We start from the raw sequence: 922,746 nt of genomic DNA on the forward strand, positions 1-922,746 counted from the left end.
TGTTTTTACTGTGTCAACAATAAAAACTTCTTTTGAGAAATATTTTTATGCTGTATCGCAATACTAAAGTCGCAATTTACTCAGCAGGTGGCACGTAGCCTTGAGCCATATCGGCACCACCTTCAAAGAAGTATTTCTCAACTTGTTTTAAGAGATATTGGCGTGCGCGGGGATCGGCCATATTTAGGCGGTTTTCATTAATCAGCATAGTTTGTTGTTTCAGCCAAGCAGCCCAAGCTTCCTTGGAGACTTGATTCCAAATACGTTTGCCTAGCTCGCCGGGTAATGGGGCAAAATCCATGCCCTCAGCTTCTTTGTTTAATTTGATGCATTGAACCATGCGTGCCATCTGTAATGCCTTTCTTATAGATCTTTCGTTAAAACCATGGACTTGCGATCCCAGTTATAAATTTGCTTTCTTTCTTCTGGCAGATCATCAACCGTAGCGCGTTTGAAGCCACGCTTGAGGAACCAGTGTTCTGTTCTGGTTGTCAGAACAAATAATTTTTTGATGCCCTCTTGTTTGGCTCTCATTTCAATACGTTTGAGTAATCTTTCACCGTCACCAGAGCCTTGAACGTCAGGATCGACAGCTAGGCAGGCAAGTTCGCCCACTCCATTAGGGAATGGGAAGAGGGCGGCGCAGCCAAAGAGTACACGGTCATGCTCAATGACGGAGAATCGATGAATATCGCGCTCGATGACATCTTGACCGCGGGCAGCAAGAATACCTTCCTCTTCAAGCGGCATGGTGAGTTGCAAGATGCCACCCACGTCATCTTGATTGGCCTCACGCAAGTTTTCGATGTCGGATGAAGCCAACATCATGCCGATACCGTCATGGGTAAATAACTCTTCGAGCAATGCGCCATCTTGATTGCAAGGCAGAAAGTGAACGCGGCTCACACCAGCGCGAATTGCTTTACCAGAGATATTGAGAAGACTCTTCATGCCAGGATCTAAGTCTTTATTCTGCGCAACATAATCATGAAGTTGTGGCATTGAGAGTTCTGTGATGAGGTCGCCTTCTGCATCACGCAAACCATCGTAAGGACTTAAGAAAATCAATTTATCTGCTTTGAGTGCAGCAGCAGTAGAAGCCGCTACATCCTCATATGCAAGATTAAACGCTTGTCCAGTTGGCGAAAAACCAAGAGGTGAAAGCAGCACAATTTTGTTGCTATCCAAAGAGAGCTTGATAGAGGTTGAGTCAACTTTGCGAACCAAGCCGGTATGAATGTAATCAACGCCCTCAACAACCCCAACTGGCATTGCGGTAATAAAGTTACCAGAGATCACAGAAATACGTGAGCCTGCCATTGGTGTATTTGGCAGACCGCGACTAAAGGCTGCTTCAATATCAAGGCGTAATTCACCAGCAGCTTCTTTGACGCACTCTAATGCAGCGGCATCGGTAATCCGATAGCTATGCATAGCGCTCTTGCCAAACTTGCTCTTAATCTTGCGCAGCATGAACTGCTCTTCAATTTGTGGTCGAATACCATGAACCAACACAATCCTCATACCCATGGCATGCAGCATGGCGATATCTTCAATGAGATTTTCCAGGCCGATTTCTTGAACCAGTTCGCCAGCAAAGGCAATTACAAAGGTCTTCTCTCGGAAGCTGTGGATGTAGGGCGCAACATCGCGCAACCATCCCACAAAAGGGAAATTAGAAGTGGATTCTTCGGCGCCTGGCGCCTGGTTTGGTGGATTTGTCGGCATAGTGAGAAAATTATAGGGTGCAAGAGTCTATAAACCAACAAAAACCCCAAGCTAACTCTCAGCGTGTGCTCGCTTCCAACACCGGGCGTCGGCTAGAAATTCGCTTTCCCGAGGAATTACCTGTCTCTGGTCAGCGTCAGCTCATCAAGGATGCGCTCTTCAATCATCAGGTGGTCATTGTTTGTGGTGAGACGGGTTCAGGCAAGACTACGCAGCTCCCCAAGATCTGTTTGGATCTTGGCCGAGGGACGATCAATGGAGGCAAGTTGATTGGGCATACCCAGCCACGGCGTATTGCTGCCACTGCCACGGCTAAGCGCATTGCACAGGAGCTCGGCTCTCCCATTGGTCAAGATGTAGGCTACCAGGTTCGCTTTGCTGATAAAACTAGTAACACCGCTTCGATTAAGTTGATGACCGATGGCATTTTGCTGGCCGAGACTCAAAGAGATCCTCAGCTGCGGGCTTATGACACGCTAATCATTGACGAAGCACACGAGCGTAGTCTCAATATTGATTTTTTATTGGGTTATCTACGACAGTTATTGCCGAAAAGGCCCGATCTCAAGCTCATCATCACCTCTGCCACGATTGATGCCCAGCGCTTTGCAGAACATTTTGCGCTCAATGGCAAAGTTGCTCCTGTGATTGAGGTAAGCGGCAGATTATTTCCGGTTCAGCAGAGGTACTCGCCATTAGAGCTAGATGCTAAGTCTGATGGCAAAAAAGAATCTAAGCTTGCCAAAGAGATTCCAGAGGCTGTTGCAGAAGAGATTGCCAAGTTGTGGCGAGAGGGGGCAGCTGGCGCTGGGGATGTTTTAGTGTTTTTACCGGGTGAGCGTGAGATTCGGGATTGCGCTGAAGCGCTTAGAAAAGATCATGTCTTACAACAACGTTTTCATCCAGAAGTGTTGAGCCTATTTGCTCGTCAATCTGTTGCCGAGCAAGAGAGGGTGTTTAGTCCTGGGAACGGTCGCCGCATTATATTGACTACTAACGTTGCTGAAACATCCTTAACCGTTCCGAACATTCGTTACGTTATTGATAGTGGCCTGGCAAGAGTGAAGCGCTATTCTTATCGGAACAAGGTAGAGCAGCTACAGATCGAGCCCATCTCTCAGGCGGCAGCTAATCAGCGAGCGGGTCGCTGTGGTCGTGTTTCAGATGGTATATGCGTGCGCCTCTATAGCGAACAAGACTATCAAGCTCGTCCAAAATTTACCGACCCAGAAATTTTACGTAGCTCACTTGCAGCAGTGTTGTTACGGATGAGTTCATTGCGTTTATCGAAGATTCAGCATTTCCCATTTATTGATAAGCCCCTAGGAAGAGCAATTGCCGATGGCGTGCAATTATTGGATGAGCTCGACGCTATTGAGTTTGATGAATCTGTTCCTAGGGATGGAAAAGAGCTAAATAATAGCTTTAAGCTGACTCGAATTGGCAAGCAATTGGCTGATCTCCCGCTTGACCCTCGTATAGGTAGGATGCTCTTAGCGGCCAAAGAGCAGAATGCTCTTAAAGAGGTCACCATTATTGCCTCGGCATTAGCAACACAAGACCCACGCGAGCGACCCATGGATCAGGGCGCAGCTGCTGATCAAGCGCATTTGCAGTTTGCTGATGAGCGTTCCGAGTTCTTGAGTTTTGTAAAGCTGTGGAATTGGTATCAAGATGCCTTGCAGCATAAACACAGCAATCGCCAGTTAGAAACGCTCTGTCGTAGTAAATTTTTATCACCAAGACGTTTGCGCGAGTGGCGTGATGTGCATGGTCAATTGCACACCATGCTGGGGGAGAAGGGCTGGAAAGAAAATGACAGCCCAGCAACGTATGAGCAAGTGCATTTATCTCTGCTGACGGGCTTATTAGGATATGTTGCCAAAAAAGAAGAGGATGAAAAGTCTTCTGATCGCAACAGCAAGACTGGTGGCTATGTGGGTGCTAGAGGTATTCGACCTTTTATCTGGCCAGGCTCAACCATCGGCAAAAAAGCGGGCGCTTGGGTTTTGGCGGGTGAGTTACAAGAAACCAGTCGTATGTATGCTCGTACCATTGCGAAGATCGAGCCGCAGTGGGTAGAAAAAGTGGCTGCCCATCGCCTGATTAAATCCTTGAGCGATCCATTTTGGGATAACCGCCAAGGTGAGGTATTGGCTTTTGAGCGGGGCACCTTATATGGCTTACCCATTTATCACGGACGCCGAGTACGTTACGAGCCGCACAATCTTGAGGAAGCGCGTGAACTCTTTATCAGACAGGCCTTAGTACAAGAGGAACTGTTTGGGCGCATGGATACGCCCGCGTTACAGCGTGAGACGGAGTCCGATGCCAAGAAAAAATATCCAGGCATGTTTGGTTTCTTTTGGCATAACCGCCGCCTCATTAAGGAAATCGAAGCTCTAGAGCATCGCTCACGACGCCCTGATGTATTGGTCGATGACGAACTACTCTTTGCTTTTTATGATTCCCGCATACCCAAGGGAGTCTGTAATCGTGAAGACCTTAAAGCAGCGCTCAAGAATTCTGCTGACTTAGATAGCCAGCTCCGCCTTGAAAAGGCGGATCTGATGCGCCATGAGGCTGCTGGTATTACAGTAGATCGTTATCCCAAGACGATGAAGCTAGGAGGCGCGCAGCTGAATCTGACTTATCACTTTGAACCCAGTAGCCCCAAGGATGGCGTCACTCTCGTAGTGCCTTTGGCACAACTTAATCAAATCGATGGTCGTCGTTGCGAGTGGCTGGTTCCTGGCATGTGTGAAGAAAAAATATTGCTGCTGCTCAAAACCTTGCCACAAAAACTGAGACATCATTGTGTGCCACTGCCTGATTATGCGAAGTCTTATTTAGAACGAAAATTAGAATCCGACCAGTTTGGGGCCGGTGATTTTTTAGATAGCTTGATTGAAGACATTCGCAAAGAGCGTGGTTTAGAAATCAAACGCACTGACTTTAGACCCGAAGCATTGCCGTTACACTCCTCCATGAACTTTCGATTGATTGATGAGCATGGAAGGCAGATCGAGGTCGAGCGCAATTTAGCACGCCTGCGTTCTGAGTACGGACAAACGGCTCGCAGCGCTTTTCAGGCTGCCGCCCAAGAAGTCGCCCAAGCTGAATTGGGTGTGGAAATTACATCCAGAGCAGTTCCAAGCCAGATTAAGACTAGTGCTAATGATCAGGCCCGCAAAGTAGAACAGGGCGGTTACAAGACTTGGGAGTTTGGAGAGCTTCCTGAGACCTTGGAAATTCAAAAAGGCAATAAAACCTTGTTTGGTTATCCAGCGTTGATCGATCGCACGGATTACTGTGATCTTGAGGTCTTTGATGATTTGTTAGAAGCTCGTAAGCAACATCAACAAGGATTGTGCAGACTCTTTGCTTTAGGTAATAAAGACACACTCAAAGCATTACAAAAACAATTGCCTGGCATTCGGGAGTTGGGATTGTTGTTTATTAATGTCGGCTCTGCTGAAAATTTAGTTGAGCAGATTTTGAATCTATCCATTGAGCGCGCTTTTATGGCGGAGCCGCTGCCAAATAACGCAGAGCAATTTGCTGAGCGTCTGCAATCGGGTAAGCCACGTTTGGCATTAATTGCTCAAGAGATATCTCGGCATGCTTTGAGTGCACTGCAGGCCTATGCTGATCTGCAGAAGAAAATGCCTCAAGCAAAGGCGGTATTAGCTAGTGCCTATACAGATATCCAGTCGCAAGTGCAAGGACTCATTTTTCCTAAATTTATAGCCGAGATTCCCTATGCCCAATTAGTTCACTTGCCACGTTACTTAAAAGGGGTTGCTATGCGAATCGAAAAAATGCGCGCTAATCCCGCAAGAGACGCGCAGTGCCAAAAGGACTGGGAATCAGTGGCCCGTCCATGGCAAAAGAAAATGCAGGGCAGTAAGGGTTCGGCTTCCTATGCTCTGGCTGATGATCAGGCTCTGGTTGATTTCCGATGGCAGCTCGAGGAATTGAGGGTGGCTCTGTATGCTCAGGAGCTCAAAACCCCAACCCCCATGTCTCTCAAGCGCCTAGAAAAAGTTTTGGCCAGTTTGCGCTAGGTCAAATCCATCAATGACTAGGGGTCATTTGAGGCTCAATTGGCTTCTGCGCATTGCTTACAATGTAGGAATGCATATAAATATCAAGACTAAAAAATATCAAGACTAAAGTTTTCCAAGCGATTGCCTTTTTGGCTTTTGTTGCCAGTTCATCTCTCGCAATTTCGCAAACCAATTCAACAGCTCCAGCCGCCAGCGTCAATCAACCAAAGCTCGCCATCATTCTCAATTCGGGTGCGGCCTCGGTGAGCTTGATTGATATGGCAACGCATCAGGTAACCAAAACCATCCCGGTAGGAAAAGAGCCTCATCACCTCATGATGACCCCCGACCAAAAAACCTTATTGGTTGCTAATGCTGCCGGCAATGATGTAGTGCTCATGAATCCAGTCAGTGGAGAAATTACTGGCAAGTTACCTAACATCATCGATCCCTACCAAATTGGATATTCACCAAATCACAAGTGGTTTGTTGTCAATGGCAATCGTTTGGATCGGGTGGATATTTACTCGGCTAATGGTGCAGATCTCAAACTGGCTAAGACAGTGAAGTTGGCAAAAACGCCAAGTCATATCGCATTTACATCGGATAGCAAAATCGCATTTATTACTTTGCAAGACTCTAGTGAGCTAGCTGCCATTGATCTTGAAACTCAAAATGTACTTTGGGTAATGCCTACAGGAAAGGTTCCTGCTGGCTTGTGGATGACTCCAGGCGATCAATATCTGCTAGTGGGTATTACTGGTGAAGACAATGTCCAGGTGATTGATTGGAAAAATCGCAAAGAGGTCAAACGCATCTACACCGGTAAGGGCGCGCACAACTTCCGCCCATTGGGCGATAAGAAGCATGTATTTGTTAGCAATCGTATTGCCTCAAGCATTAGCCTAATCAATATGCAGACTCTAGAAAAAGTGGGTGATATCACTGCCTTGCTTTCAGGACCGGATGATATGGAAATCACTCCCGATGGAAAAACGATGTGGGTCACATTCCGCTTTGCTAAAAAGGTAGGTGTGATTGATATTCCATCTATGAAGTTAGTCGATGTCATTCCCGTTGGCAAATCTCCTCATGGCGTCTTTTTCTACCCAAGGGCAGCTTGGGAATAGACTCATGAATAGTAGACGTTTTGTTCAGATTACAGCCGCGCTGATGTTCGGCTGTTTTTCATTGGGTAGCTTTGCACAAACAGCTAGTTGTAATAAAACGGTTTATCTTACTTTTGATACTGGCAATATGTCAGTCGCTAAGCAGGTAGATCAAATTCTCAAGCGTCAAAATGTCAAAGCTACTTTTTTTCTGGCCAATGAAAAAACCTATCGCGGAGATTACGCGCTAGAAGATTCTTGGAAGCCCTTTTGGCAGCAATTAGCCAAAGAAGGCCATCACTTTGGCAGTCATACCTACGATCACGATTACTTTGTTAAAGATGGTCCCAAAGGGCAGGTCTTTGAAAAGTCTCAGTTCGGACCTAAGGCAGGTCAGACCGTTTTGTATAACGAAGCAACCATGTGTAAACAGATTCGCAGGGTAGATCAGCGCTTTCAAGAGATGACAGATCAGCCTTTGCAAAAAATCTGGCGCGCCCCAGGCGGCAAAGTATCTCCCACTCTTGTTCGGATAGGGGATATGTGTGGTTACCAACATATTGCCTGGGCATCCGCAGGCTTTTTAGGTGATGAGCTCAATTCTGATAAGTATCCCAATAGCGTGCTCTTAGAAAAAGCTAGTCGAGAACTCAAAGATGGTGATATCACCATGGCCCATCTGGGTATTTGGTCCAGAAAGGATCCCTGGGCTCCTGCGGTCTTAGAGCAACTCATTGTCAATTTAAAGCAGCGTAGCTTTTGTTTTGGACTTTTGCCCAAATAATTGCTAGATCAGTCAAAATACAGCATGAACTTGAGCGACATCACCCCCATAATTTCCAATGCCTACGGGCTTGCGCAGGAGTGGGTGTTCTCAAGCATTGTGGGGCCTCTCCTCTATCAACTCGATTTAATGTCTTGGGCCGAAGATGCATTCGATGGGATTGATTGGTTTTTATTTGGCTGTATTCAGGTTTTCCTCATCATCGTGGTTTTGAGGGTCTGGGAGCGTTTTGATCCAGCAGAAAAACAAGAGCGTTTCGCCAAAGCAAGTAGGGCAGATGTTTTATACACCTTGTTTCACCGCCTAGGTATTTTTCATGGGCTGATCTTCGTGACTTTGTCAGGATTCTTTTTCCAGATTGATTCAGTTCTGCATGATTTTCGATTTGATCGCTTGAATGTTGAAAATTGGTGGCCTGGGGTGACATCAATACCAGTCGTCAGTTTCTTGCTCTATTTGATCTTGCTCGATTTTGTTGATTATCTATATCACCGTGCATCACATGCATTCAATTGGTGGTGGCAATTGCATGCCTTACACCACAGTCAAACGGTGATGACCGCATGGTCTGATAACCGCAATCATGTACTAGATGATGTAATACGTGCTAGTGTGATGGCATTTTTTGCATTACTCTTCGGTGTATCTCCTGGACAATTTATTGCGCTAGTTGCCTTGAGTCAGTTCATCCAAAGTTGGCAACATGCCAATATCAATGTGCATTTAGGCCCAGCTAAATACGTATTAATTTCACCCTTGTATCACCGCATGCATCACGCAGTGGGTTATGGTCATGAGGCGCAAGGCAAACCAGGAGTGCTGGGAGGATGTAACTTTGGCATCCTATTTCCTTGGTGGGATATGGCTTTTAAGACAGCCATCTTTCCTAAAGTCGCCTATCCAACAGGCGTGCGAAACTTAACTGTTTCACACAATATTCTTACGCAGCAATGGCAGGGCTTGGTTCAGGCTTTCAGAGAGTTGTTGCCAAAGTAAACATGCCAAGCGGCATGCAATAGGAGTGTTATGGTCGGATTGCAACAAGTATTTAGATCGTTTGGGCTCGCACTCGTGGGCACCATGCATCCCCGTATTCTGTGGCTCAGTTTGCGCCCCTTTTTGATTGTGTCAATTTTATGGGGCTGCTTAATTTGGTTGACCTGGACTCCAGCTCTGGACGCTTTGAGTACTTTCCTAACAACGTCAGTTTTTACTAATTGGATTCAGGAGGGTCTGATTTGGGCGGGTTTTGAAAATGCCAGAGCATGGATTGCCCCACTATTCTTTGTGATGCTTATCATTCCATTAATCACCATTAGCTTATTGGTGTTGATTGCATTTTCAACCATTCCGACTATTGTCAATATCGTTGCAAGGCAAGCTAGTTACCAAGGATTGGAGCGCAAGCAAGGTGGTGGCTTGATCGGTAGCTTGTTGTATACCTTTTGGTCTGCACTCATTTGCTTGGCATTGGTGATGCTGACCTTGCCAGTGTGGTGGATTCCACCGCTGGTGGCGGTATTGCCACCATTGTTATGGGGCTGGTTAACCATGCGATTGATGTCTTACGACGTATTGGCAAAACACGCTAGCAGCCAAGAGCGTGATCTCTTATTGGAAAAATATCGCTGGCCATTGCTCACTATGGGTATTGCTTCTGGTATGTTAGGCGCCGTTCCCACTTTCTTTTGGGCTACCTCTGCGCTGGCCTTGATTCTCTTTCCAATTGTGAGCTTTGTTGCTTTATGGATTTACTCACTTATTTTTGTATTTGCTGGTCTATGGTTTTCTCATTTCTTATTGGATGCTTTAAAAACACTGAGAGAAGAAGAGCTAGAAAAATCATTGACTGTTGAAACTCGAGTTGTTGATTTGGAGCTGCCCTATCATGGCCAATGAGATGGTTGATGCATTAAAAAAAGTAGAAGTGGAGGGGCCTTCAAAACAAGCAAGGTGTCTTGGTTTGATTGTGATTGGTGATGAGATTCTGTCGGGGCGTCGTCAAGATAAGCACATGAGCAAACTCATTGAGCTATTAAATGAACGGGGCTTAAGTCTGGCGTGGGCGAAGTATGTTGCTGACGATCCAGAACAAATTACTGCCTCCTTGAAAGATAATTTTGCCAGTGGCGATGTGGTTTTCAGTACCGGCGGTATTGGTGCCACGCCGGACGATCACACCCGACAATGTGCCGCACTGGCATTGGGAAGCAAAGCAGAGTTGCATCCTACTGCGCGAGAGTTGATCGCGGGGCGCATTCAATCGATGGCAGAGGGTGATCCGATTAAGGCCGATCTCAGCACTCCTGAAAATCAGCATCGTTTCAAGATGTGGGGGAGTTTCCGATTGGTAGCGAAATCATTCCTAATCCCTATAACCAAATTCCGGGTTTTCGAATCAAAGAGCATCACTTTGTGCCAGGCTTTCCGGTGATGGCGGCACCAATGATGGCTTGGTGTTTGGATACCCATTACAAAGATTTATTCCATCAAGAGAATTGGGCTGAGCAAAGTTTCATCGTCCCTAAGGGAATTGAGTCAACCTTAACTCCCTTAATGGAGAGGATAGAAGCCAATTTCCCGGGTGTGAAGGTCTTTAGCTTGCCCTCGGTAGGAGATGCCAGTAAAGGCGGCGTATACGCCCAGCGTCATATTGAATTAGGCATTAAAGGCAATGCAAATCTCCTCGAAAGTGCCTGGATTGCCCTAAGAACGGGCACACAAGAGCTTGGCTATGAGATCCATGACATCGGCTGATAGCCTATTGCACTAAAAAAGTGCATATCATCTATTTTTAGGTGAAATAAGGGGTAAATTAGCACTCAAACAGTGCAATAATGACCATTCCCCCATTGTTTGCTTCAGTAAATTACATACATCTATTAGGCATGTTGGATGCCTGGAATAAACAAGGGTGTATGCCTTAAGTTTGAATTCCGAGTTTAGTTAATAGAGGAGATTTGCATGACGAAGACCGTCGCTGATGTGATGAAGTTGGTTAAAGAGAAAGAGTGTACTTTTGTTGATTTCCGCTTTGTTGATACAAAGGGTAAAGAGCAACACACAACAGTTCCTATTTCTGCTTTTGACGAAGACAAATTTGAGAGCGGTCATGCGTTTGACGGTTCATCTATTGCAGGTTGGAAGGGTATTGAAGCTTCTGACATGTTGCTCAAACCAGATCCAACAGCCGCTTACATCGATCCATTCTATGAAGAGCCAACATTGGTTCTCACTTGTGACGTTATTGAGCCATCAGATGGCAAAGGTTACGATCGCGATCCACGCTCTATTGCTAAGCGCGCTGAAGCGTATTTGAAGAGCACCGGCTTAGGCGATGCAGCTTACTTTGGTCCAGAGCCAGAATTCTTTATTTTTGATGGTGTTCGTTGGGGCGCCGACATGCAGGGTTGCTTCGTGAGTATTGATTCTGAAGAAGCTCCATGGTCATCTAGCAAAGAAATCGAAGGTGGTAATACTGGTCATCGTCCAGGCAAAAAGGGCGGTTATTTCCCAGTTGCTCCAGTCGATACATTCCAAGATATGCGTTCTGAAATGTGCTTGATTCTCGAATCTTTAGGCATTCCAGTTGAGGTTCATCACCATGAAGTTGCTGGTCAAGGCCAAAACGAATTGGGTACTAAGTTCAGCACATTGGTACAACGCGCTGACTGGACTATTTGGCAGAAATACGTTGTGCAAAACGTTGCTCACGCTTACGGCAAAACAGCAACATTCATGCCTAAGCCAGTAGTGGGTGATAACGGTTCTGGTATGCACGTTCACCAATCTGTTTGGAAGAACGGCGAGAATTTGTTTGCTGGTAATGGTTACGCAGGTTTATCAGAGTTTGCCCTCTACTATATCGGCGGTATCATCAAACACGCTAAAGCATTGAATGCGATTACTAACCCAGGTACCAACTCATACAAGCGATTGGTTCCAGGGTTTGAAGCTCCTGTGAAGTTGGCTTACTCAGCGCGCAACCGTTCTGCTTCTATCCGTATTCCACACGTTGCTAATCCTAAGGGTCGTCGTATTGAAACTCGCTTCCCAGATCCATTGGCAAACCCATACTTAGCATTCTCTGCCTTGTTGATGGCTGGTTTGGACGGTGTTCAGAACAAGATCCATCCTGGCGATGCTGCGGATAAGAACTTGTATGACTTGCCACCAGAAGAAGATGCAAAGATCCCTACCGTTTGTGCAAGCCTGGATGAGGCGCTAGATGCATTGAAGAAAGATCACGAGTTCTTGACTCGCGGTGGAGTATTTACTGAGTCTATGCTCGAAGCCTATATCAATTTGAAGATGGAAGATGTCACACGTTTCCGTATGACTACTCATCCAGTCGAATTTGATATGTACTACTCCCTGTAAGCGAAGGAGAGAACTTGAGCGTAGGTTTGTTGCGCAATTCGTTTAAGGGAGCAGCTTCGGCTCCTCCTTTTTTTCCGACATTGCTTGATCAGATGCCCAATGCCATCGTGGTTTTTGAGGCTGAGAACCAACAATTGGTTTATGTGAATCCTGCTGCTGAGTCAGCGTTAGATCTTTCGCGTAAATCTCTTGAGGGTCAATCTGTGCGAGATTTATTTGGTGACAATGAAGCATTCAATTCCATGATCAGAGAAGTAAAACAGGGTCATATCATGGCGCAACGCCAAGAAATGGTTCTACATTTTCATTACCCGGTAGTATTCATCAGGACTCCATCCCGGCCCACGTCGTGGTAGCCTCTTTGGAAGACCCGGCTTTGATCATGATGGAATGGTTTCCAATTGATCAGCAGCTTCGTAGTGAGCGTGATGAGCGCGTCACACAACAAGTAGAGGCGAATAAGCAGTTAATGCGTAATCTCGCGCACGAGATTAAAAATCCATTGGGTGGGATTCGCGGGGCAGCGCAGTTATTAGAATTTGAGTTGCCTGAAAAAGGCTTGCGTGAATACACGCAAGTCATTATTAAAGAGTCAGATCGCTTACAAACCTTAGTTGACCGTTTATTAGCTCCGCACCGTAAAGCCCATGTGATTGAGGCATTTAATGTTCACGAGGCATTGGAGCGAGTGCGTAGCTTGGTATTGGCGGAGTTTCCAAAAGGCTTACGTATTATTCGTAACTATGACACCAGCTTGCCGGACGTCTTGGGCGATCGCGAGCAGTTGATTTAGGCGGTACTGAATATTGTTCATAACGCAGCCCAAGCGCTTTCTGAGGAGATTGCTCAGGGTATTGCATAAATCGAATTAAAGACCCGTGTGGCACGTTCAGTCACGATTGCTAAGCAGCGCTACAAGTTAGCGATGGACTTGCATGTAATTGATAACGGCCTTGGTATTCCAAAAGAAATTATCGAACGCATCTTCTTTCCCTTAGTCTCGGGTAGGGAAGGGGGTAGTGGTTTAGGTCTTACTTTGGCACAAACTTTTGTGCAGCAACATCAGGGCTTTATTGCTTGCGATAGTCACCCTGGTCGTACTGATTTTCACATTCAAATTCCATATCGTAGGCAGGAGAAAACATCGTGAAACCAATTTGGATCGTTGACGATGATCAATCAATTCGTTGGGTTTTAGAAAAAGCCTTAGCGCGGGAAAATATCCCCCATAAGAGCTTCTCTAATCCGAATGATGTCCTAAATGCTTTGGACAAAGAGACTCCCCAAGTATTGATCTCTGATATCCGCATGCCTAGAGGTAATGGTTTGGATTTGCTGCAGCATGTCAAAGCAAGTCATCCAAACCTGCCGGTCATCATTATGACTGCATTCTCTGACTTGGATTCGGCGGTATCTTCCTTTCAGGGCGGTGCATTTGAATATCTTACGAAACCTTTCGATGTTGAAAAAGCGGTTGAGTTAATTCATCGAGCTGTAGAGCAGGGTATTCGCAGTGAAACTGGATCAAAAGAACTCACTAATTGGAGACAAGATGCCACTGAGATTATTGGCCAAGCTCCTGCCATGCAAGAAATCTTTCGAGCAATTGGTCGCTTGGCGCAATCACATGCTACGGTACTCATTACTGGTGAATCTGGCGTAGGCAAGGAATTAGTTGCGCTTGCCTTGCATCGTCATAGCCCCCGCGCAAAGGGTCCGTTCATCTCTCTGAGCACCTCTGCTGTTCCTAAGGATCTCTTGGAGTCTGAATTGTTTGGTCATGAGCGTGGTGCTTTTCCTGGTGCGCAGACTTTGCGTCGTGGCCGCTTTGAGCAGGCTGAAGGAGGAACATTATTCTTAGGCGAAATCGGTGACCTTCCGTTTGATTTGCAGACTAGACTCTTGCGCGTTCTCACCGATGGCCATTTTTATCGCATTGGTGGACAAGACCCAATTAAGGCCAATGTCCGCATCATTGCCTCTACTCATCACAATCTAGAACAGCGAGTTGTCGCAGGTTTATTTCGTGAGGATCTCATGCATCGCTTAAATGTGATCCGCTTGAGAATGCCTTCGTTGCGTGAAAGAAGTGAAGATATTCCAATTCTGGCAAGACACTTCATGCTTTCTTGCGCAAAGTCCTTAGGCGTAGAGCCTAAAAAATTGTCTGATGAAGTTCTCAAGGAAATGAGTGCTATGCCGTTTCCGGGTAATGTGCGTCAACTTGAAAACCTTTGTCATTGGTTAACTGTCATGACTCCTGCCAATATTATTGGTGTGGGTGATCTGCCAGCAGATATTGTGGCGCAGGCTACTGAGCAACCAGTGATCTTGCAAGGTGAATCCTCGTCAACAGGCTCTACATCCGTTAAGGCTACCTCAACTGATTGGGAGGGCGGCTTGAGTCGCCTAGCTGTCAAAATGTTGCAAGATGGTGAAACTGAGGTTTACGATGCACTATGCTCACGTTTTGAGAAGGCGGTATTGTAAGCGGCGCTTGAAGTAATGCGCGGTCGCCGAGTTGAGGCAGCCCAGCGCCTAGGAATTGGGCGCAACACGATTACTAGAAAACTGCAGGAATTGGGGATAGATGACTGATTCAATACGAATTGCGGCGTGGAATGTGAATTCCTTAAAGGTTCGCCTTCCACACGTACTTCGTTGGCTGCAAGATCAAGAAAAAAAACAGCAAGCGATAGATGCGCTGTGCTTACAAGAACTCAAACTCACGGATGATAAATACCCCCATCAAGAGCTCGAAGCAGCAGGTTACCTCAGTCTAGCCGCAGGTCAAAAGACGTATAACGGCGTAGCGATTATTGTTCGCAAAGCCGCTTTAGCCCCAATTGCTTCAGATATCACAACCACTTTTTTAAAGTCCACCCGAAATATTCCAGATTATCAGGATGAGCAGCAGCGTGTCTTGGCGGCCACTATTCCTTTTGCAGGAACGCAGCCTATTCGTTTGGTATCTGCTTACTTTCCAAATGGTCAATCACCAGATAGTGATAAGTTTGTCTATAAGTTAGATTGGTTAAGCAAACTACAAAAATGGTTAGCGCAAGAGCTTGAGCAAAACAAACGTCTAGCCCTCCTAGGAGACTTTAATATTGCGCCGGCCGATGAAGATGTCCATGACCCTAAAGCATGGGAAGGGCAGAACTTAGTGTCGCCACCAGAGAGAAATGCTTTCCAAGAATTATTAAGCTTGGGTATGCACGATTCCTTCAGGATGTTTAAGCAAGCTCCCAAAACCTATAGCTGGTGGGACTACCGTATGATGGGTTTTAGAAGAAATGCTGGTATGCGCATCGATCACATCTTGCTCAGCGAGGCGCTCAAAGAAAAATGCAGCGCTAGTGTTGTTGATAAAGAACCTAGAACTTGGGAGCAACCATCTGATCACGCTCCCGTTATCGCGCAAATTAAAAAGACTTAAACAATAGTCTGTAGCAATACCTTATGAAGCCCATTCTGTACAGCTATCGCAGATGTCCTTATGCCATGAGAGCGCGCATGGCCTTGAAATATGCAGGCATCGAAGTTGAGCATCGAGAAATTGAACTCAGAAACAAGCCCAGTTCAATGCTTTAAGCCTCACCCAAAGGAACTGTTCCAGTACTCATCACACAAGAGAAGGTGATTGATCAAAGTTTAGACATCATGCAATGGGCTCTAGATCAAAATGATCCAGACCAATGGCAAGTAGTCAATGAATCGCTTGCTAAGGCATGGATTGATAAAAATGATGGCCCCTTCCAAAAAGCTATTAGATCAATATAAGTATCCCAATAGGCATCCAGAGTTAAAACAAGCAGAAGTTCTCAACAGCGCAATCGAGCTAATGCTTGAACCCATGGAGCAAGCACTCAATACGAGTCAATACTTAATGAGCAATCGGTTGTCATGGGTTGATATTGCTATTTTCCCATTTATCAGGCAATTTTCGATGGTTGATCAAATCAGATTTGATGCCCTTCCTTATCAGGCGACTCAGCGATGGTTGCATCAACAACTAGAGTCGCCTCTATTTATCTCTGTAATGGATAAATATCCCATCTGGAAAGATTAAGCCAACCCACCGTGTCTCAGTAAGGCATCAACACTGGGTTCTCGTCCACGAAATGCCTTGAAGGATTCAGCGGCGGGGCGACTTCCTCCCACTTCCAGAATTTCTTCGCGATAGCGTGAACCTGTCTTTGGATCTAAGATTGAGCCGGTTAACTTGGCTGCCTCCTCAAAGGCTGAGTAGGCATCGGCTGAGAGCACTTCCGCCCACTTATAGCTGTAATAGCCTGCCGCATAACCACCAGCAAATATATGACTAAAGGTATTAATCCAGCGAGAGATCTCGGGTTGGGGAATGACATTAAAGTCATCAGCAATCTTTCTGGAGAGATCTAATACCGCATGTCCTTTAGCTTGCTTGACATCAAAGCGAGAGTGCAGGCGCCAATCAGTTAGTGACATCACAACTTGACGTAGCGTCATCAAACCATTTTGAAAATTCTTGGCCGCAAGAATCTTGTCAAATAATTCACGGGGAAGTGGCTTACCGGTATCCACATGAGCCGTCATTTTCTCGAGAACTTCCCACTCCCAGCAAAAGTTCTCCATAAACTGACTTGGTAATTCCACGGCATCCCACTCAACGCCATTGATACCTGAAACACCTAAGGCACTGACTTGCGTCAAAAGATGATGCAAGCCGTGACCACTCTCGTGGAAAAGGGTAATTACATCATCGTGAGTGATCGTTGGTTGACGCAGAACCCCATCGACTTTTACTGGTGGTGCGAAGTTACAAACTAGGTAAGCCACTGGAACTTGGATTTCACCATTGGGCAGTTCTCTGCGACCGCGAGCATCATCCATCCAAGCCCCGCCACGTTTACTTGGGCGGGCATAAGGGTCTAAATAGAAATAAGCAACGATATTGCCTTTGGCATCACTAACTGAGAATGATTGAACGTCAGCATGCCAAGTTGGCAAATCAGCTGCTTGGATCTTGACGCCAAACAGCGTCTGAATCAGGCCAAACAAACCATCCAACACTTTAGATAGGGGGAAGTATTGCTTGAGTTCATTTTCAGAAAAAGAGTAGCGCTCTTGTTTTAAGCGCTCTGCAGCAAATGCGCTATCCCATGGCTGCACGCCATCAGTCAAGCCGAGTTCATTTTTAGAAAACTCACAAAGCTCATCCCAATCACGCTGCGCATAGGGTTTGGCTTTGAAAGCAAACTCGGTCAGAAATTGATCGACCTCATCTACCGTATTGGCCATTTTGGGTGCCAAGCTGAGCGCTGCAAAATTGGCAAAGCCCAGCATGCGCGCTTCTTCATCACGAAGACGCAATTGATCGAGCATGTTTTGAGTGTTATCCCACTCCAGCTTGCCCTTGGCGAACTGGGGGGCTAATTCAGAGGAACGAGTGACATAGGCCTCATACATCAGGCGACGCAGTGGTCGATTCTCGCAGTACTGCATTACCGGGTAATAGGATGGAAAGTGCAGGGTAAAAGCCCAGCCAGTAAGACCCTTTTGCTGAGCGGTATCAGCTGCAGCAGCCTTCACATCCTCTGGCAGTCCAATAAGATCAGCCTCATTAGTCACTACATGTACAAAGCTATCAGTTGCATCTAAGACATGATCAGAAAAGGCTTTTCCCAATATTGCCTGTTCATCTTGAATCTGCGCAAAGCGAGGTTTATCGGTGTCGCTGAGTTCAGCGCCACCCAAACGGAAGTCCCGCAGTGAGTTCTCAATGACTTTCTTCTGTGCACGATTGAGTTTTGCAAAATCATTACTTTTACTAAGCTCTTTAAATTTTTGATAGAGCGCTAAGTTTTGCCCCAAGCTTGAAAAGAATGCCGTGACCTGAGGCAGCATTGCCCCATACGCCGCTCGCAACTCTGGAGTATCAGCAACACTATTTAAATGCGACACCACCCCCCATGATCTGCCTAATGCTTCTGTGGCATCTTCCAATGGTTCAACCAATGTATTCCAAGTCGATGGAGTCTTTGAATCCGCGGCCCGATCGACGGCTTCTTGAGCGTGCTTGAGTAAGAACTCAATGGCTGGAGTGACGTCCTCTGGCCTAACTTGGTCATATGCAGCAATGCCGCGACCAAAGCTTAGTAAGGGATTGTTTTCTAATGCGGGGGGTAAAGTAAGTAGGGGTGATAAGAGAGATGTTTTCATCCCTCTAGCTTAATGGATCTAGTGCTTGGCTGCTTTTTCGGCGGCTTCAAGGGTGTTCATGAGCAGCATAGTGATAGTCATTGGCCCAACACCGCCAGGAACTGGGGTGATCCAACCAGCCACATATTTGGCAGCATCAAAATCCACGTCACCGCAGAGCTTTCCGTCTGACAGGCGGTTGATGCCCACATCAATAACGACGGCACCATTTTTCACCATATCGCCAGAAATCATTTTTGGTTTGCCGGTAGCTACTACTAGGATGTCAGCATCTTTAGTGTGATGCGCTAGGTCACGTGTTTTGCTATTGCAAATTGTGACGGTTGCCCCCGCCTGGAGAAGCAACATGGCCATGGGTTTGCCCACAATATTGGATGCTCCCACAATGACAGCACGTGCACCCCGGGTTGGGTAATCAATGCTTTCTAAAATCTTCATGCAACCATAAGGTGTGCAAGGCTTAAATTCTGGTTGACCCACCATCAAGGCACCAGCATTGGCAACATGAAAACCATCGACGTCCTTTTCTGGGGCAATCGCTTCAAGCACGCGCTCCGAAGCAATATGTTCAGGTAAAGGAAGTTGAACCAAGATGCCATGAATGGCAGGATCAACATTTAAAGTAGCAATACGAGCTAACAATTCTTGTTCGCCTAATTCAGCAGAGTAGCGCTCAAGTACCGAATGAAAGCCCACATCTTCACAAGCTTTGACCTTATTGCGAACATACACTTGGCTGGCGGGGTTATCACCCACTACGATGACTGCTAAACCAGGGCGTACCCCTTTGGCAGTCACAATGGCACCACGCGCAGCAATCTCTGTACGTAGTTTTTTGGAGAGGGCGTTTCCGTCGAGTAATTGAGCAGGCATCGCAGCGATGGTTTGATTAAGGATTAATTCGGTTGCGGACCAGATAGCGCAAGGCGGAGTAGGTCTGCAACAGTATTCACGTTGAGCTTTTCCATGATATTGGCGCGGTGCGCTTCCACCGTCTTGATAGAGATGCCTAAATCATCGGCGATTTGTTTATTTAAGCGACCTGCAACAATACGCTCGAGCACTTGACGCTCACGACCAGTAAGTTTGCTGAGCAAACTCTGCGTAATCTTGCGTTGACTTGCTTGCGAATAATCTACGCGCGCTTTGGCAAGCATGCGATCAACTAAACCGCAGAGATCATTCTCTTTAAATGGCTTTTCAATGAAATCTACTGCGCCGCGTTTCATCGTAGAAACGGCCATTGATACATCGCCGTGACCGGTGATAAAAGCTACTGGCATTGGTAGATTTTCGCTGATTAAGCGCTCTTGTAATTCAAGGCCAGACATTCCAGGCATGCGTACGTCAAGAATCGCGCAAGAGATGGTAGATTTATCGGTGCTTTGCAAGGACTGCAAAAAGCGTTCGGCACTTGCGTGACAGCGCACTACATAGCCATTGCTTTCTAAAAGCCAGGTGAGTGAGTCACGAACCGCTTCATCATCATCAACGACATAGACAACTTCGGCTTGGTTTGGTTTGGAGCTAGCACTTAAGTTCATATGGGTCTCGCAAGGTAGATCTACAGATATCACTATTCAATATTGCCCTTACTTTCTGGGGACTCTAAGGGTAGAAGTATTGTAAAGGTGCAGCCGGTCAGCCTGGTATGTTCTGCGTCCATGGTGTTGGTTGCCCAGAGACGCCCCTGGTGGGACTCGATAATCGAGCGGCAAATATTGAGTCCCATGCCCATACCATCGGATTTTGTGCTGAAAAATGGCTCAAACATGCGCTGGGAGACGGATTCGGCGATTCCGGCGCCACCATCGCTCACTTGGATGCGCAGCATGGCGGGGATGGTATTGGTATCCAAATCTGCACTGATCTTGACGGGGGGTGCTGTCCAGCGTGAGGAGAGGGGGTAGGCCTCTCGGGTGCTATCCAGGCCATTTTTCAGGAGATTGACTAGGACTTGAAGAATTAAGACTGGGTCAATATCTACCTCAGGCAAGTTTTCAGCCACCTCAGATGCAATAATCAGCCGATGGCGATTCGCCTCAATTTCTACTAAGCCCACCGCATCGTTAATGATGTCAACAATGGCAGTCGCTTTTCTTTGTGGTTCACTGCGTTTCACAAATCCCCGAATGCGCTGAATGATAGTTCCAGCCCGATGCGCTTGTTCTGAGGCTTTCTCGAGGGCAGGCAAGATTTCTTTTGCTAAGGTGGGGTTCAAATGGCCTTCTAGGCGTTTAGCGACACCCATGCAATAGTTTGAAATTGCAGACAAGGGTTGGTTGAGTTCGTGCGCCAAGGAGGAAGCCATTTCTCCCATGGTGGTTAAGCGGCTGGTAAATTGCATGCGCTCTTCTTGTTGGCGGGCAAGATCATCAGCTTCTTTTCGCATCGTAATGTCAGTAGCAATCATCAGTTGTGCAAGATGTCCATCAACCCACGGAATAAAGCGACGACGTACTTCAAACCACTTATTACTGCCATCGCTCAGTTGCACTTCTTCTGATTCAGATTCCTGGTAAAGAAATGAAGTTGGTATGCCATCACGAATGTAGTCTTGTAGATCTTGTGCAATATTGTGCAAAGTCTCAATACGGTTTTCTTGATGTGCTAGCCGAAAGTGACCCTTGGAATCATCGCCAAAATTCTCACGATAAAAGCGATTAGCGAACAGTAACTCATCCGTTTCTAAAGAAACTACTGATACCGCAGCATCTAAGCCCTCTAAAACGGTAGTAAAGCGCTCTTGTGATGCAGCCAATTCTTCCCGAATCTTTTTTGGCTCAGAAATATCAATCAGAGAAGTAACCCAACCAGTTTGCTTACCTCTTTCATTAATGAGTGGAGCAATAAAGGTGCGGGTTTGAATAAGCGTGCCATCGCGACGCAAAATAGCACCTTCAATCCCTTTTTTCATGCCAGTGCTGATATTTGCATTGAGTGCCCGATTCATTTTGTCGATCAATTCATCGCGCCTGCTTTCTGGCCAAAAAGGGAATGGTGGTTTTAAACCAAGCAATTCTTGTGCACTCCACCCTGACATTTCACAAAAAGCTCGATTCACATAGGTAATTTTCTTTTCCAAGTCGTGCGCACGAATACCCACTGGGGTAGAGTTCTCCATCGCATTACGAAAACTAGTCTCGGTTCGTAAATTTGCTTCTGCTTCTTGACGAACTTGCATCTGTTTAAGAACTGACCATAAGCTCCAAATCACAAATGCCGAGAGACCAATCACCACCCCAATCAACATTCTGAATGTGAGATTGGTGGGTGGTGGGTAAGTATCAATCCTCAGAGTCATATTGGGGCTTAGCACACCAATATCTAAACTGGTCTGGTTGCTAAATGCTCTTGTGGGGGTGTTGCGATCGGAAGAAATAGAGAGAATGCGGCCATTGTCTGTTAATAGTGTGAAACGGTATGCGGCCTTGAGTTCGCTTGGAATCACTTCCAGAATGCCTTGGGTAGTATAGAGGGCAGCCAAATAGCCGATCACTTCACCGCCAACAACATTGGGCGCTACTTGCCAGAAGACCGTTTTGCGCTCTTTTGCTAAGGGTTCTTCACCTGGAATGTTTAATGAAATAAATTCGCTAAAAGCAGTTCTACTGGTGGCATTACTTAATTCAATTGCCTTTTTAAGACCTGCATTAACAGTTTGCTCGTTTTGGCTCTTGCTAATCCAGTCTGATCTTGCGTTTGTTGCTGGTACTGACCAGAAGCGTTTATTTTGATCGTTAATCCAAATGATTTTGACGATCTCATGATTATTCAGAACTAGATCATCTGCTTGCTCTCGAACTAATTGCTTTAGTTTGACATCGTCATTGCTCGCGGCAATCTCACGATTGATGGTGTTTAAGGATTCGGCATTGTTCGCAAAACGCAATTGGATGCGCTGTTTAGCAAAAGAGAGCTCTCTATATAGTGCAGCTTCTTGCTGATTTTTTTCCTGCAAGTGCAGCGTACCTAAAATGACACCCATTACAGCAGTAAAGAGCACGATTGCTAATAAAGGGGTGTATACGAGTCTAAATCCTCGAATTCGGAGGAACCAGTGATAGGGCTTGAGGAATAGGCGAGATAAAGCTCTAGATTTCATAGGAACTGGTTCATTTTGCCTGAATGGCGCCCTATCAATCACATTTGGGAAATCTTCCACCTCTATTTGCGCTGCAATAAAATATCACATTATGAAAAATATTATCATTATGTGGAAAATTGCTTGTTTACACCCATATACCTTCCTAGAATGTTGACTATAGAGTAAGTGAGTTTGATTGAACTATCGTCGGTAAAGAACAAGCAACAGTACAAGTAATGAATGGAGACAAGTTATGGCTGCAGTTCCAGATCAGGTTTTAGGTAAACAAAATGTGCAGGACGCAGATCCAGGCGAAACCCAAGAGTGGTTACAAGCCTTAGATGGCGTGATTCGCGCTGAAGGTGCGGAGCGTGCAGCTTACTTAATTGACCAACAAATTTCCCACGCACGTGTCAATGGGGTGGATCAACCCTTTCATGCAGAGACGCCTTACATCAATACGATTCCGGTAGAGAACCAAGCGCGTCTACCAGGCGATCAAAACGTTGAGCATCGGATTCGTTCTTACACACGTTGGAATGCAATGGCAATGGTCTTGCGCGCCAATAAAGATACCAACGTTGGTGGACACATCTCATCATTCCAATCTGCGGCCACTTTGTATGACGTAGGCTTTAATCACTTCTGGCATGCACCATCAAATGAACATGGTGGTGACCTGATTTTTGTTCAGGGACACTCTGCACCAGGCGTCTATGCCCGGGCTTACATGTTGGGCCGTTTAGCAGATGAGCAACTGAATAACTTTCGTCAAGAAGTAGGCGGCAAAGGAATCTCCTCTTATCCGCATCCATGGTTGATGCCAGATTTTTGGCAGTTCCCAACCGTATCAATGGGCCTTGGCCCAATTATGGCAATTTACCAAGCCCGCTTTATGAAGTACCTACGAGATCGTGGTTTTATTCAAGAGCAGGGTCGTAAGGTTTGGGCTTTCTTGGGTGATGGTGAAACCGATGAACCAGAATCATTGGGTGCGATTGGTATGGCTGGACGTGAGAAGTTGGATAACTTGATTTTTGTTATCAACTGCAACTTGCAGCGTCTTGATGGCCCAGTACGCGGCAATGGAAAAATTATTCAAGAACTTGAGAGCGAGTTCCGTGGAGCTGGATGGAACGTCATTAAGGTAGTGTGGGGTGGTCAATGGGACGCATTGTTTGCCCGTGACAAAAAAGGCATCTTGATGCAGCGTCTTGGCGAAATCGTTGACGGCCAGTATCAGACTATGAAGGCTAAAAATGGTGCCTATGTTCGTGAGACCGTTTTCAATACACCAGAGTTAAAAGCATTGGTAAGCGATTGGAGTGACGAAGAGATTTGGCAGCTCAATCGCGGTGGACATGATTCCCATAAGGTCTATGCAGCATTTCATGCGGCGGTAAATCATAAAGATCAGCCTACAGTAATTCTGGCTCATACGATTAAAGGTTATGGTATGGGTGGCTCTGGTGAGGCAATGAACATTGCTCACCAAGCGAAGAAGATGAATGCGGACGATGTACGTCGTTTCCGTGATCGCTTTGAGATTCCAGTTAAGGATGAGCAACTCGATGAAATGCCCTTAGTGAAATTTGCCGAAGGTAGCCCTGAGCTCGAGTATATGAAGGCGCGTCGTAATGAGTTGGGTGGATATTTGCCACAACGCCGCCAAAAGGCAGAAAGCTTGCCGGTACCAGGCTTAGATGCATTTGCACCATTGTTAGAAGCAACGACTGAAGGCCGTGAAATTTCTACGACTATGGCGTTTGTGCGCATGCTCAATACCGTAGTGCGCGACAAGACTATCGGCAAACGAGTAGTTCCAATCGTTCCAGATGAATCTCGTACCTTTGGTATGGAGGGTATGTTCCGTCAACTTGGTATTTGGAATCAACTCGGTCAGCTTTACACGCCAGAAGATCATGATCAATTAATGTTCTATAAAGAGGATAAGACCGGTCAAATTTTGCAAGAAGGTATTAATGAAGCAGGCGGTATGTGCGATTGGATTGCAGCCGCTACTTCCTACTCCACCCACGGCGTGCCCATGTTGCCGTTCTATATTTTCTATTCCATGTTTGGTTTCCAACGTATTGGCGACTTAGCTTGGGCTGCAGGAGATATGCGTAGCCGTGGATTCTTGCTCGGCGGCACTGCCGGTAGAACCACATTGAATGGTGAAGGTCTGCAACACGAAGATGGTCATAGCCATCTATGGAGTGGTGCAGTTCCAAACTGCATTAGTTATGACCCCACTTTTGCATTTGAATTGGCGGTAGTAATTCAAGATGGCATGCGTCGCATGTTGGAAGTGCAAGAAGACGTCTATTACTACGTCACTTTAATGAATGAGAACTATGCCCATCCAGCAATGCCAAAGGGCGCGGAAAAAGACATTATCAAAGGGATGTACAAGCTCAAGTCAGTTGGTGACGACAATGCCAAGTTGCGTGTACAACTCTTAGGTTCAGGTACGATCTTCCGCGAAGTGATTGAAGCTGCCGAGATGTTGCAAAAAGATTGGGGCATTGCATCTGACTTGTGGGGCTGCCCCAGCTTCACTGAGTTAGGTCGTGATTGGAATGCTGTACACCGCGCGAATTTGCTCAACCCAACTGCAGTTCCCGTGCTTTCTCATGTTGAGATATGTCTCAAAGACACTGCCGGCCCAGTAATTGCTGCAACTGACTATGCCCGTTTATTTGCCGAGCAAATTCGTCCAGCTATTCAGAACTTGGGTCGTCGCTATGAGGTGCTCGGTACCGATGGCTTTGGTCGATCTGATACTCGAGAGAAATTGCGTGACTTCTTTGAAGTGGATCGTCGCTGGGTAGTGATCACTGCGCTCAGATCGCTGGTCGATGCAGGACAACTGGATCGTCAAAAATTGGCCGAAGCCATTCAGAAGTACGGCATCGATACTACTAAACCAAACCCAATGACGGTTTAATACGGGATGAATTCATGAGTCAAATAATTGATATAAAAGTTCCGGGCATTGGTGACTACAAGGATGTGCCAGTCATTGAGGTATTGGTCAAAGCTGGCGATAAAGTAGAAAAAGAGCAATCTATTGTTGTTCTTGAATCCGATAAAGCCACCATGGATGTTCCCTCATCCCATGCTGGCATCGTCAAAGAAGTGAAGGTCAAAGTCGGCGATAACCTTTCCGAAGGGTCGGTAGTGATCACTTTGGAAGAGGGCGGATCTGCGGCTGTGCCAGCGTCTGCCCCTGCAGCAAGTGCTCCAGCAGTGTCTGCTCCAGCAAGTGCTGGTGGCGCTGCTATTGAAGTGAAAGTTCCAGATATAGGCGACTACAAAGATGTACCAGTCATTGAAGTATTGGTCAAAGCTGGCGACAGGGTAGAAAAAGAACAGTCGATCGTCGTGTTGGAATCCGACAAAGCCACGATGGATGTTCCCTCATCCCATGCTGGGATCGTCAAAGAAGTGAAGGTCAAAGTCGGCGACAACCTTTCCGAAGGTTCTGTCGTGGTGATTTTGGAAGGTGGTTCTGGATCTGTGGATTCTGTAGTGGCCCCTGTTGCTAGTGCTCTAGCAGCTTTGCAACCAGCCATTAAAGCGGTTGAGCCTCCCATCCCAAGAGCTCCAGCGCCTCCTCCTATTGGCGATACCAGCAACACTCCTGCACCAGTCGATGCTGCAGCAAGTCATGCAAGCCCTTCAGTGCGCAAGTTTGCGCGTGAACTCGGGGTGACTATTGGTCAAGTAAAAGGTTCTGGCCCCAAAGGCCGTATCACTCAAGAAGACGTACAAGCGTTTGTAAAAGCAGCTATGAGTGGTGGCGCTGGTAGCACTGGCGCAGCCGTATCTAGTGGCGGAAGTCTGGGTGGTCTCAATCTGATTCCTTGGCCAAAAGTCGATTTCACGAAGTTTGGAGAAATCGAGCGTCAGCCACTCAATCGCATTAAGAAGTTAACTGCAGCCAACCTTGGTCGTAACTGGGTGATGATTCCTGCGGTAACTTACCATGAGGATGCTGACATTACAGACCTGGAAGCCTTCCGTGTTCTCACCAACAAAGAGAACGAGAAGAAGGGCATCAAAATAACGATGCTTGCTTTCTTAATGAAAGCAGCGGTTGCCGCTCTGAAAAAATACCCCGAGTTCAATAGCTCACTCGATGGTGATGATCTCATTCTCAAGAAGTATTTTAATATCGGTTTTGCTGCCGATACGCCAACGGGTTTAGTGGTGCCGGTTATTAAAGATGCCGATAAGAAGGGTATCTTTGAGTTGGCGAAAGAAACTTCAGAATTAGCAGCGCTTGCTCGTGATGGCAAATTAAAGCCAGATCAAATGCAAGGTGCAAGCTTTACGATTTCATCTCTGGGTGGCATCGGCGGAACTTATTTCTCACCGATTGTGAACGCCCCAGAGGTTGCTATTTTGGGTGTCAGCAAAGCAGCGATGAAGCCAGTGTGGGATGGTAAGCAGTTCGTGCCACGTTTGATTTGCCCATTATCACTTTCTGCTGACCACCGTTTGATCGATGGTGCACTAGCTACGCGCTTTAATGTGTATATCTCTCAACTTCTGGCCGACTTCCGTCGCGCTAGCTTGTAAGGGGGACGCATGGCTAAGCAAACCATCCTCGTTCCAGATATTGGCGATTACTCCGATGTGCCAGTTATTGAAGTTTTAGTCAAAGTAGGTGATGTCATTGAAAAAGAGCAGCCCCTCTTGGTGCTTGAGTCTGATAAAACCACTATGGAAGTGCCAGCAGATGCTGCGGGCATAGTAACCAGTATTTCTGTAAAACTAGGCGACAAAGTCAGCAAAGGTTCTGTAATCGCGAAAATCGATGCAAGCGCTGCTGCTCCAGTTGCCAAATCTTCAACTCCCACACCTACAGCTGCACCAGCACCAGCACAACCAGTAGCAATGGCTCCTGCTCCTGTAACAGGGCACTACAGCGGTAAGGTCGATCATGAGTGTGAAGTCTTAGTTCTTGGCGCTGGCCCTGGTGGTTACAGTGCAGCGTTCCGCAGTGCCGACCTGGGAATGAATACTGTCTTAGTTGAGCGTTATTCAACTTTAGGTGGTGTTTGCTTAAACGTAGGGTGTATTCCCTCTAAGGCATTGCTACACACTACTGCAGTCATGGATGAAGTCAAAACTATGGCCAAGCATGGCATTACTTTTGGTGAACCTAAAATTGAAATTGATCAATTGCGTGGCTATAAAGAGTCTGTGATTGCGAAGCTCACTGGTGGACTTGCGGGTATGGCTAAAGCTCGCAAAGTCAAAGTGGTTCGTGGCTTAGGTAAGTTCTTAGACGCAAACCATGTTGAAGTGGAGTTAACTAACGGTAGCGGTCAAGACCTCACTGGTCAAAAAGAAGTCGTGCGCTTTCAGAAAGCCATTATTGCTGCCGGCAGTCAGCCGGTGAAGCTACCGTTCTTGCCTGAAGATACTCGTATTGTCGACAGCACTGGAGCCTTATTACTCAAGAGCATTCCAAAACGAATGCTCGTGATTGGTGGCGGCATTATTGGTCTAGAGATGGCAACGGTCTATAGCACTCTTGGTTCACGAATTGATATTGCTGAGATGATGGATGGCCTGATGGCGGGAGCAGATCGCGACTTAGAAAAGGTTTGGGGAAAATTTAACGCCGGTCGCTTTGAAAACATCATGCTGAAGACTCGTGCAGCCAAGGCAGAAGTCAAGCCCGATGGTATTGAAGTGACTTTTGAAGGCGAGAATGCGCCAGCCCAAGCTCAAACCTATGACTTAGTCTTGGTTGCGGTAGGTCGTTCACCAAACGGTAAGAAAATTGATGCTGGTAAAGCAGGTGTTCAAGTAGATGAGCGCGGTTTTATTCCGGTAGACAAGCAGATGCGCACCAATGTCCCTAATATTTTTGCGATTGGCGACTTAGTGGGTCAGCCGATGTTGGCACATAAAGCAGTTCATGAAGGACATGTTGCAGCAGAAGCGGCAGCGGGGCAGAAGTCCTACTTTGATGCTAAGCAAATTCCTTCGGTTGCCTACACCGATCCTGAAGTGGCTTGGGCTGGTTTAACTGAAGAGCGGTGTAAGGCGCAAGGTATTGCCTATGAAAAAGGTTTATTCCCGTGGGGAGCTAGCGGTCGCGCAATTGCAAACGGTCGTGACGAAGGGTTTACCAAGTTAATTTTTGATGCCAATACCCATCGTATTATTGGTGGTGGTATTGTCGGGACACACGCTGGCGATTTGATTGGTGAAGTATGCCTTGCTATTGAGATGGGTGCCGATGCAGTTGATATTGGTAAAACGATTCATCCGCATCCAACTTTAGGGGAGTCAGTGGGCCTTGCTGCAGAGGCGGCTCATGGTCACTGCACCGATTTACCGCCTGTAAAGAAAAAGTAAGTAACTGCAGTTAGCAGCAAAAGAGAAAGCCTCGAGTGATCGGGGCTTTTGCATTACCAGCGAGGATTCTGGATTATCTTTTCTTAGTTGCTTTGCTGGCCGTCTTAGCAACTGCATCAGCGGCAGTGTTCATATTGGTTTGAGCAACCTCAACAGCATGCTTGACAGCCTTTTGACTGGTCTCAAAAACGTTGTTAGCAGATGCGATGGCTTGCTTGAGTGCCTGGACAGCAGCATCAGAGCCGGCGGGTGCACCTTTAGTCCATTCCTCAACCAAGGCATTCATTTTCTTTTGGCCCTCAGCAAATTCTTTTTCTGCAGACTTCGTAAAACTATCTTGAGTCTCATGAGCTAACTCATAAAGATGGCGGCTGTAAGAAATAATTTTTTCTGCAATCGGTTGAACTGTTTCAGCTTGGTGAGCTAACAATTGTTGAATATCTTTTACTTCTAAAGCTTTTTTAGCATTGTTAACACTCTCACTCAAACTTTGCTTAGCGATTGCCAAGTTCAGTTCAACGAGTTTTTCAATACTATGAAGTGCTTGATTGGTTAAGCCGCTCAAGGTCTCTAAATTCGCTTTTTGCGCTGCTGTGATTTGTTCTGGCGTTAAGTTCATTTCAATCCCTTTCCTGGATTTGGTGCTACTTTCTACTATGAGCCTCTGTAAACCTGAGGTCAACTAAAGATTTACTGCAATTATATTGCGTTGCAATATCCCTAGAAGTTCTTGAGCACTAGTGAAAGAAGGAGGCTATTAAAAAGCGCCTAAAATCGAGGTTTGCTTTAAAAACCCTTCTACTTTCAGTTAGTTACTCATGAAGCTTGGCTTAGACAATGTAATCTGTAATCGCCCCAATATTTGTATTGATTTGGAGCACTGGATTTGTGATTGCACGTCTGGCAATGCCCTATGTAGAGCCGGCTACATTCTTATTTTGGCGTTTTGCCGGAGTCATTGCGGCAATGGCTGCCTTAAGCTTAATTTGGCGTATCAATTGGCCTAGCTGGTCTCAGATGAAGCATATTGCCGTTGCGGGAGCGTTATTGCAATTTGATTATTTGTTAGGTGTCTGGTTTGCGGTGCGCCTAGGAATGACTGCGGGATTAGTGGCCATTATTGTTGGTCTCCAACCCATTTTGACTGCTTGGTTTGCAGCATGGATCTCCGAGGCAGTGTCACCGCGCCAATGGATAGGATTGTGTTTCGGGTTTGCAGGTGTCGCCCTAGTGGTCGCTGAAAAAAATTGGTTTTGCCCATATTCCCGTTGTCAGTTACTTACTTGCTTTTGGCGCATTACTCTCGATTACCTTTGGCACTCTTTATCAAAAAAATATTGCCCGGTATTTGATTTGCGTGCCGGCTCTTCAATTCAGTTTGGCGTGTCAGCAGTACTTTGCTTTTTTTGTATGTACTTCTTTGAGTCGGGCGTCATGGTCTGGAATGCTTCTGTGATTGGCGCTTTGCTCTGGGCTATTTTTCCATTATCGATTGGGTCGATTAGCTTACTCTTTATGATGATTCGTAAGGGGGCCGCAACCAAAGTGACTAGTTTGCTATATTTGACTCCCCCCACTACTGCTGCGATGGCATGGTTGCTGTTTGGGGAGCCATTTACTTTAATAATGGCTTTAGGACTTTGCTTGACGATGACTGGAGTGGTGTTGGTTAATGCTCGCCAGACTAATACCGTTGCAACCATAGCAGAATAGCGTCCATTGGCTGGTTGGATTAACCAAGATGGGGCGAATAAATCCGCACCCCCACTGGAAATTAATTATCATTTCGTATGTAAAAAGTTTTGGAAGGTATTTAGGATGCGTTTGAACCGTTTTTGGCTCTTTGTCGTTGCTGTAGCGTTTGCATGTAGTGCGCTTAATATTGCACCAGCATTTGCCGCTAGCAAAGATAAAGATAAGCAAACGAAATCTTCTAAAGTAGTCGTTAAATCACCTAAAAAACCAAAAACAGTTCGCGTTACTGTAACTAGGTCAAATGCACCTGTCGTTGCTGCGCTACCTTCATTGGCAACCGCGCTTGGTTTGCGTGGACAGCATGACGATCTGAGCTTGAAGTCTAGTGTTGCGATGGTTGTTAACCAAGACACTAAAGAAGTGTACTTTGAGAAGAACCCCTCTATTAGTCTGCCCATAGCATCCATTACTAAATTGATGACGGCAATGGTTGTGCTCGATTCAAAACTACCACTCAATGAAACAATCGTCATTAACGAGGAAGATGTCCATATTTACAAACGCTCACGTTTGGCTGGCGGCACCGTCCTGAGTCGTGAAGATGCATTGCATTTAGCGTTGATGTCTTCAGAAAACCGTGCTGCTTATACTTTAGGTAGAAATTACCCAGGGGGCGTACCCGCCTTTGTTGATGCAATGAATCGCAAAGCGAAAGAGTTGGGTATGGATCACTCCCATTTTGCTGATCCCACTGGCTTGCTCAGCGAGAACGTTGCTACTGCAGAAGATTTAACTCGGATGCTCAATGCCGCTTATCAATATAAGTTGGTTCGTGAGTTTTCAACCTGGCCAGATCTCACCATGGTCATTGCAAATAGGCCTCAAAAATTCTTGAACACGAATCGCCTAGTCCGTTCAGGAGATATGGATATCGGATTGCAAAAGACTGGCTTCATCAATGCTGCGGGTAAATGCCTGGTGATGCAAGCTCGCGTCAACAACACCCCCTTGCTATTAGTATTTTTGGATTCAGTAGGCACACAATCCCGCTTTGCGGATGCTGTCAGAGTGCGGGATTGGTATGAGCGCATGCCATCTGGCGTACAGCCCATTCGACGCTTGATGTAAAAAAAGAAAGGTTGGAAAAGGTTGGGGAGCTTAGGTCTGAGTATCTGGCTCAGCGCTTTTGGGCTTGTAGCCCATGCCTTTAGATATTTGCAAAGCAGTTTCTTGTAAAGAGCGCAGCCAATCAGCCTGAATGCGATCTGTTGGGGCGCTCAGTGAGAGGCCGGCTACGAGCTTGCCAGTGTCATCTAAAATTGCAGCAGCAAGACAGCTTACGCCCAACTCTAATTCTTCATCGTCACGAGCGCTGCCTACTCTTCTGACGTGATTGAGTTCAGTTTCTAGTTTGGCTAAATCGGTGATGCTATTTCGAGTATGGCCCGATAGACCGGTGCGGGTAACGTAAGCACGCACCTGATTGGGATCATCGCTCGCTAAAAAAAGTTTTCCAACAGAAGTGAGATGAAGAGGCGCGCGGCCACCAATTGCGCGAACCACTTGCATGCCTGAGCGCTCGCTATAGGCGCGATCAACGTAAACAATCTCATCGCCTTGGCGTACCGATAGGTTGGCTGTTTCACCGGTGAGCTTATGTAGGGTGCGCATTGGCACTTGAGCCGCTTCACGAATAGATAGTCGAGCTTTCACTAAATTACCCAACTCCAAGAGCTTGAGGCCCAGTCGGTAGGTGCCACCATCGCCACGCTCAACCAGTCTGCAAGCAACCATGTCATTCAAAATGCGGTGTGCGGTAGAGGGATGAAGTCCAGTTTGCTCAGCCAGGGTTTTTAAGCTGCTAGATTCCTCCTGTTCAGCTAGGGCATCGAGCAAATTCATCATGCGCTCGACCACCTGAATTGCTGTTTTAGCAACTTCACCAGTGGTTTTGGAGGTTTTGACGGTTTTGCTATTCATGGTGACTATTGTAGCGATTTCAGGCCACATTGCATATTATGAAATCGCATTTTATGAATGTAGATGCACAAAATCTTCGCCGAAACCCATTTAGAGGGCGAAGAAAGGGTCGATATTAGTTTTTAAGGGGGCTAGCGTAGAGCTTTAGCGCATTTGGCTATGAGATCGGGTCCACGATAAATGAGGCCGCTATAAAGTTGTACTAAGCTGGCTCCGGCCATGATCTTCTCGCGGGCATCCGCTCCCGACAAAATCCCACCCACACCAATAATGGGAAGTTGATTGTCTAGTCTGGCTTTTAAGGCCTTGATCACCACATTGGAAGCATTGCGAACTGGGGCGCCAGATAGGCCTCCAGTCTCTTGGCCATATTCCATTCCTTGAACGGCATCACGTGAAATGGTGGTATTGGTAGCAATGACTGCATCAATAGCAAATTCGAGCAAGAGGTCAGCGATTAAATTGATGTCATCCAGATCTAAATCAGGTGCGATTTTCAGAAAGAGTGGTTTACGAACACCGTAGCGATCACTTAAGCGTTTGCGTGCCTCATCTAAGTTAGTCAATAAAGCGCGCAGCATTTCTTCGCCTTGTAGGGCACGCAGATTTTGCGTATTCGGTGATGAGATATTGACGGTGATGTAAGTGGCAATCTCATAGACGGCCTCCATCGCCAATACATAGTCGCTGGCAGCATTCTCAATCGGGGTACTGGCATTTTTGCCAATGTTTAAACCGAGCACTCCACCCTTGTTCCAAAAATCAGAGCGGCGTACGCGGGCAACACAGGCATCTACCCCATCATTGTTAAAGCCCATGCGATTAATGATCGCCTCGGCCTGCGGAAGACGGAACATCCGTGGCTTGGGGTTGCCTGGTTGAGGTTTGGGGGTCACCGTGCCGATTTCTAAAAAACCAAAACCTAAAGCAGCGAGGGCATCAATGTGTTTGCCATCTTTATCTAGTCCTGCAGCTAAGCCCACTGGATTTGGAAATTGAATACCGCAAAGTGTGTGTGGATCGGCAATGGGTTTGCTAACAAGCTTCTCTAATAAACCCCAGCGTTGCGCACGATCTAAATTGCTCAAAGTGATGTTGTGCGCTTTTTCTGGGTCAAGGCAAAAGAGCCAAGGGCGCAATAATGAGTAAGAATCGACCATGGGTTGATATTATGAACCAGTCAAGGGTTGCCAGCGATCGTCAATTAGACCTTCCATAGGCTGATACTTTATTTTGTAAGACATCTTCGCACTCTCGCGGATGTAATAGCCAAGATAGAGGTAGGGCAGTTGTAGTGTTTTAGCTTGTTCTATTTGCCACAGAATGCTGTAAGAGCCAAAGCTAGCAGAATGATCTGAGGCGTCGTAGAAGGTATATACCGATGAGATGCCTTGTTCCAGAATATCGATCATGCTGACCATGCGTAATCGACCTGGATGGGGGTCGTGAGGCCCATCTCTAAATTCAACAATGCGTGAGTTCACTCTGCTTTGTAGCAAGAACTGCATATATTGATCTTGGTCTTCATTATCCATATCGCCGCCTGAGTGTCTCTCGTCTTGGTAGCGCTCATCTTGGTATCCCAAGTTCTAAACGGAGGCTTCTAATCCAGCATGACGTTTCCAAGCACGACGCTGACTAAGAGTGGGTGCGAACTGATCAACTAATATGCGCGTGGCGATACATGCTTTGCATTCATCACAGTAAGGGCGATAGGTGTATAAACCGCTTCTACGAAAGCCCGCATTTAAAAGTTCACTATAGATATCCGCATGAATTAAGTGCGAGGGCGTAGCAACTTGCGAACGCGCTATTTTATTCGGTAGATAACTACACGAATAAGGGGCAGTTGCATAAAACTGCAGCGCGGTTAAGGGAAGTTCTTTGAGCCGAGTCATAAATAATGCACTAAGATATTTTTATTAAAGTTCCAAGATTTCTCAATATTAGATTGATTTAAGGATACTCGCAGTTGCTCCAAAAAGTCTTGCCTGGGGATAGGGGCTGCACCTAAGGATTTCAGGTGGACAGTTTCTTGCTGGCAGTCGATCATGACGACTCCCTGTTGTAAGGCCCAAGCGCTTAGAGCGGCTAGCGCCAATTTAGAGGCGTTGGGTTTGCGGCTAAACATCGACTCACCAAAAATCATATTGCCTATCGCCACGCAATACAGTCCGCCAATGAGTTGATTGTGCTCCATGATGGCAAGGCTATGGGCATAGCCTTGCTGATGTATGGCTCCATAAGCATCCATGATTTCATGGGTAATCCAGGTTCCATCTTGATCTTTACGTGAGCTAGTAGCACAAGATCGGATGACAGCAGCAAAATCAGCATCGACCAAAATTTCAGAATGAGGGTCTTCTAAAAATTGACGAATATTCTTTTTTAAAGAGTGGCTACATCTAAAGTTCTCAGGTTTGAGAATCATTCGGGGATCGGGGGACCACCACAACACAGGTTGGTGATCACAATACCAAGGAAAAATGCCTAACTGGTAGGCTTGCAACAACTGATTGGGATAAATCCGCTCACTCACTGCAATTAGACCCGGAACGCTGGGGTCGGGATCGGCGACGAACAAAGGATTTGGAAAGGTATCTTGTGGACCTAGCCAAGAAATATGACCCATAGCGAATGATTAAATTTTCTCAGACGGCAACACGTCACGACTGCGTACAGGGAACTCTCCATCCAAAATGCCAGCGGCACGATCAGCAAAAAACCACTCCAAGGTTTGCTTAACCGTGGGGAATGCTAATTCATCCCAGGGAATACTCGCTTCATCAAAGAGCGCCACCTCAAGACTTTCTTGCCCAGCAGAAAATTCGGGTGAGTGCATTTTGGCCAAATAGAATAGGTGCACTTGCTCTGCATGGGGAACATTGAGTAGTGAGTAAAGTGGCCCAATGTCAACATGAGCACCAGCTTCTTCTAATGTTTCTCTAGCGGCGCCATCACTCGTACTCTCTCCGAGCTCCATAAAGCCAGCAGGAAGCGTCCAGTAACCATGGCGCGGCTCAATAGCCCGACGACAAAGTAATACTTGATTGTCGTAAATTGGAATACTACCGACGACATTGCGAGGATTTTGATAATGAATACTGCCGCAAGATTCGCATACATGACGCTCGCGAGAGTCATCATCTGGAATCTTGATAGTTAGGAGTGAGGCGCAATTAGGGCAGTACTTCATGCAAACTTTCTAGAAATGGGCTTTGATGGCGCCTCGCAAGGCATTGCATAGGATAATCTCATTGGCCGTAGTGACATCGCCAATAGTCAGGTTGGCTTCACGGGCATTCATTGTGGGGTCGCTTAATAATGCAGCGCGCATGACTCCGGGCAACAAGCCTGCAGATACTGGGGGTGTTAGCCAACCCGTACTGCCTGAGGGCTTGATAAAGATACTCGTTCTACCACCCTCGGTCACAAAACCTTGCTCATTCGTAAAGAGTGCATCAAATCCGCCCAGCTTTACCGCAGCTTGCCAAGCTTGGTCGTAGAGATCGCGATGACTCACTTTATGTTGCAAAAGGGGGTCTCCAGAAAAGAGGGTGCAATCCGACTGCAAAATATCTCTCGCCCAAAAAATTTTGACCGACTCCTCTAAGGGGTCTAATTTCCCGGTGCTGGTGCTCAATTGACCTTGCACGTTTAAATCCAGCCTTAACCTACTGTTATCGCTAGTAGCTATTTCAGTGCAGGCAGCAAGTACACAGTCCTTTGCAACCGCTCTATCAAAGGAAATCCCCAAGGCGTGAGCCGAAGACTGAAGGCGATTGAGATGCTCTTCTAATCTGAGCGGTGCTCGATCCTTGACGGCAATTGTTTCAAATAAGCCCGTAGCACTTGGTAAATTCATCAAAAATGCTGATTTGATCTGACACTCTTGCCATTCTTGCGCAGCATCTGAATCCATAGTGATACCAGCATCGACCCCCATGCTAAAAGTAGAGGCGTGAGATTTCGCATCTTTCTCTATTTTCACTGTTCTGATAGGGACACTAAAGGCAAAGTCTCCATGAGGATCGAGCCAGCCAATAGCGCCGCAATAATATCCGCGTTCAATGGGTTCTAGTTCCTGAATAATTTGCATACTCCTGCGCTTTGGAGCTCCCGTAACCGATCCGCACGGAAAGACGGCATCCAATATATTGCCCAAAGTAATTTCTGGTTTTACTTCGCCTTCAATGGTAGAGGTCATTTGCAAGACATCGCCGTGCCTTTCATGGGCATGGCTTTAAGTGTATTGCCTTTGCGTTCAATTAATAATTCGGGAGACTGCGACAGTAGGTAACGTGAATCTTGATGAAGATATGCACCAAATCGACCAGGCTGACGCTCACGCAAGCGACTATATAAGGCTAATGGAGATCCATAAGTCTTCCCAGTAATACGATAGGTGTGATTAATCTGATAGCTATCGCCACTACGGATATATTCAGATATTTTGGCAAGGTCGGCAATAAATTGTTTCTCATCGATCGATTCGCTAACTTCCATAACCCCGGCAATTTTTTGCATCGAGTCTAATTGATTGAGTTCTTTGGCAATGTATTGATCTACATCTTCCTTAGAAAGCTTCTCGAAACCCTCAAAAGACCACGCCTCAAGCAGCGGGTGGCTGACAGAACCAGTCTGACGCTGAGCTAATTCATGAATGTGCCTGCCTAGTTCATACGCCAAGGCGATGACAATAAATTTACCTTGAGCTTGGGCTTGCGATATTTGATTGAGGCATGCAGCAAGCGCTTGCTGGTCATGGGAGTAATTTTCGCTGGGCAGAACGCTCCAGTATTGCAGTGGGTTTTGATATAGACGACTACTGGGATTAGCCGCCGTGCTTTGCGCATCATCGAGCAAAATCATGGCGGCTATCTTGATCGATATTTCAGTGCTTATTTCAATAGAGTGGCAGATTCAATAATGACTGTCTTAGAGGGTACGTCTGCCATTCTGCCAATGCGCGGAGCTGGAGCAACCATGGTTGGCACTTTGCGAATCGCATCAATAGTTTGAGTGCCCGAGATGACTCTTCCGAATACGGTGTAGCCATTACCCATTGCATTAGGATAGTCAAGATTCTGATTGTTATTCACGTTGATAAAGAATTGTGATGTTGCCGAATCAGGGTCGGAGGTGCGTGCCATTGCAATGGTATACACGTTATTTTTCAAACCATTTTGTGCTTCAGATGCAACAGGAGCGTCTGTTGGCTTTTGCGTTAAGTCTGGAGTAAAGCCGCCCCCTTGGATCATGAAACCATCGATGACACGATGAAAAATGGTGCCGTTATAAAAACCACTGTTGACGTACTTTAAAAAGTTTGCGGTAGTTTTGGGAGCCTTCACATCGTCAAGTTCAACGACAAAATTACCCAAGGTCGTTTTAAATTCAACCTTTGGTCCTGCGATAGCGACTTGACTTAAAAAACAGCTGGTGATGAGAACAAGACTGGCAAAAAGTTTACGCATAAATACTCCCAAAATGATTGAACGGTGTTTTGCTTGATAGGTTGGTATTAGCCACTACTGATTGTATTGCTCAATAGGATGAAGCGACTAAAGCGCTTTAGGACTGAGTCCATTAGGGAGCTTGCCTGCGCGAGCATAAGAGGGCTCATCAAACATGTCTGGTCTAGCAAGGTAATCTAAAACCCAGTCAATAGTGTCTAGCCCCCAAAAACAGCGTTGCCGAACGATTAAAGCTGGCACGCCAAAAGCGCCAGCTGCTTTCGCTTGCTCAGTATTGCTCACTAGCTTTGCTTTGACATTTGGGTTATCGGGTTTAGCAGTGTCTGCGGGTAAGCCAAGATAAGTGCAAAATTCAGGCCATGAGAGATTTGGATCTTTGCCTTCCATCCAGATATAGTCAAAAGCCCGCTCGACCATGGACCAATCTGCCTGTTCTTGAATCAAAAGACGCTGCGGTGCAACTGTCATAAACGGATGATGTTCAGGGAAACGAAAAGGGATGCCTAATTTCTCGGTTTGCCATACACAAAATTGATAAGTGTGAGGACGCTTTGCCGCCACTTCCCCCGGGCCTTTATTGTCAGTTGCTCTGAGAAGTCCACCCAGTAAAACGGGTACTGGTGTTATCAGTAATTGTTCCTCAAGACGATGTCTTTGCTTGATGTACAGGTACGCAAACGGCGAAACGATGTCGTAATAAAAAGTAGCAGCGATTTTGGGACTCATATTAGATCTCTCCCAGACTTATTTTTTCTGGTGCTTGGCATCGAGCTGGCGCAAAAAAGCCATCTTTTCTTTGATCTGACTCTCTAGACCTCGCTCAACCGGTTCGTACCAATGTGGCGGGTTCATCCCCTCGGGGAGGTATGACTCACCAGCAGCATATCCATGCGGCTCATCATGGGCATAGCGATATTCCTTACCATGCCCAAGCTCTTTCATGAGTTTGGTGGGTGCATTGCGTAGATGATTTGGTACGGGCTTAGATTGATCGTTTGCAACATAGGCGCGCGCAGCATTAAATGCTTTGTAGCTGGCATTGCTTTTCGAGGCAACTGCCAAATAAACCACCGCTTGACCCAAGGCGAGTTCGCCTTCGGGTGACCCTAATCTTTCATAGGTGAGGGCTGCATCATTAGCTAGTTGCATTGCGCGTGGGTCAGCTAGACCAATATCTTCCCAAGCCATACGAATAATGCGGCGCGCTAGGTAGCGTGGATCAGCGCCACCATCAAGCATGCGACAGAACCAGTAAAGAGCAGCATCCGGATCAGATCCGCGAACGGATTTGTGCAGGGCTGAGATTTGATCGTAGAACTGGTCTCCACCTTTATCAAAGCGGCGCGCCTGAACGGTTAAGGCATTCTCAATAAACGCTTGATCCACTGAAGATATTTTGGCGTTGGGTGTGAGAACGGCATTGCGAACTTGCTCGATTAAATTCAGTAGGCGGCGCGCATCTCCATCGGCAGAATTTATCAAGGCATCAATGGCGGTCGGTTCAAATTGCACCTCGGGCATAGCGTATTGATGTGCGCGATCGAAGAGTTGTTTTAGTTCAGCAACATTCAAAGACTGGAGAACATATACCTGTGCGCGAGACAGTAGTGCTGAGTTCACCTCAAATGAGGGGTTCTCGGTGGTGGCGCCAATAAAGGTAAACAAGCCAGATTCTACGTGGGGCAATAATGCATCTTGCTGACTTTTATTAAAGCGATGAATCTCATCAACAAACAAAATAGTTTGCTTGCCGTATTGAGCCATGTTTTGCTGAGCTTGCTCAATCGCTTCGCGGATTTCTTTAACGCCCGCTAGCACTGCAGAGATGGCAATCAATTCTCGATCAAAGGCTTTGGCAGATAAACGAGCCAGCGTGGTTTTCCCCACCCCTGGAGGACCCCATAAAATCATGGAGTGAGGTCTGCCAGAAGCAAATGCCAGATTCAGTGGTTTACCTGGGGCTAATAAATGAGTTTGCCCAATGACTTCATCGATCGATTTGGGGCGCAACGCTTCCGCTAGGGGTGGCGGAGGAGTGCTCTCAAAAAGACCGCTCATTGAATCATGCTTGGACAAAAAGGATGACTAGAGCAGCCCAAGCAAGGCAGGCTGCAGCAATATAAGTGAGGCGATTACGCATTTCCATAAAAGCACTTCGCGTTGCCTCATCAGAGAAATAGTATTGGTAAGTATCTTGATCAATACTGCGCTGAATGAGTAAGGTGGATGCCAAAATTAATAAACCTACAGGGATGTAAATGTGAAGCGCTACCCAAGCAACTAAGGCGGGAATAACGCCCCAAATCCACGCATTGTGATCTATCCAACGAATACCACTAGGCGCTTTGCCTAAAGTGTGCAGGCTAGCGCCCCAGTGCAGGGCCCCCATAAAGGAGGTGATGACTGCCCCATACCCCGCGAGCGATTCAGCGCTCAAATAATTTAAAGGGGTAGGCGCTAACTGCACCATCATGCACCATCAAAGCAAGCCCAATAAATGGAATAAGTCCTGCGTATCCCAGTTTTAGTACTAAAGGTGGAATGGGGTTAGTGGTATTCACAAGCGGTTTATTAGTAAAGGTTAAATTAAATTATTGATCGTAGGTATATACACCACGGCCAGTTTTGCGTCCGAGATATCCAGCTGCAACCATTTCACGAAGCAGTGGGCAAGGACGGTATTTCGAATCGCTGAAGTTTTCAAAATACACTTCCATGACTGCTAGGCAGGTATCTAAACCAATCAAATCAGCCAAGGCCAATGGACCAATCGGTTGATTGCAACCGAGTTTCATGCCTGCATCAATATCTTCAGGGCTAGCTAAACCTTCAGATAGTACAAAGAATGCTTCGTTAATCATTGGGAGCAAGATGCGGTTGACGACAAACCCCGGTGAGTTCTTGACGGTAATGGGTTCTTTGCCGATATGCTTAGCCATTTCAATAATGGCGGCGTGTGTAGCATCGCTGGTTTGTAGGCCACGAATCACTTCCACCAAAGCCATTAGTGGAGGTGGATTGAAAAAGTGCATTCCAATAAAACGACCAGGATTGGAATCGAGCGCAGCAAGTTTTGTAATCGACAGGGATGAAGTGTTGGTAGCGATGATGGTCTCTTTGCTCACAATCTCGTCAACCTGCTTGAGAATTTTTTCTTTGATCGCTTGATTCTCTGTGGCTGCTTCAATTACCAAATCAAGACCTTTAAAGTCAGCATACGATGTGCTGCCTTTGATGCGCTTGAGTGCAGCTTCCTTGCCATCAGCAGTTAAAGTTTCTTTTTTAACAAGGCGATCAAGGCTTTTGCTGATTTGATCTAAGCCGCGCTGTACAGCTGCATCATTGATATCAACCATCACCACCTTAAGGCCAGCAACAGCGCAAACTTGTGCAATGCCATTACCCATAGTGCCTGCACCAATTACGCCAACAGATTCAATCTTCATCTTATTTCCTTCTTTGATACTGGGTTGATCCAAATAACTGCTCTCTAGCCTTATCGTCATGCAGTGGCTTACGCAATGCAGTTAATACTTCGCAGCCACGTATCACCGCTGGGCGCTTACCAACCAACTCAAACCAACGTTTGAAGTGAGGGTAGTCAGTAATCTCAATCCCTTGATTCTTCCAATTTCGGGTCCATGGATAAATCGCCATGTCAGCAATCGAATAAGACTTGCCTACGATATAGAGATTATCTTTCAGTTGAGTGTCGAGTACTCCATAGAGGCGCTTCGCTTCATTGGTGTAGCGGTTGATCGCGTACTCAATTTTCTCAGGGGCATAGAGGCGAAAGTGGTGGTTTTGCCCAAGCATGGGGCCTAGGCCACCCATTTGGAACATCAACCACTGTAAAACTTCATATTTGGCGCGAGTGGTTTTAGGTAAAAATTTACCTGTTTTAGCTGCCAAGTAAAGCAAGATGGCGCCGGACTCAAAAATATGGATAGGTTTGCCGTCTGGACCATTCGGGTCGGTAATGGCTGGAATCTTATTGTTTGGACTGATACTCAAAAACTCGGGTTTAAATTGATCGCCCGCACCAATATCAATGGGGTGAGCAATCCAATCTTTGCCTAAGCGATAGCCACACTCTTCTAACATGATGTGAACTTTGTGACCATTGGGTGTGGGCCAGCTATAAACATCAATAATCCCTATATTTTTTTCGATGCCATTTTTAGTTCCTATAAAGACTGCAAGCGTTGTAATGCGGTGGATAAGGTGTGCTCTTGTTTAGCAAAGCAAAAGCGAATGACGCCAGACTCGGTAGGTTTGTCATAAAACGCAGATACTGGAATAGCAGCAACCCCTTTTTCAGTGGTAAGCCATTGACAAAAATCTATCTCACTCAATTTGGCCTCTGGAATATTGAGTGCCGTGTAATCAACGCACTGAAAGTAGGTGCCTGGTGTGGGTAATAATTTGAACCTCGTTTTGCTGAGACCATCTCTAAAAAAATCCTGCTTGGCTTGATAAAAGGCGGGGAGATTTAAATAATGCGATGCATCCGACAGGTAAGAGGCTAAGCCATATTGCATCGGAGTGTTGACGGTAAATACATTGAACTGATGCACCTTGCGAAACTCAGCAGTCAGTGGGGCGGGGGCGGCAACGTAACCCACCTTCCACCCCGTGACGTGATAGGTTTTGCCAAAGCTAGAAATGACAAAACTGCGAGCTGCTAGCTCGGGGTGGGATGCAATACTCTGGTGCTTAGCACCGTCATAGACCATGTGTTCATAGACCTCATCGCCCAAAATAAGGGTAGAGGTATTATGAAGAAGCTGAGCCAAGCGATCTAAATCTGCCTTTTGCCAAACCATGCCAGTGGGATTGTGTGGTGTATTGATGATGAGCAAGCGTGTTTTAGGGTTGATGGCATTACTTAAGGCTTCCCATGGAATGCTGTATGAAGCAACTTGACCTTGCGCATCGCGGTTAGCCTGTAGAGATACTGCTATCGTTTTGCCACCGGCTAATTCAATAGATGGTCGGTAGCTATCGTATGCCGGTTCAATAATTACTACTTCATCACCAGGGCTTACGCAAGAAAGGATCGTTGTCAGAATTCCTTGGGCACCGCCGGCCGTAATGGTGATCTCCGCTTCTGGATCATATTGGTGGCCATATAAATCTTCAATCTTCTGCGCAATGCCATTGCGTAGATGGGCAACTCCAATCATGGGGGGATATTGATTGCGATCTGCCAACATGGCTTGATTTACAGCAGAAATTAATTGGCGATCACAAGGAAAATCTGGAAAGCCCTGACCTAAATTAATGGCTTAATGTTTTGTCGCGAGCGCTGACATCAGCGTAAAAATCGTCGTACCAACATTGGGAAGGCGACTCGGAAAAGATGGGCTGGCGATTTGAGGGCTCATAAACGATTAGAAAGCCTGCATTAGGCTTTTGGGCAAATCAGTCAGGTAGTCGCTAGAATGGTAAAAATACATTTACAAATTGTGCCATGCTGATCATTCTTTCTCCCGCTAAATCCTTGGATTACAAGACCGCTGTACAAGTAAAGGGCTCAACCTTGCCAGAGTTCGTCTCCGAATCGGCCAAATTGATTGCCGATCTCAAGCAACTAGCGCCTCAGGATGTCGCCAAGTTGATGGGGTCTGTCTGATCAATTGGCCACTTTGAATGTGGGGCGATATCGTGATTGGTCGAAAAAATTCACCCCGGAAAATAGCAAACCGTCCATATACGCTTTTAATGGGGATGTGTATGACGGCTTTGACGTTCAAAGCCTGAACGCCAAAGATATAGCCTTTGCACAAGATCATATCCGTATTTTGTCTGGCCTTTATGGCGCTCTCAGACCCTTAGATCTTATGCAAGCCTATCGTTTGGAAATGGGTACCCCATTGAAGAATGCTAGGGGCAAGGATTTATATGCTTTTTGGGGTAGTAGAGTGACAAACTCCTTGAAGCAAATTTTATACAAACAAAAAAAGCCAGTTTTGCTCAACCTAGCCTCTGAGGAATACTTCAAGGTGTTGCAGTCGAAAGACTTGGATTGTCCAGTGGTGGCGCCTATTTTTCAGGATGCCAAAGATGGCAAGTACAAGATCATTTCTTTTTACGCCAAGCGGGCTCGGGGTTTGATGGCTCGCTTTGTGGTACAAAATCGGATTATCGATCCAGAGGACCTCAAGGGATTTAATTTGGATGGTTATCGGTACTATGCTGCAGAATCTAAACCAGGTAAACCGGTATTCAGACGGGCTGAGAAAAAAAATGGCCGTACATCGCACCAAACCTTCGCAACGCAACTCTCCTGAAGTTGAAAAACTCGTAGCAGATGCAATTTCTTTAGCCGCCTCTGGCAGTCAAGTCGAAGACCGCTTCTGGGAAGATCGTCTCAATACGCGCTTGATGCGATTACTGAAAAGCCAAAATCAAAACGTGATAGATGCCGCCTTAGATCAAACGTTTCGCATTAACACCGTTGCGTTTGAAGTCTTGGCTGACGTTGCTGAAACGCTCGCAGAATCTTTAAAGCTTGAGCACGAAGGTCAGTTATGGGACGTAGTGTTGATAGCTATGCCGATCGTTACGCATACGCGTTATCAAATTCCATCAGGTCCATTGCCTAAGAAGATTGTTGAAGCCACTGCAGCTGGTCTGAACGGTGCCATCGCGGCGACGGATACTCGCTTAGCGATTGTTCCTTGGCTCTACAGTATTGATCAGATGCCGCATTCGCATTGTCAAATACGTCTTCTAACCGAGGCTTTGGCTACTGCTGCCATATCATCTGCTGATGTCAAATTAGAGCTGCGCGATATGTCGGAAACGATTGCGGTTTTGGCGGATCCTCGCTTCATCATTGCAGCTATTAGCGCGCCTAGTGGCACACCATTATTTAAATGGCAAGAAGAGTCTCCTGCGCGACAAGAGCGGGGCGTGAGTTTAACTGGTTGGCAAAATGCGATGCAAGAGCCGATTGCATCCATCTTGCCTGGCTGTGAATTTGAGCTCTTACTCCCCGAAGCGTATTTCACGAACTGCCGCTTAGCAGATAAGCACGTGCGCCCATTGAGTATTCGTGCCGCGGTCAATTTCTTGGAAAGTACTCTGGGTATTTTGCCTGCTGGCCTATCTTGTGTCGTTGGTGCTTTTGGTGAAGAACAAGCTGATGAGTATCGCATTGCCTTTAGTGTCAAAGGCTCGCCTGATGTGATGTATGGCGTGATATGGCCTCTATATGATCGCGAGAGCGTTGCCAGTGATGCACTCAATGATTTATCAGATGATGAGAGTTCAATTAAAAAGATTTGCGATGCGCTGCATGACGCAGGAGTAGAGGATGTATTTCGTCATGCAATGCTCTTTGATCCTGAGTTGTGTGATGACTGTGGCGCACCTTTATTTCCCGACCGATCGGGTGAAGCAGTGCATGCAGAAATGCCAGAAGACACGCCGATGCAGCAGCCCTTATTTCATTGAGCGTTGCTTAATTGGGTGTGCAACTCAGTAAGTAGACAATAAGTACAAAAAAGCCGAGAAGTTCTCGGCTTTTTTGTTAATACTTGACAAACTAGTTTGATACAAACGGCTCAGCATCAGCGAATAAGTGAGGCAGCTTGCCTGCTCTCATTTCCGCTGTCTGGCAGAAATCAGCAAGGCGAGTGCCTGACTTAATGTTAAACAGCATCGCTTTGTTTTGCAGAACAACCAAGTCATGACCTGAGTTGACATTCTTATACCGCAAGCTGCCTGGCAAGGAAGTCTGGCGATCAAGAACGAATGTTTGCGATTCCCAAGTCAAACGAACTTTTTCAGTAATACCACTGGTTTTGAACTGTTTGCTGTCGCTGCAAGTCCAAGTAAATACTTCTTCATTAGCGGCGTACACATTGGCTGCCCCAGAGAGGCAAGCCAATGCGATGCTAATGGAGAGAAGGTTTTTATTCATATGAATATTTTCCTGGAGGGATTAAGAGAGTAAATGCTTAACGCCAGCCTGCTCTTCAAGTAACTCGTTGAGTGTATGAGTCATACGCTCACGGGAGAACTCGTCAATTTCCAAGCCTTCAACCATTTTGTACTCACCGTTTTCGCAAGTGACTGGGAAGCCATAAATTACTTCAGCTGGAATACCATACTCACCCTTGGAAGGGATACCCATCGTTACCCACTTGCCGTTAGTGCCAAGAACCCAATCATGAATGTGATCGATTGCTGCGTTCGCTGCAGAAGCTGCAGATGAGAGGCCGCGAGCATCAATAATCGCTGCACCACGTTTGCCTACTGTAGGAATGAATACATCTTTATTCCAAGCTGCATCACTGATGGAATCTTTTACAGATTGTCCGTCTACTGTTGCAAAGCGATAGTCGGGGTACATTGTGGGGCTGTGGTTACCCCATACAACCAATTTCTCGATGCCAGCAACTGGTTTGTTCAGTTTGGTTGCCAATTGTGAGAGCGCGCGGTTGTGGTCAAGACGTAACATTGCTGTAAAGTTTTTCGCAGGAATGTCTGGAGCAGATTTCATAGCGATGTAAGCGTTTGTGTTTGCTGGGTTACCAACTACCAATACTTTGACGGTCTTCTTAGCAACCGCATTCAATGCTTTACCTTGTGCTGTAAAGATTTGTGCGTTAGCGGAAAGCAAATCCTTACGCTCCATGCCTGGGCCACGTGGACGTGCGCCAACTAAGAGGGCAACATCAATATCTTTAAATGCAGTTAATGGATCAGAGTGGGCTGTAACACCTGCAAGTAATGGGAATGCACAGTCTTCGAGCTCCATGATCACGCCAGCAAGGGCTTTTTGAGCTTTTTCATCTGGAATTTCAAGCAATTGCAGAATCACGGGCTGATCTTTGCCCAACAGGTCGCCATTGGCGATGCGGAATAGAAGGGAATATCCGATTTGACCGGCTGCACCGGTTACGGCGACACGCATTGGGGCTTTTGCCATTGCTGATAACTCCAGAGGAAGGTTAAGTGGGTTGATTAATAAAAACTTTTTTATTATCCATCCAAGTGTATGGACTTTCGCTTTACACTGTCAATGATGTCTTATATAAGACCTAGAAAATAGAATTTTATCCAATTGATGACCTCATGGAGTGGAATTGTCCGAAGTAAATTTGTCTGTACCTGCATTTAGCCCTCTGTACGAACAGATTAAGGCGATGATTTTGGCTAGCCTGCAAGCTTCAGAATGGCTGCCGGGAGAGGCTATTCCTAGCGAAATGGAGCTGGCGGCGCGCTATGCAGTCAGTCAAGGGACTGTTCGTAAGGCGATTGATGAGCTAGCCGCGCAAAATCTCCTGGTTAGAAGACAGGGAAAGGGCACTTTTGTGGCCACCCATCAGGAAGATGACTGGCAATACCGTTTTTTACGGCTAGAGCCAGATTCGGGTGAAAAGGTACATCTGACCAGTCAGTTTTTAGTGTGCGTGAATACTGAAGCTACTCCTTATGTCGCCAACTTGCTGAAATTAAAGGCAGGTGACCCTATTATTCATATTGATCGTATTCAGAGTTTTGCCGGCCAACCGATTGTTTTTGAAGAGATTTGGCTTCCTGGAGCGCGATTTAAGGGCTTGGATCTCAATACTTTGAATGAATGGCATGGCCCTGTGTATGCTTTGTATGAGAGTCAGTACGCTACGCACATGGTTCGGGCGGAGGAAAAAATCAAGGCTATCGCCGCTGACCAGACTCTGTCTAAGCATCTTCATATTCAGCTGGGTGCGCCGCTCTTATCGGTTGAAAGGGTGGCATTTACCTACGGGAATAAACCAGTAGAAATTCGACACGCAAGATACGACACTTCTGAGCAGCATTATGAAAACAAGTTGATCTGATTTATCCGTTAAAACCCCTATTTAACCCCTATAAACACCTAAAAATCCCCACCACCCCCTAAGGTTTCCAATAGAATATGTTGCGATACAACAAAGTCATACTGAACCTCCACCTAACGATAGAGATTGCCCATGGTTGATGCACAGCAAAACGTAAAAAAAGATAGACCGGTTTACCGAAATATTGGTCTTGCCCAGTTGGTCAAATACCGACTTCCTTGGGCCGGTAAAGTTTCCATTCTTCACCGTATCAGCGGAGCAGTACTGTTTCTCTTATTGCCATTCATTTTGTATCTCTTTGATCAAAGCATTGCTTCTGAAGTGAGTTACCAAAAATTCCAGGCATTCACCAGTGGCGTCCTAGTAAAAGTGGTTTGCCTAGGCTTGATCTGGTGTTTCTTGCACCATTTCTGTGCTGGTATCCGCTACCTCTTGCTCGATTTAGAAATCGGAGTAGAGAAGTCAGAGTCCAATCGTTCAGCCATCATTGTGTTGGTTGTTGGAATTGCCCTGACTGCAGTAGTAGGTCTTAAATTATTCGGCTTGTACTAAGCGCTTCACACTTAAGGAACTCTCATGCCTATTTATCAAATCGGACCAAAGCGCTTAGTGGTAGGCGCTCATTACGGTCTCAAAGAGTGGATTATTCAGCGTATTACCGCGATTGTGATGGTGGTATTTACTGTTGTTCTTTTGGTTGACTATTGTATTACTGGTAGCGCCACCTATGAAGGTTGGTCTGGCTTGTTTAGTAACCAGTTCATGAAGCTGTTAACCCTTCTGACCTTATTTAGTTTGTTTTATCACGCCTGGATTGGTGTGCGTGACATCTGGATGGATTACATCAAGCCCGTCAGCATTCGTTTGACACTGCAGGTGTTAACAGTTCTGTATCTCGTAGCCTGTGTGGCCTATGCCGTGCAAATTTTGTGGAAAGTGTAATTCGATGACTGCAATTCAAAAATCATTGCCACGCCGCCGTTTTGATGCGGTGATTGTTGGTGCGGGTGGTTCAGGTATGTGTGCTTCATTGCAGTTGGCTGAAGCCGGCTTGAATGTTGCTGTATTAACCAAAGTATTTCCAACACGTTCACATACAGTTGCAGCGCAAGGTGGTATCGGTGCGTCACTGGGCAACATGAGTGAAGACAACTGGCACTATCATTTTTACGACACCATCAAAGGATCTGACTGGTTGGGCGACCAAGATGTGATCGAGTTTATGTGTCGTGAAGCTCCAAAAGTGGTTTATGAGTTAGAGCACTTCGGTATGCCGTTTGACCGTAACCCAGATGGCACGATTTATCAGCGCCCATTCGGTGGGCACACAGCAAACTATGGCGAGAAGCCCGTGCAACGTGCTTGTGCTGCGGCTGACCGTACCGGTCACGCAATGTTACACACCTTATACCAACGGAACGTACGCGCAAAAACCAACTTCTTTGTTGAGTGGTTGGCCTTAGATTTGATTCGTGATGATGAGGGCGATGTCGTTGGTGTAACCGCTCTTGAAATGGAGACTGGTCAGGTTTACATCTTGGAAGCCAAGATTGTGATGTTGGCTACTGGTGGTGCTGGCCGTATTTGGGATGCATCTACTAACGCGTTTATTAATACTGGTGACGGTATGGGCTTGGCTGCACGCGCGGGTATTCCTTTGGAAGATATGGAGTTCTGGCAATTCCACCCAACTGGCGTAGCTGGTGCGGGTGTATTGCTGACAGAAGGTTGCCGTGGTGAAGGCGGCATTCTCCGTAACAAAGATGGTGAGCGTTTCATGGAACGTTATGCGCCAACACTGAAAGATTTGGCTCCACGTGACTTCGTTTCACGCTCTATGGACCAAGAGATCAAAGAAGGACGTGGTTGTGGTCCTAACGGCGACTATGTGGTGCTCGATTTGACCCACATTGGCGCTGACACCATTATGAAGCGTCTGCCTTCTGTATATGAGATTGGTATCAACTTTGCTAACGTTGACGTAACTAAAGAGCCAATTCCAGTTGTGCCAACGATTCATTATCAGATGGGCGGTATTCCCACTAACATCAATGGTCAAGTAGTGGTGCCAGGTAATGGCAAGCACAATGAAGTGATCAACAGCTTATACGCAATTGGCGAGTGCTCTTGTGTGTCAGTACACGGTGCAAACCGCTTGGGTACAAACTCGTTGCTCGACCTCTTGGTGTTCGGTCGTGCTGCAGGTAACCATATCGTTGGTTTGAACCTCAAGAATCGCGAATTCAAACCATTGCCTAAGAATGCTGGTCAGCAAACTCTGGAGCGTATTGCGAAGTTGGATAACTCCACTTCAGGTGAGTACGCACAAGACGTGGCGAACGACATTCGTAAGTGCATGCAGAAATACGCTGGTGTATTCCGCAATCAAGAGTTGATGGACGAAGGCGTTCGTCAAATGGCGAAATTGACTGAGCGTGCAAAACACTTGTGGGTTAAAGATAAATCTGAAATTTTCAATACAGCACGTATTGAAGCTTTGGAAGTGGCTAACTTGGTTGAGACTGCAAATGCAACAATGACTTCTGCCGCAGCTCGTAAAGAAAGTCGCGGCGCTCACTCCCACGATGATCACCCACATCGTGACGATGACAACTGGATGAAGCATACGCTTTGGTACAGCGAAGGCAATCGTTTGGACTACAAGCCAGTCCAATTGAAGCCATTAACTGTTGATTCAGTTCCTCCTAAAGAACGTACTTTCTAAGTAAGAGAGATAGAAGATGAGTGATATCCGTATATTCGAAATTTACCGCTACGATCCAGATGTCGATGCAGCTCCACGCATGCAGCGTTATGAGTTAGAACTCACTGGCGAGCGTATGTTGTTGGACGCCTTGATTTCTTTGAAGAAACAAGACGAGAGTATTTCTTATCGTCGTTCATGCCGTGAAGGTGTGTGTGGTTCAGATGCCATGAACATCAACGGTAAAAACGGTTTGGCCTGTTTGACTAATATGTTGACTTTGCCTAAGGTCATCACCTTGCGTCCATTGCCTGGATTGCCAGTGGTGCGTGATTTAATTGTTGACATGACTTTGTTCTTTAAACAGTACCTGTCAATCAAGCCTTACTTAGTAAACGACAATCCACCTCCAGAAAAAGAGCGCTTACAGAGCCCTGAAGAGCGTGAAGAGTTGAATGGTTTGTATGAGTGCATCTTGTGTGCTTCCTGCTCAACTTCGTGCCCATCTTTCTGGTGGAATCCAGATAAGTTCGTAGGCCCTGCCGGTTTGTTGCAAGCCTATCGTTTTATTGCAGACAGCCGTGATGAAGAAACTGCTCAGCGTTTAGACAACCTAGAGGATCCATATCGCTTGTTCCGTTGCCACACCATCATGAATTGCGTGGATGTATGTCCTAAGCATCTTAATCCAACCAAGGCAATCGGCAAGATTAAGGAATTGATGGTTCGTAGGGCAGTATGACCCTCGGTAATTCAGAGTTATATCGTTTAAAAAGCGATGCCCGTAGAGGATTGCTAGAGAACGATTTAATTCTGCAACGCTTTTTTGGGCGATATGGTGCTCAACTAAGCGTAGAAGAGGGAAAAGTATTAAGTCAACTGTTAGCGCTTGATGACAATGATTTAATGGATTTGTTAATTGGGCGAAAAGAGGTGGTAGCTGGGCAAGAGAAGGAGATGCAGTCTGACTTCTTCAAAGCGGTATTACAAAAGCTGAGAGAGAAGTAAGTAGAAATTCAGCATTTTGGTGCAGTAGTTGCAACAGCGTGTGATCGAATAGTGTATTAATCATAATTTTGAATGACTAAGGATTAGAAATGATTGAATCGGACATCAAAGCAAAACTCTCGTTTTCGGATGGCACCCCAGATATTGATTTGCCAATTTACAAAGGGACAGTAGGCCCTGACGTAATCGACATTCGTAAGCTCTATGGTCAGACGGGTAAGTTCACTTACGATTCCGGCTTCCTTTCTACTGCCTCATGCAACAGCAAAATCACTTATATCGATGGCGATAAAGGTGAGTTGCTCTATCGTGGTTACCCAATCGAAGATTTGGCTGCGAACTGTGACTTCTTAGAAGTTTGCTACCTTCTCATCAATGGTGAATTGCCAAATGCAACCGAGAAAAAAGCATTTGATGAGATGGTCATGCACCACACTATGGTGCATGACCAAATGCAATTTTTCTTGCGTGGCTTCCGCCGTGATGCGCACCCAATGGCGGTGTTGACTGGTCTGGTTGGTGGTATGGCCGCTTTCTATCATGATGAGATTGATTACAGCGATCCTCGTGCGCGTGAAGTTGCGCAAATTCGCTTAATTGCAAAAATGCCTACTTTGGTAGCGATGGCTTATAAATATTCTGTAGGACAACCATTTATCTACCCAGATAACTCTTTGTCATACACCGCAAACTTTATGCGCATGATGTTTGCAACACCATGTGAAGAATACAAAGTCAATCCAGTATTGGTACGCGCTTTGGATCGCATCTTCATTTTGCATGCTGACCATGAGCAAAACGCCTCTACATCCACAGTTCGTTTGTGTGGATCTTCAGGCACAAATCCATTTGCAGCGATTTCTGCTGGTATCGCTTGCCTCTGGGGTCCGGCCCACGGTGGCGCAAACGAAGCCTGCTTGCAGATGTTGAATGAGATTCAGGCCCAGGGCGGCGTAGACAAGATTCATGAATTCATTGCCCAAGTAAAAGACAAGAACTCAAGCGTTCGCTTGATGGGCTTTGGTCACCGTGTATATAAGAACTTTGACCCACGCGCGAAATTGATGCGTGAAACTTGCTATGAAGTATTGAATGAGCTTGGCTTGCAAGATGATCCATTGTTTAAATTGGCGATGACTCTTGAGAAGATTGCTTTGGAAGACGATTACTTTGTAAGTCGTAAGCTCTATCCAAACGTTGACTTCTACTCTGGTATCGTTCAGCGCGCCCTTGGCATCCCAACAGAAATGTTCACATGTATTTTTGCCTTGGCAAGAACAGTGGGTTGGATTGCACAGTGGGAAGAAATGATTACTGATCCTGAGTACAAAATTGGACGTCCACGCCAGTTGTACGTTGGTGAAACTTCACGCAAGGTTCCTAACATCACTGTTCGTAAATAAGGTTTTAAAGGTCTCTCATGTCTCGTACGCTTTATGACAAATTGTGGGATGACCACGTTGTTTACTCAGAAGAGGATGGCACAGCCACGATCTATATTGACCGTCAGTTGCTCCATGAGGTAACCAGCCCTCAAGCATTTGAGGGTTTAAATCTGGCCGGCCGTCCCGTCTGGCGTATTTCTGCCAACTTGGCAGTGTCTGATCACAATGTGCCAACGACTGATCGCTCACATGGCATTACTGATCCGATTTCTAAGTTGCAAGTAGACACCTTGGATCAAAACTGTGATGCCTTTGGTATTACGCAATACAAAATGAACGATACCCGACAAGGGATTGTTCATGTCATTGGACCAGAGCAGGGCGCAACCTTGCCAGGGATGGCTGTCGTTTGCGGTGATTCTCATACTAGTACCCATGGCGCTTTTGGTGCTTTGGCTTTTGGAATTGGCACCTCTGAGGTTGAGCACGTTCTTGCGACCCAAACTTTGCTCATGAAAAAGAGCAAAAATATGTTGGTACGAGTCGACGGGCGTTTGCAGCCTGGAACAACTGCAAAAGATATTGTTTTAGCAGTGATCGGTAAGATTGGCACTGCTGGCGGAACAGGTTACACCATTGAGTTTGCGGGCGAAACTATGCGCAACTTGTCAATGGAAGGTCGCATGACCATTTGCAATATGGCGATTGAAGCCGGCGCTCGTTCAGGCTTGGTTGCTGTCGATGAAACCACTATTGAATACATTCAGGGTCGTCCATATGCACCTCAGGGTCCAGCACTCTTACAGGCTTTGCAATATTGGAGAACCTTGCATTCAGATCCAGATGCTAAATTTGATGCGGTTGTCGAATTACGTGCGGAAGAAATCGCACCACAAGTGACCTGGGGAACATCACCAGAAATGGTTCTCTCCATTAGTGACCGGGTTCCTGATCCTGAAAAAGAACGTGATCCAAATAAGCGCGCCGCTATGGAGCGTGCTCTAGAGTATATGAACCTGAATCCCAATACGCCACTCAGCAGTATTGCGGTGGATAAGGTATTTATTGGCTCATGCACGAACAGTCGTATAGAAGATATTCGCGCTGCCGCTAAGGTGGTTGATCGGATTGGTAAAAAAGTAGCCTCGAGTGTGAAATTGGCGATGGTAGTTCCTGGTTCTGGTTTGGTGAAAGCCCAGGCAGAGCGCGAAGGTTTAGATCGCATCTTTAAGGCTGCTGGTTTTGAATGGCGCGAACCGGGATGTTCAATGTGCTTGGCTATGAATGCTGATCGTTTAGAGCCGGGTGAGCGTTGTGCTTCTACTTCTAATCGTAATTTTGAGGGTCGTCAGGGTAATGGCGGTCGTACTCACTTGGTTAGTCCAGTGATGGCGGCTGCTGCTGCAATCGAAGGCCACTTTGTTGATGTTCGTAAGATTTCATAAGGTTAGAGCTAATGAAACTTTCTTTTGTATCTCTCATTCGTAAATTAGTGATGCTTGGTTTTGTGGGCATCCTGATTTCTGCTTGCACTAACACCATGGAAGGCATGGGCAAAGATTTGCAGACCATGGGTGGCGCAATAGGTGGATCAGGCGCAAGCACGAAACAACAAAATCAATCACAAACTCAGGGTAAGGATGTTGTGGTTACTCCGGTGAAGTAAATAACGCAGTATATTTAGAGTCAAAGTCAGAATTATGGAAAAATTTACGGTATACAAAGGTTTAGTTGCTCCGCTTAATCGCGAGAACGTAGATACCGACGCCATTATTCCGAAGCAGTTTTTAAAGTCCATTAAGAAATCCGGTTTCGGTCAGAATTTGTTTGATGAGTGGCGCTATTTGGATCATGGTGAGCCTGGACAAGACTGCAGCACTCGACCACTCAACCCTGACTTTGTATTAAATCAGCCGCGCTACCAAGGAGCAGGCATTTTGTTGGCACGCAAGAACTTTGGTTGCGGCAGCTCCCGCGAACACGCTCCATGGGCTTTGGATCAGTTTGGCTTTAGAGCTGTGATTGCCCCTAGTTTTGCTGATATCTTTTATAACAATTGCTTCAAAAATGGCGTTTTGCCAATTGTTTTGACAGAAGTTCAGGTGGATCATCTTTTTAATGAAACCAATGCGTTTAATGGCTATCAGTTAACCATTGACCTAGATGCCCAGCAAGTTATTGCCCCTGATGGGACTGCCTATAGCTTCGATGTAGCTCCTTTTAGGAAGTATTGCCTCCTCAATGGCCTAGACGATATTGGGCTAACTTTGCGTCATGCAGATAAAATTAAGGCTTATGAAGCCGAGCGCATCCTCAAAATGCCTTGGCTTGCGACACAGTTGCCGTAATTTTATTGACTTAAAGGCCTTTCATGAAAATTGCAGTTCTCCCGGGCGATGGGATCGGCCCGGAAATCGTTGCTCAAGCCGTTCGCGTACTCAATGCGCTTGGCCCTCAGTTTGATTTAGAGGAGGCACCCGTTGGCGGGGCTGCTTTTGATGTCGCGGGACATCCATTGCCGCCGGCTACATTAGAGCTTGCTAAAAATGCGGATGCCATTTTATTTGGCGCAGTAGGGGATTGGAAATACGATACGCTTGCGCGTGAGCTGCGTCCAGAACAAGCAATTTTGGGATTGCGCAAACACTTAGAGTTGTTTGCTAACTTTAGACCAGCGATTTGCTATCCAGAACTCACTGCAGCATCGAGCTTAAAGCCAGAAATTATTGGTGGCTTGGATATTCTCATTGTGCGTGAGCTCAATGGTGATATTTATTTTGGTCAACCACGTGGTATTCGAACATCTGAGTTGCTTTTATTCAAAGGTGCGCGTGAAGGCTTTGACACCATGCACTATAGCGAGCCCGAAGTAGAACGCATTGGTCGAGTGGCATTTGAGGCGGCACGCAAGCGTGGCAAGAAAGTATGCAGCGTTGATAAGGCCAATGTTCTCGAGACTTCACAGTTGTGGCGTGAAGTCATGATTCGTGTTTCTAAAGATTACCCAGATGTTGAGTTATCCCATATGTATGTCGATAATGCTGCCATGCAACTAGTCAAGGCGCCTAAGGCATTTGATGTCGTGGTAACTGGTAACTTGTTCGGCGATATTTTGTCTGATGAAGCGGCGATGCTTACGGGGTCAATCGGAATGTTGCCTTCAGCATCTTTAGATAAGAACAATAAAGGCTTGTATGAGCCAAGTCATGGTTCTGCTCCTGACATCGCTGGCCAGGGCATCGCAAATCCTTTGGCAACTATTTTATCGGCCGCAATGATGCTGCGTTATTCCTTAGGAATGCCTAATGAAGCAGATCGAATTGAGAAAGCGGTTCAAAAAGTATTGGCGCAAGGATTACGTACTGCCGATATCTACACCGAAGGCACTAAAAAAGTGTCTACAGTAGAGATGGGTGATGCGGTAGTAACGGCATTGCAATAAATAAACGAAACACAGCAAGATAGAACAAACACATTCACGAGATAGTTGATCATCATGGCAAATACAAAAACACCTTTAGTAGGTTTAGTTGGCTGGCGCGGTATGGTTGGTAGCGTTCTGATGGAACGGATGCTCGCTGAGAAAGACTTCAACCTGATCGAGCCAGTATTTTTTAGCACTAGCCAGACCGGCGGTGAGGTGCCTTTGCTTAATGGTCAAAAAGTGACTAAGAGCGAGAGCACTTTGCAAGATGCAAATGACATCAAAGCGCTGTCACGTTGCGACATTATTTTGACTTGCCAAGGCGGCGACTACACCAATGAGATTTTTCCAAAGCTGCGAGCCGCGCGATGGAATGGTCATTGGATTGATGCAGCAAGTGCCTTGCGCATGAAAGAGGATGCTGTATTGGTTCTTGACCCGGTCAACCGCTCTGTGATTGATAAAGCTTTGGCATCTGGTGGTAAAAATTGGATTGGTGCCAATTGCACTGTGAGCTTGATGATGATGGCGATGGGTGGTTTGGTGAAGGCCGATATGGTGGAGTGGATTAGTGCCATGACATACCAAGCGGCTTCTGGTGCTGGCGCACAAAATATGCGTGAGCTGCTTTTGCAGATGGGTGCATTGCGTGACAGCGTTGCTACTGAGTTGGCTGATCCATCTTCTTGGATCTTGGATATTGATCGCAAGGTCACTGAAACTTTGCGCTCAGCTGATTTCCCTAAAATCAATTTCCGTAATACCGCTTTGGTTGGTAGCCTGATTCCATGGATTGATGTTCCTGTTGAGAATGGTCAAACCAAAGAAGAGTGGAAGGGTGGCGCCGAGTTCAATAAGATTTTGGGTCGTCCTGCATTCCGCACGCCTGGCAGTATTCCAATTGATGGGTTGTGCGTGCGTGTTGGCGCCATGCGTTGCCACTCACAAGGTTTAACAGTAAAGCTAAAGAAAGACATTCCGCTTGAGGAAATCGAAACTATTTTGGCTAATGACAACCAATGGGTCAAAGTTGTACCAAATGATCGCGAAACAACTGAGCGTGATTTATCACCTGCAGCAATCAGTGGCACTTTGACGGTACCGATTGGACGTTTGCATAAATTGGCGATGGGTCCTGAGTATCTTGGTGCCTTTACTGTCGGCGATCAGTTGTTATGGGGTGCTGCAGAGCCATTGCGTCGCATGCTCCGTATCTTGCTCGAGCACTAATTCATTTCATGTTGCGATCTACCCAACTTCGCTTTTCCAAAGCGCTTTTCCTGTTTTGCTGCGGTTGGGTATGTTCTGCTTGGGCAGTTTCTTTAGGTTCTCCCCAATTACAGTCACGTCCAGGTGAGCCACTGCGGGTTGAGATTCCGATTCGGGTTGCACTAGAAGAACAAAGTGCTCTTGAGTCCTTAAAAGTCACCTTGCCTGGTAAGGGTGTCTATGAGCGTGCTGGTGCCTCACAAAAAATCATCGACCTCAATCCACAAGCGATGGTGTATCGCAATCGCCAAGAGCAATTGATGGTTTTGGTGGAGACTGTAAATTCAGTGCCAATGACAGATGATCCATTTTTGGATGTGCTGGTCAATCTCACTTGGTCAAGTGGAAGTATTACCAAAACCTTTACTTTATTAATTGGTGATGCTCAAAAAGTATTGGTTAAACCTGGTCAAACATTGTCTGAGATTGCTGCGTTGATGGCTCCGCAATTCGAGGGGGCAAGCTTAGATCAAACGATCATGGCTTTATACAAAGCCAACCCAGATGCTTTTGCTAGCGGCAGCATCAATCGTCTGGCTGCTGGTGCTGAGTTAACTAAACCTAGTCAAGCATTGTTGCGATCGATCAGTCCTGCAGAAGCCAATCAGTTTGTTGCTCAGGCAAATGAAGAGTGGCGAACAGAGCAAAACAGTAAAGATGGTGAAAGTGCTAGCAAAGCTAGTAATCCAAAGTCTGCCAAAGCCACACCTACGGATCGCTTAAAGATTGGCTCGAGCGCAGAAGGAAATGAGCAGGAGCGTCGTTACACTGAAGACTTGGTAGCGCAAGAAAAAGAGCTTGAACAAGCCAAGGCGCGAGTTGCGCAATTGGAAAAGAATATTGCCGACTTACAGCACTTGCTAGATCAATCTAAAGAGAAAAAATCGCTGGATCAAAATTTTGGATTGGGTGGATTTGGTCCAGCAGTATTGGCGATCGGTTTAATTGCACTAACAGGCCTACTTTTGTGGGGCTTAGCTCGCAATGCAAGGCGTTCTGAATTGCCAACATTCTCAAAAGAGTCTGCCGCTGTACCAAGTCACCCTCCGATAACTGCTGCATCTGGGCAGTTTGCTATGCCAGAGCGCGCCAAAGCACTCTTCGCAGGAATTGATCTCGATTTAAGTAAGCCTGCCAAGGAAGTGCCATCAAATCTTGCGCCATTGATGCCTCCCGCAAAAGTGGTGTCTGATCCTCTGGCCGATACCTTACGTGTGAAACTCAATTTAGCCCGTGCCTATATCACCATAGAAGATTTTGTAGCTGCTAAGAGATCTTTAGAAGAAGTATTGCGAGTCAGCAACACAGTGGATCCGACAATTACCATCGAAGCTCAGGGCTTGTTGTCAGAGATCTCACATCGTCAGGTTTAGGATTGCCCGATGCGTATAGCGCTCGGACTGCAATATGACGGTAGCCCATATGCCGGCTGGCAAGTCCAACATAATCAAATCACCGTTCAGGGAGAGTTGGAAAAGGCGCTTAGCTCATTTATTGGTGAAGATAATTGTAAAAATCATACAGTACAAACCATTACCGCCGGTAGAACAGACGCAGGCGTTCATGCCTTAGGACAGGTGGTGCATTTTGATACCCCGGTAGAACGTGAAGAGTTTTCATGGGTAAGGGGGGTTAATTCATTTCTACCTAAATCTATTGTGGTCAATTGGGCAAAAATAGTTCCTGAAGACTTTAGTGCTCGTTTCACTGCTTTTGAGCGCACCTATATCTACGCATTGCATGCAGGGCCCTGTCGTTCGCCCATGATGAATGCTCGCGCTGGTTACGTGGTATTACCCCCCAATACTTGGTTTGATGTGGAGGCCATGAGAGCAGCCGCGCAATACCTCATTGGCGAACACGATTTCACTTCCTTCAGATCTTCTGAGTGCCAAAGTAAAACGCCAATTAAAACGATGTATTCCATCGATATTATTTCGGATGCACCGTGGTTGTATTTTCGGATTTGCGGCAATGCATTTTTGCATCATATGGTTCGTAATTTAGTCGGCAGCTTTTTGCTGATCGGTAAAGGCAAAAGAAACCCACAATGGATAGGGGAGGTTTTGGCAGCTAAGGATCGCCACCTAGCAGCGCCGACCTTTATGCCAGATGGCCTGTATTTATCTAAAATTGCTTACCCAGGTCAATATGCGATCCCAGGGCCTTGGCTTGATAACTCCTGGCTGCCTAGAGCGTTGGTTGCCCTCTAAGGCGATATCATTCGTTTATGGGCCTACTTACCTATTCTCCGGGGCGCACCCGGGTCAAAATCTGCGGTTTAAAGACCTCTGCTGATATTGATGCAGCGGTTGCGGCCGGGGTTGATGCCGTCGGCTTTGTCTTTTATCCCCCCAGTATCAGGTCTGTGAGCCCCAATATCGCAGCTCAGCTGATTGCAAGGCTTCCAGCAGGCATAGATGCGGTTGGCTTGTTGGTAAACGCCACAGATGAGCAATTTGCTGCTATTCGGGCGGCCGCTTCCATTACTTTGTGGCAGTTTCATGGGGATGAGACTCCACAACGTTGCGCCCAATTAGCTCAAGGGGAGCCTTGGATGAAAGCTGCTCGTGTGGGTGCCCAGTTCGCCTTTGATGATTTTTCCCTACAATATAGGGACGCAAACGCCTTTTTGCTTGATGCCCTAGTTGAGGGCTATGGCGGGGGAGGCGTTCCTTTTGATTGGCAAGGAATTCCACAGACATGGGTAAGCGAAAACGCGCCTCGGGTCGTTTTGAGTGGTGGATTGAACACGCACAACGTGGGCGAGGCGATTGCTCGTCTGCACCCTTGCGCGGTTGACGTCTCTAGCGGCGTTGAAAGTAGCAGGGGCGTTAAAGATCCTGCGCTCATAGCTCAATTTGTTCAAGCGGTGCGTGCAGCCGATGCAAATGCATCATCCAATAATGTGCTGTAACTAAATCAAAAGAGGTAGCTATGTACGACAAGCCAGATGCACGAGGACACTTTGGTCCATACGGTGGTGTGTTTGTTTCTGAGACATTGATGTACGCACTAGAGGAACTTAAAGAAGCCTATGCAAAATATCAACACGATCCAGAATTCATTGAAGAGTTTCATTACGAGCTCAAACACTTTGTAGGTAGACCATCTCCGGTCTATCACGCCAAGCGCTGGAGTGAGATGCTCGGTGGCGCGCAAATTTATCTCAAGCGTGAGGATCTGAATCACACTGGGGCGCACAAAATTAATAACGTCATTGGTCAAGCAATGCTTGCTAAGCGTATGGGTAAGCCTCGCATCATCGCTGAAACTGGAGCTGGACAGCATGGCGTTGCTACTGCAACCATTTGCGCCCGTTTCGGCTTGGACTGCACGGTCTATCAGGGCTCAGTTGACGTTGCTCGTCAAGCACAAAACGTATTTCGGATGAAGTTGCTGGGTGCCAAGGTAGTTCCAGTTGAATCTGGTACCAAAACACTAAAAGATGCTCTCAATGAAGCAATGCGCGATTGGGTGACCAATGTAGATAATACTTTCTACATCATTGGTACGGTTGCAGGACCACATCCTTATCCAATGATGGTACGCGATTTTCAAAGTGTGATTGGTGAAGAGTGTAAAGTGCAGATGCCAGAAATGACTGGTCGCCAACCAGACTTTGTTTTAGCTTGCGTTGGCGGCGGCTCAAATGCCATGGGCATTTTCTATCCCTATATTGATTTGCCTGTAGTGAAATTAGTCGGTGTAGAAGCAGCAGGCCACGGCTTAGGTAGTGGTTTGCATTCGGCTGCACTGTGCGTTGGTAAGCCTGGCGTATTGCATGGTAATCGCACGTACCTACTACAAGATGAGAATGGTCAGATTTCTGAAACCCATTCCGTCTCGGCTGGTATGGACTATCCAGGTGTTGGGCCTGAGCATGCTTGGTTAAAGGATTCTGGTCGCGCTGAGTATGTGGCCATTACAGACGAAGAAGCGCTGCAAGCATTCCATGATTGCTGCCGTATTGAAGGCATCATCCCCGCATTGGAGTCTTCGCACGCAATAGCTTATGCCAGCAAGCTGGCCAAGACTCTGCCTAAGGATAAGACTATCTTGGTAAGTCTTTCTGGCCGCGGCGATAAAGATATGCACACGGTTGCTCAAGCAACAGGATCCGAAGGCTAGAAGTTAGAAAAGTTTATGTCAAAAATTACCGCATTATTTCAAGAGCTCAAAGCCGCTGGCAAAAAAGGATTAATTCCTTTTATTACTGCTGGAGATCCAGATCCTCAATTGACTGTAGAGCTGATGCATGCATTAGTGCGTGGTGGTTCTAGCGTTATTGAATTAGGTGTACCGTTTTCCGATCCAATGGCTGATGGTCCAGTGATTCAACGCTCTTCTGAGCGTGCATTAAGTCAAAGCGTGACTTTGCATGCATGCTTGGAGATGGTTAAAGAGTTTCGTCAGAAGGATTCAACTACTCCAGTTGTGCTGATGGGTTATGCAAACCCTGTGGAGCAAATGGGCGCCGAACGTTTTGCAACAGAAGCTAAAGCAGCTGGTGTGGATGGTGTATTGGTAGTGGATTACCCACCAGAAGAATGTGTTGATTTTGCTGCACGGATGCGGGTTGCTGGAATTGATCCAATCTTTTTATTGGCACCGACTTCATCACATGATCGTATTAAAGAGGCCGCCAAAATAGCGTCTGGTTATATCTATTATGTGTCGATGCGCGGGGTGACTGGCGCCTCTCACCTAAATACCCAAGATGTCGCCAGCATTATTCCCAAAATTCGTGAAGAGACCGATATTCCGATCGCAGTGGGCTTTGGAATTAGCGATGCGGCCAGCGCAAAGGCGGTATCGGCTAGCGCCGACGCGGTGGTGATTGGTAGTCGCATTATTCGCCTTTTAGAGGACGCACCCCCAGGGCAGGCGGTACAATCACTAGAAACCTTCATTCGTGAGATTCGAGAAGCATTGGATAGCTAAAACTAATGAGCTGGATAGATAAATTACTCCCCCCCCAAATTCAACATACTGATCCTGCGAATCGTAAATCAGTCCCTGAGGGATTGTGGGTAAAGTGCCCCAGTTGCGAGACAGTACTCTACAGCACCGACATTGAAGCAAACCTTTCTGTTTGTCCAAAATGTAGTCACCATATGTGTATTGGAGCGCGCCAGCGTTTAGACAATTTGCTCGATGCAAAAGGTCGTTATGAAATCGGTGCCGATATTTACCCAACCGATCCCTTGAAGTTCAAGGATTCAAAAAAATATCCTGATCGCATTAAAGAGGCCAACGATGCTTCTGGAGAGTCTGAAGCACTCATTGTGATGGGTGGAAAAATTGAAACCATTCTAGTAGTTGTCGCTTGTTTTGAATTTCAATACATGGGCGGCTCGATGGGTTCGGTTGTCGGTGAGCGTTTTGCTCGCGGTGTTCAAGAAGCAATTGATAAAAAATGCGCATTCATTTGCGTGACTGCTACGGGCGGTGCTCGCATGCAAGAGAGTTTGCTGTCCCTGTTCCAGATGGCCAAGACCAATTCGATGTTGACCCTCTTATCAAAAAAGGGCTTGCCTTATATCAGCGTGCTTACTGATCCAACCATGGGTGGTATTTCAGCAAGCTTTGCATTTATGGGTGATGTAGTGATGGCTGAGCCAAAAGCCTTAATTGGTTTTGCTGGTCCACGCGTGATTGAGCAAACTGTTCGTGAAAAATTGCCAGAAGGCTTTCAGCGTTCCGAGTTCCTAATGCAAAAGGGTGGTATCGACATGATCGTTGATCGTCGTCAGATGCGTGGTGAAATAGCCCGCTTACTAGCTTTGTTGCAAAAACTGCCAGAGCCTGCGATAGCGGGTAGCGCAGCCGTTTAAGCGCTTGACTACTGCACATCAAGCCCCCCATCTTATTTTCTAGCCTAGAGGCTTGGCTTAGCCACCTTGAAACTGCTCACCCTGTGGGCATTGATATGGGCTTAGAGCGTATCAATCGCGTTAAGGCTGCTTTAGACCTTCATTTTGATTGCCCGGTAATCACTGTTGCCGGCACCAATGGTAAAGGCTCTACCTGCGCTTATTTAGAGAGTATTCTGCTCGCTTCAGGCTATCGCGTTGGTTGTCATACTTCGCCACACTTATTGACATTTAATGAGCGTGCGCGCCTTAATGGTGAAGAGGTTAGAGACAATATTTTGCTAGAGCACTTTGCTGCTGTAGAAAAAACACGCGTCAGTTTGGTGGACGCTCCCACGCTCACCTATTTCGAGTTCACCACCTTAGCGATCATGCATTTATTTGTTAAAGCCAACTTAGATGCAGTGATATTAGAGGTCGGTATGGGCGGTCGTTTAGATGCTGTCAATATTATTGATGCAGATTGCGCCATCGTAACTAGTATAGATATTGATCATGCAGATTTTTTAGGCGGTACCCGTGAAGCCATTGGCCTGGAGAAAGCGGGAATCTTTCGACCCGGTCACATTGCAGTTTGTGGAGATCCAGTGCCGCCACAATCCTTAATTGATTACGCTGAAAAGCTGGGATGCGATCTTTGGTTGCAGGGTCGAGACTACAACTTTCAAGGTGATAAACAGCAGTGGGGTTGGGCTGGCCGTGGTAAACGCTTTAGTGGTCTTGGTTACCCAGCACTTCGGGGAGCCAATCAGATTCTGAATGCATCAGCAGTAATTGCTGCTCTGATGGCGCTGCATCAACGACTGCCGGTGAGTGCCCAAGACATTCGCAACGGCTTTGCGTTGGTAGAGTTACCCGGACGCTTTCAGGTGTTACCAGGACAGCCAACAATGGTGTTAGATGTAGCCCATAATCCCCATGCCGCAGCCACCTTGGCCCAAGGCTTGGACAAAATGGGCTACCACCCTTATACGTATGCGATTTTTGGGGCGATGGCTGACAAGGATATTGAGGGCGTGATTAAACCCCTCCTGAGCGTAGTTGATTTTTGGTTCTGCACTGATCTGCCGACCGCCAGGGCAGCCACCGCAAAGCTATTGGCTCAAAAGCTCGAATCTTTGGGCGTGAAGCAAAAAAATGGGGCGGATGGTGGCATTGAAATCTTCGAAAATCCTGCTGCAGCGTATCAAAAAGCGCTATCTCAGGCAGGTGAGGGTGATAGAATTGTCACCTTCGGATCCTTCTATACCGTTGCCAGCGTAATGGCTTATCGAAACAACCAGGCGCATTGATCCATGATTCGTTTACCGAGCTTTTTTAAGCGAAAAACACAGGCTGATGACCTTGAATTAGGTTCAGTCGGGGCGCGCCGCACCACCAAAAAGTTAGCTCCCCGTAGTTATCAGCGCGCAATTGAGGCTGAAGAGCTTGCTTTAACAGAAGATCCAGAACAACAAAGAGCACGCCATCGTTTGATTGGCGCCACCGTATTGGTGCTGATTGCTGTAGTGGGTTTGCCCCGCATTTTGGATAGTAAGCCAAAACCAGCCCCCAATGACATTGCCGTCAATATTGTTACCAGCTTGCCTATGCCGGGTAACGTAGCCAAGCCTGAAAGCAAACCAGAAGACAAACCAAAAGTAGAAACCCCCGTAGAGGCTCCTAAAGTTGTCGTTCCCGCGCCTGAAGTTAAAGCAGAAGTTAAGCCAGAACCCAAGGTAGATGCTAAAACTACAACCCCAGCTCCAAGCAAAGCACCTGCTTTAGGTCTTGCCGCTGGAGAAGAGGTTGTGGCTGCCGCCAGTACAAAAACCAAAACCGATGCAAAACCAAGGGCAGAAGATGCAAGTCCAAAGGTAGACGCTAAACCCGCCGCTGGTAGCGGGAAGATTGTAGTTCAGATTGGCGCTTTTGAATCCGAGGCTAACGTAAAAGCTTTAGTTGCAAAGCTTAAGGCGCAAAAGATTCCTAGCTTTGTCTTGAATAAAACCGGTGCCGATAATGGCAAGATTTATTTAGTACGTGCCGGTCCATACCCAGACAAAGAAGCTGCAGAAGCAGCTGAAAAGAAAATCAAGGCGATGGGTTTGACGCCAAGAATCGTCGAAACTGGTAAGCAGTAATGGAATACTTATCCACCTTAAAGCTAACAACGGTGGATTACTTCACTTTGGTTGTGCTATTGGTTTCTGCGCTAGTGGGTATTTCTCGTGGCTTATTTAAGGAACTGCTTGCGCTGGCCTCTTGGTTTATCGCATCTTGGGTTGCTTATCACTACAGTAATTACCTTGCCACCGAGTGGCTCTCCTCGTTTCACTTAGAGGAGTTACTTACTCTTGGATTAAGTTTTCTCATTCTGTTTGCTGTTTGTGTTGACGCTCATCATCTGTGGATTGTTTGGTGGAGTAGTGCAAAAAATTATTTTGTCTGCAGGGCTAAGTCTTACAGATCGCTTCTTAGGTTTAGTGTTTGGTTTGGCGCGGGGCGCTTTGATTGTGGTCGTGCTTGCTACATTGGCAGCACTAACCCCAATTCCTCAAAGTATGGCCTGGAAGAATGCAATCACCAGACCTGCTATTGATATGGCTACTGGATTCATTAAGGGTTGGCTGCCTGCTGACTGGGCTAAACAATTGAGTGATGCAATGCCTAAAGTAACACCTACCATTACTCCTCAATTAACAATAGGAATCTAGAGATATGTGCGGCGTCGTCGGAACCGTTTCCCACTCCCCAGTAAATCAACTTCTCTATGATGCTTTGTTGCTCTTGCAACATCGCGGTCAGGATGCAGCTGGTATTGCAACAATGAATGGTAATTCGTTCACCATGCATAAAGCCAATGGCCTGGTGCGGGATGTATTTAGAACGCGCAATATGCGTAGTCTTCTTGGTAATGCTGGCATTGGTCAGGCACGTTACCCAACAGCGGGTTCAGCAAGTAGCGAAGAAGAAGCGCAACCGTTTTATGTCAGCGCCCCTTACGGAATTATTTTGGCGCACAACGGTAATCTGACAAATGCACCTAGCCTGCGTGTCGAAATGGCTTATCGAGATCGCCGTCATATCAACACCAGCTCAGATACAGAGGTTTTGTTAAACGTCTTGGCTGATGAGTTGCAAAAAGAAACTAATAGCGCTGCTTTGGATGAGGGCGCCATGTTTAATGCAGTGACTGGTGTTGCTAGCCGTGTTAAAGGCTCTTACGCAGTTGTTTCCTTGATCGCTGGTTATGGCTTGCTAGCTTTCCGTGATCCATTTGGTATACGTCCTCTATGTATTGGGCGGATTGATACACCACAGGGCCCAGAATGGATGGTGGCCTCAGAGTCGGTGGCTCTAGAAGGTCTCGGCTTTACTTTTGTGCGGGATGTGAATCCTGGCGAAGCAATTTACATTGATTTAGATGGCAATTTTTATGCCCGTCAGTGTGTGCCTAATGCAGTATTAACTCCCTGTATTTTTGAGTACGTTTATATGGCAAGGCCTGACTCCACGATTGATGGCGTGACTGTCTATAACGTCCGTATGCGTATGGGTGACTACTTGGCTGAGAAGATTCGCAAAGAAACCAATGTCGATGAAATCGATGTAGTGATGCCGATCCCAGATTCAAGCCGTCCTGCTGCTATGCAAGTAGCTAAAAATTTAGGCGTTGATTATCGCGAAGGCTTCTTTAAGAACCGCTACATTGGTCGTACCTTCATCATGCCTGGCCAAGCGGTGCGTAAAAAATCTGTACGCCAGAAACTCAATGCAATGCGTATTGAATTTAAAGACAAGACCGTTTTGATTGTGGACGACTCTATCGTTCGCGGTACGACTTCATTTGAGATCGTGCAAATGGCTCGGGAGTCTGGTGCAAAGAAAGTGATCTTTGCCTCTGCAGCGCCACCGGTACGTTTTCCAAATGTGTACGGAATTGATATGCCAACTCGTAGCGAATTGGTTGCTTATGGCCGTACTGATGAAGAGATCAATAAGATGATTGGTGCTGATCAATTGATCTATCAAAGCGTTGAAGATATGAAGCAAGCGGTGAGGGATATTAATCCCAATATCCAAAACTTCGAGGCCTCCTGCTTTGATGGCAATTACATCACTGGCGATATCAACGAGTCCTATTTAGATGCTTTGGAAGCGCAAAGAAACTCTTCTGCAGCAAAGGCGGGTCGTCAGCGTCAGCGTGATTCCAGTGACTTTGCACGCTCTCAGCTCCATTTGCATTTGGCGACCGAAGACTAAAAAGCGACAAGAAATTGCCTCTGATGAGGTAATTTTGCAATTCGGTGTCAAAATAGCAGCATGAAGAGTAAAACCACACGCAAAAAGCCCGATTTTTCTAAGCTTGCGCTAGAGACCTTAGCGGTTCGCGCCGGCACTCGTCGTACCGCTGAATATCAAGAACATTCAGAGGCAATGTTTCTTACTTCCAGTTTTTGCTTTGATAGCGCAGAGTTAGCGGCCGATGGTTTTGCCCACGCTGACCAAGGCTTTATCTACTCTCGTTTTACCAATCCTACGGTAAGTATGTTCCAAGATCGCTTAGCTGCATTAGAGGGTGGCGAGGCATGTATTGCAACTGCATCTGGCATGTCTGCGATTCTTACGATGGCAATGGCTCATCTTCAAGCGGGCGATCATGTTGTTTGTTCGCGTTCTGTATTTGGCGCCACGATTCAGTTGTTTACGAACATTCTGGGCCGCTTTGGTATTACCACTACCTATGTCGACTTGGCTGATACCAAGTCATGGCAGGCCGCTGTTCAGCCTAATACCAAATTGTTCTATTTAGAAACCCCTTCTAATCCTTTAACTGAAATTGCTGATATCAAGGCAATTTCTAAAATTGCCAAGAAGGCGGGTGCCTTGTTTGCAGTAGACAACTGCTTTTGCACACCAGCGCTTCAAAAGCCGCTCTCATTAGGTGCGGATGTCGTGATTCACTCAGCCACAAAATATTTAGATGGCCAAGGTAGAGTGGTTGGCGGCGCTATTGTTGGTAGCAATGATTTTGTGATGGGCAAAGTATTTCCTTATGTGCGCACTGCAGGGCCAACACTATCGGCCTTTAATGCTTGGGTATTTTTAAAAGGCCTTGAGACTTTAGAGCTTCGCATGAAGCAGCAGAGTCAGAACGCACTTGCGCTAGCGCAATGGTTGGAAAAACAACCTGGCGTTGAGCGCGTTTACCATCCTGGTCTTAAATCGCATCCTCAACATGCCTTGGCAATGCGCCAGCAAAAAGAGGGTGGCGCGATTTTGTCTTTCACTTTGAAGGGTGGCAAGAAGGCTGCATTTAAGCTCATCAATCAAACCAAGCTTTGCTCTATCACAGCAAACTTGGGTGATACCCGTACGACGATTACGCATCCAGCGACGACCACGCACTGCCGTGTTAGCCCAGAAGTACGTAAAGCAGCCGGAATCTCTGATGGATTGGTGCGCATCGCTGTTGGTCTAGAAAACATCAACGACCTCAAGGCAGACCTCGTTGGCGGACTCAATAAATAATCAAGTCCATCAAGACAAGCCCATGGGTTTTTCGGATGCTACTGCGTTTTGGAACGAGCGCTTTGATAAGGCAGAGTTTATCTTTGGCAAAGAGCCTAATGAATACCTCGTTGAAAAAACTACCCAATACTTAAAGCCAGGCAATCAAGTGCTCTGCATAGCTGATGGCGAGGGCCGCAATGGCGTTTGGTTGGCTAAACAGGGTATGCAAGTAGTCGGCTTTGATGCTTCTGATATTGCGCTGACAAAAGCAAATCAATTTGCAAAAGATAACCAGGTCAAAGTTGACTATTCATTTTCGGATACTGACAGTTACGCATGGCCTGCCAAAACTTATGATGCAGTAGTCGGTATTTTTATTCAGTTTGCTGACCCAGCAATGCGTGAGCGCATCTTTCAAAAGACTTATGAAACGCTCAAGCCTGGAGGTCTATTCATCCTTCAGGGTTACACGCCAAAGCAACTGGAGTACAAAACGGGCGGACCATCATTAATTGAGCATCTCTATACAGAGGAGCTCATACGCGATTTAGCATGCGACTTTAATATTTTGGAGCTTTGCTCTTACGAGAAAGAGCTTTCAGAAGGACCAAGACATACTGGTATGTCAGCTTTATTGGGCTTGGTAGCGCAAAAGCCAGTTTAATCGCTAAAGCGCCTTGGATCGTTGATGGGGCGTAGAGGCATGATATGAATCTTGCTGCCATCTATTTCTACAAAAGTATTTTTCCCTACTTCTAGCGAGAGTCGCTTTACCTCAGCAGCAGACGCTTCCCAGGTAATGGTGTGATTGCCCTCAGCAGTTCTCAATTGAATCACAGCTATTTGACCCAATGTACTGATTTGCTCAACCTGTGCGCAGATCCTGGTATTGCTGGGATCTGAGTGCAGGCTTAATCCATCTCCAGGAATCACCCATGCAACCGGAGTATTCGGAGGAATCTTTCCCTTATCAATCACTTCAAAGATGCGATCACATTCAGACCAGCTGAGTTTGCCGGCGGTAAAAATACCTTCAAATTTATTGCTAATACCAATCAGTTCTGCAACCCGAGAGTTTCTGGGTCTTTCAAACAAAATTTGTGGAGGCGCCGTTTGTAATCCCACGCCTTGATCGATAACGGTGATGCGGTCAGCTAATAGATCGGCTTCACGCAAGTCGTGAGTCACGAGCAGAATGGGAATATTCAAATCCTTGCGAAGCTCGGCAAGTGTTTTATAAAGACCTTGGCGGGTAGGTGCATCAATTGCAGAGAAGGGCTCATCTAGCAATAGTATTTTGGGCGATCTTGCCAGGGCTCTTGCTAGAGCGACTCGTTGCTGTTGTCCGCCAGAGAGTTGGTTAGGCATACGCTGAGCTAATTCACCAATACCCATGCGATCGAGCCATTGTTGCGCTAGGACTCTCCGATCACTCAATCTATCGATAGTGTTGTGCAGCGGAATACAAACATTGTCTACAGCAGATAGATGGGGGAAGGAGGGCGTATTGCTGAAATAAAAATCCACAAGAGCGTTGTGCAGGAGACAAAGCTTTGATGATTCCCTGAATATCATTGGCCTCAAACCATGGTTGACCGTCGCATTCAATTTTGCCGATTTGAGCATTATTCAGGCCCGCAATGGTACGAAGTGCAGTGGTCTTGCCGCTACCTGAGGGGCCCACTAATGCGTGAAGTTCGCCAGCTACACACTCAATATTGAGTTGCAGTGGATTGGGAGTGGTTTGGGAGAGTTGAATTTTGAGCATTAGCTTCTTCTCACCGCTTTGTGTGATGGGCTAAAGAGGCCATACGATAGTGCGATTGCAAACAGTGAGGTGCCTAGCAATAATAACGAGAGCGAACCTGCGCCAGCAGTATCAAAACTTTGTACTTTGTCGTAGATGGCAATCGATACGGTTTTGGTTTCTCCGGGGATGGCGCCACCAACCATCAGAATGACTCCGAACTCTCCGAGGGTGTGAGCGAAAGTAAGAACTGCGGCGCTAGTAATACCGCGCCAAGCCAAAGGCAGCTCGATTAAGCGAAATATTTACCATTTCGATAAACCGCTGACTTGAGCAGCTTCGCGAATCTCCGGTTGAATTGCTTCGAATGCGCGTTGTATCGGTTGAATAGCAAAAGGAAGATTAACGATCAGAGAAGCAATCAGAATTCCTGTAAATGAAAACACAAGCGGGACGCCAAAAATACCTTTTCCACCAAGGCCTACTAATAAGTAGTAACCCAACACCGTTGGTGGCAGAACCAACGGGAGGGCTAAGCCAGCCTCTATCCATGACCGCATTCTCCCCATGCCTTGGAGAGTATGGGCGACCCAGACCCCAAAAGGCAGAATAAGAGTCAAAGTCCATAAAGCCAGCTTTAGCGAGAGGAGCAGGGCCTCTAGGTCAAACATGGGGTGGTCACGATGGAAAAAGACATCCCACTATTTTCACCCATCTTAGGGTAATGGGGGTCACCTACCTGGGCGATTGATGCTAGATTCCCTAATCCCCTTTAAAGTATAGGATTGGGGCAATAATGAAAACCCTAATTAAGGGAGTTTGATGGGAATGAATATGAATTTGCAGCGTCGCGATTTAATGAAATATACGGCAGTATTCGGGCTGATGGCATCTGCTGGATTAATTACCACCGCACAGGCTGAGGAGTGGAACAAAGCCGTCTTTGATGGCAAAAGCCTGGATGAGGTATTCAAAGCCCTTGGTACTGGCACTCCAGAGAAATCTGCAGCAGTGACGATTAATGCACCTGATATTGCAGAAAATGGCGCAGTTGTACCGGTTGGCATTACGACTAATCTAAAAGGAAATCAATTAGCTATCTTGGTTGAAAAAAATCCGAGCCCTATGGCTGTGCAATTTTTTATTCCAGCAGGCACCGAGCCGATGGTAACTACTCGTATCAAAATGGCTCAGACCTCCAATGTCTATGCTTTGGTGAAGGCCGATGGTAAGTGGACTATGGCTGTTAAAGAAATTAAGGTGACTTTAGGTGGTTGCGGCGGTTAATTACCCTCATAACAAACCTCAATACATCAATCAGATAAAGAATAGATAAAGGAAATACGATGGGTGATCCAATGCGCATTCGGGCAGCCGAATCAAATGGTGTTGTCGATGTCAAAATTCTCATGAAGCATGATATGGAGTCAGGTCAGCGTAAAGATTCTGCCGGAAAATTGATTCCTGCTTGGTTTATTTCAACGGTTACTGTCAAAGCCCAGGGTAAAGAAGTATTTGCTGCAGAGTTTGGCTCAGCCGTCTCCAAGGATCCTTTCTTGAGCTTTAAGTACAAGGGTTCAAAGGGAGATAAGCTAACGGTAAGCTGGATTGATACCAAGGGCGATAAGCGGACTGATGAAGCAACCGTCTCCTAAAGTCGCTATGCAAAAACATCACCGTCTTTTATTGAAGGTTGCACTCGCAAGCACTGTGGCGATTGCGAGTGCAAGTTCTTTTGCGCAATCTACTGCTGACGAAATCGCCAAGTACCGTCAAATGATTGCCGATGGAAACCCATCAGAGTTATATGAAGATGCTGGAGCGGAGTTATGGAAAAAGCCAGCAGGACCTAAAAATGCCACTCTTGAAAAATGTAATCTAGGTCTTGGCTCTGGAGTCATTAAAGGGGCGGCAGCGCAGTTGCCAAGATATTTTGCTGATACCAATAAAGTGCAGGACTTAGAGTCACGCTTGATTACTTGCATGTCTACTTTGCAAGGTATTTCTGCTCAGGAAATTATTGATGCGCCATTCCAAAAGGGTCTTAAGAAGGACATGGATGCTTTGGTGGCTTATGTAGTGACCGCATCCAAAGATCAGAAAATTAAGGTAAGCGTTCAGCATCCAAAAGAAAAAGAGGCTTATGAATTAGGTAAGCGTGCTTTTTATTACCAGGGCGGCCCCATGGATTTCTCGTGCGCCACTTGTCATGGTTCTGATGGCAAGCGTATTCGTTTGCAGGATCTGCCTAATTTAACTTCTCAGGCTGGCGCTGCTGCAGGATGGGGTTCGTGGCCAGCTTACCGCGTATCAAGCGGTCAGTTTTGGACCATGGGTCTGCGCTTAAATGATTGCTATCGCCAGCAACGCTTCCCATTCCCAATTTATGGCTCAGAGTTATTAACAGCGGTTTCCATGTATATGGCTGTTAACGCTAATGGTGGCACGATGCAAACACCAGGCTTGAAGCGCTAGGATTAATCATATGAAAACAAAATTATTCCTATCTATTACCACCCTCACAATTTTTTCTTGTGCAGTACACGCTCAATCTAATTTTGATTCTAAGTTTCAGAAAATGATGTCAGAGGGCTTTAGGGCTGAAGGCATAGCAGGCTTGGATCGTATCAAGCAGGACGAAACACAGCGTTTTTGTTCAAACCCAAAACAAATAAATACAAAGCAGGGGGCTGCTAAAGCGATTGAAATTCAAAAAATGAATATGGCTTCGATTGCTCAACCGACGGATGGAAAATATATTGGTAATTGGAAGAGTGGTGAAGCAATTGCTCAGAGTGGTCGTGGCGCTACCTGGACTGATAAGCCTGATACCGTGAATGGTGGTGGCTGCTATAACTGCCATGAGATCGATAAAAAAGAGATCTCTTACGGCAATATTGGCCCAAGCTTGTGGAATTACGGAAAAAACCGCGGGTATTCACAAGAAGTATTGGTTTATACCTGGAATCGGATAAACAATTCAAAAGCCTATAACGCCTGCAGTAATATGCCGCGTTTTGGGCACTTCAAATTGTTAACCCAAGAGCAAATGCAAGATGTCATGGCTTTGTTACTAGATCCGCAGTCACCTGTTAATCAGTAATCTATCAGCATGTCACTCAATCGTAGGGATTTTCTTCAGGCATTAGCCTTTGCTTCGATGGGTGGCATGAGTTTGCAGTCTGAATTTTCTGCTGCACAAAGCCATGCTCAGTCTTTTTATGAATTGCCGAGATTTGGTAATGTGCATCTACTGCACTTTACCGATTGCCATGCGCAACTTCTGCCGATTTATTTCCGTGAGCCCAATGTCAATATTGGAGTGGGGTCGCAAGCCGGCAAGACACCGCATCTTGTTGGCGAATATTTCCTGAAGGCAAATAAGATTGCTTCGCATACTCGGGATGCGCATGCTTTTACGTACTTAGATTTTACTGCTGCTGCTAAGCGGTATGGAAAGATGGGCGGCTTTGCGCACTTATCAACTCTGGTTAAGCAGTTAAAGGCATCAAGACCTGGAGCCTTATTGCTTGATGGTGGGGATACTTGGCAGGGATCGGGGACTGCCTTGTGGACCCAAGGTCAGGATATGGTTACTGCAGCCTTAGCCTTAGGTGTTGATGTCATGACTGCCCACTGGGAAATGACACTTGGTGAGCAGCGCGTGATGGAGATTGTGCAAAAGGATTTCCAGAACAAGATCTCTTTTATTGCCCAAAATATCACTACAACGGATTTTGGTGATGAGGTATTTGCGCCATACGTCATGCGTGAGATGAATGGTGTACCGGTTGCCATTATTGGCCAAGCATTTCCATACACGCCTGTAGCCAATCCAAGATATTTCACGCCAAACTGGACCTTTGGTATCCAAGAGCAAAATCTGCAAAAGACGATTGATCAGGTAAGGCAGAAGGGTGCCAAAGCTGTAGTGTTGCTCTCCCACAATGGCATGGATGTTGACTTAAAGCTTGCGTCCAGAGTCCGAGGCTTGGATGCGATATTGGGTGGTCATACCCATGATGGTGTTCCCATTCCAGTCAAGGTAAAGAATGCCGGCGGTATTACTCTGGTGACCAATGCTGGATCTAATGGAAAATTTTTAGGTGTTTTGGATTTTGATGTGAAAGGTGGTCGAGTAGTGGATTTCCGCTACAAGCTATTGCCAGTATTTTCAAGGCTCATTCCGGCTGACCCCAAAATGAGCGAGCTCATCACACAAATTCGCAAACCTTTTGAAAATCGTTTGAATGAGCAACTGGCTAAAACGGATGATCTGTTGTATCGACGCGGTAATTTCAATGGCAGTTTTGATCAAGTCATTTTGGATGGTTTAATGGCCCAAAAGAATGCCGAGATTGCATTCTCTCCCGGGTTTAGGTGGGGCACCTCTTTGTTGCCAGGTCAATCCATCACGATGGAAAATTTGATGGATCAAACAGCCATCACTTACCCCTACACAACCGTCTCTAATATGACGGGTGAAAACATTAAGACTATCCTTGAGGATGTGGCTGACAATTTATTTAATCCAGATCCGTATTATCAGCAGGGCGGTGATATGGTGAGGGTGGGTGGCCTGCAGTACACCATCGATCCCAATGCCTCCATGGGTAAACGTATTTCAGAGATGCGCCTGAATGGCAAGCTCATTGAGGCTCATAAACAATACCGAGTTGCTGGGTGGGCGCCGGTGAGTGAAGAGGCTAGATCTCAAGGCTCTGAGCCAATTTGGAATTTGATGTCTAGGCATCTTAAAGAGAGCAAGTTCATTAAGCCCCAGAAATTAAATGAGCCCATCATTAAAGGCGTTGCCAATAATCCGGGCATTGCACCCATTCGTTCATAAACTAAAACACTGATCAATGACTATTTCAAATGCACCCTTTTCGTTTCTAAAGCGTTTTCTTCTATTGAGCGCCTTTATTTTTACTGCGCTACTCACTTGTGAGTCTGCTTTTGCGCAAACTAAAGTCGTGTATCACATTGATGATGCGCAAGCGCAAGGCCTCAAGGGCTTGCGCAATATTCGCAATCATTTAGATACCGCCCCGCAAACCAAAATTATTGTCGTTACTCATGCTGCTGGCGTTGACCTGTTGATGGAAGGTGCAAAAGATCAGAAAAACAATATTGAATATGGTCCTTTAGTATCCGCACTCAAATCAAGAGGGGTGGTATTTGAGGTTTGTGAAATTACCCTCAAAAATCGCAATCTCAATAAGAATCAATTTGTGCTTGATGCTGACTTCACTCCATCAGGCGTAGTCAAGATAGCCGATCTCCAATATCTAGATCATTACGCCTATATCAAGCCTTAGACCCTTTGCTTTAATGGCTAAAATAGACAGATGAATACCGTAGACATTACATCGATTGGGCACCAAGCCTTATGGGAGACATTTATTGTTGCTGCATTGCTGGGCGCAATCATGCAGCGTACGAACTTTTGCACCATGGGTGCGATTGCCGATCTTTTTGTGATGTCTGATTTATCCAGGTTGCGTCAATGGGCTTTAGCGATCGGCATTGCTATCTTGGGCGTCATGTTTTTCTCATCTGCCGGATTGATAGATACCTCTAAAACAATTTATACCTCTAGTAAGTTGATGTATTTATCTATCTTGGTGGGAAGTACCTTGTTTGGTTTTGGTATGGTTTTGGCTTCTGGTTGCGGTAGTAAAACCTTGGTACGCATCGGAGGCGGTAATTTAAAGGCATTGATCGTTTTCTTGGTGCTGGGCTTGATAGCCTATATGACTTTACGGGGATTCTTGGCCGTCATTCGCATCAATTTTTTAGATAGCTTTTTTATTACTTTGGGCTCTAACCAAGATCTTCCTAGTATTGTGGGTTCTCAGTTTGCTTTGAGTCGTGCTAGCGCGCATTTGCATTTAATGCTTGGCTTGTTAGTTGGTGGCGCATTTATTCTATTTGCGCTGTTGCAAAAATCATTTTGGACTACTAGAAATATGTTAGCCGGCTTTGGCGTTGGTTTAGCAATTTGCGCTGTCTGGTGGATTTCAGGTTATCTGGCATTCGTTGCCGAAGATCCAAATACTCTCGAGGAAGTGTTCTTGGTCACCAACTCTGGAAAAATGGAGAGCCTTTCGTTTGTTGCTCCTTATGCCTACTTTTTGGATTGGCTCATGTTTTACAGCGATACCTCTAAAGTCTTGACCATTGGGGTGGTTGCTGTTGTGGGGATGGTTTGTGGATCTGCTGCCGTGGCCATCGCTAGTAAGACCTTTCGCTGGGAGTCATTTGTGAATGCTGAAGATACAGTCAATCATATGATTGGCGGGGCCTTAATGGGTTTTGGTGGCATCACTGCTTTGGGCTGCACCATTGGCCAAGGCCTCAGTGGACTCTCCACTCTTTCTTTGGGCTCATTCTTAGCGCTTCCAGGATTTTTCTTGGGCGCGTATTTAGGCTTGCGTTATTTGCAAATGCGCTTAGCCCCAAATCCCTGTGCCTAATTGACGAATCGGAAAACAAATGCAAATTGATTGGCTCAACTTTACTCCTATACCCTCATTGTTCGGCGGCATCATGCTTGGTATTGCGGCCGCATTATATGTTTTCTTGCACGGAAGAATTTTAGGAATTAGTGGGATCGTGTCTGGTTTATTACATGCAGTAAATGGAGATCGTGCTTGGCGAGTTGTCTTCATTCTTGGGCTATTAACGGCACCATTTTTAGGCGCTGTATTTTTTGATGTGCAACCCATTATTGAGGTGGATGCAGATTGGTTTGCAGTAATGCTAGCGGGAGGTTTAGTTGGCTTTGGCGCTCAGTATGGTTCGGGATGCGCTAGCGGCCATGGTATTTGCGGATTATCCCGCCTATCCCCTCGATCATTGGTGGCAACACTGTCATTTATGGCCGCAGGTTTTTTGACAGTCTTTGTTCTGCGTCATTTGATTGGAGTCTGATATGAAAAAACATTTCAGTCTTTACAGTCAATATGCCATTGGTGTTCTCTTTGGATGGGGTCTCATTATTTCCGGTATGAGTAATCCACACAAGATCTTGGGGTTCTTAGATTTAGCTGGCTCATGGGATCCCTCATTATTGTTTGTGATGATTGGCGCAATCATCGTGGGTCTTGGGGGCTTTTATATTGTTAGCAAAAGAACTGAGGCCTTTTTTGGTGGCGCCTTACATATCCCAAAGAGACGGGACATTTCCAAGCCTCTCATAATTGGAAGCCTGATATTTGGAGCCGGATGGGGTATTGCTGGCTTTTGTCCTGGCCCCGCGATCGCCGCCTTGGGGGCTGGGCATCTGAAGGCTTTGCTTTTCCTGGTCGCCATGTTGGCGGGTATGGAAATTTGCGATCGCTTCTTTAGCGCGCATAAGAACGCCCCCTAAAAGCTGATTTAGGACAGTCTGATTTAGAATCAATCCTATTATTAGTGATTATTTCTGAATGAAGAGGGTGCAATGAGTCTTCCCATTACTTGTCATAATGACCAATTTGGTACATTAGGTCAGATCGATCCAAGCCATTTGGCTGAGATTGCTCAACAAGGTTACAAGAGCGTGATTAATAATCGCCCCGATGGCGAAGGTGGTCCAGATCAGCCCAAAAATGCAGATATTCAGGCTGAAGCTGAGAGGTTGGGTTTGCATTACGCTTATCTACCAGTGGTTCCTAGTGCAATGACTGTAGAGCAGGTGAGAGAGATGGCGCGCTTGTTAAAGACTTTGCCTGGCCCTGTACTTGCATTTTGTCGCTCTGGTGCACGCTCAACCAATTTGTATCAACTTGCCTTGCAAGTGCAATAAGGCCTCACTGCGAAGCATGCGTATTGCCATACCCGAAGAGCGCAAGCTGGTTCACGAAATGATCATGCCTATTCGTTGGGGTGATATGGATGCCTATGGTCATGTCAACAATACGGTCTACTTTCGTTATATGGAACAAGCTCGCGTTGAGTGAATCACCTCTTTGGGGTATCAAGTAGCCCCAGGCCGTGAGTCCATGTTGATGATGAATGGCTTTTGTAATTTCTATCAGCAACTCTCATATCCAGGTGATTTAATTCTCAAGACCTCGATTGGAGCTATTGGTAGAACGAGTATGGATGTCTACACCAGTATGGCGTTAACGACTGCGCCTGATGAGGAGGTGGCTTTAGGGGGTGCAACCATGGTTTGGGTGGATCTCTCAACCAATAAATCAGCTCCTTGGCCTGAACATGTTCTGCAAAAGATTGGCTAACGCCACAGTATGCAAACAAGCAATCCCCATATTCTAAAAACAGAACAATTTTTATCCGAGTTAGATCAGTTTGATCTAGTGATTGATGTCAGATCTCCTGCTGAATTTGCACTGGATCATATTCCAGGCGCCGTGAATTATCCCGTCTTGGATAATGATGAGCGCGCAACTATTGGCACCTTGTACAAACAAGAGTCTCCGTTTGCCGCTAAGAAATTAGGCGCTGCTTTAGTGTCTCGTAATATTGCCAACCACCTGGAGAAACATTTCCTAGATCTTCCGCGCGAATGGCGACCATTAATTTATTGCTGGCGTGGTGGAGAGCGTAGCGGTGCATTTACCCATATTCTCAATCGTATCGGCTGGAAGGCAATGCAATTGCAGGGTGGCTACCAAGGTTTTCGGCGAACGGTGATTGATGGTCTTGAGGAGGTTGCTGGAAAATTTTCCTTTCAAGTGATATGCGGCATGACTGGAAGTGGCAAGACCAGAGTGCTGCAAGAAGCGAAAGGATACGGCGCTCAAATCTTAGATTTAGAGGCCTTGGCCATACACCGTGGCTCTGTGTTGGGCAATGAGCCTAATATTGAACAGCCATCTCAAAAAGGCTTTGAGACTGCATTGTGGAATGCATTGCGCACTTTGGACCCTTCAAGACCTGTCATGGTCGAGTCTGAGAGTAAGAAGGTTGGGGGCGTACATATTCCCGATGCCTTGATGGAAAAAATTCGCAGTGGCACCTGCATTGAGCTGAGATCTAGTTCGCAGACGCGGGTTTCTTGGTTGATTCGTGAGTATCACCATTTTTTAAGTGATACCGAAAATTTCAAAGCTAAGTTAGCACTATTGACTGCTCACTATGGCAAAGTGCAAATTGCCAAATGGAACGAGGCAATTGATGCTGGACAGTTCCCAGAATTGGTTGAGGAGTTATTGGTAAAGCACTATGACCCATCCTATCAATCTTCTATTGTGCGCAACTTTTCGCAGTACAAGATTGAAAACTTTGTGCAACTAGAGAACGATAGTGACGAGGCCTTTGCTAAAGCGGCAAAGGCCATCGTACAAAAGCTAGGCCATCAGGTTTAACTAAAGGCTTGGATCCCAGTTTGCGCGCGACCCAAAATCAGGGCGTGAATATCGTGAGTACCTTCGTAGGTATTGACGACCTCTAGGTTCATCATATGACGCGCTACGCCATACTCATCAGAGATGCCGTTGCCGCCATGCATATCGCGTGCCAGCCTTGCAATCTCTAAAGATTTGCCGCAAGAGTTACGCTTCATGATCGAGGTGATTTCTGGTGCAGCGATGCCTTCATCTTTCATGCGACCCAGGCGCAGACAGCCTTGTAAACCTAGTGCAATATCGGTTTGCATGTCAGCCAATTTCTTCTGAATTAATTGATTTGCCGCCAAAGGCTTACCAAATTGTTTGCGATCTAAAGTGTATTGACGCGCTGCATGCCAACACCACTCGGCAGCACCTAAGGCGCCCCAGGAGATGCCATAGCGAGCAGAGTTCAAGCAGGTAAATGGTCCTTTGAGGCCAGTGACTTCCGGGAATTCATTTTCGGCTGGCACAAAAACTTCATCCATCACGATTTCACCAGTGATAGAGGCGCGCAGACCTAACTTGCCACTGATCTTGGGTGCGCTTAGGCCTTTCATGCCTTTTTCTAGAATGTAGCCACGAATGACGCCCTCATCATTTTTTGCCCATACAACAAATACGTCTGCAATCGGCGCATTGGAGATCCACATCTTGGAGCCCGTTAGAGAAAATCCACCAGGAACTTTCTTGGCGCGCGTGATCATGCCGCCAGCATCAGAACCATAATTAGGTTCAGTTAATCCAAAGCAACCAATCCATTTACCCGTTGCTAATTTGGGCAAATATTTTTGTTTTTGGGCTTCACTACCAAAATCATTAATAGGTACCATCACGAGAGAGGACTGCACACTCATCATGGAGCGATAGCCAGAGTCAACGCGTTCGATTTCTCGTGCAATTAATCCATAGGAAACATAATTTAAATTGGAGCCACCATATTGCTCTGGGATGGTAACGCCCAGAAGTCCAAGCTCACCCATTTCGCGAAAGATAGCAGGATCAGTTGTTTCATTTCGATAGGCTTCTTGAATGCGGGGCATGAGGCGGCCTTGCGCATACTCTGCGGCAGCATCACGAATCATGCGCTCTTCCTCGGTTAATTGGGTATCCAAGAGAAGGGGGTCTGCCCAATTAAAGCTGGCTTTACTCATAGTGCTAGTCGTCCTATTGTTGGTTTTTAGCCTGCAGCCTGCGTAATTTCAGGAATGCAGATATTCTTCTTTCTATTATCCATTTTTCTAGCCTTATGGACTCACCTAGACGACACCATCGCTATTACGACCTGATTCTGGCTGCATTTGTGGTTGTTCTTCTGTGCTCTAACTTTATCGGGGCGGGCAAGGCCGCCCAAGTTACCTTGCCATACTTTGGGGTAGTCCAATTTGGGGGCGGGATTTTGTTTTTCCCGATCTCTTATTTCTTTGGGGACATACTCACTGAGGTCTATGGTTATGCCTATGACCGTAGAGCGGTATGGGCAGGATTTGCAGCGCTACTGTTTGCTGCCATCATGGCGCAAATTGTGATTGCCTTACCCGTTGCCCCTGGAGAGTACATGGCAAATTATCAGCACGGCCTAGAAACGGTGTTTGGAAACTCTTGGCGTATTGCTTTGGCTTCAATGTTTTCATTTTGGTGCGGCAGCTTTGCCAACAGTTTTGTATTGGCCAAGATGAAAATTTGGAGCCAAGGGCGATTTTTATGGATGCGCACCATTGGGTCGACGGCAGTGGGCGAGTTAGTTGATTCCTCATTTTTCTATATGTTGGCGTTTTACGGCATTTGGCCAACCCACGAGATCATTGCCGTTGCTTTGGCGCAATACGCCTTGAAAACCTCCTGGGAGGTTCTTGCAACACCTTTGACCTATTGGGTTGTGAATTTCCTCAAGCATCAAGAAAACCAAGATTTTTACGATATTCACACCAATTTCACGCCATTTCGGGTCAAAGTCTGAGCACTGGCTGATTTACGGCTTCATTCATCTTGAGCCGTTAAAATAATCTTCTTTGCCCCCATTGGGGCGCCTGTCGAATTGGAATTGAATTTCAGAAAGCTAGAAAACATCCGTGCTGTCCGCATCTAATATCACCATGCAGTTTGGGGCAAAGCCTCTGTTTGAAAATATTTCCGTCAAGTTTGGTGGGGGTAACCGTTATGGCTTGATTGGCGCAAATGGTTGCGGTAAATCTACCTTCATGAAAATCCTGGGCGGCGAGTTGGAGCCTACCAGTGGTAACGTCAGCTTGGATCCCGGTATTCGTTTAGGTAAATTGCGCCAAGATCAATTTGCGTATGAAGATGTGCGTGTGCTTGATGTGGTGATGATGGGCCACGAAGAGATGTGGAAAGCTGCAGCTGAGCGTGATGCCATTTACGCCAACCCTGAAGCTAGTGATGAAGACTATATGAAGGCTGCTGAGCTCGAGGGCAAGTACGCTGAGTACGGCGGTTACACGGCCGAAGCAAAAGCAGGTGAGTTGTTGCTAGGTATTGGTATTCCGATCGAGCAACACAATGGTCCGATGAGTAACGTTGCCCCTGGTTGGAAATTGCGCGTCTTATTGGCTCAAGCTTTGTTCTCAGATCCAGATGTCTTGTTACTAGATGAGCCAACCAATAACTTGGATATTCACTCCATTCATTGGCTTGAAGATATTCTGAATCAAATTAAGAGCACCATCGTTATCATTTCCCACGATCGTCACTTCCTCAATGAGGTATGTACGCACATGGCCGATATGGACTACGGTACTTTGAAGGTCTATCCAGGTAATTACGATTCCTATATGCTGGCTTCTGTCCAAGCCCGTACACAGCAATTAAGCTCTAACGCTAAAGCGAAAGAAAAAATTGCTGAATTGCAGGTTTTCGTAGCTCGATTCTCTGCGAATGCTTCTAAGGCAAAACAAGCTACCTCACGTCAACGTCAGCTAGAGAAGATTGAGGTCGTAGAAGTAAAACCTTCTTCACGTCAAAACCCATTCATTCGTTTTGAATATGAGAAAAAATTACACAATATGGCGGTTGAGTGCAATGCACTAACCAAAGCATATGACCGTGTGATCTTCAAAAACTTTAAGCTTAGTGTACGTGCGGGTGAAAAGATTGCCATCATTGGTCAAAACGGTGCAGGTAAAACAACGCTTCTTAAAACCATCCTCAGTAAGCGCTTTGAGGGCATTGCCGCTGATAGCGGTGATGTGAAGTGGGCCGAGAACGCCAATGTTGGTGTGATGCCTCAGGATAATACTGAGATGTTCGCTAAAGACGAACTACTCATGGATTGGATGAATAACTGGCGCAACACAGGGGACGATGATCAAGTTATCCGCGGCACTTTGGGCCGTCTATTGTTCTCTGGTGATGACATCGGCAAGTCAGTCAAAGTTCTGTCTGGTGGTGAAAAGGGCAGAATGATTTGGGGCAAACTAATGCTCCAAAAATACAACGTGCTAGCAATGGACGAGCCTACCAACCACATGGATATGGAGTCTATTGAGAGCTTACAAATCGCTCTAGAGAAATTTGATGGCACGCTCATCTTTGTTTCGCATGACCGCGAGTTTGTTTCTGCGCTGGCCAACCGCATCTTAGAAGTGAAGATGGATGGCACAGTGGTTGATTATTCTGGAACTTACGAAGAGTATTTGCGCAGCCAAGAGTTAACTGGCTAAAACTTTGTAGTAATCATCTAGCAATTAAAAAATAAGCCCACTAGTTGGGCTTATTTTCTTTGGCTTGTCTTTGAAACCGCGTTGCAGTTCCATCTGCGCGTATCCGCGTCCAGACTGAGGCTTTTTCTTCATCGGAGAAAAATACCCAATTACTCACTTCGCTTAGAGTGCGGCCACAGCCTTGGCAAATTTCGTCATAGAGGGTTGTACAAACGCCAATGCAAGGAGAGTCTGACTCATCATCTCCTGTAGAGAGTGAGTGCGAGCCGTCTTGCTGAGATTGGGGTTTATCGCTTCCTGAATTCATGGCTGTACTTTAGTCGATTTCAAAGGACTGTGCTCAGCAAGCTCATCGACATAGGCGCCGACCCCTTGTCGTTCACGCTCTAAGAAATGACCAATTGCCTTTGCAAATCTAGGGTCTTTAATCCAATGGGCTGATTGAATCGTAGTAGGCAGGAAACCGCGAGCCATTTTGTGCTGCCCTTGAGCGCCACCTTCAAAGGTTTGAACACCTTCTCTAATGCAATATTCAATAGCTTGGTAATACGCGGTTTCAAAGTGTAGACAGGAAATGCATTCTCGCGCGCCCCAGTATCTACCAAAGGCTTTAGACGATTGGCGATCAATTGCTAAGAGGGATGCGGCAATCGGGGCGTCATCCCTCTGCGCGATGATGAGGTGAATATTATCTGGCGCACGCTCCGCCCACAACTTAAAAAATGTCTCACTCAAATAGGGCGACGAGTGATGTTCTAGATAGGTATTTTGATAACAGTCGTAAAAGAACTGCCAGTCAATATCAGTTGCCACTTGGCCAGGCACATGCCTAAAGGAGATGTTTTCTCTTGCAACTTGTTCGCGTTCGCGACGAATGTTCTTGCGACGCTTCATCGTGAGCGCTGCTAAAAACTGCTCAAAGTTCTGAAAATCTTGGTTATGCCAGTGAAACTGCACAGAGTCCCGGAGCATAAAACCGGCGGATTCAAAAATTTTTGCTTCAGATGTAAGGGGAAAGAGGATGTGCGCAGAAGATAAATCGTTATCGTGCAGTAAAGACTTGAGTCCACCAATTAAAGTGCTTTGTATTTCGGATGCATTGGTGCCTGAGGTGATCAGCATCCTAGGCCCTTGAACTGGAGTGAATGGTATGGCGCCAAGTACTTTTGGGTAGTAGTGCATTCCTTGTTGCTCATAGGCTTGCGCCCAAGACCAATCAAAAACGAATTCCCCATAGGAATGCTGCTTGAGGTACAAAGGCATTGCACCTACCAGTCGTTCATCTTGCTTAATGATGAGATGAGCTATTTGCCATCCGGTATTACCGCCAACGCAGCCAGTTTCTTCAAGCGAGTTTAAAAATGCATGCTGAAGAAAAGGGTCGCTATCAGCAGGTAGTAGGGCATTCCAGTCCGCTACTGATACATCAGAGAGACGATCCAGAATTTCTAAATGAAATTTGGCTGGGCCTGACACTGTTAACGCTGAATTAATTCAATTTTGTAACCGTCAGGATCGGTCACAAAGGCAATAACGGTATCTCCACCAGCAACAGGCCCAGCTTCGCGCGTGACATTGCCGCCAGCCGCCTTGATCTTGTCACAAGCCGCATAAGCATCAGGTACTCCAATGGCGATATGACCATAGGCAGTGCCTAAGTCATAAGAGTGAACACCATGGTTATAAGTCAACTCAATTTCTGCTTGGCCATCTGCATTGCCTCTACCGTAACCAACAAACACTAAGGAATACTTCTGCTCTGGGCGTTCAGTGGTGCGCAATACATTCATGCCCAAGACCTTGGTATAAAAATTAACTGAGCGCTGTAAATCGCCTACGCGCAACATGGTGTGCAAAATCATCATGGCTTACATTGCTCCGTAATTTGGGCCACCACCGCCTTCGGGTGTTACCCAGACAATGTTTTGACTAGGATCTTTGATGTCACAAGTTTTGCAATGCACGCAGTTTTGAGAATTGATTTGTAACTTTGTTTGCCCATCCGCTTCAACATACTCATAAACCCCAGCAGGGCAGTAGCGTTGCTCTGGGCCTGCATAAGTTTTTAAATTGAAGTTCACTGGGATAGCCGCATCCTTTAATGTCAGGTGAATTGGTTGATTTTCTGCATGATTGGTATTGGAGATAAATACCGAAGATAGGCGATCAAAGCTAATCTTGCCATCAGGTTTGGGGTAGCTGATTGGCTTGTGCTGAGCAGCCGGTTCAAGACATTCGTGATCAGCATGCTTCAGATGAATGGTCCACGGCATATTGCCACCTAGTACTTTTTGTTCCAGACCAACCATGAGCGTGCCCAAATACAAACCCTTTGACATCCATGGCTTGAAATTGCGTGCTTGATTGAGTTCTGTGTGTAACCAGCTATTTTGGAAAGCAGTTGGGTAGCCTGCCAAGATATCGGCAGAACGGTTATCGCTAAGTGCGGCCACAGCTGCCTCAGCTGCAAGCATGCCAGTCTTGATTGCAGCGTGACTACCTTTAATGCGAGATGCATTTAAAAATCCTGCGTCGCAACCAATCAAAGCACCACCTGGAAATACCGTTTTAGGAAGGCTGTTTAAGCCGCCAGCAGTAAGTGCTCGTGCGCCATAAGCAATGCGTTTGCCACCTTCAAAAGTTTCACGAATTTTAGGGTGTAATTTGTATCGCTGGAATTCTTCAAAAGGAGAGAGGTAAGGGTTCTTATAAGAGAGGCCTACAACCAACCCAACGGCTACTTTGTTATCCCCTAGGTGGTACAAGAAAGAGCCACCATAGTTGTCACTCTCTAATGGCCAGCCAGCCGTATGCACTACCAGCCCAGGCTTGCTTTTGCATGGTTCCACTTCCCAGAGTTCTTTAATGCCGATGCCATAGCTTTGTGGATCTGAATCTTTATCGAGAGCAAATTTGGCGATCAGTTGCTTTCCGAGATGACCGCGAGCCCCTTCGGCAAATAGAGTGTATTTGCCCCGAAGTTCCATGCCCAGCTGAAATTGATCAGTAGGGTTACCTTCTTTATCAAGCCCCATTGAGCCAGTGATCACACCGCTGACTGCACCTTGTTCGTTGTACAAAATTTCTGCTGCTGGAAAGCCTGGGAAAATTTCAACACCTAATGATTCAGCTTGTTCACCTAACCAGCGAGTTACATTCGCTAAGCTCACAATATAGTTGCCCTCATTTTTAAAGCAATCGGGCAAGATCCAGTTGGGTACTTGGAATGACTTGTCTTGAGTTAAGAAAAGAAATTGATCTGCAGTCACTTCGGTATGAAGTGGCGCACCTAATTCTTTCCAGTTTGGAAACAGCTCAGTCAGCGCTTTTGGATCCATGACTGCCCCAGAGAGAATATGGGCACCAATTTCAGAACCCTTCTCTAGAACGCAGACGCTGATGTCTTTGCCACTAGCATTAGCAATTTGCTTGGCTTTGATAGCTGCGGATAGGCCAGCAGGTCCACCGCCAACAACGACCAGGTCATAGTCCATCGATTCCCTTGGCCCAAATTGTTCTAGCAGTTGCGCAGGATTCATGCAATGTCTCCGAGATTTCTTAAAAATAGGCTTTTCAGCCTAGATAGTTTAGTTCTAACTGCAAAAACCCAATCTAGTGCCCGTTCGATCAGGGTTCGGAGGTCTGAAGCGTTATGATTAGTTTTTTTTACCCTTTTTTGGCAATATTAGGACAAAAGTTATGAATAAAACTTACCCATCGAAAACTTACCCATCGGCAGTAGATGCCCTGCGGGATATCTTAAAAGAAAGACGGACAAAAGCTAGCAGTTGGCGGTTTTGGGCTATGTGGCATACCTGAGGCGCTGATCGCCGCAGTGAAAGATCTCGGTGTGCAAAACCTGACGGCGATTGCGAATAACGCAGGTGTAGATGGTTTTGGATTGGGTTTGTTATTGAATTCACGCCAAGTCAAAAAGATGGTTGCCTCTTATGTGGGTGAGAACAAAGAATTTGAGTGTCAATATTTAGCAGGTGAATTAGAGCTGGAATTTACACCTCAAGGCACCTTAGCTGAAAAATTACGTGCTGGTGGTTGCGGTATCCCTGCTTTCTATACCAAAACTGGTGTTGGCACTTTAGTTGCCGAGGGTAAGGAAGAAAAAGAATTTGATGGCGAGAAGTACATCATGGAGCGTTCAATCGTTTCTGATATCTCTTTGGTAAAAGCCTGGAAGGCAGATAAGTCCGGAAACTTGGTGTATCGCTATACCGCTCGCAACTTCAACCCCGTAGTTGCGATGGCTGGCAAGATCACTGTAGCCGAAGTGGAAGAGATCGTAGAGAACGGGCAATTACATCCAGATGAAATCCATACCCCGGGCATTTATGTCCACCGCTTGGTACTCCATACAACACCAGAGAAGCGCATCGAGCAGCGCACTCTGACTGCAAAAGCTTAATTTTAGGAAGATCGATATGCCTTGGACTAGAGATGAAATGGCAGCACGTGCTGCTAAAGAATTAAAAGATGGTTACTACGTGAACTTGGGTATTGGTATGCCAACACTGGTTGCAAACCATGTGCCAAAAGATATGGAAGTTTGGTTGCAATCAGAAAACGGTTTGCTGGGTATCGGACCATTTCCAACTGAAGAAACCATAGATGCCGACTTAATTAATGCTGGTAAGCAAACGGTCACGACTTTGCCAGGATCCTCTATTTTTTCATCTGCTGATTCCTTTGGCATGATTCGCGGGGGAAAAATTAATATCGCTATTTTGGGTGCGATGCAGGTAAGTGAGCATGGTGACTTAGCCAACTGGATGATTTCCGGAAAAATGGTGAAGGGCATGGGCGGCGCAATGGATTTGGTGGCAGGCGTCAAGCATGTTGTGGTGCTCATGGAGCACGTTGCCAAGAAAAAAGATGGCACTGAAGAGCTGAAGATTTTGCCTAAGTGCACCTTGCCGCTCACTGGTGTAGGTGTGATTAGCCAGATCATTACCGACCTTTGCGTCTTGGATATCACCCCTAAGGGCTTGAAGTTGACTGAATTGGCTCCGGGCGTGACTAAAGAGGAGGTGATTGCCAAAACAGGTGCCCCTGTTGATACAACGGGTTTCTGATCGGCGTCATCATTTAATGGAATAATGGGTTCACCATGTCGGGCGCCCATCATCACCATTCAAAGCCAGTAAAACCCCGGAATCATTCTGGGGTTGACCCTTCCTTGCATGCTCATAAAAAGGGCGATGCGAAGCATTCTCATAGCAAGGAAGTTTCTAATCAAAATCTCCTACTGATCGCTTTAGTCCTGACCTTAGGTTTTTCGGGGGTTGAGGGTGCTGCGGCGTATTTTGCAAATTCTCTTGCATTGATCTCCGATGCCGGTCATATGGTGACCGATGCAGCAGCCCTTGGCTTAGCCTTACTTGCGCAAATGATTTCTCGTCGTCCACCATCGCCAAAACATTCTTTTGGGTTTGGTAGAGCGGAAGCGCTCGCAGCATTCGTTAACAGCATTGCTATGCTGGGATTGGTTGTATGGATCATCGTTGAGGCGATCAGCCGTTTTTACGATCCACACAAAGTAGACGGATTCACAGTAACGGTAGTAGCCGCGATTGGCTTACTCATGAACATTGTGGTGGCATGGGTTCTCTCGCGCGATCAAAAGAGTGTCAATACGCGCGCTGCCTTAGTACATGTGATGGGTGATCTACTAGGCTCAGTTGCCGCATTAATTGCTGGTGTGGTGATTCAGTTCACTGGTTGGATGCCGATTGATGCGATCCTCTCCATCCTAGTCTCATTGCTTATTCTGAAGTCCACTATTTCAATTCTCCATGAGTCATATCACTTTCTCATGGAAGGTGTGCCATTACATATTGACTATTTGCAGGTTGGCAAAGATCTCAAGAGTGTTCCTGGTGTGCTAGCGGTGCATGACTTACATGTTTGGGAGATGACCCCTAGCTTCCCAGCTCTGATTGGCCACATTGAGATTGCCAATATTCAAGAGTGGCCAGCCATCATGGAAAGAATCAATCAAATGTTATTGGATAAACATGGGATTGATCACGTGACCTTGCAGCCCGAGGAGGTGCGTGTTGTCATTGACTGCATTGAAGATGTGCATGAGCATGAACACCAAGATGATCATGAGTCGGTGATTCATCAGGGCGACACTTTTTATGTAGAGTGTTCAAGCGGTGAGCAAGCTCATCGTATGGCCTATCACGCCTGGGGTGATCCGCATAATTCCAAGGTATTGCTTTGTGTACATGGATTAACACGTCGTGGTGCTGACTTTTAAACCCTTGCTCAAGCGATGTGCAAAGACTACTACGTTGTTTGCCCTGATGTGGTTGGGAGGGGAGACTCAGATCGCCTTAGTAATCCAATGTTGTATGCCGTTCCGCAATACGTATCTGATATTGCCCAGCTTGTGAAAAAGCTTGGCGTATCTCAGGTGGATTGGTTTGGAACTTCGATGGGTGGATTGATTGGCATGGTCTATGCGTCTATGCCAAATTCTCCAATCCGTAGAATGTTAATTAACGATGTTGGTCCTCGGATTGAGCCAGAGGCAATTAAGCGTTTAGGCTCTTATGTAGGGCAGCCTTTTGCATTTGCTAATCGCGCTGATGCACTCGAGCGCTTAAACCAAATTTGCGCTTCTTTTGGCGAGCATACGCCGCAAGAGTGGGAAATCTATAACGGCCCAATGTTAGTAGAAAAAAATGGCCAGTGGATCATGCACTATGACCCGAACATCTCCGTACCGTTTGCAGCCATCAATCCGGTGATGGCTAAAGCTGGTGAGATGGCGATGTGGCATGCTTTCAAGCAAATTCATATCCCGATGCTGATTGTGCGTGGTGCTCAATCAGATTTACTCTCGGCTCAAACTGTTGCGCAGATGTGCAAAGTAAACCCCTACGCTAGAAGTATTGAAATTCCGAATGTGGGTCATGCCCCGGCATTTGTGAAACCAGAACAAATTGCTTTGACAAAAGAATTCTTTAGTTAATCTCCATTGAAGTGAATTTTGCCTATGGCAAATGCACCAAGTAAATCAGACGCACAGTTAGATAAGCCGGCACTCTTTGCTGATGCCTGGTATGGTGAGCCCTCCGAGTCTCATGCACTAGGCGTCACCAGTATTTTGCAGTCCCTCAATTTAGATGAAGCTACTTTGATTGCGGCTAGTAATATTGCCCGTACTCACGGCAAAGAAGCTCTCATCAAATTGATTGGTGAAGAGCCTGCGAAGTTATTAATTGGTTACCGAGGATTGCGTCAAGCTCAAGCCAAACTCGTTCGCGAAGATGGCGGTCTGAGTGTTGCCGGGCAAGAAGAAATGCTGCGTAAGATGCTTCTAGCATTTGGTGATGACTTGCGGGTTGTTTTGATCTATCTCGCTTCTCGTTTGCAGACTCTGCGCTGGGTAACTCAAGAAAAAATCGAAATGCCCAATGCTTGGGCGCAAGAAATATTAAATATCGACGCTTCTTTGGCCAATCGTCTTGGTATTTGGCAAATGAAGTGGGAGATGGAAGACCTGGCATTCCGAGTTTTATCGCCTTTGATATACCGCGACATTGCCAAGATGCTCGATGCTAAGCGTATTGAACGCCAAGCTTTTATTGAGCGCATTGTGCGTGAGCTCAAAGAGGAGTTAAAGGCAGCTCGGATTGACGGTGAAGTTTTGGGTAGACCAAAACACATCTATAGCATCTGGAAAAAGATGCAGGGCAAGTCTTTGGATTTTGCCAACCTCTATGATGTAAGAGCGTTTCGCGTTTTGGTCGATGATGTGAAGACTTGTTATGCGGTATTGGGGATAGTGCATAACGTGTGGCAACCCGTGCCACGAGAGTTTGACGATTACATCGCTAGACCCAAACCTAATGGCTACCATTCATTACATACAGTTGTCATGAATGAAGAAGGCACTGCCTTTGAAATCCAAGTGCGAATTCATGAAATGCATCAACAAGCGGAGTATGGTTTGGCTGCCCATTGGCGCTATAAAGAGGGTGCTTATATTGGCATGGCTACGCCAGCCAACCCAGCCAAAGCGGGTAAATCAAACCCGCCTCATCAGCAAGGCACTCATAGCGCTGAGGTTGCCTATGAGCGCCAAATTGCCTGGGCTCGTCAGCTGATCTCTTGGAAAGAGGATGCCTGGGATCAACTGAAGCATCACGAGATTGATGACCACATCTATGTATTAACACCATTGGGAAAAGTCATTTCTCTGGAGAAGGGTTCAACCCCGATTGATTTTGCTTATGCAGTACATACCAATTTAGGTCATCGCTGTCGTGGTGCACGAGTCGATGGCGCAATGGTTCCGCTAGAGACTGCATTACAAAATGGGCAAACCGTAGAAATCATTGCTGTGAAGCATGGTGGTCCATCACGGGATTGGATCAGTCTCGATAAACATTACGTACGCTCACAGCGGGCACGCCAACGAGTTCGCGCTTGGTTTAACGCGCTGGATGATGAGGAAGCTGGCCAAGCTACTAAACCTACCGAGCTGAAGTCGGATGTTGAAGAAGTCAAGCCAACTGCTGCACCAGACATTATTATGCGAAGCAGTAGTCGCAAAGCAGGACAAGGTGGCGATGTATTGGTAGTCGGGGTCGATTCCTTATTGACGCAATTGGCTTGTTGTTGCAGACCCGTTCCGCCTGACGCCATTGCTGGCTTTGTCACGCAAGGTAGAGGGGTATCGATTCATCGTCGCTCATGCAAGACATTTAGAGGCTTGCTTGAGCGAGCCCCAGAGCGGGTAATTCAAACTGCTTGGACTGCTTCTGCTGCTGATCCGCAAGCGCATTCCGAGCAAAAGCGTGTCTTTCCAGCGGACTTAGTGGTGTCAGGTCTAGATCGCCCAGAGCTTATGCGGGAGCTCTTTGAGATTTTGACCAGACAGGGTGTGCATGTCACTGATTTACGAAAATCGACCAAAAAAGGTCTGGCACAGATCCTTTTAACGCTAGAAGTGAAGGATTCTGAGGTCTTGCGTTTTGTTCAAAATAGCTTGGAAGAGGTCAAAGGGGTCACCCAAGTGCGTCGCCGGTGATAAACTCTAGGGCTGTATAGGCTCGTAGCTCAGCTGGTTAGAGCACCACCTTGACATGGTGGGGGTCGTTGGTTCGAGTCCAATCGAGCCTACCAACGAATAATGACCCAAGATGCGCGGTTGGCCACAAGCTACCGCGCTTTCTTTTTAGGTCGATGAAGTAAAACAAAGTTCAGTCCAATAAATGGAGTTGTTATGCCAGTAGTTACTCTGCCCGATGGATCAAAACGTGAGTTTGATGCTCCCGTTCGCGTAGCGGATGTTGCCCAAAGCATCGGCAGTGGTCTTGCTAAGGCTGCCTTAGGTGGCATCGTTGATGGCAAGATGGTAGACACCAGCTTTCTTATCGATAGGGATAGTCAGCTTGCCATCATTACAGATAAAAGTCCTGAGGCTTTAGATATTGTGCGCCACTCAACAGCGCACTTATTGGCATACGCTGTTAAAGAATTGTTTCCAGAGGCGCAAGTGACCATTGGGCCAGTAGTTGAGAACGGGTTTTACTATGATTTTTCTTACCATCGACCATTTACACCAGATGACTTAGTCGCGCTGGAAAAGAAGATGACAGAGCTTGCTAAAAAAGATGAGCCTGTTATTCGTAGTGTTCTTCCACGTGACGAAGCAGTGAAGTTTTTTAAAGATCAAAGCGAACATTACAAAGCAGAAATCATTGCTAGCATTCCTCAGAATGAAGATGTATCGCTCTATGCCGAAGGTAAGTTCACTGACTTATGTCGTGGTCCTCATGTGCCATCGACTGGCAAATTAAAAGTCTTTAAGCTCATGAAGCTGGCTGGCGCCTACTGGCGTGGTGATAGCAAGAATGAGATGTTGCAGCGTATCTACGGTACTGCTTGGTTGCGCAAAGAAGATCAAGATGCTTACTTGCATATGCTTGAGGAGTCTGAAAAACGTGATCACCGTCGCCTTGGCAAGCAACTCGATTTATTCCATTTCCAAGAAGAAGCGCCGGGTCTGATTTTCTGGCATCCAAAAGGCTGGTCAATTTGGCAAGAGGTTGAGCAATACATGCGTCGCGTGTATCAACAAGAGGGCTACCAAGAGGTGAAGGCGCCACAAATTTTGGATCGCGCACTCTGGGAAAAATCAGGGCACTGGGAAAATTACAAAGAAATCATGTTTACCACTGAGTCAGAAAATCGTGCCTATGCCTTAAAGCCGATGAACTGCCCAGGCCATGTTCAGATTTACAACTCTGGTTTACACAGTTATCGCGAATTGCCATTGCGTTTTGGAGAGTTCGGTCAATGTCACCGCAATGAGCCATCTGGTGCATTACATGGTTTGATGCGTGTACGTGGCTTTACTCAGGATGATGGACATATTTTCTGTACCGAAGATCAAATCCAATCCGAGGTGGCTGATTTTGATAAAGCGGTTCGCGCTGTTTATCAAGATTTTGGTTTTACTGAGGTTGCCGTCAAATTGGCTCTTCGCCCAGCAAAGCGGGTCGGTGATGATGCGATTTGGGATAAAGCCGAAGAGGCCTTGCGGGGAGCTCTAAAAGCTTCCGGTCAAGAATGGGAAGAATTGCCTGGGGAAGGCGCCTTTTATGGCCCTAAGATCGAATATCACCTCAAGGACTTCATTGGGCGCACTTGGCAGTGCGGCACCATTCAGGTCGATTTCTCCATGCCAGCCCGTTTGGGAGCAGAATATGTGGCTGAAGATAATAGCCGCAAGACCCCCGTCATGCTCCACAGGGCAATTGTGGGCTCTTTGGAGCGATTTATCGGCATCTTGATCGAAAATCACGCCGGAAACATGCCGGTTTGGCTTGCTCCGACCCAGGCAGTAGTTCTCAATATCTCTGGAAATTCTGCTGCATATGCACAACAAGTCCAGCAAATCCTGAAAAAACAAGGGTTTAGAGTCGAGGCGGATTTGCGGAACGAGAAAATTACGTATAAAATACGTGAGCACGCATTACAGAAGATTCCGTTTTTGCTCGTGGTTGGCGATAAAGAGTCTGAAACTAATACGGTGGCCGTTCGTGCCCGTGGCGGAGTGGATTTAGGTGTGATGCCTATTGATGCCTTCGTTGCCCGACTCCAGCAGGATATATCCCAGAAAGTCGGACCCGAGCCTAGCTAGGGTTAGAACGGTTTTTATTGTTTTTTTAAAGGAATTAAGAAGATCGCTACTGAAAAATTGCAACGCATTAACCGGGAAATTACTGCTCCTGAAGTGCGTTTGATTGGAATCGATGGGGAGCCTATCGGTGTAGTTAAGTTGAGTGAAGCCCTGGCGGCAGCGGAAGAGAAAGAGACCGATCTGGTTGAAATTGCTCCAACAGCTGTACCTCCTGTAGTTCGGATCATGGACTTTGGCAAATTCAAGTACCAAGAAGCCAAGCGGATGCATGAAGCAAAGCTGAAGCAAAAGGTGATTCAGGTGAAGGAAGTGAAATTCCGTCCCGGCACTGATGATGGTGACTATGGTGTAAAGCTACGTAATCTAATCCGATTTTTAGAGGATGGCGATAAGACAAAGATTACGTTGCGGTTTCGGGGTCGTGAGATGGCCCACCAAGAAATCGGAGCAAGAATGTTGGAGCGTTTGAAGTTGGACTTACAAGAGTACGGCCAAGTTGAACAGTTTCCAAAGATGGAAGGGCGTCAGATGGTGATGGTTTTAGCCCCCATCCGTAAGGCTAAGTAACTGGGCTTTAGTAATACCTAGTTCTTATGTAGGGAGGCACCTGAAGTAAATAACGAAGGGTGCTGGCAGTGTGGTGTGCTTCTGGGTACAGGAAGAGTAACCGTCGGTTACCACCTATGTTGCACAAGTAGAAGAAGGGTGCTTTATGCCCAAGATGAAGAGCAAGAGTAGCGCGAAAAAGCGCTTCACGGTTCGCGCAGGCGGATCGATTAAACGAGGTCAGGCTTTCAAACGCCACATCCTCACCAAGAAGACCACAAAGAACAAGCGTCAGTTGCGTGGTTCAGCCGAAGTTGCGAAATCTGACATCAAGTCAATTCGTTCAATGCTTCCTTACGCTTAACCTCAGACTAAATAGGAGAATCCAATGCCAAGAGTCAAACGCGGGGTTACAGCAAGAGCCCGTCACAAGAAAATTACCGATGCTGCAACAGGTTACCGCGGTCGTCGTAAAAACGTATTCCGTATTGCTAAGCAAGCGGTTATGCGTGCTGGTCAATATGCATATCGTGACCGTCGCAATAAGAAACGTGTATTCCGCGCTTTGTGGATTGCTCGTATCAATGCGGCTGTGCGTGAGCATGATATGACCTATAGCGTATTCATGAATGGTATGAAGAGGGCTGCGATCGAACTCGACCGCAAAGTGCTTTCTGATATGGCCATTGCTGACAAAGCGGCTTTCGCTGCTTTGGTTACTCGGATCAAATCCGTAGTAAACGCTGCAGCTTAATTCTTAGTTTCTAAGCAAACTAAGCTGCGATGGTTTCTCTCGACCAAATTGTCGAGGATGCCAAACGTGATTTCTTGGGGGCTGCCGATCCGGCGGCTCTTGAGGACGCGAAAGCCAGGCATCTCGGTAAATCAGGTGTTCTCACTGAGCGTTTAAAAGCGCTTGGTGGAATGTCGCCTGAAGAGCGCAAGAGTGCTGGCGCCCAAATTAATCAAATCAAAACTCAAGTTGAAACTGCATTACAAGAGCGTCGCCAAGCGATGGCTGATGCCGTATTGCAACAGCGCTTGGCTGCCGAAGCAATTGATGTGTCCTTGCCGGGGCGCGGTCAGGCAGTTGGCAGTTTGCATCCAGTGATGCGCACTTGGGGGCGTGTTGAAGAAATCTTCCGCTCCATTGGTTTTGATGTGGTTGATGGCCCTGAAATTGAAACCGATTGGTTTAACTTCACAGCCTTAAATAGTCCGGAGAATCATCCTGCACGCTCTATGCAGGATACTTTTTATATCGATGGCAAAGACTCTAAAGAGAAGCCCTTACTTTTACGTACGCATACCAGTCCTATTCAGGTGCGCTATGCGAGTGAGCATGTCAAAAAATATGCGAACGCGGATGTGATGCCGCCAATCAAAGTGATTGCGCCAGGTCGCACCTATCGCGTGGATAGCGATGCAACCCATTCGCCTATGTTCCACCAAGTTGAAGGTTTGTGGATCGCAGAGAGTGTTTCTTTTGCCGATCTCAAAGGCGTATATACCGATTTCTTGCGCACCTTCTTTGAAACCAATAAGCTGCAAGTGCGTTTCCGCCCCTCCTATTTCCCATTTACAGAGCCATCTGCCGAGATTGATATGGCCTTTGCAAGTGGTAAGTTAGCTGGCCGCTGGTTAGAAATTTCTGGAGCGGGGCAGGTGCATCCAAACGTGCTCCGTAATATGGGAATCGATCCAGAACGTTACACTGGTTTTGCATTTGGCTCGGGATTAGAGCGTCTTACCATGTTGCGCTATGGCGTAGATGATTTGCGCCTGTTCTTTGAAAACGATTTGCGTTTCCTGGCGCAGTTTCCTGCATAACCAATCTTACTAATTTATATAGAGCGCTATGCAATTTTCTGAATCTTGGCTTCGTCAGTATGTAAACCCATCACTCGATAGTGATGCATTGGGTCATGCAATGACAATGGCTGGGTTGGAGGTTGAGGAGCAGCGTTCTGTTGCGCCTGCTTTTACGAAGATTGTGGTTGCGCAGATTCTCTCTGCCGAGCAACACCCGGATGCGGACCGTTTGCGGGTTTGCAAAGTAGATGCCGGTACCGGACATGAGTTGCAAATCGTTTGCGGCGCTCCAAATGCTCGTCCTGGTATCAAGATTCCTTGTGCACTTGTTGGCGCTCAATTACCTCCTGCTGAAGCTGGCGGTAAGCCATTTGCGATCAAGCTTGGTAAATTACGTGGTGTTGAAAGCCAGGGCATGTTGTGTTCTGGTCGCGAGCTAGGCCTGGGTGATGATCACGAGGGCATTCTGGAGTTGCCTGCAGATACGCCAGTTGGTGGCGATATCCGCGAGTACCTCGATTTGGATGATCAAGTATTTGTTATTAAGTTAACGCCTAATAAAGCAGATTGCCTATCCTTAATGGGAATGGCAAGAGAAGTATCTGCAATTACTGGTGCTTCACTATGTCCTCCACAATGGAATGCGCCAGTAGTCTCTATCGATGACAAGCGCAAAGTAATCATTGAGAGCAAAGAGCTTTGCGGGCGTTTTGCTGGACGGGTTATTCGTGGCGTAAATCCCCAAGCCAAGACTCCAGATTGGATAGTGAAGCGTCTAAATCGTGCAGGCCAAAGAAGCATTTCCGCTTTGGTTGACCTCTCAAACTATGTCATGCTGGAGATGGGGCAGCCTACCCATGTATTTGATATTGATCGCTTACAGGGTGACATTACGGTTCGCTGGGCAAAAGCGGGCGAGACGATTGAGTTACTCAATGGTCAGACAGTAACTTTGCAAGGCCTAGATTCATCAGGAAAACTGCAAGATGCAGGTGTAGTGGCAGATCAAGAGGGTCCAGTAGCTTTGGCTGGCATCATGGGTGGTAATCATTGTGCTGTAAGCGATGACACTAAGAATATTTATGTAGAGGCGGCTTATTGGCTGCCTTCTGCAATTCAGGGTCGTGCACGACGTTTTAACTTCAGTACCGATGCTGCCCATCGTTTTGAACGGGGTGTTGATCCACAAAACACGGTCAATTGTTTGGAATACCTGTCTTCCTTAATTTTGGAAGTGTGTGGTGGGCAGGCTGGTCCAATCGATGATCAAGTCTTGAATATTCCAGGGCGCAAACCTGTCAAAATGCGCCTGGCTCGTGCTCAAAAAGTCATTGGCATTCCTTTGACATCCCAAATCGTGGCTGATGTATTTTCCAGCCTCGGTTTTGCATTTCAGCAAGAGGGCGATGCATTTATTGTTACGCCACCGAGCTACCGATTTGATATTGAAATCGAAGAAGACTTAATTGAAGAAGTCGCACGCATGTACGGCTTTGAAAATATCCCCGATCAACCTCCAATTGCCTCACTCAAAATGAGCGCTAAGGCTGAAGCGAAGCGCGGTGTTCATTTATTGCGCCAACGCCTTGCTTTGCAGGGTTACCATGAGGCTGTTAACTTTGGTTTTACTGATCTTGAGAGTGAACAGCGCTTAACGGGCGCCACTGATAAAGACGTGATTGCGGTATTAAATCCCATTGCCAATCAATATGGCGTAATGCGTAGCACGCTTTGGGGTGGCTTATTGATCAATCTGAAATCCAATCTCAATCGCGGAGCAGGGCGTGTTCGCCTCTTTGAAGTTGGCCGTGTGTTCAAGCGTGATGACAAGGTGCAAGAGCAAGCTGGACAAGTAGCAGGCTTTCATCAGCCACAGAAAGTAGGCGGCTTAGCCTATGGATCATTTGTTCCAGAGCAGTGGGCAAATGCCAATAGGGCGGTAGATTTCTTTGATGTGAAGGGTGATCTAGAGCGGGTCTTAGACCCCTTGCATTTTGTTACTGAGTCAGCACAGCATCCTGCCTTACATCCTGGCCGTTGTGCAAAAGTATTGTTGCTTGTAGATAAAAATCGCATTGAAGTTGGTTGGATTGGTGAATTACATCCTGCCTTGCAACAGGCTTATGAGTATGCTCAAGCGCCGATACTCTTTGAATTAGATTTGGAGCCTATTTTGGTATTGGGTTTGCCAGTTCCGGAAGAACTTAGTAAATTTCCTGCAGTACAGCGTGACTTAGCGGTGGTGGTAAAACAAAGTGTGTCAGCACAGTCATTGCTTGATGCAATGCTTTCTACTAAGCAGAATTTTGTCCGTGCAATTGAGTTGTTTGATGAATTCAAGCCCAAAGCTGCTTCAAGCAGCATGGCTGATGATGAGAAGAGTTTGGCTTTTCGTATTACTTTACTCAATTCACAAGAAACGCTGCAAGATCCGCAAATTGATGCAGTGATGAGTGCATTGTTGAATGCGCTAGAAAAAAAATGTGCAGCTCGTCTGCGCTAGGTTTAGTATTAAGACATTAGCATCAATAATTAAACATAATTTCGAGACATTTCAGAATAGAACTAAACAATGAGCGAAACCATTAATAACGATACCGTTACCAAAAATGAGCTTTCTGAAGCGCTCTTTGATCAAGTTGGTCTGAATAAGCGCGAAGCGAAAGATATGATCGATGCTTTCTTTGATCGTATTGGCCAATCCCTAGAGTCTGGCACTGAAGTGAAGATCTCTGGCTTTGGTAATTTCCAGTTGCGCAATAAATCGGCTCGTCCTGGCCGAAACCCAAAGACAGGTCAAATGATTCCGATAGCAGCCAGACGCGTAGTCACTTTTCACGCTAGTCAAAAGCTTAAAGATGTAGTGGAGTCACATGCTCGAGAAAACCGAGTTTGATGCTAGCTCGGCACTTCCGAGCTCTCAACTTCCCCCCATTCCCTCTAAGCGCTACTTCACTATCGGCGAGGTAGCCGATCTTTGTGGCGTACGCTCTCATGTACTACGCTACTGGGAGCAAGAATTTACTCAGCTAAGTCCTCAGAAGCGTCGTGGCAATCGTCGCTATTATCAGCATCATGAAGTGGTATTGATTCGCAAAATTCGAGCCTTGCTATATGAAGAAGGCTTTACGATCAGTGGCGCTAGAAATCGTCTTGATGAAGCGCGCGGTGAATTACGTCTACGTGATGAGTTGCAAGCAGTTCTGCAAATTCTGTCCAAATAGATACTGATACAATTTCTTCTCTCGTCGGGGCGTAGCGCAGCCTGGTAGCGTACATGTATGGGGTGCATGTGGTCGGAGGTTCAAATCCTCTCGCCCCGACCACGAATTTAATGCTTTAATTCATTTCAATATGAATACATCGAACCCCAACCATCCGAGTCGCCAAAGAACCATTTATTTTGGTTTGGATATTCCCTTTTTAGATCATCTGGGTGTCGTCCCTGAGTATGCGGAAGGGGGGAAAGTGCGCATCAGCTACATTGTTCAACCTGAGCACACCAACAGTTTTGGCGTGGCACAAGGAGGCGTGCTAATGACCTTGCTCGATTTCGCTATGGGGGCAGCTGCCAGAACTGCCTCAAATCATCCGTTGGGAGCAATCACAATCGATATGTCTACCAGCTTCTTACGTCCCAGTTTGGGAAAAATTGTGGTTGAGGGCACTTTATTAAAGGCTGGTAAAACTATTAATTACTGCGAGACAATTGCTTTGAATGAAACTGGGGAAATTACTGCAAAGGCTAGTGGCACATTTACCCTGAGAAGGTAATGATTACTATAATTATCAATGGTATTTATAATAATTAGGCTTAATGATTGTCCATTATCACCATAAACCCTTGATGAATAAAGCCTTAAGATTAAATTAAGTAATATTAAAATTAATATAGTTTATCTATATAATAGATAATAGAAATACAAAATGAATTCACTATTTCTTATAACTAATTATTCGGAGAACTATAAATGTCGTCCTATTCAGAATTACTTGCTCAGCGCGAGCAGTTAGATAAGCAAATTAAGGAAGCCATTGCCCGCGAGAAGGCTGATGGTATTGCTAAGGCTAAAGTCATTATTGAGCAATACAAGCTGACCGCGTCAGATTTATTTGCTCGTAGGGCAGGCGCTAAATCTACTGGTGGCAAAGTAGCCCCAAAATATCGCAATCCAGCAACCGGTGAAACTTGGACTGGACGTGGCAAAGCGCCAAAATGGATTGAAGGCAGGGATCGTAGCAGCTACATGATCTAAAGATTGAATTTAAAGAAATATAAGTTAAGGCCGCTTTAGCGGCCTTAACTTATTGGATCTGCAACTAGGCGCACTTGCGTGCTAAGGCCTTCAAAAAGAGAGGTTCCAGTAACTCATGACGGCTATCCTGATTCAGTGATGAATCTAACTCAGGATTAGTGGCCGGATAGCCAATAATGAATGGATTAAGGTCAATAAGACCATTTTCTAACTCTTTTTTAATGCTCTTAGTCAGGTGCGGCTTATTGCCGTTATTCTCATCAGCGAGGGCAACTACCCCCGGATGCAGCTTAATAAATCCCTCATCTACTAGTATAGGTATACGCTGTGTATCCTTGTTTTTACTCAGATAATGGATTAAATGAACCTGTTCAACAGGGGGTATGAGGGCATCTAAAAAGATCAAGTCTGGTGCTATAGATACAGCCTTCATCAGTCCCTCAAGGCTATCGATAGCAACTTCCATTTCTACCTTAAGTTGCCAGTCAGCAATCGATTGAAGCAGTTCCTGGCTATTCTCAGTCCTGCGGAATATGCCCATTGCGACACAATGTTGTGTACTTTTTTGCCGCATTGCCCTTTTTCTTCTTTGTAATTGCTGCTCTAGCGAGCTTGCTAAGATTCTGCGGTGACCTCCTCGCGTTTTCCAGGCGATTAATTCTCCTAATTCCACCATTTTCTGCACGGTTCCAAGAGAAACTTGCAAAACCTTGGCGCTTTGTCGAGTACTAAGATATTCCATATCTGGGGTAATTGATTTCATATTTCCCTTAATTTCATTAATTCACTTGAAGATTTAGAGAATAAAAACCAAACATCATTCAATCTGTCCGTAAATATAGAAAGCAAAGTAGGAAAGTTCTTATTTCGGACTTTCTAGGGAAATACCCCCAAAGCTAGCAAAATCAGGGAAAGCCCCTTTCTATGGCCAATCGTGTTAAATTACTGCAGTAGTACCAGTAATTGCACAGAGCAATTCGTGAAACGGTACAGCCGTGTAACGGATGGTTATAACCACAGTTTTTATTCGGGAAACCCGATGAAAGGTGAGCATCATGATGCAGGACCGAAGAGATAATTCCTATCTCTTCGGCGGAAACGCCCCATATGTAGAAGAACTCTACGAATCCTACTTGCACGATCCAGCTTCGGTAGCGGATCATTGGCGAGATTATTTTGACAACGTGAAACAAGTTCCGGCTGTTGATGGTTCTTCTAGAACTGATATCGCACACGGCCCGATAGTTGCGTCTTTTGCTGAGCGCGCTAAGCAAGGCCCCATCAGAACGATTTCTGATTCAGCCGACTCAGAAATGGGTCGCAAGCGCGTTGCTGTTCAGCAGTTAATTGCCGCGTATCGCAACGTTGGCAATCGCTGGGCTAATTTAGATCCATTAAAGCGCACGGAGCGCCAGGATATTCCTGAGCTAGATCCTGCTTTCTATGGCTTTACTGACGGCGATATGGATATCGTCTTCAACACCAGCAATACCTTCTTTGGTAAAAACGAAATGACCCTGCGCGACTTGCTGCAGGCGTTGCGTGAAACATACTGCGGCACCATTGGTGTGGAGTTCATGTTTATTGCCGATCAGAAGATTAAAAAATGGTGGCAAGAGAAATTAGAGTCCATTCGCTCAACACCTCAATTCAATGTAGAAGAGAAGCGCCAAATTCTCGATCGCTTAACTGCGGCTGAAGGCTTAGAGCGTTACCTCCAGGCGAAGTACGTAGGCCAAAAGCGCTTCTCTCTTGAAGGGGGTGAAAGCTTTATTGCCTGTATGAACGAATTAATTCGTGATGCCGGCAATAAGGGTGTTCAAGAGATTGTGATTGGTATGGCTCACCGGGGTCGTCTAAATGTCTTGGTGAACACTTTAGGCAAGATGCCTAAAGATTTGTTTGCTGAGTTTGAACATAAAGGTCCTGAGACATTACCAGCAGGTGACGTGAAGTATCACCAAGGTTTCTCAAGCGATATTTCCACCCCGGGTGGTCCTGTTCACTTGTCTTTAGCGTTTAACCCATCACATTTAGAAATCGTTAACCCAGTGGTTGAGGGTTCTGCACGTGCTCGTATGGAGCGTCGCGGCGATATGTTGGGTGAGCAAGTCATGCCTATTTTGGTTCACGGCGACGCTGCGATTGCTGGTCAAGGTGTGATGCAAGAAACCCTAGCTATGTCAGAAGTCCGTGGATATTCGACGGGCGGTACTGTGCATGTGGTGATTAATAACCAAATTGGTTTTACTACATCTGATCCACGCGATTTGCGCTCTAGCTTGTACTGTACTGACATCATGAAGGTGGTTGATGCACCGGTATTGCACGTCAATGGCGATGATCCTGAAGCAGTGGTATTGGCAACGAAGTTGGCCGTTGAGTTCCGCATGAAGTTCCACAAAGATGTCGCAGTTGACATCATTTGCTTCCGTAAACTTGGCCACAATGAGCAAGATACGCCTGCAATGACTCAGCCATTGATGTACAAAATTATTGCTGCGCATCCTGGCACTCGTAAACTTTATGCAGACAAATTAGAAGCTCAAGGGGTATTGCCAGCTGGTACTGGTGATCTCATGGTGAAAGAGTATCGTGCTGCAATGGATGAGGGTAAACAAACCTCTGATCCAGTATTGAGCAACTTCAAAGGCAAGTTTGCGGTAGATTGGTCACCTTTCTTGAATAAGAAATGGACTGACGAAGCGGATACTGCTATTCCACTTACTGAGTGGAAGCGTTTAGCTGAGAAGATTTCCACCATTCCTGAAGGCTTTAAAGCCCACCCATTGGTTGAGAAGGTATACAAAGATCGCGCTGCGATGGGTCGTGGCGAAATTAATGTTGACTGGGGTATGGGTGAGCATATGGCTTTCGCCTCCTTGGTTGCGAGCGGTTACCCAGTGCGCTTGTCTGGTGAAGATAGCGGCCGTGGTACTTTTACTCACCGTCACGCGGTATTGCATGAGCAAAATCGTGAGAAGTGGGATACCGGTACTTATATCGCCCTCCAGCACGTGACTAAAGATCAAGCTCCATTTGTGGTGATTGACTCTATTCTTTCTGAAGAAGCAGTGCTCGGCTTTGAATACGGCTATGCTGCTGCCGAGCCCAATACGCTCACAATCTGGGAAGCGCAGTTTGGTGACTTTGCCAACGGCGCCCAGGTGGTGATCGACCAGTTCATTGCTTCTGGTGAGGTGAAGTGGGGTCGTGCTAATGGCTTGGTCATGATGTTGCCTCATGGTTATGAAGGTCAAGGTCCTGAGCACTCATCCGCACGTCTTGAGCGCTTTATGCAATTGTGCGCTGATACCAATATGCAGGTGATTCAGCCAACGACTGCTTCACAGATTTTCCATGTGTTGCGTCGTCAAATGATTCGTCAGTTCCGCAAGCCACTGATCTTGATGACTCCTAAATCACTGCTGCGTAATAAAGATGCTGCATCACCTTTGTCAGAATTTACAAAAGGTGGTTTCCAGACGGTTATTGGTGAGCGTGATGATCAGATTGATTCAAAGCAGGTTACCCGTTTGGTGGTGTGCTCAGGCAAGGTCTATTACGACTTGGTAAAACAGCGTACAGAGAAGAAGATTGGCGATGTTGCCATTATTCGTCTTGAGCAGCTCTATCCGTTCCCCCACAAAGCGCTGACTGCAGAGTTGAAGAAATATCCTAAGTTAGAAGAGGTTGTTTGGTGTCAGGATGAGCCACAGAACCAAGGCGCTTGGTTCTTTGTTCAGCACAACATCTTAGAAAACATGTCTGACGGAATGAAGTTGGCTTATGCAGGTCGCCCTGCATCCGCTTCGCCAGCATGTGGATATGCGCATCTGCACCAAGAACAGCAGAAATCTCTTCTCAATGCGGCATTTGCCAAATTAAAAGGTTACGTGATCACGAAATAATCGTTTTCATTACTCAACATACATATAGATAAACAGGATTAATCATGGCTATTTTCGAAGTTAAAGTTCCCCAACTCTCTGAGTCAGTTGCTGTGGCAACTTTATTGCAGTGGAAAAAGAAGGTCGGCGATGCTGTCGGCCAAGACGAGATTTTGATTGAAATTGAGACCGATAAAGTCGTTCTCGAAGTACCAGCACCTTCCGCTGGTGTTTTAACCGAAATCGTGGTTGCTGATGGTGATACCGTTGTAGCGGATCAATTAATGGCAAAGATTGATAGCACTGCTGTAGCGGCTGCAGCACCTGCAGCCGCTACGCCAGCTCCAGCTGCGGCACCAGCACCAGCCCCTGCTAAAGCAGCTGCTCCTGCCGCTGCCTCGAGTACAGCCGCATCACCTTCAGCCTCGAAGATTCTTGCTGAGAAAGGCGTTGATGTCAGTCAAGTTGCTGGTTCTGGTCGCGATGGTCGTATCACCAAAGGTGATGCTCTAAATGCTTCTGCAGGTGGCGCGAAGTCTGCCGCATTGCTAAGCGCGCCAATCCCAACTGGCGATCGTCCAGAAGAGCGCGTTCCAATGAGCCGCTTGCGTGCTCGTATTGCTGAGCGTTTGCTTGAGTCGCAAGCGAACAATGCAATCTTGACTACATTTAATGAAGTCAATATGGGTCCAGTGATCGCCTTGCGCAACAAATACAAAGACCAATTTGAGAAAACTCATGGCGTAAAACTCGGTTTCATGTCTTTCTTTGTTAAGGCGGCAACCCATGCTTTGAAGAAATTCCCATTACTCAATGCATCTGTAGATGGCAACGATATTGTTTACCACGGCTACTTTGATATTGGTATCGCAGTGAGCTCACCACGTGGCTTGGTAGTACCAATTTTGCGTGATGTTGACCAAATGAACTTGGCCGATATTGAGAAGAAGATTGCAGAATTCGGTGTCAAGGCACGTGAAGGTAAGTTGTCAATTGAAGAGTTGACTGGGGGTACATTCTCCATCTCTAACGGCGGTGTGTTCGGTTCCATGCTCTCTACACCAATTATTAATCCTCCACAATCAGCGATTTTGGGTATTCATGCTACGAAAGACCGCGCAGTAGTTGAAAACGGTCAAGTAGTGGTTCGCCCAATTAACTATCTCGCCTTGTCATATGATCACCGCATCATCGACGGTCGCGAGGCTGTGCTTGGTTTGGTTGCCACGAAAGATGCGTTGGAAGATCCTTCACGTCTTCTCCTTGATTTGTAAGAAGGGAAGATCATGAGCCAAGCTTTTGATGTACTCGTAATTGGTGGTGGCCCTGGTGGCTACATCGCCGCAATCCGTGCAGCGCAACTCGGTTTCAAGGTTGCCTGTGCAGAGTCTAATAGTTATGACGATCCCAAAGGTGAGCCACGCTTAGGGGGAACTTGCTTAAACGTAGGTTGTATTCCTTCTAAAGCTTTGTTGGCATCTTCCGAGGAGTTTGAGAAGATTGGTCATCATGCTGCTGATCATGGCATCAAGGTTGGCTCAGTCAGCATTGATTCCAAGAAAATGATTCAGCGTAAAGATGACATTGTTACTAAGATGACTGGCGGTATTCAGTATCTATTCCGCAAGAACAAGGTTACTTTATTAAAGGGCCATGCTTCTTTTGAAGGCAAAGGTGCTGATGGTTATCAAGTTAAAATTGACGGCAAAGATCAAGAGACCGTTACGGCAAAGAATGTGATTATTGCCACCGGCTCTAAAGCCCGTCATTTGCCAGGACTGTCGTCTGTTGATAATGTTCTCATCTGTGATAACGAAGGTGCTTTGAAGTTTGATTCCGTGCCTAAAAAGCTTGGCGTCATTGGTGCTGGCGTCATTGGCTTAGAACTTGGTTCTGTATGGCGTCGCTTGGGTTCTGAAGTCACTGTTCTTGAGGCATTGCCTTCATTCTTAGCTGCTTGTGATGTGAGTATTGCCAAAGAAGCGCAAAAGCTCTTCACTAAGCAAGGCTTGAATATCAATATGGGTGTCAAGATCGGCGATGTGAAAGTCGACAAGAAGGGTGTTGTGGTTAACTACACCGATAGCACTGGTAAAACAGCCAAATTGGAATGTGATCGCTTGATCGTTTCTGTTGGCCGCGTACCCAATACTGATAAATTGGGCTTAGACAAAATTGGCCTGAAGGTTGACGAGCGTGGTTTCATTCCAATTGACGACCATACTTGTGCAACTGCCGCTCCTGGTATTTACGCAGTAGGCGACGTAGTGCGTGGCCCGATGTTGGCTCATAAAGCTGAAGATGAAGGCGTATTGGTTGCTGAAGTCATCGCTGGTCAAAAACCACATATCGATTACAACTGCATTCCTTGGGTGATCTACACCGATCCTGAAATTGCTTGGGTTGGCAAAACAGAGCAAGCACTGAAAGAGGCTGGCGTCGCATACAAGGCCGGTCAGTTCCCATTCGCAGCCAATGGCCGCGCTTTGGGAATGGGTCGTGCAGATGGTTTCGTGAAGGTATTGGCTGATGCGAAAACCGATGAGATTCTTGGTGTTCACATCATCGGGCCAAATGCTTCAGATCTGATTGCCGAAGCCGCTGTAGCCATGGAATTTAAAGCAGCAGCAGAAGATATTGCACGTATCTGTCATCCACATCCAAGTTTGTCGGAAGTGGTCCGCGAAGCAGCATTGGCGACAGATCAACGCGCACTCAATATGTAATTGAAAACCATTGAGTATTACCAGCAGGAGTTAAAGGCGCGCGGGTATCAAAGTGATCCCGCGCAGCTTCGTGCTGTAGAGCGCTTGCAACAATGTGAAGACGAGTGGATTGCCTATAAGGTAATACGCAGTAACAATCTCAAGAAAAAAATCTTTAAGCCCAATCTTCCTAGAGGGCTCTATCTCTGGGGAGGAGTAGGTCGCGGCAAGTCTTTCTTGATGGACTGCTTTTATGCAGCTTCTCTCCTAGAAAAAAAGATTCGAATTCATTTTCATGAATTCATGCGTGAAGTGCATCGAGAATTGCATGAGCTCTCAGGCCTATCTGATCCGCTAGATGAGTTAGCCAAGCGAATTTCTAATCGCTATCGCTTAATCTGTTTTGATGAGTTTCATATCAATGATATTGCCGATGCGATGATTTTGTATCGTCTACTCGATGCATTGTTTGCTGATCGTGTGCAGTTTGTGATGACATCAAACTATCGTCCAGATCAGCTATACCCAAATGGCTTGCATCGCGATCGCCTGTTACCTGCGATTAAGTTGTTAGAGGAAAAGTTGGATGTGTTGAACGTGGACGCTGGCAATGACTATCGTCGAGTGCAAATGGCGCAGGTGGAGGCCTACTTAACACCAGCGAACGCAGAAACTCAGGCAATGCTAGGCGTAATGTTTCAAACCCTGATTGGGAATCAACAGGAGACGCGTAATCCTGTTCTTAATATAGAGTCACGCGAGCTACGGCCTCTACATATGGCTGATGGAGTAGTTTGGTTTGACTTTCAGACCCTGTGTTGTGGACCCCGGTCTCAAAATGACTATTTAGAAATTGCTAATCAGTTTCATACGGTGATTTTGTCCGGCGTGCCCTATATGCCACCAAGAATGACTAATGAAGCCCGTCGTTTTATCTGGCTCATTGATGTGCTTTATGACCATAAGATCAAATTAATCATCTCTGCAGACGTCCCAGCTCCGGATTTGTATACCGAAGGCCAAATTACGGCTGAATTCTCCAGAACGGTGTCCCGCTTGATTGAGATGCAGTCCCGAGACTACCTTGATGCACCTCGCCGGGTAATTGACACCAGCTTGACCTAAAATAGGGTCATGAGCAGCTTTTCTCCTATTAACGCCGATTTGCACTGTCACTCAGTAGTTTCTGATGGCACTTTAACGCCTGAAGCTTTAGCGGAGCGAGCGAAAGCAAACGGTGTCAATTTATGGTCTCTAACTGACCACGATGAGTTAGGTGGGCAACAACGTGCACGCGCTGCTGCCGATGCACTCAAAATCGATTATTTGGCTGGCGTAGAGATATCAGTGACCTGGATGGGACAAACGATTCATATTGTAGGCTTGGGCATTGATGCAGATCACCTTGGAATTATTGAGGGTTTACGCCGTACTCGAGAGGGTCGCGGTAATCGCGCCAAGTTGATTGCCGATCAATTAGATAAAGTTGGCATTCCTGGTGCTTATGAAGGCGCCCTCCATTTTGCAGGCAATCATCAGTTGATTTCAAGAACCCACTTCGCTCGCTTCTTAGTGGAGCAAGGGGTATGCCGTAATACTGAAGAGGTCTTTAAAAAGTATTTGGTAGAAGATAAACCAGGTTATGTGCCTCACCAATGGGCTACGTTAGACGATGCAGTTGCCTGGATTAAAGCGGCTGGTGGGGTGGCGGTGATTGCACACCCAGGGCGTTATCAATTTACCCCCTTACAGATGAATGAGCTTTATGAGCACTTCAAGGATATTGGCGGACTTGGTATTGAAGTGATTACCGGTAGCCACACGCCCGATCAATACAAGACTTATGGCAAGATTGCGCAGCAATATGGGTTCTTGGCTTCACGTGGATCTGATTTTCATGATCCGCAGGAGAGTCACATTGACCTGGGCACCTTGCCGCACCTGCCGGAGCACTTGACTCCAGTTTGGACAGCATTTCACTAATTCATTCACTATAAAGATAAATAAAAAAGATGTTTGCTGAACGTGTTCTCTCAGGTATGCGGCCTACGGGCAATTTGCATCTTGGCCATTACCACGGCGTATTAAAAAATTGGGTTCGCCTGCAATCGGAATATCCATGCTTCTTTTTCGTGGCTGATTGGCACGCCTTAACAACTCATTACGAAACACCTGATGTGATTGAGCAATCCGTCTGGGATATGGTCATTGATTGGTTAGCGGCTGGCGTAGATCCAAACCAAGCAACTTTATTTATTCAGAGCAAAGTACCCGAGCACGCTGAATTATTTTTACTGCTGTCTATGGGAACTCCATTAGGCTGGCTCGAGCGCGTGCCTACCTATAAAGATCAAATTGAAAAGCTAAAAGAAAAAGATTTACAGACCTATGGATTTTTAGGTTACCCCTTATTGCAAGCTGCTGATATCTTGATTTATCGCGCACAACATGTGCCAGTTGGTGAGGATCAAGTCCCTCATGTGGAGATGACGCGTGAGGTTGCACGCCGTTTTAACTATCTGTATGGTCGCGAGCCTGGCTTCGAAGAAAAGGCATTGGAGGCAGTCAAAAAATTAGGCAGTAAACGCGCCAAAATGTATTTAGAGTTACGCGTGGCTTTTCAAGAGCGCGGTGATGAGGAGGCGCTAGAGCAGGCCAAGGCATTGTTGCAGGAGGCGCAAAGTCTTTCGATGGCTGACCGTGAGCGCTTATTTGGCTTTTTAGAAGGTGCGCGCAAAATTATTCTTCCGGAGCCTCAGGCCTTGTTAACCAGCGCTTCGAGAATGCCAGGCATAGATGGTCAAAAAATGTCGAAGTCCTATGGCAATACGATTAGCATTCGTGAACAGCCCGAGGATGTCATCAAGAAGATTAGAACAATGCCAACAGATCCTGCCCGCGTGCGTAGAACAGATGCAGGTGATCCCACGCGTTGCCCAGTTTGGCAATTGCATACCGTCTATTCAAACGAAGAGACAAAACAATGGGTTGATAATGGTTGTAAGTCAGCTGGAATTGGTTGTTTGGAATGTAAGCAACCTGTGATCGATGCCATTTTGGCTGAACAACAGCCCATGTTTGAGCGTGCTCAAAAATACTTAGATGATCCTAGTTTGTTACGCTCCATCATTGCGGATGGTTGCGATAAAGCGCGTAAGATTGCTCAAGAAACGATGCGCGAGGTCCGTGAAGCAATGGGCTTGGCATACGATTAAACTTATTTTGACTGTGAGTGCACACGACCAGCTGACAAACGCTTCACCTTGGGTGGAGCGTTTTGTTTCTCAGATTCCTAAAGAAGGCTTGGTGCTCGATCTTGCATGTGGTGGTGGTCGGCATGCGGTATTTTTAGCTCAGTTGGGATATTCTGTTTTGGGTGTTGATCTAAATATTGACCAGCTAGCCTCACTGGGACATCCCACAATCAAAACAAAAGTGCTGGATTTAGAGCGAGAGGAATGGCCGCTAGAAGGTGCTCAATTTGCCGGGATTGTGGTGACCAATTACCTCTATCGACCCCATTTAGATCGCTTGCCCCAAATGCTGGCTCCTGGGGGTGTGTTGATTTACGAAACCTTCCCCAAGGTAATGCCCAGTTTGGAAAGCCCTCAAACCCGAATTTCCTTCTAAATGAAGGGGAATTACTGGCTTTGGCCGCTCGTCATCACCTGAAAATTCTGGCTTATGAGGATATTTATACCGATGAGCCCAAACCAGCCATGGTTCAGCGGCTTTGCGCCGTAAAAGAAGGGTGAAAAGGGCGTATTCCGTTACAATTTCAAGGTTAAGACAGCTCAAAACGGTATACGTTCGGTGACAAATACAGCCCATTCCAAAGGTAGTACTAAGACCATTTCTGGCAGCATGCCAGCCATCGTGACGCCAATGTTTGAAGATGGCAGTTTAGATTACGGCAGTTTGCGTTCTTTGCTCGATTGGCATGTCGCTGAAGGTAGTGATGGAATTGTGATTGTGGGTACTAGCGGTGAATCCCCAACCGTTTCTGTAGAAGAGCATTGTGAATTAATTCGTGTGACCGTTGAGCATATTGCAGGGCGTATACCGGTTATCGCTGGCACTGGCGGAAACTCTACCGCTGAAGCAATTGAACTAACTGAGTTTGCTAAAAAAGTGGGCGCCGATGCTAGCTTGCAGGTGGTGCCCTACTACAACAAGCCTACTCAAGAGGGTATGTATGCGCATTTTAAAAAAATTGCCGAGTCTGTAGATTTGCCAGTTATTTTGTATAACGTTCCAGGGCGCACTGTTGCGGATTTAGCCGGTGAAACTGTGGTTCGCTTGGCTGGAGTGCCAGGGGTGATTGGCATTAAGGATGCAACTGGTAGCTTAGAGCGTGGCACACTGTTGAATGCTGAGCTCAAGCGTGCTGGCTTTGCTGATTTTTCCGTATTCTCAGGTGATGACCTTACTGCTGCGATGTTGATGCTCATGGGTGGTAAGGGCAATATATCGGTTACCGCGAATGTGGCACCTCGCCTGATGCATGAACTTTGTGTTGCAGCGATGTCAGATGATGTTAAGAGAACACGCGAAATTCAGTATCAATTAATTGCAGTTCATAAAGCCATGTTCACCGAGGCTAATCCAATTCCAGTGAAATGGGCCCTACATGAAATGGGTAAGATCTCTGCCGGCATTCGTTTGCCATTAACCCCTTTAAGCACCTCATTGAGAGAGCCTTTGAAGGCAGCACTAAAACAGGCCAACCTACTATGATGAATTTGTTTTTTATCTCTCGCCGATTTTTATCGTTCTCTGTTTTACTGTTAGCGCTGGGCGCCTTGAGCGCTTGTAAATCCGTCACCAGCAATGATACTGTCGACTATAAAAGCTCAGGTGCTGTACGCGGACCGAACCTGTCCTATCCGCCAGACTTAATTACCGCTCAAGCTGATCGTCGTTATATCGTTCAAGACGGTACTGCAACCATGTCTGAATACAATGCAGCGCTCAAAAAATCAACCCAGATGAGAAGCAATGTCATGATTGGTATTCCTGGTATGCGTATTGCTCGTGATGGTGACAAGCGTTGGTTGGTTGTGGAAAAACCCGCAGCTGAGCTGTATCCGCAGGTTAAAGATTTCTGGCAAGAAAATGGTTTCTTATTGTTAGTGGACTCACCATCAACCGGAATTATGGAAACTGACTGGGCTGAAAATCGCGCAAAAATTCCGCAGGATTTCATCAGATCTACGCTTGGCAGCGTTCTTGATTCTGCTTACGATACTGGCGAGCGGGACAAGTACAAAACTCGCTTAGAGGTGAGCAAACCTGGTGAAACTGAAATTTACATCACCCAAAAAGGTGCACTAGAGAAGTGCGTTACTGATAATACTGGTGGATGTATTTCCACTGTATGGACTAGTCGCCCGAATGATCCTGAGTTAGAGGCTGTATTTTTAGCCCGTTTAATGGAGCGTTTGGGTATGACTCAAGAGCAAGCTAAGGCAATGGTAGCTGCGCCATTAGGACCAAAAACACCCAAAGCTAAGTTCGTACAGGAAGGCGCAAATAAGGGCTATATTCAGTTGAGCTCCGGCTTTGATCGCTCATGGCGTGATGTTGGTCTTGCCCTTGATCGCTCTAACTTCACTGTTGAGGATCGCAATCGTAGTGAAGGCGTGTACTTTGTGCGTTACGTCAATGCCAAAGATGTTGGCGATTCAAAGGGCTTCTTCTCAAACCTCTTTAGCAGTAAGGATGACTCAGTCTTAAAGGCCAAGAAGTATCAGGTGATTGTGAAATCTACTGGTGAAAATTCAGCGAATGTTTATGTACAAGATGCAGATGGTAAGCCTGAAAATACACCGGCTGGCTTCCAGCTCTTAACCCTGCTTACAGAGCAGTTGACTAGATAATGATGGTGAGTTTTGGGTAATAAAAAAGCCGCTAATCAGCGGCTTTTTTTCTTCAAGAAGAAGATTACTACTTCTTAGCAGCGTCAGCAGCAGGAGCAGCAGGAGCGGCTGGAGCAGCTGGAGCAGCAGCAGGAACCTCAGCAGGTTTTGCTTCTTCTTTCTTACCGCAAGCGGCCAAAGCGATAGCTAACATTGCAGCGAAAACGAGTGACTTCTTCATTTGTAATTTCCTCTTAAAAAAATTAAACACCAATTATCGATAATTGTTGTGGGGAATACCGAGGGCAAATCAAATCCCTAGGTAGTAGTTTCCTGTAATGATTATAGCCATCCTCTCAATCACTCTTAATCACTCTTCAAAAATCAACCAAGCTGCAAGGTATGCCTCAAATAGGCTAGATTGATCGATTTTGCCCAGCTTTTGGGGAGTGAGCATTTTTTTTGCCGAGAGACTTTGCCAAGCCTTGATCACTTCAGAGGATTGCCCCTGAGTCATGTTTTCTCCATTGCAAAAAACCTGCTTTCCAAGGCTCAAAATGCGGGTTTGGGGGTGTGCCAGTAAGGCCTTCTTGGATAATTTTTTACTAAAGCCGTTAACAGTTAGTAGCTTGGGAGACACATCAAAAAGGGCCTGTGGCTTGGGTTCGGACAAATAAGCGCAGACCCCTGGCAAAAAGCGCTCAATTTGATCTAAGCCCAGTTCTTTTAACTGTTCTGAAAGCTGAATAATGAGCTCTTGCGGAAGCTGCTCTGCATGCGCTGTAGCCTCTTGCTTGGGGTCGGCAAATTTACGCTCAAGCTCGGGAATATTTTCCAAGGATTCAGCAAGCCTCCACAATCCCTCTTGGAGTAACTCTTTGATGCTTGGAGAGCGAAAACCCACGGACCAAGTTTGGCATCCAGCATCTAACGCAATGCCGTCATGCGCAATATGAGGTGGCAAGTAGAGCATGTCTCCAGGCTCTAAAACCCACTCTTGTTCGCATTGAAAATGGTTCAAAATCTTCAAGGGTAGATTGGGGTTTAAAGAGAGATCTGTTTGGCTGGAGATGCGCCACTGTCGGCGCCCAGACATTTGAATCAAAAAGACATCATAGGAGTCAAAGTGGGGTCCTACACCACCGCCGATACCGGCAATGCTGACCATTAAGTCATCTAGGCGCGCATCTGGAATAAAGCGAAACCAAGAGAGTATTTTTGCTGCGGCAGGATGGTGCGCCTCCATGCCTTGAAGCAAGAGCGTCCAGTTCAACTGATTTATTTGAGGAATCGATTTTTTGGCAAACGGCCCATGATCAAAGCTCCAAGGCTTTGATTTGATGAGGCGCGATTCAACGGCATCTTGACTGGCCAGCTGGACCAGCTCTTTATAGGAAATCGGGCTGTCTAAACGCTCTCGATCATTCGATAAGAGCTCAAAGGCTGGAATAGCGCCACGCACTAGCAGGGGTTTTTTATGCCAATAGCGTGTCATGAACTGATTGGGGCTTAACCCCCCTAATAGGGCCCACGGCTCATTCAAAGGCAGATTTTGGGGTGCCTGTGGCGGCTGATAGGGTTTGCTCAAGTAAAATGAGGTCATAAATAAAAGGCTGTTGTGAGATGGTCAAAAAAACGGGTGTTAGCCAGTCATTAAAAACGAATGTTCGATAAATTACGCATGAAGATTGAAAAAAATACCATCGTATCTCTCCGATACAAGTTAACCGATGCTCAAAATAATGTCATCGAGGAACCGGATTCCCCGATGGTATACCTGCACGGTGGTTATGAAGGTACTTTTCCAAAAATTGAATCTTTACTGGATGGTCAAGATATTGGCTATGAGACTACGATTCAGCTAGAGCCTAATGAAGCATTTGGTGAGTATGACCCAGAGTTACTCAAGATTGAGCCGCGCGCACGCTTTTCAGAGCCATTGGAGGGGGGTATGCAATTTGAAGGTGTTCCAGATTCTGATGCAGAAGATGCTAATGCTGTTGCAGAAGATAGCGATGCAGATGAGGAGCCTTTAATTTACACCGTGACTGACGTTGCTGATAATCAGGTAGTGTTGGATGGCAATCATCCATTGGCTGGTATGGCTTTGCGTTTTTGGGTCCAGGTAGAAGATGTGTGTGCTGCGACTGAGGATGAAATTGAAAATCGCCATCCCAAAGGTGGTGAGAACTTTATCTTCGGAATGCCCAATGACGAATCTGATGAATCAGATGATGCCGATGACGAAGATTTTTTAGAGCGCGCCTTAGGTTTGCAAAACCCAGCCACAAGAACGCTACATTAATCTCGCTTTATTCCTTCAGCCATTCTTTCATGGCGCCCAGATCACGCTTGGTATCGCTGCTAGAGCTAGACTCTGTTGGCAAGTTGCTTAATTTGGCTAGCGCATTTTCTAGTTGAGTAATTTTGGCTTCTTGCTCAATTGTGGCATCAATTAAGCCTTTGAGAGCCATGGATACCGGGTCATCCACATTGGGCGTGACGCCATAAGCAGAAAAATATTCTTTGGTTTTGCTATCGCCGCTTTGCGGAAGATCTGGATGTAAGACACGCGCAGGAATGCCGACCGCAGTAGCACCAGCAGGAATCTCCTTTAACACCACCGCGTTCGAACTAATGCGAGCCCCATCTCCAACAGTAAAGCTGCCAAGTACTTTTGCGCCAGCACTCACCACAACACCTTTGCCTAGAGTGGGGTGACGCTTTACGCCTTTATACAAAGAAGTACCGCCTAAAGTGACGCCTTGATAGATAGTGCAGTCATCACCAATTTCTGTCGTCTCACCAATGACGATGCCAAGGCCGTGATCTAAAAACACTCTACGCCCGATTTTTGCGCCTGGATGAATTTCAATACCCGTAATAAAGCGAGAAATCATCGAGAGCACGCGCGCAATCCATTTGAGACCTAGGTTCCATAAAAAATGCGCGATGCGATGGAACCACACAGCATGCAAGCCTTGATAGCAGGTAATGACCTCAAGACGGTTTCTGGCTGCTGGGTCTCGAACGATGATGGAGTCGACTTGGTCGAAAAGGGAATTAAACATAAGGGGATTTTAACGGTGCTGGCTTATTTTCTCAGGAGCATCTGTTTGGCGATGCCTCGCAGCAGATCAATCTCTTCTTTTTGAAGCCGCGAGCGGGCAAATAGCGCTTGTAAGCGGGGCATGAGTTTTTTCGGGTTGTTTGGATCTAAATAGTCAATCGCTATCAGGCCTTCACGCCAATGTTCGAGCATGGCGGCTATTGCCGCTGGATCGGCTAAATCAGCCGCGGGCTCGCTTGTGGTACCTGCACCAGTAAATTGCTGGCCCTGTAGGGCCTCTCTGAGCGTATACGCGCACACCATGAGGGCTTGAGCAAGGTTAAGAGAAGGATAATCGGGGTTGGCTTCTAACCAGACACGATGAGTACACAACGATAGGTGATGGTTTTCAAGACCAGTTCTCTCTGGCCCGAAAACTATCGCCACCTGAGCTTGAGTTTGGGTGGTTTGAGTAATGAGCTTTTGTGCAGAAGGCCAGTCTAGAGCGGGCGGCCCGAATTCACGATCGCGACTGGTAAGTCCAATGACCAAAGAGCATCCAGCAACTGCCTGCTCAAGAGAGTCAAATTCCTCGGAGGCTTCCAGCACATCTTGAGCACCACTTGCTAGAGCAATCGCTTCGGCCTCTTGCGCGATTGCTTGGGTCTTGGGTTTGACTAAGCGCAAGTCACCAAATCCCATGGTTTTGAGGGCTCTTGCAGCAGAGCCCACATTGCCGGGATGGCTAGTTTCTACAAGGGTCCAGCGGATTAAATCGGATTGCTTAAGATCCATGGCTTTCTGGATGATACGTAAATCGTTTAGAATCAGGGTTTTAGCTACATATTGTCGTTGTCGTGCTATTTAGGCAATATTTAGGCAATATAACAGGCTCGTTCTTATTTAGTTTGTCCGCCAATACTATGCATCCCATGTTAAATGTGGCCATCAAGGCCGCCCGTCGCGCTGGAACCGTTATCAATCGCGCTTCTCTGAATTTAGAGCGACTCCAGATAGATCGCAAACAGCACAATGATTTTGTGACTGAGGTGGACAAAGCCGCAGAAGCGGCGATCATTGAAACACTTAGCGAGGCTTATCCAACCCATGGATTTTTGGCTGAAGAGACTGGCGAACACAATACTGACGCTGAAAATGTTTGGATCATCGATCCGCTCGATGGCACTACCAACTTTATTCATGGCTTTCCGCAATATGCAGTATCTATTGCACTAGCGGTAAACGGAGTAACGCAACAGGCCGTTGTTTACGACCCCACGCGCGATGAGCTCTTTACTGCCACTCGTGGTGCGGGTGCCTATTTAGATCGTCGACGTTTACGTGTTGGCACACAAGATCGTTTGGCTAATTCCTTAATTGGCACTGGCTTTCCCTATCGCGAAGATCAGGATTTAGAAAAGTACCTCAAGATATTTGCGCTCATGTCACGACAATGTGCTGGCTTGCGTCGTCCTGGTGCCGCTTCTTTGGATCTCGCTTATGTCGCTGCTGGCCGCTACGATGGATTCTTTGAGAGTGATCTCAAGCCATGGGATATGGCAGCAGGTGCTTTATTGATTACTGAGGCAGGCGGCTTGGTTGGTAACTACCGTGGAGAAGAGGGCTTTCTTCAAAGTGGTGAAGTGATGGCAGCTAACCCCCGAATTTATGCACAGATGGTGCAGTGCCTCTCTCAATATTCTGCTTCGTAAATCAGTGCAAGGAGCAATCCCTGCACTTTGACTCAGTTTACGATTTCAGCAAGTCCACTGCGTATACGCCTTGTGCGTTAATCAGCAAAGCATTCGCTCTGGCGCGAGCGCCTGGGGTGTGGTCTAAATCCCAATCAGACAAGACCCAGCGTTGCCAGCTTTGTTCGCCCAATTGCTCTTGGTGATGGCCTGGTAAGTGGGTGTGCCCATGTATTAGTTTATCTACGCTCTGGGCACGCAATACTGCCGCACAGGCCGTCTTTGTGACATCAGTTTTGATTTGCTGATGTCTTGCTGATGAATTTACGCTTCGTTGATATTGCGCATGGCTATTACTGCGAAGTTGATTCGCAATAGAGCGACGCCATGTCAGCGGTAGGCTTAAAAATAACTTCTGTACCCAGGGCTTTCTGACCCAAGTACGAAACAATTGATAGCCTACGTCGGCAGTACACAAGGAATCACCGTGGGAGAGTAGGTATTGGGTGCCAGCAATCTCAGCCACACAAGGGTCTGGCAATAAGCTCATACCAGTCCTTTTCAGGTAGTTGGAACCAATTAAAAAATCTCGATTGCCATGCAGGTAATACGTTTTGGTTTTGCTAGCAAGCTTGGCAAGCGCGTTTTTGACTTCTTGCTGAAATGGGGATTGAGATGAAGCATCATCACCAACCCAGTATTCAAATAAGTCACCTAGAATAAAAACAGCCTCTACTTGAGGCGCATCCTTTTCACAAAAGTCAAAAAAACGTTGCGCCGTCAATGGCATTGACGGCGTCAAGTGTAAATCTGAGATGAGCAAGGCGCTCGCGTGTTTCGGGATCATTCCTCGAGAACAGTCGCTTTCTCAATCACAACATCTTCAGTCGGTACATCTTGGTGAAAGCCAGTATTGCCAGTTTTAACTTTGCGAATGATATCGACCACATCCATGCCATCACTTACTTTGCCAAATACGGCATAGCCCCAACCCTGAGCGTTTGGCGCAGTGTGATTTAAAAAATCATTGTCATTGACGTTGATAAAGAATTGCGCGGTTGCAGAGTGGGGATCACTCGTCCGGGCCATCGCAATCGTGCCACGCTCATTTTTGAGACCATTATTTGCTTCATTTTCAATTTCAGCACCAGTGGGCTTTTGTTTCATACCAGCAGTCATGCCGCCACCTTGAATCATGAAGTTATTAATCACACGATGAAAAATGGTGTCGTCGTAATAGCCACTTTTGACGTATTGCAAGAAGTTCGCAACACTCTTAGGTGCTTTAGCAGCATCTAGCGTGGGAGTGATGTCGCCTTTATTGGTTTTTAGAAGTACTTTCGCCATTGTTTGATTTGCTTTCTGTAGGGTTGGTAGATGGAATAGTCATTGGAGATGCCTCATCCGTATTGCTCGCTGAAGTGCGGACAAAAGGGCGTTTAGCTTGAGGCTTTAAAAGCTCTAATAGGGCTTTTGCTCGCTGAGTGTACTGACGCTGGTTCAGTTGAGCGCTGCTGGCGGCATCCTCATAGGCTTTTGCGCCAAGACGGATATAGACTTCGCCCAAGTTAGCGGCAGCAGTGGTGTAACTGGGCCTGAGTTTTAAGGCTAGCTCTAGGTAATCTCTTGCCTCAATCCAGTTACCTTGATTAGCAGAGATGGCGGCAAGATTGTTATAGGGTTCTGGTAGCTCTGGAAATTGTTGGGTAATTTCAATTAAGGATTTCTTGGCTTGATCTAATTGACGCATTTCTAATTGCAGACGGGCTTTAACAAAACGCAATTGAACATTACGAGGGGTCTTTTTGAGTTGGGCATTAATCAAGTCAATCGCTTCAGGATATTTGCGTGCTTTTACTAAGCGCTCAACATCGGATGGCACAGCGTTTTTGGTAACAGGATCTGGCTCAATAATTAAGAAGGATAAAAATGGCACCCCAACAGTTTCAGAAAGCTGTGGGTTTAAGGGGTCATATGGTTCATTGTTGGAGAGTCGCGGAGGGTCCCCCGGGGTGTAAGAACCCAGATAGGCCTGACTTTTTGCTCCAGGTGCAAGGGCTTCTTGCTTTTCTACTGCTGCAACTTCAGCACTGGCTTGTTGCTGGGCGGTCGTACTGCAGCCTGCTAGTAGCCAAAGGCTGGTCAACAGCGTAAAAGCATTTAAAAAGGTGGGGGTTGGTACTTTGAGGGTGACAAACATAAGGGCGGGGGTGAAAAACGGACTCATTCGATATACTCAGCGCTCAGTCTAACAAATTGGCGCTACTTGCCTCACCTTTATAGCCCTATGCTGCAAATCTATAACACTCTGAGCCGTTCAAAACAGGTTTTTAAGCCCATCGTGCCTGGCAAGGTGAAGATGTATGTCTGCGGGATGACGGTTTATGACTTTTGTCATATTGGTCATGCCAGGGTCATGATTGTCTTTGATATGGTGGTTCGCTGGCTTCGCGCAAGCGGTTATGAGGTTCTGTATGTGCGCAACATCACCGATATCGATGACAAGATCATCAACCGTGCTCTAGAAAACGGTGAACCGATTGCAGCGCTTACCAATCGCTTTATTGATGCCATGCATGCCGATTCCGATGAGTTGGGGCTGATGCATCCCGATCAAGAGCCGCGGGCTACGGATTTCATCAAACAGATGCAAGGCATGATTGGTAAGCTGATTGAAAAAGAGTTGGCTTATCAAGGTGACGATGGTGATGTGAACTTTGCCGTACGTTTATTGCCGCGTTACGGTCAGCTTTCTGGAAAAACTTTAGATGAACTCAATGCGGGTGAGCGAGTTGCCGTTGGCGGTGGTAAACGTGATCCGCTCGATTTTGTTTTGTGGAAAAGCGCGAAGCCAGAAGAGCCTGCTGATACACGCTGGAGCTCGCCTTGGGGTGAGGGGCGTCCAGGTTGGCACATTGAGTGTTCAGCAATGTCATGTGATTTGCTCGGTGAGCATTTTGATATCCACGGTGGCGGTGCTGACCTTCAATTTCCTCATCACGAAAATGAAATTGCGCAAAGCGAAGGTGCCTTATATGGACAAAATCGAAATGAGGATGATGCGCCGTTTGTCAATTATTGGATGCATAACGGACATATACGTGTAAACGAAGAGAAGATGTCCAAATCCTTGGGTAATTTCTTTTTAATTCGGGATGTGCTCAAAAGCTTTGATCCAGAAATCTTGCGCTTTTTTATGCTCAAAGCACATTATCGTAGCCCCATTAACTATAGTGATGCACAACTTGAAGAGGCGCGCTCTGGATTAGTTCGTCTCTATACTGCACTAGCACATGTACCGACTTCTCAAACTGTGACGGGTGTCAATCATCCTTGGGCAAAGCGCTTTGCTGATGCTATGAATGATGACTTCAATACGCCTGAGGCGATTGCTGTTTTGTTTGACTTAGCTAGCGAAGTAAACCGTGCGCAAGGAGATGAAAAGTCACGCCTTGCTGGTATTCTCAAAAGTTTAGGTGGTGCGCTTAATTTCTTGCAACGTGATCCAACATCCTTTTTGCAGGCAGGTAGCAAAGATGAGGGTGGCTTAACTGCGGATCAGATTGAGCAAGAGATCGCTGCACGTGTAGCAGCAAAGCAAGCAAAAGACTTTGCAAAGGCGGACATGATTCGTAAATCATTATTAGAGCAGGGCATTGTCTTGGAAGACAAGCCTGGCGGTATTACAGAATGGCGTAGGGCTTAATGAGCGCTGTAAAACAAAAAACAGAAAAACCAGATCAATCCATTTTGCAAGAAGTTGCACCACCCTATTGGGAGCAAGCTTGCAGTGAATTGATGAAGCACGATCGCATTTTGAAAAAACTGATCCCTAAGTATGGATCAGGATTTTTGGTAACCCGTGGGGATCCATTTACCACTCTAGCTAGAGCAATTGTGGGTCAGCAAATTTCGGTTGCAGCTGCGCAAGCAGTTTGGGATCGGGTGTTGTTGGCTAGCAAGAAAAAGGTCAACCCCAAAAATATTTTGGCACTTACTGTTGAGGAATTGCGCGCTGCAGGATTATCGGGGCGCAAAGTTGAATACATTCGAGACCTAGCAGATCACTTTGATTCAGGGCGTTTACATGCAAATCAGTGGAAGGACATGGATGACGAGAGTGTCATCAAGGAATTGAGCTCGATTCGGGGTATTGGACGTTGGACGGCGGAAATGTTCCTGATTTTTAATATGGTTCGCCCTAATATCCTCCCCTTAGATGATGTTGGTCTAATTAAGGCTATTTCCCTCAATTACTTTAGTGGTGAGCCTGTGAGCCGCCATGAAGCGAGGGAGGTGGCAGCCAATTGGGCCCCGTGGCGTACGGTTGCCACCTGGTATATGTGGAGAAGTATCGACCCCATCCCGGTTGAATATTAAAATCTGACTATGAAAACGACTTTCCTGGATTTTGAGCAGCCAATCGCCGAATTAGAGTCAAAGATTGAAGAGCTGCGTTTTGTGCAAGATGAATCATCGGTAGATATCTCCGATGAGATCAAAACGCTGTCTGAAAAAAGCCTTCAGCTAACTAAAGATGTCTACGCAAACTTAACTCCTTGGCAAGTATCGCAAGTTGCGCGCCATCCACAACGTCCCTATACCTTGGATTATGTTGGTGCCTTATTTACAGACTTCCATGAATTACATGGCGATCGTACTTTTGCTGATGATCAATCTATTATTGGCGGCTTGGCGCGTTTTGACGGACAGCCTTGTATGGTGATTGGCCATCAAAAAGGTCGTGATACCAAAGAGCGTGCACTGCGCAACTTCGGAATGAGTCGTCCCGAAGGTTATCGCAAAGCAATGCGCTTGATGCGTCTTGCAGAAAAGTTCGGCATTCCAGTATTTACTTTTGTCGATACACCAGGTGCATTTCCGGGGATTGATGCTGAGGAGCGTAATCAGTCCGAAGCCATCGGTCGCAACCTCTATGTTCAAGCAGAGCTGGAGGTGCCGATCATCGCGACGATTATTGGTGAGGGCGGCTCAGGTGGAGCGCTAGCGATTGCCATGGGCGATGTGGTGCTCATGTTACAAAACTCTACCTACTCAGTCATTTCTCCTGAAGGCTGCGCCTCTATTCTTTGGAAGACGGCCGACAAAGCCTCTGAGGCTGCAGAGCAGCTTGGCTTAACCGCTCAGCGGCTCAAGGCGCTGGGTCTCATTGACAAGATTGTTGCTGAGCCTATCGGTGGCGCACATCGTGATTACGATGTCATGATGAACAATATGCGTAAAGCACTTGCTGAGTCTTTAAAAACCTTTGAGGGCATGAAAACGGATGCCTTGCTTGAGCGTCGCCATGAGCGTCTAATGAGTTATGGCAAGTTCAAGGAAATCACAGACAAGTCTTAAGACTACAAATCGAATTGCGGTTGCCTTAAGTGGTGGCCTCGATTCGGTTGTGCTGCTGGATACTGTTTGTAAAGCGCAAGCTAACAACAAAACCACAGAAATTTTTGTCTTCCATATTCATCATGGCTTACAAAAGCCGGCCGATGATTGGCTCATTTTTTGCGAGAAGCTGGCTAAAAAATATCGAGTGCATTTTGATTTTCGACTATTGCATATTGATATCGTAAATAATCCTGGAAATATTGAAGCACGGGCTAGGGCTGCGCGTTATGAGGCTCTCACCGAGCTTTGCGAAGAGTATGGCATCCACGATTTGCTTTTGGCACACCATCAGAATGATCAAGCAGAAACCGTGCTCTTACAATTACTACGCGGCTCTGGTATTGCTGGCTTAGTTGGTATGCCTTCTGAACGTCAACTACCATCAGGGCAAACGACCATTCGATTGTGGCGTCCTTTACTTAGCCAAAGTAAAGCCGAGTTAGAAGCGTACGCAAAAGTACATCGGCTTGATTGGATAGAGGACCCCAGTAATCAAAGTCGCAAATACAAACGAAATGCGATTCGCAAAGACATCATGCCCAGGCTGGAAAAAATTCAACCAGAGGCCATTGCCAATCTGGCTCGTAGCGCTCATTTACTCGCTCAAGCGCAGTCATTACTCGATCGTCTGGCAGTTGCAGATGGCAAAGCCATTTTGATTAAAGTAAACGTAGAGACAAGATTGGCGATTAAGCCGCTACTCCAGTTGGCTATAAATGATGATTTGCCAGCAGCCAATAATGTTTTGCGCTACTGGCTGAGGCTTCATCAACTGGCGATGCCTTCCCAGGAGCGTCTGCAGTCTTGGTGGGCAGATTTGCATAACTCCAAATCATCAGCTCAATTGGAGTGGCAACATGACGGGCGCAGTATTCGGCTCTGGCGTGAGCAATTGCAAGTGGCATCGACTCAGTCTGGTAAGTGGTTTTTTAAGGCAATTCCCACCAAAAGCAAGCTACTTGGGTTGCCGGCAGCTTGGGTAAAGGCTGCTCAAGAGCAAGGCAAGATTCGTCAGCAACAACGGCTTGGTTCTGAAAAATTACAAATTAAGCCTAATAGCCCGCGTAAAACCCTCAAAAATCTCTTTCAGGAGGGCAATATTCCACCTTGGGAGCGTGATGCGCCGTTGCTCTACATAGATGGCGAACTCATTGCTGTGGCAGGCGTAGGTGTGAGCTATCCCCATCTCGTGAATTCTGGAGCAAGGGTATTGCCAGAATGGCAAGAGGGGTAGGAGAGGGTGGAGTAGGTTTAAAACCCTGTAAAATAAGGCCTTTTTAAGAACCTCGGGTAAGAGAACCTCGGGTAAGTATTTCCCGGTTACAGATGGTGAAATAGACAGTTTTTATGGCTCTTATCGTTCATAAATATGGTGGCACCTCGATGGGCTCAGTTGAGCGCATTACGAATGTTGCCAAACGCGTTGCCAAATGGATGCGCGCTGGCCACCAAGTGGTCGTAGTTCCATCCGCAATGTCAGGCGAAACGAATCGACTGCTCGGCTTGGCAAAAGAAATTAATCCGGATGCAAGTCCACGCGAGTTAGATCAAATCGCCTCGACAGGCGAGCAGGTGAGCTCTGGTTTACTCGCATTGGCTTTGATGCGTGAAGGTATTGATGCAGTGAGTTACGCAGGTTGGCAAGTAACTGTACATACTAATTCTGCATTTACTAAAGCCCGTATCAAGAGTATTGAGAGCGATAAGATTTTGAAAGATCTCAATGCAGGTCGTGCAGTAGTAGTCACCGGATTCCAAGGGGTTGACCCTGAGGGTAACATTACGACATTAGGTCGCGGTGGTTCCGATACCTCTGCAGTTGCTATGGCTGCTGCACTGAAAGCGGATGAGTGTTTAATTTATACTGACGTTGACGGTGTGTACACCACAGACCCTCGTGTCTGCGAAGATGCGCGCCGCTTAGACAAGATTACTTTTGAAGAAATGCTGGAGATGGCCAGCTTGGGCTCAAAGGTATTACAAATACGCTCAGTTGAGTTTGCAGGGAAGTACAAAGTAAAAACCTGTGTTCTGTCTTCATTGACAGATCCGTTGATGCCTTTAGACCAAGAGATGAAGTCAGGTACCTTGATAACATTTGAAGAGGACAGCACCATGGAAGCCGCAGTTATTTCCGGCATCGCCTTTGCGCGTGATGAAGCGAAGATTACCGTTTTAGGAGTACCTGATCGTCCAGGTATCGCCTATCAGATTTTGGGCCCAATCGCCGATGCGAATATTGATGTTGACATCATTATTCAAAATCAATCCGTAGATGGTAAGACGGACTTCACATTCACAGTGCCGCGCGCTGATTATCAAAAAGCCTTGGATATTTTGAAGAACACCGTGCAAGCGCACATCGAAGCAAAAGAAATTTCGGGTGACCCTAAGGTTTCTAAAGTTTCTGTTGTGGGTGTTGGCATGCGTTCACACGTTGGCATTGCTAGCAAGATGTTCCGCACCTTGTCAGAGGAGGGCATCAACATCTTGATGATCTCTACCAGTGAAATCAAGATCTCGGTAGTGATTGATGAGAAATACATGGAATTGGCAGTACGTGCTTTGCACAAGGCATTTGAGCTAGACCAGAAGTAAGAAAAAGGGCAATAAAACCCCCTCAAAAGCGGTTATCCGTTAAACTGTGGGGCGTTGTAATAGTCAGAAATACGGAGACGTGGCCGAGCTGGTCGAAGGCACTCCCCTGCTAAGGGAGCATCGGGGCTAAAACTCTGATCGGAGGTTCGAATCCTCTCGTCTCCGCCAATATTTTTGCCAATCATCACCTTGAAAAACCACCTTAATTGGGTGGTTTTTTTATTGCCTTAATCGCCAAAATTCCCCAAATCCCCCTTTTAATGTTCTAAAAACAGCGTTTTTTAATAAATGTTGCGTTGCCGCAAATAATTGTTGCATCACGGCAAAAAGTTTGTAACAATGGTGCATCGCAACAAATTTTGTAGTTCTTAACTTCATAAAGGATTAAACATGTTCCAGACTCAATTAAACGATCAAATCGCTCAAGCTCAAGCTAAAGCCGTAGAAAATGCTAAAAATTTGGTACAAGTTGCTGTTGAAAGCGCACAAGAGTTGGCAGAAATCAACCAAGCTGCTGCTCAAGATGCATTGGCTGCTGCTCAAGATGCTAGCTCACAGTTGTTAGCAATCAAGGATGCACAACAATTGGCTAAATTGGCTCAGCCAGAAGCTGCTAAGTATGCTGCTGCATACCAAGCTAAAGTAAACAAAGTTGTTCGTAACGGTAACAAAGAAGTTGCTCAAGTTATCGATGCATCTATCGATGACGCACGTGATGATTTGGTGAAGTTCGTTACTGAAGCTACTAAGTCTGCTCCTGCTGGTTCCGAAGCTTTTGTTTCTGCTTTCAAAACTGCATTCGAGTCTTCAGTTCAACAGTTCGATCAAGTTCGCGCTACTGCAACTGATGCATTCGCAAACTTTGAAAAGAGTGTTGATGCTGCTTTGGCAAACATTCAAGGTCAATACGCTGTTGCTAAGCCAGCTACAAAAACTCGCAAAGCTGCTAACTAATAGTTTTGTAATGCCTTACAAAAAAAACCGCCTTCGGGCGGTTTTTTATTGCCTCAAGCAAACTTACCAGGCCTCATTAAATATAGCTTGGCAGCCTTGTTCATTAATAGGTAATACCATCAACTGCTTTTAAGTAACCCTGAATATATTGGGGTGGAATATAGAGATCACTCTTAGCGCCAGCTTTGGAAGAGATACTCAGTTGAAAACCTTTTTTCGCATTGTCTTTTAAGAATGCATCAGAAAGTGAAATCGAAAGTAGTTCTCCAAAAATACACCCTCTTGCTTCGCAAATACCAGCATCTCTAGACACCACTTTAAAAGCTGTGCTGGGAGCGCTGTTTAAGGTCGCCGATTCGTAATAGCGCATCTGACCAAAATAGGTCAACTGAACAATTAATTCAAATGATTTGACACCTTGCTTAGATTTATCGCCTTTGAGGTGATACATCTCGTAAGTGTTTTTGGCATCCTCTGTATTGATTGGGGGGCCAACATAGGTTCTGACACTGTTATCAGCATTTGGGGTCATGAGGGTTGACTGATAGACGTCATTAATTTCCCATGAACTTATTTTTTTTATCGTTATTGGCACAGGCCATTAGGCCACAACTCAAGGCGAGAATGAATGCAAGACGGTACATATTTAGCTCTCCTTAGATCAGCAAATCATACTATCCCCGAGCAAATTCCTGGCTTTATCCCAATCTGACGGCTTTTCAGGCGTGATCTCAGCATTTATTTATGCCGATTCTCGTATTAGGGTTTGTCATAATTTATTTTTAAAGTTCACAACTTCACAACATGTGAAGTTGTGATATAGTGGCAAGACTTGGAGAAAAAATGAAGCGACAGATACCGAAAACACATCAAGCCTTGGAGTTAATAGGTAAGGGCTTGAGTGCTGCTCAGGCCGCTAGAAAGATGGAGATTTCAGAATCGAGCGTATATGCCGCATTACGTAAAACCAAGGCGAAAGATTTAGGATGTTGTCCAACCTGTGGTCACAAGATTAGGAATTAAGATGAAAAAGACTCTATTAGCTGCAACTTCCATTTCGATTGCGGCATTTGCTTATGCGAATACCGTATCGGATTCATCTGAGCTGGTAAATCAGCAGTGCAAAATTTCCGCTGAGGCAGTATCAACATTGAAGGGCTTACAATACGGCAATACGTCTATTCGTAAAGATGTATCAACCTTGATTGATCGCAGTCTCAAGACATCGGAGAACAGGGAGATCGCTCATAAAAAACTTAATCTGATGATAGATGACAAATCATCCGATACCCTAGTCTTAGAAGGCAAATACTGCTCATAAGCATATTTCTTTTAGAAAACAATGGGGGCTAGATGCCGCAAATAGCAGAGTGCCCCGATTGTGGAAATGCGCGCGCGATATTGGGGTCATGCCCTATTGTGGCGGGTCCACGCCCCCAATATTGAACTCAGACACGGTTGAGATCAATATTAAGCATGACAACCCACAGGTAGAAGATGCTCTTGATCGCTTGACAGAAAAAATTCGGGATTTGCATGAGCTTGGCATCAAAGCCATCATCGTGATTCATGGATACGGATCAAGCGGTGCTGGTGGTCGAATCAAATGGGCTATTCATGATGCCCTAGAAAATAATCGATACGCGGATCGAGTAGAAGAGTATTACTTTGGCGAGGATGTGCCTTATGGGAGTTCAAGCTACCAATCACTTCTTAAGCGCCGACCAGGATTAAAGCAGTATCTGAGACATTTCAAGGGCGGTAATGCCGGAATGACTGTTTTACTTCTAGGACCTAATCAAAGAAGTGCTTAGAATAAGAGAACCAATAGGATATCGATAGGAAGTCCCATGACTGCAAAGCATTCCGAACATCTTAAGAGCCCAGAACCAGTCTCTACTGGGGCAGAGCAATTAATTGGCGAATTTAAATCGCTGATGGCTGATGCGCAAGCCCTAATCCAGGCCACTGAAGATCATTCTGGTGAGGCAGTTGCCTCGATTCGCAATTAAGCCCTCGAGACACTATCGGGAGCAAAAGAGACCCTCTCTCACCTTGAGGGTTCCTTGTCGGATAGGGCCAAGGCGGTTGCAGAGGGCGCCGATGACTTTGTTCATCGTAATCCTTGGGAGGCGGTTGGGGTTGCTGCGGGACTTGGCTTGCTCATTGGCCTATTTATTCGTCGTCGCTAGGATCTTATGTCACAAGAAAACTTGCTGTCTTCTATTAAGAATTTAGCTTCTACCGGTGCCTCTATTGCGCAGACGCGTTTAGAGCTGTTGTCGGTTGATGTACAAATTGCCCGTAATCAATTCCTTCGTCTTTTAGTGCTCATGATTTGCGCGCTCTTCTTTTTGTTTTTCGGTTTAGTGATGTTGGCTTTACTCATCGTCATCTACAGCTGGGAGACTGATAGAGTATTAGCCTTGACTCTGGTAACTTGCGCATTTTTATCGATTGGCGCCATCATGGCATTAGTCGTTATACAGTCCCTTAGAAAAATGCCCAAGCTGTTTGAGGCTAGTATTTCTGAGCTTGCTAAAGACTGCAAAGCCTTAGGTAGATGAGTCGCGATACTAAAGCCCTCCATGCAAGGCGCGCTGATCTACAAGTGCAATGCAGTCTTGAGCGCAAAGCATTTGCCGCCCATTTTGAACCCTGGGAAAAACCGCTATCGTGGGCGGATAAGGGTGTGGATGCATTTCATTTTCTAAAAGATAACCCACTATTGTGGACAAGCGCTTTTGCTGCATTGGCGCACTACAGACCAAAACTAGCTAGCAAAGTACTTGCCTTGGGTTGGGGTGCTATGCGTGTTGTAAAAACTGCCAAGAAGTTAATTTAGTGCGTTTAACTTTTTAAGACAGATTGATTGCTAATACCGTTTTGGTCTAGTAATTGACTTCCGCCTAGCGCGGTAATTTCTAAGAGCGTGATGGCGCCACATACTTCAAAGCCCGCTTTCTGAAGCAGTTTATTAGCTGCAATCAGAGTGCCACCAGTGGCTAAGACATCATCCATTAATAAAACCCTAGCGTCTTTGGGAAGAGTAGACTGCTGAATTTCCAGTGAGTCAGACCCATACTCCAATCCATATGCTTCACGATGGCTTGCTAAAGGGAGTTTATTGGGCTTTCTGGCCAGCGCTAGACCCTTGCTGGTTTTATGCGCGAGGGCTGAGCCAAAGACAAAACCACGTGACTCAATTCCTAGGATATGGGTGTAATCAAACCCATTGGCAATGCGCTCTAGTTGGGAGATGGCCTCCTGAAAAGCGCTTGGATTAGCCAAAAGCGGTGAAATATCCCTGAATAAGATTCCAGGCTTTGGAAAGTCTGACACGCGAGGTAGATAATCTAATAAATTCATTTATTGCCGATATGAAAACCCATCACCTGATTATCACCGCATTAGAGAGCGAGCTCAAGCGCGATGTGCTACCGACAGGATTGCAGATTGTCTATTGTGGAGTTGGCAAAATCAATGCAGCCATCAACACTCTCAAAGCGATTGCTCAGTATCAACCGCACTCGATTATCAATTTTGGTACAGCAGGCAAAGTCAATCATGAGCTTCATGGATTAATTGATATTGCCAAAGTAATACAGCGCGATATGAATACCGAACCGCTGGCGCCAAGAGGAAAAACCCCTTTTTGCAACAAGCCTGCACAATATTTATCTACTGGAAAGCATTTCTGCGGTACTGGAGATAGCTTTGTCACTGCGCATGATCCTTGGCTGATCGAACAGGGTATAGATTTGGTGGATATGGAATTATTTGCTATCGCAGCGTGTGCCCACGAGCACCATATTCCATGGCAGTCCTATAAGTACATTACTGATGACGCCAATGAGAATTCTGGAAAAGAATGGCAAGAAAAAGTGCATCACGGTCAAGATCTGTTTCTTGATAGACTCTGCCAGATATTGAGCTAATTCACTTCCACTCATCATCTTGAATACTCCAAAACCTTGGCTCAAAAATTATCCTGCGGGTGTTCCCCAGGAAATCATTTTGCCCGCTCAAGGTTCATTGGCTGATTTTTTGGAACAATGCTTTGAGCGTTACGCCAATCGCAATGCGTTGGAGTCTATGGGGAAATTTTTTACCTACCGTCAAATAGATCGGTTCTCTAAAGATTTTGCCAGCTACCTGCAAACTCTTGAATTAGAGAAGGGTGCCCGTGTTGCTTTGATGTATCCCAATGTTGTGGAGTATGTCATTGCTATGTTGGGTACCTTGCGTGCAGGATATGTGGTTGTTAATATCAATCCCCTTTACACAGCTAGAGAGTTAGAGTCTCAACTAAAAGATAGTGGTGCCTCTGTATTGGTGTTGATGGAAAACTTTGCCCATACCTATGAGCAAATTGAGAATCAACTCAACATCAAGCATGTCATTGTGAGTAGTCCTGGGGAGCTTTTGGGTCTTAAGGGGTATCTTATCAATTTCGTGGCTCGAAAGATCAAAAAACTAGTCCCTGCGTGGAGTATTCGGAGTATTTCTTTTCGGCAAGCCCTAAACATGGGCGGACATCGTGTATTTAAAAAACCTCAATTGACCTTAGATGACATTGCTTTTTTGCAATATACCGGCGGCACTACCGGTATTTCTAAGGGAGCAGTGCTTTTACACCGCAATATCCTGGCTAATATCATGCAAATAGAGGTTTGGTTACTGGCGGGTCTAGAAAAAAGGATTAATGATCAACTTCAATTTATATGTGCTTTGCCGATGACGCATATATTTGCGCTGACAGCATGCGCAATGCTCGGAATTGCAAGGGGCGCTCTATTAATCTTGGTTGCTAATTCGCGTGATATCGATGGTTTTATTAAGCTATTGATCAAACATCCCAACATTAATATTTTCCCAGGCGTTAATACGCTCTTTCATGCATTGATTCACCGTCCTGAGTTTAAAAAGGTCAAATTTAATAATCTATTGGTTACGATTGGTGGTGGTATGGCAGTTCATCAAAAGACTGCTGACCATTGGCAAGCTCTGACTGCTGCTTGCCCCATCGCTCAGGGTTATGGCTTGTCAGAAACATCACCCGTTGTCTGTGTTAACAGCCCATTAGAAAAGCGTTTTACGGACCATATTGGCTCGCTCATTCCGGGCACGGATGTAGTCATATTGGATGATGATGAAGTGGAGCTGCCTCACGGAACTCCTGGTGAGATTTGTATTCATGGTCCTCAAGTGATGGCGGGTTACTGGAATAGACCCCAAGAAACTGCACAGTGCATGACTGTAGATGGCTATTTCAAATCGGGAGACATTGGCTTAATTACAGACGAAGGTTACGTGCAGATCGTTGATCGTAAAAAAGACATGATCGTCGTAGCTGGATTTAAAGTATTCCCCAATGATGTTGAAGATGTCCTCACCAGAATACCAGGCATAAAAGAGTGCGGCGTGATTGGGGTACCTCATCGCAAATTGGGTGAGATCGTCAAGGCTTACGTAGTTAAGTCAAATCATCATTTAACTGAAGCCGAGATTACCGACTACTGTAAAGAGCATCTCACCAATTACAAGCGTCCACGCAAGATTGTCCTTGTCAACGAGCTTCCCAAATCAAATGTTGGAAAAATTTTGCGGCGCGAACTCAGAAAACTGTAATGCTTGCCAGCAGCTTATTTGCTCGGTGTTTTACCCACCACTTTTGTCGCCCTTAAGAAATCAAAATCGACACCTTGGTCTGCTTGTGTGACGGTATCTAGGAAGAGCTTTTTATAACCCTGCTCAGCAGTAGGCGGTGAGATGGGATTTTCAATGGCACGTTTGGCTAATTCTTCATCGGAGATCAATAAACTGATTTCTCGGTTCTGAACGGATAGGCGGATACGATCGCCATTGCGGACATGGGCTAGCGGACCACCAATAGCGGATTCTGGGGTGACATGTAAAACAATGGTGCCAAAAGCAGTGTCACTCATACGACCATCAGAAATGCGCACAATATCCTTTACACCCGCTTTAGCCAATTTAATTGGGATCGGAATATAACCAGCCTCTGGCATTCCTGGTGCGCCTTTGGGCCCAATATTTTTCAACACAATAATGTCATTCTCAGTGATATCCAAATCTGGACTATCGATTCGATTGGCTAAATCTTCAGAATTTTCAAAAACTACTGCGCGGCCTTCGTGCTCCATGAGTTTTTCATTAGCGGCAGATTGTTTGATGATGGCGCCTCCTGGCGCTAGGTTGCCGTGTAATACGGCAATACTTCCCCGTGGATAAATGGGGTTATCAATCTTGCGAACGACATCTTGCTTAAAGCTTGGTGGTGCTAAATCAATTTCTTCGCCTAAGGTTCTGCCGGTCACCGTCAATGCATTGAGTTTGAGCAAGGATTTTAGTTCGCGAAGCAATGTAGCCATGCCACCGGCATCATGGAAATTCTCCATGTAATGATCGCCTGACGGTTTTAGATCGACTAGGACAGGAGTCTCGTTGCCCATTTTGTCTAGTGCTGCAAGATCAATTTCTAGGCCCATGCGGCCAGCAATCGCTGCTAAGTGAACGATGCCATTGGCTGAGCCTCCAATCGCTAAGAGAACCCGTATAGCGTTTTCGAAAGCATCAGCGGTCAATATTTTGTCAATCGTTAAACCATCTTTAGCCATTTGAACTGCGCAAGCGCCAGTTTCTTCAGCAATACGAATGCGATCAGCAGTGACTGCTGGAGGTGTTGCACCACCAGGCACAGTCATGCCCAGCGCTTCAGATATGCAAGCCATCGTACTGGCAGTGCCCATCACTGAACAGGTACCTACGTTGGCAACAAGCTGGTCATTGACTTCATCCTTTTCAATTTCATCAATTTCACCTGCGCGGAATTTTCCCCAGTAACGGCGGCAGTCTGTGCAGGCGCCAACACGTTCATTACGATGCGATCCTGTTAGCATCGAGCCAGTGATGAGCTGAATGGCAGGCAAACCAGCAGAGGCGGCCCCCATCATTTGTACGGGAACCGTCTTGTCGCAACCGCCAATCATGACAACTGCATCCATGGGTTGAGCGCGCAGCATCTCTTCGGTATCCATCGACATGAGGTTGCGTAGGTACATGCTGGTTGGAGCAGCAAAACTTTCGTGAATGGATATCGTCGGAAATTCCATGGGCAAGCCACCAGCAAGCATGATGCCGCGCTTTACCGCCTCTAATAACGCAGGCATATTTCCATGACAGGGGTTGTAGGCGCTGCCAGTATTGATAATGCCAATTACTGGACGATCTAGAGCGCTATTGGTATAGCCTGCGCCTTTGATAAAGGCTTTGCGTAAAAATAGAGAAAAGCCTTTATCACCATAGCTAGTTAAGCCTTTGCGTAAACCAGTTTCAGGTGCGGATTTAGGGTCTTTTGGCTTGGATGTCATGCTTGTCTCGATGTCTTATATTTATCGATTGTAGCTATAGGGGCTAAATTGCACCTAGGGAGTGCCGCCCCAACGAAATTGCCAAGAGATGCCCATAGCGTTATAGCTAGCATCGGTTCGTGAATACACCCCTTTAGTGCCGCTTAAGCGAATGGAGTTCTGTTTATCCACCGGATAGGATAGTGTGCTACCAAATCGCCAGTTTTCTTGTTGACCAGTGCGAGGCAGGCCGTTGATATAAGTTTGCCCTCCGGTGAAATAGGTTGCATCAGCAGAAATCCAGGCAGTATTTGGAAAGTAGTAAATCACATGCGACTCGCCCGAATATAAAGGGCTTTGAGATAGAGTATTGCTACCCATATAGTTGGTGTTGCTCGTATAAATACTGGCCATCGTGGCCAACTCTAGACGCCAGGGCCCGATGGCCTGCGACGCCCCAAAGCCTGGTTGAATGACAGAGCGATTGGCGCCAACGTTCACCATTTGTTGGCTGTTATATTTTCCCCAGGGAATGGAAGCGGCAAGGCTAGCGCCAATAATGAGATCTTGTTGGTAATTTTTAAACTCGCTGTTGGTAAGCGCTGGAGCACCATATAAATTAGCCGATGCCTTGATCACAGGATCGGAGAGGCCTTCTGCAGACGCATTAATGGCTTGGCCCTTGAGCGTGCCAGTGCCTGATAGCTCAGAATAGGGTAGCAATAGGGTGATTCTTCCGGATTGACCGGCAACATCAAGTACGTGTGTAGTGCTAATGGCTTGGGTGTTTAAGGTGTAGGAGCCGCTTTTAGCTTGTGCAAGGCTACCACTGATAAAGTTCATTCCAATCGGCGCATTGGAATAGGCGCGTGCTTCAATTTCTTGAGCGGAGGCGCTCAGCGAAGTGAGTGCTGCAAAGAAAAAGATTAGAACTAAATATGGAATGAGGCCAGCCAAGCGAAAAGGACTAATCAAGGTTTACTTTGCCCAAAATGACTACTTGGAGCCAAATAAGATTCTGAGCGTTGCCGTTGATCCCAACTGTAAGCGCATGCCTATTAGAACCAAATAAGGCCAGACGATAAGCCAGTACACAATCGACATGGCCAATACATGCAAAGGACTACGCTGACCAAATGAGAGCATGGAGCTAAAAAATTCTTTGCCATGTATTAATCCCTCAACACCAGCTTCAATGTAATTTAAAGCTAAAACAATGATGAGGTATACAAAGGATTCAATGAGCATAGAGCGAATCACCCCATGATCACTATTTACTTTGATTGGGAAAATGGCCTGTGCAATTAAAAGGAACTTTGCGGAAATTGCGGCTTTGATAATGGCGATACCAAATACTTCAAGGGGAATAGGTCTTTCGTCTAAAGTAGTTACAGCCAAAAAAGAAAGGGCGCAAAACCAACTTCCAAAATAGAGAGTTAAGGCAAAGTTTCTTGGCTTCGTCGATTGCCTTGTCTTTTAAGGTATGAGGCTGTGGGCTGGAGTCTGGTGTGTTAGTCATGAGGGGTTTCTATTTAGGCGTTGCAGCAAGATTCGCCGCTAGAGCATGCGCTGGCAGTTTCTACCGGAGCTGGTTCATGGGTATAGCGGGCAATATAAGCTTTATTCCCTTTAAAGGGGGCTTTAATCCATACGACATGCCCAGAACCAGGCGCAACATCAATTGGCTCACCACTCATATTCCACATGGCATCGAGAACAAGATCTTGGTTTCCATGGGGCTCAATTATTTCCAGTTTATCGCCAACTGAAAAACGATTTTTTACCTCTACCTTCACGCGACCAGACGTTTTATCAATGTCGAGAGTCTCGCCCACATAAAGACTTCTTCCAGAGAGTGAGTGACCTCGCATATAGAGCTGATACTCCTTATCGTGGTGACGCTCGTAAAAGCCGTCGGTATAACCACGGTTTGCAAGCCCTTCTAGATTGCCAAGCAAAGCAGTGTTAAAGGGTCTTCCAGCAACGGCATCATCAATTGCAGCGCGATAAGCTTGGCAGGTACGAGAGACGTAATAAGGTGACTTGGTGCGACCTTCAATTTTGAAAGAGTCAACACCCATTGCTGTTAAACGCTCAATATGTTTAATGGCGCGTAAATCTTTGGAATTCATGATGTAGGTACCGTGTTCATCTTCTTCCATCGGCATTAATTCATCGGGACGACGAGCCTCTTGAAGGAGTACAACATCACCGCTAGACACCTGTTGACCGGGCTTTACCTTGTAATCCCAGCGACAAGCATTGGTGCAAGCCCCTTGATTCGAATCGCGGTGAGACATGTAGCCAGAAAGCAAACATCTACCAGAGTAGGCAATACACAGAGCACCATGGACAAATACTTCCAATTCCATTTCATGGCAGTCTTGACGAACTTCTTCAATCTCATCAAAAGATAGTTCACGAGACAAAATCACGCGACTAATGCCTACTGAGCGCCAAAACTTAGCAGAGGCACCGTTTACTGTATTGGCTTGCACAGATAAATGGATCGGCATATCTGGCCATGCTTCTCTAGCCATCATGATTAAACCTGGATCAGACATGATCAGAGCATCAGGTTTTAGAGCCACCACAGGAGACATATCTTTTATATAGGTGCGTGTTTTGGCACCATGAGGCAATAAGTTGGAGACTAAATAAAACTTCTTGCCCAAATTGTGGGCAGTATCGATTCCTTGTTTTAATACTTCAATCTTGCCAAAGTCATTATTGCGAACTCGTAAAGAATAGCGGGGCTGACCTGCATAAATGGCATCTGCTCCAAAATCAAAAGCAGTTTGGAGCATTTGTAGGCTGCCAGCAGGCGCTAGGAGTTCAGGGATCTTCTTCATTTGAGTATTTTAGTGCGGCAGCCGTATTTTGGTGTGGGGGCTGAAAAAGAAAAAACCACCTAAAAAAGGTGGTTTTTATTGTTTGGCTCCTCGACCTGGGCTCGAACCAGGGACCTACGGATTAACAGTCCGGCGCTCTACCGACTGAGCTATCGAGGAATAAGCCGATATTATAGCAAGATGAAATCACTTCTTCCCACTTCTGTGCAGATCCCCAAAGTATTGACCATCGCTGGGTCCGATAGTGGCGGCGGGGCGGGGCTTCAGGCTGACCTGAAGGTAATTACGGCATTGGGCGGTTTTGGGATGTCGGTGATCACTGCGATTACTGCTCAAAATACAATGGGCGTAACTCGCATCCAAGATGTTGACTTAGAGGTGGTGGAAGCACAAATTGATGCTGTTTTGTTAGATATTGGCGCTGATATTGTCAAGGTTGGCATGTTAGCTAGTCCAGAAATTGTCCATGTGGTTGCAAGCACTTTGCGCAAACATGACGTCAAACGCATCGTCCTTGACCCAGTTTTGCGAGCAACTTCTGGCGCCAGTTTAGGAGGCGATGACACTGCCCAAGCCATGATTGTTGAACTTTTTCCAATTGCAACAGTAGTGACACCCAATTTAGACGAAGCATCTTTATTGTTGGGTCGTGATATCAATGGACCGCAAGACTTTACATCTGCTGCGCAAGAGTTGTTAGATATGGGTCCTCAAGCAGTCCTAATTAAAGGGGGGCATTTAGATAGGACGCATACCCAGCTTACTGATTTTTTTAATGTGGCGCACTATTGAAGATGGGCTTGAGGTAGTGCAGTTTAAAGAGTATAAGCATTACCGCGTTAATACAGTGAATACGCATGGCACTGGTTGCTCTTTGGCTTCCGCTATTGCCACCTATTTAGCTGATGGGCATGATCTGCAGCATGCCGTAGCAAAAGCCATTGCTTATGTGCAAGCAGGCCTTGAAGCGGGGCGGTTCCTTAGTATTGGTGAGGGTCCTGGGCCGTTGTGGCATATGCATGATTTCTATTCAACAGTTTTGTTGGATGAAAACAAGAATTCTTAAGCTTGCATTAATTCTTGCAAAAGCTTGACTGCCGCCTTGGGATCTTTTGCTTGAGTAATGGCGCGTACAACTGCTACTGAACCAACACCACTCTTAGCAACAGCATGAATACTATCCTGATCTATTCCGCCAATTGCCACCAAAGGGTAATGGCTCATGAGCTTGGCATATTGATAGAGACGTCCAAGTCCTTGAGGTGCCGTGGGCATTTTTTTGAGATTGGTGGGAAATACAGCACCCATCGCTATGTAGCTAGGACAAAAACGATCCGCAATAACAAGCTCAGCATAGCCATGAGTGCTTAAGCCAAGTCGCAGACCCGCTTCACGAATCTGCCCAAGGTCAGCGGTAGCTAAGTCTTCTTGTCCCAAGTGAACGCCATAAGCCTGTGCATCAATCGCTTCTTGCCAATAGTCGTTGATAAAAAAGTCGTTGATAAAAAGAAGGGTTTTGCTTCCTTCAGTTGCTTTAACGGCCTCGCGCACCTGCTTTCTGATTTTGTAGCTGTCCTCTGATTTAAAGCGTAATTGAACTGTAGGAATCTGAGCATCAACCATGCGTTTTACCCAATCGGCGTCAGGCATCACGCCATACAAACCTAAGCGCTTAGGACACTCTTTGAATGCATTAGGGTTCATATTGCGAGTCCAGGGGAGCAAGTCAAAATGCTCTGGTCTACTGGGCCACTTAAAAGGATTAAAGCCCCCATCCTGCAGTGTCATGCGTGACCATGCCTTACCGAGCACCTTAGCATCGGATTCGATAAAACCCATTTCAATAGCAGCCAAGGCTCCCGCTAACTCGTAGTGATCGGTAGCAGCTTCATTGTCAATTCGGGGTGGGGGAGAGCTGAGCGAGAACTGCGGAATCGGAATGCATAAATCATCATTGCGATGGGCATTCACAATTTGATCGGCGAGGTCTCGAATCAGGCTCATGGAACTAGTCTACTTTATGACTGGTGCCAAAATGGAGTACCAACTAATGGAGTGCTGGCTTGGGCTGATGCTTGGGGCTGCATAGCACCGGAGAGGTAAGCAGTTCGACCAGCACCCACAGCCGTAGCGAAGGCTTTAGCCATAGCAACGGGATCATTGGCAAGTGCTACAGCGGTATTGAGAAGGACGCCATCAAAGCCCCATTCCATCACTGTGCAAGCGTGAGAGGGTAGGCCTAATCCAGCATCCACAATCAGCGGCACCCGAATGCGATCGCGCAATAGTTTCATGGCATAAGGATTTAAGGGCCCCTGACCGGTACCAATAGGAGCAGCCCAAGGCATGATCGCTTGGCAACCGACATCCACTAAGCGCTGACACAAAATTAAATCCTCAGTGCAATATGGCAATACCTTAAAACCATCTTTAATTAATGTCTCGGCGGTTTGCACAAGGCGCAGAGTATCTGGTTGCAATGTATAGTCATCGCCAATCAACTCGAGCTTAATCCAATCGCTCTCAAAAACTTCTCTTGCCATTTGCGCAGTAGTGATTACTTCTTGAGGGCTATGGCAACCTGCAGTGTTGGGCAATACTGGTATAGCTATTTTCTTAAGTAAATCCCAAAAGCCGCTATGCGCCTCAGTCGTGCTCGTGCCTTGACGGCGCAAGCTCACCGTAATCATCGCCGGGTTTGCTGTATTTACAGCATTTTCTAAAACCTGTGGTGATGGGTAGCGTGAAGTACCTAGTAACAAGCGACTGGCAAAACTCTCACCATACAGGACTAGCGCATCAGCACTGCTGAGATTATTTGGTAACGGAGCTGTCATAAGTAACGTAGGGAGGTGAATTTATCTAAAGACTTTAGCCACCAGTCACTGGGGCAATGACTTCAATTTGATCGTTCTCATGCAGGGTATATTCCGCATACTGGGTTTTGGGTACAAAGTTCAGATTCACGGCGACTGCATAAGGGGGTTTTGCATTAATCAGCGAGAGCGCATCAGTAATGACGCTGTGACTTGGTAGCTCGTATGCAACTTGGTTGACGATTACGCGCATACGCCGACCTCGCTGTTGCTTGCTTGATAAACAATACTTAAGCCTAAGTCTAAAGCGGAATTACTATGACCTTGCTCTATTAATTCTAGGGCGCAATCTAAAATTGCCGGAGAAATCATAAAGCCGTGGCGATAGAGGCCATTGATCATTATCAGATCAGCAAGTCCTAGATCTTTTTGAACGCGGATCTGCGGTAAATTATTTTTTAAAGTAGGGCGACATTGCGTTGCCATCTCTAAGATGCGCGCTTCAGCAAAACCGCTATGTACGGTATAGACTGCACTCAGAAGCTCCATCGCAGAGCGCACGCTCATTTCAGAAAGATCATCCGACTCAATTTCAGTGGCTCCAACGACATAAACATCGTTTTCTTTGGGTGCAATATAAATGGGATAACGCGGATGAATTAAACGTGTTGGCCTATGCAGTTTTACTTCTGGGGCATACAAGCGAATCACTTCACCACGAACGCCTCGTAGGGAGTTGGCATCATTAGCCCAGGCTGCTGTTGCTCCAGTGCCGCGGCAGTCAATCACAAATTGATAACCATGCTTTTCACGAAGGCTAGCTGGATCAATCTGAGAATTCCAATGACAGTTAACCTTGAGAACACTCAGCTCATATAGCAGTGCATCTAGCAGTTGCCGGTTATCTAATTGACCTTCATGAGGTAAGTAAAGGCCTTGAGTAAAGCGATCAGCAACACCAGCCTCTAGATGACGTAGCTCATGATTGGTGAGCTTTTTTGGTAACGGGAGCTGTGGATTGTGTAAACAATTTTTTTCTAGATGTTGACTAAAGCGTTCTGCTTCGGCGGCATCTTGGCGATGCCACAAAATCAGCGTGCCATCTTGTTGAAAAAATACTGGCTTAGCTAACTGTTCAATCAACTCTTTCCAGCGAGGCAAGCTATGGATGCCCATACGGACAACGTTATCTTCGGTAATTGCAGATTCAGCTAAGGGTGCCAACATCGCAGCGGCAATGCGCGCCGCTGCGCCAGTAGCATCTGGCTTTCCTTGATCAAAGACGTCCACCTGCGCACCACCTTGAGCAAGCGTAACTGCGATGAGGCGGCCCATTAGGCCGGCCCCAACAACAGCGTATTTACTTTTTGATAGTGCAGATGTATTCATGAGGGAGATCGTTTACTGAATATTTACTGATAAATCTCACTACCGCGTTTACGGAACTCTGCAGACATTTCTTCCATTCCTTTTTGCGGGTCTGTCGATGCCGTAATGGGGATGACTTTGGAATTGTTCTTTGGATTACCATCAGCATCCAAGGTAGCTGCGTAGTCACGTACTTCTTGCGTAATCTTCATCGAGCAAAACTTCGGTCCGCACATCGAGCAGAAGTGGGCAATTTTCGCGCCTTCGGCTGGCAAGGTGGCATCGTGATATTCACGTGCACGTTCGGGGTCTAAGCCAAGATTGAATTGATCTTCCCAGCGGAACTCAAATCGGGCTTTCGACAACGCGTTATCACGCACTTGGGCGCCAGGCAGGCCTTTAGCTAAGTCAGCCCCGTGTGCAGCAATCTTATATGTGATGATGCTTTCACGAACATCTTCCTTATCGGGAAGACCTAAATGCTCTTTCGGTGTGACATAGCAAAGCATTGCCGTGCCGTACCAACCAATTTGCGCGGCGCCAATACTGCTGGTGATGTGATCATAGCCAGGAGCAATATCGGTAATGAGCGGTCCAAGAGTATAGAAGGGAGCTTCCAAGCAATGCTTGAGCTCTTCAGTCATATTTTCTTCAATGCGTTGCATTGGAACGTGACCAGGACCTTCGATCATGACTTGAACATCATGCTTCCAAGCTTTGGCAGTTAATTCACCTAGAGTATGAAGCTCGCCAAATTGTGCTGCATCGTTCGAGTCAGCAATACAGCCGGGGCGCAAACCATCTCCTAAGCTAAATGACACATCATAGGCTTTCATGATTTCGCAAATTTCATCAAACTTCGTATAAAGGAAGTTTTCTTTGTGGTGAGCTAAACACCATTTGGCCATAATGGAGCCACCACGGGAAACAATACCAGTGATGCGATCTGCAGTTAGTGGTACATAACGCAGCAATACACCAGCATGGATAGTGAAGTAATCCACCCCTTGCTCAGCTTATTCAATTAAAGTGTCGCGGAACATTTCCCAGGTGAGGTCTTCTGCAATACCGCCAGTTTTATCCAGCGCTTGGTAAATTGGCACTGTACCAATCGGAACTGGTGAGTTACGAATAATCCATTCGCGGGTTTCATGAATATGCTTACCTGTGGATAAATCCATGATGGTGTCAGCGCCCCAGCGAATCGACCAAACCATCTTCTCTACTTCTTCATTAATGGAGGAGGTAACCGCCGAATTACCCAGATTACCGTTGATCTTGACGCGGAAGTTGCGGCCAATAATCATAGGTTCTAATTCTGGGTGATTGATGTTGGCAGGAATAATTGCTCGACCTGCAGCGATTTCAGAGCGAACAAATTCGCCAGTCACAATTTCTGGCAGATTAGCTCCGTACCCTTTGCCGGGGTGCTGCTTGAGTAATTGCTTGTATGCGGGATCTTTGCGCAGTTGCTCTAAACCCATGGATTCACGTAGAGCAACGTATTCCATTTCAGGCGTCACAATGCCCTTACGAGCGTAATACATTTGACTCACGTTATGGCCAGCTTTGGCTATACGAGGTGCGCTGATATGGGCAAAACGTAAGCTCTGAGTTGCCTCATCTTTTGAGCGTGCAACACCATACCCTGAACTTGGGCCAGTTAATTGTTCGGTGTCATTACGTTCTTTAATCCAAGCATCACGCAGTCGCGGCAAACCTTTTTCGAGATTGATGACGATTTCAGGATCGCTATAAGGACCTGAGGTGTCGTAAACCGGAACAGGGGGATTCGGAACTAGCTCTTCACCAACACGAGTGGGTAATTGCTCAATCATGCGTATCGGAGCTTTGATATCAGCACGTGACCCCTGTAAATAAGTTTTGGTCGATGCGGGGTAGGCAAATTTTTGCCCGAAGTCGCGCTCAAGACTTTTTAAACTGGGAATCTCGTGTTTGGTTTTGCTCATGTCCATCTCCTTGCTGTTTTAGATGGACGAAACCGGGTGTCGGTCTGATGTAACTCCCCACGCCAGCATTACCTGGATCGGGTTCTAGGGTCTTTCTCAGCACCTTAAAGCAAATTCTGCTCTTTAGGGCACCCCTGTTTCATCCTTGAGCTTATTTAACCACGAAACCCGCACCCGGATCATGATGTTGATCAACTGGAGGTCTAAAACCAGCTTAAAGACTTATTTATTGCGACGCAAGATGAAGTCGGCGGTGACAAAAGCGGCATCACTGGTAAATTCATCGGCCAGAATGCGTGCTGCTGCTTCAGCATAGGTAACTTCGATAAAGCCACTGACTTCACCATCATGATTAGTAGGAATAAATTGATGAGGAAGCTCTAAATCATAGACAAAGAGTACTTCATCATGAAAGCCTCTCCCTGCTATGGGGCGACGCATATGAATCCGTCCAACGGGTTCAATTTCATCGGCAAGTTGCGGTGGGACACCTGCTTCTTCCCAGAGTTCGCGTCTAGCGCACACCCATGGTGTCTCATCTGCAGAAATTCCACCTGCTGCAATATTGTCTAACTTGCCTGGGTCGGTCGGTTTGTTTTCACTTCTTCTGCCTAACCAAATCGTATTTCCTTTGGTATGGCCATTAATATGCGTTGCCATGCTGCGAAAGCCAAAGGTGCGAAATGCAGCACGTTCAAGGTGGAAGTACTTGTGCCCATTTTGATCAACCCATGCAAAGTCTTCATTGCGCCATCCTGGAATAAATCCACCGATACGCATTTGGTTAGCTAAGATTTGTAGGCTATGGGATATATCTTTTGGTTTCCCAGAATGAATAGTCAAACGATCATGACCAATTGAAATTAGTGGAACTGATCTTTCTTTCAGAAATTCTTGCAGGTAGCCAGCGATTTCAGGATTTAAGTGTCCAATCGGTAGATCACCATTATTGCCGCGAGAAAGGTAAACCGGTAAATAGTCTCCTGGTGCGGAACGCGCCGAATTTTGGAGCATTTCTTCAAGGGCGGCAATCGTGCTGTTTGATATGGTTGTCATCCATTGCAGTGTAAGGGAAATTAGGTAAATGAGACTGAAATCCCATCCTTACTACCACAATTGAACACCATCAACTGCATAGAATTTAAGCAAGCCAGCTCAAGCTATACAAATCTACGACTTACGAAAGCATTCGCTGATTTATCCACAGTACCTGTGGATAAGTTTTCACCATTGAGTGGTCCCGCCGACAGGAATCGAACCTGTATCCCACGCTTAGGAGGCATGTGCACTATCCATTGTGCTACGGCGAGGCAAGAAATAAAACGAATGTGTATCAGTTTTATAGACTCACTGAGATTACCAACCACATAAGACCCAGACTTGATTGTTCATGGCAACCATCATATCGGGAGCGAAGTAGGCAGAAAAAATTAACAGTAAGGCAAACGCAGCAAAACCATACATGATGATTTTCCAAAATTGTAAGCGGGGCGCTTTACTTGTATCTTTACGCATGAGCCACTCGTTCAAGCGCACGCTCTTTAACGGGTAGGTTGACTAAAAAGGCAAAGACACCCAAACCAATCGCAATTTCCCAAACAACTGAATAAGATCCTGTGCGATCAAATAAATAACCACCCAGAAATGCACTACAAAAACTTCCTAGTTGATGGGAGAAGAAAATTAAACCAGAGAGCATGGTAAGGTATTTGACACCAAAGATTTGCGCGACGATACCATTGGTGAGTGGAATCGTGGAGAGCCAGAGAAAGCCCATGATCACCGCAAATATATAGGTTGTGATTGGACTGATAGGTATTAGCAAAAAGCCTGTAATCGCAATTGAGCGACCTAAGTAGATGGCCGATAGAAGGTAACGCTTTGGCAAACGCTGCCCTAATATGCCAGCGCTGTAGGTGCCAAAAATATTAAACAAGCCAATTAAGGCTAGGGCAGTGGTAGCAACTGCTGGCGCACCCACTGCTGGGAAAGCAGTGGATAAATCTTTGAGGTAGGGGGCTAAATGTACCGCAATAAATACCACCTGAAACCCGCACACAAAGTAGCCTAAGGTCAGCAAACGAAAGCTGGGATTGCTCATTGCTTCTTTCAAGGCTTCATATACAGTTTGATCGCCGAGCTGGTGTATGTAGGTAAAGTTTTACTCCCGCAACATAAACGCAGTGGGAAGCATCAGGCTTGCCATTAATCCGAGTATGAAGAGCGCATCTTGCGCGCCAAAGCTACTTAATAAACCTTGCTCGGCTGGGATCATAAGAAACTGACCAAAAGAGCCGGCAGCTGCAGCGATACCCATGGCCCAAACTCGTTTTTCTGCGGGGACGTTGCGACCTAAAATTCCGTACACCACGCTATAAGTTGTGGCGGTTTGTGCCAAGCCAATAAGAAGGCCGCCAGCAAGTGTGAAATTCAATGCATCGGTCGATACAGCCATGCCGATTAATCCCAGCGCATACAGTGCGCCACCAATCACCATGATTTTGAACGCGCCAAAGCGATCAGCCAACCCTCCGGTAATGGGTTGTACAGCGCCCCAGATGAGATTTTGCAGTGCAATCGTTAAGGCAAAGGTTTCTCTTCCCCAACCATTGGCCATGGTGATGATGGGTAAATTAAATAATCCAAAGCCATGCCGTATGCCCATGGAGAGCGTGACCATCAAGCCACCATAAATCAACACTTGCTTCATTGACAAGGAAGTCTTGGTAGCTGACTGACTCATTAAACAATTCCTTTTTGATGAAGTTGCTCAATTGCTTTAGCGTCAAGATGAAGTTGCTCACGCAGGATTTCATCGGTATGTTGCCCTAAGGTCGGTGGCGCCATGCGAACTTCAGTTGGCGTTTTAGACAATCTCATTGGGCTGGCAACCAATTTCATCTTACCGGCTGTAGCATGGGGGACTTCTATCTGCACTCCACGCGCAATTACTTGCTCGTTCTCAAACGCTTCTTTGAAATTATTGATTGGCCCACAAGGGACATTGGCTTGTTCAAGCAGGTTAATCCATTCATTCTTTGTTTTCTTGCGCGTCATCTCTTCAAGCAGTGGCACTAACTCATCACGATGGGCAACACGCAGTGGATTACTGATGTAACGAGGGTGATCCGCTAAATGGGCCTGGCCGCCTGCGGTAACAAAGTGTCGGAATTGGCCATCGTTGCCTGCAGCCACAATGATCCAGCCATCGGATGTGGGGAAGGTTTGGTAGGGTACGATGGTTGAGGAGGCATTTCCTAAACGACGCGGAACCTCGCCTGAACTCAGATATGCGCTAGATACATTCGCCATTACGGCGATCTGGGTGTCAAGCAAAGACATATCAATATATTGACCTTCGCCAGTTTGATCGCGGTGAATGATTGCGGCCAATATTGCAGTGGAGGCATACATGCCAGTGAAGATGTCGGCGATTGCAACACCGGCTTTTTGAGGGCTGCTGCCTGTAACGCCATCCGCTTCGCCGGTAACGCTCATAAAGCCACCCATGCCTTGGACAATAAAGTCATAGCCTGGGCGATGTGAGTAAGGACCAGTTTGACCAAAGCCCGTGATCGAGCAATACACTAAATCAGGCTTCACCTGCTGAAGGCTTTGATAGTCAAGACCATATTTCGCCAAGTCACCTACCTTATAGTTTTCGAGCACCACATCTGATTGCGCTACTAGTTGGCGGATGATCTCTTGACCCCCTGGTTTACTAATGTCGACGGTAATCGAGCGTTTATTGCGATTGATGCAAATAAAATAGGCAGATTCTTCGGTTTCGCCGCCTTGAGCATCTTTTACAAAAGGCGGGCCCCAGTGGCGGGTGTCGTCCCCGCTGCCTGGACGCTCAACTTTAATCACGTCAGCACCCAAGTCAGCTAGGTTCTGAGCGCACCAAGGACCTGCTAGCACCCGGCTGAGGTCTAAAACTCGAATATGACTTAAGGCTCCCATGCCCTAATTTTGGCATGGATGAGGGGGGATTTCCGGAAAAGTTCGGGTTATGCTCAAGACATGACTACAATTTGCGCGCATGGCTACCCGTAAAACTTCCGAATACAGCGAATCATCGATTCAGGTCCTCAAAGGACTGGAACCAGTCCGTCAGCGGCCTGGAATGTACACCCGCACAGATAACCCGCTACACATCATCCAAGAGGTGCTTGATAACGCCTCTGACGAAGCCTTGGGCGGATTTGGCAAGCAAATTATTGTGACATTGCACACTGATGGCAGTGTTAGCGTTGAAGATGATGGCCGAGGTATTCCTGTGGGAATGCATCCCACTGAAAAATTACCCGTCGTTGAAATCGTATTTACCCAGTTACACGCCGGCGGTAAATTTGAAAAAGGCACTGGCGGTGCTTACGCATTTTCTGGTGGATTGCACGGTGTCGGTGTATCGGTCACCAATGCGCTTTCAAAACGCTTAGAAGTGACTGTCTGGCGTGATGGACAAGTATTTACTTTGACCTTTGCAGACGGCAAAGTGATTGAGAAACTCAAATCAAAGCCATCATCAAAAGAAGACAAATCCCACGGCACTCGCGTGCGTGCATGGCCAGACGGAAAATATTTTGATAGCTCAGCCATTCCCATGGCCGATCTTATTCGTCTATTGCGCTCTAAGGCAGTATTACTGCCTGGAGTAAAGGTGATCCTCATTCAAGAAAAGTCTGGTGAGAGTCAAACTTGGCAGTACGCACAGGGCTTACGTGGTTACCTCAATGAGGCAATAGCTCAGGCTGGACACGGTCCTGAGGTGATTCCTCCGTTTGAGGGTGAGCAATATGCTACAGGATCTGGAGATGATGATTCATTTGCTGAAGGCGAGGGTGCAGCTTGGGTGGTTTGCTGGACGGAAGATGGCGCTCCAGTACGTGAGAGTTATGTCAATCTCATTCCAACCCCTGCAGGCGGTACGCATGAAAGTGGTTTGCGTGAAGGCCTCTTTAATGCAGTAAAAGGTTTCATTGAAATGCATGCATTGCAACCTAAAGGCGTCAAATTGATGCCAGAGGATGTATTTGCTCGTGCATCATTTATTTTGTCTGCCAAAGTATTGGATCCCCAGTTTCAAGGACAAATTAAAGAGCGTTTAAATTCGCGTGATGCAGTTCGTCTGGTTTCGGGGTATGCAAAATCTGCCCTTGAGCTTTGGTTAAATCAACACGTTGATTATGGTCGTAAGCTAGCTGACCTTGTAATCAAGCAAGCACAAGCGAGAACGCGTGCAGGCCAAAAAGTAGAAAAGAAAAAATCCTCCGGTGTTGCCGTGTTACCAGGGAAGCTCACCGATTGCGAAAGCCAAGATATTTCCCAGAACGAAATCTTCTTAGTTGAGGGTGATTCTGCTGGTGGTTCAGCAAAAATGGGTCGTAATAAAGAATATCAAGCGATTTTGCCGCTGCGCGGGAAGGTCTTAAATACCTGGGAAGCTGAGCGTGACCGCTTGTTTGTCAATAATGAAGTGCACGATATCGCGGTAGCTATTGGCGTGGATCCCCATGGGCCTAACGACAATCCTGATTTATCAAATTTGCGTTACGGCAAGGTATGCATTTTGTCCGATGCGGACGTGGATGGTGCTCACATTCAGGTATTGCTGCTAACTCTGTTTTACAAGCATTTCCCTAAGCTGATTGAGCTAGGACATGTCCATATTTCAAGGCCCCCTCTTTTTAGGGTTGATGCTCCCGCGCGTGGAAAAAAACCAGCGCAAAAAATTTATGCGCTCGATGCAAATGAATTGCAAGCAATTGAAGATAAGTTACGCAAGGATGGTGTTAAAGAATCTGCCTGGCAAATTTCTCGCTTCAAAGGATTGGGAGAGATGAGTGCTGAGCAACTCTGGGATACCACGCTCAATCCTGATACACGTCGTTTATTACCAGTAAGCTTGGGATCATGGACTGAAGATGAAACGTTTAAAACCATGGATATGTTGATGGGTAAATCAGAATCTGGGGCGCGTCGCGATTGGCTTGAAGAGCGCGGTAATGAAGTTGAGGCAGATATCTAATGACTACAAAAAAAACTCCAGGTAAAGATACCGCAGCTGAACAAGCAGATTTGTTTGCAAATCCGATTGAGATGGATATTGTTGAGGTTGATGAGGCGCCAGCTGCCCCATCTGTTCAAAGCAAATCCGCCGGTGGTAACGGCCCCAGGGATCCGCATGATCCCAAGACCATGGATTTAAATGAAGATAACAAAGATAGCCTTACGCTAGCTGTTTATGCAGAGCGCGCTTATTTGGACTACGCCATTAGCGTTGTTAAAGGCCGCGCATTGCCAGAAGTGGCGGATGGTCAAAAACCAGTACAACGTCGTATTTTGTTCTCGATGAATGAAATGGGCTTGCGTGCAGATGCTAAGCCGGTCAAGAGCGCGCGTGTTGTTGGTGATGTTCTGGGTAAGTTCCACCCGCATGGTGACCAATCTGCCTACGATGCCTTAGTTCGTTTAGCCCAAAGCTTCTCGCTGCGTTATCCATTAATCGATGGTCAGGGTAATTTTGGTTCACGTGATGGTGATGGTGCTGCGGCGATGCGTTATACCGAGGCGCGCCTGACCAAGATTGCCAGTTTGCTTTTAAGTGAAATCGATGAAGGCACTGTCGACTTTGCTCCAAATTATGACGGCTCCTTTCAGGAGCCCAAGTTATTGCCAGCCCGCTTACCATTTGTGCTGCTCAATGGCGCTTCAGGTATTGCAGTGGGTATGGCTACCGAGATTCCTTCGCATAACTTACGCGAAGTAGCATCAGCTGCAATCGCTTTGATGAAATCACCAAAGCTTTCTACCACTGATTTATTGGAGATCATGCCCGGACCAGATTACCCTGGTGGCGGTCAGATTATTTCTTCTGCGGCTGAGATTGCTCAAATATACGAAACCGGACGCGGAAGTCTAAAAGTGCGTGCACGTTGGTCGGTCGAAGAGCTAGCTAGAGGGCAATGGCAGGTAGTAGTCAATGAACTGCCACCCGCAACTTCATCGCAAAGAGTCTTGCAAGAGATTGAAGAAATCACCAATCCAAAGGTAAGGGTTGGTAAAAAGACCTTAACACCAGAACAGAATAACTTGAAGTCCACCATCTTGAATGTGCTCGATGGTGTGCGTGATGAGTCTAGTAAAGACGCTGCGGTACGTTTGGTATTTGAGCCCAAGAGTAAAAATATTGATGTCAATGAGTTTGTAAATCTCTTATTGGCGCATACTTCCCTCGAATCTAACGCGCCAATGAATTTGGTGATGATTGGCAATGATGGTCGTCCGCGCCAAAAAGGCTTAAAAGAAATTATTTCTGAGTGGATCGAGTTTAGGGTGGCTACCGTTACCCGTCGTACCCAGTTCCGTTTAGATAAAGTCAAAGACCGGATGCATATTTTGGAAGGGCGCTTAACCGTTCTTTTGAATATTGATAAGGTCATCAAAATTATCCGCAACAGTGATGAACCTAAGGCTGACTTAATTCAGGAATTTAAGCTCTCTGACCGTCAGGCAGAAGATATTCTCGATATTCGTTTGCGTCAGCTGGCAAGGCTAGAAGGGATAAAGATCGAGCAAGAGCTCAAAAATTTGAAGTCCGAGCGGGATGATCTCGAAGGTTTATTGCAAAGCGATGCGGTGCTACGCAAACGAATCATTAAAGAAATCGAATCCGATGTTAAAGATTTTGGTGATGATCGTCGTACCTTGATACAAGAGGATAAGCGCGCTATTGCTGAGACTAGGGTAGTTGATGAGCCAGTAACCGTAATCGTTTCTCAAAAGGGTTGGGTGCGAGTACGTCAAGGCCATGAGCACGATGCCACCCAATTTAGCTTTAAGGCTGGTGATGCGCTCTATGCCACCTTTGAAGTGAGAACGGTTGATGTAATGCTGGGTTTTGGTAGTGATGGTCGTGTATACACTGTGCCAGTGAGCGAGCTGCCTGGTGCCCGTGGTGACGGATCGCCATTAACCAGTTTTGTTAATTTGGCTGCAGGCTCACAGATGGTTGCCTATTACGCAGGCCAGCCTGATGATCTCGTATTGCTTTCAACTAAAGCTGGATATGGATTCTTGGCAAATGTTTCGGATATGAGCACGCGCAACAAAGCTGGTAAATCTTTTATCAGCGTTGATGCCAAACATCCTGGCGACGCACCACTTGGTGCGGCTAAGGTTCAAGTAGGCATGAAACAAGTGGCTTGTTTGTCAGAGGCTTCTAAGTTACTCGTCTTTCCATTGGATGAGCTCAAGCGCTTGCCTACCGGTGGTAAGGGTGTCATTTTGATGGGCTTAGACGAAAAAGAGTCGCTTGCTAGCGCGATTGCAGTGGGGTCCAATGGCGCAAACTACTCAGGATCAGGTCGTGCAGGTAAGCCTACTGAGCTCAGTCTGGATGCAAAAACGCTCAAATCTTTTGCAGGCAACCGCGCACGCAAAGGACATTTCGTAGAGCCACGACTAAAAGACGGCAAGCTCAAGGCGCTCTAGTTTTTAGACCTTTTTTGGAACAGTAATGCCGTATTTCACGGCAATCACTTCCCCCAGAATGGAGATAGCTATTTCTGGTGGAGTGAGTGCTCCAATAGATAGTCCAACAGGACCATGTAGTTTTTCAACTTGATCTTGGCTGACATCAAACTCTAAAAGACGTTCTTTGCGTTTCTCGGTGTTTTTGTGGCTTCCTAATGCTCCCACATAAAACGCTGGCGACTTTAAGGCTTCCATCAATGCCATATCGTCTAACTTAGGATCATGTGTGAGAGCAACGACTGCAGTATGTGGGTCAACGCCAATCTCAAGAAGAACATCGTCAGGCATGCCTTTGATGAAAGTCACTTCTTTATGATCAACACCTTCTTGATACTCATCTCGTGGATCAATCACTATGACCTCAAAGTCAGAAGCAAGAGCAAAATCAGCCGTATACAGAGATAGTTGACCTGCGCCGATGATCACTATGCGCCAGCGTGGTCCATAGGTAGTGCACATCTGAATATCATTGCAAGAGAACTCATTATTGCGATTGCCGCTAGACAGGGTGGATTTACCCGTTGCAATATTGACTGTGCGTTTTGTGATTTGATGGGAAGAGATGTCGGCTAGTAATTTCTCAAGTACCTTAAGCTCAGGTCTTGGTTCAACTAGAAGGCGCAATGTTCCGCCACACGGCAAGCCAAAACGCGCAGCCTCTTCTTGGCTAACGCCATAAACCACCATTTCTGGTGTCTCTCGCCTCAAAATTTCTGTCTGTACTCGGCTAATGAGGTCATCCTCAACGCAACCCCCCGATACTGAGCCTGCTACTTGACCATCTTGGCGTATGGCCAACCAAGAACCAACAGGCCGCGGGGCAGATCCCCAGGTTTGAACGACGGTGGCAATGGCAACCTGATGACCGCTACCAAGCCAGCTCACGGCAGATTTGAGGACGCTTAGATCGGTACTATTCATAATCTTTTATGTTCTATTTTTGTGATTCTTATTTATTATCACCTCAATGACTATTGCCGGTAAAACTCCTGAAGAGATGACTATTTATCCCCTGAAAATTGCAGTCGTGCTTCTTGCTGCAGGAGAGGGCTCTCGGATGGGTTCAATTCCAAAGGCCCTGCTAAAAAAAGGGGGAATAGCTTACTGAGTAATTTCTTTACGGCTGTAAAAGCGCTAAATCCCGTGGAGGTCCTTGTGATTACTGGTTATCATGCACAGGAAATTGAGGCAGAGCTGGCACGGGTGAATCATTCTTTGGGATTGCCAGTAAGCATCATCCGCAATCCGTGTGCTGCTGATGGTCAGGCATCATCAGTCAGGTTTGCATTGGAAAATCTCAAAAGTACATTTGATGTTTTGATGGTGGCTTTATCTGACCAACCAAATACTACAGAGCACGAACTGCTCATCCTCTTGGATCAATTTTCGAAACGGGAGTCCAATCGCGAGATAGTGTTGCCTCAAGTGCGAGGGCAGCGAGGCAACCCTGTTTTATTCTCAAACAAGGTAGTACGGAATATTTTGGAAATACCGGAAATGGATTGCCGCCGTTATATGGATCTAAATCCAGAATTGGTGCAGCGGTTTGAAACTCCACATGAGGCATTTGTTTTGGATGTCGACACCCTTGAAGACATCCAAAAATTAGGGATTGATCGCCCTTAGATTTCTGCGATTAATTCAATTTCAACGCAAGCGCCCAATGGAATTTGCGCAACACCAAAGGCGCTACGCGCATGTTTACCAGCATCGCCAAATACCTCAAATAAGAGTTCTGAGCATCCATTGATGACGAGATGTTGCTCGGTGTACTGGTCAGAGGAATTGACTAAGCCCATCACTTTGACAATGCGCTTTACTTTGTCAAGTGAGCCCAAGTGATTTTGCAAAGTGGAAATTAAGTCAATCGCAATCGATCTTGCTGCGGCTTTACCGGTTTCGGTATCCATGTCATTGCCCAATTTTCCTACCCAGGGTTTGCCATCGCGCTTAGCGATATGGCCCGACAAAAACACCGTGTTATCGGTCGTGGCTGCCATGACATAGGCAGCAGCAGGGGGGGCTGGTGGAGGCAATTCAATTCCGAGGGCTTTAAGGCGATCGCTGATAGTTGTGCTCATGGTTTTATCAAATTAAGAGTTGGATGTAAAAATTAAATAGGTCAATCATGCTGTTTAATCATTTAGATAATTGTCGCATGGCGCTTTCTAAGCCATTGAGGGTTACCGGGTACATACGATCTTTCATTAAATTTTTCATGATGTCGATCGATTGGCGATATTGCCAAATAGACTCGGGCTCTGGGTTTAGCCAGGCAAAGTGGGGGAAGTGGTCTAGCAGACGATTTACCCACACAGCACCAGCCTCCCGATTGTTGTACTCCACGGAGCCATTTGGGCTCAAAATTTCGTAGGGCGACATGGTGGCATCACCAACAAATATCAATTTATAGTCTGGGCCGTACTTATTGATTATGTCTTGGGTTGGCGTCACCTGATCTCGCCGCCGCCGATTACTTTGCCATAGGTAGTCATAAACGCAGTTATGAAAGTAGTAATGCTCAAGATGCTTAAATTCTGCTTTTGCTGCTGAGAACAATTCAGCGACACGCGCTACGTGATCATCCATTGAGCCACCCACATCCATTAATAACAGGACTTTTACTTGGTTGTGTCGCTCAGGTCGCATCTGAATATCAAGCATGCCAGCATTGGCGGCGGTCGATTGAATGGTTTTATCGAGATCCAGCTCTAAAACAGAACCTTCACGAGCAAAACGCCGAAGGCGACGCAGTGCAACTTTAGTATTGCGGGTTCCCAGAGCAAGATCACTGTCATAGTCCTTAAACTCCCGCGCCTCCCAGACTTTGATTGCGGTACGATTGCCGGCACTTTCGCCGCCAATCCGAATACCCTCAGGATGGTATCCGCTGTGCCCAAAAGGGGAAGAGCCCCCGGCACCGATCCACTTATTACCACCTCCGTGCCATTCTTTTTGCTCTTTGAGAAGCTCCTCTAAACGTTTTTTTAAAGCTTCTGGTCCACCCAATTTTTGGAGGGCTGCTTTTTCTTCGTCGGTGAGGACTCTTTGTAATTTTTTCTCGAGCCAATCCAAAGGAATATCAGGTGATCGGGCAATGATTTGCTCAACGCCCTTAAAGTAGCTTCCAAATACTTGATCGAAACGATCAAAGTGTTGTTCATCTTTCACCAGCGTCATGCGGGAGAGTTGATAGAACTCATCAATCGATGGGCTGATTACTTCTGATTTGAGTGCCTCTAATAAAGTCAAAAACTCTCTGACTGAAACCGGCACTTTGGCCTCCTTCAGATTGAGAAAGAATTGAATGAGCATGAATGGTGACTAAGGCGAAAAACTCGGATTAGCGATGATTGCGATTCATCATGACCAGTCGCTCAAATAGATGAATATCTTGTTCATTTTTGAGTAGTGCGCCATGCAGTGGTGGCACCACAATCTTTTCATCTTGGCTTTGCAGGGCCTCTGGTGGAATATCTTCTGCTAAAAGGAGTTTTAACCAATCTATTAGTTCAGAGGTCGATGGCTTTTTCTTTAGGTCTGGGAGTGCTCGGATTTGGTAGAAGGTGCTTAGGGCAGATTCAAGGAGATCTTGTTTGATATTGGGGTGATGAACATCAACAATGCTTTGCATGGTCGCGGCATCCGGAAAGCTAATGTAGTGGAAGAAGCAGCGGCGCAAAAAGGCATCTGGCAATTCTTTTTCATTATTTGAAGTAATGATTACTAAAGGGCGATGTTTTGCTTGGATTAGTTCACGAGTCTCGTAGACATAAAATTCCATGCGATCAATTTCGCGTAACAAATCATTAGGGAACTCAATATCGGCTTTGTCGATTTCATCAATCAGTAGGACACAGTGGGTTCATCTGCCTCAAATGCTTGCCATAAGACACCTTTGACAATGTAGTTGCGTATGTCTTTCACTTTTTCATCGCCCAACTGAGAATCACGTAAGCGACTTACTGCATCGTATTCATACAAGCCTTGCTGAGCTTTGGTGGTTGATTTAATGTGCCATTGCAATAAGGGCATATTGAGAGCCGCCGCAACTTCCTCCGCTAGCATTGTTTTACCTGTTCCAGGCTCTCCTTTAATCAGCAAGGGGCGCTGTAGGGCGATTGCAGCATTGACTGCCAATTTCAGGTCTTCGGTGGCTACGTAGTTTTGGCTACCGTCAAAACGACTACGGGACGGGCTTTCGGATTTGGTCATGGTGGGCGATCGATATCTCTTTTAAGGTCGTTCAAGTATAGGTAAATAGTGGCAATCTTTCAGTATTTATACTGATTTTGAGGTCCAAAATGACTAAGAGGGCGGCTCTCCGCTATACTCTCCCAGATTGATTTAAATCAAACTCATTAATACTGATTTCTATGAAAAAATCTATGAAAAAAACTCTCAATTCTTCCTCAATTACTCATTTGTGCAGGTTTGGCATTTGCTGGATTTGCAGCGCAAGCTGATGAAGTAAAGGGCAATGCAGCAGCTGGTAACGGCAAAGTATGGCTCTGTATCGGTTGCCACTCCATTCCAGATTACCGTGCTGATTACCCACTCGTTTACAGAGTGCCAATGCTTGGCGGCCAAAATGCGGCCTACATCGCTACTGCCTTAACTGCGTATAAAAAGGGTGAGAGAAAGCATCCAACCATGCGTTCTATCGCTGCCGGCTTATCAGATCAAGATATGGCTGATATTGGCGAATACTATGCTGCGCAAACTGCCAGCTCACCCAACAACCCATTGAAGTGATAGAGGCACATTTATGAAATTTGCACTAGTTACAGTAGTTTTGTTATCCAGCATTGGTTTGGCGAACGCCGCCAGCGTGGATAAAGGTCAAGCATTAGTTGAGAAGGCAAACTGCGCTTCTTGTCATGGTGCAGGTTTAAATGCACCAATCATGCCTGCTTATCCCAAATTGGCAGGTCAATATCCTGACTACATTTACTACGCACTTAAGGCTTATAAAGAAGGTAATGGCAATGCCATTTACGGTCGAAATAACGCAGTAATGGGTTCACAAGTTCAAGCATTTAACGATGCAGACTTGCAGAACATCGCGGCTTACGTTGCTTCTTTACCAGGAAACTTCGTTATCAAGAAATAATTCCATGATCTGAGGTTCTTCAAATTAAGGCTTAGAGTCATGCTCTAAGCTTTAATTATTTATAGTCTTTGCTACCGAAGTTAGCGCAGCGCTTCAAGTCCTCTTGCCATGTGTTTACGCATCGCAGTCTCAGCAGCAGTTTGATCGCGCTTGAGTATGGCATTCAGAATTTCACGGAGCTCCACAAGGGAGTTTTGTAGTCTTCCAGTGCTGGTGAGGGAGTCACGGCGATGCAGTTTAAGCACCTTTCTTAAATCTGCAATCACGCCATTCATCCAACGATTTCCGGCGATTTCTTGGATTAATTCGTGGAATTTGCTATTGACTTCAAAAAACTGTTCAATATCTCGGTCGGCGGCTGCTTTCTCAAGTCGATGGTGCAAGTGGTCCAATATACTGAGTTGATCCTCGGTGGCTTTAATGGCGGTCTCTTTGGCCGCTTCACCTTCAAGAAGGGAGAGGATTGTGAAGATTTGCTCTAAATCTTTCCGAGTCACCTCAGTGACGTAGGCGCCACGACGCATTTTCATGGTGACTAGACCCTCAGAAGCCAACACCTTGATAGCTTCACGCATTGGCGTGCGGCTAATGCCAAATTGTATGGCCAGTCCTTGTTCATCCAACCAGCTTCCAGGCGCCAATTCCTTGGAAAAGATTTGTTCACGCAGCTTATCGGCTACATCTTCGTATAGAGGCCGATTAATCAGTTTTGTATTCATAATTATGTATACATAATAGCTAGACAAATGATAAATAGTCAAGCAGAATTAGAGAATCTTATATGCAATGCAACAAAAAATTCTAGGGGTGTTTTGTGAGTTCAGAAAAGAAAACTTCAGCCAATAATGCCTGGCCTTCATTTCCAGAAGCAATTCTGGATGCCTGGAAAAAGTCAGCACAAAAATCTGCGCCTAATGGCGACGTTGACAAGCTTGGATGGAAAACGCCTGACGGGATTCAATTAAAGGCCTTGTATACCTCTTCAGATACCGAGGGTTTAAGTTACACCAACACATTACCTGGATTCGAGCCTTTTGTTCGTGGTCCGCAGGCGACGATGTATTCCGTACGCCCATGGACCATTCGTCAGTACGCTGGATTTTCAACTGCAGAAGAATCTAATGCTTTTTACCGCAAAGCGCTCGATGCAGGTGGTCAGGGTGTTTCAGTGGCGTTTGACTTAGCAACGCATCGTGGCTACGACTCAGATCATCCGCGAGTGACTGGTGATGTTGGCAAAGCTGGAGTTGCAATTGACTCAGTGGAAGACATGAAGATTTTGTTTGACGGAATTCCGTTGGATAAAGTGTCTGTCTCTATGACCATGAATGGTGCTGTATTGCCCGTCCTAGCGGGCTACATCGTAGCTGGCGAGGAGCAAGGCGTGAAGCAAGAGCTGCTCTCTGGAACTATTCAGAATGACATTCTGAAAGAGTTCATGGTGCGTAATACCTATATCTACCCACCTGAGCCTTCCATGCGCATCATTGGTGACATCATTGAATACACCGCTAAGCACATGCCGAAATTTAACTCGATTTCAATTTCGGGTTATCACATGCAAGAAGCGGGAGCTAATCAGGTATTGGAATTAGCATTTACGCTTGCTGATGGTAAAGAGTACGTCAAGACAGCGCTTGCCAAAGGCTTAGATGTAGATGGATTTGCAGGACGCCTCTCATTCTTCTTCGCCATTGGTATGAACTTCTATCTTGAAGTTGCCAAGTTGCGTGCCGCACGTTTGTTGTGGTGGCGCATCATGAAGTCATTTGATCCCAAGAATCCAAAGTCCTTGATGTTGCGTACCCACTGTCAAACATCAGGCTGGTCTTTGACTGAGCAGGACCCTTATAACAACGTAGTGAGAACAACCGTAGAAGCGATGGCCGCAGTATTTGGTGGCACTCAATCCTTGCATACCAATTCGCTGGATGAGGCAATTGCATTGCCATCCGAATTCTCAAGCCGTATTGCTCGTAATACACAATTGATTTTGCAAGAAGAGACGCATATTACTAGTGTGATTGATCCGTGGGCTGGCTCTTACATGATGGAAAGGCTCACTCAAGAGATGGCTGATAAAGCTTGGGAAATCATTCAAGAAGTCGATGCAATGGGTGGAATGACCAAGGCAGTTGAAAGTGGTTGGGCAAAGCTGAAGATTGAAGCTGCGGCTGCAGAAAAGCAAGCAAAAATTGATTCAGGTTCGGATGTCATTGTTGGCGTGAATAAATACAAGCTTGGTAAAGAGGATCTCGTTGATGTCTTAATGATTGATAACGATAAGGTGCGTGAAGGACAAGTAGCACGCTTGAAAGAAATTAAAGCTAAGCGTGATAGCAAGAAAGTAGAAGCAGCCTTGGAGGCGCTGACAAAAGCTGCAGAAGAGAATTCTGGTAACTTGCTAGAGTTGTCAGTGAACGCCATTCGCTTGCGCGCGACAGTGGGTGAAGTTTCTGATGCGTTAGAAAAAGTTTACGGGCGCCATCGCGCCGATACTCAAAAGGTGACCGGAGTGTATGCTGCCGCTTATGACTCGGCTGAGGGCTGGGCAAAACTACAAGAAGAGATCGCTGACTTTGCTAAAGAATTTGGCCGTCGTCCACGGGTGATGATCGCCAAACTTGGTCAAGACGGACACGATCGTGGAGCCAAGGTGGTTGCTACCGCCTATGCGGATTTGGGTTTTGATGTGGATATCGGTCCTTTGTTCCAAACGCCAGAAGAATGCGCTCGTCAAGCCATTGAAAACGATGTCCATGCGCTGGGCGTTTCTACATTGGCAGCAGGTCACAAAACTTTAGTGCCAGCGATTATTGCTGAGCTGAAGAAGCAGGGCTCTGATGACATTATTGTCTTCGTTGGCGGTGTGATTCCAAGACAGGATTATGAGTTCTTATATGAAGCTGGGGTGAAGGGGATTTATGGCCCAGGCACACCAATCCCAGCTTCGGCTAAGGACGTGCTTGAGCAAATCCGTAAATCCGTTAAGCCCGTTTAACTAAAAACCTGCCAAAGATACGGGTTAATAAGCGTGCTCGAAGCTGTTGATCTTGCTTTATTTAGTAAGCGATCTCACTGATACTCCATCGCTCAAACAGCGACGAGCATTAGCCAAGGTCATTACCTTGCTTGAATCGACACGTCTTGATCATCGTAAGCGTGCTGATGAAGTTCTTAATACCTTATTACCTAAGACGGGCAAGTCTTTTCGGCTTGGCATTTCTGGCGTTCTGGGCGTTGGCAAATCCACCTTAATCGAAACTTTAGGTCTCTATTTAATAGAAAAAGGTCACCGAGTTGCGGTGCTGGCAATTGATCCCTCATCTAGTCTCTCGGGCGGTTCTATTTTGGGAGACAAGACACGTATGGAGCGTTTATCCGTATTGGAAAATGCCTTCATTCGTCCAAGCCCATCTTCTCTAACATTGGGAGGTGTTGCTGAAAAGACTCGTGAGACCATGCTCGTAGCTGAAGCGGCAGGTTTTGACATCATCATCGTTGAGACGGTTGGTGTCGGGCAAAGTGAGATCGCCGTTGCCGGCATGACTGATCTGTTTTTGTTATTGCAACTTCCGAATGCCGGTGATGATCTACAGGCGATTAAAAAAGGCGTGATGGAGATTGCCGATCTGATTGTTATCAATAAGGTTGATCTTGATCCGGACGCAGCGATGCGCGCCCAGTTATTTATTACAAGTTCATTGCGTTTATTAGGCTTTCAAGGCAATCCTGATCATGCCTCACATGATGAGCAATTTTGGCACCCACAAGTGATGGCCTTAAGCGCTCTTGAGGGAAAAGGCGTGCCGGAGTTATGGGAAAAAATTACCCATTTTGAAAAGCTCCAAAGAGCCAATGGCAAGTTTGACTCTCGTCGCAAGCAGCAGGCCGGTGCTTGGATGTGGGACCGTATTGATGCGGGTCTCAAAAACGCTTTTCGCAGTAATGAAGCAGTACAAGCGCTTCTACCAAGTTTAGTTGCACAAGTAAATCAGGGAACCATGGCGCCTTCAGTAGCCGCAAGACGTCTATTGGAGTCCATGGGACATGAATTTTTCTAAGGAGTAGGAAATGAAAGAAATCACCCAACAACTGGAAGCAAAGCGCGAGCTAGCACGCTTAGGTGGTGGGCAAAAGCGGATTCAGGCTCAGCATGCTAAGGGCAAATTAACGGCCCGAGAGCGTATTGAGCTCTTGCTTGATGCGGGGACTTTTGAAGAGTGGGATATGTTCGTTGAACATCGTTGCCACGATTTTGGAATGGGTGATCAAACCGTTCCAGGTGATGGCGTGGTGACTGGATACGGGATGATTAATGGTCGCCTGGTCTTTGTTTTTTCCCAAGACTTCACGGTCTTAGGAGGCTCTTTATCAGAAGCGCATGCAGAGAAAATTTGCAAGATCATGGATCAGGCCCTCAAAGTAGGTGCTCCAGTAATTGGTTTGAATGATTCTGGCGGTGCTCGTATTCAAGAGGGTGTTGCATCTTTAGGTGGCTATGCGGAGATTTTTCAGCGCAACGTCACTGCCTCTGGAGTGATTCCTCAAATCTCCTTGATCATGGGACCGTCAGCAGGTGGCGCAGTGTATTCACCGGCTTTAACTGACTTCATCTTTATGGTCAAAGATAGCTCATATATGTTTGTGACTGGTCCTGAAGTGGTGAAGACGGTTACTCATGAGGATGTTACTTCTGAAGAGTTGGGTGGTGCTGTTACTCATTCCACTATCTCTGGAGTTTGTGATCTCGCCTTTGAGAATGATGTTGATGCAATCATGATGTTGCGTCGTTTCTTCAATTACTTGCCACTGTCAAATCGTGAGAAGCCGCCACTGATTAAAGGTGCCAATCGTACTGAAGAGCCTGATTTTTCCTTAGATACATTAGTTCCATCTAATCCAAATCAACCCTATGACATGAAAGAGTTGATAGAGAAGATTGTGGACAATGGCGAGTTTTTTGAGCTTCAGCCAGACTACGCCAAAAATATTGTGATTGGTTTTGCTCGTATGGAAGGCCGCTCGATTGGTATCGTAGCGAACCAACCATTAGTATTGGCTGGCTGTTTAGATATCAAGGCATCGATTAAGGCAGCTCGTTTCGTGCGCTTCTGTGATGCATTCAATATTCCTGTCGTAACTTTAGTTGATGTACCGGGCTTTATGCCAGGTACCGCTCAAGAATATGGAGGCATCATTAAACATGGTGCGAAATTGCTTTACGCTTACGCAGATTGCACGGTACCCAAAGTGACCTTGATTACTCGTAAAGCTTATGGCGGCACATACGACGTGATGGCATCAAAGCATTTAAGGGGAGACGTGAACTTTGCTTGGCCATCAGCAGAGATTGCTGTGATGGGTCCAAAAGGCGCGGTAGAAATTATCTTCCGTGAGGAAAAATCGGATCTGGAGAAGATTGCTGCTAGAGAAGCCGAGTACAAGTCGAAGTTTGCAAACCCATTTGTGGCAGGTCGACGTGGTTACATTGACGATGTCATCCTCCCGCATGAGACCCGCAAACGTATTGCGCGTTCATTAGCAATGCTCAAAGATAAGGATTTAAAGAATCCTGCGCGTAAACACGGCAACATTCCTCTGTAAAGGCGCCGACAACTATGACTACGAAAATGTTTAAGAAAATTTTGATTGCTAACCGCGGTGAGATTGCTTGCCGTGTTATGAAAACTGCTAAAAAGATGGGCATTAAGACTGTTGCAGTCTATTCGGAAGCAGACAAGGAAGCGCGTCACGTGCAAATGGCGGACGAGGCAATTTGCATCGGACCTGCGCCTTCTCGCGAATCGTATCTGGTGATGGATCGCATTATTCAGGCTTGCAAAGATACAGGCGCTGAGGCAGTTCATCCTGGCTACGGATTCTTATCTGAGAATGAGCAATTTGCTAAGCGCTGTGAGGAGGAGGGTATTGTCTTCATCGGTCCAAAGCATCAATCGATTGCTGCCATGGGCGATAAGATTGCCTCTAAAAAGCTCGCATTAGAAGCTAAGGTCAATACGATTCCTGGCCATAACGAAGCGATTGCCACTACTGAAGAGGCTGTCAAGATTGCTCAGGGTATTGGTTACCCAGTCATGATTAAAGCCTCTGCGGGTGGTGGCGGTAAGGGATTGCGTGTTGCTTTTAACGATAAAGAGGCGGCTGACGGTTTTGCTGCTTGCAAGACCGAGGCGATGAATAGTTTAGGTGATGATCGTATCTTTATTGAAAAATTTGTTGAAGGTCCACGCCATATTGAGATCCAGGTGTTGGGCGATTCTCATGGCAATGTAGTGTATTTGAACGAACGCGACTGCTCGATTCAACGTCGTCACCAAAAAGTGATTGAAGAGGCGCCGTCACCTTTTATTGATCCAGCAACTCGTAAGACTATGGGTGAGCAGGCCGTAGCCTTGGCAAAAGCGGTGAACTATCAATCGGCTGGTACGGTTGAGTTTGTGGTTGGCAAAGACAAGTCTTTTTACTTCTTGGAAATGAACACGCGTTTGCAGGTTGAGCATCCGGTTACCGAAAGTATTACTGGTCTTGACTTAGTTGAGCAGATGATTCGAGTTGCAGCTGGCGAAAAGCTTGCCTTCAAGCAAGAAGATGTCAAATTGGATGGCTGGTCAATGGAGTGTCGTATTAATGCGGATGACCCATTCCGTAATTTCTTGCCATCAACTGGTCGCTTAGTTAAATATCGTCCGCCTGAGTCTATCAATGGTGTGCGGGTTGATACTGGCGTGTATGAAGGTGGTGAAATCCCGATGTACTACGACTCCATGATTGCAAAACTGATTGTTCATGGAAAGGATCGTGCTGAGGCGATTGAAAAAATGCGTGCCGCCTTAAATGAATTTGTGATTCGCGGTATTCACTCCAATATTCCATTCCAGGCAGCACTACTGCAGCATCCTCGTTTTGTGAATGGTGACTTTACTACTGGATTTATTGCTGAAGAATACCCAGAAGGCTTCAAGAAGGACTCGGTTCAGCCTGCCGATCCACGTCGCTTAGCAGCCTTGGCGGCGTTTATGCGTTATCGCTACCTTGAGCACATCAAGATGATTGATGGCCAATTGGCAGGTCACGAGATGGTCATTGCTAAGAAGTTTGTTGTGGTAACGGGCAAGAAATCCGGCTCAATGGTTGATCCTTACGAAGAGCCAGTGCGTATTGAGCTCAAAGATGGCATCTACTCGGTATATATTGATGATGATGCTGGCGTCAGTCGTTACGACATCGTGAGCGATTGGCGTCCTGGTCAGCAAACCTTGCATGCCACTATCAATGGAACGAGCAAGATTACCGCTCAAGTTGAGCGTAAGGGCGTGAAGTTTTATCTCGTCCTGGATGGCGCTCATTATGAATGTATGGTCTTAAGTCCATTGGGTGCAGAACTTCAGCGTCGTATGCCTGTGAAGTTGCCACCGGATACTTCAAAGTTAGTAATGTCTCCAATGCCAGGTTTATTAACCAAGATTGCTGTTAAGGTCGGCGAGGCAGTGACAGCGGGGCAAAGACTGGCTTCCATTGAGGCAATGAAAATGGAAAACACGATTTCGGCAATTCAAGATGGTGTTGTTGCTGAAATCTGTGCCAAAGAAGGTGATAGCTTGGCTGTAGATCAACTCATTATTCGCTTTGAATAAGAAAGGTGAAGAGATCTTATGGCGACTAAACCATTCAAGATTCTGGGTATTCAGCAAATCGCTATTGGTGGTGAAAATAAAGAGCGACTCAAGAAACTCTGGGTTGATATGCTTGGCCTTGATTACAGGAGCACTTTTGTTTCTGAACGTGAGAACGTGGACGAGGATATCTGCTCCATCGGTTCTGGGGCGCATGAGATCGAAGTAGATCTCATGCAACCTTTTGATATCGAGAAAAAGCCAGCGGTACATCAGACACCACTAAATCACATCGGTTTATGGGTAGATGATTTGCCTAAGGCAGTTGAGTGGCTTTCCGCCAATGGCCTGCGCTTTGCGCCAGGAGGTATACGCAAAGGTGCAGCAGGATATGACATCACTTTTGTGCATCCCAAGGGAAATGATGAGTTTCCCATTAGCGGCGAAGGCGTTCTGATTGAGCTTGTTCAGGCCCCGCCTGATGTTATTGCAGGATTGAGTTCATAATTTGGTTTTCTACCAAATAACAGGGCTTACAATTGACGCGCATACTGGCCATCGACACCTCTTCTACTTGGTGTTCGGTGGCTTTATCTTTAGGTGATTCAGTGCCACAGCTGCGACATGAGTTAGTGTCGGCTGGCGCTAGCCAGTTATTGCTTCCATGGGTTCAGGACTTACTGGCACAAGCGCAGATTAAATTGTCTGATTTAGATGTGATGGCAGTCGGTATTGGGCCGGGCGCATTTACTGGAGTTCGACTAGGTGTTGCTGCCGTCCAAGGTTTGGCTGTATCGGCACATCTTCCTGTGATCTCGGTTGTCAGCCTGGATGCCATTGCTGCGCAAGCGATCATAACTGCATCATTTGACAGGATCAAACCAACTAATTTTGTAGTTGCGATCGATGCCCGTATGGATGAGATTTATTGGGCAAAGTATGAATATCAACAAGGAATGCCTCTGGCTAAACGAGTGGGTGAGATACATCTATCTAAACCTGAAGAAATTGATCTAACAGGGATTCACTACCTTGCTGGAAGTGCGATTGCAGTTTATGGAGAAAGATTGTTTACCCACAATAGCATTGCCGCAGACTGCTTAGATCCTGAAGTACCGCTATCGGCCTTGGGAATTTTGGATTGCGCTAAACCGATGTTCAAGGCTGGTCTCCAGACGGATGTAAGGTGCCTGGAGCCTTTGTATGTACGCAATAAAGTAGCGCTGACTACTGCTGAGCGCGATTTGGTCTTTAAAAAGATTCGTTAGAATGAGTCAGGCGAGCGAAGGGGCAGAGCTATCGTTCATGCCGATGGAGTCTTCTGATTTAGATGCAGTTCTTGCAATTGAAGCGGTTTCTCATCTTCACCCTTGGACCCGAGGAAATTTTTCAGATTCCTTGGCGGCAGGACATTGGGCTTATTGCATCAGACCACGGTTGGATCAAGATCATACTCAGCGCGGTACATTTCTAGATCCCCAAGTGTTATGGGCCTATTGCATTTTGTATCCCGCAGTTGATGAACTCCATCTCTTGAATATCACTGTTTCCCCTAAGTTGAGGCAATTAGGGCTTGGCTCTCGCATGATGAATGCAATCGAGGGGGTCGCTGCGCAGCAAAATATGCCACGAATTATTTTAGAGGTCAGGCCATCGAATACTCCTGCCGTAGCTTTTTACCAAAGACTGGGTTATGAGCAAATAGGGGTGCGCAAAAATTACTATCCCCTTAATCCAGAGTCTGGAAAGCGTGAGGATGCAATAGTCATGGCTAAATCGATTAAGCTAGCGGTATGAGCAATTTAAGGTCTAGCTTCCTAAAGGAAATGGGTATTACGGAGTGGACATCCCACGAAAGCCCTCTGGTCGCGCAATCTTCGGAAGTCATGTCTACTGGCGGTCAAGCTCACGCCCAAGCGCAAGTTCATGCACAAGAGTTTGCCACTAGCCATGCCGGCACTCCACGCGTTCATTGGATGTTTTTTGGCCTTCAGCCTTCGGGGGATACCCAAGTTTTATTTCAGAACGTACTTCGTGTGTTGGGACTGGCCAAGAATGAATGGTCTTGGAAGAATCCAGAGGACAATCTATCTCAAATCAAAGTCCCTGATAGTGGAGTGCCAGTAGTAGCGTTTGCATTTGGCGGGCCAACAGCCCAAAAAATTACCGGTGAGCGTGATCCATTGTCCCAATTGCGTGAGACCATCCTCGCTTTAAATACCGGTGCCGATGATGAAATTCCAGTTGTCGCATCTTTTGATTTGAGCCAATTAGTTAGCAAGTCTAAAGAGAAGGCGCTGTTATGGCAGGATCTTTTGTTGGCGAAATCTGTACTGCAAAACAGTTAATGTAGTTCGTGCTTGTGTTCGCCAATCAAGTGCATTGAGTCATACTCTGCTTGGTTGCGCTGATGTCGTTTAATGACCATCCACATAATGCAGCTTACAACCAAGCCAAAGCCAATAATGACGTATTGCACTGGCAGGTCTAACCAGATTAGCAATGAGTAAATTGCCAACATTGCCAATACAGATATATTTTCATTGAAGTTTTGAACTGCAATAGAGTGGCCTGCTGACATGAGAACATGTCCACGGTGTTGCAAGAGGGCATTCATCGGAACCACAAAATAGCCGGCCAACCAACCTACCAGCACCAATAAGAAATATGCTAGCAGTAGGTTGAGAGTGATTTGAAGTTTGCCGATGGTCACCAAAGGAGTGTTGGGAATCATGTCGAAGTTATAGACGGCCAATAGGCAGACAACCAAGCCCATAGCAATCCCATAAGGCAAAACATTTAAAGAGTTACGCAAAGGGACGCGCCACGCAGCCCATACTGCGCCACCCGCAACCCCAACAGCAGAGATCGCTTGCAAAATAGCACCTTGCGACAGATTCATATGCAAAGCTACTTGCGCCCACTTAATCACAATAAATTGCAAGGTTGCGCCAGCACCCCAAAATAAAGTAGTCACTGCCAAAGAGATTTGACCCAAACGATCATCCCAGAGTGTTTTGAAGCAAACAGAAAAATCTTTTATTAAAGCAATCGGATTAGATTTTTGGGCAACGTAACGTGCTCCAGTATCGGGAATTTTGAGGTTGATGAGCGCGGCCACTACATAGATCATCATGATGATCAAAATGGCGGACTCTGCTGGGGTATCGATTTCGGTATTGATACTGGGAAAATCAAAAGCAAGAAGGCTCTCTGAAACCGAACTGCTAATCAGAACACCGCCTAGGACGGTGCCAAGGATAATAGAGCCAACCGTGAGACCCTCAATCCACCCATTGGCAGCAACCAATTTCTCGGGCGGCAAGAGCTCAGTCAATATTCCATATTTAGCAGGAGAGTAGGCTGCAGCTCCAAGGCCAACAATAGCGTAAGACATTAATGGGTGACTTCCCAAAAGCATGGCTACGCAACCAATAAATTTGATCGTATTCGTGATGAACATGACATTGCCCTTAGGGCGGGAGTCTGCAAAGGCACCCACAAAGGCTGCTAGCAGAACATAGGACAGTACGAAGAATAATTTGAGCAAAGGGGTCATCCAGGCCGGAGCATTGAGCTGGACCAGGAGGGCAATTGCTGCAATCAGCAGGGCGTTATCGGCAAGCGACGAAAAAAATTGCGCCGCCATAATGATGTAAAAACTGCGGTTCATTCGTACAATCTATTCATTAACACAATTAAAACATGAAAGGAGGGATGAATATGGGTACAGCACCTAATAGCTTGATTCATAGACCAATTTTGGCATCAATTTATTCTCAGGCCTTTCAGCATAACTTAAACCGTGTTCGGGAGTTGGCTCCAGAATCCAAAATATGGTCAGTTATTAAGGCTAGAGTGTATGGCCATGGATTTGAAGCAGCTTTGAAAGGCCTCAACTCCACAGATGGTTTTGCCCTTTTGGATATCCAGGATGCAGTTTGGCTCAGAGGACATGGTTGGCAAGGTCGAATCCTCCTGTTGGAAGGACTCTTTCATGAAAATGAACTTGATTTGGCTCAGGAATTGCGCTGCGATTTGGTTGTGCATTGTGAAGCCCAGCTTGAATGGCTAGAACGTTATTTCAATAGCAGAAATAAAACTTTTAGCATTTTCTTGAAAATGAATACGGGTATGAATCGACTTGGATTCAGGCCTGAAGCATACCGAATTGCATTTCATCGACTTCATGCCTTGGGGTATCGGATGCATCATATGACTCACTTTGCTAATGCCGACCAAGTAAATTGCTTGCCAACAGTGGGCGAGCAGCTTGACGTATTTACGCAAGCTACTGAGGGCTTGGATGCCCCGACTTCAATGGCTAATTCGGCAGCGGTTTTGTGGCATCGCAACGCTCTAGGTGATTGGGTCAGGCCCGGCATCATGCTTTATGGAGCCTCCCCAACAGGTTTGTATGCGGATATTGAGCATGCAAATCTGAAGGCGGTCATGCAATTGCGAAGTGAAATCATTGACATACAGGAACTACAAAAGGGCGAGCGCATTGGCTATGGTGGCCGTTATGAGGCTTCAGAGGGAATGCGGATAGGGGTGGTTGCGTGTGGATATGCCGATGGTTACCCAAGGCAAGCAGAGGATGGAACGCCTGTCTGGGTGAGTAATGGTCTCCAAGATAGCAAGGGGGTAATTTGCCCTCTTGTTGGGCGGGTTTCCATGGACATGCTAACAGTGGATCTTCGAAATGCCCCTAATGCAAAGATCGGTAGCGTTGTGGAGCTGTGGGGGGATCAAGTGCCAGTCGATGAGGTGGCGCGTATGGGCGATACGATTGGATATGAGCTACTTTGTGCTGTAGCACCAAGAGTTCCAGTTGCTATTGTGTAAGCGATTTGCTTACATAGCAAAACTCTAAATAAGCCCCCCAATAAAAACCACAAATAAAAAACCCCTCTACTTATTAGAGGGTTTTTTGACTGAACGTTGTGCAAATTATTTATTCCAGAATTGCCACCATCTACGCTCTTTTTTCACCCGTTGACCAGTTTCTAGTATTTGGCTATCTGGGAAGTTGAGTTTAAATACGCGCGCAGAGTCATTGGCCAACTGAGTCATTCCCAATTTTTCATAAGACTTAGTCAAAATATACAGAGCCTCTTCAACGGCCGGGGCTCGATCGTAGTCGCGAATCACCAGCTGTGCTCGGTTAGCGGCTGCTAGATAAGCACCACGTTGATAATAAAAGCGCGCTACGATCACATCCGCTTCTGCGAGGGAGTTCACAATATAGCGCATGCGATCTAAGGAATCTGGTGCATATTTGCTATTCGGGAAGCGCTCAACAACCACCTTAAATGATTCAAAAGCCTCTTTGGCAGCTTTTGGATCACGCTCACTTAAATCCTGACCAGTGAAACTTCCAAGCCAGCCTAAATCATCATTAAAGGTGATTAATCCTTTGAGGTAATACGCGTAATCCAGTGTGGGACTGCCTTGGTGTAATTTAATAAAGCGATCGATTGCTACTAAAGCTTGGGCCTGTTCTTGTGCTTTCCAATAGCAGTAGGCAGCATTTATTTGAGCTTGCTGTGAGTAGGGGCCAAATGGGAAGCGAGCCTCTAACTTATCAAAGTATTTACCGCACTTGGCGTAATCAGCGTCTTTGAGCTTGTCGGTTGCTTCTGAATACAGTTTGGTTTCAGACCAAATGTCGGTGTCATCTTTTTGACCATCGCTACCAGCGCAGCCGCTTAAGAGCACGGTTATAACCACGCCTATCAAAAGGGCGATCAATCCAAAACCCCTTAAAAAGGTGGATTTTTGTGGTGAAGCTGACCCAGCAAGCCTTAAACTGGCGTCTGATATTACGTCGGACATAACTGAAAGGCTCTCTAAGCGTGGCATTGCCGCAAACTCCTGATTCGAATTCTGTTGATTATATCGATGAAGAGGATTTCATCTCCCTGGAAATTCCGATGGAGATGGCTGGTGAACGCCTAGATAAGGTGTTGGCAGGGTCTCTGCCTGATTATTCACGAAATCGCCTGAAAACTTGGATAGAGGCTGGGGCTGTTATGGTCGACGGAAAGGTCACCAAAGCACGTTATTTATTGAGAGGCGGGGAGAGTATTAAGGTATTTCCACAGGAGATGCCTGAGCAATTTGCCTTTAGCCCCGAAAACATCCCGCTTGATGTCGTTTTTGAGGATGATTCAATGATTGTGATCAACAAGCCTTCGGGGCTTGTGGTTCATCCTGCTGCCGGAAACTGGTCAGGCACTTTATTAAATGGCTTGTTATTTCATTATCCAGAACTGAAAGCGTTACCAAGGGCTGGTATTGTGCATCGCCTGGATAAAGACACCTCAGGATTGATGGTTGTAGCAAGAACGGCGCAAGCGCAAACTGCTCTGGTTAGGCAATTACAAGACAGAACCGTTGGTCGCAGATATTTAGCTTGGGTATGGGGTGATGCACCAAGCCAAGGTAAAGTTTTGGCTACAGTTGGGCGTGACCAACGAGATCGACTGAAGATGGCCGCTGGTAGTCCTCATGGTAAACCAGCTGCCACTGTATTTAGACATCTGGCTAAAGGTGCATTTCAAGAATCTTCCGTAGCCCTGCTGGAATGTAGGTTAGAGACTGGCAGAACCCATCAAATTCGAGTTCACCTCGAATCCTTGAGCTTCCCACTTCTGGGTGATCCTGTCTATCGCAAAAAAACTCCGGGCGTTGCAAAGTCACTCCCTTTCGAGCGTCAAGCGCTTCATGCTTTTGCATTAAGTTTGCAACATCCGGTCACACAAGAATTGCATACTTGGTTTCGTTTGCCACCAGCTGACCTCATGGAATTACTCCCGCGGGTAGGTATGACGCAGGCCAACCTTCCTCAAGAGGCTGTCGTTCTTCAATCGATTCAAAATGACCCTGCAACATGAATCTTCTCAGTGATGCATTGATAAAACCAGAGTGGCCAGTGCCGCCACACATCAGATCTTTGCTTACAACCAGGAATGGTGGAGTCAGTCAGACCCCTTATTTATCACTTAATTTGGGAGATCATGTTGGTGATGAGCCATCTCAGGTCCTTGCTAATCGTGCTTTATTGCGAACCTATTTGCCCGCGGAACCTCATTGGCTAAAACAAATTCATAGCGCAAAAGTCAGCACTCCTGACGAACCACTTCAAGAAGCGGATGCAATCGTGAGCAATCGTTGCGATGATGTGCTGGCAATCATGACTGCGGATTGTTTGCCGGTGCTATTTACGAATACATCGGGAACGCTAGTCGGTGCAGCCCATGCTGGTTGGAGGGGTTTGTGTTCTGGTGTGCTGGAAAATACGGTTTTAAAGTTGCAAGTGCTCGAGCCTAATCTCATGCCATCCGACATCATGGTTTGGCTGGGACCTGCAATTGGTCCTGACGCATTTGAGGTCGGCCAGGATGTACTGGATGCATTTATGGATAGCTCGTTTTCTTTTCCTGAAAATGCATTTGTGCCTATTGCTGGAAAATCTGGCAAGTACTTGGCTAATATTTACCTTTTGGCATGCTGTTGCTTGGAAGCTGTTGGCGTGAGTAATGTCTATGGTGGAAATTTTTGCACCGTCACCCAAAGTGATCAATTTTTTTCTTATCGCCGTGATGGTATTACGGGCCGCTTTGCAAGTTTGATTTGGATTGCAAAATCCTAAGCTCAGAACACATCGTTTCTCCTAGCAAGGGTTACTACTAGCTTTATTGACAGGCTAGGGTTATTGCGTATAACTCTCTAAGACTTATGGATGGAGAATGTCCCTACTACATTGAAGAGACTATTATGTTTGCAGGTACGAATACCGGTGCAACGCCATCTTTGGCGCCTCACCATATGGCGCTGATCCCCCAAGAGCGTTTGGCGGAAATTCAAAAAGAATATTTCACTGAATTGGCGCACATTGCGACCAATCCCGAGGCGATCGAAGTGAAAGATCGTCGCTTTGCTGGTAAAGCATGGCATTCCTCATGGAGTAAGGTAATAGCCGCTACTTATTTGCTCAACTCTAAACATTTAATGTCTTTGGCTAAGGCTGTAGAAACCGATGAAAAGACGCGGCAAAAAATATTGTTCACAACTGAGCAAATGATTGATGCGTTGTCACCATCCAATTTCATCGCTACCAATCCTGAGGTTCTAGAAAATATTATCAGCACACAAGGGCAGTCCTTGCAAAAAGGGATTGTCAATTTGTTGGGTGATATGAAAAAAGGCAAAGTCTCTATTACCGATGAGAGTGCTTTTGAGGTTGGAAAGAATATCGCTACGACAGAAGGTTACGTAGTCTTTCGCAATGAATTATTTGAGCTCATTCAGTATACACCTTTAACTGAAACTGTTTATGAGCGCCCATACTTAATGGTGCCACCATGCATCAATAAGTACTACATCTTAGATTTGCAGCCGGAAAACTCAGTCGTTCGTCATATGGTTTCTCAAGGGCATACCGTTTTCTTGGTTTCTTGGAAAAACCCAGATGCCTCTATGGCGCAAGTGAGTTGGGAAGACTACGTTGGAACTGGCGTCATCAAGGCCATCGATGTTGTTAAAGAGATTAGTAAATCCAAGCAAATCAATATTCTTGGCTTTTGCGTTGGTGGCACACTGACTACTTCAGCCCTGGCGGTATTGGCAGCACGTAATGAGCATCCTGCTGCTAGCTTGACACTGTTCACTACCTTACTCGACTTTACAAACACTGGAATTTTGGATGTTTTCATCGATGAAGCGATGGTTGAGCTACGTGAAAATACGATAGGCGGTAAGAATGGTCAATATGGAATGATGTCAGGCTTAGATCTTGGCAATACCTTTTCGTTCTTGCGGCCCAACGATCTCGTATGGAATTACGTTGTTGAGAATTACCTCAAAGGAAATTCTCCTCCTCCATTTGATCTTCTGTATTGGAATGGTGATTCCACCAACCTACCAGGTAACATGTATTGCTGGTATTTGCGCCACACCTATTTACAAAATGATCTAGTCAAGCCAGGCAAAGTAACGATTTGTGGCGAGCAGATTGATTTGGGCAAGATCAAGTGCCCGGCCTATTTATATGCCTCGCAGGAAGACCATATAGTTCCTTGGCAATCAGCCTATGAGTCAACACATATTCTCAAAGGCAAGAATCGCTTTGTTTTAGGGGCTTCAGGCCATATCGCTGGCGTCATTAATCCACCCGCAAAAAATAAGCGTTATTACTATGAAAACAACAAAATAGCGCCTACTGCACATGAGTGGCTGGAGGGGGCCAAGCAGATTCCGGGTAGCTGGTGGCCCAATTACACCAAATGGTTGGAGCAATTTAGTGGCGAGCAAAAACCGGCAAGTAAGGCATTTGGTAATTCAAAATATAAACGGCTAGAACCTGCTCCTGGCGTTTACGTAAAAGAAAAAGCAGCTTAATTTCGATAACAACTGACAAAAGTTTTTTAAAGGGGAAAGTAATGTCTCAAAAAGTCGCATACGTAACTGGTGGTATGGGTGGTATTGGTACCGCTATTTGCCAACGTTTGGCAAAAGATGGATTTAAAGTGATTGCTGGCTGCGGCCCTAACTCACCTCGCAAAGATCGTTGGATCGCCGAGCAAAAAGCACTTGGTTATGATTTCATTGCCTCTGAGGGTAACGTTTCTGATTGGGATAGCACGGTTGCTGCCTTCGATAAGGTGAAGGCTGAAGTGGGTCGAGTAGATGTATTGGTCAACAATGCGGGTATTACGCGTGACAGCATTTTCCGTAAGATGACTCCAGAGGCATGGAAAGCGGTTATTGATACCAATCTGAACTCATTGTTTAACGTCACTAAGCAAGTGATTGACGGTATGGTTGATAATAACTGGGGACGCATTATTAATATCTCCTCTGTCAACGGTCAAAAAGGTCAGTTTGGTCAAGCGAACTACTCAACAGCTAAAGCGGGTCTTCATGGTTTCACCATGGCTTTGGCTCAAGAGGTTGCTACCAAAGGCGTTACAGTAAATACTGTTTCTCCAGGTTATATTGGTACCGATATGGTCAAGGCGATACGCGAGGATGTGCTGGAGAAGATTGTTGCTGGTATTCCAGTCAAGCGCTTAGGTACGCCTGAGGAAATTGCATCGATCTGTTGCTGGATTGCATCCGAAGATGGTGGCTATGCTACTGGTGCGGATTTCTCACTCAATGGTGGTATCCATACTGGCTAATTTGGCCCAAATACGCAATTTTGTTGGGGCGCAACACGGCTTATTTACCTTATGTCCAAACTAGGGATAAACTATGCCGATGTTGCGTTGCAGTAAATAGTTAGGAAAATCATGGCTACCCGTACCAAACGAGCTGGTGAAGATCGGCTGATTAAGAAGTACCCGAATCGTCGTCTCTATGACACACAGACTAGCACCTATGTCACCTTGACTGACATTAAAGGTTTGGTAATGAGTAATGAAGCATTCAAAGTCGTTGATGCGAAGACAGACGAAGATCTGACGCGTAACATTTTGCTGCAAATTATTCTTGAGGAAGAGGCTGGTGGTGCCCCAGTATTTTCCACTCAAATGCTTTCTCAGATTATTCGCTTCTACGGTAATTCCATGCAAGGACTCATGGGTAACTATCTTGAGAAAACTATGCAGTCGTTTGTCGATATCCATAACAAACTCGGCGATCAAACTAAAGGGCTTGGTGCGGGTAGCACACCTGAGGCTTTGTCGCAAATGCTTAACCTCCAAAACCCTTTAATGCAAAACTTGATGGGTAACTATATGGAGCAAAGCAGAGATTTGTTTGTCAAGATGCAAGAGCAAATGCAGGGGTATTTGTTTGTCAAGATGCAAGAGCAAATGCAGGGGTCCCAGAATTTATTTGGAAGTTTCCCCTTTACGCCTCAGCCTTCAAAAACCGAAAAAGAATAGTTGTGGCAGGAAAAATTGGTTTTGTATCCTTGGGTTGTCCCAAGGCATTGGTAGATTCTGAGTTGATCCTCACGCAACTGAGCGCAGAGGGATATGAGACTGCTAAAGATTATTCAGGCGCTGATCTGGTTGTCGTAAATACCTGTGGCTTTATTGATTCCGCAGTCGAGGAAAGTCTCTCTGCAATCGGCGAAGCGCTTGCTGAAAATGGTAAAGTGATTGTGACCGGCTGCTTAGGCGCCAGAAAGAACGCTGATGGCAGTGATCTGATTCAGAGCATTCACCCTAAGGTCCTTGCAGTTACTGGCCCGCATGCTACTGATGAAGTGATGCAGGCAATCCATTTGCATTTACCTAAGCCACATGATCCCTTCACTGATCTCGTGCCGCCTGCAGGTGTAAAGCTCACGCCAAAGCATTATGCTTATCTCAAGATCTCGGAGGGATGTAATCATCGCTGTACTTTTTGCATCATTCCCAATCTTCGCGGCGATTTAGTCTCTAGACCCATAGGAGAAGTGCTACTGGAAGCTAAACGCTTATTTGAATCAGGTGTTAAAGAGTTGCTAGTGGTTTCTCAAGACACTAGCGCTTATGGTGTTGATATTCAATATCGCACTGGCTTTTGGGATGGCAAGCCTGTTAAAACGAGAATGTTTGATTTGGTCAATGCCCTCAATGAAATTGCTCGGGAACATCAAGCATGGGTTCGATTGCATTATGTTTATCCCTATCCGCATGTGGACGATATATTGCCGCTGATGGCGCAGTTCTCTGAGCATGGTTATGGTGTTTTGCCATACTTAGACATCCCTTTGCAGCACGCACACCCAGACGTTTTAAAACGAATGAAGCGTCCTGCTAGTGGTGAAAAAAATCTCGAGCGCATTTTGGCTTGGCGTAAGGCTTGCTCTGATTTGGTCATTCGCAGTACATTTATTGCTGGCTTCCCTGGTGAGACTCGGGAAGAGTTTGACTATCTACTGAATTTCTTAGAGGAAGCCCAGATTGATCGTGCGGGCTGTTTTGCCTATTCACCGGTTGAGGGTGCGACAGCAAACCAACTGGACAATCCTGTGCGTGCTGAAGTCCGCGAAGAGCGTCGGGCGCTGTTTATGGCAAAAGCCGAAGAAATCTCTATCAAACGCCTTGCTAAAAAAGTAGGCAAACGTATTCAGGTTCTCATAGATCGGGTGGATGAGTCGGGTGGAATTGGCAGAACCATAGGTGATGCCCCTGAAATTGATGGTTTGGTGAGAGTTTTGCCGCCCAGCAAGCCTTCTAAGCGCTATAGAGCAGGTGAAATCATCCGTGCTACGGTCATTGGCTCCCAAGGGCATGACCTAATAGCCGAAACTTGACGATTGCTTTAAATATATTGTTTGTATTATTAATTAGTAACTAATTAAGCCCAAAATTTGGGTATAGCTAAGGGGATTAATATGAGTCGTGATGTCGTTGTCTTAAGTGCAGTACGTTCCGCAATTGGCGCCTTCAATGGTTCATTGAGTAGTTTTGAACCATCCGAACTTGGCGGAATTGTCATGAAAGAAGCGGTTACCCGCTCTGGGGTTGATCCCGCTCTGATTAATTATGTCACTGTTGGTAACACGATTCCAACTGATAGCCGTTATGCCTATGTTGCGCGTGTTGCCGCTATTCAAGCGGGCTTGCCAATGGAATCCGTGGCGATGGCCTTGAATCGCTTATGTAGTTCTGGTTTGCAAGCCATCGTTACTACTGCTCAACAGATCATGCTCGGTGACTGTGATTATGGTATTGGCGGCGGCGTGGAAGTCATGTCACGCGGCATGTACGGCTCTCCTGCGATGCGCAGTGGGGCGCGCATGGGTGATACCAAGATGCTTGACTTGATGGTTGCAGTGTTAACAGATCCGTTTGGTGTTGGCCATATGGGGGTTACTGCAGAGAACCTCGTTGAAAAATGGAAGCTTACACGCGAAGAGCAAGATGCCTTAGCGGTTGAATCACATCGTCGCGCAGCCAATGCGATCAAGGAAGGTCGCTTCAAGTCACAGATCGTTCCGATTACGATTAAGACTCGCAAGGGCGATATCGTATTTGATGCCGACGAGCATGTGAAGCCAGATACCACCATGGAAACTTTGGCCAAGATGAAAGCAGTGTTTAAGAAAGAGGGCGGTTCTGTTACTGCTGGTAATGCCTCAGGTATTAACGACGGTGCTGCATTCTTTGTATTGGCGGATGCTGAAACTGCCAAGAAGGCAGGCCATCAGCCAATCGCTCGTTTGGTGTTTTACGCTGTTGCTGGTGTGCCAAACCACATTATGGGCGAAGGTCCAATACCTGCGACTAAGCTTGCCCTAGAGCGCGCAGGTTTGAAGTTAGATCAAATGGACGTGATTGAGTCGAATGAGGCCTTTGCTGCACAAGCTTTGGCGGTTACTAAAGGTCTCGGTTTAGATCCTGCTAAAACAAACGTGAATGGTGGCGCGATTGCTCTTGGTCACCCAATTGGATGTTCAGGCGCTGCGATTGCTACTAAGGCGATTCATGAATTACAGCGCGTACAAGGTAAATATGCTCTAGTCACGATGTGTATTGGTGGCGGTCAAGGTATTGCGACGATTTTTGAGCGTCTATAAAGCAAGCCTAGTAAACAGTTACGAATAATCTCTTGGGTACGAGTTTAGGAGATTAAAAGTAATGCAGCATCCAAGCCGACGTGGTCAAAAGCCGCGTCGGCTTTTTCTTTTACCACTGGTTTGGCTTGATAGGCGACGCTGATACCAGATCCATTCATCATAATCAAGTCATTGGCACCATCGCCCATCGTGATTGCGTTTGCTCTCGTACATCCAACTAATGTACATGCTCTATCCAAATGAGTTGCTTTAGCAATTCCGTCAACAATATCTCCCAATACTCTGCCAGTGAGCTTGCCATCAATAATTTCAAGGGTATTGGCCTGAGTCTGTCTAAAGCCGAGTTCCTGACGAAGCTTGTCTGTGAAGAAGGTAAAGCCTCCCGATACAAGCAGGGTGTAAAGGCCGCGCTCATTGGCTCCCGCTAATAATTCAAGAGCCCCAGGATTCGGCTTGAGGCGCTCACGATAAACCGCTTCAAGCGCATCAGCATGAACACCTTCTAGAAGTGCTACACGTCTGCGAAGACTTTCTTTGAAGTCTTTGATTTCTCCTCGCATCGTAGCTTCAGTAATTTGGGCAACTGCTGATTTTTTTCCAGTGAAGTCAGCAATTTCATCGATGCACTCAATATTGATGAGGGTGGAATCCATATCCATTGCTAAAACACGAATATCTTGAGTAATCAAGTTGGCCTGCAAAAAACACAAGTCAGTTTGATGGCTACTCGCGATATTACGCAGGGCCTCTCTTTGAGTCACATCCAAGTGCTGGTTTGAATCCCAGCGAACTTCATGATAGGCGCCGTTTGAAAATGGGTTGCTAGTGTTATGCAGAGTGCAACCGAATCTTAGAGCAAGATCTTTCAACTCAAAAACCATCTTCTCTGAGATGGGGTTTTTCGAGAGGGCTATCAGTGTTTGATGGTTTGCCATAGGTTAATAATAGTGGAGGGCTAGTTATTGACGCTGCTTAAGACGGTCGAATCATTTAAGCGCCGCAAAATTTGCCTGATGGTATCAAGACGCTGCTCTAATTTTTCAAATTCACGGTCCTTTTGGGGTAATACCTTGAGCTTGTCCTGACCGTTGAGTTGGATATGTTTTGATGATTGAATCAATTGAATGATTTTCATTGGGTCAAGCGGGGGGTTTGGTATGAACTGAATTTGAATTGATGTAGGGCTTGCATCAATCTTTTTAATTCCAAACCCAGCCATTTCTAGACGAAGGCGATGGGTTTCATAAAAAGATTTTGCTTGATCAGGTAGATCACCAAAGCGGTCTACTAGCTCTTCACGTAAACCCATCAATTCCGAAAAATTATTGCAACCAGCAAAGCGTTTGTAGAGTGAGAGACGTTCATGTGCATCGGGGCAGTAATCTTCGGGCAATAGGGCGGGTATACCTAGGTTCACATCGGTTGTTGCTTGTAATGGCGATAATAGATCTGGCTCTTTACCACTACGGAGTGATTTCACTGCCCGATTGAGCATTTCTGTATAGAGCTGAAAGCCAATCTCATGAATTTCTCCGGACTGCTTATCGCCTAATACCTCACCAGCGCCACGAATCTCCAGATCATGCATCGCTAAATAGAATCCCGATCCAAGTTCTTCCATCGCTTGGATGGCATTTAAACGTAGCTGGGCTTGTTTGCTCAGGGCCTCTAGGTCTGAAACTAGGAGATAGGCATAGGCTTGATGGTGCGAGCGTCCAACGCGTCCTCGCAGTTGATGTAATTGAGCCAAACCAAATTTATCTGCACGATGCATGATGATCGTATTGGCTGTAGGCACATCAATGCCAGTTTCAATAATTGTGGTGCATAACAAAATGTTGGTTCGCTGCGTCACAAACTCACGCATGACGGACTCTAGTTCTCGTTCATGCATCTGGCCATGTGCAATACTAATGCGCGCTTCTGGAATCAATTCTTGGAGGGCATGCTTGCGATTTTCAATCGTTTCTACTTCGTTATGTAGAAAATAGACTTGACCGCCACGTTTAATTTCACGTAATACTGCTTCACGAATAACACCATCTCCTTCACGACGCACGAATGTCTTAATAGCAAGGCGTTTTTGAGGTGCAGTAGCGATAATGGAGAACTCGCGTAGTCCTTCCATTGCCATACCCAGCGTTCTAGGGATTGGGGTGGCAGTTAAGGTAAGAATATCGACTTCTGCTCGTAAAGCCTTGAGCGCATCTTTTTGGCGAACGCCAAAACGATGTTCTTCATCAACGATGACCAAACCTAGGTTAGCAAATTTCGTTTCTTTAGAGAGTAATTTATGAGTGCCGATAATAATGTCTGCATCACCTTTAGCTATTGCTTCGAGTGCTGTATTAATTTCCTTTGCGGTCTTAAAGCGCGAGAGTTCGACAATTCGTACAGGCCATTCAGCAAAACGATCCTTCCAAGTTGCTACATGTTGTTCAGCTAAAAGAGTCGTGGGCGCCAAAATGGCCACCTGTTTTCCCCCCATGACCGCCACAAAACTGGCACGAAGAGCGACTTCTGTTTTGCCAAAGCCCACATCTCCGCATACCAAGTGATCCATTGGTGTTCCGCTGGTCATATCGCCGATGACTGCGGCAATAGCATTGGCTTGATCAGGAGTCTCTTCAAAACCAAAACTCTCTGCAAAAGCTGCGTAGTCATGGGCGGAAAATTCAAACGCGTGACCTTTGCGAATTGCGCGGGCTGCATATAGACCTAAAAGTTCAGCGGCAGTGTCTCGAATCTGTTGCGCAGCTTTGCGTTTGGCTTTATCCCATTGGCCTGAGCCTAACTGGTGAAGCGGAGCTGAGTCGGGATCAGAGCCAGCGTAACGAGTTACCATTTGGAGCTGTTGTACTGGTACGTATAGAGTTGCTTGACCTGCGTATTGCAGATACAAGAACTCTTCAAAAATAGGTGCCTCCTTGGGGGCTGCAAGATTAAGCAGCACTAAGCCTTGATAACGCCCAATGCCGTGCTCAGCATGAACCACTGGATCACCGATTTTTAATTCAGACAGATCCTTAAACAGCATATCAGGATCAGAGTTTTCGGTTCCCTTGCTTTTACGTCTTTGTCTTGCGGTGGAGGTAAATAATTCAGCCTCAGTGAGGACTAGTAGATTTTGAGATGGCCAGTGAAAGCCATTAAAGAGCGGGGCCGTGACAAGACCAAATAGAGCATCGCTCTTGACAAAATCCGCAATATTTTCAAAGCCTTCGGGCTTTAGGGGATGCTGTGGCCTGCCATCCTGCCCGGCCACAGCATTGCTTTCCTCAAGCAACTGACGTATCGATTCTTTTCGTCCTGCGCTGTCACTACAAATCAGAATGCGTAAGTTTTCCTGGGCAACAATTTTGCGAAGACGTCCTAATGGATCTGGATCGCGCCGATGAACTGCAATATCTGGAACAGGCAGAAACTCTTGTGCAATGCCCGCGTCATTTTCTAAATGTAGACGTGCAAAAGGCTTCGCGGTAGTGAAGAATTCATCAACATCTAAGAACAAATCTTTGGGGGGAAGAATAGGGCGATCTAAGTCATGCTTGAGAAATTCATAGCGCGATAAAGTATCTTTCCAAAATCCTTTAATGGACTCTTCAACATTGCCGATGTTAACTAGCCATACTGGATCGCCCGATCTAGGGAAGTAGTCAAAAAGGTTGGATTGCTGCTCAAAAAATAAGGGCAGATAGGATTCAATACCTGCACTTGGAATGCCTAAATTGACGTCTTTATAAATTGAACATCGCGTTGGGTCACCTTCAAATACCTCACGCCAGCGTCCACGAAAGGCGGTTCTGGCTTCATCATCAAATGGAAATTCATGTCCTGGCAGGAGGCGAACTTCTTTAACTGGATATAGACTGCGTTGGGTGTCTGGGTCAAATGCTCGAATTTGCTCAATTTCATTGCCAAATAAATCAAGGCGATAAGGCAAGTTCGAGCCCATTGGGAAGAGATCAATAAGCCCGCCACGGATACTGTATTCGCCAGGACGCATGACAGCGCTCACTGGGTCGTAGCCCGCTTGGTGTAGTTGCAGTTTTAGCGCGGTCTCGTCTAAAGGATCACCTTGCCTAAAAAAGAAGGTATGACCAGACAAAAACTGGGGCGGACCCAAGCGTTGGAGCGCTGTAGTGACAGGCACCAAAACAATGTCGCAACTGCCATTGAGGAGCTCGTATAAAGTTGCGAGCCGCTCTGATACTAAATCTTGGTGTGGCGAGAAATGGTCGTATGGAAGAATTTCCCAGTCCGGCAGAAGTCGAACCTTCAATTGCGGGGCAAATGTTGGGATTTCTTCGGTTAATCGTTGAGCTTCCTGAGTGTGCGCACAGAACACCACCATGACAGAAAAATCGTTTCGGTAGCGCAGAGCAGTCTGGGCTAATAGGGCAGCATCTGCAGATCCAACTAGCCCTGAAAAGGTAAAGCGCTGCCCAGCCCGCGGAGCGGGTATGGGGGTTGCAAGATTTAATGCATCAGACATCAGCGCTCATTATAGAATCAGGCATGAACTTTCCAAACCATGCCTCGATTGGCTGTCATGCGCTTCTGCCGACTGCTGGTACCGGGTCTCGCCTGGGCGGGGATCTGCCTAAGCAGTTTCAGCAGTTAGCTGGTAAGCCAATGTTGGCTTATGCCTTAGACGCTTTTATGCAATCACCGCTAATTGCATCCATTTGGGTCGGTGTGTCGCCAAACTTTATCGATAACCCGACACTGCAAGCCCTAAGTCAAGCTGGCAAATCGAATCACAAACCGATTCATTTGGTGCCTACCGGCGGGCCAACCCGTCAAGAAACAGTTCGCAACACCTTAGCCGCTTTGCTCAAGGCTGGTATACCAGATGATGATTGGATCTTGGTGCACGATGCTGCTAGGCCCGGTATCACTCCCGCGCTCATTGAAAAGTTAATTTCGACTGTCCAAAAATCATCATCGGGTGGACTTTTGGCCATGCCTCTAGCGGACACCTTAAAGCAGGCCGATCTAGATTCGGTCATCGCAGGTAATTTGCCGCATATTGAGAAAACTATTCCTCGTGAGCATTTATGGCAGGCACAAACTCCGCAGATGTTTCATTTAAATCAATTGCATAGTGCCTTAGATGAGGCTATTAGACTAGAAGCGGACGTGACTGATGAAGCTAGCGCAATGGAATTGGCGGGCATTAAACCCCTTTTAATTGAAGGCGCCACTAGAAATTTCAAGGTAACCCATCCAGCCGACTGGGACCTAATGCAATCACTGTTGCAATCTCAAAATGGATCTTAAAGAATTGATATGACATCGAGCATTCCCCATATTCCGCAATTTCGTATCGGTCAGGGATACGATGTTCATGCTTTAGTACCAGATCGCAAACTTGTGTTAGGTGGTGTCCATGTGCCTCATGAAAAAGGTTTGTTAGGTCATTCAGATGCCGATGCATTGCTGCATGCATTAACGGATGCATTGCTTGGGGCTGCTGGCCTAAATGACATTGGTCAATTATTTCCTGATACCGATCCGAAGTTTAAGGACATGGATAGCAGAATTTTGCTCAGGGCTGCACTACAAAAGGTTCAGGCAGCTGGCTTTCATGTTGGTAATGTTGATGCGACTATTATTTGCCAAAAGCCAAAGTTGGCTGACTTCCTGCCTGAAATGGTTCGTAATATTGCCTCTGATTTGGCGGTTACTTTGAGCCACGTGAACCTTAAAGCGAAAACTAACGAGTCCTTAGGTCATCTTGGACGCGGTGAGGGAATTGCGGTACATGCTGTTGCTTTGGTTTACAAGGTATAGAAACTATTTATTTGAGTGGATTGGATCATCATGGAAAACAGGATTGAACGACAAGCTTTAGATCAGTTATTTGTTAATGCGCGTACGCATAATGCGTGGCAGCCTAAGCAGGTAAGCGATGATCAGCTCAGGGAAATTTACGACCTATATGGCGCCAACGTCTGTGAACTGCAATCCAGCACGCATAATTTTTGTAAAGAGCCCAGAAGCAAAAGAGCGCTTAGTTGCTTGCGTAAACCCCGGAAATGTCGATAAAACAAAAAATGCCCCAGTGACTGCAATTGTGGGGATGGACTTGGATTTTTATGAGCAGCTTCCTAAGCTTTTCCCGCATGTAGATGCTAAAAGCTGGTTTGTTGGAAAAGAAGAGTTCATTCAATCTACCGCCTTTCGAAACTCTAGCTTGCAAGGCGCCTACTTGATCCTAGCGGTAAGGGCGCTAGGCCTTGATTGTGGCGCGATGAGTGGATTTGATGCCGATAAGGTTAATGCCCAATTTTTCCCAAATGGCAGGGTAAAAGTGAATTTTTTACTCAATATTGGCTATGGAGATGCGTCTGGCTTGATGCCGCGTCAACCCCGCCCATCCTTTGAAGAGGCCTGCAAGATCCTCTAAACCCTTAAGCATTGTAGAATTATGGCCTTTAGAGTGAAGTCTAGGCTTGGCAGTGTTTGCGGATATTCGCGAGGATGGCGAAATTGGTAGACGCACCAGGTTTAGGTCCTGACGCCAGAAATGGTGTGGGGGTTCGAGTCCCCCTCCTCGCACCACAAGATTGCTACTTGGCTTGGACTTCACATTTCCAGATCTTCAATTAAGAGACGAGAATGGCTGTGCAGATAGAAAATTTAGGTTCATTGGACCGCAAGATGACTTTGGAATTCGCTCGCGCCGATTTGGCAAAAGCACGCGAAGCTCGTTTGGCCAAAGTTGGCAAAACCATGAAGATGGCGGGTTTTCGTCCAGGCAAAGTGCCCAAGAACATTGTTGAAAAGCAATATGGCATACAAGTTGATTACGAACTTCAGTTTGATAAAGCCTCAGAACTCTTTTTTGAGCAAACTCAAAAAGAGGGTATTGCTCTAGCTGGTCAGCCACGTCTTGAACCTAAGAGTGAACTAGATGCTGACAAGATTGTTTTCGATGCATTCTTTGAAGTATTGCCTGAAGTTAAGATTGGTGACTTCAGTCAAGCAGAGGTAACAAAGTATGTAACCGAAATTGGTGACGCTGAGATCGATCGAGCAATTGATGTTTTGCGTAAACAGCAAGTCCATTACCATCCGCGCGGCCAGGCTGGTGATCATGGTGATGGGGGCCCAAATACTGCCGCTCAGAATGGTGATCAAGTAGTTGTTGATTTTGTTGGCAAGTTAGATGGTGTTGAGTTTGCTGGCGGTAAAGCGGAAAACTTTGAATTTGTTCTTGGCGAGGGCCGTATGTTGCCTGAGTTTGAGGCTGCCGCTTTAGGTCTGAAGTCAGGCGAAAGCAAAACTTTTCCTCTGACTTTCCCTGCTGACTATCACGGCAAAGATGTTGCTGGCAAAACAGTAGATTTCACGATCACCGTCAAGTCCGTTAACTGGGCGCACTTACCTGTGGTAGACGATGCATTTGCTTTATCCCTAGGAATTACTGAGGGTGGAGTTGTGAAGATGCGCGAAGAAGTGAAGCAGAATCTTGATCGTGAAGTAAAGCGTCGTATTACTTCGTTGCTGAAAAATGAAGTAATGGATAAGCTCAATGCTTCCTGTGAACTAGATGTTCCGAAGTCATTGGTGGCTTCAGAGCAAGAACGCTTAGTTGAGGGTGCTCGTCAAGATTTGATTCAACGTGGCGTTCCGAATGCAAAAGATGCACCAATTCCTCCAGAGATTTTTGCTGAACAAGCCCTTAAGCGCGTTCGTTTAGGTCTTATTCTCGGTGAATTGGTTAAGAAAAATAATTTGGCTGCGACTGCAGATCAGATCAAAGCTGAAATTGAGGAGCAGGCTGCTACTTATGAAGACCCTAAGGAGGTCGTTCGTTGGTATTACAGCAATCCAAGCCGTTTAAAGGATATCGAGAATTTGGTGCTTGAAGATAATGTCATCAAGCATTTCACCTCACTTGCTAAGGTAAATGACAAAGCAATTAGCTTTGAAGAATTAAGCAAGCTAAACTAAGTTGTCATTTATTTAATTAAAAGGGCCCTGATATGAACCAGAACCAATTTCATTCTGATGATTTAGAACCGAAAGGCTTGGGTTTGGTTCCAATGGTTATTGAGACCTCCGGCAGAGGAGAGCGCGCCTACGATATCTACTCGCGCTTACTGAAGGAGCGGGTTGTGTTTTTGGTTGGCGAGGTAAATGATCAAACCGCTAACTTGGTGATTGCCCAATTACTCTTTTTGGAGAGTGAGAACCCTGATAAAGATATCTCCCTGTATATCAATTCTCCAGGGGGTTCTGTTTCCGCTGGCTTGGCTATTTATGACACCATGCAGTTTATTAAACCGCATGTAAGTACGCTCTGCATGGGCATGGCTGCCAGCATGGGTGCATTCTTGTTATGCGCCGGCGAAAAAGAGAAACGCTATGCGTTGCCAAACTCCCGTGTCATGATTCATCAGCCATTGGGCGGAGCACGTGGTCAGGCCTCCGATATTGAAATTCAAGCGCGTGAAATTTTGTATTTACGTGAACGCCTTAATCAGATTCTGGCTGACCGTACGGGTCAATCAATTGAGACCATTGCTAAAGATACTGATCGCGATAATTTCATGTCTGCTGAGCAAGCCCGCGAATATGGCTTGATCGACAAGGTGATCGAAAAGCGCCCATAATCTAAACACCAACAGAATTTTATTGAGCAAATATTTTGAGTGATACCTCGAGCCCCAATTCAACTGACAAAGTTTTGTATTGCTCTTTTTGTGGCAAGAGCCAGCACGAAGTTAAAAAGCTAATTGCTGGACCTTCCGTCTTCATCTGTGATGAGTGCATTGATCTCTGTACCGACATCATTCAAGAAGAAGTTGCAAAACTTCCTAAAGAAGAGGGCGATGAGTCTTTACCGACCCCACATCAGATTCGAGAAAATTTAGATCAATACGTTATCGGGCAAGATCATGCCAAAAAAACTTTGGCTGTAGCGGTTTATAACCATTACAAGCGTTTGCAGTATTTGCCTAAGCCCAAAAAAGCAAAGCTCGATAAAGATGGAAAGCCAGTCGATGCTGTTGATAAAAAAGAATCTAAGGCGCCTGCTAAAGCAATGGTGGATGGTGTTGAGTTAGCAAAAAGCAATATTTTGCTGATTGGTCCCACCGGTTCTGGTAAGACACTCCTGGCGCAGACATTGGCCCGTATGCTAGATGTTCCATTTGTGATGGCTGATGCCACCACCTTAACTGAAGCTGGTTATGTTGGTGAGGATGTTGAAAATATTATTCAAAAGCTTTTACAGGCTTGTGATTACAACGTTGAAAAAGCTCAGCGCGGTATTGTCTACATTGATGAGATCGATAAAATTTCTCGAAAGTCCGACAATCCATCAATTACACGAGATGTATCCGGTGAGGGTGTGCAGCAAGCGTTACTAAAACTGGTGGAAGGTACGATGGCCTCTGTGCCTCCCCAGGGTGGACGTAAGCACCCCAACCAAGATTTCTTGCAAGTCGATACCACTAATATTTTGTTTATTTGCGGTGGCGCATTCGACGGCCTGGAGAAGGTGATTCAACAGCGTACGGCCAAAACGGGTATAGGATTTAATGCTACCGTCCCAGGTAAAGATGATCGCGGAGTCAGTGATCTTCTGATTGAAGTTGAGCCTGAGGATTTGATCAAGTTTGGTTTAATTCCTGAGTTGATCGGACGTTTGCCGGTGGTTGCAACTCTGGCACAGTTAGATGAAGAAGCTCTGATTCAAATCTTAACTGAGCCTAAGAACGCCTTAGTTAAGCAATACCAGGCTTTGTTGACCATGGAAGGCTCTGAGCTTGAAGTGCGCCGTGAGGCGCTCTCAGCAATTGCAAAGAAGGCGATTGCCCGTAAAACGGGGGCTCGTGGACTGAGATCGATTCTGGAAGGTTCTTTAATGGATGTGATGTATGACCTCCCATCTTTGAAGAATGTTCAAAAAGTGGTTATCGATGAGTCCAGCATTGCAGAGGGTGGAAAACCCCTGCTGGTGTACAAACAAGACCCTGAACAATCAGATTTCAGCAAAAAAGCCTAAATTCTCAGGGTTTTCGCTATTTTTGGGGCATTTTTGCCCCTTTTTTGCACTTTATTCCCTTGTTTTTTCAAAAATCCTACCCATATAGGTAGTATGCTACTTAAGAAGAATGTCTCTATTTAGTGTTTAGTCACTAATTTGAATTCTTGAGAAAAGATTATTTTTTTGGAGGATTTGCCCCATGCCTGGCCACTTATTACTACCCTCTGAACCGATTCAACTGCCATTGCTCCCGCTGAGGGACGTGGTGGTATTTCCGCACATGGTGATCCCATTGTTTGTCGGTCGCCCAAAATCTATTAAAGCCCTTGAGGCCGCTATGGAGACCGGTAAGAGCGTCCTCTTAGTTGCTCAAAAGACTGCGGCTAAGGATGAGCCTGGTATTGAGGATCTTTATAAAGTTGGTTGTATTGCCAATATTTTGCAAATGCTTAAGTTGCCTGACGGCACCGTTAAGGTATTGGTTGAAGGCGTTCAGCGGGCTGAAGTAAGTCAGATTGAAGATAGCCTTGGCTACTTTAATTGCGAAGCTACGCCTACAGCGCTCAATTCAATCGATGCACATGAAACTGAAGCCTTGCGTCGCGCAATCATGGCTCAATTTGATCAGTATGTAAAACTGAATAAAAAAGTCCCGCAAGAAATCTTGTCCTCGCTTGGCGGAATTGATGATCCTAGCCGTTTAGCTGATACGATCTGCGCATATCTTCCAGTAAAGCTTGAGCAAAAACAACGTTTGTTAGAGATGACTGATGTGGTTCAGCGTCTTGAAAGTTTGTTGGCGGATTTAGAAAGCGAGATTGATATCTTGCAAGTCGAAAAGCGTATTCGTGGTCGTGTTAAACGCCAGATGGAAAAGAGTCAACGCGAGTACTACTTGAATGAGCAAGTGAAGGCGATTCAAAAAGAATTGGGTGAGGGCGAAGAGGGTGCCGATCTCGAAGAATTAGAAAAGCGTATTAAGGCTGCTCGCATGCCTAAGGAAGATTTGAAAAAGGCGGAGTCTGAGCTCAAAAAGCTCAAACTAATGTCTCCGATGTCTGCAGAAGCTACCGTTATTCGTAACTTCATTGATACATTGGTAAATCTCCCTTGGAAAAAGAAAACCAAGATCAATAATGATTTATCCAATGCTGAAAAAGTATTGGATGAAGATCATTATGGTCTTGATAAGGTTAAAGAGCGCATCTTGGAGTACCTTGCTGTGCAACAGCGAGTCGATCGAGTCAAGGCCCCGATTCTTTGTTTAGTAGGGCCTCCTGGAGTTGGTAAAACATCGTTGGGTCAATCGATTGCTCGAGCAACGAATAGAAAATTTGTGCGTATGGCCTTAGGTGGTGTGCGTGATGAATCCGAGATTCGAGGCCATCGTCGCACCTATATTGGATCAATGCCTGGCAAGATTTTGACTAGTCTCACCAAGGTTGGCGTTCGTAATCCTCTGTTTCTTTTGGACGAAGTTGACAAAATGGGCATGGACTTTCGTGGTGATCCTGCAAGTGCCTTACTAGAGGTATTGGATCCTGAGCAAAACCACACCTTTCAAGATCACTATGTTGAAGTGGACTTCGATTTGTCTGATGTGATGTTTGTGGTGACATCAAACTCTTTGAATATTCCTGGTCCACTGTTAGATCGTCTTGAAATCATCCGTTTGGCCGGCTACACCGAAGACGAGAAGACCAGTATTGCGGTGAATTACCTCATCCCAAAGCAGATCAAAAATAATGGTTTGAAAAAAGATGAGCTCAAGATAGAGGATAGCGCTGTTCGCAACATGATTCGTTACTACACGCGTGAAGCAGGCGTCCGCTCTTTAGAGAGAGAAATCAGCAAAATTTGCCGTAAGGTGGTGAAGTTGTTGCTCTTGAAAGAGGCTGCCCCTGTAATTGTGAATGCTGATAACTTGGAAAAATTCTTGTCAGTCAGAATATATGACTTTGGCTTGGCTGGAAAAGAAAATCAAGTTGGCCAAGTTACAGGTCTAGCATGGACTGAGGTTGGCGGCGATCTTCTCACCGTTGAAGCAGCGGTGATGCCTGGTAAAGGTGTCATTACTAGAACTGGATCCATTGGTGATGTGATGAAAGAATCCGTTGAGGCGGCTCGTACTGTCGTGCGCTCAAGAGCTAAACGTCTCGGTATTGCAGATGAATCATTTGAAAAGAAGGATATTCATATTCACTTCCCAGATGGTGCAACCCCCAAGGATGGGCCATCGGCTGGTATCGCGATTACTACCGCATTGGTCTCTGTCTTCACTGGTATTCCGATTCGCTCGGATGTCGCCATGACAGGTGAAATAACCCTGCGCGGAGAAGTCCTGCCAATCGGCGGTCTGAAGGAGAAGTTGTTAGCAGCGCATCGCGGTGGAATTAAGTTGGCTCTTATTCCAGAGGAAAACGTCAAGGATTTGATTGATATTCCGGATAACGTGAAGAACGCAATTGAAATTGTTCCGGTGCGTTGGATCGATAAAGTGTTGGAGTTAGCGTTAGAGCGCATGCCAGAGGCATTGCTTGACCCAACGCCTGAAGAGTTGGCTAAAAAGGCTGCAGAAGCTAGTAAAGCCAATGAAAACGCTCCTTCAGGTGATGTCTTAAAACATTGATATTGCTTATTTGCTGCTGACATTCTCTCAAGTCCATCCTATTTAAAATGGTGGATTTGGGGGAACTTCCCCCTAAAATCTAGGCTTAGGTTACAATCACACCTGTAATATTTTGGGGCGCTTAGCTCAGTTGGTAGAGCGTCTGCCTTACACGCAGAATGTCGGGAGTTCGAGCCTCTCAGCGCCCACCAAATTTTACCTCCCTCAGTCTTTTTTTGGGCTTTCTAGCAGCAAACTTCCTCTGCCTAGTAAACTCGTACTGTTACAAGAATTTTTATTTTCTTTTTACTAGTCTGCCCACTCATGTTTGATACCGTCCGTAAGCATCAAAAGTTATTACAACTCATTCTGATGTTGTTCATTGTTCCGTCGTTTGTGATGTTCGGAATCTCGAGTTATTCCGGCTTTATGGATAAAGAGACTGATTTAGTAAAGGTGAATGGCAGGCCTATTACCGCACAAGAGGTCGAGTCTGCAGCTAAGCGTCAAGCCGAGCGAGTAGGTGGCAATCTGCAAATAGCGCAAAGTCTGCAATTTAGACAAGCCATTTTGAATGAGCTGTTACAGCAACGTATTCTTGGGTTTGCCGTTACCAACTTGAGATTACAAGTTGGTAAAGAGGCTTTAATTAGGAGCTTGCAAAACATTCCCCAGATCCGCGCAATGTATCGCCAAGATGGTAGCTTTGATGATGCTCGTTTTAAGCAGCTCCTAGCAAGCAATGGTCTAAATGAAGATGAAGAGCAGTTTTATGCCGGTCAAGCTTTTGATCTCAAGATTAACCAATTAGTCAATTCTGTTGCTAGAACTGAATTGGCCACGCCAAAACTTTCTGAGATTGTATCCACGCTGCATGAAACAGAACGTCAGGTGCAGTCTATGTCTTTTGATGCCAAGGATTATCTTGGCAAAGTGAACCCCACCCAAGAGGAATTGCAGACTTTTTACAATGTAAATTCAAAATTATTCGAAAGCCCTGAATTCGTTGATGTTGAATATATCGTTTTAAAGGCTGACCCTAAAGAAGATGCAAGAGCATTTAACGATAAGGCTGATCAGTTTGCCAATATGACTTATGACCAGGCTGAGAGCTTAAAGCCTACGGCAGACAAACTGAAGTTGAGCGTTCAGTCACAAAAAGGACTAACTCGCTCTGGACCTACTGGAGCGCCAAAAGATCATCCTCTGGCCAATCCTAAGGTAATTCAATCCTTGTTTAGTGATGAGGCTATTAAAAATAAGCGGAATACGGAAGCTGTTCAAACAGCTCCAGGGGTCTTTGTTTCAGCTAGAGTGGTGACATTTCATCCAGCTCAAATTCTTCCATTTAAAGAAGTGGCTACTGAGGTAAAGCGTCAGGTTAGTCAACGCGCCGCAGAAAAATTGGCACTGGCTGCTGCAGCCGATCGTTTTGCTGTCTTACAAAAAGATCCGAAAGTATCAAGCGGCTTTGCCTCCCCGATATGGATCTCTCGCAATAAGCCCGCCAATCTAGTTGGCCCTGCTTTAGACGATGTGATGTCAATAAGTCCAGATAAGTTGCCTGCAGTGGTTTCTGTTGCCAATCCTGGGGTTGGTGCCACCATCTATAGAGTGGATCAAATTCGTCAACCAAGCAGTGGCGACAGTAGGATCCATCAGGCCCAAGCTCGGCAAATTCAAGCCTTGGCAGCCCAATCTGAATTTGCTGGTTTTATGTCCTACTGGCGTGATGCTGCCAGCGTGAAAGTGATTAATCCCCTGAAGCCACTTTCTAGCGGTTCTGGTGGCTAAGAGTAGTTCTTATTTCAGCATCTGTTGATATGGAGCCATAGCGCCCCATACGTTTTTAAAGAGTACGCTTTGAGCCGCTTCATTTGGATGAATATTGTCTGCTTGAAATAGCGCTTTATTCGTAGCAACTCCTGCCAAGAAAAAAGGTAGCAACCGAATATTATCCTGTTTTGCTAGATTGGCATACATTTCTCTAAATTGGGTTGTGTACTGTTGCCCATAGTTCGGTGGAATTTGCATGCCAAAGAGCAAGACTTTGGCGCCTAACTCAAGCAAAACGATGCCTGGTTTTTTGCTCTCCAGTAAAGTGGGCAGCCTTGTTAGTCCGCCTGCGCTTGTTTCACCGCTGATGCTGGCATTGAATACTGTCCAAGGGCTAGATTGTTTCTGAAGTTGGCTCTCTAAAAGCTTGACCCAGCCAGAACCTCTTTGAAGACCGTACTCGGCCGATAGGCTATCGCCCATCACCAAAATGACTGAATTAGCATGTACGGGTGAGACAAAAGAAAATAACAGACAAAATAAGCCAATTAGTCTTTTTGCATTCAAATAAGCCAACCAATTAGTTTGATTCATTTATGAGAATCTCAACCCCTTAAGTGCAAATCACCTAGGCAAAAGTGTTGCCTCGAGTGAAGGCAGTCTCACCATTTTGCACGACATTTGTTTTGAGATTCAATACGGGCAGAGCGTTGCTATTACTGGTAGCTCTGGATCAGGTAAAAGTACTTTATTGGGTTTATTGGCTGGATTGGATTTGCCTAACTCAGGCAATGTCAGTATGTTAGGGCAAAACCTCAATGAATTAGATGAGGATGGCAGGGCTCAATTGCGCGCTTCCCATATGAGTTTTGTGTTTCAATCTTTTCAATTGCTGCCACATTTATCAGCATTGGAAAATGTCATGCTACCGGCGCAACTTGGTGGTCTTAAAGAGGTCAAGGAGCGGGCATTAACATGGCTTAACAAAGTCGGTTTACAAGATCGCCTTCATCATTTCCCTAAGACCCTATCGGGAGGGGAGCAGCAGCGGGTTGCGCTAGCGAGAGCATTCATTTCAGAGCCAGATATTCTCTTTGCGGATGAGCCAACTGGCAGTCTTGATGAGGCTAGTGGAGAGCGTGTCATTGAGCTGCTTTTCGAGCTAAATCAGGCCAATTATTCAACTCTTATATTGGTAACCCATGACCCGGCCTTAGCCAGTCGGTGCCAGCGCCAGATCCAGATTCAGGGTGGTCGCTTGTTGTAGGCAAAACCTTATAATCTAGGCATGTCTTTTTATCACTTTTTACCTGGCGCTGACGCGCTCTCCCCATTCCGTCAACAACGACTTTTAGCTTCATTGGCATCTCAATATATTGCTCTTGAGTCGATCGAGGCGCAATATCTTCATTTCATCTGGGCTAAGGATGAGCTATCCGTTAAAAATCAAGAGATCTTGGCGAGCTTATTGACTTATGGCCAACCATTTGTCTCTAGTCTTCAAAAAGGTAAGACATGGTTTGGTAAAGGCTCTGGTGATATACAAGGTGCGATTGTTATTCCGCGTTTAGGCACAGTTTCGCCTTGGGCAAGTAAAGCAACCGATATTGCACAACAATGTGGTTTGCAGGTTCTCAGGATTGAACGAGGTATTCAGTTCATATGGAAAAGTAGAAAGGCTTTAAACGAACAGCAGACGCAAGCAGTATTGGCAGCTATTCATGATCGTATGACTGAGGCTGTGATTGAGACAGTTGAGGCTGCTAACGATCTCTACCAAACTCTGGATGATCGTCCCCTGCTTCGAATTCCAGTATTGTCAGAGGGAAGGGCGGCCCTAGACAAGGCCAATCAAGATCTTGGCCTGGCCTTATCTGAAGATGAGGTTTCATACCTTGCAGAGAGCTTTGCACGCTTGGGACGCAATCCGAGTGATGTTGAGTTAATTATGTTTGCCCAAGCTAATAGCGAGCACTGTCGCCACAAGATATTTAATTCGAGTTGGACAATCGATGGCGATGATCAAGAGCGCTCTTTATTTGCCATGATTCGCAATACTCATCAGTTGCAGCCTGAGGGCACAATTGTTGCTTATTCAGATAACTCAGCAGTGATGGTTGGTTGTGAAGCAGAAACCTGGGTTCCACAAGGCGAAGATTATCGCTACGTAAAAGACACCCACTTGGTGCACACCTTGATGAAGGTGGAAACTCATAACCACCCAACCGCCATAGCACCATTTCCTGGTGCATCTACTGGAGCTGGTGGAGAGATTCGCGACGAGGGTGCTACTGGTATTGGCGGCCGTCCCAAAGCTGGTCTTACCGGTTTCTCGGTTTCAAACCTTAATATCCCTGGCACTCAATTGCCCTGGGAAAATGACTATTACGGCAAGCCTGAACGTATCGCCACCCCTTTGCAAATCATGATTGATGGCCCGCTTGGTGGCGCAGCATTTAATAATGAATTTGGTCGTCCAATATTGGGTGGCTATTTCCGGGTATTCGAACAAACTTTAGATGGAGTGCGTCGTGGCTATCACAAGCCGATCATGATTGCTGGTGGTATTGGCAGTATTGATTCAATTCATACACAAAAGAAAGCGATTGAACCGGGTCATTTATTGATTCAGCTTGGAGGCCCAGGTATGCGAATTGGTATGGGTGGCGCAACAGGAAGCTCTGTTACTACAGGTACCAATACGGCCGATCTCGATTTTGATTCTGTGCAACGAGGCAACCCTGAGATGGAACGTCGTGCGCAAGAGGTGATTAATGCATGCCGCGCTTTAGGTGAAAACAATCCTATCGTATCGATTCATGATGTCGGCGCGGGCGGCCTTTCGAATGCGTTCCCTGAATTGGCGGATGGTGCTGGTTTAGGGGCAAAGTTCAAACTTCGTAATATTCCACTAGAAGAGAGTGGCATGAGTCCTGCAGAGATTTGGTGTAATGAGTCGCAGGAACGTTATGTTTTAGCAATTGACGCAAAACATTTGGAATTATTTAAATCTTTTTGTGAGCGTGAGCGTTGTCCCTATGCAGTAGTGGGCGAAGCAACTACTGAGCGACAGCTTCAGTTAAGTGATGCCAAGCAAACTCCAGGCACTGATGCTGCCTTGCCAATCGATATGCCGATGGAGGTATTGCTTGGTAAGCCCCCCCGTATGCACCGGGATGTAGCACGTGTTCCCCAAGAATTTAAAGAGCTAGAGCTTACCGATACTGATTTGGCGCAATCCATTGCGTGGGTATTACAGCAACCGACAGTAGCTAGCAAATCTTTTTTAATCACCATTTGCGACAGAACCGTTGGCGGTTTAAATGCACGCGATCAATTTGTTGGGCCTTGGCAGGTGCCAGTGGCTGATTGTGCTGTAACCATGATGGACTACCAAGGTTATCGTGGTGAGGTGATAACCATGGGTGAAAGAGCGCCTCTTGCGGTGATTGATGCGCCAGCTGCCGCCCGTATGGCCGTAGGTGAGGCTTTGACTAACCTATTGGCGGCAGATATTCGTCGTTTAGAGGATGTCAAACTCTCTGCAAACTGGATGGCTGCCTGTGGTGCTCCAGGTGAAGATGCCAAACTTTATGATTCCGTTAAAGCAGTTGGTATGGAATTATGTCCGGCGTTAGGTATTTCCATCCCGGTTGGAAAAGACTCCCTCTCGATGGCTACTGAATGGCGCGATGGCAATCAAGCGAAAAAGGTGGTAGCACCTGTCTCGCTCATTGTTTCCGCCTTCGCAGCCGTCCAGGATGTTCGCAAGACCGCAACCCCATTATTGACGCTCAAAGATACCGATGGATCTGTTTTAGAAACCGAATTGATCTTGATCGATTTAGGCCGAGGCAGAAACAGAATGGCCGGTAGCATCTTGGCACAAGTACTAAATCAGTCTGGTAAGAGCACGCCTGATTTAGATCATCCAAATGACCTGAAAGCCTTGGCCTCAGTCATCATTGAGATGCGCAAACGCCATCAACTGCTGGCTTATCACGATCGTTCTGATGGCGGTCTTTTGGCTTGCGTAGCAGAAATGGCGTTTGCTTCGCATATTGGCGTATCCATTAACGTCGATATGATTGCAGTCGATATTGGTCAAGAGCCAGATTATGGTGATGCCAAAAATTGGGCGCAACAGATATCTGGTCGCCGACATGAGCAGACCATGCGCGCGCTATTTAATGAAGAGCTTGGCGCCGTTATACAAATTCGCAGAACAGATCGTGATGCTGTCTTTGCACTCTTGCGTCAGTTTGGTTTAAGCGCTTGCAGCCATGTCATTGGCAAACCAAACACCAATGGACGTATTGAAATCTGGCGTGATGCAAAAAATATCTTCGCCGAGCCGCGTGAAGTATTGCAAAAAATGTGGACCAATACGAGTTATCAAATTGCACGTTTACGTGATAACCCAGCTTGTGCTGATAGTGAATTTTCACTGTTAGACAATCTTGCTGATGCAGGAATGACTCCTAAGTTAAGTTTTGATATTTCCGAAGATATTGCGGCGCCATTTATTGCCAAGAATGCACCACCTAAGGTTGCCATTTTGCGTGAGCAGGGTGTTAATTCTCATGTAGAAATGGCCTATGCGGTCAATTGGGCTGGCTTTGATAGTTATGACGTTCACATGTCCGATCTATTGAGCGGTAAAGCCAAGCTTGATGATTTCCTTGGCTTAATTGCCTGCGGCGGCTTTAGTTATGGTGATGTCTTAGGTGCTGGTGAGGGTTGGGCAAAAACGATTCTCTTTAATCAGCAGTTAAGGGATCAATTCTCCTCATTCTTCCATCGTCAAGACAGTTTTGCCTTAGGGGTATGCAACGGCTGTCAGATGATGAGCAACTTATCCGGAATTATTCCTGGTGCTGATGCGTGGCCTAAATTTACGCGTAATCAATCAGAGCAATATGAAGCGCGTTTGGTGATGGCTGAAGTGCTTGCTTCACCCTCAATTTTTACCCAAGGAATGGAAGGTAGCCAATTGCCGATTGCGATTGCGCACGGAGAAGGATTTGCTAATTTCAGCCAACAGGGTAGCTTGTCACAAATTACTCAACAAGGTTTGGCTGCATTGCGTTTTGTTGATCATCAAGGCAATCCAACAGAAATCTATCCTATGAACCCAAATGGCTCGCCTAGCGGATTAACTGGAGTTACCACTCCAGATGGACGCTTTACAGTGATGATGCCTCATCCTGAGCGGGTGTTCCGTGCGGTGCAAATGAGCTGGTGTCCACCCGAGTGGCTCGATACTAAAGATGGTGCTAGCCCTTGGATGCGTTTGTTTAGAAACGCGCGTGTGTGGGCTAAATAATGTTGTTTGCTATGGAGCCGGTAACCTTTTCTGAGAGTGGTGGTATTCGTTATTTACATTTTGGTAGTGAGTTGATTCAAGGGGCCATGCGGATACGCGAACCCGATGAAATTTACCTAGAATATAACCAACAGATGATGGCTTGGCTTCTGTTTTTAGAGACCAAGCCGGGTATGAGAATCGCCCAGCTTGGTTTAGGTACTGGAGCCTTGGCAAAATTTCAGCATCGCTATTACCCGTCAGTTAAAACAATCGTAGTAGAACTCAATCCTGCAGTGATTGTGGCTGCTAGATCGATGTTCTTTACGCCTGACGATGACCGCAAGCTAGATACTCTCCAGCTTGATGCTAAAGCCTTTGTAAAGGATCGTAACTACCAAGGCCAATTTGATGCTGTTCAAGTAGATCTCTATGACGCAATTTGTGATGGCCCCGCCGCCAGTTCTTTAGAGTTTTATAAAGGTTGCTATGACATCCTCAAGGGGCCAGGAGTCATGACTGTCAATTTGTTTTCTCGTCACAAGAGCTTTGATGTGAATTTGAAAAATATCTGCGAAGCTTTTGATAATCGAGTGTTGCTATTCCCTGAATCGCATGATTGCAATGTCGTTGCGATCGCTTTTAAAGGCCCTAAATTAGAAGCGCAGTGGCGCGATGTTTCTAAGCGCGCTAAGTTGATTATGGAAAAAACTGGTTTGCCGACGAGTAAATGGGTTGCTGGCCTTAGTCGACTGAATGCTCGACAGGAAAGCATGCTTTCAATTTAATGAATTAAAAAGCGAAAGAAAAAGGCGATCAATTGATCGCCTTTTTAATTTCCCCGAAAGATTCATCGGGATGGTATTACTCGGTGATGCTACACAGCTACTGTGTCGGCAACGTCGCTAAAGGACTTGAGCTTATCAAAACTCATGTACTTATACACCTCACCGGATTTTGCTTCTAGCGCTTTTACTTGCTCCAAGTATTCGCTTGGAGTAGGCAGGCGACCGAGTAGGGCTGCAACAGAAGCTAACTCTGCAGAAGCTAAATACACGCGGGTATCGATACCCAGACGGTTCGGGAAGTTACGCGTAGAAGTAGAGACTGCAGTAGAACCCTTGCGAATTTGCGCTTGGTTACCCATGCATAAAGAGCAGCCTGGGCTTTCCATGCGAGCACCAGCAGCACCTAACATACCGTAATAGCCTTCTTCCATCAAAATCATCGCATCCATCTTGGTGGGTGGGGCTACCCATAAACGGGTGGGCATATCTTTCTTGCCCTGCAATACTTGACCAGCAGCACGGAAGTGACCAATGTTAGTCATGCATGAACCAATGAATACTTCGTCAATCTTATCGCCAGCAACTTCTGACAATACTTTGACATCATCTGGATCGTTAGGGCATGCCAAGATTGGCTCTTTGATTTCATCGACGTTGATTTCGATGATTTCTGCATAGTCTGCATTCTCATCAGCTTTCAGCAACTGAGGATTTGCAATCCAGGCCTCCATAGATTTGATACGACGACCTAAGGTGCGCTTATCTTCATAGCCGTTGGCAATCATCCACTTCATCAAAGTGATATTGGATTGCATGTATTCAATGATTGGCTCTTTGTTCAGGTGAACAGTACAGCCGCCTGCAGAACGTTCTGCAGAAGCGTCAGACAATTCAAATGCTTGCTCAACTTTTAGATCTGGCAAACCTTCAATTTCTAAGATGCGTCCAGAGAAAATATTTTTCTTGCCTTGCTTTTCAACAGTGAGCAATCCTTTTTTGATGGCATATAAAGGAATGGTATTTACCAAGTCACGTAAAGTAATGCCTGGTTGCATCTTGCCTTTGAACCGAACTAAAACAGACTCAGGCATATCCAAAGGCATCACACCAGTAGCAGCAGCGAACGCAACCAAGCCAGAACCAGCGGGGAACGAAATACCAATTGGGAAACGAGTATGGCTATCGCCACCAGTACCGCAGGTATCAGGCAGCAACAGGCGATTTAACCAGCTGTGAATCACGCCGTCACCAGGACGCAGAGCGACACCACCACGATTGGTCATGAATGGGGGCAACTCATGCTGGGTGCGGATATCTACAGGTTTTGGATAAGCAGAGGTATGACAGAAGGATTGCATTACCAAGTCAGCAAAGAAGCCCAAACAAGCTAAGTCTTTTAACTCATCACGAGTCATTGGGCCAGTCGTATCTTGTGAGCCAACTGTTGTCATGCGGGGTTCGCAATAGGTGCCTGGGCGAACGCCCTGGCCTTCTGGCAAACCGCAAGCGCGACCAACAATCTTTTGCGCTAAGCTGAAACCTTTTTTATTATCCGGTGGGCTCACTGGCAAACGGAACTCAGTAGAAGCAGGTAATCCAAGGGCTGCACGCGCTTTAGCAGTCAAGCCACGACCAACGATCAATGGAATACGACCGCCGGCACGCACTTCATCCAGAATCACTGGTGACTTGAGTGTGAAGCTGGAAATTTCTTGACCGTTCTTAAATACTTTTCCTTCGTATGGGCGTAATTCAATTTCATCGCCCATATTCATTTGAGAAACATCTAGCTCGATTGGCAGTGCGCCTGAATCTTCCATGGTGTTAAAGAAGATTGGTGCAATATTGCCGCCAAGACAGACGCCACCAAAACGTTTATTTGGAACAAATGGAATATCTTGACCAGTCCACCAAAGAACTGAGTTTGTTGCAGATTTACGTGATGATCCCGTTCCAACTACATCACCAACGTAAGCAATTTGATTACCTTTCTTTTGAAGGGCGGCAATCTGCTTCATCGGGCCGCGTACACCGGATTCATCTGGTTCGATACCGGGACGTGGGTTTTTAAGCATGATCGTTGCATGCAGCGGAATATCAGGACGACTCCAAGCATCTGGTGCTGGGGAAAGGTCATCGGTATTGGTTTCGCCAGTAACCTTAAATACTGTTAATTTCATGCTTTCAGGAACAGCGGGGCGACTTGTAAACCATTCAGCGTCAGCCCAACTTTGCATTACTGCTTTAGCGTTAGCATTGCCTTTGTCAGCAAGTTCCTGAACGTCATTGAAGTAGTCAAACATCAACAGTGTTTTCTTCAATGCAGCGGCAGCGGTAGTGCCACACTCTGCATCAGCAAGAAGCTCTACCAAGGGCTTGATGTTGTAGCCACCGAGCATGGTGCCCAATAGTTCAGTTGCCTTAACGCGTGAAATCAATGGAGATTTTTCTGTGCCTTTGGCAACAGCATCGAGAAATTCCGCTTTGACTTTTGCGGCATCATCTACGCCAGCTGGTACGCGATTGGTGATGAGCTCAAGTAATTCTGCCTCTTTACCCGCCGGAGGGTTCTTGAGTAACTTAACTAGTTCGGCGGTTTGATCCTTGGTTAAGGGGAGGGCTGGAATACCGAGGGCTGCGCGTTCGACAACATGGGCGTTATAGGCTTCTAACATTGTGTTTCCTATGAGATAAAAGTGTTCAATAGAAATAGAAAGAGAAAGGCCAAATTGGGATTTTCACCCGATTTCACCAATTATAGTTAGTAAATTAAGTCTTATATAAGAGTTTAAACCCTAAGATTTGCCCCAAAATAGTGAATAGAGAAATCAGGGGCAAAAAATAGACAAGATATTAGATAACTTGCTCTTCCTTTAAGGCCCAAACTAGAGCTAGCACCCAGCCAATCAAAGACCTGCCTAGAAACAGGTTGAGGGCAAATATTGCACCAGAGTTAGCGCGCTTCTTATTAAAGGCAATAGCAAATGGCAGGAAATAGAAAAGGGAGAGCAGGGTGATTAATGCAGAAAAGAATAGGCGCATACCGCTTTATCTCTCCCTAGCCCAGGTTTGAGTCCTGCCGATTAATGGAATACCGATATAGGCTCTCAGATCCAGTTTATTGCCTTGATCAAGGAGCTTGATTTCAGCCTTGTAAATCTCACCATCATCAGGATCAAGGATTTGGCCGCCTCGATAGACTTCACCTTCTTTTTTAAGTCCAGTAAGTATCTCCATGCCTACTACCGGTTTGCCTTTGCGTGAATCAGCGCATTTTTCACAAGTTGGCAATGCTGCAGGATCTAGTAGTTTGGTAATCATCCCAACAAAAAGACCGTTATTTTCGGTAATTTGGACAATTGCGGCCGGTTGGAGAGTTTCATCATCAAAGGTTTTCCAGACCCCAATAATGGAATTGTTTGTTTGCGCAAATACACCAGAGGATGGCAGTGATCCCAAAATCAGGGTAAGAGCAGTTAAAAATAGAGGTTTATTGATCAATAGAGGTTTATTGATCATTAAATGCAATATTACCCCTTTTGAATTTTTAAAAAAATCGTTCTGTATCGTTATAATTACTTTTTCCAACAGAGCTTAAGCGATGACCAAATACGTTTTTGTCACTGGTGGCGTGGTTTCTTCTTTAGGGAAAGGAACTGCAGCTGCCTCGCTTGCCGCGATTCTCGAATCCCGCGGCCTGAAAGTCACCCTCCTAAAATTAGATCCCTATATCAACGTTGACCCTGGTACTATGAGCCCACTCCAGCACGGAGAGGTCTTTGTGACTGAAGATGGTGCCGAAACCGATTTAGATTTGGGTCACTATGAGCGCTTTGTATCTGCCAAGATGCGTAAGAGCAATAACTTCACAACGGGTCAGATTTACGAGTCAGTCATCAGTAAAGAACGCCGCGGCGAATATCTTGGTAAGACAGTGCAGGTGATACCTCACATAACCAATGAGATTCAAGCTTTTGTTGAACGTGGCGCTAAGGCGGGTCATGATGGTCAAGCTGATATTGCTATTTGCGAAATCGGTGGAACAGTAGGTGACATTGAGTCTCTTCCCTTCTTGGAGGCTGCAAGACAAATGAGCTTGCGTTTGCCGGTGCACAGCTGTGCTTTTGTGCACTTAACACTCGTTCCTTACATTAGTAGTGCTGGAGAGCTTAAAACCAAGCCTACTCAGCACTCAGTTCAAAAATTGCGCGAAATTGGCATCATGCCATCCGTCTTATTGTGCCGCGCAGATAGACCTATTCCGGACGATGAGAGAGCTAAGATTTCTCTTTTCTCGAATGTAAAAGAAGAGGCGGTGATTTCTGTTTGGGATGTCGACACAATATATAAGATCCCCAAAATGCTCCACGCTCAAGGCATGGACGATTTGATTTGTCGTGAACTTGAAATTAACGCTAAGCCTGCGGACTTGTCTGTTTGGGAAAACTTAGTTTACGAGTTAGCCAATCCAAAGCATGAAGTCACCATTGGTATGGTTGGGAAGTATGTTGAGCTAATTGAATCATATAAATCACTTATAGAAGCTTTGCGCCATGCAGGAATACATACGCACACTAAAGTGAATATCAATTACATCGATTCCGAACAAATCGAGAAAGATGGTATTGATTGCTTGCAGGATTTAGATGCCATTTTGGTACCAGGTGGATTTGGTAAGCGTGGCACTGAAGGAAAGATTGCTGCCATTCGCTATGCCCGTGAAAATCAAGTGCCATATCTCGGTATTTGTCTGGGGATGCAGTTGGCAGTGATTGAGTTCGCAAGACATGTTGCCAATATTGCTGGTGCGAATAGTACGGAGTTTGACTCTCAAACCGATAGTCCTGTTGTGGCTTTGATTACCGAGTGGCTTGACAGGGAAGGCCGCGTTGAGAAACGTAGCAATGATTCTGATATGGGCGGCACAATGCGTCTTGGATCACAGCGCTGTCCAGTAAAACCCAATACACTTGCCAGCCGCATTTACGGAGCCGAGGTCAATGAACGGCATCGCCATCGCTACGAGGTAAACAATAACTATGTTCCAAAGTTAGAGCAGTCAGGATTAATTATTTCGGCTAGAACTCCAAATGAATCTTTACCTGAAATGATGGAGCTTCCAGAATCAATGCATCCCTGGTTCTTTGGCGTTCAGTTTCATCCAGAATTTACTTCTACTCCGCGAGATGGACATCCTCTTTTCTCTGCATTCATTAGCGCTGCGCTGGTGCATCAAGCAGCCTCTTTAAAGCAAGTTGCATAACAGAGGAAAGCATGAGCACTTTTAAGCTATGTGGTTTTGATGTCGGGCTTGACCAGCGTTTTTTTCTGATCGCTGGTCCATGTGTAATTGAATCTGAGCAATCAGCTGTAGATATTGCGGGCCATTTAAAAGAAGTCACTACTGAGTTAAAGATTCCATTTATCTATAAATCTTCTTTCGATAAAGCAAACCGCTCTTCGGGAAGCTCCTATCGTGGCCTTGGGATGGAAAAAGGTTTAGAGATTTTGGCGAAGGTTAAAATAGAGATTGGCGTTCCTGTCTTAACTGATGTGCATGACATTAGTGAGATAGCCGCTGTAGCTAAAGTAGTTGATGTCATGCAAACCCCTGCGTTTCTATGCAGGCAGACGGATTTTATTCGCGCGTGTGCACAGAGTGGTAAGCCTATCATCTTTAAAAAAGGTCAGTTTCTTTCCCCACATGAAATGCTCAATGTGATTGAGAAGGCTAGATCCGCAGCTGCTGAGAAAAATCTTCCTGACCAATTTATGGTTTGTGAACGTGGCGCTTCCTTTGGTTATAACAATTTAGTTTCAGACATGAGAAGTCTGGCTATATTGCGTGAATCTAATGCCCCTGTGGTTTTCGATGCCACTCACTCAGTTCAGCTGCCTGGGGGTCAGGGTACTTCGAGCGGTGGTCAGCGAGAGTTCGTGCCGGTTTTAGCCCGTGCTGCTGTAGCTGTTGGCATTAGCGGCTTATTTATGGAAACCCATCCTGATCCTGCGAATGCTTTGTCCGATGGTCCTAATGCGGTTCCATTAAATCGCATGAAGGAGTTATTGGAATCACTGCTTGCAATTGATTCAGTTGTTAAATCAAGTGGTTCCTTTTTAGAAGATAGTTTTAAGTAATCATTTATCCCATTTCATATTGTTTTAAGGAGAAGGTGCATGAGCGCCATTGTTGACATCATCGGTAGAGAAGTTTTAGATTCACGCGGTAACCCAACAGTTGAATGCGATGTATTGCTCGAGTCTGGTGTCATGGGTCGTGCGGCGGTTCCATCTGGAGCCTCTACAGGGTCGCGTGAAGCAATTGAATTGCGTGATGGTGATAAGTCTCGTTATTTAGGTAAGGGCGTTCTGAAAGCCGTTCAGAACATCAATGTGGAGATTGCTGAAACCATTCTTGGTTTGGATGCAAGTGAGCAGGCATTTTTGGATCACACGCTCATTGAATTGGATGGTACGCATAACAAAGCCCGGCTAGGGGCTAATGCTACTTTGGCTGTATCTATGGCTGTTGCCAGAGTGGCTGCAGAAGAGGCTGGCTTGCCACTGTATCGTTATTTTGGCGGATCAGGCGGTATGCAGTTGCCGGTTCCCATGATGAATATTGTGAACGGCGGCGCACATGCAAACAATAGCTTGGATATTCAGGAGTTCATGGTGATGCCGGTTAGTGCCCAGAATTTCCGTGATGCCTTACGTTGTGGCGCTGAGATTTTCCATGAACTCAAGAAGATTATTGGCGCCCAAGGCATGCCAACGACTGTTGGTGATGAGGGTGGCTTTGCGCCAAACTTCAAGAGCAATCAAGAGTGTCTGCAAACGATCATGAAGGCAATTGAAGGAGCTGGGTATCAAGCCGGAGAGGATGTTCTTTTGGCTCTGGACTGTGCTGCAAGCGAGTTCTATAAAGATGGTAAATACCACTTATCAGGTGAAGGTTTACAGCTAAGTTCCAGCGAATTCTCTGATTATCTTGGGAACCTTGCCGATCAATTTCCTATCGTATCTATTGAGGATGGTATGCATGAGAGTGATTGGGACGGCTGGGCAGATATTACTAAAAAACTAGGCAATCAAATTCAGTTGGTGGGTGATGATCTGTTTGTAACTAACACACGCATTCTTAAAGAGGGTATAGAGAAGGGGATTGCTAATTCAATCTTAATTAAGATTAATCAGATTGGTACATTGACCGAAACATTTGCGGCAATAGAAATGGCAAAGCGTGCCAATTACACAGCAGTGATTTCACATCGCTCTGGTGAAACAGAAGACAGCACTATTGCGGATATTGCTGTTGGAACAAATGCAGGTCAAATTAAGACTGGTTCCTTATCAAGGTCTGATCGTATTGCTAAGTACAACCAACTTCTTCGCATTGAAGAGGATCTGGGTGATGTTGCTACATACCCTGGTAAGTCTGTTTTCTATAACCTCAAACGCTAATTCCTCAGGATAATGCGCATCGTCATTTCCATGCTGGTATTGTTGATTGCAATTCAATACCCACTTTGGCTTGGTAAAGGGGGGTGGCTAAAGGTTTACGAAATGGAAAAACAAGTTGAGCTTCAAGAGGCTAAAAATAGCCTCTTGGCTCTTCGCAACGCCAAGCTTGCTGGTGATGTGAAAGACTTGAAAGATGGCACAAGGGCTATTGAAGAACGAGCTCGTGTGGAGCATGGCCTTATCAAAGAAGGGGAGTTTTTTGTTCAAATACTCCCAGCTGATAAATCGAATAGCGCACCCGCTACAAAGCAATAAAATTGGCGTGAGTAAGCATCTTAATGCCCGCTAGATGGTGGACGCGTAGCATCACTGAGTAAATCTGTTTTAAATACTTGCAGACAATCTACTGCATCAAAGCGGTAGGGCTTGGCACAGAAGTCACAGATAGTTTCAACAACCCCTTGCTCCGCTAGGATACTTTGCACTTCTTCTTCGCCCAGCATTCTGAGAACGTCAGCTACTTTATTTCGAGAGCATCGGCAAGCAAAACGTACAGGTCTTGGCGGAAAGCTACGAACACCCTTTTCTGTTGACTCCTCAAGAAAGAGTCGACGAAGAATGATCTCCGAGGGAAGTGTTAATAATTCTTCATTGGTGATAGTTTCACCAAGCGTTTTAATGCGAGACCAACCTTCCTCGGCGACTTCAGGATCTAGATGGGCGTGACCACCAGAATTTGGTAGTCGTTGGAGTAAGAGCCCGCCAATATGGCTGTCATCAGACGCTAGCCAGATTCGGGTATCGAGCTGTTCTGAATTTTGCATATATAAACAAATGGCTTCAGCAGCATTACTAACGGGTTTAACAGAGCTTCCCACGTGCTCCTGAAGGGCAACAATACCCTGGTAAGGGGGTTGCCCAGGTTCACGGTCTGTAGGGTCGAGGGTGATCACCAATCGACCAGTATTAGAGGCATCTAGCAAATCACCCAGGATTTTGCGTATAGCTGGTGGGTCGTCGCGACGCTCTAGGACCGCCTGCCAGGCCGATCCAATCGACACAATTTCCCCGCGAACTGGGGCTCCATCACACATAAAATCACACATAAATACAAGTAATTCATTCATAGACCAAAGTATCCACTTTTTTGAATTTGCTGTCATTTGGGTTGACCTGAGATAATGTGAGCTATGCATATTCGTACACGATTCGCCCCCAGTCCCACGGGCTTCATTCATTTGGGAAACCTTCGTAGTGCTCTGTACCCGTGGGCGTTTGCTCGCCATAATCAGGGCGACTTCATCCTTCGGATTGAAGACACGGATCTAGAGCGCTCGACCCAAGAAGCTGTTGATGTCATTATTGAAGGCATGGCTTGGCTTGGGATGGATATTGATGAGGGCCCCATCTATCAGATGCAGAGGATTGATCGCTATTGCGAGGTAATCAAGCAAATGGTAGAGTCTGGCTTGGCTTACCCTTGCTACATGAGTGAGGATGAATTAAATCGGTTGCGCGATCAGCAAATGGCGAATAAAGAAAAGCCACGCTACAACGGACTATGGCGCCCTGAGCCCGGCAAAATACTTCCTCCTATTCCAGATGGTGTCTTACCCGTCATTCGCTTTAAAAATCCTATTGGTGGTTCAGTAGTTTGGCAGGATGCTGTTAAAGGTGAAATTGAAATATCCAATGATGAGCTAGATGATTTGGTAATTGCCAGGCCCGATGGCACGCCAACCTATAACTTCTGCGTGGTCGTTGATGACTTAGATATGAAAATTACCCACGTGATTCGGGGAGATGATCACGTCAACAATACTCCCCGTCAAATCAATATCATGAAGGCTCTTGGTGGAACTCCTCCAGTCTATGCTCACCTTCCTACAGTCCTAAATGATGCTGGGGAGAAAATGAGTAAGCGTAATGGCGCTATGAGTGTGCGTGATTACCAAAAAGCAGGGTACTTGCCTGATGCAATCCTTAATTATTTGGCGCGCTTGGGGTGGTCGCATGGTGATGCTGAAGTATTTACCAAAGAGCAGTTTGTAAGCTGGTTTGATTTAGAAAATCTAGGTCGCTCCCCAGCACAACATAATCCTGAAAAATTGCTATGGCTCAATCATCAATATATCCAAAACGCTGATCCAGAGAAATTAGCGCAAGCTACAAAACCTTTTGCACATGAATTAGGAATTGATACAGAGAGTGGACCAGACTTTGTGCAGGTAGTGGCGCTATTAAAAGATCGCGCAAATACATTGATCGAGATTGCAGATGGCGCCAAACTCTTTTATCTCCCAGCACCAGAATTAAATGCCGAGCAGATTGCTGCAAATATTCCACAGCCAATCATTCCAGCGCTCAAAGACTTAATTGAGGCACTTCGAAATACTGAGCCAACTAAAGAGGCATATGCATTAGCGTTTAAACAAGTTTTAGCCTCTCATCAACTCAAAATGCCAGCCCTAGCCATGCCGGTTCGCTATGCCTTATTTGCCACTACTCAGACACCTGCGATCGACTCCGTCTTGGTAGTTTTAGGTAAGAATGAGGCTATAGAGCGGCTCTCTAAGGTGGTCAAATAGACAATTTGCGCGCTCGCACAAAAATAGGCTAAAATCTTGGATTGTTTTGAGAGTCTTGTAGTTTTAGAGTTTAGAGCGTAGAGCGAGATTTCGGGGGTATAGCTCAGCTGGGAGAGCGCTTGCATGGCATGCAAGAGGTCAGCGGTTCGATCCCGCTTATCTCCACCAAGATTACGAAACAACGTTTTACGCAGTAGTCCAGGTCCCCATCGTCTAGAGGCCTAGGACATCACCCTTTCACGGTGAGTACGGGGGTTCGAATCCCCCTGGGGACGCCAGTTTTTTTGGTTGTTTATGTTGCAAAAGATGTAATTTGGAGCGGTAGTTCAGTTGGTTAGAATATCTGCCTGTCACGCAGAGGGTCGCGGGTTCGAGTCCCGTCCGTTCCGCCAAATTCCATAAAAAAGCCCCCAATAATGGGGGCTTTTCCTTTATGGCTTACTCGTAGCCAATTCTCATTTTGAGAACCTTGCGGGTCTCTTTATGGGTATCTTCTTGTAGATGTTTTTCAACGGCACTTGTTTGAGAAACAAAATGTAATACTTCGTTCAAAACTATTTCGCGCTCATTATCAATTATCAATGGTAACTATGTGATAACTATTGCCTAACCAGATCAAACGACGCATTTCAGATTTACATAAGCGCAAGATTTCTTCAGCCGACCAGATTGAACAGGTGTCATCTTCTACAGACTGGATAATAAGCAGTCGAGATGATAAGTTCATCAAGTCATGCTTCGCCAAAGACATAAGGCCTTTGGCCTCATGCAAATGGCGGGCTGAGATGGATGATGATCCTACTTCGGATACTTTAGACGTCTTGAATTTTTCACTAATTCTGCGACGTAAATCTATATTTTTTACGCCAAAAGGTTCGCGTTCAGAGTACTCCCAGTTTTTAAAACCGAGAAAGTAAAAGATAAAAGATGTCCAAAAATGGCCTGTACCAAGGAACTGACCAGCCATCGTATTTCAGCACTGGTGACATCAGGATGAGTGATGCAATATCTGTTCTCTGGGACGCAACTGTCGCAGCAAGGGTGGCGCCCATGCTAATCCCTGCTAGGTTGACAGTCGCATACTCTTGTTGCTTTTCATCAATGATGTGATGGAGCTGGCTAATCCAAGACTGAAAGGTACTGGCAGGGTGCCCAAACAAGAAACCATCTAATTCTGGCACTAAGACCTCGTGACCAGCGGACTCCAAAAAGCGGGGAAGCTGCCCAAGTTCTAGTCCACTTCCATTTAACCCAGGAAGGATGATGGTTAAGTCATGTTTTTCAGGAGTTTTGATGACTTCTAACATGTGGGTATGGGCTTCGCTTCAGAATTCAGGTAGCATACACTGAAAAGAGTGGGAAATATGAAGCAAAATCTCAATTGCAAGCGTTGGTGTAGTAATAAAGCCTCAGGATATGGCATAGCCTTCTTTGGGGTTTTAATTGCTTTTGCTTTGCGTTTTGTGCTGCATCCGTTTTTGGGTGGTTCCTTACCCCTGTTTTTCTTTCAAATTAACACTATTCTCATAGCCTATTTTTTTGGCTTGGGACCTGCGATTTTGTCATTAATTCTCAGCACTCCATTGTTAATGTATTTCTTTATGGAACCCTTTGGTGAATTTACGGTAGTAGATTCCAGAGATGTCACCACATTATTGGTTTATCTAACATATACGATTCTGACTGGCTTATTGGTGGAATTACTTCGCCGCGAGCAATACAATGCCAAAATTGCAGTCCTTGTAAGTGAAACTCGCTTAAAGTTGATGGTTGAGGGAGACCAAAAAATGCGTAATCTCATTAAAAAATCTGCCTCATCGCCACAGAGCGGCTCCGCAAGTAGGGCTAACTAGACTTTTTTCCTAGGGGCTTCACTGCTTCTTTATAGAGAGGCTGAACTACCGGTAGCAACTCACTCAATTGCTCAATTCTTGTTTCGCCTGAGGGGTGTGTGGATAAAAACTCGGGTGGACTCTTGCCCTTGGTTGCTTTGATCATTTTTTGCCAGACACTAATAGCTGCTTGAGGGTTATAACCAGCTCTAGCTGCCAACTCCAAACCAATAGCATCTGCTTCTGATTCATTTTGTCTAGAGTTAGGTAAAACCAAAATATATTGGGCCGCTTGATTTGCTGCATTGATTGCCGAACCATAGCCACCGGCAGCAGCAAGCGCGATATTTGTCACAGCATTTTGTGCAATCGCTTGGGATAAGCGTTCGCGGCCATGTTCGCGAAGGGCATGTGCAATTTCATGACCCATGATGGCTGCAACTTCATCATCGCTGAGATTGAGCTGATCAATTAAGCCTGTATAAAAAGTGATCTTTCCGCCCGGAGCGCAGCTTGCATTTAGTATGGGTGCATTAATTAGGGTTAACTGCCACTTCCATTGACGGGTATCGTCCCGAAAGACACCAGTTTGTGCTATTAATCGATTCGATATTACTTTCAATCTATCGTAATCAGGGCCAGAGGTGACAAGGATTTGTTTTTCTTTGGCGCGTTGGTATTGATCGTTATAACTAATCGCAGAGAGGCGATCAACCTCGCCAGAGGAAATCAGCATGAACTGGGAGCGATTAACCCCTACCGCTCCTGACCTTGTGGTGTTGGCACAGGCCAGGAGGAGGGTGCATAGTGCAATGCTACAAGCTAATCTAAAACTAACTGCTCGAAACTGCATTGACCAAATTTATTTCTTTGGTGGGGTAATCGAGGCAGCCATGGCATCGTAGTAAATAACTTTTACCTGCTCGCCAACATTCACATCGGCTAGCAGCGCAGGATTCTTTACGGTAACGGTAGTAATCTTACCGCTCGGACCCTTCACGGATACGAGCTTCTTGTCGCGATTTACTTCTACGATATCGGCAATGATGGTAGTTTTATTGGCAATTGTTTCAGAGGGTTTCTCATTGGCTTTGGATTTGGTGACAGTATTTGTTTCAACTTTACTGCGAATGCCATCACTCTTAGTTTTAATTAGCTCAATTGCGACTGCTAACTGATACGTAATACTCAGGTGATCACCTTTTTTGATCTGATCAAAATTGGTAATTTCAGGGCCGGCAACAAACTTGGACTCGCCTTCTATATTTTTGAACGTAATCGTACGTTTTTTCTTATCCACCTTGACGACATCGCCTTCATAAAGAAGGTAGCTATTATCTACTGCAGCAGCATCAATCACGACTGGCTTAGCAGGACTAGGATCAGCTTTTGTGGACTGCGCTGTTGCTAAAGAAGTGCCAGTGCTCAAAACCGCAAGAGCAAGAGCGATTTGGGTAAGTTTGGTATTCATCATTTTCCTTAAGTAAGTTTGGTATTCATCATTTTCCTTAAATAGAGAAGTTGCCATTCAATATTAGCTTACTTTTGGATCATATTTGTCATTAAGAGGGTGGATTACCAGTTCGGTATAAAACAGACATCTTTGTTAAGATCACTTTGATGTTATTGGATAAAGGTTTGTGATGCCAAAATTTGCAGCAAATTTAACAATGCTTTTCAATGAAGTTTCTTTTCTTGACCGTTTTAAAAAGGCCAGTGAAGCCGGCTTTCAAGCGGTGGAATTTTTGTTTCCCTATGGCTTTTATGCTGCAGATATCCATAAAAACCTGACTCATAATCAGCTGCTTCTCGTTTTACATAATTTGCCAGCCGGAGACTGGGATGCTGGAGAGCGAGGAATAGCTTGTCACCCCGATCGAGTTGAGGAGTTCAGGGAGGGGGTAGCCAAAGCGATTGAATATGCCACAGTGCTGGGAGTTAAACAACTGAATTGTCTGGCCGGTAAAGTTCCGCCAGGAGTGAGCCCAGAGCAGCTTAGATCTACTTTTGTTCAGAATCTTCGATATGCTTCTGAACAATTACACAAGGCCGATCTACGCCTATTGATTGAGCCAATTAATACTTTTGATATCCCTGGTTTTTTTCTATCCCACACTGAGCAAGCAATTGACATTATTCATGATCATGAGGTAGGGGTTGATAATTTGTTTCTCCAGTATAACATCTACCATGCCCAGCGTATGGAAGGGGAGCTAGCAAGTACGATTGAAAAAAAATCTTGTCAAGATTACGCATATTCAACTGGCGGATAACCCCGGTAGAAATGAGCCTGGCTCCGGTGAAATTAACTATTGCTACTTATTTCAATTTCTGGATCGAGTTGGTTACCGGGGATGGGTTGGATGTGAATATAAGCCAGCCACCAGCACCGAGGCTGGGTTGACGTGGCTCAAGCAACTGAATACCTAATCACATACAAATTAATGAATTGGAGACATCATGAGTAATTCACTTAAACTGGGTTTTATAGGGCTTGGCATTATGGGCTCACCAATGGCAGGTCAACTGATTAAGAGTGGCCATCAGGTATTTATTCACACGCGCAGTAAAGTCCCAGCTGAACTTTTGGATACGAGCGCAACAGTTTGTAGTAGTCCTAAAGAGGTTGCTCAGCAAGCTGACATTATTTTTACTATGGTTCCAGATACTCCTGACGTTGAGAAAGTATTGTTTTCTGAATCTGGCGTTGCATCCGGGCTTGGCAAAGGAAAGATTGTTGTAGACATGAGCTCAATCTCCCCAATTGCCACTAAAGAGTTCGCAAAAAGAATTAATGAATTGGGCTGCGAGTATTTAGATGCCCCCGTTTCTGGTGGAGAAGTCGGTGCAAAAAATGCGACTCTTTCTATTATGGTTGGTGGTAATGAATCTACATTTAATACAGTCAAGCCAGTATTTGAATTGATGGGTAAAAATATTAATTTAGTGGGAGCCAATGGTGATGGTCAAACTGCCAAGGTTGCTAATCAAATTATTGTTGCCTTGAATATTGAAGCAGTCGCTGAGGCTCTCTTATTTGCGTCTAAAGCTGGTGCCGATCCAGCAAAGGTTCGTCAGGCACTGATGGGTGGTTTTGCTGGATCTAAAATTCTAGAAGTGCATGGAGAGCGTATGGTCAAACGCACGTTTGATCCTGGTTTTAGAATTGAATTACACCAGAAGGATCTCAATTTGGCTCTCAGTAGCGCCCGTGCTTTAGGGGTTTCCTTGCCAAATACCGCTAATGCTCAGGAGTTATTTAATGCCTGCTCTGCCCATGGTGGAAAAGCCTGGGATCACTCTGCGATGGTCAAGGCTTTAGAGAAACTGGCTAACTTTGAAGTTGGACAACAGGCCCAAATGTGATGGCAACAACACTGATTGTGTACTTGCATGGTTTTCGTTCCTCGCCGCGCTCAAGCAAAGCGGTGATGACGGGTGATGCTATTAAAGCCTTATCCACCGATGAGAATCCTATTGAATGGTATTGCCCGCAATTACTTGTCTCCCCTCGGGAGAGTATGGAGATGGTCGATGCCCAAATAGAAAAGAGTAGGGCGGATCGCATAGTGGTTATTGGATCTTCGCTGGGCGGTTTTTATGCAAATTATCTGGCCCAAAGGTATGGCTGTAAGGCTGTTGTATTAAATCCTGCCGTTCGAGCAGCCAGAGAGTTGGCCCCGCATGTTGGAATGATGACGGCATACGATAGTGATGAGCCGTTTGATTTTCGACTTGAGTACATCGATGAGCTTAAAGAACTTCAGGTTGAAAGTATCACAAATCCTGAGCGTTACTTTTTAATCGCCGCAAAAGGCGATGAGCTTTTAAGCTGGGAGGAGATGGTAGCTTTTTACCCAGGAGCTAAACAACTAGTGCTCGAGGGCAGTGATCACGGTATCACTGACTATGCTGATCATCTGCCCGCTGTACTTGAATTTCTGAACGCTGCATAAGCTTCTGCATTGCTTGCCAAGGTCTTATTCTGTAAGATAAATCATGCGATCGTGGCTATCTGGCAAGATCTAGAAAGGAGATTGTGTGCTAAGCATCTTGAAATTGGACGCAGGTGGAATTCCTCAAGGATGGGTTAACGCTGAAGAGGTCACGAAGCAGTACGCAGATATAATAGTGTCATTTAATAGTGTCATTTGGACCTTGGGTGACCCCATATTAAGGACCCTATATTAAGGATGCGCGGCGGCATTTCTCGCGCAAGCGGCAAGCAATCCATCATCGAACTTCATTCAATCATTGCTGTTAAAGGTAGCGCGAAGATCAATTTGTTTGATGTGGTGCCGGTTATCACTAAACATAAACTGTTTAAACGCGATCGTGGTTTATGCGCCTACTGTGGTGTGGTACCGCCCATTCATGAAAATGAAGCCGAGGCAGAGCACATTATTCCCCACATTATTCCCAATAGCCGTGGCGGTCAATATTCTTGGATGGATCTAGTGATTTCCTGTCGATCTTGCAATCAGCGCAAGGGTAACCGTACCCCAGAACAGGCTTGCATGGATCTATTATACGCCCCGTATTTGCCAAGTCTTTACGAGGATATGATTCTTAAAGGGCGTAATATTCTTGCTGATCAGATGGACTTTCTTGCCGCCAACCTACCTAAAAATAGCCGCCTTTTGGAACGCATCGTCTGAGCAGTGATCTAGTGCCAGAAAGTTTCTCGTTAAAGTTCCGCACTAATTCCTTGCGGATCATTCTTTTTGCCTTATTGCTTTCTGTTTTAGGCCATTTACTCCTTTTTTTGGGGATACCGTTTTTTTCATTTGGAAGCCCTCCTGAAATCGTAGATGATCTTATTATCAAAACAGATTTGAGGGTGGAGCCGCCGAAGAAGATTCAGCAAAGTAAGCGTCCAAATAAACCCACCGCTATCGATAAGCTTTCTAGTGCTTAGTGCTGGCTACAGTAATCAGAATCCGTTTATGGGTGAGCAGGGTGGCTCTCAGCAAGGGGTAGCCTTTAAGTTGCCGCAACCGGGAATTATTTATTACGACTCTTTTGTTGATGGACAAAAATATCAAACTGGGGAGATTGATTGGGTGGTAAGTGGTAATTCTTATCGTCTATATGTGAATATTCCCTATGCCTTTGTAGGACCCTTTGTTTTTGAATCTCGAGGAATGGTTGATGCCTATGGACTTGCGCCAGCAATTTATTGGTCCCAAAGAGGTGGTCGAGCGCCTCGGTATTCTCGCTTTGATCGAGATACCAATGGAGGCGGGAAGATGTTTTTTTCAGAAAAGCCAGACTTTACCCCAGCCATTCTTCCTGGAACCCAAGATCGTTTCAGTCTGATATTTCAAATTAGCTTCATTAATAAACGGTGATGAAAAAATGGATGAGCCCGGTAGCCTGCGCTCCATACTTGGCTATCAAAGGATCTGGAGTGGTTACCAGGTCGAATCAGGTCTGTTGAAGCAAGCGGTAGGGTTTTAGAGCTAGTTTTTAAGCAGAAAAATTCTTCTCCGGATCAGGGTGTCGCCATCAATTAATTTCTTTATGTATTTCTTTATGTCCTTGATCCTGAATGATTTTTATTGGTTTGATGATTCTTCCCAATCAAAGCCCCCATCATTGAATACAATGCCGCTCCAGACATGGACACCGCAAATATTCCGGTAAATGAAATAATGATTGGCAGAATTCTCCAGTGCTCAGTTAGGCTGTAGTCGCCGTAGCCTACGGTTGTATACTTGTATACATTTCGCCTGCAAAATAAAAAGTCTGAGGATTGGTGGGGAACACCTTTAGGGCTACACAGATATATGCCCAGGCAATAATTTCTATCAAGTGTGCGGCGATAATGAGCAATATTTTGCGATGAAATTGGAAAGGAAGTTTGCTCCATAGATGCGCTTATCTTCCAATATCTGATCTATCCAATGAAATGTCCCTGCAATCATCAGCACAATTACTCCGTGCATCGTTAGCATCAGGCAAGCCAAAATCAGGATTAACCAGATCTGACTATTTCCCATGTCCGCATTAATTTCATTAAATAGGACGGTAAAACTGGGTAGGTCAGCATTTCTAAATATATCTAATAGGATCATGTTATGTATGGCTTGGATCACAAGAATATATTATTTGACATAATAATGATTATACGCACAATGAACTAAGAGGGTTTAGTCCCTGGGGTTCTAACATGGCTCTTGTACGGCTCTTTATAAAGCTTTAGCCAGCGAGACTTTAAGCCATCTTCAATCCAAGGTTTCTCATAGATTTGGGCAATATCTATCGCAGTAAGCCCTTGTGAATTACGAATTTGGAGATCTGCACCCTTATCTAAAAGATATTTAATCAGCTCTTCATTGCCTGATTGGACGGCCATCATTAAAGGTGTGCTGCCACTGGTGCTGAGGGAATTTACATCAGCGCCGTTCGAGACTAGGAACTGAGCTACATTCAGGTGGCCACGTGTACAGGCGTAATGCAATGGTGTCCAGCCAATATGGTCAATGCGGGCATGCTTCTGAAGGACTAGAGTCTTTACCATTGGCAAATCACCCTCAATAGACGCAATCATTAAAGGTGTTTCACCATATTTATTGGATAAATCAACGTCTATATTTTTGTTATCCATCAAATATGCTGCAACCTTATAGGATTTATCCCGTATAGCCAGAAGCAACATGGGATTCCCCTTGGGATCTACAGCATTGGGGCTGACACCTTGAGCAACTAGGTCCTTTACCTCGGAAATATCATCAAACTTAGCTGCTTTCGTAAAGTCTGTAATTTGAGAGTCTGTTTGAGCTGTGGCATTTAGCAAACAACAGATAGTAAAAAGCCCTATTAATATCTTAATAAACAACATTATTATAAATTTCTATCTATTTGAAAACATTGATAAAAATTCATGCTGGTTTGATTCGCCAGCTGTTGAACCGAGATGCCTTTTAGATTGGCAATAAATTCGCCTACATTTGCCACCCAAGCTGGCTCATTGGTTTTCCCGCGGTATGGAATTGGGGCCAAATAGGGAGAATCCGTCTCAATTAACATTCTTTCTAAGGGGACTTGTTTGCAGATTTCCTGAAGATCTTTAGCGCTCTTAAAGGTTACGATTCCTGAAAAAGAGATATAAAATCCCATTTCCATTGCTTGTTGGGCAACCTCTAGACTTTCGGTGAAGCAGTGCATGACTCCGCCAATAGTCTGCGCACCTTCTTCTCTCAGAATATTGATGGTGTCTTCAGATGCAGAGCGAGTGTGAATAATCAGTGGCTTATGAGCTGATAAAGCGGCCCGTATATGGGTTCTGAAGCGCTGTCTTTGCCATTCCATGGCTTCGTAACTGCGATCGCCCATTCGATAGTAATCGAGACCTGTTTCGCCGATGGCAACAATCTTGTCATGCTTTTTAGCAGTCTCGACTAGAAACTCTAGGGTCGGTTCTGGGGTATCTTCGTAATCGGGGTGCACACCAATAGAGACATACAAATTAGAGTGTTCTTGAGCTAGGCGAAGAACATTGGGAAAGTCTGGTAGATCAACAGAGACGCACAGCGCATGGCTCACCTTAGCCGAGCGCATATTTTCAAGTACCTGAGGTAAGCGCTCTGAAAATTCAGGGAAATCGAGGTGGCAGTGTGAATCTATAAACATGAATGCTTATGCTTATTTTAGTCTGCCTAGCATGAAAAGCAGTTTTGCCTATGTTTCAAAAATTTGCTGATATTGAGCCAGCAGAGCCTCAAGTTGAATTCGGTTTGCTAATGGGTGGTTTTCTGTTCGCCTAGCTTGAACTAAGGATTTCCAAAAATGTAGGAGTTTTGGTAGCTGCGCTGTTTGGGATAAGCCTTGTAGAGTGCCAATGTGCTTTGGATAATAGCGAGGCGTTCCACTTTGAGTGACTAGTAACAAATCAGAGACCCAGCGTTGCATAGTGGCTAACAAAAAAGAAAACTGAGCTTTATGGGTTTTCTCGGCAGCATCTAGCCAAGCAATACGGCCACCTTGCGCCATGGACTGTAATAGATAACGAGAAGCTGCAATCGAAATAGTCAATTCATCTTTGTCATCCTTGTTATGTCTAGCACGCAAGGAGTCCAGAACAGAATACGGCGCTCCACCCTGCTCGTCGTAAATAGTTTCAATGTCCCCTTCTTTTGCTTGAAGGCCAGCTATCAAGGGAAGTTGCGATTTGAGCCAAGCCAATCCTTGAGTGCGATTTGGACGTGGTGCGGTAAGCAGTCGACAGCGCGAACGGATTGTTGGAAGCACCCTATCCACACGATCCGCGAGCAATAAAAAAATAGTGTTGGCCGGGGGTTCCTCAAGCGATTTCAGTAAGGTATTTGCAGAATCAGAGCGAAGCATCTCTAATGGATATATCAAAATAACCCGATTTCCTCCGCGATGGGATCCAATAGATAAACCTTCAATAGCGCTGCGTGTTTCCTCAATGGAGATATTCTTCTTTTCCTTTTTTTCCGCCCCATCGCCATCGGAATCTTCTCGGGCGGTTTTGCCTTTTTTGGGGGTCTCATCGCTTTCATAGTCGCCATGAGGCAAGAGTTTGCGATGGGTTTCGGGCACAAGGGCAATAAAGTCAGGATGGTTGCCGGTATTAAACCAGTGACATGCTTCACAGTGATCACAAGGCTTAGTCAATCGATCGCTCGATTCGCACAGCAGGGCCTTGGCTAGCTCTATTGAAAAGGCAAACTTTCCAATGCCCGCTTGACCATGGAGCAAGATGGCATTTGGAAAGTTGGCAAAGTCCAGTGCATCCCAAAGCGGTCTGAGCCATGGAGCAATGTTGAGTTCGCTACGCTCTACTGGAGGCATGCCATCACACATCTATTTGGACTTTTTGTCCTAGAGCATTGAGATCATCCCAAATAACTTCAGGTGTTCGAGTGGCATCTACTAAATAGAATCGATCTGGATCTTCCTGGGATCGTCTTAAATACTCTTGGCGGACTTTCTCAAAAAAGTTTAAATCCATTTTTTCAAATTTATCAGGGGCGCGAACTTTCGAACGTCTGGATTGGGCAATTTCTCCAGGTAAGTCAAACAATATAGTGAGATTAGGCTGAAGTAATGATCCATCTGGTCTGCTCTGAACCCATTTTTCTAGATCATTTAATTTGCTAAGGCTCAGGCCTCGACCGCCGCCCTGATAGGCAAAGCTTGCATCGGTAAAGCGATCGGAAATCACAATTTTTCCAGCCTGCAATGCTGGTTCAATCACTTGAGCAATATGCTCACGTCTGGCGGCAAACATCAGAAGAGCCTCTGTTTCTAAATTCATTGGAGCATCTAACAAAAGCCCTCTAAGTCGCTCTCCTAGGGGGGTGCCTCCTGGCTCACGAGAGATAATGACCTCTCGGTTTGGGTAGCGTTCTTGCAGGAGCTGAGCAAATCTTTCGATATGCGTACTTTTACCAGCACCATCAATACCCTCAAAGCTAATAAAAATTCCTGGAGAATTGGATTTCATATCAGTTGGTTTTCGGCGCTAATTTGCGTTGATATTGGTCTACTGCCGCTTCATGCTCGCTTAGTGACTGAGAAAAGTGGCTACTACCATCGCCTTTGGCAACAAAATACAGGGCTTTAGATTGAGCTGGATAAATGGCTGCTTGTAACGACTCTTTGCTTGGCATAGCAATTGGGGTGGGAGGCAATCCTTTGTGCATATAGCTATTGTAGGGATTATCTTTACGCAGATCTGATTTACGCAAATTCCCGTCAAATTTTGGCCCTATCCCATAGATAACAGTTGGATCGGTTTGAAGGGGCATGCCTTTATTTAAGCGATTTAGAAATACTGCCGCGATGAGAGGTCTATCGCTAGGTTTACCAGTTTCCTTCTCGATGATAGAGGCCAAGATGAGGGTTTCGTATGGCGTTCTTAAAGGTGAAGATGGAGATATCTGCTCCCAGTTTTGATTTAACTGTTTTTGCATTGCTGTAGAGGCGCGGCGATAAATATTAATGTCGGGTTCATCCGGATCAAAAACGTAGGTGTCAGGGAAAAATATTCCCTCTTCACTTGGGTAATGCAAATTCAGGCTTTGTAATAAAGCTTTAGAGCTCATTCCCCTAGTTTGGTGAATCAGCGCAGGGTGCCTATCTACTAGAGCTCTTAATTGCCAGATAGTCATCCCAGGAATAATCGCAATACTCTCGCGAACTCGATCGCCTCTGGCAACTTGCAAAAGGAGTTTGCCTAAACTAGCCCCCGTCGGAAATAAATAGGTGCCTGGTTTTAGTTTGGAACCAACAAATAATGCACGTGCACTAACTTGCAAAAGGAGTGGGTTAATTGATATCCCCTGCCCCTGCAATTGCAGTGCAATACTATTTAATCCAGATTGAGGTGCAATTTTTACTTTAAAAATCTCAGGAGTGTCTATATTCCCCTCGCGCGGGACTACAGGCCATAGAAATAAAGCGCTATAGCAAATAATCAGAATTACCAATAGGCCGATAAAGTAGGTTTTAATGTCAACCCGATTAGGCTTTATCTGTTTAAAAAGAGATCTTTCCTGAATTTTTCTGCGCATCACGCTATGATAAAAGGGAGATGACACAGACTAGCCAAAACACACTAACTCAAGGGCAAATGCCCTCATCCGGCCTAAGTGCTTTGCCTGATTGGGGCTTAATTTTGGTAGAAGGTCCAGATGCCCTGACCTTTTTACAAAACCAGCTAACGAATTCCGTTGAGGGCCTTGAGCCAACCCTTTCGCCAAAGATTGCTCATGGGCACAAGTCAGTAAGGTTGATTGGATACTGTAGCCCCAAAGGAAGATTATTGGCCAGCGCATGGGTTGGCTTGTTTCCAATTCTTCAGGGTGCAGAAGATCGCTTTGCATTATTCATCTCGAAAGATATAGCAGCTAGCATTGCTAAGCGCCTGTCGATGTTTGTGTTGAGATCTAAAGTGAAGATTTCTGATGCATCTACATCATGGAATAGCTCAGCCTTTTATTCAAAAGTAAGTGAGCTTGGTAATTTTTCAATTGAAGAAAGCCAGATCGGCTTACGCTTACCTGATGTGATGTTGAACAACGAATCATATGCTCGTATCTTGGTTGCCCAAGAAGCCAGACAGCCAAGTGTATCGATTGATCCTGCCGCCCTTCGTCCCATCAATTCTCTAGAAGTCATTAGCGCGATACCGCGCATTGTTGCGGCAACTCAAGAGGAGTTTGTGCCGCAAATGATCAACTTTGAATCTGTTGCTGGTGTTGATTTCAAGAAAGGATGTTATCCAGGTCAAGAAATTGTTGCGCGCAGCCAATACCGAGGCGTAATTAAAAAAAGACGCCTCTTTCTAGCTCATTGCCTGGGGGGTATTGAGCCGGCATTCGTAGCTCCTGGCGTAGAGCTATTTCATAGTGTTGATCCAGCCCAGCCTGCAGGGATGGTGGTGTTATGTGCCCCAAGCAGTGTTGAGACCAATAGAGTGGATTTTCAGATTGAGTGTAAGTTAGAGGCCTTGGAGACAGGTCAAATTCATCTAGGAGATGTGCGTGGTCCTGTGTTAAAAATAGATTCATTGCCCTACCCTTTGATAGAAATATAGCCTCAGCTTTCCAAACCCTTTATGTGCCTCATTCTTTTCGCTTGGAACTCGCATCCTGACTACTCCTTGGTGGTGGCTGCCAATCGCGATGAGTTTTATGAGCGTGACACGGAAGGTATCGCATATTGGCCAGAGCATCCTCATGTTTTGGCTGGTAGAGATCGGGCTGATGTTTTAGGGAGTCCAGGTACATGGTTAGGTTTTAGCAAGGCTGGTAAGTTTGCCGCCTTAACAAATGTTCGAGCGCCTAGCGAAAAAAATCCTGATGCAAGAACGCGCGGAGAGTTATCTACGCTGTATCTTGCAGGCAAAGATGGGCCCAGAACGTTCGTTCAAACACACTCTAAACAGTTTGGCCTCTATAACAGCTTTAATTTATTGATGGCCGACCTGAGTAATCCTGCCAATCCTGAAATGCACTGGGTAAGCAATCGCATGATGATGGGCCAGAGCATTCGTCCCCGCAAGGTCTTTCCACATCAGCCGCTAGACCCTGGAGTCTATGGATTATCCAACGCCATGCTAGATACCCCCTGGCCCAAAGTGAATTACCGTGTGGCTGCATTTGCACAGGCTTTGGCTATGGATCATGGCCAGTTAAAAACGCCGATCAGTATTTGAGGGTCCTAGCAGATACACATCATGCTAGCGACCATGAATTGCCAAACACTGGTGTTAGTAAAGAGTGGGAAAAAGCCCTCTCCCCGGCTTTTATTAAAACTCCTTCTTATGGCACTCGCTCTAGCACCATACTTCGCGTGCGCAAGGATGGTCACTTTGAAATGGTAGAGCGTCGCTTTGATGCAAGTGGCACCATTGGCCATGATGTGATCACCGGGGCGTTAATGACTGCCCCTGATTCTAATTTATCTGTCTATTATCTGTCTAGCACAATACCTAGCATGAGTTAATCGGCGCGCAAGTCTTCGTTTATCACGCGCTCACCTTTAGCGCCGCGCGTTGCTAATTTACGAATGAACTGGAAAGTCCCAGTTGCCATACAGCAAATTTCACCCTGATCGTTGTAAAGCTTAGCCTCACAAAATGCCATGGTGGCAGTTCTGCGAACCGTATCTGCTTTAACGCGTAAAACACCATTAGCCGCTTGCATGAAATTATTCTTGAGTTCAATGGTCACCACGCTTCGGTCGCTTGGATCGCCAGAGCGAGCAGCAACAGCCATTGCAACATCCATAAGCGTTAATAAAACTCCACCATGCGCAACGGCCTAGGTATTGGTATGTTCTGGTTTGAGTGCTAGGAGGATTTCGCCCTTACCCATTTCGGCGCTTAAGAAACGAACTCCCAAAAGTTTAAGAAATGGAACGTTGAGTTCTTCCCCTAAATTGGTGAGTTGTGTTTGGGTATTGAGTTGTAGCGGATTCATTTCTTCATTTTAGAGGGGCTACCTGATTTTGGAAATACACCTAGAATAGTCAAATGGCTTTTACCCTTGATGGCGATGACGTTTGTCAACCGATCTCCCCAACACCAATTCCGGACCCCTACTGGGTTGGGTTTTCATCATCGGCTGCCCAGTTAATTGGGATTGAACTATCTGATGATGGCTATCCTAGAGACCCTCAGTGGCTTGAGGTTTTAGCTGGAAACAGCCTAGAGGTTTCGAATCATCAATTTACCAACCCAATTGCCACCGTCTATAGCGGCCACCAATTCGGGGTTTGGGCCGGACAACTCGGTGACGGCCGAGCAATACTGCTCGGCGAAATTGCTGGACAAGAATTGCAGCTCAAAGGTGCGGGTATGACACGTTACTCACGCATGGGTGACGGTCGTGCAGTTCTGCGCTCGTCTATCAGAGAATTTTTATGTAGCGAAGCCATGCATGCCTTGGGCATACCAAGTACCCGAGCATTGTCGATAGTTGGCTCCCCACTTCCTGTTCGCAGAGAGACAATGGAGACTGCGGCAGTTTGTTCACGTTTAGCCCCTAGCTTTATTCGAATCGGACATTTTGAGCACTTTGCCTCGTCGCAGCAATATGTCCGACTGAAAGAGCTTGCCGATTTGTTAATCCGGAATCATTACCCCGAATGTTTAAATGCAGAACAACCGTATTTAGATTTGTATAGCAAAATCTGCGAGCGCAACGCAATACTAGTTGCTCAGTGGCAGTCTGTTGGATTTTGTCATGGAGTTTTGAATAGTGACAACATCAGCGCCCTAGGCTTGACAATGGCCTATGGACCTTTCGGATTTTTAGATCATTTTCAAATCGATCATGTTTGCAATCATAGCGATCAAGCTGGTCGCTACGCCTATCATCGTCAACCCCAGATTATGCATTCGAATATGGCATGTCTTGCAAGCGCTTTTCTACCGCTGATTGAATCCAGTTGCGATGAAGCAAAGGCTCAGACGATTTTGCGTGACGCTTTGGAGCACTTCCCACGGGTCTACGCTAAAACATGGCAAACCCTTTTTAGATCAAAGCTGGGCTTTGAAGTCTCACATGAAAATGATATTGGGCTTATTGAACGCTTAATACAAGCAATGCACGACTCAAGAGTCGATTTCACTAGCTTTTTTAGGCAGCTTGGATCTGTGCGACAGGAGCAAAAGCCTGCTGAGCTACTTTTACGGGATCAGTTCATTGACCGTCCTTTAATTGATTGTTGGTTTGGCGATTACCTAGAGCGCCTCAAGCTTGAGTCAAGTGATGATATAAAAAGAAAATCCAAGATGAATGCAATCAACCCGAAGTACATCTTGCGTAATCATCTTGCGCAGACCGCCATTGAGAATGCGCAGAACGGTGATTATGCTGAAGTTAGTCGCTTGCTTCGTATACTAAGTAAGCCCTATGATGAGCAGGCAGAGTATGAAGATTACTCAATAGCGCCTCCTGATAGCCTTCAAAAAATAGCGGTAAGTTGTTCTTCCTAAAATATTTATTAGCAAAACATGATGAAAAAAACTGATCAAGAATACAAGGAAATATTGACTGATATTGAGTATCGAGTCACTCGTGAGGCAGCCACTGAAAGACCTTTCACCGGAAAATACTGGGATCACTGGGATCAAGGTCAATATCTTTGTGTTTGTTGTGGCACACCACTATTTTTATCGGAGGCTAAATTTGATGCTGGCTGTGGATGGCCGAGTTACAGCTCCCCCAACGAAGCCTCGGCAATCAAGGAGGTCCGGGATACTTCTCATGGCATGATCAGAACTGAGGTACGTTGCACCAAATGTGACGCACATTTAGGTCACGTTTTTGAGGATGGTCCTGAGCCAACAGGCCTCAGATATTGTATTAACTCCGCATCTCTAGACTTTGTTCCGAGTGAAAATGCGCAAGCCATCAAAAAGGGGTAATTTCCAAAAGGCTGGATAATCTAGTGATGAAATTCTTATTCGACCTATTTCCAATCATTCTTTTCTTTATCGCCTTTAAGTTTAGCGATATTTATACCGCTACCATTGCGGCAATGGTGGCGACAATTGTTCAGATATTGTGGGTCTACTATCGACATCGCAAAATTGATGCCATGCAATGGGTGAGTTTGGCCATGATCGTGGTGTTCGGAAGCCTCACCATCTTTTTGCATGAAAAAACCTTTATTCAGCTCAAGCCCACTGCCTTGTACTGGCTATTTTCTGCCACCTTGCTGATAAGCGCCCTATTTTTCAATAAAAATTGGATTGCTGTGCTGATGGGTAAGCAGGTGACCTTAAAATCCCAGAGCGCCAAAACTGTTTGGCATCGCTTGAATTTAGCTTGGTCAGCCTTTTTCTTTGTAATGGGCGCCTTAAATCTATATATTGCGTTTCAGTATTCCGAAGAAACCTGGGTTAACTTTAAGCTCTTTGGTAGCACTGGTTTGTTAATTATCTTCATCATTATTCAGGGCGTTTGGCTGGCGCGTCATATGGAGCACCCTGATCAATGAGCATTAATCAAGCCCGAATTGCCTCATTTAAGGAGGATCTTGCCAAAGCTTTTGATGTCTTGGATCTGAAAATTGAAGATGAAAGTCATCTGCATGCAGGACATGCAGGCGCCGCCGCCGGCGGCCACTTCAAGTTAACAATAGTTGCTCCGCAATTTGCAGGATTGTCAGCTGTTGCACGTCATCGTGCGATCTACGCAGCCCTGAGCCGTCATATCCCTGCGCAAATTCATGCCTTAACAATATCTGCATTTAGTCCCGACGAAAAGGCTTCCTAATTAATATCCCCTTCATATCAACTAAAAACTCTATGACTATGCGAATTTCAAACTATTTAATCCTGGCTGGACTTGCCACGCTACTCACTAATACAGCCATTGCTCAGAATGCAGCAATTGTGAATGGAAAAGCAATTCCAAAATCCCAACTAGATAAACTGGTTCAAAAATCTGGTCAGGCTGACAATCCTCAAGTTCGTGACCAGGCGCGTGAAATGCTGGTTACTAGAGAACTCATTTTGCAAGAGGCTGATAAGCGTGGTGTGATTCAAAAAGAATCTGTTCGCGAACAATTAGAGCAGTCACGAATAGGTATTTTGGTTGCGGCAGTCTTTGAAGATTATGTTGAAAGAGAAGGTGTCACTGAAGCTGAACTCAAGGCTGCATATGATTCTGTAAAGAGTCAATATTCTGGCAAGGAATATCACGTTGAGCATATTTTGGTTGAAAATTCAGCAAAAAATGGTGGTGATTTAGGCTGGGTGCTGGGTGACTGAGCAGTCTTTAGTGCCCGAGTTTTCAAAGTCAATGGTTCAACTTAAAAATGGTCAAGTAAGCGATAAACCAGTGAAATCCCAGTTTGGCTGGCACATTATCAAAATGGTTGATACACGAGATCTGAAAGCGCCTAGCTTTGAAGAATTGAAAGCGCAACTCAAAACAATGATTGCCTCTGATCAGAATTGGCAAAAAGCAAAGTTTGCTGAGATGATGCAAAAGCTCCGCGCTAAAGCTAAGGTGCAGTAAAGCTTTAGGCGGTTTTTAGTGTTTTCTGGCGAGGTGAAGGTGGGGGCGCATTCTCTGAATCGCCATCCCTGCTAGTCCACAGGCAAATGCTGACATCACAAAAACATCTCGTGGCTGGGAAAGATCCCAGATCCAGCCTGCACAAAGTCCGCCTAGTGTTCCACCTAAACCATAAGAGACGGTAGCCATAATGGCTTGCCCTCGCGCCTGCATTGGTCCTGTAAACCAGCGTTGTAACAGCTTTGTTGCAGCACTATGGTGGGCAGCAAAAGTTGCTGCATGAAGTAATTGAGCAAACATCAAAACTGAGGTAAGCGGCAAGAACGCGATCAAAATAAACCGGATAACACCAATTCCGAAGGCGCCCTGCAATATGACCTCGGCATCCAATCGACTTAAGAGTTTGTTTTGAAAATAAAAGAAAACTACCTCTGCACCTACGCCAAGGGCCCAAAATAAGCCTATCTGAAATTTGTCGTAACCTAAATTGGCTAGATAGAGGGAGTAGAAAACATATAAAGAAGCGTGGGCAAAAATCATAAAGAAACCAGAAATCAGGAACCAACGAACATCTGGATTTAATAGAACTGCGACAAGCTCGCCCTTCACCATCTTACGACGCTCCATCTTTGGCTCATGCAGGCAAAAGGTAATAGCGGCTAAGGCGATTAAAACAACTGCGCCGACGATTGGGTAAAGCTCAATTCCCCTTCTTTGAAATAATTCGCCGGCTACCAAAACCATTGCTATAAAACCTATTGATCCCCAAAGCCTCAAACGGCCATAGTGCTTATCAAAGGAGTTATCCTTGTACAGGGCATGAATAGTAGCTGTTTCCCCTAAGGGCATTTGACTACTCAAGATGGTGTGAAGCACAAACATCCAAATAAAAAAGCTGAAGTAGCTATGTAACAAGAAGATACATAAGAAAATCAATGCAGCCAAACAAGCGCAAACACGAATAATGTCAATGCGATTGGATAGATAGTCTGATAGCCAGCCCCAGCTAAAGGGTCCAATGATGCGAGTAATTTGCAACATGGACATTAATACGGCAATTTCGATAACATTAAAGCCATGGTCTAAAAAGAACAGACTGGCGTAAGGGGATACAAGTCCAACGTAGGCAAAATATAAAAAGAAAAAGGACCCGAAGGCCCAACGTAATGATGGTGTCATCGCGTGATCAAAAATTAGTCGCGGATTGAGTCTGGGCGATATGCGGGTATAGGTTGTGCTGAAACCTTCACGTCGCCGCATTGAGCCCGATGGCGTAGCGCATGATCCATCACTACTAGAGCCAACATTGCCCCAGCAATCGGTGTGGCGCGGATACCAACACAAGGATCATGGCGCCCTTTTGTCTGGACTACAATCGAATTACCATTTAGATCAATCGATTGTTTGGGGCTCATGATGCTTGAGGTGGGTTTGATGGCGATTGATACGCGTAGATCTTGTCCAGTACTGATGCCGCCTAATGTTCCACCGGCGTTATTGCTTGCAAATCCATCGGTATAGAGCTCATCTCCATGTTCACTTCCGCGTTGAGCTACTGATTGAAAACCAGCGCCAATCTCTACACCTTTAACAGCATTGATACCCATCATTGCATGTGCAATGTCGGCATCCAATTTGTCAAACAAGGGCTCGCCAAGACCAATAGGCACATTACGGGCACGTACTTCAATTTTTGCCCCGCAGGAATCTCCTGCTTTACGCAGATCATCCATATAGGCTTCTAGTTGAGGAATTACTTGTGCATTTGCAGCAAAAAATGGGTTTTGAGAAATCTGATCAAGATCTTGAAATGGAATATTGATGTCACCGAGTTGGCTCATATATCCATAGAACTCAGTGCCATATTGCTCCTTAAGCCATTTTTTGGCGATGGCGGCGGCTGCTACTACTGGGGCAGTTAAGCGTGCTGAAGAGCGGCCACCACCGCGAGGGTCCCGAAGACCATACTTATGCTGATAAGCGTAGTCTGCATGACCAGGACGGAATGTTTGAAGAATATCACCGTAATCTTGACTGCGTTGATCGGTATTGCGGATTAACAATCCTATCGGTGCGCCAGTCGTTCTTCCCTCAAAAACGCCAGAGAGAATTTCAACTTTATCTTCCTCTTTGCGTTGAGTGACATGTCTAGAGGTGCCTGGCTTGCGTCGAGCGAGATCGATTTGCAGGTCAGATTCAGTCAGTAGCATGCCCGGTGGGCAGCCATCAACTACTGCCCCAATAGCTGGACCGTGAGACTCGCCAAAAGTTGTAACGGCAAAAAGGAGGCCTAATGTATTTCCTGACATAGCGACATTATGTCATTTGTCAGGATTATCTGGCTAGAAACGCTTAGTTGGCAGCCTTTTCAGCGTCTTCAGGCCAATCGCGAATGTAGGCCTTAAGCATCGTATTTTCAAAATCTTGGGCTTCAACTACCGATTTTGCAACGTCGTAAAAAGAAATAACCCCCATCAACATTTTTTGATCAATAACCGGTAAATAGCGAGCATGGTCAACCAACATCATGCGGCGCACCTCATCGATTTCGGTTTCCATATTGCATGTCAAGGGTTTTTGATTCATGACCGAGCGCACTTGAAGGCCATCTAGTTTGCCGTGATGCTTTGCCAAGGCGGAGATTACCTCTCGGAATGTCAGTATCCCGACTAATTTTTCGTAATCCATAACGACCAAGGAGCCGATATCGTGCTCACTCATGACCAGTACTGCGGTTTGAAGTGCTGTCTCAGGAGCAACTGTAAACAAGGTGCTTCCCTTCACACGCAATATGTCACGAACTTTCATTTAGTCTCCAAAACAGGCATTTATGGCTTCAATATAGCCCTAAGGCTGTTTTGAAGCAAGGGTCTTGGCCGATGATTTAGTAACGAATAACCCTAATGACGCCACTTCTAATGATGGGTAGATTGGCTACCAAAACTGCTCCAGCCAAGGTAATCCACCAGATAAGGTAGATCCAAAGCAATGCCAAAGGGAAAATTGCAAATGCGCCATACACTGTCTTGTAGAAATCAGTGTGCGTTAGAAAGATGGCAAAGCAAAATTTCATCAACTCAAAACTTAAGGCTGCAAATAAACCACCAATAAAAGCATCTGACCAGAGTATTTGGGAGTAAGGCAAAATTTTGTAAACAACCGAATAGACAACAACGGCCATCAAGATTGGCATCACTGCCGCCATATATCGAAAGCTAATCGGCACAGCCTCCATCCACCCTCTTGAGCTACTAAAAAGAACGCCGCTGAGGTAAATTCCAATGCCGAGCAAGATCGGTCCTAATATTGTTGCCGCCGCATAGATCAATATTTTTTTAACTAATGGCCGCTGTTGTTTTACTTTAAATATTTGATTGAAAGCCCCTTCAATTACAGACAGGGTCATGATTGCGGTAACAAATAAGCCGAGTAAGCCCAGTAAAGTAAGTCCGCGTGCTTGGGCTGAAAATTGATCTAGATAGATGAAAATCTGCTGATTTAAGCCGCCCGGCATATAGGTGTCTAATAACTAGCTTCTGAAAGCATTTTTAACCTCGATGACCTTCGGTAGATAACCAATCAAAATTGTGGCTACAGTTAACATGGGCACCAGCGATAAGGTCGTGGTGAATGACAAGCTTGCAGCAATTTGCTTTAAATTTTGGTCGCGGTTTGCCTCCCAGATATCTTTCGCCAGGGCAAGCCATAATTGAGGATTACGAAATACGCGCATCGCCTTATCATAAGAGATGAATATGGGCCAACACGATATTTTAATTCTGTACTACTCCAGGTATGGGTCAACTAGGGATCTAGCTCGGCTCATCGCTGAGGGTGTAGAAAGCGTTCCGGGTGCTAATGCTAGGCTTAGAACCGTCCCTGCCGTATCAACTGTTTGTGAGGCTAGCCAACCCGCAGTACCTGCTGATGGCGCACCCTACGTTGAGTACCGTGATCTTGAGGAATGTATTGGCTTGGCGCTTGGATCACCGACTCGCTTTGGCAATATGGCTGCTCCCATGAAATATTTTTGGGATGGCACTACCTCACAATGGTTGGCGGGCGCCTTGGTTGGTAAGCCTGCTTGTGTATTCACAAGCACGGGAAGCATGCATGGCGGTCAAGAATCAACCTTACTCACCATGATGGTTCCTTTGCTTCATCATGGGATGATGATTCTGGGCCTACCCTATAGCGAACCAGATTTGATGTCATCCATAACTGGTGGCAGCCCCTACGGCGTAACTCATCACGCTTTTGCAGATGGAAGCGCCCCAATTAGCCCTGAGGAGGAGCGATTGGCTCGCGCTCAAGGTAAGCGACTCGCACAAATCGCCTTACAGTTGAAGAGATCTTAAGCTTGTTTATGTACAAAAAAATTCTCTCAAAAGACCCCTACCAGTTGCTTGCAACAGCTGCATTTATAGATCTATTCATATTGTGTATTGCTTGGGAATGGTTTATTTCTCCTCTTAGACTGGGAGGTTCCTGGCTGATTCTCAAAGGCGTTCCTTTGTTATTTGCCATACCTGGTTTATGGAGGGAGAAGGTTTACACCATGCAATGGGCTTCCATGTTAATTTTGCTATACATCACTGAGGGCTTGGTGCGAATCTTAGAAACCGGCGCTAATTTTTGGTTGGCATTACTTGAAACGATACTAGCCACTCTGGGTTTTGTATGTCTCCTGATGTATCTAAAGCCAATTAAAAAAGAAGCTAAATTATTAGCAAAGAAGAAGGCCTAGGACCAGCAATGACGCATGAGTTCATTGATCAACTCAGCTCGATTATTGGTCGGCAATACGTTTTAAGCACTGAGCAAGACAAGGCGTCTTACTTAACGGATGGCGCAAACGTTTTACTGGTAAAGCCTTGGCCGTTGTTTTGCCCAAAACTACAGAAGAAGTGGCCAATATTGTTAAGCTATGCGCTAATCACCACATTTCGATTGTTCCACAGGGTGGGAATACTGGATTTTGCGGTGGCGCAACGCCAGATGACAGCGGCAAACAAATTGTTCTCAATTTCAAGCGCATGAATAATATCCGCGAAATCGATAGTTCTAATCAAACCACGACTCTTGAGGCGGGTTGTATATTGCAGGCGGCCCAAGAAAGAGCCGCGCAGCAGGATTTTTTATTTCCCATCAGTTTGGGAGCTGAAGGTAGCTGCATGATAGGCGGCAATCTTGCAATCAATGCTGGTGGCACTAATGTTTTGCGTTATGGGAATGCGCGAGATTTGTGCCTGGGTCTTGAGGTGGTAACCGCACAAGGCGATATTTGGCATGGCCTAAAGGGCTTACGCAAAGATAATACTGGTTATGACCTAAGAGATTTATTCATTGGCTCTGAAGGAACCTTAGGAATTATTACTGCTGCGGTAATGAAGTTATACCCTCTGCCGATTTCTCAATGAACAACTTTGGTTGCTACTAGCAACATTACAGACACCATTTCATTGCTAAATCTTTTTCAAAAACGAGCAACTTCTCTTCTGACTGGTTTTGAAATGATGACCAATGATTCCCTACTGCTCAATGAAAAGCATTTTCCTCAGATGGCAAACCCCTTAAAAGGCAATCCGCCATTTACTGTATTAATCGAATTGTCCGATCATGAGAGCGAGTCACATGTCAGAGCCCTTCTGGAGCATATTTTGGAGGAGGCATTTGAGTCTGTACTGATCTCTGACGCGATCATTGCTAGCAATCTGTCTCAAGCCAACGCGTTTTGGCATATGCGAGAACACATTACCCTAGCTCAGGCTGAAGAAGGAGCCAATCTCAAACATGACATCACGATCCCACTGTCGTCCTTAGATCAATTTATTAGGGAGACAGACGCCCTAATAAGAAATCAATACCCCGGGGTAAGAATTATTAACTTTGGACATTTAGGTGATGGCAACCTTCATTACAACATCGCCCCTCCTGAGGGCAAAAACCCCCCAAGACTTCAATTTGGCCCATGAAAAGCCCATTTACGAGCTGATCTATACACAGGTTGACCGTTTTAATGGGTCAATATCGGCTGAACATGGGGTGGGTCAGCTTAAATTAGCTGATTTGAGAGCTCACAAGGGAAATGTTGCTCATGACCTAATGCGGACGATTAAGATCGCTTTAGACCCTAAAAATATCCTCAACCCCCATAAAGTCGTCTCAATTTAAGAAAAAATCATTTTTTATCAATTATTTGTAAATTGTTGTCATCTTCCTCCCTCCGGGCTGCGTTGTATCGTCATGGAGGTGGCAAATATGTCAACAAGACAAAAACGTTGGGCCCGTGCAATTGAACAAATCGACTTGTCCAAAAGGACTCCCGAAGTCGCTATTGGCTATTTAGATAGCAAATACCGTGATATCGCCTGGCGATACATTCGAATTTTAGGGTTTGAGCGCACTATTAGCTTCATGGCTAGCAATAATTTTCATCCAGAATAAAGACGCTACATTACGATATAAGCCTAAATAATTGATTTATTTAGGCTTTTTTTGATTTATAGCTGTAGTTTTTACCTTTAATTGCGGCCTCGTTTACTTTTTAAGCCCCTTCGAGAATTACTTTCTCACTCTGTTGATGTGCATAGGGTTGTCACAATTACTTGTAAGGCTTGCTTATCCATTGTAGGATCAAATACTGTGTGCAGCAAATAACTATTTAAGGAAACTATGAGCCAAAAGAAATTAGTGAAACAGCTATTGAAGAAATTAGACAAACTTGAGTTGGATCGCGAAAAATTGATTGATAAGCTGGGAAATGCCTTGGATAAGCTTGAGAAAAAAGAGGTCACCAAAGCAGCTAGCAAAAAAGCCCCTGCAAAAAAAGCCCCAGTCAAAAAAGTACCCACCAAGAAAGTCCCCGCTAAAAAAACTGCTTCCAAGAAAACTGTCGCCAAAAAAACTGTTAGCACTAAACCATTGCCAACAAAGACAAGCGAATAAATGCCTCAATTGAAAAAGATCGAGGGTTCTGACGCAAACTACGATGCAGAGCTTCGTCTATTGCAAATTGAATTAGTTAAGGCACAGAGGCAAATAATTTCAAGTGGCTCTAGATTGCTACTTATTTTTGAGGGTCGAGATACCGCAGGCAAGGACGGCACTATCAAATCCATCACCGAACACCTAAGTCCCCGCGAAGCACATGTTGTAGCGCTTGGTATCCCAAGCTCAAAGGAGTCTGGTGAGTGGTATTTTCAGCGTTATGTTGCCGAGCTTCCATCTTCAGGTGAAGTGATTCTCTTTAACCGCAGTTGGTATAACCGAGCCGGTGTAGAGCGCGTCATGGGCTTTTGCACTAACGCACAGTATCAACAGTTTATGACTACGGTAAATGAGTTTGAAAGTCTTCTGGTTGGCTCTGGCATTCAAATCATTAAGTACTATTTGGATATTGACAAGAAAGAACAGGCACGCAGACTTGAAAGCAGAAAGACTGATCCGTTAAAGCAATGGGAAATCAGCCCATTTGATGAGCAGGCTCAAGCCAAGTGGAAGGCCTATAGTACGGCTCGCGATCTCATGCTCAAAAAGACCAGTTCTCAAGAAGCCCCGTGGACTGTCGTGAATGCTAACAATAAAAAATTAACTCATCTCAATTTGATCAGAGATCTTCTATCCCGGATCAACTATCCCAATAAAAATCAGAAAATTTTGGTTTTAGATTCTGGAATTGTGATGCACTGCCCACCGCTGGGCAAAAAGCAGCCAAAACTGGCCCCATAACACTTATTACAAAGAACTGCTGAGCTTCTTTAATCAGTTCTTGTGACAGTTCTTCTGGGATGTAATGGCCGCAAGGCATAGCTTTGCCGCTAACCTCGACTGCGACCCCAATCATCAATAGGCTTAAAGCATTTATTTACAAGCCCATGCTCACCCCAAAGCACCCGCATCGGCATACTTAATATCCTGCCTTCTGCTCGATCTGCGCGATCGTGAACAAGATCAATCGTTGCTGCTGCCCTATAGTCTTCACACATTGCATGCAGGGCTTGTGGATCGCTTACACCTTGCAAATACTCCGACCATCGATCGGCGCTAAAGATGCTAGTTCCAGCATGACGCCCCATGTGATTTTTGAGCCAATACTCTGGATTGATCCCTATCATCGTTTCTGGAACGGGTTCCGGCTGAATTAAGAAAAACCAATGCCAATAACCTTTGGCAAATTCCATGGTGGTGTTTTCATACATCGAAAGCGTTGGAGATATATCTAGCACCATCAGCTTCAAGACGCTTTGTGGATAATCCATGGCTAAGCGATGTGACACACGTCCACCACGATCATGGCCGAGCAGGAAAAATTGATTAAAACCGAGTGCCCTCATTACGGCATGTTGATCTGCTGCCAATGATCTTTTTGAGTAGGTTACGTGATCTGGCTCGCCTCGGGGTTTGGATGATGCCCCATAACCCCTGAGGTCTGTTGCTACCACGGTATATTTCTGCGCTAGGGCTGGTGCCACTTCATGCCAAATTGCTTTAGTCTGAGGAAATCCATGCAGTAACAACAGAGGTGGACCCTCTCCACCAATGTAGCAAGCGATCTCAATGGGGCCATCCTCAGATTGAACCGTGACCCGTTTTTGTTCGAAGCTAGGAAAAGTTACTGGCATCAGTTATGTAGATTAGCGATCTACAGCAGCTTGAATTTCTGCTAAGGTGCCTGAATTCTAAGTAGCTGAAATGATCGTAGATGCGAGGCATACATCCACTCGCCTCCTCTTTTGTTAGCTTGCCATCATGATCAATATCACACTTTGCAAATCGTTGGGCAATTTCTTGTTTCTTGCTACCGTTGTCTGCATTAGCAGCCGTTAAATAAACTACTGTCAAAAATAAACTGACAGTAATAAGCAAAAAAGATATTCATGCGGTATTTACCTGCCCGTTGGCATCGGATTTGCAGAAGTCTCCATAGCCACACGTACAACTTTTTTGGCCATCTCAATAAATGAACTGATAGATCCTGACCCCGTTCTAAAAGACTCACCTTGAATGGTAACTAAGCCTTCGCCTAATAATTCTTTTGATTGGCTATCGGTAATTTTGCTCTCGACCAGTAAGGCCGGAGTTTTAGAGTTAACACCGCCGGCATAAGCTGCGGCATTCACTGCCAATCCAATGGGCGTGAAATTCCAGGGGTGAAGGCTATCGGATGAACTCTCAGCACCTATAATGCCAACAGAAATGCGGGCAACGCCTGGGCCGGGCACATTCACAATTTTTATATTACCTCGAGAATTTACAGCAGACACCATAGAGTCTTGTAAGGTGATTTGCGCTTGAGAGATAGCATCTGGACTAACGTTAGCAGTTGCACTTTGGTTTAAATAAATGGGGTCTAAAATCACCGCAGTATATTTTGCAGGGTCAACGCTACTGACACGATATCTCCAAATCCTTGTATCAGCTTGGCTAGTGGCCATCGGAACTAATAAAGAATAATTCGGCAAAAAACCAGATCTTGGCATTGGCTCTGAAGTGAGTTTGGGAGCATTGCTACAGGCAAATAGGCTCAGAGCAACTACAGCGGAAAATGCAACGACACTCAATTTATTCATGGAGATACCTTTTAAATGATTTAATTAGTCTGCTGGAGGGCATGGCAACATGCCTCCAGTTTTTTTATGAATTTGTGGTTTACAATCAGGCTGCACCACTGGAGTATTGCTGGTAATTGGTGCCTGTGCAGCAGGATTTGCAATTGATGTGCTTGTAGGGGTATTCGCCGCACTTGCAGCCGCTGCTACAGCCGGTGCAGTCGGAGATGGTTTAGCAGGCTCTAGCCCTGCGGATCGATAAAAAGATTTATCGGTCCCGGGGCAAGGCATAAGTGTGCCGGTTTTTGGGTTAATGATGTCTTTGCATTGAGGGTTCGCTTCCAAGCGTGCCTCTAATTTCGCCATGGTACAAGCAGACACAAATAGCATAGCAAGAGTGACGAATAGTGCTGGCTTGATGTGCTGTGATTTCATTAAGTAGTGATGACTCAGTTGGCTAAGATTTTAGATAAAAAATCTTTTGCGCGATGTGAACGTGCGTCTGGATTTCCGAAGAATTCATCTTTGCTGCAATCTTCAATAATGCGTCCTTGGTCCATAAAGATCACTCGATTGCTAACCTTGCGAGCGAACCCCATTTCATGGGTAACGCAGCACATTGTCATGCCTTCATTGGCAAGCTTGATCATGACATCCAAAACTTCGCCAACCATTTCAGGATCCAGGGCCGATGTAGGTTCGTCAAATAGCATCACCATTGGATCCATACTTAAAGCTCGAGCAATAGCAACACGTTGTTGCTGACCGCCCGAGAGTTGTCCTGGAAATTTATCTTTTTGCGCAATTAAGCCAACACGCTCAAGATATTTCAAGCCATGTGTCTTTGCTTCATTAGCGGATCTCCCAAGTACCTTGATTTGTGCCAAAGTCAGATTCTCGGTAATACTGAGATGTGGAAATAATTCAAAATGCTGGAATACCATTTCTACTCGAGCTCTTAACTTGGGAAGATTTGTTTTTGGGTCGTGTAATTGAATACCATCAACCGTAATTTCACCTGCCTGAAATGGTTCAAGTGCATTAATCGTTTTAATGAGGGTTGATTTACCTGAGCCAGATGGTCCACAAATAACAACAACTTCACCTTTTTGAATAGAGGTTGTGCAATCAGTAAGAACCTGGAAGTCCCCGTACCACTTTGAAACATTTTGTAGTTCAATCATGATGATCTTGCAATAAAGAGCATTAAAAAAAAAATGACTAGCGAATAATCGCGACTTTGGACTGCACTTTTCTAACTACTTTTGATAATGAGAAGCAAATAATGAAATACGTAAACGCAGTCAAAATATAGGTTTCGATTGGCCGACCATAATTCTTGCCTGCAATTTCAAAGCCCTTTAAGAGGTCATACGCGCCAATTGCATAAACCAAGGATGTATCTTGAAACAAAATAATAGTCTGTGTCATAAATACTGGAATCATGTTTCTGAAAGCTTGCGGTAAAACAATAAAACGCATATTTTGACCGTAAGTCATTCCAAGCGCTTGGGCAGCATAGCCTTGACCTTTTGGCACTGACTGAATACCCGCCCGTACGATTTCTGAAAAAAAGCACCTTCAAATGCAATAAAAGTGATCGTTGCAGATAAGTCAGCCCCAATAGGTCTACCAATCAACATGGGTATTAATAAGAAGAACCAGAGGATAACCATGACTAATGGAATTGAGCGCATGGTATTAACATAAATCGTCGCAGGGTAGACCAAACTTGGTTTACCAGAGAGGCGCATCAAGGCCAAAAATGTTCCAAAGATAATACCGCCAAAGGTTGCAATAAAGGTAAGCTGCAAACTAAACATCATCCCCTTAAGGATGTAGTTCGTAAATAGTTCCCAATTATAAAAACTCAGATCAAGGCTCAGCATGTTGACACCGTATCAGTCTTCATTTAGTGGGCCGCCGCTTCAGTATTGGAGACAATAAAGCCGGGAATCCGAGAGCGTTTTTCAATATGCGCCATTACTCTATTAACAGCAAAAGCAGATAAGGCATACAAAAAAGTTACAGCCAAGTAAATTTCAACGCCGTGAGAAGTTTCTTCTTGTGCCTGCATTGCAAATAATGTGAGTTCTGGCACAGATACCGCAAAAGCGACTGATGTGTTTTTAATTAAATTCATACTCTCAGAAGTTAAGGGTGGAATTACAATGCGCAAAGCCATTGGCAAAATAATGTATCGATAGATGTATCGATAGCTTTGAAAAGTGGTTAAACCCAACGCCGTTGCAGCTGCACGTTGACCGGAAGGCAGGGATTGGATGCCTGCCCTAACCTGTTCAGCAATACGTGCTGACGTAAAAAAACCTAAAGCTAGACTGACTAGTAAATAAGATGGCAGAGATTTGAGCGGCAATATAAAAGCCGGTATGACGTGATACCAAAGAAAAACTTGGACCAAGATAAGGATATTTCGAAATAACTCAACCCAAGCAGTAGAAAAGCGGATTAAAAATCGATTTAAAGTACCTTCAGGGGGTAATGTGCGTAAAGTACCCATTACCGCACCCAGTGTTAATGCAATTACAAGGCCAAGACCAGCCTGCCAGCGTCCAGCCCCAGGCTTTCATCAACCAATCCAAATAGCTCGGGTCAGCATTTTTACCGATACCCAACAAAGAGGAGAAGCAGTGATCTACCGCTTCTCCATCTAAGGTGCTTTTACAAAATATGCCTAAATCCATAGATCCAATCAAATTTTCTTTAAATCGCCCCGAGGAGCGGTTTAATTACTTCTTGTTGTAGTCTTCTGCTGGTTTGTCATTCAAGTTGGCCCAAGCATTTTTAGTGGCTGGTGAAAGCTCTAGACCAACAACAATATTTTTTGGTGGAATTGGTGATAAAAACCATTTATTCCAAAGTCCAGGCATTTTTCCATTTGCAACAATTTTTGCAATAGCAGCATTAACCGCTGCTTTAAATTCTGGATCATCCTTGCGAACTATGATAGCAATCGGCTCTGTGCTGAGCACTTCGCCAACAATCTTGTAATGTTTTGGATTTTTAGAGTTAGCAATATTGCCTGCCAAAATTGATCCATCCATTACAAAAGCATCAGCACGGCCAGACTCCAACAGCAAAAAGCTATCAGCGTGATCCTTACCAAATACTTCATCAAAGTTCACGCCATTTGCCTTCTCATGCTTACGTAACAATTGAACTGAAGTGGTTCCTGTAGTGGTTGCCACCTTCTTGCCGTTTAGATCGGCAATCGATTTAATGCCAGAATTTGCTTTAACTGCAATACGAACTTCCTCAACATAGAGGGTATTAGCAAAACCAACGTCTTTGGCGCGGTTCACATTATTGGTTGTGGTGCCGCACTCGATATCTACTGTTCCATTTTGAACTAAGGGTACGCGGTTTTGCGATGTGACTGGCTGATAGTTAATCCGCAATGTATTGACCCCGAGCTTATCCTTGATGTCTGCAAGGATCATGCGGCAAATTTCAACATGGTAGCCATCAAAACGACTATCGCCCGTTGTGTAGGACATTGGTATAGAAGATTCGCGTACACCCATGGTTACGGCACCAGTGGATTTAATCTTATCTAGAGTTTGGCTAGCCGCTTGAGCATTGATGGCGCCAATCAATAGACCAGCTGCAAGCATGCTTGCTTTAATCAAAGAAATACTCTTCATGGGATTCTCCTGTTTTTTTGGCTTCTAATTTCTATTGAAATGAGTGATCAATAGATACATCTGCATTTATAGCAAATTTATAGGACTGTAATACTGAATTTGAAGTTTTTTTTGAGCCTAGCTGGAAAAAATGCGCCAATTAGGGGAGGAAGAAAAAGCTTAGGCTTGGCGATTTGGCCTGCCCAGCAGGAGTCGAACCTGCGACCTACGGCTTAGAAGGCCGTTGCTCTATCCAGCTGAGCTATGGGCAGATATTTGCTGGGTCTAAATCTATCTAGAAGTAAATAGAAAAATGGTCGGAGTACAAGGATTCGAACCTTGGACCCCCTGCTCCCAAAGCAGGTGCGCTACCAGGCTGCGCTACACTCCGACGGAATCGATATTCTACACCGACAGTGCTATTGAGGGCAAATCCTGTAAGATTTGCGCTATGGTTGCCCATTTTTACAGCAAATTAAAGAAACAATTCATTACCAGCTTTGCGGTAGTTATTTACTTGCGTGCTTGGCACTCACTCAATTGGCTATTCCCATGGCATTGCACACGCGGGATTGCAAACTCAGAGTACATCGCCTTCTGTCAGCCTTGAAAATCCAACGGCATTTACCCATGCATCTGATATTTGCCATTTATTTGACGCTCTTACTCTTGCCAGCTTTGCCCCCTTGGATGTTGCTGTACTGATTATTTTTCTTGTTTTGCTATCCAGGGTTCGCTCTAGGCTAAAGACTCGATTTATTGCCCCAACTCGCTTAACTTACCAGTCACACGCTCCACCAGCAGCCATTTAATAAAACTCTTCAACACTTCTTGTTGAATTCTTCATTTTATATTATATCACCATCAGTTGGTGAATTTGGATGCGTTATGAATTGTTCTTTCTTTTCCTTGACCAGAATTTTGATTGCCTTGTTGGTTTTTTATTGCAGCAGAAATGTTCTTGCTCAAAATTTAACTGAAACTGCGTTACCCACTTTAAATGTTAACGGTGCACGTGATGATGGAGCTGGATTTTTATCACCATCGAAATCGATGACAGGCGATGAATTGCAGAATAAATTAAGTAATACCCTGAGAGCAACCTTGGCTAATGAGCTGGGAGTATCAGCTACTGGATATGGCGCTGGGTCCTCTAGACCGGTAATCCGCGGTCTAGAGGGTGCTCGTGTGCAAATTCTGCAAAATGGTCTATCTGTAGGCGATGTATCGAGCATATCAGCCGATCATGCAGTAGCCAATCCAATGCAAAATACGCACCAAATTGAAATTCTGCGCGGTGCAAGCGCCCTTCTGTATGGGTCAGCATCCAGTGGCGGATTAGTTAATGTGATTAACGATCGCATCCTGACGTCGATGCCAGACAAATTATCAGGTGCAATGAATGCGAGTTATGAAACCGCAACCCAGGGGAAAACTGGAAATATTGAATTAGATGCACCTGCTGGACCGCTAGCCTTACATTTAGATACCACGGTCAGCAATTCAAACAACTATCGTATTCCAGGTTACGCAGAGCAAGGCGGTCCAAATGCAAACTGGGAGATCAATCCAGGCAATCCCGTCAATGTGCCCTATATCGGAAAACTCCCTTTCTCCTTTAGCAATCAAAATAGTCTTGGTTTAGGTGCGTCTTATCTGCATAGGGATGGTTACACGGGAATCTCTTTGGAGCGCATGAATCACAACTATGGCATCCCTACTGCTGAAGGCGGTTTCATACAGCAATCGCAGAATAGATACGACCTAGCACATCAAATCAATGATCCATTCTCTGGGTTTTCATCATTCAAATTAGGCGCTGCAAATACAAACTACATACATACGGAGTTTAATAACGGTGGACTAGCCTCGACCCAATGGAACAACGTAGCTACAGAAGTACGTATGGAGCTGACTCATCATGAATGGCTAGGTTCTAAAGGAATTCTTGGTGCCCAGGTAACTGGAGCAACATTAAGTGCAACCGATCTAGTTACCAATGGCTATGCAATCGTTCCTCAAACCAAATCAAACTCAACTACCCTGTTTGTTGCTGAAGAAGGTAAATATGGCTTGTTAAAAACTAGCTTAGGAGCAAGATATAGTTACACGGGTCAAAACCCAAACTCATCTACACAATTCCCATCATCGGCAAGTCAAGGCTTCACACCAAACTCGTATTCGCCTCCAGCATTACAGAGCCGTCAATATCAACTGATGTCTTACTCTGCCGGGGGGTTAATGGAGATCGTTCGTGGATATGGTATGGGTTTAACGTATACCGTCTCGCAACGAGCTCCAAGTGCCCAAGAGCTTTATTCTTACGGCCCACATGATTCAACGGCTACTTTTGATGTTGGTAATTCAAGCTTGGGAATTGAGACCTCTCATAACGTAGAGGTGAATATCCAAAAAACACTTGGCTTGGTGCGAGGTAAAGTCAATCTATATCGCAATCAATTCACGAACTATATTTATGGTTTCTACACTGGTTCTTATAGTCAGGTAAATGAAAATTTTTCAGTAGTTCAGGCATCGCAAGCAAATGCGAGCATCAGAGGTGCTGAAGCTGAAATGAGTTACAACTGGAATCAATCTGGTATTGGCGCTCGTCTCTTTGGCGATGTGTCGCAAGGTAGCTTTAATGCTGGGGGAAATCTTCCTTTGCAGCCAGCGCCACGCCTAGGAAGTGAATTAGCGTATCAACGTAATGGTTGGCTCACTAGCGCTACATATATCTACAGCTATCAGCAAAATCGATTGGCAAACTGGGAAATTGGCCCTACACCAAGCTATAACCTTTTAAATGCAGCGATTTCCTATACGGAGCGTATTAACAAAGTAAATTGGACTGCCTATATGAATTTAAAGAATCTTCTTAATGAAGAAATTCGATATGCCACATCACCTATGGCAGTCAGACTTTACGCGCCACAACCAGGAAGAAGTGTGATGGTGGGAATTAGAGCGTCATTCTGATGAAGCATCAGAAATATCTAAGTGTAATAAAACTCGCTAGCCCTGCTCCCAAAATAATATAGACCGGATTAATTTTGGTTTTCAGTACGAGATAGAGAGTTATTACAGCTAGTCCCAATGTGATCGGGCTGAAGATGGAAGCTTTGGCTACAGCGTATACGCCAGAAGCCATCAGCCCAATAGAAATTGGCTCTAAGGCGTTTTGGATTGAGCGGCGCCATGGACTATCGCCAAAATAACCCCAAAGACGACCTGTATAAAAACACAATATGCTCGATGGCAAAAAAAAAAAAACGCCAGTAGCACGATAAACGCACCAAGTAAACCGGCAATCTTAAAGCCAATGATCAAGACCATCAGCATATTGGGGCCCGGTGCAACTTGACCGATACTGTAGATATGCACAAATTGAGTATGAGTAATTCCAAACTGATGAAGCAAGAGGGTTTGCATCTCTGGAAGAACGGCTGTTCCACCCCCCACCGCAAGGAGCGATAAAAGACCAAAAGTTAAGATGAGTTGAACTAATGAGCTCATTGACGAAGGCTTGGGCGATAAAGATATATGGAGATGGGAGCCATTATCAATAAAACCAAGGGAAGTGATAGCTTGTCAACACTCATTAATACAAATGTGCAAACAATAATGCACAAAGACTTTAATTGCTTCCAGTGACCATCGCCAATTCGATAGGTAATCGCAGTCAATAAGCCGCAAGCACCTGCTGCAATACCAGTCAGGATCAGATTGCTTAATGGGTGGTCGGTGTTATTGGTGTATGCAATACCAACTAATAACACAAATAAGGAGCCAGGAATAATGAGTCCTATGGTTGCAGCAATTGCACCAAGAAGGCCGCGTAAGTGATCACCAGCCAGAACGGCTAGATTGACCGAGTTCAATCCCGGCATTGTTTGGCTGATGGCTAGATACGCCATAAATTCATCAGGAGTTAACCATTTGCGTTTTTCTATCAATAGAATTCGTTCATAGGCAATGATGCCGCCACCAAAACTCACTGCACCAATCAATAAAAACTGAACAAATAGATCCCTCTTAGAGAAACTGAATGGCCAGATTTTCCAGGTTCAATAGCGCTCATTCTGGTTTGCCGTAGACCAATGCGGTTTTAGTGCTACCAATTTCTAACCAATCAGCAAGCTCAAGTTGCAACTTCTTAAAAAACTTATCAGCTCGCTTGTGGGCTTTTACTTGATCGCGGTTTTCATCATTGACGCGATAGGAAAAAGCCAATTCTCCAACCATAGGGTCGCCAACGCTCTTCATCCAAATAGCAATCTCGCAGTGAGCTTGAACGCCATCACCAAATACTAGGTTTCCCAGTGGCAGACATGCTTCAAGGATTTTATTTGTGGCACCCCCAACAATTCTCAATGGCAGTTTTTGGTCTATTGAAAGTTTAGTTAAACCTGGGAAGAATTTGCAGACACTGCTCAAGGAGCGATCAAATAAATTATCAATTGGCACTGCATCCAAAATGGCATTGTTGGAATAAATTTGGCGGTGCGAACCAAGCTCGTCACCCCGTAATATTTCTTCTTTAAAACGGATGCGTGACTTAATCTTTTTTTGTGGAGTGGGGTTAAAGGTTGATGCCTGCAAAAGATCATGAGCCCTACATTTCAGAGTCACTTCAGCATAGTCGTCAATCCAGACATTTTGCCTAGATTCCCTTACTCGCAAAATAATGTTGTTCAGTCTGAAGTGTTCGCCAGGCGTGTCGTAGAAATAAATACTTCTCAAGCCTGTTGAAGCATTATCCAGATGGAAGAAATCAACCTTATTCTTCTTGCAGAATTTAAGAATTTGTTCGCTCAATTCTGCAATGCGACTGCGACGATCTAGCCCTTTGGGTTTGATTAAAAGCTTAAATTCCCGATTCGCGTAATGGATGGATGTAACTTTTTCACGATAACCTCTTCATTATTAATGAGAGGTTATCATCATCGGGCCGCTATTAGTAGATTTCTGGCACGTACATTTCTGGGGGTACAGGCCCACGGAGATAGTCAGGGTTATGAACCCTGGCTGGCAAGGTGATCACCGGGTGATCAATTTCCCGATAGGGAATCTGATTGAGCAGGTGTGTTATGCAGTTCAAACGAGCCTTTTTTTTGTCATTTGCAGCAACAACCCACCATGGAGCTTCAGGAATATGCGTTCTTTCAAGCATCGTTTCCTTGGCCTTGGTGTATTGTTCCCAAAGACGACGGGCCTCTAAGTCCATTGGACTGAGTTTCCACTGTTTTAAAGGGTCGTGGATACGCATCATAAAACGGTTGTACTGCTCTTCATCAGAGATGGAAAACCAGTATTTAATCAAAATGATGCCAGAACGAATCATCATGCGCTCTAAATCAGGTACTGTTCTCAAAAACTCTTCGTACTCTTCATCTGTACAAAAACCCATTACCTTTTCAACGCCAGCGCGGTTATACCAACTGCGATCGAACAATACGATTTCACCGCCAGCAGGCAAATGGGAGATGTATCTTTGGAAATACCATTGGGTACGTTCGCGCTCATTAGGAGCAGGTAAGGCAACAACCTTACAAACCCTTGGGTTTAGACGTTGAGTAATGCGCTTAATCGCCCCGCCCTTACCCGCTGAATCTCGTCCCTCAAATAACACTGCAACTTTAACTTTATTGGCTACCACCCAATCTTGTAGCTTGACTAACTCGCCCTGGAGTCTAAATAGTTCCTTGAAATAAACATTTCTGGGTACTTGTAAACCACTATCACCATCGACCGATAAGCGATCATCATCGAGCTCCATTTCAAGCTCTTCATCCATGCTATCTAAAATTTCTTCTTGGGCCCGCTGATACCACTCGGCCATCTCATGGTGCTTGGAAGTCATAGTCAATCCGAAGTTGTTTGTAGCAGTTTAACCTTTTGGTGATGACAATTTCGTTACAGAACTCTCGTCTTAGGCTGCCTCTAAGTGGCTTCTAATGAGGTTTTCACTGTACTGAGCTAAGTATTTACGATCTAAGATTTGTTCTGAACTCGTAATTGGTGTTGGGAAAAAGCTTAACTCAACAATTAGATTGCGGCTCCTCAGTATTTTACTCATGGACTCCAAAAGCCCCATATCCCCAACGAATGCAGCTGCATCAGTTCGCAGACCAGTTTCTTTTGAAATATAACGGATTGCAAGGCTGCAAACAGGGATATTACCCACTATCGCAGATTCAAAGAGGTTGGGTTTGAAAGGTCGAACAGATACCCCGTCGGTAGAGGTGCCTTCGGGGAAGATGCAAATCGAGTCTGATTTGAGTTCCCGAGACATTTCACCTACAACTAAGTGTGCATGCCTTTGGCTATCGCGTCTAATAAATACCGTTCTAAGTTGCAGGGCCATCCAGCCAAAAATAGGCCAACTCCGAACTTCAGATTTCGCGACAAACCGAATGGGCTTAAATGCATTGATGGCATGAATATCCATTGATGGCATGAATATCCATCCAGGAAATATGATTGGATGAAAGCAAATAGGTTCCAGCTGGCAACGCTTGACTATCTATTACTTTCAACTCAACGCCAAAAATATTCAGTAATTGCTGTGACCATTTCTGAATGTAGACATTTTTCTCAGCAGTCTTAGCTGAGGGAAAAATCAACAGCAAAATAATCGCACCTTTGAAAACGTGAAGCCAGATCAGGATCCAGTAATAGATTCTTTTGTAAAAAAGGACTTCCTTGGTTGGCGGTATTTTTGTTGTCATTTAATAACAAATATATCGCAATTATTTAAGCGAGTCATAAAAGTGACTTAAAAATGTCATGATGCTTTCACATGGGCTTGGCTTAATACGGTTTCATGATGCATTACAGAGCCATCTGGATTTCAGACATACACCTCGGGACATCAGGGTGTCAGGCAAACTACCTCCTGGATTTTCTCAAGCACAACGAAGCGGATAAATTTTACTTAGTTGGTGACATTATCGATGGCTGGCGTCTTAAAAAGTCATTTTATTGGCCTCAAGCTCACAACGACGTCGTGCAAAAGTTACTTCGCAAGGCGCGTAAGGGCGCTGAAGTCATTTATGTTCCTGGTAATCATGACGAAAGCGCACGCCAATTCTTTGGACTCTCGTTTGGAGATGTAAAAGTAGTTGAGGAAGTCATTCATACAACCCTCGATGGCAAAAAATTATGGGTAACCCATGGCGATTTATTTGATGGCGTAATGCAATATGCCAAATGGCTTGCCTATGTTGGTGACACCCTCTACTCATTCATTCTCTATATCAATCGCTATTTCACTATTTCAATATGTTGCGAGTCAAAATGGGCTTGCAGTATTGGTCGCTATCGCAATATCTAAAACATCAAGTTAAAAATGCGGTGAGCTACATCGCCGACTTTGAGCATATCATGGCCCGTGAAGCTCGGCTTAGGGGTTGCGATGGGGTTGTCTGCGGGCATATTCATAAGGCCGAAATTCGTGAAATTGACGGTTTACTCTATTGCAATGATGGTGATTGGGTAGAGAGTCTTACTGCCCTAGTAGAGACTCATGAAGGCGAATTAAAAATTATTCATTGGCCTTATATCAAGGGTGAGCCAGTAGAAATCCCCGAAATTATTTTCCAACCAGCTACGCAATCACTTATTAAAGAGGCCGTCTTATGAAAATTATGATCATTACTGATGCGTGGGATCCGCAAGTCAATGGTGTGGTACGCACTCTTAAACAAACGCGCGCTGAATTAGTTGCGATGGGTCATGAAGTTGAAATGATTACTCCAACTGGCTTTAAATCTATCCCCTGCCCAACCTATCCTGATATTGCCCTCTCTTTATTCCCCGGGAAAGAAGTTGCTAGAAGAATTAAAGAATTTGCTCCAGATGCAATGCATATTGCCACTGAAGGGCCTCTAGGATTATCTGCCCGCTCATATGCAGTAAAGAATAAACTCCCCTTCTCTACCGCCTATCACACCCGTTTTCCTGAGTATGTCAAAGCCCGCACTGACATCCCATTGGCTATTACTTACGCATTTTTACGCTGGTTCCACGGCCCATCCATGGCTGTAATGGCGCCTACGGTAGTCGTCAAAAATGATCTAGAAAAATACGGTCTCACCAATGTTGTGCTCTGGTCTCGTGGTGTTGATCTTGACATCTTCCAAGTACAAGAATCTAAAGCATTAAACACTGCGCATCCGATCTTTCTTTATGTTGGTCGTGTTGCTGTAGAAAAAAATATCAATGCATTTCTAGAAATTGATTTGCCTGGATCAAAATGGGTAGTAGGAGATGGTCCCGCAATGGCCGCCATCAAAGAAAAGTATCCAGAAGTCAATTATCTCGGAGTATTGCAGCAACATGAGTTAGCTAAAGTCTATGCTGCTGCCGATGTTTTTGTATTTCCCAGTAAGACGGATACTTTTGGTTTAGTTCTGTTGGAGGCGATGGCTTGTGGCACTCCGGTTGCCGCCTATCCCGTTACTGGTCCTATAGATGTGCTTGGCAATTCCAAAGCAGGTGCAATGCATGAGGATTTACGTGTAGCTTGTCTTGAGGCTCTGAAAATTCCCCGTGAAGTAGCGCGTGCGCATGCTGAAAAATTCTCCTGGAGAGCAGCGTCTGAAGAATTTGTAAGACATTTAAAGCCCGTACCTACCCCCGACGTTCACGTTACCGCTATTGCTTAATCAAGACGTCCTTTGAGTACCTCTTACCATATTGATCAAAACCCGCACAAGGGCAACCGCGGTCTTGCTAGGGCATGGCATGCCGCTAAAAACTCTTGGTGTGGTTTGGTTTATGCATTTCAAGAGGAAAGCGCCTTTAGACAAGAGTTAACTCTTTTTATAGTGCTCACTCCAATAGCTTGTATTTTGCCTGTTAGTTATCTTGAAAAGTCCTTATTAATAGCTTCATTAATCATGGTTCTGGTAGTTGAGTTATTAAATTCCAGTGTTGAGGCGGCAATCGACCGAATTTCTTTTGAACATCATGACCTTTCCAAGCGAGCCAAAGATTTTGGCTCTGCAGCAGTCATGCTGGCCCTTTTAATAGCGGTTTTAATGTGGTTGGCAATATGTTTGCCTATTGTCTTAAAACCGTAATAAATGGTCTCTACCATCATTAAAACTATTCTCAAGGACATGTATGTCTGATATTCCGAATCCAATTGGCGCTTTTGAAATTTTTTCCAGCAAGAGGAAAAAAAGTTGGTCACGCTAAAGTTAATCCTTTCAAGAAGCTGTCTAAAAAATTGGCTAAAAAGCTGTTTGGTAAAAAGTTTGCTACAAAAGCACGCGTACAATTAGTGACAAACGAAGTTGCTGCTGTTGCACCTGTTATTACAAAAACGAAAAAGCCCACATTTTCGATTGAATGGGCTACAACTGCAAACGAAGTAAAAGAAGCGCAACGTCTTCGCTATAAAGTATTTGCAGAAGAAATGGGTGCTAACCTTGCTAAAAATGGCGAAGGTCTCGATGTGGATGAGTTTGATGCCTATTGTGATCATCTATTGATTCGTGATCACGACTCACTCAAGGTTGTTGGTACCTATCGTGTGCTACCCCCACATAAAGCTCAAGAAATTGGTCGTTTATATTCTGATTCAGAATTTGACCTCTCCCGTCTAGATCACTTGCGCCCCAAATTAGTTGAACTTGGTAGATCTTGTGTCCACCAAGACTATCGCTCTGGTGCAGTTATTATGGCTCTGTGGAGTGGTTTAGCTCAGTACATGCTGAAAAATGGCTATGAAATCATGCTCGGTTGCGCAAGCATACCAATGGCTGATGGAGGTCACTTTGCAGCAAGTCTTTATAACTCTCTTGGTAATGATCAAATGGCACCAACAGAGTTTCATGCATTCCCTTGCTTACCATTACCGCTGGACAAACTCAATGGTGGTCTAGATGTTGAAGCCCCCCCATTAATCAAAGGCTATCTCAAGTTAGGCGCAAAGATTTGCAGCTCTCCTGCTTGGGATCCAGATTTCAACACTGCTGATTTATTAACGATGTTACGTCTATCTGATATCAACCCTCGTTATGCAAAGCATTTCTTGGGCATGTAAGCAATACAAGACTCATTAAAAAAAGCCGCGCTTAAGCGGCTTTTTGTTTATTCTGGATCTAAAAAATCCTTAATTTAGATTGACCTCGTACGTACGACCCACCCTCTCCCATTCTGCAGCTTCTTTGAGAAGGCTAAATTCCGTTAATGGATGCTCCGAGGCCCATTCCTTTGAGAGGCTCACCAAATAAGAGCCATCGTGTTCAGAAACCTTAACGTCAGGGAAATTAGTGTCGTTGCGACCACGGCACAGCACTTGTGCTAGGCGTAAACAAAATAACATACGCCAATCCTGAAAGCCATGATTGTTCGCCAGTTTGCCAAGTTTGCCGGTGTGCCCGATGAGTAATGCCGCAAGCCTTGCTTGATCGTTTTTAGAAAAGCCAGGCATATCTGCATTTCCCGCTATATAAGCAGAATGTTTGTGATAGCCATTATGCGAGATTGAAAGGCCAATCTCGTGCAAGTTTGCCGCCCACTGTAAGAGCGCCACGTTATCCGCTCTACTTTCCGCCTCAGGTTTTGGAAGTTGCTGCAAGAAATCTGCGGCTAATTTACCCACTCTCTCTGCTTGCTCACGATCAACAGCATAGCGCTGCATAAACTGTTCAACGGTAACATACCGCATATCGTGATGTTGAGATCGACCTAATAGGTCGTAAAGAACGCCACTACGCAAAGCAGCATCAGTTACCTCCATCTCCTCAATCCCTAATTCATCAAATACAGCCAGCATGATTGCTAAACCGCCTGGCCAGACTGAACGACGGTCGTCCTTGAGGCCAACTAGCTCTACTTGGTTAATGTGCTCGTATTTCAAAAGATGTTTTTTGAGTGCTTTGAGGCCCTCTCGGGTAATTAAGCCGCTGCCTGCGGTCACCCTACCCATAGTTAAGCTATCCCCATGACCATTGAAGTTGTTGGCTGCAATTAGGTCAGCAAGTGCGCGAGCCGTACCTGATGATCCAATGGCTTGTTTCCAGCCACTTTTAAGATAGGCACCAGAGATTACTTGAATTTCTCTGCGAGCGGCTAATTCAGCCTCTTTAAATGCATGTGCATCTATGTTCCCCTTCGGAAAAAATCGCATGCTATGTGAAACGCAGCCAATATAGAGGCTTTCTAGAAGCTTGGGCTCGTAACCTTTCCCGATGATGAACTCCGTGGAACCGCCCCCAATATCAACCATTAAACGATTGCCCTGAACCGCTTGCACTTCATGGGCAGCACCGATGTATATAAGGCGAGCTTCTTCAACTCCAGCAATCACCTCAATCGGAAAGCCAAGTGCCTGTTGAGCATCCTCTACAAATTGCTGTGCATTTTTAGCTACACGCAAAGTATTAGTCGCTACTGCTCGTACATTAGATGGATCAAACCCTCTAATGCGCTCACCAAAACGGCGAATAGCTATTAAGCCACGCTGGTAGGCATCATTTCCTAGTAGTTTATTTTCTGTCAGACCTGCCGCAAGACGGACAGATTCTCGTAATGTATCAATTGGGCGAAGTTGTGTGCCAGATGGGGTATTAACAGCCTGAGCGACCAGCATTCGGAAGCTATTGGAGCCTAAATCTACTGCCGCAACTAAATCTGCAGAGTTAGAGATAGATTCTACGGAGTTGCTGGTCAAAATATTCCCCAAAAAGGCTTTTCGAAATAATTGTGACTATTTTATGTAAAAACAATGACACATTAATGAATTAATGAGCATAGCCCAGCCAGCTGGGGTGAAACCAATTATCAAGCTGCTAAGTTTTGCTCGGAACTGGAACAATCACGGTTCCCGAAACTGCACAGAATACAGCAATCACCAGACTTGGGTTTCAGAATAGCGCTACATGAGCGGCATCGATGTAAATGAGGGGCAGCGCCCTCTTCAACTGAAATAATTTCGGTAGCCTGACAGTGCGGGCAAGTAATAACAGACTGATTCAAAGTAGTAGAGTTCACAGCAAAATACTGAACGATGAATATTTCACTAGTGTGTCAGCCCAATCAATCGGTTGTACTTGGGCTCCAAAATGCCTGGGTGACAAACTCTTGATCAGCGATTTTCGCTATCAGCCGATCCATTTCATCACCCTCAACCGCAGAAGCAGTTAATACAGCTTGAATCTCAACTTCATCACTTCCAAATTGATGAACTTCAATATCTTGAGTTTGGTATCCAGCGTCCTCTAAGGTTTTAATAAACTGCTTTAGAGCATGCTTTTGAGAATGCTTTGGGGTGATGATATAAACAGAATTAGTCACCTCAACAGAGACAGTATCCAAGGGTTGACGGTTGATGAAGCTTACTACAGGCCTCAATAAGGTATTGGCCGCCAAAATAAAAATAGTTGCCAATCCTGCCTCAAGAATCAAATCAGCACCAGCACAAGCTCCGACTGCACCAGAGGCCCACAGGGTTGCTGCAGTATTAATCCCGCGTACATTACCTTCTTCTCGCATGATAACGCCAGCACCCAAAAATCCGATACCAGAAACTACATAGGCCATGATATGAACAGCGCCGTCATGACCTGTTAGTCGATTGCCGGCATCCACAAAAATAGCGGCTCCAATTGCTACCAAAATATTGGTTCTTAAACCAGCAGTGCGCTGACGAAATTGGCGCTCTAAACCAATCAGACCGCCAAACAAAAAAGCTGCACTGAGGCTGATAGCGGTATCAATTAACGATGCATAACTGATATTGTGAATAAATTCCATGGAAATAGCTTATTTAGATCCTAACCCCAAGGACTCTACCATCACCTTGAATACTTGGGTGTTATCCATAAAGCCTTTGAATTTCTCGGATCCCGGACCCTGTGCGTTTAATAGTGCATCATCTGCTGCGTGAACACCAGACTCCTGATTTGCCGGAAGATTTCCACCCACATGGATTGCATCCTCTTGAAGCTGCACATACTTTGGATTAGCAATAAATTGACCCGCCTCATCTTTAATTGCGGGAACAAATGTGCCATCTAATTTGGGATGCATCGTTTCATAGTGGTCGGGATAACTGCCATAGAAAAATGCCAATCGTTTTGAAACATCAATTTTATTTGGGTATCCCTGCATATCTGCGCTTGGGTAATTGGGATAACCGGCCTCTGCATACACACCTACTTTTTCTCGCAACGGACCTTGTCGCTCATCATGAACTACCCCGCTTATTGAACCACTATGTGTATGGTCTGGCGTCACAATAATCAGAGTATCTGGGTGATTTTTGGCATAGTTTTTAGCAAGATCCACTGCATTGCTAAGCATGATCGTATCAAAGGCTGCCCGTTCCCAATCGAGCGGGTGATTAAATTTATCAATTAATGCGGCTTCTACCATCAGAAAAAAACCGTTGGAATTTCTGGAGAGTACATCAATTGCAGCTTGCGTCATCTGTGTTAAATCAGGTTGGTTCGGATATTGCTCGACAGTATTCTTTTTAAGATACAAGCGATCTAATGAACCATCCATATTGTCTGGATGAAAAACGCCAAACAGTTTAGTGGTGTTTTTATTTTCTGAGCTTGTTGCAAGTTCTTGTTTGGTAAAGGCAGTTTGATAACCCTTTGCCTTAAAGACGTCAACTAGGTTTTGATCATCTTTACGTTTAGATCCTTTGGTGCTCTGAGGGTAAAAATATGCAGAGCCACCACCCAAAATGACTTCAGCGCCACTAGCCAAAAGCTGATCGGCAATATATTGTTTATCTGCGCGACGACGGGTATGAGCAACCATTGCGCCTGGAGTGGCATCCTGCAATTCAGCATCGGAAACAATTCCGACTGACATCTTCGTATTGCGTTTAATTAATTCAGCAATCGTCTCTACTTTGGGATGTGATAGATTATCTGTAGCCCGAGACACATATAAGCCCATTGCATTAACAGCAGTTTTATGTCCTGTGGTGTATGCACTCATCGAGTTGACCGAGTCAGTAATGAGTGAGTCCGACCCAAAGGTGCCAATCATAGCAGTGCTGGGCATATCATCAAAAGCAAGTCTTCCCTGATATTTGCCTTCCACAATGCCTTTGGATAAAACGCGTGCGGCAGTTCTATTGGCTATGGTCATTCCATCACCAATAAATAAGATGACATTTTTACCTTGCGCGGACCGCTTGCGTAAACATCCCAAATAACCTCTAATCGCTCGCTTGGTGATTTTGCAATTAACTGATATTTGCCAGCCTGTTTTAATTGAACATCACGAAAGACTATTGAACTACCCTTCCCATTTTCATTAGCAATATATTCAGGCTTGTTGGCTATAGTTTTAGCAATTGGTGATCCATTCAGCTCAATCAGAACATCTTTTTGTTCGACAACACTATTGAGTTCAACCTTGATATCAAATTTAGAGCCCACCAAAATAGCTGCTTGATTAATGGGGTATACAGCCGATGCATGTAACAGACCAGAAAAAAAGTCAGCAACAAGAGCGAAGCTATCTTGAGTAGATTTGAAGTAATCATAGGGTTAATGGAGTCAATTTTGAGAAATAACACTCTCTATTAATTTCATGACAGTCTGATGACGGCGCCCTTATAGGCCCGTCTCATAAAGCTTTTTTCTTGCTGGTTACCTTCAACTTACCGGTTTTGACTGCCCTACAAAAAACCTCATAATCTTGCTCATTTTGCTTTGCATATGACCTAGCAAATCGGTACATAGACTCCCCAAACTCTTTGGACTCTCCACAATATCCAGAGATGACTGCGGAGTCACCGGATCTAGCATGACCAAGCGCTAATGCCCAGCCAAATAATCTTGCGTAATCAGGAAAATTTTGCAGAGAGACGCCACCTGGACCTATATCCAACCCACCTTTCATATTGCGTAACTGACGTAAGTAAAAGCCCTGCGCATAGTTGATGTCGTACTGAACAGAGCCATAGTTGAGAAAAATATCCGGGGCACCTTGTAGCAATCGTTGACCTGAAACTACGCGTTGACCCATATCACGATAGATTGACTCGCCTAGGTAAGGAGTCAGAACCGATTTTTGCGCCTCCTTGTATTGCAAGAACAGCGGATCATGTTCGCTATCGCCCTCGAAATATAAAACCATGCAATTGGTACCGACGCTACCGACCCCTACCACTTTGCGAGCAAAATCTTTCAAGCTATATCGCTGAAACAATATTTTTCTATCCGCTAACAATGTGCTGCAATAGTTCAGTAATGCCTTATCAATCAGCGTGTGAAGAGGGACCCCATAAGCATCTTGTTTAAAGTGCTCAATCAGTGGCGGCTTGTTGATAATTCTTCGATTCTTACCAACGAGGGTTGTCAGCTTTTGCAACACTTGAATATTGCCCTGCCCTTTGCACTCTTTAAGATATTCATCAATTTTCTTTTGATGTTCTTTACTAAAGTGTTTGCGAATATCCTTTTCACCAATAAATACCTGGGCTAAATCTAAGTAAGGCAACTTGGCGAAGCAAGCCATTTGCTTTTGATATTCAGAACAAATCCGATAAACCAATTTCTTGCTCAGAGCCTTATCTCCGTCAATGCTCTCAGAGGCAATAATGGCGCTTGATACTAGTCTTTTTAAATCCCACTCCCAGCTTCCAGGGAGAGTTTCATCGAAATCATTAATGCCAAATACTAAACGGTGCTCTGCGGTGCCAAATAGGCCAGAGTTTGATACGTGCATATCGCCACAAAGCTGAACTGTAATGTTCGTTGTGGGTTGGTTGGATAGATCTTGAGCCATAATGGCTGCGCCACCTCGATAAAAGGTATATGGCGATTGCAACATCCGCTCATACCGTATGGGGATAAGTGATTCAATACGGCTTTTAGCTTGATTTTCTAAAATAGTGATGGGGTCAATTCTGTTTTTAAGCGGGTGATAAGTACCCTGATCTGCAAAGCTGACATGCTTTCGCAGAGCTTTGCCATCCGACATTCTTTTTTTGATGCCTGGACGAGGATTCGCGAATGATTCAACAGATCTCAGAACGGCAAATTTAGCGGGGTTTTTAACAGACATAAGAGTGCTCAACCTGAAAATTAAGCGCCCATCTTAACCCCAAGAGCAAAAATTTAGCTAATTACGAGTTTAGGTAATTGAGCTTCTGTTGAATGCTGGCCGGTAAGGTTGAAAACCAGGCCTTCTCATCACCCACTGCTGGGAGAATTTGCCCGTATTCAATCATCTGAGAAGGAGTAATCTCATCAATGTAAGCCCATATTTGATGCCCAGCTAACTTTGTGGCGCTCTGCAAAGCAATTTCAATCTCAACCAAGAGCTGCTTTTTGGTTTGTTCGCTTCTGCCGCTACGGATTTGCCCATTTAAAAATAAATGGGGCTCTTCTAGTAAAACACCACCGATAAAACAATCGTGAAGATCAAGCTCTTTAAATATTACTTGAGCAAAATATGCTTCTACACCGGTAACTTGAGCATGAATTTTGGTTATAGCCTGAGCTATAGCGTATTTCTGATGGGTGCTCAGTGATAGGCCTGCTGAATAAACGCTGTAGGTTGCCACGTCATTTAGTCTTTAAACTGGTGATGGATAGAATGCAATTCATCACGAATTTGTAGATGATCTAACTTATCTAAAGGCAGATCCAGAAGCAGTTCAATGCGATTTCTTAGGCCAATTTCTACCTTTCGAAAGGCGGCCCACTTTTCTTCATCGCTGCCAACAACGCTGGCTGGGTCTGGAAAGCCCCAGTGTGCAGTTGCTGGATGACCCACCCAGTAAGGACACTCCTCGCCTGCAGCAGCATCACATACAGTGATAATAAAGTTCATCTTGGGCGAGTCTTCACGACCGTACTCATCCCAACTCTTACTGCGTAATAAGGTGGCGGGATAGCCAATCTCTTTTGCGATCTGCAACGCTATCGGGTGCACGTAACCCGTAGGTTTTGAGCCAGCGGAATAAGCGATTAAACGACCGTGACTCAGGGTTGTGGCAAGGGCCTCGGCAAGAATGGATCGAGCCGAGTTACCTGTACATAAGAAAAGAATATTGAATGCATTAGTCATAGATGATGAGCATACGAAATTTAGATAATCTCATCAAGATCTAGTCGGTAAATTTTATCGACGATGAATTGTTGGGTTTTATTCTCATTTTCCTGATGCTTTGAAGTTTGAAAAGACATTGCTGGGCTGTGCGGCTGATAGGACTCTTTCAGCTCATTCCGAAATACACTAGACAAGTACTTATTTAAATTGGTATTCATCATCACATCCCTAGTGACTGGCCACAATGGATGAATCCTACGATCTGTATATTGCAGTTTTATTAAAGCTTAAGATTTACCGCATTCCCCATAAAAATCAATATTTTGAGCCATCAGCTGCCTAAGCGATGATTAAGATATAGTTTTGCATAAGCAAGACGGGTTTCGTACCAAGCTTGCCAAATAGCCAAGAGCATCTTTTTCATGTTTATCCCCTGATGGTGAAGGTCATTGTGGGTGGACTCATTTTGTGAGAACGCCCATGCAAAATGCATTTCCATTGTTATTACCTCAGATGTCTATCCAAAGGCTTTTTTATGACAGACTGGCATGCCTGAGATACACTGCCCCTTAGTTAAAAAGGGTTTTTTAATGATTCAATGGGATCTATACGGCACGATTGCGATACGACTGGGTCTAGCATTGTTGGTGGGAGCAATTCTTGGTCTAAATCGCTGGCTTCACCATAAATCTGCGGGGATTCGTACCCACTCTCTAGTGGCTATTGGTTCGGCGACCGCCGTCATGCTCATTAGCGACTTTGTTAAAGATGATGCCCAGTCTGTCAGCCGCGTACTTCAGGGTCTCATTACAGGCCTTGGTTTTTTAGGGGCTGGCGTGATTATTCGCGAACAAAGTTCACAAAAGGTGCATGGCTTAACAACGGCAGCCAGTCTATGGGCATGCGCCCTGATTGGTGCCGCTTTTGGCGCCGGGCAATTTGTCCTTGGAGGCCTAAGCTTGGGGGCGATTTTGGTTACCCTGTTTATTGGCGGCCCTCTTGAGAAACTTCTCTCACACATTACCGGGATCAAGAGAGGGTCTGAAATTTCAGGCGATCCAGACTAAAACCCTCTTAAATAGTCAAAAAAGAGGGTTTTGTCATATTTGTTTGCTAGGATTGGTGTTCCTAATCAATTCCAAGTGAAGGCTATGAGCGAATATCGATACGAAGATGCAGTAAAACAGCTCCAAGAGAGCGGAGCAATCGGTCTTGTTGATCTCAAAAACCTCCCTCATGAGGATCTTGTAGAGCTATTTGAGGAAATTAAGGTCTGGTGCTTATACGCCAGCGGAAAACCTGAGAAACTACCCAAGGAATCCAAGAAAAAGAAGAAGGATTAAGCCCTAGGCGCTTAATCGTTCATTTGGGAAGCGGAGCATAAAGGTGCTCCCCCTCCCTGGAGTGCTTTCAATCAGCAGCTGCGCTTGATGTCTGCTGGCTATGTGCTTAACAATTGCTAGGCCCAATCCAGTTCCGCCAGTATCCCTAGAGCGGCTTCTATCGACTCGGTAAAAGCGTTCTGTCAGCCTCAATAGATGTTCAGACGCAATCCCTGGGCCGGTATCGGTCACCGAAAATTCCCCCTGACCCCGAGAATTCACGTCCCATTTAACTACTATCGATCCAACATCCGGGGTATAGCGAATCGCATTGGAAACCAGGTTGCTAAATGCTGAAAGCACCTCCCTCTCATCGCCCAACAGATTTTTGGATGAATTCATTTCAAAGCTAAACGCATGCCTGCCTTGCGATAGTGCCTCAGCATCATTTCTGAGTAATGCCATGATAGTTTCGATATTTACTGAATTAGTAACTACTGGAAGCGTGTTCGCCTCCAAATTGGCTAGAGTTAACAGGTCCTCTACCAGGCTTTTCATACGCTGAGCCTGAGACATCATCATGTCGAAGTACTGGTCTCGTTGATTTTTTTCAAGATCCAAAGACTGCACGGTTTCTAAAAAACCCATCAGTACTGTAATTGGCGTTCTCATTTCATGAGATACATTGGCTACGAAATCCCTACGCATCGCATCCGCCTTCTGCAAGTCTGTAACGTTCTGGGCCAAGAGAAGGTGGCGCCTGTGACCAAAAGGAAAAGCTTGAAGCATAAGACTTAGGCTACTATCAGACCCCATTCGCTCCACCAACAGGGGCTCATCAAAATTGCGCTTGCTTAAATAATGAATAAACTCAGGACGCCGTATCAAAAAATTGATACGTTGCAAAACATCTCGCTTAAAGTTGATGCCAAAAAAATCCTCGGCAATGTTATTGCACCATTCGATTTGATCATTCTCATTTAACATCACAATACCGTTAGGCGAAGCTTGAAAGGCCTCTATAAAGTGATCGTGTTGTTGCTCAATTTGCCTTAGTTTCTGTTTGAGATTTTTAACAAGGCGCTGCAATCTAAAAAAAATCTCCTCCCATAACCCGCTTGGCAAGGGCATATTTTCAACAGAATCGCTATGAATATACCTACCAAGTCTTGCGAGATTCACATAGGAATAAATCAATGGAATCGATAAAACTAAGATCCCTACCGCAAAAGCCCATTCAGATCCCCAATTAGCAAGAACGAAAAAGGAGGCTATAAAAGCAATGCAAACAATGAGAAGAAAACGTGTCAGAGCAGAAATCATGATGCAATCTTAGACCATCCCAGATATAAACTCTGAAACTATCCAAGAATCAAGGTCTTAGCCTTAGGATTCAGTAGGCGTCTTAGTGATACGGTATCCACTACCCCTAACGGTCTCAATGTAGCGATCACACCCAAAAGGTGCAAGCGCTGCTCTGAGGCGTTTGATATGCACATCGACAGTGCGCTCTTCTATGTAGACCTCGTTACCCCAAACGTTGTCTAATAAATTGGTTCGAGAATGAACCTGCTCGGGGTTGGCCATAAAAAATTGTAAAAGACGATATTCTGTGGGGCCCAGGGAAATTGGCTTAGGATCCTCATCGGCACGCATAGCAAGCACTCTGTGAGAGCTAGAGTCTAGCTTCAGAGGGCCAATGGTTAGCGGGCCTGTATCTTCAATAGGCGTTTGACGTCGCAATAATGCTCGTACCCTAGCAATTAATTCTTTAGGTGAAAAGGGTTTGGTTACGTAATCATCCGCCCCAGAATCTAGCCCCATAACCTTATCGGCTTCTTCGCTCTTGGCTGTCAACATCAAAATTGGCAAACCTCGAGTACGTTCATTGGCACGCAGTTCTTTAGCAAACTGCACACCTGATTTACCCGGTAGCATCCAATCTAGAATGATCAGGCTTGGAAGACGATCTTTCATCATTCCAAGCGCTAGATCAGTCTGCATAGCCTTCTCAACCTCATAGCCTGCATGACTAAGATTGATTGCAATTAATTCTGCAATTGATGGCTCATCTTCTACTACTAGTATGCGGTGAGTCATAGGGGCTAATTGTTTAAATTATTTTGTTGCTTCTCGTACCAAGTCTTCATGTGGAATATGTCGCACATCGGAGCCTTTGGCGATGTAGATCACGAATTCTGCAATATTTTTTGCGTGATCACCGATACGCTCAATAGCTTTAGCGATAGTTAGCATATCCAAGCCTGTACTGATGGTATGCGGATCTTCTGACATGTAAGTAATGAGCTTACGAACAAATCCACGGAACTCCTCATCAATTTGACGATCTTCAGCAACAACTTCTGCCGCAGAAACTGTATCAAGTCTGGCAAAAGCATCCAAACTACGACGCAATAAATTGATTGCCAACTGTCCAGAAAGGCGAATTTCAGCCACATTAATATTATGTGGGGCACCTGATTCAATGAGTTTCTTGGTGCGTTTTGCTACGCGCTCAGCCTCATCCCCTGCCCGCTCTAAATTGGTAATCGCTTTTGATACAGCCATCACTAAACGTAAATCACGCGCTGTAGGTTGGCGACGCGCTATCACTTCAGTGCAAGCCAGGTCAATCTGAATTTCGAGATCGTTAACAAGCTTTTCGTTTTCAATCACCACATTGCATGTATCGATATCCATTTGCGTGAATGCGCGCATTGCAGTGGCAATTTGAGACTCAACGAGACCACCCATCTCAAGCAAACGGCTTGAGAGTGAGTTGAGATCTGCATCAAATTGTGAGGAAAGGTGTTTATCTGGCATTATTGTCTCCTATTAACCGAAGCGGCCGGTAATATAGTCTTCAGTCTCTTTGCGTTTAGGCTTAATGAAGATTTCATCCGTTTTACCATACTCGATCAGGCTTCCGAGGTACATATAAGCAGTGTAGTCTGATACGCGAGCAGCTTGTTGCATATTGTGCGTCACAATAGCGATGGTGTACTCATGCTTTAACTCATTGATGAGTTCTTCAATTTTGCCGGTAGAGATCGGATCCAAAGCCGATGTTGGCTCATCGAGCAAAATTACAGATGGCTTAACTGCTACGCCACGAGCAATGCATAAACGTTGTTGCTGGCCGCCGGACAGAGATAATCCGCTCTGATTGAGCTTATCTTTTGCTTCTGTCCATAATGCCGCCTTATTCAGCGCCCATTCGACACGCTCATCCATTTCAGAGCGAGAAAGTTTTTCATAAAGACGCACACCAAATGCAATGTTTTCATAAATCGACATAGGGAATGGTGTTGGTTTTTGAAAAACCATGCCGATGCGTGAACGCAATAAATTTAAATCTTGCCCTGGTTGGAGGATATTTTGACCATAGAAATTAATCTCACCTTCAGCGCGTTGACCTGGGTAAAGATCGTACATACGGTTTAAGGTGCGCAACAAGGTCGATTTACCACAGCCAGAAGGCCCAATGAATGCTGTTACTTTGCCCTGCTCAATATCTAGGTTGATATTTTTTAAGCCCTGGAAAGAACCATAATAGAAGTTGAGATTTCTCACTTCCAATGCATTCATTGCAGTCTGCCCATTTTGCTGATTAGATACTTCCACGCTACCCCCTTGACCATCAATCTTGTTTAAGTCAAACATTGTTTTCATATTACTCATCATCCTTGAACCTTCTCACGGAATACCACACGCGCCAAAATGTTGAGTCCCAGCACAGCGAATGTGATCAGTAGTGCCCCACCCCATGCTAATTCAACCCAGTTATCGTATGGACTCATTGCAAACTGGAAGATAACCACTGGCAAATTCGCCATTGGGGCATTCATATTGGTTGAGAAAAACTGGTTATTTAAGGCGGTAAATAGCAATGGCGCTGTTTCACCGCTGACACGTGCCAATGCCAACAAAATACCGGTCATTACGCCGCTTTGTGCCGCCCTCAAAGTAATCATGAAAGCAACTTTCCACTTTGGCGTACCTAAGGCATATGCCGCTTCACGCAAACTTCCTGGAACTAAGCGCAGCATGTTTTCAGTGGTGCGCACAACAACTGGGATTGCAATTAAGGAAAGTGCAATCGTTCCAGCCCATCCAGAAAAGTGTTTCGCCTGTGCCACAACAAAAGCATAAACAAACAAGCCAATCACAATTGACGGTGCAGAAAGCATGATGTCAGTAACAAAACGGGTGATTGAAGCCACTTTACTGCGATCACCATACTCTGATAGATAAAGACCTGCTAAAACACCAACCGGCGTACTAATTAATGTACAAAAACCTACCAACAGCAAGCTACCAACAATCGCATTTGCAAGACCGCCGCCATCAGAGCCAGGCGCTGGAGTGCTATGGGTAAAAAGTGATAAATCGAGTGCTGAAAACCCTTTAATCACAAGTACGCTCAGAATCCAGAGCAAAAACACCATGCCCAAGAGCATGGCGCCCATGGAAAGTGTTAGGCCAATTTTGTTCGCACGTTTGCGCTTCGCAAAAATAGACGCATCAATATTTGAAGTGTTATTCATGCTTTTAAGCCCTGCTTCTTCTCCATATTGTTCAGCATCCACTTTGCACATGCCAACACAATGAAGGTAATGATGAATAGCGCGAGTCCAAGCGCAAATAATGAGGAAAGATGATTTCCGGCTTCTGCTTCACCAAACTCGTTAGCCAAAGTAGATGCAATCGAGGTGCCTGGCGCAAATAAAGAAGCAGATAAACGGTGCGCGTTACCAATAACGAAAGTCACGGCCATTGTTTCACCAAGAGCGCGACCCAGCCCAAGCATGACGCCACCAATTACTCCTGCCTTAGTATAAGGAAGCACTACATTCTTAACCACTTCCCACGTAGTACAGCCAATTCCATAGGCGGATTCCTTTAGTACAGGAGGTACTATTTCGAATACATCACGCATTACTGAAGCAATGAAAGGCAAAATCATCATTGCCAGGATTAAGCCTGCGCAAAGCACTCCAATGCCATTAAACGCGCCAGAAAACAAAATTCCCAATCCTGGGACTTGTCCTAAAGTGGCTGCCAGTGCAGGCTCAATATATTCTGCGAAGAGAGGCGCGAAAATAAACAAACCGAACATTCCATAAATAATTGAAGGAACTGCCGCCAATAGCTCAACCGCAGTACCAAGCGGTCTGCGAAGATAGCCCGGGCATAATTCAGTCAAAAAAACCGCAATACCAAAACTCAGCGGGACGGCAATCAACAAGGCAATCACTGAAGTGACCAAAGTGCCGTAGATGGCAATGAGACCGCCAAACTCGCCATTCACGATATCCCACTCTTGGGTTATAAAAAATCCTGGGCCAAAAGTATGCAATGCAGGCCATGCATTAATAAATAGCGAGATCAATATACCCATTAAGGCAATTAATACCGATAAAGCAAAAAATTGAGTAATCCCATGAAACAAAAAGTCTTGAACTCTTTGTAACTTGGCAATTTTTAATGCTTGCGGAGTAGGCGCCGATTGTGACTGCGTGATATCCATCATGGTTTTACTTATTTAATATTGAAACAGCCCCACAGAGACGTGGAGCTGTTCGTTAAACGATGCTTAGTGAATCAATCATCCAAGCTTATTTAGTAATAATTTTGGTAAAGACGTTCTTACGGATAAAGTCAGTTGTAGCATCAGGCATAGGAACATAATCCAACTCTTCTGCCATTTTCTTACCATCTTTAAAGGCAAACTCGAAGAACTTAATTACTTCAGCTGAGTTCGCTTTATTTTCAGGCTTCTTGTACATCAAGATAAATGATGCGCCTGTAATTGGCCAAGACTTAGCACCAGATGCGTTGGTAATGAATGTACCCATACCTGGGATCTTTGCCCAATCAGTGCCGGCTGCTGCAGCAGAAAAAGTTGCATCATCAGGAGCTACGAAGTTGCCATCTTTGTTCTTCAAAGAAATATAAGTCATCTTATTTTTCTTAGCGTAGGCGTACTCAACGTAACCAATTGCGTTCTTAACACGAGTAACGTTAGCTGCAACACCTTCGTTACCTTTACCGCCAACTGTAGAAGCTGCAGGCCACTTTACGTTTGCACCAGAGCCAACTGAATCCTTGAACAAAGTGCTTGTTTTAGCGAGGTAGTCAGTAAAAATAGCTGTAGTACCAGAGCCGTCAGCACGGGTTACCACAGTAATTGGGCCGGTTGGGATCTTTACGCCAGGATTCATAATGGCGATGCGCTTATCACCCCAATCAGTGATCACACCTTGGAAAATGTCCGCCAAAGTTGGGCCGTCTAATTTGATCTCGCCTGGCTTAACACCATCAACGTTAATGACTGGAACCACACCACCGATGATGGCTGGGAACTGAACCAAGCCGTTGGCTTCGAGGTCTTCAAATTTCACTGGATTGTCGGTAGCACCGAAATCGACAGTCTTTGCTTTGATCTGTTTGATACCGCCTGAAGAACCAATGGATTGATAGTTCAAGTTAGAACCAGACTTAGCCTTATAAGCTTCAGCCCATTTTGCATAAATTGGATACGGAAATGTTGCACCTGCACCAGTCATATCAACGGCAAACGCTGTTGGAGCAAGAGAAATAGCACCAATTACAAGTGCTTTTTTCAATAGAGATTTCATCTGATCAGTCCTATGGTGGTAATAAACAAAACAAAGTGATGTCGTGAAGATACGGATTGTCTATGACGCTTTGATGACAACTCTATTCATTATTAAATAAGATTAATTAAATCAATAGTTTAGAATCTAAATGAGTTAAAAATTGCTATGCCTATTTTGGTAATTGTTCGCCTAAAAAAACCGTGGTTGCAAAAGAGATTTACAAATAATTACCAAGCAAGCACTGAGAATTCGAGTGAGAATTTAGAGAGCGATCATCGAACAGTATGTTTCAGAGCACAGACTCCACCCAATCTCATCGCGTATGAAACCTAAATGATATATTTCGAATGATTGAAGATCAAAAATTCCTGAGATAGACCAAGCTACCTACATGCGGCTCGATAAAATTATTCTAGGAATTGGACTAATTGGGTCCTCATTTGCTGCTTGCGCACAAGCCCTAGAGCCTTTTAAGTTTATTGCTCTCGGGGATATGCCCTACAACATCCCTGCAGACTATGCACGTTATGAACGATTGATTTCTGAAATCAATCAACAAAAGCCGAGCTTTACTGTTTTTGTCGGCGATACAAAATCTGGTTCGATACCATGTAGCGATGAATATAACCAAAAGGTGAAATCCTACTTTGATCGTTATGAAGCGCCCTTAATCTATAGTATTGGTGATAATGAGTGGACAGATTGTCATAGACCACTTGCAGGCTCATATGACCCTCTCGAACGTTTAGACAAGCTAAGATCTACATTTTTTAATCACAAAGAAAGTTTAGGAAAACGCCATTTAAGCTTGGTTCGACAGGCAGACGTAGAGCAGACGTAGATCCGCAGTATTTAAAGTTTGTCGAGAATTCTTTCTGGGTCAAGAATTCCTTCCTTTTTGTAAATTTACATATTCCTGGTTCAAATAATAATTTTGAGCGTAATGATGAGGCTAGAGCGGAGTATCGAGAGCGAAACCAAGCAAACCTAGAATGGATACGGCACATGTTCGCCAAAGCATCCGCAAGGGAAATTGCTGGAATTGTCTTTATCTATCAAACAGATATGTTTTACTCTTCAAGTCAGTCCTCTGATGCGGAAAGCGGATATCGAGATACATTACTAGCCTTTACAAAAGGAGCTCAAGAACTCAGAAAGCCTATCCTTCTGATCCACGGGGATAGTCATCGGCTGATTATTAATCAACCCCTGAAGACAGAAAATCAAAAAGATGTGATTGAAAACGTGATTCGACTGCAGGTGATGGGTGATAAGCAAGTTCAAGCAGAACAAATTGAAGTCAATCCAAAAGCCGAACAGCCGTTTGGATTTAACCCCCTGCTATTAAAAGCCAATATGATGGGCTCTACACCATAAACTACGTTTAGCCAAATTAAGCCGCCAGAGGTACTAAATCAGCAATTTTCTTGGCAGCCTTCATAGCAAGATCATGATCTTGTGATTCAACCATGATGCGCAATACAGGCTCAGTACCAGAGGCTCGAATCAACACCCTACCAATACCCTTGAGCTCCGCCTCTGTTTGGGATATTTGATTTTGCAGAACTTCGTCTGACTTCCAATCGTAAGCAGATTTAAATCTCACATTCAGAAGTACTTGCGGGAAAATCTTTACATCCAAAAGCAGTTGTGCAAGGCCTTTTTTATTTTGGCTCATTGCGGCCAAAACTTGAAGCGCAGCAATCGTACCGTCACCTGTACTGTGTCGATCTAAGCAGAGCAAGTGACCCGACCCCTCGCCACCAATAATCCAGCCCTTTTGCTTGAGAAGTTCTAGGACGTATCGATCCCCAACATTCGCACGAACAAAGTCAAGGCCCAGAGCTTTAATCGCATTCTCGATGGCTAAGTTGGTCATCAAAGTGCCAACTGCTCCGCCCAAATTCTCGCCTCGATCCAGGCGATCTTTTATGAGTACGTAGAGAAGCTCATCGCCATTAAATAATCTACCAGTAGAGTCAACCATCTGCAAGCGATCGGCATCACCATCTAAAGCAATACCCAAGTCTGCTTTTTCTTCCTTGACCTTAGCAATCAATGCAGCTGGCGCAGTCGCACCACAACCGTCATTAATGTTTCTACCATCTGGTGTGACACCGATTGAAATCACTTCAGCACCAAGCTCATGAAATACGTGAGGTGCAGTATGGTAAGCGGCGCCATTAGCGCAATCTACAACCAACTTTAAACCCCTGAGATTCAGATCCCCAGGGAAAGTTGATTTGCAAAATTCAATATAACGTCCAGCCGCATCATCTAAGCGAAAAGCCTTACCTAACTCTTTAGAGCTCACGCATCCCATTGGCTTTTCCAATTCAAGTTCAATAGCCAACTCAAATTCATCCGATAACTTATCTCCATTAGCAGAGAAAAATTTGATGCCGTTATCTTGATACGGGTTATGGGAAGCTGATATCACTATTCCTGCAGACAAACGCAAGGCCTTTGTGAGATAAGCAACCCCCGGTGTAGGAATGGGTCCGCATAGCATCACATCCACCCCCGCTGCAGCAAAACCAGCCTCTAGGGCGGCCTCTAAAAGATATCCAGATACGCGTGTATCTTTACCAATCAGAATTTTGCAACGTTCACCAGGTTTTGCGTCTCTAGTTAATACCTTGCCAGCAGCATAGCCAAGTCTGGTCATAAATTCAGGGACTATCGGAAATTGGCCTACTTCTCCGCGAATGCCATCAGTGCCAAAGTATTGTTTTTTCATGATGATCATTATAAAACCGAGAACCTTTATCAAGGCCTCAAGAATTAACCGCCTCCCATAGCTTGAGTGCATCGACAGTCTGGGCAACATCATGAACCCTGATTATTTTTGCCCCCCGATCTGCCGACATAATGGCAGCAGCAATGCTAGAGGCAAGACGTTCATTGGTATCCTTGCCGGTTATCTTGCCCAACATCGATTTTCGGGAGATTCCAGCGAGGACTGGATAGCCAAGATCCGAAAATTTCTGAAAGTGAGCCAACATCTGTAAATTGTGCTCCAGATTTTTTCCAAATCCGAACCCAGGATCAATTGCAATACGGTCGTGATCTATGCCCTTGCTTTGCAATAGATCCGCTTGTGCTTGCAGGAATTCTTTCACTTGCGTGATCACATCGTGATAATCAGGATTAAATTGCATCGTTAGTGGATCGCGTTGCATGTGCATGAGAAGAATACCGCAATGAGCGTTTTCTAATACAGCATCTAGAGCACCATCTTGCCTTAAGGCCCAAATATCATTTACACAATCAACGCCGGCATGGAGTGCTTGACGCACATTGTCTGGGCCTTGTAAGTATCAATTGATAGTGGAATACCACAATCCTTTAATCCTTCAATAACCGGCAGCACACGGTCTAACTCCTCTTGCAAAGAAACAGGCTCTGCACCTGGCCTAGTAGATTCGCCGCCGATATCAATCAGATCTACCCCATTGGCAATCAACTGCTCCGCTTGTGCAATGGCATCATGTGCAGTCCGGTATTTACCGCCATCAGAAAAGGAATCTGGCGTTGCATTCAAGATGCCCATAACAATAGGCCGCTTGCGTTTTGAGAAGTCAAAAACAAAACGCCCACAACGCCATATTGTGGGCATATTCAAAATGCCAGAGATGAGCATTTAGGCCTTATCAGGCTGTTGCAGGAGCATTACCTGCCGCAGGTCCTGCTTGTACCAGCAGAATTACCAAACTGGGTTGCTGGTGGTGGCTTAGGAGCGCGTGGCGGACGGCCTTCCATGATATCGTTAATTTGCTCCGCATCAATAGTTTCCCATTCAAGCAAAGCTGCAACCATTGTTTCTACCTTGCCGCGATTTTGCTCCAAGATCGACTTAGCTAGGGCATATTGACTATCAATTAATGTCCGAATTTCTGCATCCACCTTTTGTTGAGTTAATTCAGAAACAGTTTTGGTGCTGTTACGACCAAAGATGCTTTCAGATTCGGTATCAACATAAACCATGGTACCCAAACTATCACTCATACCGTAGCGAGTCACCATATCTCGGGCCATCTTGGTGGCGCGTTCAAAGTCATTCGATGCTCCTGTACTCATGGAGTGCAAAAACACTTCTTCAGCAGCACGACCACCAAATAAGATTGCCAACTCTTCTAGCATGCGATCTTTGTACAGATTCACGCGATCAAATTCAGGGAGCTGCCAAGTAACACCAAGAGCCATACCACGAGGCATGATAGTGACTTTATGCACAGGGTCAGCTTTTGGCAGCAACTTCGCCACTACCGCATGACCAGACTCGTGATAAGCCGTATTACGGCGCTCTTCTTCGCGCATGACGGCTGACTTGCGCTCGGGGCCCATATATATTTTGTCTTTAGCGTCCTCGAAATCTTTCATATCTACCGAACGCTTATTGCGACGTGCAGCAAACAAAGCGGCTTCATTAACCAGATTAGCCAAGTCCGCACCAGAAAATCCTGGGGTGCCTCTTGCTAATACTGCCGCATTAACATCAGGATCAATCGGAACTTTGCGCATGTGTACTTGCAAGATTTGCTCACGACCACGAATGTCTGGCAGACCAACGTGCACTTGACGATCAAAACGTCCTGGACGCAACAAAGCTTTATCAAGCACGTCGGAACGGTTTGTTGCAGCTACTACGATCACACCACTATTGCTCTCAAAGCCGTCCATTTCAACGAGCATTTGGTTCAGGGTTTGTTCGCGTTCGTCATTTCCACCACCCATACCGGCGCCACGATGGCGACCTACTGCATCAATCTCATCGATAAAGATGATGCAGGGAGAATTTTTCTTAGCATTTTCAAACATATCGCGCACGCGAGATGCGCCAACACCAACAAACATTTCAACAAAATCAGAACCAGAGATGGAGAAAAATGGTACTTTAGCTTCACCGGCAATGGCGCGAGCTAATAAAGTTTTACCAGTTCCGGGAGGGCCCACTAGTAAAACACCATGAGGAATACGCCCACCCAGTTTTTGAAATTTCTGCGGATCTTTTAAGAAGTCCACTAGCTCAAAAACCTCTTCTTTTGCCTCATCGCATCCAGCGACATCAGCGAAAGTAACGGTATTACTATTCTCATCAATCAGACGAGCTTTTGATTTTCCAAAAGAGAATGCCCCTCCTTTGCCGCCACCTTGCATTTGGCGCATCATGAAAAACCAAAAACCAATAATCAATAGAGTAGGCCCTAGGTAATACAGCGCTGAAACTAACAAGTTTGGCTCATCTTCGGCTTTACCAGTTACCTGAACACCGTACTTCATTAAATCGCCAACCATCCAAATATCACCTAGAGAAATAATGGAGTATTTATTGCCATCAACGGGTGTAACTTGTAATGTCCGTCCTTGCACATCCACCCTTTTGACTTTACCAGCTTTGGCATCGTCCATGAATTGGGAATAAGTGACTTGATTTTGTTCTTTGGGCTTATCGAACTGTTTGAAAACCGTAAAGAGCACCAAGCCCACAATGAGCCACACACCGATTTTTTGAAACATATTGCTGTTCAAAATAAGTCCTTTTCTGGATTAATCCAGGAGTAAAAGCGAATTGCTAACTAAGTAGTTGATTCTACTACCACCCTTTTTCAAGGGCTAATGGCATATTTATTTGATAAACCCATGTAAATCAGGGGGTTTTTAATTCTTTTCAGCGATGATTGCTTATTTGTGCGGCTTTAGGTTTCTGCCCAACAAAAAAATCTCTGAAGACCTTGCTCTAGAAGCCTTTGGCTTTCGAGAGGCGACTGTTTTAAAGACTTTTTTAAAGGACTCCACAATTTGGCTATATCCACTACCATTAAAACATTTGATTAATAGAGCACCTTCTGGCCTGAGGTGAGCGACGGCAAAATCTAGGGCAATCTCTGCCAGAAACGCCATTCTTGCAGCATCAGCCACACCAACACCAGACAGATTCGGAGCCATATCCGATAGAACTAAATCAACCTTCCCATCCGCATTTGCTGGAAGCAAAGCTTCCAACGCAGCAAGACCCTCCTCTTCGCGAAAATCGCCCTGGATAAAACTAACATCGGCAATATCCTCCATAGGCAAGATATCAATGGCGATAATTTGACCATCTGGTTTGCCAGATTCAATATTGGGATTGCTTTTGCCCAACTCAGTTAAACGATTGCGCACGTATTGAGACCAACTACCTGGAGCGCTACCCAAGTCAACAATAGTCATACCTGCTTTAATCAGATGATCTTGCTCGTCAATTTCACTGAGCTTATAAACCGCTCTAGCACGATAGCCCTCTTTTTGAGCCATCTTCACATATGGATCAGTTAGATGATCCTGCAACCAACTTTTGTTAAATTTATTCTTCGCCACAACTTACCCACGTTCGCCCTGTATTTTCCTGATTTATGACCCCTAAAGCAAAAGGAATCGATCTAAATCGATTGAAAACGTGCTTAAAACAGCTATTTTTGGTCTTGATGCTTCTATCATCAAGGCCATGACTGCACTAATACTCCCGCCCAACGTAAATCCCTCAAAGCAGATGCGCACGACTTAAGCTCTGTTGTTATGGTTGGCGGAGATGGATTAACCCCTGCTGTCATTAAAGAAGCTAAATCTGCTATTGCACATCACGGTTTAATCAAGATTCGGGTCTTTGGGGATGATCGTGAGGCGCGAATCGCTATTTACGAAGAGTTATGCGACAAATTAAATGCCGCGCCCGTACAACATATTGGCAAACTATTAGTTCTTTGGAAACCTAAGGACATCGTCGATGAGGCTTATGCCAACCTAGGGCGCTCCAGCAAACAGACAAAGAAGTCATTAAAAGCATCTCGTACTAAACGTCAACCGAATCGCACTATCTCCAAGCCCAGTGTTCGCACTAGTAGCTCAGAGAGATCAGATCGCCGTTCGCTACAAACAAGTCTCCTTTCGAACGTGCCGCAGCAGTGAAGTCAGGAACGTCTAAGAAACGCATTCTGCGCTCTGAGGCGGCTGAATCGAAGATTGGCTGGTCATCTCCAGGCTATCGCAAAGCAGTCGCGGCACCGGCGCCGATTAAGAAACGTAAAGTGCGCATGAGCAGCACTAAAAAGAAGTCCTTAGGCTCCTAACGCCAACACAAAAAAAAGCGAACGCCTCTAGTCTGCGTTTTTGGTTGAGCGCCAAACTAATATCAAACCAAGAATAGTTTGAATAAAGAAAATGACGCTTGAGCTATGGTGAAGTCGTCCAAAAAGAATTGCATGACTAGACTCTCGCACAGATAGGCCCAAGAACAAAGCTTGATCTCTTAAAGAATTCATCCAAGGAATAATGATGAAGGCCTCGCTAATCGCGCAAGCCAGCATTCCCAATAAAACCCAGCGTATAGGGCGATAAGCACCAAAACCACACCTTACCAGGTGATTGGCCATGACCATTAAAAAAGCGCTTAAGCCAACACTGGCATAAGCGCAGATCTTAAACAAATTAGCGGCTACAAATCCTGCAACCTGGCGATCACCCAAACTAGAAAACAGAATTGGAACTACCAGAAAGCCAACCGTTACGAAACTACCAACCCAAAATCCACAAATGCAGGAGAAAAATCTCGGGTTGAAGCCTCGAGTCATTAAATATATTTGACAGCTAATATCTCAACCTCGCGATTACCTCCAGGAGCTTGAACGGCGACTACGTCACCCTCCTCCTTGCTAATAAGTGCACGAGCTATTGGCGAGCTAATCGAGATTTTGTTGGATTCAATATCAGCTTCATCGTCTCCAACAATTTGATAAGTAAACTTTGTACCGTCTTCTAGATCCTCAAGATCAACAGTGGCGCCAAACACAACACGACCAGAGATATCTAGGGATGCGGGATCAATGATTTGGGCTGCGGACAACTTACTTTCAAGCTCTTGAATACGGCCTTCGATAAACCCTTGCTTTTCTTTAGCGGCATCATATTCAGCATTCTCAGAAAGGTCTCCTTGGGCTCGTGCTTCTGAAATAGCATTAATAACTGCCGGACGCTCGACATGCTTAAGGCGGTGCAACTCTTCTTTTAAAAGCTCTGCACCACGCTTGGTAATTGGGATTGTGCTCATGCTACTAACCTAACGTAAATGAAGGCGCAAAACGCGCCAGTAAAGTCAATTTTAGATTAAATGAGTGCCCGATGTAAGTTTTGTAGCGAATAGACCTCAAGCGATTCTTTGCTGCCATTTTGGGAAGCTAGCAAACCATCCATGACTGCGCGTGCAGCACTAATAGTGGTGTAATAAGTCACGCCATTGGCCTGAGCGCTAGTTCGGATAGAGCGTGAATCCGCAATTGCAGTCCGAGTCTCATCCACGGTTGTAAACACCAGAGAAATTTCGCCATTTTTAATGAAATCCACAATGTGTGGACGACCATCTTTCACTTTATTCACGATCCGAACTGGTAAACCAGCCGCCTCAATTGCAGCCGCAGTTCCTTTGGTTGCAACCATTGGGAAACCTAATTGATGCAAAAGCTGAGCAACTTCAACTGCCTTGGATTTATCACTATCTTTGACAGTGAGCAGCACGGTACCACTCTTAGGCAATTTGATGCCAGCCCCAAGCTGGGACTTAAAGAGGGCTTCACCAAAGGTTTTACCAACACCCATCACTTCACCAGTAGATCGCATCTCTGGTCCCAGTATTGGATCAATGCCTGGAAATTTATTAAATGGGAAGACTGCTTCTTTTACAGAGAAATATGGCGGTTTTACTTCAACATGAATGCCCTGCTGCTCTAATGTTTGACCCACCATGCAACGGGCTGCAATCTTGGCTAACTGTAAGCCAGTTGCTTTAGAAACAAACGGCACGGTACGAGAGGCGCGTGGGTTAACTTCCAGCACATAGATCACATCCTTACCGTCGACATTTTGGATCGCAAACTGAACGTTCATTAATCCAACAACGTTGAGGCCTTTAGCCATAGCCGCAGTTTGACGTTTGATTTCTTGAACGGTTGCATCAGAAAGAGAATAAGGAGGCAATGAACAAGCTGAGTCACCAGAGTGAACACCAGCCTGCTCAATATGCTCCATCACACCACCGATAAAGACTTTGCCACCGTCACTGATGCAATCGACATCACACTCAATGGCGTCATTCAAAAAGCGATCTAGCAAAACTGGGGAATCATGTGAAACCTTGACAGCTTCGCGCATGTAACGCTCAAGATCACGGCCATCATGAACGATTTCCATGGCACGACCACCAAGCACATAAGATGGACGGACAACTAATGGATAGCCAATTTCTTCAGCTAACTTCAATGCTTCATCTTCGGTACGCGCAGTGCGATTAGGCGGCTGACGTAATCCTAGATCTTGTAACAATTTTTGGAAGCGCTCACGATCTTCTGCTGCATCAATCATGTCAGGTGATGTACCAATGATCGGGACACCATTACGCTCTAAATCTAAAGCCAACTTCAGTGGCGTTTGACCACCATATTGAACAATCACGCCCTTTGGTTTTTCTTTAGCAACAATCTCGAGAACATCTTCAAGTGTCAATGGCTCAAAGTACAAACGATCAGAGGTGTCATAGTCAGTAGAAACCGTTTCTGGATTGCAGTTAACCATGATTGTTTCGTAACCATCATCGCGCATTGCCAAAGCGGCATGAACACAGCAATAGTCAAACTCAATACCCTGCCCAATACGATTAGGGCCACCACCCAACACCATAATCTTTTCTTTGGTAGTTGGACGTGATTCACATTCACCATGCTCAGCCTCATAAGTTGAATACATATAGGCCGTATTAGTTGAGAACTCAGCAGCACAAGTATCTACGCGCTTATATACAGGAAGCACTCCTAAACGATGCCGAGCAGCCCGAACTGACGAAGCATCAACACCGAGCAATTTAGCTAGGCGACGGTCTGAGAATCCCTTTTGTTTTACAAAGCGCAGTTCTGCAGAGGAAAGACTATCAATCTTGCGTAACTTCAGTTCTGTTTCAATAGTAATAAGCTCTTCAATCTGTTCTAAGAACCAAGGGTCAACCTTAGTTTCGTTATAGATTTCATCTAAACCCATGCCCATTCGGAAAGCATCCGCTAGATACCAAATGCGGTCCGGTCCAGGCTCATGGATTTCATTAATGATGTCATCCAAATCGTTAGATACTTCATCCAAGCCATCCACACCAACCTCTAGTCCACGTAATGCCTTTTGGAATGACTCTTGGAAGGTACGGCCAATAGCCATCACTTCTCCAACAGACTTCATCTGAGTAGTTAAGCGGGAATCTGCTTGTGGAAACTTTTCAAATGCGAAACGCGGAATTTTAGTAACCACATAGTCGATAGATGGTTCAAACGATGCAGGTGTTGCGCCGCCAGTAATATCGTTTTTCAATTCATCCAGCGTATAGCCCACTGCAAGTTTTGCAGCAATCTTGGCAATTGGGAAACCAGTAGCTTTAGATGCCAATGCGGATGAGCGAGAAACACGTGGATTCATCTCAATCACAATCATGCGACCGTCTAATGGATTAATGGAGAACTGAACATTGGAACCACCAGTATCAACACCAATCTCTCTGAGAACGGCGATTGAGGCATTTCGCATCAATTGATATTCTTTATCGGTCAATGTTTGCGCTGGCGCTACAGTAATAGAGTCACCAGTATGAACTCCCATTGGGTCTAAGTTTTCAATAGAACAAACGATGGTGCAATTGTCATTGCGATCACGCACCACTTCCATCTCAAATTCTTTCCAACCGAGTAAGGACTCTTCAATCAATAATTCTCGGGTTGGTGATAAATCAAGACCACGCTTACAAATCTCTTCAAATTCTTCACGGTTGTATGCAATTCCGCCACCTGATCCTCCCATAGTGAAGGATGGACGTATAACAACCGGGAAACCAGAACTACCAGTTTCTTTTTGAATTCGCTGCTGCACTTCATGGGCTTCATCCATGGAGTGAGCAATACCGGACTTAGCAGAACCCAGACCAATTTTGGTCATAGCATCTTTAAATTTCTGACGGTCTTCTGCCTTATCGATTGCTTCTGGCGATGCGCCAATTAGTTCGCAGCCGTATTTCTCTAAAACACCATGGCGATGCAAATCTAAGGCGCAATTGAGCGCTGTTTGACCACCCATAGTTGGCAAAATTGCATCTGGTTTTTCAGTGGCAATAATTCGTTCTACCACTTCCCAGGTAATGGGTTCGATATAAGTAACGTCAGCCATTTCAGGATCGGTCATGATGGTTGCAGGATTGCTGTTAACCAAAATGACTTTGTAACCTTCGTCACGCAATGCTTTACAAGCTTGAGCGCCTGAATAGTCAAACTCACATGCCTGGCCAATCACAATTGGACCGGCGCCAATAATCAAAATGCTCTTAATGTCGCTACGCTTAGGCATTATTTGCCCTCCTTCTTGCTGGTAGCATTCATCAGCTCCACAAATCGATCAAATAGATAGGCAATATCGTGCGGCCCAGGAGAAGCTTCAGGATGCCCCTGGAAACACAGTGCTGGCTTATCGCTCCAGGCCAAGCCCTGTAATGAGCCGTCAAATAGAGAGACATGGGTCACGCGGATGTTCTCGGGAAGAGTATTCGCATCCACTGCAAAACCATGATTCTGTGAGGTAATCGCAACACGACCAGTATCTAAATCTTTAACAGGATGGTTTGCGCCATGATGACCAAACTTCATTTTCAAAGTTTTAGCGCCTGCCGCTAAACCCATAATCTGATGGCCTAAGCAAATCCCAAAAGTTGGCATGCCTTTGGAAATAATTTCTTTTGCAGCAGCAATAGCGTAATCGCAAGGCTCAGGATCTCCAGGGCCATTTGAGAAAAATACGCCATCTGGGTTCATTGCAAGCACTTCTGCAGCACTCGTTTGTGCAGGCACGACCGTGAGTTCACAACCCCGCTCAGTAAGCATGCGCAGAATATTGCGCTTAACCCCAAAGTCATAAGCAACCACTTTTTTCGCTGGCTTTGATTTATCTAAAAATCTATATGCTGGCTTGCCTTCTGGGCCATGTAAATCCCATTCAGCCTCACGCCATTCATATGATTTCTTGGTGGTGACTACTTGTGCCAAGTCTAATCCGGCCATACCTGGAAAGGCTTTAGCAAGCTCCAAAGCTTTGATTCCAAGCGCCTCATAATCGTCACCCACCTTGCCAGCAACAATTGCGCCTGATTGAGCGCCCTGGTCACGCAAAATACGAGTTAGTTTTCGGGTATCAATTCCAGCAATGCCTAGGATTCCGGCTTTAATCAGGTAATTATCAAGACCACCTTCTGAGCGGAAATTCGATACCCGCTTTGGCAAATCTTTAATCACGAGACCAGCAGCATGAACTTGATCGGATTCGGCATCTTGTGCATTTACGCCAATGTTGCCAATGTGGGGATAGGTCAATGTAACGATTTGACGTGAATAACTCGGATCGGTAATGATCTCTTGATAACCTGTTAAAGCAGTATTGAAAACAACTTCACCAGTTGTCTCGCCGGGGGCGCCAATACTAAAACCGGGAAATATAGTGCCATCGGCTAAGGCCAATACGGCAGGAGGAAAAGAAGGAAGCAAGGGTGACAAACCATCTCCAGTCCCTGCTCCATCCGACGCTCAAACCCCCACAAAAAGACCAACCCGGGGGCTTGTATATGCGGGAGGTGAGTGTCTTTAAGCGCTAGGGTATTTATTAAGTTTCGAACCTTGTAATGATACCAGTTTTGCTCAATAAACCCCCAAATCACTAGCCAAATAGGGGTTGCAGGTCACCGCCCCCTTGGGTCTGCTGACCCAGGAGGAGCTCTGTAACGGCAAACCAAGAAATTAAGCTGGCGCGCTTTGTTCGATGATGGTCTTAATTTGCGCCAAGACTGCTTGATCTTCCATGGTGCTGATATCACCAGGATCACGGCCCTCTGCCACCGCCTGAAGAGCGCGCGCCGCACAATTTTGCCTGAACGAGTTTTGGGTAACGCTGTCACCACATAAACACGTCCTGGGCGTGCAATAGCGCCTAACTGGCTATCTACGGTCTTCATACACTCTTTTTCAAGATTTTCAGCTTTAGAGGCGTCTTTCGGAATAACGAACGCAATCGCCGCCTGACCCTTGAGCTTGTCTTCGATTCCGACCACAGCAACTTCAGAGATATTGGGATGGCTAGAAATACTCTCTTCAATTTCACGAGTGCCAAGACGGTGTCCTGCAACGTTAATCACATCATCGGTACGACCCAAAATAAAGAAGTAACCATCCTTATCTTTAATGCCCCAGTCAAATGTCGAGTAAATCAATTTGCCCGGAATTGTTTCCCAATAAGTACTTACAAAACGCTTGTCATCACCCCAAACGGTTTGCATGCATCCCGGCGGCAATGGACCCTCAATAGCTATAACACCTTTTTGATCTGGCCCAAGCTCTTCTGAAGTTGCATCATCAAGCAATTTCATGTTGTAACCAAATGAAGGAACACCTGGAGAGCCAAACTTATGCGGCATGACTTCAACGCCACGCTGGATCGCTAGCATTGGCCAGCCAGTTTCTGTTTGCCAATAGTTATCAACAATAGGTTTTTGAATCGCATCATGAATCCAGCTTGCAGTTGGCTCATCTAAAGGTTCGCCCGCTAAAAATAATGCTCGTAATTTAGTTAAATCATGTTTGGTTAAGAATGCAGGATCTTGTTTCTTAAGAACAGAACACGAACTGCTGTAGGGGCTGAGAACATGACTGACACGTTGTACTTGGCCACAAGCTCCCACCAAATACCAGCATCAGGACGTAATGGAGTACCTTCGTACATGATGGTTGCCATGCCGCTGAGCAATGGTGCATAAATGATGTAGCTATGTCCAACCACCCAGCCAATATCGGATGTACAGAACATGGTCTCACCAGCATTTCCGGTAAAGATGTGTTTCATAGAGGCGGCTAAGGCAACGGTATAGCCACCGGTATCGCGTTGCACCCCTTTTGGCTTACCAGTTGTGCCTGAGGTATACAAAATATATGAGGGGTGAGTTGCATCTACCCACTCGATCGGCACGAGATCGTTTATATGCTTCTGACGTTCTGTGGCGTAATCCAAGTCACGACCGGCAACAGTTGTAAATTCGGTAAGACCACGGTTAACAATCAGCACCTTCTCAGGTTTGTAACTAGCCAGCTTAATGGCCTCATCTAATAAAGGCTTGTAGGGAACTGCTTTGCCGCCCCGTGCGCCAGCTTCAGCTGTCACAATCATTTTTGGTTGAGCATCATCAATGCGAGATGCCAAACTATGTGATGCAAAGCCGCCAAACACTGCCGAGTGAATTGCTCCAATACGAGCACAAGCTAGCATTGCAAAACAAGCCTCGGCAATCATTGGCATGTAAATCAACACGCGGTCACCTTTTTTGATGCCGTTTGCTTTGTAAATAGCAGCCATACGATTGACCTCTTCGTATAGCTCTTGGTAGGTATAGGCTTTTTCTAGATTGGTTTCTGTGGAGACAGCTACCAGTGCGATTTGATTTGGACGTTCTTTAGCGTGACGATCTACCGCGTTGTAACAAAGATTGGTTAAACCACCTTCGAACCATTTAGCAAATGGAGGATTGTCGTAATTCAGTACCTTATCGAATGGTTTTTCCCAGTGAATTAACTTGGACTGCTCACCCCAAAATCCGTCTGGGTCTTTAATTGAGCGTTCGTGATGTGCTTTATAGGACATGATCAACCTAATCTAAATGGACGAAATTACTAGTTTTTGCTCGCCCCCTTATTGCTAGTTTTGCCAGTAGGGGGCAACGAACTAATATTTTTCGCAGATTTTGCAAGTCCTGTCGATGCGGATTTATGCTGAGATGCAGCATTATTTGATGAAGAATTACCCTTAGAAGCGACATTTTGCACTCCTTTTGCAGGCTCACACTTCAAAGTCTTGGCACCCTTTGCATTTTTTGAGCCCTTGGCACTCTTACCAGACGATGCGCATTTTGGTTGCGGTGGAGGCGGTTTTTCTAGGCTCAAACTGGCGTTATCTGCCATGGTCGAAGGAACATCCCCAGAATGTCCGCTAGTTTTTGGAATTAACACAGTTGATCCAGCTTTAATCCGCATCCCCTTGGGTATGCCATTGACCTGTCTTAATGCGTCGGCATCTACGCCAAGCGTTTTAGCGGCTTGATCGACACTCTCGGTTTTACCCACCTTTACTGCCGTCCAGGTTGAGAGGGGCTTGTTATATTTTTTAAGATTTTCTTGAAAAATCTCAGCATATCCAAATGGCAACAAAATTTGCTGATTTGCATTACTCAGAATCACCGGTTTATTAAACGAGGGATTTAAGCTTTGAAATTCTTCCGGTGGAATTTCCGCCAATTTAATTACCAAAGAAACGTCGATGTCATTTCCAACATCTACTGCGACAAAATAAGGGTGATTTTCTAATTCGGGCAATACGATGCCGTAGGCAGATGGGTCCAAAACAATTTGGCGGTAAGCCATGAGTTTGGGTACGTAATTACGCGTCTCTCTTGGCAGAGTAAGGCTCTCATAATCCGTCGGTAAACCCAGAGCAATGTTTTTCTTTTGCGCCTTTGCAATATTTCCGGCGCCCCAGTTATAGGCAGCTAGAGCTAACTCCCAACTGCCAAACTGATTGTTTAGCCGTTGTAAATAATCAAGTGCTGCATCGGTTGACTGCAGTACATCGCGGCGCTCATCACGAAATACGTTTTGAGTTAATTGAAAGTCTTTTCCAGTCGCCGGCATAAATTGCCATAAACCCACTGCTTTTGCATTTGACTTTGCATTCGTTACAAACGCGCTCTCAACAAAAGGTAGCAAAGCAATTTCTGTGGGCATATTGCGCGCATTGACTTCCTGGACGATATAAAACAAATAGCGTGATGAACGCGCCATTGAGCGGTTCACGTAATCCGGTCTTGCGCTAAGCCAACGAACCTGTTCAATCTCCAGCGGGCTATTCATAGGCTCCATTTGAAAGCCATCACGAATACGTAACCATAAATTATCAGAAGGTGCATAGACCTTGCTAACAGACTGATTCTTTAGGTTAACGCGGGTGGCCTTGGAAGATTTTGAGCTACCCTTAGCGGGTGTATCGGATGACCAATCCCCAGTACTTGTACATCCGGATAAGAAGGCGGCAATTGCAATTGCCACATACAACACGCGCATCAGAATTGATCTTTCCAGGCTCGTATTACTGCCAATACATGAGCGGGACTGGGAAGCTGTGCCTGACCTGAAATAGCCTTGGCTGACTCAATAACCTCAGGTTGATCAGAACGCATAAATGGATTGACTTGCAACTCTTGCCCAATGGTTGTTGGCAAGGTTGGCAAGCCCTGCTCTCGCAAAGCGTTTGCTTGCTCGGACCAAGAAATTAGGTTGGTATTATTTGGCTCTACTGCAAGCGCGAACCGAATATTAGATAAGGTGTATTCATGGGTACAGTACACCAAGGTATTTTTTGGCAAGGCAGCAAAGCCAGTGACTCAGTCATCTGGATTGGTGTGCCCTCAAAGAGACGACCGCATCCACTTGCAAAAAGAGTGTCCCCACAAAACAGCATGGGCTCTACTACATTGGCCTGCATATTTGCAAAGTAAGCAATGTGACTTAAAGTGTGCCCAGGAACTTCAAACACTTTAAAACTGATACGGGGTGACACAAACTCAATCTTGTCACCTTCCCTGACAATCTGAGTGCGGCCTGGAATGTTGTTCCCCCCGCTGGACCATAAACAGAGATTGAGCCACCTAGAGCATCCACAAGCTTCAAAATACCGCCAGTATGGTCAGCGTGATGATGGGAAATTACAATGCCCTTGAGTTTGAGATGGTGCTGCGCTAGATAATCCAAAACGGGTACGCAATCACCTGGATCAACAACCAAAGCGGATTTGCCATCATGAATGCACCAGATGTAATTGTCATCAAAAGCCGGAATAGGCCAAACTTGCAATAAAGTATTCTTATCCATAGAGTGATGATACCAACCCCACCCATTCCTTCTCAGAAGCCCGCACCCCCATGGAGCTCATGGGAAAAGTGGCTGCATTCACCCCCTGGACGTTACGTTCTGAGCTGGGAGCAGAAATGCTTTGATCAAATAGTTGCCGATGTATTTGGCTTTCATGCTGTGCAAATTGGCTTGCCCCAAATTAATGCACTCACAGAAAACCGCATGCCTTTACACGCCCTATTGATGAGCTCAAACGACAGTAAAGCAGAAGCCGATCGTTTTGCCTGGCACCAAATTGTAGGCAGTTCTGCAGACCTACCATTTGCTAATGAGAGTATTGATCTGATAGTCCTACCCCATGTTTTAGAGTTTGCGGCTGATCCGCACCAAATCCTGCGAGAAGTGGATAGAGTATTGAGGCCCGAGGGGCGACTGATCATCTCTGGATTTAATCCAGCAAGCCTGTGGGGAGCGCGACAGTATTTAAGCCGATTAATTGGCAACCCCTACCTTCCAAGGGATGGTCAATTCATTGGCCTGATTCGTGTGAAAGATTGGCTACAGCTACTAAATTACTCCTTAGATCGTGGACATTTTGGCTGTTATAAGCTACCCCTTCAAGGGGAATCAGCCATGAATCGCATGGATTACCTAGAGTCCATGGGAAATCGTTGGTGGCCTATTTTTGGAGCGGTATTTTTAGTATCGGCCATCAAACGACATCGAGGAATGAGGCTCATTGGCCAAATCCAAACCGTCCGCGTGCCGACCATTCCACAACTAGCTCCTGCTGCCGAACGCAATCAGCTCGGGGATTCGGTTAATCAGAAGCAAAACCAGTAAATTACGGTTATGCCCAACAGCAAACCATCCCAAACACCTCACATCGTTATCTATACCGATGGTGCTTGCAAAGGTAATCCAGGTCCAGGCGGCTGGGGTGCGGTGTTGCGCTCCGGTAACCACGAAAAGCACATGCATGGAGGTGAAAAGCTCACCACCAACAATCGCATGGAAATTTGCGCAGTCATATTTGCGCTTAAAGCCCTCAAACAAAGAAGTTCGGTTGAGTTGTGGACAGACTCCCAATATGTTCAAAAAGGGGTCACGGAATGGCTGGAGGGTTGGAAAAAGCGTGGCTGGAAGACTGCCAGCAAGGAACCCGTTAAAAATGCCGATTTATGGCAAGAGTTGGACGCCTTATTGCCCGATCACGATATTTCATGGCACTGGGTCCGTGGTCACAATAGTCACCCTGGCAATGAGCTAGCAGATCAGTTAGCCAATAAAGGCGTTGAGGAGTTTTTACCCTAGAGCTCATCAGCCTCTTACTTACACTTATAGCGAGGTCTTATGAGAAAATAGAAAAGCTCTAAAGGCCTCTAAACTGCATTAAAACCATAAAAAAACGAGACTGTGTCAAAAATAGAATCTTCTCTGGATCAGCTAGTGGCCAAACTAGGCCAGCTGAAAAATGCCACTAAGTCGCGTTTGTGCGCCCTTTGGCAAAAATATTCACCGCATACGCAAAAGCTCAAACAATTGAATTTTGCGACTATCAAGACATTCGCCATTCAATACAAGTGGCGTATCTTGTTGGTGCTGATAGCTCTGTATGCAGGTTCCAAGACTTACGATTATTTTTTTCCAGCAGCCGATAAAGCTAGGGGACCAATCACTGTGAGCACAATGGTTGTCGAGAAGAGAGATGTCCCTCTTATCATTGAGGCTACAGGCACCATTGTGTCTAATAGCATTGTTGATATACGGCCAATGATTACCAATACGGTTGCCAAAATCTTTGTAAAAGATGGACAAGAGGTCAAAGCGGGTGACCTACTCTTTCAACTAGATGACCGTAACGATAAAGCCAACTACGAGAAACTCAAGGCTTTGGCTGATGATGCGCAAGCCCAATATCTACGAGCTAAGGAATTGGTTGCCAAGAATTTCATTTCTAAAGCTGGCTTAGATACTTCATCCGCTAATGCGAAGTCTGCTCTTTCTGCCGCCAAAGCTGCTGAAGTGCAACTATCCTTTGATTACATCAAATCCCCAATAGATGGTCGCGCTGGTATTGTGAATGTTTTCCCAGGTTCTTTGGTGCAAGCCAGTAACGTAGTTTCAACAGCCACCAGCTCTACTTCAAGTGTGGGCGCAATGGTTACGATTACCCAATTAAATCCAATTAATGTGCAGTTTGTTATCCCCGAAAAGGACATACCCACATTACTAGAAAACCAACTCGATGGTGAGCCTCTGAAGGTTAGAGTCACCGTTGGTGATTCCAGTAAAAAGGTCTATCAAGGTACGGTTCTTGTTATCGATAATCAGGTGGATCCTTCAATTGCGGCTGTAAGAGTGAAGGCTCAAATTCCAAATGACGATATGACGCTCTTACCCGGGCAGTTCGCGCAGGTATCTCTTGTGGCAAGCGATCTAAAAGATGCCTTATTCGTTCCCTCTCAAGCCGTTGTGATTAACCCACGTGGTAAATTTGTCTACACACTTGATAAGGATGGCAAAGCAGTTTTAAATCCAGTCAAAGTCGTATACGAGTACCAAGGTTCGTCTGTAATCACAGGCATTCAGGCGGGCGATAAAGTAGTTGTTGAAGGAAAACAAAATTTACGCCCCGGCAGCAAAACTCGTGAGGCTAAATCTTCAAATGTGCCATCCGAAACTCCCAGAGCATCCGCAACGACTCCTTCTGCTAGCGATAAAAAATGACGCTCTCTGAGTTATGTATTCGTCGTCCCGTGATGACGGTGTTGCTTTCAATCGCAACCGTCATTGCCGGTACAGTCGCCTATCTAAAAATTCCTGTAGCAGCACTACCAAGCTTTAACTCTCCAATTATTTCAGTCAGCGCCTCATTACCGGGTGCATCGCCCGAGAACATGGCTGCTTCTGTGGCGCTGCCTTTAGAAAAAGAATTTTCAACCATTGATGGCATTACCGTCATCAGCTCCACAAACTTTTTAGGCAGCACTAGCATCACCCTTGAATTCAATAACGATCGAGATATTGATAAGGCTGCAGTCGATGTTCAGGCTGCTTTATTACGCGCACAAAAGCGTCTTCCGATCGAGATGACGATTCCGCCGTCCTACCGCAAGGTCAACCCGGCCGATACCCCTGTGCTAGTAGTACGCATGAGTTCTCCCTCGGTAAATTTATCGGATCTGAATGCTTATGCAGAAAACCTCTTGTCACCCAATATTTCCACGATTAGCGGAGTAGCTCAGGTTCTTGTCTATGGCGCCAAGCGCTACGCAGTTCGTGTCAGAGTCCATCCAGATGCGCTAGCCAATCGCAATCTGACCATGGATGAGGTAGCGGTTGCTATCAATAAAGCCAATGCTAATAGCCCTGTTGGTGTCTTGGATGACCCTAGGCAATCAATCACAATTTATGTGCCAATCCTCAACTTGTTAAACCAGAAGAGTTCGGCAACCTGATCATTAGTCAAAAAAATGGCTTGCCTATTTACTTAAAAGACATTGCCGAAGTTAGCGAGAGTTACGAAGATGTGAAGACTCTGGCTAGCGCAAATGGCGAACGCTCCATTGCAATTGCCATACTTCGTCAACCCAGCGCTAATACTGTTGAAGTTGTTAGGGCTGTAAAACAGCTATTACCAGAGTTACAAAAACAAATGCCGGAGTCCATCAAACTCCAACTATTGAATGACCGCTCTTTGTCAATTATCGAAGCGATACATGACGTCAATTACACACTTGCACTCACGGTATTGCTTGTAGTTTTGGTGATCTTTCTTTTCTTAAAGCATATTTCTGCCACGATCATTCCTTCAATCAGCTTGCCAATTTCATTAATTGGTGCCTTCTTCTTGCTCTATTTCTTGGGTTATAGCCTAGACAATATTTCCTTACTAGGAATCACGCTAGCGGTAGGCTTGGTAGTTGACGATGCAATCGTGGTGCTTGAAAACATCATGCGTTATGTTGAGGAAGGCATGGAACCGCTGAAGGCCTCCTTAAAAGGAAGTAAAGAAGTGGGCTTCACCATCATTTCTATCTCTATCTCTTTGGTTGCCGTATTTATTCCCCTCTTCTTTATGGCGGGTCCTATTGGCCTTCTGTTTAGAGAATTTGCGGTCGTTGTTTCCTTATCTATATTGGTATCAGCACTTGTTTCTTTAACCGTTGTACCAATGTTGTGCAGCCGTTTTTTACCAAAACCTGGTCAGCATGCCAAAGAATACGAAATCAATAAAAAGTTTGATCGTTTCTTTGATTGGATGCTCAAAACCTATATCCATTATTTAGATTTAGCGCTGCATAACCGCAAAAGAGTATTGTGGGGCGCAGTATCAACCTTCGTAATTACTATAGTTCTATTTGTGTACAGCCCCAAGGGATTCTTTCCTGAAGAGGATATTGGACAAATTCAGGCTACCACTGAAGCATCAGAAGATATTTCTTTTAAAGCGATGTTAGCGCTACAAGATAAAGCCGCCGAATTGGTCAACTCTGACCCGAATGTAGCAAGCTCAATTTCGGTTGTTGGTGGTGGCGCTAGCTCAGGCACCAATACTGGACGTATATTCATCATTCTGAAAGACAAGGCCGACTGTCAAAAAATGTCTAAGGTGATGGAGGGTTTAAGGGCTAAATTCAAAGAACTACCCGGTCTTCAGGTATACATGCGCCCTGTTCAAAACCTTCAGCTTGGTGGCAAAAATAGTAAGAGTCGCTATCAGTTTATTTTGCAAAGTGTCGGCTTTGAAGGCGTTAATGAATGGGCCGATAAACTCATGCAGAAGATGCGTGCTGACCCAATGTTCCGCGATGTAACCAGTGACTCTCAATTAAAAGGTTTGAACGTTAAGATTGATATCAATCGTGAAAAGGCTGCAAGCGCAGGTGTTTCCATTGCGGATATTCGAACTGCGCTCTATTCATCTTATGGCGAGAAGCAAGTTTCAACCATCTACACTCCCGTCAACACATATTACGTCATTCTTGAGGCATCTGAAGATGATCGCCAATATGAAACCGATTTAAACAAGATCTTTGTTCGTGGTCGAGCCACTGATAAGTTAATCCCCTTGTCTAGCTTGGCCACATACACCAGAACAGTTGGCCCGACCGCAGTTAATCATCAAGGTCAAATCCCTGCTGTTACCCTTTCGTTTAACTTGGCTCCAGATGTCTTTCTTGGTGATGCCACCAAGAAGATTGAGGAATACACTAAACAAATTGACTTGCCGCCATCGATTATTACCAGCTACAGTGGAGATGCTGCAGTATTTAAAAGCAATCAATCAGGTCAGTTAATTTTGATTTTTGCCGCCTTGGGCGTAATTTATATTCTGCTGGGTGTTCTTTATGAGAGCTATATACACCCTCTTACGATTTTGGCAGGATTACCATCCGCAGCAATTGGGGCGATATTAGCCTTAAGAGTTTTCGGCTTTGAGCTCACTGTTGTTGCTTCTATTGGCATTTTATTGCTGATTGGTATTGTCAAGAAAAATGCGATCTTGATGATCGACTTTGCTTTAGAGGCACAGCGTACCCAAGGCATGACGCCTGAGAAAGCAATTCGGGAAGCGTGTATATTGCGATTCCGTCCAATTATGATGACCACATTTGCTGCGCTGATGGGAGCGTTGCCAATTGCTTTAGGCATCGGAGCTGGTGCTGAGCTACGACAGCCCTTAGGTATTAGCGTTGCCGGTGGGTTAATTTTCTCTCAATTTGTTACTTTAATCATTACCCCGGTAATTTATTTGTACTTGGATAAGTATGCAGGTAATGGACCAATGGATATTCCGGCTTCCGTTCTAGAGGGAACCTAATGCGTCAAGTTATTCTCGATACAGAAACAACAGGCCTTAATCCTGCCACCGGCGACCGTGTGATTGAAATTGGATGCGTTGAAGTCATTGATCGTCGCTTAACTGATCGCACCTTTCACTATTACATCAATCCCGAACGAGATATTGATGCTGGTGCATTTGCTGTACACGGTCTTTCAAGAGAGTTTTTGTCTGATAAACCTGTTTTTGGTAGCATCGTTGATCAACTGATTGAATTTGTTGATGGCGCTGAAATTGTTATTCACAATGCTGCGTTCGACTTAGGCTTTTTGGATAATGAATTTGCCTTGCTAAAGCGCCCTCCATTTCGAAGTCTTGCGTCAAAAATCATTGATACCTTGTTAGATGCTCGGCAAATGTTTCCAGGCAAGCGCAACTCTTTAGATGCATTATGCGAGCGCTTTTCCATCAGCAATGAGCATCGCACTCTTCACGGCGCTTTACTTGATGCACAACTTTTAGCTGAAGTGTATATTGCCATGACCAGAGGTCAAGAAGACCTCTCAATTGATTTGATTGATTACACCGTAGGCGCTGATGCTTCGGGCAACACCAAACCTATTCCTACGAACTTAAAAGTTTTCGCCGCAAGCCCAGATGAATGTCAGCAACATGAGAAGATTCTTGCTGAAATCGCTAAGGGAAGCAAGAAAGAGCCCGTGTGGACACCTACATCTGTAGCTAACTAGGATTTTTCCTCAACAAAACTGATATATAGTGCTTCCAAATCTTTGACGTATTGATGTGTATCGAATAAGGATTTGGTTAAACGGTGATCACACAACTTGTTTTTGATTTGCTTTAATAACTCTGGATTGTGAGAATATTCCAAGGCCTTCGAGTAATAAGATTGCATTGATTCTGAAATTAACTCGGGCATATCAAGAGCTGTTAACTGACTGGCTGCGACCCTTCCAGCAAATGTATCGCCTAAGATCGTCAACACAGGCAGACCCGCCCATAAAGCATCAGCAGCAGTAGTGTGCGCATTAAAGTACGGAGTATCTAAAAACAAATCTGCTAAACGCAATCTACTTAAATGATCTACCCTAGATGGAACACGCTCAGCAAAAAGAATCCTGTTGGAATCCACTCCACGCATATGAGAGTGCTGCTTGAGGTTTGCTATAGCAGCGGCTGAAGGCTTAGAAAGCCATAAAACACTACCTGGAGTTTGTTTTAATAATTCCATCCATACGTCAAAGATCTGGGGCGTGATCTTATAGGAATTGTTGAATGAGGCAAATACAAATCCGCTATCTGGAAGACCTTGACTTTGTCTTGAAGGAATTGGCCCAAATTCCTCATGAGAAATAATGCTATCAGCCGGAAAAAATGAATGGGGCATACAAGCAAGCTTCTCAACATAATATGACTGATGCTCAGGGGGTACGGCAATTTGGTCGCAAACTAGATAGTCGTAAAAATCGGCGCCAAGGGTACCCGCATAACCTAAATAATTCACCTGAACTGGTGCAAGCTTGAGCCCAAACAAACCCGTTCTAGCGTTGGCGGTATGACCATTTAAGTCAATCGCAATATCAAATTGTTGCTCACGAACAATCTCGCACGCTTGAGCATCATTTAATCCGTGGAGAGGAATCATACGATCAAAAGATTTCGCTAAACGAGACTCCAATGCATCACTAGTGGGTTTATTTAATGTAACTCCAATCACTTCAAAACGCCCTCGATCGTGTAATCGAATGATGTGTTCCATCAAGATACCAACCGGATGATCTTTGAGGTCGCTAGAAAAATATCCTATCCGAATTTTTCGACCGGCTATCGGCGATGACAGTGGAATAGATCCTGAATTGATAACATGAACGCGCTTTTGTATATAAACCTGGGCAGCTTTTTTCTGATGCTCCAAAGAAGCAGGCGTTTGAAGTAGGATAAATGGAGGGATTGCGCTTTTGAGCTGGGCAACTTCTTTGACCCCCCTTTCAATCAGCTCTTGACTTTGATTCCATTCACATTGGGTGGTATACGCATTCAGTAACTGGCCAATTAAAAATGGGTGCTCTGGAACGAGTTCATAGGCCATTTGATAGCTCTGCAAGGACTCCTCACCACGTTTGAGCTCCTGCAATGTATTGCCTTGATTTGACCAAGCTTCGCCGTAAAGCGGATTTAAGGTTAACGCTTTTTCATGAGCCTTCAGCGACTCCTCAAACCGGCCTAAATCATATAGAGCGTTACCGTAATTAGTCCACGTCTCTGCATAGCTGGGATTTAACTGTAATGCATTTTCATAAGATACAAGAGCCTGCTCTGGCAAACCTTGCTCTACCAATAAATTTCCTTGATTAGACCAAGCTAGAAAATAGTTGGGCGCTAAATTTATGGCCATTTCATAACATGCGGATGCTTTATCAAACTGCCCCAGCTTGCCATAAGCAGTACCCATATCCGTGAGGATTTGAGGATTGTTTTGAACCAGTCTATTTAGCTTTTGGTAAGTTTCTAGGGCTTGAGCATAAAGCTCGGCACCCTGTTGTGCTTTGGCTAAGTTATTGAGTAGTTCTGGATTTTTTCCATCCAACGATGCCGCCTTTGTTAGCGGGACAACAGCCTCTGGGATGCGACCCTGCATTGCCAAAGAGAGCCCCAACACTTGCAAAGCAACCAGATCTTTTTGATTAATTCGCAGTATCGATTGGGCTATACGCTCAGTAGCATCAAGATGTTGATTCTGAAACTCCCGCATCATTTGCTGTATTAACGGTGCGTATGGCTGCGTCATGCCTTATTTTAAGAGGGATTAAACCGCTGCAGCAATCGCTTTGCCAAGATCATCCGTTTTAGCTGTGCCACCAAGATCTGGTGTTAGAGGAGCATTACCTGGGCCAGATGCAAGAACTGTTTCAATGGCATTAAAAATCGCTTTGCCAGCCTCTGGATAACCAAGGTGATCAAGCATCATCGCGCCACTCCAAATTTGCCCAATTGGATTGGCAATCATCTTGCCGAAGATATCAGGGGCTGACCCGTGGACTGGCTCAAATAATGATGGAAATTTTCCTTCTGGGTTAATGCTACCGGATGGAGCAACCGCGATAGTTCCCGTACAAGCTGGACCCAAGTCAGACAAAATATCACCAAACAGGTTACTAGCAACAACCACATCAAAACGATCTGGATTCATCACAAAATGAGCGGCCAAAATATCGATGTGATACTTATCAGTTCTAACATCCGAAAACTTTTTAGACATCGCCTCAACACGCTCATCCCAGTATGGCATGGTGATGGCAATACCATTAGATTTAGTCGCTGAAGTGAGGTGCTTTTTAGGGCGACTTTGAGCCAGGTCAAAGGCGTATTGCAAAATTCTATCTACGCCCTGTCGCGTGAAGATAGACTCTTGAATGACAAACTCGCGATCCGTATCTGGGAACATTTTTCCGCCAACACTAGAGTATTCGCCTTCTGTATTTTCACGAACTACAAAAAAATCAATATCGCCAGGTTTGCGATTTGCCAATGGGCAAGGAACTCCCGGTAACAAGCGTACTGGACGCAAATTAACGTATTGATCGAAGCCGCGACGAAATTGAATCAAACTTCCCCAAAGCGAAATATGATCAGGCAATATGTCTGGCATACCAACAGCGCCAAAGAAGATGGCGTCGTATTTCATGAGAATGTCAAACCAATCATCCGGCATCATTTTGCCGTGCTTTAAATAGTAATCACAGCTTGCAAAATCAAAATGATCAAATTGCATGCCAATATTAAATTTACGGTTTGCCGCTTCGAGAGCGCGCACTCCTTCGGGCATAACTTCTTTTCCAATGCCATCACCGGGGATAACGGCAATCTTTGGATTCTTAAATATTTTTTTAGCGTTCATGGATGAATAGTCTCGAATAGTTAGTTATTGTTGGTCCAAGGGTTCAATTTTACCCGTGAAAACCTAGCTGATAGCCCGTCGAATCTCATCTGGAGACTGCTTGGCGCCCTTACCTACCGATTCACTATCGTAGTCAGCAGTGTTCTCAATAGTTTCGGGTACTGCTTCTTGCATTCTGATATTGTCCTTCGGACAAATTGGCGCGCCATAGCTTGCCCACTTTTTTAATAAAGTGACCTCGTAGCCGCATTGAGCACATTTAGCCTTACTCCTACTAACATTGCTTGGTCGCGGCGGAGGAAAAACAATCGCCTGATGTGGATAGGGCTCCAACTCTTGGCTAATCATCATCAACTTTACCGTGAGCTCTTCTGTGGCATGAGCCATTCTGGCAGGCCCCTCTAGGCCAACAGTTTGGGCGATACCCTTGAAGTCATCACCATGCCCACTAAAGCAATCATCCACAGCATGACAAAGCTCGTGAACCAGCGTATCTAATAACTGGACTGGATCATCTATCTTGGGGGAGGTAAAAATCTCATTGAAACCCCCCGCCAGATCGCTCTCGTGGCCAACATTGGCCTAAAGTTGTTCTCGGACTACTCGAGGCCGAAAAGCCACAAGAAACTCGTACAGGGGGAATGGCATAGCCAGCCTTAGAAAATACTGGTTCAAGGTGGCGAACCGCATCCTCAAGCCAGGCTTCGCGAACGGTATGTTGCTTCATTTTTATGCAATTTTTTAGAAATATTTAAACTGTAAATTGCGATCATACGCCACCAAAAATAGAATAGTTCAATGAAAGATCTTGAATGCCTAAGCGCATCGCAAGCAGTTAAAGCACTATCTCGCAGAGAGATCAAAGCTACTGATTTATTGCTTTCTTGCCTTGACCGGATTGGACAGCGTGAGAGCCTTGTGAAGGCTTTTGGTAAGGAAAACTCCCTGGTGCGAGCCAAAACCCTTGATAAAGGGGCTCTCAGGGGCATATTGCATGGTCTTCCCATTGGCGTAAAAGATTTATTTGATACCTTTGATTTACCTACATCGTATGGTTCTGCCGCCTATGCAAACCATTACCCAAGCACAGATGCGGTCTCCGTAGCCTTGCTACGCCAAGCAGGCGGCATTATTTTGGGAAAGACTGTCAGCACTGAATTTGCCTCATTTAAGAGCGGTCCGACCACTAATCCGCATAACCTGCTGCATACACCAGGGGGATCTTCTAGTGGATCAGCGGCAGCAGTGGCTGACTACATGGTGTCATTGGCTACCGGGAGCCAAACTGCTGGATCTATTATTAGGCCAGCATCTTTTTGTGGTGTTATTGGTTATAAACCATCTTTTGGAAAGATTAGTACAGGAGGAGTTAAAAGAAAAGTCTAGCGCCCTCTCTGGACACTCTGGGGTGTTTTGGTCGCACGATCGAGGATGTTGCCTTGGGTGTTGCTGCCATGAGTGGCGATCATGAGTTAGCTATTGTCAAAGTGCTACATAACAAACCTAAAATTGCCATATGCAAAACTTCCGACTGGAATTTAGCCAGCAAAGATACTCGGGGTGCGCTGGCATTAGCTCGATTTGCAGCAGAAGCCATTGCAAAAGGAAAAGTGAGTGACTTAAAGCTACCAAAAGGTCTTCAAGGGCTACAAGAAATTCAGACACGCATCATGCTTAGTGAGATGTCTCGAAGCCTAGCTTTTGAGCGCGAACATTTTTCCAAGAAAATGAGCTCTATCCTCATAAAGCAAATAATTCAAGGTGAGCAAATACCGTACTCACAGTACGAGCAAGACTTATTGAAAAGCAAACAAGCGCAAAACCTCATCACCAAATTATTCGATGATCAATTCGATCTGATCATTGCGCCTAGCACGATCGGAGAAGCGCCTCTTCTTAAAGATGGCACAGATGATCCTGTATTTTGCAGAATGTGGACCCTGCTAGGATTGCCTAGCATCAACATCAATATTGCAACTGGAATAAATGGATTACCAATTGGTATTCAGCTCATAGCGGGTCCCGGGAAAGATGCATTCCTATTGAGCTCAGCTCGTGCACTAGCATTAGCACTACCTGATCCCGTTCTCAGGGATCAGGCTTAGACATTGATCAATCCAGGGTAATGTTTGCTGACTTAATTACTTTGCTCCAATAAGGAAGCTCCTTCTTCACCAAGGCTTCTGTAGCAGATGGCGTAAGGTAGCGCAGTTCAACTCCAGCAGCATCGGCACGTTCTTTAACCTCCGGCATGGCTAGGGATTTCTTAACGGAGTCAGTTAATTTAGTTACGATAGGCGCAGGTGTGCCTGCTGGGGCAAACAATCCAACCCATGACTCCAACTGAAATGCTGGTAAACCCGCTTCAGCTGTCGTTGGGACATTAGGCATTCCTGGGTGACGATTCTTACTTCTTACCAGTGACTGCCAAGCCTTTTAGCTTACCACTCTGAACATGCTGCATTACCGAGGGAGGTGTAGAGATAAACACTTGCACCTGCCCTGCTAGGACATCTTGAATGGCAGGCCCTGAACCTTTGTATGGAACATGAACCATATCAACACCCGTTATTTGCTTGAACATTTCAGTACCAATATGAGATACCGAGCCGTTTCCTTGAGATGCATAGTTCAACTTACCAGGGTTGGCTTTCGCATAAGCAATAAATTCTTTTAGATTGTTTACGGGCACCGAAGGATGAACGGCAATCACATTCGTGGAAACAGTTAGCAAAGCAATTGGTGAAAAGTCCTTAATCGGATCCCAAGGCAATTTATCCATCAATGCTGGATTACCGACGTGATAACCGGAATAGGAAATCAAAAGGGTGTATCCATCCGGCTTTGCCTTGGCAACGAACTGATAAGCTGTGTTGCCACTAGCCCCGGGCTTGTTGTCAACAATCACTGCTTGCCCTAAAACTCTGGTTAAAGGCTCACTCAATAGGCGCGCTGAGGTATCTACTAAGCCACCCGGTGGATTTGGAACAACCAAGACTACTGGTCTATCTGGAAAAGTTTGAGCTGCTACAACATTAAAGAGTGCTGTAAAACCAAAAGCACAAACGCACTTTAGAAGTAATCGAATTAAGTTCATCACTAGCCCTATTGAATTCTGAATCATTGAATCTATCGCTGACCAATCTTGACATTACCAAAGACAGCCTGCGCCTCTCGCGGCAAGCAACGCCAATACCTTTCGTTTGCTGTGACTGTAGCATTTAATGCCGCAGCAGCTTCCCAACCCCAGCGTGGCTTATACATAAATGCACGAGCTAAAGCGATCAAATCTGCGTCACCCGCTTGCAAAATTGCCTCTGCCTGAAGTGGATCAGTAATTAAGCCCACCGTTATTGTTGGTAGTCCAGATTGATCTTTCACAATCTTTGCAAAAGGCACCTGATGATTTGGTCCTAAGGAAATCTGCTGCTTTGGAGAAATACCACCAGAGGAAATGTGAACAAAATTACAACCCAAAGGTTTGAGTTGCTGTGCAAAACTAGCGGTTTCTTGAGGTGTCCAGCCGCCCTCAATCCAATCGCTTGCTGAAATACGAATTCCCAATACCCCTTTATATGCGCTTCTTACTGCTGCAAACAGCTCCAACGGAAAACGAATACGATTTTCAAATGAACCGCCATATTCATCGGTGCGCTGATTTGCTATTGGAGATAAAAATTGATGCAATAGATAACCATGAGCACCATGTAATTCGATCCCGTCAATGCCGCAGCGTTCCGCATGCTGCGCTGATTCCACAAATGCTCTGATAAGATCTTTTAACTCAGTCTTAGAGAGTTCATGTGGCAGACGCTCTCCATCGAGTTGCGGGATAGCTGAGGGAGCAAGCGTCTCCCAGCCGCCCTGACCTACAGGCAATAACTGCCCTCCATCCCATGGAGTAGCGCTCGAGGCTTTACGCCCAGCATGAGCTAGTTGAATAAACACTGGTGTTGCTGGCGCCAGCTTTCTGGCCCTTTCTAATTTGTCTCTTAAAGCCGCTTCAGTACGGTCATCCCATAAACCCAAACATGCTGGAGTGATACGGCCCTCAGGAGTAACCCCCGTGGCTTCGATAATAAATAGTGCGGCACCGCTGTTAAGAAGGTTGCCCCAGTGCATCAAGTGCCAATCTGTGGCCTCGCCATTGTGGGCTGAGTATTGGCACATCGGGGCAACTACGATGCGATTTGCCAATTCTAGGGGTCCACGGGGGGAATTTAAGGTATAGCTTGAAAAAAGCAAACTCATCAAAATGCCTTTAAAAGTCGAAAAAATGGATCAAAATACGAAAAACGCCTTAAAGCGATAGAATACTTAAAAAGTAGAATAATCGAGACAACAAAGTCCTGCAGGCTCATGGCCTAATGGCTTAATTTACCCACAACTACCCATATCAAATACAAAAGACTATGAACGCACCAAAAGCCTTTGATTCAAAAGCAGATATCGGCCATTACGTAGGCGGTTCCGTTGTTAACCCTCAGGATGGTCGATTTGCAGACGTCTATAACCCAGCTACTGGCGCTGTAGCCCGCAGAGTTGCTTTAGCAAGTCGCAAAGAAGTCGACGCTGCAGTTGCAGTAGCGCAGCAGGCTTTTGCCTCCTGGAGCCAAACTAGCCCCTTGCGTCGTGCTCGTATACTTTTTAAGTATCTGGAGTTATTTAAATGCCAATCGTGATGAATTGGCTGCCATCATTACCGCAGAACACGGCAAAGTATTTACCGACGCACAAGGTGAAGTGACTCGCGGCATTGAGATCGTGGAGTTTGCGACCGGCATTCCTGAATTACTGAAAGGTGATTACACAGAGCAGGTATCAACCGACATTGATAACTGGGTCATGCGTCAACCCTTAGGTGTTGTAGCAGGTATTACCCCTTTCAACTTCCCAGTCATGGTCCCTATGTGGATGTTCCCAATGGCCATCGCTTACGGAAACACATTTATCCTCAAACCAAGCCCGACCGATCCATCGGCCTCACTGTTTATGGCTAATTTACTCAAAGAAGCCGGCTTGCCTGATGGCGTATTTAACGTAGTTCAGGGTGATAAAGAGGCTGTGGATGCCTTAATTGAAAACCCAGACGTGAAGGCTGTCAGCTTTGTTGGCTCTACGCCAATCGCCAATTACATTTATGAGCGTTGTGCGCATTTTGGCAAGCGCTCCCAGGCATTGGGCGGCGCCAAGAACCACATGGTCATCATGCCCGATGCCGATATTGATAAAGCAATTGATGCATTGGTTGGCGCAGCATACGGATCTGCTGGCGAGCGTTGCATGGCAATCTCCGTTGCTGTTCTTGTTGGCGATGTTGCAGAGAAAATCATTCCAAAACTCATTGAGCGCACTAAGACTCTCAAAGTCAAAAATGGTATGGAACTTGATGCCGAGATGGGTCCAATAATCACCAAAGCAGCCTTAGATCGAATTACAGGCTACATTGATAGCGGTGTTGCCGCAGGTGCAAATCTACTCGTTGACGGCCGTAATTTCAAAGTTCCGGGCCATGAAAACGGCTTCTTCCTTGGTGGCACATTGTTTGACAACGTCACCCCCGATATGAAAATTTATTTAGAAGAAATCTTTGGCCCAGTTCTTTCTTGCTTACGAGTTGCTAACTTCACTGATGCTTTGAATCTGGTGAACTCTTGTGAGTTCGGTAATGGGGTGGCATGCTTTACCAGTGATGGCAATATCGCACGTGAATTTGCTCGTCGTGTTCAGGTTGGCATGGTTGGTATTAACGTACCTATTCCAGTTCCCATGGCATGGCACGGCTTTGGCGGCTGGAAAAAGTCCCTCTTTGGAGACATGCATGCCTATGGCAAAGAAGGGGTCCGTTTTTATACCAAGCAAAAGAGCGTCATGCAGCGTTGGCCAGAGAGCATAGCCAAGGGCGCTGAGTTTGTGATGCCCACATCCAAATAAACCTCATTAGCACAAATAAAAATAGCGATCTAAAGATCGCTATTTTTTATCCAATGAAAGAGAGATTACTGCAAAGTATTCTTAAAGGCAGGGATGAGCGGAACGGCCATAACCTCAATGCCCTCCTCCCGCAGGGATTCAGCCTCATCCAAAGTAGTTTGTCCACGAATGCTTCTTTCTGGAGCTTCCTTGTAATGAATCTTCCTAGCTTCTTCAGCAAATGCCGTGCCTACATCTTCGGACTTACCCATGAGTTCGCGCATACCTTTTAAAAAGGCCGCTTGCACCTGCGCCTCTAAATGTGAATGGTCATTGCCAGTAAGCGCAACAACTTCTCCACTAATACTGTTATTAGCAATATCCTCGTTTGGCGCTGTTAAAGCTGTTGAGCTTGAGGATTTTGCAATATGAGGGGCCGAAGGCATCCGCGTAATTTCAGTACTATCACAAACCGGACATGCAAGCATTCCCTTATCTTGCTGAGCAAGACAATCCTCCTCAGAGGCAAACCATCCTTCAAAACGATGACCCAGGGGGCACGCGAGGTTATAAACTTTCATAAGACCTATAATACTAAATTCAATAGTCTCATTTTAATAGGATTTGAAAATCCCCTATTTCAACCCAAAGATGGGCCCCTTGGACCTATTTAATAGGCTTTGGCTTGACCAAACCACGGCGATAACGATCCAACCAATAGGTTGAAATGGTAGTTTTCACATCCGTAATCTCACCCGCCTCAACCCAGTCCAATAATTGCTCCAAAGGGGCGGCAAATACATCTAAAAACTCCTCATCATCAAGTTGGCTTCTACCGGCCACCAAATCCTCAGCTAAGTAAATATCAATGAACTCTGTGGAATATGAAATCACCGGATGAATACGTCGGATGTAACTCCATTTTTTTGCCGTGTAACCGGTTTCTTCTTCAAGCTCTCGTTGCGCACAAAGCAGAGGATCTTCACCAAGATCCAGTTTCCCCGCAGGAATTTCAATACAAGCCTTTGCTATAGGATAGCGATACTGCCTCTCCATCAGCACCCTACCATCTTCAAGAATCGCCACTACTGCAACAGCTCCAGGGTGGGTGAGGTACTCACGAGCAGCTAGCTGACCATCTGGTAAGCGAACCTGGTCGCGCTTCATATTCAGAAAGATGCCGCCATAAATGTCTTCACCTGAAACACGCTCTTCTCGTAAATGTGCATCACCTTCAGGTAGGTCTAGGTAAGATTTTTCGGTCATATTGGCTAATCCAGTACAAATGATTTGCTTACATACTACTATGGTGGCATGTCATTCAAGTGTCGCAATTACACAAACAAATAAGGCTCCTAAAGGAGCCTTATAAAACTGTTGATACCCTACTCTTATCAAGAACCCAATAAAGTCCGTCGCATTGCATCAAGACATACGCTCATTAAGGCGGCTGGGATAATGCCGATAACCAGAACTAAGATGCTATTAAAACTCAACAAGCCTTTAGCAAAGCCAGACCCTGATACGGTCACCTCATGATATGGCTCATCAAAATACATCACCTTAACAACACGCAAGTAGTAGAACGCGCCAACCAATGAAGCCAATACGGCAATCACCGCCAAGAAAGTATGCTCTGCGTCAACTAAGGCCTCTAGCACCCCTAATTTAGCAGCAAATCCAACGGTTGGGGGTATACCAGCCAAAGAGAACATCATCACCAGACCAATAAAGGCAAACCATGGATGCTTCTTGTTAAGCCCTTTAAGACCCTCAAGGGTCTCGCAATCATATCCTTTGCGCGAGAGCACCATCAACAGCCCGAAAGTACCTAAAGTTGTCAGCACATAGGTGATGGCATAGAACAAGGCTGCGCTAAATGCATGATCATCAAAAACAGAAAGCATGCCCAAGAGTACAAATCCCATCTGCGCTATTGCAGAGTAAGCCAACATCCGCTTAACATTGGTCTGGGCGATGGCAGTCACGTTACCCACAACCAACGAAAGAACGGCCAACAACACCAACATCGGCTGCCAGTCTCCCATCAGTGGTAATAAAGTATTAACCAGAAGGCGGAACAACAAAGCAAATGCAGCTAACTTTGGAGCGGCTGCGATCATTAAAGTAACGGCAGTTGGCGCACCTTGGTAAACGTCTGGTACCCACATATGAAATGGAACCACTCCAAGCTTAAATGCCAAGCCGGCAACAATAAACACCAAACCAAAGGCCATCACCAAATGGTTTACTCTAGGATCCGCAACCGTTTTAAAGATCTCTAACAGATCTAAAGAGCCAGTAACGCCATACAACATAGACATGCCATACAACAAGAAACCAGAAGCTAAGGCGCCTAGTACAAAATACTTAATACCTGCTTCAACACTCTTCTCGCTGTTATGACGCATGGCTACTAAAGCATAAGTAGGCAATGCCATGAGCTCCAAGCCAAGGTAAAGAGTCAAGAAATTAGCGCCTGAGATCAAGACCATTTGACCTAGCAATGCCAGGAGCACCAAAACTATGAAGTCTGGGCGAAATAAAGCACGATCCGTTAAATACTGCTTTGAATAAATCAGGCTGACCAGTACCGCGCCGCAAGAGCAAGCTTTCAAAAGGTTTGATAGTGGATCAGATTGAAATAAACCATTCATGGCAACCAGTGATACATCGCCCAAACGACCAACAAAAGCAAAGATCAAGTAGATCAACAAGATCAATGAGAAAAAGTACACAAATCCAACGCCGCGAGGGGTATAGAAAATATCCTGCTCAACACCAGGGGTTGAAGTTACTCTCTCGCGAACATAAACACTTGCCACCAACAATAAGCAGGCAGCAATAAGTAAAACGAGTTCCGGCAGGATGGCGTATAGGTCGAATGCTTGCATTTGCTTTTACTCAGAGTTTTGCTAACAGCAACGTGCTGCAGCAGATTAATTACAGCAGGATGAATGATGTCGGTGAATGGTTTTGGATATACGCCCATACCAAGCACGCAGATGGTTAACACTGCCATCATGAAATACTCACGTCCATTTAGATCTTTGAGCTCTTCAACATATTTATTGGTAACGGCGCCAAAAAATACGCGCTTGACCATCCACAAGGAATACGCCGCGCCAAGAATTAAGGCCGTAGCAGCCAAGATGCCGATAACAAAGTCATAATCGACAGCAGCCAGAATGACCATGAATTCTCCTACAAAGCCTGATGTTGCAGGTAGTCCGCAGTTAGCCATTGCCATTAATACTGCAAAGGCGGTAAATGCTGGCATGCGGTGAACCACGCCACCGTAATCAGCAATTTGACGGGTATGCATCCGATCATACAAAACACCTATAGATAAGAACATGGCGCCAGCAACAAAGCCGTGTGAAATCATTTGCACGATACCGCCCTCAATCCCTAATGGACTAAAGAGAAAAAAACCTAAAGTGACAAAACCCATGTGTGCTACAGATGAGTATGCAACCAGCTTTTTCATATCCTTCTGTACCAAAGCTACGGCACCAACATAAATTACCGCCACTAAAGATAAGAAAATGACAAATGGGCCGAGATATTGGCTTGCATCTGGAGCAATTGGTAAAGAGAAACGCAAGAATCCATAAGCACCGAGTTTTAACATAATCGCTGCCAACACAACAGAGCCGCCTGTTGGAGCCTCAACGTGGACATCTGGCAACCAGGTGTGCAGAGGCCACATCGGCACCTTTACAGCAAAAGCCATAAAGAAGGCAAAGAACAATAAGATTTGCTCAACGATATCCAAACGCGCATTTTGCCAAGTGAGAATATCGAAAGTGTTGGTGACGTTATACAAGTAGAGCATTGCAATCAGGGTCAACAGTGAACCAAGCAATGTATATAAGAAGAACTTGAATGCGGCATAAATACGGTTATGACCACCCCATACACCAATGATGATGTACATCGGTATGAGCGTAGCTTCAAAGAAAACGTAAAACAACAAAGCATCTAACGCAGCAAAGACACCAATCATTAATCCAGAAAGGATCATGAAAGAAGCCATGTACTGAGATACTTTGGTATCAATCACTTCCCATGCTGCAATCACCACGAAAATGTTGATGAAAGCGGTTAAGACAATAAACCAAACAGAGATGCCATCGATGCCAAGATGGTAATTAATGTCGTAGCGAGGAATCCAACTGACCTTCTCAACAAACTGCATCCCAGCATTGGCGATATCAAAATTGATAATCAGCGGGAGTGTGGCAACAAATCCTAGAATTGCGCCAAAGAGTGCTAACCAGCGTACGCCAGCAGACGGCTTCTCAGACCCATAAAACAAAATAATGAGTCCAAAAACGATTGGGGTCCAGATTGCGAAAGAAAGAATCATAGTGAAAGAATCATAGTGGCTACTTAAGTCAAAGGCCTATCGAACAAAAGGCAGGTAAGCGTACAAAACCCAAGCGAGCAATGCCGCAAGGCCTGCAATCATGGCAAAGGCATAGTGATAAACATAACCCGATTGCAAATGACGAATAACACCGGCAAAACGCTCTACTGTATGAGCACTGCCGTTAACAAAGAACCCATCGATCACCTTTTGATCGCCGCGGTGCCATAAGAAACCACCGATCCAAATGAGTCCTTTAGCAAAGACCGCCTGATTGAGATCATCTAGGTAGTACTTGTTATCCAAGAGCTTTTTCAATGGCGCAAAAGCTTGTGCAAACTTCTCTGGCAATTTTGGTGCCCAGAGGTAACCAATTGCAGCAGTTAGTACGCCCAACACTACAAGACCCAATACTGGGGAAGTAAACGCGTGGATCGCCATAGCCACTGGGCCATGGAACTCTTCTTCCAACTCTTTCATCACAGGGTGGCGAGCCAAGTCGATAAAGATCGAATCACCGAAATAGGTCCCAAATAGCAATGGTGAAATGGTGTAAAAGCCAATGATGACTGATGGAATGGCCAAGAGAATTAAAGGCAATGTCACGACCAATGGAGACTCATGTGGTTTCTCACCAGGAGCTAGGCCATGGTGCGCGTGATCATCGCCCTGCTCCGCATGATCGTGGTGGTGGTCATGAGAATCTGCATGGCCCCAACGAGCTTTCCCATGGAATACCCAGAAGTACAGACGGAATGAATACAGTGCTGTAACAAAAACACTTGCCATCACTGCAAAATAAGCAAAACCAGAGCCAGGTATATGGCTAGCTGCTACCGCTTCAATGATGGAATCTTTGGAGTAGAAGCCTGAGAAGAAAGGTGTGCCAATCAAGGCCAGATTACCCAGCAACATCATTAAGCATGTAATTGGCATGTATTTCCATAGGCCACCCATCTTGCGCATATCTTGTTCATGATGCATGCCTAAAATCACGCTACCGGCAGCCAAGAACAACAATGCCTTAAAGAATGCATGGGTCATCAAATGGAATATGGCAACTGGATAAGCCGATACACCCAAGGCGACAGTCATGTATCCCAATTGAGAGAGCGTTGAATAAGCCACCACACGCTTGATATCGTTTTGCACAATACCCAAGAAGCCCATAAATAAAGCAGTGATAGATCCAATCACTAGAATGAAGCTCAAAGCAACATCCGATAGCTCAAACAATGGTGACATGCGAGAGACCATGAAGATACCTGCAGTAACCATGGTTGCGGCATGAATCAACGCGGAAATTGGGGTTGGGCCTTCCATTGAATCAGGCAACCAGACATGCAATGGAAATTGCGCTGATTTACCCATTGCACCAATAAACAAGCAAATACAAGCAACGGTCATCAGGTTCCAGCCAGTACCTGGAAGCGTTTGCGCAGCTAATGCAGCATTTTGTGAAAAGATCACGTCATATTGCATCGAGCCAGTACTAGCGAGGATTAAACCAATGCCCAAAATAAAGCCAAAGTCGCCAACACGGTTTACCAAGAAGGCTTTCATATTGGCAAAAACTGCGGATTGACGCTCAAAATAAAAGCCAATCAGGAGGTAGGACACAACCCCCACAGCTTCCCAGCCAAAAAAGAGCTGGAGCAGGTTGTTACTCATCACCAACATCAACATGGCAAAAGTAAACAGGGAAATATATGAAAAGAATCGGTTGTAGCCCTCTTCCCCATGCATGTAGCCAATGGTGTAGATGTGAACCATTAATGAGACAAAGGTCACTACGCACATCATGGTGGCAGTAAGAGGGTCAATTAAAAAACCAATGTCGAGATTGAGCTCACCCAACTGCATCCAACGATAAACAGTGCCGTTGAAATAAAAACCATCCATCACTTGCGCTAATACATTGCATGACAAAACAAAGGCGATCGTAACGCCCAAGATAGTCACAAACTGAGAGGCACCGTGGCCAATACGGTTGCCGCCAAGTTTGGTGCCAAAGAAACCAGCAATGATTGAGCCAACTAATGGCGCAAGCGGAATTGCACAGAGAACAGGAATATTTAAGGTCAATTGCATGACTAGCCTTTTAGGTGGTCAAGATCTTCGGCATTAATGGTGTCTACCTTACGGAAGAGAACAACCAAAATTGCCAAGCCGATAGCCGCCTCAGCAGCTGCCACAGTCAAAATAAAGAATACGAATACTTGACCTGCCATATCACCCAAGTAATGAGAGAAGGCAACAAAGTTCATGTTGACCGAGAGCAACATCAATTCGATTGCCATGAGTAAAACAATGACGTTCTTACGGTTCAAGAAAATACCGATGACACTAGTCGCAAATAAGATAGCGCTCAAAACTAAATAGTGGGCCAGAGTGATAGTCATTTCTTCTCCCCTCTAGCGTCTTGCTTGGCATCCATATCCGAACCCATCTTTACGATACGCATACGATCAGCCACAACAACATTCACTTGCTCGTGAACATTTTGTGATTTGGAATCTTTGCGATTTCGCAGAGTCAGCGCAACGGCAGCAATGATTGCCACCAGCAAAATAACGCCTGCGACTTCAAACGTATACACATAATCAACAAAAATTAGTAAACCTAAGGCCTGAGTATTACTTGCCATCAACTCTTCTGGCATAGGTTGCACTGGAGTATTCGTACCGATAAAGCTGCGAATAATCACAATTGATAACTCAAGAACGATGACTGCACCCATTAAGAAGGCAACCGGCAGATATTTTTTGAAATCACGACGTAAATGCTCTAAGTCAAGGTCAAGCATCATGACAACGAATAAGAACAGAACCATGACAGCGCCTACATATACCAATATCAAGGCTAGACTTAAGAACTCAGCTTTGAGCAACATCCATAAACCAGATGCGCTAAAGAATGCTAAAACTAAAAATAAGGCTGCATGCACAGGGTTGCGCGCCGTGATAACACGCAAGGCCGAAATCACGAGCAAGCCGGCAAAGCCGTAAAAGAATACGGCGAATAATGTAGATGGATCGAATGTCATATTAGTTAAGCTCAATTCGATTAACGGTAAGGTGCATCAATGGCACGGTTAGCAGCGATATCTTTTTCATACTTGTCACCAACAGCCAAGAGCATGTCTTTGGTGAAATACAAATCACCACGCTTATCACCAAAATATTCAAAGATATTGGTTTCAACAATAGCGTCAACTGGACAAGCCTCTTCGCAGAAGCCACAGAAAATGCACTTTGTTAAATCGATGTCATAGCGTGTGGTGCGACGGGTTCCATCGTCACGCTCAGCGGTTTCAATTGTGATGGCGTATGCAGGACAAACTGCTTCACACAACTTACAACCGATACAACGCTCTTCACCATTCTCGTAACGGCGCAAAGCATGTAAACCGCGGAATCGGTTAGATAAAGGCGTCTTCTCTTCTGGATATTGAACAGTAATCTTTGGTTTAAAGAGATAACGACCAGTGATAGACATACCAGTCAAGATGTCTTTAAGCATCAAGCAATCGAGGAATTGGGAAATTTTCTTAAACATGATTGATCAACTTATTTCCAAATATTCCATGGGGATACCACCCACGCGCCGATAACAACCACCCAGAATACTGAGATGGGAATAAAGATCTTCCAACCCAAACGCATGATTTGGTCATAGCGATAGCGCGGTAAGGTTGCGCGCAACCAGATAACGCAAGAAAGCAAGAAGAAAGTTTTGCCGAATAGCCAGAAGAAGCCTGGAATATCACGCAAGATTGGCAAGTCAACAATAGGCAACCAACCGCCTAAGAACATGATTGATGCAACTGCTGCAATCAAAATCATGTTTGCATACTCAGCCAAGAAGAACATGGCAAATGACATACCAGAGTATTCAACCATATGACCGGCAACAATCTCTGACTCACCCTCAACCACGTCAAATGGATGACGATTGGTCTCGGCAACACCAGAGATAAAGTAAATCAAGAACATTGGTAATAATGGCAACCAGTTCCATGAAAGAAAATTCAAGCCCATGTGCGCAAAGTATCCATGCTCTTGCGAGGCCACGATGGCACTCAAGTTCAAAGAGCCAGAGGTCAACAACACTGTAACTAATGCGAAACCCATCGCGATTTCATAGGAAATCATTTGCGCCGATGCACGCATTGCACCCAAGAATGGGTACTTAGAGTTTGAAGACCAACCCGCCAAGATGACACCGTAAACACCAATCGAGGAAATAGCCATGATGTACAAAAGACCCGCATTGACATCAGCTAAGACCATTTTGGCTTGGAATGGCACTACTGCCCAAGCCGCAAACGCAGGCATGATCACCATAATAGGTGCAATAAAGTACAAGACCTTGCTCGATTGTGTTGGAGAAATGATCTCCTTCATTAACAATTTAAGAGCATCGGCAATAGGCTGCAACAATCCCAAAGGACCAACGCGGTTAGGCCCTAAGCGAATATGCATCCAGCCAATCAATTTACGTTCCCACAATGTCAAGTAAGCAACGCAGCCAAACATAGGCAAAACGATGATCACGATGCGCACTAAAGCCCAAACGAGCGGCCAAAGTTGGCCAAAAATAGCCTCGCCTTGAGTGGTGATGAGGTTCAAGAAATTATCCATCTCGCCCCTTAAGCCTTAGAAACTGTTACAGGACCAAACATCGATCCTAATTTGGCACCAGCCGAAGTGCCAGCAGAAACTCGAATGGCACTTGACGCTAAATTGACTTCCAGAGTAGCAGGCAAATCCACTGTGAGATTTCCTTGAGTTACGCGAACCACATCACCCTCTTTCAAACCTAATTCTGTAAAGAGTTTTTGACCGAGGCCAACTTCATTGCCGCGTTTAGCATCACGAGTCAATTGCAATGCAGAGGAGCGACGAACAATCTGATCACCAGCATAGATATTGACATCAGATAAGCGCTCCAGGCCATTGAACGGAGCTAAATTACCATTAACAACATTAGTAGTTATCGCTTGATTGTTTAAGCGAGTGCAATAGTTATCACCCAAAGCTTCAGCAAGAACCTCTTCTGGCATGTTATAGAGGAAACCTTCTAAGCCCAGCAATCCACCGAGAACGCGCAATACCTTCCAGCCTGGTCTTGAATCGCCCAGCGGCTTAACTGCAGGCTGAATTGTTTGCGCCCTACCTTCAAAATTAACAAAGGTCGACACAGTCTCAGTAAACGGAGTAATTGGGAGGATTACGTCGGCAACTTCCATCAAATCGGCAGATTTGTATGCACTCAAAGCAATCACTGTATTGGCATTTGCTAAAGCTACACGTGACTGCTCAGGGTTCGGTAAATCAGAATCTGGTTCAATATTCATCAAAATCACAGCACGACGATCACCAGACAAAACAGAATCTACGCCAGCACCATTAGCATTGACCAAGGATGCTCCAACGGCATTGCCACCAACTGGCAAATAACCGAGTGTTGCTCCAGTTTGCCGCGCAATAAATTGTGCTAATACTTGTAAATCAGAGGCATGAGGATGGGCAATTGCAGCAGAACCAAGTAGGACTGCAGCATTAGCACCAGACAGCAAGTTGTCAGCAACTTGCTGAGCCTGCGCAGAAATAGGTAAATTGAAGGTTCCAGATGGTACTGATACTGACTTCGCTTGAGCGATGGCTAACGCAACCTCGCTTAAGGCGTTTAACCATGCGCTAGGGGCAGCAGCAATGCCTGTGGCTGGAATGAGCCAATCATCACCACCAGCATCGATACGAGAAACTTGTAAGCCACGTTTAGCTGCAGTACGAATGCGCGCGGCAATAATCGGCTGGTCTTTGCGCAAGAAACTACCGATTACCAAGGCTCGATCAATCTCGCTTAATTTTGCAATTGGCATACCCAACCATGGCGCAGGCGCAGCCCCATTAATATCAGTTTGACGCAAACGAGTTTCAACTTGATTGGAGCCTAAGCCACGGACAAGTTTTTGCAAGAGATGCAATTCTTCTGTACTAGAAATTGGATGCGCTAAGGCAGCAATAGATTGAGCGCCACTCTCAGATGCAATTGTCTTTAAGGAATGTGCTACATAATCAAGCGCAGACTGCCAATCCGTTTCAAGCCATTGACCGCCCTGCTTAACCATAGGCGTTGTCACGCGATCAGCGCTATTGAGGCCTTCATATGCAAAACGATCACGGTCACTAATCCAGCATTCGTTGATCGCTTCATTCTCTAAAGCAACTACGCGCAATACTTTGTTCGATTTAGTTTGAACAGTTGTATTTGCACCTAAGCTGTCATGCGGACTCACGGAACGCTTACGGCCCAATTCCCAGGTACGAGCACCATATCGGAATGGCTTACTAGTCAAGGCTCCGACTGGGCATAAATCGATCATATTTCCAGACAATTCAGAATCCACTGTCTGACCCACAAAAGTGGTGATCTCTGAGTGCTCGCCACGATTGATCATGCCAAGCTCCATCACACCAGCCACTTCTTGACCGAAGCGAACGCAACGGGTGCAGTGAATGCAACGAGTCATCTCCTGCATAGAGATCAAAGGTCCTACATTCTTGTGGAATACCACACGCTTTTCTTCTTCGTAGCGTGAGTTTGACTTGCCGTAACCAACTGCTAAGTCTTGTAACTGGCACTCACCACCTTGATCGCAAATTGGGCAATCTAAAGGATGGTTAATAAGCAAGAATTCCATTACAGAGCGCTGAGCTTCAACAGCTTTAGCGGAATGGGTAAAAACTTTCATGCCCTGGGTTACAGGAGTAGCACAAGCAGGCAATGGTTTTGGCGCTTTTTCAACTTCCACTAAACACATACGGCAGTTAGCAGCAATTGATAATTTCTTGTGATAGCAGAAATGTGGAACGTAGGTTCCGAGCTTATTCGCGGCGTGCATCACCATCGAACCTTGCGGAACTTCTACTGCCTTACCATCTAATTCGATTTCAACCATGCTCACTTTAAGATGCCCCGTGCTCAATTACTTATAAAGGTTTTGCAGAATCTAAGCAGCGCTTATGTTCTACGTGATACGCAAATTCGTCCATGTAATGCTTCAACATGCCACGCACTGGCATAGCAGCCGCATCACCCAAAGCGCAAATCGTGCGACCTTGAATATTTGCTGCCACATCGTTAAGCAAATCTAAATCCTCTGGGCGTCCTTGACCGTGTTCTATGCGGTGAACAATGCGCCACAACCAACCAGTACCTTCGCGACAAGGTGTGCACTGACCGCAAGATTCTTCATGATAGAAATAGGACAGTCGCTCAAGTGCTCGAACCATACAACGGGTTTCATTCATCACGATCACAGCACCAGATCCCAACATGGACCCTGCTTTAGCAATGCTGTCGTAATCCATGGTTAGATCCATCATCTGCGCCCCAGGAACAACGGGAGCAGATGAGCCACCAGGGATCACCGCTTTCAATGCTTTACCATCACGCATTCCGCCAGCTAGCTTCAAGAGTTCTGCAAACGGTGTGCCAAGTAGAATCTCATAGTTACCAGGGTGAACTACGTCACCCGATACAGAGAATATTTTAGTACCGCCATTATTTGGCTTACCCAGATCCAAGTACGTTTGACCACCGATGGCCAAAATAAAGGGCACTGCTGCGAAAGTTTCGGTGTTGTTAATGGTTGTTGGTTTGCCATATAAACCAAAACTTGCTGGGAATGGGGGTTTGAAGCGTGGCTGACCTTTTTTACCTTCTAAGGACTCAAGCAAGGCAGTTTCTTCACCGCAAATGTAAGCACCCCAACCTGGAGCTGCATGCAATTGGAAGGAGAAATCACTTCCTAAAATTTTATCGCCCAAATAACCTGCTGCTCTTGCTTCTTCAAGCGCCTCTTCAAAGCGAGAATAGACTTCCCAAATTTCACCGTGAATGTAGTTGTAGCCTACAGTGATACCCATGGTATAGGCACCAATAATCATGCCTTCAATCAGAGCATGCGGGTTGTAACGCATGATGTCGCGGTCTTTAAATGTACCTGGTTCACCTTCGTCACTGTTGCAAACTAAATACTTTTGACCGGGGAATTGTCGTGGCATAAAGCTCCACTTCAAACCCGTTGGGAATCCTGCACCACCACGACCACGTAGTGATGAGGCCTTTAACTCAGCAATAATGGTATCAGGCGCTACTTTGTCGTTAATTAAACGACGCAGCTGTTGATAACCACCACGACTCTCGTAATCTTTTAAACGCCAGTTATCACCGTTTAATCCCGCAAGGATTAATGGCTTGATATGACGATCGTGCAAACTGGTCATGCTGCCTTCCCTTCTGCACGAAGCTCATTTAATAGAGCGTCAATCTTTTCTTTACTCATAAAGCTACACATACGTTTGTCATTTACCAACATGACTGGGGAATCACCGCATGCGCCCATACACTCGCCCTCTTTCAAGGTAAAAGTGCCACAGGCAGTAGTTTCATTAAAGCCAATGCCTAATGTTTCTTTTAGATAGGTAGCAGCAGTTTCACCATGAGTTAACTGGCAAGGCAAGTTGGTACAAATAACCAATTTGTACTTGCCAATCGGTTTGGTGTTGTACATGTTGTAGAAAGTAGCTACTTCCTCAACAGCAATAGTAGGCATCTCTAAAATCTGCGCAACAGTAGCGATGACCTCTGGAGACACCCAACCTACTTCGGTTTGAGCGGCGATCAGAGAAGCCATCACTGCAGATTGCTTTTGCTCTGGCGGGTACTTCGCAACGTTACGGGCAATATCTGCCAACGTTTTATCGGATAGTTGAAGAGTTGTTGTCATTAAATAATCCTTGGCGCGCCTAATTAGCGGTCAATCTCCCCGAACACAATATCCTGCGTACCAATAATGGTTACCGCATCGGCCAACATATGGCCACGAGACATTTCATCCATTGCGGACAAATGCACAAAACCAGGTGCACGAATCTTCATGCGGTAAGGCTTATTTGCGCCATCAGAAATCAGATAGATTCCAAACTCCCCTTTTGGATGCTCAACGGCTGAGTAAGCCTCACCATCAGGAACGTGAATACCTTCCGTAAATAGTTTGAAGTGGTGAATAAGTTCTTCCATATTGGTTTTCATATCCACGCGCTTTGGTGGAGAAACCTTATGGTTATCGCTCATTACTGGACCGGGATTTTCTTTGAGCCACTTCACGCACTGCTTAATAATGCGATTAGATTGACGCATTTCTTCCATGCGAACTAAATAACGGTCGTAAGAGTCGCCGTTAATACCTACTGGAATATCAAAATCCAAACGGTCATAAACTTCATACGGCTGCTTCTTACGCAAGTCCCACTCAATACCAGAACCACGCAACATTGGACCGGTAAAGCCAAGTTGCAAGGCGCGCTCAGGCGTCACGATACCGATATTGACCAAGCGCTGCTTCCAGATACGGTTATCTGTAAGCAAATTGCAATACTCATCTACGTTGGCATCAAAGCCATTGCTAAATTGCTCAATAAAGTCCAGCAATGAACCACTACGGTTTTCGTTCAAACGCTTGACTGCTGAAGCACTACGAATCTTCGATTTACTATATTGGGCCATTTGATCTGGCAAGTCACGATATACACCACCTGGGCGATAGTAAGCCGCATGCATTCGAGCACCAGAAACAGCCTCGTACATGTCAAAGATATCTTCACGATCACGGAATGCATACAAGAACACCGCCATCGCACCCACGTCTAAGCCGTGGCAACCAATCCAGAGCAAATGATTCAATAAGCGAGTGAGCTCGTCATACATCACACGGATGTATTGAGCCCGCAAAGGAACATCAACTTGCAGCAATTTTTCAATCGCTAAAACGTAAGCGTGCTCATTAGACATCATGGACACATAGTCCAAGCGATCCATGTAAGGCACGTTTTGAATCCAAGTACGTGTCTCGGCCAGTTTCTCAGTGGCACGGTGCAACAAGCCAATGTGTGGATCAGCGCGCTGGATTACCTCACCATCGAGCTCCAACACGAGACGTAATACACCGTGTGCCGCTGGGTGCTGAGGACCAAAATTGAGGGTGTAGTTCTTAATTTGTGCCATGACTTAAACCGACCCTCCGTACTGTTCTTCGCGAACGATGCGGGGAGTAATTTCGCGCGCTTCAATGGTGACTGGTTGATAGACAACCCGCTTTAACTCAGGGTCATAGCGCATTTCTACATTACCGCTGATTGGGAAGTCTTTTCTAAATGGGTGGCCGATAAAGCCGTAGTCCGTCAAGATGCGACGCAGATCATTGTGACCTTCAAAAATGATGCCGTACAGATCGAATGCTTCACGCTCAAACCAGTTTGCAGAATTCCACACTGGTGCAATCGATGACACTAATGGATAGCCATCATCTGGAGCAAAAACGCGTACGCGCAAACGCCAGTTATGCTCGAGCGAAAGCAAGTGACTTACCACACCAAAGCGTTGACCACCCCATGAGCCATCACGGAAATCCTGGTAATCGACACCGCATAAATCAATGAGTTGCTCAAAAGCTAGAGATGGGTCATCACGAAGCATCAACGCAGATTCAAAATAGGTATCTGCATTCAGAACAACAGTAACCTCACCTAGGGCAATTTCGATAGATTGTGCGCGCTTACCTAGAACTTTTTCTAAGTTGGCAGCTAATTGAACTAAACGATCTGACATGAATTAAGCCTTCCGCGCAATAGTGCTTGTGCGAGTGATCTTGGATTGCAACTGAATAATTCCATAGATCAACGCTTCTGCAGTTGGAGGGCAGCCAGGAACATAAATATCAACTGGCACGATCCGGTCACAACCGCGAACTACTGAGTACGAGTTATGGTAATAGCCACCACCATTAGCGCAGGAACCCATGGAGATGACCCAGCGAGGTTCCGGCATTTGGTCATAGACCTTACGCAATGCGGGAGCCATTTTGTTGCAAAGGGTTCCAGCAACAATCATCAAATCTGACTGACGGGGTGATGGGCGAAATACCACGCCAAAACGGTCTAAGTCATAACGGGAAGCACCCGCGTGCATCATTTCTACAGCGCAACAGGCCAGACCAAAAGTCATCGGCCATAAGGAGCCGTTCCGAGTCCAGTTAATTAACTGGTCTGCAGTTGTAGTAACAAAACCTTCTTTGAGAACGCCTTCTAATGCCATATCGATCACTCCCAGTCGAGAGCGCCCTTTTTCCAGATATATACAAAGCCCACAATGAATTCCAAGAGGAAGATCACCATAGAGGCGTAGCCAAACCAACCAATTTCACGCAGCGATACACCCCAAGGAAATAGGAATGCAGTTTCTAGATCAAACAATATGAAAAGAATAGCAATTAAGTAGTAGCGCACATCGAACTTCATACGCGCATCTTCGAAGGCTTCAAAACCGCACTCATAAGGAGAGAGTTTCTCAGCGTCAGGCTTCGAAGGAGCAAGAATTTTTCCGAGGAACATGGGGACTAACCCCACCCCAATACCTACGAGGATAAAAAGTAGAACAGGAAAGTAATTATCGAGATTCAAAATAGTCCTGAGTCGTTCTCCTGAGTCGTTCGTCTGGTAACTCTATAAAAGCAGTTAATTATTCATTATTCCACTACATACAGTACAGCTTTGATTTAGAGCAAAAACCCCTACTAAAACATCTTTTTGGTGCCGACGGCGAGACTCGAACTCGCACAGCCTAAGCCACTACCCCCTCAAGATAGCGTGTCTACCAATTTCACCACGTCGGCATCTTGTAAAACTTGATAATTCTACTGCATTGCACCACAGGACCACCCCGAATTAGGAACGACCAAATCGGTAAAACCTACTTTTTTACTTAGGAACTGCTGGCTTAGTCGGATCCTGAGAGGGGGCTACCGGAGCAGCAGGTGCAGCTACAGGAGCTACTGTCCCAGAGAGAACGCCTGGATTTACTTCTTTCTTGTTCCCGATCCAAGTAATTCCCAAAGTACTAATAAAAAACACTGCTGCGAAGATAGCAGTTGTGTGAGAGAGGAAGTTGGCAGAGCCGCTGGCACCAAAAAGGCTTCCAGATGCACCAGAGCCAAAAGCAGCTCCCATATCAGCGCCTTTGCCCTGTTGTAGCAAAACCAACAAGATAACAGCCAGAGCTGAAATTACCTGCAACACGATTAATAAAGTCTTAAACCATTCCACAACTGATCTCCAAATAAAAAATCTATGCCTTACAGATAGCTAGAAAGTCTTGAGGATCTAATGATGCACCCCCAACCAATCCACCATCAATATCTGGCATGGCAAATAATTCAACGGCGTTGTCAGGCTTGACACTGCCGCCGTACAAAATTCCGACGTGAGACGCCACATCTTCATCAAATTCCGCTAATTGCAATCGAATAGCGCGGTGCATGTCTTGTGCAACCTGGGCACTCGCTACTTTTCCTGTACCAATAGCCCAAACAGGCTCATAGGCGATTAAGCAGTCGGCGAGCCGGTCCTGCAGAACTGAGACTTGTTTTGCCACTTGGCCACAAACAATTTCCTCCGCCCTGCCCGAGTTCCGCTCAACCGCAGTCTCACCCACACAAATCACAGGAGTCATGCCATTATCCAAAACTTGTAGCGCCTTGGAAGCGACAGTTTCATCCACCTCATGATGCATTTGACGTCGCTCAGAGTGGCCAACAATCACATATTGACAGCCCAGTTCTTTGAGCATTGGCGCACTTACTTCACCGGTATAAGCACCCAACACTTGTGACGATGCATCTTGCGCTCCAAGGCTTAAAAATGCCAAGGAGTGTTCCTTGATTAAGCTGGCACACTGAGCCAAGTATGGAAACGGTGGACACACTGCAAACTTACGTCCTGCAGGCATACCACTTTCCATTCCTCTAGCAACGGTCTTGATCCAGTCTTGATTGCTACCAAGACTGCCATTCATTTTCCAGTTACCAATAATGATCAGTGGGCGCATAAGGTTTTGAGAACTAAACCGTCAAAACTATCTTGCCAACGTGCTCAGAAGACTCCATCAATCGATGGGCATCTGCAGCTTGATCAAGCGTAAATGTTTGATAGATAGCTGGCTTTAGCTTGCCTGCATTGAGTAAAGGCCAGACATTGTCAAATAATTGCTTAGAAATTTGCTTCTTAAATGATACTGGTCGTGGACGTAATGTTGAACCAGTAATAGTCAAGCGACGTCTTAGAATTTGATTGGTGCTGACCTCAGCTTTCGATCCACCTTGGATAGCAATAATCACAATCCGGCCATCATCAGCCAAGCAGTCAATCTCACGTTGAACATAATCGCCAGTCACCATATCTAGAACTACGTTAACACCCTTACCATCAGTCGCTTTTTTGACTTCTTCAACAAAATCTTGAGTTTTGTAGTTGATTGCTAGGTCTGCGCCCAACTGAAGGCAAGCAGCGCATTTCTCATCAGTGCCTGCAGTAACAAATACTTTATGGCCTAGAGCTTTCGCCAGCAAAATAGCAGTCACGCCGATCCCACTAGAACCCCCTTGCACTAAGAGTGTCTCACCAGCAGATAGCTCGCCACGCATGAAAACATTGCTCCATACGGTATAAAAAGTTTCTGGTAGTGCAGCAGCTTCTTGATCGGTAAAACCGCTTGGATATGGCAGGCACTGAGCAATTGGAGCGATACACAAGTCAGCGTAACCGCCGCCCTGCACCAATGCGCAAACTTTATCGCCCAGCTTTAAACCAAAAGCATTATCTGCGTGAGCTAAGTCACCACCAATGATCTCGCCAGCTACTTCTAGACCAGGAATGTCTGAAGCACCAGCTGGCACTGGGTAAAACCCCTTACGCTGCAAAACATCAGGGCGATTAATGCCCGCCGCCAAAACCCGAATTAACACTTCTCCAGAACCAGCAGCAGGAACAGCTGGATCTGGACGAGTGCCTGGCACCAGCATTTCTGGTGCGCCGTATTCTTTGATCTCAATTACCCGCATCAAATAGCCCTCGAGTTTTAAAACTTAAGCGGTTTGGTCGGAAGCAGGAGCAACTTCAGTGATTGCCTCCGTGCCATCAGCCAAAGGAGCGATCGCGCCACCCTCGTCAGCCAATGCTGCTTTTAAAGACAAGCGTAAACGACCACGCTCATCAGCAGCCAATAACTTCACGCGCACTACCTGACCTTCTTGCAAAACGTCTTTCACTTCTTTGACACGCTCATTGGAGATCTCAGAGATGTGCAAGAGGCCATCCTTGCCTGGGAGGATGTTTACCAATGCGCCGAACTCCAGCAATTTAACTACCGGACCTTCGTAGATCTTGCCAACCTCAGCTTCAGCAGTAATGCCTTCAATACGAGCTTTGGCTTCAGCCATTCCCTCGGCGCTTGTGGAGGCAATGGTGACTGTACCGTCATCTTTGATATCGATGCTGCAACCGGTCTCTTTGGTCAAGGCCTGGATCGTTGCACCACCCTTACCAATCACTTCACGAATCTTGTCTGGATGAATCTTGAAAGAAACCATACGTGGAGCGTGAGCTGACAATTCGGTACGAACTGAACCCATTGCTTCTTGCATCTTGCTCAAAATATGCAAACGACCTTCTTTTGCTTGCGCTAAGGCAACTTGCATAATTTCTTTAGTAATCCCTTGAACCTTAATATCCATCTGCAAGGCGGTAATACCATTTGCTGTACCAGCAACCTTAAAGTCCATGTCACCTAGGTGATCTTCATCACCCAAGATGTCTGTCAATACTGCAAAACGATTGCCATCCAAAATCAAACCCATTGCCACACCAGCAACGTGCGCCTTAACAGGAACACCAGCATCCATCATCGCCAGACAGCCACCGCAAACAGAAGCCATTGATGATGAGCCGTTTGACTCAGTAATCTCGGAAACCACGCGAATGCTGTATGCAAAATCTTCTGGACTTGGCAATACTGGAATCAATGCACGCTTAGCCAAACGACCGTGACCAATTTCACGACGCTTCGGGCTACCTACACGGCCAGTTTCACCAGTAGCAAACGGAGGCATGTTGTAGTGGAACATGAAGCGATCGCGGTATTCACCTTCGAGCGCATCAATAATTTGCTCATCACGGGCAGTGCCTAAAGTTGCTACCACGAGAGCCTGAGTTTCGCCACGAGTAAACAATGCAGAACCGTGGGTACGCGGCAATACGCCATTACGAATTTCGATTGGGCGCACTGTGCGAGTATCACGACCATCAATCCGTGGCTCACCATTCAAAATCTGGCTACGAACAATCTTGGCTTCAATTTCAAACAAGATATTGCCAACAGCAACATCATCCACTTCACCTTCCAGCGCTAATTGAGCCAATACTTCTTTAGTGATTGCCTTCAATTTGTCTGAGCGAGCACCCTTTTGACGAATTTGATATGCCTCACGCAATGGACCTTCTGCCAATGCAGTAACTTTAGCAATCAATGGTTCATCCTTAGGAGCGGCTTGCCAATCCCACTCAGGTTTGCCTGCTTCACGCACCAAATCATTAATCGCGTTAATTGCAGTTTGCATTTGCTCGTGACCAAACACCACTGCACCTAACATCACTTCTTCAGAGAGTTGATTAGCTTCAGATTCAACCATTAACACGGCAGCTTGTGTACCTGCAACGATCAAATCGAGTTCGCTAGTAGTTTGCTCTGTACGTGTTGGATTCAATAAGTACTGACCATTTGCATAACCAACGCGAGCTGCGCCAACAGGACCGCTAAATGGGATACCAGAAACTGCCAAAGCTGCTGAAGCAGCGATCAAGGCAGGAATATCAGAGGGCACTTTTGGATTAATAGAGAGAACATGCACTACAACCTGAACTTCGTTGTAAAAACCTTCAGGAAACAATGGACGAATTGGACGGTCGATCAAACGGGAGATCAATGTCTCACCTTCAGATGGACGGCCTTCGCGACGGAAGAAACCACCAGGAATCTTGCCGGCTGCGTATGTCTTCTCTAGGTAATCAACGGTTAATGGGAAAAAGTCTTGGCCTGGCTTTGCAGACCTAGAGGCAACGACTGTGCCCATTACTACGGTGTCATCCACGTTAACAATGACAGCACCGCCTGCTTGACGAGCAATCTCGCCTGTTTCCATAGTTACTTGATGATTGCCCCATTGAAAACTTTTTACTGCTTTTTTAAACATAGTCATTCTGATCTTCTCCAAATTGTTCACGCAATACTCACATGAGTATTGCGCTTGTCGTGGGATAAAGCAGTGTCACGACAACACTGGAGCGATTGAAGTTCACAAGGGATGCCATTCCAGGGAGACTCTGAATTGAATATCAGAAACTCATTGGAATGACACGATCCCCTACACAAGTGTTCTTGAAGCGCCCAAAAAACATGCCATCTGCTTGAGACTGATTCTGTAAAGAAACAACCCTAAGAAAGATGGCATTGCATACCGATAAGAATTACTTACGGAGACCTAATTTGTCGATCAATGCGCGATAGCGATCCAAATCTTTGCCCTTGAGGTAATCTAAGAGGCGACGGCGACGTGAAACCATCTTCAACAAACCGCGACGGCTGTGATGATCTTTGGCGTTAGCCTTGAAATGGGGGGTTAATTCATTGATACGGGCTGTTAGCAATGAAACTTGAACTTCAGGGCTACCCGTATCGTTTACGCTGCGCGCGTTTTCTTTGACGATTTCCGCCGTTTTGATATCAGCAACTGCCATTTTTAATACTCCTTACTTGCGAACACATGAGCTTTCACCCAATTCGTGTCGTGCGTTATTATTAATGAAAAACTAAAAAAGCTTTATAAATCAAAGCCATCGAATTGTAGCAGATTGAACTGCCCAATAGAAAGAGAAAGGCGGCAAAAAGGCCACCTTGGGTGACCTTTTTGCATATTTACCTTATAAATCAATTACTTATCTATTTTAAGGCGTCATTTGAGCATTTAATTTCGCCTGACTAGGGTCATGCAGCTTATTCAAAGCCGATAAATATGCCTTGGCTGATGCTGCAATGATGTCGGGATCAGTACCAACTCCATTCACAATGCGACCGCCTTTTGCTAAACGTACCGTGACTTCGCCTTGCGATTGGGTTCCTGAAGTAATGGCATTGACAGAATAGAGCAACTGCTCTGCCCCACTCTTAGCAATCTCTTCGATTGCGTTCAAGCTTGCATCAACTGGACCATTACCCTCTGCTTCAGAACTAACCTCTTTATTCCCCATGCGGAAAGTAACCCGTGACTTTGGACGCTCACCAGTTTCTGAATGTTGGCTAAGTGAAATGAAGTGGTAATGCTCACCCTCTTCTGCAGCAGCAGAATCAGACATGATGGCAATGATGTCCTCATCAAAAATTTCTGCTTTTTGATCAGCCAAAGCTTTAAATCGAGCAAATGCCTCATTAATGTCCGCCTCTGCTTCTACTGTGACACCCAATTCTTGCAAGCGTTGTTTGAATGCATTGCGACCAGATAATTTCCCAAGAACAATCTTATTGGTTGTCCAGCCCACATCTTCAGCGCGCATGATTTCGTAAGTTTCACGATTCTTCAGAATACCATCTTGGTGAATACCAGAGGCATGCGCAAAAGCGTTGGCACCAACCACCGCCTTGTTTGGTTGAACTACAAAGCCAGTAATTTGAGAGACCAATTTAGAGGCCGGCACGATTTGGCTGGCATCGATACCACAAACCATATCGAAGTAATCCTTGCGTGTGCGCAAGGACATCACAATCTCTTCCAAGGCCGTGTTACCCGCACGCTCACCCAAACCATTGATAGTGCACTCGATCTGGCGAGCACCGCCAATCTTGACTCCAGCCAATGAGTTGGCAACAGCCATTCCTAAATCGTTATGGCAATGCACTGACCAAATGGCCTTATCTGAATTGGGTACGCGGGTTCGCAAAGTTTTGATAAATTCACCATACAGCTCAGGGGTTGCATAGCCAACCGTATCAGGAATATTGATGGTGGAAGCGCCTTCATTAATCACGGCCTCGACTACTCTGCACAAGAAATCCATTTCAGAGCGATAGCCATCTTCTGCAGAAAATTCAATATCAGAAGCTAAGTTTCGCGCAAAACGAATAGAACGCTTAGCCTGCTCCAATACCTCTTCTGGTGACATGCGCAACTTGACCGCCATATGCAAAGGACTGGTAGCCAAAAACGCGTGGATGCGTTTAGCATTCGCTGCTTGTAAGGCATCCGCAGCACGAGTAATGTCTTTGTCATTGGCTCTAGCCAAGGAGCAAACAATTGAATCCTTCACCGCAGCAGCAACTGCCGAAATCGCCTGAAAGTCTCCTTCAGAGCTAGCAGCAAAACCGGCCTCAATCACATCAACCTTGAGGCGCTCTAACTGACGAGCAATACGGACCTTCTCATCTTTAGTCATGGATGCTCCTGGCGATTGTTCGCCATCACGCAAGGTGGTATCAAAAATGATTACTTTGTCGCTCATCACTACTCTCCGGTTTGGATATCGATTGGTTTAATACTGTATTGCAATCTTTAAAACAAAAACCCCAGCAAATTGCTGGGGCTGGTATTAGTGGTTAATGAGTGGTTAATGAAGTTTTTTATCTCATCAACTCAGGCCTTACCCGCCCCAAGCGTATGCTTAGTGCCAGCAGAAGGAGGTTAGATAAAGGTGGGAAATTCATCAACATGGAATTAATATACCTGAAAAATTCGGATTTAGCTAAAACGTTTACCGCTCAGTTGCTCCCAAGCCCAGACAACATAGCCAGAGATCGAGTAGATCACAAATAGTCCAAATAAGGCTAAAGGAGAATTGGATGAGATCAAAACAAAAGTGAGGATCATGAGCACCATGACGCCAAAAGGCACTCTATAGCGCACATCCAAGGCTTTGCCACTGTAAAAACGAGCATTTGACACCATTGTTAAGCCAGCATAGACAGCAATCAAGAAGGTAATCCAGGGAATGGCGGTATCTCGCACGGAAATCTTATTGTCATCGGCTAACCAGATAAATCCTGCAATCAAGGAACCCGCTGCTGGACTCGGCAAACCCTGAAAGAACTTTTTATCAACTACGCCCGTATTCACATTGAAACGAGCTAAGCGCAAGGCAGCACCAGCACAATAAGTAAATGCGGCTAGCCAGCCCCACTTACCCAGATCTTTTAAAGCCCATTCGTAGGCAACTAATGCAGGAGCAACTCCGAAAGAAACCATATCGGCCAAAGAGTCGTATTGCTCTCCAAACGCGCTTTGCGTATTGGTCATACGCGCCACACGTCCATCCATACCATCCAACACTAAGGAAGCAAAAATGGCGATTGCGGCAACTTGAAACTGATCATTCGTTGCATTCACAATCGCAAAGAAACCACTGAACAGCGCTGCAGTCGTAAAGGCGTTTGGAAGTAAATAAATGCCGCGATTTCTGGGGCGTGGTTGATGAGTTGATGCTTCTACTTCGTAATCCAAAGGATCACCAAGATCTTGCGCCCAGTCATCTTGTGATGGTTTGCGCAAATGGGTTAGTCGACTTCGGTCTAAACGACCATGACGGCGAAAAGTTGTCAAATCAGACCTCGGTAAAGAATGCGAATCAATCTAGACCTGGCACACGTGCCAAAGCGGTATTTGTTGCAAAAACTTTATCGCCAACGGCAACAAGAGGCTCAGCTGTCAGGGGTAAATAAACATCTACACGAGATCCAAAGCGAATGAAGCCATAGCGCTCACCTGCTTTAAGGCGATCACCAACATGGATGTAACAAAGGATACGGCGGGCAATTAATCCGGCAACCTGCACTAAGGTGACCGTTTGACCGTTTGCATCAATTACAACTGCATTGCGTTCGTTCTCAGTGGAAGCTTTATCCAAATCAGCATTGACAAACTTCCCTGGAAAATATTGGATTTCTTTTACAAAACCATTGACCGCGCTGCGATTGGAATGAACATTAAATACATTCATGAAAACACTAATTTTGAGTGCCTCACGTCCAGCGTACGGATCGTTTGCTGTTTCAACCACAACAATACGCCCGTCAGCAGGAGATAAAACCAGATCGCGACCTAGAGCCGGAATGCGCTGTGGATCACGGAAGAACTGCAGAACAAAGAAAAAGATAATCATTAGGGGCCATGACCACCCGATACCACCAAGATAGTGGATCAGCAAAGTCACCACTCCCACTAGCGCCAAATAGGGCCAACCTTCTTTCGCAATAATGGGGTATGGATACATCATCTTTGTTCTGAGCCTATTAAGTTTCTTCGATAATTGAATTGCTTAGTTCTTAGTCTGATCAACTAATTTGTTCTTTGCAATCCAAGGCATCATTGCACGTAACTTAGCGCCAACCACTTCGATGTCATGCTCAGCGTTCAAACGACGACGTGAGATCAAGGTGGGAGCACCAGCCTTGTTTTCAAGAATGAAGCTCTTAGCATATTCACCAGTCTGAATATCTTTGAGGCACTTACGCATTGCGTTTTTAGTATCTTCCGTCACCACACGTGGGCCAGTAACATATTCACCATACTCAGCATTGTTTGAGATGGAGTAGTTCATATTGGCAATACCACCCTCATAGATCAAGTCAACGATCAACTTGAGCTCGTGCAAGCACTCAAAGTAAGCCATTTCCGGTGCGTAACCAGCTTCAACCAAAGTCTCAAAACCAGCCTTGATCAATTCAACTGCGCCACCGCAGAGAACAGCCTGTTCACCAAACAAGTCAGTCTCAGTTTCTTCGCGGAAGTTTGTTTCAATGATGCCAGCACGGCCACCCCCGTTTGCTGTTGCATAAGACAAGGCAACATCACGTGCAGAACCAGATTTATCTTGATATACAGCGATCAAATGAGGCACACCACCGCCTTGTGAGTAAGTACCACGAACAGTGTGTCCAGGTGCTTTAGGTGCAATCATGATCACATCTAAATCAGCGCGTGGCTGAACCTGACCGTAGTGCACATTAAAGCCGTGAGCAAATGCCAAAGCAGCGCCTTGCTTAATATTGGCATGAACTTCTTTGTTGTATACATCAGCGATTTGCTCGTCTGGCAAAAGCATCATGACTACATCAGCATCTTTAACAGCTTCTGCCACTTCTTTAACAGTCAAACCTGCGTTTGCTGCCTTGCTCCAGGAAGCGCCGTTCTTACGCAAACCAACGGTCACGTTCACGCCAGAATCTTTGAGGTTCAAAGCGTGTGCATGGCCTTGTGAACCGTAACCAATGATGGTGACTTTCTTGCCCTTAATGAGGGACAAATCTGCGTCTTTATCGTAAAAAACTTTCATGCTCTTTCCTTGTGTTGAAAATATTGTTATTAGAGTAATAAATCGAGTAAAAAAAATTAAACTTTCAGAATACGTTCACCGCGACCAATACCTGAACCTCCTGAACGCACTGTTTCTAATATCGATGTGCGATCAATAGAGTCAATAAAGGCATCTAGCTTGGCGCCATCGCCAGTCAATTCAATGGTGTAGCTCTTATCTGTGACATCAATAATGCGACCGCGGAAGATATCGGTTGTTCGCTTCAGCTCCTCACGCTCTTTACCTACAGCGCGCACCCTAATCATCATGAGTTCACGCTCAATATGCGGACCCTCGCTCAAATCAAATACCTTCACAACCTCAACCAAGCGGTTAAGGTGCTTGGTAATTTGCTCAATCACATCATCAGAGCCAAAAGTAACAATGGTCATGCGCGATAAGGATGGATCTTCGGTTGGCGCTACGCTCAAAGTATCAATGTTGTAACCGCGAGCAGAGAATAAACCGACAACCCTAGAAAGCGCGCCCGGCTCATTTTCAATAAGTACAGAAATAATGTGTCGCATTACAGATCCTCACTACCCAAAAGCATTTCAGTAATTCCCTTGCCCGCTTGAACCATCGGCCAAACGTTTTCTTCTGGGTCAGTCTGGAAGTCCATAAATACCGTGCGATCCTTTAAGCGAATTGCTTCTTTGAGAGCGCCCTCTACATCGGATTTTTTCTCGATACGCATACCAACGTGACCATAAGCCTCTGCCAACTTCACAAAATCAGGCAATGAATCCATGTAGGAGCTGGAATAGCGCTTGTTATAAGTCAACTCTTGCCATTGGCGAACCATTCCCAAGTAACGATTGTTTAAAGAAACAATTTTCACTGGTGTGTCGTACTGCTTGCAGGTTGAGAGTTCTTGAATACACATCTGAATCGAGCCTTCACCAGTAATAGTGAATACATCCTTTTCTGGAAATGCTTTCTTGATACCCATTGCGTACGGCAAGCCAACTCCCATGGTTCCTAGACCACCAGAGTTGATCCAACGACGTAGTTTATCAAACTTGTAGAACTGAGCGGCCCACATCTGATGCTGGCCTACGTCAGAGCAAATAAATGCATCACCGCCTGTCAGCTCCCATAATTTTTGAACCACGTATTGTGGTTTAACAATTTGGGATGCCTCGTCATACTTCAAGCAATCTTTTTTGCGCCACTCGTTGATCTGATCCCACCAAGCAGCGACTTTATCGCCGTTTTTACGAGGGCCAGCAGCTTTGAGCTGAGCTGTCATCTCAACCAATACTTCTTTGAGATTACCAACAATAGGCACATCCACTTTCACACGCTTAGAGATCACGGATGGATCGGTATCAATGTGAATAATTTTGCGGGGATGACTTGCAAAGTGAACAGTGTTTCCAATCACGCGATCATCAAATCGAGCGCCAATCGCAATCAATACATCACTGTGTTGCATTGCCATATTGGCTTCGTATGTTCCATGCATACCCAACATGCCGACAAACTGAGGGCTGGTCCCTGGGAAGCCACCAAGACCCATCAAGGTATTGGTAACTGGATAACCCAATAGATCCGCGAACTCTTTTAGCTCAAGTGCGGCATCGGCTAAGATCACGCCACCACCGGTATAGATGTATGGGCGCTCTGCCTCTTGCAACAAAGTAACTGCTTTGCGAATTTGTCCACTATGCCCCTTGATCACAGGGTTGTAGGAACGCATTTCCAAGGTCTCTGGATATACAAAAGGACCCTTAGCTGCTGAAACGTCCTTAGGAATATCAATCAATACAGGGCCTGGACGACCAGTCTGGGCAATGTGAAAAGCTTTTTTCAGCACCAGTGGCAAATCTCTAACATCCTTGACAAGGAAATTATGCTTTACCACCGGACGAGTGATGCCAACAGTATCAGCTTCCTGGAATGCGTCTTCACCAATCGCATACGTGGGTACGTTACCACTAATAATCACCATTGGGATCGAATCAGTGTAGGCAGTGGCAATACCGGTTACCGCATTTGTCACACCAGGACCCGAGGTTACTAGTGCAACCCCAACTTTACCGGTAGCGCGTGCATAACCATCAGCCGCGTGAACCGCCGCTTGTTCATGGCGTACCAATATGTGCTCGAACTTGTCTTGTTTAAAAATTTCATCGTAGATAAAGAGAACGGAACCGCCTGGGTAACCCCAAACATATTCAACACCCTCTTTGTGCAGTGCATACACGAGCATCTCAGCGCCAATGATTTCTGGGGCTGCTGCTACGGAATTAGTATTTGCTGAGTCTTTGTTAGCTTTGCTAGCTAAGAATTCGGCGCTGCTTGTATTCATTTGTATTCATTTTCTTTCGTCCTTTGCAATTTTCGGCAAAAAATTATTTGGTCTGTTCTGTCTCCTGCTTTTGGCCTGAGTTCGAACGGCGCTGCTACCGGAGCTACCGGAAAAAAACCACTTCAAAACCACTTCTTGAATGAGATTCTAGGTAGTAAGCCCTATATTCTATAGCAATCCCCTAAAATAGCCCAATTCTTACCGATTCGGGTGTAATCGACTGCATGGCATCAGCCCAAGAACTATCTGACTTTCTGAGCAGCATTGAGCAGCGCGCATTCAAGCAGGCTGTTTACGCCGTGCGTGATGATGATGCTGCGTTGGATATTGCTCAAGATGCCATGATCAAGTTGGCTGAGAAATACGGGGATAGGCCTGCAAGTGAGCTGCCCTTGGTTTTTACTCGAATCCTGCAAAACCGAATTCATGACTGGTTTCGTCGCCAAAAAGTCCGGAACGCCTGGGTCACCCTATTTTCGAGCATGGGCAAGAAAACAGACGAAACCGAAGATTTTGACCCTTTAGAGTCACTTTCTGCGCCAGATGATAGTGAAATTCACCAAGATGGGTCACAAAAACTAGAACAAAGTCAGCTTTTACAGGCTTTGGAGTCAGAAATAGAGAAATTACCTGTACGTCAACGAGAAGCCTTCCTGATGCGTTATTGGGATGAGCTAAGCATTACTGATACTGCCCTGATACTGCCAAAGCGATGGGTTGTAGCGAAGGCAGTGTCAAAACACATTGTTCTAGAGCATCACAAACCTTAGCTAAAGCACTGAAATTAAAAGGAATTACCCTGTGAAATACCGCGATGAGCCACTAAACCAGTCCCAGTCAGACCAATTTGGTCATGCCAGCGCCGTCCTATTGAGCTTGGGAGCCCAAAACTTGCCTGCCAATATCAAAAACCGGCTTCACGCTGCTCGACTCAAAGCACTTTCTGTACGAAAAGTTGAAAAAGTTCGTGCTCATCAGCCTGTATTTGCTAGCACAGCAGCAAACTGGTCGTCTGGCACCAATGGACGTTGGGATACTGTTGGATGGGTTGCTCCATTGGTCGTGCTGGTATTTGGATTGATTGGCATTGCTCAATGGCAAGACAACTCTCGCATTAATGATATTGCCGAAGTCGATGCCACTCTCCTAACAGACGATGTTCCACCAGATGCTTATGCTGATAGTGGATTTATGGCTTTCTTGAAAAATGGCCCCCAGTCTGATTCTGGTGACAGCACAAGCGATTTATCACCAAGCAATTAAGCACCCAATTTCATGAGAGAAATGGTTAAGCCGTTTTCTGTCAACGCCATATTGGTGTCGCTTGTTCTCGCCTGCTCAAGCATTGCCTCAATTAGCAAGGCGCAAACTGGCAGTGGTCCCGCACATGGAAAAACAACGGCCATTCCCGAAAAAAAGCCAGATGGAACTTGGGAAAACCTGAGCGCAACTCAGCAACAAATTTTGGCTCCACTAAAAGGCGATTGGGACTACATGCTTCCCGATAGCCGTAAAAAATGGATTCATGTATCGAACATCTATCCCAAGATGAGCACTCAAGACCAAGAGCGCTTGCAATCACGCATGACCAGCTGGTCTAACCTCTCCCAAAAAGATCGTCGTATTGCTAGAGAAAACTATCTGAGCAGCCTTAAATTTCCTGCCGAGAAAAAGGCTGAAGCTTGGAGTGCGTATCAAAAACTCAGCGATGAGCAGAAAAAGAAATTAGCCGAGATGGAGGCCAAGAAAAAGCCGCACGCAATTAACGCCCCCACTCTTGCTCAACATGCTATCAAGCAGAATACGACGCCCCCGCCCCTTGCGCCAAAGCCCAGAAGCTTGCCCCCTGAGGCGCCAGCTGCTGCAAGCAGTTCAGAATCTCCATAAGCAGATTGATGACGCCTTCTGAATTAAATGCATTACCTTCGCCACGATTTTGGCGACGCGTTTCTTGCTGCCTGTATGAACAGTTAGTTTTACTCGGTGTGATTGCCCTGACTTTTCTGGTTCCCAATCTCCTGCTGGGAATGCTTTTCAATACCTCCTTACCAAGCTGGCTCACATTTCTGTATCTATATCTCGTTCTGGGATTCTATTTTGTCTGGTACTGGACTAAATCAGGCCAAACCTTAGCAATGCAAACTTGGCGTGTTCGCATGATAGGTAGGGATGGTTTTAATGTGAACAAAAAACAAGCTTTATGGCGCTATGTCTACGGTTCATTGTGGATCATTCCTTGCATTTTAATTCAATGGGCATTTCATTTAGAAAAATGGCAAATCATTGAAATGTTATTTACTGTAGCCCTTTTCATTTGGCCCTTGAGCATTTATCTAGATCGTCGAAATACCATTGAACGTCAAAGCTTGCCAGATCGTTTTGCAGGTACGCGCTTAGTCGAACTACCCAAACATCTCGTGACACTCTCGTAGTTTGCCTAAAGCAAATAGGGTCGTTTTATATCTCTCGTAGGCATTCAATGGCAGTGGCATTTTGAATGCCATTTAAAAAGTGGTAGCCAGAAACTAACGTGGCGGCAATACCAATACCTAGCCCCATAATGATCGATTGAGCAAATGCATTAAATTCAATCTCCATCACATAGCGACCCAAAGCCCAAGCACCAACACCCGCAGATATACCCGCTAGTAAACCTGCAACCGATCCAATGATCAATAGCTCAACTGTCGCTATGCGAGCCAAGACGGCGCTCTTGAAGCACCCATGGCCTTAAGCAAGGCTGCATTACGGTAGCGCACATCCTGGGTAGCAGAAAGCGCTGCCAATAACACCAAAATGGCTGCCACAATCGTAAAAGCAAACAAGAGCCCCAATGCACCAGATAATTTATCAAGCACTTCTTGGATTTGGCGCAAGGAAGTAATTGGGGCGCTAATCTGCTCCCCTGCCACCTCGAATGTCAGCATGTCGCCCTGTTTCAGTCGCAAGGTTTTGGCAATGCCTGTCTCAATCGAAATCTGCGGGGTATCTCCTTCAATCCACTTACCCGAAACAACTTGGTTGCTCTGTGGCAACTCATTCGTGTAGGAAAGATTGAACTCTCTATCCAACAGTCGCTTCGCGTTTTCTTCTGCATAATCTGCAGGCGAAACATCGCTCCCATTAACCTGAATTAAACGCCCTCTCACCATGGGATAAAAATGGGGGGTGGCGATTGCCCGAGATTCCAATAATTTGCTAATTGCCCCCTTCTGATCCTCTTGAATATTGATCATGAATCGATTGGGGGCATCGGCTGGAATATTAGCTTGCCAAGCCTTCAATAAATCTTGACGCAATATAAGAATCATTAAAAGTGCCATGATGGCAACTCCCAAGGCCGTAATTTGCAGTATGGCAAATCCTGGGCGGCGACCAATCGCAATCACTGCAAAGCGCCCTGCAAAATCTTGAAAAGTCAGCTTACTAGTGATCCAAAGAACTAGATAAGATATTGCTGCAAAGGCAGCAATCGAGGCAGTGCAACTGATGGCTACCCATAAAGCCAACTTCCAGTCGCGCGCAGCAATCCAAATCAGCGCACTGCAAGAGCCCAAACCCAAAAACAAAATCCAAAATAAGGTCAGGCGATTGACCTCAAACTCTTTGCGGATCAACCGAATGGGTGAAACCTGAATTAAGGCAGTCAGCGGATAACTGGCAAAGCCAATTAATAGTATCCAAGCAAATAAAGCGCTCCACAAAATAGGCTCAACTGATACGTCAGGCAAATTCGCTAGCAGCAAACTGCCTAATACAACCGTCAAGATATTTTGCGCAAGGTAGGCGAGCAATGCGCCGAGCAGAGTGGCGATCAAACCAAGAGATACCAGGGTTTTCATTTGCTTTCGCAGAATGACGGCTCTGGTAGCGCCAAAGCACTTCAGTACCGCACAGACATCCGCTTGCTTTTGCATATAGCGATGAGCAGACAGACCAATTGCAACCGCTGCAATCATGGCTGTTAATAAAGAAACTAAGGAAAGAAACTGTTCCGCCTTATCCAAAGTCTTACGCATAGTCGGCTGGGCAGTTTCTAGTGTCTCTACACGAATGCCACGCATAGACTTTGAGTCTATTTCTTGCATGAGCCATAACTGATAAGACTTCACTTGAGCATCATCACCAGCTAGTAGAAGACGATAAGTCACTCTGCTACCCAAGCCAATTAATCCCGTGGATGGCAAATCATCCAATGACATCATGATGCGAGGAGCAAAATTCATAAACCCTGCTCCTCGATCAATTTCTTGCGTGATCACTCCAGCAATGACAAACTGTCGATCGCCCAAGCGCAACATTTGACCTGCTTGAGTATCCAAGTTATTTAATAAAGCAGGTTCTACCCAAACGGTGCCACTCTTTGGCCCCTTTAGTAAAGGTGATGCGCTTGCGGGACTTTGCTTAATGGTCAGTTGACCGCGCAAGGGATAGGTCGCACTGACCGCTTTGATTGAGGCAAGTTTGCTAGATGACTCTGTGCTTGCCATACTCGGAAAGACGATGGTTTGAGCAATCTGCAGACCTCGAAGCTCAGCCTCTTGAATAAAAGCTTCTGGAAGTGCTTGGTCTGCTGCAATCAGTAAATCGGCAGCAATCAGCTGACGGGCATCAAACTCAAATGCGCAATGCAAGCGATCCGCCAGAAAGCTAACACTCGTTAGTGCAGCTACCGACAAAACGAGAGCAAATAATAAAAACCTCAGCTCTTTAGACCGCAGGTCTTGTCTTAATTCCCGAAAGAGGCTACAGAAATGAGATATCAAATCGCCTGTATCTGACCGCCATCAATCCGCATGATGGTACCAGTGATGAAAGATGCATTTTGACTAGCTAAGAAAGCTGCAGCATCACCATATTCCCTGGGATCACCATAGCGCCCCATGGGTATTTGACCTAAACTTGCCTTAACCACAGCTTCATAAGTAGTGCCTTCGCGATTGGCACGCGCTTCATCTAATTGACGCAGTCGATCAGTAGCAATTCTGCCTGGCATGATCACATTTACCGTAACACCCTCTGAAGCCACCTCAGCAGATAGTGTTTTAGACCAAGCTAATAAAGCAGCCCGTAGCGTATTGGAGATGGCTAAGTTTTTGATTGGGGCAATTGCGCCGGAGGTGGTGCTGGTAATAATGCGGTCCCATTTACGCTGACGCATACCGGGCAAAACACGATCGGTAATGGCAATTAATGAAAGCACCATGTCATTAAAACTCTTTTGCCAAAGTGCTGGGTCCTGACCTGCAGCAGGAGTTGGCAAAGGGCCGCCCGTATTGTTGATCAGGATATCTATTGGTCCGAGGGTATTTTCAACTTGCGATACCAATCCATCAATCACACTTAAATCGGCTAGATCCCAGTTCAGGACCATTCCTTGTCCACCAGCAGCTTGAATCAGCTCAAGCGATTGCTTTAAGCCCTCTGGATTGCGACCAGTTACCGCGACTTTGACACCCTCTCGCGCCAATGAAACGGCCATTGCTTGACCTAAGCCACGACTTGATGCCATCACTAAAGCAACCTTGCCCTGAATTCCTAAATCCATATCGTCCCCAAATTTTTTGTGTATTCGAATTCAAACTGATTCGATTTATTTTTACCACTTAATCAAGCTGTAACTTCTGCTTGGCTACCACCTCTTTATATACGGTGTACTCCGCCTTGATCTCTTTAGAAAATGCCTCTGGGCCATTGACGTTAATCAACGAGCCGGTTTCCTCAATACGCTTTTTTACTGCTGGATCAGTAATCACTTTTTGGAGTGCAGCATAGTATTTATCGACCACATCCTTAGGAAGGCCTGCCGGCCCTAAGAGTCCGTAATAAGCCATTCGATTGACAGGCGCAAGCCCTACTTCTGAAAATGTTGGCACATTTGGCAACTGAGCAAGACGTTTGGGTGCGGCGATCACGATAGGCACCAATTTTCCATCTTTGATAAATGGCAGGGATGAAGGTAGATTATCAAAGATCATCGAGACTTGACCGCCCACAGTATCAGCCAATGCAGGTCCGGCACCGCGATAGGGAATGTGAACGATGTAGACACCAGCCAAAGACTTAAATAGCTCCATCTGCATATGGCCGATTCCGCCAGTGCCAGAGCTTGAGTACGAGTATTTACCGGGGTTTGCTTTTAGCGCTGCTAAAAAGGTTTTGAAGTCTTTTGCAGGAAAAGCAGGATTAACAGCAATAATGTTTGGTGTGGCGGCAATATTGCTGATGGCCGTGAAATCGGCAAGCGGATCATAACCAATCCTTGAATTGATTGCCGGGTTCGCTGCTGTAGTAGAAACAGTAGCCATGCCAATGGTATATCCATCTTTGGGTGCCCGCATCACCTCTAGAGCACCAACAGAGCCGCCTCCACCCGCCTTATTTTCAACAATGACTGGTTGACCTAATTGCCTTCCAAGAGCATCACCCACAGCACGCGCGATGATGTCAGTACTACCGCCTGGCGCAAAAGGAACAATCAGACGAATTGGTTTTGTGGGGAAAGCATCTGCAGTTGCACCAAAGGAAGCGGTCATGCCAAGCGCGAAGAAACAGGCAGAAACAATCTGCAAACCCAAATGACGTGCTAATCGAAAATTCATGAATTTATTGCCCCAAAGGCTTTGGTAAATGCGCAGCATATTTATTCAGCTGCTCTTCATATTCCTTGAAAATATCAGCAAGGGCTTGCTGCTGACCCAAAACAAGCGCCTCAGGAGTATTGTCTTTAAGGGCAATACGCTTGGTATAACGGTTTGCACCAATTAAGGGATTAACCTTGCCGCCATTGGTAACGCTCAAGAAAAACTCAACACTGACAACAGCCTCTGGTTTGACCCGGTAATCACCATAAAACTCGTTCACGGTAGCTTGCAGGGTATAGAACGGAAAGAAACTATTGCCCTGACCCATGGCTGCAGCAAAGATATTGGATTGATTTATCCATTGGCGCTCTGCGTTTCCAATCATCTCCGCCGGAATCGTGGCGTAAACGTTGTAAAAGTCTTTCTCAAAGCGCTGATCACCTAAGCGGTAAACCAAGGATTTGCCGTCATAAGGTGCGGCAACTGAAACAGCACCAATCTTGAGCCACAACTCACACAACTGTTTGCGTGGGGCTCCTGTTCGCTCAGGTGCAACCATCCAACTCGTTGGCGTTACTGGTCCACGGGTTGGCAAGGAACAAGCTGCCAGGCCAAGCAAAAAAGCGAGGGATATTAAATATTTTTTCATTTGCTAGCTCCCGACTGTTCGCCTGAGCCATTCATAGGTGGCGTAATCTTGAGTGGTGGCGCACTCCAAATGAGACTCGAAGGTGATTGACTTGCTATGCGCGAGAATTCATTCAATTGCTCGCTGGTTTGCTTAAGGTTCTCAATAGTCAAACTCGTATCACCTTGAATGCTAGTCATGGTTTGGCGCAATGCAACCATAGTACCAACCAACTCTCGCATGAGAATACTCAACTCATCTTTATCCGTAACCTTAGCAATTCTCTCTAGGATGATATTCATATCTTTAACAGATCGCACCAAACCTTGATTATCTTTGCCATCCCCAGACATTAAAAGGTTTAGGTTTGATAAGAGCGCATCAAATTTTTTCTGCGTATTCTCAAGGTCCGCATTATTAATCGATGAAATAAATTTTTGAATACCAGAAATGATTTCATCAGCCTGATTGGGCAAGAATGGAATCACTGGATATTCAGGAGTCCAAGAAAATGGCAGTGGAGGATAGTCTTGTATTGAGCTTGGACCGCTGAAATCGAACTCAATGTAATTTACGCCAGTGATGCCTATGGACTTTACACGTGCACGCAAGTTGTTGTGCACAAAATCCTCGATCTGTTTTTGATTGACTTGGTCCCCAAAAATCTGCATACGCACCACAACATATTGGCGACGATGGTCAAAGGGCCTGTCTTTCTCATAGATATCCCCAGAAAGACCAATCATACTCACTTGACCAATTTTTACCCCCCTAAAACGAACGGCTGCGCCAACATCAAGACCGGTTACGGATTGTTTAATGTAAGTCTCGACATAGAATGATTTTTTGAACAGTTGGCCAGATCCAAAAATCAGGATGATCGCAATCAATACCCCGATTGCAGCAAGCACAAAAGCACCTAGTCGAAAGTAATTGGGATTAGAGTTATTACTCATGCTACGTCCTTACTCATGATGCGATTAAAGAATTGATGAACTCGTGGGTCCGTACTAGTGTCACGCAACACCTTGGGATCACCCTCGGCGATAATGCCCTTAGCGGTCTTATCTAACATAATGACCTTATCTGCAATGGCATAAATACTGGCGAGCTCATGCGAAACAATTACAAAGGTAATCCCCAGATTCTTTAATAAGTCCAGGATAGTTTGATCTAAATCTGCCGAGGTAATAGGATCCAAACCCGCCGAGGGTTCATCTAAAAATAAAATCTTCGGATCCAAAGCCATAGCCCGAGCAATCGCAGCGCGCTTTTGCATACCACCGCTGATGTCGCTAGGCATATATGACTCATAAGGCAATAGCCCTACTAAATCAAGCTTGCAACGAGCCAATAAATCCATTTGGTCTTGCGTTAGCTGGGTATATTCCTGCATAAACAGCGTGACGTTATCGAGCAGGTTCATTGAACCAAATAATGCGCCCTGCTGATACATCACGCCAAAACTAGTCATAATCTTTTGGCGCTGAGCACCTTGTGCCGCTGTAATGTTTCGACCTTCAATCAATACATCACCTGCTAATGGTTGGTATAGACCAAAGAGGTTTTTCAGTAAACTGGATTTACCACAACCAGATCCTCCTAAGATCACAAAGATCTCACCATTAGTGACAGTAAAGTTTAAGTTCTGCATCAACACATTAGAGCCATAACCAATCGTGAGGTTTTGCACCTCAATAGCGTAAGTAGGGTTGGCTGGCGTGTTCGGGTTAACCAGTGTATTCATCAAAAACCTGTCTTGTAAGAGATGAAGGCAAAGATGCCATCAACCACCACAATCATCACGATGCTGCTCACCACTGCACGTGTGGCAGAGATGCCAACTGCAGCAGCGCCAGTACCCGTTTGCATACCGCGTAAACATCCCATCGCCGATACCACAACACCAAATAAGGTTGCCTTAATTAAGCCAGAGCAAATATCTTCAATATCAACCGCATTGAGCATACCGTTATAAAAATTTACAAAAGGAATGCCGTAGATCAACATAGTGCACATCGATGCAATGATGCTCACGATATCAGCAAATAAGGTCAAAATAGGAGCAACCAAAATACCTGCGAGGACTCTGGGCACAACCAGAAAACGAATTGGGCTTAAACCACCAGAAACCAGTGCATCTACTTCGCTATTGACTGTCATCGTGCCAATTTCTGCTGCAAAAGCTGCAGATGAACGACCTGCCAACAAAATAGCAGTAATCAAAGGCCCCATTTCACGTACGATCCCCAAGGCTGCGAGTGGTCCAACATAAGAGGTGGCGCCAAATTGCTGCATACCAATGGCCGCCTGAAAGGACAAAATCACACCAATCAAGAAGGCCACCAAACCCACAATTGGTAAGGCCGCTATACCCGCCTCTACTGCAGCATTGACAAAGTCTCCCCAACGAACTTGCTTGGGATTGCGAACCGACCAAAATAAATCATCACTTAAATGACCTACGAAGGTAATCAGACCCTTCATATCATCCAATAGATTTTGGGCGGCCATTCCCGTGCTAACCACAAAACTCCGTTTGGGTTTAGGAATAGGAACAGGGAATAAATTGGTAATCGGATTAAATCAAAGGCTGATAGCGTTCATTGAGCCCGACAATCTCAAATTTTCCGCCTACCTTTTGCTGCGCTTGCTCAACACCAATCAGAAAAGCAATACCTGAACCATCTAGATATTTTACTTGAGAGGCATCAAATATGAGGGAAGCTATTTTAGAGTCATTGGGCGATAATTTTGAAAGCCAAGCATTTTGTGAATCACGAATTTGTGTCCAAACTCCGCCAAGGGAATACACATTCACTACGCCCGTTAAAACGACTTTGGCATTGGTAGCATCGATCTGAGACCAAACCGCTACGGAAGGGTTTGATGCTTGGTCAGACGTAATCATGGCTTCAGAAGTGCTCATAGGCAAACTATAAGGTATCCATAAGAAATGCTTGTGAAATACGGAAAAGGGCCCAGTTTTTCAACTAGGCCCTATATAAGATGGTGCGGCTGGCAGGAATTGAACCCACGACCCCTTGGTTCGTAGCCAAGTACTCTATCCAGCTGAGCTACAGCCGCAACAGCCATAATTATGCCATGGAAGAGAAGAACTACATCACACCCACTGGACATGAGCGCATCAAAAACGAGCTACTACAGCTCTTAAACCTTGATAGACCGGAGGTTGTCAAGGTTGTTCACTGGGCCGCTAGTAACGGCGACCGATCGGAAAATGGGGACTATATCTATGGAAAAAAGCGTTTGAGGGAGATCGATCGGCGTATCCGCTTCCTGAACAAACGCCTGGAATTTGCTGTAGTATTTGATAATTTGGCCCGCAAATCGGGGGATGCCGACTCTGAGCAGATCTTTTTTGGAGCCACAGTCACTTACTCACCTCAATCAGGCAAAGAAGCTGGCAAAGAAACCATCATCACCATTGTTGGGGTCGATGAGGTTGACCTAGATCAGGGGCGCGTCAGCTGGATTTCGCCAATCGCTAAGGCCTTGATTAAAGCCAGGCTTGGGGACTGCGTATTCATTCAAACGCCAACCGGTCCTACTGAAATTGAAATCCTGGACGTTCAATACCGATAAATCTCTGAGTCTTCTTGCTTCTGAGTATTATTTCCTTACAGAGCGCGAGTGCGGGTCACCCGCATCACATCTGGATTGGCTCTCAAGCTTCGCATGACCTTAGATAAATGCAGTCGGTCATAGACTTGAATGGTAAAGCGAATGGTGACGGAATCTTCCTTAAAACGGTCTTCCATCGACACGTTCATGATATTGGAATCGGCCGAAGTCACACTACTTGCAACCCGAGCCAATACTCCTTTGCCTTGACGGGTATCAATCGCCAAATCAACCTCAAATTCACGGTGAATATCTCCACCCCACTCGACCTCCACCCACTTGTCATTATCTTTTGACAGCATCCGCAAAGCAATTGGACAATCGTTGGTATGTACCTGCAGGCCCTCGCCCTTGCCAAGATAGCCAATAATGTTGTCCCCAGGTATGGGGTGACAGCAGGATTGAAAACTAATCGAATTACCTTCGCGCCCATCTACTAATATGGCCTGACGTTGGTGATGATGCGCTTCTTGATTTGGAGTTACCCAATCACTGGCACCTAAACGCATTTGCTCAGCACCACCCTCATCGTCGATCAAGATTTTTAGACGGATAGCCAATTCTTGTGGAGAACGACGACCCAAGGCAATATTGACACATGCCTCTTCACGGGTCTTATCGCCGGTCCAATGCATGAGCTTTTCCCAAATCTCTGGAGTGAGCAAGGCTGCATCAACCCCCTGCTGGCGCAAACTATTTACCAACAAACGCTCACCCAATTGCAGGGACTCGGAATAGTGCTTGGTTTTGAGAGAGTGCCGAATAGATGCGCGGGCCTTACCGGTGCGTACAAACGCAAGCCAACCCGGATTTGGCTGAGAATTAGCTGAATTGATGACCTCAATAATGTCACCATTCTTGAGCTCGCTTCGAAGTGGCAATTGCAAACCATTAATTTTCACGGCAACACAGGTGTTCCCTAAATCACTGTGAATCGAGTATGCAAAATCAAGCGCAGTAGCCCCACGAGGTAGAGCACGAATGTGCCCTTTTGGAGTAAAGACGTAGACTGCATCTGGGAATAAATCAATCTTGACGTGTTCTAAGAATTCTTGAGAGTCACCGCTACTATCTTGTATATCAATCAATGATTGCAACCATTGGTGCGCACGATTTTGCACTTCACTCATATCGGGTGAGCCGTCTTTATAAGCCCAGTGCGCTGCCACACCTGCCTCGGCAACCGCATGCATATCCGTTGTGCGAATCTGAAATTCTACTGGTACACCAGATGGACCCAACAAGGTTGTGTGTAGTGATTGATACCCATTGAGCTTGGGAATGGCAATGTAATCCTTGAACTTGCCAGGCATCGGCTTATACAAGGAGTGCAAAATACCCAACGCACGATAGCACTCATCAATGCTACTAACGGTTACACGGAATGCATAGACGTCTAATACTTGAGAAAAACTCAAATGCTTAGCGCGCATTTTGTTGTAAATACTGTAGAGAGTTTTTTCGCGGCCACGAAGGTCAACTTCTAAATTGGCTTTTGCAAAAGCCATTCGAGAGGCCTGTAAAATCTTTTCAACCATCTCCTTGCGATTACCTCGAGCGCGCTTTACCGCTCCCTCGATCACTCGAAAACGCATTGGCATCGAATAACGAAAACTCAGGTCCTGCAAATCACGATAAATCACATTAAGACCCAAGCGATAGGCAATTGGAGCGTAAATCTCAATCGTCTCTGCAGCTACCCTGCGACGCTTTTCCATCGGCACGGCATCAAGAGTTCGCATATTATGAGTGCGGTCCGCTAGCTTGACCAAAATGACGCGCACATCACGCGCCATCGCCATAAACATTTTGCGAAAACTTTCCGCCTGCGCTTCAGCGTGACTCTGAAACTCTAGTTTATCGAGCTTGGTGAGACCTTCAACTAACTCAGCCACTTTATTGCCAAACTTTTCTACTAAATCAGCCTTAGTGCATCCCGTGTCCTCAATGACATCATGCAGTAGTGCTGCCATGATCGATGGCGCATCTAAACGCCAGGTTGCACAGAGCTCAGCAACCGATACTGGATGGGTAATGTAAGGCTCTCCGCTATGGCGGTATTGGCCTAGATGCGCGGCATCAGCAAATTGAAAAGCTTTTTTGATTTGTGTAACCTCAACTGGCTTGAGATAAGACAACTTGGATAACAAACCTTCGATTGAGACAACCTGGTGCTTTAAGGGAAGAGTGGGCGCAGAAGTTGGGCCAAACAAATGCCGACTCGATTGCGCAAGAATGCTTGCAATAATCGATTTTTTACTGCTTTGTGTGCGGGTATGTGATGGAAGATCAAGTAAATCAGCACGATCTTCTGATTGCAGTCTTTCTTTGGGAGCCTCTTTTGGCGAGCCTCCCCCTACTGCTTCCAATGTTTTGGTCGTTCCTGAAGAGAGCTCCACACCGGAACTCCTGTATTACAGAGGAACTTTGGTCAACATGTCACGATCAGTCACGCCAGCCGCAACTTCACGCAAAGCAACAACAGTGGCTTTATCTCTAGACTCAACACGTGGGGAGTAACCTTGAACCAATTGACGAGCGCGATAAGTTGCTGCCAATACCAGTTCAAAACGATTTGGAATAGTTTTAAGACAATCTTCTACAGTAATACGGGCCATGCTGAACTCACTTAAATTTAGCTTCAATACCTACAGGATAACTGATTAGACCCCAAGGCGCCTCAAAAGAGCTGGATTTCTGGCCATACTAGGCCCAGAACGCAGGCGACTAGAGGCCAAAATATGCCTGAGATCAATTAAAGTCTGATCGAAAGAGTCATTCACCACAATGTAGTCAGCTTCATGGGCATGCATGAGCTCGACATGGGCGGCGGCTAGGCGCTTCTGAATGGTCTCTTCATCATCTTGACCACGCTTGCGCAAACGCTCCTCCAAAGCCTCCATAGATGGCGGAAAAATGAAGATCCATTGAACCGAAGGAATCAGTTTACGAATTTGTTGTGCGCCCTGCCAATCGATTTCTAGGATGACATCACTACCGGCTTGCATCTGCGCTTCGATCCAAGGTTTTGAGGTGCCGTAAAAATGTCCGTGCACTTGCGCCCACTCTAAAAAATGACCTTGATCACGCTCGGCAATAAATTCTTCTTTACTTGCAAAGCGATAATCCTTGCCATCAACCTCGCCAGGTCTTGGGGCACGCGTGGTGGTTGATAGAGATAACTTGAGTCCCGCATCATCTTTTAACAATGCATTGACTAAGGATGATTTACCAGCACCAGATGGCGCCACAATCATCAGCATGCTGCCTTGATACGAGGGAGTTAGGTTGGAACTAGTCATCAATTCGTTGCATGTTTTACTCTAAATTTTGAACCTGCTCGCGCATTTGTTCAATCAAGAGCTTAAGTTCTAATGCGGCCTGAGTACATTCCTCCGAAACTGATTTAGAGCTTAATGTATTTGCCTCACGATTGAGCTCTTGCATCAGAAAGTCTAAGCGCTTTCCTACAGGCCCCTTTCCTGCCAGAGCAGTATCAACCGCCTGTAAATGCGTCTTTAAACGGGCAAACTCTTCAGCAACATCGATACGAACCGCATATAGAACGACCTCTTGGCGAATACGCTCCATGAGCTCAGTACCACTACCGCCAGAAATCCTGCCTTGCTCTTGAGCGGCCAAGGCTTCGGATAAACGTTCGGTTAATTTTTCTTGGTATTGGGCGACATATTGCGGCACCTTAGGCTCGATCGCCTTCACGATTTCACGCATTTTACTAGTTATAGCTGTCAAAACACTCACCAAGGATTTTCCCTCGGAGTAGCGGGTTTGTATCAGCGCATCTAGTGCAGCGCGTGCAGCTTCAGTAGTTGCATGAATCCAGCCATCCTCCTCTCCACGGGGCTCTGATACTAGGCCAGGCCAACGTAATACTTCCGCAATGCTCAATTGACTTGCTGTTGGAAAAGCAGCCTGAGCTTGCTCTTGAAGGGTAAACAAGGCGTCTAAACGATCTCGATTCAAGGTACCCAAGGCATGAGGGTTGGGCTTAGCAGCAGCCCCGCTGTTAACGCGCCACGCAGCTCGAAACTCTACTTTGCCTCGGGAGAGACTGGCTGTAGCCATTTCTCGAAGTGTTGGCTCAGCCCCGCGACACTCGTCTGGAAGACGAAAACCCAGATCCAGAAAGCGGCTATTAACAGCCCGACATTCCACCTGCAGATCAGCAACCACGCCCCCTCCTAGGGAGACTTGGCGGGAAGCGCTGCCATAACCAGTCATGCTCGATATCATATGGACATTGTAGATTCTTTAATGCCATCACCACCAATTCGAGCCAACCTTTAGGACCCATCACCATGAGCAACACCACTCCAGCCTCCATTACCCGCCCTAGCGGTCGTAAGCCAGCCGATCTACGCCCGGTAACGATCTCTAGAAGCTTTACAAAGCATGCCGAGGGATCTGTCTTGATTGCCTTTGGCGACACCAAGGTGCTGTGTACGGCAAGCGTCTTGGACAAAGTTCCGCCCCATAAAAGAGGCTCAGGAGAAGGCTGGGTTACCGCAGAGTACGGAATGCTCCCCCGCTCTACTCATACCCGCAGCGATCGAGAAGCAGCACGCGGCAAACAATCTGGTCGCACACAGGAAATTCAGCGTTTGATTGGGCGTGCGATGCGCACGGTATTTAACCTAGAAACTTTGGGAGAGCGTACGATTCATCTAGATTGTGACGTCTTGCAAGCCGACGGTGGCACACGCACCGCCTCCATTACTGGCGCCTATGTTGCCGCAAGAGATGCCGTAAATCAATTACTCAAAACCGGCGTACTCACCCAAGACCCCATCATCGATAGTGTTGCCGCGATTTCTGTTGGCATCTATCAAGGCGTACCGGTTTTGGATCTAGATTACCCTGAAGATTCATCGTGCGATACCGATATGAATGTAGTGATGACTGGCAAGGGCGGCATGATCGAGGTGCAAGGCACTGCCGAGGGTGCTGCGTTCTCTAGAGAAGAACTCAATGCCCTGCTCAATTTGGCTGAGCAAGGTATTCATGAACTCACTCAATTACAAATTGACGCGTTCAAGTAAGGTACCAATAGATTTATCCATGCAAAAACTAGTACTTGCTTCGAATAACGCCGGAAAGCTAAAAGAGTTTCAGGCGCTATTGGCTCCTTTAAATTTTCAAGTCATTCCTCAGGGCGAGCTTGGTATACCCTCAGCCGCAGAACCGCATCACACCTTTATTGAAAATGCCCTTGCTAAAGCGCGCCATGCCAGCGCTGCTAGCGGGCTTCCAGCCCTAGCAGACGATTCCGGTATTTGCGCACACGCCCTCAACGGAAAACCAGGGGTTCTCTCTGCTCGTTATGCGGGCGAGCCAGCTAATGATGTGGCTAATAATAAAAAATTGATTTTGGATTTAAGCCAGGCTGCCGATCATGGTGCGCACTATGTTTGCGCGCTCGTGTTTGTCAATAGCGTAAATGACCCAGAGCCCCTGATCGTGCAAACGCGTTGGTACGGACAGATCGTCGCCCAAGCAAAAGGATCTAATGGGTTTGGCTACGACGCCCATTTCTTTTTGCCTGATCTGGGGGTGACGGCTGCCCAGCTTGAACCCGCACAAAAGAATTTAATCAGCCACCGTGGCCAAGCTTTGCGTGAACTCATCTCTCAACTTCAATCGCGCAGCAACCGTGCTTAATCTGGGGTCCAATACCATTTCCTTAAGCGCGCTGCCACCGCTCGCACTCTATATTCACTTTCCCTGGTGTGAGAGGAAGTGCCCCTATTGCGACTTTAATTCCCATCAAATAAAAGACAGAGTTAGTGGCAAATCCGGCTTTGATGAACAACGCTATATCAAGGCATTGATTGCCGATTTAGAAACAGAGCTTCCCCATATTTGGGGCAGACAAGTTCACAGTATTTTTATTGGTGGTGGCACACCCAGCCTGCTCTCACCCAAGGGAATGGATGAGCTCCTATCTTCAGTTCGCGCTCGCGTAAATTTAGAACCAGATGCTGAAATCACCATGGAAGCAAACCCAGGATCCATTGAGGCAGGCAAATTTTCCGCTTTTGCTAAATGCGGCATTAATCGTGTCTCCATAGGTGTGCAAAGTTTTCAGGATGAGCAGCTTAAAGCCCTGGGGCGTATTCATAATGGAGATGAAGCAAAACGCGCCATCCACATTGCGTTGGAACACTTCAAATCTGTAAATTTAGATTTAATGTATGGCTTACCCCATCAAAGTCTTGAAGCGGCTAAGTCTGATGTCCAAACTGCTTTAATGTTTCAGACCCCGCATCTATCTCTCTACAATCTGACTTTAGAACCCAATACCTACTTCGCCAGTTTTCCACCCAAGCTTCCTAGCGAAGATGAGATTGATGCCATCTTTGAACAGAATCTAGAGTTACTAACCCAAGCAGGCTATCAACGCTATGAAGTGTCTGCGTATGCTAAGAAAGATCAGGAGTGCAAACACAACCTGAACTACTGGCGTTTTGGCGACTACATTGGTATTGGCGCGGGAGCTCATGGGAAGATTTCATTTCCCAATAAGATTACTCGCCAAGTACGTGAGCGCCATCCTGACACTTACATGCAGGCAATGGAGCAAAAAGGCAATGCACTGATTGAGACTCAAGAGATTGCCGCTAAAGATCTGCCATTTGAATTTATGCTCAACGTATTGCGTTTATCTGCCGGTGTTGATACCAACACTTTTAGCGAGCGCACTGGCCTACCCTTGCACACTATTAGCAAGGCCCTAGGACAAGCTACAAAAAAAGGCTTGTTAGATGAAAACCCCAGCAAACTCAAAGCGAGTGATCAGGGTTTACGCTATCTGAATAACTTACAAGAGCTCTTTCTGAGCTAAAGTCATCCTATAAATAAAAACGACAAAGAATGTCGTTTCACCATGGAGACATAAATGATTCATCAAGATCTGCGTCGTAGAGTATTTTCAAAACTGTTCGTCGGCATCGCTTGCGTCATCATTTGCCTAGCCTTATCAGAGACGGCATTCGCACAAGTAAAAAATTGGCCAGATAAACCGATCAAACTCATTGTTGGCTTTCCTCCTGGCGGTGGCTCTGATGCTATTGCGCGCATCATTGCCATCAATCTTTCTCAAATGTGGGGTCAACAAGTAGTGATTGATAACCGCGGCGGCGCTGCCGGTACGATTGCTGCAGATTTGGTAGCAAAATCAACTCCAGATGGATATACCTTAGGGCTAGCACACGTGAACGCCCTTTCCATCATCCCTGCCTTAGGACAAAAAATGTCCTATAACGCCAGCACCGATTTCACGCCCATCGTGCTTTTAGGGATTACGCCAAATATTCTGATTGCTAACGTTGATACGCCCGCGAAAAATGTGAAAGACTTAGTGACCTACCTGAGACAAAATCCTGGTAAGGTCAGCTTTGGCTCTGCAGGTAATGGCAGCACCCAGCACCCAGCACCTCGCATACGAGCTGATGATGCATATGGCGGAAACACAAGCCTTGCATATTCCTTACAAAGGCAGTGGCCCTGTTTTGGTTGATTTGATCGCTGGCCACATCACGTATGCCTTTGAGACAATGAGCGCGGCAACACTCCATATTCAAAGCGGCAAAGTTATTCCTCTCGCACAGACACGAACTAAGCGCTCACCAGCTTATCCCAATCTTCCAACAATGGAACAGTTAGGATTTATTGGCTTTGAAGCTACCGCCTGGTACGGCCTAATGGGCCCTGCCAATTTAGATCAAAAAATCGTGGCAAAAATTAATGCTGATGTGAACACCATTTTGCGCAAACCAGAGATTATGGCAAAGCTAGCCGAAGTTGGCGCAGAAGATGGGGGCGGTTCTCCTGCTGCCTTTAGCAAATTCATTGTGAGAGACCGTAGCCAATGGGCTAAGTTAGTGAAAGACGCTAAGCTTCAGGTCGATTTGAATTAATCAAAATCCAGAAAATGATCCATTAAAAAGGGGCTCACGAGAGCTTCTCCCTTAACCTTATGCTCTAGAGCAGTACATCAGAGATATAAACAATCCCAACATACACACTGGGATTTTGTATTTGGCGGAAGAGGTGAGATTCGAACTCACGAAGGACTTTCATCCTCGCCAGTTTTCAAGACTAGTGCATTCAACCGCTCTGCCACTCTTCCTTATATTTGAAGCCATTTGAACCGTATTTAGATTCAAGCCATGAATTATAAAGAACTTTTGATTTGTCCTTCTAAATAGCTGGCAATGGCCAAGCTAGAAGTCAGCCCAGGGGATTCAAAGCCATATAAATTGAAGAGCCCTTCGAGACCGTGACTATTGGGGTCATCAAAGGAGAAGTCTCCCGCAGGGGCATCAGGGGGAACAATTTTGGCTCTTACCCCGGAATAATCAGGTTGTAGAGCACCGTCTTTCAAGCCAGGCCAATACCTTCTCACCGCCTCATAAAAGCCCTGACTACGCCCGGGATCGACCGTGTAATCAATTTGCTCTTCACCATCTATATCAAGCCACTGCACATCTGGTCCAAATTTTGCCTGACCACCCATATCTAAAGTAAGGTGCACACCTAGTCCACCAGGCTCTGTCTGGTATGGGGTAGATCAAATGGGAAAATGGTGACTTTCCTGATAAAGAAAAATAATTTCCTTTTGCAAAATACGCCTTCGGAATTAGCTCTTTTGGAAGTCCCTCAATTTTTTGTGCCACGGCAGGCGCACTCAAGCCAGCGCAATTAATGAGTAACTTGGTTTGTAATTGCATGCCATCAAGACCGCCGATTAGTAACTCATAACCGTCACGCGCATCTTGTCCGATGGGTTTTGCACTAATAAGCGGAGATTGATAAGCAATCATTCCACCCGCATCCTCAAAGCCACCAAGCAAGGAGAGCATATAAGCGTGGCTATCCACAATGCCGGTGCTTGATGACAAAATAGCAGCCGCACATTGTAGGTTAGGCTCCATGGCTTTTGCCTCATCCCCTGAAAGCAATTTCATTTTCGGGACACCATTATTGCTTGCTCTATATAAAATCGACTCTAAGTCGCTAATTTGCTGATCATCAGTAGCCACAATCAACTTGCCATAAGCTTGCGTAGCAACTTGATGACTGCGACAGTACTCATAGAGCAGTCGATTGCCCTCTACGCAAAGCTTAGCCTTTAAGGAATTTTTAGGATAGTAGATTCCAGCATGAATTACTTCACTATTGCGTGCGCTACTGATGGTGCCAAAGGAGCTTTCGCGCTCAAGCAAGATGGTTTCTCGTCCTTGAAGGGCCATTTCGCGTGCGACTGCCAAACCAACTACCCCGGCACCAATGACAACACAATCCACCCTCTCCATCTATTTGTCTCCAGCTTGACAACTTTTCATCATGAGAATCTATTCACCAATATACCTAAATACCAGCATTTTCGGTATTTTCAAGGTTTTTAGGACGCTTCTTGCTAAAATCTAGAAATGTCTTTAAAGCCCGATTTGAACACCACAAACGCTCAAGGCAAACTGCCAAACGGCGCACATGACGCTGTGAATGTTGTGCTCGACACAGCCTATCAAGGCATTGACCAAAAGGCCTGGGCTAAATTATTTACTCAGGCGCGCAAATCGCACCTACCAGAGTTTATTGCTGATATGCTTGCTGGAAAACATATCAATCTCAGTGAAGATCGACCCGCCCTGCATTCAGCGCTACGCAATTTGTCAAGATCACCTGTCATGCTCAATGGCCAAGATGTGATGCCGGCAGTTTCCAATGTATGGCACCGTATTGAGGCTCTGTGCAATAAATGGGTTGGCGTCACCGATGTCATTCACATTGGCATTGGTGGCTCTGATTTTGGTCCACGCCTAGCCGTTGAGGCTCTTGCGTACGTTCCTGAGATTGAATGTCGTGGTATGCGCATGCATTTTTTGGCCAATATTGATTCCGCTGAATTGGCTCGAATTCTCGATCGTGCGCTCCCCCACAGCACCCGCGTCATCATCGTCTCCAAATCTTTCACCACACTTGAAACCACAATGAATGCCAAAGCAGTTGTGGCCTGGTTAAAAGCAAGTGGTCTTACCAATAGTCAAATGAATAAAGCGCTATTTGCAGTAACTGCTAATGTGCCGGCTGCTAAAGACTTCGGTATCGAGGAAGACCACATCTTTCCCTTTTGGGACTGGGTTGGTGGTCGTTACTCAGTTTGGTCTGCGGTTGGACTGCCAATTGCCTTACAGTACGGTTTCAAAACTTTTCAAGAGTTTTTAGCTGGCGCTCATGCCATGGACTTGCATTTCAAGAATGCCCCACTAGAAGACAATTTGCCAGTCATTATGGCCTTGGCGTTGCTGTATCAGCAAGATAAACGTGGAATCAAGGCTTACGCCGCCGTTCCTTATGCTGATGCTCTGGATTGGTTTCCAAAGTGGCTCCAACAGCTAGATATGGAAAGCAATGGCAAAAGTGTTGACCGAAATGGCAAGCCAGTGAAATTTTCATCACCAGTAGTCTTTGGTAGTGCGGGTAGCAATGCCCAACATTCTTACTTCCAACTACTTCATCAGGGTACTGAGATTATTCCAATCGATTTCATAGCGATTCGCAAACCGATGAGCAATCGCCCAGAGGCTGCAGCCCATCATCGCATCTTGCTATCCAATTGTTTAGCGCAGGCTCAGGCTTTAGCCCATGGCAAATCAGCTGATAATCCGAACCACGTTTACCCGGGCAACCGTCCAAGCAGCCTACTGCTATTACCCGAATTGAACGCCTTCTATCTGGGCGCTTTACTAGCCTTGTATGAGAACCGCGCAGCAAGTTTAGGCGCCCTGTGGAATATCAATAGCTTTGATCAGCCCGGCGTGGAATACGGCAAAGTACTTGCCAAACCCATTGAGAAAGCTTTGGTAAGTGGCTCCGATCAGATCCGGACCGATGATGATATTGATGCCATCACTGCTAACCGCATTAATTTCTTGAATTCAAATTCCTAATTCCTTCCTTGCGCTACGCGCATCCTTTTTGCAAAGGCTTATATGCAACTCTCACCATCGATCTTCAAAGCGTATGACATTCGCGGCATTATTGATCAAACTCTCGATCCATCGATTGCTAAATTAATCGGTCAAGCATTTGGCACTGAGATGCGCGAGCTTGGTGAAACAGAAATTGTCATCGGTCGGGATGGACGCTTATCAGGCCCCTCCTTAATCGAGGTCTTGACTGAAGGTTTGCTTTCGACCGGCGTCAATGTAATTGATTTAGGTATGGTCGCCACGCCAATGGTGTATTTTGGCGCCAATCAAGTAATCAATGGCAAGCAACCAAAATCTGGCATCATGATTACCGGCAGCCACAATCCGCCAAACTACAATGGCTTCAAGATGGTTTTAGGTGGCGCGGCAATTTATGGCGATCAAATTCAGGCCTTACGCAAACGCATCGAAGCCAAACAATTTGCAACAGGTCATGGAACACGCAGTACCTTTGATATCTTCCCCATGTACTTAGAACGCATCGTGAGCGATGTAAAAGTTGCTCGACCCTTGAAGATTGTGGTTGATTGTGGAAATGGTGTTGGTGGCGCTTTCGCTGGTCAGTTATTTCGAGCCTTGGGCTGTGAGGTTCAAGAACTGTTTTGTGAAGTTGATGGACATTTTCCCAATCACCACCCTGATCCGGCACACCTAGAGAATTTGCAGGATCTGATTAAAAACCTACAGACAACTGATAATGAACTAGGTTTAGCATTTGATGGCGATGCAGATCGCCTTGGAGTCGTCACAAAAGATGGTCAAGTCATTTTCCCAGACAGACAAATGATGCTTTTTGCCAAGGATGTTCTCTCGCGCAACCCTGGCGGTCAAATTATTTATGATGTGAAATGCACCCGCAATCTCGCCAGCTGGATTAAAGAACATGGTGGCAAGCCACTGATGTGGAAAACAGGTCATTCATTAGTAAAGGCAAAACTCAAAGAAACTGGCGCACCGCTTGCCGGAGAAATGAGTGGTCATATTTTCTTTAAAGATCGCTGGTTTGGATTTGATGATGGGCTCTATACAGGAGCCCGACTCTTAGAAATTCTTTCTCAAGAAAAGGATCCCAATGCGACCCTCAAAGGCCTGCCCAATGCCATATGCACCCCTGAATTACAACTAGCCTGCGCCGAAGGGGAGCCTTTTGAGTTGCTTGAGTCTATTAAAGCCAATGCTAAATTCCCAACCGCCCAAAGTATCAACACCATCGATGGTGTTCGCGTGGAATATGCCGACGGATTTGGACTTGCAAGACCATCCAATACTACGCCCGTGGTAGTGATGCGTTTTGAAGCTGATAACCATGACGCCATTGGACGCATACAACAGGAATTTAAGGATGCGCTGTTGGCGGCTAAACCAGGAGCAGAGCTACCTTTTTAAAGCTTGCTAAAGAAGTTCATAATTTTGGACACAAGAGACGTTTTAACTTCTTCAGCGATAGCGACTTGCGCAGACTCACTCAGAGTTTTTTGCTTGTGAGCAACTCTTTCAGCTAGCAGTATTGAAATGCGTTCCACTAATAATGGATTTTTAGCCAAGATAGGCGCTAATTCATCTTTGGTAATTTCAATGAGGTGTGTATTGAGGCTGGCACAAACATTAGCCGACCTCGGTTCACCAGTAAGCAAGGACATCTCACCGACGCAATCACCAGGCCAAAGATGGGCAAGAGTGATCCTCTCTCTCCCTGCTCGTTGAGCGCAGTCACCTCCAAACTACCTTCGGCAATGATGTACATACTATTAGCAGTATCGCCTTGCTGAATCACTTGTTGTCCTGGGTTGTAATGCAAGGATTGGGCTTTTTTAGATAACTCCAAGACCTCTTGCTCATCAAGTACTCGCAAAATACCAAATGGATATACATTAAGCAGAGGTGAAAAATGGCTGGTATGCAAGGATTCGACATTTTGAACCACCATAGAAGAGTCAAACGTAATACCTGAACTCTTTAAGAAACGGAGAGCATTTTTTAAGATGTAATGCTTTGGTTCATCCAAATGACTCTCAGCGCTGCACTCATAACGAATCTTGTAGGTAACACTTCCAATCATTACCTGCGAAACATAACAACGATACCATCCCTGAAAATGAGGATGCGATTTGCCAACGTACTCCATTGCCGAAGAAAGCACGGACAAAACACGATCAGAGTTATATTGGGCATCAACTGGTATGCTTACCTCTCGAATTGGCGCTCTTGTTTGCTGACTCAGATTGACGAAACTCATTCCCAAAAATTTATGGTTCGTAATCCGATAACTGATTCCATCTAAATTTTCTAGTGTGACGTAACGACGATCCATCTCTGTAACTCTCGCCAACAAGATCGCCCCTGCTTCTGGGTATTCGATGAGATCGCCTATTCCAATTAAGTGATCCGTCTGCAGGGTTATGCTGGCGACTACATCGGCAATCATGTCGCGAAATGCATAGCCAACTGCTAATCCCAAAGCACCAGATGCTGCGACCAGCGTACTGATAGACTGATCAAACAATAAAATAAATCCAAGTAGCGCTACTAAGGCATAGATTACGATCGATCCAGCCTCAACCACGATTACTAGAATTTGTCCTTGCTTCTTGTGGCTATTAAATCGTTTCACTGAATAACGAAATAATTGATCTAGAGAAAAGCCAAATAGCAGAAACTGGCTCGCTGCCAACAGATCAAATAGAGTGGGAATTTTTTGTAAAGATAAATGCGTTGGAATCCACCCCCATGGAGTGCCCAAGACCTCATTGACCCAAAACGCTAAAGCAATATTTAGTGCAAATAAAATCCAAATGACGGCTTTCGATTTAGATGAAAAGGTCTTCAATTGCGCTCCTCAGAAAAGCGATATTTTGTCCGCCAGATTGCAGTAACCATACTGGGATAGGTCTCTTCACCTAGGCTGCCGTTATACCTAGCCAGTCCGCGTGAGAGATTTTGATTTTCCATAGCTAAGTAATGTTTTAGGATGATGCATCCATATCGCAGATTCGTCCTCACATCAAACAAAGAGTCTCTTGTATCTCCGATGAGATCCTTCCAGAAAGGCATGACCTGCATTAATCCACTGGCACCTACTTTGGAAATAGCGAATCGATTAAAGCCACTCTCCACTTCAATCAATGCCAGTACTAAATCGGGGTCTAGGCTATAACGAGTAGCTTCATAATGAACCATTCGAAGCCACTGACGCCGTGTAGTCTCATTGGGTATCTTGCTGGCCAAGTTCCTTGATTGATAACCAATCCAATCAACAGCCTCCTTGGCTGATCTAAAGGAGCTAATCGAACCTACTTCAGAGGCAAGAGACTGCCTTAATTCGTAGCGATTTGCTAGAGAAATATCTTCATATTTTTGGTTGGCTGCAAAGACCACACCATGCCCCATGAACATGAGCAGCAAAAGCCCAATACGTCTCATTTTCTGAAAAAGCGGCGCACTGAACATAGCGTTAGCCTGTAACCACTTGTCCCATCTTGAAGATAGGCAGATACATAGCAACCAGAATAAAACCAATCACACCGCCTAAGAAGCAAATCATGACGGGCTCCATCATTTGCGACATTTTATCAACTGAAGTGTCAAACTCTTCCTCATAATATGAGCTAATGGTGTCTAGCATCTCGCTCATATTACCGGTTTGCTCTCCCACAGAAACCAATTGCGAAAATGCAGTCGGGAAGACTTTTATCTTTGCCAGGAGCTCAGAGAGGGGCTCACCCGAAAATACGCCCCTCTTAGCCGACTGAATACCGTCTTTAATAATTTCATTTTTACTAGATTCAGCGGTAATATCCAAAGCCTCAATCACTGGCACCCCTGCATTAGTTAAATTGCCATAAACCATTGCCACTTGAGCCACGTTAGAATGCAAGGCCATATCCCCAATTAAGGGAAGTCGCAAAATTAATGCATGCCATTTTCTTCGTAAGGGCAAACTGCGTTTCAGGGCCATCCGGAAAGCAATAAAACTACCAATCAAAGTTACCGCTAATAAACCACCACCCAGTGGATCACGTAGAAAATTACTCAGATTAACAATCATTAGCGTAGGTGCCGGCAATTGAGAGCCCATGCTGCCAAACATCTTGGCAAATACTGGCACTACAAAAATCATCATGATCGCTAGAACAATGGTGGCGACCGCTAAAAGAATACAAGGATAAAGCGAGACCGACTGAATGCTTTTGCGAATTTTGATAGTTTTACGAATACTTAAAACCAACTTATCTAAAAAGATGTCAAGACTACCGCTTGATTCGCCTGCGCGAACCAAGTTAATGTAAATTGAGTCAAATACATCTGGGTGCTTTCCGAAAGCTTGCGATAGGCTTGAGCCTGCCTCCACATCCTGATAAATCTCATCAATCGTTTTCTTGAGCAAAGGATCGTCGACTTGATCGCGTACCATTTCTAAGGATGGCAAAATGGCCAAACCAGAGCGCAACATGGTTGCCATCTTTTTGGTGGCAATCATAATTTTGTCGAGCTTAACTTTTTTGGGTAGGCTAAATTTAAAGTTAAATTGGAGAGACTTTTTGCCCTCCTTTTTTTCTTGCTCTGCTGACTTTCTATCCAAATGAGTGATGATGATCCCATCCTCTTTGAGCTTGAAAGCAGCTTCATCGCGAGTCAATGCATTAATGGTCCCATTTAAATATTGGGTATTTTTAATGCCCTTCCATGTGAAATCTGGCATATCTAGAGGCGATCAATGAAAAACAAGATTGCGACGATATTCATCCAAGGTGAGGCGCCCATCCCTCATCATTTCTCGTCCAATTTCTTGAATATTGCGGAATCCCTCTTGAGAGGCGATCCTCTGAAGCTCAGTTGCGGGGGCATTATCAATAATGGCAGCCCGCAGCTGCTCGCTTATTTTTAAGACCTCTAAATACCCTGCCGCCCCTTGTAACCCGTGTGGTTACATTTTTCACAGCCTTTGCCGACATATAGCTTGAGGTTTGCAGCCTCTTCAGAGGTAAATCCAATATCTAATAAGCTAGCCAGATGATCACCATGATCTTCTTGTTTGCAATGCGTGCAAATCTTTCTAGCCAAGCGCTGCGCAATCACTAAAGTAAGGGCTGCACCAATCAAGTAGCCTGGAATACCCATATTTACTAAACGGACAATGGTACTAATCGCATCATTCGCATGCAAAGTCGAAAGAACTAGATGGCCCGTAAGAGACGCTTTAATCGAGATGTCGGCGGTATCCTTAACGCGTACCTCGCCCACCAATATAACCTCTGGGTCTTGGCGCAAAAATGAGCGCAGTGCTTGAGAAAAGGTTAAGCCAATATCGTCACGAATTTGGACTTGCCCAATACCTTCTACCGTAAATTCGACCGGATCTTCCGCAGTCAGAATATTGATGTCAGGCTTGTTTAATCTTCTTAAAGCACCATAAAGCGTTGTTGATTTACCCGAGCCAGTAGGGCCAGTAACCAACACCATTCCCTGAGATGCATCAATCGCAGAGGTAACATCCTTAAACTCTTTTTCAGGAAAGCCTAATTTATCAAGGTCAAAAGAAACTCCTTCCCGATCCAAGATACGCATTACTACACGCTCTCCAAACACCGTAGGCAGTACGGAAACGCGTAAATCAATATCACGATTGTTTGGTAAAGACGTCACGATTGCGCCGTCTTGCGGCAAGCGTCTCTCGGAAATATCCAAGGAGGCCATAATTTTTATGCGCGTCGTGATTGCAGAATAGTTGGCAAATAAGAAATCTTTGTATTAAACCATCTCTTGCAAAACACCATCAATACGATTTCTTAAGGTTGCACGATCCTTATATAACTCAATATGAATATCACTGGCACCCTTATTTACAGCATCAAAAATTAAGGCATTAACAAATAAGATAATTTGTCCGCCCTGGTCATCTTGTGCAGGAGCATTATTAAGAGCTTTGGCTTTTGAAGCCAAATTATCTGACTCTTTATTTTTGCCACTAAACAATAAGCTGGGTTTCTTTTTGGCTTTTAAGCCCTCTCCTAATTCAATAGCTGTTGAGTTTTGACTCCCAGTAACCGGGGAACTTAAACGAAAGTCTACCGGATCTTTTGTGGGTATTTTTGTTTTGACGGTTTGCAATAAAGCTTCCATCTCCAATGGGGAAACCACGGTCGCAACGATCTTTTTTCCTGTGATCAATTTTGCACTTGAAATGCCTCTCAGTGCACTGGGCTCAGAGATGGCAACTTTAATCTCTGAGTCACTCAATGAAAAGGGAATAATTCGGTTATCTAAAACGTAGTTTCTGGGGATAACATCAACAAAGTGAGCTGTAATATTTTCAATAATAGGCTCAGGCGTTAAATTCAAGTCCAAGTAACTCGATAAGTTTTCTTTTACGCCAAGGTCATCTACCAAGCTAGATTTCACCAACACTTCCTACAAGTTTCGTCCGCTTTGACGGCTCTCTAATTCAGCTTGCTTAAAGTCCAGCGGGTTGACAAGGCCACGGTCTAAAGTAAACCGGGCCATTTCTTGCGATACATCGACCGTTGCAATCATTGCTAGTTAAGAACCTTAGGCGCTATAAAAACCAGTAACTGCGTTTTATTGTCTTGCTTATAGTTGTATCTAAATAGATACCCCAAGTAAGGAATGTCTCCCAACAAGGGAACCTTAATCGTTTTGTTTTCTTGGGTCTGGTCGTAGATACCGCCAATCACCGCGATCGTACCATCTTTTAAAAGTAGCTTACTTCTAACTTCGCGCTTATTAATCGAGGGTGGCTGCGTCGTGTAATTAGGCGAATCTTTATTGACAATCATGTTCAAATACAAATTGCCGTCACCTACCACGCTCGGTGTAACCGTTAATTTCAAGGCTGCATCCTTAAACTCATAAGTAATCTGATTGGTACCTACTCCGGGCACTGGGTACGGAATTTGCACACCATCAATGACTACTGCCTCTTCATTATCCATCGTAAAGACATGGGGATTGGAGATGACTTTCATCACGTCTAGTTGCTCTAGGGCAGTTAATTCAACCTTAAGTGCACTAGCGCTAGTTTGATAGAGATATCCCAATCCAAATGGATTGGCCAAGCTATTGACAGGCTGGTTAAAGACCGAACCTGCAGGCGTGCCAAGAGCTAAATTGCTGGCCGCATTATTGGGTCCTGCAACACCAACACCACCAATAGAGGTTGGACCTGAGTTGATGTTGGAGTAAGCCCCCAAACGAACACCCAATTCTTTTTGCCAATTATCCGATGCTTCAACTACGAAGGCTTCAATCAAAACCTCTTGAGTACGAATATCCAACTTAGAAATCAATTTGGCCGCCAACTCCATTTCGCTTTTGGTGCCCTTGATAATGACTGAGTTAATACGCTCATCAGTAGTAATTTCAATAATGCCCCCAGAAGGACGAGTAGCAGCGGCGCCACCAGCACCCGTGCCACCAAATATGGCCTCAAGTTGAGCTTTCACACGGGCGGGCTTGGTGTAATACAAGCGGAATATCTCGGTATATTGAGTGCTGATGATCCTTTTAGCAGCCAATTGTTTACTAACCTCTTCCAAGCGCTTACGTTCAAACTCATCACGCGCTAGAACGGTTTCTGGTTTTTGAATCCGAATAATGCCCGCTTCACTATCAACACTCTTCGATAAACCTTTGATGCGAAGAATATTATCTAGAGCCTTATCCCAGGGCACATTAGTAATCTTGACCGTTACCGTTCCCTCAACTTCATCGCCTACCAGAATATTGACGCCAGAGACTTGAGTCATAGCCTGAGCCAACTCTCGAATATCAACATCCACAAAATTCAAAGTGACATTAAAAGATTTCCATCTGCCATCTTCCGTTCTTTGTGACTCATTAATAAAATGACGACGCTGTGCATCTAACTCTGCATTCGGTTTCTTATCAATTTTGGGGCCAATGTCTAGAGTCTTTTGTGTCTTAGGAGCAAGATCATTCATGATCTGTTGAGGATCTAAAACCATCTTTTCTCAGATCTGAGCATCCGATGGCGGAGGCATCGTGCCATCAGACATACAAGCCGTCAATCCGACCAGCGCCACCAAAGATGTATAGGCTAATGCACTTTTTAGCGATCTCATCGTGCGCCCCCCTTGGAATTATCAACGCCCGGAAATTGACCAGCTTGAGACTGCAAATAGAGACGAATCTTACCGTTAGGTTGACGCAAAATAATTCCATCCATATCAATATCGGCAATGACCCCGCCTTGGTTACCCAGGCGATCACCCACCCGAACCACGAAACTTTCTCTAAAGTCAGTTCTGATCATGGCCGCTTTCACCGAATTAGAAACAACTACTCCCATAATCACATAGGATTGCGGATCAGCCATCAACAATGGTGAATAGCGAGGGTCACGCCCACCCTCGATCATTCCGCTAGATGATTTAGAAAATGGGTCTCGATCATTAACTCGCCCACCCTCTGATGAAGGTGGATCTACCACAACATGCTCATTCTTTAAAAGTCCTGTTTTTGAATCCGTTGCAGTAGCCGCGTGCGCACTAGAAATCATCGCTTCTAAAGCTAGATGAATGGTGCGCTGTAATGAAGATTGTGGTGCAACCTTCGATTGTAATTTTTGAGGTAATCGATAGGTAGACAATTGAGACTTCACTTGTACCAAACCATGGGTGTTGCCGCTGACCAAGATAATTTGTTCCTTATCAATATTGACGGTTTTTTCAAATCCTGCCAATAGCTTGCGATAGCGCATGTAACGATTGTAATTACCAGTCATCTCTACTTTTAGTTTGATTCTGTAGAACAGAGGGGTCGCGTTCGCAGGTGGATTGGCAGCGGCATTAGGGGCGCTTGCAGGGCTACCACCTGGTGCAGGAGCCGGCGCACTAGGGGCTGCAGCGGCTTGACCCGGAGGAGCAGTTTTGCCTCCAGCATAAATAGCCTCTTCGCCATCTGTCGACAAGGCACTAATCACCAACCCTTGAGAGCTAGCCATCTGACTTAAGCGTTGATATAAATCTTCCAACTCTGAATCCACACTAAATAAACGATTGAGCTCCAGATAATTCATTTCCGCTTGCAACAAATCTTCCTGAGCACGCTTATTTGCCACATCTAGGTATTTCACTTTGGCTTCCATCTCAGGAATAGCAGCAATTTTTTGCGCCATCTGTTCGCGCTCTGCTAGGTAGGGTAAAAAAACAAAGACGATGTATGCAACAAATAATAAGGCTGCAAAACCGCCCCAAAGGACCATTTTTGCTTGCGGCCCTTTGAGGGAGGAGTTCTTATTCAGCACCCCCTTGAGTAGCGCCCCTAGATCGAGATTTTTAAGTTCAGACAGGTTCATATTTATGGTCGTTGCTGGGGTGACTTGGGGGAATTTGCGGCCGGGACGTCCAATTTCACGATACATTTAATCTGAAATTGCTTATAACCACCCACTGAATTACGTCCTGTACCCGCTTGCGTATTTTGTGGCGAGGCACTCAATGCCATCGTACTTAAGGCTGCATGCGAAATCATCGGTAGGCCTTGCAAACGATCAACTAAATTGACAATCACCTGATCATTCACCGCATCGCCCTTGATATTCAAAGTACTAGGATTTTCAAAGGTGAGCTCTGTAAACCAAACACCGCCAGGCACCACGCCATTGACTGCGTTCAAGAGAGCATAAGAAGATGCTTGATTAGACTTCATCTCTCCACTAGCCTGTAGCATTTGGCTGTATCGGGACTTTTGAGCCGTCAACTTCGCCAGAATCGCCTCTTTGAGTTTGACATCCTCTTCTAGACGCACCGCCTTTTGAAATTGTGGGTCTGTAGTACCAGAGGAAAACAATTGATTGAGCAGCGTAAAAATAATAAAGAGCACCAACACTGCCCCAGTCAACCGAATACCAATCTTGGAAAGTATCTTCTTCTTTTCTGCGCGCTTAACAGTATCTTTGTTGGGCAATAAGTTAACGTTGTTAACTCCAGTGACATATTTGTAATAGCCAAATATATCGACCTTGCGTGTTGCCAAACCAATCGCCGAGCTAAACACGGAACTGTTTTTCTCTGAAACAAGCTTATCCTGCAGGTTGGCAGGAATAGTTAAATCTAGCAATGGATTAAATAACTCCACCCGATAACCATCTAGACAATTACGCAATTGAATTAATAATTCTGAAGTGTCAGGAATTGGGGAGACTAAGAGGACTTTTTCGATCAAATTTGAACCAACCTTGGTCTCATAAGCTCGAAACGCTTGACGAATTTGCCCTGATAAACGGTCATATAAGCGATCACCCGCCTCGCCTGGTGGGACGCCATTTTCAATCAATGCCCTATCAGTCTCAGAAACATAGACATCGTAAATAAATGGCGCATCATCAGTAATAATCAAAACGTAATTCTCATGCGGACCACACTCAATCAAAGCAGTAGTTTTTTGCGAGCGTAATTGCTGCGTCTTTAAAGCATTGCGAATCGCAAAACATCGCACATCCACCACCACTGGATTAAGACCTGCTTTAGTCGCTATTTGAACGTAATGATTAATCTCAGATAGCTTTGAAGCAACAAATAACAACTCCATCGTGTTTTCAGCAGCATTTCGTCGAATGACTTGCCAAAAGACCGAATACTCTTCAAGCTTTTCAGCCAACTGAATAATATTGCTCCACAAACTATCGTATTCAATCGCACTTTGAATTTCTTCATCGCTCATTAAAGGCAAAGTGACAGTGCGAATAATGGTGCTTGTAATCGGAATAGAAATAGCGACATTTGGCGCTTCCAATTTTGCGCCCACAATGAGCTCTTTAAGTTTATTTACATACAACTCTTGATTCAGTTGAATGTCTGGTAGGCCAGCATGATCACCAACATACTTTGAGCCAATCTTTTCAAGTAGCCACTTACCATTATTCTCCGAGAGTTGAGCCACGCGGATGAAATTTGGTGTGATATCAACCCCAATAACGTCCTCTTGCTTAACGGAGTACTTACTCAGTAGATCAATACAGTACCGCAACAGAGGTTGAAGGGGGTTATTCATTTAGTAGCCAAAAAATTGCAAAATTGGTCAAAAGTATATAAAAAAACGGCATAGTACTTAATATATTTTTTTTCCCACCAAGACTTGTATTTAACTTGCCCAGTCGGACTGGGGTTGCTAGACGTAATTTTTGCTAAATTATCTCGGCCATTGGGAAGTGCAGTACCAGGAGCAATATTACTCATGCCGACGTAAATGTTTCCTTTGCCATCAACTATGGGGGCGGTAGCTAGCCCTTGCCCGATAACGGTTCCAGCACTCCCTGCGGAGCAATTATCAGTAAGCTCAATAATGCGACTCGTGCCGTACAAGGGACAAGTCAGGTCCTCGGGTCTATATGCTGTGAAATAGACATACTTGTTAAACACTGCCGCCCTGCCTATGACTTTTTGACAATCCGCAGCAGGATTTACCCCCGTTTTAGCATAGACATCGGCATACCAGGAATTATTCACCGTGCATTGCTGGGTGTTGACATTAGTGAAAGTACTAACAGTCTGACCTGTCTGAGTTAACTGGGTCGCAGGGAAGTTGGAGTCCATTACCCCATAAATACGGTTATTAATAGTATTGACCCTACGTTGGAGCCTAATCTGATCACCGGAACCAAAATAGTTGAATAAGCGGTTTACCGATGCACCTAAAGCATTAGTGCCCGAAACAATTGTTGAACCAAGCTGGTTATAGGCTAGTCTGTTGTTGGCTAAGCTGGCCTGATCCAAAAAGGACTCATACAAAGTAAATAGTCCACTATTACTATCTGACAAACTTTGCTTGCTCAAATTCAATTTCCAAAGTTTGCCCTGTAAGTCCGTAAAGTAAGCTAAACCTCCGTAATAATTAGCCAAGGAAGTCCCATCTCCAGTGATCACGGTGAGATCAGCTGTAACGCCGTTGGGAATATTCGAAGTGCTGTCGCTAGCTACTGGAGCAGCGACTAAGACATGCCCACCCGTCACCCGTAGAAGTGACTACTGATGAGCCGGTCGCTCCACAGGAGGCTGTTTGATTTAGTGCTATCGGGTTCAAGCTCTAAAACATAGACATACGAGCCGTAAGAGCTAGCTGCGGTAGATCCTGTTGAAGAGGCTCCACCAGCAAATCCACCTCCAAAAGCAGCAACCCAACGTTGATTGGCGCTACCCTCAATATAGGGCAACAGCATAATCACTGGCCTAGACCAAGCGCCTCCTAGCTTTGAATAATCAAAGGTGGTGCAACTCGAGTTATAAGCAAAGGTCGACTTTTTACCGCTTGCATCCCAATAATTAATGACTTTGTTGGAGGTATCGTTATTAATCGTGAAGAGATGGGCTGGCGCATCAGGATTAGTGATGTCTAGGGCGTAATATCCATTACCACCCCAACCTAGACCTCCCATCAAAACGGTTTTCCAGACACCCTGGCCAGAAAAATAGACATCCTTAACAGTGATGGGGCCATCAACGCTAAAAATACTATTGCTAGTGCCCGACCCAGCGTTGAGACCCTTATTGCCAGTCTCATTTCTGAGCATTGGTATGACCGAAGGTGGAATAAAAGCCCAGCGCTCATTTAAATCAGCATCAAAGGCGTGCAACATTCCATCATTTGCCCCGACATACAGTTGAGATCGACGAGAGGAATTGCTACTGATAAATGCTGGATAATTATTCTGGTAACGATAGTAGGCCTCTGACTTGCCAAAAGTAGCAACATCAGAACTCCAGGGCGCATTGGGAATGCCCACCATGACCATCTCAGAGTGATAGGTATCACCCAACACCGAGGTACGTACCGCTGTAGTAGCGCTGCTATCCTCCCAAGAAGAGTTCAGGCCTCTAGTGAAATTGATCAGGTCTTGGGTTGCGGTGGCATTCGATGTTGATGGGCAGTTGAACATCAGGCTTTCCAGCTTGGCGCTATTCGCTAAGGTGACATTGTTATAGGAGCCATCTAAAGGCAAGCCACTAGACATGCATAAAGGGTCATAGCCAACCGTCCAAATAGATCTGCCTCCACCGGAGTAGGAGTTGCTGTTTGCTGCCCGAACTAGTAACTTTGATTGGGCAGTTACAGGCGTATTCCCAAGAATGGTGCCAGTGGTGTCGATGTCATAACGCTTAATCTCTCCGATCCATTGCTTATCCTTCTGATATTTAAATAGAGCCTGATAGATAGTTCCATCACCCAATACTGGAGGAGCATAGGTTTGCCAAACATCTTGACGAGTGCTGCTACCTGCAGGTAGTGAGGCAGTCTTGGTTGGCAAAGTGGGTGCAACCGCTGAACCGCTGACCCCTTTAAATCCAAACCCATAAAAAAGTGTTGGGTAATTGGGATCGTAACCTAGAGAATACACACCAGCACCCACGGTAGTGAGCGCAGTGGTAATCTCCGCTTTTGTAGCGCCGGCCCCATAGTAGATATAAAAAATGGCGGATTCATTACAAAGCAAATCCCCAAACTGAAAAGTAAAAGAGGCGCCCAAATTGGTTTGCTGGTTATTGACCGTTCCCCCAATTCCCGCATAGTCCATATGCGTATTAGCTAATACAGGTAGAGGCGCAGCTCTGCAGGCTACAGAGGCATCTGGAGTAATTGAGTAGTGAGAACCACCATTGTCGCAAGCATCAAACACCTTTGGCGTGTAGGTGCTTGCATATGAAGCTGCTACCCCCACCATATCAGTAAAGTTGGTCGTTAAGTTATTTAATATATCCCAGTCCATGATGCGACGGTAACGAACATCGGTGAGCGTTCCACCAGAGATATTGGTAATAGTGACAAGCGCCTGAAATAAATTCCGATTAGTTGAGCCGCTAGTAGGCCCATAAACATGGGTTACCTCTAACAGAGGTGTTTTAGTGGAATCTGCTGGATCGCTAATCCATACGGTAGATTTAATACTGGTGGCATCCACCACAAAGCTTTTCACAGTAATGTTGCTTGAAATACCACCTGCATCTACCGAAGCATATCCAGAGATTACTTTATTACTCACTGGTATGACGCCGCTAGCGCCCCAACCCTCCCACTTTCTTCCTGAGGATGTTCCGTCATACCATCCGGCAGAGTAGCTACCACCCCCACCCCACTTGTAGGCAGTGCCGACCGAACCTGGAGGACTAGAATTTAAGGTGTTGGCATTATTTGCCACCGTTCCAGATCCAGTGGGCGTATTAAGATGGCCTGCAGGGTTAACACCTAAGGCAATAGTTTGTTCGGCAGTAATTGTGCTGTTATGAATAATGCCGTAGGCAGGAAAACTCTGTGCATTGACCTTGAGTCCAAATGAAATGCTGCATGCCAAAAATACAGTGGACACTATTAAGCGAGTTGGAATATTGTAAAAAAGGGTCTTCATAATTTACGGGGTGTATTGCACCACCGCCTCCAATGACGAACGACTCGAATTTGACTGCCAAAATTGGGTATTAATTACACTGTTAGCAAGTGGAACGTTGTAATTGCCTATCGAAGTAATTTTGACAGTGTAGGTAAATGTAGATACTCCATAGCCATTGCTTGTGCCGACCTCAGTACCGACCCCAAGCGAGGATGTACTGGCAAGTTTTTGCACAATACAAGATGAGTAATTTGCCCGGCCAGCACGATCTTTAAACTTCGAACTTCTAGCATCAGTTTGACCCTGGGGAATCGTATCGGCCAAAATAGAATTCGTATTGAGCGGGCCACCTGGAGCCGCAAGATCATAGGCAGCACCCACACCATTTATCCAAGACTTACCAGCAGAACTTGCAAACCACTCGATAGCATTGTCAAAGCAAGTCTCCCCTGCCTCAATCGAAATGGGTTTGTTAGCAACTGCCGAAACTAAATCTGCCTGAATCGAGGCTAAATAAGAAATACCTGCACCCATGACCATTAATACCAATAACAATATCAGTGTGACTACCAAAGCAATACCGGACTGCTGTGGCAGCTGAGCAGTACCTTCCTGCTGCAGGCGTTTGATCTTAAGGAACCAGGGAAACATTTTTGGCCCTTGTAATCACAGTAAACGTTTTAGAGACAATCCGGGTCGTACCCTCTACTTTCCGAGGAGATTGCACGAGTAAGCTGGCTTGAATCGTCTGAAATTGCCCGCTATAAGTTCCAGTTCCACTAGGCTTGGCATTTAAGCCTTGCACAGTAAAGCTACTCACCCAATCTAGGATGGGCTCACCAGATGAACTTCCGTATACAGGAGTTGAACTAGCCAAGTCACAAAAGGCAGCAGGGTTTGTGCATCTTCGCCACTCACGTAGCAAGCGGTTTCTGGTGCTGCCACCTGCAGGCGCGTAGGAGGCCAAATAGTAGCGAATCAAGGCTCTGTATAGAACACCGGAGTTATCGTAGTCATCATAAACAAAAATAATATCGCCCGGGTTTAGATGAAATGATATTGATTGCTTGATTGCCAGGCATGGGGTTGGTATCGTTGTAATCGAGATAGCCAGCGACACGCACATCCGATTTAAATAAATCAATGGCCCTCAAGGCATTACGATCGACTTCAGTTTGCGCCGAGAGAACCTGCTGCTGCTGAGAAAAAAATGAATAGCCTGCATATGTACCAGCAATCACAATGGAAGAAACTGCCAAAGCCACCAACAATTCCACCAAGGTATACCCTTGTTCGCGAGCGCAATAGATTAGGCTTTTCATATCTGCCTAATCTTGCGCGTGAAATACGCGCTAATCTGCCCACCACTTGTGACTAAACTGACATTAATAATTAATGCAGTACCATCCTTGGTGACATCCACCTGTCTAATCTCTAGACCAGAGGTCGTATTGAGGGAACCAATATTGGCATTGAGATCATTGCACCAAGATTGGCGATCATCCCCAACAGAATATGTGCAGGCAACTAAACTTCCGGCATACAAGGGTGGCGTTACAAAAGGGTTTAAAGCATCGGTGCTTGACCTCATTCCCTCAGCAGCGATGGTTTCGATGATTCTATCGGCCATCAGATTGAGGTACATTCTTTTTTCTGACTCAGCGATAACTTGTTGAGCAACTCCAAAAAAGAAATAGAGCCCACTAAAGCCCAAGGTAAAAATGACCATGGCAACCATCGCCTCCACCAAAGTAAATCCCTTGGAACGATTGATTGTGAGAAGGAGTCCTTAGTCTTGCTCTATCCATAAACCTGAAGACTGCTGCCATTTAAATTTCTGCACAAACCCTGTGGTCTGATTGATCAATACGCGATAGGCACCATACAGTGCTCGATTACTACTGCGATTGAGTTCAATATCAATGGCGCCCCCACTCCCCTCCACCCCAGCCAAGCCATTGGTGGTGAAAATACCTCTACCCACTGTACATATGGTACTCACGATGGATGAATTTCTGGAGAGGATATTGAAATTCGGATCTTTAGAAATGGGGTTCTCAACAACATTGCTGGCAAAGTTTGACGAAACGCTAGCAGTTGAAGATTGGGGGGGCTGAAGAAATCTGGTAACTCAAATTGGTCGGGCTATTGCAAATGAGTAATCCTGTTCCATTAATAGTGCGCACCCGAGTTTTTAAAAAATCAATGCTCGATAGTAAGGCAAGGTAGTCTGACTCTAGAGAACGTTTGCCACGCCAATCGGTAATTGAGGGGGATACAAATGCACTGACGATCATTAAGATCGCTACAACTACAACGATTTCGAGAAAACTGACGCCCCGTTGCTTCATGTCGCCTCAATTTGACCGGACTGAACCAGCTGCTGCAAAGAGGCTTCCATGGTCATCATGCCTTCGCCACGAGCCATCTGCATCACACTAGGAATTTGGAAAACTTTATTTTCACGAATTAAGTTACGCACTGCAGGATTACAAGTCATCACTTCAAAAGCGCCAATTCGACCTGGCGCATCTTTTCGTTTGAGAAGGCGCTGCGTCATTACCAGGCGTAAGGATTGTGAAAGTTGCGCCCTCACTTGATCTTGCTGTTGCGGTGGAAATACGTCGATGATTCGGTTAATCGTATTTGGGGCGCCACTAGTATGTAAGGTCCCAAAAACCAAGTGACCTGTTTCAGCGGCAGTGAGTGCCAATTGAATGGTCTCTAAGTCACGCAACTCCCCAACCAAAATAACATCAGGATCTTCACGCAATGAGGCTCGCAATGCGGATGAAAAAGATAAGGTATCTCGCTTGACCTCACGCTGCGAAACAACGCATTTCTGATTTTGATGAATAAACTCAATAGGATCTTCAATGGTAATGATGTGCTCATGACGAGTGCGATTAATGCGATCAATCATGGCCGCTAATGTGGTTGATTTACCAGAGCCTGTCGGGCCAGTAACCAGAATGAGGCCATTCTCCAACTCAATTACATCTCTGGCTACTGGGGGCAAACCCAACACGTCAAACGCAGGAATTTGGGTCTCAATTTTTCATAAGACCGCTGCCAAGCCACGTGAAGTCTTAAAGAGGTTTACCCTGAAGCGCACATCACCTGCCTCTACTGCTAAGTCAGCATCAAGATGCTGCATGAATTCAATTTGCTGTTCTTTAGTAAGCTCCTGCTCAATGAATTCTTTCATCTCTGCCTGAGTTAAAACATCATCGGGAAAGGTTTGTATAACGCCGTCAACCCGAATTGATACAGACTCATTCTCATGAAAATGGATATCCGATAATTTATGTGCTGCCACATATTTAAGCGCCTTATCTATCATTCCCATGTTCTGATCCTTAATCTTGATTAATCAATTGTTATTGCAATGAATTGCGCTTACGAAAAAAACCAGGCAGGAATACCAAACAATAGAATGAACCCACCTGCCAGTATTAAAAATGGTCCAAACGGCAACATCCTCTCTAAAGAGAGTGTTTCTTTGCGCATTAACATCAGGCTGGTAATCACCAGTAAACCCAAAATACTGGCAATCGCCAAAATGGGCATGATTGCAGAAAAGCCAAACCATGCGCCAAAGACAGCGAGCAACTTAAAATCGCCACCCCCAAAGCCATCGCGTTTCCGAAATAAGCGATACAGATAATTTACTGACCAAGGCAAAAGATATCCACCGCATGCCCCCAGAATGCAATTAAATAGGCTCACGGACGTAAGTCCAAAGAGCGAGCCAACAACACCAAGTGCAAGCGCGCTATAAGTTAAATAATCTGGCAGGTAATAAGTTTCTAAATCAATAAAAAAGAGTGCAATTAATAAGGCCAGAAATAAACAATACAGTGGGGTTGCCCAGCTCAAACCAAATGCCAAGTAGACTGATGCAAAACCCAACCCTGTAAATAATTCCACCAAAAAATATCGCGGGGAAATTGCGCTTGCACAATATCGGCACCTGCCTTTGAGACGCAACCAAGACAGCAACGAAATATTGTCAGACCAAGCAATTACATGATTGCAACAAGGGGTGGTTGAACCTGGGTGAACAAGACACTTCAGATTGGAGATAATCGACGCATGATTTTCAATGTCACCTTCTTCGCTAAATAAAACTTTTGGAAGGTGGTAGATAACTACATTCAAAAAACTACCCACAATCAATCCCAATAACAGGGCGTACCAAAAACCAATCTGCCCGAGCAAGGCTAGTGTCTGAGAAGGTGCAAAGAGCGTATCAGCCATGTTCTTGTGGGTCTCTAAAACTAAAATCCTGTTTTTACGTTCTGTTGATTAATGGTGTATGTCAGATTGGAAACCGTGCGAGATTGGGCATGGGCCACATAATCATTGGAGTTAGCGCCAGTACAACCCCCACCCGATCCCACAGTGCCAGCAGTGATATAAAAATAAAAATCATTATTCGAGCCCACAACAATCGGGCCGGTTGTAGGCGTAGTTGAACCCATGACATATTGATTAATGCTGCTGGTTTGATCACCCGATCCAGGGGTCACGTAATAACAGTAGTTTTCAGCAAAGTAATTTTTTTCCATCAGATAAATACTTTTGAGAGTATTTTGTGCGTCAGCATTTTTTGCTGCCCGAATATTGCCTGTATACAAAGGAACACCAACTGCCGCCAATATCGCAATGATGGCAATCGTGATTAGCAACTCCATTAATGTGACACCCAACTGCAGGCGATATTGAAATGAATGCTGGCTCAAAATATTTCCTTTATTCCCCAGAAAAATGGCCCGTCTAAGCGGGCCATTTAGTCTTTAAAAGCTAAACGAACTGATTAGCCCTTGTGGTGATAACACCTTACTGTAAGTTGATGCACTCTGCGGCAACAGGATAGTTAGTTTTTGTTGTTCCGTCAGAGGCCAATACTAAAGTCTGAATAGACAACCCTGTGCAATTGGTAGTTGCCGTTCCACTAATACCCAAGTCTCCAGGATTAGTTGGGGGAATTGTGGTCACTACGTTTGTAGTAGATGAAGTGTTGTAGGGATTTTTAATAGTCGCTAAAGCATAATTTTGAAAATACGTTTCAGCTGCCCCGCCAGTAATAGTTGGGCAGGTAATAATAGCGCCACCTGCTTTAGGATCAGCCAAGGTTTGGACTAAGCCTGCAGAGCACTTGATTACTTCACCTGCAATAAAGGTCTTGATTGAGTCGAAATTTTGCTTCGTTGCACTTACTTTTGCTGATGCTTGGTAGCCGTTGTACATTGGCACGCCGATTGCAGTCAAAATACCAATAATGGCGATAACAACTAGTAATTCGACAAGAGTAAAGCCGGATTGTTGAGCCTTAGATTTCACTTGGAGCCTCCATGGATCACATAAATTTAGGGGTTAACTGCATCTAATGGCCAATATCAAACACTGTTTAGTATTTATAAACTAATAAATATCAAATATGCTGGTACTAAAATACTATTTTTGTTAAAAAACATAATTAATGAGCTTTTTAACAACAGTTGCATTGATTTTAGCCATATTGCCAGGTCTATATCAGGAAAAATACATTACTTATTCAGCTCCTTTTGCAATAAAGCGATGTTTGAACGATATAAAGACTGCTTTTGCTGAAGGTCAGCCAAATCTTTGTCTTGACCAGTGCTACGTTTTTTGAGGTTTGACAGTTGGGCAATTTTTCCATCAGCCTTGCTCAGTCGACCCTTTTCCAAATCAATCTCTTCCTGAATAATCCGCTTTCTTTCAGCAACCGCAGACTCATATCCGGTCTTGGGCTTTAACTGCTTGTCATCGGCTGAACCGCTGGCTTTGGTTTTTGACGTATCTGACGGGGGGGTTTTGCGGCCTCTTTTCAGGGGGTGGCAAAATCATCTTTGTGCAATTTTTCCCTTTTTCTACATTCGAGAGGGTAATCACGCCCGCCTGCTTATCGCAGCGATAGATATCGGCTGCAGCAAAACTGGGGAAAAAGCTTAAGGTAAGTGCAAGCAGGGTCAAAATGTTAAAAAAAGTGGGGTTCATTTTTTTAACAGGTAATTCAAATAACAAGATTAAGACCCTTCTTGATTCAACAGGGGCAACAGTTCCATCGAGAGTATCTTTGTCGCGATACCATAGGATTGCTCAAATTCCTCTGCCCTGACGACCTCCCCTTGGCAAGAAATCTGCAACTCACCCGAAGGAGAATCTAGCGTAACCAAAAACTCCACCACTTTCCCAGGCTCAATCGGGGAATCAAGCTCCAGAAAAATTCCACTGGAACTTACGTCTCGAGTAATGGCCTTGATACCGTCAATGCTGACCGGTAAAACAGCCTTGACCCTTTCGGACCCGCGAATTGGATTCACTTTTTCGGCAGTCATAATTTGAATCGACCACAGTTTGGATGTTGATGCTCAATAGTCATAAATCTGATTGTATTGAAGAAGTTACAAATATCAACTAAACGTCCCAAAAACATTATCTTTAAAACTTCTTTGTTCAAGCAAATCAACACACTAGTAAAAAGAAGGGGTTTACCCAGCATTTGCTGCAGGAATCCTCAACAGCTTAATGAAGTCCTCCCCGGGAACTGGGCGGCTAAATAAATAGCCCTGCCCCAGAACGCAACCCACTCCCAATAAGGCTTGGCGTTGCTCCTCAGTCTCAACACCTTCGGCGATGGTATGCAAGCCAAGACCTGCACCCATTGTCACCATGGCGCGCACTAGAGCTTCATCGGATTTGCTGTGTGTAATTTGACGGGTAAAGGAAAAATCAATTTTCAAATAATTAAAATTAAAGTTTCTGAGAGCGGATAAGGATGAGTAACCCGTACCAAAATCATCAATCGCAAATTTAAATCCGGCCTTATGCAACAAGGCGATCTTTTGTGCAACCCGCGCGTTTTGATTCATCATCGTGTACTCGGTAACCTCGAGAATGATTTGGCTGCTAGTCAAGCCAAGCTCCTCTAAATGAGAGATCCAATCCAAGGCGGAATGTTTGTTTGAATTAAATTGGCTTGCAGAGACATTGATGCCGATACTAATGTTCTGGTTGATAGGAGCTAACTCTTTCAAGAACTGGCAGACCTGCTTGAAAACCCAATCTCCAATCTCAATAATCAAACCCGAATCTTCTGCAACCTCAATAAAATTTACGGGCAGGCTGAGCTGCCCATTTTCTTTCTTCCAGCGTAAGAGCGCTTCAGCATGCAAAATCTTTCCTGAAGCCAGATCCACGATTGGTTGATAGTGAAGATAAAACTGATTGTTTTGTAATGCCGTCTTAAGCTCCGAAATGACTTTCATCTTTTGATCAGCCACTTCCTGCAAGGATTGAGTGAAATAGTGATATCCATTTCTACCCTGCGACTTGACCGCATACATTGGACCGCATACATTGCCTGGTCAGCCTTCATCAACAGACCTTTAGTACTAGTTGCATCCTGAGGATAAAAGGCAATCCCTAGTGAGGCAGAAATATGAAAAACCTTGCCCTCAATTTCAATCGGCTCAGCTAAAAACGATCGGTAATTCCTAAAAGGACTTTATCTAAATTCTTAGGGTGCTCTAAGTCATTCAAAATAATGGTGAACTCATCGCCACCAATCCGAGCTACCGTATCAGATTCACGCACTTCAGCTTTAAAGCGCTCAGAAACCCTGCGTAAAATTTCATCACCAACGTCATGGCCTGAGGTGTCATTAATATCTTTAAAGTGATCAAGGTCAACAAACAACAAAGCAAAATTATTTTTGCTGCGGTCAGCTCGCTTAATAGACTCATCGACACGATCTAAAAATAAGCGGCGATTGGGAAGCCCAGTCAGCGCGTCATAATTGGCTTGCCGGGTAATAATTTCTCGATATTTCTTTTGATCCGTCACCCGCGAAATGAGACCGACCCGCTGGCGTACATTTCCGCGGTCATCCAAAGCAGAAAAGAGCGATAAAAAACCTAAGTAATTGGTGCCATCACTACATTTGATCCAGACTTGACCTTCCCAGTGACCCACAGAGTCTAGGGCTGGCAATAAATCGGAGTACGCACTTGCACCCTCCTCCTTTACCAGCAGGGATTGCAAATTCAAGTCAGTGATTTTATTTTTGCTATATCCCGTAATCCCTGTAAAAACATCGTTCACCAATAAAAATTCATTTTTGGGATTGGTAATAAAGACAGCCTCACCAATTGCTTGGTAAACCGAAGAAGTGATTTTTAAAAGATCTTCGTTTTTCTTTCTCTCGGTCAGATCGATTCCATATATTGCAAACTTATCTCCCGCACTGACGGAGCCCCAACTAATGTATTTTTTCTCACCTTTTTTACAAACAATCCAGGATTCAACCGGGACCATCGGCGTATTCATTTGCCTTGATTCATGAACCCGCTCATCCCACATACGTTCAATTTCTTCACGGTATGTAGGGTTGGGATATGCCAAGCTCCACCAATCATCGCTTTTATGCAAATCATCAATGGTGTATCCGGTTAAATTGGTATAGGCGTCATTGACCAAATTCATATCTCGCTGATCAATATCAAAAATCGCCATTGATACAGGAATCCGCTCCACAATCTCTTTAAATCGACCTTCCGCCCTCACCAGATCGCTTTTTTTAGCTTGGTTATTTTCAATCAATAAACTAATCATGAGACTAAGCAAGCCAATTAAGCTCAGAAAAACCCAGATGCTGATTGGGGCCGGGTCATTCATCATGTTCCGATTAAAGAAACCATGACCATCGTATGCACCCAAAATGGATTGGATCACCGTCATTGCCAATACCAACATTGCGCCATGGCGACCATAGCGCATAGCCGCAATCAATAAGATAGGCAGTATTAAGTAGCCGCGATTGATAAAGTCGGTATCCTCATATTGGATATTGAGCCATCCAAACAGCACGCCTTGGCCAAATAAAAACACCAGTCCAAAAAAGATTAAGACTTCATATAGCTTGAGAGGTCTTAGCCAGTCCTTTGGAAAATTGCGCCAAACCAGAAAAACTGGAGTAAAAAAAGCTGCCCCAAAAAAATCACCAATAAACCAGGTATAAAAAATGGCTTGAAATTGGCCTGCCTCTGCCAGACCCATTTTGTAAATGATGGTGGCATCAATTAGGCCACTGCACAAACCCAAAAAGGTCGACAGCAAGACCAACGAGGCAATATCCACAAAGGAAGATAAATTGCGGTTAAAAGGAAAGGCTCTGGTGAGCAAATGGTAGAGAGAACGCAACTCAGAGTGCTACCTATGGCGAGTAACACTGATACAAAAAAACTAAATCCGCCTGCCGTTTCGCCCACTATGGCAGCGACAAAAATATACGGCCAGTAGCCAATACCAAAATTGAGTAACAAAGCCAACCCAATCCCGGCCGGGATTCAAATCATGCTGGCACCGGACTCAGTGACAAAATTTTGCAGAATATACACTGCAACATAGGCGTACAACACGGACCAAATGAGCGCTTGGTATGTTCTGGGAGATTTAAAATCGAACAATTGCTGGAGCGTTTTCAGAAAATTCATCTTTAAATTCAGGGGATCCTAGGTCAGAACTTACAATACTCTAACACCCTAGTATGCATGCCATCATTTCCCTATTTCTGGTTCGTTCGCTGTTCTAGCCCCACCTGAGTGCGATTGAACAAGGTAAGATTAAGCATGACTGCACAATCTTCTGCCCCCATTCAGTTTGAATACCCTCAGCAAGACGCTGCTGGCATTACCTGCACTGCTCAAGCATGGGCTAAAACCCCGCCAGCATTAAGCCCTAATGAAAAAGATCAGGCTATTGCAAAAATAAAGACGCTTCTCCACGAAAAGAATGCGGTTTTAGTGGCCCATTACTATGTGGATGCGGATATTCAAGATCTAGCACTTGCCACTGGGGGATGCGTAGCAGACTCCCTAGAAATGGCACGCTTTGGGAAGAATCACCCTGCCAAAAATTTAATCGTGGCCGGCGTTCGCTTCATGGGCGAGACTGCCAAAATCCTCAGTCCAAAAAAACGCGTTTTCATGCCAGATCTTGAGGCCACCTGCTCATTAGATCTCGGTTGTAATGCTACGGACTTTGCGGCCTTTCGAGCAGATCACCCTGATCGAGTAGTTGTAGTCTATGCAAATACAAGTGCTGCCGTCAAAGCTCAGGCCGATTGGATGGTAACCAGCTCCTGTGCCTTAGCCATTGTTCATCAGTTAAAAGTTGAGGGCAAAAAAATACTCTGGGCACCCGATCGCCATCTTGGGCGCTATATTCAGGAACAAACTGGGGCAGACATGTTGTTGTGGAATGGTGCCTGTATTGTTCATGATGAATTTAAGGCAACAGAACTGGCGCTATTAAAAGCCAAACACCCACAGGCGATGATCTTAGTTCACCCAGAGTCCCCCCAAGGCGTGGTTGATCTTGCTGATGTCGTTGGATCAACTTCTGCAATGATTCAGGCGGTCGTTGAGGGTAGCTCCAACGAATACATTATTGCTACTGATAATGGCATCTTGCATCGCATGCGCCAACTAGCGCCTACTAAAACCTTGATTGAGGCACCAACAGCTGGCAATAGCGCTACTTGCAAAAGTTGCGCCCACTGCCCTTGGATGGCCATGAATGGACTGCAGGGAATCCTAGATTGTCTGGAAAACTCCAGTGGCGAGGTCTATGTCGATGAACCTATCCGAGCGCAAGCCTTGGGCTGCATTGATCGCATGCTCGACTTTACAAAAAACCATCCTGACTTGCTTGCAAAAGCACAGCATGGATTTGTCAAGAATATTGGCTCAGCCTAACACCACACATAAGATCAATATATTTCCATGTTCGAATTGAATGAGACCCTAGAGCAAGCACGCCAACGCAATATTCACGATGCCCTGTTGGAGGACATCGGAACTGGCGACTGGACAGCCATGCTCGTCCCCACCAAAACTGTAAAGGCGCAATTAATTGTTCGACAAAAAGCAGTTCTCTGTGGGGTAGATTGGTTTGAAGGCACCCTTAAAAAGCTGGATCCAAACGCAAGCATTACCTGGCAATACATTGAGGGAGACTGGATGGAGCCAGACACTAAGGTCTGCGATATCCAAGCAGACTCGCGCGCTCTACTCTCTGCAGAACGTACTTGTATTAATTTTTTACAAACATTGTCATCAACAGCCAGCATTGCTCGGGAGCATGTTGAAGCCATCAAAGGTGTTAGCCAAAATCCCAAAGGATGTGCTGTTTTAGATACTCGTAAAACGATTCCGGGATTGCGCCAGGCTCAAAAATATGCAGTCCGTGTTGGCGGAGGAAAAAATCAACGTCTTGCACTATGGCATGGCATTTTGATTAAAGAGAACCATATTGCTGCGGCTGGCAGCGTTACAGCCGCCCTTCAAAATGCACGATCACTGAATTCTGGGGTAGATATTCAAATTGAGGTTGAGAATTTTGCCGAACTAGAAGAGGCGCTAGCTGCTGGCGCCAAGAGTATTTTGATTGATAACTTTACGCCCGAGCAAATGAGACAGGCAGTATCTTTGACCGCTGGAAGAGCTTTACTGGAAGCTTCTGGTGGAATCGATTTAGATCAAATGCGCGCCATTGCCGCCACAGGCGTTGATCGCATTTCATTGGGTAAGTTAACTAAAGATATTCACGCCGTTGATTTTTCAATGCGAATTCTGAGCTAGAGCCCAGAAATTGCTAGCTCTCCTGTGCTGACTCGCTACCCTCAGCCTGCGGGGTCAAAATTGTTGGGTAGGAAACAGCCCAAGTTCCCGGGTAATCGCGACTGTAGTGCAATCCTCTGCTCTCACGACGCATCAATGCAGAGCGCACTATTAATTCAGAGCACTCTAATAAATTTCGTAGCTCAATCAAGTCACGCGTCACTCGGAAATTAGCGTAATACTCTTGAACCTCATAGCGCAGCAGTTTAATTCTGTGCAATGCTCGCTCTAAGCGGCGATTGGTTCTCACAATTCCAACATAGTTCCACATTAATGAACGCAACTCATCCCAGTTATGTGCAATCACCACTTGTTCGTCAGCATCCTCCACCTGACTCTCATCCCATAAAGGCAGCGTAGGAATTGAAGGGGTTTTTTGCGATGAAATATCCTCAGCCGCAGCCTTGCCGATCACCACGCACTCCAAAAGAGAGTTGCTTGCTAAGCGATTGGCTCCATGTAAGCCGGTATAAGTTGCTTCACCGACAGCATATAGGCCTGGCAGATCAGTTCGACCCTTTAGATCAGTAACCACGCCACCACAGGTGTAGTGGGCGGCAGGCACTACCGGAATTGGCGTTTTAGTAATATCTAATCCCAAACTTAGGCAACGCGCATAGATCATTGGGAAATGCTCTTTAATGAACTTCTCACCGAGATGAGTTGCATCCAGATGAACATAGTCAAGACCATGTTTTTTCATCTCAAAGTCGATTGCCCGAGCGACAATATCACGCGGCGCTAATTCATTACGCTCATCATGCGCTGGCATAAAGCGGGTGCCATCTGGAAGCTTTAGTAAGCCACCCTCACCCCGCATTGCTTCAGTAATTAAGAAAGTACGGTCACTGGGGTGATACAAGCATGTCGGATGAAACTGGATAAATTCCATATTACCCACTCGGCAGCCTGCGCGCCACGCCATCGCAATGCCGTCACCCGTTGCAGTATCTGGATTGCTGGTGTAACGATAAACTTTACCAACGCCGCCAGTAGCCAATACGACTGATTTGGCTTGAATTGTTTCTACCCGATTATTTTTAATATCGAGCGCGTACACACCATAGCAACGATTAGGTTTGGTGCGTTGCGTTTTTGCATCCAAATGACGATTGGTGATGAGGTCCAAAGCAATCCAATGCTCTAAAATGCGAATATTTTGGTGAGCCTTTGCTTTATCGAGCAACACTTCATGAATAGCTTTTCCAGTTGCATCAGCTGCATGCGCAATCCGACGATGGCTGTGACCACCTTCACGGGTTAAATGCAAGCCCATTGGGCCAGATTTATCAGTAGTAAATGGTACGCCTTGCTCTACCAACCATTGGATAGCCTGCGCACTTTCTTCAGCAATATAGCGCGCAGTAGATTCAACTACGAGACCTGCACCTGCATCTAAGGTATCAGCAACGTGAGAGTCAATACTATCGTGCTCTTTATCAACTACTCCAACAATGCCACCTTGGGCCCATGCGGTTGCCGCCTCCCCTAAACCTCGTTTCGCCATCAAAATGACTGGTTGGTTTTCTGCCATATGCAGAGCCACTGTCAGCCCCGCTAAACCAGCCCCAATAATGAGGACAGGCAATTCGTCTTGAGCTTGGGAAGGTGTTGGTGTTGAACTAGCCATAAAGGATTCATTCTAAAGGGCAAATCAATTTTGCGAACTCGATGGAAAAAAGGCCCCATTTCTGAGGCCTTTTTAGTCAGTCATTTGGTAAGGTGATTAAACGTTAGACATTACCTTTGAGCCACCAGGCGCATTGGTGCCATACCCCATAATCTGAGCAGCCTGACCACCTTTTGCTAGCTTGACAGCGCAGTACTTAAATTCTGGGATCTTGCCAAAAGGATCTAAAGCAGGATTAGTAATCAAGTTTGCAGCGGCCTCATAGTAGGCAAATGGAATAAAGATAACCCCCCTTGGAGTGCCATCATCACGACGCACGTGAATCCCAACCTCGCCACGACGGGATTGAACAGTGATCACATCACCAGCAGATACTCCGAGCTGGGTCATATCCTCACCATTCATGGAGACGGTAGCCATCGGCTCAATCGCATCGAGTACAGTAGCGCGGCGCGTCATACTACCGGTATGCCAATGCTCCAACTGACGGCCAGTAATCAACACAAATGGATACTCTGAGTCTGGGCGCTCATTGGCAGGAATAATGTCAGCGGGTACCAGTTTCACCTTACCGTCGGCAGTGGCAAACTTGTCGTCAAACACGATCGAACGACCTGGGTCTTCTAGTGATAAACAAGGATAGGTCACGCTAGACTCTTTTTCTAAGCGTTCCCAGGTAATACCCTTAATAGCTCCATGTATTGCTTGTCGCATTTCCTCATAGACCTGGGCGACACCTGCATCAGGACCTTGGTAATTCCAATTCAGACCCATGCGCTTAGCGATCTCCTGAATAATCCACAAGTCCGGCTTGGCATCGCCTGGAGGCTCAACTGCTTTCTTACCCATTTGAACCATACGGTCTGTATTACTTGCAGTACCGACCTTCTCTGGCCAAGCACTTGCAGGCAAGACCACGTCGGCCAACAAAGCAGTTTCAGTCATGAAAATGTCTTGCACTACCAAGTGCTCCAATGAAGCTAAAGCGTGACGGGCATGATTCAGATCTGGGTCGCTCATTGCAGGGTTTTCACCCTCAACATACATGCCGCGAATCTTATCGGGATCACTATCGGGTGCAGTGATCTTATGCATGATTTCTACAACGGTATAACCAGGCTTTTTGTCTACAGGAGTACCCCAGAACTTTTCAAACCAAGCGTGGGCTTCTGGATTATCGACACGTTGATAGTTCGGGAACATCATCGGAATTAGGCCGGCATCACTAGCACCTTGCACATTATTCTGACCACGCAAAGGATGCAAGCCTGAACCAGGTTTACCAATTTGGCCGGTAATGCTGACCAAGGCAATTAAGCAACGAGCATTATCGGTGCCGTGAATATGCTGGCTCACACCCATGCCCCACAAAATCATAGCTGATTTAGTAGTAGCGAATTCTCTAGCAACCTCACGCAATGTTTCTGCAGGAATTCCGCAGATCGGCGCCATCGCTTCGGGACTATATCCTTGAATGTTTTCTTTTAAAGCTTCATAGTTATTGGCACGATTGGCAATAAAGTCCTTGTCAGCCAAACCTTCTTCAATAACTGTGTAAATCATGGCATTGAGCATTGCCACATCAGTGTCAGGTTTGAACTGCATAGTGCGCCAAGCATGTTTGCTAATTTCAGTCTTACGAGGATCACACAAAACAATTTTGGCGCCACGCTTAGCAGCATTCTTAAACCAAGTGGCGGCCACTGGATGGTTCGCTGTTGGGTTTGAACCAATCAACATAATCAAGCTAGAGTGTTCAACATCATTTACTTGATTGCTAACTGCGCCAGAGCCTACACCTTCTAACAATGCCGCAACAGAAGACGCATGGCAAAGACGTGTACAGTGGTCGACGTTATTGCTACCAAAACCAGTACGTACCAATTTTTGGAATAAATACGCCTCTTCATTACTACCCTTCGCAGAGCCAAATCCAGCAAGCACTTTAAGGCCGTGCTTGTCTTTGAGTTCTTTGAGTTTGCCGCCGGCAAAATCCAAGGCCTCTTCCCAGCTGGCCTCGCGAAAGATTTCTGACCAGTCTTGCTTACCCTCAAGAATCGACTCATCTTTCGGAACGCCTGGTTTACGAATCAGGGGCTTGGTTAAACGCTGAGGATTATGGATGTAATCCATGCCAAAACGCCCTTTAACACACAGGCGATTGTGGTTAGCAGGGCCATCACGTCCTTCTACGCTAACAATCTTTTCATCTTTAACGTTATAAGTAATCTGACAACCTACGCCACAGAATGGGCATACCGAATCCACTTTCCGATCTACAGTCTGCGAACCAATCAAGCCCTTTGGCATCAATGCGCCAGTTGGGCAGGCCTGTACACACTCGCCACAAGCAACGCAGGTACTGTCACCCATCGGATCATTGAGATCAAATACGATCTCGCTGTGTGCGCCACGCATTGCATAGCCAATCACATCATTGACTTGCTCTTCTCGACAAGCACGAACACAACGATTACATTGAATACAAGCATCCAAGTTCACGGCCATCGCTGGGTGAGAAATATCACTACTGACTTTCTCGCGACGCAATGCCTTTAACTCAGGACGTACAGTGACATCCATACGCGCAGCCCAAGTGCTGAGCTCACCATGCTGTTGTTTCTGTTCTTGCTCTTTACTGTCACCAACCCACTTAAAGCCTTCATCAGGCATATCAGAGAGCAACATTTCTAAAACGAGTTTTTGACTCTTTAAGGCGCGTTCACTATTGGCTTGCACTTCCATACCTGGGGTTGCGCTTCTGCAGCAGCTAGGGGCTAAGGTACGCTCGCCATTGATTTCTACAACGCATGCACGGCAGTTGCCATCGGGACGATAGCCATCTTTAAAACACAGATGGGGAATATCAATACCATGACGTTTTGCCGCCTTCAGAATGGTTTCGCCTTCATACGAAACAATTGTTTTACCGTCTAACTTGAATTCCACTGTTTGGAGTTCAAGCTCTTTTGGATTGGTTGGTGCGTTCATATAGTCTCGTTCTTTCCTATTCTTTTTTTCGCAAATCCTTATTGAACTTCTTGCGGGAAATATTTATGAATACAGCGAATCGGATTTGGCGCCGCTTGGCCAAGTCCACAAATAGATGCGTCGACCATGACAGTTGCCAAGTCCTCTAAGGTTGTTTTATCCCAAGACTTTGCTTGCATTAACTTAGCAGCTTTGCCGGTACCAACACGACAGGGAGTGCACTGACCACAACTCTCATGCTCAAAGAAGTGCATGACGTTGAGCGCCATATCACGCGCCTTGTCTTGATTACCAAATACCATCACGGCAGCCGAACTGATAAAACAACCGTAAGGTTGCAAGGTATCAAAGTCTAACGGAATGTCATTCATAGTCGCAGGCAAAATGCCACCAGATGCACCGCCAGGAAGGTAGCCATAGAACTCATGGCCATCTTGCATCCCACCACAATATTCATCTATTAATTCTTGGATAGTGATACCTGCTGGCGCTAACTTTACGCCGGGTTTTTTAACGCGCCCACTGACACTAAAGCTACGCAAGCCTTTACGATCATGACGGCCGTAAGAGCTAAACCACTCTGGGCCACGTTGCACGATATCGCGCACCCAGTACAGTGTCTCAAAGTTGTGCTCTAAGGTTGGGCGGCCAAACAAGCCAACTTGCGCAATATATGGAGGGCGCATCCGCGGTTCACCCCGTTTACCCTCAATACTCTCAATCATGGCAGATTCTTCACCACAGATATAAGCACCAGCACCACGACGCAACTCAATGGATGGCAATGGGAATGGTGGGTTCGCTTTGAGCTTAGCCAATTCCTTTTCGAGCAACTCACGGCAGCCGTGATACTCATCACGCAGATAGATGTAGCAAGCATCAATACCCACCACCTTTGCGGCAATGAGCAAGCCTTCCAAGAATCGATGTGGATCGCGCTCCAAATAGGTACGGTCTTTAAATGTGCCAGGCTCACCTTCGTCAATATTCACGGCCATGAGTTTTGGAGCCACTTGATCTTTGACAATGCGCCATTTGCGACCTGCTGGGAATCCCGCGCCACCAAGACCGCGCAGACCCGAACTTTCCATCGCTTTGATGATGCTCTCAGCATCACGACTACCTGACTGAATTTCTTGAGCGAGTTGATAACCACCTTTAGCGCAGTAAGCATCGTAGCCTACGTAGTCAGGTGAAACCGTTTGATTTTCACCTTGTGGCGAGATACCCTGCTCTGCCAAAGCTGCTGGATCGAAGACGGCATCATCTTTGGCCAGGGGGTGGGTTGTCAATTGATTATTGACAGCCGCTTGCACTTTATCAGCGCTAGCAAATAGCACAGGGTATTGATGCACAACTGCAACAGGCGCTTGTTCACAGCGACCTACACAGGGGGCTGCAATCACCTTGACATTGGTATTACCCAAGATAGCAGGCAACTTGGCCAATAAATTTTGGGCACCGGCTAACTCACAGGCAATGCCATCACAAACGCGCACAGTAATATCAGCTACAGGATCATTGCCACGCACGACTTCGAAGTGATGATAGAAAGTGGCTACTTCATACACCTCTACCATCGGCAAGTTCATTTCTTTTGCAAGCGCAACCAAATGTCGATCATACAAGGCACGATACTCATCGTTGAGCTTATGTAGATTTTCGATTAATAAATCGCGACGATGTGGCGCATTGCCAATCAACTGACGCACTTCCGCTAGAGAGGCGTCATCAGCTTGACGACCCTTTAACTTACTTTTACGACGAATGGTTTCCCTCAAATCGTCAGCGCTTGCCACAGCAACCGCCTTGACCTCTCCTGAAGGTTTTGGGTGATTCATAATCGATGTCTCTGTTTTTTTTAGTAGTTTTAATCGCACAAAAGCCTATGCACAAGCTACAACATGGCTCACATTAGTGCGATCATAGCCCTGATTTTGGCTTATTTCAGAGCTCAAGTCCTTGACGGAGCTCAAGGTATTGATTTAAGGGTTAACCCTGATTAAATCACTGATGGGGATGGCTTGTCACCAGGCGGGAGAGAGTAATCGAGCTTACGCTCATACAAGCGTGCCTTATAGCACTCCTGATAGCCTTTGCTACCGATTTCCCAGCCTATGGACGTGCAATCATCCTGAGCAGCTGATTCAATTGAACCGCAGGCGGTCAGACCCAAAGCGGCAAAAAGAGAGGAAATCCAGAGAAGGCGCATTTTTGTTGAATTCATAACCCAAGTCTACTTGATACTGATCTCGACATCGAGGGGTATGCCTTCTTTAGTCGCTTGAGTAGCCTTAACGCTACCGACTCAGATCCGCTCCTTGAGACTGGAATTGTCTTTAATCATCAATTCGTAAGCGGCTTTCGCCCTCCTCTTAGCCAAGTCTTGAAGCTCGCTTTCACTGATTTGGATGCCATCAATTAACTCGGCATGCAATTGTTCATTACGAGCCTCACCATCGGGCAGCATGAGCAAGCGTTTACCCAACTGAATACGGCCAATAGATTGAGCATAGGCCGCCCTGAGACCACTCTGCACCCTGGGATCAGACAAGCTGGGTGTTGGCAGGGGCTCGCCAGGAACCAGCTTAAAGCCTGCGTCTTTCAAAATAGCGCTATCTGCTTTTGCTCTGGCAAGCTCTTGCTTGTCCTGAATGGGATCGTAAGTGCCGATGATCTCCAAAGAAGAATTTGGCCTTTTAGCAAGGTAATCGCCGAACTTTTCTAGGCGTTCTTGATCTTCGGGCAAAAAGACGTCTTCACCCGGCACCGCATTAGCACCCCCCTCATCCCCCATACCCAATACAGAAGCTAGAGCCCTAAAAGGCGCAGTTGCGACGTTAGTCAAGACATTACTAATAGCTTGCCATACCAAACCACTCGCGCTAAATTCTGGTGAGTCTACGTTACCCGCAATACGGATGGTGAGGTCAATGGTGTCGTCAGAGTCCTCTAATAATGCAATTGCAAGACCAAGTGGTAACTTCTTGCCCTGAAAGTCTGAAACCTCATCGCCAAGCTGCACATTCTTAATAATGATTTGATTGCTGCCATTGAGCTGACCGTTCTTCGCTCGGTAGTTCAAATTAAGATTTAAACTCCCCCCAGTGATTTGATAACCAGCATACGTCATTACTGCTGGATTAAATGCAGTAAGCGGCAGGTTTTTATAGCTTATCTGAATGTCGTGATTGCGCCTTGGGTCATCAAATGAGGTCTGACCCTTAGTACGCATACTGCCAGACCCAGCAACCACTCCATCCATTGCCACAGATGCAAAGCGCCCTGGAAGATTGCTAACCCCCAAGAAGGCTGCATTAAATTTTTTCACATCGACCTTAAAGTTGGGTCGCATCGCCAGATCCGCAAAGAAGACTTCTCCAGAGCGTAAGTTCATGTTTCGAATATCCAAATCAAATGAGGATTTATTGGAATTGCTAGCGTTGCCTGCACCGCCACCCTCCGACTGAGTGCTATCGACCTTGGTGGAATCATCCTTTGCTTTTGAAAATAGGCGGCGAAAATTAGACAGTCCTTGATTATTGATTTCAAAACGCAACACTGGACGCTCAAGAATCAGTTCATCAATCAATAAGCCAACTGAGGGCCGATGACTGGAATGGTTAGCTGGCTGATTGGCCTGTTTCACTACCCTGTACTCAAATTGGCGAATATCTGCCGTATCCCAAGCAATCAAAGGGGTTCTCTCTCCCTTCTCCAATACCGATACATGCTGAAGATGCAAATCGCCAGATACTACGTCGGCTTCTGCACTCAGTTTGACAGCCACTTGCGCATTCAGCGAACCGCTAATGCCAAGCAATTCCCTATTCGCTGGTAATAGTGAGATCAATGGTGCGGTAGCGATATTCTCTATAGTAAGTTTACCTTCGAGCGCCTTAGATGCAGTATTTAAATCCCAGTGAGATAGCACTTTGCCGTCATCTAATTTAAGGTCTAGTTGCACACCCAACATATTGGGGCTGGGGTTATCCAAGCCACCAGCCAATGAGACATGATCAAACGCTAGAGTTTTATTCATGCCGGGTATCAATAACTGCAAGGAACCTAGATTAAAGTCATATCGACCGCGCACACCCGAAACTTGTCCGCTCCTATCATAATTTGCAACTTCTATTAATTTGATAGAAAAAGGTTTGAACTCTTCCTTTAATTTGCTAGCGTCATCAATCACAGTCAATGAAGCGCCGTTCACAATCAATTCATCTATGGAGATCTTAATGGGCTTTTTTTCTTGCTTGCTATCTTTTGGTGGCAAGTTTTTTTTCAACTGCATGAACAAACTCTTTCCAATTCCAAACACTTGCTGGAGCTCCCCCGTGCGCTTTGAGGGTGTTCTTTTCGAGGAGTAATTTAGGCTCCTCTAAAACAATCTCATCAAAACCGAGTTCACCTAAGACCAATTTCGTCCATTTGAGCGTAATAGCCAATTTCTTAAAATCCAATAACTTCTTGCCACCCTCCTTAGCTAGATTTTGACCATACTCTGCGACTGATTTCTTAATAAGGCTTGGCAAGAATAAATGCGCACCCGCCCCCAGAAGAGGATGATCAAAGAAAACAATAGGCCTACAAAACGCAGGCCCCAGATTCGAATTTTGGGGTCTTTGAGGGAAAGCATCTACTTGTCTTTATAGATCAACATCAGTAACAATCAAATTATCACAGAACAAACACAATAACCCTTGTGGAGACCCCTATGAAATCAGTATCTCAATCTATTTTTGCAATCATTCTTTGCTTGCAAGCCAGCTTTCTTAGTAATGCGGCGCTCGCTCAAAACCAAGATGGGTTTGTTGATCTCATTGATGGGGTCAGTTTAAGCGGTTGGAACATTATCGGAAATGCTAACTGGCTTATCGGCAAGGGCATTATTGAGGGAAACAAACCCAATGGATTTTTGGTGAGCAATGCTTCCTATAAAAATTTCATTATCAAAGCAGAATTTTGGGCGGAGTCAAACACGAATAGCGGTATCTTTATCCGCTGCCAAGACCCCAATAAAGTATCGGCAGCCAATGCTTATGAAGTCAATATTTGGGATACGCGCCCTGAACAAGCCTACGCTACTGGCGCTATCGTGGATGTTGCCAAGGTAGATCCGGTACCCAAGGCAGGAGGTCGCTGGAACACAATGGAAATCATTGCCAACGGCTCACATTTCAAAGTTATTCTCAATGGGGTGGTTACGGTTGCTGATGGGCAAGATAGTAAATTTGCTGCTGGGCCGATTGCCCTGCAATCAGCCGGCGGAATAATTAAGTTCAAACGTTTGCTAATCAAGCCCATCTAAATCATCAGCATCCTGACAACAAAAAACCAAAGCTACCTTGCGGCGGCTTTTTTATTATTGTGACGAAGACTTTTAAGCTGCAGGCGGGAAACCTACTTTTTGCGCCCACATATTAGTAAAAACATGAATAATCGGCTTCTCATAAACCCCCGCTTTGGTAAATGGCTCCTCTTTCAGCCAAGCATCGACTTCTGCGCGATTTGCAAAATCCATTGCCAATAAGCTACCAACGGTGGTTTGACCGTCTTCCGATGTGAGTGGTCCAGCAAAAGCCATCCGATGTGCTTGTTGAGCTAGATAAGCGCGATGCTCTGGACGAACTTGAATGCGCAAATCCCCAGTGCCTGGACGATCCATGAGAAGAATTGCAAAAATCATTTTGTCTCCCTGTCTTTGATATCTTGATATAGAAACCTTCGGTAAAGGGCTATTGCCCTTACCAAGATTGTTTCTTGCCATCAATCCAAGTTTCTTTTACTTGAATATTGCGAATTTGCTCGACCTGTGTTTTTCTGGGGTTTGCAGAGAGTATGACCAAGTCAGCCTGCTTACCCACCTCCAAACTACCGAGCTTATCGTCGGAAAACATTTCATACGCGGCATTCATCGTAACAGCACGAATTGCATCATCAACAGATACACGCTCATTTGGACCTAATACTTTACGTGGCTCCTTTTGCCATAAACGTCCAGCACCCTCTGAGATGTAATTCAATGGGCCTACATTCGAGACTGGAGAATCACTATGGTAAGCAAATCTACCGCCCTCTTTTTTGAATGAGGCAGACGGATCAATGCGATCTGCACGCTCTGGACCGACAATTTTGTCATGAAATGCCTCACCCCAATAATCTACGTGTCCAATCGTAAAGCCAGGAATCACACCTAATTTCACCGCAAGCTTGACTTGTTCTGGAGTATTAATGGTGAAATGCTCAATCCGTAATCGACGTGCTTTTGGGTCAGACGAATTCGCTAACAACTTAGCGTAGGTATTGATAGTTTGCTCAATCGTTCGATCACCATTTGCATGTGTGGCGATTTGCCAGCCTTGATCAAAAATAGGCTTAGTCATTTATAAATTTGGTCGTCGGCGTAATCTAAGTTACCTCGGAATTGAGTCCCTTTGGGATATATATATGGATCATTGAGGGCGGCTGTGATTCCTTGTGTCGAGCCATCGGATACAAACTTCACTCCAACATATCGCAATTTATCATCACCATCATTCGGCTTAAGACCGTTTGTACCATTCGCCAACAACGGTCCATATAAATACGCTCTAACGCGCAAGGGGAAGTCATCACTATGCACAAGTGTATTAAATAGCTTAACCTCATTATCTAGACCCAACATCAAACCCAAAGTGATTTCTGCTGAGGTGGTCACACCTTTTGAAGTAATCATCTTTGCCGTCTTTTGCATAGCCGCAGCTAGTTCGGCCTCAGAAGGAGCTGGTGCATGCTTGAGAATAGATAGAATTGCTGACGGCTCAACCACCGCACCTGTCAGGCGACCCTGAGCATCCTTCATATAAATGCCGCCATCCCTTGGATTAGGAGTTTGATCAGTAATTCCAGCAAGCTCAAAAGCTTTATGATTTACATACAGAATATGGCCTGATTGATTCATCACTGCAATGGGTACATCGGTCGATACTTGATCCAAAACATCAGCGGTCAGCTCAGCCATGAAAGGTTGCGTACGAGAGGGATCTACCCCAAAAGCACCTAACCATTGACCCTTTGGCAAAGTCTTCAGTCTTGCTTTTAGTTTCTGACTAATTGTTGCTAAAGTGTCGTATTAAGGCGTGAAATTCGACAGATTTAGCCATAACACCTCTGTCATTGCCGTCATCACAATATGAATATGCGGCTCTACAAAGCCGGGCATCAGTGTTTGACCCTTGAGATCAATGAGCTTGGTGCTCTCACCTTGCCAATTTTTAGTGACGGCGTTCTTTTTACCAACTGCTACGATTTTTCCATTTTGAATGGCTAGGGCCTGTGCCTCTTCATTTTTAGCATTCACGGTCACAATCGGGCCACCATAGAAAATCGTATCCGCAACTTGGACTGCTTGAGTTGTGCAAGCAACGGCTGATATTGCAAGCGAAATAAGCGCTTTCAAAAAATTTTGAATGATGTGTTTCATAAGTAGGACCCTATTGAAATATGAGCTAATGAGGCAAAGCTTACTTCAAATTGTATAGAACATGTAGGGATCAAAAAACCCATAACAAAAAACCACCCGAAGGTGGTCTTTGACAAAACTCTCACAGCTCAACTTCAAAACTACTTAATAAGATCGAGAAATTGCACATTATTGTTAATGTTGACAAAAGCCGAGGAATCATAGACATCAACACCATTTGTCGTGAACAAGAACATATACGTTTTCATCGGGGCGTAGCTGCCTGATCGATCTTTTGCTGTTACATCACAGACGACCATCCAGCCAAAGTTCGCAGGCTTGTAACTAAATTCTCTAGCCCATGCTTTGCGTGGAGGAGCACATTCTTTTTTGGCGGACTCTGGCTCATTAATATTTGCCTTAAGGGGTAAGCATTGAGCTCTTTATCAATCTCAGTCTGCTTTGGCTGAGGAGGAAATTTAGCTTGGGCAATCTCCGATTGAGTCACTGGTGTTGCACAGGCCATCAACAGCAAGGATTGAAATTAATGCTAAGAATTTAGTTTTCATTTGATTCCTGAATTGATATTGAATTGCTTATTGCCTATCGCCACTTGCCACTTGTCTTAGTGATCTCAGTGGCGCAGATTGAATTGGCGGAAGGGGCGGGATTCGAACCCGCGGTAGGCTATTAACCTACACACGCTTTCCAGGCGTGTGACTTAAACCGCTCATCCACCCTTCCGGAACCGTTGATTATACGATTGCCGAAAGGGCTTTACCCCAAACCGTGATTCTCAATGCTTAGAGAGACTCTTTGAGTTGCTCCAAAATGGCTGGATTTTCCAGTGTGGAGGTATCTTGAGTCACTTCCTCACCCTTAGCGATCACGCGCAGCAAGCGACGCATGATCTTGCCAGAACGGGTCTTCGGTAAGTTATCACCAAAGCGCACATCTTTTGGTTTAGCGATTGGACCAATTTCTTTACCGACCCAGTTGCGCAGCTCAGTTGCCACTTTCTTCGCTTCTTCACCAGTTGGACGTCCGCCCTTCAGAACGACGAAGACGCAAATCGCTTCACCAGTAAGATCATCAGGACGACCGACCACTGCGGCCTCAGCTACCAATGGATTAGCCACCAAGCAAGACTCGATTTCCATGGTTCCCATGCGGTGACCAGAAACATTCAAGACATCATCGATACGGCCTGTAATAGTAAAGTAACCCGTATCCTTATTGCGAATCGCACCATCACCTGCGAGATAGAGGTTGCCCCCCAACTCTTCTGGGAAATAAGACTTTACAAAACGATCCGGATCATTCCAAATGGTACGAATCATAGAAGGCCAAGGACGCTTCACAACCAAGATGCCGCCATTTCCGTTTGGCACATTATGACCGGCCTCATCCACAATTGCCGCCTGAATTCCAGGCAATGGCAGCGTGCAAGAACCTGGAATCATCGGGGTTGCACCTGGCAGCGGGGAAATCATATGGCCACCAATTTCGGTTTGCCAGAAAGTATCTGCGATCGGGCAGCGTGAACCACCTACATTCTCGTAGTACCACATCCATGCTTCTGGATTAATCGGCTCGCCTACAGAACCTAAGAGACGCAATGAAGACAAGTCATAACTCTTTGGATGCACAGCTTGATCATTGCTCGAAGCCTTGATCAAAGAACGAATCGCTGTAGGTGCTGTGTAGAAAATGCTTGCCTTATGTTTTTGGATCATTTCCCAGAAACGACCAGCATTCGGATAAGTGGGAACACCTTCAAACACAATTTCTGTTGCACCTACTGCAAGTGGGCCATAAGTAATGTAGGAGTGACCAGTGACCCAACCAATATCAGCGGTACACCAAAACACATCAGTTGGTTTGATGTCAAACGTCCACTTCATGGTGAGAATGGCCCACAAGAGGTAACCGCCGGTAGAGTGCTGAACGCCTTTTGGCTTTCCAGTAGAACCGGATGTGTACAAAATAAATAGTGGATGCTCAGCACTCACCCACTCTGGTTCACAGGTAGTAGCTTCATTAGCAACAATCTCTTGCATCCATACGTCACGACCAGGGGTCATGTTGATATCTAAGCCAGTGCGCTTGCTCACAATCACATGCTTTACCTTAGGGCACTCGCCAGTGGAAAGCGCTTCGTCACAAATTGCTTTGAGTGGCAATGCTTTACCGCCACGATATTGGCCATCTGCTGCAATCACCGCAACTGCACCCACATCCATAATGCGATCGCGCAATGCTTGTGCAGAAAATCCACCAAACACCACCGAATGGATAGCACCGATACGGGCCACAGGCTTGCATCGCGACAATGCCTTCAATGGTCATTGCCATGTAAATAATGACGCTATCACCAGACTTGATACCCATCTTGCGCAGCGCATTTGCCATTTTGCAAACACGCTCAAGCATTTCTTTGTAACTTACTTTAGTGACAGTACCATCATCTGCTTCAAAGATGATGGCAGTCTTATCACCCAAGCCAGCTTCAACTTGGCGATCCAAACAGTTATAAGAAGCATTCGTGGTGCCGTCTTCGAACCATTTATAGAATGGGGCTTTGGATTCATCTAAAACCTTAGTAAAAGGTTTTTTCCAATAAATATTCTCTTTTATTTGCTCTATGGCAAACCCTTAAAATAGGGGAAACCTTACTAATAATGTGGCAATTAGCCTAAAACCATGACCAATATCAAACAAAACGACCTCATTCAAAGCGTTGCTGACGCATTCCAGTTCATCTCCTATTACCATCCCAAAGACTTTATTGATGCCATGGGCAAGGCTTACAGCCTGGAAAAAGGTGAAGCTGCTAAAGATGCGATTGCGCAGATTTTGACTAATAGTCGGATGTGCGCTGAAGGTCACCGCCCTCTATGCCAGGACACTGGTATTGCGGTGGTGTTTCTTAAGATTGGCATGAATGTTCAATGGCCTGATGCCACAATGAGCGTTACAGAGATGGTGAACGAAGGAGTACGTCGCGCTTATCTCAATCCAGACAATACATTACGAGCCTCCGTTCTCTCCGATCCTGCTGGCAAACGCAAAAATACCGGGGACAACACACCTGCTGTAGTTCACTACGAAATAGTGCCAGGCGACGATGTTGAGGTGATTTGTGCCGCTAAAGGCGGCGGCTCTGAAAACAAAGCCAAGATGGTGATGCTCAACCCCTCTAACTCGATCGTCGATTGGGTATTAAAAACGGTACCCACCATGGGTGCGGGTTGGTGCCCTCCTGGAATCTTGGGTATTGGTATTGGTGGCACCCCTGAAAAAGCCATGCTAATGGCTAAAGAAGCATTAATGGGTCCAGTCGATATTCAAGAATTGATTGAGCGTGGCCCCAAAAACCGGATTGAAGAACTGCGCTTAGAGCTTTACGAAAAAGTCAATCAATTGGGTATTGGCGCCCAGGGATTAGGTGGCTTAGCTACGGTACTGGACATCAAGATATTGGATTACCCAACTCACGCAGCTTCTTTGCCAGTTGCCATGATTCCAAACTGTGCCGCAACCCGTCACGTGCATTTCCATTTACATGACGATGGCCCAGCAAAACTAGAGGCCCCTTCTCTTGCAGATTGGCCAGATGTCACCTGGACACCAGATGTGCAAAAGTCTAAGCGTATTAATTTAGATACCTTGACCGCCGAAGAGGTAGCAAGCTGGAAACCCGGTGAAACTTTACTCTTAAACGGTAAAATTTTGACTGGCCGTGATGCCGCTCATAAACGTATTCAAGATATGTTGGCTAAAGGCGAAGAATTACCGGTCAGCTTCAAAAACCGGGTGATTTACTATGTCGGCCCAGTTGATCCAGTACGCGATGAAATTGTGGGCCCAGCAGGTCCAACGACCTCAACCCGGATGGATAAGTTCACCGAAATGATGCTCGCCAAGACAGGCTTAATCTCCATGATTGGTAAAGCAGAGCGTGGACCAGTGGCGATCGAAGCCATTAAGAAGCACAAGTCTGCTTATTTAATGGCAGTGGGTGGCGCTGCTTATCTGGTGTCTAAAGCCATTCAGCACTCAAAGGTGGTCGGCTTTGCTGACCTGGGTATGGAAGCAATCTATGAGTTTGATGTCAAAGATATGCCCGTCACTGTTGCCGTGAACTCTGAGGGTATCTCGATGCATGAGACCGGCCCCAAAGAATGGCAAGCTAAGATTGGCAATATTCCAGTCAAAATTGCTTAAGTAAGTACTGGCAGTACATTGGCACTCATCGGAGTTTTTGATTCTGGCGTAGGTGGCTTATCCATCTTGGATGAAGCCTTGCGCCAGCTTCCTGTGCATGATTACATTTATCTTGCTGACTCTGCCAACGCGCCTTATGGAGAAAAAACTAGCGAGTGGATTGCCCAGCGCAGCTTAGCGCTGTGTCATTATCTTGCTGGCGCTGGTTGCGACGCCATTATGGTTGCCTGCAACACTGCAACCGCAGAGGCAATTGCCCAAATTCGCAGTAACATCAAACTGCCGATTATTGGTGTTGAGCCTGGAATTAAGCCCGCTGCAATGCAGACACAAAATGGTATTGTAGGCGTGCTCGCAACAGAGGCAACTTTAAAGAGCGATAAGTTCAATGCTTTATTGGCCACCCTACCTAGTGGCTGTCGTTTTATTAAGCAAGCAGGAGCAGGACTAGTTCCTCTGATTGAAGCCGGTCATGCCGACAGCAAAGAAACTCTCGACCTTCTGGCGCAGCATCTCGAACCCATCTTACAAGCTGGTGCAGATACGATTGTTCTGGGTTGCACCCACTACCCATTTCTGCGCAAAGCTATTCGCACATTATTGGGCGATTCGATCACCTTGATCGATACCAGCGATGCGGTCGTCAAACAATTACAACGCCAGCTTGAGCTTTGCAAAGCGTCTGAAGGCTTGCTCGAGAATTCAAGTAGCGCCAAAAATGCTGGCTCAGTTACATTTGTCAGCAGTCAAGATGAAAATAGATTGCTGTTCATGGCAAAAGATTTGATGCGCTGCGATCTAGCCACTCATGTTGTCGATGCCAGACTCTTGAGCGGCGTGCAATGAACTCACTACTTCACAAGATTGACATGCATCTTCCATTTAATAAAACGGAACGCATCATCATTGTCATTGTGTTGCTGCTGCATGCCCTGCCCGCCTTGGAGTTTTTGCATTTGAGCTCCCAATCAAAACCTGTAGATGAAGATCGTGTTCCTGTTAATTTCGTGAGCCCCGAAGCCCCCAAGGCTCCAGCTGCACCTGTAGCTCCTAAAGCTCCGCCGCCAAAATCTAAAGAGGAGCCCAAGAAGAAAATAGTGGAAGAAAAGCCGTCTCCACAGCCAGCCCCAAAACAAAGCTCTAAAAAGCAAGCCCCTCAAACACAAGCTAGTAAGTCCGAGCCACAAACCCAAAGCACGGCTGTTGCGCCTTCAACCAATGGCAGTAGTAGCGGCACCCCAATATTTACAGATATCGGAAAATTAGAAGTCTTGTACGCGCCCGATGCCGAAGGCTACTATCCCTCATTTTCTAGAAGAGCCTGCGAGCAAGACTCAGTAGACGTCAGACTCATGATCAATCAATCAGGCGAGGTAGATGAAGTGATAATGGTCAGATCTAGCACCTATCCTCAGTTAGATAGAGCTGCGGCTCAAATTGCTCAACGTTATCGCTTTAAACCATTTATGCTAAACGGCGCACCCACCAGAACAAATACCTTACTTAAAGTTTCTTTTACTCTTAAAGGCTGTCAATAATGAACACACCATTTGGAATGGCAAATCTTTGGCTTGAAGGCGATGGCATTACGCGCTTTGTCGCGATCATGCTGCTTGCCTGCTCAGTAGTCACTTGGGTTATTTTGCTCATCCGCCTATGGGATTTGCGAAACCTGCGCAAACTCAAACCCGAGCTAGATCAGTTTTGGCACGCCACTTCATACGAGGAAGGCTTACAAGCTTTTAGCAATCAGGCGCTCAATCCCTATTATCAAATTGCTAAAGCGGCTAGCGGCGCTTCGATTCACCATCAAAGCCAATCGAATAACCACCGCGAATTACTGCAAACATTAAACTATTCAGAGTGGATGGCTCGTAGCATTAAGAATAGTATTGACAGCATTGCCGCCAGCCTGCAAAAAGGTCTGACATTTTTAGGGTCAACTGGCGCTGTTGCTCCGTTTATTGGTTTATTTGGTACGGTCTGGGGCATCTATCACGCCCTGATTTCCATTAGCAGTTCTGGTAGCGCGCAATTAGATCAAGTAGCCGGCCCAATTGGGGAAGCCTTGATCATGACTGCTTTGGGTTTAGCAGTAGCGATTCCTGCGGTACTGGGCTTTAATGCCCTAAATCGCGCCAATAAACTATTCGTTGCTGAACTCAATCGTTTTGGCAATGATCTACTTGCGTATTTTGTGACTGGCGCTCGCGTGAAATCTGGAGAATAAGTATGTCTTTTCGCATACAAGATGATCAACAAGACGATGGCATCATGGCTAAAATCAACATGACACCGATGGTCGATGTCATGTTGGTGCTTTTGATTATTTTTATTATTACCTTACCCGTCATCCAGCAAGCGGTCAAAGTGGAGTTACCCAAAGCCAATAGTGTGCGCAATGAAGTGAAACCGGAGTCAGTGCAGCTCACGATTGATGCCAAAGGTCAAATCTTTTGGAACAGCACCGCAATCGATCTCAAAACCTTTGATGGCTACGCAGAAAAAGCAGCGCAAAAAGATCCTCAACCAGAGGTGAATTTACGCGCCGACAAAGCCGTGAAATATGAATATGTTGCGCAGGTATTAGCGGCATCGCGTCGCGCCGGCTTAACTAAACTAGGTTTTGTAACTGAGCCAAACTAAAGTAGTTTAAGGCTTCGCAGGCCAGCAAGTTTCTTCGCTGACATGGGTGCCATTGCCTATATTGGCACCCAAAATTCCACCTTGTATGGTTTCTACTTTTTTCACTTGACCGGTAGTCTGGTTCAGCGATATTTGTGTAGAAACCGTACCGGCAGAATAGGTTTGGCCACCCAGAGTTTCTGGATCAAAGTAGGCCTCAATGAGAATAACGATTTTAGGGGGGCTAATCAGGATATTTTTAACAATTTGCTTCCCATTGGCATCAGCAAGGTCTAAATCCCTGCCATCAAGATAAACTTTTGCTTTCGAAGACTTTGCTGGCTGCACAATCTTCATCTCATATTCTTCTACGAGATCTTTGTCGACTCGCTTGCAAGTAAAAACCATAGCTTCAGAAGCTAAGGTCAACTGAATATAACTAAAAACAAGAAGAAACAGAAGTAAAAATACCTCATTACCTTATTGCAATGTGTGCACTAAAGATAGGAAGTTTTCCTCGCTCAAAGGTTTACCATAGAGATAACCTTGGTAAAAACAACAACCTTCTGCCAGCAAATAATCGCGCTGCTCAATGATCTCAACACCTTCAGCCACCACCCTTAACTTCAAAGTTTGGGCCAATGACAATATCGAACGAATAATCGCTCGATCTCCTTCATCCCATGCAATGTCGAGCACAAAGCTTTTGTCGATTTTTAGCTCATCCAAGGGCAAACGCTTTAAATAACTTAGGGAAGAATAACCCGTTCCAAAGTCATCCATCGAAAACTTCACTCCGAGCTTTCTTAAGACATTCATAGTTGAAATTACAGCATCAACATCCTCTAGCAATAGACTTTCTGTTAATTCCAATTTCAGCAGGTTTGGGTTAATGCCTACTTGGTTAACAGTAGCCTCAACCATTTCAGCAAAGTTAGCCTTTCTGAACTGCTTTGCACTAATATTTACCGATAAAACTAAATTTTTGGTCAATCCACTTTGTGACCATCTTTTTAATTGTGCGCAAGCCCCCTTTAGCGCCCACTCTCCAATCGAAATAATCAAGCCAGCTTCTTCGGCAATCGGAATAAAAACATCTGGTGGAATAATGTCAAAATCCATCGGACTCCAGCGCAACAGAGCCTCTGCCCCGATAACATGCCCGAAATGATCAACCTGAGGTTGATACATCAAACTCAACTCACCCTTATCCATAGCCCGCTTGAGACTGGACTCCATGGTGGCCTTTTCGGTAAATTGAATATGCATTGCATCATTAAAGAAGCGAACTGTATTGCGTCCTGCTGCTTTTGCCTGATACAGCGCAAGGTCAGCCTGCTTGAGGAGCTCATTGGTCCCATGCGTCTTGTCCGAGAATAAAGTAATACCCACACTTGCTGTAGTAGTGTGAATGATCCCATTTAAATTGACCGGTTCAGAAATACTCTTATGCAATTTGTCTGCAATTAATTTCAATGCATGCATGGCATTTTCTGCATGCGAACCCAAGTCCGGTATCAGCGCAATAAATTCGTCACCACCCAATCTGGCGGCTGTATCCATCTCACGCAAATTACTACGCAAGCTTTGCGCGACTGCCATTAATACTTGGTCGCCCATATCATGACCCCGAGTATCGTTAATTGACTTGAATCAATCAATATAACTGCGCCATAGACGTGATTACGCGTGGCGATAATTCGAGCCTGGTTCAAGCGATCTAGCAGTAGACGCCTATTGGATAGATTAGTGAGCGGATCATAGTAAGCAAGCTCCAATATCTTTCGTTCGGCCTCTCTAGGGTCACTCGTGTTGGAATAAATTCCTATTTAGTGAGAATTAACCCCATCAAGCCCTTTAACAGCCGAAATAGATAACCACACCGGGACAGTTCGCCCTTCCTTATTGCAATTCCAAACACTACCTTCCCACTTGCCTTCGGTACTCATCGCCTCCCACATATTGCGATAAAAAGCAGCATCATGATATTCAGTAGATTTAAAAATAGAAGTATTCTTACCGATCAGTTCATCGGCCGTGTAGCCTGAAATTTTTTCAAAGGTGGAATTGACGCATAAAATATTGCCTTGATTATCAGTCACAATCATGCCGTCACTAGACTGAAAAGCGACTGAAGCAATTCGCAACTCTTCTTCCGCCTGTTTCCTAGCGGTGATATCTTCTGAAAAAATAATAATGCCACCAACAGAACCATCGGCATTCATCCAAGGCTTGATCTCCCACCGTCCCACCGAATCCACCCATAACTACCGTCGGCGAAAATAATGCGATCCTCATCGCACGAAAATGACTCACCTAATAAGCACTGCTGATGCAACTTCTTTTTATCTTCAGAAATATTAGACGTAAGCTCATGATGACTTTTCCCGATGATGTCAATGTGCTCTAATTTACGATCCTCAAGCCATCGACGGCTTGCGTACAGGTAACGCAATTGATGATCTAGCATTGCAATACCCGTTGGCGCATTTTCAATGAACAATTGCAGCTGTCTATTTACGCCTGATAGCTCTTGCGCTGTTACTTCAATCGCATTTTCAAGCAGACGTCGTTCACGATCGACCTGCTGGTAGGTCTCATTAACGACATTCAAAAATGTCATCCAATGATCCGCATTCAGCGCGGATATCTCAGGAAAATTTCGTAGTTGTCGCTTTAAAAGACGATGCTGATTTTGTATTTCAGGAACCATAAAGAACGCCCGCCCTCATTCAGATAAGAGCGTGAGCATTGTAGTTTGATTATGTAATGCACATAAGGCAGGCTCAAACGGGGCAATTTCGCCATAGGAATAAAAACCAAAAACAGTAGTTTTTGGACCCAAGATTGATCCGATAGCTTCGATCTCCTCACCGGCAATCTGGTCCATGACCAAACGTCTACCAACACAGCTCACTACTAAGCATAAAGAATCCTGCTTTAAGGCATCCATTCTAAGTTCGTTCGTCAATTTCACTGAGGCGTCTATTAGTGAATCGATATCCGTCTTCATTAATTTACACAAACTACCCTGAGGAACATCTCCGGCAAAATAGAGACTCATCGCCTCCCAGTTAACTCCCAATAGGGTCCGCACGTAAGGCTTTGTAGAACCAGTAGCATCCCTTACAGATAGAGGGAAGCGTAAACCGCTTCCAGGAAGCTCATTCGACAGCTCTCCCAAATACTTTGTATAAATTTCCAATGCAGGCCTATGGTCAATCTCATAAACCACATTTCCCTCAGATCTGGTTACTCTACGTTCTGGGCCAAATTCGCGCCAGCCTGCAGCAAAGCCACAACTGACTTTAAGCTCACCAAAAAAACCAATTAAAGCAATTTGATGTTGCTTTGCAGGGCCATTGACCATGACCCAAGAACTCTGAAAACGATCGGCATCCCCCGCTAAGCCCCCTGTTACTGGAACACCCAGTGTATTCAGATTTTTTGTGAACTCCGAACCGCTGATGGAAAGTCCATCAGATAGAGCAAAAAGATGTTTTGGCTTAGTCTGCCCAAATTCACCCAATAGCTCTTGGACGATTTGACCTACATCGCTGCCGTCTTCAATTTGTTCGCTCTTGACCACAACCTGGGTAGCGGAAAAACTGACCGCAGCCAAAATAATATCTCTGTCGGAGATGAGATCACCGCTAATATTTCCCGATGAAGAGCAACCAACGATATCGGCATTGGGGAAAAAAGACTTGAGATCTTCGTAACATTTTGCTTCCGTGAAAAAAGGATGCTCAGCACAAACCACCACCAACTGAACGTCAGGATCGCGGGAGATAGGCCTTTATCTCAAGCATCCGCCTCTGACCACCGATATGCATTTACTCGCATTCGGATATTTTATATAACAAAAATGCCTAAAAACCAAATCCCGGAGTCCCTTCTATAGTCAAAACCCCAAAATATTCAATAAAACAAGGGATTCGCTATTCGCTATTCGAACGCTATTCAAACAAATCTTTTTGAGTGCTTTGATAAAAATACCATTGATTTTTACCGTTTTTCTTTGCGCTATACATAGCTTGGTCTGCATGCTCAAGCAGTTGCTCTGCAGTACCGTTATCAAAAGGGTAGAAGGTTACCCCAAGGCTTGCTGAAATATTCACACGATGATTTTCGAGCACATAAGTTTTTGAAATAGACTGAATAATTCGTTTGAGCGAATACTTAGTGTTTTCTTGGGTAAGTAAACCGCCCAACAGAAGTACAAATTCATCGCCACCCAAACGAATAACTGAATCTTCTTCGCGAACGTTTGACCGCAAACGCTTGGCAACTTCGATCAATAAAAGATCGCCAATATGATGACCTAAAGTATCATTCACACCCTTAAAACCATCTAAATCTAAAAAGCAGACTGCAAGTAATCCCCCTTGTTCCACACATCGGTTCATTGCAGTTAATACGCGATCATTGAGCGTGAGTCGGTTAGATAATCCAGTGAGGGAATCAACATGAACCACCTCCTGAAGATTGGCATTACTCTTAATAAGTTCAATCTCGTGTTGATGAATACCCCGAAAGAAATGTCGAATCATCAATATCAAGATAGATATGACCGCAACAAACAAGCCAGCTACGCTCAATACGATGTTTCTGCGAAGCGTGTTTAGGATCTGGTCAGAAATATTAGTTGAAATGGACATGCGCACCCACCCAATCCGAACACCGGCAATAATGGGTGACCAGACGTAGGGGATGTCATTTTCTCTGACCACCCCGGAAGCCTCTAGAGCTTGTTGGGGTACTTGCACAGCCGATTGATCAAAAATAATCGCTGGCTCACTATTTTGATATCTGGGCGCTTTAAATATACTAGCGGGGATCCGCCGGGGTCAGTAACCATCACTGAAAGAATATTTTGATTAAGCATCACTTGACGGATCTTAGACTCTATCTCAGCGTAATCACGCGTAACAATGGAGTCACTCACGGCGACAGCAATTCCTCTGGACAAAGCAACATCCCGACGTTCTAAGGTAATGCTCAGTATTTGACTAATGCTGTAATAAGTCCACACACTGGAGATCAGCATGATTGATAGCACTACTGCCGATATTCCGTAGATAGCCTTTGTTAAGGTAGCATGGGTAATGCTTTGGCGGCGATCAATTCGCATCAAGCACCACAAATTTACTCAATCCAAGCGACTCTAGGCTTTGATAATCCTTTTGATAGCTCACTTTAACAGGATCAGAAATTTGAATACCTTCAAGCAATTGACGGCCAGAGGGATCTTGTTTTAAACCTAGAATGGCATCCGTAAAAGCACTAGCGTCAGACAATGAAATGCGTGGATTAACGGCGATCGGATGTGGCTTGTAAGCGCCAGTGGTATACACCACTCGCAGATGCTCTTTTACTTCTGGACGCTCATGTTGCAAAGTCGCCTGAATGCCGCCGCCTGCTTGATAGTCTCCAAAGATCACTGAGCGATACACATTAGAGTGTGATTTTACGAATTCAGCTCGAAATGGAATACCCGCCTTACTGAGTGTAGCGCGTATCAGTAATGAGGCGCCAAAAGCATTTGGGGCAGGAAAGGCAATCGTGGCATTGCGTAAGTCTGCCAATGTTTTAATTGGGCTATCAGACTTCACAACCACTATCCCAGAAAGCATCTTGCTGCCATCAGCTAAAAGCGGCATATATTTTTGCGCACGATATGCCATCACTTCGTGATAAGGATTCATATAAGCATAATCTGCTTTACCAGCAACAATCGCCTTCTCAAATTCTGGAATAGTACCTGGAATAATGAGGTTGTAGCACTGTTTGGTCTGAATACCAACCTTTTCCAATAATGGTGCCCATGCAGTGTGAATTTCAGTAGCCGAAAACTGAGGAACTACATAAACAGAATATGGGTGTTTGACACTGATATCTCCCAAGCAGCTTGCACTAACCATTGCTGGACAGAGTAAGCCAATGAAGATAGTGACTGAGTAGCTTCTGCTAACCCCATGAGTCTGAGAAAAAATACTTTTAAAAAGGTCATGGACATATTTATTGTTATGAATTTTATATTTTAATTTTCATAACCATTGTCTCAGACTATTACTCAGGGGGCGCAAGAATAGGATGGTGGGAACTCACGTGCAATCGCAGACAAAAAACCCCAAGCAGAACTGTTAGGGAATGTCTGATGATTGGTGCCCGAGGCCGGAATCGAACCGGCACGACTTTTTTGAGTCGGCAGATTTTAAATCTGCTGTGTCTACCGATTTCACCACTCGGGCTTGCAATAGCAGTAACTGCCGCGCTAATAGCTAATAAATCAAGACAAGTGAAATTTTAGCACGCAAGCAAGGAAACAGTCTCTTAAGCCCCAATGGCTAAGACTTTGGGCTGGTAAAGGTAAAACTACTAAAATATCGACATGAAATCGACCAATCAACTGAGAGGCTCCAGCGGAGTTTTGCGCCCTATTTTGTGGGTACTGGGAATAGCAATAAGCTTGACACTGGCGATCTCTGTCGTTTATCTCACGAGTGCTAAATCCAATCCGTCGGGCAAAAGAACCATTAAAGGTCTTAGCGATTTAGTTGTCATTACTTTCGATGCAGCAGATATCCCTCACATCAAAGCGAACAGCCAAGCTGATGCTCTATTCGCTCTGGGATATTTACATGCTTCTGAGCGCTCATGGCAAATGGAAATCAATCGACGATTGGCTAGCGGTCGACTCTCTGAGATTTTAGGAGAAGATACCGTAAGCATTGATCGTTTTATCCGCACACTAGGAATTAAACGCGCGGCTGAACATCAGTTTGATCGCTATCCCGTCTCTGCTAAGCGCTTACTACAAGCGTACGCTGGCGTACGCTGATGGCGTCAATGCGGGTAATGCGCATTTAGGTTGGGCTCTCCCAATTGAATATTTTTTATCTGGATCCAAGCCAGGACATTGGTCTCCCACCGACAGTGTTGCCTGGATGCTGATGATGGCCTATGACTTAGGTGGAAATTGGCAAAAAGAATTACAACGGCTTGAGCTTTCTAAAACACTCACCACCAAACAAATTTGGGAAGTCCTTCCGCCATACGATCCTGACCAACTAGTCACTTTGATGTATTTAACAAAACCGGTAACCCCAAAGAAAATCAGTCCTCCAAACTCCCTGCAACAGAACTTAGCTCAATTGCGCTCCCTGGCGGGAAAGATGGTGTTGGCTCAAATAACTGGGCAATCAGTGGCAAGCTTAGTAATACTGGCAAACCTTTATTAGCCAATGACCCTCATCTCGGTTTATCTGCTCCAGCAATTTGGTATTTTGCACACCTTGACGCCCCAGACTTGAATGTTATCGGCGGCACCCTGCCAGGAATTCCGGCGATTGTGCTAGGTAGAACGGATAAGTTGGCATGGAGTTTTACCAACACCAATCCTGATGTGCAAGATATCTATATTGAGAAGATCGATAGCAAAAATCCGGGCATGTATTTGGGTCCCGATGGCGTTTTGCCATTTAAAGTGCGCCAAGAAATCATTGATATCAAAGGAACGAGCCCTTTACATTTCATTGTCAAAGAAACTAGACATGGCCCAGTAGTGTCTGATTCTTATGCACGCGCTAGAAAAATCATTGATACTGATCACTATGCATTAGCACTGCGCTGGACAGCCTTGGATACCGAAAATCAATCAGTTGCCGGACTTTTGGAAATGAATCGCGCAAAAGATCTCGACTCATTTAAAGAGGCTCTGCGTAAAAATTACGCTCCCATGCAAAATGTGGTGATTGCTGATAGCGATGGCAACATTGCCTATCAAGTTGCAGGAATTGCGCCTAAGCGCACTCTGCACCAAGGTCTTTATGGAGTTGCCCCTGCCCTTGGCTGGGAAAAGCAATATGACTGGAATGGCTATGTACCTTTTGAGCAATTACCAGCAAGTCAGAATCCAGAGCAAGGATGGATTGCAACAGCCAACCAAAGAATTATTGCTGACAATAACCCCAATCCCTTAACTGCTGACTGGGACTTGCCTGCTCGATATGGTAACGATCCTAAAAAATGGTCATGGGGGCAGGCGCATATCGCCATCTCTGAACATCGGCCACTAAGCAAGGTACCCTTTCTTGGATCCCTATTTAATATCTCGAGTCCATTTCCGGGTGATAGCAATACGATCAATGTAGGTAGACTGGAGTTACTTAGATCTAAAAACCCATACGAAACGCTTCAGGGTCCTAGTTTGAGAACCATTTATGATTTGTCTGATCTGGAAAACTCACTATTTATTTATCAAGCCGGTCAATCTGGCTGGGTACAAAACAAGCTTTATCGCAATATGAACCCGCTCTGGGCAAACAATGAATATCTGCCGATGAAAATGAAAGCCGATAGCTCACTACGAACCCTTGAATTGAGCAACAAATAATCAAGGCGCCAGGTAGCAATATGCCCACCATTGGAAACCTTGTACATTTCAAATTGCCTGATTCTTCATGGGCACTATCTGCTGGATTGACCTTGCTCATTCTGCTTTGTTCGCTTTCCTTACTTCAGGGATGCGCTGCTCCATTGGCAGCGATTGGGGCATCAAGTAGTGCTGCTGCAAGTTCAGCGGGAACTACCGTAGCTACTGCAGCGGCGGCTAATCCAGTAACAGCGAGCAGTGTTGCCTCTTCTGTAGCAACCGGCAAATCGCCCTTAGAACACGCTGCCTCAGCGGCAACCAAAAAAGAATGTAGTTTTTTAAATGCCTTGGACTCCAAACCAATCTGCGTTGAAATCACATTTCCACCAGTCAATGACTTCAGCACCCCTTTGGCAGGTCCAGCAGATAAGGCTGCAGAGCCAACAAAGCATTAGGTCAACGTGTTTATGCACTCTTTTTTGACAAAAGACTAAAATTCAGTCTTACCAAACCCCTTTTGATGATTTCAGCAATGACCACAGAAAACTATTACCTCACCCTCACCTGCCCCAATAAACCAGGTATTGTGGCTGCGGTATCAACGTATATTTTTCAGGCTGGTGGCGATATCGAAGAAGCGCAACAGTTTGATGACAAGGCTTCAAAACGATTTTTTATGCGGGTTAGCTTTAGCTGTCCTACCGACGGCAATACCCTGCGCTCAGGCTTTACTGAAATTGCTAAACGGTTTGAGCTTACCTGGAACCTGCGTGCCGTAAAAGATTTAAAACGTGTTCTGATTATGGCTTCCAAATTAGATCACTGCCTAGTAGACCTGCTCTATCGTTGGCGCATTGGTGAATTGCCAATGATTGTTTGCGGGATTGTTTCCAATCATCCGCGTGATGTCTATGCGAGTATTGATTTTGCTGACATCCCTTTTTATCACTTACCGGTGACTCCAGAAACAAAGCCAGCACAAGAAGCTAAGCTGCTTGAAATCATTGGCGAATCTAAAGTAAACATGGTGATCTTGGCGCGCTATATGCAGATTTTGTCGGATGACTTATCAAGTAAGTTATCGGGTCGCTGCATTAACGTGCATCATTCTTTCTTGCCAAGCTTTAAAGGCGCTAAACCCTATCACCAAGCCCATGCACGCGGCATCAAGCTGATTGGCGCTACATCCCACTTTGTCACTAGCGATTTAGATGAAGGCCCGATCATTGAGCAGGACGTAACACGCGTGACGCACGGTGACACCCCTGACGATTTAGTGCGCAAGGGTCGTGACTTAGAGCGCACCGTCTTATCCCGCGCCCTACGCTATTACCTGCATGATCGCGTCTTAATTAACGGCACAACCTCGGTTGTTTTCTCGGATTAATTGATTGCGTTTTATGGTCTAAGTCCTGGTGACTCCAGGGGCAGGCCACGTGCTCGCCACGATAGAAATAATTCTAATTGCGCCATCTCTGGCGAACCATATTCAAATTGCTGTGCTCTCACACCACTCATGCAATTACGCAAACGCCTTTGCAGCGATCCTAGAGTTTGCCACTCTAAACGATAGATCGGATAAGCATTGGGATGACCTTACGGAATGAGGCCTCCACCTAATTTGAGCCCCGCCTGATCTTCATGACACTGGGCGCAAGATAAATTAAGTTGCCCCATGCGTTGATAAAAATATTCACGCCCCTTGCGCAGATCCGATTGATTCTGAGCCGTCTTCTCAACAGCGATTGGCATACCTTTAGACTGAGTGGCGACATAGGCAGTTAGTGCCAATAGATCCTTACTCTCGTAAGCTAGCGCAGTCGCTTTTTGAGCAGATACTCGACATTGATTAATCTGTGCCTCTAAAGTTCTAAGCTGTCCCCGGACCACTTTAGGAAATTGCACCGCTACACCCCGCATCGATTTTTGGGCATCGCCATGACAACTCGCGCAGGATTGATTGTTGGCTGAAGATTTTTGATACCAAAGGGTCTAACCATCCCCCACCCAAAACGTTGCTGGATTCAAACTCGGATCGTCTTGCATCGCCTGATTCTCTGGTGACATTAATTCATAGCTTGATTGCAATTTTTGTTTTTCACTACCAAACGCCACCGATATGGTGGGCAGTAAAACACAAAAGAGAATTAAGCGAACGGCTTGCAATGTCATGAGACAGTGATGTGCGCCTGATTCAGAGCCTCGTAACCATCGTCGCCAACCCATTTAAACTCCAGCGTGCCTGTTTCAGTGGCAATAGTTGTAAAGATGATGAGCGGATTTGCTCCCATACCAGGATAAAAATCTGCTTTAAAAACTTCTACATCGTTATAGGTGCAAGTGAAGGTGCGAATAATGTCGCGAGGAATTACTTTGCCGTGCCGGCTTCGCTATAGCGAAAGCCCGACTCCATATCATGCTGTGCAATTGCCCGAATCTCTACGATTGCCCCTTTTTTAGCATTACTGGGCATCGTGATCGAGGTACGCGAAGTTTTACTCATACCATCTCCGTGCAAGCCGAAAGCGTTACCAAGGTTTCGGCGTGACCCCGCCAAAAACTGCCGTCACTCATCTGCGCAATCGCCCAAACGGTTTGACTATCCGCTAGCCGTACCCGAGTCGTAATACTCGCCATTCCAGAACGTGGGCTCAGATAAGCTGTAAAAATATTAGGCAAAGGATTACCCTCAGCAATCGCATGTATTGCTTTGACGTAATTGCTTTGCGTCATGGGGCTCTCAACACTGACCTTTAGCACAACTAAGTTTCCGTTCTCAACTAATGGAGGAATCACCAAATTGACGCGCCCGTCGGAAATGGATGCACCACCGGTAATGGCTTCGATTGCTTTCGCAGCGTCTTCTTTTTTGGCAAAAACGGTTTGGGGACTAAACCAAGCACCCAAAGTAAGGATGCCCAGTTTCTGAAGGTGAACGAGCCACCTACGGCGGCTAAGTTCAAACAGGGAATTGAATTTCATCATTTGGCGACACTATTTAAGCTGATTAAATATGAAACAACATCTTCAATTTCTTGAGCATTCAAAGTGGGTTGCCCTGCAAATTTTGAAGCCACCCGATTGAGATGCGCTGTTCGGAGATGCGCTGTTCGGTAATACGATGGCATGATCGTTTGCGGATTAAAGTAACTGCATCGACTATTCTGGCGCGCAACTGTGGTGCTGTATACCGTGCCACACTCACACTGAATTCTGGGGCTAAGTTTCCCTGAAACCGCTCTTCTGGAAAAGGTCCGCTGTGACATAGCAGACATAAACCCGTTTGGCGACTGGCCACAATAGCGCGGCCTCTTTGGGGATCCCCGGGAATAGCCGTCAAGGGATCAGCAATTGCGCCATTGACGATGGCTTGAGCCCTAGCCTGACCAAGATTGAGGACGACTAGCAGCACTGCCGCTAGTACGTACCTCATTCTCATATCCCTTGCTGCACAGCGCTTTGATCATTAAACGAGCTTGATGCCGCTATTTTTCAAAGGGACTGTGCGATACCGCTTACCAGTTGCGCGATAGATCGCATTGAGCACGGCTGGAGCAGCAACCGCAATGGTTGGCTCACCAACACCACCCCAATCCTTGCCGCCACCCTCAATAATTGCCGCCACCCTCAATAATGATGGTCTCGACCTTTGGCATTTGTGACAGACGAATCGAATTGAAGGTATCAAAGTTCTTCTGCACTACTGCACCGTTTTCAATAGTAATTTCTTCTTCAAACAATGCAGACAAACCGTACACAAATGAACCAGATACTTGACGATTGATCTGTGCAGGATTGACTGCATAGCCAGGGTCAGTAGCAGCAACAATACGATGAATCTTCACCTCGTTACCATTTTTAACGGACACTTCACAGGCAGCAGCAACGTAACTGCCAAAAGAGCGCATTTGAGCAATACCACGATAAACGCCTGGTGCAGCCGGCTTAGTCCAGCCAATCCCATCAGCGACTGCATTTAAGACAGCCACTGCGCGGGGATACTCTTGCATATGCTTGCGACGGAATTCGACGGCATCCATACCAGTTGCTTCTGCCAGTTCATCCATAAACGTCTCGATGAAAATCGCATTTTGATTGACGTTCACACCCCGCCAAAATCCTGGGGGCACATGGGTGTTTCGCATCGCATGATCGATGGTCAAATTTGGGAAGCTGTAGGTGATGCCATGCTCACCACTAGGCTCAAGACCTTGGAATGCTAAAGGATCCTTTCCTTTATTGGCTGCAACCACAGCTGGGCGCACTGCAGCCAAAATAGATTGGCCCGATAAGCGCATATTCAAGCCGGTGACATTTTTCTTGTCATCAATTGCCGCAGTCATCTTACACATCATGACTGGGTGGTAACGACCTTGCGTCATATCCTCTTCGCGAGTCCAGATCAATTTGATTGGAGTGCCTGGCATCTGCTTTGCAATATTGACAGCTTGGGTTGTGTAATCTTGAAAAGCACCTCGACGACCAAAGCCCCCACCCAAGTTGACCTTGTACACATTGCACTTTTCAGCAGGCAAGCCAGAAGCAGCAATCACGGCAGCCAAAGAAGCTTCACCGTCTTGCGTAGGAACCCACGCTTCGCAAGCATCAGGAGTCCACTTAGCAGTAGCTGTTTGAGGCTCGAGCGTAGCGTGATTTAAAAATGGATAGAAGTAGGTTGCTTCAACCTTCTTGGAGACGCTAGATAAGGCTACCTTGACATCGCCATTCGTGTTGTGAACAAACGCATCATCTGCAGTCAGACCCTCTTCCAACATCTTCTTAATCGAAGCGCTAGTGACATTGCCATTAGCGCCGTTATCCCAAACGATGTTAACTTGATCTAGTGCAGTCTTCGCTTGCCAGAAAGTTTCTGCAACTACAGCAACTGCGGAGTCGCCTACTTGAACCACTTTCTTCACGCCTTTCATGCTTTGCGCTTTAGCAGCGTCGTAGCTCTTCACTTTGCCACCAAATACTGGAGACTCTTTAATGTTGGCTACCAACATACCTGGCATCTTCAGATCGATTGCATACACTTGGCGACCGGTCACTTTTTCAGCAACACCATCAATACGATCAACTGACTTACCAATTAATTTCCAAGTCTTGGGGTCCTTCAATGGCACTTCGGTTGGTACTGGCAGCTGAGAAGCAGCAACAGAGACCTTACCAAAAGTAGTCTTGCGACCTGATGGAGTATGGGTAATAACGCTGTTAGCGGCAACACACTCAGAAACTGGCACATTCCATTGGTTGGCAGCAGCTTGGATCAACATCATGCGTGCAGCAGCACCGCCTTTACGTACATATTGCTCAGAAGTACGAATACCACGGCTACCACCAGTAGAGTAACTCCCCCATGCTTGTTTGCGTTTTAAGCTCTCAGCTGGAGAGGGATACTCATAAGACACCTTCTTCCAGTCGCACTCAAGCTCTTCAGCAACCATTTGTGCCAAACCAGTAATCGTGCCTTGGCCCATTTCATTTCAGAACGCACAATTCTGACAACAACATCATCGTTCGGCTTGACAACTACCCACACACCAATCTCGGGAGTAGCCAATGGCGCCATAGAGGTGGTGCCTGTACCCATGGCCGCATTGGCTTCTGAGATAAACGAAAAATCAAAACCAATTGCTAGACCAGTAGCAATCGCACTTGAACCAACAACAAAATGACGACGGGAGGTATTAATGGTATTAGTCATGATTCCTCCTTATGCCTTGGCAGCAGCATGAATGGCTGCGCGCACTTGAATTGTTCTACGCTCATCCTAAGCTGCGCTGTAGTAATTTGATCAAGATTGAATTCTTGAAATTGTTCTATCAGCTCTTTGTTCAATCTTCTTTGAAGTCTACGACCTAATTGCCTAGATATGAAGACGGTATGCGAAACTGATGTCGAAATGATGTTTGCAATGAAATTACTAGACTCAACCAACCCCTGCAAAATAAACAAGGAGCCCTGATTAAGGCGATGATCAAGATCATGCGCAGCAGCACAAACCAGGTTGGCTGCCTTATCAGTGCTGAGAGATATGATCGACTTTTTTAACATGGCTCAATTCAAAAAAGGGTCTCTAAGCACTTGTTTATAGCAATTGATAAAAGCTGTATGCTTTTGATCAAATTCTGCGCAGCGTGATGCTACCCTCAAGGTACGACGATGCAACTCATCCCTATCCATGTGATAAGGTCCCTGCATTTTTTCATAGAGAGTGGCTCTATCGTCTAAATATTTTGACTCAAAGCCTGTCAAGCCGTAAAAAGTAATTTCCTCATTACTCAGACGATAAACACCCTTGAATTGATGGGACTGCATCGCCTGAAATAGATCAGGGGGCATCCCCATTTGCGCAAAGTAAACAGGCACTGCTTTTTCAAAGCGCTCGAGCAATTCCCTAGCTTGAGGATTGGTTTTAACGTCTATCTCTTCCAATATTTTTGCGTTCTCATCAAACTTAGTAATTCTTCCGCGGTGAATTCCGACAGTATAAGCAGGGGCACCCCTTACTACACCACTGGCCAATACAAAAATACAAGCACTTGCGCACTGCCCCGTTACAAAAACATGGGCTTTATTTGCGCGCAAGATTTCACCAATCTTCATTGCGGCAATACCGTCACCACCCGGCGAATCTAACAAAACAATCAAACCCGCAGGTACCGGGTCACCTTGCACATTCCCAATCGAACCGCGGATAGAAGCTAGTACTTTTTTAGAAATTTGACCTTTAATCGCCATTACTACCACGCGCCCCTCTTGAGAGGCAGCGGGCTCATTGACGACAAGCGGCTTTTGAATATTTTGCGAGTTTGTTATGCCGGTTGCGGGATTTGGTGCTTGCGCAGAAATCCCAAGTTGAGTATTGATAGATACAGCCTGCGCAACACTTGGTACCGAAGCCTGCACCATAATGGCATTGAGAAGAAGAGCTAGCAAACTAGTTATCGCGATGATGAGTTTCATTATGCGGCCTTGCTGCTATCAATCTGAATACTTAAATGCTGGATCGCTTGTGCCGTACCTATGTCCCTAAACTCAAAACCTCCGCCCTGACTAGCAGCAATCAGTCCCGAGCTAGTCAGCTCCTGAATGCAGGCTTGTGACTTATGGTGCGACTCATTCATTTGTGCAAGTACAGTTAGAAGCGGTGTTTCAGGCTCATGTGCAGCACGCAACACTACTTCTTTAGATATCGGACTAAGACTGTCAAGCATTACCCTAAAATCAACCCGAATACCCTCGGGAAGAGCATCAATTTTGGGCATTTGTAGATTAAATACCCGAGAGAATGGTGCGGCATTGGGCTTTGGCCCCAAGAGTCTTACAGTGATTTGAGAGGACCCATGATCCTGCAGATTAGCGGCCACAATTAATATTTGGCGTGATGCCAGTCGATCAATACCAGCTTCGCCGATTACAGATTTAAAAGTGTCCAATGCTTTCAAGCCATAAACCAAGACAGCTAATGGGCCTGCTTTTGCAATCTCAGACACCAACCCTGCGATGCGCTCACCTTGCGTTGGGTATATCTTCTCGGAACGAGAAATAAATTCACCAAACTGCATTTCAATCTGCGTCGCAAAGCTTACTAAGGCTCTATCTCTTCGATAGGAGCCTGGATTTCTTAACCTCAAAATCTGAAATTTCTTACCAGCGACATAGTTTCCGATAGCGTCTGTTAATTGTGTTGCTGCAGCAGGCGGCCATGACTCAACAGCCAACCATTGCGCAAGCCCACTCTCAATCCCCTCGAAGACATTATCTAAAAATGGAAATCCTCCCCAGCGCTTGCTGTTATCCGGTAAAGATGAGTTGGCTGGACCAATAATAACAACAGGACCAACATCTTTAATTACCACCTTTTTGTTGGTGTCTTTTGCCTTAATTTCCATCCATGCACTACTCAGCGGTGCAATTTGTTTTGTTAAAACATCAGACAGAGGTACATTCAGAGTCTTGGCATGACTAGCCAAAATAGAGGCTTTACGGAATGACTCTGCGCCAAAAAGTTCTGCGGCTTTTTCAGAAACGATTTCAGTGTTGGAGGAAACTCCGATACCCATCATCGAAGTAACAGGATTACCCTGAACGCCCTCCTGATGTTGTTAATAGCGGATTCCCCATCCCTGTAAATATTGAGCGAGAAATACCGCACGATCAGCATCATCTAAATGGGCTCGAGGATGTCCAAACCAAATCACCGAACTACCATCTGGTAAATAAGTCACTTGGCCATCTAAAGCATCTACTAGGCGTTCAATAATGCTCCGTAAAGCCCTCAAAAATTGATCTCGCACTGAAATTTCATTTGGATTGAGCACATTCAAATCTACTACAGATACGGCAACTGTAGAGACTAAGCGCCATGAGTAGGCATCTTCAGACTTAGCATTTGCCTTTAGTTGATGCTTAGAGGATTTAGGCTTTTGAACTGGTTTATCTTTCTCCTGCTCTGCAATCGAAGATTTCATCAACTGAGAGGCTGCAATAGCCGCCTTAGCTCGGCTATTAACACCCAGCTTTCGAAACAAAACAAATAGGTGCTGCTTCACAGTACCCGCTTCGATTTTTAAGTCATCAGCAATTTCTTTATTGCTCTTACCCTCAATCAATAGATCAAGTAACTGTCTTTGTCGGGTAGACAAAGACAATCCTTGAGATGATTCACTCTTGATTAAGTTCATGGGTAAATACGATACTTGCAATCAATCTTGCGCCTAGCGCTCGCGCATGCCCTGTTTAAATGCTACATAAATTGGGCGCAACAAGTAACGCAATACAGATTGACGATCTGTCATGATGTCTGCCTGCACTGTCATTCCAGGATCAATACGCTTGTCTTGATCATTGCTGACATAACTTTGCAGCAAACTCACAATCACTTTGAAATAAGGTTGTTGCTTTTCATCCAACGTGCTAAAGGAAGAAACCATAGATACCTTGCCTTCAATCGTGCCATAACGCATGAAATCAAACGTACCAATTTTAAGGCGCGCTGGTTGCCCTACTTTCACAAAGCCGATATCAGTTGGCGAAACGCGTACTTCAGCATGCATCTTGCCATCAAGAGGAATCACATTCATCAACGTAGCGCCGGGTGGAATCACACCGCCAACGGTACGGAACTTCAAATCTTGCACTACACCATCAACAGGCGACAGAATATCGACGCGAGTTAAACGATCTTGTAGTTTGGTTAATTGCTCTTCGGTTTGCGCTAATTCATTGGCGGCAGTATTGAGCTCATCCATATTGGTTCGACGGTAACGCAATAGCTCAGCTTGCGCTCCACTCAAATTGCGTTGGGCATCTAATGCCTGCACCCTTGTATTGAGTTTTTCCTTAGCAAGATCGCCACGAATTGCACTGACTTCTGAAAAGATTTTGATCTCATTTTGTAATTGAGTTAACTGATCTTTTTGGGTCTTCAATGTGAACTCTTGCTCTGCTACTAATTGCTTGAATTCTTCTGGCACCTTAGAGAAATCAGCCGGTCTATCACCCAATAAGGCACGTAAACGCTCTACCCGAGTGTACAGACCCCAGTATTTAGCGGCCAGAGTCTGATATTCAGCACCAGCTTCGGTGGAATTTAAGCGCATGAGTACCTGACCCTCATGAACTGATTGGCCATCCACCACATCAATCGAAGCAATCCGTCCGCCATCAACGTGTTGAATCACTTTGACCGCCTGAATTGGCATGATTTGATCAGGAGCAAGCGCGACAACATCTAAGGTCGCAAATAATGCCCATAAGAAGAAGATACCTAAAGCGTAGCAAACCAGTTTTACCGTGGTTTTCATGTACGCAGGGGGTGCAGCCTCTTCAAGCAATATTGCCTTAGCAACGTAATTGTCCGTGCGATCACCCAGAGTCAGTCGAGGCTGACCCTTAGATTGATCATCAGATGGCAAGTTAGAAAGTGTGCTCATGAGTAGTACTCTTATTCAAAAAGTGAAATGTGATTACGCTGCTGTAGGTTGCTTTAACAACACTTCGGGTGGTCCTGCTGCACGGAGATAACCTTTATCCAACACCAGCAAGGTATCCGCTAAACGAATATGACTTGGGCGATGACTGATAAACAGAACGGTAGCCTTGCCTTTGAGGGCTTCCATAAACTTCTGATCGCCGTAGTCATCTAATCCAGCGCCAGGCTCATCAAATAACATGATAGGTGCGCGCGTGAGGTAGGCTCGAGCCAAGGATAGCTTTTGCTTCAAGCTCGATGGCAATTCATTAGTGTTGTCGCCCACTCGGTACTCAATTCCTTTTGGTAGAGCCATAATCTGTTCTAGAGCGCCAGCCATATCGAGAGCTTGATAGACCTCATCATCACTTGCGTCTGGTCTAGCAAGACGTAAGTTCTGCGCAATCGTCGCACGGAATAATTGGGTGTCTTGCGGCGCATAACCAATTGAGCGACGCAACTCCATTGGGTCTAATTGGCGTAAATCCACGTTATCCATCAAGATTGAGCCAGCTTGAGGCTGATACATTCCCAAAACTAATTTCAGTAAAGTCGATTTACCGCCGCCGTTAGGGCCGCTGATCGCAATTAAGTCACCAGGATTCACCCTGAATTCAACACCAATTAAGGCGGGATCAACATTCATGGAGTAGCGGAAAGAAACACGGGCAAACTCAATCGAGCCCTCTAAGCCACGCGATACAAGTGAAGTAGCAGTCTCTTGACGCTCACCTTGAATCTTCATCAAACTATCGATCTGACGGGTAGCGCTTCTTACACGCTCAATTCGAGTCATGTTGGTAAAGATGGTCTGAATAGGGCTTAGAACACGCCACATCAACAACATGGAGGCAATCAAGCCGCCCGCAGAGACTGTTTGCATAATTACTGCTGGAACAGTTGCCGAGACGATCATCAACGCAGATAGCATCATCACAAAATAAGAGATCGCCACTAATAGCGATGAAACTTGCTCCGCTTTGTAGGAGGCCATCGTAGCATTGGCAGAAATTTCTCTGAAACGCTCTAACCATAGTTGCTGCGCGCCACATTCACGAATAATGCACATCTTGCCAACCATTTCTACAATGAATTCATTGCGCTTAGTTACCGCCCTGCTAACAGCTGCAACGCGATCATGAGTCAAGCCTGAAAAAATCCAATATAGCAAGGCGTATACAACTACCATGATCGCAAAAATGATCAAAGAAATCGGATTCATGATAGAAAGCGCTACTAGAAAAACCAAGGTAGCCGGTGATTCCAAGATGGTCGAAGCAAGCGGGCCAGTAAATAAATCCCGAATAGCCTCGAAACTTTGTAAACGGGATGTTTGTGAACCAACCGAAGCTCTCTCGGTGTAAACAGGTGACATTTTGAGCACCTGCTGCAATATGGTTGCGCCGAAAAGATATTCAATGCGTCCAGAGATATAGGCCAGAATTCTAGCGCGATGACGCATAAAGAAGTATCCAGCACCCAAGCCAATTGCAGCGCCAATAGTTAGATAGATCAAAGTATCTTTGGCGCCTGATGGAATAACCGTACTGTAAACAATCGACAAGAACAATGGGCCGGACATCATAACTAGACCTGACACCAATGCAGATAAGGTTGCTTGACCAATCAGGGGACTAAAGCGTAATAGGACCCGACCTACCCATGAACGGGTATCGTTCACATTAGTTTCAGCAACTTCATAGAAGTAAGCTCGCCCAGCAATATTCAAATTGGCTTCCATACGGACTTCGCCTGTTGCCGAATCACCAATCCGCATTTGATGACCCAAACGACCCATTGCAATAAAGGCAGGTCCGTTATCGGGTACAAAAAGACAAGGAAGTGAGCGTGGCTCCAAAATACCTAGAGTGCACTTCACTTCATTGGTCTTGTATCCCATTTGTGACATAGCATTATGAAAGCTCGTCAAATCTAAGCTATCAGTGTAATAAGGCAGAGATTCAGCGACTTCACGCGCAGTTCCGCGTGCATTCATAAGCTTTAAAAGCAGCGCCAAGCATCCAGATAAGTCTGTTTGCACCTTGAAATTATTTGCTACGGTTTGATGAGTGTGCTGCCAACGATTGTCATCAACTACCCCACCTTTAAATGGAGAATTAAAGTACTCTTCACTCGAAATGGCGCGATAGTTTGCTCCCACCAAGCCCTGGGATCCAGAAGGTATTCCTTGGGCGGCACTGGCCTCACGAATTGAGCTCACTTTATTCGGCTCTACTTCGTGCAAATGACCATCTTGCAAGAAGAGAGTGCGATCTGCCAACCTCAAGAATGAAGGACGCTGAGACACTAACACTACAGTGACTTTGCCGCGAACAGCTTCCATAAACTTGAGGAAGGTCGCGTCGCCATCAGAGTCCATGACTGAAGTTGCATCGTCAAACAAGATGATATTAGGCTGATTCGATAGCGCACGCACGATCGCGATTCGTTGGCGGTAACCAGGCGGCATTGCATCAGCAGCCGTATCACCTACAGGGGAATCCCAACCACGCGGCATTTTTGCCACAAAGTCACCCAAGCCCAGCATTTTGGCAGTCTGCAAAGCACGGTTAACGCGAGTTGGCTCAAAAACACTGACGTTATCAAGGAGTGAGCCCTCAAACATCATTGCCTTTTGCGGCAAGTAGGCAACGTGTTCGCTTAGCTTTTCCAGGGGAATAGACTTAAGATCTTCGCCATTAATAAGAACATGACCTTCATTAGGATTTAAAACGCCCGCCATCAATTGCAATAAGGTGCTACGTCCTGATCCCGACTCGCCCTTGATTGCCAGAAATTCACCTGGCTCTACAGTGAGAGATAGGCCATTAAACAACTCCGTTTTACCACCCGAAAAGCGATAATGAACATTTTCTAATTGCAATTTGGCAGACTGCAACAGTCTTTCAGTCAAAGCAAGCGCGCCATCCTCTTCCTCAGATTTCTGGGGAAGACCATTTTGCAACAAGGTCACCGCCAGATTGTCTCGCAGGATCTCATCTTGTTGATATTTAGCCCACATGCCGCCAAGACGCTGCAATGGTGCCAAAGCTCGCATACCTAACAAAATGCAGGCAGCCAATTCACCGTTGGTGAGTTGATGCCCAATAACTAACCATGCACCCAATGCAACGATCAACATATTCATCATCGGCGAGAAAATATTGCCAACACCTGCGGACATATCCAAGGCATAGGTCACGCGCGACATCAAGCGAGCACAACTCTCTTGTAAACGCTCATAACGACGCAACATTAATGACTCCATAGTCATGGATTTGAGCGTATGAACATTACTTAAGGTTTCATTCAAAAAGTTAGCGCGCCGCAAGTCGCCTTGCTTTTGATCTTTAATCAGAATGGGGTCATCGCGACCATTTTTCCAAGTAATAAAGATAAATACCGCATAGCCTGCAGTCAGCAGCAAGCCAACCCACGGACTCAAAATAAAGACTATCAATACATAGAGCAATGTAAATGGCAGATCCATTAACTGCTGAAAAGTTTGTCCTGAGTAGTGATACTTCAAAGAGGAGACGGATTTGTAATCATCCATCACCGTACCGGTACCCTTGCGCTCAAAATCATGCAATGGTTCAGCAAGAGCACGCTCAGTAACAGCCAGCATGGCTTTATGCTCAAAACGCGCTGAAATCCAAGCGGTTGCATGTGAGCGCACTGCACGCATGACAGATTCAATTGCTACTGCCAAACCTACGGCAACGGCAATTAAACCTAGAGTATCTAAAGACTGATGCGGCAGGATGCGGTCATATAGCTGCAACATTAACAACGGGAATGCTAAGGCCAATAAGTTAATCACAATGCTCGAGGCAATGATCGTAGCTTTTTCGCTTGAAAATGGTGACAAATCACCTACTGCGCGCTGCTCATTCGATGGGTTACGAAACTGATGGATGCGTTCACGCAATTTATTCAAATCAGCCAGAAAGGCATGCCATTGAACCGAAGCATTTTCCACCATCTGCTGTTGACGGGCTTTGAGTAAAGGGTACCAGTAACTTGGCTTGGTTTTTTTGCAAAGATTGTGTTGCAACCTCCTTCACGTCAGCCGCAGAGCTAATTGGGCGGCCTTGTGAATTTTTGCTGGAGCCCCTAATGCGCATCCAGACAAGATCAAAGTCGTAGCGCAACTGCTTATAGAGCGCAAGAGCCAAACTTTGAAAAATAATAACCAACCAACCGAGTAAGGCCATCATTTTATTGAAAACCTGATTCAGGGATTTGATGACTCGCTCCATGATTTTGCTGATTTCGCTCATACCTTAGTTCGCCTTGGAGGAATTACTGTTGTGTAGATGACTGATTAGCAGGAGCGCTTGATGCTGCGCCAGGATTCGACGCGGGGGCGGGAGCTGTTGTGTTAATGACATTGAATGGCTGCTCAGGAGACTGCAACGGCTTTTCATTCAATGAAGCTCCGCCGGTATCCTCATACATCGGCTGCCCTGCTTTGTTGACGCCTACTGATGGCTTCTTATCAAAAGCTGAATCTGCTTTCTTCGCCTCAGCAGCCCACCGCGCGTCTGCCGCAGGTAATTTACCGCCACCGATACAAGGATCATTATCTAACTTAGTGCCGCCACCAATCGCTTTAAATAATCCAACTGATGCAGCCAATTGATCATTACGTGCACTAATTGCAGAATCTTCCGCGGCAAGCACCGTACGCTGGATTTCATAAAGCTGCACAAAGTCCATTCCACCGCGCTCCACTACTTTGGCGCTCATAGTCGCTAACAGCTGTGCACGATTGCGAGATTCGTTCAAGGCAGAATATTGCTTAGCAGTTAAATTCACCTCAGCCAAACCATCCTCAACATCACGCAGAGATGCTAGTACCGTATTAGCGTAGGCTTCGAGTAACTCCACATTCTTGGCACTAGCAACTTGAATCTCAGCACGGCGTTTACCACCATCAAAAACGTTTTGGACTAAATTAGTTGAAACGTTATAAAACAAACTCTGAGGCATAGTGAGCGTTGAGAGTAAAAAGCTTCCGTAGCCACCAGCACCAGTTAAAGCAAATGTTGGCAATAAGTTAGCACGCGCAGAATACAGGTCTGCTTTTGAGGCTTCCAGGGCAGCTTCTGCGCGGCGAATATCCGGCCTACGACAGAGCAAATCAGACGGTAATTCTGGCTCAACTGCAGGCACCTTAATGTCTTTTAGGGACTTCCCTTTAATCTTTAAGGTAGATGGCGTACGACCCACCAATGCAGCCAAACGATTAAACGCCCTCTCACGCTGCAACTTTAGGTTAGTTACCAAGGCATCCGTATTGGTTTGCAAGATTAACTGCTGAGATAAATCAATAATGGTGGCATCGCCACGATCCACTCTTCGCTCTAGCCCTCTTCCAACCGTACGAATTGCATCTAAGTTGCGCTCTCCAACACTGATGCGCTCATCAAGAGAGAGCACCTGAAAATACACAGTGGCTGTATCACCTACCAGACTCAGGGCGACTGCCTGACGGTTATTGCCTGACGGTTATATTCACTAGCCAGCGCTTGTGAGAATGCCGATTGTGTATTGAAACCTTTTTTACCCCATAAATCGACTTCATAATTAGCAAGCAAACCAACTTGCCACACTGGCTGACTACCCCACTGAGATGTGCTGGATGCATATCCTGGACCTAGACCTGGAGCTTGGTTTTTATAGCTGCCAGTTGCATCAATTGTGGGCGATTCGGCTGCTTTGACTACATCCGCTTGCGCGCGAGTTTGCGCTACACGGGCAACAGCAATTCTCAAATCGTAGTTATTGGTAAGAGCGGTATCAACCAAACTATTGAGTTCTTCGCTTTCAAATTCTGTCCACCATAATTCTTTGGGTCGTGGCAATTGGGTCTCAATTGTTAGCGTTTTAAAGCTACCAGGCATCCAACGGACGTACTCAGGCCCATTGGGAGCATCACCCTCATTCACAATCGGGGTCGTGCAACCAGACATTGCCAATGAGATACAGGCTAGATAAATTGCCAGTCGCTTCTTTTTCGGGCGTTCAGAACACAAGGTAAGGGTATCGACCACGGAAATAACTTTAGTTATGTGTTGGGAAAATAATGATAATAATCATATAACTTAACTCCTATGGTAGTTATAGGTCGTTTTTTATAGTATTTAAGTACTTTTTTTAAATACTTTATGAGTGCAAAACACAAATTCGTGCATTTGTAGATAATGGATTCATTTAAATAAGTGAGCTTTTATATGACCCAAGAAACCATTAGTAAAGCCCTCATGCAGCAACTTCTAAAAATTGGGTCATCCCTAAGCAGCGAAAAAGATATTGATCAGATCTTGGAGAATATTCTTCAGGCTGCCATCAAAATCACCAATGCTGATGCCGGAACACTATATAGAGTCACAGATGAAATGTTTCTGAAATTCGAAATTCTGCACACCAAAAGCAAAGGGGTTCACCTGGGCGGCAAAAGTGGCAACCCCATTTCCATTCCTCCGCTTCCACTTTTTAAAGAGGATGGTAGTCCCGACCTAGCTAGAGTAGTTTGCTATGCCCACCACAAAGAAGAGACTGTCAATATTGCCGATGCATACAACGTAGAGGGTTTTGACTTTTCTGGAACACATAAGTTTGATGCTGCCAATAATTACCGCTCAGTTTCATTTTTAACAATACCCATGAAAAACCATGAGTCCGAGATTATTGGGGTATTACAGCTCATTAATGCCTCTGACCCTCACAGCGGAGAAGTGATTCCTTTCTCATCCGAGAGTCAAGAAATTGTCGAGGCCTTAAGCTCACAAGCGGCGGTTGCACTAACCAATCGATTGCTGATCAATCGCCTTGAAGAATTATTTGAAGGCTTTATTGGCATAATCAATGATGCTATTGATGATAAGTCGCCCTATACAGGGGGTCACTGCTCGCGGGCGCCTGAGCTCACAGTCATGCTGGCCGATGCGGTAAACAATACCAAAGGGGGCCCTCTGAAGGACTTCACGATGACCGAGGGCGATCGTCACGAACTCAAAATTGCAGGCCTATTACATGACTGCGGAAAAATTACTACGCCGGTACATATTGTCGATAAAGCCACTAAGCTTGAAGCCATTTTTGATCGCATCGCACTCATTGACTTAAAAGCGCAAATTGTCTTGCGCGATATTGATCTTGCAATTGAGAATGGGCAACTGGATCAAAATACTGCGGAGAAACAAAAAGCTCAACTTCTTGAGGACCTGGCTTTCTTACAAAAAACCAACATTGGTGGCGAATTTATGTCTAACGCTGATGTGGATCGGGTGAGTGAGATCGCACAGCGCCATACCTGGAAGAACTCAGCTGGCGAATTAGTTCCTTTCTTAACTGCCGATGAAATTAAGAACCTCACCATTCGCGCGGGCACCTTGACCGAAGAAGATCGCCAGATCATCAATCACCACATCGAAGTCACCATCAAGATATTGGAAAAACTACCATGGCCTAAACACCTCAAAAATGTTCCTGAATACGCTGGTGGTCACCATGAACGGATGGATGGCAAAGGCTATCCCAAAGGTCTCACGCGCGATCAAATGTCTGTTCAAGCAAGGTGTATGGCTATCGCCGATGTTTTTGAAGCTTTGACCGCCTCAGATCGACCTTATAAAAAGGGCAAAAAACTCAGCGAGTCATTAGAGATTCTTGGGAAGATGAAGCTTGGCGCACATATCGACCCTGATCTATTTGACGTCTTCATCTGGGAAAAGGTATACGAAAAATATGCCGAGAAATACTTGCCGGCTGAGCAAATTGATGAAATTGATGTGTCGAAAATCCCAGGCTATAACCCCCCACCTGAAAATCACCAACTCAAGCACCAGCTGCTGCACTCACGCAAGTTTGCCATGTCTTGATCAATATAAACGAGTGTGACTGACTCGCTTGATCTCGGCCACTGGTAATTGCGCAATATCTCGCAGTTTTTCATGCTTGTCCTGCTTGAGGTCGATCAAGGGTTCGATCTGTGCGTAAGAAGAGGGTACAAAGCGATCGCCATTTTCCTGGCTTTTCCTTAGAACCCCAAACTCAATTCTACTGCGCTCATCGTCACTTAATTTGCTAATTAAATCTTTTGTGGCCCAAATACTGCCGTGCCTTGCAAAATCACTGAGCCGAGATGCTTGATTGATTGTATTTCCCAAAACGGCAAATTCAATGTGATTTGCTGACTGAAAACTACCAAGCCACTCTTGACCCTCATGCAAGCCAATGTTGAGCTGTAACTCAGTAAACCAATTCTTCTTATGCTGCCAATTTGAACTGATTTTGCGCATCGCCAGACGTAGTTCATCGGCGCAGGCTATGGCATTAAATAAGTAATTACTCTCTGCTTGTGGGAAAAAATAATACACAACGCCATCACCCACATGCTTTCCATGTGTACCGGTATATTTGCGCAATACTGGACCCATCGTTGCCCATATTTCATTAATCAGCGCAAAGTATTCATCAGGGGGGAGCTCAGAACAAATGCGTACTGAATTTTGCAAATCTGCAACCACCACAGCCAAGGGGGTCATCACTGGCAAGCGCTTGCTAAGCAAAGACTGAATTACTTGGTCACGACGAGCAAGAAAGTTGAGTAGATCATCACCCCTCTCTTGGCTAGGTGCATGCACAACCAAGATTCCTTCACGGAAATACACCGCATAAATACGGTAGCAAACAAGCTGCCCTCGAGCATCTTTTTGGAAAAACTCTAATTCGTTAACTGCTTGCTCTTGGTCATTCACTTTTGTCGCAACCTCATCGAGGAGTGGCAACATTTCTGGGTCTGTCTTGAGCACCAATTTTCGCAGGGGCTCATACCCAATTCGAGAATTTGCCAATTGCAGCAATATCCCCACCAAGGCACGTTGATCTTGCAGCGATAAACACACCTCTGACTTAGAAAGCAAACCTAATACATTGCAGTCAACACTCTTAGCGGGTGGTGCGAGAAAGCCAAAAACTTCTTTGCGGGCATACTCATTGAGCCAAGTGAGCTCAAAGTTGTAATTAATCATGTAAGCCGGATGACTCAGGGTATCCAGAGACAAAGAAAGATTGCCCAAGGGATTGGCCGGCGGATTTTCTGAACGAGCCGTAGAGGAACTTCGACCAATTGATCGCATTGCTGGCCGCGAAATAAGTTCTTCTTGCTGCAATTCTTGAACTTCAAGTAAAGCATCTGTTTGCGCTAGGCGCTCGGCAACCTGTGTCATTGATAAGCCCTGCGTCTTCAAAATTTGAACCGCTTGCACTCGCTCTAAGGCATCATCGGGGAAAAAACCTAATACTCTAGCCCCACCCTCATCCGCGCTCGCGGATAGGGATTGCACATCAGGCTTTGGCAAGATGCCTAGCTGGATGTAGTTGTTAAGAGTGGCACGCGATATCCCCGTTTGGTCTATCAGCGCCTTGCTAGAGATCATTTATCTATCTGTCCAAGTTAAAAAGTGCGGCCGGGAGATCATTTATACAGATATCTCCATCACTTAGACAACTATTTGTGTATAAAAGTAGATTAATACTAGACAGTTAGTTGTCTAAATCCAACAAATTTCTGTATAAATCGAAAATATACAGCATTATGAAATTGAGTAAGTGTCTAAATAGACTGCTGTAACTGTTAATACCAATTTGGAAGATTTATTACTGTCTAAATTATTGGAGGCTTTTGCAGCCAAAGTAGAACAGCATAGGCCCGAATATGAGCGCTTTTTGAGAATTCCAAAAAAAAGGGGGGGTAGACAGTAGGTGGGGCGAACGACGGGGCTCGAACCCGCGACAACCAGAATCACAATCTGGGACTCTACCAACTGAGCTACGTCCGCCGTTGTAGAAAGAAGGATTATATCCTTATTAAGCCGCTGCAAGCCAAACGCACTAATCAACTATCTCTAAATCAAAAGCTGCCCAATCTCCAAGACAAAGACTGGCATCCAAAAAGAAGTCGGCGATAGCAGCTTTACTTTGCACCTTAGCTAAAGCGTGATGATCAGACAATCGTTGACGCCAATAGCGCGACCCTGCCCTACCATGCGCCAAGCCCAAAATGTGCCTTGTAAAAGCACCGATATAAAACGGCTTACCCTTGGCTTGGCACTCCTCAAACCATCGAGTAACCTGCCCCACTAATGCAATCTGAATGCGATGCCACTCTGTTTCACTAAAAAGATATCCTGCAGCCTCTCCATCAGAATGAATCAAATCATCCCAGCCAAGCAGTAATGCAGGGAAATGATATGCCGCTCTACCCACCATAAAACCATCAAAATCATGCCAATGACTCGCAATTTGTTCATTGGTTTCTAGACCGCCGTTTAAAAGCACGCGAAGATGAGGAAACTCCTTTTGAGCATCAAGCCTCAACTGGGCAGCCACCTCGTAGCGAAGTGGCGGTTTACTGCGGTTCTCTTTTGGTGACAAACCTTTTAACACCGCGTTTCGAGCGTGGATCGTCACCTGACTCGCGCCCGCATCTGCAACAGCCAAAATGAAATCAAGGGCAAATTGATAATCCTGTTGCGAATTGGCGGGATCCATAGAATCCAAACCGAGTCGGTGCTTCACCGAAATGGGAATATCTACTGCATGCTTCATCGAGCGTACGCATTGAGCCACTAATTTAGGCTCTGCCATTAGGCATGCGCCAAAGGCACCACGTTGCACTCGCTCTGAAGGACATCCGCAGTTAAGATCAATCTCGTCGTAAGCCCATTGTTGCGCAAGTTCTGCCGATCTAGCCAAATCACCTGGCTCAGAGCCGCCTAATTGCAACACAACAGGGTGTTGCTCAGGTGAATAATCTAAATGACGCGGTACATCGCCATGCAACAAGGCCCCAGTAGTCACCATCTCGGTATACAAGACAGCTTCTTGAGTAAGCGAGCGATGAAAGGATCGGCAATGCCGATCTGTCCACTCCATCATGGGAGCAACCGCTAAACGTTTCTTTGGGGAATCCATCATCTTCATTTGTTAAACGGGACGAGTTGGGATTTTAAATGGTTAACAGAACCTAGCTTGCCTTTAACCATTGCTTGCGCTAATGCGGAGATACGTACTACTTGTTCAGCTTTGCCTCTAACTCTACAGCCAAATCCAATGCGCCCATATACCCAGATTTGAGATGGTTTGGTAAATCAGGATCGCCAACCATTGCGCCCAAGGTCTCAACCAAGCTAAATACAATTCCTTTGGCAGCGCCCACAGCAATTGTGTTATTGGCTACAGCCTCATCAATATGATTTACGGCATCGAGAAAATAATCATGCCCTGGTAGGCCGTCTGGTCCGAGTGATTCCTTAGTCATGGATTTCATCCTATTTGGTAGTAATTACAACATTTGATCCACTTTATAGAAAAAGTGACGAGCATATGCAAGTATTTCTTTATCTGAAGGATGATCCACAGTTTCTACACCAACAATATTTTCTGCAATCTGAGGATCGTGGTGGTGCGCATGCTTGATTAATTCAAGCTTAGCCGAACCAGGTCCAATGATCAATATTTCTTTGGACTCTTTTACAGCCTGAATATCTGAATGAAGATATTTGGAATCGAGCGCTAATTTACCGCTTCCTACTTCGCCGCCCTTATGGTGAAGGTGATGGTGTGTCGATTTACTTCTAATGACCTCGGCCTCACTCGCTGACTCGCTCAAAAATAAAACATGGGCTGCTTGATGATCGATCCAGATAACTGCGTGATTTAATGACATATTGACTTTCATTTTGATGGGGATGTTTTCCATTGAGCATACTCCCTCAATGAGGGACGCGCATGTCAGAATTTGATGTAAGTCACAATTCAGTGGTAAATATGGATGGATTGAAGCAATTGCGCACTATATGAAGACCATGATGAAATTATCCCTAACTCGTATCCTCCCCATTCGCTTAAGTACATTTGCTATTTGCATTACTGGCAGCATCCTGAGTGGGGTTGCCATTCTTGGCGGGGCTTCGATGTGGCCGGTGTTTGTAATATTTACCACCCTCACCCTAGTAGGTATTTACGATTGCATTCAACAAAAGCACGCTGTATTAAGAAATTATCCGATCCTGGGTCACATGCGCTTTTTGCTGGAGTTTATTCGCCCAGAAATTAGGCAATACTTTATTGAAGGGGATAACGATAAAACTCCATTCTCCAGAGAGCAAAGGACGCTTGTTTACTCTCGCGCCAAGGCAGTGGCAGATGAGATTCCTTTTGGAACCACTTTGGATGTCATGGCTCCTGGATATCAGTGGATCAATCAATCATTGGCGCCTACCCACTTGCCTACACATGATTTTCGTATTGAGATTGGCGGCAAAGACTGTAGTCAAAAGTACCGAGCAAGTATTTTCAATATCTCCGCCATGAGTTTTGGATCCTTGAGTGCCAATGCCATCATGGCATTGAACTTAGGCGCCAAAAAAGGTGGATTTGCCCATGACACTGGCGAAGGGTCTATTTCTCAATATCACCGCATTCATGGAGGAGATCTGATTTGGGAGATTGGCTCTGGTTACTTTGGGTGCCGCAATGAAGATGGCACGTTCAATCCTGAAAAGTACAAACAAAATGCCATAGATCCTCAAGTCAAGATGATTGAAATTAAACTCAGTCAAGGGGCAAAACCTGGACACGGCGGTATTTTGCCCGGCCCTAAAGTCACTGAAGAGATTGCCGCCACACGAGGCGTCAAAGTGGGCGAAGCTTGTATCTCGCCGGCTTCACATAGTGCTTTTTCAACGCCAATCGAAATGATGCAGTTCGTAAAACAATTGCGTGATCTATCAGGCGGTAAACCCGTTGGATTTAAGCTCTGTATAGGCCACCCCTGGGAATGGTTTGGAATCGTGAAAGCGATGCTAGAGACCAAGATCTATCCCGACTTCATAGTGGTGGATGGCTCTGAGGGCGGTACAGGCGCTTCCCCAGTTGAGTTTACGAATCACGTGGGAACGCCCTTACAAGAAGGTCTTCGCTTGGTGCACAACACGCTCAGGGGTGTCAATTTACGAGATCAAATCAAGATCGGCTGCTCAGGGAAAATCATCAGCGCATTCGATATGGCAGTGGCATTTGGTCTAGGTGCAGAATGGTGTAACAGCGCCCGTGGTTTTATGTTCTCGATTGGTTGCATTCAGGCTCAAGTCTGCAATACTGGATATTGCCCAACTGGCGTAACTACCCAAGATCCTGCCAGACAAAAAGCCTTGGTTGTTCCCAATAAGTCTGAGCGCGTCTTTAATTTCCACAACGAGACTCTAATCACCTTAAAAGAGTTGGTAGAAGCAGCCGGCCTACAACATCCTTGCGAGATTGACGCATCCCATATTGTTCGTCGAATCAACAAAAATGAAGTTCGGCTTTTATCCTTCCTACTACCGGAAATGCCCGCAGGCCTCTTACTCAATGCCCAAGTGATTGATCCCGCCTTGAATTTACCTAGGGTATTTGAACTCTACTGGCACAAAGCCCAAGCAGCCAGTTTTACAGCTTTAAAAGATTGAGCATTTAAAACTATAAACTCTGCTTACTTTGAAACGCGCGTTTTTCCCCAGCAACCGGGTCTTGAAATTCAAGCTCTTTTGCTAGAAGCTGCAAGGGTTTTGAAAAGTCAAGTTCATATTTCTGATAAGGAGTGAGGATCGGGTAAATCTGATCATTTCGAATCGGAATCCCTAGGGCGTTCAGATGACAACGTAGCTGGTGCTTTTTACCGCTTCCTGGGCTAAGACGATATCTGGCCATTGCCCCTTTTTGTTCTATCAACTCAATCAAGGTATCTGTATTTGGATCGCCAGCTACCTCTTGCATTTGCAGAAAGTGCTCTGACTCCTCCAGACGACTTGTGTAGGTCATCGGCAACTGATCAACTAAGGCTCGTGAGAATGGGGCAATTGCCTCATACACTTTTTTCACTGCTCGATCACGAAATAAATTTTGATATTGCGCTCGCTCTTGAGGAATGATTGAAAAGATCACCAAGCCTGCTGTATCACGATCAATCCGATGAACTGGACTTAAGCTTGAGATTTGAGTTTTCTTTCTCAATCGATTCAATAATGTCTGATGCAAATACAGCCCACTTGGAGTGACTGGCAAGAAATGGGGTTTATCTGCAACCAAGATATGTTCATCTTGATAAATAATTTCTTCTTCAAATGGAATTTCTGGCTCGCGTACCAAGCTTCTGAAATACATCAGATGGGTATTGGGTAGGTATGGATCGGTTCCAGAAAGTGAGCGCCCTTCGATATCTAAAATCAAACCATCTTCAAATCTTTGCGCCCACTCTTTAGCCTGGATATGGGGAAATTGTGCAATGAAAAATTGCAGTAAATTCGGATGAGATTGATCAGCGGGTAAAAATACCCGTGATGCTAAAACCCCTTCTGAATTCACCTGAATGCTCATAGCGCCCCGTCATTTGGAGCCCTATTTTAACTACGTAGCTTGAGCAAATACGGGGTCACGCTTTTCTAAGAAGGCGGTAATACCCTCGCGATAATCGCTTCCCATATAGACGTTCTTACGTAGAGATTGCAAATGTTCAAATACCGCAGGATTCATCACGGCAGCATCCGAGAGCATTTGCGCTTGAGCCTTCAGCACTGAATTGGCCTGTGGAGAACGTGAAGCAATCGTTCTGGCCATTTGATATGTCTTTGCTTCTAACTCGCTGGATACATACAGATGGTTCAGAATGCCAATCTGCAATGCGCGGTCTGCTCCAATTGGATCGGCCGTCAGAACTTGCGGTATAGGGAAGACCGAGCTTTGCCGGGGTAATGGCAAAAGTAGAGTCATGGTCTCCCATGGCGATATCACAACTCATAATTAAGTCTGTGGAAGCGCCCCAAACAGAGCCGTCAACCATGGCAATGACTGGCGCTCTAAATGCACGAATCGATTTGAGCAACACCATCACAGGGTCATCTGCAGGCAAAGGATCCCGTTCGGAACGCGGCAACTCCATGACATCATGCCCCGCTGACCAAACTTTGTTTTTCTTATCAGACCTGAGAACTAATACGCGTACATCTTCTTTGCCAAATACCTCTAAGGCATGGTGGATTTCTTCAATCAAACATTCGCTTAGCGCATTGCGCTTGCTGTAATGATTAAAACGTATGGTGGCAATAAGATCTGCCTGCTCTGTTTTGATGTATTGATAGTTCATTTTGATCATTGCTTGTCTGCGCCACTACTGAGGGCCTGATGGATCATGCGGCAATCAGAATATCGCCCAACTCCATCTTTTCCCACCAAATAAATGGCAGTAAATAGACCGGTTCACCAGCATCTTGCAAAATTTCAAGAGCACCATCATAAGTTTTATTGGCCTCGTATTTCCCGGGGTTTAAGGGAAAGCATCCTTTATCGGTGCCGTCATTGCGACGCATTCTGGCGACAATATTACGAGTGATGTAAACAACCATGATTTTTCCTCGGTTCAGAGTACTAACTGATAGGCTTATTGACTCAAAATATTCTTTTTGGATCGGGCAATGACTGTCTCATGCCCTCTTTTTGACGTCTTTTACCCAATTTTGGGCATACCTTGATTTATCGCACTAATCTTGTGCGACGCAATAATGCACCCATGTGGTGAACTTATAGACTTTGGAGCATGTCTATCCATGCCGCCCTTCATCATGTTACTGAATATGACTATGACCGCCTGGTCGAACTAGGTCCGCAAGTAGTTCGATTGCGTCCAGCCCCACATTGTCGCAGTCATATTCTTTCTTACTCACTCAAGGTTGAGCCAAAAGGTCACTTTGTGAACTGGCAACAAGATCCTTACGCCAACTATCAGGCGCGTTTAGTGTCCCCCGAAAAAACTCAGAAGTTCAAAGTAACGGTAGATCTGGTTACCGAGATGGCGGTATACAACCCCTTTGATTTCTTTTTAGAGCCAGACGCAGAAAATTATCCATTTACCTATAACTCAGATCTTAAAAAAGAATTGCGCCCTTATCTCGGACGAATGCGCAATGCGACCTTGAATCGGTATTTCAACTCAATTGATCGCGCGGAGATGCGCACGATTGATTTTTTAGTCAAACTCAATCAACAAGTTCAAAAAGATATTCATTACCTCATTCGGATGGAGCCCGGTGTACAGACTCCAGAAGAAACCTTGGAGCTACGGAGTGGCTCATGCCGCGACTCTGCGTGGCTTATGGTCAATCTTTTACGTCTATGCGGCTTAGCTGCACGCTTTGTTTCTGGTTATCTAATTCAATTAAAGCCGGACGTTAAGGCGCTTGATGGCCCACCGAGGTAGATTTCACTGACTTGCACGCTTGGTGTGAAGTGTATCTTCCTGGCGCAGGCTGGATTGGCTTAGACCCTACCTCCGGTTTGTTTGCTGGCGAAGGCCATATTCCGGTTGCCTGCACGCCTGAGCCTTCAGGTGCAGCCCCGATAGAAGGTAGCGTCGATAAATGTGAGGTCGAATTTAAACACAGTATGGAAGTCACTCGTATTTATGAGTCTCCGCGCGTGACTAAACCCTAGACACCAGATCAGTGGGAAGCGATTGTTAATCTAGGACATCGAGTTGATCAAAAACTAGAGGCTGGCGATGTGCGCCTCACGATGGGCGGCGAACCAACTTTTGTATCGATCCATGGTCGTGATGAATGTGAGTGGAATGTAGATGCTTTAGGTCCTACCAAGCGTGGCTACGCAACCGATTTAGTCGAACGACTGCGCAAGCAGTATGGCGAGGGTGGCTTCCTGCACTTTGGTCAAGGCAAATGGTACCCTGGAGAGCAATTACCCCGTTGGGCGCTTTCTATTTACTGGCGTGCTGATGGTCACCCGGTTTGGAAGAACCCGAAGCTTTTTGCTGATGAGCGTGATCCGATCCAGTACACCAATAAGGATGCTGAGAAATTTGTCTACACCCTCTCCAAAAAATTAGGTCTTGCGGATGAGTTTATCGAGCCTGCCTATGAAGATGTTTTCTATTACTTATGGCGTGAATCCAAACTTCCCGTCAATGTAGATCCTTTTAAATCCAACCTAGATGACGAGATGGAGCGTACTCGCCTAAAGCGGGTGTTTACGCAAAAACTCGATTCAGTCATTGGTTATGTATTACCCATTGAGGCCAATCAAGGCCAACACTACTTCGATACCAATTGGAAGACGGGTCCTTGGTTCTATCGTGATGATCGACTCTATCTCTTACCAGGCGACTCTCCTATGGGTTATCGCCTGCCATTAGATTCCCTACCTTGGACAAACAAAGCCGATTACCCCTACATGATTAAGCAAGATCCCTTTGCTCCCAGACCACCGCTGCGATCCACTGCACCAGTGATTGGACAATATCCAAAATCTGGCAAAAATTCTACGGTACAGACCAGCGGCAATTCAGGATCTATATCCGGTAGCGGCAAAACTATTTGGAGTCAATCACAAGAGATTCGCTATCCACAACCTCAAGAATCTGCAGCTTGGATTACCCGTACCGCTTTGTGCGTCGAGACACGGGATCCTATGCGCTCGAACGGGCCTGATGCAGAGAATAAGTATGGCGGTAAAAATGGCGCGCTTTATGTGTTTATGCCGCCACTAGCGCGTCTTGAAGACTACCTCAACCTGCTAGAGGCTGTAGAGGCTACGGCTGAAGAATTACAGTTTCAAATTGTGATAGAGGGCTACCCTCCTCCACGTGACCTCGCCTCAAAATTCTTCAAGTCACGCCGGATCCAGGCGTCATTGAAGTCAATATTCATCCAGCGCATAACTGGAATGAATTAGTCGAGCACACTGAGTTTTTATACCAAGCTGCTTTTGAATCGCGCCTATCTGCAGAAAAATTCATGATCGATGGTCGTCATACTGGGACTGGTGGTGGAAATCACTTTGTCATGGGTGGCGCAACGCCAGTCGATAGCCCATTCCTGCGCAAGCCAGAACTCCTAGCAAGTTTGATTTTGTATTGGCACAATCACCCTAGTTTGAGCTATCTCTTTAGCGGCATGTTCATTGGACCCACTAGCCAGGCTCCACGGGTGGATGAAGCGCGCAATGATCAACTCTATGAACTTGAGATTGCTCTAAAAGAGATGCATGAAAATCGCAAAAAGTATGGTGCCAGCATGCCACCATGGCTGGTCGATCGAACCTTACGCAATATCTTGATTGATGTTACTGGTAACACCCATCGGAGTGAGTTTTGTATCGACAAAATGTACTCCCCCGATAGCCAAACTGGTCGCTTAGGTTTACTTGAATTGCGCGCCTTTGAAATGCCGCCGCATGCACAGATGAGCATTGTTCAACAATTACTTATTCGCGCATTGATTGCTCGCTTTTGGAATGAGCCTTATCTAGCTCCGGCTACCCGCTGGGGCACTGAGCTGCATGATCGCTGCCTCTTGCCTACCTTCATCAAGATGGATTTTGATGATGTGATCGAAGAAGTGCAGCACCATGGTTATGATTTTAAGCCTGAGTGGTTTGCGCCACATCTCGAATTCCGCTTCCCCTTAATTGGCAAAGTACAAACAATGGGTACTGAAATTACCTTACGCAATGGTCTTGAACCATGGCATGTCATGGGTGAAGAAAGCACCGGTGGCGGTACGGCACGTTATGTAGATTCTTCAATCGAAAGGATTGAAGTGCGTGTCACTGGACTTAACCAAAGTCGTTACACCATCACTTGTAATGGTGTAGCTCTCCCCATGCAACCGACTGGTGTTGCTGGAGAATATGTTGCCGGTGTTCGCTTTAAGGCCTGGAATCCTCCATCGAGCTTGCACCCTAGCATTGGTGTTCATGCGCCGCTGGTGTTTGATGTCGTGGATACTTGGATGAAACGCTCGGTTGGCGGCTGTCAGTATCATGTCGCTCACCCTGGCGGACGCAACTACGATACCTTCCCAGTAAATGCATATGAGGCAGAGAGTCGCAGGCTTTCTCGTTTCTTCCGCATGGGCCATACACCCGGATTGCTTGAGGGTATTACAGCCAATATTGACCTACCAGCCAGCAGGGAGTTTCCATTTACGCTGGATATGCGCCGATGAGACAATAGGCTGTGGACTCTTCTCAAGCCAACCCTTTGAAATCTACAGCCCACCCCTCTCTGGTGGAGGAGGTTACGCGCCTAGCACCAAAAGCCAAAGAAGGTCACTTTGATGAATTACGCGGCAGCACTCCTGAACTTTTGCCGCACTGGAAAACATTTTTTGAGCAATTAGAACCCTCAGGTCTTTCTGATTTAAATCAACGCACACTTGAACTCAATCGCCAAGTCCGAGATAACGGAATTACCTACAACGTCTATGCAGATGAATATGGCCCGCAACGGCCTTGGTCGGTGGACTTATTTCCTCTAATCATTAGCCCTGACTCATGGCAAGAAATTCAATCTGGGGTATTGCAAAGAGCCAGATTATTAGAAAACATCATGAAGGATGTATACGGTCCTCAAATCTTGCTCCAAAAAGATGAGTTCTTAGATCCTTTGGAATTACGCTCTGACTCCACATTGGGCATTCCGGGGCTGATGCAAGTCATTCGTGCGGGTAATGTCATCTTGGCTAACGCTCCTGGCTCTGCTTTTTTAGAATCTCCTGCTCTCCTAGGATTCTTGCCTGGCATCAGCGAATACCTACTAGGCGAACAGATTGAGTTGCCTGCAATGGATACTTGGTGGTGCGGAGAAAGGGCTGCATTAGAAGCAGCAATCCCCAATCTTAGCTACAGCGCCATCAAACCCACCTACCCAAACGGCACTGGCCATCCAAATTATGAATCTGCTTTAGGTGGTGAACTTACGCAGGCCCAACTCGATGAGTGGGTCGGCAGAATTACTCGCCAACCTGATGAACATACCGTACAAACCTATATTCCCTTAGCGCAAATGCCTACTTGGCTCAATGCTTTTAATCTCAATGATGCTACCTTGATAGAGCCTCACTCTTATATGCTGAGGATATTTGCACTGAGCAATGGTCCAGATAGTTGGCAAGTATTGCCAGGTGGTCTAGCCCGTATTGCCGGTACTGACTCGGCAATTGCGTCTATGCAAAGAGGCGGTAGTAGCGCTGATGTCTGGGTACAAAGTAATCACATCGATGCTAATACGGAGCATCAGGCTCAGCAAGCCCTACAAAACAAAGAATTGGTCATGCGCAAACGTATGGTGACCAGTCGCGCAGCTGAAAACTTATATTGGTTTGGCCGCTATACCGAGCGCAGTGAAAATATTCTGCGTTTAGCAAAGTTATATTTAGAAAATATCAATAGCGAATACACTCCTTCTCGCTCGTTATGGACATGGCTTGAGCATCTTTGTCACCAATATGGCTTGGTGCCCGAGGGTGTACCAAGCAACTACGATCAAGGGGATATTCGTCACCGCATCTTTGAGAGAACGCTCATCAATTCGCTCAACGGCAGTGAAGGCATCACGAGCGTAGGCTTTAATCTCAACGCCATGAAACGTACCGCATCCAATGTTCGCGAAAGACTCTCACCTGAACAATGGAGCACTATCAATTACTGCATTGAGAACTTCGGTCAAGATTGCCACAAAGCTAATACCTTCCATGACTTTTCGTCTTCATTAGCGATAGATGCCCTAAAGAAAGCTAGCAGCTCCTTAGCCGCCATTACTGGGGCCCAGACTGACCGGATGACGCGTGATGACGGTTGGCAACTGCTCTCTATTGGTCGTCATATTGAACGTCTATCCATTTTAACGACGGTTTTAGACTCAGCGATCGAAATGGGCTTGCTCTTTAATCCAAATACAGACAGCTCGGGCTACACAGCCCTTCTCAATATTTTTGATAGTACGATTACCTTTCACGCACAGCACCAGCAAAGTCGTGAAATCGCCCCACTAGTCAGCCTCTTAGTGCTCGATAATGAAAACCCCCGTTCGCTTGCTTGGGTTAGCAAAGCGCTGCGAGCTAGATTATCCAAACTGGCTGGCACGGAGCGCAATAACCCTGATGAATTAACTCGCAGCGTTACCAAGCTTCAGGATTACGACTTAATCAAACTCTCCTGTACGGACGACTATGGTAATTTCTCAGAATTGAGAAACTGTTTGCATGCTGTCTCTCAATCAGCATGGAATGTTTCTGATGAAATCAGTGCGCGCTACTTTAATTTGATTCACTCCAATGAATACAGCGTCCAAATATAAGTATTGATGACTATGTTGCTTGAAATCACCCACGACACCCATTACTCCTATGATCCTAGCGTAGAAATTGCGCAACATTTTGCCCATCTCAAACCTGCCTCCATGGCAAGTCAGCAAGTGTTGCAGTCTGCAATCGAAGTCAGCCCTAAACCAGCCTGGACAGAAGAGAATGTAGATAACTTTGGTAATGTTTGCACTTTTTTTTTCGCTCCAGAGTAGGCATAGCGAGCTTTCGATAGTTGCCAAGTCGCTTATTGAGACTGCTAGCGCAGTCAATATTGGCCCTAAACCACAAGAGACTCCAGCCTGGGAATTAGTGCGCGAGTATTTTCGCTATCACTCCAACACCAAATGGGATGCGGCTTCAGAGTTTTTATTCACCTCCCCTTTTATTGCATTACGCCCTGAATTTGCAGAATTTGCCAGAGCCAACTTTACAAGCGGTAGACCAATTCTGGAAGCGGCCATTGATCTCACACAGCGTATCTACGGTGAATTTCATTATGTCAGCAAGAGTACTGATATTGGCACGCCGGCACTTGAGGCTTTAGAGAAACGTGAAGGTGTTTGCCAAGACTTTGCACATATTCTCATCGCATCATTGCGAAGCATTGGTTTACCCGCCAAGTATATTAGCGGCTACATCCTGACAAACCCACCTCCCGGCCAAGCGCGCCTAATTGGCGGGGATGCCTCACACGCCTGGGTATCGACCTACGTGCCTAACATCGATGCGAATGGTCAACTATCTAAAGGATGGTGGTGCGATTTAGATCCAACCAACAATCGCTGGGGCTATGAAACTCCGGGGGAAGACTACGTGCACCTCGCCCAAGGCAGAGACTATGCTGATGTATCCCCTATTCGAGGAGTGATACATGGTGGATCAGACCATACTTTAGATGTTGCTGTCACTGTGATGCCCATCAATTCTGAAACTTGATTACTGCAGTGGCGAAAACAAGCTATTTATCAGTCAAAAACTGTCACAGAATGATTCTCCGGCTGAGCAAGCGAACAATTATTTTTTCAACTTGGCTAATGCCATTGCCATTGCATTATTAATTGGGGCAGCCTGTCTTCTATCGTCTTGAGCTTTTCTGGGTTCAATAGAGTGAGGACGATTTGGGGCTTTTCGTTCTGGCCTTCCTTTTTGGCTCAGTTTGGGTGCTTCATCGGACAGCCGCATCGTTAATGCAATACGTTTACGCTTCTCATCCACTTCAAGCACCTTCACCTTCACTACCTGCCCTGCTTTTACAACAGAATGCGGGTCTTTAACAAAGGTATTCGACAGTGCGGAGATATGCACCAAACCATCTTGGTGAACTCCAATATCCACAAAAGCTCCAAAGGCTGCGACATTGGTAACCACACCTTCCAAAATCATATCGACTTTCAGATCGCTTATTTGCTCAACACCGTCTTTGAATGTTGCGGTGGTAAATTCTGGGCGTGGGTCACGACCTGGTTTTTCTAATTCTTTCAGAATATCAGTAACAGTCGGTACGCCAAACTGATCATCAGCATACTTTTCTGGAGAGAGTGACTTCAGTAGATTGCTATCCCCAATAACCTCTTTTACACCTTTCTTGATATCTTTCAGAATCTTTTCTACTAACGGATAGGATTCTGGATGAACCGCTGAGGCATCCAATGGATCTGGGCCATTCATGATGCGCAAGAATCCAGCGGCCTGCTCAAATGTCTTTTCACCAAGACGCGGAACACTTTTCAGATCTGTTCTGGACTTAAAAATGCCTTTGCTATCGCGATAAGCAACAATACCCTCAGCTACCGTGCTCGACAAACCTGAAACTCTAGCTAGTAATGGCGCAGATGCTGTATTCACATCCACGCCAACCGCATTGACACAATCTTCCACCACAGCGACTAAGGATTTGGCTAACTGGGTCTGCATCACATCATGCTGATACTGACCTACGCCAATCGATTTGGGATCAATTTTCACTAACTCTGCCAGAGGATCTTGCAGTCTTCTCGCAATTGATACAGCGCCGCGTAAGGAGACATCCATGCCGGGCAATTCTTTTGAAGCATATTCCGATGCGGAGTAGACAGAAGCGCCCGCTTCTGAGACCACAATCTTGGTAAGACCTAATTCGGGTTTTGCTTTTATCAGATCTTGCGCCAGCTTATCCGTCTCGCGTGAAGCAGTTCCGTTGCCAATCGAAATTAAGGTAGCTTGATGCTTCTCAGCTAATTTTGCCAGCGTAACAAGTGATCCCACCCAGTCATTTTTGGGTTGATGCGGGTAAATTACATCGGTATCAACGACTTTTCCAGTTTCATCCACAACGGCAACCTTTACACCAGTACGCATACCAGGATCTAAGCCAATGGTGACTCTAGGACCAGCAGGCGCCGCCAGGAGGAGATCTTTCAAATTGCGAGCAAAGACATTGATTGCCTCAGTTTCTGAGCGCTCGCGCAGCGCAGTCATCAGTTCTGACTCTAAATGTAATGAGCATTTAATACGCCAGGTCCAGCGCACAGTGTCAGACAGCCAAGCATCGGCTTTTCGCCCCTCATTCTTAATTTTGAAATGATGAGCAATACGCATTTCACAAGGATTATGAGGTGAATCCCATTTCGGCTTTTCTTCTTCGCTATCAAGACGTAAAGTCACCATCAATATCTGTTCACGGCGACCCCTAAAAAGTGCTAGCGCTCGATGAGAGGGGATTGCTTTAATGGGCTCCGAATAATCAAAGTAATCCGCAAACTTTTCACCTTCTTGCTCTTTGCCGGCAACCACTTTAGATTCGACGACACCATGATCCTGCAAATATGTTCTGAGCGAGTGCACCAGTGCAGCATCCTCAGCAAAGCGCTCCATCAAGATTTGGCGTGCGCCCTCTAAAGCCGCTTTGACATCGGGCACACCAGCGTTATCGCCCTGCTCGGTTTTAAAGGCTTCTTTAATGTACTTCGCAGCCTCTACTTCTGGATCTAGATTTGGATTGGTGAGTAAATCATTTGCCAAGGGCTCGAGTCCAGCCTCAAAAGCAATCTGCGCTTTAGTTCTGCGCTTAGGTTTGTAGGGCAAATAAAGGTCTTCTAGGCGAGTCTTATCCTCGGCAAGCATGATGTCCTTGAGTAATTCTGGGGTCATCTTATCCTGCTCTTCAATTGAAGCTACGATAGTTTTGCGACGCTCTTCTAATTCGCGCAAATAAGTTAAGCGCTCTTCTAATTTTCGTAATTGGACATCATCCAAGCCTCCAGTAGCCTCTTTACGATAGCGAACGATGAAAGGAACAGAGCGCCTTCGTCCAATAGCGCAATAGCGGCGGCTACTTGATTGGGTTTGGCAGATAGTTCTTGGGCAAGACGTTGTTCAATTGATGGCAACATGGATAGTGATTCTGTTTTTTCTATGTGTATTAGTGCTGATATTTTTTGAATATGTAATTCAGAGAAGAACAAAAGCCACCCGGAGGTGACTTTTGGATTGACACTTGAGTTTACTTACTCGCGCGATGCTTTTTTGCGCTCATGCTCCTTGAGGTAACGCTTGCGAATACGAATGCTCTTAGGCGTGACTTCCACCAATTCATCATCATCAATAAACTCTACTGCGTATTCCAAGTTAATTGCAATTGGGGGAACCAAACGCACTGCTTCGTCAGTACCAGAGGCGCGAACGTTAGTTAATTGCTTGCCCTTAATGGGGTTCACAACCAAATCGTTATCACGACTATGGATACCAATCACCATACCTTCGTACAAAGGATCGCCCGGGCTGACAAACATACGTCCACGGTCTTGTAATTTCCATAAAGCATAAGCAACCGCTTCGCCATCGTCTTGGCTAATCAATACACCGTTGTGACGCTCGCCTAAGATACCCTCTTTAGCTGGGGCATAGGAATCAAATGTATGACTCATTAAGCCGTTACCGCGGGTCATCGTCATAAAGTCACCCTGAAAGCCGATCAAACCCCGAGCAGGAATTCGGTATTCAAGACGAGTACGACCTTTGCCGTCACTCACCATATCAAGCAACTCACCCTTACGTCGACCTAAGTCTTCCATCACAGCACCTTGGGTGGTGTCTTCTACGTCAACCGTTAAATTCTCATAGGGCTCCATCTTTACACCATTTTCTTCATGGAAAACTACGCGCGGACGAGAAACGGCCAATTCATAACCTTCACGACGCATAGTCTCTACCAAAATGGTGAGGTGCAATTCACCACGACCTGATACCTCGAATACGGTATCGTCGTCAGTATCTTTTACGCGCAAAGCCATATTGGACTTTAATTCGCGATCCAAACGTTCACGAATTTGACGGCTAGTTACAAACTTACCTTCGCGACCTGCCAATGGGCTGGTATTCACCATGAAGTTCATGGTCAAGGTAGGCTCATCAATTTTGAGCATTGGCAAAGCTTCTGGGGTCTCTGGCGAACAAACCGTAGTGCCAATTGCTAAATCTTCAATACCGTTTATCAAGACGATGTCGCCTGCTTGAGCTTCATCTACTAATTCACGCTCTAATCCGCGGAACTTCAGCACTTGGTTAATACGACCTTTCCGCTGAACTCCTTCTGGGCCGTCCATAAAGACGACATCCATGCCTGGTTTGACGGTGCCACGGTTTACGCGGCCAACACCAATCTTACCAACGTAAGTGCTGTATTCAATCGAGGTGATTTGCAACTGCAAAGGGCCTTCTGGATTGTCGTCACGAACTGGAACATGCTTGAGAACTGTATCAAACAATGGGCGCATATCGCCTTCACGCACATCATCGGTCATGCCCGCATAGCCATTTAAACCAGAGGCATAAACCACTGGGAAGTCCAACTGCTCTTCAGTGGCACCCAGTTTGTCGAACAACTCAAAGGTGGCATTAATTACGTAATCGGTTCGCGCACCCGGACGGTCAACTTTATTGATCACGACAATTGGCTTCAAGCCTAAAGCCAAGGCTTTTTTGGTTACAAAGCGTGTCTGTGGCATTGGCCCCTCAACTGCATCGACCAAGAGTAGTACACCATCAACCATAGATAGCACACGCTCTACTTCACCACCGAAGTCTGCGTGCCCTGGGGTATCAACGATATTGATATGGGTGCCATCATATTCCACAGCACAGTTCTTAGACAAAATAGTAATGCCACGCTCTTTTTCCAAGTCATTAGAGTCCATGACACGTTCGGTCACTTTTTCATTGGAGCGGAATGTGCCAGATTGGCGCAAGAGTTGGTCAACTAGGGTAGTTTTACCGTGGTCAACGTGGGCGATGATGGCAATGTTACGAAGTGCGCGTTTAGTCATGTGAAGCTTCTAAAGTTTAGGATCAGTAAAAGGGTTAGATGTAATTCGTTTAGGGTTAATGAGCCTGAGAAATCAGACGCTTTGGGTGTAAGACCCCAGAGCGCCAATCCGCAGTTCCAATAAAGTTATGTGGTGCAGCAGTGGCGCGATAAATACGTACTAATGCTTCGATCGAAGGCAGGCTCAAGGGAACTCGTTGGCCCATTTCTAAGCGCTTCGCTTGCTGCTCGTCAACCGTTAAATGCGGCAAGGTCTGCAAAAGCGCATCGACTGGGAGAATATAGCTTGAACTATCGTGCAAGCCCTTTTGAATCGAATCCAGCGTAAAAGACTGCTCCAGCGTGAGGTGCCCAACTTCTGTACGGCGCAAGCCAACTAAATGGGCGCCACAAGCAAGCGCATTCCCGAGATCCTCAGCCAGCACACGAATGTAAGTGCCCTTGCTACAAGTGACCTCTAAGGTGGCCTGTGGCCACTGGATATTAATCCAACGAATTTGATGAATGATGATATCTCGTGGTGTGCGCTCTAACTCGACGCCAGCCCGGGCATATTCATAAAGTGGTTTGCCATCACGCTTTAAAGCCGAGTACATGGGCGGCACTTGAGAAATCGAGCCTATAAATTGCGGCAAAAGTGCATCTAAGGTTTTTTGAATTGCTGCTTCATTTTCAAAACTAGGAAGTGAAAACTCCTCAATGACTAAGCCCTCAGCATCGCCGGTATCGGTACGAGATCCGAACTTGACTTGTGCCACGTAGGTTTTATCAGCTTCTAATAAATCCTGTGAGTATTTTGTGGCTTCACCTAAGCAAATTGGTAATAGGCCAGTAGCCATCGAATCTAATGTTCCAGTGTGACCAGCCTTCTCAGCATTGAAGGCACGTTTGACAGCAGTAACTGCGCTCTGTGAACTCATTCCAGCGGGCTTATCAAGCAATACCACTCCGTCGATACGCGTGGACATGTTATTTATTCTCGTCCGCTTGATCGCTACGATCACTGTCAACCGCTTGATCGACCAATCGAGACATTTCTATACCGTGCTCCACAGAACTATCATAGTGAAAGTGCAAAGTAGGTACGGTATGAATGTGCAAGCGTTTAAACAATAAGGAGTGCAAATATCCCGCCTTTTCTTGAAGCGCTTTCAATGCATGCTCGGGCTCAGCACCCAAGACAGTAAAGAGCACTTTTGCATGAGCCAAGTCTGGTGAGAGCTCAATACTTTGCAGGGTAATCAAACCCAAGCTAGAACTGCGTAACTCACGCGGAATTAACTCGGCCAGGTCTCGCTGAATTTGATCAGCAAGACGCTGGTTACGATGTGGGCTTGTCTTATGCATACTAATCGTGCTTAAAGTGAACGAGCAACTTCAGTTACCTCAAACACTTCAAGCTGATCGCCTTCTTTAATGTCGTTGTAGCCTTTTAATGACAAACCACATTCAACACCGGCACGAACTTCTTTAGCATCATCTTTAAAGCGCTTGAGAGAGTCCAACTCACCGGTCCAGATAACCACGTTATCTCGCAGGAGTCGAACGCTTGAAGTACGTTTAACAATACCGTCAACAACCAAGCAACCCGCAATCGCGCCAACTTTAGATACCAAGAAGACTTGACGAATTTCAACCAAGCCAGTGATTTCTTCTTTCTTATCTGGGGTCAACATTCCGCTCAGAGCAAGCTTCACTTCATCGACTGCGTCATAAATGATGTTGTGATAACGAATATCTACGCCATTGTTCTCGGCCAACTTACGAGCTGCAGCATCAGCGCGAGAGTTAAACCCAATGATGACTGCTTTAGAAGCCACTGCTAAGTTCACGTCAGTTTCAGTAATGCCACCTACAGCGGCATGAACGATTTGCACCTTCACTTCTGGAGTAGAAAGCTTCATCAATGACTGAGACAACGCTTCTTGTGAGCCCTGTACGTCTGCTTTGATGATTAATGGCAATAACTTCGCTTCAATGGCACCCTCACCCATGTTTTCCATCATGGTTTCGAGCTTGACGGCTTGCTGTTTGGCCAACTTCACATCACGGAATTTACCTTGACGGAAAAGTGCAATCTCACGAGCCTTACGCTCATCTGGAACGACTTGAACAGATTCGCCAGCAGCTGGCACATCGGCTAAACCTTGGATCTCTACTGGAATGGATGGGCCTGCCTCGTTACATGGCTTGCCGTTCTCATCCATCATCGCACGCACGCGTCCGAAAGTAGAACCAGCCAGCAACATATCGCCACGCTTTAAAGTACCGGATTGAACTAATACCGTTGCAACCGGACCCTTACCTTTATCTAAGCGAGCTTCAATCACCAAACCTTGCGCTGGAGCATCTTTAGGAGCCTTAAGCTCCAAGATTTCTGCTTGCAAAAGTACGTTCTCTAGCAAGGCATCAATGCCCTCACCTGATTTAGCGGATACAGGAATAAATGGCACGTCGCCACCGTATTCTTCAGGAACGACCTGCTCAGCTACCAACTCAGTTTTTACCCGCTCTGGGTTAGCTTCAGGCTTATCAATTTTGTTAATCGCCACAACCAAAGGCACTCCACCAGCAATTGCATGGTGAATTGCTTCTTTAGTCTGTGGCATAACGCCATCATCTGCAGCTACAACCAAGATGACGATATCAGTCGCCTTAGCACCACGGGCACGCATCGCAGTAAACGCTTCGTGACCCGGGGTATCCAAGAAAGTAATCATGCCACGAGGTGTTTCTACGTGGTAGGCACCGATATGCTGAGTAATGCCGCCAGCTTCGCCAGTAGCAACTTTTGCTGCGCGAATCTTATCGAGTAAAGATGTTTTACCGTGATCAACGTGACCCATCACAGTAACTACCGGGGGACGTGGCAACAGCTCTGCATCATGACTTTCGCTACCGAGATCTAAATCTGGATCATCTAACTTCGCAGCGTGCGCACGATGACCCATTTCTTCGACGATGATCATTGCAGTATCTTGATCGAGAACCTGGTTGATGGTAACCATCTGACCCATGCCCATCAATAACTTAATTACTTCAGCACTCTTGACGGCCATTGCGTGAGCGAGCTCCGCAACAGTAATCGTTTCTGGTACGTGTACATCTCTCACCACTGGCTCAGTTGGGACTTGGAAGTTGGTGTCAACGTTAGCTTCAGCGATTTGACGCTGCTTCTTACGGCCGCCACCTGAACGCCAGCCACCTACTCCACCAGAGGTGTCACCACGAGTCTTTAAGCCACCAGGCTTCTTGGCGCCTTCTTCTTGCCAAGTAGAAGATGTCTCTGATGATTTGATTGTCTTACCGCCAACTTTTGCTGGAGATTTTTTCTTATCCTCAGCGCCTTCAGCCTTAGCAGGCTTGTGCAAGGTTCCTTTTTTAGCTTCTTCAGCAGCGATTTCACTAGGCGCCTTAAGAACACGCGCAGGAGCACTCATCATGTCACGAATTGCCAGTGCCTCTGCTTCAGCGGCAGCACGACGCACACGAATATCAGCTAACTCTTTTTCTTTGCTAGCCGCTAAATCTTTCGCAGCTTTGTCTGCTTTTGATTTTTTCTCGGCAGCAGTGGCAGCAACATCTGACGCTTCCTCAACAGTCTTGGCTTCTTTCTCAATAATAGGAGCAGAAACCTCTTTTTGACGCGCCTCTTCGGCCGCCTTCATTTCCGCTTCTTGACGAGCGAGTAGCTCAGCTTGACGGGTTGCCTCAGCTGCCCGCTTTTCTAACTCTTCTTCTGAAAGAATTGGTTTAACAGGAGCTACTGGGGCAGCTTCTTTAATGGGTTTTTCTGGATTCGCTTCAGGAGATTTATCTCCTGCCTTAACCAGCACACGCTTTTTGCGAACCTCAACCTGCACAGTGCGAGTGCGTCCAGCAGAATCTGCCTGACGAATCTCTGAACTCTCGCGCTTGATTAAGGTGATCTTTTTGCGTGCGCCCGCATCCGCATTACCATGCGCTTTTTGCAAATGCTCGAGTAAGACGGTTTTGTCCTTCTCGGTAATGCTCTCATCCTCAGAACCTTTTTCGATCCCGGCTGCCTTGAATTGCTCCAAGAGGTCAGCTGCAGTTCTTTTCAGTTCCTTAGCGAGTACTTTTACTGTTGTTGTTGCCATGCACTACTTCCTCTCATGAAGTAAACCAATGTTCGCGCGCTTTCATGATGAGCGTTTTCGCAGTTTCTTCGTCAATTTGTGTCGCCTCAACCAGCTCATCAACAGCTAATTCAGCAAGGTCGTCACGGGTATGTACTTGATTGTCAGCAAGCTTAGCAATCAACTCTGTGGTCATTCCTTCTAGGGTACGCAAGTCTTGTGACACTTCGCCAATACGCTCTTCTTTTGCTAATTCCATAGTCAACAAAGAATCGCGAGCACGTGTACGCAACTCGCTCACAGTGTCTTCATCAAATGAGTCAATTTCTAACATTTCAGAAAGAGGTACATAAGCAACCTCTTCCAAAGTATTGAAACCTTCTTCAATCAAGATGTCAGCTACTTCTTGATCCACGTCCAACTTGTCCATAAACAGTTGACGTACAGAAGAAGCTTCTTTTTCAGTTTTTTCAGCAGACTCTTCTGGGGTCATGATGTTGATCTGCCAACCAGTCAAATCACTAGCCAAGCGAACGTTTTGCCCGCTACGACCAATCGCAATAGCCAAGTTCTCTTCATCAACTACCACGTCCATCGCGTGACGCTCTTCGTCAACCACAATAGAAGATACCTGAGCGGGCGCCAAAGCACCAATCACAAATTGGGCTGGATCTTCAGACCACAATACGATATCTACTGCCTCACCAGCCACTTCGTTGCGCACCGCGGTAACACGTGTACCACGGACACCAACGCAGGTGCCGATTGGGTCAATACGCTTGTCATAAGTAACGACAGCAATCTTTGCACGAATACCAGGATCACGAGCTGCGCCCTTAATCTCCAGGAGACCTTGCTCCATCTCAGGAACTTCGTTCTCAAACAGCTTGATTAAGAATTCTGGGCAAGTACGAGAGAGTTCGATCTGTGGGCCACGTGCTTCGCGATCCACTTTGAGGATATAAGCACGTACACGGTCACCAGAACGCAAGTTCTCTTTTGGAATCATTTGATCGCGACGCAACAGAGCTTCCACGCGACCAGATTCGATGATCAAGCCATTCTTATCAGCACGCTTAACGGTACCGGTCATGACTTTCTCGCCACGCTCAAGATAATCGTTCAAAATTTGCTCACGCTCTGCATCACGAATGCGTTGCAAAATCACTTGTTTTGCAGCTTGTGCACCAATACGGCCAAACGCTAAAGATTCAATCTGCTCTTCGATGTAGTCGCCAACCTCGATATCGGGTAACTGCTCTTGAGCTTCAAATTGCAAAATCTCTTTGTCTGGCTCTTGTAGACCAACTTCGTCAGGCACAACGAGCCAGCGACGAAAGGTTTCGTACTCACCCGTATCGCGGTCGATGGTTACACGAATATCCACATCCTCGGTTGCATAACGCTTTTTTGTGGCTGATGCCAACGCCATTTCTAGCGCCTCGAACACAATGGCTTGATCAACGTTCTTTTCACGCGCTAGGGCGTCTGCCAACATGAGAACTTCTCGGCTCATGACTTTCTTCCTTTGAAATCAATAACAGGGACCAACCGGGTCTTATCAACCTCGGCTAAAGAAAACTCCAATTGAGAGGGCTGACCATCAGCACCCTCGAACACCAAACCAAATTTAGCATCAGGCGAATTCAACTCACCAGTCAGCAAACCTTGCAACACACCACGAAAATTCTTACGATTACCAACTGCAACACGCAACTTCAAATCCACTTCCATTCCAGCAAAGCGCTCAAAATCTTGCGCACTCTTGACCGGACGATCTAGGCCTGGAGAAGAAATCTCCAAACGCTCATACGGAATGTTTTCCACAGGCAAGGTGTAGCTCAACTGATGGCTCACCTTCTCGCAATCCAAAACTGTAATCAAGCGCTCGTAATCTGGGTTTTCAATCGTGACACGCAACAAACCTCCGGCTTCACGCTCAATATCAACTAGCGTGTAACCTAAGTTTTCCAACTCTGCAGCGATGATCCTTTGATCTTTCACGACACCCTTCAAACAAAAAAGCAAAAAAAATGGGCTTCAAAGCCCATATTCTCGAGATTCAGAACAGGCCGACTTACGTTGATCGCAACATCAGTCGGTAACAACACTTGCAACATAGCGTAGCGGTGTGCTGCAAGACCAAAATTATAGCTGATTTTTAGGGAAACCTCTTAGAAATCAGAAGCTTTCGCCAGGATTTCGGGGCTTTCTAGGTCCTTTATTAAAAGGCTTGCGTCCCTTTGGAGCATTGCGTTTTGGCCCATTTCCCGGTGTTTGGGGGGCGCCAGTCACAAATGCAGACTGACCATGATGGACTTTTTTGGCCTTATTACGACCTTGGCCATTGCCGCCCTGCCCGCCTTGGCCAGGTCTACCGCCCTGAGTACGACCCCGAAACGGTCCACGCCCATCGCCTGTTCCACCATTGCCACCACCCGATTTTCCACCTCTACCCTGGTGAGTGAGGCCATTATGGCCGCTAGCCAGCGTTAAGGCATCACGTGAGCCCCAATAAGAAACTGAGGTTTGCATTGGATCAGGTTGCAAATCCTCTCCCAAGGGATGGCGATCACGATTGTTTAGATTAGATCCGCGGCCTTTATCTTGTGGCTGTGGCATTTTTAGGCCAGCAAACTTCATCAAGTTATAAATACCGCCGGCCTCAACCTCTTCCCACTTACCGCGCCTTAAGCGTGGAGGCAAGAGGAACATGCCATAACGTGTTCGAATCAAACGAGAAACAGTATGTCCCACTGCTTCAAACATGCGGCGCACTTCGCGATTACGACCTTCGGTCAAAGCTACGTGGTACCAACGATTTGCACCATCACCACCGCCCATCGCCAAACGTAAAAATTTTGCTTGGCCATCATCGAGCTGTATTCCACTCTTTAATTGAGTGGTATTTTCTTGGCTCAATTCACCCAAAATACGAACAGCGTATTCGCGCTCCACTCCGTAACGAGGGTGCATTAAGCGATTTGCTAATTCACCTGAGGTGGTAAATAGCAGAAGACCTTCAGTATTGAAATCCAAACGACCCACTGCTATCCAGCGTCCTTGACGTGGCTTGGGTAAGCGGTCAAACACGGTTGGGCGACCCTCTGGATCAGACTGGCTAACAATCTCGCCAGCAGGTTTGTGATAGAGAATCACGCGTGGTGGTTTGGTTTGAATCTTGCGATGCACAGGCTTGCCGTTAATGCGCACTTGATCGGTTGGCCCAATACGCTGGCCAATATGCGCAGGTAAACCATTAACAGAAACGCGCCCTTGAATAATCAAGTCTTCCATGTCACGACGCGAACCCATGCCAGCGTCTGCCAACACTTTATGCAACTTCACTGTATCTTCATCGTCTGCGTCGTCATCTAAACCATCCAGATCAGACCACACTTCGTCACGCAAACTCAGAGGTAACTCATCAACATTAGCAAATTGCAAACTGCTCATCTCTTCTTCGGTAGGGGCATCTGGATCTTCCTCCTCACGTGAGCGTTGGGCGCGTTGTGCACGACGCTCTGCTCCGGTTTGGTGAGAAATTTCGCTCTCACTCTCATTTAATCCTTCAGGATTAGACATCTCAACCACTTCAGGAGCATCTAAGGCAGCATCAAACTCACCAGACACAACCGATGCAAACAATGCCTCTACTTCCGCAGGATTAGGTGCCAACTTTGCTGATGAATTACCGCCCCCCCTCACGCTGACTATTGCCCCCACCACTGGCATCGCCTTCGCGACGCGGCTTATCCTTATTGAAAGGTCGCTTCTTATTAAAGGGGTACTTCCCAGAACCTGCTCGGCGTGGACCACGTGGTCCACGATCCTCGCGGGGAGCGCGCTCTCCACCTTCAGGCTTAGCACCTTCAGTAGGTGATGGCGTTGCTTGAGGTACTACCGGAGATGAATCGTTTTCGTTAGAGCTTGTCATTAATCTTATTTTGTTTCGTCTGACGGATCATCAGACTCAGGGGTGACTTCTTCTGCATCTTCAATTTCAGTGACTTCAATTTCTTTGGTGATTTCTACGATAGTTTCTTCTTGAACTACTGTTTCGCCATCAATCACAACGGTTTCTACTGTTGCCGTTGGATCAAAATCGATTACCGCTTGACCTAGTTGTTCTGCAGCAGCCATCGGTGCAGAATCTTCCAAGATCGGCAAGCTTTGCAAATTGGTTAAGCTCAGATCATCTAAAAACTGTTTCGTAGTGGCATATAAACCGGGGCGACCGACTGTGTCCTTATGACCAATCACCTCTACCCAACCCCGATCTTCCAACTGCTTCATGACGTTACTGCTGACAGCAACACCTCGAATCTCTTCAATCTCGCCGCGGGTAACCGGTTGGCGGTAGGCAATGATCGCCAAGGTTTCAAGTACTGCACGAGAATATTTAGGCGGCTTTTCGGGAGTCAAACGGTCCAAGTACTCACGCATTGACAAGCGGCTCTGAAAGCGCCAGCCAGTCACAATGTGTACCAACTCCATGCCTCGATCATCCCAGGCGCGCTGAATTTCAATTAAAGCTTCATCGATATCAGCAGTGGTGATGTCCTCAACAAATAAACGGGACAAGTCGGCAACCGTCAATGGCTCCTGGGCGCACAGGAGGGCTGTTTCTATAACGCGCTTGTTGTGATCGTCCATAAAAGTTGGGCTACCAGGAATATCCCAAGTGAGCCTTAAAAATGTATTTCAGTAATGGGTTTTGGTGTTTTTTAGCGACTACGGACAATTCATCTCATCATTTCTTGTTAGGGAATGCGCCCGCGCTGCAACGAAGTCTTTTTCGTTCACCGTGCGGCCATTATAAGGTAGGCTCAATACAATAGCTACATGCAAGAAAATTCTTCTAAAAGCTCCACTACCGACCTAATATCCGCCCAACGCAGACGTTTGCTTAGCCTAGGCATTGGTACTGGCGCCTTCATTGGCGCTGGCACTCTGAGCTCATGTGGTCTCATGGCACCCAAAAAACCAGTGCTTGGCCTGGTATTAGGTGCAGGTGCAGCACGAGGGTTCGCCCATGTCGGGGTGATCAAAGCCCTGGAAGCCCAAGGCATTCGCCCTGATGTAGTAGTGGGCAGTAGCGCAGGTAGCGTCATCGCCGCACTCCTTGCTTTTGGCGCCACCGGAAATGATCTCAACCGACTAGCCCTCAATCTGGATGAGGCAACGATTGCCGACTGGGGCCTACCATTTGCAGGCCGCTTTGGCGGCCTCATTAAAGGCGATGCGCTGCAAAACATGATTAATCGTGAAGTACAAAACAGAACGATTGAGCAGATGCGCATCCCCTTAGGTATCGTTGCTACGGAATTACAGTCGGGCAAAGGCGCACTCTTTCGTAGCGGCAATACTGGTCAAGCGGTGCGCGCATCATGTAGCGTGCCGGGTGTATTTCAACCGACTGTCATTGCTGGCAAAGAATATGTTGATGGCGGATTAGTTGCACCAGTACCAGTAAGTTATGCAAAGCAGATGGGTGCCACACTCATCATTGCCGTCAATATTTCTTCAGAGCCCGTGCATCAAGATGCGAGCGGTACCTTTGGCGTCTTACAGCAAACCATTTCGATCATGCAACGAAGCATTAATCAATATGAATTAAAAAGTGCTGATGTCGTGATCACACCCCATCTCAAACAAATGAGTAGTGGTGATTTCAAATCCAGGAATGCAGCAATCTTGGCAGGTGAAATTGCCGCGCAAGAACAAATGCCACTCATTAAGGAAAAGCTGAAGGGTTAGCGCCCAATAAGCCTGGGAAATTACAGGCTGCGAGACTTGCGCTTGAGGTTCTTCACTTCGTTTAACAACTCTTGACGCTCTGCATCGTCTAAGTTGTCGCTTCCGTCTAGACGGCGCGCGCCATCAAAACGCTTATCCCAATACAAACTTCCCAGGTCATCTACGCGAACGTTTGCACCCTTGGAAGGTGAATGAATAAATTTGTTGTCACCAACATAAATTCCCACATGGGAAAAAGTTAAACGCATGGTGTTAAAAAATACCAAGTCACCAGGTTGTAATTCTTCACGAGAGATGGGCTTACCCACGCGGCTCATTTGGGTAGCTTTGCGTGGCAAAAGAAAACCCAACTTATCCTTAAATACATATCCAACAAAACTACTGCCATCCAAACCAGATTGCGGCAACTCCGCATCCCAGCGATAACGCACACCAATGACTTCCATAGCGCGGTTGATTAAATCCTCAGACTTACCGGTCACGGTATCGGCCAAGCGATCTGAAACACGGGAGATGTAGGCTCTTCCAGCCTGGAACATGCTTTCCTTGGGAACGACCGCGGCATCAGCGGATGCATCAGCAGATACATCGGCAGCATGAGTAGTCATAGCGAGCAAACCCAAGGCTAAGGCCAAGGTTTGAGTAATCAGCACTTTTTTCAATGACATCCGACCAGTTTAACAAAGAACTTTTATTTAACCAAGTCTTCACTGAGCGCTTAAGTCTTTGTTTATTAAGTTAATTTTGTTAATTTAGGACTCAAAGTTGAAATAAATGCACCAAATTAGCTCATTTCAGAGGGGTGTGAATCGTGATGGAAGAAATACAAGCGAGTTTTAAGTGAGTTCGGCTGCTGCAAAAAGCGCTTTGGTGTAGATCTGACTGGGATGCTTAATCAGGGTTTCAGTATCCCCAAACTCAACAACCCTTCCCTCTTTCAAGACCATGACCTCATGAGACATTGCACGGATCACCGCCAAATCATGACTAATCATCAAATATGCCAAGTTGTATTTCTTCTGCAACTCTGCCAGCAAGGCAAGCACCTGCTTTTGAATAGAAACATCTAAGGCAGAAGTAGGCTCATCCAATACCAAGATCTGCGGACGCAAAATGAGTGCGCGCGCAATGGCAATTCGCTGTCTCTGACCACCAGAAAATTCATGCGGGTAACGTGTCAATGCGGCTCGATCTAAGCCTACCTCTTTGAGCATATCGACCACTCGTGATTCACGTTCAGCAGCAGAAAGTTTTGGGAAATGGACATCTAGACCCTCAGCAATGATTTGCAAGACATTCATGCGGGGAGAAAGCGAACCAAACGGATCTTGAAAGATGACCTGCAAACTGGAGCGCATGGCACGTCGCTCTTTGGGTTTGAGAGTTTGCCAATCAACACCTAGAATATCCACAACACCACTGACTAAGGCCACAGAATCACCAAGCAGGCCAAGCACAGCCATACCCAAAGTAGTCTTACCGGATCCAGACTCGCCAATCACACCAATGGTTTGGCCTTGCTTTAAATGAAAGCTAACTTTCTTAAGCACTTTGTGTGGTGGTGCTTTTTTAAACCAAGAACTCGCTTCAGAACTCGGGTAGGCCACTGACAAGTTGTCGGTCTGCAAAAGCACCGGAGCCAAGGGCATTACCGGCGCTAAATTGCGTACTGGCCCGCTATTGACTAAAGCACGCGTATAAGGATCAGTCGGATGCTCAAACACTTGTTTGGTTGACCCTGACTCCATCAAGTTGCCTTGATTTAAGACTGCAACCCGCTGAGCAAAGTGCTTTACTAAATTCAGATCATGCGTGATGAGTAAGATTCCCATGCCACCATGATCTTTCGATTCTTCTTGTAACTCTTTGAGTAGCTCCAAAATTTGCAGACGCAAACTGACATCGAGTGCGGTAGTGGGTTCATCAGCAATCAAGAGACGAGGCTTGCACGCCAATGCCATAGCTATCATGGCACGCTGACGTTGTCCGCCTGAAAGCTGATGAGGATAAGCGTGAAAACGTCGCTCAGGCTCCGGGATACCAGTTTTCTTGAGTAGATCAATTGCCGCATCTACGCAATCTGCTCTCGAGAGCAGGGGTTGATAAATCTGCACTGCCTCGATGATTTGATTGCCGATCGTAAACAAAGGGTTGAGTGCGGTCATCGGCTCTTGAAAGACCATTGCAATCTCACGCCCACGAATGGCACGAATATCCTCAATTGGCAAGGACAACAAATCGACAACACCCTGCCCATCCTTTTTATTCCATAGAATTTTTCCAGAGACTTTGGCGCCTTCTGGCTCCAACCTCATGGGTGCGAGTGCGGTTAAGGTTTTGCCCGAGCCTGATTCCCCAACTAAGGCCACTCGCTCACCAACTCCAATTTCAAGGTCTAAGTGATTGACAGCAAATTTTTCACGACGTCCCGATCCAAAGGAAATACACAGATCTTCGTATCGAAGCAAGCTCATGAGCGACCTCCGCTCATCAAGCCAGACTTACGGGAATCATATGCATCGCGTAATGCTTCACCCATAAAGGTGAGGAGCAATAAAGTGCCCACCAAAACCACAAAGGTAGACAAGGAGATCCACCAGGCATCTAAATTGCCTTTACCCTGAGAAAGCAATTCACCCAAACTAGGTGTGCCAGGTGGAACGCCAAGCCCTAAGAAATCTAAACTCGTTAAAGACAAAATTGCCGCACTCATGCGAAACGGCAAAAAGGTAATCACAGATGTCAGGCTATTAGGCAGGATGTGACGCCACATGATTTGCAAATTGCTTAAGCCAAGTGCGCGAGCTGCACGGACATACTCTAAGGCGCGGTTACGAAAAAACTCTGCACGGACATAGTCCGATAATCCCATCCACCCAAATGCTGCTAAGAGAATAATCAATAAAGAAACGCTCGGATTAAAAATGGAGGCAAAAATAATGAGGAGATACAGTTCTGGCATGGCTGACCAAATCTCAATTAAGCGCTGAGAAATGAGATCAAATTTGCCTCCAAAAAATCCCATCAAGGAACCAGTGATGATGCCCACACTCACGCCAACAATCGTCAGCGCCAATCCAAACAAGATGGATAAGCGAAAGCCATAAATGAGGCGCGATAACACGTCCCTGCCCCGGTCATCTGTGCCCAGCCAGTTCTGCCGCGAGGGCGGCGCAGGATTGGGCACTTGTGAGAAATAATTGAGCGTCTCATAACTATACGTAATTGGTGGGTAAATTGCCCAATTGCCATGAGTAGTAATGTTTTGACGAATGTCTGGTTCTAGGAAGTCCGTTGGTGTTGCAAAGTCTCCACCAAATACGGTCTCAGGCTGGCTTTTGACAATCGGAAAATAGAAGTGGCCGTCATAACGAACTACTAAAGGTTTGTCATTTGCAATTAACTCTGCACATAAAGATAAGCCAAAAAAGATTACGAAAATCCACAGGCTGGCATAGCCTCTGCGATTAGATCGAAATCGTTGCCAACGACTCATGAACCACCTCCAGCACCAAACTGAATGCGAGGATCAACATAGACGTAGCAAAGATCAGAAATCAGCTTCGTAAACAAGCCAATTAAGGTAAACAGATAGAGTGTTCCAAATACGACTGGGTAATCCCGACGCATCACCGATTCATAAGAGAGCAAACCCAGGCCATCTAAAGAAAATAGCGTCTCAATCAATAAAGAGCCGGTGAAGAAAGCGCCAATAAATGCCGCGGGGAACCCAGTTACCAAGGGCAGCATGGCATTACGAAATACATGCTTCCATAACACTTGCTTCTCTGTCAGGCCTTTTGCTCTAGCAGTCAGCACATACTGCTTACGAATCTCTTCTAAGAATGAATTTTTAGTCAGCATGGTAACGACCGCAAAGCTACCCAAGACCGAAGCAGTGATTGGGAGCACCAAGTGCCATAGATAATCCATCACCTTGCCAATCAAACTCAAGTCACTCCAGTCATCGGAGGTGAGTCCCCGCAAAGGAAAAATCTGCAGAAAACTACCACCGCCAAATAGAACTAATAAAAGTACGCCCAGAACAAATCCAGGTATCGCGTAGCCCACCAAAATGATCGTGCTAGTTACCGCATCAAAACGGGAGCCATCGCGCACAGCCTTTGCAATCCCCAGGGGTATAGAGACCAGATACGTAATAAAGAAAGTCCATAAACCAATGCTGATCGACACCGGCAATTTAGAAACCACTAAACGCCAAACGCTCTCGTGCTGATAGTAACTTTCACCTAAATCAAATCGAGCAAAACGACCGAGCATCATAAAGTAACGCTCTACTGGGGGCTTATCAAAACCATAGAGTGCCTTAACTTCTTCAAGGCGCTGGACATCGACTCCCTGGCGTCCACGATAGCTTGCCCCCGAACCAGAAGACTCTGTTCCGCCTGAGGCTGCATTACCCTTCCCTTTGAGCTCAAGCACCATTTGCTCTACAGGACCGCCTGGCACAAACTGGACGACAGCAAAGGTTAATGTCAATACGCCCAACAAAGTGGGAATCATGAGCAATAAACGTTTAAAGATGTAGGTGCGCATTTGGCCGTGCATTATTTAGACTCTTCTTTCCACCAATTTTGCATAATCCAAGGTTCAGCCTGGTAATACAAAGGAGGCTCGGGATAGCGCATCTCTTTGCGAAAAGCAACGCGATGTGTTGGGTTGTACCACTGCGGCACAACGTAATAGCTATTCCATAACACTCTATCTAACGCTCTTGCAGCAGCACTCAATTGCTCTCGGTTTGGTGCCTTCGTAATCTCATCGACCAAAGCATCTACAACTGGTGACTGAATGCCAATAACGTTATCTGAACCCTTTTCTTTAGCTGCCGCACTGCCAAAACGATCCCAAAGCTCACTACCTGGGTTTTGAGAATCCAAGAAACGTACGGTGGTCATATCAAAATCATATTCATTCATCCGCTTTTGATGCAAGGCAAAGTCGCTGGTACGAACATCTACTTGAATGCCCAATTTCTCCAGATTACGTATATAGGCTGAAATGACACGCAGGAAGAAACCACCATCTTCAACAATCTCAAATCGAAATGGCTCCCCCTTTTCATTACGCAAAGCGCCGTCGCGATATTGCCAACCCGCATGCATGAGTAGTTCACGTGCTTGACGTAAATTTTGTCTCAAACTTCCGGGGGGCTTGGTGGAGGGCGCTGGTGGCATTGGACCAAATACTGCGTCGGGTACCCATTGTGGATATTTTGCTTTGAGCGGTTTGAGTAGTTTCAACTCTGCTTCAGTTGGTTTGCTAGGACCGTTAAAGTTGGCACTCAAATCACTGTTGGTGAAGTAACTATTAATGCGACTGTATTGGTCAAAAAAGATTTGACGGTTTAACCACTCAAAATCTAAAGCCAAACCCAAGGCTTGACGCACCCGCGGGTCTTGAAAAATTGGCCTGCGTACATTCATCGCAAAACCTTGCATACCTGCACCGTTGTGATTGATAAAGGCCTTTTTCAGCAAAGTGCCATTGTCAAATTTGGAACCCACATAACCTTTAGCCCAAATCTTGGCGCGATACTCTACGAGAGCGTCAAACTCCCCTGCCTTAAAAGCCTCCAGGCGCACAGCATCATCGCTATACAGCTTGTACAGTACGCGATCAAAGTTATAAAAGCCCACACGGATATTGAGGGGCTTGCTCATTTGATTGGCCCAATACTGCGGATTCTTTTTATAAGTAATCGACTTGCCAGCTTTGAATGACTCAATTAAATAAGGTCCACTGCCAATGGGAGCTTCAAATGCTAACTTTTCAAATGGGATCATCGTGCCATCGGGTTTTTTACCCCAATTACGCGAAAAGATCGGCAAAGTTCCTGCCAAGATTGGGAGTTCAGTGTTGGTGTTTTTAAAATCAAAACGCACAACTCGATCGGAGAGTATGGTCGCTTGAGTAATATCTGCAAAAGTAGTTTTGTATCGTGGATGTGCTTTACCACTCATTAAGACATCAAAGCTGTACTTTACATCGGCAGCTAATACGGGACTGCCGTCAGAAAACTTTGCCTCTGGACGAATACGAAAAGTCACCGACTTGTGATCGGGAGCAACTTGAATATCTTCTGCCAATAAGCCATAAACGCTGGAAACCTCATCAGCACTACCTTCGGCAAGGGACTCAAACATCAAATCAATCCCAGGAGCGGTGACGCCGCGTAAGGTAAACGGATTGAACTTATCAAAGCTATTTCTCTGGCCTGGATTTGGCAATACCAGGGTGCCTCCTTGGGGGGCGTTCGGGTTGACATAGTCAAAATGGGCAAACCCCTCTGGATACTTAGGTTTGCCGTACTGGGCTATCCCCTGTCCAGCCTGTACAAAATTGCCGCCAAGCCCTAGCAGCATGGCTAGTAGGAGGAATTGAGCAATTTGGGCAATGGGCTTTAGGGTCGGCATATATGCAATAATTGTAGATAGATAGCAAATCATATTTGAAGCAAAGGAAAAGGACACAACATGAAGCAAAGGACACAACACATGGGCTTTCTCACCGGCAAAAAAATCCTCATCACCGGCCTCCTCTCCAATCGCTCTATCGCCTATGGCATTGCCAAGGCCTGCCATCGTGAAGGTGCTGAATTAGCCTTTACCTACGTGGGCGAGCGCTTTAAAGACCGTATTGTGGATTTCGCAAAAGAATTCAATTCGGAGTTGATTTTCGACTGCGACGTGGGTAGCGACGAGCAGATTGTTGCTTTATTTAAGGATTTAGCCAAATCTTGGCCTCAGTTTGACGGTTTTGTGCACGCTATTGGTTTTGCCCCCCGCGAAGCGATTGCAGGCGACTTCCTCGAAGGTCTTTCTCGCGAAGGCTTCAAGATTGTACACGATATTTCGGCCTATAGCTTTCCTGCAATGGCAAAAGAGGCATTGCCCATGTTGCGCGATAAATCCTCCTTGCTAACGCTCACGTATTTGGGCTCCATGAAAAACGTTCCTAACTACAACACCATGGGTTTAGCAAAAGCATCACTTGAAGCTTCAGTGCGCTACTTAGCCGGTTCAGTTGGCCCTAAAGGCATACGTGCTAACGGCATCTCTGCTGGCCCCATCAAAACCCTAGCCGCATCTGGCATTAAAGGCTTTGGAAAAATTTTAGAAGCAGTTGAACAAACTGCCCCACTGCGTCGTAACGTCACCATTGATGATGTTGGCAATACGGCAGCATTCTTATTATCCGATTTAGCAAACGGCATCACCGCAGAAATTATTTACGTTGATAACGGCTTTAGCCAAGTAGTTGGCGGAATGGAAGATGCGTGAGTTCTGAATCACCGATTAGCTTACGTGAGGCCCTCAAGTTTTGGACCAAACTAGGCTTCATTAGTTTCGGTGGCCCTGCAGGGCAAATCGCAGTCTTACATCAAGAGTTGGTAGAAAAGCGTCGCTGGATTTCTGAGCGGCGTTTTTTACATGCGCTGAACTATTGCATGTTGTTGCCAGGACCAGAGGCTCAGCAGCTAGTGACCTATATTGGCTGGTTAATGCATCGTAGCTGGGGTGGCATCCTGGCTGGCACCCTCTTCGTATTGCCTTCATTATTAATCTTGATCGCTTTATCGTGGGTCTATCTCACCTTTGGACAGGTGCCATGGATTGCAGCGGTCTTTTTTTGGCATCAAACCTGCTGTCACTGCAATCGTCCTGCATGCTGCCGTTCGTATCGGTAAGCGCACGCTTGCCAGCAATACCCTGAAATGGATTGCATTGGCTTCCTTTTTAGCAATATTTATTTTGAATTTATCGTTTCCCATCATCGTCATCATTGCAGCCGCAATTGGATTTTGGGGTGGCAAACGTTACCCCGAACAATTTAGTCATAGCAATGGGCATGGCAACTCTAAAGATCGACATTACGGCAAAGCCATGATTGATGATGACACCCCCACGCCGACTCATGCTCAATTTCGCTATCAAACCACCTTATTGCATAGTGCTGTAGCACTGACTTGCTAGGCACTTCCGATAGGCTTATTGATCGCATGCTTTGGGTGGAAAACCTTGTACCCAGAGCTAGCTTGGTTCTTTACTAAAGCAGCTCTTCTCACCTTTGGCGGCGCTTATGCAGTGCTGCCTTATGTTTATCAAGGCGCAGTAGACCACTTCCATTGGTTAAGTGCCGGACAAATGATGGATGGTTTGGCGCTTGGCGAAACTACTCCAGGACCACTCATCATGGTGGTTGCTTTTGTGGGTTACTTGGCAGGACATATTCAGCGTCTGATTGGTAATAGCAATCCATTTTGGTTTGGCGTGCTTGGTGCATGCGTTGCCACTTGGTTTACTTTTTTACCCTCATTTTTTTTCATCTTAGTTGGTGGCCCTTTAGTAGAGTCAACTCATGGCAAGCTAGGCTTTACTGCACCACTCACAGCAATTTCTGCAGCAGTGGTTGGCGTTATCGTTAATCTGGGCCTCTTCTTTGCTTATCACGTCTTTTGGCCCCATGGACTAGGTGGGTCGGTTTCTTGGTTATCGATCCTCATTTGTGTCGGTGCAGGGGTAGCCCTGTTTCAGTTTCAAAAAGGCGTGATGACCGTGCTGGGTGCCTGCGCTGCAGCAGGTCTTTTGAGCTACTTCGCCAGCGTTCTCTTAGTCTAGTTCAGTTTTTCCCAAGATTGGCATAATGGAAGTATGCGAATCGAACCTCAAACTATCACCCATCTGCAAGAGTGGATCGGCAAAACCGAAACCCTCACTGACACCGTTACTGCCGCACCAGTACGCGCTCTATCGGCAACCCTAGATCGTTCAGACCCATTACCAGGCAAAGGCACATTCTTACCTGAGCTATGGCATTGGCTCTATTTTTTACCGCACGCACGCCAATCCGAAATTGGTCCTGATGGTCACCCTAAACGTGGCGGCTTTCTACCTCCAGTTCCACTACCCCGTCGGATGTGGGCAGGAAGTCGAGTGCAATGGTTAGAGCCTCTTTCTGTTGGCGATGAGATTGAGCGCGTTTCCACTATTGAATCGGTTACCCACAAATCTGGTCGCACTGGAGATTTGATTTTTGTTTTAGTCAAACATCACATCTCCAATCAAAAAGGTTTGGCCATCATTGAAGAGCACGACATCGTGTATCGTGACGCGCCAGGCTCAGATGACAAGCCGGTTGCCCCAACACCAGCGCCGAGTGAGGCCACATGGACTAAGACAATTACTCCAGATGATGTACTACTGTTTCGCTACTCTGCATTAACTTTTAACGGACATCGGATTCATTACGACCGTAAATACGTTACTGAAGTAAAAGGCTATCCCGGACTCATTGTTCATGGTCCATTGATCGCCACCCTCTTGGTGGATTTGGTGCGCCAGAGTATTCCGAATTGCAAACTCAAGAGCTTTGAGTTCCGTGCCATTCGCCCTACTTTTGATATCAATATTTTCAAGGTGAGCGCCAAACCCGATTTAGAAAAAGATCCTTCAGGCAAAACGATTTCTATTTGGGCCCAAGATCATGAAGGCTGGCTTACCATGCAAGCCAGTGCAGTTCTAGCCTAACCCCATCAAAAAGAGTGTCATGAGTAACGACCATTTATCACGCGAGCTAGCAAAGTTTGCAGCTAATCTTCAAATGCCTGATGTTCCTGTGGACGTTGTACATCGCGCAGAAGATCTTCTAGTTGATTGGTTTGGATCTGCTATCGCAGGCAAAGGCTCTCGTCCTGTAGAAACGATTACGCAGTTTGCCCAAAATATGAGTGGCTTTAGTGACTCACATGCCGGCCCTTCTGAAATTCTGATTGCCCGTAAAAGCTCTAGTCCATTTTTAGCGGCTATGGCTAATGCTGCTGCTTCTCATGTCGCCGAGCAAGATGATGTGTACACAACGGCTCCGTCTTTCATCCTGCGACGGTGGTCTTTCCGCCGGCCTTAGCTTGCGCTCAAGCCATTGACGCATCAGGTAATGACTTATTGCTCGCTTCCATTGTTGGCTATGAAGTAGGTATTCGGGTCGGTGAATTTTTAGGTCGTTCGCACTACAAGGTATTTCATACCACTGGTACTGCTGGCACGATTGCGGCAACTGCTGCAGTTGGACGTCTACTCAAACTCAACCCTGATCAAATGCTTCATGCCTTTGGTTCTGCAGGAACACAATCGGCTGGTCTTTGGGAGTTTTTGCGCGATGCTGCTGACTCCAAGCAATTACACACAGCCCATGCAGCCGCTACAGGTTTGATGTCAGCCTATCTTGCTCAATCTGGATTTACTGGCGCGCAGCATATCCTGGAAGGCAAACAAGGGATGGCGGCAGGCATGTCCAGCGATGCTAATCCTAGTAAGCTGGTTGATGGTTTGGGTAAACGTTGGACTCTCGCCGAGACTAGCTTTAAGTACCACGCATCTTGTAGGCACACCCACCCTGCTGCTGATGCGCTGTTACAGGTTATGCTTGCCCATCAACTCAAACCCAGCGATATCGCAAAAGTGGAAACATTGGTTCACCAAGGCGCAATCGATGTATTAGGTCCAGTGACCGATCCTGCAACTGTGCATCAATCAAAGTTCTCCATGGGTACCGTTTTAGCGCTTGTTGCCCACTATCAATTCGCCGGTCTACAAGAATTTGATTCACACTTTCATGATGACGATATTTGCGCATTCCGCGATCGCGTTGCTATGACTCTTGATCCCGAAGTCGATAGCGCCTATCCACAACGCTGGATTGGTAAGGTCAAAGTACAGCTTCACAATGGTCAAATCCTCGAAGGGCGCGTTGATGAACCCAAAGGCGACCCTGGCAATACCCTAACACGCGCTGAAATTACCGATAAAGCGATGCGTCTTGCCGCATTTAGTGGCGGCGCTACCCCTACAGAGATGACTCAGGCAATTGATCTCTTGTGGAATATTCGCAAACAAGCCAAGATAGGCTTTCTGCTGCCCCAACAATAAATCTCTCTTTATGAATCCATTGAACACCCCCTTAGGCTTTAGCACCAACTTTCTATTTGTACCGGGCACCCGTCCTGAGCGTTTTCTCAAAGCCCTTGATAGCGGCGCCAGTGGTGTAGTACTTGATCTAGAAGATGCTGTTGCTGAGGAAGACAAAGATGTAGCTCGCAATGCCATTCGAAATGCATGGCCACAATTCTCAGATGAGCAAAAGCAGCGTTTAGTGATTCGCAGTAACTCACCAGGCAGTAAGTTCTACTCAGCAGATTTAATGTTGGCTCAAGAACTAAAAGTGGGCTGCTTGCTCATACCAAAAAGCGAGTCTTTAGATCAGATCAATGGCGCGGCACTCGTATTACCAAACACCGCGATCATTCCGATGATTGAGACTGCAATCGGCCTTGATCGTTTGCGTGAAATTTCCAACTCCAATCAAGTTCTTCGCCTAGCATTGGGCAATCTCGATTTGCAAGCAGATTTGGGAATGATTTGCGATGCCCAAGAAACTGAACTACAAACTGCGCGCTATCAAATAGTTCTTGCCTCACGTTTGGCCCAAATTGCCCCTCCAATAGACGGGGTTACTCCCTCAACCGATGACCTTCCTCGTATTACGGAAGATGCAGAACGGGCCAAGCGCATGGGTTTTGGTGCAAAACTATGCATTCACCCTAAGCAGGTAGCGATTGTGCAGGCAGCATTTATGCCCACCGAAGAAGAGGTCAATTGGGCCCAGAGGGTGATTCAGGCCGATCAAGCTTCAAAAGGGGGCGCAGTAAAACTCGACGGCAAGATGATTGACCGCCCCGTAGTCCTATTAGCGAAAAGAACGCTTGCAGTTGCTGGTAAACACTAATTCTGCTAGCAGGCCATTTTGTGTAAAAAATGGCAAAATTCACTAAACAATGCAGTAACTCAGTGCATTCAATAACTGATACCTTATAAAAAGAGACAAAAATGAAATTACATAAAACACTGTTGACTGGATTTTGTACGCTCGTTGTCCCATTCTCTGCTGGTGGCCCAACCGATGCAGTGGCCCGTTTGATCGCTGTACCCATGGGAAAAGAATTGGGACAAACTGTCATAGTTGAGAATACTGTAGGCGCTGGCGGCACCATTGCTGCAACACGCGTCGCACGTTCCGCTCCTGATGGCTACACGATCTTTATTCACCATATGGGCATGGCAACTGCGCCTGCTTTGTACAAGAAGAAGCTGAACTTCGATCCCATGAAAGACTTTGAATATATTGGCCAGGTAGTCGATGTGCCAATGGTGCTTCTGGGTCGTAAAAACTTTCCTCCAAAATTTCAAAGAGCTAGAGGTCTACATCAAGGCAAATAAAGACAAAGTTACCCTAGCCAATGCTGGCCCAGGCGCAGTTTCACAGCTTTGCGGACTCTTCTCTTGTTTATGTCTCGTGAAGGTGTAGAACTCACTACCGTTCCTTACAAAGGTACTGGCCCTGCACTGACTGACTTACTGGGCGGCCAAGTCGATTTATTGTGTGACCAAACGACGCAAACCGTTCCTTACATCAAGGATGGCTTAGTTAAGGCCTATGGCGTAACGACCCCTAAGCGTCTGCCTGCACTTCCCAACATTCCAACACTGGATGATCAGGGCCTCAAAGGTTTTGAGGTGAAGGTATGGCACGGTATGTACGTTTCCAAAGGCACGCCTCCAGCCATTTTGAATAAGATTAATAAAGCTCTGAATGTAGCTTTAAACGATCCAGAAGTAAAAGCCCGCTTAGCAGAGTCCAATATTGAAATTGTTCCGCCTGCCAAGAGAACACCAAATGGGTTAAAAGATCACCTCGATGCTGAAATTAATAAATGGGGTCCCGTGATTCGTAAGGCTGGCGCTTACGCTGACTAAATGAACTAGGCAGTTCAACCAACATTAAAGCCAGCATAACGCTGGCTTTATTTTTTTAATCTCAACAACGGTTTTTTGAATAGAGTGCAGATCAAAACCATTACTTGCAGGGATAACGCTGCTTTAAAAAGCGTATCAAAGTTTTTGCTGCGCGCTCTTGATCAAATTGCGGATGTGCACGAGTCCAAGCTATAAATTCCTGCAAAATCATTTCTCGGGTATCGCCTGCTTGCGAAAAGCAAATGGACTGCTTCGCATTCGGGGCGGCATTGGCTAGGTAAGATTGGTAAACCCCTTCCCCAAAGCCAAAGCAAAAATTTTGCGCATCTGGTTCACTGCCATTTTTACAAACATCTACCAAAGCGCTTGTAGAAGTGCCACTTTTTGGCAATGATACTTGGGGATACGCAAACTGACACGCTAGAGAAAGTGCAATTGCAGAGGAAATTTTCAGTGATTTCATCATATAGCTTTCAATCATGATTAGCGTCTAAACCCACCCATGCGGCCTGCTCCAAAACCACCCCGAAAGGCGCCGCCTCCAAAACGATCTTCATTGAATCGATCATCATCGGCATCCATGCGAGCCTGCTCCCTGAGAGCATTTTCTTGCATTGCTTCACGATCTAGATTAGGACTAGATCTATCCTGCTGAACGGCATTTCTGGCTTCTTGATTCAAACGATTTGCTTGAGCAAGTTCTTGTGGAGTTGCATTTTTATCAAAGGCACTATTGGCACGCTGTGCATCTGACCTTGCTGCCTGCTTTTGAGCGGGAGTGGCATTGTTCTTCCAATCATTTAACAAGCGTTGCTGATTTTGAATACTGCTTGGCCCAATCACTCCACGAGATTTATCTCCAGGAGAATTACTAGCGGTGTTATTCACATTAATTGTTCCTGATGACCATGCAGGGGTTGCCCAAAACGCATCACCTACCGCCAAACCAACTCCAAAGGACATAGCGCCCCACGCAGAGTTGTAGACTGGATAAGGAGGATAGTCAGGATAAGGCCATGGCCCATAGACTGCATCTGGGCTATAAGAGGGAACATACACTATTTGAGAATTTGTAGGTATAATCAGAATATTTCCATTAGCATCGGTAGTCACAGTCATTTGCTGATTGCTATTTAATTTACCGGCACGCATTGCGCGCTTTCTCAGCGATTGGACGGCGCTCATCGTTTGTGCTGGCTGTAACTTATATGCGTTACCCAGATTTTGAGTCCACTGCAATTGATTGCCCATCATATTAAATGCCTTTGGGAATGACATGAGCGACTTCACACTGTCATTCCAACTCTGCGCCTTAAGAGCATTTTGTAAATCTGCACCGGCTAATTTCGAATGATTAGCTCTCCAGTTATAAGCCTCAGCTACTTCTAAGGGATAAGTTGAAGCTAAAAGCATCAGAGACAATAATGAGTCTGGATAAAGAGCAATCGGCGAGACCAAGGATTCCAATTGGGCGTTCGATAAGGAGTGCGGCGCGGATGAATCAACCCCCATCTGCGAGTCAAAATTGGTGGAATTGGAGTTACTTGCGCATCCAGAAAAAACCAACAAAATAGAGATGCAAAAAAAAGAGGTCAAAGGGATAACTAAAAATCTTTTTTGCAATTGACTCAATCTCATACTAGCTCCAAATGGGTATAACAAAATTAACCTTGCCTAAATAAATAACCCGAACGCGCCTTCTGCTTGCGTTGACGAAAAATAGCAGTAGTCACTGCAGCGATTGCCCAAATCGCCAGAATAGGATCTAAGACATAGTCCCAAAGATTGGTAGATTCATGCCAATGCGCCGACCAAGCCAAGATTGCAATGGCAATTATGCATACACCCTGATTCCAGCTGGCAAGGCTACAAATCAAAGCAAAGAATATGACTGCAATTAAAAATATAATCGATCCATAACCCCAAGCATAAGGATCAATCATGCCTATACCTAGTGCAAATGGATAAAAACCCAAGGCAATGAGTGCAATGCTCGCTTTAAATACTAGTGGGGTAGTTTTGTGGTTGGGCAATAAAGAACACCAGAGTAAGAGCGTTGTCACAATACTCAAATCACCAAACGCACCGCGCACATAAGCTGCTAAGGGTAATTCTAAAGATAGGCCTATTGGCCAGAAAAAGAGGTTGGTCAACAAAATTAACAGCACCACCCTTGCAGTGAGCGGAAATACCTTTTGAGACAACTGTTGAATAATCCAAATCAGCACTATCGAACAGGTAATAGCCATTTCAAACAAGGCAATACTTTGCATATTCATTATTGAGCCTCCTTGTATTCGCTTGGAGCTTCTGGGTTCTGGTTTGGCAACTGACTATAAGCTCTGGATAGCCAAGCGCTTGAGAAATAAACATGGCGTATCTTTTTCCGGTCCCAGGTATAGACTAAATGAGCATCACTTCCATTGGCACTCATGAGGTAGGGATAGGAAAACTCTCTACGTTGCGCATCCGGCAAGGCTTCATCATCCTCCAAAATCTCGACCACATGCCATCGACCTTCTTTTGTATCACTCATGAGGAGTACTAAGCGGTGACGCCCAGCCTCTATGTTATTGAGAGCCAGAATGCGTGCACCATTTTGCAACGCAATTCCAGAAACAGCAGAATTCGGATTCGCAATCTCAACATCTCCTATTGGCTGCCAAGATTGGCCGGCATTTTGTGTTTGACTTACCGGAATTTGCTTAGGCATGCCAGCGCTTCTGGTTTGGCGAAAATACGCTACAGCATTCTGGGCGTCGTTTACAAATACGACTGGCTGGATAGCGCCTCGACCAGAACTCATGCGTCTTTTATCAATCACTCGATCAGGGTCTAGACGCAAAAACTCACCAAAACGACCAATCCACTCATGATAGACAGGCAATCCTAAGCGTCCATCTGCAAATGTAATTGCGGGAGACTTCACTAAGGTACTTAAGTTAATCAAAGGCGATGTAATGAGGCGCTCTGGTTTGCTCCAAGTAAGCCCATCATCATCTGATGTCATGGTAGAAATCGAACTACCAGCCCATCCACCAATCGATACCGTGACAATGAATAGCTGCAGACGCCCATCGGGCAGTCTTGCCGGAACAGGGTTGCCTAATTTGGCGATATAACGCCCTAAGCCTCTTTCAGCAGTAACCCTATCTATTACCATGACGGGGGCACCCCAGGTATTTGTCTTGGAATCAAATACGGCAGAATTAATGACTACATCTGGCGCCCCTTCCCTGCTCCCCGCAAACCAAAAAGCGCGAATATTTCCATCCTTGAGGGCGATTAAAGAGGCGGCATGGACCGAGGCAGCACCAGTGTCTGGCAACCAATCAGTGCGCGGGCTAACCGCTGTATCTTGGGCGGACAATTTAGCCTTCAGGGATGAATGCCCTTCGACCTCCAAGGCTTCCTCCAGGGGTGCTGATGTACCTCGCAAGAATGGCGCCCACGTTGGTTGGCTATCAATGTGAATAAAACCAATCACTGCGGCTAGTAATAAACAACAAAGAGCAATGATGCGACTCATCGACAGGCATCCTTCATATTCGCTACATCTGGTTTGGAGACTGGTGTCACCACTAAATACTCAGTAACAAATAAATGCTCGCCGATTTTTCCTGAGAGCATTTCCTTAATTTGCGCATCTGTGTGGCGCGCCCTCATCTCCATGCGCTGTCCCACTATCTGACAAGACTCACATAAGCTAGGTTGTTGACCCAAAGGCGCTTGAGCTGCCACCAATGGATAAGTGATGGTAAGACCTGCAATATCTCCAGCATCTTTTGCTTGGTAGCCATGTAACTGAGCACCAGGAATGAGCAATCGATACTCCTCATCCTTGGCACGATAGTCACAGGGAATCCATACCTCCTTACCCTGCAGCCGAGCAATCGTTTCGCCTGAGAATCGACCTAGACTACCTTCAAGAGGAGCTAAGCTACTGGTTAAGGCGCAATACACCAAAAAACATCCTAAAAGCCCAATAGCCTTAGATTGATTACGTTTTACCAAGCCAATGCAAACCGCGATGAAAGCTATTGCCATCAAGACCCAATGCGCATAACCATAATTCCAATTACCAGCAAATCCTGTCGCTTGCGACAATTGCAAATTCACACCGATCCAAAACAAGGCGCCAAGTACGATCGCTTGCAAAATGAGAGCAATCCGAAAACCCCACAAAGGTAATTGGCCCCAATGCAAAGCAATTAATGCGGCAAATGCAGGCATGACTGGCAAGAGATAGCGACCTGAACGCTGACTTGGAAGACTGAACACTAAAAGGAAAGTGCCGATCAGCAAAAGCAACAATATTTCTTCGCATGATAAAAAGCGCCGCTCGCGCCAGCACTGTATCAAAGCGGACACCAGCACAAATGTAAACAAACCTGCGTTAGCCAGAGTAGTAATGATGAGCATCCAAATGCTGTCACCACCACGAATCAAATCCAAAACATAATTTGAGCTACGCGCTGCAAACTTACCGGCGTTCTCACCCAAAACAAACTCCTTCCAAACCGCCTCTGGATGCGGATCTAAGGCGAACCAAAGACCAAATACGCCTAAGGCCAATATTCCGATAATCGCTAACTTATAAAAATCTTGGATCAGTGTTTGTGAAATGCTCCAGCGACGCCATTGCCAGTAGTACAGACCTAATGCAAATGAAGCAGGAATAATGTAAGCAAAGGATTTTGCCAATAGCGCTAAGCCTAAACAGATACCAGTCAAGACGGGGAACAGAAATTTGGAATCAAAGGCACACTTTCCCCAATACAGCAATCCAAAGAACGGTAAGCTAATCCAAAAAACTTCTGGAGCATCGGTTAAAAATGGGCGCCCATATCGGTAGGTTGAAAAAAAAGAGAGCCACACCAAAGCAGCCAAGATACCTGCTTGAGTTTTTCCACTAAAGCGCCTTACTGCAATACATAAGAGTAAAGCGGTCAACGCCGTATAGAGCACATTTGGCCAGCGTAAATCAATCAGATTCCATTGGCTTGCCCAACTCGTACTGGCAATACCCTGCCAAAACAAAAGTGGTGGCTTAGTATTTTTGATGCCATCCATTTGGGATTGCAAAGGCAACCAGTTGCCCGCATCGGCAGTCATTCGCACAATATGCATATACGGATACTCATCGCCATTTTTCGGGGCAAAGCGACTATCTAAACCATATAAATAAGCAAAGACCGCGACTACTAGGGTCAAAAGTACATAAGGAAGGGTAAATGAACCACGCATGACGATAGTTTATAGGGCTCAGACCTTTTTCCTGAAAAACCCCTTAATACCCAATTACGCTGAACTCATGAAAAATTCGTCTAAGGGACAGCGCGCTCTATCAGGGATTCTTGTTTAAGATAGTGCAAGAAAAACATTGATGCGATCGCGCATTCATTCTGAACGGAGACAGTTCTGATGCAATTGATGAAATATCCCCTTAACCTCTACATAGCGACCTTGATGACCTACCCCATGGTCAGCTTTAGCCAAACGCCCAATCCACAAGCAGCGGCTTTATATAATATAAGCAAGGATTAGCAGCTACTTGCGCCAACTGCCACGGTACAGATGGTAATGGCGTAGTCAATGGCGGCATGCCGCTGATCAATGGACTGACTAGTGAACAGATGTTGACCCAACTACTGGCCTTTAAATCGGGTGCACGCGAGGGTACTATCATGCCCCAACTAGCCAAAGGCTATACCGATGAGCAGCTTGAAATCATTGTCAATCAACTGGGCAAGAAATAATTAGGAGACCATCATGAATCGTCGAAACTTTATTGGTCAAAGCGCTGCAGCGATTGGTTTACTGGCAGGATTCTCTGGCCAAGCTAGAGCAAATTTACAGAAAGCGGAAATTCTGGTGATCGGCGGCGGCTATGGTGGCGCTACTGCCGCTAAGTATTTGCGTCTGTTTTCGAATAACACTGCCAAAGTGACTTTAATTGAGCCAAACACCGCTTTTATTTCATGCCCCTTATCCAACCTCGTTGTTGGTGGCTCACGCACCCTATCTGAACTGACTAGCTCTTATGAGAATCTCAGCAAACGACATGGGGTAAAGATCATCCAAGATAGCGTAGCAGCAATTGATCCCGACAAAAAAGTAGTCAAACTAGCTTCTGGCAAGACACTCGTCTATGACAAGGTAGTAGTTTCTCCAGGTGTGAAGCTCATCATGAACAGCATTGAAGGTCTTGAGCAGGCCAATAAAACTGGTGTTACCTTGCAAGCCTGGAAAGCCGGCCCTGAAACTTTCGCCCTTCATAAACAACTAGCCAGCATGCGTGATGGCGGCACTTATGCGATTAGCATTCCAGAAGCTCCTTACCGCTGCCCCCCAGGCCCCTACGAGAGAGCCTGCCAAGTTGCCAGCTTCTTTAAACAACAAAAACCTAAATCCAAAGTACTTGTCCTAGATGCCAATCAAGATGTAGTGTCTAAGGGCGCCTTATTTAAAAAGGTTTGGGCAGAGCAATATCCGGGAATGGTCGAATACTTACCAAAACATAATGTTACTGCCGTTGACGGTAAAAATAAAACCGTTAAATTTGAAATCCAAGATGACATCAAGGCAGACGTTTTAAATGTGTTACCCGCAATGAGTGCTGGAGAAATTGCAGTTAAAACCGGCTTAGCAAACTCTAATGGACGCTGGGTCAATGTTCATTTTCTGAATTTTGAATCTACAGCCCAAAAAGATATTCACGTCTTAGGCGATTCAATTCAGGGTTGCTTATGCCATGCCTAAATCAGGTCATATGGCCAATCAACATGCTAAGGTTGCTGCAGCTGCAATCGTGGCAGAGCTCAGCGACTGGGAAATCAACCCCTCACCCGTCCTAACAAATACCTGCTATAGAGCTTTGTCAATGCCAAGGAAGTCATTCACGTGGCAAGCGTGCATCAATACATCGCAGCAGAAAAAACCTTTAAGCCAGTTCCAGGGTCTGGGGGTGTTTCCCCAGGGCCGACTAGCCTTGAGGGAGTCTATGCATGGGGGTGGGCGCATAATATTTGGGCTGACTCTTTGGGTTGACCTAAGTCAACACTTGCGAAAAAAGAGGCCTTGGCGCCTCTTTTTGTATTTACTTCTTCAATTAGAGAAATATACTAAATTCCATAAAAGGAATATGGAGGCTTACTTATATGACACCGACCTCACCTAAAGATGCAACTAAGCTGGAAGACGCCATTGAAAAGTGGACGGTACCCATTGGCAATTTATTTGTTTCACTCTTTCATCGCATCGCACTCTTTGGCATTGGGGCAGCCACAGTATGGTCTGCGGTAGTTGCCTTTTTAGGCATGGTCAGCAAAGGGTCAGCCTCTATTGAAGACCTACTCTTATTGTTTATCTATTTAGAAATTGGCGCGATGGTGGGCATCTATTTCAAAACCAACCATATGCCTGTGCGCTTTCTCGTTTATGTGGCCATTACTGCTGTCACTCGACTCATTATTGATTTAGTCAATACTAAGCATGAGGCAGATATGGCCATTCTATTTATGGGCATTACTATCCTCATTTTGGCATTAGCCAATGCAGTGGTTCGTTACGCCTCTTTCAAATTTCCCAGTAGACCCAGCGATAGCGAGTAAAGCCTATAAGTCGGGGTCAACACCTTCATCAAATTGATAAGGATGAACACCTCGATTTAAGCAATTACGAACGTAATCGATACTGGTGCGCAAGGTGTAATATTATTCGCCAGATAATCTTTGAGAAACTTTCAGCTTTAAAGTCTCATACTCCAGTAGATCTAACTTTTTCAGATATTCTTCGCGCCTTTCAGGGCTAAAGTTCATCAATAAGTCTTGCTCATAAGTCTTTAAGATCCCATATAAACGACTGATCTTGCTATACATGCGTCTAGTGCGAAAACTCGGCAGAGATTGCAATAAAGGATAAGCAATTGCACAGAAGGGCAAGAAAATAAATACTAAGCGATTAATCAACTCCGCAAGCCAAAATGGAAAATAGGTGGCCAGAAGAGGATATTTATTTTTTTCATAGTGCACTGCTACGGGACTTTCAGGTAACAATGAATCTTGAAATGATGGAAAGTCTCCACGCTTTGCAAAAAATGATCCTTTGCCATTGATTTCTCTTGCGGCTTCCAAAAATAAAAACTGAATCGCAGGATGCATACGATCATCAATCAATAAGTTCGTGGTAGTGGCCAACATCGTCGTGTCTGTGCTGGGATAGTTCCGTTGTAAGCTAAATGAGCCCTCTGGTACATCCAAGATATGCATGTAGGGAATCAGCTTGGCAAATGCAGCCGCCCGTTTAAAGGTGACTAAGTGAATATTTGGATCATTTAGTAAGGCCTGCACATTAGGCGCCTCGAATTCATCCACGATAAATGCGCCGTCAATCTCACCTGCTTGGACCGCTTTAACGGCCTGCTTACCGGGTAAATAGACAAATTTCAAATCCCGATCAAGTCCTGACACATTGAGTATGCGCATCGCTTGCGCATGCGTTCCGCTGCCTTCCACTCCAACAGAAATCGTTTTTTGCGCGAAAAATTTAGAGCGCCCATTGACAACCTCAAAATCACTTTGCTTAACTTCAGGGCCGCGATAGAAAAACCAAATTGGGTCGTAGGAGATCGCGCCTAAAGTCTGAATGCCTTTGATAGTTTTGGGATGTGCTACGCCCGCTTGAACAAATGCGGCTTGCACAGGATCATGTCGATCGATAAGGCGATCGAGATTCTCTTGCGCTCCATTGGTAGAGACCAACTCTAGGGTGACACCCTTCTTGGCAAAGAATTGCACATATTTTTTTCCAAGAGCTTCATACGAGCCACCTGCAGATCCGGTGGCAAGAGATACATGACGCGGAGGTGGTGGATCAGCGTACCACCAGATCCCCATCAAAATGAACAACAACCCTAGCAATAGTGGCCAAGCCTCTCGGAGAAATTGAGCAAAGTCCGCCCAAGTTTCCTGAACTGCCTCAGAGAGGCCTAGAAAGGATTCTTGAATATTTTCTTTAAAGCTTGCCATGTAGCGCCAATCAGCAAATTTCCTAAAAGCTAATGATAATGTCCTAATTCCTATCCATCAGAATAAACACCATTAAAACTATGCTCTACCTTCGAAAATCCCAAGATCGCGGCTATGCAGACCATGGCTGACTTAAAAGCTTTCACTCCTTTTCCTTTGCAGGCTACCATGACCCTCAATTTATGGGCTGGGGGAACCTTCGTGTGATTAATGAAGACCGAGTTGCGCCTGGAATGGGCTTTGGCAAGCACGGCCATCGCAATATGGAAATCATTAGCTATGTTCTCTCCGGTGAATTAGCACACCAAGACAGCATGGGTAATGTCAAAGGGATACCACCAGGCGATGTCCAAAGAATGAGTGCCGGATCTGGCATAACCCACAGTGAATTTAATCACGCCAAGGATCAAACTACCCACTTTTTACAAATCTGGATCGAACCTAACATTCTGGATATTGCACCAAGTTACGAACAGAAATCGATTGAGGCAAGCGATAAAAGAGGCAAACTTCGTTTGGTCGCATCCTCTGAAGGTGAAAATGGTGCTGTCAAAATTCATGCAGACGCTAAAATGTACGCCGGCCTATTTGACGGCTCTGAATCTGCAGAACTGATGCTTGATTCAAATCGAAAAGCCTATGCACACCTCGTTCGCGGTTCGCTGACTATCAATGGTCAAGCACTTTGCGCTGGAGACGCCCTGCTCATTGAGGATGAATCCCAATTAGTGATTGCTAATGGCAATCAGGCCGAAGTGCTAATTTTTGATCTAAGTCATTAATTCCTATGATTGAAACTTCAGCCAAGCGCCTCATTGATCCTGTCATTCGACTTCACCCGAATGACAATATTGTGGTGGCGCGAGTCGACATTGCCATTGGCGTCGAAGTTTTTGATGAGGGCTTTACCAGTCGTAGCCAAGTCCCCGCAGGCTACAAAATTGCCGCCCAGAAAATTCTGAAGGGTGAGCCCATCCTGAAATACAACGTCACGGTTGGGTTTGCCAATGCAGATATTGAAGCGGGTACTATGGTTCATAGTCACAATACAGAGTTTCGAGAGTTTGATCGTGACTATGCCTATGCAAGCGAATTTATACCAACGCAACTACTCCCTGAATCTGAACGCGCTACTTTTCAGGGCTATGTCAGACCGAATGGCAAGGTAGGCACCCGAAACTTTATCGGCATTCTCTCAACTGTGAATTGCTCTGCAACTGTAGTTCACAAAATTGCCTCCTGGTTTACGCCTGAACGATTAAAAGATTTTCCGAATGTTGATGGCGTAGTTGCCTTTAGTCATGATATTGGCTGTGGCATGGAAATGAGCGGCGAACCGATGGAATTACTTCGGCGCACAATGGCAGGATATGCGCGCCACCCCAACCTAGCCGCCGCACTGATTGTAGGTCTTGGCTGTGAACGCAATCAACTGAAGGGCCTCATGGAGCAAGAGGATCTCAAGGAGGGAACTAATTTACATACCTTCATCATGCAAGAGTCTGGCGGCACTCGCAAAACTATTGAAGCGGGTATTGAGGCAGTGAAAGTTTTATTGCCCAAAGCTAATAAAAGCTAAACGCCAAACAGTAAGCGCAAGTCACCTCACTGTCGGTTTGCAATGCGGTGGATCAAACGGCTTTTCTTCTATCACCGCCAATCCCGCTCTTGGTGCTGCGATTGATATTTTGTCGCGCCATGGTGGCACTGACATTCTTTCTGAAACGCCAGAGATTTATGGTGTGGAACATACCCTTACCCGCAGAGCTGCCAGCAAATCGATTGGAGAAAAACTCACCGCACGTATTCGTTGGTGGAAGGATGAATACTCCGTTGGCAGGGATGTACAAATCAATGGGCAAGTAAGTCCTGGTAATCAAATTGGTGGGTTAGCGAATATTTTTGAAAAGTCTTTAGGCTCTTCTATGAAGGGTGGCACGGGCCCCCTAATGGAGGTCTATAAATATGCAGAACCAGTAACCGCCAAAGGATTTGTCTTTATGGATACCCCTGGTTTTGATCCAGTCTCGGCAACTGGTCAAATTGCTGGTGGAGCAAATCTGATTGCCTTTACCACTGGTCGTGGATCCATGTTTGGCTCCAAACCTGCTCCCTGTATCAAATTAGCTACTAATACCCCGATGTATGAACGTCTCACCGAAGACATGGACATCAATTGCGGCCAGATTTTGGATGGCACAGTTTCTGTCCAAGAGATGGGCCAGTGTATCTTCGATCAATTTCTTAAAACAGCTTCTGGCGAGCCTACTAAGAGCGAGCTGCTGGGTTTAGGCGATTATGAATTTGTACCCTGGCAAATTGGAGTCATGAGCTAACGAGAATGTAGAATTGTTGGTGAGTTCAAATAGGATTTAATCTAGCTTATGAAATTTAGGGACTACTACGAAACACTTGGGGTTGCACGTTCAGCCACCGAAGCAGAAATCAAATCAGCCTATCGTAAATTGGCTCGAAAATTCCATCCTGACGTCAATAAAGAAGCTGACGCAGAAGAGAAGTTTAAAGAGATTGGCGAAGCCTATGCCGTCTTAAAAGATACCGAGAAGCGTGCCGCCTACGATCGCTTTGGCGCTAATTGGAAAAATGGTCAAGACTTCACTCCACCTCCAAATTGGAACGAAGGATTTGAATACTCCGACAATCATTTTGGTGGGGGTCATCCAGGTTATGGCGGCGGCTTTGAGGGTGACCAAAGTGAATTTTTTGAATCCTTATTTGGCCGAGGCAAACATCGCCAAGGTGATAGAGGCAGCCGCACTGGCCAGGGAATGAACTTCAAAGGTCAAGATCACCATGCAAAAATTTTGGTGGATCTTGCAGATGCTTACAACGGTGCAAAACGTACCATCACATTGCACATGCCTACGCAAGATGCTAGCGGGCATGTCATCACCCAAGAGCGTAAATTAGATGTCAGTATTCCAAAAGGAATTAAAGCAGGACAAAATCTAAGACTCTCTGGTCAAGGCGGTCCCGGAATTGGCGAGGGTCCCGCTGGTGATCTGTATCTCGAAATTGATTTCCACCCAAACCCCATTTACCGCGTCGATGGCAAAGATGTTTTCATTGATATTCCATTGGCGCCATGGGAAGCAGCTCTAGGTACTGCCGTAAAGGTCCCTACACCTGCAGGCAGTACGCTTGAGCTGAAGATTCCTGCTGGTACAGTAGCCGGTCGCAAAATGCGCTTAAAAGGTAAGGGCATCCCTAGCGCGGAGCCAGGTGATTTATACGTAGTGCCAACAATTGCTCTACCACCGGCTGATACCGATGCGCAAAAAGAGGCTTATCAAACTTTTGCGAAAGCTTTTGATTTCAATCCTAGAACCCATTTGAAGGGATGATGTTATGAATCAAACAAATATTACCTGGATCGAAGGCAGCATTGTGGAAAATGAAGTGCATATGAGTATTGTAGAACTCTCGCATGCCTCACGCACCCCGCAAGAACTTATCATGTCATGGGTTTCGGAAGGGGTATTGAGTCCAGCGGGCTCATCACCAGAAGACTGGCGCTTTAGCGGTGATTCATTACGAAGAGCCAAAACAGCAGCACACCTGACGCATGATTTGGAATTAAATGTTCCCGGTGTTGCACTCGCTTTAGATCTTCTTGATGAAATCGCGCAACTTCGCGCCCGCTTGCAACGGGGTGAGTAAGTAGCCTTATGACTCGGAGCGACCTAATAATTGCTCCCAGCGCTGCAATTTATGCTCTAAGAGCTCTGTAATTTCGCTTAAGCGAGCTTGCATACTGGCGGCCAACTCAGGTTCATTCTTATATAAATCTGGATTGCTCATTGCGATACCAATATCAGCCTGCTCAGTCTCCAACTCTTCAATCTCAATAGGTAAAGCATCGAGCTCTTGACGCTCCTTACCATTGAGTTTTTGCACTCCACTTTTTGCTGCAGACTTTAATTCTTGGCATGACTCAGTCTTCGTATCTACTTTTACCTCAGTCTTGGTAGATTTTTGACTAGAGTTAGCGGCGCGAATTTTGTCTGAACGTGCTTTCTGAATCTTCCAATCCTCATAACCACCCTCATACTCTCGCCAAAATCCATCTCCTTCATTGGCAATGATGCTAGTCACCACGTTATCTAAGAAGTAGCGATCATGGCTAACCAAGAAGACAGTGCCCTTGTAATCTTGTAGCAGTTGCTCTAAAAGATCTAAGGTATCAATATCTAAATCGTTGGTCGGCTCATCTAAGACTAAGACATTAGCAGGTCTTGCAAATAAACGAGCAAGCAAGAATCGGTTGCGCTCACCACCAGAGAGAGTGCTAACTGGCGAATTGGTTCACTCAGGCGCAAATAAGAAATCGCTTAAATAACTCTTGACGTGTTTTTTATTACCATTAATTTCAATCCACTCACTACCAGGGCTAATATAGTCTTCGAACGAGGCATTTAGATCAAGGCCTTCACGCATCTGATCAAAGTAAGCTACTTCTATTCGAGTTCCCATCGTAGCTGTTCCTGAATCTGGAGCAATTGTTCCAAGAATCAGTTTGAGCAAAGTTGTCTTGCCAGCACCATTAGGACCTAATAGACCAACCTTATCTCCACGTAAAATCGTTGCCGTAAAGTCCTTCACAATTGGACGATCAAAAGATTTGCTGATGTTTTGTAAATCCGCTACGATTTTGCCGCTTCGATCTCCAGCAGATACGGCCAGCTTCACCTGCCCCATAGCGTCCCTACGCTCAGCACGACTAGCGCGCAGTTTTTCCAGGCGAGCAATCCGCGCCACGCTACGGGTGCGACGTGCTTCGACCCCCTTGCGAATCCAAACCTCTTCCTGTGCCAAGAGCTTATCTGCACGGGCATTGGCTAAGGACTCGGCGTTGAGCTCTTGCTCTTTGAGCACTTCATACTGGGTAAAGTTTCCAGGGTAGCTGCGCAAAATACCGCGATCGAGCTCTACGATTTGGGTGCACACGTTGTCTAAGAAGGCGCGGTCATGGGTAATTAAAATAACGGAGCCTTGATATTCTTTGAGAAGCTCTTCTAGCCAAGCAATTGAATCTAAGTCCAAATGGTTAGTGGGCTCATCTAGCAAGAGCACATCTGGCATCTCTACTAAAGCGCGCGCTAAAGCAACTCGCTTTTTGGTGCCTCCAGATAGATTGCTGATTTTGAGACCTGCCTCTAGATGCAAGCGATCCAATGTTTCATGAATACGCTGTTCCCAATTCCAACCACTAAGCGCCTCTAGCTGCGACTGGACTTCATCTAAACGATGGTGAGCAGCATCATCCCACTCGCCCACACTCAGAGCCTCATATTCTTCACGCAGGGTTTTAGCTTGGGCTACACCCTTAGAAACCGCATCAAATACAGTCTCCTCTGCTTCAAATATCGGCTCTTGAGGAACATAAGAGATTCGCAAGCCTTGCTGATATTGCAGCAAACCATCATCCATTTTTTCAATGCCAGCCAAAATCTTCAATAGAGAAGACTTGCCAGTGCCATTACGGCCAATTAGGCCAATGCGCTCACCAGATTCCAGTGAAAAAGCGGCATTAGCCAGTAGGTCAACGTGGCCAAAAGCCAGTTTTGCATCAGTTAGTACGATTAAAGCCATGGCGACATTATCGTCACTTCGGCAAATGAGGAGATTTTTTGCTTATTTTCTGCCAGACTAGGGGGAAATGATCTGCAAACTGATACCCTCCGCACCTCGCCTCATCCTCTTTGCTGGGCATGCTGGGACTGGTAAGTCTACTATTGCCAAAAAAGCGCTCCCCCTCATTATTGAAAAGACAGGGGAAGATTTTTTCTTCCTGGATAAAGATACGGCCTATGGAGCCTATAGCGCTCATGTAATGGAGCGAACGCTAATGACCGAGATAGCCCCTACTATCTTCAGAACTTGCGTAATTGGGAATATCAAGGGCTAATTGATATCGCTAGAGAAAATCTACTTCTAGGAGTCAATGTGATTCTAGTAGGCCCCTTCTCTTCTGAGATTCAAAGTGAGAGGATGTTTGATCCCGTTGCACTTGGCATTCCCTCGCAAACTAGGATTCAGATTGCGTGGATCGATTTAAACGAGGAGGAAGCAAGAAAGCGTATGATCAAACGCGCTGACCCCAGAGATGAATGGAAACTGGCGCATTGGAATGAATACGCCAAACGACGTATCGAGCCACCCTCTCACGCTCTATTAAAACGGTTTGATAATTCTCAATTGAACGATATCAAACTAGAAAAACTCATTGATGCACTGATTAAGTAGTCACCAACAAATAGGGCCCCTCCAGGGGCCCTATCTCAAGAACTAAGAACTGAATTCTTAGAACTTATAAGTCACGCCAACAGCAGGTACCAATGGATTCAATGTGAGTTTACCGATATTTGCCCCACCATTCGCTGCAGAGTAATTTACATTGGTGTTCATCGTGATGTATTTAATATCAATGTTAACACCCCAGTTTTTATCTAGCATATAGTCCGCGCCAACTTGGCCAGCAAAACCTAAACTGCTATTGCCGACCACTAAAGCATTATTGATTCCACCAAAGTTACCAGTATTACCAAAAATAGTGTAGTTAACCCCTGCACCAATGTACGGCTTAAATGCCCCAAGTTCTGTGAAGTGGTACTGAAGGAGCAGGGATGGTGGTAGCGCAGTAATTGTTCCACTCTTCTGGCCAGTCAAATTAGAGTAAATATTGACATTTTGCGGGTAAGTTAAAACCAACTCGGTTGCAATATTTTTTGTAAAGAAATATGTAATATCAAACTCAGGAATCCACTCTTTTTGGGCGCGAATATTATTCTTTTCTACGCCATTCGCCTGACCGTTATTCGTTTGACCATTTTGAAAATCCAAGTAAGCCGCTCTGACACGAACCATCCATGGATTTTCTTCTGCAGATTGAGCTTGAGAAGCGATTGGAGCTAAGGAAGCAACTGTAGCCATTGCTACTACGAGTGATTGAAGACGCATGATATTTACCCTCTTTTTTTGATCAATTTTGATGTGTCCATTTTGAAATTGATGCACATGAGGTAATTTGATTTAAATCAAGCAAGATAGTCTTGTAATTTTTTTCTTTGCTTAAAAGCAACAGTGTTTTAAGGCTTATTTGATCTACATCAAATGAATGGTGGTTTACCCTAAAGCACTTTGGAGTAAGTGCCTTTCGCCTGGGATTCGCGCAGATGGCGATCAAAGGTCATCGCAACCCGCCGCGCTAGTAGACGCCCTTTAATAGGGACACACATCTTTTGATCTCGCCATTCCAGTAAACCCGCTTCTTCTAAACCTTTCAACTCATTGAGTTCTATATCAAAGTAATCGGCGAACTCAATATCATGAGACTTTGCGAAACCTTCTGTATCAAGAGCAAATTGACACATCAACTCGCCGATGAGCTCACGGCGCAATAAATCATCTTGATCAAGTTGCAATCCACGCAGAACTGGTAAATGGCTTGCATCGAGCGCTGCGTAATACTCATCTAAGGTGCGTACATTTTGAGAATAGCAATCATCCACCTTGCCTATCGAGGAAATACCAAAGGTCAGCAGATCACATTCTGCTTGAGTAGAGTAGCCCTGAAAATTGCGATGCAACTTTCCCTCTTTTTGAGCAATCGCAAGCTCATCATCAGGCTTAGCAAAATGGTCCATACCAATAAATACATAACCTGCCTCACCCAAACGAGCAATCGTGTTGGAGAGAATATCTAACTTGTCTGCTGCTGGGGGTAGATCGGCCTCAGCAATCCGTCTTTGCGGCTTAAAGATATGCGGCAAGTGTGCATAGTTGTATACCGAGAGACGATCTGGATTCATCTTCAGAACTGCCTCTACTGTTTCTTGAAAAGTTTCTGGTGTTTGCTTGGGCAGGCCGTAGATCAAATCTACGCTGCGCGATTGAAATCCATATTTTCTTGACCAATCCATCACCGCCTGGGTTTCTTGAATAGTCTGAATACGATGTACTGCTTCTTGTACTGCTAAGTTAAAGTCCTGAACACCCAAGCTAATGCGGTTAAAGCCAAGATCAGCCAAAAGCTTAATATCTTCTTCAGATACTCTACGCGGATCAATCTCAATGGAATATTCACCACCCGGCAATAAGTCAAAGTGCCGCTGAGTATGGTGCATTAACTCGACCATCTCTTCATGAGATAGAAAAGTAGGCGTACCACCACCCCAATGCAACTGCGTAATAGGTATTTTTTTATCAGCACCCATTGCATCACAAACCATAGCCATTTCTTTTGCTAGATACTTAATGTACTTAGCGCTACGACCATGATCTTTAGTGATGATTTTGTTACAACCGCAGTAATAGCAAATATTAGGGCAAAACGGTAAATGAAAATACAGCGATAAAGGCTCGTTAACTTTTGCCACTCGCTTGAGAGCCCCTAGGTAATCTTGTTCTGAGAATTCATTATGAAACCGATCTGCACTGGGGTATGAGGTATAGCGCGGCCCATTGATGTCAAATTTCTGCAGCAACTCAGGATGAAACAAGACTTCTTTTTCTTGTGAATTTTCTTGTGTTTCCCCTTGAGATGCGCTGGAGCTCATGAACGCTTAATTATGGTTGGATTCGAAATAATCTAGTGCAACTGCTTCTGCTACTTTAATCCCATCAACACCAGCTGACAAGATTCCACCAGCATAACCAGCGCCCTCTCCTGCAGGATACAAGCCTTTGATATTAAGGCTTTGGAAATTAGGGCCACGTGTAATCCGCAGAGGCGAGGAGGTTCTGGTCTCTACACCAGTTAGTACTGCATCTTTCATAGAAAAGCCTTTGATTTGCTTTTCAAACGCAGGCAATGCTTCACGAATAGCTTCGATGGCATATGAGGGCAATGCATCGGCTAAGTTAGTGAGATGAACTCCTGGTTTATAAGACGGCAATACAGCACCAAACTCTGTTGAGGCCTTCCCCGCTAAAAAATCCCCTACTAGCTGACCAGGCGCCTCATAATTACCACCACCCAATTCAAAGGCCTTCGACTCTAAGGTGCGCTGAAATTCAATACCGGCGAGCGGACCACCCGGATAGTCTTCCGGCGTTATGCCCACAACAATTCCCGCATTGGCATTGCGCTCATTACGAGAATACTGACTCATACCATTGGTAACTACACGATTAGGCTCTGAAGCTGCGGCCACCACCGTTCCACCAGGGCACATGCAGAAACTATAGACCGATCGACCGTTCTTGGCGTGGTGTACTAATTTGTAATCAGCGGCGCCAATCAATTCATTTCCTGCATGAGGTCCAAGACGAGCCTTATCAATTAAGGACTGTGGATGCTCAATACGAAATCCTACCGAAAAAGGCTTAGCTTCCATATACACCCCTGCTTCATGCAGAGCCGCGAAGGTGTCGCGTGCGCTATGGCCTAGAGCTAAGACGACATGCCTAGCAGGTAAATCAGGATGTCCTTCGATTTTGACTCCTACGATTTGGTCGTTTTGAATATCAAATCCAATGCCCTTTTGTGAGAAACGAATTTCACCCCCTAAATCAATGATCTGCTGGCGAATCTTTTCCACCATACCCACCAGACGGAAGGTACCAATATGGGGTTTAGCAACATAACGAATTTCTTCTGGAGCGCCTGCTTTGACAAATTCCTGAATAACCTTGCGTCCATAGAACTTAGGATCTTTGATTTGGCTATAAAGCTTGCCATCAGAGAAGGTTCCTGCACCACCCTCGCCAAACTGAACGTTTGATTCTGGATTGAGGATGTTTTTTCGCCATAAACCCCAAGTATCTTGAGTACGCTCACGTACTTGCTTTCCTCGCTCTAGCACAATGGGCTTAAAACCCATTTGTGCCAACACCAGAGCAGCAAAAATACCGCAAGGACCAAAACCAATCACCACAGGACGCAATGCCTTACCAGTAATAATTGACTCTGGTGCTTTAGCTACAAAGTGATAGCTAGTATCCGGTGAAGGTCTAACATGAATGTCATTGGAAAATTGCTTGAGAATCTTCTCTTCATTTCTGACAGAAAGATCTACCGTGTAGATAAAGGCGAGCGCTACATTTTTACGTGCATCATAGCTACGCTTAAATACCTCAAAAGAAATGAGATCTTTTGCAGGAATATTTAGGCGCTTGAGAATCCCCGCCTCCAGAGCTTCTGGTGCGTGATCAATCGGCAGTCGCAGTTCAGTAATCCGGATCATGGGGCTCTACGATACACAATCTAAGCAAAAGGCTCCTATTAAGAAAAGCGCTGCAGAGCGAATTCTCAAAGCGATGCGGGCATTCATGGGGCCTCAGGATAAGGAAACATTCTCAAAATGATACGGCAATATTGTCTGATTTCATTTAAAGGCGATAATGCCGCATGGCCCTACGCGCAGCTATTCACAAAGCCGACCTACATGTCGCCGATTCAGACCGCCACTACTACGGTAGTCACTCCCTGACTATCGCCAAACACCCCTCAGAAACGGATGAGCGGATGATGATTCGGATCATCGCTTTTGCCTTGCAGGCAGATGAGAATCTCACCTTTACCAAGGGTTTAAGTGACACTGATGAACCTGATCTGTGGATTAAAGATCTGACTGATGCAATACAGCTTTGGATTGAAATTGGCCAGCCTGATGATCGCCGAATTCTGAAAGCATGTGGACGATCTGAACAAGTAATCGTGTATTGCTATGGTGGCCATACCAGCAGGATCTGGTGGGATGGCATTGCCAACAAGCTGACTCGCGCTCGCAATCTCCAGGTGATTTCCATTCCAGCGGACCAATCCCAAGAGCTCAATCAATTGGTTGAACGCAGTATGGTGATCCATGTGAACATTCAAGATGGTGAAGTCTATGTATCCTCTGACAAAGGCCAAGTCACCATCACGCCAGTAGTATGGCGAAACAATGAAAACTAATTTGTAGCTCTATTGATCATATGAAGTCTGTCGTCTTTGATACCAATGTGCTGTTAGATTTATTTGTATTTAACGACTTCAGAGCCCTCCACCTCAAAGAAGTATTGCTGGAGAGCAAAATAGATGCTCTGGCTAGCCGGGCCACCATCAAAGAACTGGCAGATGTCATCAGCCGCCCACTTTTTAGCCTGGAACCAGAGGTGCAGGCACAAATCATTTCTCAGTGGCGCACTATTACTAGAGTGGTAGAGGATTCAAGCCTTCTGAAGGCCCCTTGGCAATGCCAAGATAAAGATGATCAAGTCTTTGTAGATCTTGCCTTTACAGCTAAGCCTTGTTTTTTAATCAGCAAGGACAATGAAGTGCTCAAGTTAGCATCTAGAGCAGCAAAAGAACACATCACCATTACCGCTGACTACAACAATCCTAAATTGCTCGCCCTATAGACTTTTCGCAGCTTGCGCAGCAATCTCAAAAGACTTGAGTCTTGCTTGATGATCAAAGATTTGCCCAGTAAACAAAATTTCATTTGCACCAGTCGCCTCTAACCAACGACGCATCCCTGCCCTGACGGTCTCTAGAGAGCCTACTACAGAACATTGCAACATGTGAGAAGCAGCGACCTGCTCATGCGGCTCACAGAATGAATCTAAATCTTCAATAGGTGGCGGCAATTGGCCGCGGGTGTTTCGGCGCATTCTGACAAAGTGTTGCTGCAAGCTGGTAAATAGATGCTGCGCTTCTTCATCTGTATCTGCAGCAACCACATTCATCACAAATGCGCAGTAAGGCGTCTTTTGCTGAGCAGAGGGCTTAAAGAGTTCTCGGTAAGTTGACATCGCATCGAGCAATTGCTCAGGGGCAAAATGCGATGCAAAAGCATAAGGCAAACCATAATGAGCGGCTAATTGAGCGCCATAGAGGCTTGATCCCAAAATCCAAATTTGCACATTGGTATTCGCTCCTGGAATTGCCTTCACAGATTGCCCTTCTTGAATTGGGCCAAAGTAATGTTGGAGCTCTCTCACATCCTGCGGAAATCGATCATCACTCCCCATCATGTCTCGACGTAATGCTCTGGCAGTCATCTGATCGGTTCCAGGCGCTCGGCCCAGACCTAATTCAATACGGCCAGGGTACAAAGACTCTAGAGTGCCAAACTGCTCAGCAATCACCAGCGGAGCATGGTTAGGCAACATAACACCCCCAGAGCCCACTTTAATACGCGAGGTACCCCCTGCTATATAACCAATCAAGACTGCAGTAGCTGAACTGGCATTACCCGTCATATTGTGATGCTCAGCCACCCAGTAACGGTTATAGCCCCACTTTTCCGCATGCTGCGCCACGTCCAAGGAGTTGCGCAAGGCATCGGCTGCAGTAAACCCCTGCGGTATCGGAGATATATCTAGAATGGAGTATGGGATGGAATTTGCCATCACCAAATCATACCGAGAAAGCGCATTTCATGAGTAAACCTAAAATGGCCGATCCCGATGACGGAATCTTCAAACCAGGCACCAAGCTCAAGCACATTAAAACGGGTGGATTCTATCGAGTAATTTTCTTAGCCAATATTGAGGCAACCCTTGAGCCAGCCTACGTTTATGAATCCTTGCAATCCCATGACTTTTGGATTCGCCCAAAAGATGAAATGGAAGATGGTCGCTTCGAACTGATTTCCGAATAAATATGACAAGCATATGACTGAAGATCGCATTACTAATTTAGAAATTAAGCTCAGCTTTACTGAAGATCTGATCGAAAAACTGAATGAGACTGTTTATAAACAACAGCAACAAATAGAATTCCTTTATCGAGAGCTCAAGGCCATCAAGGAACAGGCCAGCAGCGGTGGACCAGGTGGCGGTAGCCTGAAAGATGAAATCCCCCCGCATTATTGAGGGCTGATACCATGCTGGTGCAAGGTCACAAGCTTATAACTATTAATAAGGAACTAATCATGGGTAACTTAACGCTATTTCTAGTCCAATGGGGCTTAACATCTTTATCCCTGTGGGTCGCTAGCTATATTTTTAGCGGCTTACGATTTGCTGATGGCGGCTCACTCCTCATAGCAGCCCTTATGCTGGGTTTTGCTAATGCGATTGTCAAACCGCTGTTGGTTCTATTTACCCTTCCCCTCACTGTAGTGACGATGGGTCTCTTCCTGCTCGTGATTAATGCTTTGGTATTAATGCTGGTATCGGCTTTAGTCAGCGGCTTTACGATTTCTAGCTTTTGGACCGCATTCTTTGCGAGTATCTTTATTTCTTTATTCAGCCTCTTTGTTAGCGGCCTTGTTTTTTAAGAAATCAATTGCTGCCTGGATAAATATCTGACCAAGAATGCAACGCTGTTTTGCAGGGTTGCGACTTGGTCGCCAGAGATTTGGCATTCTCTGCCAGAAGCGTAGCGCCACCCGTCAAAATCCCTAAACCAATAGAGACGGCGCTGTTAACAACCCCTTCCTTGTTTACCCCAGCACTAGGGTGGGCTAAAGTGCCTTGCATTTTTACCAGGCCGGCCAAGTTCACTCCAGTCGTTAATCCAGATTTCTCCCTAGGATCAATCTTGATATTCAAGGCTTCACTGTTTAAGTTAATGCTGCCGTTTAAAACAATATCCAGCCTATCTGTTACTACGCCAACCGAGTCATTAATATTGACCACCCCATTAGTGATAGGCAAATAAGCAACGGCACACTCTAAGACTGTTTGATCGGTATTCTTGCGCAGCGGATTAATTGCATCCATTGCAGTAATGATGACATCACCGGTGCGATCTAAGAATTTCGAATCGAGCATGCCTTTGCCAATCGAAATCTGGATTGCACCATTGGCTCGGCTAGCGAGTTGATGAGCACTTAAACCTGTGGACTTGAGATTAAATGCGGCTTGCGTCTCACCACCTCTAACCTTGCTACTCGAGTCTGCCGCAGTGGTCAATTGCTCCAGAGTAAAACCCTTGGCCACACCCTTCAAAGCTAGCTCTGGAGAGCTACTCTGAATTTTAGAGAGCAGTACTTGCCCCTCCACACTACCTTTAGCCAAATTAAATGAGACATCCTTAGCGCTGATTTGATCGCCCTTGAATAAAAATGCGCCCTTGACATTGCTCAGGGGTAAATGATTTGAGGTGGTCATTTGAGCAATATCTAAAACGAGTTTGCCATTGGCATTTGGTAAAACCGCAAAAGGCAAAGCATCCTCACTAAAGACATATTTACCTTGAGCACTAGTTGGAGTAGCCCCAGCTACTTGAGCAGCTTGCTGTGATGACGGTTGGACTCCAGCAGCCCTATCCGCAGTGGAAGTCGCCGAATTACCCGAATTGGCCAAGTAAACAGATTTAGCATTGAGCTTGATATCAAACTGGGTCATCGATTTAGGGGCTTTATGAATATCCCCTTGGATGTCGATCGGGTTGCCGTTGACGGTTAGCACTAAAGCGAGATCGAGCTTTACAGGCTTTTCGTTCCAATCATTAAATGCTATCCGAAGATTTCCAGTTTTACCCTTGATACCGAGCTGATACTTGGCATAAGAGGCTTGACCATCGATATCTGAGCCCCTGCCGTTAGCGTCAATCTGCAGCTTGGGAATAGTAATGAGCTTGGCAGGTTTAGAGAATTCTTGATAATGAATCTGTGCATTGCTAAGGAGCAAGTGCTCGATTTTCATCGGTTCAGATGGAGTAGAGTCTGAACCACCATTTGAAGGACTGCTCGTAGCCGAGTTTGCTGTTTGCGCCGTCAAATCCCAATTTCCATCACCCGCTTTATTGGTCTGCAGATAAACCTCAAGACTTGAGAGGTTGATTGCATTGAACTCAACCCGCTTACTTAGAAGGGGTAGCAACTGGACATCGATTTCCAAACGCTTCACTGTCATTAGATGTGGATTACTAGCCCAACTTGCATTACTCAGAGATACTTGCTCAGCAGTAATACCAAGAGATGGAAATACATTCACACTAACTGGTCCAGCAATCTTAAGATCACGGCCAGTCGACTCTTTCACTGTAGAGCTCAGTATTTGAACCAACTTATCAGGGTTAATCTGAGAGGCGACATACCAAGCACCTGCCCCGGCTAAACCAAGAAAGCTTAAAGCGCAGATTAGAGTGATCTTCAGAATTTTAGGCATGCTGACATTCTAATTGGGATGGGTGGTGCACTTCTCGCGTGAACTAAAATAACCACTTACCCTGCAAAAACAATTCCTATGAGCTCAAACGACACATCACCGAAGTGCCCCGCCTGCCAAGAAGATATGACCTATCCAGATGGAGCTAACTATGTTTGCGCTCAATGTGGCCATGAATGGCCAATGCTTGCCGAGGAAGAAATAGAAGTCGGCTTGATTGTCAAGGATGCCAATGGCAATCTATTGGCTGATGGTGATACCGTTACCTTGATTAAGGACCTTAAGGTTAAGGGCTCATCCACCACTCTGAAGGTGGGCACCAAAATCAAAGGCATACGCCTAGTGTCTGGTGATCATGAAGTTGATTGCAAAACAGAAGCAGGCAATATGCTGCTTAAAGCCTGCTTCCTCAAGAAAGCTTAATAAAACCATCAAGCTATGCGCTGGCTTTCTTGAGCACTGCATAGATTTGATCCTTGAGTAGCAACTTCTCTTTCTTCAAAGTCTCGATTTCCTCTGGAGTACCCGGCTCCTTGTGATCTTCCATACGCAGTATCTTGGCGTCCAAATTGTTGTGCTTATCAAACAGGTGGGAGAAGTGGCGATCAGTGGTCTTGAGCTTGGTAATTAATTCGCGATATTCTGGAAACATTGAATCCCCCATGAGGTTTAGATTAGGTTACAGTTTTATTACAAATGGAACACAGTTTTAGTGTATCAATTGCAATTGGCCAGAACAATATCTTTGCCAATCAATATATTTATTTTGATTCAACTCTTGTGATGAGCAGCACTATCACCATATTACATAGGTGAGAAGTGCATTAAATTTGCAGTAATATCAAGAAGTACGCAAGTACATTAACCATCAAAAAGAAGGGTAATAAACCATGGCTACAAAGAAGTCACCAGCGAAAAAGAAAGTAGCTACCAAGGTGGTAAAAAAAGCCCCCGCAAAGAAGGTTGCTAAAAAGGCAATCGTTCAGAAAGTAGCGGCAAAAAAGGTAATTAAAAAAGTAGCGAATAAACCAGCAGCAAAGAAAGTTGCTGCCAAGAAACCAGTAGCCAAGAAAAAAATTCTTCAGAAGCCTGCTGCCAAGAAAGTGGCTAAGAAGTCGCCCAAGGCTACAAGCAAGTCTCCTAAAGTTGATCAATATGGTCTTGAACAAGACGACGAGTTTTACGGCTTGTACTTCGCCAAATCAACTAGCAAGGGCTTGGTTGAAGTAAAGCCTTGCACATTCTCCTTGATGTATTGGTGGAAAGGCCTGCTAGGCTATCCCGACATGATTGAGATTTCTAAAGGAAGCAATACTGCTATGCTGCAGTTTGAGTCGACCTTTGGTGGCGGTGATTCTGATGAAACAGAATTAACTGAGCAAGATGTTCTTGATATTGACCACATCATTGAGGTAGATGAAGAAGAAATGCTGATCTCTCTCTATTCCTATGTGCCTATTCCGGTGCCAGAGAAGCTGGTTGGCGCCCTGAGTTTGGCTATCCTTAATATCAACCCAGAAACTCGCTATGGTAGCTTAGAGCTCTGTTCTACTGAAAACGAAGAGGGTGAAACAGAGCACTTTTTACGTTATCGTGCGGCTACCTACTTGCGCGGCATCAAATCTGGTAAGGTCGAAGCAATCGAAAGTTTGGTTACCAACGGATCTGAGTTCTTTGGTCTTGCTTTGGATGCGATGTGCGTCAATAAATCAATTAAGAAATGGTTGCTCAGCTAAGGGCGAAGCAAGCTAATCTCTAAAAGATTTGGTTACACAAGTAAATGTACGTCATCGGAAAACGGTCATTGACTGTTTTCCGACTATCAACGATGCGAGCGTTATATCTTCCGAGTTTTTTACATTCGGCCACAGCTATTTCGAGGACCTCATCTTCTTTTGCATCCTTAGGCGCATGAACCCCGATTGCTCCATCTGATTGCTGGTAGACACCAAATTGACTTGGTGGCGTTGAACATGCAACTAATATCAAACATTGAGCAATGAGAAGATAACGCAAGAAATTCATGGTCCAACCCTTAAAAGAATGTGAGATTAGTTGGCGGAGAGGGCGGGATTCGAACCCGCGATGCCTTTCGACATGCCTGATTTCGAGTCAGGTACATTCGACCACTCTGCCACCTCTCCGATAATTGTAGGATAAGACTTAAATCATAATCCCGCCTTTTTTGTCTTACTTATTGTTCGCAGATTCCGGTCATCAGAAGTCCGCCAGAAAAGAATCCAAAAGGTTTCTTGCTTCCATTTCCAAATTCGTCAATGCTGAGGTAGTCTACAAAAGCGCCGTTTTGGCCTGCCGATTTTTGCACCCAAATTACCTTATAAGAATTGGTTTTACTACCAGATGCGATCACCTTAGGATTTTTTAAGGTGTCCATCACATCCCCAATCACTTCACCGGTTTTCTTAATTACTGCAAACTCTTGACCGACTCTTGGACTATCTTTGACTAGTTCTAACTCTCCGCTGGATTTGATGTAGGCATCACTTAGTACCTCGCAGCGATAAACCGTGTTAGCAGCAAAACCAGGTTGTGAGGCTAGCACAGAGCAAATCAAGAACACAAAAGATGAACGCATATTTATTTAGATTGGCTTGAGAACTTCTAGGCCACCCAAGTAAGGCTGAAGTGCCTTGGGAATAGCGATACTGCCATCAATTTGTTGCTTGTTCTCAATGAGTGCAACCAATGCTCTGCCAACCGCTAAACCGGAGCCATTTAAAGTATGAAGCAACTCTGGTTTACCTTGGCCAGACTTAAATCTCGCCTGCATCCGTCTAGCCTGGAAGTCACCCATACTGGAGCATGAGCTGATCTCGCGATAAGCATGTTGCGATGGCACCCATACTTCTAAGTCATAAGTCTTGGTGCTACCAAAACCCATGTTACCAGTGCAGAGCAATACTTTTCTATAGGGTAGCTCCAGCAATTCCAAGATACGTTCTGCGTGCCCATTCAAATCCTCGAGGGCTTGCATGGAATCTTCTGGCTTAGTGATTTGCACCAACTCAACCTTGTCAAATTGATGTTGACGAATCATTCCACGTACATCACGTCCATAGCTGCCCGCTTCAGAGCGAAAGCACGGTGTATGAGCTACGAACTTCATTGGCAAATTGTCGGCATTCACAATTTCATCGCGTACTAAATTAGTCACCGGAACTTCAGCTGTAGAAATGAGGTAGAAGTTTTCAGTTCTTGCCTCACCACTCTCACCTTCCCCGCCCATCTGGCGTGGAACTTTGAATAAATCCTCTTCAAACTTTGGTAACTGGCCTGTACCACGCATAGAGGCAACATTGACCATATACGGGGCGTAAACCTCTTGGTAGCCATGGTTGGTCGCATGAGTATCGATCATGAATTGCGCAAGAGCGCGATGTAATCTGGCGATAGGCCCCTTGAGAACTACAAAACGTGAACCGCTAATCTTGGCAGCAACTTCAAAATCCAAACCGAGCGGACCACCTAGGTCAACGTGGTCTTTGATCTCAAAATCAAAAATGGGTTGCTCACCCCAACGCTTAATCTCTTGATTCTCTGTTTCGTCTTTACCAGTTGGCACAGACTCATCAGGCAAATTAGGAATATCCATCAAGAAATCAGCAATCTCGGCTTGCAGAACACTTAATCTTGCTGCGCCAGATTCCATATCAGAATTAACTTGAGCAACTTCCGCCATTTCAGCAGAGGCATCTTCGCCTTTGCCCTTCTTCATGCCAATTGCTTTAGATAATTGGTTACGTTTGGCCTGCAATTCTTCGGTGCGAGTTTGCAAGGACTTGCGCTCTGACTCTAAGGCATTGAACCTTTCAACATCGAGTTGAAACTTACGAGTAGCGAGGCGCGTTGCAACAGCGGCGATATCTTTGCGAAGTAATTGCGGATCAATCATGTGATGCTCTATGAATTAAAAATACTTGGTTTTGGGGTCTAGTGTGATGCAGGCTCTAGTTTAAGCGTAAGACTTCAGCCCCAGCAGGAGGCGTGAAATTAAAGCGATTAGCTGGCAAATTGACGTTGAGCTGGATCTTATCCAAAGTCACCAAGACCACGCTGCCCAAACCATCTATGAGCTCTAAGGCTTTTGGCAAACCATTGCTCATCCCAATCGAAATCTTGGTATAGGGCAGATCATTTTGCTTTTTAGCGTTGGGATCTTTTTTTGGAACCAGGGCTACCCACTTCATCCCCAGCCGCTCTTCACCTTCAATCAGATCAAAATGCTGATCGAGCGAAGATTCTCCAAAGAGAATGGCTGCAGGGGTTGTTGCTAAGGCTTGACCCGCCGGACGGAAAGTGGCTTGGTTTAAATCTTTGTCCCACAAAATGAGCTGATTGCCGTTAGCAATCAATTTTTGCTCATAGGGCTTTTGGGTATCCCATACAAAACGACCTGGACGCTGAAAAACAAAATGGCCTTGTGTTTGACGAACAACTTTTAAGCCTTTGTCTTGCGGCTCATTAGCTTTGGGTGCGCGCAACTGTTGCTGCATAAAATCACCTTCTGCTGTTTTGGAGTTCCGCACAAACTCACGCAACTGATCAGATCCAGTACTGCTTTGAGCTAACACTGAAGAAGAAAGTGCGATGGATGCAATACCAATCAATACTGCAGATAAGAATCTTTGCAAGATAGCGCCTTACTCAGAGGGACGGTGCAAAATCTCGCGATTGCCCCCGTTACCCATCTTAGAAACGAGACCGGCTTTTTCCATATCCTCTAGCAAGCGTGCGGCACGGTTATAGCCAATGCGCAAATGGCGTTGCACTAAAGAAATCGATGGACGCTTGTTCTCCAAAACAATCGCTACCGCTTGATCATAGAGCGGATCAGCTTCGCCCCCACTCTCGCCAGTAAGCGCATCTACATTAGATTCATCGGCACCTTCGAGAACACCATCAATGTAGTTGGCCTCACCCTTTTCCTTGAGCCACTCCACCACACGATGCACTTCATCATCTGATACAAATGCACCGTGTACACGGACGGGCAAGCCGGTGCCTGGTGCCATGTAAAGCATGTCACCCATACCGAGAAGCGCTTCTGCGCCCTGCTGATCCAAAATTGTTCGGCTATCGATCTTGCTGCTCACCTGGAATGAGATACGAGTTGGTACGTTCGCTTTAATTAAGCCCGTAATCACATCCACGCTAGGACGCTGGGTTGCTAATACCAGGTGGATACCTGCAGCACGAGCCTTTTGTGCAATACGGGCAATCAACTCTTCAATCTTCTTACCAGAGACCATCATCAAGTCAGCCAACTCATCGATCACAATGACGATGACTGGTGCTTTATAGATTGGCTCAGGATCATCTGGAGTCAAGCTAAAAGGATTGGTGAGCTTCTCACCCTTTTCTTCTGCTTCAGCAATCTTCTTATTAAAGCCTGCCAAGTTACGCACGCCAAACTTACTCATCAGTTTGTAGCGGCGCTCCATCTCATTCACAGCCCAGTTCAGCGCATTATACGCCTGCTTCATATCAGTCACTACTGGGCATAAGAGGTGGGGAATCTTGTCGTAGATGGCCATCTCAAGCATTTTGGGATCAATCATGATCAGACGCACTTCATCAGGCTTAGCCTTAAAGAGCAATGACAAAATCATGGCATTGATACCAACGGACTTACCAGCACCAGTAGTACCCGCTACTAAGCAGTGCGGCATCTTTGCAAGATCAGCCACCATTGGGCTACCAGAAATATCTTTACCTAGGGCCAGGGTAAGCAATGAGTGATTGTCGTTGTAGACCTGCGAAGTCAAAATTTCTGATAAGTAAACCGATTGGCGCGTTGGATTTGGTAACTCCAAAGCCATGCAGGTTTTTCCTGGAATAGTCTCAACCACACGCATGCTGACTACACCTAGTGAGCGTGCCAAATCGCGCGCAAGATTCACAATCTGACTACCCTTCACACCAACAGCAGGATCAATTTCATAGCGAGTCACCACCGGACCTGGGTAAGCGGCAATTACGGTGACTTGTACGTTGAACTCAGCTAACTTACGCTCAATAAGGCGTGAAGTAAATTCCAAGACATCTGCAGAGATAGTTTCTTTTGCTTCAGGCACAGGATCGAGCAATGCTAAAGGTGGCAACTCAGAATCCGGAATATCCACGAACAAAGGTTGCTGCTTCTCACGTTCAACTCGCACACTCTTAGGAATCTCTACTGGTGCACGAACAATCTGAACGGGAGCAGCCACTTCCACGCGCCCTCGAATCTCCTCTACAAACTCTTCACGCTCTTCAGCTGCCGCTTCGCCTAACTTGCGATCCTCTTCACTATCACGACGTTCGCGAATACGGTGACAACTTACCTCCAAGAAACGCCCTACTTTTTCAGCGACATCTAGCCAAGAAAAATGCAAGAACAAGGATAGGCCTGCAAACAAGCCAAACAGCAGCACAAGAGTCGCACCAGTAAAACCAAGCGACATTTGGAGGGGATCACCAATGAGCTCACCCAAAATGCCACCAGGGGGTCTTGGAAGCTCCCAGGAGAGCGAGTGCATCCGTATAGACTCAAGGCCCATACTGCAGATTATGGTCAGTCCAAAGCCCAACCAGCGCGTCAATAAGGATTCTGGTTTGGCTTCCGGATCAGGAGGCAATGGAACGCTCCAGAGCTCGCGCCAGCCCTGTAAGACCCGACGGCCAAACAAGATCACCCACCAAAATGCGGAAATCCCAAAGACGTACAGCATTAAATCGGCCAAATAAGCCCCAAAACGGCCTCCTAGGTTCTTGGGTGCCTTAAAACTGGCATGGGACCAGGCTGGGTCAGCCTTGGAATAAGTCACCAAGATGGCTAATAAGCCTAAGCATAGGCCTAAAGAGATGAACCAACGCGCTTCCAGAAGAAGGCGGGGCATCCGACCCTGACCGCCCATTTCAGGAGGCTGGGGACTTGCTGGAGTCTTGGACTTCGGATATGCGGTTCTAGCCATGCTCTACCGATTGTAAACAAGCAAATCTATAATTTGGGTATGACTACGAATACCCCAAAACACTCCAAAGTCCTCATCCTCGGATCTGGCCCTGCTGGCTATACCGCTGCAGTGTATGCCGCCCGCGCCAATTTAAAGCCTACCCTCATTACTGGCCTAGCTCAAGGGGGTCAATTGATGACCACCACCGACGTCGAAAACTGGCCTGCAGATGCCGACGGGGTTCAGGGCCCTGAACTCATGGATCGCTTTCTAAAGCACGCTGAGCGCTTTAATACTGAAATCATTTTTGACCATATTCATACGGCAGCCCTGAAAGAAAAGCCGATTCGTTTAGTGGGCGACTCTGGTACCTATACTTGCGATGCCTTGATTATTTGTACTGGTGCTTCTGCACAATACATTGGTCTTCCCAGTGAAGAGGCATTCATGGGTCGCGGTGTTTCTGGTTGCGCAACTTGTGATGGCTTCTTCTATCGCAATCAAGATGTCTGCGTAGTGGGCGGTGGAAACACTGCAGTTGAAGAAGCACTCTACCTCACTGGTATTTGCAAAAAGGTTACCGTAATTCATCGTCGCGATAAATTCCGTGCCGAGCCGATTTTGAATGATCTCTTAATGGCTAAAGTGGCTGAAGGCAAAGTAGAACTCAAATTGAATTCCACGTTGGACGAAGTACTCGGGGATGAAAAAGGTGTTACTGGTGTGCGCATCAAGAAAAACGATGGCAGCACTGAAGAGATTGCCGTAACTGGTGCCTTCATTGCGATTGGTCACAAACCAAACACCGATCTCTTTGTGGGACAGCTCGACATGAACAATGGGTACCTCAAAACTCACTCTGGATTAGAGGGTAATGCTACAGCAACCAACATCCCCGGCGTGTTTGCTGCTGGCGATGTTCAGGATCACGTTTATCGTCAAGCGATTACCAGTGCTGGCACTGGTTGTATGGCCGCATTAGATGCGCAGCGTTACCTGGAAACTTTAGAGTAATTTTCTTAATTATCTATCACCGTTTTCGTTTTCTGTGTCCAATAAAAAAGCCTAGCATTGCTAGGCTTTTTTATTGGATATTTTCTAAACCCAATTCTCAAGGGCAAGATTGGGGACTCTTTTAAATTCCGATAGATTATTAGTTACTAGGGTTAAACCGTGACTTCTAGCATGAGCCGCAATATGAATATCATTCACTCCAATAGGTTTACCCGTGCTTTCCAAGAACGCTTTGATTTGACCATAATGCTGAGTTGCATATATGTCATACGGTAAAACTTCTAAGTGACTTACAAAATCTTCAATGTTATTGAGATTACTTTCAACCTGTTGACTCTTTTCTGCACCATACATCAACTCCGCCAACGTAATTGTTGATATAGCCATTCGGTTTGCATTTTTATTGAAGACCTTAAGCACCTCAAGCGGTTTTCTCTTCATTACATAAATAACAATGTTGGTATCGAGCAAGTACTTCAGCATTAAAGGGGCTCTCTATCACTTTGCTCTTGAGAACCTCTTTCATTCATAAAATCGTCACTCACACGAGCATCGCCCAAAAAGTAGTTATCCCACATATTCTCAATAGGGGCAATTATTCGTTCCCGACCCTTTGCGCGGACATTAACCTTGCGCACATTTTCTGGCAGCCGCATTTCAGCGGGCAATCTCACAGCTTGGGTCCTGTTATTTGTAAAAACAGTTGAAATAGCCATAGTCTTCAATCTCCGAATGTACATGGCAATTGTATATTGCATTAAATGCCTATGCAAGCCCCAAATAAATACCCCTCTCAGCATCCATAGTTAGGGTGCATTGCTCACACTAAGCACTTCCACTCAAGATCATCTTGCTTTTCTTGCTGAGTGATTTGGTCTTCCGTAGTTGCATCTAATTTAGCCTTATCAACAAACCCCTCAGAAAATGTTGATGGATCATTTAAATCAACTTGAATTTTTATAATTTCAATTTCATTCGTGCCTCAATGATAAGCCTCGCATTGCAACCCATCTCGACCTCACAAGAAAAAAGCCTAGCATTGCTAGGCTTTTCTTATGGGACAACGTTTCTTATCTGGTGATCACTGGCAAGAGCGGCACGATGAGTAGCGCCACGATGTTGATGATCTTAATTAACGGATTGACTGCAGGGCCTGCGGTGTCTTTGTAGGGATCGCCTACAGTGTCACCAGTCACAGCAGCTTTGTGCGCTTCAGAACCTTTGCCACCGAAGTTTCCTTCTTCGATATATTTCTTCGCGTTATCCCAAGCACCACCACCAGTACACATGGAGATAGCCACAAACAGTCCAGTCACGATCGTACCCATTAAAAGACCACCTAAGGCAGCAGGACCCAAGAAGAGACCGACAAGAATTGGAGCAACAACCGGGAGGAGTGAAGGAACAATCATTTCCTTAATCGCTGCTGATGTGAGCATGTCCACTGCTTTGCCGTACTCAGGTTTTGCGGTGCCCTCCATGATTCCAGGGATATCGCGAAACTGACGGCGCACTTCTTCCACTACAGCGCCAGCACAACGACCAACTGCTTCCATGGCCATCGCACCAAACAAATAAGGAATCATGCCGCCAATAAATAGGCCAATGATCACCATGTGGTTAGATAGATCAAAGGATACTTGCTGACCGATACCCTCTAACGCATGGGTGTAATCAGCAAAGAGTACAAGAGAAGCTAAACCCGCAGAACCAATGGCATAACCTTTAGTGACTGCCTTAGTGGTATTACCCACAGCATCTAATGGATCGGTAATGTCACGCACCGCTTGTGGCAAACCGGCCATCTCTGCAATACCGCCAGCATTATCTGTAATTGGGCCATAAGCATCCAGTGCCACTACGATACCGGCCATCGATAACATGGCTGTCGCAGCAACCGCAATGCCATATAAACCAGCTAGCCAATAGGCAGCAAAGATTGCAGCACAAACAAATAACACAGGATAGGCAGTCGACTTCATCGAAATCCCAAGGCCTGCAATGATGTTTGTACCGTGACCCTTGGTAGACGCTTCAGCGATATGCTGCACTGGCTTAAATTGTGTACCGGTGTAGTACTCAGTAATCCAAACCAAAGCGGCAGTGAGCAATAAACCAACAATGGTTGAGCCAAATAAACGCCACTGACTTCCGGGAATACCCAACGCATCATCAGGCATGATGAACTTCGTAACAAAGTAGAAGGCGATGAGAGACAAGCTACCTGCAATGATCAGACCTTTATACAAAGCAGGCATCACATTCTTCATGCCAGGAGTTGCTTTTACAAATGAACAACCAACAATTGAAGCGATGATTGAAACGCCACCGAGAACTAATGGATAGATGATGGCAGCCACTGGCGCGCCAGCAACCATCAACGAACCTAAAACCATTGTGGCGATTAATGTCACGGCATAAGTCTCAAACAAATCAGCTGCCATGCCTGCACAGTCACCGACGTTATCACCTACGTTATCTGCAATCACCGCAGGATTGCGTGGATCATCCTCCGGAATACCAGCTTCTACCTTGCCTACCAAGTCAGCACCAACGTCAGCGCCCTTAGTAAAGATGCCACCACCTAAACGAGCAAAGATAGAAATCAAAGAGGACCCAAAAGCTAAACCAATAAGGGGGTGCAAAACTGATGACAGATCTTGACCTGCCCCAATAGACACCAAGAACATAAAGAAGAGCCCAACACCCAGCAAGCCCAGACCTACCACCAACATACCAGTAATAGCCCCGCCTTTGAATGCCACATTGAGCGCCTCATTCATACCCTAAGTAGCTGCTTCTGCTGTACGTACATTGGCTCTTACTGAGACGTTCATGCCAATAAAGCCACAGGCTCCAGATAGAACAACGCCCACCACAAATCCAATAGCAGTTGCAAAGTCCAAAAAGAGTGCCATCAAAATAGTGAGCACCAAACCCATTATGGCGATTGTTTTGTATTGACGCGATAGATACGCTGCGGCGCCCTGTTGAATCGCCTCTGCAATTTCTTGCATTTTGACGTTGCCTGTACTTTGCTTCAAAATCCAGCCGCGCATCACAAAACCGTAAACCACGGCTAGGACACCGCACGCCAAGGCAAAATACAAGCCCAAAGTGACATTACTCATGCTTGAACTCCCTAAAGTTGATCTTTTTGTTTTGTATATCTAGCGCTTAGGTAGACCTCGTTTAGGAAAGCTTTAAACTATGTCTTTAAGCCGTACCAGTATGTAACAGAATGACCCCTGCGCCTCTTTGCTAAGATCAGGGTATTTACTAATCACTATTCATTTTTCGGAGTATTTATGATTTATGAGTCTCGACAAGGTTAAGCCAGGTAAAAAGATCCCTGAAAGCTTTAACGTCATTATTGAAATCCCAATGAACGCGGATCCAATTAAGTATGAAGTGGATAAAGAGAGTGGCGCAATTTTCGTAGACCGTTTTATGGGTACTGCAATGCACTATCCATGCAATTATGGTTACATCAATAAAACGATTGCTGGTGATGGCGACCCTGTTGACGTTCTTGTGATTACTCCATTCCCACTCATCCCTGGTGTTGTAGTGAGCTGTCGTGCAATTGGTATTTTGCAAATGGAAGATGAAGCTGGTCAAGACGCTAAATTACTGGCTGTGCCAGAAGACAAAATTTTGCCAATTTATACGCACTGGCAAAAACCAGAAGATATCAATCCTTTGCGCTTGAACCAAATCCAACACTTTTTCGAGCACTATAAAGATCTTGAAAAAGGTAAGTGGGTAAAAGTGAAAGGTTGGGGTGGTGTTGCAGATGCTCATAAAGAAATTCTAGAAGGCATCGAACGTTACAACAAAGAGCACGCTTAATTTTATTGAAAAGGCTTTGTGAATCGGAGTGAGCGCACAGAAAATTGCCTTAGCCCAAATTAACCCTTTATTGGGTGATTTGGCTGGCAATGCGCAGCTCATTCACAAGGCCGCTCAAGACGCTTATTCCCAGAGCTCCACAGTCGTTGTTACTCCGGAGCTTTCGCTTACTGGCTATCCGCCTGAAGATCTCCTGCTTCGCCCCGCTTTTATTGAGGCTTGCGAGCTAGAACTCAAACAATTAACCGAGCAACTTACCCAATACACCGATCTAACGGTGATTGTGGGTCATCCTAAATTGACTGCCGCTGGTCTACAAAATTATGCGTCGGTATTACGTAATGGCAAAGTTATTGCTGGTTATGCCAAACAAAAATTGCCCAATCATGAAGTATTTGATGAAGTTCGCTACTTTGTGCCCGGCAATCAAGCCTGTGTTTTTGAATGCGACGGCATTTCATATGGCTTGATTTTGTGTGAAGACGCCTGGCATGCTGGACCTGCTAAACAAGCGCATGCTGCTGGCGCTCAGATCCTGCTAGTGCCTAACGCATCGCCCTATCACCTCAAAAAAGAATCCTTGCGCATCGAAGTACTGCGTGGCCATATTGACCAAACCAAAATGCCTCTGGTATACGTCAACGCTATTGGCGGCCAAGATGAACTGGTCTTTGATGGTGGTTCCTTCGCTCTGAATTCTCATGGACAAGTTGCCATGGCATTGCCTCAATTTGAAAGCACTCTGGGCTTTGTCAATGTGAGTTCGACTGGCGAGCTAGAGCAAGGTGAAATTACCCCAACTCAAAGCGTAGAGGCGCAAGCCTATCAAGCTCTGGTATTGGGCGTTCGCGATTATGTAAATAAAAATCGCTTTCCTGGGGTCATTATTGGTCTGTCTGGTGGCGTTGACTCAGCCTTAGTGCTCGCAATTGCCGTTGACGCCCTAGGCGCCGATCAAGTGCGTGCTGTCATGATGCCTTCACGCTATACCGCCGATATCTCCTGGATTGATGCCCGTGAATTAGTCAAAAACCTTGGAGTGCAATACGATGAGATCCCGATTAGCGGGCCAGTAGATGCGCTAGAGCAATCCCTTGCAGAACAATTTCAAGGCTTAAAAGTAGACGCTACAGAAGAAAACATTCAGGCGCGTGTACGCGGCACCTTGCTGATGGCACTCTCCAATAAAACAGGTCGCCTAGTGTTAACTACCGGCAATAAGAGTGAGATGGCGGTGGGTTACTGCACTCTTTATGGAGATATGGCTGGTGGCTTTGCTGTAATCAAAGACATCAGCAAGACTTTGGTGTATCTACTGTGCGCCTATCGCAATAACATTGCACATGTGATCCCAGAGCGCATTTTGACACGCGCCCCATCTGCAGAATTACGCCCCGATCAAACCGATCAAGATAGCCTTCCTTCCTATGAAGTACTTGATGGCATCGTTGAGCGCTGTATGGAGCAAAACCAATCGATCGCCCAAATCATTGCGGCTGGTTTTGATGCTGAAAGTGTGGAAAAAGTTACTCGCTTAATCAAGCTCAATGAGTATAAGCGCCGCCAAGCACCTCCAGGAGTTCGCGTGACTACTCGCGCTTTTGGCCGTGACTGGCGCTACCCAATCACATCGAAATTTAGAGCCTAGACAATCTCGGGGTGGAATTTGGCAGCTCTCCTCAGTTCTAGGTATGATTACATCATTAGGGGGAACACATGAAACTCATCACATCAATTATCAAACCGTTCAAACTTGACGAAGTTCGCGAAGCCTTAGCTGAGGTCGGAGTTACCGGCTTAACTGTGACTGAAGTAAAAGGCTTTGGTCGCCAAAAAGGCCATACTGAACTTTATCGTGGTGCCGAATATGTTGTGGACTTTTTGCCAAAAGTAAAGGTTGAAGCAGTGCTTGCAAGCGATCGCGTAGAAGTAGCGATTGAAGCGATTACTAAAGCCGCTCGCACCGGCAAGATTGGTGACGGAAAAATTTTCGTCACGCCTGTGGAGCAAGTCATTCGTATTCGTACCGGTGAAACTAACGAAGCGGCGGTTTAATCGCCAGCTTCGCCTATCTCTCAATTAAGCTTATTGCGAATCGGCTGGAGCTGTCGACTGAACAATTTCAGCGGGCTCCAACACCACGGTCTTTGCTACAGTATTACCAAGTCGTACTCTAGATCCTTGGTAATACATATCAACTTGATTTAATCCGGAGGTCATCACCTTCAAAGGGGGTTTGCCATAAAAGCTTGCCCCAATTCCTGGTTCCATTGCTTTACTCTGAATTTTGCCGCCTGCATCTACTACACAAACCGTTTGGGCAATTTTGGATTGCAAATACACCATATCGCCTGCTTTCTTAGCCGACTCTGGTTTATAAGCAACCGCTGCCAAATCTGCAGGCGGACACTCGGAGCTAGTTTGCGCAACTGCAGGCATAGCCGCAGGAACGCTTGCAGTCGGTGGATTAGGTGCCTCTGGGGCAGGAGCAGATGCGGGCTTGGATTCAGGCGTTTGCGCCTCGGGGGCAGTTGGAGCAGCATCTTGTGCGAGCGCAGGCTCCACCTTTGGAGTCTCTGGAAAAAACAATGGTTGTAAATTCACAACTGAAAACGCCACTGCTGCAGCAATGCTCACGAGCAAAAAGATTTTCCGGTGAGGCTTAGCATCCCCCTGGGACTTATCCACCTTCATCGCGGGCATTTCAATTGCTGGGCTTGCTGCTGGCATTGCAATATTGACTGCAGAGAGTGTTGACTCCTGGACCTCTTCTGCCGCACTCTTCACGTCTTCTTTTTTGACAGCTTCTGCTCCACCCAAATCAAAAGCCTCTGATTCGCTTAGCTTTAATAACTTTGCTACTTTTTTTGCAGCAGTTAGCTTCACCTTTGGACCGTAAAAAGAGCTTAATTCGCCGTTTTCAATTTGCTCAATTTGACGCACTGATAAACAAGCCATTCCCGATATATCTTTAGTGCTCAGTCCTAGATCTTCCCTGGCCTTAGTAAATGCTTCTTTGCGAATTTCTGGAAGTTTGACTGGCTTATTCATAGCTCGATGTTTGTCTCATTTGTAGGTATTTTCCATGATCATAAACATAAATTGCTACAAGAGTAAGCAATCTATTGTCAAAAATATCTTTTATTCCACTTGGGCGGACCCACTCACAGAGGTACAGAACAAAACAGGGGTGAACTAATTAATACTTCATGAGCTCAGGACAACAACTTCATGAGCTCAGGACAACATTTGCTCAGAAGCACAGTGGAGTTAAGTGATGAATGGGCTGTTATTAGTCGGAGGATTCCAGGAAATTTTCCGCCAAATATATTGCGGTGCAACATGGCATGCGAGATTCTTCTAAGGCCAGTTGGGGGCCGATATTTCCATCTCACGGCACAATAGTGCTTTTGAAACACATTTTTTGGAGACAAATGAGCATGAAACGTCTTAATGAACGCTCTCGTATGGTTACTGAGGGTGTTGCACGCGCCCCAAATCGCTCGATGTATTACGCCATGGGTTATCAAGAGAAAGATTTCTCAAAGCCAATGGTTGGCGTTGCTAATGGTCACTCCACTATTACCCCTTGCAACAGCGGCCTACAAAAACTCACTGATGCCGTAGTCATTGCCTTAGAAGAGGCTGGCGCTAAAGCGCAAATGTTTAGTACACCAACCGTTTCCGACGGTATCGGCATGGGTACCGAGGGCATGAAATACTCCCTCGTCTCGCGCGAGGTGATTGCCGACAGTATTGAAACTTGCGTCAATGGATTATGGCAAGACGGCGTGGTTGTGATTGGTGGCTGCGATAAAAATATGCCAGGCGGCATGATGGCGATTGCCCGTACCAATGTTCCGGCTATTTATGTTTACGGTGGCACGATTAAACCGGGTCACTACAAAGGCAAAGATCTCAATATCGTTTCGGCTTTTGAAGCGGTAGGTGAATTTACCTCCGGCAGAATGAGCGAGGAAGATCTCAAAGGTGTTGAGCAGCATGCCTGTCCCGGTAGTGGCTCTTGCGGTGGCATGTATACCGCCAACACTATGAGCTCTTCTTTTGAAGCCTTAGGCATGAGCCTGCCCTACTCTTCTACGATGGCTAATGAAGATGCCGAGAAGGTAGCTAGCGCGGCTGAGTCTGCCCGCGTATTGGTTGAAGCAGTCAAGAATAACCTGCGTCCACGCGACATCATTACCAAAAAATCAATTGAGAATGCTGTTAGCGTCATCATGGCTGTTGGGGGATCAACCAATGCAGTCTTACATTTCTTGGCAATTACTAGCGCTGCAGAAATCGACTGGACGATCGATGACTTCGAACGCATTCGTAAGCGCGTCCCTGTAATCGTCGATATGAAACCATCTGGAACCTACCTGGCAACTGATTTACATCAGGCCGGCGGCATTCCACAGGTTATGAAGATTTTGTTAGATGGCGGTTTACTACACGGCGACTGTATGACCATTACCGGCAAAACTATTGCCGAAGTTTTAAAGGACGTTCCTTCTGTACCGCGCGCTGACCAAAAAGTGATTCGGACCTTGGATAATCCACTCTACAAACAAGGTCACTTGGCTATCTTGAAGGGTAATATCTCTCCAGAAGGTTGTGTTGCCAAAATTACTGGCTTGAAAAATCCATCCATCACTGGTCCGGCGCGAGTGTTTGATTCAGAGGATGATGCAATGGCCGCCATCATGGCTCAAAAAATCAAAGATGGTGACATCGTAGTCATTCGTTATGAAGGGCCTAAAGGGGGCCCAGGAATGCGCGAGATGCTCTCCCCCACTTCCGCTTTAGTGGGTCAAGGATTGGGTGAGTCTGTTGGCCTAATTACTGATGGACGCTTTTCTGGCGGCACTTGGGGTATGGTGGTTGGTCACGTTGCACCAGAAGCTTATGTAGGCGGCACTATCGCCCTGATCAATGAAGGTGACTCAATTACGATCGATGCGCACAAGCTCTTAATTCAGCTAAATGTGAGCGAAGAAGAAATTGCTAAACGCCGCGCTGCATGGAAGCAACCTAAGCCTCGTTATACGCGTGGCTTACTTGCAAAATATGCGAGCTTGGCAAGTAGTGCTAGCAAGGGTGCAGTAACAGATTTGAATTTGAAACTCTAATTTTCTCTTGCCGAAAAACAAAAGCCCCTAGTTTGACCTAGGGGCTTTTTATTTGGCCTGGATAATTTTGTCTTTCTATGGATTAGTGCTTATCGTGCTTTACAGAAACCGCATCAACTGGAAATTTCACCTCAACCTCGCCTGCTTTTGCAAACTTGAGTTTTACAGGAACGGATTGGCCCGCATTAAATGGACCTTTGAGATTAAGGAACATGAGGTGATAACCGCCATGCTTTAACTCAACCATGCCATGGGCCGGCACAGCAATGCTTTTCACTTCGCGCATTTTCATGACATTACCTTCTATAGCCATCTCATGCAGTTGGACCTCCCCCGCAGCAGGAGAGCTTGCAGACACTAGCTGATCAGCGACGCCCTTATTCTCAATCTTCATAAAGCCGCCAGCCACTTCTTGGCCAGGTGCTGTAGCACGCGTGTAAGCGTTTTCAATTTTGATTGAACCTAATGATGCGCTTTGGGCAAAAGCAACTCCACTCATCGCAAAACAAGCAAATCCAATCGATAAGGCTGCTGATAATAACTTCTTCTTCTCCATATATTTACTACGTACAAGTCTAGATGCCTCTTAAATACCATTGATTTAATTGATTAAAGTCGATGCTACCAACTTTACGAATCACTTTACCGATTTTATCAATCAATATTGTCATTGGGGTTTCTCCTCGCCATTTGGGATCAATTTCATAGCGCATAGCATCCTCAAATGGAGATGTCAGCATATCATATCATATAAGAATTGGCATCTTTTAATTGCGCATTCGAAAGCATCTTGGCAGCACTCTCTACCGACACATCATCCACCTGGACAAAAATGATTTCGGCATTTTTATGCTGAGCGATGAACTTACCCCATAGCGGCATCTCTCTAGCGCAGGGTGAACAGGTAACACCCCAAAAGTGAATCACCAAGGGATGGCCAGCATAAGGCTTGGTAATGGCTTTCCAATCACCTTTCTGATAAGGCTTTAATCCATTGGTCTGCGCATAGGCATTCGAGAACAAAGCAAATATACAGGCCAGAAAAATTGCAATAAATTTCATGGCGTGGAGTTTAATGGAATCAGTTGGTATCCATCTTCACGAGTTAGCCATGAAAGATAAATTTTGGTCCCATCATTAATCAGTAGTGGATGATCGCTATACCCAGTTGTGCTCGACAACAGACTTGGCTTAGACCAAGTCACACCATCATCTGTAGATTGCTTTAAAAATACCGAGGTTTTCTGTCCGTCAAATTCCTTCCAGACCAACCAGACTGACCGACCAAATGCCAATAAGTAAGGCCGTGAGACATTCGCATCAGGTGAGCCAATCCTACTGGGCTTGGAATACGTTTTTCCTTGATTGCTAGAGTTGACATAAAAAACTCCAGAGCGAGCAGCACCTTGAGTAAACCAAGCTACATGCATTTTTCGAGAGCTTGAGACTGCTATCGTTGGCCCATGATGCGGGCAAGCATCAGTCTTCCACTCATCTTGTGAAACACGCTCTACCTTGGAGGCATTTTCAGGAAAGATGATTTGAGTGGCATGATCCCGAATGCCACCAGGGAAAATGGCTCTATATACAATTGCTATTCCTCCCTGCGGATCAGAGCTCACGCCAATACGACAGCACTCACAACTGCTTTCATTGGCAATTTTCTCAGGCGCAAAGGTATTGCCGCCATCCCTCGAAAAGGAATACGCAATCGATCCGCCAAGACGTTGATTGCCTGCCGCCTTTGCTTGAGCTACCAAGCTCTTATCAATCCACGCAATAAAAATAGATCCATCGGGACGCATTACCGCATAGGGAAATCGTTGGCTCGCACCATCATTTACCAGCGATTTTGGAGTACTAAATGTTTTGCCGCCATCACTTGAATGCAAAGTATTGATTTGTGCATTCCAGCTCGTATCCTTGAAAAATGAATATGCCAAAAAAACATTGCCAACTTGATCCGCTTGAATCTGCGGCCTTGCATCAGCACCCACATCCAAAGACTTACCATGCTCAGCCAATATCTTTGGTTGGCTAAAAGTTTTTCCCGAATCCAGAGATTGGGCGAGCGCTACGGCACCACCAGCAGTCCAAGCAAGCCATAGCTTGCCATCGCCAGAAAAGAATGGCGTTGCTGCATTGGCGCAATCTAATCCATTACCCACACAAGTAACTGACTTAGTAGTCGCCATCATGTGGGATAAGTGATCCATCTGTGCAAAACTTGGCTTGGGCACCATCAAGCCAAAAGAGCTCGCTAAGATTAGCTTAAATAAGAGGCATTGGAATTTATGTAACATTAAAAAACAATACGCGCGCCAACGGTAATGGACTGGGGTTGTCCAGCTATATAACTCCTTTGGCTAGTGCCGGTCCCATAAGTAATGTAAGTACGATTTAGCAAATTGACAGCACTTGCAAACAAGGTAGTTTGCGAAGTCATCTGGTAGTTTGCCTTAAGCCCTACAACCGCATAAGACGGTACCGGCAGAGTATGAGCACCATCTAGCCAAGAGTTACCAATATAACGGACATTGGCGGTCAGACTTGTTTTGGGAATTGGCATGTAAGTTATTCCTGCGTAACCCATATTTTGCGGCACTCCCCCAACTTGAGAGCCAATTGGATTTAGGGTGGCACTAACACCTTGTCCAATCCAAGTGAGCACTGTATTGGTATGAGTATAGGTACCATCTACCGCCCAGTTGGCACTCAAATCATGATGGGCCTGCACCTCTAGTCCCTGGCTTTGTAGGTTCTGATTATTTCCATACAAGGTATAAGTTTGACTTCCCCCAGTGCAAACGCTTGCGGGACAACCAGCTGCATATGCCTGCGCCTGAGAGACGTTGGGCGCATAAACAGCGTTTTTAACTTGTGCACTAAAACCAGTTACCTGAATAAAGCCAGCATTCCAGCGGTAATCTGAGCCCAACTCATATCCCGTCATGTTTTCTGGAGTGAGCAATGGATTTGCGAGACTCACACTGGTTGAATTTCCATAAGTGCGAAGCGTATTGTTAAGGCCTGGCGCATGAAATCCCTGATAAGCTGCCGCCCTAAAATCCAACTCCTTAGTTGCTTGCAATAGTAAACCTAAATTAGGGCTGAATTTATACACAGTTTGATTGGGTACGCTGGTATAGCTTGGTATGCCATTTGCACCTGCTATCCAATAGGTGGGAGTTTGGCTTTGCCACTGATCTCCCCTCAGAGACAAGGTAGCCTGCAAGGGAATTACATCTGTTTTAGCCTTCATCTGCGCCATAACACCATAAAACTCTTGCTGGCCTTTTGCATAATCCGAAGATGTTACTTGCCCATTTTTATATCCAGCAGCCGAACTAAATGAGTTGGTCAAGTTCTGGGCCGCTACCTGTCGACCATCTACACTCAGAACCACTTGCTGCAATGCCTGGTCTTTTAAGTCATGGGTATATTGAGCTGAAGCACCAATCGTCGTATATGGATCATTATAGTTAGCACTAATATAAGCTGCACTTGCATTACCAGTTGGGCTATTACTAACATTCTGCTGCCACAGGGTCGTATTTTCATAAAACGCATTGACTTGCACTTTTTGCACTGCACTCAAGCGCGTCGTCGCCCCAGCCGAAAACGTTGTCTCTTGAGTTGTTTTGGTGGCAAAGTTATATCCGCCTGTCGGAAGGTTCTGCATATTGTGCGATCCGATATTAAAAAAGGCATCGGTATCTGAACTCAATCTCAACGCGCCTTGCAAGCGATAATTCGCGCTATTAGCACTCTCTGGCCCCATGCCTGGTAAAAGCGGAGCAGACTGACCATAACTATTTTTAGCAGGATATTTTGATGCGGGTGAAATTGTTGGCTGATTGATATAGCCATCAGTATTAAAGTAATCGGCAGAAATACGTAGTTTCAATACATCATTCACAGCCAGTTCTTTTGAGGCAGCAACCGTACCCGTATTGTAGGAGCCATAACTTGCAGATACCTCTCCTTTGTTATCACCAATCGGCTTAGTAATGATATTTATTAAGCCACCCATACCGTAGTTTCCATAGAGGTTTGATACATCACCTCGAATAAGCTCAACATCTTGGATAGCTGAAAGTGGAACTAAATTCCACTGCACAGTTCCATACATAGCATCATTTGCCGGCAAGCCGTCAATTAACGCCAAAGTACGCGCATTACCCAAACCACGCACATTCAAACTTTGTCCAGTTGGATCTTTTTCGTAATAGGGTTGATCATTTAAGAATACGCTCGATTGATTTTTTAAAACTTGATCAATCGTCATCGACGGTGAATTTTCAATGTCCTCATTAGTCAGAATCGAAGTGTTTTGGGCCATCTCTTTTAATTCCGTTCCCGAACGGCTTGCGCTGACAACCACATCGCGGATGCGTTGAGCACTGTCAGCAGATGTCGCACTCTGAGCTAGAGAAGAATCAGAAAGCGCCGCTAAACCAATTAAAAAAATCAACTTCTTATCAAATGGAATCAACATTATTTAACTCCCTGTGCTGAGGTTTTTAAGTCAATTTGGATTAAGACCATTTGTTCTGAAGTGGTCATTTGCTGCACCAATAGAAATGCAACATACAAAATAATTGCCGTAAGACCAAGACTAAAACCCATTAAGGCGCACTTGAGTTTGTGCGATAGAGGTTTAAAACTAAACATCGATTACTCCAACAAAATTCGACAACGAGGCTGTCAACTGCATAGCGTTGCTATGTCATAAATAGTATTTAGGCTTGTGCTGGAGGGGCTGCTGAAGGAGGTGTTACCCAAGCAGCGAGGGGCTTGGGTGATTGATAAAAAAGCTGAGGAAGTAAGGCCAATGTTTGTGGCGCTTCAAATGTGAGATTGGCGTTAAATGCTGGCCCGATATCGCTATGGGTAATGCAATAGGGACAGGGCTGGCTTTGTCCAGCCACATCGGTTTGCTCGTCATCAATATTGATTTGCATTTTGCTGCCATCAACGGAGCAAATCTCCATGGCAAAGCCATGACCACCCTTTACCAGCGACACCGCCTGAGAAACAGCTGGTGCGAGCGCACTCATCACAATTGCTAAGGCAGCAATCCAATGAATGAGGTGGTTTTTGGGGAATTTCATAGCTCTGGCATTTTATAGGATTCCCCTGCCTTTGCTGAAGATTCAATTGGTTTCAGTAGTTAAAGCTGATTTTTGGGCAATAAAAAAGGGATCCGAAGATCCCCTTTTTGGGTATATGAACCAAATTACATATTGGCAGAACGCTCGATGAGCTTACGACGCATTGGGCGCAATACAAACCAAGCTAAGATTGCTGCAGTTCCGTTCAAGAAACTAGCAACCCAGAATACTGCTTCCCAACCACCGGTCATCGTCACCAATACGCTAGACAAAGGTACTAATAATGATGCAGTACCTTTCGCCGTATAGAGTAGACCTGCGTTACCAGCAGCATAGGTTGATCCGAATGTATCAGCGTTAGTTGATGGGAACAAGCTGTAAATCTCACCCCATGCAAAGAACACTAAGCCGGTCAACAACACAAACATTACTGGATCACGGCCAAGATAGTACAAACCAAGAATACCGAGACACTCAAATGTGAAGCACAGAGTCATGGTTTGTTCGCGACCAATTTTGTCCGATACCCAACCAAAGAATGGGCGGGTCAAACCATTGAGTACGCGATCAATTGTCAAAACAAAAGTCAATGCAGGCAAAGCCAAGCCCATCAAACTTACTGTTACGCCAGCGACTTGGAAGTCCTTTGCAATTGGAGCTAATTGAGCTGTAGCCATCAAGCCTCCAGCCGCCACCATGACGAACATCACATACATGATCCAGAACACAGGTTGCTTAACCATTTCCATCGGGCGGAAGTCTTTGCGGGTTTGGGCAACAGCTGCTTTAACTGTTGTTATTGCACTCTTAATTGGTTTTGAAAGGAACAAACTCAAGACCACGACAATTGCGCCTTGACCTATACCAAAGAACCAGAAGGTTTCTTGATAACCTTGCTCAGCAATCATTTTTGCAATTGGAATTACGGTTAAAGCAGAACCAGCACCAAAGCCTGCCGCAGTCATGCCAGCTGCTAAACCACGACGATCAGGGAACCATTTCAACGCATTACCTACGCAAGTACCATAGACAGCACCGGCACCGACACCACTCACTGCGGCCGCTATGTAGAGCATGGCTAATGTATCCGCATGAGCATTCATCATCCAACCTAAGCTACACAAAGATACCGCCGCCAAACACTACCGGGCGTGGGCCAAATTTACCAACGAGATAGCCCTCGATTGGAACCAACCAAGTCTCGGTTAATACGAAAATGGTAAATGCAACCTGAATCGCTGCGCGACCCCAGCCAAACTTAGCATCAATTGGGTTGACGGGTTGACGAATAATGTCCAACCATATTGCAAGTTTGCAATCATCGACATACAGATGATGCCGATCAGTAGCTGAAACCAACGACCCCCTATAGGCCCTGTAGTTTTCTCGCCGCTCATTTGATATCTCCTATTTTTACTTTTTATAAATACTCATTCAACCCAAAGAATTGGGATAAGTGATTTTTAAACATTTATACCTGGGAAGACTTGACAGTAATCAAGAATTCTTTAAAACCCCACTAGTGATTACCCTCGCTAAAAGCCCCTAATTAATGGTGGGTCTTAAGTTTGTTTTATCACGTATTCCTCAATTGCGAAGGTACGATTGGAATTTGGAGTAAACAATAAAAAAATTACATGCCGCGATAGGCGCCGTCAAAATCATAGTGACGAGCAGACTGCTCTTGGCTAGTAGCGCTTTCAGAAAAAAGCTGGTTAATCATATTCAATAAAACAGTCATTTGAATCTCCTTAAGGGTTAGTACCTAGATTATAACCCTAATACTTATTACAATGACAATGTAATAAGTATTTTCATATTATGAGAAATAAGCATGGATTTGCAGTGATAAGCCCTGGATATGGGTAGATTTGGTGCCGCTTGCCGGAATCGAACTGGCGACCTTTTCATTACGAATGAACTGCTCTACCAACTGAGCTAAAGCGGCACAGAATAATCAATTCTAGCGGAAACGGTCTAAAAGCTTTTTGCTAACTTTATCTAACTTCGTAGAGTCATGAATCAAAAATTGCAAGCCATTAGAGTCTGAGATTAAGAGCGTATTTCCCGCAATTCGGCGAATATCCTCTTCGCCTTTTAAGCGAATACGAGTTGGACCACGATCCGTTTCGATATCCCAAATACTAGGCGTTGCAAAAGTAGAAACTGCCAGAATTCTCTCAATGACCGGCATAAATTCACGTGACGCTAACTCTTCCTCGATTAATGCAAGCTCTGATTTTGGAATGGCGGCAACACTTGGATACCAATGCAATTCTTTACCTGATTGATCCATGATGGCAAGACCGGCATCATGTGCCGTGATTGGAAACGCTCTAACCGGATAGACTCCGATATGAGAATTTCCTAGTGCATCAACAAACACCAAGCGGCCAAAAGAATCTCGTGAGAGCTCTTGAATGACATAATGATTTGTCATACACCACCCCCGATATGCTGAGCTACTTCTTGCAGCTTTTCTTGTTCTTGCTCTTCAAGACTCTCACCAATAGCACCGCCCTTTACCAACTCAGCAGCATGACGCAGTTGAGCCTGATAGAGCATGTAATAGGCGCCCTGGGCCTCCATCAATTGGTCGTGCGATCCAATTTCTACAATCTCACCTTTATCCAGCACCACTAGACGATCTGCTTTTCTAAGAGTGGAAAGACGGTGTGCAATCGCAATCGTGGTGCGTCCTTTCACCAAATTATCAAGCGCTCTTTGAATCTCTTTTTCAGTCGTGGTATCGACCGAAGAGGTTGCCTCATCCAAGATCAAAATGCTTGGATTAATTAATAAAGCGCGAGCGATCGAGATACGTTGACGCTCGCCACCAGAGAGTGATTGACCCCGCTCGCCCACTAAAGAGTCGTAAGCTAAGGGCAAGCGCAAAATGAATTCATGGGCGTGGGCAGCGCGTGCTGCCTCAATAATTTCTTCACGAGTGGCGTCAGGCTTGCCGTAGGCAATATTTTCTGCGATCGTGCCAAAGAATAAAAAAGGTTCTTGCAAGACCAAACCAATGCGCTTGCGATAGTCAGCAATTCCAATGCTACGGATATCGCGCCCATCTAATGCAATGGAACCTGAGCTCACATCATAAAAACGGCAGATCAAATTGACCAAGGTACTCTTACCAGAGCCGCTATGCCCCACTAAGCCAATCATCTCGCCAGGAGCAATTTCAAGATCGATCCCTTTGGAGACCGCACGATTACCATAGCGGAAGCCTACACCACGCATGGAAATTCAGCCCCGCACCTCCACCCAAAGGAGCCGGATTAATCGGCTCAGGAACACTAGAGACGTGATCCAAAATATCAAAAATACGCTTAGCACCTGCTGCGGCTTTTTGTGTATGCGAAACAATACGACTCATCGAATCGAGGCGTACGTAAAAACGGCCGATATACGCTAAGAATGCGATAAGAACACCAACAGTTACTTTTTGATGTGCTACTTGCCAAATACCAAAGCCCCACACCACCAATAGACCAGTCTCCGTTAACAAAGTAACTGTCGGAGAAAATAAACCCCAAACACGATTCACGCGATCATTGATTTGCAAGTTATGTTTATTCGAGTCAACAAAACGCTTTAACTCACGATCCTCTTGAGCAAAGGCTTTCACCACACGAATACCAGGAATAGTATCTGCCAAGATATTGGTAACTTCAGACCAAATGCGATCAATCTTCTCAAAACCAAAACGTAATTTATCGCGCACTACATGAATCATCCAAACAATGAATGGCAATGGCGCCAAAGTCACCAGGGCTAGTAATGGGTCGATCGACACCAGAATTGCTGCAGTCATGGTGATCATCAACACATCTGTTGCAAAGTCCCATGCATATAACGACAGGAAGACACAGATACGATCAGTCTCTGCGCCAATACGAGCAATAAGGTCACCCGTACGTTTACCACCAAAGTACTCTAGCGACAACTTAAGCAAGTGCTCAAAGGTAGTATTGCGTAAGTCAGCACCAATACGCTCGCTCACCAAAGCCAATAAATAGGTTTTCCACCAACCCAGCCCCCAAGCAACAATGGCTGCACCAAACAAGGCTAAGAGATATTTACTTGCCAAATAAAAATCAATCGGATTACCACGCTCATATGGAATCAGGACATGGTCCATGAGCGGCATTGTTAAATACGGCGGTATTAGAGTGGCGCCTGTAGAAAGCAAAGTTAAAACAAAACCGAGTAGCAGTTGGTTTTGATATGGTTTAGCAAAACGCCACAACTTACTTAAATAAAGTCCAAGTGGAAGGCGGCTTGTCATCTTCTGGATCACAAGTAGGGCATGCATCTGAATTGGCAGGTTTGGGGCTTAAACAAACTGGGCAGACTTGCTTGTCGTATTCGCTAGCCTCAGGTTCGACATGTTCCCCATCATCAGTAAGCTTTCTAAAGCTCGATTGCAAACGGAGTACCTGAGGATTTACTGCCAGCGTGAAATACCAAACCCTTTGCAGAGCCGAATCCGTCTCAAACTTAAGATGTCCCACTCCAGCATGATCCCCGTGGACTAAATAAGCTCCAGGGACAATGGGCCACGACTCAAAGTGCTTGCCATCAGTCCAAACCAAACCCTGTTCAGTCAGCAAAAGAAGGCTCTTTTCAAAGCGCAATTTAGCGTCAAGATCTAGCTCAACCCAAGCCAGTATGGCGTCTAGGCTTTGAACTGGGGATTGCGAACCCCCTAGAATGACTCTCCAATGGCTTGGCAGCGAGGGGGCAAAAGGTAGGATTTCTGACTTCATTCAGTCTAAAAGTATAGTGGAGCTAGATTTTTTAGATTTATCGCTCCTGTCAACTTTTGAGTCCAGAAAGCCGTTAGATCAACAAAGTAAGCTTTTTTGTGTATTTTTGCTATTTTTGTGAAATTTGAATAAAACTAAAAACAGAGAGACTGCCTGACTCGCCTCGATCTTGGCTCCAGCCTCGCGACACCCTAAATGCCCCAATTACTAGATAAATCCATTGAGATCCTGAGTGTTAGGCATCTCCGTGGCCCCAATATGTGGACTTACCACCCGGTCCTAGAGGTATGGATTGATATTGGCGAGCTCGAAGACTATCCCTCTAACCTCATTCCTGGTTTTTATAGTCGATTAGTAAAAGCCCTTCCTAGCTTGGTTGAGCATCGCTGTAGCTATGGTGAAACTGGCGGCTTTTTAAAGCATATGGAAGAAGGTACTTGGCCCGCTCACATCATGGAGCACCTCACGCTTGAGTTGCAAAATTTAGCAGGCATTCCAGGCGGTTTTGGCAAAGCCCGAGACGGTGATCGCCGCGGCGTATACAAAGTCATGGTGAGCGCCATCAATGAAGAAGTAACCCTTACAGCATTAAAGTATGCCCGCGATCTTTACTTAGCTCTCGCGCAAGATAATCAAGATTGTGTTGCGCAAGTTCAAACGATTATCGAGAACCTACGCGAACTAGGCGACGATCTCCTGCTTGGACCAAGCACGGCATGCATTGTCAATGCTGCGGAAGAACGCGGCATCCCCTCTATTCGATTGTCGGAAGGCAACCTAGTGCAACTCGGGTATGGCGCTAAGCAGCGCCGAATCTAGACTGCTGAAACTGATCAAACTAGTGCGATTGCTGAAACGATTTCTCGTGATAAAGATCTCACTAAAAGCTTACTGCGTAGCGCTGGCGTCCCCACCCCAGAGGGGCGTACGGTTACCAGCCCAGATGATGCTTGGGAAGCAGCACAAGATATTGGCTTACCGGTAGTTGTCAAACCCATTGATGGCAATCATGGTCGTGGCGTATTTATTAATCTGTATACCCAACAAGAAATTGAAGCTGCTTACGCAGTCGCCATTGATGAAGGTAGCGAGGTTTTAGTTGAGCGACACATTGTTGGTGACGAACATCGCCTCTTAGTAGTCGGCAATAAAGTAGTTGCCGCTGCCAAAGGCGAAACCGTCTGGGTGAAGGGTGATGGCAAACACACCGTTCAAGAGCTCATTCAGATTCAGATCAATTCTGATCCACGCCGCGGCACTGCAGAAGAGCACCCGCTGAACCCTGTTCGCATTGACTCTGCTGTTGAACTCGAATTGGCTAGGCAACAGCTCACTGGCGACAGCGTTCCAGCACAGGACCATAAAGTACTTATCCAAAGCAATGGCAACGTCGCATTTGATGTTACTGATTTAGTTCACCCTGATGTTGCCTTCCAGGTTGCTTTAGCAGCCCGTGTTGTTGGACTAGAGATTGCTGGCGTAGATTTGGTAGCCCAAGATATTAGCCGCCCACTTGACGAGCAAAACGCCGCCATTGTGGAAGTGAATGCTGGCCCAGGTCTATTAATGCATTTGAAGCCGGCTAGTGGCAAACCCCCGCCTATTGGCAAAGCTATTGCTGACCACCTCTTTCCCCCAGGAGCAGATTTTCGTATTCCTGTAGTAGGTATTTGTGGCGAGAGCGGCAAAACTCCCGTAGCGGAAATGATTGCTCACTTTCTGCGACTTACTAATGTGTACGTTGGCCTATCCTGCAGCAAGGGTTTGTTTTTTGGCAATCGCGCGATTCCCAATACCAACGCATCGAATTGGGAAAATGCACGTCGCACCTTACTCAATCGTGCAGTGGAAGCCGTCGTGATTGAAAACAATCACCTCTCGATGTTGATTGAAGGCTTAGCCTATGACCGCTGCCAAGTCGGTGTAGTGTTAAACGTGAACCCAAAAGCAAACTTTCCTGAATATGCAATTTACGATGAAGACCAAGTCTTTAGCGTTGTTCGCACCCAAATTGATGTTGTTCTTCCTACCGGTGTTGGCGTACTCAATGCTGATGATCCTATGTGTGTTCAGATGGCCGAGCTCTGCGATGGTGAGGTGATTTTCTTTAGTGAAAACTCTGATTCCGAAGTAGTGAAAGCCCACCTTCAAAACGGTGGCAGAGTGGTTTTAGTTGGCAAACAGCAAATCACCCTCAAGTCTGGCAAGCTCGATCAAAAATCAATCCCAGTACCACGCCACTCAGAATCCGATAGCGCTTCCCCATGGAAGAGCATGAACCTTGGAGCCGCTATTGCTGCAGCCTGGGCTTTGGATATTCCGTTTAATGTTATTGAAGCTGGTGCAGAAACATTTGTGCCAGACGCTACTACTGCAACAGGGGCTTAATTGGAAATTACCCGTATTCATATGTTGCGCGGCCCTAATCTTTGGAGTCGCCATACTGCCTTAGAAGCAATCGTTTCATGTGATCCATCGGAGCGCTCAATCGATTCGATCCCTCAGTTTGAAACCAAAATTCGTGAACGCTTTCCGCAACTGGGAAGTATGCGTCGCAGCGGTTTAACTGAACCTCTTTCGCTTGCGCATGCACTAGAACATGCCGCTTTGGGGCTGCAAGCGCAAGCTGGTTGTCCAGTGACCTTCAGTCGCACCGTACAAACGGTAGACGAAGGTGTCTATCAAGTAGTTGTGGAATACATTGAAGAAGTAGTTGGTCGCATGGCTTTCGACTTTGGATTTGCGCTCATTCAAGCAACGTTGAACGATGCCCCGTTTGATTTAACTGCCGCGCTCTCAGAGCTTGAGGCCTTATATGAAGATGTGCGACTTGGACCTAGCACCGGCTCAATCGTAGATGCCGCAGCACAACGCAATATCCCCTACCGCCGCATGACTGAAGGCAGCATGGTGCAATTTGGCTGGGGTAGCAAACAAAAACGTATTCAAGCGGCTGAGACCAGCGATACCAGTGCGATTGCAGAGGCAATTGCGCAAGATAAAGAGCTCACTAAAAATCTATTAGCCGCTGCCGGCGTCTCAGTGCCCATTGGTGAAGTAGTCACTAGTGCAGATGATGCCTGGCGTGCTGCACAAAAGATTGGCGGACCGATTGTTCTAAAGCCCAAAGATGGTAATCAAGGTAAAGGGGTAGTTGCCAACATTCAAACGGAGGCTGAAGTTCGCGCTGGCTTTGAAGTTACTCAAGCCTTTGGACGTGAAACCATTGTAGAACGTTACTTACCCGGTGCAGACTATCCGCCTTTTAGTGGTGGGCAATCGCCTCTCTGCAGCTGCTCGTCGCGAGCCTGCTCAAGTATTAGGCGATGGTAAGCACACTGTTGCCCAATTAGTTGAAAAAGAAAATCAAAATCCTTTGCGTGGCGATGGTCATGCAACCGCATTAATCAAAATTCGCTTTGACGATATCGCCTTAGCCCACTTGGCCAGTTCTGGCCTCACCCCTGAATATGTTCCCAAAACTGGCGAACGTGTTTTATTACGCAATAATGCCAACCTCAGCACGGGTGGCACAGCAACTGACGTTACCGACGATGTCCACCCAGATGTCGCTGCAAGTGCAATTGCCGCCGCTCAGATGATTGGGCTAGACATCGCGGGCGTGGATATTTTGTGCGAGGCAATTTATAAGCCACTAGAGCAACAAGGTGGTGGCATCGTGGACCGCACCTGGGTTACGCATGCACCTAAAACCTTCTTATGGCAAAAGCTGTCCCGTCGGCGAGGACATCATCAACATGATGTTCCCACCTGGTGAAGATGGCCGCATTCCAGTGGTAGCGGTGACTGGTACAAATGGCAAAACCACCACCGTCCGTCTGATCTCCCATCTACTAAAAGAGACTGGTCTGCGTGTAGGCATGACCGGCACTGATGGCGTCTATATCAACGATCGCCCGATTGATACTGGCGATTGCAGCGGCCCCAAGAGTGCCCGCAACGTATTGATGCATCCAGATGTCGATGCTGCCGTCCTAGAAACCGCACGGGGCGGCTTGCTACGCGAGGGACTAGGTTTTGATCGTTGCGAAGTAGCTGTGGTTACCAACATTGGTGAAGGCGATCACCTGGGACTGAACTACATCACTAGCGTTGAAGATTTGACGATTTTGAAGCGGGTGATTGTTCAAAACGTAGCCCCTACTGGCGCAGCCGTACTCAATGCAGCAGATCCCAACGTTGCGAAGATGGAGAGCAAGTGCTCTGGTCGAGTTATTTTCTTTGCTCAGAATCAACATCACCCAGTAATTACTGCGCACCGAGCTAAAAATAAGAAGGTTATTTACTTTGACGGAGCCTACATTGTTGCCTCTAAAGGATCACGTGTCATGTATCGCTTCCCCGTCAGCGAAATTCCACTAACCCAAAATGGCGTCTTAGGATTCCAAATTGAAAATGCCATGGCCGCTATTGGTGCAGCCTGGGCATTGGGTCTTGATGCAGAAAAAATTGCGCGCGGCTTGAGCAGCTTTGAAAGCACAGCCAATGCTGTACCTGGTCGCTTTAATCAGTTCAAACACAATGGCGCTACCGTGATTGCCGACTATGGTCATAATCCTGATGCCATGCGCGCCTTAACTAGCGCGGTTGAAGCCATGAAGCCCAAGAAGAGTCATGTCGTCATTAGTGGCGCAGGTGATCGTCGTGATGAAGATATTCGCGATCTGACACGAATTTTAGGCAATCACTTCGATAATGTGATTCTCTATCAAGACGCCTGCCAACGCGGCCGAGAGGATGGTGAAGTCCTCCGATTATTGCAAGAAGGTTTAGTTGGCGCCACCAAGGCTAAACAGGTCAAAGAGATCCATGGTGAGTTCTTAGCCATTGATACCGCCCTCAATGATCTTGAAGCTGGCGATATTTGCCTTATTTTGATCGATCAGGTTGAAGAATCTTTGGCCTATCTCAAAGAGAAAGTTAAGCCTTAGTTGAGAGATACCCAGTAGCAGTCAATAAAAAACCCAATCAAGCGATTGGGTTTTTTATTAGCAGCAATAAGCAACGGGATAATTTCTGATCTATTTTCTTAGGCATGATAGTGGCGCAATAGATCAACCTCCTCTTTAGAGCCGAGCATCACTGAAACGCGCTCATGCAAATCCGTTGGCTGTATATCCATAATTAAATCTTTACCATTAGTAGAGGCTCCACCAGCCTGCTCCACCAAAAAACTCATCGGATTAGCCTCATACATCAAACGCAATTTACCTGGCTTATTTGGCTCTCGCTGATCCCAGGGGTACATAAAAACACCGCCGCGAGAAAGAACGCGATGCACATCAGCCACCATCGAAGCAATCCAGCGCATATTGAAGTCTTTAGCACGAGCGCCGCCTGAACCAGCTAAGCACTCCTCCACATAGCGACGTACTGGATCAGCCCAATGACGCATATTAGACATATTGATAGCAAATTCCTTAGTGGAATGGGTAATCGTGACATTATCTTTAATCAATAAGAACTCGCCAGTGACCTTGTTTAAGGTAAACATCACAACGCCATCACCTAAAGTGAGTGCCATAGTGGTTTGCGGTCCATAAACAACATAGCCAGCGGCTACTTGGTGGCGACCAGATAACAAGAAATCAGAAGTCTGCAATGGCGATTGTGGATCTTGTTTTTTCAGAATAGAAAAAATGGTTCCAATCGACACATTGACATCAATATTGGATGATCCGTCTAATGGATCAAACAAAAGAAGATAGTCGCCCGTGCCTTGGATTGGAACTGGTAACTCCATCTCTTCTGAAGCCAAGCCTGCGAGTGATTTACACCCCTTCACACCATCAATTAATAAATCATTAGCAATAATATCGAGTTTTTGCTGCACTTCACCCTGGACGTTACCGGTGCCAGCAGAACCCAATAAACCGATTAATGCGCCTTGAGCCACTTCATGACTCAGCGTAGAACAAGTATTGACTACGGCAGTGAGCAACTCTTGAAGGCCGACAGGAATAGCAGCGCCCTGCGGCTTTGCAGTGGTCAAAAATTGCTTGAAATTGATGTGGTTACTTGAAGGCAAAAGGAGTTCTCCAAAGTGCTGTTGAGATTAGGGTCTATTTTGCCTGTAATTTAAATCGCACCAAAAAAGAGGGCATTTCCAGCTAAACACTTTAACTTTGGAGGATGTTGATGACTGAAACCTTCTTGTATGATGCGTATTTTGATGTTAATATGCATCAAAAATGATGAGTAAAGATGATGAGAACTACCGTAACCATTGATGACGACTTATATCAAAGCTGTCTTGAGCTTGCTGATCCGGGCATTGATAAAGCAGACCTCTTTCGCGAGGCTATGAGCGTTTTTGTGCGCGTACAAAGCGCAAAGCGACTGGCTGCATTGGGGGGAAGTGCACCTCAGATGAAAAGCATCCCCCGTCGCAAATCCAGTAGTACTCAATAGGTATGGCATTGGTTTTGGCAGATACCTCGATATGGGTAGCTCACTTTAGAAAATCAAACACCTCATTTGCCTCTTTACTTGCAAACGATCAAGTTCTTTGTCACCCACTGGTGTTGATCGAGCTCGCATGCGGATCTCCGCCTGCCCCCCGCTCCAAAACATTGAGTTACATAAAAAAATTGCGTCAAGCTGTTGTAGCAACAACAGAAGAAACGTTGAAGTTTATTGAAGCCCATAAACTCAATGACTCAGGATGCGGGGCAATCGATGTGTCTCTTCTTGCATCCGCCCTTCTTTCTGGGAATACCCTCATTTGGACTTTTGATAAAAATTTAGAGTCACTAGCTGGTCGATTGGGGATTTCTTATAACCAACAGCTACACTAAGAATCAATCCCCCGATGTAATTAATTCCCTAGCGCCTTGCCAATCACTTCTCTGACGTCTGGCGAGAGGGTTTGGCAAGCAGCCACTTGCGCTAAGGCTGCCTTCATCTGCCCTTGATAAGGCTGGGCAAATAAACGCCAACGATCTAGGGCTCTAGCCAAACGCGCAGCTACCTGCGGATTAATTGGGTCAAGTGCCAACACACTTTCCGCCCAGAATGCATACCCGCTTCCATCAGCCTGATGGAAGCTCGCTGGATTATTAGTGCAGAAGGCATGAATCACGCTACGAGCACGATTGGGATTATTTAATTTAAAAGCTGGGTGCTCGCGCAAACGCTTCACATTGCCTAGGGTTGGCTCAAGACTATCAACCGGTGGGCGACTGGACTGGAGTGCAAACCACTTATCAATCACCAAAGCATCATTATTAAATCTACTGAAGAAATCAACTAAACAATCATCCGCCGCTTTGACGCCATGAACAACTAATGCCGCTAAAGCCGCATAACGATCTGTCATGTTGTCAGCAACTTGATACTGATTGACGGCCATCGGCGCCCAGATGTTTGGATCAGCCTCTAAAAGCATACTCAACGCCAAGTTCTTGAGCGCTCGTTTACCAGCGCTTGCCGCATCAGATGTAAACGGACCTGGCGTTTGGTTCTGTTGGTATAGAGCCGCCCACTCTAATTGCAATTGTTTGGCAATGGCTCTTCGGAAAGCGCGCCTTGCAGTAAAGATCTTTTGCGGATCAACGTTCTCACACTGCTCATATAAATAAGACTCAGCTGGTAGAGTTAAGGCTAGTTCCTTGAATGCAGGATCCAGACTTGGGTCGAGCAAGAGATTGCGGTAAGCCTCGATAAGGTCTTGATCTGGCAAGCGATCATTCAAAATCATTTGCATCGCCAGTTTCTGACCTGCTTCCCAACGATTAAAGGCATCGTCATCACTAGAGAAGAGGATTAATAAATCTGCTTCACTTTGATCAAAATCCAAATTGACTGGCGCAGAAAAGTCGCGATTGATGGAGAGTACCGGACGGTCAGCAACATTGTCGAAGATCCAAGTTTGAGTGGGTTGCGTTAACTCCAGTAATTGCTCGGGTTGATCATGAGCATCTGTGATCAAGCGCATCTTCAAAGGAATATGAAACGGTTTTTTCTCTGGCTGACCTGGGGTAGCAGCGCAGCTCTGGGTCAAGGTCAAATGAAACTGCTTTTTCGCAGCATCGTAGCTCTCTTCCACTTTGACTCTGGGGGTGCCAGCCTGGCAGTACCAATTCTGAAACTGAGTGAGATCTTTACCATTAGCATCTGCCATGGCTGCTAGGAAGTCATCGCAAGTGACTGCTTGACCATCATGGCGCTTGAAATACAAACCCATGCCTTTGCGAAAGCCATCTCTACCAAGCAGAGTTTGGTACATACGCACCACCTCAGAACCTTTTTCGTAAACCGTGACGGTATAAAAGTTGTTAATCTCTTGATACTCATCAGGGCGAATAGGATGAGCCATTGGGCCCGCATCTTCAGGAAACTGCAATTGGCGCAGCAAGCGAACATCTTCAATGCGCTTTACCGCTCTACCCGACTCGCTTCCCATCTGACCAGCTGAGAACTCTTGATCCCGAAAGACCGTTAGCCCCTCTTTAAGGGATAACTGGAACCAATCTTGGCATGTCACGCGATTGCCAGTCCAATTATGGAAATATTCGTGCGCCACAACACTTTCAATATTCGCAAAGTCAGCATCAGTAGCAGTTTCTGGCTGGGCTAGCACAAACTTGGTATTGAAAATATTCAAGCCCTTGTTTTCCATTGCGCCCATATTGAAGTCACTTACCGCCACAATCATGAAGCGCTCTAAATCGAGCTCAAGACCGTAACGTTTTTCATCCCAATGAATCGATGCAATTAAAGAATCCATGGCATGACGTGTCTTCTTTAGATCATGTGGCTCTACCCAAATCTGTAAGAGCTTTTTAGCACCACTACTCGTAGTAATAGTTTCTTCGATGCACTCGAGCTCGCCTGCCACTAGAGCAAATAAATAGGAAGGTTTTGGAAATGGATCTTCCCAAGTGGCGCTATGCCAACCATTGGGAAGCTTTTCGGTACTCAACAAATTACCATTGGATAATAAAACTGGGCACTCCGCCTCACGCGCCTGCAAGGTCACGCGATAACGCGCCATCACATCTGGGCGATCTAAAAAATAAGTGATTTTTCGAAAGCCTTCAGCTTCACATTGCGTAAAGAAATTGCCATTAGATACATACAGACCCATAAGAGTCGTATTTTTCTCTGGGACACAAATAGAGATGATTTCCAGTGTGAATTTCTGTTTACCCTCATTTGGTAGAGAATGAATAGAAAGTGTCTCAGGAGTAAGCTCAAAGTGTCGATGCGCTTGACCATTTATGCGCAAACTCACAAACTCCAACTCTTGCCCAGCTAAGATTAAAGGGGCTCCAGCCTCAAAGCTCTTGCCGGGTAGCACTTCAATCCGGCTTTTCACAATCGTCCGAGCGGGATCAAGCGCGATATGGAGCTCTACTTCATCAAAGGTATAAATAGGGGGGCGGTATTCGAGCCGGCGAAAGCTCTGAGGTAGATCAGTTTTCATTCCACCATTTTAAGTCTGGAAACACCCTAGTGCAGTAGACGATGTCACCCCCAAATTAGGGTCGCTGCACCAATAGCTATGAAAGTGACGGCTGCTACCGCATGCACCCATTTGATCGGCATGCGCTGGGTGAACTTTTGACCTACCCAAACTGCTGGCGCGTTTGCCAGCATCATCCCCAAAGTAGTGCCTACCGTAACTGAAAAGACATCCTCATATCTAGCTCCCAAGGCAATGGTTGCAATTTGCGTCTTATCACCCATCTCGGCCATAAAAAACAACAATACCGTGAGTACAAAAACCTGCAAAGCACTATTGGCAGGTTTAGCGCCTGCTGCGTCATCAATGTGATCTGGCACTAAAAGCCATAAACCAATACCCAAAAAGCTTGCACCGAGAATCCAACGCATCACATCAGGAGAAACCAAGGTCATCAACCAGTGGCCCAGTTAACGCAGCGCAAGCATGGTTTGCGATCGTGGCAACAAAGATACCAGCAATGATGGCCATGGCTTGCTTTGGATAACGCTCTGCCAACATGAGGGAAAGTAATTGAGTTTTATCACCCATCTCTGCCAGCGCAACAACGCCAGCAGAGAGAGTAAGGGCAGAAAAGTCCATGGATTGGTAATTCCAGTAAATGAAACGGTCAGTAATTATCAAATAGTTTAAATCCTCTGTATGACGCCTCGACTACGTGACTACCAAACCAAGACTTTTACGCTTAAGCCGCCAAGAGCTCCTCTGCAAGAGCAAAGTCTAGGCCCTGAGCCAAGGCTACTGGCTTAGAGGTTAAAACACCTTTATATACGCTCAGACCATTGCGCAGATGATGATCAATCGTTAAGGCCTGAATAACACCTTGATTAGCCAGCGCCTGAACAAATGGAAAGGTGGCATTAGTCAAAGCAAAGGTAGATGTTCGGGCAACAGCGCCTGGCATATTCGCTACGCAATAATGCAATACGCCATCAACCAAGAAGGTCGGATCAGCATGAGTTGTCGGCTTCGAGGTTTCAAAGCAACCGCCTTGATCAATGGCCACATCTACCACTACCGCCCCTTTCTTCATTTTTTTAACCATCTCACGAGTGACTAATTTTGGAGCCTCACCACCTGGAATTAACACTGCACCGATGACAACATCTGCCTCGCTTATCTCCTGTTCAATTTGCAATCCATCCGAGTAAAAAGTCCGCACACGATTTCCATACAGCATATCAATCTGGCGTAATCGATCAATGTCGCGATCAAAGATACAAACATCCGCCCCCATACCAACCGCCATCTGCAGAGCATTTCGGCCAACAACACCTGCACCCAAAATGACTATCTTTGCTGGTGATACCCCAGGTACACCAGCCATCAGTACACCAAGGCCACCATGCGTTTTTTCCAAATGAGAGGCTGCCGCTTGAATTGACATACGTCCCGCCACCTCACTCATGGGCGCCAACAAGGGTAAGGCTCCATTCATGGCGGTGACTGTCTCATACGCAATGCAAGTAGCACCCGAATCAATCAACGCCTTAGTCTGCTGAGGATCAGGGGCAAGATGCAAATAGGTAAATAAAATCTGATCCTCGCGAAGCATTGCGCACTCTTGGGCCTGAGGCTCTTTTACCTTCACGATCATTTCAGCTTTTTGGAATACTTCGGCCGCACTATTTATCAGAGAAGCACCTGCATCGCGATAGGACTCATCACTTAAACCAATTTGTGAGCCGGCCCCTCTTTGAATTAATACGGTGTGACCATCTTTACACAAGCTACTCACATTACCCGGGGTTAATCCCACCCGAAACTCATTATTTTTTACTTCTTGTGGAACGCCAATAATCATGTTGATCTCCTATTAAATCAAATCGGTTTTTAGTTTTGCGATGCAAACCAGCGACATAAAACATTGCTAGATACACGCCCAAGAGACACGGACCCAATATCAATGCCATCCGTGCATCCTCATGGAATCCCATTAGCACTACTACTAAAGAAATAAATGCCAGAGCAAACCACGAGGAATAAGGCCACCAAGGAGCGCGATATCCAAGTTCGGCTACTTGCGCTTTGGTTAATGAACGACGGAATTTCATTTGAATGATCAAGATGGCGATCCAGACCATCAGACCCACAAATGTCACCGCTGCCATGACATATTGGAAAGCCTTATCGGGAACAAAATAGTTGAGGACCACACCGGACATACATACGGCAACGGTAGCCATTACTGCGCGATGAGGCACACCTTGTTTTGATAGCTTCGCAAAGGATGCGGGAGCATAACCGTTGTTCGATAAGGAGTACAAAAGACGTCCTCCACTAAAGATTCCCGCATTGCATGAAGACAGGGCTGCGGTAATGACCACAAAATTGATCAAGCCTGCTGCTTCACGCAAACCAATACGCTCAAACATCACAACAAATGGGCTACCCTGCTGGCCGACTTCATTCCAAGGGAAGATTGCCAGAATGACCAAGATCGCACCCATGTAAAAAATCAAAATACGCCAGGCCAAGGAATCAATTGCCATCGGAATGGTTTTCTTGGGATTCTCTGCCTCACCAGTAGAAAAACCAATCATCTCGATACCAACATAAGCAAAAAGCACCATCTGCAAGGAAAGCAACATGCCACTAACACCATTTGGGAAGAAACCACCGTGTTGCCACAAATTACTCAAACCAATAGGCTGCCAATTGTTCGTGAAGCCAAAGAGAATGACTGAACCACCTAAGGCAATCATCGCAATAATGGCAACTACTTTGATAAGTGCAAACCAAAACTCAAACTCACCAAATACCTTCACAGCGATGAGATTGATAAGTCCCATCATCAAAATAGAGGAAAGCGCCCAGATCCATTGGGGAGTCTCCGGAAACCAGATCCCCATGTAGATACCAACTGCCGTGACCTCAGCAATCCCCACCACAATCCAATAGGTCCAATAGCCCCAGCCCACAAGGTATCCAGCCAGAGGTCCAACATAGTTATTGGCATAGGCCGCAAAAGATCCAGCAACAGGCTCATGCACCGCCATCTCTCCGAGAGTGCGCAGAACAATAAAACCCACAATACCCGCCAGCAGATACCCCAACAAAATAGAAGGCCCTGCAATTTGAATTGCACTCGCCGACCCTAGAAATAATCCAACGCCAATCGTTGAGCCTAAAGCCATTAAGCGAATGTGTCTTACTTTGAGATGGCGTTTTAAGCCAGTTTGTTCAGTCTGCAAAAGAGACCTCCTTTCGATTTGTCATTGGTGAATTACCAATGGAGCACAGTCTAGGGAGAGCCAGTCAAATGGACTAGAGGGTAAAAATTCTCAAAGTAACTTAAAGATTAAAAGTGCATGCTTGATTTGATGATTTGCTCTTTAATTAATAGAACAAGCCATCTCAATATTTTTTTGATTGCAGAAGAATCAGTAATTTCCTACAGGGAATCCCCTTAAGGATTCAGCAGATTTTTACAGCAAGATTTTCTAAAATTCTCTACGTATTGCTAAGAGCAATGAGATTGAGAATTTCTGCCGCCGCTGCAAGACCACACGCAGCAGTCACCATGACCGTAGAACCATAGCCAGAACAGGCAAGACCACCTGTAGAAGCTCCAGCCCTAGGCTCATGAGAGTAGATCGCCCGAATACCAATTTTGTGCTTGAGGTTTCGAGAAAACCCGTGATCCTGTCTAAGACCCTGCCTTACTTTAGCGAGCAATGCATCTTGTTCGGTGCGAGATAAGTCATCGCATCGTACCGAAGTTGGGTCAGTCTTGCCGCCTGCGGCTCCGCACATCACTAAAGAACGTTCGTTTTTTTTTGCCCACACAGCTAGAGCAATTTTGGTTTGCACAGAATCAGCGGCATCTAAAACAAAAGCTTCTTCAGGAATGAGTCGGTCTAGATTGTCTGGCTCTAAAAATGCATCGTGTGCAGTCAATTCAATTTGCGGACTAATTTGCAAAATACGTTGCGTCATGGCAGCCACTTTAGCCATCCCGTATTGCCCTTCTATGGCATGGATCTGACGATTGGTATTGCTCTCAGCAATGTGGTCAAAATCGACGAGTACAAGATGTCCAATTCCAGTACGAGCTAAGGCTTCTGCTGCCCAAGAACCTACTCCACCAAGACCAGCCACTACCACCGTTGCGTCTTGAAAGCGTGCGCGAAGCTCTGGGCCATAAAGCCTAGAAACGCCACCAAAGCGACGGACTTCAATACTGTCTTCTAGCTTGTCTTCTGCCATAGCTTCTCTTTATACTGAATTTATGGATTCCATTGCTCAACTTCGCAAAAACTATACCCTTGGCCAGCCCTCAGAGAGCCAAGTACCTCGTGATCCCTTGCCACTCTTTCAGCTTTGGTTCGATCAGGCGGTCCAAGCAAAGTGCCCAGAGCCCAATTCCATGACCTTGGCAACTGCCGATCAAACTGGCAATCCCTCAGCTCGTATTGTCTTACTAAAAGGGGCCGACCAAAATGGCTTTACCTTCTTTACCAACTACGAGAGTCAAAAAGGAAAGGATTTAGCCGTAAGACCCCAAGCTGCCTTACTCTTTCATTGGCATGAATTAGAGCGTCAAGTGCGCATCAAGGGTGTTGTAGAGCGCTTTAGCCCTGCAGAGAGCGATGAATACTTTCACTCGCGACCTCCAGCATCTCGCATCGGCGCGTGGGCATCCCCCCAAAGCGCCACCATTCCAAATCGAGAATTTCTAGAAACTGCTGAAGAGCGCTTTAAAGCAGAATTTGGTGATACTCCTCCGCGCCCAGAACACTGGGGCGGATATCGTCTGCGCCCAACCGAGCTTGAGTTTTGGCAAGGTCGCCCATCTAGATTGCACGATCGCATTGCCTACAAACTAGTTGGCAGCAACTGGCAAATCCATCGCCTAGCGCCTTAATTTCTTTTACAGCTCACTACTTAAGCGTAGTGGTAGTGTGGCGCAATCAGTGATTTAAATTTTGCTCTGAACTTAGCAAGCTTAGGTGCAACTACTGCTGCACAATAGCCTTGGTTTGGATGCTGCTGGAAATAATTCTGGTGATAGTCTTCAGCAGGGTAAATTGTTGGTGCTGGTTGAATTTGCGTCACCACAGGATCGGCATAAATCTTCGAATCCTCTAGTTCTTGAATAACCTCATGCGCAATCTTGGTCTGCTCATCACTATGGGTAAAAATGACAGAGCGATATTGTGTACCGTGATCATTACCTTGGTAATTCAAAGTCGTTGGATTATGAATCACAAAAAAGACCTCTAAAAGATCTCTAAAAGACACCACTTGAGGATCAAACATGATGTCGACAATCTCAGCATGCCCAGTCACCCCAGTACACACCGACTCATAAGAAGGGTTTGGTCTGGCGCCACCGGCATATCCAGAAACCACACTCTTGACCCCCAAAATTTGTTGGTAAACAGCCTCAAGGCACCAAAAACAACCTCCACCCAAGGTGGCACGCTCTAGAGTAGACCCGTTTTTCTCGTCAATTGTATTCATGGCTTTATCCTAATGCCTTATTCAAATGCTTGCCAACTATCAACACACTATGAATCGCTTCACCATCCAGCTTGATGAAATAAAAGCAGCTTATGCTGCAGAGCCCAACCCCATCCTTGAAGTCAGGCTGGAGCGTATTGGCCGAATTGAAAAAATGATTGAGGCTAATGAAGAAAAGCTCACAAAAGCACTCATCGCAGATTTTGGCGTACGCCATTCAGTTGAGACCCGCTTGGCGGAATTTTAGATGGTATATCAGGCGTGCAAATATACCCGCAGACATTTAAAAGATTGGATGAAGCCTGTGCAAGTGGAAACCGCTGCACGCATGAGTTCCTCTGAAGCCTGGATTGAAAATCAATCAATTGGTGTTATTGGCATCATGAGCCCTTGGAACTATCCGGTGCAATTATCTTTAGTTCCTGCGATTTCTGCATTTGCTGCAGGCAATCGTGTTTGGCTAAAGCCTTCTGAGCGCAGTTCACGCACTTCAGGTTTTTTAGCAATCTTGATTCAAGAATATTTTCATCCAACAGAATTTTGTGTAACTACCGGTGGTCCTGATGTTGCAGAACAATTCATTGCCTTACCCTTTGATCACTTGCTCTTCACCGGCTCAGAAGCTATTGGCAAAAAAGTGATGCGGGCAGCCGCAGAAAATCTCACACCTGTTACCTTAGAGCTTGGAGGTAAAACTCCCGCTATAGTGGATTCCTCAGCAAACATTTAAAGATGCAGCAGCAGCCATTGTTTATGGAAAACTTCTTAATAGCGGTCAAACCTGTATTGCGCCAGATTATGTGCTCATTGAGGCAAGTTCGCAGCAGGAGTTGATTCGAGAATTACAAGCGGCTGCTCAATCGCAATTTAGCAATCCGGAAGAGCTCACAGGCCCTATTGACGATGAGCAACTTCAATACTGGCAATTTTTACTCAGCGATGCTATCGATCGTGGCGCAAAAGCAATTCCATTACTCAATATTCCCGGCGCTGGTGCCAGACGCTTTGATCCCATTGCTCTAATCGATATTCCGCCGGCAGCACGCGTACTGCATGAAGAAATTTTTGGACCGATTCTGCCCATCATTACCATAGGCAATCCTCTTGCTGCGATTAATTACATCAACCAACATCCCAATCCGCTCGCTCTTTATTGGTTTGGTAAGAATAAAAAGAATCTGCAGGCAGTGCTACAAAATACGCGCTCTGGTGGCGTAACAATCAATGATGTTTTCTTGCAGGCTACCGTAGACTCCCTTCCATTTGGCGGAATTGGCTCTAGTGGAATGGGAAAATATCATGGCAAGGCTGGATTTGATGCGTTCAGTCACCAAAAGTCGATCCTAGAAGTCAGGGGATTGCTCGGTACCAATATTCTCAAGGGGACTAGGCCTGCTCGGCCGCCTTATAGCAAGAAAACAGATCGTTTGATTCGCTGCTTAAAGTAAGCCGCAGAAAGAGCGTGAGTGGTGTGAGAGTTTTAGGTAAGTAAAAGTCGAACCGCAAAACTGACAAACATCGCGCCTGCAATCATCCAAAGCATTGCTGCAGCGCGATGATGGCTTTTAAAGAAGTGTAAACATTTCTGCCCTACCAAAATCAAAGCGGCTAAATAACTCATACTCATCAGCTGCAGAACTAGTGCGAGATATAAAAAGGTATAGGCAGGATATCCAAAGTCTGTTTGAATGAATTGCGAGAAGAATGCAATAAAGAAAAAGATGGCCTTGGGATTTGTCAGAGAAAGCGCTAACGCTGCCAACAAAGGGTGCAACTGCATAAGACGCGCTTGTAATGACGTATTTGCAATGATGGTTTCCGATGATGTCCAACGCTGCCAACCAGTACGAATTAAGCCACTGCCCATCCAGCCTAGATAAGAAGCGCCAACAGTTCGCACAAGATTGAAGAGTATTGGGGATGACAAAAGTAAGGATGCAGCTCCTAATGCTACGCCAATCATCAGAATACAATCTCCGATAAAGATACCCATGGCACCCCACACTCCTGAGCGCCAACCTTTTTGTGAAGCAGTAGTCAGCACAAAGAGGGAATTAGGTCCAGGCAATAGAATGATGAACAGAGTCCCTAAGAAATAGCTTGAGAAATCATTGATCCCTGCGTTTGCAGGCGACAAGAGGCTGAATGTGAACCATTGCATCACCACATCATAATAAATTCGGGAAAACCCTTGTAATCGCACCCTCAAGGTGTCATAATAAGAGGCTTTTTTAAGCAATTTGATTCATCGCCCCCCAGCTCTATTCTATTTCTATTTCAGCGTACCGTTTAGAAGTCATAAACACAGAAGTCACAAAACCGCGCTGCCGCTTGTCTGATGGTCGATGCCTTTGACCATCGCACCCTATAAAAACTTTGGGTGCAACATACGGAGACATCCCTTAAAGGGGATGTGCAATAGCATGACTTTTTCTAAAGAAACTAAACACGAGCCGAAAGACATCAGTCGAGACTCAAAGAGCGCTGGATCTGAATTCCAGAATTTCGCCCTAGCGGCATCACTCCTTAAAAACGTTGCTGAACTGGGTTTTACCCAAGCCACTCCAGTTCAAGCTCAGGTTATTCCTGCAGCATTAGCTGGTGGTGACTTGTTGGTCAGTAGCCAAACCGGTAGCGGTAAAACCGCAGCTTTTTTATTGCCTTTGATTAATCAGCTGATCGAAAGCAACCCGAATAATTCGCCTGTACCAGGTCGCGCTCAACCTAAGGTGTTGGTTCTCTGCCCTACTCGTGAATTAGCTCAACAGGTTGCCGCCGATGCAGTGAACTTAGTTCGTGGCATGAAAGGCATTCGTATTGCCACTGTGATGGGTGGCATGCCTTACGGTAAACAAATCCAAGCATTGAAAGGTGCGTTGTTAGTTGTTGCAACTCCAGGTCGTTTACTCGACTTGTGCGACAGCAAAGCTATTCGCTTAGATGATGTTAAACAACTCGTGATTGACGAGGCTGATCGCATGCTTGACATGGGATTTGCTGAAGATCTCGAGGCGATTGATAAACGTTGCCCTAGTCGTGATCAAACTTTGATGTTCTCTGCAACTTTTGCGCCAAAGATTATGTCTTTAGCAAATGAGTTGACTACAGATGCCAAGCGTATTGAGCTTGCTCACGCGGGTGAAAAGCACGCCAACATTGAGCAGAAGCTGCACTGGGCTGACAGCATGTCACACAAGCACAAGCTTCTTGAGCACATTTTGGCTGATGCCTCTTTGGATCAAGCGGTAGTGTTTGCAAGCACTCAAGTTGAGAGCGAAAAGATTGCTAATACATTGCGTGCCAACGGCTATGAAGCTACTGCCTTGCATGGTGCAATGCCTCAAGCTGTACGTATGCGTCGTCTTGAGTCTTTACGAAAGGGGCATACTAAGATTTTGGTTGCAACCGACGTAGCGGCCCGTGGTATTGATGTGCCACGCATCAGTCACGTGATTAACTTTGGCTTGCCAATGAAACCTGAAGATTACGCGCACCGTATCGGTCGTACTGGTCGTGCAGGTCGCAATGGTGTAGCAATCACTTTGGTTGAACATCGTGATCGCGCAAAGATTCGCAATATCGAGCGCTTTACGCAGCAAGACATTGTGGCTTCAGTCATCGCTGGTCTTGAGCCACAAGCTAAGCCAAGCTTTGGTAGTGGCGGTGGTCGCTCAGGTGGCGGCTTTGGCGGCAATCGTTCTGGTGGCGGCGGTGGTCGCTACGGATCAGGGGCTCGCTCAGAGTCTCGTTTCGGCGGTGGCGGTAATGCTGGTGGTGGTCGCTCAGGCGATTCACGTCCTGCGCGTTCTGCTGACTCACGTCCGGCTCGTTCTGGTGATTCACGTCCAACAGGTCCTCGCTTTGCTAAACCAAAGTCTGGCGGTCAACGTCGTAACTTTAGCGGCAACTAAACATGCTTCACCGTAATCGTCTCCGTTCTGCATGGAATCGAGTCGGTTCCGGTGGCATTCATCGGGCGCCACGTAAGTGGCAACCCTGGTTAAGCGATACCGGATCTTTAACTCAAAAAATTGAGAAGGTAATTGGGCAAAAACTAGAAGTTCAAGTTTTGCGCGATTGTCCTCAAACCTTAAATAGCGACGAGAGTCGCTATTTTCATTTGCGCATTAGACGCTGTAGGGTTCGCGAAGTATTACTTTGTGCTAACGGCATCCCTTTAGTGATGGCGCATAGCGTTATTCCCACTGCTAGCTCCAGTGGTAGCAACCATCAGATTCTGCCCTTGGGCAAGAAGCCTTTGGGGGCGGTCTTATTTAACAAAACTCGCAAACACTCCGAGGCCAAGCCCCCCGAGAAATTGCGCGCTTAGATAAAGCAAGCGCCTTGTGGAAAAAGTGTTCTGCTCATTATTCTGGTTTGAGCTCACCCTTATGGGCTCGCCGCACCTTGTATCAACTCAAAGGGCACCCAATTCTAGTTAACGAAATTTTTCTACCCGCTTTACTGAATTACCAGGCTAAATAGTTAGCCAAGCTAAAGCGGCTTTCATCAGAGCCTCATCACCAGGCAGCGTCGTAAAGACCTCACCAAACCCAATACGCTCGGCTGCATCTGAAATATTGTGATGCGGACATAAAGCACTAGCCACTGCAAGGCTTTCTGGAAATTGTTCTTGCGCTACTTCACCTAAATAGCGCACTGCCTCTGAGGAGGTTAATAGCCAAAGTGACTTGGAGAAATCCATCTCGTGAATTGCATGCCATGAGGGGTTATCAATATCCAAAGGAATGCGAGTATATGTAGAAATCGCTTCCACTCTCGTGCCGGCATTTTTTAAGGTATCAGCTAACCAATCACGCCCACCCTCACCCTTAAAGATGACTACTTTCTTATCTTGCCAACTCCACCCCAGCGCCTGAAGCTCATGCCATAAGCCCTCAGAGTCCCAGTTGTCATTGTTTTTAGGAATGATGATGGGTGTTGGCACTTCTTCCTGGCCAATGCCATGATTTTTCAGGGCGAGATGACTGCTACCACCCATGACACCAATTGGGATCACTTTTTTTGAAAAGCCTTGCCAATCTCTTCCCAGCAGACGCATCACACTCTCGATTGCATTTGGGCTCACAAAAATCGCCAGGTCAGCATCACTTAATGCCGTGGCAATCTGGTCAGCCAATTGATCATCCGCTTTTGGAACAATTGTGAGCAATGGCAAAGAGAGTATTTGCGGAAGACTGCGCTGAGCAACGCCGCTACGCTCAATAGCTTGCGTCAGTACCTCGATCAATTGACGTGCTTGACCACTTGGCCTGGTGATCACAATCGTCTTGATACTCATAGATTGGTGTTTACCAATTACTTGGTGAAATTAGGAATGAGATCTGCGGCACCCTGTGCCAGTAAATCTTTTGCAACTGCTAAACCCAAAGCTTCGGCGTCTGCTACGCAGGTCACTTTGGCGTTGCCACTTGCTAGGCAGATTGCTTTGCCATCAGTACTGGCGACGAAAGAGCGAATATGCATTTGCTGCTGATCCCAAGTGGCATGGGCTGCTAAGGGTACTTCGCATGAGCCGCCCAATTGGCGAGAGACCATGCGCTCTGCTGAAACAGCTAATAATGTTGGCAAATCATTCAGTGGTGCTAGCCAATCTTTAATGCTCGGATGTTTACTGAGTGTCTCAATACCGAGTGCGCCTTGACCTGCAGCTGGGGTATAGGGATCATAGGGGAGATATGCACGAATGCGACTGTCTAATCCAAGACGCTTTAATCCCGCAGCAGCCAAAATAATGGCTTGGTATTCACCGCGATCTAACTTGCCCATACGGGTATCTAAGTTCCCGCGCAGCGGTTGAATGACTAAATGTGGAAATTTAGCGCGCAAAACTGACTCGCGACGTAGACTCGATGTTCCTACAATTGCACCGTTTGGAAGTTCCTCTAAGCTAGCGTAATCGTTTGAAACAAATGCATCCCTTGCATCTTCCCTGGCCATCACGCAGGACAAGTCAAAACCTTCAGGCATGACCATGGGCACATCTTTAAGAGAGTGCACTGCTAAATCAGCACGACCATCCTCTAAAGCCGTTTCCAACTCCTTCACAAAAAGACCTTTGCCACCCACTTTAGAGAGGGCTCGGTCCAGAATCTGGTCGCCACGGGTAGTCATCCCCAAAATTTGCACATCACAGTCTGGGTAAAGCCTTTTAAGGCATTCTTGGACATGCTCCGCCTGCCACATGGCCAAGCGACTCTCCCGGGAAGCAATCACTAAGCGCTTTGGGGGAACGTGGGGAGCAGCAGAATGCGAAGAATTCAGGGTTTGGGACATAACATTTAAAATAATCAAAGACCTACACCAATATACTGTGTTTATGAGCTCATCTAAAAATTCCCTTGCCAACAAAGCCCAAGCTTGGTCGGCCCGTTTTGCAGAACCCGTTGACGAACTGGTTCAACGTTATACAGCCTCTATTGGCTTTGATCAACGCTTTGCCATGGTTGATATTGCTGGCTCCCTGGCTCACGCGCAAATGCTGGCGAATCAAAAGATTATCAGCGCCCAAGATTTAACCGATATTCAAAAGGGTATGGCTCAGATTAAAAACGAAATTGAGTCTGGGCAATTTGAATGGCAATTGGCACTTGAAGATGTACACCTCAATATTGAAGCTCGTCTTACTGCATTAGTCGGTGATGCTGGGAAACGTCTGCATACCGGTCGCTCGCGTAATGACCAAGTAGCCACTGATTTACGTCTCTGGTTGCGTGACAGTGTTGATGAGATTGCTACTACGCTCAAAGCCTTGCGCATTGCTCTTTTAGATCTAGCTGAAAAACATGCAGCCACGATCATGCCAGGGCATACGCATTTGCAAGTGGCACAACCGATTACGTTTGGTCATCACTTGATGGCTTACTATGAAATGTTTAGCCGTGATGCTAGCCGCTTAGCCGACCTACGTGCGCGCTTTAATCGTCTACCATTAGGTGCAGCAGCATTAGCTGGCACTACCTATCCGATTGATCGTGAGCAAGTAGCCAAGATTCTTGGCTTTGACGGTATCTGCAATAACTCCCTAGATGCCGTATCAGATCGCGACTTTGCTATTGAGTTCTGTGCGTTTGCTGCTATTTTGATGATGCACATTTCTCGTCTATCAGAAGAGTTGATTCTGTGGCTAAGCCCACGCTTTGGATTTATTGACTTACCAGATCGCTTTTGCACTGGCAGCTCCATCATGCCGCAAAAGAAGAATCCAGACGTTCCTGAATTAGCCCGCGGCAAGACTGGTCGAGTCTATGGTGACTTAATTTCTTTATTGACCTTGATGAAGAGTCAGCCACTGGCTTACAACAAAGATAATCAAGAAGACAAAGAGCCTCTGTTTGATGCTGTAGATACTGTTCAAGACACCTTGCGCATCTTCGCCGACATGATTCCCCACATTGAAGTCAAAGCCGAGGTCATAAAAGCGGCTGCCGAAGAAGGTTTTGCTACCGCCACCGACTTAGCAGACTATCTCGTAAAAAAAGGGTTGGCATTTCGAGATGCACACGAAGCAGTAGCGCATGCCGTTAAAGCATGCGCTAGTAGAAACTGCATGTTGACCGACCTGAGTCTTTCTGAACTGCGCTTTGCTTGTGGTTTAGATAGCCGCCCTGAACTGATCAGTGATGATGTTTTTGCATTACTCACTGTCGATGGCTCAGTACAGTCTCGTCAACATGCCGGCGGAACTTCGCCAGCACAGGTTCTAGCGGCTATTAAACGGGGTCGCGCAGATCTCTAAGTCGCATGGGGTTCTGGACTAAGCTCTCTAAGGGTATTGATCGCATCAATCAACTGCTAGGCAGCGCTGCCAGCATCATGATTCTGCTCTCTTGCATAGTATCAGCAGGCAATGCCTTACTCCGCTATGGTTTTGACATTAGCAATAACTGGCCTCTAGAGTTGCAGTGGTACCTATTTAGCGCTGCAGTGATGCTGGGCTCTGCTTACACCCTCAAACGCAATGAGCATGTGCGTGTTGATCTGATCTACTCACATCTCTCTGCTCGCGGCAGACTTTGGGTTGATCTGTTTGGTTTAGCTTGCTTCCTATTGCCTGCTTGTTTGTTATTTAGCTGGCTCTCTTGGACAACGCTCTTTTACCCATCCTGGTTAGTCATGGAAGGTTCATTAAATTCTGGTGGCTTGGCGCGTTACCCCATTAAATTTATCGTGCCTTTTGGATTCTTCATGTTGAGCCTACAAGGTCTCTCAGAAATCATTAAACGAATCGGCGCATTAAAAGGCGACATTACTTTACCAACCGAAGATCTTCATTACGAAAAGCCGATGCAATGATTCCATTAGAGTGGATGCCTCCCCTCATGTTTGGTGGCCTGGTCATCTTTATGTTGATTGGCTTCCCAGTGGCTTTCTCATTAATGGCAGCCGGTCTGTTCTTCTCCTTGATCGCGATGGGCGAGGGCTTCTTTGGGATTACTTTCTTACAAGCCATCCCCCAACGAATCTTTGGTGGCGTGCTAGCCAATGATCTCTTGTTAGCCATTCCCTTCTTTACCTTTATGGGCGCCATTCTCGAGCGCTGTGGCCTAGCCGAAGAGATGCTCGACTCTATGGGTCAGTTATTTGGACGAGTTAGAGGCGGTCTTGGTTACTCCGTCATCATTGTGGGTTTTATTTTGGGAGCCATCACTGGTACCGTAGCAGCTCAAGTAATTGCTATGGCGATGATCTCACTGCCAGTAATGATGCGTTATGGCTACAACATGCGCTATGCCACAGGTGTTTTAGCGGCTTCTGGAACAATTACCCAACTGGTTCCACCATCTTTGGTATTGATCGTGCTGGCAGACCAGCTCAAAACCCAAAGCGGCAGTGCCGATGTGGGGAGCATGTATCTGGGCGCCTGGGGGCCATCCCTCCTCCAAATTAGCCTCTTTGCTCTATATACCTTTTTTTGGGCCGGATTAGCCCAGACTATCTGCCCCCCGTTCCTGAGAGCGAAATCACCCTTAAAGGCTGGACCCTCTGGAAAAAGTGTCTCCTGGGTATCATTCCATCCGCAGTTTTGATTTTCCTGGTGCTGGGCACCATTATGACTGGCATTGCCACCCCCACTGAGTCTGGAGCTATGGGGGCCATGGGTGCATTGCTGTTGGCGTGGATTCGTAGAGCAAGCATTCCAAACCTAAAAAGATTAATTACCGAGGCTTATCAAAACACCATGCGCATCACAGCGATGGTGGTATTCATTTTGATTGGCTCAACCTGCTTCTCTGTTGTCTTTCAAGGAGTGGATGGTGGTTGCTGGGTCGAAGAACTTTTCTCTAGCTTGCCAGGCGGATGGATCGGATTTTTGATTGTTGTAAATCTTTTCGTATTTTTTCTGGCCTTCTTCTTAGACTTTTTTGAGATTGCTTTTATTGTGGTGCCGATGCTAGCTCCTGTGGCGGTCAAACTTCTTTCGCCAGTATTACTAGATGCCATGAATGGAAACCCGCAGGCAGCCGCTAGTGCCGCGCTAGTTTGGTTTGGCGTCATGCTTTGCGTCAATATGCAAACCTCATTCATGCACCCACCATTTGGCTTTGCTTTGTTTTATCTCAGAGGCGTTGCCCCTAAGGAGGTAAAAAGTAGCGATATATATTGGGGGCACTACCCTGGGTGGGATTGCAATTAGTCATGGTGGCCATAGTTATCGCATGCCCAGCGCTAGTGACCACCTTAATGGACAAGCCGGCAGCAATGGCACAGAGCCAAGACTTTAATTTCACGGGCACTGAAGAAGGCAAGCCTGAAGCAGCTAGCAAAATGGATGAAGATGCTCCGGTTAGCTTTCAGCTGGACAAGCCAATTAAATAAAAAGACCTGCATTGCAGGTCTTTTATATCCATAGCTGAAACACAGTGTGAATTACAAGGTGATATCGTGCTCTTGTCTGACGCAATCCACGTAGTACTCGCTATGGCCATCTACTTCGCCCTTTACTAATCCATGGATGTCGGTCTCAAAGCCTGGGAACTTCTCATTGAAGTCTCTTGCGAAGAATAGATAATCCACAATCCGCTTGTTAAAGCGTTCGCCAGGAATCAAAAGCGGAATACCCGGAGGATATGGAGTTACCAACATTGCAGTAACACGCCCATCTAATTGATCGAGTGGTACACGATCGACCTGCTTATGTGCCATCTTTGCCCATGCCTCAGAAGGCATCATAGCCGGCTCCATATCAGAGGTATACATCTCCGTAGTCATACGCGCTACATCACGACTCTTATAGAACTCATGAATTTGCTGACAAATATCCTTTAGGCCAACGCGTTCATATCGTGGGTGCTTGGCGACAAACTCTGGCAATACTTTCCACAAGGGAGCGTTCTTATCAATGTGATCCTTAAATTGCTGTAACTCAGTAAGTAAAGTATTCCAACGCCCCTTGGTAATCCCAATCGTGAACATAATGAAGAAGGAATACAGGCCGCACTTCTCCACGATCACGCCATGCTCGGCCAAGTACTTGGTCACAATACTCGCAGGAATTCCCATAGAACCAAAGTTACCTTCAATATCTAAACCAGGAGTAACCACGGTTGCCTTGATCGGATCAAGCATATTGAAATCTTGAGCGAGTTTGCCAAAGTCATGCCAACTTGCATTAGGCTCCAAGATCCAATCTGAACGCTCACCAATACCTTCATCGGCTAGGTGATCTGGGCCCCAAACCTTAAACCACCAATCAGCACCAAACTTATCATCCACTTCGCGCATTGCACGACGGAAGTCCATTGCTTCTGCAATAGACTCCTCAACCAAGGTGGTGCCACCTGGAGACTCCATCATGGCGGCAGATACGTCACATGAAGCAATAATCGCGTACTGTGGACTGGTCGAGGTATGCATCAAATAGGCTTCATTAAAGCAGTCACGATCGAGCTTAGTATCTTCTGCATCCTGAACCAATACCTGGGAAGCCTGCGATAAGCCAGCTAATAGTTTATGAGTAGACTGGGTAGCAAACATCAAACTCTTCTTAGTACGCTTGCGATCAGATCCAATCGCATGCATATTTTTGTAAAAAGGATGGAACGCAGCATGCGGTAACCAGGCTTCATCAAAATGTAGTGAATCGACTTTGCCGTCGAGCATCTCCTTAATCATCTCAACGTTGTAAACAATGCCGTCGTAAGTACTCTGAGTCAGGGTCATCACTCGGGGTACAACATTCTTGTTTTTGATGAAGGGATTAGCATCAATTTTTTTCTTAATGTTTTTCCACTCAAACTCTTCTTTTGGGATCGGACCAATAATGCCGAGATGATTTCGGGTGGGCATTAAGAAAATGGGAATCGCGCCCATCATGGTGATCGAATGAATCACCGATTTATGGCAATTACGGTCAACCAACACAACATCGCCAGGAGCGACAGTAGAGTGCCAAACAATTTTATTCGAGGTTGATGTACCGTTAGTGACAAAGAATAAATGATCAGCATTAAAGATGCGCGCAGCATTACGCTCACTTTGTAGAACTGGTCCTGTATGGTCGAGTAGCTGACCCAATTCTTCTACAGCATTGCAGACGTCAGCACGTAACGTGTTCTCACCAAAGAATTGATGGAACATACGGCCCACGGGACTTTTTAAGAACGCTACGCCGCCAGAGTGGCCTGGGCAATGCCAAGAGTAGGAACCCTCTGATGCGTAATTGGTCAATGCACGGAAGAATGGTGGCGCCAATGAATCTAAATACACCTTTGCTTCACGAATAATGTGCCGCGCTACAAACTCTAGCGTGTCTTCATTCATATGAATGAACCCATGCAGCTCCCGCAAGATGTCATTTGGCATATGACGTGAGGTACGAGTTTCACCATACAAGAAGATTGGAATATCTTCATTACGCTTACGAACTTCAGTAATAAAAGCACGTAAATTATTTAGTGCAGGGAGATCATGATCCTCCGAATCACCAATAAATTCTTCATCGTCGATCGAAACAATAAAAGTTGAGGCGCGGGAGGCCTGCTGAGCAAATGAAGTTAAGTCACCATAACTAGTTAATCCGATTACCTCCATGCCTTCATTCTCGATTGCCTCGGCAAGATCACGAATACCGGAACCCGAAATATTTTCGGAACGGAAGTCCTCATCAATAATGATGATTGGGAAACGAAATTTCATAAATACTCTCCTACTAACTTGTCCCGATGTATTCGGAACCCACTTCTCAAAATTGGCTAGGTCAATGACCCGACCACCGTCTGGCAAAACCGTTACTATGTCGACAAACATTTTGCTGCAAATCTCTCGGCAAGTAAACATGGCGAGCATAAACCTGATTTGCTAAGCTTTCGTGATACCCCGTAAAGGTGATTAATAAGTGCCAATGACTATTTAAAGCAGGTTTGTCTAAAAACTCGCTTAGCAGACTACTTTCATCGATGCTGTGCATTGCGGTCCAGGTCAATGAAAAGACCGGACTCTCGGCACGGTGTAGTGGCAGCTCTACTGATTTGCGATAGCGCTCACCCTCACTAGTCATGCTCTCTGCAATGAGCCATAAGCGCAGTTGCGCTTCAACAATATGAGAGCTACGATCATTAGCAACCCTAAATTTAAGGGTCCTAACGCCATCATGGCTTCCAACTACTGCCACCTTGGTAAAGCGCACGCCCGCTGTGGGACGGGTGAATCGAGCAAATGCTAAACCCGTTGTTAGCGCTGAATAAACAATCCAAAAAAAGCTTCAAAGGTCACAATGGAATTAGGCCAATGACCCACTGGGGTCATTTGTCCATATCCGATCGTCGCCATGGTTTGGACGCTGAAGTAAAAAACATCAATCAAGGAATTAGGTTTGGTATTGGTAATTGCGCCTGGTCCGCAAGCCAAGTATGCATAAGCAAATAGGAGATTAGTTCCCAAATAAACACAGATGACTAGAAGCAAAAACTTAGTCCATGAAGTGCCTAGCAGCCAATGGTAAAAATTGTTCTCGGGGCGCGCAACCGCTGAACGCGTCAAAGTGGCGCGATATTCATCCAGATTGATCCGCTCTGGGCGGCGACCAAAAGGGAATTTATCCACTACGGTGAAGGGTTTAAGTCTTAGGCAGGGTTACACCCCGCTGACCTTGATACTTGCCGCCACGATCTTTATAAGAAGTGCCGCACACCTCATCACTTTCAAAGAAGAGAACTTGAGCGCAACCCTCACCTGCATAAATTTTTGCAGGCAATGGAGTGGTATTGGAAAATTCTAATGTCACATAGCCTTCCCACTCAGGCTCAAATGGAGTGACGTTCACAATAATTCCGCAACGCGCATAGGTACTCTTACCCACACATACAGTTAATACGCTACGAGGAATCTTGAAATACTCTACGGTTCTTGCCAATGCAAATGAATTGGGAGGAATTATGCAAACATCACCCTTAAAGTCGACAAAAGATTGTTCATCGAAATTCTTGGGATCAACAATCGTGCTGTTGATGTTGGTGAAGATCTTAAATTCGTCCGCGCAACGAATGTCATAGCCGTAGCTTGAGGTGCCGTAGCTCACAATTTTGTTGCCTGCAGGGTCTTGGCGAACTTGCCCAGGCTCAAATGGGCTGATCATGCCTTGCTCACCCATGCGGCGGATCCAGTGGTCAGATTTAATAGTCATGGCCGAATTGTAAAACCTTCGACCTACCCTGCCCATTAATTTATGGGGTTTTTGGGGTAAAAACGACCCGCTCAGGGGCGTTGTAGATCTCAAAGTGTTTACCGGAGCAACGTGAGAGGATCGTGAGATTGGTTTTGCGTGCCAACTCAAGCCCCATCAAGGTCACTCCGGAACGGGTGAGAAGGAAGGGGATGCCCATCTGAGCGCCCTTGATCACCATTTCAGAGGTGAGACGCCCAGTGGTAAAGAAGATCAGATCCCTGCCGGGCTTATTGGCAAGCCACATCAAGCCCGAAATAGAATCGACCGCATTATGACGACCCACATCTTCAATGAAGTGCAGCAGACGAACCCCATGTTCAACATCACGTTCAAATACGGCACAAGCATGTACAGAGCCAGACTTTTTGTAGATTGTGTCGTGAATGCGAATAGTATCTACCAGGCTAAATATTGCCTCTTGGGCTAACAATGGGCCATCAGGCAGGCGAATCTCTGCCATCTCCTCGATCAGCCCGCCAAACATGGTCCCCTGACCGCAACCGGTTGTCACAACGCGCTTGCTAGTTAGAGCATCAATGTCGACTGTACTTCGGCGCGTCTTCACCGCCGCGGAATCTGTTTCCCAGTCAACCTGGATACTCTCAATATCATCGGGTGACCCCACGAGGCGCTGATTACGCAGATAGCCCAGCACCAAGGCCTCAGGAGCGCTTCCCAAGGTCATCAAAGTAACCACTTCGCGCTTATCTAGATAGATCGTTAAGGGACGCTCTCCAGGAATATGGGTGAGCTTCTTGCGGCCTGCCTCATCCAATACCTCAACCTCGTGCACCAAGGGCACGGAGGCATTAGACATTTGGATAGTAGGTTTTACGGCCATGAAATGCTTTCTAAATAGGGCTCGATATTCGGCTTAAGAGTCATTTTATCGAGACTAAAAGGTCTTTTACTTTAACCGCAGACTAAAATCACTGCACATGCTTGCATAATTAACTTTTAAGCAATACTGAACCCTTCAATTCTTTTTATTTAAGTCCGTTTTACATGAGCAGCTCCCAGCGTCGCCTTCTTGTCACTTCCGCCCTACCTTATGCCAATGGTCAGATCCATATTGGCCATTTGGTTGAATACATCCAAACTGATATTTGGGTTCGCTTTCAACGGATGCGTGGTCACGAGGTTCATTACGTTGGCGCAGATGATACCCACGGCACCCCAATCATGTTGCGCGCTGAGAAGGAAGGCTTAACCCCCAAAGAATTAATTGCTAATGTATGGAAAGAGCACAAACGTGACTTCGATCACTTCCTGATTTCATTTGACAATTACTACACCACAGATAGCCCCGAGAATGAAAAACTCGCGCAAAGTATTTATCTCAAACTCCGCGATGCTGGTTTGATTGAAAAACGTGCTATCGAGCAAGCTTATGATCCTGTGAAAGAAATGTTTTTACCGGATCGCTTCATCAAAGGCGAATGCCCTAAGTGCGGCGCCAAAGATCAATACGGTGACAACTGTGAAAAATGTGGCGCGACTTACTCACCAACGGATTTAAAAAATCCATTCTCAGTAGTCAGTGGGGCCACCCCCATTAAAAAAATATCGGATCACTATTTTTTCAAGTTATCTGACCCTCGTTGCGAAACCTTCTTACGCGAGTGGACGCAAGTGAAAACGCCACTGCAATCTGAGGCGCGCAACAAAATGAAAGAATGGGTTGGTGAACCAGGCGAGAGCAAGCTTGGAGACTGGGATATCTCCCGTGATGCCCCCTACTTTGGCTTTGAAATCCCCGACGCTGCGGGGAAATACTTCTATGTCTGGCTTGATGCGCCGATCGGTTATTACGCCAGCTTCCTCAATTACTGCGAGGCTAAAGGTATCAATTTTGATGAATGGGTGAAGCCTGACACGACGACTGAGCAGTATCACTTCATTGGTAAGGATATTTTGTACTTCCATACTTTATTCTGGCCAGCAACTTTGCAATTTGCAGGTTATCGCACACCAACCAATGTATTTGCTCATGGATTCTTAACCGTTGATGGCGAGAAGATGAGTAAGTCTCGTGGCACCTTAATTTCTGCTAATAGTGTCATTGAATGCGGCTTTAATCCCGAGTGGTTCCGCTATTACTTTGCAACCAAACTGAATGACAGCATGGAAGATTTAGATTTAAATCTTCAAGATTTTGTTGCACGCGTTAACTCTGACTTACTTGGTAAGTACATCAATATTGCCAGCCGCAGTGCTGGCTTCTTGGTAAAGCGTTTTGGTGGCGTTGTTTCAGACGAGGCAATGAATCATCCACTCTTAAAAGAAATTGCAGCAAGTAATGAAAAAATTGCCGCCCTTTATGAAGCGCGCGAATATGCAAAAGCATTGCGCTCAATCATGGAGCTCGCCAATAAGGTCAATAGCTTTGTAGACGAAAACAAGCCTTGGGAAATCGCAAAAGACCTTGAACGTGAAGCAGACTTGCAGCAGGTTTGTAGCGTCACCCTAGAGGCATTCCGCATGCTCAGCCTCTATCTCAAACCCGTCATTCCTCAGGTGGCTGCTGGCGTAGAGCAATTCTTATCCCTGCCTGCACTTTCCTGGGACGACATCAACACCCCACTTTCCAGCAAAAACCCAATCCAGCCATATAAGCACCTGATGACCCGGGTTGAAGCCCCTCAAATCGAGGCTTTGCTGGTGGCAAACTTGTAAAAAAGGGCTTAAAAAGCACCTATAATGAGGGTGTAAGCCTTAGATAACTTTTGGAATTTATTTTATAAGTTATTGAATTTATTGAGTATTTTAGGAAATGTCATGGCAAGATATCAATCTGAATTCACCCAGTTCTTAAACGAGCTGAAATCTGAGAAGCCTAATCTCGAGGCAGAGCAGCAAGCAGGTCGCGCCCTACTTTGGGATAAAGAATCTTTGACGGTTGAGGATCAGCGCCGCGCTAAAGCAGCCAAAGTAAAACAACGCGCCTACGTTTACTCGAATGACTGAGCCGAGCACTCAGCCAATCTCGGATTTACTCGATAGCACTCCATCGGTTACCGATGGCATGTCTGAAGCATTTGCCAAGCTTTACGGCGAGCCACTCTTTAAGCTCCCTACCGATCTCTATATTCCACCAGATGCTTTGGAGGTTTTTCTAGAGGCATTTGAAGGCCCCCTCGATCTTTTGCTGTATTTAATTCGCAAGCAAAATTTCAACGTATTGGACATTCCAATGGCGCAGGTCACACAACAGTACCTGAGCTACATTGATCAAATTCGTCACCACAATCTTGAGCTAGCTGCTGAATATTTGTTAATGGCTGCCATGTTGATTGAAATTAAATCCCGCATGCTATTGCCAATGAAGAAGGCAGATAGCGAAGAAGAAGTAGAAGATCCACGCGCAGAATTGGTACGCCGCCTCCTGGAATATGAGCGCATGAAGCTAGCTGCACAAGAGCTCGATCAAATCCCTCAGCTTGGTCGTGACTTTCAGGTAGCGCATGGCTTTGTGGATACAACCGTTGCCATTACCTGGCCTGAAGTAAATCTAGAGGATCTACAAATGGCTTGGCGCGATGTCTTACATAGAGATAGAGCCAAACTTACCCAACACCATACCATCACCCGTGAAGAACTCTCGGTACGAGACTTCATGACGCGTATTTTGCGTCGTCTGCAAACTACTAAGTTTGTCGAATTTGGTGAATTGTTTGAAGACGCCATCAAGTCTGGCAAAGGCATTCCAGTGGTGATCGTGAACTTCATTGCGATGTTAGAACTCTCACGCGAAGCCTTAGTCGAAATCACACAAGCTGAGCCCTACGCGCCAATTTATGTGCGCCTTGCCTATACCCCTGTTGCATGAAAATCATTAGCGACATTCAGGAATTACGCGATCATTTGCGCGGACAAAACCGCGCTTCCTTTGTCCCCACGATGGGAAACCTTCATGAAGGTCACTTGTCTTTGATGCGCCTTGCTAGGCAACATGGTGATCCAGTAGTAGCCAGCATCTTTGTAAACCGCTTGCAGTTTGGGTCCAATGAAGATTTTGATAGTTACCCGCGCACTATGCAGGCCGATATCGAGAAGCTTGAAAAAGAAGGGGTTTATATCCTCTTCGCACCCACTGAACGAGACCTCTATCCACAGCCACAGGAGTACCGTGTAGACCCTCCACAGCAATTGGGTGACATTCTTGAGGGTGAGTTTCGTCCGGGCTTCTTTAAAGGTGTCTGCACGGTTGTATTGAAATTATTTTCCTGTGTGCAGCCGAAGGTGGCAGTATTTGGCAAAAAGGATTATCAACAACTGATGATTATTCGCCAAATGGCAAAGCAATTTGCCCTGCCTGTTGATATCGTCCCAGGTGAGACTATTCGCGCTGATGATGGTTTAGCTCTTTCTTCACGCAATAGCTATCTCTCCGCAGAGGAGCGCGCAGAAGCTCCGCATTTACAAAAGGCATTACAAGAGGTTCGCGAAAGGGTATTACAACTTCAAGATCGCAACCGCCAATCCATTGCTGAGATCGAAAAAGCGGCTGTTGCCTCTCTCGCTAGTCGTGGCTGGCAGCCCGACTATATCGCCATTCGTCAGCAAAACAGTTTAGCCCCTGCTTCTAATGAGCAACTACAAGCAGGTGAACCACTAGTTATCCTCACTGCAGCCAAGCTTGGCAAAACTCGCTTAATTGATAATCTCGAGATTTAACTGAGCTGTTAGCTTAGTAGCCAATGGTATAGGTTGCTAAAGCTGTAGTGGTGTTTGTAGCAATAAATGGCTGTTGCTGCCAAAGCACGTTAAAGCTTAAACGCTCTTGCTTATTAATGTCATAAAACAAACCTGCTGATGCGGTTGCCATTGAATTTACATTACCCGGCATGGCAACACTAAAACTTTCTAAGCCAACAATAGAGCTTGTCACTTGGTAGTTTGACATGTTGTATTTAAGATTTTGCTGAATACCCACCGATGCTGTTCCGGTCAGATTCTCAGTCAAACCAACACGGAGGCCAATGCCACCAACCGCCGAGAATGTATTTTGCGTCATCGAACCATATGAAAGTGGCAAAGTAACGTCTGCTGTGCTGCTCTCCGTATAAGAGCCATTATTTAACCGTGTATAACGGAGTCCAATATAAGGCACTATAGCCAATGTATCGCTTACTGGTTGATGATAGTTGGTAGTAAGTTGATAACCTCGACCATTAAATGAGGATGAGCCAGAACCTGCCTCGGTATTTAAAAGTAGTGGGCGAGTAATACTCAAAGTATTACTTGATGGTATTACTTGATGACACGCCAGATGCTTGTACCCCCAACCAGTCTCATCTGGATTCATATGCCATTTTGCAAAGAGCCCCCACATGGGACTATTGTTGCTTTGGCTAAAGCCAGATGGTGTTGCAACACTGATGGACTGATCAGCAAAAGCACCAAATCTAAAATTTGGTGATGGCTTGTATCCAATCACCAGCAAAGCCGCTTGCTGATTAGCAGATGGAGATGGACCTGAATAGGTATATCGCCCACCTACATACACTAACGCAAATATTATTTTTATCGTACATGCGGCAGTCATACATCAAGGCAGCTTGATATGCAGCAACCTGTTGGTTGTAGATGCTTGCTAAACCTGAAGCGTTAATCTGGACTGCGCGAGTTGTGTTGACATTATCCACCTCAAGAAATGGTGTATCCAAATACAAAAATACATCCTTACCGTCATAACCCAAACGATACTTTGAAGCAGCCTCATCAAAGTTATTGGTGAATCTAGAAAACGTACCTGTTAAACCGCCTTGGGCATTAATCAAGGTATATCGACCTGCAGAATAATAGCCAGGAGTAGCGTTAACATACAAAGAACCCGCCAAACTTGCAGTGCCTGCGATTAATAGCCTCTCAGTATTGGTAGTATTGAGGCCCATCTTCAAGGTAGCTGAGCTAGATTGAACATAATTACCAGATAAATTGGTATTCGTTGTTTTTTGCTGAATATCGAAGGTGCCGTTATTGGTGTAACCAAGCTTGAGTTGGCGATTGTTCCTGAATCAGCAAGAGTTAGGGCTCCGCCAGCATTGATTGTGGTGTTGCCAGTATAAGTATTGTTGCCACTTAGCGTCACCTCACCAGGACCATCTACAACCAATGAACCGGTGCCACTCATCACACCAGCATATGCTCCATTGCCCGCTTGGATAAAGTTCAACACTGAATTGTTAACTACGTTTCCTTGAATACTTGTAGTAGTTCCCACCAAAGTTCCAGATGAAACCGTAGTGCCGCCGCTATAAGTATTAGCACCCGACAACGTGAGGACGCCAGAGCCTGTCATGGATACACCACCTGTACCAGCAATTATTCCAGAGTAACTTCCAGATCCATTATCAGTGAATGCAATCGCTCCATTATTGGTTAAACCTGTTGCACCACTTGTAGTTGAGCCAGGGATAGATAAAGCATTTCCTTGCAGTGTAGCCCCAGAGGCAATCGTTGTTGCACCAGTAAAGCCGCTGTTATTACCTTGCAAAGCCAAAGTACCAGCTTGAACGCTAACTGTTGCTAATTTGGAGATGGCTGTTAGTGGATTTGCAAGTGTCCAGGTACCAGAATCTAATTTATTTAAGGTTTGAAAATTAGAAGTGGTATTGCTGAATGTGCTTGCACCCGTTCCGGCAAGATGCAAGGTATTGGTACCACCGCCGCCATTGATAGATCCCGTAATACTTGATCCAGTATAAAGCGTTACATTATTCGTTCCATTGGCCAGAGAAAAGCTTCCAAGTACAGTGCCGCTGTTATAGAAATTAACGCTACCACTACCGGATGCGCCAATAGCCTGACCACCTGTTCCCGCTTGAATAACACCGCCTACAAGGTTGTATACGGTATTTAATGAAGTCGAACCGGTTGAATTTTGAAACCAAATTGCAGTGCCAGTTAAAGACTTGATCGTGCCAGAGTTATTAATTACGTTACCAGTTCCGGTCGGATTAATCGCTTCAGATGAAGTGGCAGCACCAGCCGCGATACGGTAGCACCACTATTAATGGTGACTGTATTGTTGGAATTAAATTCAATGGTGTTGTTACCAGCATTGATAGGAGGAACGCCGGTACCTCCTGTTGCATAGTTAATTACTGTCGCGCCAGTTCCAATAGTTAAGGTGCTGTTATCCCGAAAAAATATCGCACTATTATTTACGCCAGGACCACTGCTAGGAGCGGACACAGTAGCATTATTGCCTACTGCAATATTTGCAACATCACGCAAGAGAATTGTTGATGTGTCTGGACCAAAGTTGGTAGTGTTAAGTCCGACCGAAGACCCTGCTCCAATGTTTAGCGTAATGTTATCGCCATTCGAAGTGGGTGCGCCATTAATAACACTTGCTGCCGCGCCAATTCTTCCAGAATAAGGTGTTCCTGTTCCTGTACAAGTTACAGTAGTGCCGGTAATCGCTCCCGTGGCTGGATCAACGGTAAAGCATGCTGTTTGAGCACTCGCTAAAGGTGTTACAAGAAATAGGATGCTGAGTATTAATAAGCGAGATGCGATAGTTTTCATTGACTGCAAGTAAATGCCATTCAAGATGATCTGATTATATTTAATGGGCATGGCCCTGATGACACTTTACGATAGGACCAGGAAATCGGTGCAACTATCAATTGAGGGAAAACCCCGAGAGAAAATAAGGCTCAGAGTTTCAGGAGGCGCTACAGTTGTGAGATGCGATTATTAAATTGCAAAGAACTGCCCCACTTCTAAATTTAACTCTTTAGCCAACTCTGCACCAGTAACTTTGCCAGCAGTGCCTCTTTGGCTTTGAGTACCTCTATTTGACCACCGTGGCAGGTCACAAAGAAAGAATCTAAAGTAATCTGAGTAACTTCACCTGGCCTACCTTTGACTGCGCCAAAAGTAGCGGCCACATGTTTATGGCAGTCGTAGATCTGCACCTTTTGCTCACCAAGCTTGGTCCAAGCGCCGGGCGCAGGGTTACAAGCACGAATCAGGTTATAAATCTGGTTGATATGAGTTGCCCAATGTATTTGCGCCGCATTAGCATCAAACCAACCTTCATAGTTTGCTTGTGATTCATCTTGAATCAACTCTTGATGTTTGCCGGCAACCACTAAATCGGCGGCTTCTAATAGCGCCTTCACACCAATCGGAAATAAATGATCAAAGTAGATCTTACCCAAGGTGTCGTTGGGTCCAATAGCCACTTCTTTTTGCAAAATCACTTCGCCTTCATCCAATCCATCAGATGGACGGAAAATCGTGAGTCCGGTTTTTTCTTCACCTAATGCAATCGCCCAATTAATGGCGCTGGGTCCGCGATATTTTGGCAAAAGAGATGGGTGGTATTGAATCGTACCGTGCTTCGGAATCTTACAAAGCTCTTGGGGCACAAATGCAAGTCAACGATTTCACGTTCGCTTGAACCAGAAATCAAAATCATTGGGAAACAGTTCACTGTTGCGTTTGCCAGCGCCGTTAAACCGTTTAAAAATCCTGGTGCAGAAACTGTCATGCAGATGCCTGGCTTTTGAGTCATGTATCCAGCAATTGCAGCTGCGTTACCAGCATGTTGCTCATGACGAAAGCCAATAAAGCGCAAGCCTTCTGCTTGCGCTAAGCGGCATAAGTCGGTAATAGGAATACCAACGAGACCGAAAATAGTGTCGAGGTCGTTTGCTTTGAGGGCATCAATCACCAGATGAAAGCCGTCAGTTAATTGTGTGTTTTGATTGTCTGTTGTCATAGTAGTTTTTATATGAATTGCGGAAATGCACTCGTTGAGGGCTAAAGCAATTTAGCTTGCGCTACTGTCTCCAATGAAGTTATGAATTGCACCGCGGGTTATACATCCCGCTTGGCTGATGTGAATATTAGGCTTGGGGTTGGGGTTCATCATTGACTTCGGTCAATTTCCCCCAAATCCCCTGCTCTTAGGGGGGGTCGACCTAAATAAAAAGCTCTTTATGCTTTGTTTTAAGGCGACTGAGAGTCTCGGGAGAGAGGTTTAGATAGGCTGCCAGCTCTTTTTTTGGGAGGAGCTCAAAAAGATCCTCATATTTGCGCAAAAAGCGCTCTACCCGACCGGGCGCATCGAGCATGTGCAAGGTAATAGTATGGGCCATGATCTCACTCATCAGGCGCATCACCTCGAACTCAAAGCTTTCTCTTTCTTTGAGAGACTTGTGTTCATCTAAAAATTCGGCCCATTTCTTCATGGGCATCCGGGCGACACGAGCCTTAGTAACAGAGGCAATGCTATATGGGGCGGCTGTTTTCAGGCGCCACGCGGCATAGCTCGTTTCAATATCTTTTTCAATGGCAAACCGCAAGATCATCTCTTTAGCATCTGCACTAGAAACAATTCGCTTCAAAATGCCATCGAGCACAAAATACTGCTCCATCTGGTGATCGCCTTGGTGCAGCAAAATCTCCGATTTTTTGAGATCCGAAATCTCTAAGTGACGCTTCTAACTCAGCCATTGATGCCAAATCTAAGCTTTTTAAGACTGAGTTTTGGCTGAGCTGGAGGCGTATTAGGTTTTTTTCGGGGTGCTTATCTAATGCTGTCATGAATCTTTATCCTCAGCCCTACATTGTAGGCTTTCACCTCAAAACCTATAGAAAATACGCTAGAATCGAAGAGTCGTGGTGCTTTATTGCAATGCAACAAAGTTAAACGGGAAACACTAAACGTGTGCTGCCCCCGCAACGGTAAGTAAATACTTTTTTTCTCAAAGTAAAAAAGTCAGGAATTTGGAAAAGCCACTGTGCGCGTCAATCGCATGGGAAGGTCGAGTTCTGAGATTTACTAGCCCGGATACCGGCCAAGACAGGTGGAATTTTGCGGACGGGGATCTTCGCGCGCCGATGACAGTGCCTTATCTTCGATTTGACGCCCAATTGACGCCTGAACTCTTGCACGTGAAATTCTGTTCGACCCAGCTTACGGGGAAGTGAGCCAGGTATTCGATAACAGGAAATACAACGTGAAGCAGCATTTACAAAAAAAGAAAATCGCCCTGTTTTGTGGCGCACTACTCAGCATTAACCTCAACACCCTCGCGCTTGCGCAAAACTCTTCATCGACGATTATTGTCACCGGATCGCGCTTTGAAGAAAACCTCAATGAGGTTCCAGCAAACGTCAAAGTGATCACTCGCGATGAAATTGCAAACTCGACTTCAAGCAACATCCCGGACGTGCTTTCTCAAATTGGCGGACTCAATGTACGCAGCACCAATTCAGGGCAGCTTAACCTAGATGCATCTGTGGACATGGGTGGTTATGGCGCAACTGCAAATAGCACCACTCTCATTTTGGTGTATGGGCAAAGGTTAAATCCTCTTGATCAGGGCGCTGTTAATTGGGAATCAATCCCTATTGATTCTATTGAGCGCATTGAAGTGCTTCAGGGTGGCGCAAGCGTGCAGTATGGTAACGGCGCAGTTGGCGGCGTAATTAACATTATCACCAATGGAAATACCTCAAAACTCAATTCAGCAAGCGTTTCATATGGAAGCTTTGGAACTTTAATTAATAATGCAATCCTGCGCGATAGTTATGAAGATACAACCTATCAATTAACCGCCAACACTTCTAACACCCAGGGCTGGCGACAAAACTCTGCGGCCAATGCTTATGCTTTTGATGCAAAGGTAACGCAAAAATTTGGCGCGGTCGATCGAATCTATGCTGACCTCTTTTATGCATATACGAACGCACAAAATCCAGGAGGTGTTGTTGGCCAGGTAGGTCAAGGGGATCCGCAAGCAGCTAAATTTAATAATATTGGCTCCAATACCACCACCAATAATTCGGGGGTTCGATTTGGCGGCACAAAGGGTTTGAATGACAACTCTATTGCAGAATTAGATGGCTTCTATACCAGTAAAACTACTTTTTTTGCCAATCCCTACTGGGATACACAAGCGGCTTATGACAACAATAATTCCTGGCAAGTTCCGAGCAACAGCAAGCTCTCTGGATGGCAACTTAATGTATCGCCACGCATTAAAACCGGCCTTGGGTCATTTGGCAATGGGATCATTGGATACGAATTCAATAAGGGAGCTCAGGGATCTACCGATACATGGGGCGCGACCCAACAAGACTACCTTAATACCAATGGATATATTTCAAACCCGAATGGGCTAAACCATGATATTCAAAGTGCATCCATTGTTAATCAATCTGTATATGGAATATTAAAACTTCCATTAACTAAAGGACTCAGCTTAGATGGTGGTGCAAGACATCAAACTCAACAAGCGAGCACTTATGATTCAAACATCTATTCACCAAACGGTGGGGTAAGCAACAATCAAACCTATTCAGCAAATGCTGGTGATGTTGCTTTTAATTTAAATTACGCGAAGGATCAAAAAGTTTATGTGAAATGGAACCAGTCCTACCGATTCCCTAACATCGATGAATTTTGGGGTTTTATTTTAATGCAGAAGGCAATCGTGTTTTTAATGGAATCCTGAAACCGCAGACTGCGCAGACCTATGAGCTTGGTGGAAACTGGATCCTAAGCAGCGTGAGAGTTAATGGATCAATCTTCACTTCTCTATCTCAAAATGAGATCACCTTCAATCCATCCACTGGATATAACTATAACTCCCCTTACAACGTAAATCGAAGAGGTGTAGTTCTAGATTCGTCAGCGAGTCTCACCAACAGACTCACCGTTGCTGGTAGTGGAAAATACCAAAAATCCGCATATACCGATGGCCCTTATCTAGGAAATGCAATTCCATTAGCCCCTAATTTACTTTTGAATGCACGAGCCAACTATCTGATAGACATGAACTGGTCTGTTGGAGGTGTAGTCAACTATGTCAGCAATCAGCACTACGATGCCAGCCCCAATTACTACAATGCACTTGCGGTTATGCCTTCCTATACAGTTGGGGATGTTTATCTAGCGTATAAATTAGGCGGCCTTGATGCTAAATTCACCATCAAAAACGTTGGGAATGCCTCTTATGCCACCTATGGTGGCTATGGAACCGTTGCTACGCCTGATGGTGCAGGTGCAAAAAGCTATTACTACTATCCAAGTGATAGAAGATCTTACTTTATTACTACTAAATACACATTTTAAGACGCTGGAAGGATTGCTCGACTCAGGGCTACAATGCCATTATGACCGAGCAATCTTCCCTTCCCCGGAATTTGGAATCAGCAGATTTGGATGCTTTAAGCGCCTCCTTAGAACGCCTGTCTCAAAAAATTACCTTGATTCAAGAAGCTGTAAATCAATTGAGTCAAAATCGCAGTCAACTTGAGGGTAAGATTGAAGAAGCTCAGAGAAGAGTACAACGAATTTTGAATCGTTTACCAGATCAAAGTGATGGTCGCCAACTCAATTTACTTGGCGAAGCCATTCCAACCAATAACCCAGAGGATGACGGTGAGCCAACAACGCATTGAAGTAACTCTTGCCGGTCAAAAAATCACGTTGGCCACGAGCGCCGAACATGAGCCCTTACTGCGAGCTGCGTGTGTCCTAGTTGACGAACAAATTCAATTGGCCATTAGTGGTGGCAACCGAAGCATTGAGCGCGCCAGCATGATGGCCGCCCTCAAAATTGCCGGCGATCTCATCACGCTTCAAAAAAATCAAACGCAACAAGGCACTTACAGCAATATGAGCTCAGCTGAAGTGGCTCGCCTTCAAGCAGAGATTCACAGTCTTGAAGAGCAAGTAGATACCTTGATGCAAACCCTTTCCCTGCCTGGTTCGCCAAGGCCAATAGTTCCTTGAACCGATGCGCAAGCATCCGGAACGATCTTTACCTTGTGGGCGTGAGCGTTTTGCAGCTTCACAGTGCCAACTCAGACTTGGTTACTCCCTGAAGCGCTTAATGCACCCGAAACAGAGTAGCCGTTCCACCTTGAACCTTATAGGGTTCAGGATGACGGCCTAGCGGCCAAGGCGGGGAATTCATGTTTCTGAACGATATCTTGATGTTGATGCTCTGCGGAGCAATTTCCGGATTTCTGGCGGGGCTTTTAGGGATTGGTGGTGGCATGGTCCTGGTGCCCTTCATGATCTTAGTATTCAATCACCTGGGATTTAGCTCAGAAGTGATTGTTCACATGGCTATTGCTACTGGCATGGCAACTATCTTGTTTACCACCTCTTCCGCAATCTGGGCGCACCATAAACACGGCTCGATCGATTGGAAGTTGGTTGCAGCACTGAGCCCGGGAATGGTTTTCGGTGGACTCGTTGGCGGCAGTGAATTATTTGAGGCCTTAAAAACATCATGGCTCTCACTGTTCTTTGCCATTTTTTTTATTGTGTACACCTCAATACAAATGCTTCTAAATAAAAAGCCTCAGCCCGGCAGAGAGCTGCCAGGTAGCCTTGGTCTATTTTCTTTTGGTGCATTTGCAGATGCGCTAGCTAGTCTAGTTGGGGCTGGCGGAGCATTCATTACGGTGCCATTTATGCTTTGGTGTAATGTCAAACCGCATACAGCCATGGCAAGCTCGTCTGGACTTGGTCTTCCAATTGCAGCTGCAGCAACGCTAGGCTATATGTACGGCAGTTGGGGAAATCCCAACTTACCAGCGGGCTCATTGGGATTTGTGTATTTGCCTGCGGTGGCTTGCATTGTGGTGGTGAGCGTATTTACCGCACCACTGGGAGCCAAAATGGCCAGAAAACTCAATATTGCTCAACTCAAGCGAGTTTTCGGCGTGATGTTATTTTTCCTTGCAGCCTTCATGTTTAATGAAAGCCGCAAGGCGTTTGGCTTTTAATTCGCTGTATATTGCTGGCGCAAAATATTCTTTTGCACCTTACCCATTGCATTACGCGGCAAGTCGCTCACAATCTCTAAACGCTTTGGAATTTTGAAATTCGCAATTTGCGTTTTTAACGTAGCAATCATTGCATCGGCATTCAATTTCGCACCTGCTTTTGGCACCACTACAGCCATAACGGCCTCGCCAAAATCCGGATGCGGAATGCCAATCACAGCGCTCTCATCTACACCATCCATATCATCAATAAAACTTTCGATTTCTTTTGGATAAACGTTATAGCCACCAGAGATAATGAGATCTTTGCTGCGACCGACGATACACAAATAGTCTTTGGGCGCCTTACCACCATTGGCATCACCACCCCAACGACCGACATCACCGGTCTTAAACCAGCCGTCTTTTGTGAACTCTTCTGCAGTCTTCTCGGGCATACGCCAGTAGCCCTTGAATACGTTAGGACCCTTTACCTGAATATTGCCAATCTCATCAACGCCACAGGGCTTATTGTCTTCATTGACCACGCGCACCTTGACGCCTGGCAAAGGCAAGCCTACAGAGCCACCAACACGAGCGCCCTTATATGGATTGGAAACTAGCATCACTGTTTCACTCATGCCGTAACGCTCTAAGATTGGCTGGCCTATCACCTGCTTAAACGTATTGAATGTCTCAGTCAATAACGGGGCAGAGCCAGAGACAAACAAGCGCATATTACGAGCCACTTCTTTAGTGAAGTTCTTGTCTGCCAACAAGCGCACATAAAAGGTGGGAACACCCATCATCACAGAAGATCGCGGCATGTGATGAATCAATTGAGAAACATCCAAGCGTGGCAACCAAATCATCTTGCTACCGTTAATTAAGGCACCATGCGCAGCCACAAATAAACCGTGTACATGGAAAATGGGTAGTGCATGCAAAAGTACATCACCTTTTTCCAGCCCCAGAATTTCTGCAAGACTTGTGCATTGCTATAGAGATTTTTGTGGGTCAACATCGCACCCTTGCTACGCCCTGTAGTTCCAGAGGTGTACAAGATTGCAGCTAAATCGTCGTCTTTGGTGACAGCTGTTTTAAAGGTGTTACTCATTCCGGCTGCACGTTCAAGCAAGGTGCCAGTGCGATCTTCATTCAGTGTAAAGACCTGCTTAGTGCCAGCATTAAATGCCACCTTAGATACCCATGAAAAATTCTTGCCACTGCAAACTACGACAGCAGGTTCAGCATTTTCAATAAAGTACTGCATCTCAGCCGCTTGATAAGCAGTATTTAATGGCAGGTATACATAGCCGGCACGAATTGTTGCCAAATACAAAAACAGGGCTTCTGGTGATTTTTCAACCTGCACTGCCACGCGTGAGCCTGCCGGCAGCTTTAAGCTCTTCAGGAGATTAGCTAACTTTGCAGTAGCGTTCTCTAAGTCACCCCATGAGTAATAAAGACCATCATGCGTTTCAATAACGCACGCTTTTTTGTCTTTTGGAAAACCTTTTTCCAATACTGAATACAAATTCATGAAATAGTCCTATGCAGTCAATTCTGCTTTATCTGGTGGCTTAATGAAGCTTCGCTGGACCCATAACTAGGTCAGACAATCCTGTTGCAATCTCTGGCACAAAGCACAGTAATACAACAGAGAGAATCATGATGACCACGAATGGCAATACACCGTAAATGATTTCATTAAGTGAAATATCGGGAGCAATATTCTTAATAACAAAGATATTTAGCCCAACCGGAGGGTGAATCAACCCCGTCTCCATCACAATGGTCATCACCACGCCAAACCAGACCAAATCAAATCCAGCAGCACGCAAAGGTGGCAAAAATATTGGTGCTGTCATCAAAATAATAGAGACTGGCGGCAAGAAGAATCCCAGAATAATCACCAGGATCAATATCGCAGTTAATAATCCCCAACGACCTAAACCTAAATCAACAATGGCTTGCGCAGCAGATTGGCTCAAATGCAAGTGACTCATCACATTAGAAAACAAGAGCGACATACCGATGATGAACATCAACATCGTGGACTCTTTAATAGTCGCATTGAGCAATGGAGCCAGATCTTTCACGCGCCACATCTTATAAATACCGGCAATTAAAGCGAAGGCCAAAATAGCGCCTAAACCAGCAGTTTCAGACGGAGTAGCGTAGCCACCGTAGAGCGCAACCATCACACCAATCAATAATACTAAGAATAGTAGAACACGTGGCAGCGAACTCATTTTTTGCTGCATCGTATAGGTATGACGCTCCAAAATCGGCTGACTTGGCGCGCCCTTCTCCACTGCCTGTAAAGCCATGTTGTACTCTTTGCGGAAGCGATACACGGTGTACATTGAGAAGAACACTACTAACATGAGACCTGGGCCAATGCCAGCTAGAAATAAGCGGCCCAGCGATTGCTCTGCTGCAACTGAATACAAAATCATGGTGATTGACGGTGGCAACAAAATACCCAACGTTCCACCAGCAGCAATAATGCCGGCCGCTAATCCAGACGAATAGCCACGCTTACGCATCTCTGGAATACCAGCGCTACCAATAGCAGAACAAGTTGCAGGACTTGAACCAGCCATAGCTGCAAACAATGCGCATGCCAGTACGTTCGCAACACCTAGGCCGCCCGGAACCTTACCTAACCATACATGCAAAGCTTCGTATAGATCTTGACCGGCGCGTGAACGACCAATAGCCGCCCCTTTTAAGATAAAGAGCGGAATCGACAGCAAAGTAATGCTGGCCATTTCTTCGTATACGTTTTGGGTAACAGTATCTAATGAAGAGGCTGGCATGAAAAAAAAAAATCATGAACACTACCGCCACTGAACCCAATGCGAACGATATGGGCATACCTGAAAACATTACGAGTAGCGTCACTACCCCAAATAACAATCCGAGCATCGTTATTGACATACTTATTCCCCTTTGCCTGGATTAACAACATCTCCAAACGCTTGGAGCAATATTTGAAATGCCAATAGAGTCATCCCGATCGACATCATGATGTAGGGGATCCACAATGGTGGAGCCCAGGAAGATGAAGTCACTTGACCATCAACCCATGCTTCATGAAACAAAGCCCAAGACTTCCATGCAAAAAATGCACAGAATGCACAAGAAGCGATATCGATTAACAAAACACGGAATTGGTTTAGGGCCTTAGGAAGCATGGTAGAAACGGCCGAGATTCCAACGTGACCACGAATTTGCTGCACGTAAGCCCCGCAAAGGAAGGTAGCACCCACCAAACAAAAAAACAGCAGCTTCATCTTGCCAGTCAGTAGTAGCCCCAAAAAAGGCACGGGAAGCCACGCTATAACTCAAGATCACTGATGCAGCCACTAAAGCTAGAGAACCTATGAAGACCATTAGCTTATTTACTCCCGACATAAAGCGGTCGGTCGCTTGTAGTAATTGAGTCATCTTTAAACCACTTTTTCTGCTGCTCTTAATAAAGCTGCGCAGCTTTCATTCTTTTCTGAGTAATCTTTCCAAGCGCTTTCACGAGCAATGGCTCTCCACTTATCTACAATTGCTGCATCAATATCAGTGACTTTGCTACCAGCTCGTGCATAAGCTAAAGCGGCAGTCTTATCGTCATCTTTTGCAGCATCAAGACCAAACTTCTCCATCTCTGCACCAGCCGCCATCAAGGCATCGCGCTGATCCTTAGGCAAAGCATCAAAAATTTGCTTAGACATCATGAGTGGCTCAAGCATGAACCAATAGGATTTTTGTCGCGCGCTAGTGAAAGCCTTTGCTAATTCTTCTAGCTTAAATGACATGAAGCTAGTTGATGAAGTATAGGCAGCATCCATCGCACCAGTTTGCATAGCAGCGTAAATTTCATTAGATGGCAATGAGATCACTGAAGCACCAGCTGCCTTGAGCATTAGATCAAACTCACGGCTACCACCACGAATCTTCATACCCTTGACATCTTCTGGAAGAACGATTGACTTGGAACGACTAGCAACACCGCCCGCTTGCCATACCCAACTCAGAAGCACCACTCCCTTTGTCCTCAAGCGCCTTTGTCAACATACGACCTACTTCTGCCGTTTTCCATTTAGCAGCTTGCTCGTAGCTGCTGACCAAAGCTGGCATTAAACCAATATTAAGTTCAGGCACTTCACCGCCAGCGTATGGCATCGGGAATAAGGAAAGGTCTAGTGCTCCCTTGCGCAATGCGCTGAACTGCGCATTTGTCTTCATCAAAGAAGAGCCAGGATATATTTGAAACTTGAGCGCGCCTTTGGTGCGTTTCTCAACAGATTCGGCAAACTTTCTACAGAGTCGATCACGGAAATCACCAGATTGAATAGTTCCACCTGGAAACTGATGTGAAATATTGAGTGTTTTGGTAGCACCCTGAGCAACGGAGTGGGAGCTATAGCCCATTACACCGGCTAGGGGTAGTGCTGCAGAACCTGCCAATAATTGACGGCGTAGTGCATTTGGCTTGGATGTGCCTGATCCTGAATTCAATTCATTGCTCATGATGATCTCCCTGTTAAGTACTTCTTTTAGTATTTCTAGTTGTTATTAGTGCTTGTTATGGATTGCCGAATCTCCGCCCGGCTTCTTTGCTGCTCATTCTAAAACGAATTCTCTTTGGCTTCTGCTTTAGAGTCTCTCCTCCAAAATTTCTCACTTACGGCTGCATTAAACGACCTACAGCACGTGAATAATCGATCTCGCCATGAGTAAATCGCTCGTGGTTTTCCTCAACAGCAGAAAGATCGTATAAATAATTAACCATTAGGGAAGCAGATTGACGCAATCCTTTGCGTGATAAATCTCCAGCCCAGTTAATTTGATGCAATTTAGCGCCGTTACCCAAGTGAAACTTAGCAACTGGGTTGCCATTACGACCAGCTGATCCTAGGCCAAGATAAATACTGGCCAGGCACAGCAAAGCCGCCTTCTCTTTTTCGGTTGCGTTATCTGGATGCCATCCTGCGCTAAGTCGCTCAGTCCATGAACGATTAGCAAGGCCAATGGTTTCAAGCGCTTGCTCGCGTGCAGTACGAATAGCTGGTTTGAGTTGCACGCCAGTTTTATCTCCGCCAATATCAGCTCCAGCAGCAATCCAATCGATGAAACCCGGAATGGGAGAGAGCGTGACAAAGGTTTTCAGTCCTGGGAACTCTGCATGTAATTGCTCAGCTACACGCTTAATTAAAAAGTTACCCATGGAAACACCACGTAAGCCTGGCTCGCAATTACTAATGGAATAAAACGCAGCGACTTTATATTGCGATGTTTGGTGAACAGTTTCTGCTTTTTTATCAACCAGTGGAGTGATTACCGCTGGAATTTCTGGCAACAAAGCCACTTCCACGAAAATTAAAGGCTCATTGGGCAACTGAGGGTGAAAGAAAGCAAAGCACCTTCGATCAGGCTGCAGACGCCTACGCAGGTCATCCCAGCCATCAATAGCGTGCACTGCTTCATGCTGAATTAGCTTTTCCAATATCTCTGCTGGGGACTTCCAATCCACGCGATGCATCTTCAAAAATCCAGGATTAAACCAAGAAGAAAGCAAATGGCGTAAATCAAAATCAACAGCAGTTAACTCTGGTTGCTTTTCTAAAAGTTGCAAGAGGTCTCGGCGCATTGCAACCAATGCAGCAGTTCCATTGGTGGCGCGATTCAAGCGGCGAAATAATTCTTGTCTTAGAGGCTCAGTCACTCGCTGCAACTTAATGTAATTTCGAGCGCTTGCTTCGGATGCAAAGTTTTGCGCTGCTGCTACGACTGCAGCAGGATCAGGGTTTAGCTTCTCAAATAAAAAAGTAAAAAAACTTCAGATGCTGATCTTTGGTAAGCTTGCGGTAGTTATTGATTACATCATCTGCCATGCTCACCGCATTCGATTCACCCCGCTCGGAGATGAGTCGATTCACTGCGCCAGTGACACGGGAAAAATATCGGGCTTTTGTTAACTTTTCGAGCATGCAGTTCTATTTACCAAGTGGCTACAGGGCCAGTAGCTCAATGTATTCCTGCAGCAAGCCCGAATCAATTAAGCCAAATGCATATTCATTAACTTTTGGTTAATGATATAGGGAATGCTCGTAAGGGTTAGATTAATTTTTGCGATGCAACATACGGGCTTCAGCGGCTAGCGCCAATATATTGAGGTTAGATTCATTAGCCTGGAGATACATTAGGGCGATTCGCTGTGTAACTTGATATTTGGCCAATAAAGGAGTGAACTCAATCGCATCACCCATTAGTGCCCTCACCCTACCAGGCAACAATGATCGGCCCATATCACTGGAAACCATATTCATCAGCGAAAAGATGTCGCCCACCTTCATGATGACATTTGGTTCAAAGCCCGCCAATGCAAAGGCGTCATAAAAACCTGAAGTGGTGGCAAATCCATCTTGCAGGGTTAAAAATTTTTCTTCGCCATAATGAGATAAATCAATGCTGTCTTCGGCGGGCTTATTCTTTTTGGAAGAAGCCAAAAAAAGATGGTCTTCAAATAAGGAAATAAGCTCGATGCCGTCCAACATATTTTCGGAGGGAGCGGCTATCACGACGGCATCCACATTACCCTCTATTAGCTTTTTCATGAGATCGGCATTCGAACCCAGATATAGATCGATATCTAAATCGGGTCTACGAATTTTGGTTCCCATAATGAGGCGCGGAATAATATTCGCAGTCAAAGAGTACATTGAACCCAAGCGAATTTGACCAGCCTCAACGCCAGCTTTTGATCTAGTCTTCTTAATAATGCGATCGACGTCGCTCAGTAGATCTGCGCTAGCTTCTGCCAAATACAGGGCTGCAGGTAATGACTTGAGTTGACGACCCTCTTTAATAAACAAAGGACAGCCCACACCTAGTTCTAATGAATGCAGCGCTTTATGAATGCTGACAGAGCTAAGTTGCAACTCTTCAGCCGTTTTCACCAGACTGCCAGTTCTCACAAACGAACAAAGGATTTCCAACTTTCTGAGCGTGACTTCATCGTTTAGCACAAAGAAATCCTTAAGGGCCGGTTGTGGAGCGACGCATCAAATACACGCCAAAAATAATCATGGGCACACATAGCCACTGACCCATTGATAAGCCTAGACCTAAAAGACCTAAAAAAGCATCCGGCTCGCGAGCATATTCAGCGAGGAAACGGCACACACCATAGCCTAAGAGAAAGAGTCCAGAGACCTGCCCAATACGGCGTGGTTTGCTGGCGTAAATCCATAAACAAATGCCCAGTAAGACGCCTTCACCCAAGAGTTGATAGATTTGTGAAGGATGCCGTGGAATGGTATCGACCAATGGAAAAACCATCGCCCAAGGAAGATCGGTTGGTCTTCCCCATAACTCGCCATTAATAAAATTTCCCAAACGCCCGAAGGCCAATCCGAATGGCACTAAAGGGGCAACCAAATCACTGACAACGAAAAAGCTGGTGTGACGTTTTTTTGCAAACCAATATAGAGCCACTAGAACACCCAAAAGACCGCCATGAAAAGACATCCCGCCTTCCCATATCTTCAAGATATTCAGAGGATGGGTCAAATAAAATTCTGGCATATAAAACAAAACGTAACCTAGGCGCCCCCCAAGCACCACCCCCAAGACTCCAGCAAATAACAAATCCTCAAGATCCTTGTAAGTCCAACCCAAGGCTTGATACTGAGGCGCACGAATACGCAAGCGACCAAGTAGCAAAAATTGCGCAAATGCCATGAGATACATCAATCCATACCAATGAATAGCAAATGCACCAATCCGTATGGCCGCCGGATCAAACTGAGGATGAATTAACATAGGACTTAGCTCTTGGATTGGTCAAAGTTATGCAGTTCGTGACCTAAGTCACGATAAGCTTTAAAGCGCTCGCGTCCCGCAAGTCGCTCTGCCTCGTTTACTGTGACTACCTCAACAATTCTTGGGAAACGCGCCACTAATGCAGGAACATCAGCTGGCATGCGCATCCCCAAATGAATCAGGACATCAGCATGCGGAATATTACTCAAGTCTGGCGAGGCAAAGTTATCCGCTAGAACAATTGGGGTTTCAGCGGCAAGCTCATCATTGATAAAGCAGTGGGGCAAAAAATCCGTGGTACTAAAAGTCCAAAGCAACTCATCCAAACTTTGTAGGTCAGCTTTTTCACCAACAATCACAATATTGCGAACTGCATGCCCCTCTTGTGCAGTACTCCATATTTTGCGCGTCAGTCGACAAGCATATTCCAGCTTATCACTAACATTGCTATGAAAATCAATGCGCGCCATATTTACTTCTAATTACTTTTGCTCAAGCAGATAGTTCATCAACAATGGCACTGGGCGACCTGTAGAGCCCTTAGCTGCCCCACTCTTCCAAGCAGTGCCTGCAATGTCTAAGTGAGCCCAAGGATACTTTTCAGTAAAGCGAGACAGGAAGCATGCCGCAGTGACACTACCAGCAGGACGCCCACCAATATTGGCAACATCAGCAAAATTAGACTTGAGCTGCTCGTGATATGCAGCATCCAAAGGTAAGCGCCAAACTGTATCTAAAGAACTTTTACCTGCTTGAGTCAATGCCTCAACTAAACTCTCATCTTCTGAAAACAAGCCGCTATGGACATGCCCTAAAGCAATAATGCATGCCCCCGTTAAGGTTGCAATATCAATCACTGCTTTTGGTTTAAAGCGCTCAACATAGGTAAGTGCATCACACAAAATTAAGCGACCTTCTGCATCGGTATTCAGAATCTCAATGGTTTGACCAGACATACTCTTCACAATATCGCCTGGACGCGTTGCACGGCCTGATGGCATATTTTCACAAGTAGGAATAATGCCGATCACATTTTTTTTCAACTTCATCAAAGCAGCCGAATAGAGGGTGCCTATCACTGATGCCGCACCGCACATGTCATACTTCATTTCATCCATTGCTTCTCCGGGCTTTAGTGAAATACCGCCCGTATCAAAGGTAATGCCTTTGCCAACCAGAACAATTGGAGCCTCATTAGCTTTACCGCCAAGATGGCGCATGATGATAAACGCAGGCGGAGTATCAGACCCCTTAGCAACCGACAAGAATGAACCCATGCCCAAGGCTTCAATTTGTTTCAGTCCCAATACTTCGACTTTTAAATCCGCTTTCTTACTGAGTCCCTGTGCCGTTTTACCCAAATAGCTTGGTGTGCAAATATTGGGAGGAAGATTACCCAGATCTTTGGCTAGATTCATGCCTTCAACCATTGCTGCACCCTGCTCAACCGCCAGCTTTACCTCCTTAGAAATACTATTATTGGTAGCAAACACTAAATGCCTGAATGTGTCAGCCGCATCTTTGGCTTTAAATTTCATCGCTGGTTGACGCACACCAAAACGATAGGCTTGATCGCCAGCATATTGAATCGTTAAACGTACCTCGTCTGCCACTGTTGCAACACCCGTGTCAAGGACAAAGCTAGGCATAAACCACAATGCATTCTCAATCGATCCGCCGCTTAATGACTTGAGTCCAGCACGTGCCACTTTTGAATACGCCAATAAATTTTGCTCAGATTTCAAATCACCCAAGCCAAGCAATAGGACGCGCTTTGCTTTTACGCCATTACTTGCCCATGCTTTTTCTGCTCTGAGCATACAAACTGAAGCCTGTTTAGCATCCAAATCGCCCAGTGACTTAGCGTGCTTTAGTGAGCCATCTAAAAGGGCGTCTAATTCACTCAATAGCCCAGGCTTTGCTTTTGCGCCGGAAAACTGCTGAAGATCTGCCTCGCTAAAACCCAGAACTAAACAGTCAGTGTTGTGACTGACTAAGCTTTTAAGGCTAGATTTGAGGAGTTTTGCATTTTGCAGGTCTGCTTGAGGGAAAATCTTGGTACTAAATTGAATAGTCATAATGTATTGCGGTTTTTTAGGTCAATTCAAGGTGGAAAAGAAGGTTTATCCATTATCCTCCGACATAAGGTTAACCCATATTGTTTGCACCAAAATAAGCCCTTTTTCAGCATTAACAGCCAAGATCCCAAGATAAATCGCCTTCATGATTTTTAAAAAAGCTCTGCACCGCGAACTCAGTTTTACAACTGGAGGGGTTTTTTTGGTTCTAGTCACAATCATGATGACTACCTTAGTGATTCGAATTTTGGGTTACGCAGCAAATGGTGCAGTCAATCCAGAGGATGCTCTAGTACTCATTGCACTTGCCACTTTAGGCTACCTAGCTGTTCTTTTGACGGTCTCCCTCTTCGTTGCCACTTTGATTGTGTTGGTGCGCTGGTACAAAGACTCAGAAATGATTGTTTGGTTTGCTAGCGGCCTCAGTATTTCGAATTTAATTCGTCCGATTCTGCAATTCGCAACCCCACTCATTATTGTGATTGCTCTATTAGCCCTATTTGTATGGCCATGGGCAAATCGTGAATCCACACTGATTAGTCAGCGCTTTCAGCAGCGTGACGATGTCTCCATGGTGAGCGCCGGTCAATTTAAGGAATCTGCCAAGGCTGAACGCGTGTTTTTTATCGAAGAGCTTGATGTGGATAAGAGTGAAGTCAAGAATATTTTTGTTGCCGACTCCAAAAACGGCCGACTGAGTATCGCCGTATCATCCGTGGGCTATATACAGAACTCCCAAAACGGTGAGAAATCCATTGTTCTTCAGCATGGGCGGCGCTATGAAGGGCAGCCTGCGCAGCCTGATTTCCGCATTCTTGAGTTTGATGAGTATTCCACCAAGATCCGCAGTAAAGAGACTCTAGCACCACTTCCAAGAGATCGCGAAAAAACACTCTCTGAACTTTTTGATAACTCGGATCAGCTAACCACTAACCCTAATCGAGCAGAATTACTCTGGCGAATTGGTTTGCCATTGATGGCACTCGGCCTCGTTCTAATTGCCATTCCACTAGCTTACGTCAACCCACGTTTAGGTAACTACACGGCCATGTTTTATGCCGTTTTGATTTATTTAATTTACAGCAACCTATTAAACTTGACGCAAAACTTTGTAGCCCAAGGAAAGATCAGTGTGTTTGTTGGTATCTGGCCTATTCACTTACTCGCTTTGCTGATCGCTACAGTCTTAATTCGCAATCGTATTAATCCATCCATTAAATGGTGGCGTCGCCAACTCCCCGCTTCCTGGATTAAGTAATGAAGACGCTCTTTCCCTACATTTACGAGCGTTATCTAGCCAAGCAAATTTATGCGGCATTTGGATTTATCTTATTTGCCCTAGTGGCGCTGTTTTTATTCTTTGATATTCTGAGTGAGCTTGGCTCGATTCAGGGTAAGTACACCCTACCGTTAGCCTTATTGCATGTTCTGCTCAAAGCACCAAGTCGTATTTCAGAAATTATTCCGATTGCTGCCTTGATTGGCAGTATTTATGTTTTTGCGATGTTAGCTAGTCAATCTGAGTTCACTATTTTGCGTATAGCTGGTTTGGACGTAAAACGTGGCCTCATTACTCTAGTAAAAATTTCATTACCCCTAGTAGCTCTCACCCTGATCACTAGCGAGTGGATTGGACCTTACTCAGAAGCAAAGTCTGAGCAGATCCGCATGAAGGCATTGGGCTCTACTTACTCCTCCCAATTTAAAACTGGTGTGTGGGTTAAAGATCGCCTACGAGACGAAGATGGCAGCGGTCCTGTGCGCCCTGGTGTGCGCTACGTCAACGTAGGCAAAGTGGATAAAGACAATGAAATACGTGATATTCGAATGTATGAATTCAATGACACATATCACTTATTGTCTGTAAGATCAGCACCCTCTGGTCACTTCGATGAAACAGGCGTCTGGGTTCTCAATGATGTAACTGAAACCCGCTTTAAAGAAACTAAACAAACTGATCCACTCAATCCTGTATTTTCAGCGCAAACTTTTACACACCCCATTCTGACTTTAGAGTCTGAGGTGACGCCACAGATTTTGAGCGTACTCCTGGTTAGCCCCGAAAAAATGTCCATCATTAGCTTGGGAAGATTTATTGCCCACTTACAAGAAAACAAACAAGATGCGCAACGGCACTCGATTGCTTTTTGGAAAAAGGTAGTTTATCCATTCACCATTTTTGTGATGCTAACTTTGGCGCTCCCTTTTGCATACCTGAAGGTGCGTGCAGGCAGTGTGGGTATTAAGGTATTTGGCGGCATTATGTTGGGAATGAGCTTTCAACTCTTCAATTCATTATTCTCAAACGTAGGCCTTTTAAGTGCTTGGCCTGCCTTTATGACCGCCCTTATTCCCCCTTTGCTATATTTCATGCTTGCAGTGCTTGGCTTACGCTGGGTTTCTAAAGCCTAATACCCAAAATTCATATAGAATTTCATTCCTATATCTTTGTAGATATATAGATAGGAATTTCTTATATGAATCTTCATCAATTCCGCTTTGTGCGTGAAGCAGTTCGCCAGAACTTTAATCTGACTACTGCAGCCAAAGCCCTTTTCACTTCCCAGCCAGGTGTTTCAAAAGCCATCATCGAATTGGAAGATGAGTTGGGCGTAGAAATCTTTCGCCGTCACGGAAAACGTATTCGCTCTCTAACCGAACCAGGCAAGCGCATTCTGAGTTCAATTGAGCGCATTTTGGATGAAATAGAAACACTCAAACGTGTAGGTGAAGATTTTGCGAGTCAAGATCAAGGTAATTTTGTCATTGCCACCACACATACCCAAGCACGCTATGCGCTCCCTAAAGTGCTGACTGAATTTACTAAACGCTTTCCAAAAGTACGCGTCAGCATTCAACAGGGTAGCCCCGGTCAGATTGCAGAATTGCTCAGCCATGATCGCGCTGACATTGCAATTGCTACTGAGGGCATTGCCAACACCCCGGGCGTTCTCGCTCTCTACCAGGATACCAATGGCAGCACGTTGTGATGGTGCCGCTGAGTCACCCACTCCTCAATCAAGCAAACGTGACGCTTGAAGAGATTGCAAAGTACCCGATCATCACTTATGACAAAGCCTTTGCAGGCCGCAGCAAAATTGATGCCGCCTTCGCACAAAGAAACATTACGCCGGACATCATCCTCGAAGCAATTGATGCCGACGTGATCAAGACCTATGTAGAAGCCGGAATGGGTATTGGCATTGTGGCTGGCCATGCATATGATCCTAAAAGAGATCGCAACCTGAAGGTCATTCAAGTGGGGCATCTATTTGGAAATAATGTCACTCACCTGGGAGTAAAACAAGGTGCGTATCTGCGCTTATTTGTGTATACGTTTATTGAGCTTTTCTCGCCTACACTCACCAAGAAAATGGTCGAGCAAGCAATGTCTAGCGAAACAGAAACTTACGAAATTTAGAGTCTGAGGTAATTCAATAGCAGGAATGTTATTGAATGGTGCCTCGGGGCGGACTCGAACCGCCACGCCTTGCGGCACCGGATTTTGAGTCCGGCACGTCTACCAATTCCATCACCGAGGCAGGTGTTTGCAGTGGAAATTCTGCTTATTAATTTGCTACTTTGCTACTTTGTTACTGCTAAGACATAAGAGTGTAACAAAAAATGCCTCCATGCCTCCTACCCTAAGGTCTAGAACGCCTTAAAATAGCCTCTTATCGCCAAATTAATAAAGGACTTACCGTATGGCCGGCCATTCCAAATGGGCCAATATTCAGCACCGCAAAGGTCGTCAAGACGAGAAACGCGGCAAGATTTGGACCAAACTCATCAAAGAAATTACCGTCGCAGCCAAATTAGGCGGTGGCGATGTAGCCACCAATCCCCGTTTGCGTTTAGCTATTGATAAAGCCAAAGACTCCAATATGCCCAACGACAATGTGCAAAGAGCAATTGCCCGCGGCACTGGCTCTCTGGAGGGTGTGAACTATGAAGAGATTCGCTATGAAGGTTACGGCATCAATGGCGCAGCCATCATTGTTGATTGCTTGACCGATAACCGCACCCGCACTGTCGCTGAAGTTCGACACGCCTTTAATAAAAATGGTGGCAATATGGGAACGGAAGGTTCTGTCGCGTTTCTTTTTAATCACTGCGGTCAAATGTTATTTGCACCAGGCACTAATGAGGACCAGCTTATGGAAGTAGCATTAGATGCTGGCGCAGAAGATGTGATTACCCATGAAGATAGATCATTTGAAGTACTAACTGCTGTACCTGACTTTGGTAAGGTACAAGATGCTATCGCTCAAGCGGGACTCAAAGCCGAAGTAGCTACTGTTGCTATGCGTCCAGAGACCGAAATTGCTCTTGAAGGAGAGCAAGCGGAAAGCATGCAGAAATTGCTCGATGCACTTGAGAATCTGGATGACGTACAAGAAGTCTTTACTAACGCCGCTCTTTAAACCTACTTTATTTTTCTATTATGAAAATTCTTCTGATCGGATCTGGCGGACGCGAACATGCGCTAGCCTGGAAGCTAGCCCAGTCTCCACAAGTACAAACTGTTTACGTTGCACCAGGTAACGGGGGCACTGCCACAGCCAAGCAATCTACTGCGGGTATTGAAAATTTACCAATTACTGACTTGCAAGAATTGGCTGATTTTGCCAAGCGTGAAAAGATTCACTTAACGGTGGTTGGTCCTGAGGCTCCATTAGCCGCAGGCATCGTGGATGTCTTTCGGAACAATGGTTTGCGCATCTTTGGCCCAACACAGTTGGCTGCTCAGTTGGAATCGTCTAAAGATTTTTCCAAAGCCTTTATGAAACGCCACGGTATCCCTACCGCGGATTACCAAACTTTTTCCAGTGCATTAGAGGCACACGCTTACATTGATGCCAAAGGTGCGCCAATCGTCATTAAGGCCGATGGCCTGGCTGCTGGCAAAGGCGTAGTTGTTGCCATGACTCTTGCTGAGGCACATGCTGCCGTAGACATGATGCTTGCTGACAATAAATTAGGTAATGCAGGCGCCCGCGTTGTCATTGAAGAATTCCTCACAGGTGAGGAAGCCAGCTTTATTGTTTTAGTAGACGGAAAAAATGTGCTCGCCCTGGCTACCAGTCAAGATCACAAACGTTTATTGGACGCTGATCAGGGCCCTAATACTGGTGGTATGGGTGCGTACTCTCCAGCGCCAGTCGTTACCCCTGAAATTCATGCGCGCGCCTTGCGCGAAGTAATCATGCCAACGGTCAAAGGCATGGAAGCTGACGGCCTGCCGTATACCGGCTTCTTGTACGCTGGTTTGATGATTGCCCCCGATGGCAAGATCAAGACTTTAGAGTTTAATTGCCGCATGGGTGACCCCGAGACTCAGCCAATCATGGCTCGCTTGCGCAGTGACTTAGTCAATGCCTTAGATCATGCGGTAGATGGCAAGCTCAATGAAGTCGAACTCGAATGGGATCGTCGCACAGCCCTAGGCGTTGTCTTGGCTGCTCACAACTACCCAGACACCCCACGTAGTGGTGATGTCATCACCGGTATTCCAAGCGATACCGACGATCAAATGACTTTTCATGCGGGCACCAAGTTACAAGATGGTAAGTTGCTGACCTCTGGAGGCCGTGTCATGTGCGTAGTCGGTCTAGCCGATACAGTGCGAGGCGCCCAACAAAAAGCTTACGACGCTATTAATCAGATTCATTTTGATGGCATGCAATATCGTAAAGATATTGGCTACCGCGCAATCAAGTAACGGCTAAATAAAAAGCTAAATACATTTTGTCAAACCAATACACTCAAATCGACATTGCAGTCCTAAAGGAATATTTTTTAGGTTTGCAGGATCGCATCACCAATGCGATGAGCGCACTGGATGGCAAAGCGTTTATTGCTGATGAATGGCATAAGCCTGAAGATAGCAAGCTAAAGGGTTACGGACGCACCTGCATTTTGGATAGCGGCAATATCCTGGAAAAAGGTGGCGTAGGCTTTTCCCATGTCCGTGGCGATCAAATGCCACCCTCTGCTTCCCATCACCGCCCTGAAGTAGCAGGACGAAGCTTTGAGGCCATGGGGGTCTCTTTGGTTTTTCACCCAAACAATCCCAATGTACCCACTACGCATATGAATGTGCGCTGTTTTATTGCACAAGCGGAGAATAAAGAACCAGTATGGTGGTTTGGTGGTGGCTTTGATTTAACTCCCTATTACGGCGTAGACGAAGACTGTCGACATTTTCATCAGACGGCTAAAAATGCCTTAGATCCATTTGGCGATGAGTTATATCCGCGCTTTAAGCAGTGGTGCGATGAATATTTTTATTTAAAACATCGCGAAGAACCTCGGGGCATTGGAGGTGTGTTCTTTGATGACTTTAATGAGCTGGGCTTTGAAAAAAGTTTTGCGATGACACGTGCTGTAGGTGATGCTTTTATTGACGCTTACCTGCCAATCGTTCAGCGACGCCATCAAGACTCATTTACATCAGAGCAAAAATCTTTTCAGGAATATCGCCGCGGTCGCTACGTAGAATACAACCTCATCTTTGACCGTGGCACCATCTTTGGCCTGCATTCTGGTGGACGTACAGAATCGATCTTGATGTCTATGCCCCCTGTAGTTCAATGGAGATACAACTGGCAACCCGAACCTGGGACACCAGAAGCCAAGCTCTATGACTACTATCTCAAACCCCGCGATTGGTTAGCTTGAGTACGCGTCAGAAAATTGGCATCTTGGGCGGCACCTTTGATCCGCCACACATCGGTCACCTCAAGCTAGCCAGCCACTTTGCCAAACTACTTCGCCTAGATGCAATATTATTCATTCCGAGTGGCGAACCCTGGCAAAAAGGGACGGACATTACTCCTGCCAATATTCGCCTCCAACTTACCGAGGCAGCTGGAATTGATTTAGCAAGGGTGTTTTTATATCTGAAGATCCCAACCCAAGTAGGGATTGATCGAATTGAAATTGACCGTGCTGGTCCAAGTTACGCGATTGACACAGTTAAAGCACTACGCGATCGCTTTGGGCCAGAAGCAAGCCTGATTTGGTTAATGGGCGCCGACTCACTCACCATGCTCCCAACTTGGAAATCATGGCAAGACCTCATTAATATCGTCAATTTTGCAGTAGCGAGCCGCCCAAACTATCATCTGCAGCCAAACACATCATCCGAGCTTTCTCAGTTTCTACAAAAACACCAAACTCTGGACTCTGCAGCTCTTGATAATAGCCCATCTGGCCTCATTTACATTGATGAAGGCCTCACTGTAGATCTTTCTTCTACAACCTTGCGCAATAAACTCAAAACCCCCGCTCGGAATGTAATTGCGGCAGAGCAAATCCCTTCCCACACCCTGCAAATCATCACAGATCTGAGCTTGTATCAGCAATCAAGCTAAGATCACCCTTAAAACCAGAAAATATCAGCAAAGACACTATGGACTTACGTAAATTACAACGCGTCATTATTGACGCTCTTGAGGATGTGAAAGCGCAAGATATTCGCGTATATGACACCACCAAATTAAGCGAACTATTCGATCGCGTCATCATTGCTACAGGTTCAAGCAATCGCCAAACACGTTCATTGGCAATGTCCGTTAAAGAAGAAGTCAATGCCAAAGGTGGAGAGGTGATTTCGATTGAAGGTCTTGAGACTGGCGAGTGGGTATTGGTCGATTGCGGCGATATTGTGGTACACATTCTGCAACCCATGTTGCGTTCCTACTACCAGCTTGAAGGCATGTGGGGAGCCAAACCAGTGCGTGTGAAGTTGGCTGCTAGCAAAGGCTTGGTGAAAGCTAGCGAATCCGACGACGAAGAGTAGTACTCTTTCGCCGATTTAAGACATGCGCTTAACGATTGTTTCAGTTGGCCACAAAATGCCGGACTGGGTTGCTACTGCAACTCACGATTACATTAAACGCATGCCCAGTGATTGCAGCATTGAGATCAAAGAGATTAAGCCCGACCTCACTCCGGCAAAAGAAGCAATCAAAATAGCTGCCGCCATTCCTAAAGTCTCACGCGTCATTGCGCTAGATGAGCGGGGGAAAGATCAAACCACGCAGAATTTAGCGACCCAATTAGCGGCTTGGCGACAAGAGGGCTTTGATATCACCTTTCTCATTGGTGGCGCTGATGGCTTGGATCCTAGCCTAAAGAGTGATGCTCAAGCGATGTGGCGACTATCTAGCCTCACCTTACCTCATGCAATGGCTAGAGTACTGCTCGTTGAGCAACTGTATCGAGCCTGGACTATTCTTCAAGGGCATCCATATCATCGCGAGTAATTCTATGAATCCATTTATTTATCTCGCCTCCCAAAGTCCTCGGCGCCAAGATCTCTTAAAACAAATTGGTGTTCATTTTGAGTTGCTTCAACCGCAAATAGGCGAAGACACTGAAAGTATTGAAATTGCATTGCCACAAGAAAAAGCTAGGGTTTATGTAGAACGAGTTACTTTGGCAAAAAGTGCTATGGCACTTACCCGCTGGGAAAAAAGTGGTTTGCCTTGGGCGCCCATCTTGTGTGCAGATACCACCGTAAGCCTACCGAATGGCATTGGAGGTGAAATTCTCGGCAAACCCACTGATGCTGCGGATGCTACCCGCATACTAGAAATGCTTAGCGATAAAACGCATGAAGTTCTCACTGCTGTTGCGGTGAGAATAGACCCAGAGATGGCCCCCTCTGTATGGTACAAATTTCAAAAGTCCAATTTGCCAAACTCACCGCCAAGCAAATTGAAGACTACATTACTAGCGGTGAACCCTTCGGCAAGGCGGGAGCTTACGGCATCCAAGGACGAGCCAGTACCTTCATTCCCTCGATCCAAGGTAGCTATAGCGGTATCATGGGTCTACCCCTTTATGAAACCACCCATTTATTGAGCCGCGCTCAAGTGATTCGTATATGAATGAAGAAATTCTGATCAACATTACCCCTCAAGAAACGCGGGTTGCACTCATCCAGCAGGGAGCAGTTCAAGAGCTTCAGATCGAACGAACCCGTCAACGGGGCATTGTGGGTAATATTTATTTAGCCAAGGTAGTACGAGTATTGCCTGGTATGCAGTCTGCTTTTATTGAAATTGGTCTTGAGCGAACAGCTTTCATGCATGTAGCGGATATTACCCAAAGCAATCCTCAGCCTCAAATTGAGAAAATACTTTTTGAAGGTCAAACGCTTCTAGTTCAAGTGTTAAAAGATCCGTTGGGCACTAAAGGCGCTCGCTTGACTACACAACTCAGTATTGCAGGTCGTAATTTAGTATATCTACCACCTGCAGGCTCAGACGCGGCCACTGAAAAATATATTGGCGTCTCTCAACGCATTGATCAATTAGAAGAGCGTGAAGCCATTAAGAATCGTCTTGCAGGACTGATGGCTGAGGACGAGAAAGGTGGCATCATCGTCCGCACTAGCGCACAAGATGCATCTGATACCGAATTACAAAACGATATGCGCTATTTGCGCACTACCTGGGAGAACATTCGGGAAGCTGTTAAGCACAAGGCTGCCCCTAGCTTGCTCTATCAAGACCTGAGCTTAGCCGAACGAGTGCTACGAGATGTTGCTGGTGAAGAGACTACCCAAATTCGAGTAGACTCCGCTGAGAACTTTGAAAAGCTCAATAGCTTTGCAGCTTTATACATGCCAAACTTGCTTGGCAAACTAACCTTACACCGGGGCGAGCGCGCCCTCTTTGACCTATTTGATGTTGATGCAAAAATTAATAAAGCTCTAGGTCGACGAGTTGATTTGAAATCTGGTGGCTATCTGATGATCGACCAGACTGAATCCATGACCACAATTGATGTGAACACTGGCAGCTATGTTGGGGCTCGCAACTTGGATGACACTGTCTTTAAAACCAATCTAGAAGCCGCCCAAGCAATTGCAAGGCAGTTACGCTTGCGCAACCTTGGAGGCATCATCATCATTGACTTTATAGACATGGTTGGAAAAGATCATCAAGAGTCCGTTTTGTTTGAACTTAAACGCAACCTTGAGCGTGATCATGCCCGCACTTCTGTGAGCGAATTTTCAGCCTTGGGCTTAGTAGAAATGACGCGTAAGCGGACGCGTGAGTCACTCGCCCACATTACCTGTGAGCCTTGCGCCACATGTCTAGGTAAGGGGGAAGTCAAAACTGCTCAGACCATATGTTATGAAATTTTGCGAGAGATTGTACGCGAGCACCGGCAATTTAATCCACGGGAATTTCGGATTGTAGCTGCGCCTGATGTGATTGATCTTTTCTTAGAAGAGGAGAATCAATTCTTGGCACAGCTAGGTGATTTCATTGGAAAACCAATCACCCTTCAGGCTGAGGGTAGCTTCCGACAAGAGCAATACGATATTGTTCTGAGCTAAGGCTAGGCGTTTGAAAACTGTATGCGATGCAAGTTAGCGTACAGACCGTCATGCTTAATCAAGTCAGCGTGTGAACCATTCTCCACTACGCGACCATGCTCAAGAACAATGATCCGATCTGCATGCTCAATCGTCGAGAGGCGATGCGCAATAACTAAAGTCGTTCTACCCATCATCAAGCAATCTAAAGCATCCTGAACTTGACGCTCAGACTCAGAATCCAAAGCTGAGGTGGCCTCATCCAAAATCAAAATAGGGGCATTTTTGTATATCGCACGGGCAATCGCCAAACGCTGTCGTTGACCGCCCGATAAGCGGTTGCCGTTATCACCAACCAAAGAGTCAATTCCATCTGGCAGTTCTTTGATAAGAGCGCCTAAGTTAGATGCTTCCAATGCTTCCATGACACGACTGCGATCAATACCCTCGCTTTCGACTGCGCCATATGCAACGTTTACGGCAATCGTATCATTAAACAAAATGACATCTTGACTTACAAAGGAAATTTGCTTGCGCAGATCTGCAAGCACAATCTCTTCCAATGGAATGTTATCAAGGAAAATCTGGCCTTTCGTGGGCTTAAAAAAACGTGGCAATAAATTGACTAAAGTAGATTTGCCGCCGCCAGAGGGACCAACAAATGCAACTACTTCACCAGGGTTAATCGATAGATTGATGTCCGCTAATGCATCCTTGCGATCAAGGTCTTGTTGATAAGAAAAACCAACATTCTCAAAACGAATTGCCCCAGCCGCCTTTTGCAGAGGCTTCATAGTTAAACGACGATCGTCTCCTTCTTCAAAGGGCTGATCCATGAGATCAAAAATCATTTCAGCAGCTGTTAAACCACGCTGCAGTGGTTGGTTAATATCAGCCAAATGTTTTAAAGGGGAAATCACCAACATCATCGCCGTGATAAAGGCGGCAAATCCACCAACCGTAGTGCCTTCCGTAGTGCCTTCAGTCGATGATTGCAGTAATGCGATCACCAACACGGTTGATAAAGCAATAGAAGCAATCAATTGGGTAATCGGCTGATTAAGGCCGCCAGCTACGGCGGATTTCAAGGCGAATTGGCGCAAACGCCCTGCTTTTTGCTGGAAGCGATTCATCTCATACTGCTCTGCCCCATGAACTTTTACGATCTTATAACCCGCAGCAGCCTCTTCGACGATATAAGCTAGATCGCTAGTTAAGGTTTGTTGTTCCAGGTTTAATGCTCTAAGACGACGATTAATTTTCGTCATGATCAAAGCAATTACGGGAAATATCACCAGCACCACCAAGGTCAGCTTCCAATTCAGGTAAATCAAGTAGCCCATTAACCCGATCACTGTAAGCGAGTCCCGCACAAGACTAATCAACATACCGCCCATAACAGTAAGTACGTTATTGACTTCGAATACCACTGCATTAATCAAGTTGGAAGCGGAATTCTTTTGGAAAAAAGCGGTACTCGCATGCAATAGAGTTTGAAACATTTGCTCACGCAACTTCAAAAGAACTGAATTGATTACGCGGGTAAGTAAATAGTTAGACAAAAACTGGGCTAGACTGCGGATTAAAGCCAATCCAACCAAAAAGACCGGAACTTGCCATAACTTACTATTGAGCTGTCCCGTAAATCCTCGGTCTAATAAAGGCTTCATGAGGGCAGGGATGGATGTCTCTGCCGCGGCAACTACCGCCATTGCTAGCAAAGAGCCGATAATTAAGCCAATATGGGGCTTGAGGTAGCTGATTAAGCGATTTAGAGCAGTACGGTCTTGAGCATTCATATAATGAATTATGCCCACTTTATCTGTCATACTCATCACCCGCAATGAAGAGGCCAATCTAGAGGATTGTCTAGCCTCCCTTGAGGGTATTGCCCAGCAAATGATTGTGGTCGATACCAACAGCACTGACCGCACCCTAGAAATCGCCCAAAAGTACGGCGCCACGATTGCCCAACCTACGGATTGGCCCGGATTTGGCCCTCAAAAGAACCGAGCCCTAGATCTTGCCACGCAAGAATGGGTTTTATCTCTAGATGCCGATGAAAGACTCACCCCCACTCTGAGATCTGAAATTTTGACCGCTATTCACCATAATGGTCATATAGATTGTTTTGCAATTCCCCGCTTATCTTGGTACTGCGGCCGCTTTATCCGTCACTCAGGTTGGAGTCCCGATTATGTTGATCGACTTTTTAAACGGGGAACTGCCCGCTTCTCTGATGATCTGGTTCATGAACGCTTAATTCCACAAGGCCAAGTTGCCAAGCTGAAAAATCCAATATTGCATTTCAGCTTCATGAACTACTCTCAGGTCCTCCAAAAACTAGATCGATACTCTACTGCTTCAGCACAGCAGGCATATTCCAAAGGTAAGACTAGCAACCCTCTGAAGGCTGTTCTTCATGGGCTCTGGGCCTTTATACGTACTTACATCATACGCGCAGGGTTCTTGGATGGCGCTCAAGGTTTTGCGCTTGCGATCTCCAATGGGCAAGGCACTTACTATCGCTACATGAAGCTTTGGCAACTCAATCAGGAAGCGCGAAAATGATTTCGGTCCTATTGGCTACATACAATTGGCCCCAAGCATTGAAGTTATGCCTAGAATCACTAGCCACTCAAACTGATCGTGATTTTGAAATTATCATTGCAGATGATGGGTCGACAGATAGCACCAAAGAAATCATCGATCACTTTCGAGCATCACACTCGATAGCGATTACCCATCTGTGGCAGGATGATCAAGGCTTTCGTAAAACAAAAATTTTGAATCAAGCAATAGTTGCTGCAAAAGGAGACTATTTAGTATTTTTGGATGGTGATTGCATCACGCAGCCTGACTTTATTACGCGCCACCGCTCACTCTCCCAACCGGGATTCTTGGTCACTGGTAGTCGAGTCCTGTTGAATGAAAAACTCACTCAAGAATTACTATCCTGGGATTCGTGGAGTTTTTCGCGCTTTGCTGCCAATCTTTTAGTCTATCGACTTAGCGGCAGCATTAACAAATACTGGCCCCTCAAAATCCAATTAGGTGATGGCAAATGGCGCAACTATCAAAAATTTGTATGGCGCCGCATTAAAGGCTGCAATATGGCCTGCTGGAAATCAGATGCTACCGCTATTCATGGCTTTGATGAAACCATGACAGGCTGGGGCCATGAAGATGCGGATTTTGTATTCCGCTTACAGCGCAATCACATTCAAAGAAAATCAGGTGCATGGGCAACTGAGGTTCTGCATCTTTTTCACAAGATTCATGATCATAGTAATGCTGCTGAAAATGCCAAGCGCGTGCGCGAAAAGATTCTTGCAAAAGCAACATAAGTTTGCACTATGACCAATTTTTCTAATTTCCAACCAAAAAAAGTTTTGTTTATTGCCACTCGTCAAATTGGCGATGTATTAGTTACAACCCCTCTCATTAGCAAGGCTCGTGAATTATGGCCAAATGCCCAATTTGATTTTTTGGGCTATAAGGGCAAGCTCGATATGCTCAAAGGCAATCCCGATATTACAGAGATCATTGAAACTTCTGACCGACCCGGCTTTGCTGAGTACCTATTACTATTTAACCGCCTGTTCCAACGATATGACTTAGCCTTTGTCACGCAACCCAGTGACAGAGCTTATCTTTATGGCCTCATAGCTGCCTTTCGAAGGGTGGGAGTATTGGGCGGCCATCCCCAAGGCAAAGATAACAAAACCGAAAAGCAAAATGCTTGGAAGAAATTCATTTGCATGCACACTGTCAATGTTGACTATTTTGCCCAGCATGTCATTACAGAAAAACTGCGACTACTAGAGAGTTTTTATAAAAATCCGAGTGAGTTATTTTCCAAACCGATTCATGTCACACCCCCTATTGGCGAGCCATTAACGCCGGCAATCACAAACCAGCTTAAACAACCCTATGTAGTGATTCATCCAGGACCCTTAACTGCGTATAAACGCTGGCCCCTGACTCACTGGCAATACCTCATAACGGATCTTATAAAACGTGGCTTCCAAGTGGTACTGAGTGCTTCTCCTGCCAAACAAGATTTAGAGCTCAATCAAGATATTCTCTCGCTACTCACAAATGAAATACGAGAAAAGGTGCTTGATACCGCTGGAAGTTTATCCATTCCCCAAGCCGGATCTCTTTTGCGAGGCGCTGCTTTATACATTGGGGTGGATACCTCAATCACCCATTTGGCAGCAGCTTGCAATACACCGACCATCACCCTGTTTGGCGCAACCCCGCCTACGAATTTTGGTCCATGGCCCAATGGCTTTATCGGCAAACAGCCTTATCAATTGCGGGCCCGCTCACAAACAGTAGGTAAAGTGACAATTCTGCAAGGCCCTGGTGAATGTGTGCCCTGCCGAAAAGCAGGCTGCCTAGACCGAGCTGACAGCAATAGCGAGTGTTTAGATTTATTAGAGCCCGCCCAAGTAGTTGAGGCAGTGGAAATGATTTTGCAACGCTAAGCTAGTGGTATTGAACTTCCACTGCATTATGTTGCTTTGAGGCCAAGAGCTGTTGCAAGCTATGTAAGCAAGCATCATCTGGATAGATGCGCATCTCCTCTGGGAATTGCATCAAGCATGCCCCGCCGCTCGTAGTTACGGCAGCTGTGATCATTAAACCTTTCACACCATCATTTGAACCTGAGACCGGCGCACCACCCAACTTTGGATCGCTCACTCGATTAGACATGAGATAGGGGCCAATTTGACTGCGGAGCATTTTAATATCAGTTCCAGCATCAAGAGCAACATGGATATTGCGTGCAAATCGCATGCGGGCACCAGTAATATCCATCACCCCCTCAGAAACAATCCGCATCCCTCCAGAAAATTTATCTGGCGTGACATTTACTTTTGCAATGAGCAACTCATCTTCTTTAAGCCATGAGCGATTGGGTTCATATACTTCACTATAGAGGGTTACTTCCAAGGCGGCTGTACCATCATCAATGGTGGCAATCATCATGCGACCACGCTGACCAGTGAGCATCCGTGCCGAGGTAATGATGCCAGCAATCAATTGATCCTTGCCTTCGGTTACCTTGGATAAAGGCTGGCGAATGAAATGCGATACTTCCTCGCGATACGCATCGAACATATGTCCAGTTAAGCAAAGACCTAAGGCCGTTTTTTCTTCTTGTAAGCGCTTTTTCTCAGACCACACTGGTTCACGGACTAATTCGGGAAGGTGGCGATGATCCTCACCAGCTACTTCAAATAAGCTGACTTGATGAATGGATGCCTCTGCCTGCTCTGCGGCCTCAATTGCCCTTGCTAGAGAGGCCAACAAAGTTGAGTGAATATCGTAAAGATTTCCACCTACCGAAACTGAGTCGCGGTATAGGCTATCGAATGCCCCTGCACGCATTAAAGCCTCAATGGCACGACGGTTAACCTGACGACGGTCTACACGCGCACAAAAATCAAATAAATCTTTGAATGGGCCACCAAGCTCACGGGCCTTAACAATCGCCTCAATAGCAGCCTCTCCAGTTCCCCTGACTGCGCCTAGGCCGTAACGAATATGGCTGATGTGAGAATCTGGAGCAGCATCAGGTGCGCGCAATGGCGTGAATTCATAGACGCCAGTATTGATATCGGGAGAGAAAATTCGAATTTGATTGGCCAAGCAATCGTCATAGAGAATCTTTACCTTATCGGTATCATCCATGGCGAGCGATAAGTTGGCCGCCATAAATTCTGCAGGGTAATAGGCTTTTAGCCAAGCGGTTTGATATGCCAATAATGCATAAGCAGCAGCATGTGATTTATTAAATCCATAGCCAGCAAAGCGCTCCATCAAATCATATATTTCATTGGCCTTGGCTTCAGAGATACCGCCTGCTTTGGCGCCATCACTAAAAATCTTACGGTGCTGCGCCATCTCCTCTGGTTTTTTCTTACCCATCGCACGTCGCAACATATCGGCACCACCCAAGGAGTAGCCGCCGATGATTTGGGCCATCTGCATCACCTGCTCTTGGTACACCATGATGCCGTAGGTTTCTTGTAAAACAGGCTCGATACGTGGGTCTGGATACTCTACTTTTTGACGGCCATGTTTACGCTCAATAAAGTCTGGGATCAGGTCCATTGGGCCAGGACGATAGAGAGCCACCAAAGCAATAATGTCCTCAAAGCGGTCAGGCTTCGCTTCCCGTAGCATGCCTTGCATACCGCGACTTTCAAGCTGGAATACCGCAACCGTATTTGCCCTCTTGAGTACTTCAAAAGCCTTTTCATCATCAAGTGGAATATCACCGATACTCCAATCCTTGCGATCAGCATGCAAAGCTTTGATCCAACGCTCCGCAGCCGCAAGAATAGTCAGGGTGGTTAGGCCCAAGAAGTCAAACTTGACTAAGCCGATTGCTTCAACATCGTCCTTATCGAACTGACTAATCACAGAGCTACTATCTTGGTCTTTAGTTTCTTGTGTATAGAGCGGACAAAAATCAGTGAGGCGTCCAGGGGCAATCAATACGCCACCAGCGTGCATACCAACGTTGCGCGTCATACCCTCCAACTGCTGAGCCAATGAGAGCAGTTGGCGCACTTCGTCTTCATTCTTTTCGCGCTCGGCTAATTGTTTCTCTTCCTTCTTAGCCATCTCAATTGTCATATACTGACCTGGCTTATTGGGCACCAATTTAGCAATGCCATCAACGAAGTTATATCCCTGCTCCAATACACGCCCAACATCACGAATCGCCGCTCTCGCAGCCATGGTTCCAAAGGTAGCGATCTGGCTTACAGCATCCTTGCCGTATTTATCTTTAACGTACTGAATGACGCGATCACGCCCATGCTGGCAAAAGTCGATATCAAAGTCCGGCATCGAGACACGTTCAGGATTTAAGAAGCGCTCAAAGAGTAAGTTGTATCGCAATGGATCTAGATCGGTAATCCCCAGCGAGTAAGCAACGAGAGATCCCGCCCCAGATCCACGGCCAGGACCAACGGGAACCCCATTATTTTTTGCCCAGTTAATAAAGTCAGCAACAATCAAGAAGTACCCAGGGAACCCCATTTGCGCAATCGTCTTGACTTCAAACACCAGTCGGTCGCGATAACGAGGCATCTCTTTGGCGCGCTCCTCTGGGTCAGGAAAATTACGGATCATATGACGCTCTAGTCCGATCTCCGATTGTTGCAACAAATAGTCATCTAAAGTAATGCCCGGAGGTGTCGGAAAATCTGGTAAACGTAGTTTACCTAGTACTAGAGATAAATTGCAGCGCTTCGCAATCTCTACCGAATTTGCCAAAGCTACTGGTAAATCCGCAAAGCGCTTCTCCATCTCTTCTTGCGTCAAGAAGTATTGCTCTTCGTTAAATTTCTTTTGGCGTCTTGGGTTACCTAATAACTCGCCTTCGGCAATACACACCCGCGCTTCATGAGCAATAAAATCGCTCTTTTGCATAAACTGAACTGGGTGAGTTGCAACCACCGGTAGATCCAGCTCGCTAGCCAAATGGCAGGCTAGCTGCAGGTGTTTTTCATCTTGGGGATGACCGCCGCGTTGAACCTCAATGTAAAAGGATTGGTGGAATAGTTTTTCATACCGCTGAGCCACTTCTTTCGCGTGATCTTCTTGACCACTCAACAAAGCTGCACCCACTTCTCCCATGCGAGCCCCAGACAGGGCAATCAAGCCATAAGACAATGTTTTTTTAGCCTGCTTATCCTCGGCTTTGGCTGCAGGCTCACTAAACCAGGCCAAATCAACCTCAGCCCGACCGCGGGATTGATTATCTAATGAAGCACGGCTTAACAACTCACATAAATTGAGATAGCCAGAATGGTTTTGCACCAAGAGCAATAGACGATGAGGTTGGTCGGGATCTTGGGGATTGCTAACCCAGACATCAGCACCAGCAATCGGCTTAATGCCTCCTGAGCGAGCGGCAGAATAAAAGCGCACTAAGCCAAATAAATTACTTAAATCTGTCAGCGCTAAGGCACCCATTTCATCTTTAACGGCCGCCGCTACAGCATCATCAATGCGGACGACCCCATCCGTAATGGAGAACTCAGAGTGGATACGAAGATGAACAAAACGGGGCAAAGACATGAGATGATTTTAGCTGTGTCCCCCCCCCCCAAAAAAATCACTCAATCCCAGCCCGTCGGCTATCGCGGGCGGTTTGCCCCCTCACCTACAGGCCCACTTCATGCTGGGTCCTTAGTTGCGGCCCTAGGAAGTTGGTTAGACGCTCGTAAAAATGAGGGTCAATGGCTGCTCAGAATCGAGGATATTGATACCCCTAGGTGCACCCCGGGTGCAGCTATTCAGATTCAACAACAACTGCTTGCCTGCGGCCTACACTGGGACGAAGAACCCACCTATCAAACGGACCGCTTACAACATTATCAAAAAGCTCTAGAGCGCTTAAATGAACTCAAGCAAATTTATGCATGCGCCTGTTCTCGACAAACCATCCTAAATACTCTAGCGGCCCACGGAATCGAGCCTGCCCGCAATCAAGAAATGATCTATCCAGGAAGCTGTCGACCAGAAAAATCTGAACTTGGCTATGCAGACCTTACCAAGCCCAAAATTGCTTGGCGACTCGCCCTACCTCAAAATTGCATGATCTATTTTGAAGATTTAGCACTTGGTACCCAGAGTCAAAATCTCACTAAAGAAGTGGGGGATTTTGTTTTAAGAAGAAGTGATGGTTTATTTACCTATCAACTTGCAGTTGTTGTGGATGATGCCGAGCAAGGTGTTACCCATATCGTGCGCAGCGAAGATTTACTCAGTAACACTGCGAGACAAATCTACCTCCAAGATTTATTGGGCTACCAGCACCCACAATATCGACACTTACCATTAGTGCTAGACGATCATGGTGAAAAACTGAGCAAGCAAACCTCAGCTACCCAAATTCAAACTGAGACTGAACAACAATCTCTCGCTGAACTACGCAAAGCTGCAAAACATTTGGGATTACGCGATCTACCCGATGGAAGCAATGTAACTATTGCCGAGTGGCTCTTCGCTGCAACCCAGGCTTGGGGCAACCGAACTAATAAAGCTACTGGCTAAACTGCCACACCTCTGAACGTTATTTCTTCTTGAAACCACCCAGGAGAGCTCCTACAGCAGGCTTTGCTGGAACAATGCCAACCTTTTTCTCTTCTGGTTTTGCAACATCAGAGGAGGCATTAGGAGTGCCACTGGGTTCGTAGGGCTGATAGAAAAACGGGTCAGACATTTTCCCGCCACTTGAGGTTGCACTACTACAGGAGGGTGGATTGACATCTGGAACTGGCCGAATATCCAGTTTGCGCTTCATCAGCTTTTCGATATCGTCCAGCAACCGCTTTTCGCTATCGTCAACTAAAGCAATTGCATCACCTTTACTACCTGCGCGCCCCGTACGTCCGATGCGGTGAATAAAGTCTTCTGCGTTATACGGGAGCTCATGGTTAATCACGCACGGCATGTCTGGAATATCTAATCCGCGAGCTGCTACATCTGTAGCGACCAATACTTCGATTGCACCCGACTTAAATGCGTCCAAAGTCATAGTACGTTCACCCTGACTCTTATCGCCATGAATCGCCCCAGCCTTAATACCATCACGCTCCAGGGCACGAGCCAGCTTTGCACAACCTAAGCGGCTATTTGTAAAAATAATGCATTGTCTTGATAAACCTTGGCGAGTACGAGCTTCTAGCACCTTCACAATCGCATGCTGTTTATCGCCAGATGAAACCAAATGCACTACCTGCTTCACGGTATCAGCCGCAGCATTTTGACGGGCTACCTCTACCGTTACTGGAGTGCGCAGATAGCTTTGGGCAAGCTTTTTAATCTCTGGAGAGAAGGTCGCAGAGAACAGCAAAGTCTGTCTTTGCGCAGGAATCAAATTAATAATACGTTGCAGATCGGGTAAAAATCCCATATCCAACATACGATCGGCCTCATCTAAGACCAGTAATTCAACTTGAGAGAGATTGGCTACCTTAGAGCCAATGTGATCTAAAAGGCGACCTGGGGTAGCAATCAAGATCTCCACGCCGTTGCGTAGAAGTGCCACTTGCTCTTTCATGTCTACGCCGCCATACACTACTGCAGTTCGTAAATCCGTATATTTTGAGTAGTTAGCAGCATTCTCTGCAACTTGCACAGCCAACTCCCGAGTTGGCGTTAAAACTAATGCGCGAATGGGGTGACGGGCTGGCGAGGCACTATTGCTCCCATGACGTAAGATCTTTTGAATCATTGGCAATACAAAAGCCGCGGTTTTGCCTGTCCCAGTTTGCGCAGCGCCCATCAAATCGCTTCCCGCTAATACATGCGAAATCGATTGAGCTTGAATTGGAGTCGGAGTGTTGTATCCCTGTTCAGCAACCGCTTTTTGAATCAGCGGGTCTAAACCAAATTCAGCAAAAGTAATTGTTGCTGGAGAATTGGCGCTAGCAGTTGCTAGATCGTCAGTCCCAATAGATGAATGTATTTCAGTGGCAGTATTTGTCAAGATAACTTACAGAATGGCCGTAATACCGGCCTTAGCCGTTTCAGCATCCTCGGCCGATTTCACGCCGGAAACGCCGACTGCGCCGATGGTAAACCCATTTACCTCGATATTGACCCCACCTTCTAACATGCCCGAAATATGCGGTGCAGACAAAAAGGAAGTGCGGCCATTGTTAATAATTTCCTCGTATACACGACTCTCACGTTTACCCATCGCTGCTGTACGTGCTTTTTCTTGAGCGATGTATGCAGAGACCGGCGCACAACCATCGCGACGAATCAAACCCAGCAAGTGACCGCCATCATCACAAACAGCAATCGTCACAGCCCAATTATTGGCGGCTGCATGTTTGTTTGCCGCATCCAAAATCTTTTGAACATCAGCTTGGGTTAAGTAAGGTTTAGTTGCCAACATGTTTAATCTCTCTGTCTCGAATCTGTTTTATATGATGAAAATGCTATCTATATAAGCTCTTGAATTATAAGGGCTGCGGATTGACCAAGCGATATTGGCCCTTCCGCAGCCTGTCTCCACCCAACTGACTGATTATTTAAGGAATTCTTGGGCTGCAAGGACGCCACTAGCCTTAGGTTTATATCCCATAGCGCCCAAACTCATTTCTACACCGCTCAAAGCAGCCATCAAACTGAGCTCATTGCAATCACCCAAATGACCAATTCGGAAAGCTTTGCCCTTAATCTTGCCTAGACCAGTACCCAAGGAAAGATTGAATTTTTCTAATGCATGCTTACGCAATACATCGGCATCCATCCCATCGGGGGTGGCAATGCAAGTCAAAACTGGTGAAAAGCACTCATGATCTTGACACTGAATTTCCAATCCCCATGCATTGACCGCTTCACGACAGGCTGCAGCTAAACGCTGGTGACGCGCAAAGATCACATCTAATCCTTCGGCCATCATCATGTCCATTGCTTCATGCAAGCCATACATTAGGTTGGTGCTCGGGGTGGTTGACCAGTAACCGTTTTTATTGGACTCTAAAATTTCATCCCATGCCCAATAGGATTTGGGATAGGTATTGCGTTTACTTGCTTCAATCGCCTTAGGCGATAAAGCATTAAAACCAATACCCGGCGGCAACATCAAGCCTTTTTGTGAGCCAGATACGGTAACATCGGCGCCCCACTTGTCGTGCTCATAGTCCGCAGAACCCAAGCCAGACACGCTGTCAACCAATAGTAAGGCTGGATGTTTTGCAGAATCGATTGCCTTTCGAACTGCGGCGATATTCGAAGTAACGCCAGTAGAAGTTTCGTTATGAACTACGCAAACTGCTTTAATTTCATGCTGAGTATCTTTACGCAAGCGCTCTTCTATCACAGATGCGTCAACACCCCAACGCCAAGAATCTTGACCAGACTTTCCCACAACCTCCACATCTAATCCAAGACGCTGAGCAAGTGCACGCCACAAATTAGCAAACTGACCGGTTTCATAGAACAAGACTTTGTCGCCAGGATTGAGGACATTCACCAAAGCGCCTTCCCATGCACCGGTGCCTGAAGCGGAATAAATAATGACGGGTTGCTCAGTTTTAAAAATCTTCTTGATACCGTCTAGCACCTTGAGACCAAACTGACCAAACTCTGGGCCACGATGATCAATCGTTTGATAGCTAATGGCACGTAAAACACGTGCTGGCGCTGGACTTGGTCCAGGAATATGTAAAAAATGGCGTCCAGATGCGTGGTTATCTAGTTTCAACATGCTTTGTCTCGCTGGTGATGTTTATCAGTAATTTCTATTGCCAGTGTGTGCCATTTTTTTGACGTTTTTCCATTTTGTATACAATTTTTATTAAAAATTAGTTTAAATAAGCCTTTATTTATAGTTTATGATGAGTAATCGATATTTTTGTATACAAATTTAGGGCTCCTAAAGAATGGCAACTGAAGCGCTCAATTCCCAGAATCTCCATGAAACTACATTCCAAAAGCTCCGCTCTTTACTGGTAGAGGGAAAAATTGCGCCAGGTAGCAAACTCAATGAACGTGAATTAGCGGAAAGCCTCAATGTGTCACGCACACCTATTCGCGAAGCTATCCGTCGTTTGGCTGCCGATGGTCTAGTTGAGCTCATTGCCAATCGTGGTGCGATAGCCCTGCAACTAAGCATTGAAGATGTTATCCATACCTTTGACGTTATTGCCGATCTCGAGGGATTTTCTGGAGAGCTCGCAGCGCAGAATATTAGTGAAGCCGCCCTCTCTGAATTAGAAGCGCTTCAATATGAAATGATGGCTTCTTATGCACGTCGGGATTTATCGAGTTACTACAAACTCAATCTACGCATACACCACCTCATCAATCAAGCAGCAAATAATCCTGTACTCTCTCGCCTCTTTACCCAAGTCAATGCACGCATTGAGGCATTACGCTTTCGCTCTAATCAAGATGGTGTGAAATGGGAAAAGGGTGTTGAAGAACATCAAGAAATGCTAGACGCCCTCAAAGCTAGAGACAGTAAGCGGATGAGAAAAATAATGATGCTACATGTGATGAACAAACGCGATGTAGTCGTGCAATTACTTCAATCAGAAGCTGCTTTAGAAGCGAATCAATCATGAATAAACCTCTAGATATTAAAGAGCTCATGATTGATCAGGCGCAACTGGCAAAACGCTTACGTCAAGAAACCTCTGGGGAGATGATGACCGATATTGCTAGTCGCGGACGCTACGCTACCGATGCTTCTATCTATCAGGCAATGCCAGTTGCGGTGTTTGTTCCAAAGACTGCACAAGATATAGCAAGTGCAATTCAGATTGCAGCCGAACTTGGGGTACCCGTATTACCGCGCGGCGGTGGAACTAGTCAATGCGGCCAGACTACCGGCGCGGCCCTCGTGATCGATAGCACTAAATACTTTAGAAACGTTCTCGACCTCAATCTTGATAAGGGTTATGTAGAAGTTGAGCCTGGAATTGTTCTTGACCATTTAAATGGCTTACTCAAGCAACATGGACTTTGGTACCCCGTTGATGTCTCTACAGCAGGCCAGGCCACGATTGGGGGCATGGCTGGAAATAACTCTTGTGGAAGCCGCTCTATTGCTTACGGCAATATGGTGCATAACGTTTTAGCAATCAATGCATGGTTAGCAAACGGTCAGATAGCTCAATTTGGCAATTACGCTACTAGCTCTGGTGCTGCAAAAGAGCTTGGCGACTTTGTTAAAGGCTTGGCTAACACCCTTCAACCAGAAATTGAAGCTCACTTTCCAAAGGTATTGAGACGAGTTGCTGGTTATAACCTTGACATCTTTCATCCACAAAGTGAGTTGCCCTATACACAAGATGGTAGCGTCAACTTAGCCCATCTTTTGGTTGGTAGCGAAGGCACGTTAGCTTATTTCAAATCACTCAAGCTCCAACTAGCGCCATTACCAAAACACAAAGTATTAGGTATCGTGAACTTTGCTAGCTTTTACAAAGCAATGGATAGCGCCCAGCATATTGTCAAACTGGGACCTACTGCTGTTGAGTTAGTAGATCGCACCATGATTGATTTGGCGCGCAGCAACCCAAGCTTTCAGAAAATCATTGAGACAGCTTTAATTGATCCTGCAGCCCAAACACCTGAGGCCATCTTGCTAGTAGAGTTCTCTGGCAAGTCCCACGCGCCACTATTAGAAAAGCTCAATTCACTGCAAGAACTCATGAGTGATTTTGGTCTAACGGGATCGGTAGTGTCTATGCCAGAAACCGCTTTACAGAAAAATCTCTGGGAAGTTCGTAAGGCCGGTTTGAACATCATGATGAGCTTAAGGGTGATGGCAAGCCAGTGAGTTTTATTGAGGACTGCGCCGTACCTTTAGAAAACCTGTCTGACTATACCCAGGCCCTGACAGATGTCTTCGCTAAATATGGCTCTCGTGGTACTTGGTATGCCCATGCATCAGTTGGCACTTTGCACGTGCGTCCCATCTTAGATATGCGCCGAGACGGTGCCCAAAAGATGCGAGCTGTTGCAGAAGAAGCATCAGCCTTGGTGCGCAAATACAAAGGGGCCTATAGCGGCGAGCATGGTGATGGTTTATGCCGTGGTGAATGGATCTCTTGGCAATTTGGCCCCAAGATTACTGAAGCACTTGCGCAAATTAAGCAAGCATTTGATCCAAAGGGATTATTTAACCCAGGAAAGATCATCAACCCTCCTAAGATGGATGATGCGAGTAACTTTCGATTTCCACCGAACTACAAAGTCATTGCATTACAACCTGCATTAGATTGGTCGGCCTGGAATGTGCAAAATAATCCTGTCACCGAGGAAACGACTGCGCCTGGAACTGGCGACGATCCTGCCATGGGTTTAGCCAAGGCTGTGGAAATGTGCAATAACAATGGCCACTGCCGTAAGTTCGATGCCGATGTGATGTGCCCTAGCTATCGCGTGACACGCGATGAGAAACACCTGACCAGAGGAAGGGCTAATACCCTGCGTTTAGCACTCTCAAATCAACTCGATCTCAAAGATGAAACATCTCCCCTTGCTAGCGATGCCATCAAAGAAGTGATGGAACTCTGTGTAAGTTGTAAAGCTTGCCGCCGTGAATGCCCTACTGGTGTAGACATGGCAAAGATAAAGATTGAGTTTTTATCGGCTTATAAAAAGTGTGTTGGACATACCCTACGCGACAAGGCGGTAGCCTATCTTCCAAGGTATGCAAGCATGATTAGCAATACACCCTTTTTGCCTGCTATTCTGAACTTACGCAATCATTTCTTACCGATTGCCAAATTGCAAGAATGGTTAATGGGTATTTCTGCGCAGCGTAGCCTGCCCATTTGGAAAAAGAAGACCTTCTGGAATCAAAAAAAGCTTGCCAGTCAATACCAATTCTCACCAGAGCAATTGACCGATAGTGATAGTAAAGGCGTTGTTCTTTTGGCTGATACTTTTAATGCCTACTTTGAAGATGAAAATATTCTTGCCGCACTCAAGGTACTCAAGGCAGCCGGCTATCGGGTACACATTCCTCGCAAGAGCCAAACCCCCTCTACTAGCCAATCAAGCAGTGGCTGCTCTAAAGAGTTTTGCTGCGGCAGAACTTACCTTGCCACCGGCATGGTCGATAAAGCCAAAGAGACCTTAGGTGAATTGGTTGATCACCTCGCGCCCTATGCAGAAAAAAATATCCCTATTATTGGACTAGAGCCTTCTTGTTTATTTACCCTCAAGGACGAAGCTTTAGTCATGGGTTTTGGTGATCGCACTCTACTTGTTTCCCAACAAGTGCAATTACTAGAAGAATTTTTAGCCAGCGAAATGAAGGCAGGTCACCTGCAGCTAGAGCTGAACGCGGCCAGCAAGCCTATCCTCTTTCATGGTCACTGCCATCAGAAGTCATTTGCTGCTGTCACGCCAGCAATGGAATTACTCAAACTCATCCCAAATGCACAGCCTCAGTTGATTGAATCATCATGCTGCGGCATGGCAGGCAGTTTTGGCTATGAGGCTGAACATATTGAAGTGTCTAAGCAAATGGCTGAGGCAAGTTTGTTACCCAGTATTCGCAAGTCGCCCAATAGTTGGGTAGTTGCCGATGGCACCAGCTGCAGACATCAAATTGTGGATGGCACCCAAAGAGAAGCTGTTCATATTGCCAAGATTTTGGCGGCTCACTTATAAGGCGTGATTAGTTTTAGCGAATGATGCCGTAAGATATCATCAAAATCGTGCCAGTCAACAAGGCTGGCACCAAGCGGCGTGTTGGCTTTGACATCATCACTGCAATACTAAGTACACAGATCAAAATTCGGACCCAAAGGGGAACGCTTGACATCAAACCTAAGGGCATCACGATCAAGCGTACAGTTAATGCTGCAACCATCGCATAAGTGACAGCTGCTAACCAACGAAAAATCTCGCTATCTTGATTAATGCGCTGTGAGAGCGTAACCCCGATGGCCCTGCAAAAATAAGTGCCCAAGCATGCGCCTACGAGGGCGATCCAAAGCCCCCAGCCCGAAAGAATATTGCTTACTGGAGTCATTAAGCGATGAATCCCGACTTCTTGCGCAAAAATTTGCGATCAATACAGTATGCGAGCGTGCCAGAAACTATGCCTGCACTGAGCAAACTGGTATCACGATCCACTAAAAAAAGAGTGGGCCAAATACGCAACCCAATAAAATTGCAATCCGATTAATCCAAGGCTGGGCAGCAGACTCCTCCAAAGCGATTTCGCTCGGATCGATATAAGGTTGGTCTGCAGATGACATCAAGTAATTGTAAGAGGAGTAACAGATTCGTGCTCAGATTGAGCTATTGCTTAAGGCCCAGCGAATATGCTCAGCAACTAAAGTATCAGCGCTAGGCAAAGCGGCAACTAAAGCCTGATGCATTAATAATTTTTCAGCTGACTCTAATTTAGGACTGGCTAAGGCATTACCCATCGCTACCGCTAAATTACGACGCCAACGACTAAAGCCAATTCGCCGAATGGCGCTACCTTCATGTCGTCTCTCAAACTCAGGTTCGGTCCAGGACCACAATTGCAGTAAATCAGCATCACTCAAACCATGGCGACTTGCAAAGTCAGGAAGTTCACTTCGCTTAGCAAATTTATTCCATGGGCAAATGAGTTGACAGTCATCGCACCCATAGACACGATTACCCATCCCCCTTCTAAACTCGACTGGAATAGGCCCTGGATTTTCAATCGTGAGGTATGAGATGCAACGTCGTGCATCTAATTGATATGGCGCAGTTATAGCCTGTGTAGGACATATGTCAATACAGGCCTGACAGGTTCCGCAATGCTCATCCTGCGGCTCATCCATCGGAAGCGAAACGTCGACTAAAATCTCGCCCAAGAAAAATGTTGAGCCAGAGGCTGTGTTGAGTAGTAGGGTATGTTTGCCACGCCAACCCAAGCCTGCTTTGCGTGCGAGCTCTACCTCCATCAAGGGAGCGGAGTCGGTAAATACACGATACCCAAAGGCACCAATCTTCTTTTCAATAGATTTGGCAAATTCTTGTAAACGATTGCGCAATACTTTGTGATAGTCGCGGCCTCTGGCATACATCGACACTACTGCTTGCGTGGGATCCTCTAATCGATCCCACTCTTTGTCTAAATCGATTTCAGGTGGTAGGTAATTCATCGCTACACAGATGACGCGCACTGTTCCAGGTACTAGATGCCTCGGATCTGATCGTATGTGGGCATGGCGCTGCATATATTCCATCTGACCATGACGCCCTTCTGCTAGCCACTCTTGCAAACGCTCACTAGCTTCGCCCAAGTGTGTGTCGGTGATGCGCAAGTCATCAAAACCTAGGCGCGCAGATTCTTCCCAAAGCCAAATTCGTAGGCTGGATCCATCTAAGGCGGCATCATCGACAGAAAAAGACATATTGAATACAGAATGTAGCCTAATAATTGAATAAACTACCGCAATGACTCAAATTCAAGGCATAAGCGAAGTTTCTCTTCAGCGAGATTGTATGCAGGAAGCGGATACCGCAAGCCTTGCTAAACAGCTTGCTGGCAGTTTTGAGCAATACATTGAGCAAAATCCAAGCGGCCACATCAATATTTCACTGGTGGGCGACCTAGGGGCTGGGAAAACCACCTTCACTAGGCATCTTATTCAAAGCATGGGTTTCGCGGGGAAAGTAAAAAGCCCCACCTACACCTTGTGCGAACCCTACTCGCTTACCTTGAATCAAAAAACCTACTCTGGACACCACTTTGATCTTTACCGAATGCGTGACCCATTAGAGTGGCAAGAGGCCGGTTTTGTCGAGTTATTTGACACGCCTGGTTTTTGTATCATTGAATGGCCAGAAAAAGCTGGGGGAACTCTGCCGGCGTTTGATATACAAATAGAGATGCTGGCTGGTGCTGATGAGAATGAACGCTCGATTAGGATTAGTGCGTTATCTACACTAGGTGCGAACATTATTCAGACTATGGCACGGTAGATGAAAAAGATCTCAGCAACCAATCTCACTAGGCGAGCTCATCTCAAAAAATCAGCCAAGCTTTTGGGGTTCGTATTGCTCATGAGCGAAATAGATATTGCTTGGGGCGCCAAGATACTGGGTGTCCGTGTCTGGCCATCAGAAGACTATACCCGCATTACTTTAGAGTCTGATACACCGCTTCCGATTACACAACAGATTCTGACCAACCCCGATCGTCTCGTGGTGGATGTACAGGGCCTAGAACTCAATCCAACCATCAAGGATTTGGTAGCAAAGATTAAGCCAAATGATCCCTATGTATCGCAGGTACGAGTTGGGCAATTTCAGCCAGGTATTGTGCGTCTGGTTTTTGATCTCAAAGAGCCCATCAAGCCACAGCTATTTACCCTAGATCCCGTTGGTGAATATAACTACCGCATGGTCTTTGACTTATACCCCGCCACCCCACCAGATCCATTAATGGAATTGGTTAAAAGCAGTGCACGTAAAGAGAGCGCCCTGGCCAAGTCAAATGAAGAAGTTGATTTAATCGCCCAATTCGCCACCAAGAAAGAGAAGGAAGCACCCAAGACACCTGTTGCTCAAGCCATACCCGAGCCTAAAGAGGCCCCAGCAACCTCCAAATACAAACGCTTAATTACTATTGCAATTGATCCGGGCCATGGCGGAGAAGATCCAGGCGCCATTGGGGCGGCTGGATCAAGAGAAAAGAATATGGTTCTCTCCATAGCAAAACGTCTTCGCGACAAGATTGAAAGCGAAGTCTATATGCGCCCTTATCTCACGAGGGACGGTGACTACTTCGTACCACTACATGTGCGCGTTCAAAAAGCTAGGCGAGTTGAGGCTGATTTATTTGTCTCCATTCATGCGGATGCCTTTATTGAAAGAAATGCCAAAGGAGCCTCTGTATTTGCACTCTCACAAATGGGGGCTAGCAGCACCGCAGCAAGATGGATGGCCAATAAAGAAAATGCTTCAGACTTAATTGGTGGCATTAATATCAAAACACAAGATCGACAGGTGGCTAATCTATTGCTGGATATGTCCACTACCGCCCAGATCAAAGATTCTCTACAGGTCGGCAATTCTGTTCTAAGGCGGATTGGTAGCTTTGCCCCTTTGCATAAGGGAAAAGTTGAGCAAGCCAGTTTTGCTGTTTTGAAGGCTCCCGATATTCCTTCCATTCTCGTTGAAACAGCTTTTATCAGCAATCCCCAGGAAGAGGCGCGTCTGAATGATGATGGCTATCAGGACCGAATTGCAGAAGCCATTTTGAGGGGAATTAAAGAGTATTTTTCAAAAAATCCACCAGTTGCTAGAAGCGTCAATTCTTAACAGACTTGTAAGTACAAGGGCTTACGGGCAGACCGCCTGGACTACAGGAGGAGCCATAAACTTCTTGCTATAATTTAAGGCTAACTGGGTCTTTAAGGCTTTTTTTAAAGCTAACTGGGTCGGTAGCTCAGTCGGTAGAGCAGCGGACTTTTAATCCGTTGGTCGCGAGTTCGAATCTCGCCCGACCCACCAATATTACTAAGTTACTAAGCCTCGCATTTGCGGGGCTTTTTTATTGCTTACGATATCCATTAAAAAGAGCTCTTTCAAGCCTGTTTTAGGACCATTTTTTGACTAGGAATAGAGCCATGCCAACGAAGTTCGCTACTCAATCTCAAATCCGCCAATACAGCGTTTCTAACGCCGTGGCTTCTGCTCGAATTGAGGGCATTGCTCCTACTAAACAGCTAGAGCAAAACCTCACGGATTACGTTGCTGGCAAAAAGACTATTGCGCAATTAATCGAAGAAACTAAACAACGGTATGTCACGCTACGATGCGGATGACACTTACTGCTAACCAGGTACAGATGTACTTCGAAATCAAGCAGAAATAACTAACGCAAATGAATTAGACACCTACGAAGGTGAACTATCTACTTTGCGCTCAATTGAAATCATTGAGAATCCTGTATCAGGAAAATTTGATCTAGCCCATCTACAGAACATCCACTTAACGCTTTTCCAAGATGTATATGACTGGGCTGGAAAGATTCGCACTGTAGATATTAGTCGCGGAAATAGTCGTTTTGCAAATGTACGATTTATTGAATCTGCAGCAAACGATTTCTTTAATAAGCTAGCCCGAGAAAATCACCTAAAAGGTCTTAATGCCAATGCTCTATCAAAAAGATTAGCCCATTATCTATCGGAGATAAATGCCCTTCACCCTTTCCGAGAAGGAAATAGACGCGTACAACGCATATTTATCTCCCAACTAAGTGAAGCGGCTGGCTATAAGCTTGATTACTCAGATTTAGAGCAAGAACAAATTTATCGAGCAATGGAACCCACCAAAATGTATTCATCATCATTGGAGTGCGCCCCAAATCCCTGAACTCCCATACTCTCGATCACGGGATTCTGGGTGTCGAGAGCAGCAAATGCCGCATCAGTACCACCGCCAGCAGCAGTGGTGCCTAAAACCAAATCACGGCCAAGCTCTGCATATACTTTCTTGGCATATTCAGCCATCTGCAAGGACTGAGGACTGGTCACCAAAGGTGGACGTCGACGCTCAAATGCAACGTCGACCTTGGCATCCGGAATTTGCTGAATTTTAGAACGCTCTCGCACCTTTTTCTCTATCACGTCAAAATCTTCCTTCTTCATTACCCGTACATCAGCAGTGGCAAATGCAACAGAAGGAATTACATTGCGATTGGTGCCTGCTGTTGCCAAAGTCCAATTCATTTTGATGCCCTCTTTAGGGTCAGATAGGTCGCGCATTTGTTGAATCTGGAATGACAACTCATCTAAAGCATTGCGTCCCAACTCAGGCGCGGAGCCAGCATGCGACGCTTTTCCGGTGATATTTAAATTCACTGCCGCAATCCCGGCAGTAGTTAAAGCAATACGATCAGACTTTGCTTGCGAAGCCTCACAGGAAAATGTAGCATCATGCTCAGCACCGAGTTTTGCAAAATAAGCACGAGCTGCAGGAGAGCTAATTTCCTCGTCACCATTGATGAGTACGGTGACTTTTCCGTAATCTTTAAACTTCAACTTTTTTAAGCTATCCAGCGTATGCAGAATTAATGCGATACCCTGTTTATCGTCTGATATACCAAGGCCATAAGCACGATCTCCGTCAATTCTGAAAGGTTGTTTAGCTAGCATACCCTTCAGATACACGGTATCCATATGGGCAATTAAGAGAATTTTCTTTGTGCCAGAGCCTTTGAACTCGGCCTTAACCATTCTGCCTGGCTTTTCTGGAGTATCGTACATACGATACATATTGGCACCTGGTTCGATAAATTCAACTTGTCCGCCCAGCGCTTTTAATCGATTAAAAATGAGCTGGGATATCTGATCGAGCCCATCACGATCCCTACTCCCGGACTCAATAGACACCAACTCTTTCAGAGTATCTAAAAAAGGTTTTTGTTCCTTTTCAACCACTGAATAAATTGGCTCTTGTGGGGCGGCAATGCAGATTGCGCTATTGCAAATAACAGCCCAAAATACTAAAAAGAGTTTTTTCATTTCCCCTCCAGATGGATGTCCAAATGATCATACATAAAATGTTCACTTATCGCCAACTAGAGCAGATTTCAAGTGAATTGGCCGCAAGCTCAAATCTCACTAAACACTAGCAGGCCTATGGCATCATCTCATTATGGCCAGCGAACTCTATACGTCCTTCCTTATAAAAAATCCCAGCCCCAGTGAGCGCATCAAGACAGGCAAATCCCTGCGAAAAGTCGTTAGCCGTTCGTCAATTGGTAAATTTCATCCAGAGCGTAATCGCCAATCCCCTGTTGATATTTTGCTTGCCCAAGCCAAAAAACGCATTCCAGAATATATCCCCATACGTCATGCTCGCATGTCAGCCGATCCTTTTTCATTCTATCGTGGTGGTGCAGCCATTATGGCAAAGGATTTATCCAACACCCCAAGCCCTCCTATTACAGTTCAGCTTTGCGGAGACATGCACGTTAGTAACTTTGGATTCTTCTCCACTACCGAGCATCAACTAGTCTTTGGCATCAATGATTTTGACGAAACACTTCCCGGAAATTTTGATTGGGATTTAAAGCGTCTTGTAGCAAGTGCGATGATTGCCTCTCAACTATTAGGCAAGGATCAAATCTATGGGGAATTGATTGTCCGCAATATATGCTCCACATATCGCAAATATTTACATCTCTATGCGGCGATGTCCTTCATTGACTTAAAGCGTACTTACATACATGAAAAGGCATTAAAAGCTGCAGCCGCTAAATATGCAAACTCAATTAGTAAAAAATATCTCAATAAACTGCTTAACAAGGCAAGGAAAAACAATAACCAAGGCCTAATTGGCAAAATCACAGAAGTCACACCCAATGGCATCAGACTCATAGAGAAGCCTCCCCTGATTGAGCACCTTACGCTATCTAATCATGGCACTGACATAGCAGCATTGAATGATGAAAGCTTGAATTCTTATATTGATTCTTTGGCTGCAGATCGAAGGTATTTGCTACTGAGGTATAAATGGATTGACTGGGCACGTAAAGTGGTCGGTGTCGGCAGCGTCGGCACTGCTTGTTGGGTACTGTATTTTGAAGGAAGAGATGTCAATGACCCACTATTTTTGCAAGCCAAGGAAGCTCAAAAATCAGTTTTAAGCTCTTTCTTTCCAGATACTGAATATGCTACTGAAGGTGCCCGTGTAGTGCATGGGCAATGCCTCATTCAGGGCGCACCAGATCTCTTCTTGGGATTTGGAAAAACCTCTGAGATTGATTTCTACATCCGTCAATTACGTGACATGAAGGGGGGAATATCTATTGGCGGCGATGGAATTAACGCCGATGTTTTCCCCGATTTTGCAAAACTCTTTGGTTGGGCTTTAGCCAATGCCCATGCGCGAGCAGGTGATGCTGCGATGTTGGCTGGTTACTGTGGGAAAAGTGAAGTTTTGGATGATGCTCTTGTCAACTTTTCTATTGCCTATAGCAAGCAAAATCAATCTGATTACGAAACCTTTCTGCAGGCCATTCAGTCTGGAAAAATATCCTGCGCTTCTAATCATTTTTAATGCTTTGATCGGCAAGCAGAATCTGGGCAACACTACCTGAAATTCAAACCATTAATTCCTATTCAAATATCTGTCATTCAACAGAAATTTGAGCTTGTATTGCAATTTTTTGTAATTGTCCAGACTCTCTAAATACCCTTGCCCGATATTGCTCTGGCGTTCCATATTCTGGATCAAATCCACTGGCAATCAATGCATCCTTTGTCTCTTTTTGAGACATAACTTTTGCAATTGCCAACTCAAGTTTCTGTTGCACTGGGGCTGGCAAGCCCTGGGGGCCCACTATGGCAAACCAAGTACTCATGTGAATTGATGGATAAGCACTTTCAATAGCTGTTGGAATTTTTGGCAATAATGGCGCCCTCTTCTGACTGGTAACAAATATTGCCTTTATTTTTCCACTCTTTAGTTGAGGGACGGCAGCAACAACTGTATCAACTGATAGTGGAATTTGCCCACCAATTAAATCACTCATTTCTGGAGCGCTCCCTTTGTAGGGAATATGAGTTAATTTCAGCCCAGTTGCGGCATTGAGCATCTCACCCACAAAGTGCGAAGTAGTTGCCGACCCAAATGAGCCATAAGCCGAAATTTTCGGATTTGTTTTAGCTTCGGTCACCAGCTCTTTCAAGTTATTTGCCTTAACTATCTCGCTATTTGCAAGCAACACCAAACCGGTTGATCCAACAATTCCTAAAGGATCAAAACTAGTCTGAGGGTTATAAGGCAATCTTTTCATCACTACTGCGTTAACAACGTAAGTTGTGCCAGAAGAAAGAAGCAAGGTATATCCATCTGGGGAGGACTTAGCAACAATCTCCGCGCCAAGTACTGTACCAGCACCAGGCTTGTTATCGATGACTATTCCTGTTTTTAACTCCTCCCCAAGAGGCTTTGCCAAAATTCGGGCTATAACATCCGTAGATCCCCCAGGTGTAAAGGGAATGATCAACTTAATGGGTCTATCTGGATAAGACTGGGCAATGGAAGCCGATGAAATTAAAAACAATATTGCAAATACTGATCTACTTAAAAGTCCCATGATTATTTCCTTAATCTCAGTTTTACAGCGCCGGCCTAATCAAACCCACTGGATTGGCTAATTCAAACTGCTTTGCAAATTCTAATAATCGCTTTTCCCGACGATATGGTCCAACGATTTGAATTCCTATCGGCAAACCACCGTCGCTAAAACCACAGGGAATTGAAATCGCTGGATGCCCTGTAATCGTAATGCGGCATGCTGACCTCATCCACTCGATATAAGTACCCATCTTTGTGCCATTAATTTCTAAGGGGTATTCCATGTTGATATCAAAAGGTAGCACTTGAACAGTAGGGCATATTAAGAAATCATACTTCAATAAAAATTGCTCCATCTTTAAAAACATTGCCGATCGAATTCGCTCAGCCCTAGCTATCTCTTCACCCCGAAGATTAAGTCCTACATCAATATTCCATACCACAGTATTTTTTAATAAATCGCCTTTAGCCGCTCTTAATGGGCCAAAATTAGTCGCAAATGCAATACCGCGCAAGACCTCAAAGGCGAAGTCGGCCTCCGAAAAATCAGGCTCTGCCTGCTCTACATGACATCCCATAGACTCAAAAATAGGCAAACTTTGTGCAATGACATTGGATACTTGAGGATCAAAAGGTAGGCCACCAATGTCAGCGCTAAAAGCCAACTTGATCCCCTTAGTTTCAATATTACTCAACACAGACCCCACTTGTGAGTCCGCTGCTGCAGAGTATGGATCTCGTGGATCAGGCCCAGCAATAACAGATAAATAAAGTGCCACATCTTCTACAGTTCTAGCCATGGGGCCTGCTACACCTAAAGTACCAAAGGGGAAACTTGAGGGTACGATAGGCACTCTTCCAAGAGAGGGGCGCAAGCCAACAACGTTACAGAAACTTGCGGGGTTTCGTAAGGAGCCGCCCATATCCGACCCATCAGCGAGAGGCACAAAACCAGCCGCTAAAGCAGCGGCAGCACCGCCACTACTGCCACCTGCTGATACCCCTAAGTGATAAGGATTTTTAGTGGCGCCAAAAATTTCATTAAAGGTATGCGATCCAGCACCAAACTCAGGCATATTGGATTTGCCCAGAGTAATTGCTCCTGCATCACGCTGCCTTTTAACGATCAAGCTATCCTGATTCGGAATATTATTTTCATAAGCAAGAGAGCCAAAAGTCGTACGCATTCCTTTAGTGGAAACATTGTCTTTATGTACCACAGGTAAACCAAATAATGGCCCTATAGGATTGTCTGCCGCCAGCAACTTATCAGCATCTTTAGCATGCTGACGCGCAGCCTCTAAGTCAGCAGTCACGATCGCATTAATAGCTGAATTGTATTTTTCAATTCGGTCAATATGGGCATCCATCACCTCTAGCACGCTGAGTTTTTTTGTTTTTATTACGTGCGCCAAGCTCGTTGCACTTTGATAGAAGATTTCACTCATTTAGATAATTAACTGATAGATGCACGTTGAAGGAAAGAATTGAATTCAGACTCAGGCACAAGAGAGCCGCCAGTTGTCCATACGATATGATTAGCGCTTGATGAACACAGAGAGCTCTCTTTGAGCCGCTGAAGTCCCGCGAAGCCTGCCGCTGCCGATGGCTCAATAGCCATAGCTTCAGAGTGATACAACCTGGCTAAATCATTAAACATGGTTTGATCTTGAACTGTAAAGACGCCAGCAATAATATTACGCATGGCTTGAGCAGCTAACAGCGACGCCCGAGGGACGGCCAGTCCATCGGCCTCTGTGCGATTATTTAATCCAAAATCATAAACTGATGGATGCTCTCCATTGTTCGCTAGCATTTGCAGCAGAAAACAAGGAGATTGGGTGGGCTCAGCAAAGTAACAATAGACATTCTTTCCAAAAATTTGATTCAATCCCCAAGCGATTCCGCTGGGAGCCCCACCAACCCCACAAGGAATATAAATAATTAGTGGATGTTTGACATCAACCACAATGCCTTGATTCTGGAGTTGCTCCTTGAGCCCAATGGCAGATGCTGCGTTACCTAAAAATAGCGAAAGAAATCGCTCATCATCAACAAAATAAGCATTAGGATTGTTTTCAGCCATTACCCGACCAGCGCTCACAGCCTTTTCATAATCCCCAAGATGCTCAATCACTTGAACTCCGCGATCTCTTAACCGCGTCTTTTTCCATTCTTTGGCATTAGCAGACATATGCACAACCGCCTTGAATCCAAGCGCTGCAGCCATTACCCCAAAGCCTAGGTTGCCAGTTGAGCCTACGGCAATCTCATATCTGGAGAATAGATTTCGCACGGCGGGGTTATTGAAAGCTCGGTAGTTGTCAGATGCCCCAATTAAGCCGCTCTGAATCGCCAAATTTTCGGCATACTCAAGCACCTCATGAAATCCACCTCTCGCTTTAATCGATCCAGCTACCGGTAATGTGTGGTCGGCCTTTATCCAGAGACGTCCACATTCCTCTGGAAAATCAATAGCCCCTTGCATATGAGGAGCAGGCAAAAGCTCAGACTCGATTAGACCTGCTGTGCTAAGTAATTCCGGAAATATATCGGCAAGCAACGGGGCAAATCGAAAAAAAACGATCTTGCGCACAATGCATATCTGTCAATCCAAGCGATAAATCGGACGCAAGCTCATCACTCGAAAAACACCTTGGGTTCTCCCAAAATACTGGTTGAGCATTACCTATCAAGGAATGAAGAGAATCCATACAGGCATTCTAGCAACTTAATAAATTCCGCAAGTTAGAAATTCCATTCAGACAGGAAAACAATTGAGAGCAACTTCTATTAAAAAATAATTAAAGCCCCTCGCCACTAAGGTCTAGACCATTTAAAGCGTAATCCATTAGTTGATAACTCTTTAGTGTGCTTACTCCGGCCTTAGCCCTATATTTTTCATTCAAAGGTCGATTAAAAATGATAGGCACCTTTGCCTCTGATGTGCCCCCATGCGTCCTCAGACGATGGCCCTCTAGACCAGATAGATCATGATTGACTGCCGAAGTCCCAATACAGACATCTTTTCTTGCAATAACTGCAACATCCCCCTCTCTATCGCGAGGAAGGTCAAATAACTTGCATATGCTTTCTTTATCCAGGACTTGCTCAATACCATCAATGCCGGCGATAGCTTCAATCACCTTACTTGGTGTAGCCCTACCGCGGCACCAAACTCTTATAAATCCTCCCAATGCGCCATGGTGCCCTACATAGGCATCGGTTATTGGACAGACAACCTGTACATCAGCTTTACCTAATTTTTGATCCAATATATCTTGAAGCCAAATTACATTGGGCTTACCTTGAGCGTCTGACTTGTCACTCATACCATGATCAGCCGTTAATCCCACTACAGCACCTAAACGATCTAATTCTCCAAAACATGCATCAAGCTGCTGATAAAAGCGAGTGGCCTCAATTTCACCAGGTGCATATTTGTGTTGCACCCTATCGGTTAATGAGAGGTACATCAAATCTGGTTTTTCGCGCTTCAATAACTCAATGCCTGCTTTAAGAACGAATAATGAGAGCTCCATGGAATAAATACTGGGTTCAGGCATACCTACGAGCTCTTCAACATTTTCAATCCCATTATCTGCAAGCGTGCATTTACTCGCAAACTCGGAAGAAAATGAAATATTGCCTCTAGATATGTCCAAGCTTTTACTAAGTTGCTTGCGAAGCTTGTCTTTCGCCGTAATGGAAACCACCTTCGCTCCAGCATCGGCAAATTTGGCCAAGATAGTATCGCCCCGCAATAACTCAGGACCAGTCATCACAACCGGCTCCCATGTATTGGTGTCTAAATAGAAGTTCCCAGAGATCCCATGCTTCGAGGCGGGGGTGCCGGTAATAATCGACATGTTGTTAGGGCAAGTAAAGCTGGGCATCGTGCCATCAGCTATCGTACTAAACCCAGTTTGAATAAATTGGGCAATGTGCGGTACGACGCCTTCACTCAATAATTGCTGAAGATATTCAGGATCTCCGCCATCGATACAGATTAAAACAGTAGGCTTTTTAGGCCATTGGTAGCTAACACCATTTACCACTACCTCAGGGTGCAGATTCATACTCAACTCCAAGAGTTCGGCTTTTCACCCAAATCCAAGCGTCTATTAATTTGATCAATGATGGGCAATAAGTCTGCCACCGAATCAATCACATAATCAGGCCGCATTTCTTTCATTTTGATTCTTGCCAAATCCTTGTGATTGTCGGCCCTCATCTTTGCTTAGCGCATTTAACTCCTCTAGAGATAAGCCCAGCGCGTTTCCGCTAACAGCAACACCCACAGTCCAGCAACCAAAAGCCTTACCCTCCTCAATCCCTGGCTCGGTATCATCCACCTTAATAAATGAGAGGGGGTTATCTAAACCCAGTTGTGTAGCGCATTTATGCATCATTTGCGCCGATGGTCTCCCCAGTGGCGTATCTCCGGAAAAAGAGAGGGCATCAGGCGCATACCCCTGCTCTTTGGCTATTGGCAACAATATATCTAAGAGTTCTTTCGTATATCCTGTTGTGGATCCAATCTTAATGTGCTGCTCACGGAGCTTTTTGGTCAGCTCAGCTACGCCAGGAATCAATTGACCACACTCTTGAATACTGACCTTATTCATTGGCACAAATATTTCCAACAATCGGTCAACATCGGAAGAGGCGTGTGGCCTTCCGTGTATCTGCACCCATTGTGCTTGGATCTCTGGAAGGCTTAAAAGAGCATTAATATGATCCCACTTATTAATTCCCATCGGGATACGGGCTTGCGAGATTGACATTTCGACACCCTCAGACTGGAACAGCTTTACAAAGGCTCCCATTGGGGCTCTGCTACCAAAGTCTACCGTTGTACCCGCCCAATCGAAAATAATTGCCTCAATCGAAGTTTTAATCATTGCCCCAACCATTCATCAAAATTATCTTTTGCAAGCCCAAAGGCTGTGCTTGCACCTGTTCCACTACTTACTATTGCAACCCGCATTGACGGAGATACCTTCTCAATCAAAGCATCACAGATGCTCGAAGAAGGATAGACTCCTGTCCAACGCTCAACTACTGAGTGCTCAGTAATATTTAAAACCCGATACATCAACTCAATAATCATTTGATCAATTCTCTCGCTTGCAAATACATCTTCAGATGATCCGTAGTGATGAGAATCCCCGACTACCAAGCTACCATCCGCACTTTGGACAACGATCAAATGGATGCCCTCTTTGACATACTCGGGCATCTCTTTTGCGATACGCTCTTTGAGGCCAGTTGCTTCCGGTAACTCTGACTACCCCAGGTATCTAGCCAAACTGTTGTCTGTCATGATGCTACCTGGGAGCACAAACCCATCCTGAACTTTGACTCTGAGCATCTGCAGAGTGCACAGCTTCAAATCATATTTTTCAATAAAAGGTTTTGCTACACCAGTCAATTGCGATCCCGGACACAGCACGATTCTTTGAGCATTCAAACCATTATTTGAAGTATGAATAGCGCTTCCAGAAATCGATAGGACTTCAGTCTCCCAGTAAAAGTCGATACCTAGTTCGTTTTCGAAATAATTTGCCAGCTGAGGAATGGCTTCTCTAGATTCAACTCTAAATTCATGGGGGCTGTATAAAAGACCTAATGAATTTTTTAAATTTAGACTCTCGATATTGAAATGGCCAAGTGCTTCTAAAGTGGGATAGTCAGCCAGAGGGTAATATTTACAGTCAACCCCCATCGGTGTTTGGAGAAATGCTTTGGCCACTTCAACCGCCTCTGGGCGCTGGCATACAATCCACGTGCCCTGGTGCAATACTTTAATGTTCGCCAAAGAGGCTAATTCCCGCCAGACTTGCGCTGAGTACACTGCCCTTCGCCAGGTGTCCCGGCTACTTTGCCCTGAGACCGTAATAAAACCAAAATTTCGGATAGAGGCGCCCGTACAACTAGCGTTTTGCTCAACGATTGCTACTGATAAACCTCTTTTTTTGGCCTCATAAGCATGCGCCAATCCCACAATACCAGAACCCACTACCAGCAGATCATAATTTTTATTTGTCATTAACGCTAAATCCTGCGAAGTTTTTTCCTCGAGCAGAAAGTCTAACCACATTTACCTGATCTTCAACTGTTTTGTCACGCGTGAGCGCAGGATATACCGAAAAACCAAGAGCAAGTAGCCATTCTTGCATCTCGGTCGGAGTTGAAAAATATTCTCCAATCGCCTGATTAATAGAGATCAAAATTTTGGATTCGCATTTGCTTTGAATCAATAATTGCCATACATACGGTAACCAGTAGGCACAAGCTTGACCGTGCGTTTTTTTACTATTCATTGTCTGCGCATATGACAAAGCATGTGCAAGTGCCGTTTGTGTTTTGGCCATAGCCATACCAGCAGACAATGCCGATTCTGAAAGTGCTTGACGATACTCTAGATTATTTAAATCATCGCGAAGAAGAGGTAAATAACGGCAAATTTTCTGTGCAGCATTAATCGCAAGATCATCCGTTTCTTTTGTACGATTGATATTCCAAATTGCCTCTAATGCATGCGAAAGAGCATCAATTGCTGCATCGCGCGAAATAATCCAGGGAGCTCCAAGACAAAGGCGGGGATCAATGATGGCAACATCGGCCAGAACCTGAGGTCCAAAAAAGGAATGTTTGCACTGGTTTTCAAAGTCCCAAATTGTCGCCGTAGGAGTCACCTCACTACCCGTGCCTGCAGTAGTAGAGGCCAACAAGAGGGGCATTTTTGGGAGACTCTGATCTGCTATTGAAACATCAAGATGCCTGCTTAACCAAGCCTTGCCGTCAGGCTTAAAGCGCAATACTTTAGCAGCATCCATCACACTACCACCACCCATTCCCAGTAGAACAGAGTTACCGCAATCAGCATATCTCCAAAAATTATCCTGGAGGTCTTCAACGACTCTAATATCTGGCATACCTTGTTGATAAACCACTTCCGAAAGAACTCTACCTTGCAATGATGATCTGATTTTCCTCATATCTGCATCAGAAATCTCTGGAATTCGCAAAATATGAAAACCACGATCAGGAAAAAGTGTTTCTAGCTCTGCAAGTAAGCCTGCACCAAAATAGATACTAGGCTTAGGCATTATTTAACTTGCAAGCTTCCTTAAATAGGAAGAAATTAAATCGATGATTGTTACAGTGATAATCAGAATAATCAAAACTGCGCAGGTTTGAGGGTATTGAAACCCACGAATTACTTCATAAAGAATGACTCCAATTCCACCTGCACCAACCATTCCCACTACTGAAGCAGAGCGTACATTAGACTCAAATCGATACAAAGAATAGGAAACCCATAAAGGCATCACTTGAGGCAAGATTCCATAAACAATCTCAGCCATTGGATGAGCGCCTGTAGCCCTAATACCCTCAATTGGTCTCGGATCAACCGCTTCAACAGCTTCTGAAAATAATTTTGCTAAGGTGCCAGTGGTATGTACAAATAAAGCTAAAACCCCAGCAAATGGGCCAAGTCCAACTGCCACAATAAATAACATGGCAAACACCATCTCATTTATTGCACGCAAGGCATCCATCAAGCGACGCACTGGTTGATACATCCAGGGACTTACTACATTAGAGGCGCTGAGCAAGCCCAGGGGAACAGCAGCAAGGATTGCAAGCAAGGTGCCCCAAATTGCAATCTGCACAGTAATTAACATTTCCCCTACATATAGCTTCCAATCCTTAAAATTTGGAGGGAAAAAGTCGGCGGCATACTTGCCCATATTGCCAGAATCTTTAATCAGATCCAAGGGGCGCATTTCTGCGCCCTGCCAGGCCCAGGCTAATACCAAGAAGAATAGCCCCCACCCTATGTAATAGGTCAGGCCATGCCTCTCCTCGAAGGCTCGCGCCTTAGCTCGATCTAAGGAAAGCTCTGAAACAGACCCACTCATTTGATCTTGGCCAAGGCCTCGTTGAGTTCAGCAACTTTTTTAGCCTTATCAGCATCACTCATAGTAGTGTCAGACTCTACCTTACGGATCTCTTTAAACAACTCCAATTGACGAATTGGATTTAATTGAGCATTAGTAGATGGTCTAAATCCACCATAGTTATAGATATTCTTGAGTACTGCCTTTTCTTCTGGATTGGTTTTAGCATAGTTGTATACAAATTTTTTCAACTTCTCTTTTGTATCCTTATCCAAATCATTACGCCATACAAATGGGTCGCTCGGAATTAAAGGACTCTTCCAAATAATTTTGATCTCTTGAACTGCCTCAGGCTTGGTAGCAGCCAAGCGATCAACTTCTTCGGAGTTATTGGTGGCAACATCGAGTTGTTTAGCAAGAATTGCTTGCATATTTGCGCCATGGCTTGCGTTGCGAACTGTTTTAAAAACTTCTCTTGGCTCAATATTTCGCTTAGCGAAGATGTAATAACTCGGAACCAGGAATCCAGAAGTGGAGTTTGAATCACCAATGCCAAAATTGATGCTCTTACCATTCTTAATTACATCATCCACATTATTGTAGGGAGAATCTTTTTGGGTAATTAAGTAAGATGTGTAACCGACCCCACCATCGGCGTAAACTACTTGCGCAAAGACTTCACCATTCGCACGATCAACAGCCTCCATGGCTGCTTTATTTCCAAACCAAGCCACCTGTACTTTATTAAAGCGCATTGCCTCAATCACTCCGGCATAGTCTGGCGCGTAAAATGATTTCACTGTTAGGCCTGTTTGCTTTTCCATGTCTCTGAAAAAGGGCTCCCAACGGTCTCTTTGAGCTGCGGCAGAATCCGTGGAAATAACTCCAAAACTAATTTCTTTAGCTTGTGCCACACATACTGATAAAGCCATTAACCCGGCCAAAAGTAATTTGCTTATTCTCATTTGAATCTCCCAAAAAAAGTCTACTGAACTAATGCGAGCTTTGGCTCAGATACACCAAGCTCTTGAACGCTAGAAAAATCATCAAAATCCAAATCATCGAGATTGGATCCGTATAAATTTGCCAAGATGTCAGCAGTTAATGCTTTGGTTGGACCATCAAAAACTACTACGCCCTTATTTAAGGCAATGGTTCTCTCGCAATACTTTCTGGCAACTGGAATCTGATGCAAACTAGTAATGAATGTGAGATCTAATTTCTCAGACAAATTGACCATAGTCTCCATCACCTTTCTGGATGATTCGGGATCTAAGGATGCGACTGGTTCGTCAGCCAATAAAATTTTTGCACCCTTGATTAATGCCCTGGCTATCGCAACTCGTTGTTGCTGTCCGCCTGAAAGATTTGATGCTCTTTGGTATGCAAAATCAATCAAACCAACCTTTTCAAGCGCATCTAGGGCTTTAGCCTTTTCTTCCAAAGAAAACCGTCGAAAAATAATCTCGGCAACACTCTTTTGAGGGCAAATACCAATCAAAACATTTGTTATCACATCTAATTGGTTTACCAAATTGAATTGTTGAAAGATGGTGCCAATTTCATTCCTCATTTGTCGCACGTTCTTAGGTAAATGGCCATTCGACTGCATCTGCCTGCCATAAATGAGGATTTCTCCACTACCTTTATCCAAAACCTCTAATCCACAAATAGCTCGAATGAGAGTGGACTTCTCCGAACCAGACGCTCCTAATAAAGACACTCTCTCGCCTGCGGCAACATCAATAGATACATTGCACAAAGCCCGATTCTTCTTGCCATTTGAGAAGAAAGTCTTACTGGCATCTTCTATTTTTAGAACGCTATTCATATGCACTCTTGAGCCAACTGAGTTAAGCAAGCTATTACAACTTCCTTTGCGGGGATTTTTAATTCCGAGTTCTTTCCCAACTCATCCCATTTGCGCAATAAAATAGCATCCTGCGCAAAAGTCATCGTGACAAATTGATTGCACTCTTCTAAAGTCATTTCCCCTCCTTGAAGCGCCAAGCTTCTGATGGAATCGGGAGATAAGAGTTTGCGATATTCCGGATCAGTTGATACTAAATATCTTTTGGCATTAACATGCATCAAAACCGGGCAACTGACTTCTTCGGAAAAAAGTTGCGCTAGATAAGCTCCGCCAATTTGCTCATGATGATCATCGTATCCATAACTAGTTGGGGTGCCCTCTTTGCTGGATAGAAGATGTCCAATATCATGCAGCCAAGCGGCTAACTGCAATTGAGGGCTAACACCACTCTCTTTAGCAAGCTGCCCACATTGCCAAGCATGAGCTAGTTGGGAGACCCCCTCACCGTCGTAGTGAAGATCGCCTTTTTTTTGATAGAGCTCGGAGATTGCTTGGATAGATGTTTCCACCACAGCAATATCGCAATCAAATATGACGATTTAATGTCAGCCCTGTAATACCCAAAATTAACGCTCAAAAGAGCATCTATGCAATCGTGAGCAATATTCTCCGGCCCCTACTTGCCATATATTTTGACTCAGCAAGCTTTAATCAATTATCCATCCATGACATGAGTTTGGATCAAGCAATGAGTATATTTACAGCGCCACTCACCCATGAATTCGTTTGCAGTACTTATTTCAATAACCAGAAGCATCTAAATAGAACATCATAAATCCTCTACCCGCACATTCTCCAGTCATCAGCATCCTAATATCGACGAGGCATACAACCTATTTTTAATAAATTGGCTGGCCAATTATCGCCTGAGGGAGATGAGCCAAATTGATCATTTAATTGGAAATTACCAAGCAATTTACCGTGAAGATTTGGCCCGGAATAATAACTTTCCGATAATGCAAACAGTCTTTTTGCATTGCAATCCAGTCGAATATTGGTGGCTTTTGATAAGTAGGATATGGCACCATAACTTTTGCATTGATTAAAACTCTCTACATAAGTAAAAGTCACCGTTGGAGGGGTTCTTATGATTGTATTTGTATCTATGTAGAGATTACCTTCATCCGTATAACCCGACACAGGCAAAAGATAGGCCCAAGCAGACTGTACCAATAAAAGCTGTGCAAGTAATGAGACCCCAAATGCTAAAAGTTTTTTCATGCTGGTTTCATCCATTAAATATGCTTTGTGTGGCAGCGTATTATTTCTGATCGTTTGATGTCGGTAAAGTAATGCGAAATTCAAGCCTCATAAGACTTTAAACCAAATCCCACTCAGGGTCGCGTCTTTTGCACAATAGCCTATTGATATTGACGTATTAATTTCCCACTCTAGAAATTAATACCATTTTTCCCCTATTAGGCCCAATAGGTATTCAGATATGATATTTCGACTCGTTTCGCTTTAATAGATAAAATTCATTCAAATGATTAATACCACCAGACCACGCCGCTCTGTGCTGTATATGCCCGGAGCAAATACCAGGGCGCTTGAAAAAGCTAAAAGTCTAGCCGCCGATTCACTCATCCTTGATTTAGAAGATGCAGTAGCTCCAGATGCAAAAGTAATTGCCAGGGAAAATATTCGCTTAGCCTTTGAGTCAGGCTTTGGTCACCGGGAAGCGGTCGTCAGAATCAATGGCCTCAACTCGCCTTGGGGTTTAGATGACAATTAAGGCATTTGCAAATACTCGGGCCGATGCCATCGTATTACCTAAAGTAGAGTCTGCCTCACAAGTTGCCGAAGCGGCCAATATCCTCGCTCAACTCAATGCACGCCCAGGTATCACCATCTGGGCAATGATTGAAACGCCGATGTCTATTTTTAAGCTTCCTGAAATTACCAGCTCACACCCTTTGCTTGAAGCCCTTGTATTGGGGACCTCAGATTTAGTCAAAGATCTTCATGCTCGTCATACTCCAACAAGAATTGAAACCCTAACCGCTTTATCACTTTCTGTCTTGGCTGCCAGGGCCCATGGTCTTTGCGTCTTAGATGGTGTGCACCTATCGCTCGATGATGAAGATGGCTTAAGACAGTCTTGTATTCAAGGTCGAGATATGGGCTTTGATGGTAAGACACTGATCCACCCCAGCCAGATTGCCCTTGCCAATGAAATATTCGGCCCCTCCGAGGCCGAAATCAAAGAGGCTCAAGAGAGAATTGCTGCATATGATGCCGCCATCCAATCTGGAGCAGGCATTGCAGTGCTGAATGGCAAGCTCATTGAAGAATTACATATTCAGGATGCCAAGCGCATATTGGCCTTAGCTTCTGCGATTAAATCATTTGCTTAATTAAGTGCAATTTTCAGGGGGTCTAAGACTCAACCCTTCTTCACAGACTGTCCGCAAGGAAATAGAATGGAAAGATGCCTAATGCCTTTAATTTTTCAGCATCTCCCTTTGATTGCTTAAACGCTCAAGAGCAAAAACTTGTCAGAGATAATATAGACATCGCCTACTTTAAAGAAGGTGAAGTCATTTTGGTTGTTGGCTCTGCCCCAACCCATCTATTGACTCTCATTAAAGGCTTTGTACGCCAATTTGAAGACACTACTAAAGATTGGCTACTAGAACCCACCCCTGATAGCTTAATGAACTTAGCTATCTTTCTTGATGCCCACTCGATTACCGGTGACGCTAGCCTACTGGCCCAGGTAAAACAATCGCTGTTTGCCTTGGTTACCGATAATCAATTCTTGCTCGCACGTTTTGCTTCTGCAATCGAAAGCTTCTCTTCTGATATCGGCTGGTGGAATCGCCTGCTGACCCTCGGAGCAGAGCCCTCTGAGAATCGTATCAATCTTAAAAAAGCGGGTATCTTTTCCATTGTGCATGGCGTTCGCGCACTTGCGCTAGAAAATCATATTTGGGCTAACTCCACATCTGATCGAATTACCGAGCTCGTCAGACTCCATAAAATACCAAAAGATTTAGCCAATGAAACTCTAGAGTCACTTCACCTCTTAATGGAATTGAGATTGAAAAGTGGTCTTATAGAACTCGAGACTGACAAAGAGGTGTCTGGTGAAATTGACCTAAGTCGCCTTTCTACTTTAGAGCGCGATCTTCTTAAAGATGCTCTCAATGTAGTTAAACGATTCAAGACTTTTTTGCGCCAGCACTTTCATCTAGAGTTTGCATGAACCGGTTAGTCCCTGGTCCAATTAAAAGACTTTACAACGCTGTATGGCGTGAATGGCTTATTTACCATCTCGCTGATGAACGCTATAAATTCATGTTCGACCCTCCCCCGCCAGACGAATGGGTGGTTCTTGACTGCGAGACTACTGGCCTGAATATCGCCAAGGATCAAATCATCTCCATAGGGGCTGTGAGAATCGTCGGAAATAAGCTCATGACTAGCGAGCGTCTAGAGCTACTCATCAAACCAGACAAAGAGCTATCAGCAGAAAGCGTCAAAATTCATCGACTTCGTGAGCTTGATCTTGTTAATGGCTTAGCCCCAGAAATTGCAATCGCCAAGCTAATGCATTTCATCGGCAGCCGTCCCATTGTCGGCTACTACCTCGAGTTTGATGTGGCAATGCTTAATAAAGTCATCTGGCGCATGCTTGGCCAGGGACTCCCCCAAGAAAAAATTGAGGTTTCGGAAATGTACTACGAGTATAAAAATGCTCAACTACCGATCAATGAACGTGGTCAAATGATTGACCTGCGCTTTGAAACGCTGATGAAAGATTTGAGCTTGCCTGTGCGCGATGCGCATGATGCCCTCAATGATGCTGTTATGACTGGGCTAGCTTTTGTGAAGCTACGTCAATTACTGAGGCAATAAAAAACCAGGATTGCTCCTGGTTTTTTATGAATTACAACATCAAATACTTCTTAGTGACCAGAAGCTCCTGAAGCACCAAAGCCTGTCTCTGAACGAACTTGCTGTGCAGCAAATGCAGCACGTTCATTCTTAGCGTTTTCACTGTTGTCCAGTACAGAAAACAACCAAACCCCAACAAAGCCAATAGTGATTGAGAATAATGCTGGTGAAGAGTATGGGAACAAGGCAGACCCTTTTGGATTACCCAAAACCGCTTCCCATACAGATGGTGAAACTACGGTCAAGGCAACAGAAGATACCAAGCCCAAGAATCCGCCAATCACAGCACCTTTTGTTGTGCAGTTCTTCCAAAGCACTGACATAAACAAGACTGGGAAGTTGGCAGAAGCAGCAATCGCAAATGCTAAAGACACCATGAAAGCAATGTTTTGCTTTTCAAAAGCGATGCCTAAGACCACAGCAATCACACCCAAAGTCAAAGTAGTCAAACGAGATACTTTTAACTCAGATGCGCTATCTGCATTACCCTTTTTAATCACCGTTGCATAGAGGTCATGTGAAACCGCTGAGGCACCTGACAAAGTCAAACCAGCAACAACAGCCAAAATGGTTGCGAATGCCACTGCAGAAATAAATCCATAGAAGACGTTGCCGCCCACAGTCTTCGCAACTAATACCGCTGCCATATTTGCAGTTCCAGCACCACCTTTGATCACGCCCTTAGCAACATCTGCCATCTCTGGATTGGTCAAGACCAAGGTAATCGCACCAAAACCAATGATGAAAATCAAGATGTAGAAGTAGCCAATCCAAGTGGTTGCCCACAATACAGATTTACGAGCTTCTTTTGCATCAGGAACAGTGAAGAAACGCATCAAGATATGTGGCAAACCAGCTGTACCAAACATCAAGGCCATACCGAATGAGATTGCTGAGATAGGATCTTTAATGAAGCCGCCGGGACCCATGATGCTCAAGCCAGCCTTTACAGCCTCTTCTGGAGTTTTGCCTGCACTAGTTGCAATAGCAGTTTTTACTTCAACCGCTTTTGCAAATAAAGCTTCTGGACTAAATCCATACTGAGCCAACACCATGAATGCCATGAAAGTAACGCCAGCCAAAAGTAAGCATGCCTTAATGATTTGTACCGATTTGTACCCAAGTAGTAGCCGTCATGCCGCCAAACAATACGTAAATCATCATCAAGCAACCAACGATTACCACAGCCATCCAATACTCAAGACCGAAGAGTAACTTAATCAACTGGCCCGCACCAACCATCTGTGCGATCAAGTAAAAAGCAACTACAACTAAAGTACCGGAAGCAGCAAAGGCTCTAATTGGAGTTTGCTGGAAACGATAGCCAGCAACGTCAGCAAAGGTAAATTTACCTAAGTTACGAAGACGCTCTGCCATCAAGAAGGTAATGACTGGCCAGCCAAGAAGCCAATGGAGTAAATCAAGCCGTCATAACCATTGGCCATCACTGCAGCAGAAATACCCAAGAATGATGCAGCAGACATATAGTCACCAGCAATCGCTAAACCATTCTGAAAGCCAGTGATACCACCGCCGCCAGTATAGAAGTCAGCAGCAGATTTGGTTTTAGTTGCAGCCCACTTAGTAATGTAAAGAGTGCCGGCTACAAAAGCAGCAAACATACCAATCGCTACCCAATTAGTAGCTTGTTTCTCTACTTGACCCATATCAGCACCAGCAGCAATTGCCAACGCCGGCAACACTAAAAGCGCTAAAGCACAAAATAATTTTTCAATGCGATTCATTTGACACTCTCTTTCAAAATTTCTGCAGTCAGAGTGTCATATTCACCATTTGCACGGCGAACATAGATACCTGTAATCAGAATCGTGAAAATAATTACGCCCATACCAATAGGAATTCCCAAGGTAATCACGCCATCACCAATCGGCTGTGCCAAAAAAGCCTTATCAAAAGCAATTAAGGCAATGTATCCGTAATAGACGATAAACATCAAAATGCAGAGGGCCCAACCAAAAGTGCTGCGCTTTCGCTTGAGCTCTTGGCATTTTGGATTTGCCTCTATGCGTGCAACGACAGCATCAGACATGCATTTCTCCTTGAAAAAACAACCTATAAAGAATCTCAATTTTAATAAGCCCACACTGACAAAAGGGTTAGTTATGAAGTCATTTGGCTCAGTTTCTAGGGAAGATCCTATAAAGGTATTCCCTAAATCAGAAAACTACAGGGCAACTGCACTAGTTAAGTGCGCCCCAGATCAATATCGCTGCACTTTTTTAAGATTAGCCTTTTCTATTAAGGCCCGGGACTCTAAAAAACCTAGACACCTAAATGGTGCAAGCAATTTTCTAAATTGTGCATGCTGGTAGTTACTGGTATTGATGGGAACTTAAGATGAGCTATGCGCATCAAAATTACTAAAAGCTTAGTGCTCAATGCTCAAATTCTGGATACAGAGAATATTCCAGAGGCCCTTTTCCCAGAAGGGGAGTATGTAGCCAATCTCACCCCAGACAGAAAGATTGAGGTCATTAATACCAAAAAAATTAAGGCCCTTTTTTCATTCTCCCAGTTTAGGGATAAGGTCTCTCAGGGCGATTTTGTGGTAGTTGAAGCCTAAAACCCTAGTGATCTAAATCTAAACTTTGAATCAAGCTGGCAAGCTTAACCACCGACTCAAAGGCATTAGAACTGCTAGCCTCTACATCGAGATTTTCCCAATTAAATTCCAAAGAGAAGTGTGCTGATTCAATAATGAGCTCATAACTGGATGAAGCTTTATGGTTTGAATTTAAAGAGTGCTCTTCAGTAATTGGAACCTTCACTACACCGATAGTATCTAAGAGTAGCCGTACCTCAGAATCAGAAAGCTCCCTGCTATGCAAGACATCATCTGTACGCTTCACCGAAATTTTAGAGACCTCATCAATCACGACTTCATATTGATTAAGCCCTAGATCAAACCAAACAGTTAGTTCGAGTGCTATCGGATAGGTTTTCATTTAATCCACCTCATCGGCATGTAGTTCATCAAAGTGATTATGTTGGGGTTTGAGTTTTGCTTCTAACTGCACCCATTTGCTGTGCTGCGTGCGGTATAGACAATCTGCAGCATGGTTTTCTAATAAGCCAAAAATAATCGTTGTAGGAATCTTGCAATATGCGCAGCAATAAGCATGCTGATGCTCCTCAATTTTCTCTTGGGGATAATCAATATAGAACGGCTTCACAAAACCTCCCATTAGACACAAGATTATTTGAAAACATCTTACACCCCATATTGGCTACTCCAGGATACTTATCTAAGTAAAAGTGCTGATGGGCTTTATTTTGGGTTTGTTTAGACTGAATCATTCAATATTCAGGTGAGTCCAAAATGGTCTGGTTAGGTTTGGCGGTCTTTCTCTTTCTCTTTGCCATCTATAAAAGTCCGCCAAGCATATTTTCTAAACCACCTCTATCTTTTATGGCTTTAGCGGCCATCCTCTTTTTAACAATTGCGTGGCATGTTTCACCAACCCTACCAGGTCAAACACCTGGCAGATTCTATGGGCTCATTTTTCACTTTTATGGGGCGGCTTTACTTACTGCCATGTTTGGAGTGGCTATTGCACTCTCAATACTGTTTCCAGTTGCCTTATTAAGCGATTGTCTGATTCAAGGCAATTTAATAGAAGCGGCGCAACATTACTTAATGGTTTGCGTGTTACCCGCTTGCTTTGCCTATCTCACTATTCAAGCAATCCAACGCTGGGTACCCAAACATCTTTTTGTATTAATCCTTGGTAATGGATACGTTGCCGCATTTCTTAGCGTAATTCTGTCGGGCATAACGTTATTAATTGGAAACCTGTTTATTAACGGCGGAGCAGCCCATATTGATTTAGAAGGCTGGCTTCTTGGTCTCATCATCATTGCATTTATGGAGGGCTCTCTGTCAGAAATGCTTCTGGCGATTTTCCTCATCTTTAGACCAAACTGGGTAGCCACTTACAATGAAGATGCCTACATGAGCCGATAATGCTCTTTATCAACCAAATTAAAAATATTGATGCTGCCCTGTATTGAACTTGAAACTGCCCCCAATCCAACCGCTGCCGTGATTTGGCTTCACGGCCTTGGCGCAGATGGCAACGATTTTGTACCTATTGTTCCCGAGCTTGATCTTCAGGGCTGCCCTGGCATTCGCTTTGTCTTTCCTAGCGCTCCTTCTATGCCGGTAACTGTCAATGGTGGTTATGTGATGCCTGCCTGGTATGACATCATCGGCAGAAACTTAACAGACCAAGAAGACGCTAAAGGTATTCACCGATCGGCGGCTGCCATTATTGAATTAATCAATCGTAAAAAAATCGCGATATTGCTTATAGCAATATTGTCTTGGCTGGCTTTTCACAAGGTTGCGCTATGGCTCTGCATATTGGCCTGCGCTTTCCTCACCAACTCGCCGGAATCATTGCGCTTTCGGGCTACCTGCCGCTTGCGATGAGATTAAGCATTGAAAAACATAGCGCCAATCAAACCACCCCCATCTTGATGGCTCACGGCACCTATGATTCAGTTGTAGTGCCCCAGCGTGCCGAAGCGTCATATGTTTTGTTGGAGAATATGGGGTATCAGGTGAATTGGAATGAGTACCCCATGGAGCATTCCGTCAATCACGAAGAGCTCATGGATATCTCTCGTTTCCTCAGGCAGATTTTGATTCGCCCTGAGAAATAAGCTCGGTTTATAAAAGTCCGTCGGCAATCAATTTAATGCTCGCCACTAGTAAGAAAAAGCGCACGATGCGGTAATACCACTTCATTGAGATACGTTTGGCCAAGTAAAAACCAAAGTAAACACCTACTGGCACACAAGGCAATAACAATAGTGAAGTTGCAAATTGCCCAAAGTTTAGTAAGCCTAGATAGGAGTATGGCCCTAACTTAGCAAAATTAATAATAGTAAAGAACACACCCAGGGTGGAGGTGTAAACCATTGGTAATAACTTTGCCCGAAGCATAAACACGGTAATAGGTGGACCACCAATATGGGCAACAAAAGAGGTAAAACCTGAAGTTAAACCCATTGCCCTGCCAAGCCAAAGATAGGGCTTCGCTTCTTTAAAATCAAAATATTCCATTGCCAAGTTCTGAATCAGAAAAAGCAAAGTAAAAATGCCGATCGAGAGAGTGAGTACTTTTGGCGTAATCGCAGTAAAGAAAATCATCCCCAATAGCATGCCCAAAAAAGCTGGGGGAATAATCAATTTCAGAAGTTTCCAATCGGCATTTTTAATAAAGCGGCGCAGACCCACTAAATCCATGGCGATTAATAGTGGCAATAAGATTGCCAATGCTTCATTAATGCTCGATTGGCTGGCCATTAAAGGTAATGAGAGAATCCCAAGACCAGCTCCAAAGCCGCTCTTAGAGATGCCCATCAGAATCACACTAATGAATGCGCAAACAAAAAAGGTGAAGGAATGCGCATGAAAAGATTGAATAACTGGGTTTAATAGGGAATCAAGCATCAAGAGATATTAACAACTAATTGTTCCGCACCCTGCGGTCTTGACCCTATCAGGCGAAACTACTGCAGCCACCTAGAAGCAAAAGAAAAGGGCTCCACCGAGCCCTTTAGCCACAAGAAAATCCCAATCACAATTTTTTACTAAAGCTGTACTGAGCAAATGCCTGCTCTGCCACCCCAAACCACTGAGCCTCCATATTTCTGAAGGCGCGATAATCATCAAATATCTTTTTAAACTGAGGGTTTTTAGCAGACTCTTCAGCGTATGTTTCTTGACTAGCCTTAAAGCAAGCATCCATGACTGAGGTATTAAATTTCCGTAATACGGCGCCGCTCTGCAAAAGACGTTGTAACGCGGGCGGATTCAGAGCGTCATATTTGGCGCACATATCAGTATGAGCCTCAAAACAAGCCGCTTCCCATGCAGCTTGATAGGCTGGCGGCAAAGAGTCCCACTGCTTCTTATTGACCAAAAAAGATAGTCCTGCGGCACCCTCCCAGAATGCTGGGTAGTAATAATTTTTTGCTACTTTGGCCAGGCCCAATTTCTCGTCATCATAAGGCCCAACAAATTCCGCAGCATCAATAGTGCCTTTTTCAAGAGCTGAATAAATTTCGCCAGCTGGCAATTGCTGTGGGACAACCCCCAACTTTGCAAGCACCTGACCGGCAAAACCAGCAATGCGGAACTTCAGACCCTTTAAGTCTTCTGGTGATTTAATTTCCTTGCGAAACCAACCTCCCATTTGTGTACCAGTTTGGCCGCCTAGGAAATTCACAATGTTGTAGCTCGCATAAAGCTCACGCATTAACTTCATGCCGTTACCATGCAGCATCCAAGCTGATTGTTGACGCACGGTCATACCAAATGGCGCTGCGGTATCAAAAATAAAGGCACTGTTTTTGCCCAGATAGTAGTAACTAGCGGTGTGACCACATTCCACGGTACCATTTTGCACAGCATCTAATACCTGAAGTGCTGGCACAACCTCTCCAGCAGCAAATACTTTGACGTTGAACTTGCCGTCAGTTGCTTTGCGCAAAGCATTGGCAAAAACTTCTGGCGTACCGTACAAAGTATCTAAAGATTTGGGGAAACTGGACACGAGACGCCAATTTAAGCTTGGCAAACTTTGAGCAATTGCCGGAGCACCTATCGCAGCGACACCAGCACCAATGGTTGCTTTCTTTAAAAAAGAACGTCTTTGCATCACAATCTCCTTTTATTTTTTGGGTCAACTGTAAAACTTACTTTCCACCAACGGTCATCGATCCAATCAAGATTGAACCCGTCTCTTTTGTACCCCGAATTAATGTATCACTACCAATCAGTTCAATATCCAACAGCATGTCACGTAAGTTACCCGCGATCGTTACCTCTTCAACTGGATACTGAATCTGACCATTTTCAACCCAGTAGCCAAATGCGCCTCGTGAATAATCACCAGTGACATAGTTCACGCCTTGGCCCATTAATTCAGTCACTAACAAACCTGTACCCATTTCTTTTAATAAGGCTGGTAAGCCACCTTTCGGGGTTTTCTTGCTTTGTAATGTGAGGTGGTGCGAACCGCCAGCATTGCCTGTGGTTTTCATTCCTAACTTGCGCGCAGATGTCTTGACACCCTCTTCATCAAATGGGGCACTTCCAGTCATCGCCTTTAGGTGAGGGTTTTCAAAAAGACTGACATGTTTTGGAAGGACCTGCTTTCCCAAACTATCAAGTAAGAAGCTCGAACGTCGATAAAGAGCGCCACCGGATACTGCCTGTACTAAGCCACCCAATAAACCAGCAGCTAATGGTGCTTCAAAAATTACTGGGCAACGACGAGTACCAAGTGATCTCGCTTTTAGACGAGATAAAGCACGCTGGGCGGCATACTTTCCAATCGACGCTGGATCAGCTAGCTGCGCCGGAATGCGCGAGCTGGAATACCAATCATCGCGTTGCATCTGTGATTGTTTACCGCCTGCGCTAGCAATCGGCGCACAAGAAATATAGTGACGAGAGAACGGGTATCCACCCATAAAACCGTGCGAGGTTCCCATCATGAAGTGCGCATGATGCGCAGAAACTGAAGCGCCATCGCTATTTTGAATTTGCTTGCTCACGGCAAATGCTGCGCCCTCTGCAGTGCGGGCAATCTCAACTGCATGAGCTGCATCGATATCCCAGGGATGAAATAAATCTAGATCTAAGGGTTTATTTTCTAATAACTCAGGCTCTGCTGGGCCAGCACAAAGATCTTCAGCCGTATGCTGCGCAATGTGATAAGCGGCATCGACGGTAGCCTTGAGTGATGCCTTTGAAAAATCGCTTGTACTCGCATTACCACGATGGTGACCCAAAAATACGGTAACCCCAACCTGCTTATCTAAGCTTTGCTCAATCGTCTCCACCTCGCCCTTGCGAACCGTTACCGAGAGACCTTGCCCTTCAGAAACTTCAGACACTGCATCAGAGGCGCCCCTTCTTTTGGCTTCTGCGAGCATGAAATTGATGATTTCTTGAAACTGACTGTATGAATATGTAAACATGACCTAATAATAGCTAGAATATCAACATGAAGCATACAGAAACTCACGATGAAAGCCCTCCAAATGAAGTCAAGATTGGCTTAATTTCGATTTCTGATCGTGCCAGCAAAGGGATCTATCAAGATGAGGGAATCCCAGCCCTTCAGACATGGCTTATCAAGGCTATTCATAACCCTTGCACTTTCCATGAACGCTTGATAGCGGATGAGTCCGAAATCATCACTGAAATGATTATTGAGCTCGTTGATGACATGGGTTGTGACTTAGTGTTAACTACTGGTGGCACTGGCCCCTCTAGAAGAGATGTCACACCAGAAGCCACTCTTGAAGCGGGAACTCGAGAAATGCCGGGCTTTGGCGAGCAAATGCGTCAAATTAGCCTGAAATTTGTTCCAACTGCAATTTTGTCTCGGCAGGTTGCTGTTCTTCGAGAGATCGAGGGCCACGCTGCTCTTGTAGTGAATTTACCTGGTCAACCTAAAGCCATTGCCGAAACCCTTGAGGGGCTCAAGGATGAAACTGGCAAATCAATTGTGCCTGGCATTTTTGCAGCAATTCCTTACTGCATCGATTTAATTGGTGGCCCCTATATTGAAGCTAACGAAGCAGTCATTAAAGCTTTTAGACCCAAAAGTGCTTTAAAAAAATAATTCTTGCCAGCGAAATATCAAAAGGTCTGCAACTGCAGACCTTTTCTTTTTGCATCTCCTTGCGCACTACTGCGGCAGGGGGACGATAAATTTTTCTCGATAGTATTTGAGCTCTTCAATAGATTCCTCAATATCTGCCAAGGCTGTATGAGCCTGTTTTTTGGTAAAGCCTTTGACTAACTCGGGATGCCAGCGTTTGCATAATTCCTTGAGTGTAGAAACATCCACATTCCGATAATGAAAATAAGTCTCTAGTTTTGGCATGTACTTAGCCATAAAGCGACGGTCTTGGCCAATCGTATTGCCGCACATCGGCGCAATACCTGCCTTGATATATTGCTTTAAAAAGGCTATGCACTCAGCCTCCACTGCAGCTTCATCCATGGTTGAAGCCTTGACCTTATCAATCAATCCAGAACGTCCATGAGTGCCTTTATTCCAAGCATCCATTGCATCTAAGACAGCATCTTCTTGGTGAACCACCCATACTGGCGCAGTAGCAATCGTGTTGAGGTGGGCATCGGTGATGATGATGGCGATTTCTAATATACGCTCTGTCTCGGGGTCTAAGCCCGACATTTCCATATCCACCCAAATCAAGTGCTCGTTGGCCGGTGCCGCCTTAGTTACCGCAGTGTTTGTTTGCTCGCTCATATCTATAATGATCTCATGACCTTCACCATTGTTTTCTTAATTGCCTTTATTGCCAGCTTTGGCTTACGCCACTGGTTGTCCCAACGTCAAATCCGCCATGTGTCTGACCATCGAAATGCAGTACCCACCGATTTTGCTGAAAAAGTGAGTCTAACTGAGCATCAAAAGGCCGCCGACTACACGATCGCCAAATTGCGCCTTGGCATCCTGGAAAATGGGGTCAGCGCCATCATTTTAATTGGCTTTACCTTGTGTGGTGGATTGCAGATTCTTAATCTCGCACTTTTGCAGTGGCTTGGCGTGGGTATTACTCAGCAAATCGCCTTGCTGATATCGATCGTCATTATTTCCGGAATGATTGATCTCCCCTTCTCTTGGTATAAGCAGTTTCACCTTGAGGAGCGCTTTGGCTTTAATCGCATGGACAAAAAACTATTTTTCGTAGACTTAATTAAAGGCGCTCTAGTCGGTGGAGTAATTGGCATTCCTTTGCTGTGGGTCATTCTGAGCTTAATGGCTACAGCTGGTGACTTGTGGTGGCTATGGGCGTGGGGAGTCTTGACTGTCTTTAGCTTACTCATGCAGTGGATCTTCCCTACTTTTATCGCCCCACTCTTTAATAAGTTCCAAGCCCTTGAAGATGGCCCCTTAAAAACTCAAATTGAATCTTTGCTCACCCGCTGTGATTTTGCTAGTCAAGGACTGTTTGTGATGGATGGCAGCAAACGTAGCGCCCATGGCAATGCATTCTTTGCGGGCATGGGCAAAGCAAAGCGTATTGTCTTCTTTGATACCTTAATTGAAAAACTCAATCCCGGCGAAGTTGAAGCAGTGCTTGCCCATGAGTTAGGCCACTTCAAGTGCAAACATATTCGCAAACGTCTGTTAGTTTCCTTTGCATTGAGCTTTGGCATGTTTGCGCTGCTCGGTTGGATCAGTACTCAAGTCTGGTTCTATACCGATCTTGGCGTGATGCCCAATCTCAATGGTTATAACGGCGGCCTCGCCTTAGCGCTGTTTATGCTGGTCTCACCAGTATTTAGCTTTTTCTTCACACCGCTAGGCAGCTTAGCCTCTCGCAAACACGAATATGAAGCAGATGGCTTTGCCGCAGAAAAATCGTCTGCAAAAGATTTAATCTCGGCATTGGTAAAGCTCTACCAAGACAACGCCTCTACCCTAACGCCCGATCCGATCTACACTGCTTTTTATAGCTCGCATCCACCAGCACCACTGCGCATCGCTCACTTACAACGTTACAACTCATAACGATGGATCAATTCCGTGCGCTACTCACTGCTTCCTATGGAAGGCACTATCTAGCACAGCGCTTAGTTGCGGACTCACTCGGAAACCAATCTCCTCAGGGCTCTCTCATTCAGGTAAGCACCCCCGCTAAGCAGCACATTGGTGCAGTCGGCGATCATCTAATTTTAGAGATGACCTCAGCAGATCAGGCGCGCATTATTCAAATTGAGCCTCGTGAAAATATTCTTTATCGCTCGGATGCTTTTAAAAGCAAAATCATCGCCTCTAATGTCGATCAAATTCTGGTGGTGCTAGCAACGCAGCCCGCTTTTTCACCCGACCTTCTCGGTAGAGCAGTTGTTGCTGCGGAAGCCAATCAAATTGGTTTGCACATCCTACTCAATAAATGCGATCTCAAAGATAACTTAGAACACGCACGTAAAATTATTGAGCCGTATGCAAAGATGGGCTACCCTGTCAGCGAAGTCTCCGCCAAGTTTGATCCCGCTTCCATCGAGGCTCTTCGCCCTACGATCCAAGGGAAGATTTCAGTATTTGTTGGGCAATCTGGCATGGGTAAATCGAGCTTACTCAATGCCTGGGTCCCTAATGCTGCTGCACTGACCCAGGAATACTCGGTACGCCTAGACACCGGTAAACACACCACTACTGCCTGCCGCTATTTCGAATTACCCCAAGACTGGGGAAGGGGATCAAATGGCAAGCTAGGTGCCCTCATTGACTCACCGGGCTTTCAGGAGTTTGGTCTTGCCCACATGTCTGTCAGCGAGTTACAACATGCTTTTAGAGAATTTAAAGATCTCTTGGGCAAATGTCGCTTTCATAATTGTGCGCATGAGTCCGAACCAGATTGCGCAATACGCGATGCCGTAGATAGAAATGTAATAGCGCCAGAGAGACTGGCGCTATTTAAACAACTGCGTTCAGATTCAAAAACTGCTGATACGCAGTTACAGGGAATTAGCCAAGCCAAAGAGCGATGGTCAGCATTAGCAACAAAGCCATCCAAACGATAACCAAGCGCCACACCAAACCTACTGCAGAGCGCATCGTACGCTCGGTAGGCTCAAGACCTACCTCATATACCAAAGGCTCGCCAGCTTCGGCCATTCGTAAAGCTTCATCGCTCTCAGGTTCACTCAAAGGTTCACCCAAGCGAACACCAAGAGCACCACTACCAGCGACTAAGATGACTGCAGACAAAGAGTCAGACCATTTTTGCGTCAGGTAACGCCATGCGTATACTGCGCCCTCAAAGTTTCCGACAATTGCAAAGCCCATTGCAGTAATACGCGCTGGAATCCAATCGAGTACATAAAAGAAATGGCGTGCAGATTCGCTTAAATTAAAGTCACCGCGCTCAGACCAACGCTGCGCAGCGATATCAGCCAAACGGTAAAGCACAACACCAGCAGGGCCCATGGGCATCATGAACCAAAACAAAACACCAAATACATGTCGATGTGAGCCAATAATAGCGCGCTCTAATGCCAATGAGATCACTTCTGTTTCCGATAAATTGGATGTATCTAATTCAGGCCCATACCATTCACCCAAGGCTGCGCGGGCTGCTGGCAAATCATGCGCCTCAATCGCTTCATGAACTAAGGTAAATGAATGGCTAAATTGCCGAAAGCCAAAAAACAAATAAGCAATGACAATGTTCCAAAGGAAACCCAAGATTGGGTAAGTCACCATACAGGTGACGTACACCATAAACACCAAGAAGGTTGGCAAAATAAAAGCAACCAGGCAGGCCATGCGAGCACCAACAGGACTTGCACCTTCTTCTGACTTTCCACCAAATTCAGCGGCGACCCAATCTAACCATCGAGCACAGGTGCGCACAATCCAATGGTTAGCGGTCACCGGGCGATATTGCTCGGCAATGAGGGCGAAGAGGATAGAAAAGAAAGTCATACTTTTAATAAATGATAAAGGTTACGCAACATTCCCGCAGTAGCGCCCCAAATAAAGCGGTTCTCATAAGGCGTTGAATAAAAACGTCGTCCACCCTGCTCGCTTTGCCACAATCTCACTTGGTGATTAGCGGGATCAAGTAAAAAATCCAGCGGCACCTCAAAAACATCAGCCACTTCAAACTCATCTAACACGTATTCTGCCTGAGGTTGAACTAACCCGACCACTGGTGTAACACTGTAACCAGAGACAGTTAAATACTGAGGCAAATAACCAATAATCTCAACATTATTTCGATTGAGACCAATCTCTTCTTCACTCTCTCGCAAAGCGGTTTCATCGGGACTGTGATCTTCGGGGTCCATCCGCCCGCCAGGAAAGCTAATCTGCCCCGCATGATCTCGCAGGTGATTCGTTCTTTGAGTCAGCAGAACTGAAAGTCCTTCTTCTCTCAATAGTAGAGGTATTAACACTGCAGCTTTAGTAACCTTGCCAGCTGCTTGTCGCCTGGCAATAATATCTGCCGCCATCACGTGGCGATTTTCATCAGTAATCTCAGGCTCCCATTCTGGAGGATTTTGCAAACGAGCTCTCAAGGCCTCTGGCTGCAATAACTGTGGGGCTATCTTTTTATCCTGAGTGCGAACCTCATGAATGGGGATAGCCTGCGCATTAAATCCTGGAGGCGCAGCTACATTAATTGCGTTTTCTTCAGGCTGAGCGGTCTTAGACATCTTGATATTTTAAGGCAACAAAAAAGGCGACCTAGGCCGCCTTTTGGGTTTTCCTCAAAGCAGCAATTATTCAGCAGCAACTGCAGCTGGTTTATTGCGAGCTTGAAGTTTTTCTTTAATACGTGCTGACTTACCAGAACGGTCACGCAAGTAGTACAGCTTGGCGCGACGGACATCACCGCGACGCTTCACTTCAACGCTAGCGATCAATGGTGAGTATGTTTGGAAAGTACGCTCAACGCCTTCACCAGAAGAGATCTTACGCACGATAAAGCTGGAATTGAGTCCGCGATTACGTTTATTAGCAATCACTACGCCTTCAAAGGCCTGGGTACGCTTACGAGTACCTTCAACAACGTTTACGCTAACAATGACTGTGTCGCCAGGCGCGAAGCTTGGCAAAGTTTTGTTAGCACTTAAGCGAGCAATTTCTTCTTGCTCAATTTTTGCAATTAAATTCATTTTTAATCCTTAAACATCTTGTTAGCGTTTAATCCCGAGATGATTAATCAACGGACCTAACAGAGGATGTAGTTAAAACAATTTCACTAAACCAAAAAACCAAACTACTTATTCACAACTGCACACTAATAAAAGTATTTACAGCGAGCGAAGAAATTGTTCATCTTCTCGGGTTAGCAACCCTTTAACTCTAGCCGACTCAATTAAGTCCGGCCGGAGTCTTAACGTCAACTCCAAAGACTTTTGCCGACGCCAATCCGCTATTTTAGCGTGATGTCCGCCCAAAAGCACGTCTGGGACCGATAAATTTTCATAAATTTCAGGTCTGGTGTAGTGTGGATAGTCCAAAAGACCATTCATAAAGCTATCTTGGGCAGCAGATTCACCATCCCCGAGGGCACCCGGAATCAAGCGAATTACCGCATCCATGATAGCCATAGCGGGAATTTCACCCCCAGAAAGCACAAAATCCCCTATAGAAATCTGTAAATCGACGTTTCGATCTACAAAACGCTGGTCGACCGCCTCATAACGACCGCAAACTAAACTGATATTGCCGTACTCGAGAATGTTGGCAGCTATTTGTTGGCTAAAACGCTCCCCTTGAGGTGCGAGCAGACAAATGGGGCCAGACTTCAGACCAGCTGCCTGATGGGCTGCCTTGATGCCCTCAACCGTATCCTCCAGGGGTTTGGCCATCATCACCATCCCAGGGCCTCCGCCATATGCACGATCATCGACTGTTTTACGGGGATCAGAGCAAAAATCACGAGGGTTCCATAAATGCACGCTCGCTAAAGAGCTCGCTAAAGATTGTTCACAGGCGCGACCAGTGACACCCCACTGTGTAAGCGCAGAAAACATATCAGGAAATAAAGTAACTACATCAAAGCGCATCGTTGAATTTACTACCAGTCAGACTGCCAATCTAAAGTAATTTTTTTGTTTTCTAAGTCTACTTCTTGCACTACCTCTTTGACAAAGGGCACCAAGTATTTCGCGTCTTTACTCGTTGTATCACCAATGGCAATGACGCCATGAGCGCCATTCTCGGTCACATCCAGAACATCACCCAAGACTTCTCCTTGTAGATTGATTACCTGACAACCAATCAAGTCAATCCAATAATAAGAATCACTTTCGGCCTTTGGAAAGGCATCGCGTCCAACGAGAATACGCGCACCCTTCAAAGCAAGGGCTTGGTCTCGATCAGTAACACCATCCAGAGCAATCACCACATTACCGCTATGGATTTTGGCGCTCTTGACCTTGTATTGTGTCAGTGATGCCTGCTCTACTGATGCAGCAACGACAGCATCCCTTCGCGGGATCAAAGACAGCCAAAGAGTTTTAGAAGAGAGTAGCGCTACGGGATCAGGTGAGTGAGGTCTAACTTTCAGTTGCCCCCGCAAGCCTTGGGCCTCAGAAATAGCACCAAGTTCTATCAGATCATTTAGGGGAGGTATACTCATTTGTAAGTCACCCTATCTTCCCAAAATAAAACCACCAATTAACTTAATCGCTAAAAAACCCCATCTTCGATGATGAAGTTTTTAGCAATAGAGTATTAAACAGCTGGATTATTTTTGATTAAACGAACAACTGTTGGAGATAATTGCGCACCAACACCAGTCCAATAAGTCAAACGATCTTGAGCAATGCGCATTGCTTGCTCTTTTTCGGCTGCTTGTGGATTGAAGTAACCAATGCGCTCGATAAAGTTCGAGTCACGACGGTTGCGCTTATCAGTAGCAACAATGCTGTAAAAAGGGCGCTTCTTAGAACCGCCGCGTGCCAGTCGAATGACGACCATACTTATTCCTTAAAATCTAAAATGAAAACAGGTTGATTACAACCCAATGAAATTTCTACAAAAAATCTTGGGCCCCAGTTCACCTATGAAATGCGAGGTAAAGCGGAAAACCTCATATTCTAGACGAAAACCCTTACTTCTTCCACCTCTTTAAGCTCCTATGCCAGTAGAATAGAATTCTGAATTTTATAAATAATTCATATAAAACAGATACTTAGATAAATATGACAGCAAAAAAATCCTCTTTTCACTGCACTCAGAAGCATTTAAAGAGTCTTTTTTTGGGGATTTCTTGCTTTGGACTGAGCTTTCTTTATGGCTGCGCTAACGTCATTCCACCGTGTGGAGCAAAAATCAGCCCTCCAAGCAGCGAGTTGCGTAATACCAAATGGGAACTAACGCGCTGGAATTTACCCCCCAACGTGAATGGCGAAGTACGAACCCGTCAAATCCCTGTGGGAGAGGCAAGCAAACCCATTCAAATCACCTTTGATGCAAACGGCCAACGGGTCAGCGGCTTTACTGGGTGCAATCGCTTTACTGCAGAACTAGACGAGGATTCTCGCGGTTTTAGTCTTAGCAAGATCGCGAGCACCAAGGTGGCTTGTAATCCACAACGCATGGAGTTGGAAAATGATTTTCTGTATGAGCTCAATGATTACCGCAGTATTGTTCGCAATGGCGATCAACTATTAATGATTGGCACAGATCGCGAAGTATTAAGTTTTGTACAGCGCCCCACTGCAAATAAATAAACTAAAAAATACTTGAGGCTCATGAAAAAATCCAAACTCCTATTTTGCGCGCTCGGCTTATTTTTTCCTGGCAGCGGATTAAACTGCTTTTACTTGCAGGGCATCAAATCTTTTTGGTCATGGTCACAATTATTCGCATTAATTGGCGGCATCATCGGTTGGGGCTTACTCAAAGATACTCACTTTCATTCAGCGCCGGGTTGGGTTCTTCTCACTTTTGGCTTTATTGCATTAGAAGCGAGTTGGCTCACCACTATTACCTTTGGCTTACGAGCAGATGAAAAATGGGATGCGCAATTTAATCCTGGAATCCCTGCCGAGCAACGCACACAGTCGGGCTGGCTAGTTGTATTGACGGTGATTTTTTCGCTGGTCTTAGGTGCGGGTGTGATGATGACTTTTTTAGCCATCTCATTTGAGCAATTTTTTATTTCCCAACTCAAAGAAGCAAGAAAGCTATCCCAGGAATAGCGGATAGCTTTCTCGATTACTTGAACTGATTTATTTTAGCCTAGAAACACTCTGCCTCTAAAGCATTAGTGGAGTGACCGCCCTCAACAATAGAGGTTGCTAGAGCCCCAGCTTGCGGCAAAAGGTTTTCCGCAAAGAAGCGTGCTGTAGCAATCTTAGTATTGTAAAAAAACAGGATCACTGTCACGCAAACGCTCTGCAGCCAATACGGCACGAGCCATTTGCCAGCCACCGAGTACTAAACCCGATAAACGCAAATAAGCAAAGCTTCCCGCATAGACAGACCGCTTTGATATCTGTTTTGGCGTTAGTAAGAATATAAGCAACCGCTTGATCAAAGGCGGCACGCCCAGCACTCAATTGTTTGAGGACTGCTTTCGCATCAGCGCTACCGCTAGCGGCCAACTCTTTTTCGACATCAGCAATTTTTTGAGAAAGCACTTTTGCAGTTACCCCACCATCGCGGACTGTTTTTCTACCCACAAGATCATTTGCCTGAATAGCAGTAGTACCTTCGTAAATCGTCAAGATGCGAGCATCGCGATAGTGTTGTGCAGCGCCAGTTTCTTCAATGAAGCCCATGCCACCATGAACTTGCAAACCCAAGCTGGCAACCTCAATCGACATCTCTGTTGAAAAGCCTTTGACGATAGGCACCAAGAACTCATAAATCGCTTGATTGGCTTTGCATGCCGCTTCATCAGGCGCAGCATGTTGCGTATCATAGGCAGCAGCAGCGTAATAAGCCAAGGCACGAGAAGCCTCTACATAGGCGCGCATTGTCATCAACATACGCTTCACATCTGGCTGATGAATAATCGCAACCGGGCCAGCAGAACCCGCTAAGTCTCGGCTTTGAATACGATCTTTGGCATACTGCACCGCCTTTTGATAAGCTCGTTCTGCAACTGCAATGCCTTGCATACCCACCGCGAAACGAGCAGCGTTCATCATGACGAACATATACTCGAGACCACGGTTCTCTTCGCCAACCAAATAGCCAATCGCCCCACCATGATCACCAAATTGCAGCACTGCTGTTGGGCTTGCCTTAATACCGAGTTTATGTTCAATTGATACGCAGTGAACGTCATTGCGCTCCCCCAAAGAACCATCAGCATTGACTAAAAACTTAGGCACTACAAATAAAGAAATCCCTTTAACACCTTCAGGCGCATCTGGGGTTCTAGCCAAGACTAAATGCACAATATTTTTGGCCATATCATGCTCACTATAGATGATGTAGATCTTGGTACCAAATATTTTGTAAGTGCCATTACCTTCAGGCACCGCTTTAGATCGCACCATTGATAAATCAGAACCAGCTTGGGGCTCGGTTAAACACATGGAGCCGGTCCATTCGCCAGAGATCATATTGGGAACAAATTGCTCTTGTAGCTCAGGACTCGCAGCCGTGAGCAAAGCCTCAATAGCGCCATCAGTGAGCATGGGGCACAAAGCAAATGACAGACTTGCAGAGTGAACCATCTCAAAGCAGGCAGTCGCAATTAACTTGGGTAGCCCTTGACCACCAAATTCTGCAGGATGAATGACGCCTTGCCAGCCTGCAGCCGCAAACTGCTCAAACGCCTCTTTAAAACCTGGTGATGTCGTAACCACTCCATCTTGCAATGAGCTTGGCTTTTGATCACTTGGCCAATTGAGGGGTGCAATCACATCTTGATTGAATTTAGCCGACTCCTCCAAAATCGCTGGGGCCAAATCGACATCAGCACCAGCCTGCGCATAAGAGGGATATGCCACCACATCCGCTAGCCCCGCTAACTCATTCATTGCGAACAACATATCTTTCACAGGGGCTAGGTATGGCATTACAACTCCTCTAAATTCAATTGGATGAAAGCGATTATGAGAGCGCCTTGGTTAATTCAGGTACTGCAGTAAATAGGTCTGCAACTAGACCGTAGTCAGCTACACCAAAGATCGGCGCCTCTGGGTCTTTATTAATTGCGACGATGACCTTGGAGTCCTTCATACCGGCTAGGTGCTGAATCGCGCCTGAGATGCCAACCGCCACATACAACTGTGGGGCAACAATTTTGCCGGTTTGCCCGACCTGATAGTCATTCGGCACATAGCCAGCATCAACCGCTGCACGTGATGCGCCTAAAGCGGCGCCAAGTTTGTCGGCCAAGGGAACAACGAGCTCTTGATACTTTTCGCCGGAACCCAAACCACGGCCACCAGAGACGATGATCTTGGCAGCAGTCAATTCTGGACGATCAGACTTGGTGAGCTCTCGACCTACAAAGGAAGATTTACCAGCACAATCGGCTGCAGCTACTTTTTCAACCGCCGCAGAACCGCCAGCAGCAGGCACAGCATCAAAACCGGTGGTGCGCACAGTGATTACTTTTATAGGGTCTACACTTTGTACTGTTGCAATGGCATTACCCGCATAAATCGGACGCTCAAAAGTATCTGGTGCAACCACCTTGGTGATGTCAGATAACTGAGCAACATCTAACTTAGCAGCAACGCGCGGCAAGACGTTCTTACCAGAGGCTGTAGCTGGAGCTAAGATGTGGCTGTAGTGATTTGCAATCGATAGTATCTGGGCAGCTAAAGGCTCAGCCAATTGATCGCCCAAATTACTAGCATCCATTTGAATGACTTTACGGACACCCGCGATTTGCGCTGCAGAGGCAGCGGCTGCATCAGCAGCAGAACCAGCAACCAAAACATCGACTTCAGGGGAGCACTGCAGAGCAGCAGCAACCGCATTGAATGTAGCTGCCTTGAGGGCTTGATTGTCGTGTTCAGCAATAACAAGTGCGGCCATTTAAATCACCTTCGCTTCATTTTTGAGTTTTTCTACAAGGGTTGCCACATCAGCAACCATGACGCCTGCGCTACGCTTGGGCGGCTCTTCTACTTTAAGAGTCCTGAGACGCGGTGCAATATCGACACCTAAATCTTCGGGCTTCACAATATCGATTGCTTTCTTTTTAGCCCTCATGATGTTCGGTAAAGTCACGTAGCGCGGCTCGTTCAAACGTAAGTCAGTAGTGATCACTGCTGGCAATGTGAGAGCAATTGTCTCAAGGCCACCATCGACCTCGCGAGTGACAGTTGCTTTGCCATCTGCAATCACAACCTTTGAGGCAAAGGTTGCTTGGGGGATATCCATGAGACTTGCCAACATCTGACCAGTTTGATTGCTATCGTCATCGATTGCTTGCTTACCCAGAATGATGATTTGCGCTTGTTCTTTTTCTGAGAGTGACTTCAGAATCTTCGCCACTGCTAAGGGTTGCAACTCAGCATCAGTCTCTACCAAAATTGCGCGGTCAGCGCCAATGGCCAAGGCAGTGCGTAAGGTCTCTTGGCACTGAGTAACGCCAGCAGTCACAACGACTACTTCGGTTGCCACACCAGCTTCTTTAAGACGCACCGCCTCTTCAACAGCAATCTCATCAAAAGGATTCATGCTCATTTTGACGTTAGCAATATCCACGCCTGAGTTATCTGACTTCACGCGCACCTTGACGTTGTAATCAACAACACGCTTTACCGCAACTAAGATCTTCATCTGGGTTCACAATCCTAAAACGCTACAAAAATGATTTTTACTAAAAACTCGGAAATAATTATTTTACCGCCCTCGTTGCCAGTCTAGACATCAATAGCAGTGGCTGAACCCGCCTGCTTTCGCAACTCAAACTTCTGAATTTTTCCCGTAGATGTCTTTGGTAGATCCCCAAACACAATCGCTCTAGGCACCTTAAATCCAGCTAAGTGTTGCTTGCAATGGGCAATGATTTCTTCTGCAGTGACTGGAACCCCGGGTTTGACTTCCAAGAAGGCGCAAGGGGTTTCGCCCCACTTCGGATCTGGCTTTGCCACCACTGCGGCCGCAATCACTGCTGGGTGGCGATAGAGAACGTCCTCCACTTCAACCGAGGAAATATTTTCTCCACCAGAAATAATGATGTCTTTACTGCGATCTTTCATCTTGACATAGCCGTCAGGATTCATCGCTGCCAAATCACCAGAATGAAACCAGCCGCCTTCAAATGCCTCTTTAGTGGCTTTCTCGTTTTTGAGATAGCCTTTCATGGCAATATTGCCTTTGAACATAATCTCACCCATGGTTTCTCCATCGGCAGGAACAGGCTGCATTGTTTCTGGATCTAATACAGCGATAGCTTGTTGCATGTGATAACGCACACCCTGGCGTGCATTTAAACGGGCGCGTTCACTGATATCCACATCATTCCACTCATCTTGCTTCACACAAACCGCAGCAGGACCATAGACTTCAGTCAAACCATAGACATGCGTTAAATCAAAGCCCAATTTCTCCATACCTTCAATAATAGAAGCAGGGGGCGCAGCACCAGCAATCAAGCCCTTCACACCTGCTGGAACGCCTACCTTTAACTCGTCTGGGGCATTGACTAAAAGGTTATGGACGATCGGTGCGGCGCAGTAGTGAGTCACGCCATGCTCTTTGATGGCCGCAAAGATATGTTGAGCATCCACACGGCGTAAGCAAATATTCACTCCAGCACGGGCAGCAATCGTCCATGGAAAGCACCAGCCATTGCAATGGAACATCGGCAAGGTCCATAGATATACCGGGTGTTTATTAATATCCCAGTCAAGAACATTGGATACAGCATTAATAGCTGCGCCACGATGGTGATACACAACACCCTCTGGATTACCAGTAGTGCCTGAGGTGTAGTTCAAGCAAATGGCTTGCCACTCATCTGCCGGCACCTGCCAAGCAAACTGCGGATCGCCCTCGGACAATAATTGCTCGTACGTAAGCTTGCCCAACTTTTCGCCTGGAACATCAAATTCATTTTCTTCAACATCGATCACCAGAAATTCACGGCCCGAATCTTTTTTGGCAATCTCTAAAGCTTTTTTCATCACCCCTGAAAACTCAGGATCAACAATGACTACTTTGGCTTCACCATGATTGAGCATGAAGGCAATGGACTCTGGGTCTAGACGGGTGTTGAGAGCATTTAACACTGCACCAGCCATTGGAATACCAAAGTGCGCCTCCACCATCGGCGGGGTATTAGGCAACATCACAGCAACCGTATCGCCCAGGCCAATGCCATGCTTTTGCAAGGCGCTTGCTAGGCGACGGCAGCGCTCGTAGTTTGCGCCCAAGTTTGACGAAGCTTTCCATGAATGACTGCAAGCTTATTTGGATAGATCTGAGCAGATCGCTCTAAAAATAACAGTGGAGTGATTGGAGTGAAGTTTGCAGAATTACGCTCTAAACCTTTTTCATAAATATTTTCCATCATCTACCTTCGGTAATAGTGTTTCTTCTAATGTTTCTGTTTTGCTTCTATTTGTTAAATATCTGCCAATGCTTTGACATGAGCGACTACACTGCGACCCAACGCAGAAAGGTTATACCCCCCTCTAAGCAACTCACAATTCGATTATTTGCATATTGATGAGCGACTTCTTTTAAGCGCTTAGTAATCCAAACGTAATCGCCTTCCACCAGGCCCATCTGCCCCAAGTCGTCCTCACGATGTGCATCAAAACCTGCAGAAATTATGATGAGTTGCGGCTCAAAATGATTCAATGCGGGCATCCATTTCTCATCCACAATCGAACGCACCACGTCACCACGAGTTGCTGCTGGCAAAGGGACATTCACCATATTGTTGGCGTGGTCTAAACCGCTGTAGGGGTAAAAAGGATGCTGAAAGAAACTACACATCAAGACACTAGGATCGTTGAAGAAAGCGGCCTCGGTACCATTGCCGTGGTGAACATCAAAGTCAATGATGGCGACACGCTCAATGCCATAGGTTTCCATAGCATAACGCGCGGCAATAGCCACGTTATCAAACAAGCAAAAACCCATTGAGCGCGTAGGCTCAGCATGATGACCGGGAGGCCTGACTGCACAAAAGACATTCTCGACCTCACCCTTCATCACAGCATCAACACCAGCAATGGCAGCTCCAGCAGCACGCAATGACGCTTGCCAAGTGTGAGGGTTCATAATGGTGTCACCATCTAACATGACGTAACCAGACTGCGGAGCTTGCTCTTTAACAAAAGCGATATGGTCGGGACTATGAACCAACTCAAGTTGTTCTTCGCTCGCCAGTGGAGCATCTAAATGATGCAAAAAACGATCAATACCACTGCGGATCATCTGATCGTTAATCGCTTGGATGCGCTCCGGACATTCGGGATGATGATTACCCATCTCATGTTTTAGAAAATCTGGATGGGTTATGTATCCTGTTGTCATTAGCTGTAATCCTATATAGCAATACTGTAATTTTTATAATCTAATTAAACGTGCCTAATTCTTATCAAACCAATCTCTCGCGCAGGTATATTCCAATTACCTACCTTCTTCTAGCGCTCACTCTGGGTGCGTGCTCTAGCAGCCCTACCCAACCAAACAACACACAACAACCCATCGTAAACCAAGCTGACGATGCAGACACCGAGGCACATTACAGCCAAAATCTGAGCACCTTCCTTAATCAGATCTCTCAAACCCAAGAAATCCCGCTTCAGACCCTAGAAAATGGCTTTTTAGATGCTAAAACGATTCCCTCTATACGGAAATTGGTATTACCCCCATCGGGTACTTTTAAGAAAAATTGGCTGGTTTATCGAAAACGCTTCGTAGAACCAGTTCGCCTGAAAGCTGGGAGAGTCTTTTGGGATGAAAACCGAGCCTTTTTAAGTCAGGTTGAGCAAGATTCTGGGGTGCCAGCTGAGGTCATTGTGGCCATTATTGGCATTGAAACCATATACGGACGTCAAACCGGTAACTTCCGAGTAAAAGATGTGCTCTCAACCCTTGCTTTTAGCTACCCCGAGACACCCAATAAAGCGACTAGGGAGCAGTTATTTAAAGATCAACTCCAAGAACTCATCCTGATGTGTTGGACAGAGGCAGGTGGCAATTTACCGGCCAAAAACAGCGCCCAAGGGGTAAATTCCATCCGCTTTAATGCTTGCCTCAACCAAAATAGCTCTTATGCTGGCGCAATTGGATTGCCACAGTTTATGCCCAGTAGCATCCGCAGCTTTGCGGTAGATGGTGATGGTGATGGACGAATTGATCTCAAACAAAGTCCCAAAGATGCCATTGCCAGCGTAGCTAACTTTATGAAAAAGCATGGTTGGCAAGTAGGCATGCCAATTTACTTCCCAGTAACTTATTCCAGCATCCCTGTCGCAAAACAATTGGCCGATGGTGAGCCTCAACTGAAATACACCGTAGCAGAGCTCATTGAGAAAGGCATTCTCACGCCGCCACAAGGAGATCTTCAACAAGGCGGTGTGGAACCACAAAGCAAAGCATTGATTATTGATCTTCCCTACCCAGATAAAGATGGCTCTGATCAGGCGCAATACTTTGTTGGTTTGAATAATTTTCTAACGATTGTTCAGTACAACCGTAGCTACTTTTATGCTCAAAGTGTTGCAGAGTTTGCAGAAGCTCTGGGATACAAAAATCAGAGCGTCGTTCCGACTCAATACACCAACAAAGCAAAATCTCCTAGCGATGCACCTAAAAACAAAAAGAGTGGCGGAAAGAAAAAAGGGAAAGCTACTTCCAAGGCAGCTCAGTAAGGCCTTAGGCAGGAAAGACGTCTGTAGATAAGTAACGGTCACCACGATCGCAGACGATAAACACAATCGTGGCATTTTCAACTTGTCGGGCTATACGCAATGCAACCACTAGCGCACCACCAGCTGATATTCCGCAGAAAATACCCTCTTCAACTGCCAAGCGGCGCGCCATATCCTCTGCATCTGCCTGGCTGACGTACTCAATACGATCAACTCTGTCGCCTTGGTAAATTTTTGGCAAATACTCCGGAGCCCATTTACGAATGCCTGGAATCTGCGAGCCTTCTTCAGGTTGAGCACCAATAATCTGAATCTGAGGATTCATTGACTTGAGATAAGTCGAGACGCCAGTAATCGTGCCAGTAGTGCCCATCGCAGAAACAAAGTGGGTCACTTGACCATCGGTATCTCGCCAAATTTCTGGGCCAGTAGTTTCGATATGGGCCCTTGGATTATCGGGATTAGCAAATTGGTCCAATAATCTGCCTCGCCCCTCTCGTTGCAACTGCAATGCGTAATCTCTAGCAAATTCCATGCCCCCTGAGGCTGCAGTCAAAATTAATTCAGCGCCATAGGCTGCCATACTTTGGCGACGCTCAATACTTTGGTTTTCAGGCATAACCAAAATCATTTTGTAACCTAGCATAGCGGCAGTCATCGCTAAAGCAATACCGGTATTACCACTGGTTGCTTCAATTAAGGTATCGCCTGGTTTGATTTCGCCTCGCTCTTGAGCGTGCATGATCATCGACAGCGCAGGTCGGTTTTTCACCGACCCGGCTGGATTATTACCCTCTAATTTACCCAAAATCACATTGTTGCGATTTTCGTTTTCCAGACCCGGAATGCGTTGCAAACGCACCAAAGGAGTATTGCCTACGGTCTGCGAAATGGTGAGGTAATTTGGTTTGCTCATGGGCTCATTTTAGCCACAAGCAAATCTACACCCTAAAGGGTTTAATTTCGGCGGCGTGTTGGCGCAGACTCCTGTTGATTGCGAGGACTAGCTTGATGACGAGAAGCACGTCTACCAGAGGATGCGCCCTCCTTTTTCGCGCAGCCATTGGGCTCTCGAAAAGCGCTTGGCGCCTCGATGGTTAAACCATTGTCAACCATTTTCTCAACTGATTTCATACCAATTCCGCGCACTCTTTTTTGTAGATCATTCGCATCTTGAAAGTGACCGCCATCTAATCTCTCGGCAATGATGGTTTTGGCTTTAGCTGGACCAATACCCTTAATGCTCTCTAATTCAGATTGAGTTGCAGTATTCACATTTACAGGGGATGCGCTAGCAAGGCCTAGAGAAGCCAAAGCCAAGCCACCTACAACAATCCACTTTCTCACTGCTGGTAATACATTTGCAAAATTTTGATTCATAAGCTCTCCATTGATCAAGAAAAATCCACGAACACAAAGTGCGCGTGGATCATGAACAACGAAAAGAAAAGAATGGAGTTGACTAGATTTTGGGTAAGGCCAAGAAATCAGTAAATGCTGACTGGAACTTTGCTATTCACTGAAAGCCTATATGAGACTAGTTGAATGATTTTGGGGCTAACCTATAAAGCAAATTAAAGGGGGTTAGCCAAGAAACCCGAGTTGGTCTCTAGCCACTCAATATAACGACTTACGCCCTGCTCTACGTTAAGGAAGGGTTCTTGATAGCCTGCAGCACGCAACTTGGTAAGGTCGGCTTGAGTAAAGCACTGATACTTACCTTTGAGCGCATCCGGAAATGGGATGTACTCGATTGCTTTTTCTTTTACTAACTCTTGTAGGCTCGCTGGCTTAGCGTTGTCCAATTTACGCATCGCATTGGCTACCGCATGTGCAACATCATTGAAGGGCTGTGCACGACCCGTTCCCAAATTAAAAATGCCGCTGATTTCTGGGTGATCAAGGAAGAAGAGGTTTACTTTAACCACGTCTTCTACAGAAACAAAATCTCGACTTTGTTCGCCCGCACCATAGCCGCCGTACTCGCCAAACAGTTTGACGTGCCCATTAGCTTTGTATTGATGGTACTGATGGAAGGCGACTGATGCCATACGACCCTTATGGGATTCGCGTGGACCATAGACGTTAAAGTAACGAAAGCCAACCACTTGAGCGGTATTCGCATGTTCTGCAAAACGCTTTCGCATCACCTGATCAAAGAGGAACTTGGAGTAACCATAGATATTGAGCGGCTTCTCATATTCACGACTCTCAACAAAGATATCAGATCCACCATAGGTGGCTGCAGATGAGGCATATAAGAGTTGTACCTTTTGAGCAGTACAGATGTCGAGCAAACTCATGGTGTAGCGATAGTTATTCGCCATCATGAAAATGCCATCGGTTTCCATCGTGTCAGAGCAAGCACCTTCATGGAAAACCGCCTTTATCTTACCAAGTCGCCCACCCCTAAATGCCTCAAGGAACTCGTCTTTATCCAAGTAATCAATGATGTCAAGATCAGCTAAATTGCGATATTTATCTGCAGGACGCAAATCATCAACGGCAATGATATTTTTCTCACCACGCGCGTTGAGAGCTTGAACGATATTTGCGCCAATAAAACCTGCAGCGCCAGTTACGATAATAGTCACTGTAATTCCTCTGAAGTTACGGTCGCAGTACCCAGCTTACCAACCACAATACCACCAGCACGATTGGCCAGAGCCATTGCCATTTCTAATGGCCACTTTGCGGCCAACGCTACCGCTAAGGTTGCAATTACAGTATCGCCAGCTCCTGATACATCAAACACTTCCCTGGCCTGCGCTTTTACGTGACCGACACCAGAGTTGGTATATAAACTCATCCCCTCTTCAGAGCGCGTTAAGAGCAATGCCTGGAGATTTAATGATTTTCTGAGTTCTTGCGCTTTTTTTGTCAAATCTTCTTCGCTTGTCCACTGGCCAACCACTTGGCGCAGTTCACTACGATTTGGGGTCAATACAGTAGCGCCACGATATTTCTCGTAGTCCTCACCTTTGGGATCAACCAAAATCATTTTGTTTTGCGCTCTTGCCTGCTCAATCATGTGAGCAACCTGCCCTAATGCACCTTTACCGTAATCAGACAAAATCACCACATCTGCGGCCCCAATTAGTCTTTCAAAACGTTCTAACTTATGAGCCAAGGCTTTGGCTGTTGGAGTCTCTTCAAAATCTAATCGTATTAACTGTTGCTGGCGTGCAATGACGCGCAACTTCACAATCGTAGGAACATCCACATCAACTTCCAACTGACTATCCACTCCGCCAGAGTTGAGAAGATCGATTACGCGTTGGCCAGGCTCATCTTTACCAACAATCCCCAGAATAGTTGCTTGAGCGCCCAGTGCGGCTACGTTCCGCGCCACATTGGCGGCACCGCCTAGGCGTTCATCAATCTTTCCAACTTGCACTACAGGAACTGGCGCTTCAGGAGAGATGCGATTGGTATCACCAAACCAATAGCGATCGAGCATCACATCGCCCACTACCAGTAGGCGTGTTTTAGAAAACTGCTCTCGATTCGCTTTTTCCATATGGATACTCTTAATTATGTCTTCCAATACCATAGTACTCAATGCCTAATTCTTTCATGGTTGCCGGCTCATAGAGATTACGGCCATCAAAGATGATAGGGCGAGTGAGTTTTTGCATCACCTGATCAAAATCAGGCGTGTGAAACACCTTCCACTCAGTAGCAATTACCAACGCATCGCAACCATTTAGAGCATTCATTGGATTGGCTACCATAGACACTTTCTGTAAGCTATCGGAATTACCTGCAAAATCTAATTCTAAGCAGTGCTGAGCTTCCGGCATCGCTACTGGGTCATAGGCCACAATCGTTGCACCACGCTTGACTAACTCAGCAATAATGACGCGGCTAGGAGCCTCACGCATATCGTCTGTATTAGGCTTGAATGCTAGACCCCATAGGGCAAACTTCATGCCTGAGAGATCTTTACCAAAGCGCTGTTCGATCTTTTCTACCAAGATGTATTTCTGAATTTCATTAACGGCTTCAACCGCATCTAAAATTTTGAGCTCACGACCATGCTCTTTAGCAGTTTTAGACAAAGCAGACACATCCTTAGGGAAGCATGAGCCCCCATATCCAGTGCCTGGATATAAAAAGCCAAAGCCGATTCGAGAGTCTGCACCTATACCTTGGCGTACCGACTCAATATCAGCGCCCACTAAATCAGCTAAATTCGCCAATTCATTCATAAAGGAGATGCGGGTAGCTAACATGGCATTAGCAGCATACTTAGTTAGCTCAGCGCTTTTCACATCCATGTAATACGTACGCTCATGGTTACGATTGAAGGGAGCATAAAGCTTGCGCATTTGTTCTTTTGCTCTCAAGCCAGCAGGAGTAGCCTCGGTACCGATCACAATTCGATCTGGACGCATGAAGTCCTCAACTGCCGCCCCCTCTTTTAAGAACTCAGGATTAGACACCACTGAGCACAACTCAGGCTCAAGCCCACGCTTTTCTAATTCTTCGGTAATAGCTGCTTGCACTTTGTCTGCAGTACCGACCGGAACGGTGGACTTATCCACTATCACCTTAGGTGTAGTCATGTGACGACCAATATTACGAGCGGCTGCTACAACATATTGCAAGTCAGCAGATCCATCCTCATCAGGCGGGGTGCCTACCGCAATAAATTGAATATCACCATGAGCAACTGAAGCAGCAATATCGGTAGAAAATTGCAAACGACCAGCAGCACGATTGCGCTCGATCATCTCTTTGAGACCAGGCTCATAAATTGGAACACCACCAGAATTGAGAATTTCAATCTTTTTCGGATCTAAATCCAAACAAAAAACATTATTTCCCTGCTCAGCAAGACAAGCACCTGTGACCAAGCCTACGTAACCACTGCCAATAATCGTAACTTTCAAGCGAACTCCTGATAAGGTCTAATTTATAAATAGTATTACATTGATGGTCCACTAGGCGCAGCACCCTCAGAGCGTCGTGGGGAGTATGCCTCCCAATTATTACAGCCAGGGCACTGCCAATAGAATCTACGAGCTCTAAAGCCACAATTACCGCAAGTGTAGCGAGCTAAGCTGGTTGCGCGTTGACGCAAGAGCTTCAAGATCGATTGCAACTCTAATAATCTTTCAGGGCTGGCAACTCCTTGCTCTAACGCGAGACGGGTTTCTGCCATCTTGGAGAGTGCACTTAAACTAGGTGAATACTGCATCACATCAGACAGCATCACATTAGCCGCTTGTGGGCCGCGCAACTGCATGACTTGCTTATAGACAATATCCAATAACTCACCCGAAGCTTGAGTTTTGAGCAATGCCAGCAGTTGATCTAAGCCCTCGGTTGCTTTATCTAGCGCAGTATGGGCGACCATCCAACGATCAGCCAATAGATGCATGTAAGCGGGATGAGAAGTAGCAATCTTGCTCCACGCTTCGATTGCTTGGCTGGGACGCTCCATCGCCATACAATAGTCACCCTGCAAAATTAAGGCACGGGCATGATTTGGAACTGCCTGCAACGCACGAACAATCGATTGCTCAGCCTCAGACAAGTCTTTACGGCGCAGGGCATCTTGACCTAGCTCACAATGAAACTGAGCAATTTCAGTGCTATGAGATTTTCCTTGCAGACTTTCGAGCTCGCTTGCAGCGATGATAGCTTTTTTCCAATCACGCTCGATTTGGTACATCTCCAAAAGACTTTCCTTGGCAGGAACGGCATACTTTCCACTACCCACACGATTTAATGAAGCCTCAGCACGGTCCAGCAAGCCCGCACGCAGGAAATCTCGACCCAACTCATACGCAGCATGGTCACGATCGCGCGGCTTCAAATCATCACGATTTGCCAAATGCTGATGCACACGAATGGCTCGCTCGGCTTCACCACGACGACGAAATAAATTGCCCAAAGAGAAATGAAGCTCAATCGTTTCTGGATCTAGCTGTGCAATCTTGACCAAAGTCTCGATAGCTTGATCGGGTTGCTCATTCAATAAAAGACTTAAGCCTTTAAAGGTTGAGCGCTGTTGACGCATACGCTCACGCTCATCCATACGGTTTTCAAGGCGCAAATCCCAGCGTGATGCCATCCAGCCAATTCCAAACATGACTGGCAAAAGCAATAACCATGAGGTAGCAATCTGAATCATGGCGTACAGAAACTTAATAAAAAAATGGCCCGAACGGACCACTGAGGAAGAGCCTGAATGCTAGGCACCAGAACCCTCTTTAGGGCCCGCCTGTTTCAAAGGCTTGTAATCAACACGCTCACGTAACTCTTTGCCAGGCTTAAAGTGGGGCACGCGTTTTTCAGGAATTAATACTTTTTCACCAGACTTTGGATTGCGGCCAGTATGGGCAGGACGATGATGGAGCACAAAACTACCAACCCCGCGCAACTCAATACGCTTTCCCTCAGCTAAAGCCTGAGTCATTGTGTCTAGCAATGTTTTAACAGCTAACTCTACATCTCTCGGTAGAAGCTGCGGAAACTGTTCCGCGAGGCTCTCCACGAGTTCGGAGCGAGTAATTGCTTGTTGCTCTTGATCTGTCATGATCTATCAATAAAAAAACCGCCACCCTCAAAAAGAGGGTGGCGATATTGATTTAGCCTTGATTATCCAATTTTGCCTTTAACAAAGCACCCAAATTGGTTGTGCCAGACTGCGCATCACCTTGGAGCTTGCTCATTGCATCTTGTTGATCAGAGCTATCTTTTGCTTTGATTGAAAGATTAATTGCGCGTGACTTACGATCAATATTAATGATCATGGCAGTTACGCTATCGCCTTCTTTCAATACATTGCGCGCATCTTCAACGCGATCGGTTGAGATTTCAGAGGCGCGCAAGTATGCTTCAACTTCATCGGCTAAGTGAATAGTTGCACCCTTAGCATCAACAGCCTTCACAGTGCCGGTAACTAAAGCACCTTTGTCGTTAACGGATGTGTAGTTATTGAATGGGTCGCCAGACAATTGCTTGATACCAAGCGAGATACGCTCTTTCTCAACATCAATTGCCAATACCGTAGCTTCAACTTCATCACCTTTTTTGTATTTCTTAACAGCTTCTTCGCCCGGCTCATTCCATGAGAGATCTGAGAGGTGAACTAAACCGTCGATACCACCAGGCAAGCCGATGAACACACCAAAGTCAGTAATAGACTTAATGGCGCCAGACAACTTATCGCCTTTTTGTTGTGAACGTGCAAACTCTTCCCAAGGATTTGCTTTGCACTGTTTGATACCCAAGCTAATACGACGCTTGTCTTCATCGATATCGAGAACCATGACTTCAACTTCGGTGCCCAATGCAGTTGCTTTGCTTGGAGCAACGTTCTTGTTTGTCCAGTCCATTTCAGAAACGTGCACCAAACCTTCGATACCAGATTCGATTTCAACGAATGCGCCGTAATCTGTGAGGTTAGTTACTTTGCCGAATAAACGGGTGTTTGGCGGGTAACGGCGAGCGATACCAACCCATGGATCATCACCGAGTTGTTTCACGCCGAGTGAAACGCGGTTTTTCTCTTGATCGAACTTCAAAATCTTTGCAGTTACTTCTTGACCAACAGTCAACATCTCGCTTGGGTGACGCACACGACGCCATGCCAAGTCAGTGATGTGCAAGAGGCCATCGATACCACCGAGATCAACGAATGCGCCGTAGTCAGTAATGTTCTTAACGAGGCCAGTAACAACAGCGCCTTCTTTCAAGTTAGACATCAACTTAGCACGCTCTTCACCTTGGCTAGCCTCGACCACTGCACGACGTGACAACACTACGTTGTTACGCTTACGGTCAAGCTTGATCACCTTGAACTCCATAGTCTTACCTTCGTAAGGGCTGGTGTCCTTGATTGGGCGAGTATCAACTAGTGATCCAGGCAAGAATGCGCGGATACCGTTAACCATGACAGTCAAGCCACCTTTAACCTTACCAGTAACAGTACCGGTAACGATTTCAGCTTGTTCGAGTGCTTTCTCCAAATTCAACCATGATGCCAAGCGCTTAGCTTTGTCACGGGAGAGGATAGTGTCGCCATAGCCGTTTTCGAGGGCGTCAATAGCGACAGAAACGAAATCGCCAGGAGCTACTTCAATCTCGCCAGCGTCGTTATGGAATTCTTCAACAGGAATAAACGCCTCAGACTTTAAGCCAGCGTTAACAACGACGAAGTTATGGTCGATGCGAAGAACTTCAGCCGAAATAACTTGGCCGGTCTTCATATTCGATCGGGTTAATGATTCTTCAAATAATTCTGCAAATGATTCAGACATGTGTATTCACTTTGTGCCGCCAGAAGGCCTGACGGGTTAGATTAAAAAAGCCTTAAAGAAACACGCTCAAGATAAGGTCGCGTTGTGGAGTTTCTTAAGACACCAAAAACAACTTCTTACAACTCACTTCTTACAAATTAGGCAATTGCAGATTGATACCAATCTAAAACTGTCTTAACTGCTTGATCTATCGACAAATCTGATGTTTCAAGCACTTTTGCACTATCCGCAATCATTAAGGGCGCCGCACCTCGACTACTGTCTCGGGCATCACGTTCCTGTAAATCTTGCAGCAAGTCTTCTAGTTTAGCAGAAATTCCCTTAGCTATCAATTGCTTATAGCGTCGCTCTGCTCTGGCAGCAGCACTTGCAGTCAAAAAAACCTTCAAAACTGCATCTGAGAATATCACGCTGGCCATATCCCTGCCATCAGCCACCAAACCAGGAGATTGACGAAAAGTATGCTGGAGACCCACCAATGCGGCTCTAACTTCTGGATGAACCGCTAGTGCTGAGGCTCGCAAGCCAATACTTTCGGTACGAATGGCGTTGGTAACCTCTTCACCATTGAGAAAAATTTGATTATTTTTAAATGAAATCAATAACTTATGAACCAAAAGACCTAACTCTGGGCCATTATTGACGTCGATCCCCTCTTTTTCGCTGGCTAAAGCGACTAGGCGGTACAGGGCGCCACTATCTAAATAATGAAACCCCAGTTTTTGGGCGACTAAAGAAGCCACGGTACCTTTGCCAGAAGCGGTGGGACCATCGATAGCGATGACTGGATAATTACTCATGAGATGGTTTTGAATTAACTGACAACTTTTGCAAATTCAGCAAAGTATGTCGGGAAAGTTTTAGCAACGCAGTTGGGATCGTTGATCTTCAATGCATTTGGTCCAAATGCTGCAATCGAGAAACACATCGCCATACGATGATCATCGTAAGTATCGATACCTTCGCTTGGAGATTGCCAGTCGGCAGGTGATGCTGGCGCCTGCACAACAATGTAGTCAGCACCTTCTTCAACGATTGCTCCAACTTTCTTTAACTCTTTTGCCATCGCTACAATACGATCAGTTTCTTTAACGCGCCAGCTCGCAATGTTATTTAAGCGAGTCGGTCCTTCTGCAAATAGCGCTGCTACTGCAAGCGTCATTGCTGCATCAGGAATCTCGGTGCAATCAATAGTAATACCGTTCAATTTGCCGTTCGCATTTTTCACGCCCGCAACTTCAATCCAATCCTCACCCGCAGTAATGTTGGCACCCATTAACGCCAGTGCATCAGCAAATGCAACATCTCCTTGGATACTATCTTTGCCGACACCGAGAACTCGCACAGGACCATTGCCAATGGCGCCAAGCGCCAGAAAGTAAGAGGCTGAAGAGGCATCTCCCTCAACTGATAATTGACCCGGGCTCTTGTATACAGACTCCGATATTTTTGCAGGAATGATGAATGATTGCGCATCAGGGCATTCAACCACAACACCAAAACGCGCCATCAGCTTTAAGGTGATATCAATGTATGGGCGAGAAATCAGCTCACCAACCACCTTGATGCACACTGGCTCGCTAGCCACTAATGGCAAGGCCATGAGTAAAGCCGTGAGGAATTGACTAGAAACATCGCCGCGAACTTGAATCACATCTTGAATGTGAATTTCTGCTGCGGAAATCTTGATAGGCGGATAACCTTCTTGCAATTCGTAATCAATTTTTGCTCCGACTTGGCGTAATCCATCGACCAAATCTCGAATAGGTCTTTCATGCATACGAGCCACACCTGACAAGCGATAGTTACCACCCTGCATTGCTAGAGCGGCTGTTAAAGGGCGAATTGCAGTGCCGGCATTTCCCATAAACAGCTCTGCATCGCGCACTGGAAATTGACCACCGCAGCCTTCGACTACGCAAACGTGATTAGCCTGATCGGTCACTGACAGGCCTAATTGGCAAAGCGCATTACGCATCACCTGAGTGTCGTCAGCATCTAAAAGGTTTTTTAAGGTGGTGGTGCCGCTCGAAAGCGCCGCTAAGAGTAAAGCGCGATTTGAAATACTTTTAGAGCCCGGCAGAACAATTGAGCCTTGCGCTCGTTTTAATGGCCCAACACGAATCTCTGGCAAACCACTCATTAGAGAACATCCAAATCTTAACGTGCTTTGCTCGCCTTATTAAATAATTTCTCTAAACCAGCACCATCATTTTCGGCAATTAATTTACGCATGTGATTAACAATGAGCAGGTATTGATCCAGCTCTTTCAAGATTGCAGTGCGATTGCCTAAGCAAATATCGCGCCACATTTCTGGACTAGAGGCTGCAATACGAGTGAAATCTTTAAAGCCAGCACCTACATGACTGAGTTTTTGCTCAGCGTCTTCAGAGTTAACAACGCTAGCCATCAGAGCATAAGATAGGATATGCGGTAAATGCGAAACGGCCGCATAAATTGCATCGTGCTGAACCACGCCAATCCTTTTCACTTCCGAACCAACTGACTCCCAAAAGCCAGTGATTAGCGCAGTGTCCTCTGGAGAATTTTCCTGCAATGGGCAAATGATGGTTTGTTTGCCTTTGAATAAATCCGCTTTAGCAGCTGCAGCGCCATGCTGAGCACCACCCGCAATAGGGTGGGCAGGTACAAATTGGCAGGCTTTTTTACCCAACACCTCTTTAGCGGCCAAGATGACATCACCCTTTGTACTGCCGGCATCAGTAATCATGGTGCGAGGCTCTAAACAAGGCTCCATCACCTCAAACGCTGCGCGCATTTGCGCCACAGGAACACAAAGCACAATCACATCAGATTGCTTAGCGGCTTCTACCAAATCCACTACACCATCAATTGCTCCCATCTTGAGGGCCTGATCAAGATTTTGTTTGCTACGACCAACGCCCAATACTGTATTCACAACGCCCGCTTGCTTAAGAGCCAAACCCAGAGATGCACCAATCAAACCAACACCCACAATGGTGACAGTGCCGTAGTTACTTGATGGATTAATGATGGTCATGAGTTAATGCTTAGTGCCCTGACAGGATAGCCTTGAGAGCTTCGATGAATGCTGCGTTCTCTCCCGGCAATCCAATAGAAATTCTCAACCACTGAGGCAAGCCGTAGTTCCCTACTGGGCGAACAATGATGCCGCGCTTGAGCAGGGCCAAATTTATTCGAGCACCTGCTTGATCATCGTCACCCACTTTTACTAAAACAAAGTTTCCAGCAGATGGAAGGTATTTGAGGCCTAAGCTATCAAAAGCACTGGTAAGCTGCTCATAACCCGCACGATTGAGCTCATATCCTTGCTGCAAGAAAGTCTTGTCTTGAAAAGCAGCAATTGCCGCGGCTTGTGCCAAGCTATTAACGTTAAAGGGTTGACGAATACGATTTAATAAATCGGTTAGTTGAGTTTGCGCGACACCATAACCAATACGCAAGCCGGCAAGACCATAGGCCTTCGAAAAACTGCGTGACAAAATCATATTCGGGAAACGTTTAACCCAAGCAACTGCGTCATAGCGCTGCTCTGGAGTAAGGTATTCGTTGTACGCCTCATCCAAAACGACAACTACGTGAGATGGGACTGCCGTTAAAAAATCTTCGATCTCTTCAGCAGTCAAATAACTTCCTGTTGGATTGTTGGGGTTTGCCACAAAGACGAGCTTTGCTTTATCTCCTGAGATCTTTATAGCTTCGAGCATTGCTGGCAAATCATGTCCATAAGCATCTGTTGCAGAGACTTCAATAGCCTTTGCGCCAACCGCCTGCGTAGCAAGCGGATAAACGGCAAAGGCATGTTTAGAAAAAATCACTTCATCATCAGCGTGGGCAACTGCGCGTGCAGCCAACTCCAAAATGTCATTACTGCCATTTCCTAAGGTGATCCAGTCTGCTGGCACCCCTAAGCGCTCTGCCAATACTTTTTTCAATTCAAAACCATTGGAATCTGGATAGCGACCCAAATCACTAGCCGCTTTAATCATCGCCTCTTGTGCAGACTTAGGCATACCCAATGGATTTTCATTGGAAGCCAGCTTCACAATTTTGCTCTCGTCTAAACCATATTCGCGCGCAACTTCACTAATCGGGCGACCGCCGACGTAAGGCGCAATGGCATGAATATGTTTTAAACCAATCTTAGAGGTCATGCGAGCTTTACTGATCTATGAAATAAATAATCTGGAAAATTGCTTTAATTGTTCAAGCAGAGTGAGGATAAGAGCCTAGGTTTTTATAAAACGCAGCGACTTCTTTTAACTCTTCCAAAGCCTTCACCAGCCTTACATCATCTGCATGACCTGCAATATCAATATAAAAATGATATTCCCAAGTGCCTTTTCGAGCGGGACGAGATTCAAAGCGATTCATCGAGACACCATGCTTAGCCAGCGGCGCTAACAAACGATGTACTGCTCCCGGTTGGTTATCCACAGAAAGCACCAAAGAAGTTTGATCTTTACCAGTGGGTGAACACGCATAGTTACCCACCACCACAAAACGTGTTCGGTTGTGTGGATCATCCTGAATTTGTGCCGCCACTGCTTGCAAACCATAAGCTTCTTGCGCTGGATCTCCAGCAATAGCCGCCAAACTTGGGTCATTGGCTGCTAAGCGAGCAGCTTCAGCATTGCTACTGACAGCCTGACGCTTGAGTTGTGGGGCATGAACACTTAACCATTGCTGACATTGCGCAAGTGCTTGAGCATGCGCGCAAACAGTGGTGACACCATCCAAATTACCGCTCTTGGTTAGGAGATGATGTCGAATTGGGAGGACCACTTCGCCACTAATACGCATCGACGAATCCAAGAGTAAATCTAAAGTCCGCGAGATGGCGCCCTCGCTTGAGTTTTCAACCGGCACCACGCCAAATTGCGCCGCACCCTTTTCTACCGCCTTAAATACCTCATCAAGACTTGCGCAAGGCAAACCTGCAATCGAATGACCAAAATAGGTTTGTGCCGCTTGTTCAGAAAATGTTCCCGCTGGCCCAAGAAAAGCAATGGTTTGACGCGCCTCCAAGGCTCTGCAAGCGGACATCACTTCACGCCAAATTGCGGCAATCCCATCTGGCAATAATGGGCCTTTGTTAATTTCTTGGAGACGGGCAACCACTTGGCGTTCACGTTCCGGACGGAAAACAGGAGATAAGAAATCACCCTTAATGTGACCCACTTCTTGCGCTGCTTTGGCGCGCTGGGTCAACAAATCTAATATTTGCGCATCTAAGGAATCGATCTTGTCGCGAATGGGCGCTAGGCGCTGCTCTTCAGTACTCATTAAGCCCGCCTTTCAAAATCACGCATAAATTCCACCAAAGCTTTGACGCCTTCAATAGGCATTGCATTGTAAATACTGGCACGCATGCCACCTGCAGCCTTATGACCACGCAATGCCACTAAACCAGCAGCGTTTGATTGAGTCAAGAACTCTGCATTGAGGTTCTCATCTTTTAAGAAGAAAGTCACATTCATCCGCGAGCGATATTCTTTAGTGACTCGATTTTCATACAAACTACTCTGATCTAAGAAGTTGTAGAGCAAATTCGCTTTTTCTTGATTGCGCTTTTCAATTGCTTTTACGCCACCTTGTTTTAACAACCACTTAAATCCAAGACCAGCCATATAGATTGAAAAAGTTGGCGGGGTATTAATCATTGACTGCGTATTTGCCTGCACAGACCAATCCCAAATGGTAGGCGTAATAACCATGCTATGACCAAGCAAGTCCTTGCGCACAATCACGATTGTTACGCCAGATGGGCCAATATTTTTTTGGGCACCACCAAACCAAACGGCGCACTTGCTGACATCTATTTCTTTAGAAAGAATGTTGCTTGAAATATCAGCTACTAGCGGAGTGTCACCCACATCTGGAACATCTGGAAACTCCACGCCACCAATCGTTTCATTAGCGCAATAGTGAACATACGCTGCATCGCTGGATAACTGCCAAGTCGATCTGGCTGGAATCGTATTGAATTTTTCAGTTGCAGAAGACGCCGCTAAATGAGCGTTGCCATATTTCTGCGCTTCCTTAAATGACTTTTCAGACCAAACTCCAGTCACCAAAAAATCTGCCCTAGGGCCATTCTTGGCCAAAGGCATAAGATTCATCGGAATAGCCGCATTTTGACCAAGGCCGCCACCTTGTAAAAGCAAGATTTCATAGGTCTCAGGAATATTCATGAGAGCGCGAAGATCTTTTAAAGTTTCTTCATACACTTCCATGAATTCTTTGCTGCGATGGCTAATCTCCATCACGCTAGTACCAAGTCCACGCCAATTAAGCATTTCATCAGCCGCCTGTTTCAACACCTCTTCAGGCAAAGTAGCAGGCCCCGCTGCGAAATTAAAGATGCGGCGGTCAAAAGTCATGATTTAACTAGTCGCTTTTTCTACGGTGACGCCTTACGCGTCACCTGCCGCATCAGAATTAGAATCCGTTGCTGGATCGGCAGATACATCTGAATCCTCTACCTCATCGGTATCGCCCTCGTCATCAGAATCACTCTCTGCAATACGCTGCAAGCCAGACAAGCGAGTACCTTCATCAACGTTAATCAAAGTAACGCCTTGTGTGGCACGTCCCATCTCTCGAATCTCTGAAACGCGCGTGCGCACTAGAACACCGCCAGTAGTGATCAACATAATTTGATCTTCCGGCGAAACCAAGGCAGCGGCAACCACTTTGCCATTTCGCTCCGAGGTCTGAATCGCGATCATGCCCTTTGTGCCACGACCATGACGAGTGTATTCAGCGATTGGTGTGCGCTTACCGTAACCATTTTCAGTGGCGGTTAATACGCTACTTGGAATGGATCCGCCATCTACATCAGCTACTGCAGCCTCAGCGGCAACAGACCCCTCTGCAGCTTCAGCAGGAGCAACCAACATTGCAATCACTTGATGACCATCACCAAGATTCATACCACGCACACCACGCGCAGTACGACCCATTGGGCGAACATCGTTTTCATCAAAGCGCACTGCCTTACCAGCATCAGAAAACAACATCACATCGTGTTGGCCATCGGTAATTGCCGCGCCTACTAAGAAGTCATTTTCATTGAGATCAACCGCAATGATGCCGGCCTTACGTGGGTTAGAGAAATCAGACAAACGAGTCTTCTTCACAGTACCCAAGCTAGTAGCCATAAAGACGTAATGATCATCTTGGTAACCCTTGATCGGGAGAATTACAGTGATTTTCTCATCCTCAATCAACGGGAACATATTCACGATTGGCTTGCCTCGGGAAGTACGGCTTCCTTGGGGAACTTCCCAGACCTTGAGCCAGTACATGCGACCACGATCAGAGAAGCAAAGAATCGTATCGTGGGTATTGGCTACAAATAAGGTATCAATCCAATCTTCATCTTTGGTTGCAGCAGCTTGCTTGCCGCGACCACCACGTTTTTGTGCACGATATTCGCTTAATGGCTGGCTCTTCATATAACCAGTGTGAGAAAGCGTGACCACCATATCTTGCGGCGTAATTAAATCTTCCGTGAAGAGTTCGGTTGCATTCATTTCAATAAATGAACGACGACCGTTATCACTTCCTGTTGCACCAAATTCAGACTGAACTTCTTTGAGTTCGTTCTCAATCACTTGTGTGACGCGTTCAGGTTTTGCTAACAAGTCAAGCAAGTCAGAAATTTCTGCCATCACTTCTTTGTACTCGTTAACAATCTTATCTTGCTCAAGACCAGTCAAACGCTGTAAGCGCATTTGCAAAATCTCTTGCGCTTGACTATCTGAAAGACGATACAAACCAGTAGTTTGCATACCAAATTCAGACAACAAACCTTCAGGTCGATAGGCGTTTCGGCTACCAGGAGTCTCGGTCTCAGCACGTGCCAACATCTCACGCACCATCGATGAATCCCATGCTTTACCCATCAACTCTTGTTTAGCGATGACTGGATTAGCAGCAGCTTTAATTATCGCGATGAACTCATCGATATTGGCCAGTGCAACTGCCAAACCTTCTAAGACGTGACCACGTTCACGCGCTTTACGTAATTCAAAAATCGTGCGACGTGTCACCACTTCGCGACGATGCTGCAAGAAGTACTCTAGCATTTGCTTCAAGTTCAACAAGCGTGGCTGGTTATCTACCAATGCCACCATGTTCATGCCGAAGTTATCTTGTAACTGAGTACTCTTATACAAATTATTGAGAACAACTTCAGGCACTTCACCGCGCTTGAGCTCAATGACAACGCGCATGCCGGATTTATCCGACTCGTCACGCAAATCCAAGATACCTTCAATTTTCTTTTCATTGACCAACTCGGCAATACGCTCGAGAAGGTTCTTTTTATTCACTTGATAGGGCAACTCATCAACGATAATGGCCTGACGAGCACCTTTATCGAGGTCTTCAAAGTGGGTTTTAGCCCGCATAACGACCCTGCCACGACCAGTGCGATAGCCCTCGCGAACCCCTTGAACGCCATAAATAATGCCGGCAGTAGGGAAATCAGGGGCTGGAATGATCTCAATCAGCTCGTCAATGGAGCAATCTGGGTTGTGCAGAACGTGCAAACAGGCCGAAACCACCTCATCCAGGTTGTGAGGGGGGATATTGGTTGCCATACCCACCGCAATGCCAGAACTGCCGTTAATGAGCAAATTAGGCACCTTGGCAGGCAGAATCAGGGGCTCTTTCTCGCTACCGTCATAATTTGGCCCAAAATCAACCGTTTCCTTATCTAAATCGGCCAATAGCTCATGGGCTATTTTGCGCAGACGGATCTCCGTATACCGCATTGCAGCAGCGTTATCGCCGTCTACAGAGCCAAAGTTACCCTGCCCATCAACCAGCATATAGCACAAAGAGAAATCCTGGGCCATACGAACGATCGTGTCATACACAGCAGAATCGCCATGGGGGTGGTATTTACCGATTACATCGCCAACTATACGGGCAGATTTTTTGTAAGCTCGGTTCCAATCGTTGTTTAATTCATACATCGCAAATAAGACCCGGCGGTGAACCGGTTTGAGGCCGTCACGCACGTCTGGCAGGGCTCTGCCGACGATGACGCTCATTGCGTAGTCCAAATAGGACCGCCGCATTTCGTCTTCAAGGGATATTGGTAGTGTTTCTTTAGCGGCTTGTTCCATCTAGAAATAATATCATTTTGATGACTGAGGAGCCCTATGCTAAGATTCTGTCAGTTTGTACGAAATTGAGATGTGTCGCTTTGCAGTATTTGTTTCAAGGTAGGGCGAATTACATTTAAGTTTGACTTTAATTAAAAAAGAGATTTTTGAGGACTAAAAATGAACAAAACCCTAAAAGTATTGCTCGCTTCTGTTATTACCGTTTCTGCATCTGCAGCAATGGCTTCTGATAACTGGCAAAACGGCGACGGCGCCCTTAACTGGAAAAACGGCGACGGCACATTGTGCTGGCGTGATAACAACTGGACACCTGCTACTGCAGCTAAGGGTTGTGATGGTGCATTGACTGCAGCTCCTGCTGCTGCTGGTGTTAGCCAAAGCAAAATCACTTTGCAAGCTGATACTCTTTATGATTTCAACAAGTCTGACTTAAAACCAGAAGGCAAAGCTACTTTAGACAAGATCGCTGCTGATTTGCACAAAATCAAATTAGAAGTAATCATCGCTGTTGGTAACACAGACAGCATCGGTACTGATGCATACAACATGGCCCTCGGTCAGCGTCGTGCACAATCTGTTAAGACATACCTCGTAAGCAAGGGTGTTGACGATAGCAGCATCTACACAGAATCAAAAGGCAAGAGCAATCCAGTTGCATCAAACGCAACTGCTGAAGGCCGCGCTAAGAACCGCCGTACAGACATCGAAGTTGTTGGTACAGCTAAGTAATTCTTTTTACTTGTAAAAAAGCCCGCTTCTAGCGGGCTTTTTTATTTCCGCTATATTCACACTTAGCCCTACAGAACTGCGCCACCAAAGTAAATATATGAACGTTGATCAATCTGAAATCGCCAAATTTAGCGCCCTAGCCCATCGTTGGTGGGACCCCAATAGCGAATTCAAGCCGCTGCATGCCATCAATCCTTTGAGACTCAATTGGATTAAATCCTTTGTCAATTTAGAGGGCAAGAAAGTGATTGATATTGGTTGTGGTGGTGGCATCTTGGCAGAATCCCTTTCCCGATCAGGCGCAGATACCACTGGCATTGATTTATCTGAAAAAGCACTGAAGGTTGCAGAGTTACATGCATTGGAAGTTGGTGCAAATCTCACCTACAGATCCATCTCAGCAGAAGCATTGGCAGACGAACAGTCTGAGCAATACGATGTGGTGACTTGCATGGAAATGTTGGAGCATGTTCCAGATCCAGCCTCAGTTGTTCGAGCCTGTGCAAAATTATGCAAACCTGGTGGCACATTGTTTTTTAGCACTTTAAATCGCAGCCCCAAGTCCTACTTATTTGCGATTATTGGCGCAGAGTACATACTTAAACTACTCCCTAAGGGCACTCACGAATACACCAAATTCATTAAGCCCTCTGAATTAGCGGCTTTCACACGACATGCTGGTTTAGAGATGATTGGCATGAAGGGCCTGAACTACAACCCGTTTACTCAGATCTACAGCCTGAGTGACGCTGTCGACGTAAATTACATGATCGCAGTGCGCAAATGAATCAGGGTTTGCAAAGTCCGTATGATGGGGTGTTCTTTGATCTGGATGGCACTCTAGCGGATACCGCCCCAGACCTGGTAGCGGCTACCAATAAGCTCCTGACAGCACGTAACTTATTGCCCAAGCCCTATGAATTTTTGAGGCCCTATGCATCGGCAGGGGCGCGTGGCTTACTGGAAGGCGCCTTTGGAATCGGTGCGGATCACCCGAGTTTCATCGCCTTGCGGGATGAATTTTTCGCTAATTACGAAAAAGCCCTGCTAGTGGAGAGCAAATTATTTGACGACATGGAACATCTCCTCCAGCAAATGGAGCATGCCAGCCTTCCTTGGGGCATCGTAACGAACAAAAGCGAGCGCTTTACCAAAACCCCTCACTGAACTCATGGGTCTGAGCCAAAGAGCTATTTCAACCGTTTCTGGTGACACTACCCCACACTCCAAGCCACACCCTGAGCCCATCTTACACGCGGCCAAAATCGCCAAAATTGATCCTACAAAATCGCTATATGTTGGCGACGATATTAGAGACGTCATTGCTGGCAAGGCAGCAGGTATGAAAACGGTTGCAGCAGCTTATGGCTATTGCGGCTGCAAAGAGCCTCCAGAAGCTTGGGGCGCGGATTTCCTCATTAATAGCCCACTCGATTTGCTAGAAATTATCTTCCCAAAGTAGGGATAAGCCAAAAGATATCAGCAATTGCTGGCCATCAGCCTTAAAATAGAACCTCTTATGCATAAACTCTGGGGTCGACATGGTTTCGACGTGGATTACAAAGCATCAAGGGCATACCGAGGACCCGTTATCTCGTAAATCAATGGGAATGTAATAACTGCTAACGACGAACGTTACGCACTAGCCGCTTAATTGCGGTTGCCCCTGAACTGATTCTCTCTTGGGTCAGGTAGCGTAAGCTACATCAGGGTCATTTACAAGAGATAAGACCATTTCGCGTCACGAGGATTGGTACGAAAACTGAGTGAATCGTCAGCGTGGAACATGTCAATCTGTGACTAGCTGGCTAAATTAAATGATATGACTAAGTATGTAGAACTTGCTGTGGAGGATTTGCGGACGCGGGTTCGATTCCCGCCGACTCCACCATATTAGAAAATAGAAGCCCTTGATTTTTAAGGGATTTCTATTTTTTAAACTTTCAAAAATATCTTTTTAAAAAAAAGCCTGTTTTTGCCCTAGTTAGACAGCTTTTGGACAGCTTTTGGAAACCAAATCCCTGACAATGTTGAAGGCATTACAGATTTACAGCTCCAGCCAACTTTTTAGCCAACTTCTTAAAGATAAAGATTTCAGATGGGCCAAAAGATGAGGGTTCTTTTGAATAGACTATGAGAATGCCAATGTTTTTGCCATCGGCTACTAAAGGCACGGAAAGGCTACTTCTGATACCAAATAATCTTGCATTTGAAACCCAAGGACCAAAGTTAGACGCCATTTCCGTATCAGACATTACGACAGGCTCTCCAGATCGAAGTGCAATGCCCGTTGGACCAGATCCATAAACGCTATTAGGGTCCCAACTCAAAGATAACGACTTGCCATAGCCTTTTGCCTCTCCATCAACCGCCACCATTTGCAGCGATTTATTAAATTCAGTAGTTAAGAGTCCGACATAAACGCAAATATATAAATCCTGAGAGGCGATAGCATGACAAACGCCTTCTGCAATTTCTCTAAACGACTTGCCAACCTCTACGACTTTCTCGGCATCAGCAAAAGCAGTAATTGCACTTCTTTGCGCCTCAAGATAGGCCTGACTTAGAAGGTCTGATGCAATCAAAATAGCTTTTGGATCATTGTGATCAAAACTGGGATCTTCAAAACATTTTTGTAGATAGAAAGAAAGTTCTTCGTAATACCTTCGTAATACTTAACTGTCTTAGCAGAAGGGACTGGTAACTTGACACGACGGTCCTCGCTATCCTGATAGTTAATAAGACCAAGTTCAAATAAACCTCGTATGTGATGCTGGAGTGTAGATTGAGAACCTAATTCACTATTTGAAGCAATTAAGTCACCTACTGACACCAAAAGATCTTCGCTCCAATTGAGCATTATCTTCTCAAGCAAGCCTTCGGAAATGCAGTCTAATTTTTTCCTACCAACGAATAGACAACGAATAGATCGTAGTACTGTTTTAATTTTACAAAACGAAGTACTGAATTTAATTTAGAAGACATTAGTTAACCCCAACAAAACAACCTCGCATTTAATATTAACTTTTCATCGGCCTTGCGTAAATTTGTCTTCAGACATGAATTAGTATTTAGGCGCCTTAATGAAGGTATATTTAATCAATAATCTTTATAAGCACTATTTTAGATAATCAGATCTTTTAGATCTACAAGGCTTTTTGATTTGGATCAAATGCAATCCCGCTATTCTTGATAATCTCAGATGAGGCTTCTTCAAGACTCCAGCTTTTTTATATGACCTATCGCTAATGAGAGCATCGAACACATCTGCCACACTCATAATCCTTGCTTCTAGCGGTATATCCTCATGACTTAACTTAAGCCCCGAGGATAGCCGGACCCATTCCACTTTTCGTGATGAGCTCCTGCAACTTTTATAGCGGTTGGAATCAAATCTGACTCAGCGTCCTCCGATTTTGCGGTCGATAAAATTGACTCGCCAATCATGGCATGAGTATAAATCAATCGACGCTCATCCTCTGTTAAGCGCCCTTCTTTTTTTTAGGATATGGTCTGGAATACCCACCTTCCCCAAGTCATGTAGTGGTGCGACTTGCACAAGTTTATCAATCTGAGCATCAGTTAAAAGTTCTACGTGATAGCCCATATTTCTTAAACGAGTCGCAAGGACTCTTACATACTTTTGCGTCCGAATAATGTGACTTCCTGTTTCATTATCTTTTGCTGTAGCTAGGGCATTGAGAGCCGAGAGCATCTGATTTTCACGTTCTGTAATCGTATCAAGATAACTATTCATTAGCTTAGTTACAGTCCACCATACGACTGGAATAGTAATTATTGAGAGCATGATTACATCAAGAAGCATATTAAGCAGAAAAGGCATGCTCTCTAGATTTCTTAGGATTAGCATGATCAGCGCTTCGCCAAGGATAATGCTAGCAATAAGCACATAATTTAGACGCTTAATTGGATTTAACTTTACCGCCATCAGAACTCCTACTAATTCAACAATTTCAACAGAAATCACAAATTCGTTCTGCCGAAGCAATGATCATATGCCCCAAATTAGCGGTTCGGATTTTAGTAAAAAGAGGAGGAATTGGAAAATTCTAAACTGCTATTTAAATCTACTGATAAATTCGATAATTAAACTTAAGACAATATTTTGGCTGCTTAGTTGTAGAGCCCAACAAAATCAAGAATATCTGCGGGTTCGAATTCCGCCCTCTCCACCAATTAAAGCAAACTCCTCTGATGTTTTAGAGGGGTTTGCTTATCCAAGCTCGGTTTTTAATCCTAGGCGCCAGAGAGAAGTCACCTCAGCAGATCTTGCTGAATGCAGAGCGTCTGATTCATCAAATACTTTGTGATGGGTTGGTTTGGTATCAATACGACCAAGAACCCTTAAGTCAGCGACTTCAATCCAATTGAGCAACTCATCGCGCGCGCAAACCTAAATGCTCTGCTAAATCCGAGAGGATGAGCCAACCCTCACCACCCTCTAAAAGATGGTTGTTAAGGCCATTCAAGAATCCTTTGAGCATCTGACTATCCTGATCATAGATGGCATGCTCAAGTGCAGAGCTTGGGCGCGCTGGCAACCAAGGTGGATTACAAACAACTAGAGATGCTTTACCTTCAGGAAATAGATCGGCCTTCAAAATTGTGATGTGATTTTCAAGATGAAAGCGAGCAACATTTGCTTGCGCACAAGTGATAGCACGCTCATTTAAATCGGTAGCAATGATCTTCTTCACCTCTCGCATTGCCAGAACCACCGACAATACGCCTGTGCCTACGCCGATATCAAAGGCGATAGAGTTTTTTTGGAGCGCAGTTGGTAGTGGCGCCTTAAGAACAAGTTCAATATATTCGCCTCGTATCGGTGAAAACACTCCATAGTGCGGATGAATACGAATCTCTTCATCATCTCTAGCCAGAATGGGAACACCCTTCTTGCGCCATTCATGGGCGCTAATCACACCTAGCAACTCTCGCAGAGAGATGACATAAGAGCTCTCTTGTTTCCCATAAGCCTCGAAGCAGGCCCGTGCTACATCAGGTGCGCGCCTTAAAGAGATCGTGTGATCAGCATTAATTTGAATCAGTAGCATTCCCAAAATGCGGGCCCGCTGTGACTGACTCAGACGATGCATATTAAAAATATCGAGAGGGCTCTTTGATTTTTCTTTGGTAAATCTATATGCCCGCGTTGATTTTTTAGAGGGTTTGTCAATCCTACGGACCATGGCCTGCAAAAGCTGTCTCGCATTCTGAAAGTCGCCACGATAAAGCAGGGCATTGCCTTCGCATGCAAGACGATAAGCTACATCTGCTGTCAGAGTGTCGTCAACGACCTGGATTTTTTGGTGAGGAGCGATACCGTTTTCTGAATGCCATCGAGCAGAGCACAGTTGTTCGCCTTCATGCCATTGAAGCGTTTGTATTGTGGTCACCTAGGAAATCACAAAACGATTATTTTGATAATCATCAATGGCCTGCTCAATTTCTGCGCGAGTATTCATGACAAAGGGGCCGTACTGCACAATAGGCTCATGCAAAGGTAAAGCAGCTAGCACGATAAATTGCGCGCCAGCTAAGCTTGCTTTGGCTTTGAGCAGATCGCCTTCGCCCAGAACAATTGCAGCCTGCTTCGGAGCCGACTTCAAGGGATCGCCAATCTCAAGGCCACCCTCATAAATATAGATAAAAGCATTGAGTTCTTCGGAAATCGCTTGTTCAAACTCGCCATTGGGCGGTAATTGCACGTCAAAAAATAATGGGGCTGTAGTGATTCCTTGGATCGGACCAGTAACCGTCTTGCCATCTGCCGCATAGGTGCCCGCAATAATTTTGACGGAGCCACCATTAGTCAAGGCTTGCTTTGGAATATCTTCGACTTGGATATCTTGATATCCGGCTGGCTTCATTTTTTCTTTAGCTGGCAGATTGATCCAAAGCTGAAAGCCGCGCATGGCGCCACTGACTTGTTGCGGCATTTCTGAGTGAATGATGCCGCGCCCTGCCGTCATCCATTGCACTCCACCCGTCTTCAAGTGCCCTTGATTACCCAAGTGATCCTCATGCAATATAGCCTTCAAGCATGTAAGTAACCGTCTCAAAGCCCCGATGCGGATGAGCCGGAAACCCAGCTACGTAATCATTCGGATCGTTCGATGAAAACTCATCGAGCATCAAAAAAGGATCAAGCCGTAATTGCTGCTGACCACCTAAACTGCGACGCAATTTCACACCAGCACCATCAGATGTAGCTATCCCCGGAATAATGGTCTAAATATTGCGAATCATCTTACTCTTAAGCTGGCGGATAGTCTTCTGGGTTGACGTCCAAGGCAATCAAAAAGCGTGACACCATATTGTATGCTGCAATCACGGTGACTAATTCAACCGTATCGGTGCTACCCAAAGCCTTTTGCAAACGCTTCATTAACTCTGGATCAACCTTGATGTTACGAGTCATCTGAAAGGTAAGATCGGCAGCATCGTTTTCCACTGCTGAGAAAAGATTACGCGGAAAGCTTGCTTGACCAATTAATCGAATTGCTTGAACCTGCTCTTCAGTGCCACCTGCTTTTTTAAAGGGTGGCGCATGGTGAAAAAATTCATACTCGGCACCATTCAAAACTGCTACGCCGCACATTGCCAACTCACGCAACTTCGGATTCAGCGAAAGATTGTTGCGAATCTCACCAATGAAATGATTCCAGCCTTCAGCAATCGGCACGCTATGCAAAAGCATGCGATCCAAATTGATGAATTGGCCACCGCGTCTTTTACGAATCGCAGCAACCAACTCAGCTGGCTCCGCTAAATCCATGGGCTGATAAGGAATTAAACGTTCAAACATATGGACTTTCTATTGGCCAGTTTCTTTAATATTGTTTTCAATCACAAACTTGCCCCAGATCGCAATTTGCTTACCGATGAAATCACGCAAAGTCTCTGGAGATCCGCCGACGATTTCGATGCCTTGCGCTTTGAATTTGGCGGCAACTGCAGGCGATTTGAGAACTTTATTCAGAACCTTATTCATTGAATCCACTATAACGGGGGGTGTTTTCCCTGGAGCGAGAACAGCCCACCATGCAGGCGCACTAAACCCAGGGAAACCGCTTTCAGCAATCGTTGGAACATTCGGCAATGCTGGAGATCTCTTGGCTGTAGTAATAACCAAAGGCACAACACCACCACTTTCAATATGAGGCTTGACCAAAAATTCAGAACCTACTGCTAACTCAACCTGGCCACCCAAAACATCCTGCATCAAAGGCCCCCCACCACGATAAGGAATGTGATTCCAGTCAAAGCCAGCTTGCTTAGCCAAGCGAGCCATCGCCAAATGACCTAAGCTGCCAATACCAATCGATCCGTAGCTAAATTGCTTACCAGTTTTAGACAGCTCGACCAATTGTTTGAAGCTAGTAATACCGGATTTTTTACTGGCCACCAACACCATTGGTGAAGTCCCCACCAAGATGACCGGTGAGATGTCTTTAATGGTGTCATAAGGAAGCTTGTCTTTGAGGCTTGGATTGACTCCATGAGTATCAAAAACGACTGCAAATGTGTAGCCATCAGGATCAGAACGCGTCATTGCAGAAGTGCCAATCACTCCAGATGCTCCACCAACGTTTTCTACGATGACGTTTTGCTTAAGTTCGCCCTGCAAGGCAGGCGCTAAAATACGGGCAACCTGATCAACGGAGCCCCCTGGAGGGAAGACGGCGATCAAACGAATCGGTTTTTGCGTAGGCCAAGCCCCAGAGGCGGCTGTTTGAGCTAAAGCTAGGTTGCTGATTCCCGCCGCCACCAATACAGTCAAGAGTGTTTTAAAACAGGCTCTAGCGGCCATTTTTGATAAATCCTGCATGGATTGTCTCCTTTTACTTTTAGTTAGGCCTTTAGATTACCACCCCCAGAGGCTGTTTGCTCGATAATATGGGGGCTTGCCTAATGAGAGAAACCATGAAGTCTATTTTGAATATCGCAGCCTATTTATTTGTAAGTCTAGACGGCTTGCCAGAGTTGCGCGCCAAAATACTCGAGCAATGCAATACGAGAGAGCTCAAAGGCACCATTTTGCTCACAGGTGAAGGCATCAATATGTTCCTTGCAGGCAAACCAGATGCATTGCGAGGATTTTTAGATTGGTTACGCACCGACCCCCGTTTTGCGCCTCTAGAGGCTAAGGAGAGTTGGTCCGATGATCAGCCCTTCAAAAAGATGCTGATCAAGCTAAAGAATGAAATTATTCGCATGAATCATCCAACGATTCAGCCAAAAAAGGGTCGCGCCAATTTTATTTCTCCTAAAAAATTACGAGAATGGCTTGATCGCGGCACAGATGACCTGGGTCGTCCAGTAGTCATGGTTGATACTCGGAATGCTTTTGAAGTGGATTACGGCACCTTTGAAAATGCCTTACATTTCAATATCGAGAAATTTACGGAATTTCCAGCTGCAATTTCTGCCCACAAAGAAGAGTTGGCCGACAAAACTCTAGTCAGTTTTTGTACCGGCGGCATCCGTTGTGAAAAGTCTGGTCTTTATATGCGTGAAATTGGCATGGAACACAGCTACCAGCTTGAAGGCGGCATTCTGAAGTACTTTGAAGAGGTAGGCTCTGCGCACTACCAAGGAAGCTGCTTTGTATTTGACGAGCGCGAAGCCCTTGAACCCAATTTGGACTCAATCCCTATAGAGCGCTCAATCCGCAAAAAACTCAAGGCGGTCTAAGAAACCCACCACCACCTTTACTTGCTACAAATAGTAAAATTGTCAGGCTGTTTACATTAACAAAAATAAACTGGACCTGAAGACATGTCTAAAACCACATGTCTAAAACCAATAATCGGCAAAAAAAGCCGATTATTTTATCCTTTTTATTCGCCCTAGCAGGCTTGGTAACGAGTTTGAGCATTCAAGCACAAACTGCTACATACCCAGTCAAACCTATTAAACTTATCGCCCCTGTTGCTGCTGGGGGAGGTTTAGATAATATTGCCCGCGCTGTAGCGGAGAAACTTTCTCGCTCTATCGGCCAACCCGTCATTGTGGAAAACATGGGTGGTAGTGGAGCCATTGCTTCACAAGCGACCGCTAAAGCACCAGCAGATGGCTACACGCTCATGATTGCGTATGTTGGTACACACGGCACCAATCCTGCAATTCGCCGCCTGCCATATGACGCGATCAAAGACTTCACTCCAATTGGTATGATCGGCGCAACTCCAAACGTATTAATCATCAATCCAGATTTACCGATTAAAAACTTCAAGGAGTTTGTGGATTACGCCAAAAAGAATCCAGCGAAATTAAGCTATGGCTCTGCTGGTCCTGGTACCTTCACCCATCTTGGTATGGAGCAACTAAAACTAGCGGCTGGAATATTCATGGTGCATGTGCCTTATCGCGGCATTGGCCCTGCTTACACAGACTTACTGGCCGGTCAAACTCAAGCCATGCTCCCCACTTTGTTTGCTGCACTCCCTTATCTGAATACCAATCGCGTACGTGGCCTTGCAGTTACAGGTGCGAAACGTAACCCTGCGGCACCCAATATTCCGACCTTCAAAGAACTTGGCTTTAACGGCTTTGATGGTCAACAGTGGTACGGCGTAGTAGGCCCAGCCAACCTACCTCCTACGATTGTTACCAAACTTAATGCTGAACTCAATAAAGTGTTGGCGCTACCAGACTTCTCAGAAAAGATGTCAAGCGAGGCAATGACTCTGATGCCTATGACACCACCGCAGTTTGGCAATTACATCAAAGAAGATATTGCACGTTGGGCCAAAGTTGCCAAAGATCGCCATATTGAACTGGAATAAACATTACTCAATCATTAAATATTAGGAAAAATATGTCTCACGCTATTGCCGCAGCAGCTGATTTAAACGCACCGCCAGTCACTAAAATTTTGGCGGAGTTTGTTACATCCCATCCAAGCCAAGGCTGGACCCCTGAAGTAGATCACGAAGCTCATCGTACTTTTTTAAATTGGCTCGGCTGCGCTATTGGCGCTGCTAATCATGAGAGCGTTGAATCCTCATTGGCCGCTATTCGAGAATTTCAGCCAGCTGCTCAAGCCAGCATCTTGGGTCGTAAAGATAAAGTCGATATGAGTGGCGCTGCTCTAATTAACGGCATTAGCTCACACACTTTTGACTTTGATGACACCCACCTAAAAACCGTGATCCACCCAGCAGGACCAGTAGCCTCAGCAATTCTGGCACTTGGCGAGCACATCAATGCCAATGGTCGTCAAATTATTGACTCACTAATTTTAGGTATCGATGTAGCTTGCCGTGTTGGTAATGCAATGTACCCTGATCACTATCACCGCGGTTGGCATATCACTGGCTCAACTGGCATGCTTGGTTCGGCAGCAGCTTGCTCACGAATGATGGGTCTTGATCTTCAGAAAACAACGATGGCTTTGGGTATCGCGGCTTCACAACCTGTGGGTATGCGTGAGCAGTTTGGCACCATGACTAAACCATTCCATCCAGGTGGTGCGGCACGGGCCGGCCAACTCTCTGCATTGTTGGCAAAGCACGGCTTTACTGCTAGCCCCAAAGCACTCGAAGCTGGACGCGGCTACATGCAAACTGTTTCTACCAAGTGTGATTGGGCGGAAATTGATCGCGCCCTTGGTAAGTCATTTGAAATTTCTTTAAATACCTACAAGCCATTTGCCTGCGGTATTGTGATTCACCCTGCTATTGATGCCTGCGCACAACTACGCGCTCAAGGAGTGAAAGCAGAAGACGTCGAGCGCATTGAATTACGCGTTCACCCACTCGTGCTTGAGTTGACTGGCAAGAAAACTCCCAAGGATGGTCTAGAGGGTAAATTTAGTGTGTACCACGGTTGCGCTGTTGGCCTCATCTTCGGACAAGCTGGCGAAGGCGAATACGCCGATGACATTGTTAATCGCCCTGATGTTGTGGCTCTGCGAGCCAAAGTCAATGCAACGACTGATACTTCTATTAGTGAAGCTTCTGTTGATGTCAAAGCCTTCCTGAAGGATGGCAAAGAAGTCCATATCTTCGTTAAAAATGCGATTGGTTCTGTTGAAAATCCAATGAGCGATGCCAACCTTGAGCAAAAGTTCACCAGTTTGGCAGAGCCAGTCATTGGCAAAGAGAAGACTCGCCAACTCATTTCTGCACTCTGGAAATTAGGGCAAGCTTCTGATCTCAAGCAAATTCTCAGTCTTTGCACACCTGACTAAATTAAAGGGAAGTATTCCAATGCCATCTTTACCAAACATCGTTGTTCTAGGGGACTATGAGCGCGCCCTTCGTCGTTTCTCCAATTGGGAGAAATTAGAAAAGCAAGCCAATCTGGTTATTCATCACGAGCCTTTACGAGATGAAGCCCTTTATGAAGCAGTTAAAGATGCCGATGCTATTGCAATCGTGCGTGATCGCTCTCCATTTAATGAGGCAATGATTGCACGTCTACCAAGGCTTAAATTTCTGATGTTCACCGGCGAACGGAATGGCACCTTGGATACTGCAGCTCTTGTAGCACGCAACATTCCAATTGCCTGCTCACCAGGAGGCCCCTCTAAAGAAACCACTGCGGAACTCACCTGGGCTCTTATTCTAGGTGCATCAAAGCGCCTAATAGAGGAAAACAAGCTGATAGCATCAGGTGGCTGGCGCGATCATTTATCTGTTTTACCAATGCTCTCTGGTGAGCGTCTTGGCATCATGGGTCTTGGCGCTATTGGTAGTCGGGTTGCGCGTGTAGGTGCTGCATTTGGCATGGAGGTAGTTGCTTGGAGTCCACGCATGACACCAGAGCGGGCTGCTGCTGAAAATGCAAAAGCCGTCAGCTTAGATGAACTGCTATCAACTTCTAAGATTGTATCGATGCATCTCGTAGCTGGGCCGGGCACTAAAGGCTTAATTAGCAAAGATCAATTGGCTTTAATGCGCCCAGATTCCATTTTGGTAAATACCTCACGTGCAGCGCTTATTCATATGGGGGATCTACAAAATGCTTTGGCAGCCGGTCGACCAGGCCAAGCTGCTGTGGATGTATTTGATATCGAGCCGCTTCCTAAAAAAGATCCTTTGCGCAACACACCCAATCTTTTAGTAACTCCTCACTTAGGTTTTATTGCCGAACCCATATTTGAAACCTTCGCAAAAGGGATTACCGAGACACTAGAGGCTTGGCTCGACAATAAGCCGGCCCCTCACCCCTTTAAGCTTCAATAATTTTGAAAAAGCTCACGCCAAAAGAACTCTTTATTGGTTTTAGCAAGATAGGTATGTCTGGCTTTGGTGGCGTGCTGCCTTGGGCGCGCCGCACCATTGTTGAACAAGAAAAATGGCTGACCGCAGAAGAATTTAGTGCGATGCTCGGCATCTGCCAAATTGTTCCTGGACCCAACATCGTTAACCTAGGAGTCTGTGTCGGCAGTCGTTTCGCTGGTATACCGGGGGCCATTGCCGCAGTACTAGGTTTAATGCTTGGCCCTGTTGCACTTTTATTGTTGTTAGCAGTGCTCTATGAGCACTATAGCTATATGCCAATTGTTCAGGGTATGCTCAGAGGCGTTTCTGCGGTTGGCGTTGGCTTGATTGCTAGCACGGGTTTTAAGATGATGCGCACCGAACTGAAATATCCGCCAATGCTCGCTGTGATTGTTTTGGTGATCGTATTAGCAACCTGCTTTCACTTAGGATTAGGCTGGGTTGTATTAATAGCTTCACCCCTGGCTATCGTTCTAGCCTGGAAAAAGGCGAAAAGATCATGAGCGCCCTGATCAGCTTATTTATCAAGTTTTCTGCTTTTTCTTTAGTTGCATTTGGCGGAATTAATGCACTCCTTCCTGTGCTTTATGACTTATCGGTGAATCAAGAGCATTGGATTAATGCTCAGACTTTCTCAGACTACTTTGCAATTGCCCAAGCCGCACCAGGACCTAACCTGATGACAGTCACCTTAATTGGCTGGAATGTTGGGGGCGTTCTGGGGGCTGCAATTGCCACGCTAGCTATCTCATGGCCTTCTTCCATCATGATTTATTTTTTGCAAAAATCGATTCTGAGCATGCAAGATAAGGATCGGCAACAAGCAATTCAGTTTGCTGCAGCTGCGCTAGCGGTGGGATTGGTTCTGTCCGCAGCTTGGCAAATTAATCAAAGCTTAGCCGCCTATCTATTGACGATTGGCACTATAACTATTACCTTTTTCACACGTTGGCATCCTTTGTATCTCATTGCGCTTGGTGCGCTTCTAGGAATCCTGGGCTTTATTTAAGAAAGAATCAATAACATGGCAAAGATTGCATTGAATAAATTCATCTCCCTATCATTAGCCAGTTTTTCTTTGCTAGCCTCATCACTTGCCCTTGCGCAGGCTAACTTCCCGACCAAACCAATTAACTTCATCGTGCCTTATGGTGCTGGTGGTGGCGCAGATTCTCGCAGCCGTCAAATTGCTCAAAAAATGAGTGTGATCCTTAAGCAACCGATCATTGTTGATAACAAGCCTGGTGCTGGCGGCAATATCGGCACAGAATTTATTTCTCGTGCAGCACCAGATGGCTACACCATTGGTATGGGTAACTTTGCCCCCATGGCCGTCAATAAAACTTTGTTTGGAAATTTACGTTACGACCCAGAGACAGATGTCACACCAATTGTCTTAATCGAAAAAGGGCCATTGGTACTAGTTGTCAATCCAAGCTCCCCTTACAAGACCGTACAAGACATTGTCACCGCAGCCAAAGCCAAACCTGGCGCTCTCACTTTTTCATCTGGCGGTATTGGCGGAAGCCACCAACTCTCAGCTGAGCTATTTAAACAAAGTGCTGGCATCAATATGATTCATGTGCCATACAAAAGCGGCTCCGCCGGTTTAACCGACCTCATGGCAGGCAACCTCATGGCAGGCAATGTCACAATGATGTTTGATCAAATGTACTCAGCCATGCCCAGCATTAAAGCAGACAAGTTGCGCCCAATTGCTATCACCAGCAAAAAACGCTCGCCACTACTTCCAAATGTTCCCACCTTTGCAGAAGCCGGCTACCCAAAGGTTGAGGTACTGAATTGGCAAGGCCTGATTGCTCCCAAGGGAACGCCTAAAGCCATCATCGATAAGCTTAATGCTGCAGCCAATGAGGCTCTCAAAGACCCACAACTACGTGAACTCATGCTCTCGCAAGGCAATGAAATTGGTGGCGGAAGTCCGGCTGATTTTGCAGCGCTGATTAAATCCGAATCGAGCAAATGGAGCTCAGTAGTCAAAACCGCTAATATCAAACCAGAGTAAACCGTTTGATTATTTAAAAAAGGGAGCACATGGCTCCCTTTTTTATTTTAAGGTTTGATACGTCAGAATACCTAAGAAAGTTAATACTAGAGAGCCCACTAGGTGTAGCAGTGCAGTGCCCAGCGCCCAGGTAAATTCTCCGCGCTGCATAAAGGTCACAACCTCAGCAGAAAAACTAGAGAAAGTGGTTAAGCCCCCAAGAAAACCAGTCACTACCAGGAGTTTCCATTCAGGCGAAAGGTTGGGATTGTTACCAAAAAAGGCAATCGCAATGCCAATCAAGTAACCACCCACCATATTGGAAATCAGTGTACCCAACGGAATGATTGAAGCAGAGCTAACAGTTAAAAAGTTAAAGGCTGCCCTGAGTAGCGCACCAAAACCCGCGCCACAGAAAATTGCCAAAATAGATAGCCACATGATCTGTTCCTTATTGGACGGTAAAGCCAAGCATGCTAATTGAGCTCATCTCGATGCCATCAACAAATACTGCAGCCCTCTCTCCCTCCTCTTGCAAGCCCAAGGTATACAAAGCAGGCCAATAATGCTCTGCAGTTGGAATTGAGAGGTGAGTGGCTTCACCATAACGCTCCCAATCAATTAAAAGATCATGGTGATTTGCAGCCATCTGGGAGATAAAAAATTCATTAAAGTCTTTGGCCCAAGGATAAGGCTGAGCGTCATCTTGCCAATGAATAGTACGCAAGTTATGAACAACATTGCCACTAGCGACAATCAAAATATTTTCGTCGCGCAAAGGGCGTAATTGCTTGGCTAAATCGTAATGCTGCCTAGCGGACATAGACCCATCAAGACTTAACTGGACTACCGGCACATCTGCATTGGGATACATGTACTTCAATACTGACCAGGCACCATGATCGATACCCCACTCGTTTTCTTCGAGCACTACTGGAACGCTCAATAACTCCTGGATGCGATCAGCTAAAGCGGGGCTACCAGGAGCTGGGTATTGAATTTCAAAGAGAGTTTGAGGGAAGCCGCCAAAATCATGAATTGTTTTTGGCTGGCTCATTGCAGTAACCCAAGTGCCTCGGGTTACCCAATGCGCTGAAATGACTAAGATTGCGTCTGGGCGCTTTAGCGATTTACCGAGAGCAGTCCAAGCCGCCGTATAGCGGTTGGGCTCAATGGCATACATTGGACTACCATGGCCAGCAAATACTGCAGGTTGGCGATGGCTAGTCATGAATACCGATTAACCGAATACGTAACCAGTGTGGGCAGCTACCAATGCAAACAAAATCGCCAAACTAGTAGCGGCAGCCAACATGACGATCAAAGTAATGATCTTTTTGTTCACTTCGCCTTTACTTTAGATTCGTTATGCCATTCGTTCATGCTCAATCCTCTATAAACACATTAATGATGGATGTAATTATCCACTATCGACCGCGGCCGGCCTTGCGCATCATGCCTTTTCCACCGCCAAAGCCAGCCTGAGGCCTGCCAGCTGGTCCAGATGGGCCTTTTGGGGGTATAGGACGTGCTGGTGGCTTAGCGATTACCGGTTTAGCTGGGATCTTGGATTCGGGTTTCTTTTCGTCTGTCACTTTGAGCTCCTATGGATATCATATTGCCATGATTACTGACTATTCTATCCAAGCTGTCGCTATTAATGCGATTCCACTGATTTTTGCCATCACTATTCATGAGGCAGCCCATGGTTATGCAGCCCGAAGGTTTGGGGATAACACCGCCTATATGCTCGGTCGGGTAAGCCTCAACCCCGCCAAACACATAGACCCTGTTGGAACCATCTTGATCCCCTTAGTCTTGATTCTGACGGGCTCTCCTTTTTTGGTGGGGTACGCCAAGCCTGTACCAGTCAATTTTGGTCGTTTACGGAACCCCCGAATTGACTCTATTTGGGTTGCTCTGGCTGGCCCCGGCTCAAACTTTATCCAAGCGCTCATTTGGTTAATTTTTCTGATACTGCTTGTGGGCCTGGGGGTTGATGAAAAATTCCTCATTTCCATGTCACAAGCTGGCATCTCTTGGAACCTCGGTTTGCTCGTTTTTAACTTATTTCCACTCCCCCCATTGGATGGCGGTCGAATTCTATCAAGCCTATTGCCGGCCCGTCAGTCAATTGCTCTAGGAAAACTAGAGCCTTGGGGCTTTTTTATTGTCCTGGGTCTAGTCTTCACTGGAATTATTGGCAGCCTATGGATGGCGCCCCTTATCAGCTTTTTTGAATGGCTCATCCTTTTATTGACCAGTCCCTTGCGGATGATCTTCTGAAGTCAGCATAAATCTCCATTATCGGATATGCTGGCCATAAGCAGTCCCACCTTAGGAATGGAGAGTCATGATGAAAATACAAAAAATTGTTTTTGGTGTAGTAATTTGTTTAGCATTTGGCACTTTTGCTTTTGCGCAATTTCAAAAGCCAGAGGACGCCATCAAGTATCGCCAAAGTGTTTTTACAGTGATGTCTAACTCGATGGGGAAAATTGGCGCCGTAGTAAAAGGTGAAGCACCCTACAACAAAGACGATGTTGCCAAGAATGCAGCCGTCATTGCAACCCTATCATCCTTACCTTGGCAAGCATTTGGTCCTGGTACTGAGGGTGGCAAAGCGCAATCAGACGTATGGTCTGATAACGCCAAATTCAAAGCCGCTTCTGAAAAGATGCAGCTAGCTGTTGCCGATTTAAATAAAGCAGCCCAATCTGGTGATCTAGACAGCGTTAAAAAAACTTTTGGTGCAGCAGGCGGAAGTTGCAAAAACTGTCATGATGATTTCAAGAAAAAATAATCAGCGCTACTTTGCGATGAAATAACCTACCGCCATCGCGATTACGCTCAAGATTAATAAAGCCAAACCGCGTTGCAAAGCACCATCCTGAGATGGTTGACCCAAGTCTGATGACAAATCATTAACTTGCTGGCTTGGGTCAATTTCTTTATCGCCACTAATCATTGGCTTAATCAGATTCTCACCTTTGAACTTGTTGTAATACCAAATCGCGCTGATATGAATCGCAATCAATGCATAGATGAGAACTTGATTACTCTCGTGGATTTCAGACAAGAGAGCAATGGTGGATTCTGAAACGTATTTAGCAAGTGGGCCTTGGAACGCTACCTCATCATCTACAAATAATCCCGTACAAGCTTGCACACTTAAAACCAGTAGCAAGGCAAACACAGAGATTGCCCCTAAAGGGTTATGACCCAAATAGTGTGGCGTACTTTTGCGTAGGTACACAATGACTATTGCTGGCTTTGGAAAAAATGAAGCAAAGCGCGCATGGGTGGAGCCAATAAACCCCCAAACAATCCTGAAAATCAATAAGGTCAAGATACAGTAACCAAAATAGGCATGCCATTGAATAGCATTACCGCCGAGATTGGCGCTAATGAGGCTACCAATAATACAAAGCACTAAAAGCCAATGAAAGAGGCGGATCGGCAAATCCCAAACACGAATGATTTTTTTCATGTCTACAAGAATAAAACAATTTCTCCCTTACACTCCATAGAGCATGAATCCTGGCAAAGCTTTTAGAACCCTACTACTTTATCGCCTTGGCGCCACACTAAGCTACCAAATCATGATGGTGGCTGTGGGTTGGCATCTTTATGAAATCACCCACAGCGTGGTTTCGCTAGGATTAATTGGTCTAGCTGAACTAGTTCCTTACTTTGTCTTAGCGCTCTACTCTGGACATGCGGTCGATCACTACTCACGCAAAAAGATTTCTGCAATAGCAGCCCTCATCCATATTTTGGTGGCCCTATTCCTCACTGCAATCGCCCTAGATTGGCTAACTCCACCAGTGCCATTAATCTACGCGGCTGTTGGATTGATTGGTGTTGGCAGAGCTTTGCTGCGTCCGTCGTATCAAGCTTTATTTGGACAGGTTATTCCACGCGATCAGCTTACCAAATACATGGCTTATGCAAACGCTTCTTTTCAAATCTGCGTTGTAACAGGCCCAGGATTAGGCGGCCTCATGATTGGCTTTACTAGTCTACCTTGGACATATGGGCTAGCAGCATTTTGCGCCTTGATGAGTCTATACGGCGTCACTTTAATCAATGCAAAACAAGAAGCATCCACTCATCTACCCACGCATTTTTTAAAGAGTTTTATGGTGGGATTTGATTACGTCAGAAAACATGAGTTAATTCTGAGCACCATGGCTTTGGATATGTTTGCTGTTCTATTTGGCGGTGCCGTATCCATTCTTCCGGCTTTTGTGAGCGAGGTTTTACATTCAGGCCCAGAAGTTCTAGGAATTTTGCGGGCAGCGCCTGCAGCAGGCTCAGTCATCACCGGTATCTTTTTAGCTACCCGACCAATCCTCAATGACTCGGGCAAATATCTATTACTAGCAGTGGCAGGTTTTGGAATTTCCATTATCGGCTTTGGACTCTCTACGCATCTATGGGTATGTGCATTCTTCTTGTTTGCCTCTGGCTGCTGCGACTCTGTCTCCGTCGTGGTTCGCAGCAGTATTGTGCAATTGACAACTCCAGATCATATGCGCGGGCGCATTAGCGCTATTAATGGAATCTTTATTGGGTCTTCGAACGAATTAGGCGCACTCGAATCTGGTATCGCTGCTAGCCTAATGGGTTTAGTGCCCTCCATTATTTTTGGCGGCATAGCTACGATCGGTGTGGTGCTCATTACCTACAAACTTGCGCCACACCTTTACAAATTTCACATCAAAGACATTACTTAATTTCTGGCAAGTCTTTTTGAATAATTTTTAAACCTTCACGCAAGGCATCTTGATAGCGCTCACGTTCAGCTTTAATCGAATCTGCAGTCCATTGAAAAAACCCTTCTCCAGTTTTCATGCCAAACTTGCCACTGGCAACGCGATCGCTGATACATTTAGCGATCGTTGGTGAATTATTCAGGGACGGATAAATTTTAGTACCGCCAGCGGCATGCACTTCCAGACCTGCATGATCTCTTTGCATTGCGGGGCCAGCAGCGATGTATCTAAAACCAAATCCAAAACGAACCGCTTTGTCGATATCTTCCGGAGTACAGATACCAGCGTCTACCATGGCAAAAGCTTCACGCGATAAGGCGTGTTGCAAACGGTTAGCCAAAAATCCTGGCAAATCCTTTTTAACGGTAACTGGAACCATACCACAAGCCGTCATTAATCTAGATAGACTATCACCAACCATCGGTGAAGTTTTTTCTCCATAAACTACTTCGACACAAGGTACTAAATGCGCAGGCATAAAAAAATGTAAGCCAATCATGCGTGCTGCAGTTTTCAAACCACTGGCAATCTCACTAATTGGATAGCTAGTGCTATTGCTAGCTAATACCGCTTCAGGCTTTGCATATTTTTCTAACTTGGCAAATAGCTCCTGCTTTATATCTAGACGCTCTGGAACACATTCAATTACTAGATCAATATCGGACCAATCCACCTCTTCGAGAGATCCTGCCACCGTGAGCAGATGAATGCGATGTTCATACCCAAGCTCAGTCATCGTGTTGACAAAATAATCTGGCAACAGAGCGCGCCTCTCGGTAGTAGGTTCTACCACTTGAACTGCGCAGCCGCCGCGGGCACAAACCGCAGCAACATCGGCTCCCATAGTTCCACCACCCACTACTACCACCTTTGTTTCAGATGGGGTAAATAACATCAGACTTTCTCCTAATGAGGCTAGGACTTTTTTTGAAAAATCCTCATACAATGGAATCATTATTTCAATAAAAAACAGAGACAGACATGATCCCCGTCAATTCGGTGCTGCAGGTCGGCCATTTTCCTGAGATTATGCAGGCTGAAATTGATTGTCGCTTGACGCCAACTCGCTATTTAGATCTGAGTGCGCCAATTCCAGCGGGTAACTTTGAGGCGATACTCATTCGCTCGAATACTAAGCTTCTAGAATCCTTAATCAAACAAATTCCGAGCATCCGTCTGGTAGCCACTTGTGGAGTTGGGTTTGACAATTTGCCGCTAAGCTATCTTAAAGAAAATGGCATCAAAGCAAGCAACACCCCAGGGGTTCTCAACGATGCTGTTTGCGAACTCGCAATTGGGATGATGCTCAGCCTGATGCGCCGGATCCCAGAGTCTCAAGAATATGTCAAAAGCACTGCCTGGTCACAGGTTCCATTTCAGTTAACCAGCACTTTAGCAGGCAAATGTGTTGGAATTGCTGGCATGGGTCGAATTGGTCAAGATCTAGCTAGACGACTGGAGCCCTTTAAGGTAAAGCTGGCTTATTCAGGCCCTCATCCTAAGGCAGTACCGTACACCTATTACAAAGACATTGTCGATCTGGCAGCTGCCAGTGACGTACTCTTTCTTGCCTGCCCAGCTACATCAGATACAGATAATTTAATTGATGCCAAAGTGCTAGATGCGCTTGGTAGCCATGGCTATCTCATTAACATTGCCAGAGGCAGCGTAGTTGATGAAGAGGCACTTTTATATGCGCTGCAACATAAAAAGATTGCTGGGGCAGCATTAGATGTCTTTAATCATGAGCCCAATCCAAATTCAGCCTTCTTTAAATTGGATAATGTTTTACTAACACCCCATATTGGTAGCGCCACCTTAGAAACGCGTATAGCCATGACCAACTTAGCAGTAGATAATTTAGAAGCTTTCTTTGCGCAACAACCACTTCCTTCCGAAGTTCATTATTAAATTGGAGTCAGCATGACCATTTCTTTGCATCCCTCTACTTTGCCAGCAGTGCTATCACCGGTATTAACCCCCTTCACGGCAGATGGAAACCCTGATGCTCAAAAATTATTAAAGCAATGTAAATGGCTTGAGTCCAACGGTGTAGGTCAAGCCATATTTGGCACTAACTCAAAAGCCAACTCCATGTCTGCACCACAAAAGATGAGCACTCTCACTGCGCTAGTTGAAGGTGGTCTCAATCCAGAACATATGATGCCCGGTACCGGCGCTTCGTCCATCGACGCAACAGTGAATATGACTCGCCATGCACTCAGCCACAAATGTGCTGGTGTACTAATGTTGCCACCGTTTTATTACAAGGACGTTAGTGATGATGGTCTATTTGCCTACTTCTCAGAAGTGATTCAAAAGGTGGGCGATTCTGCATTAAAAGTGTATCTGTACAACATTCCGCCCGTTACCAAGCTCAGTTTTAGCTTGTCTTTACTCGAGCGCCTTACCAAAGAGTTTCCAAACACTATCGTTGGCATGAAAGATAGCTCTGGCGACTGGTCCTATACCGAATCCGTGATCAAACTCTTAGCCCCATCTGGGTTTCGCGTCTACGCTGGTAGCGAAGTGTTCTTAATGCGCGCCCTACGCGCTGGCGGCGTTGGCTGTATCTCAGCAACTGCAAACGTTAATCCCAAGGCAATTGCAGATTTAGCCGCTCACTGGAGAGAGTCTGACGCTGACGAACGTCAAGCCAAATTAGATCGGGTGCGAGGCGTTTTTGCTAAATATCAAATGATTGCTGGTATGAAGACAGCGGTAGCCCATTACAGCAAAGACCCAGAGTGGTTGCGCGTTCGCCCACCTCTCATGCAGCTCACTCCAGAAGACCAAGCTAAGCTATTGAGCGAGCTCAAGCAAATTAATTTCAGCATGCCCGGTCTTTAAATAGATCAAAACAATTATTAGGAGACTTTCATGAAACTACTTAAAGTCATTGCGCTATCACTATGCTTTTTGGGAGCAAGTGCTGGGGCGCAAAACATTTCGATCGCAACTGGTGGCACTGGTGGCGTCTACTACCCGATGGGTGGGGGCCTAGCATCAGTTTTATCGAGCAAAGTGCCCGGCATGTCAGCAACTGCCGAGGTGACTGGCGGCTCAGTAGATAACCTCAATCTGATTGGTACAGGTAAGCCGTATGTTGGCTTCTCTATGGCAGACGCTGCTAAGGATGCGCAAATCGGCGAAGGCAAATTCAATGGCAAAAAAGTCGATTTGAGAACGCTTGTAGTACTTTATCCAAACTTGATGCATGTGGTTACTGTTGATTCGACTGGCATTAAGTCAATGAAAGATCTCAAAGGCAAGCGCATCAGCACTGGCGCTCCTGGTAGCGCAACTGAAGTGATGGCCTTTCGTCTGCTCGAGGCTGCTGGCATCGATAAAGATAAAGATGTCAAGCGTGAGCGTCTTAGCGTAGCGGAATCTGTCAATGCCGTTAAAGATCGAAAGATCGATGCATTCTTTTGGGTTGGTGGTTTACCTACTGCTGCGGTAACCGATCTTGCCAATACCCCAGGAACCAAAATCGTGATGATTGACACCAATGCTGAAGTCGCAGCGATGAATAAAAAATATGGCAACCTTTACTTTGATGCCAACATTCCTAAGGCCACCTACAGTGGCATGGCAAAAGACAATAAAGTAGCGGCTGTAGCCAATATCTTGGTAGTCAATGCCAATATGCCTGATGATCAAGCATATAAAATTACTAAGGCAATTTTTGATAACAAATTAGACCTAGTTCGTACTCACCAGGAATATATGAATGTCAGTCTAGAAAATCAGAAGGTCAAAGCGACTCCGGTTGACTTCCACCCTGGCGCCATCAAGTACTACAAAGAAAAGAACGTCAAATTGAATTAAGGATTAAAAAAGGGGTGAGTTAATCTTGCCCCTTCTGCTTTAACGAAGCAAGCAACTATAAATATAAATAGGTTTGAGACATGAATCAAAACGCCATTGATAACGAAACCCAAGAAAAACTAGACGCCTTCATCAAACAAGAGGAGGGGGACTCCAATGACTACAAAGGCCTTTTAGCAAAATTCATCACCCTAGTTGCCGTAGGCATGTCTTTGTTTCATCTGTATGCCGCCTACTCCATCGTTCCAACTCAAGAGTTACGCGTTATTCACGTTGCTTTGGTTTTATTCCTAGTCTTCTTAAGTTTCCCAATCGCTGCACGTTTTAAAAACCGCCTCATGCCTTGGGATATTGTCTTTGCCATAGCCTCTGTAGGGATTGCATATTACATCCTAAGCGGTGGTGATGATTTCATGGATCGCAATACCGCTCCCAACTCAACCGACGTCATGGTGGGTATCACCTTAATTTTGTTGATTTTAGAAAGCGTTCGCAGAACCAATGGAATGATTCTGGTTACCGTCACCGTTTTATTTCTACTATATGCACTCTTTGGCAATTATTTGCCAGCGCCTTGGACCCACAAAGGCTACGATCTTGATCGCCTAGTTGGCTATATGTACATGACTCTTGAAGGTATCTACGGCACAGCGGTCGACGTATCAGCCACTCTAATTATTTTATTTACAATCTTCGGCGCTTTCTTGCAATTTACTGGAGCAGGTAAATTTTTCATCGACTTCTCATTTGCAGCAATGGGCGGTAAATCTTCGGGAGTTGGTAGAACCATTGTGATGTCCTCCTTTTTATTAGGGGGCCCATCCGGCTCAGGAGTTGCTACCACGGTTACCGTTGGCTCCGTAGCAGCGCCGATGCTCGAGAAAGTGGGTTACGAAAAAAATGCTGCTGGCGGTCTTTTAGCTGCAGGGGGACTTGGTGCAATCATCTCTCCGCCAGTACTAGGAGCAGCAGCATTCTTAATCGCTGACTTTTTAAAGATTTCTTATTTAGATGTGTTGCTTATGGCAACCATTCCAACGATTCTGTTCTACCTTGGCCTCTTTGTGATGGTCGAAATTGATGTTCGTAAATACAGCATGAAGAACATTCACTTTGAATCAGTAGAGACTGCTTGGCAATTAACAAAAAAATATTGGTTCCATTTCTTCTCGCTGATCTCTATAGTGGTGTTTATGCTCATGGGCTTCTCACCCGTCATGTCAGTATTTTGGGCGACCGTGGTTTCAGCTTTCTCAAGCATGCTTAGAGAAGATACCGCCATCATTCCTTGGGCTTGGTTCAAAGGTAAAGAGCCAGTCATTTCTGGACTGTATAAATCCAACCTCACCAAAGCCCTTGCCTCAGGATCAACTGGCGTATTGGCTATTGCAGCGACTTGTGCTGGCGCCGGCCTAATTGTCGGTACGGTAACGCTAACTGGTTTAGGACTCAAGTTCAGCTCGATTGTGATTCAGTACGCTGGTGGATCTCTTTTGCTCACCACCATCTTTACCGCTCTCGTTGTTTGGGTAGTCGGGCTTGCAGTACCTGTCACAGCCTCGTACATTATTTGCGCAGTGATTGCAGCCCCTGCTCTCATTAATTTGGGAGTACCCGCATTTGCAGCGCATATGTTTATCTTTTACTACGCAGTTCTATCCGAGGTATCCCCTCCGACCGCATTATCGCCCTTCGCTGCAGCTGCAATCTGTAAGGGCAATCCTTACAAAACCACGCTGCAAACTTGGAAATATGTTGCGCCTGCCATCTTAGTTCCCTTTATGTTTGTTTTAGATAAATCTGGTGTCAGCCTACTGTTGATGGGCTCAACAGACGCTCTTGAAAAAGCTGACTGGATGCAAATTGCTTGGGTATCCTTTACCGCGGTCGTTGGCATCATCTGTCTTGCGGGCGGCTTACAAGGCTGGTTTATTGAGAAAACCAAAGTCTTTGAGCGCGTCATCATGGTGGTAGCGGGTGTAGCACTAGCATACCCATCAACCGAGGCAGATTTGGTTGGCTTCATTGGTTTTGGTTTGGTTCTAGTAACCCAAACGATTACGTACTTTAAATTGAACTCTAGGGCCACCTAAAGATACCGTGGATTCCAACAATAAAGCCCGCTATTGCGGGCTTTATTGTTCTTCGCAAGACATCTTAAGAAATCTTGGTCCAAGCTGCTTTGCCTGCATAACGCATGATTGCCGACTCATCAAATTCAAAACCAAGGCCAGGCGTTTGATGCAAGAGGAGATCGCCGTTCTTAAAGCTTAGTTGTTTATTAATGAGGCGACGGAAATTGAGCACCTGATCGTCTAAGAAAAATTCAACAAATCGCGCATTCGGAGTTGCAGCTACTAAAGGAGCATGCAAATCATGCATCCAATGCGGGCAAACTGTGACCCCTTTAGCATCAGCATAGGCAGAAATTCTGCGCCACTCTGTAATCCCCCCACAAACTGCAGCATCTGATTGCAGAATAATTGCACCGCCCGCATCAATTAATTCCCTAAAGCGCCAACGGCCAGCTTCCATCTCACCAGTCGCTACATTGATTTTGGTTTGGCGTGCCAATGCTGCATGAAGATCGATAGCATCCGGCGAAAATGGCTCCTCAATCCAATATGGGTTGTATGCCTCAAAACGTCTGATGTATTCCAAAGCAGTCGGCAAATCACGCCAAGCGTTGTTCGCATCCAAGGTCAGCAAAATATCTTCACCAATAGCCTTGCGTGCAGCCTTCACGCGGGCCTCCTCTTCAACCGGAGATAAGCGACCCACTTTCATCTTAACTGCTTTAAAGCCCTGCTTTACATAGGACTCCATTTCTTTACCTAGCTTGGCAGGAGTTTTACCCTCAAGGTAATAGCCGCCACTTGCATAAGCAGGCACACGATCATCCACCACCGAACCTAAATAATGATGTAAGGGCAATTTAGCAGCGCGTGCATTTAAATCCCAAATGGCAATATCTAAAATTGAGATGCCTCGCATTACCGCACCCGCTCTACCCTGTAAGATGGATTCGTTATACATCTCCATCCAAAGGCCTTCACTACGATGACTGTTTTGACCAATCAGCCGCGGAGCCAGTAATTGCTCAACTGCAATCTTGGCTATATCTCCACCTGCGCTACCAACATAACAAAATCCAATCCCCTCGTATCCATCTTTACCACGCACCTTAACAAGGCAATAGTGGCGCTCAGATACAGTGCGGGTAGAAAATGAAGTAACCTTATCTAAAGGCACCGCTACTGAAGCAACTTGTATAGACTCAATGATTGGCATTTTTACCCCTTATTGAAAAAAATATTGTAGCGAGGTTTTTGACTGTGATCTTGTTGACAAATGACGAGGTAAATCATGGCTAAAGTAGTCGTAATTGGCACAGGAACAGTAGTCGTAATTGGCACAGGAACAATGGGTATTGGCATAGCGGCAGGCTTTCTAGCGCACGGTACCGATACCGTTGTGCTTGGGCGTGATCAGATCAAATATGAATCCCTAACAAAAGCCATTCAAACATGTGCCAGTACAGTTCATTCTCGATGGCCTGAGTTTGGCGGAAAACTCATGATTGGCAATATTGATCAATGGAATGATTGGACTGATACACAGTTTGTGATTGAAACGGTTTCAGAGCGACTAGATCTTAAGAAAGCAATCTTTGCTGATTTGGATCGTCGGGTACCGACTCATATACCGATTGGGAGTAACAGCTCCGGTTTTCCCATAAGCGCAATTGCAGGAGACCTTCCTAGTGCGCACCGCATGTTTAATACGCACTACTTCATGCCAGCGCATATCATCCCATTTGTAGAGATCGTCATGGGTGAACATTCAGACCCTACACTAGCCCAAGCCTTATGCGATTTGTATAGGGCTCATCACAAGAAACCGGTGTTGGTTAAAAAAGATATCCCCGGCTTCTTAGCAAACCGTATTCAACATGCTCTTATGAGAGAAGCCTTGTCACCCATAGAAAACGGTATCGCCACTCCTGACGATATTGATACCGCTGTTCGCTATAGTTTTGGCTTTCGCTATGCTGCAGTTGGCCCCATCACACAGAAAGAAATTTCTGGCTGGGAAGGCATGACCCTAGCTGCTGAATTGATATATCCCTCTCTATCGAATATCACTGCACCACCACCCTGCGTCACCAATTTAATAAAAAGTGGCAAAACTGGCATTACCAAAGGTGCTGGTTTTAAAGATTGGCAGCCTAAGGCTGCCGCCAAAATCAAACAGCAGTATGAAGAACGGCTCAAGGCTGCATTCGATGTGCTTCAGCTTACTCCTGACGAGGATCCAACTTAATTGCTGCGCTACAACATCGTTTTTCCAGGCGGTATGCGCATTATTAGATAATTGCAAGGTGAATAAAAAAGTGAATTCCCAATCCCTTCTTGCTAAAGGGATGCTGATCCTTGTTGGATATGCCCTCATCGGTCTGTTGCCTGGCTTTAACCCAGAAGCACAGGCTCAATCCAGTCAAGGCACTAAATCCAACCAGACTCGCAAAAAGGTATTCGTTCAGAACACGCGACAACTTGGCTTTCAGGATAAATCTGCCGGTGGTAATCCTAAGTCGAGCATGAATCTAAATCCCTTACTGTTTCAGCGAAAAGACCCCAATGAGTTAATACTCGATAGCGATGCCAATCTTGACTATCGAGTAATACAGGGTTGCTTACGACGCAGCTTTAGGGAAGATAATTTACCCGCCAGTATTGGAATTGATAATCGCCAATTTTCTGAGTTCTTTAAAAGCCAGACGAGAGCATTTTTTGATCATATGCGTGGCGACTGCATTCCTTATGCGGCAGCTTTTACAACGCGTAATCGGTTTGATTCCTTGAGCATCATGAATGGGCCTATTCAAGATAGTAAAACTGAAATTTGGACATTCACACCTTCGGCTTTTGGTAGTTTTTTAGTGCAGCAAGATTTCTTAAAAAATGAATCTAACAATCTCACTGAAATTCGCATTCCATTGAAGGAAGTTTTATATGACCCACGAAAGCTGGGCGATAAATTACCTGTTGAGTTGGTATGGGAGTTGAACTCCATCATCAAACAAATTTATCCGGAAGACAATAATCTACTTGAGAACACCAACAGCATTGTTCGTCTGATCATAGACTTTGGAGATCGTGAAAGATGGGCTCAAATTTGGGCGGTAGAAATCATTGATCCAGCCAACAAGGAAGTATTTGCTAATGCATTCTGGGTTGAACGTAACGATTTGCCCGGGGGCTTTTTTACCGGCAACGGAGAATCTTTAGAGCGCTCTTTTTGGACTAACCCCTTGAGTTATCGACGCATCTCTCGCGGCGTTGGCATGGTCAAGGCAGGCTCAGGCAAGCGCTCAAAGAGTAATGCTCCAATAGCCCAAGCCGCTCCTAAACAGCGTTACCGCGCCCACATGGGTATTGACTATGCATCCCCTATTGGCACCCCCGTCTTTAGCGTGGCCAACGGCAAAGTAGTACATATGGGATACAGCGGTGCGTTTGGTAATCTAATTGTCTTAGAACATCCTGGCAACTATCACACCTACTACGCGCATTTAAGTAATTACAACTCTGAACTTGAGTTGGGTAATGAAGTTCGTCGCGGCCTTGAAATTGGCTATGTAGGCTCAACCGGAAGATCCACTGGACCCCATTTACATTTTGAGCTCAGAAAAGATGGCATCTACGTCGATCCTTATGGACCAAAAACTCAGCTGGATTTATGGTCGATGCGTGACAACGAAAGCGGTCAATTGACTCGCGAAATTCTCTTACTGGGAAGTCCTATCACTCGCTGACGTACACGGAAATACGCTGAAATATTTTGCTTGAAAACCAAAAGGGGCCTATAGGAACCCCTTTTTATTGAAAGCAATTTCTACTATAAATTGAGATATCAACCCAATACCAGGACCGGCAATTTAGAGTGCACAATCACCTCATGTGTTTCGCTACCCAGTAATACGCCTTTGATTCCAGTTCGCTTATGGGAAGCCATCACAATAACATCGGCCTTTGCTTTTTTGGCGCCTTCCAAAATTCCTTCTGAGAGATTTGAATTACCGACATGCAAAGTTTTTGCTTTGATAGCAGCGCCTAACGCGCTTGCCGCTTTCTTAAAGACATCTTTCGCATAGGCATCACAAGCAGCTTTATGCTCCTTGGCTGAAATGCCGTAACCCATAGTGCTATCTGAGTAAACCAATGGAGGCAAGGGGTCAGAAACATATACCAAGGTTACTGCAGCGCCATCAGCCTTTGCAAGCTCGGCCACCTTTTTCAATGACTTTTTGCTTACCTCTGAACCGTCAACCGGTACCAACAAATGCTTGAACATAATTACCCCCCTATAAATTAAACAACTCATCTACCCTTTCCATCATAATGCTAATTATTGTATTGGCCTATAAAAGCTCTAGGGGAACTTAATTGCTCAAGTATTTTGGCGTCTACCTCTCATTTCTGATCACCCTGATTACAGTAGACTTAGTCTGGTTGCTTGGAATCGCAAAAAACCTTTATCGCGATGAGATGGGGTCTTTAATGGCGACCGAGCCAAAGCTCTTGGCTGGTTTAGCTTTTTATCTCATTTACTCTCTCGGCGTCTGCATTTTTGTCCTGGCTCCTGCCCTTACAAAACAGTCATGCTCTTACGCTTTGACATATGGTGCACTCTTTGGTTTGTTTTGCTACATGACCTATGATTTAACCAATCTAGCCGTCATTCGTGACTTCCCAACAAGACTGGCCTTTATTGATATAGCTTGGGGTTCTTTTGCAACCGCAAGCGTATCGGGCTTAGCCTATTGGATAGGCAATCGACTTTCATAGACAAGTCATGTTTTTTCGCCCCCGAATTCTTGATGCATTCATAGGCTATAGCCGTAGCCAATTTATCAAAGATCTCCTAGCTGGAATCACAGTGGGCGTTGTTGCCCTGCCTCTTGCAATGGCCTTTGCAATCGTCAGTGGACTAAAGCCAGAGGCAGGCATCTTCACAGCAATCATTGCCGGGGGATTGATTTCATTGCTTGGTGGAAGTCGCGTTCAAATCGGCGGTCCAGCTGGTGCATTTATTGTCATCGTCTATGGAATAGTGGATCGCTACGGTGTATCAAACCTGCTACTAGCCACAGCCATGTCTGGTTTCTTCTTAATCATCATGGGCTTATTTCGTCTTGGAACTCTGGTGCGCTTTGTTCCGATTGCTGTAATTATTGGCTTTACCAATGGCATCGCAGTCTTAATTGGTTTATCCCAAGTAAAAGAATTCTTTGGCCTTAGGATTGAAAAAATGCCGGCACAGTTTTTCCAATCCATACAAACGCTATATGCGGCAGTAGACACAGTAAACCCAACTGCTTTAGGTATAGCATTAGCAAGCTTGAGCATCATCATTATTTGGAAGTTACTTGAAAAGCACTTGGGCCACTTAAGCCACATTCCAGGGACTGTGATTGCCATGGCACTTGCGACCGTTTTCACTAGCTGGTTTGAGCTACCAATTGATACTATCGGTAGCCGCTTTGGCGGAATACCATCAAGTCTGCCGCAGTTTGAGTGGATTCACATTAGCTGGAGTACAGCACAATACATGGTTGCCCCCGCTTTAACTCTGGCTTTATTGGGCGCGATTGAGTCCTTGCTCTGTGCACGTATTGCCGATGGATTAATTCACGACCGCCATGATTCCAATCAAGAACTTCTTGCGCAAGGTGTAGCCAATTTGATTACCCCATTTTTTGGCGGCATGCCAGCAACTGGAACAATAGCGCGTACCGTCACTAACGTGGAGAGTGGCGCCACTACTCCAGTAGCCGGCATTATCCATGCGCTTACCTTGTTAGTAATTGTGCTTTTTGCAGCACCTTTAGCCAAAAATATTCCATTAGCCAGTCTTGCTGCGATTTTGATGTATGTCGCCTGGAATATGGGCGAATGGAAAAAATTTGTTGAGCTCAAACAATTCAGACTTCCTTACCGTTTGACCCTGCTAAGCGTCTTTCTTCTCACGGTCATTCTGGATTTAACGATAGCTGTTGAAGTTGGTCTACTACTTGCCTTCATTACATTTATCTATCGCATCTCTAGCCTATCGCGCTGCGAGAGTGCAGACCCCAAGCAATTTCCGCAACTGAGCAATCTAGAAGGTCAAATCGACGCATATCGTATCTATGGTGCAATCTTTTTTGGAGCCGTAAAATTATTAGAAAAGATTGAGGAGAATCTACCTTCAAAAACCCTGGTGATCGATCTAAAAAATGTTATCTACATTGATAGCTCCGGAATGGATACCGTCCAAGAACTCGCCCACCTTTGCAAACTACGTAATATTCAATTGATTCTTTGCGGACTTGATCATCAACCACTAGAGATGGCTCAACGTACTGGGTTTATTCAAACCCTATCATCAGAGTTTCTTTATCCTGATTTACAGGCTGGCTTAGAGGCCGCTACACGTTCTTAAAAGTTTTCTTCAGGAGATGCAAAATCCGCCCTTTAATAAGACTTCGGGTAGAACCCATGCACGGTATAAGCCAAATCCACCAGCAATAAAAAATAATAGAGCCGCGAGATAACGTACCCAGTTATAGTGACTAAATTGTGTGAGCACTGCAGAAAATTTAGATATGAGCAATAGGTTTGGTAAAGTCCCCAAACCAAAAGCCAACATTAAAGCTGCGCCAGTCAAAACATCGCCAGATAAGAATGCTAATGGCAAAACGCTGTAGACCAAGCCACAAGGAACTAAGCCCCATAACATTCCACTAAACCAACGAGACGGTCCGCTGGCAATTCGACCTAGATACTTGGACCAATAAGTGGCAATCTTTACACCGAGCCACCCTCCTCCTAATCGCCCTTCAGATTTGCCAAATCTCAAGAGACGAATACCCATCACAATGAGCATTAATGAACTAAAAACAAACAGCGGCCTTTGAATGGGAATCAGGTTTTGCTGCCAAACCGCCACCCCCACCCAGGCAGCTAAAGCACCCAACAAGACGTAGGTTGTCACGCGCCCCAAATGCATGATGATCTGTAAGTAAAAAAGCTCTGTTGGAGAGTACAGACTAACCTGAGCAGCCTTTGGTCGCTCGATGGCGGCTGCTATGCCTCCACACATCAGAGCGCAGTGCCAGCCGCTAACTAGGGCACCGAGAAAAACCGCCAAAATAAGGCTTCCGGTTAACATATGGAGGAAAAAATAAGGTTGTATTGAAGGATATTCACCCTAATAGAATAAACTGTCTGCATAATTAGCCTCAAGATGAATTACAAGCCTACCGACACCCCAACCAGCAAATGCTCAGTTTGCGTTCTGGGCCAATTTTGTCTTCCCGTTGGACTAAACCCCAGCGATGTATCTAAGATTGACTCTCTAGTGAAAGAGCGTGTGCATTTGCAAAAAGGTGAGAGCTTATATCGACATGGCGACCCATTGAGCTCAGTCTATAGTGTGCGCTTTGGAACTCTCAAAACAGAATATTGCCTTCAAGATGGACGTGAGCAAGTAATCGGCTTTCATTTACCAGGCGAAATCTTGGGTTTAGATGGCATTGGTGAAGGCCACTATCAATCCAGCGCTATCGCCCTTGAAGAAAGTGAAGTTTGTATCATTCACTACGAAGCATTTGAAGATCTAGCCAGACAGATTCCAGTGCTGCAACATCAATTTCATAAGATCATGAGTCGTGAGCTCAGTCAAGATCAACGACATTTACTGTCCCTTGGCACAATGCGAGCAGAAGAAAGATTAGCTGCTTTCTTATTAAGCCTCTCTCAGCGCCTAGCAGCCCGGGGTTACGCCAATAATGAATTTGACCTGCGCATGAGTCGAGTAGAAATTGGTAGCTACTTAGGCATTCAGATCGAAACAGTTAGTCGTATGCTGTCTCGTTTTGCAGAAACAGGCTTAATTCAAATTAAGCAGCGCCATATCAAACTGATTGATATGAATGGCCTCTATGAATTGGCAGGCATCCCAAACCCTGATAGAACTGCCTGTATCAGCCCTAACATACCTGTAAAGCAAATCTAGAGCAAACCACGGTCGATGCTCTTGCCGTCTGGAGATTCTATGCCCGGCAGTATGTAAGCAGTCAAGGCACTAGAAACTACACAAAAAGTCCAGATCACAAAAAAGCCAATGGTGTAAATACCTTCATCAGAAACATCAGGGTGATAACCAAAGAACAGAAGATCTTGTGGATGTACCACGGTAAACAAGAGACCTTCCGCCATTCCGGCTACTAAAAACGAAGGCCATAAGATCCAAAGGAGTAGACGGTATTTCATTTATTGGCCTGCGCATCTTTAATTTGCTCTACTTTCAAACCCTGCTTTATTACGCCATCGCGCAAGGGTTTATCCGCATGAAGATTGATCGCTAACCAAATTGTTATTGCACAACCAATCATAGCAACAGCAGGGCCACTAATCAGCAACCAAGGCCATAACTGCTTCCACCAGGGTTTATTGATGTGTTGCTCAGTCATATGCATACCCTCCGTCTTTCCTTGCCTACTTAACGTGGAATAATGAAACTAGATTTTTCATCACGAGTTCTCATGATCACTTCATTGCCTACCAATTCTTGAGCGGTTACATCAAAATGAATAGGATAGTTGCCAGATTCATTTAAACCAATATCAGTACTGACTTTAATAGGTAGAAGTTGATTGCTTGCAGGTGCAACCTCGATTTCAGTAACTTCCTGACCCTGAGAATTTAGAATCTTGAGCCCATCTAGGCCGATAGCCTTTACCCGAACCTTCATGGGGTGCTCTGAAGCATTCATGATCTGAATGCGATAAATATTTTCAATTCGCACACCTTCTACCTCGCGCGCTAAGGCGCCGCGATCCCTCATCACATCCACCCTCAATGGATTGCGAGTAGCCAATGAAATCAAAAAGGCGGATGCTAATACAGTAATAAAAGCCGTGTAAATTAACACCCGGGGACGTAATATATGTTTGATAGCACTTTGATTGGACTCCTGATCCTCAACAGCACGCTCAGTCGTATAACGAATCAATCCTGTTGGATAGCTCACTTTTTCCATCACTTGATTGCAAGCATCTATACAGGCGCCGCAACCGATGCACATGTACTGCAGGCCATCGCGGATATCAATACCAGTTGGGCATACTTGAACACAGATACTGCAATCAACACAATCACCCAGACCAAGCGATGCATGGTCAGCAGACTTACTACGGCTACCTCTTGGCTCGCCACGCACCTTATCATAGGTCACTAAGAAAGTATCTTTATCGACCATGACGCTTTGGAAGCGAGCGTAAGGACACATATATTTACAGACTTGCTCGCGCATAAAGCCCGCATTACCCCAAGTAGCAAAACTGTAGAAACACAACCAGAAAGTTTGCCATGGGCCCAGAGATAAATGAAGCAATGCCGCGCCTAACGTTTCAATTGGCGTAAAGTATCCAATGAAAGTAAAGCCAGTCCAAAATGCGACCAGTAACCATAAAAAGTGCTTGGTGATCTTAAGGCGCCACTTTCTAATGCCCCAAGGCCACTCTTCTCCATCGAGGCGAATACGGGCAAAGCGATCACCCTCAACTTTGCGCTCAATCCACATAAAAATTTCTGTATATACCGTTTGCGGACAAGCGTAACCACAGAATAAGCGCCCAGCAATGGCGGTAAAAAGGAATAAGGCCAGCGCAGACAGAATTAACAAGAGCGCGAGATAAATCACGTCCTGCGGCCAGAGAACTAGGCCAAAAATATAAAACTTACGCTGTACGAGATCAAAAAGAACTGCTTGGCGCCCATTCCAGCTTAACCAAGGCAAGCCGTAGAAAAGAAGCTGAGTAGCAAAAACAAGAATAAAACGCCAACGGGCAAAGAGTCCAGATACTGAGCGTGGATAAATCTTTCGCCGGACCTCATAAAGAGATTCCTCAATGACCTCTACAGGAATTGGCTTCCCAACCGACGACTGATCAGACACTATTGACTTACGCAGTACTTACTTAGCTGCTGGCTGCTTATTATTGGACAAGTCCCAAACATAAGCCGTTAACAATTGAATCTTCTCAGGACTTAATACTTTGTCTTGAGCAGGCATCATTGCCATACGTCCCTTGGTCACCGTTTCAATAATGGTTGCTTCTGAGCCGCCATATAACCAAGTCTTATCAGTGAGGTTTGGTGCGCCTAAGGCGATATTTCCTTTGCCGTCAGGACCATGGCAAGCTACGCAGTTCGCCTTGAATACTTCGGCGCCACGAGCAGCTTTTAAATCATCGGCTGGCAAGCCAGATAAGCTACGGACATAATTCGCCACATCAGCAATTTGCTTGCTATCTAACTGCGGAAATGGAGGCATTACACCAGCACGACCATTCGTAATCGAAGTCTTGATATTCTCTGGTGTGCCGCCATACAACCAATCTCCATCAGCTAAGTTCGGGAAGCCTTTAGCACCACCAGCATCAGAGCCGTGACATTGCGCACAAGAATTTAAGAACAAGCGTTGACCCATTTCGCGAGCCTGGGGATCAGCAGCAACCTGTTCAATATCCATCTTTACATACTTGGCGTAAACAGGCTTTAACTCATCATTTGCAGTGGTCATGGATTTCATCAGAGCACCATCTGTGCTGTAACCCAAGATGCCAGGATAAGAACCAAGGCCGGGGTAAAGAGCTAAATAGATCAGCGCGAAAATACAAGAAATCAAGAACATCCACATCCACCAGCGTGGTAATGGATTATTCAATTCACGTAAATCACCATCCCAAACGTGACCAGTGTCATCCACCTGACCATCAGCCTTTAAGGTGACCTTAGTCTTACGTTGAGAAAATAACAGCCAGATGCACCAAACAATACCGACCAATGTTACTAGGGCGATGTAGGTACTCCAACCAGCACCAAGAAAGTCACTCATGATTTATCCTTACTGAATTCATCGGGTAGATCGAACGGGAGTTCGGCGGATTCCTTGTTAGCGGGCTGTCTTTTTGCCGACCAAGCCCACCAAACGATTCCTAAAAAAACTACCAAGCCAAGCACGGTAGAAATTGCTGAGAGGTAGGGTGCGATATTTTGCATAGTTTCTCAGTTGCTAAGAATTACTTAGCGACTACCTCATCAACAATGATGTATCTACGATTGATACCTAAACCTTGCAAATAAGCAATCAATGCATCTAACTCAGTCTTGCCTTCTAACTCTTTAGGTGCATTCGCAATTTCTTCGTCGGTATAAGGAACACCGAGTCGACGCATTGCAACCATATGAGATTGAATCGAACCTGCATCGGCAGCATTCTTAGCCAAATAAGGGTAGGCAGGCATATTAGATTCAGGCACAACATCGCGTGGGTTATTGAGGTGAATTTGATGCCAAGCATCTGAATAGCGACCGCCTACACGAGCCAAATCTGGACCAGTACGCTTGCTGCCCCATAAAAATGGATGGTCATAAACAGACCCACCAGCCAAAGAGTAAGGACCATAACGCTCTACTTCTGAACGTAGCGTACGAATCTGTTGTGAATGGCAACCTAAGCAACCCTCACGCTGGTAGATATCGCGACCAGCTAAACGCAGCGCCGAGTAAGGCACAACACCCGGGCTTGGCTCAGTTGTAGAGTGCTGGAAAAATAATGGGACGATCTGTACCAAACCAGCAACAGAGATTACTGCAATGGTGGCTATGATCAACCAACCAACATTACGCTCAAGCGTTTCGTGGGAGAAAAATCGACGTTGTTCTGACATGTTCTTATCCTTAGTGAGCTGCAATGGACGCTTGTGGAATTGGAGCGTCAATGAATTTTTTATCAATCACTGTCTTGTATACGTTGTAAGCCATGATCAACATGCCGCTTAAGTAGCACAGACCGCCCAACAAACGAATGACATAGAAAGGATAGGTAGCTTTTACAGACTCAACAAAGCTGTATGTCAGAGTGCCATCTGGCTCGAAGGCTCTCCACATCAAACCTTGCATTACGCCGGCAATCCACATTGCAGCGATATAAATCACCACACCAATCGTTGCGATCCAGAAATGCAACTCAATCAACTTGGTGCTGTACATATCACGCTGACCAACTAAGCGTGGAATAAGGTAGTACAGAGAACCAATGGTAATCATTGCTACCCAACCCAATGCCCCAGAGTGCACATGGCCAATAGTCCAGTCTGTATAGTGAGACAAGCTATTCACAGTCTTGATCGACATCATTGAACCTTCAAAGGTAGACATGCCGTAGAAAGACAAGGCTACTACCAAGAATTTAAGAATTGGATCACGACGCAATTTATGCCATGCACCGGATAAGGTCATGATGCCGTTGATCATGCCGCCCCATGATGGTGCCAGCAAAATTAATGAGAACACCATACCCAAGGACTGAGTCCAATCAGGCAAAGCTGTGTGCTGTAAATGGTGAGGACCCGCCCACATATAGGTGAAGTTCAAGGCCCAGAAGTGAACGATCGATAAACGATATGAATAGATAGGACGCTCAGCTTGTTTTGGAATGAAGTAATACATCATGCCCAAGAAGCTGGTGGTCAAGAAAAAGCCTACCGCATTATGTCCGTACCACCATTGAATCATGGCATCTTGTGCGCCAGAGTACGCTGAGTAAGACTTAAAGAGACTTGCTGGCATTTCGATATTGTTGACGATATGCAATACCGCGATCGTCAAAATATATGCACCAAAGAACCAGTTAGAAACGTAAATATGCTTAGTCTTACGCTTAATTACAGTTCCGAAGAATACGATCGCATAAGCAACCCAAACTATGGTGATCAAAATATCAATTGGCCACTCTAACTCGGCATACTCTTTTGAGGTCGTAATACCGAGCGGCAATGTAATCGCAGCAGATACGATCACTGCCTGCCATCCCCAGAAAGTAAAGGCTGCTAGCTTGTCACAAAAGAGACGAACCTGACAGGTTCTTTGTACGATGTAATAGGAAGTAGCGAACAGCGCCGATCCGCCGAACGCAAAAATCACCGCATTGGTATGTAATGGACGCAAGCGGCCATAGCTAAGCCAAGGAATATTGAAAGTGATTTCCGGCCAGATCAATTGTGCTGCGAGGATTACCCCCACGAGCATGCCAACGATTCCCCACAATACGGTAACGATGGCAAATTGACTGATAACCTTGTAATTGAAGTTATCTTGATTACTCCCCACGGTAAGTCCCATGGTTTCTCCTTTTTTGTGACCAAACAGCGACATAATCCAAATAGATCGGCTCAATTGTCAAATCTTGGCCCTAGAGGGGGTTTGATCTACATCAAAAAGGGTGGGTCAAAATACTAGAAGGCAGTAAGGAGAACCCTAAACCGGAATTAAGCCTTTTAATATATTTCTTTCAATGAGAGTGATCACTAACTTCTTTGGATGCCGAAACATCATCATCCATCAAAATGGCGTGTCCAGGTCCGTCTAAATCATCGAATTGCCCATTTTTAATGGACCAACGCAAAATCCACACCAACACCCCAACCAGAACCAGGGATAAGGGAATGAGTAGGTATAAGCTCTCCATCCCTACAGTCTAAGCTTTTCGCAAACGCCAGGCATTTAATGTCACAGCAAGAGAAGATAGCGACATCCCAATGCCAGCTACCCATGGATTAACCAGGCCCATCATTGCCGCAGGAATAGCGAGCAAGTTATAGATCAGAGCCCACCATAAATTTTCTTTAATGATGGCCTGAGTTTTATCCGCCAAGCGCAAGGTTTTTGCTAAGGGCTCCAGCGAAACAGCAGTGAGAATAGCATCGGCTCCAGCAGCAGCTAAAGGCGCACCTGCACCAACCGCAATTGAGATATCTGCACGCGCGAGCAAAGGAGCATCATTCACACCGTCACCTATCGCCCAAACAAAACGATGCTCATTTTGCAATTGAAGTATGTATTCATACTTATCTTCAGGTGTGCATCCACCTTGAAAATGGTCAATGCCAACATGCTGCGCCCACCATCTAACTGTAGCAGCATCATCACCAGAGACTAGATGAATAATTATTTTTCTGGATTTCACTGTCTGGAGAAATTCTTCTAAACCCGGTCTCGGGGTATCCAAAAATAAGAAGCTAGCAATTAACCCTTGCTGATCGGCTAAATGCACTTGTCCATATTGTCCAAGCTGGGCACGCTGTGCCACCCCCAACCAAGAAGCACTTCCTAGCCGATACGCACCAGAACTCAAGCCCTTACCCAGCTGATTTATTACCGGTTTATCCAGTGTGGGTAAGGGTAAATTTTTTGAGGCAGCGGCACGCATTAAAGAAAGAGCCAGTGGATGCCTTTGTCCAGCCTCGATTGCGGCTGCTAAAGCCAATGCATCATCCAGAGAATAATCGGGGCGTAAATTAATAATTTCCTGAAGCTCTGGCTGACCCATAGTTAAGGTGCCTGTTTTATCCAACACTAAATCCGTTGTCTTAACTAGGCCCTCCATGACATGACCGCGCACGATAAGCAAACCCAATTTAGTAACTGCACCTTGCGCAGCAGCCATTGCAGTCGGCACCGCAAGCGATAAAGCACAAGGACAACTGGCAACTAAAACCGAAACCAAAACCGTCCACGCACGACTAGGGTCAAAGTAGAGCCAGACGGCTGACGAAACAAATGCACTTAACAATAAGAAAGCAACAAAATACGCAGTCCACTTTTCTGCGAGACTGACCATGACTGGCTTAGCCAGCAACGCTTGATCCAATAGGGATGCAATTCCTGCGATGCGAGTGGACTGTCCGACAGCCTCAATTCTCATCAACAAAGGATTGAGGATATTGTGTGTGCCTGCATATACACGATCGCCAATTTTTTTCTCAACTGGCTTAGACTCACCTGTTAATAGCGACTCATCTAATGCACTAGCATTCTCGATAAGAACACCATCAGCGGGCAGCACCTCTCCCGGTGAAACCCGGAGCACATCTCCAGGGCTGCAATTCACCACTGGTACTACTTCGACTTCTTGAGATACTGGGTAATTAAATACACGCTCACATGTTGCGGGTAATTGTTTTGCTAGAGCCTCTGCTCCACCTTGCGCATCTTGTCTTGCTAGTAGCTCCACGTATCTTGCGGCTAAGATAAAAGCCACAAACATGGTGATCGAATCAAAATAACTGTGACCAGTACCCGTAATTAAATTGATGGTTCCCGCAAGAAAAGCTAAGGCTAGTGCTAAGGCAATGGGAACATCCATACCTAACAGATGGGTTTGCCTAAATGATCGAGCACTTCGCCACGCCGCCTGGAAGATCGGACCAGCAGAATAGACCATGACCGGTACTGTTAAAGCCCAACTGACCCAGCCCAGCAATAGATCAAATTCAGGCGTAATGTCGGCGCCAGTATATGTTGGCCATGCATACATCATGACCTGCATCATGCCCAACATCGCTACACCAAGCCGCATGAGAAGTGATCGTCGTTCTTTTTTGGCGCGCTCTAATGATTCAGAGGGTTCAAATGGCCATGCTTCATATCCGATACGCTCAATTTCAAAGAGTAATCTTGCTAGGCTAGTCTGGGATGGAGAATAGCGCACCGTCACTTTTTGCGTGACGTAATTGATTTGAACCTCTTTTACCCCAGCAATTCGCAGTAAGTGCTGTTCGCATAACCAAACGCAGGCTGCACAGCGTATCTTCTCTAAGCGAAGAGTAGTTTCTAGATACCCCCCGCCTCCATCAGGCCTAGTAAAACGACTGCGCAAAGAGGGATCATCATAAGCTTGCAGCTTTGCAGGAATTTCATTACTTGAGAGATAAGCTGCAGGCTTTTCACCAGACTGAGCACGTCTTGCGTAGAAAACTTCAAGGCCTTCACCATGGATTGTTTGTGCGATTGCCAGACAACCGGGGCAGCAAAATTGCCTGCTTCTACCAGCAAGATCTGCCTCAATAAGATCACCAGGCACAATGGAGCTAGAGCAGTGATAGCACCGAATTTGAGTACTGTTACTCATGAGCGCTCATTAATCTGTTTTTCAACCCAACCCTTACGCCGCTCATAGAGCACAAATAAAACACCCCAGATCACAATCGCTATATAGGCCCACACCCAAGCGGAATGCGATGAACGAGAACCCGCGATATCAAGCACAAAACCAAAAATAGCGGGTCCTAGCAAGCCACCGCCAAAGCCCATTAAAGAATGCAAGCCCATTGCGGCACCCTTGATATTTTTCTGAGCGCTGATCACCAAACCAGCTGTCAAGGTGGCAGAGTCTGCCATGATGAAAATGGCATGAACGACTGCCAAAGAAAGAATGAGCCACCATGAATGGCCTGTCGACAATGCCAGCGCAATTCCACAGACAGCACTCGTTAGCATCACAATACAAACCCACTTTTGACGTCCGATACGAAGGGCAAGCTCGTTACCTAATATCGATGCAGGTACACCAAAAAAATTAATTATTCCAGCAAGAGTGGTGATGGCTAAAAAGAATAATTCACCAGAGCTAGCGACGCAAAAAGCAAAGAAAGCCACAATCCAGCTGCGAGAGGCAAACAACTCAATCGTATGGGCTGTATAACCAAAAATAAATCCAGCCGCTTTTTTATTTTCTAATACTTGTTTCCATTGATGCACCGGAAAAAGATCTCGAATATGCAGCCGCAATGGCCCGCTCCACTTTTCATGCGCAAGCGGAGGAATTAAAAATAACACAATTAAAAATGCAGCCAAAGGACCTAAAGAAATGATTCCAAATACATAATGCCAGCCCAGGGCATTGAGTATCCAGCCCGAACATAAATAGGAAAATCCTGTGCCAATTCCAAAGAAGACCGTATAAAAAGGACGAGTTAATTCTCCGGCCTCAATTCGATCTGACAGGATTTTCAGACCAGGCATATAGGTGCCTGCAAGCCCAGCACCATTGATTGCCATAAATAACAATGCAGTCCAAAAATTACTGGCCAGGAAACCCATCCCCAGTAAACCAAAGCTAGCAAAAATACCACCAACTAGATAAACCCTTCTAGCATCTATTCGGTCGGTCAAGGCAGTGGCCAAAGGCACCGCCATCATATACCCCAAAAAAAAGCACTTGCGATCAATCCTGACTGAAGATTACTTAACTGCCACTCTTCCTGCAAAGGAGTGAGGGCCACCGCATAACAGGCAAAACCCAGCAAAGCGCAGGTCTGTGCCATCAACATTAAGGGGGTATAGCCAGCTGTACGAAAGCGCACATAAATAGTCTGTGGAAAGTGAGCTCATTCTACTCGCCCAGAAGCAAGGAGACCCGCTACACTATTAGAAAATGAGATGGAGATAGCATGAATAGTAGATCCTCAATCACACGCTTTCTGCAGGCTTGTGCCAGCATCATGATTGGCCTTACGAGCCCTCTAGCGTTCGCTGACACCTACCCTTCAAAACCAATCAAAGCGATTGTTCCATTTGCGCCGGGAAGTACAACCGATCAAATTGGACGTGCATTTGCAACAAAAATGTCAGAGTCCTTGGGGCAACCTGTCGTTATTGAGAATAAACCTGGGGCTAATGGTCTTATTGGTGCAGACTTTATAGCTAAAGCACCTGCAGACGGTTACACCATTTTAATTGGCACCAATAGCACCAATGCAGCCCTTAAAAGCCTCGTTAAAAATTTGCCTTATAACCAAGATACAGCCTTTACCCCTATTGGCTACTTTGGCTCGGCGCCTCTGATCGTAGCCATTAATAATGACATCCCAGCAAAATCCTTAAATGGATTTGTATCTTTAGCCAAAGCTAATCCGGGGAAGATGAGCTTTGCTTATGCCAGTACATCACAACGCGTTTCTTCAGAAATGTTGATGAGCTTTGCTGATATCAAAATGATTGGGGTGTCATACAAGAGTGGCCCTAATGCAATGACCGATTTAATCGGCGGTCAAGTGAGTATGTTTACCTCTGACTTTGGCGTCTCCTTGCCTCAGGTACAAGCCGGAAAAATTCGCGGACTAGCAGTGACTTCTCTAAAGCGCTCTCCAGTCATTCCAGAATTGCCAACCGTCAATGAGGCATTAGGCACCAAAGGATATGAATTAATTGCCTTCTTTGCAGCTTTTGGGCCTGCAGGCATGCCAAGAGATGCAGTCCTCAAGCTCAATCAAGCCATCAATAATGCCGCCAAATCAAAAGATTTAGTGGAGCGATTATCCGCCAATGGCTTTGAAACAGCACCTGGTACACCAGAAGCGCTTGGTCAAAAAATTAAACTGGAAACTGCTAAATGGGCGCAGGCTATCAAGGCCGCAGGCATGGAGCCTGAGTAAGCATTTTAAATTTTATTGTTGGCTACGATTGGGTGAATCTTGGAATCCATTAGATCGATATGTGAGCACTAATGTATCGCGATAACCATAATTACCCAGCGGACGAATTGGCGTTGACTCATGAATCATGCGCTCATCATTCATGAGCAATAAAGACCATGGTTGAGTCAAAGTAAAGCGGAGGCCAGCAGAACCATTTGCTTCAAATATTCTAGTTTCACCACCTTTGATGCCGACACGATCCAGCAAAAACACTGCTACAAAATCTACACCGTCTCGGTGGGCACCCTCTGGTGTTGGACGACTGATACCATCCGTAGTGTCAATCCGAAACTGATGCGCTTCGACAAACCAAGTAGTCACTGGTTTTAAGCTGCTAAGCACATGAGCTAATCCAAGTAATACCCTTTGCCAAGCGGGATTATTTAATACCCCCGCTCCAATCGGTTCAAACCAGCGCTCGATGCCACCATGCAGCGCATTGTAGTCAACGGATTGCCAGTGCGCTCGATGCGGCACTAGCGTCAAACTTCCACTCTTAACCTCATAACTAGCGTGTCGCCGAAAACGGTAGCGTCCACCATCTTTTAAATAGGGATCTCTAGGAAGACCTTCCCAGTGAGACGAGATTGTTTGTAAGTCTGCCAAGCTCACACTACTGAGCTTGGGCTACCGTCTCTGCAGAAAGAACAGCAAATCCATTATCACGCATTGCTTGCGTCAGATCTTTTGCACTCGTTAGTACTGGGGCTAAATTACTGCTAGTCATTTGTTGATTGTAGGTCAATAAGCCAGTCAGTTAGTCCAATTGAGCGCCAGATGCCTTCACAATTCTGACCCATTTTGCTAACTCTTCCTTTAGCAGTGTGCCAAGCTTAGCTGGGGTCACCGGCGTGAGATCCAAACCTTGTGCAACGAGTTTTTCCCTGACATCAGGTCTTGCCATCACTTTATCCATAGAAGTCTGAATCTTCTTTACTACGTCTGGCGGCGTACCAATAGGAGCAAAGATGGCTACCCAAACCTCGCCTACACAATCAGGATAGGTCTCAGCAATGGTCGGAATTTCAGGCGCAGCACTTGAACGCTTTGCTGAGCTAATTGCAATGGCTTGCAACTTACCTGCTTTAATGTAATTTAGTGCTGATGGCAGACTGGCAAAAGCCAAAGGTACTTGACCGCCCAACACATCATTAATGGCGGGCGCAACACCCTTATAAGGGATGTGCTGCATATCAATACCTGCACTGGTATTTAACATCGCGCCTAGTAACCTAGTAAATGACTGATGGTGCCATTACCTGCTGATGCATAAGATAGCTCGCCAGGTTTTTTCTTTGCTGCAGCAACCACATCAGCCAATGTTTTATATGGGGAACCTGGTGGAGAAACTAATACGTAGGGCGTTGCGCCAATGTAGTACAACGGCACAAAATCATGAATCGGATCAAAGCCAGGGTTTTTGTATAAAGCAGGATTAATTGCTTGCGCACTATTGATAGTGAGTAGCAAGGTATACCCATCCTTAGGGGATCGGGCTACCCCTTGAGTGCCAATGTTACCGCCCGCTCCTGGTTTATTTTCGACAATTACTGAAGTGCTTAGTGCGTCACCCATTGCAGGAGCAAGTAAGCGCGCCACAATATCATTTGTACCACCAGCAGCCTGAGGAACAACCAAACTGATCGGCTTACTAGGATAAGGTTGAGCGACTGCGCCTAGAGAAGAACATGCGCCTAGTACTGCTACCCACCCCAAGCAAATCCATTTTTTCATACTCCCCCCAATCAAACTACGCGACTTAACCGTATCCGAATCTCGCCAACGTGCCCCTTTAGATCGTAAAGCTCTTTGGAGTCAAGCATCGATACATTGATGTTATCAACCCTCCTCTCGATAGCCTCTAACTCTCTAAAGTTCTTTTCTTTCAACGCAGGATTTAAGGAATTCTTTTCAATTTCTCTCAACTCAGCATAAACCCGTGCGAGCTTTAATCTGAGCAGGAAATTCTTAGCTGAAGGTATATAGGTAAATAAAGGAATAAAAATCACCAGCATAGGAATTACGATTTTTACAAATCGGCCAACCCAAACTGCTGTCCAAAATGGTAAGTGGCGATGCAAGAAAGAAGGTCCATCTTTTAAGTAAATCTCTGCATCAGTCTGGAGCGGGAAATCCATACCGGTACCGGAGGGAAACTCACCCGGTTTTTGTAGGCGTGAGTAAGACTTCAAGATATCGTAAGAAGCCCCTAGCAATAGGGAAATCATTGCTGGACTCACATTATCTTGGGTCACTAAAGTTGCTGTAGGGGCGATCACTGTGATATCTTGCTTAGGAACGTCATACTGAATACTGAGCTGAGCAAACCTCGAGGAACACTGACCTTTGATAGATAAGGTAAGTTGCGTGTGTAGGCATCCCCTTGATCAAAACTCATCAAACGAATTTCTGGAATTGAGTAAAACTTTTGCAATATCGGCGCTTCAGCAGCAGCGACAATAAATACCGCATCAATTTTTCCACTTTTCAACTGATCAATTGCTGCATCAGGCTTTAGTTTTTCCGGGCTGAAATCACTCTCAGAAATACCGCTCGCTTTAAGTAAAGCCGTGCTTAAGGCTAAAGTTCCACTACCTTCATTACCAATTGCAACGCGCTTACCTTTTAATTGACCGAGAACTTGTAAACGACCGCCATCACTCTTAAAAGTAGACTCTCGATACCATACCCAAATAGGCTCATAAAACATTCCCGCAATCGAAACTAATTGAGGATATTTGCTAACATCTGCAACACCGCCTTGAATCATTGCAAAATTGACGCCTGATTTAGGATCGCTCAGTAGCGCAAGGTTATCAATCGTACCGCCGGTAGCCCTAACATCAAGCCCCACTCCATCTTTAGCCAACTCGGTCTTTAATCTTTCAGCAAATTGGTAATAAAGACCGGTTGGAAAGCCAGTCGCAAGCTCAATACTTTTTGGAGGCGGTGGAACCAAAATCCACAGAATGCCAAAAATAAAAATGAGTAAACCACAAAACCCTAAAGCAACTGCAAAAGGGTTATACATTTGTTTCTTAATGAAATTCATAAGGACCTCAATTGATTCCCGCAACACTAGGGGCGCCATGCAAACAAATTACTGCCGAACTTGATCAACTAATAACCGCACTGAATTTGCACCTACCTTCACGGTTTTCACTACAGAAATTAAATCGCCCACTTCAGGCTTAGCCATTCCCGACTTAGTAATCCGTGCCTCCACGGTAAGCTGCTCAAACTGAGAAAGCGGCATACTGGGATTCATGGCTAATGCATCGTCTAATTCAAAGCGCATTGGAAAACTGGTGACAGTGGTTTTGAGAACGGCTATTGGCATACGCTCACCAGCTTGACGAGCAATTACCATCACCGTATCACCAGGCCTAATCTTCGATTGCAAATTAGGCGCTATTTCAATAGTGCCAGAGATTCTCTTTATACTGGCAATCGGATTTGTAATACCACTTTTAGATCGAGCCTGATCAATAGAGCCCTTGATCGCACGCGCTTCATCAGAATTTGGGGGCAACTGCTTTGCCAACTTTTCCCATGTCTGTACAGCTTTTTTGTAGTCACCATCATTGAACGAAGCAGTCCCCGAAAGCCAAAGTGCTAATAAATTATTCGGGTCAAGTTTGAGCGCTTGTCCAATCAACTGCAAAGGTTTTCCTGCAAAACTTCCATTTGCATTGCTGGCTAAAACATCAGCGAATTCAGCCAATAACTCTGGATCAGAATCAACAAAGCTGCCGGCACGCCCGTAAGCTTTTGCAGCGTCGGCATTGCGGCCCATAATGCGGTATGAGCGCGCCAACATGGCCCATCCCTGCAAATTACTGGGATCCTTTTCCATCTTGGCAGCAAACTGAGCTACCATTTTTTCAACACCTTCTTGAGTCACTGGTCTTTCTTGATTGTTTTGCGCAACCCGCAAAGCATCACCCAAATAAAAATAGAGCCCGCAAGAAAAGAAAGAGATCAATATACAAAGTGCAATTGCCGTTTTCTTTGGCGAACCCATTACAGATCGATCATCTTCTTCACTAACATCTTGAAATAGACGTTGCCGCATTTCTGCATGGCTCATTTCGTATTCCTCGGAATTCATCAGACCAGCGGCATGTTCTGCGGCCAATTTATCCAGCTCTTCTCGATAAATTACCGCATTCATCTGACGTCGGGAGACCCCTTCAGTATTGCGCTTAAAAATAAGAGGCCGTAACAGCAGCACTAGCACCAGGACAAGCAATAAAAAAGCGGCGATGATAAAACTAGCCATTTGCTCCACCCTTATCCTGTTGATCGATGGTATTTAATAAAGCATCCATCTGTTGATTATCTTCTGCAGATAAGGCTTTTGCAGATGGCGCCTCATTACGACGGCGCAGATAAATCAATAAAACACCTACACCTATTAGCAAAATAACAAAGGGGCCAATCCACAACAACCAAGTAATGGGCTTTACTGGGGGGCGATATAACACAAAGTCACCGTAACGCTCGACCATAAAAGATCGAATTTGATCATCACTCTTACCCTCTTTAATCAATGTGCGTATCTCGCGACGTAAGTCATTCGCCAAATCTGAACGCGAACCAGCCAAAGATTCATTCTGACAAACCAAACAACGCATTTCTTCAGAGATGCTAATTAAGCGTTGCTCCACAACTGGGTCATCAGCCAAGGGGACTGCATCGTTTGCAACAGCGGGTTGTAAACACAGCATGCAGAAGAAGACGGAAAATAGAACCCTCATGACTTTTTAAGCTCATCCAATAAGGGATATATCTTCTGATTCAGAATCTCTCTGGTAACCGGTCCTATTTGCTTAAAGCGAATAATTCCAGCTTTATCGATGACATAGGTTTCTGGTACACCATAAACTCCATAGTCAATACCAACTCGGCCATTACCATCAAAGCTAGAAAGCTTATAGGGATTACCTTGCTTTGAAAGCATCGCCAAGGCGTCTGCACGCTGATCTTTGTAATCCAAACCGATCAAGGGAGCCTGCCCTGAGTTTGCTAACTCAACTAAAACAGGATGCTCTTCGCGACAAGCAACACACCAAGAAGCCCAGACATTGAGTATCCAGACTTGACCTTTCATACTCTCAGGAGAAAATGTTTTGTTACTTTGCTCTAACTGTGGAATATCAAAAGCAGGTGCAGGTTTGCTAATTAAGGGCGAAGGCACTTCATGCGGATCGCGATTGAGTCCAATTGCGAGAAAACCCACTAGAACAACAAACAGGATGAGTGGAATCAAAAACTTCGCTTTCATGAAGCAATTCTCTTTAGCTTATTACGATAGCGCTTATCGGAAATGGCCAAAATACCGCCCAGTGCCATGAATAAACAACCACCCCAGATCCAGTCAACAAAAGGCTTGTAATAGACCCTAACAGCCCAGGCTTTATCAGCCAACTCTTCTCCGAGCGAGACATAAATATCACGCGTTAAGCTGACATGAATCGCCGCTTCGGTCATCGGCATCGAAGATGAAAAATAACTACGTTTTTCTGGGTAAAGATTTGCTTGTATGACGCCATCCTTACTCAACAGGAAAGTGCCACGTATCGCATCATAGTTAGGCCCAGGAACAGATTGCACGCCTTGTAACTGAATTTGGTAGCCACCAACAGAGACCGTATCACCTGCAAACATACGTACATCTTTTTCTTCTTGATAAGCGCCCACCATCGTGACGCCAATCACAAATATGGCAATCCCCAAATGAGCAACCTGCATCCCGATAAATGAACGAGTAGGTTTTCCAAGTTTAGTCTGACGTGCAATTTGCAAGCAGCCTGATCCAATCACCCAAAAAGCGAGCAAGAATCCAAGTCCAGCTAACCAGGTAAATTGACCCATTACCAAAGGAATAGTCGCCCCAGCGATGACTGCAAGAAGTCCTACAACCCATAAGCGCTTGATCACCACCACTAAATTGGTATGTTTCCAGCTCGCCCATGGACCAACACCCATTAACACCAAGAGTGGAATCATGATGGGTACAAACACGCTATTAAAGTAAGGAGGCCCAACTGAAATTTTTCCCAAGTGCAAAGCGTCTATTAATAACGGGTATAAAGTTCCTAGCAATACAGAGCCTGCAGACACTACTAAAAATACGTTACCTAGCAAAATAAAGGCTTCTCTTGAGCTCAAACTAAATTTTCCACCCAGTGTATTTTTAGGAGCCCGCCAAGCGTAGAGGGTAAGCGATGAGCCTACTACTAGCGATAAGAAAATCAAAATAAAAATGCCGCGCCTTGGGTCGGTTGCAAATGCGTGCACAGAGGTCAGCACACCAGACCGAACCAAGAACGTTCCCAGCAATGACAAAGAGAAAGCAGTGATAGCCAATAAAACTGTCCAACTCTTAAATCCGCCACGCTTTTCAGTAACCGCTAGTGAATGCAATAAAGCGGTACCAACCAACCAAGGAATAAAGGAGGCGTTTTCAACCGGATCCCAGAACCACCATCCACCCCAGCCTAATTCGTAATAAGCCCACCAAGAACCCAATGCAATACCGAGCGTCAAGAACACCCATGCCGCAGTTGTCCAGGGGCGTGACCAGCGCGCCCAGGCAGCATCTAATCTGCCCGATAACAGAGAGGCAATCGCAAAGGCAAAGGCTACTGAGAATCCCACATAGCCCATATATAACATCGGCGGATGAAAGACTAAGCCAGGATCTTGTAAGAGTGGATTGAGTGAGCGACCATCTTGCGCTGCAGGCAATAAGCGTTCAAATGGATTAGATGTTGTCAGAACAAATAGAAGCAGTCCGCCACTGACTAAACCCAAAACACCAATGACTCGCGCCACCATAAATTCATCTAAGGATTGGGATAGCTGTGCAACCAGAATTGTCCAAGTACTTAATAAAAATATCCACAGCAATAACGAGCCTTCATGACCGCCCCAGACTGCGCCCAAGCGATAAATCACCGGTAACTGAGAGTTTGAATGCTCTGCCACATAGAGGACCGAGAAATCATTGACGTAAAAACTCCATGCCAATACTCCAAATGCAATGGCTAACAACAAGAATACGGTTTGAGCTGCCGGTCTTGCCAAAATTAAAAATTCGCGACGGCCAAAATGCGCGCCCACTAAGGGTAGAACGCCTTGTATCAAAGCAATACAGAGCGCTAAAACTAAAGCGTAATGGCCAAACTCAGGAATCATTTGCCACTTCCATTTCCACTTCGATTAGTCACACTATTTTTTTGAGCTTGCTCAAGCGCATGCTTTGCCTCTGGCGGCATGTAGTTTTCATCATGCTTTGCCAGAACTTCACTGGCAACAAACTGACCGTTTGCGTCCATGCGCCCCTGAATCACCGCACCCTTACCCTCTTTGAACAAATCCGGAAGAATGCCCGTATATGAGACAGGAATATCCTTTACTAAATCAGTAATCACGAAATGTACCGTCAAACCATCACGCTCTAGTGACCCCTCTTTCACCATACCTCCGATACGAAAGGCTTGATCCTTTGGCGCCTTACCAGCAGCCACCTCACTCGGAGTGACATAAAGGGCAATATTGCTATTAAGGGCATTCAAAATCAGTAGGGCAGCAACACCAATGACGATGAGTGCTGCAACAATAATTAACGCACGCTGATGTCTTGGCTTCACTGATGACCTTCTTGATCAAACTGCTCGGCCAATAACTCTTGCTTTAGCCGAGAAATAATCGCTTGATTACGAGCGCGCACTGCCAGCGGCTCCAATAATAAGACCAGCACACAAACTCCAAAGCTACTCCACACATATAGGGCGTAGCCACCCATCGCAAAAAACTCTGATGCACTATTCCACATTAGTTTTTACCTCGTCTAATTGTCTTACCCAGTCAGCATGAGATTCACGCTCCAGAATAATAGTGCGGACCCGCATCAACGCTATCGCAATGGTATACATCCAAAAACAAAGTGCCATTAATAACATTCCCCACAACATGGTTTGTGCCATAGCGGGGGCTTTTGTCAAAGACACAGAAGCTCCTTGGTGCAAGGTATTCCACCACTTCACCGAGAAATAGATCACTGGAACATTCACCACGCCTACTAAAGCCAAGATTGCACCCGCTTTATCGGCGCGACGTGGGTTATCAATAGAAGCTTGCAAAGCAATAAATCCCAAGTAAAGAAATAATAAGATCAGCTCTGAAGTTAGGCGTGCATCCCAAACCCACCAAGCACCCCACATGGGCTTACCCCAGAAGGCGCCAGTCCACAAAGATAGAAACGCCATCCATGCGCCAATTGGTGCAAGTGCTTGCGCCATCATCGCGGATAAACGGGTATTAAAAATTAATCCTAGTGCCGCCCAAAAGGCCATCACCATATAAATAAACATGGACATCCAGGAGGCGGGAACATGAACAAAGATAATCCGATACCCCTGACCTTGAACGGCATCCACAGGGGCAACAAAAAAGCTTATCCACAATCCAGCAGTACCAAACAAAACCGCCAAGATCCAAAAAAGTGGAATGAGCTCTCCTGCCAGCGGATAAAAAGTGCTGGGACTGGACAATCTAAACCAGTTCACTAATCGGTTATTGGAAAAATGATTTTCTTGACTCATTTACTTATTCAATCGCAATCTTCACGGCAGCAGTGCTGACCCAAGGTACAAATGCTAAAGCCAAAATCAATAAAGCGCCCAGCAAGGAAAAATGTCCCGATGTGTCTAAGCCCACACTGGAGGCATAAACCGCTCCAGCACCAAAAATCAGAACTGGAATATATAAAGGCAAAATGATCAAACTCATCAAAACACTGCCACCTCTCACACCCAGAGTCAGCGCAGCGCCAATGGATCCCAATAAAGATAGTACGGGAGTACCTAGTAATAAGCTTGCCATCAGTACATACAAAGAGCTGCCATCTAAATTAAACTGCAGACCAATCACAGGAGCTAGCAACACTAGGGGTAGCCCGCACACAATCCAATGGGCGATGATTTTCCCTGCAATTAGCAAGATCATCGGCTGAGGAGATAGCGTCAATTGCTCTAAAGCACCATCCGCATAATCGGCGGCAAACATTCTTTGCAAACCCAATAAGGTTGAGAGCAAGGCTGCTACCCAAATAATTCCTGGGGCAATTTTTCGCAACAAAACAGCATCAGCACCAATACCCAGCGGAAATAAACTAGTAACCACTACAAAGAAAAAGAGTGCTGTGAGCACTTCACTCTTGCGGCGCATTACCAACAGTAAATCGCGCTTGACCATAGAAAACAAGGCGTTCATAGATCTAAGACCTTGATCTTCGGTAGCTCTATGGCCTGATGGCTGGTCAATATCAGCATACCGCCACAATCAAGATGCGATGCAATTAAATGCTCAAGCTCCTTAACAGCATTTATATCTAAAGCATTAAAGGGCTCATCCAAAATCCATAAGCTAGCTTGACGAGTCAACATGCGTGCCATCAGAACGCGACGCTTCTGCCCAGCAGACAAATAATGGACTGGTAAATTCTCTCGGCCTCGCAAACCAAATCGCCATAGCGCGGCCAAGGCTTTATGAGCTGATAGATTGACATCATCAATCATTGCATACATCTGCAAATTTTCTAATGCAGTGAGCTCCTCTTTAAGCGCATCGCGATGACCTAAAAATAATAATTGCCGGTGATAGGAGCTAGCATCACTGAAAATGGATTGGCCATTCCAAAATACTTCGCCTGACTCTGCCTTAGACAATCCTGTCAGCAAGCGCAATAAACTGGTTTTACCAACTCCATTCTCACCGCGTACATGAAGGCATTCGCCTGAAGACACCTGAAAACTAATATCTGCAAATAATGTCTTTTCTCCACGAATACAGCTCAATCCATGCGCTTGAAGCGCCGAGCTTGGATAGCTGTCGATATGGGTGAAATTGGCTGTCATGAAGGTTGTCGCGTGAATCAATCCGCCCCAAAGATTGTCTAAAAGCCAAAACTGACTGTCAAACACAAAAGCAAGGGGGTTTTAAGAATAATTTCTTTTAATTCAATTGCTTATGGGATTATAAACTCCCTAGCCAAGGAAATAAAAAACCACCCGAAGGTGGTTTTGAGAACATCAGCAGCTGAAAGCCTTAATTTACTCTTTTCTAGCCGCCTCAATTGCGATCAAGATGTTGACATCATCGCCAACGTTGGGAGCATATTTACCCATATTGAAATCGGTACGCTTGACCTTGGTCACAGCATTGGCACCGCAATAGTCAACACCGGACATTGGGTGCTTCTTGCACTCAAAATTGGTGATATTCAGAGTCACTGGCTTGCTCACGCCCTTCAAAGTTAAAGTCCCTTTTAATGCTACTGGCTTATCACCTTTAAAAATCATGTCGTTAGACTGGAAGGTTGCCGTTGGAAACTGAGTTGTCGATAAAAAGTCTTCGCTCTGGATATGGCTATTGAACAAGCTTGATCCAGTATCAACCGATTTGGTATCAATCGTAATATCAGCACTACCCTTTTTAGCAGCTTGGTCGATTGTCACTGTACCAGTGACTGTATTGAAACGACTGGTTTGATTTGAAAATCCTAAATGGTTGTATTCAAATTGGGCAAAAGTGTGATTTGCATCTGCTGTGTAGGTCGCAGGCGTTGCAAATGCAGTTACTGCCAAACCAACGGTTGCCATTAAAGCAATAAATAACTTTGATTTCATGTAATTCTCCGTAAAAAAATCGATTAAAAAATCTGTATAAAAACTATTTCTGATTCAGTACCAAATGGACTGTCACAGGAACTTCATTTGCCACAGCCGAGGTGTCAGCCCAGTTCCCTGCACCCAAGCCATAATCCAAGCGCATTAATTGCAAAGTTGCATCAAACACCACTCGCTTTCCCTGTACCTGATATTTAGCCAAGATAGCGACAGGCGCTGTCTTACCTTTAATTGCCAAAGAGCCTTTGATTTCAAGGGCATTAGATCCAGTGGATTTCACAGAGTCAGCGACAAAATTTGCCGTTGGGTAATTTTTGGCATTGAACCAATCTTTCCCTTTTGCTTCTTCCTGTAACTCTTCTCCCCCTGCAGCAAAGCTATTAATATCAATTATTAGATTTGCTTTAGCCTTTTCTGGCTCATCTGGATTGAAGCTAACCTTACCCGAGAACTTCCCAAAACTACCCGCCAGTTTTGAACCCATCAACTTGCTTGTAAAAGTAATTTTGCTCTTAGCAACATCAATCGAGCTGTATTCAGTGGCATGAGAATATCCAGAACCCAAAACAGCAAGCAATGTCAGAAAGGTGCGTGAAAAGCGATTGCAAAATATTCTCATTTTTGACTCCCTCTAAACGACATTCGACTGAGCAAACCATCTTTGTCAATAAATTGATGCTTTATCGCCCCCAAGATGTGCAGTCCAACGAGCGCCATTAAGCAATTCGCCAAAAACTCATGAACCTCTTTTAGTTGATGTCCTAGCGCCTTGTCTTTCTCGACTAAGTCGGGAAGCTCAAATAAGCCAAAGTAATTGACTGTATAACCTTTAGCGGAGCTCATGAGCCAGCCAACTACCGGAATAGCAAACATCAAGAAATAGAGCACAAGGTGCGTCAAATGCGCGGCTTTCTCTTGCCATGCCGGCATGAGAGTATCGAGCGGTGGCGCAGGATGGCTTATGCGCCACATCAGCCGGAAAATTACCAAGAAAAATTGGTTGTTCCGAGCCACTTATGCCAACTTAATCCCGCAATCCGAGCAGGACTAAGAGGCATGTCGTCTATTGCAATAGCAATCGACCAAGTGACAAAGATCAGTATGGCCATGATCCAATGCAATATCGCGGCAGTCTTGGTGTATCTCACATTCATCTTAGCCACGCAATTGTTTAGTAATTTTTGCGATGCGCTCACCATAGAGGCGCGCTGTCTCTAGGTCACCGGTATTAACCTCATCTGCACTTGCATCAGACGGCGTTTGCATCATTGCACCAGCAAAGGAGCCCACATAATTTACATCATCACGCTTTGCTGACTTCGCATTCGATGGCATTAATCCAGTGCCCACCCAAAGACCAGAGTGCTGCATTGCTAAGGTAAAGAAATAATGCAAAGTGGAATGCTTGTCGCCGTTCATCGTTGCTGAGTTGGTAAATCCGCCAAATACCTTATCTTTCCATTGCTGTGAAAACCACTGCTTTGATGAAGCATCAGCAAACTTCTTAAATTGCCAACTCACTGTCCCCATATAGGTTGGCGAGCCAAATACGATAGCATCTGCTTCATTTAATGTTGCCCACTGCGCTTCTGTGAGATTTCCCTCACCATCAATTACTACTAAGGATGCATTCGCACCCTTTGCAACAGCTTTTGCTTGTTTCACAGTGTGGCCATACCCGCTATGAAATACAACAGCTACTTTAGTCATGATTCTCTCCTTTTATTTGTTTGTTTCGTTTAATTAAAAAATGTTTTTAATTAAGTTCAGTGACTCTTGCAAATTTTTCAACTGCTCTGTGTCTAACTTTTGAAATGCTTTATCCAAATGCTTCAAATGTGCTGGAAATACTTTTTCAAATAAAAGCTGACCATCCTCTGTCAAACCAATCATTTGACTACGCGCATCCTCGGGATTGGTCTTACGCTCCAAGATGCCCTTTGCCTCTAAACGCTCTAGCACTCCTGTTAAGGTTCCTTTAGTCACCAGGGTTTTTTCACCTAACTCCTTACAAGTCATCGGCGGCTGATTACCCAAAGTGGCAATGACATCAAATTGCGTCATTGTCAGACCCATGGCCTTTAGATCTGGTGCAGAGTAGCGCTCAAATGCTTGGTATGCAGAGACCAAATTGCGAAGGGAGGGCAAAAAATTCATGAATTACATTCGTATAAAGTACTAATTAGGACTATTTTAGTACTAATACGAACTAATTGCAAGGATAGGAAAGAAAAACCCCACAACATGTGTGGGGTTGAGGGTGTTGGGTCATTTAAAACCTAAAACTGGACCATTTCACCCTCAGTCATAGGGATAATTTTGATATTGCTACCCTTCATGGCCGCCTGGAATTCCGCAAGGGTGCCCTTAGTCATAGGGTTGGAGTTGTAGTGCATCGGAATCACCATTTTTGGCTTGACCCAGGTTTTGAGTGCAAAAGCTGCGTCATCTGGAGCCATAGTGAAATTGCCGCCAATGGGAATTAACACCAAATCTGGCTTGTAGTGCTCGCTGACAAATTTCATATCACTAAATAAACCCGTGTCACCCATGTGCCAAATCTTAAAACCATTTTCAAGTTCAATGATGTAACCGACTGGCTCACCTGCAGGGTGCGCTTCCATTTTGTCTGTTGCAGGATTTTTCCATACTAACAAAGAAGAATGCTCAGCCTGAACAGCGGTTACCTTGATACCAGGCAACGGAGTTACCCGTCCTGTTTTGTTAAAACGCCAGCCAAGTTCTGCCGGAATAATTCCCAAAGTGATTAGCGGCGTCACCATATCCGCTGGGCCATACAACTTAATATTGTTTGTTTTGGCTACAGCAGGCGCATCACCAATATGGTCTACGTGTGCATGCGTTACCAACAGCAAATCAATTGGACCGATCGCAGACAAATCATTTTTATACATGGGAGGAGTTTTAGGGCCGCCAGTAATCCATGGATCAATCAGAATCATCTTACCTTCAGGCGATTTAATTCGAAAGCCTGCTTGACCAAGCCACAAGAGTTCTGTTTTACCTTGAGCGCCAGAGCTTGATGCGGTCTGCGCAACAGCACATGAACTAGTTGCCAGCAATACTGGTAGGGCGATCGCCGCAACCGCCCTTTTTAATGAAAAGCTTTCCATGGCTCCGTCTCCTGTTATGTATTTATGAGGATGGGAAAACTATATCCGAATTTCGAAGCAGGGATTAGATGCTGTAAATATCGCAGCGCACCATTTACCTATGGTTGTATAGCTTTAATTATTCCCAGCTTTAATTGGTATGAGATGAAATATTTATAGACGTTTCTAACATAGATCATTGGCTCATAACCCATTTTCTCGGTTGCAATAAATTCAACATTATCGAACCACTCATTTGGATTAAAACCCATCGCTTTTGCTTGATCTCTTGCCTTGGCAACATTATTTGGGCCAATGTTGTAAGAGGCAATTGCAAACAGAGCCCTGTTGTCATCCTTAAATTGAGCATCAGGAAAATACCTTGTGATGAGCTGATTCATATAATCAGCACCTGCATGAATATTAGGTTCCAATAAATGGATATCCCCAACACCCAAAGAAGAGCCCGTTGCCGGCATCAACTGCATCACGCCAATAGCGCCAACCTTTGCTTACTGCATTTTGATTTAAAAGAGTTTCTTGAAAACCCAAAGCCGCTATAAATAATGGATCTAGGTTATATTGCGCGCCAAACTTATTAAACAAAGGAAGCATTGATTCAAAACGAGTCCACGCAGATCTTTCTATAGGATCCTTTAAGCCTTGAATATGCGCTTTATATTCTTCTTCCCGATATGATTTAAGGGCTTCATCAAATTCACTTGATTCAACAAAATTGGTAATCACATCATTTAAATCCTGGTTCGAAGAATGCACTCCCCGTCCAATCCATCCCGAATCTTTACTGAAGATATCTTCATAGATCACTAAATTCTTATAGATTGGTTTCCATAGCAATACCCTCCAGTCACTAATAATTACAAATGGAATCAAGCCCGAATCGACCATTTGCAATAGATCTTCAGGATCAAGTTTGCCTACTGGTGAAATTATTTCGACTGGATTCTTACCTTCATGCCGTAAATTTTTATTCAACGCTTGAAGTGTGGTGTGAAAATTAGTGTTAGGGCCACCATAAACTATTTGACCCGATAGATCTTCAGGTTTTGAAATAGCAATAGAACTCGGCCCTGCAACTAAGAGTTCTCGCTGCAACTTAGCAACATGATTTAAGATGTACTTGCGGCCAATCAGCGGCGGCTCATTTAAACCTAAGTCTCCAATTACCATATCAGCATCGCCAGAATCTAAGCTAGCAAATAAATCAGGGGAATTGGTAGGAATTAACTTTACGGAAACTGTTTTTCCCTCAAGCTCATTGGCGTAATGCCGATTAATCCATGTCTGAATGCCTTTTGCCATCTCAACAGCAAGCCCCTTAGACACCCCTTTATCGTTAACATAAATGGATCGGTCGTAAGGCACAGCAATTCGAATCTGCCCACGCTGTAACATCTGCGCATAAGTTCCGGTCCTCGCTTCAGAATTCACTGGGCTAGTTTGCGCAACAGAATATGCGGGCCCCAGGCAAGAAAAGATAAACGCGATCCATGCCACCAAGTTACGCAGAACATTCATTTAATATCACTTCCAAAAAAGAGAGATCTTCTGTGTAGCATTTGATTTAATGTTGATTGCTTTTTTTTGCTCCACATCTTGATATGTGGCCTGAATTTGATATTCGCCAGACTCCAGATTTACTAACATATAAGGGCCATCTGCCTGGGCATTAAAAATAAGCTGTTTCTTAGAATCAACTATTTTGATCTTGGCGCCAAAAATCCAAACACCTCTACCATTTTCAATTTGCGACATCTCGAGCATTAATGGCCATTGCTTGGCTTCTGCCAAGATCGAGGTGGTTTCACCTTCACCAACCCCTCCAGTAATGTAAGAGACACCCTCTGAATGCAGGGTTTCCGGAATCTGCGCTAAAGCAAAACAGCTAAAAGATAGGCAGATTGATGTAATCGATAATTTGAGCCAAGTATTCATCTTTCTATATTACATCGAGCTTATGAAAAACCTCGCTATAGCGGGGCCTCAAATCATCGGTTGCTTTCACCACCTAGGGAATCATCACGATGGCGCCAGAAACTTTTCTGCCTTCTGCTGCTCTATGGGCATCTGCAGCTTGTTCCAACGGAAATTTAGCACCGATTTGCACTTTTACTCGACCTTGTTCAATCGCATCAAATACGGCTTTGGCATTTTCTTGCAATAAGGCATGAGTAGCGTTATGCGGGAACACAGAAGGTCTTGTTAAAAATAGACAACCCTTCTTATTCAAAATCTCTGGCTGGATCTCTGGCGCTGGACCAGATGCAGCGCCAAATAACGCAACTGTTCCAAATGGCGCTGCGCAATCTAAGGAACCTAAGAAAGTGTCTTTTGCGACTGAGTCATAAACGACATTCGCCTTTTTTCCACCAGTGGTCTTCAATACCTCTTCAACCCAATTTGGATTTGAGTAATCCACCACAGCATCGCAACCAGCTTCTTTAGCGGCGGCAACTTTTGCTTGCGATCCCACTGTACCAACAACAAATGCGCCCAAAGATTTTGCCCAACCTGCCAAAATTTGCCCTACGCCCCCAGCAGCAGCAGCATGGACTAAAACGATGTCGCCCGCTTTGACTTTGTATGTTTTTTGAACCAGATACTGTGCCGTCATTGCTTTAAAGAAAACAGCAGCAGCCACTTCATCAGATACATTGCTTGGAACCTGAACCAATTTATCAGCAGCAACATTGCGTGCGCTGGCGTATGCACCAATACCCGCATTCATATACATGACTCGATCACCAATCTTCAGATCGGTTACACCCTCACCCAGAGCTTCAACTACACCAACTGCTTCATGGCCAAGACCCGTTGGTAAGTCAAGCGGGTAAACGCCAGAGCGCTGATAAACGTCGATGAAATTAAAACCAATAGCGGTTTGACGAATCTGAACTTCCCCTTTTCCGGGTGCTGATTCTTTATCAATCACTTGAATTACATCTGCACTACCAAGCCTGTCCAAGCTAACAACTCGCGCTTTTGTCACATCGCTTTTGTCACATGTCACCTATTTATATTTGTAACTAACGAAGAAGATGCAGGTAGTCACTTAATTTGCGCCGTAGTCACCAATGACTTTCTGCAATTTAGTCTCACTAGGGGCAATGATCTAATCACGCCAAGACCAGAATATCGTTTCCCAGGGCTCATTGCAGGTGACCAGTGGTGCCTGTGTATCAATCGCTGGCTTGAAGCACTGGATGTAAATTGCGCACCGCTCATCAAGCTAGAGAGTACCAACATCAAAGCACTGGAGCTTGTGTCCTTAAATTTACTTCAACAATATTCGAGCGAAGCTTGAAAGCTTTTTATTCCGACCACTTCGTATTACCCCTTCCTCCAGGGCATCGCTTTCCAATGGAAAAGTATTCTCAACTGCGCAATTTAGTAGAGGCAATTGCGGAGATTAAGTTAGTAGAAGCGCCAGCAGCTACAGATACCCAAATACTGTATGCACACGATCCAAACTACCTAACGAAAGTGATTTCTGGCAAGCTTAGCCCTCAAGAAGAAAAAGAAATTGGCTTTCCATGGAGTGAAAAAATGGTGGAGCGCTCCAAGCGATCAGCAGGGGCAACCATTGCAGCATGCAAGATCGCCTTAACAGAAGGCGTCTCTGGAAATTTGGCGGGAGGAACCCATCATGCCTATCGGCAACTGGGTACCGGCTTTTGCGTATTCAATGATTCAGCAATTGCAGCCAGGACACTCCAAAAAGAAGTCCACCCTAGGTTAAAGGTTGCAGTGATCGATTTAGATGTACATCAAGGCAATGGCACCGCAGCTATTCTCCAGCATGACTCATCTATCTTCACTCTATCCATCCATGGTGAAAATAATTTTCCTTTTCAGAAGGAAGTGAGCGACTTGGATCTTGGTCTAAATGATGGTTGCGGTGATGATGTTTATTTGGCCGCACTGCATAACTGTCTTGATCAATTAGACGATCGCTTTCAGGCTGATGCCATCATTTACCTAGCAGGCGCCGATCCTCATGAGGGAGATAGATTGGGGAGATTGAAGCTCACTAAAACAGGTATGCGCGACAGAGATGAGGCAGTTTTTCAATATGCCTTAGATCGCCAAATACCAGTAGCCTTTTCAATGGCGGGCGGCTATGGCAAAGAAATTCAATCGACAGTCGATATTCACTTTCAAACGATTCAAACCGCCCTACACTTTCAGCAGCGCTATTAGGACTTCTTTTTGCCTGATGTTTTAGCTTGACTAAGATTTGTAACGCTGTCTACACTTTTCTCAAAATTAGTAAATGAGTCGGACATGGCAGCACGAACTAACTCGAAGTTTTGTAGTGCATTGTTAAAAGATGTCTTAAATACAGATACGTACGCTTCGCTACCCGCAGGCGCATTATTAGTGGCGTCATTCACAAAATGGATGAAGTCATTTTTGGAATCCTGGATCATCGCCTCTGCAATGGCAACCAACTCTTTGTTTCCACTTCTCAGGACATCTAAAAGCTGCTGATGGTAACGCGTTACCTCTTTGCTAGCGTCTTGCAAAACTTCTGCATGAACATAGTCAAATGCCGTTTTAGGATCTTGAGTCTTTAACAAATCAGACAAACGTTTTTGAATGCGCTCAGCAAATTCTTGGGCCGCCTGTTGATTAATTTGAGCAATCGCTTGAGCACTCTCCATGGTGACCCGACCAACAGCCTTACTTGCATCAAGCGCTTTTTGTTGGCTCTTTGCCGCAGCTTCGCTATATGAATCTTTGCTCATAACACCCCCTCATCAACAGATATTGGATAGATACTCGTACCAATCTACTCTCGTTTTAAGGTGTTGCTATAGAGAAATACCAGTAGATCCCTCTTGGTGGCCTTTGCGACTATTGATTGAACTTTTTTGGCTGCGGCTTTGGCAAGCTATTTAAGGTTGCCGCATCGTTCAATTGCTGGTCAACCAAATAGAGTGTGCCTCCATAATTAGCCTGCAAATCATACCCAGACAGACCAACGGTATAAAAAGTAATGTCTGGATTAAAGGATCGAATCGTGCCACCAGACCCAGCTGAAAAATTGGCATCTACATCAATGCCGCCTTGCTGACCATCTACTGAGGTCAGCAGAAATTGATCTATCGCTTTGGTGGACTTGAAAATGACGATCTGATATTGATCCTGATAACCCGCCCCTAAACCTTCACCCGTTTTCAATGCCTGCATGAATACCGGCTCTTTTCGGCGCTTGTCATACAGAACACCCTCCCCACGGGCAACTACTATCAGCACCACGTTCACATTGGTTGTGCTAAGTACCGCGTAGCCTGGAGCCTTTTCAATTTCCGCCTTTACCTGGGGATTTTGCTTGATTAAAGCATCCAGTCCAGTTTTGGCCATCTCCAGAGTGGCTCCACGCTTTTGGAAAATCTCCGCAGGGGTGAGCGGCTTCCCATCCTTGCCAGTTGCTTGACAACCCATCAGAGTCAATAAACCCATTATAGAAATGGCTAGCAAACGAGCAAATGATTTAGTAGAGGAGCGATGCATAACGGGAAATTGGAGCTAGGTTGATGTTGAAAATTGCGAAATTGATCGATTATCCGCTCTTTAACTCGAGTTGATTTTAATTATTAAATAAATCGATTAATTATATCTAAATTATTTATTATACAAATAATTAAATAGTGCCTAGAATGGACTCCGTTGTCAAAAGATTCTATGTTTGATTAACCCCGTTTACTTAACAAGAGGAGCACCATGTCTATTATCAATACCGCAGTTCAACCGTTTAAAACCGAAGCTTTCCACAATGGTAAGTTTGTCACTATCACTGACGAAATCCTCAAGGGCAAATGGTCAGTTTTGATTTTCATGCCAGCGGCTTTCACCTTTAACTGCCCAACAGAAATTGAAGATGCGGCCGAGAACTATGCTGAGTTCCAAAAGCTAGGTGCCGAAGTGTATATCGTTACAACCGATACCCATTTCTCACATAAAGTTTGGCACGAAACATCTCCAGCAGTTGGTAAAGCAAAGTTCCCATTGGTTGGAGATCCAACACATACATTGACCAATGCATTTGGCGTACACATTCCTGAAGCTGGCTTGGCATTGCGCGGTACTTTCATCATCAATCCAGAGGGCGTGATCAAGACTGCAGAAATTCATTCCAATGAAATTGCACGTGATGTTTCAGAGACATTACGCAAACTCAAAGCTGCTCAATATACCGCTGCTCACCCAGGTGAAGTTTGCCCAGCAAAATGGAAAGAAGGCGCTGCTACTTTGACTCCATCTTTGGACCTAGTAGGCAAGATCTAAATAGGTCTTTTATAACCAATCAGGCTCTCTTCGGAGAGTCTATTGGAGAGGACTAGAACCTGCCCAATAGATTCACTGAAATTCCTACAAAGGATGCAATCATGTTAGATAACAACATCAAAACCCAATTACAAGCCTATTTCGAGAAGATCGTTTCACCGATCGTGCTGACAGCAAGCCTTGATCAGAGTCCAGCAGCAGCGCAAATGCTCGAGTTACTCAATGAAGTTGCTGAACAATCTGACAAGATTACTGTGAAGACTGATGGTCAGGCTGATCACCAACCCAGTTTTACGGTAAGCAAGCTAGGTGAAGATGCTCGTATTAGGTTCTCTGGCTTACCCATGGGGCACGAGCTAACGTCATTCATCTTGGCTATTTTGCAAACCAGCGGGTATCTACCAAAAGTTGAGGAAGATGTCATAGCCCGCATTCGCAAATTGGATGGCAAGTTCCGTTTTCAGACTTTCATTTCGCTGTCATGCCATAACTGCCCTGACGTGGTTCAGGCTCTCAATCTCATGTCAGCACTCAATCCTAATATTGAGCACGAGATGATTGATGGAGCAATTTATCAAAACTTGGTTGATGAGTTCCAAATTATGGCTGTACCAACCGTTATCCTGAATGGTGAAGTGTTTGGCCAAGGACGTATGGGTGCAGAAGAAATTATTGCCAAACTCGATACAGGCAGTGCGCAAGAAGAAGCAGAAAAGCTTAATGCTAAGGAAAACTTTGATGTGCTAGTTATTGGGGGTGGTCCGGCTGGATCTGCTGCGGCAATTTATGCGGCTCGCAAGGGCATTCGTACTGGTATTGTTGCCGAGCGCTTTGGCGATCAAGTCATGGATACCTTAGATATTGAAAACTTCATCTCGGTATCCCATACAGAGGGGCCAAAATTAGTTCAAGCACTTGAGCAGCACGTGAAAGATTACGAGGTAGATATCATGAATCTACAGCGCGCTAATGCCCTGCGCAAAACTGATGAAGGCATTGAAGTTGAGATGGCTAATGGCGCTGTCCTCAAAAGCAAGTCAGTGATTATCAGCACAGGTGCACGCTGGAGAGAGATGAATGTTCCTGGAGAGCAAGAGTACCGCAATAAGGGTGTTGCCTACTGCCCTCACTGCGATGGCCCACTATTTAAGGGAAAACGTGTTGCGGTTATTGGTGGCGGAAACTCTGGCGTTGAGGCAGCGATTGATTTGGCAGGCGTAGTAAGTCACGTCACTCTCATTGAGTTTGACCACCAGTTACGCGCAGATGCAGTTCTGCAAAAGAAACTACTCAGCCTTCCAAATGTCACTGTAATCAAGAGCGCATTAACCAAGGAAGTTTTAGGTGACGGCAACAAGGTCAACGGCCTTCGTTATGAAGATCGCACCAACCAGATCGAGCACACTCTTGAACTCGAAGGCATCTTTGTGCAAATTGGCTTGCTACCAAATACTGAATGGCTAAAAGGCACTATTGATCTCTCACCACGTGGCGAGATCATGGTCGATCCAAAAGGGGAGACCTCCTTGGCCGGCGTGTTTGCTGCAGGCGACTGCACCACCGTGCCTTACAAGCAAATCATCATTGCAATGGGCGAAGGCGCCAAAGCTTCGCTTGGTGCTTTTGATTATCTGATACGCTCATCGGTCAAAGAAGAAGCGCCTGCGGCAATGGCCGCTTAAAAAGTCTTATTGTTCATTAGCAAAAAGACCATGGAGAGATTACTCTTCGTGGTCTTTTTTGCTTAAGCGAATTACAGAGTTCAATTAGTAATCACTCGTTGCCATCCACTTGGACAAGCTTGCGTCTGTGGGTAATACAAGCCATTCTCAGGACAAAATGCGGCTACATTTTGTGGTGGATAGTAGTAAGCCGGAGGACCGTAATAGATGGGGGCCGGCCTGTAGTAGCTATGGGCGACAACCGCGCCAACAACAGCTCCTGCAGCAAACGGAGCCCACCCACCTCGCCAACCACCGCCATAACCACCCCTCCAACCATGTGCATTTGCGCAGACTGAAGTACTGAGTAGAACTAGAAATGCAATGAAGGAAATGAGAAATTTCTTCATTTTTACCCCCTTTTCTATATAGAGCTTAAAACCTCTTATTTCATTAACGCCCCGTCAATCAATCAGTTGACAGGACGCACGATGGGCTTTCTGATAGGTATAGAGGTTGCTAGTCACCCTATCGCTTATAAAAACTCAGCGTCACTTCACCCAACTCAATTCCAAACTTACTCATCTTTGCTTTATTGAGCATCACTTTTGAGGTAATTAAATACATCCAATCATCAAACTGAACGTGATAAGTAGTGTCATCAACTGGCAAGGCTAATGTGTAAGCCCAATTTAAGGCATTCCCAGCAGAGGCACCGTTTGCCTCTCCTACCACGTCATCGGCCTTACCGTTGTATTTTCCAGGAGCTACTTCAGTTAATTTCCAAATTCGCTTCTGATTAGTGCCATCAGAGTATTCAAAGCTCTCATCTAAGATACCTACCTTTTTTCCATCCACCACTTGCCAACTAGCCACAATCAATACTGTAAACCGCTTTTTGACAACCCCACTTCGGTCTGTAAAGATGCCATAAGCATCAATCGTCCTATTAAAGTACTCACTTAAATCCAGCGTAGGTTTTTCATTGGTGTAGTTGCTAATTTGCTGACCCGCACATCCGAACAAGATCAAGCAGGTGAAAATCAGTGGTGACAATTTTGAAAAGAGTGATTTCATTGATTACATACCTCTTGAAATAGTGGTGGCGGGCAATTCTGACCCAGTAATTGTTCACGCAATTTAGGTACGCTCGTTTTCGGGTCTAACCAAATGCCAAAAAATGCTCTCGGAAAATCAGACCCAGCAATTTGCCCCAAAGTTTTACCCTCCGAATAAAAAGTGGTGCCCTGCTTTGGGATATAGATGGCTGCCAGACTTTGACCAGGCTCGACGTTAGGCAAAATCGCAGCCAATTGCCTGCCCCAGGCTTGAGCTTGCGTATCTGATACGCCGATTTTTTTCATCTCTTCTACAGATCGATTGGCGATCGAGCCACCGCTAAATGATTTTTGATAACGCAATTCCAGGGCAAATTCAGGTGAATTCAGATGATTACTGCGATAAAAAGCGGCGTCATAAACATGAAAACCCCACCAAGTTAGCTTTCCGTTTCCTTGCAGTTTTGCTGAATTCAAAGCCTCTTCAATATGCGTAGCCTCACGAGCAAACCCTTGCGAAGTGATCGCGAATGCTAAAACGATGAAGAAAGGCAAGAGACGAAAGGCTTTCATTGACTAGCAGCTCTTCTCTTGACCAAGTACAAAGCTCCAGGCCCGAGCGTCCTTGAGATAGCATGTCGATTCTTTGCAAAAAATTGATAAGCAAGCGCTAATGCTGGCTGCAATATTTTTCTAGAAAATAGCCAAGCTAAAAATGGCAGCTTGGCGCGACGATAGGCCTCTGGAAAAACTGCTGCCCCACTAATCAAACTACCATCGGCATACTGACCATACATGGCTGCCAAGGCCTGTTCACAAGAAACACCCACTGTAACGGGGTCATATTGATCAGAGTTGATGTCTATAAATTCAAGTAATTGCCCTTGATTACGCCCTGACAAAAAGAGTATCTCCGCCTGACATAAGGGGCATGCGCCATCATAAAAAAGGGGTGAGTTTTTGTAAATTGCCGACCATTGAGCAAGTGTAAGACTTATTCAATAAACTGGCTGGTGACTACTCTATTTTGAAATCATCTTGAAATTACTCTCCAATCCCTTTCGCGCATTAATTATTGGCTCTTCTGGCACGATAGGAGGTGCATTAATGCGGGCCCTACAAAACCACCCTGCATGCACAGAGGGGTAATTGGAGTTCATCGCAACTCTGCGTTCTCGATTGATTATCAAAACCCAGAATCAATTGAGTCCTGCGCGCAAGCACTCTCCAAAGATGGACCTTTTCAGCTGATCATTAACACTATTGGCGTACTTCATATTACTAACTGGAGCCCAGAAAAGAGATTAGATGATCTCAAAGCCGACCAACTGATTGATCTAATGAAAGTGAATGCGATTGGGCCTGCCTTAACCATCAAGCACTTCACCAAACTACTCGATCCCGCTCATAGCATCCTGGCCACCATTTCAGCAAAGGTGGGCAGCATTGAAGACAATCGCCTAGGTGGCTGATATAGCTATCGAGCCTCGAAGGCTGCCCTCAATATGCTGATTAAGACAGCAGCGATCGAGCTCACACGATCAAAACCGAATGTGGCATTAATTGCCCTACACCCTGGGACCGTAGATTCAAGGCTCTCAAAGCCTTTTGGCAGTAACGCCAATAAAAGAGCTGCGTCAGACGCCGCACAAGATCTATTGGCCGTGATTGAAAATATTGAGAAAGCCGACACTGGCAGCTTTCTTTCCTACACTGGCGAGAAATTACCGTGGTGATAACAACAAACTGACTAAGGATTTTTGGGGGCCTTCTTCCTGCATGCATCTGAGCAGTACTTCACCGACTCCCAATTCTTTTCCCAAGACTTTCGCCAAACCATTTCCTTTTTGCAGGTGATGCAAATCTTACTAGGCAAAAAGCTTTTATTCCCTTTGAATGAATTTTTCATCACTTAAAGATCATTGAGGTGGTTGAGTAAGTATTGGGCATGAGCAGCAATCGATTTCTGATCACCGTCGCTAATTTTTTTCAGATTTGCTGTCATCAAACGCGTTCGGGGACTAGACTCGAACTCGGCACGATGATCAATTAAAAAATTCCAATACAAAGTGGTTACCGGACAGGCTGTTTCACCAAATCGTACTTCTGGTTTGTACTTGCAGCCATTACAGTAATTACTCATCCGCTTAATATATGCGCCACTAGCGATATATGGCTTGCTAGTAAAGCGACCGCCATTAGCATATAAAGCCATGCCAGCGGTATTGGGTAACTCCACCCACTCAATTGCATCTACATAAATAGCCAAATACCAATCACACACTTCTTTTGGGAGGATCTGCGCCAACAATGCAAAGTTTCCGGTCACCATCAAGTCGTTGAATATGATGCGCATACCCATATTTCAGCGTCTGTCCAATTGCATCTTTCATGCAAGCCATCTGAGTTTGACCATCCCAATACCATTTGGGTAAAGCCCTGCGATGATCGTAGTAATTCTCTTGTGCCATTTTGGGCATATCTAGGTAATACATACCTCGGACAAATTCGCGCCAGCCCAGAATTTGCCGAATAAATCCCTCAACATCAGAAAGATCTAAATCGTACTTTTTCCAAGCCCCTAAAACTGCTGCAATCACCTCTCTAGGTAATCCAGGGCTGCCAGCGCCTGATCTCGCGTGACTGGCCAGCAAAAAGACGCTATGGACCCTGGGTGATCTACATAAGTTTCTTGAACATACTGCAGCACTTCATTGCTGATTGCATCAGGCTCAAACAATGCTGGTGCATCAATCATGCCAGGACCTTTTTTGGGGTAGGGCTTACGATTATCTTGATCAAAATTCCATTGACCGCCCTCTGGATTACCATCAGGATCGATTAAGATGCCGTGTTTTTTTCGCATGAAGCGATAAAAATATTCCAGCCTTAATTCTTTTTTTATCTGCAACCCACTCTCTAAACTCCTGCTGAGTACAAAAGAAGTGATCATCCACACGGATATCCAAGGTAATCTTTAATTCTTGCGCCATTGCTTCTAGCTCTTGCTTTAAGCGCCACTCACCAGGCTCAACACAAACCACCCGCTGAACATTACTTGCTAAAACTTGTTCTTTTAGCGTCTGGGAAATCGAAAGAGGGGAAGCCTTGATGTATCTTACCGAATACCCAAGATCAATTAATGCTTGAGCAAAATGTCTCATGGCAGATAAAAATAATGCAATCTTGGCTTTATGCGTCCAGATATACTGAGCTTCAGAAATGGACTCAATCATCACCACTTCATCGGCATGAGGATCAAAATCAGTTAATGCTGCACCCTGAAGGTCAAGCTGATCTCCAAGTATCAGTATTAGCCTTTTTTCAGGCTTCATTTATGTTTATATTGAGTTGGGCAATACGCACGCTCTACCAACTTACTTCGTAATGCCATGTGTTTAGTTGATCGCCCGGTAACACGTTTACGCCATAGCTCAAAAGAACTGCGCTTTAACTCCAAGCGCATCAGGACAATCACCTCTGACTCGGAAAAACCGTAGGTTTTTTCAATAGCATCAAAGGGCGTACGATCCTCCTAGGCCATTTCAATCAGGCGAGATTTATCAGATGCGGAGAGTGCTTTTCGGTTCATTTTTGACACCCTGCAAGTTTAAGACTTATTTACTAAACTAGCAGAGCCCTATGATGAGCCTCCATTGGAAATCATGCTTGGAAAAATACGTCAAAAAAATTAATTGCACTAGAGCCTTCACCGCATATCAGCAGTGAGAAAATCATTTGTCCAATATGTGAGCGCAGCATTCCTAAATCGCAAAGAGACGCTCATCATCTAGTGCCTAAGTCAAAAGGCGGCAAAACCACTCAATATCTTCATCGAATTTGCCATCGGCAAATCCATGCCCTGTTTACAGAAACTGAGCTGGCTAACCAGCTTAATACAGCATCAGCCCTGCAAGCCCACCCTGAAATGAAAAAGTTTATTTCCTGGGTTCAAACGAAACCCGAACACTTTTATGAAAAGACTCGAAAAAGCGCTCGTGTGAAGGCCCGCCAAGCCTCTCAAATAATGGGAGTCTTAACATTGCATTCAAGCAAACTGGACACGGCTATGTTCTACTCCTCAGAAATAGAGAAAACTAAGCCATACATTAATCCTTTCAGAGCATCCCTTGCCTTGGGATTTATCATTGATGCCTAGCTTTAAGACTACAGAAAGATCAATATGACCCCATCTATCGAAAAAGTAGCTCTAGTGACTGGAGCAGGAGTCGGAATCGGTAAAGCTGCTGCTAAAGCCCTTTTACACAGTGGGTACCGTGTGGTGCTTACCGGGCGTAACCTCGACAAATTACAAAAGGCAATCAGCGATATTGGTGGAACTGCTGAAAATTGCTTGGCTGTGGTTTGTGATGTAGGTAAACCAGATCAAGTCAAAATGCTTTTTGCAAAGCTCAAAGAAAAATTTGGTCGTATTGACGTATTATTTAATAACGCAGGTATTGGCGCACCGGCAATACCGATGGAGGATTTGAGCTACGAACAATGGATGAATGTAGTCAATACCAATTTGTGCGGTGCGTTTTTATGCTCACAAGAAGCCATTCGCATGATGAAGGCTCAGTCTCCACAAGGTGGCAGAATTATTAACAATGGCTCCATTTCGGCTCATACCCCAAGACCAATGTCTGCACCCTATACTGCGACTAAACATGCCATTAGCGGCCTAACTAAAACGATCGCACTTGATGGGCGCCCTTTTAATATTGCGTGCGGACAAATTGATATTGGTAATGCGGCCACTGAAATGACCGAGAGAATGGCCGCTGGCATCATTCAGGCAGATCAAAGTATTAAGATTGAGCCTCGCATGGATGTAGATCATGTGGGTCAAGCTGTTTTACAGATGGCTCAATTACCCCTGGAAACCAATATTTTGAATATGACCATCATGGCCACCAATATGCCGTTTGTTGGCAGAGGCTAAAACAGCTCATTTGGATTCCTTTGTCTCATGAAACTATTCATAGCATGCATTTTTTCATTCCTGATCAGCAATGCTGCCATGGCACAGTTAGATGTCATTATCTCGGGTGGCTTTTCTGGTCCTTATCAAGAAATGCTTCCTGAATTTGAAAAAACTACTGGCATCAAGGTGGTGACAAAATCAGGCGCCTCACAAGGCTCTGGCCCGAGAACAATTAAAGCGCAATTGCTGGCAGGCACAAGTGCTGATGTTGTCATATTGTCTCGTGAGGGTCTAGAAGAATTGGTGGCGCTAGGGCTCATTCAAGCAAAGACTGATGTTGATCTTGCTCAGGCACCACTTGGTTTAGCAGTACCCGCAGGCGCAGTAAAGCCGAATATTGCAACAGTTTCCGCGTTCAAGAATGCTGTGCTTCAAGCTAAGAAAATTGTGGTTCCAGGCAGCACAAGTGGAATTTATCTAAATAATGAACTCTTTCCAAAGTTAGGCATTCAAAATCAACTTGAGATCATGGTGACTGAGCGCGGCAGCCAAGCGACTGCCGTACTAGCAGCCAAAGATGTCAATATGGCCATCCAACCTAGTAGTGAATTAGTCAACATCCCATCCCTGGTGTGGATTATGTTGGAGCCCTTCCCAAGGAGATCCAACTCATCCAAACTTTTGCCGCAGCGATCACAGTTGACTCACCACATCAAGAGGCCGCTAAAAAACTCATTGACTATTTAAGCTCGTCAAAGGCAAGCGGCCCCATACAGCGCAGTGGCATGAATTTAGTCCGCTAAGCTACTATCTAATTTGACACCCCAAGAGATATTTTTTCAGCCTGAAGTTTTTGGTTGACTTTGACGGTAATGACTCCTTGTCTATCAAAGTTAATAGTCTTTAAATCCAATATTCTCAAATTTTGATAATCATAGGTTGAGAAATAAAACCGTCGGTTCTCTAAGTCACCAATTGTGCTCCACTGCGTTAGCTCAATTAAGGCATTTTCTCCAGCAGAAGATCTAATAGAGCCTCTTGGAATATCAAAGTTATGAAGCACATGCTCTGCCAGACGGATATTTTCATCGGCATTTTTGGCAGGAACAATTGTGGACGTGTAAGCTAAGGCTCGAATAAATCGCGATGGAGCCGTGCTATCACCCGGCATCCCCAGAAAGCCGGCGCCAGTTGAAATGGGGCTAACAGTCTGCCCGAATACCTTAATAGGTGCAGGCTCAATAGGTGAAAGCTTGACGTAATTACCTAAATTATTGACGTGCCAATCAAATGGTGGGGAATTAGTCAGTACTCCATATGGATCGTCGCTAGCTACTAACTTTCCATTAATTGGCTCAATCACTAATACGCCGCCAGTGCATCATGCAAAACATAATGAAATGGGGGTACTACCTTTAGATTTTCCTCTTCAACTGTAATGATGGTGACATCTTTGAGAGAGGCTTTAAGTTCAGCGACATTTTCAAAATTGGTCAAAGCCCAAGTCAAAAATTCCCAAGGAGCTAAGCTCTTTTTGGGATCTGAGTTTGCGGGATTGGTATATGCTGCATAGCCCGGAAAGTACAGAATGCCACCTGCCATGCCTTTTTCGTTCATACCATCAATAATGAAGGGCTGATCAAATCCATTCAAACCCACAGCGCCGTATTTCGCATTCCAAGTAAGGCCTTTTTGGTTATTAGGGCCCGTACCAACAAATTGCATCTTCCTTGGCGTGACCACTAGGTCAGAATGCAATGGAAAAGCAAACTCCATAGTTCTCGCATAAACACGCGAACCATCAGCCGCAATCAGTTGAAAGCTCGTGCAGGCAATCGCACTTTGTGCAATAAAAATAAAGCTGGTTAAACCTAATACTGCTTTTTTAAAGAATGGTTTCATGTATACGCCTCAATTAACTGTAGTTTTAGCCCTGAATGAGCTTACTCTATCGAAAAAAATAATTATTTCCAATGCTTGATTGACCCACTAAATTAGATGTCCCGTCTTCACAAATATTGTGCAACCCTCTTTACTAAATGGCTGATGCAGGCTCATATGAGGACTTCTAATCCATGAGCCTGCTGGATACCTCCCATGTTCATCCTCAAAAACACCCTCCACCACAAAGATTTCTTCGCCGCCATAATGTTTATGTGGGTTGAAGTAGGTTTGAGGTGCCCAGCGCACTAGAGTCGATCCACTGCCCTGACGCATTAATGGCATCACTTGAAGGCCTGGCACCAACCCTTTGTACCAAGGAGCTAAACGTGTATCAACGATCTCTCGCTCAAGCTTACCTGAACCCAAGTGTCGTAGTTTTACAAAAAGAGTACAGCCTTCTTCGCTATAGGGCGCATGAGAAGACTCCGGGGGATTCATGATGTAAGTCCCGGCGGGGTAACTCCCTGCTTCATCACTAAACATACCATCTAAAACCAATATCTCTTCCCCAAGATCATGAATATGAGAATCAAATTGAGATCCGGGTTGATAACGAACGATTGAAGTTGCTTTAGCGACTTCATCGCCCACTCGCTCAAGCATTCTTCTATCTACCCCTTTTTGCGGACTGGGAGTCCAAGGCAAATCATGATGGTTGATGACAACTCTTTGACTGTAGTCATCGTTGATATTCATTTGAAGAAATTCTCTTGGGGCAAATGATCCAATTAGATTCCATATCTTAACTGGGTAACTGCGCAGCTTGATCACAGTTATTCATAGCAGGCTTGCCGGTTAAGCGATCTTTAATCCAAGGCAGATATAGAGGCTTTGAGGCACCAGGAGTAGTGAAATGTGACTGATCTCCAGGAAGCTCGCTTCTGTTGACATTGCCACCCAATTGACACATCTGCTGTTGATAGAGCTTGCCCATAATCGGGGGATTAGTGACATCTTTATTGCCCCAATAAATCACAACCGGAGCGACCGGTTTTGTGGGGCTGACGCTACCCTTCACCATCGCTTTAGTCCACGCTGGGGAGTTAGTGGACTGTTCATTGAGTAGAGTTTTGTACTGAGTTCCAAAATTAAAGTTAAGCGTATCAGCTACAGCATGCATGCACTTATTGCGAATGACCTCGTCTAATACTTTTGCACCATCTTTAGTAAAGATATCTGTATATAGCAAATTGGGATTTCCAGCCCTGACGCCCCACATGCTCATAGCCATATGAGAAAAATCAAATACATCTGAATTAAACCGTCCAATGATTTTTGGGCACTTGCTTGATCAACCGTAGCATTTGGAAGCATGATCGCAATATCATCAGGAGCCAAAGCAACTACCCCAACTAACTCAATGCCATCGGCTGCAGTCCCCATCTTTGCAATGTAAATCAGGCATGCTTGCCGCAGCAATCACTGCGCCACCTCCCTGCGACCAACCATAGATCACTGTCTTTTTACCAGCGCCAACCTCTTTCATGGAGCTAACCGCTCTTGCTGAGTCAATCATGTCCATGGCATTCGTTGCCGCTAAAGCATATTGATGTTCTCCACCACCACCTTGACCTTGATAGTCAGTGGCAACAACAACATAGCCCTCTTGAATAAATTCTTCGATAGCAGGAATTCCATAATCGGTCCAAGAATTTCCGCCCACCAAGAAATACTCCTTGAGCGGAACGACTGGATTTAATACTTGCGATGGGCCGCAATTTTGCGCAGCGCCAGTAGTGCCATGCCCCCAAGCTATGATGGGCCTTCCCTCTTTCGGGGCCGGGCCTGTTGGCGCAACGACTAAGCCGGTAACAATGGTCTTGCGTCCGCCAACATCAGATGAAATATAGGTAATCTTCCAAGCCCGAGCACCCTTAATGGACGTCTGAATTCTCTCCTGCTTAATGATCTGACCAAGCTTACCCGCAGGAGTCATTTTGATCAGCGGCTCATAAAAAGGAGCGACAGGGGGATCAGCCAGGGCGATTAAGGGGCTGAGACCCGCCAAGAGAACAATCGCGAAAAGTGAATTAAGTGATTTATTCATGATGAATGATATTGGTTCAACAGTGAAAACATATTAACGCACTACAGGCACTAATCCTGATTTACTTAAATATAGGACGACAAATCTATTACTGCATTTTGATGCGATCCCTTCATCGCTTTTTTCAATATTTTGTAAATGTCGAGATCAAACTCAGCCTCTCCAGTTTGCGCTAATTCGTAAAGCTCATCCTGATTGATCGCAGTGCCCAAATAACACCACTTATCGATCACAATCATTTCGCCACCTTCTTTTATGACAATAGGTCCCGGGTAGGGCCATACCTGCACTTTGAACAATTCCAGCGCAGTCTTTAACTGCAAATTATGCAAAGCAATCGGTGTAAGATGCGCCTGCGCATTGCCTTACCTGATAGCCAAAGCAAGATTTTCCCTCAATCCTTTTCTCTAGCCCCAGCAAAGCTTCACATAGGCGGTACTTTTTAGCGATGGCCTTCAAATAAGCAAGTGCTTCACGCTTGCTATAAAACAATCCATACAAATTGTCTTGTAAGCCAGGAGCTAGTTGGTGGTGGGTGACCAGTGAAGGCGTCAATACTCCCGTCTCAGCCTCAACCAAACCCCATCCGCATAGATCTTTTGATCTACGCAGCTTCACGTTCATGCCGGGCATTCGCTCTTTAATTAACCTAGACTCTAGAAGGAGTGCTCCCAGCTCGCCACTTGTTTCTATCCAGTCAATATCTCTGATTTGCATGGAAAGTTTCATTTCCTTGCGCCGCGTCAGAGCCCCCTGAAAATGACCCATCACTCTACTACGCAAAGAAATACTTTTGCCGATGTACAAAGGCGTTTTATTTTCTCCATAAAAGATGTAACAGCCAGGGCTATCAGGTATTGAATCAATCAGCTCTTTGTCGATATTTGCTGGCAAACTCGGATTGCCGATCAGCTGATTAATCGCTTCATGCAGTTTTGCACTTCCAAATGTATTCTCGCAAACACGCCAAAACTGCAGCAATAAATCCGCATCACCTAAGGCGCGATGACGTGCACTAACTTTCAGATCATGGGCGTGAATGATGGCGTCTAGGTTATGACGTGGCTGCTCAGGAAAAAGTAATCTAGACAGCTTGACCGTACACAAGACTTTAGGCTTGAAATCAATGCCTATTCTCTTAAAAGATGCCTTGATGAATCCATAATCAAAGCGCGCGTTATGAGCGACAAATATTTTCCCTGCGAGCTCTTGCATTAACCTTTCTGCAATTTGATCAAAGGTAGGCTTACTTTCAACCATCTCAGGAGAGATTCCGGTGAGTTTTTGGATATTTTGGGGGATGAAAGTCTGGGGGTTAATCAATTGCCCCCAAACCTGAATTTCATTGCCGGATAGGGATTTAATCCCTATTTCTGTAATGCGATCTCGATCAAAATGAGATCCCGTGGTTTCAATATCAATAAAGGCTAAATCTGGGTATGAATCCGGAGGCATATCCGCAAAAAAACTTGGTAACCAATTAGTTTGTAGAAGAATTTTTGTTGAGATAGTCAGCAAAACTAAAAACGGAGTTAGGTCCACGTGGAGCTTCTTCCGCTTTCTTAAATGAGCTTCTCAGAACTTTCTGCATTTCACCTTTGGGACTTTTATCTTCTTGAGGACTCATTTGAGCATCAAAAGTCAAATAAGAATTTCTTTCTGGAGCTTCTTGCATCTCACTAAAACGTGGTATGTAATTTTTTATAGTAGTGGTCAAATTAACACTTGAAATACAAGTCATCATATAAGTCTCTAGCGTCTGATAGAGATCTTTTGCAATATCGGATGCCTCTACTTTTCTTTTTTTAATTCTATTCATTGCTAAGACGATATCTTTGATTGTGATCATGCGAGGTTCTTTTGAAAGCTGATAACCCCCCGCCCTTCCTTTAATACCAATGACCAAACCAGACTCTCGCAAGGGTCGCAACAGCAACTCAATTCGACTGATCGATAAATGAAGTCTATTGGAAATCTCTGGAACAGAGACTAATCGCCCATTAGCTGAATGGCTGGCAATATCTACCAGAGTATTGAGTGCGGCCTTGACTGCTTTGGTAACTTCCATGATGCTTTGGAATAAAAATAAGATTGAGGATAGTATCAAGCTGATTTTCCCTTTGTGCTGCGGCGCACTAATTAACCCCATTTACCCTATGGTTGAGGCTTCCAACCCCCAACATCCCCTCTCCATTCGTATTTTGCGCTCCCTAGCAGGTTTGATGGCTGGGGGAACAATCGCTCAAGCCCTTGGATGCATCACTGCCTATTTAGCGATGGAAGACCAACAAGCGGGAGGGATGATTGCCCATCTAGTTATACAACATCTTTCCTATTATTTTTTAGTGTGTGGGTTTGTCATTTTGAGCTTCTCTAATATTTTGATCAAAAGGGGAATGCCCTCATTTAAAAGTATTCGACTTCCATCGCTCACAATCATTTTTAGTGCTGCGACTGCAAGTTATTTACTGATACCCCGAATGGATTATCTAAGAGAGATAGCACTACAAGATGGCATGCCAGTCATGCTCTCGCCTTTTGCAAACTATTTTGTCATTTTGAATTGCCTAACATTTTTATTGCTTTGTATACAAATATTATCTAGCGGGCTTGTAGTATGGAGACTATCTGAAATTTAGTCATCTCAGAAAAGGTCTTATCTGATCAATTAATACCAGCTGCTGATCATGCCTTATAAACTGCCCTAGCTCCACACGCAGCTTGGATTGGCTAATGTAAAAGGTTTTTGCATTCTCAGCAGGAAGTTCTATTCTTGCCCACTCAGTATTCAATTCATAAAGAGTTTCTTTATAACCAATAAACTTTTTAATCAATAGACGTTTGCCTTCAATATCAATTGTCTCGCAATCAAGGGCATGCCTACAGTAAATGAAAAATCCAATGGTTACTGCACTTAACTCCAGAGCAGTAAAGATAGGGATCATCCACACACCAGCCAGAAAGAAGCCAGTCGCCACAATCAGCGAGAGGCACACCAAGGCAATGTAGAACTGCAGCAGCTGCTTGGGTGTGAGCGCACAATTTCTTCGCATCTGCCAACGTCTTTTACTCATGTCAACGACTCTAGTTAATCACTGCTTTACTAAGCTTTGTTACGTTCCTGAGCTCTCGCTAACTAATCTGCACTTCTTTGCTGGAAATTGACCAACTTGTGATATCCCATTTGGTAGCATGGGCAATGCTTTCCAAGAATCCAACGCGCAAGCCTAATACGAAGCTTTTCAATCACTCATATCTCCCATAATGCGTTCTATTTAAATTGGCTTCACTCATCTTTATCTTTATCGCTGTCATTCATCAAATTCTGGCTATGGGTTTGAATAGACTTCACATTCAAGCTAGGAGAGACCATTTGCTCTCCATTCCATACTTGGCCACACCAGCATTCTCCAGCGTCATTAATGATGCAAACGCCAGAGCCACAGCAACGATTACCGGAGGTTTTCATCATAAATTTTCATAGGTTGATGAAATTTCATAGGCAGCACTCGTCCATAAATCAACTGTAACCAATTTAGAAATCAAGAATACTAGACCACGCTTGAATGAATTTTGATGATACGCAATCGCATACCATCACCCTTCTTGCTAGGCGTGATGGTATGAATCATTTTTATGCAGATTCAACATAATTACTTGCTTACTGAATCACTCCACAAGCAATACGTGGGCCAGAATTGCCAGCAGGTTGTGACTTATAGTCATCTGGATCTCTATGAACAACGACAGCGCGACCAACAATTCCTGTTGGTCCTGCATTCACTGTAAAACCATGCAACTTCGCAGAATAAACAGCCTTTCCATTTGCGTCTGATTTGATATTTGGTAAATCTCCAGCGTAGTTCATGCCGCTGTCAGGCATTCCATGCATCTTTGTCTCAGGATTAAAGTGTCCGCCAGCGTTTGTTGCATCCGGCGCAGAACAATCTCCTTTTTCGTGCACATGAAAGCCTTGCTCAGCATTAGGCTTTAACCCAGAAAATTTGCCATTGATCAAGACATCATGACCTTGCCAGACAAAATTCACCTCTCCTTTGGCCTGTGACCCCGATTTTGAATCTAGAGTAGCACTCGCTTTTTGCCCTGTACCTTGGTCCATAGACTGACAAGCAACAAGGAATAACAGACCAGATACAGATAATGAGATTAGTAACTACTTTTGACTGATGTTCATAAAGGACTCCGCTATTGTCATTATTTGTTAACACTTAGGCCAGTTTGACACAAATAGGGTGACTTTGCTCTTCCTATGCTCCTCACGAAGCAATCGAGCACTATTTTTAAATTTTTTATACACTAGGCATCGAAAAAGGACAAATAGTATGAAACTACATCATTTAATTACCCCTTTGATAGCAGGTGCATTACTTAGCCTACAACCCCTAGCCGCACAAACCAATCTTGCTACCGAACTTAATGATGGGCAGCATGTTTTGCTAATGCGTCACGCTGATGCGCCCGGTTATGGGGATCCAACAGGTTACCAACTGGATAATTGTTCCACTCAAAGAAACCTAGGCGATACAGGGAAAAGACAAGCAATCATTATTGGACAGTGGCTTAGCAGTCAAGGAATTACATCTGCAAAAGTTTTGAGTAGCCCTTGGTGTCGCTGTATTGATACCGCAAAACTCCTAAAGAAGGGTGCAGTGACCACCTCTCCTGCACTAGGCTCATTTTTTGATGACATGAGCCTTGAAAAACAACAAACACAAGCGCTAGAAAGTTTGATTCGAGTTCAGCTTAATGAAAATCCTAAAACGCCTATTATTCTGGTAACCCATCACGTCAATATCCAGGCATACGCAGGAAAAGTAGTCAACGTTGGAGACATGGTCTTAGTGAAAGTTGATCAGAACGGAAAAAAGCTCTCTCAACAGATTTATCCTAGCCCAAATTTTTAAGCGCTACTAGCGAAAGCCGACCCCTAGGTAAAGATCGTCAGTGATCCAGAGAGGGTAAACGCCTCAATTTAAATCAATGGGAAACTGCCGTAGAAAAAAGATTGATTACTACAACCCCTGAAACGATTAATGCAATTCCAATTAACGCACCAGCGTCTAGTTTTTGACCGAGCCAGAACCAACCAATAATGCCAACCAAAGAAATACCAGCGCCAGACCAGATAGCGTAAGCAATCGCTAGTGGGATTTGATCTAGGATTTTTGATAGGGCAAAAAAAGATAATCCATACCCCATCAAGGAAATAATGGTGGGCACTATTTTGGTAAACCCCTCGATGTACTTTAGTGCAGTTGTAGCGATCACCTCAGTAATGATTGCGAAACTCAAAATAATCCAAGCCATATTAATCTCTCTTGATTTAGTACTTTTAAAGTAACGAATGTGTCACCCTGCCATCCATCATTGTTTGCACTACTTTGGTGGAATAAATCTCATCCGGATGAATCTTAAACAAGTTCTTTTGCAAAAAGACTAAATCCGCCCTTTTACCAACAGCAATCGATCCAACTTGATTTTCCATGCGCATTTATTTGATAGGCACCGTTATAGGTATAGCATTGCAATGCTTGTGCCAAAGTAACCTTTTGACGCTCGACAAAAGGCGCATCTTCTTTTGGATAGCCCGGGCGTCTTCTGGTAACAGCTGCTTGAAGATTAATGAGCGGCGGAATATCAGCGATTTCAATTCCTGGAATATCAGAACCATAAGCTACGATCGCGCCAGAGCGCACTAAATCACCATATGGAAAAATTTCTTCCTCGACGCGCCTTTTCCCCAGCGCCTTCTCAAAAGTCTCAATATAGTTTCCGCTATAGTTAGTCCCCCACATCGGCTGGCAATTAGCGAGTACCCGCAATTGCTTATAGCGAGGAATATCTTGGGGGTTGACTGTTGAGTTATGGGTAATCGTATGGCGACTATTTTTCCAGCCTATCTTTTTTTGCACTTCTTCAAGAGAATCCAACACTGTTCTAACTGACCCATCAGCATCGGTATGGATATGCATGTCAAAACCTGCCTTTTGTACAGCAATAGTTTGCTCTTTAGTAAAGGTCATCTTTCCATAGTCATCTGTAGTGCCCTCAAAAGGCTCAAGCAGCAAAGCTCCGTGAGATAGTTAAGTGCCATCTGACCAAAGCTTGCAAACGTTAATCTTAAGATGCTCAGATTTAAGGTGTTTATTCCAATCGCTGAGGTGATTGGCAATCATTTGAGGGTCATTGGATCCGTCGCGAGTCCACGCGCAACCAGTAATGCGTACCGGCAATTTTCCAGCTTGATCTCTCTTAATCAAGTCTTCGTAAACCCACTGCGCATCCTGACTACGGGTGCCCACAATGACACCGGCATTAAACAGGCTAGTAACACCCCAGGAAGGCGCTGGATCTAAGGTGAGCACTTGAGAAGCATGAACATTTTCTGGACTAAACACACCCAAAGGTATCGCTATCCGCATGACTGCGCCACCCTCTACACCATGACCTGTTGGCACACCATCACTATCTCGCACAAAATACTGTGAACCAGGCGTAGGATCTGGAGTGTCTGCACCAACACCTGCCGCTCGCATGGCAGCGGTATTAAACCAAATATCATGTGCATCTATAGATAACAAATACATAGGTCGATCACCAGTAATGGCATCTAACCATTGGCGAGTTGGTTTAATCTCTCCAGGATTCCAACCAAAACCCCTAAGTACCTGTGTGAACCTGGATTATCAGCAACATACTTTTGCACTCTAGCTAAGATGGCATCTTTGCCTTCGACACCAACAATATCTAAACCTACTTTGGTAATTCCCATCTCAGGGTGTGCATGTGCATCAACAAATCCTGGCATTAACATACCGCCTTCTAAATTGATCACCCGAGTTCGCGGCCCCTGCCAAGCGCTAATCTCAGCAAGACTTCCGACATAAACGATCTGATTTCCACGAATAGCTACTGCCTCTACAGTTGGATTTGTAAGATCTGCTGTGTAGATCAAACCACCCCGATAGATCCAATCGGCTTTACCATCCGCAAGAGAAAATGGTTTGGCAAATAACGATTGAGGAGATGCGGCAAATAATGCGCCACTTGCGGAGAAGGCCCGCATAAAGTCTCGTCTATTCATCATATGCTTTTGATCTCATGATTTAAATCTAATTGATAGATTATTTCACGATAGGATAAACATTCCACAGAAACCAATCGATACTGAGGGAGCGAAAAAATTGTTCCAGCTCATAATCCACTATTCCAAATCGGATCGCGCTCGGCGAAGAAAACCCCCACCATTTCTGATGAGGATTTGCTTTTCTGGTGGCTCCACCAGGACTTGAATCTGGGATCAAAGGATTCCGGTTTGTGTAATTTTCATTACTCCCTGGACTCCCTTCACCATATTTCTGGAATATCTAGATAAGGATAAATTTTTAACATCGCTCGACGGCCTTCCATAGCTCGCCTTTCCCAACCAGAACCTCTAGATAGCGCATCTCTCCAGGCATTCTTAACCAACCCCTCATTACCAGCATCTAATAACACTTTAATAATAGAAGCGGCCTGTCCTAAATCTTTATTTGCCTTAACTCTTTCCGTAACAGGGCGTTCTCCATAAATAATTAATTTGTGGATTGCATATCTTTGAGGCGCTGGAATATTAACAATGCAAGCGCCACCTTTAGACAACAACACTGCTTGTGTAGTCTCAATTAAAGAATATTCCATAAATTTAAGACACTCTAAAGCCAGCCCCAAATCCGGCAAAACAACCGTCTTACCATCGCGCGTTTCAGATGTAACAAAATCTAGACGCAGCTCAGGATCTTTGGGATTTCTATACTGAGCACCAGTCTTTCCGGAAAACTCAGCAATAGGTAAAAGACCCATTTCCAAAGATGTTAAAGCATCATGCACGGATAATTTTAGATTTGCCCCTAAAGCCACCGATACATTCTTGCCAGCATGTGCGAAATCCACATCCATCGTTTTGCTAGAAGACGTCCATTTAACGCCGAGCATATTCCCCATAGCTAAAAATGCATGGGTTCCAATCAATATTCCCCCAGCCCTAAAAAATCCATACTGACCTAAACGATTAATTACACGAAAATGTTTAGTTAAAGTAGTCATGCAGCCCAAGGCGATTGCTGACTTAGTCTGAGCTTGAATTATTTCAGCGCCAGATTCCGCCTTGCTAACTTTCGTCCTCTCAATCAATTGACTTACCCTCTCATCCTCTGGACCAACATAGGCCATACGTTGAGTTCCATCAATATCTCGAAAGTTGTAATAGATGTAGGGATTACCTCTTTTAATAAGGCGCTGAAAGGATCCAGGAAGAGCGCTTAACTCTCCAATATTTAGAGTTTGCAATTGATCTTGCAGTTCTGCGTAGGCAGTCTGGGCGCTCAACGAAAGTTCTTTATAAAGTTGCATTCGCGAATGTTACTAGACAAATAATTATTTGTCTAGTAACAAGATTTCCCTTTAAAAAAAAAATGAGGAGGCATTCCCTATACCAAAGAAGAGTTATAAAACAAACCCCTATCATTTCTGATGAGGGTCTGCTTTTCTGGTGGGCCCACCAGGACTTGAACCTGGGACCAAAGGATTCCGGTTTGTGTTGCTTTCACAACTCCCTGGACTATGCCTTCACCATATCTTTCGACTTAGGTGGGTGCCGTCTAGTCTCTACACCTTCAACAGCACTTTCATACTGAAGCTTGGCTCGGCGTTGGCATATCTTGCGACTTAGCTTTCTCCGAATTTGACACCATCCCATATACAGTTTCCACGTATATGGCACAACTTACGCTATGAGTCCTCTGCTCTAACCAACTGAGCTATAGGCCCGTTAATCTTTGGTCAATCTTCTTCGAGGAAGGTCTTGAGCTTATCGCTACGACTTGGATGACGCATTTTTCTGAGTGCCTTAGCTTCAATCTGACGAATACGCTCACGAGTAACGTCAAATTGCTTACCTACTTCCTCGAGAGTATGGTCTGTACTCATCTCTACGCCAAAACGCATACGCAATACTTTTGCTTCACGTGGTGTTAATGAGTCCAGAACATCTTTCACTACATCACGCATGGAGTCATGCAATGCTGCTTCTGCAGGAGCTAAGGTATTGCCATCTTCAATGAAGTCGCCTAAATGAGAGTCTTCATCGTCACCGATTGGAGTCTCCATGGAGATTGGCTCTTTAGCAATCTTCATGATCTTACGAATCTTATCCTCAGGGATCTCCATCTTCAGCGCCAAGGTTGCAGCATCTGGCTCATGACCAGTTTCTTGCAAAATCTGACGACTGATACGGTTCATCTTATTGATCGTTTCGATCATGTGCACAGGGATACGAATCGTACGTGCCTGGTCAGCAATAGAACGAGTAATTGCCTGACGAATCCACCAAGTCGCATAAGTAGAGAACTTATAGCCACGTCGGTATTCAAACTTATCTACGGCCTTCATCAAACCAATATTGCCCTCTTGAATTAAGTCCAAGAACTGCAAGCCACGGTGGTTGGTGTATTTCTTAGCGATGGAGATCACCAAACGTAAGTTAGCTACCGTCATCTCACGTTTAGCTTCACGAGCGCGTTTCTCGCCCGCGATCATTTGCTTATTTACTTCTTTGAGCTCAGGCAATGGAATAACGACATTCTTTTGAATATCAATCAACTTTTGTTGCAACTCTTGAATCGCTGGAACGTTACGTTGCAAGAGTGCGCTATATGGCTTGTTCTCTTTGAGCAACTTATCAGTCCAAGCGAGGCTCATTGACATCTTCGGGAAGTCTTTCAAAACTTCACCGCGATTAACACCCACTTTATCCACCAATAAACTCACGATACCACGCTCAAGCTTCCAAACTTGATCAACCTGAGAACGCATGGTGTCACATAATTTCTCAACCCTCTTCGCTGTTAGACGAAAACCTAGTAATTCTGCGCGAATCGCATCTTGCGCCTTGATATATGCAAGAGAGTTATAACCATCCTTATCAAAAGCGCGACGCATTTTTTCAGCTTGAGCACGAACGATTGCAAACTTTTCTAATGAAATTTGCTTAAGCTCCTCTAACTGCTTAGCGTTTGCTGTTGCAGCGCCGCCACCGCCTTCATCTTCACCCTCATCTTCACCTTCATCGGCTTCAGGATCAATTTCTGGCTCTTCTGGCCCTAACTTAATGTCTTCTGCATTTGGGTCAACTAGTCCATCAACAAATTGATCGATCTCCATTTCACCAGAGGCAATCTTATCAACGTTACTCAGAATTTCAGCGATTGTTACCGGGCAAGCGGCTAATGCCATCACCATATCTTTAAGGCCTGCCTCAATCTTCTTGGCAATCACAATCTCGCCTTCGCGAGTCAACAAATCTACAGTACCCATTTCACGCATATACATGCGGACTGGATCAGTTGTACGACCAAACTCTGAGTCAACAGTGGAGAGTGCAGCTTCTGCTTCTTCTTCGGCCTCTTCTTCAGAAGCTGCAGCCGCTGTGTTATCTGACAGAATCAAAGTTTCAGCATCGGGAGCTTGCTCGTAAACAGTAATGCCAATGTCATTTAACAAGCTGATCAAGGTTTCTAATGCATCGGCATCAGATAACTCATCAGACATGACGTCATTCATCTCTCCATGAGTTAGGTAACCCTTGGACATACCCATCTTGATCAAGGTCTTTAGGCGAGCACGACGTAACTCTTGTTGTTCTTCAGTGCCCAACTGCTGCGCAGCAAATTCTTTTAAGAGCGCTTTTTCCTTCGCCTTACGCTCACGCGCCTTTTGGCGATCCGTCAATACAGGCTCAGCAGCATCAGCTGGAGTATCGGCTTTTGCTTTGCGGCCACGCTTTTTTTCTTCTTCCGCAGAAGACGTCACTACTTCAACATCTTTGGCTTGCTTTGCTTTGAGCTCTTTTGCTTCTTTGGCTAATTCAGCCTTTGTTTTCTTCGCAGGCTCTACCTTAACTTCAGCTTTAGTACCTTTTGCGGGAGTAGTGGACTTTACTGTTTTAACTGGGGCTTTAGCCACAGGTTTAGCAACAGCTTTTACAGCAGGCTTGGCAGGCGCTTTTGCTTTAGGTGCTGGTTTAGCAGGCGCTTTGGCCTTCACCGCAGGTTTTGCAGCAGCTTTGACAGGCTTAGCAGGCGCTTTTGCTTTAGGTGCTGGTTTAGCAGGCGCTTTGGCCTTCACCGCAGGTTTTGCAGCAGCTTTGACAGGCTTAGCAGGAGTTTTAGCAGCTGTTTTGACAGCGGCTTTTACTGGTTTGGCTGGTTTTTTGGTCTTGATATTAGGCATTTATTAGCACTTACTCACATTACTGTTGTTGGTCTTGACTGATTAAGCACAGTCGCGCGTTTCACTTGCCCCAAATTTCATCAAAATAAAGCGCAAGTGGCTGAATTAGTTCGTATTTTTTCTTGGGAACAGAGGATTATAGTCGATTGCGACTTTTTTGACCCCGGTTTACCTAAAAAGATGGGGTGATTTTGCGTATTTTCTAGGGGTATTTAAAGAAATTCTTAGACCATCTTCAGCTTTTCGCCTAATTCACGATATCTGACACGATCTTGCTCGTTAGCTGTGCTTCCAGCAATTTTTTGAGCGATTTCCGTCATTTCTTGCTTGAGTTCTATTAGCTCCAGTTTTTTCAAACTACCACTCAGATCTGCAACCGCACCCTCGAGCTCTAAATCAGAACCCATGACCCTCTTGCGCAGCACTTCGTACATGGGCGCTAACTCGCTGCGCGAGAGTTGATCTTGAAACATCGCAAAAGCACCAGCCCCAACACTTGCGGGTTTGCCATCTTCGCCGGGAATGAGTTCAACTAAATCACACTGCATGAGTAGATCCTTCATCAGGGCAAGTGCGTTAGCTGATCTTTGCTCAGCAGCCTTAAGAGCGAGTGCTCGCTCATTGCTATCAAGCGCTTTTCCTAGATGCGGGAATTGAATGAGTACCCGCAACATCTGCTCAGCTAAATCAGTTGGCGCTTTAGGTGGCTCAAAATTCTGGCCTGCCACTCGTTTAGCAGAACCCTTGGAGGCTTGCCATGGAGCACCCTGTCTATTTCCGGAATTTGAAAAGGTATTTGGATTAGTTTGCGCCCTTGCTTGCGCAGCTTGATATATAGACGCCTGAACAGGAGCCGGCACGATAGTTAAACCGCAAAATGCTTCTAGCTCGGTAGGGGTAGTGTTAGTTCGAATCGCCAGCTCTCGCAGAATCTGTGTACGCAAAGCAATTGGTGGCATTGATAGCAATAGAGGCTTAGCCGCGTGATGGGTATGGGCTCTACCCTCTGGGGTAGTTAAATCATGACCGTCACTTGCGATTTTGAAAAAGAAACTGGAGATAGACATTGCTTCTTTAATGACTTTTTCAAAAGCAGGAGCACCATAAGCACGAACATAACTATCTGGATCATGCTCAGTAGGCAAAAATAAGAAACGAATTTCTTTGTCGTCTGACATGAGCGGTAAACATGCCTCTAAAGCACGTTGCGCAGCACGTTGACCTGCAGAATCGCCATCGAAAGAGAACACCACTTTATCAGTCTGTCGTAGCAACATGCGCACATGGTTTGCAGTGCATGCTGTGCCCAATGTTGCAACTGCATTGGGAAATCCTAATTGCGCCAGCGCCACTACATCCATATAGCCTTCGCAGACTAAAACATATTCTTGCGCTCGAATAGCTTGCCTTGCTTCAAATAATCCATAAAGCGTATTGCCTTTGGAAAAGAGTGGCGTCTCAGGAGAATTTAAATATTTGGGCTCACCTTGATCGAGTATGCGCCCACCAAAACCAATGGTTTGACCTTTGGGATTGCGAATGGGAAACATGACACGATCACGAAAACGGTCATATCGCTTGACTGGAGAGCCCTCTGACTGCTCACCTTGTATTAGCAAGCCGCCCTCAACCAAAGTCTTTGCAACCTCATCATTGGAATAAGGCCCAAAAACAGCCTCAAGGCCTTGCCAACCATCTGGGGCATACCCCAAAGCATAACGTTTAGCAATTTCACCAGTAAGACCACGCCCCTTGAGGTAGTCCACAGCACGACTGCTATTTTTAAGCTGTTGACGATACCATTCGGCCGCTGAACTCATCACCTCGCTCAGTGCCATTGCTTGCTGTTGGCGGGCAACATCAGTTGCTGTACGCTCTTCGCGCGGCACATCTAAACCGGCAGAACGCGCTAAGTCCTCAATCGCATCGACATAACCAAGACCGGAGTACTCCATCAGAAAACTAATCGCTGAGCCGTGTGCACCACAACCAAAGCAGTGATAAAACTGCTTTGTTGGCGATACGGAAAATGAAGGGGACTTCTCAGAGTGAAAGGGGCATAAGCCTTGATAGTTCGCGCCCGCTTTTTTTAACTTAACATGCTGCCCAACCACATCAACAATATCGACCCGATTTAAGAGATCGGCAATGAAGGATTGGGGAATAAGTGCCATACAATAAGTATGAAACTGTTTTATCTTTTGGGTTTAAGAGTTTGACTTACTTGGCGAGCGCTGCCTTGACTAAACCAGAAACCTTACACATATCAGCTTTGCCAGCCAGCTGGCCTTTGAGAACACTAATCACTTTACCCATATCCTGCGCGCCAGAAGCGCCTGTAGAGGCAATGGCTGCGGCTATGGCAGCCTGTACCTCAGCATCAGACATTTGTGCCGGCAAGTACTCCTGGAGGATCACCATCTCAGCAGATTCGACAGCAACCAAATCATCGCGCCCTGCTTTTTCAAACTGAGAGATGGGGTCTTTACGTTGCTTAATCATCTTTTCAATCGTTGAAATAATGGCAGCATCATCGAGCACGATGCGATCATCTACTTCACGCTGCTTAATAGCGGCCAATAAAAGACGAATGGTGCCAAGTCGTGCAGTTTCTTTTACACGCATAGCTGATTTCATATCTTCGGTAATTTGATCTTTCAGACTCATGATGTGATCCCGGTGCTTTTATTAAATATATTTATCTAACTTTATTCGGTAATTCAAAAAGCAAAAACCCGCTGCGTTTCACCGTCAGCGGGTTTCAAAGCTTCTCGGTGGAGAGAGCTTTTAAATTCTATTAGTAAAGCTTCTTAGGCAACATTTGGCTGCGAATACGCTTGTAATGGCGTTTAGCAGCAGCCTTTTTACGCTTACGCTCAGCTGTTGGCTTCTCGTAAAACTCGCGGGCACGCAAGTCTGTCAAAAGACCATTTTTTTCAATGGTGCGCTTGAAACGGCGCAATGCCACTTCAAATGGTTCGTTTTCGCGGAGGCGGACTGTAGTCATACTTATTTAACTCGTATATGCTCGATAGGAAAAATTAACTGAATTGCGATTCTAGCACGACAAAGCCAAAAAATGATTGTTTTAGGGATAGAAACTTCTTGTGACGAAACCGGAGTGGCTTTATACAACACAGAGCCCTTTGAGACCGGTAAACCTGCATTTTTAGGCATTCTAGGCCAGGGTTTGCACTCTCAGATCGCCATGCACCGGGACTATGGGGGTGTAGTTCCAGAACTAGCCTCTAGAGACCATATTCGGCGTGTGTTACCCCTTTTGGACCAATCTTTAGACCAATCTGGCCTCAAATTGGCCGATATCAATGCAGTCGCCTATACCCAAGGTCCTGGTTTAGCTGGCGCCCTTCTGGTTGGAAGTGCATTTGCAAAATCTCTAGCCCAGGGCCTCAATTTACCCTCCATTGGGGTGCATCACTTGGAGGGTCACCTACTTTCGCCGCTTTTAGGCCAATCTACCCCTCAATTTCCATTTATCGCCCTTTTGGTCTCCGGCGGACATACCCAGCTGATGAAAGTCTCCGGCATTGGCCAATACGAACTCTTAGGTGAAACCTTAGATGACGCAGCCGGCGAGGCATTTGATAAAACCGCTAAATTACTGGGGCTTGATTACCCAGGCGGGGCAGCCATTTCCAGGCTTGCAGAAAGAGGACGCCCCGGCATGTTTGATTTACCAAAACCAATGCTGCATTCAGGTGATTTAGATTTCTCTTTCTCTGGCTTAAAAACTGCTGTTCTCAATCAAGTGAAAAAGTTTGAAGGACAAAAAATGACTGATGCAAAGGCAGTCAGTCAATTTCATGCGGATTTAGCCAGAAGCTTTGTCGAATCGATTGTTGCTGTCCTAGTGAGCAAATCCAAAAAAGCACTTAAGCAAACTGGCTGCAAACATTTGGTATTAGCCGGAGGTGTTGGAGCAAATACGCAACTGCGCAACTCCCTCAATGAAATTGCCTTGAAAAACCATTTCCAAGTACATTACCCACCGCTTGAGCTATGCACTGATAACGGCGTCATGATTGCGTTTGCTGGTGCCCTGCGATTGCTAGCTAAAAATAATGGCTCCACAACATCTGGAGCCTTTGATATCAAACCCCGTTGGGATTTGCAAAGCAACAACCTGAGTTAGCTTGCTTTAAATGTGTAAATTCATTTTTGATGACTGATGCGAGCAAATGCGCTGTGGTTATGGATGGACTCAAAGTTTTCTACTTCAACCACAAAAGATCCGATACGCTGATCGGCCTTAAGGCGCCCAGCTACATCACGCACTAAATCTTCGGCAAACTTGGGGTTGCTATAAGAATGTTCAGTGACCCACTTTTCATCAGGGCGCTTGAGTAATCCCCATAACTCACTGGAGGCTTCACTCTCCGCTGCAGTGACCAAATCCTCTACCGTCATTTGGGTGCTTGAATCAAGTACCACTGTCATCGTGACATGTGAGCGTTGATTGTGCGCACCAAATTCAGAAATCTCTTTTGAGCATGGGCACAAACTCATCACCGGTACTTGCGCACGCAAACCAAGTTCTACATCCGTGTTACCTGTTGCATTTTGCTTGGCAGTAGCCATCCAGGTGACTTCGTAATCCATCAAGCTTTCAACACCGGATACTGGCGCTGCTTTTTTTACAAAGTGGGTATAGGTAAATTGAATATGGCCTTCTTTTGCATCGAGCAATGGCAGCATCTCACGCACCAAAGCGACTACGGTAGTGCTATCAACAGCTTGATCTTGCTTTTGTAAGAGCGCCATGAAACGAGACATATGTGTACCCTTCACATGGGCTGGTAATGCCACATCCATTTCAAAAGTACCAACAGAGGGAAAGTTTCCAGAAGCGCTTCGAATGGTCAGAGGATGACGCACTCCACGAATACCCACTTGCTCAATTGGCAATGCGCGCTCATCCAATGAGGATTGCACATCGGGCATTGCGGAAGCTTTAAGGAAAGCGGGATTCAGATCGTTCATCACTCTATTTTCAAGCAAAACGGGCTTATTTGCCCAGAACTACGAAATTTGTAGCTAAAACTGCTGGAAAACGCCGCTTTATGGAATTCGTAATACCTTCTGCATCTAAACCGCACTTGGTCATCAGCAAGCTGTAGTCACCATGCTCGATGAATTCATCAGGAAGACCTAACTGCAATAAGGACTTATTGATACCTATGCTTGAGAGCGCCTCAAGACATGCGCTACCCGCACCACCAGCTATCACACCATCCTCTATCGTGACAAGATAATCGTGACTCTCTGCCAAAGATTGAATCAAATCGATATCGAGTGGCTTAACAAAGCGCATATTGGCCACGCTTGCATCAATAGCATCGGCAACTTCTAATGCAGGATAAAGCAATGTTCCAAAAGCAAGAATCGCTACACGCTTACCAGCAGGTGCATTCGATTTACGACGAATCTCACCTTTTCCCAATGGCAAAGTACGCAACTCAGCTGAGGGAATCGCTCCAATACCAGAGCCCCGTGGATAGCGGACTGTACTTGGGTGTGGTTGATGAAATGCAGTAGTTAACAAGTCTCGACACTCTGCCTCATCAGCAGGCGTCATCACCAACATGTTCGGAATGCAACGTAAGAAAGAGATATCGTAAGCGCCGGCATGTGTTGCGCCATCAGCACCGACCAAGCCAGCACGGTCTAAGGCAAACAGCACTGGCAAATCTTGTAGAGCGACATCATGAATCAGTTGATCGTACGCGCGCTGCAAGAAGGTTGAGTAAATCGCCACCACCGGCTTCATGCCTTCACATGTCATACCCGCTGCAAAAGTCACAGCATGTTGCTCGGCAATGCCAACATCGTAGTAGCGCTTAGGAAAGTTCTGCTCAAACTCCACTAAGCCTGAACCCTCACGCATCGCAGGCGTGATGCCAATCAGCAATGGATCAGCATGAGCCATATCGCACAACCACTCACCAAATACTTGTGTAAAGGTTTGTTTGCTAGCCGTCAGCTTTTTAACGCCTTCCTCAGGATTAAATTTACTAGGGCCGTGATAGAGGACTGGATCAGCCTCAGCAAGTTCGTAACCCTGGCCTTTTTTAGTAACAACGTGCAAGAACTGTGGGCCTCGACCTTCAATTGCTAGGCAGCGAACGTTTTGCAGCATAGGAATCAACGCATCTAAATCATGGCCATCAATAGGGCCAAAATAGTTAAAGCCAAATTCTTGGAAGATCGTTGATGGAGAAACCATACCCTTGGCATGATCCTCAAGGCGCTTTGCAAACTCTCGCAAAGGTGGCGCAATGGAGAGAACGCTATCAATCCCTTTTTTAGTTGCCGAATAAATATTGCCGCTTAGCAGTCTTGCTAAATGGCGATTGAGCGCTCCGACCGCTGGCGAGATCGACATGTCGTTGTCATTCAAGATCACTACCAGTGGTAGGTCATCATAGACACCAGCATTGTTCATCGCTTCAAAAGCCATACCACCAGTCATAGCGCTATCGCCAATCACGGCAACCGCAACTTGACGTTCGCCCTTGGTTTGAAAAGCGCGTGCCATGCCCATCGCGGCAGAAATACTCGTTGAGGAATGGCCTGTGCCAAAAGCATCAAATTCACTTTCAGCCCTGTGAGGAAAGCCTGATAAACCCTTGAACTGACGCAGAGTGCTCATGCGCTCTCGGCGACCAGTCAAAATCTTATGTGGGTAGCTCTGATGACCCACATCCCAGACGATGCGATCGCGTGGGGTATCGAATACGTAATGCAAAGCGATCGATAACTCCACCGTTCCTAAGTTCGAAGATAGGTGACCGCCTGTTTTAGAAACAGAATCTAAAACAAATTGGCGTAATTCATCCGCAAGAACTGGAAGCTCTTCGCGAGTGAGTTCTTTTAAATCATCAGGGGAGTTAATCGAATGTAAAGTCATTGAATCTAAATTTGTCATTTACCTCTATTGACAACCAATAGAGCTAAATCTTTCAAGGCCTGCGCTTTGCTACCAAAACCTTCTAAGCTTTTGATAGCGTTTCCCTGCAATTCTTTAGCTTGCTTTTGTGCATAATCTAAACCCATCAAGGTGACATAGGTTGACTTGTTCGCCGCCGCGTCTTTACCTGCAGTTTTTCCAAGGGTTTGACTATCGGCGGTCGCATCCAGCACATCATCCACAATCTGAAAAGCCAAGCCTAGGGCTTTTGAATACTGCCCCAAATGAGCTAATTGTGCTTCGTTCAGGTTGGCCGCAATACCACCCAGCTCCACCGCACAGGAAAGCAAAGCGCCAGTCTTCATCGCGTGCATAAGTTGTAAACCAGCAAGATCCAATTTTTTACCAACACTCTCTAAGTCAATGGCTTGGCCACCAGCCATACCGCGTGAGCCAGATGCCATCGCTAAAGCAGTAATCATTTTCAAACGCATTTCTGCGGGAGCTGTTGCATTTGCAAGCACTTCGAATGCCCGCGTTTGTAGTGCATCACCAACCAGCAAGGCAGTTGCCTCATCAAAGGCTTTGTGTACAGTAGGTCTGCCACGCCGAAGATCATCATCATCCATACAGGGCAAATCATCATGCACCAATGAGTAGGCATGAATACATTCAATCGCAACAGCAGCGGCGTCGAGAGTTTCGTCAGATGTCTGTTCTGCAAGCTGTCCTGCTGCATACACCAATAAAGGTCGAATCCGCTTACCACCGCCTTGAGCTGCATAACGCATTGCCTCATGCAAGCGCCAAGGATTCGTTTGCACAGAATCAAGCAAACGATCTAAAGCAGATTCGCATCGCTCAGAATGAGTACTGATCCACTCTTGAAATGAAACCGTAGCGCTCAATCTTTAAGCCTCAAATACTCGCACTTGCTGCTCAACTTGCGCAAGAACTCCTTGGCAATGTTTCAGCAATGCCGCACCGCGCTGATAAGCCAATAAGGTCTCTTCCAGGGAAAATTTGCCAGATTCCATATCAGAAATGAGCTTTTCAAGCTCCTTAATGGCCTGCTCATAGCGAAGATCTGGGTCGATCTGGACCTCAAGGCCTGGTTTTGACTCTCTGACTTCTTGGCTGGCATAAGCTAATTTCCTCTAATTCCCGTACGGATAGCCCTACATATTAAAGCGAGAACCCCTTCAGATGGGTATAATCCACCCCTTCCTTTCCAATATCGATCCGTCGATGGTTGGATTGGTTATTCCGCTTAGCTTCGGCTGACGTTTTCGGGGGTGGGGAGAATGACTAATCTGGCTACCGCGCAAAAGCTTGCGCCGTCCAATCTACAACTGCCGGTTTCGGCATATTTTGACGCTGACCTATATCAGCAGGAAATTGAACTGCTTTTTAAGCAGGGTCCCGGCTATGTAGGTCACGAACTCATGGTGCCAGAAGTTGGCTCCTATCAAACTCTTAGCGCTGAAAACGAAGGACGCATCCTCGTGCGTAACCAAGAGGGTATTGAACTGCTTTCCAATGTCTGCCGCCATCGCCAAGCACTCATGCTGAATGGCAAAGGCAAGGCAGACAATATTGTTTGCCCACTGCATCGCTGGACTTATGACTTAGGTGGAAAATTATTAGGCGCGCCACACTTTGTGGATAAGCCTTGTTTAAATTTAGGTAAATCTCCACTACAAAATTGGCAAGGCCTCTTATTTGAGGGTCCACGAGACGTCAATACCGATCTTGCAAAACTTGGTGTTGCAAATGACCTCAAGTTTGACGACTATATGCTCGATCATGTTGAAGTACATGATTGCAATTACAACTGGAAAACATTCATCGAGGTTTACCTCGAGGACTACCACGTTGTTCCCTTTCACCCAGGCTTAGGTAAGTTTGTTTCATGCGAAGATTTGAATTGGGAATTCGGCGATTGGCATAGCGTGCAGACAGTTGGCATTCACAAAGATCTTCAAAAACCAGGCTCCCCAACCTATCGCAACTGGCATGAAGCGGTGCTACGCCAATTTGGCGGCAAAGCTCCGCGCCACGGAGCTATCTGGCTTACCTACTACCCCAATGTCATGGTGGAGTGGTATCCAGGCGTACTGTGCGTTTCCACACTTCATCCTATGGGTATCAATAAAACTCGCAACATTGTGGAGTTTTATTACCCAGAAGAAATCGCTCTTTTTGAGCGTGAGTTTGTTGAAGCTGAACGTGCGGCGTATATGGAAACCTGCATCGAAGATGATGAAATTGGTGAGCGCATGGATCAAGGTCGCGCAGCACTTTATGCACGCGGCATCAATGAAGTGGGTCCTTATCAAAGCCCTATGGAAGATGGTATGCAACATTTTCATGAGTGGTATCGCCGCGTCATGAACTTTCAGGGCGCATAATCTTACTCATTCGTTCCCACGTCTTTCCACTAAAAAGGAAGCACCATGACTCCTCTAATTTCCGCAAATCAGTTAGAAGAAATCATTAATAGCGGTGAGGAGGTCTTGTTGTGTGACTGTCGCTTTGATCTAGTCGATCCGCTATATGGCCAAAAAGCCTACGAAGAAAGTCATATTCCGGGCGCTATTTATGTGGACCTTGATCACGATCTATCGGGACCAAAAAATGGTGTCAATGGCAGACATCCTTTACCTTCGCCAGAAGCTTGGGCAAAAACCAAAATCCGCCTAGGCATTACCCCCAACACCTTGGTCGTTGCTTACGATAAACAAGGTTCAGTGTATGCAAGTCGTCTGTGGTGGATGCTAAAAACAAGCGGTCACGCAAAAGTGCAAGTCCTTGATGGTGGACTAGATGCCTGGAATGGCCCCATGGGAACTGTTCCTCGCAAACCAATCCCCAGCCCCCAAGCAATAGAACCAAGACCTTATGTTGGCCTGGTTTTAGTTGATGAAATGGTAAGTAATTTACAAACCAAGAAAAACACCATAATTGACGCGCGCGCCAATGATCGCTTTCATGGTCAAAACGAAACCTTAGATCCCGTTGGCGGTCATATCCCTGGGGCTATAAATCGTTTCTTTAAAAACAATCTCTCAGCGACAGCATTCAAACCAGCAGAGCAGCTCTTTAAAGATTTTGTGGAGTTATTGGGTCCCGTTAAGCCTGCTGATGTGATTCACCAATGCGGTTCGGGAGTGACGGCTTGCCACAACCTATTGGCTATGGAGCTTGCTGGTCTGAAAGGCTCACGCCTATATGCTGGCAGCTGGAGTGAGTGGTGCGCCGATTCCAGCAGACCAGTGGAGCTCTAATTTATTTCACCTACCTAATGGAGCATTGAAAGTAGGATAACAAAACCTACACCACATGCAATTAATACTGTTTGACGTAATGACTCGGCCCAGTGCGGACGACGGTGCATTTGTGGAATCAAATCGCTCACGGCAATATAAATAAAACTGCTAGCTGCGACGACTAGCAAGTAAGGCATAGCGGCGTGAGCGCGCTCTAAGAAGAAATAGGCCAAGACTCCACCCACCACTGCAGATAAGCCACAAATCAAGTTGTAGATCAAAGCACGGGTACGCGAGAAACCAGCATTGAGTAGAACAATGAAGTCTCCGATTTCCTGTGGAATCTCGTGGGCAATGATCGCAATCGCTGTAAAAATACCCACCTGGTAATCAGCCATAAATGCAGCAGCAATCAAAATGCCATCAACAAAATTATGAATACCATCCCCCACCAAAATCATCCAGCCGCTTCGACCAGCATTCTCAGCATCATGACCATGATGGTGATGATGACCATCGCCTTCATGGTGGTGATCATGGCGTAGTAGAGCAATTTTTTCTAACAAGAAAAATCCAAATAAACCAGCTAGCAATGTTGCAAATAAAAGTTGGGGGCGAGTGCCTGGGATATTAAAAGCTTCTGGCAAAGAGTGCAGCAGAGCAGTGGCAAGTAAGATGCCAACTGAAAAACTCACCATATTGTTAACCATCTTGGACAACAAGGTCACAGAAAAACTCGCCGCGATGAGGACGCTAGTAACACCTGCTAAGGCAGTAATTAAGACAATACTCTGTAAGACAGCCATGTACTTAAACTACTCCGTTTTTCTTAAACCAAGCGAGACACTTTTCCCAACCATCTTTAGCGGGACCTTCGCGATAAGTGGCTCGATAGTCAGCATGAAAAGCATGAGGCGCATCTGGATAGACTTCAATCAGTGAGGCTTTGGCCGCAGGATTGATGGGCGCTACCTTTGCTAATGCAGCGCGCATCTGGTCAACGCTTTCCAATGAGATACCAGCATCAGCACCGTCATATAAACCAAGAACAGGAGCTTTTAAGTCAGCAGCAATATCCACTGGATGGCGCGGATTACCCTCAGTTTTTTCATCAATCAAATGGCCATACCAAGCAACACCAGCTTTGACCTGAGGCAAGGTCGCTGATAGCCAAGTAATACGGCCGCCCCAACAGAACCCAGTAACGCCAACGCGCTTTAAGTCCCCACCATTTTTCCCGGCCCATGCGATGGCAGCCTGCAAGTCATTCATTACTTGTGCATCTGGGGTTTTAGCTACGACATTCGTCAGAATGTCTGCTACCGTACCGTAGGTGTTGGGATCGCCAGCGCGCACAAAGAATTCTGGGGCAATCGCCAGGTAACCCAGCTTGGCAAAACGTCTTGTGACATCTGCAATGTATTCATGGACCCCAAAAATTTCACTCACCACAATAATGACGGGCAAACTACCTTTCGCCTTCTCAGGACGCGAAACGTACGCTGGCAACTGAAAGCTACCAACAGGAATCATGACTTCACCAGCCTGAATTCCCTTAAAGTCTGTTTCAATAGCAGCAGCGATGACTGGCTCAGAAGCGGCCACAAAACCAATGCCCATTGCAGTGGCACCCATTACAGATGTCTTCATAAAATCTCTTCTACCCGCTTGCATTTTTACCTTAGTAGTCATTTTTTGTCTCCATGCGCCGATATTGAATAAAAGATTAGTGCGCTTCTTCCCAATTATCGCCAACTCCAATGCTGACGACTAAAGGAACTTTAAGCTGCGCTATATTGCACATTAAATCCGAGAGTTTGGCCTGTAATAAGTCAATCTCATCTAAGGGTACATCAAAGACCAATTCATCATGGACTTGTAAGAGTAATTTTGTTTTTAACTGCGCATTTTCAAGCCAATCTTCAACCGCAATCATTGCCAATTTAATTAGGTCGGCAGCTGTACCCTGCATTGGCGCGTTAATCGCAGCTCGCTCAGCACCCTGACGACGAGGGCCGTTCGAGCCTTTGATTTCAGGCAACCACAATCTTCTCCCAAAGACAGTTTCCACATAGCCGTTTTCTCTAGCCTCAAGACGGGTGCGCTCCATATACTGCGCAACACCTGGATAGCGATCAAAATACTTGGCAATATAGCTTTGCGCAGCAGAGCGCTCTATTCCTAAGTTGCCAGCCAATCCAAATGCACTCATGCCATAAATCAACCCAAAATTAATGACCTTGGCATAGCGACGCTGCTCAGAATTGACCTCATCCAAAGGAATGCCAAAGATCTCTGCAGCTGTCGCCTGGTGAACATCCTTGCCTTCTCGAAACGCAGTCAATAAATTCTCGTCTTGCGCAATATGCGCCATGATGCGCAACTCAATTTGCGAATAGTCTGCAGATAAAAGCTTGCAACCCGGTGCAGGAATAAATGCTTCACGAATGCGACGACCCTCTTCCGTACGCACTGGAATGTTTTGCAAATTAGGATCGCTAGAAGCCAAGCGCCCAGTGACTGCAGTCGCTTGAGAGAAGTTGGTATGCACACGACCCGTTTTTGGATCAGCCATCCGCGGTAATTTTTCAATATAGGTAGACATCAACTTAGCCAAACTGCGGTAATCCAAGATGCGCGCTGGCAATGGATAGTCCTCGGCGAGTTTTTGCAATACCTCTTCATCAGTAGAGGGAGCGCCCGAAGGCGTCTTTTTTATCACTGGTAATTGAAGCTGACCAAACAAAATTTCTGCAATTTGTTTAGGGGATTGGATATTAAATGGCTGCCCAGCAAGCTGATGAATTTCTCCCTCGAGCTCTAGCAGGCGCTTGCCCACCTGTTGGCCTTGTTGAGCCAATAAAGCCGAATCAATCCGAATACCATTACGCTCCATGATGTCCAAAACACGCATGGCAGGCATCTCGATCTTTTCATAGACATACAGGAGACCTGGGCTTGCCTGTATTTGAGGCCAAAGCTCCAGATGTAATCGCAAAGTAATATCCGCATCCTCGGCCGCGTAGTCGGTCGCAATCTGCAGATCTACTTGATCAAACCCAATCTGATGAACCCCTTTGCCACAAACCTCTTCATAGCGGATTGTTTTCATCCCCAAATGTCGCTCTGCCAAGCTATCCATATTATGTGGCAGATGAGATTCCAAAACATACGATTCGAGCAAAGTATCAAATGCCACGCCACCCAAGGTAATTCCATAGTTAGCAAAAATATGGGCGTCGTACTTTAAGTTTTGCCCAAGCTTTAAATGCTTGGGACTCTCTAACCAGGGCTTCATTCGCGCAAGCACTACATCTCGATTGAGCTGTGTCTCACCATTACGATGCGCTACCGGAATGTAGCAAGCTTCACCTGGCTTTACTGATAATGAAATCCCAACTAATTCTGCTGCTAATGCATCTAAGCTAGTAGTTTCTGTATCTACAGCAGTTAATGTAGATTGTTCAATTTTTTGAAGCCATTTATCCAGACCAGCTTCATCGGTGATGCACTCATAGTGACGCTCGATTGCATCCTGTAGATCTGCCGTATCTTGTGAAAGTGCTTTGGTAGGTGCGCTAGCAATCTCGCGTGCTTGTTTGCTCTCATCTACCCCGCTCACACTAGCAATCGGCGTGCTAGCCAAATCAAATGCGGCCTCCTCAGAAGCCCCGCCGGATGGACTTGTCAGCTGTTTTTCAACATCGCGCAACCAAGTTTTAAATGCATAGCGCTCAAATAGTTCTCGCAACAATGCAACATCTTCAGGTTTAGCGTGCAAATCATCTAATCCAGGAAGATGAGGCGATAAATCACAATCTGTTTTAACGGTAATCAGTTGTCGCGCTTGTGGCAACCAAGTCAATGTAGCGCGAAGATTCTCGCCCACTACACCTTTTACTTGATCAGCATTGGCTATCAGATTATCTAAACTACCAAATTCTGCTAGCCATTTGTTTGCAGTTTTTGGTCCCGCCTTGGGAACGCCTGGAACATCATCTACTGCATCACCAATAATGGATAAGTAATCCACAATGCGTTCTGGCGGCACTCCAAATTTTTCAATCACACCATCGATATCCAACTTTTCATTTGTCATCGTATTGATCAGCGTGACAGATGAATTGACTAACTGCGCTAAATCTTTATCGCCAGTAGAAATAATGGTTTCCCAACCAGCTTGTGTTGCCTGTGTTGCCAAAGTGCCAATGACGTCATCCGCCTCAACACCAGACACCATCAATACTGGCCAGCCTAATGCTTTGACCATCGCATGAATGGGTTCAATTTGCTTAACCAGGTCCTCTGGCATGGGGGATCGATGGGCCTTGTATTCGGAATACATTTCATCCCGGAATGTCTTGCCTTTGGCATCAAAAACACAGGCAATATGATCGGCCTTTAGCTCCGACCGGGCCCAGCGCATCATATTCACCATCCCATAAATAGCCCCAGTGGGCTCCCCAGCCCCATTTCTGAGGTCTGGCATGGCATGAAAGGCGCGATACAGGTAGCTAGAACCGTCTACCAACAAGAGTCTATGTTTAGTCATACCGCAATCGTACAATCTAGTTATGAACTACCTAGAGGTCTGGTTAAGGAATCAGGCCAAATAGGCCTAAAAAGGTGAAAAATGATGCATGCTCTAACAAATTTAATTAGCCACTCCCTAAGCCAGGGTCTGACTTTATTGAGCTTTTTAATGGTTTTTGGGTTTTTTGTTGCAAACCCAGCCCAGGCTCAGAACCCAGGTCAAGCCCTCAGTCAATCCGAGCTCAACCGAATCAATAATCAACCACTAGCCCCAACCGTAAGTCCATCTGGGGTTCTGGGTAACCCAGAAACTAGACAGCCTAGCTTTCAGCATAAAGAGCCAACAGGCACTGAAGTGATTGAATATAAGGATGCAAATAGCCCAACACAGATCCAAGTGAAGACCAAATACACCACCTATGAAATGTCTCCGCCTGATTCTGTAAAACCTGGAGCCCAGTCAGGCGAAGGCAGTCTCTTGAGCGTGCCAAGCATCAGCATTCCGATCCAGTAAAGAATCGTTACTGCTTTATGGCTGTTTTTACCCCGATTGAGCTTGATGAGATCTCCCAATGGATCTCTCAAGACTTCAATATTGGTGAAGCAAGCGCCCTACGTGGCATTCAAGGTGGTATCGAAAATTCTAATTTCTTCTTAGACACTATCAATGATGGCAAGAAGCAAGAATATGTTCTGACCATTTTCGAAAGACTTTCTACTGAGCAACTGCCATATTACTTGGAGTTAATGCGCCACCTTGCTAATCAAGCCATTCCTGTTCCAAAACCGATTGAAAACAAACGCGGAGAAATTCTCTTTTCTTTAAAAGGTAAACCAGCAGCCATTGTTACGAAGCTGCCTGGTCTATCCCGCTTGCAACCAGAAGCAAAGCATTGTGCACTCGTTGGCGAGATGTTGGCAAAGATGCACATCGCTGGTAAAAACTTTTCGGGGGTACAGGAAATCTTGGCTGGTGGCAGCAAACCATTCCTTTGGTGTTGCCCCATTTAAATTCATTGCAAAAAGAATTGATAACCCATGAATTAGCCGCACAAGAAGAATTCTTTTCTTCTAGTAACTACGATAAGCTTCCACAAGGTGCCAGCCACTGCGACCTCTTTCGCGATAATGTGCTATTTGATCCAAAAGATGCTAGTGATACCAGCCAAGATCAATTGGGTGGCTTCTTTGATTTTTATTTTGCCGGCACTGATAAATGGTTATTTGATCTAGCCGTCACGGTTAACGACTGGTGCCTTGCCGAGAACAAGCAAGATCTAGATCCCGCACGCGTTTTGATGCTTTAATGAAGGCCTACCAGTCGGTGCGCCCCCTGACCAAAGAAGAGCAAGCAAGCTGGCCGTTAATGACTCGTGCTGCCGCTTTGCGTTTTTGGGTTTCTCGTCTATGGGATTTTTATTTGCCTCGCGACGCCCAAATGCTCACACCTCACAATCCGACACATTTTGAACGTATTCTTCTTAGCCGTCGCATCTCATGAAACTGAACTCCGTTGCCCCTAAAGAAGGCTATACCTGGATCAGACAAGGTATCTGGCTATTTAAGCAAAATCCCTTGAGATTCTTGATGTTGATCTTCCTATATGTTTTTACAGCTCAACTGGCGGTGGTCGTGCCTATTATTGGCGTCTTTGCGATCTTATTGCTGACGCCAGCACTGTCAGTGGGTTTTATGACTGCCTGTCGCCAAGCCATTAATCAAGAGCGAATCAAACCCACGGTTTATTTTGTTGCCCTGCAATCCAGTGTATTGGTTCGCAAACGCATACTGCAGTTGGGTCTGATCTACACCAGCCTCATTCTTCTGCTCAGCTTTATTCTGAGTCTTTTGGTGGATTTCGAAACTCTGTTGCCCTTAATGATGGGTGACAACCCCATTACTCCTGAAGCAATGCGTCAAGTTTATTTGGTGTTACTTTTTGGCGCTACGCTCTATATTCCAGTAGCAATGTTGATGTAGTTTTCGCCAGTCTTAATTGCATGGGCTGATATGCCTGTTCCACAAGCGCTGTTCTCTAGTGCGATTGCATGTTGGACCAATAAGGCAGCATTCTTTTTCTACATGACCATCTGGAGTGTGGTTCTGATTGCGATTCCACTGACTATCGGTATGATTTTTGATGCATTCGATTTTGGTCAAGCGGCTTCATTCATCATTGCGCCAATTTCCATGGCTGGCTTAACAGTCATGCACTGCTCCTTCTATGCCACTTGGAAGGCATGCTTCACTGAGGATGTGATTGCTTTGTAGTTAATCAATCGCTGCAAGCTTAGCAATACTCAGTTGCAGCCACTTCACTCCGTGACGCTTAAAGTTCACCTGCGCTCGCGCATCCGCATCAACACCCTCAAGCCCCGTCACGCGACCTTCACCAAACTTAGTGTGAAATACATTCTGACCAACCTTAAATGGATAGTCACCACGCGGTGGTGACGCAAGCCTCTTCACCTCGGTAGAGGCTGAGCCAACCCGCTTTACAGAGCGCTGACGCTCACTTCCAGAATCAAAGAAATCATTTGACTCATATTCACGTTGACGGGTGTAACCATCCTGCCAGGTAGATCCCGTTCTAGCGCTACCACCCCAGCGTGCGTCTTTTGCTTTTGGAGTAAGCCACTTGAGAGACTCTGACGGTAGCTCTTCTAAAAAGCGCGATGGCATGTTGTAGCGAACTTGGCCATGCAGCATGCGTGATTGGGTGTGCGACAGGTATAAGCGCTCTTTGGCTCTTGTAATAGCCACATACATCAAGCAACGCTCTTCCTCGAGACCATTTTGCTCGTTAATACTGTTTTCATGAGGAAATAAACCTTCCTCAAGACCCGTAATAAACACCGCGGTAAATTCCAATCCTTTGGCCGAATGTACCGTCATTAGCTGGACCGCATCCTGCCCTGCTTGCGCCTGATTGTCACCGGCCTCCAAAGAGGCGTGGGATAAAAAGGCTGCCAATGGGGAAACCTCCACCACCCCAGGTGCATTCTCACCTGGAAGCATGGCAGCAGCGGCATCCTGACCATAACCCTCTTCCGCTATAAAAGCAGTAGCAGCATTAATCAATTCTTGTAAGTTCTCTACGCGATCTTGCCCTTCGCGCTCCGATAAGTAATGCTGAATCAAACCGCTATGCTGAATCACGAACTCGACAGTCTCGGGCAAAGTGTTGTGACGCGTTGCTTCCCGCATGTGATCTACTAGACGAATAAATCCACCCAAAGCGGCACCCGATTTTCCTTCCAAAGATGAAGCTGCAACATACAAAGAGCATTGCTGATCTCTAGCGGCATCTTGCAAAGCCTCAATCGATCTCGCGCCAATGCCGCGTGTAGGAAAATTCACTACGCGTGAAAATGAGGTGTCATCGTTTGGATTCTCAAGTAAGCGTAAGTAGGCAAGCGCATGCTTAATCTCGGCACGCTCGAAGAATCGCAAACCACCATATACACGATAAGGAATACCGGCAGAAAATAAGGCATGTTCGATAATTCGAGATTGCGCATTACTTCTGTAGAGCAATGCCACTTCAGTTCGCTTGATACCGCTATTAACTAAAGCCTTAATTTCATCCACCAACCATGCAGCTTCAGTATGATCACTTGGAGCCTCGTAGATACGGACCGGCTCGCCATGACCAGCATCAGTTCGCAGGTTCTTACCGAGACGCTCTGCGTTATTCGCAATCAAGTGATTTGCAGTATCCAAAATATGGCCATGCGAGCGATAGTTCTGCTCTAGCTTTACGAGCATCGGATGAAACTGCTTTTCATAGAGGCGCATGTTTTCCACATCAGCACCTCGAAAAGCGTAAATACTTTGGTCATCATCACCAACCGCAAAGACTGAACTACTGCCCATGCCGCTGACATTCACACCACTGGCATTATGACCTGAAAGCAATTTAAGCCAGGCGTATTGCAATGCATTGGTATCCTGAAACTCGTCAATCAGAATATGACGAAATCGTTCTTGATAGTGAGTGCGGATCGGCTCGCTATGCTTGAGCAATTCATAGCTACGTAACAGTAGCTCGGCAAAGTCCACTACGCCCTCACGCTGGCACTGCTCATCGTAAGCCGCATAGAGTTGCGCCATCTTGGCTTGAAAGTCATCACCCACTGCTAAATCTTTAGCGCGCTGTCCACGCTCTTTTGCATGCGCAATAAAGTATTGCAATTGCTTAGGCGGATATTTTTCGTCATCAATCTTTAAGCCCTTCAAAAGTCGCTTAATCGCCGATAACTGATCTTGGGTATCCAAGATCTGAAAAGTTGAGGGTAAGCCCGCCTCTTTATGATGGGCTCGCAATAAGCGATTACAAAGGCCATGGAAGGTGCCAATCCACATACCCCGGGTATTAATCGGCAACATAGCACTTAAGCGCACCATCATCTCTTTGGCAGCCTTATTGGTAAACGTCACCGCCAAGACGCCAATCGGGGATACCTGGCCAGTCTGAATCAACCAGGCTATACGGGTGGTGAGGACGCGGGTTTTACCGCTCCCTGCCCCCGCCAGAATCAAGGCAGACTGGGCCTGGCCATTTTCATTGACGGGCGGGAGGGTCACTGCCTCGCGCTGTTCTGGATTGAGGTTCGCGAGCAAGTCTGAGTACAAGTACATCGCCCCAATTATAATTTGCCTCTTATGCCAAATGCCTCAAATACCCCTAAATCGCCACTGGCCGGTTCAGTTGATGAACTCGCCAAGTCCTACGAACCCGCCCCAATTGAAGCCTACTGGGGTCCCGAATGGGAACGTCGCGGTATCGCTGATGCCAGCATGGATGAAGGCAAGGGTAATTTTTCGATTCAGTTACCACCACCCAATGTCACTGGCACCCTACATATGGGTCACGCTTTTAACCAAACCATCATGGATGGCTTGGTTCGACATGCACGTATGTCTGGCAAAAATACTTTATGGGTTCCTGGCACAGACCATGCCGGCATTGCAACGCAAATTGTTGTGGAGCGTCAGCTAGATGCTCAAAAAGTCTCTCGCCATGATTTGGGTCGTGCAAAGTTTTTAGAAAAAGTTTGGGAATGGAAGGAAACTTCTGGTAACACCATCACTCGCCAAATTCGTCGCCTTGGTGCATCGATTGATTGGGGTAAAGAGTATTTTACGATGGACAGCAAGATGTCCAAAGCAGTTGTGGAAGTATTTTTACGTTTGCATGAGCAAGGCCTTATCTACCGCGGTAAACGCTTAGTGAACTGGGATCCTGTTTTAGGTACCGCAGTTTCTGATTTGGAAGTGGTGAGTGAAGAAGAAGATGGCTCCATGTGGCACATCCGCTACCCACTCACCGATGGCTCTGGCCATCTCACGGTTGCTACCACTCGCCCTGAAACCTTGCTGGGTGACGTTGCCGTCATGGTGAACCCAGAAGACGAACGCTACAAACATCTCATCGGCAAATCCGTAAATCTACCCTTGTGCAATCGCGAGATTCCCATCATTGCAGATGATTACGTTGATCTAAACTTTGGTACTGGCGTTGTTAAGGTAACGCCCGCGCATGACTTTAATGACCATGCCGTAGGTCAGCGTCATCAGTTGCCGATGATCAATATTCTGACTTTAGATGCCAAGATCAATGAGAATGCGCCTGAAGCATACCAAGGTATGGATCGCTTTGTAGCCCGCAAACAAGTGGTTACAGATCTAGAGGCAGTCGGCTTACTAGAAAAAGTACAGCCGCACAAATTGATGGTGCCACGCGGCGATCGCACTCAAACCATTATTGAACCGATGCTGACAGACCAGTGGTTTGTAGCCATGTCTAAACCAAGCTCTGATAACAAATACAAATCTGGCTCATCGATTGCAGGCGCTGCATTAGATGCCGTTACCAAAGGGGATATCAAGCTGGTTCCAGAAAACTGGATTAACACTTACACCCAGTGGTTAGAAAACATTCAGGATTGGTGTATCTCTCGTCAACTCTGGTGGGGCCATCAGATTCCTGCATGGTACGGTGATGATGGTCAGATCTTTGTAGCACGCTCTGAGGAGGAAGCCAAGTCTAAAGCTGCTGCAGCTGGCTACACGGGTGCACTCAACCGTGATCCAGATGTTCTAGATACCTGGTTTAGCTCAGCACTCGTTCCATTTAGCTCGCTCGGCTGGCCAGATGAAACACCTGCCCTAAATCACTTCTTACCTTCATCAGTATTGGTGACCGGTTTTGACATCATCTTCTTCTGGGTGGCACGTATGGTGATGATGACTTGTCATTTCACTGGCAAGGTGCCATTTAATACGGTGTATGTACACGGCTTAGTACGTGATGCCGAAGGCCAGAAGATGAGTAAGTCCAAAGGCAATACCTTGGATCCAATCGATTTGATTGATGGCATCAAGATTGAAGAGCTTGTAGGTAAGCACACGACTGGCTTAATGAACCCCAAACAAGCTGAGAGCATTAGCAAGAAAACCAAAAAAGAATTTCCTGAGGGTATTCCAGCATTTGGAACAGATACATTGCGTTTTACCTTCGCCTCCTTAGCATCCTTGGGGCGCAACATCAACTTTGATCAAAAGCGTTGCAAAGGTTATCGCAATTTCTGCAACAAGCTTTGGAATGCAACTCGCTTTGTGCTTATGAACTGCCCCGGCGGCGATGAGGACAATGGTCTAGCGCCCTGTGATAACCAGTGCGGCCCAGAAGGTTATTTGGATTTCTCACCGGCAGATCGCTGGATTGTTTCGCAACTACAAAGAACTGAAGCCGAAGTTGCAAAAGGCTTTGAGAACTATCGTTTTAACAATATCGCCAGCAGCATTTATCAATTTGTTTGGGATGAGTATTGCGACTGGTATTTGGAACTAGCCAAAGTGCAGTTGCAAACTGGCACCCCTGCTCAACAGCGCGCGACCCGCCGTACCCTATTGCGAGTACTAGAGACCATTTTGCGCATGGCTCACCCACTCATCCCCTTTATAACGGAAACGCTTTGGCAAACTGTCGGACCTAAGTCTGGCAAAGAGCTCGCAAAACAAAACAAGCAGACTATTGCATTACAACCTTATCCGGTAGCGCAACCTGAAAAGATTGATGAGCAAAGCGAAGCTTGGGTAGCTCAGGTGAAAGCGATTGTGGATGCCTGCCGTAATTTGCGTGGCGAGATGCAAGTTTCTCCGGCACAAAAAGTACCACTCTGGATTTATGGCCCACAAGCTTTTCTAGAAAAGGCAACCCCTTATTTGCTGGCTTTAGCCAAACTGACCGAAGTTAAAATCTACAGCGATGAATCCGCCCTTGAAAAAGAGGCTCCTGGCGCACCGATTGCCCTAGTGGGTGATATCAAGCTCTTGCTCAAGATTGAGGTGGATGTTGCAGCAGAACGGATTCGCCTGGGCAAGGAAATTGAGCGTCTTGCCAATGAAATTACTAAAGCACGCAGCAAGCTTAGCAATGAGAGTTTCGTAGCTCGCGCCCCAGCTGAGGTTGTTGCCCAAGAAAAACATCGTCTTAGCGGTTTTGAACAAAACTATGAGAAGCTTGTTGCACAATTAGAACGTCTCAAATAATCTGTCATTCAGAATACGATCGGATCAAACCATGGCATTACATTTCAGCTCTAAAAAGGTTACTAAAGCAGTTTTTCCAGTTGCCGGCTTTGGCACACGCTTCCTACCCGCTACCAAAGCCAGTCCAAAAGAAATGCTTAATGTTGTCGACAAGCCTTTAATTCAATACGCAGTTGATGAAGCCATTGCTGCTGGTATTACTGAGTTGATCTTCGTTACTGGTAGAAGTAAACGTGCCATTGAAGATCACTTTGATAAAGCATATGAGCTCGAAGCAGCTCTTGAAGCAAAAGATAATCAAGATCTCCTTCACCTGGTTCGTAGCGTAAAGCCCGATAACGTCGATTGTGTTTACATTCGCCAATCAGAGCCTTTAGGCTTGGGGCATGCTGTTTTATGCGCAGAAAAATTAGTAGGCGATGAGCCCTTTGCCATCATCTTGGCAGATGATCTTCTAGATGGCCCAACCCCAGTTCTATCTCAAATGCTTAAAGTCCACGAAGAGCAAAGTGGATCCGTTCTGTCTGTCGAAAAAATTGATCCAAATAAATCGAGTTCCTACGGCATTATTGCCGGGAATGAAATAAGCCAAGGTGTCTATCGCTTAAATGGCATTGTTGAAAAACCTAAACCAGCAGATGCGCCATCAAACTTGGCTGTAGTTGGTCGCTATGTCCTCTCTTCTAAGATCTTTGAGCACATTCGTAACGTCAAACCTGGTGCAGGGGGTGAGATTCAATTAACCGATGCAATTGCCGCCCTTCTTCAAGAAGAGCCTGTATTTGGCTATGAATACGATGGCATTCGTTACGACTGCGGCAGTAAGCTCGGCTACCTCAAAGCATCAGTGAATTTTGCTTTGCGTCACCCAGAAGTGGGCGAAGACTTTGCAAATTACTTAAAAAACTGGTCTACAAAGTAATTGGGTAGACCTCATTTCACTGAAGTCTAGTATTTATCTTCGTTTTAAGAAGAAGACTAATACGTCACCCTCTGTTGAGCTTCCGATAAGCTCATTACCAGTTTGCTTGGCAAATGCTGGAAAGTCTCTTGCCGCCCCAGAATCAGTTGCCTTAATCTTCAGAACCTCACCTGACTGCATATTGGCTAAAGCTTTTTTGGTGCGCAAAATCGGTAAGGGGCAATTCATGCCAATTGTATCGACTTCTGCATTAAAGGCAATATTTTCTTCACTCATTTGTTTGCAACCCAATCTTTAACGCCGGCCAAGGCTGCACCTAACTTACTTGGATCATTACCCCCAGCCATCGCCATCTCTGGTTTGCCGCCACCTTTTCCGCCCACTTGCTGAGCAACAAAGTTCACGAGATCACCCGCTTTTATTTTGCCAATAGAGTCTGCTGTAACGCCAGCAATCAAACTCACCTTATCACCCTGAACAGACGCCAGAACTATCGCCGCTGTTTTCAATTTTGCCTTGAGTGCGTCCATCGTTTCGCGCAGAACCCCAGAGTCAGCACCATCTAAGCGAGCGGCCAAGACTTTCAAACCATTGATATCAATCGCTTGGCCAGCCAACTCATCGCCCTGACTGGCTGCCAATTTAGAATTCACTTTTTCTAGCTCACGTTCCGCTTGACGCAGACTATCCTGCAATTGGGCCACACGGTTTACCAAATCACCTGGGTGGGTTTTCAAAATGGCAGCGGCTTCATTTACCTTATCTTCAAGACCTTGCAGGAAATGGAGAGCGTTGTTACCAGTAACAGCTTCAATCCTACGAATACCTGCCGCCACACCGCCTTCAGAAACAATCTTCAAGCTCCCAATATCGCCTGTACGTGATACGTGGGTTCCGCCGCACAACTCCTTAGAACTACCAATTTCTAGAACACGAACTTCATCACCATACTTCTCGCCAAAGAGCATCATGGCACCAGTCTTTTGAGCATCTTCTAAGGACATGACCTTGCCTGAAGTGGCCGTGTTTTGCAAAATCTCACGATTGACAATATCTTCAATGCGACGAATTTGCTCGGCAGTAATGGGTGCGTTATGGGTGAAATCAAATCGAGTCTTAGTGGCATCAACCAAAGATCCCTTTTGCTGGACATGATCACCCAAAACCTCACGAAGCGCTTTATGCAAGATATGTGTTGCACTATGGTTGCGCATGGTGTCAGTTCTTAGCTGCGCATCCACCAAAGCGTTCAGAGTATCGCCAACCTTCAGCTCGCCCTCAAGTACTTCACCTTGGTGCCCAAACACATCAGCCTGAATCTTGAAAGTGTCATCTACTGCAAAACGAACCGTCTCATTACGCAACTCACCCTGATCGCCAACCTGGCCACCTGATTCCGCGTAAAACGGGGTGTTATCTAAAACAATCACCGCGGCATCTCCTGCCTTTATAGAGGTGACCTCAGAACCATCTATGTACAAAGCAGTCACCTTAGCACCCTCGTGCTTGAGGGTGTCATAACCGTGAAATTGGGTCGGCTGACCTTTGTAATCTAATCCCTGAGCAACTTTGAACTTACCAGCTGCCCTAGCCTGATCGCGCTGCTTTTGCATTGCCGCCTCAAAACCATCGGCATCTACCGTAACACCGCGCTCACGACAAACATCCGCAGTAAGGTCAAGGGGGAAGCCAAATGTATCGTGTAGGCGGAACGCAGTTTCACCATCAACCACTTTTGCGCCGCCAGCCAAAGCAGCATCCAAAATTTCCATACCATTGGCAATGGTTTGGAAGAAGCGCTCTTCCTCTTGCTTGAGTACTTCACTTACCTTATCTTGCGCTGCACGCAATTCAGGGTATGCATCGCCCATTTCTTTTACGAGAGCGGGAACAAGTTGGTAGAAGAATGGTTTTCGTGCGCCTAACTTATATCCATGACGAATCGCACGACGTGCAATACGACGCAATACATAACCGCGCCCAGCATTACCAGGAATCACGCCATCCACTACGATAAAACTACAGGCGCGAATATGGTCTGCAATCACCTTGAGTGAAGGGCTAGTCGCATCGCAATTTTCGCCGCCAGCTACATCCACTGCCTCCTTAGAGGCCTTGAGCAGATTGACGAAAAGGTCGATTTCATAATTAGAGTGGACATGCTGTAATACCGCTGCAATACGCTCCAGCCCCATGCCTGTATCAACGCTAGGCTTTGGCAATGGATGCATTACTCCCGCTTCATCCGGATTGAACTGCATGAAAACGTTGTTCCAAATTTCAATGAAACGATCGCCATCTTCCTCGGGGCTGCCAGGAGGGCCGCCGGGGATATGCTCACCATGATCATAAAAAATTTCAGTACATGGACCACAAGGGCCAGTATCACCCATCATCCAGAAATTATCAGAAGCGTAGCGAGCGCCTTTGTTATCGCCAATACAGATAATGCGATCGGCGGGAACGCCTATTTGGTCTTTCCAAATGGCATACGCCTCATCATCTTCCGCATAGACGGTGACCAATAACTTCTCTTTGGGCAACTGAAATACTTGAGTTAATAAATCCCAAGCAAATTGAATGGCCTCTTTTTTAAAATAGTCACCAAATGAGAAGTTTCCCAACATCTCAAAAAAGGTATGGTGACGTGCGGTGTAGCCAACATTGTCTAGGTCGTTGTGCTTGCCGCCAGCCCGGATACATTTTTGGGCAGTCGTGGCACGGGTATAGGAGCGTTTATCAAAACCGAGAAAAACGTCTTTGAACTGATTCATCCCTGCATTAGTGAACAGCAATGTAGGGTCATCCCCCGGGACAACCGGACTAGATGGAACGATTTGGTGGCCTTTTTGGGCAAAGAAATCCAGGTATGCCTGGCGAATTTGGGAGACTTTCATGTCAATAATTATCGCATTGGCACCTGTTCTGGGCAAACGCTGGACAGGACACCCCCAACCTGCCTTACAATCGCAAAACATCATTAAATAAGTCGGCACTTAAAGTCGATACGTAAGGAGCACAACTTGGAAATCCGCAATCAGAAAGATTTTGGGGCAGGCCTGATGTATATGGTTATTGGCCTATTTTTTACCTATATGGCTACCCAATATCAAATGGGCACCGCAGCCAAAATGGGTCCAGGCTACTTCCCATTCTGGCTAGGTTTGGTCTTAACCGCTCTTGGCCTATTAATTCTTGTCAAATCTCTCAGCGCCAAGGCTGCAATCGAAAAGATTCCTCCCTTTAACAGGAAAATTATTGGTCTCATTACCGGCTCGGTTGTTTTATACGGCATTCTCCTGCCAACTATGGGCTTTATTGTGGCTGTATTTGTCTTGGTATTTATGTCAGCTAGTGCAAGCCATGAATTCCACTGGAAGGGCACCCTCATTAACGCCACTTTCCTGATTGTCTTTACTTATTCGGTATTCGTTTTGGGTCTGAAACTTCAGCTCCCACTGCTACCTTTCTTTCTTCAATAACGAACTGGGATACTGAAAAATGGATTTATTTGCAAATTTAGCTCTCGGTTTTGATACTGCATTTACGCTACAAAACCTCCTCTACTGCCTTATTGGTTGCGTACTGGGAACCTTGATTGGTGTATTGCCTGGCCTTGGCCCAATCGCCACGATCGCCATGCTCTTGCCTGCAACTTATGCCTTGCCTCCAATTGCGGCATTAATCATGTTGGCCGGCATTTATTATGGCTCTCAGTACGGCGGTTCTACAACAGCGATTTTGCTCAACATTCCTGGAGAAACCTCCTCGGTGGTGACGGCGATTGACGGCTACCAAATGACCAGAAATGGTCGCGCTGGGGTCGCACTATTCACTGCTGGTATGGGTTCATTCTTTGCAGGTTGCGTGGCAACCTTAGTTTTGGCTGCTTTTGCCGCACCACTTTCCCAGCTCGCATTTAAGTTCGGTCCAGCCGAGTACTTCTCCTTAATGGTGCTGGGTTTGATTGGCGCAGTTGTGCTGGCATCAGGCTCACTAATTAAAGCGATCGGCATGATTGTGCTCGGTCTTCTAATGGGCTTGATCGGTACCGACGTGAACTCTGGTGTATCACGCTATGCCTTTGATGTTCCTGAGTTAAGCGACGGCATTGGCTTTGTCGCTGTTGCTATGGGTGTATTTGGTTTTGCGGAAATCATGAGTAACCTGGAGAAAAAAGGTGACGATGAGGGCTTCTTAAACAAGATGACCACCATGATCCCAACCAAGCAAGATGTAAAGCGCATGGTCCCCTCCATTTTGCGTGGCACTACCATTGGCTCTATCCTCGGCATCCTGCCTGGTGGCGGTGCTGCTCTGGCCGCTTTTGGCGCATATTCTGTTGAGAAAAAATCCTCCAAATACAGTAACGAATTTGGCCATGGTGCAATTGAGGGTGTTGCAGGTCCAGAGTCCGCAAACAATGCTGCCGCACAAACTTCATTTATCCCATTGCTTACTTTAGGTATTCCGCCAAATGCGGTCATGGCTTTAATGGTGGGTGCAATGACAATTCATAACATTCAACCAGGTCCACAAGTCATGAGCAGTAACCCAGCGCTGTTCTGGGGTCTGATCGCCTCCATGTGGATTGGTAATGTGATGCTGATTCTCTTGAACTTGCCCTTGATTGGTATTTGGGTCAAGCTCCTCAAGATTCCTTATCGCTTCATGTACCCAGCTATTTTGGTCTTCTGTTGTATTGGCGTGTACACCGTCAACAACACTGTATTTGACGTTTACGTAACAGCTGCTTTTGGCATCATTGGTTACCTATTCTTCAAATTAGGCTGCGAACCTCCTCCATTACTTTTGGGCTTCGTTCTTGGGCCCATGATGGAAGAAAACTTCCGCCGTGCCTTACTACTATCCCGTGGCGATTTCACAACCTTCTTAACCCGCCCGCTTTCCCTTGGATTGCTGATTGCTGCCGCACTCTTGGTAGTAATTGTTGCCCTCCCGGCGGTGAAGAAGACTCGCGAAGAAGCATTCGTAGAAGATTGATATTCCCCAGTCTTCCAGGAAACGAGCCCGCAACAGATTGCGGGCTTTTTCTTTATGGGTTCAGGGTTTTCTCTACAATATGACTATGTCCCAAGATAGCAAACTTTCCAAAGCAAATCCCGGTGCTGTAGCCGAACCCTCCAATTTCCTTCGTCAAATCATTGATCATGATTTAGCAAGCGGGGCTTTTTCTCAGCGCACGAACTTAGCTGGTGAGGCTATTCCTTCTATCATCACGCGCTTCCCGCCTGAACCTAATGGCTACTTACACATAGGTCACGCCAAAAGTATTTGCTTAAACTTTGGCTTGGCGGCGGACTACAGTAAACAAGCTGGTGGTGCGCGTTGCAATATGCGCTTAGACGATACTAACCCCGTTAAAGAGGATGTGGAATACGCTGACAGTATTTTGGAGGCCGTTCAATGGCTCGGCTTTGATTGGGGCGCTCACCTATATCACGCGAGTGATTACTTTGATCAGCTCTATCAGTTCGCAGAAATTCTGATTGAGAACGGCAAGGCTTATGTTGATAGCCAAAGTGCCGACGACATTCACACCAACCGCGGTAACTTTGGTCAGGCAGGCAAAAATAGCCCTTACCGTGACCGGAGCCCCGCTGAAAATCTCGCCCTCTTTAGAGAGATGCGCGATGGCAAGTTCAAAGACGGCGAGCATGTGTTGCGCCTGAAGATTGATATGGCCCACCCCAATATTGTGATGCGTGACCCTGTGGTCTATCGTATTCGCCACACCGATCACCATCGCACAGGCAATAAGTGGTGTATTTACCCGCTATACGACTTTACCCATTGCATCTCCGATGCTCTAGAGAACGTATCTCACTCCATCTGTACCCTGGAGTTTGAAAACAACCGCCCTCTCTATGACTGGATCATTAATTCATTAAAAGAATTGGGCGTTTTCAAAGACCCCGTTCCGCATCAGTATGAGTTTGCACGTCTTAATCTCACCTACACGATTACTAGCAAGCGCAAGCTCTTGCAGCTAGTAGAAGAGAAGCATGTGGATGGCTGGGACGATCCTCGCATGCCAACCATCGTTGGTATACGTCGTCGCGGCTATACCCCCGAAAGTATTCGTTTGTTCTGCGAGCGGATTGGCGTGTCAAAAGCTGATAGCTGGATTAATATGAGCACTCTTGATCAAGCGCTACGCGATGATCTTGAAGTTAGAGCGCCGCGAGCCACAGCAGTACTAAAACCGCTTAAGCTGGTAGTCGAGAATTTTGATGCGAATGCGAAAGAATCTTGCTCAGCTCCACGCCATCCCCAACACCCCGAGTGGGGTAATCGCGAATTTCATTTCACTCGCGAACTTTGGATTGAGGCCGATGACTTCATGCAAGAGCCTGTAAAAGGTTTCTTCCGTTTGTATCCGCCGATTGGTGATCAGCCTGGCAGTCGCGTTCGTTTGCGCCATGGTTTTGTTGTTGAATGCACCGGCTTTGAGACCGACGCACAAGGCAATGTCACCCAAGTCAATGTGACGCATTTTCCGGATAGCAAGAGCGGCACACCTGGATCCAACAATTACAAGGTTAAGGGCAATATTCACTGGATTAGCGCTGCTGAGGCCATTCCAGCTGAAGTGCGTCTTTATGACCATCTCTTCACCGATCCACACCCAGATAGCGGCGATAAGAATTTCTTGGATGCCATTAATCCAAGCTCAAAAGAAACCATTCAGGCTTATTTAGAACCCTGCATGAAAGATGCCAAACCTGAAGATCGCTTTCAGTTTGAGCGTCATGGCTATTTTGTTGCTGATAAAACCGATTCCAAACCAGGCAAACCAGTATTTAACCGCACCGTTGGTCTTAAAGATTCTTGGAAATAGTCCTCAGAAAGTCCGCTACGCTGGGATAACGTAGCGGGGTCTTTAGTTCGGATAAACGCGTGTTCGTGACTCGCCGAGATTCGCGCATAAATGACCACAGCATGGAGCTTACTATTTTTTCTAGCTCCACTGCTGGTAAACGCTCTGGTCTGGCTAGGCCAAATGCATCTGCAACCTCGTCAAAATAATCCCCCATCTTAGTCTCACCACCATCGCAAGCATTAATAATTCGCTGAGGTTTGCCACGATATACGGCCGCACAAACCAATCGAGCGAGATCATCGCTATGAATATGATTGGAATATGCATCCTCGCTTGCCAGCAAGGCTGGGGTTTTTGCCCGCAATCGATCAAGCGGCAATCGATCTCGGGCATAGATACCTGGCACTCGCAAAATGGTCAATGCTACACCGTGGGCTGGCGCCCATAAACGCAGTACCCGCTCCGCATCGACTCGCCGCTGAGCTCGCTCGCTTTGGGGATTTACAGGGGTGGTCTCACTGACTTTAGCACCTCGGTGATCTCCGTAGACGCCTGTAGTGCTGATATAGATCATCCGCCTGACGGTATTAGCTCCTTGGGCTAAAATTCTCAGTAGGTTGCGGGTTCGGCAATCACGATTTCCTTGGTTTTGTGGTGGCGCTAAATGGATCACAGTTTGAGCCAATCCAGATAACCTCCAGAGCGAGTCTGGATGATCCAAATTCCCCAAAATAGGAATCGCACCAACCTCCCTCAACTCCTGAAAGCGGTTTTGCGAAGAAGTTAAAGCAAAAACTTGATGACTCCGGGAAAGCTGACCAGCCACCCGAAGACCAATGTCACCGCAGCCAATAATCAGGATTGATGGTTTACCAAAAGATTGCATAAATGACATCGTAACGATTTATTGAAAGGAATGAGAGTGTCTTACCAGGTCACGCTCAAAACGAGCGGCAAACAATTTACAGTTAATTCAGATGAAACAGTGTTGGAGGCCGCTCTTCGCCAAGATATCAACCTGCCCTACGGTTGCAAAAATGGTGCATGCGGATCTTGCAAGGGCAAAGTGTTAGAAGGGCAAGTGAGCCATGGGCAACATAGCGAGAACGCACTAAGCAAAGCCGACGAAACCGCTGGGGGTATCTTGTTTTGCTGCTCCCACCCCCAATCAGACCTCTTAATTGAAGCCCGTGAAGTTCAAGGTGCTGGAGATATCGCTATTCGTAAGATACCTTGCCGCGTCAATACGATCATCAAGCCAAGTAATGATGTAGCGATTTTGAAACTTCAATTACCTGCCGCAGAACGTTTTCAGTTCTTAGCTGGCCAGTACCTAGAGTTTCTTCTCAAAGATGGTCAACGCCGCGCCTACTCTATTGCTAACGCACCTGCGCAAGATGGCCCTCTAGAGCTGCATATTCGCCATTTACCTGGCGGACTATTCACTGACTTTGTCTTTGGCGCAGTCAGTCCAGCACTCAAAGAAAAAGATATTTTGCGTTTTGAAGGCCCCCTAGGAAGCTTCTTCTTAAGAGAAGACTCCAAAAAACCCATTATCTTTGTAGCGGCAGGCACTGGCTTTGCGCCAATCAAATCGATCATCGAGCAGATGCAAGCTAAAAAGATTGAGCGACCAATTCATCTTTACTGGGGTGGTCGTCGCCCCTCTGATTTGTACTTAGATGCACTTTGCAAAACCTGGGAACAGGAAATCTCCAATTTCAAATACATTCCTGTGATTTCAGATGGCCTGCCTGAGGATGCATGGCAAGGCCGCACTGGCTTTGTACACCAGGCAGTGATGGAGGACCATCCATCCCTTCAGAGTTTTCAAGTATATGCTTGTGGCGCGCCGGTAATGGTCAATGCCGCTCGTAATGACTTTTCATCCAAATGTCATCTCCCTGAGGAAGAATTCTTTGCCGACTCATTTACCAGCGCAGCTGATTTAGTCGCAAACTCAGCCTCATAAAGTTAGACAATAGAAATTTGATTAGCCCCATTAACCAACTTAAGCCAGCATGAACAAACCAGCGACCATCGATACCCATTCAGTTATGTTTATTACTCAACGCCCAGATGTGGTGATGGTTGAGGGCAAAGGCTCGTGGTTAACCGACAACAATGGCAAGCGCTATTTAGATTTCTTGCAAGGCTGGGCGGTCAATTGCTTAGGTCATGGCAATCCAGGAATGATTGAGGCGCTGAATGCACAAGCAAAGAAACTCATCAATCCTAGCCCAGCGTTTTATAACGAGCCGATGATTGGTTTGTCTGATTTACTTACCCAAAATAGTTGCTTTGATAAAGTCTTCTTCGCTAATAGCGGTGCTGAAGCAAACGAAGGTGCCATTAAATTGGCGCGCAAATGGGGTCAACTGAATAAAAATGGCGCCTTTGAAATCATCACTTTTGACCATAGTTTTCATGGTCGCACATTAGCAACCATGAGTGCATCCGGAAAACCGAACTGGGATACGATGTTTGCACCTCAAGTTCCCGGCTTTCCAAAAGCAGACTTAAATGATTTGGATTCCGTCAAAAAACTAGTGACGGATAAAACTGTTGCGGTGATGTTGGAGCCCGTTCAAGGCGAAGGTGGTGTCATACCCGCCACTAAAGAGTTTATGCGTGAGCTACGCAAATTCACCAAAGAAAACAATATCTTATTGATTGTTGACGAAGTTCAAGCCGGCTGCGGACGCACTGGCACACTCTTTGCATATCAGCAATATGGTATCGAACCGGACATCATGACTTTAGGCAAAGGCATTGGCGGTGGAGTTCCCTTGGCAGCCCTCTTGACAACCGATGCGGTGGCTTGTTTTGTACCGGGCGATCAAGGTGGAACTTATAACGGAAATCCCCTCATGACTGCAGTGGGTATGAGTGTCATCACTCAACTCCTAGCCCCTGACTTTTTAGAAAGCGTTAAAGCCAAAGGTGAATTACTCAAATCCGAGCTTTTAAAGCTCTGCGCTGAATTTAATCTCGAAGGTGAGCGTGGTGAAGGTTTGTTACGCGCTCTCATGCTAGGCAAAGATATTGGGCCAAAACTAGTGGAACTGGCTCGTGATCGTAGTCCCGTAGGATTACTCATCAATTCACCAAGACCAAACTTGTTGCGTTTTATGCCCGCCCTCAACGTCAGCGATGATGAAATTTGCCAGATGTGCAATGTGCTGCGCGAATTACTAAAAGAAGTTGCTTAAGCAGCCAACTAAAAATTACTCCAAGGGCTGTAATCTACTCGCCAAGATAGGCAGCGCGCACTCGCGGATCTTGAAGTAACTCTCTCCCTGACCCGGTAAGAGTGACCAATCCGCTTTCCATGACATAAGCACGGTCAGCCATCTGCAAGGCTAAGCGCGCATTTTGCTCAACCAACAAGATGGTCATCCCGGTTGATGACAAATTGCGAATCACATCAAAAATTGTCTCCACCATAATGGGAGACAGACCCATCGAGGGCTCATCTAAGAGCAACAGCTTTGGCTGGGCCATCATGGCTCTGCCCATGGCAACCATTTGCTGCTCACCGCCAGATAAGGTTCCTGCTAACTGTGAAAGACGCTCTTTTAGTCTTGGGAAATAAGAAAAGACTTCTTCGAGTTTGAGAGCAAAAGCTTTGGGATCGCTTTTTAAAAAGGCGCCCATCTGTAAGTTTTCCAAAATAGTCATGCGCTTAAATACGCCACGACCTTCAGGCACCAAACCCAGGCCTAAGCGCGCCAGCTCATAAGCGGGCATCTGCTTAGTTTTATGGCCTACGAAATCGATTTCACCTGTAGATGGGGTAATCAATCCAGCGATTGCTTTCAGGCTAGAACTTTTACCTGCACCATTAGCACCAATGAGGGCAACTCGCCTTGATTGACATGCAGATCAATGCCTTTGACGGCATTAATTCCGCCATACGCCACCTTGAGGTCTTGCACTTGTAATAGAGCAGTCATTACACAGCCCCCTGACCTAAGTAGGCCTTAATTACTTCAGGGTGTGCAGAACATCCGCCGGCTGACCGGTCGCAATCACCTTACCGTAGTCCAGTACAGTAAGGCTGTCACAAATTCCCATCACGAGACTCACATCATGCTCAATCAATAAGATGGTTTTGCCATCTGCGCGAATGCGCAACAGCAGCTCTCGCAGCTCTAGCTTCTCAGTTGCATTCATACCAGCCGCTGGCTCATCTAATGCAAGGAGCAAAGGCTCGGTAGCTAATGCTCTAGCAATCTCTAAACGTCGCTGATGGCCATAGGAAAGATTGCGCGCCTGTATATTTGCATAATCACTCAGACCCACATAAGCAAGCAGTGCCAGAGACTTTTCTTGAATTGCACGCTCTTCTCGTTTGGCAGAAGGAAAACGAAAGATAGCACCCAATAATCCAGATTTTGTGCGGCAGTGACATCCCACCATGACATTCTCAAGCACACTCATCCCACCAAAAAGGCGAATATTCTGAAATGTCCTAGCTAGACCAGATTTAGTTACTTGGGCTACCGATTGGGGAAAATAAGAATGGCCGTTGAATAAAAATATTCCGGAATCGGCGGGATATAAACCAGTGATGACATTAAAGAAGGTAGTTTTGCCAGCACCATTAGGACCGATTAACCCCACAATAGCGCCATAAGGAACCTGCAAGCCTACCGATTCGAGTGCCTGAACCCCGCCAAATCGTTTGGATACATCGGCAACATCTAGCAAAAGATTATTCATGAGTGCTTTTTTTGCCAGATACCACCCGGGCGATAGAGCATGATTAAGATGAGTGCCAGGCCGTATATCAACTGACGAATCACTTCAACATCCACAATCACATGGCCAAATAAAAACTTCTGGACCGGCTCAGCAACACCGCGCAAGATTTCTGGGAATACCGCCAGCACAATCGCACCCAAAATGACGCCAGGGATGTGGCCAATTCCACCGAGCACAACCATCGCCAACACGACAATTGATTCCCATAAGGTAAAAGACTCAGGGGACACAAAACCCTGAAATGCCGAAAAAAGGACGCCTGCAACACCCGCAAAAGATGCACCAATTGCAAAAGCGAGTAGTTTCATATTGCGAGTATTAATGCCCATTGCTTTGGCGGCAATCTCATCTTCACGAATTGCAATCCATGCGCGGCCAATACGCGAGTCTTGTAGATGCATGCAAACAATTGCCACACTAATTGCCAGCAACAAGAATAGGTAAAACACCAAATACAAACCAGGGATTTGAACAAAGCCCAGATCTAGTGGTTTAGTAAATGAAATCCCAAATAATTGAATCGGATCAATGGCTGTAATTCCCTTGGGACCATTAGTCAGATTTAAGGGGCGATCTAAATTATTCATAAAAATACGAATAATTTCACCAAAGCCTAAAGTGACGATCGCTAAATAATCGCCTCGTAGTTGCAGAGTCGGAAGACCTAGCAATACCCCAAACAGGGCAGCCAAAATAATCGAAAAAATTGCCACCATCCAAGGTGAAAAATGCATGCCCTGCGGAAATGCGTCAGCAATAGCTTCAAAATGCTGAGGTAAGTGCGGTGATGCTAACAATGCATAGCTATAGGCACCCAAGGCATAAAAGGCGATGTAGCCTAAGTCTAAAAGACCTGCAAAACCTACAACCACATTTAATCCCAGCGCGAGAACAATATAGAGCAAGGCAAAATCGAGCACTCGCACCCAATAGTTGCACCCAATAGTTGCCGCCGCCCGCACCCACAATCCAGGGCAAAAGAATCAAGGCCAAGGCGCCCAAACAAAGATAGGTAGATCGACTCAGGTGATTTGCAAAAGGCTTTTTAAGCACGATCTGATACCTTCTCGCCAAGCAAGCCAGTTGGTCGCAAGACTAAAACCAAAATCAATACTAAGAATGCAAAGATATCTTGATAGTTAGAACCAAATACACCACCAGTCAACTCGCCAATATAACCAGCGCCTAAGGATTCAATCAGACCTAAGAGCAAACCACCCAACATGGCACCTTGCAAGTTTCCAATGCCACCCAGTACTGCAGCAGTAAAGGCTTTGAGGCCAGGGATAAAGCCCATATAAAATGCACATTACCGTAGTTACTAGCAATCATCACACCAGCTAAACCTGCTAATGCCCCACCCAACATAAACGTGATTGAAATCACGCGATTGGGATTTACACCCATCAAAGAAGCAATCTGCGTTTGCTCAGCAGTAGCACGCATTGCCCTTCCCAGCTTAGTTTTCTCGACCAAAATTAATAAGCCGCACATCACTACAAATGCAACCACAATGATCACGATTTCTTTCCCAGTAATAGTGACGCCAGTAGACCCCAAATCAATTGGGCTAGATGGCAATAATTGTGGATAGGTCATTGGGTTTCTGGACCAAATCAACATCGCAATGGTTTGTAACAAAATAGACATACCGATAGCAGAGATCAATGGCGCTAAACGCGGTGCGTTACGCAAAGGACGATAGGCAATACGCTCAATCCAATAACTGAGGCCAGCGCATACAGCCATGGTGATTGGCAACACTATCAACAATGTGAGCCAACCTGGTAAATCACTAGTCAAACTGAATATAAGGCGTAATAGCGAGAGCGAGACCATTGCACCAATCATCAACACTTCGCCATGGGCAAAGTTAATAATTCCCAACACGCCGTACACCATGGTATAACCCAAGGCGATCAAGGCATAGATGCTGCCAAGCACTAAGCCATTGACGATTTGCTGTAGAAAAATATCCATGTATTGAAATAAGAAACAATGCGTGCATAAAAAAGAGCACCGCGATTGCGATGCTCTTTTAATGTTTCTTACATATTAATGACGTCAAGAACTGTTTTCTTTTTGTCTTTGAAGTCGTATAAAGTAATCACACCCTCTTTCATATCACCTTTGCTATCAAAGGCGATATTGCCAATCAAACCATTCATTTTGGTATCGGGCATCACGAGCAAAATCTTCGCTGGATCAGTCGAGTTGGCGCGCTTCATCGCATCCGTTAACACATAGACAGCATCATAGGTAAATGGTGCATAAATTTGCACATCAGTATTAAAGCGTTCTTTGTAACGCTTTTGGAAGTCTGCACCCTGAGCCATCTTGGAGAGGGCCTTACCAGCTTCAGAGCAAGTCACATTCACCACAGCGTCACCTGCAAGCTCGGCCAACTTCTCAGTGCACATACCGTCGCCACCAACTACTTTAGCCTTGATGCCTAATTCTGCAGCTTGCTTGGTTAATGGGCCGCCAGTGGCATCCATACCACCATACATAATCACATCAGGTTTGCTGCCTTTAATTTTTGTCAGAATGGTCTTAAAGTCGGTTGCCTTATTGTTACTTGCTTCTCGAGCAACTACTTTTATGCCCGCGGCTTTTACTGTTTTCTCAAATTCATCAGCCAAGCCTTTGCCGTACTGCGATGAATCATCCACAATCGCAACTGTTTTAGCCTTCAGGGTATTGGCAACATAGTTACCTAATGCCGGGCCTTGTTGCGCATCTGTCGCTACGAGACGATAAGTCGTCTTAAAACCTTGATTGGTGTAATCAGGATTGGTCGAGGATGGAGAAATTTGGGTGATACCTGCATCGCTGTAAATTTTGGAGGCAGGAATGCTGGTGCCAGAGTTCAAATGTCCTACAACGCCAACCACTTTTGCATCAACCAATTTTTGCGCAACTTGGGTAGCGGTTTTAGGATCTTCTGCATCATCCTCAGGAACCAAAGTCAGCACTACCTTCTTGCCATCAATAGTCAACCCGGCTTTGTTAATCTCTTCAAGAGCTAAGCGTGCGCCATTCTCATTATCTTTACCCAAATGAGCAATGGGGGCCTGTCAAAGGAGCCACATGCCCAATCTTGACCTCAATACTGTCAGATGGAGCTGCGGCAGACTTGTCTTCACCTTTGCCACAACCAGCCAAAATCAAAGCACTAGCCGATAAAGCAATGGCTGTTTTCATAAAAATCACTTTTGACGCTTTTAAATTAACCATCTACAGCTCCTTTGTTATGGATCAATACTTCAGTCAACTAAATTTTTTGGTAATGAGAAAGTAACATCTTCAACAACTCCAGATAGAGCTCGTACTTGTCTAGGTCCAAACTCCTGAATTTTGCTCACAATTGCTTGCGCTAAACTCTCTGGAGCTGAGGCTCCAGCTGTTAAGCCTACGCGTTTTTTTCCTGCGAACCACTCTGGCCTCAATTGCTCAGGCGCATCCACCATGTAAGAAGGTACGCCCAACTTTTCAGATAACTCCCGCAAACGATTCGAGTTCGAACTAGTGGCGCTACCCACCACAATAGCGACCTCTACTTGGGGTGCCATGAATTTCACCGCATCTTGTCGGTTCTGAGTGGCGTAGCAAATATCTTGTTTGCGCGGCTGAACAATATTAGGAAATTTTTTCGTGAGTGCTTCAACAATTTCTTTAGTTTCATCTACAGACAAAGTAGTTTGCGTGACAAATGCAATTTTTTCTTCGGCGGCAAAAGGAAGACTCGCAATATCACCCACTTTTTCAATCAGAAAAATACCTTCCTTCACTTGCCCCATCGTACCTTCAACCTCTGGATGGCCAACGTGACCAATCATCAAGACTGTAAAGCCTTCTTTACACATTTTGATCACTTCAAGATGCACCTTAGTCACCAGTGGGCAGGTAGCGTCATAAACCTGCAGGCCACGTTCCTGCGCATCTTTACGCACCTCCTGAGAAACACCGTGCGCACTAAACACCACAATCCCACCTTTAGGCACCTCATCCAATTCCTCAACAAATACCGCGCCCTTATCACGCAACTCATTCACTACATAAACGTTGTGAACAATTTCATGACGAACATAAATTGGCGCACCAAATCGTGTAAGCGCCTCATTCACAATATTGATTGCACGATCAACACCCGCACAAAAGCCGCGGGGCTGAGCCATCAAAATTTCAGCGTTATCTGTTGTGCTCATACCTTAAAGAATTGCAACGATCTCTGCTTCAAAAGTGACTTCTCTTCCTGCCAGAGGATGATTAAAGTCGAACCATGCACCTTCACTATCAATCGATTGCAATACTCCAGCGTATTGCGCACCACCAGGAGCATTGAACTCAATCACATCGCCTGGATTAAATCCCACATCATCTTCGCGCCCCTCTTTGAGGGCTTTCAAAGAAACCCATTGCACCAAATCTTCTTTGCGCTCGCCAAAACTTTCATCGGGCGAAAGTAAGGCACATTTCTTATCACCCACTCCAAGACCTAATAACACCTTTTCAAAACAAGGCGCAAATTGTCCAGATCCCATCAGCACCGTCGCCGGACGATCAACAAAAGTGTTGATGTAATCCTCCCCATTGGGCAAAGTGAGTCGGTAATTGAGGGTCAAGTAGGAGTTGGGCAAAACAGTAAGCTTAGTCATAAGGTGATTGTATCTAGGCCACAATCGATCGTGGAATCTCCCATCACTAGTTGGCCCAAAAATGAGCAACCCAGAGAAAAACTACGCCTTCATGGTGCACGCTGCTTAAGTGATGCCGAACTCTTGGCCATCTTTTTACGAGTTGGCGTCAAAGGCAAAAATGCTGTGACCTTGGCACAAGACCTGATTCACTACTTCGGCAGCCTGCCTCGTCTGCTAGCGAGCACCGCGGAGGAATTTATTCAAATTCATGGGGTTGGCCTCTCAAAATGGACCCAAATACAGGCTGCTTATGAACTTGTAAAGCGCAGTCTGGAGGATGGATTGGCCCAAAAATCGATTTTTTCCTCCCCAGAGCATGTAAAAGAGTTTTTGCAAAGTAAAATCGGCAGGTTACCCCATGAGGTCTTCTTGTGCCTTTACCTGGACTCATCCCTACACCTCATTGAGTGTCAAGAACTCTTCAGAGGCTCTATTACCCACACCACAGTCTACCCACGAGAAATTCTCAAAGAAGCTTTGGCTAGGAATGCAAGCGCCCTTATCGTTGCCCATAACCACCCTAGTGGAAATCCCTTGCCCAGCAATGCTGATCAGGAACTGACTAGAACCCTAATTCATGCTCTGCAGTGGGTGGATATTTCCCTACTTGATCACTATATTGTGAGCAATAGCGGTTTTTTCTCTTTTTCTGAGTCAGGACTTATGAATGTTGATTAATAAAGAAAGTAATTACTTACTTATTAAGCTTTGCTGCGAAATTAAGGATTTTTTTAGCTTATTTACCCCTCCAAACTATTGAATAATGCTAATTAGAGGTAGCCCAAAATAGGCATTGACTGTTACAATCTTCTCTTTTCGCAATTAATGTTAATGGAGTTATGTCATGGCAAAAGTTTGCCAAGTCACTGGGAAAAAGCCGATGGTTGGCAACAATGTATCCCATGCAAACAATAAAACGAAGCGTCGCTTTCTGCCGAATCTGCAAAACCGTCGTTTCTGGGTTGAATCTGAAAACCGTTGGATTAGCTTGCGCTTAACCAATGCTGGTTTGCGCGTCATCGACAAAAATGGCATCGATGCTATTTTGTCTGATCTTCGTGCACGTGGCGAAATTTAAGGAGCGCACAAATGGCTAAAGGCGGTAGAGAAAAAATTAAGTTAGAGTCATCAGCGGGTACTGGTCACTTCTACACAACTTCAAAAAACAAGCGTACTAAGCCTGAGAAGATGGAGATCATGAAGTTTGATCCTACTATTCGCAAGCACGTTGCTTATAAAGAAACAAAGCTGAAGTAATCGTCCAAACGATCCTTGCTTCATGCAAATGAAAAAACCCGCTTTAAGCGGGTTTTTTATTACCTCAATTTTCATTAAGGGGATTGGTTAATTTCTATTTACGCGTAACGACGTAATCTTAATGAGAACTCACGTAGGCTAGTTAAACCACTGTCCTCAGCGCGCTGACACCATGCATGCAGCTGAGAAAGCAACTGTTCCTTAGTAGCGCTAGAGCGACCCCAAATAGCCTGAAGATCACGACGCATTTCAATCATCTTACGTAATTGAGCATTACTTGCCATCAACTCCTCAAGCTTGGCTTTTTCCTGCTCAGTTAAACGTGACTCATCTTTAGATAACCAGGTGCGGGCATCACTCAAGTGGGTGGCCAAAACTTGCATATGCTGGACTTCATTGCTGAAGAAACGACGCAAGGTTTTACTGTAGCGCGCCATGATTTCATAACGGTTCGCAATGATTGCCTCAAGAGTATTTTGATCAGCAGGTCGCAAATCACTTAATACGGGTTTTGGTGGAGTTTTCTTGACAGTTGCAAGACCAACAGCACTCATTAACTGAATATACAGCCAGCCAATATCAAACTCATACCATTTGTTTGAAAGCTTTGCGCTGGTGGCAAAGGTATGGTGATTATTATGCAGCTCTTCACCGCCAATCAAAATTCCCCAAGGGAAAATATTGGTAGAAGCATCTTCACAATCAAAATTGCGATAGCCCCAGAAGTGCCCGATACCGTTAATCACGCCAGCTGCGGTAATTGGGATCCACAACATCTGCACCGCCCAAACTGTTAAGCCAATTGCGCCAAACAACAAGACATCAATGATCAGCATGATGGCAACACCCTGCCAAGAAAATTTGGAGTAAATGTTGCGCTCAATCCAATCATTCGGCGTGCCATGCCCAAACTTATCCAATGTCTCTTGATTCTTAGCCTCTTGCTTGTACAGCTCAGCGCCGCGAGATAGCACAGTGCCGATGCCTAAGATTTGTGGGCTATGTGGATCATCAACCGTTTCGCACTTAGCGTGATGTTTGCGGTGAATAGATGCCCACTCTTTAGTCACCATGCCCGTCGTCAGCCAGAGCCAAAAACGGAAAAAATGGGAAGCGATCTGATGTAGATCTAAGGCACGATGAGCCTGGCAACGATGCAAAAAGATAGTGACTGCTGCAATCGTAATGTGGGTGGCTACCAGAGTAAAAACTACGATCTTCCACCATGACCAGTCCAAAAAACCATGGGCAAGCCAGTTAAGGAATAAATCAAAACCTGAAGCTGTATTCAAAAGGAAGTCCTAAAGAGGTCTAAAACCTCATTTTAATTCTTCTACAGCTTTCTTGGTTTTGACTTTTACCAGCTTTACCTCATCTTTTTCAGAGTCCTCAGCCTTCGCAGCTGCTTTTTTTTGGAAAACAGCCCCAAAAAAGCCATCAGTGCCATGAATATGTGGCCATAACTGCCACCAAGGGTTATCTGGGGAGCAGCCTAAAGGTAATTTTTCCTTTGGAAACAATGGTTTAAGAACTTCTGCCGCTGGAATGGCCTCAAAATTGGGGTTTTGAGCCAAAAATGCTTTTGCAATAGCCTGATTTTCCTGGGGCAATAGACTACAAGTGGCATATACCAGACGACCCCCTGGCTTTAAAAGGCGGGCGGCAGAGGTCAAAATACTCATCTGCTTCTGGTTGAGCTCCGTTACTCCTGCAGGGGTTTGACGCCACTTGAGGTCCGGATTGCGACGAAGTGTACCCATGCCACTACAAGGGGCATCAACCAAGACGCGATCAATCTTTCCAGCTAAGCGTTTGATCTTGGCATCATTCTCACTATCAATCCATACTGGATGGACGTTTGAAAGGCCGCTGCGGGCCTGCCTTGGCTTTAGATTAGCTAGGCGGCGCTCTGATGTATCAAAAGCATACAAGCGGCCTGTAGAGCGCATTAAGGCGCCAATCGCCAATGTTTTACCGCCAGCACCAGCACAAAAATCGACGACCATCTCGCCGCGCTTTGGCGCGAGCAAGTAAGCCAAGAGCTGACTACCTTCGTCCTGTACTTCAAACATGCCCGCTTTAAAGCCGGCAGTATTTTGCAGTGCGGGCTTACCCATAATCCGCACACCATCGGGTGCGTATGGTGTCGGTATAGCTTGATAGCGACCACCCAATGCATTCATCTGCGCAAGCAGTTCTTCACGATTGGTTTTCATAGTGTTTGCACGCAAATCCAAAAGTGCTGGATGCATCAATGACTTTGCTAACTCTTCGCGCGATTCTTCACCGGGATATTTTCCAAAGGCATCCCATAACCATTCGGGCAAATTGTTTCGTACAAGCGGATTTAAAGCAGCTGGGTCAACCGTTGCAAAGCGTTGTAACCACTCATATTCACCAGGCTTTAATACATGCGCTAAGTCAGCAATAGCACTCTCTGCGCGGTTGGCAGAACCCAAGCCACCCTCTGACAGAGCGGACAGCAAACCCAATAGGGCTAAGCGTCTAGCTTGAGATCCTTCACCACTTACGGCAAATTGCGAGAACTCATTTTTACGACGCAAAATTGCAAAGGCACTCTCTGCAATGAGAGCACGATCACGATTTCCCAGTTGCGGTTCTGCACGAAAATAACGACTGACAACACGATCAGCAGGCTGCTCAAAACTCAGTAACTCTGGTAGCAATCGCTCTAAGTGAATTGCATGTTGCGGTAATGCTTTTGCGTTAGAGAAATTCTTTTGGCCTTCAGGCGCAATAAGGTTGCCACTAGCATTGCGTCGTTCGGGACGACGCAAAGGGTCTCTTGATTTCGCTGCGTAACTTTTATGCGGGGCCAATCTGCTGCCAGATTTCCGCTGCGGACGTTCTGCACTCATAATTTAAAAAATTGCGACTCAGGGGGTTGTAACTTCACTTGATTACCTTCTATTCGCAATCGTCCATCAAGGAACCATTTTACGGCCCGTGGGTAAATCTGATGCTCAGCAGTTAAAACACGAGCCGCAAGAGTGTCAGGGGTATCTCCTGCCAAGACTGGAACGGAGGCTTGGCAAATAATCGGCCCCTCATCGACCCCTTCATTGACGAAATGGACTGTAGCCCCGTGCTCTTGCACGCCGGCCTCTAAAGCGCGCTCGTGAGTATGCAATCCTGGGAATGCTGGGAGGAGTGCTGGGTGAATATTGATTAAGCGACCCTCAAAATGACGGATAAAGCCAGGAGTCAAAATTCTCATAAAACCAGCCAAGACCACCAAATCGGCCCCTAACTCATCAATTTTCGCAATCAAGGCGGCATCAAAGGATTCACGACTAGCGTGCTCCTTGTGTTCTATGGCAAATGCTGAAATACCCTGGGAGCGAGCAAAATCAAGGCCCTTGGCCCCAGAGTGATTGGCTATGACCCCAGCAAATTTGACCGGCCACTGCTCTTTTTGAGCAGTTTTGACGATGGCCTCGAAATTCGATCCGCGGCCTGAGATTAAGGTAACGATAGAAAGCATGCCCACAATATAATTGATGGCTACCCTGAAAGCGATTTTGTGAACGTATTCCGTGGCCCGACCCAGTTTTCTGCAGGACCTGCTTGTGCCCTAACCATCGGAAATTTCGATGGCGTGCACAGGGGTCATCGCGCCCTGCTCAAACAATTAGTAGACAGCGCCAAGGAGCGCGGCCTAGTGAGCTGCGTGATGACGTTTGAACCACACCCAAAAGAATTCTTTTCACCGGATCAAACTCCCCCACGGATCCTGAACCTGCGAGATAAATTAGCTGCGCTATCTGCGTTGGGAATTGACCGGGTAGTCGTTGAACACTTCAATGCAACTTTTGCCCGTCTATCTCCAGAAGAATTTGTTTCTGAAATTATTGTCAAGCGCCTGAACGTCAAATGGATTCTGATTGGCGATGATTTTTGCTACGGTGCAAAACGTGCCGGTAATTTTGCAAGCCTCAAAGCAGCTGGCGAAAAATATGGTTTCGAGGTTTCTAGCATCCAAACAATTTTGGAAGATGGCGAACGTATTTCGAGCTCAGCGTTACGTACTGCATTGGCCAATGGCGACATGAAGCAAGCAGAAAAATTATTGGGTCGCCCTTATGCCATTTCGGGACATGTCATTCATGGTCAGAAATTGGGTCGCACACTCGGCTTTCCCACATTGAACTTAGCGTTTGCAAATCATCTCCATCACCGCAAGCCAGCAACGACCGGAATTTTTACTGCGCAAGTTTTGGGTCTAGGCGATAAAGCCTTGCCGGCTGTGGCTAGCCTAGGCGTACGCCCTACTGTAGAAGACGAAGGTCGCGTATTGCTTGAAACTCATATTTTCGATTACCAACAAGATGTCTACGGAAAAATTATTACGGTAGAACTCTTGGAGAAAATTCGTGATGAGGCCAAGTATGATGACCTCGACACCCTTACTAAAGCTATTGCAGCAGATGCAGAGCACGCCAGAAATTATTTCCAGAAAAAAGCGTATGTCTGAAAAAGAAAATTCTTATCCCGTCAATTTGTTAGACACCTCCTTTCCAATGCGAGGAGATCTGGCTAAACGTGAACCGCAATGGGTTTCACAATGGCAGAAAAATAAGCTCTACGAAAAAATTCGTGCAGCCCACGCTAATCAACCAAAGTTCATATTGCATGATGGCCCCCCTTATGCAAATGGTGATATTCATATTGGGCACGCGGTTAATAAGATTCTGAAAGACATGATTGTCAAATCTCGTTGGCTGATGGGCTTTGATTCTGCTTATGTACCGGGCTGGGATTGCCACGGCATGCCAATTGAAATTCAGATTGAAAAACAATTTGGCAAAAATTTACCAACAGCTGAAGTTCAAGCTAAAGCTCGTGCTTATGCACAGGTTCAAGTGGATAAGCAAAAGAAAGATTTCGAACGTTTGGGTGTATTAGGAGATTGGAATAACCCTTACCTCACCATGAACTACCGCAATGAGGCCGATGAAATCCGTGCCTTAGGCAAGATCTGGGAAAAAGGCTATGTCTTTCGCGGCTTAAAACCGGTGAACTGGTGTTTTGACTGCGGTTCAGCCCTAGCTGAAGCCGAAGTGGAATATCAAGACAAAACTGACCCAACCGTGGATGTTGGTTTTGCTTTTGATGATGCACAGCGCCCACAACTAGCAAAAGCATTTGGCCTTGCTGAGCTCCCAAACAAGCCAGGTCAAATTGTGATCTGGACCACTACACCTTGGACCATCCCCGCAAACCAGGCGATGAACGTTCACCCAGAGCTCACTTATGCACTGGTCGATGTTGGCAACAAATTGCTGATTCTGGCAAAAGACCGTGTTGAAACCTGTTTGCAAGATTATGGTCTCGAGGGCAAAGTCATTGCCACTTGCTTTGGTGCGCAGCTAGCCTATATCTCCTTCTGGCACCCCTTAGCACCCTTGCATGAGGGCTACAAGCGTCTGTCTCCCATCTATCCAGCTGATTACGTCACACTGGACACCGGCACAGGAATTGTTCACTCTGCGCCAGCTTATGGCGAGGAAGACTTTAAGTCTTGCAAAGCAAATCAGCTTGCTGATAAAGATATTCTCAATCCAGTCATGGGCAATGGTGTGTATGCGTCTTGGTTACCTTTATTCGCCAACGAATATATCTGGAAAGCCAATCCAAAAATTGTCGAAGCCATGCGTGATGCCGGCAGCTTGCTCCGCGATAAAACCTATACACACTCATATATGCATTGCTGGCGCCATAAGTCGCCGATTATTTACCGCGCTACCTCACAGTGGTTTGCCAGCATGGATAAAAAGCCATCCGATGGCAATGCCAGCTTGCGCGAAACTGCATTAGCAGGAATTGATAGTACTGATTTCTTCCCTGCATGGGGTAAACAACGTTTACACAACATGATTGCCAATCGTCCTGACTGGACCTTGTCACGTCAGCGTCAATGGGGCGTCCCAATGGCCTTCTTTGTACACAAAGAAACTGGTGATCCACATCCACGTACAGTCGAGCTGCTCGAAGAGGTAGCCAAGCGCGTTGAAAAGGGTGGTATCGAAGCCTGGCAACAACTTGAGGCATCTGAATTGCTCGGTGATGAAGCCGCTCAATACGAAAAGAATCGTGACACTCTAGATGTATGGTTTGACTCCGGCACCACTCATTGGCATGTGATTCGTGGATCCCATCGCAATGAACTACTCACCGCTGAAGCAGAGACACCGAATGGACGTTTAGCCGACCTTTACCTTGAAGGCTCAGACCAACATCGTGGTTGGTTCCATTCCTCATTACTGACTGGTGCAATGCTAGATGGTAAACCGCCTTACAAGGCATTGCTGACACACGGCTTTACCGTTGATGGCCAAGGTCGCAAAATGAGTAAATCTGTGGGTAACGTGATTGCCCCACAACAAGTTGCAGATAAGTTAGGCGCTGAAATTATTCGCCTCTGGGTTGCTTCTACTGACTACTCAGGAGAAATGACTATTTCCGATGAGATTCTTAAGCGCGTCACCGAAAGCTATCGTCGCATTCGCAATACCTTACGCTTCTTGCTGGCTAATCTTTCGGATTTTGATCCTGCTAAGCATTCAATGCCTTCAGAAAAGTGGCTTGAGATTGATCGCTACGCTGTGGCGCTGGCTAACCAATTGCAAGTTGATATCGAAGCGCATTACAAGGCCTATGAGTTCCACCCTGCTGTGGCTCGCATACTTACCTTCTGCTCGGAAGATTTAGGCGGTTTCTACTTAGACATCCTGAAAGATCGTCTTTACACTAGCGCGCCAGATTCAGCTGATCGTAGAGCAGCGCAAAACGCGCTGTTCCACATCACTCGCAATCTATTGAAATGGCTTTCACCCTTCCTCTCCTTTACCGCAGAAGAAGCTTGGCAAGCTTTCCCGCATGGTTCAGGGGCTAAAACGTCTGAGTCTATCTTCATGGAAGAATTTGGCGCATTCCCCGAAATTGCCCATCCTGATGAGTTATTGGCTAAGTGGAATCGAATCCGCGAAATCCGCTCCGAAGTTACCAAAGCGATTGAAGTGGAACGTGAGGCTGGCAATGTGGGATCTTCATTACAAGCAGAGCTGAAGATCAAGCTTGGCGATGTCGATTTCGCCATCCTGCATTCGCTCCAGGATGACTTGCGCTTTATCACCATTACCTCAAGCGCAAATATTGAACTGAGTAACGCAGGTTTAGAAGTTCTGGTTCGCGGCAGCCAATACAAAAAATGTGGCCGCTGCTGGCACCACACCAAAGATGTTGGTGCCAATGCAGAACATCCAGAACTATGTGGCCGCTGTATTAGCAACTTATTTGGCGATGGCGATCATCGCTTATTTGCTTAAGTGAACTTTTGATGAGCACCCCATTTCTGCGCTACATTACAGTTGCTACGATCACCTTACTCTCAGATCAAACTACGAAATGGTGGGCTCTGAGCCACCTGCAAATGGGTGCGCCAGAATCAGTGCTGCCATTTCTGAACTGGCTATTACTCTTTAATCCAGGTGCAGCATTTTCTTTTTTAGCTCAAAGCTCTGGTTGGCAACGTTGGTTTTTTACCCTACTTGGTTTGGCCGCTTGCATCTACATTGTTGTTATCTTGCGCAAACACCAAGACGACAAACTCCTCTGCGTAGCACTGAGTCTGATTTTAGGTGGCGCCCTAGGCAACGTATTAGATCGCCTGATGTATGGCGCAGTAGTGGACTTCATTGATATGCACTATGCAAACTGGCATTGGCCAGCTTTTAATATCGCTGATAGCGCCATTTGCATAGGCGCCATCCTCATCATTTTTGGTGAATTGCGCAAGTCATTTGGCAAATCCCCACAATCCCATTAAGCTGGCGCCATGCAATCACTCCTGAACAAGAAAATCGTACTCGGCGTTTCTGGCGGCATAGCTGCTTATAAGACTCCTGAATTAGCTCGCCTGCTCATGCAAGAAGGCGCAAGCGTTCAAGTCGTCATGACTGAAGCCGCCCAACGATTTGTGACTCCCGTTACGATGCAGGCGCTTACCGGTAATCCGGTTTACACCAGTCAATGGGATAAGAGCATCTCAAATAATATGGCTCATATCGAGTTATCTCGCAGCGCTGATGCAATTTTGATTGCCCCAACCAGCGCTGACCTAATGGCCAAACTTTCCCTTGGCTTAGCTGATGATTTATTAAGTACCTTATGTCTTGCTAGAGATTGCCCGCTGCTTCTTGCGCCTGCCATGAATAAACAAATGTGGCAGCACCCAGCAACGCAGCGTAGCGCCCAGCGTTTAATAGAAGATGGTGTCACATTGTTAGGGCCCGCTAGCGGTTTTCAAGCATGTGGTGAAGTCGGTATGGGCAGAATGCTTGAGCCAGCAGAAATTACCGAACAACTGATTGCGTTCTTTCAGAAGAAAACATTGCTAGGCAAGAAAGTTCTCATTACCGCAGGCCCCACTTTTGAAGCAATCGACCCTGTCCGTGGCATCACTAACCAAAGCTCTGGGAAGATGGGCTTTGCAATCGCACACGCAGCAATTGAAGCTGGTGCACAGGTGCAACTCATCGCTGGGCCTTGTGATCTACCAACACCATTAGAGGCAACTGGCAAGATTGCTCGTACCAACGTCATTAGCGCCAAAGAAATGCATGCGGCGACCTTAGCCAATATCGATTGCGACCTATTCTTTGCTGTTGCCGCAGTAGCAGATTGGGGCATTGCCAAGCCCGCTAAAGAAAAAATGAAGCGTCAAGGCATATCAGCTCCTAATATTGAATTTACCGCGAATCCAGACATTCTTTTAGACGTAGCAAAGACAGTCAAAACTAAAGGCGGTAAACCTTACCCGTATTGTGTGGGCTTCGCGGCTGAATCGACTGATTTAGAAAAGTATGCTGATGAAAAGCGCAAGCGGAAAGGCATTCCAATGATAGTGGGCAATATTGGACCCGATACCTTTGGAAGCGACCTCAATCAATTGCTCGTGATTGACTCTATCGGCAGTAAAAAAATTGCTAAGGCCGAAAAGCTCCAACTTGCACGTCAATTGATTCAATTGGTTGCCAAAAAAATCTAATACCGACTTTTTTCAATTTCATTTCTCGTTTTAGGAAATTTCATGCAAGCTTTACAAGTCAAGATTCTCGATGAGCGCATGCGCGATCAATTACCTAGCTATGGCACACCAGGAAGTGCAGGACTTGATTTACGCGCCTGCATTGATGAATCAATTGAGATCGCACCCGGCCAAACTGTACTGATTCCCACAGGCTTGGCAATCTATGTAGAGGACCCTGCTTATGCTGCCTTTATTTTGCCTCGCTCAGGACTTGGCCATAAACATGGCATTGTCTTAGGAAACCTCGTGGGCCTCATTGACTCTGATTACCAAGGTCAACTGATGGTGAGCACCTGGAATCGTGGCTCCACCCCCTTTAAGCTTGAACCGATGGAGCGCCTCGCCCAATTGGTCGTGATGCCTGTTCAGCAGGTAGAGCTCAAAGTGGTTGAGGAATTTAGTGAGAGCAGTCGTGGAGCAGGAGGCTTTGGTAGTACCGGTCGCAGCTAAGCAATTCCATTTGATTAACAAAAAGCCACCCAAAGGTGGCTTTTTGTTCTGAAGCTACTTACCTAATCACTTGCGGATATGTGCTTTACGTGCAGCGTCTTGTGACATGCCAGCACCAGCACCTTCGCGAGACTCTTTCTCAGCAGTAATTTCTTTGCGACGCTCTTTGCATGAACCAGCAATCTCTTGCAATGCTTTACGAGCACGAGCAGCAGATGCCTTAATACCTTTGCCTTGAAACTTTTCATTCTCAGCTTTGTAAGTTTCAAAAGCTTCTAGTAATTTATCGTGATGAGACATATCTTCCTTTGGGTTTAAAAATAATGGTTCGTTAGATTTCTTCAGCAGGGGCTATATCGACCTTAGCTTTACCAGGTAGCTTTGGAGCATCAAAACTCAGCTGAACAGTACCGTCAGCATCGATATCCACATCGACATGACCGCCTTGCGCTAGCTTGCCAAATAATAGTTCATCGGCCAAAGCTTTACGGACTGTATCTTGGATGATGCGCTGCATAGGACGAGCCCCCATGAGCGGATCAAAGCCATGCTTAGCCAGATGCGCACGTAATGCAGGACTGAAAGTGGCATCCACCTTCTTCTCATGCAATTGTTCTTCTAACTGCATTAAGAATTTATCGACCACACGCATGATGATCGTTTCATCAAGCGCCTTGAAGGAGACGATGGCATCCAAGCGATTACGGAACTCAGGCGTGAAGAACTTCTTAATATCCGCTATCTCATCGCCAGACTCACGAGCATTGGTAAAGCCGATGGTAGATTTCTGCATCGCTTCAGCACCAGCATTGGTTGTCATGATGATGATCACATTACGGAAGTCAGTCTTGCGACCGTTGTTATCCGTCAGCGTGCCATGATCCATCACCTGCAAGAGGATGTTAAAAATGTCAGGATGCGCTTTTTCAATTTCATCGAGTAGAAGAACGCAATGAGGTTTTTTGTTCACAGCCTCAGTAAGTAAACCACCCTGATCAAAACCAACATACCCAGGAGGCGCACCAATCAAGCGACTGACCGCATGACGCTCCATGTACTCTGACATGTCAAAGCGCAAAAGCTCAATCCCCAGAATGTAAGCCAGTTGTTTAGCAACCTCAGTCTTACCAACACCTGTTGGGCCAGAGAACAAAAAAGAACCTATTGGGCGATCAATTTTTCCAAGCCCAGCACGCGTCATCTTGATGGCGCTAGCCAAAGCTTCAATTGCAGGGTCCTGACCGAACACCACGCTCTTGATATCACGATCAAGGGTTTGTAACTTGCTACGATCATCCACCGTCACAGACTGCGGTGGTATGCGCGCAATTTTTGCAACAATTTCTTCAATTTCTGGACGGCCAATAGTCTTCTTCTGCTTGGACTTTGGCAAGATACGTTGCGCAGCACCAGCCTCGTCAATCACGTCAATTGCCTTATCCGGCAGATGACGATAATTGATATAGCGCGCAGAGAGTTCAGCAGCAGCAACCAGGGCACCAGCTGCGTACTTCACACTATGGTGCTCTTCAAAGCGTGACTTAAGGCCACGCAGAATTTGCACTGTTTGATCTACGGTTGGCTCAACTACATCTACTTTTTGGAAGCGACGTGAGAGAGCGGCATCCTTTTCAAAAATGCCACGATACTCCGTAAAAGTTGTTGCACCAATGCACTTTAGCTGACCATTCGATAAAGCAGGCTTCAAAAGATTGCTAGCATCTAATGTACCTCCAGAGGTAGCGCCTGCACCAATCAAGGTGTGGATTTCATCAATAAACAAAATACCGTGCGCATGATCTTTTAATGACTTGAGAACACTCTTGAGACGTTGCTCAAAGTCACCACGGTATTTAGTCCCAGCTAACAATGCCCCCATATCCAAAGAGTAAACGGTAGCATTGGCCAAAATATCCGGCACATCGCCCTTCACGATTCTCCAGGCAAGGCCTTCAGCTATCGCTGTCTTACCAACACCTGCCTCACCTACTAGCAATGGATTATTTTTGCGACGGCGGCACAGCACTTGAATCACGCGCTCTACTTCGCTCTCACGACCAATTAAGGGGTCAATCTTGCCCTGGCGCGCCATGGCATTAAGGTTCTGAGTGTACTGATCAAGAGGGCTTTCCTTGCCTGAGCCAGCAAACTCTTCAGTCTCTTGAGTAGATTCAACTGGTTTGACATGTTCAGCTTGATCTTTACGAACGCCATGGCTAATGAAATTCACTACATCTAAACGAGTAACTCCCTGCTGTTGCAAGAAATACACTGCATGCGAGTCTTTTTCGCCAAAAATCGCAACCAATACATTGGCCCCAGTAACTTCTTTTTTACCGTTGGAGGTCGACTGCACATGCATGATGGCACGCTGAATAACACGCTGAAATCCCAATGTTGGCTGAGTATCCACCTCATCATTACCCGGCACAACGGGGGTATTGTCGTTGATGAAGTTTTTTAATTGCGCGCGAAGCTCGGCAATATTGACTGCGCAAGCTTTTAACACCTCAACCGCAGTAGCGTTATCCAACAAAGCTGCAAGCAAATGCTCAACCGTGATGAACTCGTGTCGTGATGCCCGAGCGTCAACAAACGCCATGTGCAAACTTACTTCTAGTTCTTGGGCAATCATGCTTCCTCCATAGTGCACTGTAGTGGGTGGCCCGCTTCACGGGATAATTCAATAACTTGATGCACTTTAGTAGCAGCAACATCTCGGGTAAATATTCCGCAAACGCCTTTACCAACCAAATGCACTTGCAACATGATGCGTGTTGCAGTTTCGTGGTCCTTATTAAAATACTCCTGAATAACCATCACCACAAATTCCATTGGGGTGTAGTCATCATTTAATAGCAAAACTTTATACATCGAGGGCGCCTTAACTTGCTCTACTTGTTTTTCAAGCAAAAGGGTGTCCTCAGCATAGGGATTTGCAGGATTACCAGCTGTAGGGTTTTTAGGTGTGCGACTCATGAGAAACATTCTAAACACAGATATCTAAACTTGATTTAACGAGGGCCAGGTTATCAAAAACCCTAAAAAACCCCCGTTTAACTCATATTAGGGCATTTTTCGATAAAAAAAGGGGTAATTAGTGATGGGTTAGTGCATATAACTCCTTGACACCCCTACAAAAAGGGCAAACAATCGGGGGTAGGCCTCAAAAGAGGTTCTATTTAGGCGTGTTGTGGATTGAGACTGATTAAAAAGTATTTACCCTCATCACGGTTGTTTTAAGTTTATGTAATGGAGTTCGCATGGCGACCGGAATTGTTAAGTGGTTCAATGATGCAAAAGGTTTTGGCTTTATCAAACCTGATGATGGTGAAGAAGAGTTGTTCGCGCATTTCAGCGCGATCACAATGCCTGGGTTCAAAACCCTCAAGGAAAACCAAAAGGTAACGTTTGATATTACCCAAGGTCCTAAAGGCAAACAGGCTACCAATATCCAAGCGGCTTAATAGTCCTTAGATCATTATGAAAAACTCAGGACCTGTTCCTGGGTTTTTTTCGCCCAGAAATTGATTCACTTAGAATCCCTTACATGAAAATCCTTTTTAATCTTATCTGCAAGCTGATTGCTCTCAAGCTCCTCATTTGTGCAAGCTTTGCCTGGGCGCAAGTCAATACTGATCTACCAACAATTGATCTAAAAGCAGGGATTTATCGTATACGAGCCGAACTAGCCGATACACCGAAGACCAGAGAAATTGGCCTCATGAATCGCACCAGCATGCCAACGAATTCTGGAATGCTATTTGTTTTTGAACAAAAGGCTGGTCATTGCTTTTGGATGAACAATACCAAAATTCCCTTATCAATTGCATTCATTGCCGATGATGGCAAGATTGTGAATATTGAAGAGATGCAGGCTGAAACTACTAACAATCATTGCCCGAGAGCTGCAGTACGTTATGCCCTAGAAATGAATAAAAACTGGTTTGCAGATCGAACGCTAGTTCCTGGAGCCTTAATTCAAGGTTTACCCAAATAACTTGGATTAGTTATTTCTGATCCAATTTTTTATTTTATTCACTACCTCTTGCTCTATACCCCGGTATCCGTGATGACCTGCGGCTTGGCAAGGATCCCCTTCATCAATACCGCCCTCCATTAAAAAAAATTGCGTTCCGTAGCGCTCGCTATTTTCAATGGCTGATGAGGGTCTTGTTACGTGACAACCATCATTTTTATGGGACACAATCAGATTGCGACTTTTTCTATTTCTGGTATCAAGCCCCCCAATTGCACTAACTGAAGAGGTATGAATGAATCCATCCGCCTCGCCATCCATATTTTCTGCCATGTAAATGGTTTCGGTTGTGCTTAAACTTGTTCCCGCTATAAATATTTTCGCCGCCGGAAATTTAGCCCTAATATCCGCCACCACTCCACGCATTCGATCCAGACTTCTGCCCCGATCAATCACGATTACTGCTAAATCATCATCAGCGAATAATTTACGACTTCTAATTAAAAAATTGCCCTTGCCACCATAGAAGGGTGAGCCATCCTCATTTTTCTTAAGTCCTATGGTGCCATGTCCACCAGGCATCACGATTAACACATATTTCGGCGGTAATTTATTAGAAGGCACAAAAACATATGGAATTTCATCGCCATCAGGATATCGAGCGCTGTCTACATATAGGTCGACCTTATCTGACTGCGCAATAGAGCAAGTATTTACACCAAATGCAATCACTAACACAATTATTTTGTCGATATTCATGGCCTTAGGTTAGTCTAATTTATAAGCAAAATAAAGCCACCCGAAGGTGGCTTTATAAATATGCTGCAGAAATTTTTATTCGAAATGACAAACATAGTGCACTGGTTGCTCAGCACGAATTATGAAATAACCACCCTTTTCAACCTCCCAGCTTTGACCTGCTTTAAATTCTTGCTCAGGAGCGCCATTGATGCTAACAAACGCAGTGCTCAACCACTTCCATGACTTCTTTGGTACTTAGGTCAAAACGCAAAGTGCTTGGCAATACAACGCCGACAGACTTACGCACGCCATTAGGTAAAGTCACAGTGTGTGACACAAATTTGCCATCAAAAAATACATTGGCTTTTTTACCGACTGAAACTTGATCAAATTGCATCTGGTCTTTTCCTATTCTTTGGTTCTTACGTCAATTACTTATTTGCGCGCTTGCGCTTAGCGGTTTCAGCAATCCGCATACGCAATGCATTGAGCTTAATAAAGCCGCCTGCGTCCGCTTGATTGTATGCGCCACCATCATCATCAAAGGTTGCAATATTTTGATCAAACAAAGTGTTAGCTGAATCGCGAGAGATTACAGATACAGAACCCTTGTAGAGCTTGAGGCGAACTATGCCATTGACCATCTGCTGCGTGTGATCAATAAGAGTTTGCAGAGCGATACGCTCTGGTGCCCACCATAGACCGTTATAGATCAAACTAGCATAGCGCGGCATTAAATCGTCTTTTAAATGCGCTACCTCCCGATCAAGCGTAATGCTCTCAATACCGCGATGCGCTTTGAGCAAAATAGTGCCACCAGGCGTTTCATAGCAACCACGACTCTTCATGCCAACGAAGCGGTTTTCTACTAGGTCGAGACGGCCAATACCATGCATGCCACCAATGCGATTGAGTTCAGCTAACAACTCATGTGGCTTATAAGCCTTGCCATTAATTGCCACTGGATCACCCGCTTTAAATTCAATTTCAATGACTTCGGGAGCATCTGGAGCCTTTTCAGGAGAAACTGTCCAGCGCCACATTGACTCCTCGGCCTCTGCGTTTGGATTCTCAAGGTGACGACCTTCGTAGCTGATGTGTAACAAGTTGGCGTCCATAGAGTAAGGCGAGCCACCCTGCTTATGTTTCATCTCAACAGGTATGCCATGCTTCTCAGCGTAGGCCATCAATTTCTCACGAGAGAGCAAGTCCCACTCACGCCATGGGGCAATCACCTTAATACCAGGCTCCAGAGCGTAATATCCCAACTCAAAACGAACCTGATCATTACCTTTACCAGTAGCTCCATGAGATACAGCATCTGCACCAGTCAAACGAGCAATCTCAATTTGGCGTTTTGCGATCAATGGACGTGCAATAGAGGTTCCCAATAAATACTCGCCCTCATAGATAGTGTTGGCACGGAACATTGGGAATACAAAATCACGCACAAACTCTTCACGCAAGTCATCAATAAAAATATTCTCTGGTTTGATACCGAACTGCAGGGCCTTAGCACGCGCTGGCTCAAGCTCTTCACCTTGGCCAAGGTCAGCAGTGAAGGTCACGATTTCACAACCATAAGTATCTTGAAGCCACTTCAAGATCACGCTAGTGTCAAGTCCACCTGAATAGGCTAGCACGGCTTTTTTAATGTCAGACATATTTTCTTATTCGATCAAAAAAATTTAATTAAAAATTACTCAATACTGCTTTACTAATATTTATCGGTTAGTCCAATCGACCACAGAGTAAATACTCCATAAGGGCTTTTTGAACATGAAGGCGATTCTCAGCTTCCTCCCAAACAATGCTTTGAGGACCATCGATCACTCCGGCTGAAACTTCTTCACCACGGTGTGCCGGTAAGCAATGCATAAATAAAGCATTTGGTTTAGCTACAGCCATCAACTCCTCATCAACCATCCAATCTTTGAAGGCGTTCATCCGGGAATTATTTTCCGCTTCATAGCCCATACTGGTCCAAACATCGGTAGTCACCAGATCAGCATCTTGACATGCCTCTTTTGGATCAGCACAAACAGTTAAATATCTTGCCGTATTGTTGGTTAAGCGCGCCGGATCTAATTGATAACCTTCGGGCGCCGAGAAGCGCAACTGAAAATCCAAAGATTCGGCAGCCTGTATCCAGGTATACGCCATATTATTGGCATCGCCGACCCAGGCTACGGTTTTCCCTTGAATGGGTCCACGCGCCTCAACAAATGTAAAGATGTCTGCCAAGACCTGACAAGGATGGTATTCGTTCGTCAAGCCATTAATAACTGGCACGCGAGAATTGGCAGCAAAGCGCTCAATGATCTCCTGACCAAAAGTACGAATCATGATGATGTCAGTCATCCGCGAAATGACCTGCGCAGCATCCTCTACCGGCTCACCACGGCCCAACTGAGTATCACGAGTATTGAGATAGACGGCGTGGCCGCCAAGCTGGTGGATGCCCGCCTCGAATGAGAGACGTGTCCGGGTGGAGTGCTTTTCGAAAATCATCGCCAGCGTCCGATCATGCAAAGGATGCCATGTCTCATAACTCTTAAATTTGGCTTTGAGCCATGCCGATCTTTTCAGCAAGTAATCATACTCCTCACGAGTGAGGTCGGAAAACTGCAGGTAGTGCTTTACCTGACCAGGCACTTGCGGCTTTGCCAAGGATGTCATAGCTGAGCTTTCTACTAAAGTTTTGGCTTGCATTTTTTTCTTAAAACATTCAACTGCACGCAAATAGAACACAAAGCCATATTACGGTCACCTCAGGCTGTTAAGCTAGAGGGCTTAGCAATACTGATCTTACAAACTTCTTACGCCAACTTGAACCACAAAAAGCTTTTCATTCAAGGCATTACCACTTCTGGCAAACCATTTCGGCCCAGCGATTGGGCGGAGCGTCTTTGCGGGGTGATGGCTACCTTTCGCCCTCCAGGAGATTCTGGAGACCCTCGCTTCACTTATTCGCCCTATGTCAGACCAGTGCTAATTGCAAAAGTGAAATGCGTTGTTATTGATACCAGACTAGGCGACCTCGATCCAAGAGCTCTCGACTTTGTCATGAACTTTGCCAAAGACAACTGCTTACCAATCGAAGAGGCCTGTGAGTTCAACCCTGCTTCCCCACCCCAGCCCTAAAAACAAAAACCCGCTCTGTTGAGGAGCGGGCTTAGGTCGAAATGACGATTCGACCAGCCTAAAACTTTTACTAAACTAAATTACGCTGCCATCGCCTTGATAGCCGCAGACAAACGTGACTTTTGACGTGCTGCAGTATTTTTATGGGCGATCTTTTTGTCAGCAATCTTATCGATTGTTGCTTGAGCCGCTACGAATACTTTCGCTGCAGCTACTTTATCGCCAGCTTCGATTGCTTTACGAACTGCCTTAATGGAAGTGCGGAGCTTAGAACGCAAACTAGAATTGTGCTCGTTCTGTTTTACTGCCTGGCGTGCGCGCTTACGCGCTTGTGCGGTATTGGCCATCCTTTAAACCTTGCCTCTATAAATTGCAAAATGCGATTAGTTAAAAATCTCGCGGACTTGCATTATTCCTACATTATTCCTAAGCAAGCTCGCCAAAACCCAAGATTTTACCTTAAAGGGGCAAAAAAGCCCAGTCCGACCATAAATAGGTGAAAATCGGCTCATGAACCTGCTTTCCGCCGCCGCCAAGGTCAGCTCCCTGACCATGCTGTCCCGCATTACAGGCCTCCTGAGGGAGACTTTGATAGCCCGTAGCTTTGGGGCATCCGAGTGGACAGACGCCTTTAATGTAGCTTTTAGGCTACCGAATTTGCTCCGACGTCTGTTTGCCGAAGGGGCCTTTTCCCAGGCTTTTGTACCGATTTTGGGCGAAATTGCCACAGATGAGGACCAAACTAAGGCCAAAACCCTCATCAATGCGGTTGCTACGCTCTTATTTTGGGCTTTGCTGCTCACGGTATTAATTGGCGTAATTGGCGCCCCAGTGCTTATTTTGGTCATTGCTACAGGCTTTAGCGGTGGAACCGCTTATGAAGCAAGCGTGGTAATGACGCGGATGATGTTTCCGTATATCGGCCTCATTTCGATGGTTTCATTATCCGCAGGCATTTTGAACACTTATCATCGCTTTGCAATTCCAGCCTTTACACCTGTTTTGCTAAATCTCGCCTTGATTGGCAGCGCCATCTTTTTAGCGCCCCACCTAGCCCAACCCATTTACGCATTAAGTATTGGCGTACTGCTGGGTGGAATTTTGCAGCTAGCCATTCAAGTTCCAGCACTCTCCCGCCTTGGATTGTTGCCGCGCATTGGATTACTGCCGGGAGCTATTCGGTCCGCCATTACAAACCCTGATGCTAGGCGAGTAATGAAATTAATGGGGCCCGCTGTGTTCGCAGTATCCGTTGCGCAAATTTCCTTAATTATCAATACCAATATTGCATCGCGCTTACAAGCAGGGAGCGTTTCTTGGCTCTCTTATGCCGATCGATTGATGGAATTTCCTACCGCTTTACTCGGCGTTGCCTTGGGCACTGTTCTTTTACCAAGCCTGAGCAAAGCAAACGCCAAAAATGATTTGGCCCATGCAGGCGAATTATTAATTTGGGGTTTGCAGCTAACCTTCTTGCTTGCTGCACCATCAGCTGTAGCCTTATTTATTTTCGGAGAGCCATTAGCCGCTGTGCTGTATCACTACGGCAAATTTAATGCGCTAGATGTACTCATGACACAACGTGCACTGGCGGCATATGGCGTTGGATTAATTGGCTTAATCTTGGTGAAAATTTTGGCGCCAGGCTTTTATTCACGACAAGATATTCGTACTCCAGTCAAAATTGGCTTGCTCGTGTTAGTGGCCACTCAATTAGCCAACCTTGTTTTTGTACCATGGCTTGGGCATGCTGGCCTGGCTTTATCTGTTGGAACAGGGGCCTGCCTTAATGCCGCCCTATTATGGGCTGGACTTCATCGTAGAGGCGCCTTACCTAATGCAGCCTGGGCTAAGTACTTGGGCCAGCTATTTTTAGCTCTGACTCCTTTCTCTGGGGTTCTTCTATATGCCGCCAATGCCCATAATTGGATTGCACTGCAAGCCGACCCTTGGACGCGCATTGGCTTACTAGCCTTATGGCTGGGTATAGCGGCCTTGGTTTACTTTGGCGCGTTAGCCTTAGTTGGAATTCGCTGGCAAAAATTCTTACGTCATGCAAAATAGGATCTATGCCAACACAACAACTCGACTACTTCACTTCTTTAGTTACCGAAGATGAGCATTTTCCTTTAACGGAATCTGCGATCGCTGTCGCACAGCATGCGTATCCCGATCTAGATGTTCAAGGCGTGCAAGACAAGCTTGATGAACTTGGTAATCAATTAAAAAAGCGCGTCACCCCAGATACATCACCTGTTCAACGTTTGCAGATTCTGAAGCACTTTTTTTATAACGAATTGGGTTTTGGCCCCAATCCGAATGATTTTTATGCGCCAGAAAATTCGTATTTGCATTATGTGCTAGAGAATCGCCGGGGTATTCCTATTTCGCTAGCCATTCTGATGATGGAGCTAGGGCAACAAATTGGTTTGAAGATTCGCGGCGTGTCATTTCCTAATCACTTCATGATGCGCATCTCCCTGCAACAAGGCGAAGTGATCATGGACCCATTGACCGGCGAATCCCTGTCTAAAAATCAATTACAAGAAATGCTCGACCCCTACCTCGATGCCAAAGGATATCGCGGAGAGCTCAGCCTACCGCTCAACCTCTTTTTGCGAGCGTCAAGTTCAAGAGAAATTCTGTCGCGCTTCTTAAGAAATCTCAAAATGATCTATTCAGAGCACGAACGCTGGGAACGTTTACTTGGCATCCAAGAGCGTTTGGTTATCCTGTTGCCAGACTCTATCGAGGAAGTTCGTGATCGCGGTCTGATCTTTGCGCAACTAGAGTATCTGCGTCCGGCTCTAGAGGATATGCATCGCTATCTCAGCGAAGCACCTGAAGCTGAAGATGCAAGCGATATTCGCGAGCATATTGCTACTCTAGAAGGCCAAACCAAACTGCACTAAGAAATCTCACGCTGCTTATTTTTTCTTGCGCTGAAAAACCTTATAGATTGCAGCAAAGACCACAGGCACTGCAGCAGCACCTATACCAATTAAAACAATCACATTCAGGTTTTGGCGAATAATCGGGATATTGCCAAAGAAATATCCAGCAATCACCAAACCAAACACCCAAAGTGCTGCCCCCGTAATATTAAAAAACTGAAAGCGCGAGAATTTCATCTCGGAGACGCCGGCGATAAATGGCGCGAATGTTCTGATAATGGGCAAGAAGCGCGCCAAGATAATGGTTTTACCACCATGCTTTTCATAAAAGGCATGTGTTTTTAGCAGAGCCCCTTGATCAATCCAGCGCGATTGACTGCTAAACACTTTCTTGCCAATCCAGCGACCGATGAAATAGTTCACTGTATTACCCGCAACTGCTGCAAACAATAAGCCCAAAGATAGACTAAGGATATTGAAATGTTCAGTAGCGCAGTAAGCTCCTGCAATAAAAAGTAGTGAATCGCCCGGCAAAAATGGTGCAATCACTAAACCCGTTTCTGCAAACACAATTGCAAATAGCAAGCCATATGCCCAAGGACCATATTGCGAAATCACTATATCGAGATGTTTATCAATGTGAAGCAATAAGTCACTAATTTGTAAAAGGGTATCCATCTAATCGCTCTCTGCTAAGGTTTGATGCGGATATTAACAGGCTCGTATAATGAGGCATGCAAACTGAACCTCACATTCAGCCTATGCAGCCATCAAAACAGGATCCCGTATTGTGCATTGTGGGGCCTACTGGTGCTGGCAAAACCCGTCTCGCCATGTCCTTAGCTGAACATGCTCAATCTATTGGCCAAACCATTGAGCTCATCAGCATGGATTCTGCTTTGGTGTATCGCGGACTTGATATTGGTAGTGCGAAACCCAGTAAAGTCGAGCAAGCTGCGGTGATTCACCATCTCATCGATATTCTTGAGCCCACTGAAGTTTATTCAGCAGCGCGCTTCGCCAATGATGCAAAAAGACTTTGCAAAGAAATTCGTGAAAGAGGAAATATCCCTGTTGTAGTTGGGGGCACCATGCTCTACTGGAGAGCTTGGGTTTATGGACTCTCCCCTCTACCACCAGCGAATCCCAAAATTCGAGCGCGCCTAGATGAGGAAGGAAAAACAATAGGCTGGCCAGCTATGCATCAGAGACTTGCTCGCATCGATCCCAAAACTGCCCAGCGTCTTGAGTCCAATGATTCACAGCGAGTGCAGCGAGCGCTCGAGGTATTTGAAGTTACTGGCAAACCAATGTCAGATTTGCTTGCGCAATCCCCCAGCGAGGATGGCAGAGAGAGTTCTACTATTCCTGATTGGATCAATTTGATTTCACTAGAACCTGCGGATCGCAAACAATTGCATCAAAATTTAGAAAAACGCTTTGATGAAATGTTGGCCGCAGGATTTCTAGATGAGGTGAGGGTCTTGCGTACCAATCCAGAACTTCATGCCGACCTGCCTGCGATTCGCTCAGTAGGCTATCGCCAAGCTTGGGAACATCTCAATGAAGAAATTGATTTAGAGCAAATGCGCTACAAAGCACTAGCGGCAACTCGCCAATTAGGAAAACGTCAGTTAACTTGGCTCAGAGCGATTACTGGCAGAAAAACTTTTGACCCCTTCAACCCTCATGAGATGAAGGCGGCCATTGAGTACTGCAAAAATAGTTTGTAGTACTTTGTTGAGCGCCGATGAATGCAGATTAAATAACAATAGTCTGGGGTGCGTCTTTAGGACGCTCTACTACCTCACCAACCGTCCAAGCTTTTAAGCCTTGGGCAGTTAATGACTTAATCGCTGTATCAGCCTGAGCAGGAGACACAATCACTACCATGCCAATGCCGCAGTTAAATACACGCACCATCTCGGCATCGGCAACGCCACCCTTCATTTGCAACCAACGGAAGAGCGCTGGCATTTCCCAGCTGTCACGATGCAATACTGCTTGAGTATTTTCAGGTAACACGCGTGGCACGTTATCAACTAAGCCACCGCCAGTAATGTGTGCCATGCCTTTGACATCCACTTCAGAGATCAACTTCAAGAGTGGCTTGACATAAATTTCTGTTGGCGCCATCACGACGTCGCCGAGCGGACGTCCACCTAAATCATCGCTTGGTTTTGCGCCAGCACGCTCAATAATTTTGCGTACCAAAGAATAACCATTTGAGTGAGCCCCGCTTGAGCCAATAGCCAGCACCACATCACCTGGAACAATAGTGTTACCAGTAATAATTTTAGATTTTTCAACAGCGCCAACTGCAAAGCCAGCTAAATCATATTCACCCGGAGGATACATGCCAGGCATTTCTGCTGTTTCACCCCCAATTAATGCGCAACCAGACAACTCGCAACCTTTAGCAATTCCACCAACAACCGTAGCCGCTGTATCAACAGTCAACTTACCGCATGCAAAATAATCCAAGAAAAAGAGAGGCTCAGCACCCTGAACGAGAATATCGTTCACGCTCATTGCAACCAAGTCCTGGCCGATGGTGTCATGACGGTTCCACTCAAAAGCCAATCTCAACTTGGTGCCTACACCATCGGTGCCCGACACCAATACGGGCTCCTTGTAGCGCTTAGGTACCTCGAATAGAGCCCCAAAACCACCAATTCCAGCCAAAACACCTTCCCGCATGGTTTTTTTGGCCAAGGGCTTAATGCGGTCAACCAAATCATCTCCCGCATCAATATCGACACCAGCGTCACGATAGGAAAGGCCTTTTGAGGAAGAATTAGTAGATGAAGTAGATGAAGTCATGTCTAGGCAGGAATATTAGTAAAAAATGCTACTGGGTCAGTAGAATCATTGAATTCTAGAGGATTACTCGTCATGGCTGAAATTTTTACCCCCTTTTTTTACCCCTTTTTTAAGCTCATTCATTCTGGCGTACGCCCTGCGCCCTGTTTGTTTATGGCTTGAGAGGCATCAATTACCACGCGGCTTGGCAGCCGCCCTGGCCATGATTTTTGGCTTAACTCTGATTTTTCTGGTTTTCAGTCTTTTAATTGGACTTCTGAAATATGAAATCCCCTTAATTAAGGCGCAAATTCCAAACTGGATCGCCAACACACAAACTTGGCTTGGCCCCAAATTGACGCTACTTCATATCAACTTTGATTGGGGAACACTCAAGGTTGATGCCATTCTGAAAATCACCGAGCACATTAATGAAAATGCCGACACCTTGATGAGCTCAGCAATTGACACTGTCTTATTGTCTGGTAGCTCTGTCATTGCCGGATTTGTAAATGCTGTACTCATTATTTTTGTTGTGTTTTATTTATTAATTGATTGGTCGCATTTTTTTAGCTTGCTAAAGTCCATCGTACCAATTCGCGCCCAAGAAACCGTTCATCACCTCGCAATGCATACGGATGGTCTGCTCTCCCAGTATTTGCGCGGCATGCTCATCGTCATTTCAATCATGGCTGTTTTTTACAGCATTGGATTAAGCATCATCGGTGTAAAAGGTGCTGTGGCATTAGGAGTTTTTACCGCCCTAATGATTGTGATTCCCTACGTTGGAATAGCCCTAGGCTTAAGCCTAGCGGTAGTCTCCGCACTACTGCAATTTGGACCAAATTCTGAAATTCTTGGCGTACTCATTGTGTTTGGTATCGGCCAATTCATAGAAGGCTTTTTCTTAACACCCCGTTTGGTTGGGGAACGTATCGGCCTTCATCCCGTGGCAGTACTGTTTGCATTGTTGCTATTTGGAAAATTATTTGGATTTTTTGGCGTGCTACTAGCCTTACCAATTAGTGCAGTAGGTCTCGTATTGATTAAATATCTTTGGTCAACTTATACGCAAAGTACTTGGTATCAAAAATAATATTGCTTGAATGAATAAATCCCCCCTTCCAAAGCAATTTGCTTTAGATCTGAGCCATCCCCCCAAAGCAAGTCTAGATAATTATTTAGCAGGCAAAGATCTCGCACTAGTTTCATGTTTGCAAGCCATTTGCAGCTCTTGGAAACAGCTTACTGAGACAACAATTTCTAACTCAGATAATCCACTCAATCATCGCTGGATATATTGGTGGGGACCATCTGGGTCAGGACGGACTCATTTACTTGAAGCCATCCAAAATGCTGCACACGACTCTCAGCTCGAATGCTTTGCATTAAAACCGAGCGAGCATATTTCTTGGGTGCGCCTTGAAGAGGGCATTGAAAAGCTTGCCCAAATAGAGGTGCCCTCTATCATTACTGTTGATGATGTTGACCGCCTGGATGAGCGCTTGGTGGGGGCCTTATTTCGAATTCTGAACCAAGTTCAAGCCAGTAAAAATATTCATATTTTCATGAGCGGCAATGCGGCTCCAGCCAGCTTAGGGCTTCGAGAGGACCTACGGACTCGTTTAGGCTGGGGCTTAATCTTCCAGACCCAGCTTTTAGACGATGATGAGAAAATACAAGCAATAGAGCTCGCCGCCAAAGCAAGGGGTTTAGTGCTCTCACCAGATGTCCTGCCTTGGTTGCTGAACCGTTTTTATCGTGACATGCCTAATCTCATGGCTTTAATTGATGCTTTGGATGCGTATTCTTTAGAAACTAAACGTGCTGTAACCTTGCCACTGGTACGCGAGCTTTTACAGCCCAATTAATTATTCGACATTTCATTCGTGACTCAACTAGCCCTTTTTGATTTAGACCACACCCTCCTTCCTTGCGATAGCGACTATGAGTGGGGACAATTTTTGGCGCGCATTGGCGTGGTTGATAGCAAATACTATGCGCAGCAAAATGAGCGCTTTTATCAAGACTATAAAGATGGCAAGCTTGATATTCATGAATTTCTACGCTTTGCCCTAAAGCCGCTCTCAGAACACTCTCGCACCCAACTCAAAGAGTGGCACGATGCATTTATGGAGGAAGTGATCCACGGTCAATTGCGTCAGCAGGCATTTGACTTGATCAAGCGCCATCAAGACGCAGGCGATCTTTGCTGCGTCATTACAGCAACCAACAGCTTTGTCACTCGCCCCATTGTGGAGAGTTTTGGTATTGAGCACCTGATTGCCACAGAGCCAGCCACTATAGATAACCAGCCTTTGGCCAACTACACTGGCGAAGTAAAAGGCACCCCCAATTTTCGTGAAGGCAAGATTCAAAATCTTCACGACTGGCTAGCATCTCAAAAACTCTCTTTAGATGCTTTGCCGTATAGCTATTTTTACTCTGACTCGATCAACGACTTACCTCTACTTGAAAAGGTCAGTCGCCCGGTTGCTACTAACCCAGATGATCGCTTACGCAATGAAGCCAATCAGCGAAACTGGCCAATTCTCGAACTGTTTGCATGATTACTAAATTTATTAAGCGTATTTTGCGTCGCGACCCCATGGTCAAGCATACGCACGCAAACAATAGTGGCGCACCAAAACGCATTGCCAAAAAATCTCACAAGATAGATCCGCATCTTCTTTCCAAGAACGCAGTGAAGGTTACTCAAACCTTACAACAAGCAGGATATGAGGCCTTTATTATTGGCGGCGCAGTACGTGACCTCGTTCTCGGAATTAGCCCTAAGGATTTTGATGTGGCCACCAATGCAACTCCCGATCAAGTCCAAAGACTCTTTCGTAAGGCGCGCCTCATTGGTCGTCGCTTTCAAATTGTGCACGTAACCTTCTTTGGCAAAGGACATCCTGAAATTATTGAAGTATCGACTTTTAGAGCCCTCCTGGATAATGCCGGTGACCACGTGGCTGAGAGTGGCCGTATCTTGCGCGATAACGTGTGGGGTTCACAAGGTGAAGATGCGGCAAGACGTGATTTCACAATCAATGCCATGTACTACGATCCATCCACCGAAACTGTTTTGGACTACCACGGTGGTATGGTAGATATGCAAAAGAAAGTGCTGCGCATGATTGGTGACCCAGCGAAGCGCTATCGAGAGGATCCAGTGCGCATGCTTCGCGCGATTCGTTTTGCGGCCAAAACAGGATTTACCCTAGACGCCGCTACGCGCGCACCCATTGCCAAATTAGGCAAGCTCTTGCAAGACGTTCCATCAGCAAGACTGTTTGATGAGATTTTGAAACTCTTAATGTCAGGTTATTCTTGGGCAGCTATTCAAGGCCTACGAGATGCTGGACTTCATTACGGCTTGCTACCACTGCTAGATCACATCTTGGAAGATAGTAAGGCCTCCAAGGGGTCAAATGATTTTGTGAGGCTTGCATTGGCTAATACTGATCAACGCATCCAATCTGGCAAAAGTGTCTCGGCAGGATTTTTATTTGCCACCTTGCTTTGGCCTGATTTACTCAAGAACTGGAAAGCCAACCTTACTAAGGGCATGGCTAATATCCCCGCACTCCAGGACGCAATGGATGGCACTATTGCAACCCAAAGTAGTGGCATGGCGATTCAAAGACGCTTTGAAAGTGATATGCGAGAAATTTGGTCCATGCAACCCCGCTTTGAAAAGCGAGTTGGGCGCTACCCTTACCGCCTCATTGAGTCCCCACGTTTTAGAGCTGGCTATGACTTCATGCTTTTACGCTGTGCAACTGGAGAACAAAACCCAGCCATTGGCGAGTGGTGGACTAACTTTATTACGGCAGACCCTACAGCCCAAGAAGAATTGATGGTGAAAGCTAAATCCGAATCTGGCTCGACCACAAGCTCGCCCAATAAACGGCGCAGACGCAGAAAACCAAAATCTGCGACACTCCCAGAAAATTTAGCTGGCTAAGCAGACTTAGAGAAATTTCGGTAAAGTAGTTTCATCTCTAGTTTGGAATCGTATGGCAAGAGCTTTTATTGGATTTGGCGGCAATATCGGTGACTCGCGTCAGCTCATTACTGACGCAATAGTCTGCTTGGCACTGCGAGCTGAGCTACAAATCCTGGCAAAAAGCTGTTTTTATCAAAGCGCCCCCGTTGAAGCTACAGGCGGTGACTACATCAACGCAGTCATTGAAATCGAAACTCAACTAAGTCCTTATGGGCTTTTGCATGTCTGCCAAGCGATTGAGCAAGAATTTGGTCGGGAACGCCCATATGCCAATGCACCCCGCACTCTAGATATCGATATCCTGTCTTTCGAAGGGGTAACCCAAAACGAAACTGAGTTGATGCTACCGCACCCCAAGATCATTGAGCGCTCTTTTGTGCTTTTACCCTTACTCGAAATCGCACCAGATTTCTTTCTGCCAAATTTAGGCAAACTCAAGGCTTACCTCCCCAAAGTGGCCCACCAAAGAATAGAAAAACTACCCTGCCGCAACTGCAATTGCGGGGAAAAAGACGTTTATAGCCAAACGGCGCATTAATTCATTAAACTCTCGCCATGGGCTACTTACAGGGCGATAAGCCAATCACGATTACCAAGCTCCTCGCGATGCACGCTGAGGGTGAAAAAATCTCGATGCTCACAGCATACGACTCCACGATGTCTGCGCTTCTCAATCGCAGCGGTGTTGAAACCATCCTCGTTGGCGACTCTCTAGGCAACGTTATTCAAGGCCACACTAGCACTACTCCAGTGACCGTAGAGCAAGTTGCTTACCATACAGAATGTGTAGCTCGCGCCAATACCCAAGCTTTTTTAATTGCCGATTTACCTTTCGCTAGTTACGGTGATCCAACTCTTGCGCTTGACTCAGCCGCAATCTTGATGCGTGCAGGCGCTGATATGGTCAAACTCGAGGGCGGTGATTGGCAAGTCGATATTATTCGCTACCTTGTAGAGCGGAGCGTACCGGTTTGCGCTCATCTGGGATTGCTACCCCAATCTGTACATGTTCTTGGTGGATATAAGGTTCAAGGCAAATCCAAGGATGCAGCCACCCACATGCTCGAGCAAGCGCTCGCTTGTCAAGAAGCCGGTGCACAAATGATTGTGCTCGAGGCAATTCCTTCCTCGCTTGGAGAAAAAATCACAGCTGAGCTCAATATTCCTACTATTGGAATAGGTGCTGGGCCAGATTGTTCGGGTCAAGTGCTGGTGCTACAAGATATGTTAGGCATAAGCCCAGGCAGACCTCCTAAGTTTGTCAAAAACTTTATGGAAGGTTATCATTCGATTGAAGCGGCTATTAAAGCTTATGTACGTGAAGTCAAGTCCGGAAAATTTCCCGGACCAGAGCACGGTTTTGCTGGTTAATTAACCGAAGAAACTTTTTACCCCTTCAAACCAACCCTTTTGTTGCGGGCTATGCTTATCACCAGCAGTCTTCAGACTATCGTCAAACTGCTTGAGTAACTTTCTTTGCTCATCAGTTAACTTCACTGGCGTTTCCACTACCACGTGAACGAATAAATCGCCTACCAAGCTTGAGCGCAGTCCTTTGATACCTTTACTACGTAAGCGGAAAGTTTTACCTGTCTGAGTTCCTTCAGGAATTGGAAACTCAACGCGCCCCGAAAGTGTTGGTACTTCAATATCACCACCAAGGGTTGCAGTAGCAAATGAAATTGGCATCTGCACATGCAAATCACTCCCATCGCGCTCGAAGACTTTATGTGGCTTGACTCGAACTTCAACATAGAGGTCACCAGAAGGGCCGCCGTTAATACCAGGCTCCCCGTTACCTACTGAGCGCACTCGCATCCCATCATCAATACCTGCAGGTATTTTGATTTCGAGTGTTTTTTGCTCTTTAAGCTTACCGGTTCCATGGCAGGTTTTACATGGCTTAGGAATGAACTCACCAGTGCCACGGCACTTAGGGCAAGTTTGCTGCATAGAGAAAAAACCCTGTTGAACTCGCACTTGACCATGGCCATCACAAGTAGAGCATTTTTCTGCCTTTGAACCAGGCTCAGCACCAATACCATGACATGGCTTGCAATTACTCCAGCTAGGCACCCGAATTTGAGTGGTATACCCTTCGGCAGCCTGCTCTAAAGTAATGTCCATGTTGTAGCGCAAATCAGCACCCTTATAAACTTGCGGACCTGAGTGCCGGCCACCGCCTTGACCAAAAATATCGCCAAAGATGTCGCCAAACGCATCGGCAAAGCCGCCACCTCCAAAACCACCGCCGCCAAATCCACCGCCCATCGATGGATCAACCCCAGCGTGCCCGTATTGATCATAAGCAGCGCGCTTATTTGAATCGGTCAAGGTCTCGTAAGCCTCTTTCACTTCCTTAAATTGAGTTTCAGCCGTTTTGCTATCGGGATTGCGATCTGGGTGATATTTCATGGCCAGTTTGCGATAAGCTTTTTTAAGCTCATCATCACTTGCTCCTTTTGCTACGCCAAGGACTTCATAAAAATCGCGTTTACTTTTAGGCACGGCCTATTCCTCTCAACAGCCTGAATGACACAAGTCGGCTCGAGGCCGACTTGTTATTTAAGTACTTCAAAATTACGTTAATAAATGCTTGATTTCAGAATTACTTCTTCTCATCAACCTCTTTAAAGTCAGCGTCAACTACGTCAGCATCTGGCGCTGCTTTTTGCTCACCAGCTGGAGCTGCGCCTGCAGCACCGCTAGCTTTAGCTTGTTCAGCAGCCATTACTTTTTCGCCCAACTTCTGACTTGCCTTACCCAAAGCTTCGGTCTTAGCTTCAATAACAGCTTTATCGCTGCCTTTAATGGCCTCATCTAATTCTTTGAGTGCCGCTTCGATCGCTTCTTTCTCAGAGGCCTCTAAACTAGCGCCGTGCTCTTCTAAAGCCTTCTTGGTTGAGTGAGCCAAAGCATCGGCAGTGTTACGGGCAGTGACCAATTCCAAAGCTTTCTTATCTTCAGCGGCATTGGCTTCAGCATCTTTCACCATGCGTTGAATTTCTTCTTCAGTCAAACCAGAGTTAGCTTTGATAGTGATCTTGTTCTCTTTGCCGGTATTTTTATCTTTTGCAGTTACGTGCAAAATACCGTTGGCATCGATATCAAAGGTCACCTCAATCTGTGGCATGCCGCGCTGTGCAGGAGCAATGCCTTCCAAATTGAACTCGCCAAGCAACTTGTTAGCAGCAGCCATCTCGCGCTCTCCTTGGTAGCACTTAATCGTTACTGCAGGCTGGTTATCTTCAGCAGTTGAATAAACCTGTGAATGCTTGGTAGGAATCGTAGTGTTCTTTGGAATCATCTTGGTCATTACACCGCCAAGAGTCTCAACGCCTAATGACAATGGGGTAACGTCCAAGAGCAACACATCCTTGCGATCGCCCGACAACACTGAACCTTGAATTGCAGCACCAACAGCAACTGCTTCATCAGGGTTAACGTCCTTACGTGGCTCTTTACCAAAGATTTCTTTTACTTTGTCCTGAACTGCAGGCATACGAGTTTGACCACCGACCAAAATCACGTCGTCGATGTCTGCTACGCTTACGCCAGCATCCTTAATTGCGGTTAAGCAAGGACCAGCCGTACGGTTGATCAATTCCTCTACTAAAGATTCCAACTTAGCACGGGTCAATTTCAAGTTCAAATGCTTAGGACCACTAGCATCAGCCGTTACATAAGGCAAGTTGATCTCAGTTTGCTGAGCAGATGACAATTCAATCTTGGCTTTTTCAGCAGCATCTTTCAAACGCTGTAATGCCAACACATCTTTACTCAAGTCAACGCCTTGTTCTTTCTTGAACTCAGCAATGATCCAGTCAATGATGCGCTGGTCAAAGTCCTCACCACCCAAGAAGGTATCGCCGTTAGTAGAGAGCACTTCAAATTGCTTTTCACCGTCAACGTTAGCGATCTCAATGATCGATACGTCAAATGTACCGCCACCCAAGTCATACACGGCGATCTTACGATCAGCCTTGTCTTGCTTATCCAAGCCAAATGCCAATGCAGCAGCGGTTGGTTCATTAATGATGCGCTTGACATCCAAACCAGCAATACGACCAGCATCTTTGGTTGCTTGACGTTGGCTGTCATTAAAGTAAGCAGGCACAGTAATCACTGCCTCAGTCACTTCCTCACCGAGGTAGTCTTCAGCAGTCTTTTTCATCTTGCGCAAAATTTCAGCGGACACTTGTTGTGGCGCCATTTTTTTATCGCGTGCCTCAACCCAAGCATCACCATTGTCCGCCTGAACAATGGCATAAGGCATCAGGCTAATATCTTTTTGCACTTCTGGATCAGTAAATTTACGGCCCATCAAACGCTTCACTGCGTAGATGGTGTTTTTAGGATTAGTTACTGACTGACGTTTTGCTGGTGCACCAACCAATACTTCGCCATCCTCAACATAAGCGATGATCGATGGAGTTGTGCGAGCACCTTCTGCGTTCTCGACAACTTTAGGCGCATTGTTTTCAACGACTGAAACGCACGAATTAGTGGTTCCTAAGTCGATTCCGATAATCTTTCCCATAATGGCTCCAAAAAATTAAGTTACTTTGTTGTACTTCTGAGTTCATTTGAGCAATTCATCTGAATTGCCGCGAATATTCCAATACCCATCAAATGGGGTCTAAAAAGCAGAATTCAAGAGGTGAAAAAATAAAAAAGGCAGAAATCTGCCTTTTTGATGCTTTTTTGGGGTTTTGACCCCGATTTTGAGCTTACTTTGAGGCGCTTACCGTGACTAAAGCCGGCCTGAGGACCCGATCAGCCACGGTATAGCCACGCTGCAAGACAGAAACCACAGTATTGGCCTCTTGCTCTGATGGCACTGATGCGATCGCTTGATGGTGGTGAGGATCAAATTTATCGCCCACTGCAGGATTAATTTCGGTCATACGGCCTTTTTCAAAGGCAGATAAAAGCTGCTTGAGAGTGATCTCTAGGCCTTCCTTAAATGCCTTGGCATCACTTGCATCAGTACTTAATGCGGCATACAAACTATCAGTGACAGGAACTAGATGCTCTGCAAAACTCTCAATGGCAAATTTATGGGCCTTCGCAATATCTTCCACGGCACGACGACGAATATTTTCACCCTCAGCCTTAGCTCGTAAGAAATTGTCTTGTAAATCAGCCAGCTTCTGATTGAGCTCAGCAATCTCCTGCTCCGGTGATTTAACAGCGGAAGTTTCACTTGCAGCCTCAGCTTGTGGCTCAGCCGCAGTGTTCTCTTGCTCTGGAGAAGGGTTTTGATTTTCTTGTGTCATGGATATGAATTCACTTTTCTGTAATGAGGGCTAATGCACTGCTAGATGGGGACAGTTTATTCAATTTCAAGTCTTACTCTGAGCAAGCTCGGCTCTTTGATTACGGACTGCCAACTCCTCTGGGGACTCAGTACCCAGTGACCACCCCAATAAATGCTGATAGGCAATATCACCCAAAGCCTGAATCCATTTGGCGTTGCTATTTAGGCATGGGATATAGCGGTAGTCCTTCCCGCCGTGCGCCAAGAAATCTTCCCTAGCTTCCATAGCAATTTCTTCAAGCGTCTCAAGGCAATCGGCCGGAAATCCAGGGCAAAAAATATCTAAACGCTGACAACCTTCTTTTGATAATTTTTCAATAGTTGGTGCGGTATAGGGTTTGAGCCATTCGGCTTTACCAAAGCGCGATTGGAAGGTCACAATATATTGACCAGGCTCTAAAGCAAGAGATTCTCCAAGCAGACGCCCTGTCTTTAAACACTCACAATGATAGGGGTCGCCTTTGATTAAATTGCGCTTGGGCAAGCCATGGAAAGATAGCACCAATTTATCGCCTCGCGCAAAATCAGGGCGACCATCTTTGTCCCAACTACTCAAAACTTGCTCGCGCAATGCTGCAATGTAGGCTGGATTATCGTGATAATGTTTTACTAAGCGCAATTCAGGCTGATCGCGCCAAGTGCTCAGCACTCGGAACACCTCATCAAAGCTTGATGCAGTAGTGGTAGCGGAGTACTGGGGATACAAAGGTAACACCAGCAAACGCTCCATGCCCTGTGACTTCAAGCCCTCTAGAACCTCTTGGGTAGATGGCTTGCCGTAACGCATTGCCAAATCCACCAAAACATCATGACCCTCATTGGCAAATTTTTCACCTAACTCTTTGGCTTGCAAGCGGGAGTAATGCATCAACGGCGAACCTAATTGAGGCAACCAAATAGAAGCATATTTTTTTGCAGATGCACTACTACGAATTGGCAAAATGATGCCATTCAAAATACACCACCAAATAATTCTCGGAATTTCCACAACCCGAGGGTCAGAGAGAAACTCTTTCAAATAAGCTCTGACTGCTTTAGGAGTTGGAGCAGAGGGTGTGCCTAAGTTCAATAACAGTACTGCAGTTTTAGTAGCTCTTAAGTGGGGATTTGGATTCACGAAGGTATCTTTGCTAGAAGTATTCATTACGGCTGATTTAAGAGCTTAATGCACCCGAAAGTAACTTAGAAGTAATATCCACGATCGGTATGACTCTGTCATATGCCATACGGGTGGGACCTATGACGCCGAGCGTACCAACGATTTGCCCATCTACACTGTAGGGTGCACTGATCACAGCCAAGTCTTCATATGGCAGCAAATCACTCTCGCCACCAATAAAAATCTGAATACCATCTGCATGACTAGAGACATCAAGCAATTGCATTAAGACAGATTTTTGCTCCAACATATCAAACATCTTACGTAGCTTATCCAGATTGGAGCTAAGATCGCCAACGTTGAGCAAGCGACGCTCTCCAGAAAGCAACATATCGCCACGACTTGCATCATAGTCCACTACGCCTGTTTGCAAGGCTAAAGCCATGAGCCCAGAAATATCTGTTCGCAAATTATCCAAATCGGATTTGAGATGTTGGCGAACTTGCTCAAAACTTCTTCCAGCAAACTGGCTATTGATAAAATTTCCCGCCTCAATCAACTGACTAGGGGTGTAGTCCTGATTGGTTGGCAAAATACGGTTTTGCACATCCCCCTCTGGGGTCACCATGATGAGTAAAATTTTGCCTTCGCCAAGACGCAAGAATTCAATATGCTTAAAGACCTGGGTTCGTTTTGGTGTAATGACAACCCCAGCAAAATGGGTCAAATTCGACAAGATCTGGGCAGCAGAACTAAACACTTTCTGCGGCGAGTCCGGCAAAAGGCCACGTTCGACCTCTTTTGCAGCCACCTCCTCCAAAGGGCGCACCGTCACCATGGTGTCTACAAATAGACGATAGCCTCGAGGGGTTGGGATACGGCCTGCTGAGGTATGGGGACTAGTTACCAAGCCCATATCCTCTAAATCAGCCATCACATTACGAATCGTCGCGGCAGACAGGTCTAAACCTGAAAAACGGGATAGCGTGCGCGAGCCAATAGGCTGCCCCTCCTCGATATAGCGCTCAATGAGGGTTTTTAATAAAGCATGTGAACGTTCATCCATGGTGGAAGGGATTTTATGCATATGGTTTAATCGTTATATGTTAGGCCCATCCCCAAATTCTTCCAAGAAGGCATTTAGCCGGGTGGCGCTCGTCGGTAAATTTCATGCTGACGGCATAGAGGAGCACCTAAAGGACCTAGCGCAACTGGTTTCAGGCTTAGGTTGTGAGGTCTTTATAGAGGCAGATACAGCCTCGCATCTGGGACTAAAAGACTATCCCATTAAAACGGCGCGGGATTTTGCTGGAGCAATTGACCTAGTTGTTGTTTTGGGTGGTGACGGGACCATGCTGGGAATTGCGCGTCAATTGGCCGGTAGCAATGTCCCACTTGTCGGCATCAATATGGGTCGCCTTGGCTACATGACCGACATTCCGATTCAGTCTGTACAAACCACATTACCCAAAATTATTGCTGGCGAATACGAAGCTGATAATCGCACATTACTTGATGCGGTTGTACTTCGCAATGGAAAAGAAATTAATCGCGCCTTAGCTTTAAACGATGTGGTCGTTAATCGCTCTGGTATTTCAGGGATGGTAGAGCTTGCTGTTAATGTCAATGGCTCCTTCATGTACAACCAGCGCTCTGATGGCTTGATTGTCTCAACCCCAACTGGATCAACTGCTTACGCTCTCTCTGCTGGCGGTCCGATTTTGCATCCTCATGTAGCAGGCATATTGCTCGCCCCAATTGCCCCACACTCACTTTCCAATCGACCCATTGTCTTGCCACAAGACAGCGTTACTGTAATTGAGGTCGTTAATGGACTTGAGGTCATTGTCAATTTTGATATGCAATCGCAAACCAACTTGCAAAGCGGTGACAAGATTGAAGTTCGCCAGTCAGATAAAACGATTGCCCTTCTTCACCCAAGCAATCATAGCGACTACAAAACTTTGCGTGAGAAATTGCACTGGAATGAATATCCGTCGACATTTTGATGTCGAGTTCTTGGTTACGCTAAAACATGCTTCAAACCATCTCACTTCGTGATTTTGTCATTGTCGATCAACTCGAGCTCGACTTTGCCGCGGGCTTTACGGTATTAACTGGCGAGACTGGCGCTGGTAAATCCATTCTGTTGGATGCGCTTAGCCTCGTTCTAGGGGAGCGAGCAGATAGCAGTCAAATTCGCGAAGGCAGCAATCGTGCAGAAATCTCAGCGTTGTTTCGCATTGAGCCAGAAATTCTTGAACAATTTTGCCAGTGGCTTGATGAGCAAGGTTTTCCAATTGAGGATGATGGGCAAAGCCTTTTACTCAAACGCACTGTAGAAAGCAACGGCAGAAGTCGCGCTTTTACCAACGGCAGTATTGCAACGTTAGCCCAGCTTCGCGATGCTGGTGATCGATTAGTAGATATTCATGGACAGCATGCACACCAATTGTTATTAAAAGGTGGAGCACAACGTGAATTACTAGATCGCCATGCAGGACTGCTTCCTTTAGCCACAGAAGTTGCACAAGCCTTTAAAACCCTAAATGATTCTCGCCGTCGCCTCCAGCAAGCAGAAAATGCCGGACAAGATATTGAACGCGAGCGTGAGCGACTTGAGTGGCAACTAGAAGAGTTAACTGCTTTATCTCCTATAGAGGGTGAATGGTTGAACATTCAAGCCGAGCATGCGCGTCTGGCCAATGGAGCCAAGCTAATAGGCGGTTGCCAAGAAGCTATTCAGGCGCTGAGTGACGACGATAATTCCTTAGAGTCCAGTCTTTCTAAAGTGAGCGGTAGCATTAGCGCGCTTGCGCAGCATGATCCAGCGCTGGCCAGCATTAGCGAGTCATTGGAGGGCGCCCAAATTCAACTCGATGAAGCAATTCATGGGCTTAATCGCTATCTCCAAAAAATTGATTTAGATCCTGTCCGACTTGAACAAGTTGAGGAGCGGATGCAGTCCCTCCATGCCGCTTCTAGGAAGTATCGTACTGAAGCGGATGAGCTTCCAAAGCTGCTTACCAATACCGCAGAGCGCCTAGAGGCTTTGACTGCCTCCCAAAATATCGATGCTCTACGCGAAAAAGTAAAACAAGAAGAGGCTGCATATCAAAAGCTGGCCAAACAGCTCTCCAGTAAACGCAGCAAAGCTGCAGCTGAGCTCGGTCAACTCGTCACTGATGCCATGCAAAATTTATCCATGGCAGGCGGACGCCTTGAAATTGCTCTCTCACCACTACCAGAGGGTGGCTCGCATGGACTCGAGCAAATTGAATTTTTAGTAGCGGGTCATGCTGGCAGTACGCCACGCTCGCTAGCAAAAGTTGCATCTGGCGGTGAGCTTGCCCGTATCAGCTTAGCGATTAGCGTCATCACCAGTAAAGCTTCATTTACGCCAACATTAATATTTGATGAAGTAGACTCTGGCATTGGCGGAGCAGTTGCTGAAACGGTAGGTAAGTTATTACATCAATTAGGCCAATCCCACCAGATCCTCTGTGTTACTCATTTACCGCAAGTTGCCGCACAGGGAAATCATCACCTTAAAGTCAGTAAGTCACAAAGCGAAACAAAAACAGTGTCGCAAGTTCAACCCCTTGGTCGCAATGAACGCGTTGAAGAGATTGCCAGAATGCTCGGGGGTACTACCATCACTGATACCACCCGTCGTCATGCCCGCGAGCTTTTAGAGCAGCGCTAAGCTAGCTAAGCTTTTGATGGCGCTTGAAATATTTCTTGCCACAACTGCAACACACACTCTCTTGCAGCCTCCAACCGAGGCTCTTGATTCAATTGAATACGGGTTTTCTCGGCGCCATCTAAACGCAGACGATGCTGATCAGACCTCAGCAGTCGATAAGCATCACCTGTAGATTGCGCGATCTTGTTTTCGATTAAGCCCACGTCACCTGCAATGCGAAGTAAAGCGATATTGCCAAGATTGGCAATTAATTGGGGGTATTGATGAGCATAAGCTAAGACCAAGAACTGTACGATAAATTCAATATCAACCATGCCACCGGCATCATGCTTTAAATCAAAGTCAATTGTTGGATTGGGATGCCCCTCATGAACTTTACGGCGCATTTCTAAAATTTCAGAGCGCAAATGATCAATATTGCGTTTCTGAGTGAGCACTTCAGATCGAACAGCATCAAATTCATTTCCAACTTCTGCGTTGCCTGCAGAAAAACGGGCGCGGGTTAGTGCTTGATGTTCCCAAACCCAGGCTGCATTATCACCCTCCCGTAATTGATACTTTCGAAATGCTTGAACATTGGTCACCAAGAATCCGGCAGAGCCATTAGGTCGAAGTCGCGTGTCAATTTCAAAAAGGCTACCAGTAGATGTAAACGCAGTTAACCAATTGATCATGCGCTTTGCTAAAAGAGCATATATTTCTTGTGCAGCACAATCACTCTCATCGGATTGATATAAAAACACGAGATCTAAATCTGAGGCATAACCTAACTCCTTCCCACCTAATTTCCCATAAGAAATCACCGCGAAGGGTGGCAATACATCCTCAGCCAAACCAAACTTGTCTGCCACACTCGGCCAAACCCGCTCAAATGTGGCTTGTAAGATTAAATCTGCTAGCGCAGATAGATGGTCACTCACCTTTTCAACTGGCAAAGCTTGCTCTACGCCGATTCCCAAGTCAGCCAACAGAGTAATAAAGGTCTCCGTATGATGGGTAATGCGCAAAATGTCCATTGCCTGTTCAGAGGCATCACTGTCAGCAGCGACATCATCTAGACGCACATTGAGATTGTCTTTTACCTCACGCCAATATTGCACAGGATCATCAATCAATGCGCGCTCGGTATGCGAGTTCAGCAAGTAATCTAGTAGGTGTGGATGAAGCGCCAAATACCGAGCCCCCCACTGTGATGCCTTCAGTAAAGCCAAGACATTAAATAAGGCCTTAGGATACTCAGATAAGATAGATAGATATGCGCTACGCCTTGCTATTGCTTCTAGCAAATCAAAAAAGCGTAGCAAGGTTTGATCTGCCAGTTTGAGATGACCTTCATCTGCAAGCAAAATTTCAGCGGCACTACGAACCAGACTATCCAAAATTAAACGACTCTTTTCTGGCAAAAGCTTTGCTTTAGGTCCATCATTCCAAGTCTTCCAACGAATCGATGTCTGCGGAAAAACTGCTTCACTCAATTCCCAGCTGTGATCCAAAGGTGCAAGATCTAGGCGACTCTCGTCATCAAGTAAGAACGCTTTTTTAAATAAACGCGCGACATTTTGCTGATGCAGATCTAGCACCACAAGAAATTGAGCCTCATCTTGAAAACCCATGGCATCTGCCAGTCGCTCCCTGGCAGTAATCTCATCAGGTAAATAATGAGTTTGTTGATCATCCCAGACCTGTATACGATGCTCTAAACGCCTTAAGAAAACATAGGCGTCCTGTAACTCTTTTATCTCATTAGCCGGCATGATGCCTAACTGTCCGATCAGACTTAAAACCTGCAAGGTAGGGCGGACTCTAAATCGGGGATCTGTGCCTCCACGCATCAGCTGAAACATTTGCGCCAAAAATTCAATTTCGCGAATACCGCCACGCCCCAACTTAATGTCGTGGGAACGGCCCTGATGATTTGCTGATCGCCTCTGAGCCTCACGCTGAATTTGTGCATGCAAGTCACGAATCGAGGCAATGACGCCATAATCTAAATGCCTGCGATACACAAATGGGCGTATTAGTTGATCTAAAGACTTTTCGCAATGGGCGTAGTCTGGTGAACCGGGCATTGGGGCTATCAGCCTACCCTTAATCCAGGCATAACGCTCCCATTCTCTGCCCTGCACCAATAAGTATTCTTCAAGCATATCTAGACTACATACCAAAGGGCCCGAATCACCATTAGGTCGCAAACGCATGTCTACACGAAATACAAATCCGTTGGCATCATGCTCAGCCAGCAATTTAATTAAACGCTGCCCCATGCTAGTGAACCACTCATGATTGGATAGACTTTTCGGGCCTCCCTGAGTTTCTCCCTCGTGCTCGTATAAAAATATTAAATCGATATCTGAAGATAAATTGAGCTCAAAACCACCTAGCTTTCCCATGCCCACAACCATCAACGGCATTTCTGCATTAGTTGACTGACTCCATGGCACACCAAAACGAGACTGGAGATCTGCCCGGATAAAATTGATTGCGCTAGAAGTTGCTAATTGCGCAAACTGGCTCAGACTTTGTGTGACCTCATCTAGGTCAGCCATGCCATTCAGATCACGAAAGGCTATCCAGAGCATGAGGCGCTGCCGAGCCAATCTCAGCTGCGCCATAAACTGGGCTTCATCCCCCTCAACCCCATAGTCAGCAGCACAGTCTGCCAACAGACATTCAATCGCTTTTAAGTCTATCTTTTCATGGCCATGGGCACGTAGCCAATCCAACCACCCAGGTTTGGCGCTTAGCCAGCGCCTCGCATAATTAGAATGGCGCTTTAAATAGTCAATTTGGTTTAAGAAGACGTCCATACCCTCATCTTAATCCTGCCCACAATTCGAGTTACAGAAGCTTGGCGGCTAGATTGAGCCTGACGGATAATAGAGGCCATGCTGCAGAACATTATCCCGCCTCGCCTAAAGAGCGTGTTTACAAAACGTCCTCCGGGTTCAGGTTTGACTTGGCGTAAACGCGTACTGATTTTGCTTGGTCTTGTTTTAGCAATCTTCGTTCTGGGCCACTTTGGAGTGAAATACCTACTCTGGCCCCAAATTGAAAAATCCAAAGCGTCTGTAGAAAAACTTCTTAGCGCTCGCATTGGCGCCGATGTCAGTATGGATGACTTGCAAGTTTCTTGGACCGGAATACGCCCTGCCTTTGAGATTGATGGATTGCGTCTTCATAAAACCGAACAAACAAAGCCATTACTACAGATCGAAAAAATTCGCGGCGAGCTAAGCTGGAAATCTTTTTATCACTTGGCGCCTTATTTTCATGAGATTTATTTTGAGGGCGCACAAATTTATGCGCAGCGAAATAGCAAGGGTCTCATCACAATCGCCGGCATTCCAGTAGCGCAAAATTCTGATGATCACTCTGCTGAAAATTGGCTCTTTGATCAAAATATAATCGAAGTTAGTAATGCCACATTATTTTGGGATGATCAGAAAAATAAAAAACCCATTACTTCTGTTGAGGTCTTAAAGCTATCTTTAAGCAATGGAATTCGCAGACATAAGGGATCCGTTTCTGCAACAACTCCCTGGACAAAAGGGCCGACCGAAGTCTCTATCAATTTTGCTCCACGATTAGGTGGCCAAGCAGGTAATTGGCGCGATTGGATTGGCAACATCAGCTGGAACCTAAGCGACTTAGACCTTAAACAAATTTCTAAAGAATTTCAGCTCGGGCTAAATACACTTGAGGGCACTCTTAGCACCAAAGGCACACTCAAGATTGATAATGCACAACCTGATGGTGGCGAATTTTATGTTGCAGCCGACAACCTCGTCATTCAGCATTCCAAATCTGAGGACGCCATTGCGCTTGGCAGGCTAGAGACGAATCTGAGCCAAGAAACAAATGATGGCTTAATCTCCATCTCTACCAAATCATTTGCCTGGCGCGACATGGGCAGCTCAAAATCTGCGCCCCTTGAGAATCTCAGTCCAATGACTTTTCGCTGGAAACCCCCAGGAGAGGATGGAGAGATAAAAGAATTTGGTTTCTCATCGCCAAAGATTTCTGTAGAGGATGTAGTCCTTTTTGCAGCCAACCTACCACTTTCCAAAAAAGTACATCAATGGATCAAAGACTCGCATGCTGAGGGTGATCTTGAAGATTTAGATATCCATTGGTCAGAAAGCAAGTCACACCTATCGGCACTAAAAATTTCTAGCGGACTATTTGGCTCTAACAAGCTTGATTTTTCTGTCAATGCAAAGTTGATTAATTTGAGCTTTGTTGGCGTCAATAAAGCGATGCCTTCAGTTTTTAACCTATCTGGCTACATTACGAGCACACAAAACGAAGGAAGTTTTTCGCTCAACTCCAAAAATATTGGTGTTGAAATCTTTGATTTACTCGAAGAGCCCAAAATCCAATTAGATACCGCAAGTGGCCAAATTCAGTGGGCCAAGCAGCGTGGCAACTGGGTTATCAGCACCAAGAAGCTTGCCTTAAGCAATCCCGAGATTACAACTAACCTAGCCATCAACTACATCATTGGCAATGAGAAAGATCCAGATTTCATGACACTGGATATGAGCTTTGATCAAGCTAAGCTCAAAACTGCACATAAATATTTACCAGTGGGAATGGGGAAAGAGGCTCGACTCTATTTAAGCAAAGCATTTGATGCTGGCCAGATTCAAAATGGAGGACTCCATATCAAAGGAAATCCCAATCAAGTTCCATTTGCCAAGGCAAGTTTAGGAGAGTTCACGCTTAACTTGCCAGTGGTGGGAGCAAGCTTTAGCCCCGTACCACTGCTCCCAAAAAATCAAGGCACTTGGTCGACATTTAGCAACGTCAACGGCAATGTGGTGATGAATAATGCGAACCTCACCGTCGATATTAATAAGGCCAGTTTCAAGGAGATTGCTCTGAGCAATTTTCATGCAGAAATTCCAAGCGTGAGTGCAAATCAACCCTGGTTAACTGTCAGCGGTAACGCTCAGGGTCAAGCAATACAAATGCTGGAATATTTCTTTGTATCCCCGGTCGGATTAAAACAAGGCAATCTAGAGAAGAATCTTCGTGTGAGTGGCCCAGTTGATCTCAATCTGGGTTTAAAGACTCCCTTATCTGGATCGGCTGATACTAACGTCGATATAAAACTAACCCTACCGGGCAACAAAGCTCAATGGGCAAGTCTGCCGCCATTTGAAAATCTCAAGGGAAAAATTCGGATTACAGAAACAAATCCGGAGTTTGAAAATATCTCTGCAGATTTTCTGGGTGGCTTAATTAGAGTCACCAGCACTAATCAAGAGGGTAGTAACCAAAACTTTAATATCGCTGGTGATGTTCAGGCCAACTTCTTGAAGCAGTATTTTTCTGGCACCTTAAACCCCAAAATTAGTCGCATCCTAAGCTCAATGAGCGGATCCCTTGAATATGCTGGCAACATTAACTTTAATAAATTAGGTAGCGAACTCAATCTCAAATTTGACCTAAAGAATTGGGCTAGCTCAGCGCCAATGCCAGTCAAAAAACTGGCTGGCTCATCGATGTCTGGTCAATTTAATCTCAAGTCTTTCCCTAATAATAAGTCCAATCCAAATCGCTTGGTCTGGTCAGGAAAAATTGGTGAGATCTATGCGATCCAAGGGGTTTTGACCAATAATGATGAAATTCGAAATAGCTTAGGAATCGGTGGGGTGACCAATTTGCCGGCACTAGGATTGAATTTCAATCTAGTGAGCAATGAATTGAATCTTGACGCATGGTTAGATTTTTTTGGCCAGCAGAAGACTGTCCGCTCTAAAGAGGTAGAACAGGATTTGAATAATGTACAAGTCACAGCTCAAGTCAAAAAACTCATTGCACTTGATCGCACTTGGCAAGATCTCAACTTAGTTGCTAACAGCAAAAAAAATGCATGGGATCTGCGTCTGACTTCCCCGCAGGTTGCTGGACAGATTCAGTTACAAGAACCTAATCAAAATCAGACCAGCGCACTAGTCACCGGTCGTCTATCCAGACTCAAGATTCCAGATACAAACCCCAGTCCCGCAAACAAAGCGAATGAGGTCAGTAAAGCCGCCTCTTTCAATATCAACTCAATTCCTGGTTTTGATTTAATGATTGACGATTTCTCATGGTCAAAAGCCCAGCTTGGCCAACTCAAAATCAAAACCAGGGCAGTTGGTAACGTTCTCAAAATTGATTCAATCCAGACCAGTAACCCTCAAGGCACGACCATAATTAGTGGTCAATGGATAGGTAGCGCTAAAAATACATCGGATCACAGCACTATTAATATTGATATGAATATTAAAGATGCCGGTCAAATTATTGCCCGCTGGAGCTCTCAGAAATCTGTGGAAGGCGGTCAAGGCAAGTTGACCGCGAATGTGGAGTGGGACGGGGCACCCTATGACCCTAAATATGACACACTCTCTGGCAAGCTGAATTTGAATCTCGAAAATGGTCGCTTGCTGGAGGTGAACTCTAGCGGGGCTAAGATTTTGGACGTTCTTAGTTTGCAAAGCTTATTTAGATTTGCCACCCTAGATCTTCAAGGAAACCTTGGAAATATTGTGACGAAGGGCACACCCTTTAATTCTGTTAATACTAATTTTGAAATTTCCAATGGTATTGCCCAAACCAAACAATTCAATATGAATTTAGATCAGGCACGCGTGGCAATGAGTGGGCAGATCAACATTCCCAAACAAACCCAAGATTTACGCATCACTATCTTCCCAACCATTGATGCAACTGCTGGTTCATTGGCAGCCTTTGCGATCAATCCAATTGTGGGATTGGGTGCACTGGTCGGACAATATCTCATCACCAATCAAATCAACCGAAATCTCCAAGCTGACTATTTGGTCCAGGGCTCTTGGGGAAATCCGGAAGTTATTCCACTTGACCAAAAGGGACAGCCGGTAGATGCTAAAACCTTAGATAGCATTAGAAGTAAAGGCCTCTTGAAGGAACAGACCAAACCTGGTTCAAGCACTAGCCCTAGTTCGAGCCCTAGCAGCAATACAAGCACCATCAATAAAACTCTAATTTGATTACTTATGAATGCTAAATCACCATTGGCAGAAATGAAAATCGCTTCAGTTCAAATGGTTTCCACTCCAAGTTTGGAGGAAAACCTCGCTACTGCTGGAAAATTAATTGCAGCAGCTACAAAAGATGGCGCCCAGATGGCAGTACTTCCAGAGTATTTTTGCTTAATGGGACTCAAAGATACCGACAAGGTGAAAGCTCGCGAATCGATTGGAAGCGGTCCAATTCAAGAGCAGCTCTCAGACTTTGCAAAGCAGAATCAAATCTATCTAGTAGCTGGCACTATCCCACTGGAAGCAAAAACAGCAAATAAAGTACTCAACAGCACACTAGTTTTTGATGTAACTGGTCAACAAATTTGCCGCTACGACAAGATCCATTTGTTTGGCTTTCAAACAGAAAAAGAGCGTTACCAAGAATCGGAAACGATTGAGGCCGGAGAAACGCCTGGCATTCTCAAAATTTCAGTTGAAAATCAAGAATGGGTTTTTGGCCTAAGCATCTGCTACGACCTTCGCTTTCCGGAGTTATATCGTGCTCTTGGCATCGTCGATTGCCACATTATTCCAGCGGCATTTACCTACACCACTGGCAAAGCCCATTGGGAGATTCTTCTGCGCGCACGCGCAATTGAAAATCAGTGCTATGTTCTATCCTCAGCTCAAGGTGGGCTGCATCCAAATCAACGCAGAACCTGGGGTCATAGCATGCTCATCAACCCTTGGGGTGAGATTCTGGCAGACTTGCCTGAAGGTGAGGGCCTTATTTCAGGGGTTCTGAGCAAAGAAAAATTAATCGAGGTACGCTCTCAGTTACCGGCCCTTGCGCATCGTAAGCTTTAATTCATCGAAAGATCTGCCAAATCACATGAAAGCACCAGAAGCACTATTCCCAGCTAATTGGACTAAAACCAAAAAGCAGGCAGACCTCATTCAGCTCGCTAAATCTATTCTGTTTGAGCCAACTGGTTTGTCCGAACAAAATCTTCATCAAACTTTTGGCAATATGTTTTCACATCAACTAGATGATGCTGATTTGTACTTTCAACATACTCGCAGCGAAAGTTGGAGTCTTGAGGAGGGCATTGTGAAGTCCGGCAGCTTTAACATAGATCAAGGTGTTGGGGTTAGAGCGATTTATGGCGATAAAACTGCCTTTGCCTATTCAGATGAAATTAATTTAGAGGCCCTCAGTAAGGCCGCAAAAGCAACACGAGTCATTGGTCCACAAGGTGGCAAACAAGCCCTTGCCAGCAAATTATTTAATCCCATATCAAACAAGCTGTACTCAGATATCAATCCTCTGGACTCGCTGCAGCCAACAGAAAAGATTGCTTTATTAGAAAGTATTGAGCGTCGCGCCAAAGCTCGCGACCCGCGTATCATTCAGGTAATGGCCAGTCTTGCAGGAGAATTTGATGTCATTCTAGTTGCAAGAGCCAATGGTTTATTGGCGGCTGATATTCGCCCGCTAGTACGCATTTCTGTTTACGTTATTGCAGAACAAAACGGGCGACGTGAATCAGGATCTTCAGGTGGCGGAGCACGTCATGATTATCTCTACTTTGACACTGAGCTCATCAATCAATATGTTGATGAAGCTGTTGATAGTGCTTTGATCAACTTAGAATCGCGCCCCGCTCCTGCTGGACCAATGACTGTAGTAATGGGCCCTGGCTGGCCTGGAGTTCTATTACACGAAGCGGTTGGCCATGGACTAGAGGGAGACTTTAATCGCAAAGGGTCTTCGGCATTTGCTGGTCGAATTGGTGAAAGAGTGGCAGCTAAGGGCGTCACTGTAGTTGATGACGGCACCCTTTCTGGTAGAAGAGGCTCTCTCAATATTGATGATGAAGGTACGCCCACTCAATGCACGACCCTCATTGAAGATGGCATTTTGAAAGGGTATATTCAAGATAGCCTCAATGCACGTCTGATGAAGATGCCACTGACTGGCAACGGACGTCATGAAAGTTTTGCTTCCTTACCGATGCCTCGTATGACCAATACTTATATGCTGGCAGGCAAAGATGATCCCCAAGAAATTGTGGCTAGCATCAAACGTGGTCTATACGCTGTCAACTTCGGCGGTGGGCAGGTAGATATCACCAGTGGAAAATTTGTCTTTTCAGCATCCGAGGCCTACTGGGTTGAAAACGGCAAAATCCAATACCCAGTCAAAGGGGCGACGATTATCGGCAGCAGTCCAGAGTCCCTAAAACAGGTATCCATGATCGGTAATGACCTTAAATTAGACGGTGGAATCGGGGTTTGCGGTAAAGAGGGTCAAAGCGTTCCCGTCGGGGTTGGGCAGCCAACTTTGCGGATTGATAGCCTAACTGTCGGTGGGACTGCCTGATACGGCTTAAAATAGCCGTATGAGCCAACAAAATACCAACCCAGCCAATTGGTACTCCGCTGTTGATAAAACATCGGATACCGACGATCAACGCATTGACAATATCTCTGTTCTGCCTCCACCAGAACATTTGATTCGCTTTTTTCCAATCTCTGGAACGCCGACTGAAGCATTGATTAGTAAAACTCGTAAAAAGATTCGCGACATCATTCACGGCAAAGATGATCGTTTACTAGCCGTTATCGGACCTTGCTCAATTCATGCTCCAAGAGCAGCATTGGAATATTGCCAACGCCTCATGGCTGAGCGCAATCGCTTTGCCGGAGAATTAGAAATTGTGATGCGGGTGTATTTTGAAAAACCTCGTACAACAGTAGGTTGGAAGGGTTTAATCAATGACCCTTACCTCGATGAATCCTATCGCATTGAAGAGGGCCTGCGTCTAGCTCGTCAAGTGCTCATAGAAATCAATCGCCTTGGTATGCCAGCGGGAAGTGAATTCTTGGATGTGATTTCTCCACAATACATTGCAGACCTCATCTCCTGGGGCGCAATAGGCGCGCGCACTACCGAAAGTCAAGTTCACCGTGAACTTGCCTCTGGTTTATCTGCGCCGATTGGATTTAAAAATGGTACTGATGGCAACATCAAAATTGCTACCGATGCAATTCAAGCCGCAGGTCGACCACATCACTTTTTATCCGTTCATAAGAATGGTCAAGTGTCTGTAGTAGAGACCAAAGGCAATAAAGACTGTCACGTCATTTTGCGTGGCGGAAAAGAGCCTAATTACGAAGCAAAATATGTTCAGGCGGCATGTGCTGAGCTAGAGGCAGCCAAGCTTCCAGCCAGCTTGATGGTAGATCTATCACACGCCAATTCCAGCAAAAAACATGAGCGTCAGATTATTGTTGCCGACGATGTAGCACAGCAAATTGAATCTGGCTCACATCAGATTTTTGGTGTGATGGTAGAAAGTCACCTCAATGATGGTGCACAGAAATTTACTCCTGGAAAAGATGATCCCAGCAAACTTGAATACGGTAAGAGCATTACCGATGCCTGCATTAACTGGGATGACTCAGTTCAAGTATTAGAGCGTCTTGCCGCTGCAGTGAAAAAACGTAGAAGCAAGAAGAAATAAATCGGAGTCCTGCCTAGCAATTATTAAAAGAGGCTAATTTACTTAGTCTCTTTTTTTTCGTGCCTCCACAAAACATCTGTACCACCTGCCGCACGATTTAGAATACGCGCTAAAACAAAGAGCAAATCAGAAAGGCGATTCACATATTGACGCGGAGAGTCATACAAAGGCTCTTCCCACCCCAAACGTACGATCGAGCGCTCAGCTCTTCTGCAAACAGTGCGACATACGTGCGCCTGTGCTGCAGCACGAGTTCCACCCGGCAAAATAAATTCAGTTAGTGGTGGCAGTAACTTGTTATATTTTTCTAACCAAACATCAAGCTGAGCCACATGCTCAGGATTAAGCAATTTGTAATTCGGGATACAAAGCTCGCCACCCAAATCAAATAAATCATGCTGGATCTGTAAAAAGAGGGTTTTGAGCTCTTCAGAGATACTTGTTGGGATCTCTTCTGTCATGAGTACACCAATTTCCGAATTGAGCTCGTCGACGTCTCCCATGGCACAAATCCGTAAATGATCCTTCTCGACGCGACTTCCGTCTCCAAGGCCAGTCATGCCAGCATCACCCGTTCTAGTGGCGATTTTTGATAGTCGATTTCCCATGAGCTTAATTATAGGTAAGTGGCTAAAATGATTCTTATAAATATGGTGACCCCGCCCCCCGATCTGGCCGCTATTAGCGCCCTTCAGTCCAAATTAGTTGCGGCCTTGCGCCCAATTCTTCCCGAACATGCCCTGCTCTGGGAGCCGGAAGACACAATTCCATACGAATGTGATGGATTGGCTGCCTACAGACGAATGCCTCTTGCAGTAGCTTTGCCTGAAACAGAGGCCCAAGTTGAGCAAATTCTGAAGATCTGCTTTGCTATGCAAATTCCTGTAGTGCCTCGCAGATCAGGAACTGGCCTTTCTGGAGGAGCAATGCCGCTTTCGCAAGGCCTAGTCCTCTCTTTAGCAAAACTCAAGAAAATCCTAAGCATTGACGCATTCACTCGCACGGCTGTTGTGCAACCAGGCGTTCGCAATCTGGCCATCTCTGAAGCTGTTGCTCACTTAGGTTTGTACTACGCTCCAGACCCATCCTCTCAAATTGCCTGCTCTATTGGGGGCAATGTAAATGAAAACTCTGGTGGCGTGCATTGCTTAAAGTACGGTCTAACCCTGCACAATGTTCTTCGTGTTCGTGGCGTTTTGATGAACGGTGAAATCGTAGAGTTTGGAAGCTTGGCTCCAGATTCTCCTGGTCTTGATCTACTCGCCATCATGATGGGCAGCGAGGGCATGCTCGCGGTTGTTACTGAAGTCACCGTCAAGCTCGTTGCAAAACCAAAACTGGCGCGCGTCATCATGGCTAGTTTTGACGATATCGAAAATGGTGGCAATGCTGTTGCCGCCATTATTGCTGCGGGGATTATCCCTGCTGGCCTAGAGATGATGGATAAGGCAACCACTCGCGCAGTAGAGGAGTTTGTGCATGCCGGTTATGACCTGGAGGCCGCCGCAATCTTGTTATGCGAATCAGATGGCACCCCAGAAGAAGTAGCTGAAGAAATTGAGCGCATGACGAAGGTTTTAGAAGAGGCGGGAGCTAGCGGCATCCAGATCTCCAAAGATGAAACAGAACGCTTAAAGTTTTGGAGCGGCCGTAAGAATGCATTCCCAGCTGCCGGTCGCTTAGCACCTGATTACTACTGCATGGATGGCACTATTCCACGTCGTCACATTGCTACGTTGCTTAAGCGCATACAAGGTATGGAAGAAAAATATGGCTTAGGCTGTTTAAATGTTTTCCATGCAGGTGATGGCAATATGCATCCACTTATTCTCTTTAACGGTGCCGATCAGGACGAGTGGCACCGCGCAGAAGAGTTTGGCACTGAAATCCTAGAAGCCTGTGTTGAGCTTGGCGGAACCATTACTGGCGAACACAGTGTTGGGATTGAAAAAATTAATTCCATGTGTGTTCAGTTTGGTGAGGGTGAAAGGGAATCTTTCTGGGGAGTTAAAGCAGCATTCGATCCCGAGAAACTGTTGAACCCAGATAAAGCGATTCCTACATTAAATCGCTGCGCTGAATATGGTCGTATGCGTATTAGCGGCGGCAACCTTCCTCATCCAAAATTGGAGCGCTTCTAATGACATACTCCAATGCCAGCATTACTGCCTTTCGCGAACAAATTCTGGAAGCGGCAAAATCTAATACCAAACTCTCGATAGAGGGTGGTGGTACTAAATCTTGGTATGGCAACCCTAATGCCTTCACTAAGCACAGCACACGCGCTTACTCCGGAATTTTGGAGTACCAACCAGAAGAACTAGTAATTACTGCTTGCGCAGGCACCCCTTTGAAGGAGATTGAGGCGGCACTAAAAGAAAAGAATCAGGTACTTGCTTTTGAACCGCCACATTTTGGCGAGGATGCTACCTTTGGCGGCGCAATTGCTGCAGGCCTTGCAGGCCCTGGCCGCATCAGCGTCGGAAATTTCCGCGACTTTGTTCTAGGCGCGCGTATCCTGGATGGCAAAGGCCAAGACCTCTCTTTTGGTGGCAAAGTGATGAAGAACGTAGCAGGCTACGATGTCTCGCGTCTATTACCAGGATCTTTGGGCACTTTATCGCTATTACTAACTAGAGGCTTCCGTGAAGGTGTTACCAAAGCCTGCCGCTTCAGCAACCCTACGCTGCGAAATCACACAAGAGAAAGCTCTAACAATTCTGAATGAATGGGCAGGTCAACCAATGGGCAGGTCAACCACTGCCTCTTTCCGCGAGCTGCTGGATTGGCAATGAGCATAAAGGTCAACTGTGCATTCGTTTGGCTGGTGCCGTAGCCGCAGTAAAGGCAGCCATTCCGATAATGAGCGCTCCAGTAGGAGCGCAGGAATTAGATCCGCTTGATGCTGAAATATTTTGGAATGATTTGCGCGAACAAAAACTTTCCTCAATTAGTAATCTTGGCCCAGATCAAACCTTATATCGACTTGCTCTACCTGCAGCCTGTGGCCCGCTTCAGTTGCCGAACGCAAGCAATGAAATAGCGTTTGAATGGCATGGCCAACAACGCTGGATCAAGGCCGATGGTGATGATGCTACCTTCACGGCCATCAAAAAATAGTAAACAGCCATGGTGGGCATACAACACGTTTTAAGCAAGGCGCTCATGTTGATTCCAGCCTTGAGCGTTTTACTTTGCTTGGCGAACAAACTCATTCCCACGCTCTAGTTGCCGTTCAGGACCGCCTGCGTGCTGCCTTTGATCCATCTGGCGTATTCGCCACTAAACGTCTTCCATAAGCTCTTTTATGCAAACTCAACTCGCCCCTCAATTTGCTAATACCCCCCGAAGGGATAGAGGCTGCTCGTATATTAGGCAAATGTGTTCACTGCGGCTTTTGCACGGCAACTTGTCCAACCTATCAGCTACTGGGTGATGAACTTGACGGCCCACGTGGTCGAATTTACCTCATCAAACAAATTGCAGAAGGCCAAGTGCCCACAGAAAAAACGCGTTTACATCTAGATCGTTGCTTAACTTGCCGGAACTGTGAAAGCACTTGTCCAAGCGGCGTGCAATATGGAAATTTAGTAGATATCGGTCGCAAATGGGCAGAAGAAAATACGCCTGCTCGCCCTATTGGACAGCGCTTGACGCGCTGGGCCCTCAAAGAAGGTTTGACTAAGCCGACATTATTTAACTCAGCCATGACTCTAGGCAGGTTAGTTCGCCCTTTGTTACCAAGTGGCATCCAACGCAAGATTCCTTTGGTAAAAAATAAAGCACTCGATCAAGCCACTAATCCATTTGCCCGACCCAAGGCAGAGCATGCTCGCAAGATGCCCATTCTGGAAGGCTGTGTTCAGCCGGGCATGTTGCCAAACATCAATTCAGCAACAGCACGTGTTCTCAATGCTCTTAAGATTCAGTTAATTAGCGCTCCTAATGCGACATGTTGTGGCGCATTGCGTTACCACCTAAATGATCAAGCAGGCGGCCTTAAAAATGCCAAACAAAATATCGATGCTTGGTGGTCCTTTATTGAGCAGGGTATCGAAGCTATTGTGATGACAGCATCGGGCTGCGGCGTGATGGTCAAAGACTATGGACATCTATTTGCCAATGATCCTCAATATGCGACAAAAGCAAAAATCATCTCTGATCTCACCAAAGATATTGCAGAAATTTTGCCCACACTTCAAGATGAATTGATTCAATTGATTGGTTCTGACCAAAAGCCTGGCGTGGTTTATCACCCCCCTTGCACCTTGCAACACGGACAACAAATTCGCGGCAAGGTCGAGGGGCTTCTTACTCAATTAGGTATTGGTGTTCGCTTATGTGATGACAGCCATCTCTGCTGCGGCTCTGCTGGTACTTACTCGATCACTCAGCCAGAACTCTCTGCACAATTACGTCAAAATAAATTAAACTACCTTAATGCCGCTTGTGAAAAATCTGGGGCGCAAGTGATTGTCTCCGGAAATATTGGTTGCATTACTCATCTTCAGCAAGATCAAACACCCGTATTGCATTGGATAGAAATCGTGGATCAATTAATCAGCAAACAAACTCACGCCTAATGAATCAAATTGCCGTTAACCTCATACAGGTCAGAGAACGTATTGAGCTTGCAGCTTTAGCTGCCAAACGTGAGCCCGAGACAATCGAATTATTAGCGGTCAGCAAAACTTTTCCGGCCTCGGCGATTGAAGAGGCAATGCATGCAGGTCAATCGGCATTTGGTGAAAACTATGTTCAAGAGGCGGTTGAAAAAATCACTCAACTAGCAAAGTTACGTCCTTGGTTAGTTTGGCACTTCATTGGCCCTCTCCAAAGCAATAAAACCAGAGAGGTAGCCGAGCACTTTGATTGGGTGCATAGCGTAGATCGCCTCAAAATTGCAGAACGCCTATCCGCACAAAGAGGAGAATTTCCCAATCTGCCTGAACTGCAAATCTGTGTTCAGGTCAATGTCAGTGAAGAAGATAGCAAAGGCGGGGTACCTCTGACAGAGGCTCTGGCTTTGTGTGACGCCATTAGCAAACTACCCAATATTGTCCTACGCGGATTAATGGCAATACCTGCACCCAGTGCAGATGTCCAGTTGCAACGCCAAGCTTTTGTAGCTGTTCGGGAGTGTTTCCAGAAAATACAAGCCACTCGCCTAAGCGATCCTGCTTATCAGTTTTTCGATACCCTCTCGATGGGCATGTCTGATGATTTAGAGGCTGCAATTGCCGAAGGAAGCACTATGGTTCGCGTGGGAACAGCAATTTTTGGGAAGCGCGATAAGATTAGCAAATGAGCACAAATCAAAACAGAAACACACACGTCACATTTATTGGCGGCGGCAATATGGGTCGAGCATTAATTAGCGGCCTTCTAGTCAGCGGCTTTGAACCCAATCAAATCTCTGTAGTTGAAGCAAATGCAACTACCGCCCTAAAGCTATACGAGGACTTTGCAGTGCAGGGCATCAGCGCTTTAGAGCAGATTGCCTTTGATTTCACTAAAAATAATGTAGTAGTCATGGCGATCAAGCCACAAGACTTTAATATGGTTGCAAAGGAATTAGCATCCAAACTCAAGCATGCCACAGCCCCAGGCCCTCTCATTGTTAGCATCGCTGCGGGTATTCGCCTCAAAGATATGAGCCGCTGGCTTGACCATACACGCTGCGTTCGTGCCATACCCAATACCCCTGCACTGATTGGCAAAGGGATCACTGGCTTATTTGCAGATGCCGCCGTCAATGCAGAAGATCGTGCTTTAGCCCAAACTATTTGTAAGGCCGTTGGCCAAACTGTATGGGTATCTGAAGAAAAACTGATGGATGCAATCACCGCTGTTTCTGGTAGCGGCCCCGCTTATGTATTCGCATTTATTGAAGCGATGCAATCTGCTGGAGAAAAACTAGGCTTAGATACCCAAACTGCCCGTCAACTAGCCTACGCTACCCTTGAAGGCGCCACTCAACTTGCCCACAACTCAGATGAGCATGCCGGTATTTTGCGCGAGAGAGTGACCTCTAAAGGCGGCACCACTGCAGCAGCGCTCGATGTAATGAAACATCATGGATGGCACGAGATTTTGGAAAAGGCGATTGATGCCGCTAGCCAACGTGGCAAAGCTATGGGTGATGAGCTTGGGAAAAGCTAATTAGAAATAGCACGCTAGCGGATATAAAGTCCAAGCACAATTCCTAAGAACAAAAATCCACCCAGCCAGTTGTTATGGCGAAATGCTAAAAAGCATTCCTCGCGCCCTCTGGTAGAAACCAACTTTAAGTGATATACGGCGCAAGCCAGCGCAGCAAACCACCCAAGTAAAAAATAATTACTCAGGCCTGCCAAGCGAACAACCCAAATCTGACTTAGAAATAACACTCCATAGCTAAAAGCAATCGCAAATACGTCGTAGCGACCAAAAGTAATAGCTGAGGTTCGCAAGCCAAGTCTCAAGTCATCCTCACGATCAACCATGGCATATGCAGTGTCATAAGCAATTGCCCAGAAAATATTTCCCAAAAATAACACCCAAGCTTCTAATGGAATGGAATTTAAAACGGCGGCATAAGCCATTGGAATTCCAAAACCAAAAGCAATGCCCAGTACTGCCTGAGGAATTGCAAAAAATCGTTTGGTAAAGGGATAAATGCCGGCAACCAACAGAGCAAGTACTGACAACTGCTTAGTAAAGAAATTGAGTGGCTGGATTAATAGAAATGCAATGAATGCCAAGAAGGTAGCGACCGCCACCGCCTCTCTGCCAGAAATTTTTCCGCTAGTAACAGGACGCTCTTTTGTTCTTTGCACATGACGATCAAAGTCACGATCCGCGTAGTCATTGATAGCACAACCTGTACTACGCATTAAAAAAGTTCCCGCAGCAAAAATGAACAGAATTTTGAGATCAGGTAATCCAGCACTCGCTAACCATAAAGCCCATAGTGTGGGCCAAAGGAGCAATAAAGTCCCAATCGGCTTATCTAAGCGAATGAGATAAGAATAAGAAACTAAGCGCTGATGCAAAGACATGGGGCAATTATGCCTTGAGAAACTCTCTTCGAGATCCAAGCCAACGCTCTAAGTGGCGCTCTACTATGTCGGCATGATTCACCAATAAACGTTCTGCGGCCTGCTGCGCAAGCTCGATAAGCCAAGCGTCTCGCTGCAAATCCACAAAACGAAGCATGGCATCACCCGATTGTTTGGCCCCCAACAACTCACCTGGACCTCGTAATGACAAATCTCTCTCGGCAATCACAAAGCCATCTGAGGTTTCTCTTAAAGTCTGCAGCCGCTCTTTAGCAGCCAAAGATAATGGTTCTGCATACATCAAGATACAAACGGAATCAGCAGAGCCTCGCCCTACCCGACCCCTTAACTGATGAATCTGGGCGTAACCAAAACGCTCAGCATGCTCGATCACCATCAACGCGGCATTGGGCACATCTACACCAACTTCAATTACTGTAGTAGCGACTAAGAGTTGTATTTCATTGTCCTTGAAAGCCGCCATGACTGCAGCCTTTTCATCCGCCTTCAGGCGACCATGAACGAGACCCACCTTAAATTCTGGCAATGCCTGAGTGAGCTGCTCAAAACTCTCAACGGCAGTTTGCAATTGCAAAGCTTCAGATTCTTCAATCAATGGACAGACCCAGTAGGCTTGCAGCCCTTTTGATAGCCAACTTTTCAACCCTGCAATCACCTCATCACGGCGACTGGCTTTGACCACCTTGGTAGCAATCGGTTTACGACCAGGCGGTAGCTCATCTATGATTGATACATCCAGATCAGCGTAATAGGTCATTGCCAGCGTGCGCGGAATTGGAGTGGCTGACATCATGAGTTGGTGGCAGTAGAACAATTCTGAACCTAGACGCTGCTGAATTTCTAAGCGCTGGCGAACTCCGAAGCGATGTTGCTCATCAATCACTGCTAAACCTAATTTAGAGAAGCTCACGCTTTCCTGGATCAGTGCATGCGTTCCGATAATGAGTTGCGCCTGACCACTTTCAATCATCTCTTGTACCAAGCGCTTGTCCTTAGCCTTCAAACTTCCAGACAGCCAAGCTAGGCGAACCCCTAAAGGCTCAAACCATTCTTTCATCTTGAGATAGTGCTGCTCAGCCAAAATCTCAGTCGGAGCCATTACTGCCGCTTGATATCCATAATCCATGACACGCGCTACCGCTAAGGCTGCAACAACAGTTTTGCCACTACCCACATCGCCTTGCAGCAGGCGATTCATAGGAAATGATTTTGATAAGTCGCTACCAATTTCAGACCAGACGCGCGCTTGAGCAACAGTCAGCTGAAAGGGCAATGATTTCAATAAGCCAGCCTCCAGGCTGCTGTCTTCATTGATTGGTTTTGCAAAACTAGGAGCATGCCGTTCACGGCGAATCGCATGTGCTCGTTTCAAAGAGATTTGCTGCGCAAGTAATTCCTCAAACTGAACTCTGCGCCATGCTGGATGTGTACGCTCAAGCAAGGCTGAAGTGTCCGCATCGGCCGGGGGTTGGTGCAAATAAGTAATGGCAGCCTTTAGGTTAGGCCAATCATTGCTCGGCAATAACTCGGACATCAGTTTTTTGGGCAAAAACTCCAGCAAAGCGTCATGCAAGCTGGGGTCTTTTAGCGCAGAAGCAACCGCCTTTCGAATGACTGCCTGCGATATACCAGCGCTGGCCGGATAGACTGGGGTCAAACTTACTGGTAGCGAAGCATCTGGTGCAACCGCTTTTACAGTTGGGTGAACCATCTCGGGGCCCTGAAACCCCTCTCTGATTTCTCCACGAACCCGTAGATGGGCTCCAACTGCCATTTGTTTTTGTTGACTGGGATAAAAATTGAGAAACCGTAACTGCAATGTTTCAGAATTATCCTCAATCGTGACCAGCATCTGTCTTCGAGGCCGAAATAGGACTTGATTGCGGATGACCACACCCTGTGTCTGAACTGAGCTAAATCGGCCTTGAATTAAGGCCTCATCAATTGTCATTAGTTCGGTTTCATCCTCATATCGGGATGGAAGGTGCAATGCAAGGGCCATTGGGTTGTTTAAACCCAATTTTTGCAGTGTGTTTGGTGCTTGCTTAGTAGTCATCGTTAAAATCTAATATCTGATGGTAACGCTATGCAACTCTCTGACTTCAATTACAAACTCCCACCCGAACTAATTGCCCAACATCCCTTGGCCAATAGGACTGATAGCCGACTCTTAGAGGTTCAAGCTAATGAGGGAAGTTACGCCCATCTGATAGACCGCCAGTTTAAGGACATCCTTAACCTAATTAGACCGGGGGACTTGTTAGTCTTCAATGACACTAAGGTTATTCCAGCAAGATTGCACGGAAAAAAGGAGACTGGAGGCAATGTAGAGCTATTAATAGAACGCATTAGCAGCGAAAATCAAGCTTGGGTACAAATTAGAGCCTCCAAAGTTCCCAAGACTGGATCGATTGTGCAGATTCACAATCAAGCCGGTGAGACCTTTCCTGTTGAAATGATTGGCTATGACGGGCGCTTTTATGAAGTTCGCTTTCCAGAAAATGTATTTGCTTTGTTAGAGCGATTTGGTGAACTACCCCTCCCGCCTTATATTGAACACCAACCCGATGGTGAAGATGCTCAGCGCTATCAAACGGTAGTTGCCAAAAATCCCGGTGCTGTCGCTGCACCTACCGCCGGGCTTCATTTTGATCAAGAAATTCTGCAACAAATAAAAGAACTTGGCGTGATACAAGCTAGCGTTACTTTGCATGTTGGAGCGGGGACATTTACACCGGTTCGCGAAGAAGATCTATCTAAACATAAGATGCATTACGAGTGGTACTCCATTCCACCTGAAACGTTAGAGGCCATTAGCAAAACTAAAGCTCAAGGGGGCAGGGTGATTGCAGTAGGAACTACCAGTTTGCGCGCCCTAGAAAGCCAGGCTATTAGCAAGCAATCGAGTGGTGAGACTAACTTATTCATCACTCCAGGATTTCAATTTAAAACAGTCGATTGTTTATTAACCAATTTTCATTTACCTAAATCAACTTTATTAATGTTAGTCAGCGCATTTGCAGGAATGGACAATATACGTACAGCTTATCAACATGCCATTGAACAGAAATATCGCTTCTTCAGTTATGGAGATGCGATGTTTTTATGTCGACTCGAGAACACAACATCATGACCAAACCAGTTCACTTCAATATTTTGGCCCGCGACTCGCAAAGTCCGGCTCGCCTTGGTCAGCTTGATCTACCTCATGGCAGCGTACAAACTCCAATCTTCATGCCTGTGGGTACTTATGGCACCGTGAAAGCAATGACCCCTCGTGATTTGAATGAAGCAAAAGCCCAAATTATTTTGGGTAATACATTTCATCTATGGTTGCGCCCGGGTTTGGATGTCATCAAGAAACATGGTGGATTGCATCGTTTCATGGGATGGGATAAACCCATACTCACCGACTCTGGTGGCTTTCAAGTGTTTAGCTTGGGGGCGCTGAGAAAAATCTCTGAAGAAGGCGTTACCTTTGCTTCGCCAATCAACGGCGATAAATTGTTTATGTCACCAGAAGTTTCCATGGAGATTCAAGCGGTATTAAATAGCGATATCGCAATGCAATTTGATGAGTGCACCCCCTATGAAATTAAAGGTCAGCCGACTTCAGAAAAAACTGCGCGGGCGTCACTGGAGATGTCTTTACGTTGGGGGGATCGGTCTCTAAAACGTTTTCGTGAGCTTAATACTGGAAATGGACTTTTTGGAATTGTGCAGGGCGGTATGTTTGAAAATCTTCGCGAATTCTCACTCGATGCCGTTAGTCAACAAGGTTTTGACGGGATAGCCATTGGAGGCCTATCCGTTGGAGAACCAAAACCCGAGTTTGAGCGGATTTTGAATTTCACAGCGCCCAAACTACCAGAACAGATGCCTCACTACCTTATGGGGGTTGGCACCCCAGAAGACCTTATTTTGGGAGTCAGTTTAGGTATTGATATGTTCGACTGCGTCATGCCAACTCGAAATGCTCGGAACGGCTGGCTATTTACCCGCTTTGGTGACTTGAAATTACGCAATTCGGGCTATAGGGACGATGATCGACCGCTAGACCCCACTTGCAGCTGTTATACCTGCCAAAACTTCACTAGATCCTATTTAAATCATCTTCAGAAGGCTAATGAGATATTGGGGTCTCAACTCAATACGATTCATAACCTCTCATACTATCTACAACTCATGTCCGAGGTCAGGGAAGCGCTCAGCAAAGACCGTTTTAGCGCCTATAGAGAGGAATTTGTCCGCAATCGCCAGCGTGGCGTAGAGCCCGGACAGGATTAATAGCCCTAGAGGGTGATAAACCTCCTCAAATCATCTCCAAACCCCCATACAGTTTAGAATTGCGGGTCTATGGCTTTCTATTTGGAGCCTAAAACAGAAGCAGTTTCCAATTGGTAATTAACGGAGGTTTTATATGTGGATTAGTAACGCTTTTGCCCAGGCTCCAGCCGCGGGTGCAGATGCTGGTGGCTTAATGAGCTTCCTCCCCCTAATTTTGATGTTTGCAGTCCTGTACTTCATCATGATTCGCCCACAAATGAAGCGTCAAAAAGAAACCAAAGCGATGCTTGAGGCTTTGGCAGTTGGCGACGAAGTAGTGACAGTTGGCGGAATCATGGGCAAAGTAAGCGCCTTGAAGGATCAAGTAGTTACTGTTGAGATTGCCACAGGCACTGAAGTGCAATTGCAAAAAGGTGCCATTACTACCGTATTGCCTAAAGGCACTTTGAAGTCTGCTTAATGCGCTTGTTTAAAAGTATCCCAATATGAACCGCTACCCTCTCTGGAAGTATTTAGTTATCGCCATTGCTTTACTCATCGGTGGACTTTATTCATTGCCGAATTTCTATGGAGAGGCACCAGCGGTTCAAGTCTCGTCCGCCAAGCTAACTGTAAAGGTTGATTTGGCGACACAGTCTAGAGTCGAAAAAATTCTTACGGATGCCGATATCAACAATACCGGGGTCTTTTTTGAGAGCACTGGCAATGTTGGCTCTATCAAGATTCGTTTTAACAATACCGATATTCAATTACGCGCACGCGATCTTTTGCAACAGAAGTTAAATGTTGATCAAAATGATTCAAACTACACTGTTGCACTCAATCTGCTTTCCAATACCCCGGGCTGGCTCAATGCTATCAATGCATTGCCAATGCCGCTCGGTCTGGATCTTCGAGGCGGCGTCTACTTCCTACTGCAGGTAGATATGAAAGGCGCTGTACAAAAAAAGGTTACGGCCCTTGCAACCGATATTCGTGGTCAGTTACGCAATAAAAATATTCGCCATCAAGGAATTGATCGCTTAACTGATTCAATCTCTATCAACTTTGGTAGCGCAGATGAAGCCAGCATTGCAAAAACTGAACTCACTAACCTGCAACCAGACTTACAGTGGCAAGTAAAGACCTCTGGTGGATCGGTGAAATTAGTTGGCGAGTTCCAGCCCAAGTCTTTAAAAGAAATTCAGGACAATGCGGTTAAGCAAAACATCATTACTCTAAACAAACGAGTAAATGAATTGGCTGTCAAAGAACCCGTCATCCAACAACAAGGTGCTGAGCGCATTGTTGTGCAGTTACCAGGGGTACAAGATACCGCAAGAGCCAAAGATATTATTGGCCGTACAGCCACACTGGAATCTCGCTTAGCGGATCCTTTGGTTTCCACTATCAGCATTGGAGAGACACCCCCTCCAGGCATGGATACCTTCCGCTTTGGTGAAAACCGCTTGGGTGTGTTTAAAAAATCCGTTATCTTCAGTGGCGATCGCATTACAGATGCCAGCGCAGGCTTCGATCAAAACCAACGCCCTGCTGTCAATATTTCACTTGATGCTGCTGGTGGTCGCGTGATGCAAGAAGTAACGCGTGAAAATATTGGCAAGCCAATGGGCATGATTCTGTTTGAAAAAGGCAAAGGCGAAGTTCTTACTATCGCTACTATTCAAGGCGAATTTGGCTCCAAGTTTCAAATTACCGGTCAGCCAACAACCGAGAGCGCAAATGACTTGGCGCTCCTTCTTCGCGCAGGCTCATTAGCTGCTCCAATGGAAATTATTGAAGAGCGCACCATTGGACCAAGCTTGGGTGCTGAAAATATTGAAAAGGGCTTTAAATCTCTACTAATCGGATTTGCAGCAATCTCAGCATTCATGGTGACCTACTACTTATTATTCGGCACATTCTCCGTGGTAGCTCTTGCGGTGAACTTGTTGTTGCTGATTTCTGTTCTCTCAATGCTGCAAGCCACCCTTACCCTGCCAGGTATTGCTGCGATGGCATTGGCACTCGGTATGGCAATTGACTCAAACGTGTTGATTAACGAGCGCATTCGCGAAGAGCTGCGCAACGGCGCATCTCCACAGGCTGCCATTGCAGTTGGATTTGATAAAGCTTGGGCAACCATTTTGGACTCTAACGTCACAACACTCATTGCTGGTCTTGCACTTCTAGCCTTTGGGTCTGGCCCAATCAAGGGCTTTGCAGTTGTCCACTGTTTAGGTATTTTGACATCGATGTTCTCAGCTGTCTTCTTCTCTCGCGGCCTTGTCAATCTTTGGTATGGCAGAAACAAAAAGGTTCAAAAACTTGCGATTGGCCAAGTTTGGCGTCCACAGGAGAAATAAGTCATGGAATTTTTTAGAATCAAAAAAGACATTCCCTTTATGCGCCATGCATTGGTGCTCAATGCGATTTCTTTAATTACTTTTTTAGCAGCAGTCTTTTTCTTATGGCATAACGGCCTGCACCTCTCTATTGAATTTACTGGCGGAACAGTAATGGAGGTTTCTTACCCTCAAACCGCACCGCTTGATTCCATCCGCTCCAAAGTTGAAAAACTTGGTTATGCAGATACCCAAATTCAAAATTTTGGCAGCTCACGTGATGTGATGATTCGCCTACCTTTGCAAAAAGATGCTGAAGGCAAACTGATCTCGTCTGCGGATCAAAGTACCGCAGTCATGCAGGCGCTTGATCCTTCTACCACCGGGGTCAAACTTCAGAGAGTGGAGTTTGTAGGGCCACAAGTTGGGCAAGAATTAGCGATCGATGGTTTGAAAGCCTTGGTTTTTGTAATTATTGGCATTGTGATTTACCTCTCTTTCCGCTTTGAGTGGAAGTTTGCGCTTGCCGGCATCATTGCTAACTTACATGACGTGGTGATTATTCTGGGCTTCTTCGCCTTCTTTCATTGGGAATTCTCCCTCTCGGTATTAGCAGCAGTACTGGCAGTATTGGGTTACTCCGTAAACGAATCTGTGGTGATCTTTGACCGTATTCGCGAAAACTTCCGCAAGTACTGCAAGATGAACACCCGTGAGATCATTGATAACGCAATCACCAGCACCATTAGTCGTACCGTCATTACCCACGGCAGCACAGAAATGATGGTTCTGGCCATGCTGATCTTTGGCGGACCAACCCTCTTCTACTTTGCTTTGGCGCTAACGATTGGCATTTTGTTTGGTATTTACTCTTCAGTATTCGTTGCTGCAGCACTCGCAATGTGGCTAGGCGTTACTCGTGAAGATTTGATTAAGGGTGATAAAAAACCAGACGACAATGCCCGCAATGATGACCCTAATTACGGAGCACGGGTTTAAGCTAGATTAGCTTAAAGAATAAAGTTGTTGATCAAGGGCAGCTAAGATTTTTTTAGTTGCGCCTTGGTGCTCAATCGAGTACGCCTTCGCAGCCTCACTCATCTTACTTAGCTCAGAGCTATTCAGTAGTAGATCTTTTAAGGACTCTGTCAAAGCAAGCGTTTCTCCAAACAATAAATCACCTGATATGCGCCCAGCAACGCCAATGGCAACTGCATCTAGCGCAGCCTGCTGAAAGTTGTAGGTATGCTCCCCAAGTAATACAGGACAACCTGCCGCACAAGCCTCAATTAAATTTTGCCCACCAAAAGGTAGCAAACTGCCGCCCATTACTACCAGATTGGAGGCGCTGTAATACATCGGCATCTCGCCCATAGAGTCACCCAAAATAACATCTAATTGCTCACAATCCGTTGGGGTTCCTTGCCACTCACTACGGCAACGAAACTTCAATCCAGCGGATTGAATTTGCTCTGCCACTTCAGTAAATCGCTCCGGATGACGTGGCACCAAGCAAAGCAGAGGTTGCACCTTAAAGACATTACTCAGTAATAATTCTTTCCAAGCACTCAGAATAATTGCCTCTTCTCCATCTCGAGTACTTGCAGCGCACACCATTAATCGATTTATTGCATGCAATTCTGCCTGCCAATCTTTTCCTTGCTGAACTAACTTGGCATCGAGCGGCACATCAAATTTGAGATTTCCAGTGATCGAAACGTTTTTTACACCGAGACTGCAATAACGTCCCGCATCAAATTCTGTTTGCGCCAGAATTCCTGCAAAAGCTTGGAACAGGGCTCGCCCTGCTTTACCAAATTGATTTACACGATGCGCACTCCTCTCAGAGAGGCGGGCATTCACCAAAAATAGAGGCAAGCCAATTTCAGCACACCGAAATACTACTGTTGGCCATGCCTCAGTCTCCATGAAAAGCCCAAACTTTGGTTTAAAGCTTCGTAAAAAATGCTCAACACACCAGCATAAGTCGTAGGGTAGATACACCTGACGAATTTTTCCTGAGGCAATTGCAGGGCCAAACAATTGTTGACCCGTGCGCCGACCATTGAGAGTCATATGAGTTAACAAAATACTCTCGCCACGAGCAAGATAAGCTTCAATTAATGGCTGAGCGGCGCGAGTCTCACCGACCGATACTGCATGGATCCAAATGGAGCCTTTTGTATTAGGTCTCTCATACCCAAAACCAAGACGTTCGGGGATATGATGCAGGTAAGCAAAAGAATGACGTGAACGCCATGCCAAGCGAACAAATGCTAATGGCAATAACAGATGCCAAAGCAACTGATAAACCGCAAACCAGAATCGAGGGCGTACCCCGTATTCTGTATTCGAAGTGACGCTCACTTTTTGAGACGTTCGGTCAATTCAACCGCCTTGCCTAGGTATGATGAAGGAGTCATCTCGAGTAAACGCGCTTTTGCATCCTCAGGAATCTTCAAGCCCCGAATAAAGCTTTGAAGATCAGCTTGATTAATTCCTTTGCCTCGAGTGAGCTCTTTAAGTTGCTCATAGGGATTCTCGATGCCATAACGACGCATTACGGTTTGCACTGGCTCGGCCAACACTTCCCAGCATGCATCTAAATCAGCAGCAATTGCAGTCAAATTGACTTCCAACTTTCCTAGACCGCGTAAAGCACTATCGTATGCCAACACACTATGACCAAAAGCGGGGCCCAAATTACGCAACACAGTAGAGTCAGTTAAGTCACGCTGCCAGCGAGAAATAGGCAATTTTTCAGCTAAGTGACGCAGCAATGCATTGGCAACACCCAGGTTTCCTTCGGAGTTTTCAAAATCAATTGGATTAACTTTGTGTGGCATCGTAGATGAACCAATTTCACCAGCTTTAGTGCGTTGCTTAAAGTAGCCAACAGAAATATAAGCCCAGAAATCACGGTCCATATCGAGAAGAATGGTGTTAGCACGAGCAATCGCATCAAACAACTGAGCCATTCCATCATGAGGTTCAATCTGAATGGTGTATGGGTTGAAAGTGAGGCCTAGACGTTTTTCAACAACATCCTTAGAAAAGCTTTCCCAATCGAAATCAGGATAAGCAGACAAGTGGGCATTGTAATTACCAACTGCACCATTCATTTTGCCAAGTAATGGCACAACTGCGATTGCATCAATGGCGCGCTCTAAACGCTTAGCGATATTGGCAATCTCCTTGCCCAAAGTGCTTGGCGAAGCTGGCTGACCATGTGTACGAGAAAGCAAAGGCACTTTCGCATGCTCAATAGCGAGGTCTGTTAAGACAGACAGAATTTTTCTGAGTTGAGGGAGTAATACTTGGTCTCGCGCGCCACGCAACATTAAGCCGTGAGAAGTATTATTAATATCCTCGGAAGTACAGGCAAAGTGAATAAATTCACTCGCCTTTAATAAATCGGAACGACCAGCTACTTTTTCTTTTAAAAAGTACTCAACTGCTTTTACATCATGATTAGTGACGGCTTCAATATCCTTAATGCGCTGCGCATCGGCGTCAGAGAAATTTTCTGGGAGTGAGAGCAAAAATGCCTCATCTGCCGCACTGATATTTGGTACATCTGGCAACCCAGCTGCAGCCAAAGCCAACAACCAGTGAATTTCCACAAAAACACGCTGGCGCATAAAAGCAGCCTCTGAAAGCCAAGGACGCAAAGCATTTAATTTGCCTGCATAGCGGCCGTCCAAGGGGGAAAGAGCATTAAGGGTTGATAGCGGCTGACTCACGGTTATTGCCTTTGCACTGAATATGTCAATAAAACCAGATTTTAATGCGTTCTGACCTTGTGCAACCCCCATTTAGGATGGCTATACTGTGCCCTATGAAACTAATCGGATCCCTTACCAGCCCTAAAGTACGCATCGTTTTCCTTGAGAAAAAAGTTGAAGTCGAGCTTCAATTGGAAAATGTCTGGGCTGCAGACACCAAAATTGCCAACTCCAACCCCTTAGGGAAGGTTCCCTGCTTGATTCCTGATGATGGCGGAGCCATCTATGACTCTCGAGTCATCGCCGAATATGCAGATGCCCTGAGCCCTGTCAGCAAGCTTATTCCTACAGATAATCGCGAGAGAGCGAATGTAAAAACTTGGGAAGCATTAGCTGATGGCGTGATGGACGCCGGAATCTTGGCGCGGCTAGAGCGAACCTGGAGACCTGCCGAGCAACAGAGCACCCCTTGGGTAGATCGTCAAATGGGCAAAATTGACGCCGCCCTTCGCCAAATGTCAGAGCAGCTTGGCGAAAACCCATGGTGTCATGGCAATCAAATCACTTTGGCAGATATTGCTGTCGGTTGCGCCGTTGGGTATTTGCTATTTCGTTTTCCAGAAATTCAGTGGCAATCTGAATATTCGAACTTGGATCGTTTGTATCAAAAACTTTTGCAGCGCTCCTCTTTTGTCGACACCGAACCACCAGCAGCTTAATTGAACCATTGCTAGAGCTAACAAGTCATTTAAAAGCCAATCGAAAGATTGGCTTTTTTATTTTCAGAGCAGTCTGCTTGCTTGAGAATATTAAGCATAAATAATTCCACCGCCTAAACAGACGTCACCGTCATACAGAACCGCAGACTGTCCTGGTGTAACAGCCCACTGCGACTCTGAAAAATTCAAATTAAAACTTAAGCTTTCGTTAACACTCAAAACACATGCAGAATCTGCTTGGCGATAACGCGTCTTTGCAGAGTAATTGCCAGATGTCGGAGCTGCGCCAGCAATCCAACTAGCGTCAATTGCCTCAAGCTCCTGGGCCAATAGCCATGGATGCTCGTGGCCTTGGGCTACATACAGGGTATTGTTTGGCACGTCTTTACGCGCAACATACCAAGCGTCACCATTCCCATCTTGGCTACCGCCAAGACCAATGCCTTTGCGCTGTCCCAGGGTAAAAAATGCCAAGCCCATATGCTCGCCTACCACCTTTCCTTCGGGTGTTTTAATTGGGCCAGGAGTTCTTGACAAATAACGGTTTAAAAATTCTCTAAACGGTCGCTCGCCAATAAAGCAAATACCAGTGCTATCTTTTTTGCGCGCATTGTGTAGACCAATTTTTTCTGCAATCCTTCGCACTTCAGTCTTTGGAATTTCTCCCAAAGGGAATAAAACATTTGCTAATTGCTGCTGGGTTAGGCGATGCAAAAAATAACTTTGATCTTTGGTGGTATCCAATGCTTTTAGCAACTGTACTGCACCACCCTCATGACGTACTCTGGCATAGTGCCCAGTTGCAATAGCATCTGCACCCAGACTCATCGCGTGATCTAAAAATGCTTTGAACTTAATCTCAGCATTGCAAAGAACATCAGGATTTGGAGTTCGTCCAGCTGCATATTCACGTAAAAACTCAGCAAATACACGCTCACGATATTCGGCCGCAAAATTGACCGCCTCTACATCAATACCGATCATATCGGCCACAGAAACGACATCTAACCAATCTTGCCGGGCGGAACAGTACTCATCGTTGTCGTCATCCTCCCAATTTTTCATAAAAAGGCCAATAACTTTATAGCCTTGCTCCTTGAGCATCCAGGCTGCAACTGACGAATCTACCCCTCCAGACATGCCAATAACGACTTTTCTGGGGTTTGTAGGTGGGATTGCCGAAGAATTGAGGTGGATCATTAAAAAATGCGAGAATTCGAGATAAGCTGATAGGCCATATTGTAGAAGTCTTAGCCTGATTTCACAGGATTTTAGGCAAAAACTATACATATAGAAGTTGGGGTAATTAAGTGAAGTGGGCAGCTTTTAGTCCATTTAACTAAAATAGATTCTTTACAAATTTTGCTTTTGGAGACATGCCATGCGCATAGGAGTGCCACTGGAAACCAGGCCTGGGGAAACTCGAGTTGCAGCCACACCAGAAACCGTTAAAAAATTGATTGGCCAAGGCCATACCGTTGTTATCCAAAAGGGTGCCGGTGTTCAGGCTAGCCAACCAGACTCTGCATATGAAGCTGTCGGTGCCGCGATTGGTAGCGCTGCAGACGCATTTGGCGCAGAGATTGTTCTCAAGGTGCGCTCTCCTGAGGCATCCGAACTCAAGCAAATTCAATCAGGAAGCGTGCTTTTGGGAATGCTAGATCCATTTGATAATGACAACATTGCCGCCATGGCAGCGCGAGGTGTCACTGCATTTGCATTGGAAGCCGCTCCTCGTACTACCCGTGCCCAAAGCATGGACGTTCTCTCATCACAAGCCAACATTGCTGGCTATAAAGCAGTGATGGTTGCAGCAAATGAATACCAGCGCTTTATGCCAATGCTGATGACTGCCGCCGGTACCGTTAAAGCAGCACGCGTTTTAATTTTGGGCGCTGGTGTTGCAGGCCTACAAGCAATTGCAACAGCGAAGCGTCTTGGTGCCGTTATCGAGGCATCAGATGTTCGTCCCGCAGCCAAAGAACAAATTGAATCTTTAGGCGCTAAGTTTGTGGATGTGCCATATGAAACCGATGAAGAGCGTGAAATTGCGCAAGGAGTTGGTGGTTATGCCCGCCCAATGCCAGAAGCTTGGATGAAACGCCAAGCAGCACTGGTCGCAGAGCGCGCCCAACAAGCTGACATCGTTATAACCACCGCGCTCATTCCGGGTCGTAAACCACCAGTGCTCTTGCACAGTGACACAGTCGCCAATATGAAACCAGGCTCCGTCGTAATTGACTTAGCTGCTGGTAAGGGTGATAACGGATCGGGCAATTGTCCTTTGACTCAAGCGGACAAAATTGTTGATGTAAACGGCGTCAAAATTGTTGGTTACACAAACTTAGCCAGTATGGTGGCTGCTGATGCATCTGCTTTGTATGCACGCAACTTACTCGACTTCATGAAATTGATCGTCGATAAAGAGGCAAAGTTAGTTATACCTAGCGACGATGACATCGTTACCGCCTGTTTAATGTGTCGTGATGGCCAAGCCATTCGCAAAAACTAATACAAAATAATCTAAGGAAACATCATGGATCTCGCTGCCTTTCAAAGCATCCTTACCGTCCAAAATATCACCGTGTTTGTATTGGCTATTTTTGTTGGCTATCACGTTGTTTGGAACGTTACCCCTGCATTACACACTCCTTTAATGGCGGTAACTAACGCCATCTCTGGAATCATCATTGTTGGTGCATTACTTCAAACCGAGGTTATTGGTGGCGATGAAATTACCCTGACCAGCATCATTGGTGCTGTTGCGGTATTTTTGGCGTCGATCAATATTTTTGGTGGCTTCATGGTTACTCGTCGCATGTTGGAGATGTTCAAAAAAAAAGCTCCTAAAGCCGATGCGGCTGCCACTAAATAATTAGCACAAGACCTCGATAGAGACTACAAGAGACCAAAACAATGTCAAACATAACTGCTATTTCTTACCTTATTTCATCGGTGTTATTCATCCTCGCCTTGCGCGGCTTGTCATCACCAACTACCTCACGCCAAGGCAACACCTTTGGCATGATCGGCATGTTGTTAGCCGTGATTACCACCTTCTTTATCCCTGACTTTAAGCCAGCTGTTTCATTGATTGCTGCTGCAGTAGTTGGTGGCGCCATCATCGGTACATTAGCTGCTAAACGCGTTCAAATGACTAAGATGCCAGAGCTTGTAGCTTTGATGCACTCTTTTGTTGGCTTGTCAGCTGTATTGATTGCTGTTGCAGCAGTATTTAACACCTCCCATGAACATACTGGAGCCCAAAAGATTGAGCTCTTTATCGGAGCGTTCATTGGCGCAATTACCTTTACCGCTTCCGTAATCGCTTTTGGCAAGCTCTCTGGCAAAGTGAGTGGCAAACCAGTCAGCTTTGCTGGCCAGCATTTACTCAATCTCATTCTGGCAATCTCAATGATTGGCGCCGGCATTGCTTACTACATGGTTGATAGCCATGTAGCTTTCTTAGCAATGTGTGCGGTTGCATTGGTGTTAGGTGTCACATTGATTATTCCAATCGGTGGTGCTGATATGCCAGTAGTTGTTTCCATGCTCAATAGTTACTCTGGTTGGGCTGCAGCAGGCATTGGCTTTACATTGAATAACCCGGTACTGATTATTGCTGGAGCTTGCGTTGGCTCTTCAGGCGCCATTCTTTCTTACATTATGTGTAAGGCAATGAATCGCTCGATTCTGGCTGTACTGCTCGGCGGCTTTGGTGCAGAGGCCGCAGCCGGCGGCGGCGATGATAGTGGCCCTAAAAACTACAAAACTGGCTCTCCAGAAGATGCAGCATTTCTGACGGAAAACGCAGACACTGTCATCATTGTTCCTGGCTATGGTCTTGCGGTTGCACGTGCTCAACACGCGCTGAAAGAACTCACCGAGAAGTTGACTCATCACGGCGTAACTGTGAAATATGCAATTCACCCAGTTGCAGGTCGTATGCCAGGTCACATGAATGTTCTTTTGGCAGAAGCGGAAGTTCCATATGATCAAGTCTTTGAAATGGAAGACATCAACAGCGACTTTGGTCAAGCTGATGTGGTTTTAGTTCTGGGCGCAAACGACGTTGTGAACCCTGCTGCCCGCACTCCTGGTAGTCCAATTTTTGGCATGCCGATTTTGGAAGCGTTCAAAGCAAAAACCATTATCGTCAATAAACGCTCAATGGCAGCTGGTTATGCCGGCCTAGACAACGAACTTTTCTACATGGATAAAACCATGATGGTCTTCGGTGATGCGAAGAAGGTCGTGGAAGAGATGGTCAAAGCAGTGGAATAAATTATTGTTGAGTTATTAAAAAAGGCTGCCAATGGCAGCCTTTTTATTTTTTACCGAGGAACTAAATCAATCTAAGTCGACTGAGTCTTCATATAATTGGCGCGCATAGGACGTAATACAAAGAAGGCTAGTAATGCAGCAGTAGCATCAAGTGCAATCATGATCCCGAACACTGGAATCCAGCTATCTGCTACGCCGTGAATATAAGCTGCAATCGAGCCGCCAATAATCGAGCCTACACCTTGTGCCATATAGAGGAAGCCATAGTTTGTGGTCGCATGTTTTTGACCAAAGGTATCCGTAAGAGTTGAGGGAAATAAGGAGAAAATTTCGCCCCAGCCAAAAAACACAATACCTGATAACAAGACAAACATCACTGGATCTGAGCGAGTCATCACCCAGAAAAACATTGCAACGGCTTCTAAACCAAATACGATCGTCATGGTGTACTCACGGCCTAACTTATCAGAAACCCAACCAAAGAATGGGCGAGTCAAACCATTAGTGACGCGATCGATTGTTAAAGCCAATGGAAGTGCGGCCATACCAAAAACTGTTGCGGCAGTAATGCCAAAGTCTTTGGCAAAGGCCCCCATTTGTGAAATCACCATCAAACCAGAGGTTGACATCATCGACATCATCAAAAACATGAGCCAGAAAACTGGGGTCTTGAGCATTGTTTTTGGAGGCACTCCAGTTGCAGCAGCCTCAATTTGGCCCGCTGTTTGTACTCGATCAGCATGTGGCACACGAATGCCCTGAGCAGCAAGCAAACCAACCGCGCCAATAATGTATCCAAAGACTTTCAAAGTGCCTTGAAGACCAGATTCAGCCAGACTCGCTGCGATTGGGAAGGTGGTAAGTAGAGCGCCAATACCGTAACCAGCAGCAACCATACCAACTGCAAAGCCGCGATTATTTGGGAACCAGCGAACCATCAAACCAACTACACCAATATAAACAATACCGGTACCTAAGCCACCCAATACGCCGTAGGTGATGTAAAGATTGGATACCGTAGTGAGATTGGCTGATAGAACCCAACTCAACCCCGTCAATATGGTGCCAATAGAGAGCAGTAAGCGTGGGCCAAACTTATCTACTAAATATCCCTGGAATGGGGAGAAGAAAGTTTGCAACACAATCAAAATTGAAAAGGTAACTTGTAACTCTGTTAATGTGACGCCCAACTGACCCATGATAGGCTTGGTAAATAAAGCCCAAACGTATTGCGGGCTTGATATTGACATCATGCATATAACGCCAAGGGCTAGCTGCACCCACTTGGACTTTAGAGGGTTTTTACTCTCACTCATTGCTCATCTCCTAATTATTGAAACCAATTTAAGTTTGGTTTTTTTATTTTTATGGATTGACTACGGGTTTTCAGTGACAATTGCTCTAGCTTGGTGCACCATGCTTCTTTTTGAATCATATGCATCTTTCATAAAAAGTGCGTAAAAAAAACGCCTGGTCTTTTGAACCAGGCGCTGTTACTTCTAAAGCTAGGTAGCTGTGGAATGGGCTTATTACATCATTCCGCCCATACCACCCATACCACCCATATCAGGCATACCGCCACCAGCAGATTCATCTTTTGGTGCATCAGAAATTGCGCAATCGGTAGTTAATAACAGTCCAGCAACAGATGCCGCATTAACCAATGCTGTCTTAGTAACCTTAGTTGGATCAATAACACCCTGAGCGACCAAATCACCATATTCACCAGTAGCAGCGTTGTAGCCATTATTGCCCTTACTTTCCTGTACGGCATTCACAACCACACCAGCGTCTTCGCCGGCGTTGCTAACAATAGTACGCAAAGGCTCTTGCATAGCACGCAATACGATGCTGATACCAGCGTCTTGATCAGCGTTATCGCCTTTCAAGCCCTTGATACCCTGCATTGCGCGAATCAATGCTACGCCACCGCCAGGAACAATGCCTTCTTCCACAGCAGCGCGAGTAGCGTGCAATGCGTCATCAACGCGTGCTTTCTTTTCTTTCATCTCAACTTCAGTTGCAGCACCAACACGAATCACTGCAACGCCGCCAGCCAACTTAGCTACACGCTCTTGCAATTTTTCTTTGTCGTAATCGCTTGTTGCTTCGTCAATCTGAACACGGATATTTTTCACGCGAGCTTCGATTGCCTTAGCATCACCAGCACCGTCAATGATGATGGTATTTTCTTTACCTACTTCGATACGCTTAGCTTGACCCAAGTGCTCAAGAGTAGTTTTCTCAAGTGTGAGGCCGATCTCTTCAGCAATCACGGTACCGCCGGTCAAAATAGCGATATCTTCCAACATTGCCTTACGACGATCACCAAAACCTGGGGCTTTAACAGCGCAAGTCTTGATAATGCCGCGGATATTATTCACAACCAATGTTGCCAAGGCTTCACCTTCAACATCTTCAGCAATAATCAGCAATGGACGACCAGCTTTCGCAACTTGCTCAAGTACTGGGAGTAAATCACGAATATTGGCAATCTTCTTGTCAAACAGGAGCACAAACGGGTTATCCAAAACAGCAACTTGCTTTTCAGGCTGATTGATGAAGTACGGAGACAGGTAGCCACGATCAAACTGCATACCTTCCACAACCTCAAGCTCATCTTCCAAAGACTTGCCATCTTCAACAGTGATAACGCCCTCTTTACCTACTTTTTCCATCGCTTCAGCAATGCGCTGACCAATACTATGATCGCTGTTAGCAGAAATAGAGCCTACCTGAGCAATCTCTTTAGTAGTTGTGCATGGCTTGCTGATCTTTGCAAGTTCACCGATCGCAGCAGTCACTGCCTTATCGATACCACGCTTGAGGTCCATCGGATTGTGACCTGCAACAACGTACTTCTTACCTTCGCGAACAATAGACTGAGCCAATACAGTAGCGGTAGTAGTACCGTCACCAGCGATATCAGCAGTTTTGGAAGCAACTTCCTTAACCATCTGAGCACCCATGTTTTGAAGCTTGTCCTTAAGTTCGATCTCTTTTGCTACAGATACACCATCTTTAGTAACAGTTGGTCCACCAAATGAACGCTCTATAACAACGTTACGGCCCTTTGGTCCCAGTGTTGTCTTAACTGCGTTAGCAAGAATGTTTACGCCTTCGACCATCTTGGTGCGGGCGTTATCTCCAAATACAACGTCTTTTGCTGCCATGATTAGATTCCTCTCTTAAATACCGAAATTACTTCTGAACAACAGCCATGATGTCGTCTTCACGCATCACGATGAGCTCTTCGTTATCCACTTTTACTGTTTGGCCTGCATATTTGCCAAATAACACGCGATCGCCTATTTTGACGTCAGGTGCATTTAATTTGCCGCTGTCATCGCGCTTGCCAGGGCCCACCGCCAAAACTTCGCCTTGATCTGGCTTTTCGGCAGCAGCATCAGGAATGATGATTCCGGAAGCAGTTTTTGATTCTTGATCCAAACGCTTGATGATTACGCGATCATGTAAAGGACGCAAATTCATCTCTTCTCCTATGTTAGTAAGTGTTAACTAATTAATAAATTCAAATAAATACTTTGTAATCTCTCACATGAAAACTAAACCGAAACTACAACAAAAAAGGCGTTTTAGCACTCGCATGATGAGAGTGCTGATTATATAGGTCTGGTTTATGGGATTTCAAGAGCAGATCACCATAAATTCTTTAAGGAATTAACCCCTGGCTATACTAAATACAGGTTAGTAGGTCATTTCCTACAAATAAATCAGCCTTAAGCCCTTACCGCTCCAATCTGACCTGCCTAGACTGAACAGTCAACGATTGGAGATTGCTGATGAGCCCGAAATCCCGGCTGTACACGCTAGTAAAAGCATGGAAGAACAAACCCTCCCAAGAAGTACGAGACGCCTGTGGCGCCCCTTGGCTTGGCTTAAGCAGCCGAGATCTAGAGGAGCATCAATCCTGGCCTAAGCGACAGGCAATTAGTCATGAACCCATATTCAACTGCAGAGGGACAAAACTGACTGGTTCTTTGTTTAAACCATTGTTAAAATGCACAGACATGCAACTATTACGTATTACGCTTATTTACGGAGGGATTGGATTCTATCTCTTTCTATCTCTTACTGGTATCGTAGCGGCCGTCTCATATCTACGATATTGCCCATCCCCACACATATCCTGGCATCAAAAGAGTATGTCGATGCTCTGAGCGATTTAGTTTTGAACTCGCGCCTGCCGGTTGGCTTGGTGATATTGGGCATCCAAGCCCTACCTTCGCCCGAAATTGAAGACCCTTGCCTAGAAGGTTTGTTACGAATGCGCAGGCTAGGCGCAATGTTGCATTTGATTAATTTTTCTGGAAGCCCAGAACAAATGCGGTGGGTAGAAGAAATGCACATAGAGGGCGTACATTTAGATATGACTCATTTGCGAGAGCAAAAAATCTCGCATGATTTACTCGCAAGAATAAGGTGTTCTCCATACTCACCCACAAAAATCTATGCCAGCAATATAGGTCTAGTCAAAGATTTGGAAAATGCATTGGATTGGCAAATTGATCATTGCTATGGAGGCCTGATGATGCCCCCGCTAAGCCGCCATCAAATTCTACAAATCAATGATAGCCGCATTGCTAAAGCAATTTTTTCGCTGCACCCTCATCAACACCCAAACGGAAACGGAGACAATTAATGAGAAAACGCGTGATGTTGGTAGACGACCATCCAGCCATGCTGATGGCGCTCAAAAGTATGTTGCAAGATCAACTGTTATTTGAAATTGCAGGGCAAGCCCAAAATGGTGAGGAGTGTCTGAGGTCTATTAAGGAAGTGAATCCCAATATGGTGATTCTAGATCTAGATATGCCTAAAACTGATGGATTTGATGTCATCAGGAGAATTGGCTTAATGTATCCAGATATTCGTATGCTGGTACTTTCAAGTTTAGATGAAGCGGTATATGGCAGCAGGGTTCGCTCTCTAGGGGCTCATGGATTCGTTAATAAAACTGCTGGGGCCGATGTCATTCTCGCTGCTTGCGTCGCAATTTCTCAGGGATATAACTTCTTTACCCATGGAAAAAATGGCAATAGTTCACTAACCGATAGCGACAAACTTGCCCTCATTTCCGACCGCGAGCTACAAGTCATGAAATATCTCGGCAAGGGAAACACCAATCAGCAGATATCCGACATGCCCCATATCAGCAACAAGACCGTTGCAACCTACAAGACTCGCGTATTTGACAAATTGGGGATCAATAACATCGCTGACCTCATTTTGTTTTGCCGCATGAATAACATCATCGAGAGCTAAAAACTAATATGCATCGATTCATACTTAAAGGCGTCCTTCTGATAGGTTTAATCACCCATGGATTGACACATGCAAAGACCTTTAAGCCAGAGACGCAACAATGGATCGATGCACATCCTGTAGTGAGATTTATCATCCATGAAAAGTACGCCCCCTATCTTTTAGGCATTAAGGGAGAAGAAAGTCCGGCGGTATTTAAAGACCTCTTGCAAAAAATAACAAAATACACTGAGCAAGAATTCCAAGCGAAGTGGCGCAAAAATGATCAGGAAGGCTTTCATCAATTAGCTAATGGTCAAGTTGACTTCATCATCGATCCACCTTCATTAGAAAACGACTATCTACAGTTTGGCTCCAAGTCAGAGGCCATTTTCTGGGGCCATGATGCAGTGATCACCAAGCATTCTCAAAATGCAGGAGCAATTGCGCCAGAGAATGTCGCCTTCTTTGAAAGAGGTTTTGAAAATCCACCCTATGCTGATGATACCCACAACAGTATTTCTGAAGATCTCCACCAGCTGTTTGCAAATCTTTTAAAACATGATGTGCAGGCAATAGTCCTTCCAATGCGTTTAGCTCAACTCAGCCTCCAAACATTTAATAATCCATCCATCAAGATTGATGGACTTTATGGCCGAGAACCATTTGCCTATCGTTGGTTGATTTCTCATCAAGATGCACCACTACATGATGTAGTGGAAAGCTTCCTAAAGAATTTAGATCCTATTGAATCGCGTCAGCTATTTGCACCCGAACTTAATACTATGCAAGCAGGCAATCGACATTGGAAGACTCTGCCATTGCTCATCAGTATTGGCACGCTCTTTAGTGGATCTTTTCTATTTTGGTGGATGCGCAAAAAACAGCTGACGCAAGAAAAAATTTCAAAACAACTTCTTTGCTCAAAAGAAATTGCTGAAAAAGCAAATGCTGCGAAGTCTGAATTTTTAGCGACGATGAGCCATGAAATTCGTACTCCGATGAATGTAATCTTAGGCGTACAAGAGCTACTATTAAGCAGCCAACAACTCCCGCCACACCAAAAGTCACTCCTTAAAAGCGCACATGCATCAGCAGAATCTCTGTTGGGAATTTTGAATCAAGTGCTTGACCTCTCAAAAATTGAGGCTGGCAAGCTCACCTTAAATCTGGAACCTTGCAGCTTAAATGCCTTGATTGATGATATTGATTCATCGTTTTCCGCAGTCGCCAAAAAACAAGGATTGGTATTACATACTTCGAAAGATGTACGAATCGCAGAAGTGCTCATGATTGATGCATTACGGCTGAGACAAATCTTGCAAAACCTCATTAGTAATGCAATTAAGTTTACTGAATGTGGAGAGATCTACTTCTCAATTAGTATTCTGGCTGATGATCATGCGGGTCAACTCATCGAGTTTCGTGTAATAGATACTGGCATTGGGATGGGCAAAGATGAGATTGCATTGGCATTGCAGGCATTTGAGCAAATCCCCGGCAGAGGAGATCAGCAAAATGGCACTGGCCTGGGATTAACCATTACCAATCATCTAGTGAAGTCTATGAATAGCCAGCTTTATTTTGAAAGCGCCCCCGGATTTGGAAGCAATATCCATTTTTGCGTCGCCTTTCCACGTACCAGCATTGCAGCATCTAGGAACGCCTACACACAAGATGAGATCAACCCGCTTAAAAAATTAAGCTCTGATAAATCCATTGCAGAAAAAAGATCACTACAGGCCCTTATAGTCGAGGATCACCCAGCAAGTCGACAGATTATTTCACTTCAACTCCAAGCACTTGGGATTGGAGTCTCTGTATGTGAGAACGCTAATACAGCCCTAAAAATGATTGAAGATAAAAACTATGATTTATTACTAACAGATCAATCAATACCTGGCATGCAAGGATCAGAATTAGCCCAGAAAATTCGCTCTCTTGGGTTCGGCGATCTCATTATTATTGGTGTTACCGCCGATATCTATGCCCTGGAATCTCGTCATCAGTTTTTAGAAGCCGGCATGAATAGTGTTCTCATTAAGCCATTAAGTCTTATGACTTTAGAAAACGAATTGGCGCGCTATTTTTTAACTATTGGCACTGAAGACAGCGACAATTCGCCACTCGGTGAATATTCTTTTGACGCATTTTCTAATGTGCTAAGAGACAACCCCGATCACATCCTGATTATTCTTCAAGAAATTAAGCGTGTGCACGACGATGCCTTGAAGATATTGTCATCAGAAACAATTGAGGAGGATGTTTTAGCAAGCTTGATTCATAAAGTAAAAGGTGGAGCACAACTTTTAAGCGCTAGCAATTTCATTCGGGCCTGTGAAAGCCTGGAGCAGGAAAAATCCCCACAGAAAAGAATCAGAAGCTTTAAAAAGCTCCTGGAAGATCAAAACCAAATCATCGAGCAATATCACAGCCAATATTCCACACCTAAACCCCTGGAAAATAAGCGATAAGAATCTCATAGGTTTATCCTATTGAGGATGAATTACTATTTGCGATCAAAATTAGCTTTCTTAACCATTTTTTGGCTAGGCTTAAGCTTTTGGTCCCTATTAGTAATTGCTGCTGATTCTATCTATCAAAAAATTCCGCCAGCTATCAGCAACAGCTTAGAGCGCAACCAAATTCCCCAAGATGCCATCAGTATTTCAGTGACCGAAATTGAGTCCGGGAAACTCAGAAAGCATACCGCCAAGAATATTCTCGCCTGGAGAGCTAGCGAGCCGATGAATCCCGCCTCCACAATGAAAGTTTTAACAACATTGGCCAGCTTAGATATTCTTGGTCCACAATACCGCTGGCGCACGAACGTTTATACCGATGGTGTGATCCGCCAAGGAACCCTCAAGGGCAATCTTTATCTACAAGGCTCTGGCGACCCCAAACTCATACCAGAAGAGTTTGCCAAGCTCATGAAGAGCTTGCAAGCCCTAGGCATTCAGAAAATTGATGGTAATTTATTTTTTGACCGCAGTGCCTATGCGCCAAGTGTTATGGAACATAACACCATCGATGGCGAATCTTTGCGCGCGTACAATGTTCCACCAGATCCACTGCTTTATGCTTTCAGAACACTCTCTTTTATCAAAAACTGCTGATTTCATTGATATTAGCTACACCCCAGCACTATCCCAACTTCAGGTAGTAAATCAAATGCAGTTGGTGAATCGATCGTGCGATAACTGGAAAAGTAATATTCGGTTCAGCTTAGAACCAGAAGGTGTAACCAATACCGACCAAGCGGTGTAACCAATACCGACCAAGCGCTAACCGCTCAATTTGCCGGAACATTCTCAAATGCCTGCAAAGGAGTCAACTTCAATGTGGTTGCCATAGATGCTAACACTTTCCTAACGCAAGGCTTTGCGGCTGCTTGGGAATTAGCTGGCGGCTCATGGGCACAGGCCCCAGTTGGCAAGAACGCAACGGTACCTTTAGCATCAAGACTACTATTGCAGTTTGAAGGAATTAATCTAGGAGATGGTGTTTTAGACATCAACAAATATTCTAATAACATCATGGCACGCCAACTACTTCTAACACTTGCATTAGAGAAAATGGGCAAACCAGCAACTACTGCCAACGGTGAATTAGTAATTCAGAGCTGGCTCAAACAACATGGCTTGAACTTCCCAGGATTGGTCATTGAAAATGGCTCGGGACTCTCACGCAATGAGGCAATTTCTACGGATCAAATGAATCAACTATTACTAACAGCTCGCAATTTACCGTCTGCTGAAATTTTCTATAACAGCTTGCCGATTGCTGGTGTTGATGGAACGATGCGTAATCGCCTAATGACGCAATTTCGTAAGTTTTTGCATTTAAAAAATAAACCCGAAGCACGAATTAAAACGGGATCGCTAGCAGAAGTACGTGCGATCTCTGGTTATGTCGTCAGCAAATCCGGAAAAATGTATGCCGTTAGCTCATTTATCAACCACCCCAATGCCTGGAGAGGCTTGGAGGCGCATGATCAATTACTTGAATGGCTGCTTGAAGATGGGCCAGAACCGAAACAGGCTCGCTGAAGACGATCTCGAACACCATCCCACTCCTCGCCAGCAGGTGGCTCAGGAAACAAAATTAAATCCCATCCTTGCTGATCTAAATCTCGTAAAGTACGGTACAGCTTACTAGCAAAACTAGTGCTATCACTTGAGACAACGAACTCTGCAGTACTCACTGATGGGCGGCCATCGTATCCTAAAGATGACTCAGCATCCCATACGGCTACTGCCACTCGAGACTTGGTATCTGGAAACTCAGTCAGGGCATCCAATACTCTTCCAGGCGCATAAAGTCGCAATGGTGTGGTCGGGGCGTAGTGCGCTTTGAGACTGCCAGATACTCTTGGCAAAACGTCACCCTTCTGAAAATCTTCCCCAGCTTGGAATACCTTAACACCTGTTTTATCGAAAATCTCTTTCGGTGTAATAGCACCAGGGCGCAATAAAACTGCTCTATCACCAGAAGATAAATCAACAATGGTTGACTCAATGCCTACCTCACAGTCGCCACCATCTAAAACCATCAGATCCAAAATGCCTTCAAATTCATGGCGCACATCAGCTGCACTAGTGGGGGACACTTTTCCAAATCGATTGGCTGATGGGGCAACTACTCCGCCCTTGAATTTGCGAAGTAATTCTTGGGCTAATGGATGGGCAGGTGCACGAATAGCAACAGTATCTTGTCCGCCCGTTAATTCTGGTAATACACTCTTATCCTTTTTAAACACCAAGGTCAGAGGTCCAGGCCAGAACGCATTCATTAACTGGAGAGCCTCTTCAGATAGATCCCTCACCCAAGGGGCCACAACAGGAACCCAATCTACTTGCAGCTGATCAAATCGATCTGGTGCCGCAAGATGAACTATCAAAGGATGAGTAGCGGGTCGGCCCTTGGTAGTAAATATTTTTTTGATTGCATCAACGTTCCTAGCGTCAGCCCCTAGACCATAGACTGTCTCTGTTGGGAAAGCTACCAAACCCCCATCACGTAATGTTTGGACTGCTTCATGAATCACCTCAGTGGATTGCGATGGCTTACTATCGCTGGGCATTGCTAGGGCTCGATCCCTAATTCAGTGGCAACTGCTGCACAAGTTTGACGCGCTTCATTCAGTGCTTCGCCCAAGCAATTGATATGCCCCATTTTTCTACCGATACGCGGCGCTGATTTTCCGTAAAGATGCAGTTTTGCATCGGGATGAGCCAAGACTTTATTCCATGCAGGCTCTCTAGCATGATCATCACTACCCTCAAACCATAAGTCGCCCAATAAATTGAGCATTGATACTGGCGCTAGTTGACGCGTGTCACCTAATGGCAGCCTTGCCATGGCTCTAACTTGCTGCTCAAATTGACTGCTCACACAAGCATCCATGGTGTAATGACCAGAATTATGTGGACGTGGTGCGATTTCATTTGCAATGATGTCACCACTCTTTAAAACAAAGAATTCCACGCAGAGAACGCCTACGTAATCAATTTTCCGAATCAAAGCTTTCGCTGCATCAGTAATTTTTTTCTCTTGCGCCGGCTTTAAAGAGGGCGCAGGCACAGTTGAGGTATGCAAAATTCCATCGCGATGAATATTTTGCGACACTGGATAGGCAACAACAGCATCGTCATAACCTCTCACGACAAGTGCCGAAACCTCAAAGTCCAGTTCCATACGTTTTTCTAGAACACAAGGGACTTTACCTAACTCAGCCCAAGCTGCTTGCAACTGAGTAGCAGCTAAAACTGTCATTTGACCTTTGCCGTCATAGCCCATGCGTGCAGTTTTTAAAATGCCTGGAAATAAATCGCTAGGGGTATGAGCAATATCAGCTTCATGCTCAATTACAAAATTGGGAGCTGGGCCAATATTAGTTTCAGACTTCCATGTGGCTAAGAAATTTTTCTCTGCAATTCGATTTTGCGCTAGCGATACACAACTGCTACGAGGTGCCACAAATACACCCAAAGATTCCAACTCATCCAAGGCTTGCGCTGGAACGTTTTCAAACTCGGTACTAACAGAAGCGCATAAAGATGCCATTTCTTTTAGTGCGGAAGAGTTTGTGTAATCAGACCGAATAAATTTCTCTGCAATCGAACCAGCAGGGCTATTCGCATCCGGATCTAAAACACAAACCTTATACCCCATTGCCTGAGCCGCTTGAGTAAACATTCTTCCCAACTGACCACCACCTAGAATTCCTAAATACGAACCCGGCAAAAGGGGTTCCATGCGATCTGCCATCGAATTAATATCCCGGCAAATTCATTGAGCGCGCAGCATCAGACTGCTTTACGCGAAACTCTTCCAGACGCTTTGCTAGCTCGGCGTCATGCAATGCCAATCCAGCAATGACATGCAGCGCTGCATTAGCCGCGCCTGCTTCGCCGATGGCAAAAGTTGCCACCGGAATGCCCTTAGGCATTTGTACGATTGAGTAGAGAGAATCCTCGCCGCGCAAATACTTGCTAGCAACCGGAACACCATAAACTGGAACGATTGTTTTGGATGCCAACATGCCGGGCAAATGTGCAGCACCGCCAGCGCCAGCAATAATCGCTTGCAAATCATTAGCAACAGCATTTTCTGCGTACTGGAACATATCATCTGGCATACGATGCGCTGAAAGCACTTTGGCTTCATGGGGAATATCAAATTGCTCGAGCATCTGGGCGGCGTGTTGCATAGTGTCCCAATCAGAATTGGAACCCATCACTATTCCGACTACTGGCTTCTTACTCATTTACCTCTCCAAATGCCCTAACTGTCTTGTGAGACTCTATTATCCCTGAGATACCCTAGTTAGGCGACTTCGTCAGACGACTTAAGGCTTCGCGATACTTTTCTGCCGTCTTTTCAATAACATCTGACGGCAATTGGGGCGCAGGAGCCGTCTTTGGCCACAATTTGCCATTTACTTGAGCCGTTTCCAACCAATCCCTGACAAATTGCTTATCGTAAGAAGGTGGGTTTGAGCCTACATAGTAGGTTTCGGCTGGCCAAAAACGCGATGAATCCGCGGTCAGGATTTCGTCCATCAAGACCAGCTGACCGACGTCATCTAAACCAAATTCAAACTTGGTATCCGCAATAATGATTCCGCGAGTAGCTGCGTATTCAGAAGCTTCTTTGTACAAACGAATACTGACTTCACGAATTTGATTAGCTAGTTTTTCGCCAATTAATTCAATGACTTTTTCAAAAGAAATATTTTCATCGTGCTCGCCGACATCCGCTTTTGCTGCAGGAGTAAAAATTGGCTCAGGTAATTTTTGAGCATTTTCCAATCCCGTAGGCAAAGTAATACCGCAAACCTTACCTGTCTCTTTGTAGTCTTTCCAACCACTGCCAGCTAGATAACCGCGCACAACTGCTTCTACCAAAATGGGTTTCAGGCGTTTTGTTACCACTGCACGACCAACGACCTGACTGACCTCGTCTGGAGTTACCACAGTCGCTGGATCAATACCCGTCAAATGATTGGGGATGACGCTTGATAATTTTTCAAACCAAAAATTAGCCATCTGATTAAGGACAACCCCTTTTTCAGGAATTGGTTCACCCATGACAACATCGAAAGCAGAAAGTCTATCGGTTGTAATCATCAAAAGTTTGTCATCACCAAGCGCATATACATCACGCACCTTGCCCTTAGACAGTAGGGGTAATGACTTAATAGAGGTTGAGTACAAAGCAGGCATATTAAGTTTACTTAACGATCTGGGCTAACTTGCCACTCTTATAAAGCTCTGCCATGATCTCCAAAGGAATAGGCTTAATCTTGGAGGCTTGACCAGCAGATCCAAAAGCAATAAAGCGTGCCAAACATACTTTTTTAGCGGCTTCACGTGCAGGTTTTAAATAATCACGAGGATCAAACTTCCTCGGATTTTCAATAAAGTAGCGACGAATCGCACCAGTCATCGCCAAACGAATATCAGTATCAATGTTAATTTTACGAACGCCATTCTTAATGCCCTCCTGAATCTCTTCCACTGGGACACCATAGGTTTCTTTCATATCACCGCCAAACTCACGAATTTCAGCAAGCAACTCTTGCGGAACACTTGAAGATCCGTGCATCACCAAATGGGTATTGGGAATACGTGCATGAATTTCTTTAATGCGATCAATTGCCAAAATATCGCCTGTTGGCTTTTTACTGAACTTGTATGCGCCATGGCTAGTACCAATCGCGATTGCTAATGCATCACACTGTGTTGCCTTTACAAAATCTGCCGCTTGCTCTACATCAGTGAGCAATTGCTCACGCGTCATCTTGCCGTCAGCGCCATGACCATCTTCCTTATCACCCTGCATCGTCTCCAAAGAACCGAGCACGCCAAGCTCAGCCTCAACAGTCACCCCAATAGAGTGGGAAAACTTTACAACTTCTCTAGATACATCTACGTTGTAGTCATAGCTAGCTACAGTCTTACCATCAGCCTCAAGAGAACCGTCCATCATGACGCTGGTAAAACCACTCTTAATTGCCGCCATACAGACAGCTGGACTTTGACCGTGATCTTGGTGCATCACTACTGGAATGTGAGGGTAGGCCTCAACTGCAGCAGAAATTAGGTGACGCAAAAATGCTTCGCCGGCATATTTTCGAGCACCAGCGGAGGCTTGCATGATGACTGGGGAGTCAGCCTCATTTGCTGCCTCCATAATTGCAGTCACCTGTTCTAGGTTATTGACATTAAATGCAGGTAGGCCATAGCCATTTTCTGCAGCATGATCCAAGAGTTGTCGTAAGGATACTAAAGCCATGATGATCTCTTAATGAATGGAAAGTTAAAAGTTATAAATAATGAGCAAATCACTTCACGTGAATGATCTTAAGGGTATTGGTTCCCCCAGGCTCACCCATTGGCTCGCCCGAAGTTAACACTACCGTATTGCCTGTTTTGACGGCCCCCAACTTCTTCAGACAGGCCTCTACTTCCTGCAAAGCAGTGTCACGATCTTTGGTGTAGTCCAAGCCAATCGGCGTCACATTTCGATAGGTGCTCAGTGCACGTTGGGTGGCAATCTTTGATGTCAAAGCAAAAATAGGGACGTGAATGTTGTGGCGACTCATCCAAATTGCGGTTGACCCTGAATCTGTCAGCGCCGCAATTGCATCTGCATTTAAGTGATGCGCCGTAAATAAAGCTCCTAAAGCAATAGTTTGATCAATTCTCGTAAATGTTTGATCCAAGAAATCGGTGTCTAGTTGGACGCGGTTAGATTTCTCTGCCTCAACACAGATTTCAGCCATTGCTTTTATAGTTTGAACGGGATACATGCCCGCAGCAGACTCTGCTGAGAGCATTACCGCGTCGGTACCATCGAGCACAGCATTGGCAACATCACTCACCTCGGCACGCGTTGGCACTGGAGCATTAATCATTGACTCCATCATTTGAGTGGCGGTAATCGTAAATTTATCTGCTTCGCGCGCCCAGGCAATCATGCGCTTTTGCAATGCTGGCACAGCAGCATTGCCAACTTCAATTGCTAGGTCGCCACGAGCAACCATAATGCCATCGCTCTCAACAATGATACTCTTAAGAGCCTCTGGCTCAATCGCTTCTGCACGCTCTACTTTAGCAATGGTTCTAACTTTTCCAACACCATATTTGGCGCTAGCAGCATCTGCTAGTTTGCGAGCATATGCCATATCAGCGCCATCTTTTGGAAAGCTGATTGCTAAAAAATCCACGCCCATAGCAATTGCTGCATCCAAATCAGCAATGTCTTTTTCAGTTAACGCTGGCGCTGTTAAACCACCGCCCGCTCTATTAATACCTTTGTTATTTGATAACGGACCGCCTTGCTCTACTAGCGTGTAGATTTCTCCACCCAGAACACTCTCTACACGCAACACGACAAGGCCGTCGTTTAATAAGAGGCGATCACCAGGCTTCACATCATTTGGCAGCTCTTTGTAATCTAAGCCTACACGGGTTTGATCACCAAGCTCACAAGCAATATCCAAAATAAATTTCTCCCCTTCTTTGAGGAGAATTTTGCTGTCAGAGAATTTACCAATACGAATTTTTGGGCCCTGCAAGTCAGCCATGATGCCCACTTCTTTACCCACTTCCGCTGAGATGCTGCGAACCAAATCATGGCGCGACTTATGGTCAGCTACTGTGCCATGTGAAAAATTCATACGCACCACATCAACGCCTGCACGAATCATGTCGCGCAACACTTCCGGCCTCTCGGAAGCAGGCCCTAAGGTTGCAATGATTTTGGTTGCTCTAAGCATATTTAGTCTTTCGCTCTTTCGGCAAGCACCGCAAAGGCTGGCAAAGTTTTGCCTTCTAGGAATTCCAAGAAAGCGCCGCCGCCAGTTGAGATGTAATCTACTTGATTTTCAATACCGTACTTTGCAATAGCCGCCAAAGTATCGCCACCACCTGCAATCGAAAATGCTGGTGAGTGTGCAATTGCGGCTGCAAGCATTTTGGTGCCTCCACCAAACTGATCAATCTCAAATACACCTAAGGGACCATTCCAAACAATTGTGCCTGCATGGGCGAGCATGATGGACAGACGAGCTGCAGTCTTAGGCCCAATATCAAGAATCATGTCATCTTCAGCCACTTGATCGGCAGACACTCTATTTGCACGCGCCAGTGGAGAGAGCTCATTGGCAACTACAACGTCTTCAGGAATCGGAACATGAGCTCCACGCTTCTCCATGATCTCCATAATTTCTTTAGCTTCATTAACCAAATCGGGCTCTGCTAGAGACTTACCGATAGGCAATCCTTTGGCCAGCATGAAGGTATTGGCTATACCGCCACCAACAATCAGCTCATCAACCTTCTCCGAAAGAGCCTTCAAAATAGTGAGCTTAGATGAAACTTTTGAACCCGCAACAATTGCAACCAGTGGGCGTTTTGGGCTTGCCAATGCGCGGCTTAGGGCATCTAACTCAGCCGCCATAAGAGGACCTGCACATGCAATCGGTGCAAATTTAGCAATGCCATTTGTGGTTGCTTCAGCACGGTGCGCAGTACCAAAAGCATCATTTACATAAACATCGCAAAGCGCAGCAATCTTTTTTGCAAGCTCATCGTTATTCTTTTTCTCGCCAACATTCAAACGGCAATTTTCCAGAAGAACTACTTCGCCTGGATTCACTTCAAAGCCACCATCTACCCAATCGCTAATCAGAGGAACTTTGCGATTAAGCAATGTAGCAATACGGTCGGCGACGGGCGCCAAACTATCCTCTGGCTTAAATTCACCCTCGGTAGGACGACCCAAGTGTGATGTCACCATCACTGCCGCGCCTGCATCCAAACACATTTGCACCGCAGGCATCGACGCCCTAATGCGAGTGTCTTCAGTAATATTTCCAGCCTCATCCTGGGGGACATTGAGGTCGGCACGGATAAACACCCGCTTACCCTTCAATTGCCCAGATTGGGCTAATTCGCTTAAACGTTTAACTTTAAATAAGGATTCCGGCATGAGATTGGCTAATTTTGGTGGTTTATGAGCAATGCTCCATTCTAAATCGTCCGGTCGCCTAACCCCTAAGGATCAGTGCAACTTCCTTTAAGCCTGCTCTACAATGGAGGCTTGGACGCAACCCGAGTCAAAAGAAAAGGCCCAAAGGGTCTTGTGGTCTGGCGCCCCGATAAATCCGCTATTACACATAGCCTATAGACACAAAAAGGTAGAAAAAATGTCGATGTCCGACCGAATGTCGATGTCCGACCGCGATGGCTTTATTTGGTCCGATGGGAAACTTATTCCTTGGCGCGAGGCCAATATTCATGTTCTAACCCATAGCCTGCATTACGGAATGGGTGTTTTTGAGGGTATCCGAGCTTATAAGACACCACAGGGAACCGCAATTTTTCGCCTTCCAGAGCATGTAAAGCGTCTTTTTAACGGCACGAAAATCTTCCAAATGAGTATGCCTCACAGCCCAGAAGACATCACCAAGGGCATTATTGATGTAGTGAACAGCAATCAGCTGGAATCCTGCTACATCCGCCCAATTATCTTTATTGGCTCCCAAAAACTCGGTATCTCTCCAAAGGGCAATAGCATCCACACTGCAATTGCAGCATGGGAATGGGGCGCTTATTTAGGCGAAGATGGTCTTAATAAGGGTATTCGCGTTAAAACATCCTCTTTTACCCGCCATTTTGTTAACTCATCCCTAGTGAGAGCCAAAGCATCGGGCTACTACATCAATTCTATTTTGGCCAATCAAGAAGTAACCGCCAATGGATATGATGAAGCTCTCTTGCTTGATACTGAAGGATACGTTTCTGAGGGATCTGGAGAGAATATTTTCATGGTGAGTGACGGCATCGTTTACACGCCCGATCTGGCATCTTGCTTGGACGGCATTACTCGTGATTCCATCATTGAAATTGTGAAAGATCTTGGCCTTGAGTTGCGTGAAAAACGGATTACTCGCGATGAAATCTATTCAGCTGATGAAGCCTTTTTTACCGGTACCGCCGCTGAGGTAACTCCAATTCGCGAACTAGATGATCGTACGATTGGTGATGGTAAGCGCGGTCCCATCACCGAAAGAATTCAAAAAACTTATTTTGATGCGGTATACGGCAGAAGCGATAAGTACAAATCATGGCTCACATACGTTAAATAATATTTAGCAACGGGAATCAAAATATGACTCAAGCTCAAGCGGTAATGGTGAATGGCAAGGATTTGCCTTTGCACTGCCCAACTAATAACACTCCTGCATGGAATTCGCATCCAAGAGTATTTTTAGATATCACTAAAACCAGGGAAGCTAAGTGTCCATACTGCGGCACTGAGTACAAACTCATTCCTGGCACAGAGCCACACGGACACTAAGCCTTATCAGCACTTCCTCGCGGGGTGCTGAGTCGGGATACATTACATGCAGAGTATTCTGATTATTGCCCCTAACTGGATTGGGGATGCAGTGATGAGCCAGCCATTACTGGCTCAACTTAAAAACCAATATCCGAATTCCAACATTGATGTTCTTGCCACCACTTGGGTTGCACCAATCTATCGAGCATACTCAGAGGTACATGAAGTCATTGAGGCCAAACTGGAGCATAAAAAACTACAATGGACTTTACGCAAACAGCTAGCCCAAAAGATTCAAAGCAAAAATTACCAAGTCTGCTTTGTATTACCCAATAGTCTTAAGTCTGCACTAATCCCCTGGCTGGCTAATATTCCCTTTCGGATTGGCTATCACGGGGAATTCCGCTATGGCCTGATTAATTTAGCTCTAGAAAATCCCAGCAAAATTAATCGCCCTCCAATGGTTGAACACTATCTTGCGCTGAGCCAAGTTTTGTCTGATGAGTTAAAAATCCTTAGTGATTTAACTGCACCCAAACTGAACGTATCGCCCCCAGCAAACGAATCAGTTCGCGAGAAATTAGATCATGCAGGTATCGATGCTAAATCCCTTCTCGTCTTATGTCCTGGCGCCGAATATGGTCCAACAAAACGCTGGCCTGCAGAGAAATTTGCCCAATTGGCACAAGCTCTCGTCGACGAGAATTCAAAAATGCACATTATTCTTCTTGGCAGCCAGAGTGATCATGCTATTGCCCAAGAGATTTCTCAGCGGGCAAAGCGTCCATCTGATATCCATAACTGGTGTGGCCAGACAACTCTAGATGAGGCAATTGCGCTTATAGGCAGTGCCAAAGGGGTAGTAAGTAATGACTCTGGCTTAATGCATGTAGCAGCCGCTCTTCAAACTCCACAAGTAGCTATTTTTGGGTCAAGCGACCCAGCACATACTCCGCCCCTGTCCTCCAAAGCCAAAGTCATTTGGCTCAATCTTCCTTGCAGCCCGTGCCATAAAAAGGAATGTCCTCTTGGCCATTTGAAGTGCTTAAATAATATTCTTCCGCAACAAGTATTTGCCACACTCAATGCGGCAATAAATTCCTCTGAAAAGTTAACATGACCAAACTTGCGAGACTCTTTCACAATGCCGATGATGTTGTTGACGCCTGGCGCGACGCCCTACGTCACCGAGATATGCAGGGTGCTTTAGATATTTGGCTAGATGATGACTCTATCACCTGCGTCCTTCCAGAGGGCCACCGCCTCACTGGACATGCAGAAATTCGCAAAGGCCTTGAAAGGCTGCTTGCCAAACAACCGCTATTTTTAGAGCCTATTGCATGCATCAGCCACTCAGTATTAGGTGCTGCGGTATACGATACCACCGAAGCAGTTCACTTTCGACCAGATCAAATCGAATCTGAATTTTTTCTCAACATTACCTTAGTCCTTCTTCAAGACAGTCAGGGCTGGAGAATCGCGCATCTCCACGCCAGTCACTCCACTGAGGAAAATTTTGATACCCCATCAACACCTCACGGCCTGCATTAATTGAATGGACGAACAAGTCTTAGGTCCTTAATCAAATGGCCTAATGTGCCAGATTGTTTTGGCTGGCTTAGTTTAGACAGACGCGGTCAATGGCGAATGCGCGATGAATTTGCCCAAAAAAACCACCTGTCTGGCCAAGTCATTTCTCATACGATGCTAAATGACTATATTGCTCGTAACTACCTTAGCGACCAATTGGGGCGATTCTTTTTTCAAAATGGTCCTCAGAAAGTATTTGTTAGTCTTGACTCTACCCCTTGGGTAGCCAGAATTATTCCCGACGGAAAGGGCTTCAAACTCATCACTCAGCGTCAAACACAAATGCAACCCTCAAAAGCCTTAAGTGATGAACGTGGCAATATTTATATTGTTGGATATCTAAATCAAACGATCCTTCAAGATTCCGAAAGCCCTACATTCGTAAAAAAAGAGCTTCAAAGTATTGCACTATTACATGACCACGATTTAGATCGTTTTTCTGAGATGGCCAAATTAGAAGAACAGGCTTGTAGCTATGGTGGCTCCTGGGAATGGCAAGGAGAAAAATTACCCTTAGACCCAATCCATTCTGAAGAATTGGCTAAACAGTTCAAGTTTGTAAAGCAACCAGAACCAAATACACTCTAGCTAGGCAATTTATTTTTATCTTTTAGCTCATCCTGATATTGTCTTTGCATCTGGCGAAGTCGAGCATCGATAGTCGAACCTTGATAATAATCAGAACCTGCTGCTGCACGTGCAATTTTCATTTGCTCCAGGGCTGATGGCCATGACCCCTCCAGAGCATATTTTTCGCCTAAAGCAAAATGACGCATAGGAATATTATTTGCCTGATCGTATGCAGATGAGAGCAAACCCCACCAAATCACCTCATTTGGCTGAACTTTAGTGCGCGCCTTTAACCAAGTGATAGCATCATTAGTTTTTCCGAGTTTCAACTCTGCTTTAATCATTGATACAGCTGCCGCATAAGATTGTGGATAGGTCTTGAGTGCAGACTGAGCAATTTGCAAAGCCTCTTCGTTTTTACCTTTTGCAAGCGCTAACTCAGAAACCATCGTATCTAATGACAAACTTTGTAACTGCCCAGAGGAATTTGCCAAATTGTATTTCTGAGCCAGGGCACGAGCTTGCTGCAAATTTGCTTCTGCTGCATCAATCTTGCCTTGCCGTTGTGCAATCAGAGCCAAACCATAAAAACCCTCCATTTGCTTTCCAATAGCAGATTGCTTGCTTAAGCTATCAAATACATTCTTTAGGTCATATAGGCCGCTAGAGCTGCCTGCTTGCTCCATGCGAGCACGGGCCTTAATAAAATAGAACTCTGATGAAGTAGATACATGATGGGGTGAAATATTGCGCACCCTATCTTGCATATCAGCAATTCGATCGGTTGTTAGTGGGTGGGTGCGAACATAGGTTGGAACCCCTTTATCCATGATTCCCGTGATTTTTTGTAGACGCTGAAAAAAATCAGGCGCACCACTTACGTCATAACCACTTGCATTCAAGATTTGGAAACCAACTCGGTCGGCCTCGCTCTCAGCAGATCTCGAGTAAGAGAGCTGATTATTTACAGCCATTGCTTGACCGCCCTGCATAAGACCTGCCGCCGCTTGAGGGTTGCGAGACATTGCCAAAGCGCCGAGCGCGAACCCAGCAAGAGATAGCATCATATTGGTAGTTTGCTGATCCATTTGACGCGCCAAATGTCGCTGCAAAACGTGTCCTGTTTCATGCCCCATTACTGAGGCCACTTCTGAATCCGTTTCTGCATCAACAATCAATCCAGTATGAAATCCAATAAAACCCCCGGGCAATGCAAACGCATTAATGCTGCTATCTTTCACGGCAAAAACTTCATAGTTATAAGCACCACTACCTTGTTCGTTCGCACCACCTAGTTGTAATTTCTTTGCAGCCTGCAATAAACGTCGCTCCATTTGATTAAGGTAGTCATACAGCGGCAAATCATTCGAATAGTCAGCATCAGGCCTGATTTGGCGCATAATCATCTCACCATACTTACGCTCGTCTATTCGACTTAAAGAGTCGCCGCCAGGGTCACCCATATCAGGCAAAACAATATTGGGCTGCGTTTGAAATGAATTACGGTTTGGCGCGTTAGCAGGACGAGCATCCGGCGATTGCATTGCCCGGCCAATATTTTGCAGAGCCGCTGAATTACCATCAACCGACACATCCCCAGCAGCCGGTGCAGCGTAGGCAGGACTATAGCCAGACATTCCTAGCGCCAAGACCAAATGAAACGTCAAAATACGCTGAAAAACAGATGTTTTATTGGCTGACTTTATATCTTGCATGCCTATATGGTAAAACTTATCCCATGAATAAACTAACTCATTTTGACAATAGTGGCCAAGCCCACATGGTAAATGTTGGCGATAAAGCATCCACCCATCGAGTTGCAGTGGCAACCGGCAAAATTACAATGCTTCCTGAAACTTTCAAAATGGTTGAGGCTGGAAGCCATAAAAAAGGGGATGTTCTTGGAATAGCGCGAATTGCTGGCATACAGGCTTCCAAAAAAACATCAGATCTTATTCCTCTGTGCCACCCATTGGCCCTCACTCATGTGAGCCTCAACTTTGAGCTAGACCAAAAAAATAATGCCATCAGTTGCCAGGTAAAAGCTGAAACCACAGGTCCCACAGGGGTGGAAATGGAAGCTCTAACCGCAGTTCAAGTGGCTCTCCTCACCATTTATGACATGTGCAAAGCAGTAGACCGCGGCATGGTGATAGGTGATATCAAACTGCTTGAGAAGAGTGGCGGAAAATCAGGGGAGTGGAAATCTCAATAAATGTTACTCACTATATTCAAAAGCCACCCGAGGGTGGCTATTTTGCACTTCAATTCAACCGAAACCTTTATTTACTAATTCTGCACTCCGATGGCAATAGCTGCAGTAACAAATTTGTCTGAGTTGATCTACAAGACCATCCACCAGCCCAGGTAGCACCCTCTGGTTTTGATAAATCAATGGGTCTTGGTGAATTTGCATCCGGCTCATTTGTAGGAACTAAATGCAAAGTATTTTTACCTTCTGGAGCTACGCTGAGTTGATAATCAATTGCGATCGCTCCCGATGGCGTGATCTCTATTAGCTTGACACTCCTTGTAGGGGTAAATGTAAATGAACCCTGAGTTGCATCATCCATCGGGACAGTGCCACGGCTAGCAAATGCCTCTGTAACAGCCAGCTTTGCACTAGACGACAAATTCATCCCTTCTACTATTCGACTGCGGGCTATGTAATCCTGGTATTGCGGAACAGCAACTGCCACCAAAATCCCGATGATTGCCACTACTACCATTACCTCAATCAAAGTAAAGCCATCCTCCCTAAAATTCTCTTGCTGTTTAGCTGACACCAAAGGGCTCATGTTTTGCATACTCAATTCCTTCAAAATTAAATACCACATCATCCTGTCTATGCCTGGCTTTCTCAAGTCAGTCAGCAATAAAAAAGCCGGCTTTTTCTGATCTTCGCGTGTGAATTAGACCTCTTTAGCAGCATTCTTTTTCTTGAGGTAGGTTCCCAACAAAATCACAATAGAAACACCGATTCCTTCAAAAATCATATGAGCATCTGACATTGCCTCTTGGATAGAGTCCTTAATAGCAGGGTCTTCGACCAACATTCCACCAGCTAAAAGACCTAAAAGTCCAGCACCCAAGGTAATGATGATAGGAAAGCGATCCATCACTTTTAATAACATGGTGCTACCAAAAATGATCAATGGAATTGAAAGGCCAAGACCAATAATAAGCAAAATTAAACGCGTTTCTTCTGGGCCTTTTTGAGCAGCAGCAGCTACAGCAATCACATTATCTAGACTCATTACCAAATCAGCGACCAAAATAGTACGGATAGCAGCCCAAATATTAGAGTGCCCATCCATCTCCTCTTCTTCATCACTATCAGCTAGTAACTGCACACCGATATACACCAAGAGAATGGCGCCAACAATTTTCAAGTACGGCAAAGACAATAACTGCACCGCAGTAACCGTCAAAATCACTCGCAAAATAATAGCGGCAGCGCTTCCCCAAAATATTGCTTTCTTTTGTTGTTCGGCAGGCAAGTTACGAGAAGCTAGAGCAATTACAACTGCGTTATCGCCAGAGAGCAAAATATTGGCAATAATGATTGATAAAAGAGGAGCGGCCCAAAACGCAGCGTCAGAAAATGCTGAAAAATCCATAAGATGTCTCCTACTTTTTTATTATCTTAGTAATCAATAAAAAGGCGCCACATGAGTAGCGCCTTTTTAGATTGAATTACAGCATAGCTTTTAATAAAGCAGCCATTTCGGATGGGTTCTTGGTTACTTTGAAGCCGCACTCTTCCATCACGGCAAGTTTGGCATCAGCAGTATCTGCACCACCAGAAATCAATGCACCTGCGTGACCCATACGTTTGCCAGGAGGCACAGTAACGCCGGCGATAAAACCGACTACCGGCTTTTTCATGTTCTCTTTGCACCAGCGAGCTGCTTCAGCCTCATCTGGTCCACCAATCTCACCGATCATAATGACGGCATCGGTTTCAGGATCTTCATTGAACATCCGCATGACATCGATATGCTTTAGACCATTAATTGGGTCACCACCGATACCAACCGCTGTAGATTGACCCAAACCAATAGCGGTCAGTTGACCAACTGCTTCATAGGTCAGCGTACCAGAACGGCTTACAACACCAATTCGGCCTTTCTTATAAATGTGGCCAGGCATGATGCCGATCTTGATTTCGTCTGGGGTAATGATTCCGGGGCAATTAGGACCAAGCAATAGAGTTTTCTTGCCACCCTTAGCTTCTTTTGCCTTCATCTTATTGCGCACTTCAAGCATGTCGCGCACTGGAATACCTTCAGTAATACAGATTACGAAATCCAGATCAGCCTCAACTGCCTCCCAAATGGCAGCTGCTGCACCCGGAGGCGGAACATAGATTACTGAAGTTGTGGCACCAGTTTGCTGAGCGGCTTCTTTCACTGTCGCATAAATTGGAATATTAAAAATGGATTCGCCAGCTTTTTTAGGGTTCACGCCAGCAACAAAACAGTTTTTACCGTTTGCGTATTCCTGACATTTTTCTGTATGGAACTGACCGGTCTTACCAGTAATACCTTGTGTAATGACTTTGGTGCTTTTATTAATCAAAATAGACATGTTGAAATTCCTGAATTATTTGTTTTTGGCAACAGCAGCAACTACTTTGGTAGCAGCTTCAGCCATTGAATCGGCACTAATAATTAGCAAACCTGAGTCAGCAAGAATTTTCTTGCCCAACTCTTCGTTGGTGCCCTTCATACGCACCACCAAAGGTACGGTGAGATTTACTGCTTTACATGCAGTAACAACACCATCAGCAATCACATCACAACGCATAATACCGCCGAAGATGTTGACCAAAATTGCCTCAACACTCTTGTTCTTCAACATGATCTTGAATGCTTCAGTAACCTTTTCTGCAGTAGCGCCACCACCAACGTCTAAGAAGTTAGCAGGCTCGCCACCAAACAACTTAATGGTATCCATCGTTGCCATTGCTAAACCTGCGCCATTCACCAAACAACCGATATTTCCGTCCAAAGAGATATAAGCAAGGTCAAATTTAGAAGCTTCAATTTCTGCAGCGTCTTCTTCATCGATATCGCGGTATGCAACGATCTCTGGATGACGGAATAATGCATTTGGATCAAAGTTAAACTTAGCGTCTAAAGCCTTGATCTTGCCATTGCCTTCAAGAATTAATGGGTTAATTTCAACCAATGAAGCATCTGTATCCCAATAGGTTTTATACAGATTCTTAAACACATCGCGAGCCATCGGAATAGAGGCTTCTGGAACACCAATTCCTTTTGCCACGATGTCACAGTCTGCATCAGTCAATCCAACTAATGGATCTACAAATACTTTGATAATTTTCTCTGGGTGAGATTCAGCAACTTCCTCAATATCCATGCCGCCTTCAGATGAGGCCATGATGACATTTTTCTGTGTCGCACGATCGGTAACGATACTAAAGTAATACTCTTTTTTGATATCTGCGCCATCTTCAATCAAGAGGCGATTCACCTTTTGACCTTCTGGCCCTGTTTGGTGGGTCATGAGCTGCATACCCAAGATTTCAGAAGCGTATTTCTTCACTTCATCCATGCTCTTAGCCAACTTCACGCCACCGCCTTTACCGCGTCCACCAGCATGAATCTGGGCTTTGACAACCCATACTGGACCACCAAGCTTTTCAGCAGCTTTCACCGCCTCATCAACACTAAACGCAGGAATGCCATTAGGAACAGGCACATTAAATTGGCGAAGAAGTTCTTTGCCTTGGTACTCATGAATTTTCATAATTACTCCGAAACGGTATCTTTTTTAGCAAGCGATGAGGATTAGTAAAACCGATGTCGCCACAATCTCATACTTACTCTCGATATAGCTAAATTAGCTAATTTTGAATAAATGCGAATGACTTGACCGACTCCCTAAGTCTATCATGCTGCAATGCCGCAAAACGTGTTTCCAGATCCGTAATTGCCCTAATCGGGGGTCTGGCCGCCGATGATTCTGGTCACCACATCCGAACTAAATCCTTTTGATGCCAAGAATCGATATTGTCTTGCACGTTCTTTTTGGTCCTCTGCTTTTTGCCCATATTTTCTGAGCCAAAGCTCGTATGCGCGCTGAAACTCAGTTTCTCTCAAGGCCCCAATCAAGCTAGCTGATTGCTTTGTATCAATGCCCGCCCTCTCTAATTCATCTTGAATTCTTCGGCTACCATAGCGCTCGCCACGTCTACGAACTAGGGCCTCTGCAAAACGCTCATTTGATAGCCACCCCCTGGCTTCAAAATCATCTAAAACCATCTCAATTTGAAGCACCTTAGATTCTGGGCCCTGTTCTTCTTCCTCGCCTCTTAGTTTGGCCCTGCGTGTTTCGGATTCTAGTAACTTTGCCGCCAGATTCTTGCGACTATATTCTCGAAGGGACAAAAGACGCAAAGCCCGAGCTTTGAGACTCGGGCTTTGTTTGGGGTTTTTTACTGCCTAATTCTGACATCGAACTATTCGACTTCCTCTTCCTCACTCAGCACATCTGTCACAACAGCGGAGCCAACCTTAACACCAAGTTTTTCACGAATCTTCGCTTCTATATCTTTGGCGATCTCAGGATTCTCCTTCAGGAAATCGCGCACATTGTCTTTGCCTTGACCAATACGATCACCGTTATAGCTATACCAGGAACCAGACTTTTCCACGATATCGGCTTCAACGCCCATATCAATGATTTCGCCTTCTCTAGAAATGCCAGCGCCATACATAATGTCAAAAATAGCCTCACGGAACGGAGGGGAAACCTTGTTTTTAACCACTTTTACGCGTGTTTCATTTCCAACAACCTCGTCACCCTTTTTAATGCTGCCGATGCGGCGAATATCTAAACGCATAGAAGCATAGAACTTGAGTGCATTGCCGCCAGTAGTAGTTTCTGGGGAACCAAACATCACACCAATCTTCATACGAATCTGGTTAATAAAGATCACGGTAGTGTTGGTACGCTTAATTGCGCCAGTTAACTTACGCAAAGCTTGGCTCATCAAACGAGCCTGCAAGCCCGGCAATGAATCGCCCATATCGCCTTCAATCTCAGCTTTCGGAACCAAAGCTGCTACTGAGTCAATCACGATCAAGTCGATTGAACCAGAACGCACCAAGGCATCTGCAATTTCTAAAGCTTGCTCACCGGTATCCGGTTGAGAGATTAATAAATTATTAACATCAACACCCAAACGAGATGCGTACTGAACATCTAAAGCATGTTCAGCATCAATAAAGGCGCAAGTGCCGCCAAGCTTTTGCATTTCCGCAATAGCGTGCAAAGTTAATGTAGTTTTACCGGATGATTCTGGGCCATAGATTTCAATTACGCGACCACGCGCAAGACCACCAACCCCCAAAGCAATATCTAGACCGAGTGAACCGCTTGATACCACTTGAATATCTTGACTAATCTCGGCATCACCCAATCGCATGATTGAGCCTTTGCCAAATTGCTTCTCAATTTGAGCTAACGCTGCCGTTAACGCCTTTTGCTTGTCTCCACTCATCCCCTCAAATTCTGAGGATGCTGACTTTTTTTTATCATCTAAGGCCATTTTTTATTCCCTTTTCGCTTTAGCTTTATATCGAGCTTTTTCCTGAAGTTTTACTTGCTGCCTGACAACTTAATATCTACTGTATATAAAAACAGTATTGATTGCAAGTAACTTTCAATGGAATTTACCGATTTTTTACTCAGCCTTCCTCGACTATAGGCACCCACCTAAGGTAAAAAGACAAAACCATCAAAGATGGCTATTTTGGTGCCAAAAAACCCTCTAAATCGCTCTTTACCTGTTGGAGCACGGGAACCCACCCCCCTAATCTTTGTTGTTGAAAAATTTTGAGCGATGGATACCAGGGGCTGTCATTCCTATTTAATAGCCAACGCCAATCAGCATTAAATGGCAAAAGTGGCCAAGTTGGCCTATTGAGAGATGCCGATAGACGCGCAACGCTGGTGTCAACACTAATCACCAAATCCATTAATCCACATAGAGCCGCAGTGTCAGAAAAATCATCTAATCTATTAACTCTCCAAAGTACCTTATTCGGCCAAACCGAGTTAAAACTTCTCGATCAAGTTCTCTAAGTTCATTTTGTAAGCAAATATAGTCAGGTCCAGAGGGTAAAAAAGGAAGCATCTGAGACAAAAAAATACTCTTATCGTAACCACTCTTGTATTTGCCACTAGTGCTCCAAACAAGACCGATTCTAGGCTGTGATCTCTGGTCCAACTTCATACGCCATTTTTGCTCCTTATCAACAGCAGGTGATAAATTTTTTTGGCACCCCAGGAATATTATTTAGATCAGTGTTCAGCGCCAATGGCAAGGACATCAACGGGCATTGGTAATCACACTCAGGAATTGGATCCCCCCTTGCAATCACCTTGCTCACACCCTCTAAATTTTGGAGAAGGCTCACCAAAGATGGTTGCACCTCCAAAATTACTTTAGCCCCTAATTGAGAAACTAGCCGAGTAAATCGACAGAACTGAATGGTGTCACCAAACCCCTGCTCAGCATGCAGAAGGATTGTTTTACCCTGAAGAGATTCGGCACCAAGCCACAGTTTTTGCTTTAAATTTCTGAGCCCAGCGGTTTTACTGATTTCGGAATTCTTCCAGCGCCACTCATACCCACGCCATCCCGCATGAAAATTTCCCACCTGCAGCTGACACAAAGATAAGTTCCAACTCGCCTCAGGATAACTGCCCTGGATGGCAATCGCATTCTCGTAACTAGTAATAGCCTCCTCTAAACGTTGAAGCTCTTGTAGGGCTACTCCACGATCGTGATGTGCCTTTGCAAATTCTTGATTAATAGCAACCGCTTTATCGTATCTAGCGATGGCCTCTTCATATTGTTGCAGCCCTTGCTGAGCGCTACCCAGGTTGTAATAACAAGGGGCCTGATTATCTTGGATTTGAAGCGCTTTTGTTATCAAGTTAATCGAATGTATAAATTGTTTTTTCTCTAGAAAGATGACGCCTAAAAGCTGCAAGGCATTAAAGTGACTTGCTTGTAATTTCAATATCGACTCATAAATTACTTGAGCTTCCTCAAGCCTTCCCTGTTGATGCAAAGAAAAGCCCTGCTGAAACAAATGATCAATTTGATTTTCTTGCAACTGTGATTTTACTTAATTTGGAAATAGTTATGATGGGGTTAGTGAGCTCAAGTTACACATGACTCAACTGAATTTTTTTAATGTGATTGTGGGATTGAGATGAAGACCGGCCATCCCAATAGAACAATAATGGTATAACAGCTGCCCACACTACCCCGACCATAACGAATCCAATAGTTTGACCCTTAGAACCCCAACTCCCGGCTCCCATTCGAATACCTGCCTCATATGAAAGCGGGCCACAAATAGCGCCTAAAGCCACTCCTAATAAGGTCTTGCCACGTAGCCAAGATAATGAACCGTTAATAGTAGTTGCCACCAAAAGCCACAGCGTCCACATCCAAATGGGAGACAGGTAGCTGGAAGGCCAAGAGTCCTGAAAATTTAAATACCCCAAATTCATAAGCATTGTGTCAGCTAAGATTCCATAAAGTAGCGCCCTAACGAGTAGATGACACGACTTTTTAGGCTCATTGAGTTGCCATATATGAAATGCGATATAGGCCAATGTCACAGAGACTGCCCAGAAGACCTGCTTATTGGCTGCACCCAACACACAGGCAAACCAGCCCGCCTGAAAAAAGACAAAGTTCCAAAATTTAGCCATCAGAAGGATTCTATAGAGCCCAAATATAAGGCTATTGCCGATCGGCAATAGCCTTATATTTGGTGGCGAATCAGGGATTTGAACCCCGGACCTGCGGATTATGATTCCGTCGCTCTAACCAGCTGAGCTAATTCGCCGAACTCGCTATTATAAGTGATAGGAGTGGTGCTGTGCAAACTCTGTCAAATAGCTCTTTCCGTGCAGTTCTACGGTGCTAAATCCTGTTTAAGGGTGTTTAACCCTGTTCGGCTTTTCCTGCTTACGCAGAAACTGCTTTTTTTAGAGTTTGTTGTGCTTTGGTAATTTTTTAACGCTTTCTTTCAGCATCTAACGCTGTTCCAGCACGCTCTTTCTGCTTTTTTAATGCTTCTATGTGTGCCTGGCTGGGGTTAAGCGGCTTAATCGGTTGAATTTCACCAATCCTCATATAGTATTTAGCGAAGAATATTTAGAAAGAATTTATGACAGTTGGTGTTGATTTATTACTAAAAGCTGGTTCTGTAGTCTTAACTACGGTGTTAGCCATTTTTATCAAAAAAATATTGGAAGATAAGCCTAAGCTAATAACTTACCTAATCCACGCTTCAGCAATTCCTTTAAATTCCCAATCACCATCACCTCAACAAGCATCACAAGTCAACACTCACACTTTCGTTGTTAAAAATACGGGTAGAGTCTCAGCAAAGAATGTTCGAATTGGACACAACTATCTTCCAAATAGCTTTCAAGTATTTCCACAGATTAACTACCAAATTCTTAACAATCCCAATGGCTCAGCCGAGCTTCTGATTCCAGTACTTGTAGCTGGAGAGGAAATAGCAATCTCCTACCTTTACTTTCCACCTACGGTATATACGGACATTAATTCATATACCAAGTCAGATGAGGGATTTGCAAAAATGGTTACAACCATACCAGTTCCACAGCCGACTAGACTAGCAAAGATAATCGTGTTGGGTTTAATGCTTGTTGGTGCATCTTCAATTGTCTATTGGACTGCAAGCTATTTCTTTGCACCTTATCTTAGTGAGTTAATTTCATAGCCAGTGAATTTCTGTTGGCATATGCGGCACATTTGCTGAGCCGATGATTGACTTAAACAATGCATATGCCTGTGCTTGATTTTGTGCAAACACGACGGCTTCTGTCCATAGTCCGCTTGCCTTAGCTGTTGCCTTATATCTCTTCATACAAGTATTTATTGGTGTCGTTTTAAACGACACCTAATGCTTAAATCAATACCTTCAAAATCACATCACGCTTTTGCTCAAGTGTGTAACCAACAGTTCCATAAGTATTGAACTCACTACCCCCACTGCTATGCCCAGTAATACTTTCAGCTAGGCGTGTGGGTATGTCGTTTCTTGCTTTCATCCTGTCAATGATTGCGTGCCTAAACATATGACTCTTAAAGTCAAACTCTTTGAGTGTTTTTTTAATGATTTGAGAACAGCTTGTATTGCCATTGTCCCTTGCATAGTGCGGTACAAACCACTCACTGTTTTTTCTTCTCGCAATCTTATAAAGCTCCTTAGCAGCATCTAGTGAAACGCCGCAAAGTGGTACAGCACGAATACTGGATTTTGTTTTTTTTCTATCACTTAACGCATTTCGTCTTATCCACAAATGCGGAATATCGTGTTCCAGCACACAATCTTCCAATCTCGCAAACAAGGGTTCTGATAAACGAAATCCTGTATTGAGTTGAATAAGTGCCACTAACTTATGCGGTGTTGAGTTTCTTAGTAAGCACTCTTTGACTTGTTGGATTAGTTGAGTGGTAATGATTGGCATTGGACGCTTGTTCTCGCCCTCACCCCTAATCTTCAATGCTCTAAACGGACTTAGCCTGTCTAAATCTAAATGCTTAAATGCCATATTGAGCATAGCGTTTAGTGTGTTGTTATGTTTGCGAACGCTGGTTGGACTTAAACCTCGTGCAAGTTGATAGTCTCTATATTCAGTTATGTGCCAGTGCTTTAACTCATCTAAAGTTAAATCACCAAAAAAATCTCTAAAACTACGAAAGTGATAGTTAGCGTGTTTAACAAATGTGGGGCGATGCGAAGAAGTTGCTTCATTCATATAGATTTGAAAGGCATCTGTAATCGTTGGCAATTTGCCATTCTTTTGCTTTGCCAGATGCTCGCTAATTACTTTGGCAAGAAACTCTTCTTCAAAGTTTATACCATTAACTTTGTTGATTAAGCGTTCAATTTTGTCAAAAACGATTGGGTGGGGTTTTATTACGACAGCTCGCATAGTTTTCCTTATTTAAGTAAAGTTGGATTGCTCGGCAACGGGTGTCGTTTAAAACGACACCCTTACCTACCTACTTACGAAAACCTGCCTTCAAAGCACTGCTAGCTAATTCAATTTGATTATCTAGTTCTCCCGCTTCTACCGCTTGCCTAATTGTGGAGAGTGCTTTTACCAACTCGTCAGCACTTGAAACTTCCACGCTGTGCTTGCCTTTAGCCAGCTCAATGATTTTTGTTCCGTACTTAACAGACACACAAACCTTACCAGCCTCATTCTTAAACCACCACTCTCTCAACCTTTTATTCACTTCCACGCTTTTGCGTAGTCCCGTTTCTACGTCCTTAACTGTACGAAATTTCTTTACCGTAAAGCTAGTACCGTCAATGTGACTTTTAGCAAGCTGAATTTGCTCCCAAAGTTTGTTTGATAGCTTATTGCGTCGAAATACAACTTGTGGAATATGTGCTGGCTTTTTTGCTGTTGATAATTTCAATCCATCTAATGTGCTCATTTTGTTCTCTCCTATAAGTTAATGGGCACACTTAATTTATTACCAGAATTTCGGTTTGGACAACCTATATTTGCCACCATAAACCAAATAATTCACTTAAAAATAAATGGTTTTATTTGGTAACGCATAAATAAACGTATGCAAATTACAGCAAATACTATTAGAGACTTTTTGGATAAACAGCAAAAGCACATAACGCACTATGTTGTAACGCATACCTATTTCCATACGTATCACAAAGAGGATTGGGAAATTGAGCGTATGCGAGTATCTGCAATTAAAGATATGCGACACGCACGTAATTGTTTTAACAAAGAGCTTTACGGCAATGGAGCAAAAAGAAAGCCACTTACATATCAACCACTATTAATACCTACATTAGAAGGCACTAAAAACACAAGCAATCCAAAATTAACAATTCACTACAACATTTATTTAGGCAACATACCCACAGCATTAACTACGGACGACATAAAGACGTTATGGACATACTGTTGGGTAGAAAAAGCACATCAAAAAGACAACACATACATTACAGAACCGTTAGCTAACACTCAATCACACTTATTACTTTACGGCACTAAAGAAATGCAATTTGGAAACTTAAGTTGTTGGGACTTTGAAAACACTCAAATCCCGTATAACGCACTAAACATTGACTGAAGTTGTGTTTAGGTAGTTAAACACTAAGCATTGGATGCAATGCTTAGTTATAGTTATATGACTATTGGTTGAAATAATGAAAGTCTAACTTAAGCAATGCATCAATAGAATACTGATAGACTGTAAATAATGATAAGGAAAATATGAATAAAGAAGAGTTAAGCGTAGTCCTACACAAGCTATCTTTATTAGCTATCAGTGAAATTACAAATAGAACAGTAGATGATGCGGAGTTTGATGAAGGTTTGCTAAGTTATGGCAGATGTAGAGTAATAACTGAACCATTACAGTTCATCTCTGTAAAGCCGCCTATGAGTGATGATGAAGGATATAGAGTTATTTTTCAGCTATCACCTAACTATCTGACACAGCACTACACCTTATGTATTAAAGGTGTGCTACCTGAACTAAAGTGGAAAGTAACATTAGGACAGAAAAGTTTAGGTGTAGTTGAGTCGTTAGCAAACAGTCAATTTGATTTTGATTTTGTATCTGCTGAAATTGAAGCAATAGATACTGAAGAGTTTTTAGAAACTATTAGAAACTTAAGTTAAAAAATTCTTTCTGAATAATTTTTTACTTGCGACTAATTCCTTGCACAGCAATTTGACCATTAATATCTCTTACTTCGTTCAATATTTGTTGCAGTTGTTGATTCTGACCATCTCTATCTAAATTACCTTTATAGTCCGTAATTGCAGATTGATTGTTATCAGTTGAATATTTGATCTTCGCCTGCACCTCTCTTTCAACAGCGATCCAGTCAATTTCGTTATTAGGCAAATCTCTTAAAATACCTTGCTCCTGTAATTTACTGATGAGTCGCCTTTCTTCATACCTATCAAAAAATAGTTTTCCTAAAATTACTAAAATTAGTACTGCTGGAATCGCATAAACGAATTTTCTTTTTATGCTCATATTCATATTGTTTCCCATCTTTAATCCAAGTTAACTGGTGATGCGTATATGTAGTCAAACACTTTCACTCCATCAGCCCTAATTGCGGTAGCCAGCTCCTGTTCAGTTCGCCCTGCCATACATCCCCATTGACCTTGCCACATATATTGATTGACACCTTTACCAGCATCTTCACTAAAAAAGATACATCTAATTGCGCCAATATGAATACCACTTATCTCATCGCCTACTTCAATCGTTTTTAGAGAATTCAATTCTGTAACTTTTGTTGACTGTGTAACTAAAAGTTCTTGTGTTTTACCAATGTACTTTACAGTGGTATAGGGGCTTAACGTAATAGACTTAACCCATTTATCCTGCTGCTCTGGCAATTTAATTTTTTTTTGAAGTTGATTTTCCACAACTAATTAGAGTAAGCAATACCAAAAACATTGCGAATACTTTTATTCCGTTCATTCAATTAGCCTTTTTATAAATTGGTATCAATGCTTATAAGAATATTAACCGCAATACCGGAATATTAGACATTCAAAACCACGCTACAAGCACTCAAAACATTACAGCTAATAGCAATACAGCAGAGAGGTGCTTAAACAGCGTATAGACGCTATACGCAAGTCTGCCCAATTCTGTGGGAGATAGACGACAAATTCCATAAATAAAACAATGTAATGAAATGCACAAAAGATTACATTTCACGATTACATTTCACCCGAAAAAATACACATCTCATTGATTTATGGAAGGATTTTCATTTGATGCACAACTTGCACTACGAGGTAGGAAAAAATAAACAAAGAAAACATACTTTAGACATAGCAAAACTTTGGTTAGGTAAAAAAAAGGAGAAAACTATGTCTAAGCAAGCGAAAACACTAAATCAAGCTGAATTACGCAGAGTGCTTGATTACATCGCAACCCGAAAGCACGCACTAAGAAATAGAGCAATGCTTTTGATTACCCATTTAGCGGGGTTAAGGTGCGGAGAAGTATCTGCTCTTCGCTATAAGGATGTAGTGGATGCTGAAGGCAAAGTAAGGCATGAAATTCGGTTGACTGGGGAACAAACAAAGGGTGGTACGGCAAGAACTGTATTTATTAGCGAACGACTACGCAAAGAGTTGAAGCAGTACGTTACGTTCTTTCGACTATGCAAACTAGAGGATTCAAACGTAAAGTTTTTCTATAGTCAAAAACGGGATAGTGACGGCTTCACTGCAAACACCTGTGCCCAGTACTTTCACTACCTATACAAGAAAGCTGGCATTGATGGTGCAAGCAGTCACAGCGGCAGACGCTCATTTGCCACCGCAATCGCTTCGAAGGGTGTCGGCATAAAGGTTCTACAGAAGCTATTGGGGCACAAAAATATTCAAACTACCAGTGTTTATATCTACGCAAGTGACGATATGCTCCGCAAAGCTGTAGAGCTCGCATAAAAAAGCCCGCTATAAGCGGGCTTAATCTACTGCTGTTGTTTAAAACGACTGTCTACGCGGCTAGTTTTAGTGGCATTCCATTTTTCCTGTAATGACGCACTACCAACTGTCTTGCCGCAAGCATAATTTCACGTGCACTTCCATTGCACATTTCAATAATTCTCAATGCGTCAGTATCTGTCACGTGCGTTACCCCATAGTCACAAAGCACTTGCTTAAACTTATCCAACCAAGCTGTAGCGGGAGCCGCATTAAATTCAATGCGTATGCACCTATCTTGCACCCCACGCTCTACTGCACTTAGCTTATTAGTTGTAAGAATGAACACATTTTGAAAGCTAGCAATATTCATTGCCGCTTTTAGCGAATCCATTGCCTCTATTCGCAAGTTATCTACCTCGTCTAATACATAGTAGTTATAGCGATTACAGTAAGGTATAAGTATTGCCTTGTGCTTAATACTTTCAATAATTTTTGCACCGTTATCACCACCTTGTGAAATATTCACGTAAGTAGCAAAGTTTGCCTGCTCATTGCCAAATGAAAACTCGAACAAATCGGGTAATAGCTTTGCTAATGCTGACTTCCCTGTGCCATTTACCCCATAAAGCAATATGCCATTCTTACCGCTCGCAGGGAAACCCAATGCTCCACTTACACAGTCTTTAATTACCTCCCTTGCATCTTGTGAATGAAACACAATGTCGTTAATCGTACGTGGTGTATAGCGTTCGTCAAAATCTTTAAACATAAATCTCTCCTTTTTAGACAAAAAAAAAGGGCACAGCGTAATAGCTGTGCCCGAAATGATTACTACTTAAGCGGCGTCTTTAATAGACTGAGATAGTTGTGCGTCATTACTAGCTTTAGTACGCTCTTCTGCTTTCGACTTAATACTGTCTTTGTTAGCAGAGTAATACGCTGATAACGCTGTATTAATAGCCGTTTCGCTATACGTAACTGCATTTGCTACTAACTCACCGCTTGCCTGCTGTGTAGCAACAATAACTACCTGCTGCCCAACTTTTCCGCTATCAAGCTGTTTAGCTAACGCTTCCCCGCTTACTTTTGCCAATGACTGCTCTACGACAGTATTTTTAGCAAGCTCAGCTTTAGCTTTAGTACTTAACGCATTACCTTTAGCTAAGCGTATTTCTTGCACCCCACCCCTGCTTTCAATAAAACCAGCAATTTGTGCTTCAGTCTTATTTTCAGCAAGTGCCGCACGTAAAACAATGCTGTAAGTGCTTGTACGACGTCTATCAGCACCAAACACACACTTAACAATTTTTGTCAGCGTATGTGAAGACTTAGCAAACACATAACCTTTTAAGTTAATGTACGTTAGTAAATCTTCACGCATTTGTTTTGCTTTTTCATTGTCTTCCGACATTGAAATATACGTACCGTAGCAACGTGCTAACAACTTATACAACTGCTCATTACTTGTACGAGCTACTGTGTTTTCTCACGCTTCTCTATCAAGCACTAACTGCTCAATGAAGGAAAACTTATAACTATTACTTTTGTTGCTACTGTCGTTTAAAACGACAGTAGTGTTATCAGCAGTAGTTTTAACAGGGTTATTTAACATTTTTTCGAACATTGCAAACTCACTTTCTTATTAAGATAAAAATAAGATGTGTTAATAAAATATCAACCTCATCCATAACGTCTATTTTACTTTTTATCGTTTTTTTGAGATACTACAAAGCAATTAAATGCAATTTGCTTGTTAATAAAATGACTACAACACCCGTTCATTTCCTTGCTCCTTATCCGCTATTTGGCAAAAAGCAAAAACCACTCTCCATTGCCTACCAACAACGAAGTCCGTTTTACTGGTGGTGGGAATATTTACGACGCAATAGCGACTACTTAAAGTGTTGCGAAACGAATGGTGCCGGCAAGCTAGCAAAACTTTATAAAGAATTTGGAGACGTACGAAACGACGACTTTAAGAAATGGTGAAGTGAAGGCAATAGAGGTGCTTATTTGTTTGGTGAAAAACGTAGTGCTCTGATTCCAAAAGAACTCAATAGCAAATCGGAATGGGAAGAAGATTGGGATTATCAAAACGTAATGGTTGTGGCATTACCACTAACAATGGGCAAAAGGGAATTGCAAAGTAGATTCGCCAAACTACTTAACAAAAGACACACAGCTAAAAGAGGCAGAACTGCTAAAAAATTAGGTAAGAGTACCGCTAGATTTCCACTCAACCGCAACTACACAATTGAAAGTCTACAAAAGGCATTGGATGTCTATGACTGTTACACGAGGCTAGTTCAGTTGAATGGCAAAGCTAAGTTGTGGGAAGTAGGGGTTGAGTTGAGACTTGTTAGAACCGCTATGCCAACTACAGGTGATATAAAGCAAGATATAGCTATTAAACGAAATGTAATGGCGGCTACCGTCAAACGCTATCTCAAGCAAGCTGAAACCATCATTGCCAATACTTCGCTAGGTATCTTCCCCAGCTAACCAATGGCTGGTTAGCAGTCTGTTTATGTTAGTTTTGATGTAAAAGAAACACTTAAACTTTGAATGGAAATTGTTATGGCAAGAGCACCTTTTAATGGCAAGCAAATGGTTGAAGCGGCAGAAGCTGGAGAGCTAACACCCACCCAAGTTCGACAAGCACTGAAAAGAGCAACTGAACTTGGTTTACATAGCTAGAAAGCTAACGGAATACTTAGTACAAGCTAATGAATTTGCTGATGATGGTGCTCCTAAAGAACTTAGAGAGCGTGTAGCTAAAGGAATTAGCTTGCCTAAAGGTTTGGGCTACCACCCAAACCGCACCGAGCAAAAGCTAAGAAGACGAGGGGTTGTAATTACTCTTAACGATATTGCAGTAAATATGGAAATTAGCGACAACTTTAGAAGAATGATGTCTGCTGGTTACATAGACTACACAACAGAAGCTATTGTTAGAGATTTTCCAAAGTTCTTTAGCGAAGATGCAGTAAATGCTTCTTTAGAAAAATTAAAGAAATATAAAAAAGATTGATTGAGAGCAGGTGTCGTTTAAAACGACACCTAAACTTCCTTTTATAGACAAACACTCAAATAAAGTGCTAATTTTCCTGCAACCCAGCAATGGGCTGATTAATTGCATTAGATTTTTGAAGGGTCTCAACTTTGTCACCTTTCCACATTGGAAATGTTAAGGCTTCTTGTGGCTTCCCACCGCTAGCAATAAACAGAACACACAGCAATAATTCTCAACACGAAAAACAAAAAGACATAATTGAAATTTAAACTAATGAACCTTTATTGAATACCTTTAGAGTCTATTTGCTGAGCTTCTAAGAAGAGGTTTTTACTAATGACGCTATACAACTTGTCATAAGGCTCTGCACTTTCTACATCTGATTTATTTGCCCCTTTGCCTCTTTGAGAAAAATCATTATGGACTAATGATATTCGCACTAAAACACTTTTCTTTTCTTTTAATAGCCTTAGACTTACTTGCGCCATATCAGTACAGGGCATTGAATAGCTACTTGAGGCAAACACATTTCCGTTTGTTACTGTAGAACAATTTTGAGTAGTTTTACTAAATGTACCTTTGGTTTGATCATACATAGATCCATCCCACTTTAAGTCCATAAATGCATCTTGAATCACATCTGATACTTTTTGTTAAATCGGTTGTCTTAAATTCTCTTGACTGTATCTGCCTGAGCTCGGAAGCAGACATTTTTGGAATTACCGCATCATCGCTTTGCACCGTCTGTTCGACAGTCTGTTTTTTGGGTGGCGCTACCAGCCACCCCCATTATCCCTTGCAAAAGAGAGCCAATTATTTCAGCTTGGGCGTAAACGTAAACATTAGTTACAGCAAAGCAAAAGAAGAGCGTCGCAAATATTTTATACATATTAAATATCCTTTTAAAAACTTGATGAATGCGTCGCAAATTCACGCACATGCTTTTTATCGTTAAATTTAATGACAAGTGTCAAAGTTCTTGATGATCTAACAACTACAGCCTGACTGGAGTTTGCAACCGCCTCTGTTTCTTGAGATATTTTGTCGTATACCCAAGTTTCTCTTCCACCACTATCAGTGGTAATTATGTTGGGTGAACCAAGTTTAGAAATAATTTCATCTCCACTAGCGCCTTTTTTTTAACTGTTGCTTGAACTGCCCCAAGCGTTAGTTTATTAGCTTCAGCACTGCGTGAATAGATATTTGGTTGAGGTACATAAGCCTGCTGTACATTCTGATAAGGGGCACAGCCGCAGAGGGTAATAGGTACGAGAAAAAAAAGTAAAGTTTGATTTTTGGTGAATTTATTCATAATTTTGAAAAGATTCTGATATCTATAATCTATTTTGACTCATAATAACCCAAATAAAGAGTGACTGGAAACCACATTAACCCCAATCACAACAAACATTTTGGCAGTCGTTTTAAATGACTACATATACATATAAACCCTAAGCCAACTTCTCAGCCGCCATCATTGCCGTTAGCTTGCTGTAGTGCCGTTCTATCATTACTACGCTAGTTCCCATTTGCTTCGCTAATGTGTGTATGTCTATACCTTTTGTTAATGCTTGCGTAGCGTAGGTATGTCGCAAGCTGTATAGCGTTCTGTTTTGCCCCGCACTATTTTTTAATAAACCGCTCTTTTTCATTAAGTGCCGAAAGATGTTCTCCAATAAATATGGCATTTGTCCATCGGGCATCACAAACACCTTTCTGTCCAGTTTTGCTTGTATGAGCTCATCCAAACTCACATATGGGAGCTGTTGCCACTTGTATAACCCCGTCAAAACGTCTAAAACGTCGTTTTTAGCAATTAGATACCTTGCTCCCGTCTTCCCACTCACCCATATGCGTAAAAAGCGTTTAGAACCGCTGTAATGCCACTGTAAGTGCTTCCAACGCAGTGGCATAGACTCTGTGCTGTGCCGTATACCCGTATTAGCTAAAAACTTCACATAGGCACTACACAGAATGCGGGGCTCTCCGCTATGCCTATGATGAACATCCTTGTGCCAAATCGGCATATACGCATACAGCTGTTCCAACTCTTCTTGCGTGAATGCGGGACGGGGTTCGCTTTTTGCTCCACGTATGTTTAGTGTCGGCACTAACTTATTTCGCACATACCCATATTGTTTTGCTAACTCCACTACCCTGTTGTATGCCAGTGCGTGATGCTTCTTTGTAATTGCTTTTGGTTCTTTGCCCATCTCCGCAATTCGCCACGCTTCAAAATCTGCGACAAGTTCATTTGTGATTTCTTCAACGGGATATTTGCCGAAGAATGGAATGAGATATTTTTCCCAAATAAACAAATAGTCTTTGTATGTGCGTGCCCCACGCTGACTTGTTGCTACTCCAAGCAATAATTTAATTTCTTCATTTGCTAATTGCTTAAATGTTTTTGTTCGTAGTGCTATGTTGTTTTCAATTTTGATTTTGACAACTTCAAACAACATCATTGCCTGCTTCTTTGCCTCCATTAAATCGTCTGTGCCTGTGCTAGCACTATGCCAGTCACCATTGCTTAGCTTAAAGCGGCATTGCCACTGTGCCGACTGCGGACGCTTATAGGCATTGAGTTTGCCGTCTAGTAGCTTGATTTGCTTGGGTTGTGGGGTTGGGGCACTTGCGAAGAATTGTTGAAGTAGCGACATACGCACTAGTGTGCTGTCGTCTTGTATTTTCTGCGACGATTAGTTTTTTATCGTAGTCAAAATCTCACACGATATTCTGCCAACGCAGACGTTTGCGTGTTAGTATTTTTTCAATGCCAGTGTTTGTGGTGCGGTGCGAACAGGAGATTTTGCGTATGCTTAACGAAACGTTTTACAACTGAACTGTTTCATAACTCAATTTCTTCGTTATGATTCCGTCGCTCTAACCAGCTGACTCTAACCAGCTGAGCTAATAGCTGAGCTAATTCGCCGAAAAACATAGCATTTTAACTTATTTGCTTAAAGTCTTCAATTTATTGGTCTCTTCGAGCATTTCCCCCAAGGACCAGTAAAGAATCGGCTCATTTGTATGGAAGCGGTGGGGAAAGCAATAAGATCCCCTCAGAACACGGAGAGTCTAACCTATCCTCACTTAACGGAGATCATAAATTTTTCACAAAACTTTAGTAGCATTTACGTCCTCAAATAGCGTAATTAAAAGGCACAAGGAGACATGCGCCATGTTTAAAAAAACAAAGAAAAAAGATTTAGGTAAGTCGATTCAAGATTTTGAATCAATATTAGGAGAAACGATTAGAGTTGACGGAAACTTGGTCATTGCAAAAAGCATACGCATTGATGGCTGCTTAAATGGCAATACTCTGCAAAAAGAAGGTTCGGAAGCAACAATTGCTATTGCACCAAGCGCTCAAATCGTTGGGGATATTCGAGCTCAACACATTATTGTGGCAGGATCAGTTAAAGGCAATATATTTTCATCTGGGAAAATAGAGTTGCTCGCTCAAGCAAAAATTGAGGGTGACATCACCTATGACAACATAGGCATTGAGGTTGGCGCTAATGTTACAGGCAAGTTGTTACAAATTTCCTCGTTAAAAGTAGCTAATGAGACTGGGCTACTTTTGTCTCAAGTAAAACAAAAGATTGCAAATTAAGCCATGCAAATAATTTGGGTGTCCAGCCCTGTTGGACACATCCGCAAGATCAATTTGTCCTACCGACATCTCTTGATTGGCTCTTGCTTGCTTGTCTTCGCATTAATACTCGCGGGGGCAGGCTTGCAGTACTTCGGATTTCGTATGGCGATTGAATACGATCCTCAATTAGCCAAGCAACTCGGTAACTTACATTCGCCCGTTGAGATAGAAAATCTAAATGCGGTTTATCAATTAAAGTTATTAGAATTGAACGAACGCATCGTTGAAAATAATCAAAAGCTACGTCAACTTGAGGTTCTTTCCCAAAAACTCGAACAACTTGCAACTCCATCCGCACTCAAAGGCCTTGGTCCAAAACAAAATTCAATAGGTGGAAAATTTATCCCCTTGAATTTAGTTGATGCAGAGAGCAATCCACGCCCGCTAAAACTGTTTTCGAACATATCAACCTTGATGCATTTACAAGATGAGCGTACCAATGCTTTGATTGCCCAAAACTCTAATTTCCTTGAATGGCTTGAATCCAAGCCCACTGGTATCCCAATTCAAAATTCATCCAGTATTTCCAGTGACTATGGCCCTCGAATTGATCCCTTTAATCAAAGAGAAAGCTTTCATTCGGGCCTAGATTTTCAATCACCCAATGGCACGCCTATTACAGTGACAGCGAATGGGCGCGTACTGAAGGCTAATTGGGATTCAAATTATGGAAAGCTATTAATCATCGACCATGGTGATGGCTACCTTTCTCGGTATGCCCACGCTCAGGATATTTATGTTCATGAAGGCGACATTGTCAAACGTAACCAGGTTGTAGCAACTGTAGGCACCAGCGGAAGATCAACCGGACCGCACTTACATTATGAGATAGTAAAAAATGGAGAGGTCATCAATCCCAAAGAGATGTTAATAGGCCTAAGCAATCGCTAGATTCCAATTGTTAGCATTTGAGATCGCAAACTTTTATTGGGATCAAAACAACTTCGGCACTACCATTTTTAATATGAGAGGACTGATGCATTCAGCTATAAATTGAGGGATTTTTCCAGCACCTCACACGCCTTCGTTGGTCTCTATAGAATTTTTGGCTCGCAAAAATCGAGGTATAAAGTGATCAACTACTTTTCGTCCCAATCTCTCATTTTTTAATGTCATTGGCGCAGGCTCTAAATTCCTAATAATGCCAGCTAAATTTGGTCTTATGATCTGATTTTGCGAATCACTTACACCAAGATTACCGACCTCACAATGCGAAATCTTGGTAGGCATTTTGAGAGCGCAATATTTCTCATAGACAAAGTTTCCGAATTCGCAAAAGTTCATAGCAATACCCTCATTTTGCGAATCACTTACACCAAGATTACCGACCTCACAATGCGAAATCTTGGTAGGCATTTTGAGAGCGCAATATTTCTCATAGACAAAGTTTCCGAATTCGCAAAAGTTCATAGCAATACCCTCATCCTCTGCTTCACAGAGAAAATGATTGCAGTAATACTGGTCGATATCTCTTATTTTTTGCACTGGTGGACTGACTAAACAATTGCTATTAGCAGATACAAAAGGGAATATCCCCGTAATATCTTGACCAGGATCAATTCTGCTTGGCGCCATCACTATGATCTGGTTTCTTTTACGGACAAGCGCAAGGTTTCTTTGCAGATACTCCAAAACAAAAATTTCGGAACTTGCCATTTCTACTCGACTCGTCGAACTTGGGACGACGATCATATCGAACTCCAGCAAAAACTGAGGAGGCAAGTTGTAGGACCAGGTTAAATCCGCAATCACTATTTCGGCAATTTTCGAGCAATCTCTCAATGTCGCTTTAGCCTCAAGCAAAACCAAGCCAGGATTATTTTGGCTTTGTATATTTGCACAATGAACCATCACCCCAATATTTGATGCTTTACTTAACCAATTTGATGAGGAACGCTGTCTATCGAAATCGATAAAGGCTGTTTCAATATCATTCTTTAACTTAAAGAATGCTGCTAGATTGGCAGAAATCGTGCTTTTTCCAACACCACCTTTTTGATTGGTCACTAATTTTAAATGGCGTCATGAAAAAGCGTCGCCTCTATTCATAGTTGATTGATGTTCTGCAATAAACGAGAAAAGATAGTGATTAATTGTTGCAATTTGATGTATTTACTTAAATTGCCATATGAAAATGGCATGGTTGCTGAATAAAAACCAGGTACTATTCTCCGGGTTATTATTGCAGTGCAATAGGATGGTGAATAGATGGGGGGATCAGTCTCGTCAACGATTGAGATCACACATGGGATAGTGGATTAATTGCAGCCAAATGACTCTGCAAACTTCGTTTGCGCTGCTCTTTGCGCCATCAACTCAAATCTGCCGCGAATACTATTTCTTACAAAATACTCAATTACCATTGACGGGATGATCGAGTGCGGCTCAACAATAGCTTCATATTTAAACAGCGTCTTATCTTTTACCTCACCAAGTCGCCAATTTCCGCGGTACTGCTTATTATCGCCATTGATCTGTTCAAAAGTCACTAATTTATTTGGGGTCTCCGTATATTCCACCAATGATTTCATTTCAACAGGAAAAAAAGTATCTGCTCTCTGATAACTCTCTGGACTCGAACTTTATTACGAATTCTTGATACTACTTTTGACTCAACGATTCCCGGAATATTCTTGGCGCCCTCATAATCAGTAATGAAAGCATAGGCAGCACAAATATCGATAGGCGCCTGATAGCTTGCCAAAATCTTAAAATGACCATCCTCGGAAATCACGCTAACTTGCACATCATATGGATTTGCATTTTCCTGAGCATAACTAAGCGTTGCTCCAAAAGATAAGAGTAGATAAATAATCCATTTCATGGATACATTCTAAAATTTATATGAAATTATTGCTTTGATAGACATTTTCTAGTTAGCAAAATTATGGGGTAGCCTTTATGTTTATGAGAAGAAGGCCGGCATTAGAACCTATCATGAATAATCTCGCATGAATTAAAGAAAAAATCATACTGACTCAATTTAGGGGGTCTTCAAATTTATCCAAAGATGATATTTCAACCAATGATCTCATGTTGCGCTGCCTTTTATGTCCTACACTTACTAGAGACCCCCCAATCACGAAAATGATTAATTCAATCTTTGTCCCAAAATTTAAAGCGAAAGCATGAAGACACTTAGCAAAATACTGACGCTCTTATCTTTTATCGGGTTCACCCTAGCCTTCAATACTCGTGCAGCCCAAATTTTTATCACTAATTACCCTTCTGAGGCCAATGCCAAGGTATTTGTGACTAAATATCGATCAGAGGCCAATTGTATTGTTTATGAAACTCAATACGCCAGCGATAACGAGCCGGGTGTTTGGTTTTATACAAAATATAAGAGCGATGCTCGCGCAGTCATTAGCTATACCCAATACAAATCTGAAGCCGACCTCATTGTCTACTACACCCAATACAAGAGCGAAGCACGCTGTCGCTACTAATATTGCCCAAACCGAAGCCCCAATCTATGAGACTACTTTCCATCAACGCAGGCAAAGTGATGCCCTTATTTGGCAATCATCATCCAGATTACAAGTCGGTTGCATCAGCAATTCATAAAAAATGGATTAGCAATCTACAGAATCCTGTGCCGATTGAAATTCATTCACTAGGTATTAAAGAAGATGAGCAAGCAGACTTGAGTGTTCACGGCGGAATGGAAAAGGCGATTTATGTATATCCAGTTGAACACTATGCCTTTTGGAATGAACTCCTCACTCGCGAAACCAAAAAACCAACCGCTCTTGAATTTGGCGCCATGGGAGAAAACTTCACTATTGAAGGCTTGCTTGAAACAGAGGTCTATGTTGGAGACAGAATTTTTATTGGTGATCTTGAATTTTCGGTAGTCAAACTACGTGAACCTTGTTTTAAATTCAACGCTGCAGTTGGCTACAAGGGTGCCAGTAAGGCCATGCTGCAATCGGGTTATAGCGGTTGGTATTTGCGCGTACTTAAGACCGGTAAATTAACTGCAGGGGCTGCGATGACTCTGGTACCAGGCCCTCGGGATATCTCCATCGCCCAACAAAATAAACAATTACTGGGCAGTCGCAACCAAAAAGATTTATGGGAATAAAAAACCCGATCATTTCTGATCGGGTTTGCAATTGTTAACACTAATTAGATGCATTAGTCACGTGCATAAATATCCACATCTTTAGTCTCACGTACGAACAATGTACCAATTACCAATGTCATTGCTGCAATGATGATCGGATACCAGAGGCCGTAATAAATATTGCCGTTTTGCGCAACCAAAGCAAAGGAAATTGTTGGTAGTAAACCACCGAACCAACCATTACCAATGTGATATGGCAAAGACATAGAAGTGTAGCGAATACGTGTTGGGAACATCTCAACCAACATAGCAGCAATTGGGCCATAAACCATGGTTACCAATATTACTAGGTATACCAGCAAGAGCAATACAGCTACATAGTTAATCTGCGCTGGATCTGCTTTAGCTGGGTAGCCTTCTTTGTTCAAAGCTTCACGAATCGCTTTCTTAAACTCGGCATCTTTTGCTTCAGCAGGATCAATACCCTTAGAAGTGTAGCCAGGAATCTCGATATCACCGATCTTCACAACTGCGGTAGAGCCAGGAGCTCCAGGGATAGTGCTGTAACTAGCAGAGTTTGAAGCCATCACTTGTTTTGCAATATCGCAAGAACTAGTGAATTTAGCAGTACCTGTTGGATTGAACTGGAATGTACATTCTGTTGGATCAACAGTAATGGTTGCAGGTGCAGTTGCCATTGCCTTTTCTAACGCTGGGTTAGCAAAGTGAGTCAAGGCATTGAAAACGGAAACAGGAGTGTTAGGGATATAAGTAATTACAGCCAATAACAAACCGCCCATAATGATGACCTTACGGCCAATCTTATCTGACAAGCTACCAAATACTACAAAGAATGGTGTACCGATAACCAAAGAAGCGGCAATCAATAAGTTTGCGGTCTTTGGGTCTACCTTTAATACTTGAGTCAAGTAGAACAAAGCGTAGAACTGACCTGTGTACCATACTACCGCTTGACCCGCTACCAGACCAAACAATGCCAAGATCACAATTTTCAAGCTTTTCCATTGGCCGAATGACTCGCCCAAAGGTGACTTCGATAATTTACCTTCTTCTTTCATCTTCTTGAAAGCTGGTGACTCATTCATGGATAAACGAATCCATACTGAGATCGCCAATAATGCGATAGATACAATGAAAGGAACACGCCAACCCCAAACATCAAAGTCTGGGCCTGTGAATTCACGTGTAAACAAAATCACGAGCAGGGACAAAAACAAACCGAGAGTAGCTGTTGTTTGAATCCAAGCAGTATACGCACCGCGACGGCCATGAGGAGCATGCTCAGCAACATAGGTTGCAGCTCCACCGTACTCACCACCCAACGCCAAACCTTGGAGCATACGCAAAGCAATCAAGATCAAAGGGGCTGCAACACCAATCGTGGCATAGTTCGGCAAAATACCGACGATGAAGGTTGCGCCGCCCATCAACAAGATGGTGACCAAGAAGGTGTATTTACGACCAATCAAATCGCCGAGGCGACCAAAAACCAATGCACCAAATGGACGCACAATAAAACCAGCAGCAAAAGCAAGTAGAGCGAAAATGAAGGCAGAACCAGCATCTAGGCCAGAGAAGAATTGCTTAGCAATAATCGCTGCAAGTGAACCGTATAAATAAAAGTCGTACCACTCAAAAACCGTACCTAAAGAGGAGGCAAAAATAACTTTGCGCTCTTCAGCGGTCATTGGGGCTGCTTTTGAAGATGTAGACATCAGTAGCTCCTAACTATTTTTATTGATATAAAAAAACAACTGGTTGATTATGCTTTCAAAAAAATCAAAGAAATCTAATACGTAGGGTAATTCCTCATCATATTTGATGAGGAATTACCCGATTTATTGGCAATTGAATGTAAGAAAGCAACAAAAGTTCGCCTGAGGTCTAATAACAAAAACCACAATTTTTTTATAGGGACAATTTATATGCAACCAAAATGGGGAATCAGAGGAATGGCGGTTGCGCCACATTCACTCGCATCCGAATCTGCACTAGCTATTAAGAGAAGGCGGTAATGCCATAGAGGCCATGATTGCAGCAGCTGCAACAATTGCCGTCGTGTACCCCCACATGAACTCGATTGGTGGTGACTCTTTCTGGGTCGTCCATGCACCCAGAAAAGCCATGGGCGGTATTGATGCGTGCGGATCAGCCGCAGGTCTTGCTACCAAACAATGGTATTCAGAGCATGGTATTACTAAAACAATCCCCTTCCGTGGCCCAGTTGCTGCCAATACCGTTGCCGGAACGATCTCCGGCTGGGGTGCAGCACTACAGCTTTCCAAACAAGGACTTGGCGGCAAGATTCCTTTATCTCGCTTGTTAGCAGATGCGATCCGTTACGCAGAAGCAGGCGTTCCAGTCACATTAAGCCAATCTAACCTCACTGCAAAAAAAACGTGAGGAGCTCAGCCCGATTCCTGGTTTTGCAAAAACATTTTTAGTGAATGGAGAGGCCCCTGCGGTTGGAAGTATTTTTAAGCAAGAACGTCTTGCAAAAACTTTGCGCCAAATTGCCAGCAGGGGAACTGATGATTTTTATCGTGGTGACCTGGCTAATTTACTGGGCAAAGAGCTTGCAGATATTGGCAGCCCCTTGCGACTTGCTGATCTTCAGCGTCATCGCGCCAAACTTATTGATCCGCTTGAACTCAAACATAGCATTGGTAATGTCTACAACATGATTCCACCGACTCAAGATGTAGTCTCATTAATGATCATCGGGATACTGGATCAACTAAACCTTAAGCGTTTCAAAGTAGATAGCACTGAATATGTTCATCACTGTGTCGAGGCAACCAAACAAGCATTTAAGATTCGAGATCAATATGTTACCGACCCCGCATACATGACTAAGAATGCACAATCATTCTTATCACCAGCATTCTTAAAGCAGTTGGCTAAAAATATTGATCCCAATAAGGCTTTACCTTGGGGGCAAGGCAAAGGTCCGGCCGACACTATCTGGATGGGTGTCATTGATGAAGATGGCAACTGCGTATCCTTCATCCAAAGTATTTATCATGAGTTTGGCGCCGGTATTGTGTTGCCAAAGTCTGGTGCGAACTGGCAGAACCGTGGCTGCAGCTTCTCCCTCGACCCGTCCACCCTCAACCATCTTGAGCCTTACCGCAAACCATTCCACACACTAAACCCAGCCATGGCCCTCTTCTAAGATGGCCGCTCAATGGTATATGGAACCATAGGTGGTGATGGTCAACCACAAACACAATGCGCAGTATTCACTCGTACCGCTACATATGGATTAGATCCTCAAGATGCAATTAGTCGTCCACGCTGGTTGCTTGGTCGAACTTGGGGCCAAACGAGTGACAGCTTGAAACTAGAAAGTCGCTTCAGCCCTTGGGTTGCCAAAGAGCTTCATGCCATGGGCCACGAAATCGAAATGCTAGATGCTTTTGATGAGACGGTTGGTCATGCGGGCTGCATTATTCGCGAACCTTCAGGAACCCTACGTGGTGACTGGGATCCTCGAAGCGACGGAGCGATTAGCGCGTTTTAGTAATAAACATTTTGGGTACGCGCAGATCCCAATGAATGGCGGCTGCGCGCAATCCAAATATTCCGAGCATGCAAATTACCGATCCCTCAATGGCATACTGAGGGATAAATTTCAAAATCAAAACATAGGCACAGCAACCTACCGTTACTGGAATTGCATACAGTTCGTGGGACATGATAAGCGTTTTTCTGCCAGCCAAAATATCGCGTATTAAGCCACCACCTATCGCAGTGATCACACCCAGAATCACTGGTGCAACTGGCAACCCAAAACCCATCCCCCATGCCTTATCAGCACCTTGAATCGCAAAGAGCGCCGCACCAAAGCCGTCGATATATAACATCCAGCGATAAATTTGTGGCTGCGTAAAAAAGGATTCCGCCACGAAGGTCAAAATACTAGCACCTAAAGCTAACCAAACATAGAGTTGGTTCTCAGACCAAAAAATCGGAGCCTCCAAAATAATGTCACGAATAGTGCCGCCGCCAATAGCAGTAATCAAACCAAGAACTATGACACCAAAAATATCTACGCCACAATCCGCTATTGCCAACACACCAGTCACCGCAAAGGCTATGGTCGCAATTACTCCAATCCAAAATTGAATCTGTTCCATATTGAGCAGTCTAAAACACTTTAATACCCTGAACCACTTTTTTCCAGCATCAATATACTGTTAACAATCATTGATTTGAAAGGGGTTACATGAATTTAACGGAACGACCAAAGCTCTATAGCTTCTGGCGCAGCTCTGCAGCATTTCGTGTTCGTATCGCCTTAAATTTGAAAGGAGTGGATTACGAGATCATCCCAATTCACCTCAGTAAAAATGGTGGAGATCAATTTAGTGAAGCCTATGTCAACAAAAATCCTAATCGTTTGGTACCGGTATTTGATGATGGGAAAACGTGCCTCCATCAATCGCTAGCGATTATTGAATATCTTGAAGAAACTCAAGCAAGCCCGGACTTATTACCCAAATCCCCTGCTGAACGAGCTTGGGTTCGTGCAATTGCAATGGATATTTGTAGCGATATCCATCCCATTAATAATCTGAGAGTTCTACGCTATCTCATCAAAGAATTAGAAGTAGAAGTGGGCAGCCAAGCTAAAGATGATTGGTATCAACATTGGATTACCTTGGGTCTGTCCAGTCTTGAAAAACAAATTGGTGTCCATCAAAAACTAGGACGCTTTAGCTTTGGTGATGAGCCCGGCTTAATTGAAGTTTGTTTAGTGCCCCAATTATTTAATGCGCTAGCTAGCAAGATGGATCTAAAACCCTATCCTACACTTGTACGTATACTTCGCGAGTGCATGAATCTTCCAGCATTTATCAATGCCTCTTGGGAAAATCAAATTGATGCGGAAGGATTAAACCCCGTTATTCCACCACAGGAATAATGACAGCGTTAGCAAAGAACCCATGGTCGTAATCAATACAACTCGAGAAATCACCCCGCCATCAGCCTTGTAATACTGAGCCAACATAAATGGCCCCGTACCTGTTGGTAGAGCGCTCAAAATGATGATCGCCTGTATCCACAATTTATGTAAACCTAAAATCCAATCCGCAATAATCCAAGCAATCATTGGCTGAATAATTAACTTAGCAAAACTAATGCCCCAAGCTTGTGCTGGTGAAGCTTTACTTTTTTGCATCAGAAATAGTCCGATCGATACCAATGCGCATGGAGTAGCGGCGGCTGCTAAAAACGAAATGACTTGAGAAACAGGGCCAAACAACTGGAGATTTGTTGAAGACCAGAAAAGACCCGCAACCGGCGCAATCAACAAAGGATTGCTGCAAAGTGACCTCACAACACTGAAAAAAATTTCGTGCGATTTTTTGTGAGACAGAATACCTACTTCAATCAATACGGTAGCCAAAGCAAACATCACAAACACAATAAAGGTAGAAATGATTGCTGGTGCCAAGCCATCTTGACCTAAAGCTAAGACACGCAATGGAATGCCCATATAGCCTGTATTTGAATAGGAAGCACTTAAGCCATGAAAACTAGCAAGCGCCAAGTCTTTGTTACGCCACCAGCCAATACTGAAAACTAAAACAAATACGATGAGGCAACTCAAAAAGAAAGCTGCAATAAAGCCTGGTTTCCATAACGTTTGCCAGCCGCTATTGGCTGCAAAATTAAAAAGTTGGGCAGGTAGCGCCAACCAAACAACAAAACGATTAATTTCTACCGATGCACTCTCGCCTAATTTGCCTGCGCGCCCACAAACATACCCAATCAGTATGAGAGCAAATACCGGCAGAACTACATTAAATACGTAGAGCAAGTGAAATTATTTTGGATAAATTAGTTAGGCGATTTTTTTGAGCGTCTTGATATAGCGTTGCGCATTTTTAACATAGCGACCCGCTATCTCGCCAATGCCTGCTATCTGCTGTGAACTTAGCACCTTTACTGCCTTCGCTGGTGAGCCAATAATCATTGACCCATCTGGAAATTCTTTACCTTCAGTAACTAGTGCGCCTGCACCAACTAGGCAATGCTTGCCAATTTTGGCGCCATTCAATATCACCGCGCCAATACCAATCAAGCTACCATCTCCAATCTGACAACCATGAAGCATTACCTGATGGCCAACAGTGACATTCTTACCAATGACGAGGGGATAACCTGGATCAGTATGCAAAACAGAAGCGTCTTGCACATTGCTTCCTTGACCTATTTGAATGAGATCGTTATCGCCGCGAATGACAACCTTGGGCCACACGTTTGCGTCCTGATGTAACTCAACTTTGCCAATTACTTCTGCGCTCTCGGCAACCCAAACGCCCTGTGCAATCTGAGGGGTGATTCCGTCTAGTTCAAATATAGCCATGACTCATTATAGGTAGGTATGGGCAGGAGTCAGGCTATATGAAATGAAGTCTTTACCAATTAGGTTCACGATCAGGGCTAGAAGAAATACGATGCACGCTCAAATCAGCACCTTCATACTCCTCTTCCTGGGACATGCGTATACCTAAAACTGCTTTCAGGGTGCCATAGACAGCAAAGCCACCTACAAGAGCAATACCCACCCCTAAGGCACTACCGATTAGTTGACCAGTAAACGTGACCCCACCAATTCCGCCGAATACTTTGCTACCAAAAATTCCGGCAGCTAAACCACCCCAGAGTCCACACAAACCATGCAACGGCCAAACACCAAGAACATCATCAATCTTCCAGCGATTTTGTACCATGGTAAACATATAGACAAACAATCCACCAGCAACCAGACCTATAAATAAGGCGCCAATGGGATGCATTAAGTCTGAGCCTGCACATACCGCCACCAAGCCTGCAAGCGGGCCGTTGTAGACAAACCCTGGATCATTGCGACCAATAATCCAGGCAGCCAAAGTGCCGCCCACCATCGCCATCAATGAGTTCAGGGCAACTAGACCACTAATTTTGTCAATTGTCTGAGCGCTCATCACATTAAAACCAAACCAACCTACTGCCAAAATCCAGGCGCCCAAAGCTAAGAAGGGAATGCTTGAAGGTGGGTGTGCGGATATTTGACCTTCTTTGGTATAGCGACCTTGGCGAGCTCCCAGCAATATAACTGCCGGTAATGCAATCCAGCCACCAACGGCATGCACTACAACCGAACCTGCGAAATCATGGAACTCTTCTCCAGTCATACCCTTGATCCATGCCTGAATACCATAATGCTGATTCCAGGCAATGCCTTCGAAGAAGGGGTATACGAAACCAACCAAGACAAAAGTGGCGATTAACTGTGGATTAAACTTAGCGCGCTCTGCGATACCCCCAGAAATAATGGCAGGAATAGCAGCAGCAAAGGTTAGCAAGAAGAAAAACTTCACTAACTCATAGCCATTTTTCTGCGCTAACAATTCGGCTCCTGAAAAAAAGTTGACCCCATAGGCAATGCTGTAACCAATAAAGAAATAAGCGATGGTCGAAATTGAAAAGTCCACCAAGATCTTTACAAGGGCATTGACTTGATTTTTCTTACGAACAGTGCCGAGCTCCAAAAAGGCAAAGCCAGCATGCATTGCTAGGACCATAATGGCGCCAAGCAAAATAAAAAGTGCGTCACCACCAGATTTCAAGATTTCCATACCATTTTCCCCTTCTATTTTTTGCATCATTATGGGGAATAAATAAACTGCATTTGGTGCATTTTGCACTTAATTAGTGCAATAAATTATCCAGTATATGGTTTATGATGGATTTACACACACTCAAGGGAGAATCCATGCACACTCAAGGGAGAATCCATGAAAAAAGTCCTCGTAGTTTTAGCCGCTCTGACAACGTTTTCCGGCCTGACTATGGCACAACCAACTGCCACTATTAAGGTTCTGAGCACCCAAGAACTAGTTAACACCTGCAAGCTTCCTGCCAGCCCTGAATCTAGGAGTTTTTGTATTGGGTATACCACTGCAATCTACGACACCTATTTAGCAACTCGTCATCCACAACGTGCCAAGCCATTCATTTGCGTGAAACAACCAGCCCCATCACGCGATGAGGTGATTGCTGATTTTGTTAAGTTTGGACAGGAAGACCAACAAGTTGCTGAAAAACCAGCAGCTGGAGTTTTCTTGGGCTTCCTAGCGGCACCGCTTTCCTTGGGCTAGAAAATAATTCAAACAACTCAGTCAATTCAACATACATTTAAAGGACCCGTTGATATGAAAAAAATTATCGCGATTACAGCAGCCACTCTTGCAATTGCTGGTTGTTCAAATATGAGCAATACCGAACAGCGCACATTATCCGGAGCTTCAATTGGTGCCGTTGCAGGTGGTGTAGGTGCAGCTATTTTCCATGGCAACCCACTTTGGGGTGCCGTTGGTGGCGCAGCCGTTGGCGCTGCTTCTGGATACGTATATGACGCTTACAAAAAAACAGCAAGCATCTGAATACAACTCTGGCTACAACGCAGGCAAAGCCAACAAGCCAGCTAACGCTCCAAACTGATAGTAATAACCAGTTTTCGGCTTTCAAAACTACCCAGCTTGAATTAATTTACAAGCTGGGTTTTTATTTGAATCTCACCCATTAGCGCCTTGTGTATTGGGCACTTATTCGCAATCTCGATGAGACGATCCTTTTCTTGTGCAGTTAAATTGCCATAAAGCTCAATATCTCGTTGAAAAATTTCCACATCATTAAGTCGCTCAATATTCACAGTTACTACAGCATTTTCTAGATTCATTGCCTTACGTCCTGCATACATCTTTAGGGTCATACTCGTACAGGCCGCCAAAGCTGCGCCAAGGTATTCATGAGGGGTAGGACCAGTATCTGCTCCGCCATTAGAAACATAAGCATCGGCTAAAAAATGTAGATCGCCTACAGACAGTTTTTGCTGTAGAGCACCCTCTCCAAATTGCGATTGAACTTTTCTCATCCCATCTCCAAAACAATTTCAATTTCTTATTTACTTACTCAATTTTTCTAACGTAGGCAAATTCGCTTTTTTCCATGCGCTAAATCCACCCTCAAGATGACAGACATAGGGCACCCCCATGTTTTGCAAAGTTTGTACAGCCAGAGCTGAACGCCAAGCAGAAGCACAGTACAAAATTAAACGCTTACTCTCGCCAAATATTGACTTGAAATAGGGGCTTTCAGGGTCAACCCAAAACTCTAGCATCCCCCTTGGCGCATGAAAGGCATTCGGAATGAGACCTTCGCGCTCCAGCTCTCGCACATCACGAATATCTACAAAGACTACATTGGGGTCAGACAAAAAGTTTTGAGCCCTCTCCAGAGGGATGGTTTCAATTTCCGCCATAGCCCTATCAATTAACGCCTGGTACCCAATCTTCAATTTCATCAAAATCCCCTAAACTAACAATGCCTCAAATGACAACATGACCTGATACCATTTAGCTATGAACTTTAACTCTATTGAGCTTGGCGCGAGCATCATTTTTGCAACTGCAGTCTTGCATACATTTTGCACGGGCTACTTTGAATCGCTTGCTAAAAAATCCCCCAGACATGCTGGACTTTTACATCTTTTAGGCGAAGTCGAAATCGTCTTTGGATTTTGGGCAGCAATCCTCATTATCTTTATGTCTCTGAGCGATAGCCTAGACTTTGCAAAGTCTTTTTTAGAGAAACTCAACTTCACAGAACCCCTATTTGTATTTGCCATCATGATTGTTGCGGGTAGCAAGCCAATCTTGTACTTTGCAACTCAAATACTGCATGTTCTTGCTAAATGTTTGCAAATCATTTTGCAAACCCGTAGTACACCAACCCTGTACTTTCTAACCCTTGGGGTCACGCCTTTATTGGGTTCGCTAATAACCGAGCCGGCAGCGATGACCTTGGCGGCCTTTTTATTGCGTGACTTGGTATATCGTCACCCTTGCTCTAAGGCATTACTGTTCGGAACTCTTGGGGTGTTGTTTGTAAATATCTCGATTGGTGGCACTCTGACGAATTTTGCTGCGCCACCCGTACTCATGGTTGCCTCTACTTGGGATTGGAGTTCGGCGTATATGTTTGCCAACTTTGGTATCGAGTCTTGTATTGCCATCTTTATTAATGCCATTGGGGCAACCTTGTTATTCCAACGCCAACTTGTTGAGCCAAGCACATCAAGCCATGCAACAAAAATTCCACTGGCAGTCATTTCAATACATCTGCTCTTTTTGTTTGGGGTAGTGTTTTTTGCGCATGATCCAATTATTTTTATTTGGTTGCTATTATTTTTTATCGGCTATACAACGGCTTATCCCAAATATCAAAACCCTTTAATTCTAAAAGAAGCACTGTTGGTTGGTTTTTTCCTCGGCGGCTTGGTCGTATTAGGCGCCCTACAAGGATGGTGGCTGCAACCCATCTTGGAAATGATGAGTCCAACTGCTGTGTTTTACGGCAGCCTTGCGCTGACTGCGTTCACTGATAATGCCGCATTAACCTATTTGGGATCGCTAGTCACTGGTACATCACTCGAATTCAAATTAGCATTGGTTGGGGGCGCAGTAGCGGGAGGCGGCCTCACTGTTATTGCCAACGCACCAAATCCAGCGGGTATCGCGATCTTGCGCCAACATTTCCCAGGTGGGGCAGTTTCTGCAATGTATTTACTCATTGCAGCTTTACCACCTACCCTGGTTGCTATTGCAGCTTATCGCTTTCTATGAGCTGCCCAATTGCTTTCTGGAGGTAAAATCTGAGCTTCGCCCCCAGTTATAAACCTGAGAACGGCATATGAAAAAGCTCTACATCAAAACCTTTGGCTGTCAAATGAACGAGTATGACTCGGGGAAAATGGCAGATCTCCTCCATGCTGATGAAGGCATGGTCATGACTGATAAACCGGAAGATGCGGATCTTGTTTTGCTGAACACCTGTTCGATTCGCGAAAAAGCAGAAGACAAAGTATTTTCAGATCTTGGCCGCCTACGTGAACTCAAGAAAATAAAACCAGATCTACTCATTGGCGTCGGTGGTTGTGTAGCCAGTCAAGAAGGCCAACAAATTGTGAATCGCGCGCCTTATGTCGATGTCGTCTTTGGCCCTCAAACTTTGCATCGCTTGACGGATCTGCTTGCACAACGTCGTAAAACAGGGATTTCGCAAGTAGATATTTCTTTTCCAGAAATTGAAAAATTTGATCACCTGCCGGCTTCACGACAAACTCGTGGCTCAGCATACGTATCAATCATGGAAGGCTGTTCAAAATATTGCAGCTACTGCGTCGTTCCCTATACGCGAGGAGAAGAGGTATCCAGGCCGTTTGATGACGTTCTGACTGAAGTAGCTGGCCTGGCTAGTAAAGGCGTAAAAGAAATAGTTTTGCTTGGCCAAAACGTTAACGCTTATTTGGGCAAAATGGGCAGTACTGAAGAGCTGGCTGACTTCGCACTCCTCATTGAATATATCGCCGATATTCCTGGTGTAGAGCGTATTCGCTTCACTACCAGTCACCCCAAAGAATTCACACAACGGCTGATTGATGTTTACGCTAAGGTTCCCAAACTGGTTAGCCATCTTCACCTGCCAGTTCAACACGGCTCCGATTCTGTGTTATCAGCAATGAAGCGTGGCTACACTGCATTGGAATACAAAAGCATCATTCGCAAAATGCGCGTGGTTCGTCCAGACCTCACCTTATCGAGTGATTTTATTGTGGGCTTTCCTGGCGAGACTGATGCCGATTTTGAGAAGCTGTTGAAGATGGTTCGTGAGCTGCAATTTGATAATAGTTTTTGCTTTATCTTTAGTCCACGCCCCGGTACACCTGCAGACAATCTTCAGGATGACACTCCGTATGAAGTGAAGTTAAAGCGCCTGCAAACTCTACTAGCTTTAGTCGAGGGGCAGGCTTCAGAAATTAGTCGACAAATGTTGGGCAAAACAGAAAAGGTTTTGGTCGAGGGCCTAGCGAAGGACGGGATTAATTTACAAGGTAGATCCGAAAATAATCGCGTCATTCACTTCACAGCACCATCAGAGGTAATCGAATCTTTGATAGGGAATATGGTTGATATTCGCATCACTGAAGCACTCAACTACACCCTCAGAGGAGAAATAGTGGTAAGTCATGTCCACTGATACCAAACTTACAATTCAGCTTCAATATGCCAGCCCTAGTATTGAGAGCTCAATCCTAGCGACTGCTTCTACCGCTTTAATCAAGAAATGGGTTAAGTCTTGCACTCAAAGTGCGGGGACAATAACCTTGCGTTTCGTGAACGCTGCCGAAGGAAAAAAACTCAACGGTGCTTTTCGCAATAAGGACTATGCCACCAATGTTCTAACCTTCCCTTATAAGCATTCTCAGAATTTAATTGAGGCGGATATTATTTTTTGCCTGCCAGTCATTCAAAAAGAGGCGAAAGAACAAGGAAAGCAACTTAAAGCTCACCTAGCTCATTTGATTGTGCATGGCTGCCTTCATGCCCAGGGCTACGATCATGAGAACAGTAAAGATGCCCTCAAGATGGAATCACTCGAAACAACACTCCTGCAAAAATTGGGCTTTTCTGATCCCTATTTAGCCCAGTAATTTCTAGCCTGACATATTTTTTACGCTATTCTTGCGCTATGCCTGACCCCAATAAATCGCTACTAGACCGTTTAACGGATTTCTTATCGCCACAGCCAACCAGCCCAAGCGAACGCCGTCTAGAACTTATAGAAACACTGCGCGAAGCACAGACTGAGGGATTGATTGATGCAGATGCACTCTCCATGATTGAGGGTGTCTTTCAAGTTGGTCAATTATGCGCACGAGATATATTGGTTCCACGTGCTCAAATTGACTGGATCGATATCTCTCTGCCACTCTCAGAAATAGTGAAGACGGTTATAGAGGCTGCTCACTCTCGCTTTCCTGTTTTTGAAGGAACTCGTGACAACGTGATTGGCATCCTGTTGGCAAAAGATTTATTGCGTCACTCAACTGAAAAAGATTTTCAGGTACGTGACTGGTTACGCCCAGCAGTCTTTATTCCAGAATCTAAACGTCTAAGTGTCTTGTTGCGTGACTTTAAAGATAATCGCAATCATTTGGCCGTAGTCGTGGATGAATACAGCGGTGTTGCAGGCATCATCACCATTGAAGATGTTCTAGAGCAAATCGTTGGCGATATTGAAGATGAGCACGATATTGACGAAGAGGCGGATAACATCATCTCCTTGGATAATGGCGATATCCGCGTTAAGGGAATCACCGAATTAGACCAATTCAACGCAAGGCTTGGAACTCATTTTGCAGTCGAGGACATTGAGACAGTTGCAGGCTTAGTCATTCAACATCTTGGCCGTGTTCCAAAAATGGGCGAGCTTATTCAGATCGATGGAATTGAATTTGAAGTGCAGCGTGCAGACCCCCGGCAAATTCATATTTTGCTTGCGCGCCAGATACCCAAAAGTAGCGACTAAGGCTGCACTTGGTCAATTTGCATTTCTTTAAAAGTAGTCGTCCGCTTATGTTGGTTGCCCTCTTGCTATTAGGGGCAGCCTTAGCTGGCGCCGCAGAATTACCTTATGGTGGCTGGATCCAAATTCCCATCTTAGCTCTAGTATGGTGGTGCCTAGATACCTCAAAAGCAATATCTTTCAAAAACTCTTTTTTGTTGGGTTGGATTTTTGGACTTGGTTATTTCATTATCGGCCTTTGGTGGCTCTATATCAGCCTGCACGACATCGGGGGAATGAATAGCGCGCTATCGTGTGTTGCTGTTTTTCTTTTATCTTCTTACGTTGCTCTTTATTTTTCAGCTGCCAGCTTATCGATTCGTCTTTTCAGAAGCTCGGCCTTTTCTGGAGTGCTGCTTGCCTCAAGTTGGGTAGTTTTTGAATACCTACGTGGTGAAATTTTTACCGGCTTCCCCTGGATGGGTTTTGCAGAGTCACAAGTAAATGGTCCCTTTGCGGCAATTGCCCCTTATCTAGGCGGTCTTGGTTGTACTTTCTTTGCTGTACTCGCTGCTTGGCTACTGTTTTGCATAAAAAAAGAATCGGCAAAAAATGCGGTGGGTCTTTTGTTTGTCTTGGCAATTCCTCTGCTAGCTGGTCAATCGAGCTTTACCAAACCCACCGGGGAGCCACTATCAGTCCAACTCATTCAGGGTAATTTTGCCCAAAGCCTCATCCTTAGACCGGAAGGGATTGTTCAGCAAATTGACTTCTATAACAGAGCTATTACAAGCTCAAATGCTGAACTCACAATCGCCCCTGAAACTGCTTTTCCTTGGCCAGAATCTAGCTTACCTCCAGATCTATTTTTAGGTTTGCAAAAGTTTACGGATACAGGCAACGGAAATCTTCTTTTTGGAACAATTGGCAGAGATCCTTATGGAGAAAATGGTCGTGAGTTTTCTAATCGAGCCCTAGGAATTTCGCCAAAGACTCAGCGTTATGAATACGATAAAAACCATTTAGTACCCTTTGGCGAATTTATTCCCCCAGGATTTCATTGGTTTGTAAGCACCTTTAGTGTGCCGTTGAGTGATTTTGCAAGGGGTGGAAATAATCAAGCCAACTTCACCATCATTAGAAGAGACCAAGCCCCACTCTATGCTGCCATCACAATCTGCTATGAGGATGTTTTTGGTGGAGAACTTGCAAGTCGTATCAGACGCAATCAAGAACCTACCAACCTGCTCATTAACATCACGAACTTGGCCTGGTTTGGCCAATCACAAGCACCAGCCCAACAATTACGACTCTCTCAGCTGCGCTCACTTGAAACCGGCCTACCAGCATTGCGCGCTACAAATACCGGCATTACCTCCGTACTAGGGCATGACGGTAAGGTGCTAGCAGTCCTACCAGGCTTTACCCAGGCCATCTTAAGCACACAGGTGCAGGCATATACCGGGAAGACGCCTTATGTAAGCTGGGGCAATTTACCCATTTTGAGCCTTTCCTGTCTACTTCTGATTTGGGGTTTAATTCGGCAAAGGCGTTTTTAGTCATTTTTGACTCTGCAGTACCCTAGCCATGTAAAATCAATGGCTTAGCCAGGTTAATCATGCTTACTTTTCAGCAAATCATTCTCAAACTCCAAGATTATTGGGACCTACAAGGTTGTGCCCTATTGCAACCCATTGACCTCGAAGTGGGGGCAGGTACATCCCATACCGCTACTTTCTTGCGCGCTATTGGTCCAGAACCTTGGAAAGCCGCCTACGTTCAACCTTCACGCAGACCAAAAGATGGTCGTTATGGCGAGAATCCGAATCGCTTGCAGCACTACTATCAATATCAGGTAGTTCTTAAGCCAGCCCCTGAAAATATTCTCGAACTGTACCTAGGCTCACTTGCTGCACTTGGTCTTGATCTCAAAGAAAACGATATTCGCTTTGTAGAGGATGACTGGGAAAACCCAACCCTCGGAGCCTGGGGCTTAGGTTGGGAAGTTTGGCTCAATGGCATGGAAGTTACTCAATTTACTTATTTCCAACAAGTGGGTGGATTAGATTGCAAGCCTGTTTTAGGAGAAATCACCTACGGCATTGAGCGTCTCGCAATGTATATTCAGAACTGCTCAAATGTCTACGACTTAGTTTGGGCTGAGGGTATTTCTTATGGTGACGTTTATCACCAAAATGAGGTTGAGCAATCTTGCTACAACTTTGAACATTCAAATACAGATTTATTATTTGCTAACTTTACAAACTTTGAAAGTGAAGCAAAACGCTTAATGGAAGTGCCGCTGGCCCTACCAGCCTATGAGATGGTTCTCAAAGCTGCACATACCTTTAATTTATTGGATGCTCGAGGCGCCATTTCTGTTACTGAACGCGCTGCATACATCGGCCGTATTCGGAATCTATCTCGCGCAGTTGCTCAAGCCTATTTTGAATCCAGAGAAAAGCTGGGATTCCCAATGTGCCAACGCCACACTAAAGCGTAAGTCATTATGAGTAAAGTTAATTCAAACACCCAATCAGCTAATTTACTGATTGAAGTATTTACCGAAGAGCTCCCACCCAAATCATTACGTCGCCTGGGTGAAGCTTTTAGTGAGGGAATTTTTAATCATCTTAAATCTGCCAATCTCACCACGGACGCATCGGTAGTTACAAGCTTTGCTACACCTCGTCGTTTAGCTGTTCAGATCAGTAATGTAATCAATCAAGCACAAGACTATCCAGTACGAGAAAAATTACTTCCAACTAGCATTGCTTATGATGCCCATGGCAAAGTCACAGCACCACTACTGAAGAAATTGGCTGCTTTAGGACATGAGGGAATCGACCTTTCTACTCTCGATAAAGCTGGCGAAGGCAAAAATGAAGCGCTCTATTTGAATATTGTCGCCAAGGGCGCCTTATTAGAGCAAACCGCTCAAACAGCTCTGGAGCAAACTCTGAGCAAGCTTCCCATTGCTAAAATGATGCACTATCAAGTGCTACAAAATAATGGTGAATTAGCCGATGTTCAATTTGCACGTCCAGCACACCGAATCATCGCACTTCATGGCGATAAGGTTCTAAATATTCACAGCCTTGGCATTTGGGCCAGCAATCAAACTGAAGGACACCGCTTCTTAGCACCAGGTGCCATCACGATTAGCAGTGCTGATCAGTATGAAAATGATCTGCAAAATAAGGCCAAAATTATCCCTAGCTTTAGCAAGCGTCGCGCCCAAATCGAATCCGAGCTTTTGAAAGCGGCGGGTGAGGATACTGTTTTGATGCCCGATAGTTTATTGGATGAAGTGACTGCATTAGTTGAATGGCCCACTATTTACGAGTGTCACTTTGATCAAGAGTTTTTAGAAGTTCCCCAGGAATGCTTAATTCTGACGATGCAAACTAATCAAAAATATTTTGCATTAACAGATCAGCAAGGAAAACTACGCAATCGTTTTTTGATTGTTTCAAATATTGAAACTACTAAACCTCATGCCATTATTTCTGGCAATGAACGTGTTGTTCGTCCGCGTCTTTCTGATGCTCGCTTTTTCTTTCAGCAAGACCAAAAGCGTCCACTTGCCTCACGCCTCAGCGATCTTGGAAAAGTGGTGTATCACAATCAATTAGGCAATCAACTCGATCGCACAAAACGGGTTCAAGGAATTGCTATAGGCATCGCTCAACAACTTCAGGCTGATGAAAAACTGGCAAGCCGTGCTGCTGAATTAGCAAAAATCGATTTACTCACCGATATGGTTGGTGAATTCCCGGAACTGCAAGGCATTATGGGTCGTTACTATGCCACTCATGATGGCGAGAACCCAGAAGTCGCTGCCGCCTGTAGTGAACATTACATGCCTAGATTTGCTGGTGATACCTTACCAATCACCCAAACTGGCACAATTCTTGCAATCGCGGACAAGCTAGAGACACTAGTTGGGATCTGGGGTGTCGGTCTTGCGCCGACAGGGGATAAGGATCCTTATGCATTGCGTCGTCATGCACTAGGAATCTGCCGCCTTCTCCTGGAAAAAAATCTTCAATTAAGTCTGCCTGAATTAATTGAACTTGCTCGTGCCCAATTTACTCAAAAGGATGTTCAAGAGAAAGCTGTTGCTGCAGAGATCTATGCTTTCATTATTGATCGCTTACGCGCCTATTTGAAAGATCAATCTGTTGCTGGCAAACCATTTACCAGCGCAGAAATTGACGCAGTGCTCAGTCAATCACCCGCACAAATCAATGATTTAATTGGGCGCCTTGCAGCTCTGCGTGAATTTAACGCGCTCCCGCAAGCGGCTCAACTGGCTGCTGCTAACAAACGTATCAGCAACATCCTCAAAAAAACTACGACAGCAATACCGGGTACATGCTCCGATCAGTTACTGCAGATTCCAGCTGAGATTTCTGTATATCAAGCCCTACAAAGCATAAGCCCTAAATTGAATATGGCTTATGAAAAGCGTCAATTTGTTGAGCTTCTAAAAGCATTAGTAGAGCTAAGCACTCCAATTGACCAATTTTTTGCTGATGTCATGGTGATGGATCCCAATCCAGAGTTACGCGACAATCGCTTAGCCCTCTTGCAACAACTTCACCAGAAAATGAATCTCATTGCCGATCTCGGCAAGCTAGCATGAGCAATAGCTCCACTAAATTAGTCATCCTAGATCGTGATGGTGTGATCAATGAAGATCGCGATGATTACGTTAAGTCTGCCGATGAGTGGGTGCCACTACCAGGAAGCCTCGAAGCTATAGCCTTGCTCAATCAAGCAGGTTATCAAATTGCAATTGCTACCAATCAATCCGGTCTAGCAAGAGGATATTTCACCATCAGCGAACTACATGCCATGCATAGCAAGATGGAGAAATTACTTCAGCCTCTAGGTGGCAATATCGACAGCATCTTCTTTTGCCCTCACTCTGATGCTCATGCTTGCGATTGCCGCAAACCAGCACCTGGCTTAATGAAAGAGATTGCGCTGAGGTACAAAAAAACGGATAGCACACAGCCTTTGCTAGGCGTTCCGATTGTTGGCGACTCCTTGCGCGATCTACAAGCTGGCGCGGTATTAGGTGCTTCACCACATTTGGTGCTTACTGGCAAAGGGCAAAAAACCCTCGATCAAGGCGGCCTTCCTGAGGGAACTCAAATACATGCGGATCTCATGGCATTTGCTACTACACTGCTAGATAATCACCACTAAGGTAGCAATGATCTTCATCCGCTCGACTATTTTTGCCGTATTTTTATTAGTCTTTACCCCCATCTGGTCGGTACTATGCATGCTAGCGTTTCCGTTTTTAAACGCAGAGAATCGCTATCGCTTTATTGGACTCTGGAACAAAGTAGTCATTTGGCTGCTGTGGCATTTATGTGGCATTCATTATGAAATTCGCGGTATGGAAAACATACGCGCTGTATTAAATGAGTCTGTCGTGATTTTGAGTAAGCATCAATCCGCTTATGAAACGATTGCCTACATTGCACTGCTACCCAAACAACTCTGTTTTGTCTTTAAACGTGAATTACTCTGGATTCCATTTTTTGGCTGGGCTCTGGCCTTGCTAAAAATGATTCATATTAATCGAGCCAATAAACAGACGGCAGCGTTATCGGTAGCATTACAAGGGCGCAAACGCCTTAGTGAAGGTAAATGGATCATGCTTTTTCCTGAGGGAACTAGAACTCCAACTGGATCAACCAAACCTTATCGTAAAGGTGGAGCTCGCTTAGCAAGCGCCACAGGTGCATTGGTTATCCCAATTGCACATAACGCAGGTAGGTTCTGGCCTAAAAATAGTTTTCTGAAATTCCCTGGTACGGTGATTTTTTCAATTGGGCCAGCTATTGGCTCCATAGGTAAATCTGGAGAAGAACTTCAGCAAGAAGTTGAGGGATGGATTGAATCTGAAATGCGCGTAATAGACCCAAGCGCCTATTAATAAATCACCGCCATACTGAAGGCAAAACTTATACAGCTAGAACTTTAGCCCACTCAATATATCGATCAACAGAAATATCCTGAGCTCTTGCTTTAAGCTCTTGCTCGCTTAATTCGGGTCTATCCGAAAACAGTTGCAAATTTGTACGCAATATTTTTCTTCTTTGTGAAAATGCGGCAGCCACTAACTTCTCGAGCGCAATCCACTCAGCATAGGATAGGTTAAATTCTTTTTTGGGAATCATACGAACCACCGCAGAATTGACCTTAGGGGCTGGATCAAAAGCCTCGGGTGGAACCTCTAAAACTAATTCCATATCATAACGAGCCTGAAGCATTACTGATAATCTACTGAAATCAGAGCTACCTGCCTTCGCGACCATTCTCTCGACAACCTCAGCCTGCAACATAAATACTTGCTCATCTACAAAAGGGGCGGCAGATACCAAATGAAATAACAAGGGGGAGGAAATGTTGTATGGCAAGTTACCAACCACCTTACAAAGACCAGCTCTACCAGAACGGTTTTGTGCCCATTGCTCAAAATCAAACTTAAGGGCATCTCCTTCGATGATAGTCAAGCCTGGAAGATTTTCATGTTCCCAATATGCCACCAAATCACGATCAATCTCCAGCAAATCTAACTGGTCAAGACTACTCAATAACGGTTTAGTTAAGGCCCCTAGCCCCGGGCCAATCTCAATCACATGCATCTTCGGATTGGGGTTAATCAAACTTACAATGGAGTAAATAATCCCCTGATCTTGCAAAAAATTTTGCCCAAATCGTTTGCGTGCACGATGCATGTTTAGCGTGTTTTTCTCTGGTTAAGAGCCAACTGATGAGCCAAGCGTAGTGCTTCTAACATGCTTCCGGAGTCTGCCAAGCCTTTACCAGCGATATCTAAAGCGGTTCCATGATCCACAGAAGTGCGAATAATAGGCAACCCAAGAGTCACATTTACGCCGCCACCAAATGTAACAAACTTAAATGGCGCTAAGCCTTGATCGTGATACATCGCAATATAAGCATCTACCTCACTCAAAGAGGAGGCATTAAACATAGTATCTCCTGGGTAAGGACCAGAAACATGAATACCCAAATTTTTTGCAGCCTCAATCGCAGGGGAAATGAATTCATTTTCTTCAACCCCCAAATAACCAGATTCACCTGCATGAGGATTCAAACCAGCAACTCTGATTCTGGGTTTGGAAATATCAAATTTTTCTTGTAAGTCACGATGCACTATTACAATGGTATCGAGCACAAACCGACGACTGAGGCCAGATGAAACCATCTGTAATGGCAGGTGGGTAGTTGTAAGAGCAACTCTTAACGGGCTAGTCTGATGAAGACCTAAAAATCCTTCAGACAAAGTAGCGCATAGCATCATGACGACATGAGAAACCTTACAACGCTGCGCCAAATACTCTGTATGACCTGTAAACGGAATCTCAGCTAAATTAATAATGCTCTTTTGTACTGGCGCAGTCACCATGGCGTCGAAGCGTCCGTGAAGACATCCATCAATAGCCTCATTTAATGTGTTCAATACATATTGCGCATTCTGGACATTTAAAATTCCAGGTTCTACAGAAGTAACCAATGGAACATCTTGGATTTTCAAGCGCTCAGAAGCATTATTTTGTTGCTGAAGGGGGGGAGACAATAGATTTGCATCACCAAGCAAGGTAATTCGTGCTTCAGCTTGCTCAGCTAGGAAAGTAGCTGCAGCAGCTACCGCTATCTCAGGCCCAATACCAGCAGGTTCGCCAGTAGTAATAACTAGATTAACGGGGGCTACTTGTTGCTGCATCGTCTACGTTCAAGATTTTCACAGTAGCAGTGTCTCTTAATTCCCGAATCCAATCCTGATAAGCTTGCTCAAATTTTCTTTCGCGAATTGCCGCTCGCGCAAACTCACGCTGCTTTTCAACCGTGAGCTGCGCTTCTCGACGCTCTAGAACTTGAATCAAATGCCAACCAAATTCAGACTTTACTGGATTGCTTACCTCGCCTATTTGAAGACGATTCATCGCCATCTCAAACTCAGGCACCAAATCTCCTGGACCCATCCAGCCTAAATTACCGCCATTCGAAGCTGAACCATCCTCTGAATATTTTTTTGCAAGCTCACCAAAATCTGCTGTTTTTGCCCTTACCTGATCACGATATCCTTGCAATCGCCTTTCAGCATCTTGATCACTGAGTCCTGGTCGATTTTTTAGCAGGATGTGTCGAGACAGTGTTTGGGTAATCATAATATTTTGCGGTGTGGCTGATGAGGCTTCTGTGGGCGCAGAAGCTTGCTGCGCATTAGCAGCTTGAACCATCGCACGACGATCCATTACTTTAAGCACATGAAAGCCAGCAGGACTTTTCACAACTGCGTTAGCAACTTGACCGCTACCGGTATTACGGACTGCCTCAAAAAACAATTGTGGCAGTCTATCGGCTGGTCGATAGCCTAGATCCTGAAATTTAATTCTTGGATTATCTTTAGCTGCCATTGCGCCAAGCTGCATGAAATCAGTATCACCCTTCGCATCACGCAACAAAGCTTCGGCTTTCTTTTTTGCCTCGGCTTGAGAACCAGCGCCAGCATTTGGCTCGACAGGAATAAAAATTTGTGCGACATCGATCTCTTCCGGCTGACCCTTAGCAGCAGACGCAGAACGCGCTGCGGCTCCGCTACCGATTGCACGATTTCTTTCAGAAATGAAATTATCAATCTCTGCATCAGAAATTTTGATCTTACCTTCAACCTCTCGCTCACGATATCGACTCACAGTAATATCTTCTCGCAGCATTTCGCGATATCGATTAAACGTAATTCCCGAGGCAGTCACTTTTGCCTTAAATTCGGCTACTGATAACTTATTTTTTGTAGCGATATCACTAATAATTTTGTCCAACTCCTTATTAGTAATCTTAATTCCCTCTTGCTCAGCATTTTGGAGCTGAATTTTTTCAATAATGAGTCGATCAAGAATTACTTTACGAAGATTTTCTTGATCAGGTAGTTTTGTTCCGTGCTTTTGAAGAGTGGCAATTCGATCATCAATTTCTTTGCGGGTTACATAACCCGTATTCACCACTGCTGCTACGCCATCAATGTTACGAATCTTGCTATCGAATGCCGGACTAGATTTAGTTGCATATTGAGCATTCGATTGGCTTGCGAGCAAAATAAACCCAAGAAAAATAATGGGGGAAATAAGGAGTTTCAAGTGATTGCTACTGAGCGTCATTGGTAATTCTCATAGATGGATAGCGGAATAGGCTTGGAGGTAGGCATCATATATCCAGGAACATTTAACTTCATGATATCAACTGGTTTGCTACCTGCGCTAGCAAACCCCCTAAATTCGATCTGGAAGAGCACTTGAGTGGTTGTAATTAAGGAGGTATTAACAGCCTGAGAGTAGGCGCCGCGGAAAGTCCAGCAATCTCGTGTCCACTCTAAACCAACCATCGTATTGAGAGTCTTGATAGTCAAAGCATCATAGCCCCAACGACCCAAAAGTGAAACCTCACGCGTAACAGGCCATTGCCCAGAAATATTATATTGATCAGTAGTTGTGGCACCCGGTACATAGGACTGATTATTCTGCGCGGATACCTGTACCGGTGGCGTCCATACATTGCGATAACCAAAATTTAAACTTCTGCCAACTGTTGGTCGCCAACTAGCACCAACAGTGGTTTGTACAAAACGATTTAATTGCGAGTTGTATTGACCAAATATATCTGCACTAAAGTTTCCAAGTAGACGAACTGACCCTGAGCCCAGCGTATCTGAATAGGTCGACGGGTTGGTAATAGTCCCATTTAGGCCAACCTTCTGCCCAGTAAATTGCTGCTTCTGCGCCAAGGTTATATTTGCACGTTCGGCACCACTGCTTGCTTCAATCATGCGACTCGTTAAGCCCATAGTTGCCGCATTAGCATCTGAAACACGGTCATTACCAATAAATGTATTTGCCGTAAAAATCTGCGAAATACCAAAGCCCGCGTCGGCAGTATCAAATACTGGCGTATTGCTCTGGTTTTGGTATGGGGTAAATGCATAAAAGACCCTGGGCTCCATAGTGAGCAACATATCCCGCCCATAGAAGCCTTTTAACTCAGCAGCATCCCTCTCAAATGCCAAACCAGAGTCCAGCGTGAATGTTGGAATAGTGAAGCCCTGAGCATTTGGCACACTACCAGGAACAGACGGAGTTGCATTGTAGTTATTGGATTGGAAACTAATTTTTGGCGTAATGTAATAGCCTGGGGTTACATTGGGTAATGCTAAGGCCCCTTTAACAACGGTTCGATCTGCCTGCGTATATGCACCAGGAGCCGGAGCATTGAAATTGCTACCTAGAGCATAGGCGAATCGAGTGTAATCAGTTAAAA

Annotated in this window: 880 protein-coding genes, 23 tRNA genes, 2 other RNA genes, 90 pseudogenes and 2 riboswitches (1 of these 997 only partly in view); of the genes and pseudogenes, 430 read left to right on the forward strand and 565 right to left on the reverse strand. The window is 45.5% G+C overall.

All coding sequences use genetic code 11. The features are described 5' to 3' along the window. Positions 1 to 76: 76 nt before the first annotated feature. Positions 77 to 349, reverse strand: a complete 273-nt coding sequence (locus DXE33_RS02090; protein ID WP_114638427.1) for an oxidative damage protection protein — start codon at positions 347 to 349, stop codon at positions 77 to 79. Positions 350 to 363: 14 nt separating this feature from the next. Beyond that, positions 364 to 1,728: an amino-acid N-acetyltransferase gene (gene argA, locus DXE33_RS02095; protein WP_114638428.1), complete on the reverse strand. Its 1,365-nt coding sequence runs from the start codon at positions 1,726 to 1,728 to the stop codon at positions 364 to 366. A 17-nt stretch (positions 1,729 to 1,745) separates the two neighbouring features. On the opposite strand from argA, the gene hrpA reads away from it, so the two are divergent. The 13 genes and pseudogenes from hrpA to DXE33_RS10000 all read left to right on the forward strand — a co-directional run bounded on the left by hrpA (position 1,746) and on the right by DXE33_RS10000 (position 16,122). After that, a complete protein-coding gene (hrpA, locus tag DXE33_RS02100) occupies positions 1,746 to 5,795 on the forward strand; it encodes an ATP-dependent RNA helicase HrpA (RefSeq protein WP_114638429.1) in 4,050 nt (1,349 codons plus the stop codon). Positions 5,796 to 5,926: 131 nt separating this feature from the next. After that, positions 5,927 to 6,907: a YVTN family beta-propeller repeat protein gene (locus tag DXE33_RS02105; protein WP_331851789.1), complete on the forward strand. Its 981-nt coding sequence runs from the start codon at positions 5,927 to 5,929 to the stop codon at positions 6,905 to 6,907. A 4-nt stretch (positions 6,908 to 6,911) separates the two neighbouring features. Further along, on the forward strand, positions 6,912 to 7,670 hold the full coding sequence (locus DXE33_RS02110) for a polysaccharide deacetylase family protein (protein ID WP_114638431.1): 759 nt from the start codon (positions 6,912 to 6,914) through the stop codon (positions 7,668 to 7,670). A 24-nt stretch (positions 7,671 to 7,694) separates the two neighbouring features. Next, entirely contained in the window at positions 7,695 to 8,666 is a 972-nt protein-coding gene (locus tag DXE33_RS02115; protein ID WP_114639690.1) for a sterol desaturase family protein, read from the forward strand. 30 nt (positions 8,667 to 8,696) lie between these two features. Then, the gene (locus DXE33_RS02120; RefSeq protein WP_114638432.1) at positions 8,697 to 9,569 is read left to right on the forward strand and encodes an EI24 domain-containing protein; all 873 of its coding nucleotides are present in this window, start codon (positions 8,697 to 8,699) and stop codon (positions 9,567 to 9,569) included. Between the two features lies 1 nt (position 9,570). Continuing rightward, positions 9,571 to 10,427 (forward strand): annotated as a pseudogene (locus tag DXE33_RS02125) (competence/damage-inducible protein A). A 207-nt stretch (positions 10,428 to 10,634) separates the two neighbouring features. After that, a complete protein-coding gene (gene glnA, locus DXE33_RS02130; RefSeq protein ID WP_114638433.1) occupies positions 10,635 to 12,050 on the forward strand; it encodes a type I glutamate--ammonia ligase in 1,416 nt (471 codons plus the stop codon). A 92-nt stretch (positions 12,051 to 12,142) separates the two neighbouring features. Continuing rightward, a pseudogene (glnL, locus tag DXE33_RS02135) lies at positions 12,143 to 13,200 on the forward strand (nitrogen regulation protein NR(II)). Then, positions 13,197 to 14,648 (forward strand): annotated as a pseudogene (gene ntrC / locus DXE33_RS02140) (nitrogen regulation protein NR(I)). Before glnL ends, ntrC begins: the two co-directional pseudogenes overlap by 4 nt. Continuing rightward, entirely contained in the window at positions 14,641 to 15,489 is an 849-nt protein-coding gene (gene xth / locus DXE33_RS02145; RefSeq protein WP_174222281.1) for an exodeoxyribonuclease III, read from the forward strand. Before ntrC ends, xth begins: the two are co-directional and overlap by 8 nt. Positions 15,490 to 15,566: 77 nt before the next feature. After that, a pseudogene (locus DXE33_RS09990) lies at positions 15,567 to 15,686 on the forward strand (glutathione S-transferase N-terminal domain-containing protein); the annotation flags it as partial. Positions 15,687 to 15,689: 3 nt separating this feature from the next. Continuing rightward, positions 15,690 to 15,833 (forward strand): hypothetical protein, encoded by a 144-nt coding sequence (locus DXE33_RS09995; RefSeq protein WP_231970501.1) that lies wholly within the window; start codon positions 15,690 to 15,692, stop codon positions 15,831 to 15,833. Next, positions 15,799 to 16,122 carry a glutathione S-transferase family protein gene (locus DXE33_RS10000; protein WP_231970324.1) on the forward strand — a complete coding sequence of 108 codons (324 nt, stop codon included), beginning with the start codon at positions 15,799 to 15,801 and terminating at the stop codon, positions 16,120 to 16,122. Before DXE33_RS09995 ends, DXE33_RS10000 begins: the two co-directional genes overlap by 35 nt. Here the strand turns inward: DXE33_RS10000 and DXE33_RS02155 are convergent. The 4 genes from DXE33_RS02155 to DXE33_RS02170 are packed head-to-tail and all read right to left on the reverse strand — an operon-like array spanning position 16,119 to position 22,419. Next, entirely contained in the window at positions 16,119 to 18,254 is a 2,136-nt protein-coding gene (locus tag DXE33_RS02155) for a M3 family metallopeptidase (RefSeq protein WP_114638434.1), read from the reverse strand. The two genes, DXE33_RS10000 and DXE33_RS02155, sit on opposite strands and share 4 nt — an antisense overlap. Before the next feature lie 18 nt (positions 18,255 to 18,272). Next, complete coding sequence (folD, locus tag DXE33_RS02160) at positions 18,273 to 19,127, reverse strand: bifunctional methylenetetrahydrofolate dehydrogenase/methenyltetrahydrofolate cyclohydrolase FolD (RefSeq protein ID WP_114638435.1); 855 nt, start codon at positions 19,125 to 19,127, stop codon at positions 18,273 to 18,275. Positions 19,128 to 19,150: 23 nt separating this feature from the next. Next, positions 19,151 to 19,798 (reverse strand): response regulator transcription factor, encoded by a 648-nt coding sequence (locus tag DXE33_RS02165; RefSeq protein ID WP_114638436.1) that lies wholly within the window; start codon positions 19,796 to 19,798, stop codon positions 19,151 to 19,153. A 32-nt stretch (positions 19,799 to 19,830) separates the two neighbouring features. Next, positions 19,831 to 22,419 carry a PAS domain-containing sensor histidine kinase gene (locus DXE33_RS02170; RefSeq protein ID WP_231970325.1) on the reverse strand — a complete coding sequence of 863 codons (2,589 nt, stop codon included), beginning with the start codon at positions 22,417 to 22,419 and terminating at the stop codon, positions 19,831 to 19,833. A 175-nt stretch (positions 22,420 to 22,594) separates the two neighbouring features. Here DXE33_RS02170 and aceE point away from each other — a divergent pair, with 175 nt between their 5' ends. The 3 genes from aceE to lpdA (DXE33_RS02185) are packed head-to-tail and all read left to right on the forward strand — an operon-like array spanning position 22,595 to position 28,722. Next, on the forward strand, positions 22,595 to 25,291 hold the full coding sequence (gene aceE / locus DXE33_RS02175; protein ID WP_114638437.1) for a pyruvate dehydrogenase (acetyl-transferring), homodimeric type: 2,697 nt from the start codon (positions 22,595 to 22,597) through the stop codon (positions 25,289 to 25,291). Positions 25,292 to 25,305: 14 nt separating this feature from the next. Continuing rightward, positions 25,306 to 26,928, forward strand: coding sequence for a dihydrolipoyllysine-residue acetyltransferase (aceF, locus tag DXE33_RS02180; RefSeq protein ID WP_114638438.1), 1,623 nt, complete (start codon positions 25,306 to 25,308; stop codon positions 26,926 to 26,928). A gap of 9 nt (positions 26,929 to 26,937) precedes the next feature. Further along, entirely contained in the window at positions 26,938 to 28,722 is a 1,785-nt protein-coding gene (lpdA, locus tag DXE33_RS02185) for a dihydrolipoyl dehydrogenase (protein ID WP_114638439.1), read from the forward strand. A 73-nt stretch (positions 28,723 to 28,795) separates the two neighbouring features. Here the strand turns inward: lpdA (DXE33_RS02185) and DXE33_RS02190 are convergent, their stop codons facing one another. Beyond that, positions 28,796 to 29,341, reverse strand: a complete 546-nt coding sequence (locus tag DXE33_RS02190) for a phasin family protein (protein WP_114638440.1) — start codon at positions 29,339 to 29,341, stop codon at positions 28,796 to 28,798. A 248-nt stretch (positions 29,342 to 29,589) separates the two neighbouring features. Here DXE33_RS02190 and DXE33_RS02195 point away from each other — a divergent pair, with 248 nt between their 5' ends. Together DXE33_RS02195 and DXE33_RS02200 are read left to right on the forward strand one after the other, a co-directional pair. After that, positions 29,590 to 30,435 carry a DMT family transporter gene (locus DXE33_RS02195; protein ID WP_408634167.1) on the forward strand — a complete coding sequence of 282 codons (846 nt, stop codon included), beginning with the start codon at positions 29,590 to 29,592 and terminating at the stop codon, positions 30,433 to 30,435. A 105-nt stretch (positions 30,436 to 30,540) separates the two neighbouring features. After that, positions 30,541 to 31,545, forward strand: coding sequence for a serine hydrolase (locus DXE33_RS02200; RefSeq protein WP_114639693.1), 1,005 nt, complete (start codon positions 30,541 to 30,543; stop codon positions 31,543 to 31,545). Between the two features lie 30 nt (positions 31,546 to 31,575). Here DXE33_RS02200 and DXE33_RS02205 read toward each other — a convergent pair whose 3' ends face one another. From DXE33_RS02205 to DXE33_RS02265, 14 genes and pseudogenes are all read right to left on the reverse strand, one after another. Beyond that, positions 31,576 to 32,397 carry an IclR family transcriptional regulator gene (locus DXE33_RS02205; protein ID WP_114639694.1) on the reverse strand — a complete coding sequence of 274 codons (822 nt, stop codon included), beginning with the start codon at positions 32,395 to 32,397 and terminating at the stop codon, positions 31,576 to 31,578. Positions 32,398 to 32,528: 131 nt separating this feature from the next. Beyond that, entirely contained in the window at positions 32,529 to 33,557 is a 1,029-nt protein-coding gene (locus DXE33_RS02210; protein WP_114638441.1) for a quinone-dependent dihydroorotate dehydrogenase, read from the reverse strand. A gap of 9 nt (positions 33,558 to 33,566) precedes the next feature. Next, positions 33,567 to 34,295 (reverse strand): annotated as a pseudogene (locus tag DXE33_RS02215) (arginyltransferase). Continuing rightward, entirely contained in the window at positions 34,292 to 35,029 is a 738-nt protein-coding gene (gene aat, locus DXE33_RS02220; RefSeq protein WP_114638442.1) for a leucyl/phenylalanyl-tRNA--protein transferase, read from the reverse strand. Before aat ends, DXE33_RS02215 begins: the two are co-directional and overlap by 4 nt. Before the next feature lie 9 nt (positions 35,030 to 35,038). Continuing rightward, positions 35,039 to 35,593 (reverse strand): NUDIX hydrolase, encoded by a 555-nt coding sequence (locus DXE33_RS02225; RefSeq protein WP_114638443.1) that lies wholly within the window; start codon positions 35,591 to 35,593, stop codon positions 35,039 to 35,041. A 9-nt stretch (positions 35,594 to 35,602) separates the two neighbouring features. Then, positions 35,603 to 36,604: a bifunctional chorismate-binding protein/class IV aminotransferase gene (locus DXE33_RS10005; protein WP_231970326.1), complete on the reverse strand. Its 1,002-nt coding sequence runs from the start codon at positions 36,602 to 36,604 to the stop codon at positions 35,603 to 35,605. Beyond that, positions 36,601 to 37,269, reverse strand: coding sequence for a chorismate-binding protein (locus tag DXE33_RS10010; protein ID WP_231970327.1), 669 nt, complete (start codon positions 37,267 to 37,269; stop codon positions 36,601 to 36,603). The genes DXE33_RS10005 and DXE33_RS10010 overlap by 4 nt, the downstream gene beginning before the upstream one ends. 29 nt (positions 37,270 to 37,298) lie before the next feature. After that, the gene (locus DXE33_RS02235; protein ID WP_114638444.1) at positions 37,299 to 37,874 is read right to left on the reverse strand and encodes a peptidylprolyl isomerase; all 576 of its coding nucleotides are present in this window, start codon (positions 37,872 to 37,874) and stop codon (positions 37,299 to 37,301) included. Between the two features lie 87 nt (positions 37,875 to 37,961). Continuing rightward, a complete protein-coding gene (locus tag DXE33_RS02240; RefSeq protein ID WP_114638445.1) occupies positions 37,962 to 38,600 on the reverse strand; it encodes a 2-hydroxychromene-2-carboxylate isomerase in 639 nt (212 codons plus the stop codon). Positions 38,601 to 38,618: 18 nt separating this feature from the next. Beyond that, positions 38,619 to 39,932, reverse strand: a complete 1,314-nt coding sequence (locus DXE33_RS02245; RefSeq protein WP_114638446.1) for a replication-associated recombination protein A — start codon at positions 39,930 to 39,932, stop codon at positions 38,619 to 38,621. A gap of 4 nt (positions 39,933 to 39,936) precedes the next feature. Continuing rightward, positions 39,937 to 40,347 (reverse strand): DUF3429 domain-containing protein, encoded by a 411-nt coding sequence (locus DXE33_RS02250; protein ID WP_231970328.1) that lies wholly within the window; start codon positions 40,345 to 40,347, stop codon positions 39,937 to 39,939. A 118-nt stretch (positions 40,348 to 40,465) separates the two neighbouring features. Next, positions 40,466 to 41,320: a 3-hydroxybutyryl-CoA dehydrogenase gene (locus DXE33_RS02255; protein WP_114638447.1), complete on the reverse strand. Its 855-nt coding sequence runs from the start codon at positions 41,318 to 41,320 to the stop codon at positions 40,466 to 40,468. Between the two features lies 1 nt (position 41,321). Continuing rightward, complete coding sequence (locus DXE33_RS02260) at positions 41,322 to 42,029, reverse strand: glutathione binding-like protein (protein WP_114638448.1); 708 nt, start codon at positions 42,027 to 42,029, stop codon at positions 41,322 to 41,324. Positions 42,030 to 42,061: 32 nt separating this feature from the next. Continuing rightward, positions 42,062 to 43,261 (reverse strand): annotated as a pseudogene (locus DXE33_RS02265) (pyridoxal phosphate-dependent aminotransferase). Positions 43,262 to 43,347: 86 nt separating this feature from the next. Between DXE33_RS02265 and yaaA the strand changes: the two are divergent. Both yaaA and DXE33_RS02275 read left to right on the forward strand, forming a co-directional pair. After that, positions 43,348 to 44,167 (forward strand): annotated as a pseudogene (gene yaaA / locus DXE33_RS02270) (peroxide stress protein YaaA). Then, on the forward strand, positions 44,124 to 45,335 hold the full coding sequence (locus DXE33_RS02275) for a DUF2863 family protein (protein ID WP_114638449.1): 1,212 nt from the start codon (positions 44,124 to 44,126) through the stop codon (positions 45,333 to 45,335). Before yaaA ends, DXE33_RS02275 begins: the two are co-directional and overlap by 44 nt. Positions 45,336 to 45,426: 91 nt before the next feature. Here the strand turns inward: DXE33_RS02275 and DXE33_RS02280 are convergent, their stop codons facing one another. Further along, on the reverse strand, positions 45,427 to 45,804 hold the full coding sequence (locus DXE33_RS02280; protein WP_114638450.1) for a hypothetical protein: 378 nt from the start codon (positions 45,802 to 45,804) through the stop codon (positions 45,427 to 45,429). A gap of 21 nt (positions 45,805 to 45,825) precedes the next feature. After that, positions 45,826 to 46,815, reverse strand: coding sequence for a malate dehydrogenase (locus DXE33_RS02285; RefSeq protein WP_114638451.1), 990 nt, complete (start codon positions 46,813 to 46,815; stop codon positions 45,826 to 45,828). 151 nt (positions 46,816 to 46,966) lie between these two features. Between DXE33_RS02285 and DXE33_RS02290 the strand changes: the two genes are divergently transcribed. The 25 genes and pseudogenes from DXE33_RS02290 (at position 46,967) to DXE33_RS02405 (ending at position 69,536) form a co-directional block, all read left to right on the forward strand. Continuing rightward, entirely contained in the window at positions 46,967 to 47,710 is a 744-nt protein-coding gene (locus tag DXE33_RS02290; RefSeq protein ID WP_408634168.1) for a GntR family transcriptional regulator, read from the forward strand. Positions 47,711 to 47,842: 132 nt separating this feature from the next. After that, the gene (gene sdhC, locus DXE33_RS02295; RefSeq protein WP_114638453.1) at positions 47,843 to 48,262 is read left to right on the forward strand and encodes a succinate dehydrogenase, cytochrome b556 subunit; all 420 of its coding nucleotides are present in this window, start codon (positions 47,843 to 47,845) and stop codon (positions 48,260 to 48,262) included. Positions 48,263 to 48,286: 24 nt separating this feature from the next. After that, positions 48,287 to 48,652, forward strand: coding sequence for a succinate dehydrogenase, hydrophobic membrane anchor protein (sdhD, locus tag DXE33_RS02300; protein ID WP_114638454.1), 366 nt, complete (start codon positions 48,287 to 48,289; stop codon positions 48,650 to 48,652). Positions 48,653 to 48,656: 4 nt separating this feature from the next. After that, positions 48,657 to 50,435: a succinate dehydrogenase flavoprotein subunit gene (sdhA, locus tag DXE33_RS02305; protein ID WP_114638455.1), complete on the forward strand. Its 1,779-nt coding sequence runs from the start codon at positions 48,657 to 48,659 to the stop codon at positions 50,433 to 50,435. A 16-nt stretch (positions 50,436 to 50,451) separates the two neighbouring features. Beyond that, entirely contained in the window at positions 50,452 to 51,156 is a 705-nt protein-coding gene (locus DXE33_RS02310; RefSeq protein ID WP_114638456.1) for a succinate dehydrogenase iron-sulfur subunit, read from the forward strand. Then, complete coding sequence (locus DXE33_RS02315) at positions 51,153 to 51,422, forward strand: succinate dehydrogenase assembly factor 2 (RefSeq protein WP_114638457.1); 270 nt, start codon at positions 51,153 to 51,155, stop codon at positions 51,420 to 51,422. Before DXE33_RS02310 ends, DXE33_RS02315 begins: the two co-directional genes overlap by 4 nt. 89 nt (positions 51,423 to 51,511) lie before the next feature. After that, positions 51,512 to 52,825: a citrate synthase gene (gltA, locus tag DXE33_RS02320; RefSeq protein ID WP_114638458.1), complete on the forward strand. Its 1,314-nt coding sequence runs from the start codon at positions 51,512 to 51,514 to the stop codon at positions 52,823 to 52,825. Positions 52,826 to 52,842: 17 nt separating this feature from the next. Further along, positions 52,843 to 54,252 (forward strand): 3-isopropylmalate dehydratase large subunit, encoded by a 1,410-nt coding sequence (gene leuC / locus DXE33_RS02325; RefSeq protein WP_114638459.1) that lies wholly within the window; start codon positions 52,843 to 52,845, stop codon positions 54,250 to 54,252. Between the two features lie 11 nt (positions 54,253 to 54,263). Further along, complete coding sequence (locus tag DXE33_RS02330; protein ID WP_114638460.1) at positions 54,264 to 54,473, forward strand: hypothetical protein; 210 nt, start codon at positions 54,264 to 54,266, stop codon at positions 54,471 to 54,473. Positions 54,474 to 54,507: 34 nt separating this feature from the next. Next, entirely contained in the window at positions 54,508 to 55,155 is a 648-nt protein-coding gene (gene leuD / locus DXE33_RS02335) for a 3-isopropylmalate dehydratase small subunit (RefSeq protein ID WP_114638461.1), read from the forward strand. A 23-nt stretch (positions 55,156 to 55,178) separates the two neighbouring features. Then, positions 55,179 to 56,249, forward strand: coding sequence for a 3-isopropylmalate dehydrogenase (leuB, locus tag DXE33_RS02340; RefSeq protein ID WP_114638462.1), 1,071 nt, complete (start codon positions 55,179 to 55,181; stop codon positions 56,247 to 56,249). A gap of 54 nt (positions 56,250 to 56,303) precedes the next feature. Beyond that, a complete protein-coding gene (gene asd / locus DXE33_RS02345) occupies positions 56,304 to 57,461 on the forward strand; it encodes an aspartate-semialdehyde dehydrogenase (protein ID WP_114638463.1) in 1,158 nt (385 codons plus the stop codon). Between the two features lie 8 nt (positions 57,462 to 57,469). Beyond that, positions 57,470 to 58,873, forward strand: a complete 1,404-nt coding sequence (locus tag DXE33_RS02350) for a FimV/HubP family polar landmark protein (RefSeq protein WP_114638464.1) — start codon at positions 57,470 to 57,472, stop codon at positions 58,871 to 58,873. 9 nt (positions 58,874 to 58,882) lie between these two features. Then, the gene (gene truA, locus DXE33_RS02355) at positions 58,883 to 59,713 is read left to right on the forward strand and encodes a tRNA pseudouridine(38-40) synthase TruA (RefSeq protein ID WP_114638465.1); all 831 of its coding nucleotides are present in this window, start codon (positions 58,883 to 58,885) and stop codon (positions 59,711 to 59,713) included. A 17-nt stretch (positions 59,714 to 59,730) separates the two neighbouring features. Further along, positions 59,731 to 60,417 carry a phosphoribosylanthranilate isomerase gene (locus tag DXE33_RS02360; protein ID WP_114638466.1) on the forward strand — a complete coding sequence of 229 codons (687 nt, stop codon included), beginning with the start codon at positions 59,731 to 59,733 and terminating at the stop codon, positions 60,415 to 60,417. Between the two features lie 20 nt (positions 60,418 to 60,437). Further along, positions 60,438 to 61,631, forward strand: coding sequence for a tryptophan synthase subunit beta (trpB, locus tag DXE33_RS02365; protein ID WP_114638467.1), 1,194 nt, complete (start codon positions 60,438 to 60,440; stop codon positions 61,629 to 61,631). A 15-nt stretch (positions 61,632 to 61,646) separates the two neighbouring features. Next, positions 61,647 to 62,444 (forward strand): tryptophan synthase subunit alpha, encoded by a 798-nt coding sequence (gene trpA / locus DXE33_RS02370; protein ID WP_114638468.1) that lies wholly within the window; start codon positions 61,647 to 61,649, stop codon positions 62,442 to 62,444. A gap of 5 nt (positions 62,445 to 62,449) precedes the next feature. After that, positions 62,450 to 63,337, forward strand: coding sequence for an acetyl-CoA carboxylase, carboxyltransferase subunit beta (accD, locus tag DXE33_RS02375; protein ID WP_114638469.1), 888 nt, complete (start codon positions 62,450 to 62,452; stop codon positions 63,335 to 63,337). Between the two features lie 29 nt (positions 63,338 to 63,366). Beyond that, entirely contained in the window at positions 63,367 to 64,668 is a 1,302-nt protein-coding gene (gene folC, locus DXE33_RS02380; RefSeq protein WP_114638470.1) for a bifunctional tetrahydrofolate synthase/dihydrofolate synthase, read from the forward strand. A 3-nt stretch (positions 64,669 to 64,671) separates the two neighbouring features. Further along, positions 64,672 to 65,499 (forward strand): SPOR domain-containing protein, encoded by an 828-nt coding sequence (locus tag DXE33_RS02385; RefSeq protein WP_114638471.1) that lies wholly within the window; start codon positions 64,672 to 64,674, stop codon positions 65,497 to 65,499. Continuing rightward, positions 65,499 to 65,657: pseudogene (locus DXE33_RS10335) on the forward strand (CvpA family protein); the annotation flags it as partial. The gene DXE33_RS02385 and the pseudogene DXE33_RS10335, both read left to right, overlap by 1 nt. A 91-nt stretch (positions 65,658 to 65,748) precedes the next feature. After that, a complete protein-coding gene (locus tag DXE33_RS10340) occupies positions 65,749 to 66,072 on the forward strand; it encodes a CvpA family protein (RefSeq protein WP_269460009.1) in 324 nt (107 codons plus the stop codon). 4 nt (positions 66,073 to 66,076) lie between these two features. Further along, on the forward strand, positions 66,077 to 67,621 hold the full coding sequence (gene purF / locus DXE33_RS02395) for an amidophosphoribosyltransferase (RefSeq protein ID WP_114638472.1): 1,545 nt from the start codon (positions 66,077 to 66,079) through the stop codon (positions 67,619 to 67,621). Between the two features lie 60 nt (positions 67,622 to 67,681). Then, positions 67,682 to 68,890, forward strand: coding sequence for an O-succinylhomoserine sulfhydrylase (locus tag DXE33_RS02400; RefSeq protein WP_114638473.1), 1,209 nt, complete (start codon positions 67,682 to 67,684; stop codon positions 68,888 to 68,890). Continuing rightward, positions 68,871 to 69,536 carry a class I SAM-dependent methyltransferase gene (locus DXE33_RS02405; protein WP_231970330.1) on the forward strand — a complete coding sequence of 222 codons (666 nt, stop codon included), beginning with the start codon at positions 68,871 to 68,873 and terminating at the stop codon, positions 69,534 to 69,536. The genes DXE33_RS02400 and DXE33_RS02405 overlap by 20 nt, the downstream gene beginning before the upstream one ends. Here DXE33_RS02405 and DXE33_RS02410 read toward each other — a convergent pair. From DXE33_RS02410 to DXE33_RS10025, 4 genes are read right to left on the reverse strand one after another with little or no spacing between them, the layout of a single operon-like run. Then, the gene (locus DXE33_RS02410) at positions 69,533 to 70,309 is read right to left on the reverse strand and encodes an ABC transporter ATP-binding protein (RefSeq protein ID WP_408634169.1); all 777 of its coding nucleotides are present in this window, start codon (positions 70,307 to 70,309) and stop codon (positions 69,533 to 69,535) included. The genes DXE33_RS02405 and DXE33_RS02410 overlap by 4 nt on opposite strands. 1 nt (position 70,310) lies before the next feature. Beyond that, positions 70,311 to 70,640, reverse strand: coding sequence for an ATP-binding cassette domain-containing protein (locus tag DXE33_RS10015; protein ID WP_231970332.1), 330 nt, complete (start codon positions 70,638 to 70,640; stop codon positions 70,311 to 70,313). Beyond that, positions 70,640 to 70,900 (reverse strand): ABC transporter permease, encoded by a 261-nt coding sequence (locus tag DXE33_RS10020; protein WP_231970333.1) that lies wholly within the window; start codon positions 70,898 to 70,900, stop codon positions 70,640 to 70,642. The genes DXE33_RS10015 and DXE33_RS10020 overlap by 1 nt, the downstream gene beginning before the upstream one ends. A 24-nt stretch (positions 70,901 to 70,924) precedes the next feature. Further along, complete coding sequence (locus DXE33_RS10025; protein ID WP_231970334.1) at positions 70,925 to 71,290, reverse strand: ABC transporter permease subunit; 366 nt, start codon at positions 71,288 to 71,290, stop codon at positions 70,925 to 70,927. 163 nt (positions 71,291 to 71,453) lie between these two features. Between DXE33_RS10025 and soxY the strand changes: the two genes are divergently transcribed. The 13 genes from soxY (at position 71,454) to mnmH (ending at position 79,936) form a co-directional block, all read left to right on the forward strand. Next, on the forward strand, positions 71,454 to 71,906 hold the full coding sequence (soxY, locus tag DXE33_RS02420; RefSeq protein WP_114639696.1) for a thiosulfate oxidation carrier protein SoxY: 453 nt from the start codon (positions 71,454 to 71,456) through the stop codon (positions 71,904 to 71,906). A 59-nt stretch (positions 71,907 to 71,965) separates the two neighbouring features. Further along, positions 71,966 to 72,274 carry a thiosulfate oxidation carrier complex protein SoxZ gene (gene soxZ / locus DXE33_RS02425; RefSeq protein WP_114638475.1) on the forward strand — a complete coding sequence of 103 codons (309 nt, stop codon included), beginning with the start codon at positions 71,966 to 71,968 and terminating at the stop codon, positions 72,272 to 72,274. Further along, positions 72,255 to 73,094: a sulfur oxidation c-type cytochrome SoxA gene (soxA, locus tag DXE33_RS02430; RefSeq protein WP_231970335.1), complete on the forward strand. Its 840-nt coding sequence runs from the start codon at positions 72,255 to 72,257 to the stop codon at positions 73,092 to 73,094. The genes soxZ and soxA (DXE33_RS02430) overlap by 20 nt, the downstream gene beginning before the upstream one ends. Before the next feature lie 10 nt (positions 73,095 to 73,104). After that, positions 73,105 to 73,722 carry a sulfur oxidation c-type cytochrome SoxX gene (soxX, locus tag DXE33_RS02435; RefSeq protein ID WP_114638476.1) on the forward strand — a complete coding sequence of 206 codons (618 nt, stop codon included), beginning with the start codon at positions 73,105 to 73,107 and terminating at the stop codon, positions 73,720 to 73,722. 9 nt (positions 73,723 to 73,731) lie between these two features. After that, the gene (gene soxB, locus DXE33_RS02440; protein ID WP_114638477.1) at positions 73,732 to 75,468 is read left to right on the forward strand and encodes a thiosulfohydrolase SoxB; all 1,737 of its coding nucleotides are present in this window, start codon (positions 73,732 to 73,734) and stop codon (positions 75,466 to 75,468) included. A 16-nt stretch (positions 75,469 to 75,484) separates the two neighbouring features. Then, positions 75,485 to 75,940 (forward strand): DsrE family protein, encoded by a 456-nt coding sequence (locus DXE33_RS02445; protein WP_114638478.1) that lies wholly within the window; start codon positions 75,485 to 75,487, stop codon positions 75,938 to 75,940. A 30-nt stretch (positions 75,941 to 75,970) separates the two neighbouring features. Beyond that, entirely contained in the window at positions 75,971 to 77,098 is a 1,128-nt protein-coding gene (locus DXE33_RS02450; protein ID WP_114638479.1) for a YeeE/YedE family protein, read from the forward strand. A 19-nt stretch (positions 77,099 to 77,117) separates the two neighbouring features. Further along, complete coding sequence (locus DXE33_RS02455) at positions 77,118 to 77,555, forward strand: YeeE/YedE family protein (protein WP_114638480.1); 438 nt, start codon at positions 77,118 to 77,120, stop codon at positions 77,553 to 77,555. 1 nt (position 77,556) lies between these two features. Further along, the gene (locus DXE33_RS02460) at positions 77,557 to 77,994 is read left to right on the forward strand and encodes a DUF6691 family protein (RefSeq protein WP_114638481.1); all 438 of its coding nucleotides are present in this window, start codon (positions 77,557 to 77,559) and stop codon (positions 77,992 to 77,994) included. 72 nt (positions 77,995 to 78,066) lie between these two features. Beyond that, positions 78,067 to 78,411: a TIGR01244 family sulfur transferase gene (locus tag DXE33_RS02465; protein ID WP_114638482.1), complete on the forward strand. Its 345-nt coding sequence runs from the start codon at positions 78,067 to 78,069 to the stop codon at positions 78,409 to 78,411. Between the two features lie 16 nt (positions 78,412 to 78,427). Then, positions 78,428 to 78,565 (forward strand): acyl-CoA thioesterase, encoded by a 138-nt coding sequence (locus DXE33_RS10030; RefSeq protein ID WP_231970336.1) that lies wholly within the window; start codon positions 78,428 to 78,430, stop codon positions 78,563 to 78,565. A 9-nt stretch (positions 78,566 to 78,574) separates the two neighbouring features. Beyond that, on the forward strand, positions 78,575 to 78,847 hold the full coding sequence (locus tag DXE33_RS02470) for an acyl-CoA thioesterase (protein WP_231970337.1): 273 nt from the start codon (positions 78,575 to 78,577) through the stop codon (positions 78,845 to 78,847). Positions 78,848 to 78,856: 9 nt separating this feature from the next. Further along, a complete protein-coding gene (gene mnmH / locus DXE33_RS02475; RefSeq protein WP_114638483.1) occupies positions 78,857 to 79,936 on the forward strand; it encodes a tRNA 2-selenouridine(34) synthase MnmH in 1,080 nt (359 codons plus the stop codon). Here the strand turns inward: mnmH and DXE33_RS02480 are convergent. After that, positions 79,933 to 81,111: an acyl-CoA dehydrogenase gene (locus DXE33_RS02480; RefSeq protein ID WP_114638484.1), complete on the reverse strand. Its 1,179-nt coding sequence runs from the start codon at positions 81,109 to 81,111 to the stop codon at positions 79,933 to 79,935. The genes mnmH and DXE33_RS02480 overlap by 4 nt on opposite strands. A 95-nt stretch (positions 81,112 to 81,206) precedes the next feature. Between DXE33_RS02480 and DXE33_RS02485 the strand changes: the two genes are divergently transcribed. Together DXE33_RS02485 and DXE33_RS02490 are read left to right on the forward strand one after the other, a co-directional pair. Then, positions 81,207 to 81,917: a queuosine precursor transporter gene (locus DXE33_RS02485; protein ID WP_114638485.1), complete on the forward strand. Its 711-nt coding sequence runs from the start codon at positions 81,207 to 81,209 to the stop codon at positions 81,915 to 81,917. Between the two features lie 112 nt (positions 81,918 to 82,029). Beyond that, positions 82,030 to 83,637 (forward strand): ABC-F family ATPase, encoded by a 1,608-nt coding sequence (locus tag DXE33_RS02490; protein WP_114638486.1) that lies wholly within the window; start codon positions 82,030 to 82,032, stop codon positions 83,635 to 83,637. Positions 83,638 to 83,677: 40 nt separating this feature from the next. On the opposite strand, the gene DXE33_RS02495 is transcribed toward DXE33_RS02490, so the two are convergent. From DXE33_RS02495 to DXE33_RS02510, 4 genes are read right to left on the reverse strand one after another with little or no spacing between them, the layout of a single operon-like run. Then, the gene (locus DXE33_RS02495) at positions 83,678 to 83,944 is read right to left on the reverse strand and encodes a DUF1289 domain-containing protein (RefSeq protein WP_174222282.1); all 267 of its coding nucleotides are present in this window, start codon (positions 83,942 to 83,944) and stop codon (positions 83,678 to 83,680) included. Then, entirely contained in the window at positions 83,941 to 85,113 is a 1,173-nt protein-coding gene (locus tag DXE33_RS02500; RefSeq protein ID WP_114638487.1) for a GNAT family N-acetyltransferase, read from the reverse strand. The genes DXE33_RS02495 and DXE33_RS02500 overlap by 4 nt, the downstream gene beginning before the upstream one ends. Positions 85,114 to 85,115: 2 nt before the next feature. Continuing rightward, complete coding sequence (gene gloA, locus DXE33_RS02505; protein WP_114638488.1) at positions 85,116 to 85,502, reverse strand: lactoylglutathione lyase; 387 nt, start codon at positions 85,500 to 85,502, stop codon at positions 85,116 to 85,118. Positions 85,503 to 85,505: 3 nt separating this feature from the next. Next, positions 85,506 to 87,176 carry an electron transfer flavoprotein-ubiquinone oxidoreductase gene (locus DXE33_RS02510; RefSeq protein ID WP_114638489.1) on the reverse strand — a complete coding sequence of 557 codons (1,671 nt, stop codon included), beginning with the start codon at positions 87,174 to 87,176 and terminating at the stop codon, positions 85,506 to 85,508. A 160-nt stretch (positions 87,177 to 87,336) separates the two neighbouring features. Between DXE33_RS02510 and DXE33_RS02515 the strand changes: the two are divergent. The 17 genes and pseudogenes from DXE33_RS02515 (at position 87,337) to DXE33_RS02590 (ending at position 101,427) form a co-directional block, all read left to right on the forward strand. Further along, a pseudogene (locus DXE33_RS02515) lies at positions 87,337 to 88,057 on the forward strand (CoA transferase subunit A). A 16-nt stretch (positions 88,058 to 88,073) separates the two neighbouring features. Then, positions 88,074 to 88,724: a CoA transferase subunit B gene (locus DXE33_RS02520; RefSeq protein ID WP_114638490.1), complete on the forward strand. Its 651-nt coding sequence runs from the start codon at positions 88,074 to 88,076 to the stop codon at positions 88,722 to 88,724. A gap of 35 nt (positions 88,725 to 88,759) precedes the next feature. Next, positions 88,760 to 89,914, forward strand: a complete 1,155-nt coding sequence (locus DXE33_RS10035) for a cation diffusion facilitator family transporter (RefSeq protein ID WP_331851790.1) — start codon at positions 88,760 to 88,762, stop codon at positions 89,912 to 89,914. 15 nt (positions 89,915 to 89,929) lie between these two features. After that, on the forward strand, positions 89,930 to 90,631 hold the full coding sequence (locus tag DXE33_RS10040) for an alpha/beta fold hydrolase (RefSeq protein WP_231970338.1): 702 nt from the start codon (positions 89,930 to 89,932) through the stop codon (positions 90,629 to 90,631). Between the two features lie 24 nt (positions 90,632 to 90,655). After that, complete coding sequence (locus DXE33_RS02530; RefSeq protein ID WP_114638491.1) at positions 90,656 to 92,695, forward strand: RelA/SpoT family protein; 2,040 nt, start codon at positions 90,656 to 90,658, stop codon at positions 92,693 to 92,695. Between the two features lie 18 nt (positions 92,696 to 92,713). Continuing rightward, positions 92,714 to 92,790: transfer RNA gene (locus DXE33_RS02535), tRNA-Val, on the forward strand. Between the two features lie 100 nt (positions 92,791 to 92,890). Next, the gene (gene thrS / locus DXE33_RS02540; RefSeq protein WP_114638492.1) at positions 92,891 to 94,813 is read left to right on the forward strand and encodes a threonine--tRNA ligase; all 1,923 of its coding nucleotides are present in this window, start codon (positions 92,891 to 92,893) and stop codon (positions 94,811 to 94,813) included. Positions 94,814 to 94,846: 33 nt separating this feature from the next. Further along, positions 94,847 to 95,380 (forward strand): translation initiation factor IF-3, encoded by a 534-nt coding sequence (gene infC, locus DXE33_RS02545; RefSeq protein WP_408634192.1) that lies wholly within the window; start codon positions 94,847 to 94,849, stop codon positions 95,378 to 95,380. A gap of 145 nt (positions 95,381 to 95,525) precedes the next feature. After that, complete coding sequence (gene rpmI, locus DXE33_RS02550) at positions 95,526 to 95,723, forward strand: 50S ribosomal protein L35 (RefSeq protein WP_114638494.1); 198 nt, start codon at positions 95,526 to 95,528, stop codon at positions 95,721 to 95,723. A 24-nt stretch (positions 95,724 to 95,747) separates the two neighbouring features. Then, positions 95,748 to 96,113: a 50S ribosomal protein L20 gene (gene rplT, locus DXE33_RS02555; RefSeq protein ID WP_114638495.1), complete on the forward strand. Its 366-nt coding sequence runs from the start codon at positions 95,748 to 95,750 to the stop codon at positions 96,111 to 96,113. A gap of 29 nt (positions 96,114 to 96,142) precedes the next feature. Then, entirely contained in the window at positions 96,143 to 97,189 is a 1,047-nt protein-coding gene (gene pheS, locus DXE33_RS02560) for a phenylalanine--tRNA ligase subunit alpha (protein ID WP_114638496.1), read from the forward strand. A gap of 28 nt (positions 97,190 to 97,217) precedes the next feature. Next, entirely contained in the window at positions 97,218 to 99,674 is a 2,457-nt protein-coding gene (gene pheT, locus DXE33_RS02565; RefSeq protein WP_114638497.1) for a phenylalanine--tRNA ligase subunit beta, read from the forward strand. Between the two features lie 69 nt (positions 99,675 to 99,743). Then, positions 99,744 to 100,067, forward strand: coding sequence for an integration host factor subunit alpha (locus DXE33_RS02570; protein WP_114638498.1), 324 nt, complete (start codon positions 99,744 to 99,746; stop codon positions 100,065 to 100,067). Then, positions 100,045 to 100,395, forward strand: coding sequence for a MerR family transcriptional regulator (locus tag DXE33_RS02575; RefSeq protein ID WP_114638499.1), 351 nt, complete (start codon positions 100,045 to 100,047; stop codon positions 100,393 to 100,395). The genes DXE33_RS02570 and DXE33_RS02575 overlap by 23 nt, the downstream gene beginning before the upstream one ends. Positions 100,396 to 100,420: 25 nt before the next feature. Then, positions 100,421 to 100,497 (forward strand) — tRNA-Pro (locus DXE33_RS02580). A gap of 28 nt (positions 100,498 to 100,525) precedes the next feature. Beyond that, on the forward strand, positions 100,526 to 100,945 hold the full coding sequence (locus tag DXE33_RS02585; protein ID WP_114638500.1) for a PaaI family thioesterase: 420 nt from the start codon (positions 100,526 to 100,528) through the stop codon (positions 100,943 to 100,945). Between the two features lie 197 nt (positions 100,946 to 101,142). Then, a complete protein-coding gene (locus DXE33_RS02590; RefSeq protein ID WP_114638501.1) occupies positions 101,143 to 101,427 on the forward strand; it encodes an H-NS histone family protein in 285 nt (94 codons plus the stop codon). A gap of 64 nt (positions 101,428 to 101,491) precedes the next feature. Here DXE33_RS02590 and DXE33_RS02595 read toward each other — a convergent pair whose 3' ends face one another. Beyond that, entirely contained in the window at positions 101,492 to 102,190 is a 699-nt protein-coding gene (locus tag DXE33_RS02595; RefSeq protein WP_114638502.1) for an excisionase family DNA-binding protein, read from the reverse strand. 292 nt (positions 102,191 to 102,482) lie between these two features. Between DXE33_RS02595 and DXE33_RS02600 the strand changes: the two genes are divergently transcribed. From DXE33_RS02600 to bamC, 9 genes are all read left to right on the forward strand, one after another. Continuing rightward, on the forward strand, positions 102,483 to 105,338 hold the full coding sequence (locus DXE33_RS02600; protein ID WP_114638503.1) for a 2-oxoglutarate dehydrogenase E1 component: 2,856 nt from the start codon (positions 102,483 to 102,485) through the stop codon (positions 105,336 to 105,338). Between the two features lie 44 nt (positions 105,339 to 105,382). Beyond that, positions 105,383 to 106,591 (forward strand): 2-oxoglutarate dehydrogenase complex dihydrolipoyllysine-residue succinyltransferase, encoded by a 1,209-nt coding sequence (gene odhB / locus DXE33_RS02605; protein WP_114638504.1) that lies wholly within the window; start codon positions 105,383 to 105,385, stop codon positions 106,589 to 106,591. A gap of 12 nt (positions 106,592 to 106,603) precedes the next feature. Next, the gene (lpdA, locus tag DXE33_RS02610; protein WP_114638505.1) at positions 106,604 to 108,043 is read left to right on the forward strand and encodes a dihydrolipoyl dehydrogenase; all 1,440 of its coding nucleotides are present in this window, start codon (positions 106,604 to 106,606) and stop codon (positions 108,041 to 108,043) included. Then, entirely contained in the window at positions 108,044 to 109,147 is a 1,104-nt protein-coding gene (gene zapE / locus DXE33_RS02615) for a cell division protein ZapE (protein WP_114638506.1), read from the forward strand. 9 nt (positions 109,148 to 109,156) lie between these two features. After that, positions 109,157 to 110,005, forward strand: coding sequence for a 3',5'-nucleoside bisphosphate phosphatase (locus DXE33_RS02620; protein ID WP_114638507.1), 849 nt, complete (start codon positions 109,157 to 109,159; stop codon positions 110,003 to 110,005). 29 nt (positions 110,006 to 110,034) lie between these two features. Continuing rightward, entirely contained in the window at positions 110,035 to 111,237 is a 1,203-nt protein-coding gene (locus DXE33_RS02625) for a tryptophan--tRNA ligase (RefSeq protein ID WP_114638508.1), read from the forward strand. A gap of 13 nt (positions 111,238 to 111,250) precedes the next feature. Further along, positions 111,251 to 111,652, forward strand: coding sequence for a class I SAM-dependent methyltransferase (locus DXE33_RS02630; RefSeq protein ID WP_331851791.1), 402 nt, complete (start codon positions 111,251 to 111,253; stop codon positions 111,650 to 111,652). A 234-nt stretch (positions 111,653 to 111,886) separates the two neighbouring features. Continuing rightward, positions 111,887 to 112,759, forward strand: coding sequence for a 4-hydroxy-tetrahydrodipicolinate synthase (gene dapA / locus DXE33_RS02635; protein WP_114639699.1), 873 nt, complete (start codon positions 111,887 to 111,889; stop codon positions 112,757 to 112,759). Then, on the forward strand, positions 112,756 to 113,901 hold the full coding sequence (gene bamC, locus DXE33_RS02640) for an outer membrane protein assembly factor BamC (protein WP_114638509.1): 1,146 nt from the start codon (positions 112,756 to 112,758) through the stop codon (positions 113,899 to 113,901). Before dapA ends, bamC begins: the two co-directional genes overlap by 4 nt. Before the next feature lie 67 nt (positions 113,902 to 113,968). Here bamC and DXE33_RS09665 read toward each other — a convergent pair whose 3' ends face one another. Next, positions 113,969 to 114,121, reverse strand: coding sequence for a hypothetical protein (locus DXE33_RS09665; protein WP_174222283.1), 153 nt, complete (start codon positions 114,119 to 114,121; stop codon positions 113,969 to 113,971). A gap of 129 nt (positions 114,122 to 114,250) precedes the next feature. Next, positions 114,251 to 115,375 carry a cupin domain-containing protein gene (locus tag DXE33_RS02645; protein WP_231970339.1) on the reverse strand — a complete coding sequence of 375 codons (1,125 nt, stop codon included), beginning with the start codon at positions 115,373 to 115,375 and terminating at the stop codon, positions 114,251 to 114,253. A 186-nt stretch (positions 115,376 to 115,561) separates the two neighbouring features. Here DXE33_RS02645 and DXE33_RS02650 point away from each other — a divergent pair, with 186 nt between their 5' ends. Then, on the forward strand, positions 115,562 to 116,185 hold the full coding sequence (locus tag DXE33_RS02650; RefSeq protein WP_231970340.1) for an FKBP-type peptidyl-prolyl cis-trans isomerase: 624 nt from the start codon (positions 115,562 to 115,564) through the stop codon (positions 116,183 to 116,185). A 7-nt stretch (positions 116,186 to 116,192) separates the two neighbouring features. Here the strand turns inward: DXE33_RS02650 and cysE are convergent, their stop codons facing one another. Both cysE and DXE33_RS02660 read right to left on the reverse strand, forming a co-directional pair. Next, positions 116,193 to 116,951: a serine O-acetyltransferase gene (gene cysE / locus DXE33_RS02655; protein ID WP_114638512.1), complete on the reverse strand. Its 759-nt coding sequence runs from the start codon at positions 116,949 to 116,951 to the stop codon at positions 116,193 to 116,195. Between the two features lie 23 nt (positions 116,952 to 116,974). Further along, positions 116,975 to 117,724 (reverse strand): RNA methyltransferase, encoded by a 750-nt coding sequence (locus tag DXE33_RS02660; protein WP_114638513.1) that lies wholly within the window; start codon positions 117,722 to 117,724, stop codon positions 116,975 to 116,977. 128 nt (positions 117,725 to 117,852) lie between these two features. Between DXE33_RS02660 and DXE33_RS02665 the strand changes: the two genes are divergently transcribed. Beyond that, positions 117,853 to 118,641 (forward strand): inositol monophosphatase family protein, encoded by a 789-nt coding sequence (locus DXE33_RS02665; RefSeq protein WP_114638514.1) that lies wholly within the window; start codon positions 117,853 to 117,855, stop codon positions 118,639 to 118,641. Positions 118,642 to 118,678: 37 nt separating this feature from the next. Here DXE33_RS02665 and DXE33_RS02670 read toward each other — a convergent pair whose 3' ends face one another. From DXE33_RS02670 to DXE33_RS02680, 3 genes are read right to left on the reverse strand one after another with little or no spacing between them, the layout of a single operon-like run. Continuing rightward, on the reverse strand, positions 118,679 to 119,467 hold the full coding sequence (locus DXE33_RS02670; protein WP_114638515.1) for a UDP-2,3-diacylglucosamine diphosphatase: 789 nt from the start codon (positions 119,465 to 119,467) through the stop codon (positions 118,679 to 118,681). Further along, positions 119,464 to 119,967 (reverse strand): peptidylprolyl isomerase, encoded by a 504-nt coding sequence (locus DXE33_RS02675; RefSeq protein ID WP_114638516.1) that lies wholly within the window; start codon positions 119,965 to 119,967, stop codon positions 119,464 to 119,466. Before DXE33_RS02675 ends, DXE33_RS02670 begins: the two co-directional genes overlap by 4 nt. Next, positions 119,939 to 120,820, reverse strand: coding sequence for a tetratricopeptide repeat protein (locus DXE33_RS02680; RefSeq protein WP_114638517.1), 882 nt, complete (start codon positions 120,818 to 120,820; stop codon positions 119,939 to 119,941). Before DXE33_RS02680 ends, DXE33_RS02675 begins: the two co-directional genes overlap by 29 nt. An 87-nt stretch (positions 120,821 to 120,907) precedes the next feature. Here DXE33_RS02680 and cysS point away from each other — a divergent pair, with 87 nt between their 5' ends. The 7 genes from cysS to DXE33_RS02715 all read left to right on the forward strand — a co-directional run bounded on the left by cysS (position 120,908) and on the right by DXE33_RS02715 (position 127,575). Next, a complete protein-coding gene (cysS, locus tag DXE33_RS02685; RefSeq protein WP_114638518.1) occupies positions 120,908 to 122,326 on the forward strand; it encodes a cysteine--tRNA ligase in 1,419 nt (472 codons plus the stop codon). After that, positions 122,326 to 123,000: a DNA-3-methyladenine glycosylase family protein gene (locus DXE33_RS02690; protein ID WP_114638519.1), complete on the forward strand. Its 675-nt coding sequence runs from the start codon at positions 122,326 to 122,328 to the stop codon at positions 122,998 to 123,000. Before cysS ends, DXE33_RS02690 begins: the two co-directional genes overlap by 1 nt. A 9-nt stretch (positions 123,001 to 123,009) precedes the next feature. Continuing rightward, positions 123,010 to 123,981, forward strand: coding sequence for an acetyl-CoA carboxylase carboxyltransferase subunit alpha (locus DXE33_RS02695; protein WP_114638520.1), 972 nt, complete (start codon positions 123,010 to 123,012; stop codon positions 123,979 to 123,981). After that, entirely contained in the window at positions 123,947 to 125,257 is a 1,311-nt protein-coding gene (gene tilS / locus DXE33_RS02700; protein WP_114638521.1) for a tRNA lysidine(34) synthetase TilS, read from the forward strand. Before DXE33_RS02695 ends, tilS begins: the two co-directional genes overlap by 35 nt. 113 nt (positions 125,258 to 125,370) lie before the next feature. After that, positions 125,371 to 126,621, forward strand: a complete 1,251-nt coding sequence (locus DXE33_RS02705; RefSeq protein ID WP_114638522.1) for an aspartate kinase — start codon at positions 125,371 to 125,373, stop codon at positions 126,619 to 126,621. 73 nt (positions 126,622 to 126,694) lie between these two features. Beyond that, positions 126,695 to 126,789 (forward strand) — tRNA-Ser (locus DXE33_RS02710). A 222-nt stretch (positions 126,790 to 127,011) separates the two neighbouring features. After that, complete coding sequence (locus DXE33_RS02715; RefSeq protein WP_114638523.1) at positions 127,012 to 127,575, forward strand: phasin family protein; 564 nt, start codon at positions 127,012 to 127,014, stop codon at positions 127,573 to 127,575. Positions 127,576 to 127,678: 103 nt separating this feature from the next. Here the strand turns inward: DXE33_RS02715 and DXE33_RS02720 are convergent, their stop codons facing one another. After that, positions 127,679 to 128,107 carry a hypothetical protein gene (locus DXE33_RS02720; protein ID WP_114638524.1) on the reverse strand — a complete coding sequence of 143 codons (429 nt, stop codon included), beginning with the start codon at positions 128,105 to 128,107 and terminating at the stop codon, positions 127,679 to 127,681. A 311-nt stretch (positions 128,108 to 128,418) separates the two neighbouring features. On the opposite strand from DXE33_RS02720, the gene DXE33_RS02725 reads away from it, so the two are divergent. The 7 genes from DXE33_RS02725 (at position 128,419) to DXE33_RS02750 (ending at position 130,420) form a co-directional block, all read left to right on the forward strand. Next, complete coding sequence (locus DXE33_RS02725; protein WP_114638525.1) at positions 128,419 to 128,598, forward strand: helix-turn-helix domain-containing protein; 180 nt, start codon at positions 128,419 to 128,421, stop codon at positions 128,596 to 128,598. Position 128,599: 1 nt separating this feature from the next. Further along, positions 128,600 to 128,896 carry a hypothetical protein gene (locus DXE33_RS02730; protein WP_114638526.1) on the forward strand — a complete coding sequence of 99 codons (297 nt, stop codon included), beginning with the start codon at positions 128,600 to 128,602 and terminating at the stop codon, positions 128,894 to 128,896. A 121-nt stretch (positions 128,897 to 129,017) separates the two neighbouring features. Then, positions 129,018 to 129,389 (forward strand): Smr/MutS family protein, encoded by a 372-nt coding sequence (locus tag DXE33_RS02735; RefSeq protein WP_231970341.1) that lies wholly within the window; start codon positions 129,018 to 129,020, stop codon positions 129,387 to 129,389. Positions 129,390 to 129,425: 36 nt separating this feature from the next. After that, positions 129,426 to 129,587, forward strand: a complete 162-nt coding sequence (locus tag DXE33_RS10045) for a DUF883 domain-containing protein (protein WP_231970342.1) — start codon at positions 129,426 to 129,428, stop codon at positions 129,585 to 129,587. A 54-nt stretch (positions 129,588 to 129,641) separates the two neighbouring features. Continuing rightward, entirely contained in the window at positions 129,642 to 129,767 is a 126-nt protein-coding gene (locus DXE33_RS10050; RefSeq protein WP_231970343.1) for a DUF883 family protein, read from the forward strand. Positions 129,768 to 129,773: 6 nt separating this feature from the next. Beyond that, entirely contained in the window at positions 129,774 to 130,142 is a 369-nt protein-coding gene (locus DXE33_RS02745; RefSeq protein WP_114638527.1) for a phage holin family protein, read from the forward strand. Beyond that, positions 130,139 to 130,420 carry a YqjK family protein gene (locus tag DXE33_RS02750; protein ID WP_114638528.1) on the forward strand — a complete coding sequence of 94 codons (282 nt, stop codon included), beginning with the start codon at positions 130,139 to 130,141 and terminating at the stop codon, positions 130,418 to 130,420. Before DXE33_RS02745 ends, DXE33_RS02750 begins: the two co-directional genes overlap by 4 nt. A 5-nt stretch (positions 130,421 to 130,425) precedes the next feature. On the opposite strand, the gene DXE33_RS02755 is transcribed toward DXE33_RS02750, so the two are convergent. Beyond that, positions 130,426 to 130,944, reverse strand: a complete 519-nt coding sequence (locus DXE33_RS02755) for an adenine phosphoribosyltransferase (RefSeq protein WP_114638529.1) — start codon at positions 130,942 to 130,944, stop codon at positions 130,426 to 130,428. An 11-nt stretch (positions 130,945 to 130,955) separates the two neighbouring features. Here DXE33_RS02755 and DXE33_RS02760 point away from each other — a divergent pair, with 11 nt between their 5' ends. Together DXE33_RS02760 and DXE33_RS02765 are read left to right on the forward strand one after the other, a co-directional pair. Further along, positions 130,956 to 131,513, forward strand: a complete 558-nt coding sequence (locus DXE33_RS02760; RefSeq protein ID WP_114638530.1) for a phosphorylase family protein — start codon at positions 130,956 to 130,958, stop codon at positions 131,511 to 131,513. Positions 131,514 to 131,532: 19 nt separating this feature from the next. Beyond that, positions 131,533 to 133,206: an AMP-binding protein gene (locus DXE33_RS02765; RefSeq protein ID WP_331851792.1), complete on the forward strand. Its 1,674-nt coding sequence runs from the start codon at positions 131,533 to 131,535 to the stop codon at positions 133,204 to 133,206. A gap of 14 nt (positions 133,207 to 133,220) precedes the next feature. Here DXE33_RS02765 and DXE33_RS02770 read toward each other — a convergent pair whose 3' ends face one another. The 5 genes from DXE33_RS02770 to DXE33_RS02790 form a co-directional block, all read right to left on the reverse strand. Continuing rightward, on the reverse strand, positions 133,221 to 134,969 hold the full coding sequence (locus DXE33_RS02770; RefSeq protein ID WP_114638532.1) for an IlvD/Edd family dehydratase: 1,749 nt from the start codon (positions 134,967 to 134,969) through the stop codon (positions 133,221 to 133,223). A gap of 54 nt (positions 134,970 to 135,023) precedes the next feature. Then, positions 135,024 to 135,923, reverse strand: a complete 900-nt coding sequence (locus DXE33_RS02775; RefSeq protein ID WP_114638533.1) for a transporter — start codon at positions 135,921 to 135,923, stop codon at positions 135,024 to 135,026. Positions 135,924 to 135,944: 21 nt separating this feature from the next. Further along, entirely contained in the window at positions 135,945 to 136,346 is a 402-nt protein-coding gene (locus DXE33_RS02780) for a hypothetical protein (RefSeq protein WP_197711971.1), read from the reverse strand. A 134-nt stretch (positions 136,347 to 136,480) separates the two neighbouring features. After that, positions 136,481 to 137,800, reverse strand: a complete 1,320-nt coding sequence (locus tag DXE33_RS02785; RefSeq protein ID WP_114638534.1) for a peptidase U32 family protein — start codon at positions 137,798 to 137,800, stop codon at positions 136,481 to 136,483. Positions 137,801 to 137,883: 83 nt separating this feature from the next. Next, a tRNA-Asn gene (locus DXE33_RS02790) sits at positions 137,884 to 137,959 on the reverse strand. Between the two features lie 21 nt (positions 137,960 to 137,980). On the opposite strand from DXE33_RS02790, the gene thiD reads away from it, so the two are divergent. Together thiD and DXE33_RS10345 are read left to right on the forward strand one after the other, a co-directional pair. Next, a complete protein-coding gene (gene thiD / locus DXE33_RS02795; RefSeq protein ID WP_269460010.1) occupies positions 137,981 to 138,592 on the forward strand; it encodes a bifunctional hydroxymethylpyrimidine kinase/phosphomethylpyrimidine kinase in 612 nt (203 codons plus the stop codon). Further along, positions 138,576 to 138,866: a bifunctional hydroxymethylpyrimidine kinase/phosphomethylpyrimidine kinase gene (locus DXE33_RS10345; protein WP_269460011.1), complete on the forward strand. Its 291-nt coding sequence runs from the start codon at positions 138,576 to 138,578 to the stop codon at positions 138,864 to 138,866. Before thiD ends, DXE33_RS10345 begins: the two co-directional genes overlap by 17 nt. Here DXE33_RS10345 and DXE33_RS02800 read toward each other — a convergent pair. The 10 genes and pseudogenes from DXE33_RS02800 to DXE33_RS02840 all read right to left on the reverse strand — a co-directional run bounded on the left by DXE33_RS02800 (position 138,863) and on the right by DXE33_RS02840 (position 147,917). After that, complete coding sequence (locus DXE33_RS02800; protein ID WP_114638535.1) at positions 138,863 to 139,804, reverse strand: thiamine phosphate synthase; 942 nt, start codon at positions 139,802 to 139,804, stop codon at positions 138,863 to 138,865. The two genes, DXE33_RS10345 and DXE33_RS02800, sit on opposite strands and share 4 nt — an antisense overlap. 14 nt (positions 139,805 to 139,818) lie before the next feature. Continuing rightward, positions 139,819 to 140,637, reverse strand: a complete 819-nt coding sequence (locus DXE33_RS02805; RefSeq protein ID WP_114638536.1) for a thiazole synthase — start codon at positions 140,635 to 140,637, stop codon at positions 139,819 to 139,821. Positions 140,638 to 140,671: 34 nt separating this feature from the next. Beyond that, a complete protein-coding gene (thiS, locus tag DXE33_RS02810) occupies positions 140,672 to 140,869 on the reverse strand; it encodes a sulfur carrier protein ThiS (RefSeq protein WP_114638537.1) in 198 nt (65 codons plus the stop codon). Then, entirely contained in the window at positions 140,860 to 142,005 is a 1,146-nt protein-coding gene (locus DXE33_RS02815) for an FAD-dependent oxidoreductase (RefSeq protein WP_114638538.1), read from the reverse strand. The genes thiS and DXE33_RS02815 overlap by 10 nt, the downstream gene beginning before the upstream one ends. 23 nt (positions 142,006 to 142,028) lie before the next feature. Continuing rightward, positions 142,029 to 143,954: pseudogene (gene thiC / locus DXE33_RS02820) on the reverse strand (phosphomethylpyrimidine synthase ThiC). Between the two features lie 37 nt (positions 143,955 to 143,991). After that, a riboswitch (TPP riboswitch) is annotated at positions 143,992 to 144,100 on the reverse strand. A 76-nt stretch (positions 144,101 to 144,176) separates the two neighbouring features. Continuing rightward, positions 144,177 to 145,010, reverse strand: coding sequence for an NUDIX hydrolase (locus tag DXE33_RS02825; protein WP_114638539.1), 834 nt, complete (start codon positions 145,008 to 145,010; stop codon positions 144,177 to 144,179). A gap of 179 nt (positions 145,011 to 145,189) precedes the next feature. Beyond that, a tRNA-Arg gene (locus DXE33_RS02830) sits at positions 145,190 to 145,264 on the reverse strand. 46 nt (positions 145,265 to 145,310) lie between these two features. Then, entirely contained in the window at positions 145,311 to 145,469 is a 159-nt protein-coding gene (locus DXE33_RS09585; protein ID WP_162785394.1) for a hypothetical protein, read from the reverse strand. Continuing rightward, positions 145,462 to 146,697: pseudogene (locus tag DXE33_RS02835) on the reverse strand (MFS transporter). Before DXE33_RS02835 ends, DXE33_RS09585 begins: the two are co-directional and overlap by 8 nt. Further along, positions 146,697 to 147,917 (reverse strand): CaiB/BaiF CoA transferase family protein, encoded by a 1,221-nt coding sequence (locus tag DXE33_RS02840; protein ID WP_114638540.1) that lies wholly within the window; start codon positions 147,915 to 147,917, stop codon positions 146,697 to 146,699. Before DXE33_RS02840 ends, DXE33_RS02835 begins: the two are co-directional and overlap by 1 nt. A 79-nt stretch (positions 147,918 to 147,996) precedes the next feature. On the opposite strand from DXE33_RS02840, the gene DXE33_RS02845 reads away from it, so the two are divergent. Further along, complete coding sequence (locus tag DXE33_RS02845) at positions 147,997 to 149,985, forward strand: DNA topoisomerase IV subunit B (protein WP_114638541.1); 1,989 nt, start codon at positions 147,997 to 147,999, stop codon at positions 149,983 to 149,985. 170 nt (positions 149,986 to 150,155) lie between these two features. Beyond that, entirely contained in the window at positions 150,156 to 152,450 is a 2,295-nt protein-coding gene (gene parC / locus DXE33_RS02850; RefSeq protein ID WP_114639700.1) for a DNA topoisomerase IV subunit A, read from the forward strand. A 3-nt stretch (positions 152,451 to 152,453) separates the two neighbouring features. Here parC and DXE33_RS02855 read toward each other — a convergent pair whose 3' ends face one another. Then, a complete protein-coding gene (locus DXE33_RS02855) occupies positions 152,454 to 153,413 on the reverse strand; it encodes an XdhC family protein (RefSeq protein WP_114638542.1) in 960 nt (319 codons plus the stop codon). Positions 153,414 to 153,596: 183 nt separating this feature from the next. Between DXE33_RS02855 and DXE33_RS02860 the strand changes: the two genes are divergently transcribed. Beyond that, entirely contained in the window at positions 153,597 to 154,118 is a 522-nt protein-coding gene (locus DXE33_RS02860; protein ID WP_197712035.1) for a nucleotidyltransferase family protein, read from the forward strand. Here the strand turns inward: DXE33_RS02860 and DXE33_RS02865 are convergent. The 3 genes and pseudogenes from DXE33_RS02865 to DXE33_RS02875 all read right to left on the reverse strand — a co-directional run bounded on the left by DXE33_RS02865 (position 154,115) and on the right by DXE33_RS02875 (position 156,707). Then, the gene (locus tag DXE33_RS02865; protein WP_114638543.1) at positions 154,115 to 154,573 is read right to left on the reverse strand and encodes a RidA family protein; all 459 of its coding nucleotides are present in this window, start codon (positions 154,571 to 154,573) and stop codon (positions 154,115 to 154,117) included. The genes DXE33_RS02860 and DXE33_RS02865 overlap by 4 nt on opposite strands. A gap of 58 nt (positions 154,574 to 154,631) precedes the next feature. Next, complete coding sequence (locus DXE33_RS02870; RefSeq protein ID WP_114638544.1) at positions 154,632 to 155,807, reverse strand: vWA domain-containing protein; 1,176 nt, start codon at positions 155,805 to 155,807, stop codon at positions 154,632 to 154,634. Positions 155,808 to 155,835: 28 nt separating this feature from the next. Then, positions 155,836 to 156,707, reverse strand: a pseudogene (locus DXE33_RS02875) (AAA family ATPase). A gap of 219 nt (positions 156,708 to 156,926) precedes the next feature. Between DXE33_RS02875 and DXE33_RS02880 the strand changes: the two are divergent. Both DXE33_RS02880 and DXE33_RS02885 read left to right on the forward strand, forming a co-directional pair. Continuing rightward, entirely contained in the window at positions 156,927 to 157,247 is a 321-nt protein-coding gene (locus tag DXE33_RS02880; protein ID WP_231970345.1) for a c-type cytochrome, read from the forward strand. A gap of 13 nt (positions 157,248 to 157,260) precedes the next feature. Then, complete coding sequence (locus DXE33_RS02885) at positions 157,261 to 157,605, forward strand: c-type cytochrome (protein ID WP_114638546.1); 345 nt, start codon at positions 157,261 to 157,263, stop codon at positions 157,603 to 157,605. Positions 157,606 to 157,685: 80 nt separating this feature from the next. Here the strand turns inward: DXE33_RS02885 and DXE33_RS02890 are convergent, their stop codons facing one another. Beyond that, on the reverse strand, positions 157,686 to 158,324 hold the full coding sequence (locus DXE33_RS02890) for a GntR family transcriptional regulator (RefSeq protein ID WP_114638547.1): 639 nt from the start codon (positions 158,322 to 158,324) through the stop codon (positions 157,686 to 157,688). 95 nt (positions 158,325 to 158,419) lie between these two features. On the opposite strand from DXE33_RS02890, the gene scpA reads away from it, so the two are divergent. Genes scpA through DXE33_RS02930 form a run of 8 tightly spaced genes read left to right on the forward strand, consistent with a single transcriptional unit; the run spans position 158,420 to position 167,590 of the window. Beyond that, a complete protein-coding gene (gene scpA / locus DXE33_RS02895) occupies positions 158,420 to 160,606 on the forward strand; it encodes a methylmalonyl-CoA mutase (RefSeq protein ID WP_114638548.1) in 2,187 nt (728 codons plus the stop codon). A 46-nt stretch (positions 160,607 to 160,652) separates the two neighbouring features. Then, positions 160,653 to 161,669, forward strand: a complete 1,017-nt coding sequence (gene meaB, locus DXE33_RS02900; protein WP_174222284.1) for a methylmalonyl Co-A mutase-associated GTPase MeaB — start codon at positions 160,653 to 160,655, stop codon at positions 161,667 to 161,669. 10 nt (positions 161,670 to 161,679) lie between these two features. After that, the gene (locus tag DXE33_RS02905; protein ID WP_114638550.1) at positions 161,680 to 163,212 is read left to right on the forward strand and encodes an acyl-CoA carboxylase subunit beta; all 1,533 of its coding nucleotides are present in this window, start codon (positions 161,680 to 161,682) and stop codon (positions 163,210 to 163,212) included. Between the two features lie 26 nt (positions 163,213 to 163,238). After that, positions 163,239 to 165,263: an acetyl-CoA carboxylase biotin carboxylase subunit gene (gene accC, locus DXE33_RS02910; protein WP_174222285.1), complete on the forward strand. Its 2,025-nt coding sequence runs from the start codon at positions 163,239 to 163,241 to the stop codon at positions 165,261 to 165,263. Between the two features lie 18 nt (positions 165,264 to 165,281). Beyond that, a complete protein-coding gene (locus DXE33_RS02915) occupies positions 165,282 to 165,749 on the forward strand; it encodes a VOC family protein (protein ID WP_114638552.1) in 468 nt (155 codons plus the stop codon). A gap of 32 nt (positions 165,750 to 165,781) precedes the next feature. Further along, positions 165,782 to 166,510 (forward strand): tRNA (adenosine(37)-N6)-threonylcarbamoyltransferase complex dimerization subunit type 1 TsaB, encoded by a 729-nt coding sequence (tsaB, locus tag DXE33_RS02920; protein WP_114638553.1) that lies wholly within the window; start codon positions 165,782 to 165,784, stop codon positions 166,508 to 166,510. 1 nt (position 166,511) lies between these two features. Beyond that, on the forward strand, positions 166,512 to 167,039 hold the full coding sequence (rimI, locus tag DXE33_RS02925; RefSeq protein ID WP_114638554.1) for a ribosomal protein S18-alanine N-acetyltransferase: 528 nt from the start codon (positions 166,512 to 166,514) through the stop codon (positions 167,037 to 167,039). After that, positions 167,036 to 167,590: a uracil-DNA glycosylase family protein gene (locus DXE33_RS02930; protein WP_114638555.1), complete on the forward strand. Its 555-nt coding sequence runs from the start codon at positions 167,036 to 167,038 to the stop codon at positions 167,588 to 167,590. Before rimI ends, DXE33_RS02930 begins: the two co-directional genes overlap by 4 nt. Here the strand turns inward: DXE33_RS02930 and lplT are convergent. Beyond that, the gene (gene lplT / locus DXE33_RS02935; RefSeq protein WP_114638556.1) at positions 167,587 to 168,915 is read right to left on the reverse strand and encodes a lysophospholipid transporter LplT; all 1,329 of its coding nucleotides are present in this window, start codon (positions 168,913 to 168,915) and stop codon (positions 167,587 to 167,589) included. The two genes, DXE33_RS02930 and lplT, sit on opposite strands and share 4 nt — an antisense overlap. Positions 168,916 to 168,989: 74 nt before the next feature. Here lplT and alr point away from each other — a divergent pair, with 74 nt between their 5' ends. After that, complete coding sequence (alr, locus tag DXE33_RS02940) at positions 168,990 to 170,090, forward strand: alanine racemase (protein WP_114639701.1); 1,101 nt, start codon at positions 168,990 to 168,992, stop codon at positions 170,088 to 170,090. A gap of 105 nt (positions 170,091 to 170,195) precedes the next feature. Here the strand turns inward: alr and DXE33_RS02945 are convergent, their stop codons facing one another. Next, the gene (locus DXE33_RS02945) at positions 170,196 to 171,080 is read right to left on the reverse strand and encodes an outer membrane protein assembly factor BamD (RefSeq protein ID WP_114639702.1); all 885 of its coding nucleotides are present in this window, start codon (positions 171,078 to 171,080) and stop codon (positions 170,196 to 170,198) included. 20 nt (positions 171,081 to 171,100) lie between these two features. Between DXE33_RS02945 and DXE33_RS02950 the strand changes: the two genes are divergently transcribed. From DXE33_RS02950 to DXE33_RS02980, 7 genes are all read left to right on the forward strand, one after another. Then, entirely contained in the window at positions 171,101 to 172,141 is a 1,041-nt protein-coding gene (locus DXE33_RS02950) for an RluA family pseudouridine synthase (RefSeq protein ID WP_231970347.1), read from the forward strand. Continuing rightward, entirely contained in the window at positions 172,138 to 172,899 is a 762-nt protein-coding gene (gene pgeF, locus DXE33_RS02955) for a peptidoglycan editing factor PgeF (RefSeq protein ID WP_114638557.1), read from the forward strand. The genes DXE33_RS02950 and pgeF overlap by 4 nt, the downstream gene beginning before the upstream one ends. Before the next feature lie 125 nt (positions 172,900 to 173,024). Further along, positions 173,025 to 174,647 carry a class I poly(R)-hydroxyalkanoic acid synthase gene (gene phaC / locus DXE33_RS02960; RefSeq protein WP_114638558.1) on the forward strand — a complete coding sequence of 541 codons (1,623 nt, stop codon included), beginning with the start codon at positions 173,025 to 173,027 and terminating at the stop codon, positions 174,645 to 174,647. 41 nt (positions 174,648 to 174,688) lie between these two features. Next, positions 174,689 to 175,429, forward strand: coding sequence for a 3-ketoacyl-ACP reductase (locus DXE33_RS02965; protein ID WP_114638559.1), 741 nt, complete (start codon positions 174,689 to 174,691; stop codon positions 175,427 to 175,429). 111 nt (positions 175,430 to 175,540) lie between these two features. Further along, complete coding sequence (phaR, locus tag DXE33_RS02970) at positions 175,541 to 176,137, forward strand: polyhydroxyalkanoate synthesis repressor PhaR (protein WP_114638560.1); 597 nt, start codon at positions 175,541 to 175,543, stop codon at positions 176,135 to 176,137. A gap of 2 nt (positions 176,138 to 176,139) precedes the next feature. After that, entirely contained in the window at positions 176,140 to 177,498 is a 1,359-nt protein-coding gene (gene rimO, locus DXE33_RS02975; RefSeq protein ID WP_114638561.1) for a 30S ribosomal protein S12 methylthiotransferase RimO, read from the forward strand. Positions 177,499 to 177,579: 81 nt separating this feature from the next. Continuing rightward, positions 177,580 to 178,764, forward strand: coding sequence for an acetyl-CoA C-acyltransferase family protein (locus DXE33_RS02980; RefSeq protein WP_114638562.1), 1,185 nt, complete (start codon positions 177,580 to 177,582; stop codon positions 178,762 to 178,764). Positions 178,765 to 178,808: 44 nt separating this feature from the next. Here DXE33_RS02980 and serB read toward each other — a convergent pair whose 3' ends face one another. After that, positions 178,809 to 179,699 (reverse strand): phosphoserine phosphatase SerB, encoded by an 891-nt coding sequence (gene serB, locus DXE33_RS02985; protein ID WP_114638563.1) that lies wholly within the window; start codon positions 179,697 to 179,699, stop codon positions 178,809 to 178,811. A 20-nt stretch (positions 179,700 to 179,719) separates the two neighbouring features. Then, the gene (gene mfd, locus DXE33_RS02990) at positions 179,720 to 183,259 is read right to left on the reverse strand and encodes a transcription-repair coupling factor (RefSeq protein ID WP_114638564.1); all 3,540 of its coding nucleotides are present in this window, start codon (positions 183,257 to 183,259) and stop codon (positions 179,720 to 179,722) included. Between the two features lie 23 nt (positions 183,260 to 183,282). Here mfd and ispD point away from each other — a divergent pair, with 23 nt between their 5' ends. The 10 genes and pseudogenes from ispD (at position 183,283) to DXE33_RS03040 (ending at position 193,169) form a co-directional block, all read left to right on the forward strand. Next, positions 183,283 to 184,047, forward strand: coding sequence for a 2-C-methyl-D-erythritol 4-phosphate cytidylyltransferase (ispD, locus tag DXE33_RS02995; RefSeq protein ID WP_114638565.1), 765 nt, complete (start codon positions 183,283 to 183,285; stop codon positions 184,045 to 184,047). Between the two features lie 9 nt (positions 184,048 to 184,056). Beyond that, positions 184,057 to 184,560, forward strand: a complete 504-nt coding sequence (gene ispF, locus DXE33_RS03000; protein ID WP_114638566.1) for a 2-C-methyl-D-erythritol 2,4-cyclodiphosphate synthase — start codon at positions 184,057 to 184,059, stop codon at positions 184,558 to 184,560. A gap of 30 nt (positions 184,561 to 184,590) precedes the next feature. Beyond that, a pseudogene (locus DXE33_RS03005) lies at positions 184,591 to 185,176 on the forward strand (malonic semialdehyde reductase). A gap of 68 nt (positions 185,177 to 185,244) precedes the next feature. Further along, positions 185,245 to 185,331 (forward strand) — tRNA-Leu (locus tag DXE33_RS03010). 57 nt (positions 185,332 to 185,388) lie between these two features. Beyond that, complete coding sequence (gene tig / locus DXE33_RS03015) at positions 185,389 to 186,726, forward strand: trigger factor (protein ID WP_114638567.1); 1,338 nt, start codon at positions 185,389 to 185,391, stop codon at positions 186,724 to 186,726. Between the two features lie 32 nt (positions 186,727 to 186,758). Next, complete coding sequence (clpP, locus tag DXE33_RS03020; protein ID WP_114638568.1) at positions 186,759 to 187,388, forward strand: ATP-dependent Clp endopeptidase proteolytic subunit ClpP; 630 nt, start codon at positions 186,759 to 186,761, stop codon at positions 187,386 to 187,388. A 35-nt stretch (positions 187,389 to 187,423) separates the two neighbouring features. Beyond that, positions 187,424 to 188,785, forward strand: coding sequence for an ATP-dependent Clp protease ATP-binding subunit ClpX (clpX, locus tag DXE33_RS03025; RefSeq protein WP_114638569.1), 1,362 nt, complete (start codon positions 187,424 to 187,426; stop codon positions 188,783 to 188,785). 181 nt (positions 188,786 to 188,966) lie between these two features. After that, a complete protein-coding gene (gene lon, locus DXE33_RS03030) occupies positions 188,967 to 191,396 on the forward strand; it encodes an endopeptidase La (RefSeq protein ID WP_114638570.1) in 2,430 nt (809 codons plus the stop codon). 115 nt (positions 191,397 to 191,511) lie between these two features. Then, positions 191,512 to 191,587 (forward strand) — tRNA-Val (locus DXE33_RS03035). A 112-nt stretch (positions 191,588 to 191,699) separates the two neighbouring features. After that, the gene (locus DXE33_RS03040) at positions 191,700 to 193,169 is read left to right on the forward strand and encodes a peptidylprolyl isomerase (protein ID WP_114638571.1); all 1,470 of its coding nucleotides are present in this window, start codon (positions 191,700 to 191,702) and stop codon (positions 193,167 to 193,169) included. 9 nt (positions 193,170 to 193,178) lie between these two features. Here the strand turns inward: DXE33_RS03040 and DXE33_RS03045 are convergent, their stop codons facing one another. Beyond that, complete coding sequence (locus tag DXE33_RS03045; RefSeq protein WP_114638572.1) at positions 193,179 to 193,745, reverse strand: arylesterase; 567 nt, start codon at positions 193,743 to 193,745, stop codon at positions 193,179 to 193,181. Between DXE33_RS03045 and DXE33_RS03050 the strand changes: the two genes are divergently transcribed. Genes DXE33_RS03050 through DXE33_RS03060 form a run of 3 tightly spaced genes read left to right on the forward strand, consistent with a single transcriptional unit; the run spans position 193,744 to position 199,244 of the window. Then, positions 193,744 to 194,418, forward strand: a complete 675-nt coding sequence (locus tag DXE33_RS03050; protein WP_114638573.1) for an ABC transporter ATP-binding protein — start codon at positions 193,744 to 193,746, stop codon at positions 194,416 to 194,418. The genes DXE33_RS03045 and DXE33_RS03050 overlap by 2 nt on opposite strands. 21 nt (positions 194,419 to 194,439) lie before the next feature. Next, positions 194,440 to 198,477, forward strand: coding sequence for a phosphoribosylformylglycinamidine synthase (purL, locus tag DXE33_RS03055; RefSeq protein ID WP_114638574.1), 4,038 nt, complete (start codon positions 194,440 to 194,442; stop codon positions 198,475 to 198,477). A gap of 11 nt (positions 198,478 to 198,488) precedes the next feature. Then, the gene (locus DXE33_RS03060; RefSeq protein ID WP_114639704.1) at positions 198,489 to 199,244 is read left to right on the forward strand and encodes a spermine/spermidine synthase domain-containing protein; all 756 of its coding nucleotides are present in this window, start codon (positions 198,489 to 198,491) and stop codon (positions 199,242 to 199,244) included. Positions 199,245 to 199,333: 89 nt separating this feature from the next. On the opposite strand, the gene DXE33_RS03065 is transcribed toward DXE33_RS03060, so the two are convergent. The 3 genes from DXE33_RS03065 to DXE33_RS03075 all read right to left on the reverse strand — a co-directional run bounded on the left by DXE33_RS03065 (position 199,334) and on the right by DXE33_RS03075 (position 202,763). After that, positions 199,334 to 201,919: a bifunctional aconitate hydratase 2/2-methylisocitrate dehydratase gene (locus tag DXE33_RS03065; RefSeq protein ID WP_114638575.1), complete on the reverse strand. Its 2,586-nt coding sequence runs from the start codon at positions 201,917 to 201,919 to the stop codon at positions 199,334 to 199,336. Positions 201,920 to 202,097: 178 nt separating this feature from the next. After that, the gene (locus tag DXE33_RS03070) at positions 202,098 to 202,286 is read right to left on the reverse strand and encodes a superinfection immunity protein (RefSeq protein WP_114638576.1); all 189 of its coding nucleotides are present in this window, start codon (positions 202,284 to 202,286) and stop codon (positions 202,098 to 202,100) included. Between the two features lie 6 nt (positions 202,287 to 202,292). Next, entirely contained in the window at positions 202,293 to 202,763 is a 471-nt protein-coding gene (locus DXE33_RS03075; RefSeq protein WP_114638577.1) for a DUF2147 domain-containing protein, read from the reverse strand. A gap of 82 nt (positions 202,764 to 202,845) precedes the next feature. Here DXE33_RS03075 and DXE33_RS03080 point away from each other — a divergent pair, with 82 nt between their 5' ends. Genes DXE33_RS03080 through ftsB form a run of 4 tightly spaced genes read left to right on the forward strand, consistent with a single transcriptional unit; the run spans position 202,846 to position 207,023 of the window. Further along, positions 202,846 to 204,507 carry a CTP synthase gene (locus DXE33_RS03080; RefSeq protein ID WP_114638578.1) on the forward strand — a complete coding sequence of 554 codons (1,662 nt, stop codon included), beginning with the start codon at positions 202,846 to 202,848 and terminating at the stop codon, positions 204,505 to 204,507. A gap of 11 nt (positions 204,508 to 204,518) precedes the next feature. Next, positions 204,519 to 205,382, forward strand: coding sequence for a 3-deoxy-8-phosphooctulonate synthase (kdsA, locus tag DXE33_RS03085; protein WP_114638579.1), 864 nt, complete (start codon positions 204,519 to 204,521; stop codon positions 205,380 to 205,382). Between the two features lie 39 nt (positions 205,383 to 205,421). Continuing rightward, positions 205,422 to 206,708 carry a phosphopyruvate hydratase gene (gene eno, locus DXE33_RS03090; RefSeq protein ID WP_114638580.1) on the forward strand — a complete coding sequence of 429 codons (1,287 nt, stop codon included), beginning with the start codon at positions 205,422 to 205,424 and terminating at the stop codon, positions 206,706 to 206,708. 12 nt (positions 206,709 to 206,720) lie between these two features. Then, positions 206,721 to 207,023 carry a cell division protein FtsB gene (gene ftsB / locus DXE33_RS03095; RefSeq protein WP_114638581.1) on the forward strand — a complete coding sequence of 101 codons (303 nt, stop codon included), beginning with the start codon at positions 206,721 to 206,723 and terminating at the stop codon, positions 207,021 to 207,023. Positions 207,024 to 207,043: 20 nt separating this feature from the next. Here the strand turns inward: ftsB and hslO are convergent, their stop codons facing one another. Then, on the reverse strand, positions 207,044 to 207,835 hold the full coding sequence (gene hslO / locus DXE33_RS03100; RefSeq protein ID WP_114638582.1) for an Hsp33 family molecular chaperone HslO: 792 nt from the start codon (positions 207,833 to 207,835) through the stop codon (positions 207,044 to 207,046). A gap of 63 nt (positions 207,836 to 207,898) precedes the next feature. Between hslO and gltX the strand changes: the two genes are divergently transcribed. The 4 genes from gltX (at position 207,899) to DXE33_RS03120 (ending at position 209,688) form a co-directional block, all read left to right on the forward strand. Next, positions 207,899 to 209,296: a glutamate--tRNA ligase gene (gene gltX, locus DXE33_RS03105; RefSeq protein WP_114638583.1), complete on the forward strand. Its 1,398-nt coding sequence runs from the start codon at positions 207,899 to 207,901 to the stop codon at positions 209,294 to 209,296. Positions 209,297 to 209,388: 92 nt separating this feature from the next. Then, positions 209,389 to 209,464, forward strand: a tRNA-Ala gene (locus tag DXE33_RS03110). A 34-nt stretch (positions 209,465 to 209,498) separates the two neighbouring features. After that, positions 209,499 to 209,574: transfer RNA gene (locus DXE33_RS03115), tRNA-Glu, on the forward strand. A 37-nt stretch (positions 209,575 to 209,611) separates the two neighbouring features. Continuing rightward, positions 209,612 to 209,688 (forward strand) — tRNA-Asp (locus DXE33_RS03120). Positions 209,689 to 209,867: 179 nt separating this feature from the next. Here the strand turns inward: DXE33_RS03120 and DXE33_RS09590 are convergent. Next, complete coding sequence (locus DXE33_RS09590; protein WP_162785374.1) at positions 209,868 to 210,263, reverse strand: alpha/beta hydrolase; 396 nt, start codon at positions 210,261 to 210,263, stop codon at positions 209,868 to 209,870. Continuing rightward, entirely contained in the window at positions 210,196 to 210,603 is a 408-nt protein-coding gene (locus tag DXE33_RS03130; protein ID WP_114638585.1) for an alpha/beta hydrolase, read from the reverse strand. Before DXE33_RS03130 ends, DXE33_RS09590 begins: the two co-directional genes overlap by 68 nt. Before the next feature lie 57 nt (positions 210,604 to 210,660). On the opposite strand from DXE33_RS03130, the gene DXE33_RS03135 reads away from it, so the two are divergent. Next, positions 210,661 to 211,149, forward strand: coding sequence for a DUF4118 domain-containing protein (locus tag DXE33_RS03135; protein WP_114638586.1), 489 nt, complete (start codon positions 210,661 to 210,663; stop codon positions 211,147 to 211,149). Here the strand turns inward: DXE33_RS03135 and DXE33_RS03140 are convergent. Both DXE33_RS03140 and DXE33_RS03145 read right to left on the reverse strand, forming a co-directional pair. After that, positions 211,142 to 211,864 carry a M48 family metallopeptidase gene (locus DXE33_RS03140; protein WP_114638587.1) on the reverse strand — a complete coding sequence of 241 codons (723 nt, stop codon included), beginning with the start codon at positions 211,862 to 211,864 and terminating at the stop codon, positions 211,142 to 211,144. The genes DXE33_RS03135 and DXE33_RS03140 overlap by 8 nt on opposite strands. Before the next feature lie 126 nt (positions 211,865 to 211,990). Then, the gene (locus tag DXE33_RS03145; RefSeq protein WP_114639705.1) at positions 211,991 to 212,599 is read right to left on the reverse strand and encodes a hypothetical protein; all 609 of its coding nucleotides are present in this window, start codon (positions 212,597 to 212,599) and stop codon (positions 211,991 to 211,993) included. 172 nt (positions 212,600 to 212,771) lie between these two features. On the opposite strand from DXE33_RS03145, the pseudogene hyi reads away from it, so the two are divergent. From hyi to DXE33_RS03170, 5 genes and pseudogenes are all read left to right on the forward strand, one after another. Beyond that, positions 212,772 to 213,558: pseudogene (gene hyi / locus DXE33_RS03150) on the forward strand (hydroxypyruvate isomerase). Between the two features lie 27 nt (positions 213,559 to 213,585). Next, the gene (gene glxR, locus DXE33_RS03155) at positions 213,586 to 214,494 is read left to right on the forward strand and encodes a 2-hydroxy-3-oxopropionate reductase (protein WP_197712041.1); all 909 of its coding nucleotides are present in this window, start codon (positions 213,586 to 213,588) and stop codon (positions 214,492 to 214,494) included. Next, a complete protein-coding gene (locus DXE33_RS03160; protein ID WP_114638589.1) occupies positions 214,494 to 215,084 on the forward strand; it encodes a YqiA/YcfP family alpha/beta fold hydrolase in 591 nt (196 codons plus the stop codon). The genes glxR and DXE33_RS03160 overlap by 1 nt, the downstream gene beginning before the upstream one ends. 237 nt (positions 215,085 to 215,321) lie before the next feature. Continuing rightward, positions 215,322 to 215,786: an HNH endonuclease gene (locus DXE33_RS03165; RefSeq protein ID WP_231970351.1), complete on the forward strand. Its 465-nt coding sequence runs from the start codon at positions 215,322 to 215,324 to the stop codon at positions 215,784 to 215,786. 252 nt (positions 215,787 to 216,038) lie between these two features. Continuing rightward, complete coding sequence (locus tag DXE33_RS03170) at positions 216,039 to 216,479, forward strand: hypothetical protein (protein ID WP_162785395.1); 441 nt, start codon at positions 216,039 to 216,041, stop codon at positions 216,477 to 216,479. A gap of 182 nt (positions 216,480 to 216,661) precedes the next feature. On the opposite strand, the gene DXE33_RS09735 is transcribed toward DXE33_RS03170, so the two are convergent. The 6 genes from DXE33_RS09735 to mltG all read right to left on the reverse strand — a co-directional run bounded on the left by DXE33_RS09735 (position 216,662) and on the right by mltG (position 221,672). Continuing rightward, the gene (locus tag DXE33_RS09735) at positions 216,662 to 217,000 is read right to left on the reverse strand and encodes a two pore domain potassium channel family protein (RefSeq protein WP_197711973.1); all 339 of its coding nucleotides are present in this window, start codon (positions 216,998 to 217,000) and stop codon (positions 216,662 to 216,664) included. A 270-nt stretch (positions 217,001 to 217,270) separates the two neighbouring features. After that, complete coding sequence (locus DXE33_RS03180; protein WP_231970353.1) at positions 217,271 to 217,927, reverse strand: ankyrin repeat domain-containing protein; 657 nt, start codon at positions 217,925 to 217,927, stop codon at positions 217,271 to 217,273. A gap of 47 nt (positions 217,928 to 217,974) precedes the next feature. Further along, the gene (locus DXE33_RS03185) at positions 217,975 to 218,763 is read right to left on the reverse strand and encodes a TatD family hydrolase (RefSeq protein ID WP_114638592.1); all 789 of its coding nucleotides are present in this window, start codon (positions 218,761 to 218,763) and stop codon (positions 217,975 to 217,977) included. Positions 218,764 to 218,811: 48 nt separating this feature from the next. After that, positions 218,812 to 219,948: a DNA polymerase III subunit delta' gene (locus tag DXE33_RS03190; protein WP_197711974.1), complete on the reverse strand. Its 1,137-nt coding sequence runs from the start codon at positions 219,946 to 219,948 to the stop codon at positions 218,812 to 218,814. Between the two features lie 4 nt (positions 219,949 to 219,952). Then, entirely contained in the window at positions 219,953 to 220,603 is a 651-nt protein-coding gene (gene tmk / locus DXE33_RS03195; protein ID WP_114638594.1) for a dTMP kinase, read from the reverse strand. 1 nt (position 220,604) lies between these two features. Then, positions 220,605 to 221,672 carry an endolytic transglycosylase MltG gene (mltG, locus tag DXE33_RS03200; RefSeq protein ID WP_114638595.1) on the reverse strand — a complete coding sequence of 356 codons (1,068 nt, stop codon included), beginning with the start codon at positions 221,670 to 221,672 and terminating at the stop codon, positions 220,605 to 220,607. Positions 221,673 to 221,692: 20 nt separating this feature from the next. Here mltG and ygfZ point away from each other — a divergent pair, with 20 nt between their 5' ends. Continuing rightward, positions 221,693 to 222,697, forward strand: coding sequence for a CAF17-like 4Fe-4S cluster assembly/insertion protein YgfZ (ygfZ, locus tag DXE33_RS03205; RefSeq protein ID WP_114638596.1), 1,005 nt, complete (start codon positions 221,693 to 221,695; stop codon positions 222,695 to 222,697). Positions 222,698 to 222,718: 21 nt separating this feature from the next. Further along, a pseudogene (locus DXE33_RS03210) lies at positions 222,719 to 223,608 on the forward strand (NRDE family protein). Here the strand turns inward: DXE33_RS03210 and DXE33_RS09740 are convergent. Both DXE33_RS09740 and DXE33_RS09745 read right to left on the reverse strand, forming a co-directional pair. Then, positions 223,605 to 223,910 (reverse strand): annotated as a pseudogene (locus DXE33_RS09740) (PaaI family thioesterase); the annotation flags it as partial. The pseudogenes DXE33_RS03210 and DXE33_RS09740 overlap by 4 nt on opposite strands. A 15-nt stretch (positions 223,911 to 223,925) precedes the next feature. Then, positions 223,926 to 224,084, reverse strand: a complete 159-nt coding sequence (locus DXE33_RS09745) for a hypothetical protein (protein WP_197711976.1) — start codon at positions 224,082 to 224,084, stop codon at positions 223,926 to 223,928. Positions 224,085 to 224,137: 53 nt separating this feature from the next. Between DXE33_RS09745 and DXE33_RS03220 the strand changes: the two genes are divergently transcribed. The 5 genes and pseudogenes from DXE33_RS03220 to DXE33_RS03240 all read left to right on the forward strand — a co-directional run bounded on the left by DXE33_RS03220 (position 224,138) and on the right by DXE33_RS03240 (position 227,636). Next, positions 224,138 to 225,604, forward strand: coding sequence for a protein adenylyltransferase SelO (locus tag DXE33_RS03220; protein ID WP_114638597.1), 1,467 nt, complete (start codon positions 224,138 to 224,140; stop codon positions 225,602 to 225,604). A gap of 21 nt (positions 225,605 to 225,625) precedes the next feature. After that, complete coding sequence (gene msrB, locus DXE33_RS03225; protein ID WP_456299483.1) at positions 225,626 to 226,036, forward strand: peptide-methionine (R)-S-oxide reductase MsrB; 411 nt, start codon at positions 225,626 to 225,628, stop codon at positions 226,034 to 226,036. 26 nt (positions 226,037 to 226,062) lie between these two features. Further along, the gene (locus DXE33_RS03230) at positions 226,063 to 226,611 is read left to right on the forward strand and encodes a septation protein A (RefSeq protein ID WP_114638599.1); all 549 of its coding nucleotides are present in this window, start codon (positions 226,063 to 226,065) and stop codon (positions 226,609 to 226,611) included. Next, a complete protein-coding gene (locus DXE33_RS03235) occupies positions 226,608 to 226,889 on the forward strand; it encodes a BolA family protein (RefSeq protein ID WP_114638600.1) in 282 nt (93 codons plus the stop codon). The genes DXE33_RS03230 and DXE33_RS03235 overlap by 4 nt, the downstream gene beginning before the upstream one ends. A gap of 38 nt (positions 226,890 to 226,927) precedes the next feature. Further along, positions 226,928 to 227,636: pseudogene (locus tag DXE33_RS03240) on the forward strand (peptidylprolyl isomerase). A gap of 15 nt (positions 227,637 to 227,651) precedes the next feature. On the opposite strand, the gene DXE33_RS03245 reads toward DXE33_RS03240, so the two are convergent. The 5 genes from DXE33_RS03245 to DXE33_RS09750 form a co-directional block, all read right to left on the reverse strand. Further along, positions 227,652 to 228,815, reverse strand: a complete 1,164-nt coding sequence (locus tag DXE33_RS03245; RefSeq protein ID WP_114638601.1) for an MFS transporter — start codon at positions 228,813 to 228,815, stop codon at positions 227,652 to 227,654. Between the two features lie 14 nt (positions 228,816 to 228,829). Then, entirely contained in the window at positions 228,830 to 229,945 is a 1,116-nt protein-coding gene (gene aroC / locus DXE33_RS03250) for a chorismate synthase (RefSeq protein WP_114638602.1), read from the reverse strand. A 43-nt stretch (positions 229,946 to 229,988) separates the two neighbouring features. Further along, on the reverse strand, positions 229,989 to 230,444 hold the full coding sequence (locus DXE33_RS03255) for a CBS domain-containing protein (protein ID WP_114638603.1): 456 nt from the start codon (positions 230,442 to 230,444) through the stop codon (positions 229,989 to 229,991). 76 nt (positions 230,445 to 230,520) lie between these two features. Then, a complete protein-coding gene (locus tag DXE33_RS03260; RefSeq protein ID WP_197711977.1) occupies positions 230,521 to 231,150 on the reverse strand; it encodes a YhjD/YihY/BrkB family envelope integrity protein in 630 nt (209 codons plus the stop codon). 15 nt (positions 231,151 to 231,165) lie between these two features. Then, complete coding sequence (locus DXE33_RS09750) at positions 231,166 to 231,369, reverse strand: hypothetical protein (RefSeq protein WP_197711978.1); 204 nt, start codon at positions 231,367 to 231,369, stop codon at positions 231,166 to 231,168. 22 nt (positions 231,370 to 231,391) lie between these two features. On the opposite strand from DXE33_RS09750, the gene wrbA reads away from it, so the two are divergent. The 6 genes and pseudogenes from wrbA to ppk2 (DXE33_RS03290) all read left to right on the forward strand — a co-directional run bounded on the left by wrbA (position 231,392) and on the right by ppk2 (DXE33_RS03290) (position 235,367). Continuing rightward, positions 231,392 to 231,994 carry an NAD(P)H:quinone oxidoreductase gene (gene wrbA, locus DXE33_RS03265; protein WP_114638604.1) on the forward strand — a complete coding sequence of 201 codons (603 nt, stop codon included), beginning with the start codon at positions 231,392 to 231,394 and terminating at the stop codon, positions 231,992 to 231,994. An 8-nt stretch (positions 231,995 to 232,002) separates the two neighbouring features. After that, positions 232,003 to 232,383: a DUF2069 domain-containing protein gene (locus DXE33_RS03270; RefSeq protein ID WP_114638605.1), complete on the forward strand. Its 381-nt coding sequence runs from the start codon at positions 232,003 to 232,005 to the stop codon at positions 232,381 to 232,383. 8 nt (positions 232,384 to 232,391) lie between these two features. Beyond that, a pseudogene (locus tag DXE33_RS03275) lies at positions 232,392 to 233,810 on the forward strand (FAD-binding oxidoreductase). 87 nt (positions 233,811 to 233,897) lie between these two features. Then, entirely contained in the window at positions 233,898 to 234,083 is a 186-nt protein-coding gene (locus DXE33_RS03280) for a hypothetical protein (protein WP_114638606.1), read from the forward strand. Positions 234,084 to 234,311: 228 nt separating this feature from the next. Next, on the forward strand, positions 234,312 to 234,584 hold the full coding sequence (locus tag DXE33_RS10355) for a serine/threonine protein kinase (RefSeq protein WP_114638607.1): 273 nt from the start codon (positions 234,312 to 234,314) through the stop codon (positions 234,582 to 234,584). Continuing rightward, on the forward strand, positions 234,585 to 235,367 hold the full coding sequence (ppk2, locus tag DXE33_RS03290; RefSeq protein WP_114638608.1) for a polyphosphate kinase 2: 783 nt from the start codon (positions 234,585 to 234,587) through the stop codon (positions 235,365 to 235,367). A gap of 10 nt (positions 235,368 to 235,377) precedes the next feature. Here the strand turns inward: ppk2 (DXE33_RS03290) and DXE33_RS03295 are convergent. From DXE33_RS03295 to DXE33_RS03340, 9 genes and pseudogenes are all read right to left on the reverse strand, one after another. Next, positions 235,378 to 236,260: pseudogene (locus tag DXE33_RS03295) on the reverse strand (alpha/beta hydrolase); the annotation flags it as partial. Positions 236,261 to 236,524: 264 nt separating this feature from the next. Next, positions 236,525 to 237,208, reverse strand: coding sequence for a DUF3313 domain-containing protein (locus DXE33_RS03305; RefSeq protein WP_114638609.1), 684 nt, complete (start codon positions 237,206 to 237,208; stop codon positions 236,525 to 236,527). 24 nt (positions 237,209 to 237,232) lie between these two features. Further along, positions 237,233 to 237,622, reverse strand: a complete 390-nt coding sequence (locus DXE33_RS03310; protein ID WP_114638610.1) for a hypothetical protein — start codon at positions 237,620 to 237,622, stop codon at positions 237,233 to 237,235. A 14-nt stretch (positions 237,623 to 237,636) separates the two neighbouring features. Then, on the reverse strand, positions 237,637 to 238,371 hold the full coding sequence (locus DXE33_RS03315) for an amino acid ABC transporter ATP-binding protein (RefSeq protein WP_114638611.1): 735 nt from the start codon (positions 238,369 to 238,371) through the stop codon (positions 237,637 to 237,639). Positions 238,372 to 238,408: 37 nt separating this feature from the next. Then, positions 238,409 to 239,076 (reverse strand): annotated as a pseudogene (locus tag DXE33_RS03320) (amino acid ABC transporter permease). A gap of 23 nt (positions 239,077 to 239,099) precedes the next feature. Beyond that, a pseudogene (locus tag DXE33_RS03325) lies at positions 239,100 to 239,892 on the reverse strand (amino acid ABC transporter permease). A 45-nt stretch (positions 239,893 to 239,937) separates the two neighbouring features. Next, on the reverse strand, positions 239,938 to 240,852 hold the full coding sequence (locus DXE33_RS03330) for an amino acid ABC transporter substrate-binding protein (RefSeq protein WP_114638612.1): 915 nt from the start codon (positions 240,850 to 240,852) through the stop codon (positions 239,938 to 239,940). Between the two features lie 174 nt (positions 240,853 to 241,026). Beyond that, positions 241,027 to 241,103 (reverse strand) — tRNA-Arg (locus DXE33_RS03335). Between the two features lie 42 nt (positions 241,104 to 241,145). Beyond that, positions 241,146 to 241,222, reverse strand: a tRNA-Pro gene (locus DXE33_RS03340). A gap of 130 nt (positions 241,223 to 241,352) precedes the next feature. Here DXE33_RS03340 and DXE33_RS03345 point away from each other — a divergent pair. Together DXE33_RS03345 and DXE33_RS03350 are read left to right on the forward strand one after the other, a co-directional pair. Next, positions 241,353 to 241,643 (forward strand): hypothetical protein, encoded by a 291-nt coding sequence (locus DXE33_RS03345; protein ID WP_114638613.1) that lies wholly within the window; start codon positions 241,353 to 241,355, stop codon positions 241,641 to 241,643. A gap of 76 nt (positions 241,644 to 241,719) precedes the next feature. Then, positions 241,720 to 243,810: a TonB-dependent receptor gene (locus DXE33_RS03350; RefSeq protein ID WP_114638614.1), complete on the forward strand. Its 2,091-nt coding sequence runs from the start codon at positions 241,720 to 241,722 to the stop codon at positions 243,808 to 243,810. Between the two features lie 7 nt (positions 243,811 to 243,817). Here DXE33_RS03350 and DXE33_RS10655 read toward each other — a convergent pair whose 3' ends face one another. From DXE33_RS10655 to DXE33_RS09760, 7 genes are all read right to left on the reverse strand, one after another. Continuing rightward, positions 243,818 to 244,093 carry a chromate transporter gene (locus tag DXE33_RS10655; protein WP_408634173.1) on the reverse strand — a complete coding sequence of 92 codons (276 nt, stop codon included), beginning with the start codon at positions 244,091 to 244,093 and terminating at the stop codon, positions 243,818 to 243,820. Continuing rightward, entirely contained in the window at positions 244,003 to 244,347 is a 345-nt protein-coding gene (locus tag DXE33_RS03355; protein ID WP_197711980.1) for a chromate transporter, read from the reverse strand. Before DXE33_RS03355 ends, DXE33_RS10655 begins: the two co-directional genes overlap by 91 nt. Further along, entirely contained in the window at positions 244,344 to 244,889 is a 546-nt protein-coding gene (locus DXE33_RS03360) for a chromate transporter (RefSeq protein WP_114638615.1), read from the reverse strand. Before DXE33_RS03360 ends, DXE33_RS03355 begins: the two co-directional genes overlap by 4 nt. A gap of 19 nt (positions 244,890 to 244,908) precedes the next feature. Then, positions 244,909 to 245,649, reverse strand: coding sequence for a hypothetical protein (locus DXE33_RS03365; protein WP_162785397.1), 741 nt, complete (start codon positions 245,647 to 245,649; stop codon positions 244,909 to 244,911). Between the two features lie 139 nt (positions 245,650 to 245,788). Beyond that, entirely contained in the window at positions 245,789 to 246,694 is a 906-nt protein-coding gene (gene ppk2, locus DXE33_RS03370; protein ID WP_114638617.1) for a polyphosphate kinase 2, read from the reverse strand. A 69-nt stretch (positions 246,695 to 246,763) separates the two neighbouring features. Beyond that, positions 246,764 to 247,291, reverse strand: a complete 528-nt coding sequence (locus tag DXE33_RS03375; protein ID WP_197711981.1) for a lysophospholipid acyltransferase family protein — start codon at positions 247,289 to 247,291, stop codon at positions 246,764 to 246,766. After that, on the reverse strand, positions 247,254 to 247,562 hold the full coding sequence (locus DXE33_RS09760) for a hypothetical protein (RefSeq protein ID WP_197711982.1): 309 nt from the start codon (positions 247,560 to 247,562) through the stop codon (positions 247,254 to 247,256). Before DXE33_RS09760 ends, DXE33_RS03375 begins: the two co-directional genes overlap by 38 nt. Positions 247,563 to 247,657: 95 nt before the next feature. Here DXE33_RS09760 and DXE33_RS03380 point away from each other — a divergent pair. The 4 genes and pseudogenes from DXE33_RS03380 to DXE33_RS03395 all read left to right on the forward strand — a co-directional run bounded on the left by DXE33_RS03380 (position 247,658) and on the right by DXE33_RS03395 (position 250,885). Next, positions 247,658 to 248,475: pseudogene (locus tag DXE33_RS03380) on the forward strand (UDP-2,3-diacylglucosamine diphosphatase). Further along, on the forward strand, positions 248,472 to 249,500 hold the full coding sequence (locus DXE33_RS03385; RefSeq protein WP_114638618.1) for a glycosyltransferase family 4 protein: 1,029 nt from the start codon (positions 248,472 to 248,474) through the stop codon (positions 249,498 to 249,500). Before DXE33_RS03380 ends, DXE33_RS03385 begins: the two are co-directional and overlap by 4 nt. A 12-nt stretch (positions 249,501 to 249,512) precedes the next feature. After that, the gene (locus tag DXE33_RS03390) at positions 249,513 to 249,917 is read left to right on the forward strand and encodes a diacylglycerol kinase (protein ID WP_114638619.1); all 405 of its coding nucleotides are present in this window, start codon (positions 249,513 to 249,515) and stop codon (positions 249,915 to 249,917) included. Positions 249,918 to 250,153: 236 nt separating this feature from the next. After that, on the forward strand, positions 250,154 to 250,885 hold the full coding sequence (locus DXE33_RS03395) for a GNAT family N-acetyltransferase (protein WP_231970476.1): 732 nt from the start codon (positions 250,154 to 250,156) through the stop codon (positions 250,883 to 250,885). Between the two features lie 69 nt (positions 250,886 to 250,954). On the opposite strand, the gene ppx is transcribed toward DXE33_RS03395, so the two are convergent. From ppx to DXE33_RS03425, 8 genes are all read right to left on the reverse strand, one after another. Further along, positions 250,955 to 252,493 carry an exopolyphosphatase gene (gene ppx, locus DXE33_RS03400; protein WP_162785447.1) on the reverse strand — a complete coding sequence of 513 codons (1,539 nt, stop codon included), beginning with the start codon at positions 252,491 to 252,493 and terminating at the stop codon, positions 250,955 to 250,957. A 134-nt stretch (positions 252,494 to 252,627) separates the two neighbouring features. Next, a complete protein-coding gene (locus tag DXE33_RS10525) occupies positions 252,628 to 252,837 on the reverse strand; it encodes a GDCCVxC domain-containing (seleno)protein (RefSeq protein WP_408634174.1) in 210 nt (69 codons plus the stop codon). 45 nt (positions 252,838 to 252,882) lie between these two features. Continuing rightward, positions 252,883 to 253,599, reverse strand: a complete 717-nt coding sequence (locus DXE33_RS03405) for an MgtC/SapB family protein (protein WP_114638621.1) — start codon at positions 253,597 to 253,599, stop codon at positions 252,883 to 252,885. A gap of 9 nt (positions 253,600 to 253,608) precedes the next feature. Further along, on the reverse strand, positions 253,609 to 254,952 hold the full coding sequence (locus DXE33_RS03410) for an alkaline phosphatase (protein WP_197711983.1): 1,344 nt from the start codon (positions 254,950 to 254,952) through the stop codon (positions 253,609 to 253,611). Continuing rightward, complete coding sequence (locus tag DXE33_RS09765) at positions 254,949 to 255,248, reverse strand: hypothetical protein (RefSeq protein ID WP_197711984.1); 300 nt, start codon at positions 255,246 to 255,248, stop codon at positions 254,949 to 254,951. Before DXE33_RS09765 ends, DXE33_RS03410 begins: the two co-directional genes overlap by 4 nt. Before the next feature lie 187 nt (positions 255,249 to 255,435). After that, positions 255,436 to 256,878 (reverse strand): DUF2252 domain-containing protein, encoded by a 1,443-nt coding sequence (locus DXE33_RS03415; RefSeq protein WP_114638622.1) that lies wholly within the window; start codon positions 256,876 to 256,878, stop codon positions 255,436 to 255,438. A 61-nt stretch (positions 256,879 to 256,939) separates the two neighbouring features. Further along, positions 256,940 to 257,380 (reverse strand): tautomerase family protein, encoded by a 441-nt coding sequence (locus DXE33_RS03420; protein WP_114638623.1) that lies wholly within the window; start codon positions 257,378 to 257,380, stop codon positions 256,940 to 256,942. A gap of 5 nt (positions 257,381 to 257,385) precedes the next feature. Beyond that, positions 257,386 to 257,886: an arsenate reductase ArsC gene (locus tag DXE33_RS03425; protein ID WP_114638624.1), complete on the reverse strand. Its 501-nt coding sequence runs from the start codon at positions 257,884 to 257,886 to the stop codon at positions 257,386 to 257,388. A 572-nt stretch (positions 257,887 to 258,458) separates the two neighbouring features. Here DXE33_RS03425 and DXE33_RS03435 point away from each other — a divergent pair. Together DXE33_RS03435 and DXE33_RS03440 are read left to right on the forward strand one after the other, a co-directional pair. Next, positions 258,459 to 258,935 carry an MgtC/SapB family protein gene (locus tag DXE33_RS03435; RefSeq protein WP_114638626.1) on the forward strand — a complete coding sequence of 159 codons (477 nt, stop codon included), beginning with the start codon at positions 258,459 to 258,461 and terminating at the stop codon, positions 258,933 to 258,935. 84 nt (positions 258,936 to 259,019) lie between these two features. After that, entirely contained in the window at positions 259,020 to 259,211 is a 192-nt protein-coding gene (locus DXE33_RS03440; protein WP_231970355.1) for a hypothetical protein, read from the forward strand. A 3-nt stretch (positions 259,212 to 259,214) separates the two neighbouring features. On the opposite strand, the gene phoR is transcribed toward DXE33_RS03440, so the two are convergent. The 7 genes from phoR to pstS form a co-directional block, all read right to left on the reverse strand. After that, positions 259,215 to 260,513, reverse strand: a complete 1,299-nt coding sequence (phoR, locus tag DXE33_RS03445; RefSeq protein ID WP_114638628.1) for a phosphate regulon sensor histidine kinase PhoR — start codon at positions 260,511 to 260,513, stop codon at positions 259,215 to 259,217. Positions 260,514 to 260,576: 63 nt separating this feature from the next. Continuing rightward, the gene (phoB, locus tag DXE33_RS03450) at positions 260,577 to 261,290 is read right to left on the reverse strand and encodes a phosphate regulon transcriptional regulator PhoB (protein WP_114638629.1); all 714 of its coding nucleotides are present in this window, start codon (positions 261,288 to 261,290) and stop codon (positions 260,577 to 260,579) included. A gap of 18 nt (positions 261,291 to 261,308) precedes the next feature. Continuing rightward, on the reverse strand, positions 261,309 to 262,013 hold the full coding sequence (phoU, locus tag DXE33_RS03455; protein WP_114638630.1) for a phosphate signaling complex protein PhoU: 705 nt from the start codon (positions 262,011 to 262,013) through the stop codon (positions 261,309 to 261,311). 12 nt (positions 262,014 to 262,025) lie between these two features. Then, the gene (gene pstB, locus DXE33_RS03460; protein ID WP_231970477.1) at positions 262,026 to 262,778 is read right to left on the reverse strand and encodes a phosphate ABC transporter ATP-binding protein PstB; all 753 of its coding nucleotides are present in this window, start codon (positions 262,776 to 262,778) and stop codon (positions 262,026 to 262,028) included. A 92-nt stretch (positions 262,779 to 262,870) separates the two neighbouring features. Beyond that, entirely contained in the window at positions 262,871 to 263,737 is an 867-nt protein-coding gene (gene pstA / locus DXE33_RS03465) for a phosphate ABC transporter permease PstA (protein ID WP_114638631.1), read from the reverse strand. Next, positions 263,734 to 264,720 carry a phosphate ABC transporter permease subunit PstC gene (pstC, locus tag DXE33_RS03470; protein WP_197712043.1) on the reverse strand — a complete coding sequence of 329 codons (987 nt, stop codon included), beginning with the start codon at positions 264,718 to 264,720 and terminating at the stop codon, positions 263,734 to 263,736. Before pstC ends, pstA begins: the two co-directional genes overlap by 4 nt. An 88-nt stretch (positions 264,721 to 264,808) precedes the next feature. Continuing rightward, positions 264,809 to 265,831, reverse strand: a complete 1,023-nt coding sequence (gene pstS, locus DXE33_RS03475) for a phosphate ABC transporter substrate-binding protein PstS (protein ID WP_114638633.1) — start codon at positions 265,829 to 265,831, stop codon at positions 264,809 to 264,811. A 373-nt stretch (positions 265,832 to 266,204) separates the two neighbouring features. Between pstS and DXE33_RS03480 the strand changes: the two genes are divergently transcribed. Continuing rightward, positions 266,205 to 266,654: a hypothetical protein gene (locus DXE33_RS03480; protein WP_114638634.1), complete on the forward strand. Its 450-nt coding sequence runs from the start codon at positions 266,205 to 266,207 to the stop codon at positions 266,652 to 266,654. Between the two features lie 164 nt (positions 266,655 to 266,818). After that, positions 266,819 to 267,190 (forward strand): hypothetical protein, encoded by a 372-nt coding sequence (locus tag DXE33_RS03485; protein WP_114638635.1) that lies wholly within the window; start codon positions 266,819 to 266,821, stop codon positions 267,188 to 267,190. Positions 267,191 to 267,206: 16 nt separating this feature from the next. On the opposite strand, the gene glmM is transcribed toward DXE33_RS03485, so the two are convergent. From glmM to DXE33_RS03505, 4 genes and pseudogenes are all read right to left on the reverse strand, one after another. Continuing rightward, positions 267,207 to 268,553, reverse strand: a complete 1,347-nt coding sequence (gene glmM / locus DXE33_RS03490) for a phosphoglucosamine mutase (RefSeq protein WP_114639708.1) — start codon at positions 268,551 to 268,553, stop codon at positions 267,207 to 267,209. A gap of 37 nt (positions 268,554 to 268,590) precedes the next feature. Further along, a pseudogene (gene folP / locus DXE33_RS03495) lies at positions 268,591 to 269,456 on the reverse strand (dihydropteroate synthase). A gap of 10 nt (positions 269,457 to 269,466) precedes the next feature. Next, positions 269,467 to 271,345 (reverse strand): annotated as a pseudogene (ftsH, locus tag DXE33_RS03500) (ATP-dependent zinc metalloprotease FtsH). Positions 271,346 to 271,498: 153 nt separating this feature from the next. Beyond that, positions 271,499 to 272,173 carry an RlmE family RNA methyltransferase gene (locus DXE33_RS03505; RefSeq protein WP_114638637.1) on the reverse strand — a complete coding sequence of 225 codons (675 nt, stop codon included), beginning with the start codon at positions 272,171 to 272,173 and terminating at the stop codon, positions 271,499 to 271,501. Between the two features lie 198 nt (positions 272,174 to 272,371). Between DXE33_RS03505 and DXE33_RS10060 the strand changes: the two genes are divergently transcribed. Then, the gene (locus DXE33_RS10060; RefSeq protein WP_231970356.1) at positions 272,372 to 272,761 is read left to right on the forward strand and encodes a YhbY family RNA-binding protein; all 390 of its coding nucleotides are present in this window, start codon (positions 272,372 to 272,374) and stop codon (positions 272,759 to 272,761) included. Next, positions 272,758 to 272,922 (forward strand): hypothetical protein, encoded by a 165-nt coding sequence (locus DXE33_RS10065; RefSeq protein WP_231970358.1) that lies wholly within the window; start codon positions 272,758 to 272,760, stop codon positions 272,920 to 272,922. The genes DXE33_RS10060 and DXE33_RS10065 overlap by 4 nt, the downstream gene beginning before the upstream one ends. Before the next feature lie 27 nt (positions 272,923 to 272,949). Here the strand turns inward: DXE33_RS10065 and DXE33_RS03515 are convergent, their stop codons facing one another. From DXE33_RS03515 to gloB, 7 genes and pseudogenes are all read right to left on the reverse strand, one after another. Continuing rightward, entirely contained in the window at positions 272,950 to 273,423 is a 474-nt protein-coding gene (locus DXE33_RS03515; RefSeq protein WP_114638638.1) for a DUF4149 domain-containing protein, read from the reverse strand. After that, positions 273,423 to 273,899 (reverse strand): transcription elongation factor GreA, encoded by a 477-nt coding sequence (greA, locus tag DXE33_RS03520; RefSeq protein ID WP_114638639.1) that lies wholly within the window; start codon positions 273,897 to 273,899, stop codon positions 273,423 to 273,425. The genes DXE33_RS03515 and greA overlap by 1 nt, the downstream gene beginning before the upstream one ends. Before the next feature lie 56 nt (positions 273,900 to 273,955). Further along, positions 273,956 to 277,219 (reverse strand): carbamoyl-phosphate synthase large subunit, encoded by a 3,264-nt coding sequence (gene carB, locus DXE33_RS03525; protein WP_114638640.1) that lies wholly within the window; start codon positions 277,217 to 277,219, stop codon positions 273,956 to 273,958. Beyond that, positions 277,219 to 278,406, reverse strand: a complete 1,188-nt coding sequence (gene carA / locus DXE33_RS03530; protein WP_114639709.1) for a glutamine-hydrolyzing carbamoyl-phosphate synthase small subunit — start codon at positions 278,404 to 278,406, stop codon at positions 277,219 to 277,221. Before carA ends, carB begins: the two co-directional genes overlap by 1 nt. A 249-nt stretch (positions 278,407 to 278,655) precedes the next feature. Next, positions 278,656 to 280,546 (reverse strand): annotated as a pseudogene (locus tag DXE33_RS03535) (propionate--CoA ligase). Positions 280,547 to 280,575: 29 nt separating this feature from the next. Beyond that, on the reverse strand, positions 280,576 to 282,018 hold the full coding sequence (locus tag DXE33_RS03540) for a transglycosylase SLT domain-containing protein (protein ID WP_114638641.1): 1,443 nt from the start codon (positions 282,016 to 282,018) through the stop codon (positions 280,576 to 280,578). Beyond that, positions 282,018 to 282,825, reverse strand: a pseudogene (gene gloB / locus DXE33_RS10660) (hydroxyacylglutathione hydrolase). Before gloB ends, DXE33_RS03540 begins: the two are co-directional and overlap by 1 nt. Positions 282,826 to 282,831: 6 nt before the next feature. Between gloB and DXE33_RS03550 the strand changes: the two are divergent. The 5 genes and pseudogenes from DXE33_RS03550 to dnaQ all read left to right on the forward strand — a co-directional run bounded on the left by DXE33_RS03550 (position 282,832) and on the right by dnaQ (position 289,344). Continuing rightward, positions 282,832 to 283,650, forward strand: a complete 819-nt coding sequence (locus DXE33_RS03550) for a class I SAM-dependent methyltransferase (protein WP_114638642.1) — start codon at positions 282,832 to 282,834, stop codon at positions 283,648 to 283,650. A gap of 9 nt (positions 283,651 to 283,659) precedes the next feature. Next, positions 283,660 to 284,121 (forward strand): ribonuclease HI, encoded by a 462-nt coding sequence (gene rnhA, locus DXE33_RS03555; RefSeq protein ID WP_114638643.1) that lies wholly within the window; start codon positions 283,660 to 283,662, stop codon positions 284,119 to 284,121. A 135-nt stretch (positions 284,122 to 284,256) separates the two neighbouring features. Next, positions 284,257 to 285,537, forward strand: coding sequence for an efflux RND transporter periplasmic adaptor subunit (locus DXE33_RS03560; protein WP_231970360.1), 1,281 nt, complete (start codon positions 284,257 to 284,259; stop codon positions 285,535 to 285,537). After that, a pseudogene (locus DXE33_RS03565) lies at positions 285,534 to 288,634 on the forward strand (efflux RND transporter permease subunit). Before DXE33_RS03560 ends, DXE33_RS03565 begins: the two are co-directional and overlap by 4 nt. Next, the gene (gene dnaQ, locus DXE33_RS03570) at positions 288,634 to 289,344 is read left to right on the forward strand and encodes a DNA polymerase III subunit epsilon (protein ID WP_114638645.1); all 711 of its coding nucleotides are present in this window, start codon (positions 288,634 to 288,636) and stop codon (positions 289,342 to 289,344) included. The pseudogene DXE33_RS03565 and the gene dnaQ overlap by 1 nt, the downstream one beginning before the upstream one ends. Here dnaQ and DXE33_RS03575 read toward each other — a convergent pair. The 3 genes from DXE33_RS03575 to DXE33_RS03585 all read right to left on the reverse strand — a co-directional run bounded on the left by DXE33_RS03575 (position 289,341) and on the right by DXE33_RS03585 (position 292,979). Beyond that, a complete protein-coding gene (locus DXE33_RS03575; protein WP_114638646.1) occupies positions 289,341 to 291,404 on the reverse strand; it encodes an O-linked N-acetylglucosamine transferase, SPINDLY family protein in 2,064 nt (687 codons plus the stop codon). The two genes, dnaQ and DXE33_RS03575, sit on opposite strands and share 4 nt — an antisense overlap. Positions 291,405 to 291,422: 18 nt before the next feature. Then, entirely contained in the window at positions 291,423 to 292,514 is a 1,092-nt protein-coding gene (locus tag DXE33_RS03580) for a tartrate dehydrogenase (RefSeq protein ID WP_114638647.1), read from the reverse strand. Positions 292,515 to 292,577: 63 nt separating this feature from the next. Further along, the gene (locus DXE33_RS03585; RefSeq protein WP_331851795.1) at positions 292,578 to 292,979 is read right to left on the reverse strand and encodes a hypothetical protein; all 402 of its coding nucleotides are present in this window, start codon (positions 292,977 to 292,979) and stop codon (positions 292,578 to 292,580) included. Between the two features lie 333 nt (positions 292,980 to 293,312). Between DXE33_RS03585 and DXE33_RS10360 the strand changes: the two genes are divergently transcribed. Together DXE33_RS10360 and DXE33_RS10365 are read left to right on the forward strand one after the other, a co-directional pair. Next, a complete protein-coding gene (locus DXE33_RS10360) occupies positions 293,313 to 293,900 on the forward strand; it encodes an amidase family protein (protein WP_114638648.1) in 588 nt (195 codons plus the stop codon). Between the two features lie 53 nt (positions 293,901 to 293,953). Continuing rightward, positions 293,954 to 294,619 carry an amidase family protein gene (locus DXE33_RS10365; RefSeq protein WP_269460014.1) on the forward strand — a complete coding sequence of 222 codons (666 nt, stop codon included), beginning with the start codon at positions 293,954 to 293,956 and terminating at the stop codon, positions 294,617 to 294,619. Between the two features lie 7 nt (positions 294,620 to 294,626). Here DXE33_RS10365 and DXE33_RS03600 read toward each other — a convergent pair. Together DXE33_RS03600 and DXE33_RS03605 are read right to left on the reverse strand one after the other, a co-directional pair. Beyond that, positions 294,627 to 295,602: pseudogene (locus DXE33_RS03600) on the reverse strand (Bug family tripartite tricarboxylate transporter substrate binding protein). Between the two features lie 41 nt (positions 295,603 to 295,643). After that, complete coding sequence (locus DXE33_RS03605; RefSeq protein WP_114638650.1) at positions 295,644 to 296,765, reverse strand: NADH:flavin oxidoreductase/NADH oxidase; 1,122 nt, start codon at positions 296,763 to 296,765, stop codon at positions 295,644 to 295,646. A 161-nt stretch (positions 296,766 to 296,926) separates the two neighbouring features. Here DXE33_RS03605 and DXE33_RS03610 point away from each other — a divergent pair. Then, positions 296,927 to 298,448, forward strand: a pseudogene (locus DXE33_RS03610) (CoA-acylating methylmalonate-semialdehyde dehydrogenase). 65 nt (positions 298,449 to 298,513) lie between these two features. Here the strand turns inward: DXE33_RS03610 and DXE33_RS03615 are convergent. The 28 genes and pseudogenes from DXE33_RS03615 to DXE33_RS03750 form a co-directional block, all read right to left on the reverse strand. Further along, positions 298,514 to 299,008, reverse strand: coding sequence for a DUF1178 family protein (locus DXE33_RS03615; protein ID WP_114638651.1), 495 nt, complete (start codon positions 299,006 to 299,008; stop codon positions 298,514 to 298,516). Positions 299,009 to 299,093: 85 nt separating this feature from the next. Continuing rightward, on the reverse strand, positions 299,094 to 299,693 hold the full coding sequence (locus DXE33_RS03620) for an NUDIX domain-containing protein (protein WP_114638652.1): 600 nt from the start codon (positions 299,691 to 299,693) through the stop codon (positions 299,094 to 299,096). Between the two features lie 128 nt (positions 299,694 to 299,821). After that, positions 299,822 to 301,321 (reverse strand): NADH-quinone oxidoreductase subunit NuoN, encoded by a 1,500-nt coding sequence (gene nuoN, locus DXE33_RS03625; RefSeq protein ID WP_114638653.1) that lies wholly within the window; start codon positions 301,319 to 301,321, stop codon positions 299,822 to 299,824. A gap of 17 nt (positions 301,322 to 301,338) precedes the next feature. After that, positions 301,339 to 302,799, reverse strand: a pseudogene (locus tag DXE33_RS03630) (NADH-quinone oxidoreductase subunit M); the annotation flags it as partial. A gap of 36 nt (positions 302,800 to 302,835) precedes the next feature. Beyond that, entirely contained in the window at positions 302,836 to 304,890 is a 2,055-nt protein-coding gene (gene nuoL, locus DXE33_RS03635; protein ID WP_114638654.1) for an NADH-quinone oxidoreductase subunit L, read from the reverse strand. Positions 304,891 to 304,892: 2 nt separating this feature from the next. Beyond that, positions 304,893 to 305,201, reverse strand: a complete 309-nt coding sequence (gene nuoK / locus DXE33_RS03640; protein ID WP_114638655.1) for an NADH-quinone oxidoreductase subunit NuoK — start codon at positions 305,199 to 305,201, stop codon at positions 304,893 to 304,895. Beyond that, entirely contained in the window at positions 305,198 to 305,845 is a 648-nt protein-coding gene (locus DXE33_RS03645) for an NADH-quinone oxidoreductase subunit J (RefSeq protein WP_114638656.1), read from the reverse strand. The genes nuoK and DXE33_RS03645 overlap by 4 nt, the downstream gene beginning before the upstream one ends. 20 nt (positions 305,846 to 305,865) lie before the next feature. Further along, positions 305,866 to 306,357, reverse strand: a complete 492-nt coding sequence (gene nuoI / locus DXE33_RS03650) for an NADH-quinone oxidoreductase subunit NuoI (RefSeq protein ID WP_114638657.1) — start codon at positions 306,355 to 306,357, stop codon at positions 305,866 to 305,868. 11 nt (positions 306,358 to 306,368) lie between these two features. Further along, entirely contained in the window at positions 306,369 to 307,442 is a 1,074-nt protein-coding gene (nuoH, locus tag DXE33_RS03655) for an NADH-quinone oxidoreductase subunit NuoH (protein WP_114638658.1), read from the reverse strand. A gap of 8 nt (positions 307,443 to 307,450) precedes the next feature. Beyond that, the gene (nuoG, locus tag DXE33_RS03660; RefSeq protein ID WP_114638659.1) at positions 307,451 to 309,766 is read right to left on the reverse strand and encodes an NADH-quinone oxidoreductase subunit NuoG; all 2,316 of its coding nucleotides are present in this window, start codon (positions 309,764 to 309,766) and stop codon (positions 307,451 to 307,453) included. A gap of 31 nt (positions 309,767 to 309,797) precedes the next feature. After that, positions 309,798 to 311,096 (reverse strand): NADH-quinone oxidoreductase subunit NuoF, encoded by a 1,299-nt coding sequence (gene nuoF / locus DXE33_RS03665; protein ID WP_114638660.1) that lies wholly within the window; start codon positions 311,094 to 311,096, stop codon positions 309,798 to 309,800. After that, positions 311,093 to 311,599: an NADH-quinone oxidoreductase subunit NuoE gene (gene nuoE, locus DXE33_RS03670; protein WP_114638661.1), complete on the reverse strand. Its 507-nt coding sequence runs from the start codon at positions 311,597 to 311,599 to the stop codon at positions 311,093 to 311,095. The genes nuoF and nuoE overlap by 4 nt, the downstream gene beginning before the upstream one ends. Positions 311,600 to 311,622: 23 nt before the next feature. Next, positions 311,623 to 312,876: an NADH-quinone oxidoreductase subunit D gene (locus DXE33_RS03675; protein WP_114638662.1), complete on the reverse strand. Its 1,254-nt coding sequence runs from the start codon at positions 312,874 to 312,876 to the stop codon at positions 311,623 to 311,625. Between the two features lie 3 nt (positions 312,877 to 312,879). Continuing rightward, positions 312,880 to 313,479 carry an NADH-quinone oxidoreductase subunit C gene (locus DXE33_RS03680; protein WP_114638663.1) on the reverse strand — a complete coding sequence of 200 codons (600 nt, stop codon included), beginning with the start codon at positions 313,477 to 313,479 and terminating at the stop codon, positions 312,880 to 312,882. 3 nt (positions 313,480 to 313,482) lie between these two features. Continuing rightward, a complete protein-coding gene (locus tag DXE33_RS03685) occupies positions 313,483 to 313,965 on the reverse strand; it encodes a NuoB/complex I 20 kDa subunit family protein (RefSeq protein WP_114638664.1) in 483 nt (160 codons plus the stop codon). Between the two features lie 5 nt (positions 313,966 to 313,970). Continuing rightward, positions 313,971 to 314,330, reverse strand: coding sequence for an NADH-quinone oxidoreductase subunit A (locus tag DXE33_RS03690; RefSeq protein ID WP_114638665.1), 360 nt, complete (start codon positions 314,328 to 314,330; stop codon positions 313,971 to 313,973). 127 nt (positions 314,331 to 314,457) lie between these two features. Continuing rightward, a tRNA-Leu gene (locus DXE33_RS03695) sits at positions 314,458 to 314,542 on the reverse strand. A gap of 85 nt (positions 314,543 to 314,627) precedes the next feature. Continuing rightward, on the reverse strand, positions 314,628 to 314,972 hold the full coding sequence (gene secG, locus DXE33_RS03700) for a preprotein translocase subunit SecG (protein ID WP_114638666.1): 345 nt from the start codon (positions 314,970 to 314,972) through the stop codon (positions 314,628 to 314,630). 22 nt (positions 314,973 to 314,994) lie between these two features. Continuing rightward, positions 314,995 to 315,753 (reverse strand): triose-phosphate isomerase, encoded by a 759-nt coding sequence (gene tpiA, locus DXE33_RS03705; protein ID WP_114638667.1) that lies wholly within the window; start codon positions 315,751 to 315,753, stop codon positions 314,995 to 314,997. Between the two features lie 13 nt (positions 315,754 to 315,766). After that, positions 315,767 to 316,765: an NAD(P)H-quinone oxidoreductase gene (locus tag DXE33_RS03710; RefSeq protein WP_114638668.1), complete on the reverse strand. Its 999-nt coding sequence runs from the start codon at positions 316,763 to 316,765 to the stop codon at positions 315,767 to 315,769. Positions 316,766 to 316,789: 24 nt separating this feature from the next. Then, the gene (pnp, locus tag DXE33_RS03715; RefSeq protein WP_114638669.1) at positions 316,790 to 318,958 is read right to left on the reverse strand and encodes a polyribonucleotide nucleotidyltransferase; all 2,169 of its coding nucleotides are present in this window, start codon (positions 318,956 to 318,958) and stop codon (positions 316,790 to 316,792) included. Positions 318,959 to 319,226: 268 nt separating this feature from the next. Next, entirely contained in the window at positions 319,227 to 319,496 is a 270-nt protein-coding gene (rpsO, locus tag DXE33_RS03720; protein ID WP_114638670.1) for a 30S ribosomal protein S15, read from the reverse strand. A gap of 207 nt (positions 319,497 to 319,703) precedes the next feature. Next, the gene (locus tag DXE33_RS03725; protein ID WP_114638671.1) at positions 319,704 to 321,251 is read right to left on the reverse strand and encodes a 2-isopropylmalate synthase; all 1,548 of its coding nucleotides are present in this window, start codon (positions 321,249 to 321,251) and stop codon (positions 319,704 to 319,706) included. Between the two features lie 236 nt (positions 321,252 to 321,487). Continuing rightward, positions 321,488 to 322,345, reverse strand: a complete 858-nt coding sequence (gene pssA / locus DXE33_RS03730) for a CDP-diacylglycerol--serine O-phosphatidyltransferase (protein WP_114638672.1) — start codon at positions 322,343 to 322,345, stop codon at positions 321,488 to 321,490. 25 nt (positions 322,346 to 322,370) lie between these two features. Next, the gene (locus tag DXE33_RS03735) at positions 322,371 to 323,018 is read right to left on the reverse strand and encodes a phosphatidylserine decarboxylase (RefSeq protein WP_114638673.1); all 648 of its coding nucleotides are present in this window, start codon (positions 323,016 to 323,018) and stop codon (positions 322,371 to 322,373) included. Positions 323,019 to 323,060: 42 nt separating this feature from the next. Further along, positions 323,061 to 324,077, reverse strand: a complete 1,017-nt coding sequence (ilvC, locus tag DXE33_RS03740; protein WP_114638674.1) for a ketol-acid reductoisomerase — start codon at positions 324,075 to 324,077, stop codon at positions 323,061 to 323,063. Between the two features lie 56 nt (positions 324,078 to 324,133). Next, the gene (gene ilvN, locus DXE33_RS03745; RefSeq protein WP_114638675.1) at positions 324,134 to 324,625 is read right to left on the reverse strand and encodes an acetolactate synthase small subunit; all 492 of its coding nucleotides are present in this window, start codon (positions 324,623 to 324,625) and stop codon (positions 324,134 to 324,136) included. Further along, positions 324,625 to 326,412 (reverse strand): acetolactate synthase 3 catalytic subunit, encoded by a 1,788-nt coding sequence (locus DXE33_RS03750; protein ID WP_114638676.1) that lies wholly within the window; start codon positions 326,410 to 326,412, stop codon positions 324,625 to 324,627. The genes ilvN and DXE33_RS03750 overlap by 1 nt, the downstream gene beginning before the upstream one ends. Before the next feature lie 224 nt (positions 326,413 to 326,636). On the opposite strand from DXE33_RS03750, the pseudogene DXE33_RS03755 reads away from it, so the two are divergent. The 4 genes and pseudogenes from DXE33_RS03755 (at position 326,637) to DXE33_RS03770 (ending at position 328,844) form a co-directional block, all read left to right on the forward strand. Next, a pseudogene (locus DXE33_RS03755) lies at positions 326,637 to 327,217 on the forward strand (RNA polymerase sigma factor). Then, a complete protein-coding gene (locus DXE33_RS03760) occupies positions 327,214 to 327,675 on the forward strand; it encodes a DUF3619 family protein (RefSeq protein WP_114638677.1) in 462 nt (153 codons plus the stop codon). The pseudogene DXE33_RS03755 and the gene DXE33_RS03760 overlap by 4 nt, the downstream one beginning before the upstream one ends. Before the next feature lie 12 nt (positions 327,676 to 327,687). Then, positions 327,688 to 328,299, forward strand: a complete 612-nt coding sequence (locus tag DXE33_RS03765) for a DUF3106 domain-containing protein (protein WP_114638678.1) — start codon at positions 327,688 to 327,690, stop codon at positions 328,297 to 328,299. Positions 328,300 to 328,307: 8 nt separating this feature from the next. Beyond that, entirely contained in the window at positions 328,308 to 328,844 is a 537-nt protein-coding gene (locus tag DXE33_RS03770) for an RDD family protein (protein ID WP_114638679.1), read from the forward strand. Positions 328,845 to 328,869: 25 nt separating this feature from the next. Here DXE33_RS03770 and DXE33_RS09770 read toward each other — a convergent pair whose 3' ends face one another. The 10 genes from DXE33_RS09770 to DXE33_RS03810 all read right to left on the reverse strand — a co-directional run bounded on the left by DXE33_RS09770 (position 328,870) and on the right by DXE33_RS03810 (position 336,711). Further along, on the reverse strand, positions 328,870 to 329,115 hold the full coding sequence (locus DXE33_RS09770; protein WP_197711985.1) for a hypothetical protein: 246 nt from the start codon (positions 329,113 to 329,115) through the stop codon (positions 328,870 to 328,872). Then, positions 329,103 to 331,091 carry an ABC transporter permease gene (locus tag DXE33_RS03775; protein WP_197711986.1) on the reverse strand — a complete coding sequence of 663 codons (1,989 nt, stop codon included), beginning with the start codon at positions 331,089 to 331,091 and terminating at the stop codon, positions 329,103 to 329,105. Before DXE33_RS03775 ends, DXE33_RS09770 begins: the two co-directional genes overlap by 13 nt. Before the next feature lie 83 nt (positions 331,092 to 331,174). Further along, positions 331,175 to 331,960, reverse strand: a complete 786-nt coding sequence (locus DXE33_RS03780) for an SDR family oxidoreductase (RefSeq protein ID WP_114638680.1) — start codon at positions 331,958 to 331,960, stop codon at positions 331,175 to 331,177. 58 nt (positions 331,961 to 332,018) lie between these two features. Next, complete coding sequence (locus tag DXE33_RS03785) at positions 332,019 to 332,948, reverse strand: tripartite tricarboxylate transporter substrate binding protein BugE (protein ID WP_231970479.1); 930 nt, start codon at positions 332,946 to 332,948, stop codon at positions 332,019 to 332,021. A gap of 70 nt (positions 332,949 to 333,018) precedes the next feature. Then, on the reverse strand, positions 333,019 to 333,645 hold the full coding sequence (locus DXE33_RS03790) for a PqiC family protein (RefSeq protein ID WP_114638681.1): 627 nt from the start codon (positions 333,643 to 333,645) through the stop codon (positions 333,019 to 333,021). Continuing rightward, entirely contained in the window at positions 333,642 to 334,580 is a 939-nt protein-coding gene (locus DXE33_RS03795) for an MlaD family protein (RefSeq protein ID WP_114638682.1), read from the reverse strand. Before DXE33_RS03795 ends, DXE33_RS03790 begins: the two co-directional genes overlap by 4 nt. Continuing rightward, on the reverse strand, positions 334,577 to 335,371 hold the full coding sequence (locus tag DXE33_RS03800; protein ID WP_114638683.1) for an ABC transporter ATP-binding protein: 795 nt from the start codon (positions 335,369 to 335,371) through the stop codon (positions 334,577 to 334,579). The genes DXE33_RS03795 and DXE33_RS03800 overlap by 4 nt, the downstream gene beginning before the upstream one ends. Next, complete coding sequence (locus tag DXE33_RS09775) at positions 335,371 to 336,138, reverse strand: MlaE family ABC transporter permease (RefSeq protein WP_197711987.1); 768 nt, start codon at positions 336,136 to 336,138, stop codon at positions 335,371 to 335,373. Before DXE33_RS09775 ends, DXE33_RS03800 begins: the two co-directional genes overlap by 1 nt. A gap of 67 nt (positions 336,139 to 336,205) precedes the next feature. Then, positions 336,206 to 336,553 carry an STAS domain-containing protein gene (locus DXE33_RS09780; protein WP_197711988.1) on the reverse strand — a complete coding sequence of 116 codons (348 nt, stop codon included), beginning with the start codon at positions 336,551 to 336,553 and terminating at the stop codon, positions 336,206 to 336,208. Positions 336,554 to 336,634: 81 nt separating this feature from the next. Further along, a tRNA-Arg gene (locus DXE33_RS03810) sits at positions 336,635 to 336,711 on the reverse strand. A gap of 18 nt (positions 336,712 to 336,729) precedes the next feature. Here DXE33_RS03810 and greB point away from each other — a divergent pair. Further along, entirely contained in the window at positions 336,730 to 337,230 is a 501-nt protein-coding gene (greB, locus tag DXE33_RS03815) for a transcription elongation factor GreB (protein ID WP_114638684.1), read from the forward strand. Between the two features lie 35 nt (positions 337,231 to 337,265). Here the strand turns inward: greB and DXE33_RS03820 are convergent, their stop codons facing one another. The 4 genes from DXE33_RS03820 to DXE33_RS03835 are packed head-to-tail and all read right to left on the reverse strand — an operon-like array spanning position 337,266 to position 341,523. Continuing rightward, on the reverse strand, positions 337,266 to 339,668 hold the full coding sequence (locus DXE33_RS03820) for a RelA/SpoT family protein (protein ID WP_114638685.1): 2,403 nt from the start codon (positions 339,666 to 339,668) through the stop codon (positions 337,266 to 337,268). Positions 339,669 to 339,683: 15 nt separating this feature from the next. Beyond that, a complete protein-coding gene (gene rpoZ, locus DXE33_RS03825) occupies positions 339,684 to 339,887 on the reverse strand; it encodes a DNA-directed RNA polymerase subunit omega (protein ID WP_114638686.1) in 204 nt (67 codons plus the stop codon). Positions 339,888 to 339,932: 45 nt separating this feature from the next. Beyond that, positions 339,933 to 340,571 (reverse strand): guanylate kinase, encoded by a 639-nt coding sequence (gmk, locus tag DXE33_RS03830; protein WP_114638687.1) that lies wholly within the window; start codon positions 340,569 to 340,571, stop codon positions 339,933 to 339,935. Between the two features lie 16 nt (positions 340,572 to 340,587). Beyond that, positions 340,588 to 341,523, reverse strand: coding sequence for a YicC/YloC family endoribonuclease (locus tag DXE33_RS03835; RefSeq protein ID WP_114638688.1), 936 nt, complete (start codon positions 341,521 to 341,523; stop codon positions 340,588 to 340,590). Positions 341,524 to 341,588: 65 nt separating this feature from the next. Between DXE33_RS03835 and rph the strand changes: the two genes are divergently transcribed. From rph to DXE33_RS10375, 5 genes are read left to right on the forward strand one after another with little or no spacing between them, the layout of a single operon-like run. Continuing rightward, the gene (gene rph, locus DXE33_RS03840; RefSeq protein ID WP_114638689.1) at positions 341,589 to 342,329 is read left to right on the forward strand and encodes a ribonuclease PH; all 741 of its coding nucleotides are present in this window, start codon (positions 341,589 to 341,591) and stop codon (positions 342,327 to 342,329) included. 19 nt (positions 342,330 to 342,348) lie between these two features. Beyond that, complete coding sequence (rdgB, locus tag DXE33_RS03845) at positions 342,349 to 342,948, forward strand: RdgB/HAM1 family non-canonical purine NTP pyrophosphatase (protein ID WP_114638690.1); 600 nt, start codon at positions 342,349 to 342,351, stop codon at positions 342,946 to 342,948. Next, positions 342,905 to 344,131: a radical SAM family heme chaperone HemW gene (gene hemW / locus DXE33_RS03850; protein WP_231970364.1), complete on the forward strand. Its 1,227-nt coding sequence runs from the start codon at positions 342,905 to 342,907 to the stop codon at positions 344,129 to 344,131. Before rdgB ends, hemW begins: the two co-directional genes overlap by 44 nt. A gap of 54 nt (positions 344,132 to 344,185) precedes the next feature. Beyond that, positions 344,186 to 344,806: a Bug family tripartite tricarboxylate transporter substrate binding protein gene (locus DXE33_RS10370; RefSeq protein WP_269460015.1), complete on the forward strand. Its 621-nt coding sequence runs from the start codon at positions 344,186 to 344,188 to the stop codon at positions 344,804 to 344,806. Continuing rightward, positions 344,748 to 345,206 (forward strand): Bug family tripartite tricarboxylate transporter substrate binding protein, encoded by a 459-nt coding sequence (locus DXE33_RS10375; RefSeq protein WP_269460016.1) that lies wholly within the window; start codon positions 344,748 to 344,750, stop codon positions 345,204 to 345,206. Before DXE33_RS10370 ends, DXE33_RS10375 begins: the two co-directional genes overlap by 59 nt. Before the next feature lie 122 nt (positions 345,207 to 345,328). Here the strand turns inward: DXE33_RS10375 and DXE33_RS03860 are convergent. Together DXE33_RS03860 and DXE33_RS03865 are read right to left on the reverse strand one after the other, a co-directional pair. Next, positions 345,329 to 345,418: transfer RNA gene (locus tag DXE33_RS03860), tRNA-Ser, on the reverse strand. A gap of 45 nt (positions 345,419 to 345,463) precedes the next feature. Next, positions 345,464 to 346,604, reverse strand: a pseudogene (locus tag DXE33_RS03865) (NAD(P)/FAD-dependent oxidoreductase). A 117-nt stretch (positions 346,605 to 346,721) separates the two neighbouring features. Between DXE33_RS03865 and pgi the strand changes: the two are divergent. Further along, the gene (gene pgi, locus DXE33_RS03870; protein ID WP_114638692.1) at positions 346,722 to 348,242 is read left to right on the forward strand and encodes a glucose-6-phosphate isomerase; all 1,521 of its coding nucleotides are present in this window, start codon (positions 346,722 to 346,724) and stop codon (positions 348,240 to 348,242) included. A gap of 42 nt (positions 348,243 to 348,284) precedes the next feature. Next, on the forward strand, positions 348,285 to 349,670 hold the full coding sequence (locus DXE33_RS03875) for a phosphomannomutase/phosphoglucomutase (protein WP_114638693.1): 1,386 nt from the start codon (positions 348,285 to 348,287) through the stop codon (positions 349,668 to 349,670). Here the strand turns inward: DXE33_RS03875 and DXE33_RS03885 are convergent. The 3 genes and pseudogenes from DXE33_RS03885 to DXE33_RS03895 all read right to left on the reverse strand — a co-directional run bounded on the left by DXE33_RS03885 (position 349,667) and on the right by DXE33_RS03895 (position 352,983). Continuing rightward, a pseudogene (locus DXE33_RS03885) lies at positions 349,667 to 350,709 on the reverse strand (cyclic nucleotide-binding domain-containing protein). The gene DXE33_RS03875 and the pseudogene DXE33_RS03885 overlap by 4 nt on opposite strands. 398 nt (positions 350,710 to 351,107) lie before the next feature. Continuing rightward, entirely contained in the window at positions 351,108 to 351,731 is a 624-nt protein-coding gene (locus tag DXE33_RS03890; protein ID WP_197711989.1) for a lytic transglycosylase domain-containing protein, read from the reverse strand. Positions 351,732 to 351,735: 4 nt separating this feature from the next. After that, a complete protein-coding gene (locus DXE33_RS03895; RefSeq protein WP_114638696.1) occupies positions 351,736 to 352,983 on the reverse strand; it encodes a type II secretion system F family protein in 1,248 nt (415 codons plus the stop codon). Between the two features lie 15 nt (positions 352,984 to 352,998). Between DXE33_RS03895 and DXE33_RS09595 the strand changes: the two genes are divergently transcribed. Continuing rightward, positions 352,999 to 353,169, forward strand: a complete 171-nt coding sequence (locus DXE33_RS09595; RefSeq protein WP_162785399.1) for a hypothetical protein — start codon at positions 352,999 to 353,001, stop codon at positions 353,167 to 353,169. 5 nt (positions 353,170 to 353,174) lie between these two features. Here the strand turns inward: DXE33_RS09595 and DXE33_RS10765 are convergent. The 23 genes and pseudogenes from DXE33_RS10765 to DXE33_RS04005 form a co-directional block, all read right to left on the reverse strand. Further along, positions 353,175 to 354,689, reverse strand: a pseudogene (locus DXE33_RS10765) (GspE/PulE family protein). 3 nt (positions 354,690 to 354,692) lie between these two features. Continuing rightward, positions 354,693 to 354,815, reverse strand: coding sequence for a hypothetical protein (locus DXE33_RS10380; RefSeq protein ID WP_269460018.1), 123 nt, complete (start codon positions 354,813 to 354,815; stop codon positions 354,693 to 354,695). Between the two features lie 2 nt (positions 354,816 to 354,817). Beyond that, positions 354,818 to 356,266 carry a type IV pilus secretin PilQ gene (gene pilQ / locus DXE33_RS03910; protein ID WP_114638699.1) on the reverse strand — a complete coding sequence of 483 codons (1,449 nt, stop codon included), beginning with the start codon at positions 356,264 to 356,266 and terminating at the stop codon, positions 354,818 to 354,820. Between the two features lie 113 nt (positions 356,267 to 356,379). Continuing rightward, positions 356,380 to 357,618 carry a hypothetical protein gene (locus DXE33_RS03915; RefSeq protein WP_114638700.1) on the reverse strand — a complete coding sequence of 413 codons (1,239 nt, stop codon included), beginning with the start codon at positions 357,616 to 357,618 and terminating at the stop codon, positions 356,380 to 356,382. A gap of 2 nt (positions 357,619 to 357,620) precedes the next feature. Further along, on the reverse strand, positions 357,621 to 359,315 hold the full coding sequence (gene pilM / locus DXE33_RS03920) for a pilus assembly protein PilM (RefSeq protein WP_114638701.1): 1,695 nt from the start codon (positions 359,313 to 359,315) through the stop codon (positions 357,621 to 357,623). Further along, positions 359,312 to 360,274, reverse strand: coding sequence for a pilus assembly protein (locus DXE33_RS03925; protein WP_114638702.1), 963 nt, complete (start codon positions 360,272 to 360,274; stop codon positions 359,312 to 359,314). The genes pilM and DXE33_RS03925 overlap by 4 nt, the downstream gene beginning before the upstream one ends. Next, positions 360,271 to 362,661 (reverse strand): PilC/PilY family type IV pilus protein, encoded by a 2,391-nt coding sequence (locus DXE33_RS03930; protein ID WP_114638703.1) that lies wholly within the window; start codon positions 362,659 to 362,661, stop codon positions 360,271 to 360,273. Before DXE33_RS03930 ends, DXE33_RS03925 begins: the two co-directional genes overlap by 4 nt. A gap of 3 nt (positions 362,662 to 362,664) precedes the next feature. Then, entirely contained in the window at positions 362,665 to 363,294 is a 630-nt protein-coding gene (locus DXE33_RS03935; protein ID WP_114638704.1) for a hypothetical protein, read from the reverse strand. 365 nt (positions 363,295 to 363,659) lie between these two features. Further along, the gene (locus DXE33_RS03945; RefSeq protein WP_114638706.1) at positions 363,660 to 363,965 is read right to left on the reverse strand and encodes a PulJ/GspJ family protein; all 306 of its coding nucleotides are present in this window, start codon (positions 363,963 to 363,965) and stop codon (positions 363,660 to 363,662) included. Further along, positions 363,962 to 364,417 (reverse strand): type IV pilus modification PilV family protein, encoded by a 456-nt coding sequence (locus DXE33_RS03950; protein WP_114638707.1) that lies wholly within the window; start codon positions 364,415 to 364,417, stop codon positions 363,962 to 363,964. Before DXE33_RS03950 ends, DXE33_RS03945 begins: the two co-directional genes overlap by 4 nt. Positions 364,418 to 364,432: 15 nt before the next feature. Beyond that, on the reverse strand, positions 364,433 to 364,645 hold the full coding sequence (locus tag DXE33_RS03955; protein ID WP_162785402.1) for a hypothetical protein: 213 nt from the start codon (positions 364,643 to 364,645) through the stop codon (positions 364,433 to 364,435). Between the two features lie 88 nt (positions 364,646 to 364,733). Next, the gene (locus tag DXE33_RS10665; RefSeq protein WP_114638709.1) at positions 364,734 to 364,994 is read right to left on the reverse strand and encodes a pilus assembly FimT family protein; all 261 of its coding nucleotides are present in this window, start codon (positions 364,992 to 364,994) and stop codon (positions 364,734 to 364,736) included. After that, entirely contained in the window at positions 364,991 to 365,698 is a 708-nt protein-coding gene (locus DXE33_RS03965; RefSeq protein ID WP_331851814.1) for a type IV pilus twitching motility protein PilT, read from the reverse strand. The genes DXE33_RS10665 and DXE33_RS03965 overlap by 4 nt, the downstream gene beginning before the upstream one ends. 3 nt (positions 365,699 to 365,701) lie before the next feature. Continuing rightward, positions 365,702 to 365,992, reverse strand: a complete 291-nt coding sequence (locus tag DXE33_RS09785) for a hypothetical protein (RefSeq protein WP_197711991.1) — start codon at positions 365,990 to 365,992, stop codon at positions 365,702 to 365,704. A 50-nt stretch (positions 365,993 to 366,042) separates the two neighbouring features. Next, a complete protein-coding gene (locus DXE33_RS03970) occupies positions 366,043 to 366,903 on the reverse strand; it encodes a prepilin peptidase (protein WP_114638710.1) in 861 nt (286 codons plus the stop codon). A 20-nt stretch (positions 366,904 to 366,923) separates the two neighbouring features. Then, positions 366,924 to 367,388 (reverse strand): prepilin-type N-terminal cleavage/methylation domain-containing protein, encoded by a 465-nt coding sequence (locus DXE33_RS03975; protein WP_114638711.1) that lies wholly within the window; start codon positions 367,386 to 367,388, stop codon positions 366,924 to 366,926. A 97-nt stretch (positions 367,389 to 367,485) separates the two neighbouring features. Next, the gene (locus tag DXE33_RS03980; protein ID WP_114638712.1) at positions 367,486 to 367,989 is read right to left on the reverse strand and encodes a pilin; all 504 of its coding nucleotides are present in this window, start codon (positions 367,987 to 367,989) and stop codon (positions 367,486 to 367,488) included. A gap of 206 nt (positions 367,990 to 368,195) precedes the next feature. Further along, positions 368,196 to 368,357 (reverse strand): hypothetical protein, encoded by a 162-nt coding sequence (locus DXE33_RS09600; protein WP_162785403.1) that lies wholly within the window; start codon positions 368,355 to 368,357, stop codon positions 368,196 to 368,198. A gap of 76 nt (positions 368,358 to 368,433) precedes the next feature. Next, positions 368,434 to 368,694: a DUF4124 domain-containing protein gene (locus tag DXE33_RS03985; protein WP_114638713.1), complete on the reverse strand. Its 261-nt coding sequence runs from the start codon at positions 368,692 to 368,694 to the stop codon at positions 368,434 to 368,436. A 2-nt stretch (positions 368,695 to 368,696) separates the two neighbouring features. After that, positions 368,697 to 369,008, reverse strand: a complete 312-nt coding sequence (locus DXE33_RS03990; protein ID WP_114638714.1) for a PilZ domain-containing protein — start codon at positions 369,006 to 369,008, stop codon at positions 368,697 to 368,699. A gap of 153 nt (positions 369,009 to 369,161) precedes the next feature. After that, a complete protein-coding gene (locus DXE33_RS03995; RefSeq protein WP_162785404.1) occupies positions 369,162 to 369,938 on the reverse strand; it encodes a putative bifunctional diguanylate cyclase/phosphodiesterase in 777 nt (258 codons plus the stop codon). Next, on the reverse strand, positions 369,935 to 370,138 hold the full coding sequence (locus DXE33_RS10670; RefSeq protein ID WP_114638716.1) for a diguanylate cyclase domain-containing protein: 204 nt from the start codon (positions 370,136 to 370,138) through the stop codon (positions 369,935 to 369,937). Before DXE33_RS10670 ends, DXE33_RS03995 begins: the two co-directional genes overlap by 4 nt. Positions 370,139 to 370,146: 8 nt before the next feature. After that, positions 370,147 to 371,871 carry a diguanylate cyclase gene (locus DXE33_RS04005; protein WP_114638717.1) on the reverse strand — a complete coding sequence of 575 codons (1,725 nt, stop codon included), beginning with the start codon at positions 371,869 to 371,871 and terminating at the stop codon, positions 370,147 to 370,149. A gap of 428 nt (positions 371,872 to 372,299) precedes the next feature. Between DXE33_RS04005 and nadA the strand changes: the two genes are divergently transcribed. Both nadA and nadC read left to right on the forward strand, forming a co-directional pair. Then, positions 372,300 to 373,427 carry a quinolinate synthase NadA gene (gene nadA / locus DXE33_RS04010; protein ID WP_114638718.1) on the forward strand — a complete coding sequence of 376 codons (1,128 nt, stop codon included), beginning with the start codon at positions 372,300 to 372,302 and terminating at the stop codon, positions 373,425 to 373,427. A gap of 27 nt (positions 373,428 to 373,454) precedes the next feature. Then, positions 373,455 to 374,312: a carboxylating nicotinate-nucleotide diphosphorylase gene (gene nadC, locus DXE33_RS04015; RefSeq protein ID WP_174222286.1), complete on the forward strand. Its 858-nt coding sequence runs from the start codon at positions 373,455 to 373,457 to the stop codon at positions 374,310 to 374,312. Positions 374,313 to 374,325: 13 nt separating this feature from the next. On the opposite strand, the gene nadB is transcribed toward nadC, so the two are convergent. The 6 genes from nadB to DXE33_RS04045 form a co-directional block, all read right to left on the reverse strand. Next, a complete protein-coding gene (gene nadB / locus DXE33_RS04020) occupies positions 374,326 to 375,981 on the reverse strand; it encodes an L-aspartate oxidase (RefSeq protein WP_114638719.1) in 1,656 nt (551 codons plus the stop codon). 96 nt (positions 375,982 to 376,077) lie between these two features. Continuing rightward, entirely contained in the window at positions 376,078 to 378,972 is a 2,895-nt protein-coding gene (gene fdhF / locus DXE33_RS04025) for a formate dehydrogenase subunit alpha (protein WP_114638720.1), read from the reverse strand. Between the two features lie 38 nt (positions 378,973 to 379,010). Beyond that, complete coding sequence (locus tag DXE33_RS04030) at positions 379,011 to 380,813, reverse strand: NAD(P)H-dependent oxidoreductase subunit E (RefSeq protein ID WP_174222287.1); 1,803 nt, start codon at positions 380,811 to 380,813, stop codon at positions 379,011 to 379,013. 161 nt (positions 380,814 to 380,974) lie between these two features. Next, the gene (locus DXE33_RS04035) at positions 380,975 to 381,199 is read right to left on the reverse strand and encodes a hypothetical protein (RefSeq protein WP_114638721.1); all 225 of its coding nucleotides are present in this window, start codon (positions 381,197 to 381,199) and stop codon (positions 380,975 to 380,977) included. A gap of 81 nt (positions 381,200 to 381,280) precedes the next feature. Further along, entirely contained in the window at positions 381,281 to 383,269 is a 1,989-nt protein-coding gene (locus DXE33_RS04040; protein ID WP_114638722.1) for a DUF748 domain-containing protein, read from the reverse strand. Further along, positions 383,235 to 383,510 carry a hypothetical protein gene (locus DXE33_RS04045; protein ID WP_114638723.1) on the reverse strand — a complete coding sequence of 92 codons (276 nt, stop codon included), beginning with the start codon at positions 383,508 to 383,510 and terminating at the stop codon, positions 383,235 to 383,237. The genes DXE33_RS04040 and DXE33_RS04045 overlap by 35 nt, the downstream gene beginning before the upstream one ends. A 182-nt stretch (positions 383,511 to 383,692) precedes the next feature. Between DXE33_RS04045 and DXE33_RS04050 the strand changes: the two genes are divergently transcribed. Further along, on the forward strand, positions 383,693 to 384,286 hold the full coding sequence (locus tag DXE33_RS04050; protein ID WP_114638724.1) for a 3-keto-disaccharide hydrolase: 594 nt from the start codon (positions 383,693 to 383,695) through the stop codon (positions 384,284 to 384,286). A 72-nt stretch (positions 384,287 to 384,358) separates the two neighbouring features. Here the strand turns inward: DXE33_RS04050 and DXE33_RS04055 are convergent, their stop codons facing one another. The 6 genes and pseudogenes from DXE33_RS04055 to acs form a co-directional block, all read right to left on the reverse strand. After that, positions 384,359 to 384,664 carry a YciI family protein gene (locus tag DXE33_RS04055; RefSeq protein ID WP_114638725.1) on the reverse strand — a complete coding sequence of 102 codons (306 nt, stop codon included), beginning with the start codon at positions 384,662 to 384,664 and terminating at the stop codon, positions 384,359 to 384,361. 58 nt (positions 384,665 to 384,722) lie between these two features. After that, complete coding sequence (locus DXE33_RS10385; protein ID WP_114638726.1) at positions 384,723 to 385,361, reverse strand: amidohydrolase family protein; 639 nt, start codon at positions 385,359 to 385,361, stop codon at positions 384,723 to 384,725. Further along, positions 385,358 to 386,440: pseudogene (locus tag DXE33_RS10390) on the reverse strand (amidohydrolase). The gene DXE33_RS10385 and the pseudogene DXE33_RS10390 overlap by 4 nt, the downstream one beginning before the upstream one ends. 280 nt (positions 386,441 to 386,720) lie before the next feature. Then, positions 386,721 to 386,954 (reverse strand): hypothetical protein, encoded by a 234-nt coding sequence (locus tag DXE33_RS04075; protein ID WP_162785405.1) that lies wholly within the window; start codon positions 386,952 to 386,954, stop codon positions 386,721 to 386,723. 118 nt (positions 386,955 to 387,072) lie between these two features. Then, a tRNA-Ser gene (locus DXE33_RS04080) sits at positions 387,073 to 387,163 on the reverse strand. Positions 387,164 to 387,222: 59 nt separating this feature from the next. Beyond that, positions 387,223 to 389,041: pseudogene (gene acs / locus DXE33_RS04085) on the reverse strand (acetate--CoA ligase); the annotation flags it as partial. Between the two features lie 81 nt (positions 389,042 to 389,122). Here acs and DXE33_RS04090 point away from each other — a divergent pair. The 5 genes from DXE33_RS04090 to DXE33_RS04110 are packed head-to-tail and all read left to right on the forward strand — an operon-like array spanning position 389,123 to position 393,292. After that, entirely contained in the window at positions 389,123 to 390,646 is a 1,524-nt protein-coding gene (locus DXE33_RS04090; protein WP_114638730.1) for a fumarate hydratase, read from the forward strand. An 18-nt stretch (positions 390,647 to 390,664) separates the two neighbouring features. Next, positions 390,665 to 391,492: a glutamate racemase gene (gene murI / locus DXE33_RS04095; protein WP_114638731.1), complete on the forward strand. Its 828-nt coding sequence runs from the start codon at positions 390,665 to 390,667 to the stop codon at positions 391,490 to 391,492. After that, a complete protein-coding gene (locus tag DXE33_RS04100) occupies positions 391,489 to 392,184 on the forward strand; it encodes an energy transducer TonB (protein ID WP_114638732.1) in 696 nt (231 codons plus the stop codon). Before murI ends, DXE33_RS04100 begins: the two co-directional genes overlap by 4 nt. Beyond that, a complete protein-coding gene (locus tag DXE33_RS04105) occupies positions 392,184 to 392,876 on the forward strand; it encodes a MotA/TolQ/ExbB proton channel family protein (protein ID WP_114638733.1) in 693 nt (230 codons plus the stop codon). Before DXE33_RS04100 ends, DXE33_RS04105 begins: the two co-directional genes overlap by 1 nt. Positions 392,877 to 392,878: 2 nt before the next feature. After that, positions 392,879 to 393,292: an ExbD/TolR family protein gene (locus DXE33_RS04110; RefSeq protein WP_114638734.1), complete on the forward strand. Its 414-nt coding sequence runs from the start codon at positions 392,879 to 392,881 to the stop codon at positions 393,290 to 393,292. A 6-nt stretch (positions 393,293 to 393,298) separates the two neighbouring features. Here the strand turns inward: DXE33_RS04110 and DXE33_RS04115 are convergent, their stop codons facing one another. From DXE33_RS04115 to DXE33_RS04160, 10 genes and pseudogenes are all read right to left on the reverse strand, one after another. Further along, positions 393,299 to 393,679 (reverse strand): hypothetical protein, encoded by a 381-nt coding sequence (locus tag DXE33_RS04115; RefSeq protein ID WP_114639714.1) that lies wholly within the window; start codon positions 393,677 to 393,679, stop codon positions 393,299 to 393,301. Positions 393,680 to 393,751: 72 nt separating this feature from the next. Further along, positions 393,752 to 394,540 (reverse strand): putative bifunctional diguanylate cyclase/phosphodiesterase, encoded by a 789-nt coding sequence (locus DXE33_RS10085; RefSeq protein WP_331851815.1) that lies wholly within the window; start codon positions 394,538 to 394,540, stop codon positions 393,752 to 393,754. Between the two features lie 24 nt (positions 394,541 to 394,564). Next, positions 394,565 to 395,049: pseudogene (locus tag DXE33_RS10090) on the reverse strand (diguanylate cyclase domain-containing protein); the annotation flags it as partial. A gap of 51 nt (positions 395,050 to 395,100) precedes the next feature. Further along, positions 395,101 to 395,496, reverse strand: a complete 396-nt coding sequence (locus DXE33_RS04130) for a PAS domain-containing protein (protein WP_114638737.1) — start codon at positions 395,494 to 395,496, stop codon at positions 395,101 to 395,103. Beyond that, positions 395,493 to 395,984 (reverse strand): PAS domain-containing protein, encoded by a 492-nt coding sequence (locus DXE33_RS04135; protein ID WP_114638738.1) that lies wholly within the window; start codon positions 395,982 to 395,984, stop codon positions 395,493 to 395,495. Before DXE33_RS04135 ends, DXE33_RS04130 begins: the two co-directional genes overlap by 4 nt. A gap of 15 nt (positions 395,985 to 395,999) precedes the next feature. Then, positions 396,000 to 397,037 carry an FIST signal transduction protein gene (locus DXE33_RS04140; RefSeq protein WP_231970481.1) on the reverse strand — a complete coding sequence of 346 codons (1,038 nt, stop codon included), beginning with the start codon at positions 397,035 to 397,037 and terminating at the stop codon, positions 396,000 to 396,002. A gap of 193 nt (positions 397,038 to 397,230) precedes the next feature. After that, positions 397,231 to 398,040, reverse strand: coding sequence for a GGDEF domain-containing protein (locus DXE33_RS04145; RefSeq protein ID WP_162785407.1), 810 nt, complete (start codon positions 398,038 to 398,040; stop codon positions 397,231 to 397,233). Then, on the reverse strand, positions 398,016 to 398,405 hold the full coding sequence (locus tag DXE33_RS04150; RefSeq protein ID WP_114638741.1) for a hypothetical protein: 390 nt from the start codon (positions 398,403 to 398,405) through the stop codon (positions 398,016 to 398,018). The genes DXE33_RS04145 and DXE33_RS04150 overlap by 25 nt, the downstream gene beginning before the upstream one ends. Further along, on the reverse strand, positions 398,395 to 399,195 hold the full coding sequence (locus DXE33_RS04155) for a phosphate/phosphite/phosphonate ABC transporter substrate-binding protein (RefSeq protein ID WP_114638742.1): 801 nt from the start codon (positions 399,193 to 399,195) through the stop codon (positions 398,395 to 398,397). The genes DXE33_RS04150 and DXE33_RS04155 overlap by 11 nt, the downstream gene beginning before the upstream one ends. 241 nt (positions 399,196 to 399,436) lie before the next feature. After that, a tRNA-Leu gene (locus DXE33_RS04160) sits at positions 399,437 to 399,525 on the reverse strand. 140 nt (positions 399,526 to 399,665) lie between these two features. Between DXE33_RS04160 and DXE33_RS10395 the strand changes: the two genes are divergently transcribed. From DXE33_RS10395 to purU, 5 genes are all read left to right on the forward strand, one after another. Then, positions 399,666 to 400,115 (forward strand): penicillin acylase family protein, encoded by a 450-nt coding sequence (locus tag DXE33_RS10395; RefSeq protein WP_269460019.1) that lies wholly within the window; start codon positions 399,666 to 399,668, stop codon positions 400,113 to 400,115. Then, positions 400,057 to 400,515: a penicillin acylase family protein gene (locus tag DXE33_RS10400; RefSeq protein ID WP_269460020.1), complete on the forward strand. Its 459-nt coding sequence runs from the start codon at positions 400,057 to 400,059 to the stop codon at positions 400,513 to 400,515. Before DXE33_RS10395 ends, DXE33_RS10400 begins: the two co-directional genes overlap by 59 nt. Next, a complete protein-coding gene (locus tag DXE33_RS10405; protein WP_269460039.1) occupies positions 400,428 to 401,669 on the forward strand; it encodes a penicillin acylase family protein in 1,242 nt (413 codons plus the stop codon). Before DXE33_RS10400 ends, DXE33_RS10405 begins: the two co-directional genes overlap by 88 nt. Before the next feature lie 20 nt (positions 401,670 to 401,689). Next, positions 401,690 to 402,103 carry a hypothetical protein gene (locus tag DXE33_RS04170; protein ID WP_114638743.1) on the forward strand — a complete coding sequence of 138 codons (414 nt, stop codon included), beginning with the start codon at positions 401,690 to 401,692 and terminating at the stop codon, positions 402,101 to 402,103. Between the two features lie 77 nt (positions 402,104 to 402,180). Beyond that, positions 402,181 to 403,035 carry a formyltetrahydrofolate deformylase gene (gene purU, locus DXE33_RS04175; RefSeq protein ID WP_114639715.1) on the forward strand — a complete coding sequence of 285 codons (855 nt, stop codon included), beginning with the start codon at positions 402,181 to 402,183 and terminating at the stop codon, positions 403,033 to 403,035. Positions 403,036 to 403,244: 209 nt separating this feature from the next. Here the strand turns inward: purU and soxA (DXE33_RS09790) are convergent. From soxA (DXE33_RS09790) to DXE33_RS04245, 17 genes and pseudogenes are all read right to left on the reverse strand, one after another. Beyond that, a pseudogene (soxA, locus tag DXE33_RS09790) lies at positions 403,245 to 403,625 on the reverse strand (sulfur oxidation c-type cytochrome SoxA); the annotation flags it as partial. Between the two features lie 15 nt (positions 403,626 to 403,640). After that, entirely contained in the window at positions 403,641 to 403,820 is a 180-nt protein-coding gene (locus DXE33_RS09795; RefSeq protein WP_197711992.1) for a hypothetical protein, read from the reverse strand. Beyond that, on the reverse strand, positions 403,817 to 404,017 hold the full coding sequence (locus DXE33_RS04185) for a thiosulfate oxidation carrier complex protein SoxZ (protein WP_331851816.1): 201 nt from the start codon (positions 404,015 to 404,017) through the stop codon (positions 403,817 to 403,819). Before DXE33_RS04185 ends, DXE33_RS09795 begins: the two co-directional genes overlap by 4 nt. Then, positions 404,017 to 404,151, reverse strand: coding sequence for a thiosulfate oxidation carrier complex protein SoxZ (locus DXE33_RS10410; protein WP_269460021.1), 135 nt, complete (start codon positions 404,149 to 404,151; stop codon positions 404,017 to 404,019). The genes DXE33_RS04185 and DXE33_RS10410 overlap by 1 nt, the downstream gene beginning before the upstream one ends. Then, entirely contained in the window at positions 404,148 to 404,630 is a 483-nt protein-coding gene (locus DXE33_RS04190) for a SoxY-related AACIE arm protein (protein ID WP_231970368.1), read from the reverse strand. The genes DXE33_RS10410 and DXE33_RS04190 overlap by 4 nt, the downstream gene beginning before the upstream one ends. Positions 404,631 to 404,691: 61 nt before the next feature. Further along, entirely contained in the window at positions 404,692 to 405,081 is a 390-nt protein-coding gene (locus tag DXE33_RS04195) for a cytochrome c family protein (protein ID WP_231970370.1), read from the reverse strand. A 33-nt stretch (positions 405,082 to 405,114) separates the two neighbouring features. Next, a complete protein-coding gene (locus DXE33_RS10100; protein WP_231970372.1) occupies positions 405,115 to 405,273 on the reverse strand; it encodes a hypothetical protein in 159 nt (52 codons plus the stop codon). After that, positions 405,257 to 407,128, reverse strand: a complete 1,872-nt coding sequence (locus DXE33_RS04200; RefSeq protein ID WP_231970374.1) for a xanthine dehydrogenase family protein molybdopterin-binding subunit — start codon at positions 407,126 to 407,128, stop codon at positions 405,257 to 405,259. The genes DXE33_RS10100 and DXE33_RS04200 overlap by 17 nt, the downstream gene beginning before the upstream one ends. Then, positions 407,023 to 407,355 (reverse strand): hypothetical protein, encoded by a 333-nt coding sequence (locus tag DXE33_RS10105; protein ID WP_231970375.1) that lies wholly within the window; start codon positions 407,353 to 407,355, stop codon positions 407,023 to 407,025. The genes DXE33_RS04200 and DXE33_RS10105 overlap by 106 nt, the downstream gene beginning before the upstream one ends. 353 nt (positions 407,356 to 407,708) lie before the next feature. Beyond that, positions 407,709 to 408,617, reverse strand: a complete 909-nt coding sequence (locus DXE33_RS04210) for an ATP-dependent Clp protease proteolytic subunit (RefSeq protein WP_114638748.1) — start codon at positions 408,615 to 408,617, stop codon at positions 407,709 to 407,711. Continuing rightward, positions 408,617 to 409,720, reverse strand: coding sequence for a hypothetical protein (locus DXE33_RS04215; protein ID WP_114638750.1), 1,104 nt, complete (start codon positions 409,718 to 409,720; stop codon positions 408,617 to 408,619). The genes DXE33_RS04210 and DXE33_RS04215 overlap by 1 nt, the downstream gene beginning before the upstream one ends. Before the next feature lie 39 nt (positions 409,721 to 409,759). Next, entirely contained in the window at positions 409,760 to 410,338 is a 579-nt protein-coding gene (locus tag DXE33_RS04220) for a helix-turn-helix domain-containing protein (RefSeq protein WP_114638752.1), read from the reverse strand. Positions 410,339 to 410,371: 33 nt separating this feature from the next. Next, positions 410,372 to 411,589, reverse strand: a complete 1,218-nt coding sequence (locus tag DXE33_RS04225) for an HlyD family efflux transporter periplasmic adaptor subunit (RefSeq protein WP_114638754.1) — start codon at positions 411,587 to 411,589, stop codon at positions 410,372 to 410,374. Between the two features lie 33 nt (positions 411,590 to 411,622). Further along, positions 411,623 to 415,612, reverse strand: coding sequence for a peptidase domain-containing ABC transporter (locus DXE33_RS04230; protein WP_114638756.1), 3,990 nt, complete (start codon positions 415,610 to 415,612; stop codon positions 411,623 to 411,625). Next, positions 415,569 to 415,910 (reverse strand): hypothetical protein, encoded by a 342-nt coding sequence (locus DXE33_RS04235; RefSeq protein WP_114638758.1) that lies wholly within the window; start codon positions 415,908 to 415,910, stop codon positions 415,569 to 415,571. The genes DXE33_RS04230 and DXE33_RS04235 overlap by 44 nt, the downstream gene beginning before the upstream one ends. Before the next feature lie 22 nt (positions 415,911 to 415,932). Next, positions 415,933 to 417,084 carry a TolC family protein gene (locus DXE33_RS04240; RefSeq protein WP_162785408.1) on the reverse strand — a complete coding sequence of 384 codons (1,152 nt, stop codon included), beginning with the start codon at positions 417,082 to 417,084 and terminating at the stop codon, positions 415,933 to 415,935. A gap of 23 nt (positions 417,085 to 417,107) precedes the next feature. Further along, complete coding sequence (locus DXE33_RS04245) at positions 417,108 to 417,686, reverse strand: TolC family protein (protein ID WP_162785409.1); 579 nt, start codon at positions 417,684 to 417,686, stop codon at positions 417,108 to 417,110. Between the two features lie 180 nt (positions 417,687 to 417,866). Between DXE33_RS04245 and DXE33_RS04250 the strand changes: the two genes are divergently transcribed. Beyond that, positions 417,867 to 419,516 (forward strand): HD domain-containing phosphohydrolase, encoded by a 1,650-nt coding sequence (locus DXE33_RS04250; RefSeq protein WP_114638763.1) that lies wholly within the window; start codon positions 417,867 to 417,869, stop codon positions 419,514 to 419,516. On the opposite strand, the gene DXE33_RS04255 is transcribed toward DXE33_RS04250, so the two are convergent. The 5 genes from DXE33_RS04255 to DXE33_RS04275 all read right to left on the reverse strand — a co-directional run bounded on the left by DXE33_RS04255 (position 419,517) and on the right by DXE33_RS04275 (position 423,400). Then, the gene (locus DXE33_RS04255; protein WP_114638765.1) at positions 419,517 to 421,076 is read right to left on the reverse strand and encodes an adenylate/guanylate cyclase domain-containing protein; all 1,560 of its coding nucleotides are present in this window, start codon (positions 421,074 to 421,076) and stop codon (positions 419,517 to 419,519) included. Between the two features lie 326 nt (positions 421,077 to 421,402). After that, positions 421,403 to 421,478: transfer RNA gene (locus DXE33_RS04260), tRNA-His, on the reverse strand. 52 nt (positions 421,479 to 421,530) lie between these two features. Beyond that, complete coding sequence (gene dusA / locus DXE33_RS04265; protein WP_408634195.1) at positions 421,531 to 422,613, reverse strand: tRNA dihydrouridine(20/20a) synthase DusA; 1,083 nt, start codon at positions 422,611 to 422,613, stop codon at positions 421,531 to 421,533. A 97-nt stretch (positions 422,614 to 422,710) separates the two neighbouring features. Next, positions 422,711 to 422,959, reverse strand: coding sequence for a hypothetical protein (locus DXE33_RS04270; protein WP_114638769.1), 249 nt, complete (start codon positions 422,957 to 422,959; stop codon positions 422,711 to 422,713). Positions 422,960 to 422,983: 24 nt separating this feature from the next. Next, entirely contained in the window at positions 422,984 to 423,400 is a 417-nt protein-coding gene (locus tag DXE33_RS04275; RefSeq protein WP_231970376.1) for a translational machinery protein, read from the reverse strand. 109 nt (positions 423,401 to 423,509) lie between these two features. Between DXE33_RS04275 and DXE33_RS04280 the strand changes: the two genes are divergently transcribed. Beyond that, positions 423,510 to 425,150: an FMN-binding glutamate synthase family protein gene (locus DXE33_RS04280; RefSeq protein ID WP_114639717.1), complete on the forward strand. Its 1,641-nt coding sequence runs from the start codon at positions 423,510 to 423,512 to the stop codon at positions 425,148 to 425,150. Positions 425,151 to 425,160: 10 nt separating this feature from the next. On the opposite strand, the gene DXE33_RS04285 is transcribed toward DXE33_RS04280, so the two are convergent. From DXE33_RS04285 to DXE33_RS04295, 4 genes and pseudogenes are all read right to left on the reverse strand, one after another. Further along, positions 425,161 to 426,057: a pseudouridine synthase gene (locus tag DXE33_RS04285; RefSeq protein WP_231970377.1), complete on the reverse strand. Its 897-nt coding sequence runs from the start codon at positions 426,055 to 426,057 to the stop codon at positions 425,161 to 425,163. A gap of 30 nt (positions 426,058 to 426,087) precedes the next feature. Continuing rightward, on the reverse strand, positions 426,088 to 426,450 hold the full coding sequence (locus DXE33_RS10415) for an enoyl-CoA hydratase-related protein (protein ID WP_269460022.1): 363 nt from the start codon (positions 426,448 to 426,450) through the stop codon (positions 426,088 to 426,090). Then, positions 426,422 to 426,832 (reverse strand): annotated as a pseudogene (locus DXE33_RS10420) (enoyl-CoA hydratase-related protein); the annotation flags it as partial. The pseudogene DXE33_RS10420 and the gene DXE33_RS10415, both read right to left, overlap by 29 nt. Positions 426,833 to 426,866: 34 nt before the next feature. Further along, positions 426,867 to 427,082, reverse strand: coding sequence for a hypothetical protein (locus DXE33_RS04295; RefSeq protein ID WP_114638771.1), 216 nt, complete (start codon positions 427,080 to 427,082; stop codon positions 426,867 to 426,869). Positions 427,083 to 427,273: 191 nt separating this feature from the next. On the opposite strand from DXE33_RS04295, the pseudogene DXE33_RS04300 reads away from it, so the two are divergent. The 4 genes and pseudogenes from DXE33_RS04300 (at position 427,274) to DXE33_RS04310 (ending at position 433,769) form a co-directional block, all read left to right on the forward strand. Further along, a pseudogene (locus DXE33_RS04300) lies at positions 427,274 to 430,694 on the forward strand (transglutaminase family protein). Positions 430,695 to 430,705: 11 nt separating this feature from the next. After that, positions 430,706 to 432,826 (forward strand): circularly permuted type 2 ATP-grasp protein, encoded by a 2,121-nt coding sequence (locus DXE33_RS04305; RefSeq protein WP_114638773.1) that lies wholly within the window; start codon positions 430,706 to 430,708, stop codon positions 432,824 to 432,826. Positions 432,827 to 432,832: 6 nt separating this feature from the next. Further along, on the forward strand, positions 432,833 to 433,045 hold the full coding sequence (locus tag DXE33_RS10110) for a transglutaminase N-terminal domain-containing protein (RefSeq protein WP_231970378.1): 213 nt from the start codon (positions 432,833 to 432,835) through the stop codon (positions 433,043 to 433,045). Continuing rightward, the gene (locus tag DXE33_RS04310; protein ID WP_231970379.1) at positions 433,014 to 433,769 is read left to right on the forward strand and encodes a transglutaminase-like domain-containing protein; all 756 of its coding nucleotides are present in this window, start codon (positions 433,014 to 433,016) and stop codon (positions 433,767 to 433,769) included. The genes DXE33_RS10110 and DXE33_RS04310 overlap by 32 nt, the downstream gene beginning before the upstream one ends. Positions 433,770 to 433,847: 78 nt before the next feature. Here DXE33_RS04310 and DXE33_RS04315 read toward each other — a convergent pair. The 10 genes and pseudogenes from DXE33_RS04315 to scpB all read right to left on the reverse strand — a co-directional run bounded on the left by DXE33_RS04315 (position 433,848) and on the right by scpB (position 446,891). Continuing rightward, positions 433,848 to 436,204 (reverse strand): annotated as a pseudogene (locus DXE33_RS04315) (Tex family protein). A 114-nt stretch (positions 436,205 to 436,318) separates the two neighbouring features. After that, positions 436,319 to 438,136: a translational GTPase TypA gene (gene typA / locus DXE33_RS04320; RefSeq protein WP_114638775.1), complete on the reverse strand. Its 1,818-nt coding sequence runs from the start codon at positions 438,134 to 438,136 to the stop codon at positions 436,319 to 436,321. Positions 438,137 to 438,191: 55 nt separating this feature from the next. Continuing rightward, positions 438,192 to 439,103, reverse strand: a complete 912-nt coding sequence (gene truB / locus DXE33_RS04325; RefSeq protein WP_114638777.1) for a tRNA pseudouridine(55) synthase TruB — start codon at positions 439,101 to 439,103, stop codon at positions 438,192 to 438,194. 1 nt (position 439,104) lies between these two features. Then, positions 439,105 to 439,482 carry a 30S ribosome-binding factor RbfA gene (rbfA, locus tag DXE33_RS04330; RefSeq protein WP_114638779.1) on the reverse strand — a complete coding sequence of 126 codons (378 nt, stop codon included), beginning with the start codon at positions 439,480 to 439,482 and terminating at the stop codon, positions 439,105 to 439,107. Positions 439,483 to 439,493: 11 nt separating this feature from the next. Then, complete coding sequence (gene infB, locus DXE33_RS04335; protein WP_114638781.1) at positions 439,494 to 442,256, reverse strand: translation initiation factor IF-2; 2,763 nt, start codon at positions 442,254 to 442,256, stop codon at positions 439,494 to 439,496. 13 nt (positions 442,257 to 442,269) lie between these two features. Continuing rightward, positions 442,270 to 443,751: a transcription termination factor NusA gene (gene nusA / locus DXE33_RS04340; RefSeq protein WP_114638783.1), complete on the reverse strand. Its 1,482-nt coding sequence runs from the start codon at positions 443,749 to 443,751 to the stop codon at positions 442,270 to 442,272. Continuing rightward, entirely contained in the window at positions 443,748 to 444,239 is a 492-nt protein-coding gene (rimP, locus tag DXE33_RS04345; protein ID WP_114639719.1) for a ribosome maturation factor RimP, read from the reverse strand. The genes nusA and rimP overlap by 4 nt, the downstream gene beginning before the upstream one ends. Positions 444,240 to 444,416: 177 nt before the next feature. Further along, positions 444,417 to 445,943, reverse strand: a complete 1,527-nt coding sequence (gene rluB, locus DXE33_RS04350; protein WP_231970380.1) for a 23S rRNA pseudouridine(2605) synthase RluB — start codon at positions 445,941 to 445,943, stop codon at positions 444,417 to 444,419. Beyond that, positions 445,927 to 446,172: a hypothetical protein gene (locus DXE33_RS04355; protein WP_114638785.1), complete on the reverse strand. Its 246-nt coding sequence runs from the start codon at positions 446,170 to 446,172 to the stop codon at positions 445,927 to 445,929. Before DXE33_RS04355 ends, rluB begins: the two co-directional genes overlap by 17 nt. Before the next feature lie 5 nt (positions 446,173 to 446,177). Beyond that, entirely contained in the window at positions 446,178 to 446,891 is a 714-nt protein-coding gene (gene scpB, locus DXE33_RS04360; RefSeq protein ID WP_114638787.1) for an SMC-Scp complex subunit ScpB, read from the reverse strand. 189 nt (positions 446,892 to 447,080) lie between these two features. Between scpB and DXE33_RS04365 the strand changes: the two genes are divergently transcribed. Beyond that, positions 447,081 to 447,995, forward strand: a complete 915-nt coding sequence (locus DXE33_RS04365) for a patatin-like phospholipase family protein (protein ID WP_114638788.1) — start codon at positions 447,081 to 447,083, stop codon at positions 447,993 to 447,995. A gap of 20 nt (positions 447,996 to 448,015) precedes the next feature. Here DXE33_RS04365 and DXE33_RS04370 read toward each other — a convergent pair whose 3' ends face one another. The 5 genes from DXE33_RS04370 to DXE33_RS04390 all read right to left on the reverse strand — a co-directional run bounded on the left by DXE33_RS04370 (position 448,016) and on the right by DXE33_RS04390 (position 454,432). Then, a complete protein-coding gene (locus DXE33_RS04370; protein ID WP_114638790.1) occupies positions 448,016 to 448,663 on the reverse strand; it encodes a C40 family peptidase in 648 nt (215 codons plus the stop codon). 168 nt (positions 448,664 to 448,831) lie between these two features. Beyond that, the gene (locus tag DXE33_RS04375) at positions 448,832 to 450,469 is read right to left on the reverse strand and encodes an ABC transporter ATP-binding protein (RefSeq protein WP_114638792.1); all 1,638 of its coding nucleotides are present in this window, start codon (positions 450,467 to 450,469) and stop codon (positions 448,832 to 448,834) included. Beyond that, a complete protein-coding gene (locus DXE33_RS04380) occupies positions 450,466 to 451,491 on the reverse strand; it encodes an ABC transporter permease (protein ID WP_114638794.1) in 1,026 nt (341 codons plus the stop codon). The genes DXE33_RS04375 and DXE33_RS04380 overlap by 4 nt, the downstream gene beginning before the upstream one ends. Beyond that, positions 451,488 to 452,552, reverse strand: a complete 1,065-nt coding sequence (locus tag DXE33_RS04385) for a microcin C ABC transporter permease YejB (RefSeq protein ID WP_174222316.1) — start codon at positions 452,550 to 452,552, stop codon at positions 451,488 to 451,490. The genes DXE33_RS04380 and DXE33_RS04385 overlap by 4 nt, the downstream gene beginning before the upstream one ends. An 11-nt stretch (positions 452,553 to 452,563) precedes the next feature. Further along, entirely contained in the window at positions 452,564 to 454,432 is a 1,869-nt protein-coding gene (locus DXE33_RS04390) for an extracellular solute-binding protein (RefSeq protein WP_114639721.1), read from the reverse strand. Between the two features lie 81 nt (positions 454,433 to 454,513). Here DXE33_RS04390 and fabI point away from each other — a divergent pair, with 81 nt between their 5' ends. The 6 genes and pseudogenes from fabI to DXE33_RS04420 all read left to right on the forward strand — a co-directional run bounded on the left by fabI (position 454,514) and on the right by DXE33_RS04420 (position 460,828). Then, positions 454,514 to 455,299, forward strand: coding sequence for an enoyl-ACP reductase FabI (gene fabI / locus DXE33_RS04395; protein WP_114638797.1), 786 nt, complete (start codon positions 454,514 to 454,516; stop codon positions 455,297 to 455,299). Continuing rightward, positions 455,296 to 456,637 (forward strand): annotated as a pseudogene (gene chrA, locus DXE33_RS04400) (chromate efflux transporter). Before fabI ends, chrA begins: the two are co-directional and overlap by 4 nt. A gap of 33 nt (positions 456,638 to 456,670) precedes the next feature. Beyond that, entirely contained in the window at positions 456,671 to 457,546 is an 876-nt protein-coding gene (locus DXE33_RS04405; RefSeq protein WP_114638799.1) for an FAS1-like dehydratase domain-containing protein, read from the forward strand. Between the two features lie 19 nt (positions 457,547 to 457,565). Continuing rightward, positions 457,566 to 458,944: pseudogene (locus DXE33_RS04410) on the forward strand (MmgE/PrpD family protein). Between the two features lie 10 nt (positions 458,945 to 458,954). Then, positions 458,955 to 459,800 carry an HpcH/HpaI aldolase/citrate lyase family protein gene (locus DXE33_RS04415; protein WP_114638801.1) on the forward strand — a complete coding sequence of 282 codons (846 nt, stop codon included), beginning with the start codon at positions 458,955 to 458,957 and terminating at the stop codon, positions 459,798 to 459,800. A 101-nt stretch (positions 459,801 to 459,901) separates the two neighbouring features. Then, positions 459,902 to 460,828 (forward strand): annotated as a pseudogene (locus DXE33_RS04420) (tripartite tricarboxylate transporter substrate-binding protein). A 100-nt stretch (positions 460,829 to 460,928) separates the two neighbouring features. Here the strand turns inward: DXE33_RS04420 and DXE33_RS04425 are convergent. The 5 genes from DXE33_RS04425 to DXE33_RS04445 form a co-directional block, all read right to left on the reverse strand. Continuing rightward, positions 460,929 to 461,309, reverse strand: a complete 381-nt coding sequence (locus DXE33_RS04425; RefSeq protein WP_114638803.1) for a Rap1a/Tai family immunity protein — start codon at positions 461,307 to 461,309, stop codon at positions 460,929 to 460,931. 2 nt (positions 461,310 to 461,311) lie between these two features. Next, positions 461,312 to 462,340 (reverse strand): DUF3300 domain-containing protein, encoded by a 1,029-nt coding sequence (locus DXE33_RS04430; protein WP_162785410.1) that lies wholly within the window; start codon positions 462,338 to 462,340, stop codon positions 461,312 to 461,314. A gap of 152 nt (positions 462,341 to 462,492) precedes the next feature. Continuing rightward, positions 462,493 to 463,107 carry a hypothetical protein gene (locus tag DXE33_RS04435; protein WP_114638807.1) on the reverse strand — a complete coding sequence of 205 codons (615 nt, stop codon included), beginning with the start codon at positions 463,105 to 463,107 and terminating at the stop codon, positions 462,493 to 462,495. Further along, positions 463,107 to 464,357, reverse strand: coding sequence for a sialidase family protein (locus DXE33_RS04440; protein ID WP_114638809.1), 1,251 nt, complete (start codon positions 464,355 to 464,357; stop codon positions 463,107 to 463,109). Before DXE33_RS04440 ends, DXE33_RS04435 begins: the two co-directional genes overlap by 1 nt. After that, the gene (locus tag DXE33_RS04445; protein WP_114638811.1) at positions 464,354 to 466,075 is read right to left on the reverse strand and encodes an ArnT family glycosyltransferase; all 1,722 of its coding nucleotides are present in this window, start codon (positions 466,073 to 466,075) and stop codon (positions 464,354 to 464,356) included. Before DXE33_RS04445 ends, DXE33_RS04440 begins: the two co-directional genes overlap by 4 nt. Positions 466,076 to 466,386: 311 nt before the next feature. Between DXE33_RS04445 and DXE33_RS04450 the strand changes: the two are divergent. The 3 genes and pseudogenes from DXE33_RS04450 to DXE33_RS04460 form a co-directional block, all read left to right on the forward strand. Next, positions 466,387 to 466,587: pseudogene (locus tag DXE33_RS04450) on the forward strand (c-type cytochrome); the annotation flags it as partial. A 13-nt stretch (positions 466,588 to 466,600) separates the two neighbouring features. Continuing rightward, a pseudogene (locus DXE33_RS04455) lies at positions 466,601 to 467,878 on the forward strand (NAD(P)/FAD-dependent oxidoreductase). Positions 467,879 to 467,988: 110 nt separating this feature from the next. Then, positions 467,989 to 468,441, forward strand: a complete 453-nt coding sequence (locus DXE33_RS04460) for a phosphate-starvation-inducible protein PsiE (protein WP_114638813.1) — start codon at positions 467,989 to 467,991, stop codon at positions 468,439 to 468,441. A 102-nt stretch (positions 468,442 to 468,543) separates the two neighbouring features. Here DXE33_RS04460 and DXE33_RS04465 read toward each other — a convergent pair whose 3' ends face one another. Continuing rightward, a complete protein-coding gene (locus tag DXE33_RS04465; RefSeq protein WP_197711994.1) occupies positions 468,544 to 469,857 on the reverse strand; it encodes a TAXI family TRAP transporter solute-binding subunit in 1,314 nt (437 codons plus the stop codon). Between the two features lie 80 nt (positions 469,858 to 469,937). Here DXE33_RS04465 and DXE33_RS04470 point away from each other — a divergent pair. The 4 genes and pseudogenes from DXE33_RS04470 (at position 469,938) to DXE33_RS04485 (ending at position 473,538) form a co-directional block, all read left to right on the forward strand. Further along, a pseudogene (locus DXE33_RS04470) lies at positions 469,938 to 470,639 on the forward strand (pirin family protein). A gap of 5 nt (positions 470,640 to 470,644) precedes the next feature. Next, a pseudogene (locus tag DXE33_RS04475) lies at positions 470,645 to 472,193 on the forward strand (UxaA family hydrolase). Positions 472,194 to 472,241: 48 nt separating this feature from the next. Beyond that, on the forward strand, positions 472,242 to 473,222 hold the full coding sequence (locus DXE33_RS04480; protein WP_114638815.1) for a DnaJ C-terminal domain-containing protein: 981 nt from the start codon (positions 472,242 to 472,244) through the stop codon (positions 473,220 to 473,222). 4 nt (positions 473,223 to 473,226) lie between these two features. After that, on the forward strand, positions 473,227 to 473,538 hold the full coding sequence (locus tag DXE33_RS04485) for a chaperone modulator CbpM (protein ID WP_114638817.1): 312 nt from the start codon (positions 473,227 to 473,229) through the stop codon (positions 473,536 to 473,538). A 6-nt stretch (positions 473,539 to 473,544) separates the two neighbouring features. On the opposite strand, the pseudogene DXE33_RS04490 reads toward DXE33_RS04485, so the two are convergent. Next, positions 473,545 to 475,470 (reverse strand): annotated as a pseudogene (locus DXE33_RS04490) (ATP-binding cassette domain-containing protein). A gap of 288 nt (positions 475,471 to 475,758) precedes the next feature. Here DXE33_RS04490 and DXE33_RS10115 point away from each other — a divergent pair. Beyond that, positions 475,759 to 476,124 carry an ATP-binding protein gene (locus DXE33_RS10115; RefSeq protein ID WP_231970383.1) on the forward strand — a complete coding sequence of 122 codons (366 nt, stop codon included), beginning with the start codon at positions 475,759 to 475,761 and terminating at the stop codon, positions 476,122 to 476,124. A gap of 57 nt (positions 476,125 to 476,181) precedes the next feature. On the opposite strand, the gene DXE33_RS04500 is transcribed toward DXE33_RS10115, so the two are convergent. The 3 genes from DXE33_RS04500 to DXE33_RS04510 all read right to left on the reverse strand — a co-directional run bounded on the left by DXE33_RS04500 (position 476,182) and on the right by DXE33_RS04510 (position 480,065). After that, positions 476,182 to 476,838 (reverse strand): OmpW/AlkL family protein, encoded by a 657-nt coding sequence (locus DXE33_RS04500; protein WP_114639722.1) that lies wholly within the window; start codon positions 476,836 to 476,838, stop codon positions 476,182 to 476,184. Positions 476,839 to 477,008: 170 nt separating this feature from the next. Further along, positions 477,009 to 478,436 (reverse strand): oxygen-independent coproporphyrinogen III oxidase, encoded by a 1,428-nt coding sequence (gene hemN / locus DXE33_RS04505; protein ID WP_114638819.1) that lies wholly within the window; start codon positions 478,434 to 478,436, stop codon positions 477,009 to 477,011. 6 nt (positions 478,437 to 478,442) lie between these two features. Further along, positions 478,443 to 480,065, reverse strand: a complete 1,623-nt coding sequence (locus DXE33_RS04510) for an NAD(P)/FAD-dependent oxidoreductase (protein ID WP_114638821.1) — start codon at positions 480,063 to 480,065, stop codon at positions 478,443 to 478,445. Positions 480,066 to 480,229: 164 nt separating this feature from the next. On the opposite strand from DXE33_RS04510, the gene DXE33_RS04515 reads away from it, so the two are divergent. Together DXE33_RS04515 and DXE33_RS04520 are read left to right on the forward strand one after the other, a co-directional pair. After that, on the forward strand, positions 480,230 to 480,778 hold the full coding sequence (locus tag DXE33_RS04515) for a YaeQ family protein (protein ID WP_114638823.1): 549 nt from the start codon (positions 480,230 to 480,232) through the stop codon (positions 480,776 to 480,778). Between the two features lie 20 nt (positions 480,779 to 480,798). Next, positions 480,799 to 481,224, forward strand: a complete 426-nt coding sequence (locus DXE33_RS04520) for a putative toxin-antitoxin system toxin component, PIN family (protein WP_114638824.1) — start codon at positions 480,799 to 480,801, stop codon at positions 481,222 to 481,224. Here DXE33_RS04520 and DXE33_RS04525 read toward each other — a convergent pair. After that, positions 481,219 to 482,217 (reverse strand): LLM class flavin-dependent oxidoreductase, encoded by a 999-nt coding sequence (locus tag DXE33_RS04525; protein ID WP_114638826.1) that lies wholly within the window; start codon positions 482,215 to 482,217, stop codon positions 481,219 to 481,221. The two genes, DXE33_RS04520 and DXE33_RS04525, sit on opposite strands and share 6 nt — an antisense overlap. Positions 482,218 to 482,246: 29 nt before the next feature. On the opposite strand from DXE33_RS04525, the gene DXE33_RS04530 reads away from it, so the two are divergent. The 3 genes from DXE33_RS04530 to DXE33_RS04540 are packed head-to-tail and all read left to right on the forward strand — an operon-like array spanning position 482,247 to position 483,089. Beyond that, positions 482,247 to 482,468: a hypothetical protein gene (locus DXE33_RS04530; protein WP_114638828.1), complete on the forward strand. Its 222-nt coding sequence runs from the start codon at positions 482,247 to 482,249 to the stop codon at positions 482,466 to 482,468. Positions 482,469 to 482,481: 13 nt separating this feature from the next. Then, positions 482,482 to 482,682, forward strand: a complete 201-nt coding sequence (locus DXE33_RS04535) for a SlyX family protein (protein WP_114638830.1) — start codon at positions 482,482 to 482,484, stop codon at positions 482,680 to 482,682. A gap of 56 nt (positions 482,683 to 482,738) precedes the next feature. Continuing rightward, a complete protein-coding gene (locus tag DXE33_RS04540; protein ID WP_114639723.1) occupies positions 482,739 to 483,089 on the forward strand; it encodes a phage holin family protein in 351 nt (116 codons plus the stop codon). Positions 483,090 to 483,093: 4 nt separating this feature from the next. On the opposite strand, the gene DXE33_RS04545 is transcribed toward DXE33_RS04540, so the two are convergent. Beyond that, on the reverse strand, positions 483,094 to 484,926 hold the full coding sequence (locus DXE33_RS04545; RefSeq protein ID WP_114638832.1) for an AsmA family protein: 1,833 nt from the start codon (positions 484,924 to 484,926) through the stop codon (positions 483,094 to 483,096). Positions 484,927 to 485,004: 78 nt separating this feature from the next. On the opposite strand from DXE33_RS04545, the gene DXE33_RS04550 reads away from it, so the two are divergent. Beyond that, the gene (locus DXE33_RS04550) at positions 485,005 to 485,349 is read left to right on the forward strand and encodes a zinc ribbon domain-containing protein YjdM (protein WP_114638834.1); all 345 of its coding nucleotides are present in this window, start codon (positions 485,005 to 485,007) and stop codon (positions 485,347 to 485,349) included. Between the two features lie 13 nt (positions 485,350 to 485,362). Here DXE33_RS04550 and DXE33_RS04555 read toward each other — a convergent pair whose 3' ends face one another. Beyond that, complete coding sequence (locus DXE33_RS04555; protein WP_114638836.1) at positions 485,363 to 485,578, reverse strand: YdcH family protein; 216 nt, start codon at positions 485,576 to 485,578, stop codon at positions 485,363 to 485,365. Between the two features lie 238 nt (positions 485,579 to 485,816). Between DXE33_RS04555 and DXE33_RS04560 the strand changes: the two genes are divergently transcribed. Then, positions 485,817 to 486,662 (forward strand): hypothetical protein, encoded by an 846-nt coding sequence (locus tag DXE33_RS04560; protein WP_114638838.1) that lies wholly within the window; start codon positions 485,817 to 485,819, stop codon positions 486,660 to 486,662. Between the two features lie 320 nt (positions 486,663 to 486,982). On the opposite strand, the gene DXE33_RS04570 is transcribed toward DXE33_RS04560, so the two are convergent. The 5 genes from DXE33_RS04570 to DXE33_RS04590 form a co-directional block, all read right to left on the reverse strand. Further along, positions 486,983 to 487,070, reverse strand: a tRNA-Ser gene (locus tag DXE33_RS04570). Between the two features lie 50 nt (positions 487,071 to 487,120). After that, the gene (locus DXE33_RS04575) at positions 487,121 to 487,522 is read right to left on the reverse strand and encodes a hypothetical protein (RefSeq protein WP_114638842.1); all 402 of its coding nucleotides are present in this window, start codon (positions 487,520 to 487,522) and stop codon (positions 487,121 to 487,123) included. A 6-nt stretch (positions 487,523 to 487,528) separates the two neighbouring features. Continuing rightward, positions 487,529 to 488,839, reverse strand: a complete 1,311-nt coding sequence (serS, locus tag DXE33_RS04580) for a serine--tRNA ligase (protein ID WP_114638844.1) — start codon at positions 488,837 to 488,839, stop codon at positions 487,529 to 487,531. 55 nt (positions 488,840 to 488,894) lie between these two features. After that, the gene (locus DXE33_RS04585; protein ID WP_114638846.1) at positions 488,895 to 489,578 is read right to left on the reverse strand and encodes an outer membrane lipoprotein carrier protein LolA; all 684 of its coding nucleotides are present in this window, start codon (positions 489,576 to 489,578) and stop codon (positions 488,895 to 488,897) included. 9 nt (positions 489,579 to 489,587) lie between these two features. After that, positions 489,588 to 491,900 (reverse strand): DNA translocase FtsK, encoded by a 2,313-nt coding sequence (locus DXE33_RS04590; RefSeq protein ID WP_114638848.1) that lies wholly within the window; start codon positions 491,898 to 491,900, stop codon positions 489,588 to 489,590. Between the two features lie 39 nt (positions 491,901 to 491,939). On the opposite strand from DXE33_RS04590, the gene trxB reads away from it, so the two are divergent. Next, complete coding sequence (trxB, locus tag DXE33_RS04595; protein ID WP_114638850.1) at positions 491,940 to 492,896, forward strand: thioredoxin-disulfide reductase; 957 nt, start codon at positions 491,940 to 491,942, stop codon at positions 492,894 to 492,896. A gap of 84 nt (positions 492,897 to 492,980) precedes the next feature. Here the strand turns inward: trxB and vapC are convergent, their stop codons facing one another. The 3 genes and pseudogenes from vapC to DXE33_RS04610 form a co-directional block, all read right to left on the reverse strand. Further along, positions 492,981 to 493,379 carry a type II toxin-antitoxin system tRNA(fMet)-specific endonuclease VapC gene (gene vapC / locus DXE33_RS04600; RefSeq protein ID WP_114638852.1) on the reverse strand — a complete coding sequence of 133 codons (399 nt, stop codon included), beginning with the start codon at positions 493,377 to 493,379 and terminating at the stop codon, positions 492,981 to 492,983. After that, positions 493,379 to 493,612: a type II toxin-antitoxin system VapB family antitoxin gene (gene vapB, locus DXE33_RS04605; protein ID WP_068323602.1), complete on the reverse strand. Its 234-nt coding sequence runs from the start codon at positions 493,610 to 493,612 to the stop codon at positions 493,379 to 493,381. The genes vapC and vapB overlap by 1 nt, the downstream gene beginning before the upstream one ends. A 354-nt stretch (positions 493,613 to 493,966) precedes the next feature. Continuing rightward, positions 493,967 to 496,027, reverse strand: a pseudogene (locus DXE33_RS04610) (sodium-translocating pyrophosphatase). A 184-nt stretch (positions 496,028 to 496,211) separates the two neighbouring features. On the opposite strand from DXE33_RS04610, the gene ppa reads away from it, so the two are divergent. The 3 genes from ppa to DXE33_RS04625 all read left to right on the forward strand — a co-directional run bounded on the left by ppa (position 496,212) and on the right by DXE33_RS04625 (position 498,803). Continuing rightward, positions 496,212 to 496,748, forward strand: a complete 537-nt coding sequence (gene ppa / locus DXE33_RS04615; protein WP_114638854.1) for an inorganic diphosphatase — start codon at positions 496,212 to 496,214, stop codon at positions 496,746 to 496,748. 28 nt (positions 496,749 to 496,776) lie between these two features. After that, positions 496,777 to 498,396: an NAD+ synthase gene (locus DXE33_RS04620; protein ID WP_114638856.1), complete on the forward strand. Its 1,620-nt coding sequence runs from the start codon at positions 496,777 to 496,779 to the stop codon at positions 498,394 to 498,396. Between the two features lie 68 nt (positions 498,397 to 498,464). Then, positions 498,465 to 498,803, forward strand: coding sequence for a P-II family nitrogen regulator (locus tag DXE33_RS04625; RefSeq protein WP_114638858.1), 339 nt, complete (start codon positions 498,465 to 498,467; stop codon positions 498,801 to 498,803). Positions 498,804 to 498,833: 30 nt separating this feature from the next. Here the strand turns inward: DXE33_RS04625 and DXE33_RS04630 are convergent, their stop codons facing one another. Further along, positions 498,834 to 499,799, reverse strand: a complete 966-nt coding sequence (locus tag DXE33_RS04630) for a helix-turn-helix domain-containing protein (RefSeq protein ID WP_114638859.1) — start codon at positions 499,797 to 499,799, stop codon at positions 498,834 to 498,836. A gap of 389 nt (positions 499,800 to 500,188) precedes the next feature. On the opposite strand from DXE33_RS04630, the gene ilvD reads away from it, so the two are divergent. Next, entirely contained in the window at positions 500,189 to 501,880 is a 1,692-nt protein-coding gene (ilvD, locus tag DXE33_RS04635) for a dihydroxy-acid dehydratase (RefSeq protein WP_114638861.1), read from the forward strand. Positions 501,881 to 501,962: 82 nt separating this feature from the next. On the opposite strand, the gene DXE33_RS04640 is transcribed toward ilvD, so the two are convergent. From DXE33_RS04640 to DXE33_RS04680, 11 genes and pseudogenes are all read right to left on the reverse strand, one after another. Further along, the gene (locus DXE33_RS04640) at positions 501,963 to 502,436 is read right to left on the reverse strand and encodes a copper chaperone PCu(A)C (RefSeq protein ID WP_114638863.1); all 474 of its coding nucleotides are present in this window, start codon (positions 502,434 to 502,436) and stop codon (positions 501,963 to 501,965) included. Positions 502,437 to 502,455: 19 nt separating this feature from the next. Beyond that, positions 502,456 to 502,620 (reverse strand): hypothetical protein, encoded by a 165-nt coding sequence (locus tag DXE33_RS09605; RefSeq protein WP_162785411.1) that lies wholly within the window; start codon positions 502,618 to 502,620, stop codon positions 502,456 to 502,458. Between the two features lies 1 nt (position 502,621). Next, positions 502,622 to 502,942, reverse strand: coding sequence for a TlpA family protein disulfide reductase (locus DXE33_RS04645; protein ID WP_114638864.1), 321 nt, complete (start codon positions 502,940 to 502,942; stop codon positions 502,622 to 502,624). Continuing rightward, positions 502,939 to 504,123 (reverse strand): sialidase family protein, encoded by a 1,185-nt coding sequence (locus tag DXE33_RS04650; RefSeq protein ID WP_162785412.1) that lies wholly within the window; start codon positions 504,121 to 504,123, stop codon positions 502,939 to 502,941. Before DXE33_RS04650 ends, DXE33_RS04645 begins: the two co-directional genes overlap by 4 nt. A 59-nt stretch (positions 504,124 to 504,182) precedes the next feature. Beyond that, positions 504,183 to 506,378: a TonB-dependent receptor gene (locus DXE33_RS04655; protein WP_114638868.1), complete on the reverse strand. Its 2,196-nt coding sequence runs from the start codon at positions 506,376 to 506,378 to the stop codon at positions 504,183 to 504,185. Then, entirely contained in the window at positions 506,378 to 506,554 is a 177-nt protein-coding gene (locus DXE33_RS09610; protein WP_162785413.1) for a hypothetical protein, read from the reverse strand. The genes DXE33_RS04655 and DXE33_RS09610 overlap by 1 nt, the downstream gene beginning before the upstream one ends. A gap of 68 nt (positions 506,555 to 506,622) precedes the next feature. Further along, positions 506,623 to 506,994, reverse strand: a complete 372-nt coding sequence (locus tag DXE33_RS04660) for a DUF2946 domain-containing protein (protein ID WP_114638870.1) — start codon at positions 506,992 to 506,994, stop codon at positions 506,623 to 506,625. Between the two features lie 125 nt (positions 506,995 to 507,119). Next, positions 507,120 to 508,391: pseudogene (oxlT, locus tag DXE33_RS04665) on the reverse strand (oxalate/formate MFS antiporter). A gap of 475 nt (positions 508,392 to 508,866) precedes the next feature. Then, positions 508,867 to 508,942, reverse strand: a tRNA-Thr gene (locus DXE33_RS04670). A 15-nt stretch (positions 508,943 to 508,957) separates the two neighbouring features. Continuing rightward, positions 508,958 to 509,434, reverse strand: a complete 477-nt coding sequence (locus tag DXE33_RS04675) for a cyanophycin metabolism-associated DUF1854 family protein (protein ID WP_114638872.1) — start codon at positions 509,432 to 509,434, stop codon at positions 508,958 to 508,960. After that, a pseudogene (locus tag DXE33_RS04680) lies at positions 509,431 to 511,769 on the reverse strand (cyanophycin metabolism-associated ABC transporter). The gene DXE33_RS04675 and the pseudogene DXE33_RS04680 overlap by 4 nt, the downstream one beginning before the upstream one ends. A 195-nt stretch (positions 511,770 to 511,964) precedes the next feature. Here DXE33_RS04680 and DXE33_RS04685 point away from each other — a divergent pair. Together DXE33_RS04685 and cphA are read left to right on the forward strand one after the other, a co-directional pair. Next, a pseudogene (locus tag DXE33_RS04685) lies at positions 511,965 to 514,157 on the forward strand (cyanophycin synthetase). After that, a pseudogene (cphA, locus tag DXE33_RS04690) lies at positions 514,158 to 516,721 on the forward strand (cyanophycin synthetase). A gap of 98 nt (positions 516,722 to 516,819) precedes the next feature. Here cphA and DXE33_RS04695 read toward each other — a convergent pair. Further along, entirely contained in the window at positions 516,820 to 517,818 is a 999-nt protein-coding gene (locus DXE33_RS04695; protein WP_114638874.1) for a class 1 fructose-bisphosphatase, read from the reverse strand. Between the two features lie 179 nt (positions 517,819 to 517,997). Here DXE33_RS04695 and DXE33_RS04700 point away from each other — a divergent pair, with 179 nt between their 5' ends. Both DXE33_RS04700 and DXE33_RS04705 read left to right on the forward strand, forming a co-directional pair. Beyond that, positions 517,998 to 518,201, forward strand: coding sequence for a type II toxin-antitoxin system VapB family antitoxin (locus DXE33_RS04700; RefSeq protein ID WP_114639724.1), 204 nt, complete (start codon positions 517,998 to 518,000; stop codon positions 518,199 to 518,201). Positions 518,202 to 518,203: 2 nt separating this feature from the next. After that, entirely contained in the window at positions 518,204 to 518,587 is a 384-nt protein-coding gene (locus DXE33_RS04705; RefSeq protein WP_114638876.1) for a PIN domain-containing protein, read from the forward strand. A 20-nt stretch (positions 518,588 to 518,607) separates the two neighbouring features. On the opposite strand, the gene pepN is transcribed toward DXE33_RS04705, so the two are convergent. The 5 genes and pseudogenes from pepN to DXE33_RS04730 all read right to left on the reverse strand — a co-directional run bounded on the left by pepN (position 518,608) and on the right by DXE33_RS04730 (position 525,465). Continuing rightward, a complete protein-coding gene (pepN, locus tag DXE33_RS04710) occupies positions 518,608 to 521,217 on the reverse strand; it encodes an aminopeptidase N (RefSeq protein WP_114638878.1) in 2,610 nt (869 codons plus the stop codon). Between the two features lie 44 nt (positions 521,218 to 521,261). Continuing rightward, a pseudogene (locus DXE33_RS04715) lies at positions 521,262 to 521,838 on the reverse strand (TMEM165/GDT1 family protein). A gap of 103 nt (positions 521,839 to 521,941) precedes the next feature. Then, entirely contained in the window at positions 521,942 to 523,060 is a 1,119-nt protein-coding gene (gene ald, locus DXE33_RS04720) for an alanine dehydrogenase (RefSeq protein ID WP_114638880.1), read from the reverse strand. Next, on the reverse strand, positions 523,026 to 524,450 hold the full coding sequence (locus DXE33_RS04725) for an amino acid permease (protein ID WP_114638882.1): 1,425 nt from the start codon (positions 524,448 to 524,450) through the stop codon (positions 523,026 to 523,028). Before DXE33_RS04725 ends, ald begins: the two co-directional genes overlap by 35 nt. A 259-nt stretch (positions 524,451 to 524,709) precedes the next feature. After that, positions 524,710 to 525,465 carry a tRNA threonylcarbamoyladenosine dehydratase gene (locus tag DXE33_RS04730; protein ID WP_114638884.1) on the reverse strand — a complete coding sequence of 252 codons (756 nt, stop codon included), beginning with the start codon at positions 525,463 to 525,465 and terminating at the stop codon, positions 524,710 to 524,712. A 22-nt stretch (positions 525,466 to 525,487) separates the two neighbouring features. Here DXE33_RS04730 and pdxH point away from each other — a divergent pair, with 22 nt between their 5' ends. Beyond that, positions 525,488 to 526,123, forward strand: coding sequence for a pyridoxamine 5'-phosphate oxidase (pdxH, locus tag DXE33_RS04735; protein WP_114639725.1), 636 nt, complete (start codon positions 525,488 to 525,490; stop codon positions 526,121 to 526,123). Between the two features lie 20 nt (positions 526,124 to 526,143). Here pdxH and msrA read toward each other — a convergent pair whose 3' ends face one another. Further along, on the reverse strand, positions 526,144 to 526,722 hold the full coding sequence (msrA, locus tag DXE33_RS04740; RefSeq protein WP_114638886.1) for a peptide-methionine (S)-S-oxide reductase MsrA: 579 nt from the start codon (positions 526,720 to 526,722) through the stop codon (positions 526,144 to 526,146). A gap of 49 nt (positions 526,723 to 526,771) precedes the next feature. Here msrA and DXE33_RS09800 point away from each other — a divergent pair, with 49 nt between their 5' ends. Genes DXE33_RS09800 through DXE33_RS10430 form a run of 3 tightly spaced genes read left to right on the forward strand, consistent with a single transcriptional unit; the run spans position 526,772 to position 528,170 of the window. Further along, entirely contained in the window at positions 526,772 to 526,969 is a 198-nt protein-coding gene (locus DXE33_RS09800) for a hypothetical protein (RefSeq protein WP_197711995.1), read from the forward strand. Positions 526,970 to 527,026: 57 nt separating this feature from the next. Next, positions 527,027 to 527,452 (forward strand): aldehyde dehydrogenase family protein, encoded by a 426-nt coding sequence (locus DXE33_RS10425; RefSeq protein ID WP_269460024.1) that lies wholly within the window; start codon positions 527,027 to 527,029, stop codon positions 527,450 to 527,452. A gap of 55 nt (positions 527,453 to 527,507) precedes the next feature. After that, entirely contained in the window at positions 527,508 to 528,170 is a 663-nt protein-coding gene (locus tag DXE33_RS10430; protein ID WP_269460041.1) for an aldehyde dehydrogenase family protein, read from the forward strand. Between the two features lie 32 nt (positions 528,171 to 528,202). Here the strand turns inward: DXE33_RS10430 and leuE are convergent, their stop codons facing one another. Continuing rightward, positions 528,203 to 528,883, reverse strand: coding sequence for a leucine efflux protein LeuE (gene leuE, locus DXE33_RS04750; protein ID WP_114638888.1), 681 nt, complete (start codon positions 528,881 to 528,883; stop codon positions 528,203 to 528,205). 262 nt (positions 528,884 to 529,145) lie between these two features. Between leuE and DXE33_RS04755 the strand changes: the two genes are divergently transcribed. Both DXE33_RS04755 and DXE33_RS04760 read left to right on the forward strand, forming a co-directional pair. Beyond that, the gene (locus DXE33_RS04755) at positions 529,146 to 530,633 is read left to right on the forward strand and encodes a DEAD/DEAH box helicase (protein WP_114638890.1); all 1,488 of its coding nucleotides are present in this window, start codon (positions 529,146 to 529,148) and stop codon (positions 530,631 to 530,633) included. A 2-nt stretch (positions 530,634 to 530,635) separates the two neighbouring features. Beyond that, positions 530,636 to 531,052 (forward strand): chorismate--pyruvate lyase family protein, encoded by a 417-nt coding sequence (locus DXE33_RS04760; protein ID WP_197711997.1) that lies wholly within the window; start codon positions 530,636 to 530,638, stop codon positions 531,050 to 531,052. A gap of 147 nt (positions 531,053 to 531,199) precedes the next feature. On the opposite strand, the gene DXE33_RS04765 is transcribed toward DXE33_RS04760, so the two are convergent. Beyond that, complete coding sequence (locus DXE33_RS04765; RefSeq protein ID WP_114638892.1) at positions 531,200 to 532,024, reverse strand: uroporphyrinogen-III synthase; 825 nt, start codon at positions 532,022 to 532,024, stop codon at positions 531,200 to 531,202. Between the two features lie 17 nt (positions 532,025 to 532,041). After that, on the reverse strand, positions 532,042 to 533,019 hold the full coding sequence (gene hemC / locus DXE33_RS04770; protein ID WP_114638894.1) for a hydroxymethylbilane synthase: 978 nt from the start codon (positions 533,017 to 533,019) through the stop codon (positions 532,042 to 532,044). A 43-nt stretch (positions 533,020 to 533,062) separates the two neighbouring features. Between hemC and argH the strand changes: the two genes are divergently transcribed. The 3 genes and pseudogenes from argH to DXE33_RS04785 all read left to right on the forward strand — a co-directional run bounded on the left by argH (position 533,063) and on the right by DXE33_RS04785 (position 536,562). Next, a complete protein-coding gene (gene argH / locus DXE33_RS04775; protein ID WP_114638896.1) occupies positions 533,063 to 534,481 on the forward strand; it encodes an argininosuccinate lyase in 1,419 nt (472 codons plus the stop codon). Between the two features lie 5 nt (positions 534,482 to 534,486). Then, positions 534,487 to 535,038, forward strand: coding sequence for a TRAP transporter small permease subunit (locus DXE33_RS04780; protein ID WP_114638898.1), 552 nt, complete (start codon positions 534,487 to 534,489; stop codon positions 535,036 to 535,038). Beyond that, positions 535,035 to 536,562: pseudogene (locus DXE33_RS04785) on the forward strand (TRAP transporter large permease). Before DXE33_RS04780 ends, DXE33_RS04785 begins: the two are co-directional and overlap by 4 nt. 51 nt (positions 536,563 to 536,613) lie before the next feature. On the opposite strand, the gene DXE33_RS04790 reads toward DXE33_RS04785, so the two are convergent. The 5 genes from DXE33_RS04790 to DXE33_RS04810 all read right to left on the reverse strand — a co-directional run bounded on the left by DXE33_RS04790 (position 536,614) and on the right by DXE33_RS04810 (position 541,250). Continuing rightward, the gene (locus tag DXE33_RS04790) at positions 536,614 to 538,881 is read right to left on the reverse strand and encodes an arginine/lysine/ornithine decarboxylase (protein ID WP_114638900.1); all 2,268 of its coding nucleotides are present in this window, start codon (positions 538,879 to 538,881) and stop codon (positions 536,614 to 536,616) included. 61 nt (positions 538,882 to 538,942) lie between these two features. Continuing rightward, entirely contained in the window at positions 538,943 to 539,371 is a 429-nt protein-coding gene (locus tag DXE33_RS04795; RefSeq protein WP_162785414.1) for a hypothetical protein, read from the reverse strand. A 44-nt stretch (positions 539,372 to 539,415) separates the two neighbouring features. Next, positions 539,416 to 539,787, reverse strand: a complete 372-nt coding sequence (locus DXE33_RS04800; protein WP_114638904.1) for a potassium channel family protein — start codon at positions 539,785 to 539,787, stop codon at positions 539,416 to 539,418. Positions 539,788 to 539,800: 13 nt separating this feature from the next. Further along, complete coding sequence (gene dcd / locus DXE33_RS04805) at positions 539,801 to 540,367, reverse strand: dCTP deaminase (RefSeq protein ID WP_114638905.1); 567 nt, start codon at positions 540,365 to 540,367, stop codon at positions 539,801 to 539,803. 40 nt (positions 540,368 to 540,407) lie between these two features. Continuing rightward, positions 540,408 to 541,250 carry a formate dehydrogenase accessory sulfurtransferase FdhD gene (locus DXE33_RS04810; RefSeq protein WP_114638907.1) on the reverse strand — a complete coding sequence of 281 codons (843 nt, stop codon included), beginning with the start codon at positions 541,248 to 541,250 and terminating at the stop codon, positions 540,408 to 540,410. A gap of 164 nt (positions 541,251 to 541,414) precedes the next feature. On the opposite strand from DXE33_RS04810, the pseudogene metG reads away from it, so the two are divergent. The 4 genes and pseudogenes from metG to panC form a co-directional block, all read left to right on the forward strand. Next, a pseudogene (gene metG / locus DXE33_RS04815) lies at positions 541,415 to 543,079 on the forward strand (methionine--tRNA ligase); the annotation flags it as partial. Positions 543,080 to 543,187: 108 nt separating this feature from the next. Continuing rightward, on the forward strand, positions 543,188 to 543,376 hold the full coding sequence (locus DXE33_RS04820) for a DUF3460 family protein (protein ID WP_114638911.1): 189 nt from the start codon (positions 543,188 to 543,190) through the stop codon (positions 543,374 to 543,376). Continuing rightward, on the forward strand, positions 543,369 to 544,238 hold the full coding sequence (locus tag DXE33_RS04825; RefSeq protein WP_114638913.1) for a segregation and condensation protein A: 870 nt from the start codon (positions 543,369 to 543,371) through the stop codon (positions 544,236 to 544,238). Before DXE33_RS04820 ends, DXE33_RS04825 begins: the two co-directional genes overlap by 8 nt. Then, positions 544,235 to 545,086 carry a pantoate--beta-alanine ligase gene (gene panC, locus DXE33_RS04830; RefSeq protein WP_114638915.1) on the forward strand — a complete coding sequence of 284 codons (852 nt, stop codon included), beginning with the start codon at positions 544,235 to 544,237 and terminating at the stop codon, positions 545,084 to 545,086. The genes DXE33_RS04825 and panC overlap by 4 nt, the downstream gene beginning before the upstream one ends. Positions 545,087 to 545,099: 13 nt before the next feature. Here panC and DXE33_RS04835 read toward each other — a convergent pair whose 3' ends face one another. From DXE33_RS04835 to DXE33_RS04860, 7 genes and pseudogenes are all read right to left on the reverse strand, one after another. Then, positions 545,100 to 545,957 (reverse strand): autotransporter outer membrane beta-barrel domain-containing protein, encoded by an 858-nt coding sequence (locus DXE33_RS04835; protein ID WP_114638917.1) that lies wholly within the window; start codon positions 545,955 to 545,957, stop codon positions 545,100 to 545,102. Further along, positions 545,869 to 546,306, reverse strand: a complete 438-nt coding sequence (locus tag DXE33_RS09615) for a hypothetical protein (RefSeq protein WP_162785416.1) — start codon at positions 546,304 to 546,306, stop codon at positions 545,869 to 545,871. Before DXE33_RS09615 ends, DXE33_RS04835 begins: the two co-directional genes overlap by 89 nt. Before the next feature lie 2 nt (positions 546,307 to 546,308). Then, a complete protein-coding gene (locus DXE33_RS04840) occupies positions 546,309 to 547,064 on the reverse strand; it encodes an autotransporter-associated beta strand repeat-containing protein (protein WP_114638919.1) in 756 nt (251 codons plus the stop codon). 284 nt (positions 547,065 to 547,348) lie between these two features. Further along, on the reverse strand, positions 547,349 to 547,969 hold the full coding sequence (locus DXE33_RS04845; protein ID WP_162785417.1) for a hypothetical protein: 621 nt from the start codon (positions 547,967 to 547,969) through the stop codon (positions 547,349 to 547,351). 179 nt (positions 547,970 to 548,148) lie between these two features. Next, positions 548,149 to 548,793: a methionyl-tRNA formyltransferase gene (locus tag DXE33_RS04850; RefSeq protein WP_114638922.1), complete on the reverse strand. Its 645-nt coding sequence runs from the start codon at positions 548,791 to 548,793 to the stop codon at positions 548,149 to 548,151. 5 nt (positions 548,794 to 548,798) lie between these two features. Further along, a pseudogene (locus DXE33_RS04855) lies at positions 548,799 to 549,146 on the reverse strand (thiamine pyrophosphate-binding protein); the annotation flags it as partial. Positions 549,147 to 549,348: 202 nt separating this feature from the next. Then, positions 549,349 to 549,973: pseudogene (locus DXE33_RS04860) on the reverse strand (Crp/Fnr family transcriptional regulator). A gap of 59 nt (positions 549,974 to 550,032) precedes the next feature. Then, positions 550,033 to 550,246, forward strand: a riboswitch (cobalamin riboswitch). A 143-nt stretch (positions 550,247 to 550,389) separates the two neighbouring features. On the opposite strand from DXE33_RS04860, the gene DXE33_RS10435 reads away from it, so the two are divergent. The 6 genes and pseudogenes from DXE33_RS10435 to DXE33_RS04885 all read left to right on the forward strand — a co-directional run bounded on the left by DXE33_RS10435 (position 550,390) and on the right by DXE33_RS04885 (position 554,176). Further along, a complete protein-coding gene (locus DXE33_RS10435) occupies positions 550,390 to 551,889 on the forward strand; it encodes a TonB-dependent receptor (RefSeq protein ID WP_197711998.1) in 1,500 nt (499 codons plus the stop codon). Beyond that, complete coding sequence (locus DXE33_RS10440) at positions 551,838 to 552,509, forward strand: TonB-dependent receptor domain-containing protein (protein ID WP_197711999.1); 672 nt, start codon at positions 551,838 to 551,840, stop codon at positions 552,507 to 552,509. The genes DXE33_RS10435 and DXE33_RS10440 overlap by 52 nt, the downstream gene beginning before the upstream one ends. A gap of 41 nt (positions 552,510 to 552,550) precedes the next feature. Then, complete coding sequence (locus DXE33_RS04870; protein WP_114638923.1) at positions 552,551 to 552,838, forward strand: hypothetical protein; 288 nt, start codon at positions 552,551 to 552,553, stop codon at positions 552,836 to 552,838. Next, a pseudogene (locus tag DXE33_RS10675) lies at positions 552,813 to 553,049 on the forward strand (cell division protein ZapA); the annotation flags it as partial. The gene DXE33_RS04870 and the pseudogene DXE33_RS10675, both read left to right, overlap by 26 nt. A gap of 84 nt (positions 553,050 to 553,133) precedes the next feature. Next, positions 553,134 to 553,354, forward strand: a non-coding RNA gene (gene ssrS / locus DXE33_RS04880) — 6S RNA. Continuing rightward, on the forward strand, positions 553,355 to 554,176 hold the full coding sequence (locus DXE33_RS04885; RefSeq protein ID WP_114638924.1) for a sulfite exporter TauE/SafE family protein: 822 nt from the start codon (positions 553,355 to 553,357) through the stop codon (positions 554,174 to 554,176). Here DXE33_RS04885 and DXE33_RS04890 read toward each other — a convergent pair. The 11 genes and pseudogenes from DXE33_RS04890 to DXE33_RS04930 form a co-directional block, all read right to left on the reverse strand. Continuing rightward, a pseudogene (locus DXE33_RS04890) lies at positions 554,173 to 555,698 on the reverse strand (malonate--CoA ligase). The gene DXE33_RS04885 and the pseudogene DXE33_RS04890 sit on opposite strands and share 4 nt — an antisense overlap. A gap of 40 nt (positions 555,699 to 555,738) precedes the next feature. Further along, positions 555,739 to 557,101 (reverse strand): annotated as a pseudogene (locus tag DXE33_RS04895) (TRAP transporter large permease). Between the two features lie 2 nt (positions 557,102 to 557,103). Beyond that, entirely contained in the window at positions 557,104 to 557,457 is a 354-nt protein-coding gene (locus DXE33_RS04900) for a TRAP transporter small permease (RefSeq protein ID WP_231970385.1), read from the reverse strand. Between the two features lie 156 nt (positions 557,458 to 557,613). Then, positions 557,614 to 558,688: pseudogene (gene dctP / locus DXE33_RS04905) on the reverse strand (TRAP transporter substrate-binding protein DctP). A gap of 154 nt (positions 558,689 to 558,842) precedes the next feature. Continuing rightward, complete coding sequence (locus tag DXE33_RS04910) at positions 558,843 to 559,700, reverse strand: malonyl-CoA decarboxylase domain-containing protein (protein ID WP_231970485.1); 858 nt, start codon at positions 559,698 to 559,700, stop codon at positions 558,843 to 558,845. A gap of 78 nt (positions 559,701 to 559,778) precedes the next feature. Continuing rightward, positions 559,779 to 559,907 (reverse strand): annotated as a pseudogene (locus DXE33_RS10130) (malonyl-CoA decarboxylase N-terminal domain-containing protein); the annotation flags it as partial. Between the two features lie 67 nt (positions 559,908 to 559,974). After that, on the reverse strand, positions 559,975 to 560,148 hold the full coding sequence (locus tag DXE33_RS10135) for a hypothetical protein (protein ID WP_231970386.1): 174 nt from the start codon (positions 560,146 to 560,148) through the stop codon (positions 559,975 to 559,977). A 132-nt stretch (positions 560,149 to 560,280) separates the two neighbouring features. Beyond that, complete coding sequence (locus DXE33_RS04915) at positions 560,281 to 561,186, reverse strand: LysR family transcriptional regulator (protein WP_114638925.1); 906 nt, start codon at positions 561,184 to 561,186, stop codon at positions 560,281 to 560,283. A gap of 10 nt (positions 561,187 to 561,196) precedes the next feature. After that, the gene (gene lgt, locus DXE33_RS04920; protein ID WP_114638926.1) at positions 561,197 to 561,982 is read right to left on the reverse strand and encodes a prolipoprotein diacylglyceryl transferase; all 786 of its coding nucleotides are present in this window, start codon (positions 561,980 to 561,982) and stop codon (positions 561,197 to 561,199) included. Positions 561,983 to 561,987: 5 nt separating this feature from the next. Continuing rightward, on the reverse strand, positions 561,988 to 562,452 hold the full coding sequence (locus tag DXE33_RS04925; RefSeq protein ID WP_114638927.1) for a DNA polymerase III subunit chi: 465 nt from the start codon (positions 562,450 to 562,452) through the stop codon (positions 561,988 to 561,990). Positions 562,453 to 562,464: 12 nt separating this feature from the next. Next, positions 562,465 to 564,060 carry a leucyl aminopeptidase gene (locus DXE33_RS04930; protein ID WP_114638928.1) on the reverse strand — a complete coding sequence of 532 codons (1,596 nt, stop codon included), beginning with the start codon at positions 564,058 to 564,060 and terminating at the stop codon, positions 562,465 to 562,467. A 145-nt stretch (positions 564,061 to 564,205) separates the two neighbouring features. On the opposite strand from DXE33_RS04930, the gene lptF reads away from it, so the two are divergent. The 3 genes and pseudogenes from lptF (at position 564,206) to DXE33_RS04945 (ending at position 567,481) form a co-directional block, all read left to right on the forward strand. Beyond that, the gene (gene lptF, locus DXE33_RS04935; RefSeq protein ID WP_114638929.1) at positions 564,206 to 565,318 is read left to right on the forward strand and encodes an LPS export ABC transporter permease LptF; all 1,113 of its coding nucleotides are present in this window, start codon (positions 564,206 to 564,208) and stop codon (positions 565,316 to 565,318) included. After that, complete coding sequence (gene lptG / locus DXE33_RS04940; RefSeq protein WP_114638930.1) at positions 565,318 to 566,472, forward strand: LPS export ABC transporter permease LptG; 1,155 nt, start codon at positions 565,318 to 565,320, stop codon at positions 566,470 to 566,472. The genes lptF and lptG overlap by 1 nt, the downstream gene beginning before the upstream one ends. Before the next feature lie 65 nt (positions 566,473 to 566,537). Further along, positions 566,538 to 567,481, forward strand: a pseudogene (locus DXE33_RS04945) (CysB family HTH-type transcriptional regulator). 36 nt (positions 567,482 to 567,517) lie between these two features. Here the strand turns inward: DXE33_RS04945 and DXE33_RS04950 are convergent. Next, positions 567,518 to 567,602 (reverse strand) — tRNA-Leu (locus DXE33_RS04950). A gap of 162 nt (positions 567,603 to 567,764) precedes the next feature. Here DXE33_RS04950 and DXE33_RS04955 point away from each other — a divergent pair. The 8 genes and pseudogenes from DXE33_RS04955 to rng all read left to right on the forward strand — a co-directional run bounded on the left by DXE33_RS04955 (position 567,765) and on the right by rng (position 574,417). Beyond that, positions 567,765 to 568,484, forward strand: coding sequence for a YebC/PmpR family DNA-binding transcriptional regulator (locus DXE33_RS04955; RefSeq protein ID WP_114638931.1), 720 nt, complete (start codon positions 567,765 to 567,767; stop codon positions 568,482 to 568,484). Positions 568,485 to 568,504: 20 nt separating this feature from the next. Beyond that, entirely contained in the window at positions 568,505 to 569,782 is a 1,278-nt protein-coding gene (gene purD, locus DXE33_RS04960) for a phosphoribosylamine--glycine ligase (protein ID WP_114638932.1), read from the forward strand. A 47-nt stretch (positions 569,783 to 569,829) separates the two neighbouring features. Then, entirely contained in the window at positions 569,830 to 570,741 is a 912-nt protein-coding gene (gene hemF / locus DXE33_RS04965; RefSeq protein WP_114639726.1) for an oxygen-dependent coproporphyrinogen oxidase, read from the forward strand. Further along, on the forward strand, positions 570,738 to 571,436 hold the full coding sequence (gene nadD, locus DXE33_RS04970) for a nicotinate (nicotinamide) nucleotide adenylyltransferase (protein WP_114638933.1): 699 nt from the start codon (positions 570,738 to 570,740) through the stop codon (positions 571,434 to 571,436). The genes hemF and nadD overlap by 4 nt, the downstream gene beginning before the upstream one ends. Positions 571,437 to 571,474: 38 nt before the next feature. Beyond that, positions 571,475 to 571,861 (forward strand): annotated as a pseudogene (rsfS, locus tag DXE33_RS04975) (ribosome silencing factor); the annotation flags it as partial. Between the two features lie 25 nt (positions 571,862 to 571,886). Then, complete coding sequence (gene rlmH, locus DXE33_RS04980; protein ID WP_114638935.1) at positions 571,887 to 572,330, forward strand: 23S rRNA (pseudouridine(1915)-N(3))-methyltransferase RlmH; 444 nt, start codon at positions 571,887 to 571,889, stop codon at positions 572,328 to 572,330. Positions 572,331 to 572,334: 4 nt separating this feature from the next. Continuing rightward, positions 572,335 to 572,957 (forward strand): annotated as a pseudogene (locus tag DXE33_RS04985) (Maf family protein). Continuing rightward, positions 572,954 to 574,417: a ribonuclease G gene (rng, locus tag DXE33_RS04990; RefSeq protein ID WP_114638936.1), complete on the forward strand. Its 1,464-nt coding sequence runs from the start codon at positions 572,954 to 572,956 to the stop codon at positions 574,415 to 574,417. Before DXE33_RS04985 ends, rng begins: the two are co-directional and overlap by 4 nt. Before the next feature lie 2 nt (positions 574,418 to 574,419). On the opposite strand, the gene msbA is transcribed toward rng, so the two are convergent. Beyond that, positions 574,420 to 576,195 (reverse strand): lipid A export permease/ATP-binding protein MsbA, encoded by a 1,776-nt coding sequence (gene msbA, locus DXE33_RS04995; protein WP_114638937.1) that lies wholly within the window; start codon positions 576,193 to 576,195, stop codon positions 574,420 to 574,422. Between the two features lie 10 nt (positions 576,196 to 576,205). Here msbA and DXE33_RS05000 point away from each other — a divergent pair, with 10 nt between their 5' ends. The 3 genes from DXE33_RS05000 to DXE33_RS05010 are packed head-to-tail and all read left to right on the forward strand — an operon-like array spanning position 576,206 to position 578,889. After that, entirely contained in the window at positions 576,206 to 576,967 is a 762-nt protein-coding gene (locus tag DXE33_RS05000; RefSeq protein ID WP_114638938.1) for a glycosyltransferase family 2 protein, read from the forward strand. After that, complete coding sequence (locus DXE33_RS05005; protein WP_114638939.1) at positions 576,964 to 577,743, forward strand: glycosyltransferase family 2 protein; 780 nt, start codon at positions 576,964 to 576,966, stop codon at positions 577,741 to 577,743. Before DXE33_RS05000 ends, DXE33_RS05005 begins: the two co-directional genes overlap by 4 nt. A 9-nt stretch (positions 577,744 to 577,752) precedes the next feature. Next, positions 577,753 to 578,889: a glycosyltransferase family 9 protein gene (locus tag DXE33_RS05010; RefSeq protein WP_114638940.1), complete on the forward strand. Its 1,137-nt coding sequence runs from the start codon at positions 577,753 to 577,755 to the stop codon at positions 578,887 to 578,889. 1 nt (position 578,890) lies between these two features. On the opposite strand, the gene dnaE is transcribed toward DXE33_RS05010, so the two are convergent. Then, the gene (dnaE, locus tag DXE33_RS05015) at positions 578,891 to 582,502 is read right to left on the reverse strand and encodes a DNA polymerase III subunit alpha (RefSeq protein WP_114638941.1); all 3,612 of its coding nucleotides are present in this window, start codon (positions 582,500 to 582,502) and stop codon (positions 578,891 to 578,893) included. A 15-nt stretch (positions 582,503 to 582,517) separates the two neighbouring features. Between dnaE and gluQRS the strand changes: the two genes are divergently transcribed. Then, complete coding sequence (gene gluQRS / locus DXE33_RS05020; RefSeq protein WP_231970387.1) at positions 582,518 to 583,480, forward strand: tRNA glutamyl-Q(34) synthetase GluQRS; 963 nt, start codon at positions 582,518 to 582,520, stop codon at positions 583,478 to 583,480. A gap of 19 nt (positions 583,481 to 583,499) precedes the next feature. Here gluQRS and DXE33_RS05025 read toward each other — a convergent pair whose 3' ends face one another. From DXE33_RS05025 to DXE33_RS05035, 3 genes are all read right to left on the reverse strand, one after another. Further along, positions 583,500 to 584,918, reverse strand: a complete 1,419-nt coding sequence (locus DXE33_RS05025; protein ID WP_114638942.1) for a DEAD/DEAH box helicase — start codon at positions 584,916 to 584,918, stop codon at positions 583,500 to 583,502. 6 nt (positions 584,919 to 584,924) lie between these two features. Further along, a complete protein-coding gene (locus DXE33_RS05030) occupies positions 584,925 to 585,329 on the reverse strand; it encodes a GlcG/HbpS family heme-binding protein (RefSeq protein ID WP_174222318.1) in 405 nt (134 codons plus the stop codon). 135 nt (positions 585,330 to 585,464) lie between these two features. After that, positions 585,465 to 586,649: a pyridoxal-phosphate-dependent aminotransferase family protein gene (locus DXE33_RS05035; RefSeq protein WP_114638944.1), complete on the reverse strand. Its 1,185-nt coding sequence runs from the start codon at positions 586,647 to 586,649 to the stop codon at positions 585,465 to 585,467. Positions 586,650 to 586,824: 175 nt separating this feature from the next. Between DXE33_RS05035 and DXE33_RS05040 the strand changes: the two genes are divergently transcribed. Continuing rightward, on the forward strand, positions 586,825 to 587,508 hold the full coding sequence (locus tag DXE33_RS05040) for a GntR family transcriptional regulator (RefSeq protein WP_114638945.1): 684 nt from the start codon (positions 586,825 to 586,827) through the stop codon (positions 587,506 to 587,508). Continuing rightward, a pseudogene (locus DXE33_RS05045) lies at positions 587,505 to 590,572 on the forward strand (FAD-binding and (Fe-S)-binding domain-containing protein). The gene DXE33_RS05040 and the pseudogene DXE33_RS05045 overlap by 4 nt, the downstream one beginning before the upstream one ends. 13 nt (positions 590,573 to 590,585) lie before the next feature. Here the strand turns inward: DXE33_RS05045 and DXE33_RS05050 are convergent. The 3 genes from DXE33_RS05050 to queG all read right to left on the reverse strand — a co-directional run bounded on the left by DXE33_RS05050 (position 590,586) and on the right by queG (position 592,302). Beyond that, positions 590,586 to 590,936: an AzlD domain-containing protein gene (locus DXE33_RS05050; RefSeq protein WP_114638946.1), complete on the reverse strand. Its 351-nt coding sequence runs from the start codon at positions 590,934 to 590,936 to the stop codon at positions 590,586 to 590,588. Positions 590,937 to 591,039: 103 nt separating this feature from the next. Continuing rightward, entirely contained in the window at positions 591,040 to 591,165 is a 126-nt protein-coding gene (locus DXE33_RS10450; RefSeq protein WP_269460026.1) for a hypothetical protein, read from the reverse strand. A gap of 33 nt (positions 591,166 to 591,198) precedes the next feature. After that, positions 591,199 to 592,302 carry a tRNA epoxyqueuosine(34) reductase QueG gene (queG, locus tag DXE33_RS05060; RefSeq protein WP_114638947.1) on the reverse strand — a complete coding sequence of 368 codons (1,104 nt, stop codon included), beginning with the start codon at positions 592,300 to 592,302 and terminating at the stop codon, positions 591,199 to 591,201. A 43-nt stretch (positions 592,303 to 592,345) separates the two neighbouring features. Between queG and tsaE the strand changes: the two genes are divergently transcribed. From tsaE to DXE33_RS05085, 5 genes are all read left to right on the forward strand, one after another. Beyond that, entirely contained in the window at positions 592,346 to 592,873 is a 528-nt protein-coding gene (gene tsaE, locus DXE33_RS05065; protein WP_114638948.1) for a tRNA (adenosine(37)-N6)-threonylcarbamoyltransferase complex ATPase subunit type 1 TsaE, read from the forward strand. Further along, entirely contained in the window at positions 592,874 to 594,214 is a 1,341-nt protein-coding gene (locus tag DXE33_RS05070; RefSeq protein ID WP_114638949.1) for an N-acetylmuramoyl-L-alanine amidase, read from the forward strand. Between the two features lie 116 nt (positions 594,215 to 594,330). Beyond that, a tRNA-Lys gene (locus DXE33_RS05075) sits at positions 594,331 to 594,406 on the forward strand. Positions 594,407 to 594,522: 116 nt separating this feature from the next. Further along, positions 594,523 to 594,720, forward strand: coding sequence for an antitoxin VbhA family protein (locus DXE33_RS05080; protein WP_114638950.1), 198 nt, complete (start codon positions 594,523 to 594,525; stop codon positions 594,718 to 594,720). 94 nt (positions 594,721 to 594,814) lie between these two features. Next, a complete protein-coding gene (locus tag DXE33_RS05085; protein WP_197712000.1) occupies positions 594,815 to 595,270 on the forward strand; it encodes a Fic/DOC family protein in 456 nt (151 codons plus the stop codon). On the opposite strand, the gene DXE33_RS05090 is transcribed toward DXE33_RS05085, so the two are convergent. Beyond that, positions 595,207 to 596,421: a glutamate carboxypeptidase gene (locus DXE33_RS05090; protein WP_114638952.1), complete on the reverse strand. Its 1,215-nt coding sequence runs from the start codon at positions 596,419 to 596,421 to the stop codon at positions 595,207 to 595,209. The genes DXE33_RS05085 and DXE33_RS05090 overlap by 64 nt on opposite strands. Positions 596,422 to 596,554: 133 nt before the next feature. On the opposite strand from DXE33_RS05090, the gene DXE33_RS05095 reads away from it, so the two are divergent. After that, a complete protein-coding gene (locus tag DXE33_RS05095; protein WP_114638953.1) occupies positions 596,555 to 597,961 on the forward strand; it encodes a DUF2252 domain-containing protein in 1,407 nt (468 codons plus the stop codon). Between the two features lie 73 nt (positions 597,962 to 598,034). Here DXE33_RS05095 and DXE33_RS05100 read toward each other — a convergent pair whose 3' ends face one another. The 13 genes from DXE33_RS05100 to DXE33_RS05160 form a co-directional block, all read right to left on the reverse strand. Continuing rightward, the gene (locus tag DXE33_RS05100; protein ID WP_114638954.1) at positions 598,035 to 599,003 is read right to left on the reverse strand and encodes a Bug family tripartite tricarboxylate transporter substrate binding protein; all 969 of its coding nucleotides are present in this window, start codon (positions 599,001 to 599,003) and stop codon (positions 598,035 to 598,037) included. Positions 599,004 to 599,025: 22 nt separating this feature from the next. Further along, a complete protein-coding gene (locus DXE33_RS05105; protein ID WP_114638955.1) occupies positions 599,026 to 600,432 on the reverse strand; it encodes an amidase in 1,407 nt (468 codons plus the stop codon). An 8-nt stretch (positions 600,433 to 600,440) separates the two neighbouring features. Further along, a complete protein-coding gene (locus DXE33_RS05110; RefSeq protein WP_331851796.1) occupies positions 600,441 to 601,580 on the reverse strand; it encodes a D-serine ammonia-lyase in 1,140 nt (379 codons plus the stop codon). 208 nt (positions 601,581 to 601,788) lie between these two features. Continuing rightward, entirely contained in the window at positions 601,789 to 603,063 is a 1,275-nt protein-coding gene (gene phnA, locus DXE33_RS05115; protein WP_174222289.1) for a phosphonoacetate hydrolase, read from the reverse strand. Positions 603,064 to 603,159: 96 nt separating this feature from the next. Next, a complete protein-coding gene (phnX, locus tag DXE33_RS05120) occupies positions 603,160 to 603,888 on the reverse strand; it encodes a phosphonoacetaldehyde hydrolase (protein WP_162785418.1) in 729 nt (242 codons plus the stop codon). After that, positions 603,885 to 604,226, reverse strand: a complete 342-nt coding sequence (locus DXE33_RS05125) for a hypothetical protein (RefSeq protein WP_114638958.1) — start codon at positions 604,224 to 604,226, stop codon at positions 603,885 to 603,887. Before DXE33_RS05125 ends, phnX begins: the two co-directional genes overlap by 4 nt. Before the next feature lie 48 nt (positions 604,227 to 604,274). Further along, complete coding sequence (locus tag DXE33_RS05130) at positions 604,275 to 605,036, reverse strand: FAD-dependent oxidoreductase (protein ID WP_162785419.1); 762 nt, start codon at positions 605,034 to 605,036, stop codon at positions 604,275 to 604,277. Beyond that, on the reverse strand, positions 605,026 to 606,099 hold the full coding sequence (locus tag DXE33_RS05135) for an iron-containing alcohol dehydrogenase (RefSeq protein ID WP_114638960.1): 1,074 nt from the start codon (positions 606,097 to 606,099) through the stop codon (positions 605,026 to 605,028). The genes DXE33_RS05130 and DXE33_RS05135 overlap by 11 nt, the downstream gene beginning before the upstream one ends. A 3-nt stretch (positions 606,100 to 606,102) precedes the next feature. Continuing rightward, positions 606,103 to 606,915, reverse strand: a complete 813-nt coding sequence (gene phnE / locus DXE33_RS05140; protein ID WP_114638961.1) for a phosphonate ABC transporter, permease protein PhnE — start codon at positions 606,913 to 606,915, stop codon at positions 606,103 to 606,105. Next, positions 606,912 to 607,859 (reverse strand): phosphonate ABC transporter substrate-binding protein, encoded by a 948-nt coding sequence (phnD, locus tag DXE33_RS05145; RefSeq protein WP_114638962.1) that lies wholly within the window; start codon positions 607,857 to 607,859, stop codon positions 606,912 to 606,914. Before phnD ends, phnE begins: the two co-directional genes overlap by 4 nt. A 20-nt stretch (positions 607,860 to 607,879) precedes the next feature. Then, positions 607,880 to 608,725, reverse strand: coding sequence for a phosphonate ABC transporter ATP-binding protein (locus tag DXE33_RS05150; RefSeq protein WP_114638963.1), 846 nt, complete (start codon positions 608,723 to 608,725; stop codon positions 607,880 to 607,882). After that, positions 608,722 to 609,276 (reverse strand): HD domain-containing protein, encoded by a 555-nt coding sequence (locus DXE33_RS05155; RefSeq protein ID WP_162785420.1) that lies wholly within the window; start codon positions 609,274 to 609,276, stop codon positions 608,722 to 608,724. The genes DXE33_RS05150 and DXE33_RS05155 overlap by 4 nt, the downstream gene beginning before the upstream one ends. A gap of 301 nt (positions 609,277 to 609,577) precedes the next feature. Beyond that, positions 609,578 to 610,003, reverse strand: a complete 426-nt coding sequence (locus DXE33_RS05160; RefSeq protein WP_114638965.1) for a surface-adhesin E family protein — start codon at positions 610,001 to 610,003, stop codon at positions 609,578 to 609,580. 250 nt (positions 610,004 to 610,253) lie between these two features. On the opposite strand from DXE33_RS05160, the pseudogene DXE33_RS05165 reads away from it, so the two are divergent. The 3 genes and pseudogenes from DXE33_RS05165 to DXE33_RS05175 all read left to right on the forward strand — a co-directional run bounded on the left by DXE33_RS05165 (position 610,254) and on the right by DXE33_RS05175 (position 612,628). Beyond that, a pseudogene (locus tag DXE33_RS05165) lies at positions 610,254 to 611,124 on the forward strand (HpcH/HpaI aldolase/citrate lyase family protein). 74 nt (positions 611,125 to 611,198) lie between these two features. Further along, on the forward strand, positions 611,199 to 611,975 hold the full coding sequence (locus tag DXE33_RS05170; protein WP_231970388.1) for a putative nucleotidyltransferase substrate binding domain-containing protein: 777 nt from the start codon (positions 611,199 to 611,201) through the stop codon (positions 611,973 to 611,975). Further along, positions 611,972 to 612,628: a 3'-5' exonuclease gene (locus DXE33_RS05175; protein ID WP_114638966.1), complete on the forward strand. Its 657-nt coding sequence runs from the start codon at positions 611,972 to 611,974 to the stop codon at positions 612,626 to 612,628. The genes DXE33_RS05170 and DXE33_RS05175 overlap by 4 nt, the downstream gene beginning before the upstream one ends. A 50-nt stretch (positions 612,629 to 612,678) precedes the next feature. Here DXE33_RS05175 and DXE33_RS05180 read toward each other — a convergent pair. Both DXE33_RS05180 and DXE33_RS05185 read right to left on the reverse strand, forming a co-directional pair. Continuing rightward, a pseudogene (locus tag DXE33_RS05180) lies at positions 612,679 to 614,412 on the reverse strand (cation acetate symporter). Further along, positions 614,409 to 614,717, reverse strand: a complete 309-nt coding sequence (locus DXE33_RS05185) for a DUF485 domain-containing protein (RefSeq protein WP_114638967.1) — start codon at positions 614,715 to 614,717, stop codon at positions 614,409 to 614,411. Before DXE33_RS05185 ends, DXE33_RS05180 begins: the two are co-directional and overlap by 4 nt. 315 nt (positions 614,718 to 615,032) lie before the next feature. Between DXE33_RS05185 and DXE33_RS05190 the strand changes: the two genes are divergently transcribed. Further along, positions 615,033 to 615,251, forward strand: a complete 219-nt coding sequence (locus tag DXE33_RS05190) for a hypothetical protein (RefSeq protein WP_114638968.1) — start codon at positions 615,033 to 615,035, stop codon at positions 615,249 to 615,251. A 4-nt stretch (positions 615,252 to 615,255) separates the two neighbouring features. Here DXE33_RS05190 and DXE33_RS05195 read toward each other — a convergent pair whose 3' ends face one another. Then, positions 615,256 to 615,633, reverse strand: coding sequence for a hypothetical protein (locus DXE33_RS05195; protein ID WP_114638969.1), 378 nt, complete (start codon positions 615,631 to 615,633; stop codon positions 615,256 to 615,258). Then, a complete protein-coding gene (locus tag DXE33_RS05200; protein ID WP_162785421.1) occupies positions 615,634 to 615,861 on the reverse strand; it encodes a 2-dehydro-3-deoxygalactonokinase in 228 nt (75 codons plus the stop codon). Positions 615,862 to 616,097: 236 nt separating this feature from the next. On the opposite strand from DXE33_RS05200, the gene DXE33_RS05205 reads away from it, so the two are divergent. Next, entirely contained in the window at positions 616,098 to 616,652 is a 555-nt protein-coding gene (locus tag DXE33_RS05205) for a hypothetical protein (RefSeq protein ID WP_162785422.1), read from the forward strand. A gap of 30 nt (positions 616,653 to 616,682) precedes the next feature. Further along, a pseudogene (locus DXE33_RS05210) lies at positions 616,683 to 617,353 on the forward strand (alpha/beta hydrolase). A 7-nt stretch (positions 617,354 to 617,360) separates the two neighbouring features. On the opposite strand, the gene DXE33_RS05215 reads toward DXE33_RS05210, so the two are convergent. From DXE33_RS05215 to DXE33_RS05225, 3 genes are all read right to left on the reverse strand, one after another. Then, on the reverse strand, positions 617,361 to 618,146 hold the full coding sequence (locus tag DXE33_RS05215; protein ID WP_114638972.1) for a sulfite exporter TauE/SafE family protein: 786 nt from the start codon (positions 618,144 to 618,146) through the stop codon (positions 617,361 to 617,363). Between the two features lie 127 nt (positions 618,147 to 618,273). Further along, complete coding sequence (locus DXE33_RS05220) at positions 618,274 to 619,356, reverse strand: TRAP transporter substrate-binding protein (protein ID WP_114638973.1); 1,083 nt, start codon at positions 619,354 to 619,356, stop codon at positions 618,274 to 618,276. Positions 619,357 to 619,393: 37 nt separating this feature from the next. Continuing rightward, complete coding sequence (locus tag DXE33_RS05225) at positions 619,394 to 620,683, reverse strand: metallopeptidase TldD-related protein (RefSeq protein WP_114638974.1); 1,290 nt, start codon at positions 620,681 to 620,683, stop codon at positions 619,394 to 619,396. A 26-nt stretch (positions 620,684 to 620,709) separates the two neighbouring features. On the opposite strand from DXE33_RS05225, the gene mog reads away from it, so the two are divergent. Further along, positions 620,710 to 621,333 (forward strand): molybdopterin adenylyltransferase, encoded by a 624-nt coding sequence (mog, locus tag DXE33_RS05230; RefSeq protein ID WP_114638975.1) that lies wholly within the window; start codon positions 620,710 to 620,712, stop codon positions 621,331 to 621,333. Between the two features lie 66 nt (positions 621,334 to 621,399). Here mog and orn read toward each other — a convergent pair whose 3' ends face one another. Continuing rightward, positions 621,400 to 621,987, reverse strand: a complete 588-nt coding sequence (gene orn, locus DXE33_RS05235) for an oligoribonuclease (RefSeq protein WP_114638976.1) — start codon at positions 621,985 to 621,987, stop codon at positions 621,400 to 621,402. Between the two features lie 15 nt (positions 621,988 to 622,002). Here orn and DXE33_RS05240 point away from each other — a divergent pair, with 15 nt between their 5' ends. Both DXE33_RS05240 and rsgA read left to right on the forward strand, forming a co-directional pair. Then, on the forward strand, positions 622,003 to 623,256 hold the full coding sequence (locus DXE33_RS05240) for a M48 family metallopeptidase (protein WP_114638977.1): 1,254 nt from the start codon (positions 622,003 to 622,005) through the stop codon (positions 623,254 to 623,256). Between the two features lie 2 nt (positions 623,257 to 623,258). Further along, a complete protein-coding gene (gene rsgA, locus DXE33_RS05245) occupies positions 623,259 to 624,272 on the forward strand; it encodes a ribosome small subunit-dependent GTPase A (protein ID WP_114638978.1) in 1,014 nt (337 codons plus the stop codon). Here the strand turns inward: rsgA and DXE33_RS05250 are convergent. The 6 genes from DXE33_RS05250 to rpsP all read right to left on the reverse strand — a co-directional run bounded on the left by DXE33_RS05250 (position 624,217) and on the right by rpsP (position 628,185). After that, a complete protein-coding gene (locus DXE33_RS05250) occupies positions 624,217 to 625,176 on the reverse strand; it encodes a CobD/CbiB family protein (RefSeq protein WP_114638979.1) in 960 nt (319 codons plus the stop codon). The genes rsgA and DXE33_RS05250 overlap by 56 nt on opposite strands. Further along, a complete protein-coding gene (locus DXE33_RS05255; RefSeq protein ID WP_114638980.1) occupies positions 625,173 to 625,910 on the reverse strand; it encodes a CoA pyrophosphatase in 738 nt (245 codons plus the stop codon). Before DXE33_RS05255 ends, DXE33_RS05250 begins: the two co-directional genes overlap by 4 nt. A 66-nt stretch (positions 625,911 to 625,976) precedes the next feature. Further along, positions 625,977 to 626,372: a 50S ribosomal protein L19 gene (gene rplS / locus DXE33_RS05260; RefSeq protein WP_114638981.1), complete on the reverse strand. Its 396-nt coding sequence runs from the start codon at positions 626,370 to 626,372 to the stop codon at positions 625,977 to 625,979. 138 nt (positions 626,373 to 626,510) lie between these two features. Further along, positions 626,511 to 627,269, reverse strand: a complete 759-nt coding sequence (gene trmD, locus DXE33_RS05265; RefSeq protein ID WP_114638982.1) for a tRNA (guanosine(37)-N1)-methyltransferase TrmD — start codon at positions 627,267 to 627,269, stop codon at positions 626,511 to 626,513. A gap of 11 nt (positions 627,270 to 627,280) precedes the next feature. Next, positions 627,281 to 627,844: a ribosome maturation factor RimM gene (gene rimM, locus DXE33_RS05270; protein ID WP_114638983.1), complete on the reverse strand. Its 564-nt coding sequence runs from the start codon at positions 627,842 to 627,844 to the stop codon at positions 627,281 to 627,283. Positions 627,845 to 627,939: 95 nt separating this feature from the next. Then, on the reverse strand, positions 627,940 to 628,185 hold the full coding sequence (gene rpsP / locus DXE33_RS05275; protein WP_114638984.1) for a 30S ribosomal protein S16: 246 nt from the start codon (positions 628,183 to 628,185) through the stop codon (positions 627,940 to 627,942). Positions 628,186 to 628,466: 281 nt separating this feature from the next. Here rpsP and DXE33_RS05280 point away from each other — a divergent pair, with 281 nt between their 5' ends. After that, complete coding sequence (locus DXE33_RS05280) at positions 628,467 to 628,940, forward strand: META domain-containing protein (protein ID WP_231970390.1); 474 nt, start codon at positions 628,467 to 628,469, stop codon at positions 628,938 to 628,940. Positions 628,941 to 628,961: 21 nt separating this feature from the next. Next, a complete protein-coding gene (locus tag DXE33_RS05285) occupies positions 628,962 to 629,411 on the forward strand; it encodes a hypothetical protein (RefSeq protein ID WP_114638986.1) in 450 nt (149 codons plus the stop codon). 40 nt (positions 629,412 to 629,451) lie between these two features. On the opposite strand, the pseudogene DXE33_RS05290 reads toward DXE33_RS05285, so the two are convergent. The 5 genes and pseudogenes from DXE33_RS05290 to DXE33_RS05310 all read right to left on the reverse strand — a co-directional run bounded on the left by DXE33_RS05290 (position 629,452) and on the right by DXE33_RS05310 (position 635,673). Further along, positions 629,452 to 631,244: pseudogene (locus DXE33_RS05290) on the reverse strand (acyl-CoA dehydrogenase). A gap of 34 nt (positions 631,245 to 631,278) precedes the next feature. Continuing rightward, positions 631,279 to 632,214: an electron transfer flavoprotein subunit alpha/FixB family protein gene (locus DXE33_RS05295; RefSeq protein ID WP_114638987.1), complete on the reverse strand. Its 936-nt coding sequence runs from the start codon at positions 632,212 to 632,214 to the stop codon at positions 631,279 to 631,281. After that, positions 632,215 to 632,964, reverse strand: coding sequence for an electron transfer flavoprotein subunit beta/FixA family protein (locus DXE33_RS05300; protein ID WP_114638988.1), 750 nt, complete (start codon positions 632,962 to 632,964; stop codon positions 632,215 to 632,217). It abuts the gene before it with no gap. A gap of 83 nt (positions 632,965 to 633,047) precedes the next feature. Then, positions 633,048 to 634,699: pseudogene (locus DXE33_RS05305) on the reverse strand (acyl-CoA synthetase). A gap of 54 nt (positions 634,700 to 634,753) precedes the next feature. Next, positions 634,754 to 635,673: pseudogene (locus tag DXE33_RS05310) on the reverse strand (histone deacetylase family protein). A 50-nt stretch (positions 635,674 to 635,723) separates the two neighbouring features. Here DXE33_RS05310 and DXE33_RS05315 point away from each other — a divergent pair. Beyond that, positions 635,724 to 637,016, forward strand: a complete 1,293-nt coding sequence (locus DXE33_RS05315; RefSeq protein WP_231970391.1) for a lytic murein transglycosylase — start codon at positions 635,724 to 635,726, stop codon at positions 637,014 to 637,016. 4 nt (positions 637,017 to 637,020) lie between these two features. On the opposite strand, the gene cysM is transcribed toward DXE33_RS05315, so the two are convergent. The 15 genes and pseudogenes from cysM to gyrA all read right to left on the reverse strand — a co-directional run bounded on the left by cysM (position 637,021) and on the right by gyrA (position 654,434). Beyond that, the gene (gene cysM, locus DXE33_RS05320; protein WP_114638989.1) at positions 637,021 to 637,932 is read right to left on the reverse strand and encodes a cysteine synthase CysM; all 912 of its coding nucleotides are present in this window, start codon (positions 637,930 to 637,932) and stop codon (positions 637,021 to 637,023) included. 41 nt (positions 637,933 to 637,973) lie between these two features. Further along, positions 637,974 to 638,396 (reverse strand): ComEA family DNA-binding protein, encoded by a 423-nt coding sequence (locus DXE33_RS05325; RefSeq protein ID WP_114638990.1) that lies wholly within the window; start codon positions 638,394 to 638,396, stop codon positions 637,974 to 637,976. 194 nt (positions 638,397 to 638,590) lie between these two features. Beyond that, a complete protein-coding gene (gene rfaD / locus DXE33_RS05330; protein WP_114638991.1) occupies positions 638,591 to 639,610 on the reverse strand; it encodes an ADP-glyceromanno-heptose 6-epimerase in 1,020 nt (339 codons plus the stop codon). Then, on the reverse strand, positions 639,607 to 640,536 hold the full coding sequence (rfaE1, locus tag DXE33_RS05335) for a D-glycero-beta-D-manno-heptose-7-phosphate kinase (protein WP_114638992.1): 930 nt from the start codon (positions 640,534 to 640,536) through the stop codon (positions 639,607 to 639,609). The genes rfaD and rfaE1 overlap by 4 nt, the downstream gene beginning before the upstream one ends. 10 nt (positions 640,537 to 640,546) lie before the next feature. Further along, the gene (locus DXE33_RS05340; RefSeq protein WP_114638993.1) at positions 640,547 to 641,911 is read right to left on the reverse strand and encodes a UDP-glucose dehydrogenase family protein; all 1,365 of its coding nucleotides are present in this window, start codon (positions 641,909 to 641,911) and stop codon (positions 640,547 to 640,549) included. 35 nt (positions 641,912 to 641,946) lie between these two features. Continuing rightward, the gene (gene lapB / locus DXE33_RS05345) at positions 641,947 to 643,158 is read right to left on the reverse strand and encodes a lipopolysaccharide assembly protein LapB (protein ID WP_114639730.1); all 1,212 of its coding nucleotides are present in this window, start codon (positions 643,156 to 643,158) and stop codon (positions 641,947 to 641,949) included. A gap of 66 nt (positions 643,159 to 643,224) precedes the next feature. Next, positions 643,225 to 643,563: pseudogene (locus tag DXE33_RS05350) on the reverse strand (integration host factor subunit beta); the annotation flags it as partial. A 52-nt stretch (positions 643,564 to 643,615) separates the two neighbouring features. Next, positions 643,616 to 645,289 carry a 30S ribosomal protein S1 gene (gene rpsA, locus DXE33_RS05355; RefSeq protein ID WP_114638995.1) on the reverse strand — a complete coding sequence of 558 codons (1,674 nt, stop codon included), beginning with the start codon at positions 645,287 to 645,289 and terminating at the stop codon, positions 643,616 to 643,618. 137 nt (positions 645,290 to 645,426) lie between these two features. Next, positions 645,427 to 646,089 carry a (d)CMP kinase gene (gene cmk / locus DXE33_RS05360; RefSeq protein WP_114638996.1) on the reverse strand — a complete coding sequence of 221 codons (663 nt, stop codon included), beginning with the start codon at positions 646,087 to 646,089 and terminating at the stop codon, positions 645,427 to 645,429. Between the two features lie 14 nt (positions 646,090 to 646,103). Further along, positions 646,104 to 647,423 carry a 3-phosphoshikimate 1-carboxyvinyltransferase gene (aroA, locus tag DXE33_RS05365; RefSeq protein ID WP_114639731.1) on the reverse strand — a complete coding sequence of 440 codons (1,320 nt, stop codon included), beginning with the start codon at positions 647,421 to 647,423 and terminating at the stop codon, positions 646,104 to 646,106. Between the two features lie 26 nt (positions 647,424 to 647,449). Beyond that, positions 647,450 to 648,313: a prephenate dehydrogenase gene (locus tag DXE33_RS05370; protein WP_114638997.1), complete on the reverse strand. Its 864-nt coding sequence runs from the start codon at positions 648,311 to 648,313 to the stop codon at positions 647,450 to 647,452. 10 nt (positions 648,314 to 648,323) lie between these two features. Then, entirely contained in the window at positions 648,324 to 649,448 is a 1,125-nt protein-coding gene (gene hisC, locus DXE33_RS05375) for a histidinol-phosphate transaminase (RefSeq protein WP_114638998.1), read from the reverse strand. Between the two features lie 52 nt (positions 649,449 to 649,500). Then, positions 649,501 to 650,580, reverse strand: a complete 1,080-nt coding sequence (pheA, locus tag DXE33_RS05380; protein WP_114638999.1) for a prephenate dehydratase — start codon at positions 650,578 to 650,580, stop codon at positions 649,501 to 649,503. Further along, on the reverse strand, positions 650,580 to 651,677 hold the full coding sequence (gene serC / locus DXE33_RS05385; RefSeq protein WP_114639000.1) for a 3-phosphoserine/phosphohydroxythreonine transaminase: 1,098 nt from the start codon (positions 651,675 to 651,677) through the stop codon (positions 650,580 to 650,582). Before serC ends, pheA begins: the two co-directional genes overlap by 1 nt. 33 nt (positions 651,678 to 651,710) lie before the next feature. After that, positions 651,711 to 654,434: a DNA gyrase subunit A gene (gyrA, locus tag DXE33_RS05390; RefSeq protein WP_114639001.1), complete on the reverse strand. Its 2,724-nt coding sequence runs from the start codon at positions 654,432 to 654,434 to the stop codon at positions 651,711 to 651,713. Between the two features lie 159 nt (positions 654,435 to 654,593). Here gyrA and ompA point away from each other — a divergent pair, with 159 nt between their 5' ends. From ompA to ssrA, 4 genes and pseudogenes are all read left to right on the forward strand, one after another. Then, positions 654,594 to 655,163, forward strand: coding sequence for an outer membrane protein OmpA (ompA, locus tag DXE33_RS05395; RefSeq protein WP_114639002.1), 570 nt, complete (start codon positions 654,594 to 654,596; stop codon positions 655,161 to 655,163). A gap of 97 nt (positions 655,164 to 655,260) precedes the next feature. Next, positions 655,261 to 655,950, forward strand: a complete 690-nt coding sequence (ubiG, locus tag DXE33_RS05400) for a bifunctional 2-polyprenyl-6-hydroxyphenol methylase/3-demethylubiquinol 3-O-methyltransferase UbiG (RefSeq protein WP_114639003.1) — start codon at positions 655,261 to 655,263, stop codon at positions 655,948 to 655,950. Further along, positions 655,947 to 656,625, forward strand: a pseudogene (locus tag DXE33_RS05405) (HAD family hydrolase). The gene ubiG and the pseudogene DXE33_RS05405 overlap by 4 nt, the downstream one beginning before the upstream one ends. 70 nt (positions 656,626 to 656,695) lie before the next feature. Next, positions 656,696 to 657,054, forward strand: a transfer-messenger RNA (tmRNA) gene (gene ssrA / locus DXE33_RS05410). A gap of 148 nt (positions 657,055 to 657,202) precedes the next feature. On the opposite strand, the gene DXE33_RS05415 is transcribed toward ssrA, so the two are convergent. The 10 genes and pseudogenes from DXE33_RS05415 to DXE33_RS05445 form a co-directional block, all read right to left on the reverse strand. Continuing rightward, positions 657,203 to 657,748, reverse strand: a complete 546-nt coding sequence (locus tag DXE33_RS05415) for a GAF domain-containing protein (protein WP_162785423.1) — start codon at positions 657,746 to 657,748, stop codon at positions 657,203 to 657,205. Next, entirely contained in the window at positions 657,745 to 658,023 is a 279-nt protein-coding gene (locus DXE33_RS05420) for a helix-turn-helix domain-containing protein (RefSeq protein WP_114639005.1), read from the reverse strand. The genes DXE33_RS05415 and DXE33_RS05420 overlap by 4 nt, the downstream gene beginning before the upstream one ends. A 258-nt stretch (positions 658,024 to 658,281) precedes the next feature. Then, the gene (locus DXE33_RS10680; RefSeq protein WP_408634178.1) at positions 658,282 to 658,512 is read right to left on the reverse strand and encodes an HD domain-containing phosphohydrolase; all 231 of its coding nucleotides are present in this window, start codon (positions 658,510 to 658,512) and stop codon (positions 658,282 to 658,284) included. Next, positions 658,476 to 658,610 (reverse strand): hypothetical protein, encoded by a 135-nt coding sequence (locus tag DXE33_RS10685; RefSeq protein WP_408634200.1) that lies wholly within the window; start codon positions 658,608 to 658,610, stop codon positions 658,476 to 658,478. The genes DXE33_RS10680 and DXE33_RS10685 overlap by 37 nt, the downstream gene beginning before the upstream one ends. A gap of 25 nt (positions 658,611 to 658,635) precedes the next feature. Continuing rightward, positions 658,636 to 659,151: an HD domain-containing protein gene (locus DXE33_RS09825; protein WP_197712002.1), complete on the reverse strand. Its 516-nt coding sequence runs from the start codon at positions 659,149 to 659,151 to the stop codon at positions 658,636 to 658,638. 246 nt (positions 659,152 to 659,397) lie between these two features. Continuing rightward, a pseudogene (locus tag DXE33_RS05430) lies at positions 659,398 to 660,580 on the reverse strand (methyltransferase). Continuing rightward, complete coding sequence (locus tag DXE33_RS05435) at positions 660,581 to 661,156, reverse strand: pirin family protein (protein ID WP_408634201.1); 576 nt, start codon at positions 661,154 to 661,156, stop codon at positions 660,581 to 660,583. Further along, positions 661,136 to 661,319 (reverse strand): annotated as a pseudogene (locus tag DXE33_RS10690) (pirin family protein); the annotation flags it as partial. The gene DXE33_RS05435 and the pseudogene DXE33_RS10690, both read right to left, overlap by 21 nt. Before the next feature lie 121 nt (positions 661,320 to 661,440). After that, positions 661,441 to 661,992: a carboxymuconolactone decarboxylase family protein gene (locus DXE33_RS05440; protein WP_114639006.1), complete on the reverse strand. Its 552-nt coding sequence runs from the start codon at positions 661,990 to 661,992 to the stop codon at positions 661,441 to 661,443. 9 nt (positions 661,993 to 662,001) lie between these two features. Continuing rightward, complete coding sequence (locus DXE33_RS05445; RefSeq protein ID WP_114639007.1) at positions 662,002 to 663,015, reverse strand: Bug family tripartite tricarboxylate transporter substrate binding protein; 1,014 nt, start codon at positions 663,013 to 663,015, stop codon at positions 662,002 to 662,004. Between the two features lie 83 nt (positions 663,016 to 663,098). On the opposite strand from DXE33_RS05445, the gene DXE33_RS05450 reads away from it, so the two are divergent. The 7 genes from DXE33_RS05450 (at position 663,099) to DXE33_RS05480 (ending at position 669,443) form a co-directional block, all read left to right on the forward strand. Continuing rightward, the gene (locus tag DXE33_RS05450) at positions 663,099 to 663,881 is read left to right on the forward strand and encodes a sulfurtransferase (protein ID WP_231970392.1); all 783 of its coding nucleotides are present in this window, start codon (positions 663,099 to 663,101) and stop codon (positions 663,879 to 663,881) included. 98 nt (positions 663,882 to 663,979) lie between these two features. Further along, positions 663,980 to 664,975, forward strand: coding sequence for a Bug family tripartite tricarboxylate transporter substrate binding protein (locus tag DXE33_RS05455; RefSeq protein WP_114639009.1), 996 nt, complete (start codon positions 663,980 to 663,982; stop codon positions 664,973 to 664,975). A 32-nt stretch (positions 664,976 to 665,007) separates the two neighbouring features. Then, entirely contained in the window at positions 665,008 to 666,381 is a 1,374-nt protein-coding gene (locus DXE33_RS05460) for an MmgE/PrpD family protein (protein ID WP_114639010.1), read from the forward strand. 19 nt (positions 666,382 to 666,400) lie between these two features. After that, a complete protein-coding gene (locus DXE33_RS05465) occupies positions 666,401 to 667,378 on the forward strand; it encodes a D-2-hydroxyacid dehydrogenase family protein (protein WP_114639011.1) in 978 nt (325 codons plus the stop codon). Positions 667,379 to 667,380: 2 nt separating this feature from the next. Beyond that, positions 667,381 to 667,920 (forward strand): chromate transporter, encoded by a 540-nt coding sequence (locus tag DXE33_RS05470; RefSeq protein WP_114639012.1) that lies wholly within the window; start codon positions 667,381 to 667,383, stop codon positions 667,918 to 667,920. After that, entirely contained in the window at positions 667,917 to 668,426 is a 510-nt protein-coding gene (locus DXE33_RS05475) for a chromate transporter (RefSeq protein ID WP_174222290.1), read from the forward strand. Before DXE33_RS05470 ends, DXE33_RS05475 begins: the two co-directional genes overlap by 4 nt. A gap of 15 nt (positions 668,427 to 668,441) precedes the next feature. Then, positions 668,442 to 669,443, forward strand: coding sequence for a Bug family tripartite tricarboxylate transporter substrate binding protein (locus tag DXE33_RS05480; RefSeq protein ID WP_114639014.1), 1,002 nt, complete (start codon positions 668,442 to 668,444; stop codon positions 669,441 to 669,443). Positions 669,444 to 669,485: 42 nt separating this feature from the next. Here the strand turns inward: DXE33_RS05480 and crcB are convergent, their stop codons facing one another. The 3 genes from crcB to DXE33_RS09620 form a co-directional block, all read right to left on the reverse strand. Next, complete coding sequence (gene crcB / locus DXE33_RS05485) at positions 669,486 to 669,863, reverse strand: fluoride efflux transporter CrcB (RefSeq protein WP_114639015.1); 378 nt, start codon at positions 669,861 to 669,863, stop codon at positions 669,486 to 669,488. Between the two features lie 10 nt (positions 669,864 to 669,873). Beyond that, positions 669,874 to 670,653 carry a 4,5-DOPA-extradiol-dioxygenase gene (ygiD, locus tag DXE33_RS05490; RefSeq protein WP_114639016.1) on the reverse strand — a complete coding sequence of 260 codons (780 nt, stop codon included), beginning with the start codon at positions 670,651 to 670,653 and terminating at the stop codon, positions 669,874 to 669,876. Positions 670,654 to 670,849: 196 nt separating this feature from the next. Beyond that, positions 670,850 to 671,017 carry a hypothetical protein gene (locus DXE33_RS09620; protein WP_162785424.1) on the reverse strand — a complete coding sequence of 56 codons (168 nt, stop codon included), beginning with the start codon at positions 671,015 to 671,017 and terminating at the stop codon, positions 670,850 to 670,852. A 28-nt stretch (positions 671,018 to 671,045) separates the two neighbouring features. On the opposite strand from DXE33_RS09620, the gene DXE33_RS05495 reads away from it, so the two are divergent. Beyond that, the gene (locus DXE33_RS05495) at positions 671,046 to 671,708 is read left to right on the forward strand and encodes a site-2 protease family protein (protein ID WP_114639017.1); all 663 of its coding nucleotides are present in this window, start codon (positions 671,046 to 671,048) and stop codon (positions 671,706 to 671,708) included. A gap of 70 nt (positions 671,709 to 671,778) precedes the next feature. Then, positions 671,779 to 672,225 carry a c-type cytochrome gene (locus tag DXE33_RS05500; protein ID WP_114639018.1) on the forward strand — a complete coding sequence of 149 codons (447 nt, stop codon included), beginning with the start codon at positions 671,779 to 671,781 and terminating at the stop codon, positions 672,223 to 672,225. Between the two features lie 6 nt (positions 672,226 to 672,231). Here DXE33_RS05500 and DXE33_RS05505 read toward each other — a convergent pair whose 3' ends face one another. Continuing rightward, complete coding sequence (locus DXE33_RS05505) at positions 672,232 to 672,912, reverse strand: cytochrome b/b6 domain-containing protein (protein WP_114639019.1); 681 nt, start codon at positions 672,910 to 672,912, stop codon at positions 672,232 to 672,234. A 43-nt stretch (positions 672,913 to 672,955) separates the two neighbouring features. Between DXE33_RS05505 and DXE33_RS05510 the strand changes: the two genes are divergently transcribed. Continuing rightward, positions 672,956 to 674,161, forward strand: coding sequence for an MFS transporter (locus tag DXE33_RS05510; RefSeq protein WP_114639020.1), 1,206 nt, complete (start codon positions 672,956 to 672,958; stop codon positions 674,159 to 674,161). On the opposite strand, the gene DXE33_RS05515 is transcribed toward DXE33_RS05510, so the two are convergent. Beyond that, positions 674,154 to 675,095, reverse strand: coding sequence for a 3-hydroxyacyl-CoA dehydrogenase family protein (locus DXE33_RS05515; RefSeq protein ID WP_114639732.1), 942 nt, complete (start codon positions 675,093 to 675,095; stop codon positions 674,154 to 674,156). The genes DXE33_RS05510 and DXE33_RS05515 overlap by 8 nt on opposite strands. A gap of 86 nt (positions 675,096 to 675,181) precedes the next feature. Here DXE33_RS05515 and DXE33_RS05520 point away from each other — a divergent pair, with 86 nt between their 5' ends. The 4 genes from DXE33_RS05520 to DXE33_RS05535 all read left to right on the forward strand — a co-directional run bounded on the left by DXE33_RS05520 (position 675,182) and on the right by DXE33_RS05535 (position 680,124). Next, the gene (locus DXE33_RS05520) at positions 675,182 to 676,111 is read left to right on the forward strand and encodes a 2-hydroxyacid dehydrogenase (RefSeq protein ID WP_114639021.1); all 930 of its coding nucleotides are present in this window, start codon (positions 675,182 to 675,184) and stop codon (positions 676,109 to 676,111) included. Positions 676,112 to 676,123: 12 nt separating this feature from the next. After that, the gene (locus tag DXE33_RS05525; RefSeq protein ID WP_114639022.1) at positions 676,124 to 677,050 is read left to right on the forward strand and encodes a dihydrodipicolinate synthase family protein; all 927 of its coding nucleotides are present in this window, start codon (positions 676,124 to 676,126) and stop codon (positions 677,048 to 677,050) included. Between the two features lie 30 nt (positions 677,051 to 677,080). After that, positions 677,081 to 678,031 (forward strand): TAXI family TRAP transporter solute-binding subunit, encoded by a 951-nt coding sequence (locus DXE33_RS05530; RefSeq protein WP_114639023.1) that lies wholly within the window; start codon positions 677,081 to 677,083, stop codon positions 678,029 to 678,031. Positions 678,032 to 678,111: 80 nt separating this feature from the next. Next, positions 678,112 to 680,124 (forward strand): TRAP transporter permease, encoded by a 2,013-nt coding sequence (locus tag DXE33_RS05535; protein ID WP_114639024.1) that lies wholly within the window; start codon positions 678,112 to 678,114, stop codon positions 680,122 to 680,124. A gap of 64 nt (positions 680,125 to 680,188) precedes the next feature. On the opposite strand, the gene DXE33_RS05540 is transcribed toward DXE33_RS05535, so the two are convergent. After that, on the reverse strand, positions 680,189 to 681,322 hold the full coding sequence (locus DXE33_RS05540; protein ID WP_114639025.1) for a mandelate racemase/muconate lactonizing enzyme family protein: 1,134 nt from the start codon (positions 681,320 to 681,322) through the stop codon (positions 680,189 to 680,191). A 75-nt stretch (positions 681,323 to 681,397) separates the two neighbouring features. On the opposite strand from DXE33_RS05540, the gene DXE33_RS05545 reads away from it, so the two are divergent. Together DXE33_RS05545 and DXE33_RS05550 are read left to right on the forward strand one after the other, a co-directional pair. Next, a complete protein-coding gene (locus DXE33_RS05545; RefSeq protein ID WP_114639026.1) occupies positions 681,398 to 682,354 on the forward strand; it encodes a 3-hydroxyacyl-CoA dehydrogenase NAD-binding domain-containing protein in 957 nt (318 codons plus the stop codon). 70 nt (positions 682,355 to 682,424) lie between these two features. Then, complete coding sequence (locus DXE33_RS05550) at positions 682,425 to 683,849, forward strand: M23 family metallopeptidase (RefSeq protein WP_231970393.1); 1,425 nt, start codon at positions 682,425 to 682,427, stop codon at positions 683,847 to 683,849. Positions 683,850 to 683,947: 98 nt separating this feature from the next. Here DXE33_RS05550 and DXE33_RS05555 read toward each other — a convergent pair whose 3' ends face one another. Next, positions 683,948 to 684,388, reverse strand: a complete 441-nt coding sequence (locus DXE33_RS05555) for a universal stress protein (protein ID WP_114639028.1) — start codon at positions 684,386 to 684,388, stop codon at positions 683,948 to 683,950. A 92-nt stretch (positions 684,389 to 684,480) separates the two neighbouring features. Here DXE33_RS05555 and DXE33_RS05560 point away from each other — a divergent pair, with 92 nt between their 5' ends. Beyond that, positions 684,481 to 684,882 carry a DUF2177 family protein gene (locus DXE33_RS05560; RefSeq protein ID WP_114639029.1) on the forward strand — a complete coding sequence of 134 codons (402 nt, stop codon included), beginning with the start codon at positions 684,481 to 684,483 and terminating at the stop codon, positions 684,880 to 684,882. A 7-nt stretch (positions 684,883 to 684,889) separates the two neighbouring features. Continuing rightward, complete coding sequence (locus DXE33_RS05565; protein WP_114639030.1) at positions 684,890 to 686,518, forward strand: SulP family inorganic anion transporter; 1,629 nt, start codon at positions 684,890 to 684,892, stop codon at positions 686,516 to 686,518. 9 nt (positions 686,519 to 686,527) lie between these two features. Here the strand turns inward: DXE33_RS05565 and DXE33_RS05570 are convergent, their stop codons facing one another. Further along, positions 686,528 to 687,226, reverse strand: a complete 699-nt coding sequence (locus tag DXE33_RS05570; protein ID WP_231970394.1) for a sulfite exporter TauE/SafE family protein — start codon at positions 687,224 to 687,226, stop codon at positions 686,528 to 686,530. 96 nt (positions 687,227 to 687,322) lie between these two features. On the opposite strand from DXE33_RS05570, the gene fnr reads away from it, so the two are divergent. Continuing rightward, entirely contained in the window at positions 687,323 to 688,093 is a 771-nt protein-coding gene (fnr, locus tag DXE33_RS05575; protein WP_114639032.1) for a fumarate/nitrate reduction transcriptional regulator Fnr, read from the forward strand. On the opposite strand, the gene DXE33_RS05580 is transcribed toward fnr, so the two are convergent. From DXE33_RS05580 to DXE33_RS09830, 11 genes are all read right to left on the reverse strand, one after another. Beyond that, the gene (locus DXE33_RS05580; RefSeq protein WP_114639033.1) at positions 688,090 to 688,350 is read right to left on the reverse strand and encodes a hypothetical protein; all 261 of its coding nucleotides are present in this window, start codon (positions 688,348 to 688,350) and stop codon (positions 688,090 to 688,092) included. The genes fnr and DXE33_RS05580 overlap by 4 nt on opposite strands. Then, entirely contained in the window at positions 688,347 to 688,550 is a 204-nt protein-coding gene (locus DXE33_RS05585) for a FixH family protein (RefSeq protein WP_231970395.1), read from the reverse strand. Before DXE33_RS05585 ends, DXE33_RS05580 begins: the two co-directional genes overlap by 4 nt. Before the next feature lie 29 nt (positions 688,551 to 688,579). Continuing rightward, the gene (gene ccoG, locus DXE33_RS05590; protein ID WP_114639035.1) at positions 688,580 to 690,037 is read right to left on the reverse strand and encodes a cytochrome c oxidase accessory protein CcoG; all 1,458 of its coding nucleotides are present in this window, start codon (positions 690,035 to 690,037) and stop codon (positions 688,580 to 688,582) included. A gap of 18 nt (positions 690,038 to 690,055) precedes the next feature. Beyond that, the gene (ccoP, locus tag DXE33_RS05595) at positions 690,056 to 690,979 is read right to left on the reverse strand and encodes a cytochrome-c oxidase, cbb3-type subunit III (protein ID WP_114639036.1); all 924 of its coding nucleotides are present in this window, start codon (positions 690,977 to 690,979) and stop codon (positions 690,056 to 690,058) included. Beyond that, positions 690,976 to 691,143, reverse strand: coding sequence for a cbb3-type cytochrome oxidase subunit 3 (locus tag DXE33_RS10140; protein ID WP_114639037.1), 168 nt, complete (start codon positions 691,141 to 691,143; stop codon positions 690,976 to 690,978). Before DXE33_RS10140 ends, ccoP begins: the two co-directional genes overlap by 4 nt. Positions 691,144 to 691,163: 20 nt before the next feature. Then, positions 691,164 to 691,814 (reverse strand): cytochrome-c oxidase, cbb3-type subunit II, encoded by a 651-nt coding sequence (gene ccoO, locus DXE33_RS05605; protein ID WP_114639038.1) that lies wholly within the window; start codon positions 691,812 to 691,814, stop codon positions 691,164 to 691,166. 10 nt (positions 691,815 to 691,824) lie between these two features. Then, positions 691,825 to 693,267, reverse strand: coding sequence for a cytochrome-c oxidase, cbb3-type subunit I (gene ccoN, locus DXE33_RS05610; protein WP_114639733.1), 1,443 nt, complete (start codon positions 693,265 to 693,267; stop codon positions 691,825 to 691,827). Positions 693,268 to 693,436: 169 nt separating this feature from the next. After that, entirely contained in the window at positions 693,437 to 693,613 is a 177-nt protein-coding gene (gene ccoS / locus DXE33_RS05615) for a cbb3-type cytochrome oxidase assembly protein CcoS (protein WP_114639039.1), read from the reverse strand. Between the two features lie 9 nt (positions 693,614 to 693,622). Next, a complete protein-coding gene (locus DXE33_RS05620; RefSeq protein ID WP_114639040.1) occupies positions 693,623 to 696,055 on the reverse strand; it encodes a heavy metal translocating P-type ATPase in 2,433 nt (810 codons plus the stop codon). Then, complete coding sequence (locus DXE33_RS05625) at positions 696,052 to 697,122, reverse strand: MFS transporter (RefSeq protein ID WP_197712003.1); 1,071 nt, start codon at positions 697,120 to 697,122, stop codon at positions 696,052 to 696,054. Before DXE33_RS05625 ends, DXE33_RS05620 begins: the two co-directional genes overlap by 4 nt. Further along, complete coding sequence (locus DXE33_RS09830) at positions 697,122 to 697,289, reverse strand: hypothetical protein (RefSeq protein ID WP_197712004.1); 168 nt, start codon at positions 697,287 to 697,289, stop codon at positions 697,122 to 697,124. Before DXE33_RS09830 ends, DXE33_RS05625 begins: the two co-directional genes overlap by 1 nt. 87 nt (positions 697,290 to 697,376) lie before the next feature. Between DXE33_RS09830 and DXE33_RS05630 the strand changes: the two genes are divergently transcribed. Then, the gene (locus DXE33_RS05630) at positions 697,377 to 698,360 is read left to right on the forward strand and encodes a Bug family tripartite tricarboxylate transporter substrate binding protein (protein WP_174222291.1); all 984 of its coding nucleotides are present in this window, start codon (positions 697,377 to 697,379) and stop codon (positions 698,358 to 698,360) included. A gap of 12 nt (positions 698,361 to 698,372) precedes the next feature. Here DXE33_RS05630 and DXE33_RS05635 read toward each other — a convergent pair whose 3' ends face one another. The 24 genes and pseudogenes from DXE33_RS05635 to DXE33_RS05740 form a co-directional block, all read right to left on the reverse strand. Next, complete coding sequence (locus DXE33_RS05635) at positions 698,373 to 699,008, reverse strand: 2OG-Fe dioxygenase family protein (protein WP_331851797.1); 636 nt, start codon at positions 699,006 to 699,008, stop codon at positions 698,373 to 698,375. Between the two features lie 151 nt (positions 699,009 to 699,159). Further along, positions 699,160 to 700,136 (reverse strand): annotated as a pseudogene (locus DXE33_RS10695) (Bug family tripartite tricarboxylate transporter substrate binding protein). An 11-nt stretch (positions 700,137 to 700,147) separates the two neighbouring features. Continuing rightward, a complete protein-coding gene (locus tag DXE33_RS10145) occupies positions 700,148 to 700,681 on the reverse strand; it encodes a hypothetical protein (protein ID WP_231970396.1) in 534 nt (177 codons plus the stop codon). Next, the gene (locus DXE33_RS10150; protein WP_231970399.1) at positions 700,678 to 701,454 is read right to left on the reverse strand and encodes a TAXI family TRAP transporter solute-binding subunit; all 777 of its coding nucleotides are present in this window, start codon (positions 701,452 to 701,454) and stop codon (positions 700,678 to 700,680) included. The genes DXE33_RS10145 and DXE33_RS10150 overlap by 4 nt, the downstream gene beginning before the upstream one ends. Positions 701,455 to 701,502: 48 nt before the next feature. Further along, a complete protein-coding gene (gene ccmI / locus DXE33_RS05650; RefSeq protein WP_114639041.1) occupies positions 701,503 to 702,684 on the reverse strand; it encodes a c-type cytochrome biogenesis protein CcmI in 1,182 nt (393 codons plus the stop codon). Continuing rightward, a complete protein-coding gene (locus DXE33_RS05655; RefSeq protein WP_174222292.1) occupies positions 702,677 to 703,162 on the reverse strand; it encodes a cytochrome c-type biogenesis protein in 486 nt (161 codons plus the stop codon). The genes ccmI and DXE33_RS05655 overlap by 8 nt, the downstream gene beginning before the upstream one ends. Then, complete coding sequence (locus tag DXE33_RS05660; protein ID WP_114639043.1) at positions 703,159 to 703,689, reverse strand: DsbE family thiol:disulfide interchange protein; 531 nt, start codon at positions 703,687 to 703,689, stop codon at positions 703,159 to 703,161. Before DXE33_RS05660 ends, DXE33_RS05655 begins: the two co-directional genes overlap by 4 nt. Beyond that, on the reverse strand, positions 703,686 to 705,605 hold the full coding sequence (locus DXE33_RS05665; protein ID WP_114639044.1) for a heme lyase CcmF/NrfE family subunit: 1,920 nt from the start codon (positions 705,603 to 705,605) through the stop codon (positions 703,686 to 703,688). Before DXE33_RS05665 ends, DXE33_RS05660 begins: the two co-directional genes overlap by 4 nt. Further along, positions 705,602 to 706,060: a cytochrome c maturation protein CcmE gene (gene ccmE / locus DXE33_RS05670; RefSeq protein WP_114639045.1), complete on the reverse strand. Its 459-nt coding sequence runs from the start codon at positions 706,058 to 706,060 to the stop codon at positions 705,602 to 705,604. Before ccmE ends, DXE33_RS05665 begins: the two co-directional genes overlap by 4 nt. Further along, on the reverse strand, positions 706,057 to 706,170 hold the full coding sequence (locus tag DXE33_RS10700) for a hypothetical protein (protein WP_231970401.1): 114 nt from the start codon (positions 706,168 to 706,170) through the stop codon (positions 706,057 to 706,059). The genes ccmE and DXE33_RS10700 overlap by 4 nt, the downstream gene beginning before the upstream one ends. Positions 706,171 to 706,234: 64 nt before the next feature. Beyond that, a complete protein-coding gene (locus tag DXE33_RS05680) occupies positions 706,235 to 707,014 on the reverse strand; it encodes a heme ABC transporter permease (RefSeq protein ID WP_114639047.1) in 780 nt (259 codons plus the stop codon). 4 nt (positions 707,015 to 707,018) lie between these two features. Next, entirely contained in the window at positions 707,019 to 707,684 is a 666-nt protein-coding gene (ccmB, locus tag DXE33_RS05685) for a heme exporter protein CcmB (RefSeq protein WP_114639048.1), read from the reverse strand. Next, a complete protein-coding gene (ccmA, locus tag DXE33_RS05690; protein WP_114639735.1) occupies positions 707,681 to 708,328 on the reverse strand; it encodes a cytochrome c biogenesis heme-transporting ATPase CcmA in 648 nt (215 codons plus the stop codon). Before ccmA ends, ccmB begins: the two co-directional genes overlap by 4 nt. 195 nt (positions 708,329 to 708,523) lie before the next feature. Beyond that, a complete protein-coding gene (locus DXE33_RS05695) occupies positions 708,524 to 709,099 on the reverse strand; it encodes a YceI family protein (RefSeq protein ID WP_114639049.1) in 576 nt (191 codons plus the stop codon). Positions 709,100 to 709,142: 43 nt separating this feature from the next. Next, entirely contained in the window at positions 709,143 to 709,718 is a 576-nt protein-coding gene (locus tag DXE33_RS05700) for a YceI family protein (RefSeq protein WP_114639050.1), read from the reverse strand. After that, entirely contained in the window at positions 709,715 to 710,071 is a 357-nt protein-coding gene (locus DXE33_RS05705) for a cytochrome b (protein ID WP_231970402.1), read from the reverse strand. Before DXE33_RS05705 ends, DXE33_RS05700 begins: the two co-directional genes overlap by 4 nt. Before the next feature lie 11 nt (positions 710,072 to 710,082). Next, complete coding sequence (locus DXE33_RS10160; RefSeq protein ID WP_231970502.1) at positions 710,083 to 710,262, reverse strand: hypothetical protein; 180 nt, start codon at positions 710,260 to 710,262, stop codon at positions 710,083 to 710,085. Beyond that, complete coding sequence (locus tag DXE33_RS05710) at positions 710,255 to 710,809, reverse strand: flavodoxin family protein (protein WP_114639051.1); 555 nt, start codon at positions 710,807 to 710,809, stop codon at positions 710,255 to 710,257. Before DXE33_RS05710 ends, DXE33_RS10160 begins: the two co-directional genes overlap by 8 nt. Before the next feature lie 33 nt (positions 710,810 to 710,842). Next, entirely contained in the window at positions 710,843 to 711,256 is a 414-nt protein-coding gene (locus DXE33_RS05715; protein WP_114639052.1) for a MarR family winged helix-turn-helix transcriptional regulator, read from the reverse strand. Between the two features lie 122 nt (positions 711,257 to 711,378). Continuing rightward, positions 711,379 to 712,233, reverse strand: a complete 855-nt coding sequence (locus DXE33_RS05720) for a metal-dependent hydrolase (RefSeq protein WP_114639053.1) — start codon at positions 712,231 to 712,233, stop codon at positions 711,379 to 711,381. Positions 712,234 to 712,331: 98 nt separating this feature from the next. Next, complete coding sequence (locus DXE33_RS05725) at positions 712,332 to 712,700, reverse strand: transglycosylase SLT domain-containing protein (RefSeq protein ID WP_114639054.1); 369 nt, start codon at positions 712,698 to 712,700, stop codon at positions 712,332 to 712,334. Next, positions 712,636 to 713,751 carry a transglycosylase SLT domain-containing protein gene (locus DXE33_RS05730; protein WP_114639055.1) on the reverse strand — a complete coding sequence of 372 codons (1,116 nt, stop codon included), beginning with the start codon at positions 713,749 to 713,751 and terminating at the stop codon, positions 712,636 to 712,638. The genes DXE33_RS05725 and DXE33_RS05730 overlap by 65 nt, the downstream gene beginning before the upstream one ends. 6 nt (positions 713,752 to 713,757) lie before the next feature. After that, on the reverse strand, positions 713,758 to 714,168 hold the full coding sequence (locus DXE33_RS05735; protein WP_114639056.1) for a carboxypeptidase regulatory-like domain-containing protein: 411 nt from the start codon (positions 714,166 to 714,168) through the stop codon (positions 713,758 to 713,760). 73 nt (positions 714,169 to 714,241) lie between these two features. Further along, positions 714,242 to 715,222, reverse strand: a complete 981-nt coding sequence (locus tag DXE33_RS05740; RefSeq protein WP_114639057.1) for a quinone oxidoreductase family protein — start codon at positions 715,220 to 715,222, stop codon at positions 714,242 to 714,244. Here DXE33_RS05740 and DXE33_RS05745 point away from each other — a divergent pair. Together DXE33_RS05745 and DXE33_RS05750 are read left to right on the forward strand one after the other, a co-directional pair. Next, on the forward strand, positions 715,166 to 715,537 hold the full coding sequence (locus tag DXE33_RS05745) for a DUF2237 family protein (RefSeq protein WP_197712005.1): 372 nt from the start codon (positions 715,166 to 715,168) through the stop codon (positions 715,535 to 715,537). The genes DXE33_RS05740 and DXE33_RS05745 overlap by 57 nt on opposite strands. Further along, positions 715,534 to 716,433: a histone deacetylase family protein gene (locus DXE33_RS05750; RefSeq protein ID WP_197712006.1), complete on the forward strand. Its 900-nt coding sequence runs from the start codon at positions 715,534 to 715,536 to the stop codon at positions 716,431 to 716,433. Before DXE33_RS05745 ends, DXE33_RS05750 begins: the two co-directional genes overlap by 4 nt. On the opposite strand, the gene DXE33_RS05755 is transcribed toward DXE33_RS05750, so the two are convergent. Next, a complete protein-coding gene (locus tag DXE33_RS05755; protein WP_114639059.1) occupies positions 716,430 to 716,981 on the reverse strand; it encodes a phasin family protein in 552 nt (183 codons plus the stop codon). The two genes, DXE33_RS05750 and DXE33_RS05755, sit on opposite strands and share 4 nt — an antisense overlap. A gap of 109 nt (positions 716,982 to 717,090) precedes the next feature. Continuing rightward, positions 717,091 to 717,750, reverse strand: coding sequence for a lipid-binding SYLF domain-containing protein (locus DXE33_RS05760; protein ID WP_231970403.1), 660 nt, complete (start codon positions 717,748 to 717,750; stop codon positions 717,091 to 717,093). 210 nt (positions 717,751 to 717,960) lie between these two features. Here DXE33_RS05760 and ahpC point away from each other — a divergent pair, with 210 nt between their 5' ends. Together ahpC and ahpF are read left to right on the forward strand one after the other, a co-directional pair. Next, positions 717,961 to 718,524: an alkyl hydroperoxide reductase subunit C gene (gene ahpC, locus DXE33_RS05765; protein ID WP_114639060.1), complete on the forward strand. Its 564-nt coding sequence runs from the start codon at positions 717,961 to 717,963 to the stop codon at positions 718,522 to 718,524. Positions 718,525 to 718,625: 101 nt separating this feature from the next. Next, the gene (ahpF, locus tag DXE33_RS05770) at positions 718,626 to 720,206 is read left to right on the forward strand and encodes an alkyl hydroperoxide reductase subunit F (RefSeq protein WP_114639061.1); all 1,581 of its coding nucleotides are present in this window, start codon (positions 718,626 to 718,628) and stop codon (positions 720,204 to 720,206) included. Positions 720,207 to 720,286: 80 nt separating this feature from the next. Here the strand turns inward: ahpF and DXE33_RS05775 are convergent, their stop codons facing one another. From DXE33_RS05775 to DXE33_RS05790, 4 genes are all read right to left on the reverse strand, one after another. Continuing rightward, on the reverse strand, positions 720,287 to 720,595 hold the full coding sequence (locus DXE33_RS05775) for a hypothetical protein (protein ID WP_197712007.1): 309 nt from the start codon (positions 720,593 to 720,595) through the stop codon (positions 720,287 to 720,289). A gap of 118 nt (positions 720,596 to 720,713) precedes the next feature. Next, positions 720,714 to 721,262 carry a DUF3833 domain-containing protein gene (locus DXE33_RS05780; RefSeq protein ID WP_114639062.1) on the reverse strand — a complete coding sequence of 183 codons (549 nt, stop codon included), beginning with the start codon at positions 721,260 to 721,262 and terminating at the stop codon, positions 720,714 to 720,716. Next, positions 721,259 to 721,816 (reverse strand): chalcone isomerase family protein, encoded by a 558-nt coding sequence (locus DXE33_RS05785; RefSeq protein WP_114639063.1) that lies wholly within the window; start codon positions 721,814 to 721,816, stop codon positions 721,259 to 721,261. The genes DXE33_RS05780 and DXE33_RS05785 overlap by 4 nt, the downstream gene beginning before the upstream one ends. Continuing rightward, positions 721,813 to 722,145 (reverse strand): thiol-disulfide oxidoreductase DCC family protein, encoded by a 333-nt coding sequence (locus tag DXE33_RS05790; RefSeq protein ID WP_231970404.1) that lies wholly within the window; start codon positions 722,143 to 722,145, stop codon positions 721,813 to 721,815. The genes DXE33_RS05785 and DXE33_RS05790 overlap by 4 nt, the downstream gene beginning before the upstream one ends. Before the next feature lie 231 nt (positions 722,146 to 722,376). On the opposite strand from DXE33_RS05790, the gene DXE33_RS10165 reads away from it, so the two are divergent. Together DXE33_RS10165 and DXE33_RS10170 are read left to right on the forward strand one after the other, a co-directional pair. Beyond that, positions 722,377 to 722,715 carry a Rossmann-fold NAD(P)-binding domain-containing protein gene (locus tag DXE33_RS10165; protein WP_231970405.1) on the forward strand — a complete coding sequence of 113 codons (339 nt, stop codon included), beginning with the start codon at positions 722,377 to 722,379 and terminating at the stop codon, positions 722,713 to 722,715. Positions 722,716 to 722,748: 33 nt separating this feature from the next. Then, positions 722,749 to 722,979, forward strand: coding sequence for a Rossmann-fold NAD(P)-binding domain-containing protein (locus DXE33_RS10170; protein WP_231970406.1), 231 nt, complete (start codon positions 722,749 to 722,751; stop codon positions 722,977 to 722,979). Positions 722,980 to 722,993: 14 nt separating this feature from the next. Here the strand turns inward: DXE33_RS10170 and DXE33_RS05800 are convergent, their stop codons facing one another. From DXE33_RS05800 to DXE33_RS10175, 6 genes and pseudogenes are all read right to left on the reverse strand, one after another. After that, positions 722,994 to 723,152, reverse strand: a complete 159-nt coding sequence (locus DXE33_RS05800; protein ID WP_114639739.1) for a DUF2256 domain-containing protein — start codon at positions 723,150 to 723,152, stop codon at positions 722,994 to 722,996. 3 nt (positions 723,153 to 723,155) lie between these two features. After that, positions 723,156 to 723,599, reverse strand: a complete 444-nt coding sequence (locus tag DXE33_RS10550; RefSeq protein WP_331851800.1) for a cryptochrome/photolyase family protein — start codon at positions 723,597 to 723,599, stop codon at positions 723,156 to 723,158. Beyond that, on the reverse strand, positions 723,520 to 723,897 hold the full coding sequence (locus DXE33_RS10555; RefSeq protein ID WP_331851801.1) for a hypothetical protein: 378 nt from the start codon (positions 723,895 to 723,897) through the stop codon (positions 723,520 to 723,522). Before DXE33_RS10555 ends, DXE33_RS10550 begins: the two co-directional genes overlap by 80 nt. Beyond that, positions 723,840 to 724,109 (reverse strand): cryptochrome/photolyase family protein, encoded by a 270-nt coding sequence (locus DXE33_RS10560; RefSeq protein WP_408634179.1) that lies wholly within the window; start codon positions 724,107 to 724,109, stop codon positions 723,840 to 723,842. The genes DXE33_RS10555 and DXE33_RS10560 overlap by 58 nt, the downstream gene beginning before the upstream one ends. Further along, positions 724,075 to 724,578 (reverse strand): cryptochrome/photolyase family protein, encoded by a 504-nt coding sequence (locus DXE33_RS10565; RefSeq protein ID WP_331851803.1) that lies wholly within the window; start codon positions 724,576 to 724,578, stop codon positions 724,075 to 724,077. Before DXE33_RS10565 ends, DXE33_RS10560 begins: the two co-directional genes overlap by 35 nt. Continuing rightward, a pseudogene (locus DXE33_RS10175) lies at positions 724,575 to 724,766 on the reverse strand (TIGR03643 family protein); the annotation flags it as partial. The pseudogene DXE33_RS10175 and the gene DXE33_RS10565, both read right to left, overlap by 4 nt. Positions 724,767 to 725,036: 270 nt before the next feature. Between DXE33_RS10175 and DXE33_RS10570 the strand changes: the two are divergent. The 4 genes and pseudogenes from DXE33_RS10570 (at position 725,037) to DXE33_RS10705 (ending at position 726,973) form a co-directional block, all read left to right on the forward strand. Continuing rightward, a complete protein-coding gene (locus tag DXE33_RS10570) occupies positions 725,037 to 725,402 on the forward strand; it encodes a hypothetical protein (protein WP_331851804.1) in 366 nt (121 codons plus the stop codon). A 24-nt stretch (positions 725,403 to 725,426) separates the two neighbouring features. Beyond that, positions 725,427 to 726,188: an SDR family oxidoreductase gene (locus tag DXE33_RS05820; protein ID WP_114639065.1), complete on the forward strand. Its 762-nt coding sequence runs from the start codon at positions 725,427 to 725,429 to the stop codon at positions 726,186 to 726,188. 78 nt (positions 726,189 to 726,266) lie between these two features. Further along, positions 726,267 to 726,773: pseudogene (locus tag DXE33_RS05825) on the forward strand (substrate-binding domain-containing protein); the annotation flags it as partial. Positions 726,774 to 726,802: 29 nt separating this feature from the next. Beyond that, positions 726,803 to 726,973 (forward strand): substrate-binding domain-containing protein, encoded by a 171-nt coding sequence (locus DXE33_RS10705; protein WP_162785425.1) that lies wholly within the window; start codon positions 726,803 to 726,805, stop codon positions 726,971 to 726,973. A gap of 8 nt (positions 726,974 to 726,981) precedes the next feature. Here DXE33_RS10705 and DXE33_RS10455 read toward each other — a convergent pair whose 3' ends face one another. The 9 genes from DXE33_RS10455 to DXE33_RS05860 all read right to left on the reverse strand — a co-directional run bounded on the left by DXE33_RS10455 (position 726,982) and on the right by DXE33_RS05860 (position 732,229). Continuing rightward, positions 726,982 to 727,533 carry a linear amide C-N hydrolase gene (locus tag DXE33_RS10455; protein WP_114639068.1) on the reverse strand — a complete coding sequence of 184 codons (552 nt, stop codon included), beginning with the start codon at positions 727,531 to 727,533 and terminating at the stop codon, positions 726,982 to 726,984. Continuing rightward, positions 727,533 to 728,072: a linear amide C-N hydrolase gene (locus tag DXE33_RS10460; protein WP_114639069.1), complete on the reverse strand. Its 540-nt coding sequence runs from the start codon at positions 728,070 to 728,072 to the stop codon at positions 727,533 to 727,535. Before DXE33_RS10460 ends, DXE33_RS10455 begins: the two co-directional genes overlap by 1 nt. 87 nt (positions 728,073 to 728,159) lie before the next feature. Next, on the reverse strand, positions 728,160 to 728,810 hold the full coding sequence (locus DXE33_RS05845; protein ID WP_114639070.1) for a cupin domain-containing protein: 651 nt from the start codon (positions 728,808 to 728,810) through the stop codon (positions 728,160 to 728,162). A gap of 46 nt (positions 728,811 to 728,856) precedes the next feature. Next, the gene (locus tag DXE33_RS10185) at positions 728,857 to 729,333 is read right to left on the reverse strand and encodes a lipase family protein (RefSeq protein ID WP_231970408.1); all 477 of its coding nucleotides are present in this window, start codon (positions 729,331 to 729,333) and stop codon (positions 728,857 to 728,859) included. A gap of 2 nt (positions 729,334 to 729,335) precedes the next feature. Continuing rightward, positions 729,336 to 729,497, reverse strand: a complete 162-nt coding sequence (locus DXE33_RS10190; protein ID WP_231970409.1) for a hypothetical protein — start codon at positions 729,495 to 729,497, stop codon at positions 729,336 to 729,338. Then, positions 729,472 to 730,161, reverse strand: a complete 690-nt coding sequence (locus DXE33_RS10195; RefSeq protein WP_231970410.1) for an alpha/beta hydrolase family protein — start codon at positions 730,159 to 730,161, stop codon at positions 729,472 to 729,474. Before DXE33_RS10195 ends, DXE33_RS10190 begins: the two co-directional genes overlap by 26 nt. A 65-nt stretch (positions 730,162 to 730,226) precedes the next feature. Beyond that, the gene (locus DXE33_RS10200) at positions 730,227 to 730,400 is read right to left on the reverse strand and encodes a hypothetical protein (protein WP_231970411.1); all 174 of its coding nucleotides are present in this window, start codon (positions 730,398 to 730,400) and stop codon (positions 730,227 to 730,229) included. An 85-nt stretch (positions 730,401 to 730,485) separates the two neighbouring features. Further along, entirely contained in the window at positions 730,486 to 731,616 is a 1,131-nt protein-coding gene (locus DXE33_RS05855; protein ID WP_231970412.1) for an exonuclease domain-containing protein, read from the reverse strand. A gap of 25 nt (positions 731,617 to 731,641) precedes the next feature. Further along, positions 731,642 to 732,229 carry an RrF2 family transcriptional regulator gene (locus DXE33_RS05860; RefSeq protein ID WP_114639071.1) on the reverse strand — a complete coding sequence of 196 codons (588 nt, stop codon included), beginning with the start codon at positions 732,227 to 732,229 and terminating at the stop codon, positions 731,642 to 731,644. 154 nt (positions 732,230 to 732,383) lie between these two features. On the opposite strand from DXE33_RS05860, the gene DXE33_RS05865 reads away from it, so the two are divergent. After that, the gene (locus DXE33_RS05865) at positions 732,384 to 732,800 is read left to right on the forward strand and encodes a DUF4149 domain-containing protein (protein ID WP_162785426.1); all 417 of its coding nucleotides are present in this window, start codon (positions 732,384 to 732,386) and stop codon (positions 732,798 to 732,800) included. On the opposite strand, the gene DXE33_RS05870 is transcribed toward DXE33_RS05865, so the two are convergent. The 3 genes from DXE33_RS05870 to DXE33_RS05880 all read right to left on the reverse strand — a co-directional run bounded on the left by DXE33_RS05870 (position 732,801) and on the right by DXE33_RS05880 (position 734,281). Next, positions 732,801 to 733,235, reverse strand: coding sequence for a DUF2244 domain-containing protein (locus DXE33_RS05870; protein WP_114639073.1), 435 nt, complete (start codon positions 733,233 to 733,235; stop codon positions 732,801 to 732,803). Positions 733,236 to 733,447: 212 nt separating this feature from the next. Continuing rightward, the gene (locus DXE33_RS05875) at positions 733,448 to 733,633 is read right to left on the reverse strand and encodes a hypothetical protein (RefSeq protein WP_197712008.1); all 186 of its coding nucleotides are present in this window, start codon (positions 733,631 to 733,633) and stop codon (positions 733,448 to 733,450) included. A gap of 189 nt (positions 733,634 to 733,822) precedes the next feature. Continuing rightward, complete coding sequence (locus tag DXE33_RS05880) at positions 733,823 to 734,281, reverse strand: superoxide dismutase family protein (RefSeq protein ID WP_408634180.1); 459 nt, start codon at positions 734,279 to 734,281, stop codon at positions 733,823 to 733,825. A gap of 223 nt (positions 734,282 to 734,504) precedes the next feature. Between DXE33_RS05880 and DXE33_RS05885 the strand changes: the two genes are divergently transcribed. Further along, positions 734,505 to 735,086: a histidine phosphatase family protein gene (locus tag DXE33_RS05885; protein ID WP_114639074.1), complete on the forward strand. Its 582-nt coding sequence runs from the start codon at positions 734,505 to 734,507 to the stop codon at positions 735,084 to 735,086. A gap of 73 nt (positions 735,087 to 735,159) precedes the next feature. Here the strand turns inward: DXE33_RS05885 and DXE33_RS05890 are convergent, their stop codons facing one another. From DXE33_RS05890 to rpsU, 9 genes and pseudogenes are all read right to left on the reverse strand, one after another. Continuing rightward, the gene (locus DXE33_RS05890; protein ID WP_114639075.1) at positions 735,160 to 735,489 is read right to left on the reverse strand and encodes a DMT family transporter; all 330 of its coding nucleotides are present in this window, start codon (positions 735,487 to 735,489) and stop codon (positions 735,160 to 735,162) included. A gap of 25 nt (positions 735,490 to 735,514) precedes the next feature. Beyond that, entirely contained in the window at positions 735,515 to 735,673 is a 159-nt protein-coding gene (locus DXE33_RS10710; protein ID WP_114639076.1) for an amidohydrolase family protein, read from the reverse strand. Continuing rightward, positions 735,633 to 736,769, reverse strand: a pseudogene (locus tag DXE33_RS10205) (amidohydrolase). Before DXE33_RS10205 ends, DXE33_RS10710 begins: the two are co-directional and overlap by 41 nt. A 23-nt stretch (positions 736,770 to 736,792) precedes the next feature. Then, positions 736,793 to 737,248, reverse strand: coding sequence for an amidohydrolase family protein (locus tag DXE33_RS10465; RefSeq protein ID WP_162785428.1), 456 nt, complete (start codon positions 737,246 to 737,248; stop codon positions 736,793 to 736,795). A gap of 281 nt (positions 737,249 to 737,529) precedes the next feature. Then, positions 737,530 to 738,549, reverse strand: coding sequence for a GSU2403 family nucleotidyltransferase fold protein (locus DXE33_RS05915; protein WP_231970414.1), 1,020 nt, complete (start codon positions 738,547 to 738,549; stop codon positions 737,530 to 737,532). A gap of 453 nt (positions 738,550 to 739,002) precedes the next feature. Beyond that, entirely contained in the window at positions 739,003 to 741,450 is a 2,448-nt protein-coding gene (rpoD, locus tag DXE33_RS05920; RefSeq protein ID WP_174222294.1) for an RNA polymerase sigma factor RpoD, read from the reverse strand. Positions 741,451 to 741,674: 224 nt separating this feature from the next. Next, on the reverse strand, positions 741,675 to 743,624 hold the full coding sequence (gene dnaG, locus DXE33_RS05930) for a DNA primase (RefSeq protein WP_114639081.1): 1,950 nt from the start codon (positions 743,622 to 743,624) through the stop codon (positions 741,675 to 741,677). A gap of 46 nt (positions 743,625 to 743,670) precedes the next feature. Beyond that, entirely contained in the window at positions 743,671 to 744,117 is a 447-nt protein-coding gene (locus tag DXE33_RS05935) for a GatB/YqeY domain-containing protein (RefSeq protein ID WP_114639082.1), read from the reverse strand. 130 nt (positions 744,118 to 744,247) lie between these two features. Further along, the gene (gene rpsU / locus DXE33_RS05940; RefSeq protein WP_114639083.1) at positions 744,248 to 744,457 is read right to left on the reverse strand and encodes a 30S ribosomal protein S21; all 210 of its coding nucleotides are present in this window, start codon (positions 744,455 to 744,457) and stop codon (positions 744,248 to 744,250) included. A 72-nt stretch (positions 744,458 to 744,529) separates the two neighbouring features. Here rpsU and tsaD point away from each other — a divergent pair, with 72 nt between their 5' ends. Next, positions 744,530 to 745,603, forward strand: coding sequence for a tRNA (adenosine(37)-N6)-threonylcarbamoyltransferase complex transferase subunit TsaD (gene tsaD, locus DXE33_RS05945; RefSeq protein ID WP_114639084.1), 1,074 nt, complete (start codon positions 744,530 to 744,532; stop codon positions 745,601 to 745,603). Between the two features lie 20 nt (positions 745,604 to 745,623). On the opposite strand, the gene folE2 is transcribed toward tsaD, so the two are convergent. The 4 genes from folE2 to xseB are packed head-to-tail and all read right to left on the reverse strand — an operon-like array spanning position 745,624 to position 749,415. After that, entirely contained in the window at positions 745,624 to 746,451 is an 828-nt protein-coding gene (gene folE2, locus DXE33_RS05950) for a GTP cyclohydrolase FolE2 (RefSeq protein WP_114639085.1), read from the reverse strand. Between the two features lie 25 nt (positions 746,452 to 746,476). After that, on the reverse strand, positions 746,477 to 748,378 hold the full coding sequence (dxs, locus tag DXE33_RS05955) for a 1-deoxy-D-xylulose-5-phosphate synthase (RefSeq protein WP_114639743.1): 1,902 nt from the start codon (positions 748,376 to 748,378) through the stop codon (positions 746,477 to 746,479). Positions 748,379 to 748,392: 14 nt separating this feature from the next. Then, complete coding sequence (locus tag DXE33_RS05960) at positions 748,393 to 749,286, reverse strand: polyprenyl synthetase family protein (RefSeq protein WP_114639086.1); 894 nt, start codon at positions 749,284 to 749,286, stop codon at positions 748,393 to 748,395. A gap of 3 nt (positions 749,287 to 749,289) precedes the next feature. Next, entirely contained in the window at positions 749,290 to 749,415 is a 126-nt protein-coding gene (gene xseB, locus DXE33_RS10210; protein ID WP_231970415.1) for an exodeoxyribonuclease VII small subunit, read from the reverse strand. Positions 749,416 to 749,682: 267 nt separating this feature from the next. Between xseB and DXE33_RS05970 the strand changes: the two genes are divergently transcribed. Continuing rightward, positions 749,683 to 750,789 (forward strand): aromatic ring-hydroxylating oxygenase subunit alpha, encoded by a 1,107-nt coding sequence (locus tag DXE33_RS05970; RefSeq protein WP_114639087.1) that lies wholly within the window; start codon positions 749,683 to 749,685, stop codon positions 750,787 to 750,789. Positions 750,790 to 750,834: 45 nt separating this feature from the next. Beyond that, entirely contained in the window at positions 750,835 to 751,665 is an 831-nt protein-coding gene (locus DXE33_RS05975) for a sulfurtransferase (protein ID WP_114639088.1), read from the forward strand. Between the two features lie 14 nt (positions 751,666 to 751,679). On the opposite strand, the gene DXE33_RS05980 is transcribed toward DXE33_RS05975, so the two are convergent. From DXE33_RS05980 to polA, 3 genes are all read right to left on the reverse strand, one after another. After that, complete coding sequence (locus DXE33_RS05980; RefSeq protein ID WP_114639089.1) at positions 751,680 to 752,453, reverse strand: ZIP family metal transporter; 774 nt, start codon at positions 752,451 to 752,453, stop codon at positions 751,680 to 751,682. 4 nt (positions 752,454 to 752,457) lie between these two features. Continuing rightward, complete coding sequence (locus DXE33_RS05985) at positions 752,458 to 753,297, reverse strand: dienelactone hydrolase family protein (protein WP_231970416.1); 840 nt, start codon at positions 753,295 to 753,297, stop codon at positions 752,458 to 752,460. Positions 753,298 to 753,373: 76 nt separating this feature from the next. Beyond that, positions 753,374 to 756,199 (reverse strand): DNA polymerase I, encoded by a 2,826-nt coding sequence (gene polA, locus DXE33_RS05990; RefSeq protein ID WP_114639091.1) that lies wholly within the window; start codon positions 756,197 to 756,199, stop codon positions 753,374 to 753,376. A 150-nt stretch (positions 756,200 to 756,349) separates the two neighbouring features. Here polA and DXE33_RS05995 point away from each other — a divergent pair, with 150 nt between their 5' ends. From DXE33_RS05995 to DXE33_RS10225, 4 genes and pseudogenes are all read left to right on the forward strand, one after another. Continuing rightward, the gene (locus DXE33_RS05995) at positions 756,350 to 756,694 is read left to right on the forward strand and encodes a hypothetical protein (protein ID WP_231970417.1); all 345 of its coding nucleotides are present in this window, start codon (positions 756,350 to 756,352) and stop codon (positions 756,692 to 756,694) included. A 17-nt stretch (positions 756,695 to 756,711) separates the two neighbouring features. Beyond that, positions 756,712 to 757,681 (forward strand): annotated as a pseudogene (locus tag DXE33_RS06000) (homoserine kinase). After that, positions 757,678 to 758,160, forward strand: a complete 483-nt coding sequence (locus DXE33_RS10220; RefSeq protein WP_231970419.1) for a BPSS1780 family membrane protein — start codon at positions 757,678 to 757,680, stop codon at positions 758,158 to 758,160. Before DXE33_RS06000 ends, DXE33_RS10220 begins: the two are co-directional and overlap by 4 nt. A gap of 30 nt (positions 758,161 to 758,190) precedes the next feature. Continuing rightward, entirely contained in the window at positions 758,191 to 758,451 is a 261-nt protein-coding gene (locus DXE33_RS10225; RefSeq protein ID WP_231970420.1) for a hypothetical protein, read from the forward strand. Here DXE33_RS10225 and DXE33_RS06010 read toward each other — a convergent pair whose 3' ends face one another. Then, positions 758,452 to 760,821 carry a UvrD-helicase domain-containing protein gene (locus DXE33_RS06010; RefSeq protein WP_114639093.1) on the reverse strand — a complete coding sequence of 790 codons (2,370 nt, stop codon included), beginning with the start codon at positions 760,819 to 760,821 and terminating at the stop codon, positions 758,452 to 758,454. A 24-nt stretch (positions 760,822 to 760,845) separates the two neighbouring features. Between DXE33_RS06010 and DXE33_RS06015 the strand changes: the two genes are divergently transcribed. Together DXE33_RS06015 and galU are read left to right on the forward strand one after the other, a co-directional pair. After that, a complete protein-coding gene (locus DXE33_RS06015) occupies positions 760,846 to 763,737 on the forward strand; it encodes a valine--tRNA ligase (protein ID WP_114639094.1) in 2,892 nt (963 codons plus the stop codon). Between the two features lie 31 nt (positions 763,738 to 763,768). Next, positions 763,769 to 764,659: a UTP--glucose-1-phosphate uridylyltransferase GalU gene (gene galU, locus DXE33_RS06020; RefSeq protein ID WP_114639095.1), complete on the forward strand. Its 891-nt coding sequence runs from the start codon at positions 763,769 to 763,771 to the stop codon at positions 764,657 to 764,659. Positions 764,660 to 764,692: 33 nt separating this feature from the next. Here galU and DXE33_RS06025 read toward each other — a convergent pair whose 3' ends face one another. Further along, complete coding sequence (locus DXE33_RS06025) at positions 764,693 to 764,920, reverse strand: sulfurtransferase TusA family protein (RefSeq protein ID WP_114639744.1); 228 nt, start codon at positions 764,918 to 764,920, stop codon at positions 764,693 to 764,695. Between the two features lie 11 nt (positions 764,921 to 764,931). Continuing rightward, on the reverse strand, positions 764,932 to 767,556 hold the full coding sequence (gene alaS, locus DXE33_RS06030) for an alanine--tRNA ligase (protein WP_114639096.1): 2,625 nt from the start codon (positions 767,554 to 767,556) through the stop codon (positions 764,932 to 764,934). A gap of 126 nt (positions 767,557 to 767,682) precedes the next feature. Here alaS and DXE33_RS06035 point away from each other — a divergent pair, with 126 nt between their 5' ends. The 3 genes from DXE33_RS06035 to DXE33_RS06045 all read left to right on the forward strand — a co-directional run bounded on the left by DXE33_RS06035 (position 767,683) and on the right by DXE33_RS06045 (position 771,521). Then, the gene (locus DXE33_RS06035; RefSeq protein WP_114639097.1) at positions 767,683 to 768,141 is read left to right on the forward strand and encodes a tripartite tricarboxylate transporter TctB family protein; all 459 of its coding nucleotides are present in this window, start codon (positions 767,683 to 767,685) and stop codon (positions 768,139 to 768,141) included. 19 nt (positions 768,142 to 768,160) lie between these two features. After that, positions 768,161 to 769,663 (forward strand): tripartite tricarboxylate transporter permease, encoded by a 1,503-nt coding sequence (locus DXE33_RS06040; RefSeq protein ID WP_114639098.1) that lies wholly within the window; start codon positions 768,161 to 768,163, stop codon positions 769,661 to 769,663. Between the two features lie 85 nt (positions 769,664 to 769,748). Further along, positions 769,749 to 771,521 carry a glutamine--tRNA ligase/YqeY domain fusion protein gene (locus DXE33_RS06045; protein ID WP_114639099.1) on the forward strand — a complete coding sequence of 591 codons (1,773 nt, stop codon included), beginning with the start codon at positions 769,749 to 769,751 and terminating at the stop codon, positions 771,519 to 771,521. On the opposite strand, the gene DXE33_RS06050 is transcribed toward DXE33_RS06045, so the two are convergent. Then, positions 771,502 to 772,398 (reverse strand): SDR family oxidoreductase, encoded by an 897-nt coding sequence (locus tag DXE33_RS06050; protein WP_231970421.1) that lies wholly within the window; start codon positions 772,396 to 772,398, stop codon positions 771,502 to 771,504. The two genes, DXE33_RS06045 and DXE33_RS06050, sit on opposite strands and share 20 nt — an antisense overlap. Before the next feature lie 27 nt (positions 772,399 to 772,425). On the opposite strand from DXE33_RS06050, the gene DXE33_RS06055 reads away from it, so the two are divergent. Continuing rightward, positions 772,426 to 773,475 carry a CDP-6-deoxy-delta-3,4-glucoseen reductase gene (locus DXE33_RS06055; protein ID WP_114639100.1) on the forward strand — a complete coding sequence of 350 codons (1,050 nt, stop codon included), beginning with the start codon at positions 772,426 to 772,428 and terminating at the stop codon, positions 773,473 to 773,475. 49 nt (positions 773,476 to 773,524) lie between these two features. Beyond that, positions 773,525 to 774,715 (forward strand): acetylornithine transaminase, encoded by a 1,191-nt coding sequence (locus DXE33_RS06060; protein ID WP_114639101.1) that lies wholly within the window; start codon positions 773,525 to 773,527, stop codon positions 774,713 to 774,715. 34 nt (positions 774,716 to 774,749) lie between these two features. Here the strand turns inward: DXE33_RS06060 and DXE33_RS06065 are convergent. The 7 genes and pseudogenes from DXE33_RS06065 to DXE33_RS06095 all read right to left on the reverse strand — a co-directional run bounded on the left by DXE33_RS06065 (position 774,750) and on the right by DXE33_RS06095 (position 780,928). Next, a pseudogene (locus tag DXE33_RS06065) lies at positions 774,750 to 775,459 on the reverse strand (ABC transporter ATP-binding protein). Then, a pseudogene (locus DXE33_RS06070) lies at positions 775,459 to 776,228 on the reverse strand (ABC transporter ATP-binding protein). Before DXE33_RS06070 ends, DXE33_RS06065 begins: the two co-directional pseudogenes overlap by 1 nt. Then, positions 776,225 to 777,214: pseudogene (locus DXE33_RS06075) on the reverse strand (branched-chain amino acid ABC transporter permease); the annotation flags it as partial. The pseudogenes DXE33_RS06070 and DXE33_RS06075, both read right to left, overlap by 4 nt. 101 nt (positions 777,215 to 777,315) lie before the next feature. Further along, positions 777,316 to 778,250, reverse strand: a pseudogene (locus DXE33_RS06080) (branched-chain amino acid ABC transporter permease). Positions 778,251 to 778,318: 68 nt separating this feature from the next. Beyond that, positions 778,319 to 779,474: pseudogene (locus DXE33_RS06085) on the reverse strand (branched-chain amino acid ABC transporter substrate-binding protein). A 62-nt stretch (positions 779,475 to 779,536) separates the two neighbouring features. Further along, positions 779,537 to 780,478, reverse strand: a complete 942-nt coding sequence (gene ispH / locus DXE33_RS06090; RefSeq protein WP_114639102.1) for a 4-hydroxy-3-methylbut-2-enyl diphosphate reductase — start codon at positions 780,476 to 780,478, stop codon at positions 779,537 to 779,539. 3 nt (positions 780,479 to 780,481) lie between these two features. Beyond that, on the reverse strand, positions 780,482 to 780,928 hold the full coding sequence (locus DXE33_RS06095) for an FKBP-type peptidyl-prolyl cis-trans isomerase (protein WP_114639103.1): 447 nt from the start codon (positions 780,926 to 780,928) through the stop codon (positions 780,482 to 780,484). 30 nt (positions 780,929 to 780,958) lie between these two features. Here DXE33_RS06095 and radC point away from each other — a divergent pair, with 30 nt between their 5' ends. The 3 genes from radC (at position 780,959) to rpmG (ending at position 782,227) form a co-directional block, all read left to right on the forward strand. Continuing rightward, the gene (radC, locus tag DXE33_RS06100; protein WP_231970422.1) at positions 780,959 to 781,648 is read left to right on the forward strand and encodes a RadC family protein; all 690 of its coding nucleotides are present in this window, start codon (positions 780,959 to 780,961) and stop codon (positions 781,646 to 781,648) included. A gap of 166 nt (positions 781,649 to 781,814) precedes the next feature. Continuing rightward, positions 781,815 to 782,048 (forward strand): 50S ribosomal protein L28, encoded by a 234-nt coding sequence (gene rpmB, locus DXE33_RS06105; RefSeq protein WP_114639105.1) that lies wholly within the window; start codon positions 781,815 to 781,817, stop codon positions 782,046 to 782,048. A gap of 11 nt (positions 782,049 to 782,059) precedes the next feature. Beyond that, the gene (rpmG, locus tag DXE33_RS06110) at positions 782,060 to 782,227 is read left to right on the forward strand and encodes a 50S ribosomal protein L33 (protein WP_015421876.1); all 168 of its coding nucleotides are present in this window, start codon (positions 782,060 to 782,062) and stop codon (positions 782,225 to 782,227) included. Between the two features lie 98 nt (positions 782,228 to 782,325). Here the strand turns inward: rpmG and DXE33_RS06115 are convergent, their stop codons facing one another. The 3 genes from DXE33_RS06115 to purN are packed head-to-tail and all read right to left on the reverse strand — an operon-like array spanning position 782,326 to position 785,732. Then, positions 782,326 to 783,519: a DesA family fatty acid desaturase gene (locus tag DXE33_RS06115; protein ID WP_114639106.1), complete on the reverse strand. Its 1,194-nt coding sequence runs from the start codon at positions 783,517 to 783,519 to the stop codon at positions 782,326 to 782,328. Positions 783,520 to 783,546: 27 nt separating this feature from the next. After that, positions 783,547 to 785,106, reverse strand: a complete 1,560-nt coding sequence (locus tag DXE33_RS06120; protein WP_114639107.1) for an RsmB/NOP family class I SAM-dependent RNA methyltransferase — start codon at positions 785,104 to 785,106, stop codon at positions 783,547 to 783,549. Beyond that, positions 785,103 to 785,732: a phosphoribosylglycinamide formyltransferase gene (purN, locus tag DXE33_RS06125; protein WP_114639108.1), complete on the reverse strand. Its 630-nt coding sequence runs from the start codon at positions 785,730 to 785,732 to the stop codon at positions 785,103 to 785,105. The genes DXE33_RS06120 and purN overlap by 4 nt, the downstream gene beginning before the upstream one ends. Positions 785,733 to 785,771: 39 nt before the next feature. Here purN and DXE33_RS06130 point away from each other — a divergent pair, with 39 nt between their 5' ends. The 5 genes from DXE33_RS06130 to dut are packed head-to-tail and all read left to right on the forward strand — an operon-like array spanning position 785,772 to position 791,789. Further along, complete coding sequence (locus DXE33_RS06130; protein WP_114639109.1) at positions 785,772 to 786,722, forward strand: bifunctional riboflavin kinase/FAD synthetase; 951 nt, start codon at positions 785,772 to 785,774, stop codon at positions 786,720 to 786,722. Further along, positions 786,697 to 789,576: an isoleucine--tRNA ligase gene (gene ileS / locus DXE33_RS06135; protein ID WP_408634202.1), complete on the forward strand. Its 2,880-nt coding sequence runs from the start codon at positions 786,697 to 786,699 to the stop codon at positions 789,574 to 789,576. Before DXE33_RS06130 ends, ileS begins: the two co-directional genes overlap by 26 nt. A gap of 11 nt (positions 789,577 to 789,587) precedes the next feature. Beyond that, the gene (lspA, locus tag DXE33_RS06140; RefSeq protein WP_114639111.1) at positions 789,588 to 790,076 is read left to right on the forward strand and encodes a signal peptidase II; all 489 of its coding nucleotides are present in this window, start codon (positions 789,588 to 789,590) and stop codon (positions 790,074 to 790,076) included. 9 nt (positions 790,077 to 790,085) lie between these two features. Further along, complete coding sequence (coaBC, locus tag DXE33_RS06145) at positions 790,086 to 791,297, forward strand: bifunctional phosphopantothenoylcysteine decarboxylase/phosphopantothenate--cysteine ligase CoaBC (RefSeq protein WP_114639112.1); 1,212 nt, start codon at positions 790,086 to 790,088, stop codon at positions 791,295 to 791,297. Positions 791,298 to 791,339: 42 nt separating this feature from the next. Further along, the gene (gene dut / locus DXE33_RS06150; RefSeq protein WP_114639113.1) at positions 791,340 to 791,789 is read left to right on the forward strand and encodes a dUTP diphosphatase; all 450 of its coding nucleotides are present in this window, start codon (positions 791,340 to 791,342) and stop codon (positions 791,787 to 791,789) included. A gap of 66 nt (positions 791,790 to 791,855) precedes the next feature. Here dut and DXE33_RS06155 read toward each other — a convergent pair whose 3' ends face one another. The 3 genes from DXE33_RS06155 to clpS are packed head-to-tail and all read right to left on the reverse strand — an operon-like array spanning position 791,856 to position 794,777. Further along, the gene (locus tag DXE33_RS06155; RefSeq protein ID WP_068320954.1) at positions 791,856 to 792,089 is read right to left on the reverse strand and encodes a hypothetical protein; all 234 of its coding nucleotides are present in this window, start codon (positions 792,087 to 792,089) and stop codon (positions 791,856 to 791,858) included. A gap of 31 nt (positions 792,090 to 792,120) precedes the next feature. Next, complete coding sequence (gene clpA, locus DXE33_RS06160) at positions 792,121 to 794,424, reverse strand: ATP-dependent Clp protease ATP-binding subunit ClpA (protein ID WP_114639114.1); 2,304 nt, start codon at positions 794,422 to 794,424, stop codon at positions 792,121 to 792,123. Continuing rightward, complete coding sequence (gene clpS / locus DXE33_RS06165; protein WP_114639115.1) at positions 794,421 to 794,777, reverse strand: ATP-dependent Clp protease adapter ClpS; 357 nt, start codon at positions 794,775 to 794,777, stop codon at positions 794,421 to 794,423. The genes clpA and clpS overlap by 4 nt, the downstream gene beginning before the upstream one ends. Positions 794,778 to 795,052: 275 nt before the next feature. Between clpS and DXE33_RS06170 the strand changes: the two genes are divergently transcribed. Both DXE33_RS06170 and DXE33_RS06175 read left to right on the forward strand, forming a co-directional pair. Continuing rightward, complete coding sequence (locus DXE33_RS06170) at positions 795,053 to 795,256, forward strand: cold-shock protein (protein WP_011903586.1); 204 nt, start codon at positions 795,053 to 795,055, stop codon at positions 795,254 to 795,256. 83 nt (positions 795,257 to 795,339) lie between these two features. Next, on the forward strand, positions 795,340 to 795,789 hold the full coding sequence (locus DXE33_RS06175; protein ID WP_114639116.1) for a DUF192 domain-containing protein: 450 nt from the start codon (positions 795,340 to 795,342) through the stop codon (positions 795,787 to 795,789). Between the two features lie 6 nt (positions 795,790 to 795,795). Here DXE33_RS06175 and DXE33_RS06180 read toward each other — a convergent pair whose 3' ends face one another. The 5 genes from DXE33_RS06180 to argF all read right to left on the reverse strand — a co-directional run bounded on the left by DXE33_RS06180 (position 795,796) and on the right by argF (position 799,188). Continuing rightward, entirely contained in the window at positions 795,796 to 796,527 is a 732-nt protein-coding gene (locus DXE33_RS06180; protein ID WP_114639117.1) for a hypothetical protein, read from the reverse strand. 75 nt (positions 796,528 to 796,602) lie between these two features. Continuing rightward, positions 796,603 to 796,740, reverse strand: a complete 138-nt coding sequence (locus DXE33_RS10470; RefSeq protein ID WP_269460028.1) for a cupin domain-containing protein — start codon at positions 796,738 to 796,740, stop codon at positions 796,603 to 796,605. Further along, a complete protein-coding gene (locus DXE33_RS10475) occupies positions 796,721 to 796,906 on the reverse strand; it encodes a pyrimidine/purine nucleoside phosphorylase (RefSeq protein ID WP_269460029.1) in 186 nt (61 codons plus the stop codon). Before DXE33_RS10475 ends, DXE33_RS10470 begins: the two co-directional genes overlap by 20 nt. A gap of 34 nt (positions 796,907 to 796,940) precedes the next feature. Next, a complete protein-coding gene (locus DXE33_RS06190) occupies positions 796,941 to 798,173 on the reverse strand; it encodes an argininosuccinate synthase (RefSeq protein WP_114639118.1) in 1,233 nt (410 codons plus the stop codon). Positions 798,174 to 798,240: 67 nt separating this feature from the next. Further along, positions 798,241 to 799,188, reverse strand: a complete 948-nt coding sequence (argF, locus tag DXE33_RS06195; RefSeq protein WP_174222295.1) for an ornithine carbamoyltransferase — start codon at positions 799,186 to 799,188, stop codon at positions 798,241 to 798,243. A 150-nt stretch (positions 799,189 to 799,338) separates the two neighbouring features. Here argF and DXE33_RS06200 point away from each other — a divergent pair, with 150 nt between their 5' ends. After that, positions 799,339 to 799,653 (forward strand): DUF3579 domain-containing protein, encoded by a 315-nt coding sequence (locus DXE33_RS06200; RefSeq protein WP_114639746.1) that lies wholly within the window; start codon positions 799,339 to 799,341, stop codon positions 799,651 to 799,653. An 80-nt stretch (positions 799,654 to 799,733) separates the two neighbouring features. Here the strand turns inward: DXE33_RS06200 and rpsT are convergent, their stop codons facing one another. Then, positions 799,734 to 800,000 (reverse strand): 30S ribosomal protein S20, encoded by a 267-nt coding sequence (gene rpsT / locus DXE33_RS06205; protein ID WP_114639120.1) that lies wholly within the window; start codon positions 799,998 to 800,000, stop codon positions 799,734 to 799,736. A gap of 163 nt (positions 800,001 to 800,163) precedes the next feature. Between rpsT and murJ the strand changes: the two genes are divergently transcribed. Together murJ and DXE33_RS06215 are read left to right on the forward strand one after the other, a co-directional pair. Further along, positions 800,164 to 801,717 (forward strand): murein biosynthesis integral membrane protein MurJ, encoded by a 1,554-nt coding sequence (murJ, locus tag DXE33_RS06210; RefSeq protein WP_114639121.1) that lies wholly within the window; start codon positions 800,164 to 800,166, stop codon positions 801,715 to 801,717. Between the two features lie 5 nt (positions 801,718 to 801,722). Further along, on the forward strand, positions 801,723 to 802,565 hold the full coding sequence (locus tag DXE33_RS06215; protein WP_114639122.1) for a SirB1 family protein: 843 nt from the start codon (positions 801,723 to 801,725) through the stop codon (positions 802,563 to 802,565). Between the two features lie 15 nt (positions 802,566 to 802,580). On the opposite strand, the gene DXE33_RS06220 is transcribed toward DXE33_RS06215, so the two are convergent. After that, the gene (locus tag DXE33_RS06220; RefSeq protein ID WP_114639123.1) at positions 802,581 to 803,225 is read right to left on the reverse strand and encodes a VTT domain-containing protein; all 645 of its coding nucleotides are present in this window, start codon (positions 803,223 to 803,225) and stop codon (positions 802,581 to 802,583) included. 56 nt (positions 803,226 to 803,281) lie between these two features. On the opposite strand from DXE33_RS06220, the gene miaA reads away from it, so the two are divergent. Then, the gene (miaA, locus tag DXE33_RS06225) at positions 803,282 to 804,280 is read left to right on the forward strand and encodes a tRNA (adenosine(37)-N6)-dimethylallyltransferase MiaA (protein ID WP_114639124.1); all 999 of its coding nucleotides are present in this window, start codon (positions 803,282 to 803,284) and stop codon (positions 804,278 to 804,280) included. A gap of 28 nt (positions 804,281 to 804,308) precedes the next feature. On the opposite strand, the gene purM is transcribed toward miaA, so the two are convergent. Then, positions 804,309 to 805,370, reverse strand: a complete 1,062-nt coding sequence (purM, locus tag DXE33_RS06230; protein WP_114639125.1) for a phosphoribosylformylglycinamidine cyclo-ligase — start codon at positions 805,368 to 805,370, stop codon at positions 804,309 to 804,311. A gap of 76 nt (positions 805,371 to 805,446) precedes the next feature. Between purM and DXE33_RS06235 the strand changes: the two genes are divergently transcribed. Genes DXE33_RS06235 through panB form a run of 6 tightly spaced genes read left to right on the forward strand, consistent with a single transcriptional unit; the run spans position 805,447 to position 810,732 of the window. Continuing rightward, entirely contained in the window at positions 805,447 to 806,445 is a 999-nt protein-coding gene (locus DXE33_RS06235; protein WP_114639126.1) for an AI-2E family transporter, read from the forward strand. 10 nt (positions 806,446 to 806,455) lie between these two features. Next, a complete protein-coding gene (gene hda, locus DXE33_RS06240; RefSeq protein ID WP_114639127.1) occupies positions 806,456 to 807,220 on the forward strand; it encodes a DnaA regulatory inactivator Hda in 765 nt (254 codons plus the stop codon). 18 nt (positions 807,221 to 807,238) lie between these two features. Then, a complete protein-coding gene (locus DXE33_RS06245; RefSeq protein WP_114639128.1) occupies positions 807,239 to 807,919 on the forward strand; it encodes a histidinol-phosphatase in 681 nt (226 codons plus the stop codon). Then, entirely contained in the window at positions 807,916 to 809,319 is a 1,404-nt protein-coding gene (gene pcnB / locus DXE33_RS06250) for a polynucleotide adenylyltransferase PcnB (protein ID WP_114639129.1), read from the forward strand. Before DXE33_RS06245 ends, pcnB begins: the two co-directional genes overlap by 4 nt. Before the next feature lie 52 nt (positions 809,320 to 809,371). Next, positions 809,372 to 809,899, forward strand: coding sequence for a 2-amino-4-hydroxy-6-hydroxymethyldihydropteridine diphosphokinase (gene folK, locus DXE33_RS06255; protein ID WP_114639130.1), 528 nt, complete (start codon positions 809,372 to 809,374; stop codon positions 809,897 to 809,899). 17 nt (positions 809,900 to 809,916) lie between these two features. Continuing rightward, positions 809,917 to 810,732 carry a 3-methyl-2-oxobutanoate hydroxymethyltransferase gene (gene panB / locus DXE33_RS06260; protein ID WP_114639131.1) on the forward strand — a complete coding sequence of 272 codons (816 nt, stop codon included), beginning with the start codon at positions 809,917 to 809,919 and terminating at the stop codon, positions 810,730 to 810,732. Here the strand turns inward: panB and dnaJ are convergent, their stop codons facing one another. From dnaJ to hrcA, 5 genes are all read right to left on the reverse strand, one after another. Next, entirely contained in the window at positions 810,733 to 811,869 is a 1,137-nt protein-coding gene (gene dnaJ / locus DXE33_RS06265; RefSeq protein WP_114639132.1) for a molecular chaperone DnaJ, read from the reverse strand. A gap of 100 nt (positions 811,870 to 811,969) precedes the next feature. Then, positions 811,970 to 813,901, reverse strand: a complete 1,932-nt coding sequence (dnaK, locus tag DXE33_RS06270; protein WP_114639133.1) for a molecular chaperone DnaK — start codon at positions 813,899 to 813,901, stop codon at positions 811,970 to 811,972. A gap of 190 nt (positions 813,902 to 814,091) precedes the next feature. Continuing rightward, positions 814,092 to 814,640, reverse strand: coding sequence for a nucleotide exchange factor GrpE (gene grpE / locus DXE33_RS06275; protein ID WP_114639134.1), 549 nt, complete (start codon positions 814,638 to 814,640; stop codon positions 814,092 to 814,094). Between the two features lie 66 nt (positions 814,641 to 814,706). Next, entirely contained in the window at positions 814,707 to 815,825 is a 1,119-nt protein-coding gene (gene hemH / locus DXE33_RS06280; RefSeq protein WP_114639135.1) for a ferrochelatase, read from the reverse strand. A gap of 10 nt (positions 815,826 to 815,835) precedes the next feature. Further along, the gene (gene hrcA / locus DXE33_RS06285) at positions 815,836 to 816,846 is read right to left on the reverse strand and encodes a heat-inducible transcriptional repressor HrcA (protein WP_114639747.1); all 1,011 of its coding nucleotides are present in this window, start codon (positions 816,844 to 816,846) and stop codon (positions 815,836 to 815,838) included. A 37-nt stretch (positions 816,847 to 816,883) separates the two neighbouring features. On the opposite strand from hrcA, the gene DXE33_RS06290 reads away from it, so the two are divergent. Both DXE33_RS06290 and recN read left to right on the forward strand, forming a co-directional pair. Beyond that, the gene (locus tag DXE33_RS06290) at positions 816,884 to 817,789 is read left to right on the forward strand and encodes an NAD kinase (protein WP_114639136.1); all 906 of its coding nucleotides are present in this window, start codon (positions 816,884 to 816,886) and stop codon (positions 817,787 to 817,789) included. A gap of 26 nt (positions 817,790 to 817,815) precedes the next feature. Then, the gene (recN, locus tag DXE33_RS06295; protein ID WP_114639137.1) at positions 817,816 to 819,486 is read left to right on the forward strand and encodes a DNA repair protein RecN; all 1,671 of its coding nucleotides are present in this window, start codon (positions 817,816 to 817,818) and stop codon (positions 819,484 to 819,486) included. A 5-nt stretch (positions 819,487 to 819,491) separates the two neighbouring features. Here recN and glnE read toward each other — a convergent pair whose 3' ends face one another. Continuing rightward, positions 819,492 to 822,293 (reverse strand): bifunctional [glutamate--ammonia ligase]-adenylyl-L-tyrosine phosphorylase/[glutamate--ammonia-ligase] adenylyltransferase, encoded by a 2,802-nt coding sequence (glnE, locus tag DXE33_RS06300; RefSeq protein ID WP_114639138.1) that lies wholly within the window; start codon positions 822,291 to 822,293, stop codon positions 819,492 to 819,494. Between the two features lie 114 nt (positions 822,294 to 822,407). Here glnE and DXE33_RS06305 point away from each other — a divergent pair, with 114 nt between their 5' ends. From DXE33_RS06305 to DXE33_RS06320, 4 genes are read left to right on the forward strand one after another with little or no spacing between them, the layout of a single operon-like run. Continuing rightward, entirely contained in the window at positions 822,408 to 826,508 is a 4,101-nt protein-coding gene (locus DXE33_RS06305; RefSeq protein ID WP_231970424.1) for a YhdP family protein, read from the forward strand. Positions 826,509 to 826,514: 6 nt separating this feature from the next. Beyond that, positions 826,515 to 827,348 (forward strand): carbon-nitrogen hydrolase family protein, encoded by an 834-nt coding sequence (locus DXE33_RS06310; RefSeq protein ID WP_114639140.1) that lies wholly within the window; start codon positions 826,515 to 826,517, stop codon positions 827,346 to 827,348. A 25-nt stretch (positions 827,349 to 827,373) separates the two neighbouring features. Further along, positions 827,374 to 828,864, forward strand: coding sequence for a metalloprotease TldD (gene tldD, locus DXE33_RS06315; protein ID WP_114639748.1), 1,491 nt, complete (start codon positions 827,374 to 827,376; stop codon positions 828,862 to 828,864). A 19-nt stretch (positions 828,865 to 828,883) separates the two neighbouring features. After that, complete coding sequence (locus DXE33_RS06320) at positions 828,884 to 830,008, forward strand: 3-deoxy-7-phosphoheptulonate synthase (RefSeq protein ID WP_114639141.1); 1,125 nt, start codon at positions 828,884 to 828,886, stop codon at positions 830,006 to 830,008. A gap of 38 nt (positions 830,009 to 830,046) precedes the next feature. Here DXE33_RS06320 and DXE33_RS06325 read toward each other — a convergent pair whose 3' ends face one another. Beyond that, positions 830,047 to 830,616 carry a cob(I)yrinic acid a,c-diamide adenosyltransferase gene (locus tag DXE33_RS06325; protein ID WP_114639142.1) on the reverse strand — a complete coding sequence of 190 codons (570 nt, stop codon included), beginning with the start codon at positions 830,614 to 830,616 and terminating at the stop codon, positions 830,047 to 830,049. 42 nt (positions 830,617 to 830,658) lie between these two features. Between DXE33_RS06325 and DXE33_RS06330 the strand changes: the two genes are divergently transcribed. From DXE33_RS06330 to proC, 6 genes and pseudogenes are all read left to right on the forward strand, one after another. Beyond that, positions 830,659 to 832,149: an FAD-linked oxidase C-terminal domain-containing protein gene (locus tag DXE33_RS06330; RefSeq protein WP_114639749.1), complete on the forward strand. Its 1,491-nt coding sequence runs from the start codon at positions 830,659 to 830,661 to the stop codon at positions 832,147 to 832,149. Beyond that, the gene (locus tag DXE33_RS10575) at positions 832,149 to 832,736 is read left to right on the forward strand and encodes an FAD-binding protein (protein WP_331851805.1); all 588 of its coding nucleotides are present in this window, start codon (positions 832,149 to 832,151) and stop codon (positions 832,734 to 832,736) included. Before DXE33_RS06330 ends, DXE33_RS10575 begins: the two co-directional genes overlap by 1 nt. Next, a complete protein-coding gene (locus tag DXE33_RS10580) occupies positions 832,733 to 833,128 on the forward strand; it encodes a hypothetical protein (RefSeq protein ID WP_331851806.1) in 396 nt (131 codons plus the stop codon). The genes DXE33_RS10575 and DXE33_RS10580 overlap by 4 nt, the downstream gene beginning before the upstream one ends. 187 nt (positions 833,129 to 833,315) lie before the next feature. Further along, positions 833,316 to 834,591 (forward strand): annotated as a pseudogene (gene glcF, locus DXE33_RS06340) (glycolate oxidase subunit GlcF). Continuing rightward, positions 834,591 to 835,316 (forward strand): YggS family pyridoxal phosphate-dependent enzyme, encoded by a 726-nt coding sequence (locus tag DXE33_RS06345; protein WP_114639143.1) that lies wholly within the window; start codon positions 834,591 to 834,593, stop codon positions 835,314 to 835,316. The pseudogene glcF and the gene DXE33_RS06345 overlap by 1 nt, the downstream one beginning before the upstream one ends. Next, complete coding sequence (gene proC / locus DXE33_RS06350) at positions 835,313 to 836,170, forward strand: pyrroline-5-carboxylate reductase (protein ID WP_114639144.1); 858 nt, start codon at positions 835,313 to 835,315, stop codon at positions 836,168 to 836,170. The genes DXE33_RS06345 and proC overlap by 4 nt, the downstream gene beginning before the upstream one ends. 14 nt (positions 836,171 to 836,184) lie before the next feature. Here the strand turns inward: proC and ubiA are convergent, their stop codons facing one another. Further along, complete coding sequence (gene ubiA, locus DXE33_RS06355) at positions 836,185 to 837,048, reverse strand: 4-hydroxybenzoate octaprenyltransferase (RefSeq protein ID WP_114639145.1); 864 nt, start codon at positions 837,046 to 837,048, stop codon at positions 836,185 to 836,187. Between the two features lie 7 nt (positions 837,049 to 837,055). After that, entirely contained in the window at positions 837,056 to 839,125 is a 2,070-nt protein-coding gene (gene recG / locus DXE33_RS06360) for an ATP-dependent DNA helicase RecG (protein ID WP_114639146.1), read from the reverse strand. A 30-nt stretch (positions 839,126 to 839,155) separates the two neighbouring features. Between recG and queA the strand changes: the two genes are divergently transcribed. The 5 genes from queA to secF all read left to right on the forward strand — a co-directional run bounded on the left by queA (position 839,156) and on the right by secF (position 844,679). Further along, positions 839,156 to 840,202, forward strand: a complete 1,047-nt coding sequence (queA, locus tag DXE33_RS06365; protein ID WP_114639147.1) for a tRNA preQ1(34) S-adenosylmethionine ribosyltransferase-isomerase QueA — start codon at positions 839,156 to 839,158, stop codon at positions 840,200 to 840,202. Beyond that, the gene (gene tgt, locus DXE33_RS06370) at positions 840,199 to 841,356 is read left to right on the forward strand and encodes a tRNA guanosine(34) transglycosylase Tgt (protein ID WP_114639148.1); all 1,158 of its coding nucleotides are present in this window, start codon (positions 840,199 to 840,201) and stop codon (positions 841,354 to 841,356) included. Before queA ends, tgt begins: the two co-directional genes overlap by 4 nt. A 133-nt stretch (positions 841,357 to 841,489) precedes the next feature. Further along, entirely contained in the window at positions 841,490 to 841,816 is a 327-nt protein-coding gene (gene yajC, locus DXE33_RS06375) for a preprotein translocase subunit YajC (RefSeq protein ID WP_114639149.1), read from the forward strand. Between the two features lie 25 nt (positions 841,817 to 841,841). After that, positions 841,842 to 843,701 carry a protein translocase subunit SecD gene (gene secD, locus DXE33_RS06380; RefSeq protein ID WP_114639150.1) on the forward strand — a complete coding sequence of 620 codons (1,860 nt, stop codon included), beginning with the start codon at positions 841,842 to 841,844 and terminating at the stop codon, positions 843,699 to 843,701. A gap of 3 nt (positions 843,702 to 843,704) precedes the next feature. Then, a complete protein-coding gene (secF, locus tag DXE33_RS06385) occupies positions 843,705 to 844,679 on the forward strand; it encodes a protein translocase subunit SecF (protein ID WP_114639151.1) in 975 nt (324 codons plus the stop codon). A gap of 6 nt (positions 844,680 to 844,685) precedes the next feature. Here secF and DXE33_RS06390 read toward each other — a convergent pair whose 3' ends face one another. Further along, positions 844,686 to 846,047, reverse strand: coding sequence for a 3-deoxy-D-manno-octulosonic acid transferase (locus DXE33_RS06390; protein WP_114639152.1), 1,362 nt, complete (start codon positions 846,045 to 846,047; stop codon positions 844,686 to 844,688). Next, entirely contained in the window at positions 846,044 to 847,423 is a 1,380-nt protein-coding gene (purB, locus tag DXE33_RS06395) for an adenylosuccinate lyase (protein ID WP_114639750.1), read from the reverse strand. The genes DXE33_RS06390 and purB overlap by 4 nt, the downstream gene beginning before the upstream one ends. Positions 847,424 to 847,518: 95 nt before the next feature. Here purB and DXE33_RS06400 point away from each other — a divergent pair, with 95 nt between their 5' ends. After that, positions 847,519 to 848,124, forward strand: a complete 606-nt coding sequence (locus tag DXE33_RS06400) for a glutathione S-transferase C-terminal domain-containing protein (protein ID WP_114639153.1) — start codon at positions 847,519 to 847,521, stop codon at positions 848,122 to 848,124. Between the two features lie 90 nt (positions 848,125 to 848,214). Here DXE33_RS06400 and mnmA read toward each other — a convergent pair whose 3' ends face one another. After that, complete coding sequence (mnmA, locus tag DXE33_RS06405; RefSeq protein ID WP_114639154.1) at positions 848,215 to 849,324, reverse strand: tRNA 2-thiouridine(34) synthase MnmA; 1,110 nt, start codon at positions 849,322 to 849,324, stop codon at positions 848,215 to 848,217. Between the two features lie 181 nt (positions 849,325 to 849,505). Here mnmA and DXE33_RS06410 point away from each other — a divergent pair, with 181 nt between their 5' ends. Genes DXE33_RS06410 through DXE33_RS06420 form a run of 3 tightly spaced genes read left to right on the forward strand, consistent with a single transcriptional unit; the run spans position 849,506 to position 852,408 of the window. Next, positions 849,506 to 850,636 carry a Re/Si-specific NAD(P)(+) transhydrogenase subunit alpha gene (locus DXE33_RS06410; protein WP_114639155.1) on the forward strand — a complete coding sequence of 377 codons (1,131 nt, stop codon included), beginning with the start codon at positions 849,506 to 849,508 and terminating at the stop codon, positions 850,634 to 850,636. A 24-nt stretch (positions 850,637 to 850,660) separates the two neighbouring features. Then, the gene (locus DXE33_RS06415; RefSeq protein WP_114639156.1) at positions 850,661 to 850,999 is read left to right on the forward strand and encodes a proton-translocating transhydrogenase family protein; all 339 of its coding nucleotides are present in this window, start codon (positions 850,661 to 850,663) and stop codon (positions 850,997 to 850,999) included. Between the two features lie 41 nt (positions 851,000 to 851,040). Continuing rightward, entirely contained in the window at positions 851,041 to 852,408 is a 1,368-nt protein-coding gene (locus DXE33_RS06420) for an NAD(P)(+) transhydrogenase (Re/Si-specific) subunit beta (RefSeq protein WP_114639157.1), read from the forward strand. Between the two features lie 71 nt (positions 852,409 to 852,479). On the opposite strand, the gene oxlT (DXE33_RS06425) is transcribed toward DXE33_RS06420, so the two are convergent. The 3 genes from oxlT (DXE33_RS06425) to DXE33_RS06435 all read right to left on the reverse strand — a co-directional run bounded on the left by oxlT (DXE33_RS06425) (position 852,480) and on the right by DXE33_RS06435 (position 855,900). Continuing rightward, entirely contained in the window at positions 852,480 to 853,724 is a 1,245-nt protein-coding gene (gene oxlT, locus DXE33_RS06425) for an oxalate/formate MFS antiporter (RefSeq protein WP_114639158.1), read from the reverse strand. Between the two features lie 213 nt (positions 853,725 to 853,937). After that, positions 853,938 to 855,581 carry a chaperonin GroEL gene (gene groL / locus DXE33_RS06430; RefSeq protein WP_114639159.1) on the reverse strand — a complete coding sequence of 548 codons (1,644 nt, stop codon included), beginning with the start codon at positions 855,579 to 855,581 and terminating at the stop codon, positions 853,938 to 853,940. A gap of 28 nt (positions 855,582 to 855,609) precedes the next feature. Next, positions 855,610 to 855,900 (reverse strand): co-chaperone GroES, encoded by a 291-nt coding sequence (locus DXE33_RS06435; protein WP_114639160.1) that lies wholly within the window; start codon positions 855,898 to 855,900, stop codon positions 855,610 to 855,612. 814 nt (positions 855,901 to 856,714) lie between these two features. Between DXE33_RS06435 and DXE33_RS09835 the strand changes: the two genes are divergently transcribed. The 5 genes from DXE33_RS09835 to DXE33_RS06460 all read left to right on the forward strand — a co-directional run bounded on the left by DXE33_RS09835 (position 856,715) and on the right by DXE33_RS06460 (position 861,725). Beyond that, positions 856,715 to 857,071, forward strand: coding sequence for a hypothetical protein (locus DXE33_RS09835; RefSeq protein ID WP_197712009.1), 357 nt, complete (start codon positions 856,715 to 856,717; stop codon positions 857,069 to 857,071). Beyond that, positions 857,071 to 857,694, forward strand: coding sequence for a response regulator transcription factor (locus DXE33_RS06445; protein ID WP_114639161.1), 624 nt, complete (start codon positions 857,071 to 857,073; stop codon positions 857,692 to 857,694). Before DXE33_RS09835 ends, DXE33_RS06445 begins: the two co-directional genes overlap by 1 nt. A gap of 8 nt (positions 857,695 to 857,702) precedes the next feature. Further along, positions 857,703 to 860,147 (forward strand): ATP-binding protein, encoded by a 2,445-nt coding sequence (locus DXE33_RS06450; protein ID WP_114639162.1) that lies wholly within the window; start codon positions 857,703 to 857,705, stop codon positions 860,145 to 860,147. Between the two features lie 39 nt (positions 860,148 to 860,186). After that, positions 860,187 to 860,792: a D-alanyl-D-alanine carboxypeptidase gene (locus DXE33_RS06455; protein ID WP_162785429.1), complete on the forward strand. Its 606-nt coding sequence runs from the start codon at positions 860,187 to 860,189 to the stop codon at positions 860,790 to 860,792. Between the two features lie 225 nt (positions 860,793 to 861,017). Continuing rightward, positions 861,018 to 861,725, forward strand: coding sequence for a D-alanyl-D-alanine carboxypeptidase/D-alanyl-D-alanine-endopeptidase (locus tag DXE33_RS06460; protein WP_114639164.1), 708 nt, complete (start codon positions 861,018 to 861,020; stop codon positions 861,723 to 861,725). Here DXE33_RS06460 and DXE33_RS06465 read toward each other — a convergent pair. The 7 genes from DXE33_RS06465 to DXE33_RS06495 are packed head-to-tail and all read right to left on the reverse strand — an operon-like array spanning position 861,671 to position 869,175. Further along, the gene (locus tag DXE33_RS06465; RefSeq protein WP_114639165.1) at positions 861,671 to 862,759 is read right to left on the reverse strand and encodes an L-threonylcarbamoyladenylate synthase; all 1,089 of its coding nucleotides are present in this window, start codon (positions 862,757 to 862,759) and stop codon (positions 861,671 to 861,673) included. The genes DXE33_RS06460 and DXE33_RS06465 overlap by 55 nt on opposite strands. A gap of 2 nt (positions 862,760 to 862,761) precedes the next feature. Continuing rightward, positions 862,762 to 863,946, reverse strand: a complete 1,185-nt coding sequence (locus DXE33_RS06470) for a 5-(carboxyamino)imidazole ribonucleotide synthase (protein ID WP_114639166.1) — start codon at positions 863,944 to 863,946, stop codon at positions 862,762 to 862,764. Between the two features lie 4 nt (positions 863,947 to 863,950). Then, positions 863,951 to 864,445 (reverse strand): 5-(carboxyamino)imidazole ribonucleotide mutase, encoded by a 495-nt coding sequence (gene purE / locus DXE33_RS06475; RefSeq protein ID WP_114639167.1) that lies wholly within the window; start codon positions 864,443 to 864,445, stop codon positions 863,951 to 863,953. 55 nt (positions 864,446 to 864,500) lie between these two features. Further along, positions 864,501 to 865,403: a phosphoribosylaminoimidazolesuccinocarboxamide synthase gene (locus DXE33_RS06480; RefSeq protein ID WP_114639168.1), complete on the reverse strand. Its 903-nt coding sequence runs from the start codon at positions 865,401 to 865,403 to the stop codon at positions 864,501 to 864,503. A 7-nt stretch (positions 865,404 to 865,410) separates the two neighbouring features. Then, positions 865,411 to 866,475, reverse strand: a complete 1,065-nt coding sequence (gene fba / locus DXE33_RS06485; protein WP_114639169.1) for a class II fructose-bisphosphate aldolase — start codon at positions 866,473 to 866,475, stop codon at positions 865,411 to 865,413. 49 nt (positions 866,476 to 866,524) lie between these two features. Then, positions 866,525 to 867,961, reverse strand: a complete 1,437-nt coding sequence (pyk, locus tag DXE33_RS06490) for a pyruvate kinase (protein ID WP_114639170.1) — start codon at positions 867,959 to 867,961, stop codon at positions 866,525 to 866,527. 2 nt (positions 867,962 to 867,963) lie between these two features. Beyond that, positions 867,964 to 869,175 carry a phosphoglycerate kinase gene (locus DXE33_RS06495; protein WP_114639171.1) on the reverse strand — a complete coding sequence of 404 codons (1,212 nt, stop codon included), beginning with the start codon at positions 869,173 to 869,175 and terminating at the stop codon, positions 867,964 to 867,966. A gap of 235 nt (positions 869,176 to 869,410) precedes the next feature. On the opposite strand from DXE33_RS06495, the gene DXE33_RS06500 reads away from it, so the two are divergent. From DXE33_RS06500 to DXE33_RS06520, 5 genes are read left to right on the forward strand one after another with little or no spacing between them, the layout of a single operon-like run. Next, positions 869,411 to 870,334 carry a branched-chain amino acid transaminase gene (locus tag DXE33_RS06500; RefSeq protein WP_114639751.1) on the forward strand — a complete coding sequence of 308 codons (924 nt, stop codon included), beginning with the start codon at positions 869,411 to 869,413 and terminating at the stop codon, positions 870,332 to 870,334. Positions 870,335 to 870,357: 23 nt separating this feature from the next. Continuing rightward, a complete protein-coding gene (locus tag DXE33_RS06505) occupies positions 870,358 to 870,546 on the forward strand; it encodes a zinc-finger domain-containing protein (RefSeq protein ID WP_114639172.1) in 189 nt (62 codons plus the stop codon). Between the two features lie 46 nt (positions 870,547 to 870,592). Continuing rightward, positions 870,593 to 871,648 carry a lipopolysaccharide heptosyltransferase II gene (gene waaF, locus DXE33_RS06510; protein ID WP_114639173.1) on the forward strand — a complete coding sequence of 352 codons (1,056 nt, stop codon included), beginning with the start codon at positions 870,593 to 870,595 and terminating at the stop codon, positions 871,646 to 871,648. Then, complete coding sequence (locus DXE33_RS06515) at positions 871,645 to 872,079, forward strand: YybH family protein (RefSeq protein WP_114639174.1); 435 nt, start codon at positions 871,645 to 871,647, stop codon at positions 872,077 to 872,079. The genes waaF and DXE33_RS06515 overlap by 4 nt, the downstream gene beginning before the upstream one ends. Further along, a complete protein-coding gene (locus DXE33_RS06520; protein WP_114639175.1) occupies positions 872,080 to 872,706 on the forward strand; it encodes a DUF2946 family protein in 627 nt (208 codons plus the stop codon). It abuts the gene before it with no gap. Here DXE33_RS06520 and DXE33_RS06525 read toward each other — a convergent pair. Continuing rightward, entirely contained in the window at positions 872,703 to 874,403 is a 1,701-nt protein-coding gene (locus tag DXE33_RS06525; protein WP_114639176.1) for a M48 family metalloprotease, read from the reverse strand. The two genes, DXE33_RS06520 and DXE33_RS06525, sit on opposite strands and share 4 nt — an antisense overlap. 23 nt (positions 874,404 to 874,426) lie before the next feature. On the opposite strand from DXE33_RS06525, the gene moaC reads away from it, so the two are divergent. After that, a complete protein-coding gene (gene moaC, locus DXE33_RS06530; protein ID WP_114639752.1) occupies positions 874,427 to 874,903 on the forward strand; it encodes a cyclic pyranopterin monophosphate synthase MoaC in 477 nt (158 codons plus the stop codon). A gap of 67 nt (positions 874,904 to 874,970) precedes the next feature. Here moaC and DXE33_RS06535 read toward each other — a convergent pair whose 3' ends face one another. From DXE33_RS06535 to DXE33_RS06585, 9 genes are all read right to left on the reverse strand, one after another. Then, positions 874,971 to 875,495: a pilin gene (locus DXE33_RS06535; protein WP_269460030.1), complete on the reverse strand. Its 525-nt coding sequence runs from the start codon at positions 875,493 to 875,495 to the stop codon at positions 874,971 to 874,973. Positions 875,496 to 875,600: 105 nt separating this feature from the next. Further along, positions 875,601 to 876,308, reverse strand: a complete 708-nt coding sequence (locus tag DXE33_RS06540) for a TerC family protein (protein WP_114639177.1) — start codon at positions 876,306 to 876,308, stop codon at positions 875,601 to 875,603. Between the two features lie 76 nt (positions 876,309 to 876,384). Next, the gene (sucD, locus tag DXE33_RS06545; RefSeq protein ID WP_114639178.1) at positions 876,385 to 877,278 is read right to left on the reverse strand and encodes a succinate--CoA ligase subunit alpha; all 894 of its coding nucleotides are present in this window, start codon (positions 877,276 to 877,278) and stop codon (positions 876,385 to 876,387) included. 15 nt (positions 877,279 to 877,293) lie between these two features. Then, complete coding sequence (gene sucC / locus DXE33_RS06550; RefSeq protein ID WP_114639179.1) at positions 877,294 to 878,463, reverse strand: ADP-forming succinate--CoA ligase subunit beta; 1,170 nt, start codon at positions 878,461 to 878,463, stop codon at positions 877,294 to 877,296. 188 nt (positions 878,464 to 878,651) lie between these two features. Further along, positions 878,652 to 879,113, reverse strand: a complete 462-nt coding sequence (recX, locus tag DXE33_RS06555; RefSeq protein ID WP_231970426.1) for a recombination regulator RecX — start codon at positions 879,111 to 879,113, stop codon at positions 878,652 to 878,654. A 62-nt stretch (positions 879,114 to 879,175) separates the two neighbouring features. Next, positions 879,176 to 880,267, reverse strand: a complete 1,092-nt coding sequence (gene recA, locus DXE33_RS06560; protein WP_114639180.1) for a recombinase RecA — start codon at positions 880,265 to 880,267, stop codon at positions 879,176 to 879,178. 706 nt (positions 880,268 to 880,973) lie between these two features. Further along, positions 880,974 to 881,843, reverse strand: coding sequence for a tetratricopeptide repeat protein (locus tag DXE33_RS06575; RefSeq protein ID WP_114639183.1), 870 nt, complete (start codon positions 881,841 to 881,843; stop codon positions 880,974 to 880,976). Positions 881,844 to 881,895: 52 nt separating this feature from the next. Continuing rightward, positions 881,896 to 882,450 (reverse strand): DUF2878 domain-containing protein, encoded by a 555-nt coding sequence (locus DXE33_RS06580; RefSeq protein WP_114639184.1) that lies wholly within the window; start codon positions 882,448 to 882,450, stop codon positions 881,896 to 881,898. Between the two features lie 60 nt (positions 882,451 to 882,510). Then, positions 882,511 to 882,587: transfer RNA gene (locus DXE33_RS06585), tRNA-Met, on the reverse strand. Positions 882,588 to 882,911: 324 nt separating this feature from the next. Between DXE33_RS06585 and DXE33_RS06590 the strand changes: the two genes are divergently transcribed. After that, complete coding sequence (locus DXE33_RS06590; protein WP_114639185.1) at positions 882,912 to 883,493, forward strand: hypothetical protein; 582 nt, start codon at positions 882,912 to 882,914, stop codon at positions 883,491 to 883,493. On the opposite strand, the gene DXE33_RS09670 is transcribed toward DXE33_RS06590, so the two are convergent. From DXE33_RS09670 to DXE33_RS06600, 3 genes are all read right to left on the reverse strand, one after another. Then, positions 883,488 to 883,640, reverse strand: a complete 153-nt coding sequence (locus tag DXE33_RS09670; protein WP_174222297.1) for a hypothetical protein — start codon at positions 883,638 to 883,640, stop codon at positions 883,488 to 883,490. The two genes, DXE33_RS06590 and DXE33_RS09670, sit on opposite strands and share 6 nt — an antisense overlap. 40 nt (positions 883,641 to 883,680) lie before the next feature. Further along, positions 883,681 to 884,712: a tyrosine-type recombinase/integrase gene (locus tag DXE33_RS06595; protein WP_114639186.1), complete on the reverse strand. Its 1,032-nt coding sequence runs from the start codon at positions 884,710 to 884,712 to the stop codon at positions 883,681 to 883,683. A gap of 70 nt (positions 884,713 to 884,782) precedes the next feature. After that, entirely contained in the window at positions 884,783 to 885,223 is a 441-nt protein-coding gene (locus DXE33_RS06600; protein WP_114639187.1) for a DUF6641 family protein, read from the reverse strand. A 138-nt stretch (positions 885,224 to 885,361) separates the two neighbouring features. On the opposite strand from DXE33_RS06600, the gene DXE33_RS06605 reads away from it, so the two are divergent. Both DXE33_RS06605 and DXE33_RS06610 read left to right on the forward strand, forming a co-directional pair. Continuing rightward, entirely contained in the window at positions 885,362 to 885,886 is a 525-nt protein-coding gene (locus tag DXE33_RS06605; RefSeq protein WP_114639188.1) for a hypothetical protein, read from the forward strand. Positions 885,887 to 886,029: 143 nt separating this feature from the next. After that, positions 886,030 to 886,440 carry a hypothetical protein gene (locus DXE33_RS06610; RefSeq protein ID WP_114639189.1) on the forward strand — a complete coding sequence of 137 codons (411 nt, stop codon included), beginning with the start codon at positions 886,030 to 886,032 and terminating at the stop codon, positions 886,438 to 886,440. 22 nt (positions 886,441 to 886,462) lie between these two features. Here the strand turns inward: DXE33_RS06610 and DXE33_RS06615 are convergent, their stop codons facing one another. Together DXE33_RS06615 and DXE33_RS06620 are read right to left on the reverse strand one after the other, a co-directional pair. Further along, positions 886,463 to 886,810, reverse strand: coding sequence for a hypothetical protein (locus DXE33_RS06615; RefSeq protein ID WP_162785430.1), 348 nt, complete (start codon positions 886,808 to 886,810; stop codon positions 886,463 to 886,465). A 14-nt stretch (positions 886,811 to 886,824) separates the two neighbouring features. Continuing rightward, the gene (locus tag DXE33_RS06620) at positions 886,825 to 887,205 is read right to left on the reverse strand and encodes a hypothetical protein (protein ID WP_114639191.1); all 381 of its coding nucleotides are present in this window, start codon (positions 887,203 to 887,205) and stop codon (positions 886,825 to 886,827) included. Between the two features lie 453 nt (positions 887,206 to 887,658). On the opposite strand from DXE33_RS06620, the gene DXE33_RS06625 reads away from it, so the two are divergent. Continuing rightward, positions 887,659 to 888,243 carry a tyrosine-type recombinase/integrase gene (locus DXE33_RS06625; RefSeq protein ID WP_114639754.1) on the forward strand — a complete coding sequence of 195 codons (585 nt, stop codon included), beginning with the start codon at positions 887,659 to 887,661 and terminating at the stop codon, positions 888,241 to 888,243. A 52-nt stretch (positions 888,244 to 888,295) separates the two neighbouring features. Here DXE33_RS06625 and DXE33_RS06630 read toward each other — a convergent pair whose 3' ends face one another. Then, on the reverse strand, positions 888,296 to 888,994 hold the full coding sequence (locus DXE33_RS06630; protein ID WP_114639192.1) for an AAA family ATPase: 699 nt from the start codon (positions 888,992 to 888,994) through the stop codon (positions 888,296 to 888,298). A gap of 66 nt (positions 888,995 to 889,060) precedes the next feature. Beyond that, on the reverse strand, positions 889,061 to 889,636 hold the full coding sequence (locus DXE33_RS06635) for a hypothetical protein (protein ID WP_114639193.1): 576 nt from the start codon (positions 889,634 to 889,636) through the stop codon (positions 889,061 to 889,063). A gap of 350 nt (positions 889,637 to 889,986) precedes the next feature. Between DXE33_RS06635 and DXE33_RS06640 the strand changes: the two genes are divergently transcribed. From DXE33_RS06640 to DXE33_RS06650, 3 genes are all read left to right on the forward strand, one after another. Continuing rightward, complete coding sequence (locus DXE33_RS06640; RefSeq protein ID WP_114639194.1) at positions 889,987 to 890,214, forward strand: hypothetical protein; 228 nt, start codon at positions 889,987 to 889,989, stop codon at positions 890,212 to 890,214. A 24-nt stretch (positions 890,215 to 890,238) separates the two neighbouring features. Then, the gene (locus DXE33_RS06645; RefSeq protein WP_114639195.1) at positions 890,239 to 890,727 is read left to right on the forward strand and encodes a hypothetical protein; all 489 of its coding nucleotides are present in this window, start codon (positions 890,239 to 890,241) and stop codon (positions 890,725 to 890,727) included. A 178-nt stretch (positions 890,728 to 890,905) separates the two neighbouring features. Further along, a complete protein-coding gene (locus tag DXE33_RS06650) occupies positions 890,906 to 891,256 on the forward strand; it encodes a hypothetical protein (RefSeq protein ID WP_114639196.1) in 351 nt (116 codons plus the stop codon). A 263-nt stretch (positions 891,257 to 891,519) separates the two neighbouring features. Here DXE33_RS06650 and DXE33_RS06655 read toward each other — a convergent pair whose 3' ends face one another. From DXE33_RS06655 to DXE33_RS06665, 3 genes are all read right to left on the reverse strand, one after another. After that, complete coding sequence (locus tag DXE33_RS06655) at positions 891,520 to 891,876, reverse strand: hypothetical protein (protein WP_114639197.1); 357 nt, start codon at positions 891,874 to 891,876, stop codon at positions 891,520 to 891,522. Positions 891,877 to 892,322: 446 nt separating this feature from the next. Continuing rightward, positions 892,323 to 892,550, reverse strand: a complete 228-nt coding sequence (locus DXE33_RS06660; RefSeq protein ID WP_114639198.1) for a hypothetical protein — start codon at positions 892,548 to 892,550, stop codon at positions 892,323 to 892,325. Between the two features lie 139 nt (positions 892,551 to 892,689). Further along, entirely contained in the window at positions 892,690 to 893,904 is a 1,215-nt protein-coding gene (locus DXE33_RS06665; protein ID WP_408634183.1) for a tyrosine-type recombinase/integrase, read from the reverse strand. Between the two features lie 515 nt (positions 893,905 to 894,419). Between DXE33_RS06665 and DXE33_RS06670 the strand changes: the two genes are divergently transcribed. Both DXE33_RS06670 and DXE33_RS06675 read left to right on the forward strand, forming a co-directional pair. Further along, complete coding sequence (locus DXE33_RS06670) at positions 894,420 to 894,854, forward strand: bactofilin family protein (RefSeq protein ID WP_114639200.1); 435 nt, start codon at positions 894,420 to 894,422, stop codon at positions 894,852 to 894,854. A 3-nt stretch (positions 894,855 to 894,857) separates the two neighbouring features. Continuing rightward, positions 894,858 to 895,787: a M23 family metallopeptidase gene (locus tag DXE33_RS06675; RefSeq protein ID WP_114639201.1), complete on the forward strand. Its 930-nt coding sequence runs from the start codon at positions 894,858 to 894,860 to the stop codon at positions 895,785 to 895,787. Between the two features lie 123 nt (positions 895,788 to 895,910). Here DXE33_RS06675 and DXE33_RS06680 read toward each other — a convergent pair whose 3' ends face one another. From DXE33_RS06680 to DXE33_RS09845, 3 genes are all read right to left on the reverse strand, one after another. Beyond that, positions 895,911 to 896,903 carry a ParA family protein gene (locus tag DXE33_RS06680; protein WP_114639202.1) on the reverse strand — a complete coding sequence of 331 codons (993 nt, stop codon included), beginning with the start codon at positions 896,901 to 896,903 and terminating at the stop codon, positions 895,911 to 895,913. A gap of 251 nt (positions 896,904 to 897,154) precedes the next feature. Beyond that, a complete protein-coding gene (locus DXE33_RS09840) occupies positions 897,155 to 897,427 on the reverse strand; it encodes an SRPBCC family protein (RefSeq protein ID WP_197712010.1) in 273 nt (90 codons plus the stop codon). After that, positions 897,424 to 897,720 (reverse strand): SRPBCC family protein, encoded by a 297-nt coding sequence (locus DXE33_RS09845; RefSeq protein WP_197712011.1) that lies wholly within the window; start codon positions 897,718 to 897,720, stop codon positions 897,424 to 897,426. Before DXE33_RS09845 ends, DXE33_RS09840 begins: the two co-directional genes overlap by 4 nt. Positions 897,721 to 898,024: 304 nt before the next feature. Between DXE33_RS09845 and DXE33_RS06690 the strand changes: the two genes are divergently transcribed. Next, positions 898,025 to 898,345 carry a DUF6150 family protein gene (locus tag DXE33_RS06690; protein ID WP_114639203.1) on the forward strand — a complete coding sequence of 107 codons (321 nt, stop codon included), beginning with the start codon at positions 898,025 to 898,027 and terminating at the stop codon, positions 898,343 to 898,345. A 26-nt stretch (positions 898,346 to 898,371) separates the two neighbouring features. Then, positions 898,372 to 898,983, forward strand: a complete 612-nt coding sequence (locus tag DXE33_RS06695; RefSeq protein ID WP_114639204.1) for an MOSC domain-containing protein — start codon at positions 898,372 to 898,374, stop codon at positions 898,981 to 898,983. 53 nt (positions 898,984 to 899,036) lie between these two features. Here DXE33_RS06695 and DXE33_RS06700 read toward each other — a convergent pair whose 3' ends face one another. Then, a complete protein-coding gene (locus DXE33_RS06700) occupies positions 899,037 to 900,701 on the reverse strand; it encodes an MFS transporter (RefSeq protein WP_114639205.1) in 1,665 nt (554 codons plus the stop codon). 237 nt (positions 900,702 to 900,938) lie between these two features. Between DXE33_RS06700 and DXE33_RS06705 the strand changes: the two are divergent. Further along, positions 900,939 to 902,509: pseudogene (locus DXE33_RS06705) on the forward strand (gamma-glutamyltransferase family protein). Here DXE33_RS06705 and DXE33_RS06710 read toward each other — a convergent pair. Continuing rightward, the gene (locus DXE33_RS06710; RefSeq protein ID WP_114639206.1) at positions 902,496 to 903,125 is read right to left on the reverse strand and encodes a trimeric intracellular cation channel family protein; all 630 of its coding nucleotides are present in this window, start codon (positions 903,123 to 903,125) and stop codon (positions 902,496 to 902,498) included. The pseudogene DXE33_RS06705 and the gene DXE33_RS06710 sit on opposite strands and share 14 nt — an antisense overlap. An 89-nt stretch (positions 903,126 to 903,214) precedes the next feature. Here DXE33_RS06710 and maiA point away from each other — a divergent pair, with 89 nt between their 5' ends. Next, entirely contained in the window at positions 903,215 to 903,913 is a 699-nt protein-coding gene (maiA, locus tag DXE33_RS06715) for a maleylacetoacetate isomerase (RefSeq protein ID WP_114639207.1), read from the forward strand. Here maiA and DXE33_RS06720 read toward each other — a convergent pair. Genes DXE33_RS06720 through DXE33_RS06730 form a run of 3 tightly spaced genes read right to left on the reverse strand, consistent with a single transcriptional unit; the run spans position 903,884 to position 906,617 of the window. Continuing rightward, a complete protein-coding gene (locus DXE33_RS06720; protein WP_114639208.1) occupies positions 903,884 to 904,813 on the reverse strand; it encodes an AEC family transporter in 930 nt (309 codons plus the stop codon). The genes maiA and DXE33_RS06720 overlap by 30 nt on opposite strands. Before the next feature lie 24 nt (positions 904,814 to 904,837). Further along, a complete protein-coding gene (locus tag DXE33_RS06725) occupies positions 904,838 to 905,362 on the reverse strand; it encodes a gamma carbonic anhydrase family protein (RefSeq protein ID WP_114639209.1) in 525 nt (174 codons plus the stop codon). A gap of 52 nt (positions 905,363 to 905,414) precedes the next feature. Beyond that, positions 905,415 to 906,617 (reverse strand): ammonium transporter, encoded by a 1,203-nt coding sequence (locus DXE33_RS06730; protein ID WP_114639755.1) that lies wholly within the window; start codon positions 906,615 to 906,617, stop codon positions 905,415 to 905,417. A gap of 159 nt (positions 906,618 to 906,776) precedes the next feature. Between DXE33_RS06730 and DXE33_RS06735 the strand changes: the two genes are divergently transcribed. Both DXE33_RS06735 and DXE33_RS06740 read left to right on the forward strand, forming a co-directional pair. Further along, positions 906,777 to 907,139, forward strand: coding sequence for a Rap1a/Tai family immunity protein (locus tag DXE33_RS06735; protein WP_114639210.1), 363 nt, complete (start codon positions 906,777 to 906,779; stop codon positions 907,137 to 907,139). Between the two features lie 54 nt (positions 907,140 to 907,193). Beyond that, positions 907,194 to 907,424, forward strand: a complete 231-nt coding sequence (locus DXE33_RS06740; RefSeq protein ID WP_231970427.1) for a glycine zipper domain-containing protein — start codon at positions 907,194 to 907,196, stop codon at positions 907,422 to 907,424. A gap of 101 nt (positions 907,425 to 907,525) precedes the next feature. On the opposite strand, the gene DXE33_RS06745 is transcribed toward DXE33_RS06740, so the two are convergent. Further along, positions 907,526 to 907,915: an OsmC family protein gene (locus DXE33_RS06745; RefSeq protein WP_114639211.1), complete on the reverse strand. Its 390-nt coding sequence runs from the start codon at positions 907,913 to 907,915 to the stop codon at positions 907,526 to 907,528. 30 nt (positions 907,916 to 907,945) lie between these two features. After that, positions 907,946 to 908,344: a rhodanese-like domain-containing protein gene (locus tag DXE33_RS06750; RefSeq protein WP_174222298.1), complete on the reverse strand. Its 399-nt coding sequence runs from the start codon at positions 908,342 to 908,344 to the stop codon at positions 907,946 to 907,948. 58 nt (positions 908,345 to 908,402) lie between these two features. On the opposite strand from DXE33_RS06750, the gene DXE33_RS06755 reads away from it, so the two are divergent. The 9 genes from DXE33_RS06755 (at position 908,403) to DXE33_RS06795 (ending at position 918,343) form a co-directional block, all read left to right on the forward strand. Continuing rightward, complete coding sequence (locus DXE33_RS06755; protein WP_114639212.1) at positions 908,403 to 909,665, forward strand: putative Na+/H+ antiporter; 1,263 nt, start codon at positions 908,403 to 908,405, stop codon at positions 909,663 to 909,665. A gap of 67 nt (positions 909,666 to 909,732) precedes the next feature. After that, entirely contained in the window at positions 909,733 to 911,079 is a 1,347-nt protein-coding gene (miaB, locus tag DXE33_RS06760; RefSeq protein ID WP_114639213.1) for a tRNA (N6-isopentenyl adenosine(37)-C2)-methylthiotransferase MiaB, read from the forward strand. Further along, positions 911,069 to 911,533 (forward strand): rRNA maturation RNase YbeY, encoded by a 465-nt coding sequence (ybeY, locus tag DXE33_RS06765; RefSeq protein ID WP_114639214.1) that lies wholly within the window; start codon positions 911,069 to 911,071, stop codon positions 911,531 to 911,533. Before miaB ends, ybeY begins: the two co-directional genes overlap by 11 nt. 38 nt (positions 911,534 to 911,571) lie before the next feature. Then, a complete protein-coding gene (locus DXE33_RS06770; protein WP_114639215.1) occupies positions 911,572 to 912,411 on the forward strand; it encodes an HlyC/CorC family transporter in 840 nt (279 codons plus the stop codon). A gap of 47 nt (positions 912,412 to 912,458) precedes the next feature. Continuing rightward, a complete protein-coding gene (gene lnt, locus DXE33_RS06775; protein ID WP_114639216.1) occupies positions 912,459 to 913,946 on the forward strand; it encodes an apolipoprotein N-acyltransferase in 1,488 nt (495 codons plus the stop codon). A gap of 59 nt (positions 913,947 to 914,005) precedes the next feature. Beyond that, on the forward strand, positions 914,006 to 914,890 hold the full coding sequence (gene glyQ / locus DXE33_RS06780; RefSeq protein WP_114639217.1) for a glycine--tRNA ligase subunit alpha: 885 nt from the start codon (positions 914,006 to 914,008) through the stop codon (positions 914,888 to 914,890). 6 nt (positions 914,891 to 914,896) lie between these two features. Then, a complete protein-coding gene (gene glyS, locus DXE33_RS06785; RefSeq protein WP_114639218.1) occupies positions 914,897 to 917,035 on the forward strand; it encodes a glycine--tRNA ligase subunit beta in 2,139 nt (712 codons plus the stop codon). Next, the gene (gmhB, locus tag DXE33_RS06790) at positions 917,032 to 917,604 is read left to right on the forward strand and encodes a D-glycero-beta-D-manno-heptose 1,7-bisphosphate 7-phosphatase (protein ID WP_114639219.1); all 573 of its coding nucleotides are present in this window, start codon (positions 917,032 to 917,034) and stop codon (positions 917,602 to 917,604) included. Before glyS ends, gmhB begins: the two co-directional genes overlap by 4 nt. Positions 917,605 to 917,611: 7 nt before the next feature. Further along, complete coding sequence (locus tag DXE33_RS06795; protein ID WP_114639220.1) at positions 917,612 to 918,343, forward strand: lysophospholipid acyltransferase family protein; 732 nt, start codon at positions 917,612 to 917,614, stop codon at positions 918,341 to 918,343. A 28-nt stretch (positions 918,344 to 918,371) separates the two neighbouring features. Here DXE33_RS06795 and rsmA read toward each other — a convergent pair whose 3' ends face one another. The 4 genes in view from rsmA to DXE33_RS06815 are tightly spaced (at most 2 nt apart) and all read right to left on the reverse strand, a layout consistent with a single transcriptional unit that may run on beyond the window. Beyond that, positions 918,372 to 919,148, reverse strand: a complete 777-nt coding sequence (rsmA, locus tag DXE33_RS06800) for a 16S rRNA (adenine(1518)-N(6)/adenine(1519)-N(6))-dimethyltransferase RsmA (RefSeq protein ID WP_114639221.1) — start codon at positions 919,146 to 919,148, stop codon at positions 918,372 to 918,374. 2 nt (positions 919,149 to 919,150) lie between these two features. After that, positions 919,151 to 920,158 carry a 4-hydroxythreonine-4-phosphate dehydrogenase PdxA gene (pdxA, locus tag DXE33_RS06805; RefSeq protein WP_114639222.1) on the reverse strand — a complete coding sequence of 336 codons (1,008 nt, stop codon included), beginning with the start codon at positions 920,156 to 920,158 and terminating at the stop codon, positions 919,151 to 919,153. Next, complete coding sequence (locus DXE33_RS06810; protein ID WP_114639223.1) at positions 920,133 to 921,593, reverse strand: peptidylprolyl isomerase; 1,461 nt, start codon at positions 921,591 to 921,593, stop codon at positions 920,133 to 920,135. The genes pdxA and DXE33_RS06810 overlap by 26 nt, the downstream gene beginning before the upstream one ends. Next, a protein-coding gene (locus tag DXE33_RS06815; protein ID WP_114639224.1) for an LPS-assembly protein LptD crosses the window boundary here: on the reverse strand, positions 921,590 to 922,746 show its final stretch. The gene runs 1,381 nt beyond the window's last position; the window shows 1,157 of its 2,538 coding nt (coding positions 1,382-2,538); the start codon falls outside the window, past its right edge; its stop codon occupies positions 921,590 to 921,592. Before DXE33_RS06815 ends, DXE33_RS06810 begins: the two co-directional genes overlap by 4 nt.

Origin of the sequence: Polynucleobacter necessarius, from assembly GCF_900096765.1 — a bacterium.
GTDB lineage: Bacteria > Pseudomonadota > Gammaproteobacteria > Burkholderiales > Burkholderiaceae > Polynucleobacter > Polynucleobacter necessarius_F.

Excerpts from the sequence above, each read along its gene's own strand:
- DXE33_RS03515 (WP_114638638.1), bottom strand. The coding sequence starts at position 273,423 with ATGACTCGAGGCTTCAACCCGAGATTTTTCTCCTGCATTTGTGGATTT.
- DXE33_RS05250 (WP_114638979.1), bottom strand. The coding sequence starts at position 625,176 with ATGACTTTCTTTTCTATCCTCTTCGCCCTCATTGCCGAGCAATATCGC.
- DXE33_RS05540 (WP_114639025.1), bottom strand. The coding sequence starts at position 681,322 with ATGCCAATCATTGAGTCTATACAAGTTGCTTCAGTAGCGGTGCCTTTA.
- lplT (WP_114638556.1), bottom strand. The coding sequence starts at position 168,915 with ATGAACCGCAGTTTTTACATCATTATGGCGGCGCAATTTTTTTCGTCG.
- DXE33_RS02210 (WP_114638441.1), bottom strand. The coding sequence starts at position 33,557 with ATGGTCGATTCTTACTCATTATTGCGCCCTTGGCTCTTTTGCCTTGAC.
- DXE33_RS03140 (WP_114638587.1), bottom strand. The coding sequence starts at position 211,864 with ATGCTGATTTCCTCTGGCGAGGTTGATCGCCTCTCTGCGATTAGTTAT.
- proC (WP_114639144.1), top strand. The coding sequence starts at position 835,313 with ATGAGCACAAATCAAAACAGAAACACACACGTCACATTTATTGGCGGC.
- DXE33_RS04280 (WP_114639717.1), top strand. The coding sequence starts at position 423,510 with ATGAAATTATCCCTAACTCGTATCCTCCCCATTCGCTTAAGTACATTT.
- DXE33_RS04375 (WP_114638792.1), bottom strand. The coding sequence starts at position 450,469 with ATGAGCTTGCTTCGATACGAAGATCTGTGTATTTCCTTTGGATCGGGA.
- kdsA (WP_114638579.1), top strand. The coding sequence starts at position 204,519 with ATGAGCACTTTTAAGCTATGTGGTTTTGATGTCGGGCTTGACCAGCGT.
- DXE33_RS05255 (WP_114638980.1), bottom strand. The coding sequence starts at position 625,910 with ATGTCTAAGACCGCTCAGCCTGAAGAAAACGCAATTAATGTAGCTGCG.
- phoR (WP_114638628.1), bottom strand. The coding sequence starts at position 260,513 with ATGATTTCTGCTCTGACACGTTTTCTTCTCATTGTTTGCATTGCTTTT.
- serB (WP_114638563.1), bottom strand. The coding sequence starts at position 179,699 with ATGGCAAACCATCAAACACTGATAGCCCTCTCGAAAAACCCCATCTCA.
- DXE33_RS02455 (WP_114638480.1), top strand. The coding sequence starts at position 77,118 with ATGCAAATTGATTGGCTCAACTTTACTCCTATACCCTCATTGTTCGGC.
- DXE33_RS02840 (WP_114638540.1), bottom strand. The coding sequence starts at position 147,917 with ATGGGAGCCTTAAGTCATATTCGAGTTTTAGACCTCAGCCGGGTGCTA.
- DXE33_RS10575 (WP_331851805.1), top strand. The coding sequence starts at position 832,149 with ATGACATACTCCAATGCCAGCATTACTGCCTTTCGCGAACAAATTCTG.
- DXE33_RS02680 (WP_114638517.1), bottom strand. The coding sequence starts at position 120,820 with ATGTTTGTCACCCTCAAAGTACCAACCCCCACCTTTTTAAATGCTTTT.
- DXE33_RS02460 (WP_114638481.1), top strand. The coding sequence starts at position 77,557 with ATGAAAAAACATTTCAGTCTTTACAGTCAATATGCCATTGGTGTTCTC.
- DXE33_RS04810 (WP_114638907.1), bottom strand. The coding sequence starts at position 541,250 with ATGGCCGTAAAACCTACTATCCAAATGTCTAATGCCTCCGTGCCCTTG.
- hemH (WP_114639135.1), bottom strand. The coding sequence starts at position 815,825 with ATGAATACTTCTAGCAAAGATACCTTCGTGAATCCAAATCCCCACTTA.
- DXE33_RS05190 (WP_114638968.1), top strand. The coding sequence starts at position 615,033 with ATGCGCATCAAAATTACTAAAAGCTTAGTGCTCAATGCTCAAATTCTG.
- panB (WP_114639131.1), top strand. The coding sequence starts at position 809,917 with ATGGGCTACTTACAGGGCGATAAGCCAATCACGATTACCAAGCTCCTC.
- cysM (WP_114638989.1), bottom strand. The coding sequence starts at position 637,932 with ATGAGCAAACCAAATTACCTCACCATTTCGCAGACCGTAGGCAATACT.
- sdhA (WP_114638455.1), top strand. The coding sequence starts at position 48,657 with ATGACTGCAATTCAAAAATCATTGCCACGCCGCCGTTTTGATGCGGTG.
- DXE33_RS02450 (WP_114638479.1), top strand. The coding sequence starts at position 75,971 with ATGAATACCGTAGACATTACATCGATTGGGCACCAAGCCTTATGGGAG.
- DXE33_RS02530 (WP_114638491.1), top strand. The coding sequence starts at position 90,656 with ATGGCAAATGCACCAAGTAAATCAGACGCACAGTTAGATAAGCCGGCA.
- greB (WP_114638684.1), top strand. The coding sequence starts at position 336,730 with ATGGAAGAGAAGAACTACATCACACCCACTGGACATGAGCGCATCAAA.
- DXE33_RS06040 (WP_114639098.1), top strand. The coding sequence starts at position 768,161 with ATGGATTTATTTGCAAATTTAGCTCTCGGTTTTGATACTGCATTTACG.
- phaR (WP_114638560.1), top strand. The coding sequence starts at position 175,541 with ATGGCTACCCGTACCAAACGAGCTGGTGAAGATCGGCTGATTAAGAAG.
- DXE33_RS05870 (WP_114639073.1), bottom strand. The coding sequence starts at position 733,235 with ATGAGTAAAAGACGTTGGCAGATGCGAAGAAATTGTGCGCTCACACCC.
- queA (WP_114639147.1), top strand. The coding sequence starts at position 839,156 with ATGCAACTCTCTGACTTCAATTACAAACTCCCACCCGAACTAATTGCC.
- DXE33_RS05070 (WP_114638949.1), top strand. The coding sequence starts at position 592,874 with ATGAAAAAGATCTCAGCAACCAATCTCACTAGGCGAGCTCATCTCAAA.
- DXE33_RS06700 (WP_114639205.1), bottom strand. The coding sequence starts at position 900,701 with ATGTCTACATCTTCAAAAGCAGCCCCAATGACCGCTGAAGAGCGCAAA.
- DXE33_RS10085 (WP_331851815.1), bottom strand. The coding sequence starts at position 394,540 with ATGCATATTCAATTTACCGAAAAGGCCACCATGGAGTCCAGTCTCAAG.
- DXE33_RS06060 (WP_114639101.1), top strand. The coding sequence starts at position 773,525 with ATGAACAAACCAGCGACCATCGATACCCATTCAGTTATGTTTATTACT.
- DXE33_RS10385 (WP_114638726.1), bottom strand. The coding sequence starts at position 385,361 with ATGACTAAGCCTATTTTTGATCAAGGCTGGCAAATCGCCACACATGCA.
- DXE33_RS03890 (WP_197711989.1), bottom strand. The coding sequence starts at position 351,731 with ATGTTCAGTGCGCCGCTTTTTCAGAAAATGAGACGTATTGGGCTTTTG.
- DXE33_RS03220 (WP_114638597.1), top strand. The coding sequence starts at position 224,138 with ATGGCTTTTACCCTTGATGGCGATGACGTTTGTCAACCGATCTCCCCA.
- DXE33_RS09785 (WP_197711991.1), bottom strand. The coding sequence starts at position 365,992 with ATGGGAATGATAGATAAGGCGCTTAAATATGTGGCAGCACATAAATTA.
- DXE33_RS10450 (WP_269460026.1), bottom strand. The coding sequence starts at position 591,165 with ATGTCATCTGCAGACCAACCTTATATCGATCCGAGCGAAATCGCTTTG.
- DXE33_RS05885 (WP_114639074.1), top strand. The coding sequence starts at position 734,505 with ATGAAACTACATCATTTAATTACCCCTTTGATAGCAGGTGCATTACTT.
- DXE33_RS03440 (WP_231970355.1), top strand. The coding sequence starts at position 259,020 with ATGAGCGAATATCGATACGAAGATGCAGTAAAACAGCTCCAAGAGAGC.
- DXE33_RS04380 (WP_114638794.1), bottom strand. The coding sequence starts at position 451,491 with ATGAGTCGTTGGCAACGATTTCGATCTAATCGCAGAGGCTATGCCAGC.
- pstA (WP_114638631.1), bottom strand. The coding sequence starts at position 263,737 with ATGAATAACACTTCAAATATTGATGCGTCTATTTTTGCGAAGCGCAAA.
- DXE33_RS04215 (WP_114638750.1), bottom strand. The coding sequence starts at position 409,720 with ATGATGGGTATCGGAGTTTCCTCCAACACTGAAATCGTTTCTGAAAAA.
- leuE (WP_114638888.1), bottom strand. The coding sequence starts at position 528,883 with ATGCAATGGTTCACATTCAGCCTCTTGTCGCCTGCAAACGCAGGGATC.
- DXE33_RS02240 (WP_114638445.1), bottom strand. The coding sequence starts at position 38,600 with ATGAGTCCCAAAATCGCTGCTACTTTTTATTACGACATCGTTTCGCCG.
- DXE33_RS06660 (WP_114639198.1), bottom strand. The coding sequence starts at position 892,550 with ATGAATAAATTCACCAAAAATCAAACTTTACTTTTTTTTCTCGTACCT.
- pstS (WP_114638633.1), bottom strand. The coding sequence starts at position 265,831 with ATGAAATCTCTATTGAAAAAAGCACTTGTAATTGGTGCTATTTCTCTT.
- DXE33_RS02280 (WP_114638450.1), bottom strand. The coding sequence starts at position 45,804 with ATGAATAAAAACCTTCTCTCCATTAGCATCGCATTGGCTTGCCTCTCT.
- DXE33_RS02115 (WP_114639690.1), top strand. The coding sequence starts at position 7,695 with ATGAACTTGAGCGACATCACCCCCATAATTTCCAATGCCTACGGGCTT.
- sucD (WP_114639178.1), bottom strand. The coding sequence starts at position 877,278 with ATGTCTATTTTGATTAATAAAAGCACCAAAGTCATTACACAAGGTATT.
- leuD (WP_114638461.1), top strand. The coding sequence starts at position 54,508 with ATGGAAAAATTTACGGTATACAAAGGTTTAGTTGCTCCGCTTAATCGC.
- xseB (WP_231970415.1), bottom strand. The coding sequence starts at position 749,415 with ATGGAATCTGGCAAATTTTCCCTGGAAGAGACCTTATTGGCTTATCAG.
- DXE33_RS05530 (WP_114639023.1), top strand. The coding sequence starts at position 677,081 with ATGAAACTACTTAAAGTCATTGCGCTATCACTATGCTTTTTGGGAGCA.
- DXE33_RS04825 (WP_114638913.1), top strand. The coding sequence starts at position 543,369 with ATGACTGAGCCGAGCACTCAGCCAATCTCGGATTTACTCGATAGCACT.
- DXE33_RS05450 (WP_231970392.1), top strand. The coding sequence starts at position 663,099 with ATGAGAGAAACCATGAAGTCTATTTTGAATATCGCAGCCTATTTATTT.
- DXE33_RS04515 (WP_114638823.1), top strand. The coding sequence starts at position 480,230 with ATGGCCCTACGCGCAGCTATTCACAAAGCCGACCTACATGTCGCCGAT.
- accD (WP_114638469.1), top strand. The coding sequence starts at position 62,450 with ATGAGCTGGATAGATAAATTACTCCCCCCCCAAATTCAACATACTGAT.
- DXE33_RS03750 (WP_114638676.1), bottom strand. The coding sequence starts at position 326,412 with ATGAATACAAGCAGCGCCGAATTCTTAGCTAGCAAAGCTAACAAAGAC.
- DXE33_RS03160 (WP_114638589.1), top strand. The coding sequence starts at position 214,494 with ATGGCAACAACACTGATTGTGTACTTGCATGGTTTTCGTTCCTCGCCG.
- DXE33_RS05325 (WP_114638990.1), bottom strand. The coding sequence starts at position 638,396 with ATGAATCAAAATTTTGCAAATGTATTACCAGCAGTGAGAAAGTGGATT.
- DXE33_RS03580 (WP_114638647.1), bottom strand. The coding sequence starts at position 292,514 with ATGAACGCTAAAAAAATATTTAAGAATCCAAAGATTGCCGTTATCCCC.
- fnr (WP_114639032.1), top strand. The coding sequence starts at position 687,323 with ATGAATTACAAGCCTACCGACACCCCAACCAGCAAATGCTCAGTTTGC.
- purF (WP_114638472.1), top strand. The coding sequence starts at position 66,077 with ATGTGCGGCGTCGTCGGAACCGTTTCCCACTCCCCAGTAAATCAACTT.
- ald (WP_114638880.1), bottom strand. The coding sequence starts at position 523,060 with ATGATTATTGGCGTTCCACAAGAAGTAAAAAATAATGAGTTTCGGGTG.
- dut (WP_114639113.1), top strand. The coding sequence starts at position 791,340 with ATGCAAGCTTTACAAGTCAAGATTCTCGATGAGCGCATGCGCGATCAA.
- DXE33_RS03685 (WP_114638664.1), bottom strand. The coding sequence starts at position 313,965 with ATGGCATTAGAAGGCGTTCTCAAAGAAGGTTTTGTTACTACAACTGCA.
- rpsU (WP_114639083.1), bottom strand. The coding sequence starts at position 744,457 with ATGACTACAGTCCGCCTCCGCGAAAACGAACCATTTGAAGTGGCATTG.
- DXE33_RS04755 (WP_114638890.1), top strand. The coding sequence starts at position 529,146 with ATGACTTTTTCTAAAGAAACTAAACACGAGCCGAAAGACATCAGTCGA.
- DXE33_RS03835 (WP_114638688.1), bottom strand. The coding sequence starts at position 341,523 with ATGATATCGAGCATGACTGGTTATGGCAGCGCTTCCCGCCAAGTCTCC.
- DXE33_RS04135 (WP_114638738.1), bottom strand. The coding sequence starts at position 395,984 with ATGGTTCCTGAAATACAAAATCAGCATCGTCTTTTAAAGCGACAACTA.
- rplS (WP_114638981.1), bottom strand. The coding sequence starts at position 626,372 with ATGAATTTAATTGCAAAAATTGAGCAAGAAGAAATTGCTCGCTTAAGT.
- orn (WP_114638976.1), bottom strand. The coding sequence starts at position 621,987 with ATGAGCGAGCAAACAAACACTGCGGTAACTAAGGCGGCACCGGCCAAC.
- fabI (WP_114638797.1), top strand. The coding sequence starts at position 454,514 with ATGGGCTTTCTCACCGGCAAAAAAATCCTCATCACCGGCCTCCTCTCC.
- DXE33_RS05475 (WP_174222290.1), top strand. The coding sequence starts at position 667,917 with ATGAGCGCCCTGATCAGCTTATTTATCAAGTTTTCTGCTTTTTCTTTA.
- DXE33_RS05510 (WP_114639020.1), top strand. The coding sequence starts at position 672,956 with ATGAATCCTGGCAAAGCTTTTAGAACCCTACTACTTTATCGCCTTGGC.
- DXE33_RS05660 (WP_114639043.1), bottom strand. The coding sequence starts at position 703,689 with ATGAAAGCGAAGTTTTTGATTCCACTCATCCTGTTTGTTGTTCTAGTG.
- DXE33_RS10035 (WP_331851790.1), top strand. The coding sequence starts at position 88,760 with ATGTCGGGCGCCCATCATCACCATTCAAAGCCAGTAAAACCCCGGAAT.
- DXE33_RS03070 (WP_114638576.1), bottom strand. The coding sequence starts at position 202,286 with ATGCGCCTATTCTTTTCTGCATTAATCACCCTGCTCTCCCTTTTCTAT.
- pilM (WP_114638701.1), bottom strand. The coding sequence starts at position 359,315 with ATGAATAACCCCCTTCAACCTCTGTTGCGGTACTGTATTGATCTACTG.
- DXE33_RS05455 (WP_114639009.1), top strand. The coding sequence starts at position 663,980 with ATGTCTAAAACCAATAATCGGCAAAAAAAGCCGATTATTTTATCCTTT.
- DXE33_RS09795 (WP_197711992.1), bottom strand. The coding sequence starts at position 403,820 with ATGACATTGCAAGCCGTTCGCTTAATTCTCTTTTGTGTTTTACTGCCC.
- DXE33_RS09590 (WP_162785374.1), bottom strand. The coding sequence starts at position 210,263 with ATGGCTGGTCAGTTCCTTGGTACAGGCCATTTTTGGACATCTTTTATC.
- DXE33_RS10370 (WP_269460015.1), top strand. The coding sequence starts at position 344,186 with ATGATTCATCAAGATCTGCGTCGTAGAGTATTTTCAAAACTGTTCGTC.
- hrcA (WP_114639747.1), bottom strand. The coding sequence starts at position 816,846 with ATGGATGAACGTTCACATGCTTTATTAAAAACCCTCATTGAGCGCTAT.
- DXE33_RS06710 (WP_114639206.1), bottom strand. The coding sequence starts at position 903,125 with ATGGAACAGATTCAATTTTGGATTGGAGTAATTGCGACCATAGCCTTT.
- DXE33_RS02645 (WP_231970339.1), bottom strand. The coding sequence starts at position 115,375 with ATGACACGCTATTGGCATAAAAAACCCCTGCTAGTGCGTGGCGCTATT.
- DXE33_RS03350 (WP_114638614.1), top strand. The coding sequence starts at position 241,720 with ATGAATTGTTCTTTCTTTTCCTTGACCAGAATTTTGATTGCCTTGTTG.
- msrA (WP_114638886.1), bottom strand. The coding sequence starts at position 526,722 with ATGAATACAATTGACGAGAAAAACGGGTCTACTCTAGAGCGTGCCACC.
- miaB (WP_114639213.1), top strand. The coding sequence starts at position 909,733 with ATGAAAAAGCTCTACATCAAAACCTTTGGCTGTCAAATGAACGAGTAT.
- DXE33_RS06610 (WP_114639189.1), top strand. The coding sequence starts at position 886,030 with ATGAATAAAGAAGAGTTAAGCGTAGTCCTACACAAGCTATCTTTATTA.
- DXE33_RS05520 (WP_114639021.1), top strand. The coding sequence starts at position 675,182 with ATGATCCCCGTCAATTCGGTGCTGCAGGTCGGCCATTTTCCTGAGATT.
- DXE33_RS02785 (WP_114638534.1), bottom strand. The coding sequence starts at position 137,800 with ATGAAGAAGATCCCTGAACTCCTAGCGCCTGCTGGCAGCCTACAAATG.
- DXE33_RS09605 (WP_162785411.1), bottom strand. The coding sequence starts at position 502,620 with ATGCTGACATCTCCATTTGAGGATGCTATGCGCTATGAAATTGATCCC.
- DXE33_RS09780 (WP_197711988.1), bottom strand. The coding sequence starts at position 336,553 with ATGAGCACTTCTGAAGCCATGATTACGTCTGACCAAGCATCAAACCCT.
- panC (WP_114638915.1), top strand. The coding sequence starts at position 544,235 with ATGAAAATCATTAGCGACATTCAGGAATTACGCGATCATTTGCGCGGA.
- DXE33_RS06590 (WP_114639185.1), top strand. The coding sequence starts at position 882,912 with ATGACAGTTGGTGTTGATTTATTACTAAAAGCTGGTTCTGTAGTCTTA.
- DXE33_RS05800 (WP_114639739.1), bottom strand. The coding sequence starts at position 723,152 with ATGAAAAATTCATTCAAAGGGAATAAAAGCTTTTTGCCTAGTAAGATT.
- DXE33_RS10060 (WP_231970356.1), top strand. The coding sequence starts at position 272,372 with ATGGTTGGCGGAGATGGATTAACCCCTGCTGTCATTAAAGAAGCTAAA.
- infB (WP_114638781.1), bottom strand. The coding sequence starts at position 442,256 with ATGGCAACAACAACAGTAAAAGTACTCGCTAAGGAACTGAAAAGAACT.
- DXE33_RS10560 (WP_408634179.1), bottom strand. The coding sequence starts at position 724,109 with ATGCGAAAAAAACACGGCATCTTAATCGATCCTGATGGTAATCCAGAG.
- DXE33_RS04270 (WP_114638769.1), bottom strand. The coding sequence starts at position 422,959 with ATGACTAAGGAATCACTCGGACCAGACGGCCTACCAGGGCATGATTAT.
- DXE33_RS06600 (WP_114639187.1), bottom strand. The coding sequence starts at position 885,223 with ATGAGCACATTAGATGGATTGAAATTATCAACAGCAAAAAAGCCAGCA.
- rbfA (WP_114638779.1), bottom strand. The coding sequence starts at position 439,482 with ATGCATAAGACAAGCCCACATCGTAACCAGCGTCTTGCTGATCAAATT.
- DXE33_RS04535 (WP_114638830.1), top strand. The coding sequence starts at position 482,482 with ATGACTGAAGATCGCATTACTAATTTAGAAATTAAGCTCAGCTTTACT.
- DXE33_RS03315 (WP_114638611.1), bottom strand. The coding sequence starts at position 238,371 with ATGATTGAACTACAAAATGTTTCAAAGTGGTACGGGGACTTCCAGGTT.
- tig (WP_114638567.1), top strand. The coding sequence starts at position 185,389 with ATGGCTGTGCAGATAGAAAATTTAGGTTCATTGGACCGCAAGATGACT.
- queG (WP_114638947.1), bottom strand. The coding sequence starts at position 592,302 with ATGTCTTTTTCTGTCGATGATGCCGCCTTAGATGGATCCAGCCTACGA.
- DXE33_RS05625 (WP_197712003.1), bottom strand. The coding sequence starts at position 697,122 with ATGGCGGTGCCTTTGGCCACTGCCTTGACCGACCGAATAGATGCTAGA.
- DXE33_RS03675 (WP_114638662.1), bottom strand. The coding sequence starts at position 312,876 with ATGGCACAAATTAAGAACTACACCCTCAATTTTGGTCCTCAGCACCCA.
- DXE33_RS03645 (WP_114638656.1), bottom strand. The coding sequence starts at position 305,845 with ATGACATTCGATCCATCTACATTATTCGCCGTATTCTTTTACGGCTTT.
- odhB (WP_114638504.1), top strand. The coding sequence starts at position 105,383 with ATGGCTATTTTCGAAGTTAAAGTTCCCCAACTCTCTGAGTCAGTTGCT.
- eno (WP_114638580.1), top strand. The coding sequence starts at position 205,422 with ATGAGCGCCATTGTTGACATCATCGGTAGAGAAGTTTTAGATTCACGC.
- DXE33_RS06810 (WP_114639223.1), bottom strand. The coding sequence starts at position 921,593 with ATGACGCTCAGTAGCAATCACTTGAAACTCCTTATTTCCCCCATTATT.
- rpsT (WP_114639120.1), bottom strand. The coding sequence starts at position 800,000 with ATGGCCAATACCGCACAAGCGCGTAAGCGCGCACGCCAGGCAGTAAAA.
- DXE33_RS02090 (WP_114638427.1), bottom strand. The coding sequence starts at position 349 with ATGGCACGCATGGTTCAATGCATCAAATTAAACAAAGAAGCTGAGGGC.
- tmk (WP_114638594.1), bottom strand. The coding sequence starts at position 220,603 with ATGAAATCCAATTCTCCAGGAATTTTTATTAGCTTTGAGGGTATTGAT.
- DXE33_RS04035 (WP_114638721.1), bottom strand. The coding sequence starts at position 381,199 with ATGAATTCAACAAAAATGCGCCTTCTCTGGATTTCCTCTCTTTTTGCC.
- msrB (WP_456299483.1), top strand. The coding sequence starts at position 225,626 with ATGAAAAAAACTGATCAAGAATACAAGGAAATATTGACTGATATTGAG.
- DXE33_RS03620 (WP_114638652.1), bottom strand. The coding sequence starts at position 299,693 with ATGACCGAAAAATCTTACCTAGACCTACCTGAAGGTGATGCACATTTA.
- gloA (WP_114638488.1), bottom strand. The coding sequence starts at position 85,502 with ATGATGATTTTGCACACCATGTTGCGCGTAGGCGATTTACAGCGCTCA.
- DXE33_RS10025 (WP_231970334.1), bottom strand. The coding sequence starts at position 71,290 with ATGTTTGACCTAGAGGCCCTGCTCCTCTCGCTAAAGCTGGCTTTATGG.
- DXE33_RS06410 (WP_114639155.1), top strand. The coding sequence starts at position 849,506 with ATGCGCATAGGAGTGCCACTGGAAACCAGGCCTGGGGAAACTCGAGTT.
- DXE33_RS02715 (WP_114638523.1), top strand. The coding sequence starts at position 127,012 with ATGTTCCAGACTCAATTAAACGATCAAATCGCTCAAGCTCAAGCTAAA.
- DXE33_RS09595 (WP_162785399.1), top strand. The coding sequence starts at position 352,999 with ATGAAAAACAAGATTGCGACGATATTCATCCAAGGTGAGGCGCCCATC.
- DXE33_RS02620 (WP_114638507.1), top strand. The coding sequence starts at position 109,157 with ATGAGCAGCTTTTCTCCTATTAACGCCGATTTGCACTGTCACTCAGTA.
- DXE33_RS03575 (WP_114638646.1), bottom strand. The coding sequence starts at position 291,404 with ATGACGCAGCCATACGCACCGTTAATACAGCAAATGATGCGGGAGTTT.
- DXE33_RS09670 (WP_174222297.1), bottom strand. The coding sequence starts at position 883,640 with ATGAAGAGATATAAGGCAACAGCTAAGGCAAGCGGACTATGGACAGAA.
- DXE33_RS03230 (WP_114638599.1), top strand. The coding sequence starts at position 226,063 with ATGAAATTCTTATTCGACCTATTTCCAATCATTCTTTTCTTTATCGCC.
- DXE33_RS02385 (WP_114638471.1), top strand. The coding sequence starts at position 64,672 with ATGATTCGTTTACCGAGCTTTTTTAAGCGAAAAACACAGGCTGATGAC.
- DXE33_RS02745 (WP_114638527.1), top strand. The coding sequence starts at position 129,774 with ATGTCACAAGAAAACTTGCTGTCTTCTATTAAGAATTTAGCTTCTACC.
- DXE33_RS10550 (WP_331851800.1), bottom strand. The coding sequence starts at position 723,599 with ATGCGCATCATATTCAACGACTTGATGGTGACCGGAAACTTTGCATTG.
- dnaQ (WP_114638645.1), top strand. The coding sequence starts at position 288,634 with ATGCGTCAAGTTATTCTCGATACAGAAACAACAGGCCTTAATCCTGCC.
- DXE33_RS06415 (WP_114639156.1), top strand. The coding sequence starts at position 850,661 with ATGGATCTCGCTGCCTTTCAAAGCATCCTTACCGTCCAAAATATCACC.
- DXE33_RS09735 (WP_197711973.1), bottom strand. The coding sequence starts at position 217,000 with ATGGAGCAAACTTCCTTTCCAATTTCATCGCAAAATATTGCTCATTAT.
- DXE33_RS03770 (WP_114638679.1), top strand. The coding sequence starts at position 328,308 with ATGACGCCTTCTGAATTAAATGCATTACCTTCGCCACGATTTTGGCGA.
- vapC (WP_114638852.1), bottom strand. The coding sequence starts at position 493,379 with ATGCTGAAGTACTTGCTCGATACCAACATTGTTATTTATGTAATGAAG.
- DXE33_RS03260 (WP_197711977.1), bottom strand. The coding sequence starts at position 231,150 with ATGCCGGGCGGCTTAAATCAGCAGATTTTCATCTATCTAGATCAATTT.
- DXE33_RS03785 (WP_231970479.1), bottom strand. The coding sequence starts at position 332,948 with ATGACCGCTTCCTTTGGTGCAACTGCAGATGCTTTCCCCACAAAACCA.
- DXE33_RS05585 (WP_231970395.1), bottom strand. The coding sequence starts at position 688,550 with ATGACTGAGCAACACATCAATAAACCCTGGTGGAAGCAGTTATGGCCT.
- DXE33_RS04545 (WP_114638832.1), bottom strand. The coding sequence starts at position 484,926 with ATGCCTAAAATTCTGAAGATCACTCTAATCTGCGCTTTAAGCTTTCTT.
- DXE33_RS05710 (WP_114639051.1), bottom strand. The coding sequence starts at position 710,809 with ATGACTAAAGTAGCTGTTGTATTTCATAGCGGGTATGGCCACACTGTG.
- DXE33_RS03970 (WP_114638710.1), bottom strand. The coding sequence starts at position 366,903 with ATGGCTGATACGCTCTTTGCACCTTCTCAGACACTAGCCTTGCTCGGG.
- ppk2 (WP_114638608.1), top strand. The coding sequence starts at position 234,585 with ATGCCTCAATTGAAAAAGATCGAGGGTTCTGACGCAAACTACGATGCA.
- DXE33_RS03145 (WP_114639705.1), bottom strand. The coding sequence starts at position 212,599 with ATGAATACCAAACTTACCCAAATCGCTCTTGCTCTTGCGGTTTTGAGC.
- nusA (WP_114638783.1), bottom strand. The coding sequence starts at position 443,751 with ATGAGCCGAGAAGTTCTCATGTTGGCAGACGCCCTAGCGCGTGAAAAG.
- pcnB (WP_114639129.1), top strand. The coding sequence starts at position 807,916 with ATGATTACTAAATTTATTAAGCGTATTTTGCGTCGCGACCCCATGGTC.
- DXE33_RS03130 (WP_114638585.1), bottom strand. The coding sequence starts at position 210,603 with ATGTTAGAAGTCATCAAAACTCCTGAAAAACATGACTTAACCATCATC.
- rpmB (WP_114639105.1), top strand. The coding sequence starts at position 781,815 with ATGGCAAAAGTTTGCCAAGTCACTGGGAAAAAGCCGATGGTTGGCAAC.
- rpmI (WP_114638494.1), top strand. The coding sequence starts at position 95,526 with ATGCCCAAGATGAAGAGCAAGAGTAGCGCGAAAAAGCGCTTCACGGTT.
- DXE33_RS03895 (WP_114638696.1), bottom strand. The coding sequence starts at position 352,983 with ATGCCAGATTTCACATGGAAGGGCATTAAAAATACCCAATATTTAAAT.
- DXE33_RS04430 (WP_162785410.1), bottom strand. The coding sequence starts at position 462,340 with ATGGGGGTTGATTCATCCGCGCCGCACTCCTTATCGAACGCCCAATTG.
- DXE33_RS05890 (WP_114639075.1), bottom strand. The coding sequence starts at position 735,489 with ATGGCTTGGATTATTTTGAGTTTCGCAATCATTACTGAGGTGATCGCT.
- DXE33_RS04370 (WP_114638790.1), bottom strand. The coding sequence starts at position 448,663 with ATGTCATTGAAAAAAGTGCTGATTACTCAAACCTTGGCCTTAGCCTTG.
- thiS (WP_114638537.1), bottom strand. The coding sequence starts at position 140,869 with ATGCGCGTAATCGTCAACCAAGTTGCATACGAGCTACCAAGTCACAGC.
- DXE33_RS04250 (WP_114638763.1), top strand. The coding sequence starts at position 417,867 with ATGACCCAAGAAACCATTAGTAAAGCCCTCATGCAGCAACTTCTAAAA.
- ccmA (WP_114639735.1), bottom strand. The coding sequence starts at position 708,328 with ATGACAGCCAATTTCACCCATATCGACAGCTATCCAAGCTCGGCGCTT.
- maiA (WP_114639207.1), top strand. The coding sequence starts at position 903,215 with ATGAATTTAACGGAACGACCAAAGCTCTATAGCTTCTGGCGCAGCTCT.
- DXE33_RS04500 (WP_114639722.1), bottom strand. The coding sequence starts at position 476,838 with ATGCGTCTTCAATCACTCGTAGTAGCAATGGCTACAGTTGCTTCCTTA.
- DXE33_RS05050 (WP_114638946.1), bottom strand. The coding sequence starts at position 590,936 with ATGACTCCAGTAAGCAATATTCTTTCGGGCTGGGGGCTTTGGATCGCC.
- nuoK (WP_114638655.1), bottom strand. The coding sequence starts at position 305,201 with ATGACTATCACTCTGGCCCACTATTTAGTTTTGAGCGCTATCTTATTT.
- hemC (WP_114638894.1), bottom strand. The coding sequence starts at position 533,019 with ATGTCCCAAACCCTGAATTCTTCGCATTCTGCTGCTCCCCACGTTCCC.
- pstB (WP_231970477.1), bottom strand. The coding sequence starts at position 262,778 with ATGAATGCATTGGAAGTGAGAAATCTCAACTTCTATTATGGTTCTTTC.
- DXE33_RS05525 (WP_114639022.1), top strand. The coding sequence starts at position 676,124 with ATGACCATTTCTTTGCATCCCTCTACTTTGCCAGCAGTGCTATCACCG.
- DXE33_RS05105 (WP_114638955.1), bottom strand. The coding sequence starts at position 600,432 with ATGAGTGAAATCTTCTATCAAAGTGCAACGAGCTTGGCGCACGTAATA.
- DXE33_RS09665 (WP_174222283.1), bottom strand. The coding sequence starts at position 114,121 with ATGAAGAAGTCACTCGTTTTCGCTGCAATGTTAGCTATCGCTTTGGCC.
- pnp (WP_114638669.1), bottom strand. The coding sequence starts at position 318,958 with ATGACTATGTTTAAAAAAGCAGTAAAAAGTTTTCAATGGGGCAATCAT.
- DXE33_RS05555 (WP_114639028.1), bottom strand. The coding sequence starts at position 684,388 with ATGTTCAAGCATTTGTTGGTACCGGTTGACGGTTCAGAGGTAAGCAAA.
- rimM (WP_114638983.1), bottom strand. The coding sequence starts at position 627,844 with ATGAGTATACCTCCCCTAAATGATCTGATAGAACTTGGTGCTATTTCT.
- DXE33_RS04440 (WP_114638809.1), bottom strand. The coding sequence starts at position 464,357 with ATGAGTCGCATCATTGCTCTTTGTTGTTTATTACTAGCCGCAGTGATT.
- DXE33_RS04550 (WP_114638834.1), top strand. The coding sequence starts at position 485,005 with ATGAGCTCAAACGACACATCACCGAAGTGCCCCGCCTGCCAAGAAGAT.
- ygiD (WP_114639016.1), bottom strand. The coding sequence starts at position 670,653 with ATGACTAGCCATCGCCAACCTGCAGTATTTGCTGGCCATGGTAGTCCA.
- DXE33_RS02730 (WP_114638526.1), top strand. The coding sequence starts at position 128,600 with ATGAAAAAGACTCTATTAGCTGCAACTTCCATTTCGATTGCGGCATTT.
- DXE33_RS04835 (WP_114638917.1), bottom strand. The coding sequence starts at position 545,957 with ATGACTGCCGCATGTACGATAAAAATAATATTTGCGTTAGTGTATGTA.
- DXE33_RS04510 (WP_114638821.1), bottom strand. The coding sequence starts at position 480,065 with ATGATCCGGATTACTGAACTGCGACTGCCGATTGATCACGCACCAGAA.
- gltA (WP_114638458.1), top strand. The coding sequence starts at position 51,512 with ATGATTGAATCGGACATCAAAGCAAAACTCTCGTTTTCGGATGGCACC.
- hslO (WP_114638582.1), bottom strand. The coding sequence starts at position 207,835 with ATGAATGAATTACTTGTATTTATGTGTGATTTTATGTGTGATGGAGCC.
- DXE33_RS06755 (WP_114639212.1), top strand. The coding sequence starts at position 908,403 with ATGAACTTTAACTCTATTGAGCTTGGCGCGAGCATCATTTTTGCAACT.
- DXE33_RS10220 (WP_231970419.1), top strand. The coding sequence starts at position 757,678 with ATGAAACTGAACTCCGTTGCCCCTAAAGAAGGCTATACCTGGATCAGA.
- DXE33_RS06450 (WP_114639162.1), top strand. The coding sequence starts at position 857,703 with ATGCATCGATTCATACTTAAAGGCGTCCTTCTGATAGGTTTAATCACC.
- DXE33_RS03765 (WP_114638678.1), top strand. The coding sequence starts at position 327,688 with ATGAGAGAAATGGTTAAGCCGTTTTCTGTCAACGCCATATTGGTGTCG.
- DXE33_RS06155 (WP_068320954.1), bottom strand. The coding sequence starts at position 792,089 with ATGTCTCATCACGATAAATTACTAGAAGCTTTTGAAACTTACAAAGCT.
- DXE33_RS02720 (WP_114638524.1), bottom strand. The coding sequence starts at position 128,107 with ATGACCCCAAATGCTGATAACAGTGTCAGAACCTATGTTGGCCCCCCA.
- rplT (WP_114638495.1), top strand. The coding sequence starts at position 95,748 with ATGCCAAGAGTCAAACGCGGGGTTACAGCAAGAGCCCGTCACAAGAAA.
- DXE33_RS04100 (WP_114638732.1), top strand. The coding sequence starts at position 391,489 with ATGAACTCACTACTTCACAAGATTGACATGCATCTTCCATTTAATAAA.
- rsgA (WP_114638978.1), top strand. The coding sequence starts at position 623,259 with ATGGATCAATTCCGTGCGCTACTCACTGCTTCCTATGGAAGGCACTAT.
- soxA (WP_231970335.1), top strand. The coding sequence starts at position 72,255 with ATGAAGCAACCGTCTCCTAAAGTCGCTATGCAAAAACATCACCGTCTT.
- DXE33_RS05000 (WP_114638938.1), top strand. The coding sequence starts at position 576,206 with ATGCCCACTTTATCTGTCATACTCATCACCCGCAATGAAGAGGCCAAT.
- DXE33_RS05095 (WP_114638953.1), top strand. The coding sequence starts at position 596,555 with ATGGCCAGCGAACTCTATACGTCCTTCCTTATAAAAAATCCCAGCCCC.
- DXE33_RS04235 (WP_114638758.1), bottom strand. The coding sequence starts at position 415,910 with ATGAGCGAAATCAGCAAAATCATGGAGCGAGTCATCAAATCCCTGAAT.
- lpdA (WP_114638505.1), top strand. The coding sequence starts at position 106,604 with ATGAGCCAAGCTTTTGATGTACTCGTAATTGGTGGTGGCCCTGGTGGC.
- DXE33_RS05080 (WP_114638950.1), top strand. The coding sequence starts at position 594,523 with ATGCCAACGAAGTTCGCTACTCAATCTCAAATCCGCCAATACAGCGTT.
- DXE33_RS06095 (WP_114639103.1), bottom strand. The coding sequence starts at position 780,928 with ATGACTAAGCTTACTGTTTTGCCCAACTCCTACTTGACCCTCAATTAC.
- lon (WP_114638570.1), top strand. The coding sequence starts at position 188,967 with ATGCCTGGCCACTTATTACTACCCTCTGAACCGATTCAACTGCCATTG.
- DXE33_RS10150 (WP_231970399.1), bottom strand. The coding sequence starts at position 701,454 with ATGAATTTCATTAAGAAACAAATGTATAACCCTTTTGCAGTTGCTTTA.
- DXE33_RS02275 (WP_114638449.1), top strand. The coding sequence starts at position 44,124 with ATGGCCGTACATCGCACCAAACCTTCGCAACGCAACTCTCCTGAAGTT.
- DXE33_RS05735 (WP_114639056.1), bottom strand. The coding sequence starts at position 714,168 with ATGAATACTTGGCTCAAATTATCGATTACATCAATCTGCCTATCTTTT.
- DXE33_RS10465 (WP_162785428.1), bottom strand. The coding sequence starts at position 737,248 with ATGCGGGCCTTCTCCGCAAGTGGCGCATTATTTGCCGCATCTCCTCAA.
- DXE33_RS03330 (WP_114638612.1), bottom strand. The coding sequence starts at position 240,852 with ATGAAGAGTATTTCTTTGATTAAAGCAAGCATGCTTGCAGCTGGTCTA.
- DXE33_RS05680 (WP_114639047.1), bottom strand. The coding sequence starts at position 707,014 with ATGAGTCAAGAAAATCATTTTTCCAATAACCGATTAGTGAACTGGTTT.
- aroC (WP_114638602.1), bottom strand. The coding sequence starts at position 229,945 with ATGTCAGGAAATACATTAGGCCTCCTTTTTGCCGTTACAACTTTTGGC.
- dapA (WP_114639699.1), top strand. The coding sequence starts at position 111,887 with ATGCCAGCCATCGTGACGCCAATGTTTGAAGATGGCAGTTTAGATTAC.
- DXE33_RS03280 (WP_114638606.1), top strand. The coding sequence starts at position 233,898 with ATGTCAACAAGACAAAAACGTTGGGCCCGTGCAATTGAACAAATCGAC.
- DXE33_RS03710 (WP_114638668.1), bottom strand. The coding sequence starts at position 316,765 with ATGCGGGTAATTGAGATCAAAGAATACGGCGCACCAGAAATGCTGGTG.
- DXE33_RS02480 (WP_114638484.1), bottom strand. The coding sequence starts at position 81,111 with ATGAGTAAAGCCAGCTTTAATTGGGCAGACCCCCTTCTCTTGGATACC.
- pstC (WP_197712043.1), bottom strand. The coding sequence starts at position 264,720 with ATGGATATCACGCAGTCACAATCGGCGCCTACTCCGCAAGCATTAAAA.
- DXE33_RS10170 (WP_231970406.1), top strand. The coding sequence starts at position 722,749 with ATGCTGATTAAGACAGCAGCGATCGAGCTCACACGATCAAAACCGAAT.
- mnmH (WP_114638483.1), top strand. The coding sequence starts at position 78,857 with ATGCAAACAAGCAATCCCCATATTCTAAAAACAGAACAATTTTTATCC.
- DXE33_RS03060 (WP_114639704.1), top strand. The coding sequence starts at position 198,489 with ATGGAGCCGGTAACCTTTTCTGAGAGTGGTGGTATTCGTTATTTACAT.
- DXE33_RS06630 (WP_114639192.1), bottom strand. The coding sequence starts at position 888,994 with ATGTTTAAAGATTTTGACGAACGCTATACACCACGTACGATTAACGAC.
- DXE33_RS03680 (WP_114638663.1), bottom strand. The coding sequence starts at position 313,479 with ATGTCAGATCGTTTAGTTCAATTAGCTGCCAACTTAGAAAAAGTTCTA.
- DXE33_RS05370 (WP_114638997.1), bottom strand. The coding sequence starts at position 648,313 with ATGACCATCATTAATCCATCAAGTAACTACGGCACTGTCACCATTGTG.
- groL (WP_114639159.1), bottom strand. The coding sequence starts at position 855,581 with ATGGCAGCAAAAGACGTTGTATTTGGAGATAACGCCCGCACCAAGATG.
- scpB (WP_114638787.1), bottom strand. The coding sequence starts at position 446,891 with ATGGACGATCACAACAAGCGCGTTATAGAAACAGCCCTCCTGTGCGCC.
- trmD (WP_114638982.1), bottom strand. The coding sequence starts at position 627,269 with ATGCGCTTTGATGTAGTTACTTTATTTCCTGATATGTTTTCTGCGCTT.
- glyS (WP_114639218.1), top strand. The coding sequence starts at position 914,897 with ATGAGTAAAGTTAATTCAAACACCCAATCAGCTAATTTACTGATTGAA.
- lgt (WP_114638926.1), bottom strand. The coding sequence starts at position 561,982 with ATGTTAATTCATCCTCAGTTTGATCCGGCGGCCATACGGATTGGTGCA.
- DXE33_RS05035 (WP_114638944.1), bottom strand. The coding sequence starts at position 586,649 with ATGTTGAAACTAGATAACCACGCATCTGGACGCCATTTTTTACATATT.
- DXE33_RS05535 (WP_114639024.1), top strand. The coding sequence starts at position 678,112 with ATGAATCAAAACGCCATTGATAACGAAACCCAAGAAAAACTAGACGCC.
- miaA (WP_114639124.1), top strand. The coding sequence starts at position 803,282 with ATGCAAACTGAACCTCACATTCAGCCTATGCAGCCATCAAAACAGGAT.
- DXE33_RS02110 (WP_114638431.1), top strand. The coding sequence starts at position 6,912 with ATGAATAGTAGACGTTTTGTTCAGATTACAGCCGCGCTGATGTTCGGC.
- ahpC (WP_114639060.1), top strand. The coding sequence starts at position 717,961 with ATGTCTATTATCAATACCGCAGTTCAACCGTTTAAAACCGAAGCTTTC.
- secD (WP_114639150.1), top strand. The coding sequence starts at position 841,842 with ATGAACCGCTACCCTCTCTGGAAGTATTTAGTTATCGCCATTGCTTTA.
- DXE33_RS05175 (WP_114638966.1), top strand. The coding sequence starts at position 611,972 with ATGAACCGGTTAGTCCCTGGTCCAATTAAAAGACTTTACAACGCTGTA.
- purD (WP_114638932.1), top strand. The coding sequence starts at position 568,505 with ATGAAAATTCTTCTGATCGGATCTGGCGGACGCGAACATGCGCTAGCC.
- DXE33_RS05220 (WP_114638973.1), bottom strand. The coding sequence starts at position 619,356 with ATGCAAAGACGTTCTTTTTTAAAGAAAGCAACCATTGGTGCTGGTGTC.
- pdxA (WP_114639222.1), bottom strand. The coding sequence starts at position 920,158 with ATGCAGCAACAAGTAGCCCCCGTTAATCTAGTTATTACTACTGGCGAA.
- DXE33_RS02570 (WP_114638498.1), top strand. The coding sequence starts at position 99,744 with ATGAGCGAAACCATTAATAACGATACCGTTACCAAAAATGAGCTTTCT.
- DXE33_RS10460 (WP_114639069.1), bottom strand. The coding sequence starts at position 728,072 with ATGAAACCATTCTTTAAAAAAGCAGTATTAGGTTTAACCAGCTTTATT.
- DXE33_RS04225 (WP_114638754.1), bottom strand. The coding sequence starts at position 411,589 with ATGAGCACACTTTCTAACTTGCCATCTGATGATCAATCTAAGGGTCAG.
- DXE33_RS03375 (WP_197711981.1), bottom strand. The coding sequence starts at position 247,291 with ATGCCATCAATGGATATTCATGCCATCAATGCATTTAAGCCCATTCGG.
- DXE33_RS02660 (WP_114638513.1), bottom strand. The coding sequence starts at position 117,724 with ATGGATCTTAAGCAATCCGATTTAATCCGCTGGACCCTTGTAGAAACT.
- DXE33_RS04030 (WP_174222287.1), bottom strand. The coding sequence starts at position 380,813 with ATGAATCACCCAAAACCTTCAGGAGAGGTCAAGGCGGTTGCTGTGGCA.
- polA (WP_114639091.1), bottom strand. The coding sequence starts at position 756,199 with ATGACTAAACATAGACTCTTGTTGGTAGACGGTTCTAGCTACCTGTAT.
- DXE33_RS06540 (WP_114639177.1), bottom strand. The coding sequence starts at position 876,308 with ATGGATTTTTCAGCATTTTCTGACGCTGCGTTTTGGGCCGCTCCTCTT.
- DXE33_RS04230 (WP_114638756.1), bottom strand. The coding sequence starts at position 415,612 with ATGGTGGAAAATGCTTCGGTTCAATGGCATGCCTTTCTGGCTGATTTG.
- DXE33_RS06605 (WP_114639188.1), top strand. The coding sequence starts at position 885,362 with ATGCAAATTACAGCAAATACTATTAGAGACTTTTTGGATAAACAGCAA.
- DXE33_RS06015 (WP_114639094.1), top strand. The coding sequence starts at position 760,846 with ATGCCAAATGCCTCAAATACCCCTAAATCGCCACTGGCCGGTTCAGTT.
- DXE33_RS06730 (WP_114639755.1), bottom strand. The coding sequence starts at position 906,617 with ATGGAAATCTTGAAATCTGGTGGTGACGCACTTTTTATTTTGCTTGGC.
- DXE33_RS10355 (WP_114638607.1), top strand. The coding sequence starts at position 234,312 with ATGAGCCAAAAGAAATTAGTGAAACAGCTATTGAAGAAATTAGACAAA.
- DXE33_RS02590 (WP_114638501.1), top strand. The coding sequence starts at position 101,143 with ATGTCGTCCTATTCAGAATTACTTGCTCAGCGCGAGCAGTTAGATAAG.
- pheA (WP_114638999.1), bottom strand. The coding sequence starts at position 650,580 with ATGAGTACTGAAGAGCAGCGCCTAGCGCCCATTCGCGACAAGATCGAT.
- DXE33_RS03485 (WP_114638635.1), top strand. The coding sequence starts at position 266,819 with ATGTTCGCCAAAGCATCCGCAAGGGAAATTGCTGGAATTGTCTTTATC.
- DXE33_RS03310 (WP_114638610.1), bottom strand. The coding sequence starts at position 237,622 with ATGAAATCACAGCACATCAAGCCAGCACTATTCGTCACTCTTGCTATG.
- cysS (WP_114638518.1), top strand. The coding sequence starts at position 120,908 with ATGCTGCAAATCTATAACACTCTGAGCCGTTCAAAACAGGTTTTTAAG.
- DXE33_RS04925 (WP_114638927.1), bottom strand. The coding sequence starts at position 562,452 with ATGGCGCGCATTGATTTTCATAGCAATGTTAGTGATAAGCTGGAATAT.
- DXE33_RS10345 (WP_269460011.1), top strand. The coding sequence starts at position 138,576 with ATGTGGCGCACTATTGAAGATGGGCTTGAGGTAGTGCAGTTTAAAGAG.
- hemN (WP_114638819.1), bottom strand. The coding sequence starts at position 478,436 with ATGAGCTCCAGCGCATCTCAAGGGGAAACACAAGAAAATTCACAAGAA.
- DXE33_RS04110 (WP_114638734.1), top strand. The coding sequence starts at position 392,879 with ATGTCTTTTCGCATACAAGATGATCAACAAGACGATGGCATCATGGCT.
- DXE33_RS02310 (WP_114638456.1), top strand. The coding sequence starts at position 50,452 with ATGAGTGATATCCGTATATTCGAAATTTACCGCTACGATCCAGATGTC.
- folD (WP_114638435.1), bottom strand. The coding sequence starts at position 19,127 with ATGCCTGCTCAATTACTCGACGGAAACGCCCTCTCCAAAAAACTACGT.
- DXE33_RS05935 (WP_114639082.1), bottom strand. The coding sequence starts at position 744,117 with ATGAGTCTGAAAGATCAAATTACCGAAGATATGAAATCAGCTATGCGT.
- DXE33_RS04445 (WP_114638811.1), bottom strand. The coding sequence starts at position 466,075 with ATGCGTGGTTCATTTACCCTTCCTTATGTACTTTTGACCCTAGTAGTC.
- DXE33_RS03355 (WP_197711980.1), bottom strand. The coding sequence starts at position 244,347 with ATGAGCTCATTAGTTCAACTCATCTTAACTTTTGGTCTTTTATCGCTC.
- rsmA (WP_114639221.1), bottom strand. The coding sequence starts at position 919,148 with ATGCATCGTGCACGCAAACGATTTGGGCAAAATTTTTTGCAAGATCAG.
- hda (WP_114639127.1), top strand. The coding sequence starts at position 806,456 with ATGAATAAATCCCCCCTTCCAAAGCAATTTGCTTTAGATCTGAGCCAT.
- DXE33_RS10360 (WP_114638648.1), top strand. The coding sequence starts at position 293,313 with ATGAAAGATCTTGAATGCCTAAGCGCATCGCAAGCAGTTAAAGCACTA.
- DXE33_RS05515 (WP_114639732.1), bottom strand. The coding sequence starts at position 675,095 with ATGTTATTTACCCCATCTGAAACAAAGGTGGTAGTAGTGGGTGGTGGA.
- DXE33_RS06050 (WP_231970421.1), bottom strand. The coding sequence starts at position 772,398 with ATGTCATTTATGCAATCTTTTGGTAAACCATCAATCCTGATTATTGGC.
- DXE33_RS04220 (WP_114638752.1), bottom strand. The coding sequence starts at position 410,338 with ATGAACTTAATCAAGAGTGAATCATCTCAAGGATTGTCTTTGTCTACC.
- pheS (WP_114638496.1), top strand. The coding sequence starts at position 96,143 with ATGGTTTCTCTCGACCAAATTGTCGAGGATGCCAAACGTGATTTCTTG.
- DXE33_RS05445 (WP_114639007.1), bottom strand. The coding sequence starts at position 663,015 with ATGCAGGATTTATCAAAAATGGCCGCTAGAGCCTGTTTTAAAACACTC.
- DXE33_RS05845 (WP_114639070.1), bottom strand. The coding sequence starts at position 728,810 with ATGAATATCAACGATGACTACAGTCAAAGAGTTGTCATCAACCATCAT.
- yajC (WP_114639149.1), top strand. The coding sequence starts at position 841,490 with ATGTGGATTAGTAACGCTTTTGCCCAGGCTCCAGCCGCGGGTGCAGAT.
- DXE33_RS04355 (WP_114638785.1), bottom strand. The coding sequence starts at position 446,172 with ATGACAAGCTCTAACGAAAACGATTCATCTCCGGTAGTACCTCAAGCA.
- DXE33_RS05420 (WP_114639005.1), bottom strand. The coding sequence starts at position 658,023 with ATGCTCAATTGGAGCGAAGATCTTTTGGTGTCAGTAGGTGACTTAATT.
- DXE33_RS04900 (WP_231970385.1), bottom strand. The coding sequence starts at position 557,457 with ATGAAGCTGCTGTTTTTTTGTTTGGTGGGTGCTACCTTCCTTTGCGGG.
- DXE33_RS03245 (WP_114638601.1), bottom strand. The coding sequence starts at position 228,815 with ATGACACCATCATTACGTTGGGCCTTCGGGTCCTTTTTCTTTTTATAT.
- DXE33_RS06190 (WP_114639118.1), bottom strand. The coding sequence starts at position 798,173 with ATGTCTGACATTAAAAAAGCCGTGCTAGCCTATTCAGGTGGACTTGAC.
- pdxH (WP_114639725.1), top strand. The coding sequence starts at position 525,488 with ATGGATTCCATTGCTCAACTTCGCAAAAACTATACCCTTGGCCAGCCC.
- phnA (WP_174222289.1), bottom strand. The coding sequence starts at position 603,063 with ATGAATCTGCACCCTGAGGTAGTGGTAAATGGTGTTAGCTACCAATGG.
- DXE33_RS05620 (WP_114639040.1), bottom strand. The coding sequence starts at position 696,055 with ATGAGTAACAGTACTCAAATTCGGTGCTATCACTGCTCTAGCTCCATT.
- DXE33_RS10165 (WP_231970405.1), top strand. The coding sequence starts at position 722,377 with ATGCACAGAGGGGTAATTGGAGTTCATCGCAACTCTGCGTTCTCGATT.
- DXE33_RS05975 (WP_114639088.1), top strand. The coding sequence starts at position 750,835 with ATGACTCCTCTAATTTCCGCAAATCAGTTAGAAGAAATCATTAATAGC.
- DXE33_RS02725 (WP_114638525.1), top strand. The coding sequence starts at position 128,419 with ATGAAGCGACAGATACCGAAAACACATCAAGCCTTGGAGTTAATAGGT.
- DXE33_RS06625 (WP_114639754.1), top strand. The coding sequence starts at position 887,659 with ATGTCTAAGCAAGCGAAAACACTAAATCAAGCTGAATTACGCAGAGTG.
- DXE33_RS04820 (WP_114638911.1), top strand. The coding sequence starts at position 543,188 with ATGGCAAGATATCAATCTGAATTCACCCAGTTCTTAAACGAGCTGAAA.
- DXE33_RS06795 (WP_114639220.1), top strand. The coding sequence starts at position 917,612 with ATGATCTTCATCCGCTCGACTATTTTTGCCGTATTTTTATTAGTCTTT.
- DXE33_RS02250 (WP_231970328.1), bottom strand. The coding sequence starts at position 40,347 with ATGATGGTGCAGTTAGCGCCTACCCCTTTAAATTATTTGAGCGCTGAA.
- DXE33_RS05435 (WP_408634201.1), bottom strand. The coding sequence starts at position 661,156 with ATGACGGCAGGGCGCGGCATCATTCACTCAGAAATGCCGCAACAAGTC.
- mog (WP_114638975.1), top strand. The coding sequence starts at position 620,710 with ATGAAGCATACAGAAACTCACGATGAAAGCCCTCCAAATGAAGTCAAG.
- DXE33_RS05980 (WP_114639089.1), bottom strand. The coding sequence starts at position 752,453 with ATGGCTGTCTTACAGAGTATTGTCTTAATTACTGCCTTAGCAGGTGTT.
- DXE33_RS06750 (WP_174222298.1), bottom strand. The coding sequence starts at position 908,344 with ATGAAATTGAAGATTGGGTACCAGGCGTTAATTGATAGGGCTATGGCG.
- DXE33_RS04090 (WP_114638730.1), top strand. The coding sequence starts at position 389,123 with ATGACCAATATCAAACAAAACGACCTCATTCAAAGCGTTGCTGACGCA.
- DXE33_RS09610 (WP_162785413.1), bottom strand. The coding sequence starts at position 506,554 with ATGTTTAGTTTTAAACCTCTATCGCACAAACTCAAGTGCGCCTTAATG.
- DXE33_RS06735 (WP_114639210.1), top strand. The coding sequence starts at position 906,777 with ATGAAAAAAGTCCTCGTAGTTTTAGCCGCTCTGACAACGTTTTCCGGC.
- DXE33_RS10475 (WP_269460029.1), bottom strand. The coding sequence starts at position 796,906 with ATGCAATTTGATCAAGTTTCAGTCGGTAAAAAAGCCAATGTATTTTTT.
- DXE33_RS04640 (WP_114638863.1), bottom strand. The coding sequence starts at position 502,436 with ATGGAGAAGAAGAAGTTATTATCAGCAGCCTTATCGATTGGATTTGCT.
- DXE33_RS04870 (WP_114638923.1), top strand. The coding sequence starts at position 552,551 with ATGACCGAGCAATCTTCCCTTCCCCGGAATTTGGAATCAGCAGATTTG.
- DXE33_RS04385 (WP_174222316.1), bottom strand. The coding sequence starts at position 452,552 with ATGCGCACCTACATCTTTAAACGTTTATTGCTCATGATTCCCACTTTG.
- DXE33_RS06010 (WP_114639093.1), bottom strand. The coding sequence starts at position 760,821 with ATGTACTTGTACTCAGACTTGCTCGCGAACCTCAATCCAGAACAGCGC.
- DXE33_RS02445 (WP_114638478.1), top strand. The coding sequence starts at position 75,485 with ATGACTATTTCAAATGCACCCTTTTCGTTTCTAAAGCGTTTTCTTCTA.
- DXE33_RS03930 (WP_114638703.1), bottom strand. The coding sequence starts at position 362,661 with ATGAAGACCCTTTTTTACAATATTCCAACTCGCTTAATAGTGTCCACT.
- DXE33_RS05875 (WP_197712008.1), bottom strand. The coding sequence starts at position 733,633 with ATGATGAAAACCTCCGGTAATCGTTGCTGTGGCTCTGGCGTTTGCATC.
- phnD (WP_114638962.1), bottom strand. The coding sequence starts at position 607,859 with ATGAGAATAAGCAAATTACTTTTGGCCGGGTTAATGGCTTTATCAGTA.
- purU (WP_114639715.1), top strand. The coding sequence starts at position 402,181 with ATGACCACAGAAAACTATTACCTCACCCTCACCTGCCCCAATAAACCA.
- DXE33_RS04590 (WP_114638848.1), bottom strand. The coding sequence starts at position 491,900 with ATGGCTAGAACCGCATATCCGAAGTCCAAGACTCCAGCAAGTCCCCAG.
- DXE33_RS02770 (WP_114638532.1), bottom strand. The coding sequence starts at position 134,969 with ATGACATCCAAGCCAAAAGACCCTAAATCCGCACCTGAAACTGGTTTA.
- DXE33_RS02945 (WP_114639702.1), bottom strand. The coding sequence starts at position 171,080 with ATGTCCGACGTAATATCAGACGCCAGTTTAAGGCTTGCTGGGTCAGCT.
- DXE33_RS06120 (WP_114639107.1), bottom strand. The coding sequence starts at position 785,106 with ATGAGTGCAGAACGTCCGCAGCGGAAATCTGGCAGCAGATTGGCCCCG.
- DXE33_RS05855 (WP_231970412.1), bottom strand. The coding sequence starts at position 731,616 with ATGCCTCCGGATTCATACCCAGATTTAGCCTTTATTGATATTGAAACC.
- moaC (WP_114639752.1), top strand. The coding sequence starts at position 874,427 with ATGAATAAACTAACTCATTTTGACAATAGTGGCCAAGCCCACATGGTA.
- DXE33_RS10395 (WP_269460019.1), top strand. The coding sequence starts at position 399,666 with ATGAAATCGACCAATCAACTGAGAGGCTCCAGCGGAGTTTTGCGCCCT.
- DXE33_RS04460 (WP_114638813.1), top strand. The coding sequence starts at position 467,989 with ATGACACCGACCTCACCTAAAGATGCAACTAAGCTGGAAGACGCCATT.
- rpsO (WP_114638670.1), bottom strand. The coding sequence starts at position 319,496 with ATGGCAGTTGCTGATATCAAAACGGCGGAAATCGTCAAAGAAAACGCG.
- DXE33_RS05185 (WP_114638967.1), bottom strand. The coding sequence starts at position 614,717 with ATGTCTGATGCTGTCGTTGCACGCATAGAGGCAAATCCAAAATGCCAA.
- DXE33_RS03800 (WP_114638683.1), bottom strand. The coding sequence starts at position 335,371 with ATGAATACACTGGTTAACCCGAACACGCCAGCCAACCCTACTTACGCT.
- DXE33_RS06470 (WP_114639166.1), bottom strand. The coding sequence starts at position 863,946 with ATGGCAGATCGCATGGAACCCCTTTTGCCGGGTTCGTATTTAGGAATT.
- DXE33_RS02190 (WP_114638440.1), bottom strand. The coding sequence starts at position 29,341 with ATGAACTTAACGCCAGAACAAATCACAGCAGCGCAAAAAGCGAATTTA.
- ccmI (WP_114639041.1), bottom strand. The coding sequence starts at position 702,684 with ATGGCTAGTTTTATCATCGCCGCTTTTTTATTGCTTGTCCTGGTGCTA.
- DXE33_RS04930 (WP_114638928.1), bottom strand. The coding sequence starts at position 564,060 with ATGACTATTCAATTTAGTACCAAGATTTTCCCTCAAGCAGACCTGCAA.
- DXE33_RS04190 (WP_231970368.1), bottom strand. The coding sequence starts at position 404,630 with ATGAAATTCAATTCCCTGTTTGAACTTAGCCGCCGTAGGTGGCTCGTT.
- DXE33_RS02495 (WP_174222282.1), bottom strand. The coding sequence starts at position 83,944 with ATGAATTCAGGAAGCGATAAACCCCAATCTCAGCAAGACGGCTCGCAC.
- DXE33_RS04365 (WP_114638788.1), top strand. The coding sequence starts at position 447,081 with ATGCAAGAAAATTCTTCTAAAAGCTCCACTACCGACCTAATATCCGCC.
- tpiA (WP_114638667.1), bottom strand. The coding sequence starts at position 315,753 with ATGCGCCCACTGATCATTATTGGTAACTGGAAAATGAATGGCAGTCTT.
- pgi (WP_114638692.1), top strand. The coding sequence starts at position 346,722 with ATGTCTTTAAAGCCCGATTTGAACACCACAAACGCTCAAGGCAAACTG.
- DXE33_RS02350 (WP_114638464.1), top strand. The coding sequence starts at position 57,470 with ATGTTGCGATCTACCCAACTTCGCTTTTCCAAAGCGCTTTTCCTGTTT.
- aceF (WP_114638438.1), top strand. The coding sequence starts at position 25,306 with ATGAGTCAAATAATTGATATAAAAGTTCCGGGCATTGGTGACTACAAG.
- dnaE (WP_114638941.1), bottom strand. The coding sequence starts at position 582,502 with ATGTCTTTGCCCCGTTTTGTTCATCTTCGTATCCACTCTGAGTTCTCC.
- rpsP (WP_114638984.1), bottom strand. The coding sequence starts at position 628,185 with ATGGTCGTCATTCGACTGGCACGCGGCGGTTCTAAGAAGCGCCCTTTT.
- cysE (WP_114638512.1), bottom strand. The coding sequence starts at position 116,951 with ATGTTTAATTCCCTTTTCGACCAAGTCGACTCCATCATCGTTCGAGAC.
- DXE33_RS05150 (WP_114638963.1), bottom strand. The coding sequence starts at position 608,725 with ATGAATAGCGTTCTAAAAATAGAAGATGCCAGTAAGACTTTCTTCTCA.
- DXE33_RS02675 (WP_114638516.1), bottom strand. The coding sequence starts at position 119,967 with ATGGCGAAAGTACTTCTAAAAACCAATAAAGGCGACATCACTCCCACG.
- typA (WP_114638775.1), bottom strand. The coding sequence starts at position 438,136 with ATGACTAAACGCGCACTTCGTAACATTGCCATCATCGCCCACGTTGAC.
- lnt (WP_114639216.1), top strand. The coding sequence starts at position 912,459 with ATGTTGGTTGCCCTCTTGCTATTAGGGGCAGCCTTAGCTGGCGCCGCA.
- DXE33_RS05820 (WP_114639065.1), top strand. The coding sequence starts at position 725,427 with ATGACCCCATCTATCGAAAAAGTAGCTCTAGTGACTGGAGCAGGAGTC.
- gmhB (WP_114639219.1), top strand. The coding sequence starts at position 917,032 with ATGAGCAATAGCTCCACTAAATTAGTCATCCTAGATCGTGATGGTGTG.
- rng (WP_114638936.1), top strand. The coding sequence starts at position 572,954 with ATGAATGAAGAAATTCTGATCAACATTACCCCTCAAGAAACGCGGGTT.
- DXE33_RS10000 (WP_231970324.1), top strand. The coding sequence starts at position 15,799 with ATGGCCCCTTCCAAAAAGCTATTAGATCAATATAAGTATCCCAATAGG.
- DXE33_RS06310 (WP_114639140.1), top strand. The coding sequence starts at position 826,515 with ATGAATGCTAAATCACCATTGGCAGAAATGAAAATCGCTTCAGTTCAA.
- DXE33_RS05985 (WP_231970416.1), bottom strand. The coding sequence starts at position 753,297 with ATGAAGACATCTGTAATGGGTGCCACTGCAATGGGCATTGGTTTTGTG.
- DXE33_RS04105 (WP_114638733.1), top strand. The coding sequence starts at position 392,184 with ATGAACACACCATTTGGAATGGCAAATCTTTGGCTTGAAGGCGATGGC.
- sdhD (WP_114638454.1), top strand. The coding sequence starts at position 48,287 with ATGCCTATTTATCAAATCGGACCAAAGCGCTTAGTGGTAGGCGCTCAT.
- DXE33_RS04115 (WP_114639714.1), bottom strand. The coding sequence starts at position 393,679 with ATGGTTTTTACTTGCAAGCGAGTCGACAAAGATCTCGTAGAAGAATAT.
- DXE33_RS03540 (WP_114638641.1), bottom strand. The coding sequence starts at position 282,018 with ATGCGCGTGTTGTATGTGGCAATTGCAATTGCCGCCTTCTTATCCGGA.
- msbA (WP_114638937.1), bottom strand. The coding sequence starts at position 576,195 with ATGAATGCTCAAGACCGTACTGCTCTAAATCGCTTAATCAGCTACCTC.
- rlmH (WP_114638935.1), top strand. The coding sequence starts at position 571,887 with ATGCGCTTAACGATTGTTTCAGTTGGCCACAAAATGCCGGACTGGGTT.
- DXE33_RS03790 (WP_114638681.1), bottom strand. The coding sequence starts at position 333,645 with ATGAAAAAATATTTAATATCCCTCGCTTTTTTGCTTGGCCTGGCAGCT.
- DXE33_RS06345 (WP_114639143.1), top strand. The coding sequence starts at position 834,591 with ATGAATCAAATTGCCGTTAACCTCATACAGGTCAGAGAACGTATTGAG.
- soxB (WP_114638477.1), top strand. The coding sequence starts at position 73,732 with ATGTCACTCAATCGTAGGGATTTTCTTCAGGCATTAGCCTTTGCTTCG.
- tgt (WP_114639148.1), top strand. The coding sequence starts at position 840,199 with ATGACCAAACCAGTTCACTTCAATATTTTGGCCCGCGACTCGCAAAGT.
- clpA (WP_114639114.1), bottom strand. The coding sequence starts at position 794,424 with ATGATTGCCCAAGAACTAGAAGTAAGTTTGCACATGGCGTTTGTTGAC.
- nuoE (WP_114638661.1), bottom strand. The coding sequence starts at position 311,599 with ATGACAACAACTCTTCAACTATCCGATAAAACGTTGGCAGATATTGCC.
- purE (WP_114639167.1), bottom strand. The coding sequence starts at position 864,445 with ATGAGTAAGAAGCCAGTAGTCGGAATAGTGATGGGTTCCAATTCTGAT.
- DXE33_RS03735 (WP_114638673.1), bottom strand. The coding sequence starts at position 323,018 with ATGATGTATCCATACCCCATTATTGCGAAAGAAGGTTGGCCCTATTTG.
- trpA (WP_114638468.1), top strand. The coding sequence starts at position 61,647 with ATGTCAAAAATTACCGCATTATTTCAAGAGCTCAAAGCCGCTGGCAAA.
- DXE33_RS05170 (WP_231970388.1), top strand. The coding sequence starts at position 611,199 with ATGCCTAATGCCTTTAATTTTTCAGCATCTCCCTTTGATTGCTTAAAC.
- DXE33_RS03990 (WP_114638714.1), bottom strand. The coding sequence starts at position 369,008 with ATGACTGCCGAAAAAGTGAATCCAATTCGCGGGTCCGAAAGGGTCAAG.
- DXE33_RS05665 (WP_114639044.1), bottom strand. The coding sequence starts at position 705,605 with ATGATTCCTGAGTTTGGCCATTACGCTTTAGTTTTAGCGCTCTGTATT.
- gmk (WP_114638687.1), bottom strand. The coding sequence starts at position 340,571 with ATGACTAGTTCCAACCTAACTCCCTCGTATCAAGGCAGCATGCTGATG.
- DXE33_RS06480 (WP_114639168.1), bottom strand. The coding sequence starts at position 865,403 with ATGCCTGCTTTGTACTCAACCTCTATTAAGTCATTACCCCTACTGTCT.
- DXE33_RS04415 (WP_114638801.1), top strand. The coding sequence starts at position 458,955 with ATGAATCCATTGAACACCCCCTTAGGCTTTAGCACCAACTTTCTATTT.
- recA (WP_114639180.1), bottom strand. The coding sequence starts at position 880,267 with ATGGCCTTAGATGATAAAAAAAAGTCAGCATCCTCAGAATTTGAGGGG.
- leuB (WP_114638462.1), top strand. The coding sequence starts at position 55,179 with ATGAAAATTGCAGTTCTCCCGGGCGATGGGATCGGCCCGGAAATCGTT.
- DXE33_RS05970 (WP_114639087.1), top strand. The coding sequence starts at position 749,683 with ATGACTAATCTGGCTACCGCGCAAAAGCTTGCGCCGTCCAATCTACAA.
- secF (WP_114639151.1), top strand. The coding sequence starts at position 843,705 with ATGGAATTTTTTAGAATCAAAAAAGACATTCCCTTTATGCGCCATGCA.
- nuoI (WP_114638657.1), bottom strand. The coding sequence starts at position 306,357 with ATGTTTAAGAAAATTTCCCAATTCCTCGATTGCTTGATGCTTAAAGAC.
- DXE33_RS06595 (WP_114639186.1), bottom strand. The coding sequence starts at position 884,712 with ATGCGAGCTGTCGTAATAAAACCCCACCCAATCGTTTTTGACAAAATT.
- DXE33_RS02225 (WP_114638443.1), bottom strand. The coding sequence starts at position 35,593 with ATGAAGTACTGCCCTAATTGCGCCTCACTCCTAACTATCAAGATTCCA.
- DXE33_RS10005 (WP_231970326.1), bottom strand. The coding sequence starts at position 36,604 with ATGACCTCTACCATTGAAGGCGAAGTAAAACCAGAAATTACTTTGGGC.
- phaC (WP_114638558.1), top strand. The coding sequence starts at position 173,025 with ATGTTTGCAGGTACGAATACCGGTGCAACGCCATCTTTGGCGCCTCAC.
- DXE33_RS06675 (WP_114639201.1), top strand. The coding sequence starts at position 894,858 with ATGCAAATAATTTGGGTGTCCAGCCCTGTTGGACACATCCGCAAGATC.
- DXE33_RS06400 (WP_114639153.1), top strand. The coding sequence starts at position 847,519 with ATGAAACTAATCGGATCCCTTACCAGCCCTAAAGTACGCATCGTTTTC.
- DXE33_RS04700 (WP_114639724.1), top strand. The coding sequence starts at position 517,998 with ATGAGAACTACCGTAACCATTGATGACGACTTATATCAAAGCTGTCTT.
- DXE33_RS06445 (WP_114639161.1), top strand. The coding sequence starts at position 857,071 with ATGAGAAAACGCGTGATGTTGGTAGACGACCATCCAGCCATGCTGATG.
- tilS (WP_114638521.1), top strand. The coding sequence starts at position 123,947 with ATGGCAAGTTCAAGGAAATCACAGACAAGTCTTAAGACTACAAATCGA.
- DXE33_RS06495 (WP_114639171.1), bottom strand. The coding sequence starts at position 869,175 with ATGCCGGAATCCTTATTTAAAGTTAAACGTTTAAGCGAATTAGCCCAA.
- rpoZ (WP_114638686.1), bottom strand. The coding sequence starts at position 339,887 with ATGGCCCGTATTACTGTAGAAGATTGTCTTAAAACTATTCCAAATCGT.
- DXE33_RS06770 (WP_114639215.1), top strand. The coding sequence starts at position 911,572 with ATGCCTGACCCCAATAAATCGCTACTAGACCGTTTAACGGATTTCTTA.
- DXE33_RS03165 (WP_231970351.1), top strand. The coding sequence starts at position 215,322 with ATGCGCGGCGGCATTTCTCGCGCAAGCGGCAAGCAATCCATCATCGAA.
- DXE33_RS04705 (WP_114638876.1), top strand. The coding sequence starts at position 518,204 with ATGGCATTGGTTTTGGCAGATACCTCGATATGGGTAGCTCACTTTAGA.
- DXE33_RS04480 (WP_114638815.1), top strand. The coding sequence starts at position 472,242 with ATGAAATTTAGGGACTACTACGAAACACTTGGGGTTGCACGTTCAGCC.
- DXE33_RS06215 (WP_114639122.1), top strand. The coding sequence starts at position 801,723 with ATGCCAACACAACAACTCGACTACTTCACTTCTTTAGTTACCGAAGAT.
- sdhC (WP_114638453.1), top strand. The coding sequence starts at position 47,843 with ATGGTTGATGCACAGCAAAACGTAAAAAAAGATAGACCGGTTTACCGA.
- pheT (WP_114638497.1), top strand. The coding sequence starts at position 97,218 with ATGCAATTTTCTGAATCTTGGCTTCGTCAGTATGTAAACCCATCACTC.
- fdhF (WP_114638720.1), bottom strand. The coding sequence starts at position 378,972 with ATGAACGCACCAACCAATCCAAAAGAGCTTGAACTCCAAACAGTGGAA.
- hisC (WP_114638998.1), bottom strand. The coding sequence starts at position 649,448 with ATGACCTCTAAGATTGGTTTAAAACATATTCATGCCATTGCGCCTTAC.
- DXE33_RS10135 (WP_231970386.1), bottom strand. The coding sequence starts at position 560,148 with ATGCTCGAAAAGTTAACAAAAGCCCGATATTTTTCCCGTGTCACTGGC.
- DXE33_RS05580 (WP_114639033.1), bottom strand. The coding sequence starts at position 688,350 with ATGAAATACCGTCTACTCCTTTGGATCTTATGGCCTTCGTTTTTAGTA.
- DXE33_RS02205 (WP_114639694.1), bottom strand. The coding sequence starts at position 32,397 with ATGAATAGCAAAACCGTCAAAACCTCCAAAACCACTGGTGAAGTTGCT.
- DXE33_RS10380 (WP_269460018.1), bottom strand. The coding sequence starts at position 354,815 with ATGATTGCAACGGTCGATGTATCGCAAGAAATGGCCCGGTTTACTTTA.
- DXE33_RS05775 (WP_197712007.1), bottom strand. The coding sequence starts at position 720,595 with ATGAAGAAATTTCTCATTTCCTTCATTGCATTTCTAGTTCTACTCAGT.
- DXE33_RS03040 (WP_114638571.1), top strand. The coding sequence starts at position 191,700 with ATGTTTGATACCGTCCGTAAGCATCAAAAGTTATTACAACTCATTCTG.
- DXE33_RS04200 (WP_231970374.1), bottom strand. The coding sequence starts at position 407,128 with ATGGGCCAAGGCACGATTACTGGTTTGGCACAAATGGTTGCTGAAGAG.
- DXE33_RS05755 (WP_114639059.1), bottom strand. The coding sequence starts at position 716,981 with ATGAGCAAAGATTCATATAGCGAAGCTGCGGCAAAGAGCCAACAAAAA.
- DXE33_RS03270 (WP_114638605.1), top strand. The coding sequence starts at position 232,003 with ATGTACAAAAAAATTCTCTCAAAAGACCCCTACCAGTTGCTTGCAACA.
- recN (WP_114639137.1), top strand. The coding sequence starts at position 817,816 with ATGCTTCAAACCATCTCACTTCGTGATTTTGTCATTGTCGATCAACTC.
- DXE33_RS10565 (WP_331851803.1), bottom strand. The coding sequence starts at position 724,578 with ATGAAGCCTGAAAAAAGGCTAATACTGATACTTGGAGATCAGCTTGAC.
- DXE33_RS02670 (WP_114638515.1), bottom strand. The coding sequence starts at position 119,467 with ATGATCCCGAAACACGCGAGCGCCTTGCTCATCTCAGATTTACACTTG.
- tldD (WP_114639748.1), top strand. The coding sequence starts at position 827,374 with ATGAAAGCACCAGAAGCACTATTCCCAGCTAATTGGACTAAAACCAAA.
- murJ (WP_114639121.1), top strand. The coding sequence starts at position 800,164 with ATGAACCTGCTTTCCGCCGCCGCCAAGGTCAGCTCCCTGACCATGCTG.
- ccoP (WP_114639036.1), bottom strand. The coding sequence starts at position 690,979 with ATGAGTGACTTTCTTGGTGCTGGTTGGAGTACCTACATCGCCCTAGTA.
- DXE33_RS04210 (WP_114638748.1), bottom strand. The coding sequence starts at position 408,617 with ATGAAACTCATCATCGCGATAACTAGTTTGCTAGCTCTTCTTCTCAAT.
- DXE33_RS09800 (WP_197711995.1), top strand. The coding sequence starts at position 526,772 with ATGAATCGCTTCACCATCCAGCTTGATGAAATAAAAGCAGCTTATGCT.
- phoU (WP_114638630.1), bottom strand. The coding sequence starts at position 262,013 with ATGCCAGATAAACACCTTTCCTCACAATTTGATGCAGATCTCAACTCA.
- ccoN (WP_114639733.1), bottom strand. The coding sequence starts at position 693,267 with ATGGGACTTACCGTGGGGAGTAATCAAGATAACTTCAATTACAAGGTT.
- DXE33_RS04555 (WP_114638836.1), bottom strand. The coding sequence starts at position 485,578 with ATGTTTCCAGAATATCGCGAATTAATTACCAAGCTCAAGACCACTGAT.
- DXE33_RS10190 (WP_231970409.1), bottom strand. The coding sequence starts at position 729,497 with ATGGGGACTGCAGCCGATGGCATTGAGTTAGTTGGGGTAGTTGCTTTG.
- tsaD (WP_114639084.1), top strand. The coding sequence starts at position 744,530 with ATGATTGTTTTAGGGATAGAAACTTCTTGTGACGAAACCGGAGTGGCT.
- rnhA (WP_114638643.1), top strand. The coding sequence starts at position 283,660 with ATGCCCAACAGCAAACCATCCCAAACACCTCACATCGTTATCTATACC.
- serC (WP_114639000.1), bottom strand. The coding sequence starts at position 651,677 with ATGACTTTTGACCGCCGCATCTTTAATTTCGCAGCGGGGCCTGCTACT.
- DXE33_RS05495 (WP_114639017.1), top strand. The coding sequence starts at position 671,046 with ATGATTACTGACTATTCTATCCAAGCTGTCGCTATTAATGCGATTCCA.
- DXE33_RS02235 (WP_114638444.1), bottom strand. The coding sequence starts at position 37,874 with ATGCGTAAACTTTTTGCCAGTCTTGTTCTCATCACCAGCTGTTTTTTA.
- DXE33_RS05760 (WP_231970403.1), bottom strand. The coding sequence starts at position 717,750 with ATGCATCGCTCCTCTACTAAATCATTTGCTCGTTTGCTAGCCATTTCT.
- DXE33_RS06465 (WP_114639165.1), bottom strand. The coding sequence starts at position 862,759 with ATGCCCAGCGATAGTAAGCCATCGCAATCCACTGAGGTGATTCATGAA.
- DXE33_RS02980 (WP_114638562.1), top strand. The coding sequence starts at position 177,580 with ATGAGTCGTGATGTCGTTGTCTTAAGTGCAGTACGTTCCGCAATTGGC.
- DXE33_RS05700 (WP_114639050.1), bottom strand. The coding sequence starts at position 709,718 with ATGAGAATATTTTGCAATCGCTTTTCACGCACCTTTCTGACATTGCTT.
- DXE33_RS03425 (WP_114638624.1), bottom strand. The coding sequence starts at position 257,886 with ATGACTAATGCATTCAATATTCTTTTCTTATGTACAGGTAACTCGGCT.
- nuoN (WP_114638653.1), bottom strand. The coding sequence starts at position 301,321 with ATGCAAGCATTCGACCTATACGCCATCCTGCCGGAACTCGTTTTACTT.
- DXE33_RS03945 (WP_114638706.1), bottom strand. The coding sequence starts at position 363,965 with ATGAAAAGCCTAATCTATTGCGCTCGCGAACAAGGGTATACCTTGGTG.
- mltG (WP_114638595.1), bottom strand. The coding sequence starts at position 221,672 with ATGCGCAGAAAAATTCAGGAAAGATCTCTTTTTAAACAGATAAAGCCT.
- DXE33_RS04660 (WP_114638870.1), bottom strand. The coding sequence starts at position 506,994 with ATGAAATTCCCCAAAAACCACCTCATTCATTGGATTGCTGCCTTAGCA.
- ccoS (WP_114639039.1), bottom strand. The coding sequence starts at position 693,613 with ATGGAGAGCTTATACCTACTCATTCCCTTATCCCTGGTTCTGGTTGGG.
- rimI (WP_114638554.1), top strand. The coding sequence starts at position 166,512 with ATGAGTCAGGCGAGCGAAGGGGCAGAGCTATCGTTCATGCCGATGGAG.
- DXE33_RS04255 (WP_114638765.1), bottom strand. The coding sequence starts at position 421,076 with ATGATCTCTAGCAAGGCGCTGATAGACCAAACGGGGATATCGCGTGCC.
- rdgB (WP_114638690.1), top strand. The coding sequence starts at position 342,349 with ATGCAAAAACTAGTACTTGCTTCGAATAACGCCGGAAAGCTAAAAGAG.
- DXE33_RS04655 (WP_114638868.1), bottom strand. The coding sequence starts at position 506,378 with ATGTTGATTCCATTTGATAAGAAGTTGATTTTTTTAATTGGTTTAGCG.
- pgeF (WP_114638557.1), top strand. The coding sequence starts at position 172,138 with ATGAATCTTCTCAGTGATGCATTGATAAAACCAGAGTGGCCAGTGCCG.
- DXE33_RS06505 (WP_114639172.1), top strand. The coding sequence starts at position 870,358 with ATGACTCAAGCTCAAGCGGTAATGGTGAATGGCAAGGATTTGCCTTTG.
- ompA (WP_114639002.1), top strand. The coding sequence starts at position 654,594 with ATGAACAAAACCCTAAAAGTATTGCTCGCTTCTGTTATTACCGTTTCT.
- DXE33_RS04765 (WP_114638892.1), bottom strand. The coding sequence starts at position 532,024 with ATGAGTATCAAGACGATTGTGATCACCAGGCCAAGTGGTCAAGCACGT.
- DXE33_RS02510 (WP_114638489.1), bottom strand. The coding sequence starts at position 87,176 with ATGAATCCTGCGCAACTGCTAGAACAATTTGGGCCAAGGGAATCGATG.
- thrS (WP_114638492.1), top strand. The coding sequence starts at position 92,891 with ATGCCAGTAGTTACTCTGCCCGATGGATCAAAACGTGAGTTTGATGCT.
- DXE33_RS05695 (WP_114639049.1), bottom strand. The coding sequence starts at position 709,099 with ATGAAATCAAAGTTATTTATTGCTTTAATGGCAACCGTTGGTTTGGCA.
- DXE33_RS06725 (WP_114639209.1), bottom strand. The coding sequence starts at position 905,362 with ATGGCTATATTTGAACTAGACGGAATCACCCCTCAGATTGCACAGGGC.
- DXE33_RS05225 (WP_114638974.1), bottom strand. The coding sequence starts at position 620,683 with ATGTTTACATATTCATACAGTCAGTTTCAAGAAATCATCAATTTCATG.
- mfd (WP_114638564.1), bottom strand. The coding sequence starts at position 183,259 with ATGTCTGATGCATTAAATCTTGCAACCCCCATACCCGCTCCGCGGGCT.
- DXE33_RS06290 (WP_114639136.1), top strand. The coding sequence starts at position 816,884 with ATGTTAGGCCCATCCCCAAATTCTTCCAAGAAGGCATTTAGCCGGGTG.
- phnE (WP_114638961.1), bottom strand. The coding sequence starts at position 606,915 with ATGAGTGGGTCTGTTTCAGAGCTTTCCTTAGATCGAGCTAAGGCGCGA.
- DXE33_RS03385 (WP_114638618.1), top strand. The coding sequence starts at position 248,472 with ATGAAAATTATGATCATTACTGATGCGTGGGATCCGCAAGTCAATGGT.
- nadC (WP_174222286.1), top strand. The coding sequence starts at position 373,455 with ATGTTCGAATTGAATGAGACCCTAGAGCAAGCACGCCAACGCAATATT.
- DXE33_RS10580 (WP_331851806.1), top strand. The coding sequence starts at position 832,733 with ATGAATGGGCAGGTCAACCAATGGGCAGGTCAACCACTGCCTCTTTCC.
- DXE33_RS06640 (WP_114639194.1), top strand. The coding sequence starts at position 889,987 with ATGACTACAACACCCGTTCATTTCCTTGCTCCTTATCCGCTATTTGGC.
- DXE33_RS04525 (WP_114638826.1), bottom strand. The coding sequence starts at position 482,217 with ATGGCAAATTCCATCCCATACTCCATTCTAGATATATCTCCGATACCG.
- DXE33_RS04170 (WP_114638743.1), top strand. The coding sequence starts at position 401,690 with ATGCCCACCATTGGAAACCTTGTACATTTCAAATTGCCTGATTCTTCA.
- DXE33_RS05125 (WP_114638958.1), bottom strand. The coding sequence starts at position 604,226 with ATGCCCGAGTATGTCAAAGAGGGCATCCATTTGATCGTTGTCCAAAGT.
- DXE33_RS06180 (WP_114639117.1), bottom strand. The coding sequence starts at position 796,527 with ATGAATATCGACAAAATAATTGTGTTAGTGATTGCATTTGGTGTAAAT.
- DXE33_RS10045 (WP_231970342.1), top strand. The coding sequence starts at position 129,426 with ATGACTGCAAAGCATTCCGAACATCTTAAGAGCCCAGAACCAGTCTCT.
- DXE33_RS06170 (WP_011903586.1), top strand. The coding sequence starts at position 795,053 with ATGGCGACCGGAATTGTTAAGTGGTTCAATGATGCAAAAGGTTTTGGC.
- DXE33_RS06420 (WP_114639157.1), top strand. The coding sequence starts at position 851,041 with ATGTCAAACATAACTGCTATTTCTTACCTTATTTCATCGGTGTTATTC.
- DXE33_RS09760 (WP_197711982.1), bottom strand. The coding sequence starts at position 247,562 with ATGACAACAAAAATACCGCCAACCAAGGAAGTCCTTTTTTACAAAAGA.
- DXE33_RS03915 (WP_114638700.1), bottom strand. The coding sequence starts at position 357,618 with ATGAACCTGTCTGAACTTAAAAATCTCGATCTAGGGGCGCTACTCAAG.
- DXE33_RS04050 (WP_114638724.1), top strand. The coding sequence starts at position 383,693 with ATGAAATCAGTATCTCAATCTATTTTTGCAATCATTCTTTGCTTGCAA.
- DXE33_RS06525 (WP_114639176.1), bottom strand. The coding sequence starts at position 874,403 with ATGCAAGATATAAAGTCAGCCAATAAAACATCTGTTTTTCAGCGTATT.
- DXE33_RS03725 (WP_114638671.1), bottom strand. The coding sequence starts at position 321,251 with ATGAGCGACAAAGTAATCATTTTTGATACCACCTTGCGTGATGGCGAA.
- DXE33_RS04650 (WP_162785412.1), bottom strand. The coding sequence starts at position 504,123 with ATGGTGCCCAAGCCAAGTTTTGCACAGATGGATCACTTATCCCACATG.
- DXE33_RS05195 (WP_114638969.1), bottom strand. The coding sequence starts at position 615,633 with ATGAAAACCTATCCGATAGCACTCGAACTAACTGTTTGGTTTGATCTA.
- DXE33_RS03935 (WP_114638704.1), bottom strand. The coding sequence starts at position 363,294 with ATGTTTCCCTGGTTCCTTAAGATCAAACGCCTGCAGCAGGAAGGTACT.
- DXE33_RS06500 (WP_114639751.1), top strand. The coding sequence starts at position 869,411 with ATGTCGATGTCCGACCGCGATGGCTTTATTTGGTCCGATGGGAAACTT.
- DXE33_RS04630 (WP_114638859.1), bottom strand. The coding sequence starts at position 499,799 with ATGAATAAGCCAGTCAAACTTCCAGAAATTCGCAAAGAAGCATTTACT.
- DXE33_RS02825 (WP_114638539.1), bottom strand. The coding sequence starts at position 145,010 with ATGACAACCATATCAAACAGCACGATTGCCGCCCTTGAAGAAATGCTC.
- DXE33_RS10415 (WP_269460022.1), bottom strand. The coding sequence starts at position 426,450 with ATGACTCTACTTTTGCCATTACCCCGGCAAAGCTCGGTCTTCCCTATA.
- nuoF (WP_114638660.1), bottom strand. The coding sequence starts at position 311,096 with ATGACCAGTTTGCACGATCGTCATATCAAGCCATTAATCCTTGCGGGA.
- vapB (WP_068323602.1), bottom strand. The coding sequence starts at position 493,612 with ATGGCTATTTCAACTGTTTTTACAAATAACAGGACCCAAGCTGTGAGA.
- DXE33_RS04155 (WP_114638742.1), bottom strand. The coding sequence starts at position 399,195 with ATGGTTAGTGCAAGCTGCTTGGGAGATATCAGTGTCAAACACCCATAT.
- DXE33_RS05725 (WP_114639054.1), bottom strand. The coding sequence starts at position 712,700 with ATGCAGTTGATGCCGGCAACGGGCTCTTCTTTGGGTGTTGGGGATATC.
- DXE33_RS06435 (WP_114639160.1), bottom strand. The coding sequence starts at position 855,900 with ATGAATTTGCGTCCTTTACATGATCGCGTAATCATCAAGCGTTTGGAT.
- DXE33_RS03235 (WP_114638600.1), top strand. The coding sequence starts at position 226,608 with ATGAGCATTAATCAAGCCCGAATTGCCTCATTTAAGGAGGATCTTGCC.
- DXE33_RS02255 (WP_114638447.1), bottom strand. The coding sequence starts at position 41,320 with ATGAAGATTGAATCTGTTGGCGTAATTGGTGCAGGCACTATGGGTAAT.
- DXE33_RS05715 (WP_114639052.1), bottom strand. The coding sequence starts at position 711,256 with ATGAATTTTTTGCCCTCCCTTCGCAATTTGGTCTCTGCATACCAAGCA.
- DXE33_RS03480 (WP_114638634.1), top strand. The coding sequence starts at position 266,205 with ATGCGGCTCGATAAAATTATTCTAGGAATTGGACTAATTGGGTCCTCA.
- truB (WP_114638777.1), bottom strand. The coding sequence starts at position 439,103 with ATGTCCACGCGTATCGACGGAGTGGTATTGCTTGATAAGCCCGCTGGA.
- DXE33_RS06690 (WP_114639203.1), top strand. The coding sequence starts at position 898,025 with ATGAAGACACTTAGCAAAATACTGACGCTCTTATCTTTTATCGGGTTC.
- recG (WP_114639146.1), bottom strand. The coding sequence starts at position 839,125 with ATGACTACTAAGCAAGCACCAAACACACTGCAAAAATTGGGTTTAAAC.
- DXE33_RS10185 (WP_231970408.1), bottom strand. The coding sequence starts at position 729,333 with ATGTGGGGCGTCAGGGCTGGAAATCCCAATTTGCTATATACAGATATC.
- ilvD (WP_114638861.1), top strand. The coding sequence starts at position 500,189 with ATGAAACGTCTTAATGAACGCTCTCGTATGGTTACTGAGGGTGTTGCA.
- ispF (WP_114638566.1), top strand. The coding sequence starts at position 184,057 with ATGACATCGAGCATTCCCCATATTCCGCAATTTCGTATCGGTCAGGGA.
- ahpF (WP_114639061.1), top strand. The coding sequence starts at position 718,626 with ATGTTAGATAACAACATCAAAACCCAATTACAAGCCTATTTCGAGAAG.
- DXE33_RS02815 (WP_114638538.1), bottom strand. The coding sequence starts at position 142,005 with ATGAATACATCTGCACTATCAAAAAGTAAATACGCTGTTGTTGGGGCC.
- DXE33_RS05130 (WP_162785419.1), bottom strand. The coding sequence starts at position 605,036 with ATGACAAATAAAAATTATGATCTGCTGGTAGTGGGTTCTGGTATTGTG.
- DXE33_RS05205 (WP_162785422.1), top strand. The coding sequence starts at position 616,098 with ATGGCTTTAGCGGCCATCCTCTTTTTAACAATTGCGTGGCATGTTTCA.
- nuoG (WP_114638659.1), bottom strand. The coding sequence starts at position 309,766 with ATGGTTGAAATCGAATTAGATGGTAAGGCAGTAGAAGTTCCGCAAGGT.
- crcB (WP_114639015.1), bottom strand. The coding sequence starts at position 669,863 with ATGTGGCTATCTATTTTGGCAATTTTCTGTGGCGCGGGTTTTGGTGCG.
- DXE33_RS04955 (WP_114638931.1), top strand. The coding sequence starts at position 567,765 with ATGGCCGGCCATTCCAAATGGGCCAATATTCAGCACCGCAAAGGTCGT.
- DXE33_RS02245 (WP_114638446.1), bottom strand. The coding sequence starts at position 39,932 with ATGAGCGGTCTTTTTGAGAGCACTCCTCCGCCACCCCTAGCGGAAGCG.
- DXE33_RS10110 (WP_231970378.1), top strand. The coding sequence starts at position 432,833 with ATGACTATGTTGCTTGAAATCACCCACGACACCCATTACTCCTATGAT.
- DXE33_RS09840 (WP_197712010.1), bottom strand. The coding sequence starts at position 897,427 with ATGAAATCATTGGTGGAATATACGGAGACCCCAAATAAATTAGTGACT.
- DXE33_RS03995 (WP_162785404.1), bottom strand. The coding sequence starts at position 369,938 with ATGAAAGTCATTTCGGAGCTTAAGACGGCATTACAAAACAATCAGTTT.
- DXE33_RS02625 (WP_114638508.1), top strand. The coding sequence starts at position 110,035 with ATGTTTGCTGAACGTGTTCTCTCAGGTATGCGGCCTACGGGCAATTTG.
- DXE33_RS02915 (WP_114638552.1), top strand. The coding sequence starts at position 165,282 with ATGGCGACTAAACCATTCAAGATTCTGGGTATTCAGCAAATCGCTATT.
- DXE33_RS03135 (WP_114638586.1), top strand. The coding sequence starts at position 210,661 with ATGAAGCAAAATCTCAATTGCAAGCGTTGGTGTAGTAATAAAGCCTCA.
- DXE33_RS04295 (WP_114638771.1), bottom strand. The coding sequence starts at position 427,082 with ATGGTTGTTTACATCACTCGTAATATTGTCGCCAGAATGCGTCGCAAT.
- trxB (WP_114638850.1), top strand. The coding sequence starts at position 491,940 with ATGACTACGAATACCCCAAAACACTCCAAAGTCCTCATCCTCGGATCT.
- DXE33_RS10030 (WP_231970336.1), top strand. The coding sequence starts at position 78,428 with ATGCGTATTGCCATACCCGAAGAGCGCAAGCTGGTTCACGAAATGATC.
- DXE33_RS03415 (WP_114638622.1), bottom strand. The coding sequence starts at position 256,878 with ATGTCTGTTAAAAACCCCGCTAAATTTGCCGTTCTGAGATCTGTTGAA.
- DXE33_RS05465 (WP_114639011.1), top strand. The coding sequence starts at position 666,401 with ATGCCATCTTTACCAAACATCGTTGTTCTAGGGGACTATGAGCGCGCC.
- DXE33_RS02360 (WP_114638466.1), top strand. The coding sequence starts at position 59,731 with ATGGGCCTACTTACCTATTCTCCGGGGCGCACCCGGGTCAAAATCTGC.
- DXE33_RS02330 (WP_114638460.1), top strand. The coding sequence starts at position 54,264 with ATGAAACTTTCTTTTGTATCTCTCATTCGTAAATTAGTGATGCTTGGT.
- nuoL (WP_114638654.1), bottom strand. The coding sequence starts at position 304,890 with ATGCAATTGACCTTAAATATTCCTGTTCTCTGTGCAATTCCGCTTGCG.
- glnE (WP_114639138.1), bottom strand. The coding sequence starts at position 822,293 with ATGGACGTCTTCTTAAACCAAATTGACTATTTAAAGCGCCATTCTAAT.
- DXE33_RS02855 (WP_114638542.1), bottom strand. The coding sequence starts at position 153,413 with ATGAATAGTACCGATCTAAGCGTCCTCAAATCTGCCGTGAGCTGGCTT.
- phnX (WP_162785418.1), bottom strand. The coding sequence starts at position 603,888 with ATGATTAAAACTTCGATTGAGGCAATTATTTTCGATTGGGCGGGTACA.
- DXE33_RS02760 (WP_114638530.1), top strand. The coding sequence starts at position 130,956 with ATGAAAACCCATCACCTGATTATCACCGCATTAGAGAGCGAGCTCAAG.
- DXE33_RS04465 (WP_197711994.1), bottom strand. The coding sequence starts at position 469,857 with ATGGCAAGCTTTAAAGAAAATATTCAAGAATCCTTTCTAGGCCTCTCT.
- DXE33_RS03795 (WP_114638682.1), bottom strand. The coding sequence starts at position 334,580 with ATGAGTAATAACTCTAATCCCAATTACTTTCGACTAGGTGCTTTTGTG.
- DXE33_RS05285 (WP_114638986.1), top strand. The coding sequence starts at position 628,962 with ATGAAAAAATCCAAACTCCTATTTTGCGCGCTCGGCTTATTTTTTCCT.
- dusA (WP_408634195.1), bottom strand. The coding sequence starts at position 422,613 with ATGGATTCCCCAAAGAAACGTTTAGCGGTTGCTCCCATGATGGAGTGG.
- ccoO (WP_114639038.1), bottom strand. The coding sequence starts at position 691,814 with ATGTCAGAACAACGTCGATTTTTCTCCCACGAAACGCTTGAGCGTAAT.
- DXE33_RS05010 (WP_114638940.1), top strand. The coding sequence starts at position 577,753 with ATGACCAATTTTTCTAATTTCCAACCAAAAAAAGTTTTGTTTATTGCC.
- DXE33_RS05040 (WP_114638945.1), top strand. The coding sequence starts at position 586,825 with ATGGCAACTGAAGCGCTCAATTCCCAGAATCTCCATGAAACTACATTC.
- ybeY (WP_114639214.1), top strand. The coding sequence starts at position 911,069 with ATGTCCACTGATACCAAACTTACAATTCAGCTTCAATATGCCAGCCCT.
- bamC (WP_114638509.1), top strand. The coding sequence starts at position 112,756 with ATGATGAATTTGTTTTTTATCTCTCGCCGATTTTTATCGTTCTCTGTT.
- DXE33_RS10225 (WP_231970420.1), top strand. The coding sequence starts at position 758,191 with ATGCCTGTTCCACAAGCGCTGTTCTCTAGTGCGATTGCATGTTGGACC.
- ilvC (WP_114638674.1), bottom strand. The coding sequence starts at position 324,077 with ATGAAAGTTTTTTACGATAAAGACGCAGATTTGTCCCTCATTAAGGGC.
- DXE33_RS09835 (WP_197712009.1), top strand. The coding sequence starts at position 856,715 with ATGTTGCATTTGATTAATTTTTCTGGAAGCCCAGAACAAATGCGGTGG.
- mnmA (WP_114639154.1), bottom strand. The coding sequence starts at position 849,324 with ATGATCCACCTCAATTCTTCGGCAATCCCACCTACAAACCCCAGAAAA.
- argF (WP_174222295.1), bottom strand. The coding sequence starts at position 799,188 with ATGACATCCTTGGCAAAGCCGCAAGTGCCTGGTCAGGTAAAGCACTAC.
- DXE33_RS02285 (WP_114638451.1), bottom strand. The coding sequence starts at position 46,815 with ATGGCAAAAGCCCCAATGCGTGTCGCCGTAACCGGTGCAGCCGGTCAA.
- rfaE1 (WP_114638992.1), bottom strand. The coding sequence starts at position 640,536 with ATGGAAAAAGCGAATCGAGAGCAGTTTTCTAAAACACGCCTACTGGTA.
- DXE33_RS05995 (WP_231970417.1), top strand. The coding sequence starts at position 756,350 with ATGGTTTTTGGGTTTTTTGTTGCAAACCCAGCCCAGGCTCAGAACCCA.
- DXE33_RS03410 (WP_197711983.1), bottom strand. The coding sequence starts at position 254,952 with ATGACCATAGCCAATAGAACTGCCGCACGCGTTTTATCCAAAGGCATT.
- lpdA (WP_114638439.1), top strand. The coding sequence starts at position 26,938 with ATGGCTAAGCAAACCATCCTCGTTCCAGATATTGGCGATTACTCCGAT.
- DXE33_RS02315 (WP_114638457.1), top strand. The coding sequence starts at position 51,153 with ATGACCCTCGGTAATTCAGAGTTATATCGTTTAAAAAGCGATGCCCGT.
- glmM (WP_114639708.1), bottom strand. The coding sequence starts at position 268,553 with ATGAAAAAACAATACTTTGGCACTGATGGCATTCGCGGAGAAGTAGGC.
- greA (WP_114638639.1), bottom strand. The coding sequence starts at position 273,899 with ATGAGCACAATCCCAATTACCAAGCGTGGTGCAGAGCTTTTAAAAGAA.
- thiD (WP_269460010.1), top strand. The coding sequence starts at position 137,981 with ATGAAATCACTTCTTCCCACTTCTGTGCAGATCCCCAAAGTATTGACC.
- rpoD (WP_174222294.1), bottom strand. The coding sequence starts at position 741,450 with ATGCCTAATATCAAGACCAAAAAACCAGCCAAACCAGTAAAAGCCGCT.
- DXE33_RS06330 (WP_114639749.1), top strand. The coding sequence starts at position 830,659 with ATGGTGACCCCGCCCCCCGATCTGGCCGCTATTAGCGCCCTTCAGTCC.
- ftsB (WP_114638581.1), top strand. The coding sequence starts at position 206,721 with ATGCGCATCGTCATTTCCATGCTGGTATTGTTGATTGCAATTCAATAC.
- DXE33_RS05440 (WP_114639006.1), bottom strand. The coding sequence starts at position 661,992 with ATGTTTGAACGTTTAATTCCTTATCAGCCCATGGATTTAGCGGAGCCA.
- fba (WP_114639169.1), bottom strand. The coding sequence starts at position 866,475 with ATGGCTTTAGTATCCTTACGACAACTCTTGGATCATGCTGCAGAAAAT.
- DXE33_RS05460 (WP_114639010.1), top strand. The coding sequence starts at position 665,008 with ATGTCTCACGCTATTGCCGCAGCAGCTGATTTAAACGCACCGCCAGTC.
- soxY (WP_114639696.1), top strand. The coding sequence starts at position 71,454 with ATGAATTTGCAGCGTCGCGATTTAATGAAATATACGGCAGTATTCGGG.
- DXE33_RS05500 (WP_114639018.1), top strand. The coding sequence starts at position 671,779 with ATGAAAATACAAAAAATTGTTTTTGGTGTAGTAATTTGTTTAGCATTT.
- DXE33_RS06615 (WP_162785430.1), bottom strand. The coding sequence starts at position 886,810 with ATGAATATGAGCATAAAAAGAAAATTCGTTTATGCGATTCCAGCAGTA.
- glyQ (WP_114639217.1), top strand. The coding sequence starts at position 914,006 with ATGCTTACTTTTCAGCAAATCATTCTCAAACTCCAAGATTATTGGGAC.
- DXE33_RS09750 (WP_197711978.1), bottom strand. The coding sequence starts at position 231,369 with ATGCGCGTATTTCGTAATCCTCAATTATGGCTTGCCCTGGCGAAAGAT.
- rpsA (WP_114638995.1), bottom strand. The coding sequence starts at position 645,289 with ATGTCTGAATCATTTGCAGAATTATTTGAAGAATCATTAACCCGATCG.
- DXE33_RS05545 (WP_114639026.1), top strand. The coding sequence starts at position 681,398 with ATGGCTAAAGTAGTCGTAATTGGCACAGGAACAGTAGTCGTAATTGGC.
- argH (WP_114638896.1), top strand. The coding sequence starts at position 533,063 with ATGAGCTCATCTAAAAATTCCCTTGCCAACAAAGCCCAAGCTTGGTCG.
- DXE33_RS03190 (WP_197711974.1), bottom strand. The coding sequence starts at position 219,948 with ATGCCTCCAGTAGAGCGTAGCGAACTCAACATTGCTCCATGGCTCAGA.
- DXE33_RS04675 (WP_114638872.1), bottom strand. The coding sequence starts at position 509,434 with ATGACAAATCATTATGTCATTCAAGAGCTCTCACGAGATTCTTTTGGC.
- soxZ (WP_114638475.1), top strand. The coding sequence starts at position 71,966 with ATGGGTGATCCAATGCGCATTCGGGCAGCCGAATCAAATGGTGTTGTC.
- DXE33_RS09615 (WP_162785416.1), bottom strand. The coding sequence starts at position 546,306 with ATGGGCCTCAATACTACCAATACTGAGAGGCTATTAATCGCAGGCACT.
- DXE33_RS02885 (WP_114638546.1), top strand. The coding sequence starts at position 157,261 with ATGAAATTTGCACTAGTTACAGTAGTTTTGTTATCCAGCATTGGTTTG.
- DXE33_RS04780 (WP_114638898.1), top strand. The coding sequence starts at position 534,487 with ATGGGGTTCTGGACTAAGCTCTCTAAGGGTATTGATCGCATCAATCAA.
- DXE33_RS02155 (WP_114638434.1), bottom strand. The coding sequence starts at position 18,254 with ATGAAAACATCTCTCTTATCACCCCTACTTACTTTACCCCCCGCATTA.
- ppa (WP_114638854.1), top strand. The coding sequence starts at position 496,212 with ATGAGTCTCGACAAGGTTAAGCCAGGTAAAAAGATCCCTGAAAGCTTT.
- glnA (WP_114638433.1), top strand. The coding sequence starts at position 10,635 with ATGACGAAGACCGTCGCTGATGTGATGAAGTTGGTTAAAGAGAAAGAG.
- DXE33_RS02690 (WP_114638519.1), top strand. The coding sequence starts at position 122,326 with ATGAGCGCTGTAAAACAAAAAACAGAAAAACCAGATCAATCCATTTTG.
- coaBC (WP_114639112.1), top strand. The coding sequence starts at position 790,086 with ATGCAATCACTCCTGAACAAGAAAATCGTACTCGGCGTTTCTGGCGGC.
- parC (WP_114639700.1), top strand. The coding sequence starts at position 150,156 with ATGGATTTAAATGAAGATAACAAAGATAGCCTTACGCTAGCTGTTTAT.
- rpmG (WP_015421876.1), top strand. The coding sequence starts at position 782,060 with ATGGCTAAAGGCGGTAGAGAAAAAATTAAGTTAGAGTCATCAGCGGGT.
- DXE33_RS03405 (WP_114638621.1), bottom strand. The coding sequence starts at position 253,599 with ATGGAATTTATTCACAATATCAGTTATGCATCGTTAATTGATACCGCT.
- DXE33_RS05300 (WP_114638988.1), bottom strand. The coding sequence starts at position 632,964 with ATGAAGATCTTAGTTGCGGTAAAGCGTGTTGTTGATTACAACGTCAAG.
- clpP (WP_114638568.1), top strand. The coding sequence starts at position 186,759 with ATGAACCAGAACCAATTTCATTCTGATGATTTAGAACCGAAAGGCTTG.
- DXE33_RS02845 (WP_114638541.1), top strand. The coding sequence starts at position 147,997 with ATGGCTACCCGTAAAACTTCCGAATACAGCGAATCATCGATTCAGGTC.
- rph (WP_114638689.1), top strand. The coding sequence starts at position 341,589 with ATGAGCAACACCACTCCAGCCTCCATTACCCGCCCTAGCGGTCGTAAG.
- DXE33_RS04435 (WP_114638807.1), bottom strand. The coding sequence starts at position 463,107 with ATGAATATGCAAAGTATTGCCTTGTTTGAAATGGCTATTACCTGTTCG.
- DXE33_RS03075 (WP_114638577.1), bottom strand. The coding sequence starts at position 202,763 with ATGATCAATAAACCTCTATTGATCAATAAACCTCTATTTTTAACTGCT.
- DXE33_RS06325 (WP_114639142.1), bottom strand. The coding sequence starts at position 830,616 with ATGGGAAATCGACTATCAAAAATCGCCACTAGAACGGGTGATGCTGGC.
- DXE33_RS04520 (WP_114638824.1), top strand. The coding sequence starts at position 480,799 with ATGAAGTCTGTCGTCTTTGATACCAATGTGCTGTTAGATTTATTTGTA.
- dcd (WP_114638905.1), bottom strand. The coding sequence starts at position 540,367 with ATGACTATTAAATCTGACCACTGGATCCGCCGCATGGGTGAGCAAGGC.
- DXE33_RS05865 (WP_162785426.1), top strand. The coding sequence starts at position 732,384 with ATGGCTGGGGGAACAATCGCTCAAGCCCTTGGATGCATCACTGCCTAT.
- DXE33_RS03605 (WP_114638650.1), bottom strand. The coding sequence starts at position 296,765 with ATGAGTTTGCTTTTTTCAAGCTATACCTTAAATTCCCCCCGTGGACCC.
- accC (WP_174222285.1), top strand. The coding sequence starts at position 163,239 with ATGTTTAAGAAAATTTTGATTGCTAACCGCGGTGAGATTGCTTGCCGT.
- ygfZ (WP_114638596.1), top strand. The coding sequence starts at position 221,693 with ATGACACAGACTAGCCAAAACACACTAACTCAAGGGCAAATGCCCTCA.
- DXE33_RS04575 (WP_114638842.1), bottom strand. The coding sequence starts at position 487,522 with ATGCGTTCATCTTTTGTGTTCTTGATTTGCTCTGTGCTAGCCTCACAA.
- trpB (WP_114638467.1), top strand. The coding sequence starts at position 60,438 with ATGTACGACAAGCCAGATGCACGAGGACACTTTGGTCCATACGGTGGT.
- DXE33_RS10685 (WP_408634200.1), bottom strand. The coding sequence starts at position 658,610 with ATGATTGGCGAGTCAATTTTATCGACCGCAAAATCGGAGGACGCTGAG.
- DXE33_RS10410 (WP_269460021.1), bottom strand. The coding sequence starts at position 404,151 with ATGAGTAAAACTTCGCGTACCTCGATCACGATGCCCAGTAATGCTAAA.
- DXE33_RS04040 (WP_114638722.1), bottom strand. The coding sequence starts at position 383,269 with ATGCAGTTGAAAAAAAACTTGCCACCAAAAGATAGCAAGCAAGAAAAA.
- carB (WP_114638640.1), bottom strand. The coding sequence starts at position 277,219 with ATGCCTAAGCGTAGCGACATTAAGAGCATTTTGATTATTGGCGCCGGT.
- argA (WP_114638428.1), bottom strand. The coding sequence starts at position 1,728 with ATGCCGACAAATCCACCAAACCAGGCGCCAGGCGCCGAAGAATCCACT.
- DXE33_RS06045 (WP_114639099.1), top strand. The coding sequence starts at position 769,749 with ATGTCCCAAGATAGCAAACTTTCCAAAGCAAATCCCGGTGCTGTAGCC.
- DXE33_RS10040 (WP_231970338.1), top strand. The coding sequence starts at position 89,930 with ATGTGCAAAGACTACTACGTTGTTTGCCCTGATGTGGTTGGGAGGGGA.
- lspA (WP_114639111.1), top strand. The coding sequence starts at position 789,588 with ATGAGCACCCCATTTCTGCGCTACATTACAGTTGCTACGATCACCTTA.
- DXE33_RS05295 (WP_114638987.1), bottom strand. The coding sequence starts at position 632,214 with ATGGCCGCACTTGTTATTGCTGAACACGACAATCAAGCCCTCAAGGCA.
- DXE33_RS10200 (WP_231970411.1), bottom strand. The coding sequence starts at position 730,400 with ATGATTGTGATCGATAAGTGGTGTTATTTGGGCACTGCGATCAATCAG.
- DXE33_RS10195 (WP_231970410.1), bottom strand. The coding sequence starts at position 730,161 with ATGAATAAATCACTTAATTCACTTTTCGCGATTGTTCTCTTGGCGGGT.
- DXE33_RS04425 (WP_114638803.1), bottom strand. The coding sequence starts at position 461,309 with ATGATTGAAAGCTATATGATGAAATCACTGAAAATTTCCTCTGCAATT.
- DXE33_RS02465 (WP_114638482.1), top strand. The coding sequence starts at position 78,067 with ATGAGTCTTCCCATTACTTGTCATAATGACCAATTTGGTACATTAGGT.
- ispD (WP_114638565.1), top strand. The coding sequence starts at position 183,283 with ATGAACTTTCCAAACCATGCCTCGATTGGCTGTCATGCGCTTCTGCCG.
- DXE33_RS05720 (WP_114639053.1), bottom strand. The coding sequence starts at position 712,233 with ATGGAAAGCTTTTCATTAAAAAGGGCGGTTGCGGCGATCGCCCTACCA.
- DXE33_RS02200 (WP_114639693.1), top strand. The coding sequence starts at position 30,541 with ATGCGTTTGAACCGTTTTTGGCTCTTTGTCGTTGCTGTAGCGTTTGCA.
- DXE33_RS02800 (WP_114638535.1), bottom strand. The coding sequence starts at position 139,804 with ATGAGCCTGATTCGAGACCTCGCCGATCAAATTGTGAATGCCCATCGC.
- DXE33_RS10010 (WP_231970327.1), bottom strand. The coding sequence starts at position 37,269 with ATGATTTTGCTCGATGATGCGCAAAGCACGGCGGCTAATCCCAGTAGT.
- DXE33_RS10140 (WP_114639037.1), bottom strand. The coding sequence starts at position 691,143 with ATGCAAAATATCGCACCCTACCTCTCAGCAATTTCTACCGTGCTTGGC.
- ubiG (WP_114639003.1), top strand. The coding sequence starts at position 655,261 with ATGAACGTTGATCAATCTGAAATCGCCAAATTTAGCGCCCTAGCCCAT.
- DXE33_RS02705 (WP_114638522.1), top strand. The coding sequence starts at position 125,371 with ATGGCTCTTATCGTTCATAAATATGGTGGCACCTCGATGGGCTCAGTT.
- DXE33_RS09585 (WP_162785394.1), bottom strand. The coding sequence starts at position 145,469 with ATGCGTAAAGATACAAGTAAAGCGCCCCGCTTACAATTTTGGAAAATC.
- DXE33_RS09845 (WP_197712011.1), bottom strand. The coding sequence starts at position 897,720 with ATGAAATGGATTATTTATCTACTCTTATCTTTTGGAGCAACGCTTAGT.
- DXE33_RS05100 (WP_114638954.1), bottom strand. The coding sequence starts at position 599,003 with ATGGGACTTTTAAGTAGATCAGTATTTGCAATATTGTTTTTAATTTCA.
- DXE33_RS02870 (WP_114638544.1), bottom strand. The coding sequence starts at position 155,807 with ATGCTCATTCAATTCTTTCTCAATCTGAAGGAGGCCAAAGTGCCGGTT.
- nuoH (WP_114638658.1), bottom strand. The coding sequence starts at position 307,442 with ATGGATAATTTCTTGAACCTCATCACCACTCAAGGCGAGGCTATTTTT.
- ccmB (WP_114639048.1), bottom strand. The coding sequence starts at position 707,684 with ATGAACGCCTTGTTTTCTATGGTCAAGCGCGATTTACTGTTGGTAATG.
- lptG (WP_114638930.1), top strand. The coding sequence starts at position 565,318 with ATGAAGACGCTCTTTCCCTACATTTACGAGCGTTATCTAGCCAAGCAA.
- clpS (WP_114639115.1), bottom strand. The coding sequence starts at position 794,777 with ATGTTTCTCATGAGTCGCACACCTAAAAACCCTACAGCTGGTAATCCT.
- DXE33_RS09745 (WP_197711976.1), bottom strand. The coding sequence starts at position 224,084 with ATGAATCCGCTACAACTCAATACCCAAACACAACTCACCAATTTAGGG.
- DXE33_RS02750 (WP_114638528.1), top strand. The coding sequence starts at position 130,139 with ATGAGTCGCGATACTAAAGCCCTCCATGCAAGGCGCGCTGATCTACAA.
- aceE (WP_114638437.1), top strand. The coding sequence starts at position 22,595 with ATGGCTGCAGTTCCAGATCAGGTTTTAGGTAAACAAAATGTGCAGGAC.
- pepN (WP_114638878.1), bottom strand. The coding sequence starts at position 521,217 with ATGAAAACTGATCTACCTCAGAGCTTTCGCCGGCTCGAATACCGCCCC.
- DXE33_RS04275 (WP_231970376.1), bottom strand. The coding sequence starts at position 423,400 with ATGGAAAACATCCCCATCAAAATGAAAGTCAATATGTCATTAAATCAC.
- nadA (WP_114638718.1), top strand. The coding sequence starts at position 372,300 with ATGACTGCACAATCTTCTGCCCCCATTCAGTTTGAATACCCTCAGCAA.
- DXE33_RS05880 (WP_408634180.1), bottom strand. The coding sequence starts at position 734,281 with ATGGACCAAGGTACAGGGCAAAAAGCGAGTGCTACTCTAGATTCAAAA.
- DXE33_RS02865 (WP_114638543.1), bottom strand. The coding sequence starts at position 154,573 with ATGAGCACAACTATCAGCGATCGCCTTAAAGCCCTCGGAATTGAATTG.
- DXE33_RS02600 (WP_114638503.1), top strand. The coding sequence starts at position 102,483 with ATGATGCAGGACCGAAGAGATAATTCCTATCTCTTCGGCGGAAACGCC.
- DXE33_RS05160 (WP_114638965.1), bottom strand. The coding sequence starts at position 610,003 with ATGGATGAAACCAGCATGAAAAAACTTTTAGCATTTGGGGTCTCATTA.
- DXE33_RS02905 (WP_114638550.1), top strand. The coding sequence starts at position 161,680 with ATGAAAGAAATCACCCAACAACTGGAAGCAAAGCGCGAGCTAGCACGC.
- waaF (WP_114639173.1), top strand. The coding sequence starts at position 870,593 with ATGCAGAGTATTCTGATTATTGCCCCTAACTGGATTGGGGATGCAGTG.
- dxs (WP_114639743.1), bottom strand. The coding sequence starts at position 748,378 with ATGACTTTACATTCGATTAACTCCCCTGATGATTTAAAAGAACTCACT.
- DXE33_RS05630 (WP_174222291.1), top strand. The coding sequence starts at position 697,377 with ATGAATAGTAGATCCTCAATCACACGCTTTCTGCAGGCTTGTGCCAGC.
- aat (WP_114638442.1), bottom strand. The coding sequence starts at position 35,029 with ATGGGTCATATTTCTTGGCTAGGTCCACAAGATACCTTTCCAAATCCT.
- DXE33_RS02595 (WP_114638502.1), bottom strand. The coding sequence starts at position 102,190 with ATGAAATCAATTACCCCAGATATGGAATATCTTAGTACTCGACAAAGC.
- dnaG (WP_114639081.1), bottom strand. The coding sequence starts at position 743,624 with ATGGCACTTATTCCCCAATCCTTCATTGCCGATCTCTTAAATCGGGTC.
- DXE33_RS05860 (WP_114639071.1), bottom strand. The coding sequence starts at position 732,229 with ATGGAAGTTACCAAAGCAGTCAAGGCCGCACTCAATACTCTGGTAGAT.
- DXE33_RS10710 (WP_114639076.1), bottom strand. The coding sequence starts at position 735,673 with ATGCGCATGGAAAATCAAGTTGGATCGATTGCTGTTGGTAAAAGGGCG.
- DXE33_RS05730 (WP_114639055.1), bottom strand. The coding sequence starts at position 713,751 with ATGAATGTTCTGCGTAACTTGGTGGCATGGATCGCGTTTATCTTTTCT.
- truA (WP_114638465.1), top strand. The coding sequence starts at position 58,883 with ATGCGTATAGCGCTCGGACTGCAATATGACGGTAGCCCATATGCCGGC.
- DXE33_RS04560 (WP_114638838.1), top strand. The coding sequence starts at position 485,817 with ATGGCTACAAAGAAGTCACCAGCGAAAAAGAAAGTAGCTACCAAGGTG.
- DXE33_RS10375 (WP_269460016.1), top strand. The coding sequence starts at position 344,748 with ATGGCGGAAACACAAGCCTTGCATATTCCTTACAAAGGCAGTGGCCCT.
- DXE33_RS04885 (WP_114638924.1), top strand. The coding sequence starts at position 553,355 with ATGTTTCTGAACGATATCTTGATGTTGATGCTCTGCGGAGCAATTTCC.
- DXE33_RS06535 (WP_269460030.1), bottom strand. The coding sequence starts at position 875,495 with ATGCAAAACATGAGCCCTTTGGTGTCAGCTAAACAGCAAGAGAATTTT.
- DXE33_RS02890 (WP_114638547.1), bottom strand. The coding sequence starts at position 158,324 with ATGAATACAAAACTGATTAATCGGCCTCTATACGAAGATGTAGCCGAT.
- DXE33_RS05005 (WP_114638939.1), top strand. The coding sequence starts at position 576,964 with ATGATTTCGGTCCTATTGGCTACATACAATTGGCCCCAAGCATTGAAG.
- DXE33_RS04130 (WP_114638737.1), bottom strand. The coding sequence starts at position 395,496 with ATGAATGCCGATGGTTCTGTTGGTGGCATTATTATTTTTTCAGAAGAT.
- xth (WP_174222281.1), top strand. The coding sequence starts at position 14,641 with ATGACTGATTCAATACGAATTGCGGCGTGGAATGTGAATTCCTTAAAG.
- DXE33_RS03185 (WP_114638592.1), bottom strand. The coding sequence starts at position 218,763 with ATGTTTATAGATTCACACTGCCACCTCGATTTCCCTGAATTTTCAGAG.
- cmk (WP_114638996.1), bottom strand. The coding sequence starts at position 646,089 with ATGAGTAATTATCCAGTCATCGCTATCGATGGTCCCACCGCTTCTGGC.
- DXE33_RS04485 (WP_114638817.1), top strand. The coding sequence starts at position 473,227 with ATGAATCAAACAAATATTACCTGGATCGAAGGCAGCATTGTGGAAAAT.
- DXE33_RS04150 (WP_114638741.1), bottom strand. The coding sequence starts at position 398,405 with ATGCGAATTGATCGCCGCCAAAGCATTACCCATGCTACCTTAACAAAG.
- DXE33_RS04625 (WP_114638858.1), top strand. The coding sequence starts at position 498,465 with ATGAAACTCATCACATCAATTATCAAACCGTTCAAACTTGACGAAGTT.
- DXE33_RS02585 (WP_114638500.1), top strand. The coding sequence starts at position 100,526 with ATGAATACATCGAACCCCAACCATCCGAGTCGCCAAAGAACCATTTAT.
- DXE33_RS06220 (WP_114639123.1), bottom strand. The coding sequence starts at position 803,225 with ATGGATACCCTTTTACAAATTAGTGACTTATTGCTTCACATTGATAAA.
- DXE33_RS06745 (WP_114639211.1), bottom strand. The coding sequence starts at position 907,915 with ATGAGAAAAGTTCAATCGCAATTTGGAGAGGGTGCTCTACAGCAAAAA.
- asd (WP_114638463.1), top strand. The coding sequence starts at position 56,304 with ATGGCAAATACAAAAACACCTTTAGTAGGTTTAGTTGGCTGGCGCGGT.
- ilvN (WP_114638675.1), bottom strand. The coding sequence starts at position 324,625 with ATGCGACACATTATTTCTGTACTTATTGAAAATGAGCCGGGCGCGCTT.
- nadB (WP_114638719.1), bottom strand. The coding sequence starts at position 375,981 with ATGGCTAGTTCAACACCAACACCTTCCCAAGCTCAAGACGAATTGCCT.
- DXE33_RS04910 (WP_231970485.1), bottom strand. The coding sequence starts at position 559,700 with ATGCATCGCGTGGATTGGAAGTCCCCAGCAGAGATATTGGAAAAGCTA.
- DXE33_RS05780 (WP_114639062.1), bottom strand. The coding sequence starts at position 721,262 with ATGAAATCACTCTTTTCAAAATTGTCACCACTGATTTTCACCTGCTTG.
- DXE33_RS10105 (WP_231970375.1), bottom strand. The coding sequence starts at position 407,355 with ATGACTAATACCATTAATACCTCCCGTCGTCATTTTGTTGTTGGTTCA.
- DXE33_RS02695 (WP_114638520.1), top strand. The coding sequence starts at position 123,010 with ATGAAAACGACTTTCCTGGATTTTGAGCAGCCAATCGCCGAATTAGAG.
- DXE33_RS03305 (WP_114638609.1), bottom strand. The coding sequence starts at position 237,208 with ATGAATAAATTGAGTGTCGTTGCATTTTCCGCTGTAGTTGCTCTGAGC.
- DXE33_RS03065 (WP_114638575.1), bottom strand. The coding sequence starts at position 201,919 with ATGTTAGAAGCCTATAACGCCCATGTTGTCGAACGCGCAGCCCTCGGT.
- DXE33_RS03255 (WP_114638603.1), bottom strand. The coding sequence starts at position 230,444 with ATGAAAGTTCGTGACATATTGCGTGTGAAGGGAAGCACCTTGTTTACA.
- dnaK (WP_114639133.1), bottom strand. The coding sequence starts at position 813,901 with ATGGGAAAGATTATCGGAATCGACTTAGGAACCACTAATTCGTGCGTT.
- ppk2 (WP_114638617.1), bottom strand. The coding sequence starts at position 246,694 with ATGACTTCCAAGCACCATGAGATGGCCGAGTGGTATCAGCGGGCCCAA.
- tsaE (WP_114638948.1), top strand. The coding sequence starts at position 592,346 with ATGACTCAAATTCAAGGCATAAGCGAAGTTTCTCTTCAGCGAGATTGT.
- serS (WP_114638844.1), bottom strand. The coding sequence starts at position 488,839 with ATGATTGATCCGCAATTACTTCGCAAAGATATCGCCGCTGTTGCAACG.
- DXE33_RS03045 (WP_114638572.1), bottom strand. The coding sequence starts at position 193,745 with ATGAATCAAACTAATTGGTTGGCTTATTTGAATGCAAAAAGACTAATT.
- folK (WP_114639130.1), top strand. The coding sequence starts at position 809,372 with ATGGCAAGAGCTTTTATTGGATTTGGCGGCAATATCGGTGACTCGCGT.
- purM (WP_114639125.1), bottom strand. The coding sequence starts at position 805,370 with ATGACTTCATCTACTTCATCTACTAATTCTTCCTCAAAAGGCCTTTCC.
- DXE33_RS09775 (WP_197711987.1), bottom strand. The coding sequence starts at position 336,138 with ATGGCCGCCCAAAATCTATTGGATGATATGAAGGGTCTGATTACCTTC.
- pyk (WP_114639170.1), bottom strand. The coding sequence starts at position 867,961 with ATGCTTAGAGCAACCAAAATCATTGCAACCTTAGGGCCTGCTTCCGAG.
- DXE33_RS10015 (WP_231970332.1), bottom strand. The coding sequence starts at position 70,640 with ATGCTCAAAATTCAACTCTCCCAAACCACTCCCAATCCACTGCAACTC.
- DXE33_RS06320 (WP_114639141.1), top strand. The coding sequence starts at position 828,884 with ATGAGCCAACAAAATACCAACCCAGCCAATTGGTACTCCGCTGTTGAT.
- DXE33_RS05135 (WP_114638960.1), bottom strand. The coding sequence starts at position 606,099 with ATGCCTAAGCCTAGTATCTATTTTGGTGCAGGCTTACTTGCAGAGCTA.
- folE2 (WP_114639085.1), bottom strand. The coding sequence starts at position 746,451 with ATGAACGATCTGAATCCCGCTTTCCTTAAAGCTTCCGCAATGCCCGAT.
- DXE33_RS04390 (WP_114639721.1), bottom strand. The coding sequence starts at position 454,432 with ATGCCGACCCTAAAGCCCATTGCCCAAATTGCTCAATTCCTCCTACTA.
- DXE33_RS02165 (WP_114638436.1), bottom strand. The coding sequence starts at position 19,798 with ATGAACTTAAGTGCTAGCTCCAAACCAAACCAAGCCGAAGTTGTCTAT.
- DXE33_RS04405 (WP_114638799.1), top strand. The coding sequence starts at position 456,671 with ATGCGAATCGAACCTCAAACTATCACCCATCTGCAAGAGTGGATCGGC.
- phoB (WP_114638629.1), bottom strand. The coding sequence starts at position 261,290 with ATGACTCACCGCATACTAGTAGTAGAAGATGAGCCATCAATTGCAGAA.
- DXE33_RS05565 (WP_114639030.1), top strand. The coding sequence starts at position 684,890 with ATGTTTTTTCGCCCCCGAATTCTTGATGCATTCATAGGCTATAGCCGT.
- soxX (WP_114638476.1), top strand. The coding sequence starts at position 73,105 with ATGAAAACAAAATTATTCCTATCTATTACCACCCTCACAATTTTTTCT.
- DXE33_RS04760 (WP_197711997.1), top strand. The coding sequence starts at position 530,636 with ATGCTTCACCGTAATCGTCTCCGTTCTGCATGGAATCGAGTCGGTTCC.
- DXE33_RS02930 (WP_114638555.1), top strand. The coding sequence starts at position 167,036 with ATGAGCAATTTAAGGTCTAGCTTCCTAAAGGAAATGGGTATTACGGAG.
- DXE33_RS06580 (WP_114639184.1), bottom strand. The coding sequence starts at position 882,450 with ATGGCTAAATTTTGGAACTTTGTCTTTTTTCAGGCGGGCTGGTTTGCC.
- DXE33_RS05785 (WP_114639063.1), bottom strand. The coding sequence starts at position 721,816 with ATGAAAGCCTTTCGTCTCTTGCCTTTCTTCATCGTTTTAGCATTCGCG.
- gyrA (WP_114639001.1), bottom strand. The coding sequence starts at position 654,434 with ATGGAACAAGCCGCTAAAGAAACACTACCAATATCCCTTGAAGACGAA.
- DXE33_RS02575 (WP_114638499.1), top strand. The coding sequence starts at position 100,045 with ATGCTCGAGAAAACCGAGTTTGATGCTAGCTCGGCACTTCCGAGCTCT.
- lptF (WP_114638929.1), top strand. The coding sequence starts at position 564,206 with ATGATTTTTAAAAAAGCTCTGCACCGCGAACTCAGTTTTACAACTGGA.
- wrbA (WP_114638604.1), top strand. The coding sequence starts at position 231,392 with ATGGGCCAACACGATATTTTAATTCTGTACTACTCCAGGTATGGGTCA.
- DXE33_RS04055 (WP_114638725.1), bottom strand. The coding sequence starts at position 384,664 with ATGATTTTTGCAATTCTTCTCATGGATCGTCCAGGCACTGGGGATTTG.
- DXE33_RS04285 (WP_231970377.1), bottom strand. The coding sequence starts at position 426,057 with ATGAGCATTCAGGTGAATTCAGAAGGGGTTTTAGCATCACGGGTATTT.
- DXE33_RS05505 (WP_114639019.1), bottom strand. The coding sequence starts at position 672,912 with ATGAAAAAAATCATTCGTGTTTGGGATTTGCCGATCCGCCTCTTTCAT.
- lapB (WP_114639730.1), bottom strand. The coding sequence starts at position 643,158 with ATGATTCAGATTGCTACCTCATGGTTATTGCTTTTGCCAGTCATGTTT.
- DXE33_RS02400 (WP_114638473.1), top strand. The coding sequence starts at position 67,682 with ATGAAGAGTAAAACCACACGCAAAAAGCCCGATTTTTCTAAGCTTGCG.
- purN (WP_114639108.1), bottom strand. The coding sequence starts at position 785,732 with ATGCTTTCTATCGTTACCTTAATCTCAGGCCGCGGATCGAATTTCGAG.
- pilQ (WP_114638699.1), bottom strand. The coding sequence starts at position 356,266 with ATGGTTTTAGATCCTCAACAGATCATGAATGATCTTGCTCCTAAGACA.
- DXE33_RS03435 (WP_114638626.1), top strand. The coding sequence starts at position 258,459 with ATGATTCAATGGGATCTATACGGCACGATTGCGATACGACTGGGTCTA.
- DXE33_RS10665 (WP_114638709.1), bottom strand. The coding sequence starts at position 364,994 with ATGAAGCAACGGGGCGTCAGTTTTCTCGAAATCGTTGTAGTTGTAGCG.
- DXE33_RS02520 (WP_114638490.1), top strand. The coding sequence starts at position 88,074 with ATGCCTTGGACTAGAGATGAAATGGCAGCACGTGCTGCTAAAGAATTA.
- DXE33_RS04730 (WP_114638884.1), bottom strand. The coding sequence starts at position 525,465 with ATGGCAGAAGACAAGCTAGAAGACAGTATTGAAGTCCGTCGCTTTGGT.
- leuC (WP_114638459.1), top strand. The coding sequence starts at position 52,843 with ATGTCTCGTACGCTTTATGACAAATTGTGGGATGACCACGTTGTTTAC.
- gltX (WP_114638583.1), top strand. The coding sequence starts at position 207,899 with ATGCATATTCGTACACGATTCGCCCCCAGTCCCACGGGCTTCATTCAT.
- DXE33_RS04310 (WP_231970379.1), top strand. The coding sequence starts at position 433,014 with ATGTTTGCACTTTTTTTTTCGCTCCAGAGTAGGCATAGCGAGCTTTCG.
- DXE33_RS04790 (WP_114638900.1), bottom strand. The coding sequence starts at position 538,881 with ATGAAATTTCGTTTCCCAATCATCATTATTGATGAGGACTTCCGTTCC.
- DXE33_RS05480 (WP_114639014.1), top strand. The coding sequence starts at position 668,442 with ATGGCAAAGATTGCATTGAATAAATTCATCTCCCTATCATTAGCCAGT.
- DXE33_RS04195 (WP_231970370.1), bottom strand. The coding sequence starts at position 405,081 with ATGAGGTACGTACTAGCGGCAGTGCTGCTAGTCGTCCTCAATCTTGGT.
- oxlT (WP_114639158.1), bottom strand. The coding sequence starts at position 853,724 with ATGAGTGAGAGTAAAAACCCTCTAAAGTCCAAGTGGGTGCAGCTAGCC.
- galU (WP_114639095.1), top strand. The coding sequence starts at position 763,769 with ATGGCATTACATTTCAGCTCTAAAAAGGTTACTAAAGCAGTTTTTCCA.
- DXE33_RS06670 (WP_114639200.1), top strand. The coding sequence starts at position 894,420 with ATGTTTAAAAAAACAAAGAAAAAAGATTTAGGTAAGTCGATTCAAGAT.
- DXE33_RS03080 (WP_114638578.1), top strand. The coding sequence starts at position 202,846 with ATGACCAAATACGTTTTTGTCACTGGTGGCGTGGTTTCTTCTTTAGGG.
- DXE33_RS02755 (WP_114638529.1), bottom strand. The coding sequence starts at position 130,944 with ATGAATTTATTAGATTATCTACCTCGCGTGTCAGACTTTCCAAAGCCT.
- DXE33_RS03550 (WP_114638642.1), top strand. The coding sequence starts at position 282,832 with ATGATACCAACCCCACCCATTCCTTCTCAGAAGCCCGCACCCCCATGG.
- DXE33_RS06175 (WP_114639116.1), top strand. The coding sequence starts at position 795,340 with ATGAAAATCCTTTTTAATCTTATCTGCAAGCTGATTGCTCTCAAGCTC.
- sucC (WP_114639179.1), bottom strand. The coding sequence starts at position 878,463 with ATGAAAATTCATGAGTACCAAGGCAAAGAACTTCTTCGCCAATTTAAT.
- DXE33_RS03615 (WP_114638651.1), bottom strand. The coding sequence starts at position 299,008 with ATGAAAGTTTATAACCTCGCGTGCCCCCTGGGTCATCGTTTTGAAGGA.
- grpE (WP_114639134.1), bottom strand. The coding sequence starts at position 814,640 with ATGACACAAGAAAATCAAAACCCTTCTCCAGAGCAAGAGAACACTGCG.
- DXE33_RS05705 (WP_231970402.1), bottom strand. The coding sequence starts at position 710,071 with ATGTGGCGCATAAGCCATCCTGCGCCACCGCTCGATACTCTCATGCCG.
- DXE33_RS06695 (WP_114639204.1), top strand. The coding sequence starts at position 898,372 with ATGAGACTACTTTCCATCAACGCAGGCAAAGTGATGCCCTTATTTGGC.
- purL (WP_114638574.1), top strand. The coding sequence starts at position 194,440 with ATGTCTTTTTATCACTTTTTACCTGGCGCTGACGCGCTCTCCCCATTC.
- DXE33_RS02805 (WP_114638536.1), bottom strand. The coding sequence starts at position 140,637 with ATGACAGCTCCGTTACCAAATAATCTCAGCAGTGCTGATGCGCTAGTC.
- DXE33_RS05215 (WP_114638972.1), bottom strand. The coding sequence starts at position 618,146 with ATGCTTGATTCCCTATTAAACCCAGTTATTCAATCTTTTCATGCGCAT.
- ispH (WP_114639102.1), bottom strand. The coding sequence starts at position 780,478 with ATGAGCACAACAGATAACGCTGAAATTTTGATGGCTCAGCCCCGCGGC.
- DXE33_RS02485 (WP_114638485.1), top strand. The coding sequence starts at position 81,207 with ATGGACTCACCTAGACGACACCATCGCTATTACGACCTGATTCTGGCT.
- ubiA (WP_114639145.1), bottom strand. The coding sequence starts at position 837,048 with ATGTCTTTGCATCAGCGCTTAGTTTCTTATTCTTATCTCATTCGCTTA.
- DXE33_RS05240 (WP_114638977.1), top strand. The coding sequence starts at position 622,003 with ATGACCTTCACCATTGTTTTCTTAATTGCCTTTATTGCCAGCTTTGGC.
- DXE33_RS05655 (WP_174222292.1), bottom strand. The coding sequence starts at position 703,162 with ATGAGGGTTCTATTTTCCGTCTTCTTCTGCATGCTGTGTTTACAACCC.
- DXE33_RS03875 (WP_114638693.1), top strand. The coding sequence starts at position 348,285 with ATGCAACTCTCACCATCGATCTTCAAAGCGTATGACATTCGCGGCATT.
- DXE33_RS02650 (WP_231970340.1), top strand. The coding sequence starts at position 115,562 with ATGAAGATTGAAAAAAATACCATCGTATCTCTCCGATACAAGTTAACC.
- DXE33_RS04530 (WP_114638828.1), top strand. The coding sequence starts at position 482,247 with ATGAGTAAACCTAAAATGGCCGATCCCGATGACGGAATCTTCAAACCA.
- DXE33_RS05090 (WP_114638952.1), bottom strand. The coding sequence starts at position 596,421 with ATGAAAAAACTCTTTTTAGTATTTTGGGCTGTTATTTGCAATAGCGCA.
- DXE33_RS03780 (WP_114638680.1), bottom strand. The coding sequence starts at position 331,960 with ATGGATTTAGGAATTCAGGGCAAGGTTGCTTTAGTGATGGCATCAAGT.
- DXE33_RS04645 (WP_114638864.1), bottom strand. The coding sequence starts at position 502,942 with ATGAAATTTATTGCAATTTTTCTGGCCTGTATATTTGCTTTGTTCTCG.
- DXE33_RS06515 (WP_114639174.1), top strand. The coding sequence starts at position 871,645 with ATGACCAAACTTGCGAGACTCTTTCACAATGCCGATGATGTTGTTGAC.
- DXE33_RS06635 (WP_114639193.1), bottom strand. The coding sequence starts at position 889,636 with ATGTCGGAAGACAATGAAAAAGCAAAACAAATGCGTGAAGATTTACTA.
- alaS (WP_114639096.1), bottom strand. The coding sequence starts at position 767,556 with ATGAAAGTCTCCCAAATTCGCCAGGCATACCTGGATTTCTTTGCCCAA.
- DXE33_RS02965 (WP_114638559.1), top strand. The coding sequence starts at position 174,689 with ATGTCTCAAAAAGTCGCATACGTAACTGGTGGTATGGGTGGTATTGGT.
- DXE33_RS02665 (WP_114638514.1), top strand. The coding sequence starts at position 117,853 with ATGCATCCCATGTTAAATGTGGCCATCAAGGCCGCCCGTCGCGCTGGA.
- DXE33_RS06740 (WP_231970427.1), top strand. The coding sequence starts at position 907,194 with ATGAAAAAAATTATCGCGATTACAGCAGCCACTCTTGCAATTGCTGGT.
- DXE33_RS02120 (WP_114638432.1), top strand. The coding sequence starts at position 8,697 with ATGGTCGGATTGCAACAAGTATTTAGATCGTTTGGGCTCGCACTCGTG.